This window comes from Nocardiopsis oceanisediminis, from assembly GCF_048595525.1.
Lineage (GTDB): Bacteria > Actinomycetota > Actinomycetes > Streptosporangiales > Streptosporangiaceae > Nocardiopsis_A > Nocardiopsis_A oceanisediminis.
On the sequence record NZ_JAFMZJ010000001.1, the window covers coordinates 3,183,150 to 4,076,501 of the forward strand.

An 893,352-nucleotide genomic window follows, 5' to 3' on the forward strand; every position below is an offset into this window, starting at 1 on the left:
CCACGTGGTCGAAGAGGTCGCGCCCCATCGCCCGCATCGCCTGCAGCCCCGACGAGTTGTACCTCAGGCCGATGTAGTGGCGGTCGGCCCGCTTTTCAATGTCCGCCAGGGCCCGGGTGATCCGGTCTTCGCCGACACCGTGGCGCTCGATCCGCTGCACGTTTCCGCTCTCCGTCCTCTGGGCCGCGTGGTAACGGCGTGCACACTATCGGCGCCCGCGGACGTTCCCTGCGGACGGGCCCGGGCGCCTCCGTTCGGGCCCGCCCGCCGGTGGGCGGGCCCGAGGCGCTGCCGCCGGCGCCGCGCTCACCCGAGCGGCCGGACCGCCTTCGTGCGGCGCAGGCTCGCGGAGATGAGCCTGTGCCGTGCGCGGTCCGGAACCGGCTGCGCGGGGGGCTCCCGCAGATCACGGTTCTCGCCCGCGTCCGGGCCCGCGGCGAAGGCCTCCGAGCGGACCATGGCAGCGGTCTCCGTGCGGCTCGGCAAGGTCATTGCTGTCACTCTCCTGCAATCCCCGAGGGGTTCCCGGCCCGCCCTGATGCGGACCCTCATCCATGACGACGCGGGCGAGGACGGCCTATGACGCGATATGCGGCGGAAATAGAGGAAAGTTCCCGCCTCCGGCCGCTGGGCGGAGTGCGCACGGGAGGCGGCCCGCCGGATGCGGAAAGGGGACCCGGGAAACCCGGATCCCCTCTCTGAGCCGCGTCGGGACGGCGGGATTTGAACCCACGACCCCTTGACCCCCAGTCAAGTGCGCTGCCAAACTGCGCTACGTCCCGTGTGTCCGCTGCGGCGCCGTGCGCCGCCTGCCGACGGAGAGAGACTCTACCGCATTTCACCGGGGAACCGCGCATCGTGCGGGGACGGTCAGGGGACGGTCAGGGGACGGCCCGGGGGCGGAGGCTGTGCTGGTGGCCGGTGGCGGCCAGGTGGAGGGCGAACTCGTCGGGGGTGAGGGCGTCCCGGCCGAGGGCGTCGGCCAGGGCGCGGACCAGGCCGCCGGCTCCGGCCAGGCGCAGGACCCGGCGCTCGGGGGCGTCCTCGCGCATGAAGCGGGTCAGCACCGTGCCTGCGGCCGGGTCGTCGCGGTCGGGGAAGGCGGCCCCGTCCGGGCGGGGGCGGCCGAACCGGGGGCCGGGGGCCAGCACGCGCAGGGAGAACGCGTCGCCGCGGCCCAGCCCGAACCAGGAGCCGCGGCCGGAGCCGCCGACCTCGACCACCTCGGGCAGCGCGTCGAAGAGGACCAGCAGCACGTCCGGGGCGAGGCGGTCGCGGCGCAGCTCCCGCACGGAGCCGCGGCCCCCGCCTGCGTAGGCGGTGACCTGCGGCTCCGGTCCGGTCTCGACCAGGTGTGAGCGGATGAGCAGGCCCGCCTCGGGGCGGTGCGCCCGTCCGGCCCGGACCGCGGCGGTGCGCAGCGCCGCGTCGATCCGGTCCTCGGGGGCACCGGGGCCGCCCGGGAGGCCGGGGCAGGCGGCGCCGGCCAGCAGGGCGTCGATCCAGGCGTGGTCGGTGCGGAACGGGCACAGGCTCTCCGGGGGGAGCATGTCCGGGTGCGGTACCAGGTAGCGCAGCGGGACGCCGTGCAGCAGGGCGAGCCGCTCCAGGTGCGGGGCGAGCGCCGCGGCGGCGTGCTCGGCGGCCCCGGCCAGGGCGGCCCCGCCCCCCGGCCGGTCCAGGGCCGTGGCGGCCTCGGCCCGGGCCAGCAGCCGGTCGAAGGGCTCGGCCGGAGGCGGCGCCCCCTCGGCCAGGATGCGGCCGAACTCCTCGGCGGCGAGGCCGGACGGGAGCGGGGCGCCCGGGCGGGGGCTCCGCTCGGTGATCCCGGCGGCCCGGGCGGCCAGCCTCCGGCGGGCGCGGGCGAGGGCCCGGGTCTGCTCGGGGCAGGACCGGGCGGCGTCCTGCCCCAGCCGCCAGGCGGCGGCCAGGGAGACGTCGAACGCGCCGTCCTCGCCGCGGAGCAGCGCCTCCTCGGCGGTGTGCGGGGCGGCGGCCTCCTCCGGTGCGGGGAGGGGGGTCTCGGCGGGGACGGCGGGCCCCCGGTACCAGGCGTGGGTCCGCTCCCCGGAGGGCAGGCGGTGCGGTACCGGGACGTAGCCCCGGCGGAGCCGGTCGGCGGTTCCGTCCGGCGCCCCTTCGGGCGGCGGGAGCCGCAGCGACGCGCCCCGCAGGGCGGGTCTGCTCCGGCGGGCCGGCTCCGGGCCGGGTGCGCCGCCGGCGGGTCCGCCGTGCCGGAAGGACCACGACACCAGGCTGTGCAGCCGGACGGCCCGCACGGCGCCCGGCCCCTCCGGGGGCAGCGGGTGGCCGTCGAGGGAGACCAGGTGGGCGGTGTAGCGGCCGGGCCCGGAGGGGAACCGGTTGGCGGTGACCACGGTCTGGCCCTCCCCGGGCTGTCCCGCGGTGGGCCGGGTGTGCGTCAGGTAGGGCGCTTCGCCGCTCTTCGGGGCGACCGCGGCGAACAGCGCGGCCGGCACGTCCACGGTCCGGCAGGGGGAGTCCGGGGCGCCGGGCGCCTCCGGGGCGGGGCCGGCCACCCCCTCCTCGGCCGGGTGGAGCAGGTCGCGCACGGTGCGTTCGGCGGCTCGCCCGGTCGCGCCGGGGTCCTCGGGGAGCTCGCCCTCGGCGAAGACGAGCAGCGCGAGTCGCGGCGCGCGCCCCCGGCCGCCGTCCAGGGTGTCCGGGGGGAGCGAGACATGGGCGAGCGTGCGGTGGAAGTCGCCCTCGGCGCCGTCCGGCGGGTGGCAGGCGGGCACCGCGCCGGGGGCCGGCGGGGGCGGGGCGGCCCCCCTTCCCGCTGAGGGCGGGTCGGCGGCCCCGGAGAGGGGGCGCTCCGCCGCACGGGCACGGCGGTGGGAGGCGTCCGGGTCTCGTCGGGTGGAGGGGCGTACGGGCACGGGAGGGGTCCCAATCTCGGAGCGATGGCGGTGACCGGACCGGGGAGGGCCGAGCGGAGCGGGAGCCGGCCGCGGATTTCCGCTTTTCCGGTCGCGAAAAGGGATACCACGTGCTTCACCGCACTGCGACCGGTTCGAAACCCTATGTGGCGATCGAGGGGTGCACTTTCACACTTCGGAAGTTATTTGCCCTTAATGTCGTGAATGAGTTTTGTATGCGGCCGCTGTTCCCGTGAAGCGGTGGGGGTGAAAGGCGTTTTTCGGCGGACCGCTAAGGAGGGGAAGGGGGCTCCCGGGAGCCCCCTTCCGGCCGGGCGGAGCGTCCGCCGCCGCCCATCGCCCGAACCCCGGCGGCGGCCTGCCCCTCCTGGCGGGCGTGCCGGCCGCGCGCGGCCGCCCGGCGATACCCGCCCTGGCTCCTCCTCGCCGAGCGCGCCGCCGCCCGCGCTCCGGACCACGGTCGGCCGGACCGCTCCCGGGGGCCGCCCGGTCCCGGCCGGCGGAATACCGGCGCCCGGCTCCGCCGCCGCTGCGGCCGCGGACCTCCCGGCCCGCCCGCCGGCCGGGAGGAACCTGCACCGGCGCGGCGCTCAGTGCGCGCTGTGCGCGGGACGCTCCGGATGCTCCGAGGAGCCGCCGGGCGGCCCGCCCTCCGGCGCGGAGCCGCGCAGCGCCACCGCCGCCGCCCCGGCCAGTGCGAGGGCGGCCGCCGCCCCGGCCCAGCCGGCGGTGTTCAGCCCCGCCATGAACGCCTCCTCGGCCCGGACCAGCACCCCGCCGGGGACCTCGCCGGCCACGGAGGCGGCCCCGGCCAGGCTGCCCTCCACCGCCCGGGCGGTGGAGGCGGGCAGGCCGGCCAGGGCCTCGGGGCCCATCCGGGCGGAGTAGACGGCTCCGGCGAGGCTGCCCACCAGGGCGACGCCCGCCGCCAGGCCGAGCTCCTGCACCATCTCCGAGACGGCCGAGGCCGAACCGGCCTTCTCCGGCGGCGCGGCGCCGACCACCAGGTCGGTGCCGAGTGCCGCGATCGCCCCCAGCCCCAGGTAGACCAGGGAGAACGCGGCCACCACCGGGCCCGGGCCGGCGCCGGGCCCGACCGCCCCCAGCAGGGCGTAGCCGACCGCGGAGAGCACCAGCACCCCCGCCAGCACCGACCCCGGCCGGACCCACCGGGTCAGCACCGGCGCCGCGATCGCCGAGACCACCATCATCAGCGCGGGCGGCCCGAACCAGAGGCCGGCCGCCATCGGGGACAGCCCCTCCACCAGCTGCAGGTACTGCGTGGTGAGCAGCATGGTCCCGCCCACGCCCACCAGGCCGACCAGCATCACGGCCAGGGCCGTGGTGAAGGCGCGGCCACCGAAGAGGGAGAGGTCCAGCAGCGGGTCGTCCAGGGAGCGCTGCCGGCGCGCGAACAGCACGGCGAAGACCGCGGCGGCCGCCGCCGCGGCGAGCACCGCCGGGGACGCCCCCTCCTTGGCGAACCCCTTGACCGCGTAGACCGCCGGCAGGACCGCGGCCAGGGACAGGGCGACGCTGGGCAGGTCGAACCGGCCGCGCCGGACGGCGCGCTGCTCCGGCAGCAGGAACGGGGCCAGCGCCAGCATCGCCCCGATCACCGGGACCGCGAGCAGGAAGGCCGAACCCCACCAGAAGCGCTCCAGGAGCGCGCCGCCGACCAGCGGCCCGGCGGCCATCCCGCCGGCGAAGAACGTGGTCCACAGCCCGATGGCCAGCGCCCGCTGCCGCGGGTCGCGGAACATGTCGCCGATCAGCGCCAGGGTGGACGGCATCAGGGTGGCGCCGGCCGCGCCCAGCACGGCGCGGGCGGCGATGAGCAGCTCCGGGGTGGGCGCGTAGGCGGCCGCCACCGAGGCCGCCATGAAACCGGTGCCGCCGATCATCAGCAGGCGCCGCCGCCCGATCCGGTCGCCCAGCGTCCCCATGGTGATGAGCAGGCCGGCGATCAGGAACCCGTAGGCGTCCACGATCCACAGCTCCTGGGTCCCGCTGGGGCGCAGGTCCACCGCGAGCGAGGGCAGCGCCAGGTGCAGCACGGTGAGGTCCAGCCCCAGCAGCACGGTCGGCAGGGCGAGGACGGCCAGGCCCGCCCACTCCGCGGGCCCGGCCCGGAGCCCGTTCCGGTCGGTCATGAAGGATCCCTTCGTCGTCGAGGAGCCTTCAGCCTGGGAAGGGCCGCGCACGGGGCGCGCACGGACGGCTGGGGGCGGCGGGCGAAGGCCGCGGAGAACCGGATGCGGCCGCCCTCGGGCCTGCGGTCATCCGTTCCCCCGCACGCCGATGAACCGGTTCTTCGCCGCGCGGCCGGCGCCGGCCGCGCTCCGGTGCGGCCTGGCGGGGCCGGGGCCTCGGCGGCCGCTCCGCGCACCCGGCCGGGCGGCGCCGACCGGGCCGGAGCCGTGGGCGTTCCCGACCGGCGGTCCGGCCGGGCGCTTCTGCGGGCGGCACGGGTCCACCGCCGCGGAGCGCACCGGCGGCCGCGGCGGAGAGCGCCCCGGACCGCCGGAACCGGGGAGCGGCCGGGGCGTCTAGGCTGGGCGCATGCGTTACGGGGTGCTCGGTCCGCTGGAGGTGCGGGATTCCGGCGGCCGGCGGGTGGCGGTCCCGGAGGCGAAGGTCCGGGCCGTCCTGGCCGTCCTGCTGGTGCACGGGGGCGCCCCGGTCTCCGCCGACCGGCTGATCGAGGACCTCTGGGAGGGGCGCCCGCCCGGGAACCCGCGCAACACCCTGCAGACCAAGATCTCCCAGCTCCGCCGGGTCCTCGGCGCCGACCAGGTGGTACACACCCCGGCCGGCTACCGGATCCGCCTGGAGGAGGGCCGGCTCGACGCGGACCGGTTCCGGCGCGCCGCCGAGGAGGCGCACCGCGCCGGCGGCCCGAGCGAGCGGGCCCGGCTGCTCACCGGGGCGCTCCGGCTGTGGCGGGGCCCGGCCTACGCGGACCTCGCCGACGCGGCGTTCACCCGGGCCGAGGCCGCCCGTCTGGAGGAGCTGCGCCTGGACGCGGCCGAGTGCCTGGCCGAGGCGCGCATCGAACTCGGCGACGCCGACGGCGCCCTCCCCGACCTGCGGGAACTGGTCGGCGGGCACCCGCTGCGGGAGCGGCTGCACGCCCTGCACATGCGGGCCCTGTACCAGGCCGGCCGCAGGCGGGAGGCCCTGGACGCCTTCCGCGCACTGCGGGACCGGCTCCGCGACGAGCTCGGCGTCGACCCCGGCCCGCAGGTCGGCGAGGTCCACACCGCGATCCTGCGCGGGGAGGCCGCGCGCCCGGCCCCGCCGCCCCGCCCGGAGGAGCGCCCGCGCAGCAACCTGCCCGCACCGGCCACCCCGCTGATCGGCCGGGAGGAGGAGGTCGGCCGGCTGCACCGGGCGCTCCGCGCCCCGGACGGCGGCCGCCTGCTGACCGTGACCGGCCCCGGCGGCGTCGGCAAGACCCGGCTGGCGGTGGCCGCGGTGCGCTCGCTGCGCCCGGAGTTCCCCGGCGGCGCCTGGCTGGTCGAACTCGCCGGGGTGGACCGCCGCTGCACGGCCGCCGACATCGCCGAGCGGGTCGTCACCGTGCTGGGGCTGTGCGAGGGCGCCGCCGGCGCGGAGCCGGCCGGGATGGTGGAGTGGCTCTGCGGCGCGCTCGCCGAGCAGCGGCTGGTCCTGCTGCTGGACAACTGCGAGCACGTGGTGGCGCAGGTCGCCGAGGTGGCCGGCGCGCTGCAGGCCGCCGCCCCCGAGGTGCGCACCGTGGTCACCACCCAGGAGGCCCTGGACGTTCCCGGCGAGACGGTGCTGCCGCTTCCGCCGCTGGCCCTGCCGGCGGACTCCCCCGGCGGGGGCGCGGAGCGGATCGCCGCCGCGAGCGCGGTGCGGCTCTTCACCGAGCGGGCCCGGGCCGCCTCCCCGGGGTTCGAGCTGACCGGGGAGAACGCCCCCGCCGTCGCCGCGATCTGCCGCCGGCTGGACGGCATTCCGCTCGCCATCGAGCTGGTGGCGGCCCGGATCCGCGCGCTCGCCCCCGAGCGGATCGCCGCCGGGCTGGACGACCGCTTCGCCCTGCCCACCGGCCCGGGCCGCGGCCGCCCCACCCGGCAGCAGACGCTGCGCGCGATGATCGACTGGAGCTGGGGGCTGCTGGCCGGCGAGGAGCGCGCCGTCCTGCGCCGCCTGGCGGTGAGCCCGGACGGGGCCACCCTGGAGGCCGCCCGGGCCCTCTGCGCCGGCGGGCCCCCGGGCGGCGGCGTGCTCGACGTGCTCTCCCGCCTGGTCGACCGGTCGCTGGTGGTCCGGAACGGCGACCGGTTCCGGCTGCTGGAGTCGGTCGCCGCCTACAGCGCCGAGCGGTTGGCGGAGGCGGGGGAGGCCGAGGAGGCGCGCCTCCGGTTCACCGGCTTCCACACCGAGCGGGCGGAGTCGGCGGACGAGCGGCTGCGCGGAGCGGGGCAGCGCCGCGCCCTGGCGGAGCTGGACGCCGAGACGGTCAACCTGCGCCGCGCCCTGGAGCTGGCGCTGCGCCGGGCGGACGCCGGGCCGGCGCTGCGCCTGGCCAACGCGCTGGCCTGGTACTGGACGCTGCGCAGCCGGCGGAGCGAGGCGCGGCGCTCGCTGGCCGCCGCGCTCGCGCTCCCGGGCGGCCCGCCGGACGCGCGCGCCGTCGCCGGGGCCTGGCTGGCCTCCTTCGAGGGGCGCCCGGACCGGGCCGACGCGGCCGGCCCGGCGCTCCGCGCCCGGCTGCTCTGCGCGGTGGGGACCGCCCTCTACCGGGAGGGCGACCGGGGCGCGGCGCTCCGCTTCGTCGAGGAGGCGCTGGCCGCCGCCCGCGCGGCCGGCGACCGGTGGGCCGAGGCCGCCGCGCTGGCGGAGCGCGCCGACCACCGGGCCGACGCGGGGGAGTCCGCCGCCGCACGGGCGGACGCCCGGCGCAGCGCCGAGCTCTTCGGCGCCGCCGGGGACCGGTGGGGGCGGCTGCGGGCCGGCGGTTCGCTGGCCCGCGCCGCGGGGACGGAGCGGGACCGCGCCGCCGCCGCGGCCCTGCTCGAGGAGGGCCTGCGCGGCGCCGAGGAGCTGGGGCTGTGGGGCGAGGCGGTCGAGGTGCTGCTCTGCCTGGGGCACGCGGCCGCGGACCGGGGCGACGCGGCGGCCGCGCGGGGCCTCTACGGGCGGGCGCTCCGCCTCGCCGCGGAGCGCTCCTACGAGCGGGGCGCGGCGGAGGCCGCCGCCCGGCTGGCGGCGGTGGCCGGGCCCCGGCCGGAAGAGGCCGCTGCGGCGGCGCCGTCGCGCTGAGCCGGGGCCGGTGCCCCCGGAGGGCGCGGGACCGCTCTGCGAGCGCTCAGAAGTCGGAGGAGAACTCCGCTCTGTCGCCCTCCTCGAAGACCGATCCGAAGGGCCCGTCCTGGATCTCCTCGGCGGTGACGTGGGAGTGGAGCAGGGCGCTCAGCGAGCGGCCGGTGCGGCGCCGGTCGGGGCTGCGCGCCGCGTTGACCGCCACCGTCCAGCCGTCGGGGTCGCCGGTGTCGGCCACCCAGTAGCCCACGTCGCCGTTGTCGGTCAGCAGGCAGGGGAACAGGCGCGATTCGTCGACGTACTCGGGAAGGTCCTCGTCCGAGTAGATGCCGATCAGTTCCGCGAGGACGCCGCGGAAGAACCGGTCGGCGCGGAGGAGGTTCGCGTTCCCGATCCCCAGGGGGTGGGGCACCGAGAAGAAGTCGGAGAACGTTCCGGGGGAACCGACGCGCACAGCGCCTTGTAGTCGTTCGGCAGCGGGTGGCCGAGGGCCTTTTCGATCACGGCCCAGTCCAGGGACCAGTAGACCGGTGCGTAGGGGCCGGTGAAGTCGATGATGTCCTGGACGTGCCGCTCCGGGCCGGTCATTCCGCTCCTCCTCGCTCGGGGGCCTCTCGGCGGTGCGGCCCCCCGGGGGGAGGCCCGCCGCGGACGGTACCGGGCCCCGGTGACTACGGGCCCGCCGGTCCGGCGGGCCCGGACGGGGGCCGCTCCGGCAGCGCCCCGGCGAGGACCGCGGCGACGGCCCTGCGGACCTCCTCGGCGTCCGGCGGTGCGCTTCCCCGGGCGGCGAAGAGCAGGTGGGCGGCGCCGACCAGGGCCGGGGCGAGGGCGCCGACGTCGGCGCCGGCCGCGATGCGGCCCCGCTCCCGCTCGGCGGCGAGGTAGCCGGCGACCATCCCGGCGGCCTCGGTGAGCAGCGGGACGCCGGCCGAGCCGGCCTCGCGCAGCCGGGCGCGGAGCCCGTCGCGGAACACGGCGAGCGCCACGACGGCCACGGCGACCGGCCCGAACAGCTCGGTCAGCGCGCCGGCGAGGTTGCCGGCGACGGTGCCGGTCCCGGCGGAGCCGCGCAGGGCGTCGGACCAGGCGCCGAGCCGGCCGATGCGGTCGAGCACCAGTTCGGCGAGGAAGGCGTCGAAGTCGGCGAAGTGCCGGTGCAGCACGCCTTTGGCGCAGCCCGCCTCCGCGGTGACAGCCCTGCTGGTCAGCGTGTTCGCCCCGTCGCGGAGCAGGACGCGCTCGGCGGCGCCGAACAGCTGCTCGCGCACGTCGCGGATGTGCACCCCGGTCGGCACGGTGCGCCCTCCCCTTCTCTTCGGTCCCTTTCGCCGGGGCGGCCCCGGTTGTCGAGTGGGCACGTGCCCACTAAGGTGGGCGCATGCCCACTCTACCTCCGGAGCGGCCGGACGGCTCCGCGGACCGGGCCCACCGGGACCGGCGGACGGCCGAGTCGTTCGGCGCGGATCCCGAGCGCTACGACCGGTCCCGGCCCCGCTACCCCGACGCCCTGGTGGAGCGGATCACCGCCGGCGCACCCGGGCCCGACCTCCTCGACGTCGGCTGCGGCACCGGCATCGCGTCCCGGCAGTTCCGGGCGGCCGGCCACCGCGTCCTCGGCGTCGAGCCCGACGAGCGGATGGCCGCCTTCGCCCTGCGCACCGGGATCGGCGTCGAGACGGCCGCGTTCGAGGACTGGGACCCAGCCGGGCGGCGGTTCGACGCGGTCGCCTCCGGGACCGCCTGGCACTGGGTGGACCCGGAGGCCGGCGCCGCCAAGGCGGCGCGGGTGCTGCGGCCCGGCGGCCTGCTGGCGCTCTTCTGGCACGTCTTCCGGCTCCCGCCCGGCATCGCGGAGGCCTTCGCCGAGGCCTGCCGCAGAGCGGCCCCCGACGCCCCGTTCGACGTCGGCGCGGTCCGGGACCGGGAGGCCGGCGCCCAGTGGTCGCTGCTCGACGCGGCCGCCGGCGGGATCCGCGCCGCCGGCGGGTTCGGCGCGGCGGAGCGGCTCCGGTTCGACTGGGAGCGCTCCGGCACCCGGGAGGAGTGGCTCGACCGGATGGCCTCCTCGGGCGCGCTGACCCGGCTGCCGCAGGAGCGGGCGGCCCGGGTGCTGGAGGAGGTCGGCGCCGCCGCCGAGGAGACCGGGGGAGACCTCCGCGCGGACTGCGCCACGGTGGCGCTCATCGCGGTGCGGGCAGGCTGACCTGCGCGGTCGCCGCGTCCGCGCGGTCGCACGGGCCCTCGGGGCAGTGCCGGGGAGGGGGCGGGCGGAGACCGCGGTGGTAAGGTCAGGCTCGCCTCATGGACGTGACGACGGGGAGTGAACCGATGGCTCTGCCGGTGCGCGGGACGCGCCTCGAGATCTACCCGCTCCGGCCCCGGGTCCTGGAGGCCGCCGAGGTCGCCCGGGTCACGCCCCGCATGGTGCGGGTGGTCTTCACCGGCCCCGACCTGGAGGGGTTCCGCACCGACAACTTCGCCGACCACGTGAAGCTGTGGTTCCCGAACGAGGAGACCGGCGAGCACGTGCTGCCGCGGGTGGAGAACGACCGGCCGGTCAACTTCCGGGACCCGGGCGCGGTCATCCGGGACTACACCGTGCGCGCCTACGACGCGGAGGCGGGCCGGCTCGTCATCGACTTCGTCGCGCACGACCACGGGCCGGCGGGCCGGTGGGCGATGCGCGCCCGGCCCGGCGACCGCCTCGGCGTCCTGGGGCCGCGCGGCACCGAGCACGTCCCCTCCGGCTTCGGCCACTACCTGATCGCCGCGGACGAGACCGCGCTGCCCGCCGCCGCCCGCCGGCTGGAGGAGCTGCCCCGCGACGCCCGGGTGCACGCCTTCCTCGAGGTCGCCGGCCCGGAGGAGGAGCAGGAGATCGACCTGCCGGAGCGGGCCTCGGTCACCTGGCTGCACCGGGGCGGGCGCGAGCCCGGCACGACCGACCTGCTGCTCCGCGCCGTCGAGGCGCTGGAGTTCCCCGAGGGCGACGTGTTCGCCTGGGCCGCGGGGGAGGCCGGTGTGCTCAAGCCGATCCGCCGCCTGTTCAAGGAGCGCGGCCTGGCCAAGGGCGAGTCCTTCGAGGTGGACGGCTACTGGCGCCGGGGGACGGTCAACCTCGACCACCACCAGGAGGACGAGGACGACTAGTACTGCAACGACACTTCGTGATGCACTCTGCGTCTGTAATGGCTGCTGCGAGCTCGGGCCTGGCTTCTTCTTCGCCACTGGGACCAGGCAAGGGCGTGCCGGGAACCGTTGCGAACCGGAAAGGTGATGCGGTTGAAGAGCCGCCGGGCCTCGTTCATCGTCACGGGCGCCAGGGGATGGCCGGCTACAGTCTCCGCATCCCCCTTTTTGCCTCCGCTCGCAGGATGGCGAGAAAGGCGAGGGCGGCCATGGACAGGGTTATATGCCGATACCATGCGGTGTAGCCGCGGACCTGGTAGTGGCCGAGTCCGGTTTCATTCTTCGCGGCCTGGAAACACTCCTCGACCATCCACCGCGATCCCGCGACCCGCGCAATCTCTTCCAGCGCCGTCCCCGCCGGGCAGAAGCAGATGTAGTAGGCGATGTCCGCGGGGTCGGCGATGCTGCGCCGCGCCAGCAGCCAATGGTCCCATCCTTCACGCCTGAAGGGCCGGACCGCAGCTGCGGCCCAGTCGTAGACGCGCGGGCCGCGGGCGCCGTCGCCGCAGCTCAGACGCTCCCATGCCTCGTCAGGCAAGTCGCTGACCAACTGGTGCGCACGGGCCTGGCCGAAGAATTCCATCGTGATGACCATCTGCGATTTCGGGACGGCCAGGACATGGGGGATGTCGTGGGATTCCAGCCACACCCGGATACGGCTCGTCTGGCCATAGAGTTCATCCGCGGTCACCCATCCGAACGGGATTCCCGCCCCCGCCGCGCGCTGGAGCATGCGTAGGCCCATGTCCGGCTTGGTGGCGAAATCGATGTCATCGCCGATTCCGGCGGCCCGGCAGCGCTCCCGGTCCTCGGTCCAGGACTTGGGAAGGTAGAGTTCCCGGTCGATCAGCGCTCGCCCCCGGTCCGACCCATAGGCCAGGAACACTCCGATCTGGGAATTCTCGATCCGGCCGGCCGTCCCTGAGTACTGGCGCGCCACGCCGGCGGACCGGACCCCTTTCTTGAGGAATCCCGTCTCGTCGAGAATGAGGACTCCTCGTTCGGGGTCGCCGATATGCTCCATCACCGCATCGCGGACATCATCGCGCAACGCGTCTGCGTCCCACAGGTAGTGGTTCAGCAGCCGCTGCATGCCCTGGGGGCCGTCGTCCCCCGCGGCCTCCGCCAGGGTCCAGCCGTTCTTCCGCTCTGTCTCGCTCAGCAGCCCCCGCAGGTAGGACACCATCCGCCGCCGGGGCTCCACCCGCCCGAAACGTCCCGCGAACCGGGCCGTGAAGTCAAGAAACGCATCTGACCGGCCTTCGATTGTCTGCTTCACCACGATGCGGTCAACGATGCCACGTCCCCCGCATCACGGAGTGTCGTTGCAGTACTAGGTCCTGTCTGGAGTTCGGGTCATGAACGCGGTGTGATGCTGCGGATCCACAGCATCGCACCGCACAGGTGCAGCCCGGCCTCATAGCTCTGCGGGGTCTTGTCGAAGCGGAACGCGATACCGCGCCGGTTCCGGAGCCGGTTGATGCACCGCTCGACCGTGTTGCGCTCGGCATAAAGGGCGCCGTCGCAGGAGACCGGCCGCCCGCCGGCGCTGCCGCGCCTCTTGCGGCCGGCGGACTGGTCGTCCTTCTCCGGGATCACAGCCCGGATGCCGCGCCGCCGCAGGTAGCCGCGGTTGCGCCGGGAGGAGTAGGCCTTGTCGGCGGCCACCGCGCCCGGCCGGGTCCGGGGGCGCCCGAGGGGTCCGCGCACCTTCACCCGCCCCAGGACCGGGACGAACTGCGGGCTGTCGCCGGCCTGGCCGGGGGTGAGGACGAAGCAGAGCGGGCGGCAGCGCCGGTCGGCGGCCAGATGGATCTTGCTGGTCAGCCCGCCCCGGGAACGCCCCAGCCCTGCGGCTTTCAAACGGGCCCTGCGCCGTCGGCGCAGGCGCCGGCGCTCGGCGCCCGCCTGTCCGTCTTGGGGCTGTTGTCCCTTCGCCCCGCCCCCTTTTCGGCCTCGGCGGCCGCTTCCAGGGCCGCCAGCTGCTCGGGGGCCAGGGCCATCCCGGCGGCGTGGTGGTGGGCCCGGGCGGTTGAGGAGTCCACGCTGACCAGGCCCAGATCGGTCTGGCCGCGTGCGGCGGCCTGGGCGATCACCGCCTCCATCAGCTGCTGGAAGACGCCCTGCCGCGCCCAGATGCGGAAGCGGTCATAGGCGCTCTGCCAGGGCCCGAACTCAGCGGGCAGGTCGCGCCAGGGGGCGCCGGCGCGGAACCGCCACATCACCGCGTTGAAGTGTTTGCGCAGGTCGGGGACCGGGCCGACCGCGGCGATCGGGAGATGGGGCTCGATCAGGGCCCATTGTTCGTCGGTGAGGTCGCCTCGTGCCATGGCAGATGCTCTATCAAGGCCCTCTCCCGGTGCGCAGGCGATCTGCCGAACTGGTGATCCGAACTCCAGACAGGACCTAGTGGGCTGACCGGAACGCTCGCCGGGCCCGTGATCCCGGACAGGGCGGGAGAGGCCGGCGCGTCGACCGCGCTCGAATCGATTCGGGCCGCACGCCCGGACGGTGCCCCGGTCTACGTGACCATGGACGACCTGTCCGCCCGCAAGACCCCGCGGGTCCGCGCCCGGGAGCGCCGGCACAAGCCCGGGCCGTGCTCCGCCCCCGCCCGCGCCTGCTGGGCCGACCCGATCGAGGCGCACGTCGGGGCGCTGCGCCGGTTCGCCATCGCCGACTCGAGCCATCCCCGCCACACGGCGCGGGCACGGGCTCTGCACGCCTGCCTCCGGCGGCGCGACGCCGACGCCCGGGCCCCGGGCGTGCTCGCCCGGCGGCGGCGCGAGCGGTCCCGGGCGCGCAGCGAGAAGGGTGTGCGGCGGGGGAGGCCGCCCAGCCGATCTCGCGGCCTGACCGCCGTCCCGGCGGACGCTCCCGGTCGACCCACCGGCCCGCGGTCGGGGACACCTCCCCGCGGGCCCCTTCCGCGGGGTGCTGAGCATGCGCCCGGCGAGCCCCCCGGCCGCCTGCGCGCGGACGGCGCCGCAGGCCGGCGGCCCGGGGGGCTCCCGCCCCTCCGGCGAGCGGCCGGGCGCGCGGAGCCCCCGTCCGGCCCGGTGGGCCTGCGCGGCGGCGCGCGGAGCGGGGAGCGGTCCGGGCGGTCGGCCCCGCCCCCTCAGCGGTCCCGGCCGGCCCTCTCCACCCGGGTCGTGTCGCTGCTCAGAGGGGCGCCGTCCCGGCTCTGCGGGCGGAGTTCGGCGACCGGCCGGCCTTCGGCGTCGAGGAGGCGCGACCGGGGCTCGCCGTCGGCGAACGCGTGCCGCTCGCCCCACTGCCTCAGCGCCACGATGGCGGTGAACAGGTCCTTTCCGGCCGGGGTCAGCTCGTACACGTGCCGCCTGCCGCTGGGGCTGGTGCGCAGTACGCCGTGCTCGACGAGCCTGCGGAGCCGGTCGCTGAGGATGTTGCGGGCGATCCCGAGCCCCTGGCGGAGCCCGGTGAAGGACGCCGGGCCGTCCATGGCGTCGCGCACGATGAGCAGGCTCCACCGGTCGCCGACGAGATCGACCGTCCGGGCGACCGGGCAGTCGGGATCGGTCCAGTCGCGGCCGGGCTGCGTGTCCGCCATCGGGCCCTCTCCTTCCATCGGTTGCTCTTTGAAACCATTGTGCCCTACCCTTCAATGGTTTCATTTTGAAACTGAATGGGGGTGTGGCGGTGGGCGTGACGAGTGCGCAGCGCGCCGTCCTGGCCGCGGTGTGCGCCGCGGCGGTGTCCACGGTGTACGCGATCCAGCCGGTGCTGGAGCCCGCGGGCGCCGAACTGGGCCTGGCGCCGGAGTCGCTGGGGTGGCTGGCGGCCGCGGGGCAGTTCGGCTACCTCGCCGGCCTGGTCCTGCTGGTCCCCCTCGGCGACGTGCTGGACCGGCGCCGGCTCATCACCGCGCACCTGGTGCTGGTCGCCGCGGGGGCCGGGACCGCGGCCCTCGCCCCGAGCGGGCCGGTCGCGGCGGCGGGGCTGGCCGCCGCCGGCCTCTTCGCGGTCGTGGTGCAGATCGCGGTGGCCTACGCCGCCGCCGTCTCCGCGCCGGGCGAGCGGGGGCGCAGCATCGGCGCGGTCACGTCGGGGGTGGTGGTCGGCATCCTCGGCGTCCGCGTCCTGGCGGGCGCCCTGGCCGGCGCGGCCGGCTGGCGCGCCGTCTACCTCGTGCTCGCGCTGCTCTGCCTCGCGCTCGCCGCCACCGCCCGCGCGGCCCTCCGCCCGGACCCCAGGACCGCCCGGGTGCGGTACGCGCGGGCGGTCGGCTCGACGGTGCGGCTGGCCGCCACGGACCGGCTGCTCCTCGGCCGGGGCCTCATCGCGCTCTTCCTCTTCGCCTCATTCGGCACGCTCTGGGGCGGACTGGCACTCCCGCTCGGCGCCGAGCCGTGGTCGCTCGGCACCGCCGAGATCGGCCTCTTCGGACTGGCGGGCCTGGCCGGGGCGCTCGGGGCGGCCCGCGCGGGGCGGTGGGCCGACCGCGGCCGCGCCGAGGCGGTCAGCGGCCGGTCCCTCGTGCTGCTGACCGCGTCCTGGCCGCTCATCGCCTGGACGGAGCCGGTGCTGTGGCCCCTCATCGCCGGCGTCGTGCTGCTGGACTTCGCGGTCCAGGCCGTCCACGTCAGCAGCCAGCACCTGCTGGCCACCGCGCACGCGGACCGCGCGAGCGGCGTCATCGGCGCCTACATGGCGTTCTACTCCCTGGGGTCCGCCCTCGGCGCGGTCACCTCGGCCTGGGCCTACGCCTCCTGGGGGTGGTGGGCCTCCTGCCTGGCCGGCGCCTCGTACGCCCTGCTCGGGCTCGCCGTGTGGGCCGGCACGGCCGGCCGCCCCGGCGGTCGGGCCCCGCGAGGGGGCGGCCGGCCCCGAACGGGAGGAGCGGAAGCTTCCGGGCATCGGCCCGCATAGCCGGACAAAACCAGATCTACGTTGTACGAGCCGGGTATCGGATACGACTCGCAGCGCTCGGAGCGGCCCCTGGCACCAAGGTCAGACCGGGCGGGGGAACAGGAAGAAGAACAGCGCCGCCGCGACGACCACTCCGAACAGCGTCCAGCGCGGAACCGTCCGGCGGCGCAGCGCCCATAGCGCGACGAAGGCGGCGAACTCCACCGCGGCCGCCGCCCCGAGGAGGATCGCGGGGCTCAGGTCGTGTCCGTCGCTGAGCGCCGCGTCGCACTGCGCCTGAGCGACGTCGGTGAAGGTCAGGAAGCATTCCGGCGGTTCGGTGCTGAGGAGCGCTTCGAACGCCATGAAAGGCAGCGTCAGCAGGGTGAGCAGGGTCGCCGCGATCGGGACCAAGAGGGCGCCGATCGGCCGGCGTCCGGACGTCGGGGGAGTGCCGGGCGCCCGTGCGGGCCCGGGGGCGTCGGGTTCGGACATGGGGGAGAGGATAGCCGCCGGCCTCCGCGGAGCCGGACGGCCCTCGGCGGGGCGGGGCGCCCCGGGGCCGCTGCGGCCGCCGCCGTCCGGGGCCCTACTCCGGGCCGGCGGGCCGGTCGCGCGCCGCGGCCCGGCGGGCGCGGTGGTTGGCGACGTTGACCCGGTTGCCGCACAGGTCGGGCATGCAGTAGCGGCGGCGGCCGGGCCGGGTGGTGTCGATGAAGGCCCCCCGGCAGGCGGGCGCGGAGCACTGGCGGAACCGCCGCTCGCCGAGGCTGTGCACCGTTCCGAGGATGCCGACGCCGCAGATCAGCGAAAGGGCGTCGGCGGCGGTCGCGCCCTCGGGGAGCGGGGCGGCCCAGCGGGTGCGCCCCTCGTGCGCGGGGTCGGGGAGCAGCGTGGCGCCCCGGGCGGGCGCGGTGAGCGCGGTGGCCCCGGCGATGAGGAGCCCGCGGTCGGGGCGGTCGATCAGTTCCCGCACGGTGGCGCGGAGCCGGTGCACGGCGTGCAGCTCGGTCGGGCCGGCCCGCCGGGCCAGCCCGGACAGGGAGCCGGAGGCGCCGCCGTCGCCCCCGGGCGGGCCGCCGTGCAGGTCGGCGAAGGCGGCGAGGGCGGCCGGGTCGGGCAGGCGGTCGTCGCCGCGCCAGACCTCTGCGGTGGTGTTGACCAGCTCGGTCGCGATGTTCGCGGCCCAGGTGTAATCGTTGAAACCGACTTGCATCCCTTACCTGCCTCCACTACGTTCAACTAAAAGTGATTTTAGCCCCTTACATTTTCGGGGTGGCGGCCCGCTCCGGCTCCGGCCGTGCGAGCGGAGGGGGCGGCCGCCGCGCCCCGTCTCCCGCGAGGAGGACCAGCCCATGCCGGAGCCGGACATCGACGCCCTCGTCTTCGACGTGCTCGGCACGCTCGTCGACGAACCCGCCGGCATCCGCGCCGGCATCCGCGCGCTCGACCCGCCGCCGGACGGCCCCGGGACCGAGCGGCTGCTGGAGCTGTGGCGGCGGCACGTCGACCGCGAGCAGCGCCGCATCCTCGACGGGGAGCGGCCCTACCGCGCCAGTGACACCATCGACCTGGAAGCCGCCCGGCTCGTCGCCGGCGCCGCCGGAGCCCCGGCCGCCGCCGAGGAACTGGCCCTCTCCGCCCGCACGCCCCCGCCGTGGCCCGACGCCGCGGCCGGCCTCGCCCGGCTCGCCGAGCACTTCCCGCTGATCGGGCTCTCCAACGCGAGCCGGACGGCGCTGCTGGAGATCAACGCCCGCGCCGGACTCCGCTGGCACCTGGCCCTCTCCGCCGAGGACGCCCGCACCTACAAGCCGGACCCCGCGGTCTACCGGCTGGCCGTCGACGCCTCCGGGCGCCCGCCGGAGCGGCTGCTGATGGTCGCCGCACACGCCTGGGACCTCCGGGCCGCGCAGCGCCTCGGCCTGCGCACCGCCTACGTCGCCCGCCCGGTCGGCGACCCGCCCGCCCCCTCGGACCGGTTCGACCTGCACGCCGACGGCCTGGCCGACCTGGCCGACCGCCTCGGCGGGGCCCGGGTCCCGCCCGGTTGACCGATCGCCGGCCGGGGCCCGTCCGGCGCCGAGCCCCCGCCTCCGCCGAGGGGCGCAGGGCCCGCTCCGGCCCGAGCGGCGGGAGCCCGCGCCCGACGGCCTCGCGCCCGGTGCGCGTCCGCGGCGGGCGGGTGCCCGCCACCGCGTCGGCGATCCCGTTCAGTCCCCCCGGTCCGATTCACCGCGGTCCCGCGCGCCGCCGCCCGCGCACCGGAGGGAATTCGCACGTGGTCCGGGACGCCACCTCGGAGTGGCGGTCCGGGCCGATTTTCGATCGCGGTGGATAAAGAATCCCTGCCGGGGTCTCGATGCGGTCGAACGGGTGAAGTAGTCTCCGGTCCGCCGAACCGCCGGGGAGCCGCTTCTTCCGAACGGGGCGGGAGGCGGGCACGGACATCGGCGGAGAGGCCCGGGAGACCGGGATCCGCGCCGGGAAGGAGAACACGTGCAGGAGAAAGAGGGGCGGAGGTCGAAGAGCGTGGCGCTCATCCTCCGGGACGACCCGGGAACGGGCCTCAAAAGAGGCGACACGACGGTCCACCGGGAGCGGGCCGAGAGGTCCGTGCTCCCCCACCGGGTCGCCGAATTTCGGAAGAAGCAGGGAAACGGGAGGTCCCGATAGGCGGAGAGGGCGGATTCACGGCGCAGTGCGGGCGCGCGGTGAGCGGCGGCGGGATATTCAGGAGTTCTTTTCAGTGGACGACCGCGATGAGTTCCGGGAGACCGTCGATGGGATGATCCGGCGGCGCGCGGAGCGCCTCGCCGGCCTCGAGCACGCCGGCGCCGGGAGCCCCTGGACCGCCATGGGGGTCTTCGGGGCCGCCACCGCCGTCGCGGTCGTGGCGGGGGTCTCGGCCTCGGGCCTCCTCTCCGCGCTGCTGCTCTCCGCGGCATCGATCGCGGGGGTGTTCGCGGCCGGCTTCCTCCTTCAGCCGGGGATGCGGTCGCGCCAGATCGAGCGGGGGAGGAGGGTCCTGGACTATCTGGAGGGAGTGCGCCGCGCCTCCGCCGGGCGCTCCGCCGCCGACGCCGAGCGGGTCCAGGACTTCGTGCAAGCGGTGGAGCAGCTGGACGAGAGCGAGATGGGCCGCCGCGCGAATCGGAGCATCGCTCCCCTGTGGATGGTGCTCGCGGCCATGACGGGTACCGCGGCCGTCGCCGGGACGGGCGGCCTCATCGGGGTCTTCGCCCTCGGGATCTGCACCTATGGCACGGGGCGCGCCTCGGTGGAGGCGTTCCGCGACCTCGCCGCGGCCCGAAGAGGGGAGCGGTCGGGCCGCCTGCGAGGGGCGGCCCGGGAGGCCTACGAGCGGCTGCCCGAAGGGCTCGCGCCGCGGCTCCTCGGCGAGGGGGACCGGCCCGAGCGCTTCGCCCCGCTGTCGGTCCAGGCGGACCGTATGGTGGGCGGCCATGAGCCGCTGGGCGCCGAGGAGGCCGCGCATCGAGGAGGCCGCGCTCCCGCCGCGGAGCGGCCCGAGGCCCGCGGGGGCTTCGAACCGCCGCAGGAACCGTCCGAGAAGACCGGGACGGTCGGCGGGTACGTCCCGGCCGACCCGGAAGGGCAGGGGGCGGCCGTCGGGCGCGGCGGTGGTCCGGCGCCGGGCGCGGCGCCTCCGCTCGGCCCCGCGGCGTCGGTGCGCGACGCGGTCGGCGGGGCGAACCCGGAACGGGCACCGGCCCGCGGTGCCCCGGAGAAGCCGCGGAAAGGGCGGGGCCGGCCGCGATGAGAGGCGCCGTCCGGCCGGGGGAGGGCGCCTCCCCGAGCGCGGGCGGGCGCGCAGGCGGTCGCCCGGCCGGCGGCGTGTCCGCCCCGCCGCTCCCGGTGCCGCCGCCTCTGCCCCGGCGGGGACCCGGGCCCGTCGGGGCGGCCCAGGCGGGGTAGGGCCGGGGTCCCGGCCGCATGCCCGGTGGACGCCGCGCCGGCCTCCTGCCGGGGCACCGGGGCGGCGCGGGGGACGGGCGGGAAGGGCCCCGGCGCCCCTCCGGCCTGGGCCCCCTGGGGCGGGGTGGCCTATGATCCGGGCACGGCGGCGGGAGCGCCGCGGCCGCGGGGCCACGGGGGAGGGCGGCGAGGGTGAGCAACGTCGAGACGGATCCGGCCGAGGTGCGGTGCGCGGCCTCGGCGCACGGCGGGCCGGGCGGGGAGCCGCGGGTCGAGGTGCTGTCCGCGCGCGAGGTGCCGCTGGGCGGGCCGAGGGCGATGACGGTGCGGCGCACCCTGCCGCAGCGGGCCCGGACCCTGATCGGCGCCTGGTGCTTCGCCGACCACTACGGCCCCGACGACGTCGCCGCGACCGGCGGCATGCGCGTCCCGCCGCACCCGCACACCGGTCTGCAGACGGTGTCCTGGCTGTTCAGCGGGGAGATCGAGCACCGGGACAGCCTGGGCAGCCACGCGTTCGTCCGGCCCGGTGAGCTCAACCTGATGACCGGCGGGCACGGCATCAGCCACTCGGAGGTCTCCACCCCGGGGACCACCGTCCTGCACGGGGCCCAGCTGTGGGTGGCGCTGCCGGAGGAGGCCCGGGACGCCGGCCGCGACTTCCGGCACCACGTCCCCGAGCCGGTCCGGGTCGGCGGCGCCGAGGCCCGGGTCTTCCTGGGCGAGCTGGCCGGGCAGGCCTCCCCGGTGCCGACCTTCACCCCGCTGCTCGGCGCCGAACTCCTGCTCGGCCCCGGCGCGGCCGCGGAGCTGCCGGTGGACCCCGCCTTCGAGCACGGGGTCCTGGTCGACCAGGGCGACGTCCGCCTGTGCGGGACCCCGGTGCGCCGGGCGGAGCTGGGCTACCTCGGCCCCGGGCGGGACACGCTGGCGCTGGCCAACGACTCCGACGGCCCGGCGCGGCTGCTGCTGCTCGGCGGTGCGCCGTTCGAGGAGGAGATCGTCATGTGGTGGAACTTCGTCGGCCGCAGCCACGAGGACATCGTCCGGGCCCGCGAGGAGTGGCGGCGCGCATCCGACCGGTTCGGCGCCGTCGACGGCTACGACGGCGACCGGCTCCCCGCGCCCGGCCTGCCCAACGCGACCATCCGCCCGCGCCGGAACCCGCCGCGCGGCTGAGCCCGTGGCGGGCGGGGCGGGGGCGGGCGTCGGGTCCTCCACCGCACCGTGACCGGAGCATCCGCCGGCCCGAGGGTCGCCCGGGTCCCGTGCGCGGGACCGGCAGGGGCATCGCGGGGCCGGTGAGCGCCGGCTTCGCTCGGCGCGGTGTCCCGCCGGGCGCGGCGGGCTCACCGGCGCCGCCGCCCCCGGGATCCTGCGCCGGCCGGGCCCCTGCCGGTCGGTCATCCGGGGCGGGAAGCCGAGCGGGAGGACCGGGCCGCGGCCGATCGCGGCCCGGGTCGCGGCGACGCCGGGCAGGTCCGCCCTGATGAAGCCGGGTCGGCCGGCGCCGGCGGGAGCGGGCGCTCAGCAGGGGCCCCGCACACGGGTGCGGCCGGGGAGGCGGGCCCGATCGCTCCGCCTCCCCGGCCGTCCGCCGGGTCAGACCAGCCGGAGCCGGCCCGGGGCCTCCGTCTCGATCACCTCGACCAGCCAGTCGAACACGGTCGGGCCCAGGCCGGCCGCGGCGCGGTCGAGTTCGGCCTGGACCGCCGCCCGGTTGGCGGGGTGGGCGCGGTCCCGGCGGGCCCGGAGCCGGCGCACGGTCTCGGCGTGGCCGAGTGCCTCGCGGGAGGCCTCGTGGTCGCGCCACTCGATGACGAAGTCGCCGTCGCCGGGGGTGCCGTACCCTCCCCTCAGGCAGTCGGCGAACGCGTCCAGGTTCGAACCGAAGTAGCCGCCGGGGCCGTTCACGGCCTCGCCGATGACCTCCCAGAAGCGCTCGAGGCTGGTCACCTCGCGGCCTTCGATCACGTAGGTCGCCGTCATGGGCGGGAGGGTACCCTGCCGGGGTCAGCAGCCGTAGTCGACCAGGTCGAACGAGGCGTAGTGGTCGGCGGTGTAGTAGTCCTCCTGGTGGGAGTCGCCGGTGACGATGCGGCGCGCCCCGCGGTCGGGGGAGCCCGGGGTCTCGACGGTGTACTCCTTGTAGTAGCCGGTGTCCTGGGGCGGGAGGAGGCCTTCCCGGTTGTGGAAGGTCGAGCCGTCCTGCGGGTAGGGGAAGGGGCCGCCGGCCTCGATCAGGTCGAGGGTGTCGTGCGCCTGGGAGGGCAGGCCGGTGTAGCAGATGCTTCCGACGTCGGCCTGGGCCGGGGCGGTCGCGCCGCCGAAGAGGAATGCGGCGACGAGTGCGGCGGAACCGCCGATACGCGAGATGAGCGGGGAAAATCGCATGTACACCATTGAGCATTCCGTCCCGGTCCGCGTCAATCCCCGCCGAGGAGAGTTCCTTTCCGATTGGGGCGTCGGTAACCCGGGCGGAGTTCTCGGGGGTTCGCCGCTCTCGGCGGTGCCCGAACCGCGTCCACCGCGGGGAATGCCCCGTCCTCGCCGTCCTTTGCGGGCCCGGGAGGTGAACGGGGCCTTTACCGCGGAAAAGCGGGTGAATATGTGAATTCCGGGGGCGGGGGAGGCGGAGCATCGGCCGGCCCCGGGCCCCGGCGGCGCTTTGCGGCCACGGCCGGTTCCCCCGCCGTTTCCCTCGGCCTCCTACCCTCTGCCCGGGAGGTGGGCATGGACGCGACGGAGGCGCTGCCGCGGGAGTACCGGATGATGCCGCGCCAGAGGCGGATCGCGACCGCCGCGCTGGCCCTGTGGTTCTGCCTGCCGGTGCTGGGGCCGTGGGCGGCGCCGGAGGACTCCGCGCCCGGGTGGGCTCCGCCGCTGGCGAGCTGCGTCGGCCTGGGCGTCTTCGGCTGGCTGGTGTGGGCGCTGCGGCGCTCGGGGACCTCGGTCGACCTGCGGGGGGTCCGGGTCCGCGGCGTCCTCCGCGTCCGGCGGCTGAGCTGGGAGGAGATCACCGACATCCGCACCGAGCGCAACTCCGACGCCACGCCGCCGCTGGGCCCGCCGGGCCTCCTCGCCTTCGCCTACCGCCGCGGCGGCGGGCGCATCCGGCTGCTCCACTTCGACGAGTACCAGCTGCTCTTCGGGCGCGAGCTGGAGCTGGTCCGCGGCGCTTGGTCGGAGCTGCGCGCCCCGGGGCGGGCCCTCCGGCCGGGCGGCGGGCAGGACGGGGGCGATGGGCTCCGCGGCCGGGGGGAGGCCCGGTGAGCCGTCCCTGAAGGGCGCGGCCGGACCGGCCCGAGCGCGCCGCCGTCGAACGCGGCCCCTGCCCGGACCGGCCTCGCCCGCCCGGCGTCAGGCGTCCGAGCTCCGAGGGGGATCCCCCGCCTCGTTCCGGCCGGTTCCGAAGGCGATGCGGACGCCCATCGCGGCCAGGTCCTCGGCCCGGTGGCCGGGCCAGCCGTGCACGGCCCGCCGCCAGCGGGCCGGGACGGCCGAAGCCCCCCAGCAGGCGCCGAGCAGGGCCCCGGCGATCGCGGCGACGGTGTCGGTGTCGTCCCCGGCGCGCACGGCGGCCTCCAGTGCGAGGCGCAGGTGGCCGGAGGAGGATTCCCCTTCGGGGACCGGGGTGCGGCGGACGGCCGACCAGGCGGCCTGCAGCGCGGGGACGACGAAGCCGTTGGGGGAGAAGCGGCCCGGCGGTTCGGCCTCGGCCTCGTCCAGCCAGGTCCGCCACCGGTCGCGGCCCTCCGCGCCGATCAGGTCCAGGCCCGCCCGCACGCCGTCGAACGTGCCGTGCACCACGGCATGGCGGACGCCCTCGCACCACAGCACACAGGCCTCGCAGGCCAGGGGGTCGGCATGGGTCATCGCGCTGTAGTCCCAGGCGGCCTCCGCCAGGGCCCCGGGGTCGCCGAGGTAGGCCAGTGCGAGGGGCGCCGTGCGCATGAGGGACCCGTTGCCCGCGCTGGGGATGCCGGACCGGTACCGGTCCAGGGCGGTCCCGGCCATCTTCTCGGCCACCGCGCCGGTGCCGGAGAGGGGAGCGGCCGCCGCGAGGACGCTCGCGGTCTGGTTGCCGATGTCGGTGGCGCCCTCGCGGTACCAGCGCAGCCAGGCCTCGGCGGCGTACCGGCGGGCCTCGCCGCCGCGCACGTCGGGGAAGTGCAGCGCGGTCTCGGCCAGGCACACCGCCATCTGGGTGTCGTCGCTGTACTCGCCGGGTGCGTAGGGGCCCAGCCCGCCGCCCTTCATCCGCGGCTCCTCGTGCCCGCCGAGGCGCGGCGCGAACTCGTAGGGCACGCCGAGGGCGTCGCCGGCCGCGGCGCCGAGCAGCACTCCGGCGGCCCGGTCCCGGCGGAGGGGGAGGTCGGTCTTCCGATGCATGGGCGGTTCCTGCTCTTCCGTCGGGGGCGTCCTCGGTCGCGGTCCGAGCACGGTGACGGGGAAGGATGGTATTCCATCGCCCGGGCGGCTCCCCGGGGCCGCCGGCGCTTGACCTCCAGTTAAGTCGAAGTCCTACGATTCCGGTCGACCGATGAGAGGGCCTCCCCGGCACCGGGGAGCGGGCCATGGTCACCACCGTCGCCAGGGCCTCCGGTCCCGAGGTCCCGGCGATCGCCCGCGAACTCGGGGTCCGGGAGCCGCCCGTGCACGCCGCGGCCGGGCCGGACGCCTGGCCACCGCACATGAAAAGAGGTTCCCCATGGCCGATGCATCCCCGCGGGCCCGCAGGTTCAGCTCGCAGATCGGGGAGGACGCCGTCCGCCTCAACGACCGGATCGTCATCGCGCCCGCCCTGGCAGAAGAGGCCGGCGGGCCGATGAGCGCCTACACGTCGTTCCTCGGCGCCGGGGCGCGCGCCGACCTGCCGGCCCCCTACGCCGAGGTGTGGGTGGTGCTCGGCGGAGCGCTGCGGGTGGGCGCCGGCGAGGACGCCGTGACGGTGCGCGCGGGCGACTTCGTGCACGTCCCCGAAGAGGCCCCCGGGACCGTGGAGGCCCTCGAGGACACCACGATGGTCTGCGTGTCGGTGCCCGCCCACTGACGGGCGCGGGTGGGGGCCCGGCGGGTCAGTCCGGGCGCACGGCCGCCGGGACGGGGACCGCGACCCCGGCCAGCTCCTCGAACCGCTGCCACAGGGCGTCGACGTGCTCCGGCGGGGCCGGCCGCCGGGGTCCGGAGCGCACCGGCAGGCCGCGGACGCCGTTCCGGGGTGCGTAGAACTCCCCGCCCTGCGCGCGCGGGTCGGTGAGGGCCCGGACCGCGGGCCAGGCGGCGGCGTCCTTGCCCTGCGCCCAGGGGGTGTACGGGTTGCGCCGCAGCGGAACGGTGCGGTCGCGGACGCCCGGGCGGTGGGGCGTGCGGGCGTCCACGCCGATGCCGGGCCGCACCACCAGGGAGAGCACGGGGACCTCCGCCGCGCGCAGCCGCCGGTCGAGTTCGGAGCCGAACACCTCCGTGAGGGCCTTGGCCCTGGTGTAGGCGACCACGCCGATCCCGGAGGTGCGCAGCGGGTCGGTGACGGGCCGGCGGAGCAGGTCGACGAAGCCCGTGGAGGTGTGCACGACCCGCGCGGGGGCGCCGCTCTGCTCCCCGGTGCGCGCCAGTGCGGGCAGCGCACCGGCGGTGAGCGCCACGTTGGCGACGAGGTGGGTGCCGAGCTGCATCGGGAGGCCCTCCGCGGTGGTCTCGGCGGCCTTCATCGCCATGGAGCCGCCGTTGAGGAGCAGGCCGTCGATCCGGTCGAGTCCGGCCAGCGCGGCGGAGGCGGCCGCCACCGACGCCGCCTCGGCGAGGTCGACGACGAGCCGGTCCAGGGCGGCTCCGGGGACCTGGGAGCGGATCGCGGCCTCGGCGGTCCGCAGCCGCTCGGGCGAGCGCCCGGCGAGCACCACGCGGGCCCCGGCGCCGGCCAGCTGCTCGGCGGCGAAGTAGCCGATGCCCGAGGTCGCGCCGGTGACCACCATGGTGCGCCCGCTCTGGTCGGGCAGGCGGGCCGGGTTCCACGGGCCCGGGTCCCCTGCCGCTCCGGGCGTGTTCGGCGGTGTGCGCTCCATGGCCGTCTCCTCGCTCGCAGAAAAACGGATAACTAATCCGGTTGAGTCGACCCTAGCACTAACCGGATGAGCTATCCGTTTTTTGGGCGGGGCCTCCCGCGCCGCCGGACGGGCCCGCCCGCCTGCCGGGCGTCCGGATAGGATTCCTGCCATGACCCCGCCCCCGCTCCGCGCCGACGCGGCCCGCAGCCGCGAGCGCATCCTGGCGGCCGCCCGCCGGGCCGACCCCAAGGACCTGCGCCTCAACGAGGTGGCCCGCGAGGCGGGCGTGGGCGTGGGCACCGTCTACCGGCACTTCGCCACGGCGCACGCCCTCGTGGAGGAGCTCACCCGCGAGGCCCTGGGGCGCCTGAACGCGATCGCGCGCGAGGCCGCCGCCGACCCCGACCCCGGGCGCGCCTTCGAAGCGGGACTGCGCGCCGTGGTCGACCTCCACCTGGAGTCGGGCGGGCTCCAGGCCGTCCTGCTCGCCGCGCACGACGCCAGTCCGGAGGTGGCCGCGCTCAAGGCCGAGACCCTCGACGGCCTGCGCGAGGTGCTCGAGCGCGCCCAGCGGGCGGGGGCCGTCCGGGCCGACCTCACCGGCGACCAGGTGGAGCGGCTCGTCTGCGGGATCGAGTACGCCGTCCGCCTCACCGACGGGGACGAGCGCGGCCTCTTCGTCGACGTCCTCCTCGCCGGCCTGCGCCGCGACCCCTGACCGGAGCCCGGGCCCGCAGGAGGCGACGGCCGAAGCAGGGCCGGGGCGGAGGTCCTCGCCCGGGTGCGGCGTCTCGCGGGGCGGGGGTTCAGGCCGGCGGCGAGGGCGAGGGGAGGGGGACCGGCTGGTCGGCCGGGTGCGGCGCCCCACGGGGTGAGGGTTCAGGCGGGCGGCGACGGTGCAGGTAGGGGCGGGTGCGGGCGTTCTGTCCGGGTGCGGCGTCTCGCGGGGTCGGGGTTCAGACCGGCGGCGAAGGCGGGAGTGGGCGGGCGCCGTGATCACCGGACCCGCCCTGTCGGGCCTCCGGCGCCCAGGCAGAGGCCATGCCCCTTATGCCGGGCCGGGGGCAGGGGGCGGGCCGCCTGGGCGCGCCCTGCGCGCCCCTGCGGCAGGCCCAACGACATCTACCGGCGAGTAGTAGGCCCCGGAACCCCCGCCGCCCCCTCGCCGGTCACGCAGAGTGGCCAAAGCGGGGCTTTCGGGGGGATGGGCGCGGCATTTCGCCCCCGCGTCTGCCCTGCCCGGGTTCCGGCCCTCCGGTTCTCCGCCCTGCTGGCCGCTCGAACCCGCGATCGCCGGCCCGACCAAGGCGATTCGGGTCCTCGGGGGCCCGATCCGGCCCGGGATGCGCGCCCAGAAATCACCGGGATGCTCTCGCGGTGCGCAGGGCGCCCCCCAGCGCCGTCACCCTGAGTATCCGCCCAGGTCAGAGGGTGGTGGTTTTCGGGCGGCCGGCCCCCGCCGCCCCCGGAGGGGCGCGGGCGCGGCGCCCCCGCCCCCGGAGGGGCGCGGGCGCGGCGCCCCCGCCCCCGGCCCGCCCTGCCGCACCCGACCGACCGGCCGGTCCCCTCCCTGCCCTCGCCGCCCGCATGAACCCCCGCCCCGTGGGGCGCCGCGCCCGGCCGGGGCGCCCGACCCCGCCCCTTCCTTCGCCGTCGCCGCCCGTTTGAACCTTCGCTCCGCGAGACGCCGCACCCGGGCGAGGACCTCTGCCCCGCCCCCGCCCCGGCCCCCGGGTTCCTCCCCGGAATCCGCCGGGACTGCCTCAGTGGCCGCCGGCGAGCTCTCCGCTGAGCCGGCCGTGCATCGCGGCGCTGTACTCGTTGAGCCCGATGATCTCCACGGTCTTCCGCCTGGCCGCGTACTTGGCGGTGACGGCGTCCAGCACCGCCACCGTCGAGGCGTCCCAGATGTGGGCGCGGGTCAGGTCGATGACCACGTGCTCGGGGTCGCCGCCGTAGTCGAACCGGTGGACGAGATCGTTGCTGGAGGCGAAGAAGAGCTCGCCCTCGACCACATAGACCGCCTGACCGCCGTCGGGGTCGGTCACGGAGGAGACGCTCACCAGGCGGGCCACCCGCCGGGCGAAGGCGACGAAGGCGGTCAGGGACCCGGCGACCACGCCGACGGCCAGGTTGTGCGTGGCCACCACCGCGACCACGGTGACCGCCATGACCAGGGTCTCGCCCACCGGCATCCGCTTGAGCGCGGCCGGGGACACCGAGTGCCAGTCGAAGGTGGAGACCGACACGATGACCATCACCGCGACCAGGGCGGCCATCGGGATCTGGGAGACCCAGGGGCCGAAGGCGATGCAGAGCACCATCAGGAACACCCCGGCCAGGAAGGTGGAGAGGCGGGTGCGCGCTCCGGAGACCTTGACGTTGATCATGGTCTGGCCGATCATCGCGCAGCCGCCCATGCCGCCGAAGAAGCCGGTGACGATGTTGGCGATGCCCTGGCCGATGGACTCCCGCGTCTTGTCGGAGCGGGTGTCGGTGATGTCGTCGACCAGCTTGGCCGTCATCAGCGACTCCATCAGCCCCACCAGGGCGAAGGCCAGCGAGTAGGGGGCGATGAGGGTGAGGGTGTCCAGGGTGAGGGGCACGTCCGGGATGCCGGGGACCGGCAGCGAGGAGGGCAGCGCGCCCTTGTCGCCGACGGTGGGCACCGCCAGCCCGGCGCCCAGGGTCAGCGCGGTCAGCGCGACGATGGAGACCAGCGGCGCGGGGACGGCCCTGGTGAGCCGGGGGAGGGCGACGATGACCGCCAGGGCCAGGGCGAAGAGCGGGTAGACGATCCAGGGCACGTCGACCAGCTCGGGGACCTGGGCCATGAAGATCAGGATGGCCAGGGCGTTGACGAAGCCGACCATGACCGAGCGGGGCACGAACCGCATCAGCCGGGCCACCCCCAGGGCGCCCAGCGCGACCTGGAGGACGCCGCCCAGGATCACCGCCGCGACCAGGTGCCCCAGGCCGTGGTTGATCGACAGCGGCGCCACGACCAGCGCGATCGCGCCGGTGGCCGCGGAGATCATCGCGCGGCGGCCGCCCGCGATCGAGATCACCACGGCCATGGTGAAGGAGGCGTACAGCCCCACGGCCGGGTCGACCCCGGCGATGATGGAGAAGGAGATCGCCTCGGGGATCAGGGCGAGCGCGACCACCAGGCCGGCCAGTACTTCGGTGCGCAGCACCCGCAGCGGGGGCAGCGCGGGGCGCCGGCGCGCGAGCGTCGTCAGGAGGGTCATGGTTCCGATCTCGGTCAGAGGCCGTGCAGGGGCCGTTCGCGTCGAGCAGAGGTCTTCGGCGGGCAGGGCCGCTCCGGCGGCGCTGCGCCGGGGCGCGATGCGGCCCCGGTCCCGTCCGCGCGGCGGCGCTGCCGCGGATCCGGCCCGGCGGGCGGCCGGGGCGCAATGCACTTCGAAGCGCACGCGGGGCATGCGGCTCGGCGCGCCCCGAACTCTACAGTTACGTAAGAGTCGATTCGGGGCCGCGGGGGTGAGAGAGGACTCACACCCCTCCGGGGGCGGCGCCTCCCCGCGTTCCCGGAGTTCTAGGCGCGGTGCTCGGCGCGGACGCCGCTCAACCGCGCGGTGAAGTCCTCGCACGCCTCCAGCTGCGCGCGCAGCGCGGCGCTGCGCACCTCGACCGCCGTCCGATAGCCGTCCAGCCGCTCCAGCAGGTCGCGGCGGGTCGCGTCGTCGCCGCCCCCGGCGGCCAGCCGGTCCAGGACGTCGATCAGGGCCCGGATGTCCTCCAGTGAGAACTCCAGCGGCTTCATCCGCTTGACCAGCAGCAGCCGCTCGACGTCGTCCTCGGTGTAGAGGCGGAAGCCCCCCTGGGAGCGTGCCGACGGCGGTGCGATGCCCACCTCGCCGTAGTAGCGGATGGTCCGCAGCGACAACCCGGTCCGCTCGGCGACCTCGCCGATCTGCATGCGCTCGGCACCCATGCCGGGAGCACCTCCTCGAGTGGATCCACTTCGACGTCGGAGCCGGGGCCGCCCCGTTCTCGGCGAGAGGTCGGACCGTCCGTCCGTCAGGGAGTGTGCCATGCCGCGCGGTCCGGGCCGCCCGCCTGCGGCGCGGGCGGCGGATCCGGTGAGAAGCGGGCCGCGGTGGGCACCGTCACCGGGTGAGGGGGCGCGCCGCCCGCAGGGCGCGGCCCCGACGACGGCACGACGACGACAGGACCGCGATGAGCACCCGTTTCCGGATACTGGACCTGCGCCCCACGCGCATGGGCGACATCAGCCTGCGGCGCAGGCTGGACCCCGTGCTCGGCCGAGAGGTCCACGAGGTCAAGCTCGGCGAGGAGTTCCTCATGTCGAGCGCGTTCACCGCGGCCGAGGAGGAGATGGCCCGGCTGGCCCTGGCCGAACCGGGGATCCCCGCCGAGGGGGTGCGCGTCGCCGTCGGCGGTCTGGGGCTCGGCTTCACCGCGCGGACCGCCCTGCAGGACCCCCGCGTCGCGGAGCTGACCGTGGTCGAGGCGCTGGCCGAGGTGATCGGGTGGCACCGCGAAGGGCTGATCCCGGCCGGCGCCGAGCTGGCCGCCGATCCCCGCTGCACGCTCCTGCACGGCGACTTCTTCGCCCTCGCCCGCGGAGAGGAGGCGTTCGCGGCGGGCCGGGGCGGCCCCTTCCACGCGGTGCTCCTCGACATCGACCACTCGCCCCGCCACCTGCTCGCCCCCGGCCACGGCGGCTTCTACACCCCCGAAGGGCTGCGCGCCTTCACCGCGCGCATGCTCGGCCGGGACGGCGTCTTCGCGCTGTGGTCCGACGACCCCCCGGAGGAGGCGTTCACCGGGGTGCTCCGGGAGGTGTTCACCGCCGCCCGCGCCGAGGTCGTCTCCTTCCCCAACCCGCTCCGGGGCGGCGAGTCCTCCAACACCGTCTACCTCGCCTCGGGGCCGCGCACCCCCGCCCCGGAGGGCTGAGCGGCCGCCGGACCGGGCGTGCCGCGCGGCGCCCCCGGTCCGGCCCGCGGGGACCCGGACGGCCGCGCCCGGGGCGGCCGGGCCGGCCGGCTCCGGGCCGACGGCGGCGGACGGGGGCGAGGGCGGTCCGCGGCGACCCCCGCCCGACGGGCGGCGGCGCGCCCGCGGCTGCTCGCCGGGAGCACCGCGCTCACCGCGCCGGTCGCCGACGCGCGCCTGCCCGAGTGGTCGCCGCGCCGGCTCGGCGCCCAGGCGCGCGGCTCCATGCACCGGGCGATCCGGCCCTTCCGCACCGGGATCGACGGCGACATCCTGTTCACCGTCACCACCGACGAGGCCGACCTGGAGGGGATCACCGCCACCGGGATCGGCGCACTCGCCCCGGAGGCCGCCCGGGACGCCGTGCTCAGCGCGGCGGAGGCGCGGCCGCGCGGGCGGGCGCCGCCGCACCACCGAACAGGAGTCGCATGCCTTCCGTCCACCGCCTGCTCCGCCACGCCTCCGCCGAGACCGCCCCCGCCGACCGCGGACGCGCCCTGGGCGCCGCCCTCGCCCCGGCCGTCGGCGCCGCCGCCGACGGGTACGACCGGCTGTTCGCCGCGAACGGGGCCCGCCCCGACCAGGTCCGCGCCTGCGGCGAGCGCGCTCTGGAGGCCATCGCGGCCTGGGCGCCGGCCCTGGCCGAGGAGGCCGCCGGCCTGGCCGAGGGAGCCGGGCTCGAACCGTGGCGGCTCGGCGCGCTCAACGCGCGGACCGAGGTGCTCGGCGCCGCCGCGGCCGGCGGGGGAGGGGAGTGCTCCACCTCCGTCGTGCTGCCCGGCGGCGGCGCGCCCCCGCGCACCCTGCAGACCTGGGACTGGCACGCCTTCCTCGCCGGGGGCATGCTGCTGTGGACCCTGGAGCCGCGGCCGGGGCACCGCGTGCACACCTTCACCGAGGCGGGCATCGCCGGCAAGATCGGGGTGAACAGCGCCGGGCTCGGCGTGCACTTCAACGCCCTGAAGCACATCGCGGACGGCCCCGGAACCGGGGTGCCCGTGCACATCGCGGCCCGCCGCATCCTCGACGAGGCGGCCACCGTCTCCGAGGCCGCCGAGATCGCCCGCTCGGCCCGCTACTCGGCCTCCTCGGCCGTCACGGTCGTCTCCTTCGACGGCGAGCGCGGCGACGCGCGCTGCCTGGAGCTCTCCCCGGCGGGCGTGGCCGAGATCGGGCCCCGGGACGGCCGCCTCGCGCACACCAACCACTTCCTCGACCCGGTGCCGGCCCGCGGCGAGCGCGCCGCCGACGACTCCACCACCCGCGGCCGCCTGGACCAGGTCCGCGCCTGCCCGGACGGGCTCGCCGCCGGGCACCCGGCCGACCGCGCGGCCGCCCTCGCCGGCCACGGCGGCGACGGCGGCGGCCTCGTCTGCGTCCACGGCGACCCCGCCGCCCCCTTCCACGAGCGGTGGGACACCCTCGCCGTGATCGCCCTGGACCTCGCCTCCCCGCGCCTGCTCGTCCACCCCGGCCGCCCGTGCACCGCCGCCGAGGGGCACTGGGAGGACTCCTCGGCCTGACCGCCCCGGCGGGCCCGGCCGGAGCGCCGTCCGGAGCAGGTGCGACCGGGGGCGCCGGCCCGCCTTCCGCGGCCGGCGCCTACAGCCAGTCGTGCTCGCGCGCGTACCGGGCCGCCTCGTGCCTGGTCCTGGTCTGGGTCTTCTGCATCGCGTTGGAGAGGTAGTTGCGCACCGTCCCCTCCGCCAGGTGGATCCGGGCGGCGATGTCGGCGACCGAGTAGCCCTGGCCGGTCTCGCGCAGCACGTCGATCTCGCGGTCGGTGAGCGGGCAGTCGTCGATCAGGGCGAGCGCGGAGACGTCGGGGTCGATCCAGCGCCTGCCCGCGTGCAGGGCGGCGATGACCTCGGTGATGTGCGAGGGGTCGGCGGACTTGCTGACGAAGCCCTGGACGCCGAGTTTGAGGGCCTTGCGCAGCACGCCGGGCCGGGCGTGCCGGGTGAGCATCAGGACGACCTGGTCCGGCAGGGTGCGGCGGATCTCGGCCACGGCGCCCAGGCCGTCGGTGCCGGGCATCTCCAGGTCGATGACGAGCACGTCGGGCCGGTGCTCCAGGACGGCCCGCGCCGCGGCGTCCCCGTCTTCGGCCTCGGCGAGCACGGTGACGTCCCCCTCGAGGGGGAGCAGCGCGGCCATGGCCTTGCGGAGCAGGGCCTCGTCGTCGGCGAGCACCACGGTGGTCATCGGTCGTCCTTCCGCGTGGTCGGGGCGGCGCCGGAGCGCCGGTGGGGGAATGTCGCGGCCGTCCGGAAGAGGCCGTCCCGCTGCTCCACCGCCAGCTCGCCCCCCTCGTCCGCCACCCGGTCCCGGAGGGCGGCGAGCCCGCTGAGCCGGGGGGCGCGGCCCTCCGGGGCGCCGTCGTTGACGACGGTGATGCCCTCCCCGGTGAGGGTGATCCACACCTGCCCGGCCTGGGCGTGGCGGAGGATGTTGGTGGTGGCCTCCCGGAGGACCTGGCCGAGCAGCTCGCCGGCGGGGGCGTCGGCCCCGCGGTCGACGTGCACGCCGATGCCGGCGGCCTCGAAGAGGTTCTTGGCGTTCTCCAGCTCCGCGGACAGGTTGAGGCGCCGCTGGGCGTAGGCGAGCTCCTTGGTCTGGGCGATGGTGTCGCCGACCAGGGTGCGCACCTCCTCCAGCTCCCGCTCCACCTGCGCGGCGTCGCCGTGCAGCAGCTTCTTGGCCAGGGTCACCTTCAATTTCACCACGTGCAGGGTGTGCCCCTGGATGTCGTGCAGGTCGCCGGCGAAGCGCACCCGCTCCCGCATGACGGCCATCTCCGCCTCCCGCTCCCGGGCCTTCTCCAGCTCTCCCAGCAGGTCCTGGACCGCGTAGCCGAGGACCGCCAGGACGGCTCCGCCCACGGCCACGCAGAGCGAGACGAGGACGTACTGGAGCAGGACCTCCACCGCGTCCTCCCAAGCCACCGCCAGCTTCGCCGCGATCACGGCGGCGGCGAAGGCGGCGAGCCCCGCGATCGCGGCCCGGCGGCGGCGCGGCAGCTCGAGCACGGTGACGGTGGCCACGACGGCGAAGCAGTAGGAGGCGGTCGAGGCGTCCGCGACCAGCACCCCGGCGGCCCATACGGCCGCGGTGGCGGCCAGGGCGGGGACCGCGATCCGGGAGAAGCCGCCCGCGGCCCACCGGTTGAGGGCCACCAGGGTCACCACCAGGCCCGAGCCCAGGAGGGCCGCGTCCCACCAGGAGTCGGAGTCGGTCGCCACCAGCAGCGCCCCGATGGCGGAGACCGCGCCGGTCACGATCTCGAGGTTGAGCCTGCGCAGCCGGCCCTGCGTGTTCTCGGTCTGCTCGGACGTCACGCGTGTCCTTTCCGGGTCGTCTGCGCGGCCGCCGCGCGCGCCGCCCCGCCGCGGGCCGGCCGGGGAGAGGCGCCTCGTACGGAGGCGGTCCCGCCCGCACCCGTGCACGGGGCCCGCGGGGCCGGCCGCCGGGGGCGTGCCCCCAGTCTGCTCACCTCCCGCCGCGCCCACCAGTGACACGGCGTCACGGGTCCGCCCGTGCGGACGTCACGGGAGACCGGTGACGCGGCCGCACTGCCCCGGACCGGCCCCGGCGGGCGAAGGTGGCACCGCGCCCCCGGGCCGGCCCGCGCGGCCGCCTCCGGCCGGGCCCCGCCGACCGCCACGACCAGCACCGGGAGCCCACCGCCATGACGACCGACCGCACCGGCGCCCCGCCCGCGGAGACCGCCACCGGACCCCCGGTGCGCCCCACCCCGGTCTCGGAGCGGGTCCTCGCACCGGACCTCGCCCGCGGCATGATGCTGCTGCTGATCGCCCTGGCCCATGTGCCGTGGTTCCTCTACGAGGCGCCGGCGGGCGCGGCCCTGCTGCACCCCGCCGAGGGCGGCCTCGCGGACCGGGTCGCCCAGGCCCTGACCCTGGTCGTCGTGGACGCCCGGACCCACACCATGTTCGGTTTCCTCTTCGCCTACGGCATCGGGCAGATGTACGCCCGGCAGGCGTCGCGCGGCACGGCCCCGAGGGAGGCCCGCCGGCTGCTGCGCCGCCGGCACCTGTGGATGCTCGCCTTCGGCGCGGTCCACGCCGTCCTGCTGTGGCAGGGCGACATCATCGGGGTCTACGGCCTCATCGGGCTCATCATGGTGCCGCTGTTCCTCGGCCGCACCGACCGCACCCTCAAGGCCTGGGCGGCCGTCCTGCTGGTCCTGGGCGCCCTGTTCACCGCCGTCTCGGCGGCCGCGTCCCTGGCGGCCCCGGGCGCGGCCGCGACCGCCGCGGCCGACCTGCAGCGGCTCAGCATCGCCGAGACGGGCTACCCGGCCTCCGCCGCGATCCGCTTCCCGACCTGGCTGTACGCCCTGTTCTCCGGGGTGTTCACCCTGGCCCTGCCGACGGCGTTCCTCATCGGCCTCCTCGCGGCGCGGCACCGCATCCTCGAAGAGCCGTCCCGGCACCTGCGGCTGCTGCGCCGGGTCGCGGTTCCGGGCATCGCCGCGGGGTGGACCACCGGCGCGGCGCTCGCCCTGCAGCACACCGGCGTCCTCGACGTCGCCCCCGAGGCGGCCCTGTCCGGGCTGCACTTCTACACCGGGATCTTCACCGGGGTGGGCTACGCCGCCCTCTTCGGCCTCATCGCGCACCGCATCACCGCGCGCGGCGCCCGGGACCTGCCGCCGGTACGGGCGCTGGCGGCCCTGGGCCGCCGCTCCCTCAGCGGCTACCTCGCCCAGTCGCTGGTGTTCGCCCCGCTCCTGGCCGCCTGGGGCCTGGGTCTGGGCGCGCTCCTGTCGAGCTGGTCGGCGGCGCTGGTGGCCCTCGGCACCTGGCTGCTCACCGTGGCGGCGGCGTCCCTGATGGACCGCGCCGGCGTGCGCGGCCCGGCGGAGGCCCTGCTGCGCAGGCTGACCTACCGCCCGTCGCCCCGCCCGGCCCCGGAGTAGGGGAGCGGCGGCGGGCCCGCCCCGCCCGCGGACGGCCGCCGATCCCCGGGAACCGGGGAGAGGGCCCCCGCGTCCCAGGCCGAGGAATCACGTCATCGGATGAAACGAGGGAATCGGAATGGGAACCCAGAGCCGGAACCGGGCGGTCGCGGGGACAGGGCTCGGCGCGCTGGCGGTGCTGCTCACCGCCGGCTGCTCCTTCAACGCCAGTATCGGCGGCGCCGCCGCGGTCCCGGCGGACGAGGTGGCGAAGGAGGCCGCCGCGGTCCTGGAGGAGCAGGTCGGCCAGGCGCCGGACGACCTCACCTGCCCCGAGGACCTTCCGGCCGAGGTGGGCTCCTCGATCCGGTGCGAGCTCACCGCGGGCGGCGAGACCCTCGGGGTCACCGTCACCACCACTTCGGCCGAGGGGAGCGACGTGAACTTCGACGTCGAGGTCGACGAGCAGCCCGCGGGCTGACCCCGGGCCTTCCGGCGCCTCCGGGAGCCGCCGCCCCTCGGCGGGCGTGCGCGCGAGCGCACCGAGGCGGCCCCGGGCCCCGGGGCGGTGCGCCGGCCCCGGGCGACGCCGGCCCGCAGCGTCGCCGCGCAGACCGCAGAGCCGGGGAGAACCACCGCCGACCGGACCGCCCGGGATGAACGGGAGCGGGACGGCGGTGAGCACGAGCGGGCCGGCGGCGTCCGCTCCGTCCGGGCCCTCGGCGCCCGGCGGGCCCCGCCCGGCCGCACCGGGGAGGCGGGCCCGGGGTCAGGGCGCTCCGGCCAGGCGGGCGACGCTGTCCCGGACGGTCCGCTCCCAGCCCAGGCGGGCGGCGGCGACCGCCCCCGCCAGGTGCGGGGCGGAGCCGAGGGCGACCGGGTAGCCGGCCTCCGGTGCCGGCGCGTCCCGGTGGCGGGCGTGCGCGATGGCCAGCCCGGCCACGAGCGCGGTGAGCGAGTAGGAGCGGGCGAGGACCTCCTCCTCCGGGACGCCGGCCTCGCCGAGCGCCCGGCACAGCGCGTCGGCCAGCCGCAGGTAGGCCGGGCCGAGAGGGGTGCGCGCCAGCACCGCCGGGGCCGCCCACGGGTGCTCGGTCAGGTGGCCGAACCACCGGGTGAGCAGCTGCGGCGCGTCCCGCCCGCCGCCGGCGACCCGGTCCAGGTCGCGGGCGAGCACCTCGTCGAGCGCGAGGTCGAGGAGGTGGTCCTTGGTCCGGACGTGCCGGTACAGGCTGGACGGGGCCGCCCCCAGCTCTTCGGCGACGCTGCGGACGGAGAGCGCCTCCTCCCCTCCCCGGTCGAGGACGCGGGCGGCCGCGCGCGCGATCCCCGGCACGCTCAACCGCCGCTCCCGCTGCTGCGCCGACGGGCTGACCCAGTAGGACACGGAACCTCCGGATGGTCGATGGCGCCGCCATGGTAGCTTAAGCGATCATCGTTCGCTTAAGGAGGCGGGTCATGGCGGAGCGGACCGCACTGCGCGGGCTCTTCCCCAGGGAGCACCGAGGGGTCGTGCTCAGGCCCCTCGACGCCGGGGACGCCGAGGAGTACGCCGCGGGGACGCGCGATCCGGAGGTGGCGCGCTTCGCCCACCTCCCGCTGCCCGAGTACACCCCCGACACCGTGCGCCGGATCGCCGCCTGGGAGGTGTCCAAGGGGCTCGACTCCGGCGACCTCGCGGTGCTGTCCATCGTCGACGCGGACGGCGGCGGCTTCCTGGGCAGCCTCGTCCTGTTCGACATCACCGAGCACCAGGCCGAGGTCGGCTTCTGGCTCGCCCCCGGCGCGCGCGGCCGCGGGGTCGCGGTGCGCGCCGTCGCCGCGGCCGCCTCCTCCGCCCGCGCGCTGGGGCTGACCGCCCTCGTCGCGCGGACCGCCGAGGACAACCGCGCCTCCCGGCGCACGCTCGCCGCGGCCGGCTTCACCCGGACCGGGGACCCCGAGGAGACGACGGCCCCCAGCGGCCGGAAGGCGGTGACCCTCGGCTACCGCCTCGACCTGGCCGAACCCGACCGGGACTGACCGGGGCCGGCCGGGGCCGCCCCTGGGCGCCGAGGCCGCGGCGGGGAGGGCGGGCGCCCCCGCGCCTCGCCCCCCCGGCCCGCCGTGCGCCCTTCCGGGCGCCGGCCGCACGCCCCCGGGGAGTGGCCGCTACGCCTCGTCGGTGAGGCCCGCCAGCGCGTCGTGGACCTGCTGCGGGGTCGGCGGAGCGGAGGGCAGCGGGCCGCGGGCGGCCTCGGTGCGCAGGCCGTCGAGGAGGAAGGCGATGCCGCGGCGCCAGGCGTCCGGGGCGGCGCCGGCGGTTGCGCGGGCCAGCGCGGCGTTGGCCCCGAGGGTGAACACGAGGTCCGCGCCGGTGAAGTCGGGGCGCAGGGCGCCGGCCTCGTGGGCCCGGGCGATGATCCGCTCGGCGGCCTCCATCGCCCGGCCGCAGACGGCCATGAGGCGCTCCGAGCCCGGGTGGCGCCCGCCGACGACGTCGGCGACCGCGGGGTCGGTGGCCTGGAGCTCGCAGAGCCCCTCCACGTAGTGGGCGAACCCCTCCCAGGCGTCCTCGAAGGCCAGGGCCCGGCGGGCGGCCTCGTCGAGGCGGTCGGAGGCCAGGTCGGCCACCACCTCGTCGATGAGGGCCTCGCGGCCGCCGAAGAGGTTGTAGAGCGTGCCGTGGCTCACCCCGGCCCGCCGGGCGATCTCCTTCAGCGGCACCTGCAGGCCGCGCTCCCGGAAGAGCTCGGCGGCGGCCGCCCGCAGCTTCTCCGCGTTCCGTTGCGCGTCGGCCCGCATCCGCTTCGTTCCTCCCGGTCCCGGCTCTGACGCCCCATCGTCGCATCCCCTGCGGCCGATGCAACTCGACCCCGGGGTCAACGTGTGTGCTACCGTCGCGACACAAGTTGACCCCGGGGTCAAGATCTCTGGAGCGAGGAGCGCCGCCCCATGTCCAAAGTGATCGCCGTCTTCGGCGCCGGCACCGGCCTCGGCGCCTCCGTCGCGCGCCGGTTCGGCCGCGAGGGCTTCCGCGTCGCCCTGGTGGCCCGCCGCAGGCCGCGCCTGGACGCGCTCGTCGACCGGCTCGGGGCCGAGGGCGTCGAAGCGGCCGCCTTCACCGCAGACCTCTCCCGCCCCGCCGAGGTGCCGGGCCTGATCGCGGACATCCGCGACCGCTTCGGCCGCATCGACGTGGTCGAGTACGGGCCCGTCGGCGGTGGGCAGGGCTTCACCCCGGCCGCCCGGGTGGACGCCGCCCTCCTGCGGGAGTACATCCCGCTGTTCCTGCTCACACCGGTGGAGGTGGTCCGCGCCGTGCTGCCGGAGTGGACCGGGCGCGGCGACGGCGCCTTCCTCATGACCGGCGGCACCACCGCGGTCCACCCCGCCCCCGGCCTCAGCGGCCCGGGCCCCGTCGGGGCCGCCGCCCGCAACTACCTGCACTCCCTCAGCGCCGAACTGGCCCCCGCCGGCATCTACGCGGGCTCCCTCGTGGTCGGGGCGATGATCGCCCGCAGCGAGATGGGCGAGCGGATCACCGCCGCCGGCGGCGGTGAGCGGCCGCCCGCCGAGATCCCGGTGGTCGACCCCGACGACCTCGCCGACCGGTACTGGGAGATGTACACCGAGCGCGACCGGGTCGAGCTGATCCACCCCGCCCCCGAGGCCGGATAGGCCCGCGTCCGGCCGATCCGGTCCGCCCCTCCCCGCCGCCGGCCCGGCCCCTCCGGACGGGCGGGCGGCCGCGGGCCGGAGAGGGACCGGGGGACCCCGCCGCGGCGGCGCTCAGCGCTCCGGCGGCCGCCCGGGGGCGCCGGCGGAGAGGGCGGCCCCGATGCCGTCCAGGAGGTAGGCGAGCCCGTCCTCGAAGGCCTCCGGGCCGTCCGGGGAGCCGCCCTCGCCGATGGCCGCGGCCAGTACGGGGGAGGCCTCCGCCCGCCCGGGTCCGGGAGGGTGCCCGCGGCCGAGGCGCGCCTGCTCCTCCAGTACGAAGCCGGACACGAACGCGCCCAGTGCGGTGATCGCGCGCATCGCCTGCAGGGGGGTGAACCCCCGCTCCGCCAGTGCGGCCAGCTCCCGCTCGAAGGCGGCGACGGCCTCGGGCCCCGCGCTGGACCCGGCGACCAGGCGGGCGCCGTCGCGGTGGGACAGCAGGACCCTGCGGCGCTCCCGGGCGCGCCGGGCGAGCCAGTCGCGCCAGTGCTCGCCCTCGCGCGGGGGCCCGAGGTCCTGCCTCTCCTGGACGGCGCCGGCCATCTCGTCCAGCAGCTCCTGCTTGCTGCGGAAGTGCCAGTAGAGCGCGGGGGACTTGACCTGCAACCGGGCGGCCAGGCGCCGCGTGGTCAGCCCGTCCAGGCCGGTCTCCTCCAGCAGCTCCAGCGCCGCGCTCACGATCGTCGGGCGGTCCACCGCACGCTCCCCCCATTGACTCCTTATCAATGGTAAGGCAGTGTTTCCGGCACGCCGCTTATCAAAGATAAGGAGTTGGGGATGCGCCCACGTCCGACCAGGTTCCTGCTCGCCTGCGGCCTGGCCGTCCCGGCGCTGTTCCTCGGAGTGGTCCTCGCGGAAGGGGCGCTGCGCCCCGGCTACGAGCCGCTGCACCGGTTCGGCAGCGAACTGGCCCTGGGGGAGCGGGGCTGGGTGATGACCGCGAACTTCATCGCCACCGGCGTCCTGGCCCTGGGCTTCGCCCTGGGGCTGCGGCGCGCACTGGCCGGCGGCCCCGGAGGCGCGGCCGCCCCCGCCCTGGCCGCCCTGTTCGGGCTCTGCCTGATCACCGGCGGCCTCTTCACCACCGACCCCGAGCCCGGCTACCCGGAAGGCGCCGCCGTCCCGGCCGAGCCCACGCTGCACGGCATGGTCCACGACGCCAACCCGGTGCCGTTCTACCTGTCGCTGACGGCCCTGGCATGCGTGCTGGCCCGCCGCTTCGCCGCCGAGCCCGGCGGGCGCCCGTGGGCGCTGTACTGCGCGGCCACCGCCGCCGCGGTCCCGGTGACCTTCGCGATCGCGGCCGCCCTGCACGACCCGGACGCCGCATCGGGCACCTTCCACGGCCTGTGGCAGCGCATCAACCTGGCCATCGGCCTCGGCTGGATCGCCGCCGTCGCCCACCGCCTCCTGCGGTCACCGCTCGAGGCGGCACCACCGGCCGCTGCGGCCTCAGAGCCGGCGGGCCCCTGCCCCCTCGGGTCCTCGGGCGCGGACGGCGACCGGCCCGGCACCCCCTCAGGCCCCCGGAGCGGGAGGTCCGGGCGGGGCCTAGACGAGTGATTCCAAGGGGGCGCCTGGTCTGAGCATGAGACGAGGGAGCCCATGGCCATGTTGTGACGCAAGACCGGAACTCCCTCGCCGGCGCACGCTACGACACCATCGGCCGGCTGCTGGGGCACCGCGTAGCGTTGGCGAAACAAAGTGCTGATGTGAGCAGGGTTTCTATGAGGGAGCGGTTCACGGTCAAGGGTTTCGCAGCGGGTTTCACCTCCGGCGCCGTTTCTTGCCTGGTCGTTGTAGGCGGATCCTGTTCGGCGCTGCGCTCGGCAGAGGAAGAGAACGCAGTGACGGCACCTGTCGGAGAACCACTTCGGCGATGTTTTCGACATGCGGAGCGAGTGGATGGACAGGCCGGAGGAGAGGATCTCCTACACCATCACGTCGGTGGGGACGGAAGACGGCGGCGAGGAAGGGGCGAGGAATTCCACCCTCACTCTGGGTATTGTGAACAACGCCGATCGCCACGTCGAAGACCTCTACCCGGATGTCAGGTGCGGTAACGGAAGGGAAGAGGATCTGGTCCTCTCCCGGGAGGAGGCGAGAGGGGAGTACCCGAGCGGCCTGGAACCAGGAGAGGGAACCCTCGGTATGACCATGGAGATCGGCTGTGAGTTTTCTGAACCGACCTATCCGGAAGATCTGGTCGTCACGGTGCCGCGGAAGGGCGAAGAGGTGACTTTCGTGGACCCGGTGCGCGGGGTGGATCGGATGAAGTGGCGCCACGAGTTCGATGCGTGAGTGTTGTGCCCGCCCACGCAGAAAACTCGGCTGGGAGGCCCCGGCCGGGCACCTCGCCGCAACCGACTGACCTCATGTGTTGCGACGACCGTTGGACTTCACCGGGAGCGGGGCGCTTTCGCTGTGTCCGGGGTCAGGGCAGCTTGAGCGCGGCCACCTCGGTGCCGCCCTCCATCGCCGCGTCTGCGTCCTGGATCGTGATCCATTCCAGGTCCGTGCCCTCGGGCAGCTCGAAGTGGTAGGTCAGCGACACCGACAGGCCGGGGCTCAGCCCGTAGCCGGCCCCTTCGCCGGTCGTCACGCCCGAGGTGTACTGCACCCCGTCGGCGTCGTAGGCGTACACGTCCTCATAGCCCGGGATCGTCTCCGCGGTGGTGGTGTTCTCCGCGGTCACCGTCACCGGGACGTAGACCGCCCCCTCCTGGGCCTCATAGGAGGTGTCGGTCGAGGTGTCGGTGAAGGCGGCCTCCCCCTCGCCGAGGGAGGCACCGCTGTACTCGTGCACCCCGTCGGTGACCGACTCCTCGGTCGGCGCGGTGGGCCCCTCCTCCGCGAGGTCCTCGCCCGGCTCGCCGTCCTCGCCCGGCTCGCCGTCCTCGGCCGGCGCCCCCTCTGAGATCGTCTCGCCCATTTCGCCGAACGCCTGCTCGATGGTGGAGACGAGGTAGGCCTGGTGGCCGAGCCATCCGGCGGCGAATCCGACGAGCAGGGCGGCGGTGCCGACGGCGGTGGGCAGGATCCAGCGGGGAGCGCCGGGCGGGCGCTGCGGTGCGGGAGCCGGAGGGGTGGGGGTGTCCGTGGCCATGGGGCCTCCTGCTTGTAAGGGGGTCCCGCCCGGGGCGAGGGGCGGTGGTGACGAAAAGTAGACGCCTCCCGAACGGGAAATGGGGGCCGTTTTCCGCATTCGGCCAAGAGTTTTTCAGCTCCGCCCGCCCGGGTTTCCTCGGCGGTTTCCGACAGGGGGACCCGCGCTTTGAGGGCTGTCGGCTGAAGGGGGTGTGAGCAGCGACAACGCCCCGGCCTCAGGCGGGTGGGGCGTTGCCGCCGTTTCCGGATTTTCCTGTCTGCTCGCTTCAGCCCAGCACGGTGTCCGGGGAATCGGCCCACAGCACTTGGCCGCCGTCGGGGCGCACGGTGAGGCCGAGCCGGTCCCGCCCCGGCCGCCCGGCCCCCTCCCACGCCTCCCGGGCGGCGGCGACCTCGGCCCACAGGTCCCGCGGCCCCCTGATCTGCGCCTCGTAGGGCGGGCCCGCGGGGGTGTACTCGCCCAGCGCCCACGACCCGCTCTCGCTCCGGTCGAACACGTAGATGCTGGCCTCGCCGGAGTCGTCGGTGGCCTCGTAGACCGCGTAGTCCAGGCCCGGCACCAGGTGCCCGAGCGCGGTCTCCCACCCGGCGTCGGGCTCGGCGACCACGCGGGGGCTCACCTCGATGGGGGTGGGCTCGGTCGGCTCCTCGGTGTCGACGAACGCGGCCGGTCCGCCGCGGACGCCGCGCTGCTCGCGCAGCCACATGAACGGCGCCTCCCCGACGATGCGCCCGCGCGCGGCCCCGGCGCCATCCGCGGCCAGGCGCAGCAGCACCGGCGGGGTGAACCCGGTGCCCCACGGGGTGACCACCGCGCCGCCGGGCCGGGTCTGGGCGGCCCACGCCGGCGGGACGCGGCGGGCGGCGACGGTGGCCAGCACCCGGTCGAACGGGCCGTGCCCGGGGGCGCCCAGAGCGCCGTCGCCGGCGATGACGGTCGGCTTGTAGCCGAGTTCGGCCAGGGTGCGCCGGGCCCGCTCGGCGATGACCGGGTCCACCTCGACGGAGACCACGTTCTCCGGTCCGAGGCGCTCGCACAGCAGAGCGGTGTTGTACCCGGTGCCGGTGCCGATCTCCAGGACCCGGTCGCCGCCGGCGACGTCCAGGGCCTGCAGCATCGCCACCACCAGGGACGGCTGGGAGATGGAGCTGGTGGCCTCCCGCCCGCGCCCGTCCGGCCCGGCGGGGGTGCCGTCGTCGACCTGGGTGACCACGGCGACGTCCTCGTAGGCCCAGCGCGCCCACGCCGGGTCGTCCCGGCCCAGGGGGGAGCGCCAGGCCGGGTCTTCGGTATCGCGCGGCCACACGGTGTCGGGCAGGAAGCGGTGCCGGGGCACTGCGCGCACCGCCGCCTCCCACGCGGGGTCGGTGAGCACCCCGGCGGCGGCCAGGGCCTCGGCGAGCCGCCGGGGCCCCTTCTCCAGACCGACGGTCACTTGCCCTCCTGGCCGTCCTGGGAGGGCTCCACGCGCTCGCCGCCGCCGTGGCCCTGGCCTTCCTTGCCGTCGGTGTGGGTGCTGCCGCCGCGCCCCTGGTCCTCGCTGCCGGGCTTGCCGTGCTTTCCGTCGCCCATCAGGGCCTCCTCATGTGGATGCGTTGACGGTATCCCGCTGGTCGCTGTACGTCACCGGATCGGGTGCGTCCGGGTTCGGCCGAGGGGCGCCCGCCCGGGGACGTGGGGAACGCCCCGGGCGGGCGCGGCCGACCCCATCCCCCTCAGGAGGGCCGGCCCTGGGCCGCCCGCCCGGAGCAGTCCTCCCGGGCGGGCGGCGTTCCCGCGCCTCCCCTTCTTCCCCGTCGGGTCGGCGCGGGAGCCTTCAGTCCTTTTTCTTCTCCTTCTCGGCGCGCTCGGCCTCTTCGAGCTCTTTCCTGGCCTTCTGCAGCTCCTTTTCGAGGCGCTCGCGCTTCTCCTTGTCGGTCACCACATAGCCGTCCTTGGTGAACCAGCCCATGTACAGGCCTTTCCGTGTCAGAGGGTGTGGAGGGGCCCCTCCCCGCCGGGTGCACACGCGGGGAGGGGCGCCCGGCGCGGAGCCTTCAGGTGCGGGGGCGCATCCAGTGCGGTGCGCGCATCCGCGGCGCGACCGCATCGGTGGTGGTGCAGATCTCCTCGCCGCCGCCGAGGGGGCGCAGGCGCAGCCGCCCGAACCACAGGCCCGGGCACGCCACGTGTCCGACGACCTCGTGCAGCGCGCTCCAGTAGTGGACTTCCGTCCCCAGCGGCCAGGCGTGGCGCAGCACCGCGGCGTCGCCGCCCGCGGCTTCGGTGAGCCGGCTGGGGCCGATGGTCTTCCGGTCGCCGGTGTCCAGGCTCTCCACCACCACTCGGGTCCCCTCGTGCCCGATGACGGCGAACAGCTCGGTGTGATCGCTGCCGAGGTAGACCAGCTTGCCCACGCACCACGCCCGCCAGGCCGGCACGGCCCGCGGCCGCTCGGGCTCGGAGCGGGCGGCGCGGGGCAGCCGCACGGGCCGGTACCCGCTCACCGCCCGCCCCCGCCGGCCGCGGCCTGCTCCTGCTCCTGGCTCTGCTCCAGCGCGGCCAGCTGCTCACGGGTCAGGCCGCGGCCGACGCGCTTCGCCGGGCGGATCAGCCTGGCGGCCAACTCCGCGGCGGTGTCGGCGACGACGGTCGGCTCGATGTCGTCCTCGACGCGCCTCGTTGCGATCCACCCGTCGTGGCGGCCGTGCTCGTCGTGCGTCCGCCAGATCCGCCACGCGGGGAACTTCGCCTGCAGCCACACCAGGTCGTCGGCGTGGGCGTCGGGGTCGGCCGCCGGGCTCACCGGTCCGCCTCCGCCAGCTCGACGCGGGCCAGCCGTTCGCGTAGCTCGGCGATGCTCGGAGCGGACACCGCACGGTCCTCTCGCACGGCCCGCCAGTGGCCGGGGCCGTCGAGGAGGTCCCGGAAGACGTGCCATTCCGGGAAGTTAGCGGCCAGCGTCTCGGCAGGATCAAGCAGAGAAGGTGTCGTCAGGGCAACGGCAGTCGGGCTAGGGTCTGTCATGTCATCAGCTCCTCAGAGGCTGGTGGCCATGCCCCCGGGCGCTTGGTCGCGCTGCGGGGGTCAACTCGTTCACCACCGACAATTCCGGTCCCGTTCTGAAGAACCCATCCCGCGGGGATATCCCAAGAAGAGATAATCGCGACGGCCGAACCGCCCCCATAGGAGGCCGCGATGTCAGCACGCTCGACCGACCCCATCACCGTTCCCCCATGGGCCTGGGAGCGCGCCGACATCCGAGAAGCCCTCGCCCGCCGCGATATCCCCTCCGTCCTGCGGTTCGTCCAGCAGTACGGCGGCGCCTCCCAGACTCGTATCGCCTCAGCCACCGGAATATCCCAAGGGCGGATCAGCGAGATCTTGAACGGCCGCAAGACCGTGACCGCCTTCGACGTCATCGAGCGCATCGCTGATGGAATCGGCATGCCCGACACCGCAAGGATGCGCTTCGGCCTCGCCCCGCGCGTGATCCCGCCCCCGGTTTCAGCAACGCCCCCCGCGCCCCGGCCGGTGTCCTCTACGCTCACCTCCGACGGAGGAGGGCGAGTGCGACGCCGAGAATTCATCGGACTGGCCGGAGCCGGAGCCGCGCTGGGCCTGTCGGGTATCGCGAGCGCCCTCACCGGCTACGGCGCCCTACCACCCGAGGTCGAGCCGCGGCCCGTCGGGGTGCTCGCCAAGGCGGCGTCCGCGATGAAGGCCGACTACCAGGGGTGCCGCTACGCCAAGGTCTCCGCCGGGCTACCCAGGCTGCTGGCCGAGCTCGAACAGGCCGATGCCGACCAGCGGCTGCACACGGCCCTGGCCACCGCTTACCACGTCGCTGCGAGCGTCCTTCTGAAGGGCGGGCAGGGCGGTCTGGCCAGGCTGGCCGCCGACCGGTCCAGGCGCGCCGCCGAATGCAGCGGCGACCCCGTCACGGTGGGCACCACCACCCGGGTGCTGGTGCGCGCGCTCGTGCGCGACGGCCACCACCGCACCGCCGCGACCCTGGCCATCGACTCCGCCCAGCGAATCACTCCGAACACCCCCGAGGCACTGTCGGTGTACGGGGCACTTCTGCTCAGCGGGGCGACCGCCGCGGCCAAGGCCGAAGACCGCGACACGGTCACCACTCTGCTTGACGAAGCGGTCGGCGCTGGCCGTCGCCTCGGGGGCGACTTCAACCACCACTGGACGGCGTTCGGTCCCACCAACGTCGAACTGCACCGGGTCAGCACCGACGTCGAGCTCGGCGACGCCGGAGCGGCCGTGGAGCGGGCACGTCGCATCGACCTGGGACGCATCGACGTGGCGGAGCGTCGCGCCGCGCTGCTCATCGACACCGGGCGCGCCTACACCCAATGGGGCAAAACGGGGCGGGCCTATGAGGCGCTGGCGACCGCTGAGCAGATCGCCCCCGAGGAGCTGGCCACCCGCCCGGTCGCACGCGAGCTGCTGGCCGAACTGGGAGCCCGCTCCTCGGGACACCTGCACACCCGGATCACTGAACTGGCGGAGAGGACGGCGACGCCCCAGTGAGCGAACGCGTGCTGTACGTGGTGGTGTGCGCGGCCGGACCCGCCGCACAGGTCACCGAACTGGTGGACCAGGCGCAGGAGCGCGGCTGGACGGTCCAGGTCATCGCTACCCTGGCGGCCACCGCCTTCATCGACGAGGCCGCCCTGGAAGAACAGACCGGTCGGCCGGTGCGCAGCCGCCACCGGGAGCCGGGGCAGCAGCGCAGCCCGAAGGCGAACGTGATCGTGGTCGCACCCGCGTCGTTCAACACGATCAACAAGCTCGCGGCCGGGATCGCCGACAACTACGCCATGGACGTGGTGGGCGAGTCGTTGGGCATCGGCGTGCCGGTGGTGGTGCTGCCGTTCGTGAACTCCGCCTACGCCGCCCGGGCGCCATTCCGCCGCAGTGTCGAGTCACTGCGCTCCGAAGGCGCGGAGATCCTGCTGGGGCCGGGGGAGTTCGTCCCGCATCCGCCCAAGACCGGTGCGGGGGTGGAGTTCCCCTGGAAGCTGGCGCTGGACCGGGCTGAAGCCGTAGCTCAGTAGAAACACCAGCCCGGCAGCTCCTTGCCCATGCCCCATCACGGTGCCCCGGGCGCCGGGCCCTTGTGGGGTCACCCGTCCAGCCGGGGCGGGGGCCTCCCACTCCAGCTGCCACCCGCGCCAGCCGGCGTAGGCGCGCGCCACCGTCCGCACCGCCACCTCCAGCCCGGCCCGCGTCTCCGCACTCGCCTGCTCGTAGGCTTCCACCGCATCGCGCACCTCCCACTTCGCCACGCGGCCATGATCGGCGGAACCGCCTCGTGCGCTGCGGAAACGCGCCGAACCTGCCCGGGGGGCGCCGGCCCGGCAGGGGGGAAGGCCCGCAGCGCCGTCGGCCCTGAGCGGCCGGCGCCCTCGGGGAGGGTGGCCTGTTCCGGCAACCGCTCCTCCTCGGCGTCACCTACTGACTACGGGACTCACCCCCGCGGACGCGGGGAGCACCGGCTGAGAGTGCTGGCATCGAGGCCGGCACGCGACTCACCCCCGCGGACGCGGGGAGCACTCGACGTCCAAGGTCGCGACGAGTTCGCCGACGGACTCACCCCCGCGGACGCGGGGAGCACGGACCGGTCTCCCCGAGCTTTCCGAGCATGCCCGACTCACCCCCGCGGACGCGGGGAGCACGGACCGGTCTCCCCGAGCTTTCCGAGCATGCCCGACTCACCCCCGCGGACGCGGGGAGCACGCGCGGATGCGCGCCTGGTCGGCATCGATCTGCGACTCACCCCCGCGGACGCGGGGAGCACCCACCACGGGGTGTTCCGCAGCACCGACCCGGCGACTCACCCCCGCGGACGCGGGGAGCACTCGTCAGGGCGGCCGGCCTGGGCCATCTGCTCCGACTCACCCCCGCGGACGCGGGGAGCACTCGTCAGGGCGGCCGGCCTGGGCCATCTGCTCCGACTCACCCCCGCGGACGCGGGGAGCACAGTTGCTTGTTTCTCACCGCCGATAAGCGGGGCGACTCACCCCCGCGGACGCGGGGAGCACCCTTCGCGAACTGCAGAGACGCGGACCGTTATCAAAAGTTGACAATCGTCCAGCGTGATACAAGACCTAAAAACCCCGATACCGGCCCGAATCCTACGAGATCGCCCCACAGAACCCGCCCCCGCCGTCTCGTGCAACGTTCAGCCTTCAGCGTAGAACCTCGCACCGTCCCCTCTGAATCTCAAAGTCCGATCCCGGTGAGCGGGTTGTCGTCCCATCGATCGCCGTCATCGAAGTAGACGTTCAGCGCTGAGGACCCGTCGGCCCAACCACCATATCGGCGCCGAGCAGGCCGCCGCGCTGCCGATGGCGGCCGAGACGGCGTGGCGCGCGCTCGACGGCCTCGGTGTCCAGCCGGGTGAGCTGCTGCTCGTCCACGGCGCGGGAACCACCGTGGGTGAGGCGGCGGTGCGCTTCGCGCTGCACCGGGGTATTCGGGTGATCGCCACCGCCGGACAGACCCGGGCAGCAGCCCTGGAAGCGATCGGCGCCCAGGTGACCGCCTACGGCGAGGGCATGGACGGACGCGTCGGCGCACTGGCCGGAGGCCACGTCGACCGAGCCCTGGACACGGCGCCGACCGGGGGCCGGATCGACCGCGCCGACCAGCCCAGCCCGGCCGGCGGCTCGCTGCCGACCCTGATCGAGCTGACCGGGGATCCCGACCGTGTCCTCACCGTCTCGGACTTCGCCGCTGCGGCCGAGTCGGGCGTCCGGGTCGCCACCGAGATCCGCTACGACCGGATGGAGGAGTTCGCTCGGCTCGCCGGCGACGGCATCCTGGTCGTACCGGTCGCCCGCACCTACACCCTCGACCAGATCCGGGAAGCGGCCGAACTCAGCCGATCCCGCCGGCCCGGGGGAAAGCTCATGCTCGTCCTGTGAGCTATGACCGGCCCCGCCGGCCGGGTACAGGAGAGCGTCATAAACCGTGGGGTGGGGACCGCGCCGGCGGCCGTCCGGCCGTCGCAGGCGCCCGCGGTCACCTCGCACAGCTCCTCCTGGCGGCCCATGGGGCCACCCCCCAGGGACGGGACACGGCCCCTGCGGGCTTCGCGGGGTCTTCTCCGCGGTCTGTTTCCGGGTCTGTTCGAGAGCCTTTCCAGAGGTCTTCTCGGGGTCTTTCAGGAGGTCTTCTTGTGACCGCGGCCGGCGGTGCGCCGACCTGAACAGCCGCCCGCTGCGGCGGAGCCGGCATCTCTCTTCCGCGCACTCATCGATATCGGAACTCGGTGCGGGAGAAGCACGTTTCTTCGCCATGGACCTTACGAACACCCCCTACGCCTGGATCGGTTATCTCCTGGTTCTGCTCGTGGGTGTGGTCCTTGCGGCCGGTCAGGTACGAGAGATACTCCGGACCAGGAATCTGCGGCGGACCGGAGCCAGGGCGGACGGCGAGGTCGTCCGTCACAGCATCGGCGAGAGCTCGAACGGGAATACGACCTACGCTCCAGTGGTCGCCTGGCGGACTCCTGACGGGCGCAAGCGCGAATACTGCCCCAGCTGGAGAAATTCGGGGAAGGGGCGCTTCCGGGTGGGCAGGCGTGTGGTGATCTACTACGACCCGGCCGATCCCGACGACCGCGCAGCGCTCCGCGGCTACAACGGAGGTCCGGTCACCTGGTTCGTCCTGCTCTTCGCTGCCGTGATCATCGGTATTGCGCTGCTCGAACTCGCAACAGTGGTTCTCGGCCGGTAAGCGGCCCAGCGGCCTCCCCCGCTCGCCGCGCGGTCCCCGCCCCGGGGGCCGGGCAGAACCATCCCAGAGCGCATCGCCGGACAGCAGGAGCGCACATGCAGGAGCCCGAGACCGCGGCCGAACTCCATCGCCGGGCCGAGCGCGACCAGGAGGCCCGCCGAGCCCTCCCGCCGGGCCGCACCGCCCAGGAATGGGAGCGGATCGCCGCACCCGTCGACCGCGAGAACCGCGCCTGGGTCAGGGGAGTCATCGACCGGCTGGGCTGGCCCGGCAGATCCCTTGTCGGAACCGGCGGCGCCGAGGCGGCCTGGCTCCTGGTCCAGCACTGCGAGCTCGAGACCCAGGAGCGCTGTCTTCCCCTGCTGGAGGCCGCCGTCGCCGCCGGTGAGGCCGAGCCGTGGCACCTGGCCTACCTGGAGGACCGGGTGCGGTGCCGGCGAGGTCTGCCCCAGCGGTACGGCACCCAGTACATCAGCGAAGGCGGAGGCCCTCCGCGGCTGCAGCCGGTGGAGGATCCGGACCGGCTGGACGAGCGCCGGGCGGCCGCCGGGCTGGGGCCGCACGCCGAGCATGAGGCCGCCGTCCGCGCAGGAGGGCCGCGCTGACCGGAGGACAGGGCGGCCCGGTCACCACGGTTCGGCCAGGCGGATGACGCGGTCCGTGCGGACGTCGAACCCCAGGACCGGACGGCCGCGGTCGCCTTCGGGATCCATCAGGACGGGTTTGCCCAGGCGCCGGCCGATCGCTGCGAGGAAGCCGCACAGGATGTCCAACCGCTCCTGCCCCTGGAGCTCGCGCAGGTCCACGTCGAAGTCGATCTCCTCCGGGGCGCAGAAGCGGAAGATCGCGAGCACCCCGCCACTCGGCCACACCCGCAACTCGGCGCCGGCGGGGCGGGACAGCGCGGCCTGCGCCCGGGGCAGGGGCGCCGCGGCGCCGCCTTCGGCGTAGCGGTGCCTCCATCCGCGCTCGACGACCAGGTCGAGCAGGGCCTGCCAGTCGCTCACCGCGGTGTCGGGGACCCGCAGGTCCGGCAATGAGCCCGTGGTGCGGGGGTCGAACAGGTCCTTCACGTCGTCCCAGAGCAGATCGGCCATCCGGCCATGCTGGCACCCGGTACTGCGGAGCGGGGGCGGATCGCCATCGGAGCGGACGGGAGAACTGGGGAGCGGGCCGCCTCCGGGCCGGGGTAGGATCCAGCAAAACAGACGGGCCCACCCGGTGCTACCAACACCGGACAGGCCCTGACCCCCGACCTGTAGCACCAGGAAGGCGGCTATGCCGAACTTTACCGTTCGGCGTCCGGAGGATGCACACCGCACCTCCCCGGCGCCCGACGAGGACTCCCCTCGCGCGTCCTTCACCGTCATGGTGGACTGGATCGCCCTGCACCCGTCGCTGAGCGACACCGCGAAGTCGGCGCACCGCGCCATGCGGTCCATGGTCTTGGAGAACCGCGACGAACCGGTCGTCCGCCTCACCGACACCGAACTGGGCTGGCTCATGGGCAAGTCGGCGCGCACCGCGCAGCGCGGCCGCAAGGAGCTGCAGGCGCACGGCATCGTCGAAGTCGCGCGGTCGGCGACCTACACCGAGCACACCCCGGCCGGCCCGGTGTTCCGCACCGTCCACACCTACCGCCTCTGCGATGCCCCGCCCGCGGACTACGGCGGGCCGGTGTCTCCGTGGGACGCGCTGAACCGGGCCCGCCGGGCCGCCGGGGTCTCTTCTCGCGGGCGGCGGATGACAAATCTGTCCAATGAGCCGCCATCGGCGGCGGGCGAGTCGCCGCAGGCGGGGCCCCTAGAAGCAAGCGCCCTGGAAGCAAGAGAGGGAAGAGGTTCCGCTCCGTCCGCAGGCGCGCAGCCGCAGGGCGGCGGTGCCGCCCGCGGCGCGGCGGACCGGACGGACGACACCGGCCGGGGGGACGCCTCGGCGGAGCCCGCCGGGTGGGCGCCGGCCCTGCTGGCGCCGATCCCCGACGCCGCGCTGTCTCGGCCCCGCGCAGACCGCGCCGCGCTCGCTCGGCGGCTCCAGGCCCTCGACGCCGCCGGGGTCGCCCGCCACGAACTCGCACAGGCACTCGCCGGCGCCGATACCGCGGACCGGCCCTACCCTGCGCTGCGCGCCCGCCTGGCCTCTCCGCAGTCCGTGCGGGCGTGGAACGGCAAGGCCCTGGGAACCGGGGCGGGAAGCGCGCCCCCACCGGCCCCGAGCGGTTTCCGCACCGGCGCAAGGTCCGCCCACGACCCCTTCGGCACCTCGCGGGACACCCCGGCCGGTGACCTGGCCCCCGGGTACTGCGCCGTGCATGTCTCCGTGCGGATGGGCGCCGGCGGCTGCCCGATCTGCGCCGACCGGCCGGCCGGAGCTCCCCGTGCTCCGGCTCTGGAACCACCCGCCGGAGACGGCGGCACCCCCGAAACCGAGAAGGGTCCCCCCGGCGGCACCGCCGAGCTGGAACGCATGCGCGCCTCGCTGGAAGCCGCGAGGCTCGACCAGGGCGCCCCGGTGCTTCCCCGGCGGGGCAAGGGGCGCGCCCCCACCGCTGCAGGCCGGGCTGCGACCGACGGTGTGCGTGTGCTGCTGGCCGGGCTCATGAAGAATCGAGCCGGGTGAGGCGAGGGAGCCCCGGGGAAGCCCCATCCCTCATAGGGCCGATGGCGGCGACCAGACCCCGCAGCGGCTCGGGGAAGCCGAACCGCGAGTCGGGCGAGGGACGAGTACCAGGCAGGCCGCTGCCCGGGAGCGCGACGGCTCAACGTTCGGCGGCCTGTCCGCCGCTTCGGTACGCAGGCGGCCGGTGCTCTGGGCGGTCGCGGCGCGGACGGCCGCTCCTAGAGGGCGTGGCCGATGGCTTCGGCGCCTGGGGGCTCAGGCGGTCTGCGCGTCGGGTCAGGCCGGCGGTGCGCAGGGCGCCGCCGTCGTGCACCGGCGGGTGGCCGTGCTGGGCGAGGGGCGTTCCTGCGGGCGTGGTGTATTCGGCGACGAGGGGGAAGGCGCCCTCCAGGGTTCGGGCGGCGGTCGTCTTGCCGGCGCCGGGCAGTCCTTCCAGGACCGCCAGGCGCCCCGGCGCCGGCGGGTCCTGGTGTGGCGCCGTGGTTTCAGAAAAGGGTGCGCTGTTCATGGGCGCCTCCGGGCGGGCGGATACGGCGGGTCGTGTGAAGGCCCCGGCAAGGACCGGTGGCCGGGGCGGCGGGGCGCCCGGCGAGCAGCCGGGAGTCGATGAGCAGCACCCGGCCGGTGTCCAGGTCGTCGGCGAGAAGGAGCCGGCCGGGTACGGCGCGCACGCTCACGGCCAGGACGGCGTCGTCGTCCAGGCCGGTCAGGGCGTCGTAGGCCTCGGGGGGTGCGGCGGTGAGGTTGTAGGCGGCGGTGTTGTCGTGCACCCGCTCCTCCAGCCGGGCGGTTCCGGGGAGCAGGCCGGAGCGCTCCACCGCGCGCCGTGCGGCCAGTAGGGCGGTGCTGCGCTCTTCGGCCGGAGGAAGGCTCCACCACGCGGCGGCCTTGGCGGTGGCGCGGATGCGCTCGGTGGCCAGGCCCGCGCGGGCGATGGCCTTCTCTGCGGCGCGGACGGCCTCCAGCGGGCCGTGCGCCAGGAGGGTGTAGGTGATGGCGCCCTGCTCCAGCAGGCGCCGGTGGCCGCGCTCGGTGGCGGTGAGGCCGACCTTGAGCGGGCCGGGGCCGAAGTAGGCGAGGTAGGCGGTGTAGTCGCGGTCGTCGGTGTAGGCGTCGCGGGCCAGGGCGCGGCCGCGGTCGCGGAAGGCGCAGCGGGCGCACTGGGCGTCGGTGCCCTGAGCGTCGATCGGCGCGGAGCAGTGGGTGCGCCGGCCGCGGTGGTGGTCCCACACTCCGATGCAGGTGCGCGGGGCGCCCAGGCCCAGCCGCACGCTCTGCCCCGGTTCGATGCGGAGGCGGTGGTCGGGCTGTCCGGGAGCCGAGGCGACCAGGGCAGGGTGCTCCTCGTTCCAGAACATCCCGATAATGCGCCAGTCGGGCCGGGGCGAGGCCGGCTTCGCAGGTGTCATGGAGGCCAGTCAAGTCGCGGATACCGGCGAGGTGCAGCAGATCGGCGAAGGTCTCGGCGGGGTTGTCGGCCGTGTGGAGGTGGTTGCCCGGCCGGCCGGCTCGCAGGCGGGGGGCCGTATCGCCTGGGAGCGCTTGCGCGCCGGCACCAGGGCCGCCGACCTGCTGCTGCGCACCATGCGCGGCCTCGGCGAGCGCGCGATGGCGCTGCTGGTGGGCCGGTGGCGCCTGCTGCGCCGCACCGCCAAAAGCCCCTCCAGGATCGGCGATCCCGTCAAAGCCGCCCTGGTCCTGCACGGACTCCAAAAGCAAACCCGAGGGGCCCGGGGGTGCATAAGAGCTCGTCTCATTTGGATTCTCGGCAGCCTGGCCGCGTGTCGATGGTGGAACGGCTGGTGATGGACGAGCTCGGCTCCCGCGGTGAGTTGGACTGGTCGCGGTGCGCGATCGACTCGGTCAACATGCGCGCCCTCAAAGAGGGGAGCTGACGGGTCCCGATCCTGTGGATCGGGGCAAGAAGGGGCCGAAGGTCCACCTGATCACCGACCGGGCCGGCCTGCCCCTGCCGGTGGCGATCTCCGGGGCCGACACCCGCGACAGCCGGGCCCTGCAACCCCTGGTGCGGGGGATCCCTCCGATTCGGCCCCGCCGTGGACCCCGCAGGCGCAAGCCTGCCAAGCTGCACGGCGACAAGGGCTACGACTACAACCACCTGCACCGGTGGCTGCGCGAACGCGGGATCGCGCACCGCCTGGCCCGCAAGGGGGTGGAGTCCTCGCAGCGGTTGGGGCGACACCGGTGGCAGGTGGAGCGCACCATGGCCTGGCCGGCCGGATGCCGCCGCCTGCACCGCAGGTACGAGCGCAAGGCCGAGCACTTCCTGGCCTTCGTCGGCATCGCCTGCACGCTGATCTGCTACCGCAGACTCACCAAACGAGATGAGCTCAAGCCTCAGGAGTCAGGCAAGTCCGATCAGGTCAAGCGGGCGGCTGAAGCACCCGTAGGACATCCACCAGATCGCGTCGGGGACCATCGGGCGCCCCAGAGCGCGCAGCAGGTAGGCGGTCAGGCTGCGCAGCGCGGCCAGGTTCGCCGGCGCTGCTGCGCCCGGCCCGCAAGGACGAGCCCCCACGGGCCGGAGCACGCCTTTTCAGGCCGCTGCGGCAGGTGATCGAGTCGATCGACCAGACCTTCAAGGGCCGGCTCGATCCGGAGCGGCACGACGGGCGCACCCCGGGTGGGGCGGCCGCCCGGGTAGTCCAGCGGGCCCTGGCGCCGACCGCCGCGATTCGGCACAACGAGCGCACCGGCCGGCCGGTCCTGCGCTCCCTGGCGGCTTGTGATCACTGACCCCTTGGAATTACTCATCTAGCCGCCGGGCGCGGTCGCGCGGCGCATGATCTCCTGGACGATGCCGGTCTTGGCGTCGGCGTAGTCCTGGACGTACCGCCAGGTGCGGCGGGCCAGCTCCCGTTTGGCGGCGGCGTAGCGCTCCCGGTCGGCCGGGTGGGTGCGCAGGTGGTCGCGGAAGCGGAGCATCCGGGCGGTCTCCTCGCAACCGGCCGGGAAGACGTGCAGGTTGACCTCGGTGCCGGGGCCGTTGAGGAGCCGGTGCTTGAACCAGTCCGGCTCCCGGAACCGGAGCACGTATCCGGCGGCTTCGAGCGCCGGCAGGTAGGACGGCTCGTCGGCGGGGTCCGCGACCTCGAGCACGACGTCGATGACCGGCTTGGCCGGCAGCCCGGGGACCGACGTCGACCCGGCGTGCTCGACCAGCAGGGCCCGGCCGCCCAGCGCGCCCCTGATCCGCTCCGCCTCCCGCGCGAAGAGCCGGGGCCACTCCGGGTCGTACTCCGCGACCACGACCGGCCCGTCGTGTACCGGGACCCCGCCCACGGCGGCCTGCTCGACCCGGTCCGCGCCGTCCTGCCCGTCGACCACGATGCCGGCCCTCTCTCCTCGGAAGTGCTGGGCCGTCCAGGGTAGCGCCGCACCGCCGCGTCCCGCCGCTCCCCGGCTCGGCCCGCGTCCTGAGGGGCGGGGACCGGCGGGGAGGTGAAGAGCCGGTCGGTGAATCCTGTTCGCGCGGTGCCGGTCTAGTGTTCCGCCCATGTCCTCCTCGATCGACGCCACCGACGACGAGCCCGGCCTGAGCATCCGCTGCCAGGACGACGCATCCGTGGGTGTGGCGTTCCGCGACCGCTCCGGCTCCGACCCGGACTCCGTGCACTACGCCGTCGAGCTGCGCGCCCCGGGCCTGACCGCCCGGGTCGACGAGGTCGTCGCCTGGGTCCACGACGGCGGTCTCGCCTCGTTCCTGGAAGGGCTCGCCGCCGACTACCGGGGATGGGGCGGCGAACGGCACTGGCGGACCGACGACCGGGACCTGGCGGTGTCGGCGGTCTTCCGCTCCGGGGGATACGTCGGGCTGACCTGGACCCTGCGGCCGTGGCCGAAGGCCGCCGGCGGGTGGAGCGCATCGGTGACCACCTGGCTGGAGGCCGGCGAGCAGATGGCCTCCCTGGCGGTCGGCATCCGGCACTTCCTCACCCGGGAGCCGCGGTGACGCCCACCGTCCGCACGCCCGGTCCTGCGGCGGAACGGGGCCGGACCTCTCTTCCCGGAAGCGCTCGGCCGTCCAGGGGAGCGCCCACCGCCGCTCCCCGCCGGTCGCCCGGTCCGCGGGCGGCGGGCGGCGGGTGGCCTGAACCGGCCGGAACCCCCGCGAGGTTTGACAGCCGCTCACCGGCGCTGCTGGGCTACGGAGGGTCCCCCCTCGGAACCCGGTCCGCCGGGCCGGTAGAAAGGCGCCTCTTCATGAGCCGTCCCCCCGTCCCGCCGCGCCCCGCCCTGTCGGATCTGAGCCCCGAGGACCGGCGCAGGGTCGGGCCGTTCCAGGTGCACGGCCGGATCGGCGCCGGCGGGATGGGCGTCGTCTACGGGGCCACCGGGCCGGACGGGGGCTGGGCGGCGCTCAAGGTCGTCCGGGCGGAGTACGCCGAGGACGCGGAGTTCCGGGCGCGGTTCGGACGCGAGATCCGGCTGATGGAACGGGTGCGGGCGCGCAGCATCGCCCCCCTCGTCGCGGCGGGGGCCGATGACCCCGAGCCCTGGTACGCGACCGCCTACGTGCCCGGCCCGACGCTGGCGCAGCGGGTGAGCCGGGGCGGGGCGATGCCGCTCGGGCAGGCCAGGGCGCTCGCGGTCGGCATGGCCGAGGCGATCGCCGGGATCCACGCGGCGGGGATCGTGCACCGCGACCTCAAACCGGCCAACGTCATCCTGGCGCCCGACGGCCCGAAGGTCGTCGACTTCGGCATCGCGCGGGCCCTGGACGAAACCGGGATCACCCGGACCGGCGGGCTCATCGGGTCGCCCGGCTGGATGAGCCCCGAGCGGTTCAGAGGCGTCAGCGGCCCCGAGGACGACGTGTTCGCCTGGGGCGCACTGGTCGCCTACGCGTCGGCGGGTCGGCCGCCCTACGGCCGGGGCAGCGCCGAGGCGCTGATGTACCGGGTCCTCAACGAGGAACCGGACCTCTCCGGGGTCCCCGGCGAACTGGTCGACCCGGTCCGCCTCGCGCTGGCCCGGGACCCCGCGGACAGGCCCGCCGCCGAGCGACTCCTCCGGCAGGTCGCCTGGGGCGGGGGCGGCGGCACGGACCGCGGAGAGGACGACGCGACGATCGTCGCCACCGTGGTCGCGCGGGAATGGGCTCCCCGCCCGGCGGGCGGCCCACCGGCGCCGGCCGCCGCGGGCGGCGCGCCTCCGCAGGCCCCTCCGCCCGCAGCGCCCCGGGGAACCGCCCCGCCGGGCGGGGTCGCACCCCCGCCCGGTCCGGGCAGCGGCCCCGGGCCGGGCCCCGCCGCGCCGGGGAGGCCGGGCCTGCGGCGGGGGCTGAAGATCGGCGCGGCGGCCGCCGCCCTGCTGGTCGGCGGGGCGCTCGCGATCGCGGGGGCGCCCCTGCTGATCGACGCGGCCTCGGCGGACCGGGAGGGCGGCCCCGGGGGAGGCGTCCCCGCCGCGCTGCAGGAGCTGCGCGAGCAGGGATACGCGGAGATCGCCATCGGCAACGAACCGCCCTTCGGGTACATCGACGAGCAGGGTGAGACGACGGGCTACCACGCCGAACTGGCGAGGGTGGTCTTCGCGGAACTGGGCGTCGAGGAGGTCCGCGCCGAATCCGTCGCCTGGGACGCGCTTCTGTCGGGCTTGAACAGCGGCAAGTACGATGCCGTCGCCGCCGGCATGTACATCACCCCGGAGCGCTGCGAGGACGTGGTCTTTGCCGCCCCCGACATGGCCAACCTGGAGGGGGTGCTGGCGGCCGATGAGGAGAGCGGGAAACTGGCCGACTACGCCTCCGTCGCCGAGGAGGGGAGGCGGATCGGGGTGCTCAACGCCTCGGCGAGCCAGGAGTACGCGGCCGAGGCCGGGATCGACGGTGAGGACATCGTCCCCTTCGGCTCGATGGCGGAGGCCCGGACGGCGCTGGAGAGCGGCCGGGTGGACGCCATCGGGGGCGGAGCGGCATCGCTCCGCTGGATGGCGGAGGAGGACCTGAGCGGCTACCGGGTCGCCGGCGGCTTCCTCCCCGAGGGGCAGGCGGAGCCGCCGGTCTCCGGGTTCGCCTTCGCCGAGCGGGACCGGGAGCTGGTGGAGGAGGTCGACCGGGTGCTGGCGGAGATGCGGGCCGACGGCAGGCTGCTGGAGATCGTCGAGCCGTTCGGCTACACCGAGGAGGACCTGGCCCCCGAGGGGATGACCGCCGAGGAGGCGTGCCGCGGCTGAGCACCCGGCCCGCACCGGAGCCGGGCCGGACCCTGCGCGGCGGCTCGGCGCGGGGCGACAGGCGGCGGTGCCCGCCGGGGCGGAGGGAGAACTGTACCGCCCCGGTGGGAAGGATGGCCCCGTGCGGGGGAGTGTCCGTCGGCCTCGGTCGCCCTTCCTGCATCGGACGTTCCTCGCGCCCCGGCCGGGCAGAGCGTCGGCGCCGCAACCCGCCCCCATGCCCGAGCGGGAACGGCGGGACGGCGCGTGCCGCCCTCCGTGCCCCGGGCCGGGCGGGGAAGGCGCCCGCAGGGGCGTCGCGACGGCGCCGTCCGTGCGCCCGCGGCCGACTCCATTACCGGCCGCGGGCCCGGCTCAGGTGCCCGGGATGGGGGCGGAGGCCGCGTACTGCGGGCGTCCGGCGGGGCGGTAGACCTGCATCGTGATGCCGCCCGCGAAGGCGCGCGAGTCGACCAGGTCGAGTGCCGCGTCCGGGCCGGCGTCGGGGAACAGGCGGGTGCCCTGGCCGACGACCACCGGGTAGGTGAACAGGGTGATCTCGTCGACCAGGCGGTCCTCCAGCAGTCGGCGGACCAGGGCGCCGCTGCCGTGCACCTGCAGCTCGCCGGCGGGCTCGGCCTTCAGCCCGCCGACGGCGGACGCGAGGTCCCCGGAGAGGACGGTCGTGTCCGCCCACTGCGGGTCGGTGAGCGTGGTCGACGCGACGTACTTGGGCCGCTTGTTCAGAGCGTCCCCGATGGGGCTGCTCTCCGGGTCCGCCATCCTCCCCCAGGAGCCGGCGAAGATCTCGTAGGTCCGCCGCCCGAACAGGAACGCGTCGGCGCGCTGGTAGACCCGGCCCAGGAACTCCTCGGCCTCACCGCCGAACAGCGGCAGGGCCCAGCCGCCGCGCTCGAACCCGCCTCGGCGGTCCTCGTCCGCACCGCCGAGCCCCTGGATCACCCCGTCGACGGAGACGTTCGTGACGGTCGTCAGTTTCATGGCCTGGGGCCCTTTCGCTCAGAGGTCTGCCGTCCCCCTGTCCGACCGGCCCGCGGCGCGGATCTCATCGGCCGCGGCGGAACCCGTCCGGCCGGCGGTGCGGCGGGGCCGCCCGGGGGCGGCGGTGTCGGCGCCGGCTGCCATGATCCTTTTCCCGAGTGAGGGCGGCCGCCCGGGGCGGCCGGAGGACGCACGCCGACCCGACGAGGAGAACAGCCCCCCATGCGCACGGAACACATGGCCGCCCACCCGCTGCTGAGCGCCGGGGACCCCGGGGACTGGCCCCGGCTGCTCGCGTCGGTCCCCGACGTCGTGGAGCCGCTCCTGTCCCGGCTCCCGGTCTCCGACGGGCTGTTCGACGCGGTCCTGGCCGACGGCCGCGTGAAGTGGCTGGAGGAGCTGGCCGGCAACCGGCGGATGATCCTCTCCCGGCCGGACCTGCGGGACCGGCTGATCGCCACCGGCGGCGCCGCGGCGGGGCGGCCGCTGCTCTCCCCGCACGCCGTCCCCGCCGACGGGAGGAGCGGGAAGTCCCCGTGGCCGCTGCGGGTGCGTCGGGCGGTGCTGGCCGCCGCCCGGCCGGACGCCTGGCCCCCCGGCGGGGAGCTGCACGAAGTGCTCGGCAAGAAGGACGTGCGCTACCTGCGGGCCGCCGTGGCCTGCCCGCTGCCGGGCATGGCGCGCGCCGCGCTGGAGGGCGCCGCCGCCGAGCTGACCCGCGCCGAGCGGCTGCGCGCCCTGCTCACCGTGTACGAGCACGACGGCGGGCCGGCCGCCCTGGAGGAGGTGCTGGCCGCCGTCGGCGAGGAGCGGCTCTCCCCGGAGGCCGCGGCCGAGGCCCGCAAGGCGCTGGAGGCGGGCGGGCCGGAGCCGCTGCGCGCCGCCGCCGAGCGGGCCGAGGGCACCGGGGGCGCGATCGAGGAGCTCTACGACACCGCGCTCGCCGACCGCGCGGAGCAGCTGGAGCTCCGCGCCGAGCTGGACTGGGCCGCCGTCGCCGAGGCCGACGCGCGGCACCCCTTCGACGACGCCGCCGTCGCGCTGCTGGCGGCCCGCCCCGACTGCACCGCCGAGGCGCGCGGCGCCCTGTACGCCCGGCGGCCGCTGCCGGTGGCCGAGCACGCCGCGCACCTGGACGCCCGCCTGCTCGCCACCGCACCGGACAAGCGCGGCGCCGCCCGGGTGATGCTCGTCCTCTGCCGGCGCGGACTGGGGCGCGGCATCGGCGGCGCCGAGCTGCTGCGCACCGCCCGCCCGGCCGCCGCGGTCCTGGCCGCCGCCCGGCGCCCGCCGGAGCACCCCGAAGGGCTGGCGGCGTGGGAGGAGTTCACCGAGGGGCTGGCCGGGCTGGTCGCCGAGCACCTGGGCGGCGACGCCGAGCGGTGGCGGGCGGTCCGCGCCCTGCTGCCCGGCTTCACCGGGACCGTCCCGGAGCTGCTCGCCGCCGAGCCCCCGGTCCGGGCGAAGCGCGGCGGGGCCTGGCCGGGGGCGGCCGCGGCGCCCGCCGGGGACCGGGTGCCCGACCCCGCCGGGACCCGCGGGGCGTTCATCGCGCTCCTGGACGCCGCCGCCGACCCGGTCTGCGCCGCCCTGCTGCCGCACCTGGACGACCGCACCGTCTACGACCTGCTCGGGCACGGCCGGCTCCGGGACGGCTGGTTCGCCCTCGCGGCCGGCGGCGACCCGCGCTACCGCACCGCCCTGGCCTCCCGCCCCGCCCTGGGCGCCGACGGCGTCCAGCGGCTGATGGAACTGGACGACCCCGGGGTCAACGCGCGGCTCTTCCTCCGCCCCGGGACCACCCCGCTCCAGCGCGAGCGGCTGCTCTCCGGACGCCCCTGCCGCCCCGGCGCCACCGGCGGGATCCCGCTGGACCCCGGGCTGGTGGAGCGGCTGCTGCAGCGCAAGGGCGGGTTCAGCGGCCGCGACGCCGTGGACTGCGCCGACCCCGCCCTCCAGCGGCACCTGCTGCGGCACGTCCGGGTGCGCGGACGGGCCCCGCAGCTGCGGCTGCTGCTCAACCTGTGGGAGCGGCGCGGCCCGGAGGCCGTCGCCGAACTGCTCGGCGAGGACCTCGAACCGGCCGCCTTCACCACCCGGATCTTCCGCCGGGAGGTGCAGAGCACCGTCGAAGGGCTGCTGGGCGGGGAGGACCCGGAGAAGGCCCTGGAGGAACTGCGCGCCCAGACGGCCGAGGGAGAGTCGGCCCGCACGCAGATCCGCGCGCTGCGCAGGCAGTACTTCCCCGGCGCCGAGCTGTTCCGCCACTCGCACGCCTGGCACTGGGACGAGATCCGGGCGGAGAACCTGCGGGACCCGCTGCCCAGCGCGGCCCTGGCCGGACTGGCCGCGCACCCCGGCCTCCCGGAGGAGCTCCGCGGCGAGGCGGAGGGCGCGGTGTGGCGGTCCGAGGCCGACCACGCGGCCTTCAGGACGCTGACCCGGTTCGCCCGCCCCGGGGTCTCCTTCGCGGAGAGGGAGGAGGAGGCCAAGGAGGAGATGGCCGGGTTCCGGATCGGACCGGACTGGACGGGGGAGCGGATCCTCCGCTCCCGGCCCGTCTCCCCCGACGGGGAGGTGGAGCTCTCCGACTGGCTGGCCCCCGCGATCGGGCAGGGCGCCGTCGCCCCCGAGGACGTCATCGAGCACGCCCCGTCCGCGGTCTCGGTGCTGAGGTGGATGTGGGGCGGCGGCACGGGCGCGGAGGACGCGCTGGCCGCCGCGCTCCGCGAGCACCTCGGCTCCTCGCCCGACGCCTGGGTGCTGGCGCTGCGCATGCTCCCCGGCTTCCGCGGCACCCTCGGCGAGCTCCTCCGCACCGCCGGGGCCGCGGCCGGCTGATCCCGGCGCCGGGCCGGGGCGCCCCGGCCCGGCGGTGCGGCCGCCGGAGCGGCTGTCGAAACCAGGCGGGGAATTGGCCTTCCCTCTACCCCGGCCCCCTCCCGGCGGGGGAAGAGGTCACCGAAGGGCGCCCCTCCGGACCCGCCGGAGGCGGCGCCGCGGAGGAGACCGGGACCGCGGGGCGGGCAGCCCCCACCCGCGGCCGCGGCCGAAGGAGCGGAGGACGCGATGGCCGGCGGCACCGCGGAAGAGAAGAAGGGCGCCTCCGGGTGGAGCGTTCCGCCCCGGACCTGGGTGGCGCTGGCCCTCCTGGCCGTCGTGGCCGTCTTCGTGCTGCAGAACCGGGACCCCACGCAGATCCAGGTCCTGCTCATCTCGGTGGTGGCTCCGCTCTGGGCCACCCTGGTCGCGGCCGTCGCGGCCGGCCTGGTGATCGGGTGGCTGCTGCGCCCCTCGGCCCGGAAGAAGCGGCAGAAGCGGTGAACCGCGGGGCCGCCCGGGGCCGGGCCGCCCCTGCCGGGCTCCTCGCCGCGGCGCCGAGAGCGGCGCGGCGCGGCCCCGGAGTGCCGCTGTTTTCCCTGCGCATGGCATTAAGGCGGGAAAAGCTCGGGAACTCCCCGGGACCGGGGCCGGGCGGCCCCCACCCGAGTAAAGGAGGAATCGCATGTCGCACCTGGTCGTGCTCGGCGTCGCCGACACCGAGACCGCCGAACAGGCCCTGGACATCGCGGGCGAGCTGGGCCGGCAGGAGCTGCTGCAGCTGGAGGACGCCGCCTACGTCTACAAGGACGCCAAGGGGCGCCCGCGGATCCACCAGACCGTCAACCTCGCCGGCGCGGGCGCCGCCTCGGGCGCGCTCTGGGGCACCCTCATCGGACTGCTCTTCTTCGCCCCGGTGCTGGGCCTGGCCGCCGGCGCGGCCTCCGGGGCCATCGCCGGCAAGCTCGGCGACATCGGCATCGACGACAACATGATCAAGCGGATCGGCGCCGAACTCGAGCAGGGCCGCGCCGCCGTCTTCCTCCTCGCCCGCTCCGCCACCCGGGACCGGGTCGTCGAGGCGTTCAAGCCGCTGAACCCCGTGGTCATCCAGACCAACCTCACCAAGGACGACGAGCAGGCGCTGGTCGAGGCCCTGCGCTCCTGACCGCTCCTCCCCGGGGAGGGGCCGGCCCGGATCTCCGCCGCCCGGTGCCTCCCCGGCCGGGGCGCGCCCGCGCGGCGGCCCGGTGCCCGCTCCCGCTTGAGCGGGCACCGGGCCGCCGCGGCCACCACCGCCACCGCCCGAAGGAGCGGCCCGGGTGAGACCGAGCAAGGACCGCGGCGGCCGGAGCGCCCACCCGGCGTCCGCCCTCGTCCCGCCGACACCGCGCGGGTACCGGCCCGGCCTGCTCCGCGGCGGCGTCCTCGCCGGCGCCACGGTGCGGGCGGTCCTGGCCCCCGAGCCCATCGCCGTCGCCGCCGTCCTGGAGCTGATCGGCGTCCGCGCCTTCCGCGACCTCTACCGCCTGGCCGCCCCCGGGCCCGTCTCCGCCTACGGGCCCGCGGCCCGCGCCGACCTCCTCGCCGCCGTCGCCGCCCCGCCGGGCGTCCTGGCCCTGGGCACCCTGCGCGGCCTGCTCCTCGGCATCGCCGCCTCGCTGCTCCTGCCCTACCGGGCCTCCCGGCCCGACATCGCCGAACTCGGCCGGAACCCCCGGGGCGGCCGGTGGACCGACCTCTCCCGCGCCCCCGGCGACGAGCCCGCGCCCGGCGCCCTGGTGGAGGGCGGCCTGTTCTCCGCCGACGGCGACCGCGTCCGCGAGCGCATCCCGGCCATGGCCCGGGAGCGCGGCGCCCGCACGGCCGTTCCGGACGCGAAGACGGTCCCGTCCGCGGACGCCGCGGCCGTGCGCATGCTCCGCGAACCGGACCGGCGGCTCCGCGTGGAGGGCGCGGTGCCGGCCGTCGCCCGCGACAGGCCAGGTCCGCGACCTGCTCGGGGCCGACGAGGGCCTCTGCACCGACATCGACACCGCACTGCGCGACGCGCCCCGCGCCGAGGGGCGGGAATGAGCCCCGCCGGCAGCGCCGGGGCGCCCCGCGGCCCGGCCGGGGCGAAGGCCCGGTGCGGCGGGAGCGGGGTGAGCGGTGCGGGGTGAGCGCGGGCGCCGGTGGCGGCGCCTCGTCCCGCCGGGCATGGGCGGGCCCGCCGGGTACGGCCGGGCGCGGCTGGTCCGGGACCTGGTCGCCGGGGTGACCGTGGGGGCGGTGGCGGTCCCCGCCGGCCTGGCCATGAGCGAGCTGGCGGGGCTGCCGCCGATGGCCGGGGTCTACGCCACCCTGCTGCCCCTGGCCGTGTACGCCCTGCTCGGCTCCTCCCGGCACCTGGTCGTCGGCCCCGAGAGCGTGCTCGCCGCGCTGACCCTGAGCATCGTCGCCCCGCTCGCGCAGGGCGACCCCGGGCGGTACGCGGTGCTGGCCGCCGCGCTGGCCCTGATGACGGGGACGGTGTACATCGCCGCGGGGCTGCTCAGGCTCGGCTTCATGGCCGACTTCCTGTCCAAGCCGGTCCTGCTCGGCTTCGTCAACGGGACCGCGCTGATCATCATCGCCGGGCAGCTCGGCAAGGTGTTCGGCATCCCGGTCGCGTTCTCCGGGTTCTTCCCGACGCTGTGGCGGCTGGCCGCCGGCATCGGCCGGACGCACCCGCCGACGCTGGTCCTCAGCGCGCTGCTGCTCGGCCTCGCGCTGGCGCTGCGCCGCTGGGCGCCGGTGCTGCCCGCCACCCTGGCCGTGGTCGCCGCCGCCACTGCGGCCTCCGCCCTGCTGGACCTGGAGGACCTGGGGGTGGCCGTGGTCGGCCCCGTCGACGGCGGCCTGCCCCCGGTCGCCCTGCCCTGGGCCGCCCTGCCGGACCTCGCCGACCTGGTCGTCCCCGCCCTGGGCCTGGCCCTGGTCGGCTTCGCCGACGCCGCCGCGATCTCCCGGGGGTACGCGCGCCGGTCCGGCTACCCGATCGACCCGAACCGGGAGCTGACCGCCCTGGGGGCGGCGAACCTGTCCGCCGGCCTCACCCAGGCCTTCCCGGTCGGCTCCAGCGCCTCGCGGACCGCGCTCGGCGTCTCCACCGGCGCGTCGTCCCAGGTGACAGGGGTGACCGCGGCCGCGGTCGTGGCACTCCTCGCCGCCCTGGCGATGCCGCTGCTGCGGCCGCTGCCCACCGCCGCCCTGGGCGTGGTCATCATCGCGGCCTCGCTGAGCCTGCTCGACGCGGCCTCGCTGCTGCGGCTGCGCCGGGCCGGCGACGCCGAGGCCGCCCTGGCGGTCTGCGCCTTCGCCGCCGTCCTCGCCCTGGGCGTCCTCCCCGGGGTGGGCGTGGCCGTCCTGCTCTCCCTGGGGGTGTTCGTCTACCGGGCGGTGCGCCCGCACGACGCGGTCCTGGGCACGGCGGAGGGCATCGACGGCTACCGGGACGTCTCCGTGCACGGGGCCGACACCCACGAGGGGCTGATCGTCTACCGCTTCGACGCCCCGCTGTTCTTCGCCAACGCCCCCTACTTCGCGGCGCGGGCGCGCGGGCTCGTCGACGGGGCCGACGGGCCGGTCCGCTTCCTGCTGGTCAACATGGAGGCCGTCACCCACGTCGACGCCACCGCCGCGGACATGCTCCGGGACCTGCGCTCGGAGCTGGCCGCGCACGGCACCGCGCTGGCGCTGGCCCGCACCAAGGCGCCGGTCAGGGCGGTGCTGGAGCGGACCGGGCTGCTCGACGAGATCGGCCGCGACCGCATGTTCTGGTCGGTCCGCTCGGGGGTCCGCGCGCTGCTGGCCGAACCCCCGCCGCACACCGGACCCCCGGAAGGGGCCGGGGACTGACCCCGGCCGCCGAGACCAGGGAAAGGAGCACGCCGATGCCCGGCGCCCTCGCCGACACCGTCCCCTACGCCGTGGGCCTGGCGGCCGCGCCGATGGCCGTGGCCGCGGTGATCCTGCTGCTGATGGCGGAGGGCGGGCGCGCCAAGGCGCTCGCCTTCGCCGCCACCTGGTTCGCCTCGGCGGCCCTGGCCGCCGCGGCCGTCGCCCTGCTCGCCGGAGCCGGGGGCGCCGGGGCCGAGGGAGGGCCGCCCGCCTGGGTCGGATGGCTCCAGCTGCTCATCGGTGCCGGGCTGCTGCTGCTCGGGCTCCGGAGCCTCCGCGCGCACCTGCTCCGGCCGCCCGGCGCCGGCTCCGAGCCGCCCGCCTGGCTCACCGCGGTCGACTCCTTCACCCCCGCCCGGACGGTGGGGGCGGCCGCCGCGCTGGTCTGCGTCAACCCCAAGAACCTGGCGATGCTGCTGGGGGCGGGGGCCGCGCTCGGCTCCGCCGGGGCGGACCCGGGGGCGACCGCGCTCGGCGCGCTCGCCTTCGCCCTCCTGGGCAGCCTGGGGCTGCTGGTCCCGATCGCCGCGGCCGCCGCCGCGGGGCGGCGGGGCGCGGAGGCGCTGCGGCGGGCCCGGGCCTGGCTGATCGCGAACAACGACGCGACGACGGTGACCCTGCTCCTCGTCTTCGGGGCGGTCTTCGCAGCCAAGGGGGCGCGGGTGCTCCTCTCCTGAGGGCGCCCGGTCAGCCGCCGGTCCGGCCGGCGTCGATCCGCTCGCCGTGCGCGGTCTCGACCACGACCGGGAGGCCGTCGGGGACCCGGCCGTCCAGGGCGGCGACCAGCTCGTCCACCGGCGGCGGGTCCCCCGGCAGCCGGACCTCGATGTGCATCGTCCTGGACGCCATGTACACCCGTGTCACCGAGGCCCCCTCGCGCCCGGAGAGCCACTGCTCGGCCTGGTCCTCCGCCCGGTCCGTCCAGACGCCGATCATCAGCGTGAACGCGGTGTTGGCGGCCAGCGGCACGAAGACGACCGCGAACAGCATGCCCAGGACCGTGTACGTCCGGCGGAGGGCGACCCCCCTCTCCCGGTCGGCCCGGGCCCCGTACCCGGCGGCGGCGAAGACCACCATGCCGGCGAAGACCAGCGCCAGCAGGTTGGACAGGAAGAGCACCAGCGCGCCGAGCGCCAGCCACCCGGCGAGCCGCCCCAGGCAGACGCCGGCCACCACCAGCGGCGGGACCAGGGAGATGGCGATCGCCACCCCGGGCAGCACCGCCGCCACGTCGCGGCGGGACAGCGCCACCGCTCCCGCCAGCCCCGTCGCCATGGCGGCGACCAGGTCCATCACGCCCGGCGACGTCCGCCCCGCGACCTGGCTGTTGGAGAGCAGGTCGTAGCCGCCGGGGACGAGCGCCGAGAACAGCACGCCGACGCCGATCACCAGCAGGCAGCCGCAGACGACCACGCCGACCGCCCGGGTCCGGCGCCGCCGCACGATCCCGAGGGCGATCCCCATGATGGGGGTGGAGAGCGGGGCGATGATCATCGCCCCGATCACCGTGGCCGTCGAATCGGTGAACACCCCCGCGGCGGCGATGACCGCGGACAGGGACAGCATCGTCCAGAACGCCGAGCGCTTGCCCCGCCTGTCGCCCGAGGACGGGTCCAGCTCCTCCGCCATCTCGTGCGGGGCGCGGAGCTTCTCGGCGGGCAGGACGCTCCCGATGAATCCGCTGAGCATGGGCCCGAGTGTCGCCCCGCCCCGGCCCGGCGCCGCGCAGGACACGTCGGGCATTGCCGAACCCGGGGGAGAACCTGGGCGGGAGCGGCGCTTCGGCCCTCCCGCGGGCCCGGGCCGGAAGAAGATTTGACCCGCCGCGGGTTTTCCCCCGCCCCGCCCATGGCGACCGTCCCCACCATGACCCATCTCGACTTCGGCGACCGCGCCGACTTCGACGACGCCGACCGCGGCTTCATCGCCTCCCTCACCCCGGGGGTGGTCGAGGACGCGCACGGTCGGGTCGTCTGGGACAACGACGCCTTCTCCTTCCTGCAGGGCGAGTGCCCTCCGACCGCGAACCCCTCGCTGTGGCGCCAGTCGCGGCTGTGCGCCAGACAGGGCCTGTACCGGGTCACCGAGGGCGTCTACCAGGTGCGCGGCCTCGACCTGTCCAACATGACCCTGGTCGAGGGCGACACCGGGGTCATCGTCATCGACCCCCTGGTGTCGAACGAGCCGGCCGCCGCCGCGCTCGCCCTGTACCGGGCGCACCGCGGCGACCGCCCCGTCACCGGGATGATCTACACCCACTCCCACGTGGACCACTTCGGCGGCGCGGAGGGGATCCTCCCCGCGGACAACCCGGCCGGCGTCCCGATCCTGGCCCCCGAGGGCTTCACCGAGCACGCCGTCTCGGAGAACGTCTACGCCGGCACCGCCATGGCCCGCCGCGGGATGTACCACACCGGCGCGGCGCTGCACCGCGGCCCCGAGGGGATGATCGGCACCGGGCTGGGCCAGACCGCCTCGACCGGGACGGTCTCGCTGATCCCGCCCACCCTCGACGTCACCCGCACCGGCCAGCAGGAGACCGTCGACGGCGTCCGGATCGTCTTCCAGGTCACGCCGGGCACCGAGGCCCCGGCGGAGATGAACTTCCACTTCCCGGACCTGCGGGCGCTGTGCATGGCCGAGAACGCCAGCCACAACCTGCACAACATCCTCACGCTCCGCGGCGCGCTGGTGCGCGACGCCCGGGTGTGGTCCCGCTACCTGGACGAGGCCGCCGCCCTGTTCGCCGAGGGCAGCGACGTCTCCTTCGGCTCCCACCACTGGCCCACCTGGGGCGCGGAGAACATCGCCCGCTTCCTGACCGAGCAGCGCGACCTCTACGCCTACCTGCACGACCAGACGCTCCGCATGCTCAACCAGGGCCTGACCGGCGCTGAGATCGCCGAGCGGATCGAACTCCCCCCGGCCCTGGCCAAGGCCTGGCACGCCCGCGGCTACTACGGGTCGGTCTCGCACAACGTGAAGGCCGTCTACCAGCGCTACATGGGGTGGTTCGACGGCAACCCCGCCCACCTGTGGGAGCACCCGCCGGCCGAACTCGCCCGGCGCTACGTGGACTGCATGGGCGGCACCGACGCCGTGGTGGAGAAGGCCGGCGCCTACGCCCGCGACGGCGACCTGCGGTTCGCCGCGACGCTGCTCGACCACGCCGTGTTCGCCGACCCCGGCCACGCCGGCGCCAAGAGCGCGCTGGCCGGCGTCTACCAGGGCCTCGGTGAGGGCGCCGAGTGCGGCACCTGGCGCAACTTCTACCTGATGGGCGCCAAGGAGCTGCGCGACGGGATCACGCCCAACCCGTTCGGGTTCGCCGAAGGCATGGCCGCCGGGCTGAGCGCGGAGCAGCTCTTCGACTCGATGGCCGTCCGCGTCAACGGGCCGAAGGCCTGGGAGGAGCGCCTCACCGTCGACTGGAACCTCACCGACACCGGGGAGCGCCACCGGATGACGCTGGCCAACGGGGCGCTGACGCACCGGAGGGCGCAGGGCGGCGGTCCCGCCGCGGACCTGGTCGTGACGCTCACCAAGGCGGAGCTGTCCGCCCTGCTCACCGAGGGGGAGGGGGCCGGACTGCGGACCGAGGGCGACCGGGCGGTCCTGCAGCGGCTGACGGCGGTGATGGACGGCCCGGACCCGGACTTCCCGATCGTCACCCCCTGACGGGCCCCCGGCCCGGCGCTCCGGGGAGGGCGCCGGAGCGGGGCCGCCCCCGGAGGGCGCGCGGGCGCTCCGCCGGCCGGCGGAGCGCGGTCGGGCACCACCGGGGGCGGAGCGGCGCCCGCCCCCGGGGGCCCGCCGCCGCTCAGTCCGCGCGCCCGGAGGGGCCGTAGGCGAGGCGGCGCAGCGCGGTCTCCGCGGGGCCGCTCATCCCGGCGCGGTGCATCAGGCCGGCCAGGGCGACCGTCACCGCCCAGACCGCCGCCCCGATGGCCACGCCGGCGGCGGTGGACACCTCCAGGCCGAAGCCGTAGGAGGCGAACAGCGCCGCCCAGGCCACCGACTGCAGCAGGTAGAAGGTGAGCGACCGCCGGCCCAGCGCGGCCAGCGCGGTCGTGACCGGGCCGGGGCCGCGGGCGGAGATCCGCGCCGCCGCCAGGGCGATGAGCGCCGCGTAGCCGAACCCGCCTGCGAAACCGCTGACCTGGTGCAGCGTGCTCACGAGGGCGGCGACCGGGAGTGAGGGGGGCGTCCATGCGCCGGTGAGGACGAGCGCCTGGGGAAGCCCGCCCGCGACCGCCACCGGGACGCCGATGGCCGCGGTGCGGCGCAGCAGCGGCAGGTACGGTCCGGGGCGCTCCAGCAGGCGCCGGCGCCCGGCCCACATCCCGACCAGGAACGGGAAGGCGGTGGCGAACAGCATGAACACCAGCAGGAACGGCCACATCGACAGCCGGAAGAAGAGCTCCGCGGTGACGCCCTCAGGGATCTCCGGTTTGGCGCCGGCGGGCAACGCCAGGCCGAAGGCGAGCAGGGAGGCCGTGACGACGGCCAGCGCCGCCCAGGCGGCCCGGAGCAGCCCCCGGTCGGACAGGCGCAGCGCGCCGGTGAAGACGAGCGCGAGCACCCCGTAGACGGCCAGGATGTCACCGAAGAAGAGCAGCACCGCGTGGACGGCGCCGAAGGCGGCCATCCAGAGCCCGCGGCGGCGCAGCAGCCTCCGCGTCCGCGGCCAGTCCTGGCCCTGCTCGGTCCGGCGCCGGTGGATCCGGGCCAGCCCGTACCCGAACAGCGCGGCGAACATGGGGTATCCGCGCAGGTCGGCGAAGAGGGCCATGGTGCCGGTGGCGATCCGGTCCCAGGCATCGGCGATGCCGCCGCCCGGGGCGCCCGACATCTGGGCGAACATGTGCGCGTGCGCGGTGGCGATGACGAGCAGCATGACCCCGCGGGCGAGGTCGGGCGCCAGGGAGCGCCGCGGCGGGGCCGCGTCCCCGGGCGGCGGGGAGGAGCCGGACTGCTCGGGCGTTCGTGCGGTTTCCATGGGGAGGTCCTTCGAAGGGTCGGTGGAGGGGCCCGCCCGGCGGTCCGGGGGGCACGGGGGCGAAACTATGACCTCAACATTGATTGAGGTCAAATCCTCCGTTGTACCGGGTCGAAATCCGGAGCGCCCCGGCCTCCGCGCGGGCTCCCTCCGCCGCCCCTCTCGGGCAAGGCCGACCGCGGCCCTGCCCGGTGGCCCGGTCGGCCTCGGCCGCCCCCGGGCGCAGGGCGGGGGCCGCCCCGGCCTTCCCGCTCCCGCCGCCCGCCCTGCCCGGGACGTTCGCCTCCGCCGACGGGCGCCATGGCCGAGGTGCTCTCCGCAGGGGAGCCGCAGGCCTGCGGCGGGCTGCCCGCCGGCGGCCCTTCTTCCCGTCCGCTCGGCACCCGCGGCCGGAATCGTGCCGCGTGCGGCGATCTCTGATGGGTGCCGATATGTGTTCGAGCGCCGAACCTGATTTCAGGGCCGCCCCAATGCCGGGGGGTCGGTTTTCTGGTCGATTTCGCCGTCGTTCCTTGCTCAAGGACTTGACGCCATCGGGGAGTCCGTCCTCTACTGAGCGTATGCCAGAGGCCACCCCTAGTGTTCTCGAAGTATTGATGTCGTCGATGGGGGCGCTTCCCGCGTTCGATATCGCGTATCTCTCGCCGACCGGAACGGTGAAAGACAGGGTGTTGAAGCACGATCTCCTGCATGTTCTCTTGATCGATAGAGAGTGGCCGGTCGCTTTCAGATTCGAGGACGAGTATTGCGCCGCCGTCGTCCAGGCGGTCTTGACCAGGGACAGCCGCGTGTCCGCGCGGTCCGTGAGCGGGGACGGCCCGACCGCGACCGGCCGGGTGCCGAGCCTGGAGGAGATCTGGGAGGTGACCGTCCCCAGCGTCGTCGGCTTTCTGGAATACACATTGCCCCGGCTCGGTCTGCGGGTTCCGGACGACTTCAGGCTGCCGGACATGGAGTTCGTCGGCGAGTACTACCGGCTGGGCCTGTCGTTCGCCGCCGAGTTCCGCGCCGAACTCGGCGAGGACTATGCGTCGATACCGGCGGCGGTGCTGAAGGACGTCCCGTTCGAGTGCGTGGCCCGGAGCTTTCGGCGGGCGGCTGCGGAGCACCGGCGAACGGAGCCGGCGTGAGATTCGATTCTTCCCGACGCGATTCCTCCTGATTCAAGGCGGTCGAGCAGAACATGTGCGCCGCGATGCCGGGAGCCGGTGCGCTGCACCGGCCTCCGGAGGTCAGGCGGCCCGCCAGCGGAATCGGTCGTCACCCGCCTTGGGGGTGCACTGCATCAGCGTTCCCTTGGCTGTATGGCCATACTGCCAGTGCTCGTCGCAGAACGCGCCCGGGTGCACCCCCTGGACTCCGCCCTGGTCGGAGCCGCCGCCGGATCCGGTCCCTCCGGAGTCGTCGGAGCCGTCGGCCTCGGACTGCTCCCCCTCGGTCTGCGGAGCGGGCTCCGGTTCGGCTTCCGGCTCCGGGGCAGGAGCGGGGTCGCCGACGGCCTCGGGGCATTCCGAGCCCGGGGCCACCACGTACAGGCTGACCCGGAGGTCGTCGGCGAAGGGCGCTCTGGACTCCGCGTGCTTCTGCGCGCACACGCCATGATCGCCTGCCGCGTCCTTTCCGGGATCGTCGGCATCGCCGAAAGCGGCCTTCACCCGCACTTCGGTGAGGCCTGCGCCGTCGAGCCACTTCAGGGCCTCGGAGACCGTGCCATCGGCGAAGTCCGGAAGCTCAGGCCACTCTGCCGCCTTCCCGGGCTCCCCGGGGCAGTCGGTTCCCTCCTGGACCAGCGCGAGGTCGACCGCGCCCTCGGCCTTCTCCTGGTCGCAGACCTCCATGGCAGACCTGATCCACGGCGCATCCTCGTCGGCCGCGAGCAGGCGGAGGCTCCCTTCTTCGAGCCCTGCTCCGTGCAGGGCGTCCACGGCTTCAGGGAGGGACATCCCGACCACGTCCGGGCCCCCGCCATCGCCCTGGCCTTCATCGGGACCGGTGGCGGAGAGGAGAGCGCCGCAGCCGATCAGTGCGATCACGAGTATCGGGGCCGTGAGGCAGCCGCTGAGCAGGCCCTTGCCGTTCTTGTCCATGAGGTGTTCCTTCTGCTGAGGAGTGACGGGGACCCCGGTGGGCAGCGGGGGCGCACAAGGGGCGCGGCCGGTTCCTGCGGGTGGAGAGCGCAGCGGCCCGATGCCCGGCCGGAGCGGTGGCGATCCGGGGGCGTATCTCCGGAGTGTTCTCGGTGGAGGGCCGACCCCGCTTCTCCGGGAGCGGGGCGGCCCTCGGGCTCCGGCCCTACTCCTCCACGCCGATCACCGCGATGCCGGGCGCCTCGTAACCGGCCAGCTCCAGTACCGCGAACTCGGTCCCCTCGGGCGCCTCGATGACGACCTCGTAGTCGGTGGACCCGCCCGGGTTGACCTCCTCGGTGAACGAGCAGATGTCGTCGAAGGTGGAGTAGGCGGCGCCGGCCGTGTCATAGGCGGTGACCTCGCCCATCGACACCGCGGGCATTCCCGGGGCGCTGCCGACGTTCTCCGCCTTCAGGCCGATCACGATGAACTCCCCTTCGGCCCGATAGGTCTGTCCGCATTCGGAGTCGTTATAGGTGGTCTTGCGCTCCGAACCGGTGGCGGTGTATTCGAACAGCCCGTCGTCGGGGGAATCGGCGGCCGGCGGACCGGCGGGCACCCCCTCTTCCTCTTCGACCGGCCCGGTCTCCTCCAGGGGCGTCGCACCGGCCAGGTCTGCCTCGACCTCCTCGACGGCGGCGTTCATGCTCGCGGTGAGATGGGAGCGGAATCCGAACCAGCCGGCGGTGAACCCGATGAGCAGGCCCGCGATGACGCCGATGGCGGCCGGCAGGAGCCAGCGCGGTGCGCCGGCCGGCCGCTGCGGGGCGGGTGCAGGCGGCGGGGGAGTAGGGGGTGCGGCCATGGCGGCCTCCTGCCTGTCAAGGAGATACCGCCCTTTCGGTGCGGGCGGTGGTAAAGCAAAGTAGACGCGCATCAGGCAGGAAAAAGGAGTCGTTTTCCGTATTCGGCCACGGTTTTTTCGCTCCATTCGGGGCGGTTTCCCTGGAGGTTTCCACCGCGGGGAGGCGCCTGCGCCGCCGTGGGAAGGGCGAGGGCCGTGGCCGATCGGCCCTCGGTGCCGCGCCGGGGCGCACCTGTTTCCCCGTCGTTTCCCGTGGGGGCGCCTGCGAAGCCGGAACCCCGCGACGCGATCGAGGGGCCGGGAACATGGCGGGCGGTGCCGGTCCGCCGGGCCGGCGGTGCGGCTACGCCGGCCGGCGGCCCGCGTTCTGCCGGTACCGCCGCTGCCGGCAGGCGCGCGAGCAGTACGTGCGGCGGCGCCCCCGCCCGGGTTGGGCGAGCGCCCTCGCGCAGACGGCGCACCGATCCGGAGCCGGGGTGTTTTCATCACGCCCCCGGCCTGTTCCGTCACGCGGGCGGGGCGGTGCGCCCTGGGGGGCCGACCGGGCCGCGGCGACGAGGCACTGCTCGGCGACGAGCCCGCGCGGGGTGCGGCTCATCAGCTCGCCGTCGAGGTCCGGGCACTGCTCGGCGATGTCGTCGTCCGGGCAGCGCAGGAGGTGCAGCAGGTAGCCCTGGGCGCTCCGCAGCCGCCGGATCTCCTCTTCGATCAGCTCGACGCGGTGCTCGACGGTGCCCCTCCACTCCCGGTTCCCCTTCCCCGAGATCACGGTGGACGCCTGCTCGAGGGGCATCGACCCGATGACGCAGCACAGGTAGGCGAGGCCGATACGGCGGAGTTCGGCTTCGGTGTAGACCCGGCGCCCGTTCGCCCGCGGCGGCTCGGGGAGCACCCGGCGGGACTCCCACCAGCGCAGTGTCGAGGGGGCGAGGCCGAAGAGGGCCGCGGCCCGGCCGATCGGGACCCCCGGGCGATCGCCCGTTTCCCCGTTTGACATCAAGCCTCCTTGAAGAGCCAAGATCAAAGAAAGGTTAGGCATACCTTATCGATCGGGCCGCGCCTCCGGTGCAGCGGCGACCCCTCAGGAGGAACCAGAGACATGAGCACGACTGCGGAGAGCCGCGCGGTCGCCGCGCCGGAACCCCGAGCAGGCGCCGACCGGCCGGCCGGGCTCGCGGGCGCCGGGGCCCTGGCGCGGCTACTCGCCCCGATCCGGACGCACCTCGCCGTCTGCGCGGTCCTCTCGGCCCTGAGCGCGGGGGCGGGGGTCGTCCCCTACATCGCCGTCGCCGAGATCGCGCGGATCATGCTCGACGGCGCTCCAGGGGCGCACACGGCCGTCTGGACCTGGGTCGGCATCGGCGCCGCGGGCGCCGGCGCCTGGCTGCTCCTGCTCGTGCAGTCCTCCCGGGTAGGGCACTACGCGGACGCGGCGATCCTGCACGACCTGCGCGTACGGATCGTGCGCCACCTCGGCGCGCTTCCGCTGGGCTGGTTCCGGGCCTCGGGGTCGGGCCGGGTCAAAAGGGCGATGACGGGCGACCTGGAGGAGATGCACGAAGTCATCGCGCACGCCCTGGGGCAGCTCACCGGCGCGGTCGCGGTGACCGCCGCCGGCGTGGGCTACCTGCTCTCCGTCGACGTCCGCATGGCACTGGTCGTGCTGGGCGTGCTCGGCCTGACGGCGGTCTGCCACCGCGTCTCGATGCGGTCCATGACGACCCACATGGACCGGCTGACCGCCGCCGACGCGCGGATCAGCGCCGCCGGTGTCGAATACGCCGACGGGATCCAGGTGGTCAAGGCGTTCGGAGCCGGCGGCCGCGTCCTCCGCCGCTTCGACGAGGCCGTGGACGAGCACACCCGGGCGTTCGCCGCCTGGGTCTCCGAGGTCCGCTACAGCTCAGCGGCGTCCCGGCTGTTCGGATCGGAGATGGCGGTCCTCACGGCCGTGGCGGCCGCAGGGGCGGCCCTCGTCGCCCGCGGGGCGCTCGGCACCGCGGACCTCGTGGCGTTCCTGGTCGTCGCGGTCGGGCTGCCGAACTCGATCCTCCCGGCGGTGACCGCCTCCCAGGGCGTGCGCAAGGGCCGGATGGGCGCGGCCAACATCGAGCGGCTGCTCTCCCACCCCCCGCTGCCCGAACCGGAGCGGCCGCGGACGCCGGTCGGCCACAGCGTGGAGTTCGACCGGGTCGCCTTCTCCTACGACGGGGTGACCGACGCCGTCGCGGACGTCAGCGCCGTCTGCCGGCCGGGCCGGGTGACCGCGATCGTCGGCCCCTCGGGCGCCGGCAAGACGACGCTCGCCGGCCTGCTTCCGCGCTTCTACGACGTGACGGGCGGGGCGGTCCGGATCGGCGGCGCCGACGTGCGCTCGATCCCGTCGCGCAGGCTGCTGGCGCTGATGTCGCTGGTGTTCCAGGACGTCGTACTGCTGCGGGACAGCGTGGCGGAGAACATCCGGATCGGCCGGCCCGGGGCCTCCGACGAAGAGGTCCGCCGGGCGGCCGCCGCCGCATGCGTCCACGACGTGATCGAGCGCCTGCCCGACGGGTACGGAACGGTGCTCGACGCGAGCGGGGGCGGCCTGTCCGGCGGCGAGCGCCAGCGGCTGACGATCGCGCGGGCCATCCTGTCCGAGGCGCCGATCGTGGTCCTGGACGAGGCGACCGCCGCGCTGGACGCCGACAGCGAGGCGGCGGTCCAGGACGCGCTGGCCGCCCTGGCGGTCGGCAAGACGGTGATCGTGATCGCGCACCGGCTGCACACCATCGCCGGCGCCGACCAGATCCTCGTACTGGACGGCGGGCGGCTGGCCGAGCGGGGCCGCCACGAGGAGCTGCTCGCGAACGGAGGGCCGTACGCCCGGATGTGGGCCGCCCAGGAAGGGGTGCCCGCATGATCCGCCGACTGTACCGCCTGTGGCCGGAGCCGAGGCTGCTGGCCCGCCTGTGGCTGCTCACGGCGGCCCAGGCCGTCCTGCAAGGACTCCTCCTCGGCCTGCTCGTCCCCGTCCTGGACGCCTTCGTGCGCCCTGAGCCCGACCTCGCCGCGGCCGCCCCCTGGCTCGCCCTCGGTGCGGCCGGCGCGTCCGCGTACGCGGTGCTCTGCATCATCGCCACACCGGTGGGGTTCAAGGCGGCGGGCGTACTCGCGGCGCAGCTGCGGCGGCGGCTGATACGCCACGTGAGCACCCTGCCGCTGGGATGGTTCACCGCCGAGCACAAGGCGCGGCTCGCGCGGGCGGTGACCGCGGACGTGGGCGACGCCGCGCAGCTGGCCGTCACCGTGGCCGGGCCCGCGATCACCTCGACACTGCTGCCGGCGACGGTCGTCGCCGTGGCGTTCGCGGTCGACTGGAGGATGGCGCTGCTGCTGTGCGCGATCGCGCTGGCCGCCCTCTGGGCGCTGCGGCGCGCCGCCCGGATCACGGAGGCCGCCGAGACCGAACTGGAGCGGGCCGCGGCCGAGGTCGCCGGCCGGGCCATCGAGCTCGGCCAGGCGCAGCCGGTCCTGCGGGCGGCCGGCCAGGCCGGCGGCACCCCCCGGATGCGCGCCGCGCTCGCGGACCACCGGGAGACCTACCGGGACGGCATGCGCCGCGCACGGCGCCCGTTCTTCGTCTACACCGGCGTGATCACGGGCGGGTTCGTCGCGGTGCTCGCGCTGGCAGCGGTGCTCGCGCTCGGCGGGCACATCGGGGTCGCCGAGGCGGTCGCGCTGCTCGTGCTGGCCGCCCGCTTCCTGGAGCCGCTCGGCAACCTCATCGACCTCATCGGGGCCCTGCGCGCGATGACGAACAAGATCGCGCGCGTCGAGGAACTGCTGGCCGCCCCGGCACTGCCGGTACCGGCCGGCCCGGTGCGCGGGATCGGCGAGGCGGGGATCGAGTTCTCCCGGGTCGGTTTCACCTACCCGGGCGGCGGCGCCCCCGCGCTGAGCGACGTGTCACTGCGCTTCCGCCCGGGCACCACCACCGCGCTGGTCGGGCCGTCGGGCTCCGGGAAGACGACGGTGACCCGGCTCATCGCCCGGTTCTTCGACGCCGACACGGGACGGGTGCGGGTCGGCGGGGCCGACGTCCGCGAGCTCGACCCGGCCGCCCTGCTCGACGAGATCGCCGTCGTCTTCCAGGACGTCTACCTGTTCGACGACACCATCGAGAACAACCTGCGCCTGGCCCGGCAGGACGCGACCTGGGACGAGCTCGAGGAGGCGGCCGCCGCGGCGCGGCTCGACGAGGTGATCGAGCGCCTCCCCGGAGGCTGGCGCACACGCGTCGGCGAGGCCGGCGCCCAGCTGTCGGGCGGTGAGCGCCAGCGCGTCGCCATCGCCCGGGCGGTGCTCAAGCGGGCGCGCATCGTCCTCGTCGACGAGGCCGCCTCCGCGCTCGACCCGGTGAACGAGGCCGCGGTCTCGCAGGCCATAGCCGACCTCGGCGACGACCCCGGGCGGACGGTGATCGTGATCGCCCACAGCCCCGCCACCCTGGCCACGGCGGACCGCGTGGTCTCGCTCGACGGCGGCCGGGTCGTGGAGACCGGCACCCCCGAGGAGCTGCTGCACGGGGGAGGGGTGTTCGCGCGCCTCGGCCGGCAGTACGAGCGGGCGCGGCGCTGGCGCATCGCCGGCACGTGAGACCGCGGCCGAGAACGCCGGCACCGGCGCCCCAGGGGAGGCGAGAAGGCCGGCCCGGCCGCTGAGGCCGCACCGACATGCGCCCCCCGGGGCGCGAGCGACCAGTGAGGAGAACACCCCCATGACCTACCGGCGCCCGTTCATCGTGTGGCCGCGCCTGCCGGGCACCGCCCTCGTGCTGACCGCCTTCGAACCGCCCGGACACCGGATCGGCCGCGCGCTGGCCGACCTGACCCGCGGAACCGCCGTCGTGGCGTTCCCCTCCCGGCCCGGTGCGGGCCGGAGCGGCGGGCCGATCGGGGTCTTCTCCGACGGGATCCTCGCCGAAACGGGGACCGAGGCCGAGCTCATCGCATCCGGCGGCGTCTACGCCCGCCTCCGGCGGAACTGGGAGGAAGGCGCCTCCGCCTGAGCCGGCGCCCGCGCGCCCCGCTCGGGGCACCGGCGCCGGCCCCGCCCGCCTCCGGCGGAGGGCCGTGGCCCCGCCCTTCCGCCGGGACATCCCCGACCCGACCCGAAAGGCCTCCGTGGAGAAGTTTCCGCAGTCCCTCGCCATCGCCGCGACGGCGGCCCTGCTCACAGCCTGCGGCGCCCCGCCGCCCGCCGCACCCGGGCCGCCCGGGGAGACCGTGACGGTGCAGGCCGCGAACGGCGAGGTCGATGCACCCGTGACCGATGAGGGCATATGGGCGCTGGACGTGTACACGGCGCTGAACCTCGCGGCCGTCGGCGCCGCACCGGACCACGCGGCCCGCACCCACGAAGGCCAGGAGGCCCGCGAAGAGATCGCCGCCGGCGCGGGGGTGGAGATCGTCGAGGGGCACGAGCCCGAGCTGGCCGCCGCCGCCGAGCCGTCCCTGATCATCGGGATCGACCACCCCGAGCACCGCCCCCTCCTCGGCCTGCTCGAGGCGATCGCCCCCGTCGTACTCATCGAGGAGGGCACCGGAGTGGAGGCGCAGATGGAGCTGCTCGGCGCGGTGACCGGCCGCTCGGCCGAGGCCGCCGGCGTCGTCGGCCGCCTCGACGCGGCGGTCTCCGCGCTGGCGGCCCGGATCGAGGAGGCGGGGCGCGCCGGGCAGGAGGTGTCGGTACTGCAGGAGTATCCGCCCGTGATCTACGCCTATGACAGCGGCACCCAGTTCAGCGGGCTCCTGGCCGACCTCGGACTGGACCGGCCCGAGGCGCAGTCCGGCGGCTCCGAATGGGGCTACACCGAGGTCTCCGAGGAGAACCTGGAGGACCACGAAGCCGAGGTGGTGGTCGCGCTCGTCGATGACGCCTACGCAGAGGGGCGGTCCGTGCTCGACCACCCCATGCTGGACACATCCGGGGCGACCACCCTGGAGGCCGAGTCCTCCGGCTGGTACAACAACGACGTCCTCAGCGCGTGGTGGGTCCTCCACGACGTGCGGGCCGCCCTGGTCGACGGGGAACCGCCGGCGGCCTTCGCCGACGCGCCGGCCCTGTGGTCGGAGGCGACCGGGTCCTCCTGAGCCGGCCGGTCGGGAGGTGCGCGGATGCGGCCGCGCACCGGCGCGGAGCCGGTGAGGGCGGCGGCCGGCCCGGCCCCGGACGGGGCGCGCACCCCGGGAGGGGAGACGCGGGTCACGCCGGCCCGTGTCACAGGGGGCCGGGCCGCCTCGTCTCGGGGGTGAAGGCAACCGACGACGAGCAAGGAGCGACCATGGAAGCGCGACTCGACTACTTCGCCACCCCGACCGCGGGCCGGATCGCCAAGCACTTCGTGGCGGCGGGCAGGGAGATCAAGGAATCGCCGCTGCCCGCCGCGGTGCAGGAGCTGGTGGCGCTGCGGGTCAGCCAGATCAACGCCTGCGCCGTCTGCGTCGAGATGCACACCAAGGAGGCCGCCGCGGCCGGCGAGAGCGCCGTCCGGCTGAACCTGGTCGCCACCTGGCGGGAGGCGACCGTCTTCACCGAGGCCGAGCGGGCAGCGCTGGAGCTGGCCGAGGAGGGCACCCGGATCGCGGACGCGGCCGGCGGGGTGAGCGACGAGGTGTGGGAGCGTGCGGCGAAGCACTACGCCGAGGAGGAGCTCATCTCCCTGGTGTCCCTGGTGGCCTTCATGAACACGGCGAACCGGCTGAACGTCATCACCCGGCAGCCGGCCGGCTCCTACGAGGTCGGGCGGTTCCAGCACTGAGCGGTGCGTCCGGCGGGCCCGGGGCCGGCGCTGCGGCCCCGGGCCCGCCGGGTAGGAACGGCCTGGAGCACGTCCCGGGAAAGGGGAGCGGAATGGACAAGGTCGAGGAGTTCGAGGAGCTGCGGCCGCTGCTGTTCTCCATCGCCTACCGGATCCTGGGCAGCGTCGCCGAGGCGGAGGACGCCGTGCAGGAGACATGGCTGCGCTTCGACCGGTCGCGGACCCGGCCCGACTCCGTCAAGGCCTTCCTGTCGGCCGCGGTGACCCGGATCTCGATCGACGTGCTGCGCTCCGCGCGGGTGCGGCGGGAGGAGTACGTCGGCCCGTGGTTCCCCGAGCCGCTGCTGAGCGACCCCTACCAGGACCCGGCGCGCTCGGCGGAGCTGGCCGACTCGGTGTCGATGGCGGCGCTGCTGCTGCTGGAGCGGCTCAGCCCGCTGGAGCGGGCGGTCTTCCTGCTGCGGGAGGTGTTCGGCTTCGGCTACGGCGAGGTCGCCGAGGCGGTGGGGCGCTCGGAGGCGGCCTGCCGGCAGCTGCTGGTGCGGGCGCGGCGGCACATGGAGGCCGGGCGGCCCCGGTTCGAGGCGGACCGCCGGGACCAGCGGGAGCTGGCGGCCCGGTTCTTCGGCGCCCTGCAGGACGGCGACGTGGACGGGCTGCAGGACCTGCTCGCCGCCGACGTGCGGCTGGTCGGGGACAGCGGCGGCAAGGCCCCGCAGCTGCCCAGGACCGTGGTGGGCGCGGAGAAGGTGGCCCGGGTGCTGGGCGGGTTCTTCCCCCGGGTGCTCGGGATGGGGATCGCCGTCGAGGAGCGCGAGATCAACGGCCAGCCCGGCGCGCTCTTCCGGGACCGGGACGGCAGGGTGCTCCACGTCGTCGTCCTCGACGTGCTCGGTGGGCGGATCCAGACCGTCCGCGGGGTGAACAACCCCGACAAGCTCGGCCACCTCGGCCCGGTCGCCGACGCCTGGGCCCTCGACCGGGAGGCGAAGCGGGCGCGCGGGCGGGTGCGGTGACCCGGGGGCGCCGCGGCCGGTGCGCCGGGCGCCCGCTCCCCCTACAGTGGCGGTGATCCGGGGCGCACCGCCCCGGACCGCCCCCCACACGGAAACGGGCCCGCCATGACCCAGACGCCCCCGCCGCAGCCGGGCGCCCCCGACGGCATCGACACCACCGTGCCCAGCCCCGCCCGGCTCTACGACTACTACCTGGGCGGCAAGAACAACTACGCGGTCGACCGGGAGATGGGCGACCGGATCATGCAGGCCCTGCCGGAGACCCGGCAGAGCGCCGTGGCCAACCGGATGTTCCTGGTCCGGGCCGTGGAGTACCTCTGCGAACAGGGCATCGACCAGTTCGTGGACATCGGGTCGGGCCTGCCCACCCAGGACCCGGTGCACGAGGTGGCCCGCCGCCGCCACCCGCGCGCCCGGGTCGTCTACGTCGACCACGACCCCGCGGTGCGGGTGCACGCCGAGGCGCTGCTGGCCGACGACCCCGAGCTGACCGGCGTGGTCCAGGCCGACATGCTGGACCCCGAGGCGATCTACACCCACCCGGACCTGGTCTCCCGGATCGACCTGGACCGCCCGGTGGGGCTGCTGATGCTCGCCGTCCTGCACTTCGTCACCGACGACAAGGAACCGCGCGCGCTGCTCCGCCGCCACCTGGGCTTCCTCGCGCCCGGGTCGCACCTGGCGATCACCCACGCCGAGTCGGACACCCACCCGGAGCGGGCCGGCTACGCGAGCAAGGCCTACCGCTCCACCAGCGGGAACCTGCGGGTCCGCACCCAGGAGGAGATCAAGGGGCTCTTCGCCGACGTCGCACCGGTGCCGCCCGGCGTGGTGCACCTGGCCGACTGGCGCCCGCGCGCCGACCAGCCGCACTACACCTCCGAGCAGGTCTCCGGCCTGGGCGGGGTGGCCCGCTGGGACGGGCCGCCCGGGCAGGGCTGAACCCGGGCGGGGCCGGAACGGGGGCCGGATCGGGCGGGGCCGGGCCGGCCCCGCCCCGGCGGGGCGGTCCGCTCAGCTGCGGGCCGGGGCGCCCGCCGGGCCGCCGCCGGCCGCCCGGGAGCGTGCGGTGAGGACCGCCAGCGACGCCATCACCAGCAGCACCGGCAGGGTGGCGGCGGCCACCGGCAGCGGGCCGGGCCAGAGCAGCGCCGCCGCGCCGATCGCGGCGAGCAGCGCGGCGGCGACCAGCCGGGAGCGGGCGATCCGGCCGAACCGGGAGCGCAGGAACAGCAGGTTGCCCGCCAGGTAGACGAGCGGGCCGCCGACCGTCACCAGCACGACCGCCGGCGTGAGGTGGTCGTGGGTGAGGCGCAGCTCCATGGAGACCGCGACCAGGATCGCGCCGAAGACCATCAGGGCGTGGGCGTAGGCGAACGCGAACCGCAGCGCCCCCGTCCCGCCCTCGCCCCCGGTGACGTCGTGGCCGGCCAGCGCGAAGTAGTTCCACCACAGCACGGTCAGCGCCGCGAACCCCAGCACCAGGGCGAGCAGCACCCCGGCGCCGGCCGCCCCCTCCTCGGCCAGGGCGCCGCCCATCAGCAGGATCGACTCGCCCAGGGCGATGATGAAGACCAGCCGGTTTCGCTCGGCGAGGTGGCCGGGGTCGGTGTCCCAGCGCTCCATCGGCGCGCTGACCAGCCCCGGGATCCGGAAGTTCAGCAGCGGCGCCGCGTAGTCGACGGCCACCGCCGCCAGCCACACCCACGGCCGCACCTCCGGCGGCAGCAGCGCGCCGGCGATCCAGAGCACCCCGGCCAGCGCCGACCAGGCCAGCAGCGCGGTGTAGTTCGCGGCCGTCGTCCGGCCCCGGAAGGCGGCGATCATGAAGAGCGGCCGCACCACCCCCATGAACACGAAGCACCCGGCGAAGAGCAGTCCGGAGTCGCCGAAGGCGTAGGGGATGGCCACCGCCATGCCCAGCGAGGCCAGCATCAGCACCGCGTTGAGCAGCTGGACCAGGGTGTTGGACGGGTTCAGCCAGTTCATCGCCCAGGCGGTGTAGTTCCACCCCCACCACACGGCGGCGAAGACGATCGCGGTCTGCGCGAATCCCTGCCAGCTGAGGTGGTCGATGAGCAGGTGCGAGAGCTGGATGACGGCGAAGACGTAGACCAGGTCGAAGAAGAGCTCGACCGGCCCGACCTCGGAGCGGCGGTCCGGGTGGCGGGCGATGCCCCGCCACGGAGGTGCGGTGGAGTCGGCGGCCATGCGCCCATGATGGTGCTCCGCGGGCGCGAAAGCACCGGTCAGGGGGCGTGTCGTGGAGAACGGGCGGCCCTTCGGCCGGGGCGGCCGGGGCCTGTCCTACGGGATCGGCCCCACCCGGGTCGGGGGCCGGGAGTAGCATCGGCCCATGGCGAGCACCGATCTGACCGCGTCGTCGGAGTGGTGGCGCGGGCTCAACGCCGCGTTCGCGGCCCGCGGCCCCGCCGACCCCGGGGCCCGACGGCTGGTGGCCGAGCACCTGCGCTGGTACCCCCGGGCCGATGCGGCGCTGCTCGGACGCGCCTACTCGGTGGCCGAGTACCTCCACCGCGAGCAGCGGCGCAAGAGCGGCGAGCCCTACATCACCCACCCGCTGGCGGTGGCGATGATCCTGGCCGAAATGGGCCTGGACACCGCCACCCTGGTCGCCGCGCTGCTGCACGACACCGTGGAGGACACCCCGTTCAGCCTCCCCCACCTGGGCGCGGAGTTCGGCCCCGAGGTGGCGGTCATGGTCGACGGGGTGACCAAGGTGGACAAGGTCGAGTACGGCGAGGCCGCCAAGGGCGAGACCATCCGCAAGATGGTCCTGGGCGCCCGCGAGGACCTGCGGGTCCTGCTGATCAAGCTCGCCGACCGGCTGCACAACCTGCGCACCCTGCAGTTCCAGCCCCCGCACAAGCGGATCCGCATCTCCGAGGAGACCCGGCACCTGCTCATCCCGCTGGCCGAGCGGCTGGGCGTCTACCGGATCAAGCGGGAGCTGGAGGACCTGTGCTTCGCCTACCTGGAGCCGGAGGCGCACGAGGCCGCCAGGGCCCGGGTGGAGAAGGTCCGCTACGAGGGCGAGGAACTGGGCGGGGTGCACACGGTCCGCCGCAACCTGCGCGACGCGCTGTCGGAGTTCCGGGTCCGCGCCGACGTGGAGGTGCGCGACCGCCACCTGTACTCGGTGCACACCTCCGGGTTCGGCGAGCGGATCGCCCCGCTGGACACCGTGCGCTTCCTGGTCGTGGTCCGCCAGGAGTCCGACGCCTACCTCGCGCTGGGGGCGGTGCACCGGCGCTGGCAGCCCCAGCGCAGCAGGTTCCGCGACTTCATCGCCGTCCCGAAGTTCAACCTGTACAAGGCGCTGCACACCAGCGTGCACACCGGGTCCGGGCCGATGCAGGTCATCATCTGCGACACCCACTCCCAGCTGGTATCGGACCTGGGCATCGTGGCCGAGATCCGCCGGTGGACCGGGCGGGACGGCCGGCTGACCCGGGAGCGCACCAACGACCCCGACTGGCTGACCCGGCTGCTCGGCTGGCAGGACCAGGCCGACGCCCAGGAGCTGCTCCGCGGCATGCGCACCGACCTGGTCGGCAGCATCACCGTGGTGACCACCGACGGCCGGGTGCTCACCCTGCCCGAGCACTCCACCCCGGTCGACGCGGCCTACGCCCTGGGGCCCGAGGTGGGCAACCGGTTCTCGGCGGCGATGATCGCCGGGCGGTTCGTGCCGCCCTCGCACGCGCTGCGCGACGGCGACACCGTGCAGGTCATCACCAAGGCCTTCCCCGGCCCGGACGAGGCGTGGCTGGAGTCGGCCAAGACCGGCGAGGCGCGGATGGGCGTCACCACCTGGCACCGGGAGCGCCGGCGCGAGGAGGACGAGGAGGCCGGCCGCTCCCTGCTGGCCGGGATCATCGGGCGCGGCCCGCTGATCGACGCCGAGGCGTCCGGGGAGATGACCGGCGTCGCCCGTGCGGCCGGCCACATCGACCTGGAGGACCTGTACGTGGCCCTGGGCCGCGGCGACGGCGAGATCGGCCCCGGCTGGGTCGCCGACCGGCTCCGCGGCCACCGGGCCTAGACCGGGAACCCGCCCCAGGGCGATGATCTTGACGTTGCGGGGGTGTCAGAGCGTCCTGACACCCCCGCAGCGTCAAGATCATCGGGGAGAGGCGGGGGAGGGGCGCCCGCCGCCGCTCAGCCGATGTGCTCGCAGGCCACGATCAGCAGCAGGCCGATGACGATCAGCGCGAAGTCGGTCGGCCAGGAGGAGAACTTCCCGGAGGAGTCGCGTGCCATGGGTGCTCCTGTGGTCGGTGTGGGATCGTGCCGCCATGCTGGGGCCCGGGAGGGCCGGTCAGTGATCGATTCCGTACACGGCGGGGGTGGCCCGGCGCACACGGCCGGCCGCCGGTGACCGCGCTGCACGCCGCGGCGGCGGACCTGGCCTCGGGGGTCCGCACCCCTGAGGAGATGGCGGGCAACCTCGGCTTCCTGCAGCTGGACCTCACCGACCCGGAGTTCCGCGCCTGCGCCGCCGCGCAGGCGGGCCGGATGCGCGCGGAGCTCGCCGCGCTGCTCGGCGACGCCGCGGCGGCCGGCGAACTCGCCCCCGGAACCGACGCCGAGGACCTCGCCCGCACCGTTCAGGTCGCCTACAACGGGGCCCTGCTGCTGTGGGCGGTCGAGGGCGGCGGGGGCGGCGGCCCGCTCCGCGCCGAACTCGACCGCGTCCTGCGGCCCCACCGCACCTGACCTGTACGACACCCCGCCGCCCGCCGGAACCGGAAGGACCCGCCCGCCCGTCCCGGTCGGCGGCCGGGGCCCCGCGGAGCGCCGGCCGGCCGATCCTTCCCGGCCGCCCGGGCGGCGGGCCCGTGACCGCCGCACCCGGCGCCCCCGGGTCCTTCCGGCCCTGCGGGCGGCCGGGAGCGGACTCTTGAGAACGAGGTAGGGAGACCCATGGCGTCCGAGCGCCCCTTCACCGCATCCGTCTACATCGCCACCAGCCTCGACGGGTTCATCGCCCGCCCCGGCGGCGACCTCGACTGGCTCACCGCCCACGACGCCGGGGAGGCCGGCTACGAGGAGTTCATGGCCCGCGTCGACACCGTGGTCATGGGCCGCGCCACCTACGAGACCCTCGTCGGGTTCGGCCCGGAGGCCTGGCCCTATGCGGGCAAGCGGGTCGCGGTGCTGAGCACCCGCATGGCCGAGGACGCCGACGAGCGGGTCGGCGTCCACCGCGACCTCGACGGTCTGGTGGCCGACCTCGCCGCGCGCGGCACCGAGCGCGTCTACGCCGACGGCGGGCAGGTGGTCCAGGCGTTCCTGCGGGCCGGCCTCGTCGAGGACGTCACGATCACCCGGGTCCCCGTCCTCATCGGCACCGGGATCCCGCTCTTCGGGCCGCTGGAGGCCGACGTCGAGCTCACCCACGTCTCGACGAGGATGCTCGGCGCCGGCTGCACCCAGTCCGTCTACACCGTCGGCCGCTGACGGAGGGGGCCGCCTCCGCCGCCGCTCACACCAGGCGACCTCGGTGCTGCGGAAGGCGGTGAGCCCGCGGCCGCCCCTGGCGCGGCCGCGGGCGGCCGGCCTCCGGCGGCGGTCCGGGCGGCCTGGGCGCCCCGGCCTGCTCGGGCGGGGCAGCGGCGCCCGGCCGGTCGATCTCGGGGAGCAGGGCCGCCTACCGCTCCGCGGCGCAGGCCTGGAGGCCGGCGCAGTCGCGCGCGGTGCAGTACCCGGTGCCGGGCAGCCCGGCCGCAGGGCACCCGGTCCCCGGTGGACGGCGGCCGGATCGCGGCGGCCGCGGCGCGGAGGACGCCGCGGGGCACGGCCGCCCGGCAGGCGATGACGCCGTCGGCGCCGCCGGCGACGTCCAGGGCGCAGACCTCGCCGCGCGGGCCCTCCCCCTCGGGCGGGACGGCCGGGCGGCGGAAGGCTCAGTCGCCGATCAGCCGGTGGTATTCGGCGGTCTCCCCCGCCGCTTCGCCGAGCTGGCGGGCCATCTCCGCGACGATCGAATCGGCCTCCTCCGGCGTCGCCGCGCCCTCGACGTGCACGGACCAGACGTCGGCGAGCTCCCACGACGCGGAGACCACCGCGCCGCCCGTGCGGAACGCGTGGTCGCCCTCCGCCTCGGCGGCCCCGCACTCCCGTGAGCGGGGCCGGAGGACCGCCTCGAAATCCCTGCGGTGCACGACCGGCCAGTCATCGCCGTCGGCCGTGCGGATCATGTATCCGGCCATCGCGGCACCGTACCAGCGCGGCCGGACCCGCCGGCGGGCCCGGCCGGAGAGGCGCCGCCCGCCGCCGCAGAACCGGTGGGCCGTGTTCCGCGGAGCATCCGCCCGGCGCGGCCGGCCTCCTCCCGGCGGGCCGCCGCGCGGGAGGCCGGGACCCCGGTGCTCACCGGTGCGGCGACCGCCTCACCCGCGCCGCCTCGCGGATGAGGTGGTCGCGCTCCGGCACGCTGGCGGCCGCGCGGGACGCCTCGGCGTACAGCTCGGCGGCCCGCTCCAGGTCGCCGGCGCGCTCCAGGAGGCGGGCGCGGACCGCGGCATAGCGGGGCAGGCCGGGATCCACCCCCTCCAGCGCCGCCAGGCCGGCCTGCGGCCCGTCGGCCTCGCCGACCGCGACCGCGCGGTTGAGCCGCACCACCGGGCTGCCGGTGAGGCGCAGCAGCTCGTCGTACCACTCCGCGATCTGCGCCCAGTCGGTCTCGGCGGCGCTCGGGGCGTCCGCGTGCAGCGCGGCGATCGCGGCCTGCGCCTGGTATTCGCCCAGCCGGTCGCGGGCCAGCGCCGCCTGCAGCACCGCCACCCCTTCGGAGATGAGGGCGGTGTCCCAGCGGGACCGGTCCTGCTCGCCGAGCGGCACCAGGCGGCCGCCCGGGCCGGTGCGGGACGCGCGGCGGGCGTGGTGCAGCAGCATGAGCGCCAGCAGGCCCGCGGCCTCGGGGTCGCCGGTCGCCCCGGCCAGCTGCCGGGTGAGGCGGATCGCCTCGGCCGCCAGATCGACGTCACCGCCGTAGCCCTCGTTGAAGACGAGGTAGAGGACGCGCAGCACCGTCGCCGGGTCGCCGGGCCGGTCGAGCGGCAGCCCCGCGATGCGCCGCTTGGCCCGGCTGATCCGCTGCGCCATGGTCGCTTCGGGCACCAGGTACGCCGCCGCGATCTGCCGCGTCGTCAGGCCGCCGACCGCGCGCAGCGTCAGCGCGGCGGCCGAAGCGGGGGAGAGCGACGGGTGCGCGCACAGGAAGTAGAGCCACAGCGAGTCGTCCGCGCCCGGCACCGGGCCGGCCGGCGGCTCGGCCTGCACGGCGGTCTCCCGCCCGCGCCGGGAGGCCTCGGCGCGGGCGGCGTCGAGGAACCTGTGCCAGGCGGCCGCGACGAGCCAGGCCTTCGCGTCGCGCGGCGGATCGTCCGGCCAGGTCCGCACCGCGCCGACCAGGGCCTCCTGCACGGCGTCCTCGGCCGAGGCGAAGTCGGCCCCGCGCCGGACGAGGACGCCGATCACCGCGGGCACGAGCTCCCGCAGCAGCGCCTCGTTCACTCGGTCACCGAGGGCGCCGCGGTGAGGAAGGGCCGCACCTCGAGCCACTCCCGGACCGGCTCCCCGCCCGCGCCGGGCGCCGCGGACAGCTCGGCGGCCAGTTCGAGCGCGCGCTCGTGGCTCTCGACGTCGATCACCATCCAGCCGGCGATCAGGTCCTTCGTCTCCGCGAACGGGCCGTCGGTGACCGGCGGGCGGCCCTCGCCGTCCGAGCGGACGAACACGCCCTCCGGGGAGAGCGCCTGGCTGTCGACGAACTCGCCGGAGGCCTCGAGCCGCGCGGCGAAGTCCTGCATGTACTGCACATGGGCCGAGACCTCCTCCGGGGTCCACCGGTCCATCGGTATGTCGTTGACGGACGCCGGTGCGCCCCGGTAGTGCTTGAGCAGCAGGTATTTGGCCATTGTTCTCTCCTCGGAGTGGATGGGCGCCGTTCCGGCCTCAGGCGCGCTCGCGCTCGTCCCGCCGCCGGATCAGCTCTTCGACCGGGGTGGGCAGGGTCGTTTCGAAGTCGATGAGCTTGGCCCAGGTCGGGGTGATGACGATCCGCACCATGCGGTCGTAGAGCGAGCGGACCTCGGCCTCCCACTCCACCCGCTGCTCGGGCGTCATCTCGTAGCTGCCGTTCATCTGCAGGTACTCGTCCGGGATGCCGTCGACGACGTCCAGCTCGGCGCGCCCGCGGATGAGCAGGATCTTGGGCGGGTGGACCTCGGTGTCGATGGTCAGGGCGACCATCGGGTTCTCGCGCAGCGAGCGCAGCTTCGGGGCGTTCTCCGTGGTGCACAGGACGATCTCGGAGCCGTTCCAGGTGAACGCGATCGGGACGCAGCGCGGAGTGCCGTCCGCGGCGACGTAGGCCAGGCGGGTCACGTCGCGGGCCAGCAGCTCCCGGCTGTGCGGCCGGTTCAGGACCTCGGTGATCTCGGTCGGCTGCATGGTGATCGCTCCTTCGGCGGTGTCCTCGGGCGGCGCCTCCGCGGCCGCCCGTGCCCCTGGGACGGAGCCGGCCGGGCGTTCTCGACATCGGCGGCCGCGGATTCCCGGATTTTTCTCCGGGACGGGCCGCCGCGGCGGCCGGAGGCCGGCCGGCGTTCCGGTCCGCGACCGGGATGGCGCCTCCTCCACCACTACCCGGTCGCCGGCGGGGCTACGGCCCGCGGGCCCCGGATTCCGGCGCCGGACCCCGCCGCGCCGGGGTCAGGGGGCCGGCGGCTCCAGGCCGAGCGCGTCGAGCACGTGGTCGAGGAGGTCTTCGGAGGCGAACTCCGCGACCCACTCGGCGAACCGCCGGGTGTGCTCCTCCAAGGCCGCCCCGTCGACGTCGTCCGCGCCGCCGAGCGGCGCGAGCCCGAAGGCCCGGTCCAGCCAGGCGAGGTACTCCCGGCGTGCGGGGGCGAGGCGGGCGCGGTCCTCGGGGTCCTCCGGTTCGGCGCCGAGCAGCCGGAAGAGCTCGCGCAGGCCGCAGGCCTCGATCCGCAGGTCGCCCTCGTCGCCGAAGAAGACGACGGGCAGGGCGGCGAGGTCGGTGCGGTCGTCCAGGCGCCACAGGGCGTAGTACGAGCCGGAGGACGTCGCGTACGCGAACGGGATCAGCCGGTCCAGGTAGGCGTCGGGCGCGTCGCCGCAGAACCAGTCCACGTCCTTGCCGTACTCGAACAGCTCGAAGCCGGGTGAGAAGAACCCGCCTCCGAGGCCGTCTTCGAACTCTCTGAGCGCGTTCAACTCGGGAACAGGGGAGTAGGCGCCGTTCATGGGACTCCTCGGTCTCCGTCGACAGGGGGCGGGGGCCATCCCTATCCGGAGGGTCCGACAACGGGCGCCCGGAGCGCGGAGCGCGGGGTCCGCGCGGACCGCGCAGGCTCTCCGCCGTGCTCTGCGGCGGCGCCTTCCGCGCTCTCCCGCCGGAGGCCGCGGGGCGCCCCGGCCCCGCTGGGAGAAGCGCCGGAGCGGTCCGGTCACCGCCCTCTCCCCGCCGCAGGTCAGGGCTCGGACCGCCCGGTGTACTGGTGGCACTCGCCGGTGAAGACCGCGCCGAGCTCGGCCTCGATGACCGAGGCGGAGAGGCCGGCGGCGCCGGCCGCGCCGGGGCCTGCGGAGTCCCGGTAGACCTGCACCGCGAGCCCCTCGGTGACGGCGGTGAGGCGGACCGCCGCGGGCCAGGGGTCCAGGTCCGGTTCGACCTCGCCGCACTCCTTGCCGTTGTGCACGGCGCGGGCGAAGTCCTCCCGCATCCGGCCGGCGGTCTCCGCGTCGACCAGGGCGAGGGCGGGGGCGTCCAGGGCGCGGCCGGCGAACGCCCGGGAGACCCGGAACTCGGTGCGCCGCGCCTCGTCCAGCGGGACGAACTCGGCCATCACCTCGGCCATGACCCGCGCGATCGGCCGCCGGTGCTCGGTGCCGGCCCGGATCCGCTCCTCGGCGCGGCCCCGGATGCCGGCGCTGACCTCCTTGAACGCGTGCAGCAGCATGTCGTCCTTGGTGCGGAAGTAGTGCTGCACCAGCCCCACCGACATGCCCGCGGCGGCGGCCGTGCGGGCGACGGTGACGGCGTCGAGCCCGTGTTCGGAGATGAGCCCGCAGACGGCGGCGGCGATCTGGCGCCGCCGCTCTTCGTGATCGGCGATTCTCGGCACTTGATGACCGTACCAGCATACGGTAAAAACCGTATGGGCATACGGTTATCCGTCCCGCCCTCCGCCACCACCCGAGGAGACCCCATGCGCACCCGCCTGCGGCGCATCGCCGCCGTCGCCGCGGCCCTGCCGCTCTTCCTGCTCTCCGGCCCGCCTGCGGCGCCGCCCGCCGAGGCCTCCACCGGGGACGGCCGCTACGCCGGCCTCGACGCCTACGTCCGCGACCGGATGCGGGCCACCGGCACCCCCGGGCTCGCCTACGCCGTCGTCGGACCGGACGGCCCGATCCACAGCCGGGCCTGGGGGACCGACGGCCGGGGCGGACCCGTCACCGCCGACACCCCGTTCCTGTGGGGGTCGGTGGCCAAGCCGGTCGCCGCGAGCAGCGTCCTGGTCCTCGCCCAGGAAGGGCGGCTCGGCCTGGAGGACCCGGTCACCGACCACCTGCCGGACTTCCGGTTCGGCGGCCCCGGGCACGCCTCCCGGGTCACCGTCGGCCACCTGCTCGCCCAGACCGCGGGCATCCCCGCCTCCGCCACCTTCGCGGTCGCCGACTGCCTCGGCCCGGACTGCCCCGGCCCCGCCGAGCGGATCGGCGCCCTGGACGACGTGCGCCCGCTCGGCCCGCCCGGCACCGCATACGCCTACACCAGCGCCAACTACCTGGTCCTGGCCGCAGTGGTCGAGTCGGCCACCGGCCGCCCCTTCGCCGACCACCTCGAGGAGACCGTCCTGGAACCGGCGGGCCTGCCCGGCGCCATCGCCGACCGGGCCTCGGCCGCCGAACGCGGCCTGGCCCCGGGCCACCAGCCGATGTGGGGCGTGCCGGCCCCGATCGCCGACGGGGTGGACGACGACGGCGCGGCCTACGGCTACCTCGGCGGGGACCTGGACGACCTGGCCGCCTTCGCCGCCTTCCAGCTCCGCTCCGGGAGGACCGCTGGGGGAGAGGCCGTCCTCGCCCCGGAGTCCGTGCGGCTGATGCGCACCGAGGGCGAGCTCGCCCCCTCCGGCGAGGGGACCGGCTACGGGCTGGGCTGGCGGGTCGGCGGCCTGGACGCGCCGCTGGACGGCGCCATCTGGCACACCGGGGCCTCACCCGGGTACTCGGCCATGATGTTCCTGCTGCCCGAGCAGGGCACCGCACTGGTCCTCCAGCAGAACCTGCACGGGCTCCTCCAGGACGGCGCGGTGATGGAGGCCGGCTTCGGCGCCGCCCGGATCCTGGCCGGCGGGTCCGCGCCCGCCGGCGCCCCCTCGGCGGCCGGGTACCACGCGGCGGTGTGGGGCTGCACCGCGCTGGCCGCGGCCCTGGCGCTGGCGGCGGTGCGGTCGGCCCTGCCGCTGCGCCGCCCGGCCCCGGCCGCCTCCCGGCGGCGCCGCGCCGCCGGGGCCGCCCTGCACGTCCTGCCCGGCGCGGTGCCCTGCGCCGCCCTGGCCGCGGCCGCCGCCCGGATGGGCCCGGGCCCGCTGGCGGCCTGGCTCCCCGACACCGCCCTCGCCCTGTGCCTCGCCGCGGCGGCCGGCGCCGCGCTCATCGCCGTCGGCCTCGTCCGCGCGTTCCGCCCCGGCCCCGGCACGGGACGGGCCGGGGCCCGGTGACCGGGTGAGGGACGGCCGGCGCGGCGCCCTCCACCGCTGAGCCGCCCCGGGTGCTCCACCCCGGTTCCGGCGCGGATCAGGGTTTGGAGAACGGGGACCGGCGCGGCGCCCTGCTCTCCGCGGCCGGGCCGCCCGGGGGCTCCGGTCCCGGTCACGGTGCCGACGGGGCCTGGAGAGCGGGGAGCGGCGGCCGGCTCAGGGGATCTCCCACAGGTACGCGGCGCCGTCGTAGTCGGAGGCGGCGAGCATGCCCCCGTCCCGGCTCACCGCGATGCTCCGCACCTCGCCGACCCGGAGGGAGGCGGTCTCCTCCCCGGTGGCGACGTCCCACGACCGCGCGGTGCCCTCGGCGCCGTCGCCGCCGGTGGTGGCGAGCGTCCCGCCGTCGGCGCTGAACACCATCTGGCCGACCCCGTCCTCGTACTCGCCGAGGACGGCCCTCTCCTCCCCGGTCCGGGCGTCCCACAGCCGCACGGAGCCGTCGGCGCCGCCGGTGGCGAGCGTCTCCCCGTCCGGGCTGAACTCGATCCGGTCCCCCTCGTCCGGATGCCCGGGCAGGGCGGCGACCTCCTCTTCGGCGGCGACGTCCCAGAGCCGGACCACGCCGTCCCGGCTCCCGGTGGCGAGCGTGCCGTCGGGGCCGAACACCACCTGGGTCACGGCCTCCTCGTACACGGCGAGGACGCCCTTGTCCTCCCCGGTCCGGGCGTCCCACAGCCGCACGGCGTCGTCGTAGCCGCCGGTGGCGAGCAGGGCGCCGTCCGGGCTGAACGCCAGGGTGAACACGTTCTCCTCCTGCCTCGGCAGGGCGGCGGTCCGCTCCCCGGTGGCGGTGTCCCACACCTGCACCGAGGCGGGGCCGTTGGAGTTGGCGGCGACCCTGGTCCCGTCGGCGCTGAACACCAGGTCCTCGTTCACGTCGCCCGCGCCGGAGAGCACGGCGACCTCCTCCCCGGTGCCGGTCTCCCACAGGTGGGTGTCGAAGTCCTCGCCCACGGTGGCGAGCAGGGCGCCGTCCGGGCTGAAGCGCAGGCCGTCCACCCAGTCCCCGTGACCGGTGAGGGTGCCGAGCGCCGCGCCGGTGCCGGTGTCCCACAACCGGGCGGTGGAGTCGAGGCTCCCGGTGGCGAGCGTCTCCCCGTCGGGGCTGAACGCCAGCGCGATCACCGTGTCCCGGTGCCCGGTGAGCACGGCGTCGGGGGCGGGCGGGGGCCACAGCGCGGCGGCGAGGGCGCCGGCGGCGGCCAGGACGACGGCGGAGGCGGCGGCCCCCACCGCCCTCTTCCGGGACTTCCGGGGCCGCCCCTCGGGCCGGGGGCGGACCGGGGCCGCCGGACCGGGCCCCGGTCCGGCGGCCCGGGTGCGCGCCAGGGTGGCGTCGGGCTCGGTGGCGGGGTCCCCGCCGGCGGCCGGGGGACCGCCGGGCGGTCCGGGCGGGGGTGCGTCCCGGACGTGCGGCGGCGGCCACGCGCCCCGGAGGTCGAGCCCGGCGAGGCGGGCGATGATCTCGTCCGGGACGGGGCGCCGCCCGGGGTCGTGGTTCCACCCCTCGGAGATCAGTGCGCGGACGACGGGGTCGGTGCCGCCCGGGTCGGGCGGCGGGCCGATGAGGCGGCGCAGCGTCTCGGCCATGGTGGCGCCGGTGAACGGGCCGGTGCCGGAGGCGGCGTAGGACAGCACCGTGCTCAGCGAGAACACGTCGGAGGCCGGGCCCACCCGGGAGCCGTCGGTCTGCTCCGGCGACATGTAGGGCAGGGTGCCGAAGACCGCCCCGCGGGTGGTGAGGCTGTCGGCGTCCAGCGGCCGGGCGATGCCGAAGTCGATGATGCAGGGCCCGTCCTCGGCCAGGATGATGTTGTCCGGTTTGAGGTCGCGGTGGACCAGGCCGCCGGCGTGCACCGCCTTGAGCCCTTCGGCCAGCCCGAGGGCCAGCGCGTGCAGGGCGGGCGGGGCGATGGGGCCGCGGTCCCGGACCGCCCGGGCGAGGGTGGGGCCGGGGACGTGGGCGGTGGCGATCCACGGAGTCTCGGCCGCGGGGTCGGCGTCCACGACCCGGGCGGCGCGGGGTCCGCCGACCCGGCGCGCGGCGTCGGCCTCGCGGGCGAAGCGGGCGCGGAACCCCTCCTCGTCGGCGAACTCGGGGCGGATCACCTTGACCGCGACCAGGAGCCCGGACCGGGACTCGGCGAGGTAGACCCGGCCCATGCCGCCCTCGCCCAGGCGAGAGACCGGCCGGTACCCGCCGATGCGCGGGGGGTCGCTGGGCAGCAGCGGTTGCACGTCTTGCCCTTCTACCCGGGAACGGGGGGTCGGGTGGGCGACCCGCCGATTATGGCAGCGGACACCGGCGCGGAACAGGCGGCCGCACCGCCCGGCCGGCCGGACGCCTACCCGCCGCCGGGGGCGGGGATCCGGGCGGACAGCCCCTCGGCCAGGTGGTCCAGCAGGGCCCGGGTGCGGTGCGGGAGGTGGGCGGTGGGGTCGGTGACCGCGAGGATGTCGGCCTGGGGCGTCGGCACGTCCTCCAGCACCCGGACCAGGCGTCCCTGGCGGACCAGCGGCAGCGCGTGCCAGGCCGAGCGCATCATCAGGCCGCGCCCGGCCAGGCACCAGTCGGCGATCACCTCGCCGTCGTTGCCGGCCATGTCGCCGCCGACCCGCACCGCCGTCTCGTCGTCCGGGCCGGTGCCGAACCGCCAGACCCCGAAGTCGGCGTCGTTCTCCTTCAGCACCAGGCAGTTGTGCCCGGCCAGGTCGGCGATGGTCCGCGGGGCCCCGCGGGCGGCCAGGTAGGACGGGGCGGCGCAGACGATCCGCCGGTTGGGGAGCAGCCGCCGCAGGCGCAGCCGGGCGTCGGGCGGCGGGCCGACGCGCACCGCGACGTCGTAGCCGGACCCGGCGATGTTGAAGGCGTGCTCGGAGAGCGTCAGCTCCACGCTCACCTCCGGGTTGGCGTCGGCGAACTCCCGAAGCAGCGGCCCGATGTGGTGCCGGCCCAGGCCGAGCGTGCAGTACACCGCCACCGGGCCCTGCAGCCGGTCGGAGGAGCGGCTGACCCGCTCCTCCAGGTCGGCCCGGTCCTGCAGCAGCCCCCGGGCGCCGGCCGCGTACAGCTCGCCGGCCTCGGTCAGCGCCAGCCGCCGGGTGCTCCGCCGCACCAGCTGGGTGGCGAGCCGGTCCTCCAGCCGGGTGAGCCGCCGGCTCACCGCGGCCAGGGACACCCCCCACTCGCGCGCCGCCGCGGTCAGGCTCGGCGCCCGCGCGACCGCGGCGAAGAAGTCCAGGTCGTCCAGGTCGGAAAGGGGCGGCATCGGTCCTTCCTTGCGTCCGGTGCAAGGGTGCGTTGCGGTCGGAGGCATTCTTCCACGCTTTGTTGCGCTGTAGTTTCGTCCGACGGAAGCGCACCGGCACCGGGGAGGAGAGCCCGAATGACCCGCTCGTACAGGATCGCCGTGATCCCGGGGGACGGAATCGGCAAGGAGGTCGTCCCCGAGGGCGTCCGCGCGCTGCGCACCGCGGCCGACGCCTTCGGATTCCGGCTCGACCTGGTCGAGTACGGCTTCGCCTCGGCCGAGTACTGGACCGAGCACGGCCGGATGCTCCCCGATGACTGGTTCGACGAGCTGTCCGGCCACGACGCGATCCTCCTCGGCGCCGTCGGCTGGCCGGAGACCGTCCCCGACCACGTGTCGCTCTGGGGCAGCCTGCTGCAGTTCCGCCGCCGCTTCGACCAGTACGCCAACGTCCGCCCGGTCCGCCTCATGCCCGGGGTGACCAGCCCGCTCGCCGGGCGCGGCCCCGGCGACATCGACTTCTACGTGGTCCGGGAGAACACCGAGGGCGAGTACAGCTCCATCGGCGGCCGGATCTTCGAGGACACCGACCGCGAGGCGGTCGTCCAGGAGACCGTGATGACCCGCACCGGCGTCGACCGGATCCTGCGCTACGCCTTCGAGCTGGCCCGGACCCGCGACCGCCGGCGGCTCACCTCGGCCACCAAGAGCAACGGCATCTCCCAGACCATGCCCTACTGGGACGAGCGGGTGGCCCGGATGGCCGCCGAGTACCCCGACGTGGCCGTCGACCAGTACCACATCGACATCCTCACCGCGCACTTCGTGCTCAACCCGGACCGGTTCGACGTGGTCGTGGCCAGCAACCTGTTCGGCGACATCCTCTCCGACCTCGGCCCGGCCTGCGCCGGCACGATCGGCATCGCGCCCAGCGCCAACATCAACCCCGAGCGCCGCCACCCCAGCCTGTTCGAGCCGGTGCACGGCTCCGCGCCGGACATCGCCGGCCAGGGGGTCGCCAACCCCGTCGGCCAGATCTGGAGCGCCTCGATGATGCTCGACCACCTGGGTGAACCGGAGGCCGCGGCCGCCGTGCTGCGCGCCATCGAGAAGGTGCTGGCCGGGGAGCGCGCCGAGCTCACCCCCGACCTGGGCGGCAAGGGCGGCACCGCCTCGCTCGGCCGGGCGGTGGCCGAGGCGGTCGCCGCCGAGGCGCGGGTGCGGCCCTGACCCCCGCCGGCGGCACGGGAGGACCGCGGTGCCCGACACCCTGATCCCCGGCTTCGAGGCCGCCGACGCGGCCGGCGAGGACGGGGTCGCCATCCGCGTCGCCACCGGCGGCGACGGGCCGCCCGTGCTGCTCCTGCACGGGCACCCCCAGACGCACGCGACCTGGCGGGAGGTCGCGCCGGTGCTCGCCGAGCGGCACACCGTCGTCGCGGCGGACCTGCGCGGCTACGGCGACTCCGGCAAACCCGGCGGCGGCCCCGGCCACGCCCGCTACGCCAAGCGGGAGATGGCCCGCGACCAGGTGCGGGTGATGCGCGAGCTCGGCCACGAGCGGTTCGCCGTGGTCGGCCACGACCGCGGCGGCCGGGTCGCGCACCGCATGGCCCTGGACCACCCCGGGGCGGTCGACAGGCTGGCGGTGCTCGACATCGCCCCCACCTCCGCCATGTACGACCGGACCGACCGCGCCTTCGCGACCCGGTACTTCTGGTGGTTCTTCCTGATCCAGCCCGCACCGCTGCCGGAGGCGATGATCGCCGGCGCCACCGAGCCCTACCTCCGCGCGCACCTGCGCGGGCAGAGCCGCACCGAGGGGGTCCCCCGGGAGGACCTGGTCCAGGAGTACCTGCGCTGCTACCGGGACCCGGCCACGGTCCACGCGGTCTGCGAGGACTACCGGGCCGCGGCCGGCATCGACCTGGAGCACGACCGGGCCGACACCGCGGCCGGCCGGCTCCTGGAGCGGCCGCTGCTGGCGCTGTGGGGCGCGCTCGGCACCGTCGGAATGCTCTACGACGTCCCCGCGACCTGGCGCGAGGTGGCGAACGGGCCGGTCGAAGGGGAGGCCCTGCCCTGCGGCCACCTCCTCCAGGAGGAGCGCCCCGCGGAGGTGGCCGACCGCCTCGGGGCCTTCCTGGCCGGCTGAGCGGGTGCCGCGCCGGTGCCCGGCGCGGCCCGGTCTAGCATGCGGCCATGGCACTCTTCCGGGTCGTGCGCCGCTCTCCGCTGTCCGCCGCGGAGGCCTGGCGCCGGGTGACCGACTGGCGGCGGCACGGCGAGCACGTCCCGCTCACCCGGGTCGAGGTCGAGCCGGCCGGGCCGACGCGGCCGGGCACGCTGCTGCGCGCCCGCACCGGCCTGGGCCCCCTCGGCTTCGACGACCCGATGGAGGTGGTCCGCTGGGAGCCGCCCGCCGGCGGCCGCCCCGGCCGCTGCCGCCTGGAGAAGCGCGGAGCCGCGATCACCGGCTGGGCCGAGATCGAGGTCCGCGCGGTCCCCGGCGGCTCCCTGCTCCTCTGGGAGGAGGACGCCCGGATCGGCCCGCTCCCCCGGCTGCTCGACGCCCCCACCGCCCGGGCCGGGCGGATCGTCTTCGGCCGGTTGGTCCGCTCGCTGCTGAGCGGGTAGCGCCCCGGGGCCCAGCCGGGAGGGCCCGGAGAATTTGGGTCCCAGGACCCCAGACCGGGCGAAACCGGGACTTATATCCTCCTCAGGGCGCTGGAACCCCCCGGTGCTCCCCCCTCCCTAGGAACCCACAGTGCCCCCCTCCCCCCGCAGTAGAGAAGGCATCCGCCTCCGGCCGCCGGACGCCGGTGCCGGGAAGATCGAGTACGGAGCGGTCGTCCTGCTCACCGCCGCACTGGTGGCGGCCGTGTTCGCCGTCGACGTCGCCGGGAGCACCCGATCGCTCTACGAAGAGGCCTTCTGCCGCATCGGCCAGGGAGAGGACTGCGCCGGCCCCGGGAACCCGTCCGGAGACGACCTGGAGACCCGGCATCTGCCGCCGCCTCCCGCGCCCGCGGAGCCGATCTGCGACCCGCTGTGCGAGCCGAACCCCGGCTGGACCCCGTTCGTCCAGTGGCCGGACCCCCGCGCGGACCACCCCGAGGACGCCATCGCCATCAAGTCGATCATGGCCCACGACAGCGCCGACGTGGACGACGTCTCGCACAAGACGCTCTTCACCTGGCCCTGGACCGTCCTCGAGAGCAAGGAGCAGGACGCCTACATCTGGGCCAACGGCGGCTCACTGAAGGGCCTGTGGACCGCGCGCCGGGCCCTGCTGCACTTCCTCGACGGCTCCGGCGACGACTTCGAGGTCGACGCGGACGAGATCATGGAGGACGTCCCCGAGTTCCGCGAGGCCGTCGAGAAGCACCGCGAGGACATCGCCCGGGAGGCGGTGAACCGGGCCAAGGAGAGCGGCGCGAAGGGGACGCTCACCTTCCCCGTCAGCAGCGAGTGGAACGCCTTCGGGTACGGTCCCGACGGGAAGTACGTGTACGACGACCCGGACTGGATCAACACCCTGGGCAGCTGGAACCACTCCGAGACGGGCGAGGTGACGGTCTTCCCGCCCGACGAGCCGGGCGGGGAGTGGACCTATGAGATGAGCACGATGACCCACGTCAAGAAGTACTACGACTGGGACCGGGACAAGACGGGCCCGGCGGTCGGCGCGGGCCCGATCGACTCCCCGTTCAGCGAGCGCGACCTGTCCGAGATGCACAGGACCGGCCTGGCGCAGGAGTTCTGGGCCGTGGGCAACACCTCCCCGACGCACACCGAGGGAACCCTATGAAGCGGACGCCGCAGCTCCTCCTCCCGGCGGCCGCCGCGCTGCTGCTGGCCGGCTGCGCCGGAGGGGGGACCCCCGCCGACCCGGGCGGCCCCTCCGAGCCGGCGCCCCGGCCGAGCCCGTCCGGCCCGCCGGAGCAGGTGATCGCCGAGGTCACCGGCCTGGCCCCGCCGGAGTCGGCCGAGGACCTCAGCGCGGAGACCGAGTACACCGACGACGGCCGCCTGCTCCTCCGGGCCTTCTTCCGCACCGACCGGGCCGGGGCTGAGGCCTTCTGCGACGCCGAGAACCTGGGCGTCTACCGGGACCCCGAGGGGCCGTCGGAGGAGGACCGCGAGGCCCACGGGGCCGAGGAGGAGACCGTCGACGGCTCCGCGACGTGCCGCGGCACCGAGCCCGACGAGGGGCGGGTGCAGCGCGACGTCCTGGTCCTCTACCCGGGCCAGGACGAGGCGGCCGTGTACGTCAGCGCCGTCGAGGTCGAGTGAGGCGCCTCCCGCCGGGAGGCCCCCGCCCCGGCCGCGGGGCGGACGGGACGAGCAGGAGGAGGAAGACCGGATGAGGACCGTCCTGGCACTGGCCGCGTCCGCCGCGGTGTGGGCGGCCGGCGCGGCCTCGATCGTCTGGGGCGTCCCCGCGGCCGCCCCCTACGAGCAGCTTCTCTCCGGGGCCCCCGGCCGCCTCGCCTGGTGGGCGCTTCCGCAGCTCCCGCTCGGGTCCGCGGCGGTGGCGGCGGCCGTCGGCGCCTACGGCCGCGCACGCCTGCGGGAGCGGCCGACGCAGCTCGTTCCCGCCTCCGCCCTCCTCGGCCTGATCGCCACGGCCGTTCTGGCCGCGGACGCCCGCCTGCCCGCCTACATCACGGCGGCGCAGGCCCTGTGCTTCGGGGCCGGCGCCGCGGCCGCCTGGTACCTCCTCCTCCGGAGGGGCGCGCCGCGGCGGTTCGTCATGCGCTGACCGGAGGCGGCGCCCCGGGGCCGCGCGGCCCCGGGCGGTGCGGGACCCCGGGATCAGGCCGCACCGGGGGCGGTGCCGGTGCCGAACGGGCTCCCGCCCAGGGCGGGCCGGCCGCCGTCGCCGGCCAGGCGGCCGCTTTCCGCGTCGGCCGGGCCGGGCGCGCTCACCCCGCCGGCGCGGCAGGGTCAGCGCGCGATCGGCAGGACCGCCTCCACGGCGGCCATGTGGCCCGGGGCGCCGGCGGCGACCCGGACCGGGGGCGCCTCCCCGCCGGGGGAGGGCATCCGGTAGCCGACCGCCAGGCCGCGCGGCTGGTGCACCACGGTCCGCACCCCGGGCAGCGACTTCGGGGTCTCGCCCCAGTGGAAGCCGGCGACCACGCGCACCCCGGCGGCCGCGCCGGGCGGGGGCGCCGCGGCGACCCGGGCGGCGTCCCAGTGGGAGGCGGCGGTGTGCGCGGCCACCGGGCCCGTGCCGCGCCAGGCGGTGACCGCGGCGAAGTGCCAGTGCTTCCCGTCGAAGGAGAGCCGGTGGGCCGCGGGGGCGCCGGCGGCCGCCCGCTCGAACAGCCACACCGCCACCCCGTCGCCGACCTGCTCGCGGCGGAGCGGGGACCACCCCTCCGGCGCGGCCGGCCGGTCCCGGTCGTTGGCGCAGGCGTGCAGCAGCAGCCGGTGCCCGTCCGCCGCCCCGTCGGGCGTCGGCACGGTGACGGTGCGGGCGTACCCGCCGGCCTGCGACGCGGAGACGAACGCGTCCTCGGCGCCGTGCACGAACTCCTCGGTGAACACGCTGTCGTCGACCGGGGTGCCGTCCACCGACGGCGGGTCCGCCATCCGCACCTGCCACCCGGACCGCACCGTCGCGGGCAGGCCCGGCCGGTTCCAGCCGCCGAAGGAGAACCGCGGCTCCTCGCCGATCGACGCCGGCCAGCCCGCGGTGTCGCCCGCGAACTCGTGCAGCGCGACGTCGCCGAAGCCCGGGGCGCCGGGGCCCATCACGTCCCCCCACATGCCGCGCCCGGTGTAGACGGCGGGCCGCAGCCCGAGGGAGCGGACCCCGTCCACGTACTCCCGCCGCAGCGGGTAGGGCCCGCCCGGTTCGGGCTCCACGTCCAGCACGAAGAACCTCAGCTCGGCCCGGATCTCCGCGGGCAGCGCGCGCACCCCCCGCTCCCACAGGTGCACCGGCCGGGAGTAGCAGCCGACCCACAGCCCGGCCTCCAGGGCCCGCTCCAGCGCCGCCGCGGCGTGGCCGTTGCGCCTCGGGACCCCGCCCCAGAAGGTGTGCGCGGTGGTGATGAACCCGCCGTACCCCAGGTCGCGGAGGCGGTCGAACCAGGCCCGCTCCCGGGGCGGGCCACCGCCGCCGAAGTCGGTGTCGACCGCCCTGGTCAGCCCGGTCATCCGCCGCCCCTCCCGCCTGCCGCCGCGCCCCGTCCGCGCCGGCGGCGGCCCCACGGCTCCGCCACCGGGCCGATGACCAGTTTGAACCGGCCGTGCGGCACGGGCGCGGCGCCCTTCCCGGTGTGTCCGACCATCACCCCCGGCGGGGTGCCCGGGGAGGCGAGGGTCCCGTGCACCCCGGTGAAGCACCGCATCCCCGGGGAGGGCGGCCGGTGGTCGGCGCCGCCGGACGGCCCGAGCGGGCCGCGCACGAACCGGTCCCGCAGCTCGCGGGGGAGCCGTCCTCCCACCGGACGGCGGCGTACAGGGTGCCCCCGGCCGCCGCCGTCCAGATCAGCGAGGACCGGTCGTCGGAGTGCTCCGGGCGCCCGCCGTCGGGCTGGTCGGGACGGTGCATCCGCCACGGGCCGTAGGACGCTCCGGCGCAGGGGGACTTCAGCGGCCGGTGGCCGCCCCTCCGCGCGGTCGCCGCACTGCAGCGGCCCGGGGCGGGCCTCTCCGGCCGGAGCCCGGCGGGAGGGCGGAGACCCGGGCCGGGGCCGGCCCGGGTCTCCACCGGGCGGCGGTCCGCTCCGGAGGCGGGCCGCGATGCCCCGCCCGCCCGGCCCGGGAGCCGGGCGCCGCGGCGGGGGCCGTCAGCCGCGGCGCAGCCGCCACACGAAGTAGGGCGTGCCGATCAGCGCGGCGAGCAGGCCGGACGGGATCTCCGCCGGGGCGATGAGCACCCGGCCCAGGGTGTCGGCGGCCACCAGCAGCGCCGCGCCGAACAGGGCGGCCACCGGCAGCATCCGGTGCGCCCGCGGCCCCGCCGCCATCCGGGCGGCGTGCGGGGCGACCAGGCCGATGAAGGCCACCGTGCCGACCACCGCGACCGCGCACGCGGCCAGCGCCACCGCCAGTATCAGCACGGCGAGCCGGGTGCGCTCCAGCGGCAGGCCGAGCGTCCGCGGCGTGTCCTCGCCCAGCGCGAGCAGGTCGATCCGGCGCAGCGCCGGCACCAGCAGGACCGCCCCCGCCGCCGCGGCGGCGGCCAGGACCAGCAGGTCGGTGTGGTCGCGCGCGTAGGTGCTGCCCGACAGCCAGGTCAGCGCCTGGGCCGTGCGGAACCGCGCCCCGGTGACCAGGTAGTTGGTGGCCGCCGTGGTCAGCGCGAAGACGCCGATGCCCACCAGCACCAGGCGCTCCGGCGCCACCGAGCCGCGGTGCCGGGACAGCCCGTAGGCGAGCAGGAACGCCGCCGCCGCGCCGGCGAAGGCCGCCGCCGGCAGCAGCGCGTAGGGCAGCGCCGGCAGCGCCACCAGCACCACGGCCGCCCCCAGCCCCGCGCCGCCGCTCACCCCCATGACGGTGAGGTCGGCCAGCGGGTTGCGGGACACCGTCTGCACGATCCCGCCCGCCACGGCCAGCAGCGCGCCGGCCAGCGCCGCGACCAGCAGCCGGGGCAGCCGGTACTCGGCCACCACGTTGCGGGCCAGCTCGGAGCCGCCCCCGGTGGCGAGCGAGAGCAGCTCCCCCGGAGGCACCGGCACGTCGCCGGCCAGCAGCCCGGCCGCGACCAGGGCGGCCAGCCCCAGGGAGCCGGCGGCCGACACCAGGGGCAGCGGGACCCGGCGGCCGCCGCGCGCGCCCGGCACCCCCGGCGGCGCCGGGGGCTCCGCCGGCAGCCTCCGGGCCAGCAGCAGGAACAGCGGGGCGCCGAACAGCGCCGCCACCACGCCGGCCGGCACCTCGTTGCCGGTGGGCGAGGTGACCCGGGCCAGCAGGTCGGCGCCGAGCAGCAGGGCGCCGCCCCACAGCGCGGCGGCGGGCAGCAGCACCCGGTGCCCGCGCACCCCGCACAGCCGCACGATGTGCGGCGCGGCCAGCCCGATGAACCCGATCGGGCCGGTGATCGCGACCGCGGCGGCGGCGAGCAGCACCGAGAGCAGCACCGCCGACAGCCGCAGCCGCCCGACGGAGACCCCCAGCCCGCGGGCGGTGTCGTCGCCGGTGGCCAGGATGTCCAGGCCGCGGGCGAGCAGCAGGCCGCCGATGAGCCCCGCGGCCAGCAGCGGCAGCAGCGACAGCGACCGGCCGCTGTCGGCCACGGCCAGCGAGCCGTGCCCCCAGAAGAACACGGCGCCGGTCTCCTCCTGGAAGAGCAGCACCAGCACCGCCGACACGCTGGACAGCGCCAGCGACACCGCCACCCCGGCCAGCACCAGGTGCGAGGGGGCGCTCCGGCCGCCGGCGACGGCGTGCACCAGCGCGGCCGCGGCCAGCCCGCCGAGGAACGCGAGCGCGCCCCGGGGCAGGTCGCCGAAGGAGGCCCCGGTGACGCCGGCCAGCACCACCGCCAGGTAGCCGCCGGCGGTCACACCGAGCGTGTCCGGGGAGGCGAGCGGGTTGCGGACGCAGGACTGCAGCAGCGCGCCGGAGACCGCCAGCGCGGCGCCGGCCACCAGCCCGGCGAGAGTGCGCGGCAGCCGCGCGCCCAGCAGCACCGCGCGGGCGTGCTCGTCCCCGCCGAACAGGGCCGGGAGGTCGGCCAGACCGACGCCGGTGCGGCCGTACCCCAGGTGCAGCAGGGCGACGGCGGCCAGCGCCAGCAGGCCGCCGAGGAGGACCGCGGCGGCCGAAGCGGCGGGGGCGGGCCGCCGCCTCGGGGGTTCCGCCGCAGGGGAGGGGCGCCCGGCGGACCCGCCGAGCGCCCCGGGGGCCGGGGCGCGCGTGCTCATGCGGTGAGCGCGCCGGTGATCTCGTCGGCCACCTGCCGCGCCGAGTAGGGCCCGCCGAAGTACCAGGTCCCCGGGTCGAGCGCGTGCACCCGGTCCTCCTCGACGAACTCCAGGCCCTTCCACAGGGCGTTGTCGGCGAAGTCGCCGGTGAACACGTCGTCGTCCTCGGCGGCGACGTAGACCAGGTGGGAGTCCTGGACCGGCTCCAGGCCCTCGACGTCGACCTTGCTCATGCCGTAGGCGTCGGCCTCGGCCTCCCAGGCGTTGGCGAGCCCCAGCTCGCCCAGGAGCGCGCCGGGGATGGTGCTGCCGGTGAGCACCTCGACCACGGCGGCCCCGTCGCCGGTGTAGCCGCGGGCCACCGTCACCTCCGTGCCGTCGGCGCCCGCCTCGGCCAGCTCCTCCTTCATCCCGGCCAGCTCGGCGTCGAGGTCGGCGAGGACCTGCTCGCCGGTCTCCTCCTCGCCCACCGCGGTGGCGATGGTGGAGAAGGTGGTGCGCATCTCGGCGTACTCGCCCTCCTCGGCGTAGGGGTCGAAGACCAGGGTGGGGGCGATCTCCTGGAGCTGTTCGAGGTTCTCGCCGGAGCGGAGCTCCGAGGTGATGATCAGGTCCGGGTCGAGCGCGCGGATCGACTCCAGGCTGGGGGCGTCGCGCAGGCCGACGTCGCGCACGCCCTCCTCGAAGCGGGGGCCGGCGGTGACCCAGGCGCCGTAGCCCTCGGTGTCGGCGACGCCGGCCGGGGAGACGCCGAGGGCGAGCAGGTCCTCGGCGTAGGTCCACTCCAGCGCGACGACCTTCTCGGCCGGGGCGTCCAGCTCCAGTTCGCCGAGGGTGTGCTCCAGGGTGATCGCGCCGCCGCCGGCGCTCCCGGAGGTCCCGGCCCGGTCGCCGGCGGCGCCGCAGCCGGTCGCGGCGAGGGCGAGGGAGAGCACGGCGGCGGAGGCGGTGAGGGGTCTGTTCATGGGGGAGGTGTTCCTTGGTCTTCCGGGGCGGTGGGGACGGCGGGGGGAGGTCAGTCGGAGGAGGCTCCGGGGCCGCCGCCCCGCCGGTAGGGCAGGCAGGTCGGCAGGCCGGTGTGCGGGTCGGTGATGACGGTGGTGTCGATGCCGAAGGCGGTGCGGACCACCTCCTCGGTCATCACCTCGGCGGGGCGGCCGCGGGCGACGATCCGCCCGCCGGCCAGCACCGCCATGGTGTCGGCGAACGCGGCCGCCTGGTTGAGGTCGTGCAGGACCACGGCGACGGTGATGCCGTGCTCGTCGGCCAGCGAGCGGACCAGCCGCAGCACCTCCACCTGGTAGCGGATGTCCAGGTAGGTGGTGGGCTCGTCGAGGAGGAGCACCCCGGCGCGCTGGGCCAGGGCCATGGCGATCCAGGCGCGCTGGCGCTCGCCGCCGGAGAGCCGGTCCAGCGGGCGGTCGCGGAGCGGCAGCATGCCGGTGGCCTGGAGCGCCCACTCGACGGTGTCCCGGTCGTCGCCGCCCGCGGACCGGGAGAGCAGCCCCTGGTGCGGGTGGCGGCCGTAGGCCACCAGCTCGGCGACGGTGATGCCGGCGGGGACGGTCGGCGTCTGGGTGAGGAAGGCGAGCCGGCGCGCCAGTTCGCGCGGCGGGTAGGAGGCCGCCTCGCGGCCGTCCAGCAGGACCCGGCCGGCCTCGGGGCGGTGCAGCCGGGCCAGGGTGCGCAGCAGCGTCGACTTGCCCGATCCGTTCGGCCCGACGAGGGCGGTGACCTCGGCGTGCGGGAGGTCGAGGGAGACATCCCGGCAGATCGGTTCGCCGCCGTGGGCGAGCCGCACGCTCTCGGCGCGCATCGGGACGGTCATGCCTGGGCCTTTCGATCTCGGGGGAGGGCGGCGGGGGCGCCGCCGGAGCCATCGGCGGAGGCCAAGCCTAACTTAGGCAAGGCTTCACTACTCACCTGGGCGGCTCCGGCGGCTCCTCCCGCCGCCTCCTTCCGGGCGGCGCTTTCGGGTGACGGGGAGGAATCCCCGCTCGAGGGAGAGCGCGGCCGTATTCGTCACCGGAGGTCCGGGCGGCCGGTTCCGGGCGCGATTCCGTCCGAATCCGGCCGACGGGCGAACCCGGACGGAAAAAGGGCGGGAGTGCGCTCCCCGGAAACGTTCTCCGCGCTGTCCGTACAGGTGAGTGCGGTGCCCGCATTCGCTTCGGGCGGCATGGGACCCGTCTTCACCCGAAAGCGGTCTTGGCGGCGCCTTTTCCAGGGCCGCTTTCCGGTGCTCGAAGGCGCGAAGGGGGATCGCGGACGGCGGATTCCGCCGGAATCCACCGGCGCGGCACGAGCGCGGTGAGCAGGGGGCCGCAACGCCGGAGCCGCTGGAAGAGACCGCGGAGGCGGTCGGCCTGCCCGACGAGCGGCCCGGCACCGGCGGCGGCCTCGATGCGCTCCGGGCCGGAGCGGGCCGAGCGGCCGCGGTGCTCGACCGCGATGTCCGGTCGGCGGGCGGGTGCCCGGGCTTCGGGCCTGCGCCGTCGGGCTCGGAGCCGGCTTCCGAGGCGGCCTCGGCCGCGGGCGGCCTCCTCCGCCGGCCCGCCCGGTGAGCCGGGCGACCTGCCGGGCGAGGCCGGGTTCCCGGCCGGCGGAGGAGACCCGTGTCCGCGGTGCGGCACCGCCGGCGGACTGCTCGCCCCGGGGAACGGGGAGCCGGCCCGCGGCCCTTCCGGGGCCCGGGCGGGCCCGCCGCGCTAGGCGACGGCGAGCTGCAGCCCGAGCGTGACCGCGGCCAGCAGCAGGAACACACCGGGGAAGACCAGGTGGGAGTAGGCGCGGGCGCGCAGGACGGTGGCGGTGGCGCCGGTGAAGTACAGCAGCAGGCAGCCGGCCGCGGCGATCCCGACCGGTGGGACGGCCAGGCCCGCCAGGAGGCCGACCGCGCCCGCGGCCTTCGCCGCGCCCAGCGGGTACAGCCAGGAGTGCGGCACCCCGTAGGCGGTCATGTTCCCGAGGATCCACCCGGAGCGGGCGAAATCGGCGATGGCGGCCGCGGCGTTCGCGGCCGCGGTCGCGACCGCCGCCACGACATAAGCGGTGAACACGTGGACTCCCTTCCCGGAGCGATCGATGCCCCGACCCTGCCCGGCGCCCTGGGCGGGCGTCCAATACATGTCTCTATAACCTGTTGGAATGGATGTGGATACGCGCCTGCTGCGCTACTTCGCCGCGGTCGCCGAAGAGGGCAGCCTCACCCGGGCGGCCCGGCGCCTGTTCGTCTCCCAGCCGGCGCTGACCAAGCAGATCCGGAGCCTGGAGACCGGGCTGGGAGTGGAGCTGTTCACCCGGTCGCGGAGCGGCATGGCGCTCACCGAGGCCGGGCGGACCCTGGCCGAGCAGGCCCCGGAGCTGCTGGCCGCCTGCGACCGGGCGCTGCGGGAGACCAAGGGCGCGGCGAGCCGGGCCGCCCGGGTGCTGCGGGTCGGCTTCCTGGCCAGCGCCGCCAACGAGGCCACCCAGGACATCATCGCCGGCTTCGGCCGCCGCCGGCCGGGGTGGAGGGTGGAGATGCGCCAGGCGGCCTGGTCGAACCCGACCGCCGGGCTCGTCGACGGCGAGGTGGAGGTCGCGCTGCTGCGGCTGCCCTTCCCCGGCGCCGGGGCGCTGCGGGCGGAGGTCCTGCTCACCGAGGAGCGCCGGGTGGCGCTGCCCGCCGCCCACCCGCTCGCCGGGCACGACCGGATCGACTTCCGGGAGCTGCGGGACGAGCCGTTCGTCGCCGCGCCGGCCGAGACCGGGCGGTGGCGCGACTACTGGCTGGCCGCGGACGAGCGCGGCGGCGTCCCGCCGCGCATCGGGGCCGTCACCGACCAGCCCGACGCCTGGCTGCAGGCGATCGCCAACGGCTACGGCATCGCCCTGGCCCCCGAGTCCGCGGCGCGCTTCTACGCGCGGCCCGGCGTCGTCTACCGCCCCGTCACCGGGGTCGCCCCCAGCAGGGTCGCCGTGGTCTGGCCGCCGGCGGCCGACACCGACCCGGTCGTCCAGGACTTCGTCCGCTGCTGCCGGGAGGCGGTCGGCGGTGCGGCCGGCGGCCGAGGGGGGCCGGCGGAGGAGGCCCCCCGGGGCGGGCCGGAACCGGGCCCCGGGTAGCGCCCGCACGGCCGCGCGGCCGCCCCCGGCGGGCCGGGGAGGCCGCGAGCCCCCTCCGGAACCGCGCCGGGGCCGACGGCCACCCGCGCGGGCGATACGCGGGGCCGGAGGCCGCGAGGGCCTTCCGGACACCGCCGTGCGGCCCTCCGCCCCGCCCGGGCCCCGGCGGCCGGGGCCCGGGAAAGGCGTCCCGGGAAGTCGGAGGACCCGCGCCCCCGCGGTGGCGTAGCGTTGTCGCTCGACGACCGAAAGTGGCGGCCGCTCCGGGGGGCGGCCCCGAGGAGGAAGGAAGCCCGCGGTGAAGCTGCAACTCGTCGGGACCGGATCGATCCTGACCGCCCGGATGAGCGCGTCGGCGCTCATCGACGACAGGCTCCTCATCGACGCGCCGAACGGGTCGATGAAGGCGATGCGCCGGGCCGGGCTCGACCCCTGCTCCGTCGACCTCTGCCTGATCACGCACTTCCACGCGGACCACTTCTTCGACATCGTCTTCCTGCTCCTGGAGCAGGGGCTCCAGCGGCCCCGGGAGCGCGACCTGGTGCTGATCGGCCCCACCGGCTTCGCCGACCGGGTGGACCGCCTCTTCGATCTGGGCTACCCCGGGGTCTGGGAGGACATCAGGGGCAAGGTCCGCCCCCGCTACGTGGAGTTCGACCCGGGCGAGGGCGGCGTGTGCTCCGAAGGCGGCTACACCGTCCGCGCCCTCCCGATGGAGCACGCGGTCCCGGCGCTGGGCTACCTCATCGCGGACGGGGACGGCGCCCGCCTGGGCTACACCGGCGACACCGTCCGCTGCCCGTCGGTCGACGAACTCGCCGCCGACGCCCCGGTGCTGGTGCTGGACGCCTCCTTCCCGAAGCAGGGCCGGGTGGGCCACATGGGCCTCGACGACGTGGAGGCGGTGGCCGACCAGTGGCCGGACCTGCGGCTCATCCCCACCCACCTCGGCGACGACGTCACGCACTCCTCGCGCCCCAACATCGTCTTCCCCGAGGACGGGCAGGTCTTCGAGGTCACCGACCAGGGCCTCCGGAGCGGGCCCCGGGAGGTCCCCGGGCAGCGCGGCGGGCGGAAGGGCGTCGTTCCGGGGCTGGGGCTCTGACCGGCTGGGCGGCCCGGCCCTGAGAGGCCGTCGGGTGTCCGGACGGTCGCCCGCTGGGGCCGCCCCGCGCCCGGACGCTCCGGGCGACCGCTCGCGCACCCGGCAGCCTCTGAGCGGGACGCGGACGGGGCGCGCCGCGCCCGCCGCCCGGCGCGGAGCCGGGTCAGGGCGCCGAGGAGGGGCGGGCGCCGGGCGGGATGTCCACCGCGATCTCCCCGCCCAGCCGGGCGCCGCCCTCCAGGTCCAGGCCGTCGCCGCTCCAGAACCGGCCGGGGTCGTACCAGTCGGGCCGCCGCCCGCCCGGCAGCAGCCCCATCGCCTCGTAGGTGAGCGCGACGACCTCGGCGCAGTAGGCGGTCTCCAGGGCCGCCTCGGCGCGGCCGCGCCGCCTCAGCAGCGGCGGGACCCGGCCGCGCAGCCACCGCCCGGCGAGCCGGGCGGTGGAGGGGAAGGGGGTCCCGTCCAGCCGGGCGACGGTGCGCAGCACGGCGTCCTCGGCCTCCCGCCCGACCGGGTGGTCGAGCTGGCGGAGCCAGGCGCGCTGCCCGTACTTGGTGGCCCAGACGACCACCGCGTCGCGGAGGTCGTGCAGCTGGACCCCGCGGTGGTGGCCGCCGGTCCACATGTCCGGCAGCGACCTGCCGAGCTCGGCGTGCCACATCAGCGGCGGCAGGTCGTCCAGGACGACGGACATGCCGACGTGGTTGACGGGGCTGTTGGTCGTCCACTGGATGGCGCGGTCGGGCGCCGAGCGCCCGCGGAACAGCCACACGTCGCCGGTCCGGGTGAGTTCGACGGCCTCGTCCAGACTGATGCGCATATCGGTCACGGCTGTAGCCTAGGGGCCATGCGTCGCTGGAAGGCAATAGGACTGGCGGGCCTCGCGGGCGTCGCCGCGACCGGGGTGCTCATCGCCCGCGCCGAGCGCCGCAGGCGCGCCTACACCCCCGACGAGGTCCGCGACCGCCTCCGCTCCCGGTTCACCGAGGCCGTGCCGGGAGCCCCCGCGCGCCCCGCGGCGGAGCGCGGAGGCGCGGACGGGGCCGCCGCGGGCTGACCCGCGCCCCGTCCGGCGGCCTGCGCCGGTGCTCCGCGCGGCGGCCGGCGGTGCCCGCCGCCCGGGGCCGCCCGGGGTCAGTCCAGGGACCGCTCGTGCCTGCCGAAGTGCAGCGGCCGCTGCGGCTCCCTCCGCTCGTCGCCGGGGACCGGGGCCTGGTCGGCGTCGCGGTGCCCGGCCAGGTAGGCCTCCCGGCGGGCCTCGGGAACCGGGCCGGCGGGCGCGGCTCCGTCGGACCACCCGGCGGTCAGGCCGTAGACCACCACCCCGTCGGCGAGGATCACCAGCACCGACCAGACGGGGTAGGCGTCCAGGAAGAGCATCTGGGCGACGGCGTTCAGCCCGGCGGCCGCCACGCCGAGCACCCTGGCCCACATCCGGCCGTACGCGGCGGCGGCGCCGGCCGCGATGAGGACGGCGCCCCACGCCGCCAGCAGCACCCCCCACACGGCGTACCCGCTCACCAGCGGCTGCCCCTCCGCGGCCAGGTAGTACTCCGGGACGAACCCGGCCACCGCCCCCTGGACGAGGTTGGCCGCACCGGCGAAGACCAGCAGGCAGGCGGCGAAGACCCGCCATCCGCTCGGCCGCCCGTTCACCATCGGTGCCCCCTTCGGTGCCCGGGGCCGGTGCGGCCCGGGGCGCGTCGGCATCGGCCTCAGCCCCCCACCCTGCCGGTGACCGGAGGAACGACTCGATCGGCTCCCCGCCATGTTCGGGTAAAGCTCCGCCGGCCGCGCACCGCCCCGCGCCGCCGAGGAGGGGGTCGGCACCGCCGGGCGCCGGCCTTTCCCCTGCCCCCAGGCCTCGCGCCGGTCCGCCCAGGTCGGCGCGGACCACCGTGGCCGCGGCCCGCTCCCCGCCGGGGCCGCCCCGAAGCCCGCGCCCGTCCCGCCGGCGCCGAGCCCGCACCGGAGCCGAGCCGCCGATCCGGCGCGGGTCCTCGGGCTTGAGGCCGGACACGGGGGAGGGGCCGCAGGGGGCATTCCGGCCGCCGGCCCGGAGCGGATCCGATCCCACCGGGAGCGTGCGCGCGGTGCCGGCGCGGCGGACGTGCCGGGCCTCTCCCGGTCACCGCGGAGCAGCGGCCGGCCGGGGGCGGCGCCGGAGGTCCGGCGGGGGCGGCGGTCCGAGGGAGGGGCGGCGGGCGGACGCCGGGCGGAGCGGCGCTCCGGGGGGAGGCGCCGCTCGCCGGGAGCCGGGGGCCGGCTCATCGGGGACGGGGGACGTCAGCCGTTGCAGCCGCAGGAGCAGCCGGCCGAGCAGGAGCACGAGGAGCCGTGCCCGCAGGAGCATCCACTCATCGGGGTGTCACCTCCCTCTCTCCTACGGAGCATCAGCGGTGCGCCCCGGAAAGTCAACGGCCTCCGGCCCGGCGCACCGGCCGCCGCACCGGGCCGTGCGGCGGCGGGAGGGGGCGCCGCCTGCGTGTCGCCCTGGCGCGGCGACCGTTCCGTCCCGACCATGGTGGTATGGCCATCACGCACGCCAGGCTGATCGCCCTCCCCGTCGTCGACCAGGACCGGGCCAGGGACTTCTACGTCGGCGTCCTCGGGTTCACCGTGCTGGCCGACCGCACGATGGGGCACGTCCGATGGCTCCAGGTGGCGCCGCCCGGGGCGGGCACCGGGTTCCTGCTGACCGTGGTGGAGCAGGGCTTCACGCCGTACGGCACCCGGGGCATCACCCTGGAGAGCGACGACCTGGACGGAGACTGCGCCCGGCTGGCCGCCGCCGGCGTCGAGGTGGAGGGCCCCGACGAGCACCCCTGGGGGCGCGAGGCGGGCTTCAGCGACCCGGACGGCAACGCCTTCGTGCTGGCCGGACCGGTGGCCGGCGGGGGCTGACCGGAGGGCGGCCGGCGCGCCGCCCCTTCCCGCCCGCCGCCGGGCGGGCCCTCACCGCGCCCCTGGGCCGAGGGGCGATCCGCCCCTCGGTCGCCGGCCTCGGCCGGGACCGTCCGCGCCGGCGCCGCCCTCGCGGCCACCGGCGCGCCGCCCCGGTCCTGCCTGTGCGGCCCGCCCCCTCCCCGGACACGCCCGGCGCGATCGCCGTGCCGGTGCGGAGCATCCCGCCGGCCGTTGTACAGTAATGATAATCATTTTCAAAGTTCGGGTGAGGAGAGACGAGGTTCCCCGACATGGACTACGCCCTGCCCGCGCGCGTCGCGCTGGTGACCGGCCTGCACGGCGGCGCGCGCACCCGCGCGGTCGACCGGCTGCTGATGGCCGAGCCCGGCGCGATCGCCGTCCACCACGACATGAGCCGCATCGCCCGGGGCGAGGTGCACCGGGTGGTGCGCGACCGCTGGGGGGTCATCGAGCGGACCCGGGTCGAGCTGGTGCACTCCTGCGTCTCCTGCACCATGCGGCTGGACCTGATCCCGCTGCTGTGCCGGCTGGCCGAGCGCGGCGAGCACCCGCTCTACGTGGTCGAGGGCTGGGACTCGGTGCCGCCCCGCGCCATCGCGGAGGCGCTGACCATGAGCATGGTCGGCGACCGGCCGGTGACCGACCTGCTCCGCCTCTCCGGCGTCATCGGCGCGGTCGCCGCCGACCGCCTGCTGGATGACCTCGCCACCGAGGACGCGCTGGCCGACCGGGGGCTCGACGTCGCCGAGGAGGACGCCCGGGGCGTCGCCGAGGTCCTGGTGGAGCAGGTGGAGTACCCCGGATCCGTGGTGCTGGACGCGGAGGGGTGCACCGCCGAGGAGCGCGACCGCTGCTCGGCCATGCTGGTCCAGCTCAACCCGGCGGCGGTCGTCGCGCCCCCCGAGGGCGACGCGCTGCGGGTCATGGCCGACGCCGGGTTCGACCCGGAGGCGGCCGCCGCGCGCACCGACCCGGCCACCGCCCAGCCGCCGGACTTCCACGAGGCCGGCGGGGTCCGCACCGTCACCTGGCGCCGCTCCCGCCCGCTGCACCCCGGCCGGCTGCACGGCGCCCTGGACGACGTGATCTCCTGCTCGGTGCGGAGCCGGGGCCGGTTCTGGCTGGCCAGCCACCCCGACACCATGCTCGCCTGGGACGGGGCGGGCGGCGCGGTCGCCATCGAGCCCAACGGCCCCTGGCTCGCCGCGCTCCCCGACGCCGCCTGGGAGCTGGTCTCCGAGCACCGCAAGGCCGCCGCCTCCCTGGACTGGCGGCCCGAGCACGGCGACCGCTGCCAGTGCCTCAGCTTCACCGGCCCGGGCCTGGACGCCGAGCGGCTCACCGCGCTGCTCGACTCCTGCCTGCTCACCGACGAGGAGATGGCGGCCGGCTACGCCCCGGGCGGCTCCGACGACCCGTTCGACGACATCATCGCCGCCTCCCGCTGAGCCCGCCCCGCACCCCGACCGCCGCACCGGAAGCGAGAGAGAAGGAACCGCCGTGCCCGCGAACCGCCGAATCCCCCGCCGCCGCAAGTCCGACCCGCTGAAGGGCGTCGACTACATCGACTACAAGGACACCGACCTGCTCCGCAAGTTCATCTCCGACCGGGGAAAGATCCGCAGCCGCCGGGTCACCGGGGTGACCGCCCGGCAGCAGCGGCTCATCGCCGCCGCGATCAAGAACGCCCGGGAGATGGCGCTGCTGCCCTACCCGACCCAGGAGCGCACCGCGTCCCGCCGCACCGGCTGACCCGGACCGGGGCCGCGCCGCTCTTCCCCGGCCGGGGCGGCCCCGGTCCGCCTCCGCCGCGCACCGCCGCTTCCGGGCCGGCGGGCGGGCCGGATTCGGCCCGCTGCGCACCCGGCGGTCTTCGCATGGACCGCCGCGAAACGGGCATGATGTGCCGATGAAGCAGCCCCTCAGGCAGGCCGAGAGCCTGCTCCGCCTGCCCGGTGTCCGAACCGTGCCCCGCCCGGTGCACCCCGACGGCGACGAGGTGTTCGACCTCGGCTACGCCCGGGAGGGCACCCCCGGGGGCGTCCCGCTGCTGGTCGTCCCCGGAGGCCCCGGCCTGGCCTCGGTGCTGCCCTACCGGATGATGCGCCGGGACGCCGGCAAGCGGGGGTTCGACACCGTCATGGTCGAGCACCGCGGCGTGGGCCTGTCCCGGCGCCGCCGCGACGGCACCGACCTGCCGGTGGACGCGATCACCGTGGAGGCCGCCGCCGACGACATCGCCGCGGTGCTGGACGACTGCGGCCTGGGCCGGGCCGTGGTCTGGGGCTCCTCCTACGGCGGCTACCTGGCCCAGGTCTTCGCCGCCCGGCACGGCGACCGGGTGGCGGGCATGGTGCTGGACAGCGCGATCGGCTCCGCGGCGGACGGCGAGGCGGCCCGCGAGCACATCCGCCGGCTGCTGTGGGACGGCTCCACCGACGAGACCGCCGAGGCCGCCGGGAAGCTGCGCAAACTGGTGGCCGACGGCGCGGTCACCGCCGAGCGGACCGGCCGGGTGGTCCCGGTGGTCTACGAGTTCGGCGGGGTGCGGGCGGTCGACCGGCTGCTGGAGGCCGCGGCCCGCGGGCGGACCGGCACCTGGAACCGGGTGGAGCGCCTCGCCGGCCGGGAGACCGCGGAGACCTCCCCGTTCATCCTGGAGTACGACCTGGCCGGGGCGATCCTGTTCCGGAACCTGCACCGGATGGTGCCGGACGGCGGCCCGCTCGACCCGGCCGTCGACTTCGCCGACATGGCGGAGCGCTTCCCCGCCTTCGAGGGGGAGACGGTCGACCTGGACGCCGCCCGGCCGGACTTCGCCTGGCCCACCGCGGTGCTCAGCGGCGCCCGCGACCTGCGCGCCGTCCGCCCGGTGGCCGAGCGCACCGCCGAGCGCATCCCCGACGCCGAACTGGTCCCCTTCGCCGACTCCGGGCACAGCTTCCTGGACCGGTTCCGCTTCGCCGGGCTGCTCGCCGCGGCCGCCGTCGCCAACGGGCGCCACCACGACCTGCCCGGCTACACCGCCCGGGCGGAGGCCCTGCGCGGACCGAACAGCGCCGCGGCGATCGCGGCCTACATCTCCGCCTCCCTGGCCGTGGACGAGCGGCTGCCCCGCCGCCGCTGACCCCGGCGGTCAGTCGTCCGGGAGCACCTCCAGGAAGGCGATCCGCCCGCCGGCCACGTCCAGCACCAGCATCCCCGGCCCCCACGGGAGGGACAGGTTCCGGTGGCCGGGCCCGTGGCCGCCCTCCGGCGGCGGGGCGGTGTACAGGCTCGCGCAGCCGGTTTCGCCGCACCGGCAGGGCCCGTGCACCCGCAGCCCGGGCACGGAGCGCGCCAGCCGCTCCTCGCCCGCGTCGCGGAGCAGCTCCTCCAGGTCGGCGGCGAGCGCGGGCCGCACCTCGCGGAGCAGCGGCAGGGAAGTGTCCACGGCACCATGGTAGGCCCGCCCGCCGGTCGCGGCCGGGGCGCCCCGCGAACCCGGACCGGAGCGCGCATCCGGGCCCGGGCCGCGGGATCGGGGCCTCCACCGGGGCGGCCGGGGGGAATAGGCTGGAGGGCGGACGGCGCGGACGGAGCGGCCGCCCGCGCCGGGGAGGTGAGTGGGATGCCGATGATGGCCGTCTTCGTGGCCGCGGTCGCCGTCATCGCGGTGGTGCTGGTCGTGGCGGTGGCCATCGCGGCCGAGCGCACCCCCTCCGCACCGCCTCCGGAGGAGCCGCGGCGGGACCCGGCCATGGAGGAGCTGCGCCGCCGCTACGCCGAGGGCGAGATCGGCCGCGAGGAGTTCCTGCAGCGCAAGATCGACCTGGAGGAGTGACTCCCGGACACCCCCGGTCCGGCGCGGACGCCCCCGCCGGCCGCCGGCGGCCGGCGGGCACCGCGGAGGGCGGAACGCCCCGGCCGCAGGTCCTCGCGCTGGGGCCGCGCCCCACCGGAACCGGTGCGCTGCTCGCCGCCGCCGCGCGGCGGCGCGGTATGCGGGTGGCGGCCCTCCCGCAGGACATCGGCGCGGCGCCGCCCGGCGGCTGCCACTACCAAGGCGGGCCGCTCTTCGCCGATCAGGTCGCCGGCCCGCTGGAGCTCGCCCTGCTCGACCCGCCGGGGGACCGGCCGGCCGCGCTGCCCCGCCGGGTCCGGGCGTCGGTGCTGGACGAGGCGCGTACGCTGACCCGCCCCGCGTTCGTCAAGCCCGCCGGCGGCAAGGAGTTCCCGGCGCGGGTCTACCCGGACGGGCGCGCCCTGCCCGGCGGCCTGCCGCCCGAGTCGCCGGTGCTCATCGCCGACCCTGTGGTCTGGGTCGCCGAGCTCCGCCTCTTCCTGCTCGACGGGGAGGTGCGGGCCGGCGGCCGCTACGCCTCGTTCGGCCGGCTGGACGCCGTGCCGCTGCACCGCGACCCGCTCGGGTCCGGGGCGCTCGCCTTCGCGGGCCGGCTGCTGGCCGAGCACGCCGTGACGCTGCCCAGCGCCACCGTCCTCGACGTCGGCCTGATGCGGCCGGACGGCGATGCCGCCGAGCAGTGGGCGGTCGTCGAGGCGAACATGGCCTGGTTCAGCGGCTGCTACGCCGCCGACCCGGACCGGGTGCTGGACGTGGTGCTGCGCTCGGCCGGCCCGCGGCGGGAGCTGCGCGGGGGCGACCGCCGCTTCGTCCGCTCCGCCGCGGCCTGATCAGGCCCGGCCCGCGGCGGGAGGCCGGCAGACGAGCCGGGGCAGTGCCGAAGCGGCCCAGGACCTCCACCGCTCGACGCTCCACCCGCGGTCGCGGGTGAGCAGCGTGTAGGTCTCGGGGCCGTGCAGGGCCAGGGCGACGTCGGCGGCGCGCCGCACGGTCATGTCCGGCCGCAGCGGGGCCTTGGCGGCCAGGGCGGAGAGCAGTTCGAGCTGGACGCGGCGGCGCCGCTCCAGGTCGGCGCGCCATACCCGGGCGGCGTCGGTGTCCTCGGGGGCGGCCAGCCGGACCGACTCCAGCAGCGGGGCCGCCCGGGCGAGCACGCGGCCGGTCCCCGCGACCTGGATGCGCAGCTGCTCGGCGGCCGAGCCGGCGGCCAGGGCGGCGCGGACCCAGGGCGCTCCGACGCCCGCCGGGGCGCCGGCGCCCGCCCGCTCCAGCGCGGCGGTGAGCGCGGCCGCCCGGGTGGCGAACGCGCGGCGCACCTCCTCGGTGCGCACGCCGGCCTCGGCCGCGATCGCCTCGGCCCGGGCGGCCGCGCAGCCGCGGCGCACCACCAGCCGGGCGGCGGCGTCGGCGATCCGCGAGCGCGCGGTGTGCCGGGACGCGCCGCGCGGCGGCCGGGGACCACAGGTCATGGATGGACGGTAGCGCCTCGGCGCCCCGCGGTGGGGCGGCCGAAGGGAACCCCTACGACCCGAATCGCGTGCACTTCTGAGGCGCCTCGCCGAGCTGCGCGAACTTTGACAGGCAAGTGACTACTTGCATATGCTCGCCGGTGTGGGTGACATCTACAAGGCCCTGGCCGACCCGACCCGCCGGGCGATCCTCGACGAGCTGTGCGAGCGCGACCGCCAGACGCTGTTCGAACTGTGCGGCCGGCTCACCATGAAGCACGGCCTGAGCTCGTCCCGGCAGGCGATCTCCCAGCACCTCGACGTCCTGGCCGCGGCCGGGCTGATCGGGGTGGAGCGCGAGGGCAGGTACAAGTTCCACACCATCGACACCTCGCCGCTGCGCGCGATCGCCGAGCGCTGGCCGCTCCGCGGCGGCGGGGAGGGGCCCTGACCCCGCGCCCGAGGGGCCGGCCGCGCACCGGCGGGCCCGCCCTGAAGACCCTGATCCCCAGGCCCGGCCGGAGGCCGGGACCGCGTACCGAGGAGGCCCGATGAGGATCTATGTGACCAGCGTTTTCGTCGACGACCAGGCCAAGGCGCTGGACTTCTACACCCGCGTGCTCGGCTTCGAGAAGAAGAACGACGTCCCGGTGGGCGGGGCGAGGTGGCTGACCGTCGTCTCGCCCGAGGACGAGGACGGCACCGAGCTGCTGCTGGAGCCGGACGGCCACCCCGCGGTCGGCCCGTACAAGCGGGCGCTCGTCGCCGACGGCATCCCCGCCGCCTCGTTCGCGGTCGGCGACGTGCGGGCCGAGCACGAGCGGCTCAGCGCACTGGGCGTCCGCTTCACCCAGGAGCCGGCGGAGATGGGCGGCATCACCGCCGCGGTCCTCGACGACACCTGCGGCAACCTGATCCAGATCGTCACCCTCTGAGCTTGTTCTTCAACCTGGGCGGGCGTGGTGCTGCTTCAGGCTCATGGCGCGTTCGGCCGTCTTTCCCGCGTCATGGTGCGGTGCCCGGCGCCGGTTCTTCGCCCCTCGGGGGGTGCCCGGGGCCCGGAGTCGGGGGTTCGGGGGCACCGGCGGGACGGGCCGCCTCCGCGCGGGCGTCGCGAAAGCCCCGCCCGCGCCCGCGCCGGGCTCGACCGCCCCGGTAGCCGGGGCGGCTCCCAGGGGCGGGGCAGGTCCTCGGCGGCCGGGGCGGGCGGAGCCGGGTGCGGGCGGCGATCACGAGCCACGCCCACCGGTCGGCCGCCTCGGTGCTCCGGCCGCCCCCGAGGTTGAAAACAAGCTGAGCCGCGGCCCCGGGGCGGCCCTTCCGATGGGGAGGGCCGCCCCGGGGCGCCTCCGCCTCCGCGGCGGGCAGGGTCAGGGCGCGGCCGGCGCCTCCCCGCCGTCGCCGCCGGGGGAGGCGGGGCGCCGGGCGGAAGACCTCCCCTGCGCACCGCCGGCCGCACCGCGCAGCCGGGCGCGGACGGCCCGGCGGGTGACGGGTCCGAGGTCGTCGAGCACGGCGACCAGGTCGCCCAGGCGCTCCAGGGCCTCCAGGGCCCGCTCGGCCCCCTCGTGGTCCACCCCCTCGTACAGCTCCAGGCCGATGAAACCCGAGGCCAGCACCCTGGCCAGCCCGCGGGTGTCGACCAGGCCCTCGATCGGGGTACCGGGCACCACCCGGTCCAGCACCCCCTCCAGCTCGGCCGCCCACAGCTCCAGCCCGGCGGCGGTCGCCGGCGCGAGCCACGAGCGGGTCTGCGCCCCCGCCAGCAGCTGGGCGAGCGTGGCGACATGGCCCGCGTCGCGCTCCTCGGCGTGCAGGTCGCGCCCGAGCCGCACCAGCTCGGCGAAGGACCCCACCTCGGCGAAGCGCGGCCGGTAGTGGGCCACCCGCTGCTCGGCTCCGTACCGGCAGGCCGCCGCCAGCAGCTCGTCCACGCTGCCGAAGTGGTAGAAGACGAGCCCCTGGTTCACCCCGGCGGCGGCCGCGATGCTGCGCGCCGAGGTCTTGGCGATGCCGTTGCGCACCAGCGCTTCGAGGGCTCCGGCGAGGAGCTTGGTCCGGGTGTCCTCGCTCATCAGATGTACGGGCGCGGCCGTCCTCGCGGGTGCGGGGCGCCCTCTCCCTTCCTGCCGCGTGGCCTACAGCTCCCCGGCAGGATATGGGACCTCGCGGGGCGGCCGCGCCGGGCCGGGGGGACGGCGCGGGGTGTCCGCCGGGGCCGGCTCCGGTCGCCGCAGGAGAGGAGGGAGGGCGGAACGCCCGCACCGGGGCCGGCGAGCCCCGCCGCCCGGGACGGCGGGGCGCTGCCCCCGCCCTCTCCGGTGGGAAGCCGGTGGGAAGAACGGTGGAGGCCCGGGTCCGATCGGGCGGGGAGCGGTTTCTTCCCCGCCGCTCTCCTCCGGGGCGTGGTGCCGGGGCCGTCGCGGCGGCCCCCGTTCGGCCGCATGGGACGACAGGGGCGCGGGGAGGCCGCCGGCCGGGCGGCGGCCTCCGGCCCTCCGCCGGAAAGAGCGGGGGAGGACCGGGGCGCCGCTCCGGCGGGAGTGCGGCCTCCCGCAGGTCAGAGCCGCTCGGCGGAGCGGGCCGCCGCGGGGGCGGAGCGGCCCAGCAGGGCCCCGGCGATGGCGACCTGGGCCGGGTCCAGGGCGGTCTTCCCGTCCTCGACGTCCCACAGCGCGTTCTGCAGCACGCGGCCGAGCGTCCAGCCGGTCGCCCGCCCCCGGTCCAGCCCGAGGACCTCGGTCAGCCGGTCGAACCGGCCGAGTACCGCCCGGCCGGGGTCGCCGGTCGCCACCGCCTCGTCCCACCGGTTGTCCAGCGCCGGAAGCAGGTCGAAGCCGGGGTCGCCGGCCAGCGGCTCGGGGTCGATGGCCAGCCAGGGCTCCCGCTCCGCGGCGAGGACGTTGCCGTAGTGCAGGTCCCAGTGGAGCAGCCGGTCGCCGGGCTCGGCGACCAGTTCGGCCACGGCGGACGCGCAGGTCCGCACCAGCCGGCGGTCCGCGGGGTCGCGCAGCGCGGAAGCGGCCCCGGGTGCCCGGTCGAGCATGGCGCCGGCGACGCCGGCCAGCGAGCGCAGGCCTGCGGGGGCGGGCACCGAGGTCAGCCGGGCCAGCAGCTCGGCCAGGACCTGCACGGCGGCGCCGTCGTCGGCCACCGAGGACAGCGGGCGGGACGCGTCCAGCCGCTCCAGCAGCTGGCCGCCGATCGCGTCGTCGCCGTCGAGCAGCCGCACGATGCCGTCGCCCCGCCAGGTCCGCAGGCCGATGGAGGCGGCGGTGGCCTCCTCCCGGGGCTGCTGGAGCCTGAGGGCGGCGGGCGAGCCGTCGGCCCGGCGCACCGGGAGCACGATCGAGGCCATGCCGTGCGCGGTCGGGCCGTCGGGGCGCAGGTCCCAGCGCTCCAGCAGCTCGGCGCCGGTGCGCGGGAGGGAGGCGAGCCAGGCGCGGGCCTCGGCGCCCTGCTCGGGGTAGGACGCGGTGAACGCGTCCGGGACGTCGATCGGGGTCGGTGCGGTCATGGCGGAGGACTCCTTCGCGGGTTTCCGGATCGGGATGCGGCGGGCGAAGGAGGCCGCGGAGGTGCCCGGGCACCGGGCAGGGGTCAGAGCATGGCACGACCCTAGCGGCGGGAGGCGCGGCGGGGGAACCGGTTTTCCGGGGCCCGGGACCCGGAGCGGGACCCGCCGCGCTTCCCGCCGCCCGGGCCGGCCCCGGTGCGGCGGGAACGTCGCGGGTACGGCAGAGGACGGGAGCGGAGGATCCGCCGACCCGTGGAGGGGCGACCATGACCGTGGAGCCGTTCGCAGGCGTCCCCGTCACCGACTACGGCGCCGCGCTGGCCTGGTACGAGAAACTGCTCGGCGCGCCGCCGGCGCTCCTCCCCAACGACACCGAGGCGGTGTGGGGGCTCGGGGAGGGCAGGTGGATCTACATCGAGGTGCGGCCCGGGCACGCCGGCCACGCGATGCAGACGGTGTTCGTCGACGACTTCGACGCCCGCCTCGCCCGGATCGCCGAGCGGGGGCTGGAGCCCGCGCACCGGGAGGCCTGCGAGAACGGCGTCCGCAAGGCGGTCTTCCACGACCCGGACGGCAACGAGACCGGGTTCGGCGGCGACCCGCTCTGAACGGCGCCGCCGCCCCCGCCCCTCCCTGGCGATCTTGACGTTGCGGGGGTGTCAGAGCACCCTCACACCCCCGCAACGTCAAGATCATCGCCCCTGGGGCGGCACCCGGCCCATCGGCGGGCCGGCCGGGGCCGTCCGCGCCGGGGCGCGGTCAGTCGCGGGCCTCCTCGCGGGCCGGGCGCAGGTGCGCGGGGAGCGGGCGGCCGCCGGTGCGGGGGTGCTCGGCGGTGAACGACCCCCGGTAGCCGAAGACCGGGCCGAGCAGCGGGTTGGTGACGCGCACGCTGATCCGGAACCGGCCGTCCCGCTCGTCGTAGTGCTCCCGGACCTCGGCCGCCCCGCCGAGCGGCGCGGGGACCCCGGCGTCCAGCGGGCCCTCGCGGAACCGCAGCGGACCGGACCGGATCACCAGGCCGCCCCGGCCGTCCGGCTCCGGGAACAGGTCGCAGGCCAGGTGCTGGTGGGTGCCCAGGTAGTCCACGATGCAGCCCCGCTCGGGGCTGTAGACCATGGCGGCGTCGAACCGCCGGGGGCGCCCGGGCAGCAGGAAGGTCCGCACGAAGGTCACCGCCTCGCGCCCGCGGGCATCGGTGTAGGGCACGTTCTCGATGGTGAAGGGCACGTCCCGCCCGGCCCTCGGCACCAGGACGTTGCGCACCGCGCCGAGTGCGAGGAACGGGCGCACGGCCGCGCCGCCGTGCCAGATCCGGTCCATCGTGCCGCGGCCGATGCAGGAGGCCCCCGAGTCGAGCCCGGCGGAGAAGCGCTGCCGCAGCCGCGGGTGGAGCCGGTCGAAGCCGTCGCCCATCGCGCGCTGGAACAGGGAGGTCACGGTCGGGTCCTTCCGGTTCGGAACGGTGGCCGGCGGCGGGCGGAGGGCGCCTGCGCCGGGGTGTCCGCGGCGCGCTCCAGGAGGCCGAGGAGCGCGGGAGGGGCGGGCGCGGTCCGCTCCGGAGGCCGGCGCAGGCAGCGCCGGGCGGCCGGGGTGGCGGGCAGCGGGGGCAGCAGCAGGGCGGCGGCGCAGACCGCCGCCGCGGCGGGCGGGGGCGCGGCCGCCAGTGCGGCGGCGGCCGCCGCCGCGCGCACCGCCGCCTCGGCCAGCGCCCGGCGCAGCGCGGACTCCGGGCTGATCCCGCGCTCGCACCAGAGCCGCAGCCGGTCGAAGGACCAGGCGGTGGCCCAGCCCATCAGCGGGCGGAAGGCGAACCGGTCGGCGAGCCGGCCGGCCCGGCCCCAGCGCGGCCGGTAGTCGTAGCCGGTCAGGAAGCGCACCCCGCCGGAAGCGGGGATGTAGCGCCAGTATCCGCGCCCCTCGGCGATCAGGGAGAGCGGGTGGGACGAGGCGAAGCGCAGGGCGGAGGTGCGGGTGCCGTCCGGGCGGCGCCGCTCGCCGGCGCTCACCCCGGTGCCGGTGACGCGGACGAAGGGGGCGACGCGGGTGGCGTAGCGGAACCGCGCCGGTTCGCTGAGCAGCCGGGGCAGCGGGCGGATCTCGGTGAACCGCAGGTCCCAGCGGCAGTGCTCGGCGGGGTCCTGGGTCCGCTCCCAGAGCAGGCCGAGGCCGGCCCGGATGCGCGCCTCGATGTAGATCCCCATGCGCCGCCCCTTCCCGCCGCCCGATTTGAGCGGTCGCTCAAAAGAACCGTACGCGGATTTGAGCGATCGCTCAAGTGCGGGTGCGGCCGATCCCGGTCTACTCCTCGGACAGGGAGCGCCATCGGCTACACCGAGGCGGTAATCGGCGGTTGAACAGCGTGCTCTGCACGGCTGCCCTCGTGCGGAAACGCTTCCACTCTGGCGCGCGAGAGCTGCTTGCGCGGCACGAACCGGCCAAGGGGGCTCGCGGAGCTCGACGGATTCTCCAGCGCCGTCTGATCGACGTCATCCACCGGGCGATGCTCTCGGATCGCGCTTCCTGGGGTCACCGGATCACTCAGTGCCATCTCGCTGCTTGCCATAGAAGCGTCGACGGCCTGCTCAGGCAGTACTTCCCCAAGGGGACCGGCCTCTCGGCGCACTTGGCCGAGGAGCTGGAGGCCGCGGCCGCCGAGCTCGGCCCGCGGCCACGCAGAACGCTCGGCTGGGACACCCCAGCCGAGCGCCTGGCAGGGCACGGCAACCGGCAGCGGTGCTGCGACGACCCCTGGAATTCACCGCGGAGTCCCCGGGCCCTTCCTCGCGGAGCGCCGGTCAGCCGCCGCGGAGGGCGTCGGCGACCCGGTCGCCGGTCTCCCGGTCGATGCCGCGCCAGTACTCCAGGGCCCGGTCGGCCACCTTGCCGTCGGTGACCGCGCCGATGTGCCCGGCGATGTTGGAGACCAGCCGGTCGCGGGCGGCACCGTCCAGCACGTCCCGGATCAGGGTCCGGGGCTGGACGAAGTCGTCGTCGTCGCGGTGCGCGCTGTAGGCCTCCCGGACGATCTCGCCGGCGTGCACGGCCCAGGAGGCCGGGTCGGTGCCCTCCTGCACCGCGGCGTCGGGCCCGCCGTAGGAGTTGGGGTGGTACACCGCCCCGGTGTCCGGCGGGTGGGAGCGCATGCTCCCGTCCTTGGAGTAGGAGCGGACCGGCACCTGCGGCCGGTTCGGCGGCAGCTCGTTGTAGTTGACCCCGATCCGGTAGCGGTGCGTGTCGGCGTAGGAGAACATCCGGGCCAGCAGCATCTTGTCCGGCGACGGTCCGACCCCGGGGACCAGGTTGGACGGCTCGAACGCGGCCTGCTCCACGTGGATGAAGAAGTCCTCGGGCACCCGGTTCAGCGTCATCCGGCCGACCTCGATCAGCGGGTAGTCGCCGTGCGGCCAGACCTTGGTCAGGTCGAACGGGTTGAACCGGTAGTCCGCGGCCTCCTCCAGCGGCATGATCTGCACCTTGAGCGTCCAGGACGGGTACTCGCCCCGGTCGATGGCGGCGTACAGGTCGCGCCGGTGGTGGTCGGCGTCCTCGCCGGCCAGCGCGTCGGCCTCGGCCTGGGTGAGGAACTCGTTGCCCTGGTCGGTCAGGAAGTGGTACTTGACCCACACCCGGCGCCCGGCGGCGTTGACCCACATGTAGGTGTGCGAGCTGAAGCCGTCCATGTTGCGCCAGGTCCGCGGGATGCCGCGGTCGCCCATCAGCCAGGTCACCTGGTGCGCCGACTCCGGCGACAGCGACCAGTAGTCCCACTGCATGGTGTGGTCGCGCAGCCCGGTGCGCGGGTCGCGCTTCTGCGAGCGGATGAAGTCCTGGAACTTCTGCGGGTCGCGCATGAAGAACACCGGCGTGTTGTTGCCGACCAGGTCGTAGTTGCCGTCCCGGCTGTAGAACTTCAGCGCGAAGCCGCGCGGGTCGCGCCAGGTGTCCGGGCTGCCCTGCTCGCCGGCGACGGTGGAGAACCGGGCCAGCATCGGCGTCTCCCGGCCGGGCTGGAACACGTCCGCGCAGGTGTACTCGGAGACGTCGTTGGTGACCCGGAAGGCGCCGTAGGCGCCGGCGCCCTTGGCGTGCACCACGCGCTCCGGTACGCGTTCCCGGTTGAACTGCGCCATCTTCTCGATGAGGTAGATGTCGTGCAGCACGATGGGGCCGTCGCGCCCCACCGAGAGCGACTGCTCGTCGCTGGGCGCGGGGGCGCCCGCGGTGGTGGTGGTGATCGGGTTTCCGTTCTGGGGCCTTCCGTATCCCTCGGTCATCTGTGGCTCTCCCCCTCGGAGCGGGTGGACGCGCTTGGTCGGGCGGCATGCGCGCGGGCGCCGCCCCGGGGAGGGCGGCGCTCGGGGCACGTCTGCACCTGTCTACCCGTACCCGGGTCAAGCCACGGTGCGCCGCGGACCAACGTCCCTTGGGGCGGGCGCGCCGCGCGGCGCGCCCGCCCCGCCGTCAGGGCAGCCGGCCGGTGTGCGCGAGCGCCTGGCGGACCAGGACGCCCTGGCCGGCCGCCATCTCCTGCTGCACGTCCGGGCCGGCCGCCTCCTCGGGGGTGAACCAGACCAGGTCGAGGGCGTCCTGGCGGGGGCGGCAGTCGCCGGTCACCGGCACCACGTAGGCCAGTGCGACGGCGTGCTGGCGGGGGTCGTGGTAGGGGGTGGTCCCGGGGGTGGGGAAGTACTCCGCGACGGTGAAGGGCTGCGGCGTCGCGGGGATGCCGGGCAGGGCCATCGGCCCGAGGTCCTTCTCCAGGTGGCGCAGGAGGGCGTCGCGGATCCGCTCGTGGTAGAGCACCCGCCCGGAGACCACCGCCCGGCTGATCGTCTGGTCGGGCCCGGCCTGCAGCAGCAGGCCGACGCTGGTCACCGCCCCGGTGTTGTCCACCCGGACCGGGACCGCGTTGACGTACAGGATGGGCAGCCGGTCGCGGACCCAGTCCAGCTCGTCGTCGGAGAACCACCCGGGGACGGTGTCGATCGAGGTCACCAAGAATCGGCCTCTCCTGCTCGTCGTCGCTCCGCCGGTCGGGGACCGGCCGGGGCCCCGCTCTTCCGCCGCGGGGCCACGGGGAGAGGGTACGCGCCCCGCTCCGGGACCGGGTGCGCCCCGGCGGGAGTGTCCGTGATCGGAGGGGGCGGAGCCGGCTCAGCGGCGCCGCCGGGAGGAGCGGCGCGGGGCGGAGGGCCGTCGCGCAGGCGCCGGTCGAAGGCCTCCGCCCGTGGCGGGGAGGCCTTGCGGAGAAGGGCCTCAGAGCCCGACGAAGCCGCCGCTGGGCGCCAGGATCACGCCGACGACGATCAGCACGATGCCCCACAGCATCTGGCGGCGGAGCAGGGCCGCGACGCCGGCGACGATGAGGACGATTCCGAGGATCAGCAGAAGTAAACCCATGTCATTGAGCGTGCCCGCGGCGGTGGGCGGCTAACGCGATCGGGCCGGGCGGATGTCCGCCGGCCCCGGTCGGCGGTGCCGCCGCGGGGCTCCGGGCCGGTCTCCGCGCGGCCGGACTTGACGGGGGGAGGCCGCTCGGGCCTAGAATCTGGAGCAATTGCTCAGGTTTTTTCGGATGGGGGTGTGCGCGATGCCGTGGCTCTGGCTGGTCGGGGCGATCGCCGCCGAGGTGGCGGCGACGGTCTCGTTGAAGTTCACCGGCGGGTTCACCCGGCTGCTGCCGTCGGCGCTGGTGGTGCTCTTCTACGGGACCGCCTTCTACCTGCTCTCCCAGGCGCTGTCCCGGGGGATGGCGCTCGGCGTGGCCTACGGCGTCTGGGCGGCCTCCGGGGTGGCCCTGCTCGCGCTGATCGGCGCGCTCTTCCTCGGGGAACCGCTGACCTGGGTGCAGATCGGCGGGGTGCTGCTGGTCGTCGGCGGGGTGCTGGCCCTGGAGATGGGCGGGCAGGCCGGGCATGCCTGAGCGGGAGGAGGCGGAGCGGATCACCGACGGGCGCCGGCGCAAGGGCGAGCGGCGCCGGCGGGAGCTGCTGGAGGCCGTGCTGCGGGTCATCGTGCGCGACGGCGTCGCCGCGGTCACCCAGCGGGCGGTGGCCAAGGAGGCCGGGGTGCCGCCGAGCGCGGTGCTCTACTACTTCGCCACCGTGGACGAGCTGCTGGTCGCCGCCCTGGCCAGGGTCAACGACGACTACATCGAGCGGGTGCGGGCGCTGCCCGAGGAGCCCGGAGCGGCGCTGCGCGGCCTGGCCGAGCTGATCGCGGAGGCCGCCGACAAGGAGCGCGCCGCGGCGCTCGCCGAGTACGAGCTCTACCTGATGGCCGCCCGCCGTCCCGCGCTCCGCGCGGAACTGCACCGGTGGAACGGGTGCCTGGACGTGCTCGCGCTGCGCTGCGCCGGCCCCGACCCGGCCGGCCGGGCCGCGTTCACGGCGGCCGTGGACGGCCTGATGATGCGGACGTTCGTCGAAGAGGGGCCGACCGATCCGGAACGGGTGCACGCGGCGCTCCGCCGCCTGGCCCCGGGCGGAGCCGGCGGCCCGGCCCGCTGACGGGCGCCTCCGGCGCCCTTCCCCGCCGGTCCCGGCGGCGCCGCCGCCCCGGTCGCCGCCCGTGCGGACGGCCCGCCGGGACCGGCCCGGGGGAGCGGGGGACGCGCCGGCGCCCCGCCCCCGGGGGGCAGGCGGGGGCGGGGCGCCGTCAGGGAGGGGGCGGGGCCGCCGCGGGTCAGGCGGCGCCGACGTTGACGTCGATGCAGGCGTAGAAGGCGTTCGCGGTGTCGGCGATGTTCCACACCGCGAGGATCTTCGTCGGGCCGCTCTGCCCGCTGAGGTCGACGTTGTGCGTGACCGACGAGCCGGGGCGGGCCCCGCCGTCGTCGATCACGGCGACCCGCTGGCCGTCGGCGAAGTACTCCCAGGTGCTGGTGGCGTGCCGGGCGGTGATCGTCCAGGTGAAGTCGAGGGAGCTGCCGACCGGGTGGACCTCCCAGCCCTTGGAGTCGTCGTCCAGCTCGGCGAAGCGGGAGTTGCCGCCGCTGCAGCTGCTCAGCCCCTTGGGGCCCTCGACGCTCTGCGGCTCCCACTTGATGCCGCCGCACTCCACCGTGCCGGCGGCGCACTGGGCCTGCCGGCTGGCCGGGGCGGAGACGTATCCGTGGGCGTTGGCGGCCGCCGCGGGCAGCAGTGCGAACAGCAGCGGTGTGGCGGCGGCGACGGTCGCGGCGGAGACGGCTTTTCTTTTCAGGCTCATGTTCGGCCCTTCCGAGGTGTTCCGCGTTTCCGGGCCGGCCGGTGATTCGAGGCTGCGCGGCCGTCGGCCGTCCGGAGGTGCGCGGTAGCGGGAATGAGGGATCGCGGCCCGGGGCCGATCGGAAGCCCCGCAGCGGTGCTTCCGGTGCGCCCGCAGGAGAGGCCGCGGGCATGCGGAAGCGGCCGGCCGCAGGGCGCCGCGAAGCGTGCGCCCGGACTGTCGAAGGCGCGCGTTCCCGCCGGTCGCAAGGGGGTAGGCGGCAATGGAAGGGGGCGAGAGCGGGTTCGCGTCCTTCGATTGGTCTAGACCGTAATGAGGCGGCCACAAGCGGTCAAGGGGGAATGGCGCGAACATCGCAGAGAAATATGGCGAAAATTTCACCGGTCGCGGCGGAGAATGGCCTGATGGGCGACTGGTATCGCCCGGCAGGAATTCTCGGAAGCGCTGCGGAGCGGGGCTTCCTCCCTTTCCGGCCGAGGTCCGGTCTGCTCGGGGACCGCCCCTTCGGTCAATGCGGTCCAATTGTGCGCTGCAAAAAGGGTGATACTCCTGTCGCCCCCGGGTGACATGCGGCCGCAGGGCCGCCCGGCCGGGGCGGCCCCCGCGAGGCGGATGTGGCGATAGGCGACAAGGCGGGTACAAGGGGGATATGTCCGGAGGAAGGCGGTCGCCTCGGGCCGGCGGATCGGTCGTCGAACTGCACCACCCCGACAAGGAGCTGTTCGGCAAGGGCGGGGTGACCAAGCGCGAACTGGCCGACCACTACCTGCACGCGGCCCCGGTCATGCTGCGCCACCTGCGCGGGCGCCCGATCGCCGTGCAGCGCTGGCCGCACGGCATCGAGGACGGCGGCGGGTTCTTCGTGAAGAACCGGCAGCCCGGCACGCCCGACTGGGTGCACTCGGCCCGGGTGCCGAGGGAGAGCGGCGACGACGACGCGGACGTCCTGATGTGCGACGACTCGGCCACCCTGGCCTGGCTCGCCGACCAGGACGCCTTCCCGCTGCACATGTGGCTCAGCCGGGTCGACCGGCCGCGCAGGCCGGACCGGATCGTCTTCGACCTGGACCCGCCGGAGGGCTCCGCCCCGGACGGTTCCGCCGCCTTCGACGCGGTGCGCGCCGCGGCCCGCGACATCCGCGCCGAACTGGACGACCTGGGGCTGATCGGCTACCCGATGACCACCGGGTCGCGCGGTGTGCACGTGGTCTGCCCGATCCGCCGCGAGGTCGACGCCGACGACGCCAAGGACTTCGCCCGCGCCGTCGCCGAGCGGGTCGCGGCCCGCCGCTCCGACGAGCTCACCGTGGAGCAGCGCAAGGACCGGCGCCGGGGCCGGCTCTTCGTCGACTACCTGCGCAACGGCTACGCCCAGCTCGCGGTGGCCCCCTACGCGGTGCGCGCCGCCCCCGGGGCGCCCGTCGCCACCCCGATCTCCTGGGAGGAGCTGGGCACCATCTCCGGCTCCCGGGCCTGGACGGTCCGGACCTTCGGCCGCCGCGCCTCCGCCGACCCGTGGAAGGACTTCGCCCGCCGCTCCCGGTCGCCCCGCGCGGCCATGAAGCGCCTGGAGGAGCCCGCCGAGGAGTGACCCCTCCGGGGGAAGCGCCCCGGCCCGTCAGCCGCGGTGCCGGCCGAGCGCCCGTGCGGGCGCCGCGGTGTCGGGCACCCCTCGTGGGCCCTCCGGCGCCGGATAGAGGCGGCAGGACAGGACCGGGGAGAGGGTCCCGCCGGGGAAGAGGCCGCGCCCGCCGGCGCGGAACGTGGGCGAACCGGGGAAGCCCGGCTCCCGGGCCTCCTCCGCGGTGTCCACCGCGCGCGCCGCCGCGTTCAGCGGCAGCCCCGCGGCCGCCGCGGCCTCCGCGAGGCGCTCCTCGGCGGCGTACCGGCTCGGGCAACCGGTGGAGTAGAGGAGTCCGGCGTCCACACCCCCATTGTGCACCGGCCCCGTCCGCCGTCCGGGGCCGGTCACCCGGCCGGGACCGCCCGCACCCACACGTGGTCGCCGGTGAGGTAGGCGTCCACCGCCAGCCCGGCCTCGGCCAGCGCCGCCTCGAACGCCTCCCGGGTCAGCGGCCGGGACAGGAACGTCTGCGTCCACCGCGCGTCGGGGAACTCGTACTCGGCGAAGACCCGGTGGACGCCGGGCGAGACCGGGGAGCTGGACGCGATCCGCACCCTCCCGCCGCCGAACTCCCTGGTCCTGGGAACCGAGGTGTGGGCGTCGTAGGGCTCGCGCTGGAGGAGCACGCAGCCGCCGTCGGCGACGTGGCGGCGGCAGGCGTCCAGCATCCCGCGGGCGACCCCCGGGTCTCCGCTGTGCACCAGGAAGGAGCAGAGCAGCACCGCGTCGAAGCGCTCCCCCAGGTCGAGGTCCTCGATCGGGGAGCAGACCGTCGCCGCCCCGGCCACCCGCTCCAGCATCTCCGGGGACTCGTCGACGGCGGTCACCGCGAAGCCGCGCTCCACCAGCGGGCGGGTGACGCGGCCGGTCCCGCAGCCCAGCTCCAGCAGGCGCGCCCCGGTCGGCACGGCCGAGGCGATGACGTCCGGCTCGCTCTCCGCGGGGAGCCGGGCGTACAGCTCGACGGCGCACCCGTCGGGGGTGATCGCCCCGGGCCCGGTCCCGCCGAACCCCGCACGGACCACTCGCTTCATCGGAACTCCTCGGGACGGCCCCCGGAGCGGCGCCGGGAGGCGGCGGGCCCTCTGCTCCCCGGCGCGGCGGACGCGGGCCGGCCCGGCCGGGTTCCCCTTCCTGCTGCGGCCTCCGGCCGCACAGGGCGAAGGATACGTTCCGCGGGCGCCGCGGGGGAGGCCCTCTCCGCCGGAGGGCGGGCCGTGTCCGCCGCCCGGGCAGGCGCGCCGGGGAGAGGCGCACGCCGGGCCGGCTGCTCGGCGCCGTCCAGGATCTCCTCGGCCGCCCACCTGGCCGGGATCGGGGCCGGGGTGATGCCGCTGTGCGTCGCGATCGTGTACAGCCGGGCCCCCGGGTCGGCGAACCCGCACACCGTCAGCCCGTCGGCGGGCGGCGCGCGCCGCCCCGCCCGGACCTCGGCCACCTCGGCGAACTCGCCGCCGACCAGCACCTCGCCCAGCCGCTCGCGCAGCGCCCCGGCCGCCGGGTCGGCGCCGGGGCGGTGTAGCCGAGGAGCCCACCGCTGCCGACCCGGGGCGTCCGGGTCGGCCATCGGCACCGGGTGCCCCGCCCTGGCGCGCAGCGCCTCGGTGCGGCCGGGCTCGGCGGCCCACTTCAGGTGCCCGGTGGCGCGGAACCACCGCGGGCCGCCGCTCAGCTCCGCGTCCAGCTCGTGCTGGGCGCGGAGCCCGGCCGGGTTGAGCTCGAAGTGGCTCTGCGGCTCCTTGCCGTGCGCGTTGACCCGGGCGAACGTGGTCCCGGTGGTCCGGCGCCCGGCCGAGACGCCTCGACGGCGGTCGCCCGGGTCCCCCGGACGGCGAACTCCCGGTCGGCGGCCGGCCCGACGGCTCCGGCCCCGATGACGGCGACGTGCAACGCGATCCCCCGTGTCCTCTCCTGCCGCGCGCGGCCCCGGGCCCGCGCCCCCGTCGGCGAGTCCGGACCAGGGCCCGGCGCCCGCGCACGGCGGGGAGGTCAGGGGCGGCGTGCCGGGGTGCGGGCGCGGCGCAGCGCGGCGGCCCCCGCACCCGCGGCGATCAGCGCGGCCATCACCGCCCAGCCGGGCCACCCGGTCGCGGCCGCGTCGAGCGGGTCGGTGCGCGGTTCCGCGGCGGCGGGCAGCAGGCCGACGGTCAGGGCCAGGTGGTTGAGCGAGGCGTGGCCGACCGCGGCCGGCCAGACCGTCCCCGAGCGGAGCCGCAGCCAGGACAGCAGCGCGCCGGCCAGGACGCACAGCGCGGTCATCGCGGCGATCCCGGTGAGACCGGGGCGGCCGTAGAGGTGGCCGAGCAGCACCATCGGCGTGTGCCACAGGCCCCACACCAGCCCGCAGGCCAGGACCGCCGGAACCGTGCCCAAGGGCAGCAGCCGGGGCAGCAGGAAACCGCGCCACCCCCACTCCTCGCCCAGGCAGAACGGCAGCGCGACCAGGGTGTACAGCGCCCCCGAAGCCAGCGAGAGCAGCACCAGCGAGGAGGCCGGTGCCCGGTCGCCGCCGGGAACGGCCGCACGCAGCCCGGACAGCCCGGGATCGATGGGGAGGACGTCGGCCGCGGCCGCGACCGGGACGGCGGCGGCGGAGACCGCCGGGAACAGCACCAGGCCGAGCAGGCAGTAGCCGACGGTCCGGCCCAGCGGGCGGACCGGGGCCAAGCCGGTCGAGCGGGCGAGTCCGCCGGTCCGCCACACGGCGGCGGCGGCCAGTACGGCGGCGCTCGGAGCGGCCTGCATCCCCATCAGCAGCCAGGGGTAGCGGGGGTCCTCGATGCCGCCGCCGGCCCAGGCGGGGGCCATCGCCAGCCAGCCCAGCGCGTAGGCGGTGGTGCAGAAGAACAGGACGGGGCGCCAGAGGACCCGGGCGGGCGGCGCGGCGTCGGTGGAAGAGGGGGCATGGGCGGTCTCCCGGGGGGTGGGGCGGGAAGGGGTCACTCCCCGTCGGGGGCGGGGAGTGCGCCGCCCTCGGCGATTTCGCGCAGGGCGGCGATGTGCCGGGCGAAGGCGGTGCGGCCCTCGGCGGTCAGCGCGAGGAAGGTGCGCGGCCGCCGGCCGACCGAGGACTTGCGCACGGTGACGTAGCCGGCCTTCTCCAGGGTGGAGACCTGCTTGGACAGCGCGGAGTCGGAGACCTCCACGGTGTCGCGGACGAACCTGAAGTCGGCCTCCCGGGCCGAGGCGAGCGCCGCGACGATGGAGAACCGCACCGGGGCGTGGATGACGTCGTCCAGGCGGGCGCGCGGGTGGCGGGTCACGCCGGCCGCCGGGCCGCGCGCAGCGCCGCCGCCCCGGCGGCGAGGAAGGGCAGCGCGGTGGCGGCCGCCGCCGGCAGCCACCAGGAGGCCTCGCCCGGGAAGGCCGTCATGCCGACGGCCAGGGCGGTGGCGTACAGCGCGCCCCAGGCGGCCATGGAGCCGGTGTGCCAGGCGGCGAAGCCGCGCGGGCTGACCGGCTGCCGGACACCGTAGACGGTCAGCGCCAGGAAGGCCGCGATCAGGACCCCGGTCGCGACCCCCGGCCCCCAGGGCGCGGGGGACATGCCGATGGCGAAGGTGCAGGCGACCGAGGCGACGGCGGCCTCGGCGCAGAACCCGGCGTACCAGGTTCCCCGGCGGCGGACCCGCTCGGTGATCCCGTCGGCGGTGGAGAGGTCTCTCAGGGCTTGCTCTCGGTCCATGGGGGCTCCTCGTCTCTCGGATTGTTCCAAGAGTGGCAACTACTTTCCAATTTGGCAAGTTGATGTCGCCATGGAAAGTCAGGGGTGCGGGGGAGGCGCGGCGGCGATGGCGGCGGGACGTCTCACCGGAGGCGCTCTCGGCACTCGGATCGGCCGCGCCGCCCTCCGCACCTCGGCCGGCCCGGCCCTCCGCGGCGTGTCCGCTGCGGCCTGCGTGTCCGCCGCGGCCTGCGGCGGCGCGGCCGCAGGGGCTCTCGGGGAGCGCTTCTGCGGGGATCGGGATCGCGGCGGTGGACGCTTCCGCAAGGGCCGCGGCGAGGGCGTCCGCGGCCGGTCCGCCGGGCCGCGCGGCCTTCCCCGGAGGCCCGCCGCCGGGGCTGATCGGCGGGCCCCGCGGCGTCCGGCAGGCGGTACCGGTCGCCTGCGCGGCGCCTCCGCCGGTCCTTTCCCCGGCGGGGCCCGCTCGGCGGACCACCGCCATCGGGAGCGGCGGGGGTGCCGGCGGGCCCCGGCGAGGGCCGGCCTCATCCGGACCGCCGGCGATCCGGCGGGGTACCGGACGGCACGGGGGCCGGGCCGGCGTCCTTCCGCTCCGGGCGCCTGCCCCGCGCGGGTGCGCCGCTCACCGCCCGGGGACCGGCGGCGCCCCCTCCGCGCAGGTGAGCAGGGCCTCCACGGTGCGCACCGGGTCGGGGCCGGAGGCGTCCGGCGGGTCGAACGCCGAGGGGAAGCGCGACTCCACGTGCGCCGACCAGGCGGCCGACAGCCCGGCCCGGCGGGCGCCGTGCACGTCCCAGCCGTGCGCGGTCACCAGCGCGACGCGCGCCGGATCGGTGTCGCAGCGGTCGGCGGCGTGCAGGTAGATCCCCGCCGACGGCTTCCACCGGCCGGAGGCGTCCGCGCTGACCACCGCCTCCACCTCCGAAGCGAGGCCGGTGCGCTCCAGCAGCGCGAGCACCACCGCCTCCGGCGCGTTGTCCAGGGCGATCACCCGCGCCCCCGACTCGCGCGCGCGGGCCAGCGCCTCCCCGGCGTCGGGGCGCGGGTCCAGCTCGGCCACCGCGTCCACCAGGGCCTCGGCCGCGGGCCGCCCCACCTGGTGGCCGGTGACGTCGTCGAGCGCGGCCAGCGCCAGCTCCCGGAAGGTGCGCAGGCCGCCGGCGGCCGCCAGCGCGAAGGCGTCCCGCAGCAGGTGGTCGCTCCACCGCCGCATCAGCACCCGGGGCACCCCGGCCTCCCGGAACCGCCACTCCAGCGCGTCCATCGGGACCAGGGTCTCCAGGACGTCGAACGCGATCACGGCCGGACGGGGAACGGACACGCTTGCCTCCCGGTGACGTCCCCCGGGCGGCTTCCGGTGCGTCGCGCCCGCGGGGCTGGTGCCCTATCTCCTTCCCCGCCTTTCCGCGCGGCGCAACCACCCCCCCGGGGGGTCCGGACCCGGCCCCGGGAGCCCCTTCCCGGACCCGCGGGGGAGCGGGCCGGCGGGGCGCCGCGCCGGTCACCCGCCCCCGCCGGCCCCCTCTTCCCGCCCGCCCTTCCGCGGGCCGGGCTCGGCGTCGACGCCGCGGGGCCCGCCCTCCTCGGCCGGGGCGGAGGGCGGATGGGGGCGGCAGGAGAAGCAGTCCATCACATAGACCCGCTCGCCGGAGACCCGGCCGACGAAGCGGCCCGGGACGCCGTCGTCCCCGGGCGGGCGGTCGGCGATGGCCTGGTACTCGATCCGGCCGGAGAACTCGGCGTCCTCCTCCTCGAAGGTGGTGCCGGAGCAGTCGACCCGGAGGACGCCCTCCTCCTCGGGGGCGGCGGAGCACTCCAGCCGGCCGGAGATCGGATGGCCCTTCCGCTCGAAGGCGGCCTCGGCGCGCGGCCGGACCAGGGAGGCGGAGAGCCCGCCCGCCGCGGCCCGCGCGGCCTCCGCGTCGCCGGCGGCCGCGCAGCCCGACAGGGGCAGCGCAGCGGCCGCGGCGAGCAGGGCCGGGGCCGTCCAGGCCGGGAGGCGGGGGCGGCGAGCACGCATCGGGGACCTCCGTTCGCGAACGTGGCCGGTACAGGCGCACACCGGCAACTATCACGCAGCGTTTCGGCCCGCTCGCCGTCCGCCGCAGGGGTGGCGGCGAAAGAAACGGGAAGGATCCGGCAAAGTCCGCCCGCTCCGCCGGTGGAACCGGAGGAGCCGCCGCCGTTCCCGCGGCCCGGTGCGCGCCCGAGGTGCGGAAACGGCGCCCCCGGCGGCCCCCGGCGGTCCGACCGGCGCAGTGCGGCGACCCCGGGTTGCCAGCCGGGGCGCGGGCGGAAAGGATGTGTGCTCCGAGGCGGGCCGCGGGGGAGCCCGCCGCAGAGGGGGGAGGGGGAGAGGTGCGCGCTGACCGGCTCGACACCGCTCTGCCGGCCGGGACCGACCCGGCGCGCCACGCGCGCCTGCTGAAGCGGGTGCACGAGGCGGCGGTCTCCGGGGGGAGCCCGCCGGTCCGGCCCCGGCCGGTGATCGAGGACTCCTGGGGGCGGATGCGCGGCCACGGGGTGGACCCGGAGCGGGGCCGGCCCTCCGCGGAGCTCCGCTACGAGCAGCTCGTCACCCACCGCGAGGCGTCCCCGCTGGCCGAGGTGGTCCCGCTGATCAGCGGGTCGCTGCTGGGCGCCGCCGAGGACGCCGGGCACGTCATGCTGGTGACCGACGCCAGGGGCTGCATCCTGTGGCGGGACGGCTCCGACCCCATGCGCCGGCTGGCCGAGGGCGCCGGCCTGGTCGAGGGCGCGGTCTGGGACGAGGCCGCCACCGGCACCAACGCCATCGGGACGGCGCTGGTCGTCGGCCGGCCGGTCCAGGTCTACTCGGCCGAGCACTACGTCCGCGGGCTGCACCGGCTGACCTGCGCCTGCGCACCGGTCCGGGACCCCCGCGACGGGCGGGTGCTCGGCGCGATCGACGTCACCGGCCCCGCCGCGACCGCGCACCCCTCCACCCTGGCCCTGGTCAACGCGGTGGCCCGGCTCGCCGAGTCGCACCTGCGCGAGCGGCACCACGACAACCTGGAGCGGCTGCGCGCGGTCGCCGCCCCGCTCCTCGCCGGCCTGCGGGAGAAGGCGCTGGTGGTCGACGAGAACGGGTGGACCGCGGCGGCCGTGCACACCGAGCCGGTGCGCCGCGTCGCGCTGCCCCGCCGCATCCCGGGCTCCTCGGTGTGGCTTCCGGAACTGGGCGAATGCCTCCTGGAGCCGCTGCCCGGCGGCTGGCTGGTGCGGCCCGGCGGCGGTGAGGCCGCGCCCGCCACCCGGGTCGTCCTGGACCTGGCCGGCCCGCCGGAGATCTCCCTCAGCGGCCCCAGCGGGCAGTGGGCGCACCGGCTGTCGGTGCGCCACGCCGAGGTGCTGTTCGTGCTGGCCCGCAACCCCGGGGGGCGGAGCGCCGCCGGGCTCTCGGAGGACCTGTTCGGCTCGCCGGCGCACGTGGTCACGGTGCGCGCCGAGATGTCCCGGCTGCGCCGGCGGCTGGGCGGCATCCTGGAGAGCCGCCCCTACCGGTTCAGCGAGCGGGTCCAGGTGGAGCTGCGCGGCACCGCCGACGCGTTCTTCCTGCCGGAGTCGCAGGCTCCGGCGGTCCGGGCGGCCCGTGCGTCCGCGGCCGGACCGTGACACTCTGTAGTTCTCATGCAACCCGTTGCAACCTTTGCGGGGTGGTGCGAACCGCGGTGAACTGGGACCCGTCGGCGGGAGGGATCCGCCGGCCGAAGACCGCGTCCGCCCGTGCCCGTACCTTGAGGGGGGTTTCGGGAGTGTGCACATGGGGGGACGTCCCAAGGCGGCGGCCCGAGGCTTGGGGGAGCACTCGGGCCGCCGCCTCACCCGCGCCCCGGACCGGTGCGCCGAGCCGGGCGGAGAACCTCTCGGGGGCGCCGCCGGAAGCCGCCCCGAGGGCCGCCCCCGCTCCGGGGGAGGGGCCGGCCGCCCGGGGCCGGCTCAGCTGCCCGTCGCCTCCTCCCACGCGCTGACGTAGGCGTCGAAGTTCTCGTCGACCTCGACCCAGTCCGGGGAGAACACCTCGACGCCGTCCATGATCTCGGCGAGCCGGTCGGCGTTGGCGCCGTCCGGCTCCACGTCGGTGCGGACCGGGAAACCGCCGCCGACCTCGCTGACCTGCTCCTGGACCTCCTTGGAGAGCAGGTGGTCGAGGAAGAGCCGGGCGTTCTCGGTGTGCGGGGCGCCCTGCACCACCCCCGCCGAGTAGGGCAGCGAGAGCGTGCTCGGCGCCTCGCCCTCCTCGGCCGCGGGGAAGAAGATGCCCTGGGACGGCATCGACTCCATGTTGGCGAAGTTCATCTGCACGTCGCCGTTGGCGATCAGCAGCTCGCCCTTGTCCACCTTGGGCGCCAGCGCGCCGGTGGAGGAGGACGGCCCCACGTTGTTGGCCTGCAGGTCGCCCAGGTACTCCATGGCCGGCTCCAGCCCGCCGAAGTCGTGCATCGCCTTGAGCATCACCGCCGTGCCGTCGCCGGCCACGCCCGGAGTGGAGTACTGCAGCCGCCCCTCGTACTCCGGGGCGAGCAGGTCGTCCCAGGTCTCCGGCGGCTCCTCCAGCTGCTCGGTGTTGTAGATGAAGCACAGGTAGTTGTCGACCACCGCGGTCCAGGACCCGTCGGGGTCCTTGGCGTCCTCGGGGACCTTCTCCGCCCCCGCGGGCTCGTAGGGAGCGAGCAGGCCGCGGCCCTGGGCCTGCTGGATGAAGGGCGGCAGGGTGACCAGCACGTCGGCCTGGGTGTTGGCGGACTCGCGGGTGAGGCGCTGCACCACCTCGCCGGAGCCGCCCTCCACGTACTCCACGCGGATGCCGGTCTCCTTCTCGAAGTCGGCGAACACCTTGTCGAAGAAGCCGTCTCCGGACTCCAGGCGCAGCCCGTCGGCGGAGTAGACGGTGACCACGTCGGGGTCGTCGGCGGTGCCCCCGGAGCATCCGGTGAGCGCGGCGGTCAGGCCGAGGGCGAGGGCGGCCGCCCCCAGGGCGGCGGTGCGCGGGTTCCGATCGGTCGCGGGCATGGCGGTTCTGTTCAGCCTTCCGTGCGGTGGGCGGTGGAGAAGAGGGAGGACGAGGACGGGGGGGAAGGGGCGGTTCAGCGCTGCTCGGCCCGGGAGCGGACCCGGGAGAGCAGCACCAGCGCGGTCAGGGTGGCGGCCATCAGCAGCACCGCCAGCGCGGCGCCGGTGTAGAGCGCGCCCCGGTCGGTGGAGGCGAAGATCCGCACCGGCAGCGGCAGCCAGTCCGGCGGGTAGAGCATCATGGTGGCGCTCAGCTCGCCCATGGACAGCGCGAAGCACAGCCCGGCGGCCGCGCCCAGCGACGGCAGCAGCAGCGGCAGCTTCACCTTCCACAGCACGTAGCCGGGGCGGCCGCCCAGCCCCGCGGCGGCCTGCTCGTAGGCCGGGTCCAGCCGGGCCAGGGCCGCCGTCAGCGACTGGTAGGCGAAGGCGGTCACCAGCACCGCGTGCGCCAGCATCACGATCCACCGGGTGCCGTTGAGCAGCAGCGGCGGGGCGCTGAACGCCACCAGCAGCGCCAGCCCCACCACCACCGAGGGGACCGCCACCGGCAGCATGAACACCGCGTCGACCGCGGTGCGCGCCCGCCGGCCCAGGCGCTGCGCGGCCAGCGCCGCCCAGGTCCCGGCGGTCAGCGCGGCAGCGCTGGCCACCGCCGCCGTCACCAGCGAGGTGTTCAGCGCCTGCAGCGAGTCCCCGCTCACCGCGGCGGTGTAGTTGCCCAGGGTCCAGGAGGACGGCAGCGCGCCGCTCCAGTTCCCGGCGAACGAGGCGGCCAGCACCACCGCGAACGGCAGTGCGAAGACCGGCAGGAACAGCGCGAAGAAGACGGCGTGCAGCGCCGCCCGGGCGCCCCGGCTATGCACCAGCACGGTCGCCTCCCCTCCCCGCCGAAGTGCGCGCCAGGACCATCCGGTACAGGCCGTACAGGGCGCACGACAGGGCGATGTTGACCACCGCGACCGCGCAGGCGGCGGTGTAGTCCGACTTCAGCATGGCGGTCGTGTAGACCAGCATCGGCAGGGTGACCACGTCCTTGGCCCCGGTGAACAGGATGATTCCGAACTCGTTCATGCACAGCACCAGCACCAGCGACCCGCCGGCGGCCAGGGAGGGCAGCGCGTCGGGCAGGATCACCCGGCCGATGATGCGCAGCGGCCGGGCGCCCAGCGACGCCGCCGCCTCGATCTGCGCGGTCTCGGTCTGGGAGAACGCCGCCAGCAGCGGGCGCATCACGAACGGCGTGAAGTAGGTGATCAGCGCCAGCAGCACGCCCCACGGGGTGGTGAGGAAGTCGAAGGGGCCCTCCGTCGCCCCCGTCGCCCCGGTCCACAGCCCGTTGGCCAGGCCCGCGGTGCCGTAGACGAACACCAGGGAGAGCGTGATCAGGAACGACGGGAAGGCGAGGAAGACGTTGATGAACCTTCCGGCGAACCGCGCCCCGGGGAACGGCACGAACGCGACGACCAGCGACAGGAAGAACCCGAGCAGCAGGCACCCGGCGGTCGCCCCCACGGCCAGCAGCACCGTGGTCACCAGCGCCTGCCGGAACGCCGCCGAGGAGGCGGTCTCGGCGTAGACCTCCAGGGTGAACCCGCTCCCGTCCGGGGCGGTGAAGGACTCCACCACCACCAGCACCAGCGGGTAGAGGAAGGCGAACCCCAGGGCGGCCAGCGGCGGCAGCACCCACGCCCACGCGGGGACCGCGCGCCGCCGGCGCCCCCTCCCCTCCGGTGCGGCCTGCGCCCCGGGCCCGCCGGAGGGCGGCGCCGGGGGCGGTGCGAGCACGTCGGTCATGGCCGGCCTCCGTTCCGGGCGGGGGGCGGCGCGGGGCGTCCGGCCCGGCGGCCGCCGGGCGCGCCTCTCCCCGGCGCCGCCCGGCGGCGCGGAGGCCCGGCAGGCCCCTCGGCGCCGCCGCGAGCGGGCGCCGGTTCCACCGGGAGGGCGCCGCGCAGGCCGGCGGGTACGGGCGCCGTCCGGCCCCCGGCCTCCGGCGCGCTCTCCGGCTCCGCGGAGCGGCGCACGAGGGGGAGGCCGCCCCGGCCGCCGGACGGATCCGGGGCGCGCCCCGCCGACCGGAGGAGGGCCGCTCCCGGTGCGGGCCGGGAGGGCCGCGAGAAGACGTCAGCCACCGGCCACCTCCGCGGGGGTCCGCGCGCCGGCGGCGTCCGCGCCCCCGGCCTCCTCGGCCGGGCGCGGGGCGGCGGCGCCCTGCTCCCCGGCCGGGAGCAGCACGGTGTCCTCGGGGGAGAAGGTCAGCCGGACCTCCTCGCCGGGGCGCGGCGGGTCGCGCAGCTCGGCCACGTCGGCGCGGACCTCGTGCCCGCCGACGTCGACGAAGAGCCGGTGCACCGACCCGCGCCACTGCGCGGTGAGCAGGCTCCCGCGCAGCTCGTTGCCGCCGTCGCCGCCCAGCGCGACCAGGTGCGGCCGCACGCACAGCGTCACCGCGCCCTCCGGGGCGTCCTGCGCCGCGCGCAGCCGCACCCCGCCGAACAGCGCGCCGCCGTCCCCGGCGCCGCGCGCCGGCAGCAGGTTCGCCCCGCCCACGAAGGACGCGGTGAACGCGGTGCGCGGGGTGCGGTACAGCTCCGCCGGGGTGCCGCAGTCCACCAGCCGGGCGTCCTTGAGCACCGCGATCCGGTCGGCCAGGGTCAGCGCCTCGACCTGGTCGTGCGTGACGTAGAGCATGGTCACCTCGGGCAGCTCCCGGTGCAGTCGGGCCAGCTCGGCCAGCATCCCCGAGCGCAGCTGCGCGTCGAGCGCGGAGAGCGGCTCGTCCAGCAGCAGCACGTCGGGGCGGATCGCCAGCGCCCGGGCGAGGGCGACCCGCTGCTGCTGCCCGCCGGACAGCTCCCGGGGGTAGCGCTTCGCGTAGCCGCCCATCCCGGTCATCTCCAGCGCCTCGGCCACCCGCCCGGGGATCTCCCGGCGCGGGGCCTTGCGCGCCTTCAGCCCGAAGGCCACGTTCTGCTCCACGCGCATGTGCGGGAAGAGCGCGTAGCTCTGCACCACCATGCCCACGCCCCGCAGGTGCGGGGCGAGGCCGGTGACGTCCCGCCCGGCCAGGTGGACCCGGCCCTGCGAGGGCCGGACGAACCCGGCCACCGCGCGCAGCGCCGTCGTCTTGCCCGAGCCGGACGGGCCGAGCAGGGCCACCACCTCGCCCCTGCGGACCTCCAGGTCGAACCGGTCCAGCACGGTCGACGCCCCGTAGGCGACGCTGACCTGCTCGAACCGGATCCCCGCCGCCGCGGTGCGGGGGGTTGGACTCATCGGGACCCCTCCTTCGGCGCCCCTGCCCTCGGGCGGGGCGGACGCTGTTCTCTGCGGGGCCGGGCGGGGGGCCCGCCCGGCCTTCCGGCGGCGGCCGCGCTCACCCGGACTCCTCGGCGCGCAGCAGCGCCGGAAGCCCGGCGACGGAGGGCAGCACCCGGTGGGCGCCGGCCTCCTCCAGGGCGGCCCGGTCGTGGGCGCCGGTGAGCACCCCCACCGCCAGGCCGGCTCCGGCCCGGCGCGCGCTGAGCACGTCGGAGCGGGTGTCGCCGGCCACCGCGACCCGGTCCACCGCGGGAACCGCGGCGGTGCGCAGGAACGCGGTCAGCACCAGGTCCGGGAAGGGGCGGCCGCGGCCCGCGTCGGCCGGGCTCAGCACCAGGTCGGCCAGGCCGTGCCAGCCCAGCGCCTCCAGCAGCGCGTCCCGGGTGGCCGGCGCGAAGCCGGTGGTCAGCACCACCCGGCGGCCCTGGGCGCGGAGCGTCCGCAGCGCCTCCTCGGCGCCCGGCAGCGGGGCGCACAGCCCCTCGCCCACCAGCTCGGCGTAGGCCTTCTCGAAGGCCCGGTTGGCCGCCCGGGCCCGCTCCTCGTCGCCGAACAGGTCGCGGAAGACCGCGATCTTCGACTGCCCCATGGTGGCCAGGACGTACGCGCGCATCTCCCGGTGCCGCGGGCTCCCCGCGGTGATCCCGGAGGCCTCGGCGGCGGCGTCGAACGCCCGCTCCACCAGCCCGTCGTCGGCCACCGTGGTGCCCGCCATGTCGCACACCACCAGGCCGAAGCGGGGGGCGCCCGCCTCGCGGGTCACGTCGTCGCTCACCATCCCAGCTCCTCGGCGGTCGTCTCGGCGATCGCCGGGGAGCAGGTCATCCCGCGCCCGCCGGGCCCGGTCACCAGCCACACCCCGTCGGCGACCCGCTCGCGGTGCACCACCCGGCCCGGGTCGGTGCACTGGGCGTACACCCCGGCCCAGCGCCGCCGCACCGGCGGCAGCGCCCGGCCCAGCAGGGCCTCGGCGGTCTCGCGCAGGTGCTCGTAGGGGGCCTCCTGCACGTCGAAGCCGAACGGCTCGTCGTACTCGTGGGTGTCGCCGATGGTCAGGCCGCCGTCCAGGCGCTGCACCATGAGCAGCTGCATGCGGTGCTCGGCGGCGACCGGCGGCTGCGGCTGCGCCTCGCCGAGGGCGTCCAGCGCGGTCCCGGCGTAGGCCGGGTAGTAGCGGAAGCTGTCGCCGTCGGCGACGGAGGTGGTCAGCGGCTCGTCCAGCGGGGCGGTCTGCATCATCTGCAGCCGCACCCTGCGCACCGGCGCCTCCGGGGCCAGCTCGCGGACCAGCCCGGACAGCGCCGCGCCGGGGGCCAGCAGCACCGCGTCGCCGGAGTGCGCCTCGCCGCGGTCGTCGCGCACCCGGCCGGTGCCGGCCTCGCGCACCTCCCGGCCGGGCAGGAAGGTGTAGCGGCCGCTCTCCTGCAGCGCCGCGCGGAGCGCGGGCAGCGCCACCCTGGACTCCACCGCGGCGTCCCGCCCGCACCACAGGGCGCCGCGGAACTCCCCGCGCAGGGCGGGGTTGACCTGCAGGACCTCGGCGGGGGAGAGCCATTTGAGGCCGCGCTCCCCGGCGTCCGGGCGGGACAGCACCTGCTCGGCGACGGCCTGCTCGGCCGCGGACCGCACCGGGGTCAGCGACCCGTTGGCGCGGAACCCGATGCCGGGGACCCGCGCGCCGATGCGCTCCCACAGCTCGCGGGCGCGCAGCGCCGCGTCCAGCTCCGCGCCGGGGGCGCGCCCGCCGACCCAGACCAGTCCGAAGTTGCGCACCGAGGCGCCCCGGGCCTCGGCTTCTCTCTCCAGGTGCAGGACCTCGTGTCCGCGCTGCACCGCCTCCCAGGCGTGCATCGTTCCGAGGATCCCGCCACCGATCACGATGACTCTCATGGCGGCAACACTCCACACCGCGGGTGGTGCGCCAGTGAACCGCCGCCGACGCGCGGGTGAAGCGGCAGGCAAGCTTGGACTAGACCCGTTATCTTTCCGTGATCACCTGGGCGGGTGCCCCGCCCGCCGCGGACCCGGGCGCGGCGCCGCGCGGCTGGAAGGTCAGGGCTCCTCGCGCAGCGCGGCGGTGAAGCTGAACCGGTCGCCCCGGTACAGCGAGCGGACGTGCTCCACCGGGGTGCCGTCCGCGTCCCGGGACAGCCGGTTCAGCAGCAGCATGGGCAGCGCCGGCGGCGTGCCGATGAGCAGCGCCTCGCGCGGGGTGGCCAGCAGCGTCTCGATCCGCTCCTCGCCCTCGGCCAGCCGCACCCCGTGCCGGCCCAGGTAGGAGTAGAACGAGGAGTCCGGGTCGAACCCGGTGTCCAGGTCGGGGAAGCGGCCGGCCGGCACGTAGGTGCTCTCCAGGCCGACGCGCTCCTCGTCGGCGAAGAGCACCCGCTCCATGTGCCAGACCTGGTCGCCGGCGCCGATGCCCAGCCGCGCGCCGAGGGCGCCGCCGGCCGGGCGGCGCTCCAGCCCGATCAGGGTCCGGCCGGGCACCTGGCCGCGGTGCCGCACCCCCTCGGTGTAGCTGCGCAGCGACAGCGGCTGGGCCAGCTTCGGCCCGGCCACCGCGGTGCCCCGGCCGGAGCGGCGCAGCCGCCCCTGCAGCAGCAGGTCGCGCAGGGCCTGGCGGACCGTCTCCCGCGCCACCCCGAACCGCTCGGCCAGCTCCCGCTCGGTGGGCAGCACCGAGCCCTCGGCCATCCCGCCGACCAGCTCCTCCACCGCGGTCTTCACCGCGTAGTACTTGGGCACCCGGCCGTGCTCGGGCACCCCCGAGCGGACCGGGGCCTCGGGGGAGGCCACCGGTTCGGTGAGCGCGGCGGCGGTCGGGGCGGGGGCGGGCGTCGTCTCCACCCGCTCATCGTGGCAGAGCGCTCTCGCGCCCCGCTCGGCAACCCCGCCGGCGATGCGCGGGAGCAGCCCCCTCGGGCGCTGATCTCGGAGTTGCGGGGCCGTCGGAGCGCTCCGACGGCCCCGCAACTCCGAGATCAGCGGGGGAAGGGCGGGGAGGCGGGTGTTCTTCTGCGCCCGCGGCCTTTTCCCGTCAGCGATCTGAGGGGCGCCGGGGCCGCCGGCTGGTCTCCGGATCCCCGAGCGGAGGGGGCCGTTCGGCCGGCCGGGCGGAGGCGGCCGCCCGGCCGTCGCTCAGCCGGTCTCCGCGGAGTGCAGCCGGCCGATCTCCCGGGAGAGCAGGTCGAACCGCGGGTCCTGGAGGAGCGGGACGGCGCGCCGCCGCCGCCGGGCCGCGTGCACGTCGACGTCGGCCACCACCAGGGCCGGCTCCCACAGCGGGGCCTCGGCCACCACCGCGCCGCCCGGGTCCACCACGTGCGAGCCGCCCCAGAACGAGGCGCCGTTCTCGTCGCCCACCCGGTTCACGAACACCACCCAGCACTGCTGCATCCGCGCGGTGTAGCGGAGCAGCTCGCGCCAGTAGCTGAAGTTGTCCACGGTGGACTCGTCGCTGACCGCCGCGCTGTTCGCGGTGACCAGCAGCACCTCCGCGCCGTCCTGCGCGGCCAGCCACGGCAGCATCGGCTGCCAGGCGTCGTTGCAGATCAGCGAGGCCATCCTGCCGTGCGCGGTGTCGAACGCGTTCAGCCGCTGACCGGGGTAGAAGTGCTTGCGCTCCTCCCACATCAGGTAGTTCGGCAGGTAGAGCTTGCGCTGGACGTGCACCGCGCGGCCGCCGGACAGGTAGACCGAGGTGTTGTGGTGCCGCAGCCCGGCCCGCTCGTAGATGCCGGCCAGTACGTCGGGGCCGGCCTCGGAGAGCGCGGCCAGCCGCGGGTCGCCGGCCGCCACCGAGGTGTCCTCGGCGACCGAGCCCAGGGCGTACCCGTGCAGGCTCAGTTCCGGGAAGACCACCAGGTCGGCGCCGTCTTCGGCCGCCTCGGCGATCCTCTGCCGCGCTTCGCCGAGATTGCTCTGGACGTCACCGAGCCGAGCGTCCGTCTGCGCGATCGCGATACGCACTGCACACCCCCTGAACCCTGATCGAGGAAGAGAAGAGACCGCCGGCGGGCGGGCGCGGCGGAGGCCGCTGCGCGTTCCGGAACACCGCCGGGGCGGTTCATGTTCCCATACCGAAGAACCTGGTCAGAACGGTCCGGACGGGCCTTTTCGGCGGTGCGGGCGGTGATGTCGGCCATGCCCGGGCCGGCGTGCGCCGCGGCGCGTTCCGGGCCGGTGCCGCCCGGCCGGGAAAGCCCTGCGCACACGGCCGCCCCGGCCGCGCGCCGGCCCGGTTTCCGGGTGATTCGTCCCGATACCGCGGGTCGGCCCCGGGAGGCCGCCGCGCGCACGTAGACTGGCCCGATGACCGACCGGGGCGCCCGGGCGTCCGCGCCCGCCCGTCCCGGTCCGCATGTCCGGGGCACCCGGCAGAACCACCGCGCGCCCCCGGGCGTCCCACCTGTCCCAAGCCGAAACAGCGGAGGTGGACCGTGACCACGGATCCCCGGGAGACCACCGGCAAGCCCGCGCCGCAGGGCTCGCGCATCGACCCCTACGTCGGCGCCTACGCCGCACGGGCACAGGGCATGGTGGCATCGGAGGTCCGCGCGCTGTTCGCCGTCGCCTCCCGCCCCGAGGTGGTCTCGCTGGCCGGCGGGATGCCCAACGTGAGCGCGCTGCCGCTGGAGGACATGGGCGACATCGTCCGCCGGGTCACCACCGAGCAGGGCGCCACCGCGCTGCAGTACGGCTCCGCCCAGGGCGACCCGGCGCTGCGCGAGCGGATCTGCGAGGTCATGGCGCTGGAGGGCATCGACGCCTCCGCCGAGGACGTCATCGTCACCGTCGGCTCCCAGCAGGCCCTCGACCTCGTCACCAGGGTCTTCATCGACCCGGGCGACGTGGTGCTGGCCGAGGCGCCCACCTACGTCACCGCGATCAACACCTTCGCCGCCTTCCAGGCCGACATCCAGCACGTCGCCATGGACGACGAAGGGGTGCTCCCCGAGGCGCTGGAGGAGCGGCTGACCGCGCTGGCCGCCGCCGGGCGCCGGGCCAAGTTCTTCTACACCGTGCCCAACTTCCAGAACCCCGCCGGCGTCACCCTCACCGCCGGGCGCCGCCGCCGCGTCCTGGAGATCTGCCGCAGGCACGGCCTGCTCGTGCTCGAGGACAACCCCTACGGCCTGCTCCGCTACGAGGGCGAGGCCGAGCGCGCGCTCCGCGCCGACGCCCCGGACAACGTCATCTACCTCGGCTCGTTCTCCAAGACCCTCTCGCCCGGCTTCCGCATCGGGTGGGCGCTGGCCCCCTCGGCGGTGCGCGCCAAGCTCGTCCTGGCCGCCGAATCGGCCATGCTCAGCCACTCCACCTTCAACCAGCTGGTGGTCGGCCGCTACCTCGCCGAGCACCCGTGGCGCGAGCAGATCAAGGAGTTCAACGAGATGTACCGCGAGCGGCGCGACGCCATGCTCGCGAGCCTGGAGGCGCTGATGCCCCCCGGCGCCTCCTGGACCCGGCCCGAGGGCGGCTTCTTCGTCTGGGTGACCCTGCCCGAGGGCCTGGACGCCAAGGCCATGCTGCCCCGCGCGGTCGGCGAGCGGGTCGCCTACGTGCCGGGCACCGGCTTCTTCGCCTCCGACGAGGGGCACCGCAACATGCGGCTGTCGTTCTGCTACCCCACCCCCGAGCAGATCCGCGAGGGCGTCCGGCGGCTGGTGGGCGTCATCGAGAACGAGGCGGCGCTGCGCGACACCTTCGGCACCACCCCCGCGCCGCCCGCCCCCGGCGGCGACGCCCCCACCCCCGACCTGCCCTAGCGGCCGGGGCCCGGACCGGCGGCGGTCCCGGGGGCCGGACTCGAGAAGGCGGAACCAGACGTGACAGCAGCACACCCGCCGGAGGGCACGGCGCCCTCCGGCGCCGCGCGGACGGCGCCGCCGTCCGCGCGCGCGGCGCGACAGAAAGTGGGCAGAACAGTGGCCGACCTCCACCGGGTCCTTGTCCTCGCCGGCGGGCTCTCCCCCGAGCACGAGGTGAGCGTGCGCTCCGGGCTCCGGGTGGCGGAGTCCCTGCGACGGCTCGACGTCGAGGTGCAGACCGCCGACGTCGACGCCGCCCTGCTGGGCCGGCTGGCCGCCGACCCGCCGCAGGCCGTCTTCCCGGTGCTGCACGGAGCCCCCGGCGAGGACGGCGCCATCCGCGAGGTGCTGGAGACCAGCGGCGTGCCCTACGTCGGGGCGCGCCCCGACGCCTGCCGGGCCGCGTTCTCCAAGCCCATCGCCAAGTCCCTGGTCGCCGCGGAGGGCGTGCCGGTCCCGCGCGGCGTCACCCTGCCCAAGACCGCCTTCCGCGACCTGGGCGCCCGCGAACTGGTCGACCGGATCGCCGCCGCGCTGGGCCTGCCGCTCTTCGTCAAGCCGGACCGGGGCGGGTCCGCGTTCGGCGCCGCCCCCGCGGCCACCGCCGACGAGCTCTCCAACGCCCTGGTCAGCAGCTTCGCCTACGGCGACACCGCCATGGTGGAGGAGCGCGTCGACGGCACCGAGATCGCGGTCGGCGTCGTCGACACCGGGGACGGCCCGGTGGCGCTGCCGCCGGTGGAGATCGTGCCGGACGGCGGCGTCTACGACTACTCGGCCCGCTACACCGCCGGGCGCACCGAGTTCTTCGCCCCGGCCCGGCTGGACGGGGCGGCCGCCCGCGCCGCCATGGACGCCGCGCTCACCGCGCACCGCGCGCTGGGCCTGCGCGACCTGTCCCGCACCGACATGATCGCCGAGCCCTCCGGGCGGGTGGTCTTCCTGGAGGCCAACGTCGCCCCCGGGATGACCGAGACCTCGCTGTTCCCGATGGCCCTCCAGGCCGCCGGCATGGACTTCGGCATCACCTGCCGGGAGCTGGCCCACCGGGCGCTGCTCCGCGGCTGAGCCGGGGGAACCGGGCGCCGCCGCGCACCGTCCCACTCCCGCCGGGCCGGCAGGGCCCGGGAGGCGGGCGAGGAAGGGCGGCGGGCCATGGGGCACGGGCGGTGGGCGGCGCGCGCGGGGGCCGTCGCGGCGGCGGCGCTACTGGCGGGCGGGCTCGGCCTGCCCGCCGCCACCGGGTCCTGGGCCTGCGCCTGCGGCGCCCTGGTCTCCGAGGCCGAGGTCGCCGACGAGGCGGCGGTGGTGCGCGTCGGCGACGGCGAGCAGAGCGTGCTGATGCGGCTGGGGCTCAGCGGCACCGCGCCCGAGGCGGCCCTGGTGCTGCCCACGCCCGCCCCCGCGGAGGCCTCCCTCGGGGAGAGCGGGGTCTTCGGCGATCTGGACCGGGTCGCCGCCCCGGAGCGGGTCCCCGCCGACGACTGGTGGCCCGACGACCTGTTCTCGCCGTACGGGGCGGGCGACGCCGCCGGCGGCGCCCCCGGCGGCGTGGACGTGCTGGAGCGCTCCCGGCTGGGCCCGCTGGACGTCGCGGTGCTCGGCGCCGCGGACGAGGGCGCGCTGGCCGGCTGGCTGGACGAGGAGGGCTTCGAACTGGAGCCCGAGGTCGAGCGGCGGCTGGCCCCCTACGTCGAAGAGGGCTGGTACTACGTCGCGGTCCGGCTCGCCCCGGACGGCGGGGAGGAGCTCCGGGGCGGGCTGCAGCCGCTCCGCGTCGACTTCGAGACCGACGAACCGGTCTACCCGATGCGGCTGACCGGCGCCGCCGAGCGCCCCCAGACCGTCCGCCTCTACCTGCTCGGCGAGCACCGGATGGAGCGGACCGACGGGCTGGCGGCCGACGTCCCGGCCCACGTCGACTTCGCCGGCCCGGTCGACCCCGCGGACCTGGCCTCCGCGGAGGCCGCCGAGCTGGTCGGCGACGGCGCCTACCTCACCGTGCTCCAGCACGACATCGACGACCCCTCCCGGGTCACCGACGACTTCCGGTTCGCCCCCGCGGCCTCCGACACCCCCCACCGGGAGGTCGTCGCGGTGCCGCGCCCGGTCTACATCATGGGCGTCGCCGGCGGCCCGTTCCTGGTCTCCGCCGGCCTGCTCGCCGCGGGCGCGGCGGCCGCCGCCGCGCTGCTCGTCCGCCGCCGCGGGCGCCGCACCGCCCCGCCGGCCGGCTGAGCGGAGGCGCGCCCGCACCCCGCCCCGGCGGACCGAGAGGCCGCCCGGGCGGGGCGGGTCCCGAGGGCACGGGGACCGCGCGGTGCCCCCCGGACCGAGCACCCGGGCGCAGGCGGCGGCCAGGGCGCCGAGGCGGGCCCGGACCCGGCGGGGGAGGCGGCCGGGAGCGCCGGTGAACGGCGGCACCCGGACGGCGGCGCCGGGCTCCGGCCCGCTGCATCCGCCCGGCCCGCCGGTGGCCGCGGTCCCCTTCCCGGGCAGGAGCGGGCCGGGAAAGGGCGGTGCCGCCGTCCGGGCGCGGGGGAGAGCCGGAGATCCGGTGAAACGCGGGCGGCCCGGCCGGACATGGAGAGGGGAAGGACGGAGAACCCCACCCGCCGAAAAGAGGCCGCCTTGCCCCCAGAGGACCCAGGTCCGCCCCCGGACGCCGAGCGTTTCGAGGCGGCCTACGCCGCCTACCGGGACGACCTGCTCAGATACGCGCTCCGCCGGACCGAGCACCCCGACGAGGCCGCCGACACGGTGGCCGACACCTTCCTCATCGCCTGGCAGCGCATCGACGCGCTGCCACCGGGCGACCAGGGGCTCCCCTGGCTCTACGGGGTCGCCCGCAACGTGCTCGCCAACCGGGGCCGGGGCACGCGCCGCCGCACCCGGCTGGCCGAGCGGCTCCGCGCGGAGGCGGCCGGCACCGCCGTCACCCCGCCCGCGGGCGCCGGCCTCGTCGACATCGGCCGGGTGTTCCGCGCCCTCCCGGAGACCGACCGCGAACTGCTCTCCCTGGCCGGGTGGGAGGAGCTGGAGGCGGCCGAGATCGCCATCGCCCTCGGGATCTCCCGCAACGCCGTGCGCATCCGGCTGCACCGCGCCCGCAAGCGGTTCAGGAGGGCGCTGCACGCCGCCGGCCTGGCCCCCGGCCCGGGAGCCCCGGAGGAGCCGCTGACCGCAGTCCACGCCTATGGAATGGGAGGCACCCGATGAGGCGTGCGAACGACGAGACCGGGCGCGCGCTGCGCGCCATCGAACCCCGCATCGACGGGCTGCCGGAGACCTCCGCGTCCTCCGCGGAGGGCGTCCTCGCGCTGGTCGAGGCCGACGCCCGGGACGCCGCGGGCGGCGCGGACCGCGCCCTCCCCCAACCCGCCCCGGACCGGTCCCGGCGGCGCCTGCTCCGCACCGCCTTCGTCGTCCCCGCGGCGGCCGCCGCCGTGCTGGGGGCCGCGGTGCTCACCCCGGGGGGCGCCGACCGGCTGCCCCTCTTCGGGCCCGGGGAGGCCCGTGCCCTGGAGATCACCGAGGACGACCACTACGTCATCGCCGAGATCGTCGACCCGAGGGCCGACACCGCCGAGTACGCCGAGGAGCTCGCCGAGTACGGGGTCGATGTGCGGCTCAACCTGATCCCCCGGATGCCGGGGGAGGAGGGCGTCGAGATCCTGGGGGTGTCCTGGCGCAGCGGACCGCCCGAGGGCCGCGACGTGCAGCTCGACCCCGGCGCGGAGTGCGACGCCTCGGGCTCCTGCCCCATGGTGCTGAAGGTCCCCAAGGACTACCGGGACACGGTGCGGATCGACGTGTCGCGGGACGCCGCCCCCGGGGAGTACTGGGACGGCTCCTCGCCGGTGGACGACGCCTCCGCCATCGGGGTCATCGACACCGGGGCCCTGGAGGGCCGCCCGGTCGCCGAGGTCCGCGAGCGGCTGGCGGAGGCCGGGTTCGAGGTGGACGCCTTCAACCGGCTGGAGCCGGAGACCGAGGCGGACGGGGGGCGGTCCCGGACCGGGCTGGAACCGGACGAGGTCCCCGGCGACCTGTTCGTCGCGGCCGTGCTGTACGTCCCGTTCTCCGGCTCGGTCGAGCTGACCCTCACCGAGGACCGGGACGACCCCTTCGTGGGCAGCGGCGGCCAGATGATCGGCCTGGAGGAGCTCGACGACTGAGCCGGGCGGCACCGGTCGCGGGGCGGCGCGGGGGAGGCGGCCTCCCCCGCGCCGCCCCGCCGTCCCGCCGCCGCGTCCGGCGGGGACCCCGGGCGCCGGCCCCTCCGCGAAGCGCGCCGGAACCCGCCCGCGGCCGGAACCGCCCGGCCGCCCCGCGCGGAAGGCGGGGGAGAAGGCCGCCGCAGCGGCACCCCGGCGCAGGACGGCCGCCAGGGCGGGGCGGCCGGACCTTCGAGAGGCGGCCGCCCTGCGGGCCGGTCAGGCCAGGGCCTGCTCCAGGGCGTCGCGGACCGTGTCGCGGAGCAGCGTCGCCTTGTACCGGGTGCCCGGCAGCGGCGAGCAGCGGCCCGGCAGGCCGGCCACCGCCTCCGCCGCGGCGGACGGGTCCGCCGCACCGCCGACCAGGGCGGCCTCCACCTCGGGCAGCCGGACGGGGGCGCGGGCGACACCGCCGGCCGCGACCGCCGCCGCGGTCACCCGGCCGCCGTCGCGCACCACCCGGGCGACCGCCTCCACCATCGGCCACTCCGCGCGGGAGCGGCCGGTGGCCCGCCGGTAGGCCGCCGTCTCGCCCGCGGCGGGCGGCGGCAGCAGTACCGCGGTCAGCAGGTCCCCGGCGGCCAGCACGTGGTCGCGGGCCCCGTCGGCGGGGTCGTAGAGGTCGGCGACCGGCAGCACCGAGGGCCCGCCGGACCGCACCGCCTCCACCCGGGCGCCGTAGACCAGCAGCGCCGCCGCCAGCGACGACGGGTGCGGCGCCACGCAGGGGGAGGTGTCGAAGACGGTGCCGTGCCGGTGGTCGCCCTCCCGGGCCGGGCAGCCCGCGCCGCCGTCCTGGTGGCAGGAGAACGCCGGGTTGCGGAAGTACCAGCAGCGGTTGCGCTGCAGCAGGTTGCCGCCGAGCGTGCCCACCGCGCGGATCTGCGGGGTGGCCAGCGCGGCGGCGGTCGCGGTCAGCGCCGGGTAGGCCTCGCGCAGCGCGGGGTCGGCCGCGATCCGGGCGACGGTGGTGGTCGCCCCGATCCGCGCCGCCCCCGCGGAGTCCCACTCGGTGCCGCGCAGCCCCGCCACCCGGCCCAGGTCGGTGAAGGGGCCGGGCGCGGCCCCGGCGGCCGCGCGGGCCATCACATCGGTGCCGCCCGCGCGGGCCTCCCCGCCGCGCTCCAGCAGGGCCGCCGCGGCGGCGACGTCGGTCGGTGCACTCATCGCGGATCCTTCCGTCGAAGCTCGGTGCGGGCGCCTCCGGCCGGAGGCCGGAGGGGGCGGCCGGGGCTCACCCGATCCCTTCCAGCAGCCGGGCCGGGGTGATGGGCAGGTCCAGCGGGCGCCAGCCGGTGGCGGCGCGGACCGCGTTGGCCACCGAGGCCGCCACCCCGACGGTGGTCACCTCGCCCAGGCCGACGCCGCCGCCGGGCACGTGCTCCCAGCCCTCCTGGTGGAAGTGGACGTCGATGTCGGGGACGTCGCCGATCCCGGGGACCCGGTAGTCCTCCAGGTTCTCGGTGAGCACCGCGCCGGTGGCCGGGTCGGTGACGCGCTGCTCGAACAGGGCGTAGCCGATGCCCTGCACCACGCCGCCCTCGGCCTGGTTGCGGGCGGGCCGCTCGGCGTAGATCCGCCCGGAGGCCACCCCGGCCCAGCAGCGCAGCGGCCGCACCGACCCGAGGAGGGTGTCCACCTCCACCTCCATCACGTGCAGCGCCCCGGCCAGGCCGCGGCCGATCGCGACCACCCCGCCGCTCACCGCCGGGGTGAGGGCGCCGTACCGGTCGCGGGCGCGGCGCCCGGTGGCGCGCAGCCCCTCGGCGGACTTCAGCGCCTCCCGGGTGACCGGGACGCCGCCGGCTCCGCGCCTGCCCAGCTCCGCGGCGAGCGAGCGGGCCGCGTCGCGGGCGGCGGGGCCGACCGAGGTGGTGCTGCGGCTGCCGAACGCCCCGGGCCCCGGGACCGGGCCGCTGTCGCCGGTCTCCACCTCGACCTGGTCGGCCTCCAGCCCCAGCTCCTCGCGGACCACCCGGGCGATGACGGTGCGCACCCCGGTGCCGATGTCCTGGGTGGCGGTGCGGGCCACCACCCGGCCGTCCTCCACCGCCAGCTCCACCCGCGCGCTGGGGTCCATCAGGTAGGGCCAGTTGGAGGCGGCCACCCCGACCCCGCGGCGGAACCGCCCGGTCTGCGGGCCGCGGGGCCGGTCCCGCCAGAGCGGCAGGGCCGCGGCGGCGTCGTAGAGGGCGTGCCGCTTGGGGTTGCCGTCCCAGCGGCGGCGGAGCGCGACCGGGTCCTCGCCCAGCCGGTCGGCGAGCTCGTCCACCGCCTGCTCCAGCGCCCAGGCCAGCGGGGCGCCGTTGGGGCCGCGGAACGGCGCGCCCGGCGGCCGGTTGGTGACCACGTCGTAGTCGCGGACCCGGCGCGGCGCGCGGCCGTAGACCAGCATCGCCATCGCGGCGACGGCGGAGCCGATGGAGACGCCGCCGTCGCCCCAGGCGTCCACGGTCAGCGCGGACAGCCCGCCGTCGGCGCCGGCGAGCATGGCCAGCCGGGTGCGGGTGCCCGGCCGGTTCCCGGCGTCGGAGAGCTCCTCGGTCCGGTCGAAGACCAGCCGCACCGGCGCCCCGGCCAGCCGGGCCAGCTCGACCGCGGCGACCGTCTCCAGGCCCAGCCCCGCCTTGGCGCCGAACCCCCCGCCGACGTGGTGGGCGCGCACGTGCACCCGCTCCGGGGGCAGGCCCCAGCGCCGCGCGGCGGCCCGGGCCAGCCCGTCGACGGTCTGGGTGGAGGCCTCGATGTACAGTTCGCCGCCGTCCCAGCGGGCGGTGCAGGCGTGCGGTTCGAGCGGGGTGTGCACCTGCACCGCGGTGCTGAACTCCGCGGCGAACAGCAGCCGGTCGCCGCGGGCGTGCGCCTGGTCGATCCGCCGTACGGCGGTGCCGCGCCGGAACCCCAGCCCGGCCGGGCCGCGGACGTTCCCCCGCCAGCGGGCGGGGAGGGTTCCCCCCTCGCTGCTGGACGGTGCGGCGCGGCGCGCCTTCGGGTCGGGGTAGACCTGCGGCGCGTCGGGCTTGCCGGCCTGCTCGGTGTCGAGGGCGGCCGGGAGCTCCTCGTAGTCGACCCGGACCGCGGCGGCCGCGGCGCGGGCCGCCGCCCGGGTCGGCGCGGCGACCGCCAGCACCGGCCGGCCGGTGTAGCGCACCGTGCGGTCCCCGCCGAGCAGGTCGGTGTGGACCGCCCCCAGCCCCTCCAGCGCCCCGGTGTCCACGGAGCGGACCCGGGCGTGCGGGACGGGGGAGCGCACCACGACCGCCTCCCAGTACCCCTCCGGGTAGGAGTCGGTGGCGTACCGGGCCCGGCCGGAGACCTTCTCCGCCGCCTCGGCCCGGGGCGGTTCGGCGCCGGTGTCCTCATCGAAGGCGCCGGTGCAGGCGGCCGCGACGGCGGCGTAGATCCCCTGGTAGGCGCCGCAGCGGCAGAGGTGGCCGGCGAGCGCGTCGGCGATCTCGCCCCGGTCGGGGGCGGTGTCGCCGTGCTCGGCGCGCCAGCGGTCGGTGAAGGCGGCGGCCTCCACCACGAAGCCCGGGGTGCAGAAGCCGCACTGCAGCGCGTCGTGCGCGGCGAAGGCGCGCTGCACCGGGTGGTCGCCGCCGAGGCCTTCGACGGTGGTGACCGAGCGCCCCTCCAAGGCGGAGCAGGGCAGCAGGCAGGAGGCGGCGGGCTCGCCGTCGAGCAGCACGGTGCAGGCGCCGCAGACCCCCTGGCCGCAGGCGACCTTGGTGCCGGTGAGGCCGAGCCCTTCGCGGATCAGCCCGGCGGCGGGCGCGTCGGGGTCGGGTACGGCGGCGGGTTCGCCGTTGACGGTGGTGTCCAAGGCGTGCCTCCCGAGGTCGAGGTTGACACCGTCAACCTAAGACGCCGAGTTGACGCTGTCAACGGGGTGTCCTACGGTCGGCGCATGATCGCAGCCCAGGGGCCTGAACCGGTGGACGCGGCCGTCGCCGGGGCCGGGCCGCCGACCCGGGAGCGGCTGCTCGCCGCCGCCTGGGAGCTGCTCGCCGAGGGCGGCCCCGAGGCCGTCACCCTGCGCGAGGTCGGCCGCCGGACCGGGGTCTCGCGGACCGCCCCCTACCGGCACTTCCAGGACAAGGAGGAGCTGCTCCGCGCGGTCGCGGTCCGCTCCTTCGACCTGCTGCGCGTCCGGACCGCCGAGGCCGGCCGGGCCGCCGGGGACGCCCCCGGCGCGCTCCGCGAGGTCTGCCGCGCCTACATCGCCTTCGCCCTGGAGAACCCGCAGCAGTACCGCCTGATGTTCGGCGACTGGGTGCTCTCCCAGAAGCGCGGGGACGCCCCGCAGGCCGCCGCGCTGCGCACCGCCGCCGAGCGGCTCTTCGACACCGCGGCCGAGGCCATCGGCCGGGGCCAGCGCGACGGCGCCGTGCGCTCCGGCGACCCCACCGACTTCACCCTGCTCACCTGGTCCACCCTGCACGGCCTGGTGACCTTCACGCTCTCCGCGCACCTGCACGCGGAGGGGGGCGCCGGCCGGGTCCGGGGCGAGCCCGAGGAGGTCCTCGCCCGCCTCGTCGACGAGGTCGTCCGCGGCCTGCGGGCCTGACCCCCTCCGCACCGCCCGCTCCGGGGTTCCGAGGGGGCGGGCGCCCGCCGCCGGGAGGGCGGCGGGGAGAGCGCCGCCTGCGCGTACGGACCGGGGCGCTCCGGGGCCGCGGTGAGCGGAGGGGAGCCGGTCGGGCCCCGGCGTGCGAGCCGCACTCCGAGCACACCGCCCACGGGCCGTGCACCGGCGAGGCCGTCGCCGCCGGGGCGGACGGCCGCCCGCACATCACCGCCGGCGGCTCCGCGGCCGGGAGGGGCCCTCCGGGGGACCGCTCCGCCGCGCGGCAGGCGGTCCAGGAGCCGGCCCGGGGCGCCGCGGACCGGCGGTCCGCGCGGCCGGATCCGGCCGCGCGGACCCGGAACCCGCCGGTTCGGCGGAGCGTGCGCCGGTTCCGGTGCGGCTCGGCGGGGCCGGTCTCCCACAAACCTACGGTCCCGTAGGTTACGGTGTCGTAGGTAAGCCGGACCCTACAGCCGAGAGGTGGACCATGGCCGCAGCCTCACCGACACCCCCCGCACCCCCGCAGGGGCAGGCGGAGCAGCCGCGCGGGAGCGGGATCCGGGACGGCGACCTCGACCCCGAGCTGCGCGGCCGGGGCGAGCGCATCACCGTCTTCGCCTACGTCCTCATCCCGCTGCTGGCCCTGGCGGCCGCGGTGCCCTTCGCCTGGGGGTGGGCGCTGAGCTGGACCGACATCATCATCGGCGCGGTGTTCTACGTGATCGGCGGGCTGGGCATCACCGTCGGCTTCCACCGGTACTTCACGCACGGCTCGTTCAAGGCCAACCGGCCGCTGCGCATCGCCCTGGCCGTCGCCGGGACGCTGGCCTTCGAGGGCAGCGTGATCAAGTGGGTGGCCGACCACCGCCGGCACCACAAGTACGCCGACCACGAGGGCGACCCGCACTCGCCGTGGCGCTTCGGCGACGACTGGCGCTCGGTGGCCAAGGGGCTCTACTACGCGCACATGGGCTGGCTCTACCTGGACGACCGCAAGACCTCGCTCCGGCGCTTCGCCCCGGACCTGCTCAAGGACCCCGACATCGCGCGCATCGACCGGTGGGCGGTCCCGATCTTCGGGTTCGCCCTGTTCGCCCCGGCCGCGATCGGCGGGCTGGTGACGATGTCCTGGTGGGGCGCGTTCACCGCGTTCTTCTGGGGCGGCCTGATCCGCCTGGTGCTGCAGCAGCACGTGACCTGGTCGGTGAACTCGATCTGCCACACCATCGGCGAGGAGAACTTCGAGGTCCGGGACCGGTCCCGGAACGTGTGGTGGCTGGCGATCCCCTCCTTCGGGGAGTCCTGGCACAACCTGCACCACGCCGACCCCACCTGCGCCCGGCACGGCGTGCTCAAGGGCCAGATCGACATCTCCGCCCGGGTGATCTGGGCCTTCGAGAAGCTCGGCTGGGCCACCAAGGTCCGCTGGCCCGACCCGGAGCGGCTGAACGCCAAGATGGTCGGCCCCGCCTGACCCCGGTGCCCGGCCGGGCCGCCCCTCCGCCCGGGCCGGGCGCCGATGAGTTTCCGGGCCGCCGCTCGTCTGCATGTTCGAACGACCGACGACACAGACCGGAGAGAGCCGCAATGGAGACCACCATCGACCTGGGCGGCGTCCGCACCTGGTACGCCGAGCACGGAGCGGGCGAACCGCTGGTGCTCATGCACGGCGGACTGAGCGACGCCCGCTACTTCGGCCCGGCGCTGGCCCCCCTGGCCGAGCACTTCCGGGTGCTCACCCCCGAGCGCCGCGGACACGGGCACACCCCCGACACGGACGGGCCCTACACGGTCGACGCGCTGGTCGGGGACACCGCCGCGTTCCTGGAGAAGGTCGCCGGCGGCCCGGCCCACCTGGTCGCCTACAGCCAGGGCGCCGGCCTGGCCATGCACCTGGCGGTCCGCCGCCCCGACCTGGTCTCCCGCCTGGTCCTGGTCAGCGGCGCCGCCGACGCCGAGGGGCTCCTCCCCGGCATGCGCCCCAGCGCGGAGGGCGAGCCCCCGGAAGTGATCACCGACATGTACGCCGAGGTCTCCCCGGACGGCCGGGAGCACTTCCCGGTCGTGGTGCGGAAGACGGTCGACCTCTTCGAGACGCAGCCCCCGGTGACCGCCGGGAACCTGGCCTCGATCCGGGCCCGGACCCTGGTCATGGCCGGCGACGACGACATCGTCCGCCCCGAGCACACCCGGTTCCTCTACGAGTCGATCCCCGGCGCCGAACTCGCGGTCGTCCCCGGCGCCTCGCACGTCCTGTTCCTGGAGAAGCCGGAGCTCTGCGCCCGCCTGGTGCTCGACTTCCTCACCGCCGACCCGGTCCCCACCATGATGCCGATCCGCCGCGCCGGGGCCTGACCGGCCCGCGGCGGTAGGCGCGGTGTGCGCGGCGGGGCCCTCCCCGGAGGCGCCCCGCCGCGCACCGGGGGAGAGGGAGGCGGCGAGGCCGTCACATATCGGAGCCCCGCCTTGTCCTGATGGGTGCGGCCGGGTCCGGCCGCAGGACGGGAAGGGAACACATCCTCCATGGCCACGACACTCGTCACCGGCGGCACCGGTGACCTCGGCACCCCGACGGCGGCGGCGCTCCGCGCCGCCGGCCACCGCGTCCGCGTCCTCAGCCGCCGCACCGGACCGGGCCTGACCACCGGCGACCTGCTCACCGGGGAGGGGGTCCCGCAGGCCCTGGACGGCGCGGACACCGTGGTGCACTGCGCCACGGCCAACGCCGGGAGCGACATCACCGCCGCCGCGAACCTGTTCGCCGAGGCGGACCGGGCGGGCGTCGGCCACCTGGTGCTGATCAGCATCGTCGGCATCGACCGGATCCCGCTGCCCTTCTACCGGCAGCGGCTGGAGATCGAGCGGCTGCTCATCGGATCCGGCCTGCCGCACACCATCCAGCGCGCGACGCAGTTCCACTCGCTCATCGCCCGGGTCTTCGCGGTGCAGAGGCCGCTCCCGGTGCTGCTCGCGCCGCGCCTCCCGCTCCAGCCGATCGACGTCGCCGACGTCGCGGACCGCCTCACCGGACTGGCGTCGGGGGAACCGGCGGGACGCGCCCCCGACATCGGCGGCCCGGAGGTGCTCAGGGCCGGGGTACTGGCGAGGCAGTGGCAGCGGGCGACCGGCTCCCGGAAGCCGATCCTGCAGGTGAGCGTCCCGGGGAGGACGTTCGCGGCCTTCGCGGAGGGCGCCGGCCTGGTGCCGGGGGCGCCATTCGGGGAACGGGCCTTCCCGGAATACCTGGCGGGGAGAGGAGACGGCGGGTGAGGCGGGTGCGGTAGCGGTTCGGCGGAGGAGGGGCCGCGAACGATCCGGCCGCCGGGGCGGAGGCGGCCGGGGAACTACGAATCTACTTCGTAGAAGTCGCCTTCATGGGTGAACCCGGACCGAAGAGGCACCGGAGGAAGGCGATGGGCGGGCCTGATCCGGAAACCCGTCAGGAACCCCCGGCCGCGCCGGCCGCCGCGTCCCAGCCGAGCATCGCGATGTCGATGACGGCGTCCAGGTCCTCGCGGGGGCGGGCGTCGCGGGCCTGGGCGGAGAGGCCCTCCATGACGGTCTGGACGTAGCAGGCCAGGGCCGCGGCGTCGGCGCCGGCGGGCATGTCGCCCTCGGCGGTGCCGCGTTCGATGCGCTCCCGGATCTCGGCGAGGGTGTCGCGGCGGCAGTCGGCGAGGAGGCGGCCGATGTGCCCGCGGTCGGCGCCGAGGTTGGTGGCGGCGGTGAAGACCATGCAGCCGGCCGGGGTGGCCGGGTCGGTGTAGGCGTCGGCGCTCTCCCGGAGCAGGGCCTCCACGGCGTCGCGGGTGCGGGGGAGGGCCAGCGCCTTCGGGATCGCGGAGCGCTCGGGGGAGTTGTAGAGCCGGACGGCCTCGCGGAAGAGGTCGTCCTTGGAGCCGAACGCCGCGTAGAGGCTGGTCGGCGTGATGCCCATCGCCGAGGTCAGCATGGTCAGCGAGGCGCCCTCGTAGCCGTGCCGCCAGAACAGCTCCATGGCGGTGGCCAGCGCCGCGTCCCGGTCGAAGCGCCGCGGCCGTCCCCTGCCCGCCATGTGACCCCCTGCACGGTCGCCGGACGCTCCTTGTGGTCCGTGGAGTCCCGATGCTACCAATTATGTAGCGATCACTACTTAAAAAGCTCTGCGGATCGCACCGACACGTACGGAGGACGGGACATGGGTTGGCTCGACGGCAGGGCCGCGCTGGTCACCGGGGGCAGCAGGGGCATCGGCGCCGCGATCGCGGAGCGGCTGGCCGCGGACGGGGCGGCGGTGGCGCTGACCTACAACGCCTCGCCGGAGCGGGCGGAGAAGGTGGTGCGCCGGATCGAGGAGAAGGGCGGCACCGCGGTCGCACTCCGCGCCGACGCCGCCGACCCCGAGGCGCTCACCGCGGCGGTGGACCGGGCGGCGGAGGAGCTCGGCGGGCTGGACGTCCTGGTCAACAACGCCGGGATCTACATCCAGAAGAGCATCGCCGAGCTGACGCTGGAGGAGTACGAGCGGGTGATGGGGGTGCACGTCCGCGCGGCGTTCGTCGCGGTCAAGGCGGCGCTGCCGCACCTGAGGGAGGGGGCCCGGATCGTCAGCATCGGCAGCAACCTGGCGGAGAGCACCTTCAACCCGGGGCTGAGCCTGTACTCGATGAGCAAGGCGGCGCTGGTCGGCTTCAGCAAGGGGATCGCCCGGGACCTGGGGCCGCGCGGGATCACCGCGAACGTGGTGCACCCGGGTTCCACCGACACCGAGATGAACCCGGCCGGCGGCGGCCACGCCGACGCCCAGCGGGGCCTGACCGCGCTGGGGCGCTACAACACCGCCGAGGAGGTCGCCGGAACGGTGGCGTTCCTGGCCGGTCCGGCGGCCGCCAACATCACCGGGACCGCCGTCCTGGTCGACGGCGGGTCGGTCGCCTGATCGCGGCGCCCCCGGGCGGGGCCGGGGCGCGCGGCTCCGCTCCGCCGGGGCGGCGGCCCGGTCCGGAATGCCGTGAATCCGGCGGAACGGCCTTTCCGGGTTTTTGCAGTGCACCACGGAATGCGGAACCGGTTCCGTGTCCGAATCCGGCCACGCTCCGCCGACAGGCCTTAACGCGGTTCTTAATTCTGTTCACCGAGAGCCGCGGTTGTTAACCGGCGGTTTCCTTGCCATGATCCTTCCGCCCGGCCGGGCCGATCCCCCTGTCCAACCGAATATGGAGAATCGGGAGAACCGCCCCTGTGAACGCGCGCAAGCTCATCGCCGGAACGGCGATCGCGGCCCTCGCCGCCCTGCCGCTGCTCAGCGGTACCGCCATGGCCATCACGGCCACCCAGGGCAACGACAAGGCCTACACCACCTCCAGCGGCGCCAAGATCTCCGTCTACGACGGCGAGGACGACAACCGCACCGTCTACGGGAACTACTACCGCCAGGCCTCGGCCGGGACCGAGCGGACCCTGCACAACAAGAGCGGTTACAAGACGACCGCGACCAGCGGAAGCGGGTCCAAGATCATCAAGCTCCGCGTCTGCGAGAGCATCGGTTCCTGGCCCGATTCCTGCAGCGACTGGAAGGCCTGACCGCGGAGAGAACGGCGGCTCCGCGCGGAATTCCGAGAAACCCCCTTTTTTCGGTCCGTGCGGGGCCGCCGCCGGGACGGCCCGGCCTCCCGTCCGAACCACCACCGGGCCCGCGGGAAAGGCCCCCGTTCTGAGAAGAGAACCGAGAATGCCGCACGGCATCGCCGAACCGGCCCCTGCCGGCACCGGAGGAGAACCGGTGCCGCTTCAGATCCGCGGGGTGAGCCACCGGGTCGGCGGCCGCCTCCTGCTGGACGGGGTCGGGATGGAGGCCCGGCGGGGCACCTCCACCGTGATCACCGGCCCCAGCGGGAGCGGCAAGAGCACCCTGCTGGCCTGCATCACGGGCCTGACCGCTCCTGGCGGCGGCAGTATCCGCGTCGCCGGGAACGAGGTCACCCGGATGCGCGGGCGGGCCCTGGCCCTGATGCGCGGCCGGGAGATCGGCATGGTCTTCCAGGCCGGGGAGCTGCTGCCCGAACTCACCCCGGTGGAGAACGTCGCCCTGGCCGGGCTGCTGGCCGGCCTCGGCGCGGAGCGGGCCGCCGAGCGGGCCCGCGCCCTGCTGGCCGAACTGGACGTCGCGACGGAGGCCCGCACCACCGCGGAGCTGTCGGGGGGCGAGCACCAGCGCACCGCGGTGGCCCGGGCCCTGATCACCGAGCCCTCGCTGGTGCTGGCCGACGAACCCACCGGCGCACTCGATCCGGACAGCCGGGACAAGGTCGCCGAGCTGCTGTTCGCCCTGCCCCGGCGGCGCGGGTGCGCGCTGGTCGTCGTCACCCACGACCGGGATCTGGCGGCCCGCGGCGACAGCGTGCTCCGGCTGGAGGGCGGGCGGCTGCGCGAGGCGGACCGATGAGCCGCGGCGGCCCTCCGGGCCTGGCGGCGGTCCTCGTCCGCCTGGGGCGCACCCGGGCCGGCGGGGCCCCGGAGCGGGTCCGCCGCGCCGTGCTCGCCGCCGCGGCGGCCGCTCTCACCGCCGTGCTGCTGGGCGCCGCGGTGATCGCGGCGACCTTCGAGGGGCGGGCCCTGCGCGAGGCCCAGCGCCAGCCCGTCATCGCCGCCTCCGCCGAGCAGGCGGCGGCCTTCTGGGGGGAGCGCCCCGACAGCGCCGGGCGCTGGCAGCACTCGGTGGTCTACCTCGACGGAGCCGGCTCCGGTGCGCCGCCCCCGCCCGGGCTGCCGGAGTGGCCCGCGCCGGGCGAGGCGTACCTCTCCCCGGCACTGGCCGCCGCCGAGCCCGGTATCACCGGGCGCTACGGCCGGCACGCCGGGGACATCGGCCCCGAGGGGCTGCTCTCCCCCGCCGAGCGCCTGGCCTATGTCGGCCTGCCCGAGGACGCCGCGGTCCCCGAGGACTGGATGTACCCGATCACCGGGTTCGGCCCGCCGGGCTCGTATCCGTTCGGGGAGGGCATCACCTTCACCCCGGCCGCGCCGCGGCTGATGGCCGCGGCCTACCTGGTGTTCGTGGTCCTGCCCGCCGGGGCCCTGTTCGTGGTGGCGGCCCGCTGGGCGGCGGCCGGGCGGGACCGCCGCGACGCGCTGCTCACCGCGCTGGGCGCGGGCACCCGCCACCGGTTCCTGGTGGGGCTGTCCTCCTGCCTGCCCCCGATCCTGGCGGGCGCCGCCGGGGCGGCCCTGGCCGCCGTCCCGCTGCTGCTCTCCGACGTCCGGGTCCCGGGGATCGACTACACCGTGCGCGCCGCCGACGTGCGGCGGGACGGGTGGCTGCTGCCCGCGGCGGCGGCGGTGTCGGTCGCCGCCTGCGCGGCGGGGTGCGCCGCGCTGCACGCCCGGCGGGCCCGGCGCGGGGCGGTCCGGCCCCGCCCGGTGCAGGGGCCGGTGGCGACCTGGAAGATCGCGCTGTTCGCGGTGGGGGCGGCGGCGGCCTCGGCGGCGGCCCTGTTTCCGCCGGGGAGCGGTCTGGCGGTCCCGGTCTACGCGGCCGGGCTGGTCGCCGCGCTGGCGGCGGCCCCGTCGGCGATGGCGGCCGCGACGGCGCGGGCGGGTGCCGCGGCGGCCCGCCGGGGGCTGCGCGCGGGCCGTCCCGCGTGGATCGTGGCGGGGCGCTGGTGCGAGCACCGGCCGGGGGTGGTGGCCCGGCTGGTGGCCCCGGTGATCATCGGTGTGGTCACCTTGGTCAACGTCCATTACTTCCTGGCGTCGGAGACGCTGACCTCGTTGGAGGCCCGTCTGGCCAATGAGCGCGTCGGCGACGGCGCTCTGCTGCTGAGGGCGCACGCCCTCGACGCCGGGCGGATCGCGGAGGCGGGCCGGGCCCTGCCGGAGCGGGCCCGGCTGGTGGCCGTGGACACCGCGGGGGGCGGTCCGCCGGTGCTGCGGGCCCCTTGCCCGACCCTGCGCTCCCTGGGCCTGGGGTGCCCCGGGCGGCCGGCCCCGCTGGAGCCGGGGGCCGGGGACGTGCGCCTGGCCGAGCTGCGCGCGTGGCAGGTCGGGGGCGATGCGCTGGTCCATGCGGGCCCGGTCCCGCCGGAGGAGGGGGAGCTGGAGCGGCTGGTGGTGCTCTCTCCGCTGGAGGACCCCCTGACGAGGCCGGGGGTGCACAACGCGGTGCAGCCGGTCCTGGGGCCGACCACCCAGGTGGAGCGGCTGGCCTCGCTGGAGATGACCCCGGCCAATGCGCGGCTGTCCGAGTGGGGGGTGCTGCTGGGGACCTGGGGCATGGCCCTGCTGGCGGCGGCGGGGCTGATCGGGGCGGGCGGCAACTTCGTGGAGGCGGCGCGGTCGACGGCTCCGCTGAGCGCGCTCACCGGCCGCCGCCGCTGGTACCTGGGGGTCGCCTCGGGGTTCCTGGCGGCTCCGATGGCGGTGTCGGCGGTCCTGGCGGCGCTGCTGAGCCTGCCGCTGGGCACGGTGGTGCAGCAGAACCGCCAGGTGCCGGTGGCCCCTCCGGACACGCTGGCCTCCATCGCGCTGGGGGCCGTGGTGCTGGCGCTGGCCTTCGGGGCGGCGGCCGGGCTGCTCTCGGCCCGGGTCGCGGCTTCGTGGCGGCCGGGCCGGGAGTGAGGCGCCGGGGCCTGCGGGGCCCCGGCGGCCGGGTCAGAGGGAGAAGCGGCCGGTGAGCCACCAGTCGATGTAGGTCTCCAGGCCGGGGGCGACCCATACCCGGTCGTCGGTCTCGTGCTTCCAGGCGAACACCCCGGCCGGGTCGGGGCGGCCGGCCAGGATGCGGTGGGCGAAGAGGTCCCCGTTTCCGGCGTCACCGAAGAAGAGCAGCGGTTCGAAGGGCATGTACAGCCCGGCGAGGGCGGGGGAGCGCATCCGCCGGTTCTCCTCGGCGATCCGCCGCGCGCTCCAGACCAGGCCGAGCCCGTACTCGCCGTCGATTCCGTCGCTCTCCCGCAGCAGTGCGGCGAGGTCGGCGGGGAGGGGGCAGCGGACCGCCCGCTCCGCGGCGCGGAGGTCCTCTTCGCGGGCGGGGGCGGTGGTCTGCAGGAGGTGTCCGTAGGGGCGGGTGCGGAGGCGCGCGGGCAGGCTCTGCTCGGCGGGGTCGTTCTCGGTCGGCATGCCGGGCAACCTATCCGCGGGCGGGGACGGGGCGCGGGGCGGGGCGCCGCGGGTCGGCGGCGGGCCAGGGCGAGGAGTTCGTCGACCGGCCACCGGTCGTCGGCGCGGGCGATGCCGGGCCAGGCGCGCGGGGAGAGCAGGGCCCGGGGGAGGGTTCGACGCCGAAGGCGCGGTAGAGCCTGCGCCCGCTCGGTCCCCGGGGCGGAGGCGTTCCGCCGGGGGCTGAGAGGCTGTCGGGTGTGCGGGTGGTCGCCCGGAGCGCCCGGCTAGCGGACCGCCCCGTTGGTCTTGGAGTCGCGGGGGTATCAGGGCGCCCTGACACCCCCGCGACTCCAAGATCAACGGGGAAGTGGGACGGCCGGTCCGCCTCCTCTCCGCGCCGGAGGGGGGAGCGGTGTACCGCCCGGGCGGCCGTCCCATAGGGTTCCTCGGATGGTGATCTCTCATGATGTGGACGGGGACGGCCCCGCGGTGGTGCTCCTGCACTCCGGGGTGTGCGATCGGCGGATGTGGGACGCGCAGTGGCCGGCCCTGGTCGGTGCCGGCCACCGGGTGGTCCGCCCCGACTTCCGGGGGTTCGGCGGGACGCCCGCGCCGGACCGGCCCTACGGCGACGCCGAGGACGTGCTGGACCTCCTGGACCGCCTGGGCATCGCGCGGGCGGCCCTGGTCGGATCCTCCTACGGCGGGCAGGTCGCCCTGGAGGTCGCCGCGCGGTGGCCGGACCGGGTGAGCGCCCTCGCCCTGCTCTGCTCCGCCTTCCCGGGGCACGAGCCCTCCGCCGAGCTCGCCTCGGTCGGTGAGCGGGAGGAGGCGCTGCTCGACGCGGGCGACATCGCCGGCGCGACGGAGCTGATGGTCGAGACCTGGCTGGGGCCGGAGGCCGGCGAGTCCGCGCGCGAGGCGGTGCGCCGGATGCAGCGGCACGCCTTCGAGGTGCAGGCGTCCGCGGCCGAGGAATTCGAGCCGGAGGAGGCCGAGGTCGATCCGGCGGCGGTCCGGGCCCCCTGCCTCGCCGTTTCGGGCGCGCACGACCTGCCGGACTTCCGGCGGAGCGCCGCCCGGCTGCCGGACCTGATCGCCGGCGCCGAGCACGTCGAACTGCCCTGGGCGGGGCACCTCCCCGGCCTGGAGCGGCCGTCGGAGGTCGCGGAGCTGCTGGTCGGCTTCCTCAAGGAGAGGGGCACCGGGGGCTGAGCCCGCCGGCGGTGCGCCGGGGCGGGCGGCGCCGGGCGGGGAGGGCCTCTCCCGGCCGGCGCCGCCCCGGTGCGGCTCCGGAGCGGGGCGGGAGGGGGTACGGTCTCCCTGCCCCGCACGGACCGGTTTCGGCTTCCGGCCTGTACTCCCGGTGCCCTCCCGGGGCGCCGCGGTGCCCGGGGCCCGTGCCCGCCGCCCTCTCGCCGCGTCTGGAGACCCGTGTACACCTACCCGTCCCCGCAGCCCCGGCAGCCCTCCGCGCGGCTCTCCGGCTCCGCGGTCACCGCGTTCGTCCTGGGGCTGCTCAGCGTCGTGACGACGCCGCTGTTCGGGCTGTTCGCGCTGGTGCCCGCGCTGGCGGCGCTGATCGGCGCCTACGCCCTGCGGGTCACCCACGTGGAGCGGCTGCGCGGCCGGGCCCTGGCGATGTGGGGGTTCTGGCTCGGGGCGGCGTTCTTCCTGATCGACGTCCTCCTGCTGATGCTGGGGTTCGTGGGCATGAAGCTGGAGGGGTGAGGCCCGGCCCGCCGGCCCGCGCGCGGGCCGGCGGGCGCGGGTCAGCCCCGGGAGCGGTGGACGCGCAGCGGCCCGGCGCTCTGCGCCACCGGCATCAGCTCGATGGCGTTGATGTTCACCCGGGCCGGGCGGGAGGCCGCCCAGTGCACCGCGTCCGCGACGTCCTCGGGGGTGAGCGGGTCGGTGTCCTCGTACGGCGCGGCGGCGCGCTCGGCGTCGCCGGAGAAGCGGACCGCGGAGAACTCGGTGCCGCCGACCAGGCCCGGGTCGACGCAGGTGACGCGGACGGCCGTGCCGTGCAGGTCGGTGCGGAGGTTCCGGCTGAACTGGTGCACGAACGCCTTGGTCGCCCCGTAGGCGTTGCCGCCGGGGTAGGGGTAGTGGGCGGCGGTGGAGCCGATGTTGACGATGTGGCCGCGGTTCCGCTCGACCATGCCGGGCAGCAGGGCGCGGGTGCAGTACATGAGCCCGGCGCAGTTGGTGTCGAGCATGCGCTGCCAGTCGTCGGGGTCGGCCTCCTGGGCGGGGCCCAGCCCCAGGGCGAGGCCGGCGTTGTTCACCAGGACGTCCACCTCGGCGAAGGGGGCGGGCAGTTCGGCCGCCGCCCGCTCCACGGCGGCGCGGTCGCGCACGTCCAACCGGACCGGGTGGACGTTCTCCTCGCCCAGTTCCCTGCGGAGCTCGTCCAGGCGCTCGGTGCGGCGGGCGGCCGCCACGATGCGGGCCCCCTCGGCGGCGAAGCGGCGGGCGATCGCGGCGCCGAACCCGGAGCTGGCGCCGGTGACGAAGACGGTCGGCTGATGGTCGTTGCTCATGGGGCGATTGTCCCGCCCGCCTCGGCGCGGCGGGCGGCCGCCTCCCCGATCAGGGCCTCCAGGTGCGGGTCGAAGTCCTCCGGGCGCTCCAGGTTGGGCAGGTGGCCCGCGCCCGGAACGGCGGCCAGGCGGGCGCCGGGGACCAGGTCGCGGATGAGCCGGGCGTCGGAGAGCGGGGTGAAGGGGTCCTCGGTTCCGGCGACGACCAGGGTCGGGACGGCGGCCTTGCGCAGCGAGGGCCGGTGGTCCGGGCGCTGCGCCCGGCCGCGCAGCGCCGCGGCGGCCCCCTCGGGCGGCGCGGACAGCATCATCTCCAGCACGTGCTCGGCGACGCGGGGGCGCTCGCGGCGGGTGCGGGCGGAGACCATCGAGTCGAGGACCTCGCGGGCGTAGCCGGACATGCCCTCGGCGAGCAGCCGGTCGGCCGCGGCGGCCCGGCGGGCGCGCCCTTCGGCGGTCTCCGGCGGGGCGGAGGTGGCGGCGAGGACGAGGCCGCGCACCCGCTCGGGGAAGAGGCGGTGGAACTCCATGGCGATCTGGCCGCCCATGGACAGGCCGCCGACGACGGCGCCGGGGAGGCCGAGCAGGTCCAGCAGGGCCGCGGCGTCGCGGGCGAACTCCGACAGCGGGCAGGTGCCGCCGCGGACCGTGCTCTCCCCGTAGCCGCGCAGGTCGGGGACGATCACCCGGTGCCCGGCGGCGGCCAGGCGCTCGGCCTGGGGGCGCCACATGGTGCGGTCGAAGGGGTGGCCGTGCACGAGCAGCACCGGAGGGGCCGCTCCGTTCCGCGGCCCGCGGTCGTCGTAGGCGAGGGTGATCCCGCGCAGGGAGGCGGTGGGCATGCCGGGTCTCCTTCCGGGTGGCGGTGGGTACGGGGCGACGCTAGGCGCCCCCGGAGGCTCGGTGCAATAGTGTGGATTGCTCTCGGTGCAATGCGAGATCGCGCCGAGACGGAACCGGGGAGGGGCGCATGGAGGACTACCGGGCGATCGCCGACGGCGTCGCGGCCGACATCGCGGCGGGGCGGATCCGCCCCGGCCGCCGACTCCCGCCGCAGCGCCGGTTCGCGCGGGAGCGGGGCATCGCCCCCTCCACGGCGGCCCGCGTCTACCGGGAGCTGGCCCGGCGCGGCCTGGTCACCGGGGAGGTGGGGCGGGGCACCTATGTGCGCGCGGGGCGCCCGCCGGCCGACCCGCCGCTGGCCGAACCGGGCGGGGCCCTGGTCGACCTGGAGCTCAACCACCTGCCGCCGGGGGAGTGGGGCGAGCGGATCGCCGAGGCGGTGGGCCGGGTGCTGCGCCGCGGCGCGCTGGAGGCGGCGCTGCGCCCGGCGGGGGCGGCGGGCGGCCCGGCGCTGCGCGCGGCGGCGGCCGGCACGGCGGCCCGGGGCGGCTGGGCGCCCGACCCGGAGGGGGTGCTGTTCGCCGGGAACGGGCGCCAGGCCATCGCGGCGGCGCTGTCCGCGCTGGTCCCGACGGGCGGGCGGATCGCAGTGGAGAGCCTGACCTACCCGGTTGCCAAGGGCATCGCGGCCCGGCTGGGCGCCGTCCTGGTTCCGGTCGCGGTGGACGCGGAGGGGATGGACCCCGAGGCGCTCCGCCGCGCGCACAGGTCGGCCCCGCTGGACGCCGTCTACCTGCAGCCGATCCTGCACAATCCGCTCGGCGCCACCATGCCGCCGCACCGGCGGGCCCGGATCGCCGCGGTCCTGGAGGAGCTGGACCTGCCGGCGGTGGAGGACGCGATCTACGCCTTCCTCAAGCCGGGGCCGGAGCCGCTGGCGGCGCGGGCGCCCGGGCGCGTGGTGCTGGTCGACAGCCTGTCCAAGCGGGTCGGCCCCGGGCTGACCGTCGGCATCGCCTGCGCCCCGCCGGCGCTGCGCGGCCGGGTCGCCGCGGCGCTGCGCTCCGGCGCGTGGGCGGCGACCGGGTTCGCCCAGGAGGCGGCCGCCGAGCTCATCGCGGACGGCGTCGTCGGCGAGCTGGAGGGGGCCCGGCGGGAGGTCGCGGCGCGCCGGCAGGCGATCGCGGCCGAGCGGCTCGCGGGTTTCGACGTCACCGCCGACGCGGGGGCGTTCCACTGCTGGTGGCGGCTGCCCGAGCCGTGGCGCGACGAGCCGTTCACCGCCGCGGCCGCCCGGCTCGGCATCGCCGTCAGCCCGGCCTCGGCGTTCACCGCGGTCCGGGGCGGGGCGCCGCCGGCGGTCCGGCTGGCCCTGGTCGCCCCGGAGGAGGCGGAGCTGGCATCCGCCCTGGACGCCCTCGCCCGCTTGGCCCGCACCGGCCCGGAGGCGGCCGGCCCGGACTGACCCCCGCCCGGCGTCCCCCGGATCCCCTGCGGCGCGGGAACACCGGTGGGGCCGAGGGGGGCGAGGGGGCGAGGGGGCCGAAGCCGCGGCCGGCGGCCTGGCCGCGCCGGAGACGCCGGCCGCGGCCGGGACGCCCCCGGACGCGGCCGAGGCCGCCTCGCGGGTGCAGGAGCCGACCGGGGCGCCGGCGCGGTCCTTCGCCGAGTGGGCCCGGGAGAACGCCGCGCTGTTCCGCTGAGCGGACGGCCGCGGCGGCGGTCCCGGACCGGCCCGCCGGTGCGGCGCGGGGGAGGGCCCGGCGGTCGGCCGCGCTCCGGCCGGCGGTGCGTGACCGCGCCGCCCGGTGCGGGGTAAGGTTCGCCTAACCGAACCCGGGTCCCCCCGGTCCCCCGGCCCGACGGGAGTGCAGATGCCCCTTCCCCGTACCGCCGCCGCGCTCGCCGCGGGCGCCGCCGCCCTGACCGCCCTGGCCGGATGCGGCTCCGGGGCCGCCGGCCCGCAGGGCGTCGAGGGCGAGACCCGCACCGTCTCCGGCGCCGGCGGAGAGGTCGAGGTCCCCGCCGACCCGCAGCGCGTCGTGGTGCTGTGGCGGCCGACCCTGGCGGCGGCGGTGCGGCTGGGGGCGGAGGTCGCCGGCACCGCCGGGGACCCCGGCGGCGACGGCGGCCTGGCGCCGTTCCTGCCGCCCGGCGAGGACGGCGCCGGCCTGGAGATCGTCTCCACCTCCTCCGCGGAGGACGGGATCGACCTGGAGAAGGTCGGCGCGGTCCGGCCCGACCTGATCATCGGAGTGGACACCGAGAACGGCGCCCAGGCCGGCATGCTCCCCGAGCTGGAGGCGATCGCCCCCACCGTGCTGCTGGAGTGGACCGGGACCGAGTCCTGGCGCGGCCACCTCGCCGAGGTCGGCGAGGTCCTCGGCCGCCAGGACGAGGCGGAGCGGGCCGAGCGGGAGTACACCGACGCGGTGGCCGAGGCCCGCGCCCGCATCGAGGAGGCGGCCGGTGACCCGGCGGAGCAGGAGGTCTCCCTGCTGCGCCTGCAGAGCGCGCAGGAGGTCCGCATCGAGACCCCGGACTCCTTCTCCGGGGGGATCGCCGCGGACATCGGGCTGGCCCGCCCCGAAGGGCACGCCGAGGCCGACGCCGGCCGCGACTTCATCTCCGAGAGCTACGAGAACCTGGAGCGCGCCGACGCCGGCGTGCTGTTCGTGATGTCCGGCAGCGGCTATCCCGAAGCGCCCGAGACCTTCGGCGGCGGCGTCTGGTCGGAGCTGGACGCGGTCCGGGACGGGCAGGTCTACGCGGTCGACTACGACGTGTGGGGCGCCTCCAACCACTACGCCGCGCTGCGCGTGGCCGACGAGATGGCCGCGGCCCTGGCCGGGGAGGCCGACCCGGCCCTGTGAGCCCGCCGCCCAGGCCACGGACCTCGGGTCGACCGGCTTCATCGCACCGCGGGCGGGCCGGGCCGGCGTCCCCCGGCCTCCCCTCCGGAGCCGGGGGCGGCTTCCCGCTGGACCGCTGCGCCGCCTGCGGCCGAGTCGCGCCGGGGCGCGGGGATAGACTCCTCCGGCGCCGGAGGCGAGGCGCCGACCGCCGCCGGGAAAAGGACTCGAGGAGACAGCGGAAGCCATGCAGACCCCCGACCCCACCGACCCGCACCCGCTCGGCGGCGGCGACCGCCGCTGCGTCTTCATCCGCCCCACGGTCACCTCGGAGCTGCTGGAGGCCGGCGAGTACACCTACTACGACGCCTCCGAGGACGAGGGCACCTTCGAACAGGACCGGATGCTCTACGCCTACGGTCCCGAGCGGCTGGTCATCGGCCGGTACTGCTCGATCGCGGCCGGCACCAGGTTCCTGCTCGGCGGCGAGCACGTCAGCAGCGGGCCCAGCGCCTACCCGTTCACGATCTTCCCGGGGGCGTGGCGGGAGGCCACCATGGAGGCGTTCCTGGCGAACAACCCCTCCCGCGGCGACACCGTGGTCGGCAACGACGTGTGGATCGGCCGCGACGCCACGGTCATGCCCGGGGTGCGGATCGGCGACGGGGCGATCATCGCCACCGGCAGCCTGGTCAACCGGGACGTCGCCCCCTACACCGTGGTCGGCGGGGTCCCCGCCAAGGAGATCCGGCGCCGCTTCTCCGAGGCCGACGCCGAGCGGATGTCCGCCGCCGCCTGGTGGGACTGGCCCGTCGAGGCGGTCACCGAGCACGCCGCGGCCCTGATGTCGGGCACCGTCGGCGAGATCGCCGAACTCGGCCGCCGGTACCGGCCGTGACCTCTGCGCCGGGCCCGGCCGGAGCCCCACCGGAGGAGTGCGCCGAGCTCCTGGTGCACGAGGTGGAGCGGGCCGGGCCCGGCGCCGTCGAGGCGGTGGTGCGCTGCCTGCGGTGGACCGCGTCGGGCGCCCGCTTCACCCGCGTCCGCGGCCGGGAGGCCGCCGTCGACCTGCGGGTCGCGCGGATCCTCGTGTACGGGCGCGAGGCCCCCTCTCTCGACCCGGTGTGCAGCGGAAAGGTCCTCCTCCGCGGCACCGGCGGAACGTCCCTCGCCCCGGGGGACGCGATAACCGGTTCGAACCGGCCGCCCGGCCATGGCAGCATGGGGCACCGCGAGGCCGGATAGCCGGGTAAGGACATGTGCGATCGCGCTGGGCTAGTCGGGCGCGTGTCATACCAATCTCACGTGTCGCCTCGCACCCGACCGGGTGGAACGCGGGATCGGGGATGTCTCCCCGGATCCGATCGCGAGGCGCGCGTACTCGCTGGGCCGTCGAGGGGCGACCGCGTGCCCTGAGCGCCCCCGGAGGGCTCTGAACGCGCGGACCCGGCCGCCCTCGCCCCGGCCGGACCCTGACACGCCGCAGCGCGGGTCACGCGAGGCTTCCCGATGCACGGGACGGCTTTCCGCCCGCCGCCAGGATCAGGTCGCGGTAGGGCAGCACCACCACCGGGTAGGCGTCCAGCCGGGTCCCCCGCTCCACCTCGGCCATCAGTTCCGCGGCCGCGGTCGCCCCGGTACGGCCGGGGTGCCGGTGGGCCGCCGGCATGGCCGCGTCCGGCCCCGCGGGCGTGGGGCCGGACGCGGCGGCCCGGGGCCGGGTGTCCGCGTCGTCTCGGGGGGCTGGCCGGTCGCCCCCGTCGTGCTCACACTCCCAGGAGGGCGCCGCCCGTCGCGTCGATGGTGCGGCCGGTGACCCAGCGGGCGTCGTCGGAGGCCAGGAAGGCGGCGATTCCGGAGATGTCGTCCGGGCGTCCGACGCGGCCCAGGGCGGCCAGTGAGGCGGCCCAGGCCTGGGCGTCGGGGTCGCCGCGCAGCCAGCCGGCGTTGGTGTCGGTGTCGACGATGCCCGGCGCCAGGGAGTTGACGGTGATGCCGCGCGGCCCGAGGAGCTGGGCGAGGTTGAGGGTGAGCGTGTCCAGGGCGCCCTTGGTGGCCCCGTAGGCCATGATGCCCGGCATCGCCAGCCGGGCGGTGCCGCTGGAGATGTTGATGATCCGGCCGCCGTCCCGGAGGCGCTCGCGGGCCTGCTGGACGATGAAGAGCGGTGCGCGGACGTTGGTGGCGAACAGGGCGTCGAACTCCGCCTCGGTGATGGTGTCCAGGTCCGGGCTGTTGCCGAGGGCGGCGTTGTTGACGAGGATGTCGACGCCGGTCCGGTCGGTGTGGTCGGCGATGGCCGTGTCGTAGGCGGCCCACAGGGCCGCCGCGTCGCCGTGGGCGCCGAGCGCGGCGGGCAGGGGGAATGCGGTGCCGCCTGCGGCGGTGATGGCGGCGACGACCCGGTCGGCGGCGTCGGGGCGGTTGGCGTAGCCGACGGCGACGGTGGCGCCGTCGGCGGCCAGGCGTTCGGCGATGGCGCGGCCGATGCCTCGGCTGGCGCCGGTGACCAGTGCGTTCTTGCCTTCGAGGGGTCTGGGCATGGCGGGGTCCGCCCTTCCAATATTTTTTGAGGGATCGTTCAAGAAAGACGGTAGCACGGTTTCTTGAACGATCCCTCTACAATCGGGGCATGGCCGAGAAGACCACCCCGCGCGGCCGCCCGCGCGCCTTCGACCGCGACGCCGCCCTGGCCGCCGCCGTGCGCCTGTTCTGGGAGCGCGGCTACGGGGCGGTCTCCCTCAGCGACCTCACCGCGGCCATGGGGATCCGCACCGGCAGCCTGTACGCCGCCTTCGGCGACAAGAAGAAGCTGTTCGCCGAGGCGGTGGAGGCCTACCGGCGCAGCCCCCAAGGCGACTTCGTCGGCCGCGCCCTGGCCGAGGAGGCCACCGCGCGCGCCGCGTTCGCCCGCATCCTCGACGAGGCCGCCCGCCGCTACGCCGACCCCGCGCACCCGGCCGGATGCCTGGTGATCAGCGCCGCCACCAACGTCGCCCCGGCCGACGCCGAGATCGAGGAGCTGCTGCGCGGAATGCGCAACGCCAACGTCGAGGCCCTGAACGACCGCCTGCGCACCGCCCGGGCGGAGGGCGAACTGCCGCCCGGGACCGACCCCCGCGCGCTGGCCCGCTACTACGCCGCCGTCGTGCAGGGCATGTCCCAGCAGGCCCGCGACGGCGCCGACGCAGAGGAGCTGGCCGCCGTCGCCCGGACCGCGATGGCGTGCTGGCCGCAGAGCTGACCGCCGGCGCCCGGGAGGGCGGGGAGGCCGGATGCGTTCCTGCGGGGCGCCGGTGCAGCGCTCCCAGGCCACCGGGACCGCTCCCCGCGCGGACGGCGGTCCGGGCCCGCTGCGCCGGCCGCTCTGCGTCCGGCCCGCCCCGGGCGTCTCCGGCTCCGGACACCGCGTCTGCTCCGCCGGCGGCGCCGCCGAGCGCATCGGGGACCCGGCCGGGGACCGGGAGGCCGAACGCATCGAGCGAGTGCCGCCGTACCCGCAGGGGGCGGGCCGCCCGAGCCGAACACGGCGCAGGCCCGGTGCCGGCGGCGCTCCGGGCCGCTCCGGTCACGTCACGGCGCCACCCACTCCAGCCACTCCCGCACCCTGGCCAGTTCGGTGACCCGGGCCTCCGCGACGGCGGCCTCTTCCATCATCTCCTCCCGCTCCCGCTCGCCGGCCTCCAGGTACCGGCGGCGCAGTTTCACCACCTGGGCGTAGGTCTCGGTGAAGACCGGGGTCGAGCCCTTGCGCAGGAGATAGGTGACCTGCTCCCGGTGCGGCTCGCGGCCGTCGCCGGCATCGATGCCGCGCGCCGTCGTGTACCGGCCGTCGCGGACCTCGGAGGGGTGCACGGTCTCGCCGTCGAGCGGCCCGCCGATCAGCGGAATGCGGTCCATCGCCGTCTCCCTTGCCATCGCCTTCGCCCCATCATGCTCCACGCGGCCGCGGCGGGGGGCCGGAACGGCTCGCGCCGACCCGGCGCAGCGGTCCGCCCGGCCGCCGGGGCCGAGGCGGCCCCGGCGGCGGCCGGCTCCCGGGGATCCGGCAGGGTGGGGCCATGGTGTTCTCAGCGGGAGCGGGCGGGCGGCGGCGCGCGGTGCGCGGGGCGGTGGCGATCGGCGCGGCGGTGCTCCTGGCAGGGGGACCGTGGGCGGCCGCGCCGGCGGCGGCAGGTGAGGGGCGGTCCGTCACCTCCTTCGACGCCGACATCTCGGTGACCTCCGGCGGCGTGGTGGAGGTCCGCGAGGAGATCACCTACGACCTGGGCGCGGGCTCCGGCGGGCAGGTCCGCCGCGACCTGCCCGGCAGCGGGAGCATCGACGGCGGCGGCACCAGGTCGTTCGAGCTGGACCGGGTGCGGGTGGAGGACTCCGGCGGCGTCGCCGCCACCGAGGTCCGGGAGGCCGGCGGGCGGACCGAGGTCCGCATCGGCCGGCCCGGCGCGGACCCCGAGCTGAAGGGCGAGAGGACCTTCGTCATCGCCTACGAGTACGGCGGCCTGCTGACCCTGGACGGAGAGGAGCGGCCGCGGCTGTTCCAGGACGTCATCGGGGACGGCTGGACGGTCCCGGTGGAGTCGGTGCGCGTCCGGGTGGCCATGCCCGGCGGCATCGGGTCCGCGGAGTGCTACGCGGGGGCGCCCGGCTCCCGGGCCGGATGCACGGACGCGCGACGCGACGGGGACCGGGCGGTGTTCACCCAGGACCGCGTCGAGCCGGGCGAGGCCTTCAGCGTCGACGTGACCGGTACGGCCGGTGAGATCGCCGTGGCCGGGGACCCGGGGCCCGCGGGCTCCGGTGGCCCGGGCGCGGGCGGGGTCGTGGCCGCCGTCGTGGTCACCGCGGCCGTCTTCCTGGTGCTCGGGGCGGTCGGGATGAACCTCGAAGCGCGCGCGGCGAAGGAGCGGGGCGCACGCGGCGGGCCCCGCTCCAGAGGCGGCATGGGCGGCGGCGGGGCCGGCGGGGCCGGAGGCGGTGGCGGAGCCGGGGGCGGCGGAGGCGGCGGCGGGGGCGGCTGACCTCCGGGCGGAGCACCGCACCGGGCCGCCCGCGCACGGCGACACCCGCGAGGCGGCGCAGGCGGGGTGCGGAGGGCGCGGCCCACCAGCCGTATTCGCGGAGCCGCGCTCTCCTGCGCACGCCGCCGTCGAGCGTGCGGTACTCCGCCACCGGCGCGAGGGCGGCCGCCTTGCCCCTGTCACCGCCTCCGTCGGACACCGCCCCCGCCGGATCCCGACCGCCCTGCCGCTCACCCGCGCACCGAGCGGGCCGAGCCGGACCCCCTGGAACAGCATCACCGCCTCTGCGCCGGAGAAGACCGGGCCGAAGAGCGTCCGCCACGGCTCCGGGCGGGACGGGCAGACCAGGGCGCCGACCCGGCCGAGCGGGAGCGGCGACCGCACGGCGACGGCGCACACCGGCGGCCCGGCGGCGGAGCCCGGCAGGCGCAGCGCGCGGGCCCGGCCCTGCTGCACCGCGTCGACCCCGCCGTCGGCCTCGGCGAACACGGCTTCGCGGCGCTCGCGGAACGGGCGGCCGCGCTCCCGCCGGACGGGAGGCGGTGACCGCCGCCGGGCCCCGAGGCGCGCGGGGGAGGCCCGGGAAAAGGGTCAGCCGCCCCGGTGGCGGGCCCAGGCCACCGTGAACGGCAGCGACGCGAGGATCCACAGCAGCGCCGTGCGCATCTGATGCGTCGCCGCCTGCGAGCAGTAATCGGGGTCGTCGTAGAACCTCTGGCTGACGTCCAGGGCCCTGCCCATGCCCACCTCGCAGGAGGGCCCTGAGCCGTACTCCTCGCCGTTCCAGGGGACCGGCCCGATCAGCAGGAACAGCGCCACCGTCCAGCAGATGACCGCGGAGGGGGCGGAGAACCACGGCCTGGCGGGTTTTCTGTCCATTTTCACCTTTCCGTTCCTGCGGCCGCTCATTCAACCAGACCCGCGCCGCGCGGAGCCGTGCCGGGGCGGGGAGCGTCGCCATCGGCGGGGAGGGGGCCGCGGCGATGCGCCGAGAGGGGAGAGGGGAAGGAGGGAAAGGGGCCGCCCGGCTTCCACCCCGGGCGGCCCCGCGCCGCGCTCGTGTCTGACTCCGTGCGCCTGCCCCTGTCAGGGGGTCCCAGATTAGGGGCCGGGGGCGACAGTCGGGGGTCCGGCGCCCTCCCCTGTGGACGGGGCCGGTCCGCCCGCCGCACCGCCGGTGACCGCCCCTGCCCTGGGCGCCCCCCGGGGGCCCGCTTCCGCCGCCGGGCGGCAGGGGAGGAACGGGGCGGGCGGGGGAAGGAGCACACCGGTGGCCGCTCCCTCCCGCCGGGCCCTCTCCGGTCCGCCCCCGCCGCCGCGGGCCGGCCCGGGACCCGCGCCGCCGGGTGCGGCCGACCGCGCCCCGCTCCGGCGGAGGCGCGCCACCGCCGGTGACCGAGGACCGCTGCAGGCCCTGATGGGAGAGGTGGACATGCACGACGACCGCGTACAGGTGGAGGACCGGGTCGCCCGGGTCCTGGAGGAGCGGATCCGCCCCGCCGTGCACCCGGAGCGGGTGCCGATGGAGGTCGCCCGCTGGGACGCCCCGGGCGAACCGGTCCCGGTCGCCGAAGGGCTGGCCGCGCCCTACCGGCCGGCCGGGGCCGGCGAGGCCTGGGGCCCGCCGTGGGGCACCACCTGGTTCCGGATCCGCGGCGAGGTCCCCGCCGCCTGGGCCGGGCGCACCGTGGAGGCCCTGGTCGACCTGGGCTTCGACGAGAAGATGCCCGGCTTCCAGTGCGAGGGCCTGGCCTACACCGCCGGCGGCGCGGTGGTGAAGGGGCTCAGCCCGCGCAACCACTGGCTGCGGGCGGGCGCGCCGGCCGCCGGCGGGCAGCGGGCGGAGTACTTCGTGGAGGCCGCCGCCAACCCGGTGGTGCTGGGCCGCCCGCCGTTCCGCCCCACCGAGCTGGGCGACACCGCCACCGCCCCGAAGCGGCCGCTGTACCGGGTGGGCCGCGTCGACCTGGCGCTGTTCGACCCCGGCGTGTGGGAGCTGGTGCACGACATCGAGGTGCTCGACCAGCTGATGCGGGAGCTGCCGGTCGACTCGGCCCGCCGCTGGCAGGCGGTGCGCGCGCTGGAGCGCGCCCTGGACGCGGTCGACCTGCAGGACGTCGGCGGCACCGCGGGGCGGGCCCGGGAGGCCCTCGCGCCGGCGCTGGCCGCCCCGGCCGAGGCCAGCGCGCACCGCGTCTCCGCGGTGGGCCACGCCCACATCGACTCGGCCTGGCTGTGGCCGCTGCGCGAGACGGTGCGCAAGGTGGCGCGGACCGCGGCCAACGTCACCGCGCTGATGGACGACCACCCGGGGCTGGTCTTCGCGATGTCCCAGGCCCAGCAGCTGGAGTGGATCAAGGAGCACCGCCCCGAGGTCTACGCCCGGGTCAAGGAGAAGGCCGCCGAGGGCCGGTTCGTGCCGGTCGGCGGCATGTGGGTGGAGGCCGACACCAACATGCCCGGCGGTGAGGCGATGGCCCGCCAGTTCGTGCTCGGCAAGCGGTTCTTCGCCGAGGAGTTCGGGGTGGACACCCCCGAGGTGTGGCTGCCCGACTCCTTCGGCTACTCCGCGGCGCTGCCGCAGATCGTCCGGCTGGCCGGGGCGCGCTGGTTCCTCACCCAGAAGATCTCCTGGAACCGCACCAACCCCTTCCCGCACCACTCCTTCCAGTGGGAGGGCATCGACGGCACCCGGGTCTTCACCCACTTCCCGCCGGCCGACACCTACAACTCCGAGCTGTCCGGCGGGGAGCTGGCGCACGCGGCCCGCAACTTCCGGGACAAGGGCGCGGCCACCCGGTCCCTGGTGCCGTTCGGGTGGGGCGACGGCGGCGGCGGGCCCACCCGGGAGATGCTGGGCCGCGCCGACCGGCTGGCCGACCTGGAGGGCTCGCCGAGGGTGCGGCTGGAGCGGCCCGCGGAGTTCTTCGCCGCCGCCGAGGAGGAGTACCCGCAGGCGCCGGTCTGGGCCGGCGAGCTCTACCTGGAGCTGCACCGCGGCACCTACACCAGCCAGGCCCGCACCAAGCAGGGCAACCGGCGCAGCGAGCACCTGCTGCGCGAGGCGGAGCTGTGGGCGGCGACCGCGGCGGTGCGCACCGGCGCCGCCTACCCCTACGACTGGCTGGAGCGGATCTGGAAGCAGGTGCTGCTCCACCAGTTCCACGACATCCTGCCGGGCACCTCGATCGCCTGGGTGCACCGGGAGGCCGCCGAGACCTACGCCGGCCTCGCCGCGGAGCTGGAGGAGGTGATCGGCGGCGCCCAGCGGGCCCTGGCGGCGGGCGCCGGCCGGGGGGACCGGGGCGCGGGGGCGGAACTGGTGTTCAACGCGGCCCCGCACGCCCGGGGCGGGGTGCCCGCACTGGGCGCGGCCCCCGCCCCCCGGCCCGGCCCCGCGGTGCGGCACACCCGGGACGGCGCCGCGCACGTGCTGGACAACGGGGTGCTGCGGGTGGTCGTCGACGCCGGCGGGCTGCTCGCCTCGGTGCGCGACCTGGCCGCCGACCGGGAGGCGCTGGCCCCGGGCGAGCGCGGCAACCTGCTCCAGATCCACCCGGACTTCCCGAACATGTGGGACGCCTGGGACGTGGACTCCTTCTACCGCAACACCGTGCGCGACCTGGCCGAGGCCGAGGAGGTCGAGATGGAGGACGCCGGGGGCGGCGGCGTCGCGGTCCGGGCGCGCCGCCGCTTCGGGGCGTCCTCGGCGGTGCAGTGGACGGTGCTGCGGCCCGGCGCCGCCCGGGTGGACCTGGTCACCGAGGTGGACTGGCGGGAGGCGGAGAAGTTCCTCAAGGCCGCCTTCCCGCTGGACGTGCGGGCCGAGGACGCCGCCTCGGAGATCCAGTTCGGGCACGTGCGCCGCCCGGTGCACACCAACACCTCCTGGGACGCGGCCCGGTTCGAGACGTGCGCGCACCGCTGGATCCGGGTGGCCGAGCCCGACTACGGCCACGCCCTGGTCAACGACTCCACCTACGGCCACGACGTGTCCCGGCGGGTGCGCCCGGACGGGGGCACCACCACCGCGGTCCGGCTGTCGCTGCTGCGCGCGCCGCGCTTCCCCGACCCGCGCACCGACCACGGCGTCCACCGGTTCGGCTATGCCCTGGTCCCCGGCGCGGAGACGGTGGACGCGGCGCGCGAGGGCTACCGGATCAACCTCCCCGAGCGGCGGGTGCCGGGGAGCGGGTCGGTGCCGCCGCTGGTGGAGACCGACCACCCGGGCGCGGTGGTGGAGGCGGTCAAGCTCGCCGAGGACCGCTCGGGCGACGTGGTGGTGCGGCTGTACGAGGCGCGCGGCGCCCGCGCCCGGGTGCGGGTCGGCTTCGGCTTCCCGGCCGGCGCGGCGTCCCGGGTCGACCTGCTGGAGCGCCCGCTGGACTCGGCCCCGCCCCCGGCGGCCGAGGAGGGCGCGGTCCGGCTGGAGCTGCGCCCGTTCGAGATCGCCACGCTGCGGGTGGAGCGCCGCGGCTGACCCTCCCGGGAGGGGCGGCGGCGGGGAGCGCCCCCGCCGCCCGCGCCCCGCCCTCTTCCCCGGGCGCCCCGGCGGTCCGCGGCGCCGGGGGCCGGGGGCGGAACGCGCAGCGGCGGCGCCCGGGTCCGGGAGGGACGCGGGCGCCGCCGCTGCGGGGGGAGGGAGGGGAGGGGTCAGATCCCGAGTATCCGCTCGACCCCGGCCAGGCCGAAGTCGATGAGGAACACCCCGGTCAGGATCCACATCAGCCAGCCGACCTCGCGGAACCGGCCCATCGCCGTCTTGATGACGGTGTAGGAGATGATGCCGGCGCCGATGCCGGTGGCGATGTCGTAGGTGAACGGCATCAGGGCGATGGTGAGGAACGCCGGGACCGCGATCGAGATGTCGTCCCAGTCGATGGCCTTGACGCCCATCATCATCATGGCGCCGACCAGCACCAGCGCGCAGGACGCCGCCTGGCCGGGGACCATGCCGAAGACCGGGGAGAACAGGATCGCCAGCAGGAACAGGCCGCCGGTGACCACGCTGGCCAGGCCGGTGCGGGCGCCCTCGGTGACGCCGGCCGTGGACTCCACGAACACCAGGGTGGCCGAGGAGCTGGTCAGGCCGCCGGTGACGGCGCCGGTGCCGTCCATCGCCAGGATCTGGTTGGTGCGCGGCATCTGGCCCTTGTCGTCGGTCAGGCCGGCCTTGTTGCCCACCGCCAGGATGGTGCCCAGGGCGTCGAAGAAGCCGGCCAGCACCAGGGTGAACAGGATGACCGCGCTGCTCGCCACGCCGGCCTGGGACCAGGCGCCGAACAGGTCGATCTGGAAGAGCAGGCTGAAGTCGGGGGCGACGAACAGGGTGTCGGGCAGCCGGGGCACCGAGTCGCCCCAGGTCTCGTCGGGGAGGCGGAAGGCGTAGGTCACGGCGATCGCGATCACCGTGGCGCTCAGGATGCCGTAGAAGATCGCGCCGGGCACCTTGCGGGCCAGCAGGATCGCCGCGACCAGCAGGCCGATGATGAACACCACCACGGGCCAGCCGGACAGGTGCCCGGTGGTGCCCAGCTGGAGCAGGCTGCCCTCGCCTGCGCTGACGAACCCGGCGTTCTTCAGGCCGATCAGCGCGACGAACATGCCGATGCCCACGCCGATGGCGAGCTTGAGGTTGTGCGGGATCGCGTTCATCACCGCGGTGCGCACCCCGGTGACGACCATCACGATGATCGCGATGCCCTGCCAGACCACCAGGCCCATCGCCTGCGGCCAGGTCATCAGCGGCACCGCCTGGTAGGCGACCACGGCCATCACGCCGAGTGCGGCCGCCAGGGCGATGGGGGCCCGCCCCACGACGCCCATGAGGATGGTGGCGATGCCCGCGGACAGCGCCGTCATGGTGGTCAGCTGGGCGAAGGTCGGCGCGTAGCCGTTGATGTCCTGCGCGCCGCTGAGCACGATCGGGTTCAGGACGATGATGTAGGCCATCGCCATGAAGGTGGTCAGGCCACCGCGGATCTCCTGCCCGTAGCTGGAGCCGCGCTCGGATACGAAGAAGAACCGGTCGAGCCAGGATCGAGCGGTCCCGGAGGCCTGGGCCGGCTGCTCCGGCCCGGACCCCTTCGCGTCGAGTTGAGTCATGTTGCCCCTCCTGGAGGGATACGGAGCCGGGCTTGCCCTGCCCGGTCACCGGTAGTGGGGGGATCGTTACTTTACGTGTCGATCTTCGGCAAGGCCTGTCATGGCCGTGCCGTCGCGGGCCGGCCCATGGGGGCCGGTCCGGAGCCGGTGTACCTTACCGGCGGTCCGCGCCGCGGTGTGCGGCGGGGCCGTGCGGGCACCCGGGGGTGTCCCGGTGCCCGGCGCCCTGGTTCCTCCTGGGTCCGGAGGGGTCGAAACGGTATGGCTGCCCGCCCCGGCGACCGAGGGCGCCGGCGGACCGGGGCGGGCAGGTCTGCGCCCCGCCGGGTCCCCCTCGACAGGGGACCGGCGGGAGGTTCTGTTGTCCGCGGGGCCTCCGGAGGAGGCCCCGCGGGGCGGCGGACGGGGGGCCGGGCACGCGCTCCCGGCCGCCCCGGTCCGCCGGGGGCGGAGCGTGGAGGAGGGGAACACCGGGCCGACCGAGCCCGGGGCCGAAGCCCCCGGGCACCGCACCGGCCGGCCCGCTCCACCACCGCCCCCGCATCACGGCCGCCGCAGCTCGATTCCCACGATGTCCTCCGGGCGGACCGGAGCGCGGGTGAGCGGGCGGCCGGTGGCATCGCGCACCGCGGCCACGATCGCCGGGGTGGAGGAGAGCGTCGGGGGCTCGCCCGCCCCGCGCAGCCCGTAGGGCGCGTGCGGGTCGGGGTGCTCCAGCACGTCGATGCGCATCGGCGGGGTGTCCAGGATGGTGGGGATGAGGTAGTCGGTGAACGACGGGTTCCTGATCAGGCCCTCCTCGACCTGCACCTCCTCCATCAGCGCCAGTCCCAGGCCCTGGGCGGCGCCGCCCTGGATCTGCCCGGCGAGCTGCTGGGGGTGCAGGATCCTTCCGACATCCTGCACCGCGTCCAGCGCCACCACCTTCACCAGGCCCAGCTCCAGGTCGACGTCGACCACGGCGCGGTGCACGCACATCCCGAACTGGGTGTGCGAGGAGCCCTGGCCCCGGGTCGGGTCGAGCATCTCGGTGGGCCGGTGGCGGTACTCCCGGGTCTCCTCGACGGCGGTGCCGCCGAGCAGCTCCGCCAGGGAGGCCAGCACCCCCTCGGTCTCGGAGACGAGCTTCCCGCCGGCCAGGGAGAGCCCTTCGCCGGAGTGCCCGGCCGGGATCACCCCGCGCTCCCGGGCCAGGTCGAACACCCTGCCGCGGACCGCCTCGCACGCGGTCTTCACCGCGCCGCCGGTCATGTGGCTCTGCCGGGACGCCGAGGAGGAGCCGGCCGAGCCCACCCGGGTGTCGGAGGGGTGGATCGTCACCCGCTCCACGCCCAGCTCGGTGCGGGCGATCTGGCCCTTGACGGTGACCAGGCCCTGGCCGACCTCGGCGGCGGCGGTGTGCACCAGCACCGCGGGCTCGCCGCCGATGACCTCCAGCCGCACCCGCGCGGTCGAGTAGTCGTCGAACCCCTCGGAGAAGCACAGGTTCTTCAGGCCGACGCCGTAGCCCACCCCGCGCACCACGCCCTCGCCGTGCGTCGTGTTGGACGTGCCGCCGGGCAGGGTCCGCAGGTCGGACGGGTCCTCCAGCTCCTCGCGGGCGGGCGGCATCGGCATGTCCCTGGAGCGCCGGAGCATCTCCGCCATGGGCAGCGGCATGTCGATCTCCTGCCCGGTGATGATCCGGGACCCCTGCGACATGGAGTTCTTGATCCGCAGGTCGACCGGGTCCATGCCCAGCTCGGCGGCGAGCCGGTCCATCTGCGACTCGTAGCCGAAGCAGGCCTGCACCGCGCCGAAGCCGCGCATCGCCCCGCACGGCGGGTTGGTGGTGTACACCCCGTAGGCGTCCACCAGCACGTTGGGCACCTCGTAGGGGCCGATGCCCAGCGAGGAGGCGACGCCGACCACCGCGGGGGTCGCCGAGGCGTAGGCCCCGCCGTCCAGGACGATCTCCAGGGTGGCGTAGAGCAGCGTGCCGTCGCTCTTCGCGCCGTGCTCGTAGCGCATTCTGGCCGGGTGCCGGTGCACGTGGCCGTAGAACGACTCTTCGCGGTTGTAGACGATCTTGACCGGCCTGCCGGTGCGCAGCGCCAGCATGCACGCGTGGATCTGCATGGACAGGTCCTCGCGGGCGCCGAACGCGCCGCCCACCCCGGCCAGGGTCAGCCGCACCTTGTCCTCGGGCAGCCCCAGGGCCGGCGCGATCTGCCGCTGGTCGACGTGGAGCCACTGGGTGGCGATGTACAGGTCCACGCCGCCGTCCTCGGCGGGCACCGCCATCCCCGACTCCGGGCCGAGGAACGCCTGGTCCTGCATGCCGACCTCGTAGTCGGAGGCGACCACGGCGTCGGCCCGGGCGCGCAGCTCCTCCACCGCGGCGCCGGAGGCGAACGCCCCGGTGCGGATCGGCTGGTGCCGGACCAGGTTGCCGCGCTGGTTGTACTCCTCGTGGATCTCCAGCGAGCCCTCTTCGTGTACCAGCGGGCACCCGGGGTCGAACGCGGCGGCGCGCGAGTCGGAGACCGGGTCGAGCACCTCGTAGTCGACCTGGATCCGGTCCAGCGCGCGGCGGGCGGTCTCCGGGTGGTCGGCGGCCACGATCGCCACCGCCTCGCCCTTGTAGCGCACCTTGCCGAAGGCGAGCACCGGCTGGTCCCGGTACTCCAGGCCGTAGCGCTTCTCGCCGGGCACGTCCTCATGGGTGAGCACCGCGTACACGCCGGGCAGCGCCACCGCCCCGGTGGTGTCGATGCCGAGGATCCGGGCGTGCGGGTGGGGGCTGCGCAGGGTCGCCCCCCACAGCATGTCCTCCATCCACATGTCGGAGGAGTAGGCGAACTCCCCGGTCACCTTGAGGGTGCCGTCCGGGCGGCGGGGGCTGGCGCCGATGCCGTCGGGGGTGGTGCTGGACAGATCGACCGGGGCCCGGGCGGTGCTGGGCGCCGTCACCGGTCCACCTCCTTGGTCAGCCTCCGGTGCGCGGCGCGGCCGGCCTCGGCCGCGGCCTGCTGCGGGACGGTGCGGAGCTCGTCGCGCTCCACCACGGTGCGGCCGCCGACGAGCAGGTGCTCCAGCGGCGGGGTGGGGCCGAAGGCCAGCGCCACCACCGGGTCGTCGATGACGTCGTAGCCGAACCCGTCGACGCGCCACAGCGCGACGTCGGCGAGCTTGCCGGCCTCCAGCGACCCCAGCTCGGCGTGGCGGCCCAGCACCCGGGCGCCGCCCAGGGTGGCCATGTGCAGCGCCTGGCGGGCGGTGAGCGCCTGCGGGCCCTTGCGGGCGCGCGCCATCAGCAGCGCCTGGTGGATCTCGCCGGACAGCGGGGTCAGCTCGCTGGAGGCCGGCCCGTCCACGCCCAGGCCCACCGGGACGCCGGCGGCCAGCAGCTCGGTGGTGCGGCAGATGCCCGCGCCCAGCCGGGCGTTGGAGGTGGGGCAGTGCGCGATGCCGGTGCCGGTCTCGGCGATGCGCGCGATGGCGGCGTCGGAGAGGTGCACCGCGTGCGCGAACCACACGTCCTCGCCCAGCCAGCCGAGCTTCTCGGCGTACTCCACCGGGGTGCAGCCGAACTCGGCGGCGCACTTCTCCTCCTCGTCGAGGGTCTCGGCGAGGTGGGTGTGGAGCCGGACGCCCTTCTCCCGGGCCAGTTCGGCGGCGCCGCGCATCAGCTCGGCGCTGACCGAGAACGGCGAGCAGGGCGCCGCGGCGACCCTGGTCATCGAGTCGAACGCCGGGTCGTGGTGGGTGTCGACGGCCGCGGCGGTGCCGGCCAGCGCGCCGTCGGTGGTCTCCACCACCGAGTCCGGCGGCAGGCCGCCCTGGGAGTGCCCGCGGTCCATGGAGCCGCGCGCCAGGTCCAGTCGGACGCCGACCGCGCGGGCCGCCTCCACCTCGGCGGCGGCGATGTCGCCCCGCCCGGAGGGGAAGATGTAGTGGTGGTCGGAGACGGTGCTGCAGCCGGACAGCGCCAGCCAGGCGGTGCCCGCGGTGGTGGTGCCGGCCACCACGTCGGCGTCCAGCCGGTGCCAGATCTCGTAGGATCCGACCAGCCACTCGAAGAGCGTGCCGTCGGTGAACAGCCCCTGGGTGGCCCACTGGTAGAGGTGGTTGTGCGTGTTCACCAGGCCGGGGGTGGCCAGGCAGCCGCGGCCGTCGATGCGCCGCGCGCCGGGGACCTCGGGGGCCGCGCCGGAGCCGACCCGGGTGATCCGCCCGTCCTCGATGACCATGTGGCCGACCGGGTACTCGGCGCCGCCGACGGTGGCGATGTAGGCGCCGTCGATGACGACGGTGCCCGCGCTGCTCTGTCCGGTGCTCATACTGCCTCCCCGGCCTTGGCGGCCTCGCGTTCGGCGGCGACCCGCACCGCGTCGATGATCTTCTCGTAGCCGGTGCACCGGCACAGGTTGCCGGCGAGCGCCTCGCGGATCTCGGCCTCGGCGGGCACGCCCCTGCCCGCGCCGACGGTGCGCGCGATCAGGTCGTCGGTCTGCACCACCAGGCCCGGGGTGCAGAAGCCGCACTGCACCGCGCCCATCTCGACGAAGGCCTCCTGGACCGCGCCGAGGCGCCGCTCCGCCCCCTCGCCGCCCTCTTCGGCCAGGCCCTCGACGGTGCGCACGTCGCGGCCCTCGCACTGGCCGGCGGCCACCATGCAGGAGCAGGCGGTGACCCCGTCCAGGTAGACGGTGCACGAACCGCACTCGCCCTGCTCGCAGGCGTTCTTGCTGCCGGGGAGCCCGAGCCGCTCGCGCAGCACGTACAGCAGGCTCTCGCCCGCCCACACGTCGTCGACGGAGGCCTTCTCCCCGTTGACGGTGAACGTCACGCGCATCGGGTGTCTCCTCTCAGGTCGTCGCGGTACTCGGCCGCCGACCAGCCGAGAGCGCGCCGCGCCATCACGCCGGCGGCGTGCCTGCGGTACTCGGCGGAGCCGCGCTGGTCGTCGATGGGGCGGGCCACCGAGGCGACCAGCTCGCCGAAGCGGCGCACCACCGGTTCGGCCGGCGGCGTGCCGCCGTCCCAGTCGAACTCGGCGGCGAGGAACTCCTCGGCCTCCTCGGCGCGGACCGGGGTGGGCGCCACCGACCCCAGGCCGGTGCCGACCGTGCGCTTCTCCGCGTTCAGCGCCAGGGCGAAGTTGGCGACCGCGATCACCATCGCGTTGCGGGTGCCGATCTTGGAGAACCGCTGCGGGCCGGCCGGGCGGGGCAGCAGCACCGCGGTGATCAGCTCGTCGTCCTGCCGGGCGGTCCTGCGCAGGCCGAGGTAGAACCCGCGGGCGGGGACCCGGCGCACGCCGCGCACCGACGCCAGCTCGATCACCGCGTCGGTGGCCAGCAGCGGCGCGTGGCACTCGCCGGCGGGCGAGGCGCCGCCGAGGTTGCCGCCGACGGTGCCCCGGTTGCGGATCTGCGGGGAGGCGACCGACCGCGACGCCTGCGCCAGGGCGGGGGCGTGCGCGCTCAGCTCGTCGATGATCCGGGTGTAGGGGACGCCGGCCCCCAGCCGGACGGCGTCGCCCTCGAAGGTCCACTCGCGCAGCTCGGCGATCCGGGTGAGGTCGATCAGGGCCTCGGGGCGGCGCTTGTCGAAGTTCAGCTCGACCATGACGTCGGTGCCGCCCATGATGGGCACCCCGGCGGGGCGCCCGCTCTTGGCGGCGAGCGCTTCCTCCAAGGTCGAAGGGCGCAAAAAATCCATGATCGTCCTCGTCGCTCGCCCGGTGCGGAGCGTGTCCGCCTCTCCCGTGTGGTCTACGCCGTGCGTGTATGTGAAGTAGACCACCGGGGAACCGGCGCCGACCACCCGGTGAAGCGCCGAACCGACCTGCTGGTCGGGGCCGGTGGTTGGTGGATTCCTACAACCGCCGGGTTTGAGTTAACGTGTCCGCCACACCGACGCTCCCGTCCGCTGTACGGGCCGCGTTCGGACTCCGCGACACGCCGGTACGAAGGGACGCCCATGCGGCTCGGCGAACTGCTCTCCCTGCCGCGGCTGAGGCTCCGGGTCCTCAGCGGCGGCGACCAGTCGGACCTGCCGATCCGCTGGGCCTACACCACCGACCTGCTGGAACCCGCGCGCTACCTGTCCGGCGGGGAGCTGGTGCTCACCGGCATGATGTGGCATACCCGCCCGGAGGACTCCGAGACCTTCGTGGCCTCGCTGGTCGAGGCCGGGGCGGCCGCGCTGGGCGCCGGCACCGCCCTGGGCGAGATCCCCGACGACCTGGTGCGGGCCTGCGAGCGGCACGGCATCCCGCTGGTGGAGGTGCCCACCGAGACCTCCTTCGGCGCGGTCACCGAGGAGGTGCTGCGGCTGCTCAACCGGAACCGCTTCACCACCATCACCGAGCGGCACGACCGGCACCGCAGGTTCATCGCGGAGGTCGCCGCCGGGGCGGACTTCCCGGAGGTGTTCGCGCACGCCGCCGACCAGGCGGGGGTGAACGCCTGGGTGGTCTCCAGCACCGGGCGCGCGGTCGCCGCGGCCGGCCCGGAGCTCGGCGAGGAGACCCGGCTGGAGATCGCGCACCGGGCGCTGACCGCGCCCTCCTTCCCGCGCGAGGTGCACGCCCCGGGCGAGGCCCCGCCGCGGGTGCTGACCGTGCTGCCGGTGCAGACCCGCGAGTCCCACCCGCTGGCCCGGTGGCTGCTGGTGTGCGCGGGCGACCACCGCTCCTGGGCCGAGGACGCCCACGAGACCGCCGCGGAGCTCTCCTCCATCGCGGTGCTGGCCCGCAGCCGCGAGGAGGAGCGGGCGCTCAACGACGCCCGGCACGCCGAGGGGCTGCCCAGGCTGCTCACCGGGCACCGGAGGGAGGAGGCCGCCGCGCTGCTGCGGGCCGGCGGCATGGCCGACCCGGAGGGCGCCCTGCACGTGGCGGTCAGCGCCGAGCTGGTCCCCGAGCCGCGCCTGCCCGACCTGGCTCGCCGGGTGGTCACCGAGCTGCTGGCCGGCCGCCCCGACACCGTGGTCACCGGCGACGGCGACGTGCTGGCCGTCGCCGCGGTCGGCGACGGCGAGGGGGCAGGGACGCTCCGCGCCGAGCTGGAGCGCGGCGCGCGCGCCCTGGAACCCGGGCTGACCGACTACCGGCTGGCGGTGGGGGTGGGCTGCACCGCCCGGCCCCTGGGCGACCTGCGCGGCGCCGCCGCCGAGGCGCGGCACGCCCGCCGCCTGGCCCGGCTGCGCGGCGGCCGCGTCCAGGTGGTGGCCGGGGACGAGATCGACACCCACGAGCTGCTGCTGGCCTCGGTCCCCGAGGAGATCCGCGACGCCTACCGGGAGCGGCTGCTGGGGCCGCTGCTGGCCTACGACCGCGACCACCGCTCCGACCTGGTGGAGACCCTGGAGCGGTTCCTGGAGCACTCCGGGTCCTGGCAGCGCTGCGCCAACGCGATGCACGTGCACGTCAACACGCTCCGCTACCGGATCGGCCGGGTGGAGGAACTGACCGGCCGCGACCTGGGCCGCCTGGACCACCGGGTGGACCTCTTCCTGGCCCTGCGGCTGCGCGACTAGGACCCCTCCGAAGCCGTGCGCCTGAGCACCCCTGACGAACTGCGTTTCGGCATGGCCGGAGCGGCCGTCTACCTGGCCGGCCGCCGGGCCCGGTGAGAGCCCCCTCCGCCCCTGCGGGGCTCCGCTCCGGGGAAGGGGCCGCACGGGGAGGCCCGGTTCCCGGCCGGTGCTGTGAGCGGGGCCGCAGGGCGGTCCACCGGACCCCGGCCGGCTTCGCCCCGGCCGCGCAGCCTGGTCGGCCCGGTGCGGGCGCGGCGGTCCCGTCCGAGGAGCGCCGTCCTGGACGCCGCGGCGGGCCTCCCCCTTCCGGCCCGCCCCCGTGCTCGCGCCGGCCCGGCGCCGGTGGGGTCAGCGGCCCGGGGTCCGGGTGAATCCGGCGATGACGATGCCTCCGACCAGCACGTGCTGCGAGGCCAGGATCACCTGAACGGCCGTTCCCCGCCCGCCCAGGACCGGCACCAGGGACAGCAGCACCACGGCGACGGCGATCACCGTCCACACCGTCCGGCCGCGGGCCGTGAAACCCTCCAGCAGGGCCAGCAGGGCCCACCCGGCCAGGGCCGAGCCGACCGAGACCGCGAGAACGGGAACGGGGCCGACCTCCATGGGAGGCCGCCCCGGAGCGCCCTGGGCGATCAGGGGGATGCCCAGGAGCGGGTCGGCCACGGCCCACACGGCCAGCGCCGCGGCGGCGGCCGCGACCACCGTCGCGGCACGCACCCGGATCAGGGAGAGGGCGGTGGAAGGGGCCCCGGTCACGGGCTCTCCCCCTCCTCCGGGCGGAGGGCGCCGTGCAGGACGATGGAGACCAGGTCCCGCGTCGACAGGCCCGTGGCCGAGGCCAGGCCGAAGGACCGCTCGAACAGCAGCCCGATCAGGAGCGCGGCGACCTGTTCAGGGGGGTGGGACATCCGGTCGCGCTCGGGCTCCATCAGCCGGGCCAGCGCGTTGCGGGCGGCGGAGAAGGCCTCGGCGCGGTCGGTTCCGGGCCCGGTGGGCACCTGCCTTCCCAGCGCGGCGGCGATGGCCCCGGCGCGGGTGATGTGGTCCTGCATGACGGCCGCGGCCCGGGTGAGGCGCCGGTCCGGCGTGCCCGCGAGTCCGACCGCCTCCACCTGCGCGGTGGCCTCCTTCATGCGCATGGCCTCCAGCAGGCACTCCCGGAGCAGTTCCTCCTTGTCGGCGAAGACCCTGAAGATCGTTCCCTCTCCGATGCCCGCGGCCAGGGCGATCTCGCGGGTGGTGACCGGGCGGCCGTGCTCGGCGAGCAGGTCCATGGTGTGGGAGACGATCATCTCCCTGCGCGCGTCCCGGTCCATCTGCGGTGCCCGGGAGCGGGAGGACGGCGGTTCCATGACCGCACCCTAACAGGAGTGAGTGCTCACTCCGGTTAAGGTGGGGGCATGATCGTCCTGACCGGCCCCACGGGCAACATCGGCACAGAGCTGCTGCTCCGGCTGAGCGCCGAGGCCGATCCGCCGCCGTACCGGATCGCCGCCCACTCGCCCGAGCGGTTGCGCGCCCGGCTGGGCCGGGACCTGCCCGCCGTGGCCTTCGACTACGACGACAGGTCCACCTGGCCGGCCGTCCTGGACGGGGCCACGTCCCTGTTCCTGCTGTTCCCGCTGCCGAGTCCGCGCACCGTGCGCACCCGGATGGAGCCTTTCATCGATGCCGCCGTCGCCGCGGGCGTCCGCCACATCGTGTACATCTCCGTCCCCGGGGCCCAGGCCGGGCCGATCGTGCCGCACAACCGGGTCGAGAACCGCATCCGGGCCGGCGGCGCCGACTTCACGATCCTGCGCTGCGGTTTCTTCATGCAGAACCTGTGCCGGGCCGTGTCCACGCACGGGGTGGACATCGTCGAGCGCGGTGAGGTGTTCATCCCCGCGGGGCGGGGGCGGACCGCCTTCCTCGACGCCCGGGACGTGGCCGAGGCGGTCCGCACCGTCCTGGACGACCCGGCGGCCCACGCCGGCCGCACCTACACCCTGACCGGGCCCGAGAGCCTGGACATGGACGAGGCGGCGTCCCTGCTCTCAACGGCCCTGGAGCGGCCGGTGCGCTACACCAGGCCGAGTCCGCCGCGCTTCGCCGCCCGCCTGCTCCGGCGCGGCGTGTCCTGGGACACCGTCGGGTTCATGGCGATCGTCTACACGCTCACGCGCTGGAACAGGAACGCCGCCCTGACCGCGACGCTGCCCGAACTGCTGGGGCGCCCGGCCACCACCATGGCGGAGTGGGCCCGCGACTACCGGGCGGTCTTCGACGAGCGCGCCTGGACCTGAACCGCCCCCGGCCCCTGGGAGGGCCGGTCAGGGCGGGTCGGGGGTGTCCGGCTCGCGGACGCCTCCGCACGGATGCGCCCCGCCCCTGCGCGGAAGGGGCGGGGGCGGGGCGCTCCTCCCGCCGGGGGGCGTCGCACCCGGCGGTGACGGAGAAGAGGACGCGGCCGGGGCCGGACCCTGCGCCGAAGCGCGCAGCGGCCTCAGGCGAGCTCGGCCGAGAGGGTGATGGTGGTCCCCGCCAGGGCCTGGCTGACCGGGCAGTTCTTCTTGGCGTCCTCGGCGGCGGAGGCGAAGCCCTCCCCGTCCAGGCCCGGCACCTCTCCCCTGACCCGCAGGTGGATACCGGTGATGCCCTCGCCCGGCTGGAACGTGACGTCCGCCGTGGTCTCGAGCCGGGTGGGCGGGGTGCCGGCGCCGGTCAGCCCGTGTGAGAGGGCCATCGAGAAGCAGCTGGAGTGGGCCGCGGCGATCAGCTCCTCGGGGCTGGTCTTCCCGTTCGCCTGCTCGGCCCGCGAGGGCCACGACACCGGCTGCGAGCCGATACCGGACGAGTCGAAGGAGACGGTGCCGCCGCCCTTGAGAAGCTCGCCCTCCCAGACGGTGTGCGCGGTCCGCGTGGTCGCCATGGTGGTTCCTCCGGTCTGTCGTGGACTGCCACTGGCCCGCTTCCGCGGGCGGCTCCCATCCGATCACATCCGGCCCCGTTCCACCGCCGGATCGGTCATCGGCCACCGGGTGTCGGAACCTGGCCCGCACCCGGCTCCGGCACGAGGGGCACCGCACCCCGCCTCCACCGGCCCGCGGAACGCGAGCGGCCGGCGGCCCGAGCCCGGACCGATGCGGCGCGGGGGTCAGGAGGCCGAGGCCTCCTCCGTGGAAGGCGGCCCGGCCGCCGCCGGGGCGCTCGGCGGTGCCGGGGCCGAGCCCGACCCCGATGGCCAGGGGGCCCGGTCCTGCCATCGCGGCGGTGCGGGGCGCCGCCGCGGCAGGGACGCCGCATCCGTCCGAAGGTTCGGATGATCGGTTGCGATCCGGTGACATGTCGTGCGTTCCCGGTTCCGCTGTGGCTACGGTGAGGACCCTCCGCCGGGTGCGGCGGGGATGGTCGCGCTCCGGGCCGGCTCCGAGCGCCTTGGAGGGAGGCCGATGGGGCTGGAGCCGCTGGAACCGTCCGATCCCGCACACATCGGCGGCTACCGGCTCACCCACCGCCTGGGCGAAGGCGGCATGGGCCGGGTCTACCTCGCCGCCACGCCTTCGGGGCGCCGCGTCGCCGTCAAGGTCATCCGCCCCGCCCTGGCCCGGGAGGGCGACTTCCGCGCCCGCTTCTCCCGCGAGATCGACGCCGCGCGCCGGGTCGGGGGATTCCACACCGCCCCGGTCGTCGACGCCGACCCGGAGGGGGACCCCGCCTGGGTCGCCACCGCCTACATCCCCGGCCCCACGCTGCACCACGCGGTCCGGGAGGAGGGGCCCATCGCGCCTCCCGCCCTGCACGCGCTGGCCGCCGGGCTGGCCGAAGGGCTCAAGGCGGTGCACGCCTGCGGGCTGGTCCACCGCGACCTCAAACCGGGCAACATCATCCTCGGCGGCGACGGCCCCCGCATCATCGACTTCGGCATCGCCCGGCCGCTGGACTCCGAGAGCCTGACCACCCGCGAGGCGGTGTTCGGCACCCTGCCCTACATGTCGCCCGAGCAGACCGAGAACTCCCACGTCGGCCCGGCCTCGGACATGTTCTCCCTCGGGACCGTCCTCGCTTTCGCCGCCACCGGGACCAACCCCTTCAACGGGGACTCCATGGCCGCGACGATCCGCCGCCTCATCGGCCCGCCCCCCGACCCCGGCGGCATCGACCCCGGCACCCGCGCGCTGATCGCCGAGTGCTGGAACCACGACCCGGACCGGCGGCCCACCCCCGAGGCGGTCCTCGCCCGCCTGGGCGCCCCGGAGGCCCGCGCCGCAGGGCCTCCGCCCGGCACCGCCCGGCCGCCCGCCGGCGGGCCCGAAGCGGCCACGCACCCCCCGGCTCCGACCCTCGTCGAGCCCGCACGCCGGGCCCCCGCGCCCCGCGCCGCGGCGGGAGGGCGGGCCGGCCGGGCCGGGGGAGGGCGGCGGAGAGCGGCCTGGGCCGCCGCCGTGGCCTCCGCGGCGATCGGCATCGCCGCGGGCGCCGTCGCCCTGCGGACCGGAGGCGACGGCGGCGGGCCCGGCTCCGCGCCCGAGACCCCTGAACCCGCCTCCATCCTCACCGGGCACGAGGACCCGGTGGACACGGTGGCGTTCAGCCCGGACGGCACCGTCCTCGCCACCAGCGACACGGGGGCCGACGTGCGGTTGTGGGACACCGGCACCCGGGAGCAGGCCACCACCCTCATCGAGGACGACTCCCTGCTGACCAGCGGGTCCCCGGTGCTGGCGTTCGCCCCCGACGGCACCGCCCTCGCCACCGGCGGCGAATCGGTCCGGCTGTGGGACACCGGCACCTGGGAGGAGAAGGCCGCCCTGGTCGAGGAGGACTGGATCACCTCGGTGGCGTTCAGCCCGGACGGGGACACCGTCGCCGCGAGCGACCCCGTCGGCAGGGTGCGGCTGTGGGACACCGGCACCGGGGAGGAGACCGCCTCCCTGGAGGGCCCTCCCAACTACGTGACCTCGGTGGCGTTCAGCCCGGACGGCACCGTCCTCGCCACCGGCGAGGCGGAGGACACGGCCGAGGTGTTCGAGGACAGCGACGGCGGGGCCGTCCGGCTGTGGGACCCCGGGACCGGCGACGAGATCGACGTCCTCGTCAAGAACGGCCCCTCGTTCGTATCGGTGGCGTTCAGTCCCGACGGCGGTACCCTCGCCGGGTGCACCGGCACCGTGCGGATCTGGGACACCGGCACCTGGCAGGAGGACACCTCGCTCCCGGAGGTGGCATGCGCGATATCGGTGGCGTTCAGCCCCGACGGCACCGTCCTCGCGGCCGGCGACCACGAGGGCGCCGTGCGGTTGTGGGACACCGCGACCTGGCAGGAGAAGACCGTGCTCCCGGGCGAGGAACGGGTGGAATCGGTGGCGTTCGGCCCGGACGGCGACACCCTCGCCGCCGGCCACGTCGACGGCACCGTCCGCCTGTGGGACGTCGGCTAGCCGTGCGACTGGCGTCGGGGGTCTCCGCCGGCCGTCTCGGATCCGGTCGGGCGGGGTTCCCGTCTTCCCCGTGGCCGAGTCCATCCGGGACCATGCGGCACGCCCTCGAACAGGCAGGCCAGGCCGGGCAGCCACATCGAGCGGGCCCTCCCCGCAGCGGCCAGGGCCGCGGTTCGGAGAGGTCGGCGACTTCCGTCCGCCGGGCTCCAGGCAGGCCACGGAGGCGGGGGCGCGCCACCGGGGCGGCGGCCTGGTGCTCGGCGGTGTGGGCATCACAGGCCGGTTCCTGGGTGCGCCGCTCGGACGGCCGGGTGCGCGCCCGCTCCTTCCACAGCACCCCGGGGCCCTGGCCGCCCTGATCACCGGACACCTCGACCTGTGACGCGGTGCTCGGACCGCCGCCGGGCTCGCGGAGCCGGGGCGGCTGCACGACCGTGTCCGTGCCGGACGGGCGGCAGCGGCGCGATCCGCGGCCGACGAGGTGGGGCCGGGCCCGGTGGCCGGGGCCGGTCCTCCGAAGGAGCGCGGCCGGCGGCCGCGAGCGGGGGGAGAGGCCGCTGCGCCCATGCGCGCCGGCGGGGACCGCCGGAGGTGCCTTGCGGCCGGGACGTGCGGGCGGCCGGGGCGCCCTGTCCGGCGCCATGCGACGAGCCCCCTCCCGCCGGTTCGCAGATGCCGCCGCGCGGACCTCACGTTCGGCGCCGCCGAAACGTCTACCGGGCGAGCAGGAGAGGTGATGCGGATGAAGACGGCGCGGCATACGCGGATCGGGACGGTGCTGGGCGAGGTGACCCTGGTCGCGGACGGCGGCGGGCTGGCCGGGCTGTACTTCCCGGGGCACCGGCCCCTTCCCGATGCGTCGGCGTTCGGTGAGCGCGTGGACGCCGGCGCCGACGGGGTGCTCGCGCGGGCCGGGGCCGAGCTGGAGGAGTACCTCGCCGGCCGGCGCCGCTCCTTCGGCGTGCCCCTGAGCACGCGGGGGGACGCGTTCTCCGAACGGGTCTGGGCGCTGCTGGCGGAGATCCCCTACGGGCGGACCATCGGCTACGGGGCGCTGGCCGAGCGGCTCGGCGACCGGCGGGCGGCCCGGCGGGTCGGGCGGGCGGTCGGGCGCAACCCCCTGTGCGTCTTCCTCCCCTGCCACCGCGTGGTCGGGGCGGACGGCTCCCTGACCGGGTACGCGGGCGGCCTGGAGCGCAAGCGGTGGCTGCTGGAGCTGGAGGAACCCGCCGAGGCCGCCGCTTCCCGGCTGTTCTGAGAAATCGTGTCTCACATCCGGCCGGGCCGGCGCGTCTACGGTGCGATGAAGATGAAGGAACCATTCGAGCAGGCCGTGAAGCGGCATGGGGCCACCGTGCTGCGGGTGTGCCGTGCCGTGCTCGGCCCGGGCCCCGACGCCGACGACGCCTGGTCGGAGACCTTCCTCGCAGCCCTCCGGTCCTGGCCGGAGCTGCCGGAGGACGCCAACGTGGAGGCGTGGCTGGTGCGCGTCGCCCACCGCAAGGCGATCGACGCCGCCCGCTCCCGCTCCCGCCGGGCGGTCCCCACCGAGGACGTCCCCGAGCGGCCCTCGCCGCTGGGCAACCCCGGCGGCGACGAGCACGGCCTCTGGGAGGCGGTCGCCGCGCTCCCCGAGCGGCAGCGCCTCGCGGTCGCCTACCACTACTTCGGCGGGCTGCCGTACGCGGAGGCCGCCGAGCTGATCGGCGGCAGCGCGGACGCGGTGCGCCGGGCCGCGGCGGACGGCGTCAAGAGCCTGAGACGGACCCACCACGCGGGCGACCCACGGAAAGGAGCATCCCGATGAACCACGAAGCGTTCCCGGTCTCCGGCGATGACCTCGCGCGCCTGCACACCGCACTGGCCGCCCGCGCCGCGGACGAGGGCGTCCTCGACGTCGCCTACCGCACCCTGGACACCCCCGTCGGTCCGCTGCTGCTGGCGGCGACCGCGAGGGGCCTGGTGCGCGTCGCGTTCGAGCGCGAGGGCTTCGACACCGTGCTGGAGGCGCTCGCCGCGAAGGTCAGCCCCCGGGTGCTGGAAGCCCCGGCCCGGCTGGACCCGGCGGCCGCGGAGCTGGAGGAGTACTTCGCCGGCCGCAGGCACGGCTTCGACGTGCCGCTGGACCACGCGCTGTCCTCGGGGTTCCGCCGGATCGTGCAGCGGTGCCTGCCGCAGATCGGATACGGCCGCACCCGGTCCTACAAGGAGGTCGCCGAGCTCGTCGGCAACCCGAAGGCGGTGCGCGCGGTCGGCACCGCGTGCGCGACGAATCCGCTGCCGGTGGTGGTCCCCTGCCACCGGGTGCTGCGCACCGACGGCGGCCTGGGCGGCTACATCGGCGGACTTGAAGCGAAGACGACCCTGCTGGCTTTGGAGAACGCGGCATGAGCGAGAAGAGCACGAAGGACGTGTACGCCGACCGGGTCGCCTCGGGCGACTGGGAGGCGATCACCGGCGAGGTGAACGAGTACGGCGGGGCACTGCTTCCGCAGCTGCTCACCCCGGAGGAGGCCGAAGGGATCCGCGGCCTCTACGGCGCCGGCGGCGACACGTTCCGCACCACGGTCGACATGGGCCGCCACCGCTTCGGCGAGGGCGAGTACCGCTATTTCAACGCCCCCTATCCGGAGCCGGTCGAGCGGCTGAAGCAGGCGCTCTACCCGAGGCTGCTGCCCATCGCCCGCGACTGGTGGGAGAAGCTGGGGCGCGAAGCGGTCTGGCCCGACACCCTCGATGAATGGCTCCGGATGTGCCACGAGGCGGGGCAGGTGAAGTCGACCGCGATCCTGCTCAGATACGGCGAGAAGGACTGGAACGCGCTCCACCGGGACCTCTACGGCGACCTCGTGTTCCCGCTGCAGGTCGTCATCAACCTCAACGCCCCCGGCGTCGACCACACCGGCGGGGAGTTCCTGCTGCTGGAGCAGCGGCCCCGAGCCCAGTCGCGCGGGACCGCGTTCCTGCTGCCCCAGGGCCACGGCTACCTCTTCACCACCCGCGACCGCCCGGTGCGCTCCAAGCGCGGCTGGTCGGCGGCCCCGGTGCGCCACGGGGTCTCGGCGATCCGCTCCGGGCAGCGCCACACCCTCGCACTCGTCTTCCACGACGCCGCATGAGCGGGGCGGCCGTGAACGGGAAGACCTACACGCTGCTCGGGCCGGGGCCGAGGGCCTATGAGAGCGCGGTGCCGGGCCGCCTCGGCGGGCATCGCGGCAGCCGCGTCTACGGGCGCCTGGACTGCCCGGCGGCGCTCCGCGCGATCGCGAAGGGCGGCTATGCGGAGCACCGCGTGTTCTTCGCCGACGAGGCGACCGCGGTCGCCACCGGATACCGCCCGTGCGGTTCCTGCCTGCCCGAAGAGCACCGGGCGTGGAAGGGGGCGCAGCGGTGAGGGCGGCGACCCCGCGGCTGCCCGGGCGCGCGACCGCCGGGCACACCGCCCCGCCGGCGCCGGCCACCGGAGCCGAGCTCGCGGCACTGGTCGGCCTCGCCGCCCGGACGGGGGCGCGGTCGGTGGTGCTGGGCAGCGGCCGCGACCAGGCCGCGCGGGAGAGCGCCGCACGCTTCGCACGGGCGTGGGAGGAGGCGGGCGGGGCGGTGCTCGACACCGTGTCCTGGCCGGAGGAGGCGGCCTCGTGGCTGCGCCAGGCCCGCAGGCTCACCTGCCCGGAACCGGACCTGTGGGTGCTGGGCGGCGCCGCGGCGGGGCTCGCGCAGATGATCCGCCGCTTGGCCTGGTCGACTCCGTGGACGCCCCGGCGCACCCTGGCTCTGGGCGCGGCCGCGGTCCGGGCCGGGCGCCTCGCCGGGGCGGATCTGGCGGAGGGGATGCGCGGTGCGCACCCGGACGGGGCGCTGTGGCGGATCACCGGCGGCGGAGTCTCACCGCTGCACCCGCTCGCGGCCGAAAGGGGCCCTCGGTGAGCGGGCCGGCCCTTCCGGGCGGCCGGCCCAGGGGCGCCGGAGCGGACCTGTGCGGCCGCGCCCGCCGACTCGCCACCTACCACCATGCGCGCGGGCGGTCCCGGCGGCCGGAACCGCGCCCCTGACGACAGCACCGGGAGGCACGACACGTGAACACCGCGCCCGCCGAAGACCCGATCACCGCGCCCGCCTCCGGGAGCGGCCCGGACACCGGCGCCGACCCCGGGACGGTGGTCGGCGGCGACGGGCTCGCCCGCCCCGCCTGGGCGGCGGCCGACCCGATGCTGCGCGACTACTACGACACCGAGTGGGGCATGCCGGTCCGCGATGAGCAGGGGATGTACGAGCGCATCAGCCTCGAGGCGTTCCAGGCCGGCCTGTCGTGGGCGACGATCCTGCGCAAGCGCCCCGCCTTCCGGGCCGCGTTCGAGGGCTTCGACCCCGACCGGGTCGCCCGCTACGGCGGGGACGACGTGGAGCGGCTGATGGGGGACGCCGGGATCGTGCGCAACCGGGCGAAGGTCCTCGCCGCGATCACCAACGCGCAGGCCACGATCGGGCTCCGGGACAAAGGCGGCCTGGCGGAGTTCGTGTGGTCCTTCCGCCCCGACACGACGCCGCGCCCGCGCACGTTCGCGGAGATCCCCGCAAAGTCGCCGGAATCGCTGGCGCTGGCCAAGGCGCTCCGCCGGGAGGGGTTCGCGTTCGTGGGGCCGACGACGATGTTCGCGCTGATGGAGGCCGTCGGCATCATCGACACCCACCTGCTCGGCTCGCACCGCCGCGGCTCGTCCGGCGTCTGGCCGGTCTGACCGGCACCGGGGCGGGCGTCCCCGCGGAGGGGAGAGCGTGCCGCCCCGCTCCGCCCGGATGCGGCGGCTCCCCGGCAGCGGCGCCGGGACCGCCGCCCGCTGGAAGGCCTCCGGGCGCCGCCGCGGGCGTTCCCGCCTTCGGCGTCCGAGCGGCCCTTCCACGGGAGCGCGCCGCCCGGGAGGCCCGCGGACATCGCCGCGGAGGCCTCCGCCTCCGCGCGTCCGGGGAGCGCCCTCCGCGTTCCCGCCCGCCGGCGCCCGAGGGCTCGGAAGGCCGCCCCTGCCGGCCGCCCCCGGCCTCCGGGACCTCCCCGGCCCCCTCTGCTCGCGGCGATGTCAGTTTAGGCTAACCTAATCTCTGATCGATGGGCGGGTCATCCCCTCTGAACAGGGGAGGCGCCGCCGTGCCCGGGGCGCCCCCGCGCCCCGGCCGCAGCAGACGTTCAGGAGAGCAGGCACAGTGGACACCAGGACAGCACGGCGGACCCGGCGCGCACGGCGCATTCTCTCCGGCCCCGCCTTCTCGCGGCGCAGCGCCCTCATCGGCCTCGGCGGGATCGCCGCGCTCGGCGCGGCGGGCTGCAGCAGCGGCACCGCCGGCGGCGAGGGCGGGAGCGGCCCGAGCCGCACCATCGAGCACAAGTACGGCAGCACCGAGATCTCCGGCACCCCCTCCCGGGTGGTCACCGTCGGCCTCACCGAGCAGGACTACGCGCTGGCGCTGGGCGTCGCCCCGGTCGGCGTGCGCGAATGGTTCGGCGGGCACCCCGGCGCGCTGTGGCCCTGGGCCGCCGAGGCGCTCGGCGACGCCGAGACCCCCGAGGTGCTCCCGGTGGAGGAGCTCAACTTCGAGCAGATCGGCAGCCTCCGCCCCGACCTCATCCTGGGCGTCAACTCCGGGCTGACCGAGGAGGAGTACACCACCCTGTCCGAGCTGGCTCCGACCGTCGCCCAGCACGCCGAGTACGCCGACTACGGCACCCCCTGGCAGGACATCGCCCGCATGGTCGGCACCGCCCTCGACGAGGAGGACAAGGCCGAGGCGCTCATCGCCGACATCGAGGCCCGCTTCGAGGAGATCCGCGAGGACAACCCCGACTTCGCGAAGTCCACCGCGCTGCTGGCCAGCTCCATCACCGGGGAGGCCTGGGCCTACGCCGAGGGCCCCGCCCCGGGCTTCCTCGCCCAGCTCGGCTTCTCCCTGCCCGAGGACGCCGAGGCGCTGTTCACCGACGAGAACCGCGAGCCCAAGCAGGTCGCCCTGGAGGACCTGGAGGTGCTGGAGGCCGACGCGCTGCTGGTCGGGCTCTACGGAGCCCCGGAGGACAGCGTCACCGGCCGGGACGTCTTCAAGAAGCTGGCCACCGCCGAGGAGGGCCGGGTCCTGGAGATGCCGGAGATGAGCCGGCTCAACGGGGCGCTCTCCTTCGGGTCGCTGCTCAGCCTCCACTACGCCCTGGACGAGCTCCCGCCGCGGCTGGTGAAGATCCTCGACGGCGACCCCGGCACCGAGCCCGACAAGGTGGAGTGAGACCGGTGCGGGCGGCGCGCCGCCCGCACCCCGCCCCCTGCCGCCGGCCCCGCCCGGCGCCCCGGGCGAACGGCCCCCGGGCGGAGGGGCGGCGCAGGCCCCGGACCCGCCCGGGGCGGGCCGCCGCGCCGGATGCGCGCCCCCGCCGCCGCCCTGTCGCCCCCGGCCCCTAGCCTGCCCGCATGACCGACCACCTGCACGAGCTCGCCGCCGGCGGGGAGATCCGCGGCGCCGACCTCTCCGGGCGGGACCTCACCGCCGCGCTGTCCGCCGTCCCCGGGCGCCCGCTGACCCTCACCGAGTGCGACCTGCGCGGCGCAGACCTGAGCGGCGCCTTTCTGACCGGGGCCGTGCTCACCCGGTGCACCGCCGACGGGGCCCGGTTCGACCGGGCCGACCTGGACGGCGCCCGCTTCGAGGGCGGCACGGCCGGGAACGCCTCCTTCGCCTCCGCGGAGTGCGCCGACGCGGTGTTCGACGGCACCGACCTGGCCGGCACCCGGTGGGCGGGCGCGGTCCTCGCCGACACCGCCTTCACCGGCTGCCGGCTCACCGGAGCGGGCTTCGAGGCCTCCCGCGGCATCGGCGCCTCCTTCACCCGGTGCAACCTGATGCTCGCCTCGCTCAAGGGCATGGCGCTGCGCGGCCGGGCCTTCACCGGCGACCGGCTGGACGAGGCGGACCTGACAGGGGCCGACCTGCGCGGCACGGTGTGGCGGGAGAGCCGCCTGCGCGGCGCGCTGCTGGCCGGCGCGGACCTGCGCGGAGCCGACCTCCGCGGCGCCGACCTGGGCGAGATCCGCCTGGAGCGGGCGGACGCGCTGCGCGGCGCCGTGATCTCCCCGGAGCAGGCCGGCATGCTGCTCTCCTCCCTGGGCATCACCGTCGCCCCGGCGGAACCGGCCTGATCCGCCCGTCATCCGGAGCCGCGGACTTCTACAGGAAGTCCTCTCTCGAGCGCCCGGTGCGCTGAATCCTTGGGAAAAGGGGGACGAGTAACCTGAAAACCGTGCGGCGCCGGTGGGCGTTGCACCAGGATCGAGGGGACGGCACCTCATGGCACGGAGGCCGCGGATGGCAGTGACCGCACCCGAGTGCGCGGCCGGCCTGTTCGAGGCGCTCGATTCCCTCGACCCCCCGGCGGGATACCGGGTGGAGATCCTCAAGGAAGAGATCACCATGTCGCCCGCCCCCGCGGGCAAGCACCAGCGCAATGTCTTCGAGTTGCTCTGGCAGATCAAGCCTGTGCTTCCGCAGGGCTACGATGTCGAGTCCTACCTTGAGATCCGGATGCATCACATCGGACGCAGCACCATTCCGGACCTGTTCGTCGCACCGTACGAAGTACTGGCGACCGACGCGAGCCATATCCCGCCGGACGACGTCCTGCTCGTCGCGGAAGTGGTCTCTCCGACCAACGCGGAGAACGACCGGGACCTCAAGCTCGGCATCTACCCGGCGGCGATGATCCCGGCCTACCTGCTCATCGACCCGCTCCGGGCGACCGTCACCCTCTACACGGCCCCGGAGAACGGCGAGTACCGCAAGTCGGAGACCGTGGCTTTCGGAAAGCGGCTCGCGGTCCCCGAGCCGTTCGGCTTCGACCTGGATACGGCGCGCTTTCTGGCCCGCTGAAGAAGGGCGCCGAGGGAGCGGGGCGTCAGGTCGCGATGTGGACGGTGCGGCCGGTGCGCAGGGCCTCCAGGGCGGCGGACGGGCGCGGGGCCTCGGCGTGCTCCGCCACGCGGCCCGGCGGGGGCCGGTGCCCCCTGTGCCCGGGCTCCGCCGGCGGGACCCGGCCGCCCGGGTCGGTGATCGGCCCGGAGGCCGTGAGGTAGGCGCTGGGCAGGGCGGCGAACCGCTGCTCGGGAGGGGGAGGCGCGCCGTGGTCCGCAGGCCGGCCCCCCGCGGGAGGGCGGGTCGAACGGGCCGCGGCAGATGGCGCGCCCCACTAGGATCTACGCAGTAAGGTCGGCGTTGAACGTACTCCCACCCCCTAGACTGGGCGTCTTCCGATGAGGGGTGAGGCGCCGGGAAAAAAGGACGAACGCGCCCCCCGGAGGACACGGGCCGCGCCCGGAGATCCGGCTACGATCGCGGGAAAGGGCGGCCACCCCGCGGCGGCGATCAACGGAGGTTTCAACGTGGGCCCACTGGAGCACGGCGACCCGGAGCGCATCGGGCGGTACCGCCTGATCGGCCGACTGGGCGCGGGAGGCATGGGCCAGGTCTACTTCGGCCGCTCCGCCGGGGGCCGGGCCGTCGCGATCAAGCGGATCCACCCGCACATGGCCGCCGACCCCTCCTTCCGGGAGCGGTTCGCCCGCGAGGTCACCGCGGCGCGCCAGGTCAGCGGCGCCTTCACCGCGCCGGTCATCGACGCCGACCCCGAGGGGGAGGTGCCCTGGCTGGTCACCTCCTACGTGCCCTCGCTCCCGCTGGACGACGCGGTCCAGGCGCACGGCCCGCTGCCCGAGTACTCGCTGCGGGTGCTGGCCACCGGCCTGGCCGAGGCGCTCAGCGAGATCCACCGGGTCGGGCTGATCCACCGCGACCTCAAGCCGGGCAACGTGCTGCTCGCCGAGGACGGGCCGCGCGTCATCGACTTCGGCATCGCCCGCGCCACCGACGGCACGGCCGCCACCCAGTCCATCATCGGCACGCCGGGCTTCATGTCGCCCGAGCAGGTCCAGGGCGAGCACATGACCCCGGCCAGCGACATGTTCGCCTACGGCGCGGTGCTGGTCTACGCGGCGGCCGGCACCGGGCCGTTCGGCGAGGGCGCCATGCACACCATGGTCATGCGCATCATCCAGAACGAGCCGGACACCAGCGCGGTGCCGGCGTCGCTGCAGCGGGTGGTGGCCGCCTGCCTGGCCAAGGACGCCCGCAACCGGCCCACCCCCGGCCAGCTGCTCGACTTCCTCGGCGACGCCCCCGGCGGCGCGTCCTGGCTGCCGCCCGTCTTCCAGCAGGGCATCCGCGACCAGGTGGAGAAGGTCAACGCCGCGCTGGGCGGCGCCCCGACCGCGACCGGGGCCACCGAGGGCGGGGCGGACGGCCGCACCTCGGTGCTGGGCGCGGGCGCCGCCGGAGCCGCCGGCGCGGCCGCGGGCTACGCCGCCGGCCAGGCCATGGGAGGGCCCGGCGGGGGCGACGCCACCTCGGTGATGGGCGCCGACGGCCGCACCGCCCAGTACCCGGGGCAGGCCCCCGCCGGCCACCAGCCCACCGCGCAGTACGGGCAGGGCGCCGGGCGCACCGCCGCCTACGATCCGTCCGGCGGGCCCGGGGCGACCGCGGCGATGCCGCCGGCCGCCGACGACGCCTACGGCGACCTGTACCGCGGCTCCGGGCAGGACACGGCCTCGGCCACCCGCGCCCAGCAGCAGGAGGAGCAGCGCCGCCGGGCCGAGGAGGAGCACTACCGGCAGGCGGAGGAGCGGCGCCGGCAGGAGGCTCAGCGCGAGGAGGAGCGCCGCCGCCGCGAGGCCGAGCGCGCCCACCGGGACCGGCTGCGCGCCGAGGAGGACGCCGCCCGCCGGGCCCGCTCCGATGCGCGCCGCGCCTCCAGTCCGGGCGTGTGGGGCTTCGTCAAGCTCGTTCCGCTGCTGGTCATCCCGATCCTGCAGATCCCGCTGGGCTGGGGCGCCGCCCAGGCCTGGCAGTGGTTCACCGCCACCGACGTGTGGACCGGGCAGCCCTGGTCCTACGAGGGGCTGTGGGGCGCCGAGCTGATGGACGGCTTCAACTTCGCCGGGTTCGTGCTGGCGATGCAGCTCGGCTACTTCCTGCTGAACAACGTGCTGTCGCTGGAGTACCTGGTCCGCTCGCTGCGCAGCGGCTTCATCGTGGGGGTCATGCTCGCCGCGGTCGCGCTCATCGCCACCAACGGCGCGCTGAGCTACTACGGGTTCTTCGAGTCCTTCTGATCCGGCCGCCGGGCCGGCGCCGCCGCCCCTCCGCACGCTCGCGGAGGCGGCGGCGGTCCTGTGTCCGGTGCCGGTTCCCGGCCTCCGCCCGCATCCGCGCACGGCGAGCGCCGTCCGGGCGGCGGGCGGAGCGCGCCTCCTCCACCCGGGTTCCGGCCCGGCGCCGCCGGGAGCGGCCCGGAAGCGGGGGCCGCCCGTTGAGCGGGTGCGGGGCCCGGCCGGGCGGACCGCCGCGAAGCGGGCGCCCGCGCCCGGCCCGCCCTCCTTCCGGCCGGGGCCGGGCCTCCGTCCGAGAACGGGCGGAGCGCCGATGCCCGGCCTGCGGCCCCTCCGGGGAGGCGGCGCCGGAGCGCGTCCGGGCGCGCGGGGCCCCGGCCAGGGGGCGTCCCGGGCCGGGGCGGGCCCCGCCGGGCGGTGCCGGCGGGGCCGGTCGGGGATCAGGCGGCCGAGGCGCGCAGGGCCGCGATGAACCACTCGAAGGCGGGGACGCCGGGCTCGAAGGCGGGCCACCCGTTCACCTTGCCGAGGAGCCGGTAGTAGCGCTCCACGCGGGCGTCGGTGAAGGCGGCGTAGCCGTCCGCGAGCCGGATCCGGCCCTGCGGGGTGTCCTCGACCGAGGGGTCGGCCGCGGTGAGGCGGGCCATGGCGGCGTCGAGCGCGGCGCGGCCCTCGGCGGAGCCGGGCGCGGTGCCGGCCTCCAGGGCGGCGCGGCCGGTCTCGATGACGATGCCGGCGGCCTGCTGCGCCTCCGGTCCGGGCCGCGGGTCCTCGTCGGCGGCGCGGGCCCGGGCGCCCTCTTCGGCCATCTGCCGGGCACGGTCCCGGAACCCGGGGTCCTGGACCAGTTCGGCCAGTTCCACCCAGGCGTCGACCTGCTCGGGGGTGGGGTCGTCGGGCAGCTCCACCCGCATCGAGCGGATCGTGGCGGCGGGCTGCTCGGCCGTGTCCAGCCCGCCGAACACGTACTCGTGGTAGTCGTCGAGGATCGCCTGCCGCTCTTCGGCGGACAGCTGGGCGAGGCGGTTCATCAGGGAGATCTCCCTTGCGGTCGGTTCCTTCCGGGCGATGGTGCGCAGCACGGCCCGGCGGAGGCGGAGGATGCGGATGCGGGCGTCGAGCGCCTCGGCGTGCGCCGCGGCCACCCGGCCCAGGCCGTCCCCCGCGTCCAGCACGCCGCGGATGTCCGGCAGGCCGAGGCCGAGTTCGCGGAGCGTGCGGACCAGGTCCAGGCGCGCGGCCGCCTCGGCGTCGTAGAGCCGGTAGCCCGCGGCGCTGCGGGCGGTGGGCGGGACGACGCCCTCGTCGGCGTAGAACCGGATGGTCTTCACGCTCAGGCCGGTGCGCCGTGCCAGTTCACCGATGGTGTGCAGGCCCTCCGGGCCGTGCTGTGCGTCCATGGGGACCACTGTGGAGCCTCCCGTCGCTGGAGGGTCAAACCGCTCTCTCCGGGGTGCCGGCGGGGGAGTCCGGCGGAGGCCGGCCGTGGGGCGGCTCCGGGGGTGCGGCCCCGGCGGCGCGCTCCTCGGCGGCCGCGCCGGGGGCGTAGCGGGCGGCGGCCGCGCGCAGGTGCTCGGCCAGGGCGGTGCGCAGCTCCGGCGGGTCGACGACCTCCAGGTCGGCCCCGTAGGCGGAGAACTCGTGCACGGCGATGGGGACGGACTCCACCACCAGGTCGGCCTCGTGCCGGCCGTCGGCGCAGCGGCGCGCGGTCCCGGCGCCCGCGGCGGTGCGCTGCGAGGAGAGCGCGGGCAGCAGGCGCAGCCCGCGGTCGGTGAGGCGGACCCGGGTGCGCAGGGTGTACCGGGAGGCCTCGAACTCCTCGGCCCAGGCGGCCCACAGGGCGGGAAGGTCGAAGCCGTCGGGGCGGGTGAAGGCCGCCCCGGTGTCGGTGAACTCGGTGATCCGGTCGACGCGGTACGTGCGCACCTGCCGGTCCGAATCCCGCTGCTCGCCGGTCCTCCGCCGCCCGGGCGGCCCGCCCGCGCGCTCCGCCCCGGGCGCGGCCCCGGCCCGGGAGCCGGCCGGGCCGGCGGCGGGGGCCGGGCGGGCCAGGACGTACCAGGTGTCGCCTTTGAGCACGATGCCCAGCGGGTCGACGGTGCGCAGCACGGTGCTCCCGTCGAACCGCCGGTAGCCGATCTCCACGGTGCGCTCCCGCCAGACCGCGGCGGCCAGCGCCGCCAGGTGCGGGGTGGCGGCGGGGCTGCGCCACCAGGCGGTGGCGTCCAGGTGGAAGCGCGTACCGACCCGCTCGGCGCGCTCCCGCAGCTCGCCGGGGAGCGAGGCGAGCAGCTTCAGCCGGACCAGGGCCAGCTCCGAGCCCAGCCCCAGGGAGTCCGCGGGGCCGGGCAGGCCGGTGAAGAAGAGCGAGTCGGCCTCGCCCTCGGTGAGCCCGGTGAGCCGGGTCCGGTAGCCCTCCATCAGCCGGTAGCCGCCGCCGGTGCCCCGGTCGGCGTAGATCGCGGCACGCCTGCGGCGCCCAGCGCCTCGGCGTCGCGGTAGACGGTGCGCTCGGAGCACTCCAGCTCCTCGGCGAGTTCGGCCGCGGTCATCCGGCCCCGGTTCTGGAGCAGGAGCAGGAAGGAGAGGAGCCGGTCGGCGCGCATGCCCCCAGTATGCGGCGGGATCCTGACAGGTGCTGTCAGGAAGGGGCGGGCGGCGGGCGCCGGAGCGGTCCCCGGACGCGCCCATGCGGTGCCTTCCCGGGACCCTGGTTCCGGACGCCTGCGGCTCCGAGGGGCCGCCGATGCGCCGGCCCGGAGCCCGGCTCCCGGGGAAGCGGTGGGCGGCGGTCCCGCCCCAGGGCGATGATCTTGACGTTGCGGGGGTGTCAGAGCGCTCTGACACCCCCGCAACGTCAAGATCATCGGGGGGGGAGGGGGCCGGGCCCGGTCAGAGCCGGTAGGCCCGCTCCCACTCCGGCCGGGTGATGGCGTACTCCACGTCGCCGTGCTCGGAGCCGGCGATGGGGTGGCCGCCCTCGTTGAAGGTGCGGACCAGGCGCATCCCGGCCTTCTCCATCACCCGCCGGGAGCCGGCGTTGACCGCCATGGCGCGGGCGAACACGCGGGGCACCGCCGGGTCGGCGAACGCGGCCGAGACCAGCGCCCGGGAGCCCTCGGTGGCGTAGCCCCGGCCCCAGGACGAGCGGCGCAGCCGGTAGCCCAGCTCGGGCTGGTCGGGGTCGGCGCCGGTGGGCTCGCGCAGGTGGAACCAGCCGAGGAAGCCGCCCTCCCGGGTCTGGGCGGCCCAGAACCCCCGGTCGGAGGAGCGCTCGTACCAGCCCAGCATCGCGGGCAGGATCCGCTCCCGCACCTCCTCGCGCGGGGTGGGGCGGCCTCCGGTCAGGTAGCGCATCACCTCGGGGTCGGCGTCCAGGCCGAAGAGCAGCCCGTCGTCGTTCTCGGTGAACCGGCGCAGCACCATGCGCTCGGTCTCCAGGAACACCGTCATGCCCGTCTCCTCCATCGCCGCGGTTCCTCCGTCGATGCTCGGTCGGCGGTCGTGGCGAACGGTAACGCACCGGCCGGGGCCCGTCCGGCAAGGACCGCTCGGCGGCGCGGTGGCGGCATGACCGTAATGGCCGTCCGGGGCGGGGCCGCCGCGCCCTCCGCGGTGAACGGAGCGTGTCCTCAACCGGCCACGGCCGGCCGGCAGGGCGATACGGTGCGGAAACACCGGAGGTACGGGGTTGAGCAGCCGTTGAACAGTGGGCCAGGGGCGGTTGAACTCTGCCGGGAGACCCGTGACGGGGGAGGGGCGCCGGGGGAGGATGGGCGCGTGTCCACCCCGCCCCCGTCGGCGCTGCCGCATGCACGGCCGCAACCTCCGCCGTCCGCCCAGGCATCGCCCGACGCCACGCAGACGCCCGTACTGAGCCCCGTGATCGACCTGGAGTCCGGGGCGGTGCTCGCCGTGGAGGCGACGCTGCCCGCCGCCGCGCGCGGCCCGCTCGACGCCTCCGCGGAGGCCGAGCGCCTCGCCGCGGTGGGGCGCAGGGTCGCCGCGCAGGAGCCGCTGCTGCCCCTGGTGCTGCCGGTGCCCGCCGCGGCCGCCGCGGCGAGCCCGCAGGTCCCCGCGCTGCTGGAGACCGCGCTGCGCCGGTCCGGCCGCCGGCCCCGCGACGTCACCCTGATGCTCGGCGCCGACCTCGCCGACCTGGGCCGCCCGGACGTGGTGCGCGCGGTGCGGCACGTGCGCGGCGCCGGTTTCCGCTGCGCCTTCGGCACCGACGTCCTCTCCCCGGACCTGATCCTGGACATGGAGCCGTTCCTGTTCCGCTTCTCCCCGGAGACGGTGGCCGGTCTGCCCGGGGACGAGCGGCGGACGGCGAAGGTGGAGGGGCTGGCCCGGATCGGCCGCGGCGGCGGGGTGTTCCCGCTGGCGGCGGGGGTGTCCACGGCCGAGCAGCTGGCGGCGCTGCGCGACGCGGGGGTGCGCCTGGGCAGCGGCCCGCTCTTCGCCGACGAGGGGTGGGCGCCGGGGGTGCGGGTCCGCCAGATCCCGGAGATGCCGGTGCGGGAGGGCGGACCGGACCTGAACGCCGGGCCGCGGGTCACCGAGTTCATCCGGCCGCCCGCGGACATGCCCCTGGACGCCACGGCGCAGGCGGTGCTGGAGGTCTTCACCAACGACCCGGCGCTGAACAGCGTCATCCTGATCGACCACCGGGAGCGCCCGGCGGCGGTGCTGGACCGGTCGAGGTTCCTGCTGGCGGTGACCGGGCCCTACGGGCACGCCCTGCACGCGGGCCGCCCGGCCGAGCGCCTGGCCGACCCGCCGCGGACGATCCCCCGGCACGCCCCGGCGCTGGTCGCGCTCCGCGAGGCGGGCGCCTCGGGCGACCGGGTCTACGACGACCTGGTGGCGGTCAACGAGTTCGGCCAGGTCGCCGGGGTCGTGCACGTGGGCGACCTGATCTCGGCGCTGTCCGGGCACTGAGCGCCCGCCCTCCGGCCCTTCGGCGGGGAGGGGCGCCCCCGGCCGCGATGGGGCGGTGCGGGACCGGGCCGCGGGCGCCCTGAACGCCGTCCCCGGCCGCCGGGCCCCGGCAGGCCGGGCGCGCGGCGGGCCGTTGGCGCGGGTCTCCTCCGGGGTGCGGCAGTCTGGGGGAGTGAGAGCGGAATCAGAGGGGCCGAGACGGGGCGCGGGCGAGTCGCTGGGGGGGATCCGGGCGGGGAACCGGAGGCCGGCCGACCTGCTGGTCGCGGCGGCGGGGACGGTCCTGCTGCTGGCGGTGCCGGCGGTGGTCGCGATGGGGGCCGACCCGAGCGACCCGGCGGCACCGGAGGAGCTGCGCGCGCTGCTGCCGCCGTCGCTGCTGGCGCTGGTGGCGGCGGTGTCCAACATCGCGGTGCTGGTACTGGCCGCGGTGGTCGCGGTGGAGCGGATGGTCCGCGGGGCCTTCCGGGACCTGCTGCGCGGGCTGGCCGCGGCGGCGTTCGGCTACGGCGGCGCGGGCGCGGTCAACGCCGCGGTGCTGGCGGTGTCGGGGCCCGGCGGGCCCCCGGAGCTGCTCACCGGGACGGTCGAGGCGGGCCCGCTCAGCTCGCCGCTGCACGCCTACCTGGCGGCCGCGATCGGCTACGTCGCCGCGCTGGGCGCGGTGCGGGTGCGCCGGCTGCGCACCGCGCTGTGGAGCGGGATCGCGGTGACCGCCCTGTCGGTGCTGCTGTCCGGGTTCTCCACGGTGCCGGCGCTGGCGCTGACCGCGCTGGTCGGCGCGACCGGGGCGGCCCTGGCCGGGTACGCGGTCGGCGCCTCCCGGCCGGCCTCGCTGGCCGAGGCGCTCCTGCGCGAGCTGCGCCGGTTCGGCCTGGAGCCGCTGGCGCTGGAGCCGGCCGGCACCGACGGCGAAGGCGACCTGAGGTTCACCGCCGACCTGCCGGACCGCCGGCTGGACATCGTGCTGCTGCGCGCCGACGACACCCCGCGGGTGCTCAAGCGCCTGGTGCGGGTGGCGCTGCTGCGCGGCCCGGTCGCCCCGCCGCTGATGCTGAGCCTGGGCCGGCGCCTGGAGCACGCCGCGCTGATGTCCTTCGCGGCGCGGGCCGCGGGGGCGGCGGTGCCGCGGATCGCGGCCATCGGCGAGCCGGGGGCGGGCGCCGCGGCGCTGGTCACCGAGCACATGCGGCTGCGCACCCTGGACGAGGCCGACACCGGTGAGCTCACCGGACCGGTCCTGGACGGGCTCTGGGAGGAGCTGGGCCTGCTCCACCGGCACCGGATCGCGCACGGCTCCCTCAACGGCGACACGGTGGGCTGGACGCTGGGCGGGCGCCCGGCCTTCACCGGCCTGTCCTCGGGGGCGGTGGCCGCCCCGCCGCTGAAGGCCTCGCTGGACTGCGCGGCGCTGCTGACCCTGCTGGCGCTGCGGGTGGGCGCCGAGCGGGCGGTGGACGCGGCGGTCAGGGTGCAGGGCCTGGAGGCGGTGGCGGCGGTGCTGCCGCTGCTGCAGCCCGCGGCGCTGCCGTTCGGGCTGCGCGGCCGGCTGCGGGGCCGCGGGGAGGTCCTAGGGGAGCTGCGCACCCGCATCATCGGGCTGGCGCCGGAGGCGCCGGCCCGCCCGGCCCGCCTGGAGCGGATGCGGCCGCGCACGGTGCTCAGCTTCGCGGTGGCCACCGTGGTGGGCCTGGTGCTCGCCAACCAGCTGGCCGGCGTGGACCTGTCCACCATCGCCGCGGCCGACCCGGCCTGGGCGGGGGCGGCGTTCGCCGCGGCCACCGGGTGCATGCTCGCGGCCGCGCTGGCGCTCATGGGGTTCGTCCCGTTCCGGCTGCCGCTGGGCATGACGGTGCTGGTGCAGTACGCCGGGTCGTTCATCCGGATCGCGGCGCCGGCCGGGCTGGGCACGCTGGCGCTGAACACCCGCTACGTCGCCTGCCAGGGCGCCTCGCCGGGGCTGGCGGTCTCGGCGGTGGGGCTGTCCCAGGCGGTCGGCCTGATCACGCACGTGCCGATCCTGCTGTTCTGCGCCTACATCACCGGGACCGGGCGGTTCACCGACTTCTCGCCGTCGGGGACGCTGATCGGCCTGGTGGTGGCGGTGGTCGCGGTGGCGGCGGCGGTGCTGCTGGTGCCGGCGCTGCGCGCGTTCGTGCTGGAGCGGGTGCGGCCGTACTTCAGCGGGGTGCTGCCGCAGCTGCTGGACCTGCTGCAGCGGCCGCAGCGGCTGGCCATGGGGGTGGGCGGCACGCTGCTGCTGACCGTCTTCTTCGTGCTGGCCCTGTACTTCTCGGTGGCGGCGTTCGGGGGCGAGGCGGGGATCGCCGCGGTGGCGGTGGTGTTCCTGGCGGGCAACGCGATCGGGTCGGCCGCGCCGACCCCGGGCGGGCTGGGCGCGGTGGAGGCGGCGCTGCTGACCGGCCTGACCACGGTGGCCGGGGTGCCGGTCGCGGTGGGGCTGCCCGCGGTGCTGCTGTTCCGGGTGCTGACGTTCTGGTTCCCGGTGCTGCCGGGGTGGGGCGCCTTCCACCTGCTGCAGCGGTGGAAGGCGATCTGACCCCGCCCCGGCGCGGGCCGGTGCTCAGCCGCCGTAGCGGCGCCGGAACCGCTCGACGCGCCCTGCGGTGTCCACCACGCGCCCCTTCCCCGTGTAGAAGGGGTGGGACGCGCTGGAGACCTCCACGTCGATGACGGGGTAGCTGCGGCCGTCCTCCCAGGTGATGCGCTCCTCGGAGGTGGCGGTCGAGCGGGTCAGGAACGCGAAGTCGCCGGCCTTGTCGCGGAAGACCACCGGCTGGTAGTCGGGGTGGATGTCCTTCTTCATGCTGCCTCCTCGCTGGGCGGGCGCCCGGCGGCGCCCGGTCGGGGGTCGGTCTCCCGACGTCTGCCCGTACTCTACAAGCCAACGAAAACCGTTTTCATTCCCGTTCGGCCGTGCGGCGGATCCCCGAAAAACAAGTTTTGTACAACTAGATTGCGTACAACCTAATATGCTAGGTTCATCGGCGAACGAGGAAGGACCCTGACGTGCACGACGAGTACGGGAGCGACGCGCTCTCGCTGGACAACCAGCTCTGCTTCGCGCTGTACTCGGCGTCGCGGGCGTTCACCGGGCTCTACCGCGAACTGCTCGCCGACCTCGGCCTGACCTACCCGCAGTACCTGGTGATGCTGGTGCTGTGGGAGCGGGGCGCCGTCCCGGTCAAGGAGCTGGGCACCGCCCTGCACCTGGACTCGGGCACCCTCTCGCCGCTGCTGCGCCGCCTGGAGGCGGCCGGCCTGGTGCGCAGGGAGCGCTCCACCGAGGACGAGCGGGTGGTCCGGGCGGTGCCCACCGAGCGCGGCGCGCGGCTGCGCGAACGCGCCGACGGCATCCCCGAGCGGCTGCTGTGCTCGGCCGGCCTGTCCGCCGAGGACGCACGGGACCTGCGCGAACGCCTGGAAGGGATCACCGCCTCGCTCACCGGCGCCGCCTCCGCGGAGGCGGCGCGACCACCACGCCACGAGGAGTGAACATGAGCGTTCTCTACACCGCGAAGGCCAGCGTCCAGGGCGAGGGCCGCAAGGGCCGCGGCAGCACCGACGACGGCCGCCTCGACGTCGAGCTGTCGGTCCCCAAGGGCATGGGCGGCGACGACGGCCCGGGCACCAACCCCGAGCAGCTCTTCGCCGTCGGCTACGCGGCCTGCTTCCACGGCGCGCTGAAGAACGTGGCCCGGCAGAACAAGGTCGACGCCGCCGACTCCACCGTCTCCGCCGCGGTCTCCCTGGCCAAGGGCGACGACGGGTTCGGCCTGTCGGTCGAGCTGACCGTCACCATCCCCGGCCAGGACCAGCCCTCCGCGCAGAAGCTGGTGGACGCCGCCCACCAGATGTGCCCCTACTCCAAGGCCACCCGCGGCAACATCGACGTCACGGTCACCGCGCTGGCCGGCTGACCCTCCCCGCCCCTTCCGGCCGGATGCGGAGCGCCCGCATCCGGCCGGCCCCCGGCGCCGCAGACCGGCGCGCGGCACCGGGGAACCGGCCGGAGACCGCCCGACCGAGCGCCGGACCACCGGGAGGCCCCGTGCCCGGCGCCCCCTCCGCAGAGCGCCCCGTCCCGCCCGCCCTGCTGATCACCGGCACCGTCGGAGCCGGCAAGACCAGTACCGCCGAGGCCGCGGGCGGACTGCTCGCCGAGGCCGGGATCGCGCACGCCGTCATCGACCTGGACGAGCTCTGCCGGTTCTGGCCCGCCCCCGCCGGCGACCGGTTCAACTTCGGCCTCCTCATGCGCAACCTGCGCTGCGTCGCCGCCGGCCACCGGGAGGCCGGGGCCCGGCGGCTGATCCTCGCCGGAGTCGTGGAGACCCCCGGGGAGCTGCGGCGCTGCCGCGAGGCGGTCGGCACCGGCCTGGCCGTCTGCCGGCTGCGCACCGGCCCCGGTGAGCTCCGCCGCCGGCTGGCCCACCGCCACCGCGGCGACCCGGACGGCCTCCACTGGCACCTGGACCGGCACGCGGAGCTCGACGCCGTCCTGGACCGCGCCGGGATCGCCGGCAGCGAGGTGGAGACGGGCTCCCGCACCGCCGCCGAGACCGCCGCCGCGGTCCTGGACGCGGTCGGCTGGCGCTGACCCCGCCCGCCATCGGCGGGGAGGCCCGCGCCCTCCGGCGGCGGAGCGCCCCCCGGCACACCGCCGACCCGGCACCGCCCGCCTCCGCCGAACCCCGGCACCGTCCGCCTCCGCCGAACCCCGGCACCGTCCCCTCCCTCTCCCGACCCTCGCCGGGGCCCGCGCCCGCCCCCCGAGGGTCCGCGGAGCGCCGGTGTCCGTTCACCTCTGCGCCGCGCGGCACCGGTAGCCTCGCGGAACGGCCCGCCCCTGCCCGCGGCGGGCGCACCGGAGGAGCCCGCCGATGACCCCAGCACCGCCCCCGCACCGCCGCAGGGCGCCGGGATGAGCGGAACCGGGCCCCCGCCCCCCGCAGCGCCGCGGGGCACCGCAGCCGAGGTGTTCGCCGCCTTCCTCCGGCTGGGACTGACCTCCTTCGGCGGGCCGGTGGCGCACCTGGGCTACTTCCGGGACGCCTTCGTGGCCCGCCGCGGCTGGATCGGCGAGCAGGCCTACGCCGACCTGGTCGCGCTCTGCCAGTTCCTGCCCGGTCCGGCCTCCAGCCAGGTCGGCATGGCCATCGGGCTGCGCCGCGCCGGGTTCGCCGGGATGGCGGCGGCCTGGGCCGCGTTCACCCTGCCCTCGGCGGTGCTGATGACCGCCTTCGCCCTCGGCGCGCAGGCGCTGGACGTCCAGGGCGCCGGGTGGGCCGCCGGACTGAAGGCGGCCGCCGCCGCGGTGGTCGCCCACGCGCTGCTGGGCATGGCCGCCGGCCTGGCCTCGGGCCGTCGGCGGGCCGCGGTCGCGGTGGGCGCCATGGTGCCGGCCCTCCTGCTGCCCTCCGCCGTCGGCCAGCTCGCGGCGATCGCCCTGGGCGCCGCGGCCGGGCTGCTGTGGCTGCGCGCCCCCGAGGCCCCCGGAGCCGGCGGCGCGGAGGGCGGTCCGGCGTCCCCGGTCGGCCGCCGGACCGCCCTGGCCTGCCTGGGCGCCTTCGCGCTGCTGCTCGGCGGGCTTCCGGTGCTGGCCGCGGCGGTCCCCGCCCCCGCGATCGGACTGGCCGACGGGTTCTACCGGTCCGGGGCGCTGGTCTTCGGCGGCGGCCACGTGGTGCTGCCGCTGCTGCAGGCGGAGTTCACCGGCACCGGCATGGTGGACCGGGAGTCCTTCCTCGCCGGGTACGGCGCGGCCCAGGCGGTGCCGGGCCCGATGTTCTCCTTCGCCGCCTACCTCGGCGCGCTGATGCCGGTCGCCGGAAGCCCCGTGGCCGGTGCGGCGATCGCGCTGCTCGCGGTCTTCGCCCCCTCGGCCCTGCTGGTCGCGGGGGTGCTCCCGTTCTGGGAGCGGCTGCGCGCGGCGGCCTGGGCACGGGGCGCGATGGCCGGCGCCGGGGCGGCCGTGGTCGGACTGCTCGGCGCCGCCCTCTACGACCCGGTGTTCACCGAGGGGGTCACCTCCGCCCGGACCATGGCGGTGGCGGCGGTGGCCTTCGCGGCGCTGGCGGTGTGGCGGGCACCGGCCTGGGCGGTGGTCCTCGCCGCCGGCGCGGTGGGTTTCGCGGTGCTGTGAGGGGCCACCGGGGGCGGACGGCGATCGCCCGGTCCGGCTCCCCGCAAGGGCGGTTCCGGCGGAGCGCCGCCGCGCCTCCCCGGCCGCCTGCGGCACCGCCCCGTTGATCTTGGAGTTGCGGGCCCATCAGAGCGCTCTGATGGGCCCGCAACTCCAAGATCAACGCGGAAGTGGGGCGGCGCGCGGCCCGCGCGGTCGCCCGCCGCCCCGGGGCCCGGTGCCGCCGGGGCCGCTGCGGGGGAGGTTTCGCGGGGGCGGGCCCTGTGGCGGGTGGCGTGCGCCTTGGGTGCGGGCCGGCCGGGTGGGCGGGGAAGCGCGAGGCGGCATCACCCGGGTGACCGGCCGGACAGCCGACGGCCTCTGAGGACCGCTCCGGCGAGGGGAGGCGGCACCATCAGCGGAAAGGCCGCCGGAGCAGCCGGCCGGGACGGCGGAGAGGGCGGAGGCCCCGCAGGTGAAGGGGCGGCAGGGGAGCGCCTCCCGGGGGTTCCCCCCGGCCCTGCGGGGGAGCCGTCCTCACGCCGCCCCGGAGTCCTCCGCGCGGACGTGCGCCACCAGGGCGTTGGCGTGCCCGTGCCCCATTCCGTGCCCGCTCTTGAGCCAGGAGACCAGCTCCATGTGCCCGGTCAGCGGCGAGGAGCGGATGAGCTCCAGCCACTCTGCGACCGGGCGCCCGTACTTCTTCTCGATCGAGGGGAAGTAGCTCGCCGGGCCCTTCACGGCAGCGGTCATGGGGGTGCCTCCATCCGTCCGGGGGACGGCCTCGGACCGGCCCCGGCGGGGCGCGGTCGGTCGAACACCCCGGACATTACGCACCCGGTGCGACAGAACGGGCGCCCGCGGGGCCTCAGCGCGCCGGGGAGGCGGGCGCCCCCTGCTCGGTGGGAGGGGCCTGCACCCCGCCGGGCGCCTCGCTGCCCCGGGACAGCGCCATCGCGGTCACCGACACCAGCACCACGGCGCCGCCCAGCCACTGCGACCAGGCCGGCTCGGCCCCCAGGAAGGCCACCCCGACCAGCGCGGACACCAGCGGGAAGGCCAGCTCGGCCAGGGTCGCGCGGCTGGCGGCGGTGCGGCCGAGCCCCCAGTAGTACAGGGAGAGCGCCAGCAGGCCGGGGCCCAGGGCCAGGGCGGCCAGCATCGGGATCCGGGCCGGGTCCAGGGCCAGGGAGGAGCCGGTGGCCAGCGAGATCGCCAGGGCGACCGGCAGCGCGATGCAGAACCGCGCGGTGGTGACGTGCATGAAGGCCATGGTGGTGCCGGCCAGCCGCCCGAGCACGGTGCCGCCGGCCCACAGCGCGGCCGCGCCCAGCGCCAGCGCCGCGGCCTTGGCGCTGCCCAGCGTCACCGAGAGGGGGTCGGGGAAGGCCAGCAGCCAGGCGCCGGCCAGGGCGGGCAGCGCGTACAGCGCGAACCGGGGGCGGAGCCGCTCGCCCAGCAGCAGCACGGCGAGCAGGATCGCGAAGAGCGGCTGGAGCTTCTGCAGCACCTGCGGGGTGATCGGGTCGCCGGTGGTGAAGGCCAGGGTGAACAGGGTGGTGGCCAGGGCGGAGGAGCCGCCGCCGACCACCGCCATCGCGACGATGGTCCGCGCGCCCGAGCGCGCCAGCTCCCGGAAGGCCGGAACCGCCCACGGGGACAGGCAGAGCGCGATGATCAGGTGCTCGTAGAAGACGATGGAGGGGGCGGGCATCACCGCCGACAGCGGCTCGCGCATCAGCGCGGACGTCCCCCACAGCCCGGCGGCCGCCGCCACCGCCCACATCCGGTCCCCGCTGCGCTGGGCCACGTTCCCCGTCCTTCCGCTGTTCCGACGACCCCGGAATCATCCCATTCCCGGCGAACGGGGCACACCGTGCTCCCGGTGAACTGGGCCGCCTCGAAAGGCCCCGGGCCCGGATGCGCGAAGTCCTCGCCCCCGGCCGGCGGAAGACGGATGCTCTTCCCGGCCGGCGGAAGCGCATCCCGGCCTTCAGCCGCGTCAGGTGGCTCAGCCGGCCGTGTCGGTCGGGCCGGCCGGGCCGAGAGGTCGGCGGGTGCGCGGTCGGCTCCGCGCGGTGCCGGCGGAGGCGGGCGCGGGGGCGGGTATCGGCCGGGTGCAGCGCTTCAAAGGGTGCAGGCTCAAGCGGCGGCGACGGCAGCGGGGGAGCGGGGCCGGGCGTCTCGGCCGGGCGCGGTGCCTCACGGGGTGCAGGTTTCAGGCCGGCGGCACGGCAGAGGTAGGGACGGGGCGCAGGCCCCGGCCGGGTGCGGGGCCCGCGGGGCGGGGGTTCAGGCCGGCGGCGACGACAGCGGTGGGGGCGGGGTCGGGCGCCCCACTCGGACGCGGCGCCTCGCAGGGCGGGGGCTCGAGCGGGCGGCGAGGGCGGGAAGGGCCCGGGCTGCGGGCAGAAGGAATGCCCTATATGTCGGGTTTCTGGTGGCGAGCGGGCGGGATGGGCGGCCCTGCGCGCCTCCGCGTCGCCCCGGGTGACGCCTACGCGCGAGTAGCAAGCCCCGAAGCCCTTCCTACCCCTTTGTCGATTACTCAGAGTGGTGAAAACGGGGTCTCGGGCGGGACGGAGGCAGTGCTGCGCCCTTTCGCCGCCTGCTTCCGGGTTCCGGCACCCGCTTTCCCGCCTTCCGGGCGCCCCGAACCCCCGAAGCACCCCCGGAACAGGGCGATCCGGGCCCGTCAGGGGCCGATCCGGGCCGGGATGCGCGCCCCGGCGTCATCCGGGCGGCGCGAAGGTGCGCAGGGCGCACCCCCTCACCCTTCACTGTGCGTGTTCGCCCAGGTCAGGGGTTTCGGTGCTCGCGGCCGACCCCCTGGTCCGGGCCCCTGGGGGAGGGGCGGCGACGCGGGCGCGGCGATCCCGCCGCCTGGCCGCCCCGCCGCACACGACCGCCGGCCCGCGCCCGCTCCCGCCGTCGCCGCCCGCTTGAACCTTCACCCCGTGGGGCGCCGCACTCGGGTGGGGCGCCCGGCCACGCCCCCACCTCTGCCGTCGCCGCCGGCCTGAAACCTTCACCCCGTGGGGGCCCTGTGCCCGGATGGGGCCTGTACCCCGCTCCCACCTCTGCCGTCGCCGCCTGCTTTGACCCTGACCCCGCGGGATGCCGTACCCGGCCGACTCCCGAGCCCCGGCCCTTCCTCCGCCGGTGCCGGTTCCGGGCCCGGAAACGCGGAGCGCCCCCGCCCGGGGAAGGGGCGGGGGCGCTCGCGGGCGCGGGTCAGGCGCGCGGTTCGATGAGCAGCAGGCGGTCCATCATGTCCTGCATGGTCACCAGGCCGACCAGGGACGGGCGGCCGCGGGGCGGCTCGGCGGCGCCGGGCTCGGCGCCGGCCTCCTCGACCAGGGCCAGGTGGCTGCGGCTCTCCCGCATGATGCTCAGCGCCGCATAGATCGGCGTATCGGCCCCCAGGGTGGGCACCGGCCGCATCAGGTCGGCGGCGGTGGTCCCCTCGGGGCTGGTCAGCGCATCGCGGACGTGCACCACGCCCAGCGGCCGGTGCTCGTCCAGGACGACCAGCCGCAGGTGGCCCGAGTCCCGGGAGACCCGCTTGACGTCCCCCAGGGAGGCGTCCGGGCCGACCCCGGCCAGCTCGACCAGCGGGGTGGTGATCTCCCGCAGCGGCCGGGAGTTGACCTCCAGGGCGCTGGCCAGCTGGTCCCGGCGCTCCTCGTCGAGCGCGCCGGCCTTGGCCGAGTGGTCCACCAGCTCGCGCAGGTCGTCGGGGTTGTGCCCGGAGGCCACCTCGTCGACCGCGTTCACCCCCACCCGGTGCAGGCACCAGTTGGCCATCCCGTTCAGCACCACCAGCAGCGGGCGGGTCAGCCACATGAACGCCCGCATCGGGATCGCCAGCAGCGTCGCCGACTTCTCCGGGTGCGAGATCGCCCACGACTTCGGCGCCATCTCCCCGACCACCAGGTGCAGGAAGGTGACGACCACCAGCGACAGCACGAACGCCAGCGCCGCGGCGACCGCGTCGGGCATCCACCCGTACAGCACCGGCTCCAGCAGGTGCTTGACCGCCGGCTTGGTGATGGCGCCCAGCGCCAGCGTGCACAGCGTGATGCCCAGCTGGGAGCCGGCCAGCAGCAGCGACAGGTCGCGCGCGCTGCGCAGCGCGGCCCGCGCCGACATGCTGGTCTCGGCGGCCTCCTCCAGCCGGTAGCGGCGCGCCGCCACCAGGGCGAACTCGATGGCCACGAAGAACGCGCTCAGCGCGATCAGCCCGACCGAGATCACCATCGCGAGAAGCGGGTTCATGTCGCTCATGCGCTCACCTCCCGCGACTGCTCGCTCTCATCGGCCGGGGCCTCGTGCAGCTCCAGGCGGACCGTCTCGGGCACGTGCCGGTCGACCCCCTCGACGGTGAGCGCCACCGAGCGCTCGGGGTCGTCCTCGGGGGCGCCGGGGTGGCGGGGGAGCGCCACCTCGATCCGGTCGCCGTCCTCGGGCAGCCGCCGCAGCCCGCTGATGACCAGCCCGCCGACGGTCTCGTAGTCGCCTTCGGGCAGGTCGTGCCCGAGCAGCCGCTCGACCTCGTCGATGTGCAGGGCCCCGGGCAGCAGCCAGGCGCCGTCCTCGGTGACGCGGGCCTCGCCCTCGTCGGCCGGGTCGTGCTCGTCGGCGATCTCGCCGACCAGCTCCTCGGCGATGTCCTCGGTGGTGATGACGCCGGCCAGGCCGCCGTACTCGTCGACCACGCAGGCGAACTCCTCACCGGAGTCGCGCAGCCGGTCCAGCACGTCGGGCAGCGGCAGGGAGGCCGGGACCAGCACCGCCGGGCGGGCCACGTCGGCCACCCGCACCGTGCCCAGGTCGGCCTCGTCGCCCTGGGCGAGCACGTCGCGCAGGCACACCACGCCGACGATGTCGTCGACGTCGCCGCCCATCACCGGGAAGCGGGAGTGGCCGCCGGCCATCAGCTCCACCACCCGGATGACCGGGTCGTCGGCCTGGACGGTGTCCACGTGCGGGCGCGGGATCATCGCGTGCCCGGCCGTGCGGTCGTGGAAGTCCAGGGTCCGGTCGAGCAGCGTGGACAGCTCCGCGGGCAGGTCCCCGCTGTCCCGCGACTCCTCGACGATGCGCTCCAGGTCGGCCGGGGTGGCGGCGTGCTGCACGTCCTCCACCGGGCGGATGCCCACGGCCTTGAGCAGCACCACCGCGGCCTGGTCGAACAGCCGGATGATCCAGCCGAACAGGCGCAGGTAGATGCCGGTGGACAGGGCCAGCCAGCGGGCGACCGGCTCGGGCCGGGCGATCGCCAGGTTCTTCGGGAACAGCTCGCCGAAGACCATCTGGACCACGGTGGAGAAGAGCAGCGCCACGGCGGCGCCGACGGCCAGGCCGAAGCCGGCCGGCACGCCCGCGATCCCCAGCAGGTCGCCCACGCCCTGGCCGAGCATCGGCTCGGCCACCGAACCGACCAGCAGACCGGTCACGGTGATGCCCAGCTGGGCGCCGGAGAGCATGAACGAGGTGCGCTTGGTGATGTCCAGGGCGCGCTGGGCTCCGGCGTCGCCCTGGGCGGCGCGGGCCTTCAGGCGGGAGCGGTCCACCGCCATGTAGCCGAATTCCTGGGCGACGAAGTACCCCGTCGCCACGGTGATCAGGAAGATCACCACCGCGCCGAGGAGGATGTTCAGCAGGATGCTCACCGCGCACGCTCCCCGGAGGCGGGGGCGGTGCGGGCGCGGGCCCGCCGCTTCAGGGCGCTGCGCGCGGCCTCGGAGCGGTCATGTCCGGCGCGCGCGCCCCATGGTGAGGGCGGGTCTTCGGGGTCGGGACTGCAGCGCCCTGCCATCTCCAGGGCGCTGCCGGTACTTCGGGACGGGTCCACGGTTCCTCTCTCTGATCGGGTACGACGGAGATACGCCTGTGCGGCCTCGGAAATTCCCGGAAGCGGCGGTTCCAACCGCGAACGCCCCGGGTTTTGCCGACGCCTCACCCGCCGGAGGGGCGGGGAGGGGCGTCGGAGCGGGTCAGACGCCTGCGGCGGCGTCCGGTGCGGGAAGGGCGGGGTCGCCGGCGGGCGCGGCGGCCCACTCGCGGCGCCGGACCTCGGCGATGGCGATGGAGGCGGCGACGGCGACGTTGAGCGAGCCGACCCGGCCGATCTGCGGGATGTAGGCGGCGGCGTCGGCCGCGGCGAGCAGCGCGGGCGAGCAGCCGTGGTCCTCGGAGCCGATGGCCAGGCAGACGTCGCCCTCCAGCGCGGCCTCGTGCAGCGGCAGGGCGTCGCGGGCGAGTTCGAGGGCGACCACCCGGTAGCCCGCGGCGCGGGCGGCGTCGGCGGCCTCGGCGGCGGTGCGGGTGCGCTCCAGGCGCATCTTCTGCTCCGAGCCCAGGGCGGTCTTGCCGACCTGGGGGTGGGCGGGGTCGGCGGTGTTGCCGGCCAGCCACAGCGTCTCCACCCCGAACACGGCCGCGGTTCGCAGCACGGAGCCGAGGTTGAACGGCTGGGTGACGGATTCCGCGATGAGGGCGACGCGGCCCTCGGTGCGCCTGCGCCACTGGCGGTTGAGACGTTTGACGTCGGTGGGGCGCAGCTGCGTGCTCACCTGGTGTGCGTACCTCGTATTCGTGCGGCGGTGCCGGTCGGGGCCGCTGGGTCGCGGCGCTTCGCCAGACAGGATAACCGCAGGGTGGCCGGGCGGTGCAAGGGGAGGTCAGCCGCGGCGCACCCGCAGCACCCGGTAGCCGGCCCGGGAGGCGGCGCGCTCGGTGGGGCGGCCCTCGGACTCCAGCCACCGGTGCAGCGAGTCGCCGCCCAGGTTGCGCTGGACGACCAGGTGGGCGGTGCCGGCGGGGGAGAGCCGGTCCAGCCAGGCGGTCAGCAGGGCGTGCAGGGCGGGCTTGCCGATCCGGATCGGCGGGTTGGACCAGATCGCGTCGAAGGGGCCCTGCTCGGGGCCGGGGGGCGTGCCGTCCGCGGGCCGCCCCTCCGGGTCGACATGTCGGAAATCTACGTTGGAAAGGTGGTTGTTTCGGGCATTCGCCCGGGCCAGAGCCACCGCCCGGCCGTTGACGTCGACGCCCAGCACCGAGGCGCCGGGCGCCCGCGCGGCCATGGTCAGCGCGATCGGCCCGTACCCGCAGCCCAGGTCGAGCAGGCGGCCCTCGGCCGGCGGGGCCGGCGCCGACTCCAGCAGCACCCGGGTGCCCAGGTCGACCTTGCCGGGGGAGAAGACGCCCCGGTCGGTGCCCAGGCGCAGGTGCAGGTCGGGCAGGACGAGGTCGACGGCCGCCGGGCGGCTGGCGGCCCCGGGGTCGGAGTCGAAGTAGTGCTGAGCCACCCGAAGACGCTACCACCAGGGGCGGAGCCGCCCGGCCGCACCGGTGCGCGCCCGCCCGGAGGCGCGGAGGGCGGGGGAGGCGCACGCCACAAACCGAGCGGTCGGTACCGTTGGGGGCGGGTACCACCCGCCCGCCCCGCGCGCCAAGAGAGGACCGCCCAGTGCAGCGTTTCACCGGCAGAGTCGCCATCGTCACCGGAGCCAGCCGCGGCATCGGCCTGGCCGCCGCCCGGCGCATCGTCGACGAGGGCGGCCGCGCCGTCGTCACCGCCCGCAAGCCCGAGCCCCTGGAGAAGGCCGTCGCCGAACTCGGCGGCCCCGAGCACGCCCTGGGCATCGCCGGCAAGGCCCACGACGCCGAGCACCGCGCCGAGGTCGTCCGCCGCACCCTGGAGACCTTCGGCCGGATCGACGTACTGGTCAACAACACCGGAATCAACCCCGTCTTCGACGCGATCGTCAACGTCGACCCCGCCGCCATGGCCAAGATCTTCGAGATCAACGTGATCGCCGCCGCCTCCTGGGTCTCCGCCGCCTACCACGCCTGGATGAAGGAGCACGGCGGCGCGGTGGTCAACGTCGCCTCGCTGGCCGGCCAGCACCCCTCCCCGGGAATCGGGGTCTACGGTGCGAGCAAGGCCGCCCTGATCAACCTCACCGAGCAGCTCGCCTACGAGCTGGCCCCCTCGATCCGGGTCAACGCGGTGGCCCCCGCCGTCGTCAAGACCGCCTTCGCCACCGCGCTCTACGCCGACAACGAGGAGGAGGTCACCAAGGGCTACCCGCTCGGCCGGCTGGGCGACCCGGCCGACATCGCCGCGGCCATCGCCTACCTCGCCTCCGACGACGCCTCCTGGGTCACCGGCCAGACCCACACCCTGGACGGCGGCCGCACGCTCGGCGCAGGCGTGGAGTAGCACCCCGGCGGGGCCGGGGAGCCGCCCCGGCCCCCGTTGCATTCGGCACCGCGGAGACGGATGATGGGAGCGACCGGATGCCGCCGGAACGGGGCGGCCGCCCCCGGTCGGGGGCGGCGCGGCCACGGCCCCGGACCCGCGCCCGGTCGGACGCGCGAGAACGCGAACGGCTCCGGAGCGGAGGGCCGGCCGCGGCGGCCGGCCGCCTCCCTCGGAGCGACGGGGGTGAGCCTGATGCGCACCGCGGCGCCTCCCCCCGTCCCTGCCCGGACCCCGGCACCCCCGCGCCCGGCACCGCCATCGGACGGAACCTCCCCCAGGAGCGAGCCCCCCGACCCGTTCCGCACGAGTCCGCATCCTCCCCGGGGCCGGTCCCGGGGCGTCCCAGGAGGTCCACGATGCACACCATGAAGCGCTGGAACATCGAGATCCTGCTCTCCGAGGAGACCGACGGCGACACCGCCAACACCTGGGCGGACGCCGGTCTGCACGCCGAGGGCGGAACCGACCTGCACGGCCGGGGCATGGCCCGCAAGCACCCGGCCGACCCCGAGGCCCCCGAGATCGGCGAGGAGCTCGCCGTCTCCCGGGCCCTGGCCGATCTCGCCCGCCAGCTCCGCCAGGTGGCCGCCGAGGACATCTCCGGCAACACCGGCACTCCCTGGCGCCCCTGACCCGGGCCCCTGACCGGTCCCGCCGCGCACCCGCGCCCCGGGCCCGGTGACCGCACCCGCGCGCCGGTCCCCGGCGCGCGGCACCCGTGCCCGCAGGCCGCCGCACCGCCCCGCCGGATCCGGAACGGGGGAGGGGGCGGCGGCCGGGCCGCGGAACGCGCCCGCCCGCCGCCGGCCCCGGCCCCGGCCCCGGCGCCGACCCGGACCGGCCGGGCGGGCCCCGATGTGCACGGTCCCGCCTCCGGGCCGCAGGCGGCGGCGGAACGAGGGGAGGATCCGCGCCGGTCCGGCCCCGCCCGCCCCACGGGGCCCTTCATGGCGAGGGGCCGCCCCGCCGCTCCCCGGGTTCTAACGTTCGCCGCAGCACCCGACTCCTGGGGAAGCGATGAACAGCGGTCCCGAACCACGATGGGACGAACAGGCAAGAACCGAACAGCGCCGGCTCTCCCTTGAGCTCATGCGCAAAGGGACGACCGTCCGCGAGGCCGGCCGGATCGTCGGCGTCGACCGGCGAACCGGGCGGAGGCGGCTGAACGGACGAGTGCCCTCGGGCGGACATTCCGGGGCGCCTCCCGTCACTGAGGGGGCGCCCCCGAACGAGTCCGGCCGCTACCTGGTCGGGAACGAACGCATCCGCATCGCCGACCGGCTGCGGGAGAACGCCTCACTGCGCGCGGTCTCCCACGGCGGGGCCGGGCCCGCCCCGCTCGCGGGGCCGCCCGGTGGGCGCGGCGGCGCCCGGAACCGGGGGGCCGCGGCCGGGCCGTCCGATCAACCGGTCGGCCCGCCGAGGCGCCGGGCAGGGCGGCCCCTGTCCCGCCCTGCCCGGAGCGCGCGGTGGCCGGGGCCGCCCCTCCGGCGGCCGCGCGGGCGGAGCGGGGCCCGGTGCAGGGGGCGCCCGGCCGGGCGCCGGTTCCGGGCAGGAGGAAAAACGGGGGCGGGGCCGACCGCGACCGGGGCGGCGCGGCGCGGAGCGGTGCGCGCCTGCGGCGGCCGGACCCGCCCGGGTGCGGCCCGACACGGTCCGTGCACGCCCGCGGGCGCCCGCCCTCTCCAGGGGAAATGCCGACCGGCCCGGCCCCCGCGGCGCGCCCGGGAGCGCGAGTGCAGGTGGCGGCGGCGGTACCGCCCCGCGGAAGGGCGGGCGCCGCTCCGCGAACGGCCGAATGTGGACGCGCGCGGGAAGGCGCTCCTACACTGCCGGGTGATCACGGTGGGGCAGACTCGGCTGATAGGACGCGGCCACCCGGATGACACGGCCTCCGCCCGGTCGGAGGCCCCCGTCCCCCAGGGGCGGGGCTTTTTGCGTTCGGGGCCGCGCCCGCCCGGACCGAACGACGAAGGACGGTGCAGAACCCGGTGCGCGACAGCCGACTCCACGCCCATGCCACCGCGGTCCCGGGGTAGGCGGATGCACGACACCCCGGCCGAAGACCCCCCGAATCCGGCGCACGCCGGCCCCGGCGGCCCGCGCGGCGCGACGGGGGTCCGAGGACGACCGCACAAGGAGGGACCGATGCCCACTCCGACCGGACCGCAGGCCCGGCCCGCGCAGGGCACCGCCGGCCTCAGCGCGGCCGGCGCGGCCGCCATGATCGGGGCCGGTGCCTTCGCGGCGCTCGCCCCGGCGGCCGCCGGGGCCGGCCCCTGGCTGCCGGTGGCGCTGCTGCTGGCCGCCGCCGTGGCCTACTGCAACGCCACCTGCTCGGCGCGGCTGGCCGCCCGCCACCCCGAGCCCGAGGGCGCCTACGTCTGGGGCCGGGAGCGGCTGGGCGAGCTGTGGGGGCACACCGCGGGCTGGTCGTTCCTGGTCGGCAAGGCGGCCTCCTGCGCCGCCATGGCGCTGGCGTTCGCCTCCTACGCCGCCCCCGGCTGGGAGCGCCCGGCGGCGGCCGCCGCCGTGGCGGCCCTGACCGCCCTGAACATGCTCGGCCTGCGGGTCACCGACCGGGCCGCGAAGGTGCTGCTGGCGGCCACGGTGACGGTGCTGGCCGTGGCGGTGGCCGCCGCCGCGGCGGGCGGCACCGCCGACCCCGGCAACCTCTCCCTGGGGGCCTGGCCGGGCTCCTTCGGCCTGCTGGGCGCGGCCGGGATGCTGTTCTTCGCCTTCACCGGCTACTCCCGGGCGGCCGCCCCCGAGGGCGAGGTGCGCGACCCCCGCACCGCCGTCCCCCGCGCGGTCGCGCTGTCCATCGGCGGGGTGCTCGCGGTCTACATGGCGGTGTGCCTGGCGGCGCTGGCGGTGCTGGGGCCCGAGCGGCTCGCGGCCGGCGCCGCGCCCCTGCTGGACCTGGTGCGCGCCTCGGGGCGGCCGGGCCTGGCCCCGGTGGTCGCGGCCGGCGCCGCCCTGGCCTGCCTGGGCGGCCTGCTGGCGCTGCTGCCGCGGGCCTCGCGCACCGCGGTGGAGATGGCGTCGGCCGGAGACCTGCCCCGCGCGCTGGCCGCGGTGCGCACCGGGAGGGGCGCCCCCTACCTGGCGGAGCCGCTGCTGGGCGCGGCGGCCCTGGTCCTGGTGCTGGTCGCCGACCTCGGTGCGGCGATCGTGCTCGCCGCGTTGGGCGCGCTGGTCTACTCCACGATCGCCAACGCCTCGGCGCTGCGGCTGGGGCCGGAGGAGAACCGCCCGCCGCTGCTGATCGCGCTGGGCGGGCTGGGCGGGTGCGTGGTGCTGGCGCTGAGCCTGCCGCTGCACCTGGTGGCCGCCGGCCTCGCGGTGATCGCGGCCGGCGCGCTGGGCCGGCTGCTGGTCCGCGCCCTGGACGCCCGCGGCGGCTGACGGCCGGCGGCCCCGGGGAGGGAGGCCCGCCCCGGCTCCCCGCCCGCGGCGGGGGAACGATGGCGGAAGAAGAAGGGGCGGCGGCCGGGCCGGGGGTCTCCCCGCCCGGCCGCCGCCCGCGCCGGACCGCCCGCCCGGAGGCGCGCCGGTCCGGGCCGCGCTCAGCCCCCCGGCCGCGCCAGCGCGTCCAGCCCCTTGCGGGCGGTCGCCGACAGGGGGATCCGCGGAAGCTCCTCGGGGGTGAACCAGGCGCAGTCGGCCGTGGAGCCCTGCTCCTCGACCACCCGCGGGGCGGTCGGGCGGGCCACGTGGGCGTGGAAGAACGCCCACACCGCGTAGATCTCGGTGGAGGCGCTCTCCGGCCCCGGCACCCCGGTGCGGTGGTGGTGGCGGACCCCGACCAGGCGGCCCGCCCCGGCGTGCTGGCCGGTCTCCTCGAACACCTCGCGGCGCAGCGCGGCACGGGCGTCCTCGCCGTCGTCGACGCCCCCGCCGGGCAGGTGCCAGGTGCCCTCGCCGGGGTAGCCGGGCGCGATCAGGGACAGCAGCAGCCGCCCGCCGGGGTCGGTGACCAGCCCGTAGGCGGCGAACCGGCGCAGCGCCGGCCCGGGGCGGGCCGGCTCCTCGGCGACCAGGTCGGCCGCGGCGGGCACCGCCTCGGCCGAGGGCCCGGCGGGGGAGCCCGGCACCCGGTAGAACACCCGGTCGATGTGGAGCCCGACCGGGCCGCCGGGCCCGGGGACCGAGGCCAGCTCGGTGCGGACCTCGACCGGCTCCAGCGGGGCCCGGGCGTCCAGCCCGGCCGCGCGGCGCGCCGCCTCGGCGGGGTCCTCGCCGAACAGCAGGCGGGCCCCGGCCGGCGCCTCCCCGGCGACGTGCACGGTGACCCGGCGCAGCCGCCCGGGCGGTGTCACAGCACCCCCTGCGGGCGCCCCGCGCCGCGGACCAGGGACGGCAGCAGGTCCAGGCCGCCGATGACGGTCAGGTCGGTGCGCTCGGCGTGCCGGCCCTCCCGGTCCACCAGCACCGGGCGCATGCCCGCGCCCATCGCGCCCAGCGCGTCGGCGTGCAGCTGGTCGCCCACGTGCCAGCAGTTCTCCGGGGCCACCCGGGCCTGGGCGCAGGCCGCCTCGAAGATCCGCGGCGCGGGCTTGCCCGCCCCGGCGGTGTCCGGGCAGACCACCACGGGGAAGCTGCGGGCCAGCCCGATCCGCTCCAGCTTCTCGCGCTGCAGCGCCTCCACCCCGTTGGTGATGACGCCCAGCCCGATCCCGGCGGCGGCCAGCTCGCCCAGCGCGGGGGCGGCGTCGGGGAAGGGCTGCCAGGCCGCCCGGTGGGCGTCCAGGTACTGGTGGTACAGGTCGTCGCAGGCCTGGTCGGGGACGGAGGCGTGCCCGGCCTGCACGGCCAGGGCGCGCACCCGCTCGCGGCGCTGCTCGGCGAAGCCGAGCCGCCCGTTGAGGTACGCGCCGAAGGAGATCTCGGTCTGCACGTCCCACAGCGTGCGCGCGGCGTTGAAGTCGGGGTGGCCGAGCCGCTCCATCAGCATGCGCAGGCCTGCGGAGCTCGCCGCTCGCTCGTCGAGCAGCGTGTCGTCCAGATCGAAGAAGATCACCGCGGGTGCGGTGGCGGTATCCGGCATCGTTCCTATTTCGTCAAGCTCGTCGGACAGTGACAAACAGGGCTACGGTACCGGTCGAACAGGGACGAAGCGCCACCGGACCAGGCGGCCGGACCTGGTCAGGGGAGCCGGGGCGACCAGGCCAGCGCGGCCAGGACCGCGCCCGCGCCCAGCACCGCGGCCGCGCGCACCCACCAGATCAGGTTCTCCTGGTACTCGGTCTCACTGCCCAGCGAGGACCCGATGTCGTCGTAGACGTCACTGAGCTCGGAGCCCGACTCCGCCTCGTAGAAGTGCCCCCCGGTGTCGGCGGCCAGCCGCTCCAGGGCCTCCTTGTCGATGTTGGCCTCCACCGGCTCGCCGTTGATCTCCACCAGCGCCGCCCCGGTGCCGAACGCGATGGTCGACACCGGGACCCGGGCGTCGGAGGCGGCCCGCACCGCCGAGGAGATCGGCCGCCCGCTGGTGTTCTCGCCGTCCGACAGCAGCACCACCGCCGACGGCGGCGGGTCCTCCGCGGCGTCGTCGTCGAAGGACTGGATGGACTGCAGCGAGGCGAACACCCCCTCGCCGATCGCGGTCCCCGGGGAGATCTGCAGGTTGTGCACCGAGTCGGCGACCGCCTGGTGGTCCTGGCTGGGCGAGGAGACCACCCCCGCGGTCGCCGAGAAGCTCACCAGCCCCACGTTGAACCGGTCGGGCAGCGACTCCACGAAGGCCACCGCCGCCTTCTTCGCCGAGCTGATCCGGTCCGGGTCGATGTCGTTGGCCACCATGGACGGCGACACGTCGATGGCGACGATGATGGTGGCCCGCTCCCGCGGCACCTCCACCGGCATCGCCGGCCGGCCCAGCGCGACGGCCAGCACCCCCAGCATCGCGAACAGCAGCCCGGCGCTGACGTGCCGGCGCCACCCCGGGCGGCGCGGCGCGACCCGGTCCAGCAGCGCCAGGTTGGTGAAGCGCGCGGCGTCGGAGCGCCGCCGCAGCTGCACCCAGACGTAGCCGGCGATGAGCGCGGCCAGCATCGCCAGCGCCGCCAGCATCCAACCCGGGGCCAGGAAGTTCACCTGTCGTCTCCTGTTCCTCGATCGAGGGCCCGGCGCCGCGGGCCGCCGCGGGCCCGCCCGCCGGCGTCTAGTGCGGCGCGGCGGGCGTGTGCCGGGCCAGCTTGTGGGCGGTGCGCCGCTGCTCCACGACGAAGCGCGCCATGTCCACGATCCAATCGCGATCGGTGCGCAGCACCAGGTGCGGCACGCCGCACCGGCGCAGCCCCGCGGCGACCGCCGTGCGCTGGTCCAGGGCCGCCTCCCGGTAGCGCTCCCGCACCGCGCGGGTCAGCCGCACCTCGCGCGAGCGCCCGGTCTCCGGGTCGGACAGCGCCACCCATCCTATGTCCGGGACGTCCAGTTCCCGGGGGTCGACCACCTCGATCGCCAGCACCTGGTGCCGGGCCGACAGCCGGCGCAGCGGCCGCTCCCAGGGCGCCTCCAGCGGCACGCCGCCGCCCGAGGGGGTGTCCAGGAAGTCGGAGATCACCACGCGCAGCCCGCGCCGCCGCTGGGCGCGCGCCAGGTCGGTCAGCGCGTCGGGCAGGGAGGCGCCGCCCGTGCCGGGGCCGTCGCCGCGCGGCGCGGCCTGCACCGTGGCCAGCATCGTGGTCAGCGCCGCCTTCCCGGAGCGGGCCGGCCACCGCCGCACCCGCCCGCGGTGCAGGAAGTAGGCCCCGAACCGGTCGCCCACCCGCTGGGTGAGCACGTTGACCGCGGCCAGCGCGCCGATGGCCACCTCGCGCTTGTCCCGCTCGGCGGTGCCGAAGTCCATGCTGGGGGAGAGGTCCAGCAGCGTCCAGCTCTCCAGCTCCCGGTCGGCCACCAGGTCGCGCACGTGCGGCACGGTGGTGCGCGCGGTCACCGCCCAGTCCATGTGCCGCACGTCGTCCTCGCCCGGCTGGTAGCGGCGGGCTTCGGCGGGCTCGCTGCCCGGCCCCAGCCGCAGCCCCAGGTGCTCGCCGTGCAGCAGCCCCTCCAGGCGGCGCACGATGCGCATGTCCAGCCGGCGCAGCGCCTGGTGGGCCCGGGGGTCCAGGGCCAGGGGCGCCCGTTCGGGCCAGGGCACGCCTCAGCCCGCCGCGGCCGCGCCGGCGGCCGACCCGGCCGACGGCTCGTCCCAGATCACCCGGGGCGGCGGCACCGCCGCCAGCACCCGGTCCACCACCTGCTCGGTGCTGATGCCGTCGGCCAGCGCGTCGAAGCTCAGCACCAGGCGGTGCGCGATCACGTCGCGGGCCAGCAGCCGCACGTCGTCGGGGAGCACGTAGTCGCGGCCGCGGATCAGCGCCAGCGCGCGCGCCGCGGCCACCAGCCCCAGGGTCGCCCGCGGGCTGGCCCCCACCTCCAGCACCCGCCGCAGGTCGCCCACCCCGTACCGCTCCGGTTCGCGGGTGGCCATCACCAGCCGCACCACGTAGTCGGCGACCAGCTGGTGCACGTGCACCGCCTCGGCGCCGCCCTGCAGCTCGCGCAGGGTCACCGGGTCGAGCACCTGGTGGGCCTCGGGCGGGGAGGCGCTCATCCGCCGCAGGATCTCCATCTCCTCGCCGGCGGTGGGGTGGGGCACGTTGATCTTCATCAGGAACCGGTCCCGCTGGGCCTCGGGCAGCGGGTACACGCCCTCCGACTCCACCGGGTTCTGCGTGGCCACCACCACGAACGGGTCGGGCAGCGGGTAGGTGGTGCCGCCCAGCGACACCTGCTTCTCCGCCATCACCTCCAGCAGCGACGACTGCACCTTGGCCGGGGCCCGGTTGATCTCGTCGGCCAGCACGAAGTTGGCGAAGACCGGCCCCAGCTCCACGTCGAAGGCCTCGGCGGAGGGCCGGTAGATGCGGGTGCCCACGATGTCGGAGGGCACCAGGTCGGGGGTGAACTGCACCCGGGAGAACGACCCGCCGGTCACCTTCGCCAGGGTGGACACCGCCAGGGTCTTGGCGATCCCGGGCACCCCCTCCAGCAGGCAGTGGCCCTTGGCGACCAGGCAGACCATGGTGCGCTCCACCATCTGGTCCTGGCCGACGATGACCGTGGAGACCTCCTGCAGGGCGGCCCTGAGCAGCCGGGTCGGATCCCCCGCGGCCTCGGTCCCCTCGGCGGCGCGCCGCGGCTCCCGGTCGTCCTCCGGCGCGGCGTTGGCGTCCTGCATGCGTCCAGCCTTTCGCTCGGCGCCCCCGGCGCCGCTCGCCTCGTCGACCCCCGGGCCCTGCGCCCCGCGCCGCGGGCGCCGCCCGCAATAGCATGGGGTGCACCGCCCCGGCGCGTCCGCCGGGACGGCGCACGCAGAGTCGGGAATGCTCACACATCGGCGATGCTACCGCCGAGCGGGGTCCTGGCGCCGACGCCGGGGCCGCCGCGGCGCGGACCGATACGAGGGAACGGGGGCGTGAGGCCGGTGTCGTCTCCGCTGCACGACAGCGACCCCCGCCAACTGGGCGGGTACCGGTTGAGCGGGAGGCTGTCCCGGGGCTCGTCCGGGGTGGTCTACCTGGGTGAGGACGGGTCGGGCCGGCGGGTCGAGGTCGCCCTGCTCAGCGAGGGCGCGGCCGCCGACCCCGACGCCCGGGAGCGGTTCCGGGCGGCGGTCGCAGAGGGGCGGGGCGCCTCGGAGGGGGAGCGGGTGCTGGGGGCCGGCACCGAGGCGGCCTCCGCGGCCTGGGTGGCGGTTCCGCACGGCGGGCCGGGGCCCGGCGCCGCGGCCTACCTGAGGTCGGTGGAGGGCGGCGCGGGGCCGGTGCGCGCCGGGGCGGCGGCGGTGCTGCGCCCGCACTGGTCGGTCCGCTCGGGTCCGGCGTCGGCGCGCTGGCTGTGGCCGGGCGGGCACGGCGGCTCGGGGGCCGCGGAGGCGCCCCCGCAGCGGGGCGTGGTGGTGGGGGTGATGCTCCTGCTGCTGCTGGCGGTGCTGCTGATCGTGCTGCTGTACTTCTGGATGTCGATGCTGTCCCGGCAGGCCGGGGGGAGCGAGGTGGAGCCGTCGCGGTCCCCGTCGTCCTCCCAGGAGCCCAGCCCGTCGGAGTCGCCGTCCCCGTCGCAGAGCCCGGGTGAGGAGGAGGGCGACCCGTCGCCCTCGCCCGAGCCCTCGGACGGGACCCCTGAGGCGACCCTGGACGAGGACGAGCTGGAGGAGCTGCCGGGCGGGCCGGGCTCGCTGGCCTGACGCCGGCGGCGGGGGAGGCCCGCGCAGCGGTCAGGCGCCGTCTCGGGCGCGGCGGGCGATGCGGTCGTGGCGCTGCCGGGCGGCCTGGGCGGAGCCCAGCCCCAGGCCGGAGCCGATCTGCTGCCAGGTCAGCCCGCGCCCCTTGGCCATCCGCAGCAGTCCCAGCTCCAGCTGGTCGAATTCGGCGCGGGCCAGGGGGAGCAGGGAGAGGGCCGCGGTGAGGTCCTGCTCGTCGACGGCGGGGGCGCCTTCGTCGGGGAAGGCCGAGCCGGAGGCCAGGTCCGAGACGCGCAGCAGGGCGTCGTAGGGGGCCATCGGGCGGCGCAGGCCCTCCCAGCGCTCGCGGTCCTCGCCGGTGGCGTGGCGCTCGGTGATGCGGGCGAGCCCTTCGTAGGCGCGGATGCCGCCGGGGCCCTGGGGGTGTTCGTGCTGTCCGGTCATGCCCCCACCCTGTCTTTTCAACATCCTGTTGTCAACAGAGTGTTGTCAACGGGATGGACCATGCGCCGGACCCGGGTGGAGCGGCGCCCCCGCCGGCAGGGGAGCGGGGCCCCGCGGGCGGGGGCGCCCCGCCGGGGCGGGGGAGCGCGGTCCGGCCGCCGGACCCTCCAAGGGGGCGGGGGCGGGGTGCCGCGACCCTGCCGCGCCGGATCCTGCGAAGGGCCGCCGGCTCTGTCCCACCCCCCTTCATTTCCCCTCCGACCTGCGACAACTTAAAAATCTATAATGTAAAGGCGGTGGTTTTCAGCTCCCCTGAAAAGCAAAAACCATTTCAAGGAGCGGCTACGCCGCCCTCATCATCAGACCCGGCACGCCATCCCCAGCTCCGAACCGCGACCGACCCGTCACCGTTCGCCACACCGAACGGGCGCGGCCGCGCGGAGCGGGGGAGCAGACCTCTCCGACGGAAGGGAACCCCGGCATGGGACACCACGGCACCGCCCCCGCCGACCTCACCCGCGACCCCCGGCCGCTGCTCGGCCGGACCGCCCTGGTCACCGGCGCCAGCCGCCGCGACGGCATCGGATACGCCACCGCCCGGCGCCTCGCCGCCTACGGCGCATCCGTCTTCTGCCACCACCACCGCCCCCACGACCTCGAACAGCCCTGGGGCGGAGACGACATCACCGCCGTCCTGGACGGCGTCCGCGCCGCCCGCACCGACCCCGCCGCCCGGATCGAAGGACACGGCGCCGACCTCGCCCGCCCCGGCGCGCCCCGCGACCTCCTGGACGCCGCCCGAGACGCACTCGGGCCGATCGACATCCTCGTCTGCAACCACGCCCGGTCCGGCGGCGACGGGACACTGGCCGAGGTCACCGAGGACATGCTCGACGGGCACTGGGCCGTCGACGCCCGCTCGGTCCTCCTCCTCGCCCAGGCCTACGCCGCCGCGCACGACGACACCCGCCCCGGCGGGCGGATCGTCATGCTCACCTCCGGCCAAGGGCAGGGGCCGATGCCCGGCGAGATCGCCTACGCCGCCGCCAAGGGCGCGCTGGCCGCCATCACCCTCACCATCGCCGAGGAGCTCGCCGACCGGCGGATCACCGTCAACACCGTCAACCCCGGCGGCGTGCAGACCGGCTACCTCACCGACGCCGCCATCGACTCCATCCGCCACAAACTGCCCTTCGGGCGGATCGGCGAACCCGACGACCCGGCCCGCCTCATCGCCTGGCTGGCCACCGACGAGGCGCGCTGGATCACCGGCCAGGTGCTGCACAGCGAGGGCGGCCTCGCCCGGTGGCGCGACGCTCCCCGCCAGCCGTGACGGTTGGCGGCGGCCGCGGCGAGGTAGGACACCCGGCGAGACCGCACGGCCCCGACCGGAGACGAGACACGACCATGGCGCTCTTGGACGAACGGCAGATCAGCGAGGGACTGGCCGAGCTGGACGGCTGGGAGTGGCACCCCGACGCCGCCGAGATCCGGCGCACCGTCGCGATGCCCGACTTCATCTCCGCGATCGGCCTGGTCGACGCGGTCGCCCAGGCCGCGGAGGAGGCCGGCCACCACCCCGACATCGACATCCGGTACAACCGGCTGACCTTCCACCAGACGACGCACGCCGTCGGCGGGGTGACCGGCGCCGACCTGAGCCTGGCGTCCCGCATCGACGCCCTGGTGGCCGAGGCGCTGCCGGCCGGCGACTGAACCGGGGCCCGCCCGGACCGCTCGCGGGCGGTCTCCGGCCCGCCCGGGGCTCCGGCCCCGGTGCCTCCGGAGCGGGGCCCGGCGCCCTCGGGGCGGAGACGGGGGAGAGGACCGCACCGTCCACCGCGGTGCGGCCCTCTCCGCGACAGGGGCGAGGGGGAGCCCGCCCTCCTCGCGGAGCCTGCGCCGCCCGGCCGCGGGCGGGCGGTGACGATGCCTGCGGTGGCGGCCCCGTCCGGCCCGGACCGCTCGCGGACGGGGCCGATTCCGATGTCCGGGCCGGCGGTCCATGTGCTCTCCGCCGGCGTGGGCCCCCGCCCGGAACGGCCTGCCCCCGGCAGGCCATCGGGCGTCACGGCGGAGGCCCCGCCCCCTCCCGGGCCGGCTCTCCCTGCTCCACCGGGGCCCGGGGGCGGGCATGCACGCCCCCGGCCGGGCTCCGGCCACCGCGAACGGCCCTGCGGGAAGGCGGTGCCTGCAGCGGCGCCGTACCGACGCCCCCTGGTGAACCCGCCGGCGGGCCGGTGGGGCCGGGCCCCGCCGCCGCCGTCCGGCGCGGCCCCGGCGGACCGGGAAAGGTCAGCTCCGGCCGCCCCGGGCGCGCAGGCGGGAGCGGCGGATCTTGCCCGAGGGGGACTTGGGCAGCTCGGCGACGAACTCGACCACCCGCGGGTAGGCGTGCTCGGCGAAGCGGGTGCGCACCAGTTCGCGCAGCTCCTCGGCGAGCTCCTCGCCGCCGCCGTACCCCTCGGCGAGGACCACGCTGGCGGCCACCGCCTGCCCGGCGAGCTCGTCGGGCGCGCCGTAGACCGCGGCCTCCACCACTCCCGGGTGCTCCTGCAGGGCGGTCTCCACGTCGCCGGGGACGATGCGGTACCCGCCGCTGGCGATCGCCTCGTCGTCGCGGTCGGAGAAGTAGAAGTGGCCCTCCCGGTCGCGGGTGCCGGTCACCCCGGTGAGGAACCAGCGGCCGTCGGGGGTGAACCGGGGGCCGGTGAACCCCTCGCCGTCCTCGTAGCCCTCGAACCAGAACAGCGGGCTGGCCTTGGTGTCGACGGCCACCCGGCCGCGGGCGCCGGGCATGGCCTCGGCGTCGTCGAGGGGGTCCAGGACGGTGAGGCTCCACCCCGGCAGCGGGGTGCCGATGGAGGCGGCGCGGGGCTCGGGCGCGACGTCGGGGTGCTGGTGGCGGCCGACGCACGCGCCCAGTTCGGCCTGGTTGTGGTGGTCGTGCACGGGGATGCCGAAGACGTCGTCGGCCCAGTCGGCGACGTCGGGGGGCAGCGGTTCGCCGGCGCTGGACAGGCAGCGCAGGGAGATCTCGGGGGGCGGGGTCTTCACGGTGGCGCGCAGGGTCCGGTAGACGGTGGGCGCGGCGCTGAGGTTGGTGACGCCGTGCATGCCCAGCACGTCGAGGGTGAGCTCGGGGTCGAAGCCGGCGCGGAGCTGGAGGGTGCGCTGCCCGGCGAGCAGCGGGGTGATCAGGCCGTAGAAGAGGCCGTAGGTCCAGCTGGGGTCGTGGGTGTTCCAGTAGACGTCGTCGTCGGTGACGTCCAGGCCGTAGTGGTGGTGGGCGTGGAAGGCGGCCAGGGCGCGCACCGGGACGTCGAAGCCGTGGTGGCGGCCGGTGGGGCCGGGGGTGAACAGGTGCAGGAAGGGGGCCGCGCCGCCGAGGGCGGCGGTGGCCGGTGCGGGGCCGGGGGCGTCGGCGAGCAGGGCGAGGGTGTGGTCGCCGGGGCGGGCGGGGTGCTCGCCGGTGGTGGCGACCTGCCAGGGGGCGGTCTCGCCGGGGGCGGGGTCGAGCTTGTGGCGCTGCTGCTCGTCGCAGACGACCAGGAGGGTGCGGGAGCCGGTGAGGCGGTGGCGGACGGCGGTGGGCGCCAGGGCGGTGAACAGGGGGACGTGCACGGCGCCCAGGCGCCAGATGGCCAGGGCGGTGGCGACGAGGTCGGCTCCGCGGCCGAGGAGGGTGGCGACGCGGTCGCCGGCGGTGATGCCGGCCTGGGCCAGGCCGGCGGCCAGGCGGGTGGAGCGGTCGGCGAGGTCGCCGTAGGTGAGGTGGGTGGGGGTGAGGTCGGGGGCGATCTCGGTGAGGGCGGGGGCCTCGCGGGGGTGCCGGTCGCAGAGCAGGTGTGCCACCGAGGAGTCGGGTGTGTCGTAGGTGGCCAGCCAGTCGGTCACTTGCTGCGCCGGGGTGGGCATCGGGGTGAGTCCTCGTTTTCCGCGGTCGGTGGTGTGGGCGGGTTTCGGTATTTAAGAGTATGCCTTGGTGTGTGACGGCGCCCTCATCGGTGGGGGCGGTGGCGGGTGGAAGGGGTTCGGGTTGGACGCGGGTTCGGTGGTGCGGCGGTTCGGGTTGGACGCGCAGGCCGCGGAGTGGTTGGAGGCGGCGGCGGGGCTGCCGGCGCTGCCGGGGTGGGGTGCGGGCGAGGTGGCCTCGGTGGGGGAGCGGGGTGCGCGGGAGCTGCTGGCGCCGCTGGGGTTGAGCGGTGCGGATGCGGCGGAGCTGGCGGGGTTGTGGGCGGGGGAGTGGCCGCGGGAGGCGGCGTGGCTGGTGGAGCGGATGGCCGCGCGGGTGGCGGCGGATCTGGGGGCGGCGCTGGAGCCGGCGCCGGTGTGGGTGGCGTGGCCGGGGCTGGCGGGGGTGGAGGACGACCGGGCGCGGTGTGCGGCGCTGTTCGCGTTCGCGGTGTCGGTGCGGGCGTTCGAGGAGTATCAGCGGGGGCGGGGGGTGCCCGGGGAGGTGGTGGCGTCGACGCTGCTGGACGTGGGGCGGCAGGCGGCGGCGAACCGGCGGATGTTCGGGCGGGCGGGGTTGGAGACGGCGGCGTGGGTGGCGCTGCTGTTCCGGTCGGGCTTCTACCAGTTGGGGCGGTTGCAGTTCGAGCCGAACGTGCTGCGGGAGATGGGTGCGGTGCGGTGGTTGTCGGAGGGGGAGCGGCGGGAGGCCGCAGGGGTGGCGGAGCTGGCGGAGGGGGCGCGGGTGCTGCGGCTGCACATTCCGCCGGGCGGGCCGCTGGGGGAGGGGGAGGTGGCCGAGTCGCTGGGGCGGGCGCGGTCGTTCTTCGCGGGGTGGCTGGGGGTGGACTACCCGGTGGCGACGTGCTCGTCGTGGCTGCTGGATCCGCAGTTGGCGGAGTACCTGCCGGAGGGGTCGAACATTCTGGCGTTCCAGCGGATGTTCCGGTTGGTGGAGCGGGGGGCTCCGGGGGATGCGGACGTGTTCCGGTTCGTGCTGGGGATGCCGGAGGTGGATCCGGGGCGGGCGCCGCGGGGGAGCAGGTTGGAGCGGGCCGCGGCCGACCATGTGGCGGCGGGCCGGGAGTGGCGGGTGCGGACCGGGTGGCTGCGGCTGCGGTGAGTCGGCGGGTGGGGGTCAGGCGGTGAGGGCGAGGGCGTCCAGTAGGGCCTGTACCCGTTCGGGGGTGTGCTCGATGACGGGTGCGTATTCGCAGATGCCGATGCCGACGATGTCGTGGTGGCCGTGGAGGGCGCGCAGGGTGTCGGCGAGGACGGGGGCGGCGGGGCCTCCGGGGGTGGGGCAGGCGACGGCGGGCAGGTCGGCGGGGTCGCAGGCGTCGATGTCGAGGTGGATGTAGGCGGGGGTGCGGGGGGCGCGGCCGGTGGTGGCCGAGGCGGGGTCGGCGGCCAGGGCGTCGGGGCCGATGTGGGTGATGCGGTTGGTGCGCACGTAGTCGAGTTCGGCGGGGTCGAAGTCGCGGGTGGCCAGGAGGGTGACGGCGGCGGGCGGGAGGGCCGCGGGGCGGTCGCCGGCCATGCGGGGGTGGCCTTCGCCGAGGAGGGTGCGCAGGGGCATGCCGTGGGCGCGGCCGCTGGGGGAGGTGGCGGGGGTGTTGAGGTCGGCGTGGGCGTCGACCCAGTAGCAGGTCATGCCGGGGTGGCGGGCGGCGAGGTGCTGGACTGCGGCGAGGTCGCTGGTGCAGTCGCCGCCGAGGGTGAGGGTGCGGCGGGGGTCGCGGCGGGTGAGGCGGTCGCGGAGCTGGCGCTGGGTCTCGGCGACGATGTCGAGGTTGAGGATGCCGTCGACGGTGGTGCGGGGTCCGTCGGTGACGGAGATGTGGAGTCTGCTGCCGCCGGTGGGGATGAGCCGGGCGAGGGCGGCGGCGCCGGGGGCGACGCGCATGTCGTCGCCGCCCTGCCAGAGGGGGACCACCAGGTCGACGTCTCGTTGCCACACCATGGCCCAACCTTATAGGCGGGCGGGGTCCGGGTCGCGGGGAAGCGCGGTGTGCCCGGTCGTCCGGCAGCGGCCAGGGGGTGTGTCGGCCCGGGGGCGGGTGCGGGGTGGTCCCGGGGTGTCGTCGGGTTCGGTCCTGGTGCGGCTGTTCTTCGGCGTGGTCGTGTGAAGGGGCGTCGTCTCCGGGGTCCCGGTCTTCGGAGTCGGCGGTCGTGGCGGTGGGGAAGCCGGCCGGTCGTCGGCGGGTCAGGGCCGCCGGGCGTGCGCTCGGTTCGACGGCGGTGACGGCCGGGGCGGGCCCGGTCCGGTTGTAATCGGGCGTTCGCGGCGGGAGCGGTGCGGGGAGGGGCCCGAACGGCTTTACTTTACATAATGCTGATTATCGGCGTTCTGTGCGGAGGTTCGGGGAAGGGGCTGCGGAGCGGTTTTCCGCCGGTGCGTCCTCGTGCTGAGGTGGTGAGGGTGCCGCCGTGCGCCCTTGGGGCGCGGCCGCGACGCCCGGCGGCGGGCCCGCCGTCCGAGCGGTCGGGCTCGGGTTCGCGCCGGGCGGCCGCGGCGGTGCCGCTCGGCGGCCGGGCGCGGTGTCCGCGCGGGCGGATGTTGCGCCTCGGTGTTCGGCCCGTGCGGGCCGGGTGCCCGCCGGTGAGGTCCTGTGGAGGGCTCTGCGGGGCGCCCGGCGGGCTCCGGTGGCCGTGCCGGCCGCCGGAGCGGGTGTTCGCGGGCGCCTTCGTCCGGTGTTGATCGGAGGCTCCGCCCCTGGTGCGGTCCGAGGTGCGCGGGCTCCGTCCGGCGGGCCCCGCCGCGCGGTGTGCGCCCGACCGGACGGGGTGCGGGGCGGGAGGCCGGGTGCGGTCGGCCGGCGGGTGTCCCCTGTCCTGACCGGCGCGGATGGAGGGGCGAGGGGTCTTCACCTCCCCGGTTTTTCATGCATAAAGTGTGTTATGCATGAAATGGGGGCAAATCATGGCGAATCCGGATGAATGGGCGCACCGTTTCCGGGGCGCGCCCCGGTCGTATAGGACGCGCCGCTCCCCGGTTCCGTTGACCGATGCGGAATTCCCTGTAGATGTCCGGCCACAAGCGGTCACAAGCCGCGTGTCCCCCTGCAATCGCGGCTCCGGCGCGCGATGCTCGAAGGGTGTCGAACATGCCCAGTTCCTCCGACGGCCCCGGTGAGACCGCCGTGGAAGCCGCGCGCCCTGTCCCCGAGCCCGAGCCCCCCGCGGGCGGTTCCGCCGGTTCCGCGGAGCGGGCGGCCGAGCGCGCCGGCGGCGGGGACCCGCCCGCGGCGGCCGCGGCCGGGTCCCCCTCCCCCGCCGGGCGGCGGCGCGGGTCCGGGGGCGACCGCCTGGTCGGCATCGACGTCGCGCGGGGCCTGGCGGTGCTGGGCATGTTCGTGGTGCACGTGGGGCTGGGGTGGACCCTGGCCTCGGGCGACAACGCGCTGTACGGGCTGGTGTCGGGGCGTTCGGCGGCGCTGTTCGCGCTGCTGGCGGGCGTCTCGATCGCGCTGCTGTCCGGAGGGCCCTCCCCCAAGGAGGGCAAGGACATGGGGGTGGCGCTGTGGCGGGTGGTGATCCGGGGGCTGATCATGCTGCCGGTGGGCACCCTGCTGACGATGATGGGCACCCCGGTCTCGGTGATCCTGGCCTACTACGCGGTGTTCTTCGTGCTGGCCGCGCCGCTGATGAGCGAGCGGTGGAAGATCGTGGCGGGCACGGCCGCGGTGCTGGGCGTGGTGGGGCCGGTGGTCTCGTTCTACCTGCGGCGGCTGGAGGACGGCGGTCCGCTGGAGCGGCCGGTCCGGGCGATCAACTCGGCCGACCCGCTGGTGGCGTGGTCGGGTGACGGGGTGGTGAACTTCCTGCTGACCGGCGCCTACCCGGCGATCACCTGGATGCCGTTCGTGCTGGCGGGGCTGGCGGTCGGGCGGCTGCAGCTGCGGCGGACGAAGGTGCAGGCGGCGCTGGTGGGCGTGGGCGCGGCCATCGCGGCGGTGGCCTACACCGCCTCGTGGTTCGCGCTGGAGGTGCTGGGCGGCCGGGAGCGGCTGGAGGCGTCGTTCACTCCGGAGGCGGCGGCCGAGCACGGCGGCGCCGGCAGCGTGGCCCAGGCGCTGGACGAGGGGTTCTCGGGGACGGTCCCGGTGAACGACTGGGCGTGGCTGCTGGTGCCGACCGGGCACAGCGGGACGCCGTTCGAGGTGTTCGGGGCCGGCGGTGTGGCGATCGCGGTGCTGGGGCTGTGCCTGCTGGCCTCGCCCTACCTGGGGTGGGCGGTGTACCCGCTGGCGTCGGTGGGGGCGCTGGCGCTGACCACCTATGTGGGGCACATCCTGGTGATCGCGCTGGCGGAGTCGGGGTGGGTGGACGGCACGCCGCTGTCGTTCGTCTCCGACCGGTTGGCGATGACGGTGCTGCTGGGGTCGCTGGTGTTCGCGACGGGGTGGCGGCTGCTGGTGCGGCGGCGGGGTCCGCTGGAGGGGCCGCTGCACTGGGTGTCGATGTGGGCGGCCAAGCGCATCCCCTGAGCGGCCGCCGGGTATGCGGCCGGCCGCGCAAGGCGGTGAAGGCGATGGCCGAAGCCGCCGGTGGGAAAAGCGCGGCCGCCGCGCCGACGGCGTCATCCCCTTCGGCTACCGTGCCGCCATGTGCATCTCCGCCGCCCCCGCCGAGTTCTCCGGGACGACCCTCTACGCCGGCAGGCTCCGCCACCCCGAGCACGGCCTGGTGCACGTGCTCGGCTACCAGAACTCGGCGGTGAACCTCGCGTCCGGGCCCAACGCGATGCTGCTGCACGTCCCGGCGCGCTCCATGGGGCGGCGGAACTTCATCTCCACCGGGCGCCACCAGGACCTGCTGTCCCGGATGGTCGAGGCGGTGACGCCGAGGGCGGTCGGCGCCGTGACCATGGACTGGATGGGCGGGCCGCAGGCCCGGTCCGGGGTGGAGGTGTTCGAGCACGACGTCTACACCGTGCTGCTCACCGGGAACGCCGCGCTGATCCCCGCCGAGCTGCACCGGGTCCCGCCGCACAAGCGCCCGCGGATCGACCCCGGGCTGCTGGAGTTCTACGCCGGGCACTACCCGGAGCACACCTTCGCGGTCTGCTGCTTCGACAACGCCCAGGCCCGGCGGGCCAAGCCGCTGCTGCTCTGGTACGAGCCGCACGACCCCGACCTGCTGACGGCCCCGGCGCTGGACGCGCACACCGGCGGGCCGCCGGCCCTGGACGCGCGGGTCCCCGTGGACCACTGGACGATCTTCGGGACCGACGAGGCGCCGGACGGGTGGGGGCATCCGGTGGACTACCCCGGGACGCTCCGGCAGCGGCTGCGGGCCTTCCTCCCGGCCGAGGTCATCGGGGAGCGGCACACCGGGGGCCTGCCCAACGGCGACTTCGCCCTCTCCCACGCCGACCTGCTCCGCGGCGACCTGGACGCGATCCGCCGCATCGGCCCGACCCGCTGAGCGGCGCGCTGAGCAGCGCCGCGCCGGCGGGCGGTGCGGCACCGCCCGCCGGCCCCGGGGCGGAGGTTCAGGCGGGCGGGCGCGGCGTCCCACGGGGTCGGGGTACAGACCAGCGGCGACGGCCAAGGCAGGGCCAGGGCGGAGGTCCTCGCCCGGGCGCGGCGCCCCGCGGGGTGAGGGTTCAAGCCGGCGGCGACGGCGCAGGCAGGGGCGGGGCGGAGACGGTCGGTCGGGTGCGGCGCCCCGCGGAGCGGAGGCTCAAGCCGGCGGCGAGGCCAGGGGGCGTGCCGGCCAGTCGGTCGGGCGCGGCGCCCCACGGGGCCGAGGTTCAAGCGGGCGGCGAGAGCGGGAGCGGGCCGGGGGCGGCGGATCGCCTGCGGCAGGGCGGTGGGACGGTCGTGGCGGGTGAGGGGGCGGGTTCGCCGTTCCCGCGCCGCCCCGGCGCCAGGGCGGGCCGCCCACTGATCACCGGTACCCCCTGACCTGGGTGAACACGGACAGTGATGGTGGCGGGGGGCGCCCTGCGCACCGCGAGAGCACCCCGCTGATTCCCGGGCACACATCCCGGGCCGGAACGGGCCCCGGCAGGCCCGAACGGCCCCGATCCGGGCGGCGGCCGGGGATCCGTGCCGCCCGGAAGGCCGGAAACGAGGGGCCGGAACCCCTCAGAGGGGCAGCAAGGGGCGGGATGTCGCATTCATCCCCCCAGGAGGCCCCGCTTCCGCCACTCTGAGTCACCGGAGAGGGGGCGGCGGGGCTTCCGGGGGTGCTACTCGCCGGTAGATGTCATCGGGGGTGCCACCGAGATGCGCAGGGCGCCCCCGCCCTGCCCGATCCCCGCCGGCGATCCGGCAAAGCGGACACAACCCCCTCCACCGGCACGGCGGGCCCGAACCCACCACCGGAACACCGCTCCCCCCTTCACCGGGCGCCCGGCGGCGGACCCGTGAACACCGCCCCGCCGCCCGCCTGAACCCCCGCCCCGCGAGACGCCGCACCCGACCGACCGGCCGGCCCCGCCCCCTCTGCCGTCGCTGCCCGCTTGAACCCCGGCCCCGTGGGCCCCGCGCTCGGCCGACGCCTGCACCCCGCTCCTACTTCTGCCGTCGCCGCCTGCTTGGACCCGGGCCCCGTGAGGCGCGGCGACCGACCGGCCGGCCGGTCCCCCTCCTCGCCCTCGCCGCCGGTCTGAACCCCCGCCCCGTGGGGCGCCGCACCCAGGCGAGAACCTCCGCCCTGGCTCTTCCTTCGCCGTCGCTCCGGTCCGGTGCGGGAGGCGCCGGGCCGGCTCTTCTTCTGCGCCGGGGGCGCCCTCTGCTCCGGTTCTCTGCCCCGGGCTTCCTGCGGTGCGCCGCTCCCCCGCCGGGGTCTGCGGCCCCCGGTTGGGCCGAGGGGCAGGGGGGCGGCGCCCCTCCCCCGCCCCCTGTCGGCCGGGGCGGGGGTCGGGGTTTCGAACAGCGGTGGGCCGGGTGTTCGAAAAGGGGGCGGGGCCGGTGTGGCGGGCGGCGGCCGCATCGGGAAGGGTGGGGGCATGAGCGGAGAGCGGGAGCTGGGCGCGGGGGCCGTCGGGGCGGATCGGGCCGTGGAGGAGTACCTGGTGGCGCGGCGGGCGGAGAAGCCGTCGCCGCACACGGTGGCGGCCTACCGGCGGGACCTGCTGGGGGTGCTGGGGTGTGCGGCGCGGGCGGCCGGGTGCGAGCGGTCGGGCCTGGTGCTGGCCGATCTGGACGCGGGGCTGATGCGTCGGGCGTTCGCGGAGTTCGCCGGGGAGCGGGCGCCCTCCAGTGTGGTGCGGGCGTGGTCGACGTGGAACGGGTTCTTCGGGTTCTGGGTCGCGGAGGGGGTGCTGGAGGGCAATCCGATGCAGGCGGTGCGGCGGCCGCGGGCGCGGCCGGGCGGGCCGAAGCCGCTGATGGGCGAGGACACCCCGGAGCGGTTGCTGGAGGCTTTGGCCGCGGGGTGCAGGCGGGCGCGGGATCCGTGGCCGGAGCGGGACATGGCGGTGGTGGCGCTGGCGCTGCTGACGGGGCTGCGGTCGGCGGAGATGCTGGGGCTGCGGGTGGAGTCGCTGAGCGGGCGGCCGGGTGAGCGGCGGCTGCGGGTGGTGGGCAAGGGCGGCCGGGAGCGGTCGCTGCCGATCGAGGCGCCGCTGGAGGCGCTGGTGGGGGCGTATCTGGAGTCGCGGGAGGCGCGGTTCGGGGTGCGGTTGTCGGGGGGTGACGCGCTGCTGGTGGACACGCGGGGGCGTGCGCTGCGGCGGGGCGGGCTGCAGTACCTGGTGCAGCAGTGCTACAAGCATGCGGGGGTGGGCGACCGGGTGGCGCGGGGGTCGCTGGTGCACGCGCTGCGGCACACGTTCGCGACGCGGTTGGCGGAGGACGGGGCGTCGGTCACCGAGATCATGCGGTTGCTGGGGCATTCGTCGATCACGTCGTCGCAGTCCTATATCGATGTGACGGCGTCGGCGCAGCGGGAGGCGGCGCGGTCGAACCGGACCTATGGGGTGCTGCGCCGGCTGGCGGGCGGGGAGGGGGCGCGGGAGGCCGCGGCGGGTTGAGGCCGGGGCGGACTAGGGTTGCGGCGTGTCCTTTGAGATTTCGACGGTGAACGTGAACGGGTTGCGGGCCGCGGCGCGCAAGGGGTTCGTGGAGTGGTTGGGCTCGTGCGGGGCCGATGCGGTGTGCCTGCAGGAGGTGCGGGCCGAGGCGGGGCAGCTGCCGGCGGAGGCGGGGGCGCCGCGGGGGTGGCATGTGGTGCTGGTGCCGTCGTCGGTGAAGGGCCGGTCGGGGGTGGCGGTGTATTCGCGTGCGGAGCCCGATGCGGTGCGGACCGGGTTCGGGGTGGAGGAGTTCGACGCCTCGGGGCGGTATGTGGAGGTGGATCTGGGGGCGGTGTCGGTGGGGAGCCTGTACCTGCCCTCGGGTGAGGTGGGTACGGAGCGCCAGGCGGAGAAGGAGCGGTTCATGGCCGGGTTCCTGCCGTATCTGGAGCGGCGGCGCGCCGAGGTGGAGGGGGCGGGGCGCGAGCTGGTGGTGTGCGGGGACTGGAACATCGCGCACCGGGAGGCGGATCTGAAGAACTGGCGGGGCAACCGGAGGAGTTCGGGGTTCCTGCCGGAGGAGCGGGCGTGGCTGTCCCGGGTGTTCGGCGAGGTCGGGCTGGTGGACGTGGTGCGGGCTCTGCATCCGGGGGTCGAGGGGCCGTATTCGTGGTGGTCCTATCGGGGGCGGGCCTTTGACAACGATTCGGGGTGGCGGATCGACTACCAGGTGGCGACGCCGGGGTTGGCGGCGCGGGCGCGGGAGGCGCGGGTGGAGCGGGCCGCTTCGCATGGTCTGCGGTGGTCCGACCATGCGCCGGTGTCGGTGGTGTACGGGGCGTCGTGATGGGTCGGGTCGTGGGTGTGGAGGGTCGGGAGCCGTTGATGGGTGTCGGCGTCGTTCTGGTGCACGGGCTTCGGGTGTCGTCGTCGATGTGGCGCCCGCAGGTGGAGGCGTTGCGGGAGGAGGGCCGCCGGGTGGCGGCGCCGGATCTGCCGGGGCACGGGTCGCGGCGGGGTGAGCCGTTCACGCTGGGGTCGGCGGTGGACGCGGTGCTGGAGGCGGTGGACGGGGTGGGGGGCCGTGCGCTGCTGGTGGGGTTGAGTCTGGGGGGTTTCGTGTCGATCGCGGCGGCGGCCGCGGGGCCGGCGCGGGTGCGGGGGCTGGTGGCGGCGAGCTGCACGGCGCGGCCGGCGCAGGCGCTGGCGCAGGTGTACCGGATTCCGGCGGCGCTGCTGGAGGTGCTGCCGGACAAGGGGGCGTCGGTGAACGAGCGTTTCCACCGGTTGCGGCTGCCGGGTGAGGGTGCGGAGGCGGTGCTGGGCGGGGGTCTGGCGATGGAGGCGGCGCGGTCGGTGATCGATGAGATCGCGGACATGGACGTGCTGGGGCCTCTGGGGTCCTATCCGGGTCCGGTGTGGTTGGTGAACGGGGCGCGGGACCATTTCCGGATCCATGAGAAGCGGTTCTTGGACGCGTGTGCGGAGGGGCGGTTGGTGAATGTTCCGCGGGCGGGGCACATGGTGAGTCTGGATCAGCCGGAGAGTTTCACCCGGTTGGTGGCGGATGCGGCTGATGTGGTGGAGATGCGGGAGCTGCGTGCGGCGCGGGGCGGGGGCCCGGTGCGGGGTGCGGCGGTGGAGGGGCCTGCCGGGGGGTGATCCGCCGCGGGGGGCGGGGCGGAGGGGCGGGGTGCCCCTCCGCTCTTTTTCATGTGCGGGGGCGGTCGGTGGACAGGGCGGACATGAGGATGGCGTCGTGGTGGCGGCCGTCCCAGTAGAGGTGGTCGCGGAGGCGGCCTTCCTCGGTGAAGCCGCATGCGGCGTAGGTGCGGCGTGCTCGGGTGTTGAATTCGTAGACCTGCAGGTCGATGCGGTGCAGTCCGGTGGTGTCGAAGGCGTGGTCGAGGACGAGGCGGGTGGTCTGGGTGCCGATGCCGCGGCCCAGGCGGGCGGTGTCGTAGAGGGCGATGCGGTAGGTGGCGCGGGCGTCGGGGGCGGAGAGGTCGATGAGGGCGCAGTCGCCGATGAGGCGCCGGGTGCGGGGGTCGCAGACGGCCCAGTCGGCGCGGTCGTGGTGGTGGGGGCGGGTGGAGGCCCAGTCGAGGGCGGCGCGGCGGGTGAAGCGGGTGTGGGTGCCGGTGAGGCGGCGGACGTCGGGGTGCAGGCGGGTGAGGTGGTCGGCGAGTGCGTCGGCGTGGGCGGGGCCGAGGGGTTCGAGGCGGGTGAGGTCGCCGGTGAGGACGGGCTGGGTGCGGAAGGCGTCGGGGGCGATGGGTGGCATGGGGGTAGCAGAGCAGGGGCGGGGGGTGGGGGGCAAAGGGTTATCGGGCGGGGTGTTCACCGTGTGTTCGGCTGATCGGTGGGCGCGGCGGGCGCGGGGTCGCTACGTTCGGTGATGGGTTCGCTCTGGTGGGTCGGCTCGGCCGGGGCGGGCGGTGTCGGTGTGCGGGGCCGTGGAGGAGGGGCGGTCGTGGGTGCGTGCGAGGAGTTGGTGGCGGTGCTGGAGGAGCCGGGGCGGGTGAGCGATGCCCATGCTTTTCTGGCGTTGCGGCCTCTGTGGCGGGAGGGGCGGTTGGAGCGGCCGGGCGGGCGGTCGCGGCAGCACATTCTGCTGGCGCGGGAGCTGCTGTGCTCGGCGGCGCGGGGCGGGGAGCTGAGTGAGGAGGACGCGGAGCGGGCGCTGGGGGTGCTGTGCGGGGGTGAGGGGTGATCCCGCCGCCGGGGCGGGGTGATGTGGGTCATATTTCGTGCGGTGTGGTGGCGGGGGGCGACCCGGTGGCCGGGCGGCGGGGTGCGGGGGCGTAGCCTCGGTGGTCGTGACCTCGCAGGATGGGGCCCCCGTGGAGGGGCGCGACGAAGACAGGGCGGGCTCGGGCCCGCGGTTGGCGCATACGCTGCGCCGGCGCCACATGGCGATGATCGCGATCGGCGGTTCGGTGGGTGCCGGGCTGTTCATCGGGTCGGGTGCGGTGATCAACGCCGCGGGCCCGGCGGCGGTGGTGTCGTATGCGGTGGCCGGGGCGCTGGTGCTGCTGACGCTGCGCGCGCTGGGCGAGATGGTGGTGGCGCGGCCGGCGTCGGGTTCGTTCTCCGACTATGCGCGGCTGGCCTTGGGGCCGCGCGCGGGTTTCTCCATCGGGTGGCTGTACTGGTGGATGTATGCGGTGCTGGTGGCGGCCGAGGCGGTGGCCGGGGCGGCGATGCTGGCGGAGTGGACGGGCCTGGACGGGTGGGTGCTGTCGCTGGGGCTGCTGGTGGTGATGACGGCGGCGAACCTGGTGTCGGTGCGGGTGTTCGGTGAGACCGAGTCGCTGTTCTCGCTGGTGAAGGTCGCCACGATCGTGGGTTTCCTGGTGCTGGGCGGGTTGTACGCGCTGGGGTTGTGGCCGGGCGGCGAGGGGGTGACGCTGTCCAACCTGTGGGAGCACGGGGGTTTCGCGCCCAATGGGTGGGCGGCGGTGCTGGCCGCCGTGGTGGTGGTGCTGTTCTCCTTCGGCGGTGTGGAGATCGTGACGATCGCCGCGGGTGAGAGCGATGAGCCGGAGCAGGGGGTGGCCCGGGCCACGACCAACGTGCTGTGGCGGATCGGGCTGTTCTACATCGCCTCGATCCTGGTGGTGGTGGCGGTGGTGCCGTGGAACACCGCCCAGCTGCTGAAGAGCCCGTTCGTGTCGGTGATGGAGGCGGTGGGGGTCCCGGCGGCGCCGCTGATCATGGAGGTGGTGGTGTTCATCGCGGTGCTGAGCGTGCTGAACGCGGCGATGTACACCTCTTCGCGGATGCTGCACGTGCTGACCCGGCAGGGGGATGCGCCGCGGGCGCTGTCGAAGGTGAACCGGCGGGGGGTGCCCTCCCGGGCGATCCTGCTGGGCACGGCGGTGGGGTATGCGTCGGTGGTGGGGAACTACCTGTGGCCGGACACGGTGTTCGCGTTCCTGGTGGCCTCGATCGGGGCGATCCTGCTGGTGCTGTTCCTGACGATCGTGGCGTCCCAGCTGGTGCTGGGGCGGCGGCTGCGGCGGGAGGAGCCCGAGGCGCTGCGGTTCCGGATGTGGGGGTTCCCCTACCTGTCGTGGGTGACGCTGGCGGGGCTGGGGGCGGTGCTGGTGGCGATGGCGGTGCTGCCGGACCAGCGTCCGCCGCTGGCGGCGACGCTGGGCGCGGTGGCGGTGGTGCTGGTCGCCTTCGAGCTGCGGCGCCGGTTCGGGCGGACGCCGGTGAGTTCGGAGCCGCTGTACACCCGTGCCGACGGGCGCGAGGCCGGTTCCGGCGGGGGGTAGCCGCCGGCGGAGGGTGGGCGCGGGCCCTGCACCCCGGGTGGGTGCGGGGCCCGCGGTGCGCCGTGCCGGGGTTCAGGTGCGGGCCGGGTCGGGGGTGGCGGCGGGCGGGCGGGGTGCTTCGGGGACGGCGCGCTGGGCGATGAAGGCGCCGGCGGTGACGATGGCCGCGCCGAGGGTCTGGACGGGGGTGAGGGCTTCGCCCAGCAGCAGCCAGGCGAGGACGATGGCGGTGACGACCTCCAGGTAGGCGACGGCGCCGGCGACGGTGGGCGACAGGCGGCGGATCGCGGCGACGCCGGTGGCGTAGGCCAGGGCGGTGGCGATGAGGGCCAGCCAGGCGGTGGGCAGCAGGGCGGGCAGGTGCGCGCCGGCGAGTTCGACGGGGCCGGCCAGGGTGTGCCAGGGCAGGTTCCAGGGGGCGGCCAGCGGGGTGAGCAGCGCGGTGGCGATGAGGGCGCCGTAGGAGATGACGGCCATCGGGTCGACGTCGTCGGAGGCGGCGTCGGAGAGCAGGAAGTAGCCGGCCTGGCAGGCGGCGGCGCCCAGGGCGAGGGCGAGGCCGAGGGGGTCCAGGCGGATGCCGGCCCCTACTTCGACGAGGAGGGCCAGGCCGGTGATGGCGAGCAGGACGCCCCAGGCGGCGGAGCGGGCGATGCGCCGGCGGCGGGCCAGGCGGATCCAGGCCAGGACGAGGACGGGGCCGAGGAATTCGATGAGCAGGGCGATGCCGACGGGGATGCGGGAGATCGCGGCGAAGTAGAAGGCCTGGACGCCGGCCATGGGGAACACGCCGTAGGCCAGGAGGAGGGCGGGGCGGGTGTGCAGGGCGGCGCGGTGGCGCACGGCCAGGGGCAGCAGGAGGAGGGCGGCTCCGGCCACGCGCAGCCAGGTGACGTGGAGCGGGTCGACGCCGGCGTCGATGAGGGGGCGGGCGGCGATGCCGGAGCCGCCGAAGGCCAGTGCGGAGGCCAGGGCGTAGCCCAGTCCGGTGGCGCGGTCGCGGGGGGCGGCGGGGGTCATGCCGCCGTCCGGCGGGCCGATGATGGGACGGGTCGCATGCGGGCGAGCCTACCGGTGGGCGGTGTCGGGGGCGGTGGTTAGGGTCGGTGGCATGGTGCGCGGGGCGGGCGGTGTCGGTGGGCCGGGCGGGGATCCGGCCGAGGTGGGGTTCTACGAGGGTCTGGCGCGGGTGCGGGGTGCGGCCACGGCGCTGCTGCGGGAGGAGGGGTCGGGGCGGGTGCTGGTGGTGGATCCGACCTATAAGCCGCGGTGGTCGGTGCCGGGCGGTGCGGTGGAGGAGGGCGAGTCGCCGCTGGCGGCGTGCCGGCGGGAGTGCGTCGAGGAGCTGGGTCTGGTGCCGCGGCTGCGCGGCCTGGTGGCGGTGGACTGGGTGTCGGGGGGTTTCTTCCCCAATGGGCGGCCGGCGCTGGTGCACGTGTTCGCGGGGCCGCTGTCGGCGGCGGAGGCGGCGGGGCTGCGCCCGGACGGGGTGGAGCTGTCGGCGGCGCGGCTGGTCGGTCCGGAGGAGCTGGAGGGGCTGCTGCCGGAGCTGCTGGCGCGCCGGATCGGGTGGGCGGTGCGCGCCGATGACGAGGGGCGGGTGGCCTATCTGGAGGACGGCCGCCCGGTGGAGTGGGAGGGGTGACCGGCGGGAGGCGGGGTTCTCGGTTGCTGCGGTCCGCCGGCGCCGGGGTTGCTGCCGGGCCGATCATCATGGCGCCGCCGGCGGCGCTCGGGGGCGCGGGCGAAGCGTGTCCGTGCGGTTCCCGCGGTGGGCGCCCCGGCGGTGCCGCAGGTGAGTGCGGTGGCGGAGTGGATCGGTGCGAGGAGGGCGGGCCGCGGCGGGAGCGCGCCGCTCTGGCGGTCGGCGAACTGAGGGGGCACCGCGGCGAAGGACGCGGTCGTTTTCGGGTCCGAGACGCCGGCGAGGGGTCCTTCGCCGGGCGGCCGCGGCGGGGCCGCTCGGCGGCCGGGCGCGGTGTCCGCGCGGGCGGGGTGGGCCGCGCCGGCCGGTCTGATCGCGGTGGAGAGCGCCGGGCCCTCTGCGGCGATGGCGCCCAGGGCGGCCGGCGATCGCGGGGAGCGTCCCGAGGGAGTCGCCCGGGGCGCTGAGGAGGCCGCCGCGCCGCCCGAGCGAGGGCGCTCGGTCCGGGGAGGGCGGTCGCGGCGAGGGCGCAGGGCTCGTGGGCGGGCGCCTGAAGCCTCGTCCTGAGCTTGTTCTTCTCGGGGCGGCCGGGGCATCGGGGCGGCCGAGCCCGGCGCGGGTGCGGCGGGGCCTTCGCGACCCCCGCGCGGAGGCGGCCCGTCCCGCCGGCGCGCCCCTGCCTCTCGCGTTGGTCTTGGAGTTGCGGGCCTAGCAGGGCGCCCTGATGGGCCCGCGACTCCGAGACCAACGGGGAAGGGGCACCGCCGGCGGGAGCGGCCGGCCGCGCACCCGACGGTCTCTGAGCGGTGCGGTCCGGGCCTCTCCCCCGCCTTCGTCCGCCTTGTGCGGAGGCGGGCGGGGCCCTTTCCCGGTGGCCGGGGAGGGGGCGGGGCAGGCGCGGTCAGGCGGTGGTGGGGCCGGGAGGGCCGGGGTCGAAGAGGCGCAGGTAGTGCTCTTTTTCGAACATGCGGGCGGTGTCGGTGGCCGAGGGGGTGCCGGCGCGGGGGTCGGCGCCGTGGCGGAGGAGGGTTTCGACGACGGCGTCCTCGCCTTTGAAGACCGCGCCGGCCAGGGGGGTCTGGCCGCGGTCGTTGGGGCGGTCGGGGTCGGCGCCGCGGGTGCACAGGGCCTCGACGGTGTCGGCGTGGCCGTGGTAGGCGGCGAGCATGACGAGGGTGTCGCCCTTGTCGTTGGTGAGGTCGGCCGGGACGCCGGCGGCGAGGTAGGCGCCCAGGGACTCGGTGTCGCCGCGGCGGGCGAGGTCGAAGATCCTGGTGGCCAGGTCGATGACGCCGGGGTCGTCGGCGGGGTCGCCCGGGGGCGGTTCTGTGGGGCTCACGGGGCCGAGCCTAGGGGGCGGGGCGGGTCCGGTGGCGCAGGGTGACGGGTTCGGGAGGTTCCGGGCCGGGGTTTCCGGGTGTGCCGCGGCGGGTGCGCGGGGGCGGGTCGCGGTGTGCGGGCGTCCGGGCACGCTGGGCTCCGGTCACCCAGTGTGCCCGAGATGCCCATATCGGCGGAGTTGTCGCTATGGTGCTCTCTCGACTTCGAGAGGAGATGTCCGTGCGACACGTCGTCGGATTCTTTGTCGGCCTCCTCCTTGCCCCCGTGGTCTTGGCGGGTGCCGGGTGGGCCCAGCCCCGCCTGGCCGAGCTGAAGGGGGCCGGGAGGACGTTCACCCAGGCGGACGGCCTGGTCACCGTGGCCGCGCTGAGCGCGCTGGCGCTGGTGGTGGGGATCGCGGCGGCGGCCCCGCGGATGACGCCGCTGCTGCCGGGGGTGGCCGGGCTGAGCCTGCTGGCCGCCAGCGCGGTGGCGGTGGTGCGCCCGGCCCTGGCCGAGCGGGTGCCCGGCTTCGTCCCCGGGGCGGAGGGCGCGGTGCTCCTCGCGCAGCTGGGGGTGTTCCTTCCGGTGGCGGTGGTGCTGGTGGTGCCGCTGCTGATCCCCGCGCGCTGGGTCTCCGACGACCCGGCGGGGGTCACCGAGGAGGAGTACTTCGACGGCCTCTACGACGAGGACTACGAGGAGGAGCCGGGGCAGGCGCCGCGGGGGCGGCGCCGCCACGCGGTGTGAGGGCCCCACCGGGCCCCGCCCGGGTGGGGCCCCTCCCGTCCGGCCGGGCGCGGTGCGACCGGGGCGGGCCGGGTGCTTCCACGGGGCGGCCGCTCCCCCGCCGCCGGGGCGGTCAGCGCCAGCGGGGGCCCCAGCCGGAGCTCTTGGAGACGCCGGGCGGCAGCGGCGGCATCTTGGGGGCGCGGCGCGGCTCTTCGCGGTCGTCCTGCTCGGCGGCGTCGTAGGCGCTGAGCATCTCCGGGGTGAGCACCGGGATCTGCTCGGTGACCGGGGGGTAGGCCTGCCAGTCGTCGGCGGGGGCGATGCCGGGTGCCCGGTCGGGGCGGTCTGCGGGCGGTTCGGCGCGGCCGCCGTCGGGGGCGCCGCCCGGTTCCCGCTCCGCGGGGCCGGCCTCGGGGCCGGGGGCGTCTTCGGGGGCTCCGGAGGCCGGGTCCGCACCGGGGCGGCCGTCCCCGCCGCCGTCTCCGGGGCCGGAGCCCTCGGAGGCGGAGGGGGCGCCGTCGGCGGGCCCTGCGGGGTGCTCGGCGTCCGCGTCCGGGGCGGGGGCGTCCGGGGCCCCTTCCGCCTCGGGGGCGTGGTCCTGCTCCTGCTCCGGCCAGGGGGCGGTGCCGGGTTCCGCTCCGTCCGGGGCGGGCAGGGGCGCGTCGGCGGCGGGCAGCGGATCCCCGGCGTCTTCCGGCGGCCCGGGGACCTCCACCGGCGCGGGCAGGCCGGCCTCGTCCGCCTCGGCGGCGGCCTCGCCCGGCCAGGGAAGGAGCTCCTGGTCCGCGGGGTCCTCGGCGGGGGGCGCCGCGGAGGGGTCCGGGGCGGGGGCCACCCGGGGGAAGGCGCCGGAGGGCGTCTGGGCGGGGGCGGCCAGGCGCCACCAGCGCTCCAGCTCCTCGCCGGTGACCTCGTGGGCGACCTCCAGCCACCCGCTGACGTGGGGGTGGCGGCGGCCGGGGTTCCAGGAGCGGGGGTAGGGCTGCTCGGCCAGGACCAGGACGTGCTCGCCGTCGTGGGTGGGGATGTCGGCGGGTACGCCGTCGTTCCACACCCAGGAGCCGTCCAGGGCGAGCAGGTTCCACCAGCCGCGGACCGGGCCGGCCTGGGGGTCGGGGTCGGCGTCGCGGAAGGCGGCGGTCCAGCGCGGGTCGGGGCGGTGGCCGGGCAGGCCCTGGCCCTCCGGGCCGACCAGGGCGTCGGCGAGCAGGGTGTGCAGCTGGAAGTTGTCGCCGATGCCTTCGAAGAACACCTGGAAGCCGCGGCCGGTGGCGCGGTCCAGGACCAGGGCGGAGGTGGCGCCGGTCATCCGCAGCAGGGCGCGCATCTCGTCGAACTCGGGCAGGGTGCCGGAGAGCTGGTTGGCGATGGCGATGAGCTCGGCGCTGAGGGCGGCGTCGCCGCGGACGGCGGCGCGGACGCGGTGGTCGCCGAGCATGGTGGCGGCGGCCAGGGCGTGGCGGCGGATGGTCCACCAGCAGATGGTGGCGGTGGTCGCGGTGTCGCCGAGGCGGGCGGAGACCCGCTGCTCGGCCTCGGCGGTGACCTCGTCGGGGTCGGGCGGGGCGCCGGGGCCGGTGGCGTTCCAGGCGTGCAGGAAGACGGTGGCGCCCTGGCCCATGGTGCGCAGCAGCCGCACGATGGTGGTGCCGGCGTCGCCGGGCATGGTGCCGCATTCGACCAGGGCGCCGGCGACGACGCACAGGTCGGCGGTGATGCCGGGGCCGGTGTGCGCGCCTTGCAGCAGGGTGCCCAGGGCCTCCAGCGCCAGTTCCCGTTCTTCGGCGGGGACCTGGTGGGCCCCGCTGTAGACGCGGTGCACGGCGTCGGGGAACCGGTGGGTGTCGGAGGCGACGGAGGCGTCGATCAGCTCCTGGAAGGCGGCTCGAAACTCATCGATCACTCGGGCATCCTTCCATAAAACAGACACGGGGTGGTCACAGGCCGAGACGGGTGACGGCGTTGTCTTCCAGCGGGTTCGCGGTGCGGATGTAGGCGTGGACGGTGCGGGGGTTGGTCCAGCGGCCCTGGCGCATGATCTCGCGGTCGGCGGCGCCGGCCAGGGCGGCCTGGGTGGCGAAGCCGGCGCGCAGGGAGTGGCCGCCGAAGGCGTCGGGGTCCAGGCCGGCGCGGGCGGCGTAGCGCTTGACGAGCTCGGAGACGGCGCGCCCGGACATCGGGCGGGCGGCGATGCGGCCGTGCCGGTCGATCGGGGGGAAGAGGGGGCGTGCGGCGCCGTCGGCCAGGCCGGTGGGCGCGGCGGTGTGGCAGCGGTGCGGGGCGCGGGGGCCGGTGGGGGGAGGGTCCTGCTCCAGGGCGGTGCGCAGCGCGGCGGGGCCGCCGTCGCGGTGGGCGGTGAGCAGGTCGGCCCAGTCGGCGTAGGCGCACACCGGGCAGGTGGGGCGGCGGGTGCCGCGGGGCAGGGCGACCTGCTGGGAGTGGCGGGCCTCCTGGTCGGTCTTGGTGGCGTTGAGGCGCAGGACCAGCATCGGGTCGCCGGTGCGGGGGTCGGTGTCCAGGGCGGTGTCGTCGAAGGTGAGGGCGGCCAGCTCGCTGCGGCGCAGGGCTCCGGCGAAGCCGCAGAGCAGGAGCAGGGTGTCGCGGGCGCGGGCGGCGCCTGAGGGGTGGCCGGGGTCGGGGCGCTGCTCCAGCAGGGCGGTCAGGGTGTGCAGCAGGACGGGGCGCTTGCGGCGGGGGGCGGCGCGGCGGCTGCGGCGGATGCCGCGCAGGGTCATCCGGACGACTTCGGAGCGGGTGGGCGAGGCCAGGCCGTGGGCGCCGTGCACGGCGGCGACGGCGGCGGCCTTGCGCTCCAGGGTGGAGGGCGACAGGGCCCAGCGGTCGGGGTCGTCGTCGCGGACGGTGTCGGCGGCCGCGGCGAGGTAGACGGCGACGTCGACGGGTTCGGCGGGCAGGCTGGTGCGGTTCTCCGCGGCGCACCAGGCGGCGAAGGCGGTCCAGTCGGCGCGGTAGGCGCGCAGGGTGTTGGGCGATTGGGCGGCCGACAGGTAGCGGGCCAGGGCGTGGGCCTGGTCGTCGTCGAAGCGGGCGCGCACCCGGGCCAGTGCGCGGGTGTCGACCAGGACGCTGGTGGTGACCTGGGTCAGGCGGGTGCGGACCTCGGCGGGCACGGCCAGGGCTCCGGGCCCGTCTGCGGGGTGCTCACCGGGGTCGCCGTCGGGGGTGCCGGTGCTCTCGTGCGTCGTTTCGCCCACGGTGCACCATGATGGCGCATCCGGGGGGCGGGTCGGTGCAGGCGGGGCCGGTGGTGGCGGGTCCGGTGCTCAGCCCAGCCCGCCGCGCAGCGCGTCGAAGAGCTGGGCCGGGGAGCCCAGGGAGAACAGGGCGATGGCGGAGGCGGCGGTGGCCAGGGCGAACAGGGCGGCGGCGGTCTTGCGGCGCAGCCAGGCCGCCGCGGCGGCGCCGGCGGCGGGCACGGCCAGCGCGCACACGATGAGCCCGAGCAGGTAGAGGGCGGTGGTGCGCAGGGCGTCGGGGGCGGGGTCGGTCTCGCCCATCAGGGCGATGCCCTCGGCGAGGATGAGGATGAAGAACAGGGCGGAGCCGATGAGCCAGAGCGCGGCCAGGCCGCTCCACAGGGCGATGGGCCAGCGGGGCGGCCCGTCCAGGGGGACGGGGGTGCGGCGGCGGGAGGCCGCTCTGCCCGGCCCGCCGGGCCGCTCGCCGCCGCGGGGGGCGGCCGGGGCGGGCCGGGCCCCCGCGGGGCGGGTGCGCTTGTTCTTGTTCTTCTTCTTGGGTGACATGCGTGTTCTTCCCTGGGCGGGCCGGCGGCCGGGGTGCGGCCGCTCCCCCGCCTCTCGGTGTCCGGTCGGCCGGGCTCCGCGGTGGGGTCAGGCGGGTCCGGGGGCCAGGTGGATGGCGGTGATGTAGATGAGCGGCCAGGCGAGCAGGGCCAGGCAGCACAGGGCGGCGCGGCGGTCGCCGGCGACGGTGGTGACGGCGGCGGCCAGCAGCGGCAGGCCGGCGGAGGCCGCGAAGCCGAGGGTGTACCACTCGGCGGCGGAGTCGTCGCCCGCGGAGGTCGCGTTGAGGTAGCCGATGGGGCCCAGGACCAGGGCGGCCACGGCCAGCACCGCCGCGACGATGCGGATGCCCGCGGGGTGGCGGGTGTTGGACCCGGGGGCGCCGCCGCCGGGGCGGCCGCCGTTGTCAGCCGGTGGCACGGTTCGCGTTCCCTTCGGCGGTTCGTAGGGGCGCGGGGGACGTCGGTGGCGGGGCGGGTGAGTCCAGCACGGTGACGCGTGTGCCTTTCAGCCGGTGCGGCGGGGAGGGTGCAGGGAAAAGGGCGGGTTCGCGAACGCGGCCCGCGGTGCAAGGCATGCTACCGCCGCCCGGGCCCGTTCGCTCCGGTGGCGTGCTGTGTCCCGGCGCACCCGGGGCGGGGTTTTCGGCCGGCGGTGTGGAATTCGGGGGCGGTGGTCCCCGGGGCCGCGGTGTCGTGGTGGCGGCCGGCGAAGAGTTCGCGGTCGCGCAGCAGGCCCTCCCGGGTGGAGCCGGGGCGCAGGTGCGGTGCGGCGGTGTCGGCGGTGAGGATGCGGGCTTCGCACGTGCGGCGGCGGCGCTCGCCGGACATGCGGCCCGGTGGCAGGCGCAGGGCCTGGGCGGCGCGGCCGCTGCGGCGGTGGGCTGCGGTGGGCGGCGATGCCGTGCTGGGACGGCCCGGCGCGGTCGGCGGAGAGGGCGCCGGCGGGGCGGCCGTCCAGGGTCTCGACGGCCGGGCGGAAGGTGCTGCCGCCGGAGGGCCGGCGGCGGCCTGGGCCCGGTGGCCCTCTTCGGAGCGGGGCGGTGTCGGTGTCCGTCTCCTGGAACAGGCGCCGGTCGCCGGGTTCCGCGCCGCGCGGCCGGGCGGCGCGCCCTGTCCGCAGCCGGTCCATGGGCGCAGTCCGGCCAGGGAGCAGTCCGGTGGAGGCGGGTGCGGGGCGTCCAGTGGTTTTCCCGGTGCGCCCCTTGCCCCTCCGGTGCGGGTCCGCTCCCCCGGCCCGGTGTCCCCTCTTCTGGGGGCTCAGCCGCCGGGGTGCAGTGCGTCGTCGAGGATCCGTCCGGGGCGGGCCCACAGCAGGGAGCCGCCGGCGTCGGGGTCGGTGCGCAGGCGGGCGGCGGGGATGCGCGAGGCCAGGGTGCGGCACCGGTCGGGCGAGTGGGCGCGGTCGTGGGCGCCGTAGTGGATGGAGACCGGGACGGTGATCCGGTCCAGGCCGAGGTTCCAGGGGGACATGGCCAGCACGGTGTCGGCGGGGTAGCCGGCCGGGCCGCCGGACAGGCCCTCCTCGAGGGCGGCGCGGAACATCCGCCGGAAGCCGGGGTCGGTGTAGACGGGGGCGTCGCAGGGCGGGTGGGAGCCCAGGACCATGTCGAAGAGGTCGCCGGCGGTGTAGTCGGCGAAGGTGCGGGCGGCCCGGTCGGGGGCGGCGGCCACCTCTGCCAGCAGGTCCTGGAAGTGGGCGGGCAGCAGGGGGCGCAGGGCGGGGTGGGCGGCCTCGTCGGCGGGCGAGGCCAGGACCAGGCGGGTGGCGGCGCCGGCCAGGGCCGCGGCCAGCGCGAAGGGGGCGCCCTGGGAGTTGGCGACGATGGGGGCGGGGCCGCCTGCGGTGGCGCGGGCCAGGTGGGCCAGGTCGGCGCCGACGCTGGTCAGGGTCTTGGCGGGGTGGGGGGCGGAGGCGCCCAGGCCGGGCCGGTCCAGGGAGATCAGCCGGACGCCGCGGCGGTGCGGCAGGGGGCCGCCGAAGCTCATCCGCCGCCCGGTGGCGGCGCCGGGCACGAACAGCACGGGGGTGCCGCCGGGGTCGCCGTATTCGGCGTAGGCCAGGGTGCGGCCGTCGGGCAGGGGAACGGAGCCGGTGGCGGTCGGGGCGGTGTCGTGGTGCACGGCGGGGATGCTAGCGGCCGGTGCGGGGTCGGCGCCCGTTCTTTTCCGCCGGTGGGGGCCGGGGCCCTGCGGTCCGTGTGCTCCGGGAGCGGGGCGCGAAGGTCTGCGCGGGCGCGGGGCTCCGGCGGGACCGGGGCCGCCCTTCGGACGCTCGGGGCGGGTGCGGGGGTGTTCCGGGGGCGCGGTCCGGCGGCGCTCCCGCTCTCCCCCGGCCGGTGCGGTGCGGGGCGCCGAGCGGGCCGCGGGGCCCCGCTGAGGGCGGCGGCGGGCGGGTCAGGTGGCCGGGGGCCAGGGTTCGGCGCGGCCGCACAGCCCGGCGAAGCCGGCCAGGACGCGCAGGTCGCCGATGCTGCGGGGGGCGGCGGCGAGCAGGTCCGGCGAGTAGACCAGGGCGGCGACGAGCTGGGCGCGGGACAGCGCGACGTTGAGCCGGTTGCGGGAGAGCACGAAGTCCAGCCCGCGGGTGAGGTCGGCGGCCGAGGAGGCGGTCATGGAGCAGATGACGGCGGGCGCCTCCTGGCCCTGGAAGCGGTCGACGGTGCCCACCCGCACGTCGTCCAGGCCGGCCTGGGACAGGGCGCGGCGCAGGGCGCGCACCTGCATGTTGTAGGGGGCCACGACCAGGACGTCCTCGCCGGTGAGCTCGCGCGGGGCGGTGGCGCCGGGTTCGGTGGCGGTGCGGCCGACGAGGCGGGCGGCGATCGCGACGACCTGCTCGACCTCTTCGGGGCTGTGGACGGTGCGGCCCTGGTGGGCCACGGGGGCGGCGTACAGGCCGGCCGGGATGCCGTCGATGCGGCGCCGGGCGGCGGAGGGGTGGGCGTGCAGCATGCCGCGGTAGGACAGCTCGGAGACGGGGGCGCACACGGCGGGGTGCATGCGGCGGGTGCGGTCCAGGAAGTAGCCCAGGGCGGGGTCGATGATCTCGGCGCCGCCGACGAGGTGCTCCAGGGCGGAGGCGGCGGCGCCTTCGCCGTGGGAGCCCTGGACGACCTGGGGCAGCTGCTGGGGGTCGCCGAGCAGGACGAGGTTGCGGGCGGCGGTGGACACCGCGAGGGTGTCGGCCAGGGAGAACTGGCCGGCCTCGTCGATGATGAGGACGTCGAAGGGGTCGGCGGCCAGGGCCTCGTTGGCGAAGTTCCAGGCGGTGCCGCCGACGAGGTGGCCGGCGCCGGTGGTGGTGCGCCAGGCGGCCAGGGCCTTGACGCTGGAGGGCTGCTCCCAGGGGGCGTCGGGGTCGGCCTTGCGGCCGGAGGGGCGTTTGGCGCAGGGCAGCGGGGCGCCGTCGCGGCGGGCGGCGGCCAGGGCGGCGCGCAGCACGTTCTCCACGGCCTTGTGGCTGGTGGAGCAGACGCCGACGGTGAGGCCGCGGGCGGTCAGGTCGCGGATGAGGCGGGCGGCGAGGTAGGTCTTGCCGGCGCCGGGCGGGCCCTGCACGGCGAGGTAGGAGCCGTCCAGGAGGCGGACGGCGCGGATCGCGGCGGCGACGGTGTCGGGGGTGCCGTCGGGGGCGGGGTGGTCGGCGGGGTCGGGCAGGGGTGCGCCGCCGGCCAGCCGGGGGCGGGCGCGGCGCAGCAGGTCCAGGCCGGGGCCGGGGGGAAGGTCGGGCAGGGCGGGCAGCGCGGTCTCGGTCAGCGTCCACAGCGCGGCGTCCTTGGGGGCGGAGCGCACGGGGGCGCCGGGCAGGGCGGCGGCGGGGGCGCGGGCGTAGGTGTCGCCGGGGTCGCTGGTCTCGGTGAGGGTGAGGGACTCGGCGGAGGCGGCGGTGACCTCGGCGTCGACGGCGTCGGAGGGCTGCCCGGGCGGGCCGGGGTAGAGCAGGCGGATCTTGTCGCCGGCGGTGAAGGGGTGGGGGCGGGCGGGGTCGGCGCGCAGTTCCACCTCGCGGCGGGATTTGCGCTGGCGGCCGGTGGGGTCCTGCCAGTCGCCGGTGCGCACCCGGACGGGCACCAGGCAGTCGTTGTCGGTCTCGAGTTCTTCCAGGGGCGCCGACAGGCGGCGGAAGAAGTCCCACCAGGAGGGGTTCTCCTCGCGGCGGTAGTAGCCGGCCAGGGCGGCCAGCAGGGCGCGGGCGGCCTGGGCGGGGGTGCGGTCGGCGGGGTCGGGGGCGACGCCGTCCAGGAGGGGGCCGGTGAGGGCGCGCAGCCGGTCCTCGGCCTCTTCGCGCAGGCGGCGGCGTTCGGCGGCGCGCTCGTCGGCGTCGTCGGGGGCGGCTTCGCCCTGGTGGGCGGGGCGGGCGGTGATGCCGTGGTCGGTGCGGAGCTCTTCGAGCCAGTCGCGCAGCCGGGCGGTGGAGTCGCAGTCGTCGCGGTTGTAGTCGGCGATCTCGTCGAGGATCTTGGCGGCGCGCAGGCGGTCGCCTTCGGCGGCGGCGGCGAGGTGCTCGGCGTAGGCGTCGATGCTGGAGGCGGCGGTGGTGACGCCGCCGCTGCGGCCGGCGTCCAGGTAGAGGGGTTCGAGGTACTTGATGGAGTAGGAGCGCTGGGAGACCCGCAGGCTCTTTTTGACCACGGTGAACAGGTCGACCAGGCGGCGGTGGCGCAGCAGCTCGTCGACCTCGGTCTCGCGGGTGCCGAACTCGGCGGCCAGGAGTTTGAGCCGGTCGGCCTCGTAGGAGGCGTAGTGGTAGATGTGCGCGCCGGGGTCGCGGTCGATGCGTTCGACGGCGAAGTCGACGAAGGCTTCGAAGGCCTGCTTCTCCTGGGTGCGGTCGTGGGCCCAGAAGGCGTGGAAGCGCTCGGTGCCGGTGTCGTCGGCGGCGGTGGCGCCGAAGAGGTACTCCAGGCCGCGTTCGCCGGCGCCGGACTGGTGGTAGGGGTAGCCCTCCATGTCGAAGAAGACGTCGCCGGGGCTGGGGGCGGGCAGGGAGGCCAGGCCGTCGGGCGAGTGGACTTCGGCGATGACCGACCCCTGGGGGTCGGCGTCGGTGCGGGTGGCGTCCTGGCGGACCTGGAGTGCGGCCTGGGCGCGCAGCCGGTCGTAGGAGTGGCGGGGCAGGGCGGCGGGGCGGTCGCCGTCGGTGGCGGCGGCCAGCGCGTCGATGGTGGGCAGGCCGGCGTCGGTGAGTTTGCGGGCCTGGTCGGTGCGGATGCCGGCGACCAGGGAGAGGTGGCGGGCGCCGGTGCGGCCCTCGGTGCACAGGGCGGCGTAGCCGCAGCCGTCGCAGGCGGGGCGGGGCTCGCCCCACAGCGGGTCGGGCAGGCGCAGGTCGGCGGGGTCGAGGGGGTGGCCGGCGGGGGCGGTGAGGCGGTCGGTGAGGCGCCGGGTGATGGTGTGCAGGGCGGGGGTGAACTCGGCGGCGCGGTGGGTGTGGGAGGTGCCGTCGCCGGTGATCAGGTGCATGTGCTCGGGGGCGGGTGCGCCGGCGTCGGTGAGGGCCTGGGCGTAGGCGGCCAGCTGCAGGACGGCGGAGGGGCCGGGGCGGCGGGCGAGCTTGGTGTCGTGGGGTTCGTAGCGGCGGGGGTCGGCGCCGTCGACGGTGCGGCCGGTGGCGGGGTCGACCGCGGTGCTGACGAGGAAGTCGGCGCGGCCGTGGAAGGCGATGCCGGGGGCCAGGCGGTGGTAGAAGGCGCCCTGGTAGACGACGGGGGCGCCGTCGGCCATGGCCTGGGCGGTGGCGCGGGCGGCGCGGAGCATGTCGGCGTGGCCGGGGTGGGGGTCGTCGATGGCGACGACGCCGTCGTCGCCGAAGAGGGCGCGCAGCCGGTCCAGTTCGGCGCGTTCGTGCTCGTGGCCGTGCTGGGCGATGAGGGGGTCGATGTCGGCGGGGGCGGGTGCGCCGGGGAGTTTCGCGGCCAGCGCGGTCTTGAGTGCGCTGCGGTGGCCGCACTCCATGGCGTCGACCAGGTCGGTGGGTGAGATGACCCATCCCGCCTCGTTGCGGAACACGTGAGGCGCCCCTTTCCCGCCGGTCCCTGTGGTCCCAGCCGTTTCGGCTCGTGGGGCATTGTGCCACCACCGGGGGTCGCCGGGGGCCGCCTTGGCGGGGGTGTGTCCGCACGGGTGCGGCCCCGGGGCGGGTGCCCCGGGGCCGCGGAGAGGAGGAGGGGGCGGGTCAGCCCACGACCTTCCACTCGACGTCGGCGACGCCCTGGGCGGTGCTGGCGATGCTCTGGAAGGAGGCGGTGGACAGGTCCAGGCAGCGGCCCTCGACGAAGGGGCCGCGGTCGTTGATGGTGACGGTGACCGACTTGCCGTTGGCGGTGTTGGTGACCTCGACCTGGGTGCCGAAGGGCAGCTCCTTGTGGGCGGCGGTCATGGCGCCGGGGTCGAAGGCTTCGCCGCTGGCGGTGAGCCGGCCTTCGCCGTACATGGAGGCCTGGCAGGTGCCGCCCTGGCCGCCGGAGGATCCGGCGGTGTCGTCGGCGGCGGCGGTGGCGGCGCCGGCGGCGCCGAGGGTGGCGCCCGCGAGGGCGGTGACGGCCAGGGCGCGCTTGGTCGCGCGCTGAAGGGCGGAGCTGCGGGAAGGCGTGTGGTTACCCACTGGAGATTGTTCCTTCGAACGGGAGTCACGAGATCGGCTGCGCGGGGATCGGCCCGCCTGGGGCGGGGCCGGGCGCTCGTCTCGGCGGCGCAGCGGGCCGCCCGGGTCCAGGGGCGGCGGGTATTGGCTGGTCAGGGCCGCAAGGGTGCGGTGGCCAGCGGATGCGACCCTAAATCATCACGGGCGGGTAACGGAAACCGAAACCCGGGGTTTGTGCTGGTTGTCACAGGTGCCGGGGGTGGGTGGGAGCCGCCCGGTGCGTTCCGGATCGCCCGCGCCGCAGGGGTTCGCGGGGATGTGCGGGGCGTCCGGGCGGGGCGGGTGCGGAAAGCGGGGGCGGGTGCGGCCCCGGGGAGGGTCGGGTGCGGGTCGCGGGTTGCGCGGGTGTGAGCAAAGGCACCGGCAAGAAAGAAGGGCGGGGCCGGACGCCGGGCCGGGGAAGGAGCGGCGCACCGGTCCCGGGGCGGCCCCTTCCCGGCGGCCGCCCCGAGGGGCCGTCGGGAAGGGCCGCCCGGCGCCTACCCGGTGGTCCGGTCGGCCCGCCGGGCCTCGGGCCGCGCCTCGGGGCGCGGGCCGGGCAGCGGGTGCGGGGGCCGGCCGCGGCGGGGCGGCGGGCCGCCGGGGAACAGCGCCGCGGCCGGGTCGGGCAGGTCGACGCCGTTGAGGGCGGCCGCCGCCCGGGACAGGGCCGGGGTGTCCAGGTGGCCGCCGGTGGCGATGATCGCCGAGCGCAGCGCCTGCACCACGTCGGCGCCGCAGGCCAGGGCGGCGTAGTGGGCGGCCACCGCCGGGGTGCGGGACTGGCCCGCCGCGCAGTGCAGCAGCACCCGCTTGCCCTCCGCGCGCAGCCCGGCCACGGCGGACGCGGCCTCGTCCAGTACGAAGTGCAGGTTGAGGTTGGCGTTCTCGGCGTCGGCCAGCCACACCTCGACCCGGTCGCGGGCCGGCAGCCAGGACGCGGTCTCGCCGGGGCCGAGCCGGTTGAGGGAGACGACCGCGTCCACCTCGGGGGCCGAGCGCAGGTAGGAGAGGTTGCCCAGGACCACCCCGGGGTCGTGCGGGTGGGGGGTGTGGAAGGGCCGCTCGATGGAGGGGTGCAGGCCGGTGTGGGCGCCGTCGCTCTCCGGCCAGGCCCCGGGGGCGCTGCCGCGGGCCAGCACGACGGCGCGGGCGATCAGGGCGCGCGGCGCGACGATGTCGGTCAGGCGCCGCTGGGCCTGGAGCGGGACGCCGGAGGCGCCCCACCGGGCGCCGGCCATCGCCCCGGCGTACATCGCGGCCTCGTCCCCGCCGGCGGCGTAGGCCCGCCACACCGCTTCGACCAGCTGGGAGCAGGGGAACACGGCCCGGGCGGGCTCCAGGGCGGGGACGGGGGCGGTGCGGGCGGCGGACCAGCCGGCGCCCAGCGGGGTGTGCGGGGAGGCGGCGGGGTCGGGCGGGGGGATCTCGCCGTGGGCGACGGTGGCGCGCAGGGCGCGGGCCCAGGACAGCTCGGGTGCGCTGTCCACGGCCTTGGTGATCGCGGAGGGGGCGCGCAGGCCGCGCAGGGCGGCGGCGGCCAGCCAGGCCAGCAGGGCGGGGCCGGTGCCGTCGCGGTCGGGGCGGGCGGCCTCCTCCGCCATCGCGGGGGGCGCCCCCACGATGCAGGCGGCCGCGGCCGCGCCCAGCCAGGCGCCGGCCGCTCGGTCGTGGCGGGGGTCGTCGCGGTGCCAGGGGGAGGCGGAGGGGGTCGGCCGGGGGTCGGGCGTGGCGGGCATCAGGGGGCTCCTCAACGGGGTGGGCGCCGCGGCCGTCTTCTCTTATGCCCTCTAGAGATCCGGTCACCGCGGGTTTGCCGCATCCGGCCACCGCCGCGCCGGGGCGGCGGCCGGCCCGCCGCCGGCCCTCGGAGGCTGTCGGGTATGCGGCCGGCCGGCCGGAGTGTCCGGGCGCGGGCCGGGAGGGGCGGGGATCGGGGGCCCGGCGTCGCCGCGGCCGCTGCGGGCCGTGCGCCGCCGGGCCGCCGTCCCCCTCCCCCGTCGGTCTTGGCGCTGGGCCCCATCGGAGGGCTCCAGTGGGGCCCGGCGCCAAGGCCGACGCCCGGTGCGGGGTTCTCCCGTCAACGATCTGCGCCGCCGGGCGCGGGGCGCCCTCCCCGCCTCGGCGGGCCTCTTCGCCTCCGGGGCGCCGGGGCCCGCTGCGGCGGGGGCGTCCGGGCGGCCGCCCCGCGCCTCCCCTGCCGGGCCCGTGCGCACGGCGCGGCTCCGGGCCCCGGTGGGGCGCCCTGAGCCCGTTGGGCGGGGCGGCCGCGGGACCGCCCGGGTCCGGCCGGGGCGGTGCCGGACCCCCGCCGGGGGCAGGGGCCGGAAGAGGCCGGCGGGCCCTCCCCCCTCGGCCGCGCCGGGCTCAGCAGGGGGCGGGCGCCGCGCGGGCGAGGCGGGCCCGGTGGTAGCGCAGGGCCAGGGCCTCGGCGATGCCGGGGTCGGGGCGCTCGGGGGTGCACAGCGGGGCGGTGACGGCGTCGGCCCCGCAACCGGCCAGGCGGGTGTGGAACAGGCCGGGCGCCAGCAGCCAGGACGCCGCCCACACCCGGCCGCCGTGGCGGCGGCGCAGCCGGGCCGCGGCCTCGGCGGCGGTGGGGGCCGCGGTGGCGATGAACCCCGGTTCGACGGGGGCGGCCACCAGGGCGGACAGTGCGCGGGCGGCGGTGGCGGCCTCGGCGAGCGCGCGCGGGTCCGAGGAGCCGGCGGCGGCCAGCACCACCGGTTCCCCGGGGCGGTGGCCGGCTTCGCGCAGCCGCCGGGCCGCGGCCCGCACCGTGCGGGGCTCGCCGTCCAGGGCGGGGGCCACCGGGACCTCGGCGCAGCCGGCGCGCGCCAGCTGGGCGGGGATGTCGGTGCGCACGTGGTAGCCGGAGGCCAGGAACGCCGGCACCACGATGGCCCCTCCCCCGGCCTCGGCGGCGGCCCGGCCGACGTCGGGGCCGGTGATGTCGGCGTAGCCCAGCCGCACCCGGGCTCCGGAGGCGTGCGCGGTGGCGCGGGCCAGGGCGCGGGCGGTGGCGGCGGCGCGGGGGTCGCGGGATCCGTGCACGGCCAGCACCAGTACGGGTGCCGCGGCGGGCGGGCGGTGGGTCACGGTCGCCTCCTGGCGTGGTGGGCGGGTGCGGTGTCGCGGCCGGTCAGGTCTGCGGGGGCGGGCAGGGCGCCGTCTCCAGGGCCAGGCGGTAGCCGCGCTTGACGACGGTCTGGATCATCCGGGGGCGGCCCAGGGCGGTGCGCAGCCGGGCGACGGCGGTCTCCACGGCGTGGGTGTCGGCGTCGGGGCCCAGGGCGGCCAGCAGCTCCTCGCGGGGGCGCACCCGGCCGGGGCGGGCGGCCAGTTCGCGCAGCAGCCGCATCAGGGCGGGGCTGAGCGGGCGCAGCGCCCCGTCGACTTCGGCTGCGCGGCCGCGCAGCCGCAGGGTGTGCCCGGCGACGGGCAGGGCGGGGGCGCGGCGGGGCAGCTCCTCGGCGAGGTGGCGGACCAGGGCGCCGATCCGGCCGCGGGCCGGCCACAGGGCGGGGACGTCCTGGTCGAGCAGGGGCGCGGCGGTGACCGGGCCGACGCAGGCGGCCAGGGGGCGGGCCTGGTGCAGGGCGCGCAGCAGGGGGCGGTGGGCGCCGGTGGCGCGGGCGCGCTGCAGCAGCCCGGCGGCGGCCGGGGCGCTGGTGAAGGCGAGGGCGTCGATGTCGCCGGAGGCGGCGGCGTCGATGAGGCGGTCCAGGGGCGCGGTGTCGGCGGGGGCGGTCCACCGGTAGACGGGGACGCCGACGACGTCGGCGCCGGCCATCCGCAGGGCCGCGCAGAAGTCGGGCAGGGGCTCGCCGTGCAGCTGGACGGCGATGCGCAGCCCTTCGACGCCGTCGCGCAGCAGGCGGTCCAGGACCTCGGCGGAGGACTCGGAGGGCGGGGACCACTCCTCGGTGAGGCCGGCGGCGCGGATGGCGCCCTTGGCCTTGGGGCCGCGGGCCAGCAGCCGGGCGGTGCGCATGGCGCGGGTGAGGGCCTCGGCCAGCCCCCAGGTCTCGCAGGCCTCCAGCCAGCCGCGGAAGCCGATGCCGGTGGTGGCGACGACGACGTCGGCGGGGTGGTCGATGAGGTCGCGGGAGGCGGCGGCCAGGGCCCGGTCGTCGCTGAGGGGGACGATGCGCAGCGCGGGGGCGCACACCACGTCGGCGCCCTTGCGGCGGAGCATGGCGGCCAGTTCCTCGGCGCGGCGGGCGGCGGTGACGCCGACGGTGTAGCCGGCCAGGGGCGCGGGGCCGGTCCGGTGGTCGGGTGCGGCCGGTCGGGCGGCGGCGGTCATCGGTTCTCCTCGCGTGGCCGCCCCGGGGCGCGGGGCGGGTCCTCGGTCCGGGGCGGCGCTGCTCGCGGCGGGGTGCTGGGGTCGGTGCGGGGCGGTCGGGCCCTCCCCTCTCCCCGGGGCGGCGCCCGCGGGGAGGGCCCTTCCCGTCTAGAGCGGCTCGGCGCCGACGAAGACGCGGCCGCCGTCCTCGAGGACGGGGTAGGCGGCCAGGCGCACGCCGGGGTCGTCCAGGCTGGCGCCGGTGCGCAGGGCGAAGCGGTGCTTGAGCATCGGCGAGGCGACGGTGGGCTCGCCGGCGCGGTCGCCGACGATGCCGCGGGACAGCACCGCCGCGCCGGTGAAGGGGTCGGTGTTGTCCAGTGCGTACAGCGCGCCGTCGTGCGTGCGGAACAGGGCGGCCTGGGCGCCGCCGGGCAGCAGCACGGCCACCCCCCGCTCGGGCTGGAGCCGGTGCGAGGCGCAGGCGGGCACCCAGGTCGGCGCGGCGGTGCGGTGCGGTGCGGTGGTCGGTGCGGTCATGGCGGTCCTCCGGGCGGGTCAGGTGCGGGCCGGGGCGGCGGGCATGCCCAGGTGGACCGGGGCGGCCGGGACCGGCTGGTCGCGCACGGTGGTGAAGGAGATGGTGGGGTCGGGCGCCTGGGGGGCGTTGCTGAAGGAGGCGAACCGGGCGAGCTTGTCGGGGTCCTCCAGGACGCCGCGCCACTCGTCGCGGTAGCCGGCGACGTGGGCGGCCATGTCGGCCTCCAGGTCGGTGGCGATGCCCAGGGCGTCGTCGACGACGACGGCGCGCACGCGGTCCAGGCCGCCGTCCAGGGCCTCCAGCCAGGCGGCGGTGCGCTGCAGCCGGTCGGCGGTGCGGATGTAGAACATCAGGAACCGGTCGATGCAGCGGACGAGGGCGTCGTCGTCGAGGTCGGAGGCGAGCAGCCGGGCGTGGCGGGGGGTGAAGCCGCCGTTGCCGCCGACGTAGAGGTTCCAGCCCTTGTCGGTGGCGATGACGCCGACGTCCTTGCTGCGGGCCTCGGCGCACTCCCGGGCGCAGCCCGACACCGCGGCCTTGATCTTGTGCGGGGCGCGCAGGCCGCGGTAGCGCAGCTCCAGGTCGATGGCCATGGTCACGGAGTCCTGCACGCCGTAGCGGCACCAGGTGGTGCCCACGCACGACTTCACGGTGCGCAGGGCCTTGCCGTAGGCGTGGCCGGATTCGAAGCCGGCTTCGACCAGGCGGGCCCAGATGGCGGGCAGCTGCTCGACGCGGGCGCCGAGCAGGTCGATGCGCTGGCCGCCGGTGATCTTGGTGTAGAGGCCGAAGTCGCGGGCGACCTCGCCGATGGTGATGAGCCGGTCGGGGGTGATCTCCCCGCCGGGGATGCGCGGCACCACCGAGTAGGTGCCGTTGCGCTGCAGGTTGGCGAGGAAGTGGTCGTTGGTGTCCTGCAGGGCGGCCTGCTCGCCGGCGAGGATGTGGCCGTTGCCCAGCGAGGCGAGGATGGAGGCGACGGCGGGTTTGCACACGTCGCAGCCGCGGCCGGTGCCGTGCCGGGCGATGAGCTCGGAGAAGGTGGTGATGCCGGTGGCGCGGGCGATCTCCATCAGCTCGGCGCGGGAGCGGGTGAAGTGCTCGCACAGCGCGGAGGACTGCTCCACCCCGGCGTCGGCGAGGAGGGTCTTGAGCATCGGGACGCACGAGCCGCAGCTGGTGCCGGCGCAGGTGGCGGCCTTGAGGGCGGGCACGTCGGCGGCGCCGCCGGCGATGGCGGCGCGCAGGTCGCCCTTGGTGACGGCGTTGCAGGAGCAGATCTGGGCGTCGTCGGGCAGCGCGGAGGGGCCGGCGGCCTCGGCGCCGGCCGGGGAGATCAGCGCCAGGGGGTCGCCGGGCAGCGTCCGGCCGACCAGGGGGCGCAGCGCGGCGTAGCCGGAGGCGTCGCCGACCAGCACCCCGCCCAGCAGGGTGGAGGCGTCGTCGGAGACGACGAGTTTGGCGTAGCGGCGGGAGGCGGCGTCGTTGACGACGACGTCCAGGGCGCCTTCGGTGCGGCCGTGGGCGTCGCCGAAGCTGGCGACGTCCACGCCGAGGAGTTTGAGCTTGGTGGAGGAGTCGGCGCCGGTGAAGGCGGCGGTGCCGCCGAGCAGCCGGTCGGCGACGGTGTCGGCCATGGCGTTGGCGGGGGCGAGCAGGCCGTGGACGGTGCCGTCGTGGCTGGCGCATTCGCCGATGGCGTAGACGGCGGGGTCGCTGGTGCGGCAGGCGTCGTCGACGGCGGCGCCGCCGCGCGGGCCCAGGGCCAGGCCGGCGGCGCGGGCCAGGTCGTCGCGGGGGCGGATGCCGGCGGAGAAGACCACGACCTGGGCGGGCAGGGAGGTGCCGTCCAGGTCGAGGGCGGCGGCGCGGCCGCCGGGGCCGGGCAGGATCGCGGTGGTGGCGGTGCCGGTGTGGGCGGTGACGCCCAGGTCGGCGACCATGCGGGCGAGGAGCGCGGCGGCGCCCTGGTCGATCTGGGCGGGCATCAGGTGGGGGGCGAGTTCGACGACGTGGGTGTCCAGGCCGAGCAGGCGCAGGGCGTTGGCGGCCTCCAGGCCGAGCAGGCCGCCGCCGATGACGGCCCCGGTGGCGGCGGTCCGGGCGGAGGCGGTGATGGCGTCCAGGTCGTCGATGGTGCGGTAGGGGTGGCAGCCGGGCAGGTCGGCTCCGGGGACCGGGGGGATGAACGGGGCCGAGCCGGTGGCCAGCACCAGGGCGTCGTAGCCCAGGACGGCGCCGGCGGAGGTGGTGACGGTCTTGGCGGCGCGGTCGATGGCGGTGGCGCGTTCGCCGGTGCGGATCTCGGCGCGGCCGGACAGGTCGGGCAGGGCCAGGTCGGCCGCGGTGGCGCCGTCGAAGTAGGAGGAGAGGGCGACCCGGTCGTAGGCGGGGCGGGGCTCCTCCCCGATGACGGCGGCCTGCCAGGCGCCGGCGGTGTCGGCGCGGGTGAGGGCGTCGACGAGGCGGTGGGCGGCCATGCCGTTGCCGATGACGATGAGTCGTGCCATGCGGGTGGTCCTCTTCCTGCGTCGCACGGTGCCGTCCGGGTGCGGGGGCGGTCGGCTCCCACGTAATCCGCACCGGGTTTCGGGTTCGTCAGGCGGAGATGACCGGGGTGTTTCGTTGTGCTGTCAGCGCTGGTCAGCACCGAGTGAGAGGGGTTCGGCGCGGGCGGGGCGGGAATCGGGCGGCCCCGATCGCGGCGGGAGGGCACCGTTTCCGCGGGGATCCGGGGAAAACGCCGCGCGGTCGAACGCGGGTTCGGATACTGGTTCCCGTGAACGCTTGGAGGCATCATGTCTGTCATGAGCATCGGGGAGACGGCACCGCCGGACCGGCCGCTGACCGTGGAGGACCTGCAGCGCATGCCCGACGACGGCAGGCGCTACGAGCTGGTCGACGGGAGGCTTGACGTGTCTCCCGCTCCGAAGGGGATCCACAACATGGCCGCGGGCAGGCTGGAGTGGCACCTGAACAACCAGAGGCCAAAGGACTACGTGGTCATCCACGAAGCCGGTGTCAATCTCAATGCCGACCGTACGCGGCATCGTATCCCCGATCTTGCGATGTTCCAGGGAGAGGACTACGAGGACGGGTATTTCGATCGCCCTCCCCTGCTCGCTGTCGAGGTCCTCTCTTTCGAGAGCGTGTTCCGGGACAACCACACGAAGCGGCGTGAATACGCCGCTTTCGGTATCGAGTCCTACTGGATCATCAGCCCCTTCCGGGAGAAGCCGGGCATCACCGAACTCCGGCTGGAAGGCGGCGTCTACCAAGAGGGAGCCGTGGTCTACGGGACCGACGTCTTCACCACCGAGACCCCCTTCCCTGTGTCGATCGTCCCGTACTGGCTGATCGGCATGGACGGCGACTGGCGCGAGCACATCGGCGGCCCCGGCGCCGGGCAGGGCTGACCCTGGAAACCGGAAAGGGGCGGGTCCGGTGCGCACGGCGTGCGCACCGGACCCGCCCCGGCCCCTCCCCGGGGCCCGCGGGTCAGCGGCCCGAGATCAGCTCGGCCAGCCGGGCATGGCCCGAGGTGGTCGCCGCCTGCTCGGCCTCGCGCCGGTCGGCGGTGCGGAACAGGCGGTAGATGAGCTGCACGCCGGCCCAGCGCAGCGGTTCGGGCTCCCAGGGGCGCACCCTGCGCCCCACCCACGGCAGCCGGGTCAGCTCGGTGTCGCGGCCCAGCACCAGGTCGCGCAGGGTGCGCCCGGCCAGGTTGGTGGTGGTCACGCCGCTGCCGACGTACCCGCCGGCCCAGCCCAGGCCGGTGCGCGGGTCGGCGTCGACCGTGGAGCACCAGTCGCGGGGCACCCCCAGCACCCCGCACCAGGCGTGCGCGACGGGCACCTCGGCGGCGTCGGGGAACAGCCGGGTCAGCACCCGCCACAGCGCGGCGATGGTCTGCGGCTGGGTGGCGCCGCGCACGTCGGTGGCCGACCCGAACCGGTAGGGCACGCCGCGCCCGCCGATGGCGATCCGGTCGTCGGCGGTGCGCTGGGCGTAGATGTAGGCGTGCGCCTCGTCGCCGAGGAGTTCGCGGCCCTGCCAGCCGATGCGGTCCCAGGCCTCGGCGCCCAGGGGCTCGGTGACGATCATCGAGCTGTTCATCGGCAGCCACTGGCGGCGCTGGCCGGCCAGGGAGGCGGTGAAGCCCTCGGTGGCGCGCAGCACGAACTGGGCGCGCACCTCGCCCCGGTCGGTGGCGGCGGTGGCGGGGGCGGCGCCGGTGCGCGGCCGGATCTCGGTGACGGCGGTGTCCTCGTAGATGTGCACGCCCAGCGCCTCCACGGTGCGGGCCAGGCCCAGGGCGAGCTTGGCCGGCTGGATCCGGGCGCAGTGCGGCGAGTAGGCGGCGGCCAGCGCCCCGGCGACGCGGATCCGCCGGTCGCGCTCGCCGGGGTCCATGACGTACAGGTCGCCGGGGCCGTAGCCCCAGTCGCGCAGCTCTTCGACCTCGGCGAGCAGGCGTTCGCGCTGGGCGGGGTTGGTGGCGGCGTGCACCAGGCCGCCCTTGGCGATGTCGGCGTCGATGCCTTCGCGCCGGGCGGTGTCGATGACCTCGTCGACGCCGGCGAACATGGCGTGCTGCAGGTCGATCATGGCGCGGCGGCCGCGGGCGGCTGCGTGCCGGCGGCGGGACCCGGCGAACTCCGCCGACAGCCAGCCGCCGTTGCGGCCGGAGGCGCCGAACCCGGCGAACTCCCGCTCCAGGATGCAGATCCGCAGGTCGGGCTGGTCGCGTTTGAGGTAGTAGGCGGTCCACAGGCCGGTGTAGCCGCCGCCGACGATGCACACGTCGTAGTCGGCGGAGCCGGGCAGCGGGGCGCGGCGCTCGGGCAGCCCGGTCTGGCGGTACCAGAAGGACACGCCTCCGTTGGCGAAGTGCGGTGAGCGGGGTACCCGGCTCAGGCGGGCGGCGGCGGGCAGCAGGTGCATCGGGGTGTGCGGGCGGCGGGTGCGCCCTTTCCTCCTTGTCGCGGCGGTGCGGGGCGGGTCAGGTGGCGGTCTGCTCGGCGCCGGGGTCGTCGGCCAGCAGCACGGCGTCGGCGGCGGCCCAGGACAGGGCGACGTCGTCGCCGGGGCGGGCGGTGCCGATGGCGCCGGCGTGCTCGCGGGCCAGGGCGGTGGTCCCGTCGGGCAGCCGCAGCCGGAGTTTGCGGGCCGAGCCCAGGTAGACGGCGCCGGTGACGGTGGCGGGCAGGACGTGGCGGTGGTCGGTGTGCTCGGGGGCCTGGCCGGCGGGGTGCACGGTGATGCGTTCGGGGCGGATCACCAGGGCGGCGCGGTCGGCGGAGGGCGGCAGGTCGCCGCGGCCGCTCAGCGGCCGGCCGCAGGCGTGCACCGCGGGGGCGCCGCCGCCGCGGCGGACGGTTCCGGTGAGGACGGTGGACTCGCCGAGGAAGCGGGCGGTGAACAGGGTGCGGGGCCGCTCGTAGAGCTCTTCGGCGGTGCCGAGCTGCTCGATGCGGCCGCGGTTGAACACCGCGATCCGGTCGGACAGCGCCAGCGCCTCGTCCTGGTCGTGGGTGACGTAGACGAAGGTGGTGCCCAGTTCGGCGTGGATGCGCTTGATCTCCAGCTGGAGGCGGTCGCGGAGCTTGCGGTCCAGGGCGCCCAGGGGCTCGTCCATGAGCAGGGCGCGGGGGCGGTAGACGATGGCGCGGGCCACGGCGGCGCGCTGCTGCTGGCCGCCGGAGAGCTCGGCGGGGCGGCGGTGGGCGAACCCGGTGAGGCCGACGGCGTCCAGGGCGGCCTCCACCAGGCGGGCGCGCTCGGGCCCGGGGGTGCGGCGCTGCTTGAGCGGGTAGGCGATGTTGGCGGCGATGCTCATGTGCGGGAACAGGGCGTAGTGCTGGAAGACCATGCCCAGGTCGCGGCGGTGCACGGGGACGGGGCCGACGTCGGCGCCGTCGATGTGCAGGGTTCCGGTGTCGGCGTGGGCGAACCCGGCGATGATGTTGAGGGTGGTGGTCTTGCCGGACCCGGAGGGCCCGAGCAGGGTGATGAACTCTCCGGGGCGCACCTTCAGGGAGACGCCGTCGACGGCGGTGAAGCCGCCGAAGCGCTTGGTGACCGCCCGGAGCCGGATGGAGGCGCCGCGCCCGGCGAGGTCGGCGGGCGCCGGGGCGGCGGCGGGTTCAGCCTGCATGGCTCCTCCTGGACATCAGCAGTGCGGCTGCGGTGACGAGGGCGGTGGTGGTGCAGATGATCAGGGTCGCGGCGGCGGCGATGGTGGGGTCGGTGTCGCGGGTGACGCTGCTGTACATCTGCACCGGCAGGGTGCGCAGGTAGGGGCTCTGCACGAACAGCGAGACCACGACCTCGTCGAAGCTGGTGACGAAGGCGAACAGGGCTCCGGCGGCCACGCCGGGGGCGATCATCGGCAGGGTGACGGTGCGGAAGGCGGTGAGCGGGCCGGCGCCCAGGACGGCGGCGGCCTGCTCGTAGCGGGTGTCGAAGCCGCGCAGTGCGGCGGTGACCGGGATGACGACGAAGGGCAGCGCCAGCACGGTGTGGGCCATGAGGAACCCGAAGAAGGTGCCGGTGAGGCGGAGCTGCAGGAACAGCCCGTACATGCCGATGGCGACGACCACGCCGGGCACGATGACGGGGGCCAGCAGCGCCCCGTGGGCCAGCGGCAGGCCGCGCACCTTGGCGCGGGTCAGGCCCAGGGCGGCCGCGGTGCCCAGGACGGTGGCGGTGGCGGTGACGGCCAGTGCGACGGTCAGCGAGTCCAGCAGGGAGCGCGACCACTGCGGGTCGGTGAAGAAGTTGGCGTACCAGCGGGTGGACCAGCCGGTCGGGGGGAACGCCAGGGAGGCCTTGTCGGTGAACGACAGCGGCACCACGACCAGGGCGGGCAGCACCAGCCAGGCGCCGGTCAGGGTGCAGAAGACCCACAGCGGCAGCAGGTGCGGGCGCGGGCGCCCGCGGGCGGGGCGCGCCGCGGGGGCGGCGGTGTCGTCGGGGGCGGTCATGGTCTCCTCCGGTTGCCGCTGAGGTGCAGGGCCAGGGAGCCCAGGGCCAGCAGGCCCAGGGTCATGGCGAGCAGGACGACGCCCATCGCGCCGCCGCGCCCCCACTCCAGCAGCCCGTTGACCTGGGTGAAGATCTCCTGGGAGAGCAGGGAGTCCTCGGGTGAGCCGAGTAGGGCGGGGGTGACGTAGAAGCCCAGGGCGTTGATGAAGACGGTGAGCGCGCCGGCGGCCACCCCGGGCAGCGACAGCGGCACGTAGACCTGGAGGAAGGCGGCGGCGGGGCGGGCGCCGAGGCTGCGCGCGGCCGACAGCAGGCGGCGGTCGACGCCGGCCATCACCGCGTACAGCGGCAGCACCATGAACGGCAGCAGCATCTGCACCATCGCGACGACGACCCCGGCGGGGGTGCGGATGAGGTGCAGCGGGCCCAGTCCGGCGGCGCCGAGGACCTGGTTGATCAGGCCGCTGTCCTGCATGAGGATCATCCAGGCGAAGGTGCGCACCATCAGGCTGGTCCAGAACGGGACCAGCACCAGCAGGGTGAGCAGGGCGCGGCCGCGGGCGCCGGCGCGGGTCATGGCGTAGGCGTAGGGGTAGCCCAGGGCGAGTGCGGCCAGGGTGGTCCAGGCGGCGGTGGTGAAGGTGCGGCCCAGCGCGTCGAGGTTGGCGGGGTGGGTGAAGAACCAGGTGAAGTTGGCCAGGCCGGGCTGGGGGTCGGTGAAGGCGCGCCAGGCGATGCCGGCCAGCGGCACCCCGAAGAAGACCAGGAGCGCGGCCAGGGCGGGCAGGAGCAGCAGGGCGGGGCGGCGGGCGGCGGCGCGCGCCGCCCCGGAGGCGGGCGCGGTGGCGGTGGCCATGGCGGTCACCGCCCCGCCAGCCAGGACGACCAGCCCTGGACGAGGTCCTGCTGGTTGGCCGACCACCACTGCCGGTCCACCGGGGCGGCCCGGTCGGCGCGGCCGGGGGCGGTGGTCATGAACTCCGCGGCGGTGGCGTCCAGGGCGGGGCGGGCGCCGGTGTGGATCGGCGAGTAGGAGGTGAGCTCGGTGAGCCGGGCCTGCTGGTCGGCGCCGAGGTAGTAGTTGATCAGCGCCATGGCCGAGCGGGGGTTGCGGGTGCCCTTGACGACGCCGAGGGAGTCCATCACGGGCAGCCAGTCCTCCCAGGAGACGGCGTAGGGGGCGCCGTTGTCGGCGGCGGCGTAGGCGCGGCCGCTCCACACCATGGCCATGTCGACCTCGCCGGACTCCAGGAGCTGCTGCTGCTCGGCGCCGGTCTCCCAGAAGACGAGGTCGCCGCGGACGGTGTCGAGGCGGTCCTGGGCGCGGGGGACGTCCAGCGGGTAGAGGTCGCCGGGGGCGACGCCGTCGGCGAGCAGGGCGGCCTCGTAGGGGCCGGGCGCGGGGTCGTTGGGGATGCCGCTGATGCCGCGCTTGCCGGGGTAGGCGCGGGTGTCGAAGAAGTCGGCCCAGGTGGTGGGCGGGTCGTCGGGGTAGGCCCGGGTGCTGTAGGCGAGCACCATGCCGTACTGCATGGCGGGCACGGTGCACTCGCCGACCAGGCCCTCGGGGACGCCGGCGGTGTCGATGGCGGTGAAGTCCAGCGGCATGAGCAGGTCGCCGCAGTGGGCTTCGCCCCAGATGGCGTCGGTGTCGACGACGTCCCAGGTGACGGCGTCGGCTTCGACCTGGGCGGCGATCTTGGCGTAGTCGGTGGGGCCGTCGGTGACCACGCGGGCCCCCGATTCCTCGGCGAAGGGGTGTACGGCCGCCTCCTCCTGGCCCTTCTGGTAGCTGCCGCCGTAGGAGACGAAGGTCATCGCGGTGCCGTCCAGGGCGCCGGGGCGGACGGTGCCGGCGCGGGGCGGGCCGGATCCCAGGTCGATGCCGGCGGGTTCGGCGGGCGGGGCGCAGGCGGCGGCGGTGAGCAGCAGCGCGGCCAGGGCGGCGTGGGCGGTGCGGCGCGGGTCGGGGGGCCGGGGGCGGGGCGGTCTCATGGGGGTCCTCCCTGGGGGCGGGGCGGCGGAGGCGGTTCGCCCGGTGGTCCGGAGGTCGTTCAGTCGGGGGTGGCGGGGCTGATGATCCAGAGCACCTCGGCGGGGCCGTCACCGGTGTTGGCGGCCAGGTGCGGCACCGAGCTGGGGTGCTCGATGGAGTCGCCGGGGCCCAGGTCGTGGGCGTGCTGGTCGGTTTCGGGCCCCAGCCAGATGCGCACATGGCCGGCGATGACCAGGAAGATCTCCTGGGAGTCGCCGTGGGTGTAGGGGGTGGGGCTGGTGCGGGCGCCGGGTTCCAGGTCGGCGGCGTAGACCTCGACGTTGCGCAGCGGCGTCTGGGAGATGAGGTACTTGTGCACGCCCTGGGCGCCGTCCAGCCGGGGCCGGTCGGCGCGCCGCACCACCTGGGGGCGGGCGGGGGCGGTCTCGTCGAACAGGTCGGCCATGGTGATGCCCAGGGCGGCGGTGATGCGGCGCAGGGTGCCGATGCTGGCGTTGGTGCGGCCGCGTTCGAGCTGGCTGATGAAGCTGGGGCTGGCCTGGGCGATGTCGGCCAGGGTGCGCACGGTCATCCGCCGCATGGTGCGGAACTGCCTGATCCGGGGGCCGGGGCCGGTGTCGCTGCTGGAGGGCATGCCACCTACCGAAGGTTCAGTTCACTGCGACTGAACACTCTGTTCAGTCCGATGGCAATCGATGTTCAGTGACGGGCCCCGGGGGCCGCAAGAGGGGCGGGAGTAAAGAGTGTGTAACGGGTCACATGGGCGGGAAGCGGGCGGCCGGGGCGGGGAGGGGCCGCACCGGTTTCCGGAAAACGCCGCGCGGTCGAACGCGGGTTCGGATACTGGTTCCCGTGAACGCTTGGAGGCATCATGTCTGCCATGGGCATCGAGGAGAGGCAGCCGCCGGACCGGCCGCTGACCGTGGAGGACCTGCAGCGCATGCCCGACGACGGCAGGCGCTACGAGCTGGTCGACGGGAGGCTTGACATGTCCCCCGCCCCCGGTTCGCTGCACACGATCGCCGAGTACCGGCTCGTCCACCACCTCGGAACGGTGGCCCCCTCGGACTTCTTGGTCGTCGGTCCCGTGGGGATCGACTTCAACGCGGAGAAGACCCACCATCGCATCCCCGATGGCGCGGTCTTCCACGGGAAGGACTTCGAGAAACCGCGCTTCACCAAGCCGCCGCTGCTGGCGATCGAAGTGCTCTCACCGGAGAGCGTCCTTCGGGACACCAATACCAAGCGGCAGGAGTACGCGGCGTTCGGCATCGCGTCCTACTGGATGGTCAACCCGGCGGAAGAGAACCCCGCCATCTACGAGCTGCGGCTGGAGGGCGACGCCTACCGGGAGGCCGCCCAGGTCTTCGGCACCGACGTCTTCACCACCGAGGTCCCCTTCCCGGTGTCGGTCGTCCCGCACTGGCTGATCGGCATGGACGGCGACTGGCGCGAGCACATCGGCGGCCCCGGCGGAGAACCCCAGCAGGACTGAACAGGGGCGGCGCCTTCCGGCGCCGCCCTCCTCTGTTCGCGGCCGGCCATCCGGGGCGGTGGCAGACCGCATCGACGCTGCTTCCGTCCGGGTCGCGGACGGACGCGCCGAAGCAGTGCTCGTGGTACCCCGGCCGCACCCGCGGCTCGTGCAGCACCTCGGCCCCGGCGGCCACGGCCGCCTCGAAGAAGGCGGTGGCGGCGGCGCGGGGCCCTCGGGCCGCCCCCGGCGGCGGCCTCAGCGGGCGGCCGCCGGCTCCTCCTCCCTCTCCCCCCGGCCGGAGCCCATGCCCGCGAGCAGGGCGTCGACGTCGCGGACGCACCCGCCGCAGCCGGTGGTGGCCCGGGTGGCCTCGGCGACGGCGGCGCGGGTGCGGGCCCCGTCCAGCCAGGCCCGCTCGATGCCGGTGCGGGTGACCGCGTTGCACCGGCACACCGGCGCCTCCTCCTCGGCGCCGGGGCCCTCCGGTGCGGCGGCGGGCAGGCCCTGCAGCAGGGCCAGCCGGTCCTCGGGCACCGCGGCGCCCGCCTCGAACAGCCGGGACACCTCCGGGGCGGCGTCGGGGAAGCCGAGCAGCACCGCGCCGCTGATCCGGTCGCCGCGCAGGTTGAGCCGGGCGTAGCGGCCCCGGCCCGGGTCGCTGACGGTGACCGTCTGCACCTGCCCGGCGGCATCGGCCGCCCCGCCGCCCCCGGGCTCGGGGTCGGCCTCGCCCATCGCGGTCAGGTCGATGCCGGCGGCCTTGAGCCGGGTGAGCGGGCGCGCGCCGGTGTAGCGGGCCGCGGGGTCGGCCCCGGTGAGCAGGTCGGCCAGGGCGGCGGCCTGCTCGTAGCCGGGCCGGACCAGGCCGGCGCCGCCGGCGGGGTGGCGGGCGCAGTCGCCGATGGCGTGGACGCGCGGGTCGCTGGTGGACAGCCGGTCGTCGACGAGCACCCCGCCGTCCACCGCCAGCCCGGCGGCCTCGGCCAGCGCGGTGGCCGGGCGCACCCCGGCGGTGACCACCACGGCGTCGCCGGGCAGCACCCGGCCGTCGTCCAGCTCCAGCCCGGTGCCGGGCGCCCAGCGGGCCGCCACCCGCCAGGAGTGCACCGCCACGCCCAGCGCGGTGTAGGCGCGGGCGAGGACCTCGGCGGCGGCGCGGTCGATCTGGCGGCGCATGATCCAGGGGGAGGACTCCACCACCGACACCCGGGCGCCGGCGGCGGCCAGCGCGCGGGCGGTCTCCAGCCCCAGCACTCCCCCGCCGAGCACGACGACGGGCGCGCCGGGGCGCACCAGGGCCCGCAGCCGCCGGCAGTCGGCCAGGTCGCGCAGGGCGGTGACGCCGTCCCCGGGGCCGCCGTCGGGGGCGCGCAGCCCCTCCAGCGGCGGCAGGGCGGCCCTAGCGCCGGTGGCCAGCACCAGGTCGTCGTAGTCCAGGCGGTCGCCGTCGTCCAGGTCGACGCGGCGGCGGGCGGGGTCGATCCGGACGGCGGCGGTGCCGGTGCGGCGGGTGATCCCGGGAGCCTGCGGTTCGGGCAGCGCGATGTCGCCGGGGGCGTAGGCGCCTTCCACGATCCCGGGCAGCAGCACCCGGTTGTAGGCGGGGCCCTCCTCCTCGCCGACGACGGTCAGCCGCACCCGCCGCCCGCCGGGGTCGCGGCGGGCGACCTCCTCGGCGAAGCGGGCGCCGGTCATGCCGTTGCCGATGACCGCGATGCGGCGCGGCGGGTGCGGGGCGTCGGGCGTCATCGGGGACCTCCGGTGGTGCGCCGGCCGGTTCGGGCCGGGTCCCGCTCCGCGCCGGGGCCGGGCGGCGGGGCGGGTTCGATGCGCACGGCGGCGACCTTGAACTCCGGCATCCGGCTGACCGGGTCGAGGGCGGGGTTGGTCAGGTCGTTGGCGGTCTGGTCGCCGCCGTAGTGGAAGGGGGCGAAGACGGTGTCGCGGCGGGCGGTGCTCTGCAGCCGCACCCGGGCGAGCATGGTGCCGCGCCGGGAGGTCAGCCGCGCCCACCCCGCCGGGGACAGCCCGTGCTCGGCGGCGGTGTCGGGGTGGACCTCCACCCACGCCCCGGGTTCGGCGTCGGCCAGCTCGCCGATCCGGCGGGTCTGCGCCCCGGACTGGTAGTGGCCCATGGTGCGGCCGGTGGTGAGCAGCAGCGGGTGGTCGGGGTCGGGGTCCTCGGCCGGAGGGCGGTGCGCGACGGGGGCGAACCGGGCCCGCCCGCCGGGGTGGGCGAAGCGGTCCAGGAACAGCCGGGGCGTGGGCGGCGCGGGCGGGCCGCCGTCGCCGGCCGGCACCGGCCAGTGCAGCGCCTCGCCGGCCTCCAGCCGCTCGGGGGTGACGCCGGAGTAGTCGGCGGGGGCGCCGGCGGTGGCGGCGCGCAGCTCGGCCAGGACCTCGCCGGGGTCGGCGGGGAACTCGCGGGCGCCGCGGCCCAGCCGGACCGCCAGGCCGGCGATGACCTGCAGGTCGGTGCGGACCCCGGGCGGCGGGTCGAGTGCTTTGCGGCGGCGCAGCACCCGGCCCTCCAGGTTGGTCATGGTGCCCTCCTCCTCGGCCCACTGGGCCACCGGCAGCACCACGTCGGCCGCCTGGGCCGTCTCCGACATCACGAAGTCGGCGACGACCAGCAGGTCGGTGGCGGCCAGGCGGTCGCGGACGCGGGCGGCGGCGGGGGCGGAGACCGCCGGGTTGGAGCCGAACACCAGGAGCGCCTTGGGGCCGCCGGGGGTGCCCAGGGAGTCCAGCAGCTCGTAGGCGCTGACCCCGGGGCCGGGCAGCTCGCCGGGGTCCACCCCCCACACCCGGGCGACGGCGGCGCGCGCCGCCGGGTCGGTGATGGGCCGGTAGCCGGGGAGCTGGTCGGCCTTCTGGCCGTGCTCCCGGCCGCCCTGGCCGTTGCCCTGCCCGGTCAGGCAGCCGTAGCCGGAGCCGCGGCGGCCGGGCAGGCCCAGCGCCAGGGCCAGGTTGATCCAGGCGGAGGCGGTGTCGGTGCCCTTGGCGTGCTGCTCGGTGCCGCGCCCGGTGAGCACGTGGGCGCCGCGCCCGGCGGCGGCCCCGCCCAGGGTGCGGGCGGCCTCGCGGACCAGGTGCGCGGGCACCCCGGTGACCTGCTCGGTGTGCTCGGGCCACCACGGCACGGCCTGGGCCCAGGCCGCTTCGAAGCCGGTGGTGCGGCGCGCGATGTAGTCCTCGTCGAGCAGGCCCTGGACCCGGGCGGCGTGCAGCAGCCCCAGTGCCAGGGCGGTGTCGGTGCCGGGCCGGGGCGCCAGGTGGAGGCCGCCGGCGTCCAGGGCGGCCCGGGCGGTGGCGGTGCGCCGGGGGTCGACGACGATCAGCCGGGGCGCGGACAGGTGCCCCATCAGCGGCGGCATGGTCTCGGCGGGGTTGGCGCCGGCCAGCAGCACCGCCTCGGCGCCGGCCAGGTCGGTGACGGGGAAGGGCAGGCCGCGGTCGAGGCCGAAGGCGCGGTTGCCCGCGGCGGCCGCGGAGGACATGCAGAACCGGCCGTTGTAGTCGATGCGGGAGGTGCCCAGCGCCAGCCGGGCGAACTTGCCCAGCAGGTAGGACTTCTCGTTGGTCAGCCCGCCGGAGCCGAACACCGCGGCGGCGTCGGGGCCGTGCTCGGCGCGCAGGGCGCGCAGCCGGCCGGCGACGTGGTCCAGGGCGGTGTCCCAGTCGACCGGCCGCAGCCGGCCGCCGCGCCCGGTGCGCAGCAGCGGGGCGGTGAGCCGGTCGGGGTGGGTGAGCAGTTCGGCGGCGGTCCACCCTTTGCGGCACAGCCCGCCCCGGTTGACCGGGAAGTCGGCGGGGCGGGTGGCCCAGCGCCCGCCGGGGGCGGGTTCGACGTGCATGGCGCATTGCAGCGCGCAGTAGGGGCAGTGGGTGCGGGTCATCGCGCCCCCGCCCCGGTGGCGGCGGTCGGTGCGGCGGAGGCGGTGCGCGGCCGGCGCAGGTAGACCGCCCAGGTGACGGCGGCGCACAGCAGGTAGAAGCCGAGGAAGGCGGTGTAGGCGGGGGTGGCGCCGCCGGTGGCCTCGAAGGACTGGCGGAAGACCAGGTTGATGGCGACCCCGCCGAGCGCGCCGATGGCGCCGACCAGCCCCAGGGCCGCCCCGGAGATGCGGCGGAACCGGGCCTCGGCCTCGGCCCGGGGGGTGCCGGAGGCGGCGAGGTCGGCGGCGCGGGCGGCGTAGATGGAGGGGATCATCTTGTAGGTGGAGCCGTTGCCGATGCCGGTGAGCACGAACAGGGCGATGAAGGCGGCGGTGAACAGCGCCAGGGAGCCGGTCAGGGAGGCGGCCACGATCAGCGCGGTGCCGGCGGCCATGGCCAGGAAGTTCGCCAGGGTGACGCGGGCGCCGCCGAACCGGTCGGCCAGCCTGCCGCCCACCGGGCGGATCAGCGACCCGATGAGCGGGCCGAGGAAGGTGACCGCGGCGGCCTCCAGCGGGGTGCGGCCGAACTGGTTCTGCAGCAGCAGCCCGAAGGCGAAGGAGAACCCGATGAAGGACCCGAAGGTGCCGATGTAGAGCAGGGACATGATCCAGAAGTCGCGGTCTCCGGCGGTGGCGGTCTGGGCGCCGGTGTCGGCGCGGACGGCGGCCAGGTTGTCCATCCGGGTCCAGGACAGCCAGGCGGCCAGGGCCAGCAGCGGGATGTAGGCGGCGGCGAGCAGCGCCCCGCCGCCGGGGCCGGCCGCGGCGATCACCGCCAGCCCGGCCAGCTGCACCACCGGCACCCCGATGTTGCCGCCGCCGGCGTTGAGCCCCAGCGCCAGGCCCTTCTCCCGCTCGGGGTAGAAGGAGTTGATGTTGGCCATGGAGGAGGAGAAGTTCCCGCCGCCCAGCCCGGCGGTGGCGGCCAGCAGCAGGAACAGCCAGAACGGGGTGTCGGGGCGCTGGACGAGCAGCACCGCGGTGGCGGTGGGCACCAGCAGGGCCGCCACCGACAGCGTGGTCCAGTTGCGCCCGCCGAACGCGGGCACGGCCAGGGTGTAGGGCACCCGCAGCACCGCCCCGACCAGGGTCACCACCGACACCAGCAGGAACTTCTGGGCGGGGGTGTAGTCGAATCCGGCCTCGGGGACCATGAACAGGGTCAGTACCGACCAGATGGACCACACCGAGAAGCCCAGGTGCTCGGCGAAGACCGACACCCACAGGTTGCGCCGGGCGATGCGCCGCCCGGAGGCCTCCCAGAAGTCGCGGTCCTCGGGGTCCCAGCGGGCGATCCAGCGCCCGCCCGCGCGTTCGGCGGTGTCTCGGCTCGTCACGGCGGGGCCTTCCAGGTCGGCGGGGTGGAACGCCGACGATGCTAGGAAGCCGCCGTTACCTGCGCGGGTCCTCCGGTAACACCGGGGAAACGGGGTGCTCACCGCCGGGGCCGGCCCGCGGTGAGGCGCCCGCGCCGGCCCGCTCCGGCGGGCGGATCCGGGCGGCGGCGGGCGCCCCGTTCGCGGGGCCGGGCGGGGTCAGGCCGCGGGGGTGCGGCGCTCCCAGATCCGCTCGCCCTCCTCCCAGCGGCCGGTGGGGCGCATGCCGCAGGCGCGGGCGGTGCGCTCGGAGGCGGTGTTGGCGGGGTGCACGGCCGCGCTGATCCGGTGTACCCCCTGGCCGGCCAGCCATTCGGCCAGGGCGCGGGCGGCCTCGGCGGCGTAGCCGCGGCCCTGCCAGGGGGCGCCGGTGATCCAGGCCAGCGCGGCGCGGGTCTCGGCCCCGGGGCGCTCCTCGACGGTGGCCTGGACGGTCCCCACCGCCCGCCCGCCGGCGGTGACCGCCCAGTTGCACCAGGAGACGCCCGGGTCGGGGGCGCCGGCGGCCCAGGCGGTGTAGCGGCGGCGCAGGTCGGCGGCGGAGGGCGGCTCCCCGCCGATGTGGGTGTAGAGCCCGGGGTCGGCCAGGACGCCGGCCATCTCCCCGGCGTGGCCGGGGGTGATGGGTTCCAGCACCAGGCGCCGGGTGGTGATGGTCGCGGCGTGCAGGCTCGGCATGGCGGCCACCCTGCCCGGCCCCCGCCGCCCCGGCAACCCTTTTGCCGCCGGTGGCCGCGTGCCGCCGGTGGCCGCGTGCGGCCGGTGTGCGCGCGGCCGCGTACCGGGTCAGGGGCGGCGGTACGGCCGCCGCGAGGATCACGGTCGCCGTTCCCGCAGGTCATCGCCGATGAGGCCCACCGTTCATCCCGGTGATTCCGGCGGTGGACGGGCCGGGCGGGAAGGAGGCGCCGTTCGCGGCGCGGATCAGCGCCACCGTGACGGGGGCGCTGGTCCTGGACATGGGGAGCCGGTGCACCGCCGGCTGATCGGGCAGGGCGCCCCGCTGGCCGCGCTGCCCGCCGTGGGGCCGGACGCGGCCAAGGGGCGCCGCTGCGCATCGCGCGCAATCCGGACGGCCGCCCCTCCGAGGCGGAATCCCGTCGCCGGTGCGGCCGGCGGGGCGGGATCGGACCGCGGCCGGGTTCCCTGCGCCTCCGCCGCAGTGCCCCGGCCGCAGGGCCGCGGGCCGGTGCCGCTCCCCTGGCCGGACGGGGACGGCGAGATGCTCCGCGCGGCCTCCGCCGGCCCGGCCCGGGTCAGAAGAACTCGTCCAGCAGCCGGTAGTAGGCCAGGCGCTCGCCGTCGACCAGGTGGTCGCCGTAGTGGTGGGCGAAGGCGCGGGCGAAGGACGGCCCGTAGGGCTCGTCGCCCAGGTCGCGCAGGGCGAGGGCGAGGTCGCGGTGGCGGTCGGAGACGCCCAGGCGGGCGGTGTCCACCACCCCGGTCCACTCCAGGGTGGCCGGGTCGATGAGGACGTTGTCGCCGGTGAGGTCGCCGTGGCAGACCGCGGTGTCGGCGGCGGGCTCGGCGGGGCGGCGCGCCTCCAGTTCGGCCAGGGCCTCCTCGGGGGACGCGTCCCGGCGCTCGTCGTCGAAGTCCCCGGGGTCGACGGCGCCGGCGGCCACCCGCTCGCGGGCCAGGGGCAGGGCGGTGTCCAGGCCGCGGTCGAACGGGCAGTCGCCGGCGGGCAGGTCGTGCAGGCGGCGGGCGAGCCGGGCGAAGGCGGCCACCACCGGCGCGCGCAGGTGCGCGGGCCAGTCCGCGGAGACCGGGCGGCCGGGGAGCGCGGTGCTGACCAGCCAGCCGGTGCCGTCGCGCTCGCCCAGCTCCACCGGTTCGGGGGCGGCCACCCCGGCGCCGGTCAGCCAGCGGGCGCGCTCGGCCTCGGCGGCCAGTCCGGCGGGGTCGGCGCTGATCTTGGCGTAGAGATCGGAGCGCCCGGACAGGCGCCACACCTCGTCGCCGGAGGCGCCGGTGGACACCCGGGTCCAGGAGTGCAGCAGATGGCGGCGGCGGAGCCGCCGGCGGACGGAGTCGATCACCCCCACAGCCTGCCACCGCCCGGGGCCGGGGCGGAAACGGGTTTCCTCCTCGGCGGGCCGCTGACCCGGGGTTCCGCGCCCGGTGCGCGGTCCGCGCGGTTCTCGGCGGCGGAATTGCCCGCCGCGGCGATGAGTTCCGCCGCCGCCCCCGGTCTGAGAGGGGTGAGAGGCGCGCCGCGGCGGCGCGCCCGGGAACGGGAAGAGGAATCCCCCATGGGCGAGGCGGTGCGCAGCGGCCGGGCGGCGGTCAACGGCGTCGACATGTACTACGAGGTGCACGGCGAGGGCGACCCGCTGGTGCTGCTGCACGGGGCGCTGTCGGGCATCGGGACCTCCTTCGGGGTGCTGCTGCCGGCGCTGGCCCGGCGGCGCAGGGTCGTCGCGGTGGAGCTGCAGGGGCACGGGCGCACCCCCGACACCGGCCGGCCGCTCAGCGAGAAGGCGATGGCCTCCGACGTCGCCGGGCTGCTGCGCGAGGTGGTCGGCGGCCCGGCCGACGTGCTCGGCTACAGCATGGGCGGCAGCGTGGCGATGGAGCTGGCGGCGGCCGAGCCGGAGCTGGTGCGCTCGCTGGTGCTGATCTCGGTCGGGTTCTCCCCCGAGGGCGTCTACCCCGAGGTGCTGGGCGGGATCGGGGAGATGGCCGCCGAGGACATGGCCGGCTCCCCGTTCTATGAGGAGTACATGCGCACCGCCCCCGACCCGCGGGGCTGGGCCGGGCTCTTCGCCAAGGTGCAGGAGCTGGACTCCGACATCAGGACCTGGACGCCCGAGGAGCTGCGCGCGATCACCGCGCCGGTGCTGCTGGCCGTCGGCGACTCCGACATCGTCCGCCCCGAGCACGCCGCGGAGCTGTTCCGGCTCCTCGGCGGCGGCGTTCCGGGGGACCTGGCCGGGCTGCCCGCCGCGCGGCTGGCCGTGCTGCCCGGCACCACCCACATCACCGCGGTGCACCGGGACGACCTGCTGATCCCGATGATCGAGGAGTTCCTCACCGACACCGCCGCCAAGGCCGGCCCCGAGGCCGGCTGACCTTCGAGCACACACGCCCGGCCGGGCCCCGGCGCCCCCGCAGCGAGGAGGAACACCCCCATGCAGCAGACGACGATATCCCGGGACGGGACCGCCATCGCCTACGAGCGGCGCGGATCGGGTCCCGCCCTCATCCTGGTGCACGGCACCATGGGCCGGCGGGCCTTCGACCCGACCGGCGGCCTGGCCGCCCTGCTCTCCGACTCCTTCACCGTGTTCGGCTACGACCGGCGCGGCCGCGGCGGCAGCGGCGACGCCGGCGGGGTCGACGGCATCGTGCAGCGCGAGGTCGACGACATCGCCGCGCTGATCGGAGCCGCCGGCGGCCGCGCCTTCCTGTTCGGGGTGTCCTCGGGGGCGGTGCTGGCCCTGGAGGCCGCCGCCCGCGGGCTGGCCGTCGCGGCGCTGGCGCTGTACGAGCCGCCGTTCGTGGTGGGCGGGGGGCGGGCCCCGCTGCCCGCCGACTACGCCCGGCGGGTGGGGGCGCTGGCCGCCGAGGGCCGCCGCGCCGAGGCGGTGGACTGCTTCCTCACCGAGGCGGTGGGGGTGCCGGCCGGGGAGCTGGAGCCGATCCGCCGCGACCCCTCCTATGCGCTGATGCAGGACGCCGCGCACACCCTGGCCTACGACGGGGTGCTGCTGGCCGAGGCGATGTCGGGGGCGCCGCCGGCGGCGCGGCGCTGGGACGCGGTGCGCGCCCCGGTGCTGGTGGCCAGCGGGGAGAAGAGCGAGCCGCTCTACGGGATGGGCTCCGACGCGCTGGCCGCGGTCCTGTCCGACGTGCGGCGGGCGGTGGTGCGCGGCGAGGACCACGTGGTGCGGCCGGAGGCGATCGCGCCGGTGCTGCGCGGGTTCTTCACCGAGATGGCGGCCCGGTCCTGACCCGGGCCCGGCGGCAGGGCCGGGCCCGGGTCGGGACGGGGGTCAGCGGCCCGCCGGCTCGGGGGCGGCGCCGCGGGAGGCCGACCGCTCGCGCAGCCGCCGGGCGATGACGCCGTGGGCGGGGGCGAACAGGTAGGCCAGGACGAACGCGCAGGCCTGCACGGCGACCACGGCGCCGCCGGTGGCGGCGTCCAGGTGGAAGCTGAGGTAGGTGCCCAGCACCGAGGCGGTGACCGAGACCGCCACCGCGATCACCAGCATGCGCTCGAAGCGGTCGGTGAGCAGGTAGGCGGTGGCGCCGGGCACGATCACCATGGCCACCACCAGGATGATGCCCACGGCCTGCAGGGCGACCACGACGGTGACGGCGAGCAGGCCCAGCAGCAGCGTCTCCAGGCGGCGCGGGCTGAGGCCGATGGCGTGGGCGTGCACCCGGTCGAAGGCGAACAGGGTGAGGTCGCGGTGCTTGGCCAGCACGACCGCCAGTACCACCGCGCCCATGGCCAGGACCTGGGCGATGTCGCCGTCGGAGACGCCCAGCACGTTGCCGAACAGGATGTGCATCAGGTCGGTCTGGCTGGGGATCTTGGACACCAGCAGGATGCCCACCGCGAACAGGGCGGTGAACACGGTGCCGATCACCGCGTCCTCCTTGACCCGGGAGGTGCGGTTGACCACCCCGATCAGCGCCACCGACCCGGCGCCGAACACCAGCGCGCCCACCGCGAAGGGCAGCCCGAGCAGGTAGGACAGCACCACCCCGGGCAGTACCGCGTGCGAGACCGCGTCGCCCATCAGCGACCAGCCGATCAGCGTCATCCAGCAGGACAGCACCGCGCACACCGCGCCGGCGACCACGCTGACCAGCATCGCCCGCCACATGAAGTCGAACTGCAGGGGGACGGTGAACCACTCCGCGACGGCGTTGACCGCGTCCATCACGCCTCCTCGGCGGGGTCGGGGCGGCCCAGGCCGAAGGCCTCGGCCAGCCGCTGCGGGGTGAGCACCTCGCCGGGGGCGCCGCGGGCGACGACGCGGCGCTGCAGCAGCACCGCCTCGTCGCAGAAGCCGCCGACGCCGGCCAGGTCGTGCGTGGAGACCAGCAGGGTGCGGCCGTCGTCGCGCATCCGGCGCATCACGTCGATGATGGTGCCCTCCGAGCCCTTGTCGACGCCGGCGAAGGGCTCGTCGAGCAGGAACACCCGGGCGCCCTGGGCGATGCCGCGGGCGACGAAGGCGCGTTTGCGCTGGCCGCCGGAGAGGGCGCCGATCTGGCGGTGGGCCAGGCCGGTGAGGCCGGTGCGGTCCAGGGCCTCGGCGACGGCCTCGCGGTCGGCGCGGCGGGGGCGGCGGGTGGGGCCCATGTGGCCGTAGCGGCCCATCATGACGACGTCGCGGACCCGCACCGGGAAGGCGTTGTCGATCCGCTCGCTCTGCGGGACGTAGGCGACCAGGCCGGCCTTGCGGGCCTGGTCGGGGGTGCGCCCGTGCAGCAGCACCCGGCCGGCGCGCGGCCGGATCAGCCCGATGAGGGTGGAGAAGAGGGTGGACTTGCCGGATCCGTTGGTGCCGAGGAGGCCGCAGATGCGGCCGGGGGCGACGGTCAGGCCGACGTCCTCCAGGGCCAGGACGTCGCCGTAGCGCACGGTGATGCCGGCGGCGTCGATGGCGGGGGGCGGCGCGGGCGCGGTCCCGGCGGCCGGGTCGGCGGCGGTGGCGGTCATCGGTCCTCCTCTCCGGTGAGGCCTGCGGCGATGGTCTCGGCGTCGTGGCGGAGCAGGTCGAGGTAGGTGGGCACCGGCCCGTCCTCCTTGGACAGCGAGTCGACGTAGAGGGAGCCGGCGAAGCGGGCCCCGCTCTCGTCGGCGACCTGCCTCTGCGCCTTGTCGTTGACGGTGGTTTCGCAGAACACCGCGGGGACCTGCCTGTCCTCGGCGAAGGTGACGGCCGAGGCGATCTGCTGCGGGGTGCCCTGGGCGTCGGAGTTGACCGGCCACAGGTACTTCTCGGTGAGGCCGGCGTCGCGGGCCAGGTAGGAGAAGGCGCCTTCGCAGGTGACCAGGGCGCGCCGGTCGGCGGGCAGGGCCTCCAGGTCGGCGCGGAGCTCCTCGCCGACCTCGGCGACCTGGGCGGAGTAGTCCTCGGCGGCGCGGGCGTAGTCCTCGGCGCGGGCGGGGTCGATGCCGCTGAGGGCGTCGCGGATGTTGGCGATGTAGACCTGGGCCTCGTCGGTGGACATCCAGGCGTGCGGGTTGGCCTCGCCCTCGTATTCGCCGGAGGTGATCGGGATGGTCTGCACGCCGTCGGTGAGGGTGGCGGTGGGGGCGTCCAGGGGGTCGGTGAACCGGTCGAACCAGGCCTCCAGGCCCAGGCCGTTGTCGATGATGAGGTCGGCGTCCTGGGCGCGGACGAGGTCGTCGGGGGTGGGGTCGTAGCCGTGGATCTCGGCTCCGGGGCGGGTGATCGACTCCACCTGGGCGTGCTCGCCGGCGACGTTGCGCACCATGTCGGCGATGACGGTGAAGGTGGTGACGACCTTGGGGCGCCCGTCGTCCTCCGCGGCGGGGGCGGCGGAGCAGGCGGCTGCGGCCGCCAGCGCCCCGGCCGCGGGGACCGCCGCGCACCGGCGGATTGCAGCTCTCCAACCTGAAATGTTCGGCACGCCTAACTTTTACCATAGGTCCGCCTTGGACACCGACCCGAGGCCCTCTCCCGCCCTCCCCCGATGATCTCGGAGCTGCGGGGCCGCCAGAGCGCTCTGACCGCCCCGCAACTCCAAGATCATCGCCCTGGGGCGGAATCCCCCGGCGGCGATCTAGGATCGCCGTTGCCGCACCGGAACCGGCGGCGGCCGGGCACTGGCCGAGGAGGACCCGATGGACGGCGCCGAACCGGGCGCGCTGCGCCGCGCCCTGGACGACATCGCCCGGATCAACCCGTTCTTCGAGGTCCCCGACGCCCCGGCCGGCCGGGTGCGGCCGCTGGCCGACCTGTGGCGGGACCCGGCCCACCTGGAGGCCCGGGTGGCGGAGGCGCGCGCCCGGCTGGCCGCCGGGGCCCGCATCGCCCCGGAGCGGGTGGAGGCCCGGGTCGCCGCCTCCCTGTTCTTCCAGGGCGCGGCCGCCCGGCTGCTCTCCCCCGCGGTCGCCTCGCTGCTCTGCCACGGCGTGCTGGCCGACCCGGAATCGCTGGGGTGGCGCACCGACGGGTTCGGCTCCCCGGCCCCGGCCCGGATCGGCGACCGGGCGCACACCGCCGGCCCGGACGGGGCCGCCGCGGCCCTGCACCGCCACGTCCTCGCCGCGGTGCTGGAGCCGCTGGCCGGCGCGGTGCACGCCCTGGTGCCCGTCGCGCCCCGGCTGCTCTGGGGCGACGCGGCCTCCGCGCTCGCCGGGGCGCTGCAGGCGCTGGCCCGGGCCCGGCCGGCCACCGCCGCCGCGGCCTCGCGCACCGGCGCCGAGCTGCTGGCCGCCCCGCCGCTGGCCGGGCTCGGCGGGCCGGCCGAGCCCGGCGCCGGAGTGGCCGAGTCCTTCGTCCGCACCACCTGCTGCCTGTACTACCGGCTCCCCGGGGCCGGCAAGTGCGGCGACTGCGCCCTGCTCGGCCGCCGGCCCGCCGCGGGGTGGGGCGGCGGGGCGCTCAGCCCTTGAGCGCCCCGGCCATCAGCCCGCGCATGAAGTAGCGGCCCAGCACCAGGTAGACGGCGAGGGTGGGCAGCGACGCCAGCACCGCCGCGGCCATCTGCTGGTTGTAGGGCACCACCATGGACCCGGCGACGTTGTTCAGCTGCACCGTCACCGGCCAGCTGTTCGGCCCGGTGAGGAAGACCGCGAACAGGAAGTCGTTCCAGGCCGAGGTGGCCTGCCAGATCAGCGTCACCGCGAAGGCCGGCGCCGACAGCGGCAGCACCACCCGGGCGTAGGCGCCGAGCATCCCCGCGCCGTCCACCCGGGCCGCCTCGATCAGGGTCGGCGGGATGCCGGCGTAGTAGTTGCGGAAGATCAGCGTGCAGATCGGGATGCCGTACACGGTGTGCGCCAGGATCAGCGGGAGCAGCCCGCCCATCAGGTCCGCCGCGACCAGCATCTGCTGCAGCGGGATCATCACCGCCTGGTAGGGGATGAACATCCCGAACAGGAACAGGGTGAACACCGTGTCGGCGCCGGGGAAGCGCCACCGGGCCAGCACGTAGCCGTTCATCGAGCCCAGCAGCGCCGAGAGCACCGCGCTGGGCACCACCATCCGCACGCTGTTCCACAGCCCCGGGGCCAGCGCCTCCCAGGCCGCCGCCCACCCCTCCAGGCTCCACCGCTGCGGCGGCAGCCAGGCCCGCCCGGCGGTCGCCTCGGCGAACGGCTTGAACCCGGTGACCAGCAGCACGTACATCGGCAGCAGGAACAGCACCGCCAGCGCCAGCAGCACCGCGAGCTTCGCCGCCTGGCCGCGCCGCGTGGTGCCCGCGGCCCGCCCGCCGGCGGCGGTCGCCCGGCCGGCGCCCGGGGCGGTCTCGCTCATCGGCCCTCGCTCCGTTCCTTGCGCACCGTCCACACCAGGTAGGGGACGACGAACACCGCCACCGCCAGCAGCAGGTAGGTCGCGATCGCCGCGCCCTTGGCCGGGTCGCGCACGTCGAAGACCATCGTCCACATGTAGACCGCCGGCACGTCGGCCACGATCTGCTTGCCGGCGACCGCGATGATCAGGTCGAACACCTTCAGCGACATGTGGCCCAGGATGATCACCGCGGTCAGGGTGACCGGCCGCAGCTGCGGCATGACCACGTGCCGGTAGACCTGCCACTCCGAGCAGCCGTCCACCCGGGCGGCCTCGCGCAGCTCCTCGGGCACCCCGCGGAACCCGGCCAGGAACAGCGCCATGATGTAGCCGGACAGCTGCCAGACCGCGGGCAGCGCCATCGCCGCCATGCCCAGGTCCGGCGCGGTCCACCAGTCGTTGACCAGGAAGTCCAGGTTCAGGTGGACGAAGAGCGCGTTGAGCCCGGTCGCCCGCTCGGCCGGGGCCGGGTTCATCAGCCACCGCCACACCACCCCGGTGGCGATGAAGGAGACCGCCATCGGCGCCAGGAACAGGGTGCGCAGCACCGGCTCGCCGGCGATGCCCTTCTCCAGCAGCAGCCCCAGCAGCCAGCCCAGCAGCAGCGCCCCGCCGACGAAGAACACGGTGAACACCACCGCGTTGGCCACCGCCGCCGGCCAGCGCGCCTCCTGCCAGAGCGCCGCCAGGTTCTCCAGGCCGGCGAAGGAGCCCTCCTCGATCGGGGCGTGCTTGTCGGAGAGGGCCAGCGCGGTGTTCCAGCCGATCATGCCGTAGACGAACACCGCGATCAGCACGATGGAGGGCGAGACCAGCAGCAGCCCGGGCAGCCAGGAGGCGGCCCGGCCCGCGCCCCGCCGGGCGCGGCGCCGGGGCGCCGGGGAGGGGGCGGCGGGCGGAGGACCGCCCGCCGCCGGGCCCGCCGCGCTCATTCGGCCTGCGCGGCCTGGTGCAGGGCGGCCTGGAGCCCGTCGAGGTCCTCGTCCTGCAGGTAGAGGCCGACCGCGGTGTCGATGTCGTTCTTCCACCGGTTGTCCACGGTCACCCCGTGCCAGAACGACCCGGCCAGCTCCGGGCCGGACTGCCACTCCTCCAGCGCCGCCGACAGGTAGGGGCTGTCGGCGTAGGCCTGCGGGTCGGTGTCGGAGCGCGCCGGGACGGAGCCCTTGAGCGGGTTGAAGGCGTCCTGGCCCTCCTTGCTGCCGACCAGCTCCAGCCAGGTGCGGGCGGCCTCCTCGTTGGGGGCGCCCACCGGCAGGGTGAAGCTGTCCGACAGCCACATGTAGGTGCCCTCGGTGCCGGGCGAGGGCGCCCAGTCGTAGTCCTCGCCGGCGGTCTTGCCCAGCTCGTCGAAGTAGCCGGCGGCCCAGTCGCCCATGATGTTGAAGGCCGCCTCGCCCTCGGCGACCCGCTGCGCGGCCTCCTGCCAGTCCTCGGCGGCCGACTCCTCCTGGGTGTGCTCCATGACCGCCTCGAAGTCGGCCAGGGCCGCGGCGACCTCGGGGGTGTCCCAGTCGGCGCCCGGCTCCCACAGGGCGTTGTAGCCCTCCGGGCCCAGCGAGCCCAGCAGCACGCTCTCCAGCAGGTGGTCCACGGTCCACTGGGCGCCCACCGCCATCGGGATCGCGTCGGTCTCCTTCTCCACCGCGTCCAGGGCGCCGATCAGCTCGTCCAGCGTCTGCGGCGGCTCCTCCACCCCGGCCTCCTCCAGCACCGAGGGGTTGAACCACATGACGTTGGAGCGGTGGATGTTCACCGGCACCGAGTAGACGCTGCCGTCGTGGCTGATCTGCTCCACCAGCTGCTCGGGCAGGGCCTCGCGGAGCCCCTGCTCGTCGTAGAGGTCGTCGAGCGGCTGGAGGTGGCCGGCCTCGATGTAGTCCAGCAGCTCGGCGCCGGCGTGGCCCTGGAAGGAGTCGGGCGGGTCCTGGCTCTGCAGCCGCCCCTCCAGCACCGCCTGGGCATTGGTGCCCGACCCGCCGGCCACCGCCGCGTTCACGAACTCGGTGCCGGGGTTGTCCTCCTCGAACCGCTCGATGAGCGCGTTCAGCCCGGCCTCCTCCCCGCCGCCGGTCCACCAGGAGAACACCTCGACCCGGTTCCCGCCGCCCCCTCCCCCGCACCCGGAGGCGACGAGCACGGCTCCCAGCGCCGCGGCGGAGGCGGACGTCCAACGTCTGCGCATGAGGATTCCCTCCCCGGGCCGGACGCCCCCCGTCCCACCGCCCCGCCCCGATACGTGTCTTGGGTCACACTGTCAACGCATCCGTCATCTTTTCTCCCGGAACCGCGCACGGCAATAGCGCCGCCGCTCACGTCGCCAAGACGTGACCGGCGGCGCTCAGATGAGCGGAGGCGGGGGCCTCGCGGCCGGAACCGCGGGGTTCAGGTGAATGCCGGACGGTGTCGAGAGGGAATTCATGCTCATGCGATGGCATGGCAGGAAAACAGCGGCACCCGGGCGGTTCTCGTGCCTGGAAATTGAAATTCCGGTGATCGTCGCAGAGGAATCATGGAAACGCCGCAAGTGACGTTCGCCGATACGGGCTTGCACCCGACGCGGCGTCAGGTTCTAGCGTCCTTTCCACCGCCGCACCCGGCGGCGGTGGAGGGCGGAGCGGAGAGCGGGGAGGACGCCATGCCCGAGCGCGGGCGGACCTGGAAGGTCGGCGAGCTGGCCCGGCTGACCGGGCTGACGGTGCGGACACTGCACCACTACGAGCACGTGGGGCTGGTCGCCGCGTCCCGCCGCACGGCGGCCGGGCACCGGATCTACGGCGAGGCCGACCTGCGCCGGCTCTACCGGGTGCTGGCCCTGCGCGACCTGGGGCTTCCGCTGGAGGCCATCGGGGAGCTGCTGGACGGAGGGCCCGACCTGGAAGGGCTGCTCGGCGGGCAGCTGGCGCAGGTGGAGCGCAGGATCGAGGCGCTCACCGCGCTGCGCGGCCGGCTGGCCGCGGTGCTCGCCGCGGCGCGGGCCGGCGGACTCTCCTCCGACCACCTCCTGGCCATCATCGAAGGGATGAGCGACGTGCAGGGAAGCATGGACGACTACTTCACCCGGGAGCAGCTGGCCGAGCTGGACCGGCGCCGGGAGGACGGCGGCGGGAAGGCCGCGGAGGCGGCCGCCGCCTGGCCCGGCCTGATCGCCGAGGTCGGGGCGGCGATGGCGGACGGCACCGACCCGGCCTCCCCGAGGGCCCGGGAGCTGGCCCGCCGCTGGACGGCCCTGCTGGAGGAGTTCCACCGCGGCGACGGGGCCATGAAGGACTCCCTGTTCCGCATGTACGAGGAGAACAGCGAGGAGGTCCGGGCCGAGTACGGCGGCCCCTCCCCGGAGATGATCGACTTCATCACCCGCGCCTCCGCCGCCGGAGGCTGACCCGCCCCGCAGGCCCCGGGCCGTCCCCCGCCGGGGCGGCCCGGCTCCCTCTGCGGGGGGCCGGGGCTCCCCCGCGGGCGGGAGGCGGGCGGGGCCGGGGGCCGGGAGGGTGGGGCCATGACTGCGAAACGGCTGACGGTCGGCGCCGGCTGGTCGATGGTGGCCATCGGCGCCCTGCACACCGCGTTCTTCCTTCCGCACCCCTACTGGGGGGAGTGGCTCTCCGGCGGGCTGTGGTCCGGCGGGGGCAGCGACGCCTCCTACGCGGTCTTCTGGGCGCTTCCCGGGAGCTTCGTGGCGGTGCTGGTCCTGCTCGGGCTGCTGGTGGCCCGGCTGGGGCGGCGCGGCGAGGCCCTCCCGGCCTACACCGGCTGGGCGATCGCGGCCTGGGCGGGCGGGTGCGTGCTGCTCATCGGACCCAGCGGGTTCCTGACCGGGTTCGTCCCCGCCGGGCTGCTCATCGCCGAGGACCTGCGGGCCCGGGCGGGGCGGCGCGCCGAGCGGGCGGCCGGCGCCGGAGAGGGGGCGCCGCAGCCGGGCTGAGCGGGGCGCCGGGGCCGCCTCAGGGGCGGCCGATCCACAGCGCCTCGGCGGCGACCAGGCCCAGCGAGCGCTCCCGGGCCTGGTCGCCGGCGCCGATCCGCACGATCAGCGGTCCGCCGAAGGGCTGGCGCTCCATCACCTCGATGCGCATGCCGATGCCGATGTTCTGCTCGGCCAGGTAGCGCAGCAGCTCTGGGTCGGTGTCGTTGACCCGGACGATGGTGCCGGCGGTGCCCGCCTCGGCCTCGGAGAGCAGCCCGGTGGCGCGCTGGACCACCTTGCCGTCGCGGGTGGGGATGGGGTCGCCGTGCGGGTCGACCACCGGGTCGCCCAGGTGCTCGGCGATCCGGTCGACGAACTTGTCGGAGACGGCGTGCTCCAGTTCCTCGGCCTCCTCGTGGACCTCGTCCCAGGAGTAGCCGAGCGCCTCCACCAGGTAGGTCTCCAGCAGCCGGTGCCGGCGCAGCACCGCCAGCGCGGCCTTGGTGCCGGTCTCGGTCAGCTGCACCGAGCCGTAGCGGCGGTGGTCGACCAGGCCGAGCTCGCCGAGTTTGCGCAGCATCCCCGAGACCGAGGAGTTGGACACCGAGAGCCGCTCGGCCATCGCCGAGATCGTGACGGGCCCGGCGCCGCGCTCCTGAAGGTCGTAGATGACCTTCACGTAGTCCTCCACCGACGTGGACGGCCGGTCCGGTGGTGCTGTTTCCATGGTCCCAACGCTACCGTGAACGGCCCCTCGGACCGGTGCTCCCGACCAGGGTGTGGACGGCGCCCGGCGGCCCGGCCTCACCCGGGCAGCGGCCGCTCGGAGGGCTGGGCGGCCGCGCCCCCGCCCTCGGGGTAGGAGCAGGTCAGGTCGATCTCGGAGCCCCCGCCGGTCAGGATGACCGCCGCCTTGGAGGTGGTGGTCGTGCAGGCGCGGCCGTGCGCGTCGGTGAACGAGGCGACCTCGATCCGGTAGTCGTCGGAGTCCGGGTCGGGGTCGGGCGGGTCGGTGCGGGTGTCGGCGCCGGGGGAGGCGCCGGGCGGCGGGTAGTCGCAGTCGAGGGCGGTCTCGTCGACGGCGCCGCTGCCGAGCAGGGTGGCCGCGAGGGTGCAGGCGCGCCCGTGCGCGTCGGTGAAGGTGAGCAGCGCGGTCCAGCCCCACTCCCGCCGGGGGGCGGGGTCGGGCAGCGGCCGCCGGTCGTCCTCGGCGGGCCGCTCGCCCCCGGGCGGGAACGCGCAGTCGGTGCTGCTCTCGGTCTCCCTCGGGACGGTCTGGCCGCCGGGCTTCCACACCGCCACCGTGGTGCAGGCGGCGCCGTGCGCGTCGGTGTGGCTGACCACGTCGGTGTGGTGCGCCGGCTCGTATCCGGAGCAGGCGGCGGTGGCGAGCAGCACGGCGGAGGCGGCGCAGAGCCGGGGGCCGGCCCGGCGGGCGCGCGGGGGGTTCCGGTCAGTCAAGGAAGATCTCGATTCCGAGCAGGGCGGCCCCGGCCAGGAGTGCGACGAGCAGGCCGGTGGCGAGTTGGAGGGCGACGGGCGGCACACCGCGGCGCGCCGGCCCCGGGCCCGCGCCGCGCGGCCCGGCGGCGGGCCCCGCCCCGTCCGGGGCAGGGGTGTCCAGGACCCGTTCGGCGAACTCTTGGAGGCCCTGGAGGGCCTGCCTGCCCTGCGGGCCGGCGAGCCAGGCGAGGTCGTCGGAGTCCTTCTTGGCCTCCTGGATCCTGATCAGGTGCGCGGCGGCCTTCCCGCGGAGGCCGTCCACGTCGCGCTCCAGGCGCTTCTTCTCCCCCCGCAGCCGGTCCAGTTCCTCGCGCGCCTCGGCGAGGTCGTCGCGGGCGTCCTCCAGGGCGCGGTCCATCCGCCGGTCCTCGCGGGTGTTGAACAGCTCCACCGCGATGTGCGCGGCGAAGATCGCCAGGGCGAACAGGAGCATCCAGCCGCGCTGGTACCAGGCGCCGCCCTCCAGGGTCCCGGCGTAGTCGCCGGAGACGCCGAGCATGGCGGCGGTGGCCAGGAGCACGGTGCGGACCGCGGTGCGGTACCGGAGCAGGGAGCTGATGGGGGCCTCCGGGGATCGGGGCGGGGGGAGCCCGCGGCGCCCCTTCCCTACCCCGCTCCGTGTCCGCCGGCCGACGGGTCCGCGTCGCCGGGGTGAACGGCGGCGGAGGGGCGGGTGCCGGGGGCGCCCCTCCGCATGCTCCCCGGGCCGGTCGCGGATCCGGCCTCAGGCGGGCTTCCGGGCGGGAGGCCCCGGGTTCTCTCTCCCCCGTGCTCGCCGGGCGGGGCCGGCCCGCTCCGGGAGGGCGGCCGGCCGCCGCAGCCGTCCGCCGCGACGGGGCCGGCCGGGGAGGCGGGGCGGGTTCCCGGCGGCCGCGGTCAGCCCTTCCGGGAGGCCTCGGCGCCGGGGTGGGCCGCCTCGGGAGCCGCGGCCTCCCGGGCCTTGCCCGCGTCGGTCCGGAGGAGGTCGGCCTCGGCGGGCGCCTGGGCGGAGAGCAGGGAGGTGAGGAGCGCCGAGGCCGCCACCGCACCACCGGAATCGATCAGAAGGCGAGCGTTCTTCACCGAGGTCCTTTCGGAGGGAACGGGGGACGAAATGGACGTGCTCGTGAACGGAACCGGTCGGCAATGGCCTGGGGCCACCGGTGAGGGCGGCGCGATAATCGCCGTCCATTCCTCTGGGAAAGGACTATCCGCTCCGAAGTGGGGCCACAAGGCCCAGGCGCCGGCGGGCCGGTCCGGGCGGATGCGGGCGTCCGGCGCGTCCGCCCTGGACAGGGGCGGGTCGCGCTCCGTGACCGGCCCTGCGGGGGCGGTATGGCCGCAAGAGGACCCGTGGGCGGAGCCGGCCGGGGAAAGCGCACCCGGCCGGCTCGGCGATGGCGTTCCACCGCTTCTCACTGCCGCTTCCCCGCCGTTCCGGTGCTGCGATCACCGGTTTCCGGCCGGGGGCGCGGGTCGGGGTGACAATGGTCACGGTGATTTCCGGTTGCGGGTGTTCCGGTCCATTCGGCCCGGCTCCGGAATGGCCGCTCCCGCCAGGCCCGGTGCGGCGGCGGGGCTCCTCGAATCCCTTCCCCGCGAGCGGGCTCCCCCCGTCCGGGCCCCTCCGGTCCGGACGCGATGCGGGCGGCCGGCGTCAGCGGGCCGCGGCGCGGGCCCGGTGGGCGGCGACGTTGACCCGGTTGGCGCAGGCGACCGAGCAGAACCGGCGGCGCCCGTTGCGCGAGGTGTCGACGAAGACCACCCGGCAGCCGTCCCGGGCGCAGCGGCCCAGGCGGCCGCCGCCGGCGCCGCAGAGGGCCACGGCCAGTCCGCCGGCGGTGGTCCCCCTGAGCCGCTCCGCCGTGTCGGGCACCTGGCTGACGTAGTGCAGGTGCGGGTCGGCGCCGTCGTGCGTGGAGATCTGCACGCAGGTGGCCGACTCCCGGAGCAGCGCGTTGAGCAGGTCGATCTGCCGGTCCCGGTCGGCCTCTCCGAAGAGCGGGCGCAGCCGCTCCACCCAGGCCGCCAGCCGGCGCGCCTGGTCGGCGTCGATGTCGGGAAGGCTCACCCGGGAGACCATCTCCTCCGGCGCGGCCACCACCAAGCGGCTGGTCCGCCTGGAGCAGGCCGGCCTGATCGCCCGCACCCCCTCCGAGCGCGACCGCCGCGAGGTCGACGTCCGCCTCACCGAGGCGGGGGCCGCCCTGATCGACCGGCTCTTCGCCGAGCAGCTGGAGCGCGAGGCCGGCATCCTCGCCCCGCTCCCCCCGGCGGAGCGCGAGGCGCTCGCCGCCGCCCTCGCCGCGGTCCTCGCCCCGATCGACCGCGCCGAGGCGCTCTGATCCGACCGGACCCGTACCGGCGGCCCCGGGCGGTGCCGTGCCGCGCGGCTCCACCGGCCGTCCCGGCCCCGCTCGGCCGGAGCGCGCACACCCGGTACCGCCCCGGCCCGGGGCGCACCGGCGACCCAGGGGCGGCGCGTGCCCTGCGCCGGAACGGCCCTTCGCCCCTTTTCGCCCCGGACCGGCCGCGCGCCCGCCCCGGGGTGGAAGGAGCGTCCCCCTTTTCCGGGGGTCCTCCTCCGCACGCCCGGAGTCCCCGGAGGGCGGCTCTGCCTCCGGCCCGATGGGAGTCCGCGGCGGCCCTGCGGCGTCCCCGTTCTCCGGGAGCACCCTCACGCGGGCGCTCCGCCCCTCTTTCCGCCCTTTCCACCCGGCGCTCGTACCTTTCGGACAGGCGCGAGGCTCCACGCCGCCCCTCCTGAGGCCGTCCGAGGGGAAGGGGCCGAACGGGAAGGGGCCGCGTCTCCGGCGTTGGGCTCACCAGGTCCGCCGGCGCCTCCGTCCTGGGAAGGCGGGACCGGCCCGGATCGCTCAGGAGCGGCGGATCCAGCGGGGCGTGGCTCGGCTGGACGTCTACAGGGGCTTCTTGAAGCCGAGGTGGCCGGGGGTGTAGCCGAGCCGCTCGTAGAAGCGGTGGGCGTCGGGGCGGGTCCGGTCGGAGGTGAGCTGGACCAGGGCGCAGCCGGCCTCCCGGGCGCGGGTCTCGGACCAGGCCATCAGGTGGGCGCCGAGGCCGGAGCCGCGCTCGTCGCGGTGTACCCGGACCGCCTCGACCTGGGCGCGCTTGGCCGCGCTGCGGGACAGGCCAGGGATGAAGGTGAGCTGGAGGGTGCCGACCACCCGGTCCCCGCGTACCGCCACGGCGAGGAACTGGTTCGGGTCGGCGGCGATCTCGGCGAAGGCGGACCGATAAGGGGCGAGGTCCGAGGCGTCCTCCCGGGCGGCGCCCAGTGGGTCGTCGGCGAGCAGCGCGACGATCTGCGGGAGGTCCCCGGCGGCGGCCCGGCGCACCTCGACGCCCTCGGGCGGGGCCGCCTCCCCGGCGCCGCGCTCCTCGGAGATCCTGCTCATGCCGCCCCCTCCCCTCCCCGGCTCCGGACGTTCCGGAGGGCCCGGCAGGCGAATGTACACGGCGGTGCTCCGGCGCCGATGCCCGGGGGGAGAGAGATCGAGCTGCGGCCGCCGCGCGATCGAAGCAGAAGGCGGTGTCGATGGCCCCGGAGCCCTCATCGCACTCCACAGACGTCACGGTGATCTCCAAGGGCAGGCCGAGGGCGGGGGTGATGATGTCCATGAGGGCGAGCACCCCGGTCGGGCAAGGCGTCTCACGGGGCCGGGTTCAAGCGGGCGGCGACGGCGCAGGCAGGGGCGGGGTTCAGGCGTCGCCCGGGCGCGGCGCCCCACGGGGCCCGGGTCCAAGCAGGCGGCGACGGCGCAGGCAGGGGCAGGGCGCGGGTGTCGCCCGGGCGCGGCGCCCCACGGGGCCGGGGTTCAAGCGGGCAGCGACGGCAGAGGGGGCGGGGCCGGCCGGTCGGTCGGGTGCGGCGTCTCGCGGGGCGGGGGTTCAGGCGGGCGGCGGGGCGGTGTTCACGGGTCCGCCGCCGGGCGTCCGGTGAAGGGGGGAGCGGTGTTCCGGTGGTGGGTTCGGGCCCGCCGTGCCGGTGGAGGGGGTTGTGTCCGCTTTGCCGGATCGCGGGCGGGGTCGGGCGGGGCGGGGGCGCCCTGCGCACCCCCGCAGCAGGCCCGATGGCATCTACCGGCGAGTAGCAAGCCGAGAGGCCTCGCCGCCCCCTCCCCGGTCACTCAGAGTGGTCGAAGCGGGGCCCGTCGGGGGGACGAATGCGACATCTCGCCCCTCGCTGCCCCTCTGAGGGGTTCCGGCCCCTCGTTTCCGGCCTTCCCGGCGGCACGGATCCCCGGTCACCGCCCCGATCGGGGCCGTTCGGGCCCCGGGAGGCCCGTTCCGGTCCGGGATGTGTGCCCGGGAATCAGCGGGGTGCTCTCGCGGTGCGCAGGGCGCCCCCCGCCACCATCACTGTCCGTGTTCACCTAGGTCAGAGAGGTGCCGGTGGTCGCCGGGCGGCCCGCCCCGCCGCCGGGGCGGCGCGGGTGCGGCGACCCCGCCCCTCTCAGCGGCCGCCCCACCGCCCTGCCGCAGGCGATCAGCCGCCCCCGGCCCACTCCCGCCCTCGCCGCCCGCCTGAACCCCGGCCCCGCGAGGCGCCGCGCCCGCCCGACCGGCCGGCACGCCCCTTGGCCTCGCCGCCGGTCTGAGCCTTCGCCCCGCGAGACGCCGCACCCGGCTGAGATGCTGCGCCCCGCGCTTGCCTTCACCGTCGCCGCCTGCTTGAACCCTCACCCCGCGGGGCGCCGCGCCCGACCGACTGGCCGGCACGCCCTCTGGCCTCGCCGCCGGTCTGAGCCTCCGCTCCGCGGGGCGCCGCGTTCGGGCGAGGACCTCCGCCCTGGCCCTGTCCTCGCCGCCCGCTTGGACCTTGACCCCGTGGGGCGCCGCGGCCGGCCCGGGGCGTCCGGCCCCGTCCCTCCGCGGCTCAGCGGGGGCCGGAGACCTGCCGGTCGAGGTCGAGGGTGAGCCGGAGCGCGTCCAGGACGCTGTCCGGAGCGATCCGGTTCTCCGCCTCGCCGCGCAGGACGTCCAGCACATGGCCGATCATGGCGGTGTACTGGTCGGCGGGCGGCAGGTCCAGGCTGTGCGGGCCATCGGCGGTGTAGGCGGTGACGATGCCGGACGGCTTGCCGTCGAAGCCCATCGTCGAGGCGGCGTCGAGGACGCCGTGCTCGAAGGTGGCCGTGTAGCCGCCGCGCGCCCCCCACGCCTTGGGCATCAGGGACGAGACCGAGCTGCGGGCCGCCGCGCGGTCGAAGCGGAAGGCGGCCTCGATGGCCCCGGAGTCCTCATCGCGCTCCACGGTGGTCACGGTGGCCTCCCGGGGCACGCCGAGGGTGCGCGTGATGATGTCCATGTCGCTGTGCATCGCCTCCAGCGGCAGCGCCTTCAGCCCGAGTGAGGCCCCCGGCCACAGGTGCGCGGTCAGGTTCCACAGCGTCAGCTGCTCCAGCCGCCCGTAGGTGCCTTCGCGCACCGCGTCGAACAGGACCCGGTCGGCCGGGATGAACCGCTCGAACATGTCCACGAACACGTGCTTGCCGCTGCGCGCGGCGGCCTCGGCGACCCGCTCGGCGTCCCCCATGTCGTCGGCCAGCGGCAGCTCGACCAGCGCGTGCTTGCCCGCGTCCAGGGCGCGCAGCACGTACTCGGCGTGCAACGGGACCGGCAGGCAGATGTCCACCAGGTCGAACGAGGGGTCCTCGAACGCGGCGTCCGTATCGGTGGAGGAGGCGAGCCCGAACCGGCTCGCGGTCTTCGCGGTCTTCTCCGGGTCGCGGCCGAACATCACCGCCTCCACGTCGCCGCGAGCGGCGTAGACGGCGGCGTGCGCCTGCCCGAAGTTGGTGCCCAGCAGTGCGATCTTCATCTTCATGTCTCCCTCGGAGGTGTGAATGGGCGGCCGGAGCGGCGGCGGATGGGCGGAGGCGTCAGCCGGCCGGCTGACGGGCGGGCCGGGCCAGGAGGCCGAAGCGCCTGCCGCGGGGGTCGCGGATGCGGGCGCGTACCGGGCCGCCCGGTTCGGCGGACGGCGGCCGCTCCACCTCCGCGCCCCTCTCCCGGGCCGCGCGGGCGGTGGCGGCCGCGTCGGCGACCAGGAAGACGGGCATGGCGTAGTCGACCGCGCCGGTCCGGCCGCCGTAGTCCCGCAGCAGGCCGGAGGGGTGCTCGGCGCCGGGCCCGTAGACGGCCTGGCAGGGCGTGCCGTCGGCGGTCCCGGTCTTTTCGAACCGCCACCCGAAGGCGGCGGTATAGAAGTCGGCGGTGGCCTGCGCGTCGGCGGTGCCGATCTCGAACCCGGCCGGCGACCCCGGCGGCGGGGCGGAGGCGGCCTGCTCCATGTACTCCCCGGCCTCGGCGATCCGCTCCTCGAACCGCTCTGAGTCGGACTGGGAGAAGAGGGAGAACAGGTTGCCGCGCGGGTCGGCCAGCCGGGCGAAGACGGTCACGTCCGCCACCTGTGTGGCCGGCACCGCGACCGCGGCGCCCAGTCCGGTGAGCCTGTCCACGTCCGCGCGGACGTCGGAGGAGAGGATGGAGAGGTTGACGGACTCGCCACCGGTGTCGCCCTGCTGGACGGCGCCCATCGGCCACGGCGCGCCGGGGGCGAGGATGCGGGTATAGGTGCGGCCGTCGATCGAGGAGTCCTCGTCGACCTCGAAGCTCCAGCCCAGAACGGGGCCGTAGAAACCGGCGACGGCCTGCGGGTCGGTGGTGCCGATCTCGAACCAGACGACCTGGCCGGGTGACATGAAGCCCATCGGATTCCTTCCTTGTCCGTGCCCGGGGCGGAGTGCGCGGTGCGGGGCCTCTGCTCCCGTCCCGTGGCCGCGCCGCAGATCCCGCGGTCCCTGTCCGGGGAAGGCGGTGCGGGCGCTTGGCGGCGCCTGCGGCACCGCTCTCCTGCGCGGATCCGCCGTCCTCGGCGGGGCCGGAGGGGCCTGTTCCCGGGCATGCCCTCACGCTAGGAGGCTTTTAGGACATGACGCGTCCCTAATGGCCGCCGTCCTGGAAACGTGACGGGCGGCCCAGCCGCCCGGGTGCTCCGCCTGCCGCTCCCGCCGCGAACGGTCGGCCGCCAAGGCGTTCGGCAGGGCCGGTGCTCGGCCGCTCGCGCGAGTCCGGCCGCCGCGCCGTCGCCGGTGCGGCCCGCCGGGAGGGGCACCGGTCCCGAGGACCTGATCAGGGAGCGCGTTTCCGGTGAACGCTCCGGGAGGGCCAGGGGCGCTGGGCGGTTCGAGGATGCCGGAGGGAGGCGGGCCGGGGCTCCGGCGCCCGGGGTCAGACCCCGGCGGGGCGGGCGGTGCCGGCGGCCAGGGCCGCGTCGACCGCTTCGGGGGCGAGGATGTGGTCGAGCACCAGGGCGGCGCCGCCGCGCAGGCCGGCCTCGCCGCCGGAGTGGTTGGGGGCGATCCGCAGCTGGCGGGTGGCCAGGGCGGTGCAGCGGGCGAAGACCGCCTCGCGGACCCCGGCGGCCAGGTGGTCGAAGGCGGTGCCCAGGTGCCCGCCGAGCACGATCACCGCGGGGTTGAGCAGGTTGACCGCGCCGGAGAGCACCTCGCCGACCCGGCGGCCGGCCTCGCGGACCAGCGCCACCGCGTCGGGGTCGCCGTCGGCGGCCAGTGCGGCGAGCTCCTGGGCGCCGGAGGCGGTGCGGCCGCGCTCGGCGAGGCGGGCCAGCAGCGCGGGCCCGCCGGCCAGCGACTCCAGGCAGTCGGTGTTGCCGCACCGGCACACCGTGCCCCCGCCGCCGGGGACCGGGATGTGCCCGATCTCCCCGGCGGCGCCCAGCGCGCCGCGGAGCAGCGAGCCGCCGGAGATGATGCCGGCGCCGACGCCGGTGGAGACCTTGACGAAGACCAGGTCGTCGGTGTCGGGGTAGTCGGCCATGTGCGAGCCGAGCGCCATCGCGTTGACGTCGTTGTCCAGCAGCACCGGTACCGGGAAGCGCTCGGCGACCAGCGGGGCGATGTCCACGCCGCCCCAGCCGTGCAGTACCGGCGGCTGCTCGGCGCGGCCCAGTGCGAAGCGGACCGTCCCGGGCAGGCCGATGCCGACGCCGCGCGCGGTCTCCGCGGCGCGGCCGCATTCGCCGAGCAGCCGGGTCCAGGTCTCCATCAGCCACGGCAGCGCGGTGTCGGGGCCCTGGGCGACCTCGGGCGAGCCCTCGGTGCGGGCCAGGACCCGGCCGGCCAGGTCGCACACGGCGGCCTGGCTGCGGGAGATGCCCAGGGCGGCGCTGAGCACCACGCCGCCGTCGGCGTTGAGCGCCAGCCGGCCGGGAGGGCGGCCGCCGCTGGAGGGGCCGCTGTCGCCGTCGGTGACCAGGCCCGCGTCGAGCAGTTCGGAGACCCGGGAGGCGACCGAGGGGCGGGACAGGCCGGTGTGCCGGGCGATCTCGGCGCGGGTGGCGGCCTCGCCGGTCCGGATGAGCCGCAGGACGTGGCCGCTGGTGGCGGTCGGGGCGGCCTGTCCGGGGCGTCGTGGCATGCCGCAATTGAACCACGCTCGGGGCGCTGCGAGGGCGGAACTTCGCCACTTATGCAAAAAGAATTTCAGAAGTATGACTTGTGGTGTGACGGAAGTTGCCGTTAGGTTTCAACCGATCACCCCGAAGTCCCTGGAAAGGTCGCGATGTCCGCACCTGTCCCCGCTCCGCACGCGGATCCCGCGCCGCCCACCGGGCCGACCGACCTGGTCGTCTTCGGCGGCACCGGCGACCTCGCCCTGCGCAAGCTGCTGCCGGCCCTCTTCCTCTGCGAGACCGAGGGCGGGCTGGGCCCCGAGGTGCGGATCATCGCCGTCTCCCGGGACGGCGTGGACGACGCCGACTACCGGGGCAAGGCCGCCTCCGCGGTCCGCGAGAGCCCCTCGGTGCTGCGCGCCGGGGCCGTCTCCGGCGCGCTGGTGCGCCGCTTCACCGACCGGCTGCACCACGTCAGCCTCGACCTCGACCAGCCCGGCGGCGGCTGGGAGCACCTGGCCGGCCTGCTCGGCGGCGACCGCGACCGGGTCTTCTACCTGGCGATGCCGCCCATGCTCTTCGGCCGGGTCTGCGCCGACCTGGCCGCCCGCGGCCTGGTCACCGACCGCTCCCGAGTCGTCCTGGAGAAGCCGCTCGGCCGCGACCTGGCCTCCGCGCAGGCCATCAACGACGAGGTCGGCTCGGTCTTCCCCGAGGAGCGGATCTTCCGCATCGACCACTACCTCGGCAAGGAGACGGTGCAGAACCTGCTGGCGCTGCGCTTCGCCAACATGTTCCTGGAACCGGTCTGGAACAGCCGCTGGGTCGACCACGTGCAGATCACCGCGGCCGAGACCGTCGGCGTGGGCTCCCGGCGCGACTACTACGACCGCTCCGGGGCCATGCGCGACATGGTCCAGAACCACCTGCTGCAGCTGCTCTGCCTGATCGCCATGGAGCCGCCGGCCGGCTTCGACCCCGACGCGGTCCGCGACGAGAAGGTCAAGGTGCTCCGCGCGCTCAAGCCGCTGTCCGGCCCCGAGGCGCTGGAGCGCACCGCCCGCGGCCAGTACACCGCCGGAACCCGGTCGGGGCGCCCGGTGCCCGGCTACGCCGAGGAGCCCGGCGCCGACGGCCCCAGCCGCACCGAGACCTTCGTCGCCCTGGAGGCCTCGGTGGCCAACTGGCGCTGGGCCGGCGTCCCCTTCTACCTGCGCACCGGCAAGCGGATGGCGCGCCGCTACTCCGAGATCGCGGTGCAGTTCCGCGACGTCCCGCACCCGATCTTCCCCGGCCAGGCCGCCGCCCCCAACCGGCTGGTCATCCGCCTGCAGCCGGAGGAGACCATCCACCTGCACATGCTCGCCAAGGAGCCCGGCGCGGGCGGGCTGCGGCTGCGGCCGGCGCCGCTGGAGCTCAGCTTCGCCGACACCTTCGCGGTCCGCTCCCCCGACGCCTACGAGCGGCTGCTGATGGACGTCATGGCGGGCGACCCGACCCTGTTCATGCGCCGCGACGAGGTGGAGGCCGCCTGGCGCTGGACCGACCCGGTCATCTCCGCCTGGCAGGGCACCGCCCCCGAGCCCTACGCCCCCGGCGGCACCGGCCCCGACGGCGCGCACCGGCTGCTCGCCCGCTCCGGCCGGGCCTGGCTGGACTGACCCCGCGCCCGCCCCGCCGGGCCCTCCCCAGAAGGGCCGCCCGCGGCGGGCGCACCACGACCCGACCCAACGGCACGACGAGGGAGCACCACCGTTGTCCCTGCATCCGCGCATCGCTGACGTGACCGAGGCCCTTGCGGCCCGCAGCGCCGCCTCCCGGGCGGCCTACCTGGAGCGCATCCGCGCCGCCGCCGAAGAGGGCCCGGCTCGGGCCGCCCTGGGCTGCGCCAACCTCGCCCACGGCATCGCCGCCTGCACCGTCGGCGAGAAGCTGGCGCTGAGCAGCACCCCCAAGCCCAACATCGCCATCGTCTCCGCCTACAACGACATGCTCTCCGCGCACCAGCCGCTGCACGACTACCCGGCGGTGCTCAAGAAGGCCGTGGCCGAGGCCGGCGGCGTCGCCCAGTTCGCCGGCGGCGTGCCCGCCATGTGCGACGGCATCACCCAGGGCCGGGCCGGCATGGAGCTCTCCCTGTACAGCCGGGACGTCATCGCGATGTCCACCGCCATCGCGCTCTCCCACGACATGTTCGACGGCGCCCTGATGCTGGGCGTGTGCGACAAGATCGTGCCCGGCCTGCTCATCGGGGCGCTGAGCTTCGGCCACCTGCCGGTGGCCTTCGTGCCCGCCGGGCCGATGCCCTCCGGGCTGCCCAACAAGGAGAAGGCCCGGGTCCGCCAGCGCTTCGCCGAGGGCCGGGCCGACCGGACCGAGCTGCTGCAGGCCGAATCGGCCGCCTACCACTCCCCGGGCACCTGCACCTTCTACGGCACCGCCAACTCCAACCAGATGCTGATGGAGGTCATGGGGCTGCACCTGCCCGGCGCCAGCTTCGAGCAGCCCGGCACCCCGATGCGCGAGGCGCTCACCGCCGAGGCGGGCCGCCGCGTCGTCGGGCTCACCGCCCTGGCCGGCTCCTACACCCCGGTCGGCGAGATGGTCGACGAGCGCGCCGTGGTCAACGCCGTGGTCGCGCTGCTGGCCACCGGCGGCTCCACCAACCACACGCTGCACCTGGTCGCCATCGCCCAGGCCGCCGGCATCGAGCTGACCTGGGACGACTTCGCCGCCCTGTCCGAGGTGGTGCCGCTGCTCACCCGGATGTACCCCAACGGCTCGGCCGACGTGAACCGCTTCCACGAGGTCGGCGGGATGGCCTACCTGATCGGCCAGCTGCTCGACGCCGGGCTGCTCCACCCCGGCACGGGCACCGTCGCCGGCCCCGGCCTGGACCGCTACCGGCAGCGGCCGGTCCTCGACGGGACCGAGCTGACCTGGGGCGACGAGCCCAAGGAGAGCGGCGACGACACCGTGCTGCGCCCGGCCGGCGACCCGTTCTCCGCCGACGGCGGGCTGCGCATGCTCAGCGGCAACCTGGGCCGGTCGGTGATCAAGGTGTCCGCGGTCGCCCCGGAGCGCCGCGTGGTGGAGGCCCCCGCCCGGGTCTTCGACTCCCAGGCGGCGCTGCAGGAGGCGTTCGCCGCGGGCGAGCTGGACCGCGACGTCGTCGCGGTGGTCCGCTTCCAGGGCCCCGGCGCCAACGGCATGCCCGAGCTGCACAAGCTCACCCCGGCGCTGGGCGTGCTGCAGGACCGCGGGCACAAGGTCGCCCTGGTCACCGACGGACGGATGTCGGGGGCCTCGGGCAAGGTCCCGGCCGCCATCCACGTCTCCCCCGAGGCCGCGGCGGGCGGCCCGCTGTCCCGGGTGCGCGACGGCGACACGGTACGCCTGGACGCCGAATCCGGCACACTGGAGGTGCTCGCCGCCGACCTGGAGGACCGGGCCCCCGCGGAGCCCACCGTCGACTCCTCCGCCGGCACCGGCCGCGAGCTCTTCGCAGCCTTCCGCGCCTCGGTCGGCCCGGCCGAGCGCGGCGCCAGTGTCTTTGGAGGATGAACGGTGACACCTGTGCAGTCCGCTCCCGGCCCCGAGCGGCCTTGGCTGGTCGGTGACATCGGCGGCACCAACGCGCGGTTCGGCCTGGTGCGGGAGGCCGGGGCGCGCCCGGTGCACGTGGGCAAGGTGCCCAGCGCCCTGCACGACGGGCTGGCCTCGGCGGCCCGCGCCTACCTCGCCGGGCTGCCCGAGCGGGTCAGCCCCTCGGCGGCCTGCGTCGCGGTGGCCGGCCCGGTGCTGGGCGACCGGATCAGGCTGACCAACGTCGGCTGGGACTTCTCGGTCGAGGGGGACCGCGCCGGCCTGGGCCTGGACCACCTGGAGGTGGTCAACGACTTCGCGGCGCTGGCGCAGTCGCTGCCCGCCCTGGGCGAGGAGGACCTGCTGCCGCTGGGCGGCGGCTCGGTCGACCCCGCCGACCCGATGGCGGTCCTGGGCCCGGGCACCGGCCTGGGCGTGGCCGGGCTGGTCCCGCTGCCCGCCGGCGGGTGGCTGCCGCTGCCCGGCGAGGGCGGGCACGTGGACGCCCCCGCCGTGGAGGACCTGGAGGCCGAAGTGGTCCGGGTGATCACCGCCGAGCGCGGCCGGGTCAGCGCGGAGGCGCTGCTCAGCGGCCCGGGCCTGCCCCGGCTGCACCGGGCCCTGGGCGAGATCCTCGGCACCGAGGCGCCCGACCTGACCCCCGGCGAGATCACCGCCGCCGGGACCGACCCGGACGGGGGCGACACCCTGGCCCGTGAGACCCTTGAGGTCTTCGGCGCCCTGCTCGGGGGCTTCGCCGGGAACGTCGCCCTCACCCTCGGCGCGACCGGCGGCGTCTTCCTCGGCGGCGGGGTCCTCCCCCGGATCCCCGGCGTCCTCCGCGACGGGCGCTTCCGGATGCGCTTCGAGGCCAAGGGCCGGATGACCGACTACCTGAAGAACATCGCCACCGTCCTCATCACCGCCGGCAACCCGGCGCTGCTCGGCGCGGCGGCCCGGCTCGACCAGCAGTTGGAGCGCGCGTGAACCCCAAGACCAGCGACGACCTCTTCGCCCTCGCCCCGGTGGTGCCGGTGGTGGTGCTCGACGACGCGGACCGGGCGGTGCCGCTGGCCCGCGCGCTGGCCCGGGGCGGGCTGCCCGCCATCGAGGTCACCCTGCGCACCGAGGCCGGGCTGCCGGCCATCGAGCGGATCGCCGCCGAGGTCCCCGAGGCCGTGGTCGGCGCCGGCACCGTCACCGACCCCGAGCAGGCCGCCGCGGCGGCCAAGGCGGGCGCGGCCTTCCTGGTCAGCCCCGGCTGCACCGAGCGGCTGCGCGGCGCGATGGCCGGCACCGGGCTGCCGTTCCTGCCCGGCGTGGCCACCGCCTCGGAGGCCCTGGCGCTGCTGGAGCAGGGCGTCACGGCGATGAAGTTCTTCCCCGCCGAGGCCGCGGGCGGCCGCCCCTACCTGAAGTCGCTGGCCGGCCCGCTGCCGCAGGTGCGGTTCTGCCCGACCGGCGGCATCACCCCGGCGACCGCCCCGGACTACCTGGCGCTGCCCAACGTGGGCTGCGTCGGCGGCACCTGGCTGACCCCGGCCGAGGCGGTGGCCGCCGGGGACTGGGGCGCGATCGAGGCCCTGGCCCGCCAGGCCGCGGCGCTGCGCGGATAGCGGACCGCCCGCGGGGGCGGGCGGCGGGGCGTTTCCGCGCCCGCCGCCCGCCCCCTTCGGCGTTTCCGGGCCGGGCGGGGCGGCCGCCCCGCCGGGCCGGGCCTCAGCCCGCGGGGGCGAACCGCCATCGGGTCTGGCCGTACGCGGCCCCCCGGGCGAAGCCGAACGCGGTGACCGGGGCGACCCGGTAGACGTCGGCCCGCCCGCCGTCGGGGTGCCGGAAGGCGCCGTCCTCCACCTCGAACCGCCACTCGTCGCCGTACTTGGCGGTGTAGGCGCCGGCCACGCGGCGCAGCAGCGCCTCGTCGCCGGTCCGCTCGGCTTCGCCCTCCACCACCACGTCGAGCCCGGAGTGCAGGTCGCTGCTACCGGTGACCAGGGTGACGTGCGGGTTTCCGGCCAGGTTGCGGGCCTTGCGCTCATCGGCGCCGGTGCAGAAGTACACCGCGCCCTCCGACCAGACCGCGATCAGCGGCGTGGTGTGCGGGCGCCCGTCCGGGCGCACCGTGGTCAGCCAGAAGATCCCCGCCTTCTCCAGTACCCCGCGCGCCTGCGGCCAGGGGACCGCCTCGGCGCCCTCGCCGCTGTAGCGCTCGTCGAGCCGGGTCGCCGGGCCGCCTTCGGACCTGTCGCTCATGGCGGTCTTCCTCTCCGTTCCGGTTCCGTCCCTTTCCCGACTCCCCCGGGCGCCGGGACTCATCGCCCGGGGCGGCGCTAGCCTGGCCGGATGACGATCCTCGCGGGCGCCGGCGGCGCCCCCCTCCCCCCGGTGGTGGAGTTCGCCTTCCCCGGCCCGGTGCGGGACGCGCTGGTGGGCGCGATCCTCACCGGCGAGAAGACCTCCACCACGACGCTGCTCGCCGAGTTCGACCACTCCGACGAGGAGATGCCGGAGGCCGGCGTGCTGGGGACGGTGGTCGACTCCACCGGGCGCCCGGTCGCCGTCATCGAGACCACCGAGGTGCGCACCGTGCCGCTGGGCGAGGTGGACCTGGCGCACGTGCTGGCCGAGGGCGAGGGGGACGCCTCGGTGGCGGAGTGGCGCACCGGGCACGAGCGGTTCTGGCACGGCGCGGAGATGCGCGCGGCGATGGGCGACGCCTGGTTCGAGGTGGACGACGCCACGCCAGTGGTCCTGGAGCGGTTCCGGCTCGTCGCCGACCTGCGCGGGGCCGCCGAGCGGGGCTGAGGCCCGGCTCCTGCTCCCTCCTTTCTCCTCTCCGAGGTGTTGACAGGAGGCACCCTCATGCCGCATATTCAACTCAGAGGTTGAACAACCGGAGAGTTGAATAAGAGATGGCCGACGATCAGCTCAGTGCCACGTTCGCCGCCCTGGCGGACCCCACCCGGCGGGCGCTGCTGGCCCGCCTCTCCCAAGGGGAGGCGACGGTCAACGAGCTCGCGGAGCCGTTCCCGATCAGCCTGCAGGCGGTCTCCAAGCACCTGAAGGTCTTGGAGCGGGCGGGGCTGGTGGTGCGGGGGCGCGACGCGCAGTGGCGGCCCTGCCGGTTGGAGACGGCCCCCCTGGAGGAGGCCTCCGGCTGGATCTCCCGCTACACCGAGATCCAGGCCGAGCGCCTCGACCGCCTCGACGAGGTGGTCCAGGGGATCATGCGGCGCTCGGCGGGCGGTCCCGCCGCGAGCGGCGCAGCGGATCAGAAGCAGCGGACGAACGAAGAGGAGACAGGACGATGAGCAAGCACACCGTGGGAAAGACCGAGTTCACCATCGAGCCGGGGCGGCACGACGTCACCATCACCCGGTTCTTCGACGCGCCGCGCGAGGCGGTCTTCAAGGCGCTGACCGACCCGGACCTCCTCCCGCAGTGGTGGGGGCCGGCGCGGTACGCCACCAAGGTCGAGCAGGCCGACTTCCGCCCCGGCGGATCCTGGCGCTTCATCAGCAGCGACGGCGAGGCCGAGTACCCCTTCCACGGGGTCTTCCACGAGGTCTCCCCCGAGCGGATCGTGCAGACCTTCGAGTTCGAGGGCGCCCCGGGGCACGTCTCCCTGGAGACGCTCACCCTGGACGAGGTCGACGGCGGCACCCGCTACACCTCGGTGGCGGTCTTCCAGACGGTGGAGGCCCGCGACGCCATGACCGCCTCCGGGATGGACGAGGGCGCCGCCGAGGGCATGGACCGCCTCGCCGCCCTGGTGGAGAAGGCGTAGCAGCGGCGCGGGGCGGCGGGGCCCCCGGTCCCCGCCGCCCCGCCCTGCGCCCGGGCGCCTCCGGGCGGACCGGGGGCCGCGCCGGCCCCGGGATCCGGGCGGGAAACGGATGGAACGGCGCGGCGGCATCGCGGTACGCTCCCGGTGGCCCGCACGGGGCGCCGGTCCGGATCCGGTCCTCCCCGCCGGGCCCCGGGGCCGCACCGGCGCCGGAGACGTTCGGCGGGGTCCGCCCGGAGCGGGGCGGGCCTTTCGACAGGAGGGCGGACCGGGATGGCCAGCAGGTTCACCGAACTGGAGATCGACTGCGCCGACCCCGGCCGCCTCGCCCGCTTCTGGTGCTCGGTCCTCGACTACGAGGTGCACGAGGAGGACGGGGAGGAAGGGGTCGTCACGATCGGCCCGCCCCCGGCCCCCGGGGACGGGGACCGCGCCGGCCCGGTGCCGCCGGTGCTGACGTTCGCGCGGGTGCCCGAGGGCAAGACCGTCAAGAACAGGGTGCACATCGACGTCAGCCCCGCCGACAGGGAGCAGGGCGAAGAGGTCCGCCGCCTGCTCGGCCTGGGCGCCCGGCACGCCGACGTCGGCCAGGGCGATGCGAGCTGGGTGGTCCTCACCGACCCGGAGGGGAACGAGTTCTGCGTCCTCGCCCGCCGCCGCCCCGCTCCCCCCGCACAGGCGTGACGGCGCCCCCCGGCGGCGAAGGGCGCCGGTCCGGACCGGCGCGGACTCCGCCGGATCCCCCTCCCCCGGCACAGCGCTCCCCGGACCGCGCGCCCCGGAGGCCGCTGACCCGGGACGACCTCCCCGGCCTGCACCCGATCGCCTCCCCCGGCCCGGTCACCCCGCCGGACCGGCTGTGGAGCGCCGAGGAGTGGGAGCGCATCCGGCGCGGGTTCCGCGCGCCGAGCATGGACGACAAGTGGCACGCGCTAGTCGAGGGCGACCGGCTCCACCTGCACCGGAGCTGGACCGGTCGGGGGATGTACGAGGCGGACTTCGCGCCGGAGGGGGCGGGCCGGCGGATCACCGGCGCCCGCGGCGAAGGGGTCGGCGCGGACGCCGCCGACGTGCACGGGGCCTTCCTCGAACTCCTCATCACCGGGATCCTGCTGGACCGGCGCGACCAGGACCTGTGGGCGCGCTTCAACGCGCTGGGCGGCCTCTCCGCCCTGAGCAGGGCCGGCTCCACCGGGCGCCCGCAGGGCTGAGCGGCGGGCCCGGCGCCGGCCGGTGGTGGAGCGCGCACCACCACGGAAGCGGGCGAGCGGAGTAGTGCCCGCCGCCCGCGCGCTCCGTAGCGTTGCGGGCATGCAGAACACCATCCGGCGCGCCGGCGCCGACACCCGCTACCTGATCACCGGGTTCCCCCTCGCGGTCGCCTCCTTCTCCCTGCTGGTGCCGGTGTTCGCCGCCGGCCTCGGCGCCGCGGTGATCGCGGCCGGCCTGTTCGCGCTGGCCCTGGCCCTGCTCATCGCACGGGGGTTCGCCGCCGCCGAGCGGCGGGCGGCCTCGGAGGTGCTGGCCCGCCCCATCGGCGCGCCGCGCTACCGGCGCCCGCCCGGGGGCGCCGGCTGGTTCCGCACCGGGATCACCCCGCTGACCTGCGGGCAGAGCTGGATGGACCTGGGCCACGGCATCCTGCGCCTGCCGCTCGCGGTGGCCTCCTTCGCGATCGCCGTCTCCTGGTGGGCGGTGGCCCTCGGCGGGCTGCTCTACCCCGCCTACGGGTGGGCGCTGCACCGGATCCCCGGAAACCAGGGCCTGCCCGAACTGCTCGGCTACGGCGGCGACCTGCAGACCGGGATCGCCTTCCACATGGCGCTGGGCGCGCTCTTCGCGGTGCCGCTGCCCGTGGTGCTGCGCTTCCTCGCCCAGCTCAACGCCGGCTTCGCCGAGGCCTTCCTCTCCCCGGTCGCCCCGGAGCCGCAGGCCCCCTCCGCCGGCCCGGCCCCCGCCTACGCGCTGCACTGACCCTGCTCCCCGCCGCCGCGCCCGGCGGCGGCCGGCCCGCCCTCGCAGGCGCGGCGATGGCCGGCCGGGCGTGGTCCCGGGCGCCCGGCTTGCGCAGCAGGGTGCCGACGTGCGTCTCGGCCCTCGCCCGGCTGCGCTGCAGCCGGGCGGCGGTCTCGGCGTCGGACAGGGCGCGTGCGACCGGCACCTCCTGCTCCCGCCCGGCCGGCGCGCACCCCTCGGCGACCACCCGCACCGCCCGGACCGGGTCCTGGGGCGGCGCGTTCTTCGGCAGGAACCCGCCGGCCCCGGCGGCGAGTCCGGCGTGCGCCTGTTCGTCCGGGCCGTGGGGGCCCGCACCCCCGCCGGAGCGGCCGCGGCGGCCGCCTGGCCGCCGCCCCTCCGCCGGGGCGCGTGGGGCGCTCTCCCGTGACCGGCGCCACCGCCGCGCCCCCTTGCCCCGATATATTGCGCGCCGCCATAATGAAGTAAGCAATATAGGAGGAGGCGCGCATGGCACTGCGCCGATCGGACCGGGACCTGACCGGCCTGACCGTTCTCGCGCTGCTGACGACCGGACCCCGGCACACCTACGAGATGCACCGGATGATGGTCGGCACGCACAAGGACTTCGTCACCGGCCTGCCGCGGAGCATGTACCACGCGGTCGAGCGGCTGCACCGGGACGGCCTGGTCGAGGCGGTGGGGACGACCCGCGGCGGGGCCCGCCCGGAGCGCACCGTCTACGCGATCACCCGGGACGGCCGCGCCGCCCTGCGCGACCGGGAGCTGCGCCTGCTGCGCACCCCCGACCGGGACACCACGCCGCTCGTCGCGGCGCTGTCCTTCCTGGGGGTGCTGCCGCCGGGCGAGGCCGCGGCCGCCCTGCGCGACCGGGCCAAGGACCTGGACGGGCAGCACTCGGAGCTGGCCCGGGCCCTGGGCGAGGCGGAGGGGAGGCTGCCGCGCCTCCTCCTGATCGAGAACGAGTACGAGGCGGCCCGCATCGCCGCCGAGCGGGACTGGGTCTCGGCCCTGGCCGACGACCTGGACGCGGGAGGCCTCGATGCGCCCGCCGGCTTCGCCGGCCTGTCCGTTCCGGGCTCCGACCCGGAGCCGCACGGCCCCGCACCGGAGCCCGGCGGCGGGTGACCGCGCGCGGGAGGCCCGCGGGCCCGCCCGGAAGACGGCTCCGCCCACAGGGGAGCGGGGCGCCCATCGAAAGGACCACCATGAAGATCCTCGTCATCGGAGCCGCCGGCCGGACCGGCCGGCTCGTCGTCGACCAGGCGGTCGGGCGCGGCCACATCGTGACCGCGCTGGCGCGCCGCCCGGCCCAGGGCCCGGGGCGCGCGCCGCAGGCCGAGGTCCGCGGCGACGCCACCGACCCGAAGGTCCTGCGCGAGGCGCTGCAGGGCCAGGACGCGGTCGTCGCGGCCGTGGGGTCCAGCGCGATCCTGCGCGCCCTGATCCCCGCCATGGCCGGGGCCGGGGTGGACCGCCTGGTGATGACCAGCAGCCGCTCCATCGTCGCGACCCGCCCCAAGGCGGTCGTCGCGGTGATGTGGGTCCTGCTCCGCTCCGCCTACGCCGACCTGGCCCGCGCCGAGGGCATGCTGGAGATGAGCGAGCTGGACTGGACCATCGTGCGCGGCTCGATGCTCACCGACGACGCCGGGGCCGGGAAGGTGCACACCGACTTCGAGGCCGACGCCACCGGCGGCGACCACCGGCTCCCGCGCGCCGACTACGCGATGGCCCTGCTCGACGCGGTCGAGGACGACTCCCTGGTCCGCCGGGCGGTCGGGGTCGGCGGGATCCGCACCGGCTCCCGCTCCAAGGGCGGCGCCAAGACCAAGACCGGATGACTCCGCCGCCTCCGGGCGGGCGGAAGGCCGGGGAGGGCGGGACGCCGGCGGGCCCCGCCCTCCCCGGTGCGCAGGATGTCCGGGATCCGCCTGGGCCGGGGTTCGGCCGGCGCCTCGGACGCCGTGCCGCCGCCATGGCCGGCGCGGAATGCGAGAGGGAGGCGGCCCGCCGTGCGGAGACGGGCGCGGGCACCGCCGGAGCCGTCCTCTCCGGTGGTGCCCGCGCGGTTCAGGGGGCGGCCCGGCCGGCGCGCCGCCGGCGCCGGGACAGGGCCGCGATGGCCGCCGCGGTCGCCAGGAAGACCGCGGCGAGCGGCGGGAAGACCCAGGTCGCCAGCCCCAGGCCGATGTTGGCGCCGATGACGGGCGCGGTCGCGATCGACCACCACAGGCCGGCCATCACCGGGAGCGGCAGCAGGCAGACCAGCACCGGCCCCCACACCCGCTCGATCCGGCCGGTGGCGATGCCCCAGGCCAGCAGCCCCGCGGCGGCCAGCGCGACGGCGGCTCCGCCCAGCCCGGCCGCGTGCACCGCCCAGTCCGGGAGCGGCAGGGGCTCGACGGCGTACTCGGCCTCGCCGAGGGGGTAGCCGTGGCGGGCGGCCGCCTCCTCGGGGGATGTGCGGGTGGCCCACCAGGTCGCGGGGGCCGTTCCGGCCAGCAGGGCGATCCCGCATGCCAGGGGGAGTGCGGGGTTCTTGCGGGAGCGGGTCCGCGTCGTCTCGTCCATGTGCCCCATCCTGCCGCGCCCGCCGTCGGGGGCGCGTGAGTACCGGTACTCAACACCGGCACCGCCGGCCCCCGGTGCCGGTCCCCGCGCCGCTCCGAGGAGGGCGGGGCGCGGCCCCGGCGGGTCAGCGCTCCGGGGCCAGGCCGCCGAGCAGCGCGCGCAGTTCGCCCAGGGGGCCGGGGGCTGAGGAGTAGCAGATCTGGTTGCCGCGGCGCACCGAGGTCACCAGGCCGGCCTCGCGCAGCACCTTCAGGTGCTGGCTGATGGTGGGCTGGCTGACGTCGAAGACCTCGGCGAAGTCGCAGGCGCACGTGTCGGGGGTGCGGGCGAGCCGGCGGAGGATCCCCAGGCGCACCGGGTGGCCCAGGGCGCGGAACCGCCGGACGGCGGACTCGTCGCCCGGAAGGCCGGTGTCCGGGGCCGCGGGGGCGGAGGTGGAAGGCATGTTGACAGAGTATCGCGTGCACTCTATATAGTCAGAACCCTAAATAGGCGATTCCCTATATCTCTGCCGCGCCGCGCGGCGGAGGGCTGGAGGCAAGGCCATGGCCGCACGGGTGAACGGCGTCAACGAACTCGTCCTGGAGGTCAAGGACCTGGAGGCCGCGGAGCGCTTCTACAGCGGGGTGCTCGACTTCCCCGTCATCGAGCGCTGGTCCGGCCCGCAGTGGAACCACCGCGAAGCGGTGTGGGTCCTGGCCGGGACCACCCGCATCGGCCTCTGGCGCCCCCAGATCGGCATCTCCCGCGGGCGCGGCGGCGTGCACGTCCACTACGCCGTGCACGTCGATCGGGAGGAGTACCCCGGCATCGTCGAGCGGATCCGCTCCCACGGCCACACCGTCGACGAGGTCGAGTTCGGCGGGCAGGCCCGCTCCGCCTACGTCACCGACCCCGACGGCAACGTCGTGGAGTTCTGGGACTGGGACGTCGCCAAGGGCAGCGCGGGCCCGCCCGTGGCGCTGACCGAGGGCATCTACGGAGTCTGACCGCACCGGTCGGGGGCGCCCCGCGCAGGGCGCCCCCGACCCGCCTCACCTGCCCATCTCCTCCAGGGTCTTGCCCTTCGTCTCGGAGACGCAGCGGAGCACGAAGAAGAACGACAGCACCGCGAAGGCGGTGTAGACCGCGTAGGTGCCCGGCAGGTTCCAGTCCCGCAGCGCAGGGAAGGTGACGGTGACCAGCCAGTTGGCGATCCACTGGGTCGCCGTGGCCACGGCCATCGCGGCCGCGCGGATGCGCAGCGGGAACATCTCGCCGAGCAGCACCCAGGTCACCACGCCCCAGGACAGCGCGAAGAACAGCACGAACGCGCTGGCCGAGGTGAGCGCCACCGCGCCCCACACGAACGGCAGCGACGCCTCCGCCTGCACCACCTCGGCGTGGGAGAAGGCGTATCCGGTCACCGCCAGGGCCACCGCCATGCCCGCCGAGCCGACCAGCAGCAGCGGCCTGCGGCCGATCCGGTCCACCAGGCCGATGGCGATGAAGGTGCCCACGATGTTCACCACCGAGGTGAACAGGCTCAGCAGCAGCGAATCGCTCTCGTTCACCCCCACCGACCGCCACAGCGACGACGAGTAGTAGAAGATGACGTTGATCCCCACCAGCTGCTGGAACGCCGAGATCGCCATGCCGGTCCACACGATCGGCAGCAGCAGGAACGGGCCCCGCAGGTCGCTCAGCCGCGGCTTGACCTCCGTCCCCAGGGCGGCCCGGATCTCGGCGATGCGGCCCTCCACGTCGCCGCCCTCCACCTCGGCCAGCACCGCGCGGGCCCGGTCGGCCCGCCCCACCCGCACCAGGTAGCGCGGCGATTCCGGGATGACCAGCGACAGCAGGATGTACAGCAGCGCCGGGGCCGCCTCCGCGCCCAGCATCCACTGCCAGGCCTCCAGCGGGCCGAGCCGGCCCAGCGCGCTGCCTCCCGCCAGCGCCGCCAGCGCGTAGTTGACCAGCTGGGACACGGCGATGCCGAGCACGATCGCCAGCTGCTGCATCGACGCCAGCCGCCCCCGGTAGGCCGCCGGGGACACCTCCGCGATGTAGGTCGGCGCGATCACCGAGGCGATGCCGATCGCGATGCCGCCCACCACCCGCCAGACCGCCAGGTCCCAGATGGCGAACGGCAGCGCCGACCCCACCGCGCTGACCACGAACAGCACGCCGGCCAGCTGCATGACGCGGATCCGGCCGATCCGGTCGGCCGCGCCGCCGGCGATGCCGGCGCCCACCGCCGACCCGAGCAGCGCCGCCGCCACGGTCAGCCCGGTGACGCCCGCCCCCACCCCGAACCGCTGCTGGACGGCGTCGACGGCCCCGTTGATCACCGAGCTGTCGTAGCCGAACAGGAAACCGCCCATGGCCGCGGCCCCGGCGATCAGCAACACGTGGGCGAGGCTGGCCTCGGAGCCCCCCTCCGAGGGGCGAGAATCGGATCCGGCCACGGCCGCTCCTCCTCGGGTCGTCCGCCGGGACGCGGTCGCGGCCCTGCGAGGACCCATGGTGGCGCCGGAGCGCGCCGCGGCGGACGACCCGCGCGGCGTGTCGCCGTACACAGCCGGGAAGATCACCGTTTCCCGACGGCCCTCCCGGGGCCATGCTGGACTCCGGCCCCGCGGGACCGGGGCCGGCCACGACCGATGAGGAGGCGCCCATGCCCGGGCAGCTGGACCTGCACGCGACCGCGATGGCGGAGTTCGACCGCCGCGTGCGCCTGATCGACGGCGCCGACTGGCACCGCCCCACCCCGTGCGAGGAGTGGGACGTCCGGGCGCTCGTCGCCCACCTCGTCTCCGAGCAGCTGTGGGTGCCGTACCTGCTCGGCGGCGGGACCATCGCCGAGGCCCGGGGGCGCTTCGGCGGCGACGTGCTCGGCTCCGACCCCCTCGCCGCCTGGGAGGAGGCGTCCTGGGCGGCGCGCACCGCCTGGCTGGAGCCGGGCGCCCCGGAGCGCACCGTGCACCTGTCCTTCGGCGACGCCCCCGGCAGCCTCTACCTCTGGCAGATGACCTTCGACCTCGCGGTGCACGCCTGGGACCTGGCCCGCGGGATCGGCGCGGACGACACCCTCGACCCGGGCCTGGTCCGCGACCTGGTCGACTCCGAGCGGTTCGAGGAGGAGGTCGGCTCGGTGGCGCGTACCGGCGGGAACGCCGGCGTCTTCGCCCCGGAGAAGTCGGTCCCCAACGACGCCGGCCCGCAGCAGATCCTGCTGGCCCGCACCGGTCGGACGCCGTGAGCGGGGGCCGCCGGGCGGAGGCGGGCCCCTCCCCGGTCCGAAGCCGGCGGAGAACGCCGCCGGCCCGGGCCGCCGGGCGGAGGCCCCGCCGGAGGCCCGCCGGGCCGGAAGGGCGCACCGGCCCCTCCGGCCCGCGGAAGGCCGGTCAGCTCGGCGACCAGGCCGGGTCGCGGCCGCTGAAACCGAGGAGGCGGTCGAACTCCGGCGCGTCCTCGGGGACCGGGACGCGCGGCCCGAAGAGGCCCCGCCGGGCCTCCGGGTCGTCCGGGACGCTCATCGCGAAGGCCAGGCAGGCGCGGGCGTCCTCCGGGGCGCACCGGTAGGGCAGGCCGGTGGCCGCGGCCAGGTCCCAGGCGTGCAGCACCAGCTCGTTCAGGGCCACCACGCCCGCCTCCTCCCCGGCCAGGTCGACCCCGCCGGCGGCGGTGCGGCCCCGCCAGGCGGCGGGGTCCCGCCACGCCGCGGCCAGCCGGTCCAGGCGCTCGGGGAGCACCCGCCGCCAGTCCGCGGGGAGATCGGCGACCGACGGCTCCGGGGGCGGCCCCTCCACCGGGGCGGGCTTCTTCTCGGCGGCGAGCCGGAAGGCGAGCGTCAGCATCACCACGTGGGCGAGCAGGTCGCCCACGGTGCACCCGGCGCACGGCGTGGGCGAGGCGAGGTCGTCCTCGCCGATCCCCGCGGCCACGGCCGCCATCCGATCCGCCGCCGCTGCCAGGTCCGGGCGGGAGTCCATGGTGGTGCTCCTTTCGGTGGAGGCATCTCACCACTGGGACCGCCCCGGCCCCCGGAACTCATCGCTCCGGGCGCCGAACGGCCGCACCGACCGGCCCCGCGCCGGCCGGAGCGCCGGGGCCGGGCCGCCCCGGCGCGGTCAGGACCGCGGCGGGAGGCGGAGGGAGGCGCGCTGCTTCCACTCCGGGCTCCACCCGGCGCTGTCCGAGACGCCCGGCGGCAGCGGCGGGAGGAAGTCGGCGCCGGGCGGGGTCTGCGGCCCGGCCGCCCCCTCCCCGGCCGCGGGGGCCGGGGCGCCGGCCTCCGGACCCGCCGGCGCCCCGGCGGCCACCGGGGCGGGCTCCGGTTCCCGGGCCGCCTCCGGCGGAAGGCCGAGCAGCTCGCCCATCCGCTCCGCGATCACGTCCACCGCGTCGTCGAAGGGGACGGCGCCCTCCCCCTCGGGGGCCGGAGCGGGCTCCGGCGCGGAGGCGCCCTGCGGGGCCTCCGCCCCGCCCTCGGCGGAGCCCGCCCGCAGCGGGTGCACCACGGCGCCCGCGGGGTGGATCCTGGACCACCAGGCCGCGGCCTGCTCGGCCGGGATCTCCTCCTCGACCTCCAGCCACCCGGTGATGTGCGGGTGCCGGCGGCCCGCCCGCCAGCTGTGCGGCAGCGAGACCGGCTCCAGGACCAGGGCGCGCTCGCCGTCCACGGCCGGGACGGCCGCCGGCGGCGCCTCGTTGCCCACCCAGGAGCCGTCCGCGCCGACCAGGTCCCACGCCCCCTGCACGATGTCGGCCTGGGGGTCCTTCTCCGCGTCGCGGGAGGCGGCGACCCAGGCCGGGTGCGGCCGGTCGCCCGGAACGCCCCGCCCCTCGGCGCCGATCAGGGCGTCGGCGAGCAGCACCTGCAGCTGGAAGTTGTCCGAGACGCCGTCGAAGCGGACCCGGAAGCCGCGCCCCGAGGCGCGGTCCAGCACCAGGGCCCGGTCGGCCGCCGCCATCCGCAGCAGCTCGTGGACCTCGGTGTACTCATCGATGTGCGCGGAGAGGTTCTGCGCGACGACGGTGAGCTCGCCGAGCATCTCCGGTTCGGCGCGCAGCGCGGCGCGCACCCCCGCGTCGTTCAGCATGGTCTTGGCCGCCAGGCCGTAGCGCTGGGAGACCCACCAGCACATGGTCATGCTCGCCGCCATGCTCGCCGGGTCGGCGACCTCGAACTCCGGCCGGGCCAGGTACTCGGCGACCGGCCGCTCGGAGTCGGCGGTGACCTCGTCGGGGGCCGGCGGCTTCTGCCCGGCCTCCTCCCAGGCGGCGCGGAACAGGTCGGCGCCCTTGCCGTTCTCGGAGAGCTGGCGCATGACCTCCACCCCGGCGGCGCCGGCCGGGGTGTCGTGCTCCACCAGCGCGCCGCAGAGGATGGCGACCTCCACGGCGACCCCCGGCGACCAGCGGTGCTCGGTCAGGGTGCGGGCCAGCGCGTCGATCCCCTCGGTCCGCACCTCCCGGGAGACGTGCGGGGCGGCGCGGAAGACCTCGGCCATGGCCATGCGCAGTTCGTGGGGGCGGCTCTCGGCGACTTCTGCCACGTTGCCGACGGCGGTGCGGAACTCTTGAATCACCCGCCGCATCCTGCCACACCGGAGTGACGCCCACTCGGCGACCCCGGAACAGCGGCCGGATGCGGACCGTGGCCTTCGACACGCGGGCCCACCTGCGGCGCACAAAACCGGGGCGGGTTCTTTGTCGCCGTCCGCGGATGCGCGGCCGCACCGCCATGCCCAAGGATCGTCGCCATGGCCGATTTCGAACCCCTCGCCGCCAAGTCCCTGCGCCGGGAGCCGCTCACCCGCGACGAGCTGCTGTCCGTGCTCACCAGCACCGACGACGAGCTGCTCGACCTGGTCGCGGCCGCCTCCCGGCCCCGGACCCGCTATTTCGGGCGGACCGTCAAACTCAACTACCTGGTGAACCTGAAGAGCGGGCTGTGCCCGGAGGACTGCGGGTACTGCTCCCAGCGGCTGGGCTCCTCCGCCGACATCGTGACCTACACCTGGCTCAAGCCGGAGCAGACCCGGGACGCGGTGGCCGGCGGCGTGCAGGCCGGCGCCGCCCGGGTCTGCCTGGTGGCCAGCGGGCGCGGCCCCACCGACCGGGACATCAAGCGGCTGGCGCCCACCATCGAGAAGATCAAGGCCGACCACCCGGGCGTGGAGGTCTGCGCCTGCCTGGGCCTGCTCTCCGACGGCCAGGCCGACGAGCTGCGCCGGGCCGGCGCCGACGCCTACAACCACAACCTCAACACCTCCGGCGAGCGCTACGCCGACATCTGCAGCACGCACACCTTCGACGACCGGGTGGACACCGTCTCCAAGGCCAAGCAGGCCGGGCTCTCCCCCTGCTCCGGGCTGATCGCCGGCATGGGCGAGTCCGAGGGCGACATCGCCGACGCGCTGCTGGCCCTGCGCGAGCTGGACCCCGACTCGGTCCCGGTGAACTTCCTCATCCCCTTCGAGGGCACCCCGCTGGCCGGGCGCTGGGACCTCACCCCGCAGCACTGCCTGCGCATCCTCTCCGCCGCCCGGTTGCTCTTCCCCGACACCGAGGTGCGCCTGGCCGCCGGGCGCGAGGTGCACCTGCGCAGCCTGCAGGCGCTGGCGCTGTACGTGGTCAACTCGATCTTCCTCGGCGACTACCTGACCAGCGAGGGCCAGCCCGGCAAGGCCGACCTGGAGATGGTCCGGGACGCCGGGTTCACCGTGCTGGGCGCCGCCCCCGATGAGGAGGGCGGCGCGGACGGCGCGGACGGGCGCCCCGACCTGGTCCGCGCCCGCCGCCGCGGCGCCGGCACCGACCTGCCGCCCAACGCCTGACCCCCGCCCGGGGCGCCCGCGCGGCGCCCCGCCCGTGCGGCCCATAGCCGAGCGGCTATGGGCCGCATAGCGAATTCACCGGTTCCGCGGAAAAACCGCCGCTGTTAGAAAAGTCGCAGGTCAGAAACGGCGGCAGCGGAGCGGGACCGGCGCACTCCCGGCGCACCCGAGCCCTGCTGCCGCCCCCCGACGGCTCCGCAGGAAAGGTGTGCGATGCCCCAGCCGACCGTGACCGTCAACGGACGCGACTACCGGATCCCCCGGGAACCGGTGGTGGTGGTCTGCATCGACGGCAGCGAGCCCGACTACCACGAGAAGGCGATCGCCGCGGGGCGGATGCCGTTCCTCGCCGGGCTGCGCGAGAAGGGCGGGACGTTCCTGGACGCCGAGTGCGCCATGCCGTCCTTCACCAACCCGAACAACCTCTCCATCGCCACCGGCGTCCCGCCCTCGGTGCACGGGATCTGCGGAAACTACTTCTACGACCCGGACAGCGGCGAAGAGGTGATGATGAACGACCCGGGGCTGCTGCGCGCCCCCACCCTGTTCGCCGCCTTCGCCGAGGCCGGGTGCTCGGTGGCGGTGGCCACCGCCAAGGACAAGCTGCGCCGCCTGCTCGGCCGGGGGCTGCGCGGCCGCGGCGTCTGCTTCTCCGCGGAGAAGGCCGACACCGCCACCCTCGCCGACAACGGCATCGAGGGCCTCCTGGAGCTGGCCGGCATGGGCCTGCCCGAGGTGTACAGCGCCGGGCTCAGCGAGTTCGCCATGGCCGCCGGCACCGAGGTGCTGGAGCGCGACCGCCCGGACCTCACCTACATCTCGCTGACCGACTACATCCAGCACAAGCACGCCCCCGGGACCCCGGTCGCCGACGACTTCTACGCCATGCTGGACGGCTACTTCCGCCGGATCCACGAGCTGGGCGCGGTGCTGGTGGTCACCGCCGACCACGGCATGAACCGCAAGTCCGACGCCGGCGGCGAACCCAACGTGGTCTACGCGCAGAGCCTGCTGGACGACTGGTACGGGCCGGGCTCCTCCCGGGTGGTGCTGCCGATCACCGACCCCTACACCGCGCACCACGGCGCCCTCGGCTCGTTCGCCACGGTGCACCTGGCGGGGGGCGCGGCGGAGCGGGCCGGCGAGGCCGCCGAGCGGCTGGCCGCGCTGCCCGGCATCGAGCGGGTGCTCGACCGGGCGCGGGCCTGCGCCGAGTTCGACCTGCCCGCCGACCGGCTCGGCGACCTGGTGCTGCTGGCCCGGCGGGACACCGCCATCGGCACCGCCCCCGAGCGGCACGACCTCTCCCAGCTCGACGAGCCGCTCCGCTCGCACGGCGGGCTCAGCGAGCAGCGGGTGCCGTTCATCGTCAACCGCCGGGTCACCGGCGTCCCCCAGGGGCACCGGCTGCGCAACTACGACGCCTACTGGGTGGCGCTGGGCCGGGTCGCCGCGGAGGCCGCCGCGCCCGCCGGCTGACGCGGTCCGCAGCCGCCCGCCGCGCACCCCGGGGAACGCACGGCGGCGGGCCCGGACCGGCCCGCCGCCCGCGGACCGCGCCACGCTCCGGAGCCCCTGCGCCCGGACCCTCCCCCACCCCCGCGCCACGGCAGAAGGTGCCCGCAATGGCCGAACGGAACCGGACCGCGAAGACCACCGCCCCGACCCCCGCCCGCGCCGAGGACGCCCGCTACGGGCGCTGGCGCCTGCAGATCTTCGGCGTGACCTGGCTGGTCTACGCCGCCTTCTACTTCTCCCGCAACGCCTTCGCCGCCGCCAAGGTCGGCATCCTGGACGACCCGTCCTCCTCGCTGACCCAGGCGGTGCTGGGCAACCTCGACGCCCTCTACCTGGCGGCCTACGCGGCCGGCCAGTTCTTCTGGGGCGCGCTCGCCGACCGGTTCGGGCCGCGCGCGGTGGTCACCGGCGGCCTGCTGATGTCGGCGGTCGCCGCCCTGCTGATGGGCCTGGCACCGGCGCTCGCCCTGTTCGCCCCGCTGATGGTGGTGCAGGGCCTGGCCCAGTCCACCGGGTGGGCGTCGCTCTGCAAGAACATGGCCTCGTTCTTCTCGGTCCGCGAGCGCGGGCGGGTGCTGGGCTTCTGGAGCACCAACTACGCCTTCGGCGGGCTGGTCGCCGCCCCGTTCACCGGCTGGTGGGCCTACTCGGTGTTCGACCACTGGAGCGCCGCGTTCTACGCCGGCGCCGCCGTGGTCCTCGCCGCCCTCCTGGTCTTCCTGCTCCTCCAGCGGAACCGGCCCGAGGACGTCGGCCTGCCGCCGATCGAGGAGCACCGGGCCTCCACCGCCGCCCCGGCGCCCCCGGACGCCGGACCGGCGGACCCCGCGGATCAGGCGTCCGGCGCACCGGCCGCCGCCGTCCCCCGCCCCCGGCCCCCGGCCGACGACGGCCCCGCCCCGCCGCACCGGCCGGGCGTGCGCGGCGCGCTGGCCGGCGCGGTGCGCAACCGCATGGTGCTGATGCTGGGCCTCTCCTACTTCCTGCTGAAGCCGGCGCGCTACGCGATCCTGCTGTGGGGGCCGGTCATCGTCGCCCAGCGCATCCCCCAGGCCTCCAACCTGGAGGCCGTGGTCATCCCGGTGGCCTTCGGCGCCGCCGGGTTGGCGGCCCCCATCGCCATCGGCTACGTCTCCGACCGGCTGCTCGGCGCCCGCCGGATCCCCTCCACCGTGCTGAGCCTGGGCCTCCTGGTCGTCGCGCTGGCCCTGTTCGAACCGCTGACCGCCTCGGGCAGCATCCCGGTGATGGTCGCGGTGCTGGCCCTGATCGGGCTGGCCGCCTACGCCGCGGACACCATGATCTCGTGCACCGCCGCGGTGGACTTCGGCACCTCGGAGCGGGCCGGCTCCTCCGCCGGGTTCATCAACGGCTGCGGGTCCATCGGCGCGATCCTCGGCGGCCTGCTCCCCGGCTACTTCGGCTCCGGGGTGCTGTTCCACGGCTTCGCCGCGGCCGCCCTGCTCTCCGGCCTGGTGCTGCTGCCCTGGTGGAACAAGATGCCCGAGGCCGACTGACCGCCCTCCCCCGAACGGTCCCCCACGCGAAAGGCCGCACGCCCATGACGCATACCACCGACCGCACCGCCGACGTCGCCGTCGTCGGCGGCGGGATCGCCGGCCTGGCCCACGCGCTGGCCGCCGCCCGCACGGGAGCCCGGGTCGTGCTCTTCGAACGCGACGAGCGCGCCGTGGGCGCCTCCATCCGCAACTTCGGCCTGGTCTGGCCGGTCGGCCAGCCCGCCGGCCTCTACGAGCGCGCGCTGCGCGGCCGGGACGTCTGGCTGGACACCGCGAAGCGCACCGGAATCTGGCACGCGGAGAGCGGGTCGCTGCACGTGGTCCGCTCCGCCGAGGAGGAGGCGGTGGTCGAGGAGTTCCTCGCCACCTCCCCGCACGCCGCCGAGCAGGGCTGCCGGATGCTCACCCCGGCGGAGGTCGCCGCGGCCAGCACCGCGGTGCGCCCCGAAGGGGTGCGCGGCGCGCTGTGGAGCCCCACCGAGGTCAACGTCGACCCGCGGACCGCGATCCCCGCCCTGGCCGCCCTGCTGGAGCGCGAGCACGGCGTGGCGCTGCGCTTCGGCACCGCCGTCACCGGCATCGACCTGCCCGGCGTCGACACCACCGAGGGGCGGTGGCGGGCCGAGCGGGTGTTCGTCTGCTCCGGCAACGAGTTCCAGGCGCTCTACCCGGAGGTGTTCGCGGACAGCGGCGTCCGCCGGTGCAAGCTGCAGATGCTGCGCACCGTCGCCCAGCCCGGCGGGTGGGCGCTGGGCCCGGCGCTGTGCGCGGGCCTGACCCTGCTGCACTACGCCTCCTTCGCGCACTGCGCCTCGCTGGCGGCGCTGCGCGACCGGTTCGACCGGGAGCTGCCGGTGCACCGCGCCGAGGGCGTGCACGTGCTGGTCTCCCAGACCGCCGGCGGCCAGGTCACCATCGGCGACAGCCACCGCTACGCCGGCACCCACGACCCGTTCGAGTCCGCCGAGGTGGAGCGGGCCATCCTCGACTACTTCTCCGGGTTCGCCGCCCTGCCCCGCACCCGCGTCGCCGAGCGCTGGCACGGCGTCTACCCGTCGCTGCCCGACGGCCGGGCCGACCTGGTGGCCCACCCCGAACCCGGGGTGACCGTCGTCAACGGCCTCGGCGGCGCCGGGATGACGCTCTCCTTCGGCCTGGCCGCCGAGACCACCGCCGACCTCGGCTGAGCCCGCCCCCGCCGCGAAGCGGCACCGATGAGGAAACGGAAGAGAGGCCACGTGCGCGACCACACCGCCGACCCCGCCGACCGCCCCGAGCTGCGAGGCGACTTCATCGACGGGCGCTGGCGCCCCGCCGAGTCGGGGCGCACCCGCCCGAACGCCAACCCGGCCGACGCCTCCGACGTGATCGGCGAGTTCGCCGAGTCGGGCGGGGCCGACGCCGACGACGCGGTGGAGGCCGCCGCCCGCGCCTGGCCGGCCTGGCGCGAACTCGGCCCCATCGCCCGCGCCGCCCACCTGCGCCGGGCCGAGGCGCTGCTGCGCGAGCGCGCCGAGGAGTTCGCCCGGACCATCACCCGCGAGCAGGGAAAGCTGCTCTCCGAGGCGCGCGGGGAGGTGGAGCGGGCGCTGGCGATCATGGACTTCACCGCCGGGGAGGCGCGCCGCCTGAACGGCGCCACCACCCCCGCCGAGGAGCCGCGGACCTTCGCGTTCACCTTCCGCCGGCCCATCGGCGTCACCGGGCTGATCACCCCGTGGAACTTCCCGCTGGCCATCCCGGTGTGGAAGGTCGCCCCGGCGCTGCTGTCCGGGTGCACCGCGGTGCTCAAGCCGTCCCCGTTCACCCCGCTGACCGCGGCCCTGCTGGTGCAGGCGTTCACCGACGCGGGGGTGCCGCCGGGCGTGCTCAACCTGGTCCAGGGCGACCGGGCGGCGGGCGAGGCGCTGGTGGCCCACCCCGCGGTCGCCGGGGTGTCGTTCACCGGGTCGCTCCAGGTGGGCCGGGCGATCCACCGGGCCGGCGCGGACCGGCTGCTCCGCACCCAGCTGGAGCTGGGCGGCAAGAACGCGGTGCTGGTGCTGGACGACGCCGACCTGGACCGGGCCGCCGACGCCATCGTGCACGGCGCGTTCGGCCAGTCCGGGCAGCGGTGCAGCGCCACCAGCAGGGCGGTGGTCGACGCCTCGGTCGAGGAGGCGCTGCTGGAGCGGCTGCGCAAGCGGGTCGCGGGGATGCGGGTCGGCCCGGGAACCGACCCGGCCGCCGACATCGGGCCGGTGGTCACCCCCGAGCGCAGGGCCGCCTGCCTGGACGCGGTCGACCGGGCGGTGCGGGCCGGCGCCCGGGTGGTGTGCGGCGGCGGCCCTGCCGGGGAGGGGCTGCCGGACGGCAACTACGTGGCCCCCACGGTGCTGGCCGGCGTCGGCGCCGACGCGGAGATCGCCCAGGAGGAGGTGTTCGGCCCGGTGCTGTCGGTGATCTCCTGCTCGGGCTTGGACGACGCGCTGCGCATCGCCAACTCGGTCCGCTACGGCATGTCGGGGACCGTCTTCACCTCCGACACCGCGCGCATCTTCGAGGCGCTGGACCGGTTCGAGGCGGGGATGCTGCACGTCAACCGGCCCGGTGTGGGTGCGTACGCGCACCTGCCGCACATGGGCTCCAAGCTGTCCCAGTACGGTGCGCCGGAGTGCTCTCCGCAGGTGTGGGACTTCTACACCGAGTGGCGCTCCGCCTGCATCTCCTACTAGCCCGGCCGGCGGCGGCCTCCTCCCCGCTCCCCGGGGCCGGGTCCCACCTGGGGGGGACCGGGGCTGGACACGGTGCGTGCCGGTGGCGTTGGCTGGGACGCCACCGGCGCCGGGGCCGGGCGCCGAGGTCGGGGAAAGGGCGGATCCGGATGCATCTGAACCTGCACCGGTTGGAGATCTTCCTGCGGGTGCTGGAGCACGGCAGCTTCTCCGCGGCGGCGCAGAAGCTGTACATGAGCCAGCCGTCGGTCTCCACGCAGGTGAAGAAGTTGGAGGCGTCGATGGGCGCCCCGCTGGTCGACCGGTCCGGGGCGCGGATCCGCCCCACCGCCGAGGGGGAGGCGCTGGCGCAGTACGCCCGCCGCCTGCTGCTGCTCACCGAGGAGGCGGTCGCCGCGGTCGAGCAGATCCGGGGGCTGCGCGCCGGGCGGCTGCGGGTGGGCGGCACCACCACGGTCGGCACCTACCTGCTGCCCGGGCTGACCGCCCGGTTCCGGGAGGAGTTCCCGGAGGTGGAGTTCGACCTGTTCGTCGGCAACAGCGGCCAGGTGGAGGCGGCGCTGCTGGAGGGCGGGATCGGCCTGGCGGTGGTCGCGGGCGGCCCCTCGGCCCCGCAGCTGCTGGTCGAGCCGCTGCTCAGCGACGGCCTGCTGCTGTGCGCGGCCCCGGGCCACCGGCTGGCCGGCGCCGCGGGGCCGCTGGACCCCGGCGAGCTGGCGGGCGAGCGCTTCCTGCTCCGCGAGCCGGGCTCCTCCACCCGAGACGAGCAGCTGGCCACTTTGGAGCTGTGGGGCCTGGCCGGAGCCGCCACCGCCGACGTGTGGGGCGCGGAGACCGCCAAGCAGGCGGTGGGGGCGGGGCTCGGCCTGGCCCTGCTCTCCGAGCACGCGGTCTCCGGGGACGTCGCCGCGGGCTCCCTGGCCGTCCTGGACGCCCGGCCCCGCCGCCCCGGCCGCCCGATCGTGGTCTGCCACCGCCGCGACCGGGTCCTCTCCCCCGCGGAGTCGGTCTTCCTGTCCCGCCTGCGCACGCTGAGGCAGTGGCCCGGGGGGTGACCCGCGCCCGCCGCGCGGGGCGGCCGTGCCGCCCCGGCCCCTCCGGGCGGGGGCGGGTTCCCGGCCGCCTCTCCGGGGGGCATAGGCTTCCTCTCCGTGCAGATCACCCTTGAAGAGATGGCCTGGGACGATCCGGTCGGCGCCCGGCTCCGGGCGGACCAGGAGCGGGAGACCGTCGAGAGGTACGGCGCCGACCTCGAACTCGGCCCCAAGCCCTCCGGCGGAGACGTCTCCGTCTTCCTGTTGGCGGCCGAAGGCCGCAGCGGGGAGCCGGTGGGCTGCGGCGCTCTGCGCCGGCTGGACCCGGAGGCCTTCGAGATCAAGCGGATGTACGTGGTGCCGGAGTGGCGCGGCCGGCGCATCGGCGAGGTGCTGCTGTGCGCCCTGGAGCGGTACGCGGCCGATGCCGGGGCCGTCATCATGCGCCTGGAGACCGGTGCCGAGCAGCCGGAGGCGATCCGGCTGTACGAGCGGTGCGGCTACTACCGGATCGACCGCTTCGGCCACTACGCGGACTGCGCGGAGAGCGTCTGCTACGAGCGGAAGCTGATCGGCTGACCGCCGCCCGGCGGCTGCCGGGCCCGGATCCGGTGCGCCCCTCCCGTTCCGGGGAACCCTCGGGGTGAGGCGGTTCCGATGCGGGAAGGGGCGCGGATGGCGGGCGGCGGCGACCTGGTCTGGTACGCGAGCTACGGGGCCAACACCGACCCCGGGCGGTTCTCCTGCTACGTCTCCGGCGGGGCGCCGCCGGGCGGGGCGCGGGCGAACCCGGGGTGCAGGGACCGGACGCCGCCGCGGGCCGAGGCCGCGGTGTGGCTGGGCGGCGGGGTCCACTTCGGCCTGGAGTCGCCGATGTGGGGCGGCGGCCTGGCGATGCTCGACCCGGAGCTGCCGGGGGCGGCTCCGGCCAGGGCCTACCTGGTCACCGCGGAGCAGTTCGCCGACATCGCCGCGCAGGAGATGTACCGCTCCCCCGGCGACGGCCCCGATCCGCGCGCCGCGCTGCGGACCGGCCGGGCGGTCCTCGGCCCCGGCCGGTACGAGACGCTGCTGTACTGCGGCGACATCGCCGGCCGCCCGGTGCTGACCTTCACCGCGCACCGGGGCGCCGCCGACACGGAGCCGAACGCCCCCTCCGCCGGCTACCTGGCGGTGATCGGCTCCGGGCTGGAGGCCGCGCACCGGTGGGGGCCGCGCCGCACCGGCGACTACCTGGCCTCCCGGCCCGGCGCCTCGGGGCGGTGGACCGGCGGGGAGGTGGCGGCACTGCTCGCCGCCGGCTGAAAAACCCGTTGCGCGCCGGGCAGGCCGGGGGTTTCAATCGTCGGTGCGGGGCCGCGGTGCGGCCTGCGCGTTCGCCGTTCTTCCCGATGAAAGCGAGTGTGTCGTCTGTATGTGCGGTAAGTGGTGGGGTGCGCCCCGGGCCGTGTCGAGCGCCGTCGTCTCTCCGCGAGGGGCTTGACCACTGCCGGAACCGGACGCCCGGACAGCGGGCTCCGGGATGTGAGGGCCCTGCGCGGAGGGGCGGGCGGCGCCGTGTGATCGGTACCGCTCGACACTCTGCAAGGAGCCACCAAGCGTGTCCAGACGACGCGACGAACACCGACGGCCGCGCCTCCGCCAGGAGGCCGATTCCTTCCGCTGCGTCCACTGCCGCCTCGACGTTCCGTTGAGCGCGCCGGGGACGCGGCACCGCAACCACTGCCCGAACTGCCTGCACAGCAAGCACGTCGACGACCGCGTCCCGGGCGACCGGGCCTCCGAGTGCCACGCGCGCATGGAGCCCATCGCCATCTCGGTGCGCGGCGGCGGCGAATGGGTGGTCATCCACCGCTGCTCCGGGTGCGACGCGCTCAGCGCCAACCGCAGCGCCGGGGACGACAACCCGCTGATGCTGATCCGCTTGGCGACCCGCCCGCTGGCCAGTCCGCCGTTCCCGATGGAGCGGCTGGCGGCCCTGTAGCGGGCCGGGCGGACTTCCCCAGGCCGGGGCCCGGACCCACGGGCCCCGGCCTTTTCCCTGCCCGCGGCCGCGGCGCGGTCCCGGGGCCGGACCGGCCTCACTGTTCAGGGTTTCCTGAATTCATGGATATGTGTACGATCGGGGCATGCTCCGGATCGCCACCGATATCGACGCTCTGGCCCGCTTCGGGCGGGCACTGGCCGACCCGATCCGCTGCCGGGTCCTGCTCGTGCTGCGCGACGGCCCGGCCTACCCCGCCGACCTCGCCGAGGCGCTGGGCATCGCCCGCACCCGGCTCTCCAACCACCTGGCCTGCCTGCGCGACTGCGGACTGGTCGTCGCGGTGCCGGACGGCCGCCGGGTCCGCTACGAACTGGCCGACCCCCGCCTCGGCCACGCCCTGGACGACCTGCGCTCGGCCGTGCTGGCCGTGGCCGCCGACACCACCTGCCCCGACGCCGAGGCCGAGGGGTGCTGCTGATGGCCGCGCCCGCCGGAACCCGGCCCGGCGCCGACCGGAAGGCGGTGCTGACCCGCCGGATCCGGCTGCTGGTGGCCGCGACCATCGCCTACAACACGGTCGAGGCGGTGGTGGCGGTCGGTGCGGGCGCCGCCGCCTCGTCGGCCGCGCTGATCGGCTTCGGCCTGGACTCGATGATCGAGGTGTCCTCCGCGCTGGCGGTGGCCTGGCAGTTCTCCGCCCGGCAGGCGGCGGTGCGCCAGGCCCGGGAGAGGACCGCCATGCGGATCATCGCGGTGGCGTTCTTCGCGCTGGCCGGCTACGTGGCGGTGGAGGCGGTGCGCTCGCTGCTCGGCGCCGGCGAGGCGGAGCCCTCCGGGGCGGGCATCGCGATCGCCGCGCTGTCGGTGGTGATCATGCCGTTCCTCTCGCTGGCCCAGCGCAGGGCAGGGCGCGAGCTGGGCTCGGCGTCCGCGGTCGCCGACTCCAGGCAGACCCTGCTGTGCACCTACCTGTCGGCGGCGCTGCTGGTCGGGCTGGTGCTCAACGCGGTGCTGGGCTGGTCCTGGGCCGACCCGGCGGTCGCCCTGCTCATCGCGGCCCTGGCGGTGAAGGAGGGGCGCGATGCCTGGCGCGGCGACGCCTGCTGCGCCCCGTCCGGGATGGCCGTCGCCGCCGGCGCGGAGACCGCGGCGGAGCCCGGCGCCGGTGAGGAGAAGGCCGAGGCGGACGCCTGCGGGTGCGCCCCGGGCTGCTCCTGCTGCGGCTGACCGGCCGACCGCCCGCTCCGGGCCGCGCTGCGGCCGGCCCGGAGCGCGGGCCCTTCCACGACGAGAGCCGCCCCCGGAGAGCCGGCGGGTGGATACGGAGGTTTCCCGTGGCACTGATCGCCCTGGCCGTCTACATCGCCGGCCTGCTCCTCGCCTTCGGGGTGCGCTCCTGGCTGGCCTGGCGGCGCACCGGCGACACGGGGTTCCGCCGCCCCCGGGAGGCCGCCTTCTCCGCCCCCTGGTGGGGTGCGGTGCTGTTCGCCGCGGCACTGGTCCTGGGCCTGGCGGCACCGGCGGCCGCCGCGGCCGGGGTGCCGCCCGCGCCGCCGGCGCTGCCCGCGGCGGTCGGCCGGGCCGGGCTCGGCGCGATGGCCGCCGGACTGGCGCTGGTGCTGCTCTCCCAGGCCGCGATGGGGGCCTCGTGGCGGGTCGGCGTCGACGCCGGCGAACGCACCGACCTGGTCACCACCGGTGTGTTCGGACTGGTGCGCAACCCGGTCTTCACCGCGATGGGGCTGCTGCTCGCGGGCATGGCCGCCGCGGTGCCGACGCCGGTCTCCGCCGCGGCGCTGGCCGCCTTCATCGCGGCGGTGCAGATCCAGGTCCGGGTGGTGGAGGAGCCCTACCTCGCCGCCGCGCACGGGGAGGCCTACCGGCGCTATGCCGGGCGGACCGGGCGCTTCCTGCCCGGCCTCGGCCGGCTCGGAACCCGGTAGCCGGGGGCCGCGCAGGCGCCCCTCCCCCGCCCGCGCGCGCATGCGCTAGCCTTTCCGCTCCGCTGAGCGAGGAGGCGCGATGAGCGACGGAGACCGGGCGGACGGCGTCGACCTGGGACGGCTGTCCGACCTGATCACCCCGATGGCGGTGCGGACCGCGGCCACGCTGCGGCTCGGCGACCGCATGGCCGAGGGGCACCGCACCCCGGCGGAGCTGGCCGAGGCCGCCGGCGCGGACCCGGACGCGCTGGCCAGGGTGCTGGAGCACTTGGTCCAGGTGGGGCTGGCCGAGCGCGACGGCCGGGGCCGCTACGACCTGGTGGGCGAGGGCGGGCGGCTGCGCTCGGACCACCCCCGCTCGGTGCGCGCCGTCCTCTCCGCCGAGCACCCCATCGCCAGGGCCGACCTGGCCTTCGTGCACCTGCCGCACAGCGTGCGGAGCGGCGCCGCGTCCTTCCCCGAGCAGTACGGGCGCGGGTTCTGGGAGGACCTGGCGGCCGACCCGGAGCGCTCGGCGGTCTTCGACGCGCAGATGAGCTCCGACGTGTCGAGCGTGGCGCCGGAGATCGCGGCCGCCTGCGACTGGGGGCGGCTGGGCAGCCTGGCCGACGTCGGCGGGGGCGACGGGACCCTGCTCATCGAGCTGCTCAGGGCCCACCCGGGGCTGCGCGGCGCGGTGGTCGACCTGGCGCCCGCGGCGGAGCGGGCGCGGGCCCGGCTGGCCGCGGCGGGCCTGGCCGACAGGGCGACCGGCCTGGCCGGGGACTTCTTCGAGGAGCTGCCGGTCGGCTACGGCGGCTACCTGCTCTGCGCGGTCGTGCACGACTGGGACCGCCCCTCGGCGGTGGCGATCCTGCGCCGCTGCGCCGAGGCCGCGGGGCCGTCCGGGCGGGTGTTCATCGCCGAGCACACCGGAGAGGACGGGGAGTCCCCGGACACCTGGATGAACCTGCGCATGCTGGTCTACTTCGGCGGCAAGGACCGGGGCGTCGGCGAGCTGGTGGAGCTGGCGGACGAGGCGGGCCTGGACCTGGTGGCGGCCCACCCGGCCGGGGTGATGGCGGTGGTCGAGCTCCGGCCCCGGTAGGCGGTGGCGCGGCCCGGCGGAGGCGCCGGGCCTTTTTTCTCCTTGACTTTGGATAGTGCCGCTCTCCATTATTGGAGAGTCGAACTATCCAATATGTCCCGTGAACCGCTCGGGGGTGCTCGGTGCCGAAGATCGAGAACGGGCGCATGACCCATCGCCACGAAGGCGAACTGGTCGTGTTCCTCATCGGAATGACCATCAACAGGCCGTGGCGGCCCGACCTGTGGCTGCCGGTCTTCACCGCCATGCCGGGCATGCTGCGCGAGCTCTCCGCCGACCCGGAGTCCGGCCTGCTCGGCTACCGGCTGACCCTGGAGGGCCTCAACCCGACCGTCATCCAGTACTGGAGGTCGAAGGAGGAGCTCTACGCCTACGCGGCCGACCGGTCCGCGCGCCACCGCCCGGCCTGGGCCGAGTTCAACCGACGCGCCGCCGAGGCGCCGGGGGCCGTCGGCATCTGGCACGAGACCTACCTGGTCGACCGGGCCGAGTCGGTCTACGTCGGCACCCCGGAGATGGGCCTGGCCCGCGCCACCGAGCGCATCCCGGTCCCGCGCGGCCGCAACCGCGCCCGCGAGCGGATGGCCGAGGGGCGGACGCCCGCCGGGGAGGAGAGGCCGGCGTAGCGGCCGTGGCCCGGGTCAGCGCAGGCCGATCACCGAGGACACCGCAGCCGCGATCGCCGCGAGGGCGGCGAGGACGGCCCAGGGCGCCCAGGGGCGCCTGCACAGCGCCCAGCCGGCGGAGACCGCGGCCACCTCCAGGGCCGCGAGGAAGAACAAGGCGTAGGGGCGCATGCTGTGGTACCCCTCCTCCCTGGCCTCCTCGCACGCGGCCTGCCCCTCCTGCTCCATCGGCATGAAGCAGGCCGGGGGCTCGGACTCCACCAGCCCCGCGAACACGGTGAACGCGAGCAGCGGCAGCGCGAAGAGGGTGGCGGCGATGAGCAGCGAGGTGGACAGGAGGGACGACAGCAGCAGCTTCACGTCGATGCGTCCGGATCCGGGGGGTGTCACGGCGGGCAGGCTACCGCCCCTCCCGGCGGGCCGGAACGCCGCGACCGTCGCCGCCCGCCCGAAAGCGCCACCGGGCCGGGCGGCCCGCCGCCGCGCGCTCATCCGCGGAAGACGACACGGCCGGGAGGGGCGGCGAACTTCGCATCCCGGCGGACGACTCGCGAGGAGTACCCATGGAACCGCTCATCACCCTGATCGCCGTCACCGCCCTGCTGCTCGTCGCCGGCGCCCTCGGGGTGCGCGCGCTGCGCCCCTGGACGGTCGCGGTCCGGGGCGGGCTGGCCGCGATGTTCCTGCTCACCGGTGCGGCCCACTTCATCGGGATGCGCGAGGAGCTGATCGCGATGGTCCCGCCCGCGCTGCCCGCCCCCGGACTGCTCGTCACGGTCACCGGTGTGCTGGAACTGGCGGGCGCGGCCGCGCTGCTCTCCCGCCGGACCGCGCCGTGGGCCGCGGTCGGCCTGTCCGCGCTGCTGGTGGCCATGTTCCCGGCCAACGTGCACGCCGCCCTGAACGGCGCGCCCACCGGGATGGTCAGCGACGAGCTGCTGCCCCGCACGCTGATGCAGATCGCCTTCCTGACCGCGACGGTGTCCGTGGCCGCCGCCCACCGGGACGGACTGCGCCCGCCGGCCCGACCGAAGGAGCGGGAGGCCGCCCGCTGACCTCTCCGGCCGCCCCGGCGCGGCCGATCTCCCCCGGCGGAGGGCCGGGATCCCCGGCGGGGGAGGGCCGCGCGGGCCGGGTCCGGCAGCCTCGGGGCATGGCCGGAGCACGGGAAGCGGGGCGGAGCCCCTGGGCGGTCGGGGCGGCCGGGTTCGCGGCCGGGCGGTACCCCGCCGGCTCGTCCTGCTTCCGGCCGGCGCGGTCGCGGCCGCGCTCACCGCCTACGGGGCGATCAGCACCTGGACCCTGGTCCGCGCCCTGGCGGAGGGCCGACGCGGCGTCGGTGGCCGCCGACTGGGCGGGGTCGGGCACCCTGCTGGTCTTCCTGGCGTGGGGGCCGGCCCTGGGAGCGGCCGTGGCGGAGTACGCCCGGTTCACCGACCCCCGGTGCGCGAAGTGCCGGAAGGGGAAATCTCGTCTCGAAATTCGAGACGGAGATTTCAATAAATGAGATATCGGGCTAGGTTGGCGGCATGGGCGAACGAACCTGGAACGCAGAGCTCTACGACACCGGGCACTCCTACGTCGCCGCCTACGGCGACGCCCTGCTGGAGCTGCTCGCGGCGCGCCCCGGGGAGCGGGTGCTCGACGCCGGGTGCGGAACCGGCGAGCACGCGGCGCGGCTCCGGGAGGCCGGTGCCGAGGTAGTCGGCGTCGACGCCAGCCCCGAGATGATCGACCGGGCGCGCGCCCGCTTCCCCGGACTGGACCTGCGCGTGGCCGACCTGCGCTCGCTCGGCTCCGGCGGCCTCGGCGGATTCGACGCGGTGCTCAGCAACGCGGTGCTGCACTGGATCCCCGAGGCCGACCGGGCCGCCGCCTCGCTCGCGGCGGTGCTGCGCCCCGGCGGCCGGCTGGTCGCCGAGTTCGGCGGCGCCGGCAACATCGCGACGATCGACGCCGGGGCCCGCGCCGTCCGCACGGAGCACGGGCTGCCCGACGTCCCGTCGCCCTGGTACTACCCGGGCCCGCAGGAGTACACGGAGGTACTGGAGCGGGCGGGCTTCGAGGTCGCCGAGGCCCGGCTGTTCGACCGTCCCACCCGGCTGGAGGGCGAGGACGGCCTGGCCCGGTGGCTGCGCATGTTCGCCGCGCACCTGTCCGGCGGGGCCGGCGACGAGGAGGCGTTCCGGGCGGCGGTGGCCGACCGGGTCCGCGCCGACCTGTACCGGGACGGCGCCTGGTGGGCCGACTACCGCCGGCTCCGGGTGACCGCCGTCCGCCGCTGACCCCGGCGGGACCGTCGCCCGCGGCCTCGGCGGCCAGGCCGCCCGCTGGCGCCGGACTACAGGCCCGGGCCTGCCGATGAGAACTCCCGGGGCGGCCGCCCCGGGCACCGGCGGCGGGTGGGCGCGCCCCGCCCGGGGCGACACCGCGCGGACACCGGCACGGCCCTCCCCGCGGAGCCGCAGACCGGCGGATCCGTTGCCCGCGGCCTCGGCGTTTCGGTCGGCCGGGGCCGGCCGGTGAGGAGCCCGGGCGCGGCGGCCTCGGGCGGAGCGGCGGTGCGCGGACACCGGCACGGCCCTCCCCGCGGATCCTCGGACCCGCGGAGCCGGTGCAGTGCGCGCCGGGCCCGGCCGCAGGCACAGCGGTCCGGGCGCCGCCGCCGCTCGGCCTGCGCGGCGACGGCGCCCGGACCGCCGACCGAGTCAGCCGCCGCGCCCCCGTTCCGGCAGGGCGAAAGAGAGGGCCAGGGCGGCGACCGCCAGCGCGGCCACCACGCCCTGCGCCCACGGCAGGCCGCGGGTGTCAGCGATCCAGCCGAGCAGCGGGGCGACCACGCCGCCCGCCGAGACCGCCAGCCCCAGGGTGACCCCCGAGGCGGTGCCGACCCGGTTCGGCAGGTAGCTCTGCCCCAGCGTCGTCTGCACCGCGAACGGCAGGAAGATCCCGATGGCCAGCCCGGCCGCGGCGAGCAGCGCCGCCCAGGCCGCCGGGGCGGCGGCGAGCAGTACCGCCGAGGGCAGCGCGACCGCGTACCCGATCCGCACCGCGCGGGTCCGCGCCCACCGGTCGGCGATCCAGCCGCCGGTCACCGTCGCGGCCGCGCCCACCGCGAGGAAGCCGGTCAGCGCCCACCCGGCCTGCGCCGCGCCGAACCCGAACCGGTCGATCAGCGACAGGCCCAGCAGCGACGTGGTGCCGAACATCATCACCGAGCGCAGCACCACCACCCCGGTCAGCCGGGCGAACGCCGACCAGTCGTCGGCCGGCTCCGCCCCGCCGCCGCGCCCGCCGGCCGCGCGCGCCCGCTCCCCGGAGGCGGACCGCCCCAGCGCCGCGAGCACCCCCGCCATCAGCAGCGCGGGCACCGCGAGCAGCGGCGTCCCGGCCAGCCCGAAGGAGAGCACCACCGGGGTCACCGCCACCGGTCCCAGCGCCAGGCCGATGTTGCCGCCCACCGCGAACCAGCTCATCCCCTGCGCGGACGGGCCGGCGACCGCCCGCACCGCGCTCGCCGCCACCGGATGGTAGGCCGCGACCCCCAGCCCCGATAGCGCGATCGCCGACCAGGTCCACCAGTAGGAGTCGCCCAGCCCGGACAGGCCGACGCCCAGACCGGCCACGAGCAGCCCGGCCGGCGCAGGCCAGTGCACCCGCCACCGGTCGGCCGCCATCCCGAACAGCGGCTGGGCCACCGAGGAGAGCGCGGTCGCGGCGAACACGATGCCGGTCGCGGCGGCGTACCCGTACCCCTGGTGCAGCACGAAGAACGGGAGCAGCGCGGGCACCGCCCCCTGGTACACGTCGTCGACGAGGTGGCTGAGCGACAGCAGGCCGATGGCGGAGCGCCGGCGGGCGGCGTCCGGGGACGCGGGTGCGGCCTCGGCGGATGTGTTCGGCACGGCGGGGTTTCCCTGCTCTCGGACGGCGCCCCGCTCACCGGGGCGGGGAACGGCGCGCGGGGCCGGACGCGGCCGGCCCCGCACCGACTCTGCCCGCCCTGGCCCGCAGCGGGAATCCCGTTTACGCTCCGGTCATGCCGGTTACCCGCCAATCCGCGACGACCGCCCGCGAGCTGCTCGACGGCGGTCGCGTCGACTGGCACCGGCACGACGGCGTCCAGGCGGTCTTCCCCGGCTCCGGCGTGCTGGCGGTGACCACCGCCGCGGGCTCCTGGGTGCTGCCCGGCGGCACCAGCGCGATCGTCGTCCCGGCCGGCATGGCGCACACCCACCGCGCGCACGGGCGGACCCGCCTGCAGACGGTGATGCTGCCGGGGAAGGCCTGCGCCGACCTCGGCCTGGACGCCGCCGAACCCCGGGTGCTCCCGGTCAGCCCGCTGGCCAGGGAGGCGATCGACTCGGCCACCCTGGAGGGCCCGCCCGAGCCGCGCCGCGGCGCCCTGCTGGCCGAGCTCCTCGCCGTCGAACTCGCCCGCTCCGGGGAGGACGGCACCCCGGCGGCGCTGCTGCTCCCCCGCCCCCGCGACCCCCGGCTGTCCGCCGTCGTCGACGCGCTGCTGGCCGACCCGGCCCGCGGCTCCCTCGCCGGACTCGCCCGGCGCACCGGGAGCAGCGAGCGGACCCTCTCCCGGCTCTGCCGCGAGGACACCGGGATCCCCTTCCCGGAGCTGCGCACCCGCATCCGGCTGCTGGCCGCGCTGGTCCACCTCGCCGACGGCGGGACCGTCACGGCCGCCGCGCACCGGTGCGGCTGGTCCAGGCCGCACTCCTTCATCGACGCCTTCCGCCGGGTCCTGGGCACCACCCCGGGCCGCTACCGGGCCGGCCTGCACCGCCCCCCGGCGCCGGGCGGAGCCCCGCCCGGCCGCACCGGGTAGCGGAGGAGAAGGCGCCGGACGCCGGGGCGGTTCCCGGTCGCGCGCCCCGTCCGGGCGGTGGACCCCGGCCTCCTCCGAGCGGCCGCCCCAGGGGCGCGTCCGAGGGGCGCCCCGCCCCTCCGCCGGTCCCGGTGAGCACGGGAGAGAGCGCCGCCCCCGCGGCGGCGCCCGTCCCCGCCCCGGCCCCCGCCCGCGCGGCGGCCCCGGCCGGTGCGGTTGAATACCGCAATGGAATCCTCAGCCGCACCCCCCACCGGGCACCTCATCGACCTGCACGACCTCGGCCCGGACGGGTTCGCCGCGGTACTGGACGCCGCCGGGCGCTGGAAGGGCGGCCCGCGCCCCGCCCCGGCCCGGCGGCGGCCCCGGGTGGCGACCCTGTTCACCGGGGCGGCGTTCCGCACCCGGCTGGCCTTCGACACCGCCATCGCCGAACTGGGCGGGCACCGGCTGGACCTGCCCGACGGGCTGAACCGGCGGGAGCCGATGGCCGACGCCGCCGCCGTCCTGGCGCACTACGCCGACGCGGTGGTGGTGCGCACCCCCGACCACGCGGCCCTGGCCGAGCTGGCCGCGCACAGCGCCGTCCCGGTGGTCAACGCGATGACCTCCCTCGGGCACCCGTGCGAGGTCGTCTCCGAGGCGTTCACCCTGGCCGAGCGGTTCGGGGCGTTCCGCGGCCTGCGGATCGCCTTCGTCGGCGGCGACGGCAACCTGTGCCGGTCCTGGCTGGAGGCGGCCGCCGTGGCCGAGGTCGAGGTGGTGCAGGTATGCCCGCCCGGATGGGAGGCGCCCCGGGAGGTGCTGGACCGGGCCGCCTCCGGCCCCGGCCGGGCCGGCGTGGTGCACGACCTCGCCGCCGGCCTGGCCGGGGCCGATGCCGTCTACACCGACGTCTGGCCGGAGGAGGCCCGGGTCCCCGGCGGGGCGCGCGAGGAGTTCGCCCGGTTCCGGATCGACCGGGCCGCCCTGGACCGCGCCGCCGGCCGGGCCGTGCTGATGCACTGCATGCCGGTGCGCCGCGGCGACGAGGTCACCGCCGAGGCCTTCGCCGACCCGCGGTGCATCGCCCTGGAGGCCAAGGGCAACCTCGGCCCGACCCACACCGCGATCCTCGACCGCCTGCTGGCCGGGGGCGGCTGAGCCGCCGCGCCTCCGGCCCCGGGGCCGGAGGCGGGCGCGGACCGGCCCACACACCGCCCGTCCCCGTTGGTCTTGGGGACGCGGGGGAACCGGAGCGCTCCGATACCCCCGCGCCCCCAAGACCAACGAGGAAGCGGCGCGGTACGCGGCCCGCCGCGGCCTCCCCGCGGCGGCTGCGGCGGTCCGGGCCCCGGACCGCCGTCTCCCCCGCCCCTCCCCCGGACACCCCGGGCGGCCGACCGCACACCCGACGGTCTCTCAGACCCGGGCGGCGGGCTCCGGGGCGGCGGCCGCGCGGGCCGGCCGCAGGCGGTGCACCGCGCCCGCCCAGGAGGCCGCGATCACCGCGGCGATGACGATCCGGGAGGTGAGCAGGTGCTCGCGGGGGTAGAGCACACCGGTGAGGTAGTGGTCGATGAACCCGTTCTCCATCACCTCGCGGCCGGTGTGCAGCCGGGCCCGGTTCTCCAGCTCGGTCAGCACGCAGGGCCACTCGATGAGGACGATCCCCAGGGCGTAGGCGGCGACGGCCAGGTGCACCCAGAGCGCGCGCGGGTACCGCCAGGCGAGGAACCCGCCGAGGACCACGTAGCCGAAGAAGGCGAAGTGCAGCAGCATCGCGGCGGTTCCGATGAGTTCGTAGGGCATACCGCGAACCTACGGAGCCGGTGCGCGCGGGGGATCCGCTCCGGTCCCCGGTCCGCACTGAGTAGGGGTGCTCAGGCGGACCGGGGGCCGGCTACTTCGCGCGCTGGGTGACGGCGATGCAGCCCAGCACCACCGCCGCGGCCGCCGGAGCGGCCGGGGACAGCTCCTCGCCGAGCAGCAGCACCGCCCAGACCAGGGTGAGCAGCGGCTGGGCCAGCTGGATCTGGCTGGCCCGGCCCACGCCGATCAGCCCCATGCCCCGGTACCACGCCACGAACGCGCCGAACTGGCTGATGGCGACCAGGTAGGCCAGGCCGGCCAGCGCGGTGCCGGTGAGGTGCACCGGCTCCAGCGCCAGGCCGGCGGCGGACAGCGGCGCCATCACCGGCAGGGACAGCACCAGGCCCCAGGAGATGACGTGCGAGCCGGGCATCTCCCCGGCCAGCCGCCCGCCCTCGGCGTAGCCGGCCGCGCACGCCGCCAGGGCGCCGAACAGGTACAGGTCGCCCAGGCCCGGTGCGCCCCCGGTGCGCAGCAGGGTGAAGCCGATGACCGCGCCCGCGCCGACGGCGGCCGCCCCCCAGAACAGCGGGGGGTGCCGGCGGCCGGTGCGCACCGAGGCGAACGCGGCGGTGGCGATCGGCAGCGCGCCGATGACGACCGCGGCGTTGCCGGTCGAGGTCGTCTCCAGGGCCAGGGTGCTCAGCAGCGGGAACCCGACCACGCAGCCCAGCGCGACCACCAGCAGGCCGGGCAGCTGCCGGCGGGTCGGCAGCGGGGCGCGGGAGGCGCGCAGGAACGCGGCGGCCAGCAGCGCGGCCAGGGCGCAGCGGAGCGCCGCCGAGGTCCACGGCCCGAAGCCCTCCAGGGCCCAGGCGGTGGCGGGGAAGGTGAAGGAGAACCCCAGGACGCCGAGGGCCGCCGAGGCGGTTCCGCCGCGAACCGCTACCGAGCCGCGAGCGGTAGCGCTATCATCTACTCTCATGAAAAAGAGTAGCAGTGTCCTCGAGCTCGCGTCCTCTCTCCGCCGCGAGATCGAGCGCTACTCCCCTGGTGAGAAGCTCCCGCCGAGCCGGAAGCTGGTCGAGCGGTACGGGGTCAGCCCGGTGACCGTCTCCCGCGCGGTGGCGGTGCTCGCCGCCGAGGGGCTCGTCACCACCCGCCCGGGGGCCGGGGCGTTCCGCGCCCGCCCCTCCCGGAGGGCCCGCCGCGGCGGCGACACCTCCTGGCAGGAGGTCGCGCTCAGCGCGGAGTCGGCCGCCGCGTCGGGGGAGCCGCTGCCCCGCGCCGTCGACGACGCCGGCGTACTGGCCACGCTGGCCGCTCCCCCGCCGGGGGTGACCGGCTTCAACGGCGGCTACCTGCACTCCTCGCTGCGCCCGGAGCGGGCGCTGGCCGCCGCTCTGGCTCGGGCGGCGCGCCGCCCCGGTGCCTGGGGGCGGCCGCCCATCGAGGGCGACGAGCAGCTGCGCGGCTGGTTCGCCCGGGAGATCGCCGGTCCGGACGGCCCGCTGGACGCCTCGCACGTGCTCGTCACCGCGGGCGGGCAGAGCGCCCTGACCACCGCGCTGCGCGCGCTGGCCCCGCCCGGCGCCCCGGTCCTGGTCGAATCGCCCACCTACCCGGGGCTGCTGGCGGTGGCCCGCGCCGCAGGGCTGCGCCCGGTCCCGGTCCCGGTGGACGCCGACGGCGTCCGCACCGGGCTGCTGGAGGACGCCTTCCGCGCCACCGGGGCCCGGGTCCTCGTCTGCCAGCCGCTCTTCCAGAACCCCACCGGCGCCGTGCTCTCCGCCGAGCGCCGCGCCGAGGTGCTGCGCATCGCCCGCGCCGCCGGAGCCTTCGTGGTGGAGGACGACTTCGCCCGGCACCTCGCGCACGCCGACGCCGGGGCGCTGCCGCCCACGCTGGCCGCCGACGACGAGCACGGCACCGTGGTGCACATCTGCTCGCTGACCAAGGCCACCTCGCCGAGCATGCGGGTGGGGGCGCTCGCCGCGCGCGGCCCGGTGCTCCGCCGGCTCCGCGCCATCCAGGTCGTGGACAGCTTCTTCGTGCCCCGCCCGCTGCAGGAGGCCGCCCTGGAGCTGGTCGGCTCGCCCGCCTGGGGCCGCCACCTGCGCGCGGTCGCCGCCGGGCTGGCCGAGCGCCGCACCGCCATGGCCTCGGCCCTGCTCACCGAGGTTCCCGGGCTGCCCCCGCCGGCCTTCCCCACCGGCGGCTACCACCTGTGGCTGCGCCTGCCCGACGGCGCCGACGAGACCGCGGTCACCGCCGCCGCCCTGCGCGCCGGCGTCGCGGTCGCCCCCGGCCGCGCCTACTTCCCCGCCGAACCGCCCGCCCCGCACCTCCGCCTCTCCTTCGCCGACACCGCCGGCACCGCGGAGATCGCCGACGGCGTCCGCCGCCTGCGCACCGCCCTCACCGAGACCGCCCTGCTCTGACCCGCTCCGGAGCGGTCGGGCGGAGTACGCGGGACGGGCCCGGAGCGGGGCCGCCCGACGTCCTTCGACCGCGCTTCGAGGGTTCGGCGCGGATCTCTCCGCGCAGCCGCCTCCGAGCCGGGGAGACCCTCCGGGCCCGCTTCACCGGCGGGCCCGAAGGCATGAACGGCGACGGCGAACGGACCTGCCGGGCGCGCACCGGAAGCGGCGGACCGGCCGGAGCGGTCGGGCGGGACGCGCCCCCGCCCGCCGAAGGGAGGGGCCCCGCCGCCCTGGCGAGCGCCGCTGGGACGCGAGCACCTCGGCCGGCACGGCGGCGCCGACGCCCGCCTGCGGGCCCCGCCCTGTTCGCCGCCGGCCTGCGCGGCGAGCCCGGTGCTGCACGCCGCGGGCGCGGGCATCGGCCCGGCCTGCCCGCCCCTCGCGGTGGCCGCGATGTCCTCCACCGCGGCCCCGGAGGAGGGGCGGCGGCCACCGCGCTCGGTACCGCCGTCGCCGGGCTCCTGGTCGACCTGGGCGGGTGCGCGATGCCCGACGCGGCGCGCTACCTGCTCTTCGGGTTCGCGGCCATCTGCGCGCCGGGCTTCGCGGCCGCGCCGGCAGCGGTGCGGGCGGAGCGGTCCTGCCCGCCCGCGCGGGGCTGAGGCGGGGCCGCGCGGTGCCGGCCGGGGTCCTGCGGGGGCCGGGGAGGGGGGACGGGAAGCGGGGCCGACCGCCCCTTCCCCGGGTCCGCCGCCGGCTCCCGGGCCGGCGCGGCAGGCGGGACGAGCCGGGCGCCCAGCGCTCCGGCGGCGACGACCAGCGCCCCGGCGGCGAGCACGATGTCCTTGAAGACGTACTGGGCCTCCAGCGTCGGGACGCCGCCGGGGAACAGGTCGCCGAAGAGCAGCACCAGCGGCGACAGGATTCCCACCAGTGCGGCGGCGAGGACGGCCAGGCCGGTCTTGAGCAGCTTCCCGGTGATCAGGGTGAGCCCGATGAAGCATTCGACGACCGCGGTGGCCGCCATCGCGGCGCCCCCGGTCAGCAGTCCGAAGGTGAGCGTCTCGACGGTGGGCACGACCAGGTCCTCGGCCGGGCTCACCCCGGGGAAGAGCTTCAGCGCACCGAAGACCAGGAAGGTCGTGCCCAGGCTGATCCGCATCAGGCCGATGCCGTGGCGGGCGAGCAGCCGGGCGCCCCACGGCACCGGCCGGGCGGCGGGTGCGGCGGAGGTGTTCGGTGTGGTCGCGGCCTCGGTGCGCGGTGAGGTCGGGACCGGGGGTGGAGTCGTGGCGGCGGTGGCGGAGAAGCGGGGAAAACGTCGCACAGAAGTACTCCGAGGGTCCGGGCCTGCAGGCCCCCCTTAACTGACAGGAAACTTTCCTGTTTGTTTCAGGCGACGGTAGGCCCGCCCCCTTCCCATGTCAACGCTCTGTTGCACTGCAGACCACCGGGGGTGCTGGACCGCCCCGCGCCGCGCCGGAGGGAATTCCGGGATTTCTCCGGGGCGGATGTCGATCCGGGCCGCCCTCTTCCGTACAAGGGATGAGAGGCCGGCCCGCGGCCGGCGCACCCGCCCGATGGCATCGGAGGATGATCGGTATGGCGCAGTATCTGCTCAGCATCTACCAGCCCGACGGCGGCACCCCGCCCCCGGAGATGCTGGAGCCCGTCATGCGCGACGTGAACGCGGTCAAGGACGACATGCGCTCGGCCGGCGTGTGGGTGTTCAGCGGCGGGCTGCACCCCGCCGAGTCGGCCACCGTGGTGCGGGCGCGCGGCGGCGAGGCCCTGCTCACCGACGGCCCCTACACCGAGGGGAAGGAGCACGTCGGCGGCTTCACCATCGTCGACGTCCCGGACCTGGACGCGGCCCTGGAGTGGGGGCGCAGGCTGGCGGCGGCGACCGCGCTGCCGATCGAGGTCCGCTCCTTCCAGGAGGGGTGACCGCCCGGCATGGCCGCCCTGACCAGCGAGGACGTCGAGCAGGTGTTCGCCCGGGAGTACGGGCGCGCCGTGTCGGTCCTGGTCCGCGTGCTCGGCGACATCGACCTCGCCGAGGACGCGGTCCAGGACGCCTTCACCGAGGCGGTGCGCCGCTGGCCCTCGGCCGGCCTGCCGCCGAGCCCCGCCGGATGGATCATCACCACCGCCCGCAACCGGGCGGTCGACCGGCTGCGCAAGGAGACCGCGGGCCGGAGCAGGCACGCTCAGGCGGCCCTGCTGCACGCCGAGAACGAGCCGGCGGAGGAGGGGCCCGTGCGCGACGACCGGCTGCGCCTGATCTTCACCTGCTGCCACCCCGCGCTCGCCGAGCACGCCCGGGTCGCCCTGACCCTGCGGCTGCTGTGCGGCCTGACCACCGCCGAGATCGCCCGCGCGTTCCTCGTCCCCGAACCGACCATGGCGCAGCGGCTGGTCCGGGCCAAGAACAAGATCCGCGACGCCCGCATCCCCTACCGGGTCCCCCGCGAGGCCGACCTGCCGGACCGGCTCCGCTCCGTGCTGGCCGTCGTCTACCTGGTCTTCAACGAGGGCTACCTGGCGAGCTCGGGCGAGCGGGCGATCCGCGCCGACCTGTGCACCGAGGCGATCCGGCTGGGCCGCCTGCTGCACGGGCTGATGCCCGACGAGCCCGAGGCGACCGGACTGCTCGCGCTGATGCTGCTGATCGAATCGCGCCGGGCCGCCCGCACCGGCCCCGGAGGAGAACTGGTCCGCCTGGCCGACCAGGACCGCCGCCGCTGGGACCGCGCCCTCATCGACGAAGGCCAGGACCTGGTCCGCGCCTGCCTGCGCCGTGACCGCCCCGGCCGGTACCAGATCCAGGCGGCGGTGAACGCGGTGCACGCCGACGCCGCCACCGCGTCCGAGACCGACTGGCGCCAGATCCTCGCCCTCTACGACCGGCTGGCGGCCTTCGACCCCGGTCCGATCGCCGCCCTCAACCGAGCCGTCGCCGTCGCCGAGGTGCACGGCCCCGCCGCAGCGCTTTCCCTGGTCGATGCGTTGGACCTGGACCGCTACCACCTCTTCCACGCGATCCGCGCCGACCTCCTGCGCCGCCTGGGGAGAACGGCGGAGGCCGCCGAGGCCTACACCGCCGCCCTCACCCGCACCGACAACGAGGCGGAACAGGCCCTGCTGCACCGGGCCATGGAGTCCCTCCATTGACCGGACCGCAGAGAGACGGCACGCTTCCCTGGACGACAAGTGAATGAAAACGGCCACCTGGCGCCGGAAAGCCGCAGGTCATCAAGTGTGCTCCCCGCGTGCGCGGGGATGATCCCCCGGAAGCTACGCAATACAGCTCTCCCCCGGAGTGCTCCCCGCGTGCGCGGGGATGGTCCGACACCGTCCGCGACTGTGCCGGTGACGATGCCACCGGCCGCGGCCACGGCCTGGTCGGGATGCGGGAGCGGGTCGCCGCCCCGGGGCGGCGCCGCTTCGATCGCGATCGCCGCGTCCCTCCTCTCCGGCGTCCTGCCGGCCGGGTCCGCGCTGCTCCTCGACCGGTTCCCGCAGGGGTGAACGGCAGCCCGATCGATTCTATGGCTGGTATAGTATGGCCAGTCCAATTATCGATCCCATGGAGAGGGCGCCGGATGATCGAGATCCTGAACCCCGCTCAGCTGGCCCGCGCGAGAGAGGCCGGCGCCCTGGTCGCCGACATCCTGCAGACGCTGAAGAGCCGCAGCGCGGCCGGCACCAACCTGCTGGACATCGACCGGTGGGCCAAGGCCATGATCATCGGGGCGGGGGCGGAGTCCTGCTATGTCGACTACGCGCCCTCCTTCGGGCGCGGCCCGTTCGGCCACTACATCTGCACGGGCGTCAACGACGCCGTCCTGCACGGGCGGCCCCGCGACCGCACGCTCGCCGACGGCGACCTGCTCACGCTCGACCTCGCCGTCTCCGTGCGCGGAGTCGCCGCGGACGCCGCGATCAGCTTCACCGTGGGCGGCGCGGAGCCCCCGGAGAACGCCGCGATGATCAGCGCGACCGAGCGCGCGCTGGCCGCGGGCATCGCGGCCGCCGGGCCCGGGGCCCGCATCGGCGACGTCTCCCACGCCATCGGCACGGTCCTCGGCGAGGCGGGGTACCCGATCAACACCGAGTTCGGAGGGCACGGCATCGGATCGACGATGCACCAGGACCCGCACGTCCCGAACACCGGGCGGCCCGGCCGCGGGCACAGGCTGCGCCCCGGGCTCCTGCTGGCGCTGGAGCCGTGGGTCATGGCCGACACCGCCGAACTCGTCGTCGACGCCGACGGGTGGACGCTGCGGAGCGCGACGGGCTGCCGGACGGCGCACAGCGAGCACACCATCGCCATCACCGACGACGGAGCCGAGATCCTCACCCTGCCGGAGCGGGCCCGGCCGTGAGGGCCGCCCGCGCCGGCCGATCCCCCTTCCCGCGGTCGATCGACGCGGCCGGCCGGCCCGGCTAGAGCAGCCCCGCGCCGATCAGGAAGATCGCCGGTCCGTGCGCGACGGCGGCGGGCACGACGCCGCGGCGCATCCGCAGGAGCGCGCAGATCAGCCCCACGTACAGGGTGAACAGCAGGAGCGGCGGCCCCGCGTCGGTGAGCACCAGGGCGAGCGGGGCGTGGCAGGCGGCGAACAGCAGCGCCGGAAGGAGCGCGGGCGCTGGCGCCTCCGGGCTCCGGCCCGGCCGGCCCCGACGGCGGTCCCCGAACGGCTGACACCCGGGAGCTGTAGGCTCACCGCCCGAACGCGGCCCCGGAAACGCGACCCTGGAGGAGGGGCGATGTCCTTCGCCGAACACCTGCGCCGGACGGCGGAGGACGCCCTGGCCCGGATACCCGCCGAGACCAGGGCCGAGATCTACCTCGTCGGGATGCGGCTGGACAGCACCGAGCAGGACCCTCGGCGCCCCTACCTCGCGCTCGGCTACAACACCGAGTCGCACTACCGGTACGAGATGGAGCACCGGTCCTCCCCCGACCCGCTGGAGGTGCGCTGGCTCTACGCCCACTGGATGCTGGACGTCGAGCGGGAGGCGTTCATCGGCCACCACGAGGCCGACCCGGAGGGAACCGCCCTTCTCGTCCGAGAGGCCGAGGCCCTGGGCGTGCGCTACGGCGGCCACGGGGAGGAGGCCGACGGCGGCATCGACGCCGGCGAGGACGCGGAGGAGCGTCTGACCTCCCGCTTCGACGACCTCTGCGTGGACCTGGCCCGGCACCTCCACGAAAGCGGCAGCCTGGAGCGGATCCTGGGCCGCCCGGTCCCGATCGTCCTGTACGACATGTTCCGCGGTGACACCGAGACCGCCCTCACCAAGGCGGCGAACCCGCCCGAGCTGCTGACCGGCTTCCTCTCCTTCTACGAGGCCGCCGAGAACGCGCAGTGAGGAGGGGAGGCTGCGGGAACACACGCCTGAGGAGAAGAATTCCCAGGTCGACCAGGGTTCTCCCCGCGTGCGCGGGGACGGCCCCGGCCGATGAGAACCGAGGAGACCAGTGCCCCCACCCGTTGCCGTCCTCCTGGCCGCCTCGGCGCTCAGCGCCGCCTACCTCGGGGTCGGAGCGGCCCTCGCCCTCCGGGGCCGGGTGAGACGCACCCCCGAGGCCTGCCGCCACCTGCGCCCCGAGCAGGGATGCAGTGTGCGGTGCCAGGAGTACCTGGCGATGCTTCGGGACTCCGCGCAGAGGGCCCAGGACGCGACGCCCGCGCGGAGGGGCAGGAACCTCGTCCTCGCCGTTCTGCTCTGGCCCCTGGTCCTCCCGGTCGTGCTGAAGAAGCGGTGCGCCTGCAACAGGCCCGTGTGGAGGGCGGCCCGCCGCGCGGCCGAGGAGGCCCGCACCGGGGCCGCCCTCTAGGAGCCGTCTTCCGCCGCCGTCCGGGCCGGGGCTCAGGCCCGCCGCGAACCCGCGTTGTCGAGCCGGACCATGTACTCCGCGCGGTCGAGCGGGTTGCCGCCGGTGCGGGGGGCGGGGGCCCGGTGACCGGGCGGGGGCTACAGCGGCAGGGCCAGCCCGGACTTCACCGTCTCGTAGGCCGGCAGGGTCTCGTACCGGTGCACCCCGGTCCCGGGGCCGAACAGCTCGGCGGAGAGCTCCCGGTTCTCCGCGATGTCCCGGGAGAGCAGCAGCACCACGTAGTCCCATTGCCCGATGATGCCGAAGCACTGCTGCACCGCCGGTTCGGCGCGCAGCCGGGCGCGGAACGCGGCGTGCCGCTCCGGGTCGTCGTCGACCAGCGCCACCAGCACGACCGAGCCCAGGCCGACGCCGAGGGCCCGCTGGTCGAGCACGGCCACCTCGGCGCGGATCACCCCGGAGGCGCGCAGCCGCTTCAGCCGCCGCTGCACCGCGCTGGGCGAGAGCCCCACCTCGTCGCCGAGCTCGTGCAGCGGACGGCGGGCGTCCCGCTGGAGCAGGCCGAGCAGGCGGCGGTCCAGGTCGTCGAGGTCGGCATCGGTGCGCACGCAAGAATCTTGCACGCGGGGCCGGAAACATTCAATCGGCGCCCGGGCCGTTCGGCCTAGCGTGGCCGTCGAGCGCACCGGGAGGTCCGGCCGCCCGGCGCGCCGCCCGCATCCGCAGACCGGGAGGGACCGAACGACCATGCCCCAGAACCGAACCGAGGGCGCCGCCGACCTGGACCTGGAGAACATCGCCCGGGCGCGGGAGGTGATCGACCCGGTGTTCCTGGACGGCCCGCAGTACCGGGAGGCCTCCCTGGAGGAGCGGCTGGGGCGCCCGGTGCTGGTCAAGGTGGAGACGCTGAACCCGCTCCGCAGTTTCAAGGGGCGCGGTGCGGAGTTCGCGGCCGCGCAGGCGCCGACCGGCGCCGAGCTGGTCTGCGCCTCCGGCGGCGGGAACTTCGGCCAGGCGGTGGCCTACGCCGCGCGGCGCCGCGGGATGGCCGCGACGGTCTTCGTGCCCGCCACCGCCTCGCCGCTGAAGACCGGGCGGATGGAGGGCTTCGGCGCCCGGGTGCACCGGGTCGACGGCGACTTCCAGGCGGCGGGCGCCGCCTACGCCGCGGACGCCCTGGACCGGGTGTTCCTGCAGGACGGCCGGGACCCGGCCGTCGCCGAGGGGGCCGGCACCATCGGCGCCGAACTGCTGCGCACCGGCGGGTTCGACGCGGTGGTGCTGCCGCTGGGCGACGGCGCGCTGATCACCGGGGTCGCCCGGTGGATCAGGGCGCACGCCCCCGGCGTGCGGATCATCGGCGCGGGGGCGGCCGCCGCGCCCGCCCTGGCCCGCGCCTGGCGCACCGGGGTCCCGGAGCCGGTCGCCCCGTCCAGCACCTTCGCCGCGGGCATCACCATCGCCCGGCCGCACCCCGAGTCGGTCCGCCGCACCCGGGCCCTGGTCGATGAGGTGTTCCTGGTCGACGACGGGCGGATCCGCTCGGCGATGCACCTGGCCGCCGAGACCCTGGGCGTGCTGCCCGAGCCGGCGGGCGCCGCGGGCCTGGCCGCCATCGGGGCGCACGGCGTCCCCGGCCCGGTCGCCACCGTCATCACCGGGGCCAACGCCGACCTGGAGCACTTCCGCGGCCTGGGGGGATGACCCGAATCGGGGGCGGTTCCGGGTCGGCGGTATAACCGTTTCCATTTCCCGGAGGGAATGTCTCCTCCGTCAGGCGATGGAGCGGGATGACGGATTCGCGGGGAAAGGCGCCGCGCCCGCTCCGACCGGCGCGGACGACAGGGTCTCCGGTGCGCCGGACCTCCCTCGGAACCGGGGCGGCCGGCCGTTCCGGGAAACCGGTCGACCGCAACCGGCAGGGGCGAGGGAAAGGGCGATTGGGCGGGGAGCGCGGAAGGGTAGGGCAGAGACCGCTTCCCTCGTACGCCGTTCTTTTTAGGTGGCCCCATGGCAGAGAAAACGGCCCTTTCCGCGGAGAACAGGGTGGGACCCGGCGACCCGCGCTACCCCTCGCTGAGCCGCGGCTTCAACCAGCGCTGGATCGCCCGCCCGAGCGAGATCATGGTGGTCGGCACGCCGGAGGAGACCCGGGAGGCCCTCGCCGAGGCGCTGGAGAAGACCTCCAACGGGCGGGACGGGCGCATCACGGTCCGCTCCGGCGGCCACTGCTACGAGGACTTCGTGTGCAGCGACGACGTCGGGGTGATCATCGACGTCAGCCCGATGTGCGGGATGCACTACGACGAGGAGAAGGAGGCGTACTGCGTCGAGGCCGGCGCGACCAACTGGCACGTCTACAGCCACCTCTACCCCGCCACCGGCCTCGCCCTGCCCGGCGGCTCCTGCTACTCGGTGGGGCTGGGCGGGCACATCATCGGCGGCGGCTTCGGCCTGCTGTCCCGGCAGTCCGGGCTCACCGTCGACTACCTCTATGCGGTCGAGGTCGCCGTCGTCCGCGACGACCACCGCGTCGAGCTGGTCACGGCCGCCAGGGACGACGATGATCCCAAGAAGAAGGCCCTGTGGTGGGCGCACACCGGCGGCGGGGGCGGCAACTTCGGCGTCGTCACCCGCTTCTGGTTCCGGGACGTTCCCGAGCCCCCGAGCGAGGTGCTGCTCTCCGCACTGGCCTGGGACTGGGCGGATTTCAAGGACAAGAGCGACTTCCACGCGCTGGTGACCGCGTTCGGCACCTACTTCCAGGAGCACCAGGACCCGGAGACCCCGGAGGGCCGCCTGTTCGCGATGCTCAAGCTGAACCACGCGAGCAACGGGCAGATCGGCATGACCGTCCAGCTCGACGCGGGCATCGAGGGCGCGAAGGAGGCCATGGACCACTTCATCCGGACGGTGGACGGCGGCATCCGGCCGACCGCCACCGAGCAGCGGAGCACGATGGGCGAGCACCCGCCGATCGCCCGGATGAAGCGGCCCCGGCGGCTGCCGTGGCTCACCGCGACCCAGTCCCTGAACGGCTCCGGCGAGAACCGGTGCGGCAAGTACAAGTCGGCCTACATCCGCAAGCCCTTCACCGACGCCCAGATCGACGCCATGTGGGACCACCTGGGCAGGGGGAAGGAGCGGTTCAAGCCGGAGAAGTACCGCAACCCCGACTCCCTGATCCAGATCGACTCCTACGGGTCGGCGATCAACGACCCGGAGCTCGCGACGGCGACGGCGGTGCCGCAGCGCGACTCGATCCTGAAGATGCAGTACCAGGTGTACTGGTTCCCGGGGGATGAGAAGGAGAAGGACTACGTCGACTGGATCCGCCAGACCTTCCAGGCCGTGTTCAGCGCCACCGGAGGGGTCCCCAAGACCTACTCCGGCAAGGGCGACCACAACACCGACGGCTGCTACATCAACTACCCCGACGGCGACCTGCCGGGCCCGGAGGCGGACGGCGCCGCCGAGCCCTGGCCCGTCCTGTACTACAAGGGCGCCTACAAGGCCCTGCAGCAGGTGAAGTCGGACTGGGACCCCCACAACGTGTTCCGGCACCACCAGTCGGTCCGCCCCAAGGGCCGGTGAGACCGGGCCGCAGCGGCGCCGCCCCTGCCCCCGGCGGCGGCGCCGCGGCCCTTCCGCCCTGGGCCGGGGCGGCGCCGCCCCGGCTCAGTCGAGTACCGCGGTGGCCTCGACCTCGACCATGATGTCCGGTTCGCCCAGCGCGGCGACGCCGATCAGGGTGATGGGTTTGACCGGGTCCACCCCCAGTTTCTCGGCGGCCCGGCCCACCCCCTCGCCCAGCAGCGGGTACTTCTCCGGGGTCCAGTCGACGACGTAGACCGTCAGCTTCGCCACGTCGTCGAAGGAGCCGCCGCATTCGGCCAGCGCCCGGCCGACGTTCAGATAAGCCTGCTCCACCTGTGCGGCGAAGTCGCCGGTGCCCACCGGGCGGCCTTCTGCGTCCCGGGCCACCTGGCCGGCCAGGAAGACGATCCTGGACCCCTCCGCGATCGCAACCTGGCGGTACACATCGGGTTTGGGCAACCCGTCCGGGTTGAACAGCGTGACGGCCATGGCCGCTCCTCGTCGTCGTCGTGAACCGATCGCGGGAAACGATAGCGGGCCGTGGAACGCCGGCCTTTCCGGTGTGTTCGGGGCGGGCGGCGCCTTCTCTCCCTCCGCTCAGGGCCTCGCCGCCGCTCCGCCGCCCCCGGCGGCGCCGGGACGGGAGAAGGGGGAGGACGCGCCCCTCCCCTTGCTCTTATGTAAGAAAATGCTTACATTGATCGCATGTCAGCGCTCGACGTCCTCTCCGACCCCACCCGCAGGCGCATCGTCGAACTCCTGTCCGGCGGCGACCTGAACGCGGGCGCCATCGCCGCGCACTTCGACACCAGCCGCCCCGCCGTCTCCCAGCACCTCGGCGTGCTCGTCGACGGCGGGGTGCTGGAGGTCCGGCGGGTGGGGACGCAGCGCATCTACCGGCTGCGGGCGGCCCCGCTCAAGGAGGCCGGCGACTGGCTCTCCGCCCAGGCGGCGCGCTGGGAACGCGCGCTCGACTCCCTGGAAACGGCTCTCGACGAAGGAACGGTATGACCACGACACCGCCCGCCGGCGCCGGCACTCTCGGCATCGGCGACGACGGCGCCTTCCGCATCCGCTTCGACCGCACCCTGCGCCACCCGGTCGACGCGGTCTGGGCCGCGCTCACCGACCCGGACAAGCTCGCGGTCTGGATGCAGGGCTGCCGGATCGATCCCCGCGTCGGCGGGAAGGTCCGCTACGACTTCGGCGAGGAGGGCGCGGCCACCGGGGAGGTGACCGCGCTGCGCCCGCCCGGCGAGGACGGCGGGGCCGCCGAACTGGAGCACACCTGGTTCTGGGACGGCCAGCCGCCCTCGGTGGTGACCTGGCGCCTGGAGCGGGCCGACTCCGGGACCCGGCTGCTGCTCACCCACCGCGAGCTCCTCCGCGAGCCCGCCGCCGACTTCGCCGTCGGCTGGCACGTCATCCTCGACGTCCTGGACCGCCACTGCGCCGGCCGCCTCTGGGACGACGTCTGGGACGGCTACGGCCCGCTCGCCGAGCACTACGCCGCCGCCTGAGCGGGCGCCCCTCCGGGCGGAACCGGGGCGCCGGCCGCAGGGGCCGCCCCCTCCCCGCACCGGGAGGGGGCGGCCGCCCGGCGGGCGCCCACCCGGGGGGCGGTGCCCGTCCCGCCCGGCCTCCTTCCGGAGGGGGCGGGAGCCGCTTCAGCGGGCGGCGCCCGAACCTCCCGCCCGGTCCGGGGCCGGCGGATCGATCCCGAGGACCGGCAGGCAGTCGCGGACCCCGGCGAGTTCGATGTCGCCGCGCCGCCGCTCGGCCCACCGCTCGCGGGTCAGCCTCCACCGCCTGATCTCCGCGGGCTCGCCGCGCCGGGTGTCCCAGGTGACGCCGTTCGGCGCGTACCCCAGGGCCTCGGAGACCCCGTTCGAGGCGTGGTTGTCGAAGAACGCGTCGCTGCCCGCCTCGCGGGCCCCGAGCCCGTCGAAGGCCAGGTGCAGCACCGCCTGCCGCATCTCCTTGCCCAGGCCGCCGCCCCGCACGTCCGGGTCGAGCCAGGAGAACGTGGAGACCGTTCCGTACAGGGCGAAGTCGGTGCCGGTCAGATCCTGCATGCCCACCGGCTCGCCGTCGGCGACCACGACGAAGTACAGGCGCCAGAGGTCCGCGCCGACCCGGCCCCGGCCGCGCCACACGCTCCGCAGCCAGCTCCACTCGCGCTCCGGGCCGTCCTCGTAGAGGGACATCGGGTCGTCGAAGGGCCACGGGGGCCCGGTGGCCACGCCCTTGCGGACCACCGGGAGCAGGCGCTCCAGGAGCTCGTCCGTCGCCCCCATCAGGGAGAGGCGGGGCGTGTGCACCCGCACGTTCAGCGGGGGGTAGGGGGACGGAGGCGGGGCGGTCGTCGGCATGGGCGCAACCCTAGGGGCGGCCGGTGCGGCGCGCATCACATTATTCGGCCGGAAGGGCGCCCCGGCCCCTCCCGCCCGGTCCGGCCGGGGTCAGGGGATGGCCTCGATCTCGCGGGACCAGCCCCAGGAGGGGATGAGGTCCCACACGATCGCCTGCCGGTAGCCGAGGGCGCTCATCCGCCCGGTGGCGCAGAGCTCCCCGACCGGGGAGACGATCCAGGTGTCCACGGCGGAGGCGTCCGCGCGCAGCCGGTAGACGAGGTGGTCGTCCTGCCGGTTGCGGAGGACCCCCCGGGGCGGGACCTCGTGCGGGGTGCGCGGGAGGACCGCTTTCTCTCCGCTCAGCGCGGTCACGGGAGTTCTCCCCGGTCGACGGCGGCCAGGTACCTCTCCGCCTCGTCCGCGGGGTAGCCGACCTCCTCGTGGAGGAGGCGGAGCGCGAAGGCGCGCGCGCCCCACCTGAGGACGAGTTCGCCTCCCCTGCGGATCTGGTAGCCGTACGGATCGTCGGAGGGGTGGTGGGAGATCACCACGCCGCCGGGGAGGGTCAGTGTGGTTCCGTACCGGCCGACCTTGATATCGGGTTCGGACATTACGCCCCCTCGATTGGGTTTCGGCACATACGGGCGAATTCGCCGTGCCCGCCGTTTCATGATTCGAGGATGGCGCTACAGTCACTGACCTGCCATAAGGGATACATCTTTGGTTCTTCTTGGAGACGCTGTAGCTGAAATGGGCCGCTTGGTTCATTCTGTATCCATGGGCGAAAAGGTTTTCGATACATGGGCGCGGTGGGGGCGTGAACTTGAGCGGCTGCGCTCCCTGGCAGGGAAGAACCAGGGAGAAGTCGGGGCGATGGTGGCCCGCTCTCGGCAGCAGATAGGAAAGCTCGAGAAAGCGACACGGACTCCATCGAGGGAGGATGCGCAGAAGCTGGACTCGGCTCTTGCTACAGGCGGGGTTCTCGAAGCCCTGTGGGTCGATATCACTCGAGTGGGCGCCGTCCCCGACGAATGGAAGGACTTCATCGCCCTGGAGCGCCAGGCGACGGAGATCCGTGAGTATCAGATGACTCTCATCCCCGGGCTGCTACAGACCTACGGGTACGCTTCGGCGCTGATGCGGCGCCCAGGCGCTCCCCGGCGCAGCGCGGAGCAGATAGAGCGGCTGGCGAAGAACCGTGTAGCGCGGCTGAGCGCTTTGGGGGACCCCCCTCCGGATCTGTGGTTCGCCCTGGACGAGGTGGTGGTGACCCGAATACTCGGGTCGCCCGAGATCATGAAGGATCAGCTCGATCACCTCATAAGGCTGACTGAGGAGGGGGTGATCCGGCTATCGTTGCTTCCGGCGAGTGCGATGATGCGCCCGGGGCTGGACGGAAGCTTCCGCGTGATGACCCTGCCGAATGCGCGGCATGTAGCACATGTGGATCACCTTTTCGGTGAGAGTCTCGCTCAGACGGTCGAGGAGGTGAACCGCTGCCTGAACACGTTCTTCGACCTGGTGGGCGAGGCGGACAGTCCTGGGCGGTCCGCGGAGCGGATCAAGGAGATCAGGAAGGGACTTCGATGAGAGGCGACCAGCGGCGCGGGTGGCACACGTCGAGCTACAGCGGTGCCAACACGAACACGTGTGTAGAGGTCAGCGAAGGGTTCAGGACCCTCATCCGCGACAGCGAGAACCGGCGGCTCGGCCATCTGGAGTTCCCCGCAGGCGAATGGGCCGCTCTGGTCGCCGACATCGACGGCCTCTGACCCGGCCGGCGGCGGTGCGCCGTCGGTCACCCGCAGGCCGGGCCGTGTCCACCCGGATCTTGGCCGAGCGCCACTGAACTGCGCCGCTTTGACCGGGTTTGCCGGAACCGGTGGCACGGTACGCCCATGCCCGGCGACCGTGCGTAACCCACCGGCCACTTCCCCGGGGCCAACGTTCACCGGGCGGTGGTTGGGACGTCCAGGCTTCCATGACGGGATGGAGCACGGTCCCGCCCGCCCCGCCGGGGCGGGCTCTCCGCTACTCCGAGGAGACCTTGCATGCCGGGCACCCCCCAGCCCCCCTCCCCCGCCCCGGGTTCCCCCTCAGCCTCCCCCTCCCCCTCCTGCTCCGCCTCCCCCGCCGCCGGGCCCGGCGCGTCGCGGCGCGGCGTGCTGGTGGGAGGCGCACTGGCACTGGGCGCCGCCGCACTGGGTACGCTCACCGCGACCGAGGCGCGCGCGGACACCGCCCCCCGAGGAGGACCCCCCATGTCCGACCCGTTCACCCTCGGAGTCGCCTCCGGCGACCCCTTCCCCGACAGCGTCATCCTGTGGACCCGGCTCGCCCCCGACCCGCTCGCCGAGGACGGCCGCGGCGGCATGCCGGACCGGACCGTCGACGTGCAGTGGCAGGTGGCCGAGGACGAGCGCTTCCGCGGCGTCGTCGCCTCCGGCTCGGTGCGGGCCCGCCCGGACCGCGCCCACTCGGTGCACGTCGAGGCCGGCGGGCTGCGCCCCGGCGCGCGGTACTTCTACCGCTTCCGCGCCGGCGGCGAGATCAGCCCGGTCGGCCGCACCGCGACCGCCCCGGCGCCCGGATCCCGCCTGGACTCCTTCGCCTTCGCGTTCGCCAGCTGCCAGAGCTACACCCACGGCCACTACACCGCCCAGGCGCACCTCGCCGAGGAGGACCTGGACCTGGTGGCCTTCCTCGGCGACTACATCTACGAGACCGGGGAGGCCGGGGAGATCGGCCGCCCGCACGTCCCCGCCCGGGAGACCGAATCGCTGGCCGACTACCGGATCCGGCACGCCCAGTACAAGACCGACGCGGGCCTGCAGGCGGCGCACGCCGCCTTCCCGTGGGCGGTGGTCTTCGACGACCACGAGGTGGAGAACAACTGGGCCGACGACACCTCCGCCGAGGACGACGTGCCCCCGGAGGAGTTCCTGCGCCGCCGCGCGCGGGCCTTCCAGGCCTACTACGAGCACATGCCGCTGCGCTCGGCCCAGCGCCCGGACCGCGCCGACATGCGGCTCTACCGCCGCCTCTCCTTCGGCGACCTGCTCGACGTGCACCTGCTCGACACCCGCCAGTACCGCAGCGTGCAGGTCAGCGACGACCGGCGCGACGACCCCTCGCGCACCCTGCTGGGGGCCGAGCAGAAGCGGTGGCTCTTCGGCGGGCTGGAGGGCTCCGCCGCCCGCTGGAACGTCCTGGCCCAGCAGGTCTTCTTCTCCCAGCGGGACTTCGCGGACGGGGCGCCGACGAATTTCAGCAACGACGCCTGGGACAACTACACGGTCGAGCGGGACGAGGTGCGCGACCGGCTGGCGGAGGCGCCCGGACCGGTGGTGATCACCGGCGACGTGCACGCCAACTACGTGTGCGACGTCAAGGCCGACTTCGGCGACCCGGACTCGGCCACCGTCGCCACCGAGCTGGTGGGGACCTCCTTCACCAGCGGCCGGGACGGCGCCGAGCAGAACCCCGGCGACGCGGTCCAGCTCCGGGAGAACCCGCACATCAAGTTCATCAACCGCCGGCGGGGCTACGTCCGCAACACGGTCACGCCCACCGAGTGGACCGCGGTCTACCGGACCCTGGACTACGTCTCCGAGCCGGGCTCCCCGATCCGCGACCGGGCCCGGTTCACCATCGACGCCGGCACCCCGGGGGTGCGGCCCCGGCCCTGACCGGCGGCCCGGCCGGCAGGGGGGGCGGGGCCGCCCCGCCTCCGCCGCCGGGCGGCGGACCGCCCGGGGAAGCCGGGGCCCATCCGACCGGGGCCGCTCCGCGGTGGCGGTGGAGTGGTCGAGCAGGCCGGGCGGCGGGTGCGCCGCGTCCAGGCCGGTGGCGGAGGCGTCCGGGGCGCGGGAGCGCTGCGCGGCCTCGGCGCTGCAGAGCAGGTCGAAGGCTCCGTCCGCCGGGGCGGCGTGCGGGCGGCCCCGGCGGCCCGCCCCCCGTCCGGGGCGGGCCGCCGGGGCGCGCTCCGCCGCCCGTCCGCCCGGTCACCCGGCGGGGGCCTCCTCCAGCTCCTTCCGGAAGGAGGTCCGGCAGGGGTCGCAGCAGAAGCCGTAGACCTCGCCGCCGTGCTCCAGGGTGAACTCGGCGGTGGCGAGGTCGATGGTCATCCCGCACATCGGGTCGTAGACCGCGCCGGGCCGAGGGCCGGGCTCGGTCTCGCCGCGCCGCCGGGCCTCGCGGAAGGACTGGCCGATCTTGAGGCCCAGGTCCTCGGAGCGCATCGGGCCGCCGAAGACGCCCACCGAGCCCTCGGGGACGCCGACGGCGTGCACCAGGGCGCGCGGCTCCCCGGCCACGCCCTCCGGGTCGCCGTCGATCTCGCCGATGATGCGCAGGAAGATCGGGATCAGGTGCTCGGCCATCTCCTTGCGCCAGCTTCCGGGGACCTGCAGCCGGACCACGTAGCGGGCCGGGTCCCCCTCGGTCCAGAGGGCGCCGCCGACCGTCCAGATCTCCTGCTCGTGCAGGACGGCCTGGTAGCAGGAGCGCATGGTGCGCTCGGCCTCGGGGTGCATGGGCTCGCCCATCAGCAGCTCGTCGACCGAGCCGAGCCGCTGCATCAGCAGGCGGCGGCGCTCGGGGTCGAGCGACCCCTTGGGGATGAAGACCTCGATGAAGAACACGGGAACCTCCTCGGTTCGGGCGTGGTCCGCGGATACATCGCAACTCCGAGTTGCGATAATGAGAATGTCGCATACCCCTACCCCGTAACGCAACAGGGAGTTGCATTGGAAGAGAGTCCGCACCGGCCGGTCGTCGGCCGGGGCCCCAAGGTGCGCGCCGCGGTGCTCGCCGCGACCATCGCCGAGCTGGCCGAGAAGGGCTACGCCGAACTGGCGGTGGAAGGCGTCGCGCGCCGGGCCGGAGTGCACAAGACCACCGTCTACCGGCGCTGGAAGGACCGGCAGGGGCTGGTCGTCGACGCCCTGTCCGAGCGCGTCGCCGACGAGGTGCCCATCCCCGACACCGGATCGGTCCAGGGCGACGTGGAGGTGCTCGCCCGCTCGCTGGCCGACACCCTCGGCGGGCCGACCGGGCGGGTCATCGCCGCGGTGCTGGGCACCGACGCGGCGCGGCTGCCGGAGGTCGCCGGGATAAGGCGCCGGGTCCTCGGCGACCGGCTGCGCCGGGCCGAGCCGGTCGTCCTGCGCGCGGTGGCCCGCGGCGAGCTGCCCGAGGGCACCGGCCCGCACGAGGTGGTCAAGGCCTTCGCCGCACCGCTCTACTTCCGGCTGCTGGTCAGCGGGGAGCCCGTCGACCGCGCGGCCGCCGACCGGGCGGCGCGGATCGCACTGGCCGCGGCGCGGGCGGGCGAGCTGCGCACCGGCTGACCGGGGGTGCGCCGCCCCGGCGCCGCGCCGCCCGGCCGACTAGAACCGGTTGCACGGCCGTGTTAGGTTCCCGACCATGCGAGTCGACGAGTACATGGAACACGATGCAGTCGGACTGGCGGGGCTGGTGCGGTCCGGTGCGGCGGCCCCGTCCGAGCTGCTGGAGGCGGCGATCGCGCGCGCCGAGCAGGTCGGCCCCGGGCTGAACGCGATCGTGCTGCCCATGTACGCCGAGGCCCGGGAGCGGGCCGCCGGCCCGCTCGGCGGCCCGCTGGCCGGCGTCCCCTTCCTGCTCAAGGACCTGTTCCAGGACTACGCGGGGGTGCCGACGTCGGCCGGCTGCCGGGCGCTGCGGCACGTGCCGGTACCGCGCCACGCCGAGGTGGTCCGGCGCTGGCTGGACGCGGGCCTGGTGCCGTTCGGCAAGACCAACGTGCCCGAGTTCGGTGCCAAGGGCGTCACCGAGTCCCGGGAGTTCGGCCCGGCCCGCAACCCGTGGAACCCCGGGCACACCCCCGGCGGCTCGTCGGGCGGGTCTGCGGCGGCCGTGGCGGCCGGGATCGCGCCGGCCGCCGGCGGCAACGACGGCGGCGGGTCGATCCGCATCCCGGCGGCCTGCTGCGGACTGTTCGGCCTCAAACCCGGGCGCGGCCGGGTGCCGTTCGGGCCGGGCATGGGCGAGCCGATGCACGGCGCGGCGGTCAACGGGGCGCTCACCCGCACGGTGCGCGACAGCGCCGCGCTGCTGGACGCGGTGGCCGGCCCGGAGCCGTCCTCGCCGTTCCCGATCGCCCCGCCGGACCGGCCCTACTCGGAGGAGGTCGGCCGGGACCCGGGCCGGCTGCGGATCGGGTTCACCGCCCGCTCGCCGCTGGGCACCCCGGTGCACCCGGAGGCGGTGGAGGCGGTGCGCGAGGCCGCCGCCCTGCTGGAGGTGCTCGGCCACGACGTCGAGGAAGCCGAGCCCGATATCGACGGCCGCGCCCTCACCGAGGACTTCACGACCCTGTGGTACGGCTCGATGGCCGCCCTGGTCGACGGGGTCCGGGAGCAGACCGGGTGCGGCGCGGAGGACTTCGAACCGGACACCCTGATGCTCGCCGCGATGGGCCGCACCCTCAGCGCGGCCGACTACGTCCGGGGCAACGAGCGCTGGCACCGGCACGTGCTGGCCCTGGCCGAGTTCCACGCCCGCCACGACCTGCTGCTCACCCCGACCATCGCCGGCCCGCCGGTGGCCGTCGGCCGCCTGGACCCGCCCCCGTGGCTGCGGGCCGCCGAGCGGCTGCTGGTCCGCACCCGCGCCGAGCGCCTGGTCGCCGCCACCGGCCTGGTCGGCACCGAGGTGGTCAACAACCTCACCGCCACCCCGTTCACCCTGACCGCCAACCTGACCGGCGTCCCCGCGATGTCGGTCCCGCTGCACTGGACCCCGGGCGACCTGCCGCTGGGCGTGCAGTTCATCGCGGCCCAGGGCGGCGAGGGGCTGCTCTTCCGCCTGGCCTCCCAGCTGGAAGAGGCCCGCCCCTGGTCCCACCGCCGCCCGGAGGGGGTGCCGGCCCCCGAGGCGCGGCACCCCGAACCGGCGCACCCGTGAGGCGGCGGTCCGGGCGCCGTCCCCGCCCGGGCCGCCGCGGGATCACTCGAAGAGGTGCACCAGCAGGGCGTTGCCCAGCAGGTAGCCGCCGAGGCCCTGGAGGGCCCAGGCGATGACCTTGCCGCCGTTCCGGGCCGACCAGGCGTCGAACCGCTCCAGGTAGGGGGAGATGAAGGAGTGGGCGAAGGTCCGGCCGAGGAACAGCACGACCGCGGGCGCCACCATGATCGCGCAGTAGAGCGCCAGCCCCGCGGCCGTCGCCGTCCAGCTCAGGCCCATGCCCGCCATGACTCCGATGGCGCCGAGGAACGGCAGCAGCGTCGCGACCTCCAGCAGCGCCGCCGCCACGGCCAGCGCCATCAGGGCGGCCGCTCCGCCGCCGCCGGTCATGGCCCGCTCCCGCCACCGGGCCAGGCGCCGGGGGCGGTCCGCCCGCCTGCGCTCCCGCCACTCCAGGACGGCGCCGCCGGCCAGCAGGGCGGCGCCGATGCCGGCCCGGAGCAGCAGGGAGGGCCCCGAGGAGGGGCCGCCCGCCGGGCCGGCGGCCCCGGAGAGCGCGGCCCCCGCGCCCAGGCTGATCAGCGCGCCGAGGAGGAAGTAGAAGACCGCGATCGTGGCCAGGTAGGCGGCGAACCGCAGCGGGCGGATCCGGCCCGGGGCGAGCATCAGCCAGACCGGGATGAACAGCGTGCCGACGCTCATGCTGTCCAGCAGCGCCAGGCCGGCGAGGATCGCGGCCAGCCCGGGGGTCACCGGTTCCCCCCGGTGCCGAACAGCCGGTCGATGTAGCCGGTCAGGGCGGCGCGGACGGCCTCGGCGCCGAACTCCCCGCCGGTGGCGAGGTGGTGCAGGGCGAGGCCGTCCACGAAGGCCGCCAGTGCGATCGCCTCGGCGCGCGGGTCCAGGTCGGCGGGGAGTTCGCCGCGCTCCCGGGCGCCGTCCAGCCCGTCGGCCACTCCGTCGATGACCTTGCGGGTGGCCTCCCGGTGGATCCGGGCCATCTCCGGGTCGGTGAGCGAGGCGGCGATGAACTCCAGCCACACCGCGAGCTCGGTGCGCCGCTCCTCGTCCAGCGGCAGGAGCGTCTCGGTCGCCTTCAGCATCAGGTCGCGGATCGGCGGCGCGAGCTCGATCTCCGCCATCCGGGCCGCGCTGCGCTCATAGACGTGCTCCACGCCGAAGCGGAGCAGGTCGGCCTTGGAGCGGAAGTAGCGCTGCACCAGGCCCACCGATACCCCGGCCTCCTCCGCGACGTCGACCAGCGTGGTCCGGGCGAGGCCCCGGCGGGCCACCGTGCGCAGCAGTGCCTCGGCCACCTGCCGCCTGCGTTCGTCATGGTCTGCGGTACGTGCCATGAAAAAATATTACCGCAATATTTTTATCGGTGCCGGTCCCGTACCGCCGGAGAGCGGCACCGGCCGGTTCCGGTCAGCCGGCCGGCGGGCGGTGGAACCCGTTGATCGAGACGTCGGCGCCCTGCGGATCGCGGAACGAGGCCGACTTCATCCCGCCCAGGTCCACCGGCGGGGAGGTGACCACCGCGCCCAGCCGGACCGCGCGCTCCAGCGCCCCCTCCGCGTCGGCGACGGTGAACTCGGCGTTCCACCGCGGGCGGCCGTCGGCGATGCCGCTGCCGTGCAGCGGCTGCAGCCGGCCCACCGCGTCCTCGAAGCCCTCGGGCGCCCCGGCCTGCCGCTCGCGGATGCCCGGGTCGACGTTGCGCTCCAGGAAGTCGCCGTACCCGGGGAGGCACCACATCAGCGCGGTCTCGCCGCCGAGGTCCGCCTTCCGCACCTTCCAGCCGAACACCGCGCCGTAGAACGCCTCCGCGGCACCGGCGGCGACCCCGACCAGGCCGCTGAAGTTCCACGACCCGGGGGCGTTCACCACCCGCGCCCCGTCCAGGCCGCGCGCCTCCCACAGGCCGAACACCACTCCGCCGGGGTCGGTGCAGAGCGCCACCCGGGCCGCCCCCTCCACCTCCCGGGGCGGGGTGCGCTCCTCTCCCCCGGCCTCCACCACCCGGCCCAGCGCCCGGTCCACGCTGCCGACCCGCACATAGGTGGTCCACCGCGCCGGATCCGCCGGGGCCGGATCGGGCATGCCGACCCCGGCGACCTCGCTCCCGCCCAGCCGGGCGGTGAACCGGTGCCCGGCCGGCCTCCCCGGGGTGAACTCCCACCCCAGCACCTCGCCGTAGAACGCGGCCGCCGCCTCGGGATCGGGCGAGGAGTGGTCCACCCAGCACGGCACACCGGCGGGGTAGCGGTCCTGCTCTGCCATGTCCGACATCCTTTCGCGGGTCCGTTCGCGCTCCGGGCCCGACGGTAGGGCGCAACGCGGCCGCTCCCGGTCCCCGATCACGCCGGCGGCCGGGGCGAGCGCTCCTCCCCCGCCTCCTGCGCGGCGGCCAGCTCGTCGGCGTGGGCCAGGGCCCAGTCGGCCAGCGCCTGCAGCGGGCCCTTCGCGAAGGTCTCGCCCAGGGCGGTCAGCGCGTAGTCGACGCGGGGCGGGGCCTCGCGGTAGCGGCGGCGTTCGAGCAGGCCGGCGGCGAGCAGCCGGTGCAGCGCCTCGGTGAGGGCCTTGTCGCTGACCCCGCCGATGGCGGCGCGCAGCTCCCGGCGGCGGAGCGGGCCCTGGGCCAGGGCGGCGAGCACCACCGGGTCCCAGGTGTGCACGAGCAGGTCGGCGGCGGCGCGCAGCCCGCAGTCGGCGATCAGGTCGTAGCAGTGCTTCCCGGACGAGCCGCTCTCCCGCGCCATGCCCCCATGGTCGCATCCGCGATGCGCACCGATCGGTGCGTGACGCCCCGCCTACCGTGGCCGCGACCGGGAGAACCCGGCGAGCGAGGAGGAACGCGATGCGGATCGGCGTATTGGGCACGGGGGCGATGGCGGAGGCGCTGGGCGCGGGCTGGGTCCGCGCCGGGCACGAGGTGGCGGTCGGCGGGAGGTCCGCGGAGAAGGCGCGGGCGCTCGCCGGGCGGCTGGGCGGCGGTGCGAGCGCCGCGCCCCCGGAGCGGGCGGCGGCCGGGCGGGACGCGGTGCTGCTCGCGGTGGCCTGGGACGGAGCCGCGGACATGCTGGCCGCCGCCGGCGCGGCGGGCGGAGCACTGGCCGGGGTCCCCCTGATCGACCCGAGCAACCCGGTCCCGCACGGCGGCGGCGTGCTCCGCATCGCGGACGGCTCGGCGGCCGAGCGGATCGCCGCCCTGGCCCCGGGGGCGCACGTGGTGAAGGCGTTCCACCTGTTCCCCGCGGCGCACTGGGCCGGGCCCGGGCCGGCCTCCGGAACGGTCGCGATGTGCGGCGACGACGCCGGTGCCCTGGAGACCGCCGGCCGGCTCGTCCGCGACCTGGGCGCGGCGCCCGCCGTCCTCGGCCCGCTCGGCCGCGCCCGGCAGCTGGAGGAGGCCGCGGGGTTCTGCATCGGCCTCGCCTTCGCCGGGTTCGACCCGTCCTCCGCCCTGCCCGGCGCCCACCGGGCGGCCTGACGCCGGGCGGCGCGAGGGGAAGGACGGGGGGGGAAGGCCCCTTCTCCCCCGGTCTTCCCCTCCCGGCGGCGGGCTCAGGGCCGGTCCGGGTCCTCGCCGGTCAGCGCGGTGCCCAGGGCGCTCCGGGCGTAGAAGACCCGGCGGCCGGAGCGCCAGGAATCCAGCAGGCCGGCGTCGCGCAGCGCGGTGAGGTGGCCGGAGACGCCCGCCGGGCTGAGGCCCAGCCGGGCCGCGAGGCCGGTGGTGGTCTCCGGCCGGGACAGCGCGGCCAGCAGCCGGGCCCGGGTGCGGCCGAGCACCGCGGCCACGGCCTCCGGCGGGCGCCCGGGCGGGGGCGACCAGAGGTCGCCGACACCGCGGGCCGGGTAGATGAGCGTCGGCTGCCAGGGCTCGTCGCCGACCACGATCAGCTCCGGCCAGACGAACGCGCTGGGCATCAGCAGCAGGCCGCGCCCGTCCAGCCGGAGCTCGCCGGGGGCGGCCGCGCTGTCCACCCGCAGGGTGCCCCGCTCCCAGGAGAGCCGGCCGTCCAGGGCGGGGAGCAGCCGCTCCAGGCCGTGCTCGGCCAGGGTCCGCGAGCGGTCGGCGATGTCGGCGTCGAGCAGGGCGCGCAGCCGGGGCCAGTGCGGCCGCACCAGGTGCTCCCAGCAGGCGGCGAGCAGGTCGGCCATGGCGTCCCGGGTCGCCGCGGCGTCGGCGAGCAGCGGCGCGGTGGCCGAGGCGGGCAGGCCCCGGCGCGGGTCCAGCAGGCAGGCCCGGAGCTCGGCTCCGACCTGCGCGGGCGGGGTGGCGCGCAACCGCTCCAGCTCCTCCTCGATGGAGGCGAGCGGCCCCAGCGGGGGCGGGGTGAGGAAGTCCGGGACGTAGCCGGGGCGCGGCAGGAGCAGCCGGAAGGGCGCCGGGTCCACCCCCTCCGGCAGCCGCGCGGCGCGCACCCACGGAAGGTGGAAGCCCTGCCGGTGCGGCTCGAAGAGGGTGTGCACCGCGGCGAAGGTCTCCCACAGCGGTGATACGGCGAACCTGCAGCGCATCAGGTCCTTGTTCCCGAAGACCACCCGTCCGCCCACCGCGCCGCCCCCTCTCCCGTGCGGGTCCCGCACCGCTCGATCATGCCGCACCGCCCGCTCGGGCCGGGCGGAGAGCGGTGCGTCGCCCGGTGGGCACCCGCCTCCCGGGGCGCGCGCCGGGAGCCGGGGCGCCCGAGCGGCCTGGACCGGATCCGCCGGCCGAGGGCCCCGGCTTCCGGTCCGAGCGGTGGAACGCCTCCGGCCGGGCGCACCGGGCGGCGGCCTCCTGAGATCCCCCGGGCCGGCCGGGGCGGCGTCCGACGGCCGCGCGGTACGTCCCTCCCGGGGGGCGAGCGGCGCGGGCAGCCGGCCTCGACGGCCGCGCGGTACGTCCCTCCCGGGGGGCGAGCGGCGCGGGCAGCCGGCCTCGACGGCCGCGCGGTCCCCGGCCGTGCGCCGCGAGCGGCCCGGCGTCCCGGGGCGGAGGCGGGCGGGCCCCTCCGAGCAGGCTCCGCCCGGACGATTCGGGTGTGGGCGAATCCGTTGAAGCCGGCGGCACGGGGCGGAAGCGTGGGGGCATGCCCGCCTCCGCGGCCGACGGCCGCTCCCCAGCCGTGCCCGAACCCCGCCAGGGGTACGCCGGCGTGCTCGCGGTGCCCGAGTTCCGGGTGCTGTTCGCCGCCGAGATCCTCTCCATCCTCGCCCAGGTCGCGGTGCAGGTCACCCTCTCGGTGCTGATCTTCGAGCGGACCGGCTCGCCGCTGCTGTCGGCGCTCGCCTTCGCGCTCGGCTTCCTGCCGCACCTGCTCGGCGCGTCGCTGCTCTCCGCGGCGGCCGACCGCTTCCCCGCGCGCCGGGTCATGACGGCCTCCCAGGGGGCGGTCGGCGCGGTCATGGCCTGCATGGCGCTGCCCGGGACGCCGATCCCGGCGATGCTGGCCCTGCTCGCGGTCAGCGGGGCCATCGCCCCGGTCTACTCCGGCAGCCGCTCGGCCGCGCTCGCCGACGTGCTGCCCGCCGGCCTGTTCCCGCTGGGCCGCTCCCTGCTCCGGATGGCCGCGCAGACCGCGCAGATCGCCGGGTTCTCCTTCGGCGGCACCCTGCTGCTGCTGGTCCGGCCGCCCACCGCGCTGCTGGTCGCCGCGGTGCTGATGGCCGCGTCGGCCGCGCTGATCGGCCTGGGCACCCCGGCCCGCCCCGCCCGGCGGGCCCCCGGGGCCGGCGGCCGGCTGCTCGGCGACTCGCTGGCCGGGGTCCGGGAGGCGTTCGCCGACCCCCGGCTGCGCGCGGCGCTGCTGCTCATCTGGATCCCGCCGGCGCTGGTGGTGTGGCCCGAGGCGCTGGCCGCGCCGCTCGCCGACCGGATGGGCGGCGGACCGATGCTCGTCGCGCTGCTGCTGACCGCGGCCCCGGTCGGCACCGTGGCCGGGGAGCTGCTGGCCGGGTCGCTGCTCAGCGCGGAGCGGCGGCGCCGCTGGATGGTTCCGGCGGCCCTGGCGGTGTTCGCGCCCTTCCCGCTCTTCCTGGCCGGCCCCGGCCCGGCGGTGGCGGTCGCCGCGCTGGCCCTGGGCGCGCTGGGCTTCGGCTACACCCTGGCCCTGGACGCCCTGCTGCTGGAGGCGACCCCGGAGGCGCTGCGCGGGCGGGTGTTCGCGCTCTCCTCGGCCGGATTGATGATCGCCCAAGGGCTGGGCTTCGCGGCCGCCGGGGCGTTCGCCGAGTTCGCCCCGCCCGGCGCCGCGGTGGCCACCGCCGGGGTCTGCGGAATCGCGGCGGTGCTCGGCCTCGGCCGCCGGTTCCTCCCCGGCCGCGCGGCGGGCGATGACTTCTCCGCCCGCCCGGGGTCCTAGAGGGGACGGAAGCGGGAAAAGGGGGCGGCACCGCCCCGGAGAGGAGCGGCGACCATGGCGGACACCGGGACCGACGAGGCCGAGATCCGCAGAGTGCTGGAGGAGCGCGCGGCGGCGATGCGCGCCAAGGACGTGGCGGCCACCCTCGCCCCGATGGCGCCCGACGCGGTGACCTACGAGCTGGCGCCGCCGCTGCGCTACACCGGCGAGGAGGCGCGCGACCCCGGCGGGCTGCGGGAGTGGTACGACTCCTTCACCGGCCCGGTCGGCGTGGAGAGCCGGGACCTGGAGGTGTTCGTCGGCGGCGACGTCGCCTTCTGCCACGGCCTGGTCCTGCTCACCGGGGAGCGGACCAGCGGGGAGAAGAACCACCTGTGGTTCCGGGAGACGGTGGGCCTGCGCAGGACCGCGGGCCGGTGGGAGATCGTGCACGCGCACGCCTCCGTGCCGCTGCAGATGGACGGCAGCGGGAAGGCCGCCCTGGACCTGGAGCCCTGAGCGCGCCGGCCCCGGCACCGCCCCGCCGTCCGGGGCGGCGCCGGGACCGCGGCGGCTCAGAGCAGGGCGACCCCGGCGGCCGCGCAGGCCAGCGCCGCGGCGCTGAGCACCGTGCGGACGCGGTTCCACCGGTTCCACGGCCCTTCGAAGCGGGCTCGGACCCGCGCCGGGTCGGCCGCCCGTCCGGCCGGCCCCGCGGCCTCCAGCGCGTTGTTCATCGGCACGTTGACCGCCGCGGTGATCAGGAAGTGCCCGGCCAGCAGCGCGAACGCCGCCCAGGCCGGCACCGCCGCGGCGCCGGAGCCGGTCGCCGCCACCGCCCAGAGCAGCGCCAGGAGCGGGGCGCCGCAGAACACCGCCAGGAACCTCCAGTTGAGGATCTTCCGGTTGATCCGCTGCATCACGTCGATGAACGCGGTGTCGGAGGCGCCGCCGAGCCCCGGCATGACGGCCGTGGTGAACGCGAAGAACAGGCCCGCGTTCAGTCCGGCCGCGATCAGGGCCGCCACGCCGGCGGCGGTGCGCAACAGGTCCGGCATGGGTCTCTCCTCCCGGCGGGCGGCCCCGGCCGGACCGCTGAACGGTCCTGATTCAACCGGATCCCGCTGAGACGGGCTATGGCTCGGCCGCTCACCCGCATACGCGAGCGTCTATGATCGGTTCCGTTCGGCGGCTTCGGGCCCCGGGGGAGGACGGTCCGGGATGGACGAACTGGCGGGCCTGCTCGACGGGCCGCGGGCGCGCGGCGCCTTCCTGCTCCGCACACTGCTCCGGCCGCCCTGGGCGATCCGGGTGGCCGACGAGGCCCCGCTGAGCCTGACCGCGGTACTGCGCGGTGAGGCGTACGTGCTCTGCGAGGGCGCCGAACCGGTCCGGATGGGCCCGGGGGACGTGGCGGTGGTGCGCTGGAGCGGCCCCTACACGGTCGCCGGCGCCCCCGGCACCCCCGTCCGGGTGGTGATCGACGCCGACCAGAAGTGCCACACCCTCTACGGCGAGCCGCTGTGGGAGTCGATGGCGCTGGGCGTGCGCACCTGGGGCGACGGCGAGGACGCGCCCACCGAGATGCTGGTCGGCACCTACCTGGTGGAGGGCGAGGTCAGCCGCCGGCTGACCGACGTCCTCCCGCAGGTGGCGCACGTGCCCGCCGGCTCCTGGGACAGCCCGCTGCTGCCGATGCTGGCGGAGGAGATCGGCCGCGACGAGCCCGGCCAGGAGGTCGTCCTGGACCGGGTGCTGGACCTGCTGCTCATCACCGCGCTGCGGTCCTGGTTCGCCGGGCAGCGCAGCGCCGCACCGGCCTGGTACCGGGCCCGCGCCGACCCGGTGGTCGGGCGGGCGGTGCGGCTGCTGCACGCCGACCCCGGGCGGGCCTGGACGGTGGCCGGGCTGGCCGGCGAGTGCGGGGTGTCCCGCGCGGCGCTGGCCCGCCGGTTCACCGCGCTGGTGGGCGAGGCGCCGATCGCCTACCTCACCGGGCTGCGCCTGGCCACCGCCGCCGACCTGCTGCGCGGCTCCGACGCCCCGCTGAGCTCCATCGCCCGCAAGGTCGGCTACTCCACGCCGTTCGCGCTCAGCTCGGCGTTCAAGCGCGCCTACGGGGTCAGCCCCACCGAGCACCGGGCCCGCGCAGCGGATCGATGACCGGCATCGCGCCGGCCCCCGGGGCCCAGGCCGCGCGGAAGTCCGCCAGGCGGGCGGCGTCGACCAGTTCGATCCGCCCGCCGATCGACCCGGCGCGGTGGTAGGCGAAGCGGCGCCCGAACGGGCAGCCGTCGAAGTCGGCCCCGACGCCGGCGCGGGACAGCCGGGCGGTGCCCGCCTCCAGGTCGGAGGTCCAGAACCCGAGGTGGTCGAAGCGCCCGGCCCCGCCGCACCCCCACGGGCTGCCTTCGGGCCCCTCGATCAGCTCGATGAACGGCGGGTCGCCGCGGGTGAAGGCGATGCGGAAGTCCCACTCCCCGATCCGGTCCGCGCGCGGCGGCGTCCACTCCACGCCCACCGCCCCGCTCAGCTCCGCCATGGCCGCCCCGATGTCGGGAACGGCGAAGCACACGTGATAGAAGCCGCCCATGACCCCGCCTCCTGAACACCGGCCGCCCTCGCGGCCGGGCACCGGCAGACCCTAGCCGGGCGGGCGGCCCCCGCACCAATAGGCGGGCCGATACCCGGTATGGGGGCGGGGCCGTGCGGCCCCGCCGCCGTTCCGCCGGGCGCGGCCCCGGGGCGGCCGCCCCTGACCGGCTCGGCGGTGCGGGCGCCCACCGGGAGCAGGGAGCGGCCGGTCAGCGCGGTTCGAGGAGGCAGAACTCGTTCCCCTCGGGGTCGCGCAGCACCACGCAGGCGGCGTCGTCCGGCTGCCCCACGTCGGCGCGGGCGGCTCCCCGGGCGAGGAGCCCGTCCACGGCCGCCGCCCGGTCCTCCGCGTACAGGTCGAGGTGGAGGCGGTTCTTGGCCGGCTTCGCGCCGTCCGCGCGGGTGAAGAAGAGGGACGGCGAGCGCCCGTCCGGCGGCCGCACCTCGACGCCGGCCGGGACGGGTTCCATCAGCTCCCAGCCGAGGGTCTGCGCCCACCACCGGGCGAGGGGCGGCGGGTCGTGCGCGTCGACGGTCAGGGCCTCCCAGGCGATTTCCATGGCGACCGATCGTACACGGGCGCATCCGCCCCGGAGCCGGCCTCGGGCGCCCCGGCCCCCCGGGGCCGGCGTGCGCGCACACCGGCCCCGCCCGCCACCGGGCGGGCACCGGTCACAGCGCCTCCAGGATCGGCCCGGCCCGCTCCTCCAGGTCGGCGGCGAGCATTTCGGAGTAGGTGGCGGTCAGGTGGTGGGCGTCCCGGTAGACCAGGACGTTGCCGACCACGGCCGGGCAGGTGTCGTCGGTGCACAGCCGGTCGTTGAGGTCGACCACCTCGGCGCCGGTCTCCGGCCGGTCCGCGGCGATCAGCTGCGGGTCCTCCTCACCGAGGGCGTCGTCGCGCTCCTTGGCGCAGCTGTCCGGGTCCGCCGGGTGCAGCTCGACGCACTCGGGGACCCGGGGCCGGGCCACCGGGGTGTCGGCGATCGCGACCACCTGGGCGCCGGCCTCCTCCAGCTCGGTCCACTGCTCGGCCATGCCCTCGGCGATCAGGCGCTTGCCCTCCTCGGTGTCGCCCGCGACGGCGCTGATCGCGCGGCTGCGCGCGCTGGTGAACACCAGGTCCGGCCGGACGTCGCCGGTGAGCCGGTCGACGACGTCGGCGTTCCAGTCCCCGCACTCGGTGTAGCGGCGGTCGTCGCCGCTGTCCCGGGTGACGGGGGCGCCGGTGAACGGGCAGGAGGACTTGGTGAAGGTGTACACCCGCCAGTTCCGCTCCCCCGCCACGGCGCGCACCGCCGGCACCCAGTGGGCGGCGTGCGAGTCGCCGACGACGGCCACCGTCACCTCGGCGTCCTCGGGGCCGTACACGCACGGGTCGGCGGTGCGGTCGCTCGGCATGGCCTGGCACTCGTCGCCGTAGACGCTGGGCAGGTCGTCCAGGGCGTCGATCGGGGCCGGGTAGACGGCCTGCCCGGTGTCGCCCTCGGGCCGCTCCTCCTCGATGGCGGCCGGGCCGACGTGCACGTCCGGGTCGAAGGCCACGTCGCGGCGCTGCTCCACCTGCTGGTACTGGATCCAGCTCGTCCCGGACACCAGCAGGGCCCCGCAGAGCGCGAACACGAGCGCGGCGCGGCCGGTGCGCAGCGCCCCGCCGGTCCGCACCGGGTCCTCCACCAGGAGCTTGGTGACCCAGGCCAGCAGCACCGAGCCGGCGCCGATCAGCACGCCGCCGAACGCGCCGAACACCTCGGTGCCGGGCAGGAAGGGCCAGAACACGATGAGCGGCCAGTGCCACAGGTAGATCGCGTACGACAGGTCGCCGACGAACCGCGCCGGGGCGGCGCTGAGCAGCCGGTAGGTCGACCAGCGGCCCTCGGTGCGGCCGGCGGTGATCACGGCGGCGGTGCCCAGCACCGGCAGGGCGGCGGCCCAGCCGGGGAACGCCACCGCGTCGTCGTAGGTGAACGCGGCGGCCGCGATGGCCAGCAGCCCGGCCCAGCCCAGGCCGGCGCGGACCGCGGCGGGCAGGGTGCGGTGCGCCGACACCATCGCCAGCACGCCGCCCGCGGCCAGCTCCCACATCCTGGTCTGCGGCAGGAAGTAGGCCGGGGCGGGGTCGGACAGGGTGAGCCAGACCGAGCAGGCGAAGGAGGCGGCGATCACCGCTCCGCCGCCGAGCAGCAGTATCCGGGCCCGGCGCAGCCGCGCCGGCAGGGCGGTCCAGCCGATGAACAGCAGCGGCCAGAACAGGTAGAACTGCTCCTCCACGGCGAGCGACCAGAAGTGCTGGACCGGGCTCTCCGCGGCGCCGGCCGCCAGGTAGTCCACCGATTCGTGGGCCAGCAGCAGGTTCTGCACGTACAGCGCCGAGGCGGCGAGCTGCTTGGCGGTGTCCAGCAGCTGGGCCGAGGGCAGCAGCGCCATGGCGGCGGCGCCGGTGGCCAGCAGGACGACGGTGGCCGCGGGCAGGATGCGCCGGACCCGCCGGATGTAGAAGCCGGACAGGGAGACCCGGCCCTGCTCGCGGGCCTCGCGCAGCAGCAGCGTGGTGATGAGGAATCCGGAGATCACGAAGAAGACGTCGACGCCGATGTAGCCGCCGGGCAGCAGCTCCTTGTCGACGTGGTAGACGACGACCAGCGCCACCGCGAGCGCGCGGAGGCCCTGGACCTCCGGGAAGAAGCGGCGCGGCGGCGCGGGGCGGGCTGCCGGGGGTGCGGGCGCGGGCTGCGATTGGGTCGGCACGGGGTTCCTTGCCTGCGTCTCGGGGCCGTCTCGGTGGGACTCGGGGCGCGCCGCATGCCCGCTGCGCGGGCGGGGCCGCCGCGGCGCGCTTCCTGGGAGTTCTCCCAGGAATGGGGATTCTCTCAGGAAAACGCGACCGTGGGTAGTCGATTAGTCGCCTGGAAGCACAGGTAGGACGAAAATTCTCGCCGGAGTGACCTGAGTGTCGCCTCGCGGACACATGCCCGCGGGCGCCCGCAGGGGCTAGGGCGAGCAGGGGCGGAGCGCCGCTCCGCGCGCCGGGCGCGGCCGCGGGGCGGCCCCGGCGCCCCTCCCCTTGCGGGCGCTCTCGGCGCCGTGATCCGGATGTCCGTTACCGGGCCTCGGGGGCCGTCCCGATCACCTGCGGCGCCCCGCCGGGGCAGGCCTCTTCCGGTGCTCCGCCCGCCGGGCCGCCCCGCCCCCGGGCCGAAAGGGAACCCCGGCCCTGAACCCGGGAAGCGGCGTCCCGGCGTGTCGCCCGCGCCGGCCGGTCCCGGGTTCCGGCGGCCGCCGGAACCCCTCGGCCCGGGGCGGGGGCTCCCCCGGTGCGGCTCAGTGCTCCATGCGGTGGTCGCCGTCGACGATGGTCAGCGCCTGCATGGCGGCCGAGGCCAGCTGGATCAGCGCGGCCCGGTCGTTCCAGGTGCAGCGGATGCGGACCGGGCCGGCGTGGATGACGGCCGTGTTGCCCCCGGTGTCGGTGACCGTCGTCCGGCCCTTCAGGTCCCCGGCGGAGAGGGTCCTGTCGTATGGCTCCATCGGCTGTTTCCCACGCTCGTCCGGGCTCTCGGTCGGGGCAACGGTACCCGCCGCACCCCGGCCCCGCCGGGCAATCGGGAAATATGCCGCTTCCGGCCGGTCCCGGACGCCCGTTCCGGAGCGCGGCTTTCCCCGGAGGCGGTGCTCCACCGGGCCACCGGGGGCCGGCAGGGGGATCCCGCAGGCGCGGAACCAAGGCGGCCGTCCCGGGGAGGGCCGAGCAGGCGGCCGCCCGCAGGAAGAGGGGGCGCGGGGGCGGGTCGGCCGGTCTCCTCCGGCGCCGGGCTCTGCAAAGGCCGCAGCAGCGCGGAGCGCCCGATCGACACGCTGAAGGCGCGGCGCGCCATCGCGGCCCGCTACGACACGCCCCCCGAGAGCCGTCTGGCCGGCCCCCGCCTGCGCGGAGCGGTGATCTGGATGCGCGGCCTCCGATGACCACCGCTCCGAACGGGCGCTAGAAGGCCCAGCCCTCCTTCTCCCAGGCCGCCTCCCAGAAGTGGAACTCGTAGGTGGTGGCGGTGGTGAAGGCCTCGCGCATCCGGGCGACGGTGGCGGCGTCGGAGCGCTCGGCGATGCCGTCGGTGATGGCGCACAGCCGCCGGGTGGAGGCGGCGAACTCCTCGTCGGCGTAGGTGGAGATCCACTCGCCGTAGGGGTGCCCGGACAGGTCGCCGGCCTTCTCCATCAGCCGGGCGCCGACGTCGGTGTAGACCCAGAAGCAGGGCAGCACCCCGGCGGCCAGCTCGCCGTACCCCTGGGTCTGGGCCAGGCCCAGCAGGTAGGAGACGTAGGCGGTGCAGGTCGGCGAGGGGCGCAGGCCGGCCACCTCGCCGACGAAGCCCTCGTGCATGGAGCTCTCCACCGCGATCGCGTCGTGCGCCGACTTGGCGAAGAAGGCGATCTCGTCGGAGCGGTCGGCCCGAGCCGCCGCCGACGCCAGGGCCCGGGCGTAGCCGCGCAGGTAGAGGGCGTCCTGGGCCATGTAGTAGTCGAACCGGTCCCGGGACAGGGACCCGTCGGCCAGGCCGCGGACGAACGGCAGGTCGTCGATGGCCGCGCGCACGCCGGCCGTCTCGTTCCACACCTCGGCACAGAAATCGCTCAAGATGGGCGTTCCCTTCGCTAGTTCGAGCTAGATCAGGTTCGACGGGTGTGATCTCAGCTCCGGCCGATGCCGACATCGGACCGGTGCACCCCGCGCCGTGCCGACGACCATACCGGGGGCCGGGACGGCGTTCCGCCCCGGGGTGCGGCGTTTGCCCGTTCCGGTGCGGGGCGGAAGGATCGCGCCATGCCCTCCTTCACCGCTCCCGACGGGACCCCGCTCGCCTACCGCGCCGAAGGCGAGGGGGAACCGCTGATCTGCCTGCCCGGCGGCCCGATGCGCGCCGGCGCCTACCTCGGCGGCCTCGGCGGGCTGGCGCGGCGGCGCCGGCTCATCGTGCCCGACCCGCGCGGCACCGGGGACTCCGGCGGCGGCGCCGACCCGGCGGCCCGCCGCTGCGACCGGCAGACCGGAGACGTCGAGGCGCTCCGCGCCCACCTCGGCCTGGACCGCGTCGACCTGCTGGCCCACTCCGCCGCGGGCGACCTGGCGGTCCTGTACGCGGCCCGGCACCCCGAGCGGGTGCGCTCACTGGTCCTGGTCACCGCCCGGGGCCGCGCCCTGGGCATCGACTTCACCGAGGAGCACCGGTGGGAGGCGGCCGCCCGCGCCGCCGTCGCCGGACTGGACGCCCCGGTCCTGGCCGTCGCGGGCGGACTGGACGGCGGCCCGCTCCCCCGGGTCGCCGCGGAGATCGCCGGGCTGTTCCCGCGCGGCGAGACGGCGGTGCTGCCCGGCGCCGGCCACTACCCGTGGCTGGACGCTCCGGAGGACTTCGCCCGCACCGTCGGGGATTTCCTGGACCGCTCCGCGCCGGTCGGCGCGGGCGCCCCGGGCGCCGGCGGGGCCGGGGCGGACCTGCCGCCGGGGCTGGCGGAGGCCGCGGCCGAAGGGCTCCCCCGCGCCGACGTCGACTTCGAGATGTACGAGGCGTTCGAGGACCCGGAGGAGACCGCCTGGTGGTTCCGGCTGTGGACCGGCAACCCCGACGCCGACGGGCGGGAGTACCGGTTCTTCGGGATGAACGGGGCGGGCGGCTACGCCGGGCTGTGGCTGGTCCGGGAGGGGCGGCCGCTGCCGGAGCAGCCCGTCGTCTTCCTCGGCTCGGAGGGCGAGCTGCTGGTGCTCGCCTGCGACCTGGGGTCCTTCCTCTGGCTGCTGGCCCAGGGGGTCGGCCCCGCCGAGGCGATGGGCTGGGGCCCCGCCGGGGACCCCTGCCCGCGCACCGCCGAGATCGCCGAGCGGTACGCCCCCGGCGGGCGGCGCCCCCCGGAGGAGATCCTGCGCCGCGCCCGGGAGGAGTTCCCGCACTTCGAGGAGGCCGTCCGCGCCCTGTGCCGCTGACCGCGCACGCCGCGGCGCCCCCGCGGCCCCGGGGGCGGGGCGGGGGCGCCGTTCCGCGCCGGTCCGGCGGTCAGCCGCTCTTGCCCGCGTAGGCGTGGTGGCTGCCGGCGCCGTAGGCCTGGGCCTGCTCGGCCCAGGCCGCCATCAGCGCCTCCTCCTGCCGGTCGCGGACGCACTTGGCCAGGTTGAAGGTGGAGGTGATGACGAACAGCACGCCCATCCCGATGAAGGCGCGCATCCAGGGGTCGATCGGCAGCAGGGCGACACCGCCGCACAGGCCCGCGCTGGCGACGCCGAAGGCGATGAGGGACTGGAGGTAGAAGGCGGGGGTGACCTTGGTGTTCAGGGGTGCGGAGCTCATGGCTCCATGGTGGCCGGGGCCGGTGCGGCGCGGATGAGTACCGCTACTCAACCGGTCCGGTGCGCTCCGGCGGGGTCCCCGCCGCAGGCGCCACCCGGTCCGGGCGGAACGCCGACAGGTCGCTCCCCGGGTCCTCGCCCAGGACCAGCCGGGCGGCGACGGCGCCCTGGTAGGGGCCGTAGGTGAGGCCGGACGCGCCCAGCCCGGTCGCCACCACCGCCCCGGACAGCGCCCGGACCGGGCCGAGGAGCTGCAGGTCGTCCCGGGAGGCCGGGCGGAAGCCCACCCGGGTCTCGGCGACCGTGGCCTCGACCAGCGCGGGGGCCAGGGCGACGGCGCCGGAGAGCACCTCCAGCACGCCGCCGACGGTCGCCCGGTGGTCGAACCCGGCCCACGGCTCCCACGTCCCGCTCAGCACCACCCGGTCCGGCGGCAGCGCCAGCAGGTACCGCCCCTCCTGGGAGAAGCGGACGACCGGCCAGTCCCGGGTCCGGACGCCGGGCAGCGCGGCGTGCACGATCTGCCCGCGCATCGGGTAGACCGGCAGGTCGACGCGGAACGGGCGGAGCAGCGCCGCCGACCAGGCGCCCGCCGCGACCACCACCGCGTCGGCGGCCAGCTCCTCGCCGCCGGCCAGCACCCCGGTCACCCGGCCGCCGGCGGCCACCAGCTCCGCGTCGCCCTTGACGTAGCGCAGGCCGCGCTCCTCGGCGGCGTTGAACAGCGCGTCCCGGGCGCGGCGGCCGTCCACCCGGGCCGCCCCCTCCACGAAGACGCCCTCGTACTCGTCGGCCAGGGCCGGGAAGAGCTCCGCCGGCCCGCCCCGGGGCAGGCGGCGGACCTCCCCCAGGCCCTCGTAGCCGGGGCGGGCGCGCAGCTCCCGCAGCAGGGCCAGCTCGCGGTCGAACCGCTCGGGGCCGGTGCCCGCGGAGATCCCGCCGACCACCCGGTAGCCGGTCGCCTGGCCGTCCTCGGCGAGTTCGCGCATCAGCGCCGGGTAGTGGGCGGCCGCCTGGAGGGCGAAGTCCCGCATCGGCGGCGGGTCCCACGGCATGGGCCAGGGGAAGACCAGCCCGGCGCCGGCCGCCGTGGCCTGTCCGACCCGGGAGGCGTCCACCAGCGTGGTGGACACCCCCCGCTTCGCCAGATGGTAGGCGGCACTGGTGCCGGCGATGCCGCCGCCGATCACGATCACCCTCATGGGTCCAGCTTGCCCCGCGCGCCTCGGGGGCGGCCAGGTCTCCGGCGGTGTGTCACGCCGGGCCGGTGCCGTCGTGCATCCGCCGCAGGATCTCGCCCTGGTCGGGGAAGGGGAACGGCGCGCACGCGTCCCTGGTGATCAGCCAGGCCTCCCCGCTGCCGCGCCCGGCGACGATGCGCTCGGCGAGCGCGGCGACCTGCTCCGGGGCGGCGATGGTCCCGGTCAGCCCCATCCCGTCGATCATGGTGCGCAGCGGGGCGATCATCGGGGTGTCGACGTAGCCGGGGCAGATCGCGTTCACGGTGGGCGGTTCGTCGGCCAGCGTCAGCGCCAGGGAGCGGACGAAGCCGATCAGGGCGTGCTTGGTGGCGGCGTAGACCTCGCCGAGGGGCGGCGCGAACAGGCCGGCCATGCTGGAGGTGACCAGGATCGACGCGCCCGCGCGGCCGCGCATCAGCGGCAGGGCCGCGTGCACCCCGTGCACCGGGCCGTGCAGGTTGACCGCGACGGTCTCGCGGTACCGGTCCAGGTCGTAGGGGATGCCCTGGTCGACGAGGCCCTCGCTGGGGCCGCCGACCCCGGCGTTGCAGAACAGCACGTCCAGGCCGCCGTGGGCCTCGGCGGCGGCGTCCACCGCGGCCTTCATCTGCTCGAAGTCGCCGACGTCGGTGCGCCGGAACAGCGCGCCGGTCTCCTCGGCGAGCGCGGTCCCGGCCCGCTCGTCGGTGTCGGCGATCAGCACCCGCCCCCCGTCGGCGGCGGCGCGGCGCACGGTGGCCGCGCCGATCCCGCTCGCACCCCCGGTGACCAGGATGCTCTTTCCGTCGAACGCGCTCATGTGCTCTCTTCTCATCAAGGGGCCGGGGCGGTCAGAAGACGCGCTTGGCGAGGGGCAGGGCGCGCATGAGGTGCGCGGCGCCCCAGCACAGCGGGAGCGCGAGCACCGCCATGGCGCCGAACTTGGCGGCCGCCGGCGCCTCCCACCCGGACAGGGCGTGGCCGATCCCCACCAGGACCAGCGAGTGCAGGAAGTAGACGGCGAAGGCGTTGGCGGAGAGGAACCGGGCGAACGGGCCCTGCCGGTCGAAGAACCGCTGGAAGAGCCAGAGCAGGAAGAGTACCGCGCCCACCGCGAAGACGCTCTCGAAGGCCGCCCCGGACAGCGAGCCCCACGCGCCGGGCAGGACGCCGGCTCCGCCGCTGACCGGGAAGAGCACGGCGGTCGCGAAGACCGCCATGGCCAGGCCGCCCCACCCCGCGGCCCGGGGGACGGAGTCGAACCAGCCGCGCCGGAAGGCCAGCGCGCCGGCGGTGAACATCAGCGCGTACTGCGGCAGGAAGTAGGGGGTGGGCAGGCCGACCACCGGCCAGTAGGTGCCGGTCGGGACCAGCAGCCGCCACAGGAAGGTGAGCGCGATCAGCCCGGCGGTGAACCCGAGCACCGCCGCGGGGCCGGGCATCCGGCCGGTGCGCCGCTCGGCGATCCGGGCCTCCCGGGGGGCGCGGAACCGGCGGATCAGCAGGTGGGCGAGGCAGAAGACGAGCAGCACCTCGACGAACCACATCGGTCCGGCGTCCCAGCTGAAGATGTAGAAGAGCCAGTAGGGCAGCTCGTCGGCGGCCAGCTCGGTGTAGATGCCGTAGGTGAGCAGCGGCCGCATCAGCAGCACGAAGAGCAGCAGCGGGATCCCCAGCCGGACCAGCCGGTCCAGGAGGAAGGGCCGCGCCCCCTTGCGGTCGGCCGAGCCGGGGGTGAAGAACCCGGAGATCAGGAAGAAGAACCCCATGAAGAAGGCCTGGTTGAAGATGACCAGCAGGTCCAGCGCGACGCCGGAGGGGTCCTGGGCGGGCTCGGTGTAGAACCAGGCCGGGATGTTGCCGTAGGTCACCGCGCAGTGGTGCAGCACGACCAGGACCGTGAGCAGGATGCGCAGGTTGTCGATGTAGGCGAGCCGGGGCCGCGGCGCCGGCCCCGGGGATGCGGGTGCGGGCCGGACGCCCGGCGCGGATCCTGTCGTCATGGTGCTGCCTCTCCCCCGTGCAGGGCGGTGAATGTGGTCGTGCGGCCGATTTTCTGGCCGCTCGGCCAGATTCTTGCACGGGCGGCCGGAAAATGCATCGGGGTTTTCCCGGATCCGGTGCCCGGGGGCCTCCCCCGGCCGCCCCGGGAGGTTTCCCGGTGGAGTCCGCGCCGCCTGCGATGAGTCCGGCGGCCGGCGCCGGTCCTGTCCGCAACGGGGGAGCACCCCGGGGACCCCGCGCCCTCCGGGCCCGGCGCGGCCGGGGCGGGGGAACACGGAGGAGGAGCCCTATGACCGGCACGAGCGGAGCGGCCGATCCGGAACCGGCGGCCCGGCGCGGAGCGGACCTCTGGCCGCTGATCCGCGCGGAGCGGGCCGCCCTGGCGGCCGGCCTCGCCGATCCGGCCGGCGAGTGCTGGGAGCCGCCATCGCTGTGCGACGGGCTGAGCGTGCGCGAGGCAGTGGCCCACCTCACCGCGGGGGCGACCCTCGGCCCGGTGCGCCGGCCGTCCGGGGTCGTCCGCTGCCGGTTCGGCTTCGACGCGCAAGTGGCCATGCGCCTGGCCGAGCAGCCGGGCTCCGGGCCGGCCGAGACGCTGGAGCGGTTCCGGCGCGCCGTCCCGAGCAGGACCGGGCCCCCGCTGCCCGCCGTGGCGATGCTCGGCGAGGCGGTCGTGCACGGCGAGGACGTCCGCCGGCCGCTGGGGATCCGCCGGGACCTCCCGGTCGGCGCGGTCACCCGGGTGGCGGAGTACTACAGCGGGACCGACATGGTCGTCCCGGCCGAGAGCCGCCTCGGCGGCCTGCGGCTCGCCGCGGACGACGGCCCGTTCCGGACCGGCCCCGGCCGCGCCGCAGATGAGGGCGCGGCGGGCTCAGGTGCAGCGGCGGAGCCGGGCCGCCGAACGGCGGGGCGGGCCCGCCCCCTCCGCCGCCGGCGGACTTCCGCGGCGGCCCGCGCGTGCGCTTCAGCCGGGGGCGCGGACGGCGTGCTCGAACAGGTCCGCCAGCTCCCGTGCGTGCTCCTCCAGGTCGTGCTCGGGATAGAAGACCCAGTAGCCGAACATCGCGTCGATGGAGGCCTGGAAGGTGACCGCCATGACCCGGCGGTCGAAGCCGCGGAACGCGCCCTCCTCCTGCCCCCAGCGGAAGATCTCCTCCAGGTTCCGGTAGAGGTCCTCGTTGCCGGCGACGCCGTAGCGCGGCTCCCCCTCGGTGTCCCGGGAGCCCAGGAAGATGCTGCTCAGCGCGAGCAGCTCGGTGCGGTGCCCGCGCATGTAGCCGGCCGCGGTGGTGATGTAGGCGCGCAGCGCCCGGACGGGGTCGGGCTGGGCGGTGACGGCGGGGGCGACCGCCTCCGCCACCTTGGTGTACACCTGCACGACGACCTCGTACAGCAGCTCCTCCTTGCCGGCGAAGTGGTAGGAGATGACGCCCTTGCTGATGCCCGCGTGCTTGGCGATGCGGGCCAGCGAGGAGTTGGCGTAGCCCTCCTCGGAGATGGTCTCGATCGCCGCCTGGATGATCTGCGCGCGCCGGGCCTCCTCGATGAAGGACCGCTTCTTCTGCTTGTCGGTGCCGCTCTCCTGGCCGCCCTGGCGATTTTCTGGCCGCATGGATGAAAACTAGCAATCCCGCGGGGCGGAGGGGCGCCTCCGCCCTTCCGCGGCTGTCCTGTCGCATGCGGCCTGCTCGATTCTCCTCCGAGCCGCTCGCTCGTGGCCGGATTCTCCAACGGTCCGCCCCCTCTCGGCCGGCCCCGGAACGCTCGGAGCGCGTCGGCGCAGGCCGAAGGGGTGCGCGGCCATCGCGAGCATCCGCCGATCACCGGGCAGGCCGGACGGGACGACGCCGGCGAGGGAGCGGATCGTTGGAGGATCCAGGGTCGGCCCGTCTCGAACGATCCGCTCAATGCCCCGCTCAGAGGCGTGCATGGCGAGCAGATCGAATGAGGCGGGACAGCGGCTCCGGAGGCGCCGGCGCGCGGAAGAGCGCACATCGGGACCCCGCCGCGGCGGCCGGCCCGGTTCGGCGGAGCCCTCCGGGGCCGCCCGGCCGCCCCGGTCCGCACCGCCCCGGCACGCCCGGATCATCGGACCGGTATTGATATACCAGCCGTTCTTCATCGCCCGCCGGGAGCCCATCGGCTAGGGTTCGGGCATGGTTCGCACACCTCTCACCGAGGGCCAGCGGGACCGGGGCCGGGCCCTGGGCCAGGTCCTCCGCGCGGCCCGGGCCCCGCGCACCGCCGCCGAGGTCGCCCAGGCGGCCGGCGTCTCCATCGACACCCTGCGCAAGATCGAGCGCGGCGCCATCCCCAACCCGGCCTTCTTCACCGTCGCCGCCATCGCCGGCGCGATCGGCCTCGACCTCGCCGACCTGGCCTCCCGCCTCCCCCCTGCGGACGAGGCCGCCGACCCCCCGGCCTCCGGCGCCCGCGCCTCCTGAGGCCCTCGGCCGGGGCGGGGCCGGGGATCATCCCGCGCGCTGCCCGCATGCTCCGCCGGACTCCGCCGTGCACGGCGGTAGAGACCGATCGCCCCCGGCCCCCTTCTCCGCCGCCGGCGCTTCCGCCCCGGCGGGCCCGGAGCGCGCCGCCCGGAGGGGCTCCTCCTCGCGGCGTCAGCCTCCGTCCCGCTCCAGGTCGAGCAGGAAGCGCTTGCGGTCCACGCCCCACTCGTAGCCGGTGAGGCCGCCGTCGGCGCCCACCACCCGGTGGCAGGGGATGACGACCGCGATCGGGTTGGCGCCGTTGGCCGACCCGACCGCGCGGGCCGAGGACGGGCCGCGCCCGATCCGCTCGGCCAGTTCGCCGTAGGTGACCGTCCCGCCGTAGGGCACGGCCGCCAGCTCCGCCCACACCTGCCGCTGGAAGGCGGTCCCGGACGGGCGCAGCGGCAGGTCGAAGCCGGTGCGGCGGCCGCCGAAGTACTCCCGGAGCTGGCGGGCCGCCTCGGCCAGCACCGCGGCGTCCGCCGGTCCGCCCGGCGCCCCGGGGCGCTCCTCCAAGAGCAGCCGGATGAGGGCGCCGTCCTGTGCGACCAGGGTCAGCGGCCCCACCGGGCTGTCCAGCACGGCGTGCGCGGGTCCGGCCGCGCCCGTCTCGTTCTCTGCGGTCTCGAGCTCCATGGGAACGAGTCTCGCGCCCCGGGCCCCCGGGTGCTAGCGGATATCGGACGTCTGCGTCGCGGCGTCCGCGCCGATGTCGTGCCTGGCCCACACGTTGGCCTCGGTGTAGTGGCCGGTGCCGGAGTGGCGGTCCAGGGACAGCGGCGACAGGCCGCCGGGGATGACGTACTCGCCGGAGGAGGGGAGGTCCATCCGCGCCCACCCCTCCCACTCGGCGATGGTCCCGGTCACCGTCCGGGACCGCTCGCAGGTGTGCAGGATGCGCGCGCCGGCCTTCCAGTGCACCCGCAGCCACGGGTCGAACGGCGCCTCGCCGCCGCCCTGCGACCACCCCGCGTAGGTGCTCATCGGGATCAGCGGGTAGCGGTGCTTGAGGGTGGGGCGCAGCGGCACGATCAGCGCGGACAGCCCGCGGGCCGCCGCGTTCTCCCGCAGCGCCCCGGCCACCGCGGTGCTCAGCCCCTGGCGCCGCCGGTCCGGGACCACCGCGATCAGCAGCGACGCCGCCACCGTCGGCGCCCGGCCCGCGTCGTGGTCGTCCACCGCCTGGGAGAGCGCCCAGTCGAAGCCCTCGTCGGGCAGGTCGACGTCGGGCTCCTGCCAGCACAGCGGGACCGAGGCGCCGCGGGCCACGACCCGCCCCTCGTCCAGCAGCATCACCTGGTACTCGGGGAACCCGGTCTCCAACCGGTCCCACAGCCGCTCCGCCACGTCGTCGTGGCGGACGAACTCCGGGCCGGGGTTGAGGTCCGGCCGGTCCAGCGCCGCGGCCAGGTCCGGCCGCTCCGCCAAGGTAACGGTCTGCATACCCCGCACTCTGTCACCGTCCGCCCGCTCTGACCAGCGGCCGTCCCGGCGCGCCCGCCCCGGCGGCCCGGCGGGGGCGGGGCGCCCGTAGGATCGCCGGGCCGTCCAGCGAGAGGGAGCGGGCATGACCGCCGAGGCGCATGAGCAGACCGAGATCACCGGTGAGGCCGAGCTGCGCGAGCTGCTCGGCGAACCCGCGCGGCGGGCCCTGGACAAGGAGCGCTCCGCCCTGGCCGACGTCGACCGGGAGTGGCTGGCCGCCGCCCCGTTCTGCCTGGTCGCCACCGCCGACGCGAACGGGGCGTGCGACGTCTCCCCCAAGGGCGACCCCGCCGGGAAGCTCGCCCTGGTGCTCGACGGCACCACCATCGCGATCCCGGACCGCCCCGGAAACCGGCGGGCCGACGGCTACCGCAACATCCTGTCCAACCCGCACGTCGGGCTGATCTTCCTCATCCCCGGCCGGGGCGACACCCTGCGCATCAACGGCCGCGCCCGCCTGGTGAAGGACGCCCCGTTCTTCGACGGGCTGGCGGTCGGGGGCCGCCGCCCGAAGCTGGCCATGGTGGTCGACATCGACACGGTCTTCCACCACTGCTCCAAGGCGTTCCTCCGCTCCGAGCTGTGGCGCCCGGAGACCTGGGGGCGGGACGCGGTCCCCTCCCGGCCCCGCATCGCCAAGCGGCTGGAGAGCCCGGACGTCCCGCTGGAGGCGCTGGAGGAGTACTACGGGCCCTCCTACGCCGACCGGCTCTACTGACCCCTCCCGCCGACCGGCGCGGAGCCGGAACCGCCTCCGGTGCGTCCGATGCCCCGGAGGTGGTGGAGGGACATGGAGCGATTCGACGGCCCGGCCGCGTCCCGGGGCGGGCGCGCGGGGGCGGAGGGCCCCGCGCCCGGCGGCCCCCGGCGGCCCGCCCACATCGCGATGGCGGGCATCCCCGCGGTCAGCCACGTCATGCCGAGCCTGGAGGTCATCCGGGAGCTGGTCTCCCGCGGCCACCGCGTCACCTACGCCAACGACCCCCGCGTCGCCGGCCTGGTCGCCGCGACCGGTGCCGAACCGGTCCGCTACACCTCCACCCTGCCGGTGGGCGGCCGCTCCTGGCCGGAGGAGCCCGTCGCCGCGCTGGACGTCTTCCTGGACGACGCGATCGCGGTCCTGCCCGAGATCCGCCGCGCCTACGAGGACGACCGGCCCGACCTCTTCCTGTACGACATCGCCGGCTACCCGGCCCGGGTCCTCGCCGAGGCGTGGGGGATCCCCGCCGTCCAGCTCTCCCCGACCTACGTCGCCTGGAAGGGCTACGAGGACGAGGCCCGAGCGGGGCTCCGCGCGCTCCCCGGAGCCGGGGCCCACTACGCCCGGTTCGACGCCTGGCTCGCCGGCCAGGGCGTCCGGCTGGGGGCGGAGGAGTTCACCGGCCGCCCGCGCCGCGTGCTGGCGCTGATCCCGCGCGCCATGCAGCCCTTCGCCGACACCGTCGACCCCCGGGTCGTCGACTTCGTCGGCCCCTGCTTCGGCGACCGCGCCGAGCAGGGCGGATGGCGCCCGCCGGCGGGCGCCGAGGGCAAGAGGACGCTGCTGGTGTCGATGGGCACCTCCTTCACCGACCTGCCCGGGTTCTACCGGGAGTGCCTGCGGGCCTTCGGGGCCCTGCCGGGCTGGCACGTCGTCCTGCAGATCGGCGGCGCCACCGACATCGGCGCGCTCGGCCCGATCCCGGACAACGCCGAGGTGCACCGCTGGGTGCCCCAGCTGGCGATCCTGGAGCAGGCCTCGGCGTTCGTCACGCACGCCGGCATGGGCGGTGCCGGGGAGGGGCTGTACTGCGGCGTCCCGATGATCGCGGTGCCGCAGTTCGGCGACCAGTTCGTCAACGCCGACACGCTGCAGGCCCACGGGGTGGCGCGGCGCATCGACACCGCCGAGGCCGGCGCGGAGCGGCTGCGTGCGGCGCTGGAGGAGCTCACCTCCTCCCCGGCGGTCGCCGCGCGGCTGGCCGCGTTCCGGGCCGAGCTGCGCGGCAGGGGCGGGGCGGCGAAGGCCGCCGACCTGATCGAGGCGGAGATCGGGGAGGAGCGGGCGGCCGCCCCTCCCGCCGGGAGCGGGCGCGGTCCAGAGACCCCCTGAAAAGCGGTATAAAAAGTGCGAACAGGGCATCGTCCGGCCCTGGGCGACGAGGAGGCCTGTGATCGCGATCGCCGATGTTCCGCTGCCCTACCTGATCGGCGCCGACCTCGCGGCGGTCGTGCTGCTGGCGCTGCGCGGCATCACCCTGGTGCCCGCCGCCCGGCGGCTGCACGCACTCGGTGTCGTCGGGGTGTTCTCGCTGGTCCCGTGGCTCTGGTGGCTGGGCCTGCAGGACCTGCGCTCCACCCTCGTCTGGGCGACCGCCCTCCCGCTGATCATGCTCGTCGGATCCCTCGGCCACACCGGCTACCTGCGGCGCTACTACGCCACGCCGGCCGGGGAGCGGCCCGCCAAGCCCGGACCGCGGGACTGGGTGATCGCCCTGCAGATCACCGCCGCGGCGGTGGCGGCCGTGATCGGCGCGGTGCTGCTGCTGCAGGGCGTCGCCCTGCCGAAGCGCGGCGGGTGAGGCGCCGGGCCGCTCAGGCCCCCGTGCGCGACTCCAGCAGAGCGGCGATGCCATCGAGCACCAGCCCGAGGCCGAAGTCGAAGTCGGCGGCGGGGTCGTGCGAGGCCTCGTACCGCTCCCCGACCGCCGTGCCGACCCGGGCCGCCACCGGATAGGCCGACGGGTCGGCGATGCGCTCCAGCTCGGGGGCGTGCTCCTCCCACCACTCCCGGTCGGTGCGGCCGCTGGCGGCGGCCGCGTCCGCCGCGTCCACCGCGCCCCGGGCGGCGCCGTGCACGTAGTCGGAGAGCAGCGCGATCGCGCCGTGCATCTCCACATCGCTCAGCCCGAGCCCCTCCAGGGCGCGCAGCTCCCGGTCGTAGCGGACCATGCTGTTCGGCCCCAGCACCGGGCGCCCGGTCGCCACCTGGAGCATCCACGGGTGCCGCAGGTAGAGGCCGTGGTTCTGCCGGGCGACCGCCTCCAGCCGGGCCCGCCAGCCCTCCCCCGCCTCCGCCGGGTCGGGCAGCTCGCCCCGGACCGCGTCCAGCATCGCCTCGGCCAGCTCCGCCTTGCCGGGGACGTAGGTGTAGAGCGACATCGCGCCCACGCCGAGCCGGTCGGCGACCTTGCGCATGGACAGCGCGTCCAGCCCCTCGGCGTCGGCGATCTCGACCGCCGCGGCGACGACCCGGTCGGCGTCGAGCCCGGTCCGTCCCTTCCGGGCCGGGCCGGCGGTGCGCCAGAGCAGTGCGAGGGTGCGCGCGGGGTCCCCGCCGCCGTTCCGGGTGGCCATCGCGGCCGCTCCTCCCGATCGTTCCGGTGCCGTCGCGGAAATGCTATCGTACGCCGTACCATCAAATTCCGTACGTTGTACGATCACATGGGAGGCCCCGTGCGCATCCGCAGGTTCTCGGTCGCGCTGCCCGTCCCCGACCCGACCGCCGGCCGCGACTTCTACGTGCGCCACTTCGGCTTCAAGGCCGTCGTGGACAACGAGTACGTGGTCAAGCTCCTGCACCGCGACCCCTCCTACGAGCTGGTCCTGACCCCGGGCCCGGACCGGCGGGGCGCCGAGGGGGCCGTGCTCGCCCTCGAGGTCGACGACGCGGCCGCCGAGCAGGAGCGGCTCCGCGCCGAAGGCGTCGAGATCACCGTCCCGCTCCGCGACGAGGAGTGGGGCGAGCGGCTGTTCCAGGTCGCCGACCCCAACGGCGTCGTCGTCCAGCCCGTCCAGTGGATCGGCGAGCGCCCCGGCGACGCCTGATCCGGCGCCCCCGGCCGCCCCCGGCCGGGGGCGCGGTCCCGCCGCTGCCGGGGTTCCGCCGTGCCAGGGGCGGATCGGCCGGGCCCGCCGAGCCGACCGGAGGGCGCACATGGTCACCGGCCTCGACGCCGTGGCGCTCTGCGTCGACGATCAGCGGATGACCGCCGACTTCCACACCGACGTGCTCGGGCTCGCCGTCCTCGGCGGCGCGGAGGCCGCGCCCGGCGAGCGCCGGTTCGAAACCGGTCCGCCCGGCGGCGTGCCGCGCATCGTGCTCTACCCCGAGGACGGCCGGGAAGGACCCCGGGAGGCGCCGCCGTCCCCATCCTGAAGTGCGACGGCATCGAGGCCGCCGCCGGGCTGGGGCCCAGGGCGCCGATGCGGAGGACCGGACCGCCGGGCCGCGGGGCACCCGCACCACGGCCACCGGCCCGGACGGCGACGGGATCGCCGCCACCGGGGAGTGAGCCGCACCGGTCCGTGGTCCCGCTCCGGTCGGCCCGGCCCGCGATCTCCGCCCGGTCGCGCGCCCGCGGCGGGCGGGCTTCCGCGGTCGCGGTCAGGCGTCCGCCGGGCCGGCGTGGTGGCGGGCCGCCTCGGCCGCCAGGTCGGCGAGGAGGGAGCGGATCCCGGGAGGGGCGACGACCCGCACGTCGGTGCCGAACTGGAGGAGCTGGCGGGCGGCGCCGCGCGCCGGGTAGCCCAGCTCCACCGGGACCCACTCCCCCGGCCCGCCCTGGTCTTCCCGGGCGCCCCGCTCCCCGTCCGGGGCCTCCCCGTCCAGGACGGAGAGCAGGAACAGGTCGGTGATCCGCCGGAACATCTCCAGCCGCTCGCGCCGCACCAGGGCGCGCACCCGGATGTCGGGCGGCCGGTGCTCCACCCGCCGGCGCAGCTCGTGCCAGAGCTCCTCGGCGTCCACCCCGGGGCGGCGGCGCACCGGCTCGTCCACGAGGCCGGCCCGCACCATCCGGTCCACCCGGAACAGCCGGGGCTCCCCGTCCCGGTCGGCGACCAGGTACCAGACCCCGGCCTTGGCCACCAGGGCGTACGGGTCGACGGTGTACTCGCGCGCCTCGGCCGAGCCGCTGCTCCGGTAGCGCAGCCGGAGCCGGGCGTCGGCGAAGAGCGCCTCCTGGAGCACGTCCAGGTCGATCCGCCCGCGCGGGGCCCGCGTCCACCGGTCGGGGTCGACGATGATCCGGGTGCGCGCCAGCTCGGCGGCGGGGCGGTGCGCCGCGGGCACCGCGGCCATCAGCTTGCGCAGCGCCGAGGCCATCGGCCCGTCCAGCCCCAGCTCGCTGTGGGTCCCCCGGGTGGCCAGTACGAACAGCGCCCGCGCCTCGTCGCCGGTCAGCCCGGGGACGTCGGTGCGGAACCCGGGCAGCAGCGCGATGCCGCCGTTGCGCCCCCGCTCGGCGTAGACCGGCACCCCCGCGGCCGACAGCGCCTCCACGTCCCGGTAGATGGTCCGGGCCGACACCTCCAGCCGCTCGGCCAGCTCCCCGGCGGGCATCCGGGAGCGGGTCTGCAGCAGCAGGAGGATCGAGAGCAGCCGGTCGGACTTCACACCGCCCATCCTGCCCTGCGGGGACGCGCTCCGCGGCCCGCCCGCCCGCGCCGCGCGGCCCCCGGCCCGGGACCGGAGCGGGGCCGGGGGCCTTCCGGCGGGCTGCCGGCGGACCGTTCCGCGCGGCCGCCCCGCCCGGAGGACGGAGGGCTGACACGCCTCCCCCACCTGCGCCGACGCGCCCGCCGGTGGGATGATCGTGGAGTCCCCGCCACGGCCGACCGGGACGCGGGGACGGCCGACGATGCTGGGAGGAAGCCGTGACCGAGACCATGATCGACGTCGCCGCACATCTGGACGCGCCGGCCGAGCGGATCTGGCCGCTGCTGGCCGAGGCGGACGGCGTCCGGCGCTGGTACGCCTTCGACGGCGCCGAGCTCGATCCGGTGCCCGGCGGCACCGTGGTCTTCCACTGGAAGGAGCACGGCGACTACCGGGGCGTGGTGGAGCGCGTGGTGCCCGGCAGCCTGCTGGCGCTGCGCTGCTCGCTGTTCCCCGGCGCCGAACCGGAGCCGGGCAGCGCGACCCTGGTGGAGTTCCACGTCGAGCCGGACGGCGACGGGGCGCGGGTGCGCATCGTCGAGACCGGTTTCGCGGCCCTGAACTGCACCGAGGAGGAGCAGCGCCTCCGGGCCCGGGAGAACTCCGAGGGGTGGCGGGCCGCCCTGGAACTGCTGCGGGGGCTGGTGGAGGACGGGAAGGGCGCCCGGTGAGCCTCTGCGGGCCCGCAGGCGCACATGAGGGGGATGAACCTCCTGCGAGAGCCGGATGGCCCGGGCGCGCAGGCCCGGGAGGCGGCCCGGTTCCCCGCCTCCGGTCCCGGCCGGGCTCCGCGCGCTTCCGCGGGCGCGTCCGGAGCCCCGGAGCGCGGACGGCCGGGCCGCGAGGGGCTGCGGAGCGAAGGGCGGGGCCGCCGCCTCGGTCCCGTCTCCGCGCCGGCGGGGCCGATCCGCACCCAGGCGCGGGTCTGGCCGGCCCGCCCCCCAGGCGGCCGCTGCGGGCGGGGCCTCCGCCTCCCCCTCCCGCCTCTCTCCGGGCTTCGGCGGGCGCCGACCGGGCGGGGCCGCGGCCCCGCCCGGTCGGCGCCCGCCTGGGGGCGGGCCGCGATGTCAGTCGTCGATCGCCTGGTAGAGCGTGGTCCAGAAATCGTGGATGAGCCGTGCCGGGTCCGGTACGGACATCCCGACCTGGGTGAGCAGGATTCCGGTGAGCCGGTTGCCGGGGTCGGCGTAGGTCGAGGTGCCGGCTCCGCCGTCCCAGCCGAACTGGCCGATGGGCGCGTAGTCGCCGCGGTGGGTGCGCACCGCCATGCCGAGGCCCCAGCCGCCGTGCTGGCCCTGGCCGAACGACACGTGGACGTTGTCGGAGGCCATGGCGTGCCGGGCGGCCCGCTGCCCGGCCGTGAGGCGGTCGGTGGTCATCAGCTCGACGGCGGGCCGGGACAGGATCCGCTCGCCCCGGTGCATCCCGCGGTTCAGCAGCATCCGGAAGTAGGCGTGGTAGTCGTCGGCGGTGGAGACCAGGCCGCCCCCGCCCCCCGGGAACGCCGGGGGCCGGCTGTGGCGCCCGCCCTCGGCCTCGTCCCACACGTGGAACTCCCCGGTCCGCGGGTCGGGGGCGTACAGGGGCGGCAGCCGGTCCATCTTGCCGGCGGGCACGTGGAAGCCGGTGTCCTCCATGCCCAGCGGCCCGAAGACGCGCTCGCGCAGGAACGCCTCGAACGGCTCGCCGGTGACCCGGGCGACGAGCACGCCCACCAGGTCGGCGGCGATGTGGTACTGCCAGCGCTCTCCCGGGTGGTGCGCCAGCGGGAGCGCGCCCAGGCGGCGCATCCACTCGTCCGGCTCGGGCATCGGCTCCGGCAGGTCGGGGGTGAGCCCCTGCTCGAAGACCGCGTTCATGATCGGGGTGCCCAGCGACGTCTGGTCCATGCCGAGCCCGAAGGTGGAGGTCAGGATGTCCCGCACGGTGATCGGCCGGCGCGCCGGCACGGTGTCGTCGAGCGGGCCGTCGGGCCGCTTCAGCACCCGCCGGTCGGCGAGCTCGGGCAGCCACTCCTCCGCCAGGTCGTCCAGGCGGATCCGGCACTCGTCGAGCAGGACCATCGCCGCCGCGATCGAGACCGGCTTGGACGTCGAGGCCATCCGGAAGAGCGTGTCCCGGCGCATCGGCGCGCCGCCGTCGCGGCGCATCGTCCCGACCGCTTCGACGTGCGTCTCCTCGCCCCGGCCGATCAGGGCGACGAGGCCGGGGATCCTGCCGGACTCGACGTGCCGCTCCAGCACGTCGCGCACTCTGCGCAGCCCGGTCTTGGAGAGTCCTCCGCCGGCGTTTTCCATCATGGTTCTCCTTCGGTGCTCGATCTGGGGGGCGCCGGTGATCCCGGGGCCCGCCGGCCCCGCGGAGGCCGCGGGGCCGGGCGGTGCGGTCAGAGGCTGCGGGCGGTGATGTCGCCCTGCACGGTGGTCGCGTGGATCTGCAGGGCGGCCCCGGTGCCGCCGGCGCCGGTCAGCGCGTTGCGGATGCGGCCGTGGTCGGTGCCGGCGTCCAGCGAGGCGGGGACCCCGGCGGCGGCGCCGACCGTCACGTCGCCGGACATGGTGGCCAGTACGAGTTCGCCGGAGGCGGCCTCGGCGATGTGGATGTCGCCCTTCCGGGTGCTGATCCGGGAGGAGCCGGTCAGCCGGCCGACCGAGACGTCGCCGAAGGCGGTCAGCCGCACGCCGGCGGCCTCGTCGATCTTGACCCCGCCGTCCGCGCCCTCGCAGTCGACCTCGCCCAGGCGCCCCACGCCCCGGAACCCGGCGCAGGCCGACTTCGCGTCGACGCGGGAGCCGGCGGGCAGCCGGACCGTCACCTCGACGGCTCCGGAGGGGCCGGTGAACCGGTTCTTCCCCGCCGGGGCCTGGATCCGCAGGACGCCGTCGCGGTAGGCGGTCTCGGTCTGCTCGGCGGCCGCGGCGTCGCGGCGCCTGGCGGGATCGGCGGGCCGGACCTCGACGACGGTGTCGGCGCGGTCGGCGGCGATGATCTGGATGCGCCCGGCGGGGATGTCCAGGACGGCGGAGATCGGGGCGGGGGTGTCGAACGTCTGCATCGTGTCCTCCTGCTGCGCCTGCTGTTTCCGATGTTGGAAAAGCTACGTTGCCTTTACGTATCCCGCAATCACTTCATTGCAGTGCTAGTGCATAAGGGCAGGTAAAAGCATGTATTTCGTTGCACTGAGTGTGGAATCAATGCAATGTGAAACGGCCTCTTGTTGCTTTGAGGTGTGAATGAACGCTACGCTCGCGGTGCAAGGGGAGACGTGAAGGGAGACCGCTGTGCGGGGAGGAAGACTCACCCAGCCCGAACGCCAGCAGATCGCAGCGGGGCTGGCCGACGGCCTGGCCTACGCGGAGATCGCCAGGCGCCTGGAGCGCCCCACCTCGACGGTCACGCGCGAGGTGATGCGCAACGGCGGCCCCACCGCCTACCGCGCCGACCTGGCCCAGCGCGCCGCCGAGCGCCGCGCCCGCCGGCGCAGGAGCACCCCGCCCCGGGAGCGGCAGGGCCCCGGGCGCGACGACGAGGCCGTCCGCGAGTACGAGGAGGCGTTCACCACCCTGCTGATGCGGCAGGGCCTGCCCAAGATGGCGGCCCGTGTCCTGGCCTGCCTCTTCATCGCCGACACGGTCAGCCTCACCGCGCCCGAGCTCGTCCGGCGCCTCCAGGTCAGCCCGGCCTCGGTCTCCAAGGCGATCGGGTTCCTCGAAGAGCAGGGCCTGGTCCGCCGGGAGCGCGAGGAGGGCCGCCGCGAGCGCTACTCCGTCGACGACGACGTCTGGTACCGGTCGACGGTCGCCGGCGCCCGCGGCACCGCTCAGATCGCCGAGATCGCGCGGCAGGGCGTCGACATCGTCGGCCGCGGAACCCTGACCGCCGCCCGCCTGGAGAACGTCGCCCGCTTCAGCGAGTTCGTCAGCGAGAGCATCCTCCGCGCCGCGGAGCAGGCGCGCGAGGTCCTGCACAGCAGGCCCGAAGCGGCCCCGGAGGGCACCGCCGGGCCGGACCCGGACCGCGGATAGGCGGCCGCCGGAACGGCAGCGGCCGGCGCGGAGCACTCCGCGCCGGCCGCGCCGCCCTGCCCGAAGCGCCCGCGGGCCGCGGGGGCCCTGCGGGTTCCGAGGGGCCGCGCCGGGTCAGGAGGGGTTCCACACCCCGGTGGCGGCGGTCCGCTTCGCGTACTCGGAGAAGGCGGTCGCCTCCCGGCCCAGGGCGGTGCGGACCCCGTCGGCGGCCGCGGAGTTGCGGCCGTCCAGGATCTCGCCGAACAGCTCGGTCAGCCGGGCGGCGAACTCCGGCGGGGCGCCCTGCTCGACCATGCCGCCGCGGAACGCCTCGAAGGACAGCGGGACATAGGCGATCTCGCGCCCCGCCGCGGCGGAGATCTCCCCGACCGCCTCCGGGAAGGTCAGCGCCCTGGGGCCGGTGACCTCGTGCACCCGGCCCGCATGCCGGCCGGGGTCGCCGGTGAGCGCCTCCACCGCCACATCGGCGATGTCCACGGCGTCGATGAACGGCTCGGCGACGCCCTCGGCGGGGAAGACGACCGTGCCCGAGCGGATCATGCCGGCGAAGAAGCCCTCGCTGAAGTTCTGCGCGAAGAAACTCGCCCGGACGACGGAGGCCGCCGGCGCCCCCGCGGCGAACAGCGCCTCCTCGCTGCGCCGGGCGCCCGGCTCGCCGCGCCCGCTCAGCAGCACCAGCCGCCGCACGCCCTCGCGCACCGCCAGCTCGGCGAAGGCGCCCACCGCCTCGGAGGCGCCGGGGAAGCCGACGTCGGGAGAGTAGGCCACGTAGGCGGAGCGCGCCCCGGAGACGACCGCGGGCCAGGTCTCCGGCCGCTCCCAGTCGAAGGGCGTCTCGGCCCGGCGGGATCCGATCCGCACCCTGGCCCCCCGCGCCCGGAGCCGCTCGGCGACCCGCCGCCCGCTCTTCCCGGTGCCGCCCAGCACCAGGACCGTTTCCTTCTGAGTGTTCTCGGTGTCGTCGGTCATGCCCGCAATCCAACCGCCGGGGCCGGGCCGGGGCCATCGTTCAGACGCCACCGGGCATACTGCGGCGTCCACGCCCCGCCGGCGCCGACGGCCGCTCCGGCCCGGCCGTCCGTCCCCGACCGGGCCTCGGAGCGGCCGCACGGGCCGCCGGCCGTGCCCCGCCCCGCCGCCGCGCCTTCGGGGCCGAGGGGCCGGGGCCCGCCCATCGGGCCCCGGGGTCAGGTCCCGGCCCGGCTCTCCCCCACGACGGTGCGGACCGCGGCGAACCACTCCCGAACGTGTTCCCGCTGGTCGGGATCGCCGTCCACCAGGGTCCGGGAGAGACCGAGGTAGATCGCGACGGTCGCGTCGGCGGTGAGTCCGGCGCGGAGGTCGCCGCCGTCCCGCAGGCGCTGGAGGAAGGCGGCGCGCAGCCGCTCCGCGATGCGCTCCTCCAGGTGGGCGAAGTGCCGGGTGACGCCCGGCTGCTCGTGCAGCCGGCGGCGGAGCGCCTGGCGGCGCCGGTCCAGCTCGGAGGGGGCGTCCTCCAGCAGCAGGGACAGGGCCGACTCCAGGGCGTCCAGCGGCGGCAGGCCGGGCGGGGCCTCCAGGACGAGCGCGGCGAAGCGCTCCGAGACGTCCTCGCTGAAGAGCGTGAGCTCCTTGCTCGGGAAGTAGCGGAAGAAGGTGCGGGGGGCCACGTTCGCCCGGCGGGCGATGTCGTCGACCGTGGTCGCGTCGTAGCCGTGCTCCTCGAAGAGGTCCACCGCGGCCCGCTGGATCGCCAGCCGGGTGTCGGCCCTCTTCCGCTCGCGCCGTCCGGTGCCGGGCGGGCCGTCAGGGTTCATGGTTCGTTCATCCGATTCGAAATTGGCAGTCCTGCCATTTTTGTTAGCATCCGGGCATGCCCCCCGCAACCGAACTCCCGCCCAACTGGCGGCCGGTGCAGTTCCCGGCACCGACCGGAGCACGGCCGACCCCCTCCCCCGACACCCTCTACCGCGCCGCGGCGCTCTCGCTGGCGACGCCCGGCGAACTCGCCGCCTGCCCCCACCCCTTCACCTGGTTCGACCTGAGGACCGACGGGGAGCGGGCACTGGACCGCGCCGACGCGCCCGCGAAAGGGCTGGCCACGGTCGCCTTCCCGGTCGTCGCCGGCAGCACGGTGCTGAGCCGGGACGACATGGCGCGCGTGTTCGGCGCCCTCGTCGCCGGCGAGCTCTCCTTCGGCGACCTGTACCTCCGGATGCTGGCCGAATCCACCGAGCGGTTCGCCGCCGCGGTGGAGGCCCTCGCCGCGATCGAGGGCCGCGTCGCCATCGCCTGCCAGGGCGGGCGCGACCGCACCGGGGTGCTCGTCGCGCTCATCCTCGACCTCGTCGGCGTGGAGCGGCGGCTCATCGTCGAGGACTACCTGCGCACCAACGACGACCAGGAGTCCACCGACGGCAGGCAGCCCGACACCGAGGGCGAGCGGCTCCTCGCCGGATACGACATGACCTGCAAGGCCTCCGACATCGAGCAGGTCCTCGACTACCTCCGGGCCCGCGGGGGCTCCCGCGGCTACCTGTCGGCCTACATCGCCCCCGACCGCCTCGACGAGGTCGCCGCGGCCCTCCGCGCGCGCATCATGCCCGCCGCCCGGGACCGGGACCCCGAGCCGAAGGGCCTCCGCCGATGAGGCCCCGCGGACCCCTCTCCGCCGCGGCGGGCCTCGCGGCCGCGGCGGCGCTCTCCGCCTGCGGGCCGCCCGCGGACGGCGCCTCCGCCGGCGGCACCCTCACCGTCGGCCTCGACACCGACATCACCTCGCTCGACCCGATCGACAACCTCGTCGCCCACCAGTCCACGCTCATCGTCGGCAACGCCGTCTACGAACCGCTCTTCACCGACGGCCCGAAGGGCGCGCTGGAGCCCCGGCTGGCGGAGTCGATCGAGACCGACGACCTCCGCACCTGGACCCTGGAGCTCAAGCCCGGCCTGGCCTTCTCCGACGGCTCACCGCTCGACGCCGAGGCGGTCATCGGCCACTTCGAGCGGATGGCCGGCCCCGACTCGACCTGCCTGTGCCAGCCGGCCGCCGCGCAGATCGACTCCGCCGAGGCGGTGGACGGCACCACCGTCCGGCTCACCCTCGCCGCGCCCGACGCCGCCTTCGACCGCGGCCTCACCCGCTCCCTCGGCATGATCGCCACCGAGCCCGAGGACGGGAAGGCGCCGCTGGGCGCCGGGGCCTTCGCGGTGGCCTCCACCGAGCCCGGATCCTCCGTGACGCTCGAACCCAACCCCGAGTACCACGGCTCCGCGCCGATCCTGGACCGGCTGGTGTTCCGGTTCCTCCCCGACACCGACTCCCGGTACCAGAGCCTGTCCTCGGGGACCGTCGACATGGTCTGGCTGAACACCGCGAACCTGGTCGCCCAGGCCCGGACCGAGGGCCTGACCACGGCGATCGCCGACTCGACGACCGCCACCGCCTTCCTGAACACCACCCGCCCGCCGTTCGACGACGCCCGCGTCCGGCAGGCCGTCCAGGCCGCGATCAACCGCGAGGTCATCCTGGAGGCCGCCGACCAGGGCGCCGGCAGGCTCTCCGACGGCCCGATCGCCTCCGGGTCGCCCTACGACGTGCGGACCGACTACCCGGACTTCGACCCCGACCGGGCCCGGAGGCTGCTCGCGGAGTACGGCGAGCCGGTGGCGTTCGACTACACCACCGACGCCCGCCCGCAGTCCGCCCAGCGGGCCGCGGTGATCCAGCAGATGCTCGCCGACGTCGGCATCGAGATGACCATCGACACGGTCGACGCCGCGACCATGGACACCCGGCTGTTCGGCCGGGACTTCGACGCCATCGAGTTCTTCACCTCCGCCTACGGCGAGACGGACACCGCGATGAAGAGCATCTTCCCCGAGGAGGCCCCCGGCAATTTCGCGGGATACGCCGACCCCGAGGTCACCTCGCTCATCGGGCGGGCCGGCGGGACCGTCGACCCCGGGGAGCGCGCCGGCCTCTACGGCGAGGCCGCGCAGATCATCGTCGACGAGGCGCCGGTCCTGTTCTACACCGAGAGCCCCTCCGGCTTCGCCGCCTCCTACACCGTCGGCGGCGTCCCCGACCTCAGCGAGCACAACGTGATATCGATCCTGCCCTCGGAACTGTGGATCAGAAGATGATGCGAACCTGGACCGCACGGGCGGGCCGCGCGGCGATCGTGCTGGCGCTCCTCGGACTCGTCACGATGAGCCTGCCGATGCTGCTCACCGGGAACCCCGCCCTCTCCGTCCTCGGCCCCGACGCCACCCCGGAGCGGATCGAGGCGTTCCTGGCCGAGCTGAACCTGGACGACCCGCCGCCGGCCAGGCTGGCGGACTGGATCGCCGCGGCCGCCCGGGGCGACCTGGGCACCTCCCTGGTGACCGGCAGGCCCGTCGCCGACGAGATCGCCCGGCGCCTGCCCGTCACCCTCGAACTGCTGATCGGCGGCCAGGCCGTCGCGCTCGCCATCGCCGTCCCGGTCGCGATGGCCTCGGCGTGGAAGGCCGGCGGGCGCATCGACCGGATCGGCACCCTGATGTCGTTCCTGCTGCTCGCGACGCCGCCGTTCATCATCGCGCTCGGGCTGATCGCCGTCTTCGCCGTCACCCTGGGGGCGCTGCCCGCGACGGGGTGGCGTGACGCCTGGATCGACCCGGCCGGCCACGTCCGCCACCTCGCCCTGCCGGTGCTCGCCACCGGCCTCGCCGAGGCGGCCGTCCTCGTCCGCCTGCTGCGGGCGGGGCTCATCGAGACGCTCGACCAGCCCTACATCCTCGCCGCGCGGTCCAGGGGCATGAGCGCCCCGGTGCTGCTGGCCACCCGCGCGCTGCGGCCGTCCAGCTTCTCGGCGCTGACCGTCGTCGGGATGACGCTCGGGCTCGCGTTCGGCGGATCCGTGCTGATCGAGTCGGTCTTCGCGATCCCCGGCATGGGCCAGCTGGCGATGGGGGCGATCGAGACGCGGGACTTCCCCGTCATCGAGGCCGTCATCATCTTCTCCGGCGCGGCCGTGGTCGTCGCGAGCATCGCCGTCGACCTCATCTACTCGCTCGTCGACCCGAGGACCCGGAATGCATCCCGTTGAAACCGCCGCCGCGCCGGCGGCGCAGGCCGCCCCGGACCCCCGGCGCTCCCCCGCCCGCGGCCGGATCGGCGTCGCGCTGGCGGGCTGCTGGCTCGCGCTGGTCGTGCTCGGCGCGGCCGCCTCGTCCCTGCTGCCCGCCCTCGACCCGCTCCGCGCCGACTTCTCGGCGATCCTGGAACCGCCCTCCGCGAAGCACTGGCTGGGCACCGACGCGATCGGCAGGGACATCCTCGCCCGCACCCTCGCCGGCGGCCGGTCCTCGCTGATCGTGGGGGCGATGACCGTCGCCTTCGGGCTGGTCGCCGGCGGGCTCCTCGGCATCGCCGCCGGCTACCTGCGCGGGGTCGTGGACGGCGCCGTCGGGATCCTCACCGACCTCATCCTGGCGTTCCCCGCGCTGATCCTGATCATGGCGGTCGTCTCGCTCTCCGGCGCCGGATACTGGACGATCGGGCTGCTGATCGGCGGGCTGTCGGTCCCCGCCTTCGCGCGGCTGGCGCGCGCCTCGACGATCTCCGTCCGCGAGCAGGACTACGTCCTGGCCGCCCGGAACATGGGCGCGGGGCCGCTGCGCACCATGCGCACCGAGATCATCCCCAACGTGCTGCCCGTGCTCGGCGCGTACTCCTTCGCCGCCGTCACCGCCTCGATCGTGGTGGAGGGCTCGCTGAGCTTCCTCGGCTTCGGGCTCCAGCCCCCGCTCCCCTCCTGGGGGAACCTGATCGCCGAGGGGCGCGTCCACTTCGCCACCGCCCCCTGGATCACCGCCGCCCCGGCGCTCACCCTGTGCGCCACCGTGCTCTCGGTCAACGTGCTCGGTCAGGCCCTGTCGAAAGGACGGCCGTAGATGCAACCCCCGCCTGAAGAGCTGCTGCGCATCGAATCGCTCAGCGTGCGGCTCGACCCGCCGGACGGCCCGCCCCGGCACATCCTGGAGGACGTCGGCCTCACCCTCGGCGAGGGCGAGAGCCTCGGCATCGTCGGGGAGTCGGGCTCCGGGAAGTCGCTGCTGGCCCGGGTCCTCATGGGCATCCCGTCGCGCAACGCCCGCACCGCCGTGGACGGCTCGATCGCCTTCGCCGGCACCGAGCTGACCTCGCTGGGCGCCAAGGAGTGGCGGGCGGCGGCGAGCCGGGCGATGGGCATGGTCTTCCAGGACCCCTCCTCCACGCTCAACCCCGTCGTCCGGGTGGCGGCCCAGGTCACCGAGGGCGCCCCGGCCGCCGTCCGGAGGTCCCGCCGGGCCCGCCGGGCCCTGGCCCTGGAGCTCCTGGAGGCGGTCGGGATCCCCGACCCCGAGCGGGTCGCGTCGAGCTTCCCCTCGCAGCTCTCCGGCGGCCAGCGGCAGCGGGTGGGGATCGCGGCGGCCCTGGCCGTCCGGCCCCGCCTGCTCCTCGCCGACGAGCCCACCACCGCGCTCGACGCGACCGTGCAGCGCCGGGTGCTCGACCTGCTCGACACCGTCCGCCGGGAGCGGGGCACGGCACTGGTGCACATCACCCACGACCTCGCCGCGCTCAGCGGCCGGACCGACCGGATCGCGGTGATGTACGCCGGGCGCATCGTGGAGACCGGCCCCGGCCGGGCGGTGCTCACCCGGCCGCGCCACCCCTACACCCGGGCGCTCATCGACAGCACCCCGCGGCTCAGCGCACCGCGCAGACCGCCGCTCCCGCAGATCCCGGGCGGCCTCCCCGAGCTGGTCCGGCCCCGCACGGGGTGCGGGTTCGCGCCGCGCTGCGCCGCGGCCCGCCCCGCCTGCTTCGAGGACCGGCCGCCCGAGCGGCCCGGACCGGACGCGGCGCACACCGCCGCCTGCTGGTTCCCCGTCGGGCAGTCCCCCGACCTCTCGGAGGTGCCGGCATGACGGTCCTGTCCGTCGACGACGTGCACATCGGCTACGGGCGCGGGAGGCGCAGGGTTCACGCCGTGCGCGGCGTCACCTTCGAGGTGGCCGAGGGGCGGGCGTGCGGCATCGTCGGGGAGTCCGGCTCCGGCAAGAGCACGCTGGCCCGGGCCGTCGCCGGCCTGGCCCGGGTCGACTCCGGCCGGATCACCGTGCACGGCGCCCCGCCGGCCCCCCGGCCGGGGCCGGGCGGGGTGCGGATGGTCTTCCAGGACCCGGTCCGCTCCCTCAACCCCCGCCGCCGCCTCCTGGACATCGTGGCCGAACCGCTGCGGATCGCGGGGACGCCGGCCGCCGCCGCGCGCGAGCAGGCCGGCCGGATGATGCGCGACGTCGGCATGGACCCGGACGACTTCGGGTCCCGCCTGCCCGCCGACATCAGCGGCGGGCAGGCGCAGCGGGTCGCCATCGCCCGCGCGCTGGCCGCCGAGCCCTCGGTCCTCGTCGCCGACGAGCCGGTCTCCGGGCTCGACATCTCGGTGCAGGCGGGCATCGTCAACCTGCTGCACGAGCTGACCGCCGGGCGCGCGACCGCCCTCCTCTTCATCTCGCACGACCTGAGCGTGGTGCGGACGCTCTGCGACCGGGTCGTGGTGATGAACGGCGGGCGCGTCGAGGAGCAGGGCGGCACCGCCGACGTGCTCGGTCGCCCCGGTACCGCCTACACCCGGGAACTGGTCGCCGCCGCCCCGGACTTCTGACCGCGGCCGGGGCCCGCCGCGGCGGGCCCCGGCCCAGGGCGCCTACCCCGCGCTCTTGGACAGGTCCCTGGCCACGGTGCGCTCGGGCGTGAACCGGACCAGGCGGGCGTCGTCGGCGTAGTGCCGGAAGTCCGGGTGCCAGTCGGCCTCGTCGCCGCCCAGGTAGCGGCGGAGCTTCCGCCGCGCCAGGGCCGGGTCGAAGGGCGCGGACTCGGCCGTTCCGTACATGATCACCTGGAGGAACACCATGCGCTCCAGGTCGCAGGTGTCCACCGCCACGGAGGCCCGCGGGTCGCGCTCCAGCTGCCGGCCCATGGCCGCGTAGGCGCCGGTGATCCACCACAGGGCGCCCCGCTCCCACAGGTACCAGACCGGCCTGACCACCGGCGCTCCGCCGGCGCCGACGGTGGCCACCCGCGCGACCAGGGGCTGCTCCAGGAAGGCGTCGACGTCGAAGGGGTGCTGCGCGCTCCCGGCTCCGGATGGGGTGCTCATCCTCCCCACGCTAGGCGCGGGGCGCCAGGGGCGCCACGGCCCGCCCCGGGCGCTCAGAGGCGGCGCTTGGGGACCTTGATCCGGGCCAGGTCCTGGGCGAGGACGATGTCGCCGGAGAAGTGCGCGGCGGCCTCGTCGATGAAGTGCGGGTCCTGGTCGGCGTCGTAGCGCTCGGAGATGTGGGTGAGCACGAGGCGGCGGACGCCGGCCTCGGCCGCGATCCGGCCGGCCTGGCCCGCGGTGAGGTGCCGGTAGGAGCGGGCCAGGGACGCGTCGGCGTCCAGGTAGGTGGACTCGATGACCAGCAGGTCGGCGCCGTCGGCGAGGCGGAAGGCGTTGTCGCACATCCCGGTGTCCATGACGAAGGCCATCGCCTGCCCGGGGCGCGGCTCGGCGCAGTCGGACAGTGCGACCGTGCGGCCGGAGGCGGTGCGCAGCCCGCCCTCGCGCTGCAGCCGGCCGATGTCGGGGCCGGCCACCCCGGCGGCGGCCAGCCGCTCGGGCACCATCCGCCACCCGTCCGGCTCCTGCACCCGGTACCCGTAGGCGGGGATGCTGTGGTCCAGCGGCAGCGCGGTGACGTGCAGCCCGTCGTCGCCGAGCGGGCAGGCCCCCTCGCCGCCGACCGGTTGGCCGAGCACCGGCCGGGCGGCGGTGAAGGAGGTCGCGTGCCGCAGCCGCTCCCAGTACTCGGCGCCCTGCTCCGGGTAGACCGCCCGCACGGTGTGCTGGACCCGGTCCCGGGAGATGCGCTGCACGACCCCCGGCAGGCCGAGGCAGTGGTCGCCGTGGAAGTGCGTCACGCAGATCCGGGTGATGTCGGCGGCGGCCAGCCCGGCGAACCGCATCTGCCGCTGGGTGCCCTCCCCCGGGTCGAAGAGCAGGCCGCTGCCGTCCCAGCGCAGGAAGTAGCCGTTGTGGTTGCGCCGCTTGGTGGGCACGGCGCTGGAGGTGCCGAGGACGACGAGTTCGCGAACGGACATGAGGGGATCTTGGCAGAGAACGGCTGGGCGCGTGCCCCGCCGCCCTGTTCACCGCCGGTCCGCCCTGCGGCGGCCGCGCCCGGCCGACCGGGCGGCGGAAAAGCGCTTGCCGCCGGCGCCGGGCGGTGGCAGGGTCCTTCGGCGGCCCGGTCGCACCCCGCGCCGAGCACCTGCCCACCGGAAAGGCGGTCCGATGCCCGAAACCACCACCCCCGGCGTCCGGGAGGTCCCCGTCTCGGACGGGAAGGCCGGCCCCTACGGCATCGCGGCCGGCCCGGACGGGGCGCTGTGGCTGACCCTGGTGCACGGCGGCCGGATCGCCCGGCTCGGCCTCGACGGGGCGGTCGCCGAGTACCCGCTGGAGCTTCCGGACTCCCGGCCGATGGTCATCGCCCCCGGCCCCGACGGTGCGATGTGGTTCACCCTGGGCGGGGCGGACGCGATCGGCCGGATCTCGGTGGACGGGGAGACCTCCCTGTTCCGGCTGCCCCGGGCCGGCAGCGCGCCCTACGGGATCACCGCGGGCCCCGACGGCGCGATGTGGTTCACCGCCCCGGGCGCCGACCGGATCGGCCGGATCACCACCGGCGGGGAGATCACCGAGTACCCGCTGCCGGAGCCGGGCGCCTACCCCGCCGTGATCGCGGCCGGCCCGGACGGCGGCCTCTGGTTCACCCTCAACCAGGGGAACGCGATCGGGCGGATCGGCACCGGCGGCGAGGTGGCCGTCCACCCGCTGCCCACGCCGGGGGCGGGCCCGGTGGGCATCGCCTCCGACGGCGAGGCCCTCTGGTTCGCCGAGCTCCTGGCCGGCCGGATCGGCCGGATCGCGGTGGACGGCTCGATCGAGGAGTTCCCGCTCCCCGACCCGGAGTGCAGGCCGCACGCCGTGGTCGCGGCCGCCGCCGGGGAGTGCTGGTTCACCGCGTGGGCGTCCGGGCGGGTCGGCCGGATCACCACCGGCGGAGATGTCGCCGAGTGCGACCTGCCCGCCCGGGACTGCGAGCCGCACGGCATCGCGGTCGGCCCGGACGGCGCCCTGTGGACGGCCCTGGAGACCGGCGCCGCCGCCCGGGTGGCCCGCTAGGTCCTGCTCTTTGAACGGGTGAGGCCGCCCAGCCGGATCCGGACCGAGGCGAGCCGGACGGCCCGCCGAAGATCGCGGCCCGCTCGCCGTAGCGGGTCGCGACCGCCCGGTTCTGCTTGAGCCGGCCGATGGCCGCTCGGCGGTGCTGCGGGTTCGGTGGGCGTCCCGGCCGGAGTACTGGGCGACGGCCGCCGTGATGCCGCGGGCGCGCAGGTGGGCGCGGATCGCCGCGCTGGAGCAGGCCTTGCCGGCGAGCAACCGGGCGGGCGCGGGGCAGGCGCAGCGAGCCCGTCAGGGGTCGAACACGCGGGTGTCGCCGCGCCGGCCGGGGCCGGCGGAGATGGCCAAGGGCCGGCGGTGCTGATCTGCGATGAGGCGGGTCTCGGTGGCCGGCCCCCTGCGGGCGCGCCCGGGCGGTTCGGATCCGTCCTTTTCATGCCGTGCGGCGCCCCCCTTTTCCGCGGCCCCGGCGCAACGCCGGTGGGCGCTCGGCGGCTCCTGGGGAGGGCCGCCGCGGGGCCCTGGGGTGGGGACGAGGCGGCACGGTGCGTTCTCCCGCGCCGACGGCTCCGCCTCGGGTGTTCGGCCCCGGGCAGCGGAGAAGGGGCGGTGCACTGGGACCGGGCCGCTCAGTCCTGCGGGGCGGGGCGGCGGCGCACCTCGGCCTCCACCCCGTCCAGCAGCATGCGCAGGCCGGACTCGAAGTGGTCGGCGGGGCCGCCGAGGGCGTCGCCGGCCGCGGCCTCGGCCCACAGCGGGTAGGCGGAGAAGTCCACCCGCCGGGCGATGTAGGCCCGGTGCCGGGCGTCCCAGGGCTCGGCTCCGTCGGCGAGGTTCTCCTCCTGGTCGGCGGTGAGCCGCGCGACGCCCTGCACGTAGGCGTCCACCGACTCGATGACCGAGGCGTTCTCCACCGGGGACAGGCCGTTCTCGGACAGCGCGCGCAGCGCCGACTCGTACCAGGCGAGCAGGTTGGGTCCGAGCAGCGCGCGCTCGACCAGGCGCAGCGCCCACGGGCGGGCGCGGAACATCGCCCAGTCGCCGCGGGCCCAGGCCTCGATCTTCTCCCGCCAGGTGCCGGGGAGGTCCTCCGGCATCGGGGCCTCGCCGATGACCGCGTCCAGCATCAGCGCGGTCAGCTCGGTGCGGCTCGGCACGTAGGTGTAGAGCGACGCGGTGCCGATGCCCAGCCGGGAGGCGACCCCGCGCATGGACAGCCCGCGCTCGCCCTCCTCGTCGGCGAGTTCGACGGCGGCCGCGACGATGCGGCCCAGTTCGAGGCCGCGCCTGGGCCCGCGCCGCGGCTGGGGGCCCTCGCCCCAGAGCAGGCGCAGCGCGGCGGTCGGATCGGAGGTCTGCCGTTCGCTCATCTTGCGCCCATCATAAACCCCGTATAGCGTTCGGAGTAATAAGTACTCCGAACACTGTTCGCTGTTTTTGTGGAGGGAGCGACCATGGCGACCGAAGAGAGCGCCCCGCGGCCGGCGGACCGGAAGCGGGGACCCCAGCGCGGCCCGGTCCGGGCCGGCGAGCGCTCCCTCGCCCCCGACCTCGCCCGCGGCGCGATGCTGCTGCTGATCGTCGCCTCCAACACCGTCTTCCACCTCTGGGCGGCCCGGACCGGGCCCACCGGCTGGCACCCGGTCGACGGCGGCCCGCTCGACACCGCCGTGCAGTTCGCCATGATCACCGCCTTGGACCTGCGGGTCTTCCCGCTGTTCGCGTTCATGTTCGGCTACGGCATGATGCGGCTCCACCGGCGCCAGACCGAGGCCGGCACCGACCCGCGCACCGCGGTCGCCCTGCTGCGCCGGCGCGGCCTGTGGCTGCTGCTCTTCGGTTTCGCCCACGCCGCGCTGCTGATGGCCGGCGACATCGTCGGCATGTACGGGATCCTCTGCGCGGTCCTGGGCACCCTGTTCATCCGGCGCGGCGACCGCACCCTGCTCATCGCGGCCGGCACCGCCCTCCTCCTGCTGGCAGGGCTCACCGCGCTCACCTACCTGGACGCCGCCGCCGGCGCGGCGGCGGGGACCGTGCCGGACGCGCCGAGCTCGGCGGAGGCCTACGCCTCGCCCGAGACCGACCCGATCGCCGCCGCACTGACCCGGCTGGAGACCTGGGCCTTCACGGTCACCCTCGGCGGCGCGCTGTTCTCCTTCTCCTTCCACGCCGCGATCCTGCTCGGGTTCTGGGCCGCGCGCCGCGGCGTCCTGGACCGCCCCGGCGACCACCTCCCGCTGCTCCGCCGCACCGCGGCCGCCGGCATCGCGATCGGCTGGGCCGGCGGGCTGCCGGCCGCCCTCTTCCACGTCGGAGTCCTGGACCTGCCGGCGGCCTACGCGGTGGAGACCGGGCCGCTCTTCATGCTCCAGGTGCTGACCGGGCTGCCCGGCGGGCTCGGCTACGCCGCCGCGATCACCCTGGCCGCGCACGCCATGCCGGAGCGGATCCGATCCGGCCTCCCGGTCGCGCTGACCGCGGCGGTGGGAAAGCGGTCGCTCTCCTGCTACCTCGCGCACTCGGTGCTCTTCGCCCCGGTGCTGGCCGCCTGGGGGCTGGGGCTCGGCGCCCACCTGGGCAGCGCCGCCATGCTGCTGTACGCCGTCGCCGTGTGGCTGGTCACCGCGGTCGGCGCCTACCTGCTGGAACGCGCCGGACGGCGCGGCCCGGCCGAGGCCGCGCTCCGCCGCCTCGTCTACGGGGGGCGGACGGCGCCGGCCGGGTGACCGCGGCCGCCGCGAACCGGCCCCGGACCTGATCGGACCGGATCGGTCCGGGGACGTCGGAGCGCAGGCTCAGAGCCGCTCCTCCAACCGCGCGCGCAGACCGGAGTAGTCGTGGCCGGGGAACAGCTCGGGGAACACGTCGAGCATGGTCTTCATCCGCTCGGACGCCGTTTCGAAGTCGTACGTCTCCCTCAGTTCCTCCGTGATGTCGCAGAAGAGGAACTGCCACCCGGACGCCCCCTTGGTGAGGACGAGGGCGTCCAGGTACTCCTGGTAGTCGATGTCCATGCGGAGGGTGCCCAGGCCCAGGTGGAAATAGCGCAGCTCCGGGTCCGAGTCGCCGGGCCGGAGCCTGAGGGCGGCCTGGTGGCCGGTCCCGCTCTCCGGCCTGTCGTCGATCACGCGGAGCTCCGAGTGGAGCCGGCGCTCCTCAGGAGAGGAGCTCCTCACCGAGAACGGAGGGGGAGCGGTGGCGAGCGCATCCGGCAGGTTGCCGATCCTGAACTCCCCGGTGAGCCGCACACCGTCCTCTTCGAAGCGCCAGCAGGTCCAGAGCCGGTTGAACCGGACGAAGCTCCGGTGGAAGCAGGGGGCCGGCTCCATCCCGTACTTCTCCGCGATCTCCCGGAACACCTCCCCGGGGTCTTCGTCGAAGTCCGCGATCCCCTCGTTCTCCTCCTCCAGGATCGAAATCCGCTCGTTTCCGCTGATCTCCTCCTGCAGCTGCAGGAATCGGCGCTCGTACGGCGTGAGACGGCGCATCGTGCCTCTTTCCCCGTGCCATTGGTGCCCGCGGTGCCGAAAGGTCCTCGACGGCGCCGGTGAGGCTATCGCCCGCCCCCGACAGGTTCCCGTGCGGCCGCGCCGCCGCTCCGGTCAGTCCGGCAGCGGGACGCCCGCGTGGTCGCGCAGGTAGGCGTGGAAGGCGGCGGAGGCGCGGAGCCGGAGCAGGCTGCGGCGCTGCAGCTCCTCCTCCCGCTCGGCCAGCCGGGCGCGGGCCCGCTCGGCGCCGCCGGTGCTGCGCATCTCGGCGACCGCGGCGGCGACGATCGGCAGCGGGTAGCCGCCCCGGCGGAGCAGCGCCACCGCGTGCGCGATGCGCAGCTCGGCCGCGTCGAAGACCCTGTAGCCGGTGGCGGGGTCGCGCCCGGGGCGGAGCAGCCCCTTCTCCTCCCACACGCGCAGCGCGGAGGTGCGCATCCCGACCGCACCGGCCACGTCGCCGATCCGCGCACCGCCCCGGGGCACCCGGAGCCGGCCGGCCCCCTCCGGGCCGGCGGCCAGGTCCTCGAACATCCCCAGCACCCGGGCGATGTCGGCGCGCTCGGCGTCCAGCTCGGCATGGCCGGCGTCGAGCAGCGCCAGCGCGGCGGCGGCGTCACCGCCGTGCACGGCCTGCATGATGCCGTAGGCGCGCTGCCAGCCGTGGCCCCGGATCAGCTCGCGGGCGGTGAGCAGCGCCTCGGCGTGCCGGCGGGTGAAGATCCGGTAGTTGCTCGGGGTCCGCCCGACCGGGGGCAGCACCCCCAGGTCGACGTAGTTGCGCACCTGCTGGACCGAGACCCCGGCGGCGCGGGCGATGTCGCCGATCCGCATCCGCTCCTCCGGCGCGGCCCCGCCGGGCTGCGGGCGGCGGTCCTCCGGCACGGCCCTCCCCTCAGGACGGGCGGAACGCCAGGTCGGCCGGGAGCGGGCGGCCCGCCGAGGCCTCCTCGGCCAGGCGGCGCAGCGCGGCGTAGGCCGCGCCCATCGGCCCCGGCCCCATGCTGACCCGGGCCACTCCGGCGGCGGCCAGCTCCGGCAGCGACGGCCCGGCGGCCGAGGCCACCACCGAGACCCTCCCGTCCAGCGCCTCGACCAGCTCCCCGATGACCGCGACCGTCGCGGCGCCGAGCACGAACACGCAGTCGGCCCCGGCGTCCAGGAAGGCCCGGCCGCGGCGGATCGCCTCCTGGACCGGGAGGCCTGAGGCGAGCGCGTCGGTGCGCGCGTTGAGCACCAGCGGGACACCGGCCCGCTCCCCCGCCTCGCGGACCGCCCGCAGCCGCTCCAGCTGCTCGTCCAGCGGGCGGAGCGGCCCTGCGGGATCCCCCTCGGGCAGGCCGTCCTCGATGTTGCAGCCGACCGCGCCGGCCTCCAGCATCCGGGCCGCGCTCGCCCCGACCGCGGCCGCGTCCGCGCCGTAGCCGCGCTCTAGGTCGGCGCTGACCGGCAGGTCCACCGCCGCGGCGACCCGGGCGATACCGTCCAGCATCTCCTCCAGCGGCATCCGCTCGCCGTCGGCGAACCCGCGCGAGGCGGCGATCGACCAGCTGGCGGTGGCCAGCGCCGCGGTGCCGGGGGCCGCGGCGACGGTCCGGGCGCTCGCCGCGTCCCAGACGTTGACCAGGACCAGCGGATCGCCCGGGCGGTGCAGTTCGCGCAGCCGCCGCGCCCGGTCGGCGGACTCTTCGGTGATCGGCACGCGAGGAGCCTAGCAGCGCGCCCGGCCCCCGCCCGGCCTCCACCGGGCGCGGAGCCGGTGCGGGCGGAGTGCGTGTGGGATCCTCCCCTCGGCGGGCTCCGGGCGCTAGCGTTTCCGGCATGGACCGCACCGAGACCGTCGCCGCGCTGGACACCGAGATCCGCGAGCTGACCGGGACCCTGCAGGGCCTGACCGAGGAGGAGGCGCGGCGGCAGACCCGGTGCGCCCCCTGGGACGTGGCCGCGCTGGCGGAGCACACCGTGGGCGCGGTGCACCGGCTGGCCGTGGTGCTGGACGGCGTGGCCCCGGTCCGCGCCGAGGTCTCCGCGCTCGGCTACTACTCTCCCGACGTGCGCTTCTCCGACCGGGTCAACCGGGAGCGGGTGGACACCGCGATGCACGCGGCCGCCCTCCGCACCGACCCGGGCGAACCCGGCAGGGCCCTGGAGGCGGTCTGGCTGGAGGTGGAGCCGCGCCTGCTCTCCGCCCCGGCCGGGCGCACCGTGCTCACCCGGCACGGCGACGCGATGCTGCTGGACGACTTCCTGGTGACCCGGGTCGTGGAGCTGCTGCTGCACGGCCTGGACCTGGCCGACGCGCTGGAGCGCGACCCGTGGGCCACCCCCGGGGCGCTGGCGATCGTGGAGCGCCTGCTGTTCGGCGGCGCCGGACCCCGGCCGCTCGGCGCCGTGGGCCTCACCGCCCTGGACGCGGTGCGCGCCGCCACCGGCCGCGCCCTCCCCGGCCGCCCCGGCAGGGAGGCCCTGGACGGCGCCCGGGTCAACTTCCTCGCCCTGGGCTGACCCGCCCCCGCCTGGGCGGTTCCGTGCGGCCGACGCCGCCGGACGGGTGCACTCGGCGCCGGGGCATCGACTCTGCGGGGCGGCCCCTGGGCCGTGCGGTCGGTGCCGGTGCGCGGCTTCGGGGCGCGGCCGCCGGTTCGATGGCGGTGCCGGCGGGACGGAGCCCTCCCGGGTGCCCGGCCCTCTCAGAGACCGCCGGGCATCCGGCCGGTCGCCCGGAGCGCCCGGCGGCGGACCGCCCCGTTGATCTTGGAGTTGCGGGGGCATCAGGGCGCCCTGATACCCCCGCAACCCCAAGACCAACGGGGAAGCGGGACGGCGGCGCCGGGCCCCCGGCCCCCGCCTCTCCCGGCCCGCGGCCGGACACCCGGGCGGCCGACCGCACACACGACGGCCTCTCAGCCGCGGTCGCCGGCGAGCATCGCCGCGGCGGCGGCCGACAGCGACCGGCGCATCTCCCCGTGGTCCATGCCGCCGGTGATGAGGCGGCGCAGGTGGCCCGCGCTCTCGGCCCAGTTCACCAAGGAGAGCAGCATGAACAGCAGGACCTCGGGGCGCACGTCGGAGCGGACCCGGCCGGCCCGCTGGGCCGCGGCGACGACCTCGGCCTTGCGCCCGTACCGTTCGGTGCGCCACTCCTCGGCGGGGATCGGCCCTTCCGTGTAGTGCAGCTCCTCCCACATCAGCAGGCGCAGGTACTCGGGGTGCTCGCGGTGGTAGTCCAGCACGCGCACGGCGTATTCGGCGAGGTCGTCGCCGTCCTCCAGGGGGACCTCCGAGGACAGCCGGGAGCAGGCGTCGGACAGCACCGTGGCGAACAGTCGCTCCTTGCCGCCGAAGTAGTCGTAGATGGCGCGCTTGTTGGCCGAGGCCGACTCCGCGATCCGGTCGACCCGGGCCCCGGCGATGCCGTGCTCGGCGAACTCCCGAGTGGCGGCTTCGAGGATGCGGGCCTTGGTGGCCGCGGCGTCGTATCCCATGGGCGCAGCATACACATTCGAACCGGATGGTTCGTTCGGTTCCCCGGAGGTGTATCGTCGTGCGGCGAAGAGCGAACCAACTGGTTCGTTCCCTCTCTGCTCCGAGGAGTGCAGCATGGTTCAGGAAAGAGCGGTCCGGGAGAGAGCCCCCGGAAGCCGGGCCGGGGACCGCCCGGCGGAGCCCTCCCGGGCGCTGGTCGCCGTACTCGCGCTGGCCTGCGCCGTCACCGTCGCCAACATCTACCTGAGCGCCCCGCTGCTCGGACTGGTCTCGCAGACCTTCGGCGTCTCCGCCGACCGCGCCGGACTGGTGGCCACGGCGGGCCAGTTCGGCTACTCCCTCGGCCTGCTGTTCCTGCTGCCGCTGAGCGACACCGTGCGCCGCCGGCCGCTGCTGCTCATGCTGGTCCTGGGCACCGTCGGCGGGCTGTCCGCGGCGGCCGCCGCCCCGGGGCCGTCCGCGCTGGCCGGAGCCGTCCTGGCGGTCGGCGCGTTCACCGTGGTCCCGCAGCTGCTGGTCCCCGTCGCCGCCTCCCTGGCCGGGCCCGAGCGGCGCGGCCGGGTGGTCTCGGTGCTGCAGGCCGGCGTGTTCACCGGGGCCATCGCCGCCCGGGTGGCCGGCGGCGCCCTGGGCGAGTTCTCCGGATGGCGGGCGGTCTTCGCCGCGGCCGCGGTGTGCACCGCCGTGGCGGGCGCGCTGACCATCGCCCTGCTGCCGCGCTCCGCGGACGTCCCGGCGGCGCCCCCGGGGGCGCCGCGGCCCTCCTACCCGGCGCTGCTCGCCTCGCTCCCCGGGCTGCTGCGCGAACCCGTGCTGCGCCGGTCCCTGCTGCTGCAGGGGGCGGCCTTCGCGGTGTTCAACATGGTCTGGACGTCGCTGGTCTTCCTGCTCACCGGCCCGGGATACGGCTACACCACCCTCGGTGCCTCGCTGTTCGGCGCGTTCGGGGCGCTCGGCATCGCGGTGGCCCCGGCGGCGGGCCGGGCCATCGACCGGTTCGGTCCGCTCCCGGTGGTCGGCGCCGGTTTCGCCGGGATCGCGGCCGGCGGGGCGCTGATGCTCGCCGCGCACACCGGGTGGATCGCGGCCGCGGCGGGGATCGCGGTGCTCTACGCCGGCCTGCAGGCCGCCCAGGTGGGCAACCAGACCGCGGTGCTGGCGGCGCGCCCCGAGGCCGCGGGCCGGATGAACACCGTGTACATGTTCGGCACGTTCCTCGCCGGCGCCGCGGGCTCCGGCACCGGCGCGGTGCTGTACGAGGCCGCGGGCTGGACCGCGGTCGGCGCCGCCGCCACCGGCACCGCGCTGGCCGGCGGCGCCCTGTGGGCCCTCTTCGCCCGGCGCACCCGGAGGTGAGCCGGCGGGCGGCCCCGCCGCCGGCCGCACGGGGCCGGCGGCGGGGAGCGCGGCGCCCGGCGGGTCAGTCCGCGAGGAAAGCGGAGAGCAGGGCGGCCAGCCGGCCCGGGGCGTCCTCCTGGACCAGGTGGCCGGCGTCGGGGAGCAGGTGGAACTCCGCACCGGGAATGCGGGCGGCCAGCGCCTCGCCCCGCTCCGCCGGGATCCATTCGTCCTCGGCGCCCCACACCACCGCGACCGGCATGGAGAGGTCGCCCAGGCGGTCCTCGAACTCCGCGGTGTGCCGCTGGTCGGCCTGGGCGATCTGCCGGTAGAAGGCGGCCTGGCCCTCCGCCCCGGTCCAGGGCCGGACCAGCGCCTCGCGCAGCCCGGCGCGGAGACCGTGGTGCACACCGTCGTCGATGTAGGCCCCCACCGCCGCCTCGTGCATCTGCGGCGGGAGGGCGCCCAGGACCGCGGAGTGCTCCTGGACCAGCCGGTAGAACGGGCTGCCCCAGGGCTGCAGCGCCACCACATCGGCCAGGGCGAGCCGGCGGTAGCGCACCCCGCCGAGCAGGGCGGCGCGCAGCGCGACGGCGCCGCCGATGTCGTGCGCGACCACCGCGGGCGCCTCCAGCCCCCAGTGCTCCAGCAGCTCGGTGAGGACCCGCTGCTGCGCGGGGAGTGAGACGTCCTGCCCGCCGTGCTTCTCCGACAGGCCGTAGCCCGGCATGTCCCACAGGTACACGGTGTGCCGGGCGCTCAGCGCCTCGGCCGTCTCCCGCCACACCAGGGAGGAGAAGGGGGTGCCGTGCAGCAGGACCACCGGGCTGCCGGCGCCCAGCCGCCCCCAGGCGACCTCGCCGTGCGAGGAGGAGAAGCGCCCGTTCAGGGTCTCGGCGATGTCCGGAAGGTTCGCGGTTACCGTCTTCATGGCAATGACGGTAACAACAGGAGTTACCGTCAGGCAAGCTGAGACGGTAAACTTTCCGGTATGACCTACGACCGGCCGCCCGCCCCCGAGGACCTGGAGCCCGTCGAGTCCTTCTGCGACTCCGCGCGCTTCCTCTACGGCGAGGACGCCTTCTCCGACCCCGACTCGGCCCGCTCCTGGCTGCGCGGACGCGGGCACACCGCGGCCGCCGACGCCCTGGACGGCGCCGGCCTGGAGGTGCTGACCGGGGTGCGCGAGGCGGTCCGGGGCCACCTGGAGGGCGACGCGGAGGCGCGCCGGAGGCTCACCGGGGCCGCGGCCGAACTGCTCGGCGCCCCCCGGTGGAGCGAGGACGGCGCCCTGGCGCACCCGGTCACCGCGGAGGACCCGGTCCGCGCGCTGGCCGGGGCGGTCCTGGCCGCCCTGGCCGCCGCGGAGCCGTCGGGGCGCCGGGCCCGGCTGAAGGTCTGCCGCTCCCCCGAGTGCCGCTGGGTCTTCTACGACCGCTCCCCCGCCAACAACGCGAGCTGGTGCAGCATGGACGTCTGCGGGGCCCGGCACAAGATGCGCACCTACCGCTCCCGCCGCACCGCCCCCCGCGCCGGGGGCCGGGAGGCGGGCGGGTGAGCCACTACTACGAACTGGGCGAGGAGACCCTGTGGAACCCGTCCAACGGGGTCTCCCGCCTCTTCCTGGCACAGGCGGCGGCCTTCGAGGCGGAGCTGGGCCTGCCCTCCGGCATCGGTCCGATGGCGGAGGACGAGTGCCGGATCGACCCGGCCGCCTTCGGGGCCTTCGCCCGCGCCCTGCTGACCCGGTACCGGAGCACCGGCCACCCCGTCGCCGCGGCGCTCTCCGAGGGCTTCACCGCCGCAGTGCTGGTCCTCGCCGAGCGCGCCGGCCTCCGGGCGACGCTTCCCGGAGCCCCTGCCGACCCGGCCGCCGCAGGCCGGACGGCCCGGCTCCGGGAGAGGGCCCGGGAGCTGGACCGGTCCATGCACCGCTGACCCGGCGGGACCGGGCGGATCCCACCGGCCGCCGCTACCCGCGCCTCGGGGCGGCGCAGTAGGCCGCCAGCACCGCCGCGCCGCACACCCCCTGCGCCGCGAGCAGCGGGCCGGTCACCCCGCCGGCGAGCGCCGCGAGCGCGGGCAGGCAGCCCAGCACGGCGATGTCGGCGCCGGCCAGCGCCCACACCAGCACCCCGGTCGGCACCGGCCCGAGGGGCGTGTCCACGGCGGGCATCGCGTGCTCGATGGGGCGGCGCCGCGCCATCCGCAGCGCGCCCGCCGCCAGCGCCGGCGCGCACAGCGGCCCGAGCGCCCAGAGCGGCCCGCCGGCGCCGCTCGACTCCAGGAAGGCCAGCGCGAGGGTCAGCCAGGCGCCGCCGAGCAGGGCGGGCAGCACCGACCGCGCCGCGAGGAGCGCGCGCGGGCCGGCGCCCAGCAGCCGCGCCAGCGCCGCGTCCTCGGCGTCCCTGCGCGCCCCCGCGGTGCCCGCCGCCGGGACCGCGAGCGCACCCGCGGCGAGCACGGCCAGCGCCCCCGGAACCCCGCCGCCCGCCCGCGCGGCCAGCACCGGAAGCGCGGCCGCCGCCGCCATCAGCGCGAGCCGCCCCGGCCGCCGCGCCAGCCGGCGCCAGTCCGGCCAGGCCACCGCCGCCGCTCCGCGCAGCCGCGGCGGCCACGCCCGCGACCGCAGCGCCCGCGACCGCCAGTGCGCGTCCTCGGCCGCCCAGGTCAGCGCGCCCGGGTCCAGGGAGGCGACCGCGCCCGCGGCGAGCCCCGACCGGGACGACGCCTCCAGGAGGAGGCGGACCGGGATGCGCGCGGCGGCCGCCCGCGCCCGCCCCGCGAGGCCGGCGGCGGCCGCGGCCGATGCGGACGCCGCCGCCGTCCACGCCGCCGGAGAGGCCGACGCGATGGCGGCGAGCACCCCCTGGCCCGGCCCCGCGCCCATGGCCGCCGCGGCCACCGCCACCGCCGCGAGGGCGATGAGCAGCGCGGCCGTCCAGCCCTCCCGGGACGGCGAGGCCTGCGCCAGCACGCTCGCCGCCATCCCGCCCAGCGTCCAGGAGACGCCCAGCACCGCGGACGCGAGCAGCCGGGCGGCCGGCGCGTCGGGGGCGCCGAGCGCCCCCAGCAGCGCCAGGCCGAGGGCCGCGCCTGCGGCGACGCACACCGCGGCGAGGACCAGCAGGGTGCGGGAGAGCACGCTGCGGCGCGGCAGCGGGGAGAGCAGCAGCCACGCCGCGTCCGCCGCCGAGACCCCCACCGGGCCGACCGCGCGCGCCAGGGCCACCGCCCCCGCCAGCAGCAGCGCGATCAGCGCCAGGCCCGCGCCCGCCCGCGCCGGGTCGAAGCCGCCGGGCAGGGCCGAAACGGCGCGGTCGACCACCGGGGCCGCCATCACCGCCAGCAGGCCCGCGCCCATCAGGGCCGTGTACCGGTCGGACCAGCTCCGGCGCCGCCTGCGGCCCCGGGCCCGCAGGAACGCCCTGACCTCCGCCGCCCCGCTCATACGGCCCCGCCCTCCCGGGTGCGCCCCGGCCGTCCGCTGCGCTGGGGCGGCGCGAACGGGCCGGGTGCGGCTTCCCTACCTTCCACACCGGCCGCGCCCGGCGGCTCCGGTCGCACGGCCGCCCGGCCCGCGGACGGGGCGGCGTGCCGTTCGCGGCCCTGCGCGGCCGAGACCGGCCCGCGCTCCGCCCCGCGGCTCGCCCCCGCCATCAGGCCGCGGCCTCCAGTACGACGCGGCGGGCGCCTTCGGCGAACCCCGGGTCGTGCGTCACCATCACCACCGCGCCGCCGCCCGCGGCGTACTCGGCGAGCAGCCCCCGGAACCGCTCCCGGAAGGCGGCGTCGAGCCCGCGCTCCGGCTCGTCCAGCAGCAGCAGCCGGCTCGGCCGCAGCAGCGCCGCGGCCAGGGAGAGCCGCTGGCGCTGCCCGGTCGACAGCGACGACGGGGGCCGGTCGGCGCAGGCCGCCAGCTCGAACAGGTCCACGGCCGCCGCCGGCTCCAGCCGCCCGGGGCCGTGCGCCGCGCGCACCAGCTCCAGGTGCTCCCCGGCGGTCAGCCCCGGATACCAGGCCGGCTCGTCGCCGACCAGGACGACCTCGCGCCAGAAGGCAGGGGCGTCGGTCGGCGGGCGGCCCAGCACGTCGATCCGGCCCGAAGCGGGCTGCAGCCCCGCGAGGCAGCGCAGCAGGGTCGTCTTCCCGGCGCCGTTGGCGCCGAGCACGGCGACCACCTCTCCGGGGGCGACCACGAGGTCGACTCCGCGCAGCACCGGGGCGCCGCCCAGTTCCGCGCCCACACCGCGGGCGGTGATGATCGGTTCCGTCACCGGGCCAGCCTAGGGCCTGCGCCGCGGCGCCTCCGGCCGGGCGGGCGGCCGCACGCCCCCGCTCCGGGACCCCGGCCGCCCCGGGGGCCGGCTCCGTGCCGCCCCGCCCGGGGCGGCGCGCCCTTTCCGGGCCCCGCTCCCGGGCCCGCCTTCCAGGGGCGGGAGGGTCAGCCCTCCGGGCGGAGCAGCAGGATCAGCGGGTGGCCGGTCTCCTCGTCCAGGCGGCGCCCCTGCTCGGTGAAGCCCGTCAGCTCGTAGAAGCGCCGGGCCCCGGTGCCGGCCTCGAACACTTCGAGCCGCACCTCGCCGCGGAGCGCCGCGGCGTGCTCGACCAGCGCCCGCCCGATGCCCCGCCCCTGCGCCCGGGGGTCGACGAACAGCCCGCCGATCTCGTTCCCGAGCAGGCCCAGCAGGGCGACGGCGCCCCCGTCCTCCTCCGCGACCCGGTTCTCGGCCTCGCGGAGGCAGACCTCCCGGAGCCTGCGGGCCCGGTCCCCCTTGCCCTCGCCCTCGATGAACGGGTGCGCCTGCTTCGAGGCGCGCGACCACAGGTCCGCCACCGCGTCCTCGTCGGAGGCCCTAGCGCCGGACGGCGGCTTCCGCGTCCATCCGGAGCACGCTGGACAGGCCTGCCGGACCGGTCAACCGGTTCCCGGCCCCGGCGGGGACCACGACTTTCGTCGGGGGTCGGCCGGAACGAACCGGGGATCCCCCGGGAGGGCGCGCCTTTCTAGCTTCTCAAGGGTCCGCAACGACCCGAGGAGCACACCGTGACGACCAGGTTCACCGCAGCCGCGGCGGCAGTCGGCATCGCCGCGTCGACCGCCTTCGCCGCCCCCGCCGCAGCGGCCCCCGCGCCCGGCGCCGCGCGGCTCACCCCCGCCGCCGTCGACGCCTATATGGAGCAGGCCCTGGAGGACAGCGGCCTGCCCGGGATCTCGGTCGCGGTGGTCCGCGACGGGCGGGTGGTGCACGCCGCCGGCTACGGGCACGACTCTGAGGGGGAGCCCGTCACCGAGGACACCCCGATGCGCATCGCCTCGCTCAGCAAGTCCTTCACCGCGATGGCGGTCATGGCCCTGGTCGAGGACGGCGCGATCGACCTGGACGGAAGCGTCACCGGGCAGCTGCCCGGCTTCACCCCCGGCGACCCGCGGGCCGACCGGATCACCGTGCGCGACCTGCTCAACCAGACCTCCGGGCTCTCCGACACCGAGATCGACGTCGAAGGGCTGCGCGGCGCCTCCTCCCTGGAGGACTACGTCTCCCGCCTGGACGGGGTCCGCCTGGCCTCCGACCCCGGCACCCGGATGGAGTACTGCAACATCAACTACGACCTCGCCGCCCGCCTGGTGGAGACCGCCTCCGGGAAGCGGTTCGGCGAGTACGTGCGCGAGGCGGTGTTCGAACCGCTCGGCATGGAGCACAGCGGCCTCAGCGACGCCGAGGTCCCCGTCGCCGACGGCCACAACTCGCTGTACGGGCTGTGGATCCCCCGCGCCGAGCGCTTCGACTTCAACGACGACAGCGGGGCCGGCGGCGTCATCTCCACCGCCGCCGACATGGGCCGCTGGCTCACCGCGCACACCGGCGGCCCCGCCCCCGTCGGCGGGGAGTCGCTGCAGGCCATGTACGCCCCCTCGGAGGCCGACGACTACGGGATGGGCTGGTCGCCCGAGGACGCCCCCGGCGGGGCGGAGCTGATGGTGCACAGCGGCAACCTGTTCACCTACAACGCCGCCCAGGGCATCGACCCGGAGACCGGGTACGGCTTCGCGGTGATGAGCAACGGCGCCCCGATCGCCGACGAGACCTACACGCTCATGCTGGGGCTCTCCGCGCTCAGCCGCGGCGAGCGGCCGGAGGGCCCCGGGACCACCCGCAAGACCATCGACGCCGTGCTGGCCGCGGTCGGCGCGTCCGCCCTCGGGCTCGGCGCCGCCGGAGCGGTCCGCTCCCGCCGCTGGGCGGCCCGGCGCACCGGCCGGCCGGCGTGGCGGACCGCGCTGCGCATCCTCCCGCTGCTGGTCCCGGCCGCCCTCTTCGCGGGCTACCCCGGCGCGGTCTCGCTGCTCAGCCACGGCCGCGAGGTCACCTGGGACCAGATGTTCTGGTTCGCGCTGCCGCTCACCCTCACCCTGGCCGCCGCCGCACTGGGCGGCCTGGTCACCGCGGCCGCCCGGCTGCTCCGGCTGCGCGCCGCGGCCCGGCGGCCCTGAAGGGTAGGGTCCTCCCCGTGATCAACGGCCTGCTGCTGGCCGCCGTCGCCGCGGCCGCCGTGGCCAACGGCTTCGACACGGTCTCCCTGCCGCTGTGGCGCCAGCTCCTCTACCTGCCGCTGGGCGGCGCCTCCTACCTGCTCGGGCGCGCCCTGCCGACCCCCTGGGAGCGGTGGGTGTTCGGCGCCGCCGGGCTGGCCGGCGCCGCCGCCCTCCCCGCCGACCGGGGCACCGGGCTGACCGTGCTCTTCTCGGTGGCGCTCGCGGTCGCCCTGCCCTGGCTGGCCGGCCGCTACCTCCGGCAGCAGGCCCAGCTGGTGGAGGCCGGCCGGGAGCGGGTCGCCCGGCTGGAGCGCGAGCAGGCCCATGTGGCCGAGCGGGCCCGGCTGCGCGAGCGGACCAGGATCGCCGAGGACGTGCACGACTCCCTCGGCCACGCGCTCGCCCTGATGGCGCTGCGCGCCGGCGCCCTGGAGCTCGACCCCGGCTCCGCCCCCGAGGCCCGCGCCGCGGCGGCCGAGCTGCGCTCCCTCGCGGTGCAGGCGACCGACCGGCTGCGCGCCACCCTGGCGGTGCTGCGCGCCGGGGAGGACCCCGGCACCGCGGTGCCCGACGAGTCCGCGGCCGAGCTGGTCCGCCGCGCCGCCGAGGCGGGGATGCGGGTGCGGGCCGAACCGGAGGAGGGCCCCGGCCCGCTGCCGCCGCTGGCCGGGAGGGCCGTGCACCGGATGGTGCGCGAGGCGCTCACCAACGCCGCCCGGTACGCTCCTGGGGCCGCGGTCCGGGTCGGCTTCGCCCGGTCGGCGGAGGGCATGGAGGTGTCGGTGGTCAACGGGGCGCCGGACGCCCCGGCCGGCTCCGCCGGGGGCGGCACCGGGCTGGCCGCGCTGCGCGCCCGGGTCGAGCTGCTCGGCGGGGAGCTCAGCGCCGGGCCCGAGGGCGGGGGCTTCGCCGTCCGGGCCCGCATCCCGCTGGACGGGGCCGCCGCACCGCAGGCACGGGAAGAGGAAGGGGACCGATGATCCGGGTCCTGCTCGCCGATGACGAACCGCTGGTGCGCGCCGGGGTCGCCACCATCCTGCGCACCGACCCCGGGATCGAGGTCGTCGCGGAGGCCGGCGACGGGCGCAGCGCGGTGGAGCTGGCCCTGTCGCACCGCCCCGACGTCGTCCTGCTGGACGTCCGGATGCCGGTCCTGGACGGGCTGGGCGCCGCGGCGGAGCTGCGCAGGGCCGCGCCGGACATCGCGGTCGCCATGCTCACCACCTTCGACGAGGACGCCTACGTGGCCCGCGCACTGGAGGAGGGGGCCTCCGGGTTCCTGCTGAAGGCCGCCGACCCCCGCGAGCTCGTCCTGGGGGTGCGCGCGGCGGCGGAGGGCGCCGCCTACCTGTCGCCCCGGGTGGCCCGCCGGGTCATCGGGGAGCTGCGCGGCGGCCGGATGTCCCGCGGCGACGCCGCCCGGGAGCGGGTCGCGGCGCTGACCCCGCGCGAGCGCGACGTGCTGGCCCTGGTCGGGGAAGGGCTGTCCAACCAGGCCGTCGCCGAGCGGCTGTTCCTCGCCGAGGGCACGGTCAAGGCGCACGTCAGCTCGGTCCTGCAGAGCCTGGGCGCGGACAACAGGGTGCAGGCGGCGATCATCGCCTACGAGGCCGGCCTGGTCGGCGGCTGAGGCGGCGCCGGATGCCCTGCCCGGTGCGTGCGCCCGGTACTCCGGAGGGGCGGTCCGCCCGGGGTTCGGAGCGGCCCCGGCCGCCTGCCCGCGCAGGCCGGGGCGCCGGCACCGCGCGCTTCGGCGCGGGGCTCCGCCCGACCGGGCGCCTGAGGGATTGTCGGGTGTGCGGGTGGTCGCCCGGGGTGCTCGGCAGCGGACCGCCCCGTTGATCTTGGAGTTGCGGGCCCATCAGAGCGCTCTGACAGCCCCGCAACTCCAAGATCGACGCGGAAGTGGGACGGCGGCGCACGGCCCGCGGCGTCGGGCCCCCGGTCCCCACCTCTCCCGAACCGCGGTCGGGCACTCCGGGCGACCGGCCGGATGCCCGACAGCCTCTGAGCGGGGTCGGCCCGGTCGGCACGGGGCGGCACAATGGGCCTGCCCCAGTGGCACCCCGACCACCGCCCAGGAGGACCCCGATGGAGACCGGTACCGAGCAGACCGCGCGGACCGCGGCCGCGGAGATCGAGGAGCACCACCGCTTCATCGAGGAGTGGCTGCGCGGCACCGCCGACCCCGGCCTGCTCGGCGGGTTCGTCGCCATGCACACCCCGGACTTCACCCTGTGCGGCCCGGACGGCGGGGTGCTGGACCGGGACGCGGTCGCGTCCGGCTTCGGCGGCGGGCACGGCGCGGCGCCCGGCATCGGGGTGCGGATCCGCGGGGTCCGGCTGGTGGCCGCGGAGGGGGCCCTCGTCGTCGCCGCCTACGAGGAGCACCAGGAGGCGCCGTCCAGCGTCCGCCGCAGCACGGTGGTCTTCGCCCGGGACCCCGGGGCCCGCAACGGGCTGCGCTGGAAGCACCTGCACGAGACCTGGATCGCGCCGCCGGAGGGGTGACCGGGGCCGGCCCGGGGCGCTCAGTCCCCGCCGGGCGGGGACGGGGGCGGCGGCCTCGCCGCCGCCGTTCACGTCACCGGTGGCGCCCTCCTCCCCCGCTTCGGGGCCGGAGGGGCCCCTGCTCCGGAAGCTCCGCGGACCGCCCGGTCGGCGGTGCGGCGGGGAGTGCGTGCGGGCCCGCCTCCGGCCGGGGCGGGGCCGATGGGGCCGCTCCAGGGCGAGCAGAGGGCGAGCACGGCGGCGGGGGCGGACGCGACCGCGATGGGCATCCGTCGGCGGCCGGGCGCGGGGCGCCTTTCCGGAAGGGGCACCGGGAGGGGGCGCGCGCCTTCCGCCCCGGGGTCAGGCCCCGGGCAGCTCCTTGGCCAGCTCGATGAACTCCAGGTCGTCGCGGCGGGGGATGCCGAAGCGCTCGTCGCCGTAGGGGAAGGGCGAGACGGCGCCGGTCCGGGCGTAGCCGCGCCGCTCGTACCAGGCGATCAGCTCCCCGCGCTGGCGGATCACCAGCATCCGCATCCGGCGGGCGCCCCACACCCGGGCCGCGTACCCCTCGGCCTCGGTCATCATCGCGCCGCCCAGCCCCTTCCCCTGGGCGGCGGGGCTGACCGAGAACATGCCGAAGTAGGCGTCGCCCTCCCCGGAGCGCTTGAGCTCGCAGCAGACGGTGAGCCGCCCGCCGGCCTCGGCCACCAGCACGGCGGTGTCGGGGGTCCGCAGCAGCGCGGTGACGCCCTCGGCGTCGATCCGCTGCCCGCCGAGCAGGTCCGCCTCGGTGGTCCAGCCCTCCTTGGAGCCCTCGCCCCGGTAGGCCGAGTTGACCAGCTCGACCAGGGCCGGCACGTCCTCGGGCCCGGCCGGCCGCGCCGTTCCGGTCCTGGTCTCCCCGTCCGCGTGCATCCGCCGCCCCCGTTCCCGTCGCCGCCCGTCCGCTGCGCGGATCAGGCTATACCTCCCGGCCCGGGGCGCGGAGACCGGGGAACCGCGCCTTCCGCGCCGCCCTCCTCGCCTCCGCGGGGCCGGGCGCCGGCGGGTACGGCTCCGTCGAGGAACCCGCCGATGAGCTCGTTGACCTGGTCGGGTTCGTCCAGCGGGGCGAGGTGCCCGGCGCGCTCGATGTCGGCGTAGCGGCCGCCGGGCGCGGCCGACGCGGCGCGGCGGACCGCCCGCTCGTCGATCGCCTTGTCGTGCACGCCGTGCAGCCACAGCGAGGGGGCCCGGACCCGGTGCAGCTCCGGGATGAGGAAGGTGCGCATCCGGCGGGGGCCGTAGGAGTGGATCTGGAAGTCGTCCAGTACGAGTTCGCGGTGCGCGGCCCGGAGCCGCCCCTCCTCCTCGATCCGCGCCATCATCCACGGGTAGCCGGGGGTCTGCGCGCCCCGGACCAGGTGCGCCCGCATGGCCCGGTGCAGCACGGAGGGGCGGGCCAGCAGGCCGGTCGCCCTGCGCAGCGGCCATTCCCACTGCAGGAGGCACCAGGTGAGGAAGTGGGCCGGGCGGACCTCCTCCAGGCCGCCGGCGCTGATCGTGGCCAGGGCGGTGACCCGCTCCGGGCGGGAGGCGGCGTAGCCGGCGGCGACCGAGCCGCCCATGGACAGGCCCACCAGCGCGGTCCGCTCCACGCCGAGCAGATCCAGCAGCTCGTCGACGGCGGACTCCAGCACCGCCTGGTCGAGCCGGCCGGTCCAGGGGCGCGACCCGCCGTGGCGGGGCAGGTCGACCGCGATGACGTCGCGGTCGCGGGCCAGGTGCGGCATGAGGGCGTGCCAGATGAGCGGGGCGGTGTCCAGCATGGCCCCGTGCAGCAGCAGGACCGGGGGCCCGCCGGCCGGGCCCGCCCGGTACATCCGCAGCGGGCCGCCGGAGAGGCGCAGGTCGGTGGGGTCGGTGAAGGCGCCGGCGGGGGTCATTCGGCTCCGATCCGGGCGTCGAGGCGGTCGAGCAGGGCGGCGTGGGCGCGGCGCGCGGCCTCCGGGTCGGCGCGGGAGGCGGGCTCCTCCCAGCCGGCGGTGATCAGGTCGGCCATCAGCGAGACCGCCTCGGCCAGCCGCTCCGGCGGCAGCCCGCCCAGCGAGGAGGCGGCGTTGGCCAGGCCGACCCCGAACACCGACATCAGCAGCGAGCCGGCCCGGGGGTCGAGGTCCTCGCGGAGCATCCCGGCCCGCTGCAGGTCGCCGAGGTAGTCGCCGAGCCAGTCCATCCGGGCGCGGTAGCGCTCGGGGCCCCTGCTCCGGACGTAGTCGCCGAGGACGTCCTCGTCGGAGAGGTAGAGGGCGAGCAGCAGCCGGTCGTTGAGCAGGGCCTCCAGGCCGAAGCGGAAGGCGGCGGAGAGGGAGACCGGTTCCGGGGAGGCGGCGGCCCGGTCCCGCACCTCGCGGACCAGGGAGCGCATGGAGCGGGCGAGCAGCGCGTCGAGCAGTTCCTCCTTGGAGGCGAAGTCCAGGTACACGGCGCCCTTGCCGACCCCGGCCCGGGCCGCGATGCCGGCGATGGTGGAGCGGCGGTAGCCCTTCTCCAGGATCACCTCGCGCGCGCGGTCCAGCACGGTCCCGGCGCGGTCGGGGATGGTCGGTCGGGGCATGGCCGCCTCCTCGGGCCGATCCGGCAACGTAGTGACCATACTATGCGATCTGGTCACTACGGCCGCGGCCCCGGGCGGGCCCGCGCCCCGGTCCCGGGGGCGGGCGCCGCGCACGGCGCAGAGCCCCGGCGCTGGCGCGCCGGCGAGGAGCGCGGTGCCGTGGCCGAGCCGGGCGGCGCCCCGGGGTCAGCGGCGCAGCACGAAGACGCCCCAGCCCATCTCGTCCCGGCCGTGCTCCAGGTAGCCGCGGCGGCCCTGGTCGAGGAAGGCGCGCATCTCCTCCGTGTCGGGGTGGCCGGGGTTCTCCCGGAGCCAGGCGTGGACCGCCCGCCACTGGGTGGCGACGTAGCGGTCCCAGTCGCCGGGGGCGGAGAGCACCATGTCGACCAGCTCGAACCCGGCCGCCGCGAAGCGGCCGGCGGTGCCGGGCAGGTCGGCGAAGTCGTCCGGGCCGAAGCCGTACGCCTCCAGGCACGCCGCGCTCGGGGCGCCGCGCCAGTAGACCTCGCCGACCAGCATCGTGCCGCCCTCAGCCAGCAGCGGGGCCATCAGTTCCACGGTGCCCGCCAGGCCGCCGCCGATCCAGGTGGCGCCCAGGCAGGAGACGACGTCGAAGCCGCCCTCCGGAGCCTCCTCCCGGGCGTAGCGGGCGGCGTCGCCCTCGACCAGGGCGACCCGGTCGACGACGCCGAGGGAGGCGGCGCGCTCCCGCGCCGCGGTCAGGAACACCGGGCTGAGGTCGACCCCGGTCCCCGAGGACCCGTACCGGTGCGCCCACCGGCAGAGCAGCTCGCCTTTGCCGCAGGCCAGGTCGAGGAGGCGGGTCGCCGCGGTCGGCGCGCAGATCTCGCCGACCAGGTCGAGCCCCGCCTCGCTGATCGGGTTGAGGATGGTGTGCAGCGCTTCGGCGCGCTCGTGGAATCGCAGTGCATCGGTCATCGCCCTGGATGGTCCCGCGCGGGGCCGTGCGGGCGCCAGTGCTTTTCCGGACTCCGCCCCGGGCGGGCCACCGGGCGCGGTTCGGTCCCCGGCCGCCGCAGGCCCGTTCGGCGCGCACCGGATCCGCCCCCGGCCGGGCGGGCCCTCCCCCTTTCGTCGAGATCAGATGGATCTCCGCCGACTTTCATCGATTTTCGGCAAAAGGGGGATTGACGGTCGCCATAACCAGGCATAGCTTCGTGGCTCAGATCACACTCAGGGGTGTGCGGCCGCCCGCGGACCGCGCACCCGCGCTCCGCACCGAGTCCTCGGGAGGCCGCGGTGAACTCTCCGGGCGAGGTCCTGGACCTCATCAGCCGGGGCGATGCCGGCACCCGGGCCGAGCTGGCCCGGATCACCGGGCTGGCCCGGTCCACCATCGCCCAGCGGGTGGAGGCCCTGATCGCCCACGGCCTGGTGGAGGAGTGCGAGACCGGCGCCTCCACCGGCGGGCGGCCGCCCCGGGTGCTGCGGCTCAACACCGACCGCAACTGCGTCGCCGGGGTCGACCTCGGCGCCACGCACTGCCGGGTGGCGCTGATGGACATCGGCGGCGCCCTGCTCGCCGACCGGGAGGACCCGCTGCTCATCACCGAGGGCCCGGAACCGGTGATGCGGCACATCGAGGAGCGCATCCGGGAGCTGCTCGCCGAGGCGGACCGCCCCCTGGAAACGGTCAAAGCGGTCGGAATCGGGGTGCCGGGCCCCGTCGAGTTCGCCACCGGGCGGCCGGTCAACCCGCCGATCATGCCCGGCTGGCACGAGTACCCCGTCCCCGCCCACTTCGCCGGCCGCTACGACTTCGACGTCCTGGTCGACAACGACGTCAACACCCTGGCGCTGGGCGAGCTCCGGCACGGCCGCACCGCCGCGGAGAACCTGCTGTTCGTCAAGGTCGGCACCGGCATCGGCTGCGGCATCATCGCCGGCGGCCGGCTGCACCGCGGCGCCCAGGGCGCCGCCGGCGACATCGGGCACATCCGGGTGCCCGGCGCCGGCGACGCCCCGTGCCGCTGCGGCAACACCGGCTGCCTGGAGGCGGTCGCCGGCGGCGGAGCCCTGGCCGCCCGGCTCACCGAGGCGGGCGTGCCGGCCGCGGACGGCCGCGCGGTGGCCGCCCTGGCCGCCGCCGGGGAGCCGCTCGCGGTCCGGCTGGTCCGCGAGGCCGGCCGCGGCATCGGCGACGTCCTCGCCGGCCTGGTCAACTTCTTCAACCCGGAGGCCATCGTCGTCGGCGGCGCACTGGCCGCCGTGCACGAGCCGCTGCTCGCCGGGGTCCGGGAGGTCATCTACCGGCGGTCCCTGCCGCTGGCCACCAACCGGCTCACCGTGGCGCCCAGCGGAGCCGGCGAGAAGGGCGGCGCGCTCGGCGCCGGCCGGCTCGCCATCGACCACGTCCTCGCACCCGAGCAGATCGACCGGGCCCTGGCCGGGCGCGCGGCCGGCCCGGCGGGCGCGGCGCGGTGACCCGCCGCCCGCACCCAGGCGACATCCCCCGAACATCCAGCACATGGAGGCCCACGATGGGTTCGAAACCGCTTCGGCGCACCCCCGGCCGGTACGCGCTCGGCGCGCTGGCCGCCACCGGCGCCGTGCTCGCCGCCACCGCCTGCAGCACCCCGGAGGGCGGCGGAGGCGACGGCGGCGCCGAGGGCCCGTTCACCATCGGCGTCAGCAACGGCTTCATCGGCAGCGAATGGCGCGAGCAGATGCTGTCCACCCTGGAGGACGCCTTCGCCGAGTACCAGGACGAGGGCGTCGTCGACGAACTGGTGGTGGAGAGCGCCGACGTCGACGTCAACGGCCAGATCCAGCAGATCCGCAACCTGATCCGGTCCGACGTGGACGCGATCATCGTCAACCCCAACTCCCCCACCGCCCTGGACCAGGTCTTCGCCGAGGCCGCCGAGCAGGGCATCCGGATCGTCGCCATCGACCAGGCGGTGGAGTCCGAGCACGTCACCAACGTCGTCATCGACCAGGCCGAATGGGCCTCGATCTCCGCGGAGTGGCTGGCCGGGGAGGTCGGCGAGGGCGGCGAGATCATCGCCGTCAACGGCATCGACGGCCACCCCGCCAACGAGGACCGCTGGGAGGGCGCCCAGGCCGTCTTCGACGAGGCCGGGGTGGAGGTCGTCGCCGGCGACTTCGCCGAGTGGGACCAGAGCAAGGGGCAGACCGTCACCCGCGACCTGCTGGCCGGCAACCCCGACGTGGACGGGATCTTCGTGCAGGACGGCATGGCGCTCGGCGCGTTCCAGGCCCTGCAGGCCGAGGAGAAGGTCGGCGAGATCGCGATGACCGGCGAGGCGCGGGTCGGCTACATGAAGCAGTGGGCCGAGCAGCGCGAGGAGAACGGCGACTACAGCAGCATCGGGGTGCCCAACCCGCCCTCGGTGTCGGTGTCGGCGCTGCACGTCGCGGTCGGGATGCTGCAGGGCGGGGAGCTCGCCGCCGACTCCCTGGACGGCAACTCGCTGTTCCTGCCGATCCCCGACCCGGTCACCGACGAGAACTTCGACGAGCGCTTCGACGAGGTCGCCGACGAGCCCGACGCCTACGCCGTCGACCACGCCATCACCCGCGAGGAGGCCGGCGCCTACTTCGAGTAGGGGCCGCCGCGGACAGGGAGAGTCCTGTGGACACGACGCCGTTTCTGCGGATGACCGGGGTGCGCAAGCGCTACGGCGGGGTCACCGCCCTGGCCGGCGCCGACTTCGCCGCCGACGCCGGAACCGTGCACGCCGTGCTCGGCCCCAACGGCTCCGGCAAGTCGACCCTGCTGAAGGTGCTCACCGGCGTGGTCGCACCGGACGCCGGGGAGGTCCTGCTGGACGGGCGGCCGCTGCGCCCGCGCGGCCCGCGGGACACCCTGGCCGCCGGGGTGAGCGCGGTCTACCAGGAGCTGTCGCTGATCGACGACTTCACCGTGCTGGACAACCTGGTGCTGGGCGTGGAGCCGGCCCGCTTCGGCCTGCGCGACCTGCGCGCGGCCCGGTCCCGGGCGCTCCCGTGGCTGGAGCGGTTCGCCCCCGCCTTCGGCGGCCGGGTGCCCGCCGGCGAGCGCGCCGGCGACCTCGACCCCGGCGAGCGGCAGGTGGTGGAGGTCTGCAAGGCCCTGGTGCGCGACCCGCGGGTGCTGGTGCTGGACGAGGCGACCGCCTCGCTCCGCCGCGGCCAGGTCGACGTCCTCTTCGAGGTGCTGGCCGAGCTGCGCGAGCGGGGCGTGCTCGTCCTGTTCATCACGCACCGGCTGGCCGAGATCCTGGCGCTGTGCGACAGGGCCACCGTGATGCGCAACGGCGCCGACACCGCCGCCGTGACCGTCGGCGAGGTGCCCGAGCGGGAGCTGGTCGAGCTGATGTCCGGCGGGGCCGGGGCGCGGGAGCGCCCGGCCGGGGAGGCCGGCCGGGCGGCGGCGCGGGCCGCCGGGCCGCCCCCGCCCGCCGCGGCGTCGGCGGAGCCGCTGCTGGAGGTGCGCGACCTCTCCGGCCCCCGGCTGCACGGCGTCTCCCTGCGGGTCCGCCCCGGCGAGGTGCTGGGCCTGGGCGGCCTGCAGGGCCAGGGCCAGTCCGACCTGCTGGCCGCCCTGTTCGGGGCGGAGCGGCGCACCGGCGGGACCGTCCTGCTCGGCGGCGCGCCGGTGCACCCCCGCTCGCCCAAGCAGGCGGTGCGCGCCGGCTTCGCCTACGTCCCCGGCAACCGGGGCGCCCAGGGCCTGGCGCTGGGCCGGCCCGTCCTGGAGAACTTCGCGCTGCCCTCGGTCGGCCGCCGGGCCCTGCTGGGCGCGGCGCTGTCCCGGCGCCGCGAACTCGCCGCGGCGCGCGCCGTCGCCGAGCGGATCGGCATCCGCTACGGCTCGCTGGACGACCCGGTCTCCACCCTGTCCGGCGGGAACCAGCAGAAGGTCGTGGTCGGCAAGTGGTTCCCCACCGAGCCGGCCGTGGTGCTGATGGACGACCCGGCCAAGGGCATCGACGTCGGCGCGAAGGCGGAGATGTTCGCGGTCGTCGCCGAACTGGCCGCCGCCGGCGCCGCCGTGCTGCTCGGCTCCAGCGACGACCGGGAGCTGGTGGAGGTCTGCGACCGCGTCCTGATCATGTTCGAGGGCCGCGTCGTCGACGAGGTCTCCGGCGACCGCCTCACCGAGGACGCCCTCATCGCCGCCTCCATGCACATCACCCGCGCCGACGCGGCCGCCGCCCGCAGCGGCGGCGCGGCCCGCGACCTCCCCGAACCGGCCGCCCCCGACGGGGGAGGCCGCCCGTGACCCGCACCCGGGAGGGGACGCCGGAGCCCCCCGAACCGGCCGCCCCGCCGACCGGCCCCGCGGGCGGGCCGGGGCCGCACGGGCGGAGGGGCCGGGACCGCCGGGCCGGCCCCTCCGCCGCCCCGCGGCGGAACCGCGCCGACCGGACCGAAGCCGAGGGAGGACGATGAGCACCCCCAGCAGAACCGGAGGACCCCCGCCGAAGGCGGCGGGCCCGCCGCCGCTCCCGGTCCGCGCCGGGCGGGCGCTGCCGTCCGCGCGGATGCCGGCGGTCGCGGTCGCCGCACTGCTGGCCGCGACCGTGGCCGCCTCCGCCGCACTGCAGCCCGGGTTCTTCTCCCCCTACGGCCTGACCTCCAGCTTCGCCACCTTCCTGCCGCTGGCGACCATCGCCGCCGCGCAGACCGTCATCGTGCTCGGCGGCGGCATCGACCTGTCCATCGGGGCGGTCGTGACGCTCTCCTCCGCGGTGTCGGTGGTGCTGATGCAGGGCGACGACGCGCGCCTGCCGCTGGCGCTGGCGGCCGGGCTGGCCACCGGCGCCGCGTGCGGCCTGCTCAACGGGCTGGTCGTGGCCGGGCTCCGGCTCCAGCCGATCGTCGCCACCTTCGCCACCGGCTCGATGTTCGGCGGCGCCGCGCTGCTGGTGCTGCCCGAACCCGGCGGCACCGCGTCACCGCTGCTCACCGAGGCCTACCGGATGGTGGTCCTGGCCTACATCCCGGTGCCGGCCGTGCTGCTCCTGCTGCTCTGGCTGGCCTGGCGGGTGCTGCGCCGGCACCGCTTCGGCCAGTACCTGTACGCGGTGGGCGGCGACGCCGGGGCCGCCTACACCTCCGCCGTCCCGGTCTCCGCGGTGCGGGTGCTCTCCTACACCCTCGGCGGCCTGATCGCCGCGCTCGCCGGGACCGCGCTGCTGGCCGACTCCGGCGCGGGCGACCCCACCCTGGGCGCCGAGCTGACCCTGGGGTCGATCGCGGCGCTGGTCATCGGCGGCACCCGGCTGCGCGGCGGCTCCGGCGGGGTGGGCGGCGCGATCACCGGCGCGATCGTGCTCTCCCTCATCCAGGGGCTGGTCTTCTTCGCCGGGGTGCCCACCGACGCCCGGGAGTTCGTCTACGGCTGCGTCATCATCGCCGCGATCGCGCTGGCCGGGCTGCTCACCGCCCGCGCCGCGCAGCGGCCCGCGTTCCAGGGAGCGAACCGTTGAGCACCTCCACCGCACCCGCCCCCGCCGCACCGCAGGCCCCGGGGCGGCGGCCCTCCGCCGCCCGCAGGCTGCTCCGCGACCCGGTGGCCGTCTCCGCCGCGGTCACACTGCTGCTGTGGACGGCCACCGTGCTCCACTCCCCGTCCTTCGCCGAGTGGGGGCAGGTGGTCACACTGCTCACCGTGGCGTCCTTCCTCGGCGTGATCGCCATCGGCCAGACCCTGGTCATCATCGCCGGCGGGGAGGGCATCGACCTGTCGGTGGGCGCCACCGCCACCCTGTCGGCGATCATCGCCTCCCGGTTCATGGCCGGCACCGACGACGGGCTCCTCGCCGCCGTGCTGCTGGCCCTGGCCGCCTGCTGCGCCGTCGGCGCGGTCAACGCGGTCGGCGTGCTCGTCTTCCGGGTCCCGCCGCTGGTGATGACGCTGGGCATGATCGCCGTGATCACCGGGTTCATCCGGCTCTACACCGGCGGCCGCCCCGAAGGCTCCGCGGCGCCGCTGCTGCGCACCCTGGTCACCGGGGACACCGTCGCCGGCATCCCGGGCGTGCTGTGGCTGTGGCTCGGGCTGACCGCCCTGGTCATCTGGATGCTGCGGCGCAGCCCCTTCGGGTGGCGGCTGTACGCCGTCGGCGGCAACCCCGCCACCGCCTACCTGTCCGGGGTCGGCCCCGCGGCGGTGAAGTTCGCCGCCTACGTCCTCTCCTCCCTGTTCGCGGGGGTCGGCGGGCTGCTGCTGCTCGGCTACGCCCAGAACGTCTACACCAGCCTGGGCACCGACTACATGCTCAACAGCGTGGCCGCCGCGGTCATCGGCGGCACCGCGCTGATCGGCGGGGTCGGCGGCTACCTGGGCACCGCCATCGGCGCCGTGCTGCTCACCGTCCTGGACACCCTGCTCCGCGTCACCCAGGTCGGCGGCGGCGAGTGGGGCGACGCGCCGCGCCAGATCATCTACGGCGCGGTGCTCATCGCCGTCCTGACCGCCTACGGCAGGCAGAAGCGGCTCCGGCAGTGACCCGGCGCCGCACGGAGCACGGAGAGGACGACGCGACACCTCCGCCCCGCCACCGGGGCGGACCCCAGGACCGGGCCGCGCCGGCCCGGGGACGACCACGAACCACAGGAGCTCACATGCGTGCTTGGTTCCCGCAGTGCGGACCGCGCCCCGGCGGCCGCGCCCGGGCGACGGACCTCCCGGCCCCCTCCCGCACCGGGGAGGCCCGATGACGGCGCGGAAGAGCGGCGGCCGGCTCGGCGTGGGCATCGTGGGCAGTGGGTTCATCGCCGGCTTCCACACCCGCGCCTTCCAGGGGGTGCGCGACGCCGACGTGACCGCGGTCTGCGGGCGCACCGAGGCGTCCGTGCGCGAGCTCTGCGACCTGGCCCGGGAGCTGCGGGTCGGCGACCCCGCCCCCTACGCCGACGTCCGGGAGATGGTGCGCGACCCGGCCGTGGACGCGGTCTGGGTGACCACGCCCAACCACGTCCGGGTGGAGACGGTGCGCGCCATCGCCGAAGAGGTCTCCTCCGGCCGCGCGGTACTGCGCGGCATCGCGATCGAGAAGCCGCTGGGCCGCACCGCCGCCGAGGCCGAGGAGGTGCTGCGCCTGGTCGAAGGCGCCGGGCTGCTCCACGGCTACCTGGAGAACCAGGTGTTCGCCCCCGGGGTGACCCGGGCGCACGAACTGGTGTGGGCGCGCGGCGCCGCCGTGTCCGGAACGCCCTACCTGGCGCGCTGCGCCGAGGAGCACAGCGGCCCGCACAAGGCGTGGTTCTGGCAGGGCGAGAAGCAGGGCGGCGGCGTCCTCAACGACATGATGTGCCACAGCGTGGAGGCCGGCCGCTACCTGCTGACCCCGCCGGGGGTCCCGGCCGGCGAGTGGCTGACCCCGGTCAGCGTGGACGCCACCATCGCCTGCCTGAAGTGGTCCCGGCCGGACTACGCCGACGACCTGGTCCGGCGGTACGGCCCGGAGGTGGACTACCGGCTCCGCCCGTCGGAGGACTACGCCCGCGCCACCGTCGTCTACCGCAACGGCGAAGGCGACGAGGTGGTCGCCGAGGGCACCACGTCCTGGAGCTACGTCGGCGCGGGCCTGCGGCTCAGCTTCGAGCTGCTCGGCCCGGAGTACAGCATGGCGGTGAACAGCCTGGACACCGAGGCGAAGATGTTCCTCAGCCGGGAGATCGCCGGAAGACCCGGCGAGGACCTGGTGGAGAAGCAGAACGCCGAGGGCGGGCTGATGCCGCTGCTGCCCGACGAGGCCGCCGCCTACGGCTACACCGAGGAGGACCGGCACATGGCCGCCCGCTTCCTCGACGGCGAGGCCCCCGCCGAGGGGCTGGACGACGGGCTGGAGGTCACCCGGCTGCTGATGGCCGCCTACCTCTCCGCCCAGGAGGGGCGCCGGATCGACCTCGCCGACCCGGCGACCGCCGAGCGGATCTCCTCCTTCGTCCCCGACGTCGCCCAGGGCACCTGGCGGCCGGGGCGCTGACCCGGCGGAGCGGGCAGGGGCGGAGGGCCCCGTTCGCGGGCCCGCCGCCCCTTCTCCCCGATCCCCTGGCGGAGAAGGGGCGACCCGCCCTCGGGGCGCGGGCGCCCGGTCGCCGGACCTCGCGGGACCTACCGCCGCGCCTCGCGGAGCCGGCGGCGCCCCGGCGGCCGGCCGCTCCCCCTCCGGGCCGCGCGGGGCCGCCCCGCCGCGCTCCGCGACGGCCGGAATCGCCGGCGCCGAGGACACCGGGCGCGCCGGCGGCCTCCGCCCGAACGCCCGCCGCCCTCGGGGGCCGCCCCCGCGCGGGACGGGGCCGGCCGTGTTCGGGCGACCGGTACTCCGGAGGGGAATCCCGCCTTCCCGCGCCGGCCGACCGCGCCCGCCTGCGGAGCGCCCGTCTCCTGCGCCGGCGGCCACGTGATCGCCGAGATCGCGGCCGACCTGCGGGGCGGCGAGGCCGCCGCCGGGATGCTCCTATGGATGTCAGGCGTGCGGGCCCACAGAGATCGGGCCGACGGTGAGTTCGGGGCGGGCACCGAGGACCGCGCCCACCCGCTCCACCTGCTCGTCGAGCTCGGCCCGCCGGGCGGCGGAGAGCGGCTCCAGCGGCTCCACCGTGATCCGCACCCTGCGGCCGGACAGGCGCTGGTGCCACACGCCCGCGACGGTTCCGTCGATGAGCAGCAGCGGGTAGTTGCCCGCCTGGCCCCGGGCGAGCGCGCGCTCGTAGGCCCGCCCCGGGAAGATCCGCTCCCGCGGGTGGCCGCCCACGCCGTAGGCGTCGAAGTAGGGCAGCAGGCGCAGGCCGCGCGCCGGGGCGTCCGCGGGGGCGGTGTCGCCCGCCGCCACCCAGGCGGTGGCGCCCTCCACGTCGACCGGCTGCACCGCGTCGGCGTTCCGCTCGAACAGCCCGGCGGCCCAGGTGACCGGGGCCGCCAGCCAGCGGGCGAAGGACTGCGGGGTCGCCGGCCCGTAGGCGCGCAGGTAGCCGGTGAGGAGCCGGGTCAGCGCCTGCTCGGCGGGGAGGGGGCGGAACCCGGGCAGCAGCCGCCGGGGCGAGGTGTGGGTGACCTTCCGGCCGCGCGGCGCGCCGAAGCAGAGCACCCCCTGGTGCGCGGCGAGGTGGGTGGCCGCCCTCCACCGCGGCCAGGCGCCCTGGAAGGCCTCCACCACCGGGTCGCCCGCCCAGGGGCCGGTCCGCTCGACGATCGCCTCGGTCAGCTCGTCGGTGGTGAGCTCGGCGCCGGACAGCGCGTCGTCGATCGCCGCCAGCACCTGCCCGGTCCGCTCGTCGCTGAGGTAGGCGCGCGGGCCGCCGTTGCCGGACCCGGCGGGCAGCGCGGACAGCGCCCCCGTCCACATCGGCAGGTCGCGGGCGGGGAGCAGGTGCACGGTGCCGCGCGGGCCGTAGGTCTTGACCAGGGTGTGCTCGGCCAGCAGCGCGGCGCGCACGTCCTGCCGGGTGGCGCCGTCCAGCCGCAGCGCCACCGAGACCTCGCCGGCCGACTGGATCTGGGCGTGCGCCCCGGACATCGCCGCCACCGCGTCGGCGGGCGCCGCCCCCGCGGGCCGGGCTCCCAGGCCGTGCCGCTCCACCCGGCGGTCGATCGCCTGGCGCCAGGTCATCCGGGCGGCGCGCGCCGGGGCGCCGAGGGGCGCGGAGGCAGAGGGCATGGGGGCTCCCGAGGGTCCGGCGGCTCCGTCCCGGGCCGCGTGGACCGCCAGGATAGGTGCGGTCGAGGACGGCACCGGTCCTCAATGGGCGGAGCCGCCGCGCTCCCCGGCCGGGTCCGGTTCGGCGGGGGCCGCCGACCACCTGCGCACCGCCAGCTCGGTGCCGAGGTAGAGCAGCACCCCGCCCGCGATGCACAGCGGGGCGAAGTAGGCCGGCAGCGACCCGGCCGACCCGAGCAGGCGGCCGGCGCCGATCTCGAACAGGCTCCACCCGGCGGCGCCGGCCGCGGCGTGCGGGGCGACCTCCCGGTAGCCGGCCCCGGAGGCCCCGGCCAGCCGCGGGGCGAGGGTGCGCAGGAACGGCACGAACCGCCCGATCAGCACCGCGCGCGGACCGTGCCTGCGGAACAGCGCGGCCACCCGGTCCCAGTGCCGGGCGGGGATGCGGCGGCCGGCCCGGGAGGCCCGCAGCCGCGGCCCCAGCACCCGGCCGCTCCGCACCGCCAGCGCGTCGCCGGCCGCGGCGGCGCAGAACGCGGTGGCGAGCAGCACGGGGAGGGAGACCGTCCCGCCCGCGGAGAGCACCCCGGAGCCGACCATCACCACCGCGGAGGGCAGCACGATCCCGGGGAGGAAGGCGGTCTCGGCGAACACCACCGCGGCCAGGACCGCGTACACGCCCGCGGGCGGCAGGGCCGCGAGGTCGGCGGCGTTCACCGGATGCGGCCCGCGGTCTCGGAGGGGGCCCCGCGGAGGATCGTCATGTGCAGCTCTTCGAGTTCGGGGCTGGGGTCCATGCCCATGTCGGTGCGGAGCCGGGTGGCGACCTCCCGGTAGGCGTCCAGCGCCTCCACCCGGCGGCCGCTGCGGTACAGGGCCAGCACCAGATGCTGCCAGAACCTCTCGTGGTAGGGGTATTCGCGGGTCAGCGAGCGCAGCTCGGCGACCAGGTCGCCGTGGCGCCCCAGGGCCAGGGCGGCCTCGTTGTAGCGGTCCAGGGCGCGGATGCGCTCCTCCTCGATCCGCCCGGCGACGGCGCTGCGGAACCGGTCGGAGCCGAGGCCGGGCAGGACCGGGCCGCGCCACAGCGACAGCGCCTCGCGCAGCCAGGCGGCGCCGGACTCCAGGTCGCCGCCGTCCAGCACGCGCCGGGCCCGCTCCGCCTTGTCCCGGAAGACCAGCAGGTCGAGCTGGTCGGCGACGAGCGCGATGGAGTAGCCGCCGCCGGAGCCGCGGACGATCCCGGCCGCGCCGGCCCCGCACCGGTGCAGCGACTGCCGCAGCCGGGTGAGGTGGGTGTAGAGCGCGGCCCTCGGGTTGTGCGGGCCGTCCCCGTTCCAGAGGAGGGAGGCCAGCTCGTCGGCGGGCAGCGCTCTGTGCGGGTTGGCCAGCAGGACGCCGAGCAGGGTGCGCTGCTTCCCGGCGGGGAGGCGCAGCGGACCGGACTCCGCCTGGGCCTCCAGCGGACCGAGAATCCGGAAGACCGGTTTGGCATGCATGGCTTCTCCCTTTTCCGCTCCGGGGCGGTGCGGCCCGGAACGGAGTAGTGGGACGGGGATCGGCAGGATCGGTGCGGGGTGCCGGAGGATTTCGCCGCCCGGGCGGGCGCACCCGCCGGCGACTTTCAGTTTACTCTTCGCGACTCTCCGTGGGATCGATCGGGGTGAAAGTCGAAAAAGTCGAGAATGTGCGCCCGAGGGAAACGGGGCGGAGTGCGGGCCCGCTCTCCGGAGGCGCCCGGCCGCCGACTATGCCGGGGTTCGCGAGGCTTGCCCGAGGTGGAGGAGGGATGTCCGGAGTCGGGGGTCGCGGAGCTTGCGGCCGTCAGCGGTCCGGCCGGTCGGAATGGCGGGCGGCCACCGGTCCGGACCTGCGAGAAATGAAAGAGAAAGGTCACTGAAAGTGAGTGTGCTCTAACGTGGTGCTCGGTCGCCCCAGGGGAAATCGGAAAAGAGCGCGCCCCGCCCGACGGGCGGGACGGGAAAGGCGGACATGCCGGCAAAGGAACCGACCCTTTATGAGGGCGTCGAGGTAATTCGCCGAGTCCAGCAGCTGATGGTCATCTGCTCACTTCTCCCGAACGACGGAAGGCTGCGCGAAGTCCTCCGGGCCGCACTCGACCTCCCCGGCGAACCCGTCCTGGCCCGCACGCCCCCCGTCCCCGACCTCCACCCGCACCGGCTCAAGGGGTGGCTGGAGTCCATCTGGCTCTCCGACTCCCTCACCCCGGAGGAGAAGGCGCTGGTCGACTGGCAGAGCGACAGCGACAACATGACCGCGGCGATGCGCGAACTCGACGAGGTGGAGCGGCTCATCGGAGCGCGCCTGGGCATCGCCCCGGACGACCGGGAGGGCCGCTGACCGGCCCCGCCACCGGAGCGGCGGGGCGCACCGCCCGCTGACCGCCCGGAGCCCCGCCCCGCTCCGCCCGCGGCGGGCCGCACGATCACGGGAACAGCCCGAACGGCGCCGGAGCCCCCTCCGGCCCCGCCCCTCCGGACCGACCCCCCTGCGGAGGCCGCCCCGCGGCCGATGAAACAGGAGCTCTCCGCCCGCTCCGGGCGGAGGACCCCGCCCCGGCGGGGTGCAGTCAACCCACGGCACCGGTGTCCGCACCACTGTCTCTATGGAGGTTCCCATGACCCAGTCCACCATCCTGCGCCAGGCCGCCGCCGACGCCGAGTTCCGCCGCATCCTGCTGGCGGACCCGTCCGCCTTCGGCATCCCGGCCGACTCCGTGCCCGCCTCCGTCGAGCAGCCCGACGCCGCCTCCCTCGAGTTCTGGACCAGGGGCCAGGGCGCGATGGAGACGGTCGCCTGCCGGACCAGCTGCAGCTGGGGCCCGATCACCGCGGTCTGCGACGGCTCCACCAAGCCCTAGCCGGCGAGGGCTCCACCGAGTAGCGCCGGGCCCCGGCGCGGCCGCCCCGGCCGCCTCCGCGGCCGGAACCCCGCCGGAGGCCCGGCCCCTCTTCCGCTTCCGCGCGCCCCGCCCGCACCGCCGGGCCGGGTGCGCCCCCTCCGCACCGCCCCCGAACCGGGAAACCGGAGACCATGCACCCCGACTTCCCCCTCGACATCGCCGTCCGCGCCGCCGGCCTCGATGAGAGGCTCGCCCTCGCCGAGCTGGTCCCGCCGCCCGGCACCGACCCCGACCCGCTCACCGCCTGGCGCACCTCCCGGGCCGCCGACCGCCTGGAGCGCCCCGGCCTCGACCGGGACGGCCTCGCCGCCGCGCTGCTCCGCTACCACGGGGCCACCGCCGATGCCGCCGTGCTCAGCGGCGCCGCCCGCACCGCCGTCGACCGGGCCCACTCCTCCTGGCTCCCCGCCTACCGGGCCGCGCTCGAAGGGCTCGACCGGGCCCGCCCCCGCTCCGCCGCCGCCCCCTGGCGCCGGGACGACGTCTACTACGGCCGCTCGGCCGCGGCCTGCGAACCGTTCCTCCTCGAACTCGGCGCCCGGGTGCGCGCGGCCCTGCGCCGGGCCCGGGAGACCCCCGGGGCCCCGGGCTTCGCCGACCGCATCGCCGAGGACTTCGAGGCCCACCTGCTGGACCGCTTCTCCCTGGCCCTGGCCTGGACCGTGCAGGCCGACACCGAGGTCCACCTGGCCGCGGGCGCCGCCGGCGGCGACTACGCCGGCCACCTGGACGCGCGCTTCGCCGACGCCGCCGCGCACCACGACTTCTACCGGGACTTCCCGGTGCTGGGCCGGTGGCTGGCCGAGAACACCCGCATGCTGGCGGAGGCCGCCGAGGAGCTCGTCCTCCGGCTGGTCCGCGACGCCGACCACATCGCCCGCACCCTCCTGGGCGCCTCCGCGATCGAGGAGTACCTCTCGATCGAGCCGGGCCGCTCCGACCACCACGCCGAGGCGCGCACCGTCGCCTTCGTCGAGGCCGCGGTCGACGGCGGCCGGACCGCCCGCTTCGTCCACAAGCCGCGCAGCGTCGACGCCGAGGCCGGGGCGCAGGCCCTGCTCCGCCGGCTGCGCGGCGACGGGGTCCTCGACTTCGCCACCCGGGCGGTGCTGCCCCGGTCCGGCCACGGCTACGAGGAGTTCATCCCCTCCGGCCGGAACACCGTCGGCTCCCTGCCCGAGGCCGAGGCCGTCTACCGGGAGCTCGGCGGCCACCTCGCCGCCTTCTACGTACTGGGCGGCGGCGACCTGCACTTCGAGAACGTCATCGTGGCCGACGGCCACGCGCACATCTGCGACTGCGAGACCATCCTGGCCGCCGCGCCGCCCGGCGCCGACGCCCCGATGGGCACCCTGCTCGACTCGGTCTTCTCCACCGGCCTGCTGGAGTGGCCCCGGGCCGAGCAGGCCGGCCCGGACGAACTCCGGATCAGCGGCTACTCCGGCGGCGAGGCCTATGAGATGCCCACCCCGGTGCCGCGGGTGGAGGAGGGCGGGTTCGGCCCGAAGGTCGCGCACCGCTCCGGGGTGCGGGTCGAGCCCCGCGCGGCCAACCGGGTCTTCCTCGGCGGGGAGCTGCTCCGGCCGCAGGACTTCACCGGCGCGATCACCGACGGCTTCCACCGGGTCTACGAGTGGTTCCGGCGCGACCCCGAGGCCTCCGCCGGCGCCGTCGCCGCCTGCTTCGCCGACGGCGACATCCGCTTCATCAACCGCTCGACCCAGGTGTTCGCGCAGCTCATCCAGGCCGCCCAGCACCCCCGGGCGCTCGCCGACCCGCTGGAGGTGGACGCGCTCTTCGAAGGGCTGCGCGCCTCGCCCCGGGCCTGGGACGGCGGCTCGGCGCTCGCCGAGCACGAGCCCGCCGCCCTGTGGCGGATGGACGTCCCGGTGGTCACCGTGCCCGCCGGCGGCCGCCGCTTCGTCTGCGACCACCGGGCCGGCACCGGGCTGCGCGCCGCGGCCTCGCCGGTCGAGCAGGCCTCTCGGCGCATCCGGGCGCTCTCCCCGCGCAACCGGGACCGCCAGGAGAGCTACATCAGGGCGGCCCTGTCCGGCGGCGGAGCCCCCGAGACCGCCGCCGCCCACCTGGAGTACGCGGTACGGCTGGGCCGCTGGCTCTGCCGGGCGCAGGCCGCTCCGGGCGCGGCCTCCCCGTGGCGCGCGGAGCACACCACCGCCGCGGGGCGGACCGAGGCCCCCGTCGACGGCGACCTGTACCTGGGCAGCGCCGGAATCGCGCTCTTCCTCGCCTACCTCGACCGGGCCGCGCCCGATCCGGCCTTCCGCGCCGCCGCCGAGCGCGCCGTCGACCACGCCGTGGCCGCCTGCGACACCACCAGGATCGGCGTGTTCACCGGGATCTCCGGTGCCGTCTACACCCTGGTCCACCTGTACCGGCTCTGGGGCGACCCGGGGCTGCTGGACACCGCCCGGCGCCTCGCCGCCCGGATCCCCGCCCTGCTCCCCGGCGACGCCGAGTGCGACGTGTTCGGCGGCGCGGCCGGGGCGGTCCCGGTGCTGCTCGCACTGGCCGACGCCGCCGGAGGCGACGGCGCCGACATCGCCCGGCTCTGCGGCGACCACCTGCTCTCCCGGGCCGAACCCGACGGCGACGCGCTGAGCTGGGCCCTCTCCGACGGCTCCGGCGGGCCCGCGCTCACCGGGTTCGCGCACGGCGCCGGCGGGATCGGCTGGGCCCTGATCGCCCTCGCCGCCCGGACCGGCCGGGAGGAGTACGCCGACGCCGGGCTGCGCGCCTTCGGCTACGAGTCCCGCCACTTCGACCGGACCGAGCAGGACTGGTACGACCTGCGCGAGATCCCGGCGAAGCGGATGAGCGCCGGCCGGCACTACGCCAACGCCTGGTGCAACGGCTCGGCCGGGATCGGACTGAGCCGGCTCGCCGCCTGGCGGCTGCTCGACGGCTCCGGCGCCGAGGAGACCGGCGTGCTGGTCGACGCCGAGCGGGCGCTCACCGCGACGCTGCGCAACTTCCCCCGGCTCAACAACGACTCGCTCTGCCACGGCCGGGCCGGCAACGCCGAACTCCCGCTCCGCTTCGGCGAGGTGCGCGGCGAGCCCGCGTTCCGGCTCGAGGCCGAGCTGCACGCGCACGACCTCTGGCGCGGCATCGACGCGCTGGAGACCTCCGGAGGCGACTTCTTCCCCGGGCTGATGCTGGGCCTGTCCGGGCTCGGCATGCACTTCCTCCGCCTGGCCGACCCCGCCTCCACCCCCTCCGTCCTGCTGCTCGACCCGCCCGCGCCGGCGGCCGCCGACTGAAAGGAAACCTCCCCATGTCCGTGGACGTCTGCACGGAGTTCCTCAAGGACGCCTCCTCCTCGCCCGAGCTGCAGAGGCGGATGCGCACCATGACCGGCCTGCGGGAGATCGTCCGGCTGGGCGACCGCAACGGCTACGCCTTCGACGAGCAGGACCTGATCACCGCCTCCTCGGTCTACCGCCCGGAGGAGGGCGACGCGGTGCCCTCCTCCCTCTCCTCGGCCACCGCCGCCCCGCCGCCCGCCGAGACCTCCTTCCTGCACTACGAGTACGCCATCGCCGACCTGCCCGGCTTCGAAGAGGTCGCCGAGCTGCTGCCGCGGCTGAAGATCAGGCCGCCGTCGGTGGACGCCGAGGCGTTCCGCGCCGGGCACCGGGAGGACGACCGGCTCTCCATGGAGTACTCCCCCACCGGCACGGACTACGCCCGCTGGCGGGCCCGGCTGCCCGAGGAGGACGCGGCGCGCCGCGCCTTCCACCTGGTCAACCTGGACGAGCACGTCGACCACCCGGGCTACGACGACTACCTGGACGCCAAGGCCGGGGTGCTCGCCGCACTCGACCGGGCCTTCGGCTCGGAGGTGCGGTTCTCCGGCAGCATGTGGTACCCGCCCGGCGCCTACCGGCTCTGGCACACCAACGAGAACCAGCCCGGGTGGCGGATGTACATCATCGACTTCGACGCCCCGTTCGAGGGCCCCGGCGCGACGTCGTTCTTCCGCTACCGGGCCCCCGGCACCGGCGAGCTGGTCACCCTCCCCGAGCGGCCCGGACTGGTCCGCTTCTTCCGGGTGGAGCAGGAGCCGGAGCGGCTGTTCTGGCACTGCATCGGCAACCCCACCCCGCGCGACCGGTGGAGCTTCGGGTTCGTCGTGCCCGACGACTGGGCCGCGCGGTTCGCCATGGCGGCCGGGCGGGGAGCGTGACCGAGGCGGCGATCCGGGCGGCCGGCGTGCACAAGACCTACCGCGGCCGCGGCGGCACCGCCGCGGTCCGCGGCATCGACCTCCGCGTCCGCCAGGGCGAGGTGTTCGGCTTCCTCGGCCCCAACGGCGCCGGGAAGACCACCACGGTGGCGATGATGTGCACGCTGACCGCCCCCACCCGGGGGCGGATCGAGGTCGCCGGGCACGACACGGTCGCCGCGGCGCACCGGGTGCGCCGCGCCATCGGGGTGATCTTCCAGGAGAGCACCCTGGACGGCGAGCTCACCGCCGAGGAGAACCTGCGCTTCCACGGCGAGCTGTACGCTCTGCCCGGCGCCGCGGCCACCGCGCGCAGCCGCGAGCTGCTCGGCCTGGTCGGGCTGGCGGACCGCGGCGGCGGGCTGGTGCGCGCCTTCTCCGGCGGCATGCGGCGCCGGCTGGAGATCGCCCGCGGGCTGATGCACCGCCCCCGGGTGCTCTTCCTCGACGAGCCCACGGTGGGCCTGGACCCCAACTCCCGGATCGGGGTCTGGGAGCACCTGCGCGAGGTCCGCGCGCGCGAGGACACCACGCTCTTCCTCACCACGCACTACCTCGAAGAGGCCGAGGAGTGCGACCGGATCGCGATCATGGACGCCGGCCGCATCGTCGCCGAGGGCACCCCCGCCGGGCTCAAGACCGCCGTCGGCTCCGACCGGATCGAGCTGCGCACGGGGGACGACCGGGCCGCCGCGCGGGCGCTCCGCGACCGGCTGGGGGTGGAGGCCGAGACCCCGGCCGCCGGCGGGGTGCTGGTGCGCAGCGGGGACGGCGCCGCCCTGGTGCCGCGGCTCTGCGCGGCCCTGGACGTGCAGGTGCACGCCGTCACCGTCACCAGGCCCAGCCTGGACGAGGTGTTCCTGCACCACACCGGGCACCGGATCCGCTCCGACGGCGCCGGGGAGCGGCCCGCCGAACCCGCCGGGACGGCGCGGTGATGCCGGCGGCGGTCCGGGCGGCGGCCGAGGCCCGCGCCGGGCGGATGGTCTGGCACCGGGAGATGCTGCACTTCGCCCGGGACCCGGCGCGCACCGTGATGTCCCTGTTCCATCCGCTGCTCTTCCTGTGCATCCTCGGCGTCGGGCTGTCCGGGCTGGTGCCCGGGGAGGGGTACGCGGCCTTCCTGTTCCCCGGGGTGCTGGTGATGGCGGCGCAGACGCCGGCGATCAGTGTCGGGGTGTCGATCGTCTGGGACCGCCAGATGGGCTTCCTGCGCGAGATGCTGGTGGCGCCGGTGGCCCGCAGCACCCTGGTCGCGGGGAAGTGCCTGGGCGGGGCGACCATGGCGACCTGCACCGGCGGCATCGTCCTGGTGTTCGCCGGGGTGGCCGGCCTGCCCTACGATCCGCTGCTGTTCGCCCTGCTCCTGGCCCAGCTGGCGCTGGCCTCGCTGGCCATGACCGCGCTGGCCTCGCTGGTGGCGGTGGCCGCGCGCCGCGCGCAGACCTGCAACACCGTGCTCGGCGTGCTGGTGACCCCGATGGTGTTCCTGTCCGGGATGATGTTCCCGGTCAGCGCGATGCCGCCGTGGATGGCCGCGGCCGCCATGGCCAACCCGCTGACCTACGTCCTGGACGCGATGCGCCGGACCGTCGCCGCGGCCTCCCCCGGGCACGCCGCCTCGCCCCTGTTCGAGCCGCTCACCCTGGGCGCCCGGCAGCTCCCCGTCGCCCTGGAGATGCTGCTGGTCGCCGGGTTCGCCCTGGCGGCCCTCGCCGCCGCCGGCGCCTGCTTCTCCCGGCGCGACGAGTAGCCCGGCCCCGCACCGGCCCCCTCGACCACGGCCTCGAACGCCGCATCGCCGGCGCCCTTTCCCGCCCGACCGCCCCTTTCGGCCCTCCCGGCCGCCGACCCCCTGCGGAGCACCGATGATCAGCGACACCCTCACCGTCGTCCGGGAGTTCTGCCGGTCGCCGGTGCACACCGGGGCGCTCTCCCCCAGTTCGCGGCGGCTCGCCGAGGCGGTGACGGTGGTGGTGCCCGGTACCGGGGAGCCGGTGGTGGTCGAGCTCGGGCCGGGCACCGGCCCGTTCACCGGGGCGATCCAGCGCCGACTGGGCGGCCGGGGCCGGCATCTGGCGGTGGAGATCAACCCGAGGTTCGCCGAAGTCGTCTCGGCCCGCTTCCCCGGCGCGGAGGTGGTGCGCCGAGACGCGGCGGAACTCCGCGGCCTGCTGGAGGAGCGCGGAATCGGCGGCGCCGACGCCGTGGTCAGCGGCCTGCCCTGGGCGGTCTTCACCCCGCGGGCGCAGCGCTCCATCCTGTCCGCGGTCGCCGCCTCCCTGGCGCCGGGCGGCGCGTTCACCACCTTCACCTACGAGCACGCCCGCCCGCTGCCCGCGGCGATCCGGTTCCGTAGGCTGCTCGGCGCCGTCTTCGAGGAGGTGGTGACCGGCCGCACCGTCTGGGCCAACCTCCCCCCTGCCGTGGTCTACCACGCCCGCCGCCCCCGCCCCACCCGCGACTGACCGCACCGCGCCGCCTGCTCGGACGCCGGGGAAGACGGCACACGCCCGGGGCGGGGCGTGGATCATGGGTCCATGGCGAGCGCACCCGATGCGGCCACCGCCCACGCCTGGAAGGCGCTCGGCGGGGCCGCGGACCTGGCGGCGAAGGTCTCCTACCGGGGAGCGGGCGCAGTGCTCCCCGCCGTGCTGCCGGTGCGGGAACTCGCGCGTGCGGCGGTCGGGGCGTGCTCCCTCGCCGCTACCGAGCTGCTGGCCGCGCGGAACGGGGCACCGTCACCGGGACGGAGGTGGACGAGGGAGCCGTGGCCACCGCCTTCACAAGCGAGCGGCACCTGCTGGCGGACGGCCGCGAACCGACCCCGTTCGCGCCGCTGTCAGGTTTCTGGAGGACCGCCGACGGACGGGTCCGCACCCACGCGAACTACCCGCACCACCGCGCCCGGCGGCCGGGGCGTGCCCGCCGCGGCCGATCCACCGGCCCCGGCGGGGCATCGGGACAACGCCCGCCTTCAGGTCATTCCGCCGCAGAGGGGGCCAGAGCGCGCATCGTGTGATCGATGAGCGCTCGGATCTCGGCGGAGCTCTGCAGGTCGCCCTGGTGCAGCAGGAGGCGGTAGTAGATGGGGCCGTACAGCAGCTCCAGGGCCAGGTCCGCATCGGCGTCCGGGCTGATCTGGCCGGCCTCGCGGGCCTTGGCCAGGCGGGCCAGGCCGTCGTCGGTGCGCGGCTGGAAGAGCGTCTCCTTCAGGCCGTGCGCGAGGTCGGCGTCGTGGTGGGTGTCGGCGATCAGGCCGATCAGCGCGCGGCTGAAGCGGGGATCGCCCAGCAGGTCGCGGAGGAGGCCTTCCATCTGCGTCTGCAGGTCCGCGCGCAGGTCCCCGGTGTCGGGGAAGTCGGCGGCGGGGGCGGCGGCCTCGTCGAGGGCCTCCAGGACGACCGCTCCCTTCGAGGGCCACCAGCGGTAGATCGTCTTCTTGCTGACCCCGGCCCGGGCGGCGATGGCCTCCACCGTCACCGGCCCGTAGCCCTGCTCTGCGCACAGGTCCAAGGAGGCGTCGAGGATCGCGCGGCGGCTCTTCTCGCTGCGCCGCTGGGGGTCGGGCTGCCTGGGTTCGGGTCGATCGGGCATGCGCCCACTCTACAGGAAACGACACGGGTCGTGTTGACAAGAGGTGATGCGGGCGTGCAGGCTTCCCTGCGAACGGCGACACGACACGTGTCGTTGCCTGTGAATGATCATCGACTGCGCCTGCGCAGAAGGGAAGTTCGCACCATGTCACGCTTCACCGACAAGGTCATCCTCGTCACCGGCGGCAACTCGGGTATGGGCCGGGCCGTGGCCGAGCGGCTCGCGGCCGAGGGCGCCGCGGTCGTCCTCGGCGCCCGCCGCAAGGACCTCGGCGACCAGGTCGCCGCCGAGATCCGCGCCGGCGGCGGGCGGGCGGTCTTCGTCCCCGCCGACGTCACCCTCGAAGACGACGCGGCCCGGCTGGTCCAGGCGGCGGTCGCCGAATTCGGCCGCCTGGACGGGGCGTTCAACAACGTCGGCGGCATGAACGCCTTCGGGCCGGTGCCCGACATCTCCGACAGCGCCTGGCGCGCGGACCTGGACACCAACCTGACCAGCGTCTTCTACGGGCTCAAGTACCAGCTGCCGGCGATCCTCGCCGCCGGCGGCGGCGCGGTGGTCAACAACGCCTCGAACCTGGGGGTGACCGGCACGCCGACCGTGGCCGCGTACGTGGCGGCCAAGCACGGAGTGGTCGGGCTCACCCGGGCCGCCGCCCTGGAGAACGCCGCTGCCGGAGTCCGGGTCAACGCCCTGGTCACCGGCGGGGTCGACACTCCCCTGTTCGCGCAGACGATGGGCGCCACCCCGGAGGGCCGGGCCCAGGTGGAGTCCATGCTCCCGGTCGGCCGCCTCGCGCAGCCCGACGAGGTCGCCGCCTTCACGGCCTTCCTGCTGAGCGACGAATCGCGGTTCATCACCGGTGCCGCGCTGGCCATCGACGGCGGTATCACCGCCCAGTGATCCGGGCCCGGCCGGGCCGCACTGCCCCGGTGCGACCCGGCCGCGGCGGCTTCGACCGCGGGCCTCCCCGCCGGAAGCGGCCGGCGGGGACCGCGCGGCGGCCCGCCGGACCCGCCCCACCCTCCTACCGGGCCCGGCCGCTCAGCGGGCCGCCGCGGTGAGGCGGCGCAGCGCCGCGTGGGCGGGCGGTCCCCAGGTGGCCTTTCCTCCGGGACGGCCGCGGGCGCCGGCGTCCGCGACGTGGAGGGCGCCGAGGGCGCGCAGCACCGCCCAGCCGCGGGCGCGGCGCAGGGTCGCGGCGTCGGGGACCGGCCGGTAGGCCGCGTGGAAGCGGTCGGCGGCGCCGTCCGGCAGCAGGCTCCAGGCGGCGGCGAGGTCGAAGGCGGGGTCGCCGGCGAAGAGGTCGCCGAAATCGATCACGCCGCAGAAGGTCCCGTCCGAGGTCACGACGTTGGCCGGGTGCAGGTCGCCGTGGAGCCAGAGGTTCGGGCCCGTCCACTCGGGCGCGGCGGCGGCGTCCTCCCAGACCGCGCGGACGGCGTCCGGGTCGCGGACCAGCCCTAGTTCGGCGGCGGAGGCGAGCTCCCGGTCGAGGTACTCGGCGGTGTCGGCCAGCGGACCCCCGCGGCCCCGGCCCGCCGGCGCCCCCTCGGGGGCGGGGCGGTGCAGGGCGGTCAGGAAGGCGGCCAGGGCGTCGGCCGCCTCGGCGCCGCGCGTGGCGGGGGCGCGGTCGGCGGGTTCGCCCGGCACCCAGGTGGTGACGAGCCAGGGCCGGGGGAACCGCTCGGAGGGCTCACCGAGGCGCTGCGGGACGGGAACCCGGAGGGGAAGGCCCGGGGCGAGTTCGGGCACCCAGGTGTACTCCTTGCGCAGCAGCGCGTCCGCGGACTCCGTCGCCCAGGGCAGCCGGACGGCGAGGTCGTCGCCGAGCCGCCACAGCTGGTTGTCCCACCCGCGCGCGCCGAGCCTCAGCGGGCGGTCGGCCAGGTCGGGGTGGTGCTCGCGGAGCAGTTCCCGGATCAGCTCCGCGGTGATCTCTTTCTCGGCGTCGGCCACGGGGGCAACGCTACCCGGGCGCGCCCCGGAGCCGGCCCGCTCCTCCCGGCCGCCGCTTTCGGCGCCGTGGGAGGATCCGTCCGGGCGGAGGTCCGGGTCGGGCGGGCATGGCGACGGCGGTCAGGGCGCCGGGCAGCCGAGGGTCAGAGCAGCGGGAGGCGGACCGCGGCGGGCCGCGGAGCCCGGAACCGCAGGGGGTCCGGTGGGGCCCCGACCGGGGCGGGCGCCGGAGACGGATCGCCCCGGCGGCGGCGCCCCTGGGGGCGGGCCGGAGGCGTCAGCGCGGGGCCTCGTTCCGGTCCTCCGCGAGCACCACCGGCTCGAAGGCCTCCTCCTCGCAGAACCGCGCGACGCAGCGGAAGGCGGGGCCGCCCCCGGACCGCCTGCGCAGCCAGAGCAGGAGCACGTCGAGCAGGTCGCGCTCGTCGGGATGGACCTCCTGGCGGGCCGAGAGGGCCCAGCCGCCCCGGGGGCGGCGCTCCATCGCCGACATGAGCACGCCGCCGACCGTGTGCGCGGCGCCCCGCTGGGCGAGCAGGGCCCAGGGACGGTCCTCGACCAGGAGGCCGCCCCGGCCGTCCTCCACGGGCCGCCCGTCGTCGCCGATCACCACCTCCGGGAACTCCTCGACGATGCTCCGCGGCTCCGGCTGCGGTCCGAGTCCGAGGTGCCACCGCAGCTCGGCCGCCTCGGCTCCGGTCAGGTCCTCCGGGAGGTCCGCGGAGACCAGCAGTTCGTACATGTCGCTCATGGCGCGGCAGCGTACCGGCCGACGCGGACGGGCCGTCCGCCTTCGGCCCGGCGACGGCCTCGGGCGCCCGCGCCGGCGGCGCCGCGGGGCTCCTTCAGGAACGGCGGGTCCGTGGCCGAGGACCGCGCAGGCGGCCCTCTTTTAGGACACTCCGCGTCCTTGAAGGCGGGCAGTATGGAGGCATGACACAGGACATGCCCGCCCGGATGCTCCGCCTGCTGTCCCTGCTCCAGACGCGCAGGGAGTGGCCCGGGGCCGAACTCGCCGAGCGCCTGGGCGTCACCGGCCGCACCGTCCGCCGCGACATCGACCGGCTGCGCGAGCTGGGGTATCCGGTCGAGGGCACCACCGGCCGCGCGGGCGGCTACCGCCTGGCGGCCGGCGCCGACCTGCCGCCGCTGCTCCTGGACGACGAGGAGGCCGTCGCCATCGCGGTCGCCCTGCGCACCGCGGCCTCCGGCGTCACCGGCATCGAGGAGACCGCGGTGCGCGCCCTGGCCAAGCTGGAGCAGGTCCTCCCGGCGCGGCTGCGCCGCCGGGTCGCCGCCCTCCAGGCGGCCACCGTGGCCCTGGCCTGGGGCGACGGCCCCCGGGTCGACCCCGGGACGCTCGCCCTTCTGGCCGCGGCCTGCCGGGACCACGAGGTCGTGGCCTTCGGCCACCGCTCCGCCCCCGACGCCGAGGCCACCGCCCGCAAGGCCGAGCCCTGCGCCCTGGTGGCCGCCGGGAACCGCTGGTACCTGGTCGCCTACGACCTCGGCAAGGAAGACTGGCGGACCTTCCGGGTCGACCGGCTCACCGACCCGGTGCCCACCGGGCGGCGCGTCCCCCCGCGCGAGCCGCCCGGCGGCGATCCGGGCGCCTACGTGAGCGCCTCCATCGCCGACGCCCCCGCCCGCTACAGGCTCCGCGCCACCGTCCCCCGGTCCGCCGACGCGGTGCGCGCCCGCACCGGGGCCCTGCCGGGCCGCCTGCACGCCCTGGACGCCGAGAGCACCGCCGTCGACATCGCCGACGACGACCCGGCCCGCATCGCCGCACGCCTCCTCGGCCTCGGCTCCGCCACCGACCTGTCGGGGACCCCGGAACTCGCCCCGCACCTGGAGCGGCTGGGGCGGAGGCTGCTGCACGCCGCCCGGTCGCTGGCACCGGACGGAGCCGGCACCGGGGCCCGAGACGAGGGCGACCGGTGAACACCGGCCGCGCCGGACCGCCGCCGGCGGTCGGCCGCACGGGAACCGGGCAGGTCGGCGCGGTCTTTACCCCGCGGGTAATCGACCTTCTTCCCCGCACCGGCGATGCTCGTCGCACACACGGCGACATCCTCCGAAAGGGGACCGCGATGAGCACGTCCACCACGACCCCGGACACCCGGTCCGGCCGTCCGCTCCGTATCTGGCTGGGGGTGGACGCCGCCGCCTGCGCGGCGTCCGGGGTGCTGCTGGCCGCGGCCTCCCCCTGGCTGCCCGCGCTCCTCGGCTACCCGGTGGCGCTCCTCGCCCCGGTCGGGGTCTTCCTGGTCCTGTTCGGGGCCTGGCTGGGGGCCATGGCCTCCGGGCGGGGGCTCTCCCGGACCGCGGTGCGGGCCGCGGTGGCCGCCAACGCGGTGTGGGTCGCGGCCGCTCTGGTGCTGGCGGTGTCCGGGGCGTTCGGGGCGACGGCGCTCGGGATCGCGTTCGTGCTGGTCCAGGCGGCGGCCGTCGCGGTCATCGCCTGGGGCGAGGCGGCGGCGCTGCGCGGGGCCGGTCCGGCGCCCGCGTGAGGCGGTGCCATACTTCAGCGACGATCCGGGAGGCGAGCGTGGCGGTGGCGGAGGGCAGGCGGGTCGGGGAGCTGCTCAGGGAGTGGCGCAACCGGCGCAGGATCAGCCAGTTGGAGCTCTCCCTGCAGGCGGAGGTCTCGTCCAGGCACCTGAGCTTCGTGGAGACCGGGCGGTCCCGGCCCAGCAGGGAGATGGTGCTGCGGCTGGGCGACTGCCTGGGGGTGCCGCTGCGCGAGCAGAACCGGCTGATGCTGGCCGCGGGCTACGCCCCGGTGTTCGAGGAGCGGCCGCTGGAGGGCGCCGGCATGGGGCCGGTGCGCGAGGCGGTCCGCCGCATCCTCGCCGGCCACGACCCCTACCCCGCGGTGGTCGTGGACCGGGCCTGGAACATGGTCGACGCCAACGGGAGCGCGGCCGCCCTGCTCGAAGGCGTGCACGGGGACCTGCTCGCGCCGCCGGTGAACGTGCTCCGGGTCAGCCTGCACCCGGAGGGCATGGCGCCGTCCATCGCCAACCTCGGCGAGTGGCGCGACCACCTGCTGCACCGGCTGCGGGCGCAGGCGGACTGGACCGGCGACGCCGGGCTGGAGGCCCTCTACCGGGAGCTGCTCTCCTACCCCGGCGGCGGCCGGCACGGCCGGGGGTGCGGGGAGGAGAGGGCCGCCCCCGGCATCGCGGTCCCGCTGCGGTTGCGCCGGGGAGAGGCCGAGCTGTCCTTCATCTCCACCGTGGCCACTTTCGGTACCCCGCTCGACGTCACCGTCTCCGAGCTGGCCATCGAGTCGTTCTTCCCGGCCGACGAGGCGACCGCCCGCGCCCTGGGCGACGCCCGCACCGCACGCGGCGCTCCCTGAGCGGCCGCATCCGGGAAGCCGGTACGGGCGTGCGGCGGGAACTCGGTGCCATGAAGCGGCCGAGGCTATGAGCCGTCTGCGCCGCCGCCTACATGATCACCTTCGACCACCTCGCGGCACTGCTGACCGGTGTCACCGGCGTCCCCGGAATCTGGGCCCCGCGATCCTCACGCTGTTCGGCATCGGCGCTTTCACCGGCCTGTCCATCGGCGGCAGGATCTCCGACCGGTACCCCGCCCGTGCCCTGCCGGCCGGGGCGATCGGGATCCTGGTCTGCTCGGTGCTGCTCGCGCTCCTGGCCCGGCACGCGCTGGGCGCCGGAGCCGGCATCACCTCGGTCGCCTGGATCGGTGCCGGCCGTCCTCCTCGACGGCGGGATCCGGCCCCGCCGGCGGGCGCGGGGACCGGTCTCGGACTGAGCCGGGGCGGGACGCGGCGGAGGCCGGGGCTCCAGCGCGCCGCCGCACCGGGCCCGACCGGTCGGGCCCGGTGCGGAAGAGCGGCCCCCGCTCCGGTGTTCCAAGGGGCGGTGGAAGGGATGTTCCCGATGGGGGCGGGGCGGTGCCCCTCCCCTGCAGCGGACCGCGGTCCGACGCCGCACCGGAGGAGGACGAGGATGGGCACCGACCTGGGCGCCGCGCAGCGCGACCACTGGCGGCGGGTCTACGCGGAGAACCCCGCCATGTACGGGGACGAGCCGTCGGAGCCGGCCCGGTGGGCGGGTGGGGCGTTCGCCGAGCGCGGGGCCCGCACCGTGCTGGAGCTGGGGGCCGGCCACGGCCGCGACGCCCTGTGGTTCGCCTCCCGGGGGCTGGCGGTCCAGGCCTGCGACTTCAGCGCATCCGGGCTGGAGCAACTCAGCGCGGCCGCCGCCGAGCGGGGCCTGTCCGGCAGGGTGGAGACCCGCCTGCACGACGTCCGCGACCCGCTGCCCCTGGCCGATGCGAGCGTGGACGGGGTGTTCGCGCACATGCTGCTCTGCATGGCCCTGTCCACCGACCGGATCCGCGCCCTGGTGGGCGAGGTCCGCCGCGTCCTGCGCCCCGGGGGAACCCTGGTGTACACGGTGCGCCACACCGGCGACGCCCACTACGGCGCGGGCACCGACCACGGAGGCGGCATCTTCGAGCACGGCGGGTTCGCCGTGCACTTCTTCGACCGCGCCCTGGTCGACGACCTCGCCCGGGGATGGCGCCTGGAGGAGGTGCACCCCTTCACCGAGGGAGAGCTGCCCCGCAGGCTGTGGCGGGTCACCCAGACCAAGCCCTCGGAGTGAGGCCGCGCGCCCTTCACCGGGCGGGGCGCCACGGGCTCTCCGGGCGGGTCGCCGCCGGCGCCGCGGAGACCCGCAGGCCGTAGGCCGGCCGGTCGTGGCCGGCGACCGGACCGAGGTAGGTGTGGCCGGTCAGGTGGCACCAGGCGGGCAGGTCCAGGGGCGCCGCCGGGTCGGTGGCGATCAGGTGCACCACCGCGCCCGGGGCCAGACCGCCCAGCCGGGCCCGCAGCCGGAGCAGCAGCCGGACGCAGGACAGGTCTCCTCCGTCGATCACCAGGGGGTGCTCGGTGCCGTGCACGGGGATCCCGTCCCTTCTCTCGGCCGGGCGGCCGCGCGGTTTCAGGGCAGGTAGGGGCTGATCCAGGCGGCGAATCGCTCGCCGTGGCGCCGGCGGGCCTCCTCCAGGACGGCCTCGGCGCTCTCCGGCGGGGCGAGGTCGAAGTTCTCCCGGAGCCAGGTGCGGTAGTCCTCCCGGGCCTCCAGGATGGCGGCCAGTGCCTCCTCCGTGTCGATGTACTCGTCCCCGTCCAACTCCTGCCGCCATTCCTCCAGGGTGGGGCCGCGGAAGTACGGCTCCCCGTCGTGGTCGACGGCGAGCTCGGAGTCCTCGGTCAGCAGCAGGAGCAGCCCGCGCAGGTCGCAGGCGGCGACGCCCTGCCCGCCCTCGTCGCCGAAGATGACCACGGGCAGCGAGGCGAGGTCCTCGCGGTCGTCGCAGCGCCACAGGGCGTAGAACGATCCGGAGCCGTTGGCCTGCGCGAAGGGGATCAGCCGGGAGAGGAACTCCGGGTCGGACGACCCGCCGGCCCGCAGGCCGGAGTCGTCGCCGTACTCCCTCATCATCTCGAAGCCGTCGGCGATCGGGGAGTTCCCCAGGCTCTCGTCCAGCTCCTTGAGCAGGTTCAGTTCTCGAACGGGCGAATAGAGGGCCATGCCGCCTCCTCGGTCGGTTCCGTCTCGGGTCCGCGCACGGTACCGGTCGGCGGTGACGGCCGGGCTCAGCCGGCGGATCCGGCCCGCTCCAGGCGGCGGAGGTCCCAGGGGTCATGGGCGCAGACCACGTCCACCCGGTCGCCGTGCTCGCGGCGGAGCGCCCGCAGCGCCTCCTGGGTGGCCGACCGCGCCGCCTCGTCCACCTGGGAGTCCAGCTGCACCAGGTCCATCAGCGGGTGGCCGTGCGGGGCGTCCGGGTCGAGTTCGCGGTGGTAGTAGTAGGCGTCCCCGGCGTGCAGCAGCCAGCGGCCGCCGTCGCGCACCGCCACCCCGGCGTGCCCGGCGGTGTGCCCGGGCAGCGGAACGAGCAGCACGTCCGGCGGCAGCCCGTCCAGCTCCCGGGCCCCGGGCAGGCCGAACCAGTCCTCGCCGCCGTCCGCGCGGTAGGTGGTCCAGTGCGGGCCGTGCGCCCAGTGCCCCGGCCGGTATCTGCGGCTCGGCGCCTCGGCCCGGGCGGCCCGCAGCTCCTCGGCCATGACGTGCACCGCGGCGTGCGGGAAGTCGGGCAGGCCGCCCGCGTGGTCCAGGTCCAGGTGGGTGAGGACGATGTGCCGGACGTCGGCGGGGTCGTGGCCGAGCGCGGCGACCCGCCGCACCGCCGTCTCCTCCGGGTCGAGCACCGGGCGGGTGAACTCCACCCATTCCCGGCCCAGCGAGCCGTCCGGGTCCCGGACGTCGTTCAGGCCCAGGCCGGTCTCGACCAGGACCAGCCCGGAGGCGTCGGTCTCCAGCAGCAGGGTGTGGCAGACCGCGCGGGCCGGTCCGGGGCCCTCGTAGGTCGGGTCGATGGTGAGCATGGAGCCGGTGCTGAAGTGGTGGATCCGCATGCGCCTACACTGCGGCTTGAAGCGCGGTTCAAGTCAACTTCGGCGGCGGAGGACGGCATGGCGGAGGCGGGCCCCGGCGGGCTGCTGGACATCGGCGAGGTGGCGCGGGAGAGCGGGCTGGCCCCCTCGGCGCTGCGGTTCTACGAGAAGAAGGGGCTGATCGCCGCCGCGGCCCGGAACGGCCTGCGCCGCGCCTACGACCCGGGCGTGCTGCACCGGCTCGGGCTCATCACCTGCGCGCGCGGCGCCGGCTTCAGCATCGCCGAGATCGCCGCGCTCCTCTCCGCGGGGCCCGGCGACGGCGGGCTGCGCGCGCGGATGGCCGTCAAGGCCGAGGAGGCGGACGAGGCGATCGGCCGCCTCACCCGGCTCCGGGACAGCCTGCGGCACGCCGCGGGCTGCGGCCACGACCCGCTGGTCGAATGCCCGGAGTTCAAGCGGGCCGTGGGCCGCGTCCCCGACCCGGACGCGGAGCCGTGCACCTCGGCGGCGGGCGCGGGCCCGGTGCCCTGATCGGTGTCCGCCGCGACCGGCCGCCCCGGCGCCCCGCTCCGGGAGCGGGCCGCGGCGCGGATGCCGGCGGCGCCGATGGAGACCGCGTGCACTCGGCCGGCCATGCCGGCGATCCTGGATCGTTGATGGGAGAAGCCCGCCCCGGGCGATGATCTCGGGGCTATCAGAGCGCTCTGACAGCCCCGAGATCATCGGGGGAAGGGCGGGGCATCGGGACCCTGATAACCGGGTGCTGATCGGGGTTCTGCTCGCCCGCACCGCCTCCGGGGCCCTCTCCGAACCGGCCGGACGGCCCACCGTGTACTGGGTGAACGCGGTGCTGATGGCGCTGGTGGCGGTGGCGCTGCGGCTGCTGATGCCGCGCACGCCGCCCGGTAGCGGGGCCCGCCGGGGCGGATGTCCTTCCGGCCTGGCAGCATGCCCGGCATGGACGATTTCGAGACCTATCGCGAAGCGGCGCGCAGGGCCGGCGTGCCCGAGGAGGCCGTGGACCTGGCCCGCCGCCTCGCCCGGCCCCAGATCGAGCTGACCTCGGTGGACGAGGGCGGCGGGGTGCCCGTCGGGCGGTACGGGGGCCTGCCGCGGCTCCCCCGGGGCGCCGAGTGGGACGGCTACCCGGACCTCGTCGCGTCGATCGACTGCGCCGCCCTGCCGCAGGGAGCGCTCGACTTCCCGCTGCCGCGCGACGGGCACCTGCTCTTCTTCGCGGACAAGCGCGAGGACAGCGGCTCGTGGGGCGAGGAGGACCCCCCGAGCGTGGTCCACGTGCCGGCCGGAAGCGATGCCGCCGAGCGGTCCCCGGCCGGCGGGGGCGCCGTCTCCGAGGAGCCGCGCCCCCTCTACGCGCGGACCGTGTGGAGCCTGCCGACCGACGCCGACGACGCCGTCCTCGCAGACGAGGAGGTGCGGCGGGTGTACACCGGGCACCGGCTCGAGGAGCACGGCGACGGGAAGAAGAGGGTGTGGGAGGTCGATCTGCTCCTCGGCGGGTACGGCTACTCCCCGCAGGACCCCCCGCCGACCACCCCCGGGCCCGGCGAGGAGGAGAAGGGGGAATGGATCCTGCTGGCCCAGGGGCAGTACCCCTTCCGCGACGACCCCGACTCCACCGGGTGCCCGTTCTGGACCATCCAGCGCGCCGACCTGGAGGCGATGGACTTCGCGAAGGCGCGACTGGTGATGTGGTCCTACCACTGAGGCGGCCGCGGCCGGCCTCTCGGGCGGCGTGCGCCCCGCCCGGCGGGCCCGGAGGACGGGGCCGGGCGGGGCTCCGGGTCAGGCGGCGGCGCCGTTCACGGTGCGCAGTGCCTCTTCCAGGGCGGCCTGGTCGGCGCCGGAGAGCATCCGGGCGGCGTGCACCATGTGCAGGGCGGTGGCCAGCCGCTCCCGGTCCTCCTCGGTGCCGAGGTCGCCGAGGAGGGCGGGGAGGACCAGGGCCAGGGCGCGCAGTCCGCCGCCCCTGCCGCTCCCGCCCAGCCGGGCGGCCAGCGACTCCAGTTCGGGCGCCCAGGGGCGCGGCGGGACGGCGCCGGTGGAGCGCAGCCCGTCCGCGACGGCGTACCGGAGCCAGTCGGCGTACTGCCCCGGGGGCGCCTCCGGGAGCCGGGCGGCGGCCCGCTCGTAGTGCTCCCGGGCCGGCCCCGGTTCACCCAGGTCGAGGTGGGCCTTGGCGATGTTGATGTGCAGCGAGGGGGAGAACCCGGCGACCCGCTCGTCGCCCACCAGGCCGGCGCGGCGCAGGCACTCCCGGTTCCAGTGCAGCGCCTCCTCCGGTGTCGCCTGCTGCCGGGCCAGGTAGTGCGCGGCGACGCACGCCTCGTAGTCGTCGGCGGCGGCCTCCCAGGCCCGGTGGAACAGGTCGCGCGCGTCGTCCGGGCGGCCTTCGGCCTCGGCCCGCATGCCCTGGGAGCACAGCCGCACGACGGTGTCGTCGGTGTTCATGGGCTCTCTTCCTCTGCTCTATCTTCTCGTGTTCCGCCGGTCCGCGGGCCGGGCGGTCATCCCTGCCGGACCGGCATGACCAGGGTGGTGAAGCTGCCCTGGTCGGCGGAGCGGACCAGCACGGGGGCGTCCGGTCCGGAGACCTCCAGCAGCACGTCGGGGCCGATCGCGGAGTCGACCGCGGGCAGCAGCGTCCGCACCGCGAAGGCGATGTCCAGCGGCGGGCCGGTGCAGACGGCGGGGAGCTCCGCCGCCTCGCGGCCCGGGGCGGCCAGGGTGAGCCGGCCGCCGCCGGTGCGCAGGACCACCGGGTCGGCCGCCCCCGGCTCGGCGAGCGCGGTGCGCAGCGCCGACCGGTCCGCGATGATCCGGTGCCGGGCGGCGGGCAGGCCGTCCAGGACCAGCCGGTAGTCGGGGAACTCCTCCTCGGAGGCGGGCAGCGGGTGCGACAGGTCTCCGCCGAGCAGCCGCGCCCCCTGGCCGTCCGCCTCGATGCGCACCTCCGGCAGGCGCACCGCCCAGGCCGCGGCGGCGGTCAGCTCCTCGGTGCCGACCAGGATCCGGCGGCGGGGGCCGTCCAGGGAGAGCGGGCGCAGCGTGCGCACCGCCAGCCGGTAGCGGTCGGTGGCGGCCAGCCGCACCTCTTCGCCGTCCAGCTCGATCAGCACCCGGCCGAGCGCCGGGAACTCCTCCCGGTCCGGGCCGGAGGCGGCCGAGGGCGCCACCTGGCGCACCGCGCCGGCCAGCTCGGCCCCGCCGACCACCGCCCTGGCCGCGGCGGCGCCCTCCAGGCCGCGCAGGATCTCCCCGACCGCGGCCCGGGCGGCCTCGGCGGTGTCCCGGGCCCGTGCCGCGTGCGCCTCCAGGACCGCGCGGGCCTCCTCCCGCGGGCCGTCCAGCACCGCCGACGCGCCGGTGAGCGGCATCCCGGCTTCGCGCAGCCGGCGCAGCAGCACCGCGCGCGGCTCCTGCTCGGCGGAGTAGTACCGGTAGCCGGTCCCGGCGTCCACCCGGGCCGGGTGCAGCATCCCGCAGTCGTCGTAGAAGCGCAGCGCGCTGGGGGCCAGCCCGACCCTGCGGGCGAAGGCCCCGATGCTCATCAGCGGCTCGGCGCCGCCCGTCTCGTCCATGCCGCCGATTGTCGGCCTTCGAGCGGCTCGAAGGTCAAAACGGGGCGCGGCGCCTCTGGCGCCCAAGAAAGTTTAGCCGATAAACTATGGGGGTCATGGTGATTCGAACCGAACGACATGACGACTCCACCGACCCCGCGCCGCTCGGCGACGCCCCCGCCGCGCTCATCGGCGCCGCCGTCGCACTCTTCAACGCCCGGGACACCGCCGGGCTGAACCGGCTCCACCACCCCGAGGCGGTCATGGTCCCCGCCCCCGGCGCGCCGGTGACCGGGGAGCGGCGCACCGCGGCCCTGGTCCACCTGGTCTCGCTGGGCCTGCGCATGCGCGCCGAGGTCCGCCAGGCCTACCGGGGCGGCGACAGCGCGCTGCTCCTGGTCGAGTGGTCGCTCCGCGGCACCGGCCCCGGCGGCGCCCCCATGGACCTCTCCGGCACCGCCACCGACGTGGTCCGCCGCGGCCCCGACGGCCGCCGGCGCTACGCGGTGGACAACCCCTTCGGCGCCGGCTCCCCGCCCCCGGCCTGACCTGTGCCGGGGCCCGCCCCGGCGTCCGGGGCGGTCAGCCGAGCACCGCGGCCAGCCGCTCGCCGAGGCCCTGCTCGGGGGCGTCCCAGGCGGTCGCCTCGAAGGGGTCGCCGACCGCCAGGGCGCCGGGGCGGACCACGGAGAACTTGGCGCCGAAGGAGACGCCGCCGCCGTCGGCGCGGCGGTAGCCGGCCAGGGTGCGCAGCGGCTCCGGGCCGGTCTTCTCGCCCGTCTCCTGGTCGACGGTGGTGACCGCGCAGCGGATGCAGACCTTGGCGTAGCCGAGCTCGGCGGTGCCGGCCCGGGCGGTGCGCACCCGGTCCTCGGTGTGCGGGTCGGCCCAGCCGGAGACGACGATGTTCGGGCGGAACCGGTTCATCGGCAGCGCCGCGCCGCCGGCCGCGCAGATCCGCTCGTTGAGCAGGTCCAGCGAGGAGAGCGAGAGCACCATCAGCGCGGTGCTGTCCGCGTAGCCGCTGGTGCCCGGGGTCAGCCCGGACACCCGGCGGTCGTGGTCCGGCGGGACCCGGACCAGGCGGGAGCGGGCGCCGAGCACCTCGGAGAGCCATTCGGCGGCCCCGTCGCCCTGGTCCAGGCCGGTGAAGGGGCGCTTGTGCAGCAGCACCCCGGTGCGCGGGCCCTCCGGGTCGGTCTTGAGGTCCAGCGGCTCGACCCCGGGGGCGTTCAGGACCAGGCGGGCGCCGCCCTCGGCCGCCTCCGGCCGGATCCGCGCCATCCGGGGGTCCCTGCGCTGGCTGCGGAACACGCCCTCCTCGTCGACCACCATGAACGTGCGGTCGTGCGCCAGTCCCGCGCGGGTCAGGTCGGCGCTGCGCAGCGGGGTGCCGGCGCATCCTTTGACGGGGTAGGTGACGAGTTCCGCGATACGGGCCATGGCGGTGAGCGTATCGCCCCGGGCGCGGTCAGGGCGCCTCCACCCCGGCGACCAGGTAGCGGGCGACCGAGGCGTCCAGGATCGCGGCCGACTGGTCGTCGGGGGGCCCGGCCCCGCGGAACCGGTCCAGCGCGGCCGCGGTCTCCCACCGCTCGTAGACGTCGATCCGCCCCGGGTCCAGCAGGTCCGCGGAGATGGCGAAGTCCAGGCACCCCTCGGCGGCCCGCGCCTGCCGCACCACCTCGGCGCACCCCCGCAGGTAGGCGTCCCGGCCCTCCGGGGCGACACGGATGCTCCCGGCGATGATCAGCATGTCCGTCCTCCGCGCGTCGATGGGCCGGCGAAGGGCGCCCTCCCGCGGCCCCGCCGGTGCGGTGGAGGGTACATCGCGCCGGGAGCGGCGGGCGCGGCACCGGCCGCGTGTCGCCGCCCCCTTCCGCCGGCGCGGCGTGGTGCAGTGCGAAAAACCGGTGGCCCGGAGGGGCGCGCGGCCGCTAGTCATCGGTTCCGTGAGTGATGACGTGAAGGACGCGGCGGGCGGTTCGGCGGCGGACGAAGGGCTGTTCTCCGGGCGGTACGCCTCCACCAGCGCCGTGTTCACCGCGGTGATGTTCCTGACCGGGATGGCGGCGCTGGCCGTGGTGCCCACCCTGCCGACCGCCGCGCGGGACCTGGGCGGGGTCGCGCTCTACCCGCTGGTGGCCGGCTGCTTCGTGGCCGCGAGCCTGCTCGGCGGGGTGCTGGGCGGCCATTGGGCGGACCGCTCCGGCGCGCACCGCCCGCTGGCGGCCGGGATGGCCGCCTCGGTGCTCACCCTGCTGATCGCCGGCGCCAGCCCCTCGGTCTGGCAGCTGGCCGCCGGGCGGTTCCTGGAGGGGCTGGCCGGCGGGATGGTCGCCGTCTCGGTCAACACCGCCATCGGGCAGGTCTTCCCCGAGCGGCTGCGGCCGCGCGCCCTGGCGCTGATGAGCGCCTGCTGGATCGTCCCTTCCCTGGTCGGGCCGCCGCTGGCCGGGCTGGTGGCCGAGTGGTGGTCCTGGCGCGCGGTCTTCTTCGGACTGGCGGCCCTCACCGCGCTCCCGGCGGTGGCGGTCGCGGTGGTCCTGCGCGGCCGCTCCTGGTCCCCGGGCCGGACGGGCGGGCCCGCGGGGGCGGAGGAGGCGCCGCGGCGCCCCGCCCTGCGGGCCGCGGCGGCGCTGAGCCTGGGGGCCGCGCTCGGGCAGTACGGCGTCTCCGGCTGGGACCTGCGCCACCTGCTGTTCGCGGTGGGCGGCTTCGGGCTGCTCGCGGTGTTCGCGCCGCGGCTGCTGCCGCCGGGGACCTGGCGGGCCGCGCGCGGGCTGCCGGCCACGGTGCTGCTGTGCGGCCTGGGGTCGGGGGTGTTCTTCACGGTGGAGGCCTATGTCCCGCTGATGCTGGTCGCCGAGCGGGACGCGTCCGCCGTGGCGGTCGGGCTGGCGTTCACCGGGGCCGCGGTGGCCTGGGCGGCCGCCTCCTGGGTGCAGGGCCGCCTGCTGGAGAGCCGCCCCCGGCACACCCTGGTCGCCGCCGGCGCGGTGGTGCTGGCGGCGGCGGTCGCGACCGCCGCCGCCGGTGCGCACCCGGCGGTCCCCTCCCTCGTCGCCGGGGCGGCCATGGTCGTCGCGGCCGTCGGCATGGGGCTGCTCGCGCCGTCCCTCACGGTGCTCTCCCTCTTCCACAGCCCTGGCCGCCAGGGGTACGCGAGCAGCTCGATGCAGATCACCCAGAACCTGGGCCAGGTGACCGTGCTGGGCTTTGCGTCGGCCCTGTTCAACGCGGTGTCGGCGGCGGGCGCGGCCGGCTACGGCGCCGCCCTGGGGGTGCTGCTGCCGCTCTGCGCCCTGCTCGCCGTGCTGGCCGTCCGCACCCGGGGGGCGTGAGCCTGCCCCTTCCCGCCGGCCTTTCCGCGGCGCGGCGGGATGTGGCATGCTGATGTTTGGGCGAACGCCCAAGGTGGTCGTCCAGGGCGGTCGGCCAGGATCGGATGGAACCGGAGGAGCGGTGGCGACGGCGGCGGAACGGGGCAGGCAGGTGCGGGCGCGGCTGGTCGAGGCGGCGGCCGGGCTGATCGGAGAGCGCGGCTGGGCCGGGGTGAGCACCCGGATGGTGGCCGAGCGGGCCGGGGTCGCCCCGGGCCTGGTGCACTACCACTACTCGTCGGTGCAGGCGCTGCTCGGCGAGGCCGCGGTCCAGGTCGTCGGGGAGGTCGCCGCCGCGGCCGCCGGCGGGCTCGGCCCCGGCGTCGGCCTGGAGGAGGGGATCGACCGCCTGGTGGGCGCACTGGACGCCTTCCCCGGCGACGACCCCACCACCTTCCTGTTCACCGAGGCCTACCTGGCCGCCGCGCGCGACGCGGAGCTGCGCGAGGGCATCACCGGGGTACTGGAGGGCTTCCGCGCCGCGGTCGCCGAGTGGCTGCGCGGCTGCGGTGCGGCCGACCCCGAGGCCACCGCGGCGGTGGTCACCGCCGCGGTCGACGGCATGATGCTGCACCGCGCGCTGGACCCCGGACTCACCTCCGCCGCGGTCTCCCCCGTGCTGAAGCGGATGCTGGGCGCGGCGCCGTGACCGCCCCGGAACCGGCCACCGGAGACGACGAGGAAAGGAGCGGCCCCATGAAGGCCGTCATCATCGGGGCGGGCATCGCCGGACTGGCGCTCGCCCAGCGCCTGGACGCACACGGCTGGCAGGTCACCGTGGTGGAGCGCGCCCCCGGGCCGCGCCCGCAGGGCTACATGATCGATTTCTTCGGCCCCGGCCACGACGCCGCCGAGCTGATGGGCGTGCTGCCGCGGATCCAGGAGCTGGGGCACCGGGTCGGCGAGGCGGTCTACGTCGACGAGAGGGGGCGCCGCCGCGCCTCGGTGGGCTTCGACGCCTTCGCCGCCTCCCTCGGCGGCGGGCTGGTCTCCATCATGCGCCCCGAGCTGGAGCGCGCACTGCGCGAGTCGCTCCCCGAGCGGGTGGAGATCCGCTACGGTACCGGGCCGCGGCGGATCGCCGAGGAGGCCGGCGGGGTCCGGGTGGAGCTCTCCGACGGCACCGAGCTGGAGGCGGACCTGCTGGCCGGCGCGGACGGGATCCACTCGGCCGTGCGCCGCCTCGTCTTCGGCGAGGAGCAGGAGTACCTGCGCTACCTCGGCTTCCACACCGCCGCCTACGTCTTCGCCGACGCCCGGGTGCACGCGCTGGCCGCCGGCCGCTTCCACCTCACCGACACCATCGGCGCCCAGATGGGCCTCTACGCCCTGGACGGCGACGGCGTCGCGGTCTTCACCGTGCACCGCACCTCCGACCCCGCGCTGCCCGAGGACCCGCGGGCCGAGCTCCGCCGCGTCTACGCGCGGCTCGGCTGGGTGGTCCCGCGCGCCCTGGAGCTGTGCCCGCCGCCGGAGGAGGTCTACTACGACCAGGTGGCCCAGATCGAGATGGACCGGTGGAGCAGGGGCCGCACCGTGCTGGTCGGCGACGCCTGCTACGCGGTCTCGCTCCTCGCCGGCCAGGGCGCCTCGCTCGGCGTCGGCGGGCCCTTCGTGCTCGCCGAGGAGCTGGCCCGCGCCGGCACCGTCGAGGAGGGGCTGCGCCGCTACGAGGAGCGGTGGCGGCCGGTGGCCGAGGAGCGCCAGCGCGCCGCCCGGGTCGGCACCCGCTGGTTCCTCCCCGACGGCCGGACGCGGCTGTGGCTGCGCCGCCAGGCGCTGCGGGCGGCCGGCTTCGTGCCGGGGCTCGGGAACCTCATCGCCGGTTCGCTGACCGGCAAGCCCAGCCGGGTCGTCAAGGACGTCGCCCTGGAGGAGTCGGCCCGGACCCGCTGACCCGCCCCGCCCGGCCCGGTGATCCGAACGTGGTTTTGAGGGTTTTTCCGTCTCAGGCCCCTCTCCCCTGCGCTTCTCCGCGCAAAGGTTCAACCGCTGCTTCAACGGTACGGTCGAAGGGGCAGGCGTTCCGGAGGAAAGGGCGGAGAACATGGCGGAGGCATCCGGCGGCGGAAGTGCGGACCGGGCGGCGCCGGCGGAGGTGATCCGGGTCCTCGGGGCCCGCGAGCACAACCTCGCCGGCATCGACGCGGACATCCCCAAGGGGCTGCTCACCGTGGTGACCGGGGTGTCCGGATCGGGCAAGTCCTCCCTGGTCTTCGACACCCTGCACAAGGAGGGGCAGCGGCAGTACCTGGAGTCGCTGGGCATGGTCACCGGGTTCGTGAGCAGGCCCGCGGTGGAGGCGATCACCGGCCTCTCCCCCTCCATCAGCGTCGACCAGCACCTGACCAACCGCAGCCCCCGGTCGACCGTGGGCACCACAACCGAGGTCTTCACCTACCTGAGGCTGCTGTGGGCGCGCGCCGGGCACCGGCCCTGCCCGGCCTGCGGCGGCGACGTCCCGCCCTCGCACGAGGTCGGCGAGGCGGTGCCGGACGCGGAGGACCCGGAGGCCGGCGCGCCGGATGGCACCGCCGAGGACGAGCCGCCGGTGCCCTGCCCGCACTGCGGCACCCTGCTGCCCGGCCCGGCCATGCGGGACTTCTCCTTCAACAAGCCCGCCGGGGCCTGCCCCGGCTGCACCGGGCTGGGCACCGTCATCCGCGCCGACACCGCCCGCCTGGTCGACGAGGAGCGCTCGGTGGCCGGCGGCGGCGTGCCCGGCTGGCCCCCCGGGCTCACCGAGCGCAACATCGGCATCCTGCGCGCCGCCGCCCGGCACTACGGCTTCGGCTTCGACCCGGACCTGCCCATCGGCAGGCTCGGCGGGGCCGAGCGCGCCCTGCTCCTGCACGGGGTGGACTCCCCCGAGTTCCGCCGGCTGTTCCCCGGAACCGAGCCGCCCGCCCGGGTCTCCGACGGCCGCTTCGAGGGCGTCGCCACCAACGTGCTGCGCCGCTACGCCGAGCGCATCGAGGACACCGCCTACCGGGAGAAGACCGAGCGGCTCCTGGTCAAGGAGGGCTGCCCGGACTGCGGCGGCGAGCGGCTGCGCCCGGAGAGCCGGGCGGTCACCGTCGCCGGGACCACCATCATCGAGGCCCAGCGCCTCCCGCTGAGCGGGCTGGCCGAGTGGATCGGCGCGCTCCCCGGCCGGCTGGGCGCCGAGGAGCGGGCGGTCGCCGAGCCGGTCGTCGCCGACCTCGCCGAGCGGCTGCACCGGCTGACCGCGGTCGGGGTGGGCTACCTGACCCTGGACCAGGCCGCCCCCAGCCTCTCCGCGGGCGAGGCCCAGCGGCTGCGCCTGGCCGCGCTGCTCGGCTCCGGGCTCACCGGGGTGCTCTACGTGCTGGACGAGCCGACACTGGGCCTGCACCCCGCCGACACCGAGCGGCTCATCGGGGTGCTGTACCGGCTGCGCGACCTCGGCAACACGGTGCTGGTCATCGAGCACGACCCGGCGGTGCTGCGCGCCGCCGACCACGTCATCGACATCGGCCCGGGGGCGGGCCGCGACGGCGGGCGCATCGTCGCCCAGGGCACCCCCGACGAGGTGGCCGCGGCCCCCGGATCACTCACCGGCCGCCACCTCAGCGGCGCCGTGCGGCCGCCGGCGCGCTCCGGGCGCCGGCCCGGCGGCGCGGAACTGGTGGTGCGCGGGGCCCGGGCGCACAACCTGGCCGGCGTCACCGCGCGGTTCCCGCTAGGCCTGCTGGTCGCGGTCTCCGGGCCGTCCGGGTCCGGGAAGTCCTCGCTGCTGCTGGACATCCTCGCCCCGGCCGCGCGGCGCCGGTTCGCCGGGGCGTCGGAGGAGGTCGGTGCGCACGACGGCATCGACGGCTGGGAGCACCTGGACAAGGTCGTCGCCATCGACCAGCAGGCGATCGGCCGGATGCCGCGGTCCAACGCCGCCACCTACACCGACGCGTTCACCCCGATCCGGGAGGCGTTCGCCGCCGCGCCCGGCGCCCGCGAGCGCGGCCTGGCGCCCGGCCGCTTCTCGTTCAACGTCGCGGGCGGCCGCTGCGAGCGGTGCACCGGCGCGGGCGTGCTCGAAGTGCGGATGCACTTCCTGCCGGCCATCGGGGTGCGCTGCCCGGCCTGCCGGGGGCGGCGCTTCAAGCCCGAGGTGCTGGCGGCGAAGTACGGCGGCCGGGACATCGCCGAGGTGCTGGAGATGACCGTCGACGACGCCCTGCTGCTCTTCGCCGACCTGCCCGCGGTCGCCTCCCGGCTGCGGCTGATGGCCGACGTCGGCCTGGGCTACCTGCGGCTGGGCCAGCCCGCGACCACCCTGTCCGGCGGCGAGGCGCAGCGGATCAAGCTCGCCAAGGAGCTGGGCCGCCGCTCCACCGGCCGCACCCTCTACCTGCTGGACGAGCCCACCACCGGGCTGCACGCCGCGGACACCGCGCGGCTGCTCGCGGTCCTGCAGCGGCTGGTCGACGCCGGCAACACGGTGCTGGTCATCGAGCACGACCCGGACGTCATCCGCGCCGCCGACCACGTCATCGACCTCGGCCCGGCCGGCGGGGCGGCGGGCGGGCGCATCATCGCCCAGGGCGCCCCGGAGGACATCGCCCGCTGCCCGGAGTCCCGCACCGGCGCCTTCCTCTGACCGGCCGGGGCCGGCGCTGACCGGAGCGAAGGCGCTGTTCCTGCTGCTCTCCGGCGACCTGCACGCCGTCGGAGCCGCGGCCCCGCCGACATCATCGACCGAGCCGCGGCCGGCGGGGTCCGCCGGGTCGTCCTGCTCTCCACGCTGGGCGTGGTGACCCGGCCCTTCGGCCGAACGCGGATCGCGATGCGCGCGCTGGAGGACGTACTGAGGAGGTCCGGCCTGGAGTGGAGCATCCTGCGGCCGGGCGGCTTCGCCTCCAACGCTCTGTGGCGGGCCGAGTCGGTCCGCGCGCAACGCCGCCGCGTTCCGCTGAGACCGCCCGGCTCGCCCCGGGCGGGGCCGCCGAGAGGTCAGGCCACCGGTGCGTGGGCCTCGGCCCATTCCCGCAGCTCGGCGAAGTCGCCGTCGCGCAGCCCCAGTTCGGGGGCGATGCGCAGGAGCAGGCAGTGCTCCGGGTAGTGCTCCCGGGCCCATTCGGTGTCGCGCGGGGTGATCTCGTCGTCGATCCAGGCGAACGGGCGGCCCGCAGCGTAGCCGGCCAGGGCCCGGGTCTTCCAGTGCAGGCCGGCCGGGTCGGTGAAGTGGGTCCGCTCCCACTCCACGACCGGCAGCGGCGGCAGCCCCAGGTGGGGGGCGATCCATTCGTTGGCCTCGTGCTCCCAGGTGGTGGCCCAGACCGGCTCGAACGGCAGGGCCTGCAGCTTCGGGCCGTGGCGGGGGTCGAGCAGAACGGTCAGCGGCCGCACCTGGAAGCCGTCCGGCCCGCCGTGCATGGCGGTCCAGGAATCGGGCAGCATCGTGTGCGCGGTGTAGCTGGCCGGCCGCCTCCCCGGGGCGGAGCGGAACGGGTTGAGGGGGCCGTCCACGTCGATGAACAGCAGCGGGCGCTCGGTCAAGGGACCTCCTACTCGGGGCGGGCCGCCGCCGGTTCCCTCCCCCGGGGCCCGCTGACGGATTCGACGCAGGGGGGCGTTTCCCGGTTCACGGAGGGGCCGGAACCGGCCTCGTCCCACCGGTGAACCGGTTCGGCCGGGCCGCCGGGCGGACACCGGGGCCGGCGGTTTCCGGCCCTCCGTATCCGCGCAGCGGTGGCGGAGCCGCGGCGAAATCCCGTTGCGCCGGTCATCCGGCCATAAGAGCATGCCCGGATGACCGAACCGGAACTCCCCCCGCACCATCACCACCTGACCTTCAACGACCCGCTCTCCGCCGAGCACGCCGCCCGGCTGATCCGCACGCTCGGCCCGCTCGCCGGGAAGCGGGTCGCCGACCTCGGCTGCGGCTGGGCCGAGCTGCTGCTCCGCACCCTGGAGAGCGAGCCGGCCGCCACCGGCACCGGCGTCGACCTCGACGAGCGGGCCATCGCGCACGGCCGCGCCCTCGCCGAAGCGCGCGGACTGGCCGACCGGGTGGAACTGGTGGCGGGCGACGCCGCCTCCTGGGCCGGCGGCCCGGTCGACGTGCTGATCAACCTCGGGGCCTCGCACGTGTGGGGCGGGGAGCCCGAGGCGCACACCGGGAACGCCCTGTCCGCAGCGGCCGACCTGCTGGAACCGGGCGGCCGGCTGCTGTTCGGCGAGGGGTTCTGGCAGCGGCCGCCGACCGGTGCGGAGATGGCCGCGATGCCCGAGGGGCTCCCCCGCGGGCAGTACCGCTCCATGGCCGACCTGGTCGACTTCGCGATGTCGCACGGCTTCCGCCTGCTCGCGCTCTCCGAGGCGAGCCGGGCCGAGTGGGACGAGTTCGAGAACGGCCACTCGCTGCGGATCGAGGAGGCGATCCTGGCCGCCCCCGGTTCCCCCGGCGCCGCGGAACTCCGCGCTCGGGCCGATGCCCACCGGGAGGTCCGGCTGCGCGGCTTCCGCGGGCTGCTGGGCCTCGCCTACCTCACGCTGGTCCGGACCTGACCGGCTGAAACCCCTCTCCCGGCCGGGGCGGCGGAACCCGGCGCCGGCCCGGGGAGGGGACGGGCCGACGCCGGGGCGCCCCTGCCCTCGGGGCGGGAGCGCCCCCGGGGCAGGCGGCCCGCCCGATCGCCGCCGCCGCGGACCCGGCTGCCCGAGGTCCCGTCCGGCGGGCGGGGAAGGCGCTCCGGCGGCTGGGAGCGGTCCCGGCGCCGGAGCGGCCGTTCCGGTGGCCGGACTGCCCGCCGGCGCGCTTCCCCGTGCGCGGTCGGTGAGGCCGATGGGGACGATCCTTCTCCATCGCGTCCGGCGCCGGGGCCGCTTTCCGGGAATCCGATCGCCAGAGGTCGACCGAAACCCGCCGGGCCGCCTTTCCGCGAGTGCCCGCCCCGCCGCGGACCCATTGCCCTTTATACCCCCTGGGGGTATTCTGCTCGCCATCCGCCCACCCGGACGGGGTGCGCGGGAGACGGCGCGGGTGGAGCGGCTTCCACCGGCGGGAGCGGAAGAAGGGCCGGGGCATGCAGGTCGAAGGGTTCGCAGAAGAGGGCTACGGAGAGGTGCGCCGGGTCTTCCAGCGCCTGGTGGACGACGGCCGGGAGACCGGCGCCGGGGTCTCGGTCTGGAAGGACGGCCGCGAGGTGGTCCGGCTGAGCGGAGGATGGGCCGACGCCGGCCGGGTGCGCCCCTGGCAGGCCGGCACCATGGTGCGGACCTACTCGGTCTCCAAGCCCTTCGCCGCGCTCGCGGCGCTGGTCGCGGTGGCCGACGGGGCACTGGGACTGGACGACCCGATCGCCGGCCACTGGCGCGAGTACGGGGTGCGGGGCAAGGACCGGACCACCCTGCGCCACCTGCTCACCCACCGGGCCGGCCAGCCCCGCTTCCCGGAGTCCGCCGCCGCCCTGGACCCGCTGGACGGTGCCGCTCTGCGGCGCGCCCTCGCCGAGGCCGCCCCGGAGTACCCGCCGGGCACCGCGATCGGGGAGCACGCGCTCACCTACGGCCACCTCATCGACGGCGTGCTGCGCGCGAGCACCGGCGCCTCCCTGGGAGAGGTGTTCGACACCCGGGTCCGGCCCGCGCTCGGGCTGGACGCCCGCTTCGCGGTGCCCGAGGAGGAGCTGCACCGGGTCGCCGACCTGGAGCACGCCGTACCGGAGTGGCCCCGGCTGCTGCCCGCGGAGCCCTGGCTGCGCACGCCGCCGGGCCCGCTCGACCCGGAGCTCGCCAACTCCCGGGAGTGGCGCCGGTCGGTCTTCGGCGGGATCGGCCTGCACGCGACCGCCGGCACCCTGGCGGAGTTCTTCTCCCGCCTCACCGCCGAGGACGGCCCGGTGCGCGACCTGCTCGGTCCCGAGCTGCACGCCGAATACATCTCGGCGCAGGCCACCGGGTACGACGAGGTCTTCGGCACCGAGCTGACCTGGACCGCGGGCTTCATCCGGGACGGCGGGAAGATCGCCAAGGGCGGCATCGGCGGCTCCGCGGCCTGGTGGTCGATGAAGAACGGCCACGCCGCCGCCTACCTGACCCGCCGCCTGGACGACCACTCCCGCGCGGCCGAGATCGCCGCGGTCCTCGGCGACGACCTCACCGTCACCACGGAGGGCTGACCCCGCGCGGGCGGCCACCCGGCGGAGGCCCGCCGGGCGGGCCGCATCCGGGAGGGCGCGCGCCCCGGCACCGGTGACCGCCCACGCTCCCCACCCGGCTCCGCGGCTTCGCCCCGGGGCCGCCCCTGGGCGCCGGGCCGCCGCCATCGGGGCGGACCCCGGCCGCCCGCCGGGTCGGCGGCAGGGGCCGGCACGCGCCGGGGGCGGGCCGCCGGGCGGGACGCTCACTGCAGCCAGAAGCCGGTGCGGGCGAGCCAGAGGTCCAAAAGGCCCTCGTCGCCGGTGACCTCGACGCCCGGGGCGGGGCGGCGGTAGACGAACAGGACGAGGCCGGTGAGCGGGCCGCGGGCGGTCACCGCCGCCTCCCGGGCGGTGCGCGACCAGGCCGGGGCCGCGCCGGACAGGTCGGCGAACCAGGCCGCATCGTCGTCGGAGGCCCGCAGGAGGACGCTCCGGCCGGCCCCCAGCAGCGCAGGCCGGCCCGGCTCCGCGGCGTAGGCCTCGGGGTGCGCGCCGTTCTCCATCCACTCATCGAGGACGCCCCGGGCGGCCTGCGCGCCGAGCCGGTACTCGGCGCCGACCGCCAGGCAGGCGTCGGCGCGGTGCACGGCGGCCTCGCAGGCCTCCCGGCGGGCCCAGAACCGCGTCCGGAGCGAGAGGTCGTCCGAGGGGTTCCACACCGGGGCGTCCGGCCCGGCCCCGCGCAGCGCGGCGGAGAGCGCCGCGGCGCCCTCGGCGAGCCAGCCGTCCAGGAACGCGCCGTCCTCGTCGGCGTACCCGGAGACGTCGTTCAGCCGGTCCTCGGCGACGGGGCCGGCGGCGCGGGTCCGGACGACCTCCTCGGCCCACCGCTGCGACCGGCCCAGGTGGCGCAGGAGCTGCCCGAGGTTCCAGCCGGGGCAGGTCGGCACCGGGGTCCGCATGTCCGCGCCGCGCACCGCCTCCCGCAGCAGGTCGGTCTGGGCGGTGATCTCCGCGCAGTACCGCTCGTACTCCGCACGGTCCATCGGGTCTCCTCCGCGTCAAGGGGCCGGGCCGAGGGCCAGGCTGCCCGATCGGCGCGGCGCCGTCACCTCTTATTCCCACCGGCGGGGCCGCCCGCCGCTCCGCGCGCGGCCCCGTCTACCCTTGCCCACGTCCACGTCCCGGCCCCCCGCCCGGCGGGCGGATCCGGGACCGCCCCGAAAAGGAGCCCCATGCGCGTTCTCGTCGCGGGCGCCACCGGCGCCGTCGGCCGCCTGCTCGTCCCCCTGCTGGTGCGGGCCGGGCACGAGGTCACCGGGACCTCCCGCACCGAGGAGGGCGCCGCGCGGGTGCGGGCCCAGGGGGCGCGGGCCGTCCGGGCCGACGCGCTCGACCCCGGCGCACTGCACCGGGCGGTGTCCGAGGCCGCCCCGGAGGCGGTGATCCACCAGCTCACCGACCTTTCCGGCGCGGACGGCGCGGCCAACGGGCGGCTGCGCCGCGAAGGCACCCGCAACCTGGTGGACGCCGCCGCGGCGGCGGGGGTGCGCCGGATCGTCGCCCAGTCGATCTGCTGGGCCTACGCCCCGGGCGACGGCCCGGCCGACGAGTCGGTCCCGCTGGACGGCCGGGAGGAGCAGCCGCGGGCCGGGATGGTCGGCGCCGTCCGGGCGCTGGAGGAGACCGCCGCCGAGCTGGAGACCGCGGTCCTGCTCCGCTACGGGATCCTCTACGGTCCGGGCACCTGGTACGCACCGGGCGGGGCGGTCGCGGCCGCGCTGGCCGGGGAGCCGGGCGCGCCGTTCCTGGGCAGCCTGGAGGCCGGCGACGCGGTGAGCTCCTTCGTGCACGCCGCCGACGCGGCCCGGGCGGCGGTCGCCGCCCTGGACTGGCCGGGCGGCCCGGTCAACATCACCGACGGCGACCCGGCGCCCGCCCGGGAGTGGCTGCCGGTGCTCGCCGAAGCCCTCGGCGTCCCCGCGCCGGCCCCCGCTCCCGAGGGGAGCGGCCCCGACTGGGCGCGCGGCGCCGACAGCGCCCTGGCCCGCTCCCGCGGCTGGACCCCGGAGCACCCCACCTGGCGGACCGGCTTCGCCGGCCAGGGCGCCTGAAGTCCACCGGCGGGGACGCGTCCTCCGGGCGCTCCCCGGGCGGCGGCCGGCTGTCGTCCTCCCGCTATAGCCTCGCGGGATGAGCGACGAGACCGTCCGCACCGGCGCCCCGGCCCCGAGCTCCCGCGTGCAGGCCGCCGTCCAGCGCGTGGCCCCGGAAGAAGAGGACCGGCAGCGCACCGTCCTCGCGGCCGAGCTCCGCGCGGAGCTCGGCCGCACCGGCCGGGTCGTGGTGCATCCGGCCTATGCGGAGCAGGGCCCCCTGCTCAAGTCGGCCATCCGCCGCGCCGCACGCGAGATCGGCGAGAAGGCCAGGATCCGGACCTTGGAGGGCGGGGCCCTGTCGGCCGTCCTCCTCGAAGAGCCCGGCCCTTAGGAGAGGGGGCCGACCGCGCCCGCGGCGCCATCGGCGCGGGCCGCCGAGCCCCTGGTGCCCGCCGCGCGGGGAGCACGTGGGCGGCCGCCCCGCAGCGCGGCGGCCGCAGCGGCGGGACGGCCCTGAACAGGTGACTCCGCCGGGCCCCGGAACTCATCGGGGCGGCGGGACGGCGGCCCCGCCCTGCTCAGACCAGCGTCGAGATGCAGAACGGGTGGCCCGCCGGGTCCAGCAGCACCCGCCAGCGGCCGGGGTCCGGCTGGACCGGGGCCTCGGTGGCGCCCAGCGCGACCAGGCGCTCCCGGGCCGCGTCCAGGTCGTCGACGCCCAGCTCGATGTGGGCCCGCTTCTCCCGCTCGGGCTCCGGCCAGGTCGGGGGCCGGTAGCCCGCCACCCGGTTGAACCCCAGCCCGAGCGCGCCCTCCTCGGCGAGGAACACGAAGTGGTCGCTGGAGAAGGCGACCGGCAGGCCGAGCGCCTCCCCGTAGAAGCGGGCCAGTCCGGCCGGGTCCGGGCAGTCGAAGGTCACCGCGGAGAAGCGGGCGGCCGGCGCGTTCGCCCCGGCGGTCGTTCCAGTCGTTTCGCTCATGGAGGGGACGGTACGGGCCGACCAGGACGGGTTCTGTCCTGGTCGTGGTGGAGACTGCGGAAATGCTGAGTACGTCTGCGCGGCTGCTCCGCCTGCTCTCCCTGCTCGCCGACCGGCCCTCGTGGACCTGCGAGGAGCTGGCGGAGCGCCTGGAGGTCACCGGCCGCACCGTCCGCCGGGACATCGCCCGGCTGCGCGAGCTGGGCTACGGCGTCGAATCCGACCCCGGCCCCTGGGGCGGCTACGGCCTCGGCCCAGGTGACCGGGTTCCGCCGCTGGCCCTGGACGACGAGGAGGCGCTGGCGGTCGCCGTCGCCCTGCGCGAAGCCGCGCTCGGCGGCGATCTCGGCGGCGACCGGGCCGCGCTGTCCGCCCTGCTGAAGCTGGGCCGGCTGCTGCCCGCCGCGGTCGCCGGGCGGCTGGGCGGGATGGACGCGGTGCTGGCGTACGCCCCCGGCCCCGAGGAGGGGCGGCTCGTCGCCGGCGTGCTGCTCGAACTGGCCTCCGCCTGTCGCGGAGGGGAGCGCTGCCGGCTGTCCTACCGGGACCGGTCGGGCAGGGCCACCGTCCGGGAGGTGGACCCCTACCGGCTGGTGCGGGCCGCCGGCCGCTGGTACTTCGCCGCGCGGGACGCGGAGCGGGGCGAGTGGCGGACGTTCCGCGCCGACCGGGTCCGCCGGATCGAGCCCTGCGGGCGGCCGGTGGACCCGGTGCAGGGGCCCGACCCGGTCCGGCTGGTCGCCGAGGCCCGCACCGCCGGAAGGTACCCGGTGTACGCGGTGGTCCGCCTCCCGGTGCCCATGGAGCGGGCGCTGCGGCTGGTGCCGCCGTCGGTCGGCGCGCACCGCCCGGACGGCCCGGAGGCCACCGTGGTGGAGATCGGCGGCCCCGACGCCGACGGCCTCGCCGGCTACCTCCTCGGCCTGGAGACCCCGCTCCGGGTCCTGGCCCCCGACGCGGTGCGCACGGCGCTCCTGGAGCGGGTGCGCGCCCTGCTCGCGGAGAACGGGGAGCCGGGACCGCCGTGACCGGGCTGCCCCGGGCCGGGGCCATCGGGCGGCGATGCCTCCGCCGATGGCCGGTGCGGCGCCGGTGGTGAACCGCGTTTCGCCGCTGAGCAGCGCTGAGCAGGGAGGCGGCGAAGGCGGGGCTCGTGGGGCTGCGCGATGCGGCCGACCGGGAACATGGCCCCCGCCTGCGCCCCGCCCCCCCGGGGCGGCGCCCATCGTCCGCGCGAACAGAGGCGTCGACACCGCCGGTGACCGGTGCGGCGGCCCGGGCGGTCCCCACCGCGCCGTGTTCGGCGGCCGCGCAGGGGCCGCGCAGGGGCCGCGGCCGGCGTACCGGTCATCCCCGGGTTCGAGGCGCCGTCGGACACCGCCCCGCCGGCGGCGGCCGCACCCGTCAGGTCTCGGGCGCCCCGCCGCTCCGGGCCTTCCGCAGCGCCGCGGTGATCCGGTCGACGTCGCCGCGCTCGGCCGGGGGCAGCGGGGCGCCCGCCTCCTCGCGGAGCCGGGCCGCCGCGGCCAGCAGGCGGGACGCCTCCCCGGGCCGGCCCGCGAGCAGGTGCGCGCCGGCCAGTCCTTCGTGGGCCAGGGCGATCGCGCGCGGGTCCCCGGTGGCCTCCGCCGCGGCGAGGCCCCGCCCGTGCAGCTCCAGGGCGGCGCCGGGGTCGCCGCGTTGCTCGGCGAGGAACCCCAGTTCGGCCAGGAGCAGCGCGGAGCCGTTCTCCGCGTCGAACCCGCCGTTCCACTCCAGCCAGGTCCGCAGGTACTCCTCCGCCTCATCGAACCGCCCCCGGCGGCGGGCGGAGAGGGCGAGTCCCACCTCGGCGAACTCCTGGGCGCGGCGGTCGGCGTGCGCCACGGCCAGGCTCCGGCCGCGCTCGTGCAGCCCGTCGGCGCGGTCGTGGTCGCCGGCGAGCAGGGCGATCCGCCCCAGCTCCGACCAGCGGACGGACGCCTCGCCCCACAGGTCCAGGTGCTCGGCGTGGGCCAGGCCGTCCCGGTGCCGCTCCTCGGCCTCCCGGTAGTCGCCCTCGATCTCGGCGAGCCTGCCGAGCACGCCGCCGGCCTGGAGGAGCCCCCACCGGTCGCCGGCCTCGGCGAAGAGCGCCCGCCCCTCCTCGGCGTCCCGCCGCGCCCCGGCCAGGTCGCCGCGGACCTGGCGGTGCAGCCCCCGGGCGGTCGCGGCGGCCGCGACGCCCCACCGGTCGCCCCGGGCGCGGAAGCCCTCCAGCGCGCGGCGGTTCAGCTCCTCCCCGGCGTCCAGGGAGCCGAACAGCGTCTCCGCGTACCCCAGGAGCCAGGCCTCCCGCCCGTCTCCCGCCGCCGCCCCGGCCGGGGCCTCCTCCCGCCACGGCTCCCCGGAGAGCAGCGTCATCCCGGCCAGCCAGGCGGAGAGCACGGTCCGGTCGGCTCCGGCGTCCAGCGCGGCCGCCAGCGAGCGCTTGGCCTCGGTGAACCGGCCGCGCAGGAACCAGTACCAGGCCAGCGCCCGCACCAGCCGCCCGGCGAGCGGCGCGTCGGCGGCCTCCAGCGCGGCGCGCAGGTTGGCCGTCTCCGCGTCCAGCCGCCGCAGCCACCTGCGCTGGTCGCCGCCGCGCAGGTGCGCGTCGGCGCGCTCGGCCAGCCCGGTGTAGTACAGGGCGTGCGCGCGGACCAGCGCCTCGCGCTCGTCCTCCGGCAGCCGCTCCAGGCAGTAGGCGGAGACCGACTCCAGCAGCCGGTAGCGCGGCGCCCCGCCGGCCGAGACGACCACCAGCGACCGGTCGGCGAGCCGGGCCAGCAGGTCGACGACCTCGGCGGGCTTCACTCCGCCGCCGGCGCAGAGCGCCTCGGCGGCCTCCAGGTCGCAGCCGTCGCGGTGGACCGCCAGGCGGCGCAGCACGGCCCGCTCCGCGCCGGTCAGCAGGTCCCAGCTCCAGTCGATCACGGCCTTGAGCGTCCGCTGCCGGGCCGGTGCGTCCCGGGGGCCGCCGACCAGCAGGCCGAACCGGTCGTCCAGGCGGTCGGCCAGCTCGGCGGGGCCCAGCACCCGCACCCGGGTGGAGGCCAGCTCCAAGGCGAGCGGGATGCCGTCCATCCGGCGGCAGATCACGGCCACCGCCTCGGCGTTCTCCGCGGTCACGGCGAACCCGGGCGACACGGCGGCGGCCCGGGCGGCGAACAGCCGGACCGCGCTCGCCCCGGCCACCTCGGCCGGGTCCGCGCCGGGCCCGGGGACCTCCAGGGGGTGCACGGGCCACCGCCGCTCCCCGGAGACGCCGAGCGGCTCCCGGCCGGTGGCGAGGATCCGCACGTCCGGCGCGGCGCGCAGCAGCCGCACCGCCAGGTCCGCCACCGCGTCGACGACGTGCTCGCAGTTGTCCAGCACCAGCAGGAGCCGCCGGCCGCGCAGCGCCTCGGCCAGCCGGTGGGCGACGCCCCGGGGCGACGGCTCGTCCCGGAACCCGAGCACGGCGGCCACCTCCTCGGCGGCCCCCTCGTCGCAGGGCCGCCGGCCGGCCAGCTCCACCAGCCAGACGCCGTCGGGGAACGAACCGGCCGCCGCGCGGCCGACCTCCAGGGCCAGCCGGGTCTTGCCGACCCCGCCGGGGCCGGTCAGGGTCACCAGCCGCTCCTCGTCCAGCAGGGCCCGCACCTCCGCGACCGCCTCCGAGCGCCCGATCAGCCCGGTGAGCGGCGCGGGGAGGTTGCCGCGGGGCCGCGGGCCGGGAAGCTCCTGGCGCAGGATCCTCCGCTGCAGCCCGGCCAGCTCCGGGCCGGGATCCAGGCCGAGGTCCTCGTTCAGCCGGTGGCGGGTCTCCTGGAAGGCGTCGAGCGCCTCGCTCGCGCGGCCCGCCCCGTACAGGGCGCGCAGGTGGGCGGCGCGCAGCCGCTCGCGCAGCGGGTGCCGGCGGGCCAGGTCGGCGAGCTCGCCCGCCAGCAGGTCGTGCTCGCCCAGCTCCAGCCGGGTCTCGGCGTACTCCTCCCAGACCAGCAGCCGCTGCTCCTCCAGCCGCGCCGCCGCGGCCTGCGCGAACCGCTCGTCGGCGAACCCGTCGAAGGCGTCCCCGCGCCACAGCCCGATCGCCTCGGCGAACAGCGCCGCCCTGCGGCGCGGGTCCGCGGTGGCGCGGGCCTGCTCCGCCAGCGCCGCGAAGCGCCCGGAGTCCACCGCCCCGGCGTCGACGTCCAGCAGGTAGCCCGGCGGGCGGCGCGGCACCGCCTCGGCGCCGAGCACGCCGCGCAGCCGGGACACCAGGGTCTGCAGCGCCCGGGCGGGGTGGGCGGGGGGACGCTCCCACACCTCGTCGGCCAGGCGGTCCGCGGAGGCCACCCGCCCCGGGGCGACCAGGAGGGCGGCCAGCAGCATGCGGACCTTCGCCTCGGGGACCGCGACCGGTTCGCCGTCGGCCGCCCACACGGCCAGCGGCCCCAGTACACCGAAACGCACGGAAGCAGCCTATGGGCACCGAAGACGTTCCGAAGACCGGCCGAATGCGCTCCCCGGCACTGTTCACCCATGAACACATTCACCGGCAAGAAGGCCGTCGTCACCGGCGGCACGCACGGCATGGGCCTGGCGATCGTCGAGGCGCTGCTCGACCAGGGCGCGGAGGTCCTGCTGACCGGCCGCAACGAGAGGACCCTGGAGGAGGCGGCGACCGCGCTGAAGGGCCGCGCCGCGCACGTCGTCCGCTCGGACGCGGCGAGCATGGCCGACATCGCGGCACTGGCCGAGCAGGCCCGGGACGTCCTCGGCGGCGTCGACCACCTCTTCGTCAACCACGGCATCGCCGAGTTCGCCCCGCTGGAGGAGGTCACCGAGGAGGCGTGGGACCGGCATTTCGCGGTCAACGCCAAGGGGGCGTTCTTCACCGTCCAGGCGCTGTCCCCGCTGCTCGCCGACGGCGGGTCGGTCGTCTTCACCACCGTCGCCAACGACGTGGTCTTCCCGGGGCTGAGCGCCTACTCGGCCTCCAAGGAGGCGATGCGGGCGTTCGCGCACGTCCTGGCGGTCGAGCTGCTGCCGCGAAAGATCCGGGTGAACAGCGTCGCCCCCGGCTACATCAAGACCCCGACCATGGGCGTGGCGGGCCTGACCGAGGAGGAGCGCCGCGAGTTCGAGCGGCAGGGCGACACCTCCACGCCGCTCAAGCGGAACGGGACGGTGCAGGAGGTGGCGAAGGCGGCCCTGTTCCTGGCCGGCGACGCGACCTTCAGCACCAACGTCGAGCTGGCGGTGGACGGCGGCTTCGCCCAGGGGCTGGGTGGGGCGGAGTGAAGGTCGCCGACAGCCCCGACCCGTCGGTCGCCGAGCACGTCCGGCGCTACCTCGCGACCGACGGCGAGAGCGGCTACCTGGAAGGGGGGATGACCAACCTGGTCCTCACCCACCGGGGCCGCACCTCGGGGCGGCTCTACCGGACCGGCCTGTTCTTCGGCGAGGACCGGGGCCGCTACGTGCTGGTCGCCTCCGGGGCGGCGATCACCCACACGCACCCGCAGTGGTACCTGAACGTGGCGGCCGAGCCCGAGGTGCAGGTGCAGATCCGCGGCGAGCGGTTCACCGCCCGGGCCCGCACCGCGCAGGGTGCGGAGCGCGAGCGGCTGTGGAACATGATGGTCGAGCGGGCCCCGGTCTACCGCACCTACGAGGCGCGCACCCGGCGCACCATCCCGGTGGTCGTCCTGGAGCGGGTCGACGCCGGCTGACCCGGTCGGCGACCGGAGCGGGCCGTACCGCCGCCCGCGGGGGCGGCGGTACGGCCCGCCGGCGCACCCGGATCCGGACCGGCCGGGCCCCGCCCCCGGCGCTCCGCCGCGGGCCGGGTGCCCGCCGGGTCTCAGAGAACACCGGGTAGGCGAATGGTCACCGAGTGCGACCCCCTCGGGCCTCCCTGCCCGCCACCGCCCACCCGCGGAGCCCTCCTGAGCGGTCACGGCGGCGCCGGGCTCCGGGTCGCCGCTTTTCCCGGCCCGCGGTCGGGCACTCCGGACGACCGTCCGCATGCCCGACGGCCTCTCAGTCGGAGTTGCACCACACCAGTACGCCGGGACCGTCCGGGGTGGCCACCGGCACCCACGCCTCGTCGGCCTCGTCGAGCCGGCTCTCGTCCAGCCGCAGCCGGTGCTCCTCCGCGTCCTGCTCGTCACAGGCCCAGTAGCGGATGTCCGCCACGCCCTCGCGCAGCCTGGCGGTCTCACCCTCGGCCCAGGAGCGGCAGTGCATGCCGGTGCCGCGGAACTCCTTTTCGAACAACTCCCGGAACGCCTCCAGCGCATCCGGGTTGAAGACCGGGACCAGGAAGCCCTCCACCTGCCCGTGGCGGCAGGCGGTGCCGCCGTACTGCTGCTGGTAGAAGACGCCGGTCGGGGCCTCGACGACCACGTACAGCCAGTCGTCGCCGAACGTGCCGTCGGGGTCGAGGAAAACGTAGCGAGGGGCGCTCATGGCGGCAGTCTCCCCGGCCGCCGCCCGCGGCCTCAACGGCTTTTCCGGCCCCGGGGCCGGCTACCCGGCGCGCCCCGGGGCGCCGTCGAGGCCGGTCCGGGTGATCGGCGGGCGGTCCCAGAGGGCGAGGATCTCGTTGGCCAGCGCAGCGACCTCCAACGGGTTCCGGTCGCGGCCCTGCACGGCGATCGAGGCGGCGGAGAGGCCGCGCGGGACGGCCCCGGCGCCGAGGAGGGCGCGCCACTCCTCCGGTCCGAGCTCCAGGAACTCCAGCCCGGCCAGTCCGGCGACCTCCAGCGGGTCGGCGAGCGTGCCGGGGCAGGCGGTGAGGGTCCGCAACCGGGGCAGCCCGGCGACGGGGCCCAGGCCGAGCGGCTCGCCGTCCCGCACACCGATGCCGAGGACCTCCAGTTCGGGGCGGGCGGCGGCCTCGATGCCCGGCAGGGCGCGGGCGTCGACCCGGGCCTTGGCCGGCGGCCCGGCCCGGTGCCCGCGGCGCGCGCCTTCGGGCCGGTTCAGCACCAGGCCGGTGAGCGATTCGGCGAGCAGGTCCGCTCCGATGCCGTCCTCGTGGCCGATCACGATGACCTGCCCGGTATGGCCGCGCGGGCCGGGGGTCAGGTCGACCGCGATCCGGTCGCCGCCTCCGCTGTCGCCGAAGACGATCCAGCCGGGCGAGCCGACCAGCCCCTGCACCGCGGCGCCGGGCGGGGTGACGACCGCCTCCTGCGCCGCGAACCGCCACGGGCGGGGGCGGGACGGTGCGTCGGCGACGTACAGCCTGTCCAGGGGGAAGAGCTCGCAGCCGACCGCGTCGAAGACGCGCTCCGCCGCCTCAAGGCCGTCGCCCCGGTCCTCCCGCCGCGCCCGCACCGCCCGGTAGACCGCCCTGAGCTCCTCGGGCAGCGCGATGCCCAGCCGCGCTTCGGCGGCGGCGATCTCCGCCTCGGCCGCGCCCACGGCACCGGGGAGCCGCTCGCGGAGCGTCCGCTCCAGCAGGGCCGGGTCGGCCGAGGGCGCCGGAACCGCTCCGGGCACCGGCTCGGGCAGCCGGCGCCAGGGCTCCGGCAGGGCGTCCTCGACCAGGACCAGCGAGCCGGGGTAGGGGGCGCCGGGGCCGGACTCCACCGCGGGGCCGTGGTCGAGTACATGGAAGGCGAACTCCCCGGCCGAGGACCTCTCCAGCACGAAATGGACGTCGTCGGCGCCGCAGGCCGCCAGCGCTCTCCGCACCGGGTCCACCGCGTGCTGCTCGTTCTCCATGTCCGCGAGCAGGGCGCGCCCGCGCCGTCGGCCCGCAGGCCGCGCCGGAACGCTCCACCCGCCCCGGCCGATGCTCCCGGCGGCATGGCCGCCCGGGGCCGTGAGCGCCTCCGGGCTCCTCTCGTGCAGCAGCCTCAGCAGCGGCTCCCAGGTGGCGTAATCGTGTATCGAGGGCAACGGCGGCCTCCGGCCTGTGCGGTGGACTTCGGCGGGACGGCCGCCGTGCACGCCCGGCCCCGCCCCGGTACCCCCGACGCCGTACCGGCCCGAGCGGTTCCACTCAGATCGTTGATGGGAGAAGCCCGCCCTGGGGCGATGATCTTGACGTTGCGGGGGTATCAGAGGGCTCTGATGGCCCCGCAACGTCAAGATCATCGGGGGAAGGGGGAGGGAGTGGGGTGTTCTGCTGGGCCCGTCGCCTTTTCCCATCAACGATCTCAGGCGCCCACGTGCCGGACGGCGGGGATCCGCCGGTCGTGCACGGTGGAGGCGGGGGCCTTCTCCACCAGGTCCCTTCCGCCGGCCGCGCTGCTCGGTCCCGTCGCTCCGCCTCTGCGCCGCCGGATCCGGCCCGGAGGGCAGCCCGCTGCCACCGAACGGTTCGGTGAACCGCTCCTTCCGGATACTTCCGGACCGGCCCGCGGGTGCGCATGGTCGGGCCATGGCCGAAACGCGCGGCGGGATCTCGCGCAAGGGCGCCCTTTTCCGCCGTTCGCACCGCGGTGCGCTTCCGATGCGATCCCCGGTCGGCCTGGCCCCCTCCGCGCCGCGACGCTCGGCCGGGCGCTGAGGGGCCGCCGGCGGTCGCGGGGAACCGGGTAAGGGCGGGGTCGTCTCCGCGGCCGCCGCGCCTCCTCGGCACCGGTGCGGAACCGCCCCGTCCATGCCCGGAACGCCAGGCGGAGGTGCGGCCGGTGCGCGTCCTCGTTCGCGCCCCCGCGGCCTGCGGGCCGGAGCGCCCGGCCGCGCCGTCCGGGGACCCCGTATGTTGTCAGTCGGTGAAGGACGACCGGGATCGGGGCGGCGGCGGGCCGCGGACGGAGGACGGGATGCCGCGCAGCGAGTGCCAGGAGGAGGACCTCCCCGACCTGGGGGTGCTCGCCGCACGCCTCCTCTTCGACTTCCAGGGGGAGCTCTTCGCCGCCCTCGCCGAGCAGGGGCACTCGGAGCTGCGGCCGCGGCACGGCGCCGTCCTCGCCCACCTGGACCGGGAGGGCGGCCGCGCCACCGACATCGCCCGCCGCGCCCGCCGGCACAAGCAGGTCATCGGCAAGCTCATCGACGAACTCGAAGCCCTGGGCTACGTCGAGCGCCGCCCCGACCCGGACGACCGCCGGGCCAAGCTCATCGTCCCCACCCGCCGCGCCCTCGACCAGATGGAGCGCGGTGCCGCGCTCATCGCGGAGATCGAGCGGCGCCACGCCGAAGCGGTCGGCCCGGAGGCCTTCGCCGAGTTCAAGCGGGTCTTCCACCGGATCTCCCGGCCGCCGCAGGAGTGAGCGCCCCCCCGGTGGGCCGTGCGCGCGGGCAGTGCCCTCGGTCCCCCGCGCGCACGGCGCCGGCGGGGCCGCGGGGCAAGGGTGTAGGTGCGGTTTCCTCCCGCGGCCGGTGCGACCAGCCTGGCGAACCGCGCGGACGCCCGGGGGCGGAAGAACCCCTCGGTTATCCAACGGTTACCTGCCGCACCGGGGCGGCCTCTTCCGTGCCTCCCCGCGGGAGCGGCCGAGGCGCCGTCCCATGATAGGAGGGAGGGGCGAAAAGGGGCGCCGGCGGAGTGGAAACCGGAGGAAGAGGCGCGTGACAGGCACGAGGACGATCACGTTCGGCGGGGAGATCACCGTCCCCGCCATCGGCCAGGGCACCTGGTACATGGGCGAGGACCCCGGCATGTTCGACGCCGAGGTGCGGGCCCTGCGCACCGGCGTCGACCTGGGGATGACCCTGATCGACACCGCCGAGATGTACGGCGAGGGCGGCGCGGAGCGGGTCGTCGGCGAGGCGGTCGCCGGCCGCCGGGACGAGGTGGTGATCGTTTCCAAGGTCTACCCGCACAACGCGGGCCTGGGGTCGGCCAAGGCCGCCTGCGAGCGCAGCCTGGACCGGATGGGCACCGACTACATCGACCTCTACCTGCTGCACTGGCGCGGCGGCGTGCCGCTCGCCGAGACCGTGCAGGCCCTGCGGGGGCTGGTCGACGAGGGCAAGATCCGCCAGTGGGGCGTGTCCAACCTGGACACCGACGACATGGACGAGCTGTGGTCGCTGCCCGGCGGCCCGGAGTGCGCCACCGACCAGGTGCTCTACCACGCGGCGTCGCGCGGCGCCGACTACGACCTGCTGCCCTGGTGCCGCGAGCGCGGGCTGCCGGTGATGGCCTACTGCCCGCTGGCCCAGGCCGGACGGCTCCGCGGCGACCTGCTGAACTCGCCCGCCCTGACCGGCATCGCCGCCGACCGCGGCATCACCCCGGCCCAGGCGGCGCTCGCCTGGGCGATCCGGGACGGGGACGTCGCCGCCATCCCCAAGGCGGTCCAGGAGGCGCACGTCCGGGAGAACGCCGCGGCCCTGGAGGTCGAGCTCACCCCGGCCGAACTGGCCGCCATCGACGAGGCGTTCCCTCCGCCCCGCCGCAAGGAGCCGCTGGACATCGTCTGACCGGCCCCGCGGCTCCCGCCCCGGAAGGCGTCCGCGCCACCGGGACGGGGGCCGTGCGCGTTCGCGCGCTCGACCGCCCCGGCCTCCGCGCCGTGCCGACGCCGAGGAACGCTCGGACATCGTTCGGCCGGGCCCCGGGCGCAAGGGGGCGGTTCCCGCTCCGGGGGCGCCCGCGCCACCGGGGCGGGCGGAGGCGGTGCCCTCCGGTGCGGGTGCGGTGCGCGTCCGGTACCCCGGGGCCCTCCCGCCGCCGCGCCGGCCGTTCCGCCCGGGGACGCGGCCGACCGGGCCCGGTAGAGGTCCGGCGGCCGGAGCGGCGGACCGGAGGCCGCGGGACCGCCCCGTCCGGCCGGTGCCCCGGCCGCGCGCACGGGCGCGGTCGGGCGGGGCCGCATCGGCGGTCAGCGGGCCGGGTCCGGCCCGGGAGGCGGGGCCGCGGCGTCCAGGGTCAGCTGCCCCTCGGGCACCCCGTGGTCCCGGCCGGAGAGCCGGCGCAGGCAGCGGCGGCAGGAGACGGGGGCGTCGGTCGGGCGCAGCCGCAGCGGGTCCGCGCTCGCGTGGCAGGACACCGCCGGCACCCGCACCCCGGCCCAGACCGCCTCGGTGAGGGCGTGCACCACCTCCCCGCCGCCGATGACGGCGTTGCGGCCGGCCAGCTCCGCGCGGCGGCGGGAGAGGACCGCCGCGAGATGGCCGACGTCGCCCTGCTCGCGGTCGGCGCGCCGCCCCGGTTGGTCGTCGGGGGTGTTCACTGTGCGCATGCCCCCATGATCGCGCCCGGTGGCGACGTTCCGGGAGGGCCGCCGCAGCGGCGGGGCACTAGGGTCGGCGCATGGACTCCTCACGCGTATCGGCGTTCGCGGCCGGGGTGCTGGTCGCCAACAGCGCGCCGCATCTGGCCACCGCCGTCACCGGGCGGCGGCACCTCACCCCTCTGGCCGGGCGGGATTCCGGTCCGGTCGCCAATGCGGTCTGGGGCGGCCTCAACCTGGCCGGCGGGCTGGTGCTGCTCGCCCGCACCCGGCGCGGCGGCGGCCGCTGGGGCCCCGATCTCGTCGCCTTCGAGACCGGCTGCCTGGCGCTGGCGGCCTGGATGGCGGGGAGCGAGCGGGCCCTGGCGGTCAACTCCGCACCGGACGGCGCGGAGGGCGGCGGCCCGCCGCGCTGACCGGTTTGCCGTCCGGACCGGGCCGTGCCAGGCTCATTGGGCGGCTCCGTCCGAAATGAGGCCCCCGCCGAGGCGGGGCGGCGGGCGGGGGCCGACCCGTTTCCCGTTCCGAGCCGCGGCTCGGGCCTTCCCGCCCGCACCGGAGTGCTCTTCGTGCCCGTGCACGCCCGACCACGAGGAGCACAGCCGTGCCCGCGATCCAGTGGACCGAATCCGACGCCGAGCGGAGCGCCGGGTGGCGCTCGGAGAGCGGGGCCAAGCCGCCGCGCCGGGTCGTCACCGCCGACGACCGGATGAACGCCGACACCGCGCACAAGCTCGCCTGCGAGGGCACCGCGCTGCTGTGGCGGGGCGACTACCACGGCGCCCACCGGCTGCTCCAGGCGGTCGGCCGGCGCATCGACCGCAAGCCCGTCCCGGTCGGCGACGGACCCGCCGAGACCTTCCACCTGCAGCGCCGGGCCCGCGCGCACCGCGCCCGCATCATGGGGATGCTGCTGGTGCTGCTGGACGGCGAATACGCCCTCGACCTGCGCCGCGCCCCCGACGTCCGGCGGGCCTGCACCGAGGCCTACGGTCCGGCGGACGGCCCCACCGCGGTCTCGCTGCGCGAACTGCTCGGGGTGATCGGGGCGCAGCAGTGGCGGGAGAAGGGCGTCGAGGTGCCCGCCCTGGGCGCCCGCATCCACCCGCACTACGGGGTCTTCTCCCCGGTCCGGAGCGAGTACGCGGACCTGGTGGCCCAGACCCCGCTGCCGGAGGCCGCCCTCGCCCCCGGCGCCGTCGCGTTCGACCTGGGCACCGGGACCGGGGTGCTCGCCGCGCTGCTGGCCCGGCGCGGTGCGGCCCGGATCGTCGCCACCGACATCAACCCGCGCGCCCTGGCCTGCGCCCGGGACAACGCCGAACGGCTCGGCCTGGCCGACCGGATCGAGGTCACCGGCCCCGCGCTGTTCCCCGAGGGCCGCGCCGCCCTGGCGGTGTGCAACCCGCCGTGGCTGCCGCTCCGCCCGACGTCCCCGCTGGAGCAGGGCGTCTACGACGCCGGCGGCGGCATGCTCCAGGGGTTCCTGGACGGCCTCGCCGACCGGCTGGAGCCGGGCGGCGAGGGCTGGCTCGTCCTGTCCGACCTGGCCGAGCACTTCGGCCTGCGGACCCGCGCCGACCTGCTGTCCGCCATCGGTGCGGCCGGCCTGGAGGTACTGGGCCGGACCGAGGCCCGCGCGCGGCACCCCCGCACCCGGGACGCCTCCGACCCGCTGCACGCCGCCCGCGCGGCGGAGACCACCTCGCTGTGGCGGCTGGCCGCCGCCCGGGACTGACCCGGAGGGGACCGCCCGGGCGCGGACGGGGCCGCGCCGCCGGGCACCCGGCGAAGGCTCTGCGCGGATCGCGGCGCCGAACCCGGAGGGACGGAAGAGCGGCACCGCCGGGCGGGCCTGCCCCTCCCCCGCCTTCGGCGGGACCGGTCGCCGCTTCCGGGGAGCGCCGCTCCGGCACGGCCGGGCGCGCGGCCTCGGCCCCCGGGACAGGAGGCGCGTCCCCGGGGCCGAGCGGGGCGGGCGCCGAATCCCCTCGCGGGCGGCCTCCTCACCCTGCTAACTTGTCCCGCATGCAGCGTGCCGCCATGACGACGACGCCGGAGAGTGTCCCGGCGCGCTGACCGATGTACCGATCGAAGCCCCGGGGCGGGTGCCCCGGGGCTTCGTCCTGCGGCCACCCGCCTCCCGCCCAGGAGGAGACCGCCGTGCACGACCACCGAAGGCTCGGCCGAGAGCTGGACCTGTTCGACACCGACCCGCTGATCGGGGCGGGCCTGCCCTACTGGCTGCCCGGCGGCGCGGCGGTCCGGCACTCCTTGGAGGAGTACATACGCTCCGCCGAGCAGCGGGCCGGCTACCGGCACGTCCACTCCCCGGTGCTGGGCAAACGGGAGCTGTACGAGATCTCCGGGCACTGGTCGCACTACAGCGACGACATGTTCCCGCCGATGCGGCTGGGGGCCGAGGAGGTCGTGCTGCGGCCGAGCCTGTGCCCGCACCACGCGCTGATCTACCGCTCCCGCTCGCACAGCCACCGCGAGCTGCCGCTGCGCATGGCCGAACTGGGCGGGATGTACCGCTCCGAGCCCTCCGGGGTGCTCGGCGGGCTGACCCGGGTGCGCGCCGTCCACCTCAACGACGCGCACGTCTTCTGCAGCCTGGACCAGGTCGCGGCGGAGGCGGGCGCGGCCCTGGAGATGATCCGCGACGCCTACGCCGCGCTCGGCATCGCCCCGGCCCGCCACCGCCTCTCCCTGCCCGGCCCCGGCGGCAAGTACGTCGACGCGCCGGAGAAGTGGCGCCGCTCCACCGAGCTGCTGACCGAGGTCCTGGACCGCTCCGGCCTGCCCTACGAGGCGGCCGAGGGCGAGGCCGCCTTCTACGGCCCCAAGATCGACGTGCAGGTCGCCGACCCCGCCGGCCGGGAGTCCACCCTGTCCACCGTCCAGGTCGACTTCCACCAGCCCGAGCGGTTCGACCTGCACTACATCGGCGCCGACGGCGCGAAGCACCGGCCGGTGATGGTGCACCGCAGCATCATCGGCAGCCTGGAGCGGGCGGTCGCGCACCTGATCGAGCGGCACGGCGGCGCGTTCCCGGCCTGGATGGCGCCGGTCCAGGTGGCGGTGCTGCCGGTCACCGGGGACCAGCTGCCGCAGGCCGAGGCGCTGGTCCGGCGCTGTGCCGCCCTGGGGCTGCGGGCCGAGGCGGCGGGCCCGGACCGGGGCGGCCTCGGCGCCCGGATCCGCGGCGCCCGCCTGGTCCCCTACCAGGCCGTCATCGGACCGGAGGAGGCCGCCGGCGACCGCGTCGCGATCCGGCTGCGCGACGGCCGCCGACTGGACGCCCGCCCGGCCGGCGAGGTCCTCGCCGGCATCAAGGCCCTGGTCGAAGCGCACGCCACCGTCCTGTGGGACGGCGCCCCGGACACCCGGCGGACCTGATATCCCTGCAGGAGCGGCGCCGGCGGCTCCACCGGCCGGGCGGCCGGGACCCATGACCCGTGGACGAGCTGGGGGCCGGATGTCGGTGAGGTTCGGGTACCGGAACACAGGGGCGCCGGACCTGTACCGGCGCGGCCTCCGGCCGGAGACGGCGCCGCTCGCGGTGCTGCTCGCGGACATCGAGGCCGACCTGGCCGTCCGGGACGGCGTCCGGGTGGTCTTCGCCGAGGAGTCGTTCCCCGTCGCCGAGCTGGCGCGGGCGCTGGTGGGCTGGGTGCACCGGCCGGACCGCGAGCGCGGCGGCTTCGCGTTCGACTCGGTGTGCCACCCGGACCCGGGCGCCGTGCGGATCGAGGAGGCCGCCCGGGGCTGGCGGGTCGGCTCGGTGCTCCGGCCGGACGCATGGACCGCGCCGGTCGCCTGGGAGGCGCTCGCCGCGGAGATCGGCCGGTTCACGGCCGCGGTCCGCGCGGACGTCGCCCGCCTCGGCGCCGACCCGGGCCTGATCCCGGACCTCTGACGCGGCCCCGGGCGCCGCCCGGCGGCCGTTGACATCCGGGCGGGGGCGGGCCAGGCTGCCGGGGCGGACCCCGCCGGGGCGGGCTCCGCGCCGGTGCGGAGCCGAGCGGGAGAGAGGGCGATGGCGGGAGGCGCGACGGCTCGGGAGGGCGGCCCTCCGCCGCTGCTGGGCCTGGACGCGGTGGACTGGGGCCGGCGCTACGACTGCTCGGGCGGAACCGACCGGGTTCCCGTGCTGCTCGATCGGGTGTGGAGCGGCGCGGACGCCCCCGGCGCCGTCGAGGAGCTGTACGAGCGGCTCGTCCCCGAACACGGCATCTGCACCGCCGTCTGCGTGCGCGATGCGACGCCGGCCGCGGTGCCCTTCCTGGCGAGGCTCGCCCAGGACGCGCGCACTCCCTCGCGCGACCTCGTCATGGAGCTGCTGATGCGCGTCGTGTACGCCGTCGACGAGGGGCCGGTCGAAGCCTGTTTCGGCGTCTGGCCCGACGCGTGGCTGGCCAGGTGCGGGCAGGCCCTGTGCGAGACCCGGACGGAGGCGTGGTTCGCGCTCCTCGATGAGGATCCGGACCCGGAACGGCGCTGGAGGGCGCTCCGGCTGCTGGCGGTCGCCGCCCCGCTGGCCGGAGGCGGGCTCGCGCTCTGGCTGTGGCGGTCGGCGCTCGACGCGCCCGATGCCGGGCGCCTCGCGGAGCGCACGATCGCCGCGGCCTTCGCGGCGCGCGGGGACCCGTGGGCCTGGCGGGACGAGGAAGAGGACTGGGTCGGGCTGCTGCGGGAGTGGCTGGGGGTGGGCGACCGGCTGGGGGAGGCGCCCTACCCCTCCCCGGAGCAGACCGCCGGGGCGGTGGGCGCCGCGCTGCGGCACCTGCCCGAGTGGCTGGCCGACGCCGATACCGTCGCCGCGCTCGCCGACCTCCTCCGCGAGGCGGCGCCGGGCGGGGAGGACCGGGCGGGGACCCCTGAGACGGCAGGGCCGGGAGGCCCCGGCGGGCCGGTCAGCGGGTGAAGTCGGAGAAGACGGTGGTGCCGTCCCCGTGCACCGTCATCTCCACCTCCTTCCGGGCGCCGGTCTCCGGATCCAGGTAGGTGCAGCCGTACTCGACCTTCTCGGGGGAATGGCTCGACAACGTCACGGCCTCCTCCATATCGCAGCGGACGTACTCGGTGCGCTTGTCGACGCGGAGGTCGTCCTCGGCGACCTCGCGGAGGAAGGGCGCGGTGTAGACCGCGGGGAGGGCCGACCCGTCGGAGCGGTGGGCGTAGTGGTACTCGTACTCCCGGCCGCGGTAGGTGACGGTGCAGTCGAGCGAGACGGCGCCGTCCTCCGGTTCTTCCGCCCCCTCGGCCCCGGCGCAGGCGGACTCCGCCTCCGGGTCGGCGGCCCGGGCGTGCGTCACGACCTCTTTCAGCGCCTCCCAGGCGACGCGCTCCTCCAGCGGTGCGCCGGCCGGGGGCCGGGCGGCGGGCAGCCCGGCCTCGTCCACCGAGGGCTCGCCGGCCGGGATCCGGCCCTGCCGGAGGCCGTCGGTGTCCATGGCGGCGGGGGCGCCCGGCTCCTCGCCCGGCGGTGCGCCCTCAGCGGCGGGGAGGGCGCAGCCGCCCAGGGCGAGCACGGCCGCCGCGGCCGGCAGCGCGGCCGCGGCGCGGGAGGGGAATCGGCCGACGGTCGGCATCGGGGTCTTCTCCATCGGATCGGGGCACGTGTTCGGGCGGGAGCCGCGGTGCGGCGCCCGCCCGGATCCGACGGGAGCGGACCGCGGGCCGTTCCGTCCCCTGCCCGCCGCCGGTTCCGCGGCGGGACACGCCGCGCGGGCCCTCCCCCGCCCGGCCCGCCGGAGCAGGGACCGGTCGCCCCGGTGCCCGTCGGCCGGGGCCGCGCCCGGAGGGGTCATCCGACCCGGCCCCCTCCCGGAGCGGACCGGCCGGCCTCCTCCCCCGGTCAGCCGGGCGGCTCCGGGCCGGGGCCTTCGGCGGCGCCCGCGGCGGATTCGGCGGCGAACCCCTCGGCGCCCAGCGCCGCGCGGACCCGCGCGGTGATGCGGTCCACGTCGCCGCGCTCGGCCTCCGGCAGCGGGGCGCCGGACGCCTCCCGGGCCCGTGCGGCGGCGCCGAGCAGGCGGGCGGCCCTCGCGGGCCGGCCCGCGAGGGCGTGGGCGCCGGCGAGGCCCTCCCGGGCGAGGGCGACGGCCCGGGGGTCGCCGCCCGCGCGGGCCGCGGCCAGGCCCTGGCGGTGCAGGGAGAGGGCGGTCCCGGCGTCGCCCCGCTGCTCGGCGAGGAAGCCGAGTTCGGCCAGGAGGAGCGCGGGGCCGGGGTCGAACCCGGCTTCGCGGTGCCAGGCGAGGGCGCTGCGGAGGTACCGCTCCGCGAGGTCGAGGTCGCCTTCGCGCCGGGCCGCGAGGGCGAGCCCTATCTCGGCGTGCACCCCGCCCGCCGGGTAGCCGTGCTCGGCGGCCAGCGCGATCGCCTTCCGGTGCAGTTCGGCGGCGCGCGGGAAGTCGCCGGCCAGCAGGGCGACCCTGCCCAGCCCGGTGGTCCGGTCGGCGGCGTCCGCCCAGAAGCCCAGCTCCTCGGCCAGGCGGAGGCCGTCCCGGTGCAGCCGCTCGGCGCGCGGGTAGTCGCCGGTGATCGCGGCCAGCGCCGCCAGCGGGTAGGTGGTCTGCAGCAGCCCCCAGCGGTCGCCGAGCCCGGTGAAGAGCGCGTGCCCCTCCTCGGCGCTGCGCCGCGCCTCGGCGAGGTCGCCGCGGAGCAGGGCCTGGACGGCCCGGGTGCTCTGCGCCGCGGCGGTCCCCCAGCGGTCCCCGGCGGTGCGGAGGGCGGCCAGGGCGCGGTCCGCCAGTTCTTCGCTGAGGGCCAGGTCCCGCCCCGCCCTGAGCAGGGCGTGGCCGAGGAACCATACGGCGCGCGCGTGCTCCGCCCCGCCGCCGTCCGCCTCCTCGGGCGCGCGGATCCGGCCGTCCGGGCGCTCCCCGGCCAGCAGGGTGAACCCGGCATGCCAGAGGACGGCCCGGGAGCGGAGGGCCTCCGGGGCGCCGCCGATCCGCAGGGCCTCCTCCAGCGACCGCCGGGCCTCGCTCAGCCGCCCGCGCAGGAACCGGTGCCAGGCCGGGGCGAGCGCCAGGCGCAGCGCCCCGGAGGCGTCCCCGCACCGCACGGCGTGCTCCAGGGCGGCGCGCAGGTTGGCGCTCTCCCCGTCCGGCGGGGCCGGCCGGTCCTGCCGGACGGCGCCGCGGAACCGCTCCCCGGACCGCTCGGCCAGCCCGGTGTAGTAGGCGCGGTGGCGCGACCGGAGGGCCTCCTCCTCGCCCGCCTCCGCCAGGCGCTCCAGCGCGTAGGCCGCCATGGACTCCGGCAGCCGGTAGCGCGGCCCCTCGGCCGCGGTGACGATCGAGCGGTCCACCAGCCGGATCAGCGGGCCGAGGACGTCCCCGCCACCGCCGCACACCGCCTCGGCCGCCTCGAGGGTGCAGCCGTCGGCGAAGACCGCCAGGCCGCGCAGGAGCCTCCGCTCGTCGCCGCCGAGCAGCTCCCAGCTCCAGTCGATCACCGCCCGCAGGGTCCGCTGGCGGGGCGGTGCGCCGCGGTGGCCGCCGGCCAGCAGCCGGAACCTGTCGTCCAGCCGGGCGGACAGCTCCTGCACGCCGAGCGCGCGGACCCGGGTGGCGGCCAGCTCCAGGGCGAGGGGGAGGCGGTCCAGGCGGCGGCAGATGGTCGCGACCGCCTCCGCGTCGCTCCCGGTGGCGGAGAATCCGGGGGCCGCTTCCGCGGCGCGCACCGCGAACAGGCGCTCGGCGTCGGCCTGCGGAAGCGGCGGCACGGTCCACACCGCCTCTCCGGCCAGCCCCAGCGGCTCCCTGCCGGTGGCCAGGACGCTCAGCCCCGGCGCGGCGGCCAGGATCCGGCGCACCACGTCGGCCGCCGAGTCGGCGACGTGCTCGCAGTTGTCCAGCAGCAGGAGCATCCGCCTCGGGCGCAGCGCCTCCTCCAGCCCCGCCCGCCCCTCTTCGCGTACGCCCAGGACGGCGCCGACCTGCTCGGCCACCTCGGTGGTCCCGGCGAGGCCGACCATCCGGACGCCGTCGGGGTAGCCGCCGGCCGCCCGGCCGGCGGCCTCCTCCGCCAGCCGGGTCTTCCCCACCCCGCCGGGGCCGGTCAGCGTCACCAGCCGGTGCGCGCCGAGCAGTCCGCGCACCGCGGCCACCGCCTCCTCCCTGCCGACCAGGGCGGTGAGCGGTGCGGGGAGGCCGCCGCGCCCCCGCTCCGGGGAGGCGGGAGCCGCCTGCATGGCCGCGTCGTGGGTGAGGATCGCCTGGTGGACGGCTGCCAGCTCGGGGCCGGGGTCCACGCCCAGCTCGTCGGCGAGCCGGTTCCGCAGCTCGGTGTAGGCCGCCAGGGCCTCGGACTGCCGGCCGGCCCGGTACAGCGCCCGGAGCTGCGCGGCGCGCAGCCGCTCCCGCAGCGGGTGGCGGGCCGCCAGCTCGCCCAGCTCCCCCGCCAGCGTGCGGTGCTCGCCCAGCTCCAGCCGGGTCTCCGCGAGCGCCTCCAGGGCGGCCAGCCGCTGCTCCTCCAGCCGCCCGGCCTCGGTGCGCAGGAACTCCATGTCGCCCAGGTCGGCGAAGGCCTCGCCGTTCCACAGCGCCAGGGCCTCCCGCAGCAGGTCCGCCCTGGCCCGCGGGTCCTCGGTGCGGTACGCGGCGGCCGCGGTGCCGGCGAAGCGGTGCGCGTCCACGTCGCCGGGGCCGACCCGCAGCCGGTAGCCGGGGTGCGCCGTCTCCACCAGCGCCTCGGCCCCCGCCTCGGCGCGGGCCAGGGCGCGGCGCAGCCGCGAGACCTTCGTCTGCAGGGCGCCGGCCGGGTTCCCGGGCGGCCGGTCCCCCCACAGGTCGTCCACCAGGCGGTCCACCGGGACCGTGCGCCCGGCGCGGACGAGCAGGGCGGCCAGCAGGGCGCGCACCTTCGCCTCGGGCACGTCGACCGGGTCGCCGGCGCCCGACAGGACGGCCAGGGGGCCGAGCACGGAGAAGTACATGGCTTGCACGGTAGCGGGCCCGCCGGGCGCGGCCGCCGGGGGCCGACAGGGTTCCGACAGGGTCCCGACAGCCCCCGCCGACATGGTGGGGGCACACGGAACGGACCGCCCGGGGAACCGGGCGGAAGGAGACGGGAGACGGCACATGCCGGAGAACGGGAACAGCGAGCGGGCCGCGGTGTCGGTGATCGGCCTGGGGCAGATGGGCACCCGGATCGCCCAGGCGCTCCTCGCCGCCGGCCACGCCGTGGCGGTGTGGAACCGCAGCGGGGGGAAGGCCGAAGCGCTCGCCGCCCAGGGCGCGGTCCGCGCGGAGTCGGTGGAGGCGGCGCTCTCGGCGAGCCCGCTGGCCGTGGTCGTGCTGCCGGACTACGCGACCGTGCGGGAGGTGCTCGGGCCGGTGGCGGAGCACCTGCGCGGCCGGGTCCTGGTGAACCTCACCTCCGGTACCCCGGAGGAGGCGGCGCAGGCCGCCGAGTGGGCGGCCCGGCACGGCGCCGGCTACCTCGACGGGGCCGCCATGAGCGGCACCCGGCTGGTCGGGCGCCCCGAGGCGCTGTTCGTCTTCAGCGGCGCGCGGGACGCCTTCGCCGAGCACCGGGCGGTGCTGGCGAGCCTGGGCGGCGCCGTGCACCTGGGCGCCGACCCCGCGCTGGCCCCGGTGTACGACACCGCGCTGTTCGGCCTGGCCTGGGGTGCGCTGGCGGGCTTCTACCACTCCGTCGCCCTGGCGGGCGCGGCGGGCGTCGGCCCGGCCGCGTTCGCGGCGGTGGCGACGGAGCACATGCCGTTCGTGACCTCGCTGATGGCGGAGCACGCCCGCCAGCTGGAGGACGGCCGGTTCCCCGACGACGACGGCACCGTGGACGTGCACCTGGCGGCGGTGGGGCACCTCGTGCAGACCAGCCGGGCGCAGGGCGTCGGCACCGACGTGCCGGACCTGTTCGCGGCCCTGCTGGGGCGGGCCGCGGCCGCGGGCCGCGGCGCCGACGGGATCGCGAGCGTCATCGGCGCGATCGCGGAGGGCGGGCGGGATGCCTGAGCGCGCGGAACCCCGCGTGGCCGTCCTCGGCCTGGGCCGGATGGGCGCGCCGATCGCCGCCGCGTTTTTGGACGCCGGCTACCGGACGACGGTGTGGAACCGCACCCCGGAGAAGGCCGCTCCGCTGGTCGAGCGGGGCGCGGTCCGCGCGGCGACCGCCGCCGAGGCGGTCGCGTCCGGGCCGCTGGTGGTCGCGCCGCTCCTGGACACCGGAGCGGTGCGGCGGGCCCTCGGCCCGGCCGCCGCCGGACTCCGCGGCCGCACGCTGGTCAACCTGGCCAACGGCACCCCCGAGCAGGCCCGGGAGCTGGCCTCCTGGGCGGCCGGGCACGGCGCCGACCACCTCGACGGGGCGATGATGGCCCTGCCCGAGACCGTCGCCACCGACGAGGGCTTCTTCCTCTACAGCGGCTCCTCGGAGGCGTTCGCCCGCCACCGGCGTGCGCTGGAGGTGATGGCGCCGGCGCACTACTTCGGCGCCGACCCGGGGGCGGCGGAGGTCCACGACCTGGCCCTGCTCGGCACCGGGTACGCCGCCCTCACCGGTTTCCTGCACGCCGCGGCGGTGCTCGCCCCGGCGGGAACCTCCCCTGAGGAGTTCGCGCCGCTGGCCGCCCGGTGGCTGCGCGGGATGGCCGGGTTCCTGCCGGAGCTGGCGCGCGAGGCCGGGTCGGCGTCGTACGGGGGCGGGGTCTCCACCGTCGACCTGAACCGCGCCGCGGTCGACGGCCTCATCCGCCTCAGCGGCGCCGCCGGCGTCGCGGCCGATGTGCACGGGCCGCTGAAGGCCCTGCTCGACAGGCGGTCGGCCGACGGCCACGGGCAGGACAGCTTCTCCAGCGTGTTCGAGCTGCTGAGGGCGGGCGGGGCCGCCGGGAGGTGAGCGCGGTGCGGCCCCCGCCCGCCGCGGCGGGCCGGCGGGGGCCGGGCGCTACCGGTCCCTCGGGGCGAGCCAGGCCAGGGCCGCCGCGGTCAGGGCGCGCACCCCGGTGGTGATGGTGGGCTCGACGACCGGGGCGAAGTGCGGGGAGTGGTTGGAGGGGACGTCGCGGTCGAGGGTGCCGGCCTCGAAGGCGGTGCGGAAGGCCTCGGGGTCGGCGCCGCCGAAGAGCCAGTAGCAGGTGGGGGCGCCGGCGGCGGTGCCGAAGCGGCCGAAGTCCTCGCTGCCGCTGACCGGGCCGGGGTCGACCACCGCGGCGTCGCCGAGCTCCGCGCGCAGCGCGGCCCCGGTGCGGGCCATCGCCGACTCGTCGTTGTACAGCGGCGGGAAGGAGTTGAACGGGGTGATCTCCGGTTCGCGGTCCGCCCCGGAGGCGGCGGCCTCGGCCTTGACGATCCGGGTGACCGCCTCCAGCACCCTGGCCCGCACCTCGGTGTCGAAGCTGCGCACGTTGATCTGGAGCTCGGCCTCGTCGGGGATGATGTTCTCCTTGGTGCCGGCGCGCAGCGAGCCGACGGTGACCACCGCCGCGTCGCCCGCCGCGACCTCGCGGGAGACCACGGTCTGCAGCCGCATCACGGTGGAGGCCGCCATCACCACCGGGTCGACGGTGGTCTCCGGGCGCGACCCGTGACCGCCCCGGCCGAACATGCGCACCCGCAGGCTGTCGGTGGCCGCGAAGGCGGCGCCGGGGTGGCAGCCCACCCGTCCGGCGGGCAGCGGGGCGACGTGCTGGCCCAGCGCCACGTCCGGGGTGCCGAACCGCTCGAACAGGCCGTCGTCGACCATGGCCGCGGCCCCGGTGGCCAGCTCCTCGGCGGGCTGGAAGACCGCGAGCACCGTGCCGGACCAGGAGTCCGCCCCGGCGGCGAGCACGTCGAGCGCGCCGAGCAGGCAGACGGTGTGCATGTCGTGCCCGCAGGCGTGCATCACCGGCGTCTCGGTGCCGTCGGCGGCGGTGCCGGTGGCGGTGCTGGCGTAGGGCAGCCCGGTCTTCTCCTCCACCGGGAGGGCGTCCATGTCGGCGCGGAGCAGCACGGTGGGGCCGTCGCCGTTGCGCAGCACCGCGACCACGCCGGTGCCGCCGACGCCGGTGGCCACCTCGTACCCGGCGGCCCCGGCGCGGCGGGCGGCCTCCGCGGCGGTGCGGTGCTCGGCGTAGGAGAGCTCGGGGTGGGCGTGCAGGTCGCGGTAGAGGCCGGCGAGGTCGTCCCGGATCTCGTCGAGCCGTGTCGGAGCGGTGCCGGGCCCGGTCGTCATCGTTCGCCTCCCGAAAGGTGGTGTACCGGCGGTACACTGAATGTACCACTGGTACACGAGGCGGGGGACGCATGGCCGACCAGCGCGATGAGCTGCTGACCAAGGCGGTCGAGTGCTGCCGGGACCGCCCGCTGCGCGAGATCACGCTGCGCTCGCTGGCCGCCGAGATCGGCACCAGCCACCGGATGCTCATCTACCACTTCGGCTCCCGGGACCGGCTGCTCGCCGCGGTGCTGCACCGGGTCCGGCTGGAGGAGCAGCGGGCGTTCATGGCCGAGGCCGCCGAGGGCGACCGGGCCCGCGCCCTGGAGCGGCTGTGGCGGCACTACACCGACCCGGCCGGCGAGCACCGGCTGCGCGCCTTCTTCCACGTCCTCGGGCTGGCCGCGGAGGACCCGGAGCCGTTCACCGAGTTCCTCGACTCGCTGAACGACTGGCCCCGCCTCCTCGCCGAGCTGGGCGTCCGCGAAGGCCTCGACCCCGGCACCGCGCGGGCCGAGGCGGAGCTGATCGCCTGGACCGTCCGCGGCCTGCTGCTCGCCCTGGTCACCACCGGCGACCGGGACGCGGTCGAGCGCGCCCTGGGCTCGCTGCGCGCCTCGCTGTCCCGCTGACCCGCCCCCGGACCGCCGCGGGCGCGCGGGTCACGGCGCCGGCGCCTCCTCGGGGACCCACTCCGGGGCGACCGGGGTGACGTGGCTGTGCACGCACACCCAGCGGCCGCCCCGCCGGATGAACACGTCGGTGGTCCACTCGTCGGCGTCGTAGCGCCGCCCCCGGTAGTGGGCGGTGTTGGTGACCCGGGCGGTGTAGACCGCGACGCCGCCCAGCAGCAGCACCCGCGGCTCGCCGACCCGCTCCATCGCCGAATGGGTCAGCTCCCCGGAGGCGATGAGGTCGAGGAACTCCCGCCTGGGGCCCACCCCCGCCTCGGACACGATGGCCCACCCCTCGGCCATGAACGCCGAGATCCGCTCGGGGTCGTTGGCCGTGATCGCCTCCGCCCAGGCGTCGGCGGCGGCGACCACCCCGGCGCGGTCCGCGCGCTCCTCGGGCGAGGTGTCCGCGACGTCACCCTTGTCCACCATGCCCCGACGGTAACCCGCACCGGGCGGGACCGGCCCGCGCCGCGCCGCCCGGGCGCCCGGCGGCGGAAACCCCGTTGAGCGGCCGGGCCCGGGCGGCCATACTGGCCCGCATGTGCACCCGCCCCGCCGCCCTCGGCCTGCACCACGTCTGCCTGGACTGCAGGGTCGCCTTCAAACACGCCGGACGGCGCGACCGCTCCTGCCCGAACTGCGCCGGAGGGCTGATCGACGCCGGGAACGACCTGGAGGTCCCGCGCCGCGGCGACGGCGCCGGGTGGCGGGTGCTGGGCGTCCTGCTCCGCGCCGGCGTCACCTTCCACTCCTCCTGCTGCGGCGGACCGGGCTGGCGGCCGCGCACCATGACCCAGGTCAGGGAGCGGCTGGCCGCCGCCGAGCGCACCGGTACCCCGGTCGCGGAGGCGCTGACCACCGCCGACACCGACGAGATCGGCCGGCGCCCGCGCCCCGCCCGGACGGCCGCCGGAGCCGGGCGGCGGTGACCGGATCGGTCCGGTCCGGGACCTGGCCGGCCCTCGCCGCCCCGGCCCCGGCGCGCCAGGATTCAGGGCATGGCAACCGCACGCAGAGCACTGCTCGTCATCGACGTCCAGGAGTCCTTCCGCAAGCGCGAGGGCTGGCCCGGCTGGAACACCATCTCCCGCCCGGAGATCGCCGAGACCGTCGACCGGATGGTCCGGGCCGCCCGCGAGCGGGGCGAGCTCGTCGTCTGGGTCCTGCACGAGGAGCCCGGATCCGGCGGCCCCTTCGACCCGGCCAACGACCTGATCCGCCCGATCCCCCCGCTCGCCCCGGCCGAAGGGGAGCCGGTGCTGCGCAAGACCTCGCACAACGCGTTCACCACCACCGACCTGGCCCGCACCCTCACCCTGCACGGCATCACCGAGCTGACCGTCTGCGGCATCCGCACCGAGCAGTGCTGCGAGACCACCGCCCGGATCGCCGGCGACCTGGGGTACCGGGTGGACTACGCCGTCGACGCGACGGCCACCAACCCGATCGCCGCGCCCGGCGCCGACCTCACCCGCCCCGAGGAGGAGATCCTCGCCGACCCGGAGACCCTGGGCGTGCGGGACATCGAGGAGCGGACCGTCCGGGCGCTGCACGGCCGCTTCGCCGAGGTGATCACCGCCGAGGACTACATCACCGGGCCCGACCCGGCATGATGGCCTGGTCATGACCATCGTGCAGTTCATCGTCGCCCCCGGAACGCACCTGCTCGACCTGTCCGGGCCCGCCCAGGTGTTCTCCGACGCCGCCGACCTCGGCCTGGGCTACGAGCTGCGCTACGCCGGCGACACCGAGCGGGTGCCCACCGCCCAGGGCGTCGACGTGCACACCGGGACCGAGCCCGCCGGCCTGGGCCCGGACGACATCGTCCTGGTCCCCGGGTGGGCGAGCCGGTTCCCCGGCGCCGGGGAGCTCAGCGAGCGGCTGCTGTCCGCCGTCCGCGCGCACCACGAGGCCGGCGGCGCGGTGGCCAGCGTCTGCTCCGGCGCCGACGCGCTGGGCCGGGCCGGCGTCCTGGACGGGCGGAGGTGCACCACGCACCACGCCCTCCAGGACCGCCTGGCCGCCCGGTTCCCCCGGGCCGAGGTGGTGCGGGACGTGCTGTTCGTGGAGGACGGCACCGTCTCCACCTCGGCGGGCATCGCCTCCGGCATCGACCTGGCGCTGCACATGCTGGAGCGGCGCGACGGGCAGGCGGCCGCCGCCCGGGTCGCCCGGGACATGGTGGTCTACGCCCGGCGCAACGGCAGGGACGCCCAGCTCAGCGTGGCGCTGGCGTACCGCTCCCACCTGGACGACCTGGTGCACCGCGCCCAGGACGCCATCGACCGGGAGCTGGACCGGCCGATGACCCTGGACGGGCTCGCCCACCGGCTCCTGGTCAGCCCCCGCACGCTCACCAGGAGGTTCACCGCGGCGGCCGGGATGACCCCGCAGGCCTACCGCCGACTGGCCCGGCTGGAGCGGGCGGAGAAGCTGATCGCCGCCGGCAGCGGGATGGAGAGCGCGGCCCGCGCCGTCGGCTTCACCGACGCCCGCGCCCTGCGCCGGCTGCGCGCCCGGGAGCGCGGCCGCACGCCCCTCCCGGAGGACGGGGAACCGGCGCTCCCGTGACCGCCCCGGCGGGTACCGGCCGGATTGACGGGATCCGTCCCGGATCTTTGCCCGGCGCCGACGGGGAAGGCGCCCCGCGGAGGCGGCCGCGAGCATAGGCTTCCCGCGGATGGGCGCCGGACGGCGGCGCCCGGTGGACGGCGCGGCACGACGTGAGCGGAGGCGGCGATGGCCGGCGACGGGAGCGGGACCGAGCGGAACGACCGGATCAGCGGGGTCGTCGTCGGGGTGGACGGATCGGAGGGCGGCCGCGACGCGCTCGCCTGGGCCGCGCGCATCGCGGACCGGTCCGGCCTGGAGCTGACCGTCCTGGTCGCGGTGAGCATGCCGCTGATCTCGGTGCCCTTCGGCCGCCCGGTGCGGCTGACGCCCACCCCGGAGGTCGCCGACCGCGCCTCCACGCTGCTGGGCACCGAGACCGAGGCGGTCGCCCGCGCCCACCCCGGGCTGCGGGTGAACACCGTGGTCTCCGCGCAGGAGCCCGCGCCGGCGCTGATCGCCGCCTCGGACCGGGCCGACCTCGTGGTGGTCGGCTCGCGCGGCCTGAGCGGGGTCAAGGCCGCGTTCCTGGGGTCGGTGAGCCTGCGCGTGGCGGCGCACGCCGCCTGCCCGGTCGCCGTGGTGCCGCCCGGCTACGGCCACGACTACCAGGAGAAGCGGCGGATCGTGGTCGGCCTGGACGGCTCCGAGCAGTCGGCCGGCGCGCTGCGCTTCGCCATGGCGGAGGCCGCGCGGCTGGGAGCCGCCGTCACCGCCGTGCGCGCCTGGCGGCTGGTGCCCCGCCTGGATCCGATGCCCTCCGAGGGGGCCGCGGTGGCCGAGGCGCACACCGCGATGGCGGAGAGGGTCGCCCAGGACATGCGGCGCACCGTGGAGGAGGCGCGCACCGGGGAGACCGCGGACGTGGAGGTCGACGTCGAGACGGTCGAGGGCCAGCCGGCGCACACCCTGATCACCGCGGGCGCCGACGCCGACCTGATCGTGGTCGGCTCGCGCGGGCGCGGCGGGTTCACCGGCCTGCTGCTCGGCTCGGTCGGCCAGACGGTGCTGCACCACAGCGAGGTCCCCGTGGCGGTGGTCCGCTCCGCCGGCGGGCCGGGCCGGGACTGAGCCCGCCCCTCCCGCCCGGCGCCAGCCGGGCGGGAGGGCGGCGCTCCGGAGGGCGCGCGGATCGGCGGGGAGCGCCCTCACCGGGAGGAACGGGGAAGAAGTAGGGGGTGCGGAGCGGAGCCGCTCCGAGCGAAGACCGCCCGCGGGCAGTGAAAAGGCGGGAAGGAGACTCCCCGCCACTTTCAACTTATAGCGCACCGGGGGGCTTGCGGCAAGACCCCCGCCATGCCGCACAATCGTCGATCGTGATCCGAACACACGACACGGGAGACGATGTGAACCCCCAGGCCACGAGCGCTTTCGACCTCCCCCCTCACCTCTCTCCCAAAGCCGCCCCGGAGCTGATCGCCGACGACGAGCGGCACTTCGCCGCCATCGCGGAGAGCCTGGAGCGCTCCATCGCCGACCTGTCCGGCCGGCTCGACGCCGAGCGCAGGGCGCCCGGCGGCAAGGGCCGGGCGGTGCTCGACCGGGACCTGGAGGTCCACCGGCTGACCGCCCGCCTGCGCGCCCTGCGCCGCTTCGGCCTGGACCTGTGCCTGGGGCGCATCGTCGCCGCGGACGGCTCCGGGCCGGTGTACATCGGCCGGCTCGGCCTCACCGACGGGGAGGGGAACCGGCTGCTCGTCGACTGGCGCTCCCCCGCGGCCGAGCCGTTCTTCGCCGCGACCCACGCCGACCCGATGGGGCTGGCCAGCCGCCGCAGGTACCGCTGGACCCGCGGCCGGATCGGCGACTACTGGGACGAGGTGTTCACCGAGGACGGCATCGAGGGGCACGCCGCCCTCGACGACCAGTCCGCCTTCATCGCCAGCCTGGGCGCCAACCGGTCGGCCCGGATGCGGGACGTGCTCGGCACCATCCAGGCCGACCAGGACGCCGTCATCCGCGCCGGCTCCGGCGGCGCCCTCGTCGTCGACGGCGGACCGGGCACCGGGAAGACCGTCGTCGCCCTGCACCGCACCGCCCACCTGCTCTACTCCGACCCCCGCCTGGGGCACCGCCGGGGCGGCGTGCTCTTCGTCGGCCCGCACCAGCCCTACCTCGCCTACGTCTCCGACGTCCTGCCCAGCCTCGGCGAGGAGGGCGTGCGGACCTGCACCGTGCGCGACCTCCTCCCCGAGGGGGCGGCGGCGGAGCCCGAGGCCGACCCGGAGACCGCCCGGCTGAAGTCCACCGCGGACATGGTGAGGGCGATCGAGCCGGCGGTCCGGTTCTACGAGCGGCCGCCCGAGAAGGCGCTGACGGTCGGCACGGACCGGGGCGACATCCGGGTGGGCCCCGGCGACTGGGCCGAGGCGTTCGAGGCGGTGGACCGCGGGACCACCCCGCACAACGAGGCCCGCGACCGGATCCTGGAGGAGCTGGCCGGGATCCTGGCGGACCGGCTCGGCGACGAGGACCTCCCGGCCGAGGCGGTCCTGGGCGCCCTGCGGCGCGACGCCGACCTGCTCGGCACCCTCTACCGGGCGTGGCCGCTGCTCGACCCGGCCGACCTCGTCGGGGACCTGTGGACGGTCCCCGCCTACCTGCGCCTGTGCGCCCCCTGGCTCGCGCCCGAGGAGGTCCGCAGGCTGCAGCGCGCGGACGCCCAGGCGTGGACCGTCTCCGACCTGCCGCTGCTGGACGCGGCGCGGCAGCGGCTCGGCGACCCGGAGGCGTCCCGGCGGAAGCGGCGGTACCGGGCCTCCGCCGCCGCCGAGCGCGAGCGCATGTCCACCGTCATCGACGACATCCTGGAGGCCGACGACGACGGCGAGGGCGCGGTGACGATGCTGCGCGGCCGGGACCTGCAGGACACCCTGATCGACGAGGCCGCGCTGCCCGGCGCCGACGCGGACCCGCTCGCCGGCCCGTTCGCGCACATCGTGGTGGACGAGGCCCAGGAGCTGACCGACGCGGAGTGGCGGATGCTGCTGCTCCGCTGCCCGTCCCGGAGCTTCACCGTCGTCGGGGACCGGGCCCAGGCCAGGCACGGGTTCACCGAGTCCTGGCGGGAGCGGCTGGCCCGGGTCGGGTTCGACCGGGTCGAGCTGGCCTCGCTGAGCATCAACTACCGGACCCCGGAGGAGGTCATGGCGGAGGCCGAGCCGGTCATCCGGGCCGCGCTCCCCGACGCCAACGTGCCGGTCTCCATCCGCGCCGGCGGCGTCCCCGTGCAGCACGGCCCCGCCTCGGACCTGGAGGCGGTCCTCGGCGCCTGGCTCGCCGAGAACGAGGAGGGGACCGCCTGCGTCATCGGCGACCCCGGGTTCCGGGCGACGCCCCGGGTCCGCTCGCTCACCCCGGAGCTGGCGAAGGGGCTCGAGTTCGACCTGGTCGTCCTCGTCGACCCGGAGGCGTTCGGCGAGGGCATCGAGGGGGCGGTCGACCGCTACGTCGCGATGACCAGGGCGACGCAGCGGCTCGTCATCCTCACCGGCCCCTGACCCCGGGCGGGGCCGCGGCGCCTCCGCACACGGCCGGAGGCGCCCCGGCCCCCGGGGTCAGCCCGCCCCGCCCCCGGGGGCGACGTCCAGGACCCAGGTGACGCCGAACCGGTCGGTGAGCATCCCGTAGAGCGGCGCCCACGGCGAGGCCTCCAGCGGCCGCACGACGGCGGCCCCCTCGGAGAGCCCCTCCCAGTAGCCGGCGATCTCCTCGGCGCTCTCGCCGCGCACCGAGACGAAGTAGGCGTTCTCGCCCCGGTCCCACGGCGTGTGCGCGGGCACGTCGTAGGCCATCAGGCGGAAGCCGGCGCCGGAGGCCACCTGGCCCCACATCACCTGGTCCGCCTCGGCCGGGTCGGTGGCGCTCCCGGCGTCCCGATAGGTGATCGCGGCCATCTCCCCGCCGAAGACGGACCGGTAGAACTCGAGCGCCTCGCGGGCGTTCCCCCGGAAGTTGGCGTGGACGACGGTGCTGACGGACATGGTGGACTCCTCGGATCTCTTCGTTCCGTTCCGGCGGGCGGTCCCCCGCTCGCCGTGCTCACGGTCGCAGGGGTGGCGGCCAGGTCGTGTCCTCTTCCCGCGGCAGGATGGGGGCATGGCGAAGACGTCGGTACGACTGCTGCTTCTGCTCTCGCTGCTCCAGGCGCGCCGGGACTGGCCGGGGGCGGTGCTGGCCGAGCGGCTGGGGGTCAGCCCGCGCACCGTGCGCCGCGACGTCGACCGGCTGCGCGAGCTGGGCTACCCGGTCGCGGCCGAGAAGGGGCCCGACGGCGGGTACCGGCTCGACGCCGGGGCGGAGCTGCCGCCGCTGCTCTTCGACGACGAGCAGGCCGTCGCCCTGGCCGTCGCGCTCCGCGTCGCCGCCTCCGGCGGCGACGGCATCGGGGAGGGGGCGGCGCGGGCGCTGAACACCGTCCGGCAGGTGATGCCCGCCCGGCTGCGCCGCCGCATCGACGCCTTCCAGGTCACCGCCGTCGAGCGGCCCGCCCTCCGGGCGGAGCCCGGGATCGGCGGCGGGGTGCTCAGGGCGCTCGGCGCCGCCGTGCACGCCCGCGAGGTGCTGCGCTTCGACTACGCGTCCCCGGGGCGGGCCGGCGGCGACGGCCCCCCGGGGCCCCCGCCGCGCCGGGTGCAGCCGCACCACCTCGTCACCTGGGGCGGGCGCTGGTACCTCGTCGCCTGGGACCTGGACCGCGAGGACTGGCGGACCTTCCGCGCGGACCGGATCACCCCGCGCACCCCCGCCGGCCCCCGCTTCACCCCGCGCGAGCTTCCCGGCGGTGACGTGGCGGCCTTCGTCACCGGCCGGTTCTCCGGCTCCGGAGGCCCCGGCGGGTGGCCCTGCCGGGGCGAGGTGATCCTCGACCTGCCCGCCGCCGAGGTCTCCCGGCACGCCCGCGACGGGATCGTCGAGGAGCTCGGCCCGGACCGCTGCCGGCTCGTCCTGGGCTCGTGGTCGTGGACCGCCCTGGCCGCCGACGTCGGCAGGTTCGACGCCGGCATCGAGGTGGTCGGGCCGGACGGGCTCGCGGAGGCCTTCGCCCGCCTGGCCCGCCGCTACGCGGCCGCGGCCGGCCCCCGGTCGGCGGCCCGGCGCCGCGGCTTCACGCAACGGTGATTTGCCTAAAGCTTTTAGGGAAACATATGGTCGTTTCAGGATGATCGGAGGAGGTTCGCGGTGAAGGCAGGGCTGACCAGGGAGCGCCTCGTCCGGGCCGGGGCGGAGCTGGCCGACGAGGTCGGCTTCGCGCAGGTGACCGTGTCCGCGCTGGCCAGGCGGTTCGACGTCAAGGTCGCCAGCCTCTACTCGCACCTGAAGAACTCCCACGACCTCAGGACCGGCATCGCGCTGCTCGCGCTGGAGGAGCTCGCCGACCGGGCCGCCGACGCCCTGGCCGGGCGGGCCGGCAAGGACGCCCTGAGCGCCCTGGCCGACGTCTACCGCGACTACGCCCACGAGCACCCCGGCCGCTACGCCGCCGCGCAGCTCCGGCTCGACCCGGAGACCGCGGCCGCCAGCGCCGGCGTCAGGCACGCCCAGCTGACCCGGGCCGTGCTGCGCGGCTACGACCTGGACGAACCCGACCAGACCCACGCGGTCCGGCTGCTGGGCAGCGTCTTCCACGGCTACGTGAGCCTGGAGATGGGCGGGGGCTTCAGCCACAGCGCCCCCGACACCCGGGAGACCTGGTCGCGGACGCTGGACGCCCTCGACGCCCTGCTGCGCAACTGGCCCGATCCCTGACCCCGGCCCCCTCCCCCGCCGGCGCGCCGCCCCCGGGCGCGCCCGAGGGGCGGCCGGAGCACCCCGACGACCCCGAGCGGCGAGGCCGAACACGATGCACACCTGGACCACCACGCCCATCACCCCGGACCTCCTGCGCGGAGCCCTCGACCTGGAGCGCACCGAGCACGGGCTGCTGCCGCACCGGCTGCCCGCCCGGGCCCGCGCCCAGTGCGCCGACCCGCAGCTGGCCATGGCCGAGTCCCAGCCCTCCGGGGTCCGGCTGGCCTTCCGCACCCGGGCCACCGCCGTCGAGCTGGACACGCTGCCCACCAAGCGCGCCCACACCGGCCTCCCGCCGCGCCCGGACGGCGTGTACGACCTGCTCGTCGACGGCCGCCTCACCGGCCAGGCCTCGGCGGAGGGCGGGAACACCCTCGCCATCGACATGGCCGCCGGCACCGCGGAGCACCGCCCCGGCCCGGCCGCCACCCTCCGCTTCACCGGCCTGCCCGACCGCGCCAAGGACGTCGAGATCTGGCTCCCGCACAACGAGACCACCGAGCTCGTCGCGCTGCGCACCGACGCCCCCGTCGAGCCCGCCCCGGACCGGGGCCGCCGGGTGTGGCTGCACCACGGCAGCTCGATCAGCCACGGCTCCAACGCCGCCGCCCCCACCGCCACCTGGCCCGCGCTGGCCGCCTCCCGCGGCGGCGCGGAACTGGTCAACCTCGGCCTGGGCGGCGGCGCCCTGCTGGACCCGTTCACCGCCCGGGCCCTCCGGGACGCCCCGGCCGACCTGATCAGCCTCAAGATCGGCATCAACCTGGTCAACGCCGACCTGATGCGGCTGCGCGCCTTCGGGCCGGCGGTGCACGGCTTCCTGGACACCGTCCGGGAGGGCCACCCCGCCGCGCCGCTGCTGGTCGTCTCGCCGATCCACTGCCCGATCCACGAGGAGACCCCCGGCCCCTGCGCCTTCGACCCCGACGCGCTCCGCGACGGGGAGCTGCGCTTCCGGGCCACCGGCGACCCCGCCGAGCGCGCCGCCGGGAAGCTGACGCTCACCGCGATCCGGGAGGAGCTCTCCCGGATCGTGCGGCAGCGGGCGGCCGAGGACCCGAACCTGCACTACCTGGACGGCCTCCGGCTCTACGGCGAGGACGACTCCGCCGAGCTGCCGCTGCCCGACGGGCTGCACCCGGACGCCGCCGCCCACCGCCGCATCGGCGAGCGCTTCGCCCGGTTCGCCTTCGCCGCCGGCGGCCCGTTCGCGGCCGAGGGCGCCTGACCCGGCCGGCCCGGGGCGGCCGGCGCGCCCCTCGCGGCGGCGCCCTCAGCCGGGCGGGTCCGCCTCCCCCCGCTCGGCGGTGGAGCGGAGCCACTGGTCGGCCTTGTCCAGCATGTCCTCGTTGAGCAGGAGGAAGAGGCGGTTCATCGCCTCCATCCGGCCGCCGGCGGGGCTGCCGGCGCCGAAGACCTCCACCCCGCGCCGGGCGCCCTCGGCCAGGGCGGCGTTGGTCCGCGCGCTGGCCAGCACCGACCGGTACCAGGTGTCGCCGCCGACGACGTAGCGGTCGGCCCGGCGGCGGCCGTCGCGTTCGCGGCGGATCAGCCCCTGGCCCTCCAGCAGGCCGACGGCGCCGGACACCGAGGCGGGGCTGACCCGGAGCCTCTCGACCAGCTCGGCGGCGGTGAGGCTGCCGCCGTCCGAGGTGTACAGGCAGGTGAGCACCCGGGACGCCATCCGCGGCAGGCCGGTGCCGACCAGCAGTTCGGTGAACTGCTCCTCGAAGCGGCGCACCGCCTCGGGCGCGCGCTCCCGCCCGGCGGCCGCCGGCGCCGCGGAGCGGTTCGGCCCGCTCCGGCGGGCGCGGCGCCGCGTGTCCCGCTCCGCGCGCTCCGCCCGGTAGCCGCGGGGGCCCCCGTTGCGCGCGACCTCCCGGCTGACGGTCGACGTCGGCCGGCCCAGCTCCCGGGCGATCTCCGCGTAGGTGAGCCCGTCGGCCAGCCCCGCGGCGATCCGGGCGCGCTCCTGGCGGGTCAGCCTGCCTCCCGGCACGGACGCCCTCCCCCCCGTGGTCCGGCGGCGGGCGCGGTGGTCCCGCCGACTCGGTGGACAGTGTGCTTTCAGTCCTACCCCATTGCAACGCACTCCGGATCCGGGTTTGCGTTCACCGGAAAACCGGTTGCAATTATCAACGTATTCAAGCTGGGAAAATCGGCAAAGTCAATCGAATCGGCGTTGACGAAATAAAAAACGCAACATAGCTTTCACCTCATTCCGAATCTCGTTGCGGGTGCGGCGGCCCGCGCCGCTCCGCACCAGGAAGGGGACCGAGATGACCGACACCCTCCTCTCGCTTCGGGAGCTGTCCCTGGCGCGCCCGCCGGGCCGCCCCTTCGACCCGCCGGAGGAGCTGTCCCGGCTGCGCGGAGAGCACCCCCTGGCCCGGGTCGCCTACCCCGACGGGCACCTCGGCTGGCTGGCGACCGGCCACGCCGTGGTCCGCGCGGTACTGGCCGACCCCAGGTTCAGCTCGCGCCCGGAGATCATGCACCTGCCCTTCCCCGGCGGCCCCGGGCCGGGGGAGTTCCCGCCGACCGCCCCGGGGATGTTCATCAGGACCGACCCGCCCGAGCACACCCGCTACCGGCGGCTGCTCGCCGGCAAGTTCACCGTCCGGCGGATGCGGCTGCTCACCGAGCGGATCGAGCGGGTCACCGCCGAGCACCTGGACGCCATGGAGCGGAGCGGTCCGCCGGCCGACCTGGTCCGCGCCTACGCGGCCCCCATCCCCGCGCTGATGATCTGCGAGCTGCTCGGCGTCCCCTCCGAGCGGCACGAGCACTTCCGCCGGCTCTCGCTGACCTTCAACGACCACGCGGCCACCGCGGAGGAGGTCGGAGCCGCCGAGGCCGAGCTCGGCGCCTTCCTGTCCGAGCTGGTGGCGGCCAAGCGCGCCGCCCCCGCCGACGACGTCCTCGGCGAGCTGGCCGGCGAGGACCTGACCGCCGAGGAGCTCACCAACATCGCGCTGCTGCTCCTCGGCGCCGGCCTCGACACCACCGCCAACATGATCGGACTGGGCGTCTTCGCGCTGCTGGAGCACCCGGGCCCGCTCGCCGCGCTGCGCGCCGATCCCGGCCTCGCCGACCGGGCCGTCGAGGAGCTGCTGCGCTACCTGAGCATCCTGCACACCGGCACCCGGACCGCCCTGGAGGACGTGGAGGTGGGCGGGCGGCAGGTCAAGGCCGGGGAGTCGGTCACCGTCTCGATCCAGGCCGCCAACCGCGACCCGGAGAGGTTCCCCGACCCCGACGTCCTCGACCTGGGCAGGGAGCCCGGCGGGCACGTCTCCTTCGGGCACGGCGCGCACCAGTGCCTCGGCCAGCAGCTGGCCCGTGTCCAGCTGCGCATCGCACTCCCCGCGCTGCTCACCCGCTTCCCCTCGCTGCGCCTGGCCGTCCCGGCCGGGGAGGTGCCGCTGCGCACCGGCTCCGACGTCTACGGGGTGGAGCGGCTCCCCGTCGCCTGGGAGGTGTGACCGGTGCGCATCGACGCCGACCGGGAGCGCTGCATCGGCGCGGGCATGTGCGCGCTCACCGCGCCCCGGGTGTTCGACCAGGACGAGGAGGACGGCACGGTGCTGGTGCTGGACCCCGCCCCCGAGGGGGAGGCGGGCCGGGCCGCAGGGAGCGCGGCCCGCCTCTGCCCCTCCTCGGCGATCACCGTCCGGCCCGGCGGCGCCCCGGCGCCCCGCTAGGCCGGCCCGATGCCGGAACAGGAAGCCCTCCGCGTCTCCGCCCGCGTCGTGCTGCTCGACGGCGGGGGCCGGGTGCTGCTGCTCAGGACCCTGGCCGACCCGGACGACCCCGGGCGCGGCCACGCCTGGCACACGCCCGGCGGGGGCGTGGAGGAGGGGGAGACCCTCGCGGAGGCGGCGTCCCGGGAGCTCTTCGAGGAGACGGGGCTGTCCGCGGGACCCGCCGAGCTCGGACCGGAGGTCGCGGAGACCTCCGGATACGCCGACCTGGGCTGGGCCAGAGGGGTGTTCCGGGACGTCTTCTTCCACCACCGGGCGGCGGGGCACCGGGTCGACGCCGGCGGCCGGCTGCCGGACGAGCGCCGCCACCTCGACGGGCACCGGTGGTGGACGGCGGAGGAGATCGCCGGCATCGCCGAGGAGGTCCACCCGCACGGCCTGGCCGGCCTGGTCGCCGGACTCGCCGCCGGGCGCGTCCCGGCCGAACCCCTCCGGCTGCCCTGGCACCACTGACCCGGGGCCGGGCCGCCGGAGCGGTTCAGCTTGTTTTTCAACCTGGGCGGGTGTGGTGCTCCTTCGGGCTCATGGCGCGTTCGGCCGTCTTTCCCGCGTCCTGGCGCTCCCCCGGCGCCGCGGACCGCGGCGCGGGAAGGCTCCCCGGCGGGTCTTCCCGGCACCGGCTTGACCCTGCCCCAAGGGCATGGCCTGGAGTGGTCGCGAGCCGTATCAGACCGACCACGGAGCCACGACCCATGCGATTCCTCCGCACGCCCTTCCAGATCATCCGCGCGAACCTCGGCGCCTACCTCGCCATGAACGCGCTCGTCCACGGCCTGTTCCTCATCGGGGTGGGGGCGGCGTTCGCCTTCCCCGACCTGCGCGCCGCACACCTGGCCTCCATGGACGAGAACGGGACGACCGGCCTGGTCACGTCGCTGCTCGGCAGCGTCTGGCTGTTCAGCCTGACCATCTTCGCGGTCAACACGCTCACGGTCGGCGTGCTGACGATCCTGCTGCCGTCGATGGTCGTGCCCTTCGCCGGCATCGCCCTCTTCACCTACCGGGCGTTCAACTTCGGGGTGGCCCTCGCCCCGGTCGACGAGACCGTGGCCAAGACCCTGATCCCGCACTCCCTGACCCTCCTCATCGAGTTCCAGGCCTACGCCCTCGTCCTGCTCGGCGCCTACCTCCTCGGGAGGTCCTGGCTCCGCCCGGAGACCGCCGGCGCCCGCAACCGCCGCCAGGGGTACGTCCGCGGGCTCCGGCAGGTCGGCTGGGTGAGCCTGCCCGCGCTGGCGCTGTTCGTCGTCGGCGCCGTCTACGAGGCCTTCGAGATCATCCATCTGGTCCCCCTGCTGCTCGCGGACTGATCCCGGCGCGGGGCCGCGCCCCGGCCCGCCTCCGGGCCGGGAGCGCGGCCCGGGGCGGTGCCGCTCAGGAGGCGGCGGAGTCGATCAGCCAGTGGTGCCGGAGCCTCGCGGCGCGTTCCAGGCCGGCCAGGAACCCCGCGGCGCCCAGGGCGGTGTCGGCCCACAGCGGAAGGCGGAGCGGAGAGGTGAACGTGCCGACGCGCTCGGCGACGGCCTCGGGCCGGGTGAGGACCTCGATGCCGTGCAGGAGGCCGACGGCGAGCGCCGCCAGGAGGACGACGGCGGCCGCGGCGCCGACCGCGGCGCCGGCCCGGGGGAACCGCCGGTCCAGCCCCGCCCGCAGGCCCTCCTGCGAACGGGGGTGGGGGCGCAGGGCGTGCTCGGTCCCGTCCTCGGCGACGAGGTGCATGCGCTTCAGCCCGAACGAGGTGGCGGCGACCTCGACGACGCCGCCGGGCACCGGAAACGCCGCCGGAAGGTTGGACCGGTTGACCTGGACGCCGTCCCGGTACAGCGCGGCCGGGCTCTTCCCGACCGCGCCGTCGTGCTCCTTCTTCGACTTCGGCTCGGTGAGGTGCCGGACGTCGACCGCGAAGACGCGGGTGCCTCCCGACGGGTCCGCGATGTCGAGGAAGAACAGCGAGCGGGAGAACAGCTGCCAGGGGCGGTACTCGGCGAGTGCGCTCCCGTCCCCCGGCCTGACCTTGCCGAGCCGCCGGCGCCGCCTGAGATCCTTGATCATGCCGCCCCTCCTCAGGGTGGTCCTCTTCTCGGAACGCTCCGGGCCCGTGCCCGCCCGGTGCCGCCGCCCAGTACAGGGGCTGCCCCTGGGGCAGGGTCAACCCGGACCGGCCCCGGAGGCCGGAGCGCCGCTTGACCGTGCCGCCGGGGCATGGTGTGGACTTGCCCCCCGGGGTGCGGCGCGGGGGCCGCCCGCTGCGGCGAACGAGGGAGGCAGGAAATGGCGTGGAGCACTCGGCAGCTCGCCGAACTCGCGAACACGACGGTGAAGGCCGTCCGGCACTACCACGAGATCGGGCTGCTCGACGTGCCCGAGCGCACCGCGAACGGGTACAAGCAGTACGGCGTCTCCCACCTGGTCCGGCTGGTGCAGATCAAGAGGCTCAGCGACCTGGGGGTCCCCCTGGCGCAGATCGCGGCCATGGGGCGGGCCGACGAGGAGCCCGACGAGGCGATCCGCGTGCTCGACGCCGAGCTCGAGGCGACGATCGAACGGCTCACCCGGATACGCGCGGAACTGGCCGTGATCCTGCGCCACCGGGCCTCGCCCGAGGTGCCGCCCGGCTTCGCCTCCGTCTCCCGGTCCCTCTCCGAGACCAGGCGGTCGCTGCTCATGGTCTACTCGGCGGTCTTCAGCGAGGAGGGCATGGAGGACTTCCGCCGGATGCTGGCCGACCAGGAGGAGATCGACGGCGAGTTCGAGCGCCTGCCCGCGGACGCGGACGACGCCGCGATCGGCCTGCTCGCCGAGCGGATGGCGCCGGCGGTCCGCGAGGCCCGGGAGAAGTACCCGTGGTCGGCGGACCCGGCGGCGGACTCGCCCCGGGGCGCGAAGCTCGCCGAGAGCGCGATGGTGCAGGCGGTGGCGGAGCTGTACAACTCCGCGCAGATCCGCGTCCTGCAGCGGGTGAACGAGATCCTCGCCGGGGACGGCGGCGCCCCCGGCGAGGAGGCGCCGCCGCCGGACGGCGCCGGCGGGGCGGGGCCGCGCCGGGGTCAGAGGGACGCGGGGATGCCCGGGCGGCGCATCGTGTAGGCGGCGCCGCGCACGATCGCCTCCTTGTAGAGGACCGCGGCCCGTCCGGTCAGGATGCGCTCGCGCGGGCTGTCGTCGGGGCGCACGAACTGGATCAGGCCGTCCTCCCGCCCCAGGCTGATGCACTGCTGGAGGTAGGCGAAGCGCAGCGGCCGGGCCGGGCGGCCGCTCTCCCGGGCGGCGATGGAGCGGACCGCGTGCTGGCCCGAGGGGATGCCGGTGGCGCAGGACATCCGGAGCCGCTTGCCGTCCCCGGAGACGAGCGCCGCCGCGTCCCCGACCGCGTAGACCTCGGGGTGGGAGAGCGAGCGCATGGTGGCGTCGACCGCGATCCGGCCGTCCCCGGCCGTCTCGACGCCGGCCCGCCGCGCCAGGTCGGGAACGCTGAAGCCGGTGGTCCACACGACCGTGTCGGCGGCGACCCGGTCCCCGCCGGCGAGGACCGGCCCGTCCGCGCGGACCTCGGCCACCGGCGCCCGCTCGACGACGGAGACGCCCAGCCGGGCGAAGGTGCGGCGCAGGTGGGCCGTGCCGATCCGGGACAGCGCGGCCCCGAGGCGCTCCGCGGTGATCAGGCGGACCTCCAGGCCGGGGTGGGACTCGGCGATCTCGGCGGCGGCCTCGATGCCGGTCAGGCCGCCGCCGACGACCGCCACCGACCTGCTCTCGGGGAGCCGCTTCAGCAGCCGCTCGGCCTGCTCCCGGGTGGTGACGCCGTGGGCGTGCTCGGCCGCGCCGGGCACCGATGCGAGGTCGGGCCCGCTGCCCGGCGCGTAGATGAGGATGTCGTAGCGGAGCGGCTCCGGGGACGCGGCCAGGTGGACGGTGCGGCTCTCGGCGTCGATCCGCTCCGCGCGGTCCACGACCAGCCGCACCCCGGTCCCGGAGAGCAGCTCCTTGAGCGGCCGGTCGCGCAGCTCCTGCCCGCTGCCCAGCTGGTGCAGGCGGACCCGCTCCACGAACCGGTCCGAGGCGTTGACCAGGGTCACCCGCGCGCCGGTCCGGCGCGCCGCGAGCTTGGCGGCGGGCAGCCCCGCGTAGCCGGCCCCGAGGACGACGATCTGCTTCGCCATGTCTGTGGCTCCCTTCGATCTCACTCACCCCTGGGACAGGGCGCGGCGCACGGACGTGACGGCCTCCGGGCATGACGCCGGTCACATCCGCCCCGGAGGATGCGGCGGGGCCGGCGGGGGACTGCGGGGCTCAGCCGCCGCAGGCGCGGGCCTCCTCGGTGATGATCCGGGCGTAGGCCGCCATGGAGCGGTTGTACCGGGGCAGGTGCGGGGCCAGGGCGCCCAGCGCCAGGCCGGCGGCCTCCTTGGGGCGGCCCAGGTCGACGAGGACCAGGGCGAGGCAGGCGGTCAGCGCGTCGTCGAGCTCGTCGGAGGCGCGCGCGAGCTCGGCGGTGAGCAGGTCGCGGCCCTCCTGCGGGCGGCCGAGGTTGCGCAGGGTGCTGGCCAGCTGCACGGTCAGCCGGCGCCGCCGCGTCCCCTCCAGCCCGGCGCCGATCGCCCTGGCGTACAGCTCGGCGGCCTGCTCGGGGCGGCCGGTGGAGTCCTCCGCCCCGCCGAGCTCGTGGTAGGCCGTCCCGGGGTGGTCCTCGGCGATCTCGGCGGTCAGCTCCGCCATCCGGGCGCGGAACTCTTCCGCGGGCAGTTCGTCGAGGGAGCCCCAGAGGGCTTCCAGGCGCTTCTCCCATTCGGGGGCGGGGCCGGTCATCGGGTCTCCTCTGGGTCGCCGGGGCGGCCCGGGATCCGCGAGGGCGGGCCGACGACGGAGCCTCCCACCGCGGCGGCGCGCCGGGCAAGCCCTTAACGCCCCGGCCCCGCCGCCGCAGGCCGCCGGGGCGCCCGCTCACCGGGCCCGCTCCTGCGCGGGCGGGCCGTCCGGCCGCTCCCCCGGCTCCGCGCCGCCGGGCGCCTCCGACCCGCGCCGGGTGCGCAGGGCGCGGACCTTGCTCCGGTTGCCGCACCGCTCCATGGCGCACCAGCGGCGCCGTCCGGGGCGGGAGGTGTCCACGAAGACCAGGCGGCATCTCTGCCCGGCGCACTCCCGGATCCGGCCGGCGAAGCGGCCGGTGAACAGCTCGACCGCGTCCCGGGCCACGGTGGACAGCGCCTGGGAGGCGTCGGCGGGCAGCACCCAGGCGCGGGCGCCGCCCGGGGTGATCGAGGGGGCCAGGGGCGGCGCCGCGGCGGCCCGGTTGACCTCGGCGACGTCCTCCGGGCCGGGCGGGTCGCCGCGGAGGGCGGCCTGGGCCATGCGCATGATCGCGTCGCGCACCCGGCGGGCCGCGGCCAGCTCCCCGGGTGAGACGCGGACCCGCTCCGCGTCCAGGCGCAGCCGCGACTTCGCCAGCCAGGCGGCGAGGTCTCCCGGCCCGTGCAGGGACTCCCAGCGGGCGAACTCGCCGGGCCCGCCGGTGGTGAGCAGCTCGAAGCAGAGCGAGCCGGGGTCGAACAGGTAGCTCGCGCCGTCCGGAGGGTTCATCACGAAGCCGGTTGCCGTCGAACTCATGTAACCACTATAACTGGAATCACCGGGCGGGGCCGTGCGGGCCCCGGTGAGGGACTGGAGAAGACGATGGCCGTGGAATGGCAGCTCGTGGTGGACAGCGCCGAACCGATCGCGCTCTCCCGCTTCTGGGCCGAAGCGCTGGGCTACGAGCCGGAGGACAACAGCGCGCTGATCGAGAGGCTCGCCGCCGACGGAGTGGTCACCGGCGAGCACTACACCGTCGTCGACGGGCGCAAGGCCTGGATCACCGCCGCCGCGATCCGCCACCCGGACGACCCGGTGCAGGAGTTCACCGGCTTCGGCCTGGGCCGCCGCCTGCTCTTCCAGGCCGTGCCCGAGGCCAAGTCGGTGAAGAACCGCCTCCACATCGACCTGCGGGTCGGCCCGGAGCGGCGCGACGCCGAGGTGGAGCGGGTCCGGGCCCTGGGCGCCTCGGTGGTGCGCGAGGTCGTCGAGCCCGGAACCCACCACGTCACCATGGTCGACCCGGAGGGCAACGAGTTCGACGTGCAGTGACCCCGCGGCCGGTCACGCCCCCAGCGGGGCCCGCTCGTCGATGAGCCCTTCGGCGCGCAGGTCGGACCAGACCCCGGCGGGGACGCCGGCCCCGAACGCCTCCAGGTTCCGCCGCACCTCCTCGGCGGAGCGCATGCCGACCACGATGCCCGCGACGGCCGGGTGGAGCAGCGGGAAGGCCATCGCCGCCTGCGGCAGCGACGCGCCGTGCGCCTCGCAGACCCCGGCGATGCGCGCGACCCGGTCCAGCACCTCCGGCGAGGCCGGCGCGTAGTCGAAGTGCGCGCCGGGGGCCGGGCGCGGGGAGGCCAGGACCCCCGAGTTGAAGACCGACGCGGCGAGCACGGAGACGCCGCGCTCGGCGCAGGCCGGCAGCAGGTCGTCCAGGGCGCGGTGGTCCAGCAGGGTGTAGCGGCCGGAGAGCATCACCGCGTCGACGTCGGTCTCCCGGACGAGCCGGGTGAGCATCCCGCTGTGGTACATGCCCGCGCCGATGGCGCCGACCGCGCCCTGGGCGCGCAGCTCGGCCAGGGCCGGGTAGCCCTCGCGCAGCGCGTCCTCGAAGTGCTCCTCGGCATCGTGCAGGTAGAGCACGTCGATGCGGTCGGCCCCGGTGCGCTCCAGGGAGTCCTCCACGCTGCGCAGCACCCCGTCCCGGGAGAAGTCCCACACCCTGCGGTGCGTCGCCGGGACCGCGAAGCCCTCGTCGGACCGGCCCGCCGGGTCCTGCGGTTCCAGGACCCTGCCGACCTTCGTGGAGAGGGTGAACCCGGCCCGCGGCCGCCGGGCGAGGAACCCGCCGGTCCTGCGTTCGGAGACCCCGATGCCGTAGTGCGGGGAGGTGTCGAAGTAGCGCACCCCGCCGTCCCAGGCCGCCGCCAGCGCCGCCGCGGCGTCCTCCTCGCTCACCGGGGTGAACAGGCCGCCCAGCGGGCCCCCGCCGAACCCCAGTTCGGTCACCTCGACTCCGCTGCGCCCGAGCGGGTTGGTCTTCATGCACCGGCTCCTCTCGCACTCTCCTCGGCAGAGATCCTCTCCGCTGCGGGAGGGGCGCGGCAACGGGTTTCCGCCTCGGGGGCGGCCCCGGCGCGGCCGCTCCCGGCCGGACGGGCGGGGAAACGTCGCCGACGCGGGCCAGAATGGTGCCGGATCCCCTGCCCCCCAGGGGGTCCCGCGCACCGACCCGCTTCCCCGAGACCCCTGGGAGACGACCTTGATGGCCCCCTCGCACGCCGCCACCGGCCTGCTCGCCGGCGTACTGGCGACCGCCGCCGCGGCCCCGTTCATGGCGGTCGGCCCGCTGGAGCTGGCCGCGGGGGCGGCCATCGGCGCCGGGGCGGCGCTGCTGCCCGACATCGACCACCCCGGTTCGACCGCGACCACCTCCCAGGGGCCGCTGACCCGGGCGCTGTCGGCGGGCGCCCGGCGGGTCTCCGCCTGGGTCTACCACGCGACGCTGACCAGGGCCGACACGGTGGCCGACGGCGAGCACCGGTACCTGTGGCACACCCCGGCGGCGGCACTGGCGACCGGGGCGGCGCTGGGGGCGGCCGGGGCGGCGTCGCCGTGGGCGCTGGGCGCGGTGCTGTGGCTGACCGTCACCCCGGCGCTGCGCGGCCTGGCGCAGGCCCTGCCCCGGGGGCGGACCCGCGCCCGGCTGATGAACAGGGCGGGCACCAGCCTCGCCGGGCTGGCCGCCGCCGTCCTGCTGGTCGCCTCGGGCGCCTCGCCCGGCCCCTACGTGGGGGCGGTGCTGGCGCTGGGCATGGTGGTGCACTCGCTGGGCGACGCACTCACCCGCAGCGCGGTGCCGCTGGCCTGGCCGTTCCGGGTCAGGGGGCGGCGCTGGGCGATGATCGGCACCCCGCGCCGGCTCCGGTTCGCCACCGGCTCCCGCCCCGAACTGGTCATCCGCTGGGCGTGCCTGGCGGCGGCCCCGCTGGCCTGGCTGGCGCTGGTCTGACCGGGCCGGGCCCGCACCCGGTCGCCGGAACCGCCGCGCCCCGGGGCCGCCCTGGAAACGGGGTGGCGGCGCCGGGCGCCGGCGGGCCATCATGCGGCCATGGTGCCCACTCCTGAGACCCCCGGCGCCCCGATCGGCGCCCCCGCCCCCGGCGCGCGGCCCGCGGTCAGTGCGATCGTGCTCCGCGGCGACCGGGTCCTGCTCGGCCTGCGCCGGGGCGCGCACGGCGCCGGGACCTGGTGCTTCCCCGGCGGCAAGACCGACCCCGGCGAGGACCCGGCCACCGCCGCCGCCCGCGAACTGCTGGAGGAGACCGGGCTGCGCGCCACCGCCGCCGTGCCGGTCGCCTGGACCGACGACCGCTTCCCCGCCGAGGGCCTGCGCTTCGCCACCCTGCACCACCTGGTCGCCGCAGACGGGGAGCCCGCCGAGCGCGAACCGGGCAAGGTCGGCCGCTGGGGCTGGTTCCGCTGGGACTCGCTGCCGGAGCCCTTGTTCGCCCCGATCACCGCCCTGCTGGCCACCGGGTGGCGCCCGCCCGGCCCGGACGCACCCCGCTGAGCGGCGGATTTGCCGGAACGGCAACGGGGTTGGCGCCCGGGCGGCGCCGGGGCCAGCATGGGCCCATGAGCGAGACGAACGACCGGCAGTGGCGCTGGGACGCCGAGTACTGGGACGAGTTGTACCTGAGCAGGGACTCCGTGTGGAGCGGCCGGCCCAACCGGGTGCTGGTGGAGGAGACCGCCGGCCTGGAGCCCGGCCGGGCGCTGGACGTCGGCGCCGGCGAGGGCGCCGACGCGGTGTGGCTGGCCCGGCAGGGCTGGAAGGTGACCGCGGCCGACGTCTCCCGGGTGGCGCTGGACCGGGCCGCGGGGCACGCCGCGGCCGCCGGCGGCGGGATCGCCGGGGCCATCGACTGGTGGCGCGTGGACCTGCTGGAGACCGCGCCGGACCCGGCCGGCTACGACCTGGTCAGCGCCTTCTTCTTCCACCTGGAGCCGGGGCCCCGGGCCGAGGTGCTGGAGCGGCTGGCCGCGGCGGTGGCCCCCGGCGGCACGCTGCTGTTCGTGGGGCACGACCCCGCGCAGGTCGAGCAGGTGGAGGGCGACCGCCCCCCGCTGGAGATGTTCTTCACCGCCGAGGAGATCGCCGCCGGGCTCGACCCCGCCGCGTGGGAGGTGGTCACCGCGGAGAAGCGGCCCCGCCCGCCCGCCGCAGGCGGCGCCGGGCACGCCCACACCGCCGACGTGGTGCTCCGCGCGCGCCGGCGCTGACCCGGCGCAGGGGGCGGCGGCCCCTCGGCCGGCGCCCCGCCCGCGCTCCGGCCGCTCGGTCCGCTCCGCCGGGGACGGATCCGCCGCTCGAGGATCTCCTCCGCCTCCCCGGCCGGGACCGAGGGGCGGAGGGCCCGGGGGCGCGGTATCGGCCCGCAGGCGCACGTGGCCGGCGAGGGCCGCGGAGACCGCGCGGCGGGTCGGCGCCGACCGGGCGCGGCGCGGCCCTCGGCGTCCCCGGACAGGGCGATGAGACAGGTGCCCGCAGCCGACGTGGTCGTGGCCCACGGCCACCGCCCCGGTCACCGCCCCCTCCTCCGTGGCGGCGCCGCCGGCGGGCCGCGCAGCCCGCCGGGGCCGACCCTCATCGACCCCGGCACGGGGAGGGCGAGGTCCTCCCCCTCCGCCGGCAGCGCCGCCGGCAGGTCGCCGGTCTCGGCCGCGCCGCGGCCCCGGCCGCCGACGACGGCGCGGTGCGCAGCCGGGGCGTGAAGCGGGACACCGCCCCTCCTCCGCGACGGCGCCGCGCACCGCCTGCTCCAGCGCTCGCCGGCGGACCGCGGAGACCGGGACGCCGGTCCCCTTGACCGCCCGGGCGAGCTCGTCGGGGACGCAGACGCCGATCTCGGGCACCGCCCCTCCCGGCTCGGCCGGACATCGAACACCCGCCCCGATGGGGGCGCATGTCCGGGGAAGGGGCGGGAAAAGCGTGCGTCCGCCCCCCGTGAGCTGGGCTAGGGTCGAAGGCGAGAGCCGCCGACGGCGGCGTCCCCGCGCGAAGGAGACCGCACCCCTTGTCCGAGCAGAACGGCAGCGCCGTGCGCGCCGACCGGGACCGATCCGCCCTGCGCGCCGACTGCGCGAACTGCTTCGCGCTGTGCTGCACGGCCACCGCCTTCTTCGCCTCGGCCGACTTCGCCGCGGACAAGCCGGCCGGGACCCCCTGCTCCAACCTCCGCACCGACTTCCGCTGCGGCATCCACTCCCGGCTGCGCGCGGAGGGCTACAAGGGCTGCACCGTCTACGACTGCTTCGGCGCCGGGCAGAAGGCCTCACAGGGCACCTTCGCCGGACGCGACTGGCGCGGCGACCCCGAGACCGCCCGGCGGATGTTCGCCGCCTTCCCCGTCCTGCGGGACCTGCACGAACTCCTCTGGTACATCGCCGACGCCCTGGAGATGCCGATCGGCGCCCGGCTCCGCACCGAGCTGGAGTCCGCCCGCGCCGCCACCGAGCGGCTCTCCGACGGCGAGGCCGGCGAGCTGGTCACCCTGGACACCGGCGCCCACCGGGCCTCCGTCAACGCGCTGCTGCTGCAGGCGAGCGAGGCGGCCCGCGCCGGGGTGCGGCGCAGGCGCGACCACCGCGGCGCCGACCTGATGGGCGCCCGCCTCAAGGGGGCCGGGCTGCGCGGGGCGAGCCTGCGCGGCGCCCTGCTGATCGGCGCCGACCTGCGCGGGGCCGACCTGCGCCTGGCCGACGTCATCGGCGCCGACCTGCGCGGCGCCGACGTCCGCGGAGCGGACCTGTCCACCGCGCTCTTCCTCATCCAGTCCCAGCTGGACGCCGCCGAGGGCGACGCCGCCACCCGCATCCCCGGCCGCCTCACCCGCCCCGCCCACTGGGCCGGCTGACCGGAGCCCGACCGGCGGGAGCGGCGCGGAGCGCGCCGGGCGGCCCCGCACCGCTCCCCGCGCTCAGACCGAGACCCCCTCGGCGACCAGCTCCCGCACCGCCCGGACGAAGTCCGGAACCAGCGGGTGCTCGGAGTCCAGCGCCCAGCCCAGCGCGATGCGCAGCGGCTCGACGCCGGCCAGCGGCCGCCACACGATGTCGGGCCGCCGGTAGTAGGCGGAGATGGACCGGGAGACGATGCACACGCCGGTCCCGGAGGCCACGTACTCCAGCAGCTCCTCGGCGCTGTCGTTGGCCGGCCCCCAGACCGGCTCGGAGCCGTCGGGGCGGGGCACCACGGCCCACCAGTCCACCCACTCGCGGGGGGCGTTGCGCGCCCAGGGGAGCGGCTCGCCGCGCAGGTCCCCGATGCTCAGCTCCTCCCTGCCCGCCAGCCGGTGGCCGGCCGCCACCCCCACTACCCGCGGCTCCTCGGCGACCACCTCGGTGCGCAGCCCGGTCAGGTCGTTGGGCAGCCAGATGAACGCCACGTCGACCTCGCCCTCGCGCAGGGCCGCGGCCTCCCCGCCCCAGCCGAAGCGGTGCGGAAGCACGGCCGAACCGGGGTTGCGCCGCTCGAACAGCATCCGGGCGCGGGTGGTCAGGGCGCCCGCACCGGTGGCCTCGAAGCCCAGCCGCACCTCCCGCTCCTGGGCCGCCCGCGCGCTGCGCGCGGCCCGCTTCCCGGAGCACCACGCGGCGGTGATCCGCTGCGCGGCCGGCAGCAGCGCCCGCCCCGCGGGGGTGAGCCGCACCTCGCGCGAGGTCCGCTCGAACAGCGGAGCCCCCAGGTCCTTCTCCAGCTGGCGGATCTGCCGGCTCAGCGCGGGCTGGGACAGGTACAGCCGCTCGGCCGCCCTGGTGAAGTGGAGCTCCTCGGCGACCGTGGTGAAGTAGCGCAGCACCCGGGTGTCGACGTCCAATTCCGGCCCTTCTCCTCCGGCGCCCGGCGGCGCGGATGTATTCCCCCGGATCGATGCGCTCAGGTTATGGGAACGGGTCTTGGACGTTCCAGGGGCCGGTGCGCTGGACTCGGAGCCGTAGGAAGCCGACGGACACGACGGAATGGACCGGCATGCGCTACACGCTCTTCGGCCGCACCGGGCTGCGGGTATCCGAACTCGCCCTGGGCACGATGACATTCGGCACCGGCTGGGGCTGGGGGACCTCCGAGGAGGAGGCCGCCCGGATCTTCGACGCCTACGCCGAGGCCGGCGGCAACTTCATCGACACGGCCAACGTCTACACCGACGGCGACTCCGAGCGGTACCTGGCCCGCCTGCTCAAGGGGCGCCGGGACGCGTTCCTGCTCGCCACCAAGTACACCTGCGCCGTTCAGGGCGACGGCCCCAACACCGGGGGAAGCCACCGCAAGAGCCTGGTCACCGCGGTGGAGGCGAGTCTGCGCAGACTGGAGACCGACCGCATCGACGTCCTCTACGTGCACGCCCGCGACCTGTTCACCCCGGTCGAGGAGACCATGCGCGCCCTGGACGACCAGGTCCGCGCCGGGAAGGTGCTCTACGTCGCGGTGTCGGACTGGCCGGCCTGGGAGATCGCGCGCGCCGACGCGCTGGCCGAACTGCGCGGCTGGTCGCCCTTCGCCGGCGTGCAGCTGCGCCTGAACCTGCTGGAGCGCTCCCCGGAGCGGGAGCTGCTCCCGATGGCCGACGCGCTGGACCTGGCGGTGGTGGGCTGGGGCCCGCTCGCCGAGGGCCGGCTCACCGGGAAGTACCTGCGCGGCGAGGGCGGCCGCCGGGACACCTTCCGGTTCGGCGAGGACCACCCCCGGGAGGAGGAGATCATCCGCACCGTGGTCGCGGTCGCGGAAGAGGGCGGCTGGACCCCCGCCCAGGTGGCGCTCGCCTGGCTGCGCACCCGGCCCGGCACGGTGATCCCGCTGCTCGGCGCGACCAGGGCCGCGCAGCTCCAGGACAACCTCGGCGCCCTCGGCGTCGAACTGGACGCCGGCGCGCTGGCCCGGCTGGACGGGGTCTCCCGGATCGGCCTCGGGTTCCCGCACGACTTCCTCTCCGACCCCGTCGGCCGGCAGAGCGTCTACGGGGCCTACGGCCCGGAGCGGATCGACGACCGGCGCCGCCTGTCCCGCTCCGCCGCGGCCGGCTGACCCCGGCCCCGGCGGGGGGCCGCCCCGCCCCGGGCGGCTCCGCGGGCGGCGGAGAAGGGCCCCGCCGCCCTTCGGGAGGAGGGGAGGCGGCGGGGCCCGCGGGGAAGGGTCAGGACGCGTCGGTGACGCGCTTGCCCGATTCGTCCTTGGTGATGGTGAAGGCGTCGACCACCTCGCCGTCCGCGGTGCGGGCGACGTAGTCCAGGGTCCCGCCGTCGACCGAGACCGCCTGGTAGGTCTGGGTGTCGGCGCGCTGGGCGCGGACCTCGGCGCCGTTGCCGGTCCAGTTGGAGTCGTCGGCGTCGTACATCTTGGGGCCGGTGACCGAGACCGCGTAGACCGGACCGGTCTGCACCGCCGGGTCGCCGGTGCGGTTGGCGGTCAGGTTGCCCCGCGCGTAGGAGTGGTCGTGGCCCTGCAGCACCAGGTCCACGTCGAACTCCTCGAACGTGTCCAGCCAGGCCTCGCGCACCGGCCCGTTGTCCCGGGACGGGCTGTTGGAGAAGACCGGGTGGTGGAAGGCGACCACGGACCACCGGCCCGGGTTGGTCTCCAGCGCCTTGCGCAGCCACCCCTCCTGGGCCTCCAGCCAGGCGCGCGGGGACAGCGGCGCCGCCGCGCGGTAGTTGGAGTTCAGGGTGATGAACCGGACGCCCTGGTAGTCGGTGTAGGAGACGGTCTCGGGCAGGTCGTTCCCCTCGGGGCCGTTGCCCGCGCCGGGGAACTGCAGCGCCCAGTGGCCGCTGAGCCGGAGCCCGGCGTACTCGTGGTTGCCCGGCGCGGCGACGTGGTTCATGCCGCCGGTGGCCCCGGGGCCGAAGGCGCCGTACCACTCGCCCCACTCGGAGTCGCTGTTCGCCGAGTTGATCAGGTCGCCGGCGTGCACGGCCAGCTCGGCATCGGGCTCGGCCTCCAGGGCGGCCCGCACCACCGGGGCGGCGCCCTCGGTGATGTCGTTCTGGATGTCGCCGAAGTAGAGGAAGTCGAACGGCTCGGCGCCCTCGGCGGGGGTGCTGAAAGCCAGCCAGTCGGTGACGGACCCGCCGCCGTCGCCGACCCGGTACCGGTACCCGGTGCCGGGCTCCAGGCCGGTGGCGGTGGCGCGGTGGTAGGCGCCGCCGGCGTCGCCGGTGCGCTCGCCCTCGACCCGGACCACCCGGCCGGGGTCGTCGGCCGGGGCGATCTCCAGCACGGACCCGCCCTCGGGGCCGCGCCAGGTCACGGTCTGGGAGCGGGAGGGGTCGGCCGTCGGCGACAGCAGCACCCGCTCGGGCGCCTCCTGGGCCAGCGCCGAGGGGGCGGCGACCGGCGCGGACACCGCGGCGAGGGCCGCGGCGCCGGCGGCGGCGAGCACCCGGGGGGAGACGCGGCGGGGGGACGCGGGCATCGGGGATCTCGCTCTCTGTGAGGGGGGGCTGACCGGGTGAACATATCCGGCCCAAGGCACATCCCGGTGAACGGACGGCGACGCTCCGAAGATGCGCGGCCGCCGCGCCGAAGCGGGCCGCCCGGGAAAGCCCCCTCCCGGGCAGAGGCGTCCGCCGGAAAGCAGGGCGGGCCCGCACCCGGCCGGGGAGATCGCTCTCCCGGCCGGGTGCGGGCCCGGTGGTCCGCTGCGCCGCTACTGGCGGGCGTCGCGGCGGACGACGGTCTTGCGCCCCTTGATGGTGGTCCGGTTCAGCGCCGAGATGACCTGCTCGGCCGCGGACTCGGGCACGTCCACCAGGGAGAACCGGTCGGCGATCTCGATCGCGCCGATGTCGCGCCCGTTCAGCCCCGCCTCGCCGGCGATCGCGCCGACCAGGTCCTGCGGGCGGATCCGGGAGGAGCGCCCGGCACCGACGAACAGCCGGGTCCGGCCGGCCGCCGGCGCACCGGGGCCGCGCCGGCCCCGCTGCTCGCGGCCGCCGCGCGGCCCGCCGGACCGGTCACCGCGCTCGCCGCGCTGCTCGAAACCGCGCCGCCCGCGGGCGTCCCGGGCGTCCCTGGGCGGGCGCATCTGCGCCTCGGGGATCTCCTCCTCGTAGGCGGCGCCGTTCACCGTCTCGTGCACCAGGCGCAGCGCGGCGGCCGCGACCTCGGCGGCGCCGTGCTCGCGGCTCAGCTCCTCCACCGCGGCGGCGAACTCCTCGGCGGCCCCGCCGCCGTCCAGCCGCTCCTGCAGCGCCGAACGGGTCCGCTCCAGGCGGCGGGCGTGCAGCTCGGTGACGCCGGGCACCTGCTCCAGCGGCACCTCGAAGCCGGTGGCGCGGCGGATGTTCTTCAGCATGCGGTGCTCGCGCGGCTCCATCAGGGTGATGGCCACGCCCTCGCGCCCGGCGCGCCCGACCCGGCCCACCCGGTGCACGTAGGACTCCGGCGCGCTGGGCACGCTGTAGTTCACCACGTGGGTGAGCTGGTCGATGTCCAGGCCGCGGGCGGCCACGTCCGTGGCGACCAGCAGCTTGGCGCTGCCCGAGCGCAGCCGGGACATCACCCGGTCGCGCTGCTCCTGGCTCATCCCGCCGTGCAGCGGCTCGGCCCGGTGCCCCCGCCCGTTGGCCTCCTCGGTGATCCGGTCGACCTCCTCGCGGGTGCGGCAGAACACGATCGCCGCGGCCGGGTCCTCCACGTCCAGCAGCCGGGCCAGCGAGGCCGGCTTGTAGCCGCGCGGAACCGCGTAGGCGCACTGCCGGACGCGGGGCTCCTCGCCCTCCGGGCGCTTCTCCCGCTCGATCCGGATGCGCAGCGGCTCGCGCAGGTGGCGGCGGGCGATCTCCTCGATGCGCGGCGGCATCGTCGCGGAGAACAGCACCGTCTGCGCGTCCGGCGGGGTCTGCTCGAGGATCGCCTCGATGTCCTCGGTGAAGCCCATGTCGAGCATCTCGTCGGCCTCGTCCAGGACGACCATCTCCAGGCCGCCGGGATCCAGGCTGGACCGGCCCAGGTGGTCCAGGACCCGGCCCGGGGTGCCCACCACCACGTCCACGCCCCGCTCCAGGCCGCGCAGCTGCCGCACGATCGGCGCGCCGCCGTAGACCGGCAGCACCCGCACGCCCATGTCGCGGCCGTAGTCGTCGACCGCCTGGGAGACCTGGACGGCCAGCTCGCGGGTGGGCACCAGGATCAGCGCGACGGGGCCCTTCCGGCGGCGGCCGGACTCCAGCCGCTCCAGCACCGGCAGCGCGAACGCCGCGGTCTTGCCGGTCCCGGTGGCCGCCTGGCCCAGCACGTCGCGCCCCTCCACCAGCGGCGGGATGGCCGCCCGCTGGATCGGGGTGGGCTCGTCGTAGCCCAGCTTCGCGACGGCGTCGAGCAGCTCCGGTCGCAGGGGAAGGCCGGCGAAGCCGGCGGGGGTCTCGGTGTTCTCGATGTCGTCGGTGGCCAAGGCCATACTCTGCTTCTCTTCTCTCTTCACACAAAAGGCCGGCGCTCCCGAGCGGGGAGCGGCCGGGCGGATTCCCGCACAACCCCTTGGAATCGCGACCGATCGCACAGCCGATCGCACAGCGAAGTGAAGAGGTCCGAGACGGGTTCCGAGCCGTAATGCCTGTGACGGGCGCCGGAGCGAACGAAGACGCTCCGCGGCGCGGCTCGCACGGCGGAGGGGCGGGCGCCTCGGGGGCGCATCCTCGCTGCCGGCTCGGGGGAGACGTTCTCCCGCCGCAGCACAAGGGTAGGCGATAACGGGACCTCTTGCGCTCAACACCCGCTTTCGGCCGGGGGTTTCCCCATCACACCGCACCCTGCGGCACGGCACGCGCCCCTGTCCGGGGAACCCGGGTGGGACATGCCACAGTGGAGGCATGACCTCACCCACCGTGGAAGAGTTCCTGCCCGGCAGCGCACCGACCGCCGACCTCACCGCGTGGTCCGAGGTGTACGGCGACGGGCGGCGGGAGCAGGGCGGCGCCTCCCCCTCGGCGGCGGTCCTGGCCGAGCGGCTGGCCTCCCGGGAGGAGCCGGGGGTGCTGCGCTGGGCGGCGCGCCCCGCCCCGGGCGCCCCCATCGCCGGCGCCGCCGAACTGCGGCCGCGCCCCGCGGCCGACCCCCGGCCGCGCCTGCTCCGGCTGTTCGTGGCCCCCTCACGGCGCCGCCGGGGCCTGGGCCGCGCGCTGCTGCGGCGGGTCGCGCACGACGCGGCCGCCGCCGGCCTGGACCGCCTCCAGTCCGTCGTGCTCGCCGGCCCGCCCGGCGAGCCCTTCGCCCTGTCCGTGCCCGGCGCCCGCACCCTGCTCCGGCTCAACCTGCAGGAGCAGCCGGTCGGCGACCCCTCCGTGCTGCGGCTCTGCCGGGACCTGGCCGAGCGCCCGCCCATGGGCTACCGGCTGGCGCTCTGGCGCGGCTCCGCCCCCGAGGACTCGGCCGCCTCCTTCGCCCGGGTGATGAACCACGTCCTGGACGCCCCCGGCGCCGAACTGCAGCTGCCGCCCCGCTCCTGGGACGTGCCCGCGCTGCGCGCCTGGGAGGCCGACCTGACCGAGGAGGGGGCGGCGCTGCTGGTCAGCACCGCCGTCCACCGGGCGAGCGGCGAGGTGGTCGCCGCCACCGCCGCCACCGTCCCGCCGTTCGGCCCCACCGCCGAGCAGCACGACACCGCGGTCCTGCCCGAGCACCGCCGCCGCAACCTCGCCCGCTGGATCAAGGCCGAGCAGACGCTGCGCCTGCACACCCTCTTCCCGCACATCCGCACCGCCGCCAGCACCGTCAGCGCCGACAACCGGGCGATGGCCTCGGTCAACCGGGCCGTGGGCTACCGCCCGGGCACCGACCGCCTGCTGGTCGAGGCACCGCTGAACCCCGGAGACTGAGGCACCGGTCCCAGGCCCCCCGCCCCGATGGCACCGACGGCGCGGAGGACGTGGACACCTCCGCCCTGGGCTGGGCTCCGGTGGCCGAAGCCCCCACCGCCATGGACCACCCGTTCGACGTCTCGCACCGCACCGGCGCCTCCGCCCCCGGCGAGACCGGCGGCCGCGCCCCGTCCCCCACCCTGGCGGAGCCCGCCGAGGCACCGGGCCTCCCCTCCACGCGCGGCCTCAGCCTGATCGGCCACTGCCAGAGCGTCGCCGGCCAACGCGCCGACCGCTGCGGGCCGGCCCTGGCGGAGACCCCCTGGCCGGATCCCGGCGGAGGCGGCCCCGGTGCGGCCGAAGCGGTGACCGGTTCCGGCCGCCGAGAAGTCCCCGGCGCCGCCCGCTCCCGTCGGCGAACCGGCTGTTCAGGGCAGCGGCAGGAGGAAGGAGAGCGGCCGGTCGGCTCCCCCGGAAGCACGGGCGGGCCGCTCCCGGGGCCCGGCCGCATCAGGCCGACAGGCCATCCGGCGGAAGCGCCCCGCCGTCCTGCGAACGACAGCGCGACCACACCCTCAGGGAGAACGCATGTCCGAGCGACCCCGGCCCCCCTTCCCCCGCCCGCTCCGCCTCGCCGCGGCCACCGCCCTCGCCCTCGCCTCAGTGGCCGCCCCGGCCGCCGCCGACGAGCGGACCCCGCCCGGCGGCCGCATCGCCTTCGACACCGACACCGGCGGGGAGAGGTACGACGACACCGTCACCGTCATCGACCCCCGGGGCGAGGTGCGGGCCGACACCGGTGACCTGGGCATCGACGTCAGCGGGATGCGGATGAGCCCCGACGGCGCCCGGATCGCGGTCCAGGGCTTCTCCGGGCCCGCCCCGCGCGCCTACATCCTCCCGGTCGGCGCCGGCGGCCTGGAGCGGATCCCGATGGAGCACGGCGGCCTGCAGTGGCAGCCGGACTGGTCGCCCGACGGCACCCGGGTCGCCTTCGCCGTGGAGGACCCCTGCATGAGGAACTGTCCCGTCGTCGAGGACGGCGTGCACACCTACACCGTCGGCGACGAGCACTCCCGGCCGCTCCTGGACGCCCGGGACATCCCCGGCCACACCTCCGTGCTGTGGGACCCGCGCGAGGAGTGGATCGCCTCCCACCCCCGGGACACCGTCTCCCGGCCCCGGATCGACCTGCTCGACCGGGAGACCGGGGAGACCGTGCGCAGCATCGGCATGGAGAGCCGGATCTTCCGCGCCCAGTGGACCCCCGACGGCTCCCGGCTGCTCATCGCCACCGTCGAGGGCCCGGAAGGCGGCGAGCAGACCACCCGGGCCTGGACCCTGGACCGCGGCTCCGCCGAACCGCGGGAGGAGTTCTCCCTGCCCGGGTTCACCCCGTTCGACTGGTCGGCCGACGGCGAGTGGATCGTCTACCCCGGCCCCGGCGGGCAGGAGGAGCACGGCGTCCACATCGCCCCGGTCGACGACGTCGGCGACTCCCGCCTCATCCACGAGACCGCGGCCCCGCCCCGCCACCTCACCTGGTGACCCCGGCCCCGGCGCGGCGGGAGGGCCGCGCCGGAGCCTCCCTCCTCGGCGGCCTCCGCCCGCGTCCGGCTCTAGCGCGCCGCTGCCGCACCCGGCCGGCGCCCCTCGACGCCGGACCGCACGGCCCCACCGCGCCCGGCCGCGGGGCCTGCGGGAAAACCCGTTGCCGGACCGGTCCGGCCGCTGCTAGTTTTCCGGAGGCCGTGCCGGAGAACGAGGAGGTGGTACCCGTGAACGCAGTATCGACATGGGTGCTCCCCTCCGGGGTCGCGGTCGGGCGATAGGTCGTCCGGGAGCGCCGCTCAAGAGCAGCACTCCCGAAAGGCACGACCATGCGCTTCACCTCCGAACGTCGCCTCGGCGGCGGCGTCCTCGAACGCGAGTTCACCCTCGGCGAGATCCCCGGCGTCCTGTGGACGCCCGAACCCGCCCCTGAACCGGTCCCGCTGATCCTGCTCGGCCACCCCGGCGGACTGCACTGGATGCGCCCCCGGCTGGAGGCCCGGGCCCGGCAGTCCGCGGAGCACGGCTTCGCCTCGGCCGCCATCGAGCTCCCCGGGAGCGGCGACCGGCCCCGCTCCGAAACCGCCGAGCAGGCCCGCGCCGACCTGCACCGGGCACTGGCGGCCGGCGAGCCGGTCGCCGAGGAGACCATCGACCGGCTCGTCCTCCCGCTGGCCGAAAAGGCGGTCCCGGAATGGCGGGCCGCCCTGGACGCCCTCCTCGCACTGCCCGAGATCGGCGGCCCGGTCGGGTTCTCGGGGGGAGTGATCTCCATCGCCGTCCGGCTGGCGGCGGTCGAGCCGCGCATCGCGGCCGCCGTCCTGTACGCCGGGAGCCTCATCCCCCGCGCGGTGTTCGAGGATGCCCGCCGGGTCACCGTCCCGCTGCACGTCCTGCTCCAGTGGGACGACGAATCGAACGACCGGCAGGCCTCCCTGGACCTGTTCGACGCCTTCGGCTCCGAGGAGAAGACGCTCCACGCCAACATGGGCGGACACACCGGCGTCCCCCCGTTCGCGGGGGAGGAGGCGACCAGGTTCTTCGCCCGGCACCTGAAGTGAGGCCGGACCGTCGGTAGCCGGCGCCGGCCGGGGCCCGCCCACCGACGGGCCGTCCTCGGTCCGGTTCGGCGTGATCGCTTCGCTCCCCGAGGGCGAGGGCCTCAGCCAGGCCGCCCCGGCCCGGGCGACCGTGGTCCGCCCGCAGAACCTCAACGAGGCCGCCGCCGCGAGCCGGCCCTCCGATGCGGGAACAGCCGCTCCCCTGCCGGGGCAGGGCGCCCCCCGACGCACCACCGCTCCCGCCCGGCGGGGCCGAGGGCCGGCGGCCCCCGGCCCCGCCGGTGAGGGGCTTCCTGCGGGGACGGCGCCGCGCCGCCGGTGCGCCCCCGCCGGTGTGCCGACCGGGCCCGCCGTTCAGCCCGTGCGCTCGGGGACCAGCACGCTCAGGCAGGTGACGCACCCTTCGAGCTTCTCGAACTCGGCGATGTCCACCGTGCGCACCCGCCACCCCTCGCCGGCCAGCCCGGCGGCGGTGCGCGGGGCCGACGAGCCGATCAGCACCTCGCCGCCGCCGAGCGGGACGACGTGGCAGCCGGCCTCCTCTTCCACCGGGCGGAACGCCGGCATCGCCGCGGCGTCGAACATCCCCGGCAGGCCGAGCAGCGTCCCGTCGGGCAGCGCGGTCACCGCCGACTTCAGGTGCAGCACCCCGCCCAACCGGACCGGGACGACCCTGCGGCCCAGCGGCTCGACCAGCCCGGCCAGGGCACGCACCCCCGCGGCGTCGGTCCGCCCGCCCACACCGACGTACACCGTCCGACCCACCTGGAGCACGTCCCCGCCGTCCAGCCGGCCCGGCGGCCGGATCCGGGCCGTCTCCAGCCCCAGCCCTGCCGCAGCGCGCTCCGCGCCGGCGGTCTCCGCGCGCCGCGGCACCGCCCCCGGCCGGGTCACCACCGCCAGGCCGCCGACCACCACCAGCGCGTCCTCGATGAACACCGCGTCGGGGCACCCGTCGGCGGGCTCCGCCTCGCGGACCTCCCACCCGGCCCCGGCCAGCGCCTCCCGGTAGCCGGCGTGCTGCCTGCGCGCCTCCGCCGCGTCCACCGGCACCCGCCCGATATGGGTGACCATCCCTTCGGCCACCCGCGGCCCGGGCGCCCGGACCAGTGCGACGCCCCTGCGCTCCGCCTCCGCCACGGCCGCTCCCTTCTCCGCGTCCACCGCGAAACGATCCCCTCCGGGCCTACCCTGCGCGGGGACGTCACCGGGCGAGCCACCGGTCGAACCAGGCGCGGACGCCCGCGCCCACCACCGCCGCGCGGAACCGGTCCGTGCGCCCCACCGCCCAGGCCGCCATGGTCCCGCCGTGGCTCCACCCGCCGATCCCGAGCCGGACGGGGTCGGCGACGCCCCGCTCCGGGCCGGTCCCGCCGGTGAGCCGCCGGGGCGCCGCGGCCGCCCAGAGCGCGCTCGCCGGGCGTTCCGAGGCGCGGCCGGCGGCGGCGACGGCGCAGCGCACCCACCGCCCGTCCGGGGAGAGCACGGGGTCGAGGGGGACGTCCCCGCCGGCGAGGACGGAGGCGGTCAGCGGTGGTGCGGGCACGGGCGGCCCTCCCGGCGCTCCGCCGGGTCAGGGGGCGGGCGGTTCGGGGAAGCGGCCCCCGGCGAGCAGCAGGAGCCATTCGTCGAGGACCCCGACGAAGTCGGCCGGGTCCGCGGTCTCGTGCGAGGCGACCACGTTGTCCCAGTCCGGGCGGAGCACGGAGATGCGGAAGCGGTCGCGGTACCAGCCGGCGTCCACGGTGACGGGCTCCCAGTCGGGGCCCTCCGGGAGGTTCATCACCGGCACCAGAGAGGCCCACAGCAGGTCCTCGGAGTCGTTGACCTCGCAGTCGCCCGAGGGCAGGCGGCGGGCGAGGATCTGGTTGTGGTGGATCCGCCACCCCGCCGGCCAGCGGAGCGGGACCAGCCCCCACTCCTCGCCGAGGGCCGCCGCGAGCGCCGATCCGGGCGCGAGGGGGAGGGTCGTGGAGAACGGCATGGCCCCGGACCCTAACCGCTCCGGCGCCCGCCGCGCCCCTCCTTTTCCCGGGGCGGTCACCCCCGCAGATCGCCCGTGCGGCCCTCGCACAGCCGGCGGATCAGGTCGAGTGCGTACGGGTGGCCCTGCTCGGCGCGGGGGCGCAGCACCGCCTCGGCCGCGTCCGCCCGTCCGGAGGAGGCCAGCAGCTCCGCCCACCGCCACAGCGCCCGGTCGTCGCCGGCCCGGGCGCGCTCGGCCAGGCCCTCGGTGTCGCCGCGCTCGAACGCCCGGTCCACCAGGGCGCGGGCGGCGGCGCGGTCGCCCGCACCGGCCATCCGCCGGACCTCCTCCTCCATTCCCGCGCCGAGCAGCACCTGCAGGCGCAGCGCCCGGGCCTGCCGCTCCAGGCCGGGGTGGACGCCCCCGTCCAGCAGCGCCAGCGCCTCGCCGGTCCGGCCGCCGCCGACCATCAGGCCGACCAGGGCGCGCAGCGCCGCCCCGTCGCCCCGATCCGCCTCGGCCCGCAGCTCCTCCTCCCGGCCCCGGTCGGCCAGCAGCTCGACCAGGGCGGTGCGGGCCCGGCCGTCGCCGGCCTCGGCCATCTCCCGCAGGTCCCCGGTCCGGTCCGCGTCGACCAGCAGCTCCACCAGTGCGATGAACGCGCACCGGTCCCCCGCGCCGGCCAGCGCCCGCAGCTCCGCCTCGCACCCGCCCAGCACCAGCCGGTCCATGCGCTCCCGGCACGCCCGCTCCGCCCCAACGCCGCCGTGCACGTCGTAGCGGTGCGCGGCGCCGTAGTAGGACCACTTCGACGGGCCGTCGGGCGGCCGCACCCGCCCGCCCTCCCCGGCCCGACCCGCACTCATGGGCACGAGACTGGCCCGCCCGGCCCCGCCCGGTCAATCCCCACCGCGGCCCCGGCGTAGGCTCGCACCGTGCTCCCCCACGTCCACCGGGTCACCAAGTACGACCCCGCCCACCGGGACCGGCAGGGCCGCTACACCGGCCCCGAGGACACCGACAGCGACCGCGGCCCGGTCGAGGCCGCCTACCTGCGGGCCGTCGCCGCCTTCGCCGAGGAGGCCGGGGTCGGTTTCCTCTCGGTGCGCGAACCCGCCCTCGGCCCGGAGCCCTCCGACGGGGACCTCGGCGCCGCCGCCCTCCGCCTCGGCGGCACCGCCGGCTTCCACGACGGCGCCCGGATCCCGCTGCGGTCCGCCCTGGAGCTGGTCCGCACCATGCTCCGCGGCGGAGCCTGGTGCCGCCTGGAGGCCGAAGGCGCGTTCGCCGTGCACGTCGGCTGGGACCAGTACGTGTACGTGGGCAGCGCCCGGCCCTGCCCGCGGGCGGCGGCCCGCACCCGCGCCCTCGGGCTCTTCCCCGAACCGCTGGACGCCTCCCCCTACGACATCGCCTTCGACGCCGAACCCGGCGGGCGCCGGCCGGCCGACGCCGGGTTCTGGGCCCTGCTGCACCGGTGCACCGCCGCCGGACGGGCCGGCCTGCTGGAGGAGGAGTACGCCACCGGGGCCGTCCGCAGGCACCTGCTCACCCCCGGGACCCTGCGGCGGGTCCGCGCCGGCCTCGCCCCGCGCGCCCGCCTTGAGGTCTGGCCCCCGCTCTCCGGCGACGTCGGCGCGGTCCTGGTCGGCCTGCCCCGGGAGGACCCGGTCGAACTCCTCTGGGCGGACGCCGAGGGGGCGGTCCGCGCCGCCGAGGTCGAGGAGGGCACCGGCCCGGAGCAGGCCGCCGCCCTCGTCCGGGGCGCCCGCGCCGCCGCCCTGCTCCCCGTCTACCTGGACGACCGCGCCCCGCTGCTCACCGCGGTCCTGCCCGACCCCGACGGGGTGCTGCGCGCCCGGTGGCGCACCGCCCCGGCCGCCACCGACCGGGCCTGACCCGGGGCCGCCGGCCGGCCCCTCCCGGGGGCGGCGAACGCGCAAAGCGGCAACGGCCGACCAATTTCACCAATCCGCCGGACCGCGCCCGGGCCGGACATGTAGCTTTGAGCGACCGAATGGAAACGGTGCGGAGTTCCCGCCCTTCGGGCAGGCCGAAACGCCCCGCCGGATCCAGCGGCGCACGGGTCCCGCGCCCGCTTCGCCCGATCTCCCGTCCGGCCGCACGCGCCGCGGGAGGGCCGCCGACAACCGAAAGGTCTTTCACCGGTGCTTCAGGCCCCGATCACCGAGCTCGACATCGCCCCCGGACACGTCATCGAGTGGAGGCTGCGCCCCTCGCGCTCCCCCGGCGCGTCCGAGAAGGACGACAGGAGCAGCTCCTACAACCAGGAGAAGCACTTCAGCGCGGCCCTGGACGCCCGCGCCGACGACGACCCGCTGGGCTCCTATGTGGCCTGCACCTTCGAGCTGCCCGGCCCGCTGGACCGCGCGGCCCTGGAGGCCGCGCTGCTGTACTTCGTCCGCCGCCACGAGGTGCTGCGCTGCGAGTTCCGCCACCTCGCCGGCGACCTGACCTGCCGGCCGATGGCCGCCGAGGACGCCGTCCTGGACCCCGTCGACATCGGCCCGGTCGCCACCCGCGAAGGGGTCCGCAGCCACGTCGACGACTGCTTCCACCGCATCGACACCCTGTCCTGGCCGCTGCTGGTGATGGGCGCCGTCGTCCGCCCCGAGTCCACCACCGTCTTCCTCGGCTTCGACCACCTGGTCTCCGACGGGCTGTCCACCCCGATCGCGGTCAACGACATCGCCACCGCCTACACCGCCGCCGTCCGGGGCGAGGCCCCCGAGCAGCCCGAGGTCGGCAGCTATCTCGACTTCAGCCACCGGCAGCGCCTCCGGCACGCCTCGGTCGGCGCCGACGACGCCCGGCTGGACCACTGGAAGGCGTTCATGCGGAGCAACGGCGGGTTCTTCCCGCCCTTCCCGCTGGACCTGGGCGTGGCGCCGGGGCAGATGTACGGCACCGTCAACGACACCGACACGCTCCTCACCGACGCGCAGGCCGAGGCGTTCGAGGCGCACTGCCGCAAGGCCGACGGCAAGGTGTTCATGGGGATGCTCGCCGCGGTGGGCGAGTCGCTGCGCCGCGAAGGCGGCCCCGAGGTCTACCGCGGCCTGATGCCGGTCAGCGACCGGGGCCGCGGCCGCTACGCCGAGGCGATGGGCTGGTTCGTCAACACCATGCCGATCGAGTTCCCGGTCCCGGCCGGCGCCGACTTCGCGCAGGTGATGGCCGGGGTCCGGGACGCCGCCGACACCATGCGGAAGCACCTGGACGTGCCCTTCGTCAAGGCCTGGAAGCTGCTCGCCCCCGAATACGCCGACCTGCGCTCCTGGCCGTACGCGGTGAACTTCTTCTCCTACCTGGACTTCCGCCGCACCCCCGGCGGCGAGCGGCAGCACGCCCTGCAGGCCCGCAAGCACGTCTGGGCCTCGCACAGCAACGGCATCTGCTTCTGGTTCCACCGCAACGAGACCGGCATGCACGTCAACTCGATCTACGCCGACACCCCGCAGGCCCACCGCACCAAGGCCGCGCTCACCGCCACCCTGACCGGGGTGCTGGCCGGCCTGGCCGACAGCGGCGAGTTCTGACCCCCGCTCCCCGGAGACCGGTGGGCTTCCGCCGCCGGCCCCGGGGCGGGGCGGCCGCAGCAGCGGGGAGGGCGCCGTGCCGGACACCGGCGGACCGCAGTGGACGCGCGACCGGGTCGGCGCCGCACGCCGCGGCGAGAACCCCATGGTGCCGGCGCGGATGCGCACCGGCTGGGCGGTCCTGGGCGACACCCGGTTCCTGCCGGGGTACTGCGTCCTCCTCCACGACGGCTCCGCCGACCACCTGACCGACCTGCCCCGCGCCGGGCGGGCGGAGTTCCTCTACGACCTGTCCCTGCTCGGCGAGGCGGTCGAGGCCGTCTGCCGCCGCCGCGACGAGGGCTTCTCCCGGATCGACTACGAGGTGCTCGGCAACGCCCTGCCGCACCTGCACGGCCACGTGCACGCCCGCTACCGCTGGGAGCCCGGCGGCCTGCACACCGGCCCGGTCTGGCTGCACGGCCCCGAGCGCTCCGCCGACCGGCACCGGGCCGGCCCCGCCCACGGCGGGCTCCGCCGCGACCTGGCCGCCGCGATCACCGGGATCACCGCCGAGGCGTACTGACCGCTCCTGCGCCCCCGCCGGACACACCCGCCCCGGAGCCCGGCCGGTCAGGCCTCTTCGTCCCGGTCGAACCGCGCGCGTGCGCGCTCCACGCCGGGCATGTTCGCGGTGGTCCACTCCAGGAGCGCGTCGATGAGCTCCTGGAGCGTCCGGCCCAGCGGCGTGATGCGGTACTCCACCGCCACCGGGCGCGTGCTGACGACGGCGCGCTCGACCATGCCGTTGCGCTCCAGCCGCCGCAGCGCCGCGGTCAGCGACTTCTGCGTCACCACCGGAATCGCCCGGCGCAGTTCGTTGAAGCGCGAAGGGCGCGCGCACAATGCGTCGAGAACGTGCAGCGACCATTTGTCGAGCAATTGGTCGAGCAGTTCGCGCTGCGCCGCCGATATCTGGGTCTGGAAAGGCTCTGCCGGGGTGGTTTCCACCATGATACCTGGTCTCGTTGAAGTTCCCTTTGGGAACCAAGTAGACATGAGATACCTGATGTTCCGCAAGCGGAAGGCGATTCCATGAGCGTCGAACTCCTCACCCCCGAGGGCATGTTCCGACCCGTCCCCTACCACCACGTCTCGGTCGCCACGGGCGCCCGCCAGGTGCACGTGGCCGGCCAGATCTCGAGGGACGGCGACGCCGGCCCGGTCGCCGAGGGCGACCTCGCGGGCCAGGTCGTGCAGGCCCTGCGGAACACCGCGCGCGGCCTGGCCGGCGCCGGGGCGGACTTCTCCGATGTGGTGCGGCTCCGCTTCTTCGCCGTGGACTGGACCCCGGACAAGGCCGGCGACTTCATGGCCGGGATCGAAAAGGCCGCCGACGAGCTCGCCATTCCGAGGCCGTTCCCGCCGGTGTCGCTCATCGGCGTGGACTACCTTTTCGAGCCCGATGTCCTGGTCGAAGTCGAAGCGTACGCCGTCCTCGACTGACGGAAGACCGGAAAGGCCCCCGCACTCGGATGAGCACGGGGGCCTTTCCGCTCCGCACCGGAATCCGCGCCTTTTCCGGCCCGACCCGGCCGATCAGGGCGGCGGGTCCAGGTGGCGCCAGCGCACCGGGTCGCGGTTCCGGCCGGCGGGCCCGGCCCCCGGCCCCCTCTCCGGCAGGGCGCGGCGTCCGGCGCACTCCAGGACCAGCATCTCCTCGTCGCCCGGCACGAAGGCGTAGTCCACCGGCTCCACGCGCGAGGGGACCCCGTACTCCGCCAGCATGCCCCGCATCTCCTCCAGCGCCGGGTACCGCCGGAAGCCGGTGTGGAGGAAGAGCGGGTACAGGCGGACCTGCCCGCGGGAGACCCGCACCAGCTCCAGCAGGGCGTCGCGGTGGAAGCCCTCGTCCAGCCGCTCCCCGTAGGAGAACAGCAGGTGGGAGCTGAGCACCAGGTCGAAGGAGCGGTCGGGGAACGGCAGGTGCGGCAGGGAGCCCTCGACGTAGCGCTCCGGCCGCGCCGCGATGTCGCGGGTGAACTCCCGGGCCGACCCCGAGCGCAGCCGCGTGTACTGCCCGGGATCCTCGAACCAGGTCCACACGAAGTCCCGGGCGTGCTCGACCAGGTGCGCGTGCTTGTGCTCGTTCTCCCGCAGCGCCATCGCCCCCAGGCGCTCCCGTCCCGGGCCGTACTGGGGGTCCACGGCCACGGCGTCGGTGCCGCGCGCCCCGGCAACGGCGACGAAGCCCGCCGCGCCGCCGGGGCAGTCCAGCACCCGCAGGGACAGGTCGCGCTCGGAGAGCGCGAACATCGCCCGGTACTCCTCGAAGGAGCGCGCGCTGATGAACAGCCCGATCACCCCCGCCCGGCGGAGGGTCCCGGCGCCGGCGGCGCGTTCCGGATCCGCACTCGTCCTCCCAAGGGGTCGGCCTCATCGGAAGCGGGCCCCGGGGCCGCCGGCTCCGCCGCGAGCGGCCCGCAGGGGCAGAAGTGCCGTACCCGGCCTTCAGCGCGGGGGCACCGGACTGGCCGGAACAGGTCACTTTCCGTGTCCGGGCGGGCACCCGCCCGCGGCCGCCGGCGGTCTCCCGCGCCCCGGAGCGGCGTCGTCCGGCAGAGCGGTGCGGCAGGGCCCTCCCGCCGCGCGACCGGAAGAACCCGCCCGGCCCGCTACCCGGGCAGGGACTCCCAGTGGCGCCGGTTGACGGCGATGAGCCCGTCGAGGGTGTCGCGGGTGCGGACGAGGTCCTTGATGCGCACGTCGAGCCTGTCCCGCTCCGCGGCCATCCGCCTCCAGGCGGCGTGGGTCTCCTCGGTGCCGGGGGACTCCACGCAGGGGATCACCTCGGCGATGGCGCTGCTGGTCAGACCGGCGTCGTACAGGCTCCGCAGCAGCAGGACCCGGTCCACGGCGTACTCGGTGTAGACGCGCTGGCCGCTCGGGCTGCGGTCGCTGCTGAGCAGCCCCTGCTCCTCGTAGTAGCGCAGCGAGCGGACGCTCGCGCCCGTCCGCCCCGCCAGGTCGCCGATCCTCATCATGGTGATCCCTTTCACGTCCGCGGGGCGCCCCGAACACTTGCCCCTGACGTCAATGGTAGGTCTTACCGTCGCTCCCATGACGAACACGGCGACGACCACGCGCTCCCTCTTCGACACCTACTCCGGCCTCCCCGACCTGGCCCTGCCCAACCGGGTGGTGATGGCCCCGATGACCCGCGCCCGATCCACCCCCGACGGCCTGGCCACCGCGCAGATGGCGGCCTACTACGCCCAGCGCGCCACCGCCGGGCTCATCGTCTCCGAAGGGATCCAGCCCAGCCTGCTCGGCCAGTCCAACCCGCTCACCCCGGGCCTGCACACCCCCGCCCAGGCGGAGTCCTGGAAGCAGGTCACCGGCGCGGTGCACGCCAACGGCGGCCGGATCTTCGCCCAGATCATGCACGGCGGCCGGATCGGCCACCCCGACACCACCGGCCTCCGGCCGGTCGGCCCCTCCGCCGTCGCCGCGCGCGACGCCATGGTCTTCACCCCCACCGGGCCGCAGCCGGCGCCGGTGCCCCGCGAGCTGAGCACCGGCGAGGCCGCCCGGGAGGCCCTGGTGTACGGATCGGCGGCGGCCCGCGCGATCGAGGCCGGCTTCGACGGGGTCGAGCTGCACGGCGCCAACGGCTACCTGATCGGCCAGTTCCTCTCCAGCAGCGCCAACCGGCGCACCGACGCCTACGGCGGGCCGGTCGCGGGCCGGATCCGCTTCGCCGTCGAGGCCGCCGCCGCGGCCGCCGACGCGATCGGCGGCTCCCGGGTCGGCATCCGCCTCTCTCCCGGCGCGGGCATCTGGGACGCGATCGACGAGGACCTCCCCGAGCTGTACGGGACGCTGCTCGCCGAGCTCGCGCCGCTCGGCCTGGCCTACGTGCACCTGGAGGCCACCGCCGAAGAAGAGGTCCTGCTCGGGCTGCGGCGCGCCTGGCCCGGCACCCTCATCGTCAACCCGGCGGTCCCCGGCGGCCCCGTACCGGCCGACCGCAAGGCCGCCGACCGCTGGCTCGGCCTCGGGGCCGACCTGATCAGCTTCGGCCGGGCCTTCCTGGCCAACCCCGACCTGGTGGAGCGGCTCCGCGCCGGCCTCCCGATCGACCCCCACGACGAGGCCGCCTTCTACACCGGCGGGGAGAAGGGGTACCTGACCTACACCTCCTACCGGTACTGACCCCGGCACGGGACCGGAGCGCCCGGCGCGGCGCCGGACACCCCGCGGAGGCGGGACGGCACCGCTTCCGGACCGGGCGGTGCCCGGCCGGACACGGGGAGGCGGGGGCGGCGGCCCGGTGGAGGCCGGGCACCGGACCCGCCGCCGGAAGCACCGGCCGCCGCGATCGCGGCACCGGTCCCGGGCGCTCCCCGGAGCCGGCCGCTGCGGCGACACCTCCGCGGAGGACCGCCGCAGCCCGGCGCCGCCCGGCGCCGCCCGGCGCTACATCCGGGTCCGGGCGTGGGCGTGCAGCGCGTCGCGGACGAACGCCGCCCCCTCGGGGCCCTGGTACATCAGCACGAAGCGGGGGTCCTCGACGTAGCTGTCGCCCAGGCACCGCACCATCTCCACCGACCGCTCCCGGTCGCCCTCGGCCTGCGGTGTGCCGGGGATCCCCGCCAGCCAGCGGACGTGCCGGGCGGCCAGCCCCTGGGCGGTCTCGGAGGACGGCGAGACGCCCGACCGCCAGGCCCCGACCCACGCCGCGACCAGGTCCTCGGCCTCCTCCTTCCAGGCGACCTGCTCCTTCAGGGTCTTGGCGTGCCACCACTCGTTGCTCGCCCGGAACGCCTCCTCGCCCCAGCGCTCGACCACCTCGTCCCGGTAGCGGTCGTTGAACCCCTCCAGCAGCACGTTGGCGCCGGGCTCCGCCCCGGCCCCGGCGGCCTCCAGGGTGAGCCGCGCCTCCCGGAGCCGCTGCTCGACCCGGTCCCGCTCGGCCTCCAGCGCGGCGACGTGCGCGCGCAGCCCGCCCTGCCCGCCGTCCTCCTCCGCCAGCGCCTCGGCGATCTCCGGCAGGCCCATGCCCAGCCGGCGCAGCCGCAGGATCCGGTCGAGCCGGGAGGCGGACTCAGGGCCGTAGTAGCGGTACCCGTTCTCGCCCACCCGGGAGGGCGCCAGGAGCCCGATCCGGTCGTAGTGGCGCAGGGCGCGGCTGGTGGTGCCCGCCCTGGTGGCCAGCTCGTGGATCATCCACTCCATCGTCGTCCCCCCGGGGTCGCCGCCGTCCCCGACGAGTATGGCCCCGGCCGGACCCCGGGCGGTCAGCCCAGGCGGCGCAGCGCCGTGGCGATGACCTCCGCGCTGTCGGCGTGCAGGGCCTGCGCGGGGCTCTGCCCGGTCGCCGCCAGGTAGGCGTCGACCAGCCGGTTCCCGGCGGCGTACCCGGCCCCGGTGGGCAGCCCCACCGGCTCGGCGCCGAACCGCTCCGCGGAGGCGTCGCCGTGCACCCAGGCGGTGAAGTTCCGCATGCCGGTCACCCCCAGTCCGGAGACCACCTTGGCGAAGACCTCGTCGTCGTCCAGGGGGGCGACGCCGATGCGGGTGCGGCCCAGGTCGTCGCCGTAGAGCTGCCGGGCGAACGCGTCGGCCAGGCCCTCGCCGACCACGTGCTCGCCGACGGTGACGGCCGCCGGGTCCCACACCACCCCGCCCGGGGCGTAGCGCAGGTTGTGGTTGAGCTCGTGCACCGCGGTGGCCTCCACCCGCTCCAGGTTCTCCGGGGACGGCCACAGCGTGATGAGGATGTACCCCGAGATCCCGCCGCTCCCGCTGACCCCGAGGACGGTGTCGGTGAAGTGGGCGTCGCCGGGGTCGCCGAGCACGGGCAGCACGGTGATGTCGGGCGCCTCCAGCCCCGGCACCGCCGCCAGCTGCACGGCGAGCGCGTCGTCCAGGGCGCGCTGCATCCGCTTCCAGGCCCCGGCCTCGGCCAGCGCCTCCAGCGCGTCCAGGCAGCGCCGCTCGTCGCGGTCGATGGGGAAGCCGAACGACATCCGGTGCATCTCCACCAGGTCGACCTCCCCGGGGGCGAACCGGTACATGCCCTTGACGTGCTCCAGCATCGACCGCAGCAGCCCGGCGCGCTCGGCGGCCGGGGCCCGCAGGATCTTCTTCATGGTCGTGTAGGTGTCGACAACGGTGATCGTCATGTCCCCCGACGCTAAAGTCTGACGCCGCGTCAAGGTCAACGCCGGCCCGGCCCCAGGCCGTCACCCCCGGCCGTCCTCCCGCAGCCGCCACAGCGCGGAGTGCCCGGTGAGGGGGTCGCTGGTGCTCCACCGGCCGCGCCCGTCCGGGCGAGGCGACCCGGTGACCGCGCCGGCGGGGTATCCGATCTCGCCGACCGGGTGCAGGCCGCCGGCGGTGAGCAGCACCGCCGGGCCGTCGAACTCCCGGGCGAGGACCCGGCCGGCGTCGAGGAACCCGGCGTCCAGGTCGAACCCGGCCCCGCCGGGGAACACCTCCCCACCGAGGCGGACCGCCTCGGCCCCGCCGCCGGGGAGGCGCCGGACGGTGAGCCCGTCGGCGTCCATCGGCGCGGTCAGGTACCGGTCGCCGTCGGGGTGCACGTCGGCCAGGACCTCCCCGGGGGAGTCCCGCACGGCCGCGGCGACCCGCTCCCCGTCCCAGACGGCCCGGCAGATCCGGCCGCCGTGCACGGCCGCGAGATCCAGGAGCGCGCCCCCGCCGCCGGGGAGGGCGAAGCCGGAGGACCCCACCGTCTCCACGCCCAGCGCCGCCCGGCCCAGGATCCGGCCGTCCGCCGCACCGAGCACCCACAGCTCGTCGCCGCCCGAAGCCCGCTCCCCGGGCACCACGGCCCAGACCAGGCCGCCGGAGGCGTCGAACAGGCAGGTCCCCGACGCGGCCGCGGCCCCGCCGCGCGGCGCCCACCCGGAGTGCGCCACCTGCCAGGAGACGGCTCCCCGGGCGTCCACGAGCGCGATCCCCTCCGCACCGGCGACCACCGCGCACCGGTGGTCGCCGCGCACGTCCCAGCTCCCCTCCCACGGCAGCCGGAACCCGCCGGACACCGGGGCCCGGCCGGGGGCGACCCCGGTCAGGCGCCCGCCGGGGGAGAGCCCCCACCAGCCCGCACCGATCCGCCTCGGCCCGCTCCCGGGCACCCATTCCCACTCGCCCACCTGCTCCGCCCGCATGCGCAGTACCCTAGGCGCCCCGGAACCGCCGCTTCCGCCCCGGAGCGGAAGCGGCGGCCTCGCCGGCGCCGCGCGCCGCCCGATCGAGGGCGGCGCGCGCATCGCCCGCTTCCTCCTGGCCGTCACCGACCGGATCAAGCGCATCTGGGCGGTGCGCACCCCCGAGAAGCTCCGCGCCCGGACGGCCGCCCCGCGGCACCGGCGCCGCCTCCATCGGCAAGCCCCGCTGAACGCCACGGTGCCCGATTTCGACTTGCCCCCGGCCCCGCCCGCGGCCAGGATCGAGGGACCGCGGGCAGGACCCGGCCGTGCGGGCGGCTCCGGCGCCCCGCCGGGCCCGGTGCCCGCACACGCCCCGCCGAGAAGGAAGCGCCCCGCGATGCCGCCCGTACCCGCCGACCCGACCGTCCTGCACCCGATGCCCGGCCAGCCCCGGGTGGTGCTGCTCAAACCGCTGGTCACCTCGGCGCTGATCGAGGTCGGGGAGTTCTCCTACTACGACGACCCCGACGACCCCACCGCCTTCGAGACCCGCAACGTGCTCTACCACTACGGGCCGGAGAAGCTGGTCATCGGGAAGTTCTGCGCGCTGGGCACGGGGACGCGGTTCATCATGAACGGCGCCAACCACCGCATGGACGGCCCCTCCACCTTCCCCTTCCCCACCATGGGCGGCTCCTGGGCCGAGCACTTCGACCTGCTCACCGACCTGCCCGGCCGGGGCGACACCGTGGTGGGCAACGACGTCTGGTTCGGCCACGGCGCCACCGTGATGCCCGGGGTGCGCATCGGGCACGGCGCGATCATCGGCTCCGGCGCCGTGGTCACCGCCGACGTGCCCGACTACGGCATCGCCGGCGGCAACCCGGCCCGCCTCATCCGCACCCGCTACAGCGAGGCCGACGTCGCCCGGCTGCTGGCGGTGGCCTGGTGGGACTGGCCCGCCGAGCACATCACCGAGCACATCCGCACGATCATGGCCGGCGGCATCGACGACCTGGAGGCCGCCGCCCCGACCGCCTGACACCGGCCCCGCCTCCCCGCCCGCCCCTCCGCACCCGGAATCGAGTCGCCCGCATGCCCGCCGAACCCCGCACCCCCTTCACCGACCGGCTCCGCGACCACACCGTCCCGCTCGCCGGCCTCGACCCCCAGGCGCCGCTGGACGACCTGGAGCCGCTGCGCGACATCATCGGAGGGGCTCGCGTCGTCGCGGTCGGCGAGCACTCCCACTTCATCGAGGAGTTCGCGCTCATCCGCCGGCGCGTCCTGCGCTTCCTGGTCGAGCGGTGCGGCTTCACCGTCCTGGCCTTCGAGTACGGCTTCAGCGAGGGCTTCGCCCTCGACGCCTGGGCCCGGGGCGAAGGCGCCGCCGGCGACCTGGACGACCACCTCTCCGGAACGGTCCCCGTGGGGCTCCGGGAACCGCTGCGGTGGATCCGCGAGCACAACCGCGCGGCCGCGCGGCCGGTCCGCTTCGCCGGCGTCGACATCCCCGCCGCCGGCGGCTCCCTGCTGCCCGCCCTGGCCCCGGTCGCCGACTACCTGGGCGAAGTCGACCCCGAGGCCCTGCCGGAGCTCCGGGAGGCGATGCGGATCGCCGGGTCGTTCGCCGGCGCCTCCGGGGCCGCGGCCGCCCCCGCGTGGGCGCGCCTGGCCGCCGCCGAGCAGGACGCCCTCACCGCGGCCCTGGCGCGCCTGCTCATCCGGTTCCGCGCCGTCGAGGAGCTGTACGTCTCCCGCGGCGGCCGGCCCGGCTACGACACCGCCCTGCAGCGGCTGGAGGGCGCCTGCCACGCCGACCACGCCTTCCGCGCCCTGGCCGGCCTGTTCGCCGGGGAGGGGCTGACCGCCGACACCTCGGCCCGCGACGCCTACATGGCCGGGTCGCTCCGGTGGCACCTGGAGCGCTCCGGCCCCGGGACGCGCGTGCTGCTGGCCGCCCACAACGCCCACATCCAGAAGTCGCCGGTCTCCTTCGACGGACGCCTCACCGGCTTCCCGATGGGCCGGTACCTGCACACCGCCCTGGGAGACGACTACTTCGCCCTCGGCCTGACCAGCACCACCGGGCACACCGCGGAGATGCACCGGGACGAGGGCGCGCCCCTCGGCTTCACCGTCGAGGAGACGCCCCTGGGGCCGCCCGAGCCGGGCAGCATCGAGGCCGCCTTCGCCGACGCCGGCCTCGGCCTCGGCGTCGCCGACCTTCGCCCGGCCCGCACCGGCACCGCCCCGGGCCCCGACCGCATCCGGATGCAGAGCACCTACCTGCACACCCCGGTCGCCGAGGCCTTCGACGCGGTCCTCAGCACCCCGGCCTCCACCGCCGCCGGCGCCCTCTGACCCCGGGGCGCCCGGCGGCGGCGCGGAGGGCGGTTCCCCGGGGCCGGACCGCCGCTCGGCCTCCCGCCTCGCCGTCCCCGGGAGAACCCCGGCGCCCGGGTGGACGACCCGCGCCGCACCTTCCACGGCCGCAGGCCCTGAACGGCCCCGGCCGGCCCGGGGCGCGACCCCGCCTCGACCGGCGCGGCGCCCGCTGCGGCGGAAATCTCCGGGCCCTGCCGCGGCGGGGCGGGTATGCTGGCCGTGCGCCGCGATGACCGGCGCTCGTTCATGCTCAGCGACGTTCGAGGTGAGAGAATCCCCCAGGCCCGGTGACCGCCCGCGCTCCCGAATACACGCTCTCGTGTCGGGGCGGGCGTAGTGCTGCTCGGAGCACGCCACCCGCGGTGCCTTCACGTCATCGACCCGGGTGCGGCCCCGTCGGCCGCACCCGGGTCTTTTTCGCGTCCTGACGCCTCCGAGCCCCCTGGTGATCCGGCCGGCGTGCGCCGCCTGCCCGGCCCGTCCCAGGAGTTCTCGTGTCCTCTCCCCGTCCCGGCCGCACCGGGTTCCCTCCCCTGCCGCGCTCCGACCCGACCGCGGGCCGCCCCGCGATCCCGGGGCCCGCCGAATCCCGAAACCCCGGCCGTTCCGCCCGGAACCGGCCGCACCGCGAAAGGAAGCACCGACAGTGCGCATCCGCACCGAGACCCCCGAGGACGTCCAGGCCGTGCGGGAGGTGACCGCCGCCGCCTTCGGCTCCGCCGACGAGGCCGGACTCGTCGACGCCCTGCGCGCCGACGCCTCCTGGATCCCCGGCCTCTCCCTGGTCGCCGAGGACGACGACGGCGAGATCATCGGGCACTGCCTCTACACCCGCGCGAGCATCGGGGACACCCCCGCGATCCTGCTGACCCCGGTCTCGGTCGCCCCCGGCCACCAGAACAGGGGGATCGGCGGCGCCCTCATCCGGCAGGGCCTGGAGGCCGCCGAAGCCATGGGCGAGCGGTTCGCGCTCGTCCTCGGCCACCCCGGCTACTACCCCCGCTTCGGCTTCGAGCAGGCGAGCGCCCACCGCGTCACCTGCACGCTGTCGGCCGGCCCCGGCGAGGGCGCCATGGTGATGAGCCTCGACGGCGGTCCCATCCCGGCCGGCGACATGGGCTTCTCCGGGCCCATGGCCGAAGCCGTCTCCGCCTACCGGCCGGAGTAGGCCGGCCCGGCCCCGGGGAGGGGCGCCCGCACCGGCGCCCCTCCCCGGGGCGCCCCGCCCTCGGCGCGGCGGGCCCGGTGCCCCGAAGGCTCCGGTGCGCGGTCAGGACTGGTCCAGGGCCCGTTCGATCGCGCGGCGGGCCCGGCCCGCGGCCGCCCGGTCGCGCTGGAGCTGCATCGCCGCGTTCAGCGCCAGCCCGGCGGCGACGATCTCGAACAGCGCCTGGTCGACGTCGAACCCGGCGGGCAGCTCGCCGCCGTCCACCGCCGCGGCCAGGTCCGCCCGCAGCCGCTCCCGCCAGCGCGACCACACCTCGGCCACCGCGTCGCGGACCCGGCCGGGGCGGCCGTCGTACTCGGTGAGCGCCGCGGTCATCAGGCAGCCGCCGGGCAGCAGCGGTTCCTCCAGGTAGTCCACGGAGCCGGCGCACACCGCGCGCAGCCGCCGCAGCCCCGGCGGCTCGGCCAGCGAGGGCTCGACCACCCGGTGCCAGAAGTCCACGAACGCCTTGTCCAGCGTGGAGATCTGCAGCGCCTCCTTGGTGCCGAAGTGCTTGTGCACTCCGGACTTGCTCATCTGCAGCTCCTCGGCGAGCCGGCCGATGGTGATGCCCTCCAGCCCTTCCTCGGAGGCGATCTCGGCGGCGCGGCCGAGGATCCGGCCCCTGGTCGCCTGTGCTTCGGCCGCTGAGCGTCGTGGTGACATGCGACAAAGATAGCGTACGCGCGTTCGCTATTGATTCAGTGAACGACCGTACGCTAAATTTGCGGCGACCACCGGAGCGAAGGAGTGCGGGATGCGGGCGCGACGACTGGGCTGGGCCGGACTGGAGATCGAGGCGGGCGGCGAGCGGCTGCTGATCGACTACGTACGGGACCTCTCACCCCTGTTCCCCGGATGGAGGCCCGGCGAAGGGCTGACGGAGCCGAGCGGGAAGGCCGCCGCCGCGCTCCTCACCCACCTGCACCGGGACCACACCGACGCGGCCGCGCTCGCGGACGCGCTGGTACCGGGGGCGCCGGTGCTGCGGCCGGCGCCCGGCCCCGGAGACGGCGCGGACGACGCCGCGACGCTTCTCGCCGAGCGCGAGCTGGCCCTGCACCGGCCGGCCGCCGAAGCCGTGGACGCCTGGTCCACCCGCGAGGTCGGGCCGTTCCGCGCCACCGCGGTCCCCGCCGTCGACGGGCTGGGCGACCCGCAGCTGAACTGGGTGGTCCAGGCCGACGATCAGCGCCTGCTCCACGGCGGCGACACGATGTTCCACGGCTACTGGTGGCTCATCGCGCGCCGGTTCGGCCCCTTCGACGCGGTGTTCCTGCCCGCCAACGGCGCGGTGGTCGACGTGCCGCACCTGCAGCCGCCGAGCCCGCTGCCCGCCGCGATGGACCCGGGGCAGGCCGCCGCGGCCGCGGAGATCCTCGGCGCCCGGTACGCGGTGCCGATGCACTACGAGGCGGAGCAGCCGGACAAGGCCGCGGGCTACACCGAGGTCTCCGACCCGGAGAAGGAGTTCCGCGCGCACGCCGGGCGGCGCGCACGCGTGCCGGCCCTCGGGGAATGGCTGGACCTGGCCACCTGACCGGGCCCCGCCGCGCCGCAGGCGGTGCGCCGGGCCGCTTCCTCTCCGCGCCGCCGGCCGCCCGGTTCCGTCCCGCGCCTCCGCCGGCGGAACGGGCCGGCCCTCGGCCGCCTGCGGCGCCCGCCGGAGCCTCCGCCGCCGGAGCGGCGCGCCTCGCCGCCGACCGCGCCTCCGGCGGCGCCGCGGGCGGGCCTCCGCGGCGGCGCCGACCTGCGCGGAGGCCTCCGGCCTCCCGGGCCGGGGAATAGCGTTGCAGCCTCCCCGCGGGCGCCCCTCACCCTCTTTGTCAACCCTGGTTGTCTGACCTCCGTGAAGCCCCGCTTATCGGAGGCCAGGATTTTCCGCTTTTCCGTTGGCGAATCGGCCCATGATTTTGAGTAACGTTTTCAGTGTTACGTTATTTCGCAACGCTACGTTTTGAAGGGCATGGAGGGGCGGCGAAACGGCTCCGAGAGCGCGCCCGGCGGTCGGGCGGTGCGGAGGCGGAGAGGGCCGCGGATGCCGAAGCGGCGGCGGGGCCGGCGCGGCCGCGCCGGGGTCAGGGGCGGTCCGCGGGGAGGGCGGATGGCCCCCGCCGGCGCCGCCCCTGCGGGGCCTCCCTCAGACGGGCCCGTATTCGTCGTGGCGCCGCAGCCAGGCCATGGCGGGGCCGTCGGCGCGGCCGGGCGGCCGCTCCCAGTCCTCCTGGCGGCCGCGGGCGGTGAGGTCGAGCCAGTTGTAGGTGCCGTTGAGCAGGTCGATGCCGCGCCCGTAGCAGGAATAGGTGTGGAAGACCCGGTCGCCGAGGCGCAGGAAGGCGCTCACGCCCATCTCCTCCCCGGTGTAGCCCTCCCAGTCCGGGTTCTCCCGCACCAGGTCGGCGTAGTCCCGGTAGTTCCATTCGACCGGTGCGACCGACGCGTCGAAGCTGACGTGGAAGTCGTAGTTGAAGTCGCCGCCGTGGGAGGAGTACCACGGGATGGACCAGCCCATCCGCCGCTTGTAGCGCTCGAGCTCGGCCAGCGGCGCCCTGGAGACGACCGCGAGCGAGGTGTCGCGGGCGTGCAGGTGGACGAGGCGGCCCACGTTGTCGATCCAGAACGAGCAGGCCGGGCAGGCCTCGCCGGCGCCGGGGCCGAACATGGCGTGGTAGACCACCAGCTGGCCGCGCCCCTCGAAGAGGTCCGCCAGCCCGGCGCCGCCGCGCGGCCCCTCGAAGGCGTAGTCCTTCGTGATCTCGACCATCGGCAGCCGGCGGCGGGCGGCGTTGACCTCGTCGCGGTGCCGGGTCAGCTCCTTCTCCCGCGCGAGGAGCTCCTTGCGGCGGGCGAGCCACTCCTCGCGCGACACCACTTCGGGGAGGTCTTCCGGAGACATGTCAGAGCCCCCTAGGCCGATCTCGGCATGCAACCGGTTTCATCGTAGGAGCCGCCGGCGCGCATGCACAAGCGGCCCGGAGGCGGGCGCGGAGCGGAAGGGCGAGCGGCCGGGCCGCCCGGAGCGCCGGCGCGTCAGCCGCCCGCGCCGAGGACGCAGAACTCGTTGCCCTCGGGGTCGGAGAGGCACCTCCACGGCACGTCGCCCTGGCCGATGTCGATGCCGGTGGCGCCGAGGGCCTCCAGCCGCGCCACCTCCGCCGCCTGGTCGTCGCCGGCGTAGGGCATCACGTCGAGGTGGATGCGGTTCCACACGCTCTTCTCGCCGGCCGTGCGGAGGAACTCCAGGTAGGGCCCGACCCCCTCGGCAGAGCGCAGCACCGCGCGGTCGTCGGTCACCTCGTGCAGGGTCCAGTCGATCGCACCGCCCCAGAAGCGGGCCATGGCCCGCGGGTCCGCGCAGTCGACCACCACCGCCGCGATCGGCCCGGTGTCCCGGTAGGCCTCCCGGGGCTCCAGCACGCAGAACACGTTGCCCTCCGGGTCGGCCAGGACCGTCCAGGGGACGTCGCCCTGGCCCACGTCGGCGGGCGTCGCACCGAGCTCCTCCAACCGGGCGACCAGCTCCGCCCGGTGGGCCTCGGAGGCGGTGGCGAGGTCGAGGTGCACCCCGTACCGCACCGTTTCGGGGTCCGGGACCCCGACGACGTCGACGCAGACGGCGGCGGGGTCCGGCCAGGCGAAGCCCGGGGGCTCGACGTTGGTCACCCCGGGCCCCTCGCTGGACAGCTCCCAGCCGAGCGCGTCCCCCCAGAACCGGCCGAGGGCCTCGTGGTCGCGGGCCTTGAAGTTCACCTGGACGAGTCGCAATGCCATGGCGCAGAGCCTATGCCCGGGCGGGCGCGGCGGACCGCCGGGGGTGTGCGGGCCGGCCGGCCCGCACACCCCCGGGGCCGCATCACGCGACGGCGGTCCCCTCCAGCTCCACCATCAGGCCGGGGACCGCCAGCCGGACCACCCCGAGCATCGTGGTGGGCGGCGCGGCCCCGGCGGCGCCCAGCCGCGACGCCAGCGCGCCGTAGTGCCGGAAGAGCAGGTCGACGTCGGTGGTGTAGACGTTGAGCCGGACGAGGTCCGCCAGCGACATCCCGGCCTCGCCGAGGACGGCCTCCAGGTTCTCCAGGCTCAGCGCCAGCTGCGCCGCCATGTCCCCGGGGTGCCGGGGCCCTCCGTCGCCGCCCATCGCGGCCTGCCCCGAGCAGTACAGGGTCCGGGTGCCCCCGGAGACGACCACGCCCTGGTCGTAACCCATCTCCGCCGACCACGGCCACGGGTTGACCGCCGTTCTCTCCACGGTTCTCTCCATCACCCACCGGCTCCGTTCGCTCCATCGGCGCCGCGCGCGGCCGCCCGGTCGGCGGCCGCCGCCTCCGGCGCCGTTCCCGACGAGCCTGCCAACCAATCACGACACCCGCTGTCGTGTATTTCGATAGGGTTCGCCCATGCGCGCCGACCGGCTGGTCTCGCTGGTGCTGCTGCTGCGCCGGCACGGCCGGATGTCCGCGGCCGCACTCGCCCGCGAGCTGGAGGTCTCCGCCCGCACCGTGCAGCGCGACATCGAGGCGCTGTCCGCGGCCGGCGTCCCGGTCTACGCCGAACGCGGCCGGCACGGCGGGTTCGCGCTGCTGCCCGGCTTCCGGACCGAGCTCACCGGGCTCAACCACGACGAGGCCCTCGCCCTGCTGGTCGCGGGATCACGGCGCGGCGCCCAGGCCTTCGGCCTCGGCGCGGCCCTCGCCTCGGCCATGCGCAAGGTGGTCGACGCCCTGCCCGAAAGCGACCGGGCCGCCGCCGCCGACGCCGCCCGGCGGCTGCTCATCGACCCCGAGACCGACCTCCTCGCCCGCCCCGCGGCCGCCGAGGAGGCGCCCGGGGGCGCGATGGCCGGTGTCCGCCGCGCGGTGCTCGCCGGCCGCCGGCTGCGCATCCGCTACGCGGCCGCCGGCCGGGACCCCGAATGGCGCACCGTGGACCCGATCGGACTGGTCACCGTGCGGGGCCGGGGCTACCTGCTGGCCACCCGGGCCGGCCAGGACCGCACCTACCGGCTCTCCCGGGTCCTGGACGCCGAGGAGCTGACCGAACCCGCGCAGCGCCCGGACCGGGTCGACCTGGACCGCGCCTGGAAGGAGCGCAGCACCCGGTTCCGGACCGGCGGCGACCGGGTCGACGTGGTGGCGCGGGTGGCCCCGGAGCGCCGGGAGGACCTGGCCGGCACCGCCCTGGCCGTCGGCGCCGAAGAACCCGAGCCCGACGGCCGGCTCCGGCTGGAGCTGGCCTTCCAGGACGCCAGGCACGCCGAATGGGCGCTGTGGCGGCTCGCCGCGGACGCCGAGGCCCTCTCCCCGCAGTGGCTGCGCACCCGCCTGCGCGACCGCGCCGCCGCGATCGCCGCCCGCTACGCGGCGCCGCCGGACCCGCCCGGCCGGGGCGGGGAGGGCCGGTAGCGGGCCCCGGTGCGCACCCGCCCGCCGCACCCCGGTTTTTGCGGTTTCCGCAAAGAACTTCGCCACCCGGCCGCCTCCGGGGCCAGATTGGCCCCGGAGGTGGTCACCATGACCCGCGACAGGAACAGGACCGGAACCGCCCGCGGCGGAGCGCCCCGGCCGGGCGGAGCGCGACCGGGCACCGCCCCCGGCACCCGCCGGGCACCGCAGGAGGACGCCGCCCCGTTCTCCCCCGCCGCCGAGGCCCGCATCCGCACCCAGGTCCTCGGCGACCGGCGGCACGGCCTGTGACCGCCCGCGCAAGGCGGGCGCCCCGCGAAGCAGAGGACAAGAGCAGCGGCATGGACACGCACCCCCTGGAGGAGACCCACCGCGACCGGGGCTCCCCCCGCGCCCCCGCCCCGCTGCTGGTCGCCGAGGCCTCCGGCCTGGAACCCGGGCAGGCCCTCGACGCCGGCTGCGGCGAAGGCGCCGACGCGCTCTGGCTGGCCCGGCGCGGCTGGAAGGTCACCGCCGTCGACCTCTCCCGGGCGGCCCTGCGCCGCGCCGCCGCCGCCTCCGCCGACGTCGCCGGCCGGATCGCCTGGGCCTGCGGCGACCTGAACGAGGCGCCCCCGCCGCCCGCCTCCTTCGACCTGGTCTGGCTCCACCACTTCCCGGTCCCCCGCCGGCCGGGCCACACCGCGCTGCGCGGCCTGCTGGACGCCGTCGCCCCCGGCGGCACCCTGCTGTTCGCTGCCCGCCGCCCCGGACAGGGCTCCGGCCCCGCCGGCCACTACCGGCCCGCCGACGCCGCCGCCCTCCTCGGCGGCGGCTGGACCGTCCTGGCCCGCGGCGGCACCGTCCTGCGGGCGCGGCGCGACCGGTAGCCGGCCCGGGGCCTCCCCGGCGCGCCCCGAGGAGGCCCCGGGCCGGCGGGCGCGCCCGCGCCGCCGGTGACCCGCACCACCGCCCCGGCCCGGCCGCCCCCGGACGAGCACCCGCTTTTTGGTCGATTTCCACAACTCGCGCCGCTCAGCGTGAGCGGATTACGACATGGCACCGCCCCCCGCCAGACGAAAGGCTGGAACACTGCCGGGGGACCACCACCCCCCCCGGCTCGCACATCATCGGTCTATGAGGAGGGCTCGGTCTGGTGTTCAGTCGTGTCGCCATCGTCAACCGTGGTGAGGCAGCAATGCGCCTCATCCACGCCGTACGGGACATCGCCGCGGAGACCGGGACCCGGATCGAGACCGTCGCCCTGTACACCGACGTCGACCGCGCGGCCGCCTTCGTCCGCGAAGCCGACCTCGCCTACGACCTCGGCCCCGCCTCCGCCCGCCCCTACCTCGACCTCAAGGCGCTGGAGCGCGCCCTGACCGCCACCGGCGCCGACGCCGCCTGGGTCGGCTGGGGCTTCGTCGCCGAAGACCCCGCCTTCGCCGAACTGTGCGAGCAGATCGGCGTCGCCTTCGTCGGCCCCTCCCCCGACGCCATGCGCAAGCTCGGCGACAAGATCGGCGCCAAGCTCATCGCCGAAGAGGTCGGCGTCCCCGTCGCCCCCTGGAGCCGCGGCGCCGTGGAGACCCTCGACGACGCCCTGGCCTCCGCCGCCGGGATCGGCTACCCGCTCATGCTCAAGGCCACCGCCGGCGGCGGCGGCCGCGGCATCCGCGTCATCACCGGCCCCGACGAGCTCGCCGACGCCTACGAGCGCACCAGCCAGGAGGCCGCCCGCGCCTTCGGCAGCGGCACCGTCTTCCTGGAGCGCCTGGTCACCGGCGCCCGCCACGTCGAAGTGCAGGTCATCGCCGACGGCCAGGGCACCGCCTGGGCCCTGGGCGTGCGCGACTGCTCGGTGCAGCGCCGCAACCAGAAGATCATCGAGGAATCGGCCTCCCCGGTGCTCACCCCCGCCCAGGCCGCCGAACTCAAGGCCTCCGCCGAGCGCCTGGCCGTCGCCGTCGGCTACCGCGGCGCCGCCACCGTCGAGTTCCTCTACCACCCCGCCGACGAGCTCTTCGCGTTCCTGGAGGTCAACACCCGCCTCCAGGTCGAGCACCCCATCACCGAGGCCACCACCGGCTTCGACCTGGTCAAGGCCCAGCTGCACGTGGCCTCCGGCGGCACCCTCCAAGGCCGCCCGCCCGCCGAGCGCGGCCACGCCGTGGAGGCCCGCCTCAACGCCGAGGACCCCGACCGCGACTTCGCCCCCTCCCCCGGGCGCATCGCCCGCCTCGACCTGCCCGCCGGCCCCGGCATCCGGGTCGACACCGGCGTCACCGAGGGCGACACCATCCCCGCCGACTTCGACTCGATGATCGCCAAGATCATCGCCTACGGCCGCGACCGCGACGAGGCCCTGGGCCGGCTGCGCCGCGCCATGGCCCAGACCACCGTCATCATCGAGGGCGGCGCCACCAACAAGAGCTTCGTCCTGGACCTGCTCGACCGCCCCGAGGTCACCGGCGCCACCGCCGACACCGGCTGGATCGACCGCGTCCGCGCCGAAGGCGGCCTCGTCTCCCACCGCCACTCCGCCGTCGCCCTGGCCGCCGCGGCCATCGAGGCCTACGAAGAGGAGGAGCGCGCCGAACGCCGCCGCCTGCTCTCCACCGCCTTCGGCGGCCGCCCCCAGGTCCAGCACGAGAGCGGCCGCCCCCTCGACCTCAAACTCCGCGGCACCGGCTACCGGGTGCGCGTCGCCCGCACCGGAGCCCACCGCTTCCGCGTCGGCATCGAAGCCGGCGACCAGGCCCGCACCGCCGACGTCGAACTCGACCGCTACGACCGGCACACCGGCCAGATCACCGTCAACGGCGCCCGCTACCGGCTGCTCACCGACACCCACGGCCCCGTCCACCTGGTCGAGGTGGACGGCACCACCCACCGCGTCAGCCGCGACGAGGGCGGCGTGCTGCGCTCCCCCACCCCCGCCCTGGTCATCGCCACCCCGCTGGAGGTCGGCGCCGAGGTCGAGGCCGGCGCCCCCGTGCTGGTGCTGGAGTCCATGAAGATGGAGACGGTGCTGCGCGCACCGTTCAAGGCCCGCCTCAAGGAGTGCGCGGTCTCGGTCGGCAGCCAGGTGGAGACCGGCGCCCCGCTGCTGCGCCTGGAGCCCCTCACCGACGGCGGCGACACCGAGGAGACCGCCGCCGAACCCGTCGAGCTGGACCTGCCCGCCGCCCCCGGCGGCGCCCCCGCCGCCCAGCTGCTCGCCCGCGCCCGCGAGGACCTGCACGGCCTGCTCCTCGGCTTCGACGCCGACCCCCACGACCGCAACCGCCCGCTCCAGGACTACCTCGCCGCGCGCCGCGACGCCGCTCAGCAGGGCCACCGCGTCCTTCCCGGCGAACTGGACCTCCTCGGCGTCTTCGCCGACCTCGCCGAACTCAGCCGCAACCGCCCCTCCGGGGAGGACGACGCCGGCGCCGACGACCGCGTGCACAGCGCCCGCGAGCACCTCCACGCCTACCTGCAGAGCCTCGACGTGGAGCGCGCCGGCCTTCCGGAGTCCTTCCAGGCCAAGCTGGCCACCGCCCTGGCCCACTACGGCATCGACGACCTGGAGCGCACCCCCGAGCTGGAGGCCGCGGTCTTCCGCATCTTCCTCGCCCAGCAGCGCGCCGCCGCCGACGCCGGCACCGTCGCCGCGCTGCTGCGCACCTGGCTGAGCGAACCCCAGCCCGACGAGACGCTGCGCGAACCCGCCGGCCTGGCCCTGGAGCGCCTCATCGCCGCCACCCAGGTCCGCTTCCCCGCCGTCGCCGACCTGGCCCGCGGCGTGGTCTTCGCCTGGTTCGGCCAGCCCCTGCTGCGCCGCAACCGCGCCCGCGTCTACGCCGACGTCCGCCGCCACCTGCGCCACCTGGACGCCCGCCCCGACGCCGCCGACCGCGCCGAGCGCATCGAGGAGATGGTCCGCACCACCGAACCCCTGGTGCGCCTGCTCGGCCGCCGCCTCACCCGCGACGGCCTGGACAACTCCGCCATGCTGGAGGTCCTCACCCGCCGCTACTACGGCTCCAAGGCCATCACCGCGGTGCACACCACCCGCGCCGCCGACTGCACCTTCGTCCTCGCCGAGCGGACCGACGGCACCCGCGTGGTGTCGGCCGCCGCCGCCTTCGACGCCCTCGGCCGCGCCCTGGACGGGCTGGCCGGCCAGGCCCGCGGCACCCGCCCGGTCGACGCCGACATCTACCTGTCCTGGGAGAACCAGCCCGCCGACCCCGACGCGATGGCCGCCGCCCTGCTCGAGGTGATCGGCGCCCACCCCCTGCCCGAGCAGGTCCGCAGGATCACCACCACCGTCGCCGGCAGCCGCGGCGCGGTGATGCACCACCACTTCACCTTCCACCCCTCCCCCGAGGGCACCGCCGAGCACCGCCTCATCCGCGGCCTGCACCCCCACATCGCCCGCCGCATGCAGATGGAGCGGTTCGGCGCCTTCGACCTCACCCGGCTGCCCTCCGCCGACGAAGAGGTCTACCTCTACCAGGCCGTCGCCAAGGACAACCCCTCCGACGACCGCCTGGTGGCCTTCGCCCAGGTCCGCGACCTCACCGCGCTGCGCGAGGCCGACGGCCGCCTGGTCGCCCTGCCCACCGCGGAGGAGACCGTCGCCGCCTGCCTGGACTCCATCCGCCGCGCCCAGGCCCGCCGGCCCGCCAAGAGGCGCTTCCCCACCAACCGGATCGTCGTCTACGTCTGGCCCTCCAGCGACCTCACCCGCGCCGAACTGGAGATGCTCACCAAGCGCGTGCTGCCCACCTCCGCCGGCGCCGACCTGGAAGAGGTCCTGTTCATCGCGCGCCGCCGCGACCCCGGCACCGGCGAGCAGGCCGAGGTCGCCGTGCGCATCGCCTTCGACGCCGCCGGCGGCACCGAGCTGACCATCGGCGAACCCGCCACCGACCCGGTCGAACCGGTCGACGGCTACCGGCAGAAGGTGCTGCGCGCCGCCGCCCGCAACACCGTCTACCCCTACGAGCTGACCGGCATGCTCGGCGACTTCACCGAGTACGACCTGGACGAGGGCCACGCCCTGGTGCCGGTGGAGCGCCCCAAGGGCTCCAACACCGCCGCACTGGTGGCGGGCGTGGTCACCACCCCCACCCCGCGCCACCCCCAGGGCGTCACCCGGGTGGTGCTGCTGGGCGACCCCACCAAGTCGCTGGGCGCGCTCTCGGAACCGGAGTGCCGCCGGGTGATCGCCGCCCTGGACCTGGCCGAGCAGATGCGCGTCCCCCTGGAGTGGTACGCCCTCTCCTCCGGCGCCCGCATCTCCATGTCCTCGGGCACCGAGAACATGGACTGGGTGGCCGCCGCCCTCAAGCGCATCGTGGAGTTCACCCAGGACGGCGGCGAGATCAACATCGTCGTCGCCGGCATCAACGTCGGCGCCCAGCCCTACTGGAACGCCGAGGCCACGATGCTCATGCACACCAAGGGCGTCCTGGTGATGACCCCCGACTCGGCGATGGTGCTCACCGGCAAGCAGTCCCTGGACTTCTCCGGCGGGGTGTCGGCCGAGGACAACTTCGGCATCGGCGGCTACGACCGGGTCATGGGCCCCAACGGCCAGGCCCAGTACTGGGCGCCCGACCTGCCCGCCGCCCGCGACGTGCTGATGTCCCACTACGACCACGCCTACATCGCCCCCGGCGAGCGCGCCCCGCGCCGCGCCGCCACCACCGACCCCCGCGACCGCGACGTCCGCCCCTTCCCCCACACCGCCGAGGGCAGCGACTTCGCCACCGTCGGCGAGATCTTCTCCGCCGAGCACAACCCCGACCGCAAGAAGCCCTTCGACATCCGCACCGTGATGCGCGCCGTCTCCGACCAGGACCACCCGGTGCTGGAGCGCTGGGCGGGCATGGCCGACGCCGAGACCGCCGCGGTGCAGGACGTGCACATGGGCGGCATCCCGGTGTGCCTGCTGGGCATCGAGTCCCGCTCGGTGGCCCGGCGCGGCTTCCCGCCCACCGACGGCCCCGACGCCTACACCGCCGGCACCCTGTTCCCCCGCTCCTCGAAGAAGGCCGCCCGGGCGATCAACGCCGCCAGCGGCAACCGGCCGCTGGTGGTGCTGGCCAACCTGTCCGGGTTCGACGGCTCCCCGGAGTCGATGCGCAAGCTGCAGCTGGAGTACGGCGCCGAGATCGGCCGCGCGATCGTCAACTTCCGCGGCCCCATCGTGTTCTGCGTGATCTCCCGCTACCACGGCGGCGCGTTCGTGGTCTTCTCCAAGGCCCTCAACCCGGACATGACCGTGCTGGCGCTGGAGGGCTCCTACGCCTCGGTGCTGGGCGGCGCGCCGGCCGCCGCGGTGGTCTTCGCCCGCGACGTCGACGCCCGCACCGCCGCCGACGAGCGGGTCACCGCCCTGGAGGCGCGCGCCGCCGCGGCCTCCGGCGCGGACAGGGCCGCGCTCACCGCGGAGCTGGACGAGCTGCGCTCGGCGGTGCGCGCGGAGAAGCTCGGCGAGGTGGCCACCGAGTTCGACCGGGTGCACGACATCCGCCGCGCGGTGGAGGTCGGCTCGGTGGACGCGGTGATCGGCGCGGCCGAGCTGCGGCCCCGCATCATCGAGGCGATCGAGGCCCGCCTGGGCTGACCCGGCCCCGGACGGACCCGGCCCCCGCCCCCGGACGCTTCGGCGCCCTGGGGCGGGGGCCTTTCCGTTCCCGGACGGCCCGGTGGGCCCCGGCGCGGCCTGGGGCCCTGCCCCGGCCGCACCGGGGGGGCGGGCGGGCCCCGCCCGGTCAGTCCCTGGCGTAGTGCAGGCCGATCGCGCCGTCGGGCAGCGTGGTGGACTGCACCAGCCTCCACTCCGAGGCCGGAAGCCCCTCGCCGAACAGGCGCAGGCCGCCGCCCAGCAGCACCGGGACCACCGCGAACCGCAGGTCGTCGACCAGGTCCGCGGCCAGCAGCGCCCGGATGACGCTGGCGCTGTTGACCGCCAGGATGTCCCGGCCGGGGGCCTCCCTCAGGGACTTGACCTCGGCCTCCAGGTCGCGGGCGATCCGGGTGTTGGCCCATTCGGCCGTCTCCAGGGTGCGGGAGAGCACCACCTTCTCCACCGAGTCCAGGAACAGGCCGAGGTCCCGGTTGCGGGGCCCGGTGGCCGGGTCCCGGGTGATGGCGGGCCACACAGAGTGGAAGCCCTCGTAGTTCGTGCGGCCCATCAGCAGCGTGCTCGCGCCGCGCCAGATCGATTCGAAGTGGGCGGCCGACGCCTCGTGGGCCACGTGCCGGTAGAGCCAGTCGTCGCCGGCGGTGCCCTCAGGGCCGCTGGTGTATCCGTCCATGGACATCGTCACCCAGGCGACGACGCGCCGCTTCCGCTGGGTCATGGGGGTCCTCCTCGGGGTGCGGGTGTTCGGGGGTCGGGCGCTCACCCGGCGGCGGGCGCCCCCTGCGGGGCGGGCCGGTAGCACAGGCGGACCACGCCGGAGGGGAAGGTCGTGGTGGAGACGGGCTCCAGCCGGACGGGGCCGATGCCCTCGAAGATCCGCGGCCCGGAGTCCCACAGGTAGGGGCTGACGGTGAACCAGAACTCGTCGACCAGGCCGCCGGCGATGAGGCCGCGGGCCAGTTCCCCGGCGCAGGGGACGATGAGGTCGCCGGAGTGCTCCTCCTTGAGGGCCTTCACCGCGCCGGCGGGGTCGCCTTCCAGCAGGGCGGCGTTCCACTCCAGCGGTCCGCTCAGGGTCCGGGAGGCCACGTACTTGGGCATGGAGTTCATCCGGGCGGCGTAGGCCTCGAACCCGGGGGCGCCGGCCAGGGCGGGCCAGGCCTTGGACAGCCCCTCGTAGGTCCTGCGGCCCAGCACCATGGCGTCGGCGGCCCGCCACATCTCCAGCCCGGCCTGCATGCTGTGGGGGTCGGTGACCAGCCACCCGCCGTGCGCTTCGGGCGCCGGCGCCTCGAAGGCGCCGTTGGCGGTCATGCCGGTGTTGATGATCAGGCGTCCCACGGTGTGCTCCTGTCAGGGGGTGTCGGTGCCGATGCTCGCGGCGAGCGCGTCGAGGCTCTGGCCGAAGCCGGTCTCGATGCCGGCGATGAAGTCGGCGGAAGGGGAGGTGCTGTCGGTGATCCGGTACTCCACCCGTAGGTCGGTGCCGGCCCCGGCGGGCCGCAGCCGGTGGTCGACGCGGGCGGTGAAGGCAGGGGAGCCGTCGGGCAGCAGCGGGGAGAGCCGGTAGGCCAGGTGCTCGCCGGGGGAGGCCAGCTCCACGGTGCCCTCGGCGCGCCCGGCGACGGGGTCGGTGCCGCCGGTGTCCTCGGTGTCGCGGTACTCCAGGACGATCCGCCCGCCCGGCGCGGCGTCGAAGGCCAGCCCGGAGACGCGCAGGTCCTGCGGCGCCCACCAGCGGGCGAGCAGGTCGGGCTCGGTGAGGTGGCGCCAGACCTCGCCGGGGCCGGCGGCCAGGGACCGGTGGAAGGCGAAGGAGCGGCCGTCGGCCCACCCCGGGCCCTGCTCGGCGGCGAGCCGCTCGGTGCGCAGGCTGCGCCGGTGGCGGTCGAAGGCGCTGCCGGGGCCGCCGGTCCGCTCGGCGGCTTCGGCGAGGCGGTCGAGTTCGGCGGCCAGCTCGCGCAGCGGGCCGGCGCGCAGCGCGTAGACGCGGCGCCGGCCGGTGCGCTGGGAGGTGACGGCGCCGGCGCGCTCCAGGGCCTGCAGGTGCTTGGTGGTCTGCGGCTGGCGGGCCCCGGCGAGTTCGGCGAGGACGCCGACCGGGCGGGGCCGTTCGGCGAGCAGGTTCACGAGCCGCCACCGGGCCGGGTCGGCCAGGGCGGCGAGGAGTCCGTCCATGCCCGGAAGTATTCACCGCAGAGAATATTCGTGTCAAGGAATCTTTCGGGGGGGATCTCCGGGGCCCTCCCGCCCGCCCTCTCTGCACCTACAGGCATGTGCGACCGGGGGGGCGTGGACACCAGGGAACGACTCATCGAAAGCACCCGCGAACCGCTGTGGGAGCGCGGCCGCACCGGCACCGGCCCCAGGGCCGTCCAGCAGCGCGCCGGCGCCGGCCAGGGCAGCATGTACCACCACTTCAGCGGCAAGCCCGACCTGGCGCTGGCCGCCATCGAACGCAGCGCCGAAGAGCTGAGGGACCGGGCCGAGGCCGAGTTCTCCGCCCCGGCACCCCCCTGCAGCGGATCACCGCCTACCTGCTCCGGGAGCGCTACGCCCTCAAGGGCTGCCCCGTCGGCCGGCTGACCCAGGACCCCGACGTGATGGCCGACCCCGCCCTGCGCGCACCGGTGCAGGAGGCGTTCTCCTGGCTGACCGGGCGCCTGGCCGCCCTGCTGGCCCAGGCCCGCGCCGCCGGCGAGGTGGACGCCGGCCTGGACCCCGCCGCCACCGCCGCCGCCCTGGCCGCGGTGCTGCAGGGCGGCTACGTCCTGGCCCGCGCCTCCGGCTCGGCCCAGGCCCAGGCCCGCGCCGTCGAAGGCGCCCTGGCCCTGCTCGCCCCCCCCGCCGCCCCTGACCCCGCTCCCGTCCCCGCCCCGGATCCCGGAGGAACCGCCCATGCCCTTCGTCCGCATCGACACCCTGCAGGCCGGCCCCCGGCGCCTCCAGGCGCTGGGCCGCGCCGTGCACGAGGCCCTCGTCGAGACCCTCGGCGTCCCGCCCGAGGACCGCTTCCAGGTCCTCACCGACCACGACGGCCGCTCCGGCGCCCTGCACTGCGACGACCACCTGGGGGTGCACCGCGACGAGGGCATCGCCTACATCGCGATCACCATGCGCGCCGGGCGCACCCCCGACCAGAAGCGGGCGCTGTACCGCAGGATCGCCGAACCGGCCCGCGACCACGCCGGCACCGAACCGCGCAACGTGTTCGTCACCGCCACCGAGAACGCCTCCATCGACTGGTCGCTGGGCGAGGGCGAGGCGCAGTACGCCCCCGCGCCCGCCTGAGCCCCCGGCCCCGCCGGCCGGCGGCTCCCCGGCCGAGCCGCCCGCGGCGCCCTTCCCGGGCCCGGCCGGCGGGCCCAAAGGTCCCGGTCGGGCCCTGCTGCGCGGCCCGGGGCCCGGGCCTCCCTCCGGCGGGGTGCTCAGTCCATCTCCAGGACGGCCTTGCCGTGCAGGCGGCCGGCGCGCAGCGCCTCCACCGCCTCGGCGGCCCTGGACCACGACCCGCGCCAGGCGATGCCGGGGTCCAGCCGCCCCCGGGCGGTCCAGGCGGCGAGCAGCCCCAGGTCCGCGGCCAGGCCGCGCTCGCGCAGCAGGTGGAAGGTGACCAGGGCGCGGTCGTGGCCCTCCTCCCCGAACAGCGCCCCGTGCGAGAACACGTCGTCCGCCCCCGCGGAGTGGCCCACCGCCACCAGGGTCCCGCCCTCCTCCAGCCGGGCGAAGGCCGCCGCCCGCTGCGCGCCGCCGACGTTGTCCAGCACCCCGAAGAACGCCCCGCCCGCCTCGGCGGGCCCGGCGACCACCTCGTCGGCGCCCAGGGCCCGCAGCGCATCCCCCCGGGCGCCCGGGTCGGAGGTGGCGGCGACCACCTCGGCGCCGCCCTGGGCGGCCAGCTGCACCGCGAAGCGCCCCACGCCCCCGCCGGCGCCGGTGACCAGGACGCGCCGCCCCAGGATCGGGCCCATCCGGCGCAGCGCCCGCAGCGCGCTGGCCGCGGCCACCGGGAGGGTGCCCAGCGCACCGGGGTCGGCACCCTGGGGCGCGGCGCCGATCAGGGCGGTGGGCACCGCCCGCAGCTCGGCCCAGCCCCCGTCCGGGGCGAGGGTGGTGACGGGGGCGCCCTCCGGGGGGCCGGACCCGTCGGCGGCCGGGCGGACCACGGTCCCGGCGGCGTCCCAGCCGAGCACCGCGCCCGGCCGGGCCCGGTCCAGCCCGTGGACGGCCTCGCCGTGGTTGAGCGAGGCCGCCTGGACGCGGATCAGCGCCTGGCCGGGGGCGGGGACCGGGTCGGGGGCCTCGGCCAGGCGCAGGGCGCCGGGGCGGGAGCGGTCGACGATGAGTGCTCGCACGGGTCTTCTCCTCGGGGAGGGGGCGGCTCGACGCCCCCAATTTGATACCCGGTCTCAAAAGAAGTCAAGTCGCACAAGAGACTCGGTTTCGAATATGATCGGGTCGCAGGAACCGGGTACCCTGGTGCGGATGGACGCCCCTGCCGAACGGCACCTGCCGCTGCGCGAACGCAAAAAACTGCGCACCCGCCGCGCCCTGGCCCACGCCGCACAGGAACTGTTCACCCGCCACGGCTACGACCACGTCACCCTCGACCGCATCGCCGAGCGCGCCGAGGTCTCCCGCGCCACCTTCTTCCGCGTGTACTCCTCCAAAGAAGACGTCGCCATCGCCGCGGAAAAAGAATTCTGGGCCGCCTACCAGCAGGAACTCGCCGACCACCCCCCGCGCGGCCACCTCCTCCGCGCCCTGCGCGACGCACTGCCGACCACCCTGGACCACATGAGCGACGACTGGGAGGCCCGCTTCCTCGCCGGCAGGCGCCTCGCCGGCACCGCCCCCGCCGTCGCCGCGCACAGCCTGCAGCACTGCGCCGAACGCACCCGCGCCATCCTCACCGACCTCGCCGCCCTGCCCGGCCTGCCCCCCGCCCGCGACCTGCACCTGCGCCTGTGCCTGCAGGCCATGCTCGACGCCTGGCACTGCGCCGTCGACGACTGGGCCGCCGCCGAAACCCCCGACCGCGCCCGCCTCACCGCCCAGATCACCCGCGCCTTCGACGCCCTGCCCGCCGCCCTGGAGACCACCGCCGCACCCCCGGCCGACTGACCCGCCCCCGGCTCAGCGCACCGACGCCACCAGCTCCTCGGCCTCCCGCACGATCCGCGCCAACCGCCCGCGGTGCGCACCCGGCCAGTACACCCGCCCGCACCCCCCGCACCGCGCGAACACCTCATAGCAGGCCCGGGTGCCCGCCTCCAGCTCCGCGGCCACCTCCTCGGCCGCCGCCCGCACCAGCAGCCCGTTGCAGGCCGGACACCGCGTCCACGGCGCCAACGGCGGCGCGAACCGCCCCAACACCTCCCGCAGCTGCTCCTCCGGCCGCTCCGCCCGCACATGCCCGCCCGCCGGCAGCGCACGCCGGCACAGCAGCCCCCGGTCCCGGGTCAGCAGCACCCGCCGCTCGGCCGCGGCCTGCCGCACCAGCGAAGCGTCATCCCGGTCGTTGTCATAGGCGGTGTCCACGCCCAGCAGCCGCAACCGCCGCGCCAGCGTCCCCAGATGCACGTCCAGCAGGAACCGCACCCGCGCGAACGGCACCGGCTGGGGCCACGACACCCCCTCCACCTCCACCGCCCGCCCCGGCACCGGCCTGTACCCCGCCCCCACCTCGCGCCCGCCGGCCCGCAGCACCCCCACCTCGGTCAGCGGCACCCCCAGCGACTGCACCAGGTGCCCCAGCGGCGCACCGGCGTCGCAGACCGCCCGCACCCGCTCCCCCCGGTGCCGCGGCCGCAGGAAGAACCGCAGCTCCGGGGAGAAGCGCACCACCACCTCGCGGCGTTCCACCCTCCGAGGATGGCACGCCCCGCCCTCGGCCGGATCCGGCCGGGAAGGCGCAGCGAACGGAGCGGAGAAAAAGAGCGGCGCCCCGGAGAACAACCGCGCGGCCTCCCCAATCCCGCCCGAGAAGGCCGAACGGCCGCGATGATCGTCCCCCCATTCTCCGGTAGGCTCCCGGACCACCCGCGAACCGGGCGCCGGCCGCGTCCGCGCCACCGGCACCCACGGCGAACTGCCCGCCCGCGACCCCCTGCACGCGAGCCTGGTCGACGCGCTGCGCATCGCCGGCGACCGCGGACAAGAACCGGCCGCGCAATGAACACCCGCCCGCGGCCGCCCTCACACCTGCCCCGGCGCACCCGACCCCGCACCGGCCACCCCCACCGACGCCGCCGCACGCGCACCCAGCACCGACGCCGCCAACCCCACCGGCACCGCCGCACCCACCACCACCGAGACCCGCACCCACGGCAGCGCCACCACCGCATCCGGAACCGACGCCACCGCACCCAAAGCCCCGAACACCACCCCCACCCCGACCCCCAGCACCGCACCCGTCACCGACACCACGACCCCCTCCGCCGCCAGCACCCCGCCCAGCGCCCCCCGCGACAACCCCAGCGCACGCAGCAGCGCGAACTCCCCCGCCCGCTCACCCGCCGACAGCGCCAACGTGTTCGCCGCCCCCAGCACCGCGATCACCACCGCCGCACCCGCCAGGCACACCACCACCACGAAGATCGAATCGAACAACCGGGAGAACTGCGCCCGCTGATCCGCCGCACTGGACACCTCCACCCCCGGGAAATCCGCCACCGCACCCAGCACCGCCCCCCGCAGCTCCGCACCGGCCACCCCGCCGGCGCCCCGCACCAGCAGCACCGCATCCCCCGCACCCGGGAACAGCACCCCGAAATCCCCCGGATCCACCGTCACCCCCGCCATCCCCCCGGGAGCCACCACCGCCGCCACCCGCACCCGCCGCTCACCACCGGGACCCGACACCGCCACAACGTCGCCCACCCCCACCCCCAGCCGCTCCGCCGCACCGGCCTCCACCGCCACCGCACCCGGCCCCACCCCGGCCAGATCCCCCTCCACCACCTCAGAAGAGACGTCCACCCCCACATCGGCGCCCACATACGCCGAGACCTCCACCCCCGCACCCCCCACGCTCCCGCGCCCGGTGCGCACCCGCACCACCCCGCCGACCCGCGGATCCTCCGCCAACCGCTCCGCCAGCGCCCCCGGCACCCGCCGCCCGTCCCCCGGACCCGGCCGCCCCTCCCCGCCGGCCACCGGGAACACCGCATAATCGGCCGGCAGCTCACGCGCCATCACCTGCACCAGCGTCGCCTGGATCGACGCCGCCGCCACCGCATACCCCCCGATCAGGCACGCCCCCACCGCCAGCGCCACCACCGCCGACGCGGCCCGCCGCGGAGCACGCACCACACCGTCGCACGCCAACCGCCACACCACCCACCGCCGGCCCGCGACCGCCCCCACCACCGAGGCCACCCGGCCCACCACCGCCGGCGCCACCGCCATCACCCCGAAAAAGCACAGCACACCCCCCACCGCCACCGCGCACATCGCCCCCGCACCCGGCTCCGCCACCGACCCCGCACCCGCCGCGACACCCGCACCCGCGAACCCCGCGGCCGCGACCACCGCCCGCGCCCGCCCCCACACCGGACCCGAACCGCCCGCCGCACCGGCGCGCAGCGCCTCCACCGGCGCCGTGCGCGTCGCCTCCCACGCCGGCCGCAGCACCGCACCCACCGTCGCGACCACCCCCGCCGCAGCACCCGCCGCCACCGGAACCGCGCCCACCACCGGCTCCACACCGCCCGACACGCCCGCCACCGCGCCGCCGCCCAGAACCAGCGCCCCCGCGGCCGCACCCGCACCCGCCGCGGCCCCCGGAACCGACGCCGCCGCCCCCAGCAGCACCGCCTCGCCCACCGCCGCCGCGAACACCTGCCCCCGGCCCGCACCCAGGCACCGCAGCAGCGCCGTCTCCCGCACCCGCCGCGCCGCCAGCACCGCGAACGTGTTCGACACCACCAGCACCGACACGAACAAGGCCACCCCCGCGAACAGCCCCAGCCCCGCCGACACCGAACGCGCCTGCACCCCGGCCTCCTCGGCCTGCACCTCACCGAACCGCCGGCCCGTCCACACCCGCGCCTCACCGCCCAGCACGCCGGCCACCGCATCGGCCACCCGCTCCTGGGACACCCCCTCCGCACCGCGCACCGCGATCTCGTCCAGCCCCCGCACCCCGGACACCTCCCGGGCCGCCCCGGCCTCCAGCACCACCGCGCCGCGCCGCAGCACCTCGGCCTCCACCCCGAAGTCCACCAGCCCGCTCACCCGGAACGACCGGGTGCGCCCCCCGGCGTCCACCACCCGCACCCCATCGCCCACCCCGAACCCGCCGGCCTCGGCGGTGGTGGTGGCCAGCGCCGCCTCACCCGGAGCCGACGGCAGCGCCCCCGCCGCCACCGGGAACCGCGACACCCGCCCGGGCGCGGCCAGCACCACCGCCGGCGCCTCGCCCAGCCGCCGCCCGCCCGGATCCAGCAGCACCGCGCTCCCCCGGGGCGTGCCGTCGGCGGCGGCGACCTCCTCCAGGCCCCGCACCGCCTCCAGCGCACCCGCCGGGATCCCGCCCGCCTCCTCGGCGGCGGCGACGGCGTCCACCCGTTCGGAGCCGCCCATCACCCGGGCGTCGAAATGCGCCCCCAGGCCGGCGGTGAACACCAGCGTCGCGGTGGTGAACATGGTGCCGAGGGCGATGGCGAGGGCGGTGGTGGCCAGGCGGGTCTTGTGCTGGCGCAGGCCGGCCAGGGTGGTGCGGAGCATGGGGTTTCAGGACTCCAGGGCGAGCAGGCGGTCGGTGACGGTCTGGGCGGTGGGGGCGTGCAGCTCGCCGGCGGGGCGGCCGTCGCGCAGGAACAGCACCCGGTCGGCGTGGGAGGCGGCCACCGGGTCGTGGGTGACCATCACGATGGTCTGGCCCAGCTCGCGGGCGGATTCGGCCAGGAAGGCCAGGACCTCGGCGCCGGAGCGGGAGTCGAGGTTGCCGGTGGGCTCGTCGGCGTAGACCACCTCGGGGGCCCCCAGCAGGGCGCGGGCGACCGCGACGCGCTGCTGCTGGCCGCCCGACAGCTTGGAGGGCAGGTGGCCCAGGCGGTCGCCCAGGCCGGTGACCTCGATGAGGCGGGCCAGCCGCGCGGCGTCGACGGGGCGCTTGGCGATGCGCGCGGGCAGGGTGATGTTCTGCTCGGCGGTGAGCATGGGCAGCAGGTTGAACGACTGGAAGATGAACCCGATGCGGTCGCGGCGCAGCCGGGTGAGCTCGCGGTCGCTCAGGCGGGTGATGTCGGTGCGGCCCAGGTGCACCGATCCGGCGGTGGGGGTGTCCAGTCCGGCCAGGCAGTGCATGAGGGTGGACTTGCCCGATCCGGAGGGGCCCATGATCGCGGTGAACGCGCCTCTTGCGAAGGCGGCGTCGACCTGGTGCAGGGCGTGCACGGCCGAATCGCCGGCGCCGTAGGTCTTGGACAACCCCCGCGCCGCCACCGCCGCACCAGAAGAAAGAGGAGGGGGCGGGGCGGTCTCCGCCGCCCGCCCGGCCGCGGCCCTCACCGCGAACCGCCCCCCACCACCGCGCGCCCGCGCTCCCGCGGCGCGTCCGCCGCCAGCAGCCACCGCAGCCCGCCCACACCCCGCAACCGCTCCACCAGCACACCCGCCGGCCCCGAACCCCACACCACCACCGGCACCGCCACCACCGCGCCCACGGCCAGCCCCACCAGCACATCGTGCGGGTAGTGCACCCCCACGAACACCCGCGAGAACGCCTCCAGAACGGCCAGCGGAACCACCACCGCCCCCGCCCACCGCCACGCCACCACCGCCGCCGCGGCCGCAGCCCCCGCCACCGCCGCATGGTTGCTCGGGAACGACCAGTCCCCCACCTCCGGACACGCAGCGATCGACGCCGCCGCATCCCACACCGCCCGGCACGGCCGGTCCTGCTCCACCACCGACTTCGCGGTCTCACTCACCAGATAGGCCGCCACCGCCGCCACCGGCCCCAGCAGCGCCGCACCCACCGCCCGCGCCCCCCACCGCCGCGAACGCCACCACACCGCCAGCATCACCGCCGCGAACCCCGCCAAAAGCAGGTCCGTCCCCGCCTCCGCCGCGCCCCGCACCCACTCCGGCGCCCCCAGGGCCCACCCGGTCACCGCCCGGTACCCCTCGGTACTGGCCCCACGCAACACATCCACCATCGACAACGGCACTCCAACCGATAGAACCGGCACGAACGCGGCCAGGCCGGCCGCGCCGCAACGAAGCTACGACCCCCCGCCCCCGCCCCGGATCCCCCCGACGCGCCCACCCGCCCACCCCTCCCGCCCCCCGCCCCTCACCCGAAAGTGCCGCCCACCGAACCGCCCACCACCACTTCCGGGCGAGACCGCCCCGCCGCCCCGCTAACCTCCAAGAAAGAAAAAGGCGGCCGGCACGGCCCGCCCCCGCACCACCACCACGACCGCCGACGGCGGACAAGGAGGAACCCCGTGATCAGGGTGGTCCTGGCCGACGACGAACCCCTCATCCGGGTGGGCGTGCGCACCATCTTGGACACCGACCCCGCCATCGAGGTCACCGGCGAAGCCGGCACCGGCCCCGAACTGGTCGAACTGGCCGCCCGCACCCGCCCCGACGTCGCCCTCCTCGACATCCGCATGCCCGGCGGCGGAGGCCTGGGCGCCGTCGCCCACGTCCGCCGCGCCTCACCCGGCACCGCCGTGGCCATGCTGACCACCTTCGGCAAAGACGACTACATCACCCGCGCCCTGGCCGAAGGCGCCTCCGGCTTCCTCCTCAAAGCCGGCGACCCCCGCGAACTCATCGCCGGCGTGCACGCCGTCGCCGCCGGCGGCGCCTACCTCTCCGCCAAGGCCGCCGCCCTCATGGCCCGCACAATGGCCGCCGCGGCCCGCCCCGACCCCGCCGCCGGCACCGCCGCCGCCCAGGTCGCCGCCCTCACCGACCGCGAACGCCAAGTACTCGCACTCCTCGGCCAAGGCCTGCCCAACGCCGAGATCGCCCGCCGCCTCCACCTCGCCGAAGACACCGTGAAAACCCACGTCAGCGCCGTCCTCGCCGGACTGGGCGCCGCCAACCGCGTCCAAGCCGCCGTCATCGCCCACCAGGCCGGCCTCACCCCCGCCTGACCCCCGCCCGGGAAGACGCCCCGGCCATGGGAGACTCCCCCCGTGCCCGACCACTCCCCCCGCCCCACCGCACGCGACCACATCGCCACCGCGTCCAGAACCGCCCTCGCGGCCATCCTGTGCACGGCGCTCCCCTGGTCCCTCTCCGCCCTCGCCTCCACAGCCGCCGCAGCCGCAGCAGCGGCACTCCTCCTGCTCACCGCACTCGCGGCCGCCTGCATCCCACGGCTGCGGGCGCCGTTCCGCCGAGCCCCCCTCGGCCCCGCCGGCGACCTGCTGCTGTTCGGCGCCGCAGTGGCCGCGGCCTGGTTCGCCTGGCCGGTACCGGCGGTGGTCGGCACGGCCGCACTGGCACTCCTCACCGCGGCGCTCCGCCGCAAGCGGTGGCGCGAACAGATCGCGCAGGCCCCGGGCGGAGGCCCCCTGAACAGGGCCGCCGTCCTGGCATGCGCAGCGCTCATCGCCGCCGGACTGGCCGCCCCCCAGTACTGGCGCCCGGCCGGCGACGCGGCACTGTGCGGGGCGCTCACCCCCCGCACCGGCGCCTCCCCCGACTGGCCCGACGGCCGGCCCCCGCAGACCGGCCCCGCCGCCGACGACCTCACCGGCGGCCACCACTCCCGCACCGAGGTACTGGAGCACCTGGCCGCCACCTTCACCGGCAACACCGCAATCGGGCCGCCCCGCTGGTCGATCCCGCTGTGGGCCGGCGTGGCCGCCGGCGACGCATCCAGACTCGTCATCACCGGCAGCGACGGCCTCGCCGCCTACACCCCCCACGACGGCGAGGTCCTGTGGAGCGCCCGCGCGGACTACCCCGCCTTCAAAGACCCCGAATCGGTCATCGCCGCAGACCGGCCCAGAAGCGGACGCGTCCACCTGGCCGGCGACACCGTGCTCGTCGAACTCCGGCGCGAGCACCCGACGCCCCCGCGGACCTCCCCCCACGACCACACCGAGACCCACCGGGCACTACTGGCCCTGGACGCCGACACCGGGCGGCGGATGTGGTGCTCACCCGGCCTGGCCGAAGCGGTCACCGACCCCCAGACCCCCGACCGGATCCTCGCCCGGCAACACGGACCCGCCCGGCAGTGGTCCGTCCTGGACCCGGCCACGGGCGACCGGGTCGCGACCCTGGACACCGCACCGGTCGGGCCGCTGCGCCCCCCGGAGGAGCAGAAGGCCGCAGCCGACACCGAACCGCCCCAGGGGATCGCCGCCGGAGGAGGGCACGCCGCCGCATGGAACGGCGCGGACCTGGCCGTGTACGACCTCGACGACGGCAGCCTGCTGTTCACCCGGCGCATCTCCCTACCGCCGGCCGAAGAGGGCACTGTCGCCTCAGAGCTGGAGCAGGCCGGCCCCGCGATCTCCAACGTCGCCATGGGAGACGGCCACGGCCCCGCGGTCATCGTGAGCGCGCAGGGATACCAGCGAAGCGACTGGCGCGGCGAGCTCCGCTCCCTCCCCGGCAGCGGCGCCACGCTGACGGCCTATGACGCCGACGGCGGCGTGCGGTGGCGAAACGCCCCCCACCGCGACGACCCGGGCTCCGCAGCGGCGAGAACCCTGGAGTACATCGCAGACCCCCGCGTCGTCCAGGCCTGCGGCGAACGCGTGATCATGACGCAGACGCAGAGCATCGGCGCCGACGAAGGCCGAATCGTCACCGCCTTCGAAGAGCCGATGGACGACCCGCAGCGCATCGGCTCCCACATCTTCCCCGCCGAAGGCGACCTGCGCGCCGTCGACTGCGAGAAGGGGACCGTCGTCGACGGCCCCGCCCCCGAAACGGAATCAGAGATCGACCCCGTTCTCGACATCGAGTTCGACATCATCGGACTGCCCGGGGCGATCGCGGCCGCCTCCCCAGGCCCCCTGGACCGCCACCACCGGCCCACCCCTTCACTGACCGTCGTCTTCGACCTGCCATAGCCGCACGGCACCCGCCCACCGGCCCGCATCGGCCGCCCCCGCACCGGGTAGACCCCCGAACACCGCAACGGAAAAAAAGGGGGGACAGGCCATGGGCGGCGCCCTGCACGGCAAGAACATCGCGATCCTGGCCACCGACGGAGTCGAGCGCGCCGAACTCCAGCAGCCCAAAAAGGCCGTCGAAGACGCCGGCGCCCGCACCGAGCTCGTCTCCCTGCGCACCGGCGCCATCCAGGCCATGGACGCCGACATCCACCCCTCCGCGACCTTCCAGGCCGACCGCGACGTCACCGACGCCGACCCCGGCGACTACGACGCGCTCATCGTCCCCGGCGGCACCGCCAACCCCGACCGGCTCCGCGCCGCCCCCGCCGCCGTGGAATTCGTCCGCGCCTTCATCGACGCCGCCAAACCCGTCGCCGCGATCTGCCACGGACCCTGGATCCTCGTCGAAGCCGACGCCGTCCGCGGCCGGACCCTCACCTCCTACCCCAGCATCCGCACCGACATCCGCAACGCCGGCGGCACCGTCGTCGACGAACAGGTCGTCACCGACCACCCCATCACCACCAGCCGAAACCCCGACGACCTGCCCGCCTTCTGCGCCCGCATCACCACCGAATTCGCCCGCTGAAACACCCGCCCCAACACACCCCGGACCCCGCCGCCCGCCACAATGGGGGCATGCCCCGACCACGCACCTGCCCCTGCGGACACCCCCGCCCCTACACCGGCTGCTGCGCACCCCTGCACAACGGCCGCCCCGCCGCCACCGCCGAAGAACTCATGCGCTCCCGCTACACCGCCTACGCCCTCGGCCACACCCCCCACCTCCTGCGCACCTGGCACCCCCGCACCCGCCCCGCCCACATCGACCTCGACCCCCGCACACACTGGACCGGCCTGAACATCCACACCACCACCGGCGGCACCGCCTTCCACACCGAAGGCACCGTCGACTTCACCGCCCACTACCTCGACGGCCCCCTCCCCCTCACCCTCCGCGAGAACAGCCGCTTCCTCCGCCACCACGGCCACTGGACCTACCTCGACGCCCACCCCTGACACCGCCCCCGCACCGCGCACCCGCCCCTCCACGCCCTAAGGTGCCCTAACGGGCGACGGCGCACCGCCCCGCCCCCACCACCCCCGAGGAGGCGAACGTGCACGGCACCGCAGAACGACTGACCGCCGCCCTGGGCCCCGAACAGGTCACCACCGACCCCGCCCTCACCACCGGCTACGCCCACGACGAAGCCGAATGGGCCCCCCACGGCACCCCCGCCGCCCTCATCCGCCCCCGCGACGCCCACGACGTCGCCACCACCGTCGCCATCTGCGCCGAAACCCGCACCCCCCTGGTCGGCCGCGGCGCCGGAACCGGCCTGTCCGGCGCCGCCAACGCCGCCGACGGCTGGATCGTCGTCTCCTTCGAACGCATGAACCGCGTCCTGCACATCGACACCGCCCAGCAGACCGCCACCGTCCAACCCGGCCTCATCAACGACCACCTCCGCGCCGCCGCCGCCGAACACGGCCTGTGGTACCCCCCCGACCCCGCCTCCTCCCCCTGGTCCACCATCGGCGGCAACGTCAACACCAACGCCGGCGGCCTGTGCTGCGTCAAATACGGCGTCACCCGCGACTACGTCCTCGGCCTGCAAACCGTCACCGCCGACGCCGCCACCGTCCGCCTCGGCCGCACCACCGCCAAAGGCGTCACCGGCTACGACCTGTGCGGACTCATGGTCGGCTCCGAAGGCACCCTCGGCCTCATCACCGAGATCACCCTGCGCCTCATCCCCGCCCCCGCCACCGCCCCCCACACCGTCATCGGCCACTTCCACACCCTCGCCGACGCCGGCCGCGCCACCGCCGCCATCACCGCCGACGGCATCACCCCCTCCGCCCTCGAACTCATCGACCGCCCCTGCCTCCAAGCCGTCGACGACTGGAAGAACATGGGCCTGGCCACCGAAGGCGACGTCCTCCTCCTCGCCCGCACCGACACCCCCGACCCCACCGGATCCGACCAGGCCGACCGCATCGAAGAACACTTCCGCGCCAACGGCGCCGGCTACGCCGCCCGCTCCACCGACCCCGAAGAAGCCGAAGCCCTCTTCCAGGCCCGCCGCCTCGCCTACCCCGCCCTCGAACGCCTCGGCCCCCTGCTCACCGAAGACGTCTGCGTCCCCCGCGCCCTCCTGCCCGACATGCTCCAGCGCATCGAGGCCGCCGCGAAACGCCACGACACCCGCATCGCCAACATCGCCCACGCCGGCGACGGCAACCTCCACCCCCTGTTCATCGTCCCCGCCGACGACACCCCCGCCAGGCACCGCGCCCAGAACGCCTTCGACGACATCGTCGACGACGCCCTCGCCCTCGGCGGCACCGTCACCGGCGAACACGGCGTCGGCCTGCTCAAAAAACGCGGCGCCGCCACCGAACTCGGCCCCGACGTCCTCGCCATGCACCGCGCCGTCAAAACCGCCCTGGACCCCCACAACATCCTCAACCCCGGAAAAATCTTCGACTGACCCCCAGAACCCAAAAAAAAAGGGGGGCGGCGCCCCCGGGCCCCGCCCCGGAAACACCGCCCCCGCAACCGAAGACTCAAACACCCAACCGGTACACCGGCCACCGCGCCACGACCACCAGCCCGGCCCGCTCCGCCGCACCGGCCACCACCGCATCATCGAACTCGCGCACCACCAGCGACCGCACCGCCGGAACATCACCGGCCAGCGACCCCGCACACCCCGCGATCCCCGCCGCCAACCGCTCCGCGTCCACCCCGTGGTGCACCACCTTGCCCACCGCCGCCGCCCCGCCCGCGTCCACCAGCACCGGCAGCTGCGCCAGCAGCACACCCCCCTCCAGCACATCGAACACCGGAGCCTCCCGCACCCCCTCCACACCCGAGGTGTCCAAGAAGTCCGCCACATCATCGGCGTCCCACTCCGCCTCGAACGGATGCAGCACCGCATGCTCGGCGTACAACCGCGCATAGGCCTCCAGCAGCTCCTCACCCACCTCCTCCACCCGCCGCACCCGCACCGCCGGCAACCCCCCGGGCGCCGACCACCCCGCCAGATCGGCCACCCCCCAGTCCCGGCCCTCCTCCCGCAGCACCACCGCACCCAGCCGACCCGCCACCACCGCATCGACCTCAGGCATCCCCGGCGACCACACCACACCCCCGTGCCCCAGCGCCCGCGCCCGCTCCGCAGCAGCCCCCACCAGCACCTCCACCGCAGCCAGCTCCGCCTCACCCACCACCGGAACCGCACCGCCCCCCGCGACCAGCCCCGCCTCCAAAGACGCCAGCGCCCACTGCACATGCGGCTCGCCATCGCGCCCGTCCGGCTCCAGCAAGGTCGCCCACCCCACCAGCTCACCACCGCGCCGCGCCACCACCGTGCCCAGCGACGCACACCCCTCCCCCGCGCCCTCCGGCCCCGCAGCGGCCTCCACACCCACCGACGCCCACACCTCGCCCACCAGACGCTCATCGGCCCCCGGATCGACGTCCAGCACCACACTCAGACCCTCGCCCATGACCCCCGCACTCCCTTTCACCACACGAAAACGGCCCGCAAACCCTAACCGCGCCCCACCACCGCCCCGACCGTGCTAGCCTCACAACCTCGCGGCGACCCGGACCTGCGCGACGCAGGGCCGTGCCGGACACCGGCCCGGGGCCCGCCCCTGGCCGTCATCCACCACACGCACGGCCGACCGCCAGGGAGCCCCCTCTCTCATGCGCCTGTACCGCGCGGTGTTCGCCAACGGGCTGCACCGCCACGCCACCTACCGCGCCGCCACCGCCGCCGGCCTGCTCACCAACACCGCCTTCGGCCTCATCAACGCCGGCGTCCTCCTCGCCCTCTTCGACGCCCGCCCCCGCATCAACGGCTACGACGCCGCAGACGCCATCACCCACGTCTTCATCACCCAGGCCCTCCTCGCCCCCACCGCCATCATCGGCCCCCCACTCGACCTCGGCGAACGCATCCGCACCGGCGACATCACCACCGACCTCCTGCGCCCCGCCCACCCCCTCGTCTGGTGGCTCGCCGACGACCTCGGCCGCGCCGCCTTCCAGACCGCCTTCCGCGGCGCACCCACCTTCACCGCCGGCGCCCTCCTCCTCCCCCTGGACCTGCCCGCCCACCCCGCCACCTGGGCCGCCTTCACCACCGCCGCCACCCTCGCCGTCCTCATCGGCTTCGCCCTGCGCTACCTCTTCGCCCTCGCCGGATTCTGGCTCCTGGACACCCGCGGCCTGGCAAGCCTCCTCTTCCTCGCCGGCCCCGCCTTCTCCGGCGTCCTCCTGCCCCTCGTCCTCTTCCCCGACCCCCTCGCCACCGCCATGCGCGCCCTGCCCTGGGCCTCCATGATCCAATTCCCCGTCGAAGTCCTCCTCGGCAAACACACCCCGCCCGACCTCGCCGCAGGCCTCGCCCAGCAGGCCGCCTGGGCCGCCGCCCTACTCGCCCTGGGCGCCCTGGCCACCACCCGCGCCACCCGCAAGACGGTGATCCAAGGTGGCTGACACCACCGCCGACACCCGCCGGCCCGCACCCCCCGCCCGCACCTACCTCCGCCTCACCTGGACCTGGTCCCGCGCCATGGCCCAATACCCCCTCTCCCTCCTCCTGCTCGGCCTGGCCCAGTCCCTCAGCGTCACCATCGAACTCACCGCCGTCCTGGTCGTCTTCGGCCACGCCCGCACCCTCGCCGGCTTCACCCCCACCGAAGCACTCCTGGTCTACGGCCTCGCCGGAACCGCCTTCGGCACCGCCGACCTCCTCATCGGCCAGGTCGAACGCCTCGGCGCCCACATCCGCTCCGGCGCCTTCGACACCATGCTCATCCGCCCCGTCTCCCCCCTGGTCCAACTCGCCGCCGACGAGTTCTCCCCCCGCCGCCTCGGCAAGGTCCTCCCCGCCCTCGCCTGCCTCACCTACGCCCTGGCCACCGCCGGCATCGACTGGACCCCCGCCCGCGCCCTCACCCTCCCCCTCCTCATCGCCTCCGGCGCCGCCATCTGCTGCGCCACCTGGCTCCTCGGCGCCTGCCTGCAGTTCTTCATCGCCGAAGCCCGCGAAGCCGCCAACTCCATCACCTACGGCGGCAAGGCCCTCACCGAATACCCCCTCGCCGTCTTCGGCGCCGACACCGCCCGCTGGGCCACCTTCGCCCTGCCCCTGGCCTTCGTCTCCTGGCAGCCCGCCCTCTACCTCCTCGACCGCCCCGACCCCACCGGCCTGCCCGACCAGCTGCGCCACGCCGCCCCCGCCGCCGCCCTCCTGCTCTCCGCCCTGGCCGCCCTCGCCTGGCGCACCGGCCTGCGCCACTACCGATCCACCGGAAGCTGACCCATGACCACCCCGCCCGCCATCCGCGCCGACGGCCTCGGCCGCGACTTCACCCTCACCACCGGCCCCCTGCTGCGCCGCACCCGCACCACCGCCACCGCCGTCCGCGACGTCACCTTCACCATCGCCCCCGGCGAGACCGTCGCCTACCTCGGCCCCAACGGCGCCGGAAAATCCACCACCATGAAGATGCTCACCGGCATCCTCGCCCCCACCCGCGGCCGCCTCATCGTCCTCGGCCTGCACCCCTCACGCCGCCGCACCGCCCTGGCCGCCCGCATCGGCGTCGTCTTCGGCCAGCGCACCACCCTGTGGTGGGACCTCCCCCTGCGCGACAGCCTCGCCCTCACCCGCCACCTCTACCGCGTCCCCGCCGCCGCCCACACCGCCCGCCTCGACCACCTCACCCGCGCCCTGGACCTCGCCCCCTTCCTGCGCACCCCCGTCCGCCAGCTCAGCCTCGGCCAGCGCATGCGCGGCGACCTCGCCGCCGCCCTCCTGCACGACCCCGACCTGCTCATCCTCGACGAACCCACCATCGGCCTGGACATCGTCTCCAAGACCGCCATCCGCGAATTCCTGCTCGACCTCAACGCCCGCCGCAACACCACCATCCTGCTCACCACCCACGACCTCGGCGACGTCGAACGCCTGTGCCGCCGCGTCATCCTCATCGACCACGGCACCCTCGCCTACGACGGCGACCTCGACGGCCTGCGCGCCCTCGCCCCCGCCCCCCGCACCCTCGTCGTCGACCTCCAGCACCCCGCCGACCCCCTCGACCTGCCCGGCACCCGCCACCTCCGCACCCAGGGCCCCCGCCAATGGCTCGAACTCACCGGCCCCCCGGCCCCCGCCATCGCCGAGGCCGCCGCCCGCCACCCCATCGCCGACCTCGCCCTGCACGACCCCGGCATCGAAGACGTCCTCGCCCGCCTCTACCGCCGCCCCGGTCCCGCTGTCACCCATGGCCGCTAGGTTCGCCCACCGGAACCAGGCACACCGCCGACCATGAACGGACCCCCCATGACCGACCAGCTGAAGGTGTCCCTCGACACCCGCGAGGACCGGACCCTCCGCGGCCACGTGCACATCCACAACCCCGACACGGCCTACTTCCCCACCGAACCCGAGTTCGCGGCACAGATCCTCATGGACGCCTGGCCCCGCCCCCGCCACGTCCTGGAAGAACACCCCTCCGCACAGGACCCCTCCACCGCCGACGCGATGATCAAACGCCTCTGGGACGCCTTCCTCGGCGAGAACGTGCGCACCGACGCCGACCGCCACGTCCTGGACCCGCGGACCCTGCGGCCGCGCGAACCCCGGATCACGGTGGACGACGCCTACAAGGGCCGCCTCCACCCCTTCGGCGGAACCGGATCCGACACCAGATCGCACACCGTCCAACTCGCCCCCGCCCCGGAGAGGTTCGCCGAACTCACCCGGGAGATCGTGCTCTCCTACCGGCTGGGGGCCGGGCGCAACCTGCCGAACGGGGCCGACCCCCGCGACCTGTCCGGCGAGGAACTGGACGAACTGCTGGACGGCCCGCCGGAGACCCTCCCCAGCGCCGAATTCACCATCGAGGTCAGCGACGCACGCTACCTGGAGCCGCTGGAGGTGCCCCGGCTGATCTCCACCGCGTTCACCGGCGGACTCCCCTTCATGCCCTGAGAACTCCGGCCCCGCGCCCCGGGCGGGCGGCCCCGCGGCCGCCCGCCCGGGGCGCCGGCGGCCTAGCGGGAGTCCTCCACCAGCGCCGCCACCACCTCCGGCGGCGCCGACTCCGGCGAACCCGCCGAATACGGCGGACGCGGATCGTACTCGATGCCCAACTGCACCATCTGCGCGAACAGATCGCCCTCGATCCGCCCCGCCAGCTCCAAGGCCATGTCCACCCCCGCCGACACCCCCGCCCCGGTCACGTACTTGCCGTCCTGCACCACCCGCTCGCGCACCGGCACCACCCCGTACCCGGCCAACCGGTCCATCGCCGCCCAGTGCGTCGTCGCCCGCCGCCCCTCCAGCAGCCCCGCCGCCGCCAGCACCAGCGACCCCGTGCACACCGACACCGTCCACGAACTGCCCGCATCGGCCTCCCGCAGCCACTCGTGCAGCGGCCCCGGCTCCATCAGCGCCTCCTGCCCCGGCCCGCCCGGAACCAGCACGATGTCCGCCGCCCCCGCCTCCGCCAGCGACACATCGGCCACCACCCCCAGCGCACCGGTGTCGGTGCGGACCGGCCCCGGCCGCTCCGCCGCCAGCACCGTCTCCGCCCCCGGCAGCCGGGACAGCACCTCATAGGGCCCCACCACGTCCAACCCGGTGAACCCCTCGAACAGCACGATGACGATACGCATCCACTCCACCTCTCTCCGTAGTTGACGGCGGCCGCACGCCGCCGCACGGGAACGGCCCCGCGGCCGCCCCCACACCTCACCCCGCCGGCCGGAACCGCTCCCGGTACTGCGCCGGCGAACACCCCAACCGCCGCACGAACGCCCGCCGCAGCGCCTCCGGCGTCCCGAAACCGCACGCCCGCGCCACCGCCGCCACCCCGTCGGAGGACTCCTCCAGCGCCCGCCGCGCCGCCTCCAGCCGCACCCCCTCCACGAACCGCCCCGGAGTCACCCCCACCTCCCCGGCGAACACCCGCGCGAACTGCCGCGGCGACAGACCCGCCCGCCCCGCCAGCGCCTCCACCGACAGATCCGCCCCCGGGTTCTCCGCGATCCAGTGCTGCAGCTCCCGCACCGGCGGCCGCCGCGCCTCCTGCGCCGACAGCACCGCACTGAACTGCGCCTGCCCTCCCGGCCTGCGCAGATACATCACCAGGTAGCGCGCCACCGCAGCCGCCGCCTCCCGCCCCGCGTCCTCCTCCACCAGGGCCAGCGCCAGATCGATCCCCGCCGTCACCCCCGCCGACGTCGACACCCGCCCGTCCCGCACGAAGATCGGATCCGGATCCACCCGCACCTCCGGGAACCGCCGCGCCAGATCCGCGCAGAGGTCCCAGTGCGTCGTCGCCCGCCGCCCCGCCAGCAGCCCCGCCTCCGCCAGCAGGAACGCCCCCGAGCACACCGACGCCACCCGCCGCGCCCGCCCCGCCCGCTCCCGCAGCCAGGCCACCACCCGCCCGTCGGGCGCCTGCGTCCCCGGGCCGCCCGGCACCACCAGCGTGTCCCCCGGCCCCGCCTCCTCCAGCGCCGCCTCCGGCAGCAGCCGGAGGCCGCTGGAGCAGCGCACCGCCGCACCGCCCGGCGAAGCCGACACCACCCGGTAGCCCGGCGCCGCCCTGCGCCCCGCCAGGAGCGCGCCGGCGATCGAGAACACCTCCGCCGGACCCGTCACGTCCAGGCTCTGCACGCCCTCGAAGAGCGGGACCACCACTGTGCGCTCACCCATGGGACCGATACTGGCGCGCCCCGCCCGTGGCGGCAATGCCGAGCACCCCACCTTTCCTGCCATCACCCCCGGACCGGCGTTGCACCTTGCCCCCGAACCCACCGAAAAATAGGGTTGACCTGCATAAACAAAAGGAGCGACCCGCCACGGCCCCAAGCCCGCCGCCCCGCCCCACCAACCCGACAAAACAGACGAACACCACCCCGGCCCCAAGAAACCCCAGCCGTACTAGGCTCGGCACCGCCACACCCCGACCAAGGAGGACCCGGTGCCCCAAGAGGCCTGGAAGCGCAAGGAACTCACCGTCGGCCAAGTCGCCGAACGCAGCGGCGTCGCCGTCTCGGCCCTGCACTTCTACGAACGCCAAGGCCTCATCCGCAGCCGCCGCACCGCCGGCAACCAGCGCCGCTACACCCGCGACACCCTCCGCCGCCTCGCCTTCATCCGCGTCTCCCAGCGCGTCGGCATCCCCCTCGCCCGCATCCGCACCGCCCTGGAGAGCCTCCCCGACGAACGCACCCCCACCACCCAGGACTGGGCCCGCCTCTCCAGCACCTGGCACACCGAACTCAACGCCCGCATCGAACAGCTCCAGCGCCTCCGCGACGACCTCACCGACTGCATCGGCTGCGGCTGCCTCTCCCTCGAACGCTGCGCCCTCTCCAACCCCCACGACGAACTCGCCGCCCAAGGCCCCGGCCCCCGCCGCCTCCTCACCCCCGGCCTCGACGACCCCGAACCCCGCACCGCCCCCGACGAGACCCCCACCGGCTGCTGCGCCTGACCCCCGCCCACCGCAACAGGCCGCACACCCGCGCGGGGCCCGCCGGAACACCCCGGCAGGGCCCCGCCCGCACATACGAGACCCCGCTCACCCCCGCCCCCGCAGCGGCTCCAACTCCCCCGCATCCGCCACCCGCCGCAACCGCACCCGCCCCGGACCCGGCGCCCGCGCGTACACCCGCACCAGAACCCCGCCCCCCGCATCCACCGCCGCGACCCAGCACGACCCCGACTCCACCACCACCGACGCCAGCTCCCGCCCGTCCACCTCCACCACACCCTCCGACCACACCGCCCCCTCGCCCAGCGACAGCGCCCCCGCCCCCAGCGGATCCCGCGCACGCAATTCCATCAACGCCCTCTCGGCGCACAGGCCCCGCAGCACCCGCCCACCGGCCCCCTCCGCCCCCGGCCACAGCCGCGTCGCCACCTCCAGCTCCGGACCCGCGTCCGCCCCCTCCGGCGTCGACCCGAAGTCCACCACCGCCCGCGTCGGCACCCCCGACACCGGATCGGCGCTCAACGAGCTCACCCGCGCCCGGCGCACCTCCCCCACCGGCACGTACAGCGGAATCGCCGCCACCAGACCCGCAAGATCACCCGTACTCACCGACACCCCGCCGCACATCCGACAAAAACCTTCCAATGAACATTGTCATGGTCTACGCTCCGGTGACACCGGCCACAACCCACCGGTAACAAACACCCGGCACCACCCCCAAGGAGCCGACCCATGACAACACGCCACCACACCACCGCCCACTCCACCGACGGCACCCCCCTCCACATCGAGACCATCGGCCCCGACAACGCCCCCACCATCGTCCTCGCCCACGGCTGGACCTGCTCCACCCCCTTCTGGGCCCCCGTCATCAACCACCTCCCCACCGACCTCCGCATCGTCCTCTACGACCAGCGCGGCCACGGCCGCAGCCACCGCCCCACCGACCGCACCGCCTACACCACCACCGCCCTCGCCGACGACCTCACCACCGTCCTCCAGACCACCCTCCCCAACGACACCCCCGCCGTCATCGCCGGCCACAGCATGGGCGGAATGACCATCATGGCCGCCGCAGACCGCCCCGCCCTCCGCAACCGCGCCGCCGCCATCGCCCTCATCAGCACCGGAGCCACCCGCCTCCCCCACACCTCCACCGTCCTCCCCCTCTTCCCCACCGACAGCACCCCCCGCGCCGCACTCCACCGCCTCGCCCTCACCGCCCCCCTCCCCCTCGGCCCCAGAAACCCCCTCACCACAGCCGCCATCCGCTACATCACCATGGCCCCCCGCTCCAACCCCGCCATGACCGACGTCTGCGCCCGCATCGTCCACGACTGCCACCCCACCGCCCGCGCCCACTGGGGACACGTCCTCGGCAACCTCGAACTCACCCACCGACTCCCCCGCCTCGACATGCCCGCCACCCTCATCCACGGCGCCAAAGACCGCCTCATCCCCATCACCCACGCCCACCACCTCCACGAAACCCTCCCCGACGCCCGCGAACTCATCGAAATCCCCGACGCCGCCCACATGACCCCCCTCGAAGCCCCCCGCACCGTCGCCCACGCCCTCACCCGCCTCGCCCGCACCCACCTCGCCCCCGCCGACGACCAGAAGGCGCAGGCCCACGCATGACCACCCGCCACCCCGCCCTCAACGGAAAAACCGCCGTCATCACCGGAGCCGCCCGCGGCCTCGGCTCCCTCCTCGCCCGCAAACTCGCCGACCAAGGCGCCCACCCCGCCCTCGTCGGCCTCGAACCCGACCACCTCGCCGCCACCGCCGCCCAATGCGGCCCCACCGCCACCCACTGGGAAGCCGACGTCACCGACGGGCCCGCCCTCACCACCACCGCCGAAGCCATCGAAGCCCACCACGGCACCATCGACATCGTCGTCGCCAACGCCGGCATCGCCACCGGAGGCCCCTTCACCGACACCCACCCCGAAGCCTTCGACCGCGTCATCGAAGTCAACCTCCTCGGCAGCATCGCCACCGCCCGCGCCTTCCTCCCCGCCCTCCAGCGCAGCCGGGGCCACTACCTCCAGATCGCCTCCCTCGCCGCCCTCACCCCCGCCCCCCTCATGGCCGCCTACTGCTCCAGCAAGGCCGGCGTCGAAGCCTTCGCCCACGCCATCCGCCCCGAAACCGCCGTCCACGGCGTCACCACCGGCATCGCCTACCTCTCCTGGACCGACACCGACATGGTCCGCGGAGCCGACGCCGACGACGTCCTCCGCGAACTCCGCTCCCGCCTCCCCTGGCCCCTCAACAAGACCCACCCCCTCCCACCCGCCGCCGACAACATCGTCACCGGCATCGCCCGCCGCTCCCCCCACGTCTACGGCCAGCCCTGGCTCCGCGCCCTCCAAGGAGCCCGCGCCGCACTCCCCGGCATCGTCGCCGCCTTCGGCCCCCGCGAAATCCGCCGCCTCCAACCCCGACTCGAAGCCACCGCCGCCCAGCGCGCCCACGCCGTCGGCGCCGGAGGCCGCGCCGACCTCGCCGCCCGCACCCGCAAAAAGAAGAGCGCCGCCCGCAGCGGACGACGCGAAACCACGACCCCGGCCGGCACCGCCGACCGCTGAACACCACCGGACCGCCGCGCCCCGCCGGGGCGCGGCCGCCCCTCACACCCCCGCGGCCTCGTCGCGCCCCCGGCACGCCAGCGCATCCGCCCGCTCGTTCCCCGGATGCCCCGCGTGCCCCTTCACCCACCGCCACTCCACCTCGGACCGGGACGCCGCCTCGTCCAGCCGCCGCCACAGGTCCTCGTTCTTCACCGGCGCCTTCCCCGAGGTCCGCCACCCGTTCCGCTTCCACCCGTGCACCCACCGGGTGATCCCGTCCCGCACATAGGTGCTGTCGGTGTGCAGCACCACCGGCACCGGCCGGGTCAGGCTCTCCAGCGCGACGATCGCCGCGGTCAGCTCCATCCGGTTGTTGGTGGTCTCCGCCTCGCCCCCGTACAGCTCCTTCTCGTGCCGCCCCCAGCGCAGCAGCACGCCCCACCCGCCCGGACCGGGGTTCCCCTTGCACGCCCCGTCGGTATAGATCTCCACCCGGCCCGCGTCACGCTCGATCGACATGCCCGGCAATCTACAGCCGGCGCGCACCGCCGGGCGCCCGCGGCCGCACCGGGCGGACTCCGGGGCGGCGGCCGCCCGGCGGGGGAGAGGGCGGTGTCCCGACAGCCCCGCGGGGTTCCGCCCGCGGGGGAGAACGGCCCCGCCTTCCAACGGGCCGCGAGCGGCCCGCCGGCCGGAGCCGCGGTCCGGGTCGGCGCCGGTGCGGCCCGGCCTCCGGTCCTCGGGCGGAGCCGCCGCAGACCCCCGTACCGACCGGTCCCTACGGCGACCGCGGAGCGTAACGCCGGGAGTGCCCGCTATGCGGGGAAGCGGCAGCCATAGGCAATGAGGGCGGCGTAGCCGCTCCTTCCTGGTTGGTTTTCTTCTTTTTTGTTGAAGACGGAAACCAGTGCCTTTACGACGTAGATTTTTATAGTGGAAAGAGTGCCGCAGCGCGCCCTCACCGGTCCGCCCCAGGATTCCGCCCCGCCCGCGCCCCCGGAGCGGCCGGGCGGCCCCGGACACCGGAACGGGGCGCCGCCCCATCGCGGCGCCCCGCCCTCGCGGTCCCCTCTCCCCCGTTCAGCCCCCGTGCGGGGTGACGATGGCGGTCGGCACCGCCCTCCCCGGCTCGGCGCACATCATGTCCTGTCCCCCGGTCGACCCGTACACCCCGGGGTCGTCCTCGAACCGCAGGTACAGCCGGATGCCCGAGACCGGCCGCGGGTCGCACTCCTCCTCCGGGTAGTTCGCCGGGTTGGGCTGGCGCACCACCAGGTCGGCGCGGCCGCCGGGCGCGACCGTGAACGGCTCCGGCGGTTCGGAGTCGTAGTGACCCCAGTCCCCCACCCGCTCGCCGTACGGGCCGTCCACCCAGTGCATCGGCAGCGGCGCATAGATCGTGCACGGCTCCTCCCCCGCGCCGCCGCCCATGACCCGCTGCATCGCGAACCGGATGTAGTCCGTCCCCGCCGCGGCCTCCCGGCCCTCGTAGATCAGCTTGAAGTCGCTCGACTCGCAGCCCCGGAGCCCCTCGGCGCCGCCCGCCGACGCCGCCGGCGCCGCCGCCAGCAGCAGCGGGGCGGCCGCCCCGGCCGCCACCGCCGCCCCCAGAACCCGGCGCCGCATCCCCGATCCGCTGAACCCCATGGCACGCTCCTCCGCTCTCCGCCTCACGCACAGTGGGACGGCCGCCTCCCCGCCGGGGTTCGCGCAGCTCACCATGGCGCCCCGACCCGAACCGGACACCCGCCCGGGTGAACCCGGAGCCCTCCCGCGCGTCCCCGCCCCGAAGCCCGGGACCGGCCCCGGCGGCGCTCGGCGCGGAGAGCCGGGAAACCGTCGCGCATGTTCTCGGTACTGCAGAACGTGGCGATCGACTGCACGGACGCCTACGGACTCGCCCGCTTCCGGAGTGGTGTGACCGGCCGCCCGCTGCACCCGGAGGACGGGCCCGGCTCCCCGGAGACCCAGGTGCTGCTTCCGGAGGGGCCGGTGCTCCACTTCGACCAGGTGCCCGAGGCCAAGGCGGCCGAGAACCGGATCCACCTGCGCCTGCGCCCCGAGACCTCGCGCGACCGGGAGGTGGAGCGGCTGCTGGGCCTCGGGGCCGCCTTCGTCGCCGACCACCGGAACCCCGACGGTTCGGGATGGGCGGTCCTCGCCGACCCCGAAGGCAACGGGTTCTGCGTCCTGCGCAGCGAGTCCGACCGGGCCGCCTCGGGCTCCTGGCCTCCGCCCGCCGGGACGGGCGGCGGCGTCCGCGGAGCGCCGGTCTCCGCCGCGGCGCCACTGTCGGCCCCGCCCCCTACCCTCTGCGCACCACACGATCAGAAGCGGACCTTGGAGGCAGAGGCGATGGCGGACGATTCGGCGGGGGCGGGCGGCGGCCACCGGGCGCGGCGGGCGGCGTTCGGGGTGTTCGCCGAGCGGTCGCGGGAGGGCGACCACCGGGCGGCCCTGGCCGCCGCGCGGGAGATCCACGACGAGGTGCCCGCCGCCGGGGATCCGGACCTGCGCGGCGTGGCGCTGAACTGCGCCGGTCTGGCGCTGTTCGAGCTCGGCGGGTTCGCCGCCGCGGTGGAGTCGCACCGTCGCGCCGAGGAGCTGAGCCGGCGGACCGACGTGCGCGGGTTCGCCGCGATGCGGGCCGCCCTCGCCGGGATCGCGGCCGGCGAGTCCGTCGCCTATCCGCAGCTCTGGGAGGCCGACTCCGCCCCCGGCCGACTGGCCGCGCTCGCCCGCAGCGAGCACCCGCACCTGGCCCCGGCGGCCGGTGCCGAGCTCGGCCGGCTGCTCCGCGGCGAGCGGCACTTCCTGGCTGCGATCCGGGCCTACCGGGCCGTGGTCGACTCCGGCCACCCCTGGTTCCGGCCGCGGGCCGCCGCGTCCCTGGCCGAGCTGCTGCGCGAGGCCGGCGACCGCGAGGGCGCCGCCCGGCTCCTCGACCGCACCCGCCCCGAGGCCGATGCGCCCGACGCGGTCGACCTGGCGCTGGCCCCGCTGGACGACCCGGAGGGGCCGCCCTTCTGGCTCGCCCCGGTCCGGCCCGGCCTCGCCCGCCACCGCGCCGGCGACCCGGACGCCGCCCGCGCCGAGCTGCGCGCCGTCGCCGCCGGCGACTGGCGGCACGCCGCGAACCAGGCCCGCACCGCGCTCGCCGGCATCGAGCTGCGGCACGGCGATCCCGCCGCCGCCCGCCGGCTCCTGGCCGGCGTCGCCGAGACCGCCGACTTCACCCACGGCCCGCGCGCGGCCATCGCTCTGGCCGTCCTGGACGCCGCCGAGGCCGCGCCCTCGGACACCTCCGCGGCCGCCGACCCGGTCGGTGCGCTCGCCCGCTACCTGACCCGCGACCCGGACGCGGCGGCCGCCCTGGAGGCGCTGGCCCAGGACGGGCACCCGTCGGCCGGGGCGGCCGCGGCCCTCCTCGGCGACCTGCTCGACGGCGGCGGGCCCGGGTCGGAGGCGGCCTCCTGGCAGGCCCGGGCCGCACGGTCCGGGGACCGGACGGCGGCCGGCTACACCGCCTACCTGACCGCCGTCGACCCGGCGCTGTGGGACGACGCCGAACGCGTGGCGGGCGCGCTCGCCGAAGCCGGCGGCTCCGGGTCCGCCGTGGCGCCTTGGGCCGCCCTGCGCCTCGGCGAGCTGGACCTGGCCGACCGCTACGGGGGCGGCGAGAGCCAGTACCACTTCCAGAGCGTGCTCGACACGGGCCCCCGCGCGCTCATGCCCCGCGCCGCGGCCGGGCTGTTCGGCTCCTCGCCGTCGGACGGCTGGTCGGCGGAGGAGCGGTACGAGCTGGCCGCGGAGCTGCTCAGCGGCGACCTGCCCGCCGACGCGGTCCCGCCGCTCGCCTGGCTGGCGGCGGAGAGGCTGCTCGGTATCGAGGACGACCTGGACGGCGGGCGGGAGGCGCTGGAGCGGATCCCCGGGTCCGATCCCGGGTTCGGCGCCCCGGCGCTGGCCGTGCTCCTGGCGATGGACGGGGACGCCGACGGCCTGCGGTCGGTGTTCGAGCGGCTGGCCCGGTGGGACGAGGAGGCGCTGAGGCTCGCCTCGGAGCGCTGCGTGCCGGTGCTCTTGGGGCTGCCCGTGGAGTCGGCGGCCGCCCTGCGGTCCCTGCGCGTGCTGGCCGAGCTGGGCGACCAGAGCATGCCCCTGGCCGGCAGGGTGTCGGACCGGCTGATCGAGGCCTGCATCGCCCAGGGCGACCTGGAGGGCGAGGCGGCCGGCAGAGAGGCGGAGCGCCTGCGCCTCGGCGGGCACCCTGGCGACGGGGTCGCGGAGACGGCCCGCCGCCTCTACCTCTCCGGCGACCTCGACCGGGCGATCGGGCTGTACCGGCGGGTCACCGCCCGGGAGTTCCCGGAGGCGCACGGCAGGGCCGCCGCCGAGCTCGGCGTGCTCCTCCGGCACCTGGGCCGGTACGGAGAGGCCCCGGAACCGCCGGCGGCCGGCCCCGCTCCGGAGCACTGGTTCAAACTGGGCGCCGATCTGGAGAGCGCGGGGCGGATCGACGAGGCCGTCCTCGCCTGGGAGCTGGCCGCCGGCACCGACGGCGCCTGGGCGGTCCGCGCCCACTACCACCTGGGCAAGGCGTATGCGGGGCGGGGCGAGACCGGCGCGGCGATCGCGGCCTACCGACGGGCCGGTGCGGCCCCCGACTCCTTCTCCGCCGGCCGGGCCTGGCACGAACTCGGCCGCCTCTACCAGGAGCAGGGTGATCTCGCGGCGGCCGAGGAGGCCCAGCTGCGCGGCGCCGAGATCGGGGACCGGCTGGGGAAGGACGGCGGGTCGCTCGTCAGCGTGTGCCGGCGGCGGCTGGCCGAGCTGGCCGAGCTCTCCGGCGACCCGGACGAGGCCCGGCGCCGCTGCCTGGACATGGTCGACCACGGCGACCGGGGCACGGCCGTGACGGGGGCGATGATGCTGGGCTACGACGCGAAGAAGCGCCGGGACGCGGCCGAGGCGCGGCGCTGGTACCAGTGGGTGCTCGACTCCGGCGACCGGTTCCAGCGGGAGCTCGCGCTGGCCCACCTCGGCGAGCTGTACTACCAGGTCGGCGACCGGGAGCGGTCGCGCGAGTTCTACCAGCGCACCCTCGACTCCGCCGGGAGCTCCCCGGACCTGGTCGCCGAGGCCGCCTACCGGCTCGGGGAGATGGCCGGCGAGGACGGCGACACCGAGCGGGCCGCGCGGTACCTGGAGCGGGCCCGGGACACCGGGGACGCCGTCTTCGCTCCCCGGGCCGCCCGGCTCCTGGGCGGGCCGGCCGGATGACGCCGCCCGGATCCTGGCACCGGCAGTGCCAGGACCGGCGGTCCTAGCGGATCCGGGATCTGGGCGGTCCGGCGCCGCCGGCGCAGGATGGTCCGCGGGGCGCCGGACGGAGGTTCCGGGCCCCGCCGCGACACGAACCGGAGAAAGAGGCCGCAGATGACCGCCGACACCGCCCGCACCGCCCCCGCCGCCGAACTGGACGGGCGGCCCGCGGCCGCCGGGGAGCTGGCGCCGCTCGCCTTCGCGGGGTACGCCCACTTCACCGCCGTGCAGGTGCGCGGGGGCCGGGTCCGCGGCCTCGACCTGCACTTGGAGCGGCTGCGGGCCGCCTCGGTGGAGCTGTTCGACCGGGCCCTCCCGGACGACCTGGTCCGCGCCCGGCTCCGGTCCGCGCTGGAGGGCGGGCCGGACGACCTGTCGCTGACCGCGACGGTGTACTCCTCGGCCGGCGAGTTCACCCCCGCCGACCCCGGAGCCGAACTCGGGCTGCTGGTCCGCACCGGGCCGCCCTCCTCCGGGCCGGAGGGGCCGCTGTCACTGGCCGCGTTCGAGCACGAGCGGTTCCTCCCGGGGATCAAGCACGTCGGCGAGCCCGCCAAGACCCGGCTGCTGCGCCTGGCCGCCGAGCAGGGCTTCGACGACGCGGCCTTCCTGGACCGCCGGGGCCGGTTCAGCGAGGCCTCCATCTGGAACCTGGCCTTCTGGGACGGCGAGGCGGTGGTGTGGCCCGAGGCCGAGATGCTGGCCGGGACCACGATGGGCATCGTCCGCCGCCGCCTGGAGGGGCTGGGCGTCCCGCAGCGCGTCCGGGAGGTCCGGCCCGCCGACCTTCCGGGGCTGGCCGGCGCCGCGGTGATGAACTCCTGGACCCCCGGCGTGGCGGTGCACCGGATCGGCGCCGCGCCCCTGCCCGAGGCCCCGGCCTTCCTGGACCTGCTGCACCGCGCCTACCGGGACGAGCCCCTCACCGAGGTCTGAGCGGCCGGCGGGCCGGCCCGGGCCCATCGAGGGCCCGGAGCGGGGCCGCGCCGGCGCCCGCCGATGCGCACCGGCGGGCGTTCGAACAGCCGCCCGGGCGGGTGTTCGAACGCCCGAGCCGGGTTCCGGGGCGGCCTCCCGCACGGTTCCTCCCGGGGGCGAGGGCCGGGCACCGGGGAGTATGCCGTCCCGGTCTGTCGGTGCCGCCTGTTAGGCAGGGGGCCCAGTGCGACCATGGAGGACAGCGGCGCGCCCGCCCGGGGTGCGCGGCTCTCGGGGAGGGACCACCCATGTGCGGCCGTTTCGTGAGCGCCCGGAAGGACTACGAGCTCCTGCCGCTGTTCGGTGTGGAGGAGCGGGTCGGCGAGGAGCTGGCCCCGTCCTACAACATCGCCCCGACCCAGGCGGTGCGGATCGTCACCGAGGAGGCGGCCGACGGCGGGCCGGTGCGGCGGATGCGCAATGTGCGCTGGGGGCTGCTGCCGGTGTGGGCCAAGGACCGCAAGATGGCGTCGCGGCTGATCAACGCGCGGTCGGAGACGGCCACCGAGAAGCCGTCGTTCCGCTCGGCGGCGACCAAGCGGCGGTGCGTGGTCCCGGCCGACGGCTACTACGAGTGGCAGAAGACCGAGAGCGGCCGGAAGATCCCCTATTACCTGCACGGCCCGGAGGAGGAGGTGCTCCCGCTGGCGGGCCTGTACGAGCGGTGGCCCGACCCGGACGTGCCCGAGGAGGACCCGGCGCACTGGGTGTGGACCTGCACGATCCTCACCCGGCCGGCGACCGACTCGCTCGGCTTCATCCACGACCGCGCCCCGGTGATCCTGCCGCCGGACATGGTCGGCGACTGGCTCGACCCCGCGGCCACCGGGAAGGCGCGGGTCAACGAGATGATCGATGCGGTGCCCGACCCCGAGCTGGTGCCGCGCAAGGTGACCACCGCCGTGGGGTCGCCGCGCAACAACACCCCGGGGCTGCTCTACGAGGTCGGCTGATACGAGGCCGGCGGAGCCGGCCGGGCGGCGGGAGCCGGGGAGGCGCCGTCCTCCCCGGCTCCCGCGGGGGCCGGTGCCCGGCTCAGCCGCGCGCCTCGGCCGGCTCGGCCCCGGCGGCCCCGCCCGGCGCCGCCGGGGCCTTGGCCCGGCGGTCGAGCAGACCGGAGAGCAGGGCCAGGGCCAGTCCGATGACGGCCAGCCCGGCACCCAGGACGTTGGGCGCGGTGTAGCCGTACCCGGCGGCGATGACCAGGCCGCCGAGCCAGGCGCCGGCGGCGTTGGCGGTGTTGAGGGCGGCGTGGTTGAGCGCGGCCGCCAGGGACGGCGCGTCGGCGGCGGCGTTCATCAGCCGCATCTGCAGCGAGGGGATCAGCGCGCTGCCCGCGAAGCCGAGCAGGAACACCACGGCCACCGCGGGGATCTTGTACGGGGCCACCGCGTGCAGCAGCAGGAGCACCGCCGCGATGGCGGCCATGCAGGCGTACATGGTGGGCATCAGCGCCCGGTCCGCGGCGCGGCCGCCGACCAGGTTCCCGGCGGTCATGCCGACGCCGTAGACGGCGAGGATGAGGGTGACCGCGCCGGGGCCGAACCCGGCGACCTCGGTCATCATCGGCGAGATGTAGCTGTAGGAGGCGAACATGCCGCCGAAGCCGACGGCGCCGACCGCGAGGGCCAGCCAGACCTGGCCGCGGCGGAGCGCGCCGAGCTCGGCGCGGACCGAGGCGCCGGCCCTGGGCTTCTGCGAGGGGACCCAGGCGATCAGCGCCAGCAGGGTGGCCGCGCCGACCAGGGTGACCAGCAGGTAGGTGCTGCGCCAGCCGAAGGCGTGCGAGACGGCGGTGCCCAGCGGCACGCCGACGATGTTGGCCACGGTCAGCCCGGCGATCATCAGCGAGACCGCCTGGGCGCGCTTGGTCGCCGGCACCAGCGAGGCGGCGACCACCGCGCCGATGCCGAAGAAGGTGCCGTGCGGCAGTGCGGTGAGGAAGCGGGCCGCCAGCAGCGCCTCGAAGGTGGGGGCCAGCGCCGAGGCCAGGTTGCCCAGGGTGAAGGCGGCCATCAGGCCGATCAGCAGGTGCTTGCGGTCCAGCCGGGCGCCCGCGGCGGCCAGCACCGGTGCGCCGACCACCACGCCCAGCGCGTAGCCGGAGATCATGTATCCGGCGGTCGGGATGGAGACCCCGAAGGCCTCCGCGACTTCGGGCAGGATGCCCATCGCCACGAACTCGGTCGTGCCGATGCCGAAGCCCCCCAGGGCCAGAGCGAGCAGCGCGATGGGCAAGGTGCTCCCCATTCTCGGGACGGTTCCACGGGTCTTCGGGGCGCGCCGCGCCCCGAAGAGCCGACAACGCGGAGCGGCGCGGTGTTCTTTCCGGATCGGCGTCCCCGGTTCTGTGAGTGATGTCGCGCCTTGCTCCGCACCCCGCTGACCTGCGTTGTCAACCCGTTTCAGCCGGTTCGGGGGGCCGCGCGCACCGCGCGGGCGCGGTCAGGTCGGCGCCGGGGCGGTGCGGCGGGTGAGGATCGCGGCCAGGCGGTCGGTCGCCTCGGGCAGCAGCCGGTAGTACACCCAGGTCCCGCGCCGCTCGGAGGCGATGAGGCCGGCCTCGCGCAGCAGCCTGAGGTGGTGGGAGACGGTGGGCTGGGCCAGGTCGAAGGCGGGGGTCAGGTCGCACACGCACACCTCGCCGCCGTCGCGGGAGGCGATCATCGACAGCAGCCGCAGCCGCACCGGGTCGCCCAGCGCCTTGAAGACCCGGGCCAGCTCGGCCGCTTCGCCCTCGTCCAGCGGGCCGGCCAGCAGGCCGGGGCAGCAGTCCGCGGCGGCCCCTCGGGGGTCGGGGGCTCCGACCTCTTGATTCGACATGCATCTATATTGACAAATCTCGATCCAGAGGGCAATGCTGGGCGTGCAGCGCTGTATCGATGAACATCGATCCAAGACCCGGAGGAGATCCCATGTCCCGCGTCCAGCTGGCCCTCAACGTCGCCGACATCGAAGCCTCGGTGGCCTTCTACTCCCGGCTCTTCGGCGTCGGGCCGGCCAAGCGCCGCCCCGGATACGCCAACTTCGCCGTCGCGGAGCCCCCGCTCAAGCTCGTCCTCATCGAGGGCGAGCCCGGCCAGGACACCCGCCTGGACCACCTCGGCGTGGAGGTGGAGACCACCGGGCAGGTCGACGCCGCCGCCGACCGCCTCAAGGAGGCGGGCCTGGCCGCGTTCGAGGAAAGCGACACCTCCTGCTGCTACGCGGTGCAGGACAAGGTGTGGGTGCACGGCCCCGGCCGCGAGCCGTGGGAGGTGTACGCGGTCAAGGCCGACAGCGACCGGCGCGGCGGGACCGGGGACGTCCCGGCCGCCGGGGCCGCGGGCTGCTGCGGCTGAGCAGCGGCGGAGCCCGCGCCGCAGGCCCTCCCCGCCGGTAGTGCGGGGGCGGCCGCGGCCTCCGCGCAAGGGCGCCTAGGGTCGGTGGAAAGAGCGGCGGCCGGGAGGACTTCACCATGGAGGATCCATGACCGATCCAGTCACCGGGCAAGGCGCCGACCGAGAGCACGCCGCTCCGCCGGAGGGGCTCCCGCTCTTCGACGGGCCCGACTTCAAGGCCGACTCCCCCGCGCGCTTCGCGGAGCTGCGCCGCACGGCGCCGCTGCACCGCGGCCGGTTCATCGACGGGTTCACCGGATGGGTGGTGGTCGACCCGGCGCTCGCCCGGGAGGCGCTGAACCACCCCATGCTGGTGAAGGACCCGGTCCGCGCCGGCCTGGTCTCCGCCGAGGACTACGCGCGCGACGTCCTGTTCGCGGGCAACATGCTCACCGCCGACCCGCCGGACCACACCCGGCTGCGCAAGCTCGTCGCGGGCGCGTTCACCCCGCGCAGCGCGGTCCGGCTGCGCCCGCGCATCCAGGAGATCTGCGACGGGCTGCTGGACGGCATCGCCCCGCTCGGCGAGACCGACCTGGTGAGGTCCTACACCCGGGTGCTGCCCATGGCGGTCATCTCCGAGCTGCTCGGGGTGCCCGAGGAGCGGCGCGCCGAATTCCAGCACTGGTCCGACCAGGCCCTGGGCAACGAGCCGGGGACCGACACCTACGAGGGGATGGCGCGGCTCCGCGGCTACCTCGCCGAGCTGCTGGAGGAGAAGCGGCGCGAACCGGACGAGGCCCTGTTCAGCGCGCTGATCCGGGTGCGCGACGAGGACGACGGGCGGCTCTCCGACGAGGAGCTGCTGGGCACCGGGGCGCTGCTGGTGATCGCCGGGCACGAGACCACGGTGAACCTGCTGGGCAGCGCACTGGAGGCGCTGCTGCGCGACCCCGCCCAGGCCGACCTGCTCCGCGCGGACCCCGGCCTGCTGCCCGGCGCGGTGGAGGAGTTCCTGCGGCGCGACGCGCCGGTGGAGTACACCCCCGGGCGGTTCGCCGCCGAGGACGTGCGGCTGGGCGGGGAGCTGATCCGCAAGGGGGAGCCGGTGACCATCGCCCTGGGCTCGGCCAACCACGGCGCCTCCCCCGGCGGCGGCACCGGCCTGGACGTCACCCGCGGCGACGCCCGCCACCTGAGCTTCGGCCACGGGATCCACTACTGCCTGGGGGCTCCGCTGGCCCGCGCCGAGGGCGAGATCGGGCTGCGCTCGGTGCTGGAGCGCCTGCCCGACCTGGAGCTCGCCGACCCGGAGCGGCCCACGCCGTGGATCTCCGCGGGGCTCATGCGCGGACCGACCAGCCTGCCGGTGCGCTTCACGCCCCGCTGACCCGGCCGGGGAGAGGGAGGAGGCGGCCCTCCCCGCTCCCCGCCCGCCGCACGGGAGGCGGCCCGGGCGGAGGGAGGAGCGGGGAGGGCGCGCCCGCCGGCGGAGGCCCGGCCGTGCGTACGGGATCGGCCTCGACGAACACGGTCGGGATGCGCCAAACTGCCCTCGGTGATGAAGGGCGGCCCCGGTCCGGGGCCGGGAGCACAGGGGGTTCCGGTTGAACGCGGACGACGCGACGCTGGTGGAGGTCGCCCCGGGCGCCCATGCCTGGGTGCAGCCCGAGGGCGGCTGGTGGGTGAACAACGCCGGGCTGGTCACCGCCGACCACAGCGGCGAGGCCCTGGTGGTGGACACCTGCGTCTCCTCGGAGCGGACCCGCCGGTTCCTGGACGCCGCGGCGGCGGCGACCGGCGGCGCGCCGGTCCGCCTCGCGGTCAACACCCACCAGCACGGCGACCACACCTACGGCAACCACCTGCTGCCGGAGTCCGCCCTGATCGCCGCCCAGGAGAAGGCGCGCGACGGCGTCCTCGCCGACCCGTTCTTCTCCGGCACCCCGCGGCTCTGGGAGCCGATGCCGGACTGGAGCGACGCGGTGCTCCGGCCGCCGTCGCTCACCTTCCGCGATTCGCTCGCGGTCCACCTGGGCCGGCGCCGGGTGGAGGTGCACCACCCCGGCGAGACCGCGCACACCCCCGGCGACGCGGTGGTGTGGCTGCCCGCGGAGAAGGCCCTGTTCACCGGCGACCTGGTGTTCAACCGGGTCACCCCGCTGATCTTCATGGGCTCGCTGGACGGCGCCCGGCGCGCGCTGGACTGGATGGCGGCGTTCGGCGCCGAGGCGGTCGTGCCCGGCCACGGCCCGCTGCCCGACGGCCCCGGCGGGGTGCGCCGCTGCCTGGAGGAGCAGGCCCGCTACTACGACCTGGTGCAGCGCGCCGCCGACCGGGGCCGGGCCGGCGGACTCACCCCGCTGCAGGCCGCCCGCGAGACCGACCTGGGCGAGTTCGCCGACTGGCCGGACGCCGAGCGGATCGTGCTCAACCTGCACCGGGTCTACGCCGACGCGGACGGGGTGGAGATGGACATGGGGGCGGCCTTCGCCGACACGCTCACCTATTCCGGCGGGCCGCTGCACTGCGAGGCCTGAACCGGTCCGGGCGAGCCGAGCGGGCCCGGCCGGTTCGGCCGACCGGGCCCGCTCGAATCCGTTCAGCCCCGCTTCGCGCGGACGGCGTCGAGGTCGATGACGACCGGGAACGGCGCATCGGTCTTGAGCCGCCCGTGGTGTATCCCGGTGAGGCCGTATCCCTTTGATGCCGGATCCAGCTGATAGGTGTAGACGACGGTGCGACCGCCCTCGTTCTCCACCCGCCAGAAATGCGGAATTCCGGCACGGGCGTATTTGTAGGGCTTGGTGTCCCTGTCCCGGTCGACGGAGTCCGGTGAAACGGCTTCGACCGCGAGCAGGAGATCCGGAGGAAGGTAATGGGTGTCCGGCGCCTCCCGCTCGAACGCCTCGGCGCTGACCACGAGGACATCCGGTTCGGGAACCTGGTGCCGGTCGAGCCGGACCGCCATCTCCCGGTCGGCCCGGTGGCCGTCGGGGGCCTGGGCATCGAGTTCGGCCCAGAGGAACCCGGTGACCGAGGCATGCCATTTCCTTCGCGGACTCACGAAGATGAGACCGCCGTCGATCAACTGCGTATGCGGAGGAAGTCCTTGCATTCGCAGGAATTCCTCGGCGGTGAATCCCCCGTCCGGAGGGATCGGCCGGTCAGGAATGGGCTCGGACATGGCATCAGAGTAACCCCCGTGAAGAACGAATGCAGTGCTTCGCCTTGCGCTTCCCGGGCGCCGCCGCGGCGGCGCACCGCCTCCTCGCCCCGGGCGGGGGCGGACGGGGAGGTGCGGCCCGGGGAGAGCGGGTGGTCCTCGGCCGCCTCCGGGCGCTCGCGATCGCCGCCCCCGCCGCGCGCCGGGCCGCCCCTATGCCCGGGGGCGGTCCCCCGGCGCCGGGGGAGGCGGGGCGCCCAGGTCCGGGCGCCCGAAGCCCGCGGCCAGTTCGCGCAGTGCCCGGTCGAGGAGCTCCTGCAGGTCGGCCCCGCCGTCGTCGAGCCACTGCTCGTAGGCGGCGATGCAGGCGCCCAGCACCGCCGAGCCGATCAGGCGGGGCAGCAGGGAGCCGGGGGGCTCGCCGGTGCGGCGGGCGGCGAACCCCTCGATGACCGAGCGCCACTCGGCGTACTTGAGGGTGGAGTGCGCCTGCAGCGCGGGGACGCGCAGGATCAGCTCCATCCGGCGGCGGTGCCGGGGCGCCTCCTCGGGGCCGACCCGGTTGAACTCCAGGACCGCGGCGCGGACCGCGTCCATCATCGGGACCTCGGGGCCGTGCGCCTCCAGCCGGGCGCGGAGCGCCTCCAGGTCGAACTCGCCCCAGACCGCGTCGTTCTTGGACGCGTAGTAGCGGAAGAAGGTGCGGCGGCCGATGCCGGCGGCGGCCGCGATGTCGTCGACGGTGGTGTGCTCGAACCCGTCCCGGTCGAACAGCTCCAGGGCGACCCGCTCCAGGGCCGCCCGGGAGGTGGAGCGGCGGCGGCCGGCGCGGGCGGGCTCCGCGGCGGGGGCCGGGATCGTCTCCGCCATGGCCCTTCCTTTCGGCACTCGGTGCCATTATGGTACGGGCAGTGGCGCGGATCACAACGGGCGCGTCCGCGCGCCCCCTTGCGAAGGGAGCCCCATGAGCCCCGAGTCGACCGCCTCCTCCCCCGACGACGACGCGGCCCGCGGCGCGTCCGCCGAGGACTCCGCCCTGCTCGACGACGAGCTGCTCGTCGAGGACGTGTCCATCGACGGCATGTGCGGCGTCTACTAGGCGGCCGCCGTGCAGCCCGCCCCCGCCCCTCCCGGCCCCTCCGGGTTCGACCCCGGCCGGGCCTGGGCGCTGCACCCCCGGGTCTCCGTGCGCCCCGAGCCCTTCGGCGCGCTGCTCTACCACTTCGACACCCGGCGGCTCTCCTTCCTCAAGGACCGCCTGCTGCTCGACGTGGTGCGCGCCCTGGGCGAGCGGCCCAGCGCCCGCGCCGCCTGCGAGCACGCGGGCGTCCCCGCCGGCCTGCTGCCCCGCTACGAGCGGGCGCTGGCGGCGCTGGCCGCCGGCGGCATGCTCGTGCCCCGCGACGGGGACCCCTGACCCCGCCGCCCTCCCTCCCGCCCCCGACGCACCGCGAGGACCGCCGTGGCACAGCCCTCCGAGGCCCCGGCGTCCGGCACCCGGCTGGTCGACCACTTCCAGCGCGGCCTGGACGCCCCCATCTGCCTGACCTGGGAACTGACCTACGCCTGCAACCTCTCCTGCGTGCACTGCCTGTCCAGCTCCGGGCGGCGCGACCCGCGCGAGCTGGACACCGCCGAGGCCCGCGCCGTCATCGACGAGCTCCGCCGGATGCAGGTCTTCTACGTCAACATCGGCGGCGGCGAGCCGACCGTGCGCCCCGACTTCTTCGAGCTGGTCTCCTACGCCACCGGCAGCGGGGTCGGCGTCAAGTTCTCCACCAACGGCGTGCGGATCACCCCGGCGGCCGCCCGCCGGCTGGCCGCCGACGGCTACGTGGACGTGCAGGTCTCGCTGGACGGCGCCACCCCGGAGGTCAACGACGCCGTGCGCGGCCCCGGCTCCTACGCCACCGCGATGCGCGCCCTGGGCGCGCTGGCCGGCGCCGGCCTGGCCGAGCCCAAGCTGTCGGTGGTGGTGACCCGGCACAACGCCGGGCAGCTGGACGCGTTCAAGCGGATCGCCGACGAGCACGGCGCCCGGCTGCGGCTGACCCGGCTGCGCCCCGCCGGGCGCGGCGCCGACGTCTGGGACGAGCTGCACCCCACCGCCGGCCAGCAGCGCGCGCTCTACGACTGGCTGACCGAGCACGGCGAGGAGGTGCTCACCGGGGACTCCTTCTTCCACCTGTCCGCCTACGGGCGCGCCCTGCCCGGCCTCAACCTGTGCGGCGCGGGCCGGGTGGTCTGCCTCATCGACCCGGTGGGCGACGTCTACGCCTGCCCGTTCGCCATCCACGACCGGTTCCGCGCCGGGTCGGTGCGCGGCCCGGGCGGCTTCGCCGCGGTGTGGCGCGGCTCCGGGCTCTTCGCCGAGCTGCGCCGGCCGCAGGACGGCGGCGCCTGCTCCTCCTGCGACGCCTACGGCGCCTGCCGGGGCGGGTGCATGGCGGCCAAGTTCTTCACCGGTCTGCCGCTGGACGGCCCCGACCCGGAGTGCGTCAAGGGGCACGGCGCGGCGGCGCTGGCCGGGGTCCCGCCGGGGTCGGCGCCGGCCCCCTCCTGCGACCACTCGCACCGCACCCGGCCGCGCCGCGCCGGGCCGGTGCCGGTCTCCATCGGCCGCCGGCCCCCGGAGGCGACGGCGGCCCCGCCCGCCGCGCCGTGCGACGAGAGCCCGCTGGCCGGTTTCTCCCCCGCCGCCCCGGAGGCCTGACCCGTGCCGCCGCTGCTGACCGACCCCGTCGCGCTGGCCGGGCGCACCGCCCCCTCCCGGGTGGTCTTCGGCGCGCACGAGACCAACCTGGGCCGGGGCCGCGCCCTGTCCGACCGGCACACCGCCTACTACCGGCGGCGGGCCGAGGGCGGGGCCGGGGTGATCGTCACCGAGACCGCGTCGGTCGCCCCGGACGACCACCCCTACGCGTACGCGCCGCTGGCCTCGGCGTGCGCGCCGGGGTGGCGGCGGATCGCCGCGGCCTGCCGCCCGCACGGGGCGCTGGTGCTGGCGGGGCTGGGGCACGCCGGCGCGCAGGGCTCCAGCGCCCACTCCCAGCACGTGCTGTGGGCGCCCTCCCCGGTCGCCGACGTGGTGTCCCGGGAGATGCCGGCCGCGATGGAGAAGGAGCAGATCGACGCGGTGGTGGCGGGGTTCGCCGCGGCGGCCGCGGCGGCCTGCGAGGCGGGGGCCGACGGGGTGGAGGTGGACGCCGGCGGGTACTCGCTGCTGCGCCAGTTCCAGTCCGGGCTGAGCAACCTGCGCGAGGACGCCTACGGGGCCGACCGGCTGCTGCTGACCCGCCGGGTGCTGGACGCGGTGCGCGCCGCGATCGGCGGCGACCGGGTGCTGGCGCTCCGGATGTCCTGCGACGAGCTGGCGCCCTGGGCGGGCACCACCCCCGAGCAGGCCGCCGGCCAGGTGCGGCTGCTGGCGCCCCGGGCCGACCTGCTGACGGTGGTGCGCGCCGGCCCGATGGCCCCGCGCGCGCTGCGCCCCGACGCGCACACCCCGCCCGGGTTCAACCTGGAGCTGTGCGCGGCGATGCGCCGGGCCGCCCGCGGCCGCGCCCTGGTCTCCCTGCAGGGCAGCGTGGTCGACCCGGCCCAGGCGCAGGCCGCGCTGGACGCGGGCGCCGCCGACCTGGTGGAGATGGTGCGGGCGCAGATCGCCGACGCCCGGCTGGTCGCGCTGGTGCGCGCCGGCGAGCCGGGGCGGATCCGCCCGTGCGTGCTGTGCAACCAGGCCTGCCAGGTGCGCGACGACCGCAACCCGCCGGTCTCCTGCGTCGGCGATCCGCGCAGCGGCCACGAGCGGGAGGACCCCGATCCGGAGCCCGACGGGTCCCGGCCGCCCGCCCCGGCGGGCCGCGCGGTGCCGGGCGGCGGCGCCGGAGGCCCCCTGGGGGAGGTCCTGGTGGTCGGCGGCGGCCCGGCCGGGCTGGAGTGCGCCCGGGTGCTCGCCGGGCGCGGGCTGCGGGTGCGGCTGGTCGAGCGGACCAGGCGGCTCGGCGGGATGCTGCGCACCGCGGCGGCGCTGGACCCGGAGGAGGCCCTCCGGGCCGGAGCCCCGCCCGGCGCCCCGGTCGCCGGGCGGACGCGGCTGGGGCTGCTGGCGGACTGGCTGGAGTCGGAGTGCCAGCGGCTGGGGGTGCGGCTGGAGACCGGGACCGAGGCCACCGCCGCCGACCTGGACGCGGTGCTGGACGGCGGCGGCCGCGCGGTGCTGGCCACCGGTTCGCGGGCCGCGCCGCTCGGCGCGGACACCGGCGGCGTGCCGGTGTTCGACATCGCCGAGGCGGTGGCCCGGCCGGGGCTGCTGCCGGCCGGCGGGGCGCTGCTGGTGCACGACCCGGTCGGCGGCCCGGTGGGGGTGGCCGCGGCGGAGCTGTTCGCCGCGCGGGGCCGCGAGGTCCGGCTGGCCACCCCGGACACCGTCGCCGGGCGGCTGCTCGCGCCCACCGGGGACCTGGCCGACGCCAACGGGCGGCTGCAGCGCGCGGGCGTCGTCCGCGAGCTCCGCTGCCGGCTGGAGTCGGCCGGCGGCGGGCGCGCGGTGCTGCGCGACGTGTGGACGGCGGCCCGCCGCGAGGTCGGCTGCGCGGCCGTGGTCGACTGCGGCCCCCGGCTGCCGGAGGACGCGCTCCACCTGCACCGCCCGGACCTGCCGAGGTGCGGCGACGCGGTGGCCCCGCGCACCGTGCTGGAGGCGGTCCTGGAGGGCCGGCGCACCGCGCTGGCCCTGGCCGGCGCGGCGGGGCCCGCCACCCTGCCGCCGCCCGGGGCCGCCGCCCCGATCGGCACACCGGAAACGGCCGGAGCGGCGGAAGGGGCACCCCGATGAGCCCGCTCCACGGCGGCCCGCCCCGCACGAGCGCCCCGGTGCGCGAGGCCCGCCCCTCCCTCCGGCACGGGGACGGCCCCCGCCCGCGCGGTGAAGGCGGCGGAAAGGCGGTCCCGGTCCACGGCGGCCCGCTCCACCCGCCGGCCCCGGTGCGCGGGGCGCGGCGGTGCGGACGGTGCGGCGCGCCGCACCCGGGAGGGGGTCCGCGATGAGCCCGGCCCGCACCTACCGGCACCTGTTCACCCCGCTGCGGGTCGGGCCGCTCACCCTGGCCAACCGGATCGTGTTCTGCGCCCACCTCACCAACTACGCCGAGGAGGGCGCGCCCACGGACCGGCACGCCGCCTACTACGCGGCGCGGGCGGCCGGCGGGGCGGGGCTGATCATCACCGAGGAGCACTCCACCCACCCCACCGACCACCCCTACGAGAAGCTGATCCGGGGCTTCGACCCGGCGGTGGTGGAGGGCTACCGGCGGATCACCCGGGCGGTGCACGCGCACGGGGTTCCGGTTCTCGCGCAGCTCAACCACAACGGCGGCCAGGCCTCCTCGATGTACACCAGGCTGCCGGTGTGGGCGCCCAGCCCGGTGCCGGACCCGCTGTTCCGGGAGGTGCCCAAGGCGGTCGAGGAGCACGAGATCGCCGAGATCGTCGAGGGGTACGCGCGCACCGCGCGGCACTGCGCCCTGGGCGGTTTCGACGGGGTGGAGCTGCAGTGCTCGCACTCCTCCATCGTGCGCGGGTTCCTCTCCCCGGCGGCCAACCGGCGGACCGACCGGTGGGGCGGCCCGCTGGAGAACCGGGCCCGGCTGCTGCTGGAGCTGGTCCGGGCGGTGCGCGAGGCGATCGGCCCGGACCTGGCGCTGGGCGTGCGGCTGTGCGGGGACGAGCTGATCGAGGGCGGCACCGTGCTGGAGGAGGCGGTGCGCACCGCCCGCATGGTCGAGGCGACCGGCGCCGCGGACTACATCAACACCTCCATCGGCTCCGCCACCTCGACGCTGCACATGATCGAGGCGAGCATGCAGGTCCCGCCGGGGTACGCGATGTACGTCCCCAGCGCGATCCGGGAGGCGGTGGAGCTGCCGGTGGTGGGGGTGGGCCGGTTCAAGGACCCGCTCCAGGCCGACAGGGCGCTGGCCGCCGGGCAGGCCGACCTGATCGGGGTGGTGCGCGGCCAGATCGCCGACCCCGAGTTCGCGGCCAAGGCCCGCACCGGGCGGGCGTCCGAGATCCGCACCTGCCTCTCCTGCAATCAGGAGTGCGTCGGGCGGATGGGGCTCAACCGGTGGCTGGGCTGCATCGAGAACCCCGAGGCCGGGCGGGAGGCGGAGCGGGGCCCGGTGCCGCTGCCCGCGCCGCGCCGCCGGGGCCGCAGGGTGCTGGTGGTCGGCGGCGGGCCGGGCGGCCTGCAGGCGGCGGCGAGCGCGGCCCGGCGCGGCCACCGGGTGCTGCTGTACGAGCGGGAGCGGCGGACCGGCGGGCAGATCGTTCCGGCCGCCTCGGTGCCCTCCCGCGCCGAACTGCTCGATCTGGTCCGCAACCTCGCCGCCGAGGCCGCCCGGTACGGCGCCGAGCTGCGCACCGGCGTCGAGGCCGACGCCGGGATGCTGCTGGCCGAGCGGCCGGACGCGGTGGTGCTGGCCACCGGGGCGGTGCCGCAGGCGCCGTGGTGGGCCGGCGGCCATCCGCGGGTGGTGGACGTGCGCGACGTGCTGGGCGGCGCGGCGGAGCCGCGCGGCCGGGTGGTGGTCTTCGACGAGCTGGGGTTCCACCAGGCCGCGTCGGTGGCCGAGCTGCTCGCCGACCGCGGCTGCGCGGTGGAGGTCGTCACCCCGGCGATGTCGGTCGGCCAGGACCTCGGCGTCACCCTGGACCTGGAGGCGGCGGCGGTGAAGGCGCACGCGGCGGGCACGGTGTGGAGCACCGACCGGATCTGCACCGGCGCCGAGCGGGCCGAGGGCGGCGGGGTACTGCTCCGGTTGCAGCACCACCCCACCGGGGCCGAGGAGACCCGGTCGGTCGACTGGGTGGTCTGCGCGGTGCACCAGCGCCCCGACGACGCGCTCTGGACCGAGCTGCGGCGGGCCGGCCCCGCTTCCGGTGCGCGCTTCGATGTGCACCGGGTCGGTGACTGCCTGGCACCGAGAAGGGCCCATTCCGCGGTGATCGAGGGCCACCGGGCGGTGATGGCACTGTGACTGGCACCGAAACCGCCGCGAAACCGGGCCAATGGCCCAGCGGGGATCCGGTCGCGCTGATCGTCGTACGTGGCGGGCTACCCCCGCTGGGGGCGGCCGAAACCGCCGCCGAGGCCGCCGGCGACGTCCTGGTGGTCGGCTCCGGGGCCCGGGAGGGGGCGCGGGAGCTCGCCGCGTTCCGCCCCGGCCGCACCTTCTACCGGGAGACCGGTGAGGGCATCGCCCCGGCCGCGCTCGCCCCGGTGCTCGCCGCCGCGCTGGAGGCGGCGCCGCTGGTGCTGCTGCCCGCCTCGCCGGACGGGCGCGACCTGGCCCCGCGGCTCGCCGCTGCGCTGGACCGGCCGCTGCTGGCGGCGGCCTCCCGGGTCGGCCTGGTCACCGGGGCGGACGGCGCCCCGGAGGCGGTCGCGGCCGAGCTGCTCCGGGCCGGCGGCCGGGTCGCGGTGCGGGCCGAGGCCGACGCGCCCGCCGTCGCCACCCTGCTGCCCGGCTGCCGGTCCGCCCCGACCGGCCCGACCGGCCCGCTCTCCGCCCCCGAAGCGGCCGTCTCCACCGGCTCGGCTCCTGCTCCCAGAGCGGCCGTTCCCACCGGCTCCGCTCCCGCCTCCGGGCCGACTCCCGCCTCCGGAGCGGCCATCGCCACCGGCCCGGCTCCCGCGTCCGCCGACCCCGCTCCCCCTGCCCGGTCCACCGTCCCGGAACCGGTGCGGCTGGACGGGCCCGGTTCAGGGCCGGGTCCGGCGGAGGCCCGCACCGTCGAAGTGCGCGCGCCCGACCCGGGCACCGCGGACCTGGCGGAGGCGGCGCGGGTCGCGGCGGGCGGCGCGGGCCTGGCCGCCGGGGCCGACGGAGCCCGGGCGGCCAGGGAGGCGTTCGCGCTGCTGGGGCGGGTCGCCGCGGCTCTGAGCGCGGCGCACGGCGCCACCCGGGTCGCCACCGACGCGGGGTGGGCCGAGGCGCACCGCCAGATCGGCACCACCGGCGCCGCCGTCGACCCCGACCTCTACCTGGCGTTCGGCATCTCCGGTGCCGCCCAGCACACCGGCGGCCTGGGCGCCCCGCGCCACGTGGTCAGCGTCAACACCGACCCGGCCTGCCCGATGACCGCCATGGCCGACCTGGGCCTGGTCACCGACGCCCGCGCCCTGCTCGCCGAGCTCGCCGCCCGGCTGGGGGTGGCCGACCCGTGACGCCCGTCCCGCGCCCGCCCTGCGCCCCCGCACCGCTTCGGGCCGCTCCTCTCCCCGCTCCCCTCCCCGGCGGCGCTCCGGAGTCCCGCCGGCCGGGGCCCGGTGGCCTCGCCCCGTGCCGGTTCCGGGCGCACCGGCCGCTTCCGCCCGGCCGGCCCGGAGCGCTGGGCGGACCGGTGCCGCCCTTGGGGGCGCCGCCCTCGCCCGAGGCGGAAGGCCCGGTGCGGGCGGCGGGGCGGGCCCGCGGCCCTGTCCGGCTCCCCTGCTCCCCGGCCCCGGCGCGGACCGGCCGCCGGCCGGGGCCCATCGGAGGGGTGCGTCCCCGTGCGCAGGGGAGGGCGGCCCCGGGGACGCGCGGGCGGCGGGCGGCCCTCCCCTGCGCACGGGAGGGCCGCCGCACCCGCCGCCCCTCCCCTCCCCCGATGCGGTGCCCGTCCCCCGGGGGCCCCGCGCGAGCCCTTCCCGCCCCGTTCGGCGGCGCGCCGCCAGGGGCCGCCCATGCCTCCCTCCTCCCTTCCCTTCTCCGGAGTCGCCGATGACCTCACCGAGTGCAGACGACGGCCGGACCGCGCCCGCCGGCCCCGGAGCGGAGGGCCCGGCGGGCGCGGGCGGGCCGTCCGGCGGCCGCCCGGTGCTGCGCGGCGTCCGGGAGCCGGAGCCCGGCCCCGGGGCGGGCGCGGTCGACGCGGTGGTGGTGGGGGCCGGCCCGGCCGGGGCGGCCGCCGCGCTGGAGCTGGCCCGGGCGGGGCGCTCCGTGGTGCTGCTGGAGCGCGGCCCCTTCCCCGGGGCGAAGAACGTCTATGGCGGGGTGATCTACCCGCGCGTCCTGGACGGGGTGCTGCCGGACTGGCGCGAGGAGGCGCCCGTGCAGCGGTGGGTGGTGCGCCGCTCCACGGTGATGCTCTCCGGGGAGCGCGCCGTCTCGGTGGACGTGCGCGCCCCGGCCTGGGGGCGGCCGCCCGGCAACGGCGCCACCGCCTACCGCGCCGACTTCGACTCCTGGCTGGCCGGGGAGGCGGTGCGGGCCGGCGCGCGGCTGGTCGCCTCCACCACCGCCACCGGCCTGCTGCGCGGGCCCGGCGGGCGGGTCGCCGGGGTGCGCACCGACCGGCCCGGCGGCGACCTGGCGGCCCGGGTGGTGATCGCCTGCGACGGGGTGAACTCGCTGCTGGCCCGGGAGGCCGGCCTGCACCCGGGGCCGCGCGCCCGGCACGTCGCGCTGGGCGTCAAGGAGGTGATCGCGCTGCCCCGGGACGCCATCGACCAGCGGTTCGGGCTCAGCGGCGACGAGGGCGCCGACTTCGAGATGCTGGGCTGCACCGGCGGCATACCGGGCGGCGGGTTCCTGTACACCAACGCCGAGACGGTGGCGGTGGGCGCGGTGCTCTCGGTGGAGGGCCTGGCCTCCTCCGGGAGGCGCCCCGAGGAGGTCGTCGACGGGATCAAGCGGCACCCCGCCATCGCCCCCTACCTGCGCGGCGGCACGGTCAAGGAGTACGCCGCGCACCTGGTGCCCGAGGGCGGGTACCGGCACATGCCCCGGCTGTACGGCGACGGCATCCTGGTCGCGGGGGACGCCGCCGGGATGACGCTGGCCGCCGGGATCTGGCTGGAGGGCGTCAACTTCGCCATCGGCGCCGGGCTGGCGGCCGGGCGCGCCGCCGCAGAGGCCTTGGAGCTGGGCGACACCGGCCGCCGCGGGCTGGCCCGCTACGAGCGCGCCCTGCGCTCCTCGTTCGTCCTGGCCGACCACGCGCGGCTGCGCGGCGCCCCCGGGCTGGTGCTCTCCCCCCGGGTGCAGCAGCGCTACCCCGGGCTCGCCGCCGACCTGGCCCAGGCCGCGTTCACCGTGGACAACCCCGCGCCCAAGCCGGGGCTGGCCCGGCTGCTGCTCCGCGCGGCGCGGGCCAACGGGGTCCGCCTGCACCACCTCGCCGCCGACGCCTGGAGGGTCGCCCGTGTCTTCCGCTGACCGCCCCCGCCCGCTGCCGCCCGCCGAGGAGCCGTCGCTGGCCGACCGGATGGCCACCGTCGACTTCGACGTCGGCGCCCGGCCGCACATCACCGTGGACACCCGGGTGTGCCGGTCGTGCACCACCAAGCCGTGCGTCACCGCCTGCCCGGCGGACCTGTTCTCGCCCACCGCCGACGGCGGCGTGCTCTTCAACTACGAGCACTGCTTCGAGTGCGGCACCTGCTACCTGGTCTGCAACGAGGCGGGCGCGATCAGCTGGGGCTACCCCGACGGCGGCCGCGGCGTCGTGTTCCGGAAGGGGTGAGCGGTGCTGATCGCCGCGGTGCTCTCCCCCGCAGACCCGCTGCCCGACGTCGACCCGCTCACCGGCGAGGTCCGCACCGACGGGCGGGCCTCCCGTCTCTCCCCCGGCGACGCCGCCGCCCTGGAGCTGGCCCTGCGCCTGGCCGACGGGGTGCGGGAGGGCGGCGGCGCGCCGCGGCTGCTGGCGGTGGCCGCCGGCCCGGCCGGCCACGACGCGGCGCTGCGCGAGGCCGCCGCGCTGGGCGCCGGGGTGCTCCGCGTGGACCGCCCGCCGGAGCGGCCGGAGGACGCCGAGTACGAGGCGCACACCGCCGAGGCCCTGGCCGGCGCGCTGACCGGCGGCGGGGACCGGCCCGACCTGGTGCTGTGCGGGGCCGGGCCGGCCGACGCCCCCGGGTCGCTGCCCGCGTTCCTGGCCCACCGGCTGGGCTCCGCCCAGGCGCTGGGGCTGGTCTCACTGGCCCTGTCCGGCGGAGCGCCGGGCGGCGGCCTCACCGCGGTCCGCCGCCTGGACCGCGGCCGCCGCGAGGTCCTGGACGTGCCGCTGCCCGCGGTCTGCTCGGTGGAGGGCGCCGGGGCGGAGCTGCGCCGCGCCCCGCTGGCCGCGGCGCTGGCGGCGGCCGGGGCCCCGGTCCCGGTGGTCCGGGCCCCGGAGCCCCGGGAGCGGGTGCGCGCGGTGTCGGCGGGCCCGGCCCGCCCGCGCACCCGCCCGGTGCCGCCCCCGCAGGGCGGCGCGCACCGGCGCATCCTCGCGCTGACCGGCGCCCTGGAGCGCCGCGAGCGCCCCACCGTGCTGGGCCCGCTGGGCGCGGCGGAGGCCGCCGACGCGCTGCTGGCGTTCCTCCGCCGGCACGGCCACCTGCCGGATCCGGAGGGCTGAGGGGGCTCCGCCCGGACCGCCGGCGGAAGGCACGGGCCCCGGTGTGCGGCCGCGCTCCCCGGCCCCGGCCGCCCTTCCACCGCGCCGCAGGGGCCGGGAGGAGCGGCGGCCCCGGCGGCGGAACGGCGGGCGCCCCGGGCGGCGGCCGGTGCGGTTCTCCGTGGGCGCCGCCGCGGTGTGCGGCCCCGGGGGCGGTGCCCCCGGGTCCTCATCGGACCGATGCCCCGGGGTGCCGGGCCGCCGGCGTGGAGAAGGGCGGCGCCTGCCGGAAGAGCGCCCTGCCGCCCGCCCCTCCCGGGCGGCGGTCCAGCGGGGCGGCGCCGGGGCCGCCGCGGGCGGGTGGCCGCCCCGGCGGCCGCTCAGCCGCGCAGCCGGACCGGCAGCGCGGTGAGCCTGCTGCCCCGGATGCCGCCGAAGTCGGTCTGGCGCAGCTCGGTGAAGGGCACCGCCAGCCGGGCGCCGGGCAGCTCAGTGCGGAGCACCCGGGCCAGTGCGACCAGCTCGGCGCGGGCCAGGCGGGCCCCGGTGCAGTAGTGCGGGCCGGCCCCGAAGGCCAGGTCGGCTCCGACCCGCGCGCCGGGCCCGGTGTTGATGCCCAGGATGTCCACCAGGACCGGGGCGCCGGCCGGCAGCCGCACCCCGGCGAGCTCCACCTCGCGGTCGGTGAACCGCCAGAGCGAGAACGGCGCGGGCGCGTGCCGGTTGAGCACCTCGGCGGCGGCCTCCTCCGCCGTGGAGCCGGCGGCGGGCCCGTCCGGTGCGTCGGCGAGCAGGTGCGCGATCAGGTACCCCATCGACGGGTCGGTGGTGAGCTGCCCGGCGAAGATCAGGGTGAAGAGCAGGTAGCGCAGGTCGGCCTCGGCGCCCGTGCCGCGGACGGTTTCGCGCAGTTCGGCGGCGAAGCCGCCCCGGTCGCCGTCGAGCGCTGCGGCGGCCAGCCCGTTGAAGGCCTCCATCGCCGCCGCCGCTTCGGCGGGGTCGTCGGCGTGCATGCCGCGGCAGGCGGCGATGGCCTCGTCGATCCGGTCCGGCGGCACGCCGATGAGGTCGCAGACGACGGTGAGCGGGAACCGGGTGGTGAAGTCGGCGGCCAGGTCGACGGTGCCGCCGGCGGCGGCCAGGCCGGTGAGCATCTCCCTGGCCAGTTCGGTGATCCGCTCCTCCCAGGCGGCCTCCCGGTCGGCGCCGAACAGCGGGGTGTGCGCCCGGCGCAGCCGCGTGTGCGGCGGGCCGTCCAGGGTGGTGAGCGAGGGCTGCTCGGCGGCGGTCGGCTCCAGGCCTGCGGTGCGCCGGTCCCAGTGGGCGGGGGCGCGCGCCGGGTCCTTGACGATGTGCGGGTGGCGCAGGACCCGCCGGGCGAGGGCGCCGTCGGTGACGATCCAGGCCGGGCCGCCGGCGGGCGCCTCGGCCTGCACGATCGGCCCGGCCGCGCGCAGCGCCGCGCGGGCGGGGTGGGGTTCGGCGATCCCCCGCTCCCCGGGTGCGAACGGGTCGACCGGGGCCTGGGGGGCGGTGTGCGGGAGCAATGCGGTCATCGCTGCTCGCCTTTCTTCGGAGGGCGGCCGCGCCGCCCGGGGGCGGAGGCTCGGGCGTCGGGGCCGGGGCGCTCGCCGCTGGAGCGGCACGAAAAGACTGCGTCGCACAGCAACTGCGCGACACAGTGAAAGTATCATGGAATCCGCTGCGCGACGCAGCGGTACGAACCGAGAGAGGGGCCGCGATGAATCGGGCGGCGGAGGACCGGGAAGCGCTGATCACCGAGCTCACCAGGGACGCGATACCCGCCTGGGCGATATTGTCCGTGCAGATCAACGGCATCGTCGCCGGGATGCTCGGCGTCACCGAGACCGACGTGCAGTGCCTGCACGTGCTGGGCCGGCGCGGCCCGACCACGCCCGGCGTGCTGGCCGAGTACGTCAACCTGACCACCGGCTCGGCCTCGCGGATGATCGACCGGCTCGTCGCGGCGGGCTGCGTCCGCCGCGTCCCCGACCCCGGCGACCGGCGGCGGGTGCTCATCGAGCCCACCCCCGAGGGCCTGGACCGGGTCCACGCCGCCTACGCCGGCCTCATCGCCCGCACCCGCGGGGAGCTCGCCGGCCTCGACCAGGAGCGCCTCGCCGACCTGCTGGCCTTCGTCCGGGCCCTCGAGGAGGGCACCGCCGCCGAGATCCGGCGGCTGCGCTCCCCCGCCCCGGCGGCCCCGGAGGCCGCCCGCGGCTGAGAGACCGTCGGGTGTGCGAGCGGCCGCCCGGAGTGTCCGGGCGCGGGCCGGGGGAAGCGGCGGTCCGGGGCCCGGCACCGCCCGTCCTCGTTGATCTTGGAGTTGCGGGGGTATCAGGGCGCCCTGATACCCCCGCAACTCCAAGATCAACGAGGACGGGCGGGGAGAACGGGGAAAGCCGGGGGCGCGCCGCCCCCGGCGCCCCTGGCATCCCCGGTATGCCGACCGCAGAGCACGAGCTCCCCCTGGAGCCCGTCCGCGACGACCCGGCCGTGGCCGCCGTCCTCCTCGAGGAGTCCCTCGGCGTCAAGGTCCCCGGGCACCGGAGCAGCCGCACCGCCTCGGGCGACTGCGCCGACCTGTCCCCGAAGGGGTACCGCGGCGACGCCGTGGCCTGCTTCACCGACGCCGCCGGGCGCGACGTGCTCGCCGCCGTGGTGGAGGTGCAGCGCTCCCCGGGCGAGCACAAGCGCTCCTCCTGGCCGGTCTACCACTCGACGGTCCGTGCCCGGCTGGAGTGCGACACCGCCCTGATGGTGCTCTGCTTCGACCGGGCCACCGCCGCCTGGGCCCGCACCCCCATCCTGACCGGGCACCCCGAGTACGCCCTGTCACCCCTGGTCGTGGGGCCGGACGAGTGACCCGGCGCCCCCGAGGGGGCGGCGGCGGGCGGTGCGGGAGGCCGCGCTCCGCCTACCGGCGCAGCATGTCGACCATGCCGGTGCCGTCCTCGTCGCCGTGGCCCTCGGCGACGTGGCGGGCCATCAGGTCCAGGTAGGGGGCGATCAGCACCGGGTCGACGCCCTGCTGCCCGGCGGTGCGGAGCAGGGTGGCGTTGGCCGTCACCTGCATGGCGAGGTTGGAGGCGACGTTGGTGTCGTGGACGCCGCTCTCCAGCTGCTCGGCGGTGCCGTGGCCGGCCGGCGCGATCGCGGTCAGCCAGTCGGTGAGCAGGACCGCGAAGTCCTTGAGCGGCATCTCGGCCTCGCGGACCAGCGCGAAGGCGTGGGTGATCCCGGCGGACATCCCGTTCATCGCACTGAGCAGGGCGACGTCGTACAGGGCCGCCGCACCGGCGTCGGTGCCGGCGTAAGTGGTGCCGGCCGGGACCGCGAGCGTCTCCCGGTGCTCGGCGAGCACCTCCTCCGAGCCGCTGTAGAAGACGTAGCCGCCGGAGTCGGGGACACCGATCATCGGCGGGGTGGCCATGATGCCGCCGCTGAGGAACCGGGCGCCGCGGGCGTGCGCCCACGCCTCGCGGGCGCGGGCCTGCTCCGGGTCGCCGGTGGTGAGGTCCACCAGGTCCTTGCCGGCCAGGTCGGCGGCGGCCAGCGCCTCGCCGACCGAGGCGTCGTCCAGCAGGCAGGTGACGACCAGGCGGCCCGCCGCGGCGGCCTCGGCCGCCGTCGCGGCGATCCGGGCGCCTTCCGCGGCGAGCGGCTCGGCGCGGGCGGCGGTCCTGTTCCACACGGTCACCGGGTGCCCGGCGGCCAGCCAGGTCTTGGCGAGCGCGGTGCCCATCGCGCCGAGTCCGAGAAGGGAGACATGGGGCTTGGAGGTTCGGTTCGTGTCCATGTGGATTAGGCTGGCGGCGCGCTCCGGGGCGGACAAGTACGCACTTTGAAGTGGGTGGTTACCCCGGGGTGAGCGAACAGGTGGGAGGGGTGGCGGGATGGGCGCGATGCGCAGGCCCGGGGCGTACCACTGCGGCATCGACGCCGCGGTGGACGTGATCGGCGGCAAGTGGAAGGTGCTCGTGCTGTGGGCGCTGGACGAGCGCCCGCGCCGCTTCGGCGAACTCCGCCGCGAGCTGACCGGGGTGACCGAGAAGGTGCTCGCCGCCCACCTCCGCGAACTGGAGGAGGACGGCATCGTGCACCGCGAGTCCTACGACGAGGTGCCGCCCCGCGTCGAGTACTCGCTGACCGAGCGGGGCCGCTCCCTCAACCGGGCCCTGGAGCCGCTGGGCGCCTGGGGCAGCGAGCACGTCCTCGGCCGCGCCCCCGGATACGAGCAGGCGCTGGGCTAGCTAGCACGGCCCGGCCCGTCCGCGGGGCGGGCCTCCCGCTTTTCCCGGGGCCCGCCCCTCCCCCCGATGCCCCGGTACCGGGAATGGGCGCGGAATCCGGGCGGCGGCCTCCTCAGCAGACCGCGTCGCGGTATTCGGCGCTCTCCCAGTCGGTGACGGCCGCGCGGAACCGGGACCATTCGGCGGTCTTCATTTCGAGGAACAGGTCGGCCAGTCCGGTTCCGAGGGCGGCGGTGACGACCGGATCGGCGGCGAACAGTTCCAGTGCCCGGCCGAGGTCGCCCGGCAGGGCCGGAAAAGGCACCGCGTTTCCGCCTTCCCCCTTGGGCGGTCCGGGGTCGATGCGCGAGCGGATTCCGTCCTCCATCGCGGAGAGCAGGACCGCGTGGGAGAGATAGGGGTTGGCCAGGGCGTCGGGGAGCCGGAATTCGAGCCGGCCGTTGGCCGGGAGGCGGACCGCGCAGCTCTTCGTCTCGCGCCCCCAGTCGATCCGCGACGGGGTGAAGTCGCTCCCGTGCAGGAGGCGCTTGTAGGAGTTGACCGTGGGGCACAGCACCGCCGCCATCGCCGCCGCGTGCCGCAGGAGCCCCCCGAGGGCGTGCCGGCCGGTCCCGGTCAGGTGCAGGCGGTCCGCCGCCGGGTCGGTGAAGGCGTTCTCCTCCCCCCGCCACAGGCTGACGTTGTGGTGGCAGCCGTTCCCCAGCCCGGTGCCGGGCGGTTTGGGCATGAGGGTGACGTCCATGCCGAGTTCGCGGGCGACCTGCCGGCAGATCCGGCGGTAGTCGATCAGCCGGTCCGCGGTGCGTTCGGCGCGGTCGTGGGCCCAGTTCATCTCCAGCTGGCCGTCGTCCCCCTCGTGCCCGCCCTCGACCATGTCCAGCCCCATCGCCTGGCCGTAGGCGACGATGCGCCGGTAGACCGGGCGCAGGCGGTCCAGGGAGTCGGCGTGGAACGCCGGGGAGACGCGGTGCCCCTCGGCGGCCTCCGCCCCCGGGCCGGTCCAGGTGGACTCCGGTTCGCAGCCGGTCCGCATCTCCAGGCCGGTGCGCTGGGTGAACGCGCCGTGCAGGCGCATCAGGCCGCCCCGGGCGTCGGCGGGCAGCGGCCGCCCGGCGGTCTCCTCCGGGCCCTGCTCCGGCTCGTACAGGCGGCAGAGGAAGCGGGCCGAACCGGGGTCCCAGGGCAGCACGGCGAAGGTGTCCGGGTCGGGCATCGCGACGAACTCCGTCGCGTTCACTCCCCCGCCGATGGGGTTCCCCGAACGGTCGGTGCGCATATCCGCGAGGACGAGCCGGATCATCCGCACGCCCTCTTCCAGACCGCGCCTCAAGTGGCGCGCCGGAACGGTCTTCCCGACGACCCTTCCGCTGATCGTCACCGTCTGGTAATGCACGTATTCGACGCCGGATTCGCGAACGCGCTCCTCGATCTCTTTCACGAGTGCGGAATCGGCGTTCAGTTTCCGGTGCTCGCCCAGAAGGGCCGGTCCGTCTGACATCTGGTTCTTCACCTCGCAGGAAGGTCGGCGGGCGCGGTGGCAAGATACTTCTTCCCTTTCCAGTGAGGTACGAACGGGGCCGCAGGGGCAGATCTGACGGGGGATTCCCGAAAGTCGTGAATGGTCCGAATCATCGAGGGGGCAGCGGTTGCGACACGAGTGCTCTTTTCCGGAATTCGATATCCGGAACCGTCCCGGTGCACGGCCGCCGGACCCGGACGGCCGCCTGATCGGGGGCCCTCCGCGGCCGGGGGACGCCGTCCGCGTGCACCGCTTCTCGGTGGGATCGGGCAAGGAGCAGGTGCTGCGCGCCGTCCGCGACCTCCACGCGCTGCTCGACGGCGCCTTCCCCGGCGAGGCGGTGCTCCTCGGAGCCGACGGCGGCCTGCCGCCCGGCCCCGTGCACGCGATCGTCGACGCCGACCGCGCCCCCGGGGCGCTCGCGGGCCGGCCCGCCCCGCGGACCGCGGTCGTGGTCGCCTCCGAGGGCGAGGGGGCCCGGGTCGAGGTGCGCGTCCCCCGGGCGGAGGGGGCCCTGAGCGGGCTCGGCGGCGTCGTGGAGAGGGCCGTGCGCGCACTGGCCGGCCCGCCCGGGTCCGAGGCGGCGGACCCGGCGCGGCGCGAGGCGGAGCTGCGGAGGGCCTTCGCCGGCCCTCCCGCCCCGGGGCCGCCGGCCGGGGGGAGGCCGGCGGAGGGCCTCGTCGGCCGCTTCGAGCGGCTGTCCCGGCTCCATCCCGACCGGCCGGCGGTGCGCACCGCCGGGTCGACCGTGTCCTACGGGGCCCTGGCCCGGCGGGCCGCCTCGCTCTCCGCCGCCCTCCGCGAGCGCGGGCTGGGCAGGGGGTCGCGCGTCCTGGTCGTCCCCCGCCGCGACGAGCACCTGGCTGCGGTCGTGCTGGCCGCCCTCCGCAGCGGTGCGGCGATCGCGCTCGTCGACCCCCGCCACCCCGACCGGCACCTCGGGGCCTGCGCGGACGCCCTCGGCCCGGACCTCGTCATCGACCTCGCCGGGCGCGGAGGGACACCGGCCGCCCTCCCGGCCATGGGGGCGGAGGCGGTCGCCGCGGCGGAGGAGGGCCCTCCGCCTTCCGGCCCGTGGGCGGGCGAGGCGCTCGGCCCCGACGACTGCGCCGTCGTCACCTTCACCTCCGGCACCACCGGAGCCCCCAAGGCGGTGGCGGGCCGCTACGGCTCCCTCACCCACTTCTACGACTGGATGGACGAGCGCTTCGGGCCGCTGTCCGGCGCCCGCTTCGGCATGTGCTCCAGCCTCGGCCACGACCCGCTGCAGCGGGACGTGATGACACCGCTCTTCCTCGGCGGCTCGATCTCCGTCCCCGGGGAGGAGGTGATGGACGACCCGGCGGGGCTCGCCGCGTGGCTGCGGCGGGAGCGCGTCGAGGCGGTGTGCCTCAACCCGGTCCTCGCCCCGGCCCTGGACCGGGACGGCGGCGGCCTGCCCGAGCTGCGGCTGCTCCTCTCCGTCGGCGCCCCGCTCGCCCGGGACCAGGCCCTGCTGCTGCGCCGCGCGGCGCCGGCCGCCCGCATCCTCAACCTGTACGGCGCCACCGAGACCCAGCGCGCCGTCGCCTACTTCGAGGTCCCGGGGACGGCCGGAGAGATCGCGGCGCTGCCCCCGGTGGTCCCCCTCGGGCGGGGGATGAAGGACACCGGGATCCTGGTGGTCGGACCCGGCGGCGCCCCCTGCCTCCCCTACGAGACCGGCGAGGTCGCGCTGGTCAGCGAGCAGCTGGCGCTGGGCTACCTCAACCCCGGGCCGGGCCGCGGCCCCTTCGTCGACCGCCTGCCGGGCGTGTCCCGCCGCGCTTACCTGACCGGGGACCTGGGCTACGCCGCGCCGGGGGCGGGCGTGATCGGCGCCGGCCGGATCGACGGCCAGGTCAAGATCTCCGGGCACCGGGTGGAGACGACCGAGGTGAGCTCCGCCTGCCGGGCGCACCCGCAGGCGGCGGACGCGGCGACGGTGGCCGTCGACGTCGACGGCCTGCCCACGCTGGTCTCCTTCGTCGTCCCCGCCGATGCCGCGGTGGAGTTCTCCCCGGCCGGTTTCCGCTCCTTCCTCGCCGACCGCCTCCCCTACTACGCGGTCCCCCAGCACATCGCCACGTACCGCGCCCTGCCGCTGACCGCGAACGGCAAGATCGACCAGGAGGCGCTGCGGCGCGAGGCCCGCCTGCGCGCCGCCGGAGGGGGCGCGGCCGGGAGAGAGGCGGCCGGGCCCGGCATGGACGGCGCCGCCGAGTTCATCCTCCGGCACACCGGCACCGCCGCTCCCCCGGAGGACGTCCCCCTCCGCGATCTCGGCATCGACTCGCTGCGCTTCCTGTCCCTCGTCGCCCTGCTCACCGGCGGGTCCGCGGAGCGGCGCGGGCTGGGGCTGCACCCGGGGATGAACCTGGGGGAGGTGCGCTCCGCGCTGTCCGGGCGCCCGCCCCTCCCGGAGGAGGAACCGCCCGCCGGACCGCCCCTCGCGGCGGCGCCGGACGGGCTCGGGCCGGTCACCCGCGTCTCCGGCACCGAGATCGCCTTCGGCGACCGCGTCCTCGTCCACTGCTGCTCCAACGACTACCTCGGCCTGGGCGGGCGCGGCTCCGACCGCGCGGCCCTGGAGGAGTTCCTGGCCGCCGGCCTGCCGCTGCACTCCCACGGCTCCGCCGAGGTGAACGCGCACACCGCCTGGCACCAGAGGCTGGCCGAGGCCGTGTGCGAGCTGCACGGAACCGAGGCCGCCCTGCTCTTCAGCTCGGCCTACCTCGCCAACACCACGGCGCTGGCCGGCCTGGCGGGCCCCGGCGACCACCTGTTCGTCGACGAGCGGGCGCACCGCTCGCTGGTGGACGGGTGCGTCCTCAGCGGCGCCCGGGTCGACTTCTTCGGCCACAACGACCCCGGCCACCTGGAGAAGCTGCTCGACACCGCGGCCCCCGCCCGGCGCCGGATCGCCGTCACCGAAGGGCTGTTCGGCGTGGGGGGCGACATCGCCGATCTGCCCGCGCTGCGCGGGGCGGCCGAGCGCCACGGCTGCCTGCTCCTGGTCGACGAGGCCGGCTCACTCGGCCAGCTCGGTCCGACCGGCCGCGGCGCGGCCGAGCACTTCGGCGAGCCGGACCCCGGGCGGCTGGTGCGCACCGGCACCCTGGCCAAGGCGCTGGGCTCCAGCGGCGGCTACCTCACCGGCCCCCGGGAGGTCCTCGACCGGCTGCCGGCCCGGCGGGGCGCCGTGTACTCCACCGGCCTCGCCCCGATCCACGCGTTCACCGCGCACCGCGCCGCCCGCGCCCTGATCGGTGAGGGCGCCGCGCTCGCCGGAAGGCTCCAGGCCAACGCCCGGACCTGGCGGGAGTCGCTGCGCGGGGCCGGGCTGGACATCGGCGGCGCGCAGGCGGGGATCGTACCGCTGCTGCTTCCGGGGCCCGCCGAGGTCGGGCGGGCCCATGCCGCGCTGCTGTCCGCCGGCGTCTACGCCCTGCCGATCGCCTCGGCGTCGCCCGGCGCCGTCAACGCGGTGCGCACCACCGTGAGCGCCGTGCACGACCGGGAGGCGCTGCCGGGCCTGGCCGAGCGGGTCGCCCGCGCCGTCGGGGCCCGGACATGACCGCCCGTCCCGAAGGGAGCGCACCGGTGAGGAAGTACCTGGTCGTCGGCGGGACGTCCGGTATCGGGGCGGAGACCGTCCGGCTGCTGGCCGGCCTCGAGGGGGCCGCGGTCGTCTTCAGCGGCCGCAGTGCGGAGGCGGCGGCGGAGCTGGCCGCCTCCCTGGAGCCCCGGGAGCGCGGCCGAACCGTGTTCGTGCGGGCCGACGTCACCCGGCAGGGCGACATGGACGCGCTGTTCGAGCGGGTCCGCGCCCTGCCCGGCGACCTGTGCGGGGCCTTCAACGCGGCGGGGGTGGCCGGCGGCGACGGCCCGCTGCGCGGCGTCCCCTTCCACGAGGCCGATGAGCGGGGCTTCGACCGCGTGGTGGAGGTCAACCTCAAGGGGGCCTGGCGCAGCCTGCGCGGGGAACTGGCGATCATGGCCGCCCAGGGGTCCGGGTCGATCGTCAACTGCTCCTCGGTGGCCGGACTGCGCTCGGCCGACAGCATGTCCGCCTCCTACACCGCGAGCAAGCACGCCCTCATCGGGCTCTCCCGCTCCCTGGCCGTGGAGTACGCTCCGCACGGCGTCCGCGTCAACGCCGTGTGCCCCGGCGTCATCGACACCCCCATGCTCGGCGGCATGCGCGAGGAGCTCCTGTCCGACCTGCGCCGGAAGAACCCGGGCGCCCGGATCGGCACCCCGCGGGAGGTCGCGGAGTCCGTCGTCTTCCTGCTGTCGGAGAAGTCCGGCTACATCAGCGGAGCCGCCCTGACCGTGGACGCGGGCGGCCTCACCGGCGCGCTGTGAACCGCGGCGGCCCCGGGGGGGCCGGGGCCCCGTCCGGCGGCCGCGCTGCGGAACGTCCGCGCCCGGGCCCCCGGCCGTCGAAGCCGCCCGCCCGGCCCGGAGAAGGCCGGGGAAGGAGGGGGTCTCCGCCGGCTCCGGCCCGGCCGGGGCGGAGGAGCCGGCCCGCGGCGGGGTCCGGACGGGGGACCCCGCCGCGGGAGTCGCGGGGAGGCGGGGCCGGATCAGCCGTCCCGTTCCTCCCCTTCCGTGCCGAGTGCGGCCGCGACGATCGCCTCCACCTGGGCGACGATGGCGGCGCGGTCCCGCTCGAAGGCCGGGTCGGTGACCCCGGCGCCCCCGCCCAGGTGCAGGATCGGGGTGTGCACGTGCCCGGCGGGGACGTCCAGGCCGGTGGCGTCGCGCAGCAGGGTGTTGCGGTAGGCGATCTCGTTGGACAGGTAGTCCCCGCCGCCGCCCGCGCGGGCCTCGGAGCCGGGGGTGGGCCCGTCCGGGCGGACCACCGGCTCGGTCTCCCCCGCCGGGATCTCGGTGACCTCGGTGTTGTCCACCACCGGGAAGGGCTCGCCGGAGACCGCCTCGATGATCGCCGGGCGGTCCAGGGTGGAGTCGGACCACTGCGGCTGCGGGGTGACGGTGGGGAACCCCTCGGGGATCGGCACCGTCTCGGCGGTGCCGGTCGACTCGTTGTCGTCGGACCCGCCCCGCCAGGCGCCGTTGTGCGCCTCCAGGTCGAACCGGCCCTCCCGGCCCTGGCTGACGGTGATCACCGCGTCGGCCGGGCGGTCCCCGGTGTAGTGCGGCGCCAGCGCCCGCTCCACCATGCCGCCGGTGAAGTCGCGCCAGCGCACCGGGAACATCGCGGCCTGCACCACCGCCGTCCGGCCGTCGGCGGTCTCCAGCACCGCGCCGTCCAGGGCCAGGGCGGCCGCGCCGGAGGGGTTGGCCTGGCGGATGTCGCCGTCCAGCCGGAACGGGTCGAAGCCGGTGACCACCACCCGCAGCACGTCCTCGCCGGCGCCGAAGTCCATGCCGGACTGGCCGCGGGAGCGGCGCTCCAGTTCGGCGAGGAGTCCGGCGCGCTCCTCGGCGGGGAGGTCGAAGGAGGGCTCCCAGCGGCGCAGCGCCGAGGTCATGCCGAGCCGGGCCCAGTACAGCGGGCGGTCGTCCCCGGCGCTCAGCTCCCCTTCGGCCGCCGACCCGGACCGCACCCGGTGCACCGCGTCGCGCCAGAGCCGCTCGCCGTGCACCCGGACCGCGGTCCGGGCCGCCTCCTCGTCCGGGGCGGCGCACAGCGCGCGGGCGAAGTCGCCGGCGCGGTCGGCGAAGCCGGAGCGGCGCAGGATCTCCTGGGGGACCTCCTCGGCGAGGCGCTCCTCTTCGACGGTGGCGCCGCCGGCCGCCAGGCAGTCCGGTTCTCCGCCGGGTGCGGCGTGCGCCGGGGCGGCGAGGGCCAGAGCGGGGGCGAGGACGAGTGCGGCCGCCGCGACGCGGGGGGCCGGTTTCCGGACGGGCAAACCGCCTCCAACTCCATACAAGTGATTTGTTCAACAAAATTCGGAGCAGAAGGTAGCAGCTTCCGCACGGTCCGCACCAGAGCCCTGCGGCGGGCGGTCCGCGCGCATCGCGGGAAACGGCCGCCCGGGGCGCCGGGCGGCGGGGCCGGGCTCCCGCCCGCTCCGCCTCCGGGCATCGGCGGTGGAGGGCGCCGGGGCTCCGGAGGACCCCCGCCCCTGCGACCGGTCCGGCGAGGGGGCGGCCCCGGGCGGCGGGCGCCCGGGGCCGCCTCAGCGGGCCGGTCAGGCCTCCAGGTCGCGGCGGAGGTGTTCGGCGGTGACCGATTCCGGGTGGCCGAGCAGCCCGGCCGGGGTTCCCTCGTACAGCACCCGGCCGCCGTGCCGGCCGCCGCCCGGGCCCATGTCGATCACGTGGTCGGCGCGCTTGAGCACGTCCAGGTCGTGCTCGACCAGGACGACGGTGTCGCCCGCGTCGACCATCCGGTCCAGCAGCCCCAGCAGCACCTCCACGTCGGCCATGTGCAGGCCGGTGGTGGGCTCGTCCATCACGTAGACGGCGCCGGTCCCGCCCAGCCGGGTGGCGAGCTTGAGGCGCTGCCGCTCGCCGCCGGAGAGGCTGCTCAGCTCCTGGCCCAGGGTCAGATAGCCCAGGCCGACCTCCTCCAGCCGCTCCATGGCGCGGGCGACCTTGCGCTCGCCGCGCCCGGTGAAGAAGGCGCGGGCCTCCTCGGCGGTCATCGCCAGCACCTCGGTCACGTTCCTCCCGCGCAGCCGGTGCTCCAGCACGGCGGCGGCGAAGCGGGAGCCGCCGCACTCCTCGCACACCGTGGTGACCGGGTCCATCATCGCCATCTCGGTGACGGTCTCGCCGCGCCCGCCGCAGGCCTTGCAGGCGCCCTTGGAGTTGAAGGAGAACAGGCCCGGCTCGGCGCCGCTCTCCTCGGCGAAGCGCTTGCGGATCACGTCCATCACGCCCAGGTAGGAGGCGGGGGTGGAGCGCGAGGAGGCGCTCACCGCGGACTGGTCCACCACGACCGCTCCGGGGTGCCGCTCCACCAGGACCCGGCCGATCAGGGTGCTCTTGCCCGACCCGGCGACGCCGGTGACCACGGTGAGCACCCCGGTGGGCACGCGCACCGAGACGCCGCGGAGGTTGTGCAGGTCGGCGCCGTCCACCTCCAGCGCCCCGGTGGGGGTGCGCACCTTCTCCTTCAGGCCGGTGCGGCGGCGCAGGCACCGCCCGGTGCGGGTGTCGGCGGCGCGCAGCCCCTCCACCCCGCCCTGGTAGACGACCCGGCCGCCGCGGCTCCCGGCGCCCGGCCCCATGTCGACGACGTGGTCGGCGACCGCGATCACGTCCCGGTCGTGCTCGACGACCAGGACCGTGTTGCCCCGGTCGCGCAGCCGCAGCAGCAGCCGGTTGAGCCGGCCCACGTCGTGCGGGTGCAGCCCGGTGCTGGGCTCGTCGAAGACGTAGGTCACCCCGGTCAGCGCCGACCCGAGGTGGCGCACCGTCTTGATCCGCTGCGCCTCCCCGCCGGACAGGGTGGGCGCCTCCCGGTCCAGGCTGAGGTAGCCCAGGCCGATGTCGCAGAGCCGGCGGACGCTGCGCGCGGCCGCGCGGGCGATCGGGGCGCCCTGCGGGTGGTCCACCTCCTCCAGCACCGGGACCAGGTCCTCGGCCTCCATCGCGCACATCTCGGCGATGCTGCGCCCGGCGACCCGGGTGGCCAGCGCCTCCGGGTTGAGCCGGCTCCCCTCGCAGGCCGGGCAGACCGCCTCGGTGGTGACGGCCTGCACCGCCTCCCGGGTGCGCCTGCTCATCGCCGAGATGTCGCGGTTGAGGTAGAGGCGGCGGAACCGGTCCTCCAGGCCCTCGTAGCCGAGGGTGAACCCGCCCTCCTCGGCGGTGAGCTCGATCTTGACCGTGCCGTCCCGGCCGCCGCGCAGCAGGTCCTCCCACTCCCGGTCGGTGTAGTCGCGCAGCGGCTTGTCCGGGTCGAGCAGCCCGGTGCGCCGGTACAGCTCGTAGGGGAGGGCGCTGCTCTCCGCGAACAGCGGGAAGAGCACCGCGCCGCCGTTGAGCGACCTGGAGGTGTCGAAGAAGGAGGCGTGGTCGATGCCGACCGCCCGGCCGATGCCCTCGCACCGCGGGCACATGCCCGCCGGGGTGTTGAAGGAGTAGGCCGAGGAGGGGCCGGCCGAGGGGTGCCCGGCCCGGGAGAACAGCAGCCGCAGCAGCGGGTGGACGTCGGTCATGGTGCCGACGGTGGAGCGGGAGTTGCCGCCCGGCGGCCTCTGGTCGACGACGATGGCCACCGCGAGGTTGTCGACCAGGTCGGCCTCGGGCTTCTCGTACCGGGGCAGCAGGTTGCGGATGTGCAGCGGGTAGGTCTCGTTGAGCTGGCGGTTGGACTCCACCGCCAGGGTGCCGAAGACCAGGGAGGACTTGCCCGAGCCGGAGACACCGGTGAAGACCGTGACGGTGTTCTTCGGGATCTCCAGGGAGACGTCCCGGAGGTTGTGCACCCGGGCGCCTTCGATCACGATCGGCGGTGCCGCGCCGAAGCGCTCGGTCGCCGTTGCCACTGGGGCTCCTCTCGTCGTGCGGGCACGCCGCATCGGGGCAGGGGTCGCCTGCCCTGTCCGGTGGGAATCGGGAACGGCCCCGCAGAGCGCGGGGCGGACACCCATATTCGGTGCGCATCCCCCGGAAGGCAAACGCGAATGGCGTGTTCACATTCGCTCTGACCTGCGAAAACAAGAGATGGCCGGAGGGGCGGGGAAACCGCCGGAGGAGTATCGACGCAGGTCCCCGCGGCCGCTATCCTCCCCGGATGGACTCGGTGGAGGCGGTACCGATCGGCGGCGAGGTGCACGCGTGGGCGCGCGAGCTGTGGGACTTCCACACCGCCCCCGCCCGGGAGGGCGGGCCGGCCCGCGGCGACGTGGTGCTGGCGCTGGGCAGCCACGACCTGCGGGTCGCCGGGCACGCCGCGCGGCTGTGGCACGAGGGCGCGGCGCCGCTGGTGGTGTTCAGCGGCGACCGCGGGCGGCGCACCGGCGGCGGGCACGGGCACGCCCGCTGGGAGCGGCGCGAGGCCGAGGTGTTCGCCGACGCCTCGGGGCTGCCCGACCGGGCGGTGCTGCTGGAGACCCGGGCCACCAACACCGGGGAGAACTTCTCCTGCTCCCGCGAGCTGTGCGCGCGGCAGGGCGTGCGGGTGCGCGCGGCGGTGGCCACCGCCAAGCCCTACATGGCCCGGCGCGCGCTGGCCGCCGCGGCGGTGCACTGGCCCGGGGCGGAGTGGCGGTTCCGCGCCTTCGGCGGCGGCTACGAGGGCTACCCCGACGAGCGGTACGGGGCCGAGGAGCTGGTCTCCTTCCTCGTCGGCGACCTGCAGCGGCTGGTGGTCTACCCGCGGCGCGGCTGGGCGGCGCCGGTGCACGTGCCGGACCGGGTCGCCGAAGCCTACGACCGGCTGGTGCGGGCCGGGTTCACCGAGCACCTGGTCCCGGGGGAGCCTCCCGCGCTGGGCTGACCCCGCCCGTCCGGCACCGGGCCCCGGGGGCGGCGCCCCCGGGGCCCGGTGCCGGACGGGCGGGCGCTACTCGGCCTCCGCCTCGGCGCCGGCCAGCGCGGCGGCGTTGGCCTCGCGCCGCGCGAAGACGTCATTGGCCATCTCGTTCATCTGCTTGAGGACCTTCTTGCGCGGGCGCGCGGCGAGCCGGTCGATGTAGAGCCGGCCGTAGGTGTGGTCGGTCTCGTGCTGCAGGCAGCGGGCGAAGTAGCCGGTCCCCTCGATCTCGACCGGGGCGCCGTCCTTGTCGAACCCGGTGACCTTGGCGTACTCGGCGCGGGGCAGCTCGGCGTGCGGGCCGGGCACCGACAGGCAGCCCTCGTTCTCCAGCACCAGCGGGACGGCCTCGTCCCGCTCGGCCAGCACCGGGTTGACCACGTGGCCGACGTGGCGCATGCCGTCGTCGTCGGGGCAGTCGTAGACGAACAGCCGCAGGTCCTCGCCGACCTGGTTGCCGGCCAGGCCGACGCCCTCGGCGGCGTACATGGTGAGGAACATGTCGTCGATGAGGGAGGACAGCCCCGGGGTGCCGAACATCTCGGCGGGGACGTCGGTATTGGCCCGGTGCAGCACGTCCTCGCCGACCACCGTGATCCGCCGGACCCGGCCGCGGGCGGCCTCGGGCGCCATCTCGGGGTAGTCGTCGACCGGTTCGCCCTGGAGTCGGACCCTCTGCTCGGCGGGGTCTCCGGCGCTGGACTGCTCGGACATGCGCTGCTCGCTCTTTTCCACTCGGCCGCAGGCGGGGGCGCGCGCCGGAAGGGGCGCGCGAAGACCTTCGCAAAATAGCATAAAGGCGCAGGTCACCATGGCGGGATCGGAAGCCGTTCCCGGGGTCGGCCGGACGACTTGTTCGGCAATACCATCGTGGAATGGAGAAATTGCGCGGCAAGCAGGGCACCTGGACCTTCGACGAGGAGAAGGTCGTCATCGACTATGCGACCGGCTGGTTGGCATCGTCGCTGAACAAGGCGCTGGCCCGCGCGGAGGTTCCGCTGCGGAGCGTGGCCGGGGTCGATTTCCGCGCCCGCGGCACCGGCGCGAAGAAGAAGGGCTGGGAGATGCGGCTGCGCATCCGCGGCCAGGCCGACCCCTTCGCCGCGGTGGGCGCCGCGATGTCCGGAGAGGACCCCTTCCTGCTGTCCGGCGACGCCAAGACCGAGCTGGTCGCCGAGTACCACGCCGACCAGCTGCGGCTGCTGGCCGAGCGGGCCGCCGCCCAGGGGGCGCCCCCGGCCGACGCCCCGGCCCGGCTGGTGGCCCCGCTGCCGCTGCACATCCAGGTGCACGAGGGCACCGCGGCCTTCGACGGCTCCTCGCTGGTCCTCTCCTGGACCAGCGAGGCGACCAAGGAGAAGCGGTCCGCCCAGCGCAGGGAGTTCCCGCTGGAGCGGATCGCCAAGGTGGAGTGGAACCCCTCCGACGGCTGGGACTACGGGGTGCTGCGGGTGCTGGCCGAGGGCGGGGCGCCGCCGAAGAAGCCGGTTCCGGCCAAGCGGGACCTGTCCTGCCTGCTGTTCGGGGAGGGGGGCGAGCAGGCGCAGGCGCTGCTGATGGCGGCCACCGTCACCGCGTACCTGTGGGCGGCCGGCTCCGGCCGGCCCGAGGCCGACGAGGGCGCGGCGGCGCTCTCCTCCGGCGGGGAGGCCCCGGCGATCGGGGCCGGGGGCGGACCCGAGGGGGACGACGGGGCGGACGGCTCCGGCGACGACATCGACCCGGAGAGCCGGATCGTGATGGCCCGGATCCGCAAGCTGGGCGAGCTGCACGCCGAGGGGCTCCTCACCGACGAGGAGTTCAGCGCGAAGAAGGCGGAGCTGCTGGAGCGGCTCTGAACCGCCGGAGGGCCGGCCCCTCCGACCGCCCCTCCGCGGCGGGGGCGGAACGGGACGGAGCGGGTTCCGGACCCGCTCCGCCCCGCAGGACTCTCCGGCTCGCCGTCCCGGCCCCGGAGGGGGCGGGCCGCGGCGAGGGGTCAGGCCTTGACCGCGACCGCCTCGATCTCGACCAGCTGGTCGTCGTAGCCGAGCGCCGCCACGCCCAGCAGGGTGGCCGGGGCGTCGTGGTCGCCGAAGGCGCCGCGCACCACGTCCCAGGCGCGGACCAGGTCGGCCTGGTCGGAGGAGGCGACGTAGACGGTGTACTTGGCCACGTCGGTAAGCCGGGCGCCGGCGGCGTCCAGCGCGAGGACGAGGTTGTCCACGCACTTGCGCGCCTGGGCCTCGAAGTCGCCGGGGGCCGTGGTGGAGCCGTCCAGCTCCAGCGGGCAGGCCCCGGCGGCGAAGACGGTGCGGTCGTTGACGACCGCCGCGTAGGCGTAGTCGATCTGGTCGGTGAGCCGGTCGTCCTTGCGGATCATCTCAATATGTGAACTCATCGCCGGAGACCTTAGCGGGAACGGGGTCAGCGGTACCAGCCATTTCCTTGCGTGAAGCAGCGCACCAGGTAGTCGCGGAGCGAGACCGCCGCCAGCCGGCGCCGGTCGGTCTCGTGGTCCCAGACCACGATGCCCGGCCCGTAGTCGGTGTGCACGTAGGCGAACTGCGGGCCCATGTCGCTGTCGCCGAAGAAGATCATCTCGTCGAAGGGCGCGTACAGCTCGGCGTAGTCGGGTTCGCCGCGCATCGCCAGGTTGTCCTCGATGAGCCGGTGCGCGGACCAGACCACCTCGTCGCCGTACTCGTTGCGGACCCCGTCGGCCTCCCGCAGCAGCGAGGCGAGCTCGAAGGGCAGCGGAAGGGAGAGCGCCCGCTCCACCGCCGCCAGCACGGCCTCGTCGGCCGGCGGCACCGGCTCCGCCTCCGGGTACAGTTCACCGATCAGTTCTCGCCACACATGGTGAATCATCACAGCTCGGGCCGGGATGCGGGAAACCGGCGGGGGCGAGTCCCCCGATTCGCCCGCCCGATCGCCCCGTGATCGGCGGGTTCGCCCGCTTCGCGCCGGGCGCGCGGCCCGCCGATGTGCATAGGCCCCCTCGAGTGGAATATCCTGCTCTCGCTCCCCGTTAGGGGGGTGTGCGGGCCGGTGCGGTAGAAAGTGTCCCCCGGGCTCCATTCAATGCCTTCGCGGAATACCGCGCCGGGCGCCGGCCTCCGGGCCGGTGCACCCGGCGGTCTTAGGAGCCGCGTTGCGCCCTGCGCCGTGAGGCGACCGCCGTATCGGCCCGCACGAGACTTCACGAGGGCCTCGCCGGATCCCGGCGGGGCCCTCGCTCTCTCCCCTTCCTTCCCGTTCATCCTTTTTGCGGTATTTCACACACGACGCTCCGGTGACCCGCCGGAATCGCCGCACTTCACACGGTCACCCCCCTGCCCGCCTCCGTCCGGCTCAATGGTGAGTGCCCCCGCCGCATCCGCAGACGAGGAGAGACGGATGAAGCCCACCGCCCGCCGCACCTGTGCACTGGCCCTCGGCGCCGCCCTCGCACTGGCCGCGGCGCCGGCCCCGGCGGCCGCCGACGGCTACCCCGGCTACACCGCCAGCCGCTACACCCCGCTCACCGGCGGCGCCGCCGACCTGACCGGGGCGGAGAAGGCCGGCTGCGCCGAGGGGGAGGTCGGCCGGAGCGGCCCGCGGGTGCTGTTCTTCGGCACCCAGCAGTCCGACGGCCGGCTGCGCCAGCCCGGCACCAGCTCCGGCAGCCGCACACCGCGCTCCGCCACCTCGCACGCGGTGGCCGTCGCGGCAGCCTGGGCCGAGGGCTTCACCGCCTGCTCGCCCGGCGGCGCCACCGCCGAACTCGCCCTGGGCGTCAACAACAAGGAGGACGGCGGGGCCTCCGCCTCCGGCGCCGGCCGGGACTGGGCCCGGGTCGTGGAGTCGGCCGCGGAGAAGGCCGCCACCTCCAAGGTGCGCATCGCCGGGGCGGTGGACGCCGAGCCGTCCTGGTCCTCGCCCGAATGGGCGCGGAGCTGGGTGGACGCCTACGTCTCCGCCACCGGGAGCCGGCTGTACGCGGTCAACTCCGCCGACTCCTGCCCGGAGTACGGCTCCTCCTCCGCCTCCTGCGCCAACGGCTGGAAGCTCTCCGACGTGTACTACGTGGCCTCCGGGGCCTCCGCGCAGATCCAGGCCGTCCCGCAGATCTACCGGACCAACGGCACCCAGGCCCGCCAGTGGGCCGCGGTCAGCGCCTGGGGTGCGAAGCACTCCTCCGGCCCGGTCCGCTTCGTCGGCTCGATGTCCCAGCGCACCGCCTGCAACCAGCGCGGCGGCTGCAAGGGCACCGACAACACCGCCAAGACCGCCTGGAGCCAGCTGCGCGCCGAGCTCAACGCGCACGAGGAGACCCGCGTCGGCGACCTGCCCTACGCCAGCGACATGCGCTGGCCCTGACGGATCCCGGTGCGGGCGCGCGTCCGCGCCCGCACCGGGCCCTCCCCGGCGGCGTCCGCGGCGTTTCGGTGCCTTCCGCGGGCACGGAAGGCACCGAAACGCCGCGAAAGGCCGGGAACGGGCAGGAAACGGCGCCCCCGGCGCGGATTTAGGCCTCCCGCCGGCCCCCTGCGAGCGGTTATCTTCGCCGTGCATCTCCCGAACCCGCTCCCAGGGAGGACGGACCCCCCATGCCGCTCACCCCCGCGCCGCGCCGACTGGCCGCGGCACTGGCCGCCGGCGCCCTGATCGGACTCCTGGCCCCCGCAGCGGCGGCCGGCGCCGACGAGCAGCGGACCGCCGCCGTGAACCTCAGGACCCCCTTCGACTGCGGCCAGGTGTGGAACGCCAACACCCGGACCAACCACAACCCCCAGCTCTCCGTGGACTTCCAGCGCTCCGGCGCCCAGGGCAAGAACGTGCTCTCCAGCGCCTCGGGCACCGTCACCACCGTGGCCGACCGGGGGAACACCAGCTACGGCAAGTACATCGTGGTCAGCCACGGCCAGGGCATCACCACCCTCTACGCCCACCTGCAGTCCCAATCCGTCTCGGTCGGCGACAAGGTGAAGACCGGGACCCGCATCGGCAAGGTCGGCAGCACCGGCGGGTCCACCGGGCCGCACCTCCACTACGAGCAGCGGGTCGACGGCCGGGTGGTCCGCGTCGTCCTCAACGGCGTCAGGATCGCCTACTACGGCAACACCACCATCACCAGCAGCACCAACTGCTGATCCGCCGCTCCCCCGCGCCGGCCCGGGGCAGGTCCCGGGCCGGCGCGGGCCCCCCGGGGCCGGCGGTCAGTACACCAGCTCCGCCAGCGCCGCCCGGTGGTCGCTGCCCGGCACCGGGCGGACCTCCGCCGACACCGCCCGCGCCGACCGGTAGAGCACGTGGTCCAGCCGGACCGCGGGCGCCCCCGCCGGCCAGGTGAACCCCGGCCCCCACCCGGCGTCGCGCTGCGCCTCGCCGTACCCGGAGAAGGCGCCCATCGCCCGGTCGGTGGCCGCGGTGTTCAGGTCGGCCAGCACCACCACCGGCCCGTCGGCCGCGCGCGCCGCCTCCGCCAGCGCCGCCAGGGAGGCGTCCCGCGAACCGGACGTCCCCGGCCGCAGCGACGCCACGTGCCCGGCCACCACCGCCACCTCGCCGCCCGGCGCCCGGACCGCCAGCCGCACGCCCCGGATCCAGCCCACCGCCGGGTCCAGCGCTTCGACCGAGGCCACCGGGTACCGGCTCCACACCCCCACGGTGCCCTGCCTGACCCACTCCCCCGCGCCGCCGAACGCCCGCGGCGCGCACCCCTCGGGCCCGGTCAGCTCCTGCACCGCCACCACGTCGGCGCCCCAGCCGGCCGCCTCCCGCAGCGCCGCGCAGACCCGCTCGTTGCCGGCCCCCACGTTCAGTGTGGCCACGCCCAGGCGCGCACCACCCGCCCCGCCGCCGGGGGCCGGCACATAGGCCGGGACGAACAGCGCCGCCCACACCGCCGAGAGCGCCACCGCCGCCGCGGCGGCCGCCCTGGAACGCAGCGCCGCCCCGGCCGCCGCCGCGACCGGGGCAGCCAGCCCCAGCCAGGGCAGCCCCGACTCCAGCAGCACCCCCGCGTCCCCGGGGACCAGCCGGTGCCCGGCCAGCAGCACCGCCGCGGCCCCCGCCGCGGCGGCCGCCGCCGCGCCCGCGATCCGCTTCCAGGTCCATGAGCTCATGCACGGATCATGGCGGAGGCGGATGAGGAAGCGATGAGAATCCGGTGAGCGCGCCCCGCCCCTCGGCGGCCCGGCCGGCCGGAGCCGGGCCGCGCGGCTCAGCGGGTCCGGTAGCGCGCATAGATCAGCCCGCTGCCGAAGACGCGCTCCTCGACCAGCTCGAGATCGAGGCGCACGCCGCCGGGGAAGAACCGCTTGCCGCCGCCGACCACGCTCGTGGTGATGAACAGCCGGTACTCGTCCACCAGGCCGGCCGCGATCGCCTGGGCCGCGAGGTTCGGGCCGTCGACGGTGAGGTCGCGGTCGGCCCCGTCCTTGAGCCTGCGCACCGCGTCCGGGTCGAAGGTCCGCTCGATCCTGGTCCTCGCGCTGGACACCGAGTCGAGCGTCGTGGAGTAGACGATCTTCTCCGCGGCCTGCCAGTCGCGGGCGTACTGCAGGATGTGCGGCGGCCGGCCGGGATCGGTGTGCGCGGTCTCCCAGAAGACCATCGTCTCGTACATCCGCCGCCCGTAGAGGTACGTGCCGACGGGGCGGAAGAGGTCGTTGATGAAGGTGTGCACCTCCGGGTCCTCGGCCCCGGCGCCGAGGCCGCCCTCCGCCGCCTCGGCGTAGCCGTCGAGCGAGGTGACCATCGAATAGATGAGCTTCGCCATGCGTCCCCTCCGAGTACGAGCGCCGGCCTCCGGCGCGGGCGGTCCTGCGGGCTGTGACCCCCGCACGGCCCGGAACTCATCGGCCGGCCCCTCCGGCCGGGGCGGGCGGCCCCGCCCCATCCGGGCCTGTGGCTCTGTAGGTGAGTCGTAGTGCCGTTCGTCGTTCAGTACGGATGGTGCCCTCGTGCCGACGAAGTCGATGTCGCCGAGTTTCAATGGCAGTTGGAGCCTTGCGGTGGGATGATGTCTGTGCTTCTCGCGTTGGGGGCACCGATGCACCTGTCGAAATCCAAGGCCGATCTGGACGATCGCCCGCTACGGACGGGTCGACCTCCTCTGTATTGACGAATCAGGGTATATGGAGCTTGATCGCCGGGGTGCTGAGCTGCTGTTCCAGGTCCTGACCGAGCGCGAGGAGAAGAACAGCGTCGCCATCGCGTCCAACGGGAGTTTCGGCGTATGGACGAAGACGTTCACGGACCCGCGGCTCTGCACGGCCATCGTCGACCGCCTCACCTTCGACGCGGCCATCATCGAAACCGGCACGGACTCCTACCGCCTCGCCCAGACCAAAGCCCGCGCCGAGCAGGCCGCCGCACTCTGACCCCGCATCCTGACCGGCCGAGCGCCTCAGCGGAAGAGGGCGGCATTCTCCGCAGCCCACAGCCGGAACGATCTGGCCTGGGAGCCGGTGACCTGCGAAACGGTGTCGCGCACCGTCAGCAGTTCGTCGTTGACGTCTCCGCCCGTGACGTCGAGCACCGCGTCCGCGGCCTCATCCCCGAAGACCGCGGCCATCTGCGCGTGAGCCTCCTGCCGACTGATCTCGACGAAGGGAACACTCCGCCCGATCGCTGCCGCGATGGTCTCGACCTGCTGCCGGGCGGTCACCGGCTCCGGACCGGTCAGGGCATACGTCCGCTCCTTGTGGCCGGGCTCCGTCAGCGCTACCCGCGCCACGGATGCGATGTCCGCCGGGTGGATGGTGGGCAGTCCGATGTCCGCATACGGCGCGCGGACCGTTTCACGGTCACGGATCGACACCGCCCACATCAGAGCATTCGAGGCGAACTGTGTCGGCCGCAGGATCGTCCAGTCCATGCCGCTGTCCTTGAGCAGCAGCTCTACCGCGAGGTTCTCGCCGGCGGGGCCCAGATACGGATGGGTCTGGACGGTAATGGACGACACCAGCACCACATGCTCCACACCCGCCAGCCGGGCGGCCTCGATGATCTCGGCATCCGGACCCAGACGCGACACGAGGAACAGCGAACGCACCCCATCCAGAGCGGGCTTCAACGATTCCGGTTCCGCGAAGTCACCCTCAACGGCCTCGACCCCTTCAGGGAACGTGGCCCGTGAGGCGTCACGGGTGAACCCTCTCAACGGCCCCACACCGCCTGCGTGCAACTCCCTCAGCAGCGCACTTCCTATGTTTCCGGTGGCTCCGGTCACGAGGATCACGGGCGCGTTCTCCTGTCGTCAGATGATCAACCTGAGGAACACGCTAAAAGCTCAATCGCACTTCAGGTCAAGGAGGGCCCTGCCCCTTCCTGCTGCCGGATGCACGCGAACACCCCGGCGCTTCGCGCCGGGGACTGCTCTCCATCGCTCTACCACTGCCCTTGCCGCAAACCCGAATGACATCGAAACTCACCGACATTCAGAAGCACTCGGACCCTCCACTGACATCCGAACTCAACGACAAACGACATCCGTTGAGAGCTACGCAGCCAGGGCCTGCCGGCCCCGGACCGGCGGAGAGGCCGGGCGGTCCGACCGCCCCTGATCGAGGAGCGGGCCTGCTCCTCCGACTCCGAGCGGACCCGGGCCCCGGAGGAGTTCCCGCACGCCTGCGGCCGCCACCGCCACCGCACCGGGAGGGCGGCCACCGACCAGCCGCGTGAACAGCGCACCGGGGTACGGCGGCTAGCCGCGGCCCAGGTAGGGCATGCCGGTCGCCATGACCGTCATGAACGGCACGCTGACGTCCAGCGGCAGGTCGGCGATCCCGGCCACGGTGCGCCCCACGTGGGCGGCGTCGAAGACCGGCTCGGCGGCCCGGCTCCCGTCGGCCTGGAGCGTGCCGGCCGCGATTCCGGCGGTCAGCTCGGTGGCGGCGTTGCCGATATCGATCTGGCCGCAGGCGATGCCCAGCGGCCGCCCCTCCAGCGCCAGCGACTTGGTCAGCCCGGTGACCGCGTGCTTGGTGGCGGTGTAGCCGACCGACATCGGCCGCGGCGCGTGCGCCGAGATCGACCCGTTGTTGATGATCCGCCCGCCCCGGGGGTCCTGCTCGCGCATCATCCGGAACGCCTCCCGCGCGCACCAGAACGCCCCGGTGAGGTTGACCTCCACCACGTGCCGCCACGCGTCGTCGCCGACCTCGTCCACCGGGGCGGGCGGCGGCATCGCGCCGGCGTTGTTGAACAGCACGTCCAACCGCCCCCACTCCCGGCCGACCCGCGCGAACACCTCGCGCACCCGGTCGGGGTCGGCCACGTCGGCGGGGAGCGGCAGCGCCCGCTCCCCCGCCCCCGAGGCCGCCGCGGTCTCCTCCAGCCGCTCGGCCCTCCGGCCGACCAGCGCCACCGCGTACCCCCGCGCCAGCAGCTCCAGCGCCACCGCCCGGCCGATGCCGCTGCCCGCACCGGTCACCACCGCCGTCCGCGGGACACCCGCGCCGTCCGCCGCCACCTGCGTCTCCTCTCGACACCGCGCCCGCCCTCCGGCGGGTCGGCCGAACCCTACCGACCCGCCCGCCGGGCGCCTCCCCCGGCCGGGGGACAATCGCCCCATGGACATCGCCGACCACATCGACGCGCTCGCCGCCCAGGGCCCCATGCTCGCCGACGCCGCGCACCGCGCCGGCCCCGGCGCGCCGGTCCCCCCCTGCCCCGGCTGGACCGTCCGCGACCTGCTCGCCCACACCGGGGCGGTGCACCGCTGGGCCCGCGCCCAGCTGCGCGCCGGCGCCGGGGACGAACCGCTCACCCCCGAGCGGCGCCGCGGCGAGTTCCCCGCCCCCGAGGACGCCGACCTCACCGGCTGGTACCTGGACGGGCACGGCGCGCTCCTGGACGCCCTCGCCCACTACGCCGAGCACCGCCCCGGCCTGGAGGCCTTCACCTTCCTGCCCGGCGCCCCCTCGGCGCTGGCGTTCTGGGCCCGCCGCCAGGCCCACGAGACCGCCGTGCACCGGGTCGACGCCGAGCTCGCCGCAGGCGGGCCGGTCACTCCGCTGCCGCCAGCCTTCGCCGCCGACGGGGTCGACGAGCTCCTCAACGGCTTCCTCTCCCGCCCGGGACGGGCCCGCGCCCCCGTCCCGCGCAGCATCGCCGTGCAGGCCACCGACGCCGACTGCGCCCACCGCGTCGAGCTCTCCCCCGACGGCGCGCGCACGGCCGGTGCGGGGCCGGCCGACGTCCGCATCACCGCCCCCGCGCACGACCTCTACCTGGTGCTGTGGAACCGCGCCGAGCCCCGCCCCGGGCAGGCCGATGGCGACCCCGACGCGCTGAAGGCCTGGCGCGAGGCCGCTCGCGTCTGACGGGACCGCCCCGCCCGCCGTTGTCCTCGGCGTCGTCGCCGTCTCAAAGCGGAAGTACTGCAAGGAACGGCGGGATAAGGAACGGCGGGATGGGGTGCGGCCGTCGTCCGGGTGCGGCGCCTCGCGGGGCAGGGGTTCAGACCGGCGGCGACGGCCGGGAGGGGACCGGATGGTCGGTCGGGCGCGGCGCCCCGCAGGGCGGGGTTCAAGCGGGCGGCGACGGCGCAGGAAGGGACGAGGCGGAGGCGGCCGCCCGTGCGCGGCGCCCCACGGAGCGAAGGCCCAGACCGGCAACGACGGCGCAGGCAGGAACCGGGCCGGGCGCCACACACGGGCGCGGCATCTCGCGGAGCGGGGGTTCAAGCGGGCGGCGACGGCGCGGGCAGGGGCGGGGGCGGGCACCCCGGCCGGGCGCGGCGCCCCACGGGGCCGGGGTTCAAGCGGGCGGCGAAGGCGGGAGTGGGCGGGCGCCGCGTTCACCGGCCCGGCGCGTGCTCCCGGCGGGGAGGCGGCGGCGCCCCAGCGAAGGGGGCGGGCCCGCCCGAGCCGAGCAGGGTGGCCTCATCCCCTATGCCGGGTTTGCGGCGGGGAACGGGCGGGGGCGGGGGCGCCCTGCGCACCTCCGCGGCACCCCGATTACATCTACCAGCGAGTAGTGAGCCCCGAGGCCCCCACCACCCCCTCGCCGATTACCCAGAGTGGCCAAAGCGAGGCTTTCCGGGGGAACAAAAGCGACATCTCACCCCCGCGCCGCCCCTGCCCGGGTTCCGGCCCTCTGGTTTGCGGCCTTGCGGGCGACTCGAACCCTCCATCGCTGGCTTGATCAGGGCGAATCGGGGCTTCCGGGGGCCGATCCGGGCCGGGGTGCGCGCCCGGGAATCACCGGGGTGCTCTCGCGGTGCGCAGGGCGCCCCTCCCCATCATCACCCTGCGTATTTACCTAGGTCAGGGTAGGGAGATGGTTTCAAGGGCGGCCGCCCCGGCGCTGCGGAGGGGCGGGTGCGGCGACCCTGCCGCCCCGGCCGGCCCTGCTCTGCTCTGCCGCACCCGACCGGCCGGCCGGTGCCCCCCGCCCTCGCCGCCCGCTTGAACCCCCGCCCCGTGGGGCGCCGCGCTCGGGCGATCGCCTTCGCCCCGCCCCTTCCTCCACCGTCGCCGCCCGCTTGAGCCTTCGCTCCGCGAGGCGCTGTACCCGACCGGCCGGCCGGTCCCCCTCCCTCCGCCGTCGCCGCCCGTCTGCACCTTCGCCCCGTGAGACGCCGCACCCGGGCGGGGCGTCACTCGTCCCTCGTCCTCCCCGAGTTCCTCGTTGCGACGACCACGTGACGACAAACCACTGGGGGCCGTAATGCCAAGATCATCGAGAGGCAGGGGAACGGGCCTTAGGGGACCTGGCACCACTGCCCCGGTCCGCGCGCCGGGCCACAATTGGGGGAGGGCGGTGCGGCGCACCGCCCCGGCCCGGCGACCGTAGAAAGCGACGAAGATGCCCAGCACCGACCACCCGACCGCCAGACGCACGGCCCTGCTGGCCTGGTCCCTGCTGTTCATCCCGCTCGCCGCCACCGGCCTGCTACTGACCGCGCTGTTCGCGATCGCCCTGGGGCTCTCCTCCATCTGGATCGGCCTGCCCATCGCGGTGATGCTCAGTCCGCTGATCCGCACCCTGGCCGACACGCACCGCCGCACCCTGGGCCGGTTCCTCGACGAGGGACCGATTCCGACCCCCTACGGGCCGCAGGACGGGCTGCTCAAGCGGCTGCGCGCCACCGGCCACGTGGCCTGGCGGGACATGTCGCTCTCCCAGCGGATCCGCACCACGCTGTCCTCCACCGCCATCTGGCGCGACCTGGCCTGGCTGCTGCTCAACGGCACCGTCGGGGTGCTGCTGGGAGCCCTGCCCGCGCTGCTGGTGGTCTACGCCGTCTACCTCGTGCTGCACGCCCTGGTGCTGTGGCGGGTCGCCCCGCTGTTCGGCCTGGAGTTCTTCGGCGGCCAGGCCGGCGCCCTGCTCGCCCTCGTCCCCGCCGCCGCGTTCCTGGCGCTGTTCTGGTTCTACGGGGCGGCGATGGTGCGCGGCTACGCCAAGCTGGGCCGCTGGCTGCTGGCCCCCACCGAGAAGGAGCGGCTGACCGCGCGCGTCGCCCAGCTGGCCACCTCCCGCGCCGACACCATCGACGCCCAGGCCTCCGAGGTGCGCCGGATCGAGCGCGACCTGCACGACGGCGCGCAGGCCCGGCTGGTGGCCCTGGGCATGAGCCTGGGCATGGCCGAGGAGATGCTCGCGCGCGACCCCGAGACGGCCCGGCGGATGCTCTCCGAGGCCCGCGAGACCACCCGCGAGGCCCTCACCGAGCTGCGCGACCTGGTCCGCGGCATCCACCCGCCGGTGCTGGTGGAGCGCGGCCTGGACGGCGCGGTGCGGGCGCTGGCCATCTCCCAGCGGCTGCCGATAGAGGTCGACATCGACCTGCCGGGGCGGCCCGCCGACCCGGTGGAGTCGGCGGCCTACTTCGCGGTGGTGGAGGTGCTCACCAACGCGGCCAAGCACTCCGGGGCCGGGCGCGCCTGGGTGCGCATCAACTACGGGCGCGACCGGATGGTCATCCTGGTCGGCGACGACGGCCGCGGCGGGGCCGACTTCTCCGGAGGCACCGGGCTGCAGGGCATCCGGCGCAGGCTCGCCGCCTTCGATGGGACGATGAGCGTCGTCAGCCCGACTGGCGGGCCGACCATCGTCACCATGGAGCTGCCGTGCGCGTTGTCATCGCCGAAGACCTCGCCCTCCTCAGAGAAGGCCTGATCAGGCTCTTGGAAGGCCACGATTTCACCGTGGTCGCCGCGGTGGAGAGCGGCCCCGAGCTGCGCGACGCCCTGCTGGAGCACCGCCCGGACGTGGCCGTGGTCGACGTGCGCCTGCCCCCGACCTTCACCGACGAGGGGCTGCAGGCCGCCATCCAGGCGCGCGGCAGCGTCCCCGGGCTGCCGGTGCTGGTGCTCTCCCAGCACGTCGAGCAGCTCTACGCCCGCGAACTGCTCTCCGACGACCGGGGGGCGGTCGGCTACCTGCTCAAGGACCGGGTGTTCGACGTCGGCCAGTTCATCGACGCGGTCCGCCGGGTGGCGGCCGGCGGCACCGCGATGGACCCGGCGGTCATCTCCCAGCTGCTGGCCAAGCGGGCCGACGACGGCCCGCTGGCGTCCCTCACCCCGCGCGAGCGCGAGGTTCTGGGAGAGATGGCGGAGGGGCGGTCCAACACCGCCATCGCCTCCCGGCTGTTCATCACCGACAAGGCGGTCAGCAAGCACATCAACAACATCTTCACCAAGCTGGACCTGCCGCCGTCCAATGACGACAGCCGCCGGGTACTGGCGGTGCTGGCGTACCTGAACAACCGCTGAGGCACTTCAGGCGAGGAGGTCCCCGCCCCCTTCAGGGGACCTCCAGGCGGTTCCGGTCCGCTCCCACCCGAGCCGTTCCAGGAGAGGGTGGAGCGGTTTCGCCGGACGGGCGTGCGGGTGCTCCAGCCGCGAGATGAATTCGTCCAGGTCGAATTCGATCACGGTCTTTTCGGTCGGGGTGTCGGGATCCATCGCGGTCGCGATCCAGAGTGACGGTGTGCACCGAATGTGCCATTTGTTCCCGTACCAGTGCTTGAGGACTTTCAGGGCGGCTTGCCTTGCGTCGTTCTGCATAACCGATACGGTGACGCTGCCGCTTTGACCAGGCAATAAGACTTACCCAGTCGTCCCGAACCGGACATGGGGGTGTCGAAGCGTATCGTGGCCGTGCCACACTGTGCGCATGAGTACCGAGCGGGTGTCGAGCACCTGGGCCGAGTTCGGTCGGGAACTGCGTGCCGCCCGACTTCAGGCCGGATTGTCCATCGATCAGCTGGCCGGGGCGATCTCGGCCTCTCCCTCCCTGGTCTCGAAAATGGAACGCGGCGTCCGGAGCACTTCCCGGACCGCAGCAGAGACCCTGGACACGGAACTGGGCGCGGACGGGGCACTTCTGTCCGCTTGGGGGCAGGCACTGAAGCGCGCCGCCCTTCCGAATTGGGCCGCCCAGGTATCGAAGAGCGAAGAGCGCTCAACCTCGCTGCAGATTTTCAGCCCGATCGCGATCACGGGCCTGCTGCAGATTCCGGAATACTCATCCGAGCTTTACCGAGACACCGAGCCGGATATGGAAGACGAGCAGATAAAGACTCTCGTCGCTTCCCGCTCCGAACGGATCTCCCGCCTATCCGGGTGCGATATCACCTGCCTGATGGACGAAAGCGTTCTACGCCGCCCGGTCGGCGGCCCCGAGGTCATGCGGCATCAGCTGGATTCCCTGCTGGGGGTGACCGGGGTTCGCATCCTCGTCCTCCCTGCGACCGCCAAGACCGCCGCATGGTCCGTGGGAGGATTCAGGATCATCGGGTTCAGCGACCGGGCCCCGGTGGCGGCTGCCGACGGTCCGACCGGTGAGTCTCTGATCTCAGAGCCGGCAGAGGTCAAACGATTGGCGGCAATATGGTCTGACTTGGTTTCCTGGGCGTGCGACCCTCTACAGACAGCCGAGTTGATCAAAAGGATCAGAGATGCTCACTGACGACTTCCGAAAGTCCAGCTATTCACAGCCGCGCGGCGAATGCGTGGCCGCCCGCTTGGAGGGCCCGGGGGTGGCCGTCGCCGACACTGCCACTCCCGGACAGTCACCCGTCGCCCTCTCCCGGGAAGCCTGGGTGGCTCTGCTGGCCTCGCTGCGGGGCTGAACCGCGCGGAAGGCCGCCCCGCCGCGTGCTGCGGCGGGGCGGCCTTTCCGCTTCCCGTCTCTCCTCTTCCCGTCAGCCCTGGCGGCCCGGTTCGACCGAGCGGTACAGGCCCTCGATCTCCTCGGCGAACGCCCGCAGCACCGCGTCGCGGCGCAGCGAGCCGTCCGGGAGCAGCAGGCCGCTCTGCGGGGTGAACTCCTCGGCCAGCACGTGGAAGGCGCGCACCGTCAGCGGCGCCGGGACCGTCGTGTTGGCCTCGCCGACCGCGTACTCGATCTCGCGGAGCAGGTCGGGATCGGCGGCGATCTCCTCCGGGGAGGCGTTCAGCGGCCGGTTGTTCACCAGCCGCCAGTACTCCAGCTGGTCGGCGGCGAGGGTGACCAGCGCGGTGCAGTAGGGCCGCCCCCGGCCGATCACCATCACCTGGCCGACCAGGGAGTGCCCGCCGATCCGGCGCTCCAGGCCGGCCACGATCTCCTCGGGGTCGGTGGGCGCCGGCTGTGCTGCCGCGGGGGCGGCGGCCGGCAGCGCGGGCGCCGCGGGGCGGGCCTGCTCCACCGCCTGCTGCTGCGCGGGGGCGCCTGGGGCCTCCTCCTGCGGGGCGGTGGCGGGCTCGGCGGCCGGCAGCGCGGGCGCCGCCGCGGCCGGGTCGGCCCCGCCGCCGGAGCGCTCCGGCGGCGGCTGCGGCATCGCGGCGCGGCGCGGCGCCGGGTCCGCGCAGGCCTGCACCCGCAGCCGCCCGGTCACCGTGAGGTAGCCGTCCTCGTCGATCTCGCCGGTGTAGCCGGTGGCCAGCCAGCCGTCCCGGAACGCCGACTCCCCGGCGGCCTGGGCGTTCCAGTACCCGGGGAAGACCCCGGGGCCGTGCGCGAACAGCTCGCCGCCCGGGCCCACCCGCAGCTCGACGCCCTCCAGCGCGGTGCCGTGCGTCCCGGCGCGGCGCGCGCCGGGCGCGCCCGCGGTGAGCGCGCCGCCGGCCTCGGTGCTGCCGAACACCTGCACCAGCGGTACGCCGGCGCCGTTGTAGAAGTGGTCCAGCGTGGCGGGCACCCGCCCGCCGAGGCTCACCGCCAGCCGCAGCCGCCCGCCGTAGGCCTCCCGGAACCGGCTGTACATCCAGTCGTACATGGCCATGGAGACCCGCTTCCAGGCGCCCTTGCGGCCGCCCCGGTCGTACTCCGCGGCGATCTCGGCGGCCGCGCCGAAGGCGCTGTTGCTGTCCCAGCCGCTCTGCCGGGCCCGCCGCTCCTCGGCGGCGTACACCTCCTCCAGGGTGCGCGCCGCGGCCACCAGCACCGCGGGGCGGAACGCCCGGGCCTGCTCCACCAGCTTCTCGGCCGGGTCCACCACGCCCACGCGCACCCGCGCCAGCATGCACGCCGCCACCGCGGCCTGCCCGGAGGAGTCCGAGAGCGGCAGGTGCACCAGGGCTCCGGCCGAGCCCGCCCCGGCCCCGCGCAGCGCCGGCAGCAGCCGGTCGGCGAGGGCGCGGGCCGCGGCCAGCCGGTTGCCGTGGCTGAGCACCGCGCCGGGGCGGCGCACGTCGGTCCCGGCGGGGTAGACGATGACCGCGGGGTCGGCCGCGGTGGTCTCCTCCAGGCGGAACCGCACCGCCGAGGAGTCCATGTAGGCGCCGGGGCGGGTCACCGCCTCCAGGCCCTCGGGGCCGTCCAGCCGCCATACCCGGCTCAGGTCGGGGATGTCCCGGGAGGCCGCCGAGGCGGCCGCGGCCAGCCGGCCGTCGCCCAGCACCACCGCGGCCGGGCGGCAGTCGCGCACCGCGTGCAGCAGCCGCGCCTGGGAGCAGTTGGCCGGCAGCGGGACGGCGACCGCCCGCACGGCCCAGACCGCGAAGTGCATCAGCACCTGGTCGTAGTCGGAGCCGCCGACGATGACGACCCGGTCGCCGGCGTCCACCCCGGTGCCGATGAGCCCCTTGGCGACCGCGGTGACGTCGTTGAGCATCCGCGCCGCCGTCACCCGCTCCCAGGCGCCCTCGCCGTCACGCCGCGCAGCGACCTCGGCGCCGGGACCGTCCTCGGCGTTGCGGTAGAGGATGTCCGCCAGCCCGCGCAGCGACCCGGCGTCCAGCGTCCCCTCCCAAGCGGACCTCTGCCCCATTTCCTCCCGGCCCTTTCCTGGTCATACGTCCGCACGCCGGGGTTCTCCACCCGGTAACGCGCGTCGAATCCTGCCCACTGTGCCCCCGCCCGCACCCTCCGTCAACCCGGGTGCAGGCCCCGGCACGCTCCGTCACGGAACGGGGTTCGGTCCGGGGGCGGCGGCAGCGGGCCGCGGCGCGCGGCGGCCACCCCTTGTGCATGCGTGAGGACGGCGTGCACAATTCGCCTCTATGGAACGAAAGTGGCGTTTCCTCATCCCCCTGGCGGTTCTGCCCCTTCTCGCCGCCCAGCCCCTTCCCGCCGCCGCGGACGCTCCGCCCGGCCGCCCCGTCGACCCCCGCCCCGACACCGGGGAGCTCACCCGGCACCTCAAGGCCATCGAGCTCAAGAGCCGCGGCCGGGTCGACGTGGACGCCATCGGCACCAGCAACGAGGGCCGGCCGATCTTCGGCGCCTCGGTCGGGAAGGGGCCGCTGCGGCTGCTGTACGTCACCCAGCAGCACGGCAACGAGCCGCTGGGCACCCCGGCCGCGCTGAAGCTCCTGGAGGACCTGGGCACCGAGCGCACCCGGGAGAACCGCGCCATCCTGCGCGCCGTCACCATCGACATCGTGGTCCGCGCCAACCCCGACGGCCACGAGCGCGGCTGGCGGTACAACTACGACCCGGACGCCGACCCCGAGTACGGCGAGCCGGGCAAGGGCTACGACCCCAACCGCTACCACGACCCACAGGTCGCCCCGGAGGACAACCCCGTCCCCGAGTCCGCGGCCGTCCGCCGGCTGTACGACCGCGCCGACCCCGACCTGGTGGTCGACTACCACATGCAGGGCCGCTACGTCGACGACGACGGCGAGGAGATCACCGCCTCGGTGATGTGGCCCACCCACCCCGACGTCGGCTCCGAGGCCGTCGACCTGTCCCGGCAGGCCGTGGTGGCCTCCGCCGAGGCGATGGACGAGTCCTACGACGGGGCCAACGTCAGCCTCTACCCGGGCGGCGACTACCAGGGCATCTCCCGCAACGCCTACGGCCTGCTGGGCAGCGGCAGCGTCCTGGTCGAGCTGAGCGCCACCGGCCCCGACTGGGAGCAGGCGCAGATCGCCTCGGCCTACGACTCGATGTACGCCACCGCCGCGGCCGCCGCCGACGGCTCGCTGTTCGAGATCGACCCCGGCCTCGCCGACGAGCTGCCCGAGCGCGGCGAACCGGTGCCCTCCGCCGAGTCCCGGCCGCTGCACGCGGACGGCGACGACCTGGACTGATCCGCCCCGGACACGGCGGCGGGGGTCCGCGCCGCGGCGCGGACCCCCGTCCCCCGTCGTCCCCGGGCCCGGTTCCGGGCCGGTCCTCAGCCGGCCGCGGCGCCCCGCCGGGACAGCGCGAACGCGGCCGCCCCGGCCGCCAGGCCCGCCGACATCACCAGCGCCATGCTGGCCAGGCTCGCCTGGCCGGAAGCGGTCAGCCCGGCCAGCGCCGACAGCCCGCCGCCCAGCACGAACTGGAGCGACCCCATCAGCGCCGAGGCGGTCCCGGCCACCGACGCCGGCTGGCTGGACAGCGCCAGGGTGGTCGCGTTGGGGAACACGAACCCCATCCCGAACATCATGGTGAAGAAGACCCCGGTCAGCGCGTACAGCCCGGCGGTCCCCGCCACCCCGGCGACCGCCATCGCGGCCAGCGCGGCGATGGCGGCCCCGGCCACCGCCAGGCCGACCAGCAGCCGCCGCGAGGTCTCCAGCCGCCCGATCAGCCGCGCGTTGACCTGGGTGCCGATCATGATGCCCAGGGTGTTCACCGCGAACATCAGGCTGAACTGCTGGGCGCTGGCGCCGAACACCTCCGACTGCGACACCGTGGAGAAGGACCCGATGTAGGTGAACATCGCACCGAAGGACAGCCCCAGGGTGAGCACCGGGCCGATGAACCGGGCGTCGCGCAGCAGCCGCCACACCGTCGCCCCCAGCGTCCCCGGGCGCAGCGGGCTGCGCCGGTCGGCCGGCAGGCTCTCCGGCAGCCCGAAGAAGGCCGCGGCGAACGACAGCGCCGACACCCCGGCCAGCACCGCGAAGCTGAGCTGCCAGGGCCCCACCAGCAGCAGCTGGCCGCCCAGCACCGGGCCGAGCATCGGCGCCAGCCCGGTGATCAGCATCAGCCGGGAGAAGAACCGGGCCGCCTCGTCCCCGGTGAACAGGTCGCGCACCACCGCCCGGGAGATCACCGCGCCGGCCGCGCCGGCCATCCCCTGGATGAAGCGGAGCACCACCAGCACGCCCGCGTTGGGCGCGAAGACGCACGCCACCGAGACCAGGGTGAACACCGCGACGCCGATCAGCAGCGGGCGGCGGCGCCCCCAGGCGTCGCTCATCGGGCCGATGACCAGCTGGCCCAGCGCCAGGCCCAGCATGATCGCGGTCAGCGTCAGCTGGATCTGCGCCTCCGGGGCGCCCAGGTCGGCGGCGATCTGCGGGAACGCCGGCAGGTAGAGGTCGGTGGCCAGCGGACCGGTCGCGGTCAGGGTGGCCAGGACCAGCACCAGGACCGCGGTCCGGCGCGGGCCGGCCTGCGCGGGGGCCGGTGCGGCGGGCGCGGGGGACGCGACCGGTTCGGGCGGGCTCGTTCGGGACACGCCGGGCTCCTCTCAGGGGCGGGGACGGGGGGACGGGGCGGGCTCGCGCGAGCGGCGCCGAAGGTTCCCAACGCATTCCCGCAGAGATCCCATCCCCCGATGACGGGGAATCTCCGGTTTCCTCCCGCAGAGTGGCGCACCCCACCCGGATGCGCCAGAGCCCCGGCGGCCGCACCGCCGGGGCCCGCGCCGGGGGTCAGCCCTTCAGCGCCCCCAGGTGGTGCCGGCGCAGCACCAGCACCCCCATGCCGGCCAGGCAGCACGCCGCGCCCAGCAGGTAGGGCAGCTCCGGGCCGGCCTCCTCGCCGAGCTTGGTCGCGATGAACGGCGCCAGCGCCCCGCCCATCCAGCGCACGAAGTTGTAGCCGGCCGAGGCCACCGGGCGCGGCGCGTCCGACACCTCCATCGCCGCCTCGGTGAACACCGTGTTGTTCATCCCGATCGGCACGCCGGTCAGCACCACCGCCGCGATCACCCCGGGCTGCGCCGAGGCCAGCACCGACACCGCGATGGCCGCCTGCAGCACCAGCAGCAGCCCCAGCGACAGGTGCAGGGTGCGCACCGACCCCAGCCGGCGCTGCAGCCGCGGCGCGGCGAACACCGAGGAGACCGCGACCAGCACGCCCCAGGCGAAGAAGACCGCCCCGATGCCGTAGGGGCTCATGCCCAGCACGAACGGGGTGAAGGCCAGCACCGTGAAGAAGGCGAAGTTGTAGAAGAGCGCGGTGACCGCGGTGGTGGACAGCCCGCCGTGGGCCAGCGCGCGCAGCGGGTCGCTCAGCCGGGTCTTGGCCGCCGGCTTCGGCGGCGCCTTGAGCAGCGTGGTGATCAGCAGGAAGCCGACCGCCATCAGCACCGCGGTGCCGAAGAACGGCGCCCGCCAGTGCCAGTCGCCCAGCAGCGCGCCGACCAGCGGCCCCGAGGCGATGCCCACGCCCAGCGCCGCCTCGTACAGCACGATCGCCGACTCCATGCCGCCGACCGCCGCGCCGACGATCACCGCCAGCGCGGTGGCCACGAACAGCGCGTTGCCCAGGCCCCACCCGGCGCGGAAGCCGATCAGCTCGCCCACCGACCCGGAGGTCCCGGACAGCGCGGCGAAGACCACCACCAGGGCCAGGCCCAGCAGCAGGGTGGCCTTGCCGCCGATGCGGCTGGAGATGAACCCGGTGATCAGCATCGCCACAGCGGTCACCAGGAAGTAGCTGGTGAACAGGAGCGACACCTGGCTCGGCGAGGCGTCCAGGCCCTCGGCGATGGAGGGCAGGATCGGGTCGACCAGGCCGATGCCCATGAAGGCGACCACGGCGGCGAACGCCGTCGCCCACACCGACATCGGCTGGCGCCACGGGCCGGACGCCCTCCCCCGCCCGGCCGGGGCGGCGGGGGCGGTGCTCGGCGGTAAATCAGTCGTGGACATGGGTGTCCCCAGACCTCCATTCGTCGGGTCTCCCGTACGGAGACGCGGATCGGTCGATTGCTCTCCGGCGGTGCGCTACCCCTGCGGCGCGCGGGCGCACAGCCGGCCCAGCGCGGGCAGGGCGGCCCGCACCGCCTCGCGGTCGGCCTCGTCCAGCCCTTCCAGGCAGCGGGCCAGGAACTCCTCCCGGGCGGCGCGGCCCTGGGCCAGCAGCTCGCGGCCGTGCCCGGTGAGCTCGACGACCACCGCGCGGGCGTCCTCGGCGTCGGGCCGGCGCAGCACCGCGCCGGCCTGCTCCAGGCGGGTGAGCATCCCGGTCATGGTGGGGGTGCGCACCCCGTGCTCCTCGGCCAGCGCACTGACCCGCCGCGGCCCGCCGGCCAGCGACCCGAGCACGCCCAGCTGCTGGGAGGAGACCGCCATGTCGGCGGTGGCCCTGCGGGTGAGCAGGACGAGTTCGCGCAGTGCGGAGGCGAGGTCGTGCGGCAGATCGCCGGTGCAGGAGTTCACCCGGCCAGGATAAGCTTAGCTAGGCTAACTAATCAAGCGGGGGTGCTCCGCCTCCCCTGGAGCCGCCGGCAGGAGGCCCGCACGCCCCGGCAGGCGGCCGCGCGGACCGCCGACCGGCACTCGGCCGGGCACCGTCGAGGGGAACGCGGGCGCCGGGACGCCCCCGCGTCCGGTCCCCGGCCGCGGAAGCCGCACCGCCGAAGCCCGCCGCCAGGCGCAGAGCCCCACCGGACACCTCTCCGCGCCCTGCCCTGAGCTTGTTTTCAACCTGGGCGGGCGTGGTGCTCCTTCAGGCTCATGGCGCGTTCGGCCGTCTTTCCCACGCCATGGCGCGGTGCCCGAGCCGGTTCTTCGGGCCCGGGGGGCGCCCGGGGCCCGGAGCCGGGGGTCCGGGCGCACCGGCGGGACGGGCCGCCTCCGCGCGAACGCCGCGAAAGCCCCGCCGCACCCGCGCCGGGGCCGCTCCCGGGGGCGGCGCAGGTCCTCGGCGGCCGGGGCGGGCCGGGCGGAGCCGGGTGCGGGCGGCGATCACAGGACACGTCCACCCATCGGCCGCCTCGATGCCCCGGCCGCCCCCGAGGTTGAAGAACAAGCTGAGCGGGCGCGGCCCGGCTCCGCCCCTCCCGGACCGGCAGGCCGGTACGGCCGCCCGACCCGCCCCGGGACGCGGACGGCGACCGCCCGGACGGCGACCGCGTTGGAAAGCACAAGCGGCCCGCCCCCGAAGGGACGGGCCGCCCGGAACGCCGCCGGCGGCGGGTCAGGACACCAGGTCCGACGCCAGCCGGTCCAGCTCCGCCGCCGGGTCGGCGGTCAGGCCCGAGTGGATCGGGCCCGGCTGCACGATCGTGCTCCGCGGCGCCGTCAGCCAGCGGAACCGGCGCCCCGCCGGCTCCTCCCGCGCCGGGCCGGCCTCCGCGCCGCCCCGGCACACCATCTCCACCGCCTCCAGGGCGCGGCGCACCCCCGCCACGTCCGCGCCCGGGTCCAGCGCCAGCAGCCGCCCCTCGTCCAGGGCGCACCGCGCCGCCAGGAACCCCGCGGCCTGGCAGTACACGATCACCCCCGCGTTCACCAGCTCGCCCCGCTCGATCCGCGGGACCACCCGCACCAGCGCGTACTCGTACACCCTGCGCCGCCCGGCGGCGCCCGTCGCCACCGTGCTCATGCGGCCACCTCCGGCAGCCAGGCGCGGTCCGCCGCCCGCGCCGCCAGGTGCTCCACGTAGGCCTCGCGGACCTCCTCCGCCGACCCGAACCCCGGCTCGCCGTCCAGCCACGCGTCCGGCACCAGCGCCGCCACCTCGCGCAGCAGCGCCTCGTCCACCCGGGGCGCCAGCTCGGCGTCGGCCCCGGCGAGGTCCGGCGCGAACCCGGCCAGCACGTGGTCGGAGGCGTCGTAGCCGCGGCGCACCGCGCCCGCCGCCCCGGACCAGTTGTGGTGGAAGATCAGCGTCGCCCCGTGGTCGATCAGGTACGGCTCGCGGTGCCACACCAGCATGTTCGGGTTGCGCCAGGTCCGGTCCACGTTCCCGGTGAAGGCGTCGAACCACATCACCCGGCCCGCGAACCCCGGATCCGCCTCGCACACCAGCGGGTCGAACCCCAGCGCCCCCGGCAGGAAGTCCATGCCCAGGTTCACCCCGCCGCTGGCCTTCAGCAGCTCCTGGACCTCCTCGTCCGGCTCGCCGCGCCCGATCACCGCGTCGAACTCCAGCAGCACCAGCTCGGGCACCGGCAGCCCCAGGCGCCGCCCCAGCTCACCGGCGACCACCTCGGCCACCAGCGCCTTGCGGCCCTGACCGGCGCCCACGAACTTCACCACGTACATGCCGTCGTCGTCGGCCTCGACCAGGCCCGGCAGCGAACCGCCCTCACGCAACGGCAGGACATAACGCGTCCCCGCCACTTCTCTCAGCACGTCGGCAAGGATACGGCCGCCCCGGGACCGGCGCCCCCGCATTTCTCACCGGGCCCGGAACCGGTACCGGACGGTCCGCTCGTACACCTCGCCCGGGCGCAGCACCGCCCCCGGGAACTCCGGCCGGTTCGGCGCGTCCGGGTAGCCCTGCGGCTCCAGGCAGACCGACCCCCGCGGGCCGTAGACCCGCCCGCCCTTGCCCGCCAGGCCCCGCTCCACCCGGTTGCCCGAGTACACCTGCAGGCACGGCTGGTCGGTCTCCAGCTCCATCACCCGCCCCGACACCGGGTCGGACAGGACCGCCGCGGTGCGCACCCCGCCGCCCCCGCGCAGCACGAAGCCGTGGTCGTAGCCGGCGGTCACCGGGTCGGCCGCCAGCTCCGCGACGCCGTCCCCGATCCGCCGCTCCGCGCGCAGGTCCAGCGGACCCTCCACCGGCTCCACCCGCCCGGTCGGCAGCATGCCCTCCCCCACCGGGGTGAAGCGGTCCGCCTCCACCCGCAGCCCGTGGTCGAGCACGCTGCCCTCCTCCCCCGCGCCGGCGAGGTTGAAGTAGGCGTGGTTGGTCAGGTTCACCGGCGTCGCCGCGTCGGCCTCCGCCCGGTAGGACACCTCCAGCGCGCCGCCGCCCAGCCGGTAGGCCGCCCGCACCCGCAGCAGCCCCGGGTACCCCTCCGAGCCCGCCGGCGACGCGCACTCCAGCTCCACCGACGCCCCGCCGGCGGCGACCGCCCGCCACACCAGCAGGCCCAGCCGGCCCGCGCCCCCGCCGTGCAGGTGGTTGGGCGGCTCGTTGGCCGTCAGCCGGTGCTCCACCCCGTCCAGCTCGAACGCCGCCCCCGAGACCCGGTTGGCCACCCGGCCCACCGTCGCCCCCATGTGCGGGTTGGCCGGACCGGCGTACTCCTCCGCCGAGTCGAACCCCAGCACCACGTCGGCCGGCCGCCCCGAGGCGTCCGGGACCTCCAGCCCGACCAGCGCCGCCCCCAGGTCCGTCACCCGGGCGCGCATCCCCGCCCCGTCGTCCAGCTCGAACACCCGGACCCGCGCACCGCCCGGCCCCCGACCGAACGCCTCCACCGCCCCCACCCCTCCCGGTACCGGCCCGGCCGACCGCCGGCGCGCCGGAAACCCTACCGGCGGCCCGGCCCGCCCGGCCCGTGGAGGCCGCCGGGAAGACGGCCGGCGCCCGCCCGCCGGCCACCGCTGCGGCCCGCCGGCGGCCGGCCCTTCACCCGCCGGCGGGCCGCCCGGCGCGGAAGGCCGCGCGGGCGCCGGTGCGGCCCGCCCCACCGGCTCCGGCGGCGCCCCTCGGGCCGATCGCCGCGGCGGCCGCCCAGCGGGCGCTCCCGCTCCTCCCCCGGTTCACCGACCGCTGTGCGCCGGGGCCGGCGGCCGGCCCGCCCCACCGGTCGGGGCGGCCGCTCCCCGGCTCCCGGACCGGCCCCGGCCGGCGCTCCCGCGCGGGCGCGCGCCCGGCGCCCGGTCAGCCCTGCCCCTCCAGGCCGGCCCGCACCTCGGCGTAGCGCTCGCGCACCCACGGCACCGGGTCACCCGTGCGCACCTCCACACCGCCCGCCGCGCCCCACACCGGCGGCTCCGCCGCACCCGACAGCGCCCACGCCGCCTGCAGCGCCGCCCCGTCCGCCACGTACTGGCTCTCCGCCGGCACCGCCACCGGGCGGCCGAACACCCGCGGCGCGATCGAGCGCACCGCCTCCGAGCGCGCGCCCCCGCCGATCAGCAGCACCCGCTCCACCGGCACCCCGTTGGCCGACAGCGCGTCCACCGCGTCCGCCAGCCCGCACAGCATCCCCTCCACGAACGCCCGCGCCAGGTTGGCCGGCGTCAGGTTGCCCACCGCCGCCCCGTCCAGCCGCCCCCGCGCCTCCGGCAGGTTCGGGGTGCGCTCCCCCTCCAGGTAGGGCAGGAGCACCAGCCCCTCGGCCCCGGCCGGGGCCGACAGGGCCAGCCGGTCGAACTCCTCGCGCCCCACGCCCAGCGCCGACGCCCCCGCGTCCAGCACCCGCGCCGCGTTCAGCGTGCACACCAGCGGCAGGAACCCGCCCGCCGCGTCGGCGAACCCCGCCACCGCCCCGCTCGGGTCGGCCACCGGCGCCCCCACCGACGCGAACGCCGTACCCGACGTGCCCACCGACACCACCGCGTCGCCCGGGCCGATCCCCAGCCCCAGCGCCGCCCCCATGTTGTCGCCGGTGCCCACGCCGGCCACCCGCAGGTCCGGCCAGGCCCCGCCCGGGGCGCACTCCAGCGCCTCCCCCGGCGCCGCCACCCGGGGCACCCCGGCCTCCCGGCCGAGCGCCGCGCGCAGCAGGTCCCGCCGGTAGGCGCCGTCCGCCGCCGAGAAGTACCCGGTCCCCGAGGCGTCGCCCCGGTCGGTCACCGGCTCCGCCCCTCCGGTCAGCCGCCACGTCAGCCAGTCGTGCGGCAGCACCACCGACGCCGTCCGCTCCGCCGCCGCCGGCTCGTGCTCGGCCAGCCACCGCAGCTTGGACACGGTGAAGCTGCCCACCGGCACACTGCCCACCGCGCGCACCCACGCCTCCGGGCCGCCCAGCTCCGCCACCAGGTCGGCGGCGGCGCCCGCCGAGCGCGTGTCGTTCCACAGCAGCGCCGGCCGCACCACCTTCCCCGACTCGTCCAGCGCGACCATCCCGTGCTGCTGGGCGGCGACCGCGACCGCCTCCACCCCGTCCATCAGCCCGCCCGAGGCCGCCTCCTCCAGCGCACGCCACCACGCCTCCGGATCGACCTCGGTCCCCTCCGGGTGCGGCGCCCGCGCACTGCGCACCAGCACACCGTCCTCCGCCCTGCGCACGACGATCTTGGTCGACTGCGTCGAGGAGTCGACACCCGCAACAAGCCGCATGGGAACCTCCCGAGGGGAAACCGGAGAACGAGGAGGGCAGGGGAGCCAACCGGACACACCGCCCGCCGCGGGCCAGTCTTCCCACCCCGCGCGAGGCCGGTCAACACCGGCCCGGCGCCCCGCCGCACCCGCTTGCACCCAGGGTCCCCGTCCGTGTACTTTCCGTGCTGAATCCGAGTGGAGGCGGCCCGAACCCCGCCGCACGGCCCCACCGGGCCCGGCCCCGCGCATCCGCACCGCACCCCCTGGAGGACCCGTGCCCCGGCCCGCCCCGGCCCTCGCCGCCCTGATCACCGCGCTCGGCACCGCCCTGGCGCCGCCCGCGCACGCCCGCGCCGGCGGCATCGCCGGCCTCGCCGACGCCGCGGCCGAGCGGATCTCCGTCTCCCGCGACATCGCCGCCGCCAAATGGGCCGCCGGCACCCCCATCGACGACCCCGAGCGCGAAGCCCAGGTGCTGCGCGACACCACCGCGCAGGCCACCGCGGCCGGCGTCCCCGCCCGCACCGCCCGCGCCGTCGTCGGCGACCAGATCGAGGCGAGCAAGATCCTCCAGCGCGGCCTGCACGCCCGCTGGGCCGCCCGCCCCGGCCTCGGCCCCCGCGACGCCCCCGGCCTCACCGAGGTCCGCCCCCGCCTGGACGCCGCCACCCGGCGCCTCATCGCCGCCCTGGCCGCCTCCGCCGAGGAGCGCGCCTCCCCCGCCTGCGCCCGCACCGCCGACCGGCAGACCCGCGCCGCCGCCCGCCGCCACGGCCTCGACCCGCTGCACACCGCCGCCCTGCGCCGGGCCCTCGCCTCCGCCTGCGGCTGAACCCCGGTCACCAGGGCGGGCCCGGCCCCGCCGGCCGCACGGATCCCCGGCCGCTCAGTCGGTCGGGACCACCACCGCGCGGCCCTGGATCCGGCCCGCCTTCATCCGCTCGTACACCTCCGGCCCGCGCTCCAGCGGGTAGCGCTCCACGTGCACCCCCACCGCGCCCTGCCGGGCCAGGTCGACCAGCTCCAGCAGCTCGGAGCGGCCGCCCCAGTAGGTGCTCCGCACCGCCGTCCCGTACGGCACCGTCCCGAAGCCCACCGGCAGCGCCCCGCCGCCGATCCCGACCACGTCCAGTCCGGCGTCCTTGGCCAGCATCCGGGCGCCCAGCTCCACCGTCGGCTGGGCGCCCACGAAGTCGAGCACCGCCTGCGCCCCGGCGCCGCCGGTCAGCTCGCGCACCTTCTCCACCGCGCCCTCGCCGGAGCGGAGCACGTGGTGGGCGCCGACCTTCCGGGCCAGCTCCAGGCTCTCCTCGCGCACGTCCAGCGCCACCACCTCCGCGCCGGTCACCGCCCGCAGCAGCTGCACCGCCACGTGCCCCAGCCCGCCCACGCCGATGACCACCGCCGTGCCGCCCGGGTACAGCCGCTCCGCCGAGCGCCGGATCACGTGGTAGGGGGTCAGCCCCGCATCGGTCAGCGGCACCGTCCGCACCGGGTCCAGGTCCCCCAGCGGGACCACGTGCCGCGCGTCGTCGACCAGCATGTACTCGGCCAGCGCCCCCGGCCGCCCCAGCCCCGGCGGGAAGATGCCCAGCTCCTCGGCGCGCGCGCAGTAGTTCTCCAGCCCCAGCGAGCACTCCCGGCACCGGCCGCACCCCCACGGCCCGTACACCAGCACCGCCTCGCCCACCGGCACCGAGGCGACCCCCGGCCCGACCGCCTCCACCACGCCCGCGGCCTCGTGCCCCAGCGTCAGCGGCAGCGGGTACCCCAGCTGGTCGGCGGGGAGCGCCATCACCGCCAGGTCGGAATGGCACACCCCCGCCGCCGTCACCCTGAGCAGCAGCTCCCCCGGTCCCGGCTCGGGGACCGGCACCTCCACCACCTCCGGGGCCCGCCCGGCCTCCAGGTACTGCACGGCACGCATCGCTCCACCTCCGTCGCATCGGGCGCCGCGCGGCGCCGGGCCGCGCACCCGTCGGCAACCGGTCTTCCCCTCCCGGCTCCTCGGCGACCCCAGCGGAACTTCAAGGAGCGGCCACCGCGGCCCCTCCCCGGGCGGCCCGCGGGCCGGACCCCTCCTGGTCTGTGATGCAATGTCCACAGCTCGGAGAGCCCGCGGCGGCTCCCGAGGCGAGCAACGGAACACATGCATAGGAAGGTTGGTGTCCGATGACCAACCGCGCGTACGTGATCGCAGGGTCAGAGGCCACCGGCGGCGCCGGGATCCAAGCCGACCTCAAGGCCTTCCAGGAACTCGGCGTCTACGGGATGGGGACGATCACCTGCATCGTCTCCTTCGACCCCGGCAACGGCTGGGCGCACCGGTTCGTCCCGGTCGACCCGTCCGTCATCGCCGACCAGATCGAGGCCGCCACCTCCTGCCACGACCTCGACACCGTCAAGATCGGCATGCTCGGCACCCCCGACACCATCGACGTGGTCGCCAAGGCCCTGAGCGCCCGGCCCTGGCGGCACGTGGTGCTGGACCCGGTCCTGATCTGCAAGGGGCAGGAGCTCGGCGCGGCCCTGGACACCGACAAGGCCCTCACCTCGCAGATCCTCCCGCTGGCCACGGTGATCACCCCCAACCACTTCGAGGCGCGCACCCTCGCCGGGATGGAGCGCATCGACACCGAGGAGGACCTGGTGGAGGCCGCGCGGCGGATCCACGCCCTGGGCCCGCGGCACGTGATCGCCAAGGGCGGCACCGAGCTGCCCGGCCCCGACGCGGTCGACGTCCACTTCGACGGCGAGAACACCACCGTGCTGCGCGCCCCCAAGATCGGCCGGGAGCGGGTGAGCGGCGCGGGCTGCACCTTCGCCGCCGCGATCACCGCCGAACTGGCCAAGGGCGCCGAGGTGGGCGAGGCCGCCGCCACCGCCAAGCGGATGGTCCGCGAGGGCATCGCCCAGCGGCTGACCACGCACGCCCCCTTCGCGTCGGTGGTCCCCATCGCCCCGCAGGGCTGATCCGCGGGGGCCGGGGCGGGGCCCGGCCGCCCCGCCCCGGCCCCCGCGGCTCGTCGCACCGAGGCCGCCGGCGCCCCGGGCCGGCCGCTCCGACGTGGGAGGATCGCGCCATGAGCACCTCCATGACACCGGAGCGGATCGCCCGCCGGACCTCCGCCGCCGTCGACGCGGCCGTGCGGGCCGGGCGCGCCCTGGGCCTCACCGTGACCGACGCCCGGGTGCTGCACGACGTGTTCTCGGTCGTCGTCCGCCTGTCCCCCGCGCCGGTCGTGGCCCGGATCCCCGTCGTCCTGCCGGAGAGCGAGGACCCCGGCTCCCTGGCCCGCCGCCAGCAGGCGGAGCTGGACGTCGCCCGGTGGCTCGACGAGCAGGGCACCCCGGTGATCCCGCCCAGCCCCCTCGTGCCGCGCGAGCCGGTCCGGCACGGCGGGTTCTCCATGACGTTCTGGCGGTTCACCGAGGAGGACCGGGGCCGGGAGCCCGACTACGCGGCCAACGCCGAGAGCGTCGCCGACCTGCACGCCGCGATGCGCGGCTACCCGGGCGAGCTGTCGTTCCTGTCCGCGGCCGAGCCCCGGTTCGTCTCCGAGCACCTCGCCCTGCTGGAGGAGCGCCCCGACCTCATCGGCCGGGCCGACCTGGACCGCGCGCACCGCGAGTGGCGGGTGCTGGAGCCGCTCGTCCGCTCGCGCGCGGCGTTCGAGGAGCGGTTCCCGGGCATCGAGGTCCGGCCCGTGCACGGCGACTCCCCGCCCGCGAACGTCTTCCCCGGGATCGACGGGGACCTCTACTCCGACTTCGAGCTGGTCACCCTGGGTCCCGTCGAGTGGGATCTGGCCGGCCTCGGCCCGCAGCTGGAGGCCGCCTACGACCGGGGCGCGCGGCGCAACGGCATGCGCCCGCTGGACGCGGGCGTCCTGGGCTTCGTGAACGCGGTGGGGATGATGCGGGCCATCGCCCTCCTCGCGCTCGAACCGCAGCTGCCCGCGCTGGTGGAGTTCGTGGAGCCGGCCATCGGGCAGTGGCGGGCGATGCCGTTCGCGGGCGGCCTGGCCGACTGAGGGCGGGGGTACCGGATCCGGCGTTCTCCGGATCCGGTTCGGGCCGGTGGTGCCCGGGGTGTTCTCCGGTGCTTCTCCTGCTGGGGTCTGAAAACCACGACCTTTACCGCGTAGATTCACAAACCGGACTTCTCTCCCCTTTTCCCTCCCGACGTGCGGCTCAGTGCAGCCCGCGCTTCCCCGGGGTCCAGAAGGGCACCGTGCGGACGTCCTCCCGGGGCCAGCCGCGCACCGAGACCAGGTGGTGGCGGACCATCTGGCAGGTGCGGGCCTCCCCCGCCACATAGGCCGCCCCGGGGGCGTCCGGGAGATCGACGCCGGCCAGCGCGTCCACCAGGGTGCGCGACGAGGCCGCCGGCGCCCCTCCCCGGTGTACCCGGACCACGGAGTGCCCTTCGGGGAACGGCGGCTCGTCCCGCCCGTCCGCGCTCTCCAGCACGGCGCGGACCTCGGCCCCGCCGCCGAGCGCGCGCACCATCGGCCAGAAGGCGGCGGTCGCCGTCTCCTCCCCGACGAACAGGTGGTGCCCGGCCTCCGGCCGCACCGCGAAGTCGCCGCGCGGCCCCCAGAAGACCACCCGGTCGCCCACCTCGGCCGCCCGCGCCCAGGCCAGGCCGATCCCGCCCTCGCCCTCGGGTGCGTAGAGGTGGACCAGGACGTCGAAGGCCCGGTCCTCCGCGGAGAACTCCCAGACGGTGTAGGTGCGCAGCGTCTCCTTCGGGCGCACGATCCCGTACAGCGAGAGCGGGTCGTTGATCTGGACCCGCACGTGCCGGCCGGGCTCCCAGGAGAGCCTGTCCAGCTCCGGCGAGGCGATGCGGATCCGCAGCATCGACGGGGCGACCCGCTCGACCTCGGCCACCTCGCCCTCCGCGAAGTGCTCGGCGAAGACCCGCGCCAGGGGGTTGCGCGCGGGGGTGCGCTGCATGCTCATCGGTCCTCCTCCATCATCGGTTAGAGCTCTTCATCTTAGTTAGAGCCTCTAACTCAATCTAGACCCTCTATCCTCGTACCGCGCCCCCAGGACTGCCGACGGAAGGCGGAGAGCCGCAGCGATGCCCCATGCGACCAGCGGAGAGACCGGATCCGGACGCCGCGAGCGGGTCCGCCGGGCCACCCGGGAGGAGATCCGGGCGACGGCGCGCGCCCTGCTCACCGAGCGCGGCGCCGAGGCGGTCACGGTCAACGCCGTCGCCCGCGGGATGGGGATGAGCGGCCCCGCCCTGTACCGCTACTACGACGGCCGCGACGCGCTGCTGGAAGCGGTCACCGCCGACTTCTACGCCGAGCTCACCGGGGCGATGCGGTCCGCCCGGGACGCCCTGGCCGACCGGCCCGCCGCGGACCGGCTGCTGGCCTCCTGCCGCGCCATGCGCTCCTGGGCGGTGGCGCACCCCGCCGAGTTCCGCTGGATGTTCGCCGGCCCCGCCCCGGAGCAGGACCGCCGCTCCCCCGGCTCCCCGGTCCACCGGGCCGCCGAGAGCTTCGGCCAGGTCTTCCTCGACCTGATCGCCGAGATCTGGCGCGACGCCCCCTTCCCCGCCACCCCGCTGCGGGAGCACCCCGAGGCCCTGCGCCGCCAGCTCACCGAGTACTCCGAGCGGATCGGCGGCCTGCTGCCGCCCGAGGCCGTACACGTCTTCCTCGAATGCTGGATCCGGCTGTACGGCCTGCTGGTCATGGAGGCGCTGGGGCAGCTGGACTTCGCCTACACCGACCTGGAGCCGGTCTTCGAGGGGCGGCTGCGGGCCCTCTGCCGGGACCTGGGTGTGGAGTACGCCCCCGAGGGCGGGGAGCCCTCACCCCGGTGACCCCGGAGCACGCGGGGGACTTTGGCGATGGGCGCCCGCACCCGGCGCATCGGCGCTAGAATCGCAGGCGCTATGTGTGCCATGTTCATGACCCGCTCCGTCGGCACGGCCCGGTGCGGGATGCCCCTGTACTACCCCCGCCACCGGTCCGCAGCCCCGGACCGGGTGCCCGGCGTCCTCTCCTGAGCCGGCCTTCGCGCCGACTCCGACGCCCCGCGCCTCCTCCGCCGAGGCGCCGCTGCGCCGTGCCCTCCCGCCCGCTGCCGCATCCGCGGCCGGCGGGCTGAGCACCGCAGCCCTCTGACGCCCCGCCGCCCCGGTCCGGGCCCGTTCGCCATGTCTGACGAGCACCGGACGGGCGGCGCGGAGCGCGTTCCCAGGACCCGCCCGCACCCCCGTCCCTGTCGGCCGCCGCGACCGCGGCGGCAGGAACGGACCCTCAGTGGTGCACACGCACCGGCCGCACGGCCACCGCAGCAGTACGCCCGAAGCGCGCGGACGCCGCCGCACGCTCTCCCAGAACCACCTCACCGACGCCTCGGTCGCCCGCCGGCTGGTACGGCTGGCCGACCCCGCCCCGGGCGGCCTGGTGCTCGAGGTCGGCGCCGGGGACGGGATGATCACCCGGCACCTGGCCCGCACCCCCGCGCACGTGGTCGCCTACGAGCTGGACCCGGCCTTCGCCTCCCGGCTGGCCGAGCGCTACGCCGACCGCCCCCGCGTCGACGTGCGCGGCGCCGACTTCCTCCGGGCGAAGCCGCCCCGGGAGTCCTTCTCCGTGGTCGGCAACATCCCCTACTCGCGCACCGCCGACATCGTGGAATGGTGCCTGCGCGCCCGCTCCCTGTCCTCGGCCGCGCTCCTCACCCAGCTGGAGTACGCGCGCAAGCGCACCGGCGCGGCCGGCCGCTGGTCGAAGCTGACCGTGGCGACCTGGCCGCAGCTGGAGTGGCGGTTCGCCGGCCGGGTGCAGCGGAACCGCTTCCACCCGGTCCCCCGGGTCGACGGCGGGATCCTGCACCTGGCCCGCAGGGAGCGGCCGCTGATCCCGGGGAGCATGCTGGGCGAGTACCGGAAGCTGGTGGCGGAGGGCTTCACCGGCACGGGCGGCTCGCTGCGCGCCTCGCTGCGCCGCTCCCACCCCGGGCAGCGGGTGGACGCCGCCCTGCGCGCCGCGGGCGTGCCGTTCGGCACCGTGGTCGCGTTCGCCTCCCCCGACCAGTGGGTCACGCTCGCCTGCCACCTGCTCGGTATAGAACAGGGGGACGGAGGCCGGGCCTCCGAGCGGACCCGCTGACCGCCCCGGGCGCCGGCGGCCGAGGACGGCGGCCCCGGCGCCCGGCCCCTCCCCGGAGCCGGCCGGACCGGGCCGGGGAGGGAGCCGCCCGGGCGCGGTCCGCCGGCGCCTCGGCGGCGCGGCGGCGCGGCCCCGGGGTCCGGGCGGCGGGGCGCCCCGGCGGCGGCTCTGCGATGGGACCGCAACGGAACGGCGACCGAAGGGACCGACCGTGAGCACCGAGGACGACGTCCGCCGACTGGCCACCGCGCTGCCGGAGGTGACCGAGCGGCCCTGCTACGGCACCCCGGCGTTCTACGTCTCGGGCAGGATCTTCGCCCGCCTGCACGACGAGCCCGGCGTGCTGGTCTGCTGGCGCGCGAGCATGGAGGAGCGCCAGGTCCTGCTGGACGCCGACCCGGAGAAGTTCTTCACCACCGACCACTACCGGGGGCACGCCGGCGTCCTGGTCCGGCTGGGCCGGGTCGGCACCGGGGAGCCGGCCGAACTGCTCGCCGAGGCGTGGGAGGCCCGCGCCCCGAAGCGGCTCCGGCGGCCGCCCGGGTGAGCGGGCCCTCCCGAGGGCGGCGCGGGCGCGGAACGGCCCGGGGCGGGGCCCTCGCTCCGCCTCCCCGCCGCCCCTCCGACGCGGATGCTCGCGGGAGGGGGCGGAACCGGGGCGGCTCCGCCGCGAAGCGGCCGGGTCTGCGGAGCGCGGGCCCCGCGGAGGAAGGCGGCGCCCGGGGCGGCCGCGGGGGCGCGGGTCAGCCCTCTTCCCCGCCGGACTCCTCTTCACCGGGTCCCTCGAAGCCCGGTTCGGTGCGGGCCGAGCGCCAGGCCGCCTCGAACTCCCCGGCTCCGATCTCCATCGCCAGGTACCTGGGGTCGTGCAGGTCCGTCGGCGGGTTGATCGGCCAGTCGGCCATGTGGCGGCGGACCTTCCCGCCGTCCGGGAGGAGCTCCACGTTGCGCAGCTGGCGGGTGTCCGGGCCGAGTTCGATCAGGAAGACGCTCTCCTGCTCGCCGCCCTCCCGCTCGTCCCAGCGCAGGTGGACCCGCTCGCGCCCGGCCAGCTCGCCGTAGCCGGGCAGGTGCCGGTAGGCGTCGCGCTTGGCGCGCAGGGCCGCGACGAGCGACCCCTGCGGCGGGTCGTGCAGGTCGGCCTCCTCCAGGTCCGCGTCGCCCTCCATTCCGGCGATGACCTCGGGGTCGGTGACCACTTCGACCTCGGCGCAGGCGTCCAGCACCGCCTCGGCGGACCCGGCGCGGACCCAGGACCACGCGCCGCCCATCCCGTAGTCGTGCACGATGAGGTAGCGGGGCACGGGATCAGTCCTCCTCCGGTTCGGTCCGCCCGGGGCCGGCCGGGCCGTCCGCGGGCGCGGTCCGCCAGTGGGCGGCCACGGCGGCCGCGCCGGCCAGCCAGCCGAAGACGATCGCCCCGTCCGCCGTCCCCTCCGGCAGGAACGCGGTCCACCAGCCCGTCGGCTCGTCCGTGTGCAGCTCGGCGGCTCCGGCCTCGGAGAACAGCTTCCCCTCCAGCCGGGCCGCTCCCACCGGATCGAACGATTCGTCGGAGGTGTGCGCGAACCATCCGAAGCTTCCGGAGGTGCCCCACCCGCCCGAGAAGATCGGGCCCGAGCGGCTGAACGTCTTCTCCAGGCCGTCCCCGGCGGCCGAGCCGAGCACGCAGGCGCCCCAGGCCAGCAGGAAGAGCGCGACGAGTCCGCGCTCCAGGCGGATGCCCGCGCTCCCCCACCAGACCAGTCCCGCCGTGACGGCGACCGCCAGCGCGGCGCCGGCCAGCGCCGCGGGTATGTCCAAGGGCATCGCGGTGAGCGGCCCCCAGGCGGCGATGGCGGCGGTCGGTGCGAGTACGGCGAGGAGCACCGCCGTGCGGCGTGCGTCCCGCTGGTCCGGTCGGGGCATGCGGGGAAGGCTAGCGGCCCGGCGCACCCGCCGCATCAGGCGAGGTCGGGAGCGCGGCCTCCGTCCGGCCCGCGGTGCTCCGAGTCCCCGTTCTCAGTCCCCCGCAGGGTCCGCCGGGGCGGCCGGGTCGGCCGGGTCGGAGGAGCGGCGGTAGGCCACCACCCCCGCCAGGGCCGGCACCCAGCCCAGGTACCAGGCGCTCTCGACGCCCTGGGGGAACCTCTGGTGGTCCTCGGCGAACGCGGTGGCGCTCATGAACCGGAGGTCCGTCGGCGCGTCCTCCTCCGCCGCCCCGGCGGCACCGTAGTCCCAGCCGGCCTCCTGCCCTCCCCCGGGCGCGTAGGCGAACCATCCGAAGTCCTCTTCGGTCCCCCAGGTGATCCCGGAGCCCGGGAGGAGGTCGCCGTCGAGTGCTCCGGTCGCGGCTCCGCCGGTCCCGGCGCCCAGTACGCACGCGCCCCAGCCGAGCAGGAAGAGCGCGGCGCCGCCCCGGCGCGCCCGGATCCCCGGGACCGCCCACCACACCAGGGCGGCGGTGACGGTCGCCGCGACGACCAGGCCGACCGCCTCGGGGAGGAGGCGGGACGGGGCAGTGAAGAGCAGCCCCGCTCCGGCGATGAGGGCTGCGGGGACGAGCACTGCGGCGGTGACCGCCTTCCGGCGGCGCGGATCGGGCTGAGGCATGCGGGGCAGGGTAGCGCCCCCTGCCCACCGTCCTCCCGCCGCCCCCGCACCGCCCGTGATGATCTTGACGTTGCGGGGGCATCAGAGGGCACTGATACCCCCGCAACGTCAAGATCATCGGGCTGGAAGGGCCGCCGGCGAGGATCGCAGAGCCGCCCTCGCTCCTGCTTCACCGCGGAGGGGGCGGACGCGCCGCGATGGTGGTGTGCGGCCCTGCCGGGTGGGGCCGGGGGCGGTGGGTCCCGGGGCGACGGCCCCGCCGCGTCAGGACGGGGCCCGGCTGCGGGCCGCCTCCAGGGCCGCGTGCAGGCCGTCGTCGTGCCGGAGGGCCGCGGTGATGCGGTCGTCGGCCAGGGTGAACAGGGTGGCGGTGCGCACCGCGGGCGCGGCCGGCCCGGCGTCCGCGCGGTCGGGCCAGCGGGCGTCCTGCTCGACGACGAGGACGCCCGGGGAGACGTGGTGCCAGGCCCGCGCGTCCAGGCGGATCCCGGCCCGGTCGATCCAGTCGAGGAGGACGCCGACCCCGCGCGCCCCGCCCTGCGGGCCGCCGACCTCGATGTCCGGGGCGGCCACACGGCGGGCCGCGTCGCCGTCCCGCTCGTTGACCGCGCGGTGCCACTCCTCGACGAGACCCCGTTCGCGTGCCGTCCGGTCGTCCGCCTCGGCGCTCATCGCCCCACCTCTCAACATCTATGCGTTCCGCATGGACTATCCTATGCGAACAGCATACGTTCCCTTCGGCGGAGGAGGCGGTCGCGCCATGCGGGACTTCGGCGGAACCGGAACCGGGGTGCGCGGGCGGCCCCGCGCGGCCCGGCGCCCGGCGGCACGCGGCCGCGCGGAAGCGCGCGTCCGCTCGGCCGGGCGGGCCGGAACGGGAGCGGGTAGGAGAGACGCGGCGACGGGTCCGCTCGGACTCCCCGCTCGCGGCGGTCTCCGGGGGCCCGCCCGGGGCGGGGCCGGATGAGACCGGACGCGGACGGCCCCGGCCCCGGCCCCGGCCCCGGGCGGACGCTCTTCCGGTTCGTCCGGCACTGGTCCCGGCGGATCCCCGGCGCCGGCCCCGAGCGCGGCCGCGACGTCATGGTCACCGAGGCGGTCCTCGCCCGGCAGGAGGAGGGCGGCGCGACGGTGAACGCCGTCGCCGAGGAGCTCGGCATCGACCAGTCCGGTGCCAGCAGGCTCGCCGCGCAGGCGGAGCGGCGCGGCTACCTGCGCAAGGCCCCGGCCCCGGGGGACGCCCGGCGCCGCGTACTGGTCGTCACCGACGAGGGCGCCGAGCTGCTGCGCGCGGCCCACCGCCGGCAGGAGTCGGTCTTCGCCGGGCTGACCGCCGACTGGACCGGCGCCGAGGTCGAGGAGTTCCACCGGCTGATGCGGCGGCTCACCGCCGCCCGGCACGACCCGCCGGACCGCGGAGGCCGCTCCGAGCGGGGGTAGGCCCCAACCCGCCCTCGCCACCTCACCGGGGCGGCCGGCCCCGCTCCGCCCGGGTCCGGCGGACGGCCGCACTCGCTCCTCGGGCGGGTCCGGCCGGCCCCCGGGAGGCCGGAAGGGCGGGGAAGGACGAGGTCCCGCCCCCTGCCTTCCTCCGCACCGTGCGCGCCGGTGGCGGGGGAACCGGCCCCGGTCCAGGCCGCGGGCCCGGCACGGCACGGCACCGGCGTCCGGGCCTCCCCCTCCGCCGAAGGCCCACGGCCGCGCCCTTCCGGCGCCACCGCCGCCGGCGCGGTCCTCGGGCGACCGGAGCGGACGGCCGACAGGGGCCGCGGGTGCGCGCCCGCGGCCGCACGCGGTCCGGGGCGCCCCCGGCGGCCTGCGGGCGCTCGCCTCGGCAGCGGAGAGAGCGCGCCCCGGAGGCGCTGCGCGAGCGCCGGGGACCGCCCGAGCGGACGCGCTGTCGGCGGGAGTCGGGATACTGGGAGGCGTCCGGACACGGGGAACGATCGGTTGGGGGCGGTTTGCGCGTCCTGCACGGCGCATGGGGCGACCACGGCGGCCTGCTGCTGTGGGCGGAGGACTCCTCGCTCCCCGGACGGACCGGATCGCGGGCCAGGGTGCGGCCGCACCCGTTCGCGCTGCCCGCCGAGGCGCTGGCGGAGCTGGTCGGCGAGGCCGCGCAGGCGCCCGGCGCCGCCGGCTGGGGCGGCGAGGCCGCGCTGCTGCTGCCCGGCTCCGCGTCCGCCCCGGCCCCCTCCCCCGCGCTCGGCCCCCTGGCCGGCGCCCCTGCGACGCGCCCCTCCGGGCTGCGCCGGTGGCGGGTCCCGGTGCTCGCGCCCCCGGCCGGGGCGGCGCCCCGGCTGCTCTCCGGGCTGCGCGAGGCGGCCCGCGGCGACCTGGCGTTCGGCCCCGGACTGCACCACCTGCTCGCCGTGGAGGCGTTCGCGCGGCGCCTGGCCGACACCGGGCGGCTGCTCCCGCGGATCGTGCAGGAGGACGGCGGGGCGCCCGCCGCGCGCTGGCGCCCGGTGCTGCGCGGCGCCGACGCCGCGCACTTCCGCGCCCTGGCCGAGGCGCTCCCCCCGTCCGCCCTGGCCCACCGCCCGGACCCCGGAGAGGACGCCGGCGGCGGGACCGGGGCCGGTCCGGTCCATGAGGCGCTGTGCGCGCTGGCCGACGCCGCCGCGCGCACCCGGCTGGCCGGCGCGCCCTCCCGTGCGGCCCGCTCCGCCGATGCCGCCGCCCTGGTCCGCGCCCTGGCCTCGGACGGCGCCGGGCTGGACCGGGCCGCCGCCGGGACCGCCGCGGCGCTGCGCTCCTGGCACCGCCGGGCCGAGGACCCGCGCGGCGCCGCCCGGCTCCTGTTCCGCCTGGTCGAACCGGACCGGGAGGAGCGCGCCCCCGGCGCCCCCGAGGTGTGGCGGGTGGAGTTCTGGGTGCAGTCCTCCACCGACCCCAGCCTGCAGCTGCCGCTCTCCGAGATGTGGCTCGGCGAGGGCGGCGCGTGGCTCCCCGACGATGTGGAGTCGCTGGTCCTGCGCGACCTGGAGCGCGCCGCCCGGCACTACCCGCCGATCCGCGACGAGCTGGCGGAGCTGGCCCCGGCCGCGGTGTCCATGGGCACCGGCGGCGCCTACGCCTTCATCCGGGACGCCGCGCCGCGGCTGGACGCGGCCGGGTTCGCCGTGGTGCTGCCGGACGGGATGGACGGCGCCCGGCTGGGCCTGCGCCTCACCGTCCGCGAGCAGGAGCCACCGCCGGCCTCCGGCGGCGGCATCGGCCCCACCGAGCTGCTCGACTTCTCCTTCCAGGCGGTGCTCGGCGAGGAGCCGGTGGACCTGGAGGAGCTGGCCGAGCTGGCCCGGCTCAAGCGCCCCCTGGTGCGGCTGCGCGGCCGGTGGGTGGAGGTCGACCCGGCGCACCTGCGGGCCGCCCTGGACTTCCTGCGCCGCCGGGGCAGCGGGGCCATGCGGCGGGAGGAGGCGCTGCGCGCCGCCGTCGCCGGCGCGGCCGGCGCCCCGCTCCCCGTCACCGGGGTGGACGCCGACGGCGCCCTGGGCGACCTGCTGAGCGGGGCCGCCGAGCACCGGGTGGAGCCGATGGACGACCCGGACGGCTTCGACGGGTCGCTCCGCCCCTACCAGCGGCGCGGCGCCTCGTGGCTGCGCTTCCTGGGCCGGCTCGGGCTGGGCGCGGTGCTCGCCGACGACATGGGGCTGGGCAAGACCGTGCAGCTGCTGGCGCTGCTCTGCGACGAGCGGGCCTCTCCCGGCGAGGCGGCGGCGCCCGGCCCGACCCTGCTGGTCTGCCCGGTGTCGCTGGTGGGCAACTGGCAGCGGGAGGCCGCCCGGTTCGCGCCCAAGCTGCGGGTGCGCGCCCACCACGGCCCGTCCCGGCCGCACGGCAACGCGCTGGCCCGTGCGGTCGGCGGGGCCGACCTGGTCGTCACGACCTACGGGGTGGTGCTGCGCGACGCCGAGGAGCTGGCGGCGCTGCCCTGGCACCGGGTGGTGTGCGACGAGGCGCAGGCGGTCAAGAACGCCTCGACCCGCCAGGCGCGGGCGGTGCGCGAGCTGCCCGCGGACTCCAGGATCGCGCTCACCGGCACCCCGGTGGAGAACGACCTGGGCGAGCTCTGGTCGATCATGGAGTTCGCCAACCCGGGGCTGCTCGGGCCGCAGGCCGCGTTCCTGCGCGGCGCCGCCGCGATCGAGCGGGCCGTCGCCGAGGGCGAGGGCGGGCGCGCCGCCGACCCGCTCAAGCGCGCCACCGGCCCGTTCATCCTGCGCCGGGTCAAGACCGACCGGTCGATCATCACCGACCTGCCGGAGAAGAACGAGTTCCGCACCTGGTGCACGCTCACCCCGGAGCAGGCCACGCTCTACAAGGCGGTGGTGGAGGAGATGACCGAGCGCCTCGACGACGCCGACGGCATCCGGCGCAAGGGGCTGGTGCTGGCGTCGATGGCCCGGCTCAAGCAGATCTGCAACCACCCCGCGCAGTTCCTCGGCGACGGGTCGGCGCTGGCCGGGCGGTCGGGCAAGCTGGACCGGCTGGAGGGCCTGCTGGAGGAGGCGCTGGCCGAGGGCGACCGGGCGCTCTGCTTCACCCAGTACACCGAGCTGGGCCACCGGCTCGCCCCCTACCTGGCGGCGCGGCTGGGCCGGGAGGTGCTGTGGCTGCACGGCGGCACGCCGCGGGCGAAGCGGGAGGAGATGGTGCGCCGGTTCCAGGAGGCGGACGGGCCGATGGTGTTCCTGCTGTCGCTGAAGGCCGCCGGCACCGGGCTGACCCTGACCGCGGCCAACCACGTGGTCCACATCGACCGGTGGTGGAACCCGGCGGTGGAGGACCAGGCCACCGACCGGGCGTTCCGCATCGGCCAGCGGCGCGACGTGCAGGTCCGCAAACTGGTGTGCGTGGGCACCCTGGAGGAGCGGGTGGACGAGATGATCGAGCGGAAGAAGGCGCTGGCGCAGAGCGTGGTGGGCACCGGGGAGGAGTGGCTGACCGGGCTGTCCACCGAGGAGCTGCGCGAGGCGGTCCGGCTGGCCCCCGAGGCGGTGGCCCGTTGACCGGCGGCGCGGGCGGCGGCGCGGAGGCGCCCGGCCGGGGCGGCCGGGGACGGTGGTGGTCGCGGCGGTTCTTCGAGGCGCTGGAGGCCGGGGCCGAGCCGGGCCGGCTGGAGCGGGGCCGGGCCTATGCGGCCGGCGGGGCCGTGCACGGCCTGAAGGTCTCCGCGGGCGAGGTGCTGGCGCGGGTGCAGGGCTCCCGGGCCCGCCCCTACCGGGTCAGCCTGATCCGGCCCCGGCTGGAGGAGGAGGCCTGGGAGCGGCTGTCGGCGGCGCTGGCCGGGCAGCCGCTGTTCCGCGCCCGGCTGCTCGCCGGCGAGCTGCCGCCGGAGGTGGAGCGGGTCTTCGGGCTGCTCGGCGCGGACCTGTTCCCGCGCGGCCTGGACGACCTGGTGGCGACCTGCTCCTGCCCGGACTGGGGGCACCCGTGCAAGCACGTCGCCGCCGCGCTGTACGTGCTCGCCGCCGACCTGGACGGCGACCCGTTCCTGCTGCTCGCCTGGTTGGGCCGGGAGCGCGGCGACTTCCTCTCCGGGCTGCGCCGGCACGCCCGCCCCGGCGGCCCGGACGGCGGTGAGGAGCAGGCCGGCGGCCCGTTCGCCGACGCCCCGCTCCCGGCCGCCCCCGCGCTCTCCGCGCCGCCGGAGGACCCGGAGTCCTTCTGGGCCGCCCCGGCCCTGCCCCGCCCGCCCGAGGAGCCGCTCCGCGCGGAACCGGCCCTGTTCGCCGCCGACCCGCCGGAGGGCGCCGAGGCGCTGCTGGACGCGCTGGAGCCGCTGTACGCCCGGCTGACCGCCCCGCCCGGTTGAGCGCCGCCCCGCTTCTCCTCGCCGGTGCGCCGGCTGTCGGCGGGGGATGGTAGGGATGCGGGCATGGACGAGGCAGCGGCACGCGAACTGTACCGGCGCTGGCTTCCCGGGATGTGGGAGGCGCCGACCGGGGAACTCGACCGGATCGCCCGCGAGCTGTTCACCGACGACGCGGTGGGCCACTGGCCCGGCCGCGAGGTGCACGGCCCCGTCGGCATCGCCGACCAGATCCGCACCACGCACGCCATGTTCACCCGGATCGGCACCTCGGTGCGCGTGGGCCCGGTGGTCGGCGCCGACGGGCTGATCGCCGCGCAGTGGCTGTTCACCGCCGACTACGTCGAGGGGGTGCCCGGTGCGACCGCCGCCCCCGGCACCGGGGTCCGCTTCCTCGGCGCCGACTTCCTCCGCGCCCGCGACGGCCGGTTCTGCGAGTACTGGGTGGTGAGCGACGCCGCGACCCTCATGGCCCAGCTCGGCGCCCTGGGCCCCGGGGCGGCTTGACCGCGGCCCCGGTCGGCGGAGCGGAGCGGAAGGGCGAGGTGGGAGGTGCCGCGCATCGCGGCCCGGCAACCGGGCGGAACGGTCTCCTGGTGGCCTACGGGCACGCCGGCCTGATCGTCAACGAGAACGACGCGCCGATCCGGATCGTCGACCCGCACTTCATCGGCACCGTGTGGTCCAAGATCCGCTTCGGCCGGTGGGAAGAGGTGAACGAGCCCGTCCCCGACGGGTTCCTCGCACCCGGGGTCCTCGACCTCATGGCGGAGTTCGAGGGGCAGTGGCTGAGGCTGTTCAGCGGCGAAGAGCTCGACATGTGGCTTGAGGACCGCCCTGACACGGGGGATCCGCCTCCCCGCCTCTGAGACCTCTCCCCCGCCGCCCGCCCCTCCCCGGGTAGCGTACTCGGGGCGCCGCGGGAGCGAGGCGGCGCCGGTCTTCCGGCGGAGGAGCGCGATGGCGTCGAAGGCGTCCGAAAAGGCGGGACGCGGGCGGCGGCCCGTGGACGGGGAGAGGTTCCAGAGGACCGTGACCCGGCTCTGTCTGGGGCTCGTCCTCGCGGGCCCGGTGCTCGGCATGGCCGCCGCCATGCCCGGCGCCGCCGAGGTCTACCCCTCGGAGTACATGGTCCCGGTCGCGGTGGCGGTGATGTCGGCCCTGATCGGGCTGGGGCTGCTGGTCGCCGCGTGCGCCGGCCTGTACGCCATGGCCGGCTGGGGAGCCACCCCGTTCGGCGCCGTCTTCGTGACCGGCATCGGGGCGCTGGTGTACGGCCTCGCCGAGGTCGACAACGGGTGGCGCGACGCCGGCACCGCCCTGCTCGCGGTCTCCTGCGCGGCGTTCTGGGCGGCGCCGTCGTTCTCCCCGCGTGCGAAGGCGAGGGCGCGCGAACGCGCCCCGGCCGCCTCACGCAAGGCCGCCGGACTCGGCGGTGTACTCGGCACCGGCGCCGTGATCGCAGCCGCCGGACACGTCATCGGCGTGTGGTGGCTGCTGCTCTTCGGCGCGCTGGCGGCCGGCAGCGCGGTGGGCGCTGGAATCGCCATGCGGCGGGTCTCGTAGGACCGACGGCGACGCCCGCTCTCCGGCGGGGGAGCGCCCGCCCTCGGTCTCGCTCATGGGCCTGGTGGCGGCAGGAGGGCCGCCCGCGGCCGCCTTCCCCCGTCAGGTCTCGCTGAAGAGCCTCCGGTAGGCGCCGGGCGTGGTGCCCAGATGCGTCCGGAAGCGGCGGCGCAGGTTGACCGCGGAGGCGAGGCCGACCCGGGCGGCGACGGCCTCGACCGGGAGGCCGGTCTGCTCCAGCAGGATCCGCGCCGCCTCCAGGCGCCGGGCGAGCAGCCACTGCCCCGGGCTGGTGCCGAGCTGCTCGGTGAACCGCCGGGCGAGGGTCCGGCCGCGCCCGGCGGCACGGGGCCGGGCCGGCCGCCCCTCCCTCTTCTCCGGCCCCCTCCGCTCCCGGACGGCCCCGTGCCCCGGTCTCCCTTTGACACCCTTGCCTCATCTCTCTAAGTTTTCACCTAGAGATCCTAGGTTGAGTGGGCGGGCGCCGCCGAGCGGGGCCGCCGGAGGAAGGACACACGACATGGCCGCCGGAACATCCGCGGCACCCGAGACGGGGACCCTCCGGGTACCGGGCGCCGACATCTACTGCGAAGTGCGGGGGCGCGGGCCGCTCCTCGTCCTGGTCCCCGGTGGGGCCGGCGACGCGGGCATGTACGCCGGGTTGCTCCCGCACCTGGCGGAGTCCTACACGGTCCTCACCTTCGACCCCCGCGGATTCACCCGCAGCCCTCTCCGCGAGCCCGCCGGCGACCAGCGGCCCGAGGTCTGGGCCGACGACGTCGCCCTGCTGATCGAGGGGTTCTCCCCCGGCGGACCGGCCCGGGTGGCGGGGAACAGCTCCGGGGCGATCGTCGCGCTGCACCTGCTCTCCCGCCGCCCCGACCTGGTCCGCAGGGTCGTCGCGCACGAGCCGCCGCTGCTCCGCGCCCTCCCCGACCCCGAACCGCACCGGCGCCTCTTCGCCGAGGTCAGAGACGTGTTCCACAGCGACGGGGCGGACGCGGCGATGGCCCGGTTCAGCGCCGGACTCGGCGGCGGGGACGCCCAGGAGGATCCGCCGGCGGGCGGACTCCCACCGGAGGTCCGGGAGACGGCCGCCCGGATGCGGAAGAACACCGGCGTCTTCCTCGGGCGGATGCTGGTGCCCTTCTCCTCCTCGCTGCCCGACCCGGACGCCCTGGCGGCCGCCGCCGGCCGGCTGGTCCTGGCCGCCGGCCGGGACTCCCGGTCCCAGGTTCCGCTCTACGGCCCCGCGCGGGCCCTCGCCGACCGCCTGGGCTGCGCCTTCGCCGAGTTCCCCGGCGGCCACCTCGCCGCCGTCGAGGCCCCCGGCGACTTCGCGCGCCAGCTGCTCCCGCTGCTCGGCTGAGACCGCCGCCCCTCCCGCCCCGGCCCCGCCGGGCCGACCGGTCAGTCCCCCGTGCGGAAGCGGTCCACCTCTTCGCGGGTGGGCGGGGCGGCGCCGGGGCGGGTGCAGGCCAGGGCGGCGGCGGCCGCGGCGAAGTCCAGGGTGCCGGCCGCGGTCCCGGCGTCCAGGCCGGTGAGAGCGGCGGGGCCGGCGAGCAGGCCCTTGGCGTCCAGGTCGGCCAGGACCGCGCCGATGAACGCGTCGCCGGCGCCGACGGTGTCCACCACCTGCACGGCGGGGGCCGGGGCGCGCAGCGGCGGTTCGCCGGGGAGCAGGGCGGCCGCGCCTTCGGCGCCGAGGGTGACCACCGCGAGGTCCAGGCCGTGCTCGTCCTGCAGGGCGCGGGCGGCGTCCACCGGGTCCTGCTCGGGGTAGAGCCAGGCCAGGTCGTCCGCGCTGGCCTTGAGGATGTGCGCGACGTCGCACCAGGCCCGCGCCGAGGCGCGGTAGGCCTCCCGGTCGGGCAGGACCGAGGGGCGGACGTTGACGTCGTAGGAGACCACGGTCTCCGCGCGGCGCCCCTGGAGCCAGGAGCGGAGCACCGCGGCGCCGGGGTCCAGCACCGCGGCGAGGGTGCCGGCGTGTACGCAGCCGCCGGACACGTCGCCGGGCAGCTCCTCGGGGGACCACTGCCAGTCGGCGGTGCCCTCCAGGTAGAAGGCGTACTCGGCGGATCCGGCGCCGTCGAAGGAGACGAAGGCGAGCGTGGTCGGCTCGGCGGCGTCCACCGCCAGGCCCAGGTCGACGCCGCTGTCCCGCAGGTGGGCGCGGAGCATCCGGCCGAAGTGGTCGCCGGAGAGCCGGCAGAGCAGCGGCGCGGCGGTGCCGAGCCGGTTGAGGGCGACCGCCGCGTTGGCGGCTCCCCCTCCGGGCAGCGCCCGCCAGTCCCCGGGCCGCTCCCCCGGGACCATGTCGACCAGGGCCTCACCGCAGACGATGACCATATGACTCCGTGACTCCTCGCAGCCGGCGGCCCCGCCCGGCCGGGGCGGGGCCTCGTGGTTCCACCGGTCCGACCCTAAACCGCCGCGGGGAGGCGGAACGGGTGCCGCCGGGGGCCTGTCCGCTCCGCCGCCGGACCGCCCTGCGGTGGGCGGGCCGGCGGGTCCCCGCGGGGCCGGGGCGGGGGGCGGCCGCCGGGCGCGCCGGGGGCGCCGGCGCGCCCGGCCGTCATTTCACCGCGCCCATGGACAGGCCGCGCACCAGCTGGCGCTGGGCGATCCAGCCGACCACGACGATGGGCAGCGACGCCATGACGGCGGCGGCCGACAGCTGGGCGACGAACAGCCCCTCGCTGGTGATGAACCCGGTCAGGAAGACCGGGACGGTGGCGGCCTGGGAGGCGGTCAGGTTCACCGCGAAGAAGAACTCGTTCCAGGAGAAGATCATGCAGATCAGGGCGGTCGCGGCGATGCCGGGCGCCATGATCGGCAGCATCACCGACCACAGGATCCGCGGCAGCCCGGCGCCCTCCACCCGGGCCGCCTCCACGATGGCGACCGGGACCTCCAGGAAGAACGAGCGGAGCATCCAGACCGCGATCGGCAGGTTCATCGCGGTGTAGAGCACCACCAGGGTCCAGACGTTGTCCAGCAGGGACAGCTCGGCGGCGGCGACGTAGATCGGCACCACCACCGCCACCACCGGCAGCATCTTGGTGGAGATGAAGAAGAACAGCACGTCCTGGGTGCGCTTGACCGGCTCCACCGACAGGGCGTAGGCGGCGGGCAGGCCGAGCAGCAGCACCAGCACCGTGGAGGCCAGCGTGGCGGTCAGCGAGTTGCCCAGGTAGGGCAGGAAGTCGGCGCCCAGCACCGCGGAGAACCGGTCCAGGGTGGGCTGGAAGAGCAGCGTGGGCGGGTCGGTGGCCGCCTGGTTCTCCTGCTTGAACGCGGTGAGCAGCAGCCACAGCGCCGGGGAGACGAACACCAGGCCGATGGCCCAGGTGAGCACCGTCAGCGCGGCGCCCCCCGCACCGGACCGGCGGCGGCGCGGGGCCCGGCCCGGGGCCGGGGCGGTCGGGGAGGCCCCGCCTGCGGCGGGGCGCTCGGGGGCGTGCGCCGTCATTTGGCCTCCTGGGCGCTCATGAAGGTCCGGAAGATCAGCCGCAGCGCCAGGGTGGCGACGACGATGGTGCCGGCGACCACCACCACGCCCATCGCGGCCGACTGGCCGATGTCGAACCCGAGGAACGTGCGCTGGTAGATGTAGAAGGGCAGGTTGGAGCTGGCGGTGCCGGGGCCGCCCTGGGTGAGCATGTAGATCGTGTCGAAGGTGTTGACCACGTAGATCGAGCCGAGCAGCACCCCCAGCTCGATGTAGCGGCGCAGGTGCGGCAGGGTGATCCAGACGAACATCTGCCACCTCGACGCCCCGTCGACCTGGCCGGCCTCCAGCACGTCGCCGCCCTGGCTCTGCAGCCCGGCCAGGACCAGCAGCATCATGAACGGGGTCCACTGCCAGACCAGGGCGACCACCACGGACAGCACCGGGTACTGCGAGGCCCAGTCCACGTCGCCCGCGCCGAACGGCGAGAGCACGAAGTTCACCAGGCCGAACACCGGCTCCAGCATGATGTGCTTCCACAGCAGCGCGGTGGCCACCGGCAGGATCAGGAACGGGGTGATGATGAGGGTGCGCACCACCCCGCGGCCGGCGAACCTCCGGTCCAGCAGCAGCGCCAGGCCGATGCCGAGCAGCATCGAGACCACCACGCAGGAGGCGGTGACCGCGATGGTGTTCAGCGCCGCGCCGAGGAACTGGGAGTCGGTGAGGACCGCCGCGTAGTTGGCCAGGCCCACCCAGTCCTGGGAGTCGGGGCGGAGCAGGTTCCAGGAGCGCAGCGAGTAGACCACCGTGGCCAGGAACGGCAGCTGGGTGACGGCCAGGGTGAAGACCAGGGCGGGCAGCAGGGGCGCGCGGCGCCTCCAGCCCTCGGCGCGCTCCACCGCCCGCACGCTCCTCCTCCGGGCGGGCCCGCCCGCGGGCTCCGCCGCGGTGCGCCGGGCCGGCGCGGTCGCCGCGCTCATCGGCCGTCCTCCTTGTAGGTGTCGCCCACCGCCTGCGCGTACTCCTGGCTCTGGGCCAGCGCCTCCTCGACGCTGATCTGGCCGGCGATCGCGGCGCTGAGCTGCTGGCTGACCCGGGTTCCCAGGTCCTGGAACTCGGGGATGGCGAGGAATCCGACGCCCTCGTAGGGCACGGGGCGCAGCCCGGGGTCGGCCGGGTCGGCGCGCTCGATGCCGTCCAGCATGGCGTCGGCGTAGGCCCCGGCGGCCTCCCGGTACTCGGGGGCCTCGAAGGTGGAGAGCCGGTTGCCCGGGGGCACCCGCTGCCAGCCGTACTCGTCGGCGACCAGCCGGATGTACTCCTTGTCGGTCATCCACTCCAGGAACCTCCACGCCTCCTCCTTGTGCTCGGAGGTGGCGGGGATCCCCAGCGACCAGGTGTAGAGCCAGCCGCCGTAGTCGCTCTCGGCGACCGGGGCGGGGGCGTAGCCGCTGAGCCCGGCGACGGTGCCGGACTCCTCGTCCTCGATGGTGCTGACCATGGAGGTGGAGTCGTAGAACATGGCCGCCCGCCCCTGGGCGTAGCGGTTCAGGCAGTCGCCGAAGCCGCTGTTGGCGGCGCCGGGCTGGCCGTGCTCGCGGACCAGGTCGACGTAGAACTCGGCGGTGCGGCGGAACTCCGGGGAGTCCAGCTCGGCGTTCCAGTCCTCGTCGTACCAGCGGCCGCCGAAGGTGTTGAGCATGGAGTTGAACGGGCTGAGCATCTCGCCCCAGCCGGCCAGGCCGCGCATGCAGATGCCGGACACCCCGGGCTCGACGCCGTCCAGCTCCCCGGCGAGCGCGGCGACCTCCTCCCAGGTGGGGTCCTCCGGCATCTCCACGCCGGCCTTCTCGAAGAGGTCCTTGCGGTAGGTGAGGAAGGAGGACTCGCCGTAGAACGGGACCGAGTACATGTCCCCCTGGTGGGAGAGGTCCTCGCGGATGGAGGGGATGAAGTCCTCGTCGTCGTAGCCCTCGGAGGCGTCGATGTAGGGCTGGAGGTTCTCCAGCCAGCCGTACTCGGCCCACTGCCGGGTCTCGTAGTTGCTGATCATGACGGCGTCGAACTCGCCGCCGCCGGTCGCCACCGAGGTGGTGATCTTGGCGCGGGCCTCGTTCTCCGGCAGCGAGACGAAGTCGACCTCGATGCCGGGGTTCTCCTCGCGGAACCGGGACTCCAGGGAGATCGCGTCCTGCATCTGCGGGTTGGACACGATCGCGATGACGAGCCGGACGCCGTCGCCGTCCGCGGCGACGGCGCCCGCCCCGGCGCATCCGGCGAGCAGCGCCCCCGCGGCGGCCATCGAGGCGGCCGTCCGGGCGGTGCGCAGGGTCGTTCGCACGGTGGTGCCTTTCTCCTGGTGGGGGGGTGTCCGGGGCGGGCTCAGAGCGCGGCGCCGTCCGGCACCACCTGGACCTTGACCCCGGTGCCGGAGCGCATCATCTTCAGCGCGTCGGGGAACTCCTCCAGCGACGGGGCGTGGGTGAGCAGCGGCGCGGTCTGCACCGCCCCGGCGGCGATCAGGTCGAGGGCGGCTCCGAAGCTGTTCAGCACCGCCATCGACCCGACCACGGTGATCTCGTCGTTGTAGATCCGGAACGGCGACAGCGAGACCCGGGCGTCGTCGGCGGCGACCCCGAAGACGAGGAGCCGGCCGCCGCGGCGCAGCGCGCCGAAGGCGGCCTCGATGGCGGCCGGGGCGCCGGTGACGTCGACCGCGGCGTCGAAGGCCCCGCCGTCCAGCTCCGCGGTGTCGGCGGCGGTGGCGTCGGCGCCCAGCCCGGCGGCGACGGCCAGCCGGTCGGTGTTGCGGTCGACCACGGTGACGTAGGCGCCGGAGCGCTGCAGCAGCTGCTGCAGGAGCAGGCCCATGGTGCCCGCGCCGACGACGAGGAACCGCTCGCCGGCCTGCACGCCGATCCGGCGGACGCCGTGCACGGCGCAGGAGAGCGGCTCGACCAGGGCGCCCTGGCGCATGGTCATGGTGTCGGGCATCCGGTGGCAGTTGACCGCGGGCACCGCGACGTACTCGGCGAACGCGCCGTCGACGGTGTCGCCGATCGCGCCCCAGCCGGCGCAGAGGTTGCCCCGGCCGGCCCGGCAGTAGGAGCAGTGGCCGCAGTAGAGCGAGGGGTCGACGGCGACCCGGTCGCCGGGGCGCAGCCCGCCGGGGGCCTGCTCGCCGACCGCGACGACCTCGCCGGCGAACTCGTGCCCGGGGACCAGCGGGTAGGGGCTGGGCGGGAACTCGCCGTCGGCGATGTGCAGGTCGGTGCCGCAGATCCCGCAGGCCCCGACGCGGACGACCACGCCGTCTGCGGCGGGGGCCGGGTCGGGCCGCTCCCCGACGGTGATCGATCCGGGTTCGGTGATGATGGCCGCTCGCACGGGGCTGGCTCCTTCGGTGTTTCGGCTGCGTGTCGGCCCGGTACCGGGCCTCGGGCGCCCGGCCGGCTCTGCCGGGTGCCCGGGAGGGCGGTGCGGGGGGACGGACCCGCGCCACCCCTCGCTCAGATGAGCGAGCTGGATCACATTTGTCGTGGCTCATTGAAGACCCGGACGAAACCGGATGTCAATGGTTGCGCCACAATCGAGTACAGTAGCGCTCATATGAGCGAGCAACGAGGTGAGACGCAGGCCCCGGCCTTCTCCGGAGGCCCGGCCGAGCTGGTCCGGATCGCCGCCATCGCCCGCCGGTTCTACCTGGACGGCCGGTCCAAGGTGGAGATCGCCGAGGAGTTCGGGCTGAGCCGGTTCAAGGTCGCCCGCGACCTGGAGGCGGCGCGCAGCAGCGGGATCGTGCACATCGAGATCCGGCTGCCGGCCCGGCTCGACGCCGAGCTGTCCGAGCGGCTGCGCGAGCGCTACGGGCTGCGCCGCGCCATCGTCGTGGACGCCTCCGACGACCCGCTGCAGACCCGCTCCGACCTGGGCGCGGCCGCGGCCGACCTGCTGGCCGAGATCGTCCGCCCCGGCGAGGTGCTGGGGCTGGCCTGGAGCCGCGCCCTGCAGGTGATGGGCGCCAAGCTCACCCGGCTGCCGCGGTGCACCACCGTGCAGCTCAACGGGGTGCTCAGCGAGTACGCCGAGTCGGGCGGGTCGGTGGAGACGGTGCGCCGCGCGGCGGCGCTCTCCGGCGGCCCGGCGCACCCGATCTACGCCCCGCTGATCCTGCCGGACGCGGCGACCGCGGCGACGCTCCGCGCCGACCCCGGGATCGCCGCGGCGTTCGCCCTGCACGACCGGCTGACCACGGCGGTCGTCGCGATCGGCGGCTGGGACGAGCGGAACTCCACCGTCTACCAGGCGCTCGACCCGGAGTCCCGGGAGCGCTGCGCCGAGCTGGGCGTGCGCGCCGAGATCTCCGGCCGGCTCTTCGACGCCGGCGGGAACCCGGTCGGCTGCGAGGTGGACGACCGGGTGCTCGGCATCTCCGTGGACCGGCTGCGCGCGGTCCCCGAGGTGGTCGCGGTGGCCGGCGCCGGGGACAGGGCCAAGGCCCGCGCGGTCGGCGCCGCGCTGCGCAGCGGCATCCCCTCCACCCTGGTCACCGACGGCTTCACCGCCCGCGTCCTGCTCGACGACCTCGCAGCGGAATCCCCTGCGGGGCCCTCGGAGGGCGGGGAGGAGGGCGCCGCGAACGGCTGAACGGCCGCCGGAGCCCACCACCGGGCCCGGCTCCGGCAGGGCCGCCGGCCCGCGCGGCATCCCGCCGCCGCTCCCGGCGGTACCGACGGCATTTCCGCACGCCGACGGCGGCGATCGGCGAGCGCCCGCCGGCGCCCCCTCGCAGGGAACCGCTCCTCAGCGCAGAGGAGGCCCCCCGGCTCCGGCAGGGCCGCCGGCCCGCGCCGAACCCCGCGGCCGCTCCCGGCGGTACCGACGGCATTTCCGCACGATCGGCGGGCCTCCGCCGGCGGCCGGTCGCCGGGGGGCGCCCCGCCGGTGCGCTCGCGCAGGCGTCCGCGGGCGGCGGCCGTCCGGACCGGCGAGCGGCCGGGCAGGACGTCCGAGGGGAATGCACCGGCCGAGCGCCCCGCCGGGCCGTCCGCCGGGGGCTGCCTGCCGCGATCCGCCCGGGGCGGGGCCTTCCGGCGGTCCGGGCGCAGGGGTGTCCGCGCCCGGCGGTAGCCTCCCGGCGGAGCCGACCGCCACGGGAGCCGCGCATGAGCCTGCACTACGAAGTCGTCGTCGCCTGCTTCCTGCGGGAGGACACCCCGCCCGAGGTGCTGGACGCGGTGCGCTGGCACATCGGCCTGGCCGGGGAGCGCCCGGCCGGGCTCGATCCGGACGAGCACTCCGAGCCGGCCTTCCTGCTCGACCCGGAGAGCCCGCTGCCCGGCGGGGACGCCGCCGAACTCCGGCTGCAGTACCGCTGGACCGCCCCGTCCGGAGCGGACGTGCGCGCCTGGGGCCTGTACGCACGCGGCTACTGGCTCGACGACGCGCTCGGGCAGCTCTCCCTCTTCCTCGACCTGATCGCCCCTTACGCCGAGGAGGGGTACGCCGGGTCCTTCCGGGAGGAGTACGACTTCCACCCCACCATCGTCGCCTTCAAGGACGGCGCACTGGTCTCCCCCGGCCGGGCGGACTGACGGGCTGACGGCGGGTCGCACCCCGCCCCCCGCCTTTCCCTCCGAGGATCCCGGTGTCGCGGGAGGGGCGCCGGCCGGGCGGCCCGGACCGGCGGGGTAGGGCGCACCGGTGGCGGCCGACCGTCCCCGCGGACCCGCCCGGCCCCTCCGCCGGGCGGGCCGCCGGAGGGGCGGCCCGGTGCTCCGGCCGCCCGGACCGCCGAAGCCCCCGTTCAGCCGGCCGGGGGCCTGCGCAGGACCCACTTCTCCTCGCGGACGCCGAGGGGCAGGGAGCGGGACGCGGCGAAGGCGCGCACGGCCTGCACGACGCCGGGGAAGCGGGCGATGAAGTCGTCGCCGATCATCGTGCCTCCCGGGCGCAGCAGCGGCCAGTACAGCTCCAGGTCGCGGGCCACGTCGGGGAGGTCGTGGCCGGCGTCGATGTAGACCAGGTCGCAGCGGACGCCGTGGTGCTCCAGGACCGCGGCGGCGGTGGCGCTGGTCGCGGGGAACGGGGTGATGACCTCGGTGAAGCCGTCGTGCACCACGTTGGCGAGGAACTGCGGGTAGAGGCCGGGGCGGCCGAAGGCCAGGCGCATGTCCGCCTTCCACTCCGGGGTCAGCCAGTGCTCCCTGCTGCCCAGGAAGGTGTCCACGCACACGATCTCGCAGGCCAGCCCCAGCTCGCGGACGACGCCGGCCATGTGCAGCGCCGAGGCGCCCTTCCAGGTGCCGACCTCCACGACCAGGGAGGGGCGCAGCCGGGTGATCTCCTCGCGGAACACCGGGTGGTCGGAGTCCCAGCCGGAGGGGTCGTAGCCGATCTCCCCGGCCGGGAAGCCCTCGTACGGCGACCCGTCGAAGAGCAGCGGCCGGACCGTCCGGGCCGGCCCGCCCGCCGGCGCCCCCGTCACGGTGCCGCCTCGGCCGGGGCGGTGCCGGCGTACTCCGGCGTCGACATCCCGCCGAGCCGGTAGCGCAGGGTGGGCCGCCCGGTGCAGCCGACCGGCACCCGCAGCCGGACCAGCTGCTCGCGGACGATGTCGTCCTCGCCGAGCCGCTCGGCGACCTCCCGGGCGCTGCGCTCCCTGCGGAACTCCAGGATGCGGGCGAGTTCGCGGCGGAACAGCCACTCCCCCATGTCGACCATGCCGTCCCCCTCCCCGCCCGGGGGCCAGCTGAGGCGGTCGCGCACCACCGGGTCGCCCGGCGCCATCACCCCGTGCCGGGCCAGCTCGGCCAGCCGGCGCGCCGCCTCCGGGCCCGGCGGCAGCCAGGGGAAGCGGTCCACCGGGTGGGGCCCGCCGCCGGGGCCGACCAGGCGGCGCCAGGAGTGCGCGGCGGGCAGGCCCGGGGCGACCGCCTCCAGCAGGGATTCCAGGTGGTCGGGCTCCCACTCGTTGTCGTCGTCCAGGAAGGCGATCAGGTCCCCGTCGGCGGCCTGCACGGCCATCCGCCGCAGCGCGCCCACCCGCTCCACCGCCGCCTCGGGGAGGAAGCCGTCGCCGCCGACGCTCACCGCGCGCACCCCCGGCGGCAGGCCCCCCGGCAGCGCCGCGGGGGCGCCGAGGTGCGCGTCGATCCAGACGGTGAGCCGGACGCCGGCGCCGACCCGCTGGGCGGCGGCGCTGTTCAGGGCCCGGACCAGCCCGTCCGGGCGGCGCCCCCGGGTGAGGGTGACCACGTCGATCACCGGGCGGGGCGCCGGGCCCGGCAGCGGGCGGACCGGGCGGGGCGGCCGGGCCGGAGCGGACACCGCGCCGCGCAGGGCGGCGGCGAGCCCGCGCAGCGCGTCCGCGCCGGCCAGGAAGGCGTGGTGCGGCACGACGACCGCGGTCCCGTGCAGCCGCCGGGACTCCGGGAGCGGGGGGACGGGCCGCCCGGCCAGCGCCGCCGCGTAGCCGGGCACGGTCTCCGGCCGGTACAGCGGGCCCTCCGGGACCGGCGGGTAGACCTCGTCCAGGGTGATCCCGGCCTCCCGGCGCACCCGGGCGATCAGCTCGCGCGGCGGCGGGGCGGGGCCGGTGGGGCGGAGCGGCAGGCCGTAGAAGGCGCCGGAGGCCAGGGCCGCGGCGTCGGCCAGCGGCTCCCAGCCGGCCTCCCGGTCGGCGGCCAGCTCCGCCAGGAACGCCGCGGCGCCGATGCTCCGCGCGGCGGCCTGGCCGGGGAGGCGTTCGAGCTGGTCCAGCAGGAGGGCCGCGCCGGTCTCCGGCAGGGCGTGGTTGGCGCCGTGCACCGGGGCCGGGGACGCCTCCAGGGCGGTGCGGTCCGCCTCCCCCGGTCGGGGCGCCGGGCGGCGGGAGTCCGCGGCCAGCGCCGCCATCCGGGCGGCCAGGTCGTCGTCGCAGGTCAGCGCCGCGCCGCCTTCACCGCAGGTGAGGACTTTGGTCTCCTGGAAGCTCATCACGCTCACGTCGCCCAGCGACCCGATCACCGCGCCGTCGGCGGACCGGGCCAGCTGGGCGTGCGAGGCGTCCTCGACGACCGGGACGCCCGGCAGGGCGCGGCGCAGCGCGGCGATGTCGGCGTGCTGGGCGTAGAGGTGCACCGCCAGCACCGCCGAGGGGGGCTCGGCCAGGTGCTCGGCGCCCCGGCACGGGGAGTCGGGGGCCGCGTCGAAGAAGACCGGTGCGGCGCCGGTGCGCAGTACCGCGGTGGCGCACCCCACCCAGGTCGTCGCGGGCATCGCCACGGTGTCCCCCGGCCCGATGCCCAGTGCCTGCAGGGCGACCACGATCGCGCTGGAGCCGCTGGCGGTGAGCACGGCGCTGCGGCGCCCCGAGGCCTCGGCCAGGGCGCGCGCCGCCTCCGCCCCGCGCGACGGCCAGGGGGAGCGGGCCCCGCTGCACGCCAGGCGGCCGCCGAGCAGCGCCGCGGAGAGGTGCTGGTGGGCGCCGGGCCCCAGCTCGGGCCAGCGGGGCCAGCGGCGGGGGTCGTCTGCCGGGCTCATCGGACTCCTTCGCAGGGGGGTGGACCCGGCCGCACGGCCGGAGGGGGAGGGTCGGCCACCGGACCGGGAACGGGGTCCGGGCGAGGGCGCGGCGGGCGGGGCGAGCGGCACCGGGGGCGTGTCCGCCCCCGCGGGCGGCCCGGCCGCGGGAGTCCGCCGGCCGGTGCGAGGCCTGCGGCCGGGGAGCCGGAGGCGCGGCGGTACGGCCCCGGCGACCGCAGACGTGCCCGCGCCTTGCGCCCGGTGGCCCCGGGAGACCGCCTCGGCGGCCGGCGGATCGGCGGGGGCGGCGCGCCGCCCCGGCCTCCCTCCGGTTCCGCCCCGGAGCGGCGCCTGCGGGCGGGCCCGCAGGCCGGAACGGTGTCGCGGGCCCGGCCGCGGGGCGGGCGGGGCGGCGGGGTCCGGGGGGAGGGAGGGGGTTTGGGCGGGCGCCGGCTTCCTGGGCCGTTCCGCCTCACCCGCACGGCCCTCGGGCCGGGCCCGGTGCGCCGAGGAGCGGGAGGAGCGGGCGCCCCTCCGGAACGGGCCGGCCCCCGCCCGGCGGCGGAGGCGGGGGCGGCGCCGCGCCCGCCGGGCAGGGCGGGCGTCCGGTGAGGTCCACCAGGTGCTCGGCGTAGGGCGGGTAGCTCTGCTCCTCCATGTCCACGTAGCGGTTCCGGTAGCACCAGCCGCACTCCTCGAACCGCTGCGAGAAGCCCTCCTGCCAGCGGGTGTGCTCGGCGCGCAGCCTGCGGTACTCCGGGCCGTTCCAGATGTCGGCGAAGGAGGACGCGGCGAGGTCGCCGAGGAGGTAGCGGCTGTCGGGCTCGCCGATCAGGTGGTCGCAGAAGCCGACCTGGCCGCGGTGGTTGACGTAGCAGTACATCCACGGGTGGACGCAGGTCTTGCCGGTGTGCTCGGGCAGCGCCCAGGACTCGTCCAGGGCGGCGCCGAGCTGCACCCGCACCCCGCGCTCCCGGGCCGCCCGGGCCGCCTCCTCCAGCGCGTCGGCCAGCGCCGCGGTGTGCCGGGACAGGTGCTCCGGGGAGTCCTCCGGGACGGTGACCGGGTTGAGCCTGATCCGGGTCAGGCCGATGTCGGCGGCGGTGTGCACGATGCCGGGGATCTCCGGGATGGCGGCGGCCTGCACGACGGTGTTGAGCTGTACCCCGTCCACGCCGACCCCGCTGCGGCGGCCCTCGTCCACCAGGATCTCCAGGTTGCGCATGATCACCGGCAGCCGGGCGCCGCGGCGCAGCTCGGCGAAGGTGCGCGAGCGGGCGGCGTCGAAGGAGACCAGGATCAGCGCGTCGTTGCGCACCAGGGTGCGCCACAGCTCCTCGTTGGGCACGGTGAGGTTGGTGACCAGGCGGACCCTGCACCCGTGGGCGATGGTCCGCGCGACGCGCTCGGGGAAGTCCTTGAGCACGGTGCTCTCCCCCCAGCCGCGCAGGTCCACGATCTCGGCGGTGGGGAACAGCTCCTCGGCGACCCGGTCGAAGAGGCGCGGGTCCATGTTCTTGGACCGGTCGAACGGGCCGGAGGCGCGGCACATCGGGCAGGACAGGTTGCAGTTCTCGGTGAGTTCGACGAAGAGCACCCGCGGCAGGCTCTCCAGCGCGGTCGCCCCCGCCTCGAACTCGCGGATGTTCAGTTCCCGGTTGGCGGAGCGCGGATCCGCGCCGCGGTGCTCGGCGCCTTGCCCGGTCGGCATGGCGGTCTCCCTTCTTCGGTGTCGGGCGGGGGGCCGCCGGCGGCTCCGGCTCAGACCGCGTCGAGCACGCCGGAGAAGGAGCCGGTGCTCCAGGGCAGCGGCTCCGCTTCCAGGGCGCGCGGCCCTCCCGGGGCGGAGTCGAGCCCGGTGAGGCGGAACTGGTGCAGCTCGCGGCGGAGCGGGAAGGAGAACTCCCACCAGGGGCGGTCGCCGTGCTCCAGTGCGGCGGACAGGGCCGGGTCGGGCCCGGACGGCGGGCGGGTGGCGGCGCCGTCCAGCAGGATCAGCCGGCGGGCGCAGCGGGCGGCCTCGTCCAGCACCCGGCACAGGGTGGGCTCGGGCAGCGTCCGCCAGTAGTCGGTGACCACCGCGGTGTCGAAGGCGGCGGTGCCGAAGGGCAGGCGCGCGCCGAGCAGCCGGTCCCCGCCCTTGCGGACGGGGGAGACGGTCCGCGCGGGGCGGGGCGCGTCCTCCGGCCAGCCGCCGTCGTCGCCGAGCAGCAGGGTGCCGTCCGGGCCGCCCAGCGCCTCCAGCACCCGGGGCAGCTCGCCGAGCCGGGCGGTGTCCACCGCGGCGGGGTCCAGCCGCTCGGCGAACGAGCGCAGCGCGGGCTCCAGCACCCGGGCCCCGGGCGCGCCGAACGCGCAGACCGCCTCCACCTCCATCCCCGGGTGGAGGCGGAGCATCAGGAAGTCGTTGCACCGGTCGCGGACCAGGTCGGCGCGGCGGTCGCGGGCGTGCGGCTGGTGGAAGGCGAGCGCGTCGCCGAGGAGCACCGTGGGGATCCCGGCCCTGCGCAGCCGGTAGCCCATCTCCATGTCCTCCACGCCCTTGCCCGGGAACTCCTCGCAGAAGCCGCCGACCCGCTCGAAGTCGGTGCGGCGCAGGCTCACCACCGAGGACCAGAAGTAGGCCCAGGAGCAGTCGGAGGGGCGGGTGAGCAGGTCGGCGCGGGCGTCGTGCAGCCGGGGCTCGCGCTCGGACCGGGAGAACACCGCGGCGGGGTCGCCGAAGTCCCAGTCGGTGCCGTAGAGGAGGTCCCATTGCTCGGGGGTGAGCTCGCGGGCGTAGGTGTAGCCGGTGGCCGCGACGCCCTGCCCGGTCTGGGCCGCGCGGTGCCGGGCGAGCATGTCGGGGTGGGGGAGGCAGTCGGCGTCCAGGAAGACCAGGACCTCGCCGCGGGCGCGGGCGGCCCCGGTGTTGCGCGCCGCGGCGGCGCCGCGGCCGGGGTCGACCCGGACGACCTCCCAGTGCGCCCCGGGGCCGGGTTCGCCGGCGTCGACCGCCCCGTCGGTGGAGGCGTCGTCGACCACGATCACCTCGAAGCGGTCCGCGGGGACGGTCTGGGAGCGCAGCCCGCGCAATGTGTTGCGCAGCTGGGGGCGCATATCGTGCACCGGAATGACGACTGTCACGTCTGGATCGCCCATGGAAACCCGTTCACCTGGGAAGTCGAGTTCATACACCATTGCGAGCGGCCGGATGGAGCACGAACATAACCCGGAAAGTCCGGGCTGACAAGAAGTCCGGGATCGGATTCACGGCACTTGCGGCGAACAATGGAATATGTCGGATAATGCCGCCAGTGGTGCCCCTGTTGCCCATTCGGCGGCACCGGGTCCGCGTCCGCACGGAATTGAAATCCCCGGCATGCCCGGCCGCCGACGCGGGTACCCGATGGAACGGTAAGGGGGATCGATGGCTTCCTTCGCCGATCGGGGCGCCGCCGCGCTGCGGCCCGCCCGGGAGCGCCTCGCGGGATGGCGCTTCGACCGCGCCCTCGGGGTGCGCACGTCAGCCCGGGACGCCGCCGCTCTGGCCCGCGACGCGGGCCGCTACGAGCCGGCCGCCCCGGACCGGCTGCGCCGCGCCGCCGCCGCGCTGCGCCTGGGCCCCTCCGACACCGTCCTCGACATCGGATCGGGCCTGGGCCGCGCGGTTTTCGCGTTCGCCCGCCGGGGGCGGCCGGGCGCCGCCATCGGTTTCGAAATGGATCCGGGGCTGCACGCCGGCGCCGTGGCGAACCTGTCCGCGGCGCGCTCCCGGCTGCGCTGCCCGGACATCCGGCTTTTCTGCACCGACGCCGCCCGGACCCCCGTTCCGGCCGAGGTGACCGCCGTTTATCTGTACAACCCGGCCGAAGGACCGGAGATGGACGAGGTGTTCGCGCGGATTCGGGAAAGCCTGGACCGGCGGCCCCGGGAAATGCGCATCGCCTACGAATACCCGGTGCACGGATTCGGCCTGGTCCGCCTCGGTTTCCGGCGCACCGCCCCCGCCGAGGCGCTGCACCTGTACACCTGGCCGGGCGCCCCCGCCCCGGCGCACGCCCCCGGGGCGCTGGGCGCCGCCCTGCCCCGCCGCACCGGCCCCGGCGGGGCGCCGCCCGCGCTCCCCTCCCCGGCCGGCCCGGCGGTCACTCCCGGGCCAGCTCCATGACGCGCTCCAGCACCCCGGGGGCCGGGAGCCGGGGGAGGGACTCCTCCACCTGGGCCAGCGCGTAGCGGCGCTCGTCGTCCGGCAGGCCCGGGTTCCGCTCGCCCAGCGCCTGCACGTGGACGTAGTTGAGCAGCGCCGCCAGGTGCATGCCGAAGTCCTCCGGCGCCCGGACCGACGCCGGGCCCCCCGCCGCGCGGTACGCCTCCAGCGTGCCGCGCACCCCGCCCTCGTCCAGGCCGCCCGCGCCGTGGTGCCAGTCCATCAGCGCGGTGGCCAGCTCCCGGCCGGCGTCGACCGTCCCGGTCGCGTCCCAGTCCAGCAGCACGTGCCCGCCGTCCCCGGCGAGGAGCACGTTGTCCGGTTTGACGTCGCGGTGCGAGGTGGTCAGCGGCCCGGCCGCCGGGCCGACCCACCGGGACAGCGACCGGACCAGCGGCAGCGCCTCCGCCAGGGCGGGCGCCCATCGCGCGCCGTCCCGCCGGCCCGCGCGGACCAGCTCCGCCCAGCGCTCCTCCCCGGGCACCGCGGTGAACCAGGCCCCCTGCGGTGCGGCGGGCGGCGCGCCCACCCGGTGCAGCGCCGCCAGGGTCCGGCCCAGCCAGGCCGCCGCGCCGCCCCCGGTCCCGCGCAGCCGGTCCCCCTCGGCCCAGGTGCACAGCCGCACCAGCGCCCCGCCCCCGCCCGGCGCCAGCGCCGCCAGGTAGCGGCCGTCGGCTCCGGGCACGTCGCGCGGGGCGCGCACCCCCTCCCGGGCGGCGGCGTCGCGGAAGGCGGCGGCGCGGGCCGCCTCCTCCTCGCTGACCTCGTCGGTCCAGAACAGCTCCTTGACCGCGTAGCGGCCGCCGGGCACCTCCAGCCGCCAGACCCGCCCGTTGGCGCCGCGCGCCACCGGGTGCAGCGCGGCCCCGCGCTCCGGCAGGCCGTAGCGCCGGCAGATCTCCCGGGCCGTCCCCGGGCCCGGGATCAGCCGGGCGACCGGGCGGGTCCCCCCTCCCATCCCTGCGCCTCCTCCCGCCGCGCCGCCGGGCCGGCGGCCTCCTCGAACCGGAACGGCGGCCCGAAGCCCGCCGGGTCCCGCAGCGCCAGGAACGCCCTGCGCGCCCCGGTGCGGTAGTCCTCGGCCCCGGTGTAGTCGGTGAAGTCCGGGGCGAGCATCCGGGCCGGGTAGCCGACCAGCTCCGCCAGCTCCAGCACCGCCCGCGCGGTCGGGACCATGACCAGGGGGCCGCGCAGCGCGTTGTGCGGCACCTCGGGGGACTCCCGGTGCAGCTCCAGGAAGGCCCCCGGGGCGCGGGAGAGCGCGGTGTCGATCACGATCGCCTCGGGGTTCAGCGCGGCGATCCGCTCCAGCAGCTCCACCGGCCGGGTCAGGTGGTAGAGCAGCCCGAGGCAGAGCACCACGTCGAAGGGGCCGTCCCCGGCCGGGTCGAAGCGCTCGACGTCGGCGCGGCGGAACCGGTACCGCCCGGCGGGCACCCCGCGGGCCCGGAAGACGAACCGGGCCTGCTCGACGTGGGAGGCGCGCCCGTCCACGCCGAGCACGAAGTCGCAGCCGGCCTCGACCGCGGCCAGCGACCAGAACCCGGCGTTGCACCCCAGGTCGAGGAGGCGCTTGCCGCGCAGCGACCCGCCCGCCCACTCCACCAGCGGGTCGAGGAGGTGCCGCCGCCGCTGCCGGTGCCGGTTGCCGTGCCCGTCCCGCCACACCGGGGTGCGGCGGCCGTTCAGGTCGAACTCGTAGTGCCAGTAGGGGAAGGCGGCGATGCCCCGGTCGATCTCCTCTGCGTCCACGGAGGCTCCTCTCCGGCGGCCGGAGCGCGGCGGGCGCCGCGCCCCCGTCCCGCCCCGCTCCGGGGGCGGGTCTCCAGCACGTGGCAGTACTGCGGGAACGCCCGGCAGCCGCGGGAGCGCTTGGCCTCGTCCGCGCCGAGCTCGTAGACGATGGCGGCGGCCCCGTGCTCGGCCGCCAGCTCCACCGGCCGGTAGAAGTACAGCTCGAAGTAGAGCGGCAGCGTCCGCTGGAACGCGTAGTCGAACCCCGAGGTGCGCAGGTACCAGCGGTCCCGGTGGCCCAGCAGCAGCGAGAAGCCGCGCACCGCTCCCCCGGCGTGCGCGGTGAGCACCAGCGCCCGGTCGCCGAACGCCTCGGCGACCTCGGCCAGGTGCGCCGCGGCCCGGGAGGGGTCGCGGCGGCGGCCGTACTTCTCCTCGCCGCGCCGCTCCAGCTCGGCCAGGGCCTCCAGCGGGGCCTCGGCGAGCGGGCCCGCCCGGACCCCGACCCCGGCCCGCCCGATCCGGCGCCGCTCGGCCCGCACGCTCTTGCGCCGGACCCGGGACAGGCCCGCCAGGTAGCCCTCGAAGCCGCCCGGGGGGACGTCCAGCCGGTGGTCGGGGCCGACCGGGAAGGCCGTGTAGCCGCGCCGCCCGAGGACCCGCCGCAGCGCGGTGTCGGCGGCGTCGACGTAGGGGAAGCAGACGGAGGCGGCGCCGGCCTCGGCGGCCTCCCGCTCGGCGCGGGCCACCAGGGCCCCGGTCGGCCCGTCCGCGCCCCGGCCCGCCGACAGCACCCGGCTGCGGCCGTTGTGCCGCCCGCCGCAGACCATCACCGGCAGCAGCGAGCCGGGGTCGCGGCGCCACCCCTCGGGGACGCGGGCCGGGTCGGCGGCCTCGGCGACCATCCGGTCCACCCGGTCCGAGGTGCGCCCGGTGCGCGCGTCGGCGAGCACCATCGCCAGCCCGGCGGCCTCCCCGCCGCCCCCGGCGAGCAGGAGCCGCGTCGGCCGGCCGTCGGCCCGCTCCACGATGCCCAGCCACCGGTGGGTGGAGTACAGGTCGTCCGGCCCGCACAGCCGGTCCCACGCGGACGGCGGGACCTCGCTCCTCGACGCGGCCGAGGTCGGGTCCATGGGCGCCCTCGCATTCGTCCGTCCGGCGGAGAACCGTCCGTCACCCTGGGTACCCGGATCATGACCGCGCCAAGCCGTCCGCTTCCGGTCAGGCGGCCCGCGCCCGCGGTCCCGGGCGCGGGCCGGCCGTCACCACTCCACCGGGAAGGCCTCGGCCGCGCGGACGAACCGCTCCTCGTTCCAGCGGATCCGGTCGAGCGGGACCGCCGGGCGCAGTCCGGGCAGGTCCGAGGTGAGGGCCTCCAGCGCGACCTGGAGCTCCATCCGGGCCAGCGACGCCCCCACGCAGTGGTGGATCCCGTGCCCGAAGGCGATGTGCGGGTTGGGGGTCCGGGCGAGGTCGAGCTCGTCGGGGTCGGGGAAGGCCTCCGGGTCGCGGTTGGCCGCCGACAGCTCGACGACGACCTGCTCCCCGGCGGCGATGCGCACCCCGCCCAGCTCGGTGTCGCGCAGCACGTAGCGGGTGAAGGAGCCGGGGCGGATCAGCGGGACCGAGCGGAGCAGCTCCTCGACCGCGCCCGGGATCAGCCCGGGGTCGGCGGCCAGCCGGGAGAACCCGTCCCCGCCGAGGAGCAGGTGGACGAAGCCGGGGATGAGGGAGGCCGTCGTCTCGTGCCCGGCGATCAGCAGGGCGCGCAGCAGGCCCAGGAGCTCCTCCTCGGTGAGGCCGCCCTCGCCTCCGCTCTCGTGCTCGCGCGCCAGGGCGCCGACCAGCCCTCCGCCGCTCTCCCCCTTGCGCCGGGCGGCCATGCCGCCCAGGTACCCGTCGATCCGGGCCTGGTTCTCGCGCACCTTCCCGGCGTCCGGGTCCGCGGTGCTCAGGAAGGCGTCGCTCCAGGCGTGGAAGGAGTCGCGGTCGGCGGAGGGGACGCCCAGCAGCTCGCAGATGACCTCGATGGGCAGCGGGAGCGCGAAGTCGCGGACCAGGTCGGCGGGCGGCCCCTGGCGCCTCATGTCCGCCACCAGCCCCCGGGCGACCTCCAGGGTCCAGGGGCGGAGCCGGTCGACCCGCCGGGGCGTGAACACCTTCCCGACGAGGCCGCGCACCCGGGTGTGCCGGGGCGGGTCCATCGTCATGATGGTGCTCTCGGAGACGTCGATCGGGCCGATCCGGGCGGTGCGCTCCGGGGGGATCCCGGCGCGGAGGGCGTCGCGCCCGAAGTCGGTGCTGCTCAGCACGTGCCTGGCGTCCTCGTAGCGGGTGACGAGCCAGGCCGGGTCGCCGAAGGGCAGCCTGATCCGCATCGGGGCGCCGCCCTTGCGCGCCTCGGCGAGCGCCGGCGCGGGGGCGAGCGGGTGGTCGGAGGGGAACGGGAACGCGGCGGGTTCGGGCATGGCGGGACTCCGGCCGTGGTGGTGCCCCCGCCGGGGCGGGGGAGATCGTCCGCTGGGCATGCGGCGCCGCTCCCCCACACGGTAGGCGGCGCGCCCGCCGGCGCCAGAGGCGCGGCGGTGACACTCGGCTACCCCCCGTGTCCGCCCGGGTCCGGGCGCCGCGCTCAGCGGGGCGGCCGGCGCGGTGCTGCGCGTCCGCGGCCGGGACCGGCGGGTCGAAGCCGTGCGGCCCGTACCGGAGCGGCGGCGTGAGCGGTGCGGACGCCGTGCTCGGACGGCTCCGCCCCGGCACGGCGGCCGGCGGCCGGGCCCCGTCGGCGCGGCGCTCGCGCCACTGGTACCCTTCCGGCCCGTCAGCCCCGGCGGAGCCCCGCGGCCCGCCGCCCCTTCCGAGGAGAGCAGGAGCCCCTTCCGCAATGCCCGACAGCAGTGACTACGCCGCCTCCTTCGACCTGGTCGACGCCGACGGCGACGGCCGGATCTCCGCCGAGGAGCTGGCCCGGCTGATGGGGTCCTCCGGCGACCCGGTCACCCGCGAGCGCGCCGAGGCGCTCATCTCCCTCATGGACACCGACGGCGACCGGCTCATCACCTTGGAGGAGTACACCCGCTTCATGAACGAGCGGGCCTGAGCCCGCCGGCGGGAGGCGGCCGCCCGCCGGTGAGGCGTTCTTCCGGCCGCTCATCCGGGCCGCTCCCTGCTCCTGGCCGGAAGCGGCCTCCGGGGAACCCGCCCGCACGGCCCCCGCGTCCACGGAGAGGCGGGGGCGACTGCAGAGGGAGCGTGCCGCTTGAGGAACCGGATCTTCATCGCACCGGTGCTGTTCGGGATCTCCGCGGCATGCGTGCTGCTCGCTCTGTACGCGCCGGTGATCTGGTTCATCTCGCTGGCACTGCTGGCGGGGGCGGTGTCCTCCGCCTGGCAGGGGGGCCGCGCCCTGCTGGCCGGCTCCGCGGGCGCCTCGGCCGAGCCGGCCCAGGGGCCACCGCCGGCCTCCCCCGGTGCCTCCGCTCCCGACGCCTCCCCTCCCGGCACCGCCGCCGAGCCGCCGGAGCAGGCGGAGCGCACGGAACAGGAGAAGCTTGCGGCGGGGGAAGAGCTCGTGGACGCGGTCTTCGATTCCGCGGCGGGCACCTTCCGGATCATGAAGGCGACCGCGATCGTGGCCGCCGTCGTCTTCTTCGGCCTGCTGATCCTGTTCGTCCTGTTCGTCGGGGCCCTCCTGTTCTATGAGGGCCGGTACTGGGCGGGCCTGTTCACGCTCGGGCCGGCCGGCTGGCTCGTCTGGTACGTCTGCGGCCCCCTGCTGGGCGTCTGGAACCCGCAGAGCATCTTCAGCGGCGGGGACGGCGGTGACGGCGGCGGCGAGTGAGCCGCGCCCAACGGGACCGGGGTTCAAGCGAGCGGCGACGGCCGAGGACTCGTACCGGGAGGAGCGCTTCGCGCCGGCGGACGGGCTGCTCTCCCGCCGCCCGGAGCCGCCCGGCACGCGGCGGCCCGCTCCGCCCTCGCCCGACCGGCCGGGCCATGCCCCGCCGGTCCGCGGCCCCGGCTCAGCATGGGCCCCGAGGCCGGGCGGCCCCGCCCTCCCATCCGCTCCGGTCTCAGGAGCCGAGCTGGATCGCGGCCTCCTCGATCAGGTCGACGACCGCGGCGGGCTGCGAGGCGAGCGATGCGTGGCCGGCGTCCAGCTCGACGATCTTGCGGGGGTTCATCCGCTGGGCCATCCGCCGCTCGTTCTCCGGGCTGATCATCCGGTCCTGGGTGGAGACCTGGTACCAGCTCGGCTTGGCCCGCCACGCCGGGGAGGTGACGGTGTCGCCGAAGGCCGAGGCGAGCGGGGCCTTCTGGGTGGCGGCCATCACCAGCGCCTCGTCCTCCGGGAGGTCCTGGCAGAAGCTCTCGCGGAACGCGTCCCGCTTGATCCACAGGTAGCCGTCGGAGTCGGGGGCGATGCTGTCGAACGCGGCCGGGGGGCTCTCCTCGGTGATCTGCCCGGGACTCTCCCCGGCGTCGGGGGCGAACGCGGCGATGTAGACCAGGCCCGCGACGTTGGGCAGGTCACCGGCCTCGGTGATCACCGCGCCGCCGTAGGAGTGGCCCACCAGCAGCACCGGGCCCTCCACCTGCCGGACCATCTTCCGGGTCCGCTCGGCGTCCTCGGCCAGCGACGTCAGCGGGTTCTCCACCGCGGAGACCTCGCGGTGCCCCCTGCGGTCCAGCTCGACGATGGCCTTGGCCCAGTGGGCGGCCCCGCCCCAGAAGCCGTGCACCAGGACGATCGCGGGACGAACGGGCATCTTCCGCACCTCTTCCTCATCGGGCCGCACCCCGCCCCCGGCGGAACCGGGAAAAGGGCACGGCGACACGGGTCGCCGCCCTCCTTCCCGAACCCTCCCCATGCCACCGCGGCCCGCCCCCAAAGAAACCGCCAAGGCCGCGTCCGGCCGGGCGGAGGAACGGACTGTGCGGGCATCGGGCTCCATCACCGCGGCCTCGCCGTATCGGAACCTGCCGCAGAGGCCGCGGACCGTCTACGAGGACCGCCTCTACGAGGCGTCTCTCGGCGAGCTGGTGGCCGTGCTCAACGAGACCGGCGACGACGTCGCCGACCTGCTGCTCTGCGGCCACAACCCCGGCGTGCACGGCCTGGCCGACGCACTGGCCGGCGAGGCCGAGGGCGACCTGCTCCCCCGGATGAACCGCTCCGGGTTCCCCACGGGCTCCATCGCGGTACTCGCCTTCTCCGGCTCCTGGAAGGAGCTGGAGCACGGCGCCGCCAGGCTGGTCGCCTTCTGGTCGCCGCACGCCTAGCGCAAGCCGCCCTGCCCGGGGGACCCCGTCCGATCCGGCACCCGTTCCGCGGTGGCGGCCGCCCGGGCGCCCGGGTCCCCTGGGATCCCGGGCACCCGAGGGGCGGGGCCGGTGTGCGCGCCGCCCCGGCCCCCGCACCGCACGGGGGCGCCGGCCCGACTTCAGAGGTTGACCACCCTCCACATTGGGCACACAAAGAGACGACATCGTTACCCAGAGTCACATGGGAGTGGTTTCAATGCATCGCCTCTTGGTCGCGTTCGCCCTGTCCGCCGCCGCCCTGCTGGCCCTGGGGGCGGCCCCGCCCCCCTCCGACGACTCCCCGCACGACACCGTGTGCAAGGTCGGCCTCCTCCCCCCGCTGTTCTGCGCGGGCGACTGACCCGCCGCCGGCACGCGGCCGGACCCCGCCCGGAAGGAACCGGGCGGGGTCCGCCGCGTCGGCCCCCTTTCCAGGGGCCGTTTTCAGGGTGCGGAGGGCCCGGCGCTAGAGGCCGGAGTCCGGTTCGAGGCGGACCACGACCGACTTCGACGTCGGGGTGTTGGAGACCTCCGCGGTGGAGTCCAGCGGGACCAGCACGTTGGTCTCCGGGTAGTACGCCGCCGCGCACCCCTTGGCCGTGGGGTACTCCACCACCAGGAAGTGCGGCGCCCGGCGGTCCGCGCCGTCGGTCCACTCGCTGACCAGGTCCACGTACCCGCCGGCCTCCAGGCCCAGCTCGGCGATGTCCTCGGGGTTGACCAGAACCACCCGGCGCCCCCCGCGGACACCGCGGTAGCGGTCGTCCAGCCCGTAGATCGTCGTGTTGAACTGGTCGTGCGAGCGGATGGTCTGCAGCAGCAGCCGGCCCTCGGGGACCTCCGGGGCGGTGATCGGGTTGACGGTGAAGTTGGCCTTGCCGGTGGCGGTGGGGAAGGTGCGGCTGTCCCGGGGGGCGTGCGGCAGGGTGAACCCGCCGGGGCGGCGCACCTTCTCGTTGTAGCCCTCGAAACCGGGGACCACCCGGGCGATGCGGTCGCGCAGCCGGTCGTAGTCGGCGGTGAACTCCTCCCAGGGCACCGGGTCGTCCGCGCCGAGGACCCGGCGGGCCAGGCCGCAGACGATGGCGACCTCCGAGCGCATCTCCGGGGAGAGCGGCTCCACCCGGCCCCGGGAGGCGTGCACCTGCCCCATGGAGTCCTCGACGCTGACGAACTGCTCGGCGCCGCCCTGCACGTCCCGGTCGGTGCGGCCCAGGGCGGGCAGGATCAGCGCGTGCTCGCCGGTCACCGCGTGCGAGCGGTTGAGCTTGGTGGAGACCTGCACGGTCAGCCGGCAGCGGCGCATCGCCGCCTCGGTCGCCCCGGTGTCCGGGGAGGCGGACACGAAGTTGCCGCCCATCGCGAAGAACACCTCGGCCCGGCCGTCGCGCATGGCGCGGATCGCGCCGACGGTGTCCAGTCCGTGCTCGCGCGGGGGCTCGAAGCCGAACTCGTCGCGCAGCGCGTCCAGGAACTCCGCCGGCGGGCGCTCCCAGATGCCCATGGTGCGGTCGCCCTGCACGTTGCTGTGCCCGCGCACCGGGCAGACCCCGGCGCCGGGGCGGCCGACGTTGCCGCGCAGCAGCAGGAAGTCCACCACCTCGCGGATGGTCGGCACCGCGTGGCGGTGCTGGGTGAGCCCCATCGCCCAGCAGACCACGATCCGCTCCGAGGCCAGCACCATGGCGGCGGCCTCCTCGATCCGCTCGCGCGGCAGGCCGGTGGCGCGCCGCACGGCCGCCCAGAACGCCTCCTCGTCCTGGTCGAGCAGGGACTCGGCGTAGGCGTCGAAACCGTGCGTGTGCTCGGCGATGAACCCGCGGTCCAGCGCGTCGCCGCCGGCCTCGTCGACCTGGAGCAGGATCCGGTTGAGGGCGCTGAACAGGGCCAGGTCGCCGCCTACCCGGACCTGCAGGAACAGGTCGGTGAGCAGGGTGCCCGCGCCGATCAGGCCGCGCGCCGCCTGCGGGTTGCGGAACCGCTGCATGCCGGCCTCGGGCAGCGGGTTGACGGTGATGATCCGGGTGCCGGACCGCTTCGCCTTCTCCAGGGCGGTCAGCATCCGCGGGTGGTTGGTGCCCGGGTTCTGCCCGGCGACGATGATCAGGTCGGCCTGGTAGATGTCGTCCAGCAGGACGCTGCCCTTGCCGACGCCGAGGGTCTCGACCAGCGCCGACCCGGACGACTCGTGGCACATGTTGGAGCAGTCGGGCAGGTTGTTGGTGCCGAACCGGCGGGCGAAGAGCTGGTAGGCGAAGGCCGCCTCGTTACTGGTGCGGCCCGAGGTGTAGAAGAGGGCCCGGTCCGGGGAGTCCAGTTCGCCGAGCCGGTCGGCGATGATGCCGAAGGCCTCGTCCCAGGAGACCGGGACGTAGTGCTCGGCGCCGGGGGCGGCGTAGGCGGGAACGGTGATCCTGCCCTGCTGGCCGAGCCAGTAGCCGGAGCGCTCGGCCAGCTCGGCGATGGGGTGGGCGGCGAAGAACTCCGGGCCGACCTCGCGCCGGGTGGCCTCCTCGGCGACCGCCTTCGCGCCGTTCTCGCAGAACTCGGCGGGGTGCCGGCGGTCGGGTTCGGGCCAGGCGCAGCCGGGGCAGTCGAAGCCCTGCTTCTGGTTGACCGCGGTGAGGGTGAGCAGTCCGCGCCGGGCGCCGGACTGGGCTCCGGTCACCCGCACGCTGCCGGCGATGGCGGGGATCCCCACCGCGGATTCCTTCGGCGCGGTGACGCTCGGGGCGTCCTGGCGCGGGTCGTCGATGGGTGCGTTGGACATGTCCGGCCCCCTGCGGCGCCGGTGGCGGCCCGGCGCGGTCTCGGCTGCTGTCACGGAGTTCCCTCGGTGATCATCCTCTCACTCGCGGGAGCCGCCGACACCAGGCGCGGCGGGTGTTCGGACCGGTGTCGGGCGGGGGCTTCTGTGCTAATGTCACAGGCGGGTTGCAGTCTGGATTTCGCTTGATCGCTTGATCGCCCGCGGAGTTTCCGGCCGGCGGGCGCTTTTCCGTTTTCGGATGAGGGTTCGCGAGCACACCCTCGGCGCTGCGGCCCGCGGCGCCGATCCGATCGCAGGAATGGGGAGGCCCCATGGCCACCGGTACCGTCAAGTGGTTCAACAGCGAGAAGGGCTTCGGCTTCATCTCCCAGGACGAGGGCGGCCCGGACGTGTTCGTCCACTACAGCAACATCTCGGGCAGCGGGTTCCGCAACCTCGAGGAGAACCAGCGCGTCGAGTTCGAGGTCACGCAGGGCCCGAAGGGCCCGCAGGCCCAGGACGTCCAGGCCATCTGAGCCGGACGCCCGCAGCGGCGGTGACGAGGGGCCGACCGGTTCGCCCGGTCGGCCCCTTCTCGTGTCCTTATCCCCTCTTTCCTCCGGCTCGCCCGTCCCTCCTCCGCTCCGCCGCGGCCCCGGTCATCTAGCATTTCCCCATGACCCCTGAGCTGCGCACCGAACGCCTGATCATCCGAGCCTGGGAGCCGGCCGACGCCCCGGCCGCGCTGCGGATCTACGGCGCGGACGAGGTCACCGGGCGGCTGACGCCCGAGATGAGCGCCGTCCGGGACCAGGCGGCGATGCGCACGGTGCTGCAGGCCTGGAGCGAGGCGCAGCCCAGCCTGGTCCCGCCGGCGGGGCGCTGGGCGGTGGTGCGCGCCGAGGACGGGGAGCCCATCGGCGGCCTGGCCCTGCGCCAGCTGCCGCCCTACGACGAGGACTTCGAGCTCAGCTGGCACCTGCGGCCGGACGCCTGGGGCAGCGGCTACGCCACCGAGGCCGCCCGCGCGCTGGCCGGGTGGGCGTTCGAGCAGGGCCTGGAGGAGCTGTTCGCGGTCGCCCGCCCGGACAACGAGCGGGCCGCGGCCACCGCCCGCCGGCTGGGCATGGAGTGGGTGGGCGAGACGGACAAGTACTACGGGACCCGGCTCACCGTCTTCCGGATGCGCCCGGCCGACCTGGGCTGACCGCCCCCGCCCCGCCCACCGTGATCTACCGCATCCTCCCTGCGTAACACGGTTTTAACGTGCCCGCGCGAGAATGGCCGGCGCGGTACCGATGAGCAGGGGAGCACGGGGGGACACCTTGGCGGAGCGGAACGGGGCGCCGGAGCCGGTCGTCCGGGAGGCCGGGATCGGCGACATGGAGGCCGTCGCCGGCATCTACGCGCACTACGTGGAGAGCGGCGTCGCCACCTTCGACGAGGAGCCGCGCTCCGCCGACGCCTGGCGCGCCCGGTTCAAGGAGAGCGCGGAGCTGGGCCTGCCCTTCCTGGTCGCCGAGGTCGGCGGCGAGGTCGCCGGGTACGCCGGCGCCTCGCCGTGGAAGCCGAAGGCCGCCTACCGCTACACCGTGGAGAACTCGGTCTACCTGGCCCCCGGCCGCACCGGCGGCGGCCTGGGCCGGCTGCTGATGGAGCGGTTCCTGCGGGCCTGCGCCGAGGCCGGCCTGAAGCAGGTCGTCGCGGTCATCGCCGACACCCCGGACGGCGCCCAGGGCGGCGCCTCGCGCGCCCTGCACGCGCGCCTGGGGTTCACCGAGGTCGGCCGGATGGAGCGGGTCGGCTACAAGCACGGCATGTGGGTGGACACGGTCATCATGCAGCGCGCGCTCGGCTGAGAGCGCCGCGCGGCCCTCCGGGCGGCCCCTGAGGTCCCCCGGCGGGCGCCGCCCGGCCCCGCCGCCGGACGGGGCGTGCGGCGCGGGCCCGCACAGGGCGGGCGCGGCGCGCCGGGCCGTAATCGTGTTGCCCTTCGCGCGGGGGCTCCGGGATGCTCTCCCTTTCGGGCCGCCGCCCGGACGGGCGGCGGCCGGCACCGCGAGGAAGGAAGGCGCGCGCATGCAGACCTACCGGGCGACCGTACGCGGACGCTTCGACGGACTCGGCGAGGAGGCCCGCGCCGCGCTGCTCACCGCCGCCGACGAGCACGACATGTTCTCCGCGGCCTTCACCGAGGCCGGCACCCTCACCTACGACCGGGCGCTGTCCTGGTTCTCGTTCCGCTGCGAGGTGCGCGTCTCCCCCGAAGAGGGCGCGGAGGCCGCCGAGGAGCGGGCCGGGGCGCTGGCCCGCCGGGCCGCAAGGTGCGCTCCCGCAAGGTGCGCTCCCGGAAGGCCTGAGCGCCCGGACGCCGCGGCGCCCCGGGAGGCCGGCTGACCGGTAGCGGCCAGGGGCGGGCCCTCGCTCCGCCCGGGGCGGGCTGGTCGAATGGGGCCCCGCAGCCGACCGCGACGCAGAAGGCACCCCCATGGACGACGCCCCCGACCCCGGCGGCACCGGCGCGGAGCCCCCCGCCGGGGTCGACACCCGCACCGCGCACTCCGCGCGGATCTGGAACTACTGGCTGGGCAGCAAGGACCACTACCCGGTCGACCGGGAGGTCGGCGAGCAGATCAGGGCGGCGTTCCCCGGGATCGCCGCGGTGGCCCGCGCGCAGCGGGCGTTCCTCCGGCGGGCGGTGACCCACCTGGCGGCCGGGGCGGGGATCCGGCAGTTCCTGGACATCGGCACCGGGCTGCCGACGCACGGCAACACCCACGAGGTGGCGCAGGCGGCCGCGCCCGAGGCCCGGGTGGTCTACGCCGACAACGACCCGATGGTCCTGGCGCACGCCCGCGCCCTGCTCACCGGCTCCCGCGCGGGCGCCACCGACTACCTCCACGCCGACCTGCGCGACCCGGAGGCGGTGCTGGACCGGGCGGCGCGCACCCTGGACTTCGACCGGCCGGTCGGCCTGCTGCTGCTCGGCGTGCTGGCCCACGTCACCGAGGACGCCGAGGCGTCCGGCGTCGTCCGGCGCCTGCTCGCGGCGCTGCCCTCCGGCAGCCACCTCGTGCTGTGCGACTCCACCGCGGTCATCGACCCCGAGGAGCGGGCCGCGATGGCGCGGATCTGGAACGAGGAGGGGTCCGAGCCCCGCGTCGACCGCTCCCCCGAGCGGATCGCGGAGTTCTTCGCCGGCCTGGAGCTGCTGGAGCCGGGCGTGGTCTCGGTGACCCGGTGGCGGCCCGACCCGGCCGACGTGGGCTCGGCCGCCCCGGTGGACGACTTCGGCGGGGTGGGGCGCAAGCCCTGACCCCGGCCCGGGCGGGCCCGGCGCGGCGGCCGGCCCGCTCCCCCGGAGGCGGGCGGCCCCGGGCCCGGCTCCGTCCGCCGGACCCGGGGCCGCGGGCCGGCCGCGGGTCAGCCGCGGGCCGGGACCACCGTTCCGGCGACCTCGCCGAAGCCGATCACCGCGCCGTCCGGCCCGGGCGCGGTCGCGGTGATGGCGACGGTGTCGCCGTCCTCCAGGAAGGTCCGCTCCGCCCCGCCGGGCAGCCGGACGGGCTCCTTGCCGCCCCAGGACAGCTCCAGCAGCGACCCGCGCTGCTCCCGCCCGGGGCCGCTGACGGTGCCCGAGGCGTAGAAGTCGCCGGTGCGCACCGAGGCCCCGTTGACCGTCATGTGCGCCAGCTGCTGGGCCGGGGTCCAGTACATCCCGGAGAACGGCGGCCGGGACAGCAGGTGGCCGTTGAGCCGGACCTCCAGCGAGATGTCCAGGCCCCACGGGTCGCCCTCGGCGTCGCGCAGGTACTCCAGCGGCTCCGGGTCGCGCACCGGGGGCGGGGTCCGGGCGGCCTGCAGCGCCTGCAGCGGCACCACCCAGGGCGACACCGAGGTGGCGAAGGACTTGCCGAGGAACGGGCCGAGCGGGACGTACTCCCAGGCCTGCAGGTCCCGGGCGGACCAGTCGTTGACCAGGAACGCCCCGAAGACGTGGTCGGCGAAGGAGGCGACCGGCACCCGCTCGCCGTGCGCGCTGGGGGCGCCCACCACGAAGCCGACCTCGGCCTCGATGTCCAGCCGCGACGACGGGCCGAAGAGCGGCGCCGCGTCGGCGGGCGTCTTGCGCTGGCCGACCGGGCGCACCACCGGCGTGCCCGAGGGCACCACCGTGCCGGCCCGCCCGTGGTAGCCGATCGGCAGGTGCTTCCAGTTGGGGGTGAGCGGCTCCTGCTCGGGGCGGAAGATCCGGCCGACGTTGGTCGCGTGGTGCTCCGAGGAGTAGAAGTCGACGTAGTCGCCGACGGTGAAGGGCAGGTGCAGCATCACCCCGGCGCGGTCGGCCAGGTGCGGGCGGACGTCGCCCTCCCGGGCGGGGTCGGCCAGCCACTCCCGCACGGCGGCGCGCACCTGCTCCCAGACCGTGCGGCCGGCGGCCAGCAGCGGGTCCAGCGAAGCACCGGAGACCGCGCCGGCGAACGGCGCGCCGAGCGCGCGTGCGGCGGCGCCCAGGTCCAGGACGTGGCCGCCGATCGCCACCCCCACCCGCCGCTCGGACCGGTCGGGGGTGCTGAACACCCCGTAGGGCAGGCAGGACGGGCCGAAGTGGGCGTCCGGTGCGATGTCGAGCCAGGTGTCGGGCACGTGGTGTCCTCCGGGTCGTGGATCGGTCTCAGGGATCGTCGTTGGTTCGCTCGGGGGCCGCGCCGACCGGGCCACCGCCGGCGGGCCGGGAACGGCACGCTCCCCGCGCGTACCCGCGGGGCGTTCCCGCAGGCGGCGGAGGCGGCGGAGGCGGCCCCAGGGGCCGCGCCGGGCCGGTCCCCGGGGCGGGCGGCGCGGGCGCGCCGCTCCCCGTCCGGAGGGAACGCCCCGGCCTCGCGGCGGCCGACGGGCGCGGGAACGGGTCGCGCCCGCGCCCGCTCGGGGAGGCCGGGCGGGCGCGGTCGTCGCGGGCGCGGGAAGCGGCCCGCCCGCGCGCTCCCCCGTCCGGAGGAGGCACCGGCCCGGCCCCCGCGGCCGGTGCGCGGAGCCGGTGGCCGGCGGATCCGCCGGCGAGCGCTCCGCGCTCCGCTCCCGCCCGGTCGGCGCCGCGCCGGGCGCAGGTCACCGGGGCGCCTCTCCGGTCGGGGCCGGGCCGGGGAGCAGGCCCAGGGCGGCGAGGTCGGCGAGGGGTTCGGTGACGCTGCAGGTGCCGAAGCCGGTGAAGGCCGTGCGGACGGCCGCGGCCCGGGCCTCCTCCGCGCGGGCCGCCGCGGCCAGTACGCCGCCGTCCCGCTCGGCGAGCACGCCGGCCAGCTCGGGCACCGAGGCGCCGCGCAGCGCCGCGCCGGTCGCGGCCAGCACGTTGAGGAAGCCGTGGTGCTCGAACCCGGTCTCCGGGTCGGTGTGGCGGACCGCGTTGTGCAGCCCGGCGGTGCACTTGAACGGCGTGCCGCCGGCGACGGCCGCGTGCACCGCGGCGGCCAGCTCCGCCTCGTCCGGGAAGGCCCCGGCGGTGGTGCCGCCGGTGCGGAGCTTGGCGCGCCGCCCCCGCTCGGCGACGGCCTCCAGCAGCGGGCGCGGGTCGGTGCCGCGGGGCACCTCGACGTAGCCGGCGACCCCGGCGGGCAGGGTCGCGGCGAGCGCGGCCGCGGCCCGGCCGACCGCCTCCCGCGGGTCGGCGCCGGGCCCCGCGGCCAGCTCCACCGCGGCGGTCCGGGCGCCCTCGATCCGGCCGGCCCGCTCCAGGGCCGCCTCCAGTCCGGCGGGGCCGTCCGGGACGGTGACGCCCAGCGCCAGCGGGGCGCCGCCGCCGTCCTCGGCGGCCAGCGCCCGCTCCAGCTCGTCCAGCCGGGAGGCGGCCACCACGAAGACGCCGAGGTGGCCGGCGTGCGGGCCGGCCAGGTGGGCGCGGTGCGCGGGCACCGCGCGCGCCATCGGCGCATCACCCGGCGGGAAGAGCGCCGCGTCGTCCAGCAGGCCGGCGAAGAGCGCGGGCGCGCTCATCGGGCCGGCCCCCTGCCCGCCCAGGTCCAGGCGTAGCCGGGGTCCTCCGCGGCGGTGCCGCCCTCGCCCAGCTCCAGCGGGCGGAAGGTGTCCACCATGACGGCCAGCTCGTCGAAGGCCTGCACGCCGACGCTGCGCTCGTAGGCTCCGGGCTGCGGGCCGTGCGAGTGGCCGCCGGGGTGCAGCGAGACCGAGCCCTGCCCGATGCCGGAGCCCTTGCGCGCCTCGTAGTCGCCGCCGCAGTAGAACATCACCTCGTCGGAGTCGACGTTGGAGTGGTAGTAGGGCACCGGGATGGACAGCGGGTGGTAGTCCACCTTGCGCGGCACGAAGTTGCACACCACGAAGTTGTTCCCCTCGAAGACCTGGTGCACCGGCGGCGGCTGGTGCACCCGGCCGGTGATCGGCTGGAAGTCGGCGATGTTGAAGGCGTAGGGGTAGAGGCAGCCGTCCCAGCCCACCACGTCGAAGGGGTGCTCGGGGTAGGTGTAGCGGGTCCCGGAGATCCCGCCGGGGCCGTCGCCGCGGTGCTTGATCAGCACGTCGACATCGGTGCCCTGCATCAGCAGCGGCTCGGAGGGGCCGCGCAGGTCCCGCTCGCAGTAGGGGGCGTGCTCCAGGAGCTGGCCGTAGCGGGACAGGTAGCGCTTGGGCGGCGCGATGTGGCCGTTGGCCTCGATGGCGTAGGCGCGCAGCGGCTCGTCGCCCTCGGGGAGCCAGCGGTGGGTGGTGGCGCGCGGCAGGATCACGTAGTCGCCCGCGCCGGCCTCCAGCTCGCCGAAGACCGTCTGCACCCGGCCGGCCCCGGACTCGATGTAGACGCACTCGTCGCCGATGGAGTTGCGGTACAGCTCGGAGGCGGCGCCGGCGGCGACGTAGGAGATCCGCACGTCGTCGTTGCCGAGCACCAGGCGGCGGCCGGTGACGGCGTCGGTGTCCTTCCACTCGTCGCCGAAGAGCGCGTGCAGCTTGAGGTGGCGCGGCGCGAGCGGGGTGTTGCGGGTGCGCCGCTGGTCGGGGACCTCCCACTCCCGGGCGTCCGTGATCGCCGAGGGGATGTTGCGGTGGTACAGCAGCGAGGAGTCGGAGGAGAAGCCCTCCTCCCCCATCAGCTCCTCGTAGTACAGCCCGCCGTCGGGGTTGGGGTGCTGGGTGTGCCGGGTGCGCGGGACCTCACCCAGCCGCCGGTAGTACGCCATCGCTGCTCTCCTCTCGGGGGGTGCTCTGCCGGGGGACGCCGGGCGCCGGGTGCGCGCCCAGCGCGGTGCGGACCGCGGCGGCCACCGCGGCGGGGTCGGCCGCGTCGACGACGGCGGCGATGTGCGCGTCCGGGCGGAGCAGCCACGCCTCGCCCGGTTCGGGGGCCAGGGCCCGGGCCAGCACGCCGCCGGTGTCGGCGGCGCCGAGCGCGAGCGCGGCCACCGGCGCCCGGGTGGCCGAGGCCGCGGCGGCGCGCACCGCGCCGGGGTCGCCGGGCTCGGCGACCAGGAAGGTCAGCCCGGCGCGGGCCAGGGTGCGCAGCCGGACCGGGTCCGGCCGGCCCGGGACGCGCACCGGCGCGTCGGGCACCAGTACGCCGGGGCAGGGGGCGGGCGCCTCGCCGCGCGGCGGCCGCCCGCCGAACACCCGGCGCGGGTGGGCGGTGGTCAGCGGCGAGTCGGTGTACCAGAACGGTTCGGCGAGCCGGCCGGAGTCGACCTCGGGGTAGGCGGCCGGATCGTGCAGGGCGCGCTCCAGCACCGCGGCGCGGTGCTCGGCCTCCTGCGGGCCGGGCGGCACCAGGAACCGCATGGTGGCGGAGGTGATCTCGGCGTTCTCCCCGGCCGCGGCGGCGCGCTCGGCGTGGTAGCTCTCCAGCAGGGCCTCCTCGGGGCCCCACCCGGCGGCGGCGAAGGCGATCTTCCACGCCGCGTTCTCGGCGTCCTGCACCCCGGAGTTGAGGCCGCGCGCCCCGAACGGGGCGACCAGGTGGGCGCAGTCCCCGGCGAGCAGCACCCGGCCGACGCGCATCCGGTCGGCCACCCGGGTGTGGAAGCGGTAGACCGAGCGCCACACCACCTCGTAGGGGCGGTCGCCGATGATCTGCCGGATCCGGCGGTCCAGGCCTCCGCCGGCCTCCTCGGCCTCCAGGTCGAAGCCGGGCGGGACCTGCCAGTCGATGCGGAACACCGAGCCGGGGCAGGGGTGGATGAGCACCTGCCGGCCGGGGTTCCACACCGGGTCGAAGTAGAACCGCCGCTCGCGCTCCCAGCCGGGCAGGTCGGCGCGGATGTCGCAGATCAGGAAGCGGTCCTCGTAGCTGCTGCCGTGCAGCTCCACGCCGAGCGCGTCGCGCACCGCGCTCCCGCGGGCGCCGAGGCAGGCCAGCGCGTAGCCGCCGCGCAGCCGGACCTCGCCGCCCGGGGCCGCGCAGACCGCGGTGACCCCGCCGGGGTCCTGCTCGATGCCGGTGAGGCGGTGGCCCCACCGGACCTCGATGCCCTCCTCGGCCAGCCGGGCGTCCAGGATCTCCTCGGTGCGGGCCTGGGAGAGGTTGACGAACGGCGGCAGCGGGCTGGCGCCGCGGTCGTTGAGCCGGGTCGCGAACAGCTCCCGGTCGCGGTAGAAGGTGCGGGCGGTGTCCCAGGTCAGGCCCTCTTCGGCGACGGCCCCGGCGCCGGCGGTGTGCCACACGTCCAGGACGTCGCGCTGCTGGACGATGGCCTTGGAGCCGACCGGGTCGCGTTCGGGGGCGCCGTCCACGACGACCGGTTCCAGGCCCCAGCGGGCCAGCAGCAGCGCCGCGGTCTGGCCGACCGGGCCGGCTCCCAGGACGAGGACGGGCGTGCGCATGCCCGGGGGGTGCGGTGGGTTCGGCATGTCGCTTCCAACCTTCCTCCGGCGTCAGCCCTGCAGCCGGTCCCAGACTTCGCGGTCGCGCTCGGCGGTCCAGATGACCGGCCGCTCGATGCCGGAGAGCTCGTCCCAGAGCCGGGACACGTCGAAGGGCAGGCAGTGCTCGAAGATCGGCCAGTGCCCGTAGTCGGGGGCCAGCGCGGCATGGGTGGCCTCGAAGGCCTCCTTGAGGGTGCCGCCGCGCTCGTGCACCTTTCCGACCTGCTCCAGCATCACCCGGAGGAAGCCGCGGGTCTGCTCGATCGCGGCGTCCACGGCGGCGCGGCCGCGGGTGACCGCGCCGCGGCCGCCGATCAGGGTCTCGGCCTCCAGGGCGGCGACCCGGTCCAGGGTGGCGCCGGCCCAGTCGCGGTGGAAGGCGTCGCCGGTGTAGAGCGCGGCCTCGGCCTCGACCAGGTCGCCGGCGAACAGGATGCGCTCCTCGGGCAGCCAGGCGACGATGTCGCCCTCGGTGTGGCCGCGGCCGCAGTACTGCAGCACCAGGTCGCCGCGGTCGCCGCCGAGGTCGATGGTCATCCGGTCGGCGAAGGTGACGGTGGGCCAGGTGAGGCCGGGGACCGAGGCGGCGTCCTTGGCCAGCCGCGGCATCCGGCCGAACTCGCTGGCCCAGTCCTGCTCGCCGCGCTCGGCGATCAGCCCGTAGGTCTTCTCGTGCGCGACGATCGTCTCGGCGCCGAAGGCGCTGGCGCCGAGCACCCGGACCGCGTGGTAGTGCGAGAGCACCAGGTACCGGATCGGCTTGTCGGTGTGCTCGCGCAGCCGGGCGAGCCACTCCTTCGCCGCGGTGGGGGTGGCCAGCGCCTCGAAGCAGACGAGGAAGTCCTCGCCCTCGACGGCGCCGATGTTGGGGTCGCCCTCGGCGGTGAGGGCGTACACCCCGTCGGCCAGGACCTCGAGCGTCTGCTCCTTCTCGGCGAGGTCGGCCGAGGAGGCGAAGGGCTTGGCCATGGTGGGGACTCCTCCGTTCCCTCCGCGCCGCTTCGCCGGGCGCGGACCGGTCGCCGGCGTGATCCGGACCACGCCTTCGCCCTCACGGTGTCACCGGTCACACCTATAGGTAAAGCACAAGAAACCTCGGTTCTTCATTTGCGGAACTTATAAGGCGGGGCGGGGCCGGGGATCCGGGGAGCGGACGCCCTGAACCCGGCCCCGGGCGGGGCGGGAGGCGGCGGCGCGAAGGGCCGCGGGCGCACCCCGGACGGCCATCCGCCTCCCGGACTCGACCTGCATGGACGCCGCCCACGGGGCGGGCGGAGCGCCCCCCGCGGCGGCGGCCCGTGCGCGCCTCCGGGGCGGGGCCGCGCCCCGTCCGGGCCCTCCGGCCGCGCGAACCGCCGCCGCCCCCCGGAGCCGCGCGCCGGCCCCGGGATCCGGGATGATCGGGAGCGCGGCCCGCGGCACCGCGCCCCGGAGCGGCCCTGCGGCGGCCGGGCGGGCGGGCCGGCCCCGGGGCGCCGGGCACCCGCGGCCCGCGCCGGACGTTGCCGGGGAGACACCGTTGGAGAACCGAGAAGACCGTCCCGCCCGCGGAGGGCCGCACGCCGGGCGGGCCGAAGACCGGGGGCGCATGTGAACGACCGCTCGACCCTGCTGCACCGACTGAGCGACGCCGCTTGGCGGACGCTCCTGATCGGCGCGGTCCTCGTGATCCTGCTGTGGGCGCTGGCCTACATCAAGGTCGTGACCATCCCGATCATCCTGGCGGTCTTCCTGACCGCGCTGCTGATGCCGCCGACCAACCGGCTGCGCCGGCTGGGCCTGGGCCGGGGGACGTCCACCGCGGTCGCCTTCCTCGGCGCGATCATCCTGCTGGCCGGGGTGATGACGCTGATCGTGCAGCCGGCGGTCGCCGGCTTCCCCGGCCTGGTGGAGAGCCTCCAGCAGGCGCCGGACTCGCTGCGCGCCACCTTCACCGGCCTGGGCGTCGACCCGGTGCTGCTGGACGACACGATCGACCAGGCCACCGCGGAGATCCTCCAGGCCATCGAGCAGAACCGGCAGCAGCTGGTCACCGGGGTGTGGACGGCCGGCGCCGCCGCCGCGGAGGTGCTGGTCGGCATCATCCTGGTGCTGGTGCTGACCGTGTACTTCGTGCACTCCGGCGACAAGCTGATGGAGTGGTGCTCGACCCTGCTGCCCGGCTCCTCCCGGGCCGGCATGCGGGCCACCGCCGACAGCGCCTACGGCGTGGTGGGCCGCTACATCCGCGGGGTGGCCTGGGTGGGCCTGATCGACGCGATCGGCATCGGCGTCCCGCTGTTCTTCCTGATCGAGCCCGGCCTGGCGGTCCCGCTGGTGGTGCTGACCTTCCTCGGCGCGTTCGTGCCGATCGTCGGCGCCTTCCTCACCGGGCTGCTGGCGGTCCTGGTCGCCCTGGTCACCGAAGGCCTGGTCACCGCGCTCATCGTGATCGGGGTGGTGCTGCTGGTACAGCAGCTGGAGAGCCACGTCTTCGCGCCGCGCGTCTACGGCAAGGCCCTCGACCTGCCCGGCGCCGTGGTGCTGGCCTCGGTCAGCGCCGGCGCCGTGGTCGGCGGCATCCTCGGCATGTTCCTGGCCACCCCGGTGGTGGCGGTGGTCGCCGGGCTGCTGCGCGACCGCCCCTTCGCCGTGGCCGAGCAGGCCGCCGAGGGGGCCGGCGAGCAGGCCGGCGGGGACTCCGGCGGCGGGAGGGCCGCCGCGGGGAAGACCGGGGCGTCCCCGGCGAAGGCCGGCGCGCGCGGCTCCGCCCCCGCCGCCGGGGCGGCCGGGGAGGCGGGCCCCGCGAAGGGCCGGAACGGGACGGCCTCCGGCCCGGCCGAGCGGAAGGCGGACGGCTCCGCCGACCGGGAGTGACCCGCTGAACCGCGCCCCGCCCCTCCCCCCGGGGCGGGGCCGGGAGGGCGGGTGCGGAGCCCGGCGCGGACCGGGCGGGGGCGGCGGGCGGGCCCGTGATCTTGACACGGTGAGACCCGCGCCACAGACTTCCTGCGGAGAACGCGGCGCCGGCACGCGCCTCCCCTCCCCTCCGGTCCGCACCCCCCTTGGAGCCAGGAATGGCCGCACCCCGGATGACCCCGCAGCAGCGCCGGGTCGCCATGGCCACGACCGTCGGGACCACGATCGAGTGGTACGACTTCTTCATCTACGCCAACGCCGTCGCCCTGGTCTTCGGCGGGCTCTTCTTCTCCCCGCTGGAAGGGCCGCTGCAGCAGCTGATCCCGTTCGCCACCATCGGGATCAGCTTCCTGGTGCGGCCGCTGGGCGCCGTGCTGATGGGGCGGCTCGGCGACCGCTACGGCCGCCGGGTGGTGCTGGTCCTGACCCTGGTGCTGATGGGCGCCGCCACCACCCTCATCGGCGTGCTGCCCACCTACGCCTCGATCGGGGCCGCCGCGCCGGTCCTGCTGGTGCTGCTCCGGGTGGTGCAGGGCTTCTCCGCAGGCGGCGAGTGGGCGGGGGCGGCGCTGATGGCCGTCGAGCACGCCCCGGCCGACCGGCGCGGCCGGTTCGGGTCCTTCCCCCAGCTGGGCGTGCCCGCCGGGATGCTGCTCGCGGCGGCGGTCAGCGCCGCGGTCATCGTGCCCCTGGGCGAGGAGCGGTACCTGGAGTGGGGCTGGCGGGTCCCGTTCCTGCTCAGCATCGTGCTACTGGCCCTGGGGCACTACATCCGCCGCAGGGTGGAGGAGAGCCCGGTCTTCTCCGAGATGGAGCAGTCGGCGGCCACCGAGCACGCGCCGCTGAGCACGCTGCTCCGCCGCCACCCGGTGAAGGTGCTGCAGGCCTCGCTGGTCTTCATGGGCAACAACGGCGCCGGGTACATGCTGGTCGGCGGGTACCTGCTCAACTACGGCACGACCCGGCTGGGGCTGGACAGCTCGCTGATGCTCAACATGATCATGGCGGGCTCGGTGGCGTGGTTCGCCTCCACCTGGTACGGGGCGGTGCTGTCGGACCGGCTGGGCCGGCCCCGGACGATCGGCGGCGGCTACGGCCTGCTGCTGCTCTGGCTGTTCCCGATGTTCTGGCTGATCGGCACCGGCGAGGCCGCCCTCGTCCTGCTGGCGCTGGTGGTCTTCGGGCTGCTGCTGGGGCTGTCCTACGGGGCGCTGTCGGCGATGTACGCCGAGCACTTCCCCGCCGCGATCCGGCTCAGCGGCGCTTCGATCAGCTACGCCCTGGGCGCCATCCTCGGCGGCGCGTTCGTGCCCACCATCTCGGTCTGGCTGGAGTCCGAGCTCGGCAGCGTGCTGTGGGTCGCCGCCTACCTGGCGGTGCTGGTGGCGGTGAGCGGGGCGGCCGCGCTGACCTTCGCCGACCGGCGCGGCGCGGACCTGACGCACCGCGGCGACGAGGGCGCCCCCGACCCCGCCGGGCACCGCTGACCCGGCCCCGCGCCGGCCGCCCGTCAGACCCCGATGACCTCGAAGAGGACCGCGTAGTCGGTGCCGCACCGCTCGCCGGCCCGCTCGGCGCCGCCGCGCAGCATCGCGGGGTGGTCGAAGTCCTCCAGCGCCCGCATGTACACCTCGTGGGCGTCGAGCGAGGCGATGCCGGTCTCCAGCTCCTTCTCGGTGAAGGGCGTGTAGTGGGTGCTGCGCGGGGAGCCGGAGAACGCGGCGAACCGGACCCCCTGCCACGGGGCCAGCCCCTCATCGGCCAGCTCCGGGAAGACCCACCGGTTGGCGGCGTCGCGCACCGCGTCCAGCAGCGCCGGACCGAGGACCCGGTGGTCGGCGTGGTTGTAGAAGTCGGCGCCGTCGAAGGCCTCCCGGAAGTTGATGGAGACGACGACGTCCGGCCGGTGGGCGCGGATCCCCCGGGCCAGCGCGCGGCGCAGGTCGAGCCCGTACTCCAGGGTGCCGTCCGGGAAGTCGAGGAAGTCGACCCCGCTCGCCCCGACCACCCGGGCCGCGGCGAGCTGCTCCTCGGTGCGCAGCGGGCCGGCCTCGGCGGGGTGCACCGAGTCGATCCCGGCCTCGCCCCGGGTCACCAGCAGCTCGGTGACCTCCTTGCCCTGCCCGGTCCAGCGCGCGAGCGCCGACGCCGTCCCGAACTCCAGGTCGTCGGGGTGGGCCACCACCGCCAGGACCCGGTTCCAGTCCTCGTCGAGCTGCTGCAGGGACACCTTTTCTTCGGCCATGCACCGACTCTAGTGCGCCCGGGTCCGCGGCGGGGGCCCGGGAGCCGCCCCCGGCTCCGCCCGATGACCGCTTGCGGCCATTCCCGCGGTGCTTCCCGGGGCGATTCCGCATTTCACCGCGGGAGCGCCCCGGGCGGGAGCGCGGAGCCGCCGGGCGGGCGCGCGGCCGAGGTGCCGTCGGCCGCCGAAGAGCGGGGCGGGCCCCGGCGGGCGGCGAGGACGCGGGCCTCCCGGCCGCCGGGGCCGGGAGGTCACACCCCGTCGAGGAGCGCGGTGAGCCACCGCTCCTCCTCGTCGAAGTGGTCCACCAGGTCGGCGATGAGCCGGTCCACCTCGGCCAGCACCGCCTCCCGCTCGCCGCCGGGACCGGAGACGGCCTCCTTGAGGGCGGCGATCATCCCGGCGACCTTCTCGTGCTCGGCCTCGAACCGGTCCAGCCTCGGCCGGATCTCGGGGTGGCGCTCCCTCAGGGCCGGGAACATCATGGTGCCCTCGCCGGTGTGGTGGGCGTGCACCCCCTGGCAGAGCGCCAGGCAGTTGGCGCGCAGCTGCGCGCCGAGGGCGCCGGGGCCGGAGCGGGCGACCTCGGCCCGGATCAGGTCCAGCTCGCGGCGGATCCCGGCATGCGCGGCGGCCAGGAACTCCCCGCCGGACATCCGCGGCGGCTCCACCGAGACGGTGGTCAGCGCGACCACCGGGAGCACCCGGGAGGTGCGCGCCTGGTAGTCGCCCCAGCCGGGGTCGGCCTCGACCGCGCGGGCGAAGAGCCGGTCGCGCTCCTCCCCCTCCAGCACGGTCGCCCGGGCGCGCTGCACGAAGAGCCCGTCCTCCACGGTGACCTCGGGGTCGGCGAGGATGTTGCGGTACCAGGCCGGGTGCCGGTCGGCGCCCATCGCGGAGGCGATGACCAGGGTGCGGTCGCCGTCCGGCAGGGCGCCCAGCGGGACGGTGTGCGGTTCGCCGCTGCGCGCGCCGGTGGTGGTGAGCAGCAGCAGCCGGGCGCCTTCGAACATGCCGCCCACGCGCCCGTTGTTGGCGCGGAATTCCTCGATGACGGAACGGTTGAAATCCAGGGTCAAGAAAGGCTCTCCTTTTTCGGGAATGCTCAAGGAAACCGGCGCGCAGTGCAGCGCGGAACACCCGCTCCCATGGGAACAGGGAAAACGGAGGCGCGGCGGAGCGGCCGGCGGAAAATGGGCGGCGGCGCAGCGCGGGAGCACCCGCGGAGCGCGGCACGGCGGGGCCGGACGGCGTCAGAACCCGGCCGGAAACACGAGGGTCCGCGCTGTGCGGTGCGGCGGAGCCGGCACCGGGCGCGCAGGGCGCGCACGCGCGGCGGCGATCAGATCTGCCTTATGGGGCCCATGTCGGTGACCACATCTCCAAGGTAAGGTGGCGGCCGCGTCCGCCGTTTACTCGGCCGGTGCAGCACGACACGGCTCCGATTATCCGGAGCGCAATTCACCGCTGTCAAGTCGGGAACGGATTTCCCGCGCACCGCCGATTCGGTTCCGCCGCCGGAGCCCGCCCGCGCGGCCGCCCCCGGGCGGCGCCGCCCGCCCCGCCCCCCTCCCCCGGCCCGAGACGGCACCGCGGTGCGCCGGTCACCCGGGACCGCTGTTCGAGACTTTCCACCGGCCGCTTCCCCGCTGATCTGGACACCGCCGAAAAAAGTCTCCAATAGCAGTTCAATGAAACAATGGAAGGCAGAGGCTCCGGACCCCGCCCTGGCCAGGCCGGTCCGCGCGCCCTCCTTCTCTTTTCTCCGAACCCTTCCGGGAGACAGCCGTGGCACGTCCGCTTCCCGTCCGCATGCTCCGAACCGCCGCCGTCCGGCGGCTGAGCCCGCACATGGTCCGGGTCACCTTCGACGGCCCCGACCTGGCCGGCCTCTCCGCCGACCGGCCCGACCCGCAGGTGAAGCTGCTCTTCCCCCGCCCCGGGCAGAGCCGGCCCGTGCTCCCCGAGGCCTCCGCCGAGGGCGGGGCGATGGGCTGGTACTCCGCCTTCACCGCGCTGCCCGAGCAGGTGCGGCCGCAGATGCGCAGCTACACCCTGCGCTCCCACGACCCCGCCGCCGGCACCGCCGACATCGACTTCGTCCTGCACGGCGCCGGCGGCCCGGACGACGGGCCCGCCACCCGCTGGGCCCGCACCGCCGCGCCCGGGGACCTGCTGGGCATGTTCGGCCCCTCGGACGAGTTCGCCGCGCCCCTCGCGATCGAGCGGGCCTTCGGCACCGGCGCCCGCATCCTGCTGGCCGGGGACGACACCGCGCTGCCGGCCATCGGCACCGTGCTGGAGCACCTGCCCGCGGGCACCCGCGCCTCGGTGTTCGCCGAGGTCTCCGGCGCCGAGGACGAGATCGACCTGCCCCTGCCCGAGGGGGCCGAGCTGCACTGGGTGCACCGCGGGCGGCACCGCCTCCCCGGTTCGGGGACGGCTCTGCTGGACGCGGTGCGCGCGGCCGACCTGGGCGGCGGCCCGCTCTTCGCCTGGCTGGCCGGCGAGGCGGGCGCCGTCCGCTCGCTCCGCCGCCACCTGGTCGGCGAGCGCGGCGCGGACAAGCGCTCCATCGACTTCACCGGCTACTGGCGGCGGCGGCTGACCCAGGACGACGCCCCCACCGAGGAGGACATGGCCGAGGCCCGGGAGCGGATCGCCCTGGCCGGAGCGGAGGAGGCGGCGGAGCCGGAGCCGTCCCCCTCCCCGGAGCGGGCCGCCTTCGACGGCGCCTACTCCTCCGGGTCCGCGCCCTGGGAGACCGGCCGCCCGCAGCCCGCCGTGGTCGGCCTGGAGAAGGAGGGGCTGGTCCGCGGGGCCGTGCTGGACGTCGGCTGCGGCACCGGGGAGAACGCCCTGTACCTGGCGGAGCGCGGCCACGACGTGGTCGGCGTCGACTTCTCCCCGGCGGCCCTGGAGCGGGCGGGCGCCAAGGCGGCGGCCCGGGGCGCGCGGGTCCGCTTCGAGCGGGCCGACGCGCTGGACCTGCCCGCCGGGGACGGCTACGACACGGTCGTGGACAGCGCGCTGTTCCACGTCTTCGACGCCGAGGACCGCCCCCGCTACGCCGCCTCGCTGCACCGGGCCTGCCGCCCCGGCGGGCGGGTGCACGTGCTCGCCCTCTCCGACGAGGGCCCCGGCTTCGGCCCGCAGGTCGGAGCGGACGCGATCCGGGAGGCGTTCGGCGAGGGGTGGGAGCTGGAGCGCCTGGAGCGCACCGGCTACGAGGGGGTGATGGGCCCGGAGGGCTCCCCGGAGCACCTGGGGACGCTTCCGGCCTGGCTCGCCACCGCCCGCCGCCTCTGAGGGGCCGCGCGGGAGCGGACGCGCCCGCGCCCCGGCCGGCGGCGACCGGCCGGGGCGCGGGCTCCACGCCTTGGGCACCCGTCGACGGCGGGAACGCGGGTGCCCCTCGGGGGATCAGGACCGTGTCGGAAGAGCGCCCGCCGCTCCGGCGGTGCGACGCCGGGCGCGGTGGACGGTCGGGCTCATGGCGGCTCCATCCGGTTGACGCGTGTTCAGCCTCGGAGACCGATGAGGTCGATTCTGACTCACATATCGCTTTATGTCTACAGAATGTCGCACACCGTGAACGTTTTCGGGGGCCGCTCGCCGCGAAGGGGCCCGCCTCCGCCTCCGCCGGGCGGCCCTCCGGGTCCGGCCGCGGCGCCGGCGGCGGCGCACACGCGCCCGGAGATCCCGCCGCCCCGAAAACCGGTACCCGCGCCGGGAGCGGGCTCCGTAGAGTGCGGGCATGCCGCTGAGCCGCCTCACCCTCTCCTCCGGCCGCCCGATCGACCTCTCCGAGCTGCGGCTCTCCTCGACCTACGGCGGGATGCTGGAGGGCCACCCGTGCGGGCCGGTCAACGAGATGAGGATCAGAGGCCTGCTCCGGGCCGCCGAGGAGGCCTTCCCCTCCCTGCCGGTCCACCTCGTTCCCCCCGACCGCGCGTACCCTGAGCCGGACCGGCGCCCGGGCCGGTTCGGCCCCGTCGAGCTGCTGCCCGCCGTGGCCTGCATCGGCGCCTTCCACTCCGCGCCGGTCGACCCCGGGCTCGACCCGGTGCTGCACCGCTCCGCCCTCGCCGCCGCCTGGTTCCAGGACGCTCCGGAGGCCCCCGCGGACGGCCGCGCCGCCCCCGCCCTCCTCGGCCTGCGCTGGGAGGAGCTGGCCCGGGACCACGAGGTCTAGCAGGGCGGGCCGGCGCGCGCTACCGGCCGGCGGGCGGGATCGGGAAGTTGGTGGAGAAGACCTGGTCGGGGTCGTAGCGGCGCTTGAGGTCGCGCAGCCGGGACAGGGTCGGCTCGGGGAAGGCGCGGTGCAGCGCCTCGGGGCCGGTGCCGGTCTCGAAGCTCAGGTACATGCCGTCGGTCAGCGGCAGCAGCTCCTCCCAGGCCCGCTCCATGGCCGGGACGCGGGGGCCGGCCCCGACCGCGGCCAGGGAGAAGTTCTGGTGCCGGTGCGGGTAGGCGGTGGCGTCCGGCGCGAGGTCGTTGACGGCACCGCCCACCGCGCGGATGTGCACGCCCAGGCTCTGCCCCGACCCGGCGACCGCGGCGATCCCCTCGGCCGCCTCCGCGGTGAGGTGGTCCAGCAGGGCCGAGCGCATCACCGGGCCGGCGGCGCCGCGGTGCGGCCGGTGCCCGGCGGGCATCAGCGCCCGGTAGGGGGCCCGCACCGCCTGCCGGCCCAGGATCGGGCCGATGGCCGTGAGCGGGGCGAGGGCCTTGCCGGCGGCCTCGGTGTCGTCGCCGGCGTAGACCGCCTGGACACTGGCGATCGGCCCCGACCCGCGGCGGCCGGGGAGCAGCCGCAGGAAGGAGGTGAGCTCGCGCGGCGCCTCCTCCAGCGCAGCGCCCCAGGCCTGCAGCAGGGCGGCGGTGTCGGCGGCGTCCACCGCGAAGTCGGCGAAGACCACCTCGCCGAGCTCCCGGGCCCGGATCTCGACCGAGGTGACCAGGCCCATGTTGGCGCCCGCGCCGCGCACCGCCCACAGCAGGTCGGGGTCGGTGCCCGCGTCGGCCCGCGCCCGGGTGCCGTCGGCCAGCACCACCTCGGCCGCCGCCAGGTGGTCGATGGTCAGCCCGTGCAGGCGCGCCGTCCAGCCGAGGCCGCCGGCGGTGGCCAGTCCGCCCACCCCGACTCCGCCGTGGTCGCCGGAGCCGATCGCGAGGCCGTGCGGGGCGAGGGCCGCGGCGACGTCGCTCCAGCGGGCGCCGGCGCCGATCCGCACCAGCCCGGACCCGCGGTCCAGCAGCTCCACCCGGTTCAGCCGGGACAGGTCGATGACCACCCCGCCGTCGCCGGTGGAGCGGCCGCTGATGCCGTGGCCGCCGCTGCGCACCGCCATCGGGGCCCGCTGCCCGCGGGCGTAGCGCAGCGCCTCGGCGGCCTGGTCTGCGTCGGCGGGGCGCAGCACCAGGCCGGGCGAGCCGGAGCGCATGTAGGTGTGCCGGACCCGGTCGTACTCCCGGTCGCCGGGCTCGACCGCGCCGTCCGCGAGGGAGGCGGGCACTGCGCCGTAGCCGATGCCGTCCCGGCGGGCGGCGCGGGCCGCGGCCGGGCGGGCGCCGCGGGGCCGCGCCGGCGCGGTGCGCTCCCGGGCCGCGGCCTCGCGCAGCGCCGGGGCGACCTCCTCGCCGTACCGCCAGATCTGCTCGGGGTCGTCGGTGGCCAGGAAGAACGCGGAGAAGCCGTGCTCGGTGACGAGCGGCAGCAGCTCGTCCACCCACTGCTCGGGCGGGCCCTGCAGGAAGCCGCGCGGGGCCGGGCCGATCTCGGCGCCGGTCAGGTTGAGCAGCCGGCGGACCTCTCCGGGGGCGCGGCCGACCTCCTCGGCGGCGGCGTCGATGACCCGGTTCCCCTCGGCCAGCGCGGCGGGGTCGGCGTAGCCCAGCGAGGGCAGCCACCCGTCGGCCTTGCGTCCGGTGAGCCGCTGCATGCGGGGCTTGTAGGCGCCGAGCCAGATGCCGATGGGGTGGGCGGGCGCCGGGCCGCGCTTGGCGCCGGCCACCCGGTGGTGCTCCCCGCCGGCCCGGGCGCCGCCGCGGGCGCCGGCGTCCCACAGCGCGCGGATCACGTCGACCGCCTGGTCCAGCGCGTCGACGGCCTGGCCGGGGGTGAGCCGGGCACCGCCCATCGCCTCGATGGCGTCCCAGAAGGCGCCGGAGCCCAGGGCCAGCTCCAGCCGGCCGCCGGAGAGCAGGTCCAGGGAGGCGGCGGCGCGGGCGGTGACCGAGGGCGGGCGGAGCGGCAGGTTGAGCACGGCGGGGGCGATGCGCAGCCGCTCGGTGCTCGCGGCCACCCAGGTCAGCAGGGTCCAGGTGTCCAGGAGGCGCGGCTGGTAGGGGTGGTCCTGGAAGGTGGCGAAGTCCAGGCCGGCCTGCTCGGTGTCCCGGGCGCGGGCGACCGCGGCGGCGGGGTCGGCGGCGTCCGGGGTGATGAACGTGCCGAACAGCAGGTCGTGGCCGTAGTCGGGCATGGCGGGGGTCCCTTCCGCGCTCCACCGGGGGCCGCCCCCGGCTACTGCGTTGCCGAGAAGATAATATTCCTGACAACCTATTTCCTGGTCCGGGTATTCCGGTACGATCGCGCTATGGCCGAAACCGGTGTCCAGCACGGCACTCCGCAGACGGGCGCAGCCCCGGGAGACCTCGGCTGGGCGCTGGCCGTGCTGCTCCGCCGCTGGCACGAGGCGGCCGAGTTCGTCCTGGCCGACCTGCCCGAGGGCAGCCGCGGCTACCACGTGCTCTCCGCCGTCGCCGAGCGCGACCTGCCCACCCAGGCCGCGCTCGCCGCGCACCTGGGCATCGACCGCACCGTGATGACCTACGTGCTGGACACCCTGGAATCGGCCGGCCTGGTCGAACGCGTCCCCGCCCCCGGGGACCGCCGCGCCCGGCGGATCGTCGCCACCGAGCACGGCCGCTCGGTCCTGGCCGACGCCGCCCGCCGCGTCGCCCGCGCCCAGCAGGCGGTCCTGGCCGCCCTCGGCGCCGACGAGCAGGCACTCCTCGGGGACCTGGCCCACCGCGCCGCCCTCTACGTCCGCGCCGACTCCCCGCACATCGACCCCTGCGACGCCATCCGCGCCGTCCTCACCGCCGACGGCCTCGGCCCCGGCGCCCACTGACCCCGGCCGGCCCTCCGCCCCGCGTGCGGACCGCCCGGACGCACCGGCCGAGCGCGCAGTTCAGGCGCGCGGAGGAGGAGCGGGGGGACCCGCTCCTCATGGAACCGGGGCGAACGGCGGCTCTTCGCCTCCGGAGCGCGCCGCATCCCCGCCTTCACGCTCCTGGAGGCCCACCCACGGGCCGGCTTCCGCCTGCGGCCGCGCGGCGCGGAAGACCCGGGCCGCCTCCGCCTCTCCGACCGCGCACGCGCCTTCGGCCACCACGGCCGGACCCCGGAGAGCGGGCTCCCGGAGGCCGTCCGCGCCGCCGATCCACAGCACCGGCGGCCAGGGGGCAATGGGCATACCGCGCTCGCTCCGTCCGGTCCGGTGGCCGCCCCACGCCCGGCCCGGCCCCGCCGGAACCGCCGCCCCGCCGCGCGGCGGGGCGCGCCCTCCGCACCGGAGGCCCCGGCGGGGCACCGCCGGACCGAGCGGATAACCCGTTGGCGCGGAGCGGGCCGGATCCGCACACTGTCACCGTGACAGAACCCGAACACCGCGTCCGCGCCCGCCACACCGGCTCCACCATCACCGTCTACCAGGCCTACGCCCCGGAGATCGGCCTGCCCGCGGCCCGGGAGAACGCCTTCCCCCCGGCCTGGAAGCGGGACCGGATGACGTGGATCAAGCCGTCCTTCCTCTGGATGATGTACCGCTGCGGATGGGCGACCAAGGAGAGGCAGGAGACCGTCCTCGCCGTCGAGATCACCCGCGAGGGCTTCGAGTGGGCGCTGGAGCGCGCCTGCCTGTCCCACTACGCGCCCGGACTCCACGCCGACCGGGCCGACTGGAAGCGGCGGCTGCACCGGGCCCCGGCCCGCGTCCAGTGGGACCCCGAACGCGACCTGCACCTGCGGCCCCTCCCGCACCGCTCGCTGCAGCTCGGCCTCACCGGCGAGGCCGCCCGCCGCTACGCCGACGAGTGGACGGTCTCCATCACCGACGCCACCGCCCTCGCCCGCGAGGTCCACGGGCATGTGCGCGGCGGCGACCTGGAGGCCGCCCGGCGGCTGCTCCCCCGGGAGGACCCCTACCCCGAGCCGGACGGGCTCCTGGACCACCTGCGCCGATGAGCGCGGCCGCCCCGGGGCGGCGCTCCGCGGCCCGGCGTGGCAGGCTCAGGGGACCCCGGGCGGCGGCCGCCGCCCCGCATGGACCGAGCACTCGGAAAGACCCGGTGAGCAGGATGGCCGAACCCCCGGCGCCGCCGCGCTTCTCGCTCCGGCAGCTCGCCTACTTCGTCGCGATCGCCGAAGCGGGCACCCTCAGCGAGGCCGCGGTGCGGCTGCGCATCTCCCAGCCCGCCGTCTCGCTGGCCCTCAACGACCTGGAGCGCGCGCTCAAGGTGCAGCTGTGCGTGCGGCGCAAGGCGCACGGCATCACCCTCACCCCCTCCGGGGCGAGCCTGCTCGTCCGGGCCCGCCGGCTGCTGCGCGAGGCCGAGGACCTGGAGGCCGAGGCCAGCGGGGCCGGCACCCTCACCGGAGTGCTCTCCCTGGGCTGCTACGTCACCCTCGCCCCCACCGTGCTGCCGCCGCTGCTCCAGGGGTTCGCCGCCCTGCACCCCGAGGTCACCGTCGACTTCGCCGAGGACACCCAGGACGTGCTGCAGCGCCGGCTGCTCCGCGGCGAACTGGACCTCGCCGTCATCTACGACATGGACGTCATGCCGGAGATGGCGCGCACCGTTCTGTTCTCGGTGCGGCCGCACGTGCTGCTGCCCGCCGACCACCCCGCCGCCGGCCTGCCCGAGGTGTCCCTGCGCGACCTGGCCGAGGAGCCCATGGTCCTGCTCGACACCGCCCCCAGCGCCCACCACACCCTGTCGCTCTTCCACCGCTTCGGCGTCGTCCCCCGGGTCCGCCACCGGCCCACCACCTACGAGACCGCGCGCGCCCTGATCGGCCGCGGCATGGGCTACGGCATCCTCGTCCAGCGGCCCGCCAACGACCGCACCCATGAAGGGCTGCGGGTCGCGGTCAAGGAGATCGCCGAGCCCATCCGCGCCGAACCGGTGCTGCTGGCCTGGCCCCGGCACATGAGCCTGAACCACCGCGCCCGGGAGTTCCTCCGGTTCTGCGAGTCCCGCGGCGGCCCCGGCTGAAGGGCGCCCGGCGGGCGGCGGCACCGGCGCCCTCGGGGGCCGCGGCCGCGCGCACGGCCGCACGGGCGCGGTGATGCGGCACCGGCCCCCTGCCCGCCGCCCTGAACGCTGAAAACGCGACCCCGCCGAGGGGCGGGGCGCATCCGGCGGACCCGCGCCGCCCGGCCGGCGTCGGCGGGCACGGCACCAGGCCGGGCGGACCGGGCCGCATGCAGGTGTGCCGGACCGGCGGCCACCGGTCGCCGAGGCCGGCACCGCGGCGCAGCCGACGCCGTCCCGCACCGGACGCGCCACCGGGCGGAAGCCGTCCGGGGACCGGCCTCCGGCTCACACCGCGCAGCGGTCCCCGCGCCCCAGGCCGCTCTCCCGGAACGGGACCGGGCGGGACCGCTTGCTCATCTCCCACCCCGTGGCGTACAGGCCGGGGCTCTTCTCGAAGAACCGCTCCTGCCACAGCCCGGCCTCGGCCACCAGGCCGGGCAGCCCGCTCTCCTCGGCCTCCGCCCGGCTCGCCTCCAGCAGGCCGCTGACCTCCTCCGAGGTGGTGATCCGGTCGTACCAGGCCGAGCGGGCCGCCGCGCCCGGCGTGGAGGGGCCCGACGGCGATCCGCTCACCGCGCCCGACGCCGGGGCCGGCCCGACCTCCACGTCGGCGTGGCCCAGCGACGCCCACACCACCCGCGCCAGCAGGATCTGCGCGGAGATCCGCCCCCGCTGGTCGCCGGCCTGCCCGCTCAGCTTGGCCGCCCGCCGCGCGTTGGCCAGCACCAGCGACAGCTCCCAGCCCTCCTTCTCCGGGCCGGTGTGGATGCCCACCGCCATGTTCGCCGCCATCACCGCGTGGAACCGGGTCTGGCCGGCGATCCGCCGCGCCCGCGCCTCCCACCACCGGGCCTCCCGGCCCAGCCCCTGGTAGGCCCCGATCGCCTGGGAGAACGCGTCCACCGCCCGCTCCGACTCCCCCGCCTCGCTCAGCACCTGCCCCAGTACCAGCCGGGTGCGGGCGCACTCCCGCCCCTGGCCCGCCTCGGCGAACAGCTCCAGCGACCGCTCGGCCAGCGCCACCCGCTCGTGCACCTCCCACGGGTGCCCGCGCACCGCGGACCGCCGGCGCCGACCCACCAGCCCCGCCAGGTGGCCGCGGGACGGCTCGCCCCACAGGGCGCCGTGGTCCAGCAGCGCCATGCCGCGCAGGCAGCGCGCCAGGTGCAGCCGCTGCCCGGACGCCTCGAACCGGGCGCGCAGCCCCTCCAGGTGCCGCCACGCCTCGGAGTGCCGGCCGGCGACGCCGTGCAGGTCGCCCAGGAGGATCCGGCCGTAGTCGGCCCGACCCGCATCGCCGCCCCGGGCGAACTCGGCGATCGCCGAGCGCAGCGGCCCCTCCGCACCCTCGGCGTCGCCGTCCAGCAGCCGCTGCTCCGCGGCGGCGAGCAGCGCCGGCGCCCGCTGCGCGGGGGCGTCCGACGCCCCGTCCGGCGGCGCCTGGAACGGCACCTTCGCGGCCCGGGTTGAGGCGGGCTCCGCCGCTCCCGGGCCGGACGGGCGCACCGGGACCGTGCGCACCGTCGCCGGCGCCGCCGGGGGCTCCGGCGGCGCGGCCGCCCCCACCAGCATGTCCACCAGCGCCCGGGCGGTCGGCCGCCGGTCGGGGTCCTTCGCCAGGCAGGCCGCGGCCAGCGCCCGCAGCTCCCCGCCCAGCCCGCCCAGCACCGGCGACCCGCTGAGCACCCGGAGCATCCGGGCGTACTCGTTGTCGCCGGGGAACGCCGCCGCCCCGGTGCCCGCGAAGACCATCGTCGCGCCCCACGCGAAGACGTCGGCCTTTCCGGTGACCGGGCGGTGGCCCTGCTGCTCCTCCAGCTGCTCGGGGGACATGTAGCCGACCGTGCCCACCGGGGCGGTGCCCGCCGCGCCCACCTCGGCCAGCCGCGCCACCCCGAAGTCGATCACCCGCGGCCCGTCCTCGCCGAGGATGATGTTGTCCGGTTTGAAGTCCCGGTGCACCACCCCGGCCGCGTGGATCGCGGCCAGCGCGGTCGCGGTGTGCACCGCCAGCCGCTCCAGGTCCGCGCCCCGGCGCGGCCCCTCCCGCTCGACCGCCGAACGCAGCGTCGGCCCGTCCACGTACTCCGAGGCGATCCAGGGGCGCGGCGCGTCAGGGTCGGCGGCCAGCACCGCCGCGGTGCAGAAGCCCCGCACCCCCTGCGCCGCCACCACCTCTCGGCGGAACAGCTCGCGCGCCCGGGGATCGCCGACCATGTGCGGATGGAGCTCCTTGACCGCGGCCCGGCGCCCGCGGCCGTCGACGCCCAAGTGCACGGTGCCGAACCCGCCCCGGCCGAGCTCCCGGTAGAGGACGAATTCGCCGAGTCGCCTGGGCTCCTTCGTCATGCTCTCCCCTATCGGCTGCCGCGCCCGGTTCCGCCCGCCGCCGGAGCCGGCACCGCCCAATGGCCGCGTCCCAGAAATCAACCCTAATGGCCGAAGCGGCGCCCGAGCAGCCTCATACGCGTTCCGCACCCCCCTTGCCGCCGGGAAACCAGCAGGTCAGCACCTGAAGAAAGGGAATTCCCGAAAAAACCCGCGCGGGCCGGCGGACCACCCCCGGCACAACCGCTCCGCGCCCGGTCCGGGCCATTCCGTTGCGTTTCACGCAATCCGTTCGCGGATTCGGCGGATGTGCTCGGGGCCGGTCCGGCAGCAGCCGCCGACCAGCCGGGCGCCGGCCCGCACCCACTCCGCCGAGCGGGGCCCGAACTCCTCCGGGGCGCCGGGGCCGTTCCACTCCCGCCGCCCGGCGTCCCAGGCCTCCCCGGAGTTGGGGTAGGCCACCCCCGGCAGCCCGCAGCCCCGCACCGCCCCGCGCACCAGCCCCGGCACGTACTCGGGCGCCGTGCAGTTCACCCCCACCGCGACCACCTGCGGCAGCCCCGCGAACAGCGCCGCCGCCTCGGCGATCGGCGTCCCGTCGCTGATCCGCTCGGAGTCGCGGCCGGAGAAGCTCACCCAGGCGCGCACCCCCGGCGTCTCGCGCACCAGCTCGGCCAGCGCCCGCGCCTCGGCGAAGGACGGGATCGTCTCGCAGGCCAGCAGGTCGGCGCCGGAGCCGGCGAGCAGGTGCCAGCGCTCCCGGTGCCAGTCGGCGAGCTCCCCGGCGCCGAGCCCGTAGTCGCCGGTGTACTCCGATCCGTCGGCCAGCGACGCCCCGTAGGGGCCCACGCCCGCCGCGACCAGCCCGCCGCCCGCCTCGTCCCGGGCCTGCTCGGCGAGGCGCACCGAGAGCCGCAGCAGCCCCTCGGCCTCCGCCCGCGGCACCCCCCGCCGCTCGAACGCCGCGGTGGAGGCCTGGTAGCTCGCCGAGACCGCGATGTCGGCCCCGGCCTCGAAGAACTCCCGGTGCACCCGGCGGATCAGCCCCGGGTCGTCCCGGAGCAGCCGGGCCGACCACAGCTCGTCGGAGAGATCGCACCCGTGGTGCTCCAGCCGGGTCGCCAGCCCGCCGTCGATGACCAGGACGTCGCGATCGCCGAAGAGGGAGTCCATGGCCTCACTCTAGTGTTCCGGCCCGGCGGCGCGGCGGCGCCCGTCCCCGCCCGGCAGCGCCGAGATCACGCCGGGCCGGCCCGGTTCACTCCACCGGCTCCAGGCGCACCGTCCCGTCGGCGGCCACGCTCCAGCCCGGGTTGTGGCAGACCTCCCAGACCAGCCCGCACGGGTCGGCGAAGTGGCCGTGGTAGCCGCCGAACGCCGCCCGCTGCGGCTCCTTGACCAGCCGCGCCCCCGCCTGCACCGCCCGCTCCACCACCGCGTCGACCTCGGCCGGGGAGCCGGTGTTGTGCGACAGGGTCAGCCCCGAAGGGCCGGCCGGCGCCCCGGTGCCCTCCATGTCGGCGGTGAACTTCTCCGCCTCGAAGAAGCCCGCCACCAGGCCGTGCCCCACCTGGAAGAAGACGATCTCGCCGGGCACGTCCAGCAGCGGCGCCCACCCCAGGCCGTCGCGGTAGAACGCCCGCACCGCGTCCAGGTCCGGGGTGGAAAGGGTGATGAAATCCAGTCGCTGTTCCATGGGTCGATAATGGGACCGGAAGGGGGCGCGCGTCTTGAACGAACCGGACACCGGCCGCGCCTCGGTCTACACCGAGCACCGCCCCGCCCTTCCCGACCCCCTCGTGGCCTGCCAGTGGGAGCAGCGCATCGGCGACGCCCCCGGCGGCCACCCCCAGCGGGTCCTGCCCGACGCCTGCGCCGACGTCATCGTCACCGCCGGCGGGGCCGCGCGGCTGGCCGGCCCGACCGCCGACCCCGACGTCCCGCTGCTCGCGCCGCACACCCGGATCCGCGGCCTGCGGCTGCGCACCTCCGCCATCGGCGCCGCCCTGGGCCTGCCCGCCCGCCTGGTCCGCGGCGCCGGCCTGCCGCTGGACGCGCTGCTGCCCCGCGCCGAGGCCGAGCGCATCGCCGAGCAGGTCTGGTCCGGTGCCCGCCCCGCCCTGCCCGCCGCCGCACCGCCCGACCCCCGGGTGCGCGCCGCGCTGCACGCCCTGTCCCTGCCCGGAGCCACCGCGGCCGGCGCCGCCCGCGCCGTCGGGCTGTCCGAGCGGCAGCTCCGCCGGCTCCTGCTCGACCACACCGGCCTGGGCCCCCGCGCCCTGCAGCGCGTCGCCCGGCTGCAGCGGTTCCTGCGCGCCGCCGACACGGCCCCCGCCCGCCCCCTGGCGGACCTGGCCGTCGCCGCCGGCTACGCCGACCAGCCGCACCTGACCCGCGAGGTCCGCCGGATGTCCGGCCTCACCCCCGCCGCCCTGCTCGCCGAGCGCGCGGCCGCCGCCCCGGCCCGAGACCACCCACGGGAGAACCCGCCCTGAAAGCCCCTCGCCCCAGCCCGGTCCAGCGCGATCAAGGCATCCCGGCAGTACAGCGGACACGGGACCGGGGCCCGCCCGGCGCGGCGCCCCACGGAGCGAAGGTCCAGACCGGCGGCAACGGCGCAGGAAGGGGCAGGGTGCAGACCCCACCCGAGCGCGGCGCCTCGCGGAGTGAAGGCTCAGACCAGCGGCGACGGCGCAGGAAGGGGCGGAGCGCGGGTGTCCCAGCCGGGCGCGGCGCCCCACGAAGCGAAGGTCCAAGCGAGCGGCGACGGCGCAGGAAGGGGCGGAGCCGGGCGCCTCGCCCGGGTGCGGCGCCTCGCAGGGCTGGGGTTCAAGCAGGCGGCGACGGCAGAGGAAGGGGCGGGGCCGGGCGCCCCGGCCGAGCGCGGCGTCTCACAGAGCGAAGGCTCAAACGGGCGGCGAGGGCGGGAGTGGGGCCGGGGGTGGCGTTCACCGGTCCGGCCCGTGTTCCCGGCGGGGGAGAGCGGTGTTCCGGCGGCGCGCCCAGGGGCGCCCTGCCAGTAGAGGGGGTTATGTCCGTTATGCCGGATCGCCGGCGGGGATCGGGCGGGCCGGGGGCGCCCTGCGCACCTCGGCGGCGGCCCCGATGACATCTACCGGCGAGTAGCACCCCCGGAAGCCCCGCCGCCCCCTCCCTGGTCACGCAGAGTGGCGGAAGCGGGGCCTTGCGGGAGGGCGAATGCGACATCTCGCCCCCGCGCCGCCCTCCCCGGGGTTCCGGCCCCGCCTTTCCGGCCTTCCCGGCGGCACGGATCCCCGGCCACCGCCCCTATCGGCGCCGTTCGGGCCCCGGGAGGCCCGTTCCGGCCCGGGATGCGCGCCCAGGAATCACCGGGGTGCTCTCGCGGTGCGCAGGGCACCCCCCGCCACCATCACTGTCCGTGTTCACCCAGGTCAGAGAGGTGCCGGTGATCACCGAGCGACCCGCCCCGGCGCCGGGGCGACGCGGGCGCGACGAACCCGCCCCTCTCAGCGGCCGCCCCCGCCCTCGCCGCCCGCTTGTGCCTCGCCCCGCGAGGCGCCGCGCCCGACCGGCCGGCCGGGCCCGCCCCTGCCATCGCCGCCGGTCTGAGCCTCCACCCCGCGAGGCCCACGCCCGGGCGATGCCTGAACCCCGCCCTACCTCTGCCGTCGCTGCTTGCTTGAGCCTTCGCTCTGTGGGGCGCCGCGCCCGGGCGACACCTGCACCCCGCCCCTTCCTCTGCCCTCACCGCCCGTTTGCCCCCCGGCCCCACGAGACGCCGCACCCGACCGACCGGCCGGGCCCGCCCCTGCCATCGCCGCCGGTTTGAGCCTTCACCCCGCGAGGCGCCGCACCCGGGCGACACCTGCACCCCGCCCCTTCTTCCGCCGTCGCCGCTCGCTTGAACCCCCGCCCCGCGAGACGCCGCACCCGACCGACCGGCTGACACGCCCCCTGCTCTCGCCGCCGGTTTGAGCCTTCACTCCGCGAGACGCCGCACCCGGCCGAGACGCCCGGCCCCGCCCCTACCCGCGCCGTCGCCGCCCGCCCGCCCCCACCCCGTGAGGCTCCGTGTCCGGGTGCTATCCGGCCGACTCCGGGGCGTCCCACCGTGAAGGTCCGAACCGGGCCCGGTAGCCGGTGGGCGTCAGGCCGGTGCGGCGACGCATCTGGACCCGCAGATTGGCGCCGGTGCCCAGACCGGACAGCCGGGCAATGCGCTCGGCGCCGCGCTCGCCCCGCTCGATCAGCCGGCACGCCAGCCGCACCCGCTCACCGGTCAGCCACTCCAGCGGTGTGGTGCCCAGCTCGGCGCGGAACCGCCGGTGCAGCGTCGCCCGCCCCACCCCGGCCCGCCGGGCCAGGTCGGCCACGGACAGCGGGCCGGCGGCCCTCTCCCGCGCCCACTCCAGCACCGGGCGCAGCGACGCGTCCTCCACCGCCGGCACCGGGGCCTCGATGAACTGGCGCTGCCCGCCGTCCCGCCGCCCGGAGAACACCAGCCGGCGCGAGACCGACGCCGCGGTCTCCGCCCCGTGGTCCCGCTCCACCAGGTACAGGCAGAGGTCCAGGGCGGCCGCGCTGCCCGCCGCGGTCAGCACCCGGCCCTCGTCGACGAAGAGCACGTCCGGGCGCAGGTCCACCCGCGGGTACCGGTCCCGGAACACCTCCGCCCACCGCCAGTGCGTCGTCGCCCGCCGCCCGTCCAGCACCCCCGCCTCGGCCAGGGTGAAGGCGCCCGTGCACAGGCTCACCAGCCGCGCGCCGCGCCGGTCGGCCCGGCGCACCGCGTCCAGTACCTCCGCCGAGGCGCCCGCCCCGGGATCGGGCCGGTTGGGCACGATCACCGTGTCCGCCTCGTCGGCGGCGTCCAGGCCGGCCGCCGACAGGGTGAAGGCGCCGCGGTGCATCCGCACCTCCGGGGAGGGAGCGCACACGGTGAACCGGTACCAGGGCACCGGCAGCTCGGGGCGGCGCAACCCGAACAGCTCGGCGGCCACCCCCAGTTCGAACGGGTTCGACCCCTCGTCCACGATGGCGGCCACCCGGTGCGACGATTCTTTCGACATGGGCGATTCCTACCACTTCCGCGGCGCCGCGGCACCGGCCAGGATGGCCGGCATGACGACCCGACCCATCGACCTCGGCACCGCCCTGGCCCGCTTCGACCAGCCCTGGAGCCCGCGCATCGCCGCCCGCGTCAACGACTACGACGTGCGCATCGCCAAGGCCCGCGGCGAGCACGTGTGGCACGCCCACGACGACACCGACGAGTTCTTCCTGGTCCTCGACGGCGAACTGCGCATGGAGCTGCGCGACGGCCCCGGCGGCGCGGAGCGCACCGTGCACCTGCCCGAGGGCTCGGTGTTCGTGGTGCCGCGCGGCGTCGAGCACCGCCCCTCCTCCCCCGGCGGCGCCGCCATGCTGATGTTCGAACCGTCCGACACCAGCACCGTCGGCGACCGGCACGGCCCGGTCCCCGACCACGTGCACGCCACCACCGGCCGCCCGCTGGACTGACCGGCGCGTCCCGGGCCTTCCCGGCCGGGCCGGTGCGCCGCCGGCCCGGCCGGTTCCGGACCGGCCCTCCTCTCCCCCGCCCCGCACAGGGCACAATGCCGGAGGAACCACACCGAAAGCCGCGCACCGGGTATTGGAGGGGCCGTGCAGCCGCAATGGACCGGACCGCCGGCGCCCCGGCTGATGCTCCGGGTGGACCACACCCGGATCCCCGGGGTCCGAGGCGGAACCCCGGTGATCGCCGAGGCGGACGGGCGGCGCTGGCGGCTGGCCGCCGGAACCAACCCGCTGCCCGTCCCGCCCGGCGTCCGCACCCTGCGCGTCTGGTGCTCCTACTACGGGATCAAGGCCGGCCTGGCCGAACTGACCGTGGACACCTCGGGCCCCTACCCGCTGCTCGTGCACTACGCCCCGCCGCTGACCGTCTACAACCGCGGCGCCCTGGCCCTCCACCCCGTCCCCCGCCCCGGCCGCACCACCCTGCTGGCCGTCCTGATCGGCGCGCCGGCGGCGGTCCTGGCAGCGGTGGCCGTCCTGGCGGCCCTCCACCACCTGGCCGGCTAGCGCCGCCCCGAACCTCCCCGCCGGGCCCCGGCCCGCCGTGGAAGACTGGCCCGCATGGGCGACACGGACGGCCCCTCCCGGCACCCGGAACTCCGGTCCTTCCTGGAATCACTGCGCCCCGGCGAGACCCTCTCCGGCACCGTCGCGGCGATCGAGCGGTTCGGCGTGTTCGTGGCGCTGGACGACGGCCCCGACCACCCGGTCCTCCCCGGCACCGGCTTCATCACCGTCCCCGAGCTGTCCTGGCGGCGGATCGAATCGCCCTCCGACGCCGTCCGCCCCGGCCGGCGCGTCTCCTGCGCCTTCCTCCGATTCGACCCCCGGAACCTGGAGGCCCGGCTCTCCCTGCGGGCGCTGCACCCGGACCCCTTCCAGGCGTTCGCCGACCGCACACCCGTGGGCGGGAGACTCCGCGGACGGGTCACCAAGCTGGTCCCGTTCGGAGCCTTCGTCCGGGTCGCCGACGGGATCGAAGGCCTGGTCCACCTGACCGAACTCGCCCCGGAGCCGGTGGCGGACCCCGCGGAGGCCGTCCGGACCGGCGACGAGGTCGCGGTCACCGTCATCGCGATCGACCGGGAGCGGCGCAGACTGGCCCTCTCCCGGCGGCGGGCCTGAGCCCCCGGGGCCCCGCCCCGCTTCCCCGCTGGTCTCGGCGTCGCGGCCCTGCCAGAGCGCTCCGATGGGGCCGCAGCGCCGAGGCCGACGCGAGAGGGGGGCGGGGGCCGGACGGAGCGGGCGCCTCGCGGGGCGAACCCCGTGGCCAACCGCCTACCCGACAGGTTCTCAGCCGCCCCGCCCGCCGCGCTCCCGCCACTCGGCCAGGACCTGCTCCACGTCGAACGGCATCATGTTCAGCGCCGGACCGGACTGCGGCGCCCGCACCGTCTCGGCGATGGTCTCGTTGATCTCCTCGATGATCCGCCGCGCCTCGGCCTCGGTGCGGGCGCCGACCGCGGCCGCGCGGGCCTCCTCGGCCTCCTTGCGCACCTGGAGCGCGCGGGGCAGCGGCGCCACCCCCTCCTCCTGCACCTTCTTGCGGACCCACCACAGGTCGTCGCGGGGCCGGTCGATGTCCGGGATGGGCTTGCCGGCGCCGGGCAGGCCGTCGAACTCACCGCGCTCGGTCGCCTCGCGGACCATCTTGTCCACCCAGCTCTCGAACTCCATCCCCGCGGGCTTGCGCTCGGTCACGTCCTGCTCCTCCCTGCCGCCGGGGGCGGGGCGCCCCGCCCCTCCTCCCGACGGTAACCCCGCCCGGCGGAACCGTCCGGCCGGGACCGCACGGCGCCGCGCGGAAAGGGGCGGAGCGGAGCGCCCCGGAGCGGGCCGTGCGCCGCCGTCCCACTTCCGCGTTGATCTTGGGGCTATCAGAGCGCTCTGATAGCCCCAAGATCAACGGGGCGGCCCGACGCCGGTTCTCCGGGCCCCGGGGGGCGCCCGGGACCCGGGGCCGGGGGTCCGGGCGCACCGGCGGGACGGGCCACCTCCGCGCGGACGTCACGAAAGCCCCCCGCACCCGCGCCGGGCTCACCGCCCCGGCCGCCCGGGGCCGCCCCCAGGAGCGGCGCAGGACCTCGGCGGCCGGGGCGGGCCGGGCGGAGCCGGGTGCGGGCGGCGATCACAGGCCACCTCCCCCCATCGGCCGCCCCGATGCCCCGGCCCCCAGGTTGAAAAACAAGCTCAGGCCGGCTCCAGCCGCCCGTCCACCCGGCGCGGAACGCCCGCCGGGCCGTCCCGCAGCTCGGCCGGGAGCGCCCACTGCGGAGCGTCCTGCCAGGTCACCGGGCGCAGGAAGCGGCGGATCGCACTCGCCCCCACCGAGCTGTACGGGGCGCTCGCCGACGGCCACGGGCCGCCGTGCGTCTGCGCCCACGACACCCGAACCCCCGTCGGGAACCCGCCGAACACCACCCGGCCGGCCCGCTCCCGCAGCATCCCCGCCAGCTCGGCGGCGGCCTCCGCCTCCGTCTCCCCATCGCAGTGCAGCGCCGCCGCCAGCGAACCCGGCACCCGGTCCAGCGCCGCCGCCAGCTCCTCCGCGCCCGCGTAGCGGACCAGCACGGTCAGCGGACCGAAGCACTCCTCCGCGGCCTCCGCGCCGAACCGGCCGGCCGGCACCGACAGCAGCCGCGGCCCGGCCCGGAAGCCCTCCGCGCCCCGCCCGTCCCGCCCGGCGGCGAGCACCCGCACCCCCGGCAGCCCGGCCAGCCGCTCGGCCGCCGCCAGGTAGGAGGCGCGCACCCCGGCGTTGAGCAGCACCGCCTCCCCCGCCCCGGCGAAGCCCTCCCGCACCGCCTCCACCAGCGCGTCCCCCGCCGGCCCGGACGGCACGAACACCAGCCCCGGCTTGGTGCACAGCTGCCCGCCGGAGCCGGTCACCGACGCCAGCACCCCGGCCGCGATCCCGGCGGCGCGCGCCCGCGCCGCCCCCTCGGTCACCACCACCGGGTTGATCCCGGACAGCTCCCCGTAGAACGGGACCGGATCCGGCCGGGCCGCCGCGATGTCCATCAGCGCCCGGCCGCCCGCCGCCGACCCGGTGAACCCGACCGCCCTGATCCGCGGATCGGCCACCAGCGCCGCCCCGGCCTCCCGGCCGTGCACCAGGCCCAGCACCCCCTCCGGCGCCCCGGCCCGCTCGGCCGCCCCCGCCAGCGCCTCGAACGCCAGCCGCGACGTCCCCGGGTGCGACTCGTGCGCCTTGACCACCACCGGGCAGCCCGCCGCCAGCGCCGACACCGTGTCGCCGCCGGGCACCGAGAACGCCAGCGGGAAGTTGGCCGCACCGAACACCGCGACCGGGCCGATCGGCACCAGCATCCGCCGCAGGTCCGGCCCCGGCCCCAGCGGGGTGCCGCCCGCCCGGTCGATCGCCGCCTCCAGGTAGGAGCCCTCCTCCAGCACCTCGGCGAAGTGCCGGGCCTGGTGCACGGTCCGGGTCAGCTCGCCGCCCAGCCGGTCGGCGCCCAGCGCCGTCTCCCCGTCGGCGGTCCGGACGATCTCGGCGCGCCGGGCCTCCAGCGCCTCCCCGGCCGCGCGCAGCAGTCCGGCGCGGAACGCCCGCCCGGCCCGGTCCAGGGCGGGCGCCGCCCGCGCGGCGGCCTGCGCGGCCGCCTCCGCCTCCCCGGGGGCGGAGAGCGGCACCGGCTCCCCGATCGGCTCGGCGGTGCGGGGGTCGATGCCGGTCTCGGCGGCCGCGCGCGGCCCCGTTCTCTCGTCTGCGCTGGTCATCGTGCTCCTTGTCGAACGTCCCGGCCGGTTCCGGCCGGGGGCGGCGGCCCCGGGCGGGGCCGGCGCGCGGTGGTCACGGTTCGCGGGGCGGCTCGGCGGACCGCCGGGCGGCGCGGTGCGCCGGGGCGTCCTCGCCGCTCCAGTAGTCGGCGCCGGCGACACCGGCGGCCTCGGGGTCGAAGACCGGGTCCAGGCCGCGGCGGCGCTGGGCGTCGTAGTCGCGCAGCGCAGCCAGGGCCGGCCGGGCGAGGAAGATCAGGCAGACCATGTTGACCCAGGCCAGCGAGGCGTACCCGACGTCGCCGACGGCCCAGATCAGGTCCGCGGACTGCACCGAGGCGTACATCGTCACCGCGGTCATCGCCACCCGCAGGGCGGTCCGGGCGGCGGGGCGCGGCGACAGGTAGGCCAGGCTGGTGTCGGCGATGTAGAAGAAGGCGACCAGGGTGGTGAACGCGAACAGGGTGATCGCCGCGGCGACGAACACCGGCCCCGCGCCGGGGAGCACCGAGCTGACCGCCTCCTGGGTGAAGGCCGGGCCGGCCTCGGTTCCCGGCAGGTGCTCGGCGAGCGTCCTCCCGTCCTCGGTCCGCACGTTGTAGCTGCCGGTGACCACGATCATCAGGCCGGTCGCGGTGCACACCAGCAGGGTGTCGATGTAGATCGAGAAGGCCTGCACCAGCCCCTGCTTGACCGGGTGCGAGACGTCGGCGGCGGCCGCCCCGTAGGTGCCCTCGCCGACGCCGGCCACGTTGGAGAACAGGGCGCGGCGCACGCCCCAGGCCACGGCGGCGCCGACGATCCCGCCGAACGCCGCGTCGGTGCCGAAGGCGCTGCCCAGCACCAGCATCGCGGCGCCCGGCAGCGCCGGGGCGTTGGCGGCCAGCACCGCGACGGCGGCCAGCAGGTAGCCCGCCGCCATCACCGGTACCAGGGTGTCGGCCACGGCCACGATGCGCTTGCGCCCGCCGAAGACCACGTAGCCGAAGGCGGCGGTGAGCACGGCGCCGGTGATCCACGGGTCGGTGCCGGTGGCGGTCCGCACCGCGGCGGTGATGTTGTTGGCCTGGATGCCGGGGGCGAGCACCCCGTAGAGGGTGAGTGCGGTGAGCGCGGCGGCCGCGGCCAGCGGCTTCAGGCCCAGTCCCCGTTCGATGTAGTAGGGGATGCCGCCGCGGAACCGGCCGTCGACCTTCCTCTTGTAGATCTGGGCGAGGGTCGATTCGACGAACGCGAGCGCGCCGCCGACCAGCGCCATCACGCACATCCAGACCAGCGCGCCGGGCCCGCCGGCCGCGATCGCGGTGGCCACGCCGGCGATGTTGCCCACGCCGACCCGGCTGGACAGGGTGAGCATCAGCGCCTGGAAGGAGGAGACGCCCTCCTCCGCGTCCCGGCCGCCGGTCTTGCCCGCGCGGATCTGGCGGACCGCCTCGGGCAGCAGCCGGAACTGCACTCCCCTGGTCAGCACGGTGAGGACCAGGCCCAGGCCGAGGGCGAGCACCACCAGCGGGTTCCACAGCCAGTCGTTGATCGTGACGAGGATTTCCATACGGACCAGCTCTCGGTCGTCCGTGGGAGGGCCCCGGGGCGGCGGGCGCGGTCGGGGCGCCCGGGTGCCGCTCCGCGCGGAGCCCGGCGGGGGGATGCGGCGCCGTGGCGGCGCCGGTGGCGGTGGACCGCGGTGCGCGGTTCCGCCCGGTGGGCCCCGCCCCGCGGCCGCCCGTCCGGGGCGGGCGCGGGGCGCGGTGGGCGCCCCGGCCGCCGGGGGCGGGGGCGGCGGTGCGCGGGGCGGGGCCGGGGAGCGGCGGGGCGGCGCGCGGCCGCCCCGCGTCAGAGGGTGAAGCCCCGGGGGAACGGGTCCCGGGGGTCGAGGAGGTACTGCCCCATGCCGGTGATCCAGGCGCTGCCGGTCACCGCGGGCACCACGGCCGGCACCCCGCCGGCCTCGGTCTCCTCCAGCAGGCGCCCGGTGAACCGGGTGCCCAGCAGCGACTCGTTGGTGAAGTCGCGGCCCAGCGGCAGCTCGCCGCGCGCGTGCAGCTGGGCCATCCGGGCGCTGGTGCCGGTGCCGCAGGGCGACCGGTCGAACCAGCCCGGGTGGATCACCATCGCGTTGCGGGCGTCGGAGCCGTCCCGGCCCGGCGCGGTGATCTGCACGTGCTTGCACCCGGAGATGGCGGGGTCGGCGGGGTGGACGGGGCGGTTCCGCTCGTTGATCGCCGCCATGACCGCCAGGCCGGCCCGCATCATCTCGTCCTTGGCGGACTTCTCGAAGGGGATGCCGAGCTTCCCGGCGTCGACGATGGCGTAGAAGTTGCCGCCGTAGGCCATGTCGTAGCCGACCTCGCCGAGGCCGGGGACGTGCACCGAGGCGTCCAGCTCCAGGGAGAAGGAGGGGACGTTGCGGATGGTGACCGCGGCGGCGCGGCCGTCCTCCACCGCGACCTCGGCGGTGACCAGCCCGGCGGGGGTGTCCAGCCGGACCCGGGTGACGGGCTCGGTGACCTCCACCATCCCGGTCTCCACCAGCACGGTGGCCACCCCGATGGTGCCGTGCCCGCACATCGGCAGGCAGCCGGAGACCTCGATGTAGAGGACGCCCCAGTCGGCGTCGGGGCGCAGCGGCGGCTGCAGGATCGCCCCGCTCATCGCCGGGTGCCCGCGCGGCTCGTTGACCAGCAGCTCGCGGATGTGGTCCAGGTGCTCGGCGAAGTGGGTGCGGCGCTCCGCCATGGTCGCCCCGGGGACGGGGGCCACGCCCCCGGTGATCACCCGGGTCGGCATGCCCTCGGTGTGCGAGTCGACCGCGGAGAAGTAGCGTGCGGCGCGCATGTCAGGCCGCCGGGTTCGCGGTCAGGTGGTCGATGGCGCGGCGCATGTCGGCCTCCAGGGCGGCCAGCGCGTCCGCGCCGAGGGGGCCGCGCGGCGGCCGGCAGGGCCCGCCGTACCGGCCGACCATGTCCATGCCGTACTTGATGGCCTGCACGAACTCGGTGCGCGAGTCCCAGCGGAACGCGGCGACCAGCGGCTCGTACAGCGCCCGGGCCTCCTCCAGCTTCCCGGCCAGCGCCAGCTCGTAGAGGCGGGCCGACTCGGCGGGGAAGACGTTGGGGAATCCGGCGAACCAGCCGGTGGCGCCCATCAGCAGCGCCTCCAGGGCGACGTCGTCGGCGCCGGCCACCACGTTCAGCCCGGGGGCGCGCTCGCGCAGCTCCAGCACCCGGCGGACGTCGCCGGAGAACTCCTTGACCGCGACGACGTTGTCGATCGCGGCGATCTCGGCGACCAGCTCCGGCCGCATGTCGACCTTGGTGTCGATCGGGTTGTTGTAGGCCATCACCGGCAGGCCGACCGCGGCCACCTGCTCGAAGTGGTGCACCACCTCGGCGTCGCCGGCCCGGTACATGGTCGGCGGCAGGCACAGCACGCCGTCGGCGCCGTCCTCGGCGGCCTTCTCCGCCCACTCCCGGGCCTGGTGCGCGCCGACGCCGTGCACCCCGACCACGACGACGCCGTCGCCGCCGACCGCCTCGATCGCGGTGCGCGCCACGGCGCGCCGCTCCTCGGCGGTCAGCGAGGAGTACTCGCCGAGGGAGCCGTTGGGGCCGACGCCGCGGCAGCCGCTCTCCACCAGCCAGCGGCAGTGCTCGGCGTAGCGGTCCAGGTCGACGCGGAGCCCGGCGGGTGCCGCCGGGTCCTCGGCGTAGGGCAGCGCGGTGGCGACGATGACGCCGTCCAGTCTCTCTTCGGTCATCGGGACTCCTTGTCGGTTTCGGCGGGGGTGTGCACGGCGGTGGTGGTCTCATGGGGCGGCGGAGCGGGCGGCCTCCGGCCGGCGGTGCGCGGCGCCGCGCACCGTGCCGCTCCCGGAGCGGCCCGCGGGTCGGGGCCCGCTCTCCTCCGGTGCGGCGGCCGCGGGGGCACCGGCTCAGCCCTCCGCCGCGTCCGGTGCGGCGGCCAGGGGGTCCTCGGCCAGTTCGCCGAGGCGGATCGGGGCGGCGATCGGGCGGCGGGCGAAGCCGTCCGCGAGGCCGGGGGCGCCGACCAGCTCGGCGGCGTTGCGGGCGCAGATGCGGCCCTGGCACGGGCCCAGGCCGACCCGGGTGGCCAGTTTCAGCGACCGGGTGCCGACCGCCTGGCGGGCGCGGGCGGCCCCGATCAGCTCGGCCCGGCCGACCTCCTCGCACCGGCAGACGAGGGTGTCGTCGCGGAGCCAGCCCTGCCAGCCGGGGCGGACCGGGTGGGCGGCGGCGAGCGCGGCGGCGAACCTGCGGCCGCGGCGCACCCGGCGCAGCGCGCGCAGCGGCGGCCGGGCGCCGAACCCGAGCAGCCGGGCGGCGGCCGCCCCGGCGACCTCGCCCTCGGCCGCGGCGAGGTCGGCGCCGCCGATGCCGGTGAGCTCCCCGGCGGCGAACACCCCGGGCACCGAGGTGGCCTGGGCGGCGTCGACCGCGGCGAACCCGCCGGCCATGGCGCAGCCGGCGGCGACGGCGAGCTCGGTGCGCGGGGTGAAGCCGAAGCCGACGCAGACCGCGTCCGCCTCGACGGTCCGCTCGGTTCCGGGGACCGGGTTCCAGTCCGGGTCCAGGCGGACGGTGGTGGCGGCCCGCACCGCGCCGTCGCCGTGCGCCGCCACGACGGCGGTGCGCGGCCGGTAGGGGACGCGGTGCCGGGCCAGCAGGGCGAGGTGGCCGGCGAGCTCGCCGAGCTTTCCGGTGCCGGCGGCGAGGCCCGCGGGGTCGCGCAGCCAGCCGGTGACCGGCTCCCCCGCTTCCAGGACGGCGGCCACCCGGGCGCCGGCGCCGATCAGCGAGCGGGCGACGGGGAGCAGGAACGGGCCGGTCCCGGAGAGCAGCACCCGGCGGCCCACCGCGATCCGCTGCTCCTTGGCGAGCGCCTGGGCGGCTCCGGCGGTGCAGACGCCGGGCAGGTCCCAGCCGGGGAAGGGCAGCGCGCGGTCGTGCGCGCCGGTGGCCAGCACCAGGGCGGCGGCGTCCACGGTGCGGCCGCGCCGCCCGGGGGCGTCGGCCGGTCCGGTGCGCAGGTGCAGCCGGCGCCCGCCGCCGGGGGCGGGTTCGACGGCCCAGACGGAGGTGTCGGGCAGGTGCTCGGTCCCGGCGGGCAGCGCGGTGGCCCGGTCGCGGCGCGCGGTCCCGGCCGCGTCGGCGAGGGCGTCGCGGCGCAGGTACTGGCCGCCGGGGGCGGGCTCGGAGTCGATCAGCAGGACGCCGGCCCCGGCCGCCGCGGCGGCTCGGGCGGCGGCCAGCCCGGCGGGCCCGGCGCCGACCACGGCGACGCGGGCGGTCTCGCGGCTCATGAGGGGAGCTCCGCTCCGCGCTGGACGCGGACGTCGTCGCCGTCGGCGACCCGGCGCCGGCAGGCCCGCACGTCGGGCACGCCGTTGACCACGACCAGGCAGTCGAAGCAGACGCCGATCCCGCAGAACACGCCGCGCGGCCTGCCTTCGCCCCGGGTGGTGCGCCAGGAGCGGCGCCCCATCCCGAGCAGCACCCCGGCCACGGTCTGGCCGGGCCGGGCGGCGACCTCTTCGCCGTCCACCCTGATCTTCAGCACCTCACCCACCGGGGCGCTCCTCACTTCGTCGGTGTCGTCCGCCGCGACCGGTCTCAGCGCCCGATCGCGGAACGGAAGGGGCCTGCGGCGCCGCGCGGAAGGTCCGGGCGGGGCGGCGGAGCCGCCCGGCGCCGGGACCGGGTACGGGGCGCTCCCGCCCGGAACCGGGGCCCGGCGCACTCCGGGCCTCCCGCGCAGGGGAGTCCGCCGCACTCGCTCCGGGGCCGAAGGGCCGCCCCGGACGGGTCCGGAGGCCGCACCCCAACCCGGAAAGCGCCGGCGCCGGCCCCCGCGGGTTCGGGCGGGTCCGACGGCTCCCCTCGGTGGGGCCCCGGAACCGGCGTCCCGGCGCACCCCGGGCCTCCCGCGCGGAGGCGGCCTTCGCCTCGGCCCGAGGCCGGGATACCGGACCACCTGGACCACCTGCCCGGAAGAGGCGGCCCGCCCGCCCCACCGACGCTGAGTACCGCTGGTCCGGGCACATCCCCGGGGCGTTTCTTCCGCCGGGCGGCCCCGGCCGGGCCGCCGGCCGCGGGGCCTCCCCGGTGGGGAGGGGCGGCCGGTCCGGGCCGTGTCCGGGGCCGCTCCGGGGCCGCCGCTGCGGGCTGCTCTCCCACCGCATCAGAGCACCGCGCCCGCGGTCAGGGCCGGGCGGTCCGCCCGGAACGGGGCCGGGTCGACGACCGGGGAGGCGCCGGTGAACAGGTCGGCGAGGAGCCTGCCGGTGGCCGCGGCCAGGCCGATGCCGGCGCCCTCGTGGCCGGTGGCGTGCCACAGGCCGGGCAGCCGCGGGTCGGGGCCGATGACCGGGAGGTGGTCGGGGGCGTAGGGGCGGAACCCGCCGTAGGCGCGCATCACCGGGACCCGGGCGAGCACCGGGAAGAGCGCGGCGGCCTTGGCCGCGACGGCGCGCAGCACGTCCACGCGGACGGTGTCGTCGAAGCCGGCGCGCTGCCGGCTGGAGCCGATGAGCACGGTCCCGGCGCGGGTGGACTCCACCACGGTGGAGGTCTGCAGGTCGGCGCCGTCGCTGGCGACCGCGCCCACGTAGTCGGCGTCGTAGACCTTGCGGCGCACCGTGCCGGGCGGCAGCGGGGCCGTCACCAGCACCATGCCCCGGCGCGGCCGGACGTCGACCGGGGCTCCGGCGGCCGCGGAGAACTCCCCGGACCAGGGGCCGCAGGCGTTCACCACCGCCCCGCACGGGATGGTCCCGGCGTCGGTGCGCAGCCCGGCGACCCCGCCGGCGGCGGTGCGCTCGACGCCCAGGGCGGCGGTCCCGGGCCGGACCTCGCCGCCCCGGGCGCGGACCGCGGCGAGCAGCGCGGCGGCGGCGAGCACCGGCTGGAGCTGGGCGTCGTCGGGGTAGTGCACGGCGGCGGTGACCGCGCGGGTCAGGTGCGGCTCCAGGGCGAAGGCGGCCTCGGGGGCGATCTCCTCGGCGCGGACGCCGGCGCCGCGCTGGGCCGAGGCGAAGCCGGCCAGCGGCGCGGCGGACTCCCCGCCGGTGGCGACGACCAGGCCGCCCTTGGGCTCCCACTCGGCCTCGGCGGCCTGCGGTCCGATCTCCTCGGCGAGGCCGGCCAGGAGTTCGGGCCAGAGCCGCCGGGACGTCTTGGCCAGCTCCAGTTCGGGGCCGGGCTCCTTGTCCGAGACGAGGACGTTGCCCTCGCCGGCCGCGGTGGTGCCGGAGGCGGGTGCGCCCCGGTCGACCACGGCCACCCGCAGGCCGGCGGCGCTGAGCGCCTCGGCGCAGGCCGCGCCGATCACCCCCGCGCCCGCCACCACGACGTCCGGATGCCCCTGCACGCCGCACCACCCCTCACTTGCGTTCATTTAACTGAACGACTGCGAGGCTAGCCATGAGACACCGGTCACGTCAATGCCTGAATGTGAGGCAAATGCGCCACTTCAAAGGGCATCTACCGCGCCGAAGCGGTACCACGATGGGTTCGACCGTTCATGTTGACGAACGAATAGTCGATCGAAGGGCCAGGGTGAAGGCGGTCGCCCAAGCGCGGCACGTCGCGGAGCGAAGGTTCAAGCGGGCGGCGACGGCGGGAGCGTGTGCCGGCCGGTCGGTCGGGCGCGGCACCCCACAGGGTGAGAGTTCAGGCAGGCAGCGACGGCACAGGTAGGACCGGAGCGCGGGGATCACCCGGGCGCGGCGCCCCACGGGGTGAGGGTTCAGGCGGGCGGCGAGGGCGGCGGTGGGGACCGGCTGGTCGGTCCGGCGCGGCGCCCCACGGAGCGAAGGTTCAAGCAGGCGGCGACGGCAGCGGTAGGGGCGGGGCGGAGGCGATCGCCCGGGCGCGGCGTCTCGCGGGGTGGCGGTTCAAGCGGGCAGCGAGGGCGGGAGGGCGTGCTGGCTGGTCGGTCTGGCGCGGCGCCCCACGGGGTGATGGCGCGAACCGGCGGCGACGGCGAAGGGAGAGGCGGGGTGCAGGCGTCGCCCGGGTGCCGGGCCCCACGGGGTCGGGGTTCACGCAGGCGGCAAAGGCGGCGGTGGGGGACCGGCCGGTCGGTCGGTCCGGTGCGGCAGAGCAGGGAGGGGCGGGCCGGGGCGGCGGGTTCGCCGTTCCCGCGCCGCCCGGGCGCCGTTGCCGGCCGCCCTTGAAACCGCTCCCCCTCCCTGACCTGGGTGAATACGCAGGGTGATGGCTGGGTGGGGCGCCCTGCGCACCGCGAGAGCACCCCGGTGATTCCTGGGCGCGCATCCCGGGCCGGATCGGTCCCCTGAGGGCCCGATCAGCCCTGATCGGGCCGGTGATCAGGGGTTCGAGCCGCCCGGAAGGCCGCAAAGTAGGGGGCCGGAACCCGGGCAGGGGTGACGCGGGGGCGGAATGCCGCTTTTACCCTCCCGGGAGGCCCTGCTTTGGCCACTCTGAGTGATCGGCGAGGGGGCAGTGGGGGCTTCGGGGCTTACTACTCGCCGGTAGATGTAATCGGGGTGCTCCCGCGGTGCGCAGGGCACCCCCGCCCCTGCCTGTCCCCTGCCGCAGACCCGGCATAGGGGATATGACCACCCCCGGCGGTGCGGGCGGGCCCACCCGCACCGCCGGGGCGCCGCGCCCGACCGACCGGCCGATCCCCACCGCCGCCGTCGCTGCCGGTTTGAGCCTTCGCCCCGTGGGGCGCCGCGCCCGACCGACCGGCCGGCCCCCACCGCCGCCGTCGCTGCCGGTTTGAGCCTTCGCCCCGTGGGGCGCCGCGCCCGACCGACCGGCCGGCCCCCACCGCCGCCCTCGCCGCCCGCCTGAACCTGCACTCCGTGGGGTGCCGCACCCGACCGACCGGTCCCCCTCCCGCCCTCGCCGCCGGTCTGAACCCCCGCCCCGTGAGACGCCGCGCCCGGGTGGGGCCTGCGCCCCGGCCCTACCCTCGCCGTCGCCGCCCGTTCGCCCCCCTCACCACCCACCCGGGTGAGGTGGATCGGCCGCTGTCGCCGTGCGGAGCCGCCTGCACGCCCGGCAGCCTCTCAGCAGGGAAAGGCGCCCTGCCCGGGTCAGTCCTGCCGCGCCCGGTTCCGGACCAGGGAGGCAATGCGGGCGGCGGCGACGACCGCGCAGGCCAGCGCCACCGCGCCGAGCAGCACCATGAACGAGGGGTACAGGTAGGGCACCTGGATCCAGGCCACGTCGCGGCCCCGGAACAGGAAGCCGACCACCCGGTGGATCTCGGCGAAGAGCAGCGGCGGCAGGGCGAGCGGCAGCAGCCGCAGCGCCGCCCCGAGCGGCCTCCCCGCCCGGCGGCCCGCCCAGCGGGGCGCGCGCCGCACCCCCGACCAGGCCGCGGCGGCGGCGCCGGCCGCCAGGACGGTGAGCAGCGCGTCGGTCCAGACCGCCGCGGCCTGCGACGGCGGCGCGGGCGCCGCCCCCTCCTCGATCAGGGCGATCAGCGCGTCCGCGATGGCCTGGGCGTCCCCGTAGGCCATACCGGTGTTGGCCATCACCGCGATTCCGTGGCCGGTCTCGGGCAGCAGCGCCTGGTAGGCGGTGGAGGTGAACAGGTCCCCGCCGTGCGCGATCACCGGCGCCCCCGACGGGGTCTCCCCGACCGACCAGCCCGGCGTGTAGGAGCCGGAGTTCGGCGTCGGGGTGTGCATCAGCTCGATGCTCTCCGCTGTGGCGATCCGGGCGCCGCCGGGGCCCTTCCCCCCGTTGCCCTGCGCGATGAGCCAGGCCGCCATGTCCTCGGCGGTGCTGATCACGCCGCCGGAGCCGTTGCCGAAGGCCCGGGGCTCGGGCGCCGCGACCGGCGCCCCGAAGGCCTTGAGGTGGCCGTGCGCGCTCGGCGGCAGGTCCCGGTCGGTATCGATGGTGGTGCTGTTCTCCATGCCGAGCGGTTCGAAGACCCCGTCCCGCAGCTGCTCGGCGAAGGGCCTGCCCGCGACCACCTCGACCAGGCGCGCGGCGACCTGGGTGTTGGGGTTGTGGTACTCGTGCCGCTCCCCCGGGTCGGCGGCCAGCCGCCCGGTGCGCATGCTCGCCACCGCTTCGCGCAGGTCGCCGGGCTGCTCGCGGGTGAAGGCGGGGAAGGTCGTGTCGGACATGCCCGAGGTCTGGTCGAGGAGCTGGAGCACGGTGATCCGCTCGGCGCGCGGGTCGGCCATCTCGAACTCGGGCAGATAGGTGCGGACCGGTTCGCCGAGGTCCACGTCGCCGGCCTCGACCAGTTGCAGCACCGCCGCCGCGGTGAAGGACTTGCTGACCGAGGCCATCGCCATCGGGGTGTCCGCGGTGACGGGGTCGCCGGCGGGGGTGGTGCCGTAGCCGGCCGCGTGCACGGTCTGCGCGCCCCGGGTGACGGCCACCGCGACACCGGGCACGCCGGCGGCGTCCCGGTACTCCTGCACGAGGGCGTCGATCGCGGAGGGGAGCGCCTCGGCCCCGTCTGCGGCAGCGGCGGCCGGTGCGCCGGGCAGGGCGGTCGCGGCGGCGAGGAGCGCGGCGCACGCGGCGGCGGCCGGGCGCCCGGTGCGCGGCGGGCGCGGGTCACGGGGGAACGGGGGCGGGAGCGTCTGGGATACAGGCACTCTCGACAGCCTAGGACCGCCCGGAGGGCCGCGCTCTCCGCGCCCGCGCCCGCCGGGCGATCGGTGGCCGCCGATTCCGGGCGGATGGATCAAGCCCTCTGCAGATCTGCAACAATAAGTAACGATTTCATTGCCGACCGTAATGAGAGTGACGTTATGGCACGCTTCCTGACCCGCACCGCCGCCGCGCTCGCCCTGTCCGCCGCCTTGGTGGGCCTGACCGCGGCCCCCGCCTCCGCCGACAAGTGGGACAGGGTGGTCACCGTCTGCTACCTGGTGATCATGTGCGACAACTAGGGCCCCTCCGGGCGGTGGGCCGCGGAGCCGGATGACCGGGGCCGCTCCGGCCTGCTGATCGACCTCTCGGCGGCGCCGCGCTTCCCGCGCCGCTCCGCCCCGAAGCCGGGTGGCCGTCCACCGCGCGGCCCCCTTCCGCGGACGCGCCGCCCGGCCGCCGGACCTCTCCGGGGCGCCGCGCCCGGCCGACGCCTGCACCCCGCCCCTGCCCTTGCCGTCGCCGCCCGTTTGAACCCCCGCCCCGTGGGGCGCCGCACCCGGGTGAGACGCCCGACCCCGCCGCTTCCTCCGCCGTACTGCCCGACCGCGCTGGACCACGCGGCTTTCAGGGCGGGCCTTCCCATGGGTGGTCTCGGGCCGGGGCGGCGGCCGCGCGCTCGGCGAGCAGGGCGGCGGGGGTGAAGCCGCGCGATTCAGGCTCGGCGGGTGCGCCCCGCAGCCGAGCAGCCCCGGCCATGCAGGGCCGGGCCGGCCGGGTATTCGAGCAGCAGGACCGAGGTGACGGTCTCCTCCCCCAGCGCCGCGTAGGAGTGCGGGCGGTTCGCGGAGAAGCACACGTAGTCGCCGGGGTGCAGCTCGTAGGGGGCGTCCACCGGGCCCAGCCGGAGCACTCCCCGGGTGACGATGTGGTGCTCGCGCCCGGGGTGGCCGTCGGAGTGCTGCTCGTCGCCGGGGCGGATGCGCTGGTCGTAGAGTTCGAAGGTGGCGTCGGCCAGGTCCAGGCGGCGCAGCATCCGCAGGTCGACGGCGTCCCCGCTGAACTCCTCCACGTCGGCGGAGCGGACCAGGACGGCGTCGGGGTCGCCGTGCTCGGCCAGCAGCGAGGAGACCGGGACCTCCAGGGCGTTCGACAGACTGAACACCGTCTCCAGGGTCGGGTTGCCCGAGCCGGACTCCAGCTGGGAGAGCGTCCCCTTGGCGATGTCCGACCGGCGGGCCAGCTCCGACAGCGACAGCCCCGCCTTCTCCCGCAGCACCCGCAGGTTGGCCGCGAGCACCCGGCCGCTCCGTTCGCGGACCACCCCAGCACCTCCTCCGTCCTCCGCCCCTCGGGGCCGGATCCGACCCGGGCGGCGCACCGCCCGCTTTCGCACCGCTCCGCAGAGCGTTCACTGAAATGTACATCGCCGATGCCTCAGGGCCGCAGTCGGCGGCTTCCGGCGGCCCGCTCGGCCCGCGCCGCCCCGGAGCAGGACGGGGCGGACCCCGGCCCGGGGCAGGATTCCGGCACCCCGGCCCCCGGTTCCGTACCGGCCGGTGGGTAGGAATCCTCCGTCCCGGCGGCGCGCCCTCCCGGAGAGAACGGAGCCCCGATGAACGGAACCGGTCCGGACCCGCTGCACTACACCGGCGCCGTCGAGCTGGCCCGGATGCTGCGCGGGCGGCAGGTCTCGGCCCGCGAGGTGGTGCGTGCGCACCTGGACCGGATCCATGCGGTGAACCCGCTGATCAACGCGGTCGTCACCCGGTGCGCGGACCGGGCGGTGGAGGAGGCCGCTGCCGCCGACGAGCGGCTGGCGCGCGGCGCCTCCCCCGGACCGCTGCACGGGCTCCCGGTGGCGGTCAAGGACGTGCACGACACCGCCGGGCTGCGCACCACGCACGGCTCCCCGGTCTACGCGGAGCGCGTTCCCGCCGCCGACGCGCTCATCGTGGAGCGGATGCGCGCGGCCGGCGCGATCGTGGTCGGCAAGACCAACGTCCCGGAGTTCGCCGCGGGCTCGCACACCTTCAACCCGGTCTTCGGCACCACCCGCAACCCCTACGACACGTCCCGGTCGGCGGGCGGCAGCAGCGGCGGGGCGGCGGCCGCGCTCGCCGCCGGCCTGCACCCGGTCGCCGACGGCTCCGACATGGGCGGCTCGCTGCGCAACCCGGCGTCGTTCTGCAACGTGGTGGGGCTGCGGCCGACCCCGGGGCGGGTCCCGGTCTGGCCGGCGGAGCTGCTGTGGGAGCCGCTGAGCACGCCCGGCCCGATGGGGCGGACCGTCGCCGACACCGCGCTGCTGCTCTCGGCGATCGCGGGGCCGGACCCGCGGACGCCGACCGCGCTGGACGATCCCGGGGCGCCGTTCGCCGAGGTGCCGGATTCCGGGCTCGCGGGGGTGCGGGTGGCACTCGCCCCGGACTTCGGCGGCGCCCTGCTGGTCGAGCCCGAGGTGGCGGCGGTGGTCGCGGAGGCCGGCCGGGTGATGGAGCGGCTCGGCGCCTCGGTGGAGGAGGTCCGCCCGGACTTCTCCGGCGCCGAGGAGGCCTTCCGCACCCTGCGCGCCTGGCGGTTCCACCTGGTCCTCGGCGACCTCCTCGACGCCCACCCCGGCCGGGTCAAGGAGGCGGTGGCGGCCAACGCGGCCCAGGGTGCGGCGCTGACCGGCGGGCAGGTGGGCCGGGCCCAGGCCGCGCTCGCCGGGCTGTACCACCGGTTCCGCGCCTTCTTCGGGCGGTTCGACGTGCTGCTGCTGCCGGTGAGCCAGCTCGCGCCGTTCGACGCCGGCCTGGAGTACCCGCCGGAGGTGGCGGGCGCCCCGGTGCCGGACTACCTGGCCTGGATGGCCTCCTGCTACTGGGTGAGCGCCACCGGCTGCCCGGCGGTCTCGGTGCCCGGCGGCTTCACCTCCGGCGGGCTGCCGGTCGGGGTGCAGCTGGTCGGCCCGCACCGCGGCGAGCGCGCCCTGCTCGGCCACGCGGCGGCCTTCGAGGCGGCGACCGGCCACGGCCGCCGCCGCCCGCCGCTGGACTGACCCCCGGGAGGTGCGCGGGGCGTCCGGCGGAAAGGCCGCCGGAGAGCCCGGCCGCTTTTCCGCGCCCGGCGGACGGTTCCGCCCTCCGGACGGCCGGAGAATAAAGAACGCGAGCCGACCGCCTTTTCTTTCACGGGAAATGCCTGCGATTACCGGAGAACACTCACCGGAGTCGCACCGGGGATCGCCTCCATGATTCACGACGAAAGCGGAGCAAAGGACCGAATGCACCGCCCCGGCCACCGGGAGCACCGCACTGCATATCGGACTTATCCCTTCCCCCTCCGAGCGCACTCCGTCGACCTGCAATGATGTCGATTACGGGCGACCGGAGCGCCACTCTCGGACATTCCGGAACCTGCACACCCGAATCCGCGGACATTCCTCCGCCCCGCGGCGTTGACCCTCGCGTGCCCGCACCGTTACTTTCTGAAATCAGAGGTGGAAAGCGCCGCTCCCCCGTGCCCTGGTCGCTCCTTTTCTTCTTCCGTCGACCCGCCCCGGGGAGCGGCGTGCCCTTTTCGCCCTCCGACGGCGTCCCACGAAAAGAGAACACGTGTCATTTCAGGTAGCGGAATTGCGCGGCATCCTCGCCGGTGAGCGCGGACGCGAACTGGAGATCCCCGACGGCGCCCTGGCCCTGGACGGGGCCGCGGAGCGGCTGCACGGCCTGCTCGGACCCGGCCCGCTGCGGCTGGAGTCCTCCGCGTCCGACCCCGAGGCTCTGCACGCCGAGGGCACGGCGGCCACGGCGCTCGGCGCCGAACCGGCCAAAGTGCGGGTGGACTTCGAGCAGACCGGCGGCTCCGTCACCGGGGCCTCGCTGCGCTGCTCGCTCTCCGCCCCCGTACCGACCCCGGCGCTGGCCTCCCTGCTCGGCCTGGCCGACCCGCCGGGCCTGCCCGAGGAGGCGCTGGCCCCGCTGACCGAGGTGGTGGTGGAGAACCGCGACGGCACCACGCTGACCACCGCCGAGGGCGGGCGCGGCCGGATGGCCGTGGTCGAGCGGCACCGGGAGGAGCCCGGCGGCGGCGCCCGGCTGCTCGTCGCCGACGGCCCGGACTCCGACTGGCAGGTGCTCTGCGCCGACCGCCCGTGGTCGGCGGACGAGCTGGCCGAGGCCGCCCGCGCGCTGCGCGCCTCCGGCGGGCCGGCGCCGCGCGCGCCGCTCCCCGCCCGGGTCGGCGAGGGGACCTGGCTGGTGCTGCCCGCCGCCGAGGCCGACGCGGCCGCCGACGGCGCCGCCCCGCCGGCCCCCGAGGTGCTGCCGCTGCGCGCCCGGGTCCGCGCCGAGACCGACCCGGACCGCCGCGACGGGCTGGGCCGCCCGCTGCCCAAGGAGGCCCCGGACCGCCGGTCCCGGGCCCGGCTCCGTGCCAACCGGGCCCGCCGGTTCGCGGTGGCCACCGGCGACGGGTTCACCATCGTGGACCGCACCGCCCGGCGCCCCGCCGCCGCGGGCCGGACCGGTGCGGGCCGGGCCGGAGCGGGCGCCTCGGGCGCGCCTCCGCGCGCCCGGGTGCGCGCGGGCGCGGCCGGGCTGCGGGTCACCGGCCGCCGGCGCACCCTGACCCCGCTCGGCTTCGAGACCCCCGGATACAGCGATGGCGTCGTCTCCATCGCCTACTCCAAGCCGCCGCTGAAGATCTCCGGCGCGCTCACCGCCAAGCCCATGCAGTCCCCGTACAAGCTGCTGTTCGGCGGGGCGATCCAGGTCAACGCCGAGCTGCTGGCCGGGAGCGGCGCGGCGGCGTTCGTGGTGCCCGAGGACGGCACCGAGCCGTCGTTCTTCGCCTACGGCGCGATCGGCGGCAAGAAGGCGATCGGCCCGCCGCCGTTCCAGGTGCGCGGGGTGGCCGCCGGGATGGGCTGGAACAGCCGGATCCGGATCCCCACCGACGCCGCCGAGGTGCCCGGCTTCCCGCTGATCGCCGCGCTGGACGACCCGGGGGCGGTCGACGGCGAGGGCGGCGACCCGGTGGCGGTGCTGAAGAACCTCACCGGCGGCGGCGCGCCGTGGATCACCCCGGCCGAGGGCGAGCTGTGGATCGCCGCCGGGCTGGCGTTCAGCAGCTTCGAGATGCTCAAGGGCGAGGCGGTACTGGCGGTCCAGGCCGGCTCCGACCTCACCCTGTCGCTGCTGGGCCGGGGCGGCATGGCCTTCCCCAAGGACCGCGAGCGCAAGATCGCCAACATCGAGCTGGCGGTCGCCGCGGTGCTCAAGCCGATCTCCGGGGAGCTGGTGCTGACCTCCCAGCTGACCCCGGACTCCTACGTGCTGGATCCCAACTGCAGGATCACCGGCGGCAGCGCGCTGATGGTGTGGTTCGGGAACAACCCCAACGCCGGCGACTTCGTGCTGAGCGTGGGCGGGTTCCACCGCGACTACGAGCGGGACATGCCGGCGCACTACCCGCGGCTGCCCCGGCTCGGCCTGGACTGGGGCGTGGGCTCCTCGGTCAGCATCACCGGCGAGCAGTACTTCGCGATCACCCCGGCGGCCGCGATGGCCGGCGGGAAGCTGGCGGTGCGGTTCCACGCCGGGCCGGTCAAGGCCTGGCTGGACGCGTGGATGGACGCCCTGGTCAAGTGGAGCCCGTTCTACTTCGACGTCGGGATCGGCGTCTACATCGGCGTGCAGGCCAGCGTGAAGCTGCTGTTCGTGCGGGTCACCATCACCGTCGAGGTGGGCGCTGACATCCGGGTGTGGGGGCCGCCCACCGGCGGCGAGGCCAAGATCAAGCTCTGGTTCATCTCCTTCACCATCGGCTTCGGCTCCTCCCGCGACTCCGGCCCCTCGGCGGTGGACTGGCCCGGGTTCCGCAGCATGCTGCCGCCGCCGGAGAACACGGTGCGCGTCATCGCCGGGCAGGGCCTGATGGAGGACCCGCACGACGACGGCGAGCAGGCCCTGGAGCGCGGCCCGGCCTGGCAGGTCTCGGCGGCCGGGTTCACCTTCTCCACCGACTCCGCCGTGCCGCTCCGCGAGCTCTACCTGGACGACGCGAGCGCCCCGGTCTTCTCCGACGAGTCGCTGCGCATCCGCCCGATGGACCGCAGCGGCCTGACCAGCAGCCACCGGGTGACGCTCACCCGCGACAACGACAAGGAGGAGCTGGCCGCCTGGGAGCAGGCCAAGCGCACCGGCGCGGTGCCCACCTCCCTGTTCGGCCAGGGCGACGGCTCCACCCTGCCCGGCAGGGACGGCCACCTGGACCACGACCGGCTGCTCGGCGCGGAGCTCACCTCCCCGCCGGTGCGGCACGGCAACACCACCGGCGACATCTCCGAGGAGGCGCTGGCCTTCACCACCCTGGAGCCGGACGGCCCGCAGCCGCTCGACCCGGGCGCCGACCCGCTGGTGCCGCGCCCGGTGCTCCGCGACGGCGCCATCGCCGCCATCGCCGGGACCATCGCCTCCGCCACCCGCACCCGGCGCGACGCACTGGCCGGGGCCCTGGACGAGCTGGGCGCCGGGACGGGCGAGCGCGACGCCGAGCTGCCCCGCTACGCCGAGGAGGCGGCGACCGCCTTCACCGCCGAGCCGATGACCTCCCCCGCCGGCTGAGAACGAGGCTGAGAGCAACGATGACCGAGACACCCGTGCACACCCGCACGCGCTTCTTCGACCACCGCATCCCGTCGCTGTCCGGCGGCAAGTACGACATCACCGTCACCCAGGGCATCGACGAGATCCCGGAGAGCAGGCCCGACCTGCCGGACGTCCCCCAGCCGTTCGACGTGCGCACCCAGCGCTTCGTCATCGGCGAGGACGACGTGCGCGCCTGCTACCCGGTGCCGGACACCCTGGGCGACTACAAGGGGCTGCTGCCGCACATCACCGTCAACGCCCCCGCGCTGCCCTGGGCCCGCACCCTGCCCGACCGGGAGCGGGAGACCCCGTGGACCGCGCTGCTGGTGTTCCGCGAGGACGAGCTGCCCGAGGACCGCGACGCCCTGGGCGAGGTGGCCATGTGCACCGTCCGCGAGCTGCTGGACGGCGACGCCGGCGGCACCCCGCCCGCCATCGACCCGGACACGGTCTTCGACGACGAGTGGGACCTGGCCTGCGCCACCGTGCTCATCCCCGGCCCGCTGCTGGCGGCGGTGCTGCCGCGCGCCGCCGACGCCGAGCTGCTCGCCCACACCCGGGAGGGCGGCCCGCCCGACGCCACCCACACCCGCTCCGGCTACGAGGACGACCCGCCCCGGGAGGAGGAACTGACCTCGGTGGTGGTGGCCAACCGGTTCCCCGCCCCGGAGGGCCGGCACGTCGCCCACCTCATCTCCCTGGAGGGCCTGGAAGGGTACCTGGACGGCTCGGCGCCCGACGGAGACGTGCGCGCCGTGTCGCTGTGGTCCTGGTCGTTCGAGGCCGAGGACCGGACCACCATCGGCTTCGGCGACGTGGTGGGCAACCTGGCCACCGAGGGGCTGCCCGAAGGCGACCAGCCCGACCTGCTGCTCCGGCTGCGCACCGGCGGGCGGGACGGCTCCTCCGGCGCCGGGGCCGAGGCCCGCGCCCGGCTGGACTCCGGCGCCGCCCCGCTGCCGCACCGGCTGGACTCCGGCGAGCTGAGCTACGCCTTCTACCGCGGCCCGATCGGCGCCGCCCCCGCGCGCAAGCTCCCCGACGAGCTGCCGCCCCGGTTCGACTCGGCCGGGTCCGCCCTGGTCTACCTGGAGGACTACGGGGTCTTCGACGCCACCTACGCGGCCGCGTTCACCCTGGGCCGCACCCTGGCCCTGGCCGACGCCGAGTTCCGCCGCCACCTGCTGGCCTACCGGGCCGCCGCCCGCTCGGCCGCCCGCCGGCTCGCCGCCGACCAGCGGCTCTCCGGGCTCTCCACCGCCCAGACCGCCGAGCTGCTCCGCCCCGGCGCCGCCCGGCGCGCCTTCGACCGGCTGCTCACCGCCTCCGGCGGGGAGTCGTTCGCCGCGGCGGTGGACGGCGCCGGCCCGGAGCTGCGCACCGGCGCCCGGCGCATCCGGACCCGCGCCCGCGGCATGGCGGCGCCGCCCCGGCTGCGCACCGCCGACGTCCGCGCCGGGCTGGCCCGCGCCGAGGTGCGCGGCGCGATCCGCACCGTCGCCGAGACCGAGCTGGAGCCGGTGAAGGCCTGGCTGGACCGGCTGCGGCTGCTGGAGCCGGTGCCCTTCGGCCACCTGGTGCCGTCCTACCGGGACGGCGACGGCGAGGGGATGCTGCCGCCGGAGACCGTCCGGTTCGGGTTCATCGACCCCGGGTGGGTGCGGGCGGCGGTGGACGGCGCGCTCAGCGTCGGCGTCGGCCACGTGCTGGACGCCGCGCTCAACGAGCTGGCCGCCGAGGACGCCGCGGTGCCCGCCTCGGCGGTGCTGGTCCGCTCCGAGCTGGTGCCGAACTGGCCGGACACCGTCTACACCGGCGAGCTCGGCGGCGAGGCGGTGGAGCCGGTGCGCACCGCGCACGTCGGCGAGGACATCGCGGTGTTCCTGTTCGACGAGGTGATCGACGCCTTCCACATCGCCGAGCCGCCGCAGGGCCTGCACTTCGGCATCAGCAGCCGGGGCCAGCTCACCCTGCGCAACCTCGACCCGGACCAGGGCGAGGTCGGCGAGCAGGTGGACCTGTTCCCCGAGGAGACGCACGCCTTCGGCCGGTTCCTGCGCAACCCCTCCGACGCCGAGCACGGCGCCGACGTGCTCGCCGTCGCCGAGGGGGACGACCCGGTGGCCGCGGCGGTCGCCGCCGAGCTCGGCCGCGACGCCCTCACCCCGGCCGAGTTCGCCCTGCAGATGATCAACGCCCCCGAGCTGCAGCGCTTCCTGCGCCCGCAGAACTGAGAAAGGCATTCCGAGCGATGACCGCACGGACCCCGCACACGGCCGCGGCGGACACCCTGGTCGTTCCGATCAAGGTCTCCGCCCTGGCCGTCAACGAGACGGTGCGCGACACCAGCGTCGTCTACCGCGCCCGCCCCAACTACTACCCGGTGGTGCGCGGCGAGGCGCCCGCCGACCCGGCCCCGTTCAGCAACGACACCGACTGGTGGCTCAACTCCGACGTCCCCGGCGTCTACCTGCAGTGGGAGCTGCCCGAGGCGCTCACCCGCGGCCGCCAGGGCCCGGACGGCGAGGTCGGCGACTTCCCGCTGGTGCCCAACCGGTGGCTGGTGGCCCGCTACCGCTTCGCGTCCCGCGAGGTGAAGAGCTGGGTGGTGCAGAGCGACTTCCTGGACGACTGGGACGGCACCGTCTCCTTCCTGGACCCGCACTCCGAGGAGCCGCTGCCGACCAAGATCGGCCGCCGCCACGACCTGGTGAAGGGCTCCCCGTGGCAGGAGCCGGAGGACCCGCGCGAGCCGTTCCTCACCGCGATCGGCCCCGGGCTGCTCGCGTTCTCCGTCTACCAGCCGTTCAACGAGAACGTCTTCTCCATCCACGACCCGCTGGAGGGCATCGACGCGGCCGAGCGGCTCGGCTACTTCGTCGCCGGCTGGTACGCCGACCCCGGCTCCGACATCCTGGCCGACGAGAGCGCCGACTACGCCGACCTGCTGGACCGGCTGGAGTGGCGGGCCCCCGCCGGGGCGGGCGAACGCCGCCGCTCGCTCTACACCGGCACCGTGCTGGGCGTCGACTGGAAGCCCAGCACCGACTACGACCACGACGCCATTCCGGACCGGCGCGACGTGGCGGTGGCGGTGGGCAACAGCACCGCCGAGGCCGAGGGCGCCCTGGTGCAGCAGGCCGGCGGCGCCTCCGCGATGAGCGAGGCCGACGCCGACCTGTTCCGTGCGTTCCTCTTCGACACCCTGGACGACATGGACCGGCCCGAGGGGCGGGCGCTGCTGGACCAGGCCGCGCACCGCTCCGGGTTCGGCCGCGGCCCCGGCGGCTACACCTGGCAGGTGGTGGGCCGCGGGAACGCCGGCGAGGCCCCGGCCGAGACCGGCGCCGCGCGCGCCCGGCGGCTCCGCGCCGAGCACGACGTCATCGGCGAGATGAACCGGCTCCAGGCCGACCACGACCGGATCGAGCGCGACCTGGCCGCCGCCCGGGACCGCCTCTACCAGCTGTGGTTCATGGACAAGGCCGCGATCCGCGACAAGCCCGACGAGTTCACCGACGGCATCGCCGAGCAGCTGGACCCGGAGAACCCGGACGGCGCCGCCGGGCGGGTGAAGAGGCTGATGGCCGAGCTGGCCGAGGCCCGGCGCACCCTGCCCTGGGGCATGGAGCCCGAGGAGCTGGAGTCCCGGGCCGACGGCTACGCCGAGGAGAAGGGCCTGGACCCCTCCCGCAGGCTGGTGCGGGTCCCGGAGACCGAGTACGACCACTCGGCCGACCCGGTGGTGCTGCTCCAGGGCGCCGGCCTGCACGCCCCGCTGAGCCGGGACTCCTACCTGCCGTGCCGCACCCCCGACCAGGCGGTCACCAGGGTCGCCGACGGCGGCCAGAACACCGACGCCGCCGGCGTCCGCCAAGAGGTGGACCAGATCGAACTGGCCGGCCTGCCCGCCGCGCTGGACCCGCTGGCCGCCGAGTTCTTCGTGCTGGAGCGCTCCCGGGCGCGCGGCATGGGCCTGGCGGACCACGAGGGCAGGCTGCCCGAGTACGGCACCGAGGACTGGACGCAGGCCTGGCAGCCGCTCATGCTGCACTGGAGCGTCCGCTACCACCACACCCCGTTCCAGCAGGACGGGCAGGACCGGTGGGAGTTCCGCAACGGCGTCTACAAGTGGAAGGGCGGCGAGCGGGAGACCGGCTACAAGGAGATCGCCGGCAAGCAGTACCTGATGCCCAGCGCCGGGGCCGACCTGGAGGGGCGGATCGCCGGGTACGCCCGCGACCGCGGCGACCTCGACCCGGAGCTGGTGCGCGGGCTGCGGCAGCGCGCCCAGGAGAGCGACCTGCTCTCCCAGCGGCTGGACGGGTTCTCCGCCCGGCTGGGCCAGCGCCTGGCCGGCGGGCACGTCTCGCCCGGCAGGGAGCAGGACGGCGAGCTCTTCGACCTGATCGGCGACGGCCAGCGGTTCGCCCCCGACCCGGGGAAGATCCCCGGCAAGTTCGAACCGTGGCCGGAGTCGGAGTTCGTGGAGATGCGCTCCGGGCAGATCCTCTTCTCCAGCCTGACCGTCGTGGACCGGTTCGGCCGGGCGGTGCGGCTGGTGCCCGGCGACGACCCGGCGCACTTCATGCCGGACGCGGTCCCCGACGCGATGGTGCCCGAGCACCCGGTGGGCGACTTCGGCGCCGACCGCTACGTCGAGCTGGGTCCGCGGCTGCTCCAGCCGGCCCGGCTCCACTTCGACCTGCTCGCCCCGGACGGCGACGATCCGGTGGACCACCGGCCGGACCAGACGCCGGTCTCCGGGTGGCTGCTGCACAACCGGTTGGACGCCTCACTGGCCTGCTACGCCCCGGACGGCACCGCGCTGGGCGAGCTGCGCACCGCGCTGGATCCGAGCGGGCACCAGGTGGTGGCCTGGCGGCGGCTGCCCGGCTCCCCGATCGAGGAGTTCGACCGCCTGGCCGAGGAGCTGCCGCACCTGCACGCCTTCCTGGAGCCGATCCGGGACAAGGGCCCGGACACCCTGGCCGCGGTGCTGGCCACGGTGGACGAGGCGGTGGCCGGCATCGACCCGGGCGGGGTGCAGGACGGCGGGCCCGGGTTCTTCCTCGGCCGCCCGCTGGCGCTGGTCCGGGCCCGGCTGGACATGCGGCTGGAGGGGCCGCCGCGCTCGGACGTGAGCTGGCTGGTGGCCAACGACCCGCCCAGGCCGGCCACCGAGGCGTTCAGCTGGATCACCCGGCTCGGCGAGCCCGCCCAGGAGGACGACGGGCTGGTGGGCTACGTGCTCAACGGCGACTACGAGCACTTCGAGACGGTGGTGGACCCGATGGGCCCGGCCACCGACTACCTGCGCCCGATCGGCGAGGGCGAGCGGCTCCGGCTCAAGCTCGACCCGGAGCACGCGGCGGAGGTGGCGATGCTGGTCGACCCGCGGGCGGCGGTGCACGCGGTGACCGACGTGCTGCCGGTGCAGGCGCTGCGCATCCCGGACCGGTTCGTCGCGCCGGTGCTGGCGCACATGTCGGTGTCGTTCCGCACCGGCCCGCTGCTGGCCGCCACCGAGGTCCGCGAGGTGGAGGGCGAGTCGGTGGAGTCGATCGTGCTGCCCCGGCCGGCAACGGCCACCGGGACATGGTCCTGGGCCGAGCCGGTCGGCGAGGGCTGGGGAGCCCACCCGATCGACCCGCCGGACCCGGCGGACGAGCCGCCGCTGGACCGGCCGATGATCCGCACCGGGTTCCTGGTGCTGGACGACGCGGTCTCCGCGCGCACGAGCGGCGAGCGGCACTGATCCGCACGGAGCCGCCCGGAGCCGCCCGGTCGGCTCCGGCGCCGCGCTGACCCGGAGGGTTCGGTCCTGAAGGGTCGGACCTGGAGGACCCGCCCCGAGCCGCCCGGGGGCCTCGGGGCGGGCTTCCCTCTTTTCATTTCCTCCCGCAGCAACACCAGGAAAGGCGATCCATGGCGATCCTCAATACGGTGCGCTCCTCTCCCGAGAGCGAGCCGGCGCTGGACTACAAGCTCTACACGACACCGCATCCGATCCGAGTCTCCCCCGAGGGCGCCGAGGAGGGCGGAGCGGTCGACCCCGAGCGGGCGCAACTGGTCTTCGTCGCCGCCAACAACACCAACAAGGGCATCCGGCTCAAGAAGATCTCCCTGCGCATCCCGACCGGTGAACTGGCCGCCCAGCTCGCCCTCTCGCTGGAACGGGCCGAGGCCTCCATCACCCTTGGCTGGCCCAGCAAGATCGACGGCGAATGGGTGGAGTTCGAGACCTCCGACCCCTACGAGGAGATCGCCCTCGGCGGGGGATTCTCCTTCACCGTCGCCGGCGTCCCGGTCAACCACGAGGTCGGCGCCGTCGAACTCGACATCGAAGAGAACCAGTCCACTGGCGCCAACGGCGCCATGACCATCCTCACCGGGAAATTCCCCCGCGACTTCTACCTCGACCACTTCGCCGCCGAGAGCTACGAGATCGACAACGGCGGCACCGTCGTCCTCACCTGGAAGCGCTCCGAAGGGGTGACCACCAAACTCATCCACGGCGGCAACGACCCCGAGGACGTCACCCGGCTGGAGCGCAAGGAGATCAAGGACGTCACGACGACCACGACGTTCTACCTCATCGGCCAGGTCGGCGACGTGGAGATCATGCGCTCGGTCCTGGTCACCGTCCTCAACCCCGACTTGGCCGTCAACAACCTCACCGTCAACGGGGCGGTGAAGGGGGACCTCAGCATCGAGGGGATGCTCTCCGCGAGCGAGGGCGCCACGATCTACAAGGACCTCCGCGTCACCGCAGGCGATGACGAACGGGAGGACCGCCTGCTGTGGGTCGACAAGGACGGAGCCGACTTCCGCGGGAGGGTGCGGCTCAGGAGCGATTCCGCCTATGAGCGCAGCGGCGAACTCGAAGTCTCCGGGACCATCGCGGCGCAGGGCGATGTGACCGTGGCGGCCGGCAAGAAGCTCACCGTCGAGAAAATCGACGATCACGGCGACGGCATCACGCTGGAAGCCGGACTCACCCAGACCTCCGGCGGCATCAGCACCGGCAGCGGCGGGCTCACCGCCAACGGCCCGCTGGACGCCCACGGCTCCGTTACGGCGAACGAAGGCCTGAAGGTCTACAAGGACCTCCGGCTCACCAAGGGGAGCGACGGAGTGGACGACCGCATGCTGTGGGCCGACGAGGACACCGTCGACATCCGCGGAAGGCTGCGCCTGAAGAGCAGCCCCTCCCGCTCCGGCAGCGGGGAACTGGAGGCGGACACGAGCGTCAAGGTCTCCGGAGCCAAGGTCATCTGCTCAGGCAACGGGATCCGGATCCGCAACCAGGGCGCGAACGGCGGAAGCAACCACCTCAACTGCACGACGAGGGACGGGGACGACTGGAGCGACAAGAGCTACGGAAAGGCCTACTGGCGCTCGAACAGCTACGACAGCCACAGCGACCTCAAGATCGAGAAGCTCTGACCGGAACCGGGATCGACCTCCTGAGAGTGGAAGGGCCGCATGAGCGCCGGCAGCGGCCTGGTGGTGCCTCTCCACCGCGTCGGCTTCACGAGGCGGTGAGCAGACCCCTTCTCCCGAATCCGATGCCCTGAGCGTGCGGAAGGTCCCGGTTCGGCCGCAGAGGCCGAACCGGGACCTCCCGCCGAGTCCGCTCAGCCGATGAGGCCGAGGAGGTGGGCGGCGAGCAGCAGGCCCAGGATGGTGCAGGTGTAGGGCACCGTCTCGCAGCCGGTGAAGCGCGGGCCGGTCCACCGGCGCGGGCGCCGGGTGCGCCGGAGCCGCTGCCGATCGCGGCCTGTCCGGGGGCGGCCTGTCCGGGGGCGGCCGGCGGGGGCCGGGCGGGACCGGCGGACTGCGGGCGCGGCGGCGGTCGGCCGGACCGCGTCGCGGGCCTCGGGGGCGAGTTCGGTTCTCACCTGGGAGAGCCACGGCGGGAGGGCGCCGCGCTCGGCCGGGCCGGGCGCCGGAGGTGCCAGGGAGGGGCGCCGGTCGGTGCGCTGCGGCGGGGCGGGGTCGGCGTAGCGGCGGGGGCGGCCGAACCGCTGCCCTCTCGGGGCGGCCGGCACCGCGCGGACGTGCCGGTGGGGCGCGGCGGGGGCGGCCGGGGTGTTCGTTGCGGGGTTCGTCTTCGCGGACGGGTCCATCGTTGTGCTTCTTCCTGCCCGGCAGGGCATAGAAGTGGTGGTCACGGGAGCGAGGGGCGGCAAGGAGAGAAGGGCTCCGCGAAGCTCGCGGAGATGCGGAGATGGGGAGTAGGGGCCGCAGCCGCCCGCCCTCTTCCCTGCGGCGGGGGTTCCCCCTTCGGTCCGGTGCCGCCCCCTCGAAACGCGGCGCCGGCCGTTACCGCCCGCCGGTGTTCTCCCCGGGCGGCCGCGGCGTCTGAGTCGTCCGCCGGTTCAGCGGGCGAAGATGTAGTGCTCCAGGCCCGCCGGGACGCCGTCCGGGTCGACGGGGAAGTCGGCCCACACGCGCAGCCCGAGGTTGAGGCCGGGGTGCGGCAGGACGTGCAGGTAGCCCCATTCGGCCGCGCAGGCGGTGACGAGGAGGAGGCCGCGCTGGCCTTCGGCGGTGGCCCAGTCGTGTTCGCTGCGGTGGTCGGGGACGGCGGGGCGGCGCTGCGTCCAGCCGCCGTCGGTGACCTCCAGGCGCAGGGTGTCGGGGCGGAGCAGGCAGAGGCGGCGCACGACCTCGCCGCCGGGCTCGCCGGAGGCGGTGTAGGCGACGGCGTTGGCGAAGAGTTCGGAGCAGCAGAGTTGGAGGGTGTCCACGGCGTCGTCGGGGAACCCGGCGAGGTCGCGGCGGATGTGCGCGCGGACCCGGGACGCCTGGGCGAGCGAGCCGGGATAGATGCGCGGCTCCCAGCGTGTGGAGTGGAAGCGGCCAACCTGAGACTCAACGGACATTCTACCCTCCGAGTGGCGAGTCAGCGTTGAACATCGAGACTGTTTTCTACGCTCAACTTTCACCACACCCACAATGACCTGCGCTACAAGTTCAACCGCCCAGTCGTTTCTTGTCGAAGAGGGTTGCTTGGCGTTGCAGCTTTGTTGAATAATCGTTGACATGGTTGAACGCCTGAAGGCCAACTGGGTGAAGTTCGGACGAGAGCTCCGCCACTGGCGCCTGCACGCTGGGCTGTCCCAAGGTCAGCTCGGCAAGAGACTCTCCATGACCCACGCGATGATCAGTGCAATCGAGCGGGGCACCCGGGGGGCCAAACCGGAATACGTGGCGCAGTTCGACCGCATCCTTTCAACCAACGGGGCTCTGAGCCGCCTATGGGAGACTCTCCACAAGAAGGGCGGCTATCCCACCTGGCTCCAGGACATCGTGGACTTCGAGCAGAAGGCGACCGAGATCTGGGAGTACCATCCTGTCCTTGTCCCAGGGCTTCTCCAGACGCCCGGGTACACCCGGGCCCTAGCTCTCGCCGGCCGCCCCTCCCGCACACCTGAGGAAGTGGACGAGATAGTCGAGGGGAGGAGGCTGCGACAAGAAATCCTCATCGAGCAACGGCGCCCCTCGCCTCGCTTGCTCGCCGTCTTGGATGAAACAGTGATACGGCGCCCGGTGGGAGGAGCGTCCGTCATGAAGGAACAGCTGAAGCACCTTCTGGAGGTCTCCGACTCCCCCAGGATGACGATCCAGATCGTTCCTTTCTCAACTGAACAGCACCCGGGCCTGACTGGCTCCTTCCGCCTCCTCCGCACCGACGACGGCAGCAACGTGCTGTATCTGGAGCATGCACAGTCAGGCATCGTGATCGACGACCTTGCGGAAATCCAGGAGTTCAGCGAACGCTACGCTGACCTGCGCGGCGTGGCGCTACCCCCTTCTGAATCACGCAGGCTGATCAATGAAGTACGAGGAGAACTCCGATGAGCGGCAACACCTTCGCCTGGCGCACTTCCAGCTACAGCACAGACCGCGGAGAGTGCGTCGAGGTCGCTGATCTCCCTGCGGACTCGACGTTCCGGAAGTCCAGCTACAGCCAAGCCAAGTCGCAGGACTGCGTGGAAGTCGCCGATGCCCCCCGCAGGAGCGCCGTCCGCGACACCAAGCATCGGGACCTCGGGGCGCTCGCCTTCCCCTCCCCCGAGTGGCAGGCCTTCCTCGACGCCGCCAAGCGCGGCGCCTTCTGACCCTCCCCGCCCGACCCCACGATGAGAGGGCGGCCGCCCCGATCCCCGAGGAGGCGGCCGCCCGTCCGTCAGCGGCGGGGAACCTCTGCCGCTGGACGCTCTCGAACTTGAAGGTGAACCCTTCCGGCCTGCCGTACCGCTCTCGGCGGTGTCCGGCCGGTCCGGCTCCCACTTGAGTGCCCGCCTCAGAGAGCGGCGAAGCAACCTGGTGGCCAGGTTCGATCACCGGCCACCGCTCCACCGGCCCCGAGGGTCCTCCCCCTGTACGAAGGGTCACCGTCGAACCACCATCGTTTTCCGGACTCCCCGCTCCCAGGAGGTTCCGTTGGGAAGGCACGAGAAGTGACTTCCGCCCCTGGCCGGGTCACCTTGAAGCACCGCTGCCCCGCCGGAGAGGGCGGCTGGCCCTTTGCCCTGAAGCCCGCTGAGAGGGTCGAAGCGTTTCACGCCGGCCAGTTGACCGGCCCCGCAGAGGAAGAGAGGCTTGGGGCGCGCAAACCGGCGCAAGGGCCTCACCCCCGGAGGACGACATGCGGCTGCGGTTTCTCACCATCGACCCCGACACCGGCGGCGACCACTGCCCGGCCTTCTTCATCGACGAAGACACCGGCGACCTCGTCTTCCAGGGCGAGGCGGTGACCGACCGCAGCGACTTGGACCAGATCGAGGCGCACAGCCGGATGGCCGGGGCCGAGACCGCCGTGCGCCTGCCCGCCCGCATGGCCCACCGCATCCTGGAGGCGCTCGATGGCATCGATCCCCCCGTTCGCTGAACTGATCGCCGATACCCACCGCACCGCCCTGCACCTGGAGATGCGCGACGCCTACACCCCCGGCGACCCGGTGTTCAGGGAGTGGGCGGCCGGCCGCCCCATCCCCGAGCCCGCCTACCCATCCTGGTACGGGCTGGTACGCGAGCACACCGCGCGCGGGGTGGCCTTCCGCCGGGCCCGGATCGTCTCCGAGCCGCTGTCGCGCTTCACCTCCTTCGAATACGACATCACCGCCGGACTGAACGCCGCCGCCGGGGAGCAGGTGCGCTGGCTGCCCCGGCGCCGGGCCGCCGGCATCGCCCTGCCCGCCCACGACTTCTGGCTGTTCGACGGGAAGCTGCTGCGCATCCACCACTTCGACGGCGAGGGCGAGATCGTCGAGGACGAGCTGTCGGCCGATCCGGACCTGGTCAAGCTGTGCGGCGAGGCGTTCGCCGCGGTGTGGGAGCGCGCCGTCCCGCACCGGGAGTACCGGCCGCTGCGCTGAGGGACACCGCCCGTTCAGATGACCAGGTCACCCTCCTCCAGCGCCCAGCGCGCCCGCGAAGAAGTCGCGGCCCGGCTGCGCGAACTGCGGCTGGACGCCGGCCTGAGCGGCCGGGCGCTGTCCAGGCGCGCCGGGTGGCACGAGTCGAAGACCTCCCGGATCGAATCGGGCAAGCAGGCCGCCGCGGACGCCGACGTCACCGCCTGGTGCCGGGTGTGCGGGGCCGAGGGACAGGCGGGCGACCTGATCGCGGCCTCCCGGGCCGCCGATTCGATGTACATGGAGTGGAGGCGGCTGCACCGCAGCGGGATGCGCCGGGCCCAGACCTCGCGCGTCCCGCTGTATGAGTCCACCGGCCTGATGCGGGTCTACACCTGCACCGTCATGCCCGGCCTGGTCCAGACCCCGGCCTATGCGACCGCGCTGATGGGCGCGATCACGGCATTCCAGAAGACCCCCGATGACGTGGCCGAGGCGGTCGCGGCGCGCATGGAGCGCAACCGGGTGCTGCACCGGGGCGGGCACCGCTTCGCCCTGGTGCTGGAGGAGTCGGTACTGCACCAGCGGATCGGCGACGCCGAGGCGATGGCCGGCCAGCTGGGGCACCTGCTGTCGGTGATGTCGCTGCCCTCGGTCTCTTTGGGCGTCATCCCGCACACCGCCCGGGGCCGGGGGGTGTGGCCGCTGGAGACCTTCACCGTCTTCGATTCCTCCCGGGTACACGTGGAGCTGCTGTCGGCGCAGGTCACGGTCACCGCGCCGGGGGAGGTCGGGCTCTATGAGCGGGCGTTCGCCGAGCAGGCGCGGGCGGCGGTGTTCGGCCGGGCCGCGCGCCGGGTGATCGCGGCCGCGCTCGACGCCCTCGAATAGTGCGCAAGTCCGCGCAAGTTCGTGGCCGGGCGGGGCGGCGGCTGCGTAGCGTCACGGCATGGAAACGCCTCCCCGCTACCCGCCCGATCCGACCGAGCCCTGCGGTGCCTGGCCCGTCCTGCCGGACGGGTCCCGGCCCCGCGGAGCGCTGCCCTGCGCGCAGCCCTCCGACCACGGCGGGTGGCACGAGTCGGTGCTCTGCGACCGCTGGGCGCCGGATTCCGGGAGCGATCACCGGGCTCTACCCGGGCGCGCGCCGGCGGGCACCGCCTCCGGCACCCGTTTCCCCTCGTCCCCCTGTCCCCTTCACTGAAGGAGTTCTCCTCCGATGACCGCACCCGCCATCGCCCCCGCCCGGGGCCGCGACCTCATCGATCCCGTCCTGTTCGACCGGCTGGCCGCCGACGTCTGCCGGGACCACGGCCACCCGGCCGAGCTGTCCGAGCGCATCGTGGACCAGGCCCTGGCCTTCCTGGCGGCCTGCGCCGGAACCGCCGAGCCCATCGGCCCCTCGGCGCTGGTGGACCTGGGCTGGCACGCCTTCATCCTGCGCACCGAGGCATACCGGGCCTTCTGCGAGCGCGTGGCCGACCGGATGATCGACCACTGCCCCATCGACCCCGACGCCACGCACGCCTCCGGGGCCGAAACCCACGCTCTGCTGGAGCGTTCGATCGCAGCGGTGCGCGCCACCGGCCTGCACTACGATCCCGCGCTGTGGGCGTGCGCCGCCTCCTGCGATGACAGCGACAAGGGCGGACCGGGCAGCGGCACCGGGAACTGCTCGCAGTGCCACCAGGGCTGCACCGATTCCACCGCCAAGTAGAAGGGGCGCTCGTGGAGCGTTTCCAGTGGGAGGACCTGCCCGACACCTCGCAGCGGGCGTTCACCGCCCGCTTCGGGCGGGTCCTGCACACCCGCGGCGCCCCGCCGGGCTTGAGCCCCGGCGTCGCCGCCCGCATCACCGCCGCCGGCGGGCCGGTCTTCCTCAAGGCCGTCCCGGTGCGCTCCCCGGCCGCAGGCGACTACCGGCGCGAGCGCGAGGTGGTGCCGACCCTTCCGGCGGGGGTGCCGGCGGCGCGGCTGCTGTGGGACCACGAGGACGACCGCTGGCTGCTGCTGGCCTTCGCCTGCATCGATGCCCGCCCCGCCGATCTGTCGCCGGGCGGGGACGCCGGGGCGGTAATGGGGTCGCTGGCCGGGATGGGGCCGCTGCTGGAGGTGTGCCCGGTGCCCGGCCTCCGGCCGATCGCCGCCAAGATCGGCTCCTTCGCTGAACGCGCCCGCGCCCTTTTGGCCGACCCGCCCGCCGAGCTCGCCGACGCCGCAGTGCATGAGAAGGCGCTGGAGGAGATGGACCTCTCCGATTTCTCCGGGTCGGCGCTGGTCCACGCCGACCCCCATCCCGGCAACATCCTGGTGGCGGTGGACGGACGGGTGGTGTGGGTGGACTGGGCGCTTTCGGCGCGAGCCGCACCGTGGGTCGACGCCGCGCTGCTGGTACCCCGCCTGATCGCCGCCGGATGGCCACCGGCCGAAGCCGAGGCCTGGGCGGCCCGCCACCCCGCCTGGGCAAAAGCGCCGGCGCCGGCGCTGACCGGGCTGGCCTCGGTGCGTGCCCTGTTCAGCCTGGAGCGGGCGCTGCACGGCCCGGCCCGCCTCGCCGGAGGAAGGCGGAAGGCGGTGGAGCCGCTGCTGGCCTGGTTCCACCACCGCCTCGCACGCACAAAGCCGCACGGTCCCGGCTCCGGCACCGGAGAGCACCGGCCGAGCCGATCCGGCCGCTCCGGGAGACCGCCGCGAATACCGCCGGGATGATCTCGAAACCCCACGCGCGCACATTCCGCGACGACTAATGTCCTTAGCGTGACGAGCCCGCTTCGCGGGATCCTCCCGGGCCCTCCCCGCCTTCCTCCCGGTGCCGGTCCTGCGCCGGCGGGCGGTCAGGAGAACGCGTGCACACCGCCACCCGCCCGCACCCCGCGAAACGGTCTCCCGGTCTCTTCCGGAAGGGAACCCTCTTGCCGATCATCGACACGGTGCGCTCCTCCCCTGAGAGCGCGCCCGCGCTGGATTACAAGCTCTACACGACACCGCACCCGATCCGGGTCTCCTCCGAAGGCGCGGAGGAGGGCGGCAGTTCGGAGATCGAGCCGGAGCGGGCGCAGCTGGTCTTCGTCGCCGCCAACAACACCAACAGGGGAATCCGGCTCAAGAAGATCGCGCTGCGCATCCCGGTCGGCGAACTGGCAGCCCAACTCGCCCTCTCCCTGGAGCGGGCCGACGCCTCCATCACCCTCGGCTGGCCCTCGTCCGTCAGCGGCGAATGGGTGGAGTTCGAGACCGGTGACCCCTACGAGGAGATCGCCCCCGGCGGGGGATTCTCCTTCACCGTCGCCAACGTCCCGGTCAACCACCGGGTCGGCGCCGTCGAACTGGATATCGAGGAGAACCAGGCCACCGGCGCCCACGGCGCCATGACCATCCTCACCGGCAAGTTCCCCCGCGACTTCTACCTCGACCACTTCGCCGCCGACAAATACGAGATCGACAACGGCGGCACCGTGGTGCTCACCTGGAAGCGCTCCGAAGGGGTGACCACCAAGCTCATCCACGGCGGCAACCCGCCCGAGGACGTGAGCGACCGGGAGCGCGAGGAGGTCAAGAACGTCAAGACGACCACGACGTTCTACCTCATCGGCCAGGTCGGCGACGTGGAGATCATGCGCTCGGTCCTGGTCACCGTTCTCAACCCCGACATGGTGGTCAACAAGCTCACCGTCAACAGCGAGCTGATCGTGAAGAACAGCGACGGCTCCGTCAACCTCTTCCACATCAGCGAGGGCAACGGCTTCGGAGTACGGGCACCGGTCAAGATCCACGACAGTCTCACCGTCGACGAGACCTCCACCCTCAAGGGCGCCGTCTCGGCCCATGCCGCCCTGGAGGCCCACGAGGGGGCCAAGGTCTACAAGGACCTCCGATTCACCAAGGGGAACGACACCGAGAACGACCGGCTGCTGTGGGCTGACAACGCCGGCGTCGACGTACGGGGGAAGCTGCGCCTGAAAGAGAGCTCTTCCTACTCCGGTAGCGGTGCTCTGGAGGTGGCCGGCAAATTCTCCGTCGGCGACTTCCTCGCCGCCGACCCGTCGGACGCCTCCTACGGCACCGCCCCCGGCCGCTTCCAGGCAGGTTCCCTCGTGGCCCGGCCCGGGGACATCCTCGTCCTCGACCAGTTCGCGGTGAGGTCCAGCGGGAACTCGACCTATTTCGAGGCCAACGAGAACGGCGTCAACATCAACACGATCGCCAGCCTCATCAAGGGCCGCCGCGACCGCGGCTGGGGGCAGAACGGCGCCCCCACCTCCGCACGCCCCTTCAAGGCCGTCGCCCGGACCGATGGCATCCTCCACGCCCAGGTCAACATGTTCGACTGGACGAGCAAGAACGAGAACCAGGGCTACAAGGCGACCCTGGAACTCAAGGTCGACGGAACCTGGATCCCCGTCCAGGAGGCGATGCTCCGCCAGACCGGGGCCAACGGCCGCAGGAACTCCGTCACCGTCCCCGTGCGCAAGGGGCAGGAGATCTCGCTCCACGTCACCGTCGACGGCAGTACCTGGTACTCGAGGATCGCCGCCTACATCAAATGGTTCCCGTTCGGCTCCAACCTCGACCTCCAGGTCACCCAGTCCGCCGGCGCCGTGCTGGGGCTCACCGACGAAGCGGGCGACGAGGTCCCCGTCGAGCAGGCCGCCATGGACGGCCAGGCGGAGGGCTAGTATCCGGCGCCGCCTGCCTTCCTCCGGCCGGACCGAGGGATCCTCCCGGACATCGCCGAGAGGATCCCGAAACCCCGCACGCACACGCTCGGCGACGATTAATGTCCTCAGTGTGACGAGTCCGCTTCGCGGGACCGTTCCGGGCCCTCCCCGCCTTCCCGCCGGTCCCGGCGGCCGGCGGGCGACCGGGGCGGATCGTGTGCACACCGCCCCCAGCCCGCGCCCCGCGAAGCGGTCTCCCGGTCTCTTCCGGAAGGGAACCCCTCTTGCCCATCATCAACACGGTGCGCCCCTCGTCCGAAGGCGAACCCGAGCTGGACTACACGCTCTACACGACACCGCATCCGATCCGGGTCTCCCCCGAGGGCGCCGAGGAGGGCGGAGCGGTCGACCCCGAGCGGGCGCAACTGGTCTTCGTCGCCGCCAACAACACCAACAAGGGCGTCCGGCTCAAGAAGATCTCCCTGCGCATCCCGGTCGGCGAACTGGCCGCCCAGCTCGCCCTCACCCTGGACCGGGCCGAGGCCTCCATCACCCTGGGCTGGCCGAGCAAGGTCGACGGCGAATGGGTGGAGTTCGAGACCGACCAGCCCCACGAGGAGATCGCCCCGGGCGGGGGGTTCTCCTTCACCGTCGCCGGCGTCCCGGTCAACCACGAGGTCGGCGCCGTCGAGATCGACGTCGAGGAGAGCCAGGCCACCGGGGCCCACGGCGCTGTGACCTTCCTGACCGGGAAGTTCCCGCGCGACTTCTACCTCGACCGCTTCGCCGCCGAGAGCTACGAGATCGACAACGGCGGCACGGTGGTGCTCACCTGGAAGCGCTCGGAGGGGGTGACCACCAGGCTGCTCCACGGCGGCAACCCGCCCGAGGACGTCACCCGGCTGGAGCGCAAAGAGGTCAAGAACGTCACGACGACCACGACGTTCTACCTCATCGGCCAGGTCGGCGATGTCGAACTCATGCGATCGGTCCTGGTCACCGTCCTCAACCCCGACATGGTCGTCAACAAACTCACCGTCAACGGCCCGCTGGAGGCCAAGGACAACGTCACCGTGGCGGCAGGGAAGAGCCTCACCCTCAACGGCCCCCTGGAGGCCAAAGACCACGTCACCGTGGCGGCCGGCAAGAACCTCGCCGTCGAGAACATCAGCGGCCTCGACAAAGGGATCACACTAACGAGCCATCTCAGCCAGACTTCCGGCAGCTTCTCCACCCAAGGGGCCATCACCGCCAAGGAAAGCGTCTATATGCACGGCGACCTCATCACCGCCTTCTTTGAGGCCACCGAGAACGGCGTTGTAGTACACGGCAAGGCCGAATTCAACGAGGACGTCACCATCGATCGGCAGAAGAAGCTCACCGTCGGCCGCATCGGCACCGAGAACCCCGAAGCCGACATGCGGCTGGAGAGCAGCCTCTACCAGGAGAACGGGGGCATCGCGGCCCGCACCTATCTCACCGTGAGCGGGCAGCATGTGCTCCGCAACGGGGACACCGTCCGGATCAAGAACGGCGACAACCACCTGAACGGCACCACCAAGGGCTTCGACAACGACTGGTCGAACAAGGGCGCCATGAACGCCCACTGGAGGCAGAACCCCCACTACGACAGCGCCAGCGACCACAGGCTCGAACGGCAGTAGGGCCCTGCGGAACCACCTTGCCCGAGCCCGGCCCCGGTCAGCGGTGATCCGGCTGACCGGGGCCGGGTGGGACCCCTCGGGCACTTCGGAGAACGGGCCTAGCTCACCGCGTCCTTGAGGGTCTTGCCCGCCTTGAAAACGGGGACCTTCGTCTCGGGGATCTCCATGGCCTCGCCGGTCTTCGGGTTCCGGCCGCTGCGCGCGGAGCGTACGGCGACGGAGAAGGTGCCGAAGCCGATCAGGGTGACGGGATCGCCGTGCTTCAGCGAATCGGAGACCTTCTCGAAGAAGGCGTCCAGCGTCTTTCCGACCTGTACCCTGCTCGTCCCCGTCGATTCGGCGACGCTGTCGATGATGTCGTTCTTGTTCATGGATTCCTTTTCATCGTGCCGCCCAGTGGGTCAGCGCTTCAGGCCGTAGAAGTGGATCGGGGTGTTCGGTTGGAAGCCGATGCGGGGGTAGACGGGCGTCCCCGCCTCGGTGGCGTGCAGGGTGGCGCGGGTGAGGCCGGTGGCGCGGGAGCCCTCGTAGAGGGCCTTGCGGGTGACCGCCTCGCCGTAGCCCCGGCGCTCCCATTCGGGGTCCGTGGCGACCAGGACGGTGAAGAGGCGGCCGTCCGCCTCCATCGTCGCGGCGGAGGTCACCGGGGTGCCGTCGCGCAGGCCGAGGTAGGCGTGCACCCCGCTCTTCCAGAGCGCGGACCCGCCGATCCCGTCGCGGCCGGCCTCGATCGGGAAGCCGTAGGCGCGCGAGTTGATGTCGGCGTAGGCCTCCAGGTGCCCGTCGGTGGCGACCCGGACGAACTCCAGCTCCGGGTGGGCGGGCTCGGGGATCGGGAACAGGTCCCCGGCCATCCCGGTGCCGGGGAAGGCGTGTTCGAGCCCGGCGTTCTCGGCCGCGGCGCGCAGCCGCGCGCGGGCCCCCTCTTCGAGCAGGTCCTCGAAGAGCCAGAGGAACCCGGGGTGGTCCTTGGCGCGCATGATGTCGGCCGCCTGTCCCAGGCGCTTCTCCAGGAGCGCCGCGTCCGCGCCGATGTCGGTCAGGGTGACGCAGTTCCAGAAGGGGAACAGGGAGTCGGCCCAGCGGACGGCGATGCCCGGCAGGTCCCGCACGTCGGCGCCCGCGGTGCGGTCGAGCACCAGAGTGCGCCAGCCGGCGGTGAGCTGCCCCAGCGATTCGATCGACTCCGCGCTGTATGCCATCAGGTCCTTCCCGGTGGTGGAATCGCGGTCGGCCCGCCCGGTGGCGCGCCGCTCCGCCCTGCCGCCGCCCGCCGGGGAGGCGGGCGGCCGCCCCCATCCTGCTCCGCTCCGGGCCGCTCCGCCCGCCGTTTCACCAGATCTCCGCCGACTCGGGGCCGACGGGTTCCACCGGTTCCCGTTTCCGCAGGTCTTCGACGTGGCAGGAGTGGAACGAGGCGGCGATTCGGGGGACCGGAAACGGTCCCGGCGCCGCCACCGAACGGGACCATGGGGTGTCCGCGTGAACACCGAGGGTAGTTACCTCTCTGGTTCCGACCTTCGATCGCCGAGGAGGAAACAGGAGATGGCCGAGAAGAAGCCGCCGGTGCCGGTGTCCGACCTCGCCGAAGAGGACCGGGGGCTGCTCGCCGTGGAGGAGCGGCACGGGACGCCGGTGCTCCGGCTGAGCGGCGGCCCGTTCGTCCCCGAGCAGATCACGGTGGTGGACCGGGAGGGCGTGCCGCTGGCCTCGTACCGGCTGGCCCCGGCCCCGAAGCAGCGGTCGTACGAACCCCCCGCGTGGGTGCACCTGGGCGACTCCCATACCGCCGGGGTCTTCGTCGGCCACTCCGATTCCTCGGGTGAGGCGCCGGAGCGGGTCGCGGACCTCCGCCCCGAGGCCACCAGGGGCAGGCCCGACTGATCCCCGCCGCCCCCGTCAGTCCTCGCGGGCGGTGGGGGCGGCGACGGCCGTCAGCTCGGCGTTGCGGCGGGTCTTGGCCCAGCCGTTGCGGCCGCGCGCGATGCGGTACAGCGCGCGCAGCGAGACCGGGATCAGGTGGTAGGCATAGAGCCACAGGCCCACCCCCCACGCCAGGCCGTGCCACCAGGACGCGCCGGGGTAGCGGTGGACCCGGTAGCGCAGGCCCCAGAGCACGATGGGGACCGCCGACAGCAGCAGGATCGCCAGGCCCAGCAGCGTGATCCGGCCGAAGTCGTACCCCGACAGCTGCGGGTCGTCGTAGGGGCCGAAGGCCATCGTCACGGCCGTCGCCACCGCGATGATCGCCAGCACCGCCGCCACCAGCGGCTGGGTGAAGGTGTACATGGTCTCCAGGTGCCCGGTGAACGGGATGCGCGGCGAGCGGGCCAGGCGGTAGGAGTAGCGCAGGCACTGCAGGTTGCCCTGGGCCCACCGGGTGCGCTGGGTGAGGAACCGGCGCGTGGTGACCAGGCCCTCCTGGGAGACGTGGGTGCTCTCGACGTGGATCACCTTGATCCCGGCCAGGTGCATCTCCAGGCCGCACACGTAGTCCTCGAGCAGCGCGTGCGGCGGCCACGGGGCCCCGTCCTCCCCGGCGATCTCGTCCAGCGCGCTGAGCCTGCCGAACTGGCCGTTGCCGCCCAGCCCGACCGACTTCGTGCGCTCGCGCAGCAGCTGCATGCCGTTGTTGATCGCGGAGAACTCCACGTCCTGCATGCGCGCCAGCCAGTGGGCGTAGGCGTTGGCCAGGGTGCCCTGGCCGACCAGCGGCCGGGCGTCCCCGGCGTTGCGCATCCGCACGCCGACCTGGGCCGCACCCAGTTCGGGGTCGCCGAAGGCGCGCGGCGAGGCGAGCAGCTCCAGCGCGCCGGGCTCCAGGTCGCCGTCGGCGTCGATCACGCAGGTGATGTGGCGGGTCCGGTCGGCGTCCTCGGGCAGCCAGGCGTTGAGCCTCCGGTAGGCGGCGTTGAGCGCGGCGCCCTTGCCGACGCGCGCGTCGGGGCGGCGGCGGGTGAGCCGGTGCACCCTGTCGTCCCGGGCGGCGCGCTCGGCGACGATCTCACCGGTGGAGTCGTCGCTGTCGTCGTCGATGACCCACACGTGCGCCTCGGGGAAGCGCTCCCGCAGCCGGGTCATGGTCTCCCCGATGACCACCTCCTCGTCCCGGCAGGGCACCAGGAAGTGCCAGGTGAAGTCGGAGGGGTCGCCCGGGGGCAGCTCGCGGGCGCTCCCGCCGCACTTGTGGTGGAAGTAGTAGGAGGCCGACCAGTAGAGCACGTAGCGGACGGAGACCACCAGGGTGTAGACGAAGACGGCGGTCAGCAGCACCGTCAGCATCAGCGTCGCGTCGAACATGCGGGCCCGCCTCAGGCCGCGGGGGCGGGCACCGGGACCCGGCCGCCGACCAGCTCGGCGATGCGGGCGGAGGCGGTCCCGTCTCCGTAGGGGCTGGGCAGCGGGGCCAGGGAGGCCAGCAGCTCGGGGGTGCGCTCCAGCCGCTCCCGGGCGGCCACGCCCAGCTCCGGGCCGGGGCGCACCAGCCGGGCGAACCCGGCGTCGACCGCCTCGGGCCGCTCGGTGGAGCGGCGGACCACCAGCAGCGGCCGCTTGAGGACGGTGCACTCCTCCTGGATGCCGCCGGAGTCGGAGATGATGAGGGCGGCGTGCCGGGCCAGGGCGAGGAAGTCGGCGTAGCCCATCGGGTCGACGACGGTGACCCCCTCCAGCAGGTGCTCCAGGCCGTCGTGGGTGACGGCGTTGCCGGTCCGCGGGTGCATGGGGAAGAGGACCGGGCGGCCGGTGGTGCGCACCAGGTCCGACAGCTCGTGCAGGATCGCGGAGAGCTGCTCGGGGTGGTCGGTGTTCTCCGGGCGGTGGATCGTGGCCAGCACGTATTCGTCGGGGCGCACGCCCGTCCGGCGCAGCAGGCGCTCGCGCCGCTCGGGACCGGGCAGCGAGTCCTGCACGACCTCGACCACCGTGTTGCCGGTGACCTCGATCATGTCCGGGTCCATGGCCTCGTGCAGCAGGTTGAGCCGGTTCAGCTCGGTGGCGGCGCAGAGCACGTCGGCGAGGTTGTCGGTGACGATCCGGTTGTACTCCTCGGGCATGTTCCGGTCGTTGCTGCGCAGCCCGGCCTCGACGTGCACCAGCGGGACGCCGGTGCTGTTGGCGGCCAGGGCGCCGGCGACCGTGGAGTTGGTGTCGCCCTGCACCACGACCGCGGTGGGGCGCTGCGCCCGGAACATCTCGTCCATCAGGTCGAGCGCGACCCCGATCTGCCGGCCGCGGGTGTGGCCGCCGATGCCGGGCAGCCGCACCGGCTCGGGCATTCCCAGCCCTTCGAGGAAGGCGCCGGACATCTCCTGGCCCCAGTGCTGGCCGGTGTGGATGACGCGGGTCCGCTCCCCCAGCTCGCGCACCAGCGGTGCCAGTTTGATCATTTCGGGTCGCGTTCCCAGGACGACCGCGACGTACCCGGGCATCGAAATTTCGGTCATGCCGAGAAAGCCTTCCCTTGGATCCGACCGGACCGCACGGTGCCGTCACACCGCACTCCGAATTCAGTCTTATAACCAGGTCAGCGCTATGATCGATTCCCTTCGCGGGTCAAGTCCGCGATGTTTACACGCCAAAGAAAACCCCGTTCACGGCAAAACCGCCCCCCACTGGGGATGCCGGCACGCCCCCTCCGATATCCGCGGCGCCGGTACCGCAGGAATTTCCGCCCGGCCGGAAAGGGGAAAGCGCGCCTCGGGGAGGGGGCGCTTTTCCGTCCGCCGGGGCTGCGGCCGGAATTCCGCCCCGGCGGGCGGCGGAAGCGGGCCGGCGGGTCCGGGCCGCCCCGGTTCCGCGGGAGGGGCGCGGGTCAGGTCCGCGGTTCCCGGGGCGCCCCTCCGCCCCGGCCGTCGGGGGTGGTGAAGGCTCCGACCAGGCGGGCGATGACCGTGGTGATGAAGAGCGTCCCGGTCACCCCCTCCAGGGCGGACAGCGACCGGGCCCAGGCGGCGACCGGGGCGACGTCGCCGTAGCCGAGCGTGGCCAGGGTGACGTAGCTGCCGTACATGAGCTGCTGCCAGGCGACGGCGCCGCCGGGGTCGGCGGTGTCGTGGAAGCTGCCCGGCCACAGGGCCTCGATCACCCCGTAGGCGGAGGCGAACAGGCCGCCGAGCAGCAGGTAGACCGAGATGGCGGCGAGCACGAGGTCGATCCGCGGGGCGCGGCGGCGGCGGAAGACGAACGCCAGCAGGGAGTAGATCAGGTGGCCCTGGAAGGCGATGAGCGAGGCGGACATCCCCAGCCGGGCGGCCTCGCTGCCCTGCTCCAGCGCGAACCAGACCGCGCAGGCGAAGAAGACCGCCGCCAGGGCCAGGAACGGCGCCGTCCACCCGGGCTGGGCGCGGACGATCTTGACACCGAAGTAGATCATGCCCATGTAGAGCAGCATGTACAGCGCGGTCCACAGCTCCCCGAGCAGGGTCACCGGGTACCCGAACTGCAGCAGGGCGACCGCGCACAGGAACGCGGTCAGGTTCTTCGTCATCGTCTCCGCCCGCTCCCGCCCCCGGTCCGCCCGGCGGCCGCCCGGCTCGGGCCGGCCTTCCGCGGGGCGGACGATCGATCGCCGCCGGGGGCTCCCTCCCGCCCCCGCACTGGCGGGGAGTCGGGAGGGAGCCCCCGGTAACCGTCTAGCGGACCGGCCCCGGCCTGCGGCGGCGCCACGCCGGACGGGCCCGGGCCGGCGGCGGGGCGTCAGGTCCGGGCCGCCCCCTCCCAGAGCGCGCGGGCGGCGGTCTCGGCCTCGGCGACCAGGCGAGCCGGGTCCTCCCCGGTCGGGCGGCCGGCGCGCTTGCGGGCGACCCCGTCGACGAACACGTCGGTGACGTTCTCCGGGCGGCCGCCGAAAACGATCTGCGCGGGCCGGGCGCCGCACGGGGCGAGGTTCAGCGCCGCCGGGTCGATGACCGCCACGTCGGCCCGCTTGCCGGGGGTGAGCGAGCCGATCCGGTCGTCCTGGCCGATCGCCCGGGCGCCGCCCATCGTCGCCATGTACAGGGCCTCCTCCGGGCCGGGGTGGCCGGTCGGGTCCTGGGAGACGGCCCGCTGCAGCCCCACGGCGGCCTTCATCGAGGCGAACATGTCCGCGGAGTCGTTGGCCCCGCCGTCCTGCCCCAGGCCGGCCCGGATGCCGCGCCGGTGGATCTCGCGGAGCGGCATCACCCCCGTCCCCAGGCGCATGTTGCTCAGCGGGCAGTGCGCGACCGCGGCGCCGCGGCGGGCCAGCAGGTCCAGTTCGGCGCCGGTGGCGTGGATGACGTGGTTGAGCAGGGTCTTCGGCCCGAGGGCGCCGGCCTCCTCCAGCAGGGCGACGGGGTCGCCGGAGCGGTCGGTGCGGTGCTCGAGGAGGTGGAGGTTGAGGTGCACGTCCAGCTCGCGGGCGAGTTCGGCGTGCACCCGCAGGTGGTCCGGGGCGTCCCGGTGGGCGACCGTGGCGACCTGCGGTGTGCCCAGGGGGTGCGGCGCGACCAGGCCGGTGAGGACCTTGGCCGCCAGGTCCGCGTCGGCGGGCTGCTGGTAGGCGGCGTGGGCGAAGCGCAGCCCGCTGTCGGATACGGCCTCCAGGTAGGCCTCGGAGACCTCGTAGTCCAGGGCGGGCACCCAGTCGACCGCGGTGGTGGTGCCGGACTGGAGCGCGTCGGCGGCGGAGAGCCGCACGAACCGGTACATGTCGGACGGCCGGATGCGCGGGACGACCGTCCACACGCAGGCGCTGAACCACTCGTAGAGCCCCAGCGCGGCCCCCCGCCCGCGGATGGCGCTCTGCCACAGGTGGGTGTGGGCGTCGACGAAGCCGGGGAGCACCACCTTCCCCCGGGCGTCGATCATCTCGGTGTCCGGGGCGGGGACGAGGCGGCGGCCGACGGCGGCGATGGCGCCCGCCCGGATGAGGACGTCGCAGCCCTCCACCGCGCCGAGCAGGCCCTCGCCGTAGAACGGGTCCATCGTCAGCACCAGGTCGGCGCCGCGCAGCAGGGTGCTGGGGTCCGCGCCATGGGCGCTCATCGGCCGCCCCTCCCCCGCCGGGCGGAGGCCGGCGGGCCGGCCGCCGCGGATCCCCTCCCGGGGCGGGGGCCGTCGCCCCGCTCCCGCCCCGGGCCGGGCCGGAGGGGCGCCTCCGGCCGCCGCCGGCGGCGGGGGCCGGCCTGCCCACCGCCGGTTCCGCCGGCGGCGGCCGGACGGCGGCGGGGAACCGGCGCTTCCCGGCGGCCGGGGCGGTGCGGGGGCCCGCCGGCCTCCCGGCCGCGCTCGGCCGAGGGCACGGCGCCCGGACCTGCGGGTCCGGCCGGGGCCCGCTCCCCCGTCAGCACCGCACCGCCTCTACCAGCCAGGCCGGGTCGGCGGAGGCGCCGCCGGGGGCGGCCAGCTCCTCGCGCCGGAACCGGCGCACCCGCCAGTACCCGTGCAGGGCCGCCCTGATCCGCTCCCTGCTCAGCGGCCGGGGACCGGCTCCGGCGTCCGCGGCCTCCCCGGTCCCGGCCAGGCAGAGCAGCAGCAGGCGGGCGCCGGGCCGCGCGGCGCCGTGCAGGCAGCGCGCATAGGCCCGGTGCAGACCGGTGGGCAGGCTGTGCAGCAGGGCGACGTCGACGACGGTGGCGAAGCCGGTGAACCCGGACCCCAGGTCGGTGGCGTCGGCGGCCGCGAACTCCACCTCCGCTCCGGCGGCCCCGGCCCGTCTCCGGGCCTCGCGCACGGCCGCCGGCGAGATGTCGGCGGCGGTGACGCGGTGGCCGGCCAGGGCGAGGTGGACGGCGTTGCCGCCCAGGCCGCACCCCACTTCGAGGACCGGTGAGCGCACGGCCTCCCCGGCCCGGACCAGTGCCGGCTGCGGACCGCGCAGGTCCCAGGGCACGTCCGGCGCGGCTCCGCCGCAGCGGCCGAGCCGGTCGGCGTAGAAGGCATCGAAGTCGAGGGCGGCGGGCTGCGCCATGGGGTCTCCGCGGGAGCAGGGCGGTCAGGTCCCCCGACTTCTACCAGCCCACCTGCACCGATGCGGCGCGAACCGCGGAAGCGGACCGCAGAGGGGCGGACCGGGCCACCAGGTCCGCCGGGCGGGGCGCCCGCCCGGCGGAGGCGGCTTCCCCGGTCCTTCTTCGGAGGAGGGCTCCGCCGAACCGCCCCCGCCCGCACGGGCGCGGAGGGGCATGAGGCGGGCCCCGGAAGCAGGGGCGGACCCTGCCTTCCCGGCCACGTCCGGCCTTTGGAGGCCCGGCCCGCGGGGGCGGGCCCCGCCGGGGCCGCTGCCGGAGGGAGGCGCCTTCCGGAGAGCTTCCGCCTCCCGGGACGCCTCCCCCGGATACGCCCGCCCCCTCACGAACCCGACCCCTCCCGGTCATGGATGTAAACGGTCGCCTCCCCGCCCCCGGAGGCCCGGCCCGCCGGGGCCGCCCCCGGGAGAGGACTCCGGAGGACTCCCGCCTCCCCGGGCGGAGGGGCGTGAGGCGGGGCGGCGCCCGGCCCCGGGGAGGCGGCCCGCCTTCCCCCGGGGCGGTCCGGTCCGGCGGGGAGAGGAGGGGGCTCCACCGGCCCGGGGCGCGGGTGCCGGCGCCCCCGGTGCCCGCTCCCCGGCCGCTCCGGTCCCCGCGTCAGTCGTCGTCCGCGTCCTTGTCGGTGTCGGCGCGGACGTCGACGACCTTGCCGGAGGCGTCGAGGAGGACCTCGTACTCCTCGCCGTCGGCGCCGTGCACCTCGACGTCCCAGCCGGCGCCGTCCTCGTCGTCGCTGCGGTCCACGTCGACGGCGCGGGCGCCCTCGCCGACCGCCTTCTCCGCGGCGGTGGCGACCGCGTCGCGGTCGGCCCCGCCCTTCCCGCCCGCGGCCTCCCAGGGGGCGGCGCCGTCCGGGTCCCGGTAGGTCTTGCCGTCGACGGTGAACACCTCGGCGTCGTCGCGGTCGGCGTCCTCGTCCTCCCCGTCCTCCTCCTCGTAGCGCACGCCGAGGGTGACCTCCCGGCCCTCCAGGGCGCGCAGCTCCTCCAGCACCGGCCCGGTCTCGCCGTCGCCGTCGAGGTCGGCCTGCTCCGGGTCGCCGAGCAGCCACTGCTCCGGGCCGAAGTCGACGTCGACGCCGGCCACGGACCAGTCGTCGGGGTCGTCCCCGGCGCGCAGCTCGCCGGTGAGCCGCTCGAGCCCGTCCACCGACCGGGTGGTGCCGTCCCCGCCGCCGGAGCCCTCGCCGGAGCCGGAGGTGTCGCTCGCGGTGACCCCGCTGATCCGGACCGGTTCGATCGTCTCCTCCGGGTCGTCCACCAGGAGGTAGCCCGCCGCCCCCAGGGCCAGCAGCCCGGTGGCCGAGGCGGCGATCAGGGTCGTCGTGCGGCGTTGCATGTCGGCTCCTCGCCTTGATGTGTCCGAGTACGCTCCCACCGTCCCGCGGCGGGATGATGGGGGCCTGAGGAGAACCTGAAGGCGGTCTTCAGGTGGCGCTCAGGGACGGCTCAGCGGTTCCCGGGAGGCTGGAGGCCGCCGGGAGGACGATCAGGGAGCGGCATGGCGATTCTGGTGGTGGAGGACGAGCAGGGGATCGTGTCGTTCGTGCGCCGGGGCCTGGAGAGCGCCGGCCACCAGGTCCTGGTCGCCTCCGACGGGATCGACGGGCTGGCCATGGCGCTCGCCTCCGACGTCGAGCTGGTCGTCCTGGACCTGGGCCTGCCCGGGCTGCCCGGCGAGGAGCTGCTCCGCCGGCTCCGCAAGCGCCGCCCCTCGGTCCCGGTGATCGTACTGACCGCCAAGGACGCGGTGAGCGACCGGGTCGCCAACCTCGACGCCGGGGCCGACGACTACATGGTCAAGCCGTTCAGCGTGAACGAGCTGCTGGCCCGGGTCCGGGCCCGGCTGCGCGGCGGCGGACAGGAGCGCGGCGACGTGCTGGCGGCCGGCGGGGTGACCCTGGACCTGGGGGCGCGCGCCGCGTCGGTGGACGGCCGCACCGTCACCCTGTCGGCGCGCGAGTTCACCCTGCTGAAGGTGCTGGTGCAGCACCCCGGCCAGGTGCTCTCCCAGCCCCAGCTGCTGGACCTGGTCTGGGGGTACGACTTCGAGGGCTCGTCCAACGTGGTCGAGGTCTACATCAGCCAGCTGCGCCGCAAGCTCGGCCCGGGGCGGATCGAGACGGTGCGCGGGGTCGGCTACCGGCTGGCGGACGGCCCCCGATGAGCCTCGGCGGCCGCGTCCTGCTCCGATCGCTGCTGGTCATGCTGGTGGTGATCGGCGGGGTCGCGCTGCTCACCTACGAGCTGGTGCGGGTGTCGGGTCGGGGCGACGTCGACCGGCTGCTCCGCGAGGAGGCCGGCCTGATCGGGACCGCGCTCGGCGAGCGGCTGCCCGCCGCGGCCGGCCTGGACGGGGTGGTGTCGGGGCCCGAGGCGGAGCGCGCCGTCCGGCAGGCGCTCGCCGTGCACCCGAGCGGGGCCCGGCACGTGTCGCTGGTGACCGTCGACGGGGTGCGCCTGCAGAGCACCGGCGGGCCTTCGCCGGTGGCGGCGCTGATGCGCGGCGGCGGCGCGCCGCCGGCCGAGCCCGGCACCATCCGCACCCTGGACACCGGCGCGGGCCCGGTGCGGTTGCTGGACACCGAGGTCACCGACGGCTCCGGGACCCGGGTGGCCGTGGTGACCGTCGCCGCGCCGCTGGACCAGACCCGGGACGCGGCCGCGACCGTGCTGCTGTGGGCGGGGCTGGCCGGGGCGGTCGGCGTGGCCGGCGGCGGGGTGCTGCTGTGGCTGGTGGTGCGGCGGACGCTGCGCCCGGTGCGGGAGGTCTCCTCGGCGGCGCAGGCGGTCTCGCCGACCGACCTGGCCGCCCGGGTCCCGGTCCCGGACACCCGGGACGAGATCGCCGAGCTGGCCACCGAGCTCAACCAGATGCTGGCCCGCATCGAGGAGGCCGACGCCGACCGGCGCCGCTACCTGGCGGTCATCTCGCACGAGGTGCGCACCCCGCTCGCCGTCGCCGAGGGCCACCTGGAGCTGCTCGGCGGGCCGGAGGCGGCGGTGGTCCGCACCGAGCTGGACCGGCTGCGCCGGGTGCTGGAGGACCTGATGGCGGTGGCCCGGGGCGGCGACGAGATCGACGCCCGCCGCGAACCGGTGTTCCTGCCCGACCTCTTCGACGAGGTGCGCGCCCGCCTGGAGGCGCTGCCGCACGCCTCCTCCGTCACCGTGCACGACCCGCCGCCGGAGGTGCTCCTCGGCGACCAGGCGCGCCTGGAGCAGTGCCTGGCCAACCTGGTGGACAACGCGATCGCGCACAACCCGCCCGGCACCGCGGCCGAGGTGTCGGCCCGGCTCGAGGGCGGGGAGGTGGCGCTGGCCGTCTCCGACGACGGCCCCGGCATCGACCGCGAGGTGCTCGCGCACGTCTTCGAGCCGTTCGTCACCACCCGCTCCGACGGCTCGGGCCGGATCGCCGGCCTGGGCCTGGCGATCGTCCGCTCCCTGGTCACCGCCCAGGGCGGCCGCGTCGGCATCGACAGCGGCCCCGGCGGGACGACCGTCACCGCGCTCCTGCCCCGCGCCACGGCCTGACCTGGCGGCCGCCGGCGGGCGGAGGCTCTGCGGCCGCGCCCGTCCGAGCGGGTCCGGCCCGGTCAGGCGCCGGCCAGGGCCGCGGGGGTGGGCAGGGCGCCGAGCAGCTCCTCGGGCGCCGAGAGCCGCCAGGCCTCCAGGACCAGCTCGCTGAGCTCGTCCAGCTCGATGCCGTCCAGCCGGACGACGACCCAGCCGTAGCCGCCGGCGGTGAACTGCTCCTCGAACACCTCCGGGCGCTCGGCGACCAGGGCGGCCTGCTCGGAGAGGGTCTGCTTCAGGCCCACGGTCCCGGTGCGCGGCCACAGGTAGCCGAAGCCCTTGCCGCGCACGGCGAACGCCGTGTACTTGTCCAGCTCCCGGTGCTCGCTCTCCGGGAGCGCGTCCACCAGCCGCAGGAACCGTGTGATCTCAACGCCCATGGGACGAGATAACCACACCCCGCCGACGAACCGGGCCGGGCCTCCGGCCGCCGGGGGCGCGGGGCCGCGCGGATCTAGACCAGGCCGTGGCCGTGCACCGCCATCAGGGGAGCGGGGTCGGGGTCGCCGAACCGCCGCCTCAGCTCCGCGAACCGCTCCCGCTTGTCCCGGCCGAAGCGGGCGACGGACTCCGAATAGGTGCCGGGAGAGACGAAGACCGGAGGGTCGGTCTTGCTGTGGAACTTGTCGGCGTACATCACCAGCTCCTCTTCCACCGATTCCGCCGTGTAGTCGTCCACGGGGATCGGCAGCCCCTGGGAGCGGACGTCCTCGGCGGAGAGGCCGACGCCGGTGTGGCGGGAGCAGAACCGGCGGACCTCCTCGGGGAGCCCCTCCTCGGCGAGGAGGGCGTGGCCGAGCACGCCGTGCCGGACGTAGCCCTCGCGGTCGAAGGCCCCGGAGGGCGTGTACAGCAGGTAGACGCCGATGTCGTGCAGCATGCACCCGACCCGGACCAGTTCGGGGTCGGCGCCGCGGCCCGCCGTGCGGAGCAGCTGCTCGGCGATCCCCCACACGATCTCGGAGTGCGTGTACACCAGGTCGAACGCCTCCGGTGAGGGTGCGTGCCTCTCGTGCAGGGCGCGGATCTCCCCGGCGCTGAGGATCACCGCGCCGGCCGCCCTCCGGCCGGCGCCCCGCCGGTGCGGCGCCCGCACCCCTCGTGAACACCCACGGGTGCCCTCCTCTCCCGTTCCCGCCCGGCCTGCCGGCGGGCACGAGTGCATCGTAGGGCCGGGGGCCGACCGGGCGGCGCGGGCCCGCCCGCGCACCGCTCCGCCGGCGCCCCCGGGCCCGGCGGAGCGGGCGGGAACCGGTCAGGAATCGAGAAGCGACGCCGCCGGCCGCCTCACTAACGTGACCGGTATGAGCACCGCCGCGCACCCGGCGCTCCCCGGCCGGTCGGGGAGGGCACCGGTCGGCGCGGGACCGGCACCCGGGCGGCGCTCATCGGAGCCGAGTCCGCCCCGGACCGGCCGTACGCAGAGATCGGAGAGCACGATGGCCACTTCCAAGGCGGGATCGGGCGGCCTTTCCGCCGAAGAGCGCGCCGCGATGAAGGAGCGCGCCGCCGAGGCGCGGGCCGAGGCACGGCGCGCGAAGGGCGCCGCGAAGGCCGAGGCCGAGCTGAACGAGCTGCTCGCGAAGATCGCCGAGATGCCGGAGGAGGACCGCGTCCTCGCCGAGCGGGTGCACGGGATCGTCACCGCGGCCGCGCCGCGGCTCGCGCCGAAGACCTGGTACGGGATGCCGGCCTATGCGCTCGACGGGAAGATCCTGTGCTTCTTCCAGAGCGCGGCGAAGTTCAAGTCCCGCTACGCGACCTTCGGGTTCAACGACGTCGCGGCCCTCGACGACGGCTCCTTCTGGCCGACGTCGTTCGCGCTGACCGCGGTCGGCCCCGCCGAGGAGAAGGCCATCGCCGACCTGGTCGCCCGCGCCGTGCGGTGAGCGGCGGGGCCCCTGGCCGGCGCGGTGCGCCGATGCCCGCACGCGCCGCCGCCCGTGAGCGGTCCGGCCGCGTGCCGCGGGAAACCGCCGCGGCCGGGCCTCCCGCCGCACGGCGGTGCGGTACCGGCCGATGCGCCGGGCACTCCGCGCGGCACCCCGCCTTCGCGGCGCGGGCTCCGGCGCGGACGCGCTCTTCGCGGACCGGTCGCCCGCCCGGCGCGCCGCCGCCTCCACGGTGTACGGCGCCGCTGCGGAGGCGGGGGCCGCCCCGCCCCGGCAGGAGCCCGGCGCCGGGATCGCCGCCCTGGAGGGGCGCCGGCGGCGGCGCGCGGGCACCGCGTTCAGCCGGGGCCGGCGCCCACCCGGGTGCGGGGCTCCCCCGCTCCGGCCGGCCCGGCCGCCTCCGGGCCGGGGCCGCCGTACTCCTCTTCCAGCAGCCGGGCGAGGGCGGCCAGCTGCGGGGCGGCGTCGGCGGTGCGCCAGATCAGGGCCATCTGCGACCGCTCGGCCAGGCCGTCGACCGGCACGCAGCGCATGTCGCCGCGGGGCGTGTGCTCGGCCAGCGGGCGGCAGACCAGCATGGCGCGGTCGCCGCCGGCGACCAGGGCCAGCCCCTCCTGCACCGTGGTGATGCCGGTGGTGGAGCGGATCGGCGCGCCCGACGGCGTGGTCGGCGGCACCCGGGCGGCCGTCCAGTAGTCCGGGGCGTCCCCGGCCGGGTGCAGCAGGTCGAGGCCGGCCAGCTCCTCGGCGTGCACCCGCTCGCGGCCGGCGAGCGGGTGCCCTGCGGCGACGGCGAGCAGCCGGTCCTGCGGCGGGAACCGGTAGCCGACGGTCAGCCGGTCCTCGTGCACCGGGAGTTCGACCATCGCGGCGTCCAGGCGCCCCTCCAGCACGGCGGTGAACGGCGAGCCGAGCGGGATCTCGCTCAGCGCGACCGCCACCTCGTGCCGGGTGCGCAGGCGGCGGAAGGCCTCGGCGACCTCCTCGTAGAGGCTGCCGTGGAAGCCGATGCGCAGCTCCCGCAGGGCTCCGCGCATGGCGCGGTCGCGGGCCCGGAGGAAGGCGGCGGCCAGGGTCTCGTAGGCGGGGCGCACCTCGTCGACGAACTGGGCGCCGAACCGGGTGAGGGAGACCCGGCGGCTGGTCCGCTGGACGAGGCGGACGCCGATCCGCCGCTCGAGCGCGGCGACGAGCTGGCTGACCCGGCTCCGGGAGACCCCCAGGCGCTCGGCGGCGCGGCCGAAGTGCAGCTCCTCGGAGAGCACGATGAGGCACTCGATCTGCTGGACGTGGACCTGGTTCACCGTTCTCCCCGCACTCGGCACACCGGTTAGCCTAGCTCACCGATCCGTGAGCGGATCGCTGTTGTTCGCGCCGGTCGCGGGTACTTGGCTGGTCCCCATGACTTCCACGGCTCCGCCCTTCGCGGCGGACGACGACACGGCGCGCACCGCCCTTCGGCAGTGGTTCGCGATCGCCGTCCTCTCCCTGAGCACCTTCACCGTCGTCACCTCCGAGATGCTGCCGGTCGGCGTGCTCACGCCGATGGCCGACGGCCTGGGCGTCTCCTCCGGGGCGGCGGGGTTCAGCCTCACCGCCACCGGCCTGGTCGCCGCCGCCACCGCGCCCGTGGTGCCGCGGCTCCTCGGCGGACTCGACCGGCGGACCGCGCTGGCGGCGGCGATGCTGGTGCTGGCCGCGGGCAACGCGCTGACCGCCCTCGCCGAGGGGTTCGCCCTGCTGATCGCCGCCCGGGTCGTCCTCGGCGTCGGGATGGGGACGGTGTGGGGGCTGGCGGCGGCGGTCGCGCCCCGGCTCGTCGCTCCGCGCGACGCCGCGCTCGCGGTCTCCTTCGCGGTCAGCGGCGTCGCGGCGGCCTCGGTCGCCGGCGTGCCGCTGGGCACCGTCATCGGCGACGCCTTCGGCTGGCGCGCCGCGTTCGGCGCCCTGGCCGCGGCCTCGGTCGCCCTGGCCGCCGGCCTGGCGGCGGTGCTGCCCCGGCTGCCCCGCCCCGCGCCGGCCGGCGGCGGCGCGGGCGGCCGGTCGCCGCTCTCCCCGGCGGTGGCCACCGGCCTGATCGTGATCACCGCGCTGGTCACCGCGCACTTCGCCGCCTACACCTACGTGCGGCCGGTGCTGGAGGAGCACGGCGGGCTCGCCCCGTCCGGCGTCGCCCTCCTGCTGCTGGTGTACGGCCTCTTCGGGCTGGCCGGCAACTTCGCCGCGGGCGCCCTGGCGGCGCGGCGCGCCCGGGCCACGGTGCTCGCCCTGGCCGGCGGCATCGGCGCCGCGATCGTGCTGCTGATCCTGCTCGGCGCGGTCGGCGTGTTCGCCGGGCTCGCCGTCGCCCTGTGGGGGCTGGCCTACGGCGGGGTGTCGGTGGGCGGCCAGATCTGGATGACCCGCGCCGCACCGCACCGGGTCGAGCAGGTCACCGGTCTCTACGTCGGCGTGTTCACCGCCTCCATCGCCCTCGGGGCGTTCGCCGGCGGCACCGCCGTCGAGGCGGCCGGCATCGTTCCGCTGCTGTGGGGCGCCGCGGGCCTGGCCTTCGCCTCCCTGGCCGTCGGGCTGCTCGGCCCCGGGCCCGCGCGGCTGCGAGCGGGGGCCGATGAGGCCGCCGACGGGGGCCGGCGGGACCGGCGGGACCGTCGGGAGGCGCCCGCCTCCGCCGGGTAGCCGCCCGGGGGGGGGACGCCCCTCCCCGGCCTCCGCCGCGACCGCCCGTCCCGCCGCCGGCTCCCCCGGAGCCGGCGGCTCGGCCGTCCGCGGGCCCCGCACCGCCGGGCCGCGACGGCCGCCGGGCAGCGGAGAGGACGCCTCCCCGGCGAACAGCCGCCCGCCCCTTGGAGGCGGCGCCCGCAGGGCGGCCCTTCCGGGGAGGGGCGGCCCCGCCGAACGCGGACTCGGCCCGGAACCGCCGGGCGGAGCCTGCGAAAAGGGGCTCCCCGGCATCGCCGGCGTCCGGGGGCTCTTCACGGCCCGCTCACCGCCCCGGGGGGACCGGTTCCAGCCGGTAACCGCCGCCGTGCCGGACCACGCGGCCCGCGGTGGGCGGCGGGAAGTGCGTGCCGAGGAGGAGGGTCCCGGTGCCGGCGAGCGAGTCGAGCAGTGCGCCGCGCACCGCTCGGGCCTGCTCCGGGTCGGTGTCGACGCAGCTGGTGAGGTCCGGGCGGGCCAGCTGGACCGGGTGGTGGACGCAGTCGCCGGTGATCAGCGCCGTCCCGCCGCCTCCGTCCAGCCGGACGGCGACGTGGCCCGGGGTGTGCCCGGGAGTGGGCAGCAGGCGCACGCCCGGGGCGGCCTCGGCCCCCTCCGCCGGGACGTCGACCGGGTCGAGCAGCCCCGCCTCCTCGACGGGGTCCACGGAGTCGCGGAACATCTGCCGCCGCGCCGCGTCCATCTCATACCCCCGCCAGAAGTCCCGCTCGGCCCGGGAGACGACGTAGCGGGCGTTGGGGAAGGTCGGCTCCCATGCGCCGGACCGCTCGAGGGTGTTCCAGCCGACGTGGTCGGTGTGCAGGTGGGTGAGGACCACCAGGTCGACGGAGTCCGGCGGGAACCCGGCGGCGGTGAGCCGCTCCAGGTAGCCGGTGCGCAGGCCGTTCCAGGCCGGGTTCGCCCGGGTCTTCCCGTTGCCGATCCCGGTGTCGACGAGGATCCGCCTGCCGCCCGCGACCAGCGCGAAGCCGTGGCTGTCCAGGCGGAGCAGGCCGTCGCCGCCGGCGTAGGCGGGGCGCAGCCACTCCTCCTCCGCGACCAGGTCGGGGGTGGCGCCGGGGAGCAGCCAGGGGCCGGTCGGCGGCGGGAGCGGGGTCTCGTCGATGCGGTGCACCCGCACCCCTCCCACATCCCAGAACGGTGTGCTCTCAGTCCGGCCGTGTCGCATGGGGAGGCCTCCTCCTGGTGGGCCGCGGCGGGTTGCCTCCGGTGACCCTAGGTCCCTACACTCCACTAACGCAAATATTTAGCTTTTACGGGCACCGCCCCGTTCTTCACCGACCGGAAGGGAAGACCCCCGCATGCCGGATGCACCGGATGGACCCGTACCGCCGGAGGCCGACCGGGACGCCCGGGTGGCCGCCGTCGCCGAGCACCTCCGCTCCGTCGTCGCCCTCCTGCACGAGCTCGACCTCGCCGACACCCCGCCCGCCGCCGCCTACCGCGCAGAGGAGGCCCGCACCGATGCGGCCCTATGAGCTCTCCCTCGCCGACGCCGCCGAAGCGGTGCGGGAACGGCGGCTCTCCCCCGTCGAACTGGTCGACTCGGTCCTGGAGCGGCTGGAGGAGGTCGAGCCGCACCTGGGCGCCTACGCCTCGGTCGACGCCGAATCCGCGCGCGCCGGGGCGCGGCGGGCCGAGCGCGAGGCCGCGGCCGGGCGGTTCCGCCCGCTGCTCGGCGTCCCCGTCGGCCTGAAGGACCTGATCGACGTCGCGGGCCGGCCCACCGGGGCGGGCTCGCGGGTCCGGGAGGGCCACCGCGCGCACTCCGACGCCGAGGTCACCAAGCGGCTGCTGGCGGCCGGCGCCGTCCCGATCGGGAAGACCCGCACCCACGAGTTCGCCTACGGGCTCATCACCCCGCAGACCCGCAACGCCTGGGACCGCGGCCGGATCGCCGGCGGCTCCAGCGGCGGATCGGCCGTCGCCGTGGCGGCGGGAAGCGCGACCTTCGCCCTGGGCACCGACACCGGCGGGTCGATCCGGGTGCCGTCCGCGCTGAACGGGGCCGTCGGCCTCAAGCCGACCTACGGCCTGGTCTCCCGGCACGGCGTGACCCCGCTCTCCTGGTCGCTGGACCACGTCGGCCCGATCACCCGCACCGCGCGGGACGCGGCCCTGGCGCTGTCCGTCCTCGCCGGACACGACCCGCGCGACCCGGCGTCGGTGCCCGCCCCCTCCGCGGACCTCCGCCCCGGGCCCGACCCGGACCTGACCGGACTGCGCGTCGGCGTGCCGCGCAACCACTACTTCGACCGGGTGGACCCGGAGGTGGAGGCCGCGGTCCAGCGGGCCGTCGCCCGGCTGGAGGAGCTCGGCGCCCGCACCGTCGAGGTCGAGATCCCGCTGGCCCGCTACGCCCAGGCGGTCCTGCACGGCCTGGTGGCCCCGGAGGCCGCCGCCTACCACGAGCCGACGCTGCGCACGGCGCCCGAGCTGTACGGGGAGGACGTCCGCCTCCTCCTCGAGGCCGGAGCGCGGCTGAGCGCACCGGACCACCTGCGGGCCCAGCGGGCCCGGACGCTGATGCGGCGGGAGTGGGCGCGGCTGCTGGAGGGGGTCGACGCGATCGCCGCGCCGGCCACCCCGGTGACCGCGGTGCGCACCGGGGAGGAGAGGCTCACCTGGCCCGACGGCTCGGCGGAGGCCGTCTCCGATGCCTATGTGCGGCTGTCGGCCCCCGCGAACGTCACCGGTGTGCCCTCGCTGTCCGTCCCGGTCGGCCGGGACGGGGCGGGGATGCCGATCGGGATGCAGCTGCTCGGCCGCCCCTTCACCGAGGCGGTACTGCTCCGCATCGGCCACGCCTACGAACAGGCCGAACCCGGCCCGGGAATCGCGCCGGTGCGCTGACCCCCTCCCGGGCCCCGCTCGGCCCGGGTTCGGCCGGGACGGGGAGCCGCCCGGCACGGCCGATCCTGAGGGCCGGGCCCGCTTCTCCGGCGAGATGGGCGCGGACTCCGGCCGGCTCATCGGCGTCGTGGCCGACACCGGCCGGCACCTGGAGAAACGCGGCATGTAGGGGGCTCGCCGACGGCGCCGGCGGCCCCTCATCGCGCACGCTCCGCACGGAGCACGGCCCCATCCGGCTGCACGCCCCCTGCGGCCGGGCGCAGAGCGGTCCCGAACCGCCCGCCCGCACGGTCCTTCCGGGTCCGCCGACCGCCTCCCGGGTGGTGCAGACCGCCACGAGCTCCGGGCGCGACCCGCCCGCGGCCCCTCCCCTGCCCTGCCGCGGGCATGCGACAGGGCGGCCTCCTCCCCCGATCCTTGCGCGAAATCTTTGCCTTAGAGTGTCGCCATGCCCAGCAAACCGACCGTACGCCCAGGTGGGCGCAGCGCCCGGGTCCAGCAGTCGGTCCATGCCGCCGTGCGCGAGCTGGTGGCGGAATCGGGCCGCGACGCCCTTACCGTGCCGCTCATCGCGGCGCGCGCCGGGGTCACCCCGTCAACGGTCTACCGCCGCTGGGGCGACCTGCAGGGGCTGCTCTCCGACGTGGCGGTGGAGCGGCTGCGCCCCGAAGCGCCCCCGGAGGACCTGGGCGGCTTGGCCGAGGACCTGGCGGCCTGGGCGGAGCTGTTCCTCGACGAGATGAGCTCCGCCCCCGGCCGGGCCTACATCCGCGACGCCCTGCTCGGCGACCCGGAGGGCGGCAACCCCGCCCTGTGCTCGTCCTATGCGGCCGAGCAGGTCGGGACCGTCCTCGCCCGCGCCGCCGCCCGAGGGGAGGACGCGCCCGGCGTCGAGACCGTCCTGGACCGGGTCGTCGCGCCGCTGATGTACCGTGTCCTCTTCCGCCCCGGCGGCCTCGATTCCGGATACGCCCGCGGCCTGGTCGCCGACCTGCTCACCACCTGGACGGCGGACCGCTAGCCCCGGCCGAGCGGTACCGGCCGGCCCCTGCGCCCCGGGAGGAACGGCGCGCAGGGGTCACTCCCGCACCGGCATCGGCAGCTCGGCCAGGACGCGCGTCCCTCCGCCCAGGCGGTCGGAGACCGTCAGGCGGCCGCCGACCGATTCGACGCGTTCGCGCATCCCGGCGATCCCCGACCCCGCACGCCCGCCGGGCGGGATCCCCCTGCCGTCGTCGTCGACCCGGACCACGAGGCTCTCCCCGACCGGCGCCACCATGAGTTCGCACCGCTCGGCCGCCGCGTGCCGGACCATGTTGCTCAGCGCCTCCTGGGCCACCCGGGTGGCCACCAGAACGACCTCTTTCCCGCATTCCGGCAGGTCGATACGGGCGTCCACGTCCACCCCGCTCATCCTCGCCGCCGCGACCAGTTCGCGGAGCGCGGCGGCGCCGCGCCCGCCCCCGTCGAGCGGGGCGCGGTCGCGCCGGCGCAGGGCCCGGACCAGGGCCTGCACCTCCTCCAGCGCGGCGCGCGAACGGTGCTCGATGTCCTCCAGGGCTTCGAGCATCTCCCCCTTGTCCGAATGCGAAACGGCGCGCGCGACACCCGCTTCGGCACTGATGGTGCTCAGCGCGTGCCCCACGATGTCGTGCACCTCGCGGGCCATGGCGACTTCCCGCTGCGCCTGCTCGAACTCGGCCCGCCTGCGCTCCGCCCGCCGGACCGCGCCGGCCCGCTCCGCCTCGCTGCGCGCGAGGAGCCAGGCGGTGCCGATCGCGCCGAGGCCGAAGACGACCCGCTGTACCGGGTCCCCCTCCGGCACGCTGATCCCCAGCATGAGGGCCGCCGCCACCAGGACCCCGACGGCGACGGGGCCGGCGGCACGCTTCCGGGACCGACCCTCCAGCGCCAGGGGGTACAGGCACCAGGCCGCCCCGATCATGGGGTCGGTGGTGGCCGACACCGCCCAGCCGGCCGCCGTGGCGCCGAGCGCCGCGGCCACCGCCGCCCCCGGCCGCCGCCACCGGAGCAGCATCGCGCACCCCAGGACCCCCGCCATCGAGGCGCCGAGCAGCCGCTGCCCTCCCCCGTCGAGGGCGAGGAGCGGAGGGACCCAGAAGACCAGTACGGCCGCCGCCGAAACGGCGGCCTCCACGAGCCGTGAGGCGGCGGAGCGCCGGCCCGGCGCGTCCCGGGGACCTGTTCCCACCCGTCTTCTCACGCGCCGGCCCCGGAACGGAGATCCGGACCGCACGACCGGCGTGCTAACATCCCTGCCCCCGATATCGGTGAACCGTTTCCACGGAGGGGAAATGAACGTGCGGGCATCGAATTCATCTTCCCCCACTCAGGCGGACGCCGCCTGTTTCAGCGCGGGCGGGGGCGGCCTTTCCTCCCGGGAAAGCATAGACGTTTTCATGGCCGACGACGACGCCGGATTCCTGCGCGTCTACGAGAGGTTCTTCGAGAAGGTCCCCGATTTGAACCTGGTCGGCTCCGCCGAAACCGGAAGAGGGCTGGCCGAGCGCCTGGCCGAAGTGGAACCGGACATCCTGCTGCTCGATGTCGAAATGCCGGGGCCGAGCGGCATCGAGGTCGCCCGCGACCTGCACCGGCGCTCCCCGGCGACCAGGACCGTGATGCTCACGGCGTTCGACCGCGACGAATACGTGCACGAGGCGCTGCGCTTCGGCGTATCCGGTTTCCTCCTGAAGAGCGCTTCACCCGTCCGGATACTGAGCGCCGTCCGGGCCGTCCACGCCGGGCACGCGTCGCTGGCGCTGGACGTGGCGTCCCGCCTGGCCGGCCTCCTGCCCGCCCGGGAGGACACCGGGCGGAACGGGGAGCGCCCGTCCTTCACCGAGCAGCAGGCGAAGATCTGCCGGCTCCTGGCGGCGGGGTACAGAAGCCAGGACATCGCGGACGAACTCCATCTGAGCAACGAGACCGTGCGGACGTATCTCCGGCGGATGTTCGAGAAGTTCGGGGCCAGGAACCGGACCCACCTCGTCGCCCTGGCCTATGAGGCGGGCGTCGTCCGCTGAGGCCGATCGGCCTTCGGGGGCCGGTTCCGCCGCGCGCGCCGCCAAGTGTCCGCTTTCGGGTGTCAGCACGGCGGCCCCCCGGGCGCGACGCTGGAGCCTGACGGAGAAAAGCGATCGACCCGAGGAAACCGGCGCCGATGATCGAAGTGAAGAACGTTTCAAAGAAGTACGGATCCAAGACCGCCGTCGACGGGGTGAGTTTCACCGCCGCCCCCGGGCGGGTCACCGGGTTCCTCGGTCCGAACGGGGCCGGAAAATCGAGCACGCTCCGCATTCTCCTGGGGCTCGACCGGGCCGCTTCCGGGACGGCGCTCATCGACGGCCGGCCGTACACCTCGATACGGCAGCCGCTGAGGACCGTCGGTGCGATGCTCGACGGAGCCTCGGCGGTCCCGGAGCGCCGCGGGGTCGACCACCTGCGCTGGATCGCCCGGTCCAACCGCATCCCGTCCCGGCGGATCTCGGAGGTCCTGGAGACGGTGGGCCTCTCCGAAGCCGCGAAGGTGCGGGTGGGCAAGTACTCCCTGGGCATGAAGCAGCGGCTGGGCCTGGCCGCGGCGCTGCTCGGAGAGCCGCGCGTCCTCGTCCTCGACGAACCGGTCAACGGCCTCGACCCCGAGGGCATCCGCGCCGTCCGCACGTTCCTGCGGCGGTACGCGGACCAGGGGAACACCGTGCTGCTCTCCAGCCACCTGATGGGCGAGACCGCGGAGACCGTCGACGACATCGTGGTCATCGACAAGGGCCGAATCATCGCGAACGGCACCCTGGGCGAGGTCACCGAAGGGCATGCCTCGCTCGAAGAGGCGTTCTTCTCACTGACCGGCAGCAGCCGATCCGGGCAGAGCCGGTGATCGGCGTGCCGGACGTCATCCGCTCCGAGCTGACGAAGGCCCTGACCCTCCCGAGCGTCTGGGTCATGACCGGCGCCGTCCTCGCGCTCAACGTCTTCTTCCAGTACCAGACCCTCGGTTTCAACATCGATACGGTCGCCGGTGTGCGCCCCGACGGGATGACCGAGGTCGACGGGCGGCTCGTCCACGCCGAAACCGAGCTCCGCCAGACGCTCGGCGTCAGCGTCTTCAATCCGGGCCTCCTCTTCCCGATACTCGGCGCGGTGATCGCCGGTGCGGAGTTCCGCGCCGGGCAGCTGGGACTGAGCGTGGTCGCCGTGCCCGACCGGACCCGCCTGGTCCTGGGCAAGTTCCTCGCCACGGCGGTCTACGCGCTCGCGCTCGGGACCGTGTGCATCGCCATCGCCTCGGCGTTCACCTACGCCGCGGTCAGGGACTGGAACCCCGGCATGCTGTGGAGCCCGGAAATGCTGGCCACCGAGGCCCGCCTGCTGCTGTTCACCGTCACGTTCACGCTGATCGGCACCGGGATCACCCTCATCGGCCGGCGCACGCCGGCCGGGGTCGTCGCGGTGGTGCTCCTGATCATGCTGACCATGGCGCAGGTCGTCGCGGTGGTCTCGCCCGCCGCGGACGCGTTCCTGCCGTTGAGCGCGGCGCGCAACCTCCTGCTGCAGGGTCGCGACGCGGGCGCCCCCCTGACCGGCGGCGCCGTGCACGGCGCGGCCGTCCTGGCCTCCTGGGCGCTGGCGGCCGCCGCCGCCGCGGCGCTGGCCGTCAAGAGGAGGGACGCCCGATGAGCACGGCGGCCGCACCTCCCGAGATCCGCCGGCGCGACGTCATCGCCGCGGAGGCCGTCAAGATCGCCACGGATCCGATCGCCATCGCCCTGCTCGCCGCCGCGGCGGCCGTGAACACCCTCCTGGCGGTGATCGACGCGTCGGGCACGACCTTCTACACCGGGGGCGCCCGGGAGCCGTCGACGCTCTCCTCCTTCGGCACCCTCATGCTCGCCCCGGTCTACGCGTTCCTGGTCCTGCCCGTGTACGCCGCGGCCGGCGAGTACCGCGGCGGGCAGCTCCGGATGAGCCTCACCGCAACGCCCGACCGGCGCGTTCTCCTGCTCGGGAAGGTGGCCGCCATGATCGCGGCGGCGCTCGCCGCCGCGGTCATCGCACTCGCCCCGGCGCGGCTGATCATCGGGGTCTCGGCAGGGCCGGGGGCCGGCGGGCTCCTCCTCGACCTCGGGCGCTGGGTCGCCGTGTACGTGCTCATGTCGGCCGTCGCCTTCGGCCTCGCCGGCCTTCTCCGCAGCGCGATCGCGCCCCTGGGGATCCTGGTCACCCTCCCCGTCGTCGTCGCCACCGGTGTCCTGCAATGGCCCGCGGGGCTCCGGTTCCTGCCCGACCAGGCGGCGCTGAGCCTGGTCGGGACCCCCGCCTACGACGTGCACGAACTCCCGCCGGGGACCGCCGCGCTCACCCTCGCGCTGTGGGCCCTCCTCTCTCTCGCCGGGTACGGGGCGGCCCTGATCCGGCGCGACGCCTGAACCGCCCCGGCCGCCCGGCGGACGCCCTGGCGGCCCTCGGCCGTGTACGGCGAGGGGGCGCGGGCGTCCAGGCGGACCCGGGCCGCGGCCTCCGGGCCGGCCTCGTCGGCGGTGCCGTTCTCCGGGATCGCCGGTGCGGGCCTCCCCGGGCCGGGGCTCAGCCCGCCGGTTCCGCCGCTTCGGGGCGGAAGCGGCGGCGGTACCGCGAGGGCGAGGTGCGGAACGCGGCGGAGAAGTTCTGCCGCATCGTGACGGCGCTCCCGAAGCCGCACTCCTCCGCGATCCTGTCCACGGGCAGGTCGGTGGTCTCCAGCATCCGGCGGGCCTCGTCCAGGCGCCGGGCGCGCACCCAGGCGGCGGGCGTCGTCCCGGCCGCCGCGCGGAACGCCCGGACGAACGTCCGCGTGCTCATCCGGGCGGCGGCGGCCAGCCGCCCGATCGGCAGCGGTTCGGCCAGGTGGTGCGCGGCCCACTCCATCGCCCGGGAGACCGCGCCGTCCTCGGGGCGCTCGGGCAGCGGGCGCTCGATGTACTGGGCCTGCCCGCCCTCCCGGTGCGGCGCGATGACCAGGCTGCGCGCGACCTTGCCGGCCGCCTCCGCGCCGAGGCGCGAGCGGACCAGGTGCAGGCAGGCGTCCAGCCCGGACGCGGTTCCCGCCGAGGTGAGGACGTCCCCGTGGTCGATGTAGAGCACGGACTCGTCCAGGGTGAGCTCCGGGTGGCGCCGCTCCAGGAGTCCGAAGAACCGCCAGTGCGTGACGACCGGGCGCCCGGCGAGCAGCCCGGCGTCGGCCACCGGGATCGCCCCGAGGCAGAGCCCGACGACCGTCGCGCCCCTGGCGTGCGCGGCCGTGAGCAGCGCGCGCACCCCGGCTCCGGCGGGGCGGCCGTCGGCGAACCAGGACGGCATGACCAGGACGTCGGCCGCGCCGGCGGACTCGGGGCCGCGGATGCCCCCGATCCGGTACCCCTCCTCGGTGCGGACCTCCTCCGGGCCGTCGCCGAACAGGAACGCCTCCCAGTCGCCGAGGCCCTGCCGGGCGACCTCGCCGAAGACCATCTGCGGGACGGCCAGGTGGAACATGGTGACGCCGTCGAAGGCGTGGATCCCGATCCGCACGTCCGCCCCCTCCTCTGGCGTGAACCCATCGTACATCGGCGTACGCGCCACTCGCCGTCCGGGGCGGAGCCCGCGAGCATGGATCCGGCGCCGCCGGCCGGCGGCGCCTCCACCACCGCTCCCCAGGGAGACCCCTTGTCCTCACCGCAGCGCGCCCTCGTCCTCATCGACGTCCAGCAGGAGTACTTCGGCGGACCGCTGGAGGTCCGCTACCCGCCGCACACCGAGTCCCTGCCCCGCATCGCGCAGGCGATCGACGCGGCCGGGGCCGCCGGGATCCCCGTCGCCGCGATCCAGCACTCCTCGGGCGAGGGGGCGCCCGTGTTCGACCCGTCCCGGCCCGGCTTCGAGCTGCACCCGGAGGTCGCCCGCCGCAGCACCGACCGGTGGAAGCGGGTCGTGAAGCGGTACGGCTCCGTCTACGCCGGAACGGACGTCGCCGCGTGGCTGCGCGGGCAGGGCGTCGACACCGTGACCCTGGTCGGGTACATGACCAACAACTGCGTGCTCGCCTCCGCGGTCGAGGGCGAGGGGCTCGGGTTCGCCACCGAGGTGCTCTCCGACGCGACCGGCGCCGTCGACCTCGCCAACGAGGCCGGCTTCGCCGGCGCCGAGGCGGTGCACACCACCCTCATGACCCTGCTCGCCTCGAACCTGGCCGCCGTCGCCCCGACGGACGCCTGGACCGAGGCCCTCGCCGCGCGGCGCCCCCTCGCCAAGGGCGACCTGGTCGGCTCCGCCACCGCGGGCGCCCGGCGCGCCTCCCGGGCCTGACCCGGGCCGCGGCCCCGGCCGCACCGGGGCTCCGGTGGGGACGGCGGAGAGGGCACCGCCGCTCACGGCTCCCCCGTCTCCGCCGGCCGGGCCGGGTCCGCGGCCCGTGCGGCGCCATCGGACCCGGGTGGAGCGGTGCCCGCCCCCTCGGCGGCCGGCGGCCCCGGGCGGGGCGGGCGCCGCTCGACGGCGCGGAGTGTGCGCTCGGCGAGGGCACGCAGATGGGGCGCGAGTTCGGGCGGGTCCAGCAGGGTGAAGTCGAAGCCCAGCACGGCGATCCGGTAGGCGAGGTACTCGGGGGTGTCCGGGGCGGTGCGCAGCCGGCACGAGGCGGCGTCGACCGGTTCGACGGTGCCCAGGGAGGCCGGCACCGCCTCGGCGACCCGGTCGGCCGGTGCGTGCACCAGCACCCGTGCACGGACCGTGTCGAAGGCGGAGGCCAGCCCCTGCTCGACCCAGTCGGCGGGGTCCGCCCCGCCGGGGAGGTCGCGCCGCGCCACCCGTCCGCCGGTGGCCCGGGGGCCGGTGACGCGGTCGGCCCGGAAGGTCCGCCAGTCGGCCCGGTCGCTGTCGAAGGCGACCAGGTACCAGCGGCGCCCGGCGGCCACCAGCCGGTGCGGTTCCACCAGGCGGCGGGTGGTCTCGCCGGTGCGGGAGCGGTAGCCGAACCGGAGCGCCTCGCCGGCCGCGCAGGCCGACGCCAGCAGGGCCAGGACGCCGGGGTCGGCCGCCGGCCCGCGCTGCGGAAGCACCGTCGCGGCCTCGGCGAAGGCCGCGACCCGGCGGCGCAGCCGGGACGGCAGGACCCGCTCCAGCTTGGCCAGCGCCCGCGGGGCGGCCTCCTCCACTCCGGCGACCGCGCCGCCCTCGGCGGTGCGCAGGCTCAGCGCGACGGCCACCGCCTCGTCGTCGTCGAGCAGCAGCGGCGGGACGGCCGCCCCCGCCTCCAACCGGTAGCCGCCCGCCGGGCCCCGGGTGCCGTGCACGGGGTAGCCGAGGGCCCGCAGCCGGTCGATGTCGCGACGGGCGGTGCGCGGCGTGGTGCCCAGGCGGTCGGCGAGTTCGGCCCCGGTCCACTCCCGCGGGGTCTGCAGCAGCGAGAGCAGGCGGAGCAGGCGTGCTGACGGATCGCGCATGGCCCCATGGTCTCGCGCGTATAGGACCCTGAACGGCCTAAATGACCTCTAGAGTCGGTATCACCGCAGTTCAGGGCGGCTTTCTCGTCGCCTGCACCCGGTCCGCCGACGGCGGTCCGGGGCGATTCCGACCACACCGACAGAGGAGCTCCGATGGAGATCGCCGTTCTGGGGACCGGTGCGGGCGCCCGCGCCCACGCCGCCCGGCTGACCGAGCTCGGCCACCGGGTCACGGTGGGCACCCGCGACCCGCGGGCGACGCTCGCCCGCACCGAGCCCGACCTGATGGGCACCCCGCCCTACCCGGTCTGGCAGCGGGAGCACCCGGGGATCCCGCTGGAGACCTTCGCCGGCGCCGCGGGCGCGGGCGAACTGGTCATCAACGGGATCGACGGCGCCAACGCGCTCCGGGAGCTCACCGCCATCGCCGACCGGTTGGCCGGGAAAGTGCTCATCGACTACGCGGTGCCCTACGTCTACAACCCCGACATCGAGCACAAGTGGACCACTCCGTGGGGGTGGATGCCGCGGCTGGACCCGGTGGACACCGACAGCCTGGCCGAGCGGATCCAGCGCGCCCTGCCCGGGACCGGAGTGGTGAAGACCTTCGTCACCCAGGAGCAGGAGACCGTCGTCCACCCGGAGCGGGTCGGCGGCGGCGAGCACACCATGTTCGTCTCCGGGGACGACCCGGAGGCCAAGGCCGCCGCCACCGACCTGCTCCGCCAGTACGGCTGGACCGACGTGCTCGACCTGGGCGGGCTGGCCTGCGCCCGCGGCCAGGAGATGTACGGCCACCTGCACACCGCGATCGGCCTGGCCCTGGGCGCGCCCTTCGGCGTCCGGGTCGTCCGCTGATGTCCGCGCGCACGGCGGGGGGAGCGGCGGGCGGGGAGCCCTCGGAGCCGATCGGCGCCGCCATGATCTGCGTGTCCTGGGACTGCCCCGACCCCCGGGCCGGCGCCGCGTTCTACCGGGAGCTCACCGGGTGGGACGTGCTGGCCTCCGAGGACACCCACGCGGTTCTGGGCGACGGCCCCCGGATGATCACCTTGGTCCGCAAGGACGACTACCGGCCGCCGTCCTGGCCGGAGGAGGGGCCGGTCCCGATGCGGTTCCACCTCGACTTCGCCGTGCAGGACGTGGACGCGGCCGTCGAGCGGCTGCTGGCGCTCGGCGCGACCCGCCCCGGCCACCAGCGGGCCGGGCACGGGATCACCGTGCTGCTCGACCCCGCCGGCCAGCCCTTCTGCATCGGCCCGGCGCAACCGCGTTGACCTGCGCTTCCCCTGCGCGGCGAGCGCGTTCCGGCGGGGATGCGGATCGCCGCCGGCCCGGAAGGCGAGGCGCCCCGCCGGCGAGTGCCGGCGGGGCGCCTCGTCGGGGCCGTCCCTGCTCAGCTCCGGGCGCCGACCAGGTCGGCCTCCCGGTCCTGCGAGCCGGTCCGCTCCTCGGCGGGCGCGGAGCGGCGCGGGCCGGTGATGCCCTGTTCGGCGGCGAGCTCCATGACCACGCGCGGGCCGGTCCACAGGGTCGGCAGCAGGATGAAGCCGACCGGGACCGCGGCGACCACGATGAAGGACTGGAGCGCGTCCACCCCGCCGTCGCCGACGCCGAGCAGGGCGGCGCCGGCCAGCCCCATGCCCAGGCACCAGAACAGCCGGACCCACCTGGAGGGGTCGCCGCCGCGCGTGCTGGACGTCGAGATGGTGTAGGACATGGTGTCCATGGTGGAGGCGAAGAAGATCAGCGACACGGCCACCATGATCACGCCGAGCACCGCGGTGTAGGGCAGCGCCTGGACGATGGACATGGCCGCGGCCGGCAGGCCGTGCTCCGCGTAGGGGCCCGAGACCACGCCGGGCTGCTGCCGCTCCAGGTAGAGGCCGGTGCCGCCGAGGGCGCTGAACCACACGTTGGTGACGACCGCGGGGAGGACGGTCGCGCCGACGAAGATGTCGCGCACGGTGCGGCCGCGGGAGATGCGGGCGATGAAGATCGCCATCATCGGCGCGTAGCCCAGGAACCAGCCGAAGAAGAACACGGTCCAGTAGGCGAGCCACTCGGTGTCGCCGCGGAACAGCGACATGGTGGCGAACTCGCGGACGTAGACCGCGGTCGCCTGCAGGTGCGCGTCGACCACGAACGCGGCCGAGCCCAGGGCGACGATGGCCAGCACGAGCAGCAGCGCGACCCAGACGTTGATCCTGCTCAGCAGCTGGATCCCGCGCGAGATCCCGCTGAGCAGGGAGACCGCGGCGACCGCGGTGAGGGCGAGGATGATGCCCGCCTGGACGGCGTAGCCGTCGGGGGTGCCGAAGAGGGTGCCCGACATGTAGGAGACCTGCAGGCCGAGGAAGCCGAGCGGCCCCACGGTGCCGGCGACGGTCGCCACGACGCAGGCGATGTCGGTCGCGGTGCCCAGCCAGTGCGTCCGGACCCGCTCGCCCATCAGCGGGTAGAGCAGCGTCCGCGGGCGCAGCGGCATGCCCTTCTGCACGCCGTGCATCATGACCAGGGTGGCGAGCGAGCCGCCGATGGCCCAGGCCGCCAGGCCCCAGTGGGTGAAGGTCTGGGCGAGCGCCACGGCCACGTCGGCCATCGGCCCGTCCAGGGAGTCGGCGTACTGCGGCGGGGCCTCGGTGTAGTGGGCGATCGGCTCCGCGGCGGCCCAGAACACGCCGCCGGCCGCGAGCAGGGTGGTCAGCACCATGGCGACCCACTTGAAGCGGCTGAACTCGGGCTTGCCGGTGCCGCCCATGCGCACCCGGCCGTACCGGGAGAAGGCGAGCACCGCGGAGACCGCGACGGTGGCCGTCAGGAGCAGCTGCCAGAAGGCGCCGAACCAGTCGGCGGACCAGGCGAACGCGGCGCTCACGGCCGATCCGGTGCGGTCGGGCGCGATGAGGGCCGCAGCGACGAAGGCCGCGAGCAGGCCGCCGCTGACGGCCATCACCCAGGCGTCCGCGCGCCCGGTTCGGGGCAGGGGCGAACGCCGCTCGTCGATCGTGGTGATTGGAGGACACTCCTCGGGGTCCGTCCGCGACCGGAAGGGCGCATCGGTCGGCGGACGCCGGCACGCGGCCGGTGACAGGCAGGGAAAGCAGGATGCTTCCGGCAAAACGCCCATGGTAGCCGCAGCAGTCCGGCCGCAGCGGGTGGCGCGTTTCACCCTCCCCGTTCCCGCCCCGCCGACAAGGGGATCCGCTCCGACGTGCCGTATCCCACCCGCCCGGCGCGTTTCGCCGCGTTCCGGCCCGCGCGGCCCGGCGGGCGAGCCCTGGTCAGAGGGCGCCGGAGGCGCGGCCGGGCACCGGGGCCGGGAGGCCGCCCGCCGCCCCGGCGGCCCCTCGGCCGGCCCCGGCGCCCTCCACCCGGTCGAAGGCGGCGGGGCCCCGGTGAGCGGCGGCAGGGGCGCGGCCAGGGGCGCCGCCGCGGCGCGGCCGACGCGGCGGAGGCGGAGCGGAAGGCCCGCTCGGGCGCCGGGGCGCGGCCCGGCCGCGCGCCGCCACCGCCCCCGATGCCCGAGGGCTGCGGGACCCCGCCCCTCCCCTGGCGGTCGGCCGGGGCGGGGCGGCCGATAATCCGGTGACCGCCGGAACCCCCGCTGCTAGCCTCGGGGCGGGCCGGCCGCGGGACTCCGGTGCGACTTCCGGATCTCGCCTATGAAGCGGTCATCACGCAGTTCGCCCCTCTCTTCCCCGGCCGGCCCCCACCGATCAGCGGAGCAGCCATGACCGACACCTATGCCGACCTTCTGGCCTGCGAGGACGTTCTGAGCTTCGCCAACGCCGCGATCAGCGGCACCGGGCAGCGGGAGTTCCTCGGCGGCGCCGGCGAGCAGCGGCTCACCCTCGACTTCCTCCACGCCTACGTGCGCGTCAACTACCGGGACCTGTACGCGGCGGCGCTCGCCCTGGACGTCAACGACCACAACGCCGCGCGGATCGTGCACGGGCTGCTCTCCGAGCCGGCCGCGCCCGGCGGCACCGCGCTGCCCGAGGAGGGCGCGCTGATCGCCCGCCGCCTGGCCGACCTGCCCCCGCAGCGCGCCTACCGGCTGTTCCGCCGGCTCGCCGCCGACCGGGTCAACAACCGCCGCACCCGGGCCGTCATCGCCCAGTGGCTGCGGAGCCGCCCGGACCTGGCGTTCGACGCGGTCAAGTACCGCGCCGGGCTCACCGCCGCCGCCCGCCACGCCCACCTGCGGCTGCCCGGCGAGCTCGCGGACTTCTGCTTCACCTCCGCGCGCCGCACCCGCCCGTTCTCCACCCCGCTCCTGGAGGCCTACCGGGCCGCCCACCACAGCATGGAGGCCGCCTACGCGCTGCCGCTCACCGTGGCCGAGGGGTTCGCCGCCCGGCACGGCGTGCCCCGGAACCGGTTCCTGGAGCGCGCCCGCGCCTCGGCGACCTCCGGCGAGCTGCTCCGGATGGACCGCGGCATGCGCGAACGCGCCCTGCCCACCGGCTACGACCTGTCCCGCGCCGACCTCACCCGGCTCTGCTCCTACGTGCTCGCGCTGCCGATCCGGGAGCGCGAGGAGCGCCGCGCCGAGCTGACCGGCGCGCTGCGCGCCTCGGCCCGGCGCACCGCCGGCGCGCACGCCGGCACCTGGGGCCGCACCGCGGCGGTACTGGACGACAGCTACTCCTCCTTCGGCTCCCCGGTGAAGCGGAACCGCCCGCTGGCGGTGGCGCTGGCCTGCCACTTCCTCATGGCCGAGCTGTCCGCCGGCTACAGCGCGCACTGGCTGTCCGGGCGCACCGACGCGCTCACCGCCCGCCCGCTGGGATCCAGCCCGCTGGCCGAGCGGATCCTGGACGCCCTGGACACCCGGCCGGAGCGGCTGGTCATCGTCTCCGACGGGCACGACGACTGCCCGCCGGTGCCCGCGGCGCTGCTGGACGCCTGGCGCACCCGCGTCGACCCGGGCCGGACCGTCTCCGCGGTGCACCTCAACCCGGTGCTCGACGCCGGCCTGCTGGGCACCGCCCCGGTCTCCGCGTCGGTGCCCACGGTGGGCATCCGCGACGCCGCGGCGCTGCCGTCCCTGGTCGAGCTGGCCCGGTTCGGCGAGGGCGCCTCCGGTCTGGCCGACCTCCGCGCCCACCTGGACCGGCGGGTCGCCGCCTACATCGCCGCCCCCGCGGCCGGGGCGCACCTTCCGGGATGACCCCCGGCCGCCGAGACGCCGAGACGAGGAGGCAGGAGCCCGTGACCGCCATCGACACCACCGGCCTGCACACCGGCACCGCCCAGGTGCGCGGGGCGGTGCGGCTGGTGCCGCTGCTGCGCCCGGCCCCCGTGCACGGGCTGCGCCTGCACCCCGCGCTGACCGGCGCGGACGCGGCGGTGGTCGGGGCCGGCCGGAGCCCCCGCTACACCGCGTTCGTACCGCACGCCTACGTCGCCTCCTGGGACGGCGACGAGGGCCCGTCCGCCGCCTACGGCACCCGGCTGTCGGCCGCCGGGGACGGCGCGGAGGCCCAGCCGCCGCCGCGGGTCCGGGTGGCCCGGCTCCGCCGCCAGGTGCAGCGCACCGCCCGGTCCCGGCTGCGCTTCCTCCCCCTGCACCTGGCCATGGAGGGCCTGCTCAGCCTGCACTTCGGCGGCCCGGACACCGCCTGGCAGGAGTGGTCGCGGGACACGCTGCGGCGCGGCCTCTCCCCCCGCGAGGAGGCCTCCTACCTGGGGCTGTCCGTGCCGGGCATGGCGGAGGCGCTGCGCACCTTCGAGATCGTGCCCGGCCAGTGCGGGGTCGCGCTCTACGTCGGCGACGAGCTCGCCTCGGTCTTCGCCGTCCCGCACCCCGAGGACTACCGGCTGCTCCACCCCACCCTGGTGCTGGACATGTTCGGCGAGGCGGTCTACCGCAACGCGCTGTTCGCCGGGACCCCGCCCGACCTGTACGCGCCGCTGCGCACCCGCGGCGTCACCGGCCTGGCGGGGCTGCGCGCCGCGCTGGCCGAGCAGCGGGCCTCCTGGACCGCCTTCCACGACGGGGCGATGCTCGCCCCGCTCACCGACCCGGAGTACGCCTTCACCCGGGTGTACCGCCTGGGCGGGTTCACCCTGTGGCGGTTCCTGCCGCCGTTCGACCCGGCGCGCGCCAACCACATCGGGGAGGCCGTCACCGACGCCGAGGGGCGGACGGCGTACCTGAAGACGTTCGCGCTCTCCGCGGCGCAGACCCGGCGCGGGTACCTGATCAGCCGGCTGGCCGCGGCCGACTGGCGGCTCGACGGCGCCGCGGCCGGCCTGGGCACCGACCGGCGCGGCCTGATCTCCCGGCTGGAGCGCGCCGGCCTGGAGCACCTGCTCCGCCGGGACGTCCTGGACCGGTACCGGGCGGGCCGCACCGCCCCCTGAGGCCGCCGCGCTCCTCCCCGCCCTCCGGGGCGATCTCGGCGCTGCGGCCTCCTCAGCGCGCTGAGGGGGCGGCGACGCCGGGATCACCGGCCCTGAGGGCCGCCGGCGCGGCCGGCCGGGCGGCTCAGTCCTGCTGCTGCCCCTGCATCGTCCCCTTGATGCCGGAGATCCGGTTGAGCTCGTCGAAGCCGACCGTGGCGGTGAAGCCGGGGAAGGAGAAGTGGAAGCTGCCGTCCTCGGGGGCGACGGCGGCGCTGAGCCCGCGCCGCTGCGCGTAGCTCCACAGGGCGCGCCGGTGGTCGTGGAGCCGGAGGGCCAGCCCCTGCTGGAGGACGCGCATCACCCGGGCCGGCTCGGGCGCCGGCAGCCGGAAGTCGGGGTGCTCGATGAGGAAGGCGGCCCGGGTGCCCCCGCCGATGTCCCCGGTGTAGGAGGTCCAGTTCCCGGTGATCGCCTTGGCGGCCTCCAGGAAGACCGAGGCGACGAGGTTCGGATCGCCCTGGGCGCCGGGGAGCCGGCCGAACGGGATCTCCGCGTCGGCCAGCTCCGCGATGCCGTACTTGGCGCCGAAGTCGCGCAGCGAGGCGGAGAGCTCGGTGACCGGCTCGGGGATGGAGGAGTTGGCCCACGCCCACAGCCACGACCCGGGGCCGGGGGCGGCGCTGCCCAGCAGGTGGAAGCGGGTGCACTGGATCGGGCGCTCGCCGTCGAAGCCGAACCGCTGCTCCTGCAGGTCGACCGACCAGTTGTGCGCGCCGAGCACGTCCTCCAGGTGCAGCTGGTGCTCCAGGGAGAGGAAGGCGGCGTCGTCGAGGATGTTCGCCAGAGTGAGTGTGTTCTGCACGCGGCGCAGACTACCGGCCCCTTCCGACATCCGGCCGCTCCGGGGACGGGCTTCCGTTCCGCTCCTACCGGCCCTGCGGCCCGCCCCTCATGCGCTCGGCGGGCGACCGGCCTCCCATGCGGCCGCGAAGAAGTCCCTTGCGAATTCGTAGAGGGCACCCGGGAACGGAGCCCTTATGCAGGGAGAATCCCGGCCGTGCTCCTCTTCCTGGTAGAAGGTTATGAAGGCGGTCCGGTCGGTGAGGACGATCCGGAACATATTGGGAAGTTCATAGAAGCGGATCTGCACATCCCCCTGCTCCTCCCCGAGTTCGGTGAGGTAATGGGCGTTGGTCCGCACCTGCTCCGCCAGCATCCCCTCGTAGAGCCCGGGGTCCGATCGGCGCACGGCGGATTCCCTGCGGTACAGCCAGGAGCCCCGGCCTCCGTCAGGGTCGGGGAGGAGGAAGCGCACGCTCTCCAAACGGCCGCCCTGCCAGGCCCGGGCGAGCGTTCCGCGGGTGAACTCGCTCCCGCGCCCGGCCGCCACCTTCAACCAGCGGGCGCATGACACCTCCTCCACCACATCGGCCTCGGCCTCCCTCTGGTGCGGGTAGAAGCGGTCGATCCCGACCCCGACGGCCCTGGCGAGCAGGCGCACCCCGACCCTCCGCACATGGCGGGAGAGCATCCAGGTCGCGGCGACGGCGACCAGCGAGGCCATAAGGGAACTCAGAACTCCGACGATGAAAGACGCCACGTCGACCCCTCGGTCTGAAGCGAGGCCGCGGACCGCCCGCCTCTGCGAGGGAGGGGCCCGCGGCGGGTCCGGTTCCGCGCGGGAGGCGGGTCAGAGGAGGTAGGGGATGAGCCCTCGCACGGCCGAGGCCGCGTTCCGCGCCGCCGCCGCGTGGTGGCCGTCGGCCTTCCGCCGGTCGGCGTGGTCGCTGATCCCGCGCACGACCACCCAGCCCGGTGTCCGGCCGGACCCCACCGAGTTCTCCTGGCAGAACTGGCTGAGCCCGCCGGCCTCCATGTCGACCGCGAGGACCTTGTCGTTGTAACCGTGCAGGAAGCGCCGGTTCTCGTTCCCCGCATCCGCGATCACGGCGTCCCCCGAGCCGATGGGCCCGTGGTGCGCCTTGAACCCGCTCTCCCGGTCTTCCCCGGCGAGCGAGGAGGAGAGGAGCGCGGGTTCGCCGTGCTCGGTGAAGAACGCGTTGACCGAGTGCAGGACATCGGCCGGGGCCTCTCTCTCCTCTCCCCGGTGGCGCGTTCCTTGCGCGGTCTCCTTGCGCAGGTCGTAGTAGACGACCCTGGTCGCGACGACGACGTCTCCGAGTCCGACACCGCCGTGCACGCCGCCGCCGATCCCGACCAGGGCCAGCAGGGCCGGGTCGTAGTGGCCGCGCAGGTTCCCCAGCGCCCCCATGCAGGCGCGCTGCCCCTGCCCGATCGTCTGCACCGCCACGACCCTGGCCGGCCTTCCGCCGGCCGGGACCTCCCCGGTGTAGAAGAACGGCCGGCGCGGCCCCTCCTCGTCGCGCTTCAATCCGAGCGCCCTGATCAGTTGGGCGGTCTCTTCACTGAGCACGGTCACGATCCCGATGTCCCACCCTTCTCGGGGCATCTGGAGGGACGGCTGCTCGCTGCTCTCCGGGAGGCGGCCGCCGACGTTCACCGTCGCCCCGTCTCCGACGGCCGAGTTGGTGACGTTTCCGGAACCGTAATTGACCACACCGCTGTTGCCGACGATGCGCTTCACCGCGCTCAGTCCTTCCTCTTCTCGTCCCCGCCAGGGCTCTGCTCGCCCTGCCCGGAGTTGACCTGGGCGTTCCGACCGGACGCATAATTGGTCTGGTTGTTGTCCCCCATGTTGAACACGCCTTTGTTGATGATCCGGACGGCGGCTTCGGAGAATTCAGAGGTGTCGACCCCCTTCTCCTCCAGGAAATCCTCGACGGTGGAGACGATGCGCTGCTCGACCACCTTGGTCCGGGCGAACACCGCCTCCTGATCCCCTTTGCCGACGTCCCGCCATTCCTGGGCCGCCTCCTCTCGCGCGCTGAAGCGGGTTCCGACCGCGATCCAGCGGACCGGGCGCAGAGTGCGGTCCCTCTGCGCCCAGAGCGCGGCCGCGATCGTGAAAGGGAGCTCGGCCAGACGTACGACCCGCCATGCCCCGGTGAAGAGTTCGGCGACCCCCTTGACCGCGGACCACAGGACCGCGGCCTTACCGACCTCCGCGTAGGAGTCGATCCGATGGAAGGCCTTGGGCGTCCGCCCGAGGGCGCAGGCGGAGAAGCCGATGCTGAGCGCCCTTCCCTCGACGGTCACCGCGACCAACGCCGTGGTGAACAGCTCCCCGCCCTCAGTGGGGACCGTCACCTCCAGGTAGTGGCGGACCGGCCCCCGGGGCCTGTCGATGACCGCGCCGAAGTCCTCCTCCCCCGGCCCCGTCAGGACCAGGCGCCGATCCGCGGAGGCGTCGATCTCGGACACGCAGAGCCGATCGGAGACCTTGAGTCCTTCCAGCCGGACGGCCTCGGCGTCGTCCTCCAGGCTCCGGAACGCCTGTTTCAGGTGGTCGACCAGCTCGTGCGCGGCGAAAGGGGGGTGCTCGTACTCCCGCCGACGATGCTGCTTCCCCTCGTCCTCTTCGCGGAGCAGGGGAACGGTCAGCGGCGAAGGCCAGTAATGTGCGAGCTCACCGCATCCGGTGAAGAGCGCCATCTCCTCCCGGTTCTTCAACACGTCCAGCACTTCGTCGCCGGCCTTGCGCTCCCAGCGCCGGTAGACCGCGCAGTGGTGCCGCTGCTGCTCGCCGACGGCCTTCTCCCGCGGGAGCAGCCGCCCGGGCCTGAGCCCCTCCCCGGCGTGTACCCGGTTGATCAGAAGCTGCCGTACCGTTCCGACCAGCAGGCCCGCCCCCGCCAGCACCCCCAGGAGCGTTCCCAGGGCGCCGAGGGCATCTCCCGGCCGCTGGTCGGCGGCGACGCAGGCCGTCAAGAGCACCCCGGCGATACCGAAAGCGCCGATGCGGATCGCGCGGAGCTGGCGTTTCCTCTTCTCGTAGTCGAGATACCTGCCGGACCTGGTGCCCTCCTCTCGTTCCAGCCAGTCCTCGGCCGTTCGATCGACGTGCAGCCGCAGGGTGTCGTAGCCGGTGAGGACGGTCAGCCGGAGCAGTACCCCCGCCGCGAGCACGCAGCCCGCCATGATGGCGGCGAGGACCTGGCCGAGGAGTACCGCGCAGAGCAGGACGGCCGGGACGCAGGCCAGTAGCGCGTTCTCCAGCGCCCAGGCGTACCAGGCGTGCCTGACGACCGGGACCAGGTCGAATCCGTACGACGGGGCCACGCGCCGGTAGGGCGCGTTGTGGACCCTGCGAATGATCCGGTCCCGAAAGCGCCGGTGGAAGTAGACACCGGCGCACATGTGCCGCGTGGCCGCCGTGCCCCTGTCCGCCGTCCGGGCCTTCTGCCGCTCTGGCAGAACGTGGGTCTCGCCCATGTGCTCCCCTTGATGGACACACTTAAGGTCGAAGTGACCGTAAGCCGGAGGATAGCTTCTAGTCAAGATGACCTTTAGGAGGTGGCCATGGGCGGTCAAGCCGATCGCAGAGCAGAGCACGAGCAGGCCGCGGTCACCGTCGACCTGGTGATCCTCACGATCCGCAGCGACGAACTGCACGTGCTGCTGATCGAGCGGGGGAAGGAGCCCTTCGCCGGGATGCCGGCCCTTCCCGGTGGCTACGTGCGGATCGGTGAGCCGCTGGACGACGCCGCCCGGCGCGAGCTGGTCGAGGAGACCGGCGTGGACGACCACCGGCTCCACCTGGAGCAGCTCCGCTCCTACGGGGATCCGCAGCGCGACCCGCGCGGCAGGGTGGTGACCGTCGCCTACCTGGCCCTCCGGCCGGACCTCCCCGTCCCCAAGGCCGGCACGGACGCCAGCGCCGCGGCATGGATCCCGGTCGAGGAGGCGCTCGCCGAAGCGGATTCACTCGCCTTCGACCACGGGCTGATCCTGCAGGACGCGCTGGAGAAGGCCCGGACCAAGCTGGAGTACACCACCGTCGCGACGGCGTTCTGCGTGGAGCCGTTCACCGTGAGCGAGCTGCGCCGGGTGTACGAAGCCGTGTGGGGCGTCGCTCTCGATCCGAGCAACTTCCGCCGGAAGGTGACCCGGGCCGAGGACTTCCTCGAGGCCACCGGCGAACGGCGGACACTCGACACGGGGCGGCCGGCCGCGCTCTACCGGAGGGGAGGGGCCGAGCTGCTGGCCCCTCCCCTGCACCGGCCCGAGCACGCGTCGAGGGGGCGGCTCCCCGCGTTCTGACCTTTCTCCCGGTCAGGCCGCAGCGGCCAGGCCGGCCAGGGTGGCGGCGGAGATGAAGAGGGTCGCGGCGCCGCCGAGGAGGAGGGGGCGGCCGCCGGTGCGGGCGAGGGTGGGCAGGTGGACGCCGGTGCCCATGGCGAACAGGCCGGCGGAGAGCAGCACGGTCTGCAGCACGGCGCCGGCCTCCAGGAGCGGGGCGGGGAGCAGGCCGCTGCCGCCGAGGGCCGCGGCGGCGAGGAAGCCGACGACGAAGAGGGGGACCAGGGGCGGGCGGCGGCCGGAGGCCGGGGCCGTGCCGCGGGTGCGGGTCCACAGGCCGAGGGCGACGATGAGCGGGGCGAGCAGCACCACCCGGGTGAGCTTGACGATGACGGCGGCGGCCAGGGCGGCGGAGCCGACCGCACCGGCCGCGGCGACGACCTGGCCGACCTCGTGCACGCTGGCGCCGATCCACATGCCGGTCAGGTCCGGGCCGAGGCCGAGCAGGCCGGCCAGCGCGGGCAGCAGCGGCACCGCGACCGTGCCGTACACGGTGACCAGGGCGACCGCGGCGGCGACGTCGTCATCGTCGCCGCCGACCGTGTCGTTGACCGCCGCCACCGCCGACGCACCGCAGACCGACACCCCGGCGGCGATGAGCAGCCGCCGCCGCGGACCGATCCCCAGCACCCGGCCCAGGGCCGCGGTCGCGACGAAGGTCGCCGCCAGCGCTCCGGCGACGACCAGCAGCACCGGCCACCCCAGGGCCAGCACGTCGGGCAGGGAGAGGCTCAGGCCGAGCAGCACGATGCCGGCCCGCATCGGCGTCCGGGTCGCCGCCTTCAGCCCCGGCCGGGCCGCCTGCGGCAGCAGCCCGGTGTTGGCCAGCACCGCTCCGAGCAGCAGCGCGACGATGAGGGCTCCGGCGGCGGGCAGCAGGGCGTGCACCGCCATGGCGGCCGCGACGCCCGCGGCGGCCACCCCGAGCCCGGGCAGCAGCGGGACCAGCCGGCGCGGAAGGAGGCGCACCGCGGCGCCGCGGGTCCGCGGGCCGGGAACTCCTGGCGAATCGGTCTTCTGGGTCATGTCCACCACACTTCCGGCGTCCGTGCCGCTCCGGTAGGGAGCGGTTCCGGGGCGGGTCATGCGGTGACTGCATGGCCGCCGCCCGCCGGGGCGAGGGCCGGGACCGCTCACCCGGAGCCCGGGCCCGGGCCGGGCGGGGCGGGCGGGCCGGACGGGAACGCACACCCGCACCCGACCCGGGCACGCCCCTCCCCGCACGCCCGGGAGGCGCACCGCCCCGGCACCCCGCACCGGCGGACGATCCCAGCGGAGACGCAGGCTCGAGCGCCCCGCCCCCCGCGCCCGGCCCGCCGCGGGGAGGCGCTCCGCCCCGAGGCGCGCACGGGCGGACGGGACCACCGGCACCGGGGCCGGCCGGACGGGAACGCACGCCGCCCCTCGGTCCGGACGCCCGCCGGGACCCGCCGGGCGGGCGTATCATCCCCGGGTCGGGGCGCACGGGGCGCTCCGCCGAGCGGAGCGGACGCGGTCGCGGGGAAGGGGGCGGTGTGGGGTCCTCCTGGCCCGATCTCGCCAGTCTGGAGCTGTTCCTGCTGGTGGTGGAGGAGGGCAGCATCGGCAAGGCCGCGGCGCGGACCGGGCTCACCCAGGCGGCGGCGAGCCGGCGGCTGGACACCCTGGAGCGGGACCTGGGGGTGCCGCTGCTGGTGCGCGGCGCGGGCGGGTCCCGGCCGACCGCGCAGGGGCGGACCGTCGCCGACTGGTCGCAGGCGGTGCTGTCCGCCGCGCGCGACCTCACCGGGGGCGTGGCGGCGCTGCGCCGCGAGCGCAGCGCGACGCTGCGGCTGGCCGCCAGCATGACCGTGGCCGAGTACCTGGTCCCGGGCTGGCTGGCGCGGCTGCGCGAGCACTCCCCGGAGGTGGAGGTCGCGCTGGAGGTGCTCAACTCCGAGGGCGTCGCCGAGCGGGTCCGCGGCGGCGCGGCCGACCTGGGGTTCGTGGAGTGCCTGGACCCGCCGCCCGGCCTGGGGTCGCTGCTGGTCCGGCACGACCGGCTGGTCGCGGTCGCCGCCCCCGGCCACCCGTGGACCCGGCGCCGGCCGCCGCTGCCCGTGCGCACCCTGGCCGGGACGCCGCTGGTCACCCGGGAGCCCGGATCGGGGACCCGGACCACCCTGGAGCACGCGCTCCGCCGCTCCCTGGGCACCGGCCCGGCGCCGCCCGCGCTGGAGCTGCCGTCCAACGCCGCGGTGAAGGTGGCGGTGCAGAGCGGCGCCGCCCCCGCGGTGCTCAGCGAGCTCGCCGTCGCCGCGGAGCTGGCCGACGGCCGGCTCCGCGAGGTCCCGGTCGCCGGCATCGACCTGCGCCGCCCGCTGCGCGCCGTGCACCGCCCGCGCTCCCGCCCCTCCCCGCCGGTCCAGGCGCTCACCCGGATCGCCGCCGAACGGCTCTGATCCGCCCCGGGGGCCGGGCCTCCCCTCCGGCGGCGGTCCGGGCCGGCGCCGGCGCCCATCCGCCTCGGCGGTACGGGGTCCGGGTCTCGGTGAGGCCGCCGGCGATCCGGCCGGCGCTCCCGGTTCCTCCACCGCTTTCCGGGATCTTCCGGGATCGCGGAAGGACGCGGCCGAAGCAGGCCCGGGGCGGTTCCGCACGCGCCTCGGCGGTAGGGGCCGGCGCGGGCTCCGCAGGCCGCGGCGGCGGCGCCTCCGGTGCCTCCGCCGCCTCCCGAGACCGCAGAGGGGACCGGCCGGGGCGTCCTCCCCCTCCCGTGCCGGCGGCGGCTCGGCCCCGCCGGGGCCGGCGCGGAAGGAGGCGGGGGGCGAGGGGCGTCCGGCGCCGGGATCCCCTGCCCCGCCGGGGATCTAGAATTCCGGGACCTGTCTCCGACGAACGATGGGACCCCCCGATGACCGACTCCTCCGGCGCCGCGCGGCGGCCGGTGATCGACAGCAGCGTGCCGCACTCCGCCCGGGTCTGGAACCACTGGCTGGGCGGCCGGGACAACTACGCGGTGGACCGGGAGGTCGGCGACCGCCTGAAGGAGATCGTGCCCGAGGCGGTGGTCAGCGCCCGCGCCGACCGCGAGTTCCTCGCGCGGTCCGTGCGGCACCTGGTGGAGCGGGAGGGGGTGCGGCAGTTCCTGGACGTGGGGACCGGGCTGCCCACAGCGGACAACACCCACGAGGTCGCGCAGGCCGCGGACCCCTCGTGCCGGGTCGTCTACGTGGACAACGACCCGCTGGTGCTGGTGCACGCCCGAGCGCTGCTGGTCGGCACCGGGGAGGGCGCCACCGACTACGTCCACGCCGACGTGCACGAGCCCGAGGCGGTCCTGGAGGCGGCGCTGCGCACACTCGACCCCGGCCAGCCGACCGCGGTGGTGCTGTCCAGCGTGCTCAACTACGTGATCGGCGACGAGGAGGCGGCGCGCATCGTCGAGGCGCTGATGGGCGCCTTCCCTGCCGGCAGCCACCTCGTCGTCGGCCACCCCGCCTCCGACGTCGTCCCGGAGCGGATGGCCGAGCTGCTCCGGGTCTGGAACGAGGCCAACCCGCACCCGATGCGCACCCGGAGCCGCGCCGAGGTCGAGCGCCTCTTCGCCGGCCTGGAGCTGCTCGACCCGGGGGTCGTGCACGCCCCCGACTGGCGGCCGGAGCCCGGCACGCTCTCCCCCGAGGGCCCCGTCCCGCACCTGGTCGCCGTCGGCCGCAAGCCCTGAGATCGTTGACGGGAAAGGCCGCGAGCGCAGAAGAACCCCCCGCCCCTCCCCCTTCCCCCCGACGATCTCGGAGTTGCGGGGCTGTCAGAGCCCTCTGATGGCCCCGCAACTCCAAGATCATCGCCCGGGGCGGGCTTCTCCCGGCAACGATCTGAGGGGCGCCCGCCCCGGTCCGTTAGCACGGATCCGGCCGTTCCGGGCGGCGGGGCCGGCCCGGCCCCGCAGAATGTTCCTGCGGCCGGCCGACGGGCGCTCGGGCGGAGGGGCGCGGCCCCCGCCGGCCGGGTCAGCCCCCGGCGGGGGCCCGCTTCCAGATGCGGCGGGCCGCGGCGATCCGGTGCGGCCCCTCCGCGGCCTCGGCTGCGGCCAGGGCGGCCAGGGTGGCCGCGGCGGAGGCCCGGTCCCCGGAGGAGGCGGCCAGCCGGCTGCCGTGCCGGCCGAGGAAGTCCACCGCGGCGACGCCGTCCTGGTGGTCGCCGAGGGCCTGCTGCAGCTCGGCGGCCCACGTGCGCAGCCGGGCCGCGCGGGCGCCCAGGTACGGCTCGGCCAGGGTCGCGGTGTAGCGCAGCCGCTTGGCGGACTTGCGCACCCGGTGCCAGGCGGCGTCGCGCCGCTCATCCGGCCCGGTGGACGCCTCCTCCGCCCGGCGGCGGTCCCTGCGCAGCCGGGCGCGGGCCCCGCCGAGCAGGTCGCCGAGGACGTCGGCGGCGGGCTCTCCGGCGCGCTCGCCCGGCGGCGGGTCGTCGAGCAGCCGCTCCAGGGCGTCGAGCAGCGCCGCGTGGCCGGGGCCGTCGACCGCCCGCACGGCGGCCTGCTCGGCGGCGCGGTGCCGCCGGTCGACGGCCTCCAGCCAGTCCGAGCGGAGCCGGGTCCCGGCCAGGCGGTCCGGCAGCGCGTCCAGCCGGGAGGCGAAGCGCTCGCGCAGCACCTCCAGGTCGCGCGCCTCCCCCAGCGCCGAGGCGAGCGCCCGCAGGTCTTCGAGGGGGCCCCGGACCGCCGCCCGGTCCACGGCGCCGGGCAGGCCGCCCAGGACCGCGCGCAGCCGCCGGGTGCACACCCGCATCCGGTGCACCGAGTCGTACTCGCCGGTGCGCACCCGCGGCCCCAGGTCGACCATCTGCTCCAGCTGGTCGTGCAGGTAACCGAGGACCGCGTCGGCGGCGGTGCCGCCGGAAGGGCGCGGCCGGGGGCCCGGCACCCGGCCGCCGAGCAGGGTGAGGAGTTTGGATCCGGTCGCCGAGGGGGCGGCCCCGGCGCTGAGCAGCCGGTCGGCGGCCCGCTCCGCGAGCCGCCGGTCCCCCGCTCCGAGCTCGACCTCCACCTCGCGCCACTCCCGCCGCTCGGCCGGTCCGGCCAGGACCTCCCCGGTGACCCGGTCGTCGGCGACCAGCGCGAGCACGGTGCCGTCCGCGGCGCGCAGCGCGTACTCGGTGCGCCGGGTGGTGATCCGCGCGACGGGCTCCAGCGGCGCCCCGCGCGAGGCGGAGGAGGCCAGTCGGGACAGCCGCGCCGGCACGCGCCGGGAGTGCGTTCCCGGGGGTGCGGTGAACTCGCGCTTGGCGCCGCGCTCCCAGGGGATCTTCAGGTGCCATCCGGCGTCGCCGCCGCCGAGCCGGCGGCGCAGGGTGATGCCGCGGGCGGCGAGCCGCAGGCCGCCGGTGTCGAAGTAGGTGGCGCCGAGCCGGTGCCGGCGCGCCTCGATACCGCCGGGGGCCAGGTCTGCCAGGTCCGGGAGGGTGAAGCCGGCGCCGGCGGCGAAGGTGCTCTCGACTTCGAGGTGGTCGTGGTGCGCGCCGGGGCGGGCGGCCGTCCCGCCGTTCGCGGATCCGGTCGCCGCGGGCCCTTTCGGCTGCTCGGCCATGGTCGGCTCCCACCGGGTCCCGTCCCCGGGCCGGTAATTCTAGTCGCCCTCCGCGGCCTGTCGGCCCGGCCGGAGGCGGCACCGGGCCGTTCCCGGCGCTCACCGGGTCCGGCCGCGGCCGGGCGGACCGCCGGGCGGGCGCTTCGGGGGCGACGCCCGCGCCACCGGGGCGGGCCCCGCGAGGCGCGGGGGCCGGGGTGCGGGCCGGCCGGCTCCGCACCGCCGGCGGCGCCCCCGGGGCCCGACCGGAACCGGCCCCGCGCCCACAGGCCGCGGCCGCTCCGGCGCGAAGGGGCACCGAGGCGGGCCCTTGCACCGCGCCGCGGGTTTCTGCCACCATCCACGCATGCTCAACGACTCCCAGTGGAAGGGCGCCCGCGCCTTCAGCCGGTGACCGGGCGGAACGGGCCCGCAGGCCCGACCCCGGATCTGCCGCTGCTCCGGTCGGCCGTCCGCGTCCGCGATGAATGGCTGCGGCACGCGCTGTGCACCGACCCCGCCGACCGGCCCACCGCCGAACAGGCCGTCTCCGAGCTGTACGCGCTCATCGGCGCGGATCCGCCCCGGTTCAGCTGGGTGGACTCCCCGTGCGCGGTGCTCGGCTCCGATTCCCCGATACCCGACCCGCGGGCGGCCCGCTGGCCGCGGGCGCTCCCCCGCTCCCCCGGAGGGGCCGACCGGCCGGTCTCGGCCCGGCTGGCCGAGCTGGAGTTCGCGCTCCACGTCCGCATGGCCGACCTGGTCAGGCGGCAGACGGACCGCCTGTCCCGGGCGACGATGCGGGAGGTGGCGGCCGCCCGGTCCCGGCCGCCGGAGGAGGGGCTGCGGCTCGGCGTCCCGCTACCGCAGATGCTCGCGGTCACCGTGGAGGAGCCGCTGCACGGCTCGGTCCAGGACGCGCTCCGGGCACCGCTGATCAGCGCGTTCTCGGCCGCGGCGACCGGGCTCCGGCACGGCCTGACCTGGTTCGGCCAGCACGACGCGCACCGCTTCGGCTGCTATGAGGCCCGGCTCCGGGCGGGGCCGGCCGGCCTCCCCCGGGAGCTGGAGCGCGTCCGCCGCCCGCTGGCCGCGCTCGCCCGCTCCTGCGGCTGGTGGTGGCCGGGCGACGAGGTGTGCGTCATCGCCGAGCGCCCGGCGGCCGTGCACACCGAGCCGCTCCCCTCCGACCCGCACGGCGGCGTGCGGCTGCACCGCGCCGACGGCCCCGCCGTGCTCTACCGCGACGGCTGGGGCGTGCACGCCGTGCACGGCACCGCGGTGCCGGCGTGGGTGGTGCACGCCCCGGACGCCGCGCGGATCGACGCCGAGCCCAACGTGGAGGTGCGCCGCACCGCCATCGAGCGGATCGGCTGGGGCGCCTACATCGACCAGGCCGGCTTCCGCCTGGTCTCCTCGGCGCCCGACCCCGGCAACCCCGGCTCCGAGCTGCGGCTGTACGACCGGGCCGGGGAGGCCCGGGAGCCGCGGACCCGGGTGCTGCTGGCGGTGAACGGCTCGGTGGAGCGGGACGGCCGGCGCCGCCGGTACGGCCTGGACGTCCCGGCCCGCTTCGACGACCCGGTCGCGGCGGCCGGGTGGACCTACGGCCTGCCCGGCGAGGTCTACGCCCGGCTGGTCCGCCGCACCTGACCGGCCGGGGCCCGGCCGGACCGGGGGCGGATCCGCCCGCCCCGCCGCCCGGGACCCCGGCCCCGCGGCGCGCCTCCGCGCGCCCTTCCCGATACCGACGAGAACGGAAAAGGTGATCGCCACATGCCCACCACGCTCGCCGACCTCACCGCCCGCACCGGCCTGGACGTCCTCGACCACCTGGAGCGCCAGGTGTCGGTCCCGGTCATCGACGGCCTGCAGGCCCAGGGCGACCTGATCGCCGTCCCCGCCGGCCTGGTCCCCGGCCTGTCCCTGCCCGGTCCCGGCTTCCTGTGGGACGAGGTTCCCCCCGAGGGCCGGGAGCTGCTGCGCAGCGCCTCCGGCGGGAACCCGCACACCCTGATCGCCGACGGCGGCACCTGCCTGTGGTCGACCTACGTCGGCGACCCGGAGAACCTCGCCCTGGGCGCGGTGCGCACCACCCGGCCCGCCTACCTGCTCCACCCCGAGCACGGCGGGACCGGCCTCGCCCCCGGCACCTACCTGATCCGCCGCCAGCGGGAGGGCGGCGAGGCCCCGGCCCGGTGGCACCGCGCCGGCCGGCCCCGGTCCGTCTTCCACCGGCTGGTCGCGGACTGAGCCGCCCCTGAACGGGCGCGGCACCGGCGGGCGCGAGGACGGACGCGCCCGGCCCGGTGCCGCGCCTTCCCCTCTGCTCCCCGGCTCTCCGGCCCGCCCCGGGCGGCGCCGGGCCCGGGGCCGCGGAGCCCGCACCGCTGCGGCGTCCGTCCGCCGCGCGGCCCCGGGCCGGCGCCCTCCCCGCCCCTTCGAAGCACCGGCGGGAAAAGCGGGGAGGGGCCGCCTCCCGGCCTCTCCCGGCGGGCGGCCCCGGCGGCCCCGCCGGGGACGCGCTCCGCGCTTCCGGTGCGGAGCAGGGGTGACGGCGACCCCCGCCCGGTCATTCAATTCCTTGATCATTATGATCGGTGACCAATGGCGGACCCCGCGGCGCGCCCCCACCGCCCCGGGTCCGCGCGCCCGGACCGCAGCACCCCCTCCCGGCCCGCCCGGGAGCCGACCCCTGGGAGCCCCGATGAACGAGTTCGCGACGGCGTCCGAGGTCGCCCTCCGCACCGAGGGCGGCGGCGGCCCTGCCGTCTTCGGCGCCGAGCTGGACCCCCGCTGGGCGGTCGGCGACAAGCTGCACGGCGGGTACCTGATGGCCGTGCTGGGCCGGGCCTCGGCCGCCGCCGGCGGGGACCACCGCGACCTGCTCTCCATGTCCGCCTCCTTCGTGCGGCCGCCGGCCCCCGGCCCGGCGCGGGTCGAGGTGGAGGTGCTGCGCGCCGGGCGCGGATCGACCCAGTCCCGCGCCCGCCTGCTCCAGGACTCCGGGGTCTGCGCCGAGGCTCTCACCGTCACCGGCCTGCTCGGTGAGGACGGGCCGCACTGGTCGCGCTCGGAGGCCGCCCGGCTGCCCGCCGAGGAGGAGTGCCCGCCCAGCCCCGCCGACGCCCCCGGCGGGTTCCGGGTCCCGCTGATGGACGTCGTCGACCAGCGGCTCGACCCGGGGACGCTCGGGTTCGCCGCCGGCGCGCCGTCGATGCGCGGCGAGATCGCCGGGTGGCAGCGGCTCGCCGACGGGTCCGACTGGGACCCGCTCTCCCTGCTGGTCGCGCTCGACATGGTCCCGCCCGTCTCCTACGACCTGGGGCTGCCCGGCTGGGCCCCGACCGTGCAGATGAGCTCCTACATCCGGCGCCGCCCCGCGCCCGGCCCGGTCCGGGTGCGGATGAACGCGACCGAGGTCGGCGGGGACCGGATGGACGTCGCCGTCTCCGCCCGGGACGCCAAGGACCGGCTGGTCGCCCAGGCCACCCAGATCGCCGCGGTGCGCACCCCGCGCTGACCGCGCGCGGCCCCGCGCCGGTCCCGCCGAGCGGGCCGGGGGCGCCCGCCCGGCCGGGTGCCCGCCGGAGCGGTCCGCCCTCCGCGGCCCCGGCCCGGAGGGGGCCGCGCCCCCTCCGCCGGACCGGGCGGCGGGGCGGTCCCGTCGACTTCCCCGCGACGGGACCGCCCCTCCCCCGCCCGGCGCCCCGCCGCCGGAGTCCCGGCCCGGACCCGCCTCTCCGCCACCGGGCCCCGAGTGCGCCCGCCCGCGGTTCCGCGCCTCCGCGGGAAAGCCCGCGCGGCGCCCCGCGATGCCGCGCCGGGTGCGCCGGTCAGGGCCGGAGCGGCCCGGCCCCGGCGGGGCGGTCAGGGGCGCCCCGCCGTGCCCGGCCGGCGTCCTCCGCTCGGGCCGGTCGAGGGCGGACCGCACCCGCTTTCCGGCGCGGGGCGCGCCCGGCCCGGGGCCCGGCGGCCGCACCCGGCCCGGGGCCGCGCCGCCTCCCCCGCCCCACGCGGCGCTCGGGCACCGGCGGCGGGGCGGCCCCGGTCTACGATGAGCAGCGGGCGGCCGCCGCAGGCGCCCAGGGCGCCCCGCCCCCTCCGGCCGGCCGCACCGACGGAGGACACGTGCGCCCTGAGCCGCTGGCAGCCGCCCCCGAACTCCCCGCCTCCACCCTCGATCTGAGCTCCGGGACCGTGGAGTACCGGCTGCGCCAGGGCGGACCGAACACGGTCGTCGTCTTCCACGGCGGCCACCTGCGCGCCGGGATCGCCCTCGGCGAGGAGGAGCTCGCCCGAGGCGGGCGGGCGGTGCTCGTCCCCTCCCGGCCGGGCTACGGGAGCACCGATCCGGCGGCGGGGCGCACCCCGGAGGCCTTCGCCGACACCGCCGCCGAGCTGTGCCGGCGGCTCGGCGTCCGCCGGGTGGCCGCCGCCGTGGGGGTGTCCGCGGGCGGGCCGACCGCGGTCGCGATGGCCGCCCGCCACCCCGATCTGGTGCGCAGGCTGCTGCTGGTGTCGGCGGTGGGGCCGCTGCCCTGGCCCGCGCCGGCGGTCCGCCGGATGGGCCGGCTCGCCTTCGCGCCGCACGTGGAGGCCGCCACCTGGGCGAGCGTGCGCGGGATGCTGCGCGCCAACCCGGTGGCCGGGCTGCGCTCCATGATGGAGGGGCTGTCCACCGAGCCCGCCGCCGACGTCGTCGACCGGCTCCCCCGGGCGCACCGGGCCGCGCTGGCCGGCCTGTTCTGCCGGATGCGGTCCGGGCGCGGCTTCCTCATCGACCTGCGGGCGCTGGAGAAGGGCGGCGGGAACGCGGCCCTGGTCGCCCAGCCGTCGCTGGTGGTCGCCTCCCGCCGGGACGGTGCGGTGCCGTTCGCGCACGCCGAGGCGCTCGCCGCGGAGCTGGGCGACGCCCGCCTGCTGGAGAGCTCCGCCGACGGCCACCTGGTCTGGTTCTCCCCGGACCGGCCGCGGATCGCCGCGGAGATCGACGCCTTCCTCAAGGGCGCCTGAACGCCCTTCCGGCCGTTTCCGGGACGGACCGGGCGGCTAGAATGCGCGGGTGCCGTACGCGACCGCTTCCGACCAGGCCAAGATCTTCTACGACGTCCGCGGGGACGGGGAGCCGCTGCTCCTGCTCAGCGGGCAGGCCAACCACCACGGCTGGTGGGAGGGGGTGCGGGGCGACTTCGACGCGGCCTTCCGCACCGTCGCGCCGGACCACCGCGGCACCGGCTCCAGCGACGCGCCCCGCGAGGCCGGGTACTCCATCGCCCGGTTCGCCGGCGACGTCGCCGCCGTCCTGGACGACCTGGGCATCGAGCGCGCGCACGTGTACGGCACGTCGATGGGGGGCAAGGTCGCGCAGCGGCTCGCCGCCGACCACCCGGACCGGGTCGGCACCCTGGTGCTGGGCTGCACCTCCCCCGGCGGCCCGAACGCGGTCGCCGCCGACCCCGGGATCGGCCGCGCGCTGGGCTCCCTGGACCGGGCCGCCGCCCGGCGCACCCTCGTCGACCTGATGTTCACCCCCGGCTGGGCGGAGCGGAACCCGGGCGCGGAGCGGGTGCTCGGCGACCCCGGCATGGCGGGGCACGCCCGCCGCGGGCACCTGGCGGCCAGCCGGAGCCACGACGCCTGGGACGACCTGCCCCGGATCTCCGCGCCCACCCTGGTGCTGCACGGAACCGGCGACGTGTTCGCCCCGGTGGGCAACGCCCTGCTGCTCGCCGAGCGCATCCCCGGCGCCCGGCTGCTCCTGCTGGAGGGCGCCCGGCACGCCTACTTCGAGGAGCACCGGGAGTCCGCGAGCGCGGCCGTCCTGGACTTCCTCCGCGAGCACCCGCTCGGCGCCTGACCCGGCGCGGCCGGCGCCGCCCCGGCCGGTACGGCGGTGCGCCCCGGCCGCTGCGCCCGGGAACGGCGCGGCGGCCGAGCGCAGCACAGGCGGCGGGGCGGGCCCGCCCCGGGGGTCCGGGCTGCGGGTCCGGACGCGGCCTCGCGGCGCCGGTGCGCCGCCCTCCCCCGGGCCGCCGGTGGGAGGCGCGCCCGCCCATGGGCGGAGGCCGCCGCCCGGTGGGGGCGCCGGATCGCTCCGCCCCGCCCTCCGGCGCCGGGGCCGCCACGGGGAAGGGGCGGACGGCGGAGCGCCTCCCCGCGCCCGCCCCCTTTCCCGCCTGCGGCCTCAGCTCCGGGTCGGGCCCATCCGGAAGACGGCGAGCCGGGTCTGGCCGGCGTTGAACCCGTCCCCGGTGGGTTCGAGCAGGGCGGCCAGCCAGCGGCCGTCCGGAGACCAGGCGAGCGCCTCGACGTAGGTGTCCAACTGCCGACCCGCGATGACCTTCTTGTCCGACATCCGCCACACGCACAGCTCGTGCGGCCGGTCCGGGTCCAGGCCCAGGTAGAGGCGCCGGGTGGCGGAGGCGACCGCCAGGTAGGCGCCGTCGGGGGACGAGGCGAGCTCGAACAGCCGCTGCGAGGCGTCGGGGACCGCGTCGGCGACCCCGGCGGTCGCCGGGTCGACGACGTAGAGGTTCTGCTGTGCGCCGAGGAACAGCCGGGTGCCGTCCGCGGAGAAGGCGTGGCACTGGATCGGGTCCCAGCGCCCGGCGTGGGAGATCCGCCGGGGCGCCTGCTTCCCCTCGACGACCAGGTCGAAGCCGCCCTCGCCCGCGTCGTTCGAGACGATCCGGTGGGCGCCGTCCCGGGACCGGCGGTGCCCCGCCTGGAAGGGCGCCTCGACCACCTCCAGGGCGTCGACGTCGAACGCCCACTGGGCGGTGGCCTCGGCCTCCTCCGGGGTGGGGTAGGTCTTGAGGGTGAGGACGTGCCGGCCCGGCACCCACATCAGCACCGGGACGATCCACCCCCCGTCCGCGTGGACGTGCGCGACCTCGCTCCAGTCCGCGGTGTCGTAGACCCAGACCCGGTTCTCGTCGCTGCACACGGCGAGGTAGCGGCCGTCGTCGGAGAACTCCACCCGGGTGAGGGACTCGTGGTCGAGGTCGCCGGAGGCGGAGGCGAACGGCTCCAGTTCGACGGCGGGGGCCGACAGGTCCGGGATGTGCGGGGCGTCCTCGGCGGTCCAGGTGTCGGCGTTGAGCCGGAACATCGTCGTCCCCCAGGCGTCGCCCGCGCGGAGCGGCTCCAGCCAGCGGCGGTCGGTGACGTGCACCCGGTAGTCGAAGGAGACCAGCAGGTCCTCGTCCTTCCAGCCGCCGTCGCGCTCGTAGTAGAAGTCGTGCAGCCGCTCCCACTGCTCCTCGGTGGGCGGGTGGTTGCGGTCCGCGGTGCGCTCGACCCGGGACACGTACCGGTGCGCGTCCTGCTCCACCCGGCCGAAGTCCAGCATGGCGCCGTTGTCCAGCAGCTCGGCCAGCGGCCCTCCCCTCCCGGAGGAGGAGAAGCCCTTGGCCGCCTCCCAGAGCAGGAAGAAGAAGAACCCGGGGTCGTCCGGCGGGGGCATGTGGTGCCGAACCTCCGTGTCGTAGTAGACCACGAAGACCCGGAAGTCGATCCGGAGCTCGTCGGGGTCGGCGGAGAGCACGCGCACGCCGTACATGTCAGTGGACATCGCAGCCTCTTCAGGGGGGCGGAAAGAACGCGCCGAATACTGCCACCGGCCCCTGACATCCCCGGGGTAAGCCAATGGTCACTTCCGCGGCGGTTCTCCGTTCCGGAGCGGCGGCATATGTTGTGCGGCATGCCCGGACCGGAACGGCCGTTCGGGCGCGAGCAGAAAGGGCCGCCCGTGAAGAAGATCGCCTACCGCGTCGCCGCCAGGCTGGGGATCGTCGACAAGGACCGCCTCACTCGCCCCTACATCTACTACTGAGGACCGGTCCGGTCTGCCCGAAGACCGGCGGCCCGCGCCCCGGCCCGGACGACGGGCGGGGCGCGGCCCTCTGCGGGGCGTCGGCGCCCCGCTCCTTCCGCCTCCCCAGGACGGTGCGATGACGTCGGCCCGCTCGGCCCCCGACCCCTCCCCCACACCTCCCCGGCCCTCGGACGAGGCGCCGCCGGGGCCGCGCGGCGGGCGCGGCACCGGGAACGCCGCCGACTTCGCCGTCGACCCGCTGGGCTTCCTCGCCCGCTGCGCCCGCGAGCACGGCGACGTCGTCTCGCTCACCCCCTCCAACGTGCTGCTGGCCCACCCGGACGACATCGGCCGGGTGCTGGTGGACCGGGGCGGCGACGTGATCAAGGTCCGCCCCGGGGAGAAGCGCCGCGGCGGGACCGGGTTCCCGCTCGCGATGATGAACAGCGAGGGCGGGGAGTGGTCGCGCAAGCGCCGCCGGCTGCGCCCCGCGTTCCGCAGCGAGCGGCTGGCCGGCCTGGACGCGGCGGCGGCCGACGCGGTCGCCCGCACCCTCGACCGGTGGGAGGACGGCTCCGTCATCGACGTGCACGCCGAGATGTCCCGGCTGGCCATGCACGTCGGCGCGGTGCACATCGCGGGCCGCCCGCTGGGCGCGGAGGCCGACGCGCTGGCCGACGCGGTCGCCGCGATCATGCGGCTCACCTCCTCCCCGGTGCGGCTGCCGTCCTGGGTCCCCAGCCCGGTCAACCTGGGCCTGCGCCGGGCGCTGCGCTCGCTGGACACCGCGCTGGAGGCGCTGATCGACGGGCACCGCCCCGACGGCGGGGCGACCGCGCTGGGCCTGCTGCTGGAGGAGCGCCCCACCGCCCCGTTCGCGGAGGTCCGCGACGAGCTGGCCACCCTGCTCATGTCGGGCTATGAGACCACCGCGGACGCGCTGACCTGGCTGGTGCACTGCCTGGGCGGCGCGCCGGAGGCCGACGGGCGGCTGGGCGAGGAGGCCCGGCGCGGCGCCGCGGACGCCGAGGGCGCGGAGGGCGGCGGCTACGTGGCGGCCGCCGCCAGGGAGGCGCTCCGGCTCTACCCGCCGGCCTGGGTGATCAGCAGGATCGCGGTCCGGCCGGTGCGGGCCGGCGGGTACCGGCTGCCCGCCGGGACGGTGATCGGGATCAGCCAGTGGGTGACCCACCGCGACGAGCGGTGGTTCCCGGAGCCGGAGGCGTTCCGCCCCGAGCGCTGGCTGGACGGCGGCGGCCCCGGCCACCGCTACGCCTACCTGCCGTTCGGCGCCGGGCCGCGGGGCTGCCTGGGGGCGTCGATGGCGGTCCGCGAGATGGAGGCGGTGGTCCGCGCGCTGCGGGCGCGGGTGCGCCTGGAGCCGGTGGAGCCGGAGAAGGTGCGGGCCCGCCCCGCGCTGGCGCTGCAGCCGCTCGGGGTGCGCGCGGTGGTCCGCGGGGAGCGGTCCGGGAAGTAGTGCGGCGGGAAGCGGCCGGAGCGATCGGGAGCGGGCCGGGCGGCGCCCGGCCCCGGAGAGGGAGGCGGCCTATGGTCGAGGTGATCGGGGCCGGTTTCGGGCGTACCGGGACGACGTCCCTGAAGCGCGCGCTGGAGCTGGTCGGGCTCGGGCCCGTCTACCACATGAAGGAGCTGTACGACCGGCCCGAGCGGCTGGAGGCGTGGCTGGCCGCGCGGGACGGCCGCGGTCCGGCCGCCGCGGCGCTGGCCGGCTACCGGGCCGCGCTGGGCTGGCCGGCCTGCGCCTTCCTGGACGACCTGCTGGACGCCCACCCGGCGGCCAAGGTGGTGCTCACCACCCGCGACCCGGACGCCTGGTACGACAGCGCGCACCGCACCCTCTACCGGAGCCGGTTCGACGAGGCGGGCGAGCCGCGCCGGCTCACCGGTGACACGGCCCGGGTGGCGGAGTTCGCCGAGGACCTGATCTGGCGCGGCACCTTCGGCGGCCGGTTCACCGACAGGGCGCGCGCCCTGTCGGTGCTGGCCGCGCACGAGCGGCGGGTGCGGGAGTCGGTCCCGGCCGGCCGGCTGCTGGTGTTCCGGGCGGAGGACGGCTGGGGGCCGCTCTGCGCCTTCCTCGGCGTCCCGGTGCCGGACGCCCCCTACCCCCGGGACAACGCCGCCGCCGGTTTCCAGGACCGGGTGCGCCGCCGCCTCTCCGGGCGGGCCCGCTGACCGGGCCCGAAAAAATCCCGGCGCCCCGGAATAGCGGGCGCCCCGCGCCCGTTGCACCCCCTGGACGATGCGGTAGAAAGTGTCCCCCGGGCTCCATTCAATGCCTTCGCGGAATACCGCGTCCGGCGCCCGCCTCCTGCAGGAGGGCGGCCGGGCGGTCTTCGGAGCCGCGTTGCGCCCCGCGCCGTGAGGCGACCGCCGCATCGCTCCGCTTTCGGGGAAGGCCCCGGCGGGCTCAGGCCCGCCGGGGCCTTTCCCATGATCCGGGACGGCGCCCGCCCTGACGGCGCGCGCCCGGGGCGGTACTCCTCCAGCGGCTCCCGCCCGCCGGCGCGCCGCTCGATGAGCGCTTCCCCGGCCGGGGAAGCGCTCCATCTCCAGGCGCCGCCGCAGCCGCTCCGCGAGCGGGCCGCACGGCCCGAAGGCGAACTCCTCCTCGGCCCCGCGCACGCACAGCACCGGGCGGTAAGCGGGTGAGAACGGTGCGCGGCTCCCGCATGGGCCCGTCCCGCAGCCACATGAGCGGGCGGGCCCGGATCCGCTCCGGTACGCCGTACACGTCGCGGAGGCTCCCGGGCGCCCCGGCCCTCCCGCTCTCGCTCCGCGCCATGGTACGCCCCTGCGGGCCGCGCAGTGCCCGGCGCCTCCGACCAGGCCTTTCCGGCCGGGCCTCCCACCCCGCGAAAATATACCCCCTGGGGGTACTTGACCCTCCACCTCGGCCCCGCCTAGGCTCTCCACATACCCACCGGGGGTATCCATTGCGAGGAAGGAGAGCACGATGCCGGAGACCACCACCACCGGAACGGACTGGCACCTCAAGGGGGAATGGTTCGACGTCTGCAGCTGCTCGCTCCCGTGCCCCTGCACCTTCGCGCAGGCGCCCACCGACGGGGACTGCCTCTTCACCCTCGCCTGGTGGATGCACGAGGGCCACTACGGCGGGACCGACCTCGGCGGGCTCGGCGTCGTCGCGGTCGGCGAGTTCCACGGCAACATGTGGGTCGGCGACCCCGACGCCGCCATGAAGCTCATGTTCTACATCGACTCCCGGGCCGACCCCGACCAGCGGCACGCCCTGGAGCGGATCTTCACCGGGAAGGAGGGCGGCTGGCCGGGCCAGTTCGGCGCGCTCATCGGCGAGCTGCGCGGCATCGAGTACCGGCCGGTCAGATTCGAGGCCGCCGACGACCTGGCGTACTGGGACGCGGAGGTCCCCGGCCGGGTGAAGGTCGGCGCGCGGGCCCTCACCGGGCCGACCGCCGACCCGTCCAAGCGCGTCCAGCTGGTCAACGCCCCCGGCGCGGAGGTCGGCCCCGGCCAGATCGCGACCTGGGGCGTGGTGACCGACGACCGCGCCCTCGGCTTCGACTTCTCCAAGTCCTACAAGGGAGGCTCCAGCAAGCACTTCTCCTTCGACTGGCGCCCCGAGTAGAGCGCGGCGCGGCGGCCCCGGCCGCAGAAGGCCCCGGCGGGCGCGGACCCGCCGGGGCCTTCCCCGCTCCCTCGGCGCGGGCCGCGCTCAGGGCACCCGCCGGGCAGTGAAGCGCTCCCGGTAGGCCGAGGGGGTCACCCCGAGGCGGCGCAGGAACGCGCGGCGGAGCGACTCGGCGGTGCCCAGGCCGGAGCGGCGGGCCGCGGAGGCCGCCGTCTCGCCCGCCTCCAGCAGCGCCTGGGCCGCCTCCACCCGGACCGCCTCCACGTGCACCGCCGGGGTGGTGCCGACCTGGTCCCGGAAGAGCCGGGTGAGGTGCCGGGAGCTGGTGCCGGCCCGGGCCGCGAGGGTCCCGACCGAGTGGTCGGCGGCAGGGTCGGCGGCGACCGCGTCCAGCACCGCGCGGAGCGCGTCGCTGCGCGGGCGCGGCGTGCGCGCGGGCACCGAGAACTGCGACTGGCCGCCCGGCCGCTGCAGGAACACCACCAGGTCGCGGGCGACCTCGCGGGCCAGCGCCGCGCCGTGGTCGCGCTCGACCATGGCGAGCGCCAGGTCGATGCCGGCGGTCACCCCCGCCGAGGTCATCACCGGGCCGTCGGCCACGTAGATGGCGTCCGGCTCCACACCGGTGCCGGGGAACGCACGGGCCAGCGCCGCCGCATGGCGCCAGTGCGTGGTGGCGCGCCGCCCCTCCAGCAGCCCCGCGCGGCCCAGCAGGAACGCGCCGGTGCACACCGACCCCACCCGCTCGGCCTTCCCGGCCAGCAGCCCGACGCTCTCCGGGACCCCCGCCGGGGAGGGGCGCAGCGGCAGCTCCGGCGCACCCGGCACCAGGACGGTGTGCGCACCGGCGGCCTCGGCGGCCGACGCCGCCGGCACCAGGCGCGCGCCCGGCCAGGCCTCGACCGGGCCGCCGTCCGGGGAGCAGAGCAGCGTGGCGTAGTCCGCGCCGAACCTGGCCGCGGTCCCGAAGACCTCCAGCGGCGCGGTGGCGTCCATCAGGCGGACCCCGTCGTAGACCAGGATCGCGATCGTTCTCTCCGACACGGCGGCAAGCCTAGACGGCCCGGCCCGCTCACCGTCGATCCCTGCGCCATCGGCCGCCCACAGACGCGGGCCCAAACACCCCGACCGGGCGCGGTGCCTCACAGGGCGGGGGTTCAGGGCAGCAACGGCGGAGAGGGGGGACCGGTCGGTCGGTCGAGTGCAGCACCTCACGGGGCAGGGGTTCAAACGGGCGGCGACGGCGGAGGTAGGGGCGGGGGAGGCGGTCGCCCGGGCGCGGCGCCTCGCGGAGCGGAGGTTCAGACCGGCGGCGACGGCGGCGGTGGGGACCGGCCGGTCGGTCGGGTGCGGCGCCCCACGGGGCGGGGGTTCAAGCGGGCGGTGACGGCGCCGGCGGGGGCGGGGTGGAGGCGGTCGCCCGGGCGCGGCGCCTCGCGGAGCGAAGGCTCAGACCAGCGGCGGGGGCGGGAGCGGGCGGGCGCCGTGCTCACCGGCCCGGCGCGTGCGCCCGGCAGGGGAGGCGGCGCCCCGGGAAAGGAGGGGAGCGGGCCGCCCGCGCCAAGGCAGAGGTCATGCCCCCTGTGCCGGGGCGGCGGCGGGGATCGGGCCGACCGGGGGCGCCCTGCGCACCTCCGCGGCAGGCCCAACGACATCTACCGGCGAGTAGTAGGCCCCGATGCCCCGCCGCCCCCTCGCCGGTCACGCTGAGTGGCCGAAGCGGGGCCTCCCGGGAGGACGAATGCGGCATACCGCCCCCGCTCCCGCCCTGCCCGGGTTCCGGCCCCCCGGTTCGTGCTCTTGCGGGCCGCTCGAACCCCTCCGTCACCGGCCCGACCGAGGCGGTTCGGGCCCTCCGAGGGCCGATCGGCCCCGGGATGGGCGCCCAGAAATCACCGGGGTGCTCTCGCGGTGCGCAGGGCACCCCCGCCCCGCCATCACCCTTCGTGTTCGCCCAGGTCAGGTAGGGGGTGGTGGTTTCCAGGCGGCCGGCCCCGCCGCCGAAGCGGCGCGGGCACGGCGCCCCCCCGCCGCCCCGAGCGCCCCGGCCCGCTCTGCCGCACCCGACCGACCAGCCGGTCCCCCTCCCCGCCCTCGCCGCCCGCTTGAACCCCGCCCCGTGGGGCGCCGCACTCGACCGGCCGGCCGGTCCCCCTTGCCGTCGCCGCCGGTCTGAACCCTGGCTCCGCGAGGTGTCGCGCCTGTGTGTGGCGCCTGGCCCCGTTCCTGCCTGCGCCGTCGTTGCGGGTCTGGGCCTTCGCTCCGTGGGGCGCTGCACTCGACCGGCCGGCCGGTCCCCTCCCCCTTGCCGTCGCCGCCGGTCTGAACCCTCGCTCCGCGAGGTGTCGCGCCCGGGCGAGGGCCTCCGCCCCGCCCCTTCCTCCGCCGTCGCCGCCCGTTTGAACCCTCACCCCGTGAAGCACCGCGCCCGACCGGCCGGCCGGTCCCCCTCCCCTCGCCCTGGCCGCCCGCTTGACCCCCCGCCCCGCGAGGCGCCGCACCCGGGCGAGGCCCTTCGCCCCGGCCCTGCCTTGGCCGTCGCCGCCGGTCTGGACCCTCACCCCGCGAGGCGCCGCGCCTCGGCCGCGGGGGCCAGCCCCCGGGCACCGGCCCCGGTGAGAGCGATGCGGTGCGCGGCGGGCGCGGTGTTTGACCTCAACTCGACTTGACGTCCTAGCGTGATTCGCGTTCCCGATCACGACGCCCAGGAGAGAACCGCGATGCGAATCAGCACGACACTGCCCATGACAGAGGCCGGCGTCCCCGACATCGCCATGGCGCGCCGCCTCGAGGACCTCGGCTACGACGCGGTGAGCATGGCCGACATCATCACCGGCGACGGGAGTCCGGCCTTCGATCCCGCGCTCGTACTGGCGGGCGCCGCGGCGGTGACCGAGCGGATCGGCATCGAGTTCGGCGTGCTCACCCTCCCGCTGCGCCCCACGGCATGGGTCGCGGCGCAGGTGCAGACGCTCCAGCACCTGTCCGGCGGCCGCGTCGTCCTCGGCGTCGGGATCGGGGGCTTCCCGGGCTCGCCGTTCTGGCGGGCGGTCGGCGCGCCGCTCCGCGGGCGGGGCCGGCGGACCGACGCCGCCCTGCGGGTGCTGCCGGGCCTCGTCCGCGGCGAGCCCACCGAGGTGGAGGGAGAGGAGCTCTCCCTCGCCCCCGCCGCCCCGGTCCCGCCGATCCTCATCGGCGGGGACTCCGAGGCCGCGATGCGCCGCGCCGTCCTCTACGGCGACGGCTGGGTCCCCTCCCTGATCGGCCCGGCGGCCCTAGCCGAGAAGGCGGTGCGGCTCCGCGAGATCGCCGGCGAGCTGGACCGCCCGGTCCCGTCCATCTCCATCGGGGGCCACGCGATCCTGGTCGACGACCCGGCCGCCGTCGAGTCCTTCACCCGCTCGCTCGTCGAGGTGCACGGCATGGCGCCGGAGGAGGCGACGGCCGTCCCGTTCACCGGCGGCCCGGCGCAGGTGGCGGAGCGCCTGCACGCCTACTCCGAGGCCGGGGCCGACACGGCCGGGCTCTCCCTCGACGGCGGGGACTGGATCCGGCAGGCGGAGGTGCTCGCCGAGGCGCGGGCGCTCCTGTGAACCGTGCGGGGGAGGCGGCGTCCCGGTCTCCGCTCGACCGCCTTCCACCGGAGGCGCTCCGGGACGGCCGTCCAGCGAGAAGCCCGTTCGGGCAGAGGACCGGAGAGGCGGCGCCGTCCTCGCTCTCCGCGCGGCCGCCTTCCGCACGGAGCGCCCCGGCGCGGCCGTTCGGCAGGGGGCCGGCACGGCGCCTGCTCGCCGCTCCCGCCCGAGGCCGGAAGAGGCCGCGGCCGCGTGCGGGGCCCGCCTCCCGGCGGTCCCGGCCGCGCTTCTAGGATCGCCCCGTGAGCACCCCCATCGCGTTCGAGCGCCTGCACAACTTCCGAGACCTGGGCGGCCCCCGCGCCGCCGGCGGCCGCGCGGTGCGCCGGGGCCGGCTGTTCCGGTCCGACTCCCTGGGCAAGCTGCACGGCCCCGACCTGGACCGCTTCCTCGGCCTGGGCGTGCGCACCGTGATCGACCTGCGCCACCCCTGGGAGGTGGAGCGCAGCGGGCGCGTCCCGCACCGCGACGGGCTGGCCTACCACAACCTGAGCGTCGAGCACCGGCCCTACGACCAGGCGGGCCTGGACCCCGACGTGGACCCGGTGCCGTTCCTCGCCGAGCGCTACGCCGAGCTCGCCGACGAGGGCGCCGGCGAACTCCGGCAGGCCCTGGAGGTCATCGCCGGCGACACCGCCCCGCTGGTGTTCCACTGCCACTCCGGCAAGGACCGCACCGGCGTACTGGCCATGCTGGTCCTCACCCTGCTCGGAGTGGACGAGGACGACATCGCCGCCGACTTCGCGCTGACCGGACTGGCGACCGAGCGCCTGGTCGCCGAGTGGCACGCGAGCTACCCGCACCTGACGCTGCGCTGGCCCGCCTACGGCACCGCCCCGGCCGGGATCATCCGGCGCTTCTCCGCCGGGCTGGCCGAGCGGTACGGGTCGGTGCGCGGCTACGCCGCCGAGCGGCTCGGCGCCGGCGACGACCTGGTGGCCGCCCTCCGCGACCGGCTGCTGGACCCCGTTCCCGCCTGATCCGGTCCGGGGCGAAACCGGCGGGGCCTCCCTGTCCTTCCGGGGCGCACCGGGAGGGCGGGCGGAGGGCGGGGAAACCCCGGCCCGCCGGGGGCGGCGGGCGCCCGCGGGCCCTCCCTCCCTGCGGCCCGGGACCGCCCGGACGGGTCGCGGCGTGTCCGGAACCGTGGGGCCCGTGTCCCTGGAGGACATGGCGGAGGGCTCCCGCCCGGCGGCACACTCGTGCCCGTCCTCTTCCGGAGCGGCGCGGCGGCAGGCCGCGCCGGCTCCGGGAGCCCGCACACTCACCTGGGGAGCACCATGTCCCGCCCGCCCGTCCCGCCGTTCGACGAGGCCGCCGCCCGCGCGAAGGTCCAGGCCGCCGAGGACGCCTGGAACACGCGCGACCCGGCGCTCGTCGCCCGCGCGTACACACCCGACTCGCTCTGGCGCAACCGCGACGTGTTCCTCAGCGGCCGCGCGGAGATCGAGGCGTTCCTGACCGCCAAGTGGGAGCGCGAACTCGACTACGCGCTCCGCAAGGAGCTGTGGTCCTTCGGGGAGGACCGGATCGCGGTGCGGTTCCAGTACGAGTGCCGGGACGCCGCCGGCCAGTGCTGGCGCAGCTACGGCAACGAGCTGTGGGAGTTCGCCTCCGACGGGCTGATGCGCCGCCGCGAGGCGAGCATCAACGACCTGCGCATCTCCGCCGGAGAGCGGCGCATCCTCGGCCCCCGCCCGCAGGAGGAGCACGGCGCCCCGCTGCCCTGGCCCGGCCCCTGACCGGACCCGGAACCGGTCCCGGTCGCTCAGGCGGCCGAGACCGGGCCCCCTCCGGTGGCGCCCCCTGCCCCGGCCCTGCGGCGAAGGGCACGGCGCCTTCCGCCCGGCCCGGGACCGGCCCCCTCGCCGCCGCCCCGTAGCGGGCCCACGGGGAGGGAGCGCGGGGTTCCGTCCGGGACGGCGCCTCGCCCGCCCCCTCCCTCGAACCCGCCGGGCGGGTGGTCCGGTCCGCCGCCGGGCCGCGGTCCCTCCGGGCGATCGCCGCCGCCGGGGCGGGGGCGCTGGGCCGGCCGCCGCCCCCTGCCCGCGGGGCCGGTGGTGAACGCGGTGACCTGCTCTGACGCGCCGATCCCGTCCGGTCCGCCCCGGCAGGCCCGGCCTCCCGTCCGGCCCGCTCAGTCGACCGGGCCGCCCGGCTTCGGCACGATCAGTGCGTCCGGTCCGGGGAAGATCAGCCCCTCGTGTCCGTCCTCGAATCGGACCACGTAGGGCGGCTCCCCGGACGGGCCGCGGACCTCGATGATCTCTCCGGTCTGCTCCTTCATACCGACGACCCGGGAGTTGATCTTCACCCGGTCGCCCACTGCGGCCTCCATGGCGCTCCCCTCCTCTGCGGCGGAAGGACCGGCCCGCGCGACCGCTCGGCGCCCCGCCGCCCGTTCCGCGCACCGCGCCGGCCCCCGCCGGCCCGGCGTCTTTCCGGCACGATTCCCGCCCCGCCCCCGGTCGACACGGGGACAGGGCGGAGCCGCCCCGCCCCCGGCGGCCTCAGGTCCGCACCAGCGGGGTGTCCACCAGGTGCTCGGCGAGGAACCAGGCCTGCATCTCCCCGGTCCGGACCACGTCGGAGACCAGCAGGTCGTTGGTGCCGTCGTCGCCCGCCTCGTCGGCCCTGCGCGCCGCCTCGTGCGCGTCGGCCAGGATCAGCTCGTGCGCCTCCAGCAGCCGGGAGAGCATCGCCGGGACCTCCTCGGCCCCGTCCGGCGGGCGCGGCACCCGGGTGATCTCGGCGACGTGCCGGGGGTCGCCGACCGCGACGCCGCCCAGCGTCTGCACCCGCTCGGCCAGCGAGTCGACCATCCCGGCCTGCTCCCCGGCGTGCTTGTCCATCAGCAGGTGGAGCTGGTAGAAGGTGTGCCCGCGCATCAGCCAGTGGTGCTTCTTGTAGAGCGCGTGCAGGATCTGGGTATCGGCCAGCACCTGGTTGAGCCGCTGGCAGGAGTACATCCGCGCGTCGTGGGAGAGGCCGATCGGGAACTGCCGGACCGTGCCGAACCGCTGGATCTCGGAGCCCGTCTGGTGCAGCCACGGCTGGCTGCTGCGCTGCTCGGGCGTTCGGGTGCTGGTCACTGCTGGAACCCTCCCCTGTGTGGTGGCGTGTGGATCCGCCGCGACCGGGCGGGCGCCCGATCGCATCCGACCAGCCAGTCTCCGGGACCGCCCGTCACCCGCGGCCAAATCCGCGCCCACCCTCCGGCAAGGATTCGGCCAGGAAACCGCCCGGGCGGTGCGGGTCGGCCGCACCGCCCGGGGAGGTCAGGCCGCCCGCTCCCGGTAGGCCTCGGCCTGCAGCCGGTACAGCTCGGAATAGAGGCCGCCGCGCGCCATCAGCTCGGCGTGGGCGCCCTGCTCGGCGACCCGGCCCCGGTCCAGCACCACGATCCGGTCGGCCATCCGCACCGACGCCAGGCGGTGCGTGATGAGCACGACGGTGCGGCCGCGCGCGTGCTCGCGGAGCGTCTCGAAGAAGGCGTGCTCGGCGCGGGCGTCCAGCGCCGCCGTCGGCTCGTCCACGATGAGCAGGTCGGCGTCGCGGTAGAGCCCGCGCGCGCCGGCGATGCGCTGCCACTGGCCGCCGGAGAGGTCGGCGCCCTGGGCGAACCGCGGGTCCAGGACGGTGCCCCAGCCCCGCGCCAGCCGGGCGACCACCTCGTCGGCGCCGCTCTGCCGTGCGGCGCGGGCCAGCCGGCCCGGGTCGGCCGCGGTGTCCATCGCCACGTTGCGCTCGGCGGTCATCGGCCACCGGCAGTACTCCTGGGCGACCAGGCCGATGCGGCGGCGCAGCTCTTCGGCGGGCAGCTCGGCGACGTCGGCGCCGTTCCAGGCGACCGTGCCCCGCTGCGCCCGGTACAGCCCGCAGACCAGCCGGGCCAGGGTGGTCTTGCCGGACCCGTTCTCGCCCACCAGCGCGACGATCTCCCCCGCCCGCACCCGCAGGTCCACGCCGCGCAGCGACGGCTCTTCCGAGGTGGGGTAGGTGAAGTGGACGCCGCGGACGGCCAGTTCGCGCAGCGGGCCCGGGGCCCGGGACCCGGCGGGCGGGGCCGGCGGCAGCCGGCGCCGGGCGGCCGCGCAGAACTCGGTGAAGTCGGTGAAGTACAGGCCCGACTCGTACATCAGGTTGAGCGAGAAGAGCAGGCTCTGCAGGGCCGCCTGCCCCTGCCGGATCGCCAGCACCGCCGTGCCCGCCACGGCCAGCGGCATCCCGCCGGCCAGCAGCAGGGCGCCCAGCGCCGCGTAGGTGGCGGCGGTGGCCGCGCCCCCGGCGGCGTCGCCGACCGCCCGCACCGCGGTCTGCCTGCGGGCGACCGCCAGCATGGTGTCGCGCTCGCGGTCGGCCAGCCGGGTGTACTCCTCCAGCAGGAAGCGCCCCATGGTGTAGGCGCGCAGCTCCGCCGCGGAGTCGCGGGAGGCCAGCAGGTCGCCCAGGGTCCACTTGCGGCGCCGGCCGTTGGTCAGCTCCCGCATCCGCCGGTAGCGCATCCGCGCGGCGCGCACCGCCGCCCAGCCGGCCGGCGCCACGGTCAGCGCCAGCAGCGGCAGCAGCACCGGGTGCAGGACCGCCAGCACCCCGGCGACGGCGGCGAGGCCGATCCCCGCGGAGAGCACCTCCACCGCGGCGTCGATGACCCGCCCGGCCTCGTACAGGCCCCGGTCGCGCGCCCGGTACATCGCGTCGTTGAACGAGGAGTCGTCGAAGCTCTCCAGGTCGATCCGGGCGGTCAGGTCGAACAGGTGCACTTCGGCGCGGCGCTCCACCTGCGGTTTGAGCCGGGCCTGGGCCCAGCCGGCCGCCGCCTGCAGCGCGCCGCGCGCCGCCGCGGCCCCGGCGAGCGCGAGCAGGGCGGGCAGCGCCGCGGCGACCCGCTCGGCGGTGGGGACCGCGCTGAACAGCTCTTCGAGCACCCCGGTGACCGCGATCAGCGCCACCGCGCCGAACGCCCCGGCGGCCGCGTGCAGCAGCAGGGTGGCCGCGGTGTCCCGGGGCGAGGCCCGCCAGGCCCAGCGCAGCGCGGCGGCGGCCGTCCCCGGGACCCGGGCGAGCATGCCGGGCAGCGTCGCCTCCGCCAGCGCCTCGTCGTGGACGCGGTACCGGGACGCGGTCATCTCCGGTACCGCCTCGGGTGATCGGGCGCCCTTCCCGCTGCGCGGGCCTCCGGCGCCCGGTGCTCCCCGTCGTCGCCATCGCTTCACGGCGTCACTCCGTTCCTCCCGCCCCGCGGGCCCTCCGCGGGGCGCGGGCGGACGCTCCGGCCGCTCGCACCGGTCCCGCGTCCCCTGCGCGGGCGGTCCGAGCAGAACATGCGTTCGACCGCGCCGAGGAGCATGCCGCGCCCGGCACCGCCGGGGCAGCCCGGTGCGGGAGACCGGTCGGGTTGGCGGCGGACCGGATCCCGGGGCGGAGGCGCCCCGTGCGCGGAGCGGCCGGGGGCGGCCGACCGGACTCCGCCGGGTTGGGGCCGGCCCGGATCGGCGGGGGATCCGGACCGCCCGCGCCCGGCTCCGGCGGCGGTCCGCTGCCCGCAGGGCCGGGGCCGGGGGACACCGCGGCGCCCGCCCCCACCTGGGCGGGGCCGCCCGCCGGGCGGCGCGGGCCCGGCGGCGCCGCCTCTTCCCCGGCCAAACCCGCGGCGCCGGGGGTTTTCGTTCCGCTCCGCATCCGCGCAGGTCGCGGCCGGTCCTCCCGGCCGGGGCCGGCGGCGCCGGGCCGGCGGGCCGGCGGGCCGGAGCCGGCATTCCAGCAGCGGCCGGAGCGGGTCCCGGCCCGCGCTCCGGGCGCGGCCGGCCGAGGTCCCCGCAGGCGGCCGGGCGGCTGCCCGCGGGGACCGCGTCCCCTTTCCGCATGCCGCGGTGCGAGGTCGGAAAAGGATCCCCGTTCTCCGGCGCCTTTCCGTGTTCTCCGCGGACGCGCGGCGGCCCCGGAGCGGAATCGCTCCGGGGCGGCTCGGAAAAGGGCGGGAACCGGGGCTGGCCGGGGTGTGCAGGAACCCCAGTTGGTGTTACCCCTTGCAGGTGACCTGTTACCCGGTGCCTGTTACCCGGAGCGGTTCCACCGCTCCTTCACTACGCACGTACAACGGACACACCTGCTCAATGTGCGGTAGGCGGATAGACGCGAATGCGCGGTACGCCGCTACCTTTTACGACCGACACTTCGGTGCCCCGGCCCCGCTGTCCCGGTGGGCCTAGTCGAGTTCGACCAGCTCCGTCTTGTTGGCCCGGTTGATCGCCTGCTTGACCCGCTGGGCGTACTCGGCGATGCGGTCGATCTCGTCCCACCGGCCGCGCCGGGGCAGGCCGTAGTCGGTGATCTCCGCGACGTCGTAGCCGAGCAGCTCCTGCTCCTCGATCTTGAGGCCGTTCTCGCTGAAGGACTCGCGCTTGCGCTCCACCTTGCGGACGGTGCGGTAGCGGATCCAGTCCTCCCCGCCGTCGTAGGGGGCGGCGTCCTCGGCGCGCACCGGCACCGCGCGGGCGGCCTGCTCCAGCTTGGGGATGGTGTCGTCCTTGAGCACCAGCAGCTCGGGCACGGAGAGCACCCGGACCCGCCCGTCGAGGTCCTCGATCTCGGCGCGCGCCCGCTGGTTGGTGCGCGAGATGCGCAGCGCCAGCCCCTCGTCCTCGGCGAGGATCGCGGCGATCCGCTCCCGGCACTCCTGCACGGTGTAGGCGCGCTTGGTGGCCTTCTCCGTGCCGGGCTCCGGCCGGTAGGCCCCTTCTCCGTCCAGGGAGGCGGTCCGGTAGCCGCGACGCTCGGCCCCGGCCAGCTGCAGGCGGTTGATCCAGGTCTGCAGATCGGCCGAGAGCTTCTTGCGGCGGTTGAAGGCGTCTCCCAGCGTCATGTTCATAATGCAGAACATTAGGTGCGGGAGGAACGGTTCCGCCACCGGTTTTTCCGCGTCCGCCGGCGTTTCGCGCCCCTTTCCGGGACCGCCCCGGGGAAAACGCTCCGCATCCCCGGGCGGAATTGCGCGGGAAACCCTCAGAAGGGCTCTTCCGGCCGGCGCAGTGCGCGCGGGGCGCTCCAGTGGAATCGCACCGCCAGAAGGCGCAGCACGAACGCGCCGAGCGCGGCGAGGGCGCCGGTCCACCAATTGAAGGCGCCGGCGTGGATCAGCAGCGATGCCGCTCCGGCGCCGGCGAGCGCCGGCAGCGCGTACAGCTCGGAGTCGCGGCGCAGCACCGAGGGCTGGAGGCCGGCCAGCAGGTCGCGGAGCATGCCGCCGCCCACCGCGGTGGTCACCCCCATCAGCGCCGCCGGCACCGGCCCCAGCCCGAAGGAGGCCGCCTTGACCGCGCCGGTGACGCAGTACAGCCCCAGCCCCATCGCGTCGACCACGGTCAGCGGCACCCGCTGCACCCGCTCCGGCGGGTGCCACAGGAAGACCACCAGCGCGGCGAGCAGGGCCGTCCCCAGGTAGCGCAGGTCGGTGAAGGCCGCCGGCGGGACATCGCCGATGAGCACGTCCCGGATCAGCCCGCCGCCGAAGGCGGTGCAGCACGCCAGCACCGCGATGCCCACCACGTCGAAGTCCCGCCGCACCGCCACCAGCGCACCGGACAGCCCGAACGCGAACGCGCCGAGCAGGTCGAGCACGTCGAAGGCGATGAGCTGCGCAGCCCCGAAGTCCATCCCCGCCCGTCCCCCTCGTCCCGGTCTCCTCCCGCGCCCCCATCATCCCGGAGGGCGCCCCGGTCCCGGAGGCCGCACCGGCCGGAGCGGCGGGGCGGCCGCTCAGCCGGCGGCGGTTCCGCTCCCCTGGCCGAGGGCGCGGCGGGCGGAGAGGCGCAGCAGGGCGACCATCTCCGGGACCGGCGCCAGGGGCCTGCGCCGGTGGACCGCGTAGACCTCCCGGGCGAGCGGCGGGGCGGCCGGGTCGGCGGCGGCCACCGGGTGCGCGCTCCACCCGGAGGGGGCGGAGGCGCCCAGGACGGTCCGCGGGACCAGCCCGACGCCCACGCCGGCCCGGATCAGCGCGAGGGTGACCTCGTAGTCGCGGGTCTCGTAGGCGACCCGGACGCGCACGCCCGCCTCCCGGGCCGCCTCCTCCAGCGCGGCGCGGTTGGGCACGCCCGGGGCGCCGCAGATCCACTCGTCCCCGGCCGCCTCGGCGAGCGGCACCGGGCCGGGGCGGGCCGCGGGGTGCCCCTCGGGCAGGACCAGCATCAGCGGGTCGACCAGGATCCTCTCCCGGCGCAGCCCGGCCGCCGCGGGCAGCTGCACCCCCGGGTAGCGGTGCGTGACCAGCAGGTCGAGCGCGCCGGAGGCGACCAGGCCGTACCCGTCGGGCGGCTCCAGGTCGGACAGGGCCTGGCGGACGTCGGGGTGGGCGCGGCCGAACGCCGCCAGCGCGCCGGGCACCAGGACCTTCCCCGCGCTGGCGAAGGCGCCCAGGGAGAGCCGGCGGGGCGGCTCCCCCGCCGCCGCGCGCACCGCGGCCTCCGCGTCGCGCAGGTCGCCCATGACCCGTTCGCCGTAGGCCAGCAGGATCCTCCCGGCCCCGGTGAGCCGGACGCCGCCGCGGCGCCGCTCCAGCAGCACGCAGCCCAGCTCCCGCTCCAGTTTGGCGAGCTGCTGGGAGAGCGCGGGCGCGGTGAACGACATCCGCTCGGCCGCTGCCGCGATGGAGCCGGCGTGCGCGACCTCCACCAGGACCCGGACCCGGTTCGCGTCCAGCACCGCCGCCCCTTCCCGCCGTCCCCGGGGCGCCGCCGGCGCCCCGGCCGTAAGCAGAGCTTATCCATCGTTAGCAGACGCGACTTCACCTTATCCCCGGAGCGGGGCAGAGTCGGGGGCATGGCACCGAGCACCGCACCGATCGCACACGTCCCCGACTCCGCCGCCGTCCGGGAGGCCGCCGAGCGGATCGCCGGGCGCGCCCGGCGGACCCCGCTGCTCCGGGCCCGGGTGGACGGGCGCCGGGTCACCCTCAAACTGGAGCACCTCCAGCTCACCGGCTCGTTCAAGCTGCGCGGCGCGCTGAACGCGCTGACCGCGCGGCCCGCCGCCCGGGTGGTCGCCGCCTCGGGCGGCAACCACGGGTTGGGGGTGGCCGCCGCCGCCCGCATGCTCGGCGCGGAGGCGGTCGTCTACGTCCCGGAGACCGTGCCCGAGGCCAAGGCCCGCCGGCTGGAGGCCTCCGGCGCCCGGCTGGTGCGCGCCGGAGGGCGCTACGCCGCCGCCGCGGAGGCGGCGCTGGAGTACGCCGCCGACGAGGGGCTGCGCTACCTGCACGCCTACGACGACCCGCTGATCGTCGCCGGGCAGGGCACGGTCGGCCGGGAGATCGCCCAGGACGCGCCGGACTGCGACGCGGTGGCGGTGGCCGTCGGCGGCGGCGGGCTGGCCGCGGGGGTGCGGCTGGGCGCCGAGGGGCGCGAGGTCGTGGCGGTCGAACCGGAGGGGTGCCGGAGCCTGCACGCCGCGCTGGCCGCCGGGGAGCCGGTGGACGCCCCGGTCGACTCGGTGGCCGCGTCCGCGCTGGGCGCCACCCGGGTGGGCCGGACCCCGTTCGAGGTGCTGCGCACCCGCCCCGTCACCCCGGCCCTGGTGAGCGACGGGGAGATCCTGGCCGCCCGGGACCGGCTCTGGGAGGAGTTCCGGATCGCCGCGGAGCCCGCCGCCGCGGCCCCGTTCGCCGCCTGGCTGGCCGGCCGCGTCCCCGGCGAGAACCCGTGCCTGGTCGTCTGCGGCGCCAACACCGACTGGCGCCCGGCCGACTGACCGCCGGGCCCGTTCCTCGTACGCGGCGGAGGATCTGTCGGCCCTGCGGAGTAGCATCCCGCCGGCCGGGCTTCCCCGCCGCTCGCGGCGGCCGCCCGGCACCCCGGAACCCGCCGATGAGTTCCGCGGAACCCCGCGGTCCCATGGGCGGCCGTGCACCGCACCAGGCGGTGCCGTAGAGAGGAAGCACGGGCATGGGCGAGATCATCTACTTCGCGCAGCAGTCGGTCGACGGCTTCATCGAGGGCCCCGAGGGCGAGTTCGACTGGCCGGTGGTGGGACCGGAGCTGTCGGAGTACTCCCGGGCCGTGGGCGAGCAGGCCGGCGCTTTCCTGTACGGGCGGGTGGTCTGGGAGATGATGTCCGGGTTCTGGCCGCGCGCCGAGGAGCTCTCCGACGACCCGCACGACCTGGCGTTCGCCCCGGCCTGGCGGGCCAAGCCCAAGCTGGTGGTCTCCCGGACGCTGCAGAGCGCCGAATGGAACACCCGGGTACTGGCCGACCTGGACGGGCTGGCCGCCGCCAAGAAGGCGGCCGAGGGCGACATCGTGCTGTTCGGCGGCTCCGAGCTGGCGGCGGCCCTCACCCGGCGGGGCCTGATCGACGAGTACCGGCTGATCGTCCACCCGGTCGTCCTGGGCGGCGGGAAGCGCGCCTTCGCCGGCCCCGGGCGGCTCGGTCTGGAGCCGGCCGAGTCCCGGATGTTCGACGGCGCCGCCGTACTGCTCCGCTACCGCCGCTGACCCGCCCGGACCCGCCCTCCGGCGGGGCGGATACCCTTCCCTCGACCCTCAGACCGCGGGAAAGGGAGACCCATGCTCTACACGGCGCTGCGCTGGACGTGCGCGTCCCTGGGACGCGCGCTCTACCGGCCGGTGATCGAGGGGCTGGAGAACATCCCGTCCTCCGGGCCGGTGCTGCTGGCCGCCAACCACCTGTCGTTCTCCGACAGCGTCGTCCTCCCGCTCGCCGTGCCCCGCCCGATGCGGTTCCTCGCCAAGGCCGAGTACTTCGAGGGGCCGGGGGTGAAGGGCCGCGCCTCCCGCGCGCTGGTCACCTCGCTGGGGGCGATCCCGGTGCGCCGCACCGGCGGCCGGGACGCGGTGAACTCGCTGGACCTGGGGCTGTCGGTGCTCAAGGACGGCGGCGTGTTCGTCATCTACCCGGAGGGCACCCGCTCCCCCGACGGGCGGCTGTACAAGGGCCGCACCGGGGTGGCGCACCTGGCGCTGACCTCGGGCGCGCCGGTGGTCCCGGTGGGGCTGGCCGGGACCGAGCGGATCCAGCCGATCGGGGCCCGGCTGCCCCGCCTGGCGCGGATCCGGATCCGCTTCGGCGAACCGCTGGACTTCTCCTTCGGCTACGGCCACATGAAGGCGGGCCCCGCCCGCCGGGAGGTCACCGACCGGGTGATGGCCGCCGTCCGCGACCTGACCGGCCAGGAGGAGGCCGGCGTGTACAACCCCAACTCCCCGAGGGCCTGAGAGGCTGTCGGGTGTCCGGCCGGTCGCCCGGTGGGGCCGCCCCGCGCTTCCCCGTCCGTCCTCGTTGGTCTTGGAGTTGCGGGGGTATCGGAGCGCTCCGATACCCCCGCAACTCCAAGACCAACGGGGAAGTGGTGCGGTACGCCGCCCGCTACGGGGCCTCCCCCCGCGAAGCCTCCCCGAAGCGGCCGCGCCGGGAGCGGCGCGGGGCCGGGCGGTGCGCACCGCCCGGCCCCGGTCCCGCGGATCCGCCCGGTCAGGCCTTGGGCATCCGCTCGGCCAGCCACGCCTCGACGTCGGCGGAGGCGCGCGGCAGGCCCGCCGACATCACCCGGTTGCCGTCCTCGGTGACCAGCACGTCGTCCTCGATCCGCACGCCGATGCCGCGCAGCTCCTCGGGGACGGTCAGGTCGTCGGGCTGGAAGTACAGGCCCGGCTCGACGGTGAGCACCATGCCCGGGCGCAGCTCGCCGTAGAGGTGCTCCTCGGTGCGGGCCCGGGCGCAGTCGTGCACGTCCAGGCCGAGCATGTGGCCGGTGCCGTGCAGGGTGTAGCGGCGCTGCAGGCCCAGCTCGACGACCCGGTCCACCGGGCCCTCCAGCAGGCCCCACTCGACCAGCCCTTCGGCCAGCACCCGCTGGGCGACCCGGTGGAAGTCGCGGAACGGGCGGCCCGGCGCGACCGCGGCGATGGACGCCTCCTGGGCGGCGTACACCAGGTCGTAGACGCGCCGCTGCAGCTCGGTGAAGGTGCCCGACACCGGGAGGGTTCGGGTGACGTCGGCGGTGTAGAGCTCGGTGGTCTCCACGCCGGCGTCCAGCAGCAGCAGGTCGCCCTCGCGGACCGGGCCGTCGTTGCGGACCCAGTGCAGGGTGGTGGCGTTGGGGCCGGAGGCGGCGATGGTGCCGTAGCCGACGTCGTTGCCCTCCACCCGGGCGCGCAGGAAGAAGGTGCCCTCGATGTACCGCTCCGAGGTGGCCTTGGCCTGCGGCAGCACGGCCACCACGTCGTTGAAGCCGCGGACCGTGGCGTCCACGGCCTTCTGCAGCTGCTCGACCTCCCACTCGTCCTTGACCAGCCGCATGTCGTGCAGGGCGACGGCGAGCTCCTCGTCGCGCGCAGCGCTCTCCTCGGTGGCGCCGCCGCGCAGCCCGTCGACGATCCGGTCCAGGGCGCCGTCGTGGCCGCGGACGATGCGGGTGGCGACGCCGCCGGCGGCCTTCTCCAGCAGGGCGGGCAGCTCGCGGACGTCGTGCACGGCCAGGCCGAGCAGGGCCGAGGACTCGGCGAGGCTGCTGCGCCGGCCGCTCCACAGCTCCCCGTGGCCGTCCAGCCAGAACTCGCCGTTCTCCCGGTTGGAGCGCGGCCGCAGGTAGGCGGTGACCTCGTGGCCGCCGCCCTCGTGCGGCTCGAACACCAGGCAGCCGTCGTCGGACCGGTCGCCGCTGAGGTAGACGTAGTCGGTGGCGGCGCGGAACGGGTACTCGGTGTCGTTGGAGCGGGTCTTCAGGCCGCCGGCCGGGACCACCAGGCGCTCACCGGGGAAGCGGGCGCTGAGCCCGGAGCGGCGGTGCGCGGTGTGCCGCGCCTGCTCGATCGGGCGCACGTCGCGCTTCTCGGTGTCGGCCCAGCCGGTGCGCATCCACGCCGACAGCTCCTCGGAGACCGACTGCTCCTGCCCGTTCTTGCGCGGCCGGAACGCCGGCTCGCCGGTTCCGCCGTCCTGGGCCTCTCCCCCGCCGGGGCGCTGCTGCTCGGTCACTGCTCGGCCTCCAAGGTCACTCGGTTCGCTGCCGGCCGCTTGTGGCGGCTCCTCGGCCCTGCCGCGCGGCCGCCCCGGGGCGCGGGCGCGCCCCCGCGGCCGCCCCGGGCGGGCGGCGCGCACGGGTACGCGCGCCGCCCGCCCGGCCGGCGGCGCCCGCAGGGCAGGGTCTAGCGTCCATCGTAGGGCGCCGCACCGCCCGCGAGCTCCTTGGCGAAGGCGTAGTAGCGGCGGCCGCCCTGCTCGTCGAGGCCCTCTGCGTCGGACAGCGTGTAGCCCAGCCGGCCGTACATCGCGACGGCCTCGGGCTGCTCCGGGCCGGTGGTGAGGTAGGCGCGCCGGTACCCGCTGCGCGCGGCGGCGGCCTCCACGGCGGACAGCGCCCGGCGCCCCAGCCCGCGCCTGCGGTGCGCGCTGTCGGTCCAGACCCGCTTGAACTCGGCGGTGGCGGCGTCCTTCCGGCGGAACGCCCCGCCGGCCACCGGCCGGCCGGCCAGCTCGATCAGGACCACCCCGCCGTAAGGGGCGTCGAAGTCGGTCTCGGGGTAGGCCGCCAGTTCCCGCCGGGCGGCCTCGGCGCCGTAGCGGCGGGTGTACTCCTCTGCCAGCCCCTCCAGCATCGGCCGGACCGCGGGATCGCCCATCGCCACCGCCCGCTCCACCGGCACCGGCATGACCTCGGCCCCCTGAACCGTCATCCTCTTCCCTCTCCTCCCGGTCGGCTGCGACTCGCGGCGGCCGGGTGCGGCCGCCGTCCACCAACGGCCCAACTTAGGACGTTCTGTGCGCATTCCCGCCGGTGAGCCGGGCTGTACGGGTGTCGCGATCACCACATCCCGCGCACGCCTCCCGGGTACCCCTGCGGCCCGGCCCGCCCCGGGCGGGTCCTAGAGTGACCGACATGGCTTTGAGCGATCGCACCCTCCTGGGCCCCGGACCGAGCAACCCCTATCCCGAGGCCGTCCTCGGGCTGTCCGCCCCGATCCTGGGGCACCTGGATCCGGAGTTCATCGCGCTTCTGGACCGCGTCTGCGACCGGCTGCGCACGGTGTGGGGCACCGCCAACCCGCTGACCATGCCGCTGTCGGGCACCGGGTCGCTGGGCATGGAGGCTGCGTTCGCCAACACGGTGCGCCCCGGCGACACCGTGGTGGTCGCGGTCAACGGCCTGTTCGGGCGGCGGATGTGCGAGGTGGCGGCCCGGTACGGCGCCGAGGTGGTCGAGGTCGGGCACGCCTTCGGCGAGCCGGTCGACGTGCAGCGGGTGCTGGACGCCCACCCCTCCCCGGCGATCGTGGCGGCGGTGCACGCGGAGACCTCCACCGGCGTGCTCAGCGACATCGGAGCGCTGGGCGCCGCGGTGCACGGGCGCTCCGAGGAGACGCTGCTGGTCGCGGACTGCGTCACCTCGCTGGGCGGCACCGAGGTCGCCGCGGACGAGTGGGGCGTCGACATCGGCTACTCCGGCACCCAGAAGTGCCTGGGGGTGCCGCCGGGGCTGGCGCCGTTCACCTTCTCCGAGCGGGCCTGGGAGCGCCGGGTGGAGACGCCCCCGGTCTGGTACATCGACCTGGGGCTGCTCGGCGCCTACGTGCGCGGCGGCCCCGGCGGGCGCGCCTACCACCACACCGCGCCGGTGGGGATGATCGCCGCCCTGGACGCGGCGCTGGAGCGGATCACCGCCGAGGGCACGGCCGAGGTCGCGGCCCGGCACCGGGCCGCCGGCGCCCGCCTCCAGGACGGCCTGGAGGACATGGGCCTGGAGCTGTTCGCCGCCAAGGGCCACCGGCTGCCGCAGCTGACCTCGGTGAAGGTGCCCGAAGGGGTGGACTCGGCCAAGGTCCGCGGGCGGCTCCTGGACGAGTACGGCATCGAGATCGGCGCCGGCGTCGCGGAGTACGCCTCCGCGGTGTGGCGGATCGGGCTGATGGGGCACAACGCCCGCCCGGACCGCGCCGAGCTGGTGCTGGCGGCCCTCCGCGAGGTGCTGGGCCGCTAAGGACCACCGAAACCCACCGCCCGGCGCCGGCCTCTTCCGGCGCCGGGCCTTTCCGTTCCCGGCACGGAGACCGGCGCCCCCTCGCCCCGGAGGGACCGCGGAAGCCCTCCCGGCCCACCGGGCGCAGACCCGCCCTTCCGCGAACGCCCCCTTCGAGGGGCTGGACGCCCCGCCCCCGGGCGACCGGACCCGCGCCTCCGGCCCCCGGGGCGCGCCGTCCCCGGCGGTGCTCTGCCGGCCCGCGGCCCCTCGCTCCGGGAGGGCCCGGAGCCCGGACGCCTCCGCCCCGCCCCTCCGACCGGACCGGACGGCCGCCGCGCCCCGGGCCGCCCGGGGCGCGGCGCCGCCCCGGCCGCGCTCTCCCCGCCCCGGCGGGACGCCGCCTCCCGGCTCGGCGCCGGGTGTACGCGGTGCCGGCCGCCCGGGAAGAAGGGGAAGAAGGGGACGGGGCAGCACCCGCCCCCCTTTCCTCTTTCCTTATTTCCTTCTCCTTTCTCCGGTGCGCCCGGGGCCGCCGGGCCCTGGTGCGCCGTGCAGGTGGGCCGCGGTCCCGGTGACGGCGGCTGGGTCCTGGGGCCCTGGGGGCGCGGGCGTTTTGAGCCCTGCGGCCCATTGCCCGCCCGGACCCCGGTGAGGCTGAATTCTCAGTGCGGACGCGTGACCGAGGAAACGCGCTCCGCTCCCGAGATCCTCACCCGCCCCCGCTCGCACAGCCGGCCCGGCCCACCCGGTCGCGCGGCCGGCTGGGAAGGAGATCACGGCGATGCGAAGCATCCCCCGCACCCCCCGGTCCACCGCGCTGAGCCTCCTGCTCGGCTCGGTGCTCGCCGCGGCCGGCACCCTGTTCGCGCCCGCCGCCGCGGCGTCCCCCGCCGACACCCCGGCCATGGCCCGGCACGCCCGGGAGACCCCCGACGCCCCCGGCCGGGCCGACGTCTCCGCGGCGCCCGCGGGCATCCCCGGCATCGACGTCTCGCACCACAACGGCACCATCGACTGGCCGGAGGTCGCCGGCAGCGGCGTCCGCTTCACCTACATCAAGGCCACCGAGGGGACCGGCTTCAAGTCCCCGGCGTTCAACACCAACTACACCGGCTCCTACCGGGCCGGGCTGATCCGGGGCGCCTACCACTTCGCCCGCCCCGACGCCTCCGGCGGCGCCGCCCAGGCCGAGTACTTCGCGTCCAACGGCGGCGCCTGGTCCGCCGACGGCCAGACCCTGCCCGGCGCGCTGGACCTGGAGGACACCTCCGCGGCGCCGCACTGCTACGGGAAGTCGCCCTCCCAGATCGTCTCCTGGGTGCGCGACTTCAGCGACACCTACCGGGACCTGACCGGGCGGGACGTGGTGCTCTACACCAGCGCCGGCTGGTGGAACGACTGCGCCGGCGGCAGCGGCGCCTTCGCCTCCACCAACCCGCTCTGGGTGGCCAGCTGGACCAGCGCCGACCGGCCCACCGTCCCCGCCGGGTTCGGCGTGCACACCTTCTGGCAGTACACCGACCAGGGCTCCGTCCCCGGCATCGGCGGCGACACCGACCTCAACGTGTTCAACGGCTCCGCCGAGCGGCTGCTCGCCCTGGCCGACAACACCTGACCCGGCGCCTTCCCGGACAGGCCCCGGCCGCCCCCCTCCCTGCGGCCGGGGCCTCCCCCTGCGGCCGCGCGGCGGGTCAGCGCTCCCGGTTGGGGCCGTAGCGGGCGTCGTGGTCGGCGGGGTCGGTCGGGTCGGAGCTGTTGCCGATGATCACCGCGATCGGCGGCAGCACCATGGCGACCGCGCACATCGCCACCGCCCACTCGACCCCGAGCAGGTAGTAGACCGGCAGCGACCCGGCGAACAGCACCAGGCAGGTGCCCATCAGCCAGGCGTACCGGCGCACCCGGCGCTTCATACCTCCACTGTAGTCCCGGCCCGCCCGCGCCCTCCGGCCGCGCCGGGCGGCCAGGACCGCGGGTCGCGCAGCCCGGCCAGGCCGCCGTCGACCCGGTACCCGTGCTCGGCCAGCCGGACCCGGGCCCGGCGGGCCCGCTCCACCGTGGCCTCCTCGAAGATCCGGTCGTAGAGCGCGTCGGGGGTGGCGTTCAGGCCGGTGCGCACCGCGGACAGCGCGGCGGTGGCGAGCGCCTGCGTCCCCGGCGGCTCGGGCAGCACCCGGTACATCCGGCGGGCCCAGTCCGGCAGCGTGTAGTAGGAGAGCAGGCCGATCGGCACCCACATCGGCTTGAGCGGGGCGAGCGCGCGCATCCGCTCCGGCACCTTGGGCCAGAGCAGGAACCGGACGATCTCCCGGGCCTCCGGGCCGGCGGCCAGCCGCGGGCGGACCCCGGCCAGGTAGGCGCGCATCCGCTCCACCGAGTCGGGCACCTCCGCGGGGTCCAGCCCCACGTAGGCGGCGGTGCGGGTCTGCTCGGCGAAGTACCGGTCGGCGTCGGCGCGGCCCACCCGGGCGCCGGCCCGGGCCACCACCTCCAGGTAGGACACCACCTCCGCGCAGTGCACCCAGAGCAGCAGGTCGGGCTCGTCGACCCGGTGCCGGCGGCCGGTGGCCGGGTCGGTGAAGCCCAGCCGCCGGTGCACCGAGCGGACCCGGGCGCCCAGCTCCTCGGCCTCCTGCGGGCTGCCGTAGGTGGTGGTGCCGACGAAGTCGACGGTGCGCAGCAGCCGGCCGGTGGGGTCCTCGCGGAAGTCCGACCGCTGCCAGACCCCCTGCACCGCCACCGGGTGCAGGGCCTGCAGCATCAGCGCCCGGACGCCGGCCACCCACATGGCCCGGTCCGTCTGGATCCGCCAGGTCGCGCTCTCCGGAAGGGCGACGGTGGGCTGCTGCACGTCCGGCACGTCCTTTCCGGGAGCAGGCTCCCGAGATCGGTTCTCCCGACACCTGGTACGCCGCGCCGGCGCACCTCGAATCCGATTCTAGATCGGCCGCTCCCCCGGCGCCGCAGGGGATCCGGTTCCGGGGGCGCTCCCGGCCCCGGCTCCGCGCGGCGGCCCGGAGTAGGTTGTCGTCCACCCGCTTCCCCTGACGAGAGGACCGCCATGGACCGCGTCCCCGCCCCCGGAGCCGACCGCCTCGCGCTGAACGCGCGGGGCATGGTCTTCGACGCCGTCGCCACGGGCCCGGCGGACGGCCCGCTGGTGCTTTTCCTGCACGGCTTCCCCGAGTTCGCCTCCTGCTGGGGCGAGCAGATCGCCGCGGCGGCCCGGGCCGGGTACCGCGCGGTCGCCGTGGACCAGCGCGGCTACTCCCCGGGCGCGCGCCCCGAGGGCCCCGCCGCCTACACCGTGGACGAGCTGGTCGGCGACGTGTTCGCCTTCGCCGACGAGCTGCAGGCCGAGCGGTTCCACCTGGTCGGGCACGACTGGGGCGGGGTGCTGGCCTGGCCGGCCGCGGGCCGCCGGCCCGAGCGGATCCGCACCCTGACCGTGCTGTCCACCCCGCACCCGCGGGCGCTGGCCCGCGCAGTGGCCGAATCCGAGGAGCAGCGGGAGAGCCTCTCCTACATCGGGCTGTTCCGGCGGGAGGGCAAGGCCGAGGAGGTGCTGCTCGGCGACGGCGCCGCCGCGCTGCGCGGGATCTACCAGGGGCGCGTCCCCGCCGGCCTGGTCGAGGAGAACGTGCGCCGGCTCGGTGAGCCGGGCGCGCTGACCGCGGCGCTCAACTGGTACCGGGCGCTGGACGGCGCCGCCGCCGACGCCCCGGTGATCGAGGTGCCGGTGCTGTACCTGTGGGGCGAGGGCGACCTGGCGTTCACCGCCGCGGCCGCGGAGTCCACCGGGGAGTGGGTGAGCGGCGAGTACGAGTACGTCCGGTTGGACGGCGCCTCGCACTGGCTGCCGGAGGAGGACCCGGAGCGGATCATCCCGCCGATCCTGGAGCACCTCAAGCGCGGCTGACCCCGCGCGCCCGGGTGGCGCCCGGGGGAAGTCCGGTGCAGTCTTGACCCACCGGGGGGCAGTGCTGCACCGAGCGGAGGTCTCAGATGGCACCTCGGAGGTCGGGCTGGGCGGCGGTCGCCGCCGCCACCGCGCTCGCCGTCCCCACCGCGGCCGCGGTCGCGGGAACGGCCGAGGCGGACACCGGTTGGCGGCTGGTGCACGAGGAGGACTTCTCCCGGTTCGCCCCGTCCGGGGACACCGGGTGGCTCCCCGACAAGGACGGCCCGGGGAGCCGCTACGACGTGGACGGCTACGACAACGACGGCGGGTTCTTCCGCGCGATGGGCGGGCCGGCGTTCGGCGACCACCTGGACGGCATGGACCTGTACCGGCGGTCGTTCTCCTTCGGCGAGGACGGCTGGCTCACCGCCGAGCTCGCCAAGCGGGACGGCGTGCGGGAGCCCTCGTTCACCCGGGACCGGCTGCCCGGGGCCGGCCCCTCCGGGCGGTTCGGCAGCCCCGAGCACGGCGGCGCGGTGGTGCTGCGCTCCACCGAGGCGCTGCCCGCCGAGTACCGGGTGGAGGTCACCCTCAGGACCATCGACTTCGGCGGGCAGCGCGGCGGCGAGTGGGACTACGGCGGCGAGGTCAACGGCTACCGCCCCTCCGGCTGCAAGACCAACTTCCCGTGGGCCGCCTCGGGCGACTTCACCCGCCCCGAATGCGACTGGCACGACGTCACCACCGACTCCAACGGGTTCTACTTCCTGTCGGTGATGGACTACGGCCGTCCCGCCCCGCACAACAACGTCTTCGTGCACACCCACCGCAAGGTGGTCATGGACGGCTACAACCGGTACCGCTACACCGGGAGCGGGCTGCGCTACTGCGACGCCCGCACCGGCGAGCTGCAGCCCTACGAGTGGGGCAGCGGCAACGGGGTGAACATGCTGTTCATGACGGACCAGCGGCGCTACGCCGACCAGCCGGGCACCGAGTACGTGATGCACAGCGAGTGCGGCACCGAGGTCGGCGGCGGCATCGTCAGCCAGGCCGACCTGGTGCCCGAGGCGATGCCGGAGCGCGACTACCGGTTCGCCGTGGAGCGCCGCGCCGACCGGTACGTCCTGGAGGTCTCCGGGGAGTTCCGGCACATCGGCGAGCGCACCCTCCGCTACGAGCAGCCCTTCGACGACGGCGAGAACCCGGTCTGGCACTACAACCGCACCCCCGGCGAGTACTCCGGGGAGCACAACGCCACCTGGACCTACCCGGCCCCGGGCGGCGGCGCCTACACCGACGCCGACGTCTGGCCGGCCGGCTCGGCCTACCCCGACCACTTCCTCATCGGACAGCCGCACATGAACTTCTACGAGGGCAGCGCGCGCGTCGACGACGTGCGGCTGTACGTGCCGAAGGGCGGCTGAGCGCCCTCCCCCGCCTCCCGGGGGCGGCCGCGGACACCGCGTCGGCGGCCCCCTCCGGGGAGCGTCCGGCCGGCCCCTGCGACCACACTGGATCCCAGGATCTCGATAGAAGACCTCGTCAGGGCGGGGAGCCGCGCACCGGCGCCCAGGCCGCTCGAAACGGACCCTTGAGAGAGGCGGACGCCCTCCAGCAGGCCCGGTTGCCCGACTGCCGGGTGCACCCGCTGACGTCCACCGCGGCACTCCTCTTCGAAATGCGCACCTCTCTGCGGTTCGACGACGGGAACGCCGCGCTGCTCGTGGTGCGCGGGCTGCGCTCGTTCGACCGGAGTACGCCCGCGGCGGCGAGGCCCCTCTTGGCGCTGACGGTCCTCGCCGGCACCCCCGGCCGCACCGGCGGGTCGTTCCCCATGGAGTTCGGGCCGTATCCGGACGCGAAGCTCACCGTCGCGGGCGACCTGGCGGAGTTCTACGTCCTCGATGCGGAGGGAACAGGCGACGTACCGCCCGATCATCCGGACATGGAACCGGTGCGCGTCCAGCACGCACTGCCGTCATGGCCCTCCATGTGCGACCTGCTCCAAGCGTCGGGGGCGCCCTGACGCGGCGGCACCGCCGAGCCGGCGGGAACAGGGGCCGCCGGGAAGGCCCCGCCGCGCGGACGGGCGGTCCGGGGTCACCGCGCGCACAGCCGGTCCAGCGCGGCCCGGCTCCCCTCGTCCGCGGCGCGGCAGATCATCAGCCGCTGGCCCGTGTCCTGAAGCGGCATGAGCACTTCGAAATGCACGGCGATCTCACCCGCGTCGGGGTGCCGCATCGCCTTGTGCCCGCGGCCGCCGGCCCTGACGTCCCCCTCGGCCCACAACCGCGCGAACTCCTCGTCGTGAGCGGTGATCTCGGCGATGAGGGCGGTCAGCGCCCGGTCCTCCGGATGGGCGGCCCACGCGGCGCGCAGGTGCGCGACCCCCTCCCGCACGACGCGTTCGCGGTCGACATAGAACTCGCGTATCTCCGGATGCATCAGGCACAGCCACATCGAATTGCGCCGGGGCGGCGGCAGGGTGCCGAAATCCAGTAGCAGCCTCGCCATCTCGCCGTTCCAGGCCAAGATGTCGTAGCGGTGGTTCATCAGCATGGCCGGCAGCGGCGACAGGTCGGTGACCAGCCGGGCCAGCGGCGCCGACGCGGCGGTGGCGGGCCCGCCGGCGCCGCGGCGGCGGTGCCGGGTGAGGTCGAAGAGGTAGGTGCGCTCGTCGGCGGTCAGGCGCAGCGCCCCGGCCAGCGCCTCCACCGTGTCCGCCGAGGGCCGCAGCCCGCGGGCCTGCTCCAGCCGCACGATGTAGTCGGTGCTGACCCCGGCCAGTTCGGCGACCTCTTCGCGGCGCAGTCCCGGGGTCCGCCGGGCCTGCCGGCGCGCCGGCAGGCCGAAGTCCCGCGGGTCCAGGCGCTCGCGCCGGGTCCGCAGGAACGCGGCCAGCTCCTCTGTCGTGTCCACGGTGCGGCTCGTCATGCCCGCTCCAACAGCCGGGGTAGGACCGGTGTTCCCAGGAAGCCCTCTCCCTTACCCCCGGCTCCCGGCCGTCGCAGGCTTGTCTCCGGCAACGGACCACGAGCACAGAAGGACACGATGTCACTCACTCTCGACACCTACCGGCTGCTGGGCCGCTCCGGGCTGCGGGTCTCCCCGCTGGCGCTGGGCGCGGCGACCTTCGGCACCGAGTGGGGCTAGGGCGCCGAGCGGGACGAGGCGCGCAAGCTGTTCGACCTCTACCGCGAGCGCGGCGGCAACTTCATCGACACCGCCAACACCTACACCGACGGCAGCTCTGAGCGCCTGCTGGGCGAGTTCACCCGCGCCGACCGCGAAAGCCTGGTGCTGGCGACGAAGTACACGACGCTGCGCCGGCCCGGCGACCCGAATTCCGGGGGCGCCCACCGCAAGAGCCTGTTCGCGTCGGTGGAGGCCAGTCTGCGGCGGCTCGGTACGGACTACATCGATCTGCTCTACCTGCACGTGTGGGATGCCGCGACGTCGGTCGAGGAGATCCTGCGCGGCATGGACGACCTGGTCCGCCAGGGCAAGATCCTGTACGCGGCGGTCTCCACCGCCCCGGCCTGGCAGGTGTCGCGCATGCAGGCGATCGCCGACCTGCGCGGCTGGTCTCCGCTGGTCGCGCTGGAGATCGAGTACAACCTGATCGAGCGCACCGGGGAACGCGACCTCATCCCCATGGCGCGGGAGATGGGGCTGGGCGTCGTCCCGTTCTCGCCGCTGGCCGGCGGGATGCTCAGCGGCAAGTACGGCCCCGAGGACCTGGCCCCGGCAAGCGGCGCGTCCGGCGGCAGCACCCGCAAGAGCTTCAACTTCGCCCTGGGCATGGTCACCGAACGCGGCCTCGCCATCGCCGGGGCCGTGAAGGAGGTCGCCGCGGAGCTGGGCCGCACGCCCGCCCAGGTCGGGTTGGCCTGGACCCTGGAGAACCCGGGGGTGACGGCGCCGATCATCGGCGCCCGCACCCCCGCGCAGCTGGAGGAGAACCTGGGCGCCCTGGAGGTCGACTTCACCGCCGCCCAGCTGGCCCGCCTCGAGGAGGCCTCCGCGATCGAGCCCGGTTACCCGCACGCCTTGCTCGCCGGCGACCACATCCGCAAGGTGACCGCGGGCGACCTGAAGATCGAGCCCCGGCGCTGATCCCCGAAGCCGGGCGGCGCCCGGACCGGCCGGGCGTTGGGTGTTCTGCCCGAATCCTCTCGTTTACGACGTAGATTCGTAGATCGGGGGATCAGTCCGGATCGGCGGTGAACTCCAGGGCCCAGTCGGCGAACTCCGGGGTGTCCACGAAACCCGCGGTGACCAGGGCGAACCCGGGAACCTCCAGGAGCACCGCCGGGGCGGCGACCGCCGCGACGTCGATCGCGTCCTGCCGGGTGGAGGACTTGCGCCAGCGCGGGTGCAGTGCGTGCAGGTCGGCGATGCGGCCGGCCGCGGTGCGGACCGCCTTCCGGGCCGGGCGGCGGGCGCCCGGCAGCCACCCGCGGAACCCGGGCCAGGCCAGCCGGCAGTGCCGGCGCAGCTCCGGCAGGCCGGCCAGCGGGGCGAAGTCCGGCGCGGACGCGGCGAAGTCGGCCAGGACCCGGTGCGCGTCCGCCCCCGAGGCCGGCGGGGCCCCGGCCCACCACCGGTCCCACTCCCGGCGGACCTCGGGGCCGGCCTCGGGGCGCGCCGCCGGGGAGCCGAGCAGCTCGCACCCGGGGATCCCCGGGTGGGCGAACGCGTACCACTGGGCCGCGGCCCCCGCCCCCGGGAAGACCCGGTGGTCGCCGATGTCGGCCGGCCCCCGCCTGCCGGGGCGGGGGCCGGTCGGGCCGAACCAGCCCGGCGGCTCGCCGCGCTCCGGCGCGGACGCGGTGAACGCGCGCAGCCAGGGCAGGTAGCGCTCGGAGAGCACGAACCCGAGGGTGACCGCGGCCCGGCCGGGCTCCTCCCGGAGCACCGCGGGCTCGGCCAGGCCCAGCACGTCCAGCCGGACGGCCTGCCCGTACGTGGGGGCCGGGGACGACCGCGCCGGAACGTCGGCGAAGACGCCCGCGCCGATCAGGCCGAACGCCCGGAACCAGCGGTGGAACGCGGGCCAGCCCCGCTCGCAGTGCCGGCGCAGCTCGGGCCAGCGGGCCAGCGGGGCGAAGTCCGGGACCCGCGCGGTGGACGGCCCCTCCGCGACCAGCATCTGCGGCCGCGCGGGCGGGACCTGCCCGCTGAGCACCGCCTCCTGCCACTCACGCCACTGCGCGGCCACCGCCGGGGAGCCGGCGGGCCGCGGCAGGACGGGGCCCGGCACCAGCGCCGCGTCGGGCGTCCCGGGGTCGACGAAGCGCACCCAGCTCGCCGCGGCCGCGAACCGCACGTCCATCGGCGCCTGCGGGGAGGCCGGAAGAGGTCCGGGGGACGAGAAGTCCATCGCCCCCTCCCTTCTGCGTCCGGCACCGCTGGCGCAGCGTACCGGAACGTGAAAAAGGGGGCATGGGCCCCGGTGAACAGGAACGCCGCATCGCCGACCGCCCGCCCGCGCCGCCCCGGGAGCGGCGCCCCGCTCCCCCGCCCCGGGCCCGCGGCCGCAGCGGTGCGCCGCCGAGCGCCGAGCGCGGCGCCCGTCCGATGAGATCGGGCCCCGGGCCGCCCGGCGAGGGCCGGGGAGCGGGGAGAGGGAGGGGCGGGACCACCGCGTTCACCGGGGCGGGGCCCACCGGCCCGGCCGGGCCGCCGCACTCCCGGAGGTGGGCGGGGGGTCGGGCTCTCGCGGGACGGCCCGGGCCGGACCCCGGGTGCCGCGCACTCCCGGTGCCGCCCGCTCGGAGAGGGGCTCGCCGAAAGGGGCCGAAAAGAAGGGCCGCCCGGCGGTTGTGGCCGCGGAGCGGCCGCTTCTCTTCCTACCGTGGCGGCATGATCCATCACGGCACAGCCGTCCGGAGGGCGCCCGGCGGCGCCCTGAAGCGTACCGCCTCGGCGGAAGGGGGCTCGGCATGACGATCGGAGTGACGACGCCGACGGGCAACGTCGGCTCGCACCTGCTGCGGCTGCTCGTGCAGGCGGGCGAGCGCCCGCGGGCGCTGCTCCGGGACCCCTCCCGGCTCGCCCCCGACCTCGCCGGGCACGTCGACGCGGTGGCCATGGACACCTGGGACGCCGACGCCGTCATCGAGGGCACCCGCGGGCTCACCGCGCTGTACTGGGTGAACCCGACCGCGACCGACCGGGACCCGCTGGAGGCGCACGCCGCCGCCGCGGCCAACGTCCGCGCCGCGGTGGAGCGGAACGGCATCGGGCGCGTCGTCTTCCAGTCCAGCGTCGGCGCGGAGAAGCGGTCCGGCGTCGGCGAGATCGACGGGCTCGCCGCCACCGAGCTCGCCCTGGACGCCACCGGGGTGCCGGTGACCCACCTGCGCTGCGGCTACTTCTTCTCCAACCTGCTGATGGACGCCGAGGCGATCCGCGGCGGCGTGTTCGCCACCGCGATGGAGCTGGACCGGCCGGTGCCGTGGGTGGCCCCGGCCGACATCGCGGCGGTGGGCGCGGTCCGGCTGCTCTCCGGCTCCTGGACGGGGCGGTGCGTCCAGGCGGTGCACGGGCCGGAGGACATCTCCTTCCGGCAGGTGGCCGGCGTCCTCTCCGAGGTCCTCGGCCACCCGGTGGAGCCCCGGCGGATCGGCGACGACGAGGCCCGGGCGGGGCTCGCGGCCGCCGGCCTGCCCGAGGCCGTGGTGGAGGCCATCGCGATGATGACGGTGGGCGTCAGGGACGACTTCACCCCAGAGGACCCCCGCAGCTGCCTCACCACGACGCCCACCTCCCTGGCCGCCTGGGCGGCCGAGCACCTCGCGCACCTCGCCCGGTGACGCCCGCGCCCCGGCGCCCCTCCCGTCCGGGGGCGCCGGGCCCGGGGGCGGGAGGGCTCCCCCCGCCCGGGCGCCGAGCACCCCCGCCGGGCGCGTCCCGGCCCCGGCCGGGGCCGGTCCCGGCGGGGCGCGGTCAGCCGTGCCAGACCTCGTCGTGGCCGGCGTGCTCCGGCAGGTAGGCGCCCGGGTGGAACAGGGCGTCGTAGTACTCGGTGTCGATGTGCTGGGCCTGCAGGTAGTTCATGATCCAGACGGTGGGCACCGTGCCGGGGAACCTGCCGAAGGTCGCGTCGACGTACTCCGCCTGGAGGGTGAGCAGCTCCTTGAACCGGGCGTCGTGCGGTGCGGCCGCGCCGCGCACGCCCGGGGTGTCCCGCCACGGGCCGGGGGTGTCCGGGTGGAACGGTCCGCCGGGTCCGAACTTGCGCTCCGCGTAGGCCTCCACCGCGGCGGCCATGTCCGGGAAGTGCGGCCGGCAGTAGGCCTCGAACACCCCGGGCAGGCCGGTGGGGTTCGGCAGCGGCCAGCGGGGGTCGGTCTGCACGTGGAAGCCGAGGCCGGGGACGTCGGCGCGGCCGGAGGCGCCGAGCACGGTGGGGCGGTCGATGCCGTCGAAGGCCCACCCGCCCAGGCCCATCGCGGTCAGCAGCAGGTGGCCGTTGTAGACGCTGGTCATCAGCTCGGCGGTGGCCTCGGTCAGCGAGTACTGCTCGACGAAGGAGAGCGGCACCGGGTCGTCGGTGTCCACCCGGTCGGCGAACGCCTCGATCCCGGGGATCCGCCTCCCGTTGACGTCGTCGTAGACCGCGACCCCGTTCTGCGCGAAGAAGGCCAGGTTGGCCAGCGTGTGCTGGGCGATGTCGGCGACCGGGGCGACCAGCAGCGAACCGGGGTGGTTGGCGATCCAGGTGTTGTGGCCCTCCATGTAGGGCTGCTCGCGGGGGATGTGCAGGCGCTCGGCGGAGATCCTGCGGACCCGGGAGAGGACCGCGTTCAGCCGCCCCTCGGTGTCGGGGTGCTCCTCGGGGCGGGCGTCCCGGGTGGACAGGAAGTAGGTGCCCGAGTCGTCGGTGAAGAAGAAGTCGGCGGTGTGGAAGCCCGCGGCCGACGGGAAGGTCCGGCCGCCCGCCGCGCCGCTGTAGTTCGGCAGCGCCGGGGCGTATCCGGGGTGGTGGGTGATGGCGTGGTGCCACCCGGTCACGCCCGCCACCGTCGTCAGTACCAGGGCGCGCTCGACGTCGCTGAGCGGCACGGGGTCGTGCCGGCTGCGGTAGGCCAGCGGCCCCGCGGGAACGTGCCCGCCGAGCGGGAACCGGCGCGATCTCCGCCCGAACACCGCGTCCAGCAGCGGAAACCGGCCGAGCCGCTCAACGGCGGCCCGCTCTGCCGCACTCAGCGCGACCGGGGGCAGCCCGTCGCCGTCCGCCATGCCTCGTCCCTCCTCGCGGTGGCCGCCTCCCCTGCCGCACCCCTCCGCCGGGGCGCGCCGGAGCAGGAGGCCGCCCGGTGCGGAGCCGCCGCCGGGCCGCCCCGGAGGCGGGCGGTCCCAGACTCGCCAGCGTTCCCCTCTTTGTCAATCAGGACAGTGGGTTTTGCGCCGTTCGCCGGTTTCATCGGTTTCGCGGAGCGGGAGCGGGGCGCTCCGGCCCCCGGGACCGGCCCTCCGGGCGCCCTGGCGTACGTGCCGACCGCTCCGCGAGCGGGCCCGGCGGCCACCGCGATCACGGCGGACCCGTACGGCGCGGACACCGCATCGGGCGCCTTCCACGGATACGGCGGCGCATCGGGCCGCCCGCCGGGCCCCGGGGCGGCGGGCGGAGGAGCCGGGGAAGGGGCGCGAGCACCGGAGAGCGCCCCGGCCGCTCTGCGCGGGCGCTCCCCTCAGCGGGTCAGGCGCCCTCGGCGAGGGTGCGGACGATGTCGGCGGCCGGGCGCTCCTCCGCGGAGCGGTAGGAGGTGCCCGCCCACAGGTGGAGGCGGTCGGCGTCGCCCTCCGCGGCGGCGGCCCTGCGCATCGGGCCGGTCAGGTGGTGGACCTGCGGGTAGGCGGCGGGGGCGTCCGCGGTGTAGGTGCCGAGGAAGCGGTTGACCAGGCCGCGGGCGCGGCGGCCGCTGAAGGCCCGGGTGACCGCGGTCCCCGGGAACACCTCGTCGGCCAGGGCCTGCTTGTGGGTGCCGCTCGCCCCGCTCTCCGGGGAGCGCAGCAGGGCGGTGCCGACCTGCGCGGCGGCGGCGCCGTGCGCCAGGACCTTGCGGACCGCGGCGGCGTCGCCGATGCCCCCGGCCGCGATGAGCGGGAGCCGGACCTCCGCCCGCACTTCGGCGAGCAGGTCGAGCAGGGGCGCGGTGCGCTCCTCCGCGTCGTCGAAGGAGCCCTGGTGGCCGCCGGCTTCGGCGCCCTGCACGATCAGCGCGTCGGCGCCGGCCTCCACCGCGGCCCGCGCCTCCTCCGCGGTGGTGACGGTGACGACGATGGCGCTGCCGGCCGAGCGCAGCGCGGAGGCCTCGGCGGGGGCGGGCACCCCGAAGGTGAAGCTCACCACCGGGACCGGGTCGGAGCGGAGCAGGTCGAGCTTGGCCGGGTAGTCGTCGTCGCTCCACCGGGGCTCGCCCAGCGGGGCGCGCAGGGCGTCGGCCTCCGGGGCGATGGTGCGCGCGTAGGCGGCGACGGCGTCCGGGTCGGCGCCGTCCGGGCCGGGCACGAAGAGGTTGACGCCGAACGGCCGCCCGGTGAGTCCGCGGGCGCGGCCGATCTGCGCGGCCAGCGCCTCCGGGGAGGCGTAGCCCCCGGCGAGGAACCCGGTGCCGCCGGCCGCGCCGACGGCCGCGACCAGCTCGGGCGTGCTCGCCCCGCCGGCCATGGGCGCCCCCACCACCGGTACCGAAGCGGCCCAGAGTCCGATGCCTTCCGCGTCGACCACCGTGCACGACCTCCTCTGCCGACCGACCGATCCCTGCAGGGTCGCACATCCCGCGCCCCGCCCTGTACCGCGCCGGGGAGGCGCCGGCCGCGCCGCCCCGGAAGGCGGGCGGGCGGCGTGTCCCCGGTCCGGCCGGGAGCAGCGGCTTCGCCGCCCCGTCCGCCGGTCCGCCCGCCGCTGCCGCCCGGCGGCGGCCGGCGGCGCGAGGCGGAGGTCACATTCCCGCCCCGCGCGGTGGCGCGGAGCGGTTCCGGACCGCGGCGGCCGCCGGTGCTCCTCCGCCCCGCCTGCGGGGGCCGGCCCTGCGGACGCCGGCGCCGTTCCGCGTCCCCGCCGCCCGCCGGCGCCGGCCCCCCTCACGGCGGCCCCCGGTTCCCACCCAGAGCCCGGTTAGGTTAGCCTTTGCTTCCATGAGTCAGCCCTACGCCTTCTCCCTGATCGAGGTCCTCCGCTCCGAACTCGTGACTCCGCTGATGGCCCGGGTCACCTTCGGCGGCGGCGACCTGAGGGACTTCACCCCGGTCGCCCCCGACCAGCAGGTGAAGCTCTTCTTCCCCCGGGAGGGGCAGGGCGCCCCGTCCGTGCCGCCGATGCCCGAGGACGGCGACGTGGGGCGCTGGCACGCCGCCTACCTGGCCATGCCCGACGAGGTGCGGCCGTGGATGCGCAGCTACACGATCCGCGCCCACCGGCCGGAGGCGGGCGAGGTCGACATCGACTTCGTGCTGCACGGCGACGAGGGCCCGGCCTCGCGCTGGGCCGGCGCGGTCCGCCCCGGCGACGTGCTGGGCATGCTCGGCCCGGCCACCGCCCGCTACCGCGAGCCCACCTCCGCGGAGGACTGGTGGCTGCTGGTCGGCGACGAGACCGCGCTGCCCGCCATCGGCGCCCTGGTGGAGTCGCTGCCCGAGGGCACCCGCGCCCAGGTCTTCGCCGAGGTCCGGGACGCCGCCGAGGAGCAGGCCATCGCCCGGCCCGGCACCGACGTCACCTGGGTCCACCGCGGCGCGGTGCCGCCGGGCCGGGGCACCGGCCTGGCCGACGCGGTGCGCGGCGCCCGGCTGCCGTCCGGCGCCGGCTTCGCCTGGGTCGCCGGCGAGGCGTCCATGGTCCGTACCGTCCGCCGCCTCCTGGTCGGCGAGCACGCGCTGCCCAAGAGCGCGGTCGCGTTCACCGGCTACTGGCGGCTCTCCGCCACCCAGGACGCCCCGCCCACCGAGGAGGACCTCGCCGACGCCGCCGAGCAACTGACCGAGGCCTGAGCGGGCACCGGGGGCGCCCTCCCCCGCCGCGCCCTATCCGCCCACAGGGCCCCGCCCCGCGCGGTTCGCGAAGCTCCTCGGGGACGCCGGCCCCGCCTTCCGGACCCGTGCGCGGCGGGGCGGGAGCGGCCCCTCCCCCGCGGCGCCGAGAGCGCCGAGGCGGGACGGCTCCAAGGTGAAGGCCCCGGGCGGCCGGCCGCGCACCCGGCAGGCGCTGGGGCCGACCGGGCGCGCCGCGCCGCCTGCCATGCGGCGGCCGGTCCGCCCCGGTTCCCGGGCCGGTGCGGATCAGCGGTCCGCCGCGCCCGCGATGACCCGGTCGATGTGGCGCAGCACCCGGTCGTGCAGGTCCAGGACGGGCAGCCCGAGCAGTCCGCCGGTCTCGGCGGCCGCCCGGGAGTAGAGGGCGGTGATCGCGCGGAGGGCGCGGAGCTGGTCGTCCGGGTCGTAGCCGGCGAACGCCGAGGGGATCCCGGACCGGTAGGGCTCGGCCGCCCACTCGTCGATGCGGTGGCCGCCGTGCCAGGTGTCCACCGCGCCGCCGGAGCGGGCGAAGGCGTTCCACTCCAGCATCCGGAGCAGCAGCTCCTCGGTCTCCACCAGGCGCGACGCGGCCGGCCACAGGTCCCCGCGGGCGATGTAGACCGGGATCTGGGTCGCCTCGAACCAGAACTCGCGCTGGTCGGTCTCGAACTCCCCGGCGTCCGGCGCGCTCCGCTCCGGAGGGCGGGGGTCGGAGGGCTCCAGGGCCCGGGCGGCGCCGGTCTCGTCCAGGTGGACGAGGTAGCCGCGCCGGTACAGCCCGTCCAGTCCGCCCGCCGCCATCCGCTCCAGGCGCTCGGGGCCGGCCAGGGTGAAGTCGGCCTTGCGCCCCTCGGCGAACACGGCCAGGCAGGTGGGCCAGTCCGGGTCGTCCTCGGCCTCGTTGGCGAGGTGGATCGCGACCAGCACCGGGGCGATCTCCTCCAGCCAGGCGTCCTCTCCGACCAGCTCGGCGGTGCCGGGGCCGATGAGCTCGACGTCGAGGTCGGAGTAAGCGTCGACGCGCAGCCCCCGGGCCCTCGACCCGGTCTGGACGACCGCCTGGATCCCGTCCCGGGCGGTGGCGAAGTCGACGATCCTCTTCAGCAGCAGTTCGGGGTTGTCCACCGCTCCACGCTAGCCCGGGGCCCCCTCGCCCGCCCCTCCTTTTCCGCCCCTCGGGGCGGAGGCGGGGCGGGCCCCGGGCCGGGACCGCCCCCTGCCCCGGGGCGCCCCTCCGCGCCGCTGCTACCCTGCGCGGAGGCGGTCGTCCGATGATCGGAACGCCCGTCTCGACATGTGGACAGGAGCCGGGGGCGAGGGTCCGCGGAGCGGCGCGGCGGAGGACGGCATGGACATCGGATCGCTCGCGCTGCTGGTCGCCGCCGGGTTCGCGGCCGGCCTGATCGGCTCGGTGTCCGGGCTGGCCTCCCTGTTCAGCTACCCCGCGCTGCTCGCGGTGGGGCTGCCGCCGATCGCCGCGAACGTCACCAACACCGTCGCGCTCTTCTCCCACACCGTCGGCTCGGCGGCCGGGTCCCGGGCCGAGCTGCGCGGGCAGCGGCACCGCATCGTCCGGTTCTGCGGGCTCTCCGCGGCGGGCGGCGCGGGCGGCGCCTGGCTGCTGCTGAACACCGGCGAGGAGGCCTTCGGACTGATCGTCCCCTGGCTGATCGCGCTGGGCTCGGTCCTGCTGCTGGCCCGCGGCCCGTTCCGGCGGCTCACCGAGCGCCTGGCCGGGGCGCGCGGCGCCGCGGGGCCGAACCCGCTGCCGCTGGCCGTCGCGGTGATGCTGGTCGGCGTCTACGCCGGGTACTTCGGGGCGGCCGCCGGGGTGCTGATGCTCGCCGTGCTCTCGGTCGCCCTGGACGAGTCGCTGGCCGTCGCCAACGCCCTGAAGAACATCGCCACCGGCGGCGCCAACCTGGTCGCCGCCGCGGCGTACGCGCTGCTCGCCCCGGTGGACTGGGCCGCGGCCGCCGCCGTGGCCGCCGGCTGCCTGGCCGGCAGCTGGATCGGCCCGTCCATCGTCCGCCGCCTGCCGGAGCGGCCGCTGCGCATCGCCGTGGGCACGGCGGGCCTGGGCCTGGCCGCACACCTCTTCCTCTCCGCCCTGGACTGACGCCCCGCTCCGCCCGGTCTCCGCGCAGGGCTCGGCGGCGCCGACCGCTCTTCGGTGTCCACGGAGCCGGTCCCATGAGTCCCGGTCACACCATGAACACCGGTCTCCCTGCGGGCGCCGGTCCGCGTGAGGGTCTTCCCATGACCGAATCACAGGCGCCCGAGATGCGGCCCGTCCGCACCGACTCCTCCGACCTGGCCGAGCCCCGCGTGCTCATCCGCACCTTCCTGGAACCCGGGCGGCCCGCCCCGGGGATCGAGTTCTACGAGCGGCTTCAGGGCGTCGCCGCCGACGCCCGGTTCTCCTTCCCCGAAGCGGACCCGCGCCTCGCGGTGGCGGGGGCGTTCCTCCTCATCGAGGGGAGCGCCGAGGCCGTCGCCTCGTTCCTCTCCACCGCGGGAACGCTCCTGGTGGACGACGTGTACCCCTACTACGACCGGCCGGCCGCCGAGGGGGCCGAGATCACCGAGCCGCTGCAGGAGGTCCCCACCGGGACGGGGTCCGCCGCCCGCCGCCCCGACGGCACCGTGGTGGAGTACGTCCACCACCGCCCGAACGCCGACGGCCGCGGGCACATCCCCCTCCCCCTGTGCGGCCGATGCCTCTAGGCTCGCGCCATGACGCATACATGGGATCCCGCTGCGGAAGGGGTGCTGCGGCTGCCCTCGGGGCGGCTGGTGCGCGGGCGGGGGCTGCGGTACCCGCTTCCGGACGGGCCGCGGCCCGGGTTCGCCCTCTACCTGCTGGGCCACCGGCCTCCCGAGGTCGACTGGGAGAGCAGCTGGGTCCGCTGGCCCGACTTCTGGCTGCCCGCCGACCGGGGGGCGGCCGCCGCCGCGCTGCGCGAGGCGTGGGAGCGCGCCGCCGCGGAGCGGGTGGAGGTCGCCTGCAACGGCGGCAAGGGGCGCACCGGGACCGCGCTGGCCTGCCTCGCCGTGCTCGACGGGGTTCCGGCCGGCGAGGCGGTCGGCTACGTCCGCGAGCACTACAGGGCGCGCGCCGTCGAGACGCCCTGGCAGCGCCGCTTCGTCGCCCGCTTCCCCCGGATCGCCGGCGCGGCCCGCTGAGCCGGAGGGGTCCGGCGCCGGGGCGGCCCGGGGCGCCCGGCCCCGGGCCGCCCCGGTTCAGTCGAGTTCGGGGATGCGCGGGCCGTAGCGGTTGAAGAACCGCTTGTTGGCCTCGTCGCCGCCGGGGATGTTGGCCGACCGCCACAGCGGGAGCTCCAGGCCGGCCTCCTTGACCCGGTCGTGCACCGCGGCCAGCAGCAGGTTCCACAGGTAGGTGTTGGCCAGGCTGGACAGCGGCCCGGTGACCGGGGCGTTCTCCGGGTAGGAGGCGTCGCCCGGCCGGACCAGGGTGTCGATGACGTGGTCGGCCTCCTCGGCGAGGGTGCCGCCGGCGCGGCGCGGGGCCGCCGCCGAGCAGGAGCGCGAGGTGAACGCGACCACGGGGATGCCGCGCTCGCGGGCCGCGCGGGCCAGCTCCACCGGGTAGGGGTTGACCCCGGAGGTGGAGAAGACGAACAGCACGTCGCTCTCCTGGTAGCCGGTGTCGGCGAGGACCTCGGCGGCCAGGCCGGTGCGGCGCTCGGCGGCGGTGGCCTCGGCCGCCCCGTGCAGCGGCAGCAGCTTCGGGGAGTAGACCGGTTTGACCGCGGCCAGCCCGCCGGCCCGGAAGAACGCCTCGGCCACCGCGATCATGGAGTGCCCCGACCCGGCGACCAGCAGCACCCCGCCGTCGCGGACCACCCGCCGCACGACCAGGTCGGCCACCGCGTGCAGGGCGGCGGCGTTCTCCTCGCCGACCTCGGCCAGGTGGCCGCGCATCCGGGCGCCGAAGCCCGCCTCCGCGGCGTCGGGTCCCTCGTCCACGGCGCCTCCCCCCTTCCGCTCCGGCCCCCGCGTCACAGCCACCCCTGCCCGGCCAGCCGGTCGCGCAGCGAGCGCGCCAGGCCGTCCCGGTCGAGGAAGTCGTCGACGGTGAGCACCACCGGCGCCAGGCCCTCCAGCTCACCGGTGTGCATGCCCTGGGCGACGATCACGTCGGCGGTCATCCCGCGCGCGGTGGTGATGTCGGTGTTCTCCACCTTGGCGGTGACGCCGAGGTCGCTCAGCGCCCCTTCCGCGGTCATCTTCAGTATCAGGCTGGACCCCATGCCGACTCCGCAGACCGCCAGCACCACCAGGGGATCTGAACGCGTCATCCGCGCCTCTTCTCCGTGTTCTCCGCGGGTTCTCCCGCTCTGTCCTACCCGGAACGCGCCGGGGTTCGCACCCGGCGCGCGCCCGGGGAGGGGCGGCGGCGGTCCGCCCGCGCCGCCCCGGGTCTATTCCCGCTCCGCCGCCTCCCCCTTCTCCTCCTCCCGGGCCTCCTCGGCGCGCCGCCTGCGCCGGTCCCGTACCGAGAGCCAGGCCAGCAGGGCGACGGTGAGCAGGCCGATGAGGACCGGCGCCGCCCACACGCTCGGCACCACCGCGGCGATGCCGGCCAGCAGGAACACGATGGCGTACCAGTCGGCGTCGGCGAGGGTGGCCAGCTGCGGCGCGGTGCCGCTGAGCATCCCCCAGGTCACCGCCTGCCCGAAGGCCAGGATCAGGCCGTTGAGCGCGCCGCCGAGGACGGCGCCGCGCCACCCGGCGACGGCGTTGCCGAACACGCCGCCCGCGCCGCCGCCGAAGAACAGCATGATCATCGGCGGGACGAGGGTGAACCACCCGGCGGCCGCGAAGACGCCCAGCAGCACCAGGAAGACGGCGGTGCTCGCGACGAAGCCGAGCATCACCGCGGTCGGCGCGGCGGGGAAGACCGTGGGGATGTCCAGGGCGGGCCGGGAGCCGGGGACGAGCCGGTCGCTGACGCCCTTGAAGGCGGGCACGATCTCGGCGAGGAACATCCGCACGCCGTAGAGGAGGATGGCGATGCCCGCGGCGAACCGGAACGCGGCGATCACGCCCCAGGCCCAGGGGTCGATGTCCTCGCTGTAGGCGGCCGCGGCCTCGCGCACGGCCTGCTGGTCGGCGAAGGCCATCGACACCAGCAGGATCACGCCGATGACCAGCACCGTGCTGACGTTGACGTCCTTGAAGAAGGAGAGCCGCGCGGGCAGCTTCAGCCGCTCGGTGCCGTGCTTCCCCGGGTCGCCGAGGGGTCTGGCGGCCACCGCGGTGAGCAGCGCGAGCACCGAGGTGGTGTGGCCGAGGCCGAACTCGTCGCGCCCGGTGACCCTGCGCATGAACGGGGCGATCCACATCGGCTGCAGCGTCCAGTAGCAGGCGATCAGCACGGCGCCGGCCGGGACCAGCGTCCACTGCGGCAGGTCGCCGAAGGCCTCCACCAGGCAGGCGGTGATCACCACGCTGATCCAGAACATCAGGTGGCCGGTGAGGTAGACGTAGCGGGCCGCGGGGAAGAGCCGGACCAGCACCAGGTGCAGGAGGAACCCGAGGGTGATGATCAGCGCGACGCTGCCGCCGTGGGTGCCGAGGAACCCTTCGAGGTCGTTCCGGGCGGCGGGCGGCTCCGCGCCGACCGCGCTGGAGACGATGGTCTGGAAGTCGGTGAGCCCGCCGGTGAACAGGTCGACGCCGACGAAGAGGATGATGATGCCCAGTGTGGCCCGGATCGCGCCGCCGACCACCTCCTCCACCGGTTTGCGCTGCAGGAGCAGCCCCAGCAGCGTTATCAGTCCGATCAGGATGGCGACTTGGCCGAAGACGTTGTCGGCGATCCAGATGAGTACGGCTTGCACCGCGTCCATGAGGCGACTCCGCTGCCGTGGCTGCTCTGCCGGGCCGCGCGGGCGGGGCGCCCGCTCCGCCCGGTGACGGATTCATAACCCTCCCCCGGAACGGTATCGAAGTGGCACCGGACACATCACGGTTGCGGCGGCCCCGGAGCGCCGGAGGGGCGGGACCGGCCGCCCCTCCGCCGCCGACATCCCGCCGGCGGGTCAGCGGGTGCGGGCCATGGCGTCGGCGACCGCCCGCGCGCCGGGGGCGGGGTCGGCGCGGAGCCCGGCCTCGACGCCGTCCCGGTCGGCGCCGGAGCGGTTCTGGCTCAGCTTCCACTTGGCCTCGACCCGCTCGATCAGCACCTCGACCCCGACGATGGCGCGCAGCTGCCCCTCGGTGAAGCGGCGCGGGGCGTCGTCGACGCTCCACGGCTCGGCCCGGCCGGCCTCGTGCAGCAGGGTCAGCCGGCGGACCGCGTCCTCGGTCCAGGCCGGGTCGTCGTGCGCGACGAGCCGCCCGTGCAGGTGCGCGGTGACGTAGTTCCAGGTGGGCACGGTCCGGCCGTGCTCGCGCTTGGACGCGTACCAGGTCGGCGTCACGTAGGCGTCCGGGCCGCGCACGATGACCAGGGCGGGGGCGCCGCCGCCGAGCCCGGCCCGCCACTGCGGGTTGTTCCGGGCCAGGTGGCCGAGGAGGCGGCCGTGCGGCCGGGGCCGCGGGTCGTGCACGAACGGGACCGGGGTGGCGTCGAACCCGTCCGCGGTGCGGGTGACCAGGTCGGCGGCGCCGGAGTCGCGGAGCAGTCCGGCGACCGCCTCCGGGCCCGGGGCCGCGAAGGCCGTGGGGATGTACATGCCGCTCCACCTCTGCCCAATATGAACTAGTGCAATTCGTTGATCGCTTCCGAACATACACCCGGAGCGGTGCGGGCCGCCATCCGGCCCATTGACCCAACCGACCGTTTGGTCGGAGACTGCGCGGAGAGTCGGGACCACCCCCCAACCGGCCTTGGAGGCAGGCATGCCGGACGCCCCCCGCCCTTCGACCTCCCCCTCCGCCCCACTGGACGCCCTGATCGTCGGGGCCGGATTCGCCGGCCTGTACATGCTGCACCGGCTGCGCGGCCTCGGCCTGCGCGCGCTCGTCTTCGAGGCGGGGTCCGGCATCGGCGGCACCTGGTTCTGGAACCGCTACCCCGGGGCCCGGTGCGACGTGGAGAGCATCGACTACTCCTACTCCTTCTCCCCCGAGCTGGAGCGGGAGTGGGAGTGGACGCACCGCTACCCCGACCAGGCCGAGATCCTGCGCTACATCGAGTCCGTCGCCGACCGCTTCGACCTGCACCGCGGCATCCGGACCCGGACCCGGGTCACCGCGGCCGCCTTCGACGCGGCCGAGGCGGTGTGGCGGGTGCGCACCGAGGACGGGTCCGACACCGCCGCCCGGCACCTGATCATGGCCACCGGCTGCCTGTCGGTGCCCAAGACCCCGGAGATCGACGGCCTGGACCGGTTCGGCGGCCGCCTGCTGCACACCGCCCGCTGGCCGCGCGGGGGCGCGGACTTCACCGGGCGGCGGGTCGCCGTCATCGGGACCGGCTCCTCGGGCATCCAGTCCGTCCCGGTCATCGCCGAGCAGGCCGCGGCGCTCACCGTCTTCCAGCGCACCGCCAACTTCAGCCTGCCCGCGCACAACGCCCCGCTCTCCCCGGAGGCGCTGGCCGAGGCCAGGCGCGGCTACCCCGAGCGGCGCAGACGGGCCCGCGGCTCGCACACCGGGGTGCCGATGCCCGAGCCGCAGACCTCCGCGCTGGAGGTCTCCGCCGCCGAGCGGGAGGCCGTCTACCGGGGGCACTGGGAGCGCGGCGGGCTGTTCGGCATCTTCCGCAGCTACACCGACGTGCTCACCGACGCCGAGGCCAACCGGACCGCCGCCGACTTCGTCCGGGAGCGCATCCGGGAGACCGTCGCCGATCCGGAGGCCGCGGAGGCCCTCACCCCGCGCGACCACCCCTTCGGCACCAAGCGGCCCTGCCTGGACACCGGCTATTACCAGGTGTTCAACCGGGACGGGGTGGACGTCGTCGACCTGCGCGCCGAGCCGATCGAGCGGGTCACCCGGGAGGGGGTGCGCACCCGGGCGCGCGACCTCCCCTTCGACGACATCGTGCTGGCCACCGGGTTCGACGCGATGACCGGGGCGCTGGCCGCGGTGGACCTGCGCGGCCGGGGCGGCATCGGACTGGGCGAGGCCTGGTCCGGCGGCTGGCGGAGCTACCTGGGACTGGGCATGGCGGGCTTCCCGAACCTGTTCACCGTCACCGGGCCGGGCAGCCCGTCGGTGCTGAGCAACATGCTGGTCTCCATCGAGCAGCACGTGGACTGGATCGCGGAGTGCATCGCGGCGCTGCGCGACCGCGGGGCCGCGGTGATCGAGCCGACCGCGCAGGCCCAGGAGGCCTGGACCGCGCACGTCGGCGAGGCCGCCGAGGCGACCCTGTTCCCCCGGGCCGACTCCTGGTACCTGGGCGCCAACGTCCCCGGCAAGCCCCGGGTGTTCATGCCCTACGTCGGCGGGGTGGGCCCCTACCGCGAGATCTGCGCCCGGGTCGCCGAGGACGGCTACGCCGGGTTCGCGATCGGCTGAGGACGGCGCCGGAAGAGGGCGGGGGCCGGTGCCGGGTGCGCGGCCCCGCCCCGGACGCCCGTCCGGCCCGCGAGGCGCCGATCCCGGCGCGGCCGCCCTCTCGGAGCCGGCCGGGGCGGCGGCGCGGAAGGAGCGGACGCCCCCGGGGCGCCCCCTCCGCCGGCCGGGCGCGGGGCGCCGCCGGGCGGATGAGGCCGCGGCCGCCGGGGACCCGCCCTCGGCGGCGGCCCGGGGCCCGGAGGCGCTACATCGCGAAGATCCGGTCCGGGCGGATGAAGACCGCGCTGCGCACCTGCTCCTCCATCGCGCGGTCGTAGGCGTCCCAGTCGTCGTGGGTGCCCCCGGCGGCGGTGAACACGGTGCGCAGCACCTCGCGCAGCCGGGCGGCGCCGATCCCCTCGCGGGGGTCGGCGTAGCCGATCAGGTCCACCGGGCCGCCCGCGCTCGCCCACGGGTACCCGGCCTGGAACACGATGGTCGCCTGCGGCCGGGCGCGCCACAGCCGCAGTTTGACGCTGCCGCCCGCGGTGGTGAAGGCGACCGACGGCTCCCCGGTGACCGGGTGCCCGGTGATGCCCGCCGCGACCACGCTGGACTGGATGGAGCCGTCGGCGCGCACCGCGGAGACCACCCCCCGGTGCCCGCCCTCGTCGATGATCCGCTGCACGTCCGTGAGATCGGCCATGGGCCGAACCCTACCCAGGGCGGCCCGGCCCTCCCCTGCGGCGCGGCCGCCGGGGCCGCACCCCGGGGCGGCCGGATGTGCGCCACGCCTCGGCCGGCGCACCGGCCGCCGGCGCCCTCCCGGACCCGCAGGTGAGAAGGGGTGCGTCCGGCCGCGGGCGGGCGGGGCGCGGCGCGCCGGCCGGGCCTATGACGCAGTTCACCGGAGGAAACGACGCCAACTTGCGTTAACGGTGATTACTCTCGTTGGCGAGGGCCCTGGCGCACAGGGCCCGGACCGAACCGAGAGCACTCCGAAGAGAGGTTGCCCCCCATGGTCGACACCGCTCTCATCTACACCGGGATCGCCGTCACGCTGGCCGGGGTCGCCGCGGTCTTCCTCTGCGGGATCGGCTACATCGTGTACCAGCTGGCCCAGGACCGGCTGGACCTGAAGGCCGGCGTCCCGCTGCCCGGGCGGGAGCACGCCGCGACCGCCGCACTCCCCGCCGAGCCCCGGACGGCCGGTGCGGACGCGCGGACGCGCGGCGGCGAGCTGCAGCCCAGCGCCTGACCGGCTCCGCGGCGGCCGGCGCCGGCCGGGGAGCGGGTCCGCTCCCCGGCCGGATCCCGGCCTTCCCCGGCGTTCGCGGCCGCCCAGGCGTCCCGGCCGGCCCCGTCCGAACCGGGGGCCGGGGCCGCCGTTCTCCCCTCCGCACCGGGAGGCGACCGGGGCGCGGGCGCCCCTCAGGGGCCGTCGGGTGTCCGACCCCGGGTCGGGAGAGGCGGGGATCGGGGGCTCGGCGGCGCCGCGGCCGATGGGTGGAGGTGGCCTGTGATCGCCGCCCGCACCCGGCTTCGCCCGGCCCGCCCCGGCCGCCGAGGACCTGCGCCGCCCCCGGGATCCGCCCCGGCCGCCGGGGCGGTCGGGCCCGGCTCGGGTGCGGCGGGGCTTTCGCGGCGCCCGCGCGGAGGCGGCCCGTCCTGCCGGTGCCCCCGAACCCCCCGCTCCGGGCCCCGGACACCCCCCGGGGGGTCGAAGAGCCGGCGTCGGGCACCGCGCCATGACGGGGGGAAAGACGGCCGAACGCGCCATGAGCCTGAAGGAGCACCACGCCCGCCCAGGTTGAAGAACAAGCTCAGAGGCTGTCGGGCATCCGGCCGGTCGCCCGGTGAGGCCGCCTCGGGCTTCCCCGCCCACTCGCGGTGCGGACGGCCCGCGCCGAAGGCGCACACCGCCTGTTCCCGCCGGTCTCGGCGTCGCGGGGGCATCGGAGCGCTCCGATGCCCCCGCGAAACCTCCCCGCAGCGGCCGCGGCGGCGCCGGGTCCCGGATCGCCGCTTCCCCCGGACCTCGCCCGAACACACCGGGCGACCGCTCGCATGCCCAGCGGTCTCTGAGAGCGCCGGTGCGAAGCGTGCGCCTCGGCCGATGCCCGCGGACCGGCCCGCCCGCCCACCGGAGACGGCGCCCCTCCGCAACGCCAAGATCATCGGAGGAAGGGGCGCTCGGTCATGGCCGACCGGCGACGGGGAGCGGCGCCCCGGCGACGGCCGGCGCCCCCGATCACCTCCGCGCCCGCCCGGCCCTCCGCCGAGCGGGGGCGCGAACGGAAGAGCGCGCGGTTCCGGGCTCCGCCCGGAGGGCCTTCCGCCGCCCGGCGGGAGCGCCTCCCTCCGGTCCCGCGCCGGAGAGGGGATCAGGCTCCGGCGCGCGGCGGGGCCAGTGAGTCGGTGATCCGGACGCCGGTGGGCAGCCGGCGGCCCGGGGGGCGGCGGTCGCCGCCGTCCGCCCCGACCATCTCCGCCAGCGCGGCCACCGCGCAGCGGCCCAGCTCCCCCGCCGGCGCGAGCACCGCGGTGATCGGCGGTCCGGGCAGGTCGGCCAGGGCGATGTCGTCGGCGGCGGCGACGCTGACGTCCTCGGGGACCCGCACGCCCATCCGGCCGAACTCGAACATCATGCCGAGCAGCAGCAGGCTGTTGTAGACCAGCACCGCGGTGCACCCGGAGGCGGCGATCGCGCGCGCGGCGGCCGCCCCCTCGGCGAAGGCCGGGCGGACCGGGCCGTGCACCCGCACCCGCAGCCCCGAGCGGGCCGCGTGCTCCACCAGCTCGTCGCGGCGGCGCCGGTCCATCCAGGACCCGGGCGGGCCGGCCAGGTAGGCGACGTCCCGGTGCCCCAGTTCCACCAGGCGGTCGTAGATCCGGCCCAGCCCGCCGGGGGTGTCCACGGTGAACGAGGTCAGCCCGGCGACGCGGCGGTTGATCGCCACCACCGGTTTGCGCCGGTGCACCTCCGCCAGCGCGGCCGCCGGACTCATCGGCGAGAGCACCGCGAACCCGTCGACCTGCCCCTCCAGTTCGGCCAGGGCGGCGGCCTCGCGGGCCGCGTCGCCGCCGGTCACCGCGATGATCACCCGGCGGCCGCCCTCCGCGGCGAGGTCCTGGGCCGCGGTGGCCGTGGCGGCGTAGAACGGGTTGTCCAGGTCGGGGACGAGCAGCGCGAAGAACCCGGTGCGGCCGGTGATCAGCGCGCGGGCCGCGGGGTTGGCCCGGAAGCCCAGCCTCTCGGCGGCGCCGCGCACCTTGGCCAGGGTGGCCGGGGCGACCATGTCCGGCCTGGACATCGCCCGCGACACCGTCGACGCCGAGACGCCCGCCTCCCTGGCCACGTCGTCCAGCCTGGCCACGTCGTCCGGACCCGCCACGCAAGGCTCCCCACCGCTCGAAGGACCGCCGGGGCGGCCCGGTGTGGACCGCGCCCCGGAACAGAGGCTACGCTGTTGCAAGCGATTGCAGAAGCGCTTGCATCCGTCTGCGCCGCTCAATGCCGTAAAAGATCCCCATCCGCCCGCACGGGCGGCGTTCTCCGAGGGGGGAAATGCTCCGCCGCGTCCCCATGGCGGCCCTGCTCATCCCGGGACTGGCCGTCCTGCTCTTCGCCTTCGGCCACCCGGTCGCGGCGACCCTGGCCTGGCCGCCCGACGGCGACCCGGCCACGGTCGCCCGGGAGACCGGGAGCCTGCTCACCGACCCCTACCTGCTTCCGGTCATCGCCCGCACGGTGCGCGTCTCGGTGCTCACCACCGCGATCTGCCTGCTGCTCGGCTTCCCGGTGGCCTACCTCATCTCCCGGGCCCCGGCCCGCTGGTCCGGCCGGCTGCTCGTGCTGGCGATCTTCCCGCTGCTGCTCAACACCGTGGTGCGCACCTACGGCTGGATCGTGGTGCTCGGCGGCAACGGCCTGATCAGCAGGGCCGGCGAGGCCCTGGGCCTGGGGCGGGTGCAGCTGCTCTACACCGAGACCGCGATCGTGCTGGGCCTGGTGCAGCTGTTCCTGCCGCTGATGATCCTGTCCTGCTACTCCAGCCTGTCCCAGCAGGACCACCGGCTGGAGGAGGCCGCGCGCGGCCTGGGCTCCTCCGCCGGGCGGGCGTTCCGCACCGTGGTGCTGCCGCTGGCCGCGCCCGGCGCGCTGGTCGGCTGCACCCTGGTGTTCGCCGGCGCCGTCACCGCGTTCACCACGCCCCAGCTGCTCGGCGGCACCCGGGAGCGGCTGCTGTCCACCCTGCTCTACAGCCGGGTCAACGTCAGCCTGGACTGGCCCTCGGCCAGTGCGATCGCGCTGGTGATGACGGTCCTGGTGCTGGCGGTCAGCGCGCTGTCCGGCCGGCTCGGCAAGATCGGGAGCACCTCCTCATGATCGCGATGATCCGCACCCGCCCGCTGCTGTCGCTGCTCGCCGCGGCGGCGTTCACCCTGATGCTCGGCCCGGTGGTGATCCTGGTCGGGGTCGCCTTCACCGCCGGCGAGACCCTGGCCTTCCCGCCGGAGGGGCTCTCGCTGCGCTGGTTCTCCGCCGCGCTGGACTACCCGCCGTTCATCGATGCGTTCGGCACCAGCCTGCTGGTGGCGGCCGTCTCCACGGTGCTGGCGCTGGCACTGGGCGTCCCGGCGACGCTGGCGCTGAACCGGGGCCGCGTCCCCGGCCGCAAGGTGGTGGAGGGACTGTTCTTCGCCCCGATCGTGGTCCCCGAGCTGGTGCTGAGCCTCGCCCTGTTCCAGCAGGTCATGGTGGGGATGCGGGTGACCGCGCTGGGCGCGCTGGTGGTCGGGCACACCGTGCTGCTGCTGCCCTACACCGTCCGGGTGGTGGGCGCCTCGCTGGCGCTGGCCGACCCCCGGCTGGAGGAGGCCGCGCGCGGCCTGGGCTCCGGCCCGGTGCGCACCTTCTTCACCGTGACACTGCCGGTGATGGCGCCGGGCATCGTCTCGGCGACCATCCTGGCGTTCATCACCTCGCTGAACAACGTCCCGCTCTCCCTGCTGCTCACCGGCCCGGGCGTGGCGACGCTGCCGGTGGAGATGCTCAACTACGTCCAGTCCTCGTTCGATCCGGTGGTCGCGGCGGTCAGCGTGCTGCTGCTGGCGCTCAGCGTCGCGGTCGCGTTCACCACCGAGCGCGTGGCCGGCTTCACCAAGGTCTTCGGCCGCTAGCGCCGCAGAAGGAGGCACCTGACATGACACCCGTCGTCGAACTCGACCGCGTCGGCCACCGGTTCGCCGCGAAGGGGACCGCCGGCACCACCGCCGTCGCCGACCTGGACCTGTCCGTGCGCCGAGGGGAGTTCACCACCCTGCTCGGCCCCAGCGGCTGCGGGAAGACCACCACGCTGCGGATGATCGCCGGGTTCCTGCGCCCCACCTCCGGCCGGATCCTGCTGGAGGGCGCCGACGCCACCCGCACCCCGCCGGAGAAGCGCAACATCGGCATGGTCTTCCAGTCCTACGCGCTGTTCCCGCACATGACGCTGCTGGACAACGTGGGCTACGGGCTGCGCGCCCGCAAAGTCCCGGCCGTCGAGGCGCGCGAGCGCGCCGGGCAGGCGCTGGAGCTGGTCGGCCTCTCGCACGCGGCCGGCCGCAAGCCCGCCGAGCTGTCCGGCGGGCAGCAGCAGCGGGTGGCGCTGGCCCGCGCGGTGGCGATCCGCCCCTCGGTGCTGCTGCTGGACGAGCCGCTGTCCAACCTGGACGCGCGGCTGCGCGTGCAGATGCGCCGCGAGCTGCTGCAGGTGCAGCGCGAGACCGGGCTGACCGCGATCCTGGTCACCCACGACCAGGACGAGGCGCTGGAGCTGTCGGACACCATGGTCATCCTCAACGGCGGCCGACTGGAGCAGCAGGGCGCCCCCCGGGACGTCTTCCCCCGGCCGGCCAGCAGGTTCGTCGCGGAGTTCCTCGGCTACGACAACTTCCCCGAGCTTCCCGGGCGCGGCCCGGCCACCATCCGCCCCGAGCATGTGCGGCTGCTGCCCGCCGGGGAGCGCGAGGACGGCGGCGACACCGGCCTGGACGGCACCGTCGCCGCGGTCACCTACCAGGGCGCCGGCTGCCTGGTGGAGGCGGGGATCGACGGAGCCGAGGGACCCGGCGCCGCGGTGCGCTGCCTGCACCCCGCCGACGACCTGCGCCCCGGCGACCGGGTGCGGATCGTGCTGCCCGCCCGCCGTCTGGTGGAGCTGCCCGCCGGGGAGGGACGGTGAGCCGCGCGGGGCGGGGCGCCGCGGTGCTCGCCGGCGCGGTGGCCCTGGCCTCGGCGGCCTCCTCCTGCGCCGCCGTCCGCGAGGACGACACCGGAACGCTGGTGGTGAGCACCTTCGCGTTCGCCACCGAGGAGTTCATGGAGGTCGTCGGCGAGCCGTTCGAGGAGGAGACCGGCATCGAGGTGGTGCTGGACACCGGCACCAACGCCGGGCGCCTCACCAAGCTGCGGATCAACAAGGAGGCGCCCGACACCGACGTGGTGCTGATCTCCGACTACTACGCCCGGATCGGCGCGAACATGGGCCTGTTCGCCGAGGTGGACCCGGCCGACGTGCCCGCGATGGAGGGCATCCAGCCGTGGGCGGCGGACCCGGAGGGCTACGGCCCCGCCTACACCTTCCAGCTGCTGGGCATGCTCTACCGCACCGACATGGTGCCGGAGCCGCCCGACTCCTGGGACGACCTGGGCGCCGCGCCGGGCGGGTACGCGCTGCCCGACATCTCGGTCTCGGCCGGGCCGATGCTGGTGCTGGCCGCCGGCGAGCGGTACGGCTCCGGGCCGTCCGACCCCGACGCCGGCTTCGAGGCGCTGGCCGTCCGCGGGCCGGGGGCGCTGCAGTTCTACACCCGCTCCACCGAGCTGACCAGCCTGCTGGAGCGGGGCGAGGTGGCGATGGCGCCGGGCCTGGACAACTTCGCGATGGGCTCGGTGGAGGCCGGCCAGCCGGTCGGGTTCGCCGTGCCCGACGAGGGGCGGGTGATGACCGCCAACACCGTCCAGGTGGTCCGGGGCGCGCCCAACGAGGCCGGCGCGCTGGCCTTCGCCGACTTCCTGCTCCGCCCCGAGGTCCAGGAGGGCATCGCCGAGGCGATGTACGACAAGCCGGTCGCGGTGGAGGCCGAGCCCACACCGCTGATGGAGGAGGTCTCCGGCGAGGCGGCCTCCGACCCGGCCGGCAGCGGGTACCACCAGGGGGACCTGGAGATGATCGCCCGGGAGCGGTCGGCCTGGCTGGACCGCTTCACCGAGGAGGTGGCCCGATGAGCGCCCCCGCCGCTCCCCCGGTCCCGATCGCGGTCGACTGCGACCCCGGCGTGGACGACGCCGTCGCGCTGCTGCTCGCGCTGGCCTCCCCGGAGCTGGAGGTGCGCGGGGTGAGCACGGTCGCCGGCAACGTGTCCCTGGCCGACGTGGACCGCAACGCCGCGCACGTGCTGGACCTGGCCGGGGCGCCGGCCGGCCTGCCGCTGGTCTCCGGGCTGGCCGGGCCGATCGCCCGCGCCGCGCGCATCCGCGACGAGCCGATGCACGGCGCCGGGGGGCTGGGCGGGCTGGTGCCGCAGGCACCGCCGCGCCCCTTCTCCGCCGGGCACGCGGTGGACTGGCTGGCCGAGCGGGCCCTGGAGGAGCCGGGCGGGCTGACCCTGGTGGCGGTGGGGCCGCTGTCCAACGTCGCGGCGATGCTCGCCCGGCACCCGGAGGCCGGGCCGGCGCTGCGCGAGATCGTGGTGATGGGCGGCGCCGCCTTCGTGCAGGGCAACGTCACCCCGGCCGCGGAGTTCAACTTCCACGCCGACCCGGAGGCCGCCCGGTACGTGCTGGAGTCGGGGGTCCCGGTGCGCGTCGTCGGCCTGGACGTCACCCGGGCCGCGCTGTTCCCGCTGGCCGCCGCGGAGCGCCTGGCCGCGCTGCCGGGCACCGCGGGGACCGCCGGCGAGCTGCTGCGCGGCTTCGCCCTGCGCTACCGGGACCGGTTCGGGGTGCCCGCCGTCCCGGTGCACGACGCGCTCGCGGTCGCCGCGGTCTCCCACCCGGGCCTGCTCGGCTGGGAGGAGGGCACCGCCTCGGTGGAGTGCTCCGGCGAGCTCACCCGCGGCGCGCTCGTCGCCGACCTGCGCACCCCGGGCCGGGAGCGGCGCGTCTCCGTGGCCCGCACGGTGGACGCCGACGCCTTCGCCGCACTGCTGGCCGACCGGCTGGCCGGCTACGCCGGCGGCCCGGGGCAGGGGTGAGGCGGTCCGCCGCGTCCGGGCCGCGGCGGCGAACGGGGCGACGACGGAACGACGGCGCGGGGGCGGACGGCCGCCGCGCACTGGAAGGGGAGACGACTCCGATGGAAACCGCCGACCTGCTCATCCGCGGGGGAAGCGTGGTGTCCGTGCACACCGGCGAGGTGTGGCGGGCCGACGTCGCCGTGGTCGGCGACGCGATCCGCGCCGTGCTGCCGCCGGGGGCGCCGGTCCGGGCCCGGGAGGCGGTCGACGCCGACGGGCTCATCGTCGCCCCCGGCTACATCGACGCGCACATGCACATCGAGAGCTCGCTGCTGGCGCCGGCCGAGTTCGCCCGGGTCACGCTGGCCCGAGGCACCACCACGGTGCTGGCCGACGCGCACGAGATCGTCAACGTCGCCGGGCGCGAGGGCCAGGCGTGGATGATCGGGCAGGGCCGCGGCACCCGGCAGACGATGCGCTGGGCGGTGCCGTCCTGCGTGCCGGCGCTGGACGGGTTCGAGACCGCGGGCGCCCGGCTGGACGAGGCCGACATCGACGAGATGCTCGGCTGGGAGGGCGTCACCACGCTGGGCGAGGTGATGGACTACCGCGCGGTGGTCTCCGGCGACCCGCGGATGCACGCGATCATCGCCGCCGCCCGGCGCAGGGGCGTCCGGCTGGACGGGCACTGCCCCGGCCTGTCCGGCGCGGAGCTGGGCGAGTACCTGTGGGCCGGGATCGACTCCGACCACTGCAAGAACACCCCCGAGGTGGCGGTGGAGAAGGCCCGGCTGGGCATGCTGCTGATGCTGCAGGAGAAGTGCCTGACCCCCGAGGTGGTCGACGCGCTGCTCGCGCTGCCGGACCTGCCGGACTTCTGCCTGGTCACCGATGACATCGCGGTGGACGCGGTGCTGCGCACCGGGCACCTGGACCGGGTGGCGTCGGTGGCGCTGGAGCGGGGGCTGCCGCCGCTGGCGGTGCTGCGCGCCCTCACCCTGCGGCCGGCCCGGCGGCTGGGGCTGGACGACCGCGGCTCGGTGACCCCGGGCAAGCGCGCCGACCTGGTGCTGCTCCGCTCGCTCGGCGACCCGGCGCCGGTGCTGGCGATCGCCGGCGGCGAGGTCGTGGGCCGGGACGGCGCCCCGGTGGAGGGGCCCGGTCCGGCTCCCCGGAACCCGTTCGGCGGCTCGGTGCGGATCGGCCCGCCGAGCGCCGAGGCCGCCCGCTGGCGGGTCGACCTGCCCGACGGGGAGCACGCCTTCCGCGCGCTGCGCGTCAACGAGGTGGACACCTACACCGAGCCGGACGAGGTGGTGCTGCCGGTGCGCGGCGGCGCGGTGCAGTGGGAGGGCCGCACCGCGGTGGTCGCGGTCTTCGAGCGGCACACCGGCCGCGGCGGGGTCTCGTTCGCCCCGGTGGTCGGCCAGGAGCTGGGCCGCGGCGCGTTCGCCACCACCTACGCGCACGACAGCCACAACCTGACCGCGGTGGCGACGTCGGAGGCGGCGCTGCTGTCGGCGGCGGCCGACGTGGTCGGCTGGGGCGGCGGGATGCGGGTGGTCCGCGAGGGCGGCCCGGGTGCGGGGCTGCCGCTGCCGGTGGGCGGGGTGATGTCGGACCGCCCGGCGCCCGAGGTCGCCGAGGCGGCCGGCGCGGTCCGCGCCGAGCTCGCCGCCTGGGGGTGGCGCAACCGCAACGCGTTCATGAGCCTGTCCACGCTGACCCTGGCGGTCTCGCCCAGCGTCAAGATCACCGACAAGGGCCTGGTCCGGGTGGTGGACCGCGCCTGGGAGCCGGCGACGGCCCGCTGACCGGCCGGTCCCTGCCGGCCCCGTCCTCCGGCAGGGACCGGCCCCTTCCCTCCGGCGCCGCCGCGGGAGGCCTCCCGGTCCCCGCGGCGGCGCGGTCCGGAGCCGGCGCTCCGGGAGCGCCGGGGCGGCCCGGTCAGCCGGCGGCGCCCTCGACCACGCCGGAGAGGAGCTCGTGCAGCTCGGCGGCGCTGGGCGCGGCGTACAGCTCGGTGGGGGTCTTCTCCGCCTGCACCCAGGTCGGGCAGTCGCTGTCGAGCCCGGAGCCGGGGAAGACGCCGAGGGTGGCGCTGAAGTCGGTCTCGTGCACCACCTCGCCGGTGGCCAGTTCGTACACGGTGAAGGCGTAGTCCCGGCCGCGCAGCGACATCCACATCTTGGACCCGCCCGAACCGGAGAACTCGCAGGTGCGCAGCTCCGCGCCGGGCTCCCCGGCCTCGGCGCAGACCAGCAGCGAGGCCTGCTGCGGGGACTCCGGGTGCCAGGAGACGATGGGGGTCGCGTCGGGCTCGGACTCCGGGTTGGGCGCCGCGAGCTGGTAGCCGGGGTCCTCCTCGGTGTCGTCGGACGGACCGGAGAAGAACATCACCGCGGGGTGCGGCCCATCGCCCGAGTAGGCGGCCGCCCCCTCGTAGCCGGAGCCGATGTCCTCGCAGAGCACCGCCAGGTCCTCCGGCTCCTCGATCGGGGGCCGGGAGGCCTCCTCGACCGCGCCGGTGACCGCGGAGCAGCCGGCGGCCGCGGGGAGGAGCAGGAGGGGGAGGAACAGCCGCGACACGGAGGGCATGCCAAATCTTTCAGATCCGGGGGATTCGTTCGGTAGACCGGAATCGTACCGACATCTCACCGGCGCTCTGACCGTCCGCCGCCCGCGATTCGGCCGCGCCCGGCGCGCGGACGGGGGCGCCGGAGGCCGCGACCGGCCGGTCCTCCCGCCCCTGCCTCCACCCGGGGCGGGGAAGGGCGTCCCGGAACGTTGCCTTCGGTGTCGGGCCCCGACGCGGGGGCCTGTCGGGAGGCGACACCGGGGCCGGCGCCGGGGGAGGGCGGTGACCGCCCCTCCCACCGGTCCGCCGGCCGCCCCGGAGCCGCCGGGCGGCGGTGGCCGCGGCCTGGAAGCGTTCGGCGGCCCGGCGCAGCGGCCATCGACCACGCGGCGGGCCAGGCGTCCTGCGGGAGCGACCTCGGCGCCGGCATGGGCGGTGCGGGCCGCGGAGGGTCTCCCGACCTTCTTCAGGCGCCGATCCCGACGATCCGCACCTGTGTCGGAGGCCCCCTCCTGCCGTCGGATCGCCGCCGGGCCGTACCTGGCCTCTGCGGTGAGCGCAGTCCCGGACCGGGGCATCGGCCCTGCCTGCATCCGCCCGGCCGCCCCGAGGTTCGACGGCAAGGCGGAACGCCCCCACCGCATCGACGCCGAGGAGTTCCACCGCCTTTTGGACGGCGTGCCCGCCGACGGCGCCGAGGTGTTCGGCGACAAGCCGCGGGAATGGGAGGGCCGCTACGGCTTCCACCGCCCGCACGGGGGCCTGGGCGGGCGGACACCGTTCGAGCGGCTGCCGCGAAAGACCGGACCCCGGACCGCCACCGACCGACGCCGGTCGCGCAGCTAGCGCCTCCGGGCCCGCTCCGGGTCGGCCAGGGGGACCAGGAGGCGGTCGCCGGCCCGGACCATCGCCGCCAGCGGCCGGACCGCCGCCCCGGTCACCGCGGAGAGCAGCGCCCGCCCCTGCCGCTTGACCAGCCGGGGGCCGAGGGCCGCCATCACCGCGGTGACGCCGGGCAGCGGCCTGCCGAACATGGTGATCTCGCGGATCAGGCCGTCGCCGTCGAACCGCAGGAGCTGCGCCTCCTCGAACCCGAGGCCGCGGCAGCTCGCGGTGAAGAACACCGCGCGCGTCCGCCCGTCGCCGACCTCGGTGTGGTAGCTGATCCCGTCGGTCACCTGGAAGGCCACGGTGAGCACCTCGCCGACCTGCTCCCGCCCGCGGAACCGGAACCGCGCGGTCAGCGGCGAGATCAGTTCCACCCCTTCGGCCAGGCAGGCCGTGGCGGCCGCCGCGTCCCCCCGCTCCCCCGCCGCCTTCCACGCGGCCGTCGTCTTCTCCACCAGGCCCGCCTCGACCGCCTCCGGCATTCTCCCCGTCCCCTTCCGCTTCTTCCGCTCCGGTCTCCCCTTCTCCCCCATTCTCCGGAGCCCCTGCGGCGCCCTCTGTCCGGGGGCGGGTGAACGGGCCCCGCCGCCGGCGGGGCGCCACCGGGAGCGGGCCGGAGGGCGTCGCGCCCCGCCTCCCCGGCCCGCCGCGCCCGCCGCCGGGGCGGGGTGTCAGAGGCGCTCGACGACGGTCGCGTTGGAGAGGCCGCCGGCCTCGCACATGGCCTGCAGGCCGAACCGGGCGCCGCGCGCGTGCAGGGCGTGCACCAGGGTGGTCATCAGCCGGGCGCCGCTGGCGCCGAGCGGGTGGCCCAGCGCGATCGCGCCGCCGTCGGCGTTGACCCGGTCCAGGTCGGCTCCGGTCTCCTCGGCCCAGGCCAGCACGACCGAGGCGTAGGCCTCGTTGATCTCGAAGAGGTCGATGTCGTCCATGGACAGGCCGGCCCGCCGCAGCACCTTCCGGGTGGCCGGGACGACCGCGGTGAGCATGTAGAGCGGGTCGTCGGCGGCGACGGCGAAGGCGTGCAGCCGGGCCAGCGGGACCAGTCCGAGGCTCTCGGCCTTCTCCCCGCTCATCACCAGCACCGCTGCGGCGCCGTCGCTCAGCGGGCTGGAGTTGCCCGCGGTGACGTCCCAGGTGATCTGGGGGAAGCGGGCGGCGGTGCCCGGGTCGTGGTAGGCGGGGCGGAGCCCGGCCATGGCCTCCGGGGTGCTCCCCTCCCGGATGCCCTCGTCGCGGGTGAGCCCGGCGATCGGGGCGAGCTGGGCGCCGAAGGCCCCGTCCCGGGTGGCCCGCGCCGCGCGCGCGTGGCTGGCCAGCGCGTACTCGTCCATCCGCCGCCGGGAGAGGCCCCAGCGGGCGGCGATGAGCTCGGCGGCGACGCCCTGGCCGACGTGCCCTTCGGGGTAGCGCTCGCGGTACCCCTCGCCCAGCGGGTCCGCCGAGCCGGCCAGGTTCGCGCCCATCGGCACCCGCCCCATCGACTCCACCCCGGCCGCGACGGCGACGTCGTAGGCCCCGGCGATCACGCCCTGCGCGGCGAAGTGCACCGCCTGCTGGCTGCTGCCGCACTGGCGGTCGACGGTGGCGGCCGGGACCGATTCGGGGTAGCCGGCGGCGAGCAGCGCCCGGCGGGTGATATTGGCGGCCTGCTCACCGACCTGGGTGACGGTCCCGCCGATCACGTCGTCGATCTCGGCGGGGTCGATGCCGGTGCGCTCGACGGTCGCCGCGAGGACGTGCGCCAGCAGGTCGACGGCGTTCACCTCGTGCAGCGCCCCGCCGGGCCTTCCCTTGCCGATGGGGGTGCGCACCGCGTCCACGATGACGGCCTCACGCATGGGGGTCCCTCCTGTCGCCGGGGGTGCGGCGCGGCCCGCCGGCCCCGGGCCGCCGCGGGTCGGATCCCGCGGATCCGCCGGCCGCAAGCTGACTATGGATTTGCATAGTCAGAACCTACGGAGCTGCCTATGGCGATGTCAAGTGAGCGCTACCCTGGGGCCATGACGATCAAGCTGGACCCCGCCCTGGCCGACCTGCGGACCTGGCGGCCCCGGGACTGCTCCATCGCCAAGGCGCTGGCCGCGATCGGCCCGCACTCGTCCTTCCTGATCCTCCGCGAGGCGTTCTACGGCGTCCGCCGCTTCGAGATGTTCGTGCGGCGGGTCGGCGTCACCGAGGCGGTCGCGGCCGCCCGCCTCAAGGGGCTCACCGAGGCGGGCCTGCTCCGCCGGGAGCCCTACAAGGAGCCGGGCAGCCGGACCCGCTACGAGTACGTCCTCACCGACGCGGGGCGCGACCTCGTTCCCCCGGTGCTCGCCCTGATGGCCTGGGGCGACGCCCACCTGCAGCCCGACGGCGGCCCGCTCGACCTGGTCGACGACGCCACCGGCGAGCCGGTCCGGGTCGCCTTCGTCGGCCCCGACGGCCGCGAGCGCCCCGCCGAGCGGCTGCGCGTCGTCCCCGGCGAGCGCCGCCGCCGGCGGGACTGATCCCCGCACCGGGCCCGGCGGGCGGCCCCGGGGGCGCCCGCCGGGGTCAGCCGGAGCCCTCCACCAGCTCGGAGAGGTCCGCGTCGACCTTGACGTCGAAGTCGACGTCGGAGCCGTTCACCTTGGTGGTGGTGAGGGTGACCCCGACGGTCTGCCCTCCGGCGGTGAGCTCGCAGCGCATCGACTCGCCCTCCTGGGCGGGGAGCTCACCGGGACAGCTGAAGTCCTCGACCGCGCCGCCGAGCTCCTCCTCCAGGACCTGGGTGGCCCGCTCGACCACCTCTTCCTGGGGCACCCCCTCGACGTTGAACTCCACCGCGCAGCCCGCGGCGAGCAGCACCGCCGCCCCCGCGCCCGCCCCCGCGACGATCGTCCGGTTCCGCCGTGTCAGCCGCATGCTCGTCCCCTGTTCGCGGAATACGTGGCCCGTCTCGAAAGGTGGGACGACCGGGGGCGCCGGATGGTTCCCGCCCGGCCGGGTGCGGTCCCGGGCCGGGGCCGGCTCAGTCCGGCAGGCCCAGGCGCCGGTAGCGGGCGGTGCGCGCGGCCAGGCGCTCGGCGGGGTCCAGGGCGGGCAGGGCGACCAGCTCGCGGGCGATCGCCTCGCCCATCCGGCCGCAGAACGCCTCCGGTTCGTCGGCCGCGTCGCCGCGCTCGGCGACGATCCGGTCGACCACGCCGGCGGCGAGCAGGCCGGCCGCGCCGATGCCCTGCAGCTCGGCCAGTTCCCCGGCGCGCCCGGTGGTGCGGTGCACGATCGCGCTGGCCCCCTCCGGCGGCAGCGGGGAGAGCCAGGCGTGCCGCGCGCACAGCACCCGGTCGGCGGGGGCCAGCGCCAGCGCGCCGCCGCCGGCGCCCTGGCCGAGCAGGACGGCGACGGTGGGCGCCTCCAGGGTGGCCAGTTCGGCGAGGCAGCGGGCGATCTGGCCGGCCATGCCCTGCTCCTCCGCCTCCTTGGACAGCGCCGCACCGGGGGTGTCGATGACGGTGACCAGGGGCAGGTCCAGCTCTGCGGCGAGCCGCATGCCGCGCCGGGCCTCGCGCAGCCCGGCCGCCCCCATCGGGTGCTCCGCGCTCTGCCGGGCCCGGTCCTGGCCGAGCAGCACGCAGGGCGCGCCGCCGAACCGGGCGAGCGCCAGCAGCAGGCCGGGGTCGGCCTCGCCCTCGCCGGTCCCGTTGAGCGGGACGACGTCGGTGGCGGCGGTCCGGAGCAGCCTGCGCACGCCGGGCCGGTCGGCGCGGCGGGACCGCAGCACCGAGTCCCAGACCGGGCCCTCCGGGGCCGGCTCCGCGGCCGGCGGGGGCGGGGCGGGCCGGTCCTCGCCCCGGGCGAGCAGCACGTTGAACGCGCGCTCGGCGATGCCGGGCAGCTCCTCGGGCGCCAGCACGGCGTCGACCAGGCCGTGCCGGTACAGGTTCTCGGCGCGCTGGACGCCTTCGGGGAACGGCCTGCCGTACAGCGCCTCGTAGACGCGCGGGCCGAGGAAGCCGATGAGCGCGCCCGGCTCGGCCACCGTGACGTGGCCCAGCGACCCCCACGAGGCCAGCACCCCGCCGGTGGTGGGGTGGCGCAGGTAGACCAGGTAGGGCAGGCCGGCCGCCTTGTGCGCGGTGATCGCGGTGGAGATCTTGACCATGGACAGGAAGGCGACGGTGCCCTCCTGCATCCGGGTGCCGCCCGAGGCGGGGGCGGCCAGCAGGGGGAGCCGCTCGGCGGTGGCCCGCTCCACCGCGGCGGTCAGCCGCTCTGCGGCGGCCACCCCGATCGACCCGGCCAGGAAGGAGAACTCGCAGGCCAGAACGGCGACCCGGCGCCCGCGGAGCAGTCCCTCCCCGGTCAGCACCGACTCGTCGCAGCCGCTGCGCTCCCGGGCCCGCGCCAGTTCGGCGGCGTAGCCGGGGCCGGGGGCCGTGTCCACCGGGGCGGTGTCCCAGGAGGTGAACGATCCGGGGTCCAGGGTCCGCTCCAGCAGCTCGCGCGCGCTGTACCTGGCGGCCACGGCTTCCTCCAGGGGATGATCAGGGCCATCGGGCGGGCCGCTTCCGTTGCGCCCCAGGGTCGCACGCCGCCCCGCGGCCGGGTGCGCGCGGGGCCCGCCGGCCTCCGCGGGCCCTGCTCCCGGGACTCCGCTCCCGGCCGCCGGCCGGGGTCAGCGCTTCAGCCGGACGCCGTTCCAGCCGGCCGCCTCCCAGGCGTCGCCGACCCGGTCCAGCGGGTGGAAGTCGCGTTCCGAGGGGAGCACCGCCGGGTCCGGGGAGAGGGTCGCCCAGACGCACCAGCCGCGCTCGGCGACCTTGAAGGCGGCGTGCCGGAGCCCTTCGGGGACCTCCTCGGGGACCGGGGCCGACCAGTCGACGGCGATGCCCCGCTTCTCGGCCTCCCTGCGCACCACGGCGCGGGTGAAGGATTCCGGGGTGTGCGTCCTCATCGGGGCTCCGCAGGGTCGTCGGACGGTCCTGGTCGCGCCGTTCCCGAAGGGGTTCTCCTAGGTGTCGGCGGCGGTCGGCGAGGGCATGGCCTTGTGCGCCGTGCAGGTCATCGTAGAGGAATCCGGGCCGCGCGCAGCGGCCGCCCCGCCGCCCGGCCCGGGTCCGGTGGCCTCGGCGTTGTCGACCGGTCCCGCGTCGGCGGCCGGTCGACAACGCCGAGACCGACGATGAAGCGGCGTCCCACGGAGCCGGGAGGGAGCGGGGCGGCGCCCCATCTGGGCGCGGCGCCGCACAGAGCCGGGGTTCAGACGGGCGGCGACGGCGCAGGCGGGGACAGAGCGAAGGTTCCCACCCGGGCGCGGCGCCGCACGGAGCGAAGGTTCAAGCAGGCGGCGACGGCGCAGGCAGGGACGGAGTACAGCTCTCGCCCGAGCGCGGCATCCCACGGAGCGGGGCGCAAGCGGGCGGCGAGGACGGGGAGGGGGCCGGGGCGCCTCATCCGGGCGCGGCACCTCGCGGGGCGAGGGTTCGAACGGGCAGCGAAGGCGGGAGTGGACGGGCGCCGCGTTCACCGGTCCGGCCAGCGCTTCCGGCGGGAGGAGGCGGCGCTCGGGCGAGGGCGGGGTGGGCCCGCCCGCACCGACCGGGGAGCCATGCCCCACACGTCGGGTTTGCGGCGGGGATCGGGCGAGAGCGGCGCGCCCTGCGCACCTCCGCGACAGGTCGAATGACATCTACCAGCGAGTAGTCGGCCTTGAGGCCCCGCCACCCCCTCGCTGGTTACTCAGAGTGGCGAAAGTGGAGCCTCTCGGGAGGCGAATGCGCCATCTCGCCCCCGCCCCTGTCCTTCTCGGCCTCCGCCCCTTCGGTTCCCGGTCCTGCGGGCGGCTCGAACCCCCCGACCACCGGCCCGATCAGGGCCATTCGGGGCTGCTGAGGCCCGATCCGGCCCGGGATGCGCACCCAGGAATCACCGGGGTGCTCTCGCGGTGCGCAGGCCGCCCCCCCATTGCCATCACTGTCCGTGTTTACCTAGGTCAGGCGGGTGGCAGTGGCCTCCGTGCGGCCCGCCCCGCCGCCGGGGCGACGCGGGCGCGGCGATCCCGCCCTCTCGCCCGCCACGACCGCGCTCCCGCCCGCCTCAACCCCCACCCCGCGAGACGCCGCGCCCGACCGACCAGCCGGGACGCCTCTGCCCTCGCCGCCCGCCTGAACCCCGGCCCCGTGGGGCGCCGCGCCCGGGTGAGGCGCCCGGCACCGCCCCTGCCGGTGCCGTCGCCGCCCGCTTGAACCTTCGCCCCGCGAGATGCCGAGCCCGGCCGGGGCGCCCGGCCCCGCCCCTTTCCTCCGCCCTCGCCGCCGGTCTGAACCCCAGCCCCGTGGGGCGCCGCGCCCGGGTGAGGCGCCCGGCACCGCCCCTGCCGGTGCCGTCGCCGCCCGCTTGAACCTTCGCCCCGCGAGATGCCGAGCCCGGCCGGGGCGCCCGGCACCGCCCCTTTCCTCCGCCCTCGCCGCCGGTTTGCCCCCGGCCCCGTGGGGCGCCGCGCCCGGGCGACCGCCTCCGCCCCGCCCCCTCCTCCGCCGTCGCCACCGGTTTGAGCCTCAGCCCCGGACGGGGGCGGTAGAGCGGGGCGGCCCCGGTTCGGTCCCGCGCGTCAGTCCCGCGCGGCGAGGTCCTCCAGCACCCGCCCGATCGAGGCCAGGGCGTCGTCCAGCTCCTCGGGAAGGAGGCCGTGGGTGATCCGGAGGTGGTGCTCGACGCCGAAGTGGGCGCCCGGGGCGACCAGCACGCCGCCTTCGGTGCGCAGCGCGTGGGCCACCTCGACACTGGGCAGCGGCAGCCGGTAGCGGACGAAGCCGAGCGCGGTGGCCTGCGGTTCCACGATGGACAGCAGGCCGCCGGAGCCGTCGACCCAGGCCTTGAGCCGGGCGTAGCCGTCCCGGATCAGGCCGCGGTTCCGGGCGAGCAGGCGCTCCCGGTCGCCCGGGGCCAGGGCCGCCTCGGCCAGGTGCATGGAGAGCGTCCCGGTGGAGATCGCCGCGTACTCGTGCCGCCGCCAGGCCTCCTGCATCACCCCGGGCGGTGCGACCAGCCAGCCCAGCCGCAGGCCGGGCAGGCCGAACGCCTTGGACAGGCTGCCCACGCAGACCGTCCTGGGGCAGCGCCCCCAGAAGCTCGGGGTGACCTCGTCGGTCAGCCGCTCGGTGCCCCGGTAGACCTCGTCGGCGAGGATCCAGGCCCCGGTGCGCTCGGCGGCGGCGGTGATCGCGTCCATCTCCCGCTCGGTGAGGACGGTGCCGGTCGGGTTGTTCGGGTTGGCGACCGCGATGAGGCGGGTGTCCGGGCGCAGCACCCGGTCGAGTTCGTCCAGGTCGGGGCGCCATCCCCGGTCGGGGTCGAGTGGGAGGGCGTCCACCTCGGCGCCGGCGTTCAGGGCGCTGCCGCGCACCTGCCGGTATCCGGGCTCCATCACCACGACGTGGTCGCCGGGACCGACCAGGGAGGCCACGGTGATCGCGTTCGCCTCCGCCGCACCGACGGTGACCAGGACGTTCTCCGCCTCGGCGCGGTGCAGGCCGGCAATGAGGGCGCGCAGCTCCGCGGTGCCGCCGACCGGCGGGTAGTGCAGGTCGGCGGCGAGCAGCCGGTCCGCCGCGGCGGGGTCCGGGCCGAGCAGTTCGCCGAGGGTGAGCGGGTGGCAGCCGCTGTCGGCCAGGTTGCGGCGGACGGTGGTCTCGTAGCGGGACTGCCACTCCTCCAGTTCGAAGGGGGTGAAGCGGGCTGCGGGCATGGCGGGCTCCGTCATCGTTCTCATCGCGGGCTCCCGGCCGGCGGACTCGACACCGGGACCCCATTGCACATAATGTTCAATATATTGCTCATAACGGGAGGTGCGATGTCAACGCAGGGCGGCGCGGGACACGACGGGGCGGGGCAGGACCCGGGCGGGCCCGGCGCCCGCTTCCTGGAGCGGATCGGTGCGGAGGTGCGCCGCCGCCGGCGCGGAGCGGAGCTGACCGTGCAGGCCCTCGCCGAGCGGGCCGGGATCAGCCGGCGCATGCTGACCCTGATCGAGCAGGGCGCCGCCAACCCCAGCCTGGTCACCGTGGACAAGATCGCACGGGCCCTGAGAACCGACTTCGCCGCGCTCACCGCGCCCCGGGACGACGCCCCGGTGCAGGTCTCCGCCGACCCGGTCGAGGTCTGGCGCGGCCCGGCGGGCGGCCGGGCCCTGCTGCACATCGCCGCGGCGGGCGGCGGCCCCGAGCTGTGGGAGTGGACGCTGCACCCGGGCGAACGCTACACCGCCCGCCCCGACCCGCCCGGCTCCCAGGAACTCATCCTGGTCACCTCCGGCATCCTGGCGCTGCACACCGCCGGCGGCACCGCGGAACTCCCGGCGGGCACCTCGGCCCGCCTGTCCAGCGACCGCGACTACGCCTACGCCCCCGCCGGCGAGGCCCCCACGGCCTTCACCCGCGTCGTCCACCTCGGCCCCCGCACCGGCTGACCCGGCCGGTGCCCGGCGGCCGCCGCCGCGCCCCGCCTCGTGCGGGGCGCCGCGGGTCCGGCGGCCGCGGGCGGGCCGGGGCCCGGGCGAAGCCGGATCAGGTCAGGATCTCGACCACGCTCACGTGGTAGTAGTGCGTCTCGATCATGCCTTTCACGATCACCGTGTACTCGTCCGGGCTGCGGCGGAGGACGGTGCGCCGCTGCGGCGCGGAGGGGTGGCGCGGCATGTACTCCCGGGCCGTGGCGTAGGCGGCCTGGCGCGCGATGTCCCGCGTCGGGTACGCCGGGGCCTCCGCCGGGTCGTTGGCCATGCGGCCCCGGTAACCGCCGGCGCTCTCCTCGATCAGGATCCCCCAGCGGCCTTCGGCTGCGTTCACCGGCGCTCCTCTCCTCCGCGTCGCCTCGCCGTCTCCCGGATGGGACTCCGCCCGGCCCCGGACGGTTCCGCCCCCGCCCGGCCCCGGCGGCGGTACGGGTCAGCGGCGGAGCGGCCGGGCGCCGAACCGGGACGCCGGGCCCGGGTCGCCGCTGAGGCCCAGGGAGTGCAGCGCGGCCCGGGCGGCGGCCACGCCGCTGTTGAGGGAGATCTCCCCGCGCATGCCGGGGGCGGCCACCATGTCCCCGGCGAGGAAGACGCCGTCGCCGCGGACGATGGCCGGGCGGTCCCGCCAGGTGGTGCCGGGCAGGTCGAGCGCGCCGGTGCGGCCGCGCGCGGTCCCGGTCCGCCGCCAAGCGGCCCGCTCCTCCCAGCCGGGCAGGGCCGTCTCCGCGAGCCGGCGCAGCCGGGCGTGCGCCTCCGCGTGCCCCTCCCCCTCGCGCACCGGCATGTCCAGCTGGAACAGCGTCTCCCCGGCGGGGCTCACCGTCGGGTCCTGCATCGAGTAGCTCTCGTGGAAGCCCCCCTCGTCCAGGTCGAACATGACGAAGGAGTCCCGCCGGTCCGGGCGGACCGCGATGTCGAGCAGCACGCAGTACCCGCTCTCCCACTCCAGGGAGGGGTCGCCGAGCAGGGCGCGCGCCGAGGACAGCTCGGTGGCCACGATCACCGGGGCCTCCGGCGGCTCGGTGACCCGCGAGCCGGTCTCGATGCGCACCCCGGCGTCCCGGGCGTGCCGGACCATCCGGTCGACCACCGCCTGCCAGCCGCCGACCGCCCAGCGGACCGCGGGGACCCTCGGCCCGAAGATCCGGCCGAAGAGGTTCCACACGTAGGCCGCGGAGAGCCGGCCGGTGTCGGCGACGTAGGTGACGACCCCGACCGCGTTCGCCGCGGCCTCCGCCGCCTGCTCTCCGTAGTGCCGCCCGGCCCAGCCGCGGAAGTCCTCGTCGACCGGGGCGGTCCGGTTCCGGTCGGCCGCCATCCGCAGGAACCCGGCGGGCGGGATCCGGGTGAACCGCCCCCGGTGCCGGAAGCCGGCGCGCAGCCCGGCGCGGAGCGGCGGCAGCGCGAGGCGGCCGGTGAGTCCGCGCTCCTTCAGCCAGGTCCAGTGCGGGCCGTCCGCGTAGAAGACGTGCGGCCCCTCGTGCGCGGTGTAGGGGCCTCCGATCGCCCTGCCCCGGCCGCCCGGTTCGCCGTGCGCCTCGTGCAGCGTCACCCGGGCGCCGCCCTCGGCCGCCTCGATCGCCGCCGCCAGCCCGGCGATCCCGCCGCCGACCACCGTGATCTCCTGCATGTCCCGGCCTCCTTCGTCCTGGTTCGGGCTCTGCGCGCGGGTCCGGTGACCCGCCCGCGCAGAGGTGACACGCGGGCCCGGCGGGATGTGACGCCCCGCGGCGGCGGCCGTTCCGCGCGGCGGCGCACCGCGCGTTCCCTCGCCCGCCCGCACGCCCCGCGTCTACCCTGCTGAACAGGGGTTCTCCCGCAAGTGGCGGCGCGGGCGGAGGCGAGGGGCGATGACGCGCAGATCACACATCCCGCTGCACGAGGCGTTCGCGACGGCCCGGGCGGCGGGCGGCCGCGCCCCGTCGGTGCTCGGTTCCCGGCCGTGGATCATCGGCGGCGACGGGGACCGGATCACGCTCGGCGCCGACCCGGACAAGCGGCTCGGCGTCGCCGACCCGCAGGCCCGGGAGCTCGTGCTGAGCTGCGGCGCCGCCCTGTACGGCATCCGGGTGGCGCTGCGCGCGCTGGGCGTGCGCCCTGAGGTGCGGACGCTGCCCGATCCGGACCGGCCCGCGCTGCTCGCCGAGATCACCTCCGCGGGCGAGGCCGAGCCCGGTTCGACCGACCGGCGGCTCTACGCCGCGATCGAGCGCAGGCGCACCCACCGCGGCCTGTTCGAGCGGCCGCTGTCCGACGCGGCCGTACTGCGCGGGCTCGGGGACGCGGCCGCGCTGGAGGGGGCGGCGCTGCGCCCGGTCACCGACCCGGACCGGGTGCGCTCGCTGTCCGGCCTGGTCGCCGCGGCGGAGCACCTGCACCGCGTCGAGCGGGCCGGGACCGAGGAGCAGGACCGGTGGGTGCGGGCGCAGGGCGACCCCGCCCCGGAGGGGGTGCACGCCGAGGACTTCCCCGCGCCGGGCGCCGGGGCACCGCCGTTCCCCGGGCGCGACTACGGGCACGGCCGGGTCGCCGGGCTCCGGGAGGCGCGGGGCACCGAGGTCGGGACGGTCGCCCTGCTGGCCACCGCCTCCGATGACCGCGCCTCGCACCTCGCCGCGGGCCAGGCGCTCCACCGCCTCCTGCTGGCGGCCGCCGACGCCGGGTACGCCGCGGCGTTCCACACCCAGCCGCTGGAGGAGCCGCTGCTCCGCGCGTTCATCACCGAGCGGTTCTGCGCCGCCGAGCACCCGCAGATGCTGCTCCGCCTGGGCCGCCCGGCCCCGGAGGGGCCCGCCGACCGGGAGGCGGAGGAGGGCGTGGCCGGCATCGCCTGACGCCCGCCCCGGGCACGCCCCGGCACCGGCGGCCGCTCCTAGGGCGGCCGGGGCCGAGGCACCCCGCGCCGGTGTCCACGGGGGCGGGACCGGAGCCTGCAGGGCGGTACGGCGGTCGCCGGCTTCTCGGGCGCGTCGCGGCGAACGGCCGGACGCGGTGGCGCGGCGCTGCCGCCGCCCCGCGCCCCGGCGGCCCGGTCTCCCCCGTCCGAACGGCGGCGCCCATGTCCGCCCCACCCGGTCCCGGCGCGCGGCCCGGCCTGGTCCGCCGACGGCCGGAGCGGCCACGGGAGACCGGGGGCGGAGCCGGGTTCCGGCCCCCCTTCCGAGCCGTCCGGCGCAGCCGGAACCGGGCGGGCGCCGACGCAGGATCCGATCGGGGAAGGGGCGGCGGACGGCGCCGGGGAGGCGGCTCCGCGGGTGCACGGCCGCCTCCCCGCCCGCCGGCCGGGATCACGCCTCCGGGTAGCGCATCACCCAGGACATCGGCGGCTCGCCCCAGCGGGGGTCGCTCGGTGCGTCGGGGCCGGACTCCAGTGAGAGGTCGGCGGCGAGGCGCAGCACCGCCCCGCGGGCGTCCAGCTCCGACTGCCACAGTCCGGGGAAGGCGAGGGTGCCGTGGCGGGCGCCGATGAGGTTGCCGCAGAGCGCGCCGGTGGCGTCGCTGTCCCCGGAGTGGTTGACGGCGAGCAGCAGCCCCGGGCCGCCGACCGTCCGCCACCGCCCCGACCAGGGCCGGTCCGCCTGCCTCTCGGCCTGGAGCCGCTCCGCGGCGAGCGCCGCGTACACCGCGACGGCCAGCGCCTCCGGGCCGGTCCACCCGCCGCCGAGGCTCTCCACCCGCTCCGGGGAGGGGGCGCCCTTCGCGGCCAGCCGGACCGCGGCGTTCAGTGCCCGCTCCGTCTCCTTGCGGCCCTTGTGCTCCGCCAGCTCGGCGCGGGCGCCTTCCAGCGCGGTCTCCAGGTCGGCGCCGCGCAGCAGCGACCAGACGGCGGCGGCCAGCGTGCCCGCGGGGAGGTGGCCGCCGGGGTCGCCGTGGGTCAGCGCGGCGGTCCGGCACCCCAGCTCGAAGGCGGCCTCCCGGGAGTGGGCGGTGCCGCAGGCCGCCGCGCGGACCACACCGCCGGAGCCCTTGGAGGAGTTGATCGGCTCCTCCAGGGTGCCCAGCGGCCACCCCGGCTTCTCCCGGGCGGCGGCCTTGCGCAGGGCCTCCGTGGTGGAGCGGCCGGCTCGGGCGGGTCCCGCCAGCGCCGGGTCGCCCAGCAGCCCGAGGCCGATGCCGAGCGAGGAGTGGCCGGAGTCCCCGTCCTCGGTGCGGTCCATCCGCTTCAGCCAGGTGATGTAGGAGGCCTGGATGATACCGAGGGTGGCTCCGCCGATGCCCCTGCTGCGGGCCCGGACCGATCCTTGGATCAGCCCGTTCGCGGTGAGCAGCGCCAGCTGGGTCTCCTCGCTGATCTGCAGGGCGCCGCCGGCTCCGCTGCTCTGTTCGATCAAGGTCCGGTCGGTGAGCCCTTCGGGGCCGTACCGCTCTCGGATCTCCGCCAGCGCCATCGCCTCCAGCGGGGCGCCGAGCGCGTCGCCGATGGCGCCGCCGAGCAGGCAGCCGGCCACTCGGTCGGGTCTGAGCCGGGAGTCGTGGCCGGGCATGGCGCTCCTGTCCGGTCGGGGCCGTGTGCGCCCCGATCCTGCTCGCCGCCCGCCCCGGGCGCAACCGGGTTCCGGCGGCCGCCGCCCGGTGGCAGGGTGGGGCCGGGGCGGTTCCCGGGAGGAGGCGGCATGGTCCGGTCCGGTGCGCGCGTGCTCCGCGACGACCTGGGGCGGGCCGTTCGGCTGCCCCGCCGGGTGCGGCGGGTGGTCTCGCTGGTGCCGTCGCTGACCGAGGCGATCGCCGAGACCGGACCGGGGCTCCTGGTCGGGTGCACGAAGTGGTGCGCCCACCCGCCCGGCCTGGCCGCGGAGCGGCTGCGCGGGACGAAGAACCCGCACCTGCAGCGGATCGCGGAGATCGCCCCCGACCTGGTCGTCGCCAACAAGGAGGAGAACCGCGAACGGCACGTCGCGGAGTTGGAGCGGGCCGGGGTCCCGGTGTGGGTGACCGACGTGGGAACGGTCCCGGGGGCGCTGCGCTCGCTGCGCCGCCTGCTGGTCGAGGTGTGCGGGCTGCCGGAGCCGGGGTGGCTGGCCGGGGCCGCGGCGGCCTGGGGCGGCCCGGTCCCGGCGTCGCGGCTGCGGGTGGCGGTGCCGATCTGGCGGGACCCGTGGATGGTGGTCGGGGGCGGGACCTTCGCCGGGGACGTGCTGGCCCGGCTGGGCGCGGCCAACGTGTTCGGCGGTGAGGCCCGCTACCCGGCGACGGACCCGGCGGGCATCGCCGCGCGCTCCCCCGACGCGGTGCTGCTGCCCGACGAGCCGTACCGGTTCACCGCGGACGACGGCCCGGAGGCGTTCCCCGGGATCCCGGTGGTCCTGCTCTCCGGCCGCGACCTCACCTGGTACGGCCCGTCCCTGGTCGCGGCCCGGTCCCGGCTGGCGGAGGCGCTCGCCCCGCCGCCCCGCTGACCGGACGGCGGCCGTCCTCCGTCCCCGGGCGCACCGCGCAGGCCGACCGGTCCCGGCCGGAGCGTGCGCGCACGGCGCGGCACCGATCCGGGGACGGCGCGGCTCCCGAAAGGTGTGCGCCCGCCGCCCCGGGCTCACCCCGGCGGCTTGCCGCCGGCGGCCCCGGTCCGGCCGCGCGGCACCGCCCCGGTCGAAGGGGACGGCGGGAGCGGCGCCGGCCCGGCCCTCCCCTTCCTCCGCCGGTCTGAGGGCACCGGTCCGGGGGCGGGCGGGCCCGCGGCGGGGTCGTGTCCGGAAACGGCGCGATTATTCGCACCGCACACCCCTTGTTACCGTGCGCGGTGCTGCGTACACTCGGCGC

General features: G+C 76.3%; 842 protein-coding genes, 1 tRNA gene, 16 pseudogenes, 1 CRISPR repeat array and 1 riboswitch (1 of these 861 cut by a window edge). Of the genes and pseudogenes, 454 read left to right on the forward strand and 405 right to left on the reverse strand.

All coding sequences use genetic code 11. From position 1 onward, the window contains the following. The 4 genes from J0910_RS13930 to J0910_RS13945 all read right to left on the reverse strand — a co-directional run. On the reverse strand, window positions 1-160 hold the start of the coding sequence (locus tag J0910_RS13930; protein WP_420158929.1) for an immunity 49 family protein. The gene continues 788 nt to the left of window position 1, outside the view; only the first 160 of its 948 coding nucleotides appear in the window; its start codon is at window positions 158-160; its stop codon lies off the left edge, out of view. A gap of 548 nt (window positions 161-708) precedes the next feature. Beyond that, window positions 709-782, reverse strand: a tRNA-Pro gene (locus tag J0910_RS13935). 99 nt (window positions 783-881) lie between these two features. After that, entirely contained in the window at window positions 882-2,900 is a 2,019-nt protein-coding gene (locus tag J0910_RS13940) for a hypothetical protein (RefSeq protein ID WP_420158930.1), read from the reverse strand. Window positions 2,901-3,490: 590 nt separating this feature from the next. Beyond that, window positions 3,491-5,053 (reverse strand): MFS transporter, encoded by a 1,563-nt coding sequence (locus tag J0910_RS13945; RefSeq protein WP_420158931.1) that lies wholly within the window; start codon window positions 5,051-5,053, stop codon window positions 3,491-3,493. A 409-nt stretch (window positions 5,054-5,462) separates the two neighbouring features. Between J0910_RS13945 and J0910_RS13950 the strand changes: the two genes are divergently transcribed. After that, window positions 5,463-8,195: an ATP-binding protein gene (locus J0910_RS13950; RefSeq protein WP_420158932.1), complete on the forward strand. Its 2,733-nt coding sequence runs from the start codon at window positions 5,463-5,465 to the stop codon at window positions 8,193-8,195. A 46-nt stretch (window positions 8,196-8,241) separates the two neighbouring features. Here J0910_RS13950 and J0910_RS13955 read toward each other — a convergent pair whose 3' ends face one another. Further along, entirely contained in the window at window positions 8,242-8,649 is a 408-nt protein-coding gene (locus tag J0910_RS13955) for an SPRY domain-containing protein (protein ID WP_420158933.1), read from the reverse strand. Between the two features lie 217 nt (window positions 8,650-8,866). Continuing rightward, on the reverse strand, window positions 8,867-9,493 hold the full coding sequence (locus J0910_RS13960) for a TetR/AcrR family transcriptional regulator (RefSeq protein ID WP_420158934.1): 627 nt from the start codon (window positions 9,491-9,493) through the stop codon (window positions 8,867-8,869). A gap of 83 nt (window positions 9,494-9,576) precedes the next feature. Here J0910_RS13960 and J0910_RS13965 point away from each other — a divergent pair, with 83 nt between their 5' ends. Further along, window positions 9,577-10,401 carry a class I SAM-dependent methyltransferase gene (locus J0910_RS13965; protein ID WP_420158935.1) on the forward strand — a complete coding sequence of 275 codons (825 nt, stop codon included), beginning with the start codon at window positions 9,577-9,579 and terminating at the stop codon, window positions 10,399-10,401. 125 nt (window positions 10,402-10,526) lie between these two features. Further along, window positions 10,527-11,348, forward strand: a complete 822-nt coding sequence (locus J0910_RS13970; protein WP_420158936.1) for a siderophore-interacting protein — start codon at window positions 10,527-10,529, stop codon at window positions 11,346-11,348. Here the strand turns inward: J0910_RS13970 and J0910_RS13975 are convergent. From J0910_RS13975 to J0910_RS13985, 3 genes and pseudogenes are all read right to left on the reverse strand, one after another. Then, window positions 11,345-12,573: pseudogene (locus tag J0910_RS13975) on the reverse strand (IS701 family transposase). The gene J0910_RS13970 and the pseudogene J0910_RS13975 overlap by 4 nt on opposite strands. A gap of 170 nt (window positions 12,574-12,743) precedes the next feature. Beyond that, window positions 12,744-13,717: pseudogene (locus J0910_RS13980) on the reverse strand (IS5 family transposase). 788 nt (window positions 13,718-14,505) lie between these two features. Beyond that, a complete protein-coding gene (locus J0910_RS13985; RefSeq protein WP_420158937.1) occupies window positions 14,506-14,958 on the reverse strand; it encodes a winged helix-turn-helix transcriptional regulator in 453 nt (150 codons plus the stop codon). Window positions 14,959-15,047: 89 nt separating this feature from the next. On the opposite strand from J0910_RS13985, the gene J0910_RS13990 reads away from it, so the two are divergent. Then, window positions 15,048-16,277, forward strand: a complete 1,230-nt coding sequence (locus J0910_RS13990) for an MFS transporter (protein WP_420158938.1) — start codon at window positions 15,048-15,050, stop codon at window positions 16,275-16,277. A gap of 81 nt (window positions 16,278-16,358) precedes the next feature. On the opposite strand, the gene J0910_RS13995 is transcribed toward J0910_RS13990, so the two are convergent. Together J0910_RS13995 and J0910_RS14000 are read right to left on the reverse strand one after the other, a co-directional pair. Next, the gene (locus tag J0910_RS13995) at window positions 16,359-16,751 is read right to left on the reverse strand and encodes a hypothetical protein (RefSeq protein WP_420158939.1); all 393 of its coding nucleotides are present in this window, start codon (window positions 16,749-16,751) and stop codon (window positions 16,359-16,361) included. Window positions 16,752-16,845: 94 nt separating this feature from the next. Continuing rightward, on the reverse strand, window positions 16,846-17,472 hold the full coding sequence (locus tag J0910_RS14000; protein WP_420158940.1) for a CGNR zinc finger domain-containing protein: 627 nt from the start codon (window positions 17,470-17,472) through the stop codon (window positions 16,846-16,848). Between the two features lie 139 nt (window positions 17,473-17,611). Here J0910_RS14000 and J0910_RS14005 point away from each other — a divergent pair, with 139 nt between their 5' ends. From J0910_RS14005 to J0910_RS14015, 3 genes are all read left to right on the forward strand, one after another. Then, the gene (locus J0910_RS14005; protein WP_420158941.1) at window positions 17,612-18,310 is read left to right on the forward strand and encodes a haloacid dehalogenase type II; all 699 of its coding nucleotides are present in this window, start codon (window positions 17,612-17,614) and stop codon (window positions 18,308-18,310) included. Window positions 18,311-19,005: 695 nt separating this feature from the next. Beyond that, the gene (locus tag J0910_RS14010) at window positions 19,006-20,037 is read left to right on the forward strand and encodes a hypothetical protein (RefSeq protein ID WP_420158942.1); all 1,032 of its coding nucleotides are present in this window, start codon (window positions 19,006-19,008) and stop codon (window positions 20,035-20,037) included. A 347-nt stretch (window positions 20,038-20,384) separates the two neighbouring features. Then, window positions 20,385-21,371, forward strand: a complete 987-nt coding sequence (locus J0910_RS14015) for a pirin family protein (protein WP_420158943.1) — start codon at window positions 20,385-20,387, stop codon at window positions 21,369-21,371. 423 nt (window positions 21,372-21,794) lie between these two features. Here J0910_RS14015 and J0910_RS14020 read toward each other — a convergent pair whose 3' ends face one another. Both J0910_RS14020 and J0910_RS14025 read right to left on the reverse strand, forming a co-directional pair. Next, a complete protein-coding gene (locus J0910_RS14020) occupies window positions 21,795-22,181 on the reverse strand; it encodes a barstar family protein (protein WP_420158944.1) in 387 nt (128 codons plus the stop codon). Between the two features lie 24 nt (window positions 22,182-22,205). Beyond that, entirely contained in the window at window positions 22,206-22,586 is a 381-nt protein-coding gene (locus J0910_RS14025; RefSeq protein WP_420158945.1) for a guanyl-specific ribonuclease, read from the reverse strand. A gap of 339 nt (window positions 22,587-22,925) precedes the next feature. On the opposite strand from J0910_RS14025, the gene J0910_RS14030 reads away from it, so the two are divergent. Continuing rightward, complete coding sequence (locus J0910_RS14030) at window positions 22,926-23,465, forward strand: PH domain-containing protein (protein ID WP_420158946.1); 540 nt, start codon at window positions 22,926-22,928, stop codon at window positions 23,463-23,465. An 87-nt stretch (window positions 23,466-23,552) separates the two neighbouring features. Here J0910_RS14030 and J0910_RS14035 read toward each other — a convergent pair whose 3' ends face one another. Next, window positions 23,553-24,584 (reverse strand): ADP-ribosylglycohydrolase family protein, encoded by a 1,032-nt coding sequence (locus J0910_RS14035; protein WP_420158947.1) that lies wholly within the window; start codon window positions 24,582-24,584, stop codon window positions 23,553-23,555. Between the two features lie 319 nt (window positions 24,585-24,903). Between J0910_RS14035 and J0910_RS14040 the strand changes: the two genes are divergently transcribed. Next, window positions 24,904-25,245, forward strand: a complete 342-nt coding sequence (locus J0910_RS14040) for a cupin domain-containing protein (protein ID WP_420158948.1) — start codon at window positions 24,904-24,906, stop codon at window positions 25,243-25,245. Window positions 25,246-25,270: 25 nt separating this feature from the next. Here the strand turns inward: J0910_RS14040 and J0910_RS14045 are convergent, their stop codons facing one another. Then, window positions 25,271-26,257 (reverse strand): SDR family NAD(P)-dependent oxidoreductase, encoded by a 987-nt coding sequence (locus J0910_RS14045; RefSeq protein WP_420158949.1) that lies wholly within the window; start codon window positions 26,255-26,257, stop codon window positions 25,271-25,273. Between the two features lie 151 nt (window positions 26,258-26,408). Here J0910_RS14045 and J0910_RS14050 point away from each other — a divergent pair, with 151 nt between their 5' ends. Then, window positions 26,409-26,957 carry a TetR/AcrR family transcriptional regulator gene (locus J0910_RS14050; protein WP_420158950.1) on the forward strand — a complete coding sequence of 183 codons (549 nt, stop codon included), beginning with the start codon at window positions 26,409-26,411 and terminating at the stop codon, window positions 26,955-26,957. Window positions 26,958-28,002: 1,045 nt separating this feature from the next. On the opposite strand, the gene J0910_RS14055 is transcribed toward J0910_RS14050, so the two are convergent. After that, entirely contained in the window at window positions 28,003-29,490 is a 1,488-nt protein-coding gene (locus J0910_RS14055) for a SulP family inorganic anion transporter (protein WP_420158951.1), read from the reverse strand. Between the two features lie 305 nt (window positions 29,491-29,795). Then, the gene (locus tag J0910_RS14060) at window positions 29,796-30,194 is read right to left on the reverse strand and encodes a MerR family transcriptional regulator (RefSeq protein ID WP_420158952.1); all 399 of its coding nucleotides are present in this window, start codon (window positions 30,192-30,194) and stop codon (window positions 29,796-29,798) included. Window positions 30,195-30,439: 245 nt separating this feature from the next. Here J0910_RS14060 and J0910_RS14065 point away from each other — a divergent pair, with 245 nt between their 5' ends. After that, entirely contained in the window at window positions 30,440-31,183 is a 744-nt protein-coding gene (locus J0910_RS14065; protein WP_420158953.1) for a polyamine aminopropyltransferase, read from the forward strand. Between the two features lie 467 nt (window positions 31,184-31,650). Further along, a complete protein-coding gene (locus tag J0910_RS14070) occupies window positions 31,651-32,745 on the forward strand; it encodes a C45 family autoproteolytic acyltransferase/hydrolase (RefSeq protein ID WP_420158954.1) in 1,095 nt (364 codons plus the stop codon). Between the two features lie 79 nt (window positions 32,746-32,824). On the opposite strand, the gene J0910_RS14075 is transcribed toward J0910_RS14070, so the two are convergent. Beyond that, window positions 32,825-33,427, reverse strand: a complete 603-nt coding sequence (locus J0910_RS14075; RefSeq protein ID WP_420158955.1) for a response regulator transcription factor — start codon at window positions 33,425-33,427, stop codon at window positions 32,825-32,827. Beyond that, the gene (locus J0910_RS14080; RefSeq protein ID WP_420158956.1) at window positions 33,424-34,560 is read right to left on the reverse strand and encodes a sensor histidine kinase; all 1,137 of its coding nucleotides are present in this window, start codon (window positions 34,558-34,560) and stop codon (window positions 33,424-33,426) included. Before J0910_RS14080 ends, J0910_RS14075 begins: the two co-directional genes overlap by 4 nt. A gap of 350 nt (window positions 34,561-34,910) precedes the next feature. Here J0910_RS14080 and J0910_RS14085 point away from each other — a divergent pair, with 350 nt between their 5' ends. Further along, window positions 34,911-36,164: a DUF418 domain-containing protein gene (locus J0910_RS14085; protein ID WP_420158957.1), complete on the forward strand. Its 1,254-nt coding sequence runs from the start codon at window positions 34,911-34,913 to the stop codon at window positions 36,162-36,164. Between the two features lie 118 nt (window positions 36,165-36,282). Further along, window positions 36,283-36,624, forward strand: a complete 342-nt coding sequence (locus J0910_RS14090) for a DUF4333 domain-containing protein (RefSeq protein ID WP_420158958.1) — start codon at window positions 36,283-36,285, stop codon at window positions 36,622-36,624. A gap of 288 nt (window positions 36,625-36,912) precedes the next feature. Here J0910_RS14090 and J0910_RS14095 read toward each other — a convergent pair whose 3' ends face one another. Then, window positions 36,913-37,530 carry a TetR/AcrR family transcriptional regulator gene (locus tag J0910_RS14095; protein ID WP_420158959.1) on the reverse strand — a complete coding sequence of 206 codons (618 nt, stop codon included), beginning with the start codon at window positions 37,528-37,530 and terminating at the stop codon, window positions 36,913-36,915. Window positions 37,531-37,601: 71 nt separating this feature from the next. Between J0910_RS14095 and J0910_RS14100 the strand changes: the two genes are divergently transcribed. Further along, window positions 37,602-38,165, forward strand: a complete 564-nt coding sequence (locus J0910_RS14100) for a GNAT family N-acetyltransferase (RefSeq protein ID WP_420158960.1) — start codon at window positions 37,602-37,604, stop codon at window positions 38,163-38,165. Between the two features lie 129 nt (window positions 38,166-38,294). Here the strand turns inward: J0910_RS14100 and J0910_RS14105 are convergent, their stop codons facing one another. Further along, window positions 38,295-38,927: a TetR/AcrR family transcriptional regulator gene (locus tag J0910_RS14105; protein WP_420158961.1), complete on the reverse strand. Its 633-nt coding sequence runs from the start codon at window positions 38,925-38,927 to the stop codon at window positions 38,295-38,297. Between the two features lie 150 nt (window positions 38,928-39,077). Between J0910_RS14105 and J0910_RS14110 the strand changes: the two genes are divergently transcribed. Next, window positions 39,078-39,803 carry an SDR family NAD(P)-dependent oxidoreductase gene (locus J0910_RS14110; RefSeq protein ID WP_420158962.1) on the forward strand — a complete coding sequence of 242 codons (726 nt, stop codon included), beginning with the start codon at window positions 39,078-39,080 and terminating at the stop codon, window positions 39,801-39,803. A gap of 111 nt (window positions 39,804-39,914) precedes the next feature. Here J0910_RS14110 and J0910_RS14115 read toward each other — a convergent pair whose 3' ends face one another. Beyond that, window positions 39,915-40,538: a TetR/AcrR family transcriptional regulator C-terminal domain-containing protein gene (locus J0910_RS14115; RefSeq protein WP_420158963.1), complete on the reverse strand. Its 624-nt coding sequence runs from the start codon at window positions 40,536-40,538 to the stop codon at window positions 39,915-39,917. An 81-nt stretch (window positions 40,539-40,619) separates the two neighbouring features. On the opposite strand from J0910_RS14115, the gene J0910_RS14120 reads away from it, so the two are divergent. Then, entirely contained in the window at window positions 40,620-41,405 is a 786-nt protein-coding gene (locus J0910_RS14120) for a DUF998 domain-containing protein (RefSeq protein WP_420158964.1), read from the forward strand. Window positions 41,406-41,732: 327 nt separating this feature from the next. Next, the gene (locus J0910_RS14125; RefSeq protein ID WP_420158965.1) at window positions 41,733-42,143 is read left to right on the forward strand and encodes a hypothetical protein; all 411 of its coding nucleotides are present in this window, start codon (window positions 41,733-41,735) and stop codon (window positions 42,141-42,143) included. Window positions 42,144-42,276: 133 nt separating this feature from the next. On the opposite strand, the gene J0910_RS14130 is transcribed toward J0910_RS14125, so the two are convergent. The 7 genes from J0910_RS14130 to J0910_RS14160 all read right to left on the reverse strand — a co-directional run bounded on the left by J0910_RS14130 (window position 42,277) and on the right by J0910_RS14160 (window position 45,957). Beyond that, complete coding sequence (locus tag J0910_RS14130) at window positions 42,277-42,948, reverse strand: hypothetical protein (RefSeq protein ID WP_420158966.1); 672 nt, start codon at window positions 42,946-42,948, stop codon at window positions 42,277-42,279. A gap of 268 nt (window positions 42,949-43,216) precedes the next feature. After that, a complete protein-coding gene (locus J0910_RS14135) occupies window positions 43,217-44,386 on the reverse strand; it encodes a methyltransferase domain-containing protein (RefSeq protein WP_420158967.1) in 1,170 nt (389 codons plus the stop codon). Beyond that, the gene (locus J0910_RS14140) at window positions 44,383-44,523 is read right to left on the reverse strand and encodes a hypothetical protein (protein ID WP_420158968.1); all 141 of its coding nucleotides are present in this window, start codon (window positions 44,521-44,523) and stop codon (window positions 44,383-44,385) included. Before J0910_RS14140 ends, J0910_RS14135 begins: the two co-directional genes overlap by 4 nt. A gap of 244 nt (window positions 44,524-44,767) precedes the next feature. Next, window positions 44,768-44,902, reverse strand: a complete 135-nt coding sequence (locus tag J0910_RS14145; protein ID WP_420158969.1) for a hypothetical protein — start codon at window positions 44,900-44,902, stop codon at window positions 44,768-44,770. A gap of 85 nt (window positions 44,903-44,987) precedes the next feature. Beyond that, window positions 44,988-45,437, reverse strand: coding sequence for a hypothetical protein (locus J0910_RS14150; RefSeq protein WP_420158970.1), 450 nt, complete (start codon window positions 45,435-45,437; stop codon window positions 44,988-44,990). Beyond that, window positions 45,434-45,736, reverse strand: coding sequence for a hypothetical protein (locus J0910_RS14155; RefSeq protein WP_420158971.1), 303 nt, complete (start codon window positions 45,734-45,736; stop codon window positions 45,434-45,436). Before J0910_RS14155 ends, J0910_RS14150 begins: the two co-directional genes overlap by 4 nt. Then, a complete protein-coding gene (locus J0910_RS14160; RefSeq protein ID WP_420158972.1) occupies window positions 45,733-45,957 on the reverse strand; it encodes a hypothetical protein in 225 nt (74 codons plus the stop codon). The genes J0910_RS14155 and J0910_RS14160 overlap by 4 nt, the downstream gene beginning before the upstream one ends. Window positions 45,958-46,128: 171 nt before the next feature. Between J0910_RS14160 and J0910_RS14165 the strand changes: the two are divergent. From J0910_RS14165 to J0910_RS14190, 6 genes and pseudogenes are all read left to right on the forward strand, one after another. Then, window positions 46,129-46,383 (forward strand): annotated as a pseudogene (locus tag J0910_RS14165) (helix-turn-helix domain-containing protein); the annotation flags it as partial. Window positions 46,384-46,500: 117 nt separating this feature from the next. Beyond that, complete coding sequence (locus J0910_RS14170) at window positions 46,501-47,475, forward strand: XRE family transcriptional regulator (RefSeq protein WP_420162127.1); 975 nt, start codon at window positions 46,501-46,503, stop codon at window positions 47,473-47,475. Beyond that, on the forward strand, window positions 47,472-48,002 hold the full coding sequence (locus J0910_RS14175) for a flavoprotein (RefSeq protein WP_420158973.1): 531 nt from the start codon (window positions 47,472-47,474) through the stop codon (window positions 48,000-48,002). The genes J0910_RS14170 and J0910_RS14175 overlap by 4 nt, the downstream gene beginning before the upstream one ends. Window positions 48,003-48,412: 410 nt before the next feature. Beyond that, a CRISPR array of direct repeats spans window positions 48,413-48,989; the repeat unit is 28 nt; unit sequence GACTCACCCCCGCGGACGCGGGGAGCAC. Window positions 48,990-49,295: 306 nt separating this feature from the next. Continuing rightward, on the forward strand, window positions 49,296-49,874 hold the full coding sequence (locus tag J0910_RS14180) for a zinc-binding dehydrogenase (RefSeq protein WP_420158974.1): 579 nt from the start codon (window positions 49,296-49,298) through the stop codon (window positions 49,872-49,874). A gap of 373 nt (window positions 49,875-50,247) precedes the next feature. After that, a complete protein-coding gene (locus J0910_RS14185; RefSeq protein WP_420158975.1) occupies window positions 50,248-50,688 on the forward strand; it encodes a DUF3592 domain-containing protein in 441 nt (146 codons plus the stop codon). 95 nt (window positions 50,689-50,783) lie between these two features. Beyond that, window positions 50,784-51,293: a DUF6624 domain-containing protein gene (locus tag J0910_RS14190; RefSeq protein WP_420158976.1), complete on the forward strand. Its 510-nt coding sequence runs from the start codon at window positions 50,784-50,786 to the stop codon at window positions 51,291-51,293. 21 nt (window positions 51,294-51,314) lie between these two features. Here J0910_RS14190 and J0910_RS14195 read toward each other — a convergent pair whose 3' ends face one another. Further along, window positions 51,315-51,785: a hypothetical protein gene (locus tag J0910_RS14195; protein WP_420158977.1), complete on the reverse strand. Its 471-nt coding sequence runs from the start codon at window positions 51,783-51,785 to the stop codon at window positions 51,315-51,317. A 181-nt stretch (window positions 51,786-51,966) separates the two neighbouring features. Here J0910_RS14195 and J0910_RS14200 point away from each other — a divergent pair, with 181 nt between their 5' ends. Next, on the forward strand, window positions 51,967-53,307 hold the full coding sequence (locus J0910_RS14200; RefSeq protein WP_420158978.1) for a hypothetical protein: 1,341 nt from the start codon (window positions 51,967-51,969) through the stop codon (window positions 53,305-53,307). 485 nt (window positions 53,308-53,792) lie between these two features. Here the strand turns inward: J0910_RS14200 and J0910_RS14205 are convergent, their stop codons facing one another. Then, window positions 53,793-54,665: a DUF2797 domain-containing protein gene (locus J0910_RS14205; RefSeq protein ID WP_420161993.1), complete on the reverse strand. Its 873-nt coding sequence runs from the start codon at window positions 54,663-54,665 to the stop codon at window positions 53,793-53,795. 7 nt (window positions 54,666-54,672) lie between these two features. Between J0910_RS14205 and J0910_RS14210 the strand changes: the two genes are divergently transcribed. The 3 genes and pseudogenes from J0910_RS14210 to J0910_RS14220 all read left to right on the forward strand — a co-directional run. Further along, entirely contained in the window at window positions 54,673-55,113 is a 441-nt protein-coding gene (locus tag J0910_RS14210; RefSeq protein ID WP_420162128.1) for a hypothetical protein, read from the forward strand. Then, window positions 55,017-55,648 (forward strand): annotated as a pseudogene (locus tag J0910_RS14215) (IS5 family transposase); the annotation flags it as partial. The gene J0910_RS14210 and the pseudogene J0910_RS14215, both read left to right, overlap by 97 nt. A gap of 164 nt (window positions 55,649-55,812) precedes the next feature. After that, window positions 55,813-56,064 (forward strand): annotated as a pseudogene (locus J0910_RS14220) (IS982 family transposase); the annotation flags it as partial. 18 nt (window positions 56,065-56,082) lie between these two features. On the opposite strand, the gene J0910_RS14225 reads toward J0910_RS14220, so the two are convergent. Continuing rightward, window positions 56,083-56,655, reverse strand: a complete 573-nt coding sequence (locus J0910_RS14225; RefSeq protein ID WP_420158979.1) for a GrpB family protein — start codon at window positions 56,653-56,655, stop codon at window positions 56,083-56,085. Between the two features lie 169 nt (window positions 56,656-56,824). Between J0910_RS14225 and J0910_RS14230 the strand changes: the two genes are divergently transcribed. Beyond that, entirely contained in the window at window positions 56,825-57,280 is a 456-nt protein-coding gene (locus J0910_RS14230) for a DUF6228 family protein (protein WP_420158980.1), read from the forward strand. 251 nt (window positions 57,281-57,531) lie between these two features. Further along, window positions 57,532-59,505, forward strand: coding sequence for a serine/threonine-protein kinase (locus J0910_RS14235; RefSeq protein ID WP_420158981.1), 1,974 nt, complete (start codon window positions 57,532-57,534; stop codon window positions 59,503-59,505). A gap of 354 nt (window positions 59,506-59,859) precedes the next feature. Here J0910_RS14235 and J0910_RS14240 read toward each other — a convergent pair whose 3' ends face one another. Then, window positions 59,860-60,486, reverse strand: a complete 627-nt coding sequence (locus tag J0910_RS14240; protein ID WP_420158982.1) for a dihydrofolate reductase family protein — start codon at window positions 60,484-60,486, stop codon at window positions 59,860-59,862. A 222-nt stretch (window positions 60,487-60,708) separates the two neighbouring features. Between J0910_RS14240 and J0910_RS14245 the strand changes: the two genes are divergently transcribed. From J0910_RS14245 to J0910_RS14270, 6 genes are all read left to right on the forward strand, one after another. Beyond that, window positions 60,709-63,327 (forward strand): hypothetical protein, encoded by a 2,619-nt coding sequence (locus J0910_RS14245; RefSeq protein ID WP_420158983.1) that lies wholly within the window; start codon window positions 60,709-60,711, stop codon window positions 63,325-63,327. A 228-nt stretch (window positions 63,328-63,555) separates the two neighbouring features. After that, the gene (locus tag J0910_RS14250; RefSeq protein WP_420158984.1) at window positions 63,556-63,810 is read left to right on the forward strand and encodes a LapA family protein; all 255 of its coding nucleotides are present in this window, start codon (window positions 63,556-63,558) and stop codon (window positions 63,808-63,810) included. A gap of 181 nt (window positions 63,811-63,991) precedes the next feature. After that, a complete protein-coding gene (locus tag J0910_RS14255; protein WP_420158985.1) occupies window positions 63,992-64,474 on the forward strand; it encodes a DUF1269 domain-containing protein in 483 nt (160 codons plus the stop codon). 154 nt (window positions 64,475-64,628) lie between these two features. Continuing rightward, a complete protein-coding gene (locus J0910_RS14260) occupies window positions 64,629-65,468 on the forward strand; it encodes a SulP family inorganic anion transporter (RefSeq protein WP_420158986.1) in 840 nt (279 codons plus the stop codon). Beyond that, window positions 65,458-67,185, forward strand: a complete 1,728-nt coding sequence (locus tag J0910_RS14265; protein WP_420158987.1) for a SulP family inorganic anion transporter — start codon at window positions 65,458-65,460, stop codon at window positions 67,183-67,185. Before J0910_RS14260 ends, J0910_RS14265 begins: the two co-directional genes overlap by 11 nt. A gap of 35 nt (window positions 67,186-67,220) precedes the next feature. After that, complete coding sequence (locus J0910_RS14270; protein ID WP_420158988.1) at window positions 67,221-67,904, forward strand: GAP family protein; 684 nt, start codon at window positions 67,221-67,223, stop codon at window positions 67,902-67,904. A 10-nt stretch (window positions 67,905-67,914) separates the two neighbouring features. Here the strand turns inward: J0910_RS14270 and J0910_RS14275 are convergent, their stop codons facing one another. Continuing rightward, a complete protein-coding gene (locus J0910_RS14275) occupies window positions 67,915-68,916 on the reverse strand; it encodes a DUF389 domain-containing protein (protein ID WP_420158989.1) in 1,002 nt (333 codons plus the stop codon). A 177-nt stretch (window positions 68,917-69,093) separates the two neighbouring features. On the opposite strand from J0910_RS14275, the gene J0910_RS14280 reads away from it, so the two are divergent. Beyond that, window positions 69,094-70,905: an alkyl/aryl-sulfatase gene (locus J0910_RS14280; RefSeq protein WP_420158990.1), complete on the forward strand. Its 1,812-nt coding sequence runs from the start codon at window positions 69,094-69,096 to the stop codon at window positions 70,903-70,905. A 142-nt stretch (window positions 70,906-71,047) separates the two neighbouring features. Here J0910_RS14280 and J0910_RS14285 read toward each other — a convergent pair whose 3' ends face one another. Then, a complete protein-coding gene (locus J0910_RS14285; RefSeq protein WP_420158991.1) occupies window positions 71,048-72,226 on the reverse strand; it encodes a DUF418 domain-containing protein in 1,179 nt (392 codons plus the stop codon). A 560-nt stretch (window positions 72,227-72,786) separates the two neighbouring features. Between J0910_RS14285 and J0910_RS14290 the strand changes: the two genes are divergently transcribed. Next, window positions 72,787-73,356 (forward strand): hypothetical protein, encoded by a 570-nt coding sequence (locus J0910_RS14290; RefSeq protein ID WP_420158992.1) that lies wholly within the window; start codon window positions 72,787-72,789, stop codon window positions 73,354-73,356. A gap of 102 nt (window positions 73,357-73,458) precedes the next feature. On the opposite strand, the gene J0910_RS14295 is transcribed toward J0910_RS14290, so the two are convergent. From J0910_RS14295 to J0910_RS14305, 3 genes are all read right to left on the reverse strand, one after another. Next, on the reverse strand, window positions 73,459-74,313 hold the full coding sequence (locus tag J0910_RS14295) for a serine/threonine kinase (protein ID WP_420158993.1): 855 nt from the start codon (window positions 74,311-74,313) through the stop codon (window positions 73,459-73,461). Between the two features lie 205 nt (window positions 74,314-74,518). Further along, window positions 74,519-75,160, reverse strand: a complete 642-nt coding sequence (locus tag J0910_RS14300) for a DUF4352 domain-containing protein (protein WP_420158994.1) — start codon at window positions 75,158-75,160, stop codon at window positions 74,519-74,521. A 343-nt stretch (window positions 75,161-75,503) separates the two neighbouring features. Further along, window positions 75,504-76,157: a helix-turn-helix domain-containing protein gene (locus J0910_RS14305; RefSeq protein ID WP_420158995.1), complete on the reverse strand. Its 654-nt coding sequence runs from the start codon at window positions 76,155-76,157 to the stop codon at window positions 75,504-75,506. A 102-nt stretch (window positions 76,158-76,259) separates the two neighbouring features. Between J0910_RS14305 and J0910_RS14310 the strand changes: the two genes are divergently transcribed. The 7 genes from J0910_RS14310 to J0910_RS14340 all read left to right on the forward strand — a co-directional run bounded on the left by J0910_RS14310 (window position 76,260) and on the right by J0910_RS14340 (window position 83,920). Then, complete coding sequence (locus tag J0910_RS14310; protein WP_420158996.1) at window positions 76,260-78,062, forward strand: ABC transporter ATP-binding protein; 1,803 nt, start codon at window positions 76,260-76,262, stop codon at window positions 78,060-78,062. After that, window positions 78,059-79,798: an ABC transporter ATP-binding protein gene (locus tag J0910_RS14315; RefSeq protein ID WP_420158997.1), complete on the forward strand. Its 1,740-nt coding sequence runs from the start codon at window positions 78,059-78,061 to the stop codon at window positions 79,796-79,798. The genes J0910_RS14310 and J0910_RS14315 overlap by 4 nt, the downstream gene beginning before the upstream one ends. Before the next feature lie 121 nt (window positions 79,799-79,919). After that, window positions 79,920-80,210: a hypothetical protein gene (locus tag J0910_RS14320; RefSeq protein WP_420158998.1), complete on the forward strand. Its 291-nt coding sequence runs from the start codon at window positions 79,920-79,922 to the stop codon at window positions 80,208-80,210. Between the two features lie 115 nt (window positions 80,211-80,325). Next, window positions 80,326-81,294: an ABC transporter substrate-binding protein gene (locus tag J0910_RS14325; protein ID WP_420158999.1), complete on the forward strand. Its 969-nt coding sequence runs from the start codon at window positions 80,326-80,328 to the stop codon at window positions 81,292-81,294. Window positions 81,295-81,485: 191 nt separating this feature from the next. Further along, entirely contained in the window at window positions 81,486-81,962 is a 477-nt protein-coding gene (locus tag J0910_RS14330; protein ID WP_420159000.1) for a carboxymuconolactone decarboxylase family protein, read from the forward strand. A 92-nt stretch (window positions 81,963-82,054) separates the two neighbouring features. After that, window positions 82,055-82,978: an RNA polymerase sigma-70 factor gene (locus J0910_RS14335; protein ID WP_420159001.1), complete on the forward strand. Its 924-nt coding sequence runs from the start codon at window positions 82,055-82,057 to the stop codon at window positions 82,976-82,978. Window positions 82,979-83,083: 105 nt separating this feature from the next. Continuing rightward, window positions 83,084-83,920, forward strand: coding sequence for an SAM-dependent methyltransferase (locus J0910_RS14340; RefSeq protein WP_420159002.1), 837 nt, complete (start codon window positions 83,084-83,086; stop codon window positions 83,918-83,920). Between the two features lie 72 nt (window positions 83,921-83,992). Here J0910_RS14340 and J0910_RS14345 read toward each other — a convergent pair whose 3' ends face one another. After that, window positions 83,993-85,189, reverse strand: a complete 1,197-nt coding sequence (locus J0910_RS14345; protein WP_420159003.1) for a low temperature requirement protein A — start codon at window positions 85,187-85,189, stop codon at window positions 83,993-83,995. Between the two features lie 145 nt (window positions 85,190-85,334). On the opposite strand from J0910_RS14345, the gene J0910_RS14350 reads away from it, so the two are divergent. The 3 genes from J0910_RS14350 to J0910_RS14360 all read left to right on the forward strand — a co-directional run bounded on the left by J0910_RS14350 (window position 85,335) and on the right by J0910_RS14360 (window position 88,462). After that, window positions 85,335-87,044 (forward strand): RelA/SpoT family protein, encoded by a 1,710-nt coding sequence (locus J0910_RS14350; RefSeq protein WP_420159004.1) that lies wholly within the window; start codon window positions 85,335-85,337, stop codon window positions 87,042-87,044. A gap of 332 nt (window positions 87,045-87,376) precedes the next feature. Then, window positions 87,377-87,718 (forward strand): TetR family transcriptional regulator C-terminal domain-containing protein, encoded by a 342-nt coding sequence (locus J0910_RS14355; RefSeq protein WP_420159005.1) that lies wholly within the window; start codon window positions 87,377-87,379, stop codon window positions 87,716-87,718. 207 nt (window positions 87,719-87,925) lie between these two features. Then, window positions 87,926-88,462, forward strand: coding sequence for a dihydrofolate reductase family protein (locus J0910_RS14360; protein ID WP_420159006.1), 537 nt, complete (start codon window positions 87,926-87,928; stop codon window positions 88,460-88,462). Between the two features lie 446 nt (window positions 88,463-88,908). Here J0910_RS14360 and J0910_RS14365 read toward each other — a convergent pair whose 3' ends face one another. The 6 genes from J0910_RS14365 to J0910_RS14390 form a co-directional block, all read right to left on the reverse strand. Beyond that, window positions 88,909-89,214 carry a hypothetical protein gene (locus tag J0910_RS14365; RefSeq protein WP_420159007.1) on the reverse strand — a complete coding sequence of 102 codons (306 nt, stop codon included), beginning with the start codon at window positions 89,212-89,214 and terminating at the stop codon, window positions 88,909-88,911. A 160-nt stretch (window positions 89,215-89,374) separates the two neighbouring features. Beyond that, the gene (locus J0910_RS14370; protein WP_420159008.1) at window positions 89,375-90,520 is read right to left on the reverse strand and encodes an RNA polymerase sigma factor; all 1,146 of its coding nucleotides are present in this window, start codon (window positions 90,518-90,520) and stop codon (window positions 89,375-89,377) included. Then, complete coding sequence (locus J0910_RS14375; protein WP_420159009.1) at window positions 90,517-90,924, reverse strand: YciI family protein; 408 nt, start codon at window positions 90,922-90,924, stop codon at window positions 90,517-90,519. The genes J0910_RS14370 and J0910_RS14375 overlap by 4 nt, the downstream gene beginning before the upstream one ends. Before the next feature lie 37 nt (window positions 90,925-90,961). After that, complete coding sequence (locus J0910_RS14380; protein WP_420159010.1) at window positions 90,962-91,459, reverse strand: pyridoxamine 5'-phosphate oxidase family protein; 498 nt, start codon at window positions 91,457-91,459, stop codon at window positions 90,962-90,964. Window positions 91,460-91,720: 261 nt separating this feature from the next. Then, window positions 91,721-92,275 (reverse strand): MCP four helix bundle domain-containing protein, encoded by a 555-nt coding sequence (locus tag J0910_RS14385; protein ID WP_420159011.1) that lies wholly within the window; start codon window positions 92,273-92,275, stop codon window positions 91,721-91,723. A gap of 227 nt (window positions 92,276-92,502) precedes the next feature. Further along, complete coding sequence (locus J0910_RS14390) at window positions 92,503-93,156, reverse strand: TetR/AcrR family transcriptional regulator (RefSeq protein ID WP_420159012.1); 654 nt, start codon at window positions 93,154-93,156, stop codon at window positions 92,503-92,505. Between the two features lie 84 nt (window positions 93,157-93,240). On the opposite strand from J0910_RS14390, the gene J0910_RS14395 reads away from it, so the two are divergent. After that, a complete protein-coding gene (locus J0910_RS14395) occupies window positions 93,241-94,758 on the forward strand; it encodes a serine hydrolase domain-containing protein (RefSeq protein WP_420159013.1) in 1,518 nt (505 codons plus the stop codon). A 195-nt stretch (window positions 94,759-94,953) separates the two neighbouring features. Here J0910_RS14395 and J0910_RS14400 read toward each other — a convergent pair whose 3' ends face one another. After that, on the reverse strand, window positions 94,954-97,038 hold the full coding sequence (locus J0910_RS14400; RefSeq protein WP_420159014.1) for a WD40 repeat domain-containing serine/threonine protein kinase: 2,085 nt from the start codon (window positions 97,036-97,038) through the stop codon (window positions 94,954-94,956). 107 nt (window positions 97,039-97,145) lie between these two features. Next, entirely contained in the window at window positions 97,146-98,069 is a 924-nt protein-coding gene (locus tag J0910_RS14405; protein WP_420159015.1) for a LysR substrate-binding domain-containing protein, read from the reverse strand. 117 nt (window positions 98,070-98,186) lie between these two features. Between J0910_RS14405 and J0910_RS14410 the strand changes: the two genes are divergently transcribed. The 6 genes from J0910_RS14410 (at window position 98,187) to J0910_RS14435 (ending at window position 102,816) form a co-directional block, all read left to right on the forward strand. Then, window positions 98,187-99,281 (forward strand): tartrate dehydrogenase, encoded by a 1,095-nt coding sequence (locus tag J0910_RS14410; protein WP_420159016.1) that lies wholly within the window; start codon window positions 98,187-98,189, stop codon window positions 99,279-99,281. A 28-nt stretch (window positions 99,282-99,309) separates the two neighbouring features. Then, a complete protein-coding gene (locus tag J0910_RS14415; protein ID WP_420159017.1) occupies window positions 99,310-100,206 on the forward strand; it encodes an alpha/beta fold hydrolase in 897 nt (298 codons plus the stop codon). Between the two features lie 47 nt (window positions 100,207-100,253). Further along, window positions 100,254-100,688 carry an SRPBCC family protein gene (locus J0910_RS14420; RefSeq protein WP_420159018.1) on the forward strand — a complete coding sequence of 145 codons (435 nt, stop codon included), beginning with the start codon at window positions 100,254-100,256 and terminating at the stop codon, window positions 100,686-100,688. A 130-nt stretch (window positions 100,689-100,818) separates the two neighbouring features. Beyond that, on the forward strand, window positions 100,819-101,862 hold the full coding sequence (locus J0910_RS14425) for a hypothetical protein (RefSeq protein ID WP_420159019.1): 1,044 nt from the start codon (window positions 100,819-100,821) through the stop codon (window positions 101,860-101,862). Beyond that, window positions 101,859-102,347 (forward strand): hypothetical protein, encoded by a 489-nt coding sequence (locus J0910_RS14430; RefSeq protein WP_420159020.1) that lies wholly within the window; start codon window positions 101,859-101,861, stop codon window positions 102,345-102,347. The genes J0910_RS14425 and J0910_RS14430 overlap by 4 nt, the downstream gene beginning before the upstream one ends. A 70-nt stretch (window positions 102,348-102,417) precedes the next feature. Next, the gene (locus tag J0910_RS14435) at window positions 102,418-102,816 is read left to right on the forward strand and encodes a hypothetical protein (RefSeq protein ID WP_420159021.1); all 399 of its coding nucleotides are present in this window, start codon (window positions 102,418-102,420) and stop codon (window positions 102,814-102,816) included. Between the two features lie 185 nt (window positions 102,817-103,001). Here J0910_RS14435 and J0910_RS14440 read toward each other — a convergent pair whose 3' ends face one another. From J0910_RS14440 to J0910_RS14465, 6 genes are all read right to left on the reverse strand, one after another. Continuing rightward, the gene (locus J0910_RS14440) at window positions 103,002-104,222 is read right to left on the reverse strand and encodes a glycoside hydrolase family 25 domain-containing protein (protein ID WP_420159022.1); all 1,221 of its coding nucleotides are present in this window, start codon (window positions 104,220-104,222) and stop codon (window positions 103,002-103,004) included. Next, the gene (locus J0910_RS14445; RefSeq protein WP_420159023.1) at window positions 104,219-104,512 is read right to left on the reverse strand and encodes a hypothetical protein; all 294 of its coding nucleotides are present in this window, start codon (window positions 104,510-104,512) and stop codon (window positions 104,219-104,221) included. The genes J0910_RS14440 and J0910_RS14445 overlap by 4 nt, the downstream gene beginning before the upstream one ends. A gap of 345 nt (window positions 104,513-104,857) precedes the next feature. Further along, window positions 104,858-106,939 (reverse strand): iron ABC transporter permease, encoded by a 2,082-nt coding sequence (locus J0910_RS14450; RefSeq protein ID WP_420159024.1) that lies wholly within the window; start codon window positions 106,937-106,939, stop codon window positions 104,858-104,860. Beyond that, window positions 106,936-107,904, reverse strand: coding sequence for an ABC transporter substrate-binding protein (locus J0910_RS14455; protein WP_420159025.1), 969 nt, complete (start codon window positions 107,902-107,904; stop codon window positions 106,936-106,938). The genes J0910_RS14450 and J0910_RS14455 overlap by 4 nt, the downstream gene beginning before the upstream one ends. A gap of 50 nt (window positions 107,905-107,954) precedes the next feature. Beyond that, entirely contained in the window at window positions 107,955-108,767 is an 813-nt protein-coding gene (locus tag J0910_RS14460; protein ID WP_420159026.1) for an ABC transporter ATP-binding protein, read from the reverse strand. An 880-nt stretch (window positions 108,768-109,647) separates the two neighbouring features. After that, window positions 109,648-109,998: a DoxX family protein gene (locus J0910_RS14465; protein ID WP_420159027.1), complete on the reverse strand. Its 351-nt coding sequence runs from the start codon at window positions 109,996-109,998 to the stop codon at window positions 109,648-109,650. Window positions 109,999-110,086: 88 nt separating this feature from the next. On the opposite strand from J0910_RS14465, the gene J0910_RS14470 reads away from it, so the two are divergent. Beyond that, the gene (locus J0910_RS14470; protein WP_420159028.1) at window positions 110,087-111,046 is read left to right on the forward strand and encodes a LysR family transcriptional regulator; all 960 of its coding nucleotides are present in this window, start codon (window positions 110,087-110,089) and stop codon (window positions 111,044-111,046) included. A 298-nt stretch (window positions 111,047-111,344) separates the two neighbouring features. Next, complete coding sequence (locus J0910_RS14475) at window positions 111,345-112,151, forward strand: MBL fold metallo-hydrolase (protein WP_420159029.1); 807 nt, start codon at window positions 111,345-111,347, stop codon at window positions 112,149-112,151. Window positions 112,152-112,314: 163 nt separating this feature from the next. Here J0910_RS14475 and J0910_RS14480 read toward each other — a convergent pair whose 3' ends face one another. Then, the gene (locus J0910_RS14480) at window positions 112,315-112,971 is read right to left on the reverse strand and encodes a hypothetical protein (protein WP_420161994.1); all 657 of its coding nucleotides are present in this window, start codon (window positions 112,969-112,971) and stop codon (window positions 112,315-112,317) included. Window positions 112,972-112,998: 27 nt separating this feature from the next. Here J0910_RS14480 and J0910_RS14485 point away from each other — a divergent pair, with 27 nt between their 5' ends. After that, window positions 112,999-113,208: a hypothetical protein gene (locus J0910_RS14485; protein WP_420159030.1), complete on the forward strand. Its 210-nt coding sequence runs from the start codon at window positions 112,999-113,001 to the stop codon at window positions 113,206-113,208. Window positions 113,209-113,285: 77 nt separating this feature from the next. On the opposite strand, the gene J0910_RS14490 is transcribed toward J0910_RS14485, so the two are convergent. Next, entirely contained in the window at window positions 113,286-113,810 is a 525-nt protein-coding gene (locus tag J0910_RS14490; RefSeq protein WP_420159031.1) for a DUF7144 family membrane protein, read from the reverse strand. 870 nt (window positions 113,811-114,680) lie between these two features. On the opposite strand from J0910_RS14490, the gene J0910_RS14495 reads away from it, so the two are divergent. From J0910_RS14495 to J0910_RS14510, 4 genes are all read left to right on the forward strand, one after another. Further along, on the forward strand, window positions 114,681-115,055 hold the full coding sequence (locus J0910_RS14495; RefSeq protein WP_420159032.1) for a VOC family protein: 375 nt from the start codon (window positions 114,681-114,683) through the stop codon (window positions 115,053-115,055). Window positions 115,056-115,348: 293 nt separating this feature from the next. Continuing rightward, complete coding sequence (locus J0910_RS14500) at window positions 115,349-116,527, forward strand: CobW family GTP-binding protein (RefSeq protein ID WP_420159033.1); 1,179 nt, start codon at window positions 115,349-115,351, stop codon at window positions 116,525-116,527. Window positions 116,528-116,579: 52 nt separating this feature from the next. Next, the gene (gene rpsR / locus J0910_RS14505; protein WP_420159034.1) at window positions 116,580-116,831 is read left to right on the forward strand and encodes a 30S ribosomal protein S18; all 252 of its coding nucleotides are present in this window, start codon (window positions 116,580-116,582) and stop codon (window positions 116,829-116,831) included. A 157-nt stretch (window positions 116,832-116,988) separates the two neighbouring features. After that, entirely contained in the window at window positions 116,989-118,206 is a 1,218-nt protein-coding gene (locus J0910_RS14510; RefSeq protein ID WP_420159035.1) for an alpha/beta hydrolase, read from the forward strand. 9 nt (window positions 118,207-118,215) lie between these two features. Here J0910_RS14510 and J0910_RS14515 read toward each other — a convergent pair whose 3' ends face one another. Continuing rightward, complete coding sequence (locus tag J0910_RS14515; RefSeq protein WP_420159036.1) at window positions 118,216-118,512, reverse strand: hypothetical protein; 297 nt, start codon at window positions 118,510-118,512, stop codon at window positions 118,216-118,218. A 177-nt stretch (window positions 118,513-118,689) separates the two neighbouring features. Between J0910_RS14515 and J0910_RS14520 the strand changes: the two genes are divergently transcribed. Both J0910_RS14520 and J0910_RS14525 read left to right on the forward strand, forming a co-directional pair. Beyond that, the gene (locus tag J0910_RS14520; RefSeq protein WP_017591899.1) at window positions 118,690-118,902 is read left to right on the forward strand and encodes an SHOCT domain-containing protein; all 213 of its coding nucleotides are present in this window, start codon (window positions 118,690-118,692) and stop codon (window positions 118,900-118,902) included. After that, on the forward strand, window positions 118,899-119,753 hold the full coding sequence (locus tag J0910_RS14525; RefSeq protein WP_420159037.1) for an ATP-grasp domain-containing protein: 855 nt from the start codon (window positions 118,899-118,901) through the stop codon (window positions 119,751-119,753). Before J0910_RS14520 ends, J0910_RS14525 begins: the two co-directional genes overlap by 4 nt. On the opposite strand, the gene J0910_RS14530 is transcribed toward J0910_RS14525, so the two are convergent. After that, window positions 119,754-120,392: a TetR family transcriptional regulator gene (locus tag J0910_RS14530; RefSeq protein WP_420159038.1), complete on the reverse strand. Its 639-nt coding sequence runs from the start codon at window positions 120,390-120,392 to the stop codon at window positions 119,754-119,756. Window positions 120,393-120,534: 142 nt separating this feature from the next. Here J0910_RS14530 and J0910_RS14535 point away from each other — a divergent pair, with 142 nt between their 5' ends. Then, complete coding sequence (locus J0910_RS14535; RefSeq protein WP_420159039.1) at window positions 120,535-120,822, forward strand: ArsR/SmtB family transcription factor; 288 nt, start codon at window positions 120,535-120,537, stop codon at window positions 120,820-120,822. Between the two features lie 100 nt (window positions 120,823-120,922). Further along, window positions 120,923-121,306, forward strand: a complete 384-nt coding sequence (locus J0910_RS14540; protein ID WP_420159040.1) for a VOC family protein — start codon at window positions 120,923-120,925, stop codon at window positions 121,304-121,306. Between the two features lie 435 nt (window positions 121,307-121,741). Here the strand turns inward: J0910_RS14540 and J0910_RS14545 are convergent, their stop codons facing one another. Beyond that, on the reverse strand, window positions 121,742-122,446 hold the full coding sequence (locus J0910_RS14545) for a TetR/AcrR family transcriptional regulator (RefSeq protein WP_420159041.1): 705 nt from the start codon (window positions 122,444-122,446) through the stop codon (window positions 121,742-121,744). A 485-nt stretch (window positions 122,447-122,931) separates the two neighbouring features. After that, window positions 122,932-123,888, reverse strand: coding sequence for an aminoglycoside phosphotransferase family protein (locus J0910_RS14550; RefSeq protein WP_420159042.1), 957 nt, complete (start codon window positions 123,886-123,888; stop codon window positions 122,932-122,934). A gap of 266 nt (window positions 123,889-124,154) precedes the next feature. Here J0910_RS14550 and J0910_RS14555 point away from each other — a divergent pair, with 266 nt between their 5' ends. Next, on the forward strand, window positions 124,155-124,496 hold the full coding sequence (locus J0910_RS14555; RefSeq protein WP_420159043.1) for a VOC family protein: 342 nt from the start codon (window positions 124,155-124,157) through the stop codon (window positions 124,494-124,496). A 151-nt stretch (window positions 124,497-124,647) separates the two neighbouring features. Here the strand turns inward: J0910_RS14555 and J0910_RS14560 are convergent, their stop codons facing one another. Beyond that, entirely contained in the window at window positions 124,648-125,328 is a 681-nt protein-coding gene (locus J0910_RS14560; protein ID WP_420159044.1) for a DUF4166 domain-containing protein, read from the reverse strand. Continuing rightward, the gene (locus tag J0910_RS14565; protein WP_420159045.1) at window positions 125,325-126,092 is read right to left on the reverse strand and encodes a hypothetical protein; all 768 of its coding nucleotides are present in this window, start codon (window positions 126,090-126,092) and stop codon (window positions 125,325-125,327) included. Before J0910_RS14565 ends, J0910_RS14560 begins: the two co-directional genes overlap by 4 nt. A gap of 80 nt (window positions 126,093-126,172) precedes the next feature. On the opposite strand from J0910_RS14565, the pseudogene J0910_RS14570 reads away from it, so the two are divergent. Beyond that, window positions 126,173-126,244 (forward strand): annotated as a pseudogene (locus tag J0910_RS14570) (hypothetical protein); the annotation flags it as partial. Here the strand turns inward: J0910_RS14570 and J0910_RS14575 are convergent. Next, on the reverse strand, window positions 126,218-126,385 hold the full coding sequence (locus tag J0910_RS14575) for a hypothetical protein (RefSeq protein ID WP_420162129.1): 168 nt from the start codon (window positions 126,383-126,385) through the stop codon (window positions 126,218-126,220). The pseudogene J0910_RS14570 and the gene J0910_RS14575 sit on opposite strands and share 27 nt — an antisense overlap. A gap of 78 nt (window positions 126,386-126,463) precedes the next feature. Here J0910_RS14575 and J0910_RS14580 point away from each other — a divergent pair. Continuing rightward, window positions 126,464-126,601: pseudogene (locus J0910_RS14580) on the forward strand (IS30 family transposase); the annotation flags it as partial. 85 nt (window positions 126,602-126,686) lie between these two features. Here the strand turns inward: J0910_RS14580 and J0910_RS14585 are convergent. The 3 genes from J0910_RS14585 to J0910_RS14595 all read right to left on the reverse strand — a co-directional run bounded on the left by J0910_RS14585 (window position 126,687) and on the right by J0910_RS14595 (window position 129,291). Further along, window positions 126,687-128,165 carry a catalase gene (locus J0910_RS14585; protein ID WP_420159046.1) on the reverse strand — a complete coding sequence of 493 codons (1,479 nt, stop codon included), beginning with the start codon at window positions 128,163-128,165 and terminating at the stop codon, window positions 126,687-126,689. 187 nt (window positions 128,166-128,352) lie between these two features. After that, window positions 128,353-128,886 (reverse strand): NUDIX hydrolase family protein, encoded by a 534-nt coding sequence (locus J0910_RS14590; protein ID WP_420159047.1) that lies wholly within the window; start codon window positions 128,884-128,886, stop codon window positions 128,353-128,355. A gap of 261 nt (window positions 128,887-129,147) precedes the next feature. Beyond that, the gene (locus J0910_RS14595; RefSeq protein ID WP_420159048.1) at window positions 129,148-129,291 is read right to left on the reverse strand and encodes a GPGG-motif small membrane protein; all 144 of its coding nucleotides are present in this window, start codon (window positions 129,289-129,291) and stop codon (window positions 129,148-129,150) included. A 190-nt stretch (window positions 129,292-129,481) separates the two neighbouring features. Between J0910_RS14595 and J0910_RS14600 the strand changes: the two genes are divergently transcribed. Together J0910_RS14600 and J0910_RS14605 are read left to right on the forward strand one after the other, a co-directional pair. Further along, complete coding sequence (locus J0910_RS14600) at window positions 129,482-129,814, forward strand: DMT family transporter (RefSeq protein ID WP_420161995.1); 333 nt, start codon at window positions 129,482-129,484, stop codon at window positions 129,812-129,814. Beyond that, window positions 129,807-130,400, forward strand: a complete 594-nt coding sequence (locus J0910_RS14605; protein ID WP_420159049.1) for a TetR/AcrR family transcriptional regulator — start codon at window positions 129,807-129,809, stop codon at window positions 130,398-130,400. The genes J0910_RS14600 and J0910_RS14605 overlap by 8 nt, the downstream gene beginning before the upstream one ends. A 175-nt stretch (window positions 130,401-130,575) precedes the next feature. On the opposite strand, the gene J0910_RS14610 is transcribed toward J0910_RS14605, so the two are convergent. After that, window positions 130,576-131,100, reverse strand: coding sequence for a lytic polysaccharide monooxygenase auxiliary activity family 9 protein (locus J0910_RS14610; RefSeq protein ID WP_420159050.1), 525 nt, complete (start codon window positions 131,098-131,100; stop codon window positions 130,576-130,578). 649 nt (window positions 131,101-131,749) lie between these two features. On the opposite strand from J0910_RS14610, the gene ligD reads away from it, so the two are divergent. Continuing rightward, on the forward strand, window positions 131,750-132,691 hold the full coding sequence (gene ligD, locus J0910_RS14615) for a non-homologous end-joining DNA ligase (RefSeq protein WP_420159051.1): 942 nt from the start codon (window positions 131,750-131,752) through the stop codon (window positions 132,689-132,691). 27 nt (window positions 132,692-132,718) lie between these two features. Here ligD and J0910_RS14620 read toward each other — a convergent pair whose 3' ends face one another. From J0910_RS14620 to J0910_RS14655, 8 genes are all read right to left on the reverse strand, one after another. Beyond that, complete coding sequence (locus J0910_RS14620) at window positions 132,719-133,027, reverse strand: thioredoxin family protein (RefSeq protein WP_420159052.1); 309 nt, start codon at window positions 133,025-133,027, stop codon at window positions 132,719-132,721. Window positions 133,028-133,068: 41 nt separating this feature from the next. Further along, on the reverse strand, window positions 133,069-133,758 hold the full coding sequence (locus J0910_RS14625) for a class I SAM-dependent methyltransferase (protein ID WP_420159053.1): 690 nt from the start codon (window positions 133,756-133,758) through the stop codon (window positions 133,069-133,071). Then, a complete protein-coding gene (locus J0910_RS14630; protein ID WP_420159054.1) occupies window positions 133,755-134,291 on the reverse strand; it encodes a hypothetical protein in 537 nt (178 codons plus the stop codon). The genes J0910_RS14625 and J0910_RS14630 overlap by 4 nt, the downstream gene beginning before the upstream one ends. Before the next feature lie 422 nt (window positions 134,292-134,713). Further along, the gene (locus J0910_RS14635) at window positions 134,714-135,667 is read right to left on the reverse strand and encodes a CPBP family intramembrane glutamic endopeptidase (protein ID WP_420159055.1); all 954 of its coding nucleotides are present in this window, start codon (window positions 135,665-135,667) and stop codon (window positions 134,714-134,716) included. Beyond that, window positions 135,664-135,987: a winged helix-turn-helix domain-containing protein gene (locus tag J0910_RS14640; protein ID WP_420159056.1), complete on the reverse strand. Its 324-nt coding sequence runs from the start codon at window positions 135,985-135,987 to the stop codon at window positions 135,664-135,666. The genes J0910_RS14635 and J0910_RS14640 overlap by 4 nt, the downstream gene beginning before the upstream one ends. Beyond that, window positions 135,984-136,409 carry a hypothetical protein gene (locus J0910_RS14645; protein ID WP_420159057.1) on the reverse strand — a complete coding sequence of 142 codons (426 nt, stop codon included), beginning with the start codon at window positions 136,407-136,409 and terminating at the stop codon, window positions 135,984-135,986. Before J0910_RS14645 ends, J0910_RS14640 begins: the two co-directional genes overlap by 4 nt. 622 nt (window positions 136,410-137,031) lie before the next feature. After that, entirely contained in the window at window positions 137,032-137,730 is a 699-nt protein-coding gene (locus J0910_RS14650; RefSeq protein ID WP_420159058.1) for an HAD family hydrolase, read from the reverse strand. Window positions 137,731-137,910: 180 nt separating this feature from the next. Beyond that, entirely contained in the window at window positions 137,911-138,429 is a 519-nt protein-coding gene (locus tag J0910_RS14655; RefSeq protein ID WP_420159059.1) for a hypothetical protein, read from the reverse strand. 338 nt (window positions 138,430-138,767) lie between these two features. Here J0910_RS14655 and J0910_RS14660 point away from each other — a divergent pair, with 338 nt between their 5' ends. After that, complete coding sequence (locus J0910_RS14660) at window positions 138,768-140,045, forward strand: GAF domain-containing protein (protein WP_420159060.1); 1,278 nt, start codon at window positions 138,768-138,770, stop codon at window positions 140,043-140,045. A 324-nt stretch (window positions 140,046-140,369) separates the two neighbouring features. Here the strand turns inward: J0910_RS14660 and J0910_RS14665 are convergent, their stop codons facing one another. From J0910_RS14665 to J0910_RS14700, 8 genes are all read right to left on the reverse strand, one after another. Next, window positions 140,370-141,443 carry a 2-aminoethylphosphonate ABC transporter substrate-binding protein gene (locus J0910_RS14665; protein WP_420159061.1) on the reverse strand — a complete coding sequence of 358 codons (1,074 nt, stop codon included), beginning with the start codon at window positions 141,441-141,443 and terminating at the stop codon, window positions 140,370-140,372. Window positions 141,444-141,517: 74 nt separating this feature from the next. Further along, a complete protein-coding gene (locus tag J0910_RS14670; RefSeq protein WP_420159062.1) occupies window positions 141,518-142,315 on the reverse strand; it encodes an ABC transporter permease in 798 nt (265 codons plus the stop codon). Then, window positions 142,302-143,240 carry a 2-aminoethylphosphonate ABC transporter permease subunit gene (locus J0910_RS14675; protein WP_420159063.1) on the reverse strand — a complete coding sequence of 313 codons (939 nt, stop codon included), beginning with the start codon at window positions 143,238-143,240 and terminating at the stop codon, window positions 142,302-142,304. Before J0910_RS14675 ends, J0910_RS14670 begins: the two co-directional genes overlap by 14 nt. 327 nt (window positions 143,241-143,567) lie before the next feature. Beyond that, a complete protein-coding gene (locus tag J0910_RS14680; RefSeq protein WP_420159064.1) occupies window positions 143,568-144,719 on the reverse strand; it encodes an ABC transporter ATP-binding protein in 1,152 nt (383 codons plus the stop codon). A gap of 100 nt (window positions 144,720-144,819) precedes the next feature. Then, window positions 144,820-145,542 carry a phosphonatase-like hydrolase gene (locus J0910_RS14685; RefSeq protein ID WP_420159065.1) on the reverse strand — a complete coding sequence of 241 codons (723 nt, stop codon included), beginning with the start codon at window positions 145,540-145,542 and terminating at the stop codon, window positions 144,820-144,822. After that, window positions 145,536-146,654, reverse strand: coding sequence for a TIGR03364 family FAD-dependent oxidoreductase (locus J0910_RS14690; RefSeq protein ID WP_420159066.1), 1,119 nt, complete (start codon window positions 146,652-146,654; stop codon window positions 145,536-145,538). Before J0910_RS14690 ends, J0910_RS14685 begins: the two co-directional genes overlap by 7 nt. Before the next feature lie 162 nt (window positions 146,655-146,816). Continuing rightward, a complete protein-coding gene (locus J0910_RS14695) occupies window positions 146,817-147,563 on the reverse strand; it encodes a GntR family transcriptional regulator (RefSeq protein WP_420161996.1) in 747 nt (248 codons plus the stop codon). A gap of 342 nt (window positions 147,564-147,905) precedes the next feature. Next, entirely contained in the window at window positions 147,906-148,736 is an 831-nt protein-coding gene (locus J0910_RS14700; RefSeq protein WP_420159067.1) for a nitrilase-related carbon-nitrogen hydrolase, read from the reverse strand. A gap of 566 nt (window positions 148,737-149,302) precedes the next feature. On the opposite strand from J0910_RS14700, the gene J0910_RS14705 reads away from it, so the two are divergent. The 5 genes from J0910_RS14705 (at window position 149,303) to J0910_RS14725 (ending at window position 154,755) form a co-directional block, all read left to right on the forward strand. Beyond that, window positions 149,303-150,535 (forward strand): aminotransferase-like domain-containing protein, encoded by a 1,233-nt coding sequence (locus J0910_RS14705; RefSeq protein WP_420161997.1) that lies wholly within the window; start codon window positions 149,303-149,305, stop codon window positions 150,533-150,535. Window positions 150,536-150,694: 159 nt separating this feature from the next. Continuing rightward, window positions 150,695-151,645 carry a D-alanine--D-alanine ligase family protein gene (locus tag J0910_RS14710; RefSeq protein WP_420159068.1) on the forward strand — a complete coding sequence of 317 codons (951 nt, stop codon included), beginning with the start codon at window positions 150,695-150,697 and terminating at the stop codon, window positions 151,643-151,645. 87 nt (window positions 151,646-151,732) lie between these two features. Beyond that, on the forward strand, window positions 151,733-152,815 hold the full coding sequence (locus tag J0910_RS14715; RefSeq protein ID WP_420159069.1) for a DUF2330 domain-containing protein: 1,083 nt from the start codon (window positions 151,733-151,735) through the stop codon (window positions 152,813-152,815). Window positions 152,816-153,208: 393 nt separating this feature from the next. After that, window positions 153,209-153,796 (forward strand): RNA polymerase sigma factor, encoded by a 588-nt coding sequence (locus J0910_RS14720; RefSeq protein WP_420159070.1) that lies wholly within the window; start codon window positions 153,209-153,211, stop codon window positions 153,794-153,796. Then, window positions 153,793-154,755: a hypothetical protein gene (locus J0910_RS14725; RefSeq protein ID WP_420159071.1), complete on the forward strand. Its 963-nt coding sequence runs from the start codon at window positions 153,793-153,795 to the stop codon at window positions 154,753-154,755. Before J0910_RS14720 ends, J0910_RS14725 begins: the two co-directional genes overlap by 4 nt. Before the next feature lie 258 nt (window positions 154,756-155,013). Here J0910_RS14725 and J0910_RS14730 read toward each other — a convergent pair whose 3' ends face one another. Together J0910_RS14730 and J0910_RS14735 are read right to left on the reverse strand one after the other, a co-directional pair. Further along, window positions 155,014-155,961, reverse strand: a complete 948-nt coding sequence (locus J0910_RS14730; protein ID WP_420159072.1) for an FAD binding domain-containing protein — start codon at window positions 155,959-155,961, stop codon at window positions 155,014-155,016. A gap of 67 nt (window positions 155,962-156,028) precedes the next feature. Continuing rightward, entirely contained in the window at window positions 156,029-158,617 is a 2,589-nt protein-coding gene (locus J0910_RS14735; protein ID WP_420159073.1) for a molybdopterin-dependent oxidoreductase, read from the reverse strand. A gap of 84 nt (window positions 158,618-158,701) precedes the next feature. Between J0910_RS14735 and J0910_RS14740 the strand changes: the two genes are divergently transcribed. The 4 genes from J0910_RS14740 to J0910_RS14755 all read left to right on the forward strand — a co-directional run bounded on the left by J0910_RS14740 (window position 158,702) and on the right by J0910_RS14755 (window position 162,631). After that, window positions 158,702-159,361 carry a TetR/AcrR family transcriptional regulator gene (locus J0910_RS14740; protein ID WP_420159074.1) on the forward strand — a complete coding sequence of 220 codons (660 nt, stop codon included), beginning with the start codon at window positions 158,702-158,704 and terminating at the stop codon, window positions 159,359-159,361. 487 nt (window positions 159,362-159,848) lie between these two features. Further along, on the forward strand, window positions 159,849-160,835 hold the full coding sequence (locus tag J0910_RS14745) for an acyl-CoA desaturase (RefSeq protein WP_420159075.1): 987 nt from the start codon (window positions 159,849-159,851) through the stop codon (window positions 160,833-160,835). A 113-nt stretch (window positions 160,836-160,948) separates the two neighbouring features. Further along, entirely contained in the window at window positions 160,949-161,716 is a 768-nt protein-coding gene (locus J0910_RS14750; RefSeq protein WP_420159076.1) for an alpha/beta fold hydrolase, read from the forward strand. Between the two features lie 168 nt (window positions 161,717-161,884). After that, window positions 161,885-162,631: an SDR family oxidoreductase gene (locus tag J0910_RS14755; protein WP_420159077.1), complete on the forward strand. Its 747-nt coding sequence runs from the start codon at window positions 161,885-161,887 to the stop codon at window positions 162,629-162,631. Window positions 162,632-162,800: 169 nt separating this feature from the next. Here J0910_RS14755 and J0910_RS14760 read toward each other — a convergent pair whose 3' ends face one another. Continuing rightward, window positions 162,801-163,415 (reverse strand): TetR/AcrR family transcriptional regulator, encoded by a 615-nt coding sequence (locus J0910_RS14760; protein ID WP_420159078.1) that lies wholly within the window; start codon window positions 163,413-163,415, stop codon window positions 162,801-162,803. A gap of 123 nt (window positions 163,416-163,538) precedes the next feature. On the opposite strand from J0910_RS14760, the gene J0910_RS14765 reads away from it, so the two are divergent. From J0910_RS14765 to J0910_RS14780, 4 genes are all read left to right on the forward strand, one after another. Beyond that, a complete protein-coding gene (locus tag J0910_RS14765; protein ID WP_420159079.1) occupies window positions 163,539-164,279 on the forward strand; it encodes an SDR family NAD(P)-dependent oxidoreductase in 741 nt (246 codons plus the stop codon). A 302-nt stretch (window positions 164,280-164,581) separates the two neighbouring features. Continuing rightward, window positions 164,582-164,923, forward strand: coding sequence for a hypothetical protein (locus J0910_RS14770; protein WP_420159080.1), 342 nt, complete (start codon window positions 164,582-164,584; stop codon window positions 164,921-164,923). A 199-nt stretch (window positions 164,924-165,122) separates the two neighbouring features. Beyond that, on the forward strand, window positions 165,123-165,785 hold the full coding sequence (locus tag J0910_RS14775) for an ABC transporter ATP-binding protein (protein ID WP_420159081.1): 663 nt from the start codon (window positions 165,123-165,125) through the stop codon (window positions 165,783-165,785). Beyond that, complete coding sequence (locus J0910_RS14780) at window positions 165,782-167,956, forward strand: hypothetical protein (RefSeq protein WP_420159082.1); 2,175 nt, start codon at window positions 165,782-165,784, stop codon at window positions 167,954-167,956. The genes J0910_RS14775 and J0910_RS14780 overlap by 4 nt, the downstream gene beginning before the upstream one ends. Before the next feature lie 33 nt (window positions 167,957-167,989). Here J0910_RS14780 and J0910_RS14785 read toward each other — a convergent pair whose 3' ends face one another. Continuing rightward, window positions 167,990-168,457: an SMI1/KNR4 family protein gene (locus J0910_RS14785; RefSeq protein WP_420159083.1), complete on the reverse strand. Its 468-nt coding sequence runs from the start codon at window positions 168,455-168,457 to the stop codon at window positions 167,990-167,992. Between the two features lie 432 nt (window positions 168,458-168,889). Here J0910_RS14785 and J0910_RS14790 point away from each other — a divergent pair, with 432 nt between their 5' ends. Both J0910_RS14790 and J0910_RS14795 read left to right on the forward strand, forming a co-directional pair. Beyond that, window positions 168,890-169,654 carry an alpha/beta fold hydrolase gene (locus J0910_RS14790; protein ID WP_420159084.1) on the forward strand — a complete coding sequence of 255 codons (765 nt, stop codon included), beginning with the start codon at window positions 168,890-168,892 and terminating at the stop codon, window positions 169,652-169,654. Window positions 169,655-169,873: 219 nt separating this feature from the next. Continuing rightward, window positions 169,874-170,170, forward strand: a complete 297-nt coding sequence (locus J0910_RS14795; protein WP_420159085.1) for a hypothetical protein — start codon at window positions 169,874-169,876, stop codon at window positions 170,168-170,170. A gap of 41 nt (window positions 170,171-170,211) precedes the next feature. Here J0910_RS14795 and J0910_RS14800 read toward each other — a convergent pair whose 3' ends face one another. Both J0910_RS14800 and J0910_RS14805 read right to left on the reverse strand, forming a co-directional pair. After that, entirely contained in the window at window positions 170,212-170,985 is a 774-nt protein-coding gene (locus J0910_RS14800) for an SDR family NAD(P)-dependent oxidoreductase (RefSeq protein WP_420159086.1), read from the reverse strand. Beyond that, window positions 170,982-171,827, reverse strand: coding sequence for an alpha/beta fold hydrolase (locus tag J0910_RS14805; protein ID WP_420159087.1), 846 nt, complete (start codon window positions 171,825-171,827; stop codon window positions 170,982-170,984). The genes J0910_RS14800 and J0910_RS14805 overlap by 4 nt, the downstream gene beginning before the upstream one ends. A 128-nt stretch (window positions 171,828-171,955) precedes the next feature. Between J0910_RS14805 and J0910_RS14810 the strand changes: the two genes are divergently transcribed. From J0910_RS14810 to J0910_RS14825, 4 genes are all read left to right on the forward strand, one after another. Beyond that, window positions 171,956-173,293, forward strand: a complete 1,338-nt coding sequence (locus tag J0910_RS14810; RefSeq protein ID WP_420159088.1) for an aminotransferase-like domain-containing protein — start codon at window positions 171,956-171,958, stop codon at window positions 173,291-173,293. 409 nt (window positions 173,294-173,702) lie between these two features. Beyond that, on the forward strand, window positions 173,703-174,701 hold the full coding sequence (locus J0910_RS14815; protein WP_420159089.1) for an iron-siderophore ABC transporter substrate-binding protein: 999 nt from the start codon (window positions 173,703-173,705) through the stop codon (window positions 174,699-174,701). 226 nt (window positions 174,702-174,927) lie between these two features. Beyond that, entirely contained in the window at window positions 174,928-175,578 is a 651-nt protein-coding gene (locus J0910_RS14820; protein ID WP_420159090.1) for a CatB-related O-acetyltransferase, read from the forward strand. Continuing rightward, window positions 175,575-175,925 (forward strand): hypothetical protein, encoded by a 351-nt coding sequence (locus J0910_RS14825; protein WP_420159091.1) that lies wholly within the window; start codon window positions 175,575-175,577, stop codon window positions 175,923-175,925. The genes J0910_RS14820 and J0910_RS14825 overlap by 4 nt, the downstream gene beginning before the upstream one ends. Window positions 175,926-176,172: 247 nt before the next feature. Here J0910_RS14825 and J0910_RS14830 read toward each other — a convergent pair whose 3' ends face one another. Then, the gene (locus tag J0910_RS14830) at window positions 176,173-176,349 is read right to left on the reverse strand and encodes a hypothetical protein (protein ID WP_420159092.1); all 177 of its coding nucleotides are present in this window, start codon (window positions 176,347-176,349) and stop codon (window positions 176,173-176,175) included. Window positions 176,350-176,446: 97 nt separating this feature from the next. After that, complete coding sequence (locus J0910_RS14835; protein ID WP_420159093.1) at window positions 176,447-177,223, reverse strand: SDR family oxidoreductase; 777 nt, start codon at window positions 177,221-177,223, stop codon at window positions 176,447-176,449. A gap of 89 nt (window positions 177,224-177,312) precedes the next feature. Between J0910_RS14835 and J0910_RS14840 the strand changes: the two genes are divergently transcribed. Then, window positions 177,313-177,924 (forward strand): TetR/AcrR family transcriptional regulator, encoded by a 612-nt coding sequence (locus J0910_RS14840; protein WP_420159094.1) that lies wholly within the window; start codon window positions 177,313-177,315, stop codon window positions 177,922-177,924. Window positions 177,925-178,253: 329 nt separating this feature from the next. Here the strand turns inward: J0910_RS14840 and J0910_RS14845 are convergent, their stop codons facing one another. Beyond that, window positions 178,254-178,580: a hypothetical protein gene (locus J0910_RS14845; protein WP_420159095.1), complete on the reverse strand. Its 327-nt coding sequence runs from the start codon at window positions 178,578-178,580 to the stop codon at window positions 178,254-178,256. A gap of 161 nt (window positions 178,581-178,741) precedes the next feature. On the opposite strand from J0910_RS14845, the gene J0910_RS14850 reads away from it, so the two are divergent. Next, window positions 178,742-179,701, forward strand: coding sequence for a DUF2207 domain-containing protein (locus J0910_RS14850; RefSeq protein ID WP_420159096.1), 960 nt, complete (start codon window positions 178,742-178,744; stop codon window positions 179,699-179,701). 591 nt (window positions 179,702-180,292) lie between these two features. Here the strand turns inward: J0910_RS14850 and J0910_RS14855 are convergent. Further along, entirely contained in the window at window positions 180,293-180,580 is a 288-nt protein-coding gene (locus J0910_RS14855; RefSeq protein WP_420159097.1) for a hypothetical protein, read from the reverse strand. A gap of 553 nt (window positions 180,581-181,133) precedes the next feature. On the opposite strand from J0910_RS14855, the gene J0910_RS14860 reads away from it, so the two are divergent. Continuing rightward, window positions 181,134-184,181 carry an alpha-mannosidase gene (locus J0910_RS14860; protein WP_420161998.1) on the forward strand — a complete coding sequence of 1,016 codons (3,048 nt, stop codon included), beginning with the start codon at window positions 181,134-181,136 and terminating at the stop codon, window positions 184,179-184,181. Window positions 184,182-184,354: 173 nt separating this feature from the next. Here J0910_RS14860 and J0910_RS14865 read toward each other — a convergent pair whose 3' ends face one another. From J0910_RS14865 to J0910_RS14885, 5 genes are all read right to left on the reverse strand, one after another. Further along, a complete protein-coding gene (locus J0910_RS14865) occupies window positions 184,355-185,806 on the reverse strand; it encodes an NCS2 family permease (protein WP_420159098.1) in 1,452 nt (483 codons plus the stop codon). A 543-nt stretch (window positions 185,807-186,349) separates the two neighbouring features. Next, complete coding sequence (pucD, locus tag J0910_RS14870; protein WP_420159099.1) at window positions 186,350-188,758, reverse strand: xanthine dehydrogenase subunit D; 2,409 nt, start codon at window positions 188,756-188,758, stop codon at window positions 186,350-186,352. Beyond that, window positions 188,755-190,128, reverse strand: a complete 1,374-nt coding sequence (locus tag J0910_RS14875) for an 8-oxoguanine deaminase (protein WP_420159100.1) — start codon at window positions 190,126-190,128, stop codon at window positions 188,755-188,757. The genes pucD and J0910_RS14875 overlap by 4 nt, the downstream gene beginning before the upstream one ends. Then, the gene (locus tag J0910_RS14880) at window positions 190,125-190,643 is read right to left on the reverse strand and encodes a (2Fe-2S)-binding protein (RefSeq protein WP_420159101.1); all 519 of its coding nucleotides are present in this window, start codon (window positions 190,641-190,643) and stop codon (window positions 190,125-190,127) included. Before J0910_RS14880 ends, J0910_RS14875 begins: the two co-directional genes overlap by 4 nt. Next, window positions 190,634-191,512: an FAD binding domain-containing protein gene (locus J0910_RS14885; RefSeq protein WP_420159102.1), complete on the reverse strand. Its 879-nt coding sequence runs from the start codon at window positions 191,510-191,512 to the stop codon at window positions 190,634-190,636. The genes J0910_RS14880 and J0910_RS14885 overlap by 10 nt, the downstream gene beginning before the upstream one ends. A gap of 261 nt (window positions 191,513-191,773) precedes the next feature. Between J0910_RS14885 and J0910_RS14890 the strand changes: the two genes are divergently transcribed. Further along, window positions 191,774-193,333: a PucR family transcriptional regulator gene (locus tag J0910_RS14890; protein ID WP_420159103.1), complete on the forward strand. Its 1,560-nt coding sequence runs from the start codon at window positions 191,774-191,776 to the stop codon at window positions 193,331-193,333. Between the two features lie 348 nt (window positions 193,334-193,681). Here the strand turns inward: J0910_RS14890 and J0910_RS14895 are convergent, their stop codons facing one another. After that, entirely contained in the window at window positions 193,682-194,092 is a 411-nt protein-coding gene (locus J0910_RS14895) for a DUF6069 family protein (RefSeq protein WP_420159104.1), read from the reverse strand. Then, window positions 194,089-194,688 carry a TetR/AcrR family transcriptional regulator gene (locus J0910_RS14900; protein ID WP_420159105.1) on the reverse strand — a complete coding sequence of 200 codons (600 nt, stop codon included), beginning with the start codon at window positions 194,686-194,688 and terminating at the stop codon, window positions 194,089-194,091. The genes J0910_RS14895 and J0910_RS14900 overlap by 4 nt, the downstream gene beginning before the upstream one ends. 48 nt (window positions 194,689-194,736) lie before the next feature. On the opposite strand from J0910_RS14900, the gene J0910_RS14905 reads away from it, so the two are divergent. Continuing rightward, window positions 194,737-195,621 carry an NmrA family NAD(P)-binding protein gene (locus tag J0910_RS14905; protein WP_420159106.1) on the forward strand — a complete coding sequence of 295 codons (885 nt, stop codon included), beginning with the start codon at window positions 194,737-194,739 and terminating at the stop codon, window positions 195,619-195,621. A gap of 200 nt (window positions 195,622-195,821) precedes the next feature. On the opposite strand, the gene J0910_RS14910 is transcribed toward J0910_RS14905, so the two are convergent. Beyond that, window positions 195,822-196,247 carry an OsmC family protein gene (locus tag J0910_RS14910; RefSeq protein WP_420159107.1) on the reverse strand — a complete coding sequence of 142 codons (426 nt, stop codon included), beginning with the start codon at window positions 196,245-196,247 and terminating at the stop codon, window positions 195,822-195,824. Window positions 196,248-196,767: 520 nt separating this feature from the next. Between J0910_RS14910 and J0910_RS14915 the strand changes: the two genes are divergently transcribed. From J0910_RS14915 to J0910_RS14970, 12 genes are all read left to right on the forward strand, one after another. Next, a complete protein-coding gene (locus J0910_RS14915; protein ID WP_420159108.1) occupies window positions 196,768-198,756 on the forward strand; it encodes a WD40 repeat domain-containing serine/threonine protein kinase in 1,989 nt (662 codons plus the stop codon). 736 nt (window positions 198,757-199,492) lie between these two features. Further along, complete coding sequence (locus tag J0910_RS14920; protein ID WP_420159109.1) at window positions 199,493-200,014, forward strand: methylated-DNA--[protein]-cysteine S-methyltransferase; 522 nt, start codon at window positions 199,493-199,495, stop codon at window positions 200,012-200,014. A 51-nt stretch (window positions 200,015-200,065) separates the two neighbouring features. Beyond that, window positions 200,066-200,563, forward strand: a complete 498-nt coding sequence (locus tag J0910_RS14925; protein ID WP_420159110.1) for an RNA polymerase sigma factor — start codon at window positions 200,066-200,068, stop codon at window positions 200,561-200,563. Continuing rightward, the gene (locus J0910_RS14930; RefSeq protein ID WP_420159111.1) at window positions 200,560-201,147 is read left to right on the forward strand and encodes a methylated-DNA--[protein]-cysteine S-methyltransferase; all 588 of its coding nucleotides are present in this window, start codon (window positions 200,560-200,562) and stop codon (window positions 201,145-201,147) included. Before J0910_RS14925 ends, J0910_RS14930 begins: the two co-directional genes overlap by 4 nt. Continuing rightward, the gene (locus tag J0910_RS14935) at window positions 201,144-201,875 is read left to right on the forward strand and encodes a 2OG-Fe(II) oxygenase (protein ID WP_420159112.1); all 732 of its coding nucleotides are present in this window, start codon (window positions 201,144-201,146) and stop codon (window positions 201,873-201,875) included. The genes J0910_RS14930 and J0910_RS14935 overlap by 4 nt, the downstream gene beginning before the upstream one ends. An 11-nt stretch (window positions 201,876-201,886) precedes the next feature. Then, window positions 201,887-202,150, forward strand: a complete 264-nt coding sequence (locus tag J0910_RS14940; RefSeq protein WP_420159113.1) for an Ada metal-binding domain-containing protein — start codon at window positions 201,887-201,889, stop codon at window positions 202,148-202,150. After that, window positions 202,147-202,683 carry a type 1 periplasmic-binding domain-containing protein gene (locus J0910_RS14945; RefSeq protein WP_420159114.1) on the forward strand — a complete coding sequence of 179 codons (537 nt, stop codon included), beginning with the start codon at window positions 202,147-202,149 and terminating at the stop codon, window positions 202,681-202,683. The genes J0910_RS14940 and J0910_RS14945 overlap by 4 nt, the downstream gene beginning before the upstream one ends. A gap of 176 nt (window positions 202,684-202,859) precedes the next feature. Next, window positions 202,860-203,495: a DNA-3-methyladenine glycosylase I gene (locus J0910_RS14950; protein ID WP_420161999.1), complete on the forward strand. Its 636-nt coding sequence runs from the start codon at window positions 202,860-202,862 to the stop codon at window positions 203,493-203,495. A 460-nt stretch (window positions 203,496-203,955) separates the two neighbouring features. Next, complete coding sequence (locus tag J0910_RS14955; protein WP_420159115.1) at window positions 203,956-205,026, forward strand: ABC transporter substrate-binding protein; 1,071 nt, start codon at window positions 203,956-203,958, stop codon at window positions 205,024-205,026. 182 nt (window positions 205,027-205,208) lie between these two features. Beyond that, window positions 205,209-205,934 (forward strand): pentapeptide repeat-containing protein, encoded by a 726-nt coding sequence (locus tag J0910_RS14960; RefSeq protein WP_420159116.1) that lies wholly within the window; start codon window positions 205,209-205,211, stop codon window positions 205,932-205,934. A gap of 166 nt (window positions 205,935-206,100) precedes the next feature. Then, a complete protein-coding gene (locus J0910_RS14965; RefSeq protein WP_420159117.1) occupies window positions 206,101-206,661 on the forward strand; it encodes a Uma2 family endonuclease in 561 nt (186 codons plus the stop codon). 509 nt (window positions 206,662-207,170) lie between these two features. Further along, on the forward strand, window positions 207,171-208,958 hold the full coding sequence (locus J0910_RS14970) for a serine/threonine protein kinase (RefSeq protein WP_420159118.1): 1,788 nt from the start codon (window positions 207,171-207,173) through the stop codon (window positions 208,956-208,958). Window positions 208,959-209,395: 437 nt separating this feature from the next. Here the strand turns inward: J0910_RS14970 and J0910_RS14975 are convergent, their stop codons facing one another. The 3 genes and pseudogenes from J0910_RS14975 to J0910_RS14990 all read right to left on the reverse strand — a co-directional run bounded on the left by J0910_RS14975 (window position 209,396) and on the right by J0910_RS14990 (window position 212,426). After that, window positions 209,396-210,355: a MerR family transcriptional regulator gene (locus tag J0910_RS14975; RefSeq protein ID WP_420159119.1), complete on the reverse strand. Its 960-nt coding sequence runs from the start codon at window positions 210,353-210,355 to the stop codon at window positions 209,396-209,398. 34 nt (window positions 210,356-210,389) lie between these two features. Next, window positions 210,390-211,564 (reverse strand): annotated as a pseudogene (locus tag J0910_RS14980) (helix-turn-helix transcriptional regulator). Between the two features lie 286 nt (window positions 211,565-211,850). After that, a complete protein-coding gene (locus J0910_RS14990; RefSeq protein WP_420159122.1) occupies window positions 211,851-212,426 on the reverse strand; it encodes a GNAT family N-acetyltransferase in 576 nt (191 codons plus the stop codon). 312 nt (window positions 212,427-212,738) lie between these two features. Here J0910_RS14990 and J0910_RS14995 point away from each other — a divergent pair, with 312 nt between their 5' ends. Both J0910_RS14995 and J0910_RS15000 read left to right on the forward strand, forming a co-directional pair. Then, window positions 212,739-213,899 (forward strand): EAL domain-containing protein, encoded by a 1,161-nt coding sequence (locus tag J0910_RS14995; protein WP_420159123.1) that lies wholly within the window; start codon window positions 212,739-212,741, stop codon window positions 213,897-213,899. 172 nt (window positions 213,900-214,071) lie between these two features. Beyond that, window positions 214,072-216,459, forward strand: coding sequence for a lysylphosphatidylglycerol synthase transmembrane domain-containing protein (locus J0910_RS15000; RefSeq protein WP_420159124.1), 2,388 nt, complete (start codon window positions 214,072-214,074; stop codon window positions 216,457-216,459). Window positions 216,460-216,483: 24 nt separating this feature from the next. On the opposite strand, the gene J0910_RS15005 is transcribed toward J0910_RS15000, so the two are convergent. Beyond that, window positions 216,484-216,726, reverse strand: coding sequence for a type B 50S ribosomal protein L31 (locus J0910_RS15005; protein WP_420159125.1), 243 nt, complete (start codon window positions 216,724-216,726; stop codon window positions 216,484-216,486). Between the two features lie 203 nt (window positions 216,727-216,929). On the opposite strand from J0910_RS15005, the gene J0910_RS15010 reads away from it, so the two are divergent. From J0910_RS15010 to chrA, 4 genes are all read left to right on the forward strand, one after another. Then, entirely contained in the window at window positions 216,930-217,415 is a 486-nt protein-coding gene (locus J0910_RS15010) for a MarR family winged helix-turn-helix transcriptional regulator (protein WP_420159126.1), read from the forward strand. Between the two features lie 2 nt (window positions 217,416-217,417). Continuing rightward, window positions 217,418-217,840 (forward strand): organic hydroperoxide resistance protein, encoded by a 423-nt coding sequence (locus tag J0910_RS15015; protein WP_420159127.1) that lies wholly within the window; start codon window positions 217,418-217,420, stop codon window positions 217,838-217,840. 131 nt (window positions 217,841-217,971) lie between these two features. Further along, window positions 217,972-218,520 (forward strand): P-loop NTPase family protein, encoded by a 549-nt coding sequence (locus J0910_RS15020; protein WP_420159128.1) that lies wholly within the window; start codon window positions 217,972-217,974, stop codon window positions 218,518-218,520. Window positions 218,521-218,844: 324 nt separating this feature from the next. Beyond that, complete coding sequence (gene chrA, locus J0910_RS15025) at window positions 218,845-220,065, forward strand: chromate efflux transporter (RefSeq protein ID WP_420159129.1); 1,221 nt, start codon at window positions 218,845-218,847, stop codon at window positions 220,063-220,065. Between the two features lie 516 nt (window positions 220,066-220,581). On the opposite strand, the gene J0910_RS15030 is transcribed toward chrA, so the two are convergent. The 6 genes from J0910_RS15030 to J0910_RS15055 all read right to left on the reverse strand — a co-directional run bounded on the left by J0910_RS15030 (window position 220,582) and on the right by J0910_RS15055 (window position 227,357). Then, entirely contained in the window at window positions 220,582-220,797 is a 216-nt protein-coding gene (locus J0910_RS15030; RefSeq protein ID WP_420159130.1) for a DUF4287 domain-containing protein, read from the reverse strand. Window positions 220,798-220,912: 115 nt separating this feature from the next. Further along, window positions 220,913-221,854 (reverse strand): DMT family transporter, encoded by a 942-nt coding sequence (locus J0910_RS15035; protein WP_420159131.1) that lies wholly within the window; start codon window positions 221,852-221,854, stop codon window positions 220,913-220,915. 1,424 nt (window positions 221,855-223,278) lie between these two features. Beyond that, window positions 223,279-224,331 carry a hemolysin family protein gene (locus J0910_RS15040; RefSeq protein ID WP_420159132.1) on the reverse strand — a complete coding sequence of 351 codons (1,053 nt, stop codon included), beginning with the start codon at window positions 224,329-224,331 and terminating at the stop codon, window positions 223,279-223,281. Beyond that, window positions 224,328-225,719 (reverse strand): hemolysin family protein, encoded by a 1,392-nt coding sequence (locus tag J0910_RS15045; RefSeq protein ID WP_420159133.1) that lies wholly within the window; start codon window positions 225,717-225,719, stop codon window positions 224,328-224,330. Before J0910_RS15045 ends, J0910_RS15040 begins: the two co-directional genes overlap by 4 nt. 324 nt (window positions 225,720-226,043) lie before the next feature. Next, window positions 226,044-226,622: a TrmH family RNA methyltransferase gene (locus tag J0910_RS15050; RefSeq protein WP_017591789.1), complete on the reverse strand. Its 579-nt coding sequence runs from the start codon at window positions 226,620-226,622 to the stop codon at window positions 226,044-226,046. A gap of 108 nt (window positions 226,623-226,730) precedes the next feature. Next, a complete protein-coding gene (locus J0910_RS15055) occupies window positions 226,731-227,357 on the reverse strand; it encodes a class I SAM-dependent methyltransferase (RefSeq protein ID WP_420159134.1) in 627 nt (208 codons plus the stop codon). A gap of 161 nt (window positions 227,358-227,518) precedes the next feature. Between J0910_RS15055 and J0910_RS15060 the strand changes: the two genes are divergently transcribed. From J0910_RS15060 to J0910_RS15070, 3 genes are all read left to right on the forward strand, one after another. Beyond that, window positions 227,519-228,274, forward strand: coding sequence for an SDR family oxidoreductase (locus J0910_RS15060; protein WP_420159135.1), 756 nt, complete (start codon window positions 227,519-227,521; stop codon window positions 228,272-228,274). Window positions 228,275-228,672: 398 nt separating this feature from the next. Further along, on the forward strand, window positions 228,673-228,948 hold the full coding sequence (locus J0910_RS15065) for a DUF1876 domain-containing protein (protein WP_017591786.1): 276 nt from the start codon (window positions 228,673-228,675) through the stop codon (window positions 228,946-228,948). A gap of 1,516 nt (window positions 228,949-230,464) precedes the next feature. Beyond that, on the forward strand, window positions 230,465-231,724 hold the full coding sequence (locus tag J0910_RS15070) for an APC family permease (RefSeq protein WP_420159136.1): 1,260 nt from the start codon (window positions 230,465-230,467) through the stop codon (window positions 231,722-231,724). Between the two features lie 161 nt (window positions 231,725-231,885). On the opposite strand, the gene J0910_RS15075 is transcribed toward J0910_RS15070, so the two are convergent. The 5 genes from J0910_RS15075 to J0910_RS15095 all read right to left on the reverse strand — a co-directional run bounded on the left by J0910_RS15075 (window position 231,886) and on the right by J0910_RS15095 (window position 236,546). Next, window positions 231,886-232,638: an NUDIX hydrolase gene (locus J0910_RS15075; RefSeq protein ID WP_420159137.1), complete on the reverse strand. Its 753-nt coding sequence runs from the start codon at window positions 232,636-232,638 to the stop codon at window positions 231,886-231,888. Then, window positions 232,635-233,366, reverse strand: a complete 732-nt coding sequence (locus J0910_RS15080; protein ID WP_420159138.1) for an HAD family hydrolase — start codon at window positions 233,364-233,366, stop codon at window positions 232,635-232,637. Before J0910_RS15080 ends, J0910_RS15075 begins: the two co-directional genes overlap by 4 nt. A 98-nt stretch (window positions 233,367-233,464) precedes the next feature. Then, window positions 233,465-234,415 carry a VWA domain-containing protein gene (locus tag J0910_RS15085; protein ID WP_420159139.1) on the reverse strand — a complete coding sequence of 317 codons (951 nt, stop codon included), beginning with the start codon at window positions 234,413-234,415 and terminating at the stop codon, window positions 233,465-233,467. Between the two features lie 67 nt (window positions 234,416-234,482). After that, window positions 234,483-235,394, reverse strand: coding sequence for a DUF58 domain-containing protein (locus J0910_RS15090; protein WP_420162000.1), 912 nt, complete (start codon window positions 235,392-235,394; stop codon window positions 234,483-234,485). A 72-nt stretch (window positions 235,395-235,466) separates the two neighbouring features. Then, a complete protein-coding gene (locus tag J0910_RS15095) occupies window positions 235,467-236,546 on the reverse strand; it encodes an AAA family ATPase (protein ID WP_420159140.1) in 1,080 nt (359 codons plus the stop codon). Between the two features lie 237 nt (window positions 236,547-236,783). Here J0910_RS15095 and J0910_RS15100 point away from each other — a divergent pair, with 237 nt between their 5' ends. After that, window positions 236,784-237,554 (forward strand): hypothetical protein, encoded by a 771-nt coding sequence (locus J0910_RS15100; RefSeq protein WP_420159141.1) that lies wholly within the window; start codon window positions 236,784-236,786, stop codon window positions 237,552-237,554. A 30-nt stretch (window positions 237,555-237,584) separates the two neighbouring features. Here J0910_RS15100 and J0910_RS15105 read toward each other — a convergent pair whose 3' ends face one another. Continuing rightward, window positions 237,585-237,995, reverse strand: a complete 411-nt coding sequence (locus J0910_RS15105; RefSeq protein WP_420159142.1) for a DNA-binding protein — start codon at window positions 237,993-237,995, stop codon at window positions 237,585-237,587. 481 nt (window positions 237,996-238,476) lie between these two features. Here J0910_RS15105 and J0910_RS15110 point away from each other — a divergent pair, with 481 nt between their 5' ends. Beyond that, window positions 238,477-239,328 carry an SDR family oxidoreductase gene (locus J0910_RS15110; RefSeq protein WP_420159143.1) on the forward strand — a complete coding sequence of 284 codons (852 nt, stop codon included), beginning with the start codon at window positions 238,477-238,479 and terminating at the stop codon, window positions 239,326-239,328. A gap of 74 nt (window positions 239,329-239,402) precedes the next feature. Next, window positions 239,403-239,711, forward strand: coding sequence for a 4a-hydroxytetrahydrobiopterin dehydratase (locus tag J0910_RS15115; protein WP_420159144.1), 309 nt, complete (start codon window positions 239,403-239,405; stop codon window positions 239,709-239,711). Window positions 239,712-240,290: 579 nt separating this feature from the next. Here the strand turns inward: J0910_RS15115 and J0910_RS15120 are convergent. After that, entirely contained in the window at window positions 240,291-241,913 is a 1,623-nt protein-coding gene (locus tag J0910_RS15120) for an AMP-binding protein (RefSeq protein ID WP_420159145.1), read from the reverse strand. 121 nt (window positions 241,914-242,034) lie between these two features. Between J0910_RS15120 and J0910_RS15125 the strand changes: the two genes are divergently transcribed. Then, window positions 242,035-243,072, forward strand: a complete 1,038-nt coding sequence (locus J0910_RS15125) for an acyltransferase domain-containing protein (RefSeq protein ID WP_420159146.1) — start codon at window positions 242,035-242,037, stop codon at window positions 243,070-243,072. A gap of 15 nt (window positions 243,073-243,087) precedes the next feature. Here the strand turns inward: J0910_RS15125 and J0910_RS15130 are convergent, their stop codons facing one another. Beyond that, the gene (locus tag J0910_RS15130; protein ID WP_420159147.1) at window positions 243,088-243,912 is read right to left on the reverse strand and encodes an arginase family protein; all 825 of its coding nucleotides are present in this window, start codon (window positions 243,910-243,912) and stop codon (window positions 243,088-243,090) included. A 1,144-nt stretch (window positions 243,913-245,056) separates the two neighbouring features. Between J0910_RS15130 and J0910_RS15135 the strand changes: the two genes are divergently transcribed. From J0910_RS15135 to J0910_RS15155, 5 genes are all read left to right on the forward strand, one after another. Next, the gene (locus J0910_RS15135) at window positions 245,057-246,439 is read left to right on the forward strand and encodes a heparan-alpha-glucosaminide N-acetyltransferase domain-containing protein (protein ID WP_420159148.1); all 1,383 of its coding nucleotides are present in this window, start codon (window positions 245,057-245,059) and stop codon (window positions 246,437-246,439) included. Between the two features lie 118 nt (window positions 246,440-246,557). Then, entirely contained in the window at window positions 246,558-247,379 is an 822-nt protein-coding gene (locus J0910_RS15140; RefSeq protein WP_420159149.1) for a hypothetical protein, read from the forward strand. 1,531 nt (window positions 247,380-248,910) lie between these two features. Continuing rightward, a complete protein-coding gene (locus J0910_RS15145; RefSeq protein ID WP_420159150.1) occupies window positions 248,911-249,936 on the forward strand; it encodes a tyrosine-type recombinase/integrase in 1,026 nt (341 codons plus the stop codon). A 25-nt stretch (window positions 249,937-249,961) separates the two neighbouring features. Continuing rightward, the gene (locus tag J0910_RS15150) at window positions 249,962-250,765 is read left to right on the forward strand and encodes an exodeoxyribonuclease III (RefSeq protein ID WP_420159151.1); all 804 of its coding nucleotides are present in this window, start codon (window positions 249,962-249,964) and stop codon (window positions 250,763-250,765) included. Window positions 250,766-250,803: 38 nt separating this feature from the next. After that, the gene (locus J0910_RS15155) at window positions 250,804-251,580 is read left to right on the forward strand and encodes an alpha/beta fold hydrolase (RefSeq protein WP_420159152.1); all 777 of its coding nucleotides are present in this window, start codon (window positions 250,804-250,806) and stop codon (window positions 251,578-251,580) included. A gap of 49 nt (window positions 251,581-251,629) precedes the next feature. Here the strand turns inward: J0910_RS15155 and J0910_RS15160 are convergent, their stop codons facing one another. Next, window positions 251,630-252,202: a GNAT family N-acetyltransferase gene (locus J0910_RS15160; protein WP_420159153.1), complete on the reverse strand. Its 573-nt coding sequence runs from the start codon at window positions 252,200-252,202 to the stop codon at window positions 251,630-251,632. 189 nt (window positions 252,203-252,391) lie between these two features. On the opposite strand from J0910_RS15160, the gene J0910_RS15165 reads away from it, so the two are divergent. Together J0910_RS15165 and J0910_RS15170 are read left to right on the forward strand one after the other, a co-directional pair. After that, window positions 252,392-252,631: a hypothetical protein gene (locus J0910_RS15165; protein ID WP_420159154.1), complete on the forward strand. Its 240-nt coding sequence runs from the start codon at window positions 252,392-252,394 to the stop codon at window positions 252,629-252,631. Between the two features lie 199 nt (window positions 252,632-252,830). Continuing rightward, complete coding sequence (locus J0910_RS15170; RefSeq protein ID WP_420159155.1) at window positions 252,831-254,201, forward strand: amino acid permease; 1,371 nt, start codon at window positions 252,831-252,833, stop codon at window positions 254,199-254,201. A gap of 72 nt (window positions 254,202-254,273) precedes the next feature. Here J0910_RS15170 and J0910_RS15175 read toward each other — a convergent pair whose 3' ends face one another. Beyond that, window positions 254,274-255,221: an EamA family transporter gene (locus J0910_RS15175; RefSeq protein ID WP_420159156.1), complete on the reverse strand. Its 948-nt coding sequence runs from the start codon at window positions 255,219-255,221 to the stop codon at window positions 254,274-254,276. Between the two features lie 91 nt (window positions 255,222-255,312). Here J0910_RS15175 and J0910_RS15180 point away from each other — a divergent pair, with 91 nt between their 5' ends. Next, the gene (locus J0910_RS15180) at window positions 255,313-255,846 is read left to right on the forward strand and encodes an NUDIX domain-containing protein (protein ID WP_420159157.1); all 534 of its coding nucleotides are present in this window, start codon (window positions 255,313-255,315) and stop codon (window positions 255,844-255,846) included. A gap of 901 nt (window positions 255,847-256,747) precedes the next feature. On the opposite strand, the gene J0910_RS15185 is transcribed toward J0910_RS15180, so the two are convergent. Next, a complete protein-coding gene (locus J0910_RS15185; RefSeq protein ID WP_420159158.1) occupies window positions 256,748-257,185 on the reverse strand; it encodes an ankyrin repeat domain-containing protein in 438 nt (145 codons plus the stop codon). A gap of 266 nt (window positions 257,186-257,451) precedes the next feature. On the opposite strand from J0910_RS15185, the gene J0910_RS15190 reads away from it, so the two are divergent. Continuing rightward, a complete protein-coding gene (locus J0910_RS15190) occupies window positions 257,452-257,916 on the forward strand; it encodes a hypothetical protein (RefSeq protein ID WP_420159159.1) in 465 nt (154 codons plus the stop codon). A 112-nt stretch (window positions 257,917-258,028) separates the two neighbouring features. Here J0910_RS15190 and J0910_RS15195 read toward each other — a convergent pair whose 3' ends face one another. The 13 genes from J0910_RS15195 to nirB all read right to left on the reverse strand — a co-directional run bounded on the left by J0910_RS15195 (window position 258,029) and on the right by nirB (window position 275,625). Then, the gene (locus tag J0910_RS15195; RefSeq protein ID WP_420159160.1) at window positions 258,029-259,801 is read right to left on the reverse strand and encodes a hypothetical protein; all 1,773 of its coding nucleotides are present in this window, start codon (window positions 259,799-259,801) and stop codon (window positions 258,029-258,031) included. Between the two features lie 34 nt (window positions 259,802-259,835). Beyond that, window positions 259,836-261,113, reverse strand: a complete 1,278-nt coding sequence (locus J0910_RS15200) for a tyrosine-type recombinase/integrase (protein WP_420159161.1) — start codon at window positions 261,111-261,113, stop codon at window positions 259,836-259,838. Between the two features lie 69 nt (window positions 261,114-261,182). Next, window positions 261,183-261,662: a hypothetical protein gene (locus J0910_RS15205; RefSeq protein ID WP_420159162.1), complete on the reverse strand. Its 480-nt coding sequence runs from the start codon at window positions 261,660-261,662 to the stop codon at window positions 261,183-261,185. 87 nt (window positions 261,663-261,749) lie between these two features. Further along, window positions 261,750-262,082, reverse strand: coding sequence for a hypothetical protein (locus J0910_RS15210; protein WP_420159163.1), 333 nt, complete (start codon window positions 262,080-262,082; stop codon window positions 261,750-261,752). A gap of 158 nt (window positions 262,083-262,240) precedes the next feature. After that, complete coding sequence (locus tag J0910_RS15215) at window positions 262,241-262,492, reverse strand: hypothetical protein (protein ID WP_420159164.1); 252 nt, start codon at window positions 262,490-262,492, stop codon at window positions 262,241-262,243. A gap of 429 nt (window positions 262,493-262,921) precedes the next feature. Then, window positions 262,922-263,785, reverse strand: a complete 864-nt coding sequence (locus J0910_RS15220) for an alpha/beta fold hydrolase (protein WP_420159165.1) — start codon at window positions 263,783-263,785, stop codon at window positions 262,922-262,924. 273 nt (window positions 263,786-264,058) lie between these two features. Further along, window positions 264,059-267,673 (reverse strand): TM0106 family RecB-like putative nuclease, encoded by a 3,615-nt coding sequence (locus tag J0910_RS15225; RefSeq protein ID WP_420159166.1) that lies wholly within the window; start codon window positions 267,671-267,673, stop codon window positions 264,059-264,061. A gap of 166 nt (window positions 267,674-267,839) precedes the next feature. Then, window positions 267,840-268,268: a septal ring lytic transglycosylase RlpA family protein gene (locus J0910_RS15230; protein ID WP_420159167.1), complete on the reverse strand. Its 429-nt coding sequence runs from the start codon at window positions 268,266-268,268 to the stop codon at window positions 267,840-267,842. A 518-nt stretch (window positions 268,269-268,786) separates the two neighbouring features. Continuing rightward, entirely contained in the window at window positions 268,787-270,025 is a 1,239-nt protein-coding gene (locus J0910_RS15235) for a protein-tyrosine phosphatase family protein (RefSeq protein ID WP_420159168.1), read from the reverse strand. 628 nt (window positions 270,026-270,653) lie between these two features. Beyond that, on the reverse strand, window positions 270,654-271,385 hold the full coding sequence (locus J0910_RS15240; RefSeq protein ID WP_420159169.1) for a sirohydrochlorin chelatase: 732 nt from the start codon (window positions 271,383-271,385) through the stop codon (window positions 270,654-270,656). 43 nt (window positions 271,386-271,428) lie between these two features. After that, window positions 271,429-272,595, reverse strand: coding sequence for a uroporphyrinogen-III synthase (locus J0910_RS15245; RefSeq protein ID WP_420159170.1), 1,167 nt, complete (start codon window positions 272,593-272,595; stop codon window positions 271,429-271,431). Between the two features lie 147 nt (window positions 272,596-272,742). Beyond that, window positions 272,743-273,114 (reverse strand): nitrite reductase small subunit NirD, encoded by a 372-nt coding sequence (gene nirD / locus J0910_RS15250; protein WP_420159171.1) that lies wholly within the window; start codon window positions 273,112-273,114, stop codon window positions 272,743-272,745. 18 nt (window positions 273,115-273,132) lie between these two features. Continuing rightward, window positions 273,133-275,625 carry a nitrite reductase large subunit NirB gene (gene nirB / locus J0910_RS15255; RefSeq protein WP_420159172.1) on the reverse strand — a complete coding sequence of 831 codons (2,493 nt, stop codon included), beginning with the start codon at window positions 275,623-275,625 and terminating at the stop codon, window positions 273,133-273,135. 288 nt (window positions 275,626-275,913) lie between these two features. Here nirB and J0910_RS15260 point away from each other — a divergent pair, with 288 nt between their 5' ends. Beyond that, entirely contained in the window at window positions 275,914-276,531 is a 618-nt protein-coding gene (locus tag J0910_RS15260; protein WP_420159173.1) for a Uma2 family endonuclease, read from the forward strand. Window positions 276,532-276,613: 82 nt separating this feature from the next. Here J0910_RS15260 and J0910_RS15265 read toward each other — a convergent pair whose 3' ends face one another. From J0910_RS15265 to J0910_RS15290, 6 genes are read right to left on the reverse strand one after another with little or no spacing between them, the layout of a single operon-like run. Beyond that, window positions 276,614-278,059: an NAD(P)/FAD-dependent oxidoreductase gene (locus J0910_RS15265; protein ID WP_420159174.1), complete on the reverse strand. Its 1,446-nt coding sequence runs from the start codon at window positions 278,057-278,059 to the stop codon at window positions 276,614-276,616. Window positions 278,060-278,117: 58 nt separating this feature from the next. Beyond that, window positions 278,118-279,272 carry an ABC transporter ATP-binding protein gene (locus J0910_RS15270; protein ID WP_420159175.1) on the reverse strand — a complete coding sequence of 385 codons (1,155 nt, stop codon included), beginning with the start codon at window positions 279,270-279,272 and terminating at the stop codon, window positions 278,118-278,120. Beyond that, on the reverse strand, window positions 279,262-280,101 hold the full coding sequence (locus J0910_RS15275; RefSeq protein WP_420159176.1) for an ABC transporter permease: 840 nt from the start codon (window positions 280,099-280,101) through the stop codon (window positions 279,262-279,264). Before J0910_RS15275 ends, J0910_RS15270 begins: the two co-directional genes overlap by 11 nt. Next, window positions 280,098-280,958, reverse strand: a complete 861-nt coding sequence (locus J0910_RS15280; protein WP_420159177.1) for an ABC transporter permease — start codon at window positions 280,956-280,958, stop codon at window positions 280,098-280,100. Before J0910_RS15280 ends, J0910_RS15275 begins: the two co-directional genes overlap by 4 nt. A gap of 5 nt (window positions 280,959-280,963) precedes the next feature. Next, window positions 280,964-282,097, reverse strand: a complete 1,134-nt coding sequence (locus J0910_RS15285; protein ID WP_420159178.1) for an ABC transporter substrate-binding protein — start codon at window positions 282,095-282,097, stop codon at window positions 280,964-280,966. A 59-nt stretch (window positions 282,098-282,156) separates the two neighbouring features. Continuing rightward, entirely contained in the window at window positions 282,157-282,732 is a 576-nt protein-coding gene (locus J0910_RS15290) for a helix-turn-helix domain-containing protein (RefSeq protein WP_420159179.1), read from the reverse strand. Window positions 282,733-282,969: 237 nt separating this feature from the next. Between J0910_RS15290 and J0910_RS15295 the strand changes: the two genes are divergently transcribed. Then, entirely contained in the window at window positions 282,970-283,593 is a 624-nt protein-coding gene (locus J0910_RS15295; RefSeq protein WP_420159180.1) for a Uma2 family endonuclease, read from the forward strand. A 237-nt stretch (window positions 283,594-283,830) separates the two neighbouring features. Here the strand turns inward: J0910_RS15295 and J0910_RS15300 are convergent, their stop codons facing one another. The 5 genes from J0910_RS15300 to J0910_RS15320 form a co-directional block, all read right to left on the reverse strand. Next, window positions 283,831-285,324: an FAD-dependent oxidoreductase gene (locus J0910_RS15300; protein WP_420159181.1), complete on the reverse strand. Its 1,494-nt coding sequence runs from the start codon at window positions 285,322-285,324 to the stop codon at window positions 283,831-283,833. Next, window positions 285,321-287,474 (reverse strand): molybdopterin oxidoreductase family protein, encoded by a 2,154-nt coding sequence (locus J0910_RS15305; RefSeq protein WP_420159182.1) that lies wholly within the window; start codon window positions 287,472-287,474, stop codon window positions 285,321-285,323. The genes J0910_RS15300 and J0910_RS15305 overlap by 4 nt, the downstream gene beginning before the upstream one ends. Continuing rightward, on the reverse strand, window positions 287,471-288,853 hold the full coding sequence (locus tag J0910_RS15310; protein ID WP_420159183.1) for an MFS transporter: 1,383 nt from the start codon (window positions 288,851-288,853) through the stop codon (window positions 287,471-287,473). Before J0910_RS15310 ends, J0910_RS15305 begins: the two co-directional genes overlap by 4 nt. Window positions 288,854-289,051: 198 nt before the next feature. After that, window positions 289,052-289,570 carry a GNAT family N-acetyltransferase gene (locus J0910_RS15315; protein WP_420159184.1) on the reverse strand — a complete coding sequence of 173 codons (519 nt, stop codon included), beginning with the start codon at window positions 289,568-289,570 and terminating at the stop codon, window positions 289,052-289,054. A gap of 578 nt (window positions 289,571-290,148) precedes the next feature. Next, window positions 290,149-290,931 (reverse strand): APH(3') family aminoglycoside O-phosphotransferase, encoded by a 783-nt coding sequence (locus J0910_RS15320; RefSeq protein WP_420162001.1) that lies wholly within the window; start codon window positions 290,929-290,931, stop codon window positions 290,149-290,151. 216 nt (window positions 290,932-291,147) lie between these two features. Here J0910_RS15320 and J0910_RS15325 point away from each other — a divergent pair, with 216 nt between their 5' ends. After that, on the forward strand, window positions 291,148-291,966 hold the full coding sequence (locus J0910_RS15325; protein WP_420159185.1) for an alpha/beta fold hydrolase: 819 nt from the start codon (window positions 291,148-291,150) through the stop codon (window positions 291,964-291,966). Window positions 291,967-292,026: 60 nt separating this feature from the next. Then, window positions 292,027-292,848, forward strand: a complete 822-nt coding sequence (locus J0910_RS15330; RefSeq protein ID WP_420159186.1) for an alpha/beta fold hydrolase — start codon at window positions 292,027-292,029, stop codon at window positions 292,846-292,848. 42 nt (window positions 292,849-292,890) lie between these two features. Here J0910_RS15330 and J0910_RS15335 read toward each other — a convergent pair whose 3' ends face one another. The 3 genes from J0910_RS15335 to J0910_RS15345 are packed head-to-tail and all read right to left on the reverse strand — an operon-like array spanning window position 292,891 to window position 295,510. Beyond that, on the reverse strand, window positions 292,891-293,787 hold the full coding sequence (locus tag J0910_RS15335; protein ID WP_420159187.1) for a metal ABC transporter permease: 897 nt from the start codon (window positions 293,785-293,787) through the stop codon (window positions 292,891-292,893). Beyond that, window positions 293,787-294,572, reverse strand: a complete 786-nt coding sequence (locus J0910_RS15340; RefSeq protein ID WP_420159188.1) for a metal ABC transporter ATP-binding protein — start codon at window positions 294,570-294,572, stop codon at window positions 293,787-293,789. The genes J0910_RS15335 and J0910_RS15340 overlap by 1 nt, the downstream gene beginning before the upstream one ends. Next, a complete protein-coding gene (locus tag J0910_RS15345; protein ID WP_420159189.1) occupies window positions 294,569-295,510 on the reverse strand; it encodes a metal ABC transporter substrate-binding protein in 942 nt (313 codons plus the stop codon). Before J0910_RS15345 ends, J0910_RS15340 begins: the two co-directional genes overlap by 4 nt. A 214-nt stretch (window positions 295,511-295,724) precedes the next feature. Here J0910_RS15345 and J0910_RS15350 point away from each other — a divergent pair, with 214 nt between their 5' ends. Next, a complete protein-coding gene (locus tag J0910_RS15350; protein ID WP_420159190.1) occupies window positions 295,725-296,498 on the forward strand; it encodes a (2Fe-2S)-binding protein in 774 nt (257 codons plus the stop codon). Here J0910_RS15350 and J0910_RS15355 read toward each other — a convergent pair. Genes J0910_RS15355 through J0910_RS15365 form a run of 3 tightly spaced genes read right to left on the reverse strand, consistent with a single transcriptional unit; the run spans window position 296,488 to window position 299,587 of the window. Further along, window positions 296,488-297,363: a carbohydrate ABC transporter permease gene (locus J0910_RS15355; protein ID WP_420159191.1), complete on the reverse strand. Its 876-nt coding sequence runs from the start codon at window positions 297,361-297,363 to the stop codon at window positions 296,488-296,490. The two genes, J0910_RS15350 and J0910_RS15355, sit on opposite strands and share 11 nt — an antisense overlap. Next, window positions 297,360-298,334 (reverse strand): carbohydrate ABC transporter permease, encoded by a 975-nt coding sequence (locus tag J0910_RS15360; RefSeq protein WP_420159192.1) that lies wholly within the window; start codon window positions 298,332-298,334, stop codon window positions 297,360-297,362. Before J0910_RS15360 ends, J0910_RS15355 begins: the two co-directional genes overlap by 4 nt. Continuing rightward, window positions 298,331-299,587 carry an ABC transporter substrate-binding protein gene (locus J0910_RS15365; protein ID WP_420159193.1) on the reverse strand — a complete coding sequence of 419 codons (1,257 nt, stop codon included), beginning with the start codon at window positions 299,585-299,587 and terminating at the stop codon, window positions 298,331-298,333. Before J0910_RS15365 ends, J0910_RS15360 begins: the two co-directional genes overlap by 4 nt. Window positions 299,588-300,040: 453 nt before the next feature. Here J0910_RS15365 and J0910_RS15370 point away from each other — a divergent pair, with 453 nt between their 5' ends. After that, on the forward strand, window positions 300,041-300,784 hold the full coding sequence (locus J0910_RS15370; RefSeq protein WP_420159194.1) for a MerR family transcriptional regulator: 744 nt from the start codon (window positions 300,041-300,043) through the stop codon (window positions 300,782-300,784). A 117-nt stretch (window positions 300,785-300,901) separates the two neighbouring features. Continuing rightward, window positions 300,902-301,327: a DUF6463 family protein gene (locus tag J0910_RS15375; RefSeq protein WP_420159195.1), complete on the forward strand. Its 426-nt coding sequence runs from the start codon at window positions 300,902-300,904 to the stop codon at window positions 301,325-301,327. Window positions 301,328-301,346: 19 nt separating this feature from the next. On the opposite strand, the gene J0910_RS15380 is transcribed toward J0910_RS15375, so the two are convergent. From J0910_RS15380 to J0910_RS15400, 5 genes are all read right to left on the reverse strand, one after another. Then, on the reverse strand, window positions 301,347-302,036 hold the full coding sequence (locus tag J0910_RS15380) for a metal-dependent transcriptional regulator (protein ID WP_420159196.1): 690 nt from the start codon (window positions 302,034-302,036) through the stop codon (window positions 301,347-301,349). A 77-nt stretch (window positions 302,037-302,113) separates the two neighbouring features. After that, complete coding sequence (locus J0910_RS15385) at window positions 302,114-302,770, reverse strand: hypothetical protein (protein ID WP_420159197.1); 657 nt, start codon at window positions 302,768-302,770, stop codon at window positions 302,114-302,116. Next, complete coding sequence (locus J0910_RS15390; protein ID WP_420159198.1) at window positions 302,763-303,332, reverse strand: PspA/IM30 family protein; 570 nt, start codon at window positions 303,330-303,332, stop codon at window positions 302,763-302,765. Before J0910_RS15390 ends, J0910_RS15385 begins: the two co-directional genes overlap by 8 nt. A gap of 356 nt (window positions 303,333-303,688) precedes the next feature. After that, window positions 303,689-303,874: a hypothetical protein gene (locus J0910_RS15395; RefSeq protein WP_420159199.1), complete on the reverse strand. Its 186-nt coding sequence runs from the start codon at window positions 303,872-303,874 to the stop codon at window positions 303,689-303,691. 574 nt (window positions 303,875-304,448) lie between these two features. Beyond that, a complete protein-coding gene (locus J0910_RS15400; protein ID WP_420159200.1) occupies window positions 304,449-304,862 on the reverse strand; it encodes a CGNR zinc finger domain-containing protein in 414 nt (137 codons plus the stop codon). On the opposite strand from J0910_RS15400, the gene J0910_RS15405 reads away from it, so the two are divergent. After that, window positions 304,846-305,136: a MarR family transcriptional regulator gene (locus tag J0910_RS15405; protein WP_420159201.1), complete on the forward strand. Its 291-nt coding sequence runs from the start codon at window positions 304,846-304,848 to the stop codon at window positions 305,134-305,136. The two genes, J0910_RS15400 and J0910_RS15405, sit on opposite strands and share 17 nt — an antisense overlap. Window positions 305,137-305,709: 573 nt before the next feature. Here the strand turns inward: J0910_RS15405 and J0910_RS15410 are convergent. From J0910_RS15410 to J0910_RS15425, 4 genes are all read right to left on the reverse strand, one after another. Continuing rightward, window positions 305,710-306,207 (reverse strand): GNAT family N-acetyltransferase, encoded by a 498-nt coding sequence (locus J0910_RS15410; RefSeq protein ID WP_420159202.1) that lies wholly within the window; start codon window positions 306,205-306,207, stop codon window positions 305,710-305,712. 1,481 nt (window positions 306,208-307,688) lie between these two features. After that, window positions 307,689-308,633, reverse strand: a complete 945-nt coding sequence (locus J0910_RS15415) for a Gfo/Idh/MocA family protein (RefSeq protein ID WP_420159203.1) — start codon at window positions 308,631-308,633, stop codon at window positions 307,689-307,691. Window positions 308,634-308,694: 61 nt separating this feature from the next. Further along, window positions 308,695-309,525 carry a VOC family protein gene (locus J0910_RS15420; RefSeq protein WP_420159204.1) on the reverse strand — a complete coding sequence of 277 codons (831 nt, stop codon included), beginning with the start codon at window positions 309,523-309,525 and terminating at the stop codon, window positions 308,695-308,697. A 520-nt stretch (window positions 309,526-310,045) separates the two neighbouring features. Then, complete coding sequence (locus J0910_RS15425) at window positions 310,046-311,254, reverse strand: ROK family transcriptional regulator (RefSeq protein ID WP_420159205.1); 1,209 nt, start codon at window positions 311,252-311,254, stop codon at window positions 310,046-310,048. A gap of 144 nt (window positions 311,255-311,398) precedes the next feature. On the opposite strand from J0910_RS15425, the gene zwf reads away from it, so the two are divergent. From zwf to eda, 4 genes are all read left to right on the forward strand, one after another. Next, the gene (gene zwf, locus J0910_RS15430) at window positions 311,399-312,889 is read left to right on the forward strand and encodes a glucose-6-phosphate dehydrogenase (RefSeq protein WP_420159206.1); all 1,491 of its coding nucleotides are present in this window, start codon (window positions 311,399-311,401) and stop codon (window positions 312,887-312,889) included. 94 nt (window positions 312,890-312,983) lie between these two features. Further along, complete coding sequence (gene edd / locus J0910_RS15435) at window positions 312,984-314,792, forward strand: phosphogluconate dehydratase (RefSeq protein ID WP_420159207.1); 1,809 nt, start codon at window positions 312,984-312,986, stop codon at window positions 314,790-314,792. Between the two features lie 12 nt (window positions 314,793-314,804). Next, the gene (glk, locus tag J0910_RS15440; RefSeq protein WP_420162002.1) at window positions 314,805-315,800 is read left to right on the forward strand and encodes a glucokinase; all 996 of its coding nucleotides are present in this window, start codon (window positions 314,805-314,807) and stop codon (window positions 315,798-315,800) included. Beyond that, complete coding sequence (eda, locus tag J0910_RS15445; RefSeq protein WP_420159208.1) at window positions 315,797-316,429, forward strand: bifunctional 4-hydroxy-2-oxoglutarate aldolase/2-dehydro-3-deoxy-phosphogluconate aldolase; 633 nt, start codon at window positions 315,797-315,799, stop codon at window positions 316,427-316,429. Before glk ends, eda begins: the two co-directional genes overlap by 4 nt. Window positions 316,430-316,532: 103 nt before the next feature. Here eda and J0910_RS15450 read toward each other — a convergent pair whose 3' ends face one another. After that, window positions 316,533-317,066, reverse strand: a complete 534-nt coding sequence (locus J0910_RS15450) for a pyridoxamine 5'-phosphate oxidase family protein (protein ID WP_420159209.1) — start codon at window positions 317,064-317,066, stop codon at window positions 316,533-316,535. A 90-nt stretch (window positions 317,067-317,156) separates the two neighbouring features. On the opposite strand from J0910_RS15450, the gene J0910_RS15455 reads away from it, so the two are divergent. The 8 genes from J0910_RS15455 to J0910_RS15490 all read left to right on the forward strand — a co-directional run bounded on the left by J0910_RS15455 (window position 317,157) and on the right by J0910_RS15490 (window position 322,421). Continuing rightward, a complete protein-coding gene (locus tag J0910_RS15455) occupies window positions 317,157-317,618 on the forward strand; it encodes an ASCH domain-containing protein (protein WP_420159210.1) in 462 nt (153 codons plus the stop codon). 107 nt (window positions 317,619-317,725) lie between these two features. Beyond that, window positions 317,726-318,124 carry an ArsR/SmtB family transcription factor gene (locus J0910_RS15460; protein WP_017591714.1) on the forward strand — a complete coding sequence of 133 codons (399 nt, stop codon included), beginning with the start codon at window positions 317,726-317,728 and terminating at the stop codon, window positions 318,122-318,124. Next, complete coding sequence (locus J0910_RS15465) at window positions 318,121-318,600, forward strand: SRPBCC family protein (protein WP_420159211.1); 480 nt, start codon at window positions 318,121-318,123, stop codon at window positions 318,598-318,600. The genes J0910_RS15460 and J0910_RS15465 overlap by 4 nt, the downstream gene beginning before the upstream one ends. A gap of 273 nt (window positions 318,601-318,873) precedes the next feature. Continuing rightward, the gene (locus J0910_RS15470; RefSeq protein WP_420159212.1) at window positions 318,874-319,284 is read left to right on the forward strand and encodes a VOC family protein; all 411 of its coding nucleotides are present in this window, start codon (window positions 318,874-318,876) and stop codon (window positions 319,282-319,284) included. Further along, window positions 319,281-319,811 (forward strand): hypothetical protein, encoded by a 531-nt coding sequence (locus J0910_RS15475; RefSeq protein WP_420159213.1) that lies wholly within the window; start codon window positions 319,281-319,283, stop codon window positions 319,809-319,811. The genes J0910_RS15470 and J0910_RS15475 overlap by 4 nt, the downstream gene beginning before the upstream one ends. A gap of 100 nt (window positions 319,812-319,911) precedes the next feature. Then, window positions 319,912-320,574: a sensor domain-containing protein gene (locus tag J0910_RS15480; protein ID WP_420159214.1), complete on the forward strand. Its 663-nt coding sequence runs from the start codon at window positions 319,912-319,914 to the stop codon at window positions 320,572-320,574. A gap of 492 nt (window positions 320,575-321,066) precedes the next feature. Next, window positions 321,067-321,705: a PadR family transcriptional regulator gene (locus J0910_RS15485; RefSeq protein ID WP_420159215.1), complete on the forward strand. Its 639-nt coding sequence runs from the start codon at window positions 321,067-321,069 to the stop codon at window positions 321,703-321,705. Window positions 321,706-321,785: 80 nt separating this feature from the next. Continuing rightward, window positions 321,786-322,421, forward strand: a complete 636-nt coding sequence (locus J0910_RS15490) for an NAD(P)-dependent oxidoreductase (protein ID WP_420159216.1) — start codon at window positions 321,786-321,788, stop codon at window positions 322,419-322,421. A 229-nt stretch (window positions 322,422-322,650) separates the two neighbouring features. On the opposite strand, the gene J0910_RS15495 is transcribed toward J0910_RS15490, so the two are convergent. Then, window positions 322,651-323,151: a hypothetical protein gene (locus J0910_RS15495; RefSeq protein ID WP_420159217.1), complete on the reverse strand. Its 501-nt coding sequence runs from the start codon at window positions 323,149-323,151 to the stop codon at window positions 322,651-322,653. Window positions 323,152-323,275: 124 nt separating this feature from the next. Then, window positions 323,276-323,596 carry an ArsR/SmtB family transcription factor gene (locus J0910_RS15500; protein ID WP_420159218.1) on the reverse strand — a complete coding sequence of 107 codons (321 nt, stop codon included), beginning with the start codon at window positions 323,594-323,596 and terminating at the stop codon, window positions 323,276-323,278. A 100-nt stretch (window positions 323,597-323,696) separates the two neighbouring features. On the opposite strand from J0910_RS15500, the gene J0910_RS15505 reads away from it, so the two are divergent. Next, window positions 323,697-324,140, forward strand: coding sequence for a VOC family protein (locus tag J0910_RS15505; RefSeq protein WP_420159219.1), 444 nt, complete (start codon window positions 323,697-323,699; stop codon window positions 324,138-324,140). Between the two features lie 45 nt (window positions 324,141-324,185). Here the strand turns inward: J0910_RS15505 and J0910_RS15510 are convergent, their stop codons facing one another. Next, window positions 324,186-325,598 carry a sugar porter family MFS transporter gene (locus J0910_RS15510; RefSeq protein WP_420159220.1) on the reverse strand — a complete coding sequence of 471 codons (1,413 nt, stop codon included), beginning with the start codon at window positions 325,596-325,598 and terminating at the stop codon, window positions 324,186-324,188. Window positions 325,599-325,807: 209 nt separating this feature from the next. Between J0910_RS15510 and J0910_RS15515 the strand changes: the two genes are divergently transcribed. Further along, window positions 325,808-326,392 (forward strand): TIGR03086 family metal-binding protein, encoded by a 585-nt coding sequence (locus J0910_RS15515; protein ID WP_420159221.1) that lies wholly within the window; start codon window positions 325,808-325,810, stop codon window positions 326,390-326,392. 145 nt (window positions 326,393-326,537) lie between these two features. Here the strand turns inward: J0910_RS15515 and J0910_RS15520 are convergent, their stop codons facing one another. Together J0910_RS15520 and J0910_RS15525 are read right to left on the reverse strand one after the other, a co-directional pair. Next, window positions 326,538-327,125: a TIGR03086 family metal-binding protein gene (locus tag J0910_RS15520; protein WP_420159222.1), complete on the reverse strand. Its 588-nt coding sequence runs from the start codon at window positions 327,123-327,125 to the stop codon at window positions 326,538-326,540. A 138-nt stretch (window positions 327,126-327,263) separates the two neighbouring features. Further along, entirely contained in the window at window positions 327,264-328,724 is a 1,461-nt protein-coding gene (locus J0910_RS15525) for a hypothetical protein (protein ID WP_420159223.1), read from the reverse strand. A gap of 174 nt (window positions 328,725-328,898) precedes the next feature. On the opposite strand from J0910_RS15525, the gene bioB reads away from it, so the two are divergent. From bioB to J0910_RS15595, 14 genes are all read left to right on the forward strand, one after another. Beyond that, window positions 328,899-329,975, forward strand: a complete 1,077-nt coding sequence (gene bioB / locus J0910_RS15530; RefSeq protein WP_420159224.1) for a biotin synthase BioB — start codon at window positions 328,899-328,901, stop codon at window positions 329,973-329,975. A 213-nt stretch (window positions 329,976-330,188) separates the two neighbouring features. Next, window positions 330,189-331,454, forward strand: coding sequence for a phosphonoacetate hydrolase (gene phnA, locus J0910_RS15535; protein WP_420159225.1), 1,266 nt, complete (start codon window positions 330,189-330,191; stop codon window positions 331,452-331,454). Window positions 331,455-331,600: 146 nt separating this feature from the next. Further along, window positions 331,601-333,010 carry an MFS transporter gene (locus tag J0910_RS15540; protein ID WP_420159226.1) on the forward strand — a complete coding sequence of 470 codons (1,410 nt, stop codon included), beginning with the start codon at window positions 331,601-331,603 and terminating at the stop codon, window positions 333,008-333,010. Between the two features lie 44 nt (window positions 333,011-333,054). Then, on the forward strand, window positions 333,055-334,200 hold the full coding sequence (locus tag J0910_RS15545; protein WP_420159227.1) for a TIGR03364 family FAD-dependent oxidoreductase: 1,146 nt from the start codon (window positions 333,055-333,057) through the stop codon (window positions 334,198-334,200). Between the two features lie 51 nt (window positions 334,201-334,251). Next, window positions 334,252-335,727: an aldehyde dehydrogenase family protein gene (locus J0910_RS15550; RefSeq protein WP_420159228.1), complete on the forward strand. Its 1,476-nt coding sequence runs from the start codon at window positions 334,252-334,254 to the stop codon at window positions 335,725-335,727. A 149-nt stretch (window positions 335,728-335,876) separates the two neighbouring features. Next, window positions 335,877-336,782 (forward strand): LysR family transcriptional regulator, encoded by a 906-nt coding sequence (locus tag J0910_RS15555; protein WP_420159229.1) that lies wholly within the window; start codon window positions 335,877-335,879, stop codon window positions 336,780-336,782. Between the two features lie 96 nt (window positions 336,783-336,878). After that, complete coding sequence (locus tag J0910_RS15560; RefSeq protein WP_474646594.1) at window positions 336,879-337,340, forward strand: GNAT family N-acetyltransferase; 462 nt, start codon at window positions 336,879-336,881, stop codon at window positions 337,338-337,340. Between the two features lie 78 nt (window positions 337,341-337,418). After that, window positions 337,419-338,066, forward strand: a complete 648-nt coding sequence (locus J0910_RS15565) for a histone deacetylase (RefSeq protein ID WP_420159230.1) — start codon at window positions 337,419-337,421, stop codon at window positions 338,064-338,066. Window positions 338,067-338,361: 295 nt separating this feature from the next. Then, window positions 338,362-338,745: an RNHCP domain-containing protein gene (locus tag J0910_RS15570; RefSeq protein WP_420159231.1), complete on the forward strand. Its 384-nt coding sequence runs from the start codon at window positions 338,362-338,364 to the stop codon at window positions 338,743-338,745. Window positions 338,746-338,890: 145 nt separating this feature from the next. After that, window positions 338,891-339,226: an ArsR/SmtB family transcription factor gene (locus J0910_RS15575; RefSeq protein WP_420159232.1), complete on the forward strand. Its 336-nt coding sequence runs from the start codon at window positions 338,891-338,893 to the stop codon at window positions 339,224-339,226. Continuing rightward, entirely contained in the window at window positions 339,226-339,975 is a 750-nt protein-coding gene (locus J0910_RS15580; protein ID WP_420159233.1) for a cation efflux transmembrane domain-containing protein, read from the forward strand. The genes J0910_RS15575 and J0910_RS15580 overlap by 1 nt, the downstream gene beginning before the upstream one ends. A 107-nt stretch (window positions 339,976-340,082) precedes the next feature. After that, complete coding sequence (locus J0910_RS15585) at window positions 340,083-340,691, forward strand: methyltransferase family protein (protein WP_420159234.1); 609 nt, start codon at window positions 340,083-340,085, stop codon at window positions 340,689-340,691. 79 nt (window positions 340,692-340,770) lie between these two features. Beyond that, window positions 340,771-341,778, forward strand: a complete 1,008-nt coding sequence (locus tag J0910_RS15590) for a methyltransferase (RefSeq protein WP_420159235.1) — start codon at window positions 340,771-340,773, stop codon at window positions 341,776-341,778. Between the two features lie 146 nt (window positions 341,779-341,924). Further along, window positions 341,925-342,404 carry a DUF4188 domain-containing protein gene (locus J0910_RS15595; protein WP_420159236.1) on the forward strand — a complete coding sequence of 160 codons (480 nt, stop codon included), beginning with the start codon at window positions 341,925-341,927 and terminating at the stop codon, window positions 342,402-342,404. A gap of 15 nt (window positions 342,405-342,419) precedes the next feature. Here the strand turns inward: J0910_RS15595 and J0910_RS15600 are convergent, their stop codons facing one another. Next, window positions 342,420-342,794, reverse strand: a complete 375-nt coding sequence (locus J0910_RS15600; RefSeq protein ID WP_420159237.1) for a hypothetical protein — start codon at window positions 342,792-342,794, stop codon at window positions 342,420-342,422. Between the two features lie 173 nt (window positions 342,795-342,967). Between J0910_RS15600 and J0910_RS15605 the strand changes: the two genes are divergently transcribed. Then, window positions 342,968-343,459 carry a DoxX family protein gene (locus J0910_RS15605; RefSeq protein WP_420159238.1) on the forward strand — a complete coding sequence of 164 codons (492 nt, stop codon included), beginning with the start codon at window positions 342,968-342,970 and terminating at the stop codon, window positions 343,457-343,459. Between the two features lie 474 nt (window positions 343,460-343,933). Further along, the gene (locus J0910_RS15610; protein WP_420159239.1) at window positions 343,934-344,689 is read left to right on the forward strand and encodes a class I SAM-dependent methyltransferase; all 756 of its coding nucleotides are present in this window, start codon (window positions 343,934-343,936) and stop codon (window positions 344,687-344,689) included. 423 nt (window positions 344,690-345,112) lie between these two features. Here the strand turns inward: J0910_RS15610 and J0910_RS15615 are convergent, their stop codons facing one another. Further along, complete coding sequence (locus J0910_RS15615; protein ID WP_420159240.1) at window positions 345,113-346,309, reverse strand: MFS transporter; 1,197 nt, start codon at window positions 346,307-346,309, stop codon at window positions 345,113-345,115. A 134-nt stretch (window positions 346,310-346,443) separates the two neighbouring features. Between J0910_RS15615 and J0910_RS15620 the strand changes: the two genes are divergently transcribed. Together J0910_RS15620 and J0910_RS15625 are read left to right on the forward strand one after the other, a co-directional pair. Continuing rightward, entirely contained in the window at window positions 346,444-347,247 is an 804-nt protein-coding gene (locus J0910_RS15620; protein ID WP_420159241.1) for an AraC family transcriptional regulator, read from the forward strand. 228 nt (window positions 347,248-347,475) lie between these two features. Then, window positions 347,476-348,390 (forward strand): Rossmann-fold NAD(P)-binding domain-containing protein, encoded by a 915-nt coding sequence (locus J0910_RS15625; protein ID WP_420159242.1) that lies wholly within the window; start codon window positions 347,476-347,478, stop codon window positions 348,388-348,390. A 258-nt stretch (window positions 348,391-348,648) separates the two neighbouring features. Here the strand turns inward: J0910_RS15625 and J0910_RS15630 are convergent, their stop codons facing one another. Together J0910_RS15630 and J0910_RS15635 are read right to left on the reverse strand one after the other, a co-directional pair. After that, the gene (locus tag J0910_RS15630) at window positions 348,649-349,038 is read right to left on the reverse strand and encodes a DUF2784 domain-containing protein (protein WP_420159243.1); all 390 of its coding nucleotides are present in this window, start codon (window positions 349,036-349,038) and stop codon (window positions 348,649-348,651) included. A 91-nt stretch (window positions 349,039-349,129) separates the two neighbouring features. Then, a complete protein-coding gene (locus J0910_RS15635; RefSeq protein WP_420159244.1) occupies window positions 349,130-350,023 on the reverse strand; it encodes a DMT family transporter in 894 nt (297 codons plus the stop codon). On the opposite strand from J0910_RS15635, the gene J0910_RS15640 reads away from it, so the two are divergent. Further along, complete coding sequence (locus J0910_RS15640; RefSeq protein WP_420159245.1) at window positions 350,022-351,479, forward strand: aminotransferase-like domain-containing protein; 1,458 nt, start codon at window positions 350,022-350,024, stop codon at window positions 351,477-351,479. The two genes, J0910_RS15635 and J0910_RS15640, sit on opposite strands and share 2 nt — an antisense overlap. A 544-nt stretch (window positions 351,480-352,023) precedes the next feature. Here J0910_RS15640 and J0910_RS15645 read toward each other — a convergent pair. Further along, on the reverse strand, window positions 352,024-352,788 hold the full coding sequence (locus J0910_RS15645; RefSeq protein WP_420159246.1) for a hypothetical protein: 765 nt from the start codon (window positions 352,786-352,788) through the stop codon (window positions 352,024-352,026). A gap of 275 nt (window positions 352,789-353,063) precedes the next feature. On the opposite strand from J0910_RS15645, the gene J0910_RS15650 reads away from it, so the two are divergent. The 4 genes from J0910_RS15650 to map all read left to right on the forward strand — a co-directional run bounded on the left by J0910_RS15650 (window position 353,064) and on the right by map (window position 355,849). After that, window positions 353,064-353,408, forward strand: a complete 345-nt coding sequence (locus J0910_RS15650) for a YciI family protein (RefSeq protein WP_420159247.1) — start codon at window positions 353,064-353,066, stop codon at window positions 353,406-353,408. Between the two features lie 9 nt (window positions 353,409-353,417). Further along, window positions 353,418-354,635, forward strand: a complete 1,218-nt coding sequence (locus J0910_RS15655; RefSeq protein WP_420159248.1) for an RNA polymerase sigma factor — start codon at window positions 353,418-353,420, stop codon at window positions 354,633-354,635. A 198-nt stretch (window positions 354,636-354,833) separates the two neighbouring features. Then, the gene (locus J0910_RS15660) at window positions 354,834-354,992 is read left to right on the forward strand and encodes a hypothetical protein (RefSeq protein WP_420159249.1); all 159 of its coding nucleotides are present in this window, start codon (window positions 354,834-354,836) and stop codon (window positions 354,990-354,992) included. A gap of 74 nt (window positions 354,993-355,066) precedes the next feature. Continuing rightward, window positions 355,067-355,849 carry a type I methionyl aminopeptidase gene (gene map / locus J0910_RS15665; protein WP_420159250.1) on the forward strand — a complete coding sequence of 261 codons (783 nt, stop codon included), beginning with the start codon at window positions 355,067-355,069 and terminating at the stop codon, window positions 355,847-355,849. A 61-nt stretch (window positions 355,850-355,910) separates the two neighbouring features. Here the strand turns inward: map and J0910_RS31315 are convergent, their stop codons facing one another. Beyond that, window positions 355,911-356,252: a CPBP family glutamic-type intramembrane protease gene (locus J0910_RS31315; RefSeq protein ID WP_474646595.1), complete on the reverse strand. Its 342-nt coding sequence runs from the start codon at window positions 356,250-356,252 to the stop codon at window positions 355,911-355,913. Here J0910_RS31315 and J0910_RS15675 point away from each other — a divergent pair. Both J0910_RS15675 and J0910_RS15680 read left to right on the forward strand, forming a co-directional pair. Beyond that, the gene (locus J0910_RS15675; protein WP_420159252.1) at window positions 356,235-356,840 is read left to right on the forward strand and encodes a hypothetical protein; all 606 of its coding nucleotides are present in this window, start codon (window positions 356,235-356,237) and stop codon (window positions 356,838-356,840) included. The two genes, J0910_RS31315 and J0910_RS15675, sit on opposite strands and share 18 nt — an antisense overlap. 109 nt (window positions 356,841-356,949) lie before the next feature. Next, complete coding sequence (locus tag J0910_RS15680; RefSeq protein WP_420159253.1) at window positions 356,950-357,309, forward strand: hypothetical protein; 360 nt, start codon at window positions 356,950-356,952, stop codon at window positions 357,307-357,309. A 137-nt stretch (window positions 357,310-357,446) separates the two neighbouring features. Here the strand turns inward: J0910_RS15680 and J0910_RS15685 are convergent, their stop codons facing one another. Further along, window positions 357,447-357,917 carry an Lrp/AsnC family transcriptional regulator gene (locus J0910_RS15685; protein WP_420159254.1) on the reverse strand — a complete coding sequence of 157 codons (471 nt, stop codon included), beginning with the start codon at window positions 357,915-357,917 and terminating at the stop codon, window positions 357,447-357,449. 139 nt (window positions 357,918-358,056) lie between these two features. Between J0910_RS15685 and J0910_RS15690 the strand changes: the two genes are divergently transcribed. Beyond that, a complete protein-coding gene (locus J0910_RS15690; RefSeq protein ID WP_420159255.1) occupies window positions 358,057-359,013 on the forward strand; it encodes a threonine ammonia-lyase in 957 nt (318 codons plus the stop codon). Between the two features lie 306 nt (window positions 359,014-359,319). After that, complete coding sequence (locus J0910_RS15695; RefSeq protein WP_420159256.1) at window positions 359,320-360,903, forward strand: FAD-binding oxidoreductase; 1,584 nt, start codon at window positions 359,320-359,322, stop codon at window positions 360,901-360,903. Window positions 360,904-360,987: 84 nt separating this feature from the next. Here J0910_RS15695 and J0910_RS15700 read toward each other — a convergent pair whose 3' ends face one another. Next, a complete protein-coding gene (locus J0910_RS15700) occupies window positions 360,988-361,395 on the reverse strand; it encodes a RidA family protein (protein ID WP_420159257.1) in 408 nt (135 codons plus the stop codon). Between the two features lie 216 nt (window positions 361,396-361,611). Here J0910_RS15700 and J0910_RS15705 point away from each other — a divergent pair, with 216 nt between their 5' ends. After that, window positions 361,612-361,917, forward strand: a complete 306-nt coding sequence (locus tag J0910_RS15705) for an ArsR/SmtB family transcription factor (protein WP_420159258.1) — start codon at window positions 361,612-361,614, stop codon at window positions 361,915-361,917. After that, entirely contained in the window at window positions 361,914-362,426 is a 513-nt protein-coding gene (locus J0910_RS15710; protein ID WP_420159259.1) for an SRPBCC family protein, read from the forward strand. Before J0910_RS15705 ends, J0910_RS15710 begins: the two co-directional genes overlap by 4 nt. Before the next feature lie 147 nt (window positions 362,427-362,573). Here J0910_RS15710 and J0910_RS15715 read toward each other — a convergent pair whose 3' ends face one another. The 3 genes from J0910_RS15715 to J0910_RS15725 all read right to left on the reverse strand — a co-directional run bounded on the left by J0910_RS15715 (window position 362,574) and on the right by J0910_RS15725 (window position 363,871). Continuing rightward, the gene (locus J0910_RS15715) at window positions 362,574-363,278 is read right to left on the reverse strand and encodes a GNAT family N-acetyltransferase (RefSeq protein WP_420159260.1); all 705 of its coding nucleotides are present in this window, start codon (window positions 363,276-363,278) and stop codon (window positions 362,574-362,576) included. A 90-nt stretch (window positions 363,279-363,368) separates the two neighbouring features. Beyond that, window positions 363,369-363,632, reverse strand: coding sequence for a hypothetical protein (locus J0910_RS15720; RefSeq protein WP_420159261.1), 264 nt, complete (start codon window positions 363,630-363,632; stop codon window positions 363,369-363,371). Then, window positions 363,629-363,871, reverse strand: coding sequence for a hypothetical protein (locus tag J0910_RS15725; RefSeq protein ID WP_420159262.1), 243 nt, complete (start codon window positions 363,869-363,871; stop codon window positions 363,629-363,631). Before J0910_RS15725 ends, J0910_RS15720 begins: the two co-directional genes overlap by 4 nt. 166 nt (window positions 363,872-364,037) lie before the next feature. On the opposite strand from J0910_RS15725, the gene J0910_RS15730 reads away from it, so the two are divergent. The 3 genes from J0910_RS15730 to J0910_RS15740 all read left to right on the forward strand — a co-directional run bounded on the left by J0910_RS15730 (window position 364,038) and on the right by J0910_RS15740 (window position 366,949). Beyond that, window positions 364,038-364,850 (forward strand): Scr1 family TA system antitoxin-like transcriptional regulator, encoded by an 813-nt coding sequence (locus J0910_RS15730; RefSeq protein ID WP_420159263.1) that lies wholly within the window; start codon window positions 364,038-364,040, stop codon window positions 364,848-364,850. Next, complete coding sequence (locus tag J0910_RS15735; protein ID WP_420159264.1) at window positions 364,847-365,032, forward strand: DUF397 domain-containing protein; 186 nt, start codon at window positions 364,847-364,849, stop codon at window positions 365,030-365,032. The genes J0910_RS15730 and J0910_RS15735 overlap by 4 nt, the downstream gene beginning before the upstream one ends. A 279-nt stretch (window positions 365,033-365,311) precedes the next feature. Beyond that, entirely contained in the window at window positions 365,312-366,949 is a 1,638-nt protein-coding gene (locus tag J0910_RS15740) for an alkaline phosphatase D family protein (protein WP_420159265.1), read from the forward strand. Between the two features lie 315 nt (window positions 366,950-367,264). On the opposite strand, the gene J0910_RS15745 is transcribed toward J0910_RS15740, so the two are convergent. Further along, window positions 367,265-367,903 carry a YHS domain protein gene (locus tag J0910_RS15745; protein WP_420159266.1) on the reverse strand — a complete coding sequence of 213 codons (639 nt, stop codon included), beginning with the start codon at window positions 367,901-367,903 and terminating at the stop codon, window positions 367,265-367,267. Between the two features lie 105 nt (window positions 367,904-368,008). On the opposite strand from J0910_RS15745, the gene J0910_RS15750 reads away from it, so the two are divergent. Together J0910_RS15750 and J0910_RS15755 are read left to right on the forward strand one after the other, a co-directional pair. Continuing rightward, window positions 368,009-368,611 carry a TetR/AcrR family transcriptional regulator gene (locus J0910_RS15750; protein WP_420159267.1) on the forward strand — a complete coding sequence of 201 codons (603 nt, stop codon included), beginning with the start codon at window positions 368,009-368,011 and terminating at the stop codon, window positions 368,609-368,611. Between the two features lie 76 nt (window positions 368,612-368,687). Beyond that, window positions 368,688-370,208, forward strand: coding sequence for an amidase (locus J0910_RS15755; RefSeq protein WP_420159268.1), 1,521 nt, complete (start codon window positions 368,688-368,690; stop codon window positions 370,206-370,208). Between the two features lie 42 nt (window positions 370,209-370,250). On the opposite strand, the gene J0910_RS15760 is transcribed toward J0910_RS15755, so the two are convergent. From J0910_RS15760 to J0910_RS15775, 4 genes are all read right to left on the reverse strand, one after another. Next, a complete protein-coding gene (locus tag J0910_RS15760; protein ID WP_420159269.1) occupies window positions 370,251-370,961 on the reverse strand; it encodes a GAP family protein in 711 nt (236 codons plus the stop codon). After that, window positions 370,958-371,563, reverse strand: a complete 606-nt coding sequence (locus J0910_RS15765; RefSeq protein WP_420159270.1) for a TetR/AcrR family transcriptional regulator — start codon at window positions 371,561-371,563, stop codon at window positions 370,958-370,960. Before J0910_RS15765 ends, J0910_RS15760 begins: the two co-directional genes overlap by 4 nt. A gap of 73 nt (window positions 371,564-371,636) precedes the next feature. Then, window positions 371,637-372,491 (reverse strand): VOC family protein, encoded by an 855-nt coding sequence (locus tag J0910_RS15770; RefSeq protein ID WP_420159271.1) that lies wholly within the window; start codon window positions 372,489-372,491, stop codon window positions 371,637-371,639. A gap of 77 nt (window positions 372,492-372,568) precedes the next feature. Next, a complete protein-coding gene (locus J0910_RS15775) occupies window positions 372,569-372,970 on the reverse strand; it encodes a winged helix-turn-helix transcriptional regulator (RefSeq protein ID WP_420159272.1) in 402 nt (133 codons plus the stop codon). Window positions 372,971-373,068: 98 nt separating this feature from the next. Here J0910_RS15775 and J0910_RS15780 point away from each other — a divergent pair, with 98 nt between their 5' ends. Continuing rightward, window positions 373,069-373,701, forward strand: a complete 633-nt coding sequence (locus tag J0910_RS15780) for an NADPH-dependent F420 reductase (protein WP_420159273.1) — start codon at window positions 373,069-373,071, stop codon at window positions 373,699-373,701. A 74-nt stretch (window positions 373,702-373,775) separates the two neighbouring features. Here the strand turns inward: J0910_RS15780 and J0910_RS15785 are convergent, their stop codons facing one another. Then, a complete protein-coding gene (locus J0910_RS15785; protein WP_420159274.1) occupies window positions 373,776-374,801 on the reverse strand; it encodes an ArsR/SmtB family transcription factor in 1,026 nt (341 codons plus the stop codon). A gap of 485 nt (window positions 374,802-375,286) precedes the next feature. Between J0910_RS15785 and J0910_RS15790 the strand changes: the two genes are divergently transcribed. Both J0910_RS15790 and J0910_RS15795 read left to right on the forward strand, forming a co-directional pair. Next, a complete protein-coding gene (locus J0910_RS15790) occupies window positions 375,287-376,558 on the forward strand; it encodes an MFS transporter (protein WP_420159275.1) in 1,272 nt (423 codons plus the stop codon). A 54-nt stretch (window positions 376,559-376,612) separates the two neighbouring features. Next, a complete protein-coding gene (locus J0910_RS15795; protein WP_420159276.1) occupies window positions 376,613-377,056 on the forward strand; it encodes a YybH family protein in 444 nt (147 codons plus the stop codon). A 56-nt stretch (window positions 377,057-377,112) separates the two neighbouring features. Here the strand turns inward: J0910_RS15795 and J0910_RS15800 are convergent, their stop codons facing one another. After that, the gene (locus J0910_RS15800; protein WP_420159277.1) at window positions 377,113-377,595 is read right to left on the reverse strand and encodes an anthrone oxygenase family protein; all 483 of its coding nucleotides are present in this window, start codon (window positions 377,593-377,595) and stop codon (window positions 377,113-377,115) included. Between the two features lie 163 nt (window positions 377,596-377,758). Here J0910_RS15800 and J0910_RS15805 point away from each other — a divergent pair, with 163 nt between their 5' ends. Beyond that, the gene (locus J0910_RS15805) at window positions 377,759-378,700 is read left to right on the forward strand and encodes an AraC family transcriptional regulator (protein ID WP_420159278.1); all 942 of its coding nucleotides are present in this window, start codon (window positions 377,759-377,761) and stop codon (window positions 378,698-378,700) included. Here J0910_RS15805 and J0910_RS15810 read toward each other — a convergent pair. The 5 genes from J0910_RS15810 to J0910_RS15830 all read right to left on the reverse strand — a co-directional run bounded on the left by J0910_RS15810 (window position 378,660) and on the right by J0910_RS15830 (window position 383,744). Then, window positions 378,660-379,130 carry a VOC family protein gene (locus tag J0910_RS15810; protein ID WP_420159279.1) on the reverse strand — a complete coding sequence of 157 codons (471 nt, stop codon included), beginning with the start codon at window positions 379,128-379,130 and terminating at the stop codon, window positions 378,660-378,662. The genes J0910_RS15805 and J0910_RS15810 overlap by 41 nt on opposite strands. Before the next feature lie 211 nt (window positions 379,131-379,341). Then, window positions 379,342-379,692, reverse strand: a complete 351-nt coding sequence (locus J0910_RS15815) for a VOC family protein (protein WP_420159280.1) — start codon at window positions 379,690-379,692, stop codon at window positions 379,342-379,344. A 112-nt stretch (window positions 379,693-379,804) separates the two neighbouring features. Continuing rightward, the gene (locus J0910_RS15820) at window positions 379,805-381,880 is read right to left on the reverse strand and encodes an acyltransferase family protein (protein WP_420159281.1); all 2,076 of its coding nucleotides are present in this window, start codon (window positions 381,878-381,880) and stop codon (window positions 379,805-379,807) included. 573 nt (window positions 381,881-382,453) lie between these two features. Continuing rightward, window positions 382,454-382,660, reverse strand: coding sequence for a hypothetical protein (locus tag J0910_RS15825; protein ID WP_017591649.1), 207 nt, complete (start codon window positions 382,658-382,660; stop codon window positions 382,454-382,456). Window positions 382,661-383,114: 454 nt separating this feature from the next. Further along, window positions 383,115-383,744, reverse strand: coding sequence for a TenA family protein (locus J0910_RS15830; protein WP_420162004.1), 630 nt, complete (start codon window positions 383,742-383,744; stop codon window positions 383,115-383,117). Between the two features lie 12 nt (window positions 383,745-383,756). Continuing rightward, a riboswitch (TPP riboswitch) is annotated at window positions 383,757-383,868 on the reverse strand. A gap of 83 nt (window positions 383,869-383,951) precedes the next feature. On the opposite strand from J0910_RS15830, the gene J0910_RS15835 reads away from it, so the two are divergent. Next, the gene (locus J0910_RS15835; protein ID WP_420159282.1) at window positions 383,952-385,109 is read left to right on the forward strand and encodes an alpha/beta fold hydrolase; all 1,158 of its coding nucleotides are present in this window, start codon (window positions 383,952-383,954) and stop codon (window positions 385,107-385,109) included. A 70-nt stretch (window positions 385,110-385,179) separates the two neighbouring features. Here J0910_RS15835 and J0910_RS15840 read toward each other — a convergent pair whose 3' ends face one another. Genes J0910_RS15840 through J0910_RS15855 form a run of 4 tightly spaced genes read right to left on the reverse strand, consistent with a single transcriptional unit; the run spans window position 385,180 to window position 388,692 of the window. Beyond that, entirely contained in the window at window positions 385,180-385,470 is a 291-nt protein-coding gene (locus J0910_RS15840) for a YiaA/YiaB family inner membrane protein (RefSeq protein ID WP_420159283.1), read from the reverse strand. A 43-nt stretch (window positions 385,471-385,513) separates the two neighbouring features. Beyond that, window positions 385,514-386,671: an NAD(P)/FAD-dependent oxidoreductase gene (locus tag J0910_RS15845; protein WP_420159284.1), complete on the reverse strand. Its 1,158-nt coding sequence runs from the start codon at window positions 386,669-386,671 to the stop codon at window positions 385,514-385,516. 52 nt (window positions 386,672-386,723) lie between these two features. Continuing rightward, window positions 386,724-387,509 carry an SDR family NAD(P)-dependent oxidoreductase gene (locus J0910_RS15850; RefSeq protein WP_420159285.1) on the reverse strand — a complete coding sequence of 262 codons (786 nt, stop codon included), beginning with the start codon at window positions 387,507-387,509 and terminating at the stop codon, window positions 386,724-386,726. Window positions 387,510-387,540: 31 nt separating this feature from the next. After that, complete coding sequence (locus J0910_RS15855) at window positions 387,541-388,692, reverse strand: acyltransferase family protein (protein WP_420159286.1); 1,152 nt, start codon at window positions 388,690-388,692, stop codon at window positions 387,541-387,543. Window positions 388,693-388,982: 290 nt separating this feature from the next. Between J0910_RS15855 and J0910_RS15860 the strand changes: the two are divergent. Further along, window positions 388,983-389,570: pseudogene (locus tag J0910_RS15860) on the forward strand (maleylpyruvate isomerase family mycothiol-dependent enzyme); the annotation flags it as partial. A 90-nt stretch (window positions 389,571-389,660) separates the two neighbouring features. Here the strand turns inward: J0910_RS15860 and J0910_RS15865 are convergent. Beyond that, window positions 389,661-390,308 carry a TetR/AcrR family transcriptional regulator gene (locus J0910_RS15865; RefSeq protein ID WP_420159287.1) on the reverse strand — a complete coding sequence of 216 codons (648 nt, stop codon included), beginning with the start codon at window positions 390,306-390,308 and terminating at the stop codon, window positions 389,661-389,663. A 544-nt stretch (window positions 390,309-390,852) separates the two neighbouring features. On the opposite strand from J0910_RS15865, the gene J0910_RS15870 reads away from it, so the two are divergent. Then, window positions 390,853-391,140 (forward strand): helix-turn-helix domain-containing protein, encoded by a 288-nt coding sequence (locus tag J0910_RS15870; protein ID WP_420159288.1) that lies wholly within the window; start codon window positions 390,853-390,855, stop codon window positions 391,138-391,140. Window positions 391,141-391,314: 174 nt separating this feature from the next. Here J0910_RS15870 and J0910_RS15875 read toward each other — a convergent pair whose 3' ends face one another. Together J0910_RS15875 and J0910_RS15880 are read right to left on the reverse strand one after the other, a co-directional pair. After that, window positions 391,315-391,821 (reverse strand): methylated-DNA--[protein]-cysteine S-methyltransferase, encoded by a 507-nt coding sequence (locus J0910_RS15875; protein ID WP_420159289.1) that lies wholly within the window; start codon window positions 391,819-391,821, stop codon window positions 391,315-391,317. A 33-nt stretch (window positions 391,822-391,854) separates the two neighbouring features. After that, the gene (locus J0910_RS15880) at window positions 391,855-392,628 is read right to left on the reverse strand and encodes a hypothetical protein (RefSeq protein ID WP_420159290.1); all 774 of its coding nucleotides are present in this window, start codon (window positions 392,626-392,628) and stop codon (window positions 391,855-391,857) included. A gap of 124 nt (window positions 392,629-392,752) precedes the next feature. Here J0910_RS15880 and J0910_RS15885 point away from each other — a divergent pair, with 124 nt between their 5' ends. The 3 genes from J0910_RS15885 to J0910_RS15895 all read left to right on the forward strand — a co-directional run bounded on the left by J0910_RS15885 (window position 392,753) and on the right by J0910_RS15895 (window position 395,231). Beyond that, window positions 392,753-393,388, forward strand: coding sequence for a pyridoxamine 5'-phosphate oxidase family protein (locus J0910_RS15885; RefSeq protein ID WP_420159291.1), 636 nt, complete (start codon window positions 392,753-392,755; stop codon window positions 393,386-393,388). 168 nt (window positions 393,389-393,556) lie between these two features. Next, window positions 393,557-394,762: a macrolide family glycosyltransferase gene (locus J0910_RS15890; protein ID WP_420162005.1), complete on the forward strand. Its 1,206-nt coding sequence runs from the start codon at window positions 393,557-393,559 to the stop codon at window positions 394,760-394,762. A 58-nt stretch (window positions 394,763-394,820) separates the two neighbouring features. Beyond that, window positions 394,821-395,231 carry a hypothetical protein gene (locus J0910_RS15895; RefSeq protein WP_420159292.1) on the forward strand — a complete coding sequence of 137 codons (411 nt, stop codon included), beginning with the start codon at window positions 394,821-394,823 and terminating at the stop codon, window positions 395,229-395,231. Between the two features lie 13 nt (window positions 395,232-395,244). On the opposite strand, the gene J0910_RS15900 is transcribed toward J0910_RS15895, so the two are convergent. Continuing rightward, window positions 395,245-396,006 (reverse strand): TetR/AcrR family transcriptional regulator, encoded by a 762-nt coding sequence (locus tag J0910_RS15900; protein ID WP_420159293.1) that lies wholly within the window; start codon window positions 396,004-396,006, stop codon window positions 395,245-395,247. A gap of 99 nt (window positions 396,007-396,105) precedes the next feature. Here J0910_RS15900 and J0910_RS15905 point away from each other — a divergent pair, with 99 nt between their 5' ends. Then, entirely contained in the window at window positions 396,106-396,477 is a 372-nt protein-coding gene (locus J0910_RS15905; RefSeq protein WP_420159294.1) for a VOC family protein, read from the forward strand. A 109-nt stretch (window positions 396,478-396,586) separates the two neighbouring features. Then, entirely contained in the window at window positions 396,587-396,808 is a 222-nt protein-coding gene (locus tag J0910_RS15910; RefSeq protein WP_420159295.1) for a VOC family protein, read from the forward strand. 228 nt (window positions 396,809-397,036) lie between these two features. Here J0910_RS15910 and J0910_RS15915 read toward each other — a convergent pair whose 3' ends face one another. Further along, window positions 397,037-398,047 carry a helix-turn-helix transcriptional regulator gene (locus tag J0910_RS15915; RefSeq protein WP_420159296.1) on the reverse strand — a complete coding sequence of 337 codons (1,011 nt, stop codon included), beginning with the start codon at window positions 398,045-398,047 and terminating at the stop codon, window positions 397,037-397,039. A gap of 260 nt (window positions 398,048-398,307) precedes the next feature. On the opposite strand from J0910_RS15915, the gene J0910_RS15920 reads away from it, so the two are divergent. Beyond that, complete coding sequence (locus J0910_RS15920) at window positions 398,308-398,760, forward strand: SRPBCC domain-containing protein (RefSeq protein ID WP_420159297.1); 453 nt, start codon at window positions 398,308-398,310, stop codon at window positions 398,758-398,760. A gap of 396 nt (window positions 398,761-399,156) precedes the next feature. Here the strand turns inward: J0910_RS15920 and J0910_RS15925 are convergent, their stop codons facing one another. Together J0910_RS15925 and J0910_RS15930 are read right to left on the reverse strand one after the other, a co-directional pair. Continuing rightward, a complete protein-coding gene (locus J0910_RS15925; RefSeq protein WP_420162006.1) occupies window positions 399,157-400,386 on the reverse strand; it encodes a serine hydrolase domain-containing protein in 1,230 nt (409 codons plus the stop codon). 89 nt (window positions 400,387-400,475) lie between these two features. Further along, on the reverse strand, window positions 400,476-401,144 hold the full coding sequence (locus tag J0910_RS15930; RefSeq protein WP_420159298.1) for a DUF4097 family beta strand repeat-containing protein: 669 nt from the start codon (window positions 401,142-401,144) through the stop codon (window positions 400,476-400,478). Window positions 401,145-401,370: 226 nt separating this feature from the next. Here J0910_RS15930 and J0910_RS15935 point away from each other — a divergent pair, with 226 nt between their 5' ends. Next, window positions 401,371-402,114, forward strand: coding sequence for a helix-turn-helix domain-containing protein (locus J0910_RS15935; protein WP_420159299.1), 744 nt, complete (start codon window positions 401,371-401,373; stop codon window positions 402,112-402,114). A 114-nt stretch (window positions 402,115-402,228) separates the two neighbouring features. Here the strand turns inward: J0910_RS15935 and J0910_RS15940 are convergent, their stop codons facing one another. Next, window positions 402,229-403,086, reverse strand: coding sequence for a Rossmann-fold NAD(P)-binding domain-containing protein (locus tag J0910_RS15940; RefSeq protein ID WP_420159300.1), 858 nt, complete (start codon window positions 403,084-403,086; stop codon window positions 402,229-402,231). Between the two features lie 218 nt (window positions 403,087-403,304). After that, window positions 403,305-403,913 (reverse strand): TetR family transcriptional regulator, encoded by a 609-nt coding sequence (locus J0910_RS15945; protein ID WP_420159301.1) that lies wholly within the window; start codon window positions 403,911-403,913, stop codon window positions 403,305-403,307. Window positions 403,914-403,969: 56 nt separating this feature from the next. Between J0910_RS15945 and J0910_RS15950 the strand changes: the two genes are divergently transcribed. From J0910_RS15950 to J0910_RS15975, 6 genes are read left to right on the forward strand one after another with little or no spacing between them, the layout of a single operon-like run. Beyond that, window positions 403,970-404,746: a tyrosine-protein phosphatase gene (locus J0910_RS15950; protein ID WP_420159302.1), complete on the forward strand. Its 777-nt coding sequence runs from the start codon at window positions 403,970-403,972 to the stop codon at window positions 404,744-404,746. Continuing rightward, entirely contained in the window at window positions 404,743-406,242 is a 1,500-nt protein-coding gene (locus J0910_RS15955) for an ABC transporter substrate-binding protein (protein ID WP_420159303.1), read from the forward strand. The genes J0910_RS15950 and J0910_RS15955 overlap by 4 nt, the downstream gene beginning before the upstream one ends. Further along, complete coding sequence (locus J0910_RS15960; RefSeq protein WP_420159304.1) at window positions 406,239-407,189, forward strand: ABC transporter permease; 951 nt, start codon at window positions 406,239-406,241, stop codon at window positions 407,187-407,189. The genes J0910_RS15955 and J0910_RS15960 overlap by 4 nt, the downstream gene beginning before the upstream one ends. After that, complete coding sequence (locus J0910_RS15965; RefSeq protein ID WP_420159305.1) at window positions 407,176-408,036, forward strand: ABC transporter permease; 861 nt, start codon at window positions 407,176-407,178, stop codon at window positions 408,034-408,036. The genes J0910_RS15960 and J0910_RS15965 overlap by 14 nt, the downstream gene beginning before the upstream one ends. Next, window positions 408,037-409,056: an ABC transporter ATP-binding protein gene (locus tag J0910_RS15970; protein WP_420159306.1), complete on the forward strand. Its 1,020-nt coding sequence runs from the start codon at window positions 408,037-408,039 to the stop codon at window positions 409,054-409,056. After that, window positions 409,053-409,796: an ABC transporter ATP-binding protein gene (locus J0910_RS15975; protein ID WP_420159307.1), complete on the forward strand. Its 744-nt coding sequence runs from the start codon at window positions 409,053-409,055 to the stop codon at window positions 409,794-409,796. The genes J0910_RS15970 and J0910_RS15975 overlap by 4 nt, the downstream gene beginning before the upstream one ends. 42 nt (window positions 409,797-409,838) lie before the next feature. Here J0910_RS15975 and J0910_RS15980 read toward each other — a convergent pair whose 3' ends face one another. Next, window positions 409,839-410,291, reverse strand: coding sequence for a pyridoxamine 5'-phosphate oxidase family protein (locus tag J0910_RS15980; protein ID WP_420159308.1), 453 nt, complete (start codon window positions 410,289-410,291; stop codon window positions 409,839-409,841). Window positions 410,292-410,344: 53 nt separating this feature from the next. Next, window positions 410,345-411,274, reverse strand: coding sequence for a ribonuclease Z (locus tag J0910_RS15985; RefSeq protein WP_420159309.1), 930 nt, complete (start codon window positions 411,272-411,274; stop codon window positions 410,345-410,347). Window positions 411,275-411,467: 193 nt separating this feature from the next. On the opposite strand from J0910_RS15985, the gene J0910_RS15990 reads away from it, so the two are divergent. Then, the gene (locus J0910_RS15990) at window positions 411,468-412,361 is read left to right on the forward strand and encodes a Vgb family protein (RefSeq protein WP_420159310.1); all 894 of its coding nucleotides are present in this window, start codon (window positions 411,468-411,470) and stop codon (window positions 412,359-412,361) included. Window positions 412,362-412,990: 629 nt separating this feature from the next. On the opposite strand, the gene J0910_RS15995 is transcribed toward J0910_RS15990, so the two are convergent. Further along, window positions 412,991-413,731 carry a TetR/AcrR family transcriptional regulator gene (locus tag J0910_RS15995; protein WP_420159311.1) on the reverse strand — a complete coding sequence of 247 codons (741 nt, stop codon included), beginning with the start codon at window positions 413,729-413,731 and terminating at the stop codon, window positions 412,991-412,993. Window positions 413,732-413,815: 84 nt separating this feature from the next. Between J0910_RS15995 and J0910_RS16000 the strand changes: the two genes are divergently transcribed. Next, window positions 413,816-415,090 carry a DUF418 domain-containing protein gene (locus J0910_RS16000; protein WP_420159312.1) on the forward strand — a complete coding sequence of 425 codons (1,275 nt, stop codon included), beginning with the start codon at window positions 413,816-413,818 and terminating at the stop codon, window positions 415,088-415,090. 69 nt (window positions 415,091-415,159) lie between these two features. On the opposite strand, the gene J0910_RS16005 is transcribed toward J0910_RS16000, so the two are convergent. The 3 genes from J0910_RS16005 to J0910_RS16015 all read right to left on the reverse strand — a co-directional run bounded on the left by J0910_RS16005 (window position 415,160) and on the right by J0910_RS16015 (window position 417,554). Beyond that, a complete protein-coding gene (locus J0910_RS16005) occupies window positions 415,160-415,852 on the reverse strand; it encodes a hypothetical protein (protein WP_420159313.1) in 693 nt (230 codons plus the stop codon). A gap of 114 nt (window positions 415,853-415,966) precedes the next feature. Then, complete coding sequence (locus J0910_RS16010; RefSeq protein ID WP_420159314.1) at window positions 415,967-416,737, reverse strand: MerR family transcriptional regulator; 771 nt, start codon at window positions 416,735-416,737, stop codon at window positions 415,967-415,969. A gap of 10 nt (window positions 416,738-416,747) precedes the next feature. Continuing rightward, complete coding sequence (locus J0910_RS16015; protein WP_420159315.1) at window positions 416,748-417,554, reverse strand: isocitrate lyase/PEP mutase family protein; 807 nt, start codon at window positions 417,552-417,554, stop codon at window positions 416,748-416,750. A 119-nt stretch (window positions 417,555-417,673) separates the two neighbouring features. On the opposite strand from J0910_RS16015, the gene J0910_RS16020 reads away from it, so the two are divergent. After that, complete coding sequence (locus tag J0910_RS16020) at window positions 417,674-418,357, forward strand: maleylpyruvate isomerase N-terminal domain-containing protein (protein WP_420159316.1); 684 nt, start codon at window positions 417,674-417,676, stop codon at window positions 418,355-418,357. Window positions 418,358-418,755: 398 nt separating this feature from the next. On the opposite strand, the gene J0910_RS16025 is transcribed toward J0910_RS16020, so the two are convergent. After that, window positions 418,756-419,337 (reverse strand): TetR/AcrR family transcriptional regulator, encoded by a 582-nt coding sequence (locus J0910_RS16025; protein WP_420159317.1) that lies wholly within the window; start codon window positions 419,335-419,337, stop codon window positions 418,756-418,758. Window positions 419,338-419,452: 115 nt separating this feature from the next. Between J0910_RS16025 and J0910_RS16030 the strand changes: the two genes are divergently transcribed. Continuing rightward, window positions 419,453-420,694, forward strand: coding sequence for an MFS transporter (locus J0910_RS16030; protein ID WP_420159318.1), 1,242 nt, complete (start codon window positions 419,453-419,455; stop codon window positions 420,692-420,694). 64 nt (window positions 420,695-420,758) lie between these two features. Here J0910_RS16030 and J0910_RS16035 read toward each other — a convergent pair whose 3' ends face one another. Then, on the reverse strand, window positions 420,759-421,607 hold the full coding sequence (locus J0910_RS16035; protein WP_420159319.1) for an alpha/beta fold hydrolase: 849 nt from the start codon (window positions 421,605-421,607) through the stop codon (window positions 420,759-420,761). Window positions 421,608-421,667: 60 nt separating this feature from the next. On the opposite strand from J0910_RS16035, the gene J0910_RS16040 reads away from it, so the two are divergent. Both J0910_RS16040 and J0910_RS16045 read left to right on the forward strand, forming a co-directional pair. Next, entirely contained in the window at window positions 421,668-422,234 is a 567-nt protein-coding gene (locus tag J0910_RS16040) for a CGNR zinc finger domain-containing protein (RefSeq protein ID WP_420159320.1), read from the forward strand. Beyond that, window positions 422,231-422,614, forward strand: a complete 384-nt coding sequence (locus J0910_RS16045; protein WP_420159321.1) for a DUF6086 family protein — start codon at window positions 422,231-422,233, stop codon at window positions 422,612-422,614. Before J0910_RS16040 ends, J0910_RS16045 begins: the two co-directional genes overlap by 4 nt. Before the next feature lie 34 nt (window positions 422,615-422,648). Here the strand turns inward: J0910_RS16045 and J0910_RS16050 are convergent, their stop codons facing one another. The 3 genes from J0910_RS16050 to J0910_RS16060 form a co-directional block, all read right to left on the reverse strand. Beyond that, window positions 422,649-424,127, reverse strand: coding sequence for a DUF6297 family protein (locus J0910_RS16050; RefSeq protein ID WP_420159322.1), 1,479 nt, complete (start codon window positions 424,125-424,127; stop codon window positions 422,649-422,651). Window positions 424,128-424,335: 208 nt separating this feature from the next. Beyond that, window positions 424,336-424,953, reverse strand: a complete 618-nt coding sequence (locus tag J0910_RS16055) for an ABC transporter ATP-binding protein (RefSeq protein WP_420159323.1) — start codon at window positions 424,951-424,953, stop codon at window positions 424,336-424,338. Window positions 424,954-425,120: 167 nt separating this feature from the next. Continuing rightward, window positions 425,121-425,513 carry a GNAT family N-acetyltransferase gene (locus J0910_RS16060; RefSeq protein ID WP_420159324.1) on the reverse strand — a complete coding sequence of 131 codons (393 nt, stop codon included), beginning with the start codon at window positions 425,511-425,513 and terminating at the stop codon, window positions 425,121-425,123. Window positions 425,514-425,723: 210 nt separating this feature from the next. Here J0910_RS16060 and J0910_RS16065 point away from each other — a divergent pair, with 210 nt between their 5' ends. The 4 genes from J0910_RS16065 to J0910_RS16080 all read left to right on the forward strand — a co-directional run bounded on the left by J0910_RS16065 (window position 425,724) and on the right by J0910_RS16080 (window position 429,725). Then, window positions 425,724-427,172 carry a serine hydrolase domain-containing protein gene (locus J0910_RS16065; protein ID WP_420159325.1) on the forward strand — a complete coding sequence of 483 codons (1,449 nt, stop codon included), beginning with the start codon at window positions 425,724-425,726 and terminating at the stop codon, window positions 427,170-427,172. Window positions 427,173-427,189: 17 nt separating this feature from the next. Further along, on the forward strand, window positions 427,190-428,194 hold the full coding sequence (locus tag J0910_RS16070; RefSeq protein WP_420159326.1) for a sensor histidine kinase: 1,005 nt from the start codon (window positions 427,190-427,192) through the stop codon (window positions 428,192-428,194). Continuing rightward, window positions 428,191-428,844 (forward strand): response regulator, encoded by a 654-nt coding sequence (locus J0910_RS16075; protein WP_420159327.1) that lies wholly within the window; start codon window positions 428,191-428,193, stop codon window positions 428,842-428,844. Before J0910_RS16070 ends, J0910_RS16075 begins: the two co-directional genes overlap by 4 nt. A gap of 461 nt (window positions 428,845-429,305) precedes the next feature. After that, on the forward strand, window positions 429,306-429,725 hold the full coding sequence (locus J0910_RS16080) for a DUF4440 domain-containing protein (RefSeq protein WP_420159328.1): 420 nt from the start codon (window positions 429,306-429,308) through the stop codon (window positions 429,723-429,725). 342 nt (window positions 429,726-430,067) lie between these two features. On the opposite strand, the gene J0910_RS16085 is transcribed toward J0910_RS16080, so the two are convergent. The 4 genes from J0910_RS16085 to J0910_RS16100 all read right to left on the reverse strand — a co-directional run bounded on the left by J0910_RS16085 (window position 430,068) and on the right by J0910_RS16100 (window position 433,242). Beyond that, a complete protein-coding gene (locus J0910_RS16085; protein ID WP_420159329.1) occupies window positions 430,068-430,622 on the reverse strand; it encodes a GNAT family N-acetyltransferase in 555 nt (184 codons plus the stop codon). Between the two features lie 41 nt (window positions 430,623-430,663). Further along, window positions 430,664-431,632 (reverse strand): alpha/beta fold hydrolase, encoded by a 969-nt coding sequence (locus J0910_RS16090; RefSeq protein ID WP_420159330.1) that lies wholly within the window; start codon window positions 431,630-431,632, stop codon window positions 430,664-430,666. Continuing rightward, window positions 431,629-432,303, reverse strand: a complete 675-nt coding sequence (locus J0910_RS16095) for a TetR family transcriptional regulator (RefSeq protein WP_420159331.1) — start codon at window positions 432,301-432,303, stop codon at window positions 431,629-431,631. Before J0910_RS16095 ends, J0910_RS16090 begins: the two co-directional genes overlap by 4 nt. Window positions 432,304-432,489: 186 nt before the next feature. Further along, complete coding sequence (locus J0910_RS16100; RefSeq protein WP_420159332.1) at window positions 432,490-433,242, reverse strand: SAM-dependent methyltransferase; 753 nt, start codon at window positions 433,240-433,242, stop codon at window positions 432,490-432,492. Window positions 433,243-433,563: 321 nt separating this feature from the next. Here J0910_RS16100 and J0910_RS16105 point away from each other — a divergent pair, with 321 nt between their 5' ends. The 6 genes from J0910_RS16105 to J0910_RS16130 all read left to right on the forward strand — a co-directional run bounded on the left by J0910_RS16105 (window position 433,564) and on the right by J0910_RS16130 (window position 441,266). Further along, complete coding sequence (locus J0910_RS16105) at window positions 433,564-434,748, forward strand: ROK family transcriptional regulator (protein ID WP_420159333.1); 1,185 nt, start codon at window positions 433,564-433,566, stop codon at window positions 434,746-434,748. A gap of 56 nt (window positions 434,749-434,804) precedes the next feature. Beyond that, on the forward strand, window positions 434,805-435,893 hold the full coding sequence (locus J0910_RS16110; RefSeq protein WP_420159334.1) for a substrate-binding domain-containing protein: 1,089 nt from the start codon (window positions 434,805-434,807) through the stop codon (window positions 435,891-435,893). A gap of 26 nt (window positions 435,894-435,919) precedes the next feature. Further along, complete coding sequence (locus J0910_RS16115) at window positions 435,920-437,551, forward strand: sugar ABC transporter ATP-binding protein (RefSeq protein WP_420159335.1); 1,632 nt, start codon at window positions 435,920-435,922, stop codon at window positions 437,549-437,551. 166 nt (window positions 437,552-437,717) lie between these two features. Beyond that, window positions 437,718-438,761 (forward strand): ABC transporter permease, encoded by a 1,044-nt coding sequence (locus tag J0910_RS16120; protein ID WP_420159336.1) that lies wholly within the window; start codon window positions 437,718-437,720, stop codon window positions 438,759-438,761. Further along, a complete protein-coding gene (locus J0910_RS16125) occupies window positions 438,758-439,783 on the forward strand; it encodes an ABC transporter permease (RefSeq protein ID WP_420159337.1) in 1,026 nt (341 codons plus the stop codon). The genes J0910_RS16120 and J0910_RS16125 overlap by 4 nt, the downstream gene beginning before the upstream one ends. 208 nt (window positions 439,784-439,991) lie before the next feature. Then, window positions 439,992-441,266, forward strand: a complete 1,275-nt coding sequence (locus tag J0910_RS16130; RefSeq protein ID WP_420159338.1) for a Gfo/Idh/MocA family protein — start codon at window positions 439,992-439,994, stop codon at window positions 441,264-441,266. Window positions 441,267-441,749: 483 nt separating this feature from the next. Here J0910_RS16130 and J0910_RS16135 read toward each other — a convergent pair whose 3' ends face one another. From J0910_RS16135 to J0910_RS16145, 3 genes are all read right to left on the reverse strand, one after another. Beyond that, window positions 441,750-442,940, reverse strand: coding sequence for a winged helix DNA-binding domain-containing protein (locus J0910_RS16135; RefSeq protein WP_420159339.1), 1,191 nt, complete (start codon window positions 442,938-442,940; stop codon window positions 441,750-441,752). An 81-nt stretch (window positions 442,941-443,021) separates the two neighbouring features. Continuing rightward, window positions 443,022-443,657, reverse strand: a complete 636-nt coding sequence (locus J0910_RS16140) for a DedA family protein (RefSeq protein ID WP_420159340.1) — start codon at window positions 443,655-443,657, stop codon at window positions 443,022-443,024. Next, the gene (locus J0910_RS16145; RefSeq protein WP_420159341.1) at window positions 443,654-444,439 is read right to left on the reverse strand and encodes an AfsR/SARP family transcriptional regulator; all 786 of its coding nucleotides are present in this window, start codon (window positions 444,437-444,439) and stop codon (window positions 443,654-443,656) included. The genes J0910_RS16140 and J0910_RS16145 overlap by 4 nt, the downstream gene beginning before the upstream one ends. 493 nt (window positions 444,440-444,932) lie before the next feature. Here J0910_RS16145 and J0910_RS16150 point away from each other — a divergent pair, with 493 nt between their 5' ends. From J0910_RS16150 to J0910_RS16185, 8 genes and pseudogenes are all read left to right on the forward strand, one after another. Next, complete coding sequence (locus J0910_RS16150) at window positions 444,933-445,301, forward strand: DurN family substrate-assisted peptide maturase (protein ID WP_420159342.1); 369 nt, start codon at window positions 444,933-444,935, stop codon at window positions 445,299-445,301. Between the two features lie 277 nt (window positions 445,302-445,578). Continuing rightward, on the forward strand, window positions 445,579-445,821 hold the full coding sequence (locus tag J0910_RS16155; RefSeq protein WP_420159343.1) for a cinnamycin family lantibiotic: 243 nt from the start codon (window positions 445,579-445,581) through the stop codon (window positions 445,819-445,821). Between the two features lie 173 nt (window positions 445,822-445,994). Next, a complete protein-coding gene (locus J0910_RS16160; protein ID WP_420159344.1) occupies window positions 445,995-449,147 on the forward strand; it encodes a type 2 lanthipeptide synthetase LanM family protein in 3,153 nt (1,050 codons plus the stop codon). Window positions 449,148-449,161: 14 nt separating this feature from the next. Beyond that, window positions 449,162-450,073 (forward strand): Nif11-like leader peptide family natural product precursor, encoded by a 912-nt coding sequence (locus J0910_RS16165; protein ID WP_420159345.1) that lies wholly within the window; start codon window positions 449,162-449,164, stop codon window positions 450,071-450,073. Continuing rightward, on the forward strand, window positions 450,070-451,050 hold the full coding sequence (locus tag J0910_RS16170) for an ABC transporter ATP-binding protein (protein ID WP_420159346.1): 981 nt from the start codon (window positions 450,070-450,072) through the stop codon (window positions 451,048-451,050). Before J0910_RS16165 ends, J0910_RS16170 begins: the two co-directional genes overlap by 4 nt. Then, window positions 451,050-451,865 (forward strand): ABC transporter permease, encoded by an 816-nt coding sequence (locus J0910_RS16175; protein WP_420159347.1) that lies wholly within the window; start codon window positions 451,050-451,052, stop codon window positions 451,863-451,865. The genes J0910_RS16170 and J0910_RS16175 overlap by 1 nt, the downstream gene beginning before the upstream one ends. Before the next feature lie 115 nt (window positions 451,866-451,980). Beyond that, window positions 451,981-452,580, forward strand: a complete 600-nt coding sequence (locus J0910_RS16180; RefSeq protein ID WP_420159348.1) for a class I SAM-dependent methyltransferase — start codon at window positions 451,981-451,983, stop codon at window positions 452,578-452,580. A gap of 72 nt (window positions 452,581-452,652) precedes the next feature. Then, window positions 452,653-453,023: pseudogene (locus J0910_RS16185) on the forward strand (CoA transferase); the annotation flags it as partial. A gap of 71 nt (window positions 453,024-453,094) precedes the next feature. Here the strand turns inward: J0910_RS16185 and J0910_RS16190 are convergent. Further along, window positions 453,095-453,709, reverse strand: coding sequence for a TetR/AcrR family transcriptional regulator (locus J0910_RS16190; RefSeq protein WP_420159349.1), 615 nt, complete (start codon window positions 453,707-453,709; stop codon window positions 453,095-453,097). A gap of 144 nt (window positions 453,710-453,853) precedes the next feature. Here J0910_RS16190 and J0910_RS16195 point away from each other — a divergent pair, with 144 nt between their 5' ends. Beyond that, complete coding sequence (locus J0910_RS16195; protein WP_420159350.1) at window positions 453,854-454,612, forward strand: SDR family NAD(P)-dependent oxidoreductase; 759 nt, start codon at window positions 453,854-453,856, stop codon at window positions 454,610-454,612. Window positions 454,613-454,753: 141 nt separating this feature from the next. Here the strand turns inward: J0910_RS16195 and J0910_RS16200 are convergent, their stop codons facing one another. Together J0910_RS16200 and J0910_RS16205 are read right to left on the reverse strand one after the other, a co-directional pair. Continuing rightward, window positions 454,754-455,668, reverse strand: coding sequence for an aminoglycoside phosphotransferase family protein (locus J0910_RS16200; RefSeq protein ID WP_420159351.1), 915 nt, complete (start codon window positions 455,666-455,668; stop codon window positions 454,754-454,756). Window positions 455,669-455,945: 277 nt separating this feature from the next. Beyond that, window positions 455,946-456,419, reverse strand: a complete 474-nt coding sequence (locus tag J0910_RS16205) for a hypothetical protein (protein WP_420159352.1) — start codon at window positions 456,417-456,419, stop codon at window positions 455,946-455,948. 182 nt (window positions 456,420-456,601) lie between these two features. Here J0910_RS16205 and J0910_RS16210 point away from each other — a divergent pair, with 182 nt between their 5' ends. The 4 genes from J0910_RS16210 (at window position 456,602) to J0910_RS16225 (ending at window position 460,311) form a co-directional block, all read left to right on the forward strand. Next, on the forward strand, window positions 456,602-457,612 hold the full coding sequence (locus J0910_RS16210) for a helix-turn-helix transcriptional regulator (protein ID WP_420159353.1): 1,011 nt from the start codon (window positions 456,602-456,604) through the stop codon (window positions 457,610-457,612). Window positions 457,613-457,761: 149 nt separating this feature from the next. Then, window positions 457,762-458,181 (forward strand): hypothetical protein, encoded by a 420-nt coding sequence (locus tag J0910_RS16215; RefSeq protein ID WP_420159354.1) that lies wholly within the window; start codon window positions 457,762-457,764, stop codon window positions 458,179-458,181. A 38-nt stretch (window positions 458,182-458,219) separates the two neighbouring features. After that, window positions 458,220-459,035 (forward strand): helix-turn-helix domain-containing protein, encoded by an 816-nt coding sequence (locus J0910_RS16220; RefSeq protein ID WP_420159355.1) that lies wholly within the window; start codon window positions 458,220-458,222, stop codon window positions 459,033-459,035. 616 nt (window positions 459,036-459,651) lie between these two features. Continuing rightward, entirely contained in the window at window positions 459,652-460,311 is a 660-nt protein-coding gene (locus J0910_RS16225; protein WP_420159356.1) for a class I SAM-dependent methyltransferase, read from the forward strand. A gap of 13 nt (window positions 460,312-460,324) precedes the next feature. Here J0910_RS16225 and J0910_RS16230 read toward each other — a convergent pair whose 3' ends face one another. From J0910_RS16230 to J0910_RS16240, 3 genes are all read right to left on the reverse strand, one after another. Next, on the reverse strand, window positions 460,325-460,609 hold the full coding sequence (locus tag J0910_RS16230) for a sulfurtransferase TusA family protein (RefSeq protein WP_420159357.1): 285 nt from the start codon (window positions 460,607-460,609) through the stop codon (window positions 460,325-460,327). A gap of 41 nt (window positions 460,610-460,650) precedes the next feature. Further along, on the reverse strand, window positions 460,651-461,244 hold the full coding sequence (locus J0910_RS16235) for a hypothetical protein (protein ID WP_420159358.1): 594 nt from the start codon (window positions 461,242-461,244) through the stop codon (window positions 460,651-460,653). Window positions 461,245-461,309: 65 nt separating this feature from the next. Beyond that, the gene (locus J0910_RS16240) at window positions 461,310-462,131 is read right to left on the reverse strand and encodes an MBL fold metallo-hydrolase (RefSeq protein ID WP_420159359.1); all 822 of its coding nucleotides are present in this window, start codon (window positions 462,129-462,131) and stop codon (window positions 461,310-461,312) included. Between the two features lie 57 nt (window positions 462,132-462,188). Here J0910_RS16240 and J0910_RS16245 point away from each other — a divergent pair, with 57 nt between their 5' ends. Together J0910_RS16245 and J0910_RS16250 are read left to right on the forward strand one after the other, a co-directional pair. Next, entirely contained in the window at window positions 462,189-462,644 is a 456-nt protein-coding gene (locus J0910_RS16245) for a MerR family transcriptional regulator (RefSeq protein WP_420159360.1), read from the forward strand. A 426-nt stretch (window positions 462,645-463,070) separates the two neighbouring features. After that, the gene (locus tag J0910_RS16250) at window positions 463,071-463,841 is read left to right on the forward strand and encodes a DUF1963 domain-containing protein (RefSeq protein ID WP_420159361.1); all 771 of its coding nucleotides are present in this window, start codon (window positions 463,071-463,073) and stop codon (window positions 463,839-463,841) included. Between the two features lie 78 nt (window positions 463,842-463,919). On the opposite strand, the gene J0910_RS16255 is transcribed toward J0910_RS16250, so the two are convergent. Beyond that, window positions 463,920-464,585: a hypothetical protein gene (locus J0910_RS16255; protein ID WP_420159362.1), complete on the reverse strand. Its 666-nt coding sequence runs from the start codon at window positions 464,583-464,585 to the stop codon at window positions 463,920-463,922. 56 nt (window positions 464,586-464,641) lie between these two features. Beyond that, the gene (locus J0910_RS16260; protein WP_420159363.1) at window positions 464,642-465,715 is read right to left on the reverse strand and encodes a MerR family transcriptional regulator; all 1,074 of its coding nucleotides are present in this window, start codon (window positions 465,713-465,715) and stop codon (window positions 464,642-464,644) included. A 95-nt stretch (window positions 465,716-465,810) separates the two neighbouring features. Between J0910_RS16260 and J0910_RS16265 the strand changes: the two genes are divergently transcribed. Next, entirely contained in the window at window positions 465,811-466,242 is a 432-nt protein-coding gene (locus J0910_RS16265) for a YybH family protein (protein ID WP_420159364.1), read from the forward strand. A gap of 34 nt (window positions 466,243-466,276) precedes the next feature. Here the strand turns inward: J0910_RS16265 and J0910_RS16270 are convergent, their stop codons facing one another. Both J0910_RS16270 and J0910_RS16275 read right to left on the reverse strand, forming a co-directional pair. After that, complete coding sequence (locus J0910_RS16270) at window positions 466,277-467,137, reverse strand: MOSC domain-containing protein (protein WP_420159365.1); 861 nt, start codon at window positions 467,135-467,137, stop codon at window positions 466,277-466,279. 28 nt (window positions 467,138-467,165) lie between these two features. Beyond that, window positions 467,166-467,450, reverse strand: coding sequence for a putative quinol monooxygenase (locus tag J0910_RS16275; protein ID WP_420159366.1), 285 nt, complete (start codon window positions 467,448-467,450; stop codon window positions 467,166-467,168). A gap of 196 nt (window positions 467,451-467,646) precedes the next feature. Here J0910_RS16275 and J0910_RS16280 point away from each other — a divergent pair, with 196 nt between their 5' ends. The 5 genes from J0910_RS16280 (at window position 467,647) to J0910_RS16300 (ending at window position 474,157) form a co-directional block, all read left to right on the forward strand. Beyond that, on the forward strand, window positions 467,647-469,038 hold the full coding sequence (locus J0910_RS16280) for an MFS transporter (RefSeq protein WP_420159367.1): 1,392 nt from the start codon (window positions 467,647-467,649) through the stop codon (window positions 469,036-469,038). Window positions 469,039-469,159: 121 nt separating this feature from the next. Beyond that, on the forward strand, window positions 469,160-469,726 hold the full coding sequence (locus tag J0910_RS16285; RefSeq protein ID WP_420159368.1) for a TetR/AcrR family transcriptional regulator: 567 nt from the start codon (window positions 469,160-469,162) through the stop codon (window positions 469,724-469,726). A 47-nt stretch (window positions 469,727-469,773) separates the two neighbouring features. Beyond that, window positions 469,774-470,973, forward strand: a complete 1,200-nt coding sequence (locus tag J0910_RS16290) for an FAD-dependent oxidoreductase (RefSeq protein WP_420159369.1) — start codon at window positions 469,774-469,776, stop codon at window positions 470,971-470,973. Window positions 470,974-471,124: 151 nt separating this feature from the next. Continuing rightward, window positions 471,125-473,695 (forward strand): excinuclease ABC subunit UvrA, encoded by a 2,571-nt coding sequence (uvrA, locus tag J0910_RS16295; protein WP_420159370.1) that lies wholly within the window; start codon window positions 471,125-471,127, stop codon window positions 473,693-473,695. 93 nt (window positions 473,696-473,788) lie between these two features. Further along, on the forward strand, window positions 473,789-474,157 hold the full coding sequence (locus tag J0910_RS16300; RefSeq protein ID WP_420162007.1) for an NAD(P)H-binding protein: 369 nt from the start codon (window positions 473,789-473,791) through the stop codon (window positions 474,155-474,157). On the opposite strand, the gene J0910_RS16305 is transcribed toward J0910_RS16300, so the two are convergent. Next, a complete protein-coding gene (locus J0910_RS16305) occupies window positions 474,049-474,594 on the reverse strand; it encodes an HAD domain-containing protein (protein WP_420159371.1) in 546 nt (181 codons plus the stop codon). The two genes, J0910_RS16300 and J0910_RS16305, sit on opposite strands and share 109 nt — an antisense overlap. 252 nt (window positions 474,595-474,846) lie before the next feature. Between J0910_RS16305 and J0910_RS16310 the strand changes: the two genes are divergently transcribed. Together J0910_RS16310 and J0910_RS16315 are read left to right on the forward strand one after the other, a co-directional pair. Then, window positions 474,847-475,605 (forward strand): SAM-dependent methyltransferase, encoded by a 759-nt coding sequence (locus J0910_RS16310; RefSeq protein ID WP_420159372.1) that lies wholly within the window; start codon window positions 474,847-474,849, stop codon window positions 475,603-475,605. A 518-nt stretch (window positions 475,606-476,123) separates the two neighbouring features. Beyond that, a complete protein-coding gene (locus J0910_RS16315; protein WP_420159373.1) occupies window positions 476,124-477,218 on the forward strand; it encodes a serine hydrolase domain-containing protein in 1,095 nt (364 codons plus the stop codon). Window positions 477,219-477,442: 224 nt separating this feature from the next. Here J0910_RS16315 and J0910_RS16320 read toward each other — a convergent pair whose 3' ends face one another. Further along, entirely contained in the window at window positions 477,443-478,225 is a 783-nt protein-coding gene (locus J0910_RS16320) for a maleylpyruvate isomerase N-terminal domain-containing protein (protein WP_420159374.1), read from the reverse strand. 189 nt (window positions 478,226-478,414) lie between these two features. On the opposite strand from J0910_RS16320, the gene J0910_RS16325 reads away from it, so the two are divergent. Together J0910_RS16325 and J0910_RS16330 are read left to right on the forward strand one after the other, a co-directional pair. After that, window positions 478,415-479,293, forward strand: coding sequence for an NAD-dependent epimerase/dehydratase family protein (locus J0910_RS16325; protein ID WP_420159375.1), 879 nt, complete (start codon window positions 478,415-478,417; stop codon window positions 479,291-479,293). A gap of 79 nt (window positions 479,294-479,372) precedes the next feature. Next, complete coding sequence (locus J0910_RS16330) at window positions 479,373-479,669, forward strand: hypothetical protein (RefSeq protein WP_420159376.1); 297 nt, start codon at window positions 479,373-479,375, stop codon at window positions 479,667-479,669. Between the two features lie 187 nt (window positions 479,670-479,856). Here J0910_RS16330 and J0910_RS16335 read toward each other — a convergent pair whose 3' ends face one another. Beyond that, window positions 479,857-480,258 (reverse strand): VOC family protein, encoded by a 402-nt coding sequence (locus tag J0910_RS16335; RefSeq protein WP_420159377.1) that lies wholly within the window; start codon window positions 480,256-480,258, stop codon window positions 479,857-479,859. A 62-nt stretch (window positions 480,259-480,320) separates the two neighbouring features. Between J0910_RS16335 and J0910_RS16340 the strand changes: the two genes are divergently transcribed. Next, entirely contained in the window at window positions 480,321-481,286 is a 966-nt protein-coding gene (locus J0910_RS16340) for a helix-turn-helix transcriptional regulator (RefSeq protein ID WP_420159378.1), read from the forward strand. 376 nt (window positions 481,287-481,662) lie between these two features. Here J0910_RS16340 and J0910_RS16345 read toward each other — a convergent pair whose 3' ends face one another. Further along, window positions 481,663-484,695, reverse strand: coding sequence for an AfsR/SARP family transcriptional regulator (locus J0910_RS16345; protein ID WP_420159379.1), 3,033 nt, complete (start codon window positions 484,693-484,695; stop codon window positions 481,663-481,665). 69 nt (window positions 484,696-484,764) lie between these two features. Here J0910_RS16345 and J0910_RS16350 point away from each other — a divergent pair, with 69 nt between their 5' ends. Next, window positions 484,765-485,526, forward strand: a complete 762-nt coding sequence (locus J0910_RS16350; RefSeq protein ID WP_420159380.1) for an SDR family oxidoreductase — start codon at window positions 484,765-484,767, stop codon at window positions 485,524-485,526. Continuing rightward, window positions 485,523-485,957 (forward strand): nitroreductase/quinone reductase family protein, encoded by a 435-nt coding sequence (locus tag J0910_RS16355; protein ID WP_420159381.1) that lies wholly within the window; start codon window positions 485,523-485,525, stop codon window positions 485,955-485,957. The genes J0910_RS16350 and J0910_RS16355 overlap by 4 nt, the downstream gene beginning before the upstream one ends. A 310-nt stretch (window positions 485,958-486,267) precedes the next feature. Here J0910_RS16355 and J0910_RS16360 read toward each other — a convergent pair whose 3' ends face one another. Both J0910_RS16360 and J0910_RS16365 read right to left on the reverse strand, forming a co-directional pair. Then, window positions 486,268-486,696 (reverse strand): DUF6210 family protein, encoded by a 429-nt coding sequence (locus J0910_RS16360; RefSeq protein ID WP_420159382.1) that lies wholly within the window; start codon window positions 486,694-486,696, stop codon window positions 486,268-486,270. Window positions 486,697-486,756: 60 nt separating this feature from the next. Beyond that, entirely contained in the window at window positions 486,757-488,136 is a 1,380-nt protein-coding gene (locus tag J0910_RS16365) for an SMI1/KNR4 family protein (RefSeq protein WP_420159383.1), read from the reverse strand. A gap of 821 nt (window positions 488,137-488,957) precedes the next feature. On the opposite strand from J0910_RS16365, the gene J0910_RS16370 reads away from it, so the two are divergent. Then, a complete protein-coding gene (locus tag J0910_RS16370) occupies window positions 488,958-489,458 on the forward strand; it encodes a MarR family winged helix-turn-helix transcriptional regulator (RefSeq protein WP_420159384.1) in 501 nt (166 codons plus the stop codon). 298 nt (window positions 489,459-489,756) lie between these two features. Further along, the gene (locus J0910_RS16375) at window positions 489,757-490,614 is read left to right on the forward strand and encodes an aldo/keto reductase (RefSeq protein ID WP_420159385.1); all 858 of its coding nucleotides are present in this window, start codon (window positions 489,757-489,759) and stop codon (window positions 490,612-490,614) included. Window positions 490,615-491,015: 401 nt separating this feature from the next. Here the strand turns inward: J0910_RS16375 and J0910_RS16380 are convergent, their stop codons facing one another. Further along, entirely contained in the window at window positions 491,016-491,375 is a 360-nt protein-coding gene (locus J0910_RS16380; protein ID WP_420159386.1) for a hypothetical protein, read from the reverse strand. Window positions 491,376-491,446: 71 nt separating this feature from the next. Between J0910_RS16380 and J0910_RS16385 the strand changes: the two genes are divergently transcribed. The 5 genes from J0910_RS16385 to J0910_RS16405 all read left to right on the forward strand — a co-directional run bounded on the left by J0910_RS16385 (window position 491,447) and on the right by J0910_RS16405 (window position 496,296). Then, on the forward strand, window positions 491,447-491,782 hold the full coding sequence (locus tag J0910_RS16385) for a hypothetical protein (RefSeq protein WP_420159387.1): 336 nt from the start codon (window positions 491,447-491,449) through the stop codon (window positions 491,780-491,782). Window positions 491,783-491,970: 188 nt separating this feature from the next. Then, complete coding sequence (locus J0910_RS16390; protein WP_420159388.1) at window positions 491,971-493,104, forward strand: methyltransferase; 1,134 nt, start codon at window positions 491,971-491,973, stop codon at window positions 493,102-493,104. A gap of 344 nt (window positions 493,105-493,448) precedes the next feature. Continuing rightward, window positions 493,449-494,768, forward strand: a complete 1,320-nt coding sequence (gene thrS, locus J0910_RS16395) for a threonine--tRNA ligase (protein WP_420159389.1) — start codon at window positions 493,449-493,451, stop codon at window positions 494,766-494,768. A gap of 79 nt (window positions 494,769-494,847) precedes the next feature. After that, complete coding sequence (locus tag J0910_RS16400; RefSeq protein ID WP_420159390.1) at window positions 494,848-495,288, forward strand: DUF7878 domain-containing protein; 441 nt, start codon at window positions 494,848-494,850, stop codon at window positions 495,286-495,288. Window positions 495,289-495,408: 120 nt separating this feature from the next. Further along, window positions 495,409-496,296, forward strand: a complete 888-nt coding sequence (locus tag J0910_RS16405) for a hypothetical protein (protein ID WP_420159391.1) — start codon at window positions 495,409-495,411, stop codon at window positions 496,294-496,296. Here J0910_RS16405 and J0910_RS16410 read toward each other — a convergent pair. Both J0910_RS16410 and J0910_RS16415 read right to left on the reverse strand, forming a co-directional pair. Then, window positions 496,286-496,963 carry a hypothetical protein gene (locus J0910_RS16410; protein ID WP_420159392.1) on the reverse strand — a complete coding sequence of 226 codons (678 nt, stop codon included), beginning with the start codon at window positions 496,961-496,963 and terminating at the stop codon, window positions 496,286-496,288. The genes J0910_RS16405 and J0910_RS16410 overlap by 11 nt on opposite strands. 266 nt (window positions 496,964-497,229) lie before the next feature. Next, the gene (locus tag J0910_RS16415; protein ID WP_420159393.1) at window positions 497,230-500,316 is read right to left on the reverse strand and encodes an AfsR/SARP family transcriptional regulator; all 3,087 of its coding nucleotides are present in this window, start codon (window positions 500,314-500,316) and stop codon (window positions 497,230-497,232) included. A gap of 145 nt (window positions 500,317-500,461) precedes the next feature. Between J0910_RS16415 and J0910_RS16420 the strand changes: the two genes are divergently transcribed. Together J0910_RS16420 and J0910_RS16425 are read left to right on the forward strand one after the other, a co-directional pair. Further along, the gene (locus tag J0910_RS16420; protein WP_420159394.1) at window positions 500,462-501,358 is read left to right on the forward strand and encodes an NAD(P)-dependent oxidoreductase; all 897 of its coding nucleotides are present in this window, start codon (window positions 500,462-500,464) and stop codon (window positions 501,356-501,358) included. Then, a complete protein-coding gene (locus J0910_RS16425) occupies window positions 501,351-502,241 on the forward strand; it encodes an NAD(P)-dependent oxidoreductase (protein WP_420159395.1) in 891 nt (296 codons plus the stop codon). The genes J0910_RS16420 and J0910_RS16425 overlap by 8 nt, the downstream gene beginning before the upstream one ends. 48 nt (window positions 502,242-502,289) lie before the next feature. Here the strand turns inward: J0910_RS16425 and J0910_RS16430 are convergent, their stop codons facing one another. Continuing rightward, window positions 502,290-503,558, reverse strand: coding sequence for an amidohydrolase (locus J0910_RS16430; RefSeq protein ID WP_420159396.1), 1,269 nt, complete (start codon window positions 503,556-503,558; stop codon window positions 502,290-502,292). Window positions 503,559-503,629: 71 nt separating this feature from the next. Between J0910_RS16430 and J0910_RS16435 the strand changes: the two genes are divergently transcribed. Continuing rightward, window positions 503,630-504,172 carry a TetR/AcrR family transcriptional regulator gene (locus tag J0910_RS16435; RefSeq protein WP_420159397.1) on the forward strand — a complete coding sequence of 181 codons (543 nt, stop codon included), beginning with the start codon at window positions 503,630-503,632 and terminating at the stop codon, window positions 504,170-504,172. Between the two features lie 30 nt (window positions 504,173-504,202). On the opposite strand, the gene J0910_RS16440 is transcribed toward J0910_RS16435, so the two are convergent. Next, window positions 504,203-504,646: a nuclear transport factor 2 family protein gene (locus J0910_RS16440; RefSeq protein WP_420159398.1), complete on the reverse strand. Its 444-nt coding sequence runs from the start codon at window positions 504,644-504,646 to the stop codon at window positions 504,203-504,205. Between the two features lie 110 nt (window positions 504,647-504,756). Between J0910_RS16440 and J0910_RS16445 the strand changes: the two genes are divergently transcribed. From J0910_RS16445 to helR, 5 genes are all read left to right on the forward strand, one after another. Then, window positions 504,757-505,146 (forward strand): hypothetical protein, encoded by a 390-nt coding sequence (locus J0910_RS16445; protein WP_420159399.1) that lies wholly within the window; start codon window positions 504,757-504,759, stop codon window positions 505,144-505,146. 69 nt (window positions 505,147-505,215) lie between these two features. Further along, window positions 505,216-505,830, forward strand: coding sequence for a cysteine hydrolase family protein (locus tag J0910_RS16450; protein WP_420159400.1), 615 nt, complete (start codon window positions 505,216-505,218; stop codon window positions 505,828-505,830). Window positions 505,831-505,840: 10 nt separating this feature from the next. Continuing rightward, window positions 505,841-506,788: a GlxA family transcriptional regulator gene (locus J0910_RS16455; RefSeq protein ID WP_420159401.1), complete on the forward strand. Its 948-nt coding sequence runs from the start codon at window positions 505,841-505,843 to the stop codon at window positions 506,786-506,788. Window positions 506,789-506,956: 168 nt separating this feature from the next. Further along, window positions 506,957-507,898, forward strand: a complete 942-nt coding sequence (locus tag J0910_RS16460; RefSeq protein WP_420159402.1) for a universal stress protein — start codon at window positions 506,957-506,959, stop codon at window positions 507,896-507,898. 275 nt (window positions 507,899-508,173) lie between these two features. Next, entirely contained in the window at window positions 508,174-510,327 is a 2,154-nt protein-coding gene (gene helR, locus J0910_RS16465; RefSeq protein WP_420162008.1) for an RNA polymerase recycling motor ATPase HelR, read from the forward strand. Between the two features lie 57 nt (window positions 510,328-510,384). Here helR and J0910_RS16470 read toward each other — a convergent pair whose 3' ends face one another. Further along, window positions 510,385-510,810 carry a VOC family protein gene (locus tag J0910_RS16470; RefSeq protein WP_420159403.1) on the reverse strand — a complete coding sequence of 142 codons (426 nt, stop codon included), beginning with the start codon at window positions 510,808-510,810 and terminating at the stop codon, window positions 510,385-510,387. Between the two features lie 115 nt (window positions 510,811-510,925). Here J0910_RS16470 and J0910_RS16475 point away from each other — a divergent pair, with 115 nt between their 5' ends. From J0910_RS16475 to J0910_RS16485, 3 genes are all read left to right on the forward strand, one after another. Next, the gene (locus J0910_RS16475; RefSeq protein WP_420159404.1) at window positions 510,926-511,948 is read left to right on the forward strand and encodes a helix-turn-helix transcriptional regulator; all 1,023 of its coding nucleotides are present in this window, start codon (window positions 510,926-510,928) and stop codon (window positions 511,946-511,948) included. Between the two features lie 60 nt (window positions 511,949-512,008). Then, a complete protein-coding gene (locus tag J0910_RS16480; protein ID WP_420159405.1) occupies window positions 512,009-512,575 on the forward strand; it encodes a TetR/AcrR family transcriptional regulator in 567 nt (188 codons plus the stop codon). Between the two features lie 94 nt (window positions 512,576-512,669). Then, window positions 512,670-513,845, forward strand: a complete 1,176-nt coding sequence (locus tag J0910_RS16485) for a GDSL-type esterase/lipase family protein (RefSeq protein WP_420159406.1) — start codon at window positions 512,670-512,672, stop codon at window positions 513,843-513,845. 45 nt (window positions 513,846-513,890) lie between these two features. Here J0910_RS16485 and J0910_RS16490 read toward each other — a convergent pair whose 3' ends face one another. Next, complete coding sequence (locus J0910_RS16490; RefSeq protein WP_420159407.1) at window positions 513,891-514,616, reverse strand: GbsR/MarR family transcriptional regulator; 726 nt, start codon at window positions 514,614-514,616, stop codon at window positions 513,891-513,893. A gap of 280 nt (window positions 514,617-514,896) precedes the next feature. Here J0910_RS16490 and J0910_RS16495 point away from each other — a divergent pair, with 280 nt between their 5' ends. The 4 genes from J0910_RS16495 to J0910_RS16510 all read left to right on the forward strand — a co-directional run bounded on the left by J0910_RS16495 (window position 514,897) and on the right by J0910_RS16510 (window position 517,691). Then, entirely contained in the window at window positions 514,897-516,102 is a 1,206-nt protein-coding gene (locus tag J0910_RS16495; RefSeq protein ID WP_420159408.1) for a cytochrome P450, read from the forward strand. A gap of 3 nt (window positions 516,103-516,105) precedes the next feature. After that, window positions 516,106-516,321 (forward strand): ferredoxin, encoded by a 216-nt coding sequence (locus J0910_RS16500; protein WP_420159409.1) that lies wholly within the window; start codon window positions 516,106-516,108, stop codon window positions 516,319-516,321. A 9-nt stretch (window positions 516,322-516,330) separates the two neighbouring features. Beyond that, window positions 516,331-516,834, forward strand: a complete 504-nt coding sequence (locus J0910_RS16505; protein ID WP_420159410.1) for an NUDIX hydrolase — start codon at window positions 516,331-516,333, stop codon at window positions 516,832-516,834. Window positions 516,835-517,073: 239 nt separating this feature from the next. Next, window positions 517,074-517,691 (forward strand): stage II sporulation protein M, encoded by a 618-nt coding sequence (locus tag J0910_RS16510; protein WP_420159411.1) that lies wholly within the window; start codon window positions 517,074-517,076, stop codon window positions 517,689-517,691. Between the two features lie 64 nt (window positions 517,692-517,755). On the opposite strand, the gene J0910_RS16515 is transcribed toward J0910_RS16510, so the two are convergent. Next, window positions 517,756-518,433, reverse strand: coding sequence for a hypothetical protein (locus J0910_RS16515; protein ID WP_420159412.1), 678 nt, complete (start codon window positions 518,431-518,433; stop codon window positions 517,756-517,758). A 219-nt stretch (window positions 518,434-518,652) separates the two neighbouring features. Here J0910_RS16515 and J0910_RS16520 point away from each other — a divergent pair, with 219 nt between their 5' ends. Then, window positions 518,653-519,468 (forward strand): MerR family transcriptional regulator, encoded by an 816-nt coding sequence (locus tag J0910_RS16520; protein ID WP_420159413.1) that lies wholly within the window; start codon window positions 518,653-518,655, stop codon window positions 519,466-519,468. Here the strand turns inward: J0910_RS16520 and J0910_RS16525 are convergent. From J0910_RS16525 to J0910_RS16535, 3 genes are all read right to left on the reverse strand, one after another. After that, complete coding sequence (locus tag J0910_RS16525; RefSeq protein WP_420159414.1) at window positions 519,429-520,541, reverse strand: NAD(P)/FAD-dependent oxidoreductase; 1,113 nt, start codon at window positions 520,539-520,541, stop codon at window positions 519,429-519,431. The genes J0910_RS16520 and J0910_RS16525 overlap by 40 nt on opposite strands. A 130-nt stretch (window positions 520,542-520,671) precedes the next feature. Further along, window positions 520,672-521,187 carry a tetratricopeptide repeat protein gene (locus J0910_RS16530; RefSeq protein ID WP_420159415.1) on the reverse strand — a complete coding sequence of 172 codons (516 nt, stop codon included), beginning with the start codon at window positions 521,185-521,187 and terminating at the stop codon, window positions 520,672-520,674. Window positions 521,188-521,322: 135 nt separating this feature from the next. Then, complete coding sequence (locus tag J0910_RS16535) at window positions 521,323-521,985, reverse strand: CGNR zinc finger domain-containing protein (protein WP_420159416.1); 663 nt, start codon at window positions 521,983-521,985, stop codon at window positions 521,323-521,325. A gap of 66 nt (window positions 521,986-522,051) precedes the next feature. Here J0910_RS16535 and J0910_RS16540 point away from each other — a divergent pair, with 66 nt between their 5' ends. After that, window positions 522,052-522,501, forward strand: a complete 450-nt coding sequence (locus J0910_RS16540) for a VOC family protein (RefSeq protein WP_420159417.1) — start codon at window positions 522,052-522,054, stop codon at window positions 522,499-522,501. A 12-nt stretch (window positions 522,502-522,513) separates the two neighbouring features. Here the strand turns inward: J0910_RS16540 and J0910_RS16545 are convergent, their stop codons facing one another. Then, window positions 522,514-523,497, reverse strand: coding sequence for an aldo/keto reductase (locus tag J0910_RS16545; protein ID WP_420159418.1), 984 nt, complete (start codon window positions 523,495-523,497; stop codon window positions 522,514-522,516). A 220-nt stretch (window positions 523,498-523,717) separates the two neighbouring features. On the opposite strand from J0910_RS16545, the gene J0910_RS16550 reads away from it, so the two are divergent. From J0910_RS16550 to J0910_RS16565, 4 genes are all read left to right on the forward strand, one after another. Then, the gene (locus J0910_RS16550) at window positions 523,718-524,464 is read left to right on the forward strand and encodes a metal-dependent hydrolase (protein ID WP_420159419.1); all 747 of its coding nucleotides are present in this window, start codon (window positions 523,718-523,720) and stop codon (window positions 524,462-524,464) included. Between the two features lie 99 nt (window positions 524,465-524,563). Beyond that, window positions 524,564-525,025 carry a nucleotide triphosphate diphosphatase NUDT15 gene (locus J0910_RS16555; RefSeq protein WP_420159420.1) on the forward strand — a complete coding sequence of 154 codons (462 nt, stop codon included), beginning with the start codon at window positions 524,564-524,566 and terminating at the stop codon, window positions 525,023-525,025. Window positions 525,026-525,090: 65 nt separating this feature from the next. Further along, on the forward strand, window positions 525,091-525,738 hold the full coding sequence (locus tag J0910_RS16560; protein ID WP_420159421.1) for a class I SAM-dependent methyltransferase: 648 nt from the start codon (window positions 525,091-525,093) through the stop codon (window positions 525,736-525,738). 794 nt (window positions 525,739-526,532) lie between these two features. Further along, window positions 526,533-527,372, forward strand: a complete 840-nt coding sequence (locus J0910_RS16565; protein ID WP_420159422.1) for a pentapeptide repeat-containing protein — start codon at window positions 526,533-526,535, stop codon at window positions 527,370-527,372. Window positions 527,373-527,435: 63 nt separating this feature from the next. Here J0910_RS16565 and J0910_RS16570 read toward each other — a convergent pair whose 3' ends face one another. Next, on the reverse strand, window positions 527,436-528,335 hold the full coding sequence (locus J0910_RS16570) for a LysR family transcriptional regulator (protein ID WP_420159423.1): 900 nt from the start codon (window positions 528,333-528,335) through the stop codon (window positions 527,436-527,438). 152 nt (window positions 528,336-528,487) lie between these two features. Between J0910_RS16570 and J0910_RS16575 the strand changes: the two genes are divergently transcribed. Further along, on the forward strand, window positions 528,488-529,540 hold the full coding sequence (locus J0910_RS16575; RefSeq protein ID WP_420159424.1) for an aldo/keto reductase: 1,053 nt from the start codon (window positions 528,488-528,490) through the stop codon (window positions 529,538-529,540). 109 nt (window positions 529,541-529,649) lie between these two features. On the opposite strand, the gene J0910_RS16580 is transcribed toward J0910_RS16575, so the two are convergent. Together J0910_RS16580 and J0910_RS16585 are read right to left on the reverse strand one after the other, a co-directional pair. Further along, window positions 529,650-530,927 carry a purple acid phosphatase family protein gene (locus J0910_RS16580; protein WP_420159425.1) on the reverse strand — a complete coding sequence of 426 codons (1,278 nt, stop codon included), beginning with the start codon at window positions 530,925-530,927 and terminating at the stop codon, window positions 529,650-529,652. A 234-nt stretch (window positions 530,928-531,161) separates the two neighbouring features. Beyond that, complete coding sequence (locus J0910_RS16585; protein WP_420159426.1) at window positions 531,162-532,913, reverse strand: DEAD/DEAH box helicase; 1,752 nt, start codon at window positions 532,911-532,913, stop codon at window positions 531,162-531,164. A 412-nt stretch (window positions 532,914-533,325) separates the two neighbouring features. Here J0910_RS16585 and J0910_RS16590 point away from each other — a divergent pair, with 412 nt between their 5' ends. The 3 genes from J0910_RS16590 to J0910_RS16600 all read left to right on the forward strand — a co-directional run bounded on the left by J0910_RS16590 (window position 533,326) and on the right by J0910_RS16600 (window position 536,924). Continuing rightward, window positions 533,326-534,330, forward strand: a complete 1,005-nt coding sequence (locus J0910_RS16590) for a GNAT family N-acetyltransferase (protein WP_420159427.1) — start codon at window positions 533,326-533,328, stop codon at window positions 534,328-534,330. Between the two features lie 570 nt (window positions 534,331-534,900). After that, window positions 534,901-535,860: a WD40 repeat domain-containing protein gene (locus J0910_RS16595; RefSeq protein WP_420159428.1), complete on the forward strand. Its 960-nt coding sequence runs from the start codon at window positions 534,901-534,903 to the stop codon at window positions 535,858-535,860. Between the two features lie 332 nt (window positions 535,861-536,192). Next, window positions 536,193-536,924 carry a dienelactone hydrolase family protein gene (locus tag J0910_RS16600; protein ID WP_420159429.1) on the forward strand — a complete coding sequence of 244 codons (732 nt, stop codon included), beginning with the start codon at window positions 536,193-536,195 and terminating at the stop codon, window positions 536,922-536,924. Between the two features lie 354 nt (window positions 536,925-537,278). Here the strand turns inward: J0910_RS16600 and ddaH are convergent, their stop codons facing one another. Genes ddaH through J0910_RS16620 form a run of 4 tightly spaced genes read right to left on the reverse strand, consistent with a single transcriptional unit; the run spans window position 537,279 to window position 539,756 of the window. After that, window positions 537,279-538,088 carry a dimethylargininase gene (gene ddaH, locus J0910_RS16605; RefSeq protein ID WP_420159430.1) on the reverse strand — a complete coding sequence of 270 codons (810 nt, stop codon included), beginning with the start codon at window positions 538,086-538,088 and terminating at the stop codon, window positions 537,279-537,281. 40 nt (window positions 538,089-538,128) lie between these two features. Beyond that, complete coding sequence (locus tag J0910_RS16610; protein WP_420159431.1) at window positions 538,129-538,470, reverse strand: prolyl oligopeptidase family serine peptidase; 342 nt, start codon at window positions 538,468-538,470, stop codon at window positions 538,129-538,131. A gap of 27 nt (window positions 538,471-538,497) precedes the next feature. Continuing rightward, window positions 538,498-538,908, reverse strand: a complete 411-nt coding sequence (locus J0910_RS16615; RefSeq protein WP_420159432.1) for a hypothetical protein — start codon at window positions 538,906-538,908, stop codon at window positions 538,498-538,500. Between the two features lie 56 nt (window positions 538,909-538,964). Continuing rightward, window positions 538,965-539,756 carry a hypothetical protein gene (locus J0910_RS16620; protein ID WP_420159433.1) on the reverse strand — a complete coding sequence of 264 codons (792 nt, stop codon included), beginning with the start codon at window positions 539,754-539,756 and terminating at the stop codon, window positions 538,965-538,967. Window positions 539,757-539,825: 69 nt separating this feature from the next. Between J0910_RS16620 and J0910_RS16625 the strand changes: the two genes are divergently transcribed. From J0910_RS16625 to J0910_RS16635, 3 genes are all read left to right on the forward strand, one after another. Further along, window positions 539,826-540,788 carry an RNA-binding protein gene (locus tag J0910_RS16625; RefSeq protein WP_420159434.1) on the forward strand — a complete coding sequence of 321 codons (963 nt, stop codon included), beginning with the start codon at window positions 539,826-539,828 and terminating at the stop codon, window positions 540,786-540,788. 270 nt (window positions 540,789-541,058) lie between these two features. After that, the gene (locus J0910_RS16630; protein ID WP_420159435.1) at window positions 541,059-542,450 is read left to right on the forward strand and encodes a condensation domain-containing protein; all 1,392 of its coding nucleotides are present in this window, start codon (window positions 541,059-541,061) and stop codon (window positions 542,448-542,450) included. Window positions 542,451-542,526: 76 nt separating this feature from the next. Continuing rightward, complete coding sequence (locus tag J0910_RS16635) at window positions 542,527-543,015, forward strand: HIT family hydrolase (RefSeq protein ID WP_420159436.1); 489 nt, start codon at window positions 542,527-542,529, stop codon at window positions 543,013-543,015. Window positions 543,016-543,062: 47 nt separating this feature from the next. On the opposite strand, the gene J0910_RS16640 is transcribed toward J0910_RS16635, so the two are convergent. Then, entirely contained in the window at window positions 543,063-543,443 is a 381-nt protein-coding gene (locus J0910_RS16640) for a winged helix-turn-helix transcriptional regulator (protein ID WP_420159437.1), read from the reverse strand. An 81-nt stretch (window positions 543,444-543,524) separates the two neighbouring features. On the opposite strand from J0910_RS16640, the gene J0910_RS16645 reads away from it, so the two are divergent. Next, window positions 543,525-543,935 (forward strand): RidA family protein, encoded by a 411-nt coding sequence (locus J0910_RS16645; RefSeq protein ID WP_420159438.1) that lies wholly within the window; start codon window positions 543,525-543,527, stop codon window positions 543,933-543,935. A 93-nt stretch (window positions 543,936-544,028) separates the two neighbouring features. Here the strand turns inward: J0910_RS16645 and J0910_RS16650 are convergent, their stop codons facing one another. Further along, window positions 544,029-544,784, reverse strand: coding sequence for a methyltransferase domain-containing protein (locus tag J0910_RS16650; RefSeq protein ID WP_420162009.1), 756 nt, complete (start codon window positions 544,782-544,784; stop codon window positions 544,029-544,031). Between the two features lie 320 nt (window positions 544,785-545,104). Beyond that, a complete protein-coding gene (locus J0910_RS16655; RefSeq protein WP_420162010.1) occupies window positions 545,105-545,470 on the reverse strand; it encodes a MerR family transcriptional regulator in 366 nt (121 codons plus the stop codon). Between the two features lie 79 nt (window positions 545,471-545,549). Between J0910_RS16655 and J0910_RS16660 the strand changes: the two genes are divergently transcribed. Continuing rightward, on the forward strand, window positions 545,550-546,644 hold the full coding sequence (locus J0910_RS16660) for an alkene reductase (protein WP_420159439.1): 1,095 nt from the start codon (window positions 545,550-545,552) through the stop codon (window positions 546,642-546,644). Between the two features lie 264 nt (window positions 546,645-546,908). On the opposite strand, the gene J0910_RS16665 is transcribed toward J0910_RS16660, so the two are convergent. The 3 genes from J0910_RS16665 to J0910_RS16675 form a co-directional block, all read right to left on the reverse strand. Then, window positions 546,909-547,658, reverse strand: a complete 750-nt coding sequence (locus tag J0910_RS16665; RefSeq protein ID WP_420159440.1) for a MerR family transcriptional regulator — start codon at window positions 547,656-547,658, stop codon at window positions 546,909-546,911. A gap of 71 nt (window positions 547,659-547,729) precedes the next feature. Then, window positions 547,730-548,617 (reverse strand): DUF2268 domain-containing putative Zn-dependent protease, encoded by an 888-nt coding sequence (locus J0910_RS16670; protein ID WP_420159441.1) that lies wholly within the window; start codon window positions 548,615-548,617, stop codon window positions 547,730-547,732. Window positions 548,618-548,677: 60 nt separating this feature from the next. After that, the gene (locus J0910_RS16675) at window positions 548,678-549,628 is read right to left on the reverse strand and encodes a hypothetical protein (protein WP_420159442.1); all 951 of its coding nucleotides are present in this window, start codon (window positions 549,626-549,628) and stop codon (window positions 548,678-548,680) included. Between the two features lie 379 nt (window positions 549,629-550,007). On the opposite strand from J0910_RS16675, the gene J0910_RS16680 reads away from it, so the two are divergent. From J0910_RS16680 to J0910_RS16690, 3 genes are all read left to right on the forward strand, one after another. After that, complete coding sequence (locus J0910_RS16680; RefSeq protein ID WP_420159443.1) at window positions 550,008-550,652, forward strand: CatB-related O-acetyltransferase; 645 nt, start codon at window positions 550,008-550,010, stop codon at window positions 550,650-550,652. Window positions 550,653-550,705: 53 nt separating this feature from the next. Further along, a complete protein-coding gene (locus tag J0910_RS16685) occupies window positions 550,706-551,974 on the forward strand; it encodes an erythromycin esterase family protein (protein WP_420159444.1) in 1,269 nt (422 codons plus the stop codon). 670 nt (window positions 551,975-552,644) lie between these two features. After that, window positions 552,645-553,166 carry a GNAT family N-acetyltransferase gene (locus J0910_RS16690; protein ID WP_420159445.1) on the forward strand — a complete coding sequence of 174 codons (522 nt, stop codon included), beginning with the start codon at window positions 552,645-552,647 and terminating at the stop codon, window positions 553,164-553,166. A 102-nt stretch (window positions 553,167-553,268) separates the two neighbouring features. On the opposite strand, the gene J0910_RS16695 is transcribed toward J0910_RS16690, so the two are convergent. Further along, the gene (locus tag J0910_RS16695; protein WP_420159446.1) at window positions 553,269-553,871 is read right to left on the reverse strand and encodes a TetR/AcrR family transcriptional regulator; all 603 of its coding nucleotides are present in this window, start codon (window positions 553,869-553,871) and stop codon (window positions 553,269-553,271) included. 91 nt (window positions 553,872-553,962) lie between these two features. Here J0910_RS16695 and J0910_RS16700 point away from each other — a divergent pair, with 91 nt between their 5' ends. Next, the gene (locus tag J0910_RS16700) at window positions 553,963-554,745 is read left to right on the forward strand and encodes an MBL fold metallo-hydrolase (RefSeq protein ID WP_420159447.1); all 783 of its coding nucleotides are present in this window, start codon (window positions 553,963-553,965) and stop codon (window positions 554,743-554,745) included. Window positions 554,746-555,345: 600 nt separating this feature from the next. On the opposite strand, the gene J0910_RS16705 is transcribed toward J0910_RS16700, so the two are convergent. The 3 genes from J0910_RS16705 to J0910_RS16715 all read right to left on the reverse strand — a co-directional run bounded on the left by J0910_RS16705 (window position 555,346) and on the right by J0910_RS16715 (window position 557,454). Beyond that, window positions 555,346-556,101, reverse strand: a complete 756-nt coding sequence (locus tag J0910_RS16705; protein WP_420159448.1) for a DUF899 domain-containing protein — start codon at window positions 556,099-556,101, stop codon at window positions 555,346-555,348. Between the two features lie 134 nt (window positions 556,102-556,235). Then, window positions 556,236-556,976, reverse strand: a complete 741-nt coding sequence (locus tag J0910_RS16710) for a VOC family protein (RefSeq protein WP_420159449.1) — start codon at window positions 556,974-556,976, stop codon at window positions 556,236-556,238. A gap of 82 nt (window positions 556,977-557,058) precedes the next feature. Next, entirely contained in the window at window positions 557,059-557,454 is a 396-nt protein-coding gene (locus J0910_RS16715) for a RidA family protein (RefSeq protein ID WP_420159450.1), read from the reverse strand. Window positions 557,455-557,602: 148 nt separating this feature from the next. Between J0910_RS16715 and J0910_RS16720 the strand changes: the two genes are divergently transcribed. The 4 genes from J0910_RS16720 to J0910_RS16735 all read left to right on the forward strand — a co-directional run bounded on the left by J0910_RS16720 (window position 557,603) and on the right by J0910_RS16735 (window position 565,208). Further along, window positions 557,603-558,607: a helix-turn-helix transcriptional regulator gene (locus J0910_RS16720; RefSeq protein WP_420159451.1), complete on the forward strand. Its 1,005-nt coding sequence runs from the start codon at window positions 557,603-557,605 to the stop codon at window positions 558,605-558,607. A gap of 108 nt (window positions 558,608-558,715) precedes the next feature. Beyond that, window positions 558,716-558,898, forward strand: coding sequence for a hypothetical protein (locus J0910_RS16725; protein ID WP_420159452.1), 183 nt, complete (start codon window positions 558,716-558,718; stop codon window positions 558,896-558,898). Between the two features lie 50 nt (window positions 558,899-558,948). After that, a complete protein-coding gene (locus tag J0910_RS16730) occupies window positions 558,949-559,476 on the forward strand; it encodes a class I SAM-dependent methyltransferase (RefSeq protein ID WP_420159453.1) in 528 nt (175 codons plus the stop codon). Between the two features lie 266 nt (window positions 559,477-559,742). Further along, the gene (locus tag J0910_RS16735) at window positions 559,743-565,208 is read left to right on the forward strand and encodes an ATP-binding protein (protein ID WP_420159454.1); all 5,466 of its coding nucleotides are present in this window, start codon (window positions 559,743-559,745) and stop codon (window positions 565,206-565,208) included. A gap of 148 nt (window positions 565,209-565,356) precedes the next feature. On the opposite strand, the gene J0910_RS16740 is transcribed toward J0910_RS16735, so the two are convergent. The 3 genes from J0910_RS16740 to J0910_RS16750 are packed head-to-tail and all read right to left on the reverse strand — an operon-like array spanning window position 565,357 to window position 567,407. Then, window positions 565,357-565,947, reverse strand: coding sequence for a dihydrofolate reductase family protein (locus tag J0910_RS16740; RefSeq protein WP_420159455.1), 591 nt, complete (start codon window positions 565,945-565,947; stop codon window positions 565,357-565,359). A gap of 41 nt (window positions 565,948-565,988) precedes the next feature. Next, window positions 565,989-566,570, reverse strand: a complete 582-nt coding sequence (locus J0910_RS16745; protein WP_420159456.1) for a dihydrofolate reductase family protein — start codon at window positions 566,568-566,570, stop codon at window positions 565,989-565,991. Between the two features lie 12 nt (window positions 566,571-566,582). After that, entirely contained in the window at window positions 566,583-567,407 is an 825-nt protein-coding gene (locus J0910_RS16750; protein WP_420159457.1) for a metalloregulator ArsR/SmtB family transcription factor, read from the reverse strand. A gap of 96 nt (window positions 567,408-567,503) precedes the next feature. Between J0910_RS16750 and J0910_RS16755 the strand changes: the two genes are divergently transcribed. The 3 genes and pseudogenes from J0910_RS16755 (at window position 567,504) to J0910_RS16765 (ending at window position 568,520) form a co-directional block, all read left to right on the forward strand. Then, window positions 567,504-567,815 carry a TetR/AcrR family transcriptional regulator gene (locus J0910_RS16755; RefSeq protein WP_420159458.1) on the forward strand — a complete coding sequence of 104 codons (312 nt, stop codon included), beginning with the start codon at window positions 567,504-567,506 and terminating at the stop codon, window positions 567,813-567,815. A gap of 17 nt (window positions 567,816-567,832) precedes the next feature. Continuing rightward, window positions 567,833-567,988: pseudogene (locus J0910_RS16760) on the forward strand (TetR family transcriptional regulator C-terminal domain-containing protein); the annotation flags it as partial. A gap of 139 nt (window positions 567,989-568,127) precedes the next feature. Next, entirely contained in the window at window positions 568,128-568,520 is a 393-nt protein-coding gene (locus J0910_RS16765; protein ID WP_420159459.1) for a tautomerase family protein, read from the forward strand. Window positions 568,521-568,657: 137 nt separating this feature from the next. On the opposite strand, the gene J0910_RS16770 is transcribed toward J0910_RS16765, so the two are convergent. Further along, window positions 568,658-569,584 (reverse strand): zinc-binding dehydrogenase, encoded by a 927-nt coding sequence (locus tag J0910_RS16770; RefSeq protein WP_420159460.1) that lies wholly within the window; start codon window positions 569,582-569,584, stop codon window positions 568,658-568,660. 130 nt (window positions 569,585-569,714) lie between these two features. Between J0910_RS16770 and J0910_RS16775 the strand changes: the two genes are divergently transcribed. Further along, window positions 569,715-570,353, forward strand: coding sequence for a TetR/AcrR family transcriptional regulator (locus J0910_RS16775; protein ID WP_420159461.1), 639 nt, complete (start codon window positions 569,715-569,717; stop codon window positions 570,351-570,353). Between the two features lie 12 nt (window positions 570,354-570,365). Here the strand turns inward: J0910_RS16775 and J0910_RS16780 are convergent, their stop codons facing one another. From J0910_RS16780 to J0910_RS16795, 4 genes are all read right to left on the reverse strand, one after another. After that, window positions 570,366-571,094 (reverse strand): Mut7-C RNAse domain-containing protein, encoded by a 729-nt coding sequence (locus tag J0910_RS16780; protein WP_420159462.1) that lies wholly within the window; start codon window positions 571,092-571,094, stop codon window positions 570,366-570,368. Between the two features lie 333 nt (window positions 571,095-571,427). Continuing rightward, entirely contained in the window at window positions 571,428-573,959 is a 2,532-nt protein-coding gene (locus J0910_RS16785; protein ID WP_420159463.1) for an FtsX-like permease family protein, read from the reverse strand. 6 nt (window positions 573,960-573,965) lie between these two features. Continuing rightward, entirely contained in the window at window positions 573,966-574,664 is a 699-nt protein-coding gene (locus J0910_RS16790; protein ID WP_420159464.1) for an ABC transporter ATP-binding protein, read from the reverse strand. 77 nt (window positions 574,665-574,741) lie between these two features. After that, on the reverse strand, window positions 574,742-575,395 hold the full coding sequence (locus J0910_RS16795; RefSeq protein ID WP_420162011.1) for a phosphatase PAP2 family protein: 654 nt from the start codon (window positions 575,393-575,395) through the stop codon (window positions 574,742-574,744). A gap of 291 nt (window positions 575,396-575,686) precedes the next feature. On the opposite strand from J0910_RS16795, the gene J0910_RS16800 reads away from it, so the two are divergent. The 5 genes from J0910_RS16800 (at window position 575,687) to J0910_RS16820 (ending at window position 580,824) form a co-directional block, all read left to right on the forward strand. Then, on the forward strand, window positions 575,687-576,346 hold the full coding sequence (locus tag J0910_RS16800) for a response regulator (RefSeq protein WP_420159465.1): 660 nt from the start codon (window positions 575,687-575,689) through the stop codon (window positions 576,344-576,346). A 42-nt stretch (window positions 576,347-576,388) separates the two neighbouring features. Beyond that, window positions 576,389-578,284 (forward strand): PQQ-binding-like beta-propeller repeat protein, encoded by a 1,896-nt coding sequence (locus tag J0910_RS16805; RefSeq protein ID WP_420159466.1) that lies wholly within the window; start codon window positions 576,389-576,391, stop codon window positions 578,282-578,284. 91 nt (window positions 578,285-578,375) lie between these two features. After that, a complete protein-coding gene (locus J0910_RS16810) occupies window positions 578,376-578,918 on the forward strand; it encodes a type 1 glutamine amidotransferase domain-containing protein (RefSeq protein WP_420159467.1) in 543 nt (180 codons plus the stop codon). A 50-nt stretch (window positions 578,919-578,968) separates the two neighbouring features. Further along, window positions 578,969-579,349, forward strand: coding sequence for a YchJ family protein (locus J0910_RS16815; RefSeq protein ID WP_420159468.1), 381 nt, complete (start codon window positions 578,969-578,971; stop codon window positions 579,347-579,349). Window positions 579,350-579,447: 98 nt separating this feature from the next. Beyond that, window positions 579,448-580,824 carry an FAD-binding oxidoreductase gene (locus tag J0910_RS16820; protein ID WP_420159469.1) on the forward strand — a complete coding sequence of 459 codons (1,377 nt, stop codon included), beginning with the start codon at window positions 579,448-579,450 and terminating at the stop codon, window positions 580,822-580,824. Between the two features lie 76 nt (window positions 580,825-580,900). Here the strand turns inward: J0910_RS16820 and J0910_RS16825 are convergent, their stop codons facing one another. Further along, window positions 580,901-581,845: a hypothetical protein gene (locus J0910_RS16825; RefSeq protein ID WP_420159470.1), complete on the reverse strand. Its 945-nt coding sequence runs from the start codon at window positions 581,843-581,845 to the stop codon at window positions 580,901-580,903. Between the two features lie 202 nt (window positions 581,846-582,047). On the opposite strand from J0910_RS16825, the gene J0910_RS16830 reads away from it, so the two are divergent. Genes J0910_RS16830 through J0910_RS16845 form a run of 4 tightly spaced genes read left to right on the forward strand, consistent with a single transcriptional unit; the run spans window position 582,048 to window position 585,345 of the window. Beyond that, a complete protein-coding gene (locus J0910_RS16830) occupies window positions 582,048-582,842 on the forward strand; it encodes an ABC transporter permease (RefSeq protein ID WP_420159471.1) in 795 nt (264 codons plus the stop codon). Next, window positions 582,835-583,668 (forward strand): ABC transporter permease, encoded by an 834-nt coding sequence (locus tag J0910_RS16835; RefSeq protein ID WP_420159472.1) that lies wholly within the window; start codon window positions 582,835-582,837, stop codon window positions 583,666-583,668. Before J0910_RS16830 ends, J0910_RS16835 begins: the two co-directional genes overlap by 8 nt. Window positions 583,669-583,671: 3 nt before the next feature. Continuing rightward, window positions 583,672-584,646, forward strand: coding sequence for an ABC transporter ATP-binding protein (locus J0910_RS16840; RefSeq protein ID WP_420159473.1), 975 nt, complete (start codon window positions 583,672-583,674; stop codon window positions 584,644-584,646). Between the two features lie 48 nt (window positions 584,647-584,694). Then, window positions 584,695-585,345: a hypothetical protein gene (locus J0910_RS16845; RefSeq protein WP_420159474.1), complete on the forward strand. Its 651-nt coding sequence runs from the start codon at window positions 584,695-584,697 to the stop codon at window positions 585,343-585,345. A 62-nt stretch (window positions 585,346-585,407) separates the two neighbouring features. Here J0910_RS16845 and J0910_RS16850 read toward each other — a convergent pair whose 3' ends face one another. Beyond that, the gene (locus tag J0910_RS16850) at window positions 585,408-586,031 is read right to left on the reverse strand and encodes a DJ-1/PfpI family protein (RefSeq protein ID WP_420159475.1); all 624 of its coding nucleotides are present in this window, start codon (window positions 586,029-586,031) and stop codon (window positions 585,408-585,410) included. Window positions 586,032-586,107: 76 nt separating this feature from the next. After that, window positions 586,108-587,076 carry a GlxA family transcriptional regulator gene (locus tag J0910_RS16855; RefSeq protein WP_420159476.1) on the reverse strand — a complete coding sequence of 323 codons (969 nt, stop codon included), beginning with the start codon at window positions 587,074-587,076 and terminating at the stop codon, window positions 586,108-586,110. 268 nt (window positions 587,077-587,344) lie between these two features. On the opposite strand from J0910_RS16855, the gene soxR reads away from it, so the two are divergent. Then, entirely contained in the window at window positions 587,345-587,860 is a 516-nt protein-coding gene (gene soxR / locus J0910_RS16860; protein ID WP_420159477.1) for a redox-sensitive transcriptional activator SoxR, read from the forward strand. An 87-nt stretch (window positions 587,861-587,947) separates the two neighbouring features. On the opposite strand, the gene J0910_RS16865 is transcribed toward soxR, so the two are convergent. After that, window positions 587,948-588,442, reverse strand: coding sequence for a hypothetical protein (locus J0910_RS16865; protein WP_420159478.1), 495 nt, complete (start codon window positions 588,440-588,442; stop codon window positions 587,948-587,950). Between the two features lie 150 nt (window positions 588,443-588,592). On the opposite strand from J0910_RS16865, the gene J0910_RS16870 reads away from it, so the two are divergent. Beyond that, window positions 588,593-589,501, forward strand: a complete 909-nt coding sequence (locus J0910_RS16870; RefSeq protein ID WP_420159479.1) for an alpha/beta fold hydrolase — start codon at window positions 588,593-588,595, stop codon at window positions 589,499-589,501. Beyond that, on the forward strand, window positions 589,498-590,454 hold the full coding sequence (locus J0910_RS16875) for an SDR family oxidoreductase (RefSeq protein WP_420159480.1): 957 nt from the start codon (window positions 589,498-589,500) through the stop codon (window positions 590,452-590,454). Before J0910_RS16870 ends, J0910_RS16875 begins: the two co-directional genes overlap by 4 nt. 42 nt (window positions 590,455-590,496) lie before the next feature. Here the strand turns inward: J0910_RS16875 and rnhA are convergent, their stop codons facing one another. Beyond that, window positions 590,497-590,955 carry a ribonuclease HI gene (gene rnhA, locus J0910_RS16880; RefSeq protein WP_420159481.1) on the reverse strand — a complete coding sequence of 153 codons (459 nt, stop codon included), beginning with the start codon at window positions 590,953-590,955 and terminating at the stop codon, window positions 590,497-590,499. Window positions 590,956-591,516: 561 nt separating this feature from the next. After that, the gene (locus tag J0910_RS16885) at window positions 591,517-592,083 is read right to left on the reverse strand and encodes a hypothetical protein (protein WP_420159482.1); all 567 of its coding nucleotides are present in this window, start codon (window positions 592,081-592,083) and stop codon (window positions 591,517-591,519) included. Window positions 592,084-592,281: 198 nt separating this feature from the next. On the opposite strand from J0910_RS16885, the pseudogene J0910_RS16890 reads away from it, so the two are divergent. The 4 genes and pseudogenes from J0910_RS16890 to J0910_RS16905 form a co-directional block, all read left to right on the forward strand. Next, window positions 592,282-592,662, forward strand: a pseudogene (locus tag J0910_RS16890) (VOC family protein); the annotation flags it as partial. Window positions 592,663-594,591: 1,929 nt separating this feature from the next. Next, complete coding sequence (locus J0910_RS16895) at window positions 594,592-595,719, forward strand: tetratricopeptide repeat protein (protein ID WP_420162012.1); 1,128 nt, start codon at window positions 594,592-594,594, stop codon at window positions 595,717-595,719. 156 nt (window positions 595,720-595,875) lie between these two features. After that, window positions 595,876-596,697, forward strand: a complete 822-nt coding sequence (locus tag J0910_RS16900; protein ID WP_420159483.1) for an aminotransferase class IV family protein — start codon at window positions 595,876-595,878, stop codon at window positions 596,695-596,697. Between the two features lie 290 nt (window positions 596,698-596,987). Beyond that, on the forward strand, window positions 596,988-597,692 hold the full coding sequence (locus J0910_RS16905) for an SOS response-associated peptidase (protein ID WP_420159484.1): 705 nt from the start codon (window positions 596,988-596,990) through the stop codon (window positions 597,690-597,692). Window positions 597,693-597,774: 82 nt separating this feature from the next. Here the strand turns inward: J0910_RS16905 and J0910_RS16910 are convergent, their stop codons facing one another. Together J0910_RS16910 and J0910_RS16915 are read right to left on the reverse strand one after the other, a co-directional pair. Further along, window positions 597,775-598,977, reverse strand: a complete 1,203-nt coding sequence (locus J0910_RS16910) for an MFS transporter (protein WP_420162013.1) — start codon at window positions 598,975-598,977, stop codon at window positions 597,775-597,777. Window positions 598,978-599,184: 207 nt separating this feature from the next. Beyond that, the gene (locus J0910_RS16915) at window positions 599,185-599,562 is read right to left on the reverse strand and encodes an ArsR/SmtB family transcription factor (RefSeq protein WP_420159485.1); all 378 of its coding nucleotides are present in this window, start codon (window positions 599,560-599,562) and stop codon (window positions 599,185-599,187) included. A gap of 92 nt (window positions 599,563-599,654) precedes the next feature. Between J0910_RS16915 and J0910_RS16920 the strand changes: the two genes are divergently transcribed. From J0910_RS16920 to J0910_RS16930, 3 genes are all read left to right on the forward strand, one after another. Then, window positions 599,655-600,080, forward strand: coding sequence for an ArsI/CadI family heavy metal resistance metalloenzyme (locus J0910_RS16920; protein WP_420159486.1), 426 nt, complete (start codon window positions 599,655-599,657; stop codon window positions 600,078-600,080). 127 nt (window positions 600,081-600,207) lie between these two features. Continuing rightward, window positions 600,208-601,449 (forward strand): cytochrome P450 family protein, encoded by a 1,242-nt coding sequence (locus tag J0910_RS16925; protein WP_420159487.1) that lies wholly within the window; start codon window positions 600,208-600,210, stop codon window positions 601,447-601,449. Window positions 601,450-601,666: 217 nt separating this feature from the next. Further along, entirely contained in the window at window positions 601,667-602,599 is a 933-nt protein-coding gene (locus J0910_RS16930; protein WP_420159488.1) for an MBL fold metallo-hydrolase, read from the forward strand. Between the two features lie 62 nt (window positions 602,600-602,661). On the opposite strand, the gene J0910_RS16935 is transcribed toward J0910_RS16930, so the two are convergent. Together J0910_RS16935 and mftR are read right to left on the reverse strand one after the other, a co-directional pair. Beyond that, the gene (locus J0910_RS16935; RefSeq protein WP_420159489.1) at window positions 602,662-603,246 is read right to left on the reverse strand and encodes a Uma2 family endonuclease; all 585 of its coding nucleotides are present in this window, start codon (window positions 603,244-603,246) and stop codon (window positions 602,662-602,664) included. A gap of 192 nt (window positions 603,247-603,438) precedes the next feature. Then, entirely contained in the window at window positions 603,439-604,095 is a 657-nt protein-coding gene (mftR, locus tag J0910_RS16940; RefSeq protein ID WP_420159490.1) for a mycofactocin system transcriptional regulator, read from the reverse strand. A gap of 94 nt (window positions 604,096-604,189) precedes the next feature. Here mftR and mftA point away from each other — a divergent pair, with 94 nt between their 5' ends. The 9 genes from mftA (at window position 604,190) to J0910_RS16985 (ending at window position 614,613) form a co-directional block, all read left to right on the forward strand. Beyond that, complete coding sequence (gene mftA / locus J0910_RS16945) at window positions 604,190-604,324, forward strand: mycofactocin precursor MftA (RefSeq protein ID WP_420159491.1); 135 nt, start codon at window positions 604,190-604,192, stop codon at window positions 604,322-604,324. A 9-nt stretch (window positions 604,325-604,333) separates the two neighbouring features. Then, window positions 604,334-604,642 carry a mycofactocin biosynthesis chaperone MftB gene (gene mftB / locus J0910_RS16950; RefSeq protein ID WP_420159492.1) on the forward strand — a complete coding sequence of 103 codons (309 nt, stop codon included), beginning with the start codon at window positions 604,334-604,336 and terminating at the stop codon, window positions 604,640-604,642. A 45-nt stretch (window positions 604,643-604,687) separates the two neighbouring features. Beyond that, window positions 604,688-605,938 (forward strand): mycofactocin radical SAM maturase, encoded by a 1,251-nt coding sequence (gene mftC, locus J0910_RS16955; RefSeq protein ID WP_420159493.1) that lies wholly within the window; start codon window positions 604,688-604,690, stop codon window positions 605,936-605,938. A gap of 3 nt (window positions 605,939-605,941) precedes the next feature. Beyond that, window positions 605,942-608,062 carry a mycofactocin system FadH/OYE family oxidoreductase 1 gene (locus J0910_RS16960; RefSeq protein ID WP_420159494.1) on the forward strand — a complete coding sequence of 707 codons (2,121 nt, stop codon included), beginning with the start codon at window positions 605,942-605,944 and terminating at the stop codon, window positions 608,060-608,062. Between the two features lie 208 nt (window positions 608,063-608,270). Then, window positions 608,271-610,265 carry a mycofactocin system FadH/OYE family oxidoreductase 2 gene (locus J0910_RS16965; protein WP_420159495.1) on the forward strand — a complete coding sequence of 665 codons (1,995 nt, stop codon included), beginning with the start codon at window positions 608,271-608,273 and terminating at the stop codon, window positions 610,263-610,265. Continuing rightward, window positions 610,262-611,455 (forward strand): FAD-binding protein, encoded by a 1,194-nt coding sequence (locus tag J0910_RS16970; RefSeq protein WP_420159496.1) that lies wholly within the window; start codon window positions 610,262-610,264, stop codon window positions 611,453-611,455. The genes J0910_RS16965 and J0910_RS16970 overlap by 4 nt, the downstream gene beginning before the upstream one ends. A 535-nt stretch (window positions 611,456-611,990) precedes the next feature. After that, the gene (locus J0910_RS16975; RefSeq protein ID WP_420159497.1) at window positions 611,991-613,427 is read left to right on the forward strand and encodes an FAD-dependent oxidoreductase; all 1,437 of its coding nucleotides are present in this window, start codon (window positions 611,991-611,993) and stop codon (window positions 613,425-613,427) included. Then, window positions 613,414-613,734, forward strand: coding sequence for a ferredoxin family protein (locus J0910_RS16980; protein WP_017593152.1), 321 nt, complete (start codon window positions 613,414-613,416; stop codon window positions 613,732-613,734). Before J0910_RS16975 ends, J0910_RS16980 begins: the two co-directional genes overlap by 14 nt. Window positions 613,735-613,737: 3 nt before the next feature. After that, on the forward strand, window positions 613,738-614,613 hold the full coding sequence (locus J0910_RS16985) for a mycofactocin-associated electron transfer flavoprotein beta subunit (RefSeq protein WP_420159498.1): 876 nt from the start codon (window positions 613,738-613,740) through the stop codon (window positions 614,611-614,613). 359 nt (window positions 614,614-614,972) lie between these two features. On the opposite strand, the gene J0910_RS16990 is transcribed toward J0910_RS16985, so the two are convergent. Beyond that, window positions 614,973-616,148, reverse strand: a complete 1,176-nt coding sequence (locus J0910_RS16990; protein WP_420159499.1) for a cytochrome P450 family protein — start codon at window positions 616,146-616,148, stop codon at window positions 614,973-614,975. 185 nt (window positions 616,149-616,333) lie between these two features. Between J0910_RS16990 and J0910_RS16995 the strand changes: the two genes are divergently transcribed. Beyond that, window positions 616,334-616,837, forward strand: coding sequence for a MarR family winged helix-turn-helix transcriptional regulator (locus J0910_RS16995; RefSeq protein WP_420159500.1), 504 nt, complete (start codon window positions 616,334-616,336; stop codon window positions 616,835-616,837). A 218-nt stretch (window positions 616,838-617,055) separates the two neighbouring features. Next, the gene (locus tag J0910_RS17000; RefSeq protein WP_420159501.1) at window positions 617,056-617,478 is read left to right on the forward strand and encodes a hypothetical protein; all 423 of its coding nucleotides are present in this window, start codon (window positions 617,056-617,058) and stop codon (window positions 617,476-617,478) included. A gap of 52 nt (window positions 617,479-617,530) precedes the next feature. Here the strand turns inward: J0910_RS17000 and J0910_RS17005 are convergent, their stop codons facing one another. Then, a complete protein-coding gene (locus J0910_RS17005) occupies window positions 617,531-618,412 on the reverse strand; it encodes an NAD(P)-dependent oxidoreductase (protein WP_420159502.1) in 882 nt (293 codons plus the stop codon). Window positions 618,413-618,509: 97 nt separating this feature from the next. On the opposite strand from J0910_RS17005, the gene J0910_RS17010 reads away from it, so the two are divergent. Beyond that, window positions 618,510-618,866: a winged helix-turn-helix transcriptional regulator gene (locus tag J0910_RS17010; RefSeq protein WP_420159503.1), complete on the forward strand. Its 357-nt coding sequence runs from the start codon at window positions 618,510-618,512 to the stop codon at window positions 618,864-618,866. A 112-nt stretch (window positions 618,867-618,978) separates the two neighbouring features. On the opposite strand, the gene J0910_RS17015 is transcribed toward J0910_RS17010, so the two are convergent. Next, a complete protein-coding gene (locus tag J0910_RS17015; RefSeq protein ID WP_420159504.1) occupies window positions 618,979-620,364 on the reverse strand; it encodes a glutamine synthetase family protein in 1,386 nt (461 codons plus the stop codon). A gap of 265 nt (window positions 620,365-620,629) precedes the next feature. Between J0910_RS17015 and J0910_RS17020 the strand changes: the two genes are divergently transcribed. Beyond that, window positions 620,630-623,980, forward strand: a complete 3,351-nt coding sequence (locus J0910_RS17020) for an aminotransferase class I/II-fold pyridoxal phosphate-dependent enzyme (protein ID WP_420159505.1) — start codon at window positions 620,630-620,632, stop codon at window positions 623,978-623,980. A 26-nt stretch (window positions 623,981-624,006) separates the two neighbouring features. Continuing rightward, window positions 624,007-624,771, forward strand: a complete 765-nt coding sequence (locus J0910_RS17025) for an SDR family NAD(P)-dependent oxidoreductase (RefSeq protein ID WP_420159506.1) — start codon at window positions 624,007-624,009, stop codon at window positions 624,769-624,771. Between the two features lie 221 nt (window positions 624,772-624,992). Here the strand turns inward: J0910_RS17025 and J0910_RS17030 are convergent, their stop codons facing one another. Beyond that, on the reverse strand, window positions 624,993-626,285 hold the full coding sequence (locus tag J0910_RS17030; RefSeq protein WP_420159507.1) for a pyroglutamyl peptidase: 1,293 nt from the start codon (window positions 626,283-626,285) through the stop codon (window positions 624,993-624,995). A gap of 282 nt (window positions 626,286-626,567) precedes the next feature. After that, complete coding sequence (locus J0910_RS17035; RefSeq protein WP_420159508.1) at window positions 626,568-628,874, reverse strand: ATP-binding cassette domain-containing protein; 2,307 nt, start codon at window positions 628,872-628,874, stop codon at window positions 626,568-626,570. Window positions 628,875-629,122: 248 nt separating this feature from the next. On the opposite strand from J0910_RS17035, the gene J0910_RS17040 reads away from it, so the two are divergent. Further along, window positions 629,123-629,827, forward strand: a complete 705-nt coding sequence (locus tag J0910_RS17040; RefSeq protein ID WP_420159509.1) for an ElyC/SanA/YdcF family protein — start codon at window positions 629,123-629,125, stop codon at window positions 629,825-629,827. 66 nt (window positions 629,828-629,893) lie between these two features. On the opposite strand, the gene def is transcribed toward J0910_RS17040, so the two are convergent. Continuing rightward, a complete protein-coding gene (gene def / locus J0910_RS17045; RefSeq protein WP_420159510.1) occupies window positions 629,894-630,577 on the reverse strand; it encodes a peptide deformylase in 684 nt (227 codons plus the stop codon). Window positions 630,578-630,738: 161 nt separating this feature from the next. Between def and J0910_RS17050 the strand changes: the two genes are divergently transcribed. Next, window positions 630,739-631,701 carry a DUF4429 domain-containing protein gene (locus tag J0910_RS17050; RefSeq protein ID WP_420159511.1) on the forward strand — a complete coding sequence of 321 codons (963 nt, stop codon included), beginning with the start codon at window positions 630,739-630,741 and terminating at the stop codon, window positions 631,699-631,701. 140 nt (window positions 631,702-631,841) lie between these two features. On the opposite strand, the gene J0910_RS17055 is transcribed toward J0910_RS17050, so the two are convergent. Both J0910_RS17055 and J0910_RS17060 read right to left on the reverse strand, forming a co-directional pair. Further along, a complete protein-coding gene (locus J0910_RS17055) occupies window positions 631,842-632,243 on the reverse strand; it encodes a RidA family protein (protein WP_420159512.1) in 402 nt (133 codons plus the stop codon). Window positions 632,244-632,269: 26 nt separating this feature from the next. Continuing rightward, window positions 632,270-632,713: an SMI1/KNR4 family protein gene (locus J0910_RS17060; RefSeq protein WP_420159513.1), complete on the reverse strand. Its 444-nt coding sequence runs from the start codon at window positions 632,711-632,713 to the stop codon at window positions 632,270-632,272. A gap of 528 nt (window positions 632,714-633,241) precedes the next feature. On the opposite strand from J0910_RS17060, the gene J0910_RS17065 reads away from it, so the two are divergent. After that, a complete protein-coding gene (locus J0910_RS17065) occupies window positions 633,242-634,204 on the forward strand; it encodes a hypothetical protein (RefSeq protein ID WP_420159514.1) in 963 nt (320 codons plus the stop codon). A gap of 230 nt (window positions 634,205-634,434) precedes the next feature. Beyond that, complete coding sequence (locus tag J0910_RS17070; protein WP_420159515.1) at window positions 634,435-634,977, forward strand: M23 family metallopeptidase; 543 nt, start codon at window positions 634,435-634,437, stop codon at window positions 634,975-634,977. A 66-nt stretch (window positions 634,978-635,043) separates the two neighbouring features. Here the strand turns inward: J0910_RS17070 and J0910_RS17075 are convergent, their stop codons facing one another. Together J0910_RS17075 and J0910_RS17080 are read right to left on the reverse strand one after the other, a co-directional pair. After that, window positions 635,044-635,952 carry an endonuclease/exonuclease/phosphatase family protein gene (locus J0910_RS17075; RefSeq protein WP_420159516.1) on the reverse strand — a complete coding sequence of 303 codons (909 nt, stop codon included), beginning with the start codon at window positions 635,950-635,952 and terminating at the stop codon, window positions 635,044-635,046. A 98-nt stretch (window positions 635,953-636,050) separates the two neighbouring features. Then, window positions 636,051-636,608: a dihydrofolate reductase family protein gene (locus J0910_RS17080; protein WP_420159517.1), complete on the reverse strand. Its 558-nt coding sequence runs from the start codon at window positions 636,606-636,608 to the stop codon at window positions 636,051-636,053. A 304-nt stretch (window positions 636,609-636,912) separates the two neighbouring features. On the opposite strand from J0910_RS17080, the pseudogene J0910_RS17085 reads away from it, so the two are divergent. Next, window positions 636,913-637,212 (forward strand): annotated as a pseudogene (locus tag J0910_RS17085) (ATP-binding protein); the annotation flags it as partial. Window positions 637,213-637,238: 26 nt separating this feature from the next. Here J0910_RS17085 and J0910_RS17090 read toward each other — a convergent pair. Together J0910_RS17090 and J0910_RS17095 are read right to left on the reverse strand one after the other, a co-directional pair. After that, a complete protein-coding gene (locus J0910_RS17090; RefSeq protein WP_420159518.1) occupies window positions 637,239-638,072 on the reverse strand; it encodes an NAD(P)H-binding protein in 834 nt (277 codons plus the stop codon). A 465-nt stretch (window positions 638,073-638,537) separates the two neighbouring features. Continuing rightward, window positions 638,538-639,305 carry an SDR family oxidoreductase gene (locus J0910_RS17095; protein ID WP_420159519.1) on the reverse strand — a complete coding sequence of 256 codons (768 nt, stop codon included), beginning with the start codon at window positions 639,303-639,305 and terminating at the stop codon, window positions 638,538-638,540. Window positions 639,306-639,405: 100 nt separating this feature from the next. Between J0910_RS17095 and J0910_RS17100 the strand changes: the two genes are divergently transcribed. From J0910_RS17100 to J0910_RS17110, 3 genes are all read left to right on the forward strand, one after another. Beyond that, window positions 639,406-640,158 (forward strand): maleylpyruvate isomerase family mycothiol-dependent enzyme, encoded by a 753-nt coding sequence (locus J0910_RS17100; RefSeq protein ID WP_420159520.1) that lies wholly within the window; start codon window positions 639,406-639,408, stop codon window positions 640,156-640,158. Between the two features lie 1,486 nt (window positions 640,159-641,644). Next, window positions 641,645-642,961 (forward strand): sensor histidine kinase, encoded by a 1,317-nt coding sequence (locus tag J0910_RS17105; protein ID WP_420159521.1) that lies wholly within the window; start codon window positions 641,645-641,647, stop codon window positions 642,959-642,961. Further along, window positions 642,913-643,560 (forward strand): LuxR C-terminal-related transcriptional regulator, encoded by a 648-nt coding sequence (locus J0910_RS17110; RefSeq protein ID WP_017593124.1) that lies wholly within the window; start codon window positions 642,913-642,915, stop codon window positions 643,558-643,560. Before J0910_RS17105 ends, J0910_RS17110 begins: the two co-directional genes overlap by 49 nt. 6 nt (window positions 643,561-643,566) lie before the next feature. Here J0910_RS17110 and J0910_RS17115 read toward each other — a convergent pair whose 3' ends face one another. Beyond that, window positions 643,567-643,854 carry a hypothetical protein gene (locus tag J0910_RS17115; RefSeq protein ID WP_420159522.1) on the reverse strand — a complete coding sequence of 96 codons (288 nt, stop codon included), beginning with the start codon at window positions 643,852-643,854 and terminating at the stop codon, window positions 643,567-643,569. Between the two features lie 109 nt (window positions 643,855-643,963). Between J0910_RS17115 and J0910_RS17120 the strand changes: the two genes are divergently transcribed. Together J0910_RS17120 and J0910_RS17125 are read left to right on the forward strand one after the other, a co-directional pair. Then, window positions 643,964-644,758: a helix-turn-helix domain-containing protein gene (locus J0910_RS17120; RefSeq protein WP_420159523.1), complete on the forward strand. Its 795-nt coding sequence runs from the start codon at window positions 643,964-643,966 to the stop codon at window positions 644,756-644,758. Beyond that, a complete protein-coding gene (locus J0910_RS17125; RefSeq protein WP_420159524.1) occupies window positions 644,748-644,921 on the forward strand; it encodes a DUF397 domain-containing protein in 174 nt (57 codons plus the stop codon). Before J0910_RS17120 ends, J0910_RS17125 begins: the two co-directional genes overlap by 11 nt. Window positions 644,922-644,993: 72 nt before the next feature. Here the strand turns inward: J0910_RS17125 and J0910_RS17130 are convergent, their stop codons facing one another. After that, window positions 644,994-647,042: an AMP-binding protein gene (locus J0910_RS17130; protein ID WP_420159525.1), complete on the reverse strand. Its 2,049-nt coding sequence runs from the start codon at window positions 647,040-647,042 to the stop codon at window positions 644,994-644,996. Between the two features lie 232 nt (window positions 647,043-647,274). Here J0910_RS17130 and J0910_RS17135 point away from each other — a divergent pair, with 232 nt between their 5' ends. After that, complete coding sequence (locus J0910_RS17135; protein WP_420159526.1) at window positions 647,275-648,309, forward strand: M14 family zinc carboxypeptidase; 1,035 nt, start codon at window positions 647,275-647,277, stop codon at window positions 648,307-648,309. A gap of 86 nt (window positions 648,310-648,395) precedes the next feature. Here the strand turns inward: J0910_RS17135 and J0910_RS17140 are convergent, their stop codons facing one another. The 7 genes from J0910_RS17140 to xylB all read right to left on the reverse strand — a co-directional run bounded on the left by J0910_RS17140 (window position 648,396) and on the right by xylB (window position 656,413). After that, window positions 648,396-649,673 (reverse strand): multidrug effflux MFS transporter, encoded by a 1,278-nt coding sequence (locus J0910_RS17140; RefSeq protein ID WP_420159527.1) that lies wholly within the window; start codon window positions 649,671-649,673, stop codon window positions 648,396-648,398. A gap of 196 nt (window positions 649,674-649,869) precedes the next feature. Continuing rightward, the gene (locus J0910_RS17145) at window positions 649,870-651,093 is read right to left on the reverse strand and encodes an MFS transporter (protein WP_420159528.1); all 1,224 of its coding nucleotides are present in this window, start codon (window positions 651,091-651,093) and stop codon (window positions 649,870-649,872) included. Between the two features lie 75 nt (window positions 651,094-651,168). Continuing rightward, the gene (locus J0910_RS17150) at window positions 651,169-651,603 is read right to left on the reverse strand and encodes a MarR family winged helix-turn-helix transcriptional regulator (protein WP_420159529.1); all 435 of its coding nucleotides are present in this window, start codon (window positions 651,601-651,603) and stop codon (window positions 651,169-651,171) included. Window positions 651,604-652,363: 760 nt separating this feature from the next. After that, entirely contained in the window at window positions 652,364-652,771 is a 408-nt protein-coding gene (locus J0910_RS17155) for a DUF3037 domain-containing protein (protein WP_420159530.1), read from the reverse strand. Then, entirely contained in the window at window positions 652,768-653,535 is a 768-nt protein-coding gene (locus J0910_RS17160; RefSeq protein WP_420162014.1) for a HipA family kinase, read from the reverse strand. Before J0910_RS17160 ends, J0910_RS17155 begins: the two co-directional genes overlap by 4 nt. Window positions 653,536-653,568: 33 nt before the next feature. Next, the gene (locus J0910_RS17165) at window positions 653,569-654,603 is read right to left on the reverse strand and encodes an aldose epimerase family protein (protein ID WP_420159531.1); all 1,035 of its coding nucleotides are present in this window, start codon (window positions 654,601-654,603) and stop codon (window positions 653,569-653,571) included. A 406-nt stretch (window positions 654,604-655,009) separates the two neighbouring features. Then, window positions 655,010-656,413 carry a xylulokinase gene (gene xylB, locus J0910_RS17170; protein WP_420159532.1) on the reverse strand — a complete coding sequence of 468 codons (1,404 nt, stop codon included), beginning with the start codon at window positions 656,411-656,413 and terminating at the stop codon, window positions 655,010-655,012. Window positions 656,414-656,669: 256 nt separating this feature from the next. Here xylB and aroQ point away from each other — a divergent pair, with 256 nt between their 5' ends. After that, window positions 656,670-657,227 carry a gamma subclass chorismate mutase AroQ gene (gene aroQ, locus J0910_RS17175; RefSeq protein ID WP_420159533.1) on the forward strand — a complete coding sequence of 186 codons (558 nt, stop codon included), beginning with the start codon at window positions 656,670-656,672 and terminating at the stop codon, window positions 657,225-657,227. A gap of 54 nt (window positions 657,228-657,281) precedes the next feature. Here aroQ and J0910_RS17180 read toward each other — a convergent pair whose 3' ends face one another. Further along, on the reverse strand, window positions 657,282-658,322 hold the full coding sequence (locus J0910_RS17180) for an NAD(P)-dependent alcohol dehydrogenase (protein WP_420159534.1): 1,041 nt from the start codon (window positions 658,320-658,322) through the stop codon (window positions 657,282-657,284). A gap of 245 nt (window positions 658,323-658,567) precedes the next feature. Here J0910_RS17180 and thiD point away from each other — a divergent pair, with 245 nt between their 5' ends. Both thiD and J0910_RS17190 read left to right on the forward strand, forming a co-directional pair. After that, window positions 658,568-659,368, forward strand: coding sequence for a bifunctional hydroxymethylpyrimidine kinase/phosphomethylpyrimidine kinase (gene thiD / locus J0910_RS17185; RefSeq protein WP_420159535.1), 801 nt, complete (start codon window positions 658,568-658,570; stop codon window positions 659,366-659,368). A gap of 110 nt (window positions 659,369-659,478) precedes the next feature. Next, window positions 659,479-660,429, forward strand: a complete 951-nt coding sequence (locus tag J0910_RS17190; RefSeq protein WP_420159536.1) for a phosphotransferase — start codon at window positions 659,479-659,481, stop codon at window positions 660,427-660,429. A 160-nt stretch (window positions 660,430-660,589) separates the two neighbouring features. On the opposite strand, the gene J0910_RS17195 is transcribed toward J0910_RS17190, so the two are convergent. Further along, entirely contained in the window at window positions 660,590-661,363 is a 774-nt protein-coding gene (locus J0910_RS17195) for a siderophore-interacting protein (protein ID WP_420159537.1), read from the reverse strand. 121 nt (window positions 661,364-661,484) lie between these two features. On the opposite strand from J0910_RS17195, the gene J0910_RS17200 reads away from it, so the two are divergent. The 3 genes from J0910_RS17200 (at window position 661,485) to J0910_RS17210 (ending at window position 664,084) form a co-directional block, all read left to right on the forward strand. Then, entirely contained in the window at window positions 661,485-662,240 is a 756-nt protein-coding gene (locus J0910_RS17200; protein WP_420159538.1) for a TetR/AcrR family transcriptional regulator, read from the forward strand. Between the two features lie 442 nt (window positions 662,241-662,682). Then, entirely contained in the window at window positions 662,683-663,537 is an 855-nt protein-coding gene (gene erm / locus J0910_RS17205) for an ErmE/ErmH/ErmO/ErmR family 23S rRNA (adenine(2058)-N(6))-methyltransferase (RefSeq protein WP_420159539.1), read from the forward strand. 211 nt (window positions 663,538-663,748) lie between these two features. Beyond that, complete coding sequence (locus tag J0910_RS17210; RefSeq protein WP_420159540.1) at window positions 663,749-664,084, forward strand: MmcQ/YjbR family DNA-binding protein; 336 nt, start codon at window positions 663,749-663,751, stop codon at window positions 664,082-664,084. Between the two features lie 196 nt (window positions 664,085-664,280). On the opposite strand, the gene J0910_RS17215 is transcribed toward J0910_RS17210, so the two are convergent. From J0910_RS17215 to J0910_RS17230, 4 genes are all read right to left on the reverse strand, one after another. After that, window positions 664,281-664,841 (reverse strand): hypothetical protein, encoded by a 561-nt coding sequence (locus J0910_RS17215; RefSeq protein ID WP_420159541.1) that lies wholly within the window; start codon window positions 664,839-664,841, stop codon window positions 664,281-664,283. A gap of 4 nt (window positions 664,842-664,845) precedes the next feature. Then, window positions 664,846-665,445, reverse strand: coding sequence for a hypothetical protein (locus J0910_RS17220; RefSeq protein WP_420159542.1), 600 nt, complete (start codon window positions 665,443-665,445; stop codon window positions 664,846-664,848). 93 nt (window positions 665,446-665,538) lie between these two features. Further along, window positions 665,539-666,129, reverse strand: coding sequence for a hypothetical protein (locus tag J0910_RS17225; protein ID WP_420159543.1), 591 nt, complete (start codon window positions 666,127-666,129; stop codon window positions 665,539-665,541). A gap of 264 nt (window positions 666,130-666,393) precedes the next feature. Then, the gene (locus J0910_RS17230) at window positions 666,394-666,801 is read right to left on the reverse strand and encodes a nuclear transport factor 2 family protein (RefSeq protein WP_420159544.1); all 408 of its coding nucleotides are present in this window, start codon (window positions 666,799-666,801) and stop codon (window positions 666,394-666,396) included. Between the two features lie 291 nt (window positions 666,802-667,092). Here J0910_RS17230 and J0910_RS17235 point away from each other — a divergent pair, with 291 nt between their 5' ends. The 6 genes from J0910_RS17235 to J0910_RS17260 all read left to right on the forward strand — a co-directional run bounded on the left by J0910_RS17235 (window position 667,093) and on the right by J0910_RS17260 (window position 673,513). Next, on the forward strand, window positions 667,093-667,569 hold the full coding sequence (locus tag J0910_RS17235; protein WP_420159545.1) for a MarR family winged helix-turn-helix transcriptional regulator: 477 nt from the start codon (window positions 667,093-667,095) through the stop codon (window positions 667,567-667,569). A gap of 521 nt (window positions 667,570-668,090) precedes the next feature. After that, window positions 668,091-671,144, forward strand: coding sequence for an SNF2-related protein (locus tag J0910_RS17240; protein ID WP_420159546.1), 3,054 nt, complete (start codon window positions 668,091-668,093; stop codon window positions 671,142-671,144). Continuing rightward, a complete protein-coding gene (locus tag J0910_RS17245) occupies window positions 671,141-671,950 on the forward strand; it encodes an SWIM zinc finger family protein (protein ID WP_420159547.1) in 810 nt (269 codons plus the stop codon). The genes J0910_RS17240 and J0910_RS17245 overlap by 4 nt, the downstream gene beginning before the upstream one ends. 63 nt (window positions 671,951-672,013) lie before the next feature. Further along, window positions 672,014-672,454 (forward strand): ester cyclase, encoded by a 441-nt coding sequence (locus J0910_RS17250; RefSeq protein WP_420159548.1) that lies wholly within the window; start codon window positions 672,014-672,016, stop codon window positions 672,452-672,454. A gap of 89 nt (window positions 672,455-672,543) precedes the next feature. After that, window positions 672,544-672,816 carry a hypothetical protein gene (locus J0910_RS17255; protein WP_420159549.1) on the forward strand — a complete coding sequence of 91 codons (273 nt, stop codon included), beginning with the start codon at window positions 672,544-672,546 and terminating at the stop codon, window positions 672,814-672,816. A gap of 163 nt (window positions 672,817-672,979) precedes the next feature. Next, window positions 672,980-673,513 (forward strand): hypothetical protein, encoded by a 534-nt coding sequence (locus J0910_RS17260; protein WP_420159550.1) that lies wholly within the window; start codon window positions 672,980-672,982, stop codon window positions 673,511-673,513. Window positions 673,514-673,615: 102 nt separating this feature from the next. On the opposite strand, the pseudogene J0910_RS17265 reads toward J0910_RS17260, so the two are convergent. Beyond that, a pseudogene (locus J0910_RS17265) lies at window positions 673,616-673,846 on the reverse strand (helix-turn-helix domain-containing protein); the annotation flags it as partial. 187 nt (window positions 673,847-674,033) lie between these two features. On the opposite strand from J0910_RS17265, the gene J0910_RS17270 reads away from it, so the two are divergent. Next, window positions 674,034-674,882: an alpha/beta fold hydrolase gene (locus J0910_RS17270; RefSeq protein ID WP_420159551.1), complete on the forward strand. Its 849-nt coding sequence runs from the start codon at window positions 674,034-674,036 to the stop codon at window positions 674,880-674,882. Between the two features lie 41 nt (window positions 674,883-674,923). On the opposite strand, the gene J0910_RS17275 is transcribed toward J0910_RS17270, so the two are convergent. The 5 genes from J0910_RS17275 to J0910_RS17295 all read right to left on the reverse strand — a co-directional run bounded on the left by J0910_RS17275 (window position 674,924) and on the right by J0910_RS17295 (window position 680,357). After that, window positions 674,924-675,865, reverse strand: a complete 942-nt coding sequence (locus tag J0910_RS17275; RefSeq protein ID WP_420159552.1) for a carbohydrate kinase family protein — start codon at window positions 675,863-675,865, stop codon at window positions 674,924-674,926. 226 nt (window positions 675,866-676,091) lie between these two features. Then, window positions 676,092-676,988, reverse strand: a complete 897-nt coding sequence (locus tag J0910_RS17280; RefSeq protein WP_420159553.1) for a carbohydrate ABC transporter permease — start codon at window positions 676,986-676,988, stop codon at window positions 676,092-676,094. Beyond that, on the reverse strand, window positions 676,985-677,950 hold the full coding sequence (locus J0910_RS17285) for a carbohydrate ABC transporter permease (protein ID WP_420159554.1): 966 nt from the start codon (window positions 677,948-677,950) through the stop codon (window positions 676,985-676,987). Before J0910_RS17285 ends, J0910_RS17280 begins: the two co-directional genes overlap by 4 nt. Further along, entirely contained in the window at window positions 677,947-679,272 is a 1,326-nt protein-coding gene (locus J0910_RS17290) for an ABC transporter substrate-binding protein (protein WP_420162015.1), read from the reverse strand. The genes J0910_RS17285 and J0910_RS17290 overlap by 4 nt, the downstream gene beginning before the upstream one ends. Window positions 679,273-679,352: 80 nt before the next feature. Then, window positions 679,353-680,357: a zinc-dependent alcohol dehydrogenase family protein gene (locus J0910_RS17295; protein ID WP_420159555.1), complete on the reverse strand. Its 1,005-nt coding sequence runs from the start codon at window positions 680,355-680,357 to the stop codon at window positions 679,353-679,355. A gap of 222 nt (window positions 680,358-680,579) precedes the next feature. Here J0910_RS17295 and J0910_RS17300 point away from each other — a divergent pair, with 222 nt between their 5' ends. Beyond that, a complete protein-coding gene (locus J0910_RS17300; protein ID WP_420159556.1) occupies window positions 680,580-681,617 on the forward strand; it encodes a sugar-binding transcriptional regulator in 1,038 nt (345 codons plus the stop codon). A 518-nt stretch (window positions 681,618-682,135) separates the two neighbouring features. Next, on the forward strand, window positions 682,136-682,564 hold the full coding sequence (locus tag J0910_RS17305) for a hypothetical protein (protein WP_420159557.1): 429 nt from the start codon (window positions 682,136-682,138) through the stop codon (window positions 682,562-682,564). A gap of 212 nt (window positions 682,565-682,776) precedes the next feature. Here the strand turns inward: J0910_RS17305 and J0910_RS17310 are convergent, their stop codons facing one another. The 4 genes from J0910_RS17310 to J0910_RS17325 all read right to left on the reverse strand — a co-directional run bounded on the left by J0910_RS17310 (window position 682,777) and on the right by J0910_RS17325 (window position 688,601). Further along, window positions 682,777-683,457 carry a class I SAM-dependent methyltransferase gene (locus J0910_RS17310; RefSeq protein WP_420159558.1) on the reverse strand — a complete coding sequence of 227 codons (681 nt, stop codon included), beginning with the start codon at window positions 683,455-683,457 and terminating at the stop codon, window positions 682,777-682,779. Beyond that, window positions 683,454-685,493 carry a DegT/DnrJ/EryC1/StrS family aminotransferase gene (locus tag J0910_RS17315; RefSeq protein ID WP_420159559.1) on the reverse strand — a complete coding sequence of 680 codons (2,040 nt, stop codon included), beginning with the start codon at window positions 685,491-685,493 and terminating at the stop codon, window positions 683,454-683,456. Before J0910_RS17315 ends, J0910_RS17310 begins: the two co-directional genes overlap by 4 nt. 454 nt (window positions 685,494-685,947) lie before the next feature. After that, window positions 685,948-687,186 (reverse strand): radical SAM protein, encoded by a 1,239-nt coding sequence (locus tag J0910_RS17320; RefSeq protein WP_420159560.1) that lies wholly within the window; start codon window positions 687,184-687,186, stop codon window positions 685,948-685,950. 50 nt (window positions 687,187-687,236) lie between these two features. Further along, on the reverse strand, window positions 687,237-688,601 hold the full coding sequence (locus J0910_RS17325; RefSeq protein WP_420159561.1) for a glycosyltransferase family 2 protein: 1,365 nt from the start codon (window positions 688,599-688,601) through the stop codon (window positions 687,237-687,239). 283 nt (window positions 688,602-688,884) lie between these two features. Between J0910_RS17325 and J0910_RS17330 the strand changes: the two genes are divergently transcribed. Beyond that, window positions 688,885-689,625 (forward strand): class I SAM-dependent methyltransferase, encoded by a 741-nt coding sequence (locus tag J0910_RS17330; RefSeq protein WP_420159562.1) that lies wholly within the window; start codon window positions 688,885-688,887, stop codon window positions 689,623-689,625. Here J0910_RS17330 and J0910_RS17335 read toward each other — a convergent pair. The 4 genes from J0910_RS17335 to J0910_RS17350 form a co-directional block, all read right to left on the reverse strand. After that, the gene (locus tag J0910_RS17335) at window positions 689,603-690,622 is read right to left on the reverse strand and encodes a phosphotransferase enzyme family protein (protein WP_420159563.1); all 1,020 of its coding nucleotides are present in this window, start codon (window positions 690,620-690,622) and stop codon (window positions 689,603-689,605) included. The genes J0910_RS17330 and J0910_RS17335 overlap by 23 nt on opposite strands. After that, the gene (locus J0910_RS17340) at window positions 690,589-691,416 is read right to left on the reverse strand and encodes a class I SAM-dependent methyltransferase (RefSeq protein ID WP_420159564.1); all 828 of its coding nucleotides are present in this window, start codon (window positions 691,414-691,416) and stop codon (window positions 690,589-690,591) included. Before J0910_RS17340 ends, J0910_RS17335 begins: the two co-directional genes overlap by 34 nt. Beyond that, entirely contained in the window at window positions 691,350-692,531 is a 1,182-nt protein-coding gene (locus J0910_RS17345) for a GNAT family N-acetyltransferase (RefSeq protein ID WP_420159565.1), read from the reverse strand. The genes J0910_RS17340 and J0910_RS17345 overlap by 67 nt, the downstream gene beginning before the upstream one ends. A 129-nt stretch (window positions 692,532-692,660) precedes the next feature. Continuing rightward, window positions 692,661-693,866 carry a cytochrome P450 gene (locus J0910_RS17350; RefSeq protein WP_420159566.1) on the reverse strand — a complete coding sequence of 402 codons (1,206 nt, stop codon included), beginning with the start codon at window positions 693,864-693,866 and terminating at the stop codon, window positions 692,661-692,663. Between the two features lie 416 nt (window positions 693,867-694,282). On the opposite strand from J0910_RS17350, the gene J0910_RS17355 reads away from it, so the two are divergent. Then, the gene (locus J0910_RS17355; protein WP_420159567.1) at window positions 694,283-694,498 is read left to right on the forward strand and encodes an EF-hand domain-containing protein; all 216 of its coding nucleotides are present in this window, start codon (window positions 694,283-694,285) and stop codon (window positions 694,496-694,498) included. Window positions 694,499-694,657: 159 nt separating this feature from the next. After that, window positions 694,658-695,239, forward strand: a complete 582-nt coding sequence (locus J0910_RS17360) for a hypothetical protein (RefSeq protein WP_420159568.1) — start codon at window positions 694,658-694,660, stop codon at window positions 695,237-695,239. Between the two features lie 232 nt (window positions 695,240-695,471). Here J0910_RS17360 and J0910_RS17365 read toward each other — a convergent pair whose 3' ends face one another. Continuing rightward, window positions 695,472-696,167, reverse strand: a complete 696-nt coding sequence (locus J0910_RS17365; RefSeq protein ID WP_420159569.1) for an alpha/beta hydrolase — start codon at window positions 696,165-696,167, stop codon at window positions 695,472-695,474. Window positions 696,168-696,333: 166 nt separating this feature from the next. Between J0910_RS17365 and J0910_RS17370 the strand changes: the two genes are divergently transcribed. Together J0910_RS17370 and J0910_RS17375 are read left to right on the forward strand one after the other, a co-directional pair. Next, window positions 696,334-696,681, forward strand: coding sequence for a SixA phosphatase family protein (locus tag J0910_RS17370; RefSeq protein WP_420159570.1), 348 nt, complete (start codon window positions 696,334-696,336; stop codon window positions 696,679-696,681). A gap of 238 nt (window positions 696,682-696,919) precedes the next feature. Next, window positions 696,920-697,063, forward strand: a complete 144-nt coding sequence (locus tag J0910_RS17375; protein ID WP_420159571.1) for a hypothetical protein — start codon at window positions 696,920-696,922, stop codon at window positions 697,061-697,063. A 105-nt stretch (window positions 697,064-697,168) separates the two neighbouring features. Here the strand turns inward: J0910_RS17375 and J0910_RS17380 are convergent, their stop codons facing one another. Further along, window positions 697,169-699,472 carry an FdhF/YdeP family oxidoreductase gene (locus J0910_RS17380; protein WP_420159572.1) on the reverse strand — a complete coding sequence of 768 codons (2,304 nt, stop codon included), beginning with the start codon at window positions 699,470-699,472 and terminating at the stop codon, window positions 697,169-697,171. A 311-nt stretch (window positions 699,473-699,783) separates the two neighbouring features. On the opposite strand from J0910_RS17380, the gene J0910_RS17385 reads away from it, so the two are divergent. From J0910_RS17385 to J0910_RS17405, 5 genes are all read left to right on the forward strand, one after another. Next, window positions 699,784-699,987 carry a cold-shock protein gene (locus J0910_RS17385; RefSeq protein WP_184388009.1) on the forward strand — a complete coding sequence of 68 codons (204 nt, stop codon included), beginning with the start codon at window positions 699,784-699,786 and terminating at the stop codon, window positions 699,985-699,987. Window positions 699,988-700,127: 140 nt separating this feature from the next. After that, on the forward strand, window positions 700,128-700,658 hold the full coding sequence (locus tag J0910_RS17390) for a GNAT family N-acetyltransferase (protein WP_420159573.1): 531 nt from the start codon (window positions 700,128-700,130) through the stop codon (window positions 700,656-700,658). 118 nt (window positions 700,659-700,776) lie between these two features. Beyond that, window positions 700,777-701,310 (forward strand): GNAT family N-acetyltransferase, encoded by a 534-nt coding sequence (locus J0910_RS17395; RefSeq protein ID WP_420159574.1) that lies wholly within the window; start codon window positions 700,777-700,779, stop codon window positions 701,308-701,310. Window positions 701,311-701,530: 220 nt separating this feature from the next. After that, window positions 701,531-701,848: a DUF6204 family protein gene (locus J0910_RS17400; protein WP_420159575.1), complete on the forward strand. Its 318-nt coding sequence runs from the start codon at window positions 701,531-701,533 to the stop codon at window positions 701,846-701,848. Window positions 701,849-701,939: 91 nt separating this feature from the next. Further along, window positions 701,940-702,767 carry an SAM-dependent methyltransferase gene (locus tag J0910_RS17405; protein WP_420159576.1) on the forward strand — a complete coding sequence of 276 codons (828 nt, stop codon included), beginning with the start codon at window positions 701,940-701,942 and terminating at the stop codon, window positions 702,765-702,767. A gap of 107 nt (window positions 702,768-702,874) precedes the next feature. Here J0910_RS17405 and fahA read toward each other — a convergent pair whose 3' ends face one another. From fahA to J0910_RS17430, 5 genes are all read right to left on the reverse strand, one after another. Beyond that, entirely contained in the window at window positions 702,875-704,098 is a 1,224-nt protein-coding gene (fahA, locus tag J0910_RS17410) for a fumarylacetoacetase (RefSeq protein WP_420159577.1), read from the reverse strand. 462 nt (window positions 704,099-704,560) lie between these two features. After that, a complete protein-coding gene (locus J0910_RS17415) occupies window positions 704,561-705,442 on the reverse strand; it encodes a hypothetical protein (protein ID WP_420159578.1) in 882 nt (293 codons plus the stop codon). Then, window positions 705,439-706,641 carry a homogentisate 1,2-dioxygenase gene (locus tag J0910_RS17420; protein ID WP_420159579.1) on the reverse strand — a complete coding sequence of 401 codons (1,203 nt, stop codon included), beginning with the start codon at window positions 706,639-706,641 and terminating at the stop codon, window positions 705,439-705,441. The genes J0910_RS17415 and J0910_RS17420 overlap by 4 nt, the downstream gene beginning before the upstream one ends. Further along, window positions 706,616-708,301, reverse strand: coding sequence for an FAD-dependent monooxygenase (locus J0910_RS17425; protein ID WP_420159580.1), 1,686 nt, complete (start codon window positions 708,299-708,301; stop codon window positions 706,616-706,618). The genes J0910_RS17420 and J0910_RS17425 overlap by 26 nt, the downstream gene beginning before the upstream one ends. Window positions 708,302-708,325: 24 nt before the next feature. Next, window positions 708,326-709,285: an MBL fold metallo-hydrolase gene (locus tag J0910_RS17430; protein WP_420159581.1), complete on the reverse strand. Its 960-nt coding sequence runs from the start codon at window positions 709,283-709,285 to the stop codon at window positions 708,326-708,328. Between the two features lie 621 nt (window positions 709,286-709,906). On the opposite strand from J0910_RS17430, the gene J0910_RS17435 reads away from it, so the two are divergent. Both J0910_RS17435 and J0910_RS17440 read left to right on the forward strand, forming a co-directional pair. Beyond that, window positions 709,907-711,172 carry an AI-2E family transporter gene (locus J0910_RS17435; RefSeq protein WP_420159582.1) on the forward strand — a complete coding sequence of 422 codons (1,266 nt, stop codon included), beginning with the start codon at window positions 709,907-709,909 and terminating at the stop codon, window positions 711,170-711,172. 200 nt (window positions 711,173-711,372) lie between these two features. Further along, window positions 711,373-712,701, forward strand: coding sequence for an MFS transporter (locus tag J0910_RS17440; RefSeq protein WP_420159583.1), 1,329 nt, complete (start codon window positions 711,373-711,375; stop codon window positions 712,699-712,701). 23 nt (window positions 712,702-712,724) lie between these two features. On the opposite strand, the gene J0910_RS17445 is transcribed toward J0910_RS17440, so the two are convergent. Further along, entirely contained in the window at window positions 712,725-713,459 is a 735-nt protein-coding gene (locus J0910_RS17445) for a PIG-L deacetylase family protein (protein ID WP_420159584.1), read from the reverse strand. 251 nt (window positions 713,460-713,710) lie between these two features. After that, window positions 713,711-714,538: a nitroreductase/quinone reductase family protein gene (locus J0910_RS17450; protein ID WP_420159585.1), complete on the reverse strand. Its 828-nt coding sequence runs from the start codon at window positions 714,536-714,538 to the stop codon at window positions 713,711-713,713. Window positions 714,539-715,271: 733 nt separating this feature from the next. Here J0910_RS17450 and J0910_RS17455 point away from each other — a divergent pair. Together J0910_RS17455 and J0910_RS17460 are read left to right on the forward strand one after the other, a co-directional pair. Further along, a complete protein-coding gene (locus tag J0910_RS17455) occupies window positions 715,272-716,768 on the forward strand; it encodes an SIP domain-containing protein (RefSeq protein ID WP_420159586.1) in 1,497 nt (498 codons plus the stop codon). A gap of 448 nt (window positions 716,769-717,216) precedes the next feature. Beyond that, the gene (locus tag J0910_RS17460) at window positions 717,217-717,654 is read left to right on the forward strand and encodes a hypothetical protein (RefSeq protein ID WP_420159587.1); all 438 of its coding nucleotides are present in this window, start codon (window positions 717,217-717,219) and stop codon (window positions 717,652-717,654) included. Window positions 717,655-717,673: 19 nt separating this feature from the next. Here J0910_RS17460 and J0910_RS17465 read toward each other — a convergent pair whose 3' ends face one another. Then, window positions 717,674-719,944, reverse strand: a complete 2,271-nt coding sequence (locus J0910_RS17465) for an LLM class flavin-dependent oxidoreductase (protein ID WP_420159588.1) — start codon at window positions 719,942-719,944, stop codon at window positions 717,674-717,676. 114 nt (window positions 719,945-720,058) lie between these two features. Here J0910_RS17465 and J0910_RS17470 point away from each other — a divergent pair, with 114 nt between their 5' ends. From J0910_RS17470 to J0910_RS17480, 3 genes are all read left to right on the forward strand, one after another. After that, window positions 720,059-720,595: a MarR family winged helix-turn-helix transcriptional regulator gene (locus tag J0910_RS17470; protein ID WP_420159589.1), complete on the forward strand. Its 537-nt coding sequence runs from the start codon at window positions 720,059-720,061 to the stop codon at window positions 720,593-720,595. 521 nt (window positions 720,596-721,116) lie between these two features. After that, window positions 721,117-721,710 carry a DUF4291 domain-containing protein gene (locus J0910_RS17475; protein WP_420159590.1) on the forward strand — a complete coding sequence of 198 codons (594 nt, stop codon included), beginning with the start codon at window positions 721,117-721,119 and terminating at the stop codon, window positions 721,708-721,710. 113 nt (window positions 721,711-721,823) lie between these two features. After that, window positions 721,824-722,741: a LysR family transcriptional regulator gene (locus J0910_RS17480; protein ID WP_420159591.1), complete on the forward strand. Its 918-nt coding sequence runs from the start codon at window positions 721,824-721,826 to the stop codon at window positions 722,739-722,741. A 327-nt stretch (window positions 722,742-723,068) separates the two neighbouring features. Here J0910_RS17480 and J0910_RS17485 read toward each other — a convergent pair whose 3' ends face one another. The 3 genes from J0910_RS17485 to J0910_RS17495 all read right to left on the reverse strand — a co-directional run bounded on the left by J0910_RS17485 (window position 723,069) and on the right by J0910_RS17495 (window position 726,807). After that, on the reverse strand, window positions 723,069-725,132 hold the full coding sequence (locus J0910_RS17485) for a protein kinase domain-containing protein (protein ID WP_420159592.1): 2,064 nt from the start codon (window positions 725,130-725,132) through the stop codon (window positions 723,069-723,071). A 258-nt stretch (window positions 725,133-725,390) separates the two neighbouring features. Then, a complete protein-coding gene (gene mmuM / locus J0910_RS17490; protein ID WP_420159593.1) occupies window positions 725,391-726,284 on the reverse strand; it encodes a homocysteine S-methyltransferase in 894 nt (297 codons plus the stop codon). An 85-nt stretch (window positions 726,285-726,369) separates the two neighbouring features. After that, complete coding sequence (locus tag J0910_RS17495; RefSeq protein ID WP_420159594.1) at window positions 726,370-726,807, reverse strand: VOC family protein; 438 nt, start codon at window positions 726,805-726,807, stop codon at window positions 726,370-726,372. 34 nt (window positions 726,808-726,841) lie between these two features. Between J0910_RS17495 and J0910_RS17500 the strand changes: the two genes are divergently transcribed. After that, window positions 726,842-727,606: a helix-turn-helix domain-containing protein gene (locus J0910_RS17500; RefSeq protein WP_420159595.1), complete on the forward strand. Its 765-nt coding sequence runs from the start codon at window positions 726,842-726,844 to the stop codon at window positions 727,604-727,606. Window positions 727,607-729,175: 1,569 nt separating this feature from the next. On the opposite strand, the gene J0910_RS17505 is transcribed toward J0910_RS17500, so the two are convergent. Then, entirely contained in the window at window positions 729,176-730,162 is a 987-nt protein-coding gene (locus J0910_RS17505; RefSeq protein WP_420159596.1) for a GlxA family transcriptional regulator, read from the reverse strand. A 52-nt stretch (window positions 730,163-730,214) separates the two neighbouring features. On the opposite strand from J0910_RS17505, the gene J0910_RS17510 reads away from it, so the two are divergent. The 3 genes from J0910_RS17510 (at window position 730,215) to J0910_RS17520 (ending at window position 731,795) form a co-directional block, all read left to right on the forward strand. Beyond that, entirely contained in the window at window positions 730,215-730,613 is a 399-nt protein-coding gene (locus tag J0910_RS17510; protein WP_420159597.1) for a cupin domain-containing protein, read from the forward strand. A 144-nt stretch (window positions 730,614-730,757) separates the two neighbouring features. After that, window positions 730,758-731,177, forward strand: coding sequence for a hypothetical protein (locus tag J0910_RS17515; protein ID WP_420159598.1), 420 nt, complete (start codon window positions 730,758-730,760; stop codon window positions 731,175-731,177). A gap of 54 nt (window positions 731,178-731,231) precedes the next feature. Beyond that, entirely contained in the window at window positions 731,232-731,795 is a 564-nt protein-coding gene (locus J0910_RS17520; protein WP_420159599.1) for a S1 RNA-binding domain-containing protein, read from the forward strand. 168 nt (window positions 731,796-731,963) lie between these two features. Here the strand turns inward: J0910_RS17520 and J0910_RS17525 are convergent, their stop codons facing one another. The 9 genes from J0910_RS17525 to J0910_RS17565 form a co-directional block, all read right to left on the reverse strand. Next, entirely contained in the window at window positions 731,964-732,371 is a 408-nt protein-coding gene (locus J0910_RS17525) for a DnaJ family domain-containing protein (RefSeq protein WP_420159600.1), read from the reverse strand. Between the two features lie 489 nt (window positions 732,372-732,860). Beyond that, window positions 732,861-734,411 (reverse strand): aldehyde dehydrogenase family protein, encoded by a 1,551-nt coding sequence (locus tag J0910_RS17530; protein WP_420159601.1) that lies wholly within the window; start codon window positions 734,409-734,411, stop codon window positions 732,861-732,863. A 73-nt stretch (window positions 734,412-734,484) separates the two neighbouring features. Next, entirely contained in the window at window positions 734,485-735,963 is a 1,479-nt protein-coding gene (locus J0910_RS17535) for an alanine/glycine:cation symporter family protein (RefSeq protein WP_420159602.1), read from the reverse strand. A gap of 281 nt (window positions 735,964-736,244) precedes the next feature. Further along, window positions 736,245-737,246 carry a proline racemase family protein gene (locus tag J0910_RS17540; RefSeq protein WP_420159603.1) on the reverse strand — a complete coding sequence of 334 codons (1,002 nt, stop codon included), beginning with the start codon at window positions 737,244-737,246 and terminating at the stop codon, window positions 736,245-736,247. A 1-nt stretch (window position 737,247) separates the two neighbouring features. Continuing rightward, window positions 737,248-738,168: a dihydrodipicolinate synthase family protein gene (locus tag J0910_RS17545; protein WP_420159604.1), complete on the reverse strand. Its 921-nt coding sequence runs from the start codon at window positions 738,166-738,168 to the stop codon at window positions 737,248-737,250. A gap of 174 nt (window positions 738,169-738,342) precedes the next feature. Next, entirely contained in the window at window positions 738,343-739,731 is a 1,389-nt protein-coding gene (locus tag J0910_RS17550; RefSeq protein WP_420159605.1) for an FAD/NAD(P)-dependent oxidoreductase, read from the reverse strand. Further along, window positions 739,728-739,997, reverse strand: a complete 270-nt coding sequence (locus J0910_RS17555; RefSeq protein WP_420159606.1) for a (2Fe-2S)-binding protein — start codon at window positions 739,995-739,997, stop codon at window positions 739,728-739,730. Before J0910_RS17555 ends, J0910_RS17550 begins: the two co-directional genes overlap by 4 nt. 612 nt (window positions 739,998-740,609) lie before the next feature. Beyond that, entirely contained in the window at window positions 740,610-741,824 is a 1,215-nt protein-coding gene (locus J0910_RS17560; RefSeq protein ID WP_420159607.1) for an NAD(P)/FAD-dependent oxidoreductase, read from the reverse strand. A gap of 1,669 nt (window positions 741,825-743,493) precedes the next feature. Beyond that, window positions 743,494-745,023, reverse strand: coding sequence for a serine hydrolase domain-containing protein (locus tag J0910_RS17565; protein WP_420159608.1), 1,530 nt, complete (start codon window positions 745,021-745,023; stop codon window positions 743,494-743,496). Window positions 745,024-745,179: 156 nt separating this feature from the next. Here J0910_RS17565 and J0910_RS17570 point away from each other — a divergent pair, with 156 nt between their 5' ends. Further along, the gene (locus J0910_RS17570; RefSeq protein WP_420159609.1) at window positions 745,180-745,320 is read left to right on the forward strand and encodes a hypothetical protein; all 141 of its coding nucleotides are present in this window, start codon (window positions 745,180-745,182) and stop codon (window positions 745,318-745,320) included. A 413-nt stretch (window positions 745,321-745,733) separates the two neighbouring features. Here J0910_RS17570 and J0910_RS17575 read toward each other — a convergent pair whose 3' ends face one another. After that, window positions 745,734-746,342: a helix-turn-helix domain-containing protein gene (locus J0910_RS17575; RefSeq protein ID WP_420159610.1), complete on the reverse strand. Its 609-nt coding sequence runs from the start codon at window positions 746,340-746,342 to the stop codon at window positions 745,734-745,736. A gap of 291 nt (window positions 746,343-746,633) precedes the next feature. Between J0910_RS17575 and J0910_RS17580 the strand changes: the two genes are divergently transcribed. The 5 genes from J0910_RS17580 to J0910_RS17600 all read left to right on the forward strand — a co-directional run bounded on the left by J0910_RS17580 (window position 746,634) and on the right by J0910_RS17600 (window position 759,102). Then, the gene (locus tag J0910_RS17580; protein ID WP_420159611.1) at window positions 746,634-748,061 is read left to right on the forward strand and encodes an amidase; all 1,428 of its coding nucleotides are present in this window, start codon (window positions 746,634-746,636) and stop codon (window positions 748,059-748,061) included. A 556-nt stretch (window positions 748,062-748,617) separates the two neighbouring features. Further along, window positions 748,618-751,629, forward strand: coding sequence for a DUF6603 domain-containing protein (locus J0910_RS17585; RefSeq protein WP_420159612.1), 3,012 nt, complete (start codon window positions 748,618-748,620; stop codon window positions 751,627-751,629). Between the two features lie 20 nt (window positions 751,630-751,649). After that, window positions 751,650-753,887, forward strand: a complete 2,238-nt coding sequence (locus J0910_RS17590; protein ID WP_420159613.1) for a hypothetical protein — start codon at window positions 751,650-751,652, stop codon at window positions 753,885-753,887. Between the two features lie 17 nt (window positions 753,888-753,904). Continuing rightward, complete coding sequence (locus J0910_RS17595) at window positions 753,905-757,411, forward strand: hypothetical protein (RefSeq protein WP_420159614.1); 3,507 nt, start codon at window positions 753,905-753,907, stop codon at window positions 757,409-757,411. 170 nt (window positions 757,412-757,581) lie between these two features. Next, window positions 757,582-759,102, forward strand: a complete 1,521-nt coding sequence (locus J0910_RS17600; protein ID WP_420159615.1) for a hypothetical protein — start codon at window positions 757,582-757,584, stop codon at window positions 759,100-759,102. A 191-nt stretch (window positions 759,103-759,293) separates the two neighbouring features. Here the strand turns inward: J0910_RS17600 and J0910_RS17605 are convergent, their stop codons facing one another. Both J0910_RS17605 and J0910_RS17610 read right to left on the reverse strand, forming a co-directional pair. Beyond that, entirely contained in the window at window positions 759,294-759,785 is a 492-nt protein-coding gene (locus tag J0910_RS17605) for a hypothetical protein (RefSeq protein ID WP_420159616.1), read from the reverse strand. A 252-nt stretch (window positions 759,786-760,037) separates the two neighbouring features. Further along, a complete protein-coding gene (locus tag J0910_RS17610) occupies window positions 760,038-760,544 on the reverse strand; it encodes an ATP-binding protein (protein WP_420159617.1) in 507 nt (168 codons plus the stop codon). A gap of 160 nt (window positions 760,545-760,704) precedes the next feature. On the opposite strand from J0910_RS17610, the gene J0910_RS17615 reads away from it, so the two are divergent. From J0910_RS17615 to J0910_RS17655, 9 genes are all read left to right on the forward strand, one after another. Continuing rightward, a complete protein-coding gene (locus tag J0910_RS17615) occupies window positions 760,705-761,523 on the forward strand; it encodes a helix-turn-helix domain-containing protein (RefSeq protein ID WP_420159618.1) in 819 nt (272 codons plus the stop codon). After that, the gene (locus J0910_RS17620) at window positions 761,520-761,783 is read left to right on the forward strand and encodes a DUF397 domain-containing protein (protein ID WP_420159619.1); all 264 of its coding nucleotides are present in this window, start codon (window positions 761,520-761,522) and stop codon (window positions 761,781-761,783) included. Before J0910_RS17615 ends, J0910_RS17620 begins: the two co-directional genes overlap by 4 nt. A gap of 530 nt (window positions 761,784-762,313) precedes the next feature. After that, window positions 762,314-762,556, forward strand: a complete 243-nt coding sequence (locus J0910_RS17625) for a hypothetical protein (RefSeq protein WP_420159620.1) — start codon at window positions 762,314-762,316, stop codon at window positions 762,554-762,556. Beyond that, window positions 762,531-763,043 carry a DUF6879 family protein gene (locus J0910_RS17630; protein WP_420159621.1) on the forward strand — a complete coding sequence of 171 codons (513 nt, stop codon included), beginning with the start codon at window positions 762,531-762,533 and terminating at the stop codon, window positions 763,041-763,043. The genes J0910_RS17625 and J0910_RS17630 overlap by 26 nt, the downstream gene beginning before the upstream one ends. Window positions 763,044-763,061: 18 nt before the next feature. Then, window positions 763,062-763,913 (forward strand): helix-turn-helix domain-containing protein, encoded by an 852-nt coding sequence (locus tag J0910_RS17635; RefSeq protein WP_420159622.1) that lies wholly within the window; start codon window positions 763,062-763,064, stop codon window positions 763,911-763,913. 328 nt (window positions 763,914-764,241) lie between these two features. Beyond that, window positions 764,242-764,739 carry a glycine-rich domain-containing protein gene (locus J0910_RS17640; RefSeq protein WP_420159623.1) on the forward strand — a complete coding sequence of 166 codons (498 nt, stop codon included), beginning with the start codon at window positions 764,242-764,244 and terminating at the stop codon, window positions 764,737-764,739. Between the two features lie 11 nt (window positions 764,740-764,750). Further along, complete coding sequence (locus J0910_RS17645) at window positions 764,751-765,731, forward strand: phosphotransferase family protein (protein ID WP_420159624.1); 981 nt, start codon at window positions 764,751-764,753, stop codon at window positions 765,729-765,731. 203 nt (window positions 765,732-765,934) lie between these two features. Continuing rightward, window positions 765,935-767,698, forward strand: coding sequence for a hypothetical protein (locus tag J0910_RS17650; RefSeq protein WP_420159625.1), 1,764 nt, complete (start codon window positions 765,935-765,937; stop codon window positions 767,696-767,698). A 266-nt stretch (window positions 767,699-767,964) separates the two neighbouring features. After that, window positions 767,965-769,344, forward strand: coding sequence for a hypothetical protein (locus tag J0910_RS17655; RefSeq protein WP_420159626.1), 1,380 nt, complete (start codon window positions 767,965-767,967; stop codon window positions 769,342-769,344). 98 nt (window positions 769,345-769,442) lie between these two features. Here J0910_RS17655 and J0910_RS17660 read toward each other — a convergent pair. Together J0910_RS17660 and J0910_RS17665 are read right to left on the reverse strand one after the other, a co-directional pair. Further along, a pseudogene (locus J0910_RS17660) lies at window positions 769,443-769,718 on the reverse strand (HU family DNA-binding protein); the annotation flags it as partial. 27 nt (window positions 769,719-769,745) lie between these two features. Next, window positions 769,746-770,546, reverse strand: coding sequence for a GNAT family N-acetyltransferase (locus tag J0910_RS17665; RefSeq protein ID WP_420159627.1), 801 nt, complete (start codon window positions 770,544-770,546; stop codon window positions 769,746-769,748). A gap of 343 nt (window positions 770,547-770,889) precedes the next feature. On the opposite strand from J0910_RS17665, the gene J0910_RS17670 reads away from it, so the two are divergent. After that, window positions 770,890-771,228: a hypothetical protein gene (locus J0910_RS17670; RefSeq protein ID WP_420159628.1), complete on the forward strand. Its 339-nt coding sequence runs from the start codon at window positions 770,890-770,892 to the stop codon at window positions 771,226-771,228. A gap of 15 nt (window positions 771,229-771,243) precedes the next feature. Here the strand turns inward: J0910_RS17670 and J0910_RS17675 are convergent, their stop codons facing one another. The 6 genes from J0910_RS17675 to J0910_RS17700 form a co-directional block, all read right to left on the reverse strand. Continuing rightward, window positions 771,244-772,644 carry a glycosyltransferase gene (locus tag J0910_RS17675; RefSeq protein ID WP_420159629.1) on the reverse strand — a complete coding sequence of 467 codons (1,401 nt, stop codon included), beginning with the start codon at window positions 772,642-772,644 and terminating at the stop codon, window positions 771,244-771,246. A gap of 11 nt (window positions 772,645-772,655) precedes the next feature. Beyond that, complete coding sequence (wecB, locus tag J0910_RS17680) at window positions 772,656-773,789, reverse strand: non-hydrolyzing UDP-N-acetylglucosamine 2-epimerase (protein ID WP_420159630.1); 1,134 nt, start codon at window positions 773,787-773,789, stop codon at window positions 772,656-772,658. Window positions 773,790-774,157: 368 nt separating this feature from the next. Next, the gene (locus tag J0910_RS17685; protein WP_420159631.1) at window positions 774,158-774,832 is read right to left on the reverse strand and encodes a potassium channel family protein; all 675 of its coding nucleotides are present in this window, start codon (window positions 774,830-774,832) and stop codon (window positions 774,158-774,160) included. Window positions 774,833-775,041: 209 nt separating this feature from the next. Continuing rightward, window positions 775,042-776,352, reverse strand: a complete 1,311-nt coding sequence (locus J0910_RS17690; RefSeq protein ID WP_420159632.1) for an amidohydrolase family protein — start codon at window positions 776,350-776,352, stop codon at window positions 775,042-775,044. Window positions 776,353-776,650: 298 nt separating this feature from the next. Beyond that, complete coding sequence (locus tag J0910_RS17695; RefSeq protein ID WP_420159633.1) at window positions 776,651-777,277, reverse strand: class I SAM-dependent methyltransferase; 627 nt, start codon at window positions 777,275-777,277, stop codon at window positions 776,651-776,653. Between the two features lie 655 nt (window positions 777,278-777,932). Next, complete coding sequence (locus J0910_RS17700) at window positions 777,933-778,673, reverse strand: PepSY domain-containing protein (protein ID WP_420159634.1); 741 nt, start codon at window positions 778,671-778,673, stop codon at window positions 777,933-777,935. A 162-nt stretch (window positions 778,674-778,835) separates the two neighbouring features. Between J0910_RS17700 and J0910_RS17705 the strand changes: the two genes are divergently transcribed. After that, window positions 778,836-779,501 carry a response regulator transcription factor gene (locus J0910_RS17705; RefSeq protein ID WP_420159635.1) on the forward strand — a complete coding sequence of 222 codons (666 nt, stop codon included), beginning with the start codon at window positions 778,836-778,838 and terminating at the stop codon, window positions 779,499-779,501. Then, window positions 779,498-780,871: a sensor histidine kinase gene (locus tag J0910_RS17710; RefSeq protein WP_420159636.1), complete on the forward strand. Its 1,374-nt coding sequence runs from the start codon at window positions 779,498-779,500 to the stop codon at window positions 780,869-780,871. The genes J0910_RS17705 and J0910_RS17710 overlap by 4 nt, the downstream gene beginning before the upstream one ends. A 62-nt stretch (window positions 780,872-780,933) precedes the next feature. Here J0910_RS17710 and J0910_RS17715 read toward each other — a convergent pair whose 3' ends face one another. Together J0910_RS17715 and J0910_RS17720 are read right to left on the reverse strand one after the other, a co-directional pair. Further along, window positions 780,934-781,293 (reverse strand): MmcQ/YjbR family DNA-binding protein, encoded by a 360-nt coding sequence (locus J0910_RS17715; protein ID WP_420159637.1) that lies wholly within the window; start codon window positions 781,291-781,293, stop codon window positions 780,934-780,936. Window positions 781,294-781,367: 74 nt separating this feature from the next. Then, window positions 781,368-781,961 (reverse strand): HD domain-containing protein, encoded by a 594-nt coding sequence (locus J0910_RS17720; RefSeq protein WP_420159638.1) that lies wholly within the window; start codon window positions 781,959-781,961, stop codon window positions 781,368-781,370. Between the two features lie 391 nt (window positions 781,962-782,352). Between J0910_RS17720 and J0910_RS17725 the strand changes: the two genes are divergently transcribed. Further along, the gene (locus J0910_RS17725; protein ID WP_420159639.1) at window positions 782,353-782,802 is read left to right on the forward strand and encodes an iron chaperone; all 450 of its coding nucleotides are present in this window, start codon (window positions 782,353-782,355) and stop codon (window positions 782,800-782,802) included. Window positions 782,803-783,143: 341 nt separating this feature from the next. On the opposite strand, the gene J0910_RS17730 is transcribed toward J0910_RS17725, so the two are convergent. Beyond that, entirely contained in the window at window positions 783,144-784,109 is a 966-nt protein-coding gene (locus J0910_RS17730) for a LysR family transcriptional regulator (RefSeq protein ID WP_420159640.1), read from the reverse strand. A 97-nt stretch (window positions 784,110-784,206) separates the two neighbouring features. On the opposite strand from J0910_RS17730, the gene J0910_RS17735 reads away from it, so the two are divergent. Then, window positions 784,207-785,484, forward strand: a complete 1,278-nt coding sequence (locus J0910_RS17735; protein ID WP_420159641.1) for an MFS transporter — start codon at window positions 784,207-784,209, stop codon at window positions 785,482-785,484. Window positions 785,485-785,791: 307 nt separating this feature from the next. Here J0910_RS17735 and J0910_RS17740 read toward each other — a convergent pair whose 3' ends face one another. Beyond that, on the reverse strand, window positions 785,792-786,694 hold the full coding sequence (locus J0910_RS17740; protein WP_420159642.1) for an MBL fold metallo-hydrolase: 903 nt from the start codon (window positions 786,692-786,694) through the stop codon (window positions 785,792-785,794). A 133-nt stretch (window positions 786,695-786,827) separates the two neighbouring features. Here J0910_RS17740 and J0910_RS17745 point away from each other — a divergent pair, with 133 nt between their 5' ends. The 3 genes from J0910_RS17745 to J0910_RS17755 all read left to right on the forward strand — a co-directional run bounded on the left by J0910_RS17745 (window position 786,828) and on the right by J0910_RS17755 (window position 789,400). Then, window positions 786,828-787,004 (forward strand): hypothetical protein, encoded by a 177-nt coding sequence (locus J0910_RS17745; protein ID WP_420159643.1) that lies wholly within the window; start codon window positions 786,828-786,830, stop codon window positions 787,002-787,004. Then, window positions 786,991-788,379: an amidase gene (locus J0910_RS17750; RefSeq protein WP_420159644.1), complete on the forward strand. Its 1,389-nt coding sequence runs from the start codon at window positions 786,991-786,993 to the stop codon at window positions 788,377-788,379. The genes J0910_RS17745 and J0910_RS17750 overlap by 14 nt, the downstream gene beginning before the upstream one ends. A gap of 448 nt (window positions 788,380-788,827) precedes the next feature. Next, a complete protein-coding gene (locus J0910_RS17755) occupies window positions 788,828-789,400 on the forward strand; it encodes a TetR/AcrR family transcriptional regulator (protein ID WP_420159645.1) in 573 nt (190 codons plus the stop codon). A 57-nt stretch (window positions 789,401-789,457) separates the two neighbouring features. Here J0910_RS17755 and J0910_RS17760 read toward each other — a convergent pair whose 3' ends face one another. Beyond that, a complete protein-coding gene (locus J0910_RS17760; protein ID WP_420159646.1) occupies window positions 789,458-790,537 on the reverse strand; it encodes a sensor histidine kinase in 1,080 nt (359 codons plus the stop codon). Window positions 790,538-790,799: 262 nt separating this feature from the next. On the opposite strand from J0910_RS17760, the gene J0910_RS17765 reads away from it, so the two are divergent. From J0910_RS17765 to J0910_RS17780, 4 genes are all read left to right on the forward strand, one after another. After that, a complete protein-coding gene (locus J0910_RS17765) occupies window positions 790,800-791,426 on the forward strand; it encodes a response regulator transcription factor (protein WP_420159647.1) in 627 nt (208 codons plus the stop codon). 137 nt (window positions 791,427-791,563) lie between these two features. Next, on the forward strand, window positions 791,564-792,280 hold the full coding sequence (locus J0910_RS17770; protein ID WP_420159648.1) for an ABC transporter ATP-binding protein: 717 nt from the start codon (window positions 791,564-791,566) through the stop codon (window positions 792,278-792,280). Window positions 792,281-792,285: 5 nt separating this feature from the next. Then, on the forward strand, window positions 792,286-793,080 hold the full coding sequence (locus J0910_RS17775) for an ABC transporter permease (RefSeq protein WP_420159649.1): 795 nt from the start codon (window positions 792,286-792,288) through the stop codon (window positions 793,078-793,080). Beyond that, the gene (locus tag J0910_RS17780; RefSeq protein WP_420159650.1) at window positions 793,077-793,829 is read left to right on the forward strand and encodes an ABC transporter; all 753 of its coding nucleotides are present in this window, start codon (window positions 793,077-793,079) and stop codon (window positions 793,827-793,829) included. Before J0910_RS17775 ends, J0910_RS17780 begins: the two co-directional genes overlap by 4 nt. 157 nt (window positions 793,830-793,986) lie before the next feature. Here J0910_RS17780 and J0910_RS17785 read toward each other — a convergent pair whose 3' ends face one another. After that, window positions 793,987-794,949, reverse strand: coding sequence for a GlxA family transcriptional regulator (locus J0910_RS17785; RefSeq protein WP_420159651.1), 963 nt, complete (start codon window positions 794,947-794,949; stop codon window positions 793,987-793,989). A 135-nt stretch (window positions 794,950-795,084) separates the two neighbouring features. On the opposite strand from J0910_RS17785, the gene J0910_RS17790 reads away from it, so the two are divergent. Next, window positions 795,085-795,723 (forward strand): isochorismatase family protein, encoded by a 639-nt coding sequence (locus J0910_RS17790; protein WP_420159652.1) that lies wholly within the window; start codon window positions 795,085-795,087, stop codon window positions 795,721-795,723. A 62-nt stretch (window positions 795,724-795,785) separates the two neighbouring features. On the opposite strand, the gene J0910_RS17795 is transcribed toward J0910_RS17790, so the two are convergent. Continuing rightward, window positions 795,786-796,859 (reverse strand): helix-turn-helix transcriptional regulator, encoded by a 1,074-nt coding sequence (locus J0910_RS17795; protein ID WP_420159653.1) that lies wholly within the window; start codon window positions 796,857-796,859, stop codon window positions 795,786-795,788. A gap of 153 nt (window positions 796,860-797,012) precedes the next feature. Here J0910_RS17795 and J0910_RS17800 point away from each other — a divergent pair, with 153 nt between their 5' ends. Both J0910_RS17800 and J0910_RS17805 read left to right on the forward strand, forming a co-directional pair. Next, window positions 797,013-797,717: an NADPH-dependent F420 reductase gene (locus J0910_RS17800; RefSeq protein WP_420159654.1), complete on the forward strand. Its 705-nt coding sequence runs from the start codon at window positions 797,013-797,015 to the stop codon at window positions 797,715-797,717. Beyond that, the gene (locus J0910_RS17805) at window positions 797,717-798,136 is read left to right on the forward strand and encodes a VOC family protein (protein ID WP_420159655.1); all 420 of its coding nucleotides are present in this window, start codon (window positions 797,717-797,719) and stop codon (window positions 798,134-798,136) included. The genes J0910_RS17800 and J0910_RS17805 overlap by 1 nt, the downstream gene beginning before the upstream one ends. Before the next feature lie 119 nt (window positions 798,137-798,255). On the opposite strand, the gene J0910_RS17810 is transcribed toward J0910_RS17805, so the two are convergent. Continuing rightward, complete coding sequence (locus J0910_RS17810) at window positions 798,256-799,812, reverse strand: BCCT family transporter (protein WP_420159656.1); 1,557 nt, start codon at window positions 799,810-799,812, stop codon at window positions 798,256-798,258. 780 nt (window positions 799,813-800,592) lie between these two features. On the opposite strand from J0910_RS17810, the gene J0910_RS17815 reads away from it, so the two are divergent. Beyond that, window positions 800,593-802,035, forward strand: a complete 1,443-nt coding sequence (locus J0910_RS17815) for a hypothetical protein (RefSeq protein ID WP_420159657.1) — start codon at window positions 800,593-800,595, stop codon at window positions 802,033-802,035. A gap of 41 nt (window positions 802,036-802,076) precedes the next feature. Then, window positions 802,077-803,231, forward strand: a complete 1,155-nt coding sequence (locus J0910_RS17820) for an ARPP-2 domain-containing protein (protein WP_420159658.1) — start codon at window positions 802,077-802,079, stop codon at window positions 803,229-803,231. Window positions 803,232-803,355: 124 nt separating this feature from the next. Here J0910_RS17820 and J0910_RS17825 read toward each other — a convergent pair whose 3' ends face one another. The 4 genes from J0910_RS17825 to J0910_RS17840 form a co-directional block, all read right to left on the reverse strand. Next, window positions 803,356-804,075 carry a DUF6882 domain-containing protein gene (locus tag J0910_RS17825; protein ID WP_420159659.1) on the reverse strand — a complete coding sequence of 240 codons (720 nt, stop codon included), beginning with the start codon at window positions 804,073-804,075 and terminating at the stop codon, window positions 803,356-803,358. Between the two features lie 87 nt (window positions 804,076-804,162). Beyond that, entirely contained in the window at window positions 804,163-804,813 is a 651-nt protein-coding gene (locus tag J0910_RS17830; protein WP_420159660.1) for a hypothetical protein, read from the reverse strand. A 90-nt stretch (window positions 804,814-804,903) separates the two neighbouring features. Next, complete coding sequence (locus tag J0910_RS17835; RefSeq protein ID WP_420159661.1) at window positions 804,904-805,818, reverse strand: 5'-methylthioadenosine/S-adenosylhomocysteine nucleosidase family protein; 915 nt, start codon at window positions 805,816-805,818, stop codon at window positions 804,904-804,906. Between the two features lie 5 nt (window positions 805,819-805,823). Next, a complete protein-coding gene (locus J0910_RS17840; protein ID WP_420159662.1) occupies window positions 805,824-807,413 on the reverse strand; it encodes a hypothetical protein in 1,590 nt (529 codons plus the stop codon). A 240-nt stretch (window positions 807,414-807,653) separates the two neighbouring features. Here J0910_RS17840 and J0910_RS17845 point away from each other — a divergent pair, with 240 nt between their 5' ends. After that, a complete protein-coding gene (locus J0910_RS17845; protein ID WP_420159663.1) occupies window positions 807,654-808,394 on the forward strand; it encodes an NUDIX hydrolase in 741 nt (246 codons plus the stop codon). A gap of 12 nt (window positions 808,395-808,406) precedes the next feature. Here the strand turns inward: J0910_RS17845 and J0910_RS17850 are convergent, their stop codons facing one another. Next, on the reverse strand, window positions 808,407-809,459 hold the full coding sequence (locus J0910_RS17850; RefSeq protein ID WP_420159664.1) for a YeiH family protein: 1,053 nt from the start codon (window positions 809,457-809,459) through the stop codon (window positions 808,407-808,409). A gap of 488 nt (window positions 809,460-809,947) precedes the next feature. On the opposite strand from J0910_RS17850, the gene J0910_RS17855 reads away from it, so the two are divergent. After that, window positions 809,948-810,853, forward strand: a complete 906-nt coding sequence (locus tag J0910_RS17855; protein ID WP_420159665.1) for a LysR family transcriptional regulator — start codon at window positions 809,948-809,950, stop codon at window positions 810,851-810,853. A 452-nt stretch (window positions 810,854-811,305) separates the two neighbouring features. Further along, window positions 811,306-812,118: an SAM-dependent methyltransferase gene (locus tag J0910_RS17860; RefSeq protein WP_420159666.1), complete on the forward strand. Its 813-nt coding sequence runs from the start codon at window positions 811,306-811,308 to the stop codon at window positions 812,116-812,118. Window positions 812,119-812,404: 286 nt separating this feature from the next. Here J0910_RS17860 and J0910_RS17865 read toward each other — a convergent pair whose 3' ends face one another. Further along, the gene (locus tag J0910_RS17865; protein ID WP_420159667.1) at window positions 812,405-813,979 is read right to left on the reverse strand and encodes a CYTH and CHAD domain-containing protein; all 1,575 of its coding nucleotides are present in this window, start codon (window positions 813,977-813,979) and stop codon (window positions 812,405-812,407) included. A 390-nt stretch (window positions 813,980-814,369) separates the two neighbouring features. Between J0910_RS17865 and J0910_RS17870 the strand changes: the two genes are divergently transcribed. The 5 genes from J0910_RS17870 (at window position 814,370) to J0910_RS17890 (ending at window position 819,818) form a co-directional block, all read left to right on the forward strand. After that, on the forward strand, window positions 814,370-815,611 hold the full coding sequence (locus J0910_RS17870; protein WP_420159668.1) for a DUF6745 domain-containing protein: 1,242 nt from the start codon (window positions 814,370-814,372) through the stop codon (window positions 815,609-815,611). A 123-nt stretch (window positions 815,612-815,734) separates the two neighbouring features. Further along, window positions 815,735-816,211 carry a hypothetical protein gene (locus J0910_RS17875; protein ID WP_420159669.1) on the forward strand — a complete coding sequence of 159 codons (477 nt, stop codon included), beginning with the start codon at window positions 815,735-815,737 and terminating at the stop codon, window positions 816,209-816,211. A gap of 454 nt (window positions 816,212-816,665) precedes the next feature. Next, a complete protein-coding gene (locus J0910_RS17880) occupies window positions 816,666-817,481 on the forward strand; it encodes a thioesterase family protein (protein WP_420159670.1) in 816 nt (271 codons plus the stop codon). 608 nt (window positions 817,482-818,089) lie between these two features. After that, window positions 818,090-818,974, forward strand: coding sequence for an alpha/beta fold hydrolase (locus J0910_RS17885; protein ID WP_420159671.1), 885 nt, complete (start codon window positions 818,090-818,092; stop codon window positions 818,972-818,974). Between the two features lie 49 nt (window positions 818,975-819,023). Further along, the gene (locus J0910_RS17890) at window positions 819,024-819,818 is read left to right on the forward strand and encodes an alpha/beta fold hydrolase (protein WP_420159672.1); all 795 of its coding nucleotides are present in this window, start codon (window positions 819,024-819,026) and stop codon (window positions 819,816-819,818) included. A 327-nt stretch (window positions 819,819-820,145) separates the two neighbouring features. Here J0910_RS17890 and J0910_RS17895 read toward each other — a convergent pair whose 3' ends face one another. Further along, window positions 820,146-821,534, reverse strand: coding sequence for a WD40 repeat domain-containing protein (locus J0910_RS17895; RefSeq protein WP_420159673.1), 1,389 nt, complete (start codon window positions 821,532-821,534; stop codon window positions 820,146-820,148). A gap of 129 nt (window positions 821,535-821,663) precedes the next feature. Here J0910_RS17895 and J0910_RS17900 point away from each other — a divergent pair, with 129 nt between their 5' ends. From J0910_RS17900 to J0910_RS17915, 4 genes are all read left to right on the forward strand, one after another. Next, window positions 821,664-821,795, forward strand: coding sequence for a cittilin family RiPP precursor (locus tag J0910_RS17900; RefSeq protein ID WP_420159674.1), 132 nt, complete (start codon window positions 821,664-821,666; stop codon window positions 821,793-821,795). A 118-nt stretch (window positions 821,796-821,913) separates the two neighbouring features. Then, complete coding sequence (locus tag J0910_RS17905; RefSeq protein WP_420159675.1) at window positions 821,914-823,254, forward strand: cytochrome P450; 1,341 nt, start codon at window positions 821,914-821,916, stop codon at window positions 823,252-823,254. Between the two features lie 71 nt (window positions 823,255-823,325). Continuing rightward, the gene (locus J0910_RS17910) at window positions 823,326-823,973 is read left to right on the forward strand and encodes a sulfotransferase family protein (RefSeq protein WP_420159676.1); all 648 of its coding nucleotides are present in this window, start codon (window positions 823,326-823,328) and stop codon (window positions 823,971-823,973) included. A gap of 781 nt (window positions 823,974-824,754) precedes the next feature. Further along, the gene (locus J0910_RS17915) at window positions 824,755-825,408 is read left to right on the forward strand and encodes a DUF1326 domain-containing protein (RefSeq protein ID WP_420159677.1); all 654 of its coding nucleotides are present in this window, start codon (window positions 824,755-824,757) and stop codon (window positions 825,406-825,408) included. A gap of 87 nt (window positions 825,409-825,495) precedes the next feature. On the opposite strand, the gene J0910_RS17920 is transcribed toward J0910_RS17915, so the two are convergent. After that, entirely contained in the window at window positions 825,496-826,455 is a 960-nt protein-coding gene (locus tag J0910_RS17920) for a GlxA family transcriptional regulator (RefSeq protein ID WP_420159678.1), read from the reverse strand. A 1,676-nt stretch (window positions 826,456-828,131) separates the two neighbouring features. On the opposite strand from J0910_RS17920, the gene J0910_RS17925 reads away from it, so the two are divergent. The 3 genes from J0910_RS17925 to J0910_RS17935 all read left to right on the forward strand — a co-directional run bounded on the left by J0910_RS17925 (window position 828,132) and on the right by J0910_RS17935 (window position 830,788). Continuing rightward, the gene (locus tag J0910_RS17925; RefSeq protein ID WP_420159679.1) at window positions 828,132-829,004 is read left to right on the forward strand and encodes an LLM class flavin-dependent oxidoreductase; all 873 of its coding nucleotides are present in this window, start codon (window positions 828,132-828,134) and stop codon (window positions 829,002-829,004) included. Window positions 829,005-829,288: 284 nt separating this feature from the next. Further along, entirely contained in the window at window positions 829,289-830,026 is a 738-nt protein-coding gene (locus J0910_RS17930; RefSeq protein ID WP_420159680.1) for a tyrosine-protein phosphatase, read from the forward strand. 300 nt (window positions 830,027-830,326) lie between these two features. Further along, window positions 830,327-830,788, forward strand: coding sequence for a nuclear transport factor 2 family protein (locus tag J0910_RS17935; RefSeq protein ID WP_420159681.1), 462 nt, complete (start codon window positions 830,327-830,329; stop codon window positions 830,786-830,788). 395 nt (window positions 830,789-831,183) lie between these two features. Here J0910_RS17935 and J0910_RS17940 read toward each other — a convergent pair whose 3' ends face one another. The 6 genes from J0910_RS17940 to J0910_RS17965 form a co-directional block, all read right to left on the reverse strand. After that, a complete protein-coding gene (locus tag J0910_RS17940) occupies window positions 831,184-831,384 on the reverse strand; it encodes a DUF1918 domain-containing protein (RefSeq protein ID WP_420159682.1) in 201 nt (66 codons plus the stop codon). A gap of 172 nt (window positions 831,385-831,556) precedes the next feature. Further along, window positions 831,557-832,138: a Dps family protein gene (locus J0910_RS17945; RefSeq protein ID WP_420159683.1), complete on the reverse strand. Its 582-nt coding sequence runs from the start codon at window positions 832,136-832,138 to the stop codon at window positions 831,557-831,559. 186 nt (window positions 832,139-832,324) lie between these two features. Next, complete coding sequence (locus tag J0910_RS17950; RefSeq protein ID WP_420159684.1) at window positions 832,325-834,175, reverse strand: ABC transporter ATP-binding protein; 1,851 nt, start codon at window positions 834,173-834,175, stop codon at window positions 832,325-832,327. 1,079 nt (window positions 834,176-835,254) lie between these two features. After that, window positions 835,255-835,911, reverse strand: a complete 657-nt coding sequence (locus tag J0910_RS17955; RefSeq protein WP_420159685.1) for a hypothetical protein — start codon at window positions 835,909-835,911, stop codon at window positions 835,255-835,257. Window positions 835,912-836,051: 140 nt separating this feature from the next. Beyond that, a complete protein-coding gene (locus J0910_RS17960) occupies window positions 836,052-836,702 on the reverse strand; it encodes a trimeric intracellular cation channel family protein (protein WP_420159686.1) in 651 nt (216 codons plus the stop codon). A gap of 102 nt (window positions 836,703-836,804) precedes the next feature. Further along, window positions 836,805-837,749, reverse strand: coding sequence for a LysR family transcriptional regulator (locus tag J0910_RS17965; protein WP_420159687.1), 945 nt, complete (start codon window positions 837,747-837,749; stop codon window positions 836,805-836,807). Window positions 837,750-837,866: 117 nt separating this feature from the next. Here J0910_RS17965 and J0910_RS17970 point away from each other — a divergent pair, with 117 nt between their 5' ends. The 3 genes from J0910_RS17970 to J0910_RS17980 all read left to right on the forward strand — a co-directional run bounded on the left by J0910_RS17970 (window position 837,867) and on the right by J0910_RS17980 (window position 840,277). Continuing rightward, on the forward strand, window positions 837,867-838,793 hold the full coding sequence (locus J0910_RS17970) for a serine/threonine dehydratase (RefSeq protein WP_420159688.1): 927 nt from the start codon (window positions 837,867-837,869) through the stop codon (window positions 838,791-838,793). 194 nt (window positions 838,794-838,987) lie between these two features. Further along, the gene (locus J0910_RS17975) at window positions 838,988-839,536 is read left to right on the forward strand and encodes a dihydrofolate reductase family protein (protein ID WP_420159689.1); all 549 of its coding nucleotides are present in this window, start codon (window positions 838,988-838,990) and stop codon (window positions 839,534-839,536) included. Between the two features lie 72 nt (window positions 839,537-839,608). Further along, window positions 839,609-840,277, forward strand: coding sequence for a lysophospholipid acyltransferase family protein (locus J0910_RS17980; protein WP_420159690.1), 669 nt, complete (start codon window positions 839,609-839,611; stop codon window positions 840,275-840,277). Window positions 840,278-840,533: 256 nt separating this feature from the next. Here J0910_RS17980 and J0910_RS17985 read toward each other — a convergent pair whose 3' ends face one another. Then, window positions 840,534-842,039 (reverse strand): aminopeptidase P family protein, encoded by a 1,506-nt coding sequence (locus J0910_RS17985; protein ID WP_420159691.1) that lies wholly within the window; start codon window positions 842,037-842,039, stop codon window positions 840,534-840,536. A gap of 170 nt (window positions 842,040-842,209) precedes the next feature. Next, complete coding sequence (locus tag J0910_RS17990; protein ID WP_420159692.1) at window positions 842,210-842,737, reverse strand: GNAT family N-acetyltransferase; 528 nt, start codon at window positions 842,735-842,737, stop codon at window positions 842,210-842,212. Between the two features lie 203 nt (window positions 842,738-842,940). On the opposite strand from J0910_RS17990, the gene J0910_RS17995 reads away from it, so the two are divergent. Both J0910_RS17995 and J0910_RS18000 read left to right on the forward strand, forming a co-directional pair. Beyond that, on the forward strand, window positions 842,941-844,038 hold the full coding sequence (locus tag J0910_RS17995) for a pyridoxal-phosphate-dependent aminotransferase family protein (protein ID WP_420159693.1): 1,098 nt from the start codon (window positions 842,941-842,943) through the stop codon (window positions 844,036-844,038). Window positions 844,039-844,801: 763 nt separating this feature from the next. Next, window positions 844,802-845,635 carry a GH25 family lysozyme gene (locus J0910_RS18000; protein ID WP_420159694.1) on the forward strand — a complete coding sequence of 278 codons (834 nt, stop codon included), beginning with the start codon at window positions 844,802-844,804 and terminating at the stop codon, window positions 845,633-845,635. A gap of 76 nt (window positions 845,636-845,711) precedes the next feature. Here J0910_RS18000 and J0910_RS18005 read toward each other — a convergent pair whose 3' ends face one another. Both J0910_RS18005 and J0910_RS18010 read right to left on the reverse strand, forming a co-directional pair. Continuing rightward, on the reverse strand, window positions 845,712-845,933 hold the full coding sequence (locus tag J0910_RS18005) for a DUF3099 domain-containing protein (RefSeq protein ID WP_420159695.1): 222 nt from the start codon (window positions 845,931-845,933) through the stop codon (window positions 845,712-845,714). After that, complete coding sequence (locus tag J0910_RS18010; RefSeq protein ID WP_420159696.1) at window positions 845,930-846,871, reverse strand: oxygenase MpaB family protein; 942 nt, start codon at window positions 846,869-846,871, stop codon at window positions 845,930-845,932. Before J0910_RS18010 ends, J0910_RS18005 begins: the two co-directional genes overlap by 4 nt. Window positions 846,872-847,081: 210 nt before the next feature. Between J0910_RS18010 and J0910_RS18015 the strand changes: the two genes are divergently transcribed. From J0910_RS18015 to J0910_RS18025, 3 genes are all read left to right on the forward strand, one after another. Next, complete coding sequence (locus J0910_RS18015; protein WP_420159697.1) at window positions 847,082-847,939, forward strand: alpha/beta fold hydrolase; 858 nt, start codon at window positions 847,082-847,084, stop codon at window positions 847,937-847,939. Between the two features lie 86 nt (window positions 847,940-848,025). After that, on the forward strand, window positions 848,026-849,348 hold the full coding sequence (locus tag J0910_RS18020; RefSeq protein WP_420159698.1) for a hypothetical protein: 1,323 nt from the start codon (window positions 848,026-848,028) through the stop codon (window positions 849,346-849,348). 167 nt (window positions 849,349-849,515) lie between these two features. Next, complete coding sequence (locus J0910_RS18025; protein WP_420159699.1) at window positions 849,516-849,950, forward strand: hypothetical protein; 435 nt, start codon at window positions 849,516-849,518, stop codon at window positions 849,948-849,950. A 74-nt stretch (window positions 849,951-850,024) separates the two neighbouring features. Here the strand turns inward: J0910_RS18025 and J0910_RS18030 are convergent, their stop codons facing one another. Further along, window positions 850,025-850,858, reverse strand: coding sequence for a helix-turn-helix domain-containing protein (locus J0910_RS18030; RefSeq protein WP_420159700.1), 834 nt, complete (start codon window positions 850,856-850,858; stop codon window positions 850,025-850,027). Between the two features lie 237 nt (window positions 850,859-851,095). On the opposite strand from J0910_RS18030, the pseudogene J0910_RS18035 reads away from it, so the two are divergent. Next, window positions 851,096-852,040: pseudogene (locus tag J0910_RS18035) on the forward strand (aldo/keto reductase); the annotation flags it as partial. 91 nt (window positions 852,041-852,131) lie between these two features. On the opposite strand, the gene J0910_RS18040 reads toward J0910_RS18035, so the two are convergent. Further along, entirely contained in the window at window positions 852,132-853,307 is a 1,176-nt protein-coding gene (locus J0910_RS18040) for a hypothetical protein (protein WP_420159701.1), read from the reverse strand. 562 nt (window positions 853,308-853,869) lie between these two features. Here J0910_RS18040 and J0910_RS18045 point away from each other — a divergent pair. Then, window positions 853,870-854,742 carry an NAD(P)H-binding protein gene (locus tag J0910_RS18045; protein ID WP_420159702.1) on the forward strand — a complete coding sequence of 291 codons (873 nt, stop codon included), beginning with the start codon at window positions 853,870-853,872 and terminating at the stop codon, window positions 854,740-854,742. Between the two features lie 133 nt (window positions 854,743-854,875). Here the strand turns inward: J0910_RS18045 and J0910_RS18050 are convergent, their stop codons facing one another. Beyond that, window positions 854,876-856,171, reverse strand: a complete 1,296-nt coding sequence (locus J0910_RS18050; protein WP_420159703.1) for a hypothetical protein — start codon at window positions 856,169-856,171, stop codon at window positions 854,876-854,878. A 460-nt stretch (window positions 856,172-856,631) separates the two neighbouring features. Beyond that, window positions 856,632-857,663, reverse strand: a complete 1,032-nt coding sequence (locus tag J0910_RS18055) for a nitronate monooxygenase (protein ID WP_420159704.1) — start codon at window positions 857,661-857,663, stop codon at window positions 856,632-856,634. 410 nt (window positions 857,664-858,073) lie between these two features. On the opposite strand from J0910_RS18055, the gene J0910_RS18060 reads away from it, so the two are divergent. Next, a complete protein-coding gene (locus tag J0910_RS18060) occupies window positions 858,074-858,925 on the forward strand; it encodes a siderophore-interacting protein (protein ID WP_420159705.1) in 852 nt (283 codons plus the stop codon). A gap of 288 nt (window positions 858,926-859,213) precedes the next feature. Here J0910_RS18060 and J0910_RS18065 read toward each other — a convergent pair whose 3' ends face one another. Beyond that, entirely contained in the window at window positions 859,214-860,074 is an 861-nt protein-coding gene (locus J0910_RS18065) for an aminoglycoside 6-adenylyltransferase (RefSeq protein WP_420159706.1), read from the reverse strand. Window positions 860,075-860,297: 223 nt separating this feature from the next. Between J0910_RS18065 and J0910_RS18070 the strand changes: the two genes are divergently transcribed. The 3 genes from J0910_RS18070 (at window position 860,298) to J0910_RS18080 (ending at window position 862,135) form a co-directional block, all read left to right on the forward strand. Beyond that, window positions 860,298-861,068, forward strand: coding sequence for a sulfite exporter TauE/SafE family protein (locus tag J0910_RS18070; RefSeq protein ID WP_420159707.1), 771 nt, complete (start codon window positions 860,298-860,300; stop codon window positions 861,066-861,068). A gap of 140 nt (window positions 861,069-861,208) precedes the next feature. Further along, window positions 861,209-861,676, forward strand: coding sequence for a hypothetical protein (locus J0910_RS18075; protein WP_420159708.1), 468 nt, complete (start codon window positions 861,209-861,211; stop codon window positions 861,674-861,676). Window positions 861,677-861,685: 9 nt separating this feature from the next. Then, on the forward strand, window positions 861,686-862,135 hold the full coding sequence (locus tag J0910_RS18080; RefSeq protein ID WP_420159709.1) for a protein-tyrosine phosphatase family protein: 450 nt from the start codon (window positions 861,686-861,688) through the stop codon (window positions 862,133-862,135). Between the two features lie 57 nt (window positions 862,136-862,192). Here the strand turns inward: J0910_RS18080 and J0910_RS18085 are convergent, their stop codons facing one another. The 4 genes from J0910_RS18085 to J0910_RS18100 all read right to left on the reverse strand — a co-directional run bounded on the left by J0910_RS18085 (window position 862,193) and on the right by J0910_RS18100 (window position 865,653). Then, the gene (locus J0910_RS18085; protein WP_420159710.1) at window positions 862,193-862,939 is read right to left on the reverse strand and encodes a sugar isomerase domain-containing protein; all 747 of its coding nucleotides are present in this window, start codon (window positions 862,937-862,939) and stop codon (window positions 862,193-862,195) included. A 32-nt stretch (window positions 862,940-862,971) separates the two neighbouring features. Next, a complete protein-coding gene (locus J0910_RS18090; protein WP_420159711.1) occupies window positions 862,972-863,271 on the reverse strand; it encodes a PTS sugar transporter subunit IIB in 300 nt (99 codons plus the stop codon). A 123-nt stretch (window positions 863,272-863,394) separates the two neighbouring features. Further along, window positions 863,395-864,825 (reverse strand): PTS ascorbate transporter subunit IIC, encoded by a 1,431-nt coding sequence (locus J0910_RS18095; RefSeq protein WP_420159712.1) that lies wholly within the window; start codon window positions 864,823-864,825, stop codon window positions 863,395-863,397. A 192-nt stretch (window positions 864,826-865,017) separates the two neighbouring features. Then, on the reverse strand, window positions 865,018-865,653 hold the full coding sequence (locus J0910_RS18100) for an FMN-binding negative transcriptional regulator (RefSeq protein ID WP_420159713.1): 636 nt from the start codon (window positions 865,651-865,653) through the stop codon (window positions 865,018-865,020). Between the two features lie 166 nt (window positions 865,654-865,819). Here J0910_RS18100 and J0910_RS18105 point away from each other — a divergent pair, with 166 nt between their 5' ends. Then, window positions 865,820-867,445 (forward strand): flavin-containing monooxygenase, encoded by a 1,626-nt coding sequence (locus J0910_RS18105; RefSeq protein WP_420159714.1) that lies wholly within the window; start codon window positions 865,820-865,822, stop codon window positions 867,443-867,445. Between the two features lie 244 nt (window positions 867,446-867,689). On the opposite strand, the gene J0910_RS18110 is transcribed toward J0910_RS18105, so the two are convergent. Next, window positions 867,690-868,130 (reverse strand): pyridoxamine 5'-phosphate oxidase family protein, encoded by a 441-nt coding sequence (locus J0910_RS18110; protein ID WP_420159715.1) that lies wholly within the window; start codon window positions 868,128-868,130, stop codon window positions 867,690-867,692. Window positions 868,131-868,442: 312 nt separating this feature from the next. Here J0910_RS18110 and J0910_RS18115 point away from each other — a divergent pair, with 312 nt between their 5' ends. Next, a complete protein-coding gene (locus J0910_RS18115; protein WP_420159716.1) occupies window positions 868,443-868,682 on the forward strand; it encodes a hypothetical protein in 240 nt (79 codons plus the stop codon). A 1,126-nt stretch (window positions 868,683-869,808) separates the two neighbouring features. Here J0910_RS18115 and J0910_RS18120 read toward each other — a convergent pair. Continuing rightward, a complete protein-coding gene (locus tag J0910_RS18120; protein WP_420159717.1) occupies window positions 869,809-870,819 on the reverse strand; it encodes a LacI family DNA-binding transcriptional regulator in 1,011 nt (336 codons plus the stop codon). A 173-nt stretch (window positions 870,820-870,992) separates the two neighbouring features. Between J0910_RS18120 and J0910_RS18125 the strand changes: the two genes are divergently transcribed. The 6 genes from J0910_RS18125 to J0910_RS18150 all read left to right on the forward strand — a co-directional run bounded on the left by J0910_RS18125 (window position 870,993) and on the right by J0910_RS18150 (window position 877,464). Further along, a complete protein-coding gene (locus tag J0910_RS18125) occupies window positions 870,993-871,814 on the forward strand; it encodes an ABC transporter permease (protein ID WP_420159718.1) in 822 nt (273 codons plus the stop codon). After that, window positions 871,811-872,608: an ABC transporter permease gene (locus J0910_RS18130; protein WP_420159719.1), complete on the forward strand. Its 798-nt coding sequence runs from the start codon at window positions 871,811-871,813 to the stop codon at window positions 872,606-872,608. Before J0910_RS18125 ends, J0910_RS18130 begins: the two co-directional genes overlap by 4 nt. 23 nt (window positions 872,609-872,631) lie before the next feature. Continuing rightward, window positions 872,632-873,654 (forward strand): ABC transporter ATP-binding protein, encoded by a 1,023-nt coding sequence (locus J0910_RS18135; RefSeq protein ID WP_420159720.1) that lies wholly within the window; start codon window positions 872,632-872,634, stop codon window positions 873,652-873,654. Next, window positions 873,651-874,700 carry an ABC transporter substrate-binding protein gene (locus tag J0910_RS18140; RefSeq protein ID WP_420159721.1) on the forward strand — a complete coding sequence of 350 codons (1,050 nt, stop codon included), beginning with the start codon at window positions 873,651-873,653 and terminating at the stop codon, window positions 874,698-874,700. Before J0910_RS18135 ends, J0910_RS18140 begins: the two co-directional genes overlap by 4 nt. After that, window positions 874,697-875,668, forward strand: a complete 972-nt coding sequence (locus J0910_RS18145; RefSeq protein ID WP_420159722.1) for a nucleoside hydrolase — start codon at window positions 874,697-874,699, stop codon at window positions 875,666-875,668. Before J0910_RS18140 ends, J0910_RS18145 begins: the two co-directional genes overlap by 4 nt. 101 nt (window positions 875,669-875,769) lie before the next feature. After that, the gene (locus J0910_RS18150) at window positions 875,770-877,464 is read left to right on the forward strand and encodes an adenine deaminase C-terminal domain-containing protein (protein ID WP_420159723.1); all 1,695 of its coding nucleotides are present in this window, start codon (window positions 875,770-875,772) and stop codon (window positions 877,462-877,464) included. A gap of 133 nt (window positions 877,465-877,597) precedes the next feature. Here J0910_RS18150 and J0910_RS18155 read toward each other — a convergent pair whose 3' ends face one another. Next, window positions 877,598-878,248: a hypothetical protein gene (locus J0910_RS18155; RefSeq protein ID WP_420159724.1), complete on the reverse strand. Its 651-nt coding sequence runs from the start codon at window positions 878,246-878,248 to the stop codon at window positions 877,598-877,600. A gap of 532 nt (window positions 878,249-878,780) precedes the next feature. Between J0910_RS18155 and J0910_RS18160 the strand changes: the two genes are divergently transcribed. After that, window positions 878,781-879,074, forward strand: a complete 294-nt coding sequence (locus J0910_RS18160) for a hypothetical protein (RefSeq protein WP_420159725.1) — start codon at window positions 878,781-878,783, stop codon at window positions 879,072-879,074. Here the strand turns inward: J0910_RS18160 and J0910_RS18165 are convergent. Beyond that, entirely contained in the window at window positions 879,071-879,598 is a 528-nt protein-coding gene (locus J0910_RS18165) for a hypothetical protein (protein ID WP_420159726.1), read from the reverse strand. The two genes, J0910_RS18160 and J0910_RS18165, sit on opposite strands and share 4 nt — an antisense overlap. Before the next feature lie 189 nt (window positions 879,599-879,787). After that, the gene (locus J0910_RS18170) at window positions 879,788-880,957 is read right to left on the reverse strand and encodes a thiolase family protein (protein ID WP_420159727.1); all 1,170 of its coding nucleotides are present in this window, start codon (window positions 880,955-880,957) and stop codon (window positions 879,788-879,790) included. A gap of 162 nt (window positions 880,958-881,119) precedes the next feature. On the opposite strand from J0910_RS18170, the gene J0910_RS18175 reads away from it, so the two are divergent. After that, the gene (locus J0910_RS18175) at window positions 881,120-881,608 is read left to right on the forward strand and encodes a winged helix-turn-helix transcriptional regulator (protein ID WP_420159728.1); all 489 of its coding nucleotides are present in this window, start codon (window positions 881,120-881,122) and stop codon (window positions 881,606-881,608) included. Between the two features lie 46 nt (window positions 881,609-881,654). Here the strand turns inward: J0910_RS18175 and J0910_RS18180 are convergent, their stop codons facing one another. The 4 genes from J0910_RS18180 to J0910_RS18195 form a co-directional block, all read right to left on the reverse strand. Further along, complete coding sequence (locus J0910_RS18180; protein ID WP_420159729.1) at window positions 881,655-882,005, reverse strand: DUF4333 domain-containing protein; 351 nt, start codon at window positions 882,003-882,005, stop codon at window positions 881,655-881,657. 106 nt (window positions 882,006-882,111) lie between these two features. After that, window positions 882,112-883,608: a carboxyl transferase domain-containing protein gene (locus tag J0910_RS18185; protein ID WP_420159730.1), complete on the reverse strand. Its 1,497-nt coding sequence runs from the start codon at window positions 883,606-883,608 to the stop codon at window positions 882,112-882,114. Window positions 883,609-883,758: 150 nt separating this feature from the next. Then, window positions 883,759-884,037 (reverse strand): hypothetical protein, encoded by a 279-nt coding sequence (locus J0910_RS18190; protein ID WP_420159731.1) that lies wholly within the window; start codon window positions 884,035-884,037, stop codon window positions 883,759-883,761. Between the two features lie 1,656 nt (window positions 884,038-885,693). Next, the gene (locus tag J0910_RS18195; RefSeq protein ID WP_420159732.1) at window positions 885,694-886,854 is read right to left on the reverse strand and encodes an aminotransferase class I/II-fold pyridoxal phosphate-dependent enzyme; all 1,161 of its coding nucleotides are present in this window, start codon (window positions 886,852-886,854) and stop codon (window positions 885,694-885,696) included. A gap of 81 nt (window positions 886,855-886,935) precedes the next feature. On the opposite strand from J0910_RS18195, the gene J0910_RS18200 reads away from it, so the two are divergent. Beyond that, on the forward strand, window positions 886,936-887,550 hold the full coding sequence (locus tag J0910_RS18200; protein WP_420159733.1) for a helix-turn-helix domain-containing protein: 615 nt from the start codon (window positions 886,936-886,938) through the stop codon (window positions 887,548-887,550). A 97-nt stretch (window positions 887,551-887,647) separates the two neighbouring features. Here J0910_RS18200 and J0910_RS18205 read toward each other — a convergent pair whose 3' ends face one another. Continuing rightward, window positions 887,648-887,929: a hypothetical protein gene (locus J0910_RS18205; RefSeq protein WP_420159734.1), complete on the reverse strand. Its 282-nt coding sequence runs from the start codon at window positions 887,927-887,929 to the stop codon at window positions 887,648-887,650. Window positions 887,930-888,028: 99 nt separating this feature from the next. Continuing rightward, window positions 888,029-889,225, reverse strand: coding sequence for an FAD-dependent oxidoreductase (locus J0910_RS18210; RefSeq protein WP_420159735.1), 1,197 nt, complete (start codon window positions 889,223-889,225; stop codon window positions 888,029-888,031). A 220-nt stretch (window positions 889,226-889,445) separates the two neighbouring features. Between J0910_RS18210 and J0910_RS18215 the strand changes: the two genes are divergently transcribed. Next, window positions 889,446-890,429 carry an Acg family FMN-binding oxidoreductase gene (locus J0910_RS18215; protein WP_420159736.1) on the forward strand — a complete coding sequence of 328 codons (984 nt, stop codon included), beginning with the start codon at window positions 889,446-889,448 and terminating at the stop codon, window positions 890,427-890,429. A gap of 453 nt (window positions 890,430-890,882) precedes the next feature. On the opposite strand, the gene J0910_RS18220 is transcribed toward J0910_RS18215, so the two are convergent. After that, window positions 890,883-892,079, reverse strand: coding sequence for an ADP-ribosylglycohydrolase family protein (locus J0910_RS18220; RefSeq protein ID WP_420159737.1), 1,197 nt, complete (start codon window positions 892,077-892,079; stop codon window positions 890,883-890,885). Window positions 892,080-892,208: 129 nt separating this feature from the next. Between J0910_RS18220 and J0910_RS18225 the strand changes: the two genes are divergently transcribed. Continuing rightward, window positions 892,209-892,991: a helical backbone metal receptor gene (locus tag J0910_RS18225; RefSeq protein WP_420159738.1), complete on the forward strand. Its 783-nt coding sequence runs from the start codon at window positions 892,209-892,211 to the stop codon at window positions 892,989-892,991. The last annotated feature ends 361 nt before the right edge of the window (window positions 892,992-893,352 follow it).

Coding starts and splice junctions, on each gene's coding strand:
- J0910_RS13945 (WP_420158931.1), bottom strand. CDS start 5,053: ATGACCGACCGGAACGGGCTCCGGGCCGGGCCCGCGGAGTGGGCGGGC.
- J0910_RS13950 (WP_420158932.1), top strand. CDS start 5,463: ATGCGTTACGGGGTGCTCGGTCCGCTGGAGGTGCGGGATTCCGGCGGC.
- J0910_RS13965 (WP_420158935.1), top strand. CDS start 9,577: ATGCCCACTCTACCTCCGGAGCGGCCGGACGGCTCCGCGGACCGGGCC.
- J0910_RS13970 (WP_420158936.1), top strand. CDS start 10,527: ATGGCTCTGCCGGTGCGCGGGACGCGCCTCGAGATCTACCCGCTCCGG.
- J0910_RS13985 (WP_420158937.1), bottom strand. CDS start 14,958: ATGGCGGACACGCAGCCCGGCCGCGACTGGACCGATCCCGACTGCCCG.
- J0910_RS13995 (WP_420158939.1), bottom strand. CDS start 16,751: ATGTCCGAACCCGACGCCCCCGGGCCCGCACGGGCGCCCGGCACTCCC.
- J0910_RS14000 (WP_420158940.1), bottom strand. CDS start 17,472: ATGCAAGTCGGTTTCAACGATTACACCTGGGCCGCGAACATCGCGACC.
- J0910_RS14005 (WP_420158941.1), top strand. CDS start 17,612: ATGCCGGAGCCGGACATCGACGCCCTCGTCTTCGACGTGCTCGGCACG.
- J0910_RS14020 (WP_420158944.1), bottom strand. CDS start 22,181: ATGACGGCGACCTACGTGATCGAAGGCCGCGAGGTGACCAGCCTCGAG.
- J0910_RS14025 (WP_420158945.1), bottom strand. CDS start 22,586: ATGCGATTTTCCCCGCTCATCTCGCGTATCGGCGGTTCCGCCGCACTC.
- J0910_RS14030 (WP_420158946.1), top strand. CDS start 22,926: ATGGACGCGACGGAGGCGCTGCCGCGGGAGTACCGGATGATGCCGCGC.
- J0910_RS14035 (WP_420158947.1), bottom strand. CDS start 24,584: ATGCATCGGAAGACCGACCTCCCCCTCCGCCGGGACCGGGCCGCCGGA.
- J0910_RS14040 (WP_420158948.1), top strand. CDS start 24,904: ATGGCCGATGCATCCCCGCGGGCCCGCAGGTTCAGCTCGCAGATCGGG.
- J0910_RS14045 (WP_420158949.1), bottom strand. CDS start 26,257: ATGGAGCGCACACCGCCGAACACGCCCGGAGCGGCAGGGGACCCGGGC.
- J0910_RS14050 (WP_420158950.1), top strand. CDS start 26,409: ATGACCCCGCCCCCGCTCCGCGCCGACGCGGCCCGCAGCCGCGAGCGC.
- J0910_RS14055 (WP_420158951.1), bottom strand. CDS start 29,490: ATGACCCTCCTGACGACGCTCGCGCGCCGGCGCCCCGCGCTGCCCCCG.
- J0910_RS14060 (WP_420158952.1), bottom strand. CDS start 30,194: ATGGGTGCCGAGCGCATGCAGATCGGCGAGGTCGCCGAGCGGACCGGG.
- J0910_RS14065 (WP_420158953.1), top strand. CDS start 30,440: ATGAGCACCCGTTTCCGGATACTGGACCTGCGCCCCACGCGCATGGGC.
- J0910_RS14070 (WP_420158954.1), top strand. CDS start 31,651: ATGCCTTCCGTCCACCGCCTGCTCCGCCACGCCTCCGCCGAGACCGCC.
- J0910_RS14075 (WP_420158955.1), bottom strand. CDS start 33,427: ATGACCACCGTGGTGCTCGCCGACGACGAGGCCCTGCTCCGCAAGGCC.
- J0910_RS14085 (WP_420158957.1), top strand. CDS start 34,911: ATGACGACCGACCGCACCGGCGCCCCGCCCGCGGAGACCGCCACCGGA.
- J0910_RS14090 (WP_420158958.1), top strand. CDS start 36,283: ATGGGAACCCAGAGCCGGAACCGGGCGGTCGCGGGGACAGGGCTCGGC.
- J0910_RS14100 (WP_420158960.1), top strand. CDS start 37,602: ATGGCGGAGCGGACCGCACTGCGCGGGCTCTTCCCCAGGGAGCACCGA.
- J0910_RS14105 (WP_420158961.1), bottom strand. CDS start 38,927: ATGCGGGCCGACGCGCAACGGAACGCGGAGAAGCTGCGGGCGGCCGCC.
- J0910_RS14110 (WP_420158962.1), top strand. CDS start 39,078: ATGTCCAAAGTGATCGCCGTCTTCGGCGCCGGCACCGGCCTCGGCGCC.
- J0910_RS14120 (WP_420158964.1), top strand. CDS start 40,620: ATGCGCCCACGTCCGACCAGGTTCCTGCTCGCCTGCGGCCTGGCCGTC.
- J0910_RS14125 (WP_420158965.1), top strand. CDS start 41,733: ATGCGGAGCGAGTGGATGGACAGGCCGGAGGAGAGGATCTCCTACACC.
- J0910_RS14130 (WP_420158966.1), bottom strand. CDS start 42,948: ATGGCCACGGACACCCCCACCCCTCCGGCTCCCGCACCGCAGCGCCCG.
- J0910_RS14140 (WP_420158968.1), bottom strand. CDS start 44,523: ATGGGCGACGGAAAGCACGGCAAGCCCGGCAGCGAGGACCAGGGGCGC.
- J0910_RS14145 (WP_420158969.1), bottom strand. CDS start 44,902: ATGGGCTGGTTCACCAAGGACGGCTATGTGGTGACCGACAAGGAGAAG.
- J0910_RS14160 (WP_420158972.1), bottom strand. CDS start 45,957: ATGACAGACCCTAGCCCGACTGCCGTTGCCCTGACGACACCTTCTCTG.
- J0910_RS14180 (WP_420158974.1), top strand. CDS start 49,296: ATGGCGGCCGAGACGGCGTGGCGCGCGCTCGACGGCCTCGGTGTCCAG.
- J0910_RS14185 (WP_420158975.1), top strand. CDS start 50,248: ATGGACCTTACGAACACCCCCTACGCCTGGATCGGTTATCTCCTGGTT.
- J0910_RS14190 (WP_420158976.1), top strand. CDS start 50,784: ATGCAGGAGCCCGAGACCGCGGCCGAACTCCATCGCCGGGCCGAGCGC.
- J0910_RS14195 (WP_420158977.1), bottom strand. CDS start 51,785: ATGGCCGATCTGCTCTGGGACGACGTGAAGGACCTGTTCGACCCCCGC.
- J0910_RS14200 (WP_420158978.1), top strand. CDS start 51,967: ATGCCGAACTTTACCGTTCGGCGTCCGGAGGATGCACACCGCACCTCC.
- J0910_RS14205 (WP_420161993.1), bottom strand. CDS start 54,665: ATGTTCTGGAACGAGGAGCACCCTGCCCTGGTCGCCTCGGCTCCCGGA.
- J0910_RS14210 (WP_420162128.1), top strand. CDS start 54,673: ATGCGCCAGTCGGGCCGGGGCGAGGCCGGCTTCGCAGGTGTCATGGAG.
- J0910_RS14230 (WP_420158980.1), top strand. CDS start 56,825: ATGTCCTCCTCGATCGACGCCACCGACGACGAGCCCGGCCTGAGCATC.
- J0910_RS14235 (WP_420158981.1), top strand. CDS start 57,532: ATGAGCCGTCCCCCCGTCCCGCCGCGCCCCGCCCTGTCGGATCTGAGC.
- J0910_RS14240 (WP_420158982.1), bottom strand. CDS start 60,486: ATGAAACTGACGACCGTCACGAACGTCTCCGTCGACGGGGTGATCCAG.
- J0910_RS14245 (WP_420158983.1), top strand. CDS start 60,709: ATGCGCACGGAACACATGGCCGCCCACCCGCTGCTGAGCGCCGGGGAC.
- J0910_RS14250 (WP_420158984.1), top strand. CDS start 63,556: ATGGCCGGCGGCACCGCGGAAGAGAAGAAGGGCGCCTCCGGGTGGAGC.
- J0910_RS14255 (WP_420158985.1), top strand. CDS start 63,992: ATGTCGCACCTGGTCGTGCTCGGCGTCGCCGACACCGAGACCGCCGAA.
- J0910_RS14270 (WP_420158988.1), top strand. CDS start 67,221: ATGCCCGGCGCCCTCGCCGACACCGTCCCCTACGCCGTGGGCCTGGCG.
- J0910_RS14275 (WP_420158989.1), bottom strand. CDS start 68,916: ATGCTCAGCGGATTCATCGGGAGCGTCCTGCCCGCCGAGAAGCTCCGC.
- J0910_RS14280 (WP_420158990.1), top strand. CDS start 69,094: ATGACCCATCTCGACTTCGGCGACCGCGCCGACTTCGACGACGCCGAC.
- J0910_RS14285 (WP_420158991.1), bottom strand. CDS start 72,226: ATGGAAACCGCACGAACGCCCGAGCAGTCCGGCTCCTCCCCGCCGCCC.
- J0910_RS14290 (WP_420158992.1), top strand. CDS start 72,787: ATGCCAGAGGCCACCCCTAGTGTTCTCGAAGTATTGATGTCGTCGATG.
- J0910_RS14295 (WP_420158993.1), bottom strand. CDS start 74,313: ATGGACAAGAACGGCAAGGGCCTGCTCAGCGGCTGCCTCACGGCCCCG.
- J0910_RS14300 (WP_420158994.1), bottom strand. CDS start 75,160: ATGGCCGCACCCCCTACTCCCCCGCCGCCTGCACCCGCCCCGCAGCGG.
- J0910_RS14305 (WP_420158995.1), bottom strand. CDS start 76,157: ATGTCAAACGGGGAAACGGGCGATCGCCCGGGGGTCCCGATCGGCCGG.
- J0910_RS14310 (WP_420158996.1), top strand. CDS start 76,260: ATGAGCACGACTGCGGAGAGCCGCGCGGTCGCCGCGCCGGAACCCCGA.
- J0910_RS14315 (WP_420158997.1), top strand. CDS start 78,059: ATGATCCGCCGACTGTACCGCCTGTGGCCGGAGCCGAGGCTGCTGGCC.
- J0910_RS14320 (WP_420158998.1), top strand. CDS start 79,920: ATGACCTACCGGCGCCCGTTCATCGTGTGGCCGCGCCTGCCGGGCACC.
- J0910_RS14330 (WP_420159000.1), top strand. CDS start 81,486: ATGGAAGCGCGACTCGACTACTTCGCCACCCCGACCGCGGGCCGGATC.
- J0910_RS14335 (WP_420159001.1), top strand. CDS start 82,055: ATGGACAAGGTCGAGGAGTTCGAGGAGCTGCGGCCGCTGCTGTTCTCC.
- J0910_RS14340 (WP_420159002.1), top strand. CDS start 83,084: ATGACCCAGACGCCCCCGCCGCAGCCGGGCGCCCCCGACGGCATCGAC.
- J0910_RS14345 (WP_420159003.1), bottom strand. CDS start 85,189: ATGGCCGCCGACTCCACCGCACCTCCGTGGCGGGGCATCGCCCGCCAC.
- J0910_RS14350 (WP_420159004.1), top strand. CDS start 85,335: ATGGCGAGCACCGATCTGACCGCGTCGTCGGAGTGGTGGCGCGGGCTC.
- J0910_RS14360 (WP_420159006.1), top strand. CDS start 87,926: ATGGCGTCCGAGCGCCCCTTCACCGCATCCGTCTACATCGCCACCAGC.
- J0910_RS14365 (WP_420159007.1), bottom strand. CDS start 89,214: ATGGCCGGATACATGATCCGCACGGCCGACGGCGATGACTGGCCGGTC.
- J0910_RS14375 (WP_420159009.1), bottom strand. CDS start 90,924: ATGGCCAAATACCTGCTGCTCAAGCACTACCGGGGCGCACCGGCGTCC.
- J0910_RS14380 (WP_420159010.1), bottom strand. CDS start 91,459: ATGCAGCCGACCGAGATCACCGAGGTCCTGAACCGGCCGCACAGCCGG.
- J0910_RS14385 (WP_420159011.1), bottom strand. CDS start 92,275: ATGAACGGCGCCTACTCCCCTGTTCCCGAGTTGAACGCGCTCAGAGAG.
- J0910_RS14395 (WP_420159013.1), top strand. CDS start 93,241: ATGCGCACCCGCCTGCGGCGCATCGCCGCCGTCGCCGCGGCCCTGCCG.
- J0910_RS14405 (WP_420159015.1), bottom strand. CDS start 98,069: ATGCCGCCCCTTTCCGACCTGGACGACCTGGACTTCTTCGCCGCGGTC.
- J0910_RS14410 (WP_420159016.1), top strand. CDS start 98,187: ATGACCCGCTCGTACAGGATCGCCGTGATCCCGGGGGACGGAATCGGC.
- J0910_RS14420 (WP_420159018.1), top strand. CDS start 100,254: ATGGCACTCTTCCGGGTCGTGCGCCGCTCTCCGCTGTCCGCCGCGGAG.
- J0910_RS14430 (WP_420159020.1), top strand. CDS start 101,859: ATGAAGCGGACGCCGCAGCTCCTCCTCCCGGCGGCCGCCGCGCTGCTG.
- J0910_RS14435 (WP_420159021.1), top strand. CDS start 102,418: ATGAGGACCGTCCTGGCACTGGCCGCGTCCGCCGCGGTGTGGGCGGCC.
- J0910_RS14440 (WP_420159022.1), bottom strand. CDS start 104,222: ATGACCGGGCTGACCAGGGCGGTCGACACCGACTTCGGCGGCGGTGGC.
- J0910_RS14450 (WP_420159024.1), bottom strand. CDS start 106,939: ATGAGCACGCGCGCCCCGGCCCCCGGGGCGCTCGGCGGGTCCGCCGGG.
- J0910_RS14455 (WP_420159025.1), bottom strand. CDS start 107,904: ATGAACAGACCCCTCACCGCCTCCGCCGCCGTGCTCTCCCTCGCCCTC.
- J0910_RS14460 (WP_420159026.1), bottom strand. CDS start 108,767: ATGACCGTCCCGATGCGCGCCGAGAGCGTGCGGCTCGCCCACGGCGGC.
- J0910_RS14470 (WP_420159028.1), top strand. CDS start 110,087: ATGGATGTGGATACGCGCCTGCTGCGCTACTTCGCCGCGGTCGCCGAA.
- J0910_RS14480 (WP_420161994.1), bottom strand. CDS start 112,971: ATGCGCATCAGTCTGGACGAGGCCGTCGAACTCACCCGGACCGGCGAC.
- J0910_RS14485 (WP_420159030.1), top strand. CDS start 112,999: ATGCGTCGCTGGAAGGCAATAGGACTGGCGGGCCTCGCGGGCGTCGCC.
- J0910_RS14490 (WP_420159031.1), bottom strand. CDS start 113,810: ATGGTGAACGGGCGGCCGAGCGGATGGCGGGTCTTCGCCGCCTGCCTG.
- J0910_RS14495 (WP_420159032.1), top strand. CDS start 114,681: ATGGCCATCACGCACGCCAGGCTGATCGCCCTCCCCGTCGTCGACCAG.
- J0910_RS14500 (WP_420159033.1), top strand. CDS start 115,349: ATGGACTACGCCCTGCCCGCGCGCGTCGCGCTGGTGACCGGCCTGCAC.
- J0910_RS14510 (WP_420159035.1), top strand. CDS start 116,989: ATGAAGCAGCCCCTCAGGCAGGCCGAGAGCCTGCTCCGCCTGCCCGGT.
- J0910_RS14520 (WP_017591899.1), top strand. CDS start 118,690: ATGCCGATGATGGCCGTCTTCGTGGCCGCGGTCGCCGTCATCGCGGTG.
- J0910_RS14530 (WP_420159038.1), bottom strand. CDS start 120,392: ATGACCTGTGGTCCCCGGCCGCCGCGCGGCGCGTCCCGGCACACCGCG.
- J0910_RS14540 (WP_420159040.1), top strand. CDS start 120,923: ATGAGGATCTATGTGACCAGCGTTTTCGTCGACGACCAGGCCAAGGCG.
- J0910_RS14545 (WP_420159041.1), bottom strand. CDS start 122,446: ATGAGCGAGGACACCCGGACCAAGCTCCTCGCCGGAGCCCTCGAAGCG.
- J0910_RS14550 (WP_420159042.1), bottom strand. CDS start 123,888: ATGACCGCACCGACCCCGATCGACGTCCCGGACGCGTTCACCGCGTCC.
- J0910_RS14555 (WP_420159043.1), top strand. CDS start 124,155: ATGACCGTGGAGCCGTTCGCAGGCGTCCCCGTCACCGACTACGGCGCC.
- J0910_RS14565 (WP_420159045.1), bottom strand. CDS start 126,092: ATGGGGATCTACATCGAGGCGCGCATCCGGGCCGGCCTCGGCCTGCTC.
- J0910_RS14585 (WP_420159046.1), bottom strand. CDS start 128,165: ATGACCGAGGGATACGGAAGGCCCCAGAACGGAAACCCGATCACCACC.
- J0910_RS14595 (WP_420159048.1), bottom strand. CDS start 129,291: ATGGGTTTACTTCTGCTGATCCTCGGAATCGTCCTCATCGTCGCCGGC.
- J0910_RS14600 (WP_420161995.1), top strand. CDS start 129,482: ATGCCGTGGCTCTGGCTGGTCGGGGCGATCGCCGCCGAGGTGGCGGCG.
- J0910_RS14605 (WP_420159049.1), top strand. CDS start 129,807: ATGCCTGAGCGGGAGGAGGCGGAGCGGATCACCGACGGGCGCCGGCGC.
- J0910_RS14610 (WP_420159050.1), bottom strand. CDS start 131,100: ATGAGCCTGAAAAGAAAAGCCGTCTCCGCCGCGACCGTCGCCGCCGCC.
- ligD (WP_420159051.1), top strand. CDS start 131,750: ATGTCCGGAGGAAGGCGGTCGCCTCGGGCCGGCGGATCGGTCGTCGAA.
- J0910_RS14625 (WP_420159053.1), bottom strand. CDS start 133,758: ATGAAGCGAGTGGTCCGTGCGGGGTTCGGCGGGACCGGGCCCGGGGCG.
- J0910_RS14630 (WP_420159054.1), bottom strand. CDS start 134,291: ATGGCCGACCCGGACGCCCCGGGTCGGCAGCGGTGGGCTCCTCGGCTA.
- J0910_RS14645 (WP_420159057.1), bottom strand. CDS start 136,409: ATGGACCGAGAGCAAGCCCTGAGAGACCTCTCCACCGCCGACGGGATC.
- J0910_RS14655 (WP_420159059.1), bottom strand. CDS start 138,429: ATGCGTGCTCGCCGCCCCCGCCTCCCGGCCTGGACGGCCCCGGCCCTG.
- J0910_RS14665 (WP_420159061.1), bottom strand. CDS start 141,443: ATGCCCGCGACCGATCGGAACCCGCGCACCGCCGCCCTGGGGGCGGCC.
- J0910_RS14675 (WP_420159063.1), bottom strand. CDS start 143,240: ATGACCGACGTGCTCGCACCGCCCCCGGCGCCGCCCTCCGGCGGGCCC.
- J0910_RS14680 (WP_420159064.1), bottom strand. CDS start 144,719: ATGAGTCCAACCCCCCGCACCGCGGCGGCGGGGATCCGGTTCGAGCAG.
- J0910_RS14685 (WP_420159065.1), bottom strand. CDS start 145,542: ATGGTGAGCGACGACGTGACCCGCGAGGCGGGCGCCCCCCGCTTCGGC.
- J0910_RS14690 (WP_420159066.1), bottom strand. CDS start 146,654: ATGAGAGTCATCGTGATCGGTGGCGGGATCCTCGGAACGATGCACGCC.
- J0910_RS14705 (WP_420161997.1), top strand. CDS start 149,303: ATGGTGGCATCGGAGGTCCGCGCGCTGTTCGCCGTCGCCTCCCGCCCC.
- J0910_RS14715 (WP_420159069.1), top strand. CDS start 151,733: ATGGGGCACGGGCGGTGGGCGGCGCGCGCGGGGGCCGTCGCGGCGGCG.
- J0910_RS14725 (WP_420159071.1), top strand. CDS start 153,793: ATGAGGCGTGCGAACGACGAGACCGGGCGCGCGCTGCGCGCCATCGAA.
- J0910_RS14730 (WP_420159072.1), bottom strand. CDS start 155,961: ATGAGTGCACCGACCGACGTCGCCGCCGCGGCGGCCCTGCTGGAGCGC.
- J0910_RS14740 (WP_420159074.1), top strand. CDS start 158,702: ATGATCGCAGCCCAGGGGCCTGAACCGGTGGACGCGGCCGTCGCCGGG.
- J0910_RS14745 (WP_420159075.1), top strand. CDS start 159,849: ATGGCCGCAGCCTCACCGACACCCCCCGCACCCCCGCAGGGGCAGGCG.
- J0910_RS14750 (WP_420159076.1), top strand. CDS start 160,949: ATGGAGACCACCATCGACCTGGGCGGCGTCCGCACCTGGTACGCCGAG.
- J0910_RS14755 (WP_420159077.1), top strand. CDS start 161,885: ATGGCCACGACACTCGTCACCGGCGGCACCGGTGACCTCGGCACCCCG.
- J0910_RS14760 (WP_420159078.1), bottom strand. CDS start 163,415: ATGGCGGGCAGGGGACGGCCGCGGCGCTTCGACCGGGACGCGGCGCTG.
- J0910_RS14765 (WP_420159079.1), top strand. CDS start 163,539: ATGGGTTGGCTCGACGGCAGGGCCGCGCTGGTCACCGGGGGCAGCAGG.
- J0910_RS14780 (WP_420159082.1), top strand. CDS start 165,782: ATGAGCCGCGGCGGCCCTCCGGGCCTGGCGGCGGTCCTCGTCCGCCTG.
- J0910_RS14785 (WP_420159083.1), bottom strand. CDS start 168,457: ATGCCGACCGAGAACGACCCCGCCGAGCAGAGCCTGCCCGCGCGCCTC.
- J0910_RS14790 (WP_420159084.1), top strand. CDS start 168,890: ATGGTGATCTCTCATGATGTGGACGGGGACGGCCCCGCGGTGGTGCTC.
- J0910_RS14800 (WP_420159086.1), bottom strand. CDS start 170,985: ATGAGCAACGACCATCAGCCGACCGTCTTCGTCACCGGCGCCAGCTCC.
- J0910_RS14805 (WP_420159087.1), bottom strand. CDS start 171,827: ATGCCCACCGCCTCCCTGCGCGGGATCACCCTCGCCTACGACGACCGC.
- J0910_RS14810 (WP_420159088.1), top strand. CDS start 171,956: ATGGAGGACTACCGGGCGATCGCCGACGGCGTCGCGGCCGACATCGCG.
- J0910_RS14815 (WP_420159089.1), top strand. CDS start 173,703: ATGCCCCTTCCCCGTACCGCCGCCGCGCTCGCCGCGGGCGCCGCCGCC.
- J0910_RS14820 (WP_420159090.1), top strand. CDS start 174,928: ATGCAGACCCCCGACCCCACCGACCCGCACCCGCTCGGCGGCGGCGAC.
- J0910_RS14830 (WP_420159092.1), bottom strand. CDS start 176,349: ATGCCGGCGGCCCACCGGCACCCCGGCCGTACCGGGGCGACCGCGGCC.
- J0910_RS14835 (WP_420159093.1), bottom strand. CDS start 177,223: ATGCCCAGACCCCTCGAAGGCAAGAACGCACTGGTCACCGGCGCCAGC.
- J0910_RS14840 (WP_420159094.1), top strand. CDS start 177,313: ATGGCCGAGAAGACCACCCCGCGCGGCCGCCCGCGCGCCTTCGACCGC.
- J0910_RS14845 (WP_420159095.1), bottom strand. CDS start 178,580: ATGGACCGCATTCCGCTGATCGGCGGGCCGCTCGACGGCGAGACCGTG.
- J0910_RS14850 (WP_420159096.1), top strand. CDS start 178,742: ATGGTGTTCTCAGCGGGAGCGGGCGGGCGGCGGCGCGCGGTGCGCGGG.
- J0910_RS14855 (WP_420159097.1), bottom strand. CDS start 180,580: ATGGACAGAAAACCCGCCAGGCCGTGGTTCTCCGCCCCCTCCGCGGTC.
- J0910_RS14860 (WP_420161998.1), top strand. CDS start 181,134: ATGCACGACGACCGCGTACAGGTGGAGGACCGGGTCGCCCGGGTCCTG.
- J0910_RS14865 (WP_420159098.1), bottom strand. CDS start 185,806: ATGACTCAACTCGACGCGAAGGGGTCCGGGCCGGAGCAGCCGGCCCAG.
- J0910_RS14875 (WP_420159100.1), bottom strand. CDS start 190,128: ATGAGCACCGGACAGAGCAGCGCGGGCACCGTCGTCATCGACGGCGCC.
- J0910_RS14880 (WP_420159101.1), bottom strand. CDS start 190,643: ATGCGCGTGACGTTCACCGTCAACGGGGAGAAGGCCTCCGTCGACGAC.
- J0910_RS14885 (WP_420159102.1), bottom strand. CDS start 191,512: ATGGATTTTTTGCGCCCTTCGACCTTGGAGGAAGCGCTCGCCGCCAAG.
- J0910_RS14890 (WP_420159103.1), top strand. CDS start 191,774: ATGCGGCTCGGCGAACTGCTCTCCCTGCCGCGGCTGAGGCTCCGGGTC.
- J0910_RS14900 (WP_420159105.1), bottom strand. CDS start 194,688: ATGGAACCGCCGTCCTCCCGCTCCCGGGCACCGCAGATGGACCGGGAC.
- J0910_RS14905 (WP_420159106.1), top strand. CDS start 194,737: ATGATCGTCCTGACCGGCCCCACGGGCAACATCGGCACAGAGCTGCTG.
- J0910_RS14910 (WP_420159107.1), bottom strand. CDS start 196,247: ATGGCGACCACGCGGACCGCGCACACCGTCTGGGAGGGCGAGCTTCTC.
- J0910_RS14915 (WP_420159108.1), top strand. CDS start 196,768: ATGGGGCTGGAGCCGCTGGAACCGTCCGATCCCGCACACATCGGCGGC.
- J0910_RS14920 (WP_420159109.1), top strand. CDS start 199,493: ATGCGGATGAAGACGGCGCGGCATACGCGGATCGGGACGGTGCTGGGC.
- J0910_RS14925 (WP_420159110.1), top strand. CDS start 200,066: ATGAAGGAACCATTCGAGCAGGCCGTGAAGCGGCATGGGGCCACCGTG.
- J0910_RS14930 (WP_420159111.1), top strand. CDS start 200,560: ATGAACCACGAAGCGTTCCCGGTCTCCGGCGATGACCTCGCGCGCCTG.
- J0910_RS14935 (WP_420159112.1), top strand. CDS start 201,144: ATGAGCGAGAAGAGCACGAAGGACGTGTACGCCGACCGGGTCGCCTCG.
- J0910_RS14960 (WP_420159116.1), top strand. CDS start 205,209: ATGACCGACCACCTGCACGAGCTCGCCGCCGGCGGGGAGATCCGCGGC.
- J0910_RS14965 (WP_420159117.1), top strand. CDS start 206,101: ATGGCAGTGACCGCACCCGAGTGCGCGGCCGGCCTGTTCGAGGCGCTC.
- J0910_RS14975 (WP_420159119.1), bottom strand. CDS start 210,355: ATGGACGCACAGCACGGCCCGGAGGGCCTGCACACCATCGGTGAACTG.
- J0910_RS14990 (WP_420159122.1), bottom strand. CDS start 212,426: ATGGAGGAGACGGGCATGACGGTGTTCCTGGAGACCGAGCGCATGGTG.
- J0910_RS15005 (WP_420159125.1), bottom strand. CDS start 216,726: ATGAAGAAGGACATCCACCCCGACTACCAGCCGGTGGTCTTCCGCGAC.
- J0910_RS15015 (WP_420159127.1), top strand. CDS start 217,418: ATGAGCGTTCTCTACACCGCGAAGGCCAGCGTCCAGGGCGAGGGCCGC.
- chrA (WP_420159129.1), top strand. CDS start 218,845: ATGAGCGGAACCGGGCCCCCGCCCCCCGCAGCGCCGCGGGGCACCGCA.
- J0910_RS15030 (WP_420159130.1), bottom strand. CDS start 220,797: ATGACCGCTGCCGTGAAGGGCCCGGCGAGCTACTTCCCCTCGATCGAG.
- J0910_RS15040 (WP_420159132.1), bottom strand. CDS start 224,331: ATGAGCGACATGAACCCGCTTCTCGCGATGGTGATCTCGGTCGGGCTG.
- J0910_RS15065 (WP_017591786.1), top strand. CDS start 228,673: ATGCACACCATGAAGCGCTGGAACATCGAGATCCTGCTCTCCGAGGAG.
- J0910_RS15070 (WP_420159136.1), top strand. CDS start 230,465: ATGCCCACTCCGACCGGACCGCAGGCCCGGCCCGCGCAGGGCACCGCC.
- J0910_RS15080 (WP_420159138.1), bottom strand. CDS start 233,366: ATGCCGGATACCGCCACCGCACCCGCGGTGATCTTCTTCGATCTGGAC.
- J0910_RS15090 (WP_420162000.1), bottom strand. CDS start 235,394: ATGCGCATCGTGCGCCGCCTGGAGGGGCTGCTGCACGGCGAGCACCTG.
- J0910_RS15095 (WP_420159140.1), bottom strand. CDS start 236,546: ATGCAGGACGCCAACGCCGCGCCGGAGGACGACCGGGAGCCGCGGCGC.
- J0910_RS15105 (WP_420159142.1), bottom strand. CDS start 237,995: ATGACCGGACAGCACGAACACCCCCAGGGCCCCGGCGGCATCCGCGCC.
- J0910_RS15110 (WP_420159143.1), top strand. CDS start 238,477: ATGGGACACCACGGCACCGCCCCCGCCGACCTCACCCGCGACCCCCGG.
- J0910_RS15115 (WP_420159144.1), top strand. CDS start 239,403: ATGGCGCTCTTGGACGAACGGCAGATCAGCGAGGGACTGGCCGAGCTG.
- J0910_RS15120 (WP_420159145.1), bottom strand. CDS start 241,913: ATGCCCACCCCGGCGCAGCAAGTGACCGACTGGCTGGCCACCTACGAC.
- J0910_RS15130 (WP_420159147.1), bottom strand. CDS start 243,912: ATGGTGTGGCAACGAGACGTCGACCTGGTGGTCCCCCTCTGGCAGGGC.
- J0910_RS15135 (WP_420159148.1), top strand. CDS start 245,057: ATGCCCAGTTCCTCCGACGGCCCCGGTGAGACCGCCGTGGAAGCCGCG.
- J0910_RS15140 (WP_420159149.1), top strand. CDS start 246,558: ATGTGCATCTCCGCCGCCCCCGCCGAGTTCTCCGGGACGACCCTCTAC.
- J0910_RS15145 (WP_420159150.1), top strand. CDS start 248,911: ATGAGCGGAGAGCGGGAGCTGGGCGCGGGGGCCGTCGGGGCGGATCGG.
- J0910_RS15155 (WP_420159152.1), top strand. CDS start 250,804: ATGGGTGTCGGCGTCGTTCTGGTGCACGGGCTTCGGGTGTCGTCGTCG.
- J0910_RS15160 (WP_420159153.1), bottom strand. CDS start 252,202: ATGCCACCCATCGCCCCCGACGCCTTCCGCACCCAGCCCGTCCTCACC.
- J0910_RS15170 (WP_420159155.1), top strand. CDS start 252,831: ATGGCGATGATCGCGATCGGCGGTTCGGTGGGTGCCGGGCTGTTCATC.
- J0910_RS15175 (WP_420159156.1), bottom strand. CDS start 255,221: ATGACCCCCGCCGCCCCCCGCGACCGCGCCACCGGACTGGGCTACGCC.
- J0910_RS15180 (WP_420159157.1), top strand. CDS start 255,313: ATGGTGCGCGGGGCGGGCGGTGTCGGTGGGCCGGGCGGGGATCCGGCC.
- J0910_RS15205 (WP_420159162.1), bottom strand. CDS start 261,662: ATGTCACCCAAGAAGAAGAACAAGAACAAGCGCACCCGCCCCGCGGGG.
- J0910_RS15215 (WP_420159164.1), bottom strand. CDS start 262,492: ATGTCCGGCGAGCGCCGCCGCCGCACGTGCGAAGCCCGCATCCTCACC.
- J0910_RS15235 (WP_420159168.1), bottom strand. CDS start 270,025: ATGCCCGCCACGCCCGACCCCCGGCCGACCCCCTCCGCCTCCCCCTGG.
- J0910_RS15245 (WP_420159170.1), bottom strand. CDS start 272,595: ATGACCGCCGCCGCCCGACCGGCCGCACCCGACCACCGGACCGGCCCC.
- nirD (WP_420159171.1), bottom strand. CDS start 273,114: ATGACCGCACCGACCACCGCACCGCACCGCACCGCCGCGCCGACCTGG.
- nirB (WP_420159172.1), bottom strand. CDS start 275,625: ATGGCACGACTCATCGTCATCGGCAACGGCATGGCCGCCCACCGCCTC.
- J0910_RS15260 (WP_420159173.1), top strand. CDS start 275,914: ATGTCTGTCATGAGCATCGGGGAGACGGCACCGCCGGACCGGCCGCTG.
- J0910_RS15265 (WP_420159174.1), bottom strand. CDS start 278,059: ATGCACCTGCTGCCCGCCGCCGCCCGCCTGAGCCGGGTACCCCGCTCA.
- J0910_RS15270 (WP_420159175.1), bottom strand. CDS start 279,272: ATGCAGGCTGAACCCGCCGCCGCCCCGGCGCCCGCCGACCTCGCCGGG.
- J0910_RS15275 (WP_420159176.1), bottom strand. CDS start 280,101: ATGACCGCCCCCGACGACACCGCCGCCCCCGCGGCGCGCCCCGCCCGC.
- J0910_RS15280 (WP_420159177.1), bottom strand. CDS start 280,958: ATGGCCACCGCCACCGCGCCCGCCTCCGGGGCGGCGCGCGCCGCCGCC.
- J0910_RS15285 (WP_420159178.1), bottom strand. CDS start 282,097: ATGAGACCGCCCCGCCCCCGGCCCCCCGACCCGCGCCGCACCGCCCAC.
- J0910_RS15290 (WP_420159179.1), bottom strand. CDS start 282,732: ATGCCCTCCAGCAGCGACACCGGCCCCGGCCCCCGGATCAGGCAGTTC.
- J0910_RS15295 (WP_420159180.1), top strand. CDS start 282,970: ATGTCTGCCATGGGCATCGAGGAGAGGCAGCCGCCGGACCGGCCGCTG.
- J0910_RS15300 (WP_420159181.1), bottom strand. CDS start 285,324: ATGACGCCCGACGCCCCGCACCCGCCGCGCCGCATCGCGGTCATCGGC.
- J0910_RS15305 (WP_420159182.1), bottom strand. CDS start 287,474: ATGACCCGCACCCACTGCCCCTACTGCGCGCTGCAATGCGCCATGCAC.
- J0910_RS15315 (WP_420159184.1), bottom strand. CDS start 289,570: ATGCCGAGCCTGCACGCCGCGACCATCACCACCCGGCGCCTGGTGCTG.
- J0910_RS15325 (WP_420159185.1), top strand. CDS start 291,148: ATGGGCGAGGCGGTGCGCAGCGGCCGGGCGGCGGTCAACGGCGTCGAC.
- J0910_RS15330 (WP_420159186.1), top strand. CDS start 292,027: ATGCAGCAGACGACGATATCCCGGGACGGGACCGCCATCGCCTACGAG.
- J0910_RS15335 (WP_420159187.1), bottom strand. CDS start 293,787: ATGGACGCGGTCAACGCCGTCGCGGAGTGGTTCACCGTCCCCCTGCAG.
- J0910_RS15340 (WP_420159188.1), bottom strand. CDS start 294,572: ATGACCGCCACCGCCGCCGACCCGGCCGCCGGGACCGCGCCCGCGCCG.
- J0910_RS15350 (WP_420159190.1), top strand. CDS start 295,725: ATGGACGGCGCCGAACCGGGCGCGCTGCGCCGCGCCCTGGACGACATC.
- J0910_RS15355 (WP_420159191.1), bottom strand. CDS start 297,363: ATGAGCGAGACCGCCCCGGGCGCCGGCCGGGCGACCGCCGCCGGCGGG.
- J0910_RS15360 (WP_420159192.1), bottom strand. CDS start 298,334: ATGAGCGCGGCGGGCCCGGCGGCGGGCGGTCCTCCGCCCGCCGCCCCC.
- J0910_RS15365 (WP_420159193.1), bottom strand. CDS start 299,587: ATGCGCAGACGTTGGACGTCCGCCTCCGCCGCGGCGCTGGGAGCCGTG.
- J0910_RS15370 (WP_420159194.1), top strand. CDS start 300,041: ATGCCCGAGCGCGGGCGGACCTGGAAGGTCGGCGAGCTGGCCCGGCTG.
- J0910_RS15375 (WP_420159195.1), top strand. CDS start 300,902: ATGACTGCGAAACGGCTGACGGTCGGCGCCGGCTGGTCGATGGTGGCC.
- J0910_RS15380 (WP_420159196.1), bottom strand. CDS start 302,036: ATGGAAACAGCACCACCGGACCGGCCGTCCACGTCGGTGGAGGACTAC.
- J0910_RS15405 (WP_420159201.1), top strand. CDS start 304,846: ATGTCGGGAAGGCTCACCCGGGAGACCATCTCCTCCGGCGCGGCCACC.
- J0910_RS15410 (WP_420159202.1), bottom strand. CDS start 306,207: ATGAGCAGGATCTCCGAGGAGCGCGGCGCCGGGGAGGCGGCCCCGCCC.
- J0910_RS15415 (WP_420159203.1), bottom strand. CDS start 308,633: ATGAAGATCGCACTGCTGGGCACCAACTTCGGGCAGGCGCACGCCGCC.
- J0910_RS15420 (WP_420159204.1), bottom strand. CDS start 309,525: ATGGGCTTCATGTCACCCGGCCAGGTCGTCTGGTTCGAGATCGGCACC.
- J0910_RS15425 (WP_420159205.1), bottom strand. CDS start 311,254: ATGCCACGACGCCCCGGACAGGCCGCCCCGACCGCCACCAGCGGCCAC.
- zwf (WP_420159206.1), top strand. CDS start 311,399: ATGTCCGCACCTGTCCCCGCTCCGCACGCGGATCCCGCGCCGCCCACC.
- J0910_RS15450 (WP_420159209.1), bottom strand. CDS start 317,066: ATGAGCGACAGGTCCGAAGGCGGCCCGGCGACCCGGCTCGACGAGCGC.
- J0910_RS15455 (WP_420159210.1), top strand. CDS start 317,157: ATGACGATCCTCGCGGGCGCCGGCGGCGCCCCCCTCCCCCCGGTGGTG.
- J0910_RS15460 (WP_017591714.1), top strand. CDS start 317,726: ATGGCCGACGATCAGCTCAGTGCCACGTTCGCCGCCCTGGCGGACCCC.
- J0910_RS15465 (WP_420159211.1), top strand. CDS start 318,121: ATGAGCAAGCACACCGTGGGAAAGACCGAGTTCACCATCGAGCCGGGG.
- J0910_RS15470 (WP_420159212.1), top strand. CDS start 318,874: ATGGCCAGCAGGTTCACCGAACTGGAGATCGACTGCGCCGACCCCGGC.
- J0910_RS15480 (WP_420159214.1), top strand. CDS start 319,912: ATGCAGAACACCATCCGGCGCGCCGGCGCCGACACCCGCTACCTGATC.
- J0910_RS15485 (WP_420159215.1), top strand. CDS start 321,067: ATGGCACTGCGCCGATCGGACCGGGACCTGACCGGCCTGACCGTTCTC.
- J0910_RS15490 (WP_420159216.1), top strand. CDS start 321,786: ATGAAGATCCTCGTCATCGGAGCCGCCGGCCGGACCGGCCGGCTCGTC.
- J0910_RS15495 (WP_420159217.1), bottom strand. CDS start 323,151: ATGGACGAGACGACGCGGACCCGCTCCCGCAAGAACCCCGCACTCCCC.
- J0910_RS15500 (WP_420159218.1), bottom strand. CDS start 323,596: ATGCCTTCCACCTCCGCCCCCGCGGCCCCGGACACCGGCCTTCCGGGC.
- J0910_RS15505 (WP_420159219.1), top strand. CDS start 323,697: ATGGCCGCACGGGTGAACGGCGTCAACGAACTCGTCCTGGAGGTCAAG.
- J0910_RS15515 (WP_420159221.1), top strand. CDS start 325,808: ATGCCCGGGCAGCTGGACCTGCACGCGACCGCGATGGCGGAGTTCGAC.
- J0910_RS15520 (WP_420159222.1), bottom strand. CDS start 327,125: ATGGACTCCCGCCCGGACCTGGCAGCGGCGGCGGATCGGATGGCGGCC.
- bioB (WP_420159224.1), top strand. CDS start 328,899: ATGGCCGATTTCGAACCCCTCGCCGCCAAGTCCCTGCGCCGGGAGCCG.
- phnA (WP_420159225.1), top strand. CDS start 330,189: ATGCCCCAGCCGACCGTGACCGTCAACGGACGCGACTACCGGATCCCC.
- J0910_RS15540 (WP_420159226.1), top strand. CDS start 331,601: ATGGCCGAACGGAACCGGACCGCGAAGACCACCGCCCCGACCCCCGCC.
- J0910_RS15545 (WP_420159227.1), top strand. CDS start 333,055: ATGACGCATACCACCGACCGCACCGCCGACGTCGCCGTCGTCGGCGGC.
- J0910_RS15555 (WP_420159229.1), top strand. CDS start 335,877: ATGCATCTGAACCTGCACCGGTTGGAGATCTTCCTGCGGGTGCTGGAG.
- J0910_RS15565 (WP_420159230.1), top strand. CDS start 337,419: ATGCGGGAAGGGGCGCGGATGGCGGGCGGCGGCGACCTGGTCTGGTAC.
- J0910_RS15575 (WP_420159232.1), top strand. CDS start 338,891: ATGCTCCGGATCGCCACCGATATCGACGCTCTGGCCCGCTTCGGGCGG.
- J0910_RS15580 (WP_420159233.1), top strand. CDS start 339,226: ATGGCCGCGCCCGCCGGAACCCGGCCCGGCGCCGACCGGAAGGCGGTG.
- J0910_RS15590 (WP_420159235.1), top strand. CDS start 340,771: ATGAGCGACGGAGACCGGGCGGACGGCGTCGACCTGGGACGGCTGTCC.
- J0910_RS15595 (WP_420159236.1), top strand. CDS start 341,925: ATGACCCATCGCCACGAAGGCGAACTGGTCGTGTTCCTCATCGGAATG.
- J0910_RS15605 (WP_420159238.1), top strand. CDS start 342,968: ATGGAACCGCTCATCACCCTGATCGCCGTCACCGCCCTGCTGCTCGTC.
- J0910_RS15610 (WP_420159239.1), top strand. CDS start 343,934: ATGGGCGAACGAACCTGGAACGCAGAGCTCTACGACACCGGGCACTCC.
- J0910_RS15620 (WP_420159241.1), top strand. CDS start 346,444: ATGCCGGTTACCCGCCAATCCGCGACGACCGCCCGCGAGCTGCTCGAC.
- J0910_RS15625 (WP_420159242.1), top strand. CDS start 347,476: ATGGAATCCTCAGCCGCACCCCCCACCGGGCACCTCATCGACCTGCAC.
- J0910_RS15630 (WP_420159243.1), bottom strand. CDS start 349,038: ATGCCCTACGAACTCATCGGAACCGCCGCGATGCTGCTGCACTTCGCC.
- J0910_RS15640 (WP_420159245.1), top strand. CDS start 350,022: ATGAAAAAGAGTAGCAGTGTCCTCGAGCTCGCGTCCTCTCTCCGCCGC.
- J0910_RS15635 (WP_420159244.1), bottom strand. CDS start 350,023: ATGAGAGTAGATGATAGCGCTACCGCTCGCGGCTCGGTAGCGGTTCGC.
- J0910_RS15650 (WP_420159247.1), top strand. CDS start 353,064: ATGGCGCAGTATCTGCTCAGCATCTACCAGCCCGACGGCGGCACCCCG.
- J0910_RS15655 (WP_420159248.1), top strand. CDS start 353,418: ATGGCCGCCCTGACCAGCGAGGACGTCGAGCAGGTGTTCGCCCGGGAG.
- map (WP_420159250.1), top strand. CDS start 355,067: ATGATCGAGATCCTGAACCCCGCTCAGCTGGCCCGCGCGAGAGAGGCC.
- J0910_RS15675 (WP_420159252.1), top strand. CDS start 356,235: ATGTCCTTCGCCGAACACCTGCGCCGGACGGCGGAGGACGCCCTGGCC.
- J0910_RS15690 (WP_420159255.1), top strand. CDS start 358,057: ATGCCCCAGAACCGAACCGAGGGCGCCGCCGACCTGGACCTGGAGAAC.
- J0910_RS15695 (WP_420159256.1), top strand. CDS start 359,320: ATGGCAGAGAAAACGGCCCTTTCCGCGGAGAACAGGGTGGGACCCGGC.
- J0910_RS15700 (WP_420159257.1), bottom strand. CDS start 361,395: ATGGCCGTCACGCTGTTCAACCCGGACGGGTTGCCCAAACCCGATGTG.
- J0910_RS15705 (WP_420159258.1), top strand. CDS start 361,612: ATGTCAGCGCTCGACGTCCTCTCCGACCCCACCCGCAGGCGCATCGTC.
- J0910_RS15710 (WP_420159259.1), top strand. CDS start 361,914: ATGACCACGACACCGCCCGCCGGCGCCGGCACTCTCGGCATCGGCGAC.
- J0910_RS15715 (WP_420159260.1), bottom strand. CDS start 363,278: ATGCCGACGACCGCCCCGCCTCCGTCCCCCTACCCCCCGCTGAACGTG.
- J0910_RS15725 (WP_420159262.1), bottom strand. CDS start 363,871: ATGTCCGAACCCGATATCAAGGTCGGCCGGTACGGAACCACACTGACC.
- J0910_RS15730 (WP_420159263.1), top strand. CDS start 364,038: ATGGGCGAAAAGGTTTTCGATACATGGGCGCGGTGGGGGCGTGAACTT.
- J0910_RS15735 (WP_420159264.1), top strand. CDS start 364,847: ATGAGAGGCGACCAGCGGCGCGGGTGGCACACGTCGAGCTACAGCGGT.
- J0910_RS15740 (WP_420159265.1), top strand. CDS start 365,312: ATGCCGGGCACCCCCCAGCCCCCCTCCCCCGCCCCGGGTTCCCCCTCA.
- J0910_RS15755 (WP_420159268.1), top strand. CDS start 368,688: ATGCGAGTCGACGAGTACATGGAACACGATGCAGTCGGACTGGCGGGG.
- J0910_RS15765 (WP_420159270.1), bottom strand. CDS start 371,563: ATGGCACGTACCGCAGACCATGACGAACGCAGGCGGCAGGTGGCCGAG.
- J0910_RS15770 (WP_420159271.1), bottom strand. CDS start 372,491: ATGGCAGAGCAGGACCGCTACCCCGCCGGTGTGCCGTGCTGGGTGGAC.
- J0910_RS15775 (WP_420159272.1), bottom strand. CDS start 372,970: ATGGCGCGGGAGAGCGGCTCGTCCGGGAAGCACTGCTACGACCTGATC.
- J0910_RS15780 (WP_420159273.1), top strand. CDS start 373,069: ATGCGGATCGGCGTATTGGGCACGGGGGCGATGGCGGAGGCGCTGGGC.
- J0910_RS15790 (WP_420159275.1), top strand. CDS start 375,287: ATGCCCGCCTCCGCGGCCGACGGCCGCTCCCCAGCCGTGCCCGAACCC.
- J0910_RS15795 (WP_420159276.1), top strand. CDS start 376,613: ATGGCGGACACCGGGACCGACGAGGCCGAGATCCGCAGAGTGCTGGAG.
- J0910_RS15800 (WP_420159277.1), bottom strand. CDS start 377,595: ATGCCGGACCTGTTGCGCACCGCCGCCGGCGTGGCGGCCCTGATCGCG.
- J0910_RS15805 (WP_420159278.1), top strand. CDS start 377,759: ATGGACGAACTGGCGGGCCTGCTCGACGGGCCGCGGGCGCGCGGCGCC.
- J0910_RS15810 (WP_420159279.1), bottom strand. CDS start 379,130: ATGGGCGGCTTCTATCACGTGTGCTTCGCCGTTCCCGACATCGGGGCG.
- J0910_RS15815 (WP_420159280.1), bottom strand. CDS start 379,692: ATGGAAATCGCCTGGGAGGCCCTGACCGTCGACGCGCACGACCCGCCG.
- J0910_RS15825 (WP_017591649.1), bottom strand. CDS start 382,660: ATGGAGCCATACGACAGGACCCTCTCCGCCGGGGACCTGAAGGGCCGG.
- J0910_RS15835 (WP_420159282.1), top strand. CDS start 383,952: ATGCCCTCCTTCACCGCTCCCGACGGGACCCCGCTCGCCTACCGCGCC.
- J0910_RS15840 (WP_420159283.1), bottom strand. CDS start 385,470: ATGAGCTCCGCACCCCTGAACACCAAGGTCACCCCCGCCTTCTACCTC.
- J0910_RS15845 (WP_420159284.1), bottom strand. CDS start 386,671: ATGAGGGTGATCGTGATCGGCGGCGGCATCGCCGGCACCAGTGCCGCC.
- J0910_RS15850 (WP_420159285.1), bottom strand. CDS start 387,509: ATGAGCGCGTTCGACGGAAAGAGCATCCTGGTCACCGGGGGTGCGAGC.
- J0910_RS15855 (WP_420159286.1), bottom strand. CDS start 388,692: ATGACGACAGGATCCGCGCCGGGCGTCCGGCCCGCACCCGCATCCCCG.
- J0910_RS15865 (WP_420159287.1), bottom strand. CDS start 390,308: ATGCGGCCAGAAAATCGCCAGGGCGGCCAGGAGAGCGGCACCGACAAG.
- J0910_RS15870 (WP_420159288.1), top strand. CDS start 390,853: ATGGTTCGCACACCTCTCACCGAGGGCCAGCGGGACCGGGGCCGGGCC.
- J0910_RS15875 (WP_420159289.1), bottom strand. CDS start 391,821: ATGGAGCTCGAGACCGCAGAGAACGAGACGGGCGCGGCCGGACCCGCG.
- J0910_RS15880 (WP_420159290.1), bottom strand. CDS start 392,628: ATGCAGACCGTTACCTTGGCGGAGCGGCCGGACCTGGCCGCGGCGCTG.
- J0910_RS15885 (WP_420159291.1), top strand. CDS start 392,753: ATGACCGCCGAGGCGCATGAGCAGACCGAGATCACCGGTGAGGCCGAG.
- J0910_RS15890 (WP_420162005.1), top strand. CDS start 393,557: ATGGCGGGCATCCCCGCGGTCAGCCACGTCATGCCGAGCCTGGAGGTC.
- J0910_RS15900 (WP_420159293.1), bottom strand. CDS start 396,006: ATGGCCACCCGGAACGGCGGCGGGGACCCCGCGCGCACCCTCGCACTG.
- J0910_RS15910 (WP_420159295.1), top strand. CDS start 396,587: ATGGTCACCGGCCTCGACGCCGTGGCGCTCTGCGTCGACGATCAGCGG.
- J0910_RS15925 (WP_420162006.1), bottom strand. CDS start 400,386: ATGGAAAACGCCGGCGGAGGACTCTCCAAGACCGGGCTGCGCAGAGTG.
- J0910_RS15930 (WP_420159298.1), bottom strand. CDS start 401,144: ATGCAGACGTTCGACACCCCCGCCCCGATCTCCGCCGTCCTGGACATC.
- J0910_RS15940 (WP_420159300.1), bottom strand. CDS start 403,086: ATGACCGACGACACCGAGAACACTCAGAAGGAAACGGTCCTGGTGCTG.
- J0910_RS15945 (WP_420159301.1), bottom strand. CDS start 403,913: ATGAACCCTGACGGCCCGCCCGGCACCGGACGGCGCGAGCGGAAGAGG.
- J0910_RS15950 (WP_420159302.1), top strand. CDS start 403,970: ATGCCCCCCGCAACCGAACTCCCGCCCAACTGGCGGCCGGTGCAGTTC.
- J0910_RS15955 (WP_420159303.1), top strand. CDS start 404,743: ATGAGGCCCCGCGGACCCCTCTCCGCCGCGGCGGGCCTCGCGGCCGCG.
- J0910_RS15960 (WP_420159304.1), top strand. CDS start 406,239: ATGATGCGAACCTGGACCGCACGGGCGGGCCGCGCGGCGATCGTGCTG.
- J0910_RS15965 (WP_420159305.1), top strand. CDS start 407,176: ATGCATCCCGTTGAAACCGCCGCCGCGCCGGCGGCGCAGGCCGCCCCG.
- J0910_RS15970 (WP_420159306.1), top strand. CDS start 408,037: ATGCAACCCCCGCCTGAAGAGCTGCTGCGCATCGAATCGCTCAGCGTG.
- J0910_RS15975 (WP_420159307.1), top strand. CDS start 409,053: ATGACGGTCCTGTCCGTCGACGACGTGCACATCGGCTACGGGCGCGGG.
- J0910_RS15980 (WP_420159308.1), bottom strand. CDS start 410,291: ATGAGCACCCCATCCGGAGCCGGGAGCGCGCAGCACCCCTTCGACGTC.
- J0910_RS15985 (WP_420159309.1), bottom strand. CDS start 411,274: ATGTCCGTTCGCGAACTCGTCGTCCTCGGCACCTCCAGCGCCGTGCCC.
- J0910_RS15990 (WP_420159310.1), top strand. CDS start 411,468: ATGCCCGAAACCACCACCCCCGGCGTCCGGGAGGTCCCCGTCTCGGAC.
- J0910_RS15995 (WP_420159311.1), bottom strand. CDS start 413,731: ATGAGCGAACGGCAGACCTCCGATCCGACCGCCGCGCTGCGCCTGCTC.
- J0910_RS16000 (WP_420159312.1), top strand. CDS start 413,816: ATGGCGACCGAAGAGAGCGCCCCGCGGCCGGCGGACCGGAAGCGGGGA.
- J0910_RS16005 (WP_420159313.1), bottom strand. CDS start 415,852: ATGCGCCGTCTCACGCCGTACGAGCGCCGATTCCTGCAGCTGCAGGAG.
- J0910_RS16020 (WP_420159316.1), top strand. CDS start 417,674: ATGGACCGCACCGAGACCGTCGCCGCGCTGGACACCGAGATCCGCGAG.
- J0910_RS16025 (WP_420159317.1), bottom strand. CDS start 419,337: ATGGGATACGACGCCGCGGCCACCAAGGCCCGCATCCTCGAAGCCGCC.
- J0910_RS16030 (WP_420159318.1), top strand. CDS start 419,453: ATGGTTCAGGAAAGAGCGGTCCGGGAGAGAGCCCCCGGAAGCCGGGCC.
- J0910_RS16035 (WP_420159319.1), bottom strand. CDS start 421,607: ATGAAGACGGTAACCGCGAACCTTCCGGACATCGCCGAGACCCTGAAC.
- J0910_RS16040 (WP_420159320.1), top strand. CDS start 421,668: ATGACCTACGACCGGCCGCCCGCCCCCGAGGACCTGGAGCCCGTCGAG.
- J0910_RS16050 (WP_420159322.1), bottom strand. CDS start 424,127: ATGAGCGGGGCGGCGGAGGTCAGGGCGTTCCTGCGGGCCCGGGGCCGC.
- J0910_RS16075 (WP_420159327.1), top strand. CDS start 428,191: ATGATCCGGGTCCTGCTCGCCGATGACGAACCGCTGGTGCGCGCCGGG.
- J0910_RS16080 (WP_420159328.1), top strand. CDS start 429,306: ATGGAGACCGGTACCGAGCAGACCGCGCGGACCGCGGCCGCGGAGATC.
- J0910_RS16085 (WP_420159329.1), bottom strand. CDS start 430,622: ATGCACGCGGACGGGGAGACCAGGACCGGAACGGCGCGGCCGGCCGGG.
- J0910_RS16090 (WP_420159330.1), bottom strand. CDS start 431,632: ATGACCCCCGCCGGCGCCTTCACCGACCCCACCGACCTGCGCCTCTCC.
- J0910_RS16095 (WP_420159331.1), bottom strand. CDS start 432,303: ATGCCCCGACCGACCATCCCCGACCGCGCCGGGACCGTGCTGGACCGC.
- J0910_RS16100 (WP_420159332.1), bottom strand. CDS start 433,242: ATGACCGATGCACTGCGATTCCACGAGCGCGCCGAAGCGCTGCACACC.
- J0910_RS16110 (WP_420159334.1), top strand. CDS start 434,805: ATGGGTTCGAAACCGCTTCGGCGCACCCCCGGCCGGTACGCGCTCGGC.
- J0910_RS16120 (WP_420159336.1), top strand. CDS start 437,718: ATGAGCACCCCCAGCAGAACCGGAGGACCCCCGCCGAAGGCGGCGGGC.
- J0910_RS16130 (WP_420159338.1), top strand. CDS start 439,992: ATGACGGCGCGGAAGAGCGGCGGCCGGCTCGGCGTGGGCATCGTGGGC.
- J0910_RS16135 (WP_420159339.1), bottom strand. CDS start 442,940: ATGCCCTCTGCCTCCGCGCCCCTCGGCGCCCCGGCGCGCGCCGCCCGG.
- J0910_RS16145 (WP_420159341.1), bottom strand. CDS start 444,439: ATGCATGCCAAACCGGTCTTCCGGATTCTCGGTCCGCTGGAGGCCCAG.
- J0910_RS16150 (WP_420159342.1), top strand. CDS start 444,933: ATGCCGGCAAAGGAACCGACCCTTTATGAGGGCGTCGAGGTAATTCGC.
- J0910_RS16155 (WP_420159343.1), top strand. CDS start 445,579: ATGACCCAGTCCACCATCCTGCGCCAGGCCGCCGCCGACGCCGAGTTC.
- J0910_RS16160 (WP_420159344.1), top strand. CDS start 445,995: ATGCACCCCGACTTCCCCCTCGACATCGCCGTCCGCGCCGCCGGCCTC.
- J0910_RS16165 (WP_420159345.1), top strand. CDS start 449,162: ATGTCCGTGGACGTCTGCACGGAGTTCCTCAAGGACGCCTCCTCCTCG.
- J0910_RS16175 (WP_420159347.1), top strand. CDS start 451,050: ATGCCGGCGGCGGTCCGGGCGGCGGCCGAGGCCCGCGCCGGGCGGATG.
- J0910_RS16180 (WP_420159348.1), top strand. CDS start 451,981: ATGATCAGCGACACCCTCACCGTCGTCCGGGAGTTCTGCCGGTCGCCG.
- J0910_RS16190 (WP_420159349.1), bottom strand. CDS start 453,709: ATGCCCGATCGACCCGAACCCAGGCAGCCCGACCCCCAGCGGCGCAGC.
- J0910_RS16195 (WP_420159350.1), top strand. CDS start 453,854: ATGTCACGCTTCACCGACAAGGTCATCCTCGTCACCGGCGGCAACTCG.
- J0910_RS16205 (WP_420159352.1), bottom strand. CDS start 456,419: ATGAGCGACATGTACGAACTGCTGGTCTCCGCGGACCTCCCGGAGGAC.
- J0910_RS16210 (WP_420159353.1), top strand. CDS start 456,602: ATGACACAGGACATGCCCGCCCGGATGCTCCGCCTGCTGTCCCTGCTC.
- J0910_RS16215 (WP_420159354.1), top strand. CDS start 457,762: ATGAGCACGTCCACCACGACCCCGGACACCCGGTCCGGCCGTCCGCTC.
- J0910_RS16225 (WP_420159356.1), top strand. CDS start 459,652: ATGGGCACCGACCTGGGCGCCGCGCAGCGCGACCACTGGCGGCGGGTC.
- J0910_RS16235 (WP_420159358.1), bottom strand. CDS start 461,244: ATGGCCCTCTATTCGCCCGTTCGAGAACTGAACCTGCTCAAGGAGCTG.
- J0910_RS16240 (WP_420159359.1), bottom strand. CDS start 462,131: ATGCGGATCCACCACTTCAGCACCGGCTCCATGCTCACCATCGACCCG.
- J0910_RS16245 (WP_420159360.1), top strand. CDS start 462,189: ATGGCGGAGGCGGGCCCCGGCGGGCTGCTGGACATCGGCGAGGTGGCG.
- J0910_RS16250 (WP_420159361.1), top strand. CDS start 463,071: ATGGACGATTTCGAGACCTATCGCGAAGCGGCGCGCAGGGCCGGCGTG.
- J0910_RS16255 (WP_420159362.1), bottom strand. CDS start 464,585: ATGAACACCGACGACACCGTCGTGCGGCTGTGCTCCCAGGGCATGCGG.
- J0910_RS16260 (WP_420159363.1), bottom strand. CDS start 465,715: ATGGACGAGACGGGCGGCGCCGAGCCGCTGATGAGCATCGGGGCCTTC.
- J0910_RS16265 (WP_420159364.1), top strand. CDS start 465,811: ATGGTGATTCGAACCGAACGACATGACGACTCCACCGACCCCGCGCCG.
- J0910_RS16270 (WP_420159365.1), bottom strand. CDS start 467,137: ATGGCCCGTATCGCGGAACTCGTCACCTACCCCGTCAAAGGATGCGCC.
- J0910_RS16275 (WP_420159366.1), bottom strand. CDS start 467,450: ATGCTGATCATCGCCGGGAGCATCCGTGTCGCCCCGGAGGGCCGGGAC.
- J0910_RS16290 (WP_420159369.1), top strand. CDS start 469,774: ATGAAGGCCGTCATCATCGGGGCGGGCATCGCCGGACTGGCGCTCGCC.
- uvrA (WP_420159370.1), top strand. CDS start 471,125: ATGGCGGAGGCATCCGGCGGCGGAAGTGCGGACCGGGCGGCGCCGGCG.
- J0910_RS16310 (WP_420159372.1), top strand. CDS start 474,847: ATGACCGAACCGGAACTCCCCCCGCACCATCACCACCTGACCTTCAAC.
- J0910_RS16315 (WP_420159373.1), top strand. CDS start 476,124: ATGCAGGTCGAAGGGTTCGCAGAAGAGGGCTACGGAGAGGTGCGCCGG.
- J0910_RS16320 (WP_420159374.1), bottom strand. CDS start 478,225: ATGGACCGTGCGGAGTACGAGCGGTACTGCGCGGAGATCACCGCCCAG.
- J0910_RS16325 (WP_420159375.1), top strand. CDS start 478,415: ATGCGCGTTCTCGTCGCGGGCGCCACCGGCGCCGTCGGCCGCCTGCTC.
- J0910_RS16330 (WP_420159376.1), top strand. CDS start 479,373: ATGAGCGACGAGACCGTCCGCACCGGCGCCCCGGCCCCGAGCTCCCGC.
- J0910_RS16335 (WP_420159377.1), bottom strand. CDS start 480,258: ATGAGCGAAACGACTGGAACGACCGCCGGGGCGAACGCGCCGGCCGCC.
- J0910_RS16340 (WP_420159378.1), top strand. CDS start 480,321: ATGCTGAGTACGTCTGCGCGGCTGCTCCGCCTGCTCTCCCTGCTCGCC.
- J0910_RS16350 (WP_420159380.1), top strand. CDS start 484,765: ATGAACACATTCACCGGCAAGAAGGCCGTCGTCACCGGCGGCACGCAC.
- J0910_RS16360 (WP_420159382.1), bottom strand. CDS start 486,696: ATGAGCGCCCCTCGCTACGTTTTCCTCGACCCCGACGGCACGTTCGGC.
- J0910_RS16380 (WP_420159386.1), bottom strand. CDS start 491,375: ATGCGCACAGTGAACACCCCCGACGACCAACCGGGGCGGCGCGCCGAC.
- J0910_RS16385 (WP_420159387.1), top strand. CDS start 491,447: ATGGACTCCTCACGCGTATCGGCGTTCGCGGCCGGGGTGCTGGTCGCC.
- thrS (WP_420159389.1), top strand. CDS start 493,449: ATGTACCGATCGAAGCCCCGGGGCGGGTGCCCCGGGGCTTCGTCCTGC.
- J0910_RS16400 (WP_420159390.1), top strand. CDS start 494,848: ATGTCGGTGAGGTTCGGGTACCGGAACACAGGGGCGCCGGACCTGTAC.
- J0910_RS16405 (WP_420159391.1), top strand. CDS start 495,409: ATGGCGGGAGGCGCGACGGCTCGGGAGGGCGGCCCTCCGCCGCTGCTG.
- J0910_RS16410 (WP_420159392.1), bottom strand. CDS start 496,963: ATGCCGACCGTCGGCCGATTCCCCTCCCGCGCCGCGGCCGCGCTGCCG.
- J0910_RS16415 (WP_420159393.1), bottom strand. CDS start 500,316: ATGTACTTCTCCGTGCTCGGCCCCCTGGCCGTCCTGTCGGGCGCCGGC.
- J0910_RS16420 (WP_420159394.1), top strand. CDS start 500,462: ATGCCGGAGAACGGGAACAGCGAGCGGGCCGCGGTGTCGGTGATCGGC.
- J0910_RS16425 (WP_420159395.1), top strand. CDS start 501,351: ATGCCTGAGCGCGCGGAACCCCGCGTGGCCGTCCTCGGCCTGGGCCGG.
- J0910_RS16430 (WP_420159396.1), bottom strand. CDS start 503,558: ATGACGACCGGGCCCGGCACCGCTCCGACACGGCTCGACGAGATCCGG.
- J0910_RS16435 (WP_420159397.1), top strand. CDS start 503,630: ATGGCCGACCAGCGCGATGAGCTGCTGACCAAGGCGGTCGAGTGCTGC.
- J0910_RS16440 (WP_420159398.1), bottom strand. CDS start 504,646: ATGGTGGACAAGGGTGACGTCGCGGACACCTCGCCCGAGGAGCGCGCG.
- J0910_RS16445 (WP_420159399.1), top strand. CDS start 504,757: ATGTGCACCCGCCCCGCCGCCCTCGGCCTGCACCACGTCTGCCTGGAC.
- J0910_RS16450 (WP_420159400.1), top strand. CDS start 505,216: ATGGCAACCGCACGCAGAGCACTGCTCGTCATCGACGTCCAGGAGTCC.
- J0910_RS16455 (WP_420159401.1), top strand. CDS start 505,841: ATGACCATCGTGCAGTTCATCGTCGCCCCCGGAACGCACCTGCTCGAC.
- J0910_RS16460 (WP_420159402.1), top strand. CDS start 506,957: ATGGCCGGCGACGGGAGCGGGACCGAGCGGAACGACCGGATCAGCGGG.
- J0910_RS16470 (WP_420159403.1), bottom strand. CDS start 510,810: ATGTCCGTCAGCACCGTCGTCCACGCCAACTTCCGGGGGAACGCCCGC.
- J0910_RS16475 (WP_420159404.1), top strand. CDS start 510,926: ATGGCGAAGACGTCGGTACGACTGCTGCTTCTGCTCTCGCTGCTCCAG.
- J0910_RS16485 (WP_420159406.1), top strand. CDS start 512,670: ATGCACACCTGGACCACCACGCCCATCACCCCGGACCTCCTGCGCGGA.
- J0910_RS16495 (WP_420159408.1), top strand. CDS start 514,897: ATGACCGACACCCTCCTCTCGCTTCGGGAGCTGTCCCTGGCGCGCCCG.
- J0910_RS16505 (WP_420159410.1), top strand. CDS start 516,331: ATGCCGGAACAGGAAGCCCTCCGCGTCTCCGCCCGCGTCGTGCTGCTC.
- J0910_RS16510 (WP_420159411.1), top strand. CDS start 517,074: ATGCGATTCCTCCGCACGCCCTTCCAGATCATCCGCGCGAACCTCGGC.
- J0910_RS16515 (WP_420159412.1), bottom strand. CDS start 518,433: ATGATCAAGGATCTCAGGCGGCGCCGGCGGCTCGGCAAGGTCAGGCCG.
- J0910_RS16520 (WP_420159413.1), top strand. CDS start 518,653: ATGGCGTGGAGCACTCGGCAGCTCGCCGAACTCGCGAACACGACGGTG.
- J0910_RS16525 (WP_420159414.1), bottom strand. CDS start 520,541: ATGGCGAAGCAGATCGTCGTCCTCGGGGCCGGCTACGCGGGGCTGCCC.
- J0910_RS16530 (WP_420159415.1), bottom strand. CDS start 521,187: ATGACCGGCCCCGCCCCCGAATGGGAGAAGCGCCTGGAAGCCCTCTGG.
- J0910_RS16535 (WP_420159416.1), bottom strand. CDS start 521,985: ATGAGTTCGACGGCAACCGGCTTCGTGATGAACCCTCCGGACGGCGCG.
- J0910_RS16540 (WP_420159417.1), top strand. CDS start 522,052: ATGGCCGTGGAATGGCAGCTCGTGGTGGACAGCGCCGAACCGATCGCG.
- J0910_RS16545 (WP_420159418.1), bottom strand. CDS start 523,497: ATGAAGACCAACCCGCTCGGGCGCAGCGGAGTCGAGGTGACCGAACTG.
- J0910_RS16550 (WP_420159419.1), top strand. CDS start 523,718: ATGGCCCCCTCGCACGCCGCCACCGGCCTGCTCGCCGGCGTACTGGCG.
- J0910_RS16555 (WP_420159420.1), top strand. CDS start 524,564: ATGGTGCCCACTCCTGAGACCCCCGGCGCCCCGATCGGCGCCCCCGCC.
- J0910_RS16560 (WP_420159421.1), top strand. CDS start 525,091: ATGAGCGAGACGAACGACCGGCAGTGGCGCTGGGACGCCGAGTACTGG.
- J0910_RS16575 (WP_420159424.1), top strand. CDS start 528,488: ATGCGCTACACGCTCTTCGGCCGCACCGGGCTGCGGGTATCCGAACTC.
- J0910_RS16580 (WP_420159425.1), bottom strand. CDS start 530,927: ATGCCCGCGTCCCCCCGCCGCGTCTCCCCCCGGGTGCTCGCCGCCGCC.
- J0910_RS16585 (WP_420159426.1), bottom strand. CDS start 532,913: ATGGCCTTGGCCACCGACGACATCGAGAACACCGAGACCCCCGCCGGC.
- J0910_RS16590 (WP_420159427.1), top strand. CDS start 533,326: ATGACCTCACCCACCGTGGAAGAGTTCCTGCCCGGCAGCGCACCGACC.
- J0910_RS16595 (WP_420159428.1), top strand. CDS start 534,901: ATGTCCGAGCGACCCCGGCCCCCCTTCCCCCGCCCGCTCCGCCTCGCC.
- J0910_RS16600 (WP_420159429.1), top strand. CDS start 536,193: ATGCGCTTCACCTCCGAACGTCGCCTCGGCGGCGGCGTCCTCGAACGC.
- J0910_RS16615 (WP_420159432.1), bottom strand. CDS start 538,908: ATGCCGTTCTCCACGACCCTCCCCCTCGCGCCCGGATCGGCGCTCGCG.
- J0910_RS16620 (WP_420159433.1), bottom strand. CDS start 539,756: ATGAGTGCGGGTCGGGCCGGGGAGGGCGGGCGGGTGCGGCCGCCCGAC.
- J0910_RS16640 (WP_420159437.1), bottom strand. CDS start 543,443: ATGGTGGAAACCACCCCGGCAGAGCCTTTCCAGACCCAGATATCGGCG.
- J0910_RS16645 (WP_420159438.1), top strand. CDS start 543,525: ATGAGCGTCGAACTCCTCACCCCCGAGGGCATGTTCCGACCCGTCCCC.
- J0910_RS16655 (WP_420162010.1), bottom strand. CDS start 545,470: ATGAGGATCGGCGACCTGGCGGGGCGGACGGGCGCGAGCGTCCGCTCG.
- J0910_RS16660 (WP_420159439.1), top strand. CDS start 545,550: ATGACGAACACGGCGACGACCACGCGCTCCCTCTTCGACACCTACTCC.
- J0910_RS16665 (WP_420159440.1), bottom strand. CDS start 547,658: ATGATCCACGAGCTGGCCACCAGGGCGGGCACCACCAGCCGCGCCCTG.
- J0910_RS16670 (WP_420159441.1), bottom strand. CDS start 548,617: ATGACGATCACCGTTGTCGACACCTACACGACCATGAAGAAGATCCTG.
- J0910_RS16675 (WP_420159442.1), bottom strand. CDS start 549,628: ATGCGGGCGGAGCAGGTGGGCGAGTGGGAATGGGTGCCCGGGAGCGGG.
- J0910_RS16680 (WP_420159443.1), top strand. CDS start 550,008: ATGCCGCCCGTACCCGCCGACCCGACCGTCCTGCACCCGATGCCCGGC.
- J0910_RS16685 (WP_420159444.1), top strand. CDS start 550,706: ATGCCCGCCGAACCCCGCACCCCCTTCACCGACCGGCTCCGCGACCAC.
- J0910_RS16695 (WP_420159446.1), bottom strand. CDS start 553,871: ATGTCACCACGACGCTCAGCGGCCGAAGCACAGGCGACCAGGGGCCGG.
- J0910_RS16700 (WP_420159447.1), top strand. CDS start 553,963: ATGCGGGCGCGACGACTGGGCTGGGCCGGACTGGAGATCGAGGCGGGC.
- J0910_RS16705 (WP_420159448.1), bottom strand. CDS start 556,101: ATGTCTCCGGAAGACCTCCCCGAAGTGGTGTCGCGCGAGGAGTGGCTC.
- J0910_RS16710 (WP_420159449.1), bottom strand. CDS start 556,976: ATGGCATTGCGACTCGTCCAGGTGAACTTCAAGGCCCGCGACCACGAG.
- J0910_RS16720 (WP_420159451.1), top strand. CDS start 557,603: ATGCGCGCCGACCGGCTGGTCTCGCTGGTGCTGCTGCTGCGCCGGCAC.
- J0910_RS16725 (WP_420159452.1), top strand. CDS start 558,716: ATGACCCGCGACAGGAACAGGACCGGAACCGCCCGCGGCGGAGCGCCC.
- J0910_RS16730 (WP_420159453.1), top strand. CDS start 558,949: ATGGACACGCACCCCCTGGAGGAGACCCACCGCGACCGGGGCTCCCCC.
- J0910_RS16740 (WP_420159455.1), bottom strand. CDS start 565,947: ATGACCCAGCGGAAGCGGCGCGTCGTCGCCTGGGTGACGATGTCCATG.
- J0910_RS16750 (WP_420159457.1), bottom strand. CDS start 567,407: ATGGACGGACTCCTCGCCGCCCTGGCCGACCCGGCCCGGTGGCGGCTC.
- J0910_RS16755 (WP_420159458.1), top strand. CDS start 567,504: ATGTGCGACCGGGGGGGCGTGGACACCAGGGAACGACTCATCGAAAGC.
- J0910_RS16765 (WP_420159459.1), top strand. CDS start 568,128: ATGCCCTTCGTCCGCATCGACACCCTGCAGGCCGGCCCCCGGCGCCTC.
- J0910_RS16775 (WP_420159461.1), top strand. CDS start 569,715: ATGGACGCCCCTGCCGAACGGCACCTGCCGCTGCGCGAACGCAAAAAA.
- J0910_RS16785 (WP_420159463.1), bottom strand. CDS start 573,959: ATGCTCCGCACCACCCTGGCCGGCCTGCGCCAGCACAAGACCCGCCTG.
- J0910_RS16795 (WP_420162011.1), bottom strand. CDS start 575,395: ATGGTGGATGTGTTGCGTGGGGCCAGTACCGAGGGGTACCGGGCGGTG.
- J0910_RS16810 (WP_420159467.1), top strand. CDS start 578,376: ATGGGCGGCGCCCTGCACGGCAAGAACATCGCGATCCTGGCCACCGAC.
- J0910_RS16815 (WP_420159468.1), top strand. CDS start 578,969: ATGCCCCGACCACGCACCTGCCCCTGCGGACACCCCCGCCCCTACACC.
- J0910_RS16825 (WP_420159470.1), bottom strand. CDS start 581,845: ATGGGCGAGGGTCTGAGTGTGGTGCTGGACGTCGATCCGGGGGCCGAT.
- J0910_RS16830 (WP_420159471.1), top strand. CDS start 582,048: ATGCGCCTGTACCGCGCGGTGTTCGCCAACGGGCTGCACCGCCACGCC.
- J0910_RS16840 (WP_420159473.1), top strand. CDS start 583,672: ATGACCACCCCGCCCGCCATCCGCGCCGACGGCCTCGGCCGCGACTTC.
- J0910_RS16845 (WP_420159474.1), top strand. CDS start 584,695: ATGACCGACCAGCTGAAGGTGTCCCTCGACACCCGCGAGGACCGGACC.
- J0910_RS16850 (WP_420159475.1), bottom strand. CDS start 586,031: ATGCGTATCGTCATCGTGCTGTTCGAGGGGTTCACCGGGTTGGACGTG.
- J0910_RS16855 (WP_420159476.1), bottom strand. CDS start 587,076: ATGGGTGAGCGCACAGTGGTGGTCCCGCTCTTCGAGGGCGTGCAGAGC.
- J0910_RS16870 (WP_420159479.1), top strand. CDS start 588,593: ATGACAACACGCCACCACACCACCGCCCACTCCACCGACGGCACCCCC.
- J0910_RS16875 (WP_420159480.1), top strand. CDS start 589,498: ATGACCACCCGCCACCCCGCCCTCAACGGAAAAACCGCCGTCATCACC.
- rnhA (WP_420159481.1), bottom strand. CDS start 590,955: ATGTCGATCGAGCGTGACGCGGGCCGGGTGGAGATCTATACCGACGGG.
- J0910_RS16885 (WP_420159482.1), bottom strand. CDS start 592,083: ATGGGGTTCAGCGGATCGGGGATGCGGCGCCGGGTTCTGGGGGCGGCG.
- J0910_RS16895 (WP_420162012.1), top strand. CDS start 594,592: ATGCCCCTGGCCGGCAGGGTGTCGGACCGGCTGATCGAGGCCTGCATC.
- J0910_RS16900 (WP_420159483.1), top strand. CDS start 595,876: ATGACCGCCGACACCGCCCGCACCGCCCCCGCCGCCGAACTGGACGGG.
- J0910_RS16905 (WP_420159484.1), top strand. CDS start 596,988: ATGTGCGGCCGTTTCGTGAGCGCCCGGAAGGACTACGAGCTCCTGCCG.
- J0910_RS16915 (WP_420159485.1), bottom strand. CDS start 599,562: ATGTCGAATCAAGAGGTCGGAGCCCCCGACCCCCGAGGGGCCGCCGCG.
- J0910_RS16920 (WP_420159486.1), top strand. CDS start 599,655: ATGTCCCGCGTCCAGCTGGCCCTCAACGTCGCCGACATCGAAGCCTCG.
- J0910_RS16925 (WP_420159487.1), top strand. CDS start 600,208: ATGACCGATCCAGTCACCGGGCAAGGCGCCGACCGAGAGCACGCCGCT.
- J0910_RS16935 (WP_420159489.1), bottom strand. CDS start 603,246: ATGTCCGAGCCCATTCCTGACCGGCCGATCCCTCCGGACGGGGGATTC.
- mftR (WP_420159490.1), bottom strand. CDS start 604,095: ATGGCGGAGACGATCCCGGCCCCCGCCGCGGAGCCCGCCCGCGCCGGC.
- mftA (WP_420159491.1), top strand. CDS start 604,190: ATGAGCCCCGAGTCGACCGCCTCCTCCCCCGACGACGACGCGGCCCGC.
- J0910_RS16965 (WP_420159495.1), top strand. CDS start 608,271: ATGAGCCCGGCCCGCACCTACCGGCACCTGTTCACCCCGCTGCGGGTC.
- J0910_RS16975 (WP_420159497.1), top strand. CDS start 611,991: ATGACCTCACCGAGTGCAGACGACGGCCGGACCGCGCCCGCCGGCCCC.
- J0910_RS16990 (WP_420159499.1), bottom strand. CDS start 616,148: ATGACCGCATTGCTCCCGCACACCGCCCCCCAGGCCCCGGTCGACCCG.
- J0910_RS16995 (WP_420159500.1), top strand. CDS start 616,334: ATGAATCGGGCGGCGGAGGACCGGGAAGCGCTGATCACCGAGCTCACC.
- J0910_RS17000 (WP_420159501.1), top strand. CDS start 617,056: ATGCCGACCGCAGAGCACGAGCTCCCCCTGGAGCCCGTCCGCGACGAC.
- J0910_RS17005 (WP_420159502.1), bottom strand. CDS start 618,412: ATGGACACGAACCGAACCTCCAAGCCCCATGTCTCCCTTCTCGGACTC.
- J0910_RS17010 (WP_420159503.1), top strand. CDS start 618,510: ATGGGCGCGATGCGCAGGCCCGGGGCGTACCACTGCGGCATCGACGCC.
- J0910_RS17015 (WP_420159504.1), bottom strand. CDS start 620,364: ATGTCAGACGGACCGGCCCTTCTGGGCGAGCACCGGAAACTGAACGCC.
- J0910_RS17040 (WP_420159509.1), top strand. CDS start 629,123: ATGGACTCGGTGGAGGCGGTACCGATCGGCGGCGAGGTGCACGCGTGG.
- def (WP_420159510.1), bottom strand. CDS start 630,577: ATGTCCGAGCAGTCCAGCGCCGGAGACCCCGCCGAGCAGAGGGTCCGA.
- J0910_RS17050 (WP_420159511.1), top strand. CDS start 630,739: ATGGAGAAATTGCGCGGCAAGCAGGGCACCTGGACCTTCGACGAGGAG.
- J0910_RS17055 (WP_420159512.1), bottom strand. CDS start 632,243: ATGAGTTCACATATTGAGATGATCCGCAAGGACGACCGGCTCACCGAC.
- J0910_RS17060 (WP_420159513.1), bottom strand. CDS start 632,713: ATGATTCACCATGTGTGGCGAGAACTGATCGGTGAACTGTACCCGGAG.
- J0910_RS17065 (WP_420159514.1), top strand. CDS start 633,242: ATGAAGCCCACCGCCCGCCGCACCTGTGCACTGGCCCTCGGCGCCGCC.
- J0910_RS17070 (WP_420159515.1), top strand. CDS start 634,435: ATGCCGCTCACCCCCGCGCCGCGCCGACTGGCCGCGGCACTGGCCGCC.
- J0910_RS17075 (WP_420159516.1), bottom strand. CDS start 635,952: ATGAGCTCATGGACCTGGAAGCGGATCGCGGGCGCGGCGGCGGCCGCC.
- J0910_RS17080 (WP_420159517.1), bottom strand. CDS start 636,608: ATGGCGAAGCTCATCTATTCGATGGTCACCTCGCTCGACGGCTACGCC.
- J0910_RS17100 (WP_420159520.1), top strand. CDS start 639,406: ATGGACATCGCCGACCACATCGACGCGCTCGCCGCCCAGGGCCCCATG.
- J0910_RS17105 (WP_420159521.1), top strand. CDS start 641,645: ATGCCCAGCACCGACCACCCGACCGCCAGACGCACGGCCCTGCTGGCC.
- J0910_RS17115 (WP_420159522.1), bottom strand. CDS start 643,854: ATGCAGAACGACGCAAGGCAAGCCGCCCTGAAAGTCCTCAAGCACTGG.
- J0910_RS17120 (WP_420159523.1), top strand. CDS start 643,964: ATGAGTACCGAGCGGGTGTCGAGCACCTGGGCCGAGTTCGGTCGGGAA.
- J0910_RS17125 (WP_420159524.1), top strand. CDS start 644,748: ATGCTCACTGACGACTTCCGAAAGTCCAGCTATTCACAGCCGCGCGGC.
- J0910_RS17130 (WP_420159525.1), bottom strand. CDS start 647,042: ATGGGGCAGAGGTCCGCTTGGGAGGGGACGCTGGACGCCGGGTCGCTG.
- J0910_RS17135 (WP_420159526.1), top strand. CDS start 647,275: ATGGAACGAAAGTGGCGTTTCCTCATCCCCCTGGCGGTTCTGCCCCTT.
- J0910_RS17145 (WP_420159528.1), bottom strand. CDS start 651,093: ATGTCCACGACTGATTTACCGCCGAGCACCGCCCCCGCCGCCCCGGCC.
- J0910_RS17155 (WP_420159530.1), bottom strand. CDS start 652,771: ATGAGCACGGTGGCGACGGGCGCCGCCGGGCGGCGCAGGGTGTACGAG.
- xylB (WP_420159532.1), bottom strand. CDS start 656,413: ATGCGGCTTGTTGCGGGTGTCGACTCCTCGACGCAGTCGACCAAGATC.
- J0910_RS17180 (WP_420159534.1), bottom strand. CDS start 658,322: ATGCGTGCCGTGCAGTACCTGGAGGCCGGGCGGGCCCCGGAGGTGGTG.
- thiD (WP_420159535.1), top strand. CDS start 658,568: ATGACCAACCGCGCGTACGTGATCGCAGGGTCAGAGGCCACCGGCGGC.
- J0910_RS17190 (WP_420159536.1), top strand. CDS start 659,479: ATGAGCACCTCCATGACACCGGAGCGGATCGCCCGCCGGACCTCCGCC.
- J0910_RS17195 (WP_420159537.1), bottom strand. CDS start 661,363: ATGAGCATGCAGCGCACCCCCGCGCGCAACCCCCTGGCGCGGGTCTTC.
- J0910_RS17200 (WP_420159538.1), top strand. CDS start 661,485: ATGCCCCATGCGACCAGCGGAGAGACCGGATCCGGACGCCGCGAGCGG.
- J0910_RS17220 (WP_420159542.1), bottom strand. CDS start 665,445: ATGCCCCGACCGGACCAGCGGGACGCACGCCGCACGGCGGTGCTCCTC.
- J0910_RS17225 (WP_420159543.1), bottom strand. CDS start 666,129: ATGCCTCAGCCCGATCCGCGCCGCCGGAAGGCGGTCACCGCCGCAGTG.
- J0910_RS17230 (WP_420159544.1), bottom strand. CDS start 666,801: ATGAGCGCCGAGGCGGACGACCGGACGGCACGCGAACGGGGTCTCGTC.
- J0910_RS17235 (WP_420159545.1), top strand. CDS start 667,093: ATGAGACCGGACGCGGACGGCCCCGGCCCCGGCCCCGGCCCCGGGCGG.
- J0910_RS17250 (WP_420159548.1), top strand. CDS start 672,014: ATGGACGAGGCAGCGGCACGCGAACTGTACCGGCGCTGGCTTCCCGGG.
- J0910_RS17270 (WP_420159551.1), top strand. CDS start 674,034: ATGGCCGCCGGAACATCCGCGGCACCCGAGACGGGGACCCTCCGGGTA.
- J0910_RS17275 (WP_420159552.1), bottom strand. CDS start 675,865: ATGGTCATCGTCTGCGGTGAGGCCCTGGTCGACATGGTCCCGGGGGAG.
- J0910_RS17280 (WP_420159553.1), bottom strand. CDS start 676,988: ATGACGGCGCACGCCCCCGAGCGCCCCGCCGCAGGCGGGGCCTCCCCG.
- J0910_RS17285 (WP_420159554.1), bottom strand. CDS start 677,950: ATGAGCGCGGCGACCGCGCCGGCCCGGCGCACCGCGGCGGAGCCCGCG.
- J0910_RS17290 (WP_420162015.1), bottom strand. CDS start 679,272: ATGGCCGCCGCGGGGGCGCTGCTCGCCGGATGCGCCGGGGCGGGCGCC.
- J0910_RS17300 (WP_420159556.1), top strand. CDS start 680,580: ATGAGCGAGCAACGAGGTGAGACGCAGGCCCCGGCCTTCTCCGGAGGC.
- J0910_RS17305 (WP_420159557.1), top strand. CDS start 682,136: ATGAGCCTGCACTACGAAGTCGTCGTCGCCTGCTTCCTGCGGGAGGAC.
- J0910_RS17315 (WP_420159559.1), bottom strand. CDS start 685,493: ATGAGCCCGGCAGACGACCCCCGCCGCTGGCCCCGCTGGCCCGAGCTG.
- J0910_RS17320 (WP_420159560.1), bottom strand. CDS start 687,186: ATGCCGACCGGGCAAGGCGCCGAGCACCGCGGCGCGGATCCGCGCTCC.
- J0910_RS17330 (WP_420159562.1), top strand. CDS start 688,885: ATGGCTTCCTTCGCCGATCGGGGCGCCGCCGCGCTGCGGCCCGCCCGG.
- J0910_RS17335 (WP_420159563.1), bottom strand. CDS start 690,622: ATGGGAGGGGGGACCCGCCCGGTCGCCCGGCTGATCCCGGGCCCGGGG.
- J0910_RS17345 (WP_420159565.1), bottom strand. CDS start 692,531: ATGGACCCGACCTCGGCCGCGTCGAGGAGCGAGGTCCCGCCGTCCGCG.
- J0910_RS17350 (WP_420159566.1), bottom strand. CDS start 693,866: ATGCCCGAACCCGCCGCGTTCCCGTTCCCCTCCGACCACCCGCTCGCC.
- J0910_RS17355 (WP_420159567.1), top strand. CDS start 694,283: ATGCCCGACAGCAGTGACTACGCCGCCTCCTTCGACCTGGTCGACGCC.
- J0910_RS17365 (WP_420159569.1), bottom strand. CDS start 696,167: ATGCCCGTTCGTCCCGCGATCGTCCTGGTGCACGGCTTCTGGGGCGGG.
- J0910_RS17375 (WP_420159571.1), top strand. CDS start 696,920: ATGCATCGCCTCTTGGTCGCGTTCGCCCTGTCCGCCGCCGCCCTGCTG.
- J0910_RS17380 (WP_420159572.1), bottom strand. CDS start 699,472: ATGTCCAACGCACCCATCGACGACCCGCGCCAGGACGCCCCGAGCGTC.
- J0910_RS17385 (WP_184388009.1), top strand. CDS start 699,784: ATGGCCACCGGTACCGTCAAGTGGTTCAACAGCGAGAAGGGCTTCGGC.
- J0910_RS17390 (WP_420159573.1), top strand. CDS start 700,128: ATGACCCCTGAGCTGCGCACCGAACGCCTGATCATCCGAGCCTGGGAG.
- J0910_RS17400 (WP_420159575.1), top strand. CDS start 701,531: ATGCAGACCTACCGGGCGACCGTACGCGGACGCTTCGACGGACTCGGC.
- J0910_RS17405 (WP_420159576.1), top strand. CDS start 701,940: ATGGACGACGCCCCCGACCCCGGCGGCACCGGCGCGGAGCCCCCCGCC.
- J0910_RS17415 (WP_420159578.1), bottom strand. CDS start 705,442: ATGAGCGCGCCCGCGCTCTTCGCCGGCCTGCTGGACGACGCGGCGCTC.
- J0910_RS17420 (WP_420159579.1), bottom strand. CDS start 706,641: ATGGCGTACTACCGGCGGCTGGGTGAGGTCCCGCGCACCCGGCACACC.
- J0910_RS17425 (WP_420159580.1), bottom strand. CDS start 708,301: ATGCCGAACCCACCGCACCCCCCGGGCATGCGCACGCCCGTCCTCGTC.
- J0910_RS17430 (WP_420159581.1), bottom strand. CDS start 709,285: ATGGCCAAGCCCTTCGCCTCCTCGGCCGACCTCGCCGAGAAGGAGCAG.
- J0910_RS17440 (WP_420159583.1), top strand. CDS start 711,373: ATGGCCGCACCCCGGATGACCCCGCAGCAGCGCCGGGTCGCCATGGCC.
- J0910_RS17445 (WP_420159584.1), bottom strand. CDS start 713,459: ATGGCCGAAGAAAAGGTGTCCCTGCAGCAGCTCGACGAGGACTGGAAC.
- J0910_RS17455 (WP_420159586.1), top strand. CDS start 715,272: ATGCTCCGAACCGCCGCCGTCCGGCGGCTGAGCCCGCACATGGTCCGG.
- J0910_RS17460 (WP_420159587.1), top strand. CDS start 717,217: ATGCCGCTGAGCCGCCTCACCCTCTCCTCCGGCCGCCCGATCGACCTC.
- J0910_RS17465 (WP_420159588.1), bottom strand. CDS start 719,944: ATGCCCGACTACGGCCACGACCTGCTGTTCGGCACGTTCATCACCCCG.
- J0910_RS17470 (WP_420159589.1), top strand. CDS start 720,059: ATGGCCGAAACCGGTGTCCAGCACGGCACTCCGCAGACGGGCGCAGCC.
- J0910_RS17480 (WP_420159591.1), top strand. CDS start 721,824: ATGGCCGAACCCCCGGCGCCGCCGCGCTTCTCGCTCCGGCAGCTCGCC.
- J0910_RS17485 (WP_420159592.1), bottom strand. CDS start 725,132: ATGACGAAGGAGCCCAGGCGACTCGGCGAATTCGTCCTCTACCGGGAG.
- mmuM (WP_420159593.1), bottom strand. CDS start 726,284: ATGGACTCCCTCTTCGGCGATCGCGACGTCCTGGTCATCGACGGCGGG.
- J0910_RS17495 (WP_420159594.1), bottom strand. CDS start 726,807: ATGGAACAGCGACTGGATTTCATCACCCTTTCCACCCCGGACCTGGAC.
- J0910_RS17505 (WP_420159596.1), bottom strand. CDS start 730,162: ATGTCGAAAGAATCGTCGCACCGGGTGGCCGCCATCGTGGACGAGGGG.
- J0910_RS17510 (WP_420159597.1), top strand. CDS start 730,215: ATGACGACCCGACCCATCGACCTCGGCACCGCCCTGGCCCGCTTCGAC.
- J0910_RS17520 (WP_420159599.1), top strand. CDS start 731,232: ATGGGCGACACGGACGGCCCCTCCCGGCACCCGGAACTCCGGTCCTTC.
- J0910_RS17530 (WP_420159601.1), bottom strand. CDS start 734,411: ATGACCAGCGCAGACGAGAGAACGGGGCCGCGCGCGGCCGCCGAGACC.
- J0910_RS17535 (WP_420159602.1), bottom strand. CDS start 735,963: ATGGAAATCCTCGTCACGATCAACGACTGGCTGTGGAACCCGCTGGTG.
- J0910_RS17540 (WP_420159603.1), bottom strand. CDS start 737,246: ATGCGCGCCGCACGCTACTTCTCCGCGGTCGACTCGCACACCGAGGGC.
- J0910_RS17545 (WP_420159604.1), bottom strand. CDS start 738,168: ATGACCGAAGAGAGACTGGACGGCGTCATCGTCGCCACCGCGCTGCCC.
- J0910_RS17550 (WP_420159605.1), bottom strand. CDS start 739,731: ATGAGCCGCGAGACCGCCCGCGTCGCCGTGGTCGGCGCCGGGCCCGCC.
- J0910_RS17560 (WP_420159607.1), bottom strand. CDS start 741,824: ATGAACGCAAGTGAGGGGTGGTGCGGCGTGCAGGGGCATCCGGACGTC.
- J0910_RS17570 (WP_420159609.1), top strand. CDS start 745,180: ATGGCACGCTTCCTGACCCGCACCGCCGCCGCGCTCGCCCTGTCCGCC.
- J0910_RS17580 (WP_420159611.1), top strand. CDS start 746,634: ATGAACGGAACCGGTCCGGACCCGCTGCACTACACCGGCGCCGTCGAG.
- J0910_RS17590 (WP_420159613.1), top strand. CDS start 751,650: ATGACCGAGACACCCGTGCACACCCGCACGCGCTTCTTCGACCACCGC.
- J0910_RS17595 (WP_420159614.1), top strand. CDS start 753,905: ATGACCGCACGGACCCCGCACACGGCCGCGGCGGACACCCTGGTCGTT.
- J0910_RS17600 (WP_420159615.1), top strand. CDS start 757,582: ATGGCGATCCTCAATACGGTGCGCTCCTCTCCCGAGAGCGAGCCGGCG.
- J0910_RS17605 (WP_420159616.1), bottom strand. CDS start 759,785: ATGGACCCGTCCGCGAAGACGAACCCCGCAACGAACACCCCGGCCGCC.
- J0910_RS17610 (WP_420159617.1), bottom strand. CDS start 760,544: ATGTCCGTTGAGTCTCAGGTTGGCCGCTTCCACTCCACACGCTGGGAG.
- J0910_RS17615 (WP_420159618.1), top strand. CDS start 760,705: ATGGTTGAACGCCTGAAGGCCAACTGGGTGAAGTTCGGACGAGAGCTC.
- J0910_RS17620 (WP_420159619.1), top strand. CDS start 761,520: ATGAGCGGCAACACCTTCGCCTGGCGCACTTCCAGCTACAGCACAGAC.
- J0910_RS17625 (WP_420159620.1), top strand. CDS start 762,314: ATGCGGCTGCGGTTTCTCACCATCGACCCCGACACCGGCGGCGACCAC.
- J0910_RS17630 (WP_420159621.1), top strand. CDS start 762,531: ATGGCATCGATCCCCCCGTTCGCTGAACTGATCGCCGATACCCACCGC.
- J0910_RS17635 (WP_420159622.1), top strand. CDS start 763,062: ATGACCAGGTCACCCTCCTCCAGCGCCCAGCGCGCCCGCGAAGAAGTC.
- J0910_RS17640 (WP_420159623.1), top strand. CDS start 764,242: ATGACCGCACCCGCCATCGCCCCCGCCCGGGGCCGCGACCTCATCGAT.
- J0910_RS17665 (WP_420159627.1), bottom strand. CDS start 770,546: ATGGCATACAGCGCGGAGTCGATCGAATCGCTGGGGCAGCTCACCGCC.
- J0910_RS17670 (WP_420159628.1), top strand. CDS start 770,890: ATGGCCGAGAAGAAGCCGCCGGTGCCGGTGTCCGACCTCGCCGAAGAG.
- J0910_RS17675 (WP_420159629.1), bottom strand. CDS start 772,644: ATGTTCGACGCGACGCTGATGCTGACGGTGCTGCTGACCGCCGTCTTC.
- wecB (WP_420159630.1), bottom strand. CDS start 773,789: ATGACCGAAATTTCGATGCCCGGGTACGTCGCGGTCGTCCTGGGAACG.
- J0910_RS17685 (WP_420159631.1), bottom strand. CDS start 774,832: ATGACGAAGAACCTGACCGCGTTCCTGTGCGCGGTCGCCCTGCTGCAG.
- J0910_RS17690 (WP_420159632.1), bottom strand. CDS start 776,352: ATGAGCGCCCATGGCGCGGACCCCAGCACCCTGCTGCGCGGCGCCGAC.
- J0910_RS17695 (WP_420159633.1), bottom strand. CDS start 777,277: ATGGCGCAGCCCGCCGCCCTCGACTTCGATGCCTTCTACGCCGACCGG.
- J0910_RS17700 (WP_420159634.1), bottom strand. CDS start 778,673: ATGCAACGCCGCACGACGACCCTGATCGCCGCCTCGGCCACCGGGCTG.
- J0910_RS17705 (WP_420159635.1), top strand. CDS start 778,836: ATGGCGATTCTGGTGGTGGAGGACGAGCAGGGGATCGTGTCGTTCGTG.
- J0910_RS17710 (WP_420159636.1), top strand. CDS start 779,498: ATGAGCCTCGGCGGCCGCGTCCTGCTCCGATCGCTGCTGGTCATGCTG.
- J0910_RS17715 (WP_420159637.1), bottom strand. CDS start 781,293: ATGGGCGTTGAGATCACACGGTTCCTGCGGCTGGTGGACGCGCTCCCG.
- J0910_RS17725 (WP_420159639.1), top strand. CDS start 782,353: ATGGCCACTTCCAAGGCGGGATCGGGCGGCCTTTCCGCCGAAGAGCGC.
- J0910_RS17735 (WP_420159641.1), top strand. CDS start 784,207: ATGACTTCCACGGCTCCGCCCTTCGCGGCGGACGACGACACGGCGCGC.
- J0910_RS17740 (WP_420159642.1), bottom strand. CDS start 786,694: ATGCGACACGGCCGGACTGAGAGCACACCGTTCTGGGATGTGGGAGGG.
- J0910_RS17745 (WP_420159643.1), top strand. CDS start 786,828: ATGCCGGATGCACCGGATGGACCCGTACCGCCGGAGGCCGACCGGGAC.
- J0910_RS17750 (WP_420159644.1), top strand. CDS start 786,991: ATGCGGCCCTATGAGCTCTCCCTCGCCGACGCCGCCGAAGCGGTGCGG.
- J0910_RS17755 (WP_420159645.1), top strand. CDS start 788,828: ATGCCCAGCAAACCGACCGTACGCCCAGGTGGGCGCAGCGCCCGGGTC.
- J0910_RS17765 (WP_420159647.1), top strand. CDS start 790,800: ATGGCCGACGACGACGCCGGATTCCTGCGCGTCTACGAGAGGTTCTTC.
- J0910_RS17770 (WP_420159648.1), top strand. CDS start 791,564: ATGATCGAAGTGAAGAACGTTTCAAAGAAGTACGGATCCAAGACCGCC.
- J0910_RS17780 (WP_420159650.1), top strand. CDS start 793,077: ATGAGCACGGCGGCCGCACCTCCCGAGATCCGCCGGCGCGACGTCATC.
- J0910_RS17795 (WP_420159653.1), bottom strand. CDS start 796,859: ATGCGCGATCCGTCAGCACGCCTGCTCCGCCTGCTCTCGCTGCTGCAG.
- J0910_RS17800 (WP_420159654.1), top strand. CDS start 797,013: ATGGAGATCGCCGTTCTGGGGACCGGTGCGGGCGCCCGCGCCCACGCC.
- J0910_RS17805 (WP_420159655.1), top strand. CDS start 797,717: ATGTCCGCGCGCACGGCGGGGGGAGCGGCGGGCGGGGAGCCCTCGGAG.
- J0910_RS17810 (WP_420159656.1), bottom strand. CDS start 799,812: ATGGCCGTCAGCGGCGGCCTGCTCGCGGCCTTCGTCGCTGCGGCCCTC.
- J0910_RS17815 (WP_420159657.1), top strand. CDS start 800,593: ATGACCGACACCTATGCCGACCTTCTGGCCTGCGAGGACGTTCTGAGC.
- J0910_RS17845 (WP_420159663.1), top strand. CDS start 807,654: ATGGGCGGTCAAGCCGATCGCAGAGCAGAGCACGAGCAGGCCGCGGTC.
- J0910_RS17850 (WP_420159664.1), bottom strand. CDS start 809,459: ATGACCCAGAAGACCGATTCGCCAGGAGTTCCCGGCCCGCGGACCCGC.
- J0910_RS17860 (WP_420159666.1), top strand. CDS start 811,306: ATGACCGACTCCTCCGGCGCCGCGCGGCGGCCGGTGATCGACAGCAGC.
- J0910_RS17865 (WP_420159667.1), bottom strand. CDS start 813,979: ATGGCCGAGCAGCCGAAAGGGCCCGCGGCGACCGGATCCGCGAACGGC.
- J0910_RS17875 (WP_420159669.1), top strand. CDS start 815,735: ATGCCCACCACGCTCGCCGACCTCACCGCCCGCACCGGCCTGGACGTC.
- J0910_RS17880 (WP_420159670.1), top strand. CDS start 816,666: ATGAACGAGTTCGCGACGGCGTCCGAGGTCGCCCTCCGCACCGAGGGC.
- J0910_RS17895 (WP_420159673.1), bottom strand. CDS start 821,534: ATGTCCACTGACATGTACGGCGTGCGCGTGCTCTCCGCCGACCCCGAC.
- J0910_RS17900 (WP_420159674.1), top strand. CDS start 821,664: ATGCCCGGACCGGAACGGCCGTTCGGGCGCGAGCAGAAAGGGCCGCCC.
- J0910_RS17905 (WP_420159675.1), top strand. CDS start 821,914: ATGACGTCGGCCCGCTCGGCCCCCGACCCCTCCCCCACACCTCCCCGG.
- J0910_RS17910 (WP_420159676.1), top strand. CDS start 823,326: ATGGTCGAGGTGATCGGGGCCGGTTTCGGGCGTACCGGGACGACGTCC.
- J0910_RS17915 (WP_420159677.1), top strand. CDS start 824,755: ATGCCGGAGACCACCACCACCGGAACGGACTGGCACCTCAAGGGGGAA.
- J0910_RS17925 (WP_420159679.1), top strand. CDS start 828,132: ATGCGAATCAGCACGACACTGCCCATGACAGAGGCCGGCGTCCCCGAC.
- J0910_RS17935 (WP_420159681.1), top strand. CDS start 830,327: ATGTCCCGCCCGCCCGTCCCGCCGTTCGACGAGGCCGCCGCCCGCGCG.
- J0910_RS17940 (WP_420159682.1), bottom strand. CDS start 831,384: ATGGAGGCCGCAGTGGGCGACCGGGTGAAGATCAACTCCCGGGTCGTC.
- J0910_RS17950 (WP_420159684.1), bottom strand. CDS start 834,175: ATGACCGCGTCCCGGTACCGCGTCCACGACGAGGCGCTGGCGGAGGCG.
- J0910_RS17955 (WP_420159685.1), bottom strand. CDS start 835,911: ATGACGCTGGGAGACGCCTTCAACCGCCGCAAGAAGCTCTCGGCCGAT.
- J0910_RS17960 (WP_420159686.1), bottom strand. CDS start 836,702: ATGGACTTCGGGGCTGCGCAGCTCATCGCCTTCGACGTGCTCGACCTG.
- J0910_RS17970 (WP_420159688.1), top strand. CDS start 837,867: ATGGCACCGAGCACCGCACCGATCGCACACGTCCCCGACTCCGCCGCC.
- J0910_RS17975 (WP_420159689.1), top strand. CDS start 838,988: ATGGGCGAGATCATCTACTTCGCGCAGCAGTCGGTCGACGGCTTCATC.
- J0910_RS17980 (WP_420159690.1), top strand. CDS start 839,609: ATGCTCTACACGGCGCTGCGCTGGACGTGCGCGTCCCTGGGACGCGCG.
- J0910_RS17990 (WP_420159692.1), bottom strand. CDS start 842,737: ATGACGGTTCAGGGGGCCGAGGTCATGCCGGTGCCGGTGGAGCGGGCG.
- J0910_RS17995 (WP_420159693.1), top strand. CDS start 842,941: ATGGCTTTGAGCGATCGCACCCTCCTGGGCCCCGGACCGAGCAACCCC.
- J0910_RS18000 (WP_420159694.1), top strand. CDS start 844,802: ATGCGAAGCATCCCCCGCACCCCCCGGTCCACCGCGCTGAGCCTCCTG.
- J0910_RS18005 (WP_420159695.1), bottom strand. CDS start 845,933: ATGAAGCGCCGGGTGCGCCGGTACGCCTGGCTGATGGGCACCTGCCTG.
- J0910_RS18015 (WP_420159697.1), top strand. CDS start 847,082: ATGGACCGCGTCCCCGCCCCCGGAGCCGACCGCCTCGCGCTGAACGCG.
- J0910_RS18020 (WP_420159698.1), top strand. CDS start 848,026: ATGGCACCTCGGAGGTCGGGCTGGGCGGCGGTCGCCGCCGCCACCGCG.
- J0910_RS18030 (WP_420159700.1), bottom strand. CDS start 850,858: ATGACGAGCCGCACCGTGGACACGACAGAGGAGCTGGCCGCGTTCCTG.
- J0910_RS18040 (WP_420159701.1), bottom strand. CDS start 853,307: ATGGACTTCTCGTCCCCCGGACCTCTTCCGGCCTCCCCGCAGGCGCCG.
- J0910_RS18045 (WP_420159702.1), top strand. CDS start 853,870: ATGACGATCGGAGTGACGACGCCGACGGGCAACGTCGGCTCGCACCTG.
- J0910_RS18050 (WP_420159703.1), bottom strand. CDS start 856,171: ATGGCGGACGGCGACGGGCTGCCCCCGGTCGCGCTGAGTGCGGCAGAG.
- J0910_RS18060 (WP_420159705.1), top strand. CDS start 858,074: ATGAGTCAGCCCTACGCCTTCTCCCTGATCGAGGTCCTCCGCTCCGAA.
- J0910_RS18070 (WP_420159707.1), top strand. CDS start 860,298: ATGGACATCGGATCGCTCGCGCTGCTGGTCGCCGCCGGGTTCGCGGCC.
- J0910_RS18075 (WP_420159708.1), top strand. CDS start 861,209: ATGACCGAATCACAGGCGCCCGAGATGCGGCCCGTCCGCACCGACTCC.
- J0910_RS18080 (WP_420159709.1), top strand. CDS start 861,686: ATGACGCATACATGGGATCCCGCTGCGGAAGGGGTGCTGCGGCTGCCC.
- J0910_RS18090 (WP_420159711.1), bottom strand. CDS start 863,271: ATGACGCGTTCAGATCCCCTGGTGGTGCTGGCGGTCTGCGGAGTCGGC.
- J0910_RS18095 (WP_420159712.1), bottom strand. CDS start 864,825: ATGGACGCGGTGCAAGCCGTACTCATCTGGATCGCCGACAACGTCTTC.
- J0910_RS18100 (WP_420159713.1), bottom strand. CDS start 865,653: ATGTACATCCCCACGGCCTTCGCGGCCCCGGGCCCGGAGGCGGTCGCC.
- J0910_RS18105 (WP_420159714.1), top strand. CDS start 865,820: ATGCCGGACGCCCCCCGCCCTTCGACCTCCCCCTCCGCCCCACTGGAC.
- J0910_RS18110 (WP_420159715.1), bottom strand. CDS start 868,130: ATGGCCGATCTCACGGACGTGCAGCGGATCATCGACGAGGGCGGGCAC.
- J0910_RS18115 (WP_420159716.1), top strand. CDS start 868,443: ATGGTCGACACCGCTCTCATCTACACCGGGATCGCCGTCACGCTGGCC.
- J0910_RS18125 (WP_420159718.1), top strand. CDS start 870,993: ATGCTCCGCCGCGTCCCCATGGCGGCCCTGCTCATCCCGGGACTGGCC.
- J0910_RS18130 (WP_420159719.1), top strand. CDS start 871,811: ATGATCGCGATGATCCGCACCCGCCCGCTGCTGTCGCTGCTCGCCGCG.
- J0910_RS18135 (WP_420159720.1), top strand. CDS start 872,632: ATGACACCCGTCGTCGAACTCGACCGCGTCGGCCACCGGTTCGCCGCG.
- J0910_RS18145 (WP_420159722.1), top strand. CDS start 874,697: ATGAGCGCCCCCGCCGCTCCCCCGGTCCCGATCGCGGTCGACTGCGAC.
- J0910_RS18150 (WP_420159723.1), top strand. CDS start 875,770: ATGGAAACCGCCGACCTGCTCATCCGCGGGGGAAGCGTGGTGTCCGTG.
- J0910_RS18155 (WP_420159724.1), bottom strand. CDS start 878,248: ATGCCCTCCGTGTCGCGGCTGTTCCTCCCCCTCCTGCTCCTCCCCGCG.
- J0910_RS18165 (WP_420159726.1), bottom strand. CDS start 879,598: ATGCCGGAGGCGGTCGAGGCGGGCCTGGTGGAGAAGACGACGGCCGCG.
- J0910_RS18170 (WP_420159727.1), bottom strand. CDS start 880,957: ATGCGTGAGGCCGTCATCGTGGACGCGGTGCGCACCCCCATCGGCAAG.
- J0910_RS18175 (WP_420159728.1), top strand. CDS start 881,120: ATGACGATCAAGCTGGACCCCGCCCTGGCCGACCTGCGGACCTGGCGG.
- J0910_RS18180 (WP_420159729.1), bottom strand. CDS start 882,005: ATGCGGCTGACACGGCGGAACCGGACGATCGTCGCGGGGGCGGGCGCG.
- J0910_RS18190 (WP_420159731.1), bottom strand. CDS start 884,037: ATGAGGACGCACACCCCGGAATCCTTCACCCGCGCCGTGGTGCGCAGG.
- J0910_RS18195 (WP_420159732.1), bottom strand. CDS start 886,854: ATGAGAACGATGACGGAGCCCGCCATGCCCGCAGCCCGCTTCACCCCC.
- J0910_RS18200 (WP_420159733.1), top strand. CDS start 886,936: ATGTCAACGCAGGGCGGCGCGGGACACGACGGGGCGGGGCAGGACCCG.
- J0910_RS18210 (WP_420159735.1), bottom strand. CDS start 889,225: ATGCAGGAGATCACGGTGGTCGGCGGCGGGATCGCCGGGCTGGCGGCG.
- J0910_RS18215 (WP_420159736.1), top strand. CDS start 889,446: ATGACGCGCAGATCACACATCCCGCTGCACGAGGCGTTCGCGACGGCC.
- J0910_RS18220 (WP_420159737.1), bottom strand. CDS start 892,079: ATGCCCGGCCACGACTCCCGGCTCAGACCCGACCGAGTGGCCGGCTGC.
- J0910_RS18225 (WP_420159738.1), top strand. CDS start 892,209: ATGGTCCGGTCCGGTGCGCGCGTGCTCCGCGACGACCTGGGGCGGGCC.